Origin of the sequence: Kosakonia oryzendophytica (assembly GCF_027886705.1) — a bacterium.
Lineage (GTDB): Bacteria > Pseudomonadota > Gammaproteobacteria > Enterobacterales > Enterobacteriaceae > Kosakonia > Kosakonia oryzendophytica.
Genome location: NZ_CP115659.1, coordinates 2,234,753 through 3,157,498, shown reverse-complemented (window position 1 = coordinate 3,157,498; position 922,746 = coordinate 2,234,753). Strand labels below are relative to the sequence as shown.

Genomic DNA, 922,746 nt, shown 5'->3' with positions numbered 1-922,746 from the left:
AACCTGGAGCTATCAGCTACCTGCCAATGAATAAGATAACTGAGTATATCGACGCGCTGCCGCTTCCGGACGAGAAGAAGGCGGTGTTGCCGACAGACAGTATCCAGCGCGTGCACAGCGCGCTGGACGCGGAACATACGCAATGGGAACGTGAAGATGACACCCCGCTGGGCTCAGCCGCTGCACGTCTGGAAGGCAGTTGGCCAGACTCTTTGGCGCAAGGCCAGTTGATGAAAGATGATGAAGGGCGTGCGCAACTGCAGGCTATGCCGAAGGCAAAACGCTCCTCCATGTTTCCGGACCCCTGGCGTACAAACCCGATTGGCCGTTTTTGGGATCGTCTGCGTGGGCGCGAAGTCGCTCCGCGTTATCTCGCACGTCTGACCAAAGAAGAACAGGCCCACGAACAGAAATGGCGTACGGTAGGTTCTATCCGTCGCTATATTCTGCTGCTGCTGACGTTGTCGCAGACCGTGGTCGCAACCTGGTATATGAAAACGATCCTGCCCTATCAGGGGTGGGCGCTGATTACGCCAACCGATATGGCGGGCCAGGATCTGTGGGTTTCCTTTATGCAGTTACTACCCTATGTGCTGCAAACCGGCATCCTGATCCTGTTCGCGGTGCTGTTCTGCTGGGTTTCTGCGGGGTTCTGGACCGCGTTGATGGGCTTTCTGCAACTGTTGATAGGCCGGGATAAGTACAGCATTTCGGCATCGACCGTTGGCGATGAACCGCTGAATCCGGCGCATCGCACTGCGTTGATTATGCCGATCTGCAACGAGGACGTAGACCGCGTTTTCGCAGGTCTGCGCGCAACGTGGGAGTCGGTGAAAGCGACCGGGCAGCAACAGCACTTCGACGTTTATGTCCTCAGCGACAGCTATAATCCGGATATCTGCGTAGCGGAACAGAAAGCCTGGATGGAGTTGATTGCTGAAGTGCAGGGCGAAGGTCAGATTTTCTACCGTCGCCGTCGCCGTCGCGTGAAACGCAAGAGTGGTAACATTGACGACTTCTGCCGTCGCTGGGGCAGCCAGTATAGCTATATGGTGGTGCTGGATGCTGACTCAGTGATGACAGGCGAGTGTCTGACAGGGTTGGTGCGTCTGATGGAAGCGAACCCAAATGCCGGGATCATCCAGTCTTCGCCGAAAGCCTCCGGTATGGACACGCTCTACGCGCGTTGCCAGCAGTTCGCCACCCGCGTTTACGGGCCGTTGTTTACTGCGGGTTTGCACTTCTGGCAGTTGGGGGAATCGCACTACTGGGGCCATAACGCCATTATCCGTGTGAAACCCTTTATTGAGCACTGCGCGTTGGCGCCGCTGCCTGGTGAAGGTTCTTTTGCCGGTTCCATTCTGTCGCATGACTTTGTAGAAGCAGCGCTGATGCGCCGTGCAGGATGGGGCGTATGGATCGCCTATGATTTGCCGGGCTCGTATGAAGAGCTGCCGCCAAACCTGCTGGATGAGCTGAAACGCGATCGCCGCTGGTGCCACGGTAACCTGATGAACTTCCGCCTGTTCCTGGTAAAAGGGATGCACCCGGTGCACCGCGCTGTGTTCCTGACCGGCGTAATGTCTTATCTTTCTGCGCCGCTGTGGTTTATGTTCCTGGCGCTTTCCACGGCGCTGCAGGTGGTGCATGCCCTGACCGAACCACAGTACTTCCTGCAGCCACGCCAGCTTTTCCCGGTATGGCCGCAGTGGCGTCCGGAGCTGGCCATCGCGCTTTTCGCGTCGACCATGGTACTGCTGTTCCTGCCGAAGTTGCTGAGTATCATTCTGGTGTGGTGCAAAGGGCCAAAAGAGTTCGGCGGTTTCATTCGCGTTACGCTTTCATTGCTGCTTGAAGTGCTGTTCTCCGTGCTGCTGGCGCCAGTGCGCATGCTGTTTCACACCGTGTTTGTGGTTAGCGCGTTCCTGGGCTGGGAAGTGGTATGGAACTCACCACAGCGCGATGATGACTCTACCCCGTGGGGCGAAGCCTTTATGCGCCATGGTTCGCAGTTGCTGCTGGGGTTGGTATGGGCAGTGGGCATGGCCTGGCTGGATTTGCGCTTCCTGTTCTGGCTGGCGCCGATTGTCTTCTCGCTGATCCTGTCGCCGTTTGTATCGGTTATTTCCAGCCGCTCAACGATCGGTTTGCGCACCAAACGCTGGAAGCTGTTCCTGATCCCGGAAGAGTATTCACCGCCTAAAGTGCTGGTGGACACTGATGCATATCTGGAACTGAACCGTTTACGCTCGCTGGATGATGGGTTTATGCATGCGGTATTTAACCCGTCCTTCAATGCACTGGCAACAGCGATGGCGACAGCGCGTCACCGCGCAAGCCATGTGCTGGAAATCGCCCGCGATCGTCATGTTGAACAGGCGCTGAATGAAACGCCGGAGAAACTGAACCGCGATCGTCGTTTGGTGCTGCTGAGTGACCCGGTTACACTGTCGCGGATGCATTATCGCGTATGGTCAGCCCCGGAGAGATATTTATCCTGGGTTAACTATTACGAGACGCTGAAGCTTAATCCGCAGGCACTGAAGGCGAAGTAAGCCGACAACAATGAAAATACCGGCCTGAGTGCCGGTATTTTTTTATCCATACGATGATAGGGGGGACAGGTGAAAGTGATATTGGTCGTTGTGATGGCATGTTTGCTGAGCGGGTGCGGTAGTATCATCAGCCGGACGATCCCCGGGCAGGGCCATGGAAATCAATACTACCCGGGTGTGAAATGGGACGTCCGTGACTCCGCGTGGCGTTATATTACCGTGCTGGACTTACCCTTCTCGCTGGTATTCGATACCTTATTGCTACCTATAGACGCCCATCACGGTCCGTACGAGTAATCAGCGCTCGTCCCATTCATCGGCAGCGGTCTGTCCCTCCTCTGTATCGAGTGGGGGCTCAAGCTGAAACTCTCCTTCGTCCCATTCGTGCAGGGTATTCTCCTCCAGCCACTCCTGGCTTATTTCTATTTCATCATATTCGCCATCAAATACGCTTTGTGCTGCCTCGCCACTGAACATGGGCAAACATTCACCGGGTTCTTCTTCATCGGCAAAAAATTCAGCCTGCCATGCGATATCGCCGTCCTGCAGAATGTATTTCTGCACATTGAATTGCTGGACGTTCGCCTCTTCCTCATCCAGCTCCGGATTACTGGCGAGGAATTCTTCACGGGCAGCATCAATTGCTTCAGAGAGCGTCGAGTAAAAATTGAGGTTGGAATCGGCCATATCTAACTCCTTAGCGAGAGGAAAAAAGGTATGCAGAAACCTATAGACGCTGGTATTGAGAGCGTCAAATCGCGAGTTGAGTTATCCGTAACGAATGTAAGGTGTCAGGACAAAAAGAAATGTTACACCCTCCTGAAAAACAGTGCGTCTGATGGTCAGTGGGTGAATTTTCACGCCGGTGTTCTGCTGAATAATCGGGCCTTCAGCCACCTCACGTTTTCCTGAATATGCGTCATCCGCCTGATTCGATGCGCATTTTTTGTATGCTGCATCAGACAGCATTCAGACACATGTCCCTTGTGTCGCGCCAGGGCTTTAATCGTCAGTTGGCAGTGTTTGCTGCACTCGCGGGCGTTCACTCTCCACGGTTGTGGAACGGGGCGGGCGTTGCAAACTGAACCACGAATAGAGGGCATTAAACAGAACGACACCTGCCGTCACACAGAACACCGCGCGGAAGCTGAAACTGGCGGAAATGGCCGCACCTACCAGTGGGCCGGTGACATTACCGATATCACGAAATGACTGGTTATAACTAAAAATACGCCCGGCTATCTGATTGGTGGAGTTATACACCAGCAGAGTCTGCACGGCGGGTAACAGTGCGCCGTCCGCTGCACCGAGTAAAAAGCGCAACACACCCAGTTGCCACGGTGTTTGTACCAGCGACATGGGTAGTAGCAGCAGCACCGAAATCACCAGTGCAGCAACCAGGATCTTCTCCGGGCCAATCTTATCGCCCAGTTTCCCCAGGCGAGGTGCGCTGAGCAGGGCCGCAACACCGGGCACGGAGGCAATCATCCCACTGATAAACGCAATGTTGCTAACGTTGCCCGCCAGTTCACGCACATAAAGCGTCAGAATGGGTGCAATCGAGCCGGTGGCAACCTGGATAATCATGGTAGTGATAAACAGGCTTAACACCAGTTTCGGGTTTTTGAGCGAAGCAAAAACATCTCTGGCGTGCAGCATTTCGCGTTTTGCCACCGGGACGAAATTTTCGCGAATATAACAAAGCGTCAGTAGAAAACAGATAAACAGCACCGAGGCGGTGATAAAAAAGACCATTCGCAGGCCCCACGAATCCGCCAGCAGTCCGCCGGCAAGTGGCCCGAGCAGCGCGCCTGCCACACCACCGGTGGAAAGTGTACCGAGCGCCCAGCCACTTTTATTACGTGGAATTTGCGTTGCGATGAGCGCATTGGCATTAGGAATAAAGCCGCCCAGTAAACCGAGCATGGCGCGCAGGATGAGGAACTGCCAGACATTTTGCGCAAGCCCCATTAACGCCATGACGATTGCCATACCGAGCGCGGAACGCAGCAGCATAATTTTGCGACCCTTACGGTCGGCAAGCCCTCCCCAGAATGGAGAGGCAATAGCGGAAAACAGAAACGTGATGCTGAAAACCAACCCGGACCACATGTTCAGCGCACTGTGGCCCGTCACCCCCAACAGCTCGACATATAGCGGTAAGAATGGCATCACCAGGCTAAATGCAGCGCCGGTAAGGAAACACCCAAACCAGGCGACAGTCAGGTTACGTTTCCAGTTTATCGGGACATCAGAGGATGGCATAACGATCCGTAACGGCGTTGATTCAACGCACACAATAGGGTTTGAAATTGGTAAGCACGCTAATTATGCGCCTGCGGGATGGTCACTGCAATGTGCGGCAGGACTTATGTGTGACAAAAGAAAACAGCCCGCTTAGCGGGCTGTTTGCGATCAGTAGCGGGATGGAACGCCTTCCGGGCGGGTTTTAAAGCGGCGGTGCAGCCACATATATTGTTCGGGTGCCATCATAATGCAGCGCTCTACAACCTCATTCATCCATGCGGCGGTGGTTTGTGCATCGTCGAGAGGAGGGGAGCATTCCGGCTCCAGTATGATTAGCTCATAACCTTTGCCGTCCGGTTTACGACGCGGAACAAATGGCACGATACACGCTTGCGACATACGTGCCAGCATCCAGGTACCAGACGTCGAGGCTGCTTGTTCGACGGCGAAGAAAGGGGCAAATACGCTGGCGCGCGGGCCGTAGTCATGATCAGGCGCATACCAGACGACTTCCCCGGATTTTAGCGCGCGGATCATGCCCTTGAGATCCTTTCGGTCGAGCATGCTCTTGTTGGAACGCATGCGCCCCCGGGTTTGCAGCCAGTCGATAAGCGCGTTATCGTTCGGTCGGTAAACACCAATGCCGGGTTCATTCATACCGAACATGCGCGCGCCGATTTCCAGCGTTAAGAAATGGACACCGATCAGCAAAATGCCGCGCTCTTGCGCCTGCACGTTACGAATGTGTTCAAAGCCGGAGACATCCATCCAGCGTGCCATCCGATTGTCGGACCAGAACCAGGCAATACCGGTTTCCATCACTCCCATGCCGACGGAGAGGAAATTCTCGTCCACCAGTTTTGCGCGCTCTGCGTCACTCATATGCGGAAAACAGAGCTCAAGATTACGTTGTGCAATCAATACACGGCGCTTCATCGTGCGTTTTGCCAGGCGGCCGATACCGCAGCCAAGACGATAAATCACGGGATAAGGGAGCTGAACGACTAACCACAGTACTCCGATGCCCAGCCAGGTTAGCCAGTAGCGGGGATGCAGAAGCGCTGCTGAGAACTTGGGTAAATGCGTCATGTTTGTCCTTTTTTAAGCAACAATTCCCTGTATTGTCTCATTTTTTTAGAATTAGCCAAAATCAGAGCGCACATAACGCCTGTTTTTGGGGGTAACTGTTGAAATGTGGTAATGAGAATGAGGAAAATGTAGCGCAAAATGTAAGGATGTAAATTATCCGTATTTGCTTTATGATGCCGCCGTTTTTTCACTCTTGCAGGACACGTACACCATGCCAGTGTTACACAACCGCATCTCCAATGATGAATTAAAAGCCCGCATGCTTGCTGAAACCGAGCCGCGCGTCACCGTTTCGTTTTATAAGTATTTTTCTATCATCAACCCGCAGGCCACGCGCGATGCGTTATATCAGGCATTTACACGATTGAGCGTTTTCGGTCGTGTTTACCTGGCGCATGAAGGTATCAATGCGCAAATCAGTGTGCCACAAAGCCGTTTTGCCGCATTCCGCGACTTCCTCTATGCCTTTGATCCTGCGCTCGACGGGCTGCGGATGAACAAGGCAATTGATGATGACGGCAAATCTTTTTGGGTGCTGCGCATGAAAGTGCGTGACCGGATTGTCGCAGACGGTATTGATGATGACAGCTTCGATGCCAGTGATGTGGGTGATTATCTGAAAGCGGCGGAAGTGAACGCAATGCTGGACGATCCTGAGGCGATTTTTATCGATATGCGTAACCACTACGAATATGAAGTCGGGCATTTTGATGGTGCGCTTGAGATCCCTGCCGATACGTTCCGCGAGCAGTTGCCGAAAGCAGTAGAGATGATGCAGGAGCACAAAGATAAAAAAATTGTGATGTATTGCACCGGCGGCATCCGTTGTGAAAAAGCCAGCGCCTGGATGAAGCACAACGGATTCAACAAAGTGTGGCATATCGAAGGCGGTATTATCGAGTATGCGCGCCGGGCCCGTGAACAGGGGTTGCCGGTGCGTTTCATCGGTAAAAACTTCGTCTTTGACGAGCGCATGGGGGAGCGCATTTCGGAGGATGTGATTGCCCATTGCCACCAGTGCGGCGCACCCTGCGACTCTCATACCAATTGCCTGAACGACGGTTGTCACCTGCTGTTTATCCAGTGCCCGGCCTGTGCGGAAAAATTCGACGGGTGCTGCAGTGAATTGTGTAAGGAAGAGCGCAAACTGCCGGAAGAAGAGCAGCGTAAGCGCCGCGCGGGCCGTGAAAATGGTAATAAGATTTTCAACAAATCCCGTGGTCGTCTGAACACTAAACTGGGTATTCCGGATCCGGAATAAGCCTGATGCGGAGAGGGCGAGCCGCCCTCTCCGGGGTCATTACTTCTGACGAACGCCTTCAACAGAGATAATCAGCTCAACATCTTGCGATGCCGGGCCTAAGTCGGTGGTGATGTTAAAGTCTTTCAGCTTAATTTTCCCCGCTGCTTCAAAACCTGCTCGCACGCCGCCCCATGGATCGTTACCCTGACCCATCAGTTTTGCCTCCAGCGTGACGGGTTTTGTTACCCCGTTCAGGGTGAGATTACCGGTAATGTCGAGACCGTCGCCATCTTTCTTCACTTCTGTCGAAGTAAACGTCGCTTGCGGGAATTTAGCCACATTCAGAAATTCCGCACTACGCAGGTGCTTATCGCGTTCGGCGTGGTTAGTATCCACACTATTGGTATTGATGGTGACGTTAACTTTATCCGCTGAAGGATTTGCCTCATCAAAGCTAAAGGTGCCGTCGAAATCTTTGAATGTCCCGTATAACCAGCTATATCCCAAATGCTGAATACGGAAATTAACAAAGGCGTGTTGACCTTCTTTGTCAATTTTATAGTCTGCTGCCACCGCGGAACCGGTGACAAATAACAGCGAGGCGAGTGTAAGTCCCGGCAGGATTTTCTTCATATTATGCTCCAGAGTCAGATGACGATTTTCCCAGCATGCGCTTGAGAGTGGCGTCTTTATCGATGAAATGGTGTTTTAACGCAGCAAGTCCGTGTAAAACAGAGAACACGACAACGCTCCATGCCAGCCACAGGTGAACCGTACCAGCCAGGTCTGCTTGTACGCCTGCATCGGCCAGGGTTGCCGGAATCTCAAACAAGCCGAAGACGCTGATGGGTTTACCGTCAGCCGTTGAAATCAGGTAACCGCTCACAATGATGCCAAGCAGCAACAGGTAGAGCGCGATATGCGCGATTGCAGCGCTGATGCGTGTCAGAGGCGAATAGGTAGCAAGCGCAGGCGGGGGCGGCGAGATAAAACGCCAGACAATGCGCACCACTAATCCCAGCATCAGGAGCGCACCGATGCTTTTATGAAGCTCGGGTGCCTGATGATACCAGCCGTCGTAGTAGCTCAATGTGACCATCCATAAGCCCAGCGCAAACATGCCATAAACCACGACAGCGACCAACCAGTGCAGGGCAACGGAAATAACGCCATAGCGAGATGGGGTATTACGCAATTGCATAATTGTTAACCGAAGTTAATAGGGAGTTAATTTAAAATGGCGTGAGTTAAATAATATTGCAACTGAAAATCGATGAATTGAATTGCTATTTTTTCTATATCATTTTTTTTGAATAAGAACAGGTTGATATATTCAATCGGTTAGAGAAAAAATAACCATCCATTCTGATGGGTGCCAGATTTTTCTTATTTTTTTGTTATTGAAGCATGGGTGAGAGTGAATGCGGTTATGAGCTTTAATTAAATAAATGTAAGTTTTTGTCAGTTATTATTAATCCAGCCATACAATATAGATAATATCGATCGCAGTAACTAGTAACCACAGGACAATATAAATCATCAAATGCTCACGCACGTTATTAATTACGTAATGGAACACCTGCCGCATGATGGCCTCGTTATTAATAAGTTCAGCGACCTTAATTTCCGGTCGCTGAAGGATTATCACGCAAAGCGAGAAAGAGAAAACGGGGTTAAATCAAACGCTGTACTGTTACCTGCAGCAAACGCAGCGGCGATTTCGCCAAGTACGGGGGCGAATTTAAACCCATGTCCGCTCAGCCCTGTTATGATCAGTGTATCGGGGTGATCCGCCAGCGTATCGATAATAAAATCCTCATCCGGGGAGTTATCGTAGGTACAAGAGGCGCCGTATAAACAACCGCCGATGCCGGGCAGAAACTGGCGCAGGAAAGCGAAGCATTCCGAGCCATCGCCAGCTTCATCACCAAATGGCGTGCGCTGCTGCGGTTCAGTGATGTGTTGTCCGCCATTGTGGCGACCGATCTTCAGCGCGTTGTCATCCGCCGGAAACCCGTAATACTGATCACCATTAGGCATTTCGCCGGTAAATGCCGGGAAGCGATTTTTCGTGCTGTACCGTCCGTCAGCCTGGAACCAGGCGAAAACTTTTCGCACAGGCTGTATTGGCAGGGTGGGGATCAATCGTTGAACCCAGGTTCCTGCGCTGACCAACACTTTCTTGCCGTGGAATGTTCCTTCCGGCGTGTCAATTGCAACACCGTCGCTCGTATGATGCAGCGCCGTCACCGGGCAGTTGAATAATTGTGCGCAACCGGCTTTTCGGGCAAGGTCGATCCAGGTTTTCACCGCCAGTTCGCAGTGCAGTACTCCCGAGTCAGCTTCAAATAGCCCGATATAGTCGTCCGGCACGCGGATCTCCGGCCAGCGAGCCATCAAAGAAGGCGCGTCGAGCTTTTCCACCGCCAGGTTCCACTGTAAAGCGCTCTGCGCGACATTGGCGAGGAAGCTGGAGTCCGCCGGGCCAATATTGATCACGCCAGTACGTTCGAACACGGCTTCGCCGCTTTCTGCCGCCAGTTGATCCCAAAGCTGTTGGGCGCGCAAGACAAGCGGTACATATTTTTCCCCCTCACCGTAAGCATGGCGAATTAAGCGTGTATCACCGTGATGACTCCCTTCCTTGTGTGGCGGCAAATGTGCATCGATCATCAGCACATTAAGCCCTGCGCGGGTGGCGTAATAGCCAGCCGCAGCACCGACAGAGCCGCTGCCGATAATAATCAGATCGTATTTCATGATGTCCTCCAGGTGAATGCTTTTTCAGGAGGGTAAATAACATGGGGGCGTTATACAAGAACGGAAATAAATAAGGCACCCACCGGGTGCCTTTTGAGTGGCTGAGAGGCATTATGACTAATGTCTGCGGTACTCATTTTCCTGGTAATCGCCAGATTCAATCTTGGCAATGCCCGCTTCAAGGATCGAAATAAACTGGCGGGCGACATCCGTCGTTAGCCACAACGTCTGACCGACTTCGGTCTCTTCCTGTGCGGCTTGGTTTGGGGTCTGGTAGTGCAGCCGGAGCATCAGGGCATCATAGCTATCCACGGTGCTGATGTCCCATCCGACCAGCGGATGGGTCTGGATGACTTCATTATTCTTTACCATCATAACCCCCATTTTAGCGTGTTTAATTAGACGACGACTTTCGAGGTTCAATGCGTGTTTTTTTTGAAGCCTTTTTAGTATACCAACAACTGAGGGGATAGATCGAATGAATAAACACTCTGCAACATCTTTTTTACGCTGATTGCGTTTGTTCGAATAACAGAGCGGGATCTTAATCACTTATTTTATTACTTGCCGACAATGTCATTAACACGCTTAGCAAAGAAACAAAAAAGCCGGGGCGACCCGGCAATAAGAACAAACTTAAAGAGAAATTATTCGGTGATAAACCAATCGTCAGCGCTTTCCCAGGTTTCCTGTAAAATTTCACTTATGCGATCTTTATCTTCTTTTGCACCACCGAGCACGGACAAATTGTTCGCGGCGGCATAACGAACCGTGATTTTGTTTTCACGATCGGGGTAATAATTATTCAAACGACGGGATAATTCACCCGCCAGCGCATCAATGGCGCCAGGCGGTAAGGATGTGGTTTTGGCAATCGTCACTTCAATGCGCATAATAGCCCCCTGCGTTATTAACTGTATATTTATACAGTTAATTCATGCTTATTACAACAGGGGGGTGAAATTTTTAACGTTTAACGCGCCAGCGTACCGTTTCACCTGCAAGGAAGGGCACCAGTGAATCGTCCGATAGGGCAATCGTCTCTGGCACAACATGCTCCTCGCGCACCAATTCGATAAAGGTTTCGTTGACCGGCAGACCATAGAAACGCGGGCCATTCAGCGATGTAAACGCTTCAAGATGCGGCAATGCGTTCATCTCTTCAAATACTGTCGCATAGCTGCCCAACGCAGTCGGTGCATTGAAACAACCCGCGCAGCCACAGCTGGCCTCTTTACGATGACGGGCATGTGGCGCAGAGTCGGTGCCCAGAAACGCGCGTTCAAACCCACTGGCAACCAGCTCTCGCAAAGCCTGTTGGTGAACATTGCGTTTGAGGATAGGCAGACAATAGAGATGTGGGCGCACGCCACCAACTAACATGTGGTTACGGTTAAACATCAAATGCTGAGGGGTGATCGTCGCTGCCAGACGTTCGTTGCCTTCGCGGACATAATCAGCGGCGTCTTTAGTGGTGATGTGTTCGAACACCACTTTCAGGCCGGGCAGGCGTTTACGCAGCGGTTCCATCACGGTTTCAATAAACCGTGCTTCGCGATCGAAGATATCGATCTCTGCCTGTGTCACTTCGCCATGTACTAACAGTGGCATTCCCAGTTTTTCCATGCGTTCCAGTACCGGCATGATTGCATCAATACGGGTGACGCCATGGCTGGAGTTGGTGGTGGCGTTTGCCGGATAGAGTTTTGCCGCTGTGAAGACATTCTCGTTAAAACCGCGCTCGACTTCGTCGGCCTCCAGGCTATCGGTCAGATAGCAGGTCATCAACGGCGTGAAATTATGCCCCGCGGGGACGGCATCAAGAATACGCTGACGATAAGCACGGGCTGCGTCCACGGTGGTCACGGGGGGAACCAGATTGGGCATCACAATGGCGCGGGCGTAAGTTTCGCTGGTCCACGGCACGACGGTTTTCAGCATATCGCCATCACGTAAATGGACGTGCCAGTCGTCAGGACGGCGGATTTTCAAAACCTGGGGTTGTGTCATTGGAATGCTCCGGCTGGTGAGGATCAGTTGTTTTTGCCGGGCACTAAGGATATGCGGAAACGTTTTCGTTTGCATCTTTTTCCTGAAAAAAAGGACGCATTTGCGCCCCCAGTATTCAGTCAGTGAAGGGGATGATAATCTCGCCAGGTTTCACTTCGATGCCTTTGGCGAATTTCTTCGCCAACGCTTCGCCTTTGCTGTTGTCTTCTTTTAGCACATAGGCCGGGCGCTGATTAAAATAGCTGCGCAAAGACTGATTAAGATAAGGTAACAGCGTCTGCAGAACGGTTTGCATCTTCTCTGGCGTGACTGTCGCGTCGACCACTTCCATTTCCTGCAGGTAGATTGCGCCTTTCTCTTTATCAAAAACCGGCAGCGCTTTCATTTTCAACTTGATTACCGCTTTTTGGTTGCCAAAGAGGGAGGTCATGTCCAGATTCGCATCGCCGGTCAGCGTCACTTTATTCGGCTCTTCGCGACCAATTGCGCTGGTCAGGTTGTTCAGCACAATGTGTGCATCCGCGACACCAGGAACGCCGATATCTTTAGCGAAATTGTTGCGTTTTTGCAGCGCCTGATTGATCTCCTGTTCGCTGATGGAATATTGGGTCAGTTGGTTACAGCCCACCAGCACGCCGCTCAATATTAACACCGCGGCAAAAATGATTTTTCTCATGTGTTCCTCAACGTGGTCCGGATGCTTCAGTCCTGGACAGTAGCATGCGTGACACGCTGCGCAAAGACCAGCGGAAAAAGCTGAATGCACTGGCGGAAGCGGGGGCTTCCGCTGGCAGAATAATCAAGCACCCGGTTCCAGCATCCGTTGTTGCAGACGTTTAAGACCAAATTGCCACAGCAGTGCAAAGAAGGTGATAAGGCCTATCAACCCCAGCATCATCCAGGGGAGTTCCGGTTGATTAAAGGCTTTTCCGGCATCAAACAACCATCCGCCACCGGCGTAACCCAGCGCACCGCCAAACGCCAATCCTAAGCGACTGAACCCCATATAGCTTCCTCGCGCACGGGCATCCGCCAGTTGTGCACCCAGCGTTTCACGTGCAGGTTCGGCAATAATCGACCCGATATAGAACGTGCAAATCAGCGTGAACAATTGCTGTAATGAGCCCACCATACCTACCGGCAGCAGACTAAACGACATCACCAGCAACCCGAACATCAGGCGGTGTTCCAGACGAAAGCGTTTCTCGCTCCAGCGTGCAATCGGATAGAGCAGAGTCAACGACAGGCAGGCCTCAATGGCATACATCCATTTTACCGCTGCCGGCGAACCAGCAATGTCGTTAACCATAATTGGCAGCATTAACATTACCTGTACCGCGAGCATGTAATAGCCAGTCAACGTCAGAACATAGGTCACAAAGCGTTTATCATGCAGTACCCGGCCAAGCCCTTCGCGCACAGGGGCTTTCACAGTCGATAATTTCCACGCGGGCAGTAACCAGGCGTTAAACGCGGCGCAAAGAACAAACATTAACGCGCCCACGGCGCAGACGAGACGAAAATCGTATTGTAACAGCCAACTGCCTAGCAAAGCGCCGACAACCGCGCCGGCGCTATCCTGCATCATCAACAGAGAGAAAAAGCGACTACGCTGGTGTGGGCGCACCAGTTTGACCACCAGCGCTGACCGCGGTGGGTCGAACAGTGTGCCACCAAGCCCGGAGAGCAAGCAGGAGAGCCACAACACCCAGGGTTCATGCGCAACGCCCATGGCAATGAAGCCGCCCGCGCGCATCAGCATGCCGGTGACAATCAACGGTTTTGCCCCGAAACGGTCGGCAATGGCGCCACCGAAAATCCCCAGCCCTTGTTGAATAAACTGACGCAAACCGAGGGCAATACCGACCATGAGAGCAGCCCAGCCCAGTTGATCGACGAAGCGAATGGAAATCAGGGGAAAAACGACAAAAAAGCCAAGGACGACCAGCATATTATCGACAAGCAGGAAGTATTTACCCAGGCTCCTTGCCTGCGATATGCGCGCCATTTCCCCTCCGGGAAATCAGAAAGATAAGACAATCTTATTTTGCGGTTTCGCTACTGCTTTTCCCATATTGATGGTGACAATATTTTTTTATCAAAATCAGTCTTTGATTGAGAGTTTTCATCGAAAATGGCGCTTGACGCAGAAAATGCCATGTTGCTGTTTTCCCTGAGCAGCTATGCAAATGTATAGTAAAGGGAAGGGGTTAAAAAAGTCGTGAAACGGAAGGAGTGGTAATGCATGTTTGGCTATCGCAGTAACGTGCCGAAAGTACGCTTAGTAACGGACAGATTGGTGGTGCGCCTCGTCCACGACCGCGACGCCTGGCGCCTGGCGGATTATTACGCTGAAAATCGCCAATTTTTAAAACCCTGGGAGCCCGTGCGCGACGAAAGCCATTGTTACCCTTCCGGCTGGCAGGCACGTCTCGGCATGATCAATGAATTCCATAAACAGGGTACGGCGTTCTATTTCGCGTTGCTCGATCCGGAAGAGAAAGAAATCATTGGTGTGGCGAATTTTTCTAATGTGGTCCGCGGCTCATTCCATGCCTGCTATTTGGGTTACTCCATCGGCCAAAAGTGGCAAGGACAAGGGTTAATGTTTGAGGCTCTGACCACCGCGATCCGCTATATGCAACGTACGCAACATATGCACCGCATAATGGCAAACTATATGCCGCACAATAAACGCAGCGGTGATCTCCTGGCGAGACTCGGCTTTGAAAAAGAGGGGTACGCCAAATCGTATCTGTTAATCGACGGGCAATGGCGCGATCACGTATTAACAGCATTAACCACACAGGAATGGACCCCGGGTCGTTAAGGAGCAAAGATGAAGTATCAATTGAGCGCCGTGGAAGCGCGGGTCATTGGTTGCCTGCTGGAAAAACAGGTGACGACGCCAGAACAATATCCGCTTTCTATTAACGGGGTGGTCACGGCCTGTAATCAGAAAACCAACCGCGAACCGGTGATGAACCTCGGTGAACACGACGTTCAGGACATACTTGATGCGCTGGTAAAACGTCATTATCTGCGTACTGTCAGCGGTTTTGGCAATCGGGTGACCAAATATGAGCAACGCTTCTGCAACTCTGAATTTGGCGATCTGAAACTCACGTCCGCCGAAGTGGCGCTGATCACCACGCTGTTGCTGCGTGGGCCGCAAACTCCAGGCGAGTTACGTGGGCGTGCTGAACGTATGCATCAATTTACCGACATGGCGGAAGTGGAAAGTACCCTCGAGCATCTTGCGACGCGGGAAGATGGTCCGTTTGTTGTGCGCCTGCCCCGGGAGCCGGGTAAGCGTGAAAGTCGTTTTATGCATCTGTTCAGCGGCGATGTGCCGGTGCTGGCTGGCGTTGATGACGCAGAGGGCCCAGCCGCGGACTCACTGTTGGCGCGCGTTGAAGCGTTGGAAGACGAAGTGGCTGAGTTGAAACAGCGTCTGCATTCGCTTCTCGCACATTTGGGGGATTAACCGTGGCGACATTACGTATTGGTGTTGTAGGTTTGGGCGGTATCGCACAAAAAGCCTGGCTACCGGTATTGGGGGCTGCGACGGACTGGACGCTGGTGGCAGCCTGGTCACCTACCCGGGAGAAAGCCGAACGCATATGTGCAACTTGGCGTATTCCGTATGCGGATTCGCTCGCCAGCCTGGCGGCGCAGTGTGATGCCGTTTTTGTTCATACCGCCACCTCGTCGCATTATTCTGTGGTCAGCGAGTTGCTCAATCTTGGCGTACATGTCTGTGTGGATAAGCCGTTGGCGGAAAATTTACAGGATGCGGAACGGCTGGTTGAGCTGGCTGCCCGGAAGAAGCTGACACTGATGGTGGGTTTTAATCGTCGCTTTTCGCCGTTGTACCGGGAATTGAAGCAGCACATGCCGCAGGCTGCCTCGTTACGTATGGATAAACACCGTAGCGACAGCGTCGGGCCGCACGACTTACGTTTCACTTTACTTGATGATTATCTGCATGTGGTGGACACCGCACTGTGGCTGGCCGGGGGCGCAGCGCAATTGAAAAGCGGTACGCTGCTGACCAATGATGACGGTGCTATGGTCTACGCTGAACACCATTTCAGCGTTGAACATCTGCAAATCACCACCAGTATGCATCGCCGTGCGGGGAGCCAGCGCGAGTGGGTTCAGGCTGTTACCGATGGTGGGTTGTTTGATATTACGGATATGCGCGAGTGGCGTGAAGAGCGCGGGCAGGGTGTGATTGCCCGCCCGGTTCCTGGCTGGCAAAGTACTCTGGAGCAGCGCGGCTTTGCCGGATGCGCACGTCATTTTATTGAATGTGTGCAAAATCAGACAGTTCCCGAAACGGCCGGGGAGCAGGCGATTCTGGCGCAACGTATTGTCGAAAAGCTCTGGCGCGAGGCGATGAGCGAATAACCGTCTGTAACATCTGGCGATAGTAATTCGCCTTTTTCCCTGTAGACTAAGCGCTTCGCTGTACACCAACGCCTGCATTGCAGGCGTTGTGTCTTATGGAAACCAGAATGAATCTATTGAAATCGCTGGCGGCAGTCAGTTCCATGACCATGTTTTCCCGCGTGCTGGGTTTCGCGCGTGACGCCATAGTGGCGCGGGTTTTCGGCGCGGGCATGGCGACCGATGCTTTTTTTGTGGCATTCAAATTGCCTAATCTTTTACGCCGTATCTTTGCGGAAGGTGCATTTTCTCAGGCGTTTGTGCCCATCCTTGCGGAATACAAGAGCAAGCAAGGAGATGATGCAACGCGGGTTTTTGTGGCTTACGTGTCCGGTCTGTTGACGCTGGCGCTGGCCGTTGTCACCATCGCCGGGATGCTGGCAGCGCCGTGGGTGATCCTCGTGACCGCTCCCGGTTTTGCCGATACGGCGGATAAATTCGCTTTAACCTCGCAACTGCTGCGCATCACTTTTCCTTATATTCTGTTGATATCACTGGCATCGCTGGCCGGTGCGATCCTCAATACCTGGAACCGTTTTTCCGTTCCGGCGTTTGCACCGACATTTTTGAACATCAGCATGATCGGGTTTGCGCTGTTTGGTGCACCCTATTTCCACCCGCCGGTACTGGCGCTGGCATGGGCGGTAACCGCTGGCGGTGTTCTCCAACTGGTATATCAACTGCCGCATCTGAAAAAAATAGGTATGCTGGTACTGCCGCGTATCAGTTTCCATGATGCGGGGGCTATGCGGGTTATTAAGCAGATGGGGCCAGCCATTCTTGGGGTCTCCGTCAGCCAGATTTCGCTGATCATCAATACCATCTTCGCCTCTTTTCTGGTTTCCGGTTCTGTGTCGTGGATGTATTACGCTGACCGTTTAATGGAGTTTCCTTCCGGGGTGCTGGGTGTAGCGCTGGGGACAATTCTGCTTCCCTCACTCTCGAAAAGCTTTGCCAGCGGCAACCATGATGAGTATTGCCGGTTGATGGACTGGGGGTTACGGCTCTGCTTTCTGCTGGCACTGCCCAGTGCGGTGGCGTTAGGTATCCTGGCAAAGCCGCTGACGGTGTCGCTGTTCCAGTACGGCAAATTCACCGCCTTCGATGCGTCGATGACGCAACGGGCGTTAATCGCCTATTCCGTAGGGCTGATGGGGCTGATTGTGGTGAAGGTTCTGGCTCCGGGATTCTATTCGCGGCAGGATATTAAAACGCCGGTGAAAATCGCCATCGTCACGCTAATCATGACGCAGCTCATGAACCTGGCCTTTATCGGTCCGCTAAAACATGCCGGTCTCTCTTTGTCGATCGGTCTGGCGGCCTGTCTGAATGCCGTGCTGCTCTACTGGCAACTGCGCAAACAGAATATTTTTACGCCGCAACCGGGGTGGACGAGTTTCCTTGTCCGTCTGGTCATTGCGGTACTGGTAATGTCGGCGGCACTGGTGGGCATGCTGTACGTTATGCCGGAGTGGGCACAAGGCACCATGCCTTATCGTCTGCTGCGTCTGATGGCGGTTGTGCTGGTGGGGGTTATCGCTTACTTCGCCACGCTTGCGGTGTTGGGTTTTAAAGTCAAAGAATTTGCACGCCGGACGGCGTAAACAGAAAGGCAGCCAGGGGACGGATCCCCTGGCTAAAAATCAGAATATTAACTGCCTGAACAGATCTAAATAGAGATTTTCTTTCCGCCACGGTTGGCGGTAGAGGTATAACCATTCGCGCCGTAAAGCCCGGGTTCCTGATGCGGTTTCAGAACGTCCAGCGCTTGTTGATTGCGCGCGATTTGCCCTTCCAGCAACCATCCGTTGTGCTGGTTCAGGTCACGCAGATGCTGCGTCTTTTGAGTAATGGTTTGCCAGCGATCGGCGATATCGTCATTTGCGCTATGTTGCGTTTTCTGCGTCGCCCGGCGTTGTTGCTCAAGGTAGTCCAGAGTTGCGAGCAAGGAGCTTTTTTCTTCCGTAATACGCTGTAACGCGCTGCCATTAATGTGGCCCACGGAAAGCTGTTTTTGCTCAGCATCCATCACGTCTTTGAGAGCGCTCAGGATAACTGTCATTTGATCAAGGATGTCTGACAGTCGGTTCATACTGTTATTTACTCTGCAAGTAACTCTTCGCTTCGTCAATCAGGGCATCGGCGATTTTGCCAGTGTCCATCTTCAGTTCACCATTACGGATCGCGGTTTTCAGTTGCTCGACGCGTTCTGTATTGATGTCATTTGCCCCTGCCTGCATCAGCTTAGCCTGAGCGCCGCTGATGGTGACGTTGGTGCTGTTCGTCGTCGCGGATTTTTCCAGACGCGTTTTTTGCGTTTGGGCCTCGCTGGCTTCACGCTGTTGTACAGTGTTTACCGGCTTGAGGGGCGATGTCCGATCAATGCTCATAGTGTAGTCCTCACTGAGGTTCCCCGGCGTTTGGGGCCTGTATCTGTAGTCGTTGCTTATATATCGGCAGCCGACGCAAATTCTTTAAAAAGATTATAGGTTAATCAGAATATTCCCATCAGCGTTCACAATCCCGCTGACAATCTGGCCTGAAGACATGCGCACACGGGCGTTTTGCGCCACCGATGCGTTGTTCAGAGCAAGACCTTCGCCGTTCACACTAAAGCCATCGCCTGTCGCCACAACCTGCACACGCTGTCCCGCTTTTATACGCCATGTCTGGCGCAGCATTGACAGTTGTATCGGTTGGTCGGGTGCGAGATCGCGCAAACTTACCGCATCCTGCGCCTGGGTGATATCCAGCATCGTTCTCGGTGGTAACTGATCGAGACGGCCGCGCGCTAATTTCACGCTGCCCGGCTGTAACGTGCTGCCGCGCGCGACTGCTTGTGCGGCCACAACATAGTTACCCGTCGCCTGAACGTTCACTTGCAAATAGCGCTTTGCGCCGGCGCAATTCGCCTGAACACTCAGATTACCCCACAGTTTAGCATTTCCGATGACGCTCAGCTCGGGCTGATCGCAGGCGGGACGCTGATTTTCCGGGGTGCGTATATTTACCACTACCTCATCACTAAATCCAGCAAGACGTTGAGCAAAAAAAGCGGTGAGTTGCGCCTGTAAGTCGGCCGCCTGCGTTAGCGGGCTTAATAACAGTAAGGCCGCAGCCACACAGCCTTTCAGAGTGATCATCGCAGACTCCTGCCTGTTAATGGAATGAGGAGATTTTAACCGCATGGCAAATCTATCAACGCAATAAATAGCGACGCATTTTGCGCTTATTCCAACGATAAGGCTTGCGTAAGGAGATTTAAGCTGTTGGCTAAATAATTGTCATCAGTGGGGGAGCCATGCTCGATAAACTTGATGCCGCACTGCGTTTTCAGCAAGAAGCGCTGAACCTGAGCGCCCAGCGCCAGGAAATCCTGTCGGCAAACATTGCCAACGCCGATACCCCGGGGTACCAGGCGCGCGATATTGATTTCGCCAGTGAACTGAAAAAAGTCATGGAGCGCGGTCGTGCTGAAGAGAGTGGTGTTTCATTGGCGCTGACCTCTTCCCGTCATATTCCTGCGCAAGCAATGACCCCGCCGTCTGCCGATCTGCTGTATCGCATCCCGGATCAGCCCTCTCTGGATGGCAACACCGTGGATATGGATCGTGAGCGTACGCAGTTCGCGGACAACAGCGTGAAATACCAGACCGGTTTAACGGTACTGGGCGGGCAGATCAAAAGCATGATGAGTGTTCTGCAAGGGGGGAATTGATAGATGGCTTTACTGAATATTTTTGATGTCGCTGGCTCGGCGCTGGCGGCGCAGTCCAAACGTATGAACGTGGCGGCCAGTAACCTTGCCAACGCCGACAGCGTTACCGGGCCGGATGGTCAACCCTATCGCGCCAAACAGGTCGTTTTCCAGGTTGATGCCGCACCAGGTCAGGCGACCGGCGGTGTAAAAGTCGCGGATGTTATTGAAAGCCAGGCGCCGGACAAACTGGTTTACCAGCCGGGTAACCCGCTGGCGGACGCCAATGGTTACGTCAAAATGCCGAACGTTGATGTGGTCGGGGAAATGGTCAACACCATGTCCGCTTCACGCAGCTATCAGGCAAACGTTGAAGTACTGAATACGGTTAAGAGCATGATGCTCAAGACCCTGACCCTTGGCCAGTAAAGGAGACGCACAGCATGTCTATCGCTGTAAAAGTTAATGACCCGACCAACTCCGGCGCTGCAGCCAGTACGAAGGGTACAACTACCACCGGGACTAACAGCGCTTCCGACCTGCAGAGCAGCTTTCTGACATTGCTGGTCGCGCAGTTGAAAAACCAGGATCCGACCAACCCGCTGCAAAACAATGAACTGACCACGCAACTTGCGCAGATCAGTACCGTAAGCGGGATTGAAAAACTGAATACCACACTGGGCTCGATCTCCGGGCAGATTGATAACAGCCAGTCCATGCAGGCGACGACGCTGATTGGCCACGGTGTCATGATCCCAGGACAAACCATCCTTGTGGGCAAAGAGACCTCTACGCCATTTGGTGTTGAGCTGACTCAGGCTGCCGACAAAGTGACCGCGACGGTGACCAGTGCAGACGGCACAGTCGTGCGCACCATTGATATTGGCGCGCTGAAAGCGGGCGTCCATACCTTTAGCTGGGACGGCAAACTTTCTGATGGTACAGCAGCGCCAGATGGCTCTTATAAAGTCTCTATCGCTGCCAGCTCAGGCTCAACGCAGTTGGTTGCTCAACCTCTGCAGTTTGCGCTGGTGCAAGGTGTGACCCGCAATAGTAACGGGAGCACATTAGATTTGGGTACCTACGGTACTACCACCCTCGACGAAGTACGGCAGATTATTTAAAGCCTTAACACTTATCAGGAGTAAGTCATGGCCTTTTCACAAGCGGTCAGCGGCCTGAATGCTGCGGCCACCAACCTCGATGTCATTGGTAACAACATTGCCAACTCCGCCACTTATGGCTTTAAATCCGGATCTGCGTCCTTCGCTGATATGTTTGCCGGTTCTAAAGTGGGGCTCGGTGTTAAAGTGGCGGGCATTACCCAGGATTTTAGCGATGGTACCACCACCAACACCGGTCGTGGTCTTGACGTTGCATTGAGCGGAAACGGTTTCTTCCGTGTGGTCGACAGCAACGGTTCTGTGTATTACAGCCGTAACGGCCAGTTCAAACTGGACGAAAACCGCAACCTGGTGAACATGCAGGGTATGCAGATAACCGGCTACCCGGCTACCGGTACACCGCCGACAGTACAGACTGGTGCGAACCCGGCAGCTATCACCATTCCGAACACGCTGATGGCGGCGAAAACCACCACCACAGCATCGATGCAGATCAACCTGAACTCCACAGACACTACCCCGACGGTTACGCCGTTCGACCCCACTAACGCCAGTACCTATAACAAAAAAGGTTCCGTCACTGTCTACGACAGCCAGGGTAACGCCCATGACATGAACGTCTATTTTGTGAAGAGTGCCACAGCGAATACTTGGGATGTTTATACCCAGGATAGCAGTGTGAGCGGCAGTACGGCAACGCTTGCAACCACCATGACCTTCAATACTAACGGTGCGCTGACGGGCGGGACTTCTGCCTCCATCACTACGGGTACCATCAATGGTGCAACCCCGGCAACGTTCTCGCTGAGTTTCCTTAACTCCATGCAGCAGAACACCGGCTCTAACAACATTGTCGGCACCACGCAGAACGGTTACAAACCGGGCGACCTGGTGAGCTACCAGATTAACGAAGATGGCACCGTTGTGGGGAACTACTCCAACGAGCAGAAACAGGTGCTTGGGCAGATCGTTCTGGCGAACTTCGCTAACTCCGAAGGCTTGCAATCTGAAGGTAACAACGTTTGGTCCGCAACCTCGTCTTCCGGTGTTGCGCTGTTAGGGGCTGCAGGTACCGGTAACTTCGGTAAGTTGACCAACGGTGCGCTTGAAGCATCAAACGTGGATCTGAGTAAAGAACTGGTGAACATGATCGTCGCGCAGCGTAACTATCAGTCGAACGCGCAGACTATCAAAACCCAGGACCAGATCCTTAACACGCTGGTTAACCTGCGTTAATCATCTGACGGGATGGCTTAATGGATCACGCAATATACACCGCGATGGGCGCCGCCAGCCAAACGCTGAATCAGCAGGCTGTCACCGCCAGCAACCTTGCGAATGCTTCAACGCCGGGCTTCCGTGCGCAGCTTAATGCGCTGCGTGCAGTACCTGTTGAAGGGCTTTCGTTACCGACCCGTACTTTGGTGGTGGCGTCTACACCGGGTGCCGATATGACGCCCGGTCAGCTGGATTACACCTCTCGCCCACTTGATGTGGCGTTACAGCAGAACGGTTGGTTGGCCGTTCAGACCGCGGATGGTTCGGAAGGGTATACCCGCAACGGTAATATTCAGGTCGGTCCTACCGGTCAGTTGACCATTCAGGGCCACCCGGTGATTGGTGAGGCGGGTCCGATCTCTGTGCCGGAAGGCTCGCAGATCACGATTGCCGCTGACGGTACGATTTCTGCGCTTAATCCTGGCGATTCGGCGAATACCATTGCACCGGTAGGCAAGCTGAAGCTGGTTAAAGCGGAAGGTAAAGAAGTGGTGCGTGGCGATGATGGTCTGTTCCGTGTGAGCCAGGCCGCGCAAGCCACGCGTGGCACGACGTTGCAAGCCGATGCCTCTGTCCGTGTGATGTCGGGCGTGCTGGAAGGCAGCAACGTTAAACCCGTTGAAGCGATGACCGACATGATTGCCAGCGCACGTCGCTTCGAAATGCAGATGAAGGTGATCGGCAGCGTTGATGAAAACGCGCAACGCGCCAATCAGTTGCTGTCACTGGGCTAATAAACAGGATTACCTATGATCAGTTCATTATGGATCGCGAAAACCGGCCTCGACGCCCAGCAAACCAATATGGACGTTATCGCCAACAACCTGGCGAACGTCAGTACCAACGGTTTTAAGCGTCAGCGTGCGGTATTTGAAGATTTGTTGTACCAGACGATGCGTCAGCCTGGTGCTCAGTCTTCTGAACAAACGACATTGCCTTCTGGCTTGCAGATCGGTACCGGTGTTCGTCCCGTTGCGACCGAACGCCTGCACAGTCAGGGCGGCTTGTCACAAACTAACAACACCAAAGATGTTGCCATTAAAGGGCAGGGCTTCTTTGAAGTGCTGCTGCCGGATGGTACCTCAGCGTATACACGCGACGGCTCCTTCCAGGTGGATCAGAATGGTCTGTTAGTCACGGCGGGTGGTTTCCAGGTGCAGCCTGCGATCACTATCCCTGCTAACACCCTGAGCATCACCATTGGCCGCGACGGCGTGGTCAGCGTGACGCAGCAGGGGGCGACAGCGCCGGTGCAGGTTGGCCAGTTAAACCTCACCACCTTTATGAATGACACCGGTCTGGAAAGCATCGGTGAGAACCTGTACACCGAAACCCAGTCGTCCGGGGCGCCAAACTCCACGACACCGGGCCTCAACGGTGCAGGTTTGTTGTACCAGGGGTATGTGGAAACCTCAAACGTAAACGTTGCCGAAGAACTGGTGAATATGATCCAGGTTCAACGCGCTTACGAAATTAACAGTAAAGCAGTATCGACGACCGATCAGATGCTGCAAAAACTGACGCAACTCTAAGGCGTTATCCGGTGCGGTAGTTGCTGCCGTACCGGAACCCTGATTTCGAAGATGAATGCAATGCAAAAATACGCCGCGCGCCGCTACCCAATTATGGCTTTACTGGCCGTTACCCTGACCGGATGTGCCTGGGTTCCTTCAAAACCATTGGTAGAAGGAGCGACCTCCGCTCAACCGATCCCGGGTCCAGTGCCTTTAGTGAATGGCTCGATTTATCAGACCGCGCAGCCAATAAACTATGGCTATCAGCCACTGTTTGAAGACCGCCGTCCGCGTAACGTGGGCGATATGCTGACGATCACGTTGCAAGAAAACGTGAGCGCCAGTAAGAGTTCATCGGCCAATGCCAGCCGCGATGGCAAATCCAGTTTTGGTATCGATACGACGCCTCGTTACCTTGAAGGTCTTTTTGGCAACGCACGTGCCGATCTGAGTTCTTCCGGGAGTAACACCTTCGCCGGTAAAGGCGGCGCGAACGCCAGTAACACATTTAGCGGCACGTTGACTGTGACGGTCGACCAGGTGCTGATCAATGGCAATTTACATGTTGTGGGTGAAAAACAGATCGCTATTAACCAGGGCACTGAATTCATCCGCTTCTCAGGTGTTGTGAACCCACGCACCATCAGCGGCAGCAACACGGTTCAGTCTACTCAGGTGGCTGATGCGCGCATCGAATATGTCGGCAATGGCTACATTAACGAAGCGCAGACGATGGGCTGGCTGCAGCGTTTCTTCCTCAACTTATCGCCGATGTAACCGGGGTGAATTATGTTTAGATATCTGGCTGGAATCGCGTTGGTGCTGGTGGCGACTGTCGCCCAGGCCGACCGTATCCGGGATCTCACCAGCGTACAGGGCGTACGAGAAAACTCCTTAATTGGCTACGGCCTTGTTGTTGGGCTTGATGGCACGGGTGACCAGACCACCCAAACGCCGTTTACCACGCAAACATTAAATAACATGTTGTCGCAGATGGGGATCACCGTTCCTACTGGCACCAACATGCAATTAAAAAACGTGGCGGCGGTAATGGTGACCGCGCAATTCCCGGCCTTTGCCCGCCAGGGACAGACAATCGATGTGGTGGTCTCTTCCATGGGGAACGCAAAAAGCCTGCGCGGCGGCACGTTGCTGATGACCCCGCTGAAAGGGGTGGACAGCCAGGTGTATGCGCTGGCGCAGGGTAACATTCTTGTAGGTGGTGCAGGTGCATCTGCTGGCGGCAGCAGCGTACAGGTTAACCAGCTTAACGGCGGTCGCATCACCGGCGGAGCGGTTATTGAGCGTGAACTGCCGTCGCAATTTGGCGCGGGTAACTCCATAAACCTGCAACTGAATCAGGAAGATTTCACCATGGCGCAGCAGATTGCCGATACCATCAACCGCAGCCGTGGTTATGGTAGCGCGACTGCGCTGGATGCTCGTACCGTGCAGATCCGTACCTCCAGCGGCGGTACCTCACAGGTGCGTCTGTTGGCGGATATTCAGAATCTGGAAGTCGGTACAACGCAACAGGATGCGAAAGTGATCATTAACTCCCGTACCGGCTCTGTGGTGATGAACCGCGAAGTGGCGCTGGATAACTGCGCAGTCGCGCAGGGTAACCTCTCCGTGACGGTGAACCAGCAGGCTAACGTTAGCCAGCCGAATACGCCGTTTGGGGGTGGTCAAACCGTTGTCACGCCGCAAACGCAGATCGATTTGCGTCAGAGTGGTGGGTCGCTGCAAAGTGTTCGCTCCAGCGCCAATCTGAATAGCGTGGTACGTGCACTGAACGCACTGGGTGCGTCGCCAATGGAACTGATGTCGATTCTGCAGTCTATGCAAAGCGCAGGTTGCCTGCGTGCGAAACTGGAGATCATCTAATGTTGACTGACAGCCGGTTGTTGAGTAGCGCGGCCTGGGACGCGCAGTCGCTGAATGAACTGAAATCAAAGGCCGGACAGGATCCGAAAGCTAACCTGCGGCCGGTAGCGCGCCAGGTGGAAGGGATGTTTGTGCAAATGATGCTAAAAAGCATGCGCGACGCCCTGCCAAAAGACGGTATTTTCAGTAGCGATTCAACCCGGCTGTACACCAGCATGTATGACCAACAGATTGCCCAGCAGATGACCGCAGGCAAAGGTCTGGGGCTGGCGGATATGATGGTGAAACAGATGACCGGCGAACAGGCGCCGGTAGATCCCGCCGATCAAATGCAACAGGTGCCGATGAAGTTCCCTCTGGAAACGGTGACCAGTTATCAAAACCAGGCGCTGACGCAGTTAGTGCGTAAGGCTATGCCAAAAGCGCCTGACGACAGTGATGAACCGTTGACGGGTGACAGCAAAGACTTCCTTGCCCAGCTTTCGCTTCCGGCGCGACTGGCCAGCCAGCAGAGCGGTGTTCCGCATCACTTGATCCTCGCGCAGGCTGCTCTCGAATCCGGCTGGGGCCAACGGCAGATCCCGCGTGAGAACGGTGAGCCGAGCTTTAACATTTTCGGTGTGAAAGCGACACCGAACTGGAAAGGACCAACCACCGAGATCACCACCACGGAATATGAGAATGGCGAGGCGGTTAAAGTCAAAGCAAAATTCCGTGTGTACAGCTCGTATCTCGAAGCATTGTCTGATTATGTAGGCATGCTGACGCGCAATAAACGCTATGCGGCGGTCACGACGGCGGCAACGGCGGAACAGGGCGCACAAGCGTTGCAAAACGCCGGTTATGCGACCGATCCGAACTATGCCCGTAAGCTGACGAGTATGATCCAACAGCTTAAATCTATGGGTGAAAAAGTCAGCAAAGCCTATAACAGCGACATCGAAAATCTGTTCTGAAATATCTCAAGTTTCGCTCTGGGTTGCCGATAATCGTCAACAGGACTCATGTCTGAAAGTGTATAAGGAACCTCCATGTCCAGTTTGATTAATAGCGCCATGAGTGGGCTCGCTGCAGCCCAGGCAGCGCTTAATACCTCGAGTAACAACATTGCCAGCTATAACGTGGCTGGCTATACCCGTCAGACGACAGTATTGTCGTCGGCTAACAGTACGCTGGGGGCTGGCGGTTGGGTTGGTAATGGTGTCTATGTCTCGGGTGTTCAGCGTGAGTATGATGCTTTCATTACTAACCAGCTGCGCGCGGCGCAAAACCAGAGCAGCGGGCTGACTACGCGCTATGAGCAGATGTCAAAAATTGATGATGTGCTCTCTGGTACTACCAATACGCTTTCGACCAGCCTGCAGGGATTTTTCTCCAGTCTGCAAACGTTGGTGAGCAACGCCGAAGATCCGGCAGCACGTCAGGCTCTGTTAGGTAAAGGCAGTGCGCTGGTTAACCAGTTCAAGGTGGCCGATCAGTATCTGCGTGACCAGGATAAGCAGGTTAACCTGTCTATCAGCTCAAGTGTTGACCAAATCAACAACTACACCAAACAGATCGCCTCCCTTAATGATCAGATTTCCCGTCTGACCGGCGTTGGCGCGGGCGCATCTCCGAATGATTTGCTCGATCAGCGTGACCAGTTGGTCAGCGAGCTGAATAAGATCGTCGGGGTGGAAGTTAGCGTACAGGATGGTAAAACCTATAACCTGACGATGGCTAACGGTTACACCCTGGTGCAAGGCAGTACTTCTCGCCAACTGGCGGCAGTGGCTTCCAGCGCTGACGCATCTCGTACCACGGTTGCCTATGTCGACAACACTGCCGGCAATGTTGAGATCCCGGAGAGACTGATTACTACGGGGTCTCTGGGCGGTTTGCTTGCCTTCCGCTCACAGGATCTGGATCAGACGCGTAATACCCTGGGCCAACTGGCGTTGTCATTTGCTGATGCGTTCAACAAACAGCACACCCAGGGTTACGATTCAGCCGGTGTACAGGGTACAAACTTCTTTACCATCGGTGCGCCGTCTGCCTTAGGCAACGGCAAAAATACTGGCACCGCCGCATTATCACCCGCGGTCAGCGACAGTACGGCTGTTCAGGCGACTGACTACAAAGTGGCTTACGATGGCAGCAACTGGACCGTGACGCGTTTGTCCAACAATACGTCCTTCAACGTTACACCAGATTCCACCGATGGCTCGTTGAATTTTGACGGGCTGAAGGTCAGCGTCAGTGGTACGGCTGCCGCCAACGACAGTTTTACCGTCAAGCCGGTGAGCAACGCGATTGTGAATATGAGCGTGGCGATCACCGATGAGTCGAAAATTGCGATGGCGTCTGTTGCCGGCGACGGTGCGAGCGACAACCGCAACGGGCAGGCGCTGCTCAACCTGCAAAGTGCCAAGAAAGTCGGCGGTAACAAAACCTTTACCGATGCCTATGCCACGCTGGTGAGCGATGTGGGTAACAAAACGTCGACGCTGAAAACCAGCAGTACGACGCAGACTAACGTGGTAACGCAACTGAGCAACCAGCAGCAGTCGATCTCAGGGGTTAACCTCGATGAAGAGTACGGCAACCTGCAACGTTATCAGCAATATTATCTGGCCAACGCGCAGGTTCTTCAGACCGCAAGCACGCTCTTTAATGCGCTGCTGGAAATACGCTAAGTAAGGGGTGAGCAATGCGTATCAGTACTCAAATGATGTACGAACAAAATATGCGCGGTGTGACCAACGCGCAAAGTAAGTGGCTGGCGTATGGTGAGCAAATGTCCACCGGTCAGCGTGTGAACCGTCCGTCTGATGATCCGATTGCCGCCTCTCAGGCGGTGGTGATCTCTCAGGCGCAGGCGCAGAACTCGCAGTATGCCACTGCACGTACATTCGCTACGCAGAAAGTGTCGCTTGAAGAGAGCGTACTGCAACAGGTGACCACAGCAATTCAGGGCGCGCAAAGTACTATCGTGAAGGCGGGCAGCGGTTCGCTCAGTGACGATGACCGCGCTTCTCTGGCAACAGAATTGCAGGGTTATCGCGATCAATTGTTAAACCTTGCCAACAGCACTGATGGTAATGGTCGCTATATTTTTGCTGGCTACAAGACGGAGTCTGCTCCGTATGACTCAGCAACGGCGACCTACAGTGGGGGTTCGCAGGCAATCAGTCAGCAAGTGGATGCCTCGCGTACCATGGTCATTGCGCACACTGGCGATCAAGTCTTTAACCATATCAGCAGTAACGCTACGCCAGAGCCGATCGATCCGGCAACGGGTCTGCCGGGTACGTCCGAAACGAACCTGTTCAAAATGCTGGATACGGCCGTTGCAGCGCTGAAAACTCCCGTCGCAGGTAATGAAACGGCGAAAGCTGCTGCACAGGCCGTAGTGGATAAAACCAGCCGTGGCCTCGGCAACTCCCTGAACAACGTGTCTACTGTACGCGCTGAGCTGGGTACGCAGTTGAACGAACTGGAAAGTCTTGATTCGCTGGGCGATGACCGTGCGCTGGGTCTGAAGCAACAGTCGAGTGATTTGATCGATGTAGACTGGAACGAAGTGATTTCGTCTTACACCATGCAACAGGCTGCACTGCAGGCGTCTTACAAGGCGTTTAGTGATATGCAGGGGATGTCGCTGTTCCAGCTCAATAAGTAACGTTTTCATTTTGGACATGTCTGGAAACTGGGCATGTTCGCTATGCCCGCTCCATCACCCCGGAGCGGGCTTTTTTTTACGCTTTTTGTTCGGCTTGTTGCATCTGGCGGGCATCAATGAGGCGGATAGCCAGTGCGATGAGTGCGGACAGCGTTGCCAACACTACCACACCTTGCCATGAGGCAACCGAGTAGAGTTTACTGCCCAGTGCAGAACCTGCCGCCATACCAATAAACACGCCGGTAAACAGTAGTGCATTCAGCCGACCACGTGCTTGCGGCTCCAGGCCGTAAACCAGATTCTGGTGTGCAACCAGACTGGATTGCAGACCCAGGTCAAAACCGACGGCAGACAATGCAATCAGGATCAGTTGCCCGTGCGGGGGCAGAACGGGCAACAGGAACATCAGAGCAAAAGAAACCATCACCAGACCTGCGCCTAATTGTGTCACTTTCTCTGCGCCCATTTTATCTGCCAGCCCGCCAGCCAGCGGTGCGGCCAGTGCACCGGCCGCACCTGCGATGCCGAAAGTGCCGGCGACAGCGCTACCCAATTGATATTTTTCCAGCAGCATCATCGCCAGGGTTGACCAGAACGCGCTAAAAGCGACAGAAAGAAAACCTTGTGCCATTGCAGCGCGACGCAGTGATGGATAACGTTGCCACAGGTGCGCCATAGACTTCATCAGCGCCGGGTAGCTCAGCGTTGAGTGGGTGGCGAAACGCGGCAGTACCGACCACATCAGGATACCAATCAGCGCAATGCTAACGGCCGCCATCTGGTACATGACGCGCCAGCCAAATGCCGCGCCAACAAAGCCACTGACGGTCCTGGAGAGCAGGATCCCCAGCAGCAGCCCCGTCATTACCGTACCGACCATTTTCCCCTGTTTACCCGCCGGTGCGAGGATCGCGGCAGCAGGAACAATATCCTGCGCCATGGTGGCGGCCATGCCTAACAGCAGGCTGACAATTAGCAGAGAGGGAAGGTGACTGGTCAGACTGCATGCCAGCAGTAACAGCGCCAGTGCCGCGCTTTTGAACAGGATAAGACGCCGGCGATCATGGCGGTCGCCCAGCGGCAACAAAAACAGGATCCCCAGCGCATAGCCAGTCTGAGTCAGTGTGGGAACCAGCCCCATGCCGTTGATTGTAAGATGCAAGTCGTTGCCTATCAGCGGTAATAGCGGCTGCGAATAGTAAATTGCTGCAACGCTGAATCCTGCGCCGAGCGCGAGGGCAAAAATGACCCAGCCAACAGCATCTGTCGAAAGAGAATGACGGTTCATATGATGGTTCCCCAGAAACGGTGTGTTTTGATTTGTGCGTCGTAACGCTACGGTGTGGGCACATTTTTGCGTATGCCGGTATAGCGCGGTAGCCAGCGGAGTGGTAAAACGGTTATACGTATAACGTATAAATGTAATAATTATGAAGCGACAAGAGCGTATAGATAGAGTGGATCTGATGCGGACGTTTATCCGTATCGTCGAGGCGGGTTCGCTGTCGGCGGCGGCGCGTCAACTGGACACCACACAAGCGACGGTGAGCAGACGCTTGCAGTCGCTGGAAAGCCTGCTTGGCGTGAAACTTTTGTTGCGCACCACCCATGCGATGAAGCTCACGGATGATGGAGAACGGTGTTATCAGCATGCGAAACGTGTGGCGGATGCATGGGTTGCACTTGAGGATGAGCTGAGTCAGTCGGACGATGAACCGGTGGGAATGTTACGGGTACGAGCGCCGCATGCGTTTGGTCAGGAGCAATTGCTGGGGCCGTTAACGCAATTCCTGGAGCGTCATCCACAGCTATCGGTGGAGTGGATACTTAATGACAAAAAGGTGGATTTTCTTAGCGCGAATATCGATTGCGCCATTCGTGTGGGGGCGGAAGTCGATCCAGCGACCGTGTCAGTGCTGCTGGCGGAAGTGCCTCGCAGTCTGGTGGCGGCACCCGCAGTACTTGCGCGTTTTCCTGCAATAGAAACGCCACAACAGCTCTCCGCATTGCCATGGATAGCCCTGAATACGTTTTACCAACACGAAATTCATCTTACGCATCAGCACAGTGGTGAGACGGAGCAGGTGGTGATTTCGCCCAGGCTTTATACGGATAGTCTCTATGCAGTACGTAACACCGTCATTGCAGGGCTGGGTGTGGCGGTGATCTCCAGTTGGGCGGTAGAGGAAGAAATTCGTGCCGGTAAGCTGGTGGCGCTGTTGCCGGAGTGGCAGGCAGCACCGTTGCCAGTGCATCTGGTTTACCCGTGGGCACGTTACTATCCCGCGCGGTTACGTAAGTTTTTGCAACTGATGCGGGAAGTGATGCCCGGGCTGGGCGGTATGCGCCAGCCAGTGCATCGGGCATAAAAAAGCCGACCCGGAGGTCGGCTTTTACTGCCAGTCGGGTTAGTTGACTGACGGCGGTTTTGTTGCCGGCGCGGTAGCGGAGTGCGTGGCGCTGTGGCCGCCTGCCGCTCCTTTACCTGTGAATCCGAACTCCGGACGTACCCAATCGCTATGACGCGGTGCTTCCGGCACGTAGGCTGGCGCAGGCGCTTTAGTCATTGGCGCAGTGGCAATCTTACGTGCCGCCGGCGGCGCTGCTGCAGGGATGACCGGCACTTCGATAACCGGCGTCGCAGTTTCTTCCGTTACGTCTTCGGCCACGGCAGTTTCAGCCACCGGTTCTGCAACCACTGGGGGTTGTGCTGGCTGCACGTTTTCAACCACCGCTTCAGCGACGGTGCGATCTTCCTCAGCAATCAACTGCGGCTGATCCTCTACCGGGCTTTCAATGACTTCCGGATGCGTGGTTTCAACGACGACAGGTTCAGGTGCTTCAACAGGCGTTTGCGGTTCAGCAATCGCAGGTTCAGCGGTTGCAGTTTCGGCCGTTTCAACCGGAGCAGACGCTTCTGGCGCTTCAGCGGGCTGACTGGCGACCAGTTGCGCTTCGGCGATAGCGGGAGCGACATCCTGCTCAGTGGCGACATTCTGTTCCACTTCGCTGTCCTGAACCTGCTGCTCATCCTGAGGACGCGCAACCGGATAGCTGATCCATACCTTACCGGAGGCCATTTCCGGCGATGCGCAGGCAACGGTCAATGGCATTGCGGATTGCAACGGGTAGCGCTCATCGCGGTAGCGACGGCGACGCTGACCGCTGACGCGCAGGTGGCGCGGTGAACGGCGTGAGCGGCGCGGCATCGCGTTTTCACGCGTATCCCCGTTCTCATCCTGTTCCTGTGCGTTGGCACTGTCTGCAACGACAGGCAGCTCGACTTTCGCCAGTTCAGTGCGTGGAGCGGGTACGTCCTGGACAGCATCCTTTTCAACAACGGTTTCTGCATTCTGCTCGCCAACGCGGACTTTCTGGTTCAGCTGACGCTGCTTACGGCGCGGCATCGTCTGTACACGCTCTTCCTGTTCCGTTTCCGGCGCAGTTTGTTCATCGCGGCTCAGCTCTTTCACATCCTGCTGCGCCTGACGTTTTTCATCATTACGGCGGCGATTGCGTTCACGGCGCGGTTGCTGCTCGTCACGCGGCTTCGCCTTATCAGCCTCTTCTACGGCAACTGGCTGGCGAACATCGCGGGCCTCTGCATTCTGCTGTGATTTTTCACGGCGATTGCGGCGATTTTCTTCGCGGCCTTCGCGGTTGTCACGGCCTTCACGCGCTTCATTACCTTCACCGCGGGAATCTCGGCGCTCATTACGATCGCGACGGTTGCCCTGACGGGATTTACGACGATCCTGCTGGCGATCTTGTTTCTCGCCCGCATTTTTCTTCTCTTCTTCTTTCACTTCAACCGATGCAGGCGCAGCTTCGCTGGCGAACAGGCCTTTCAGTGCGGAGAAGAAACGGCCCAGCAGACCCGGCGAGGACTGGGCGACGACAGAGGCTGGCTGTGCAGTGACTGCAGGTGTAGGCGCAGGCGCTTGTGGTACTGGCGGAACATCTGGCATGACGAAAGTGGCCAGCGCTGGTTGTTCCGGACGTTTACGTTCCGGAACGTCTTCTTCAGACGGCAGCGCCATTGCTTCTTCATGCAGTTTTGGCAGCAGATAGCTCAGGGTCGGGGTCTCTTCACCTTTACGCACGCGCAGTACGGAGTAGTGCGGGGTTTCCATCTGATCGTTCGGAACGATCACGCAGCGTACGCCACCCTGACGGGCTTCGATAGCGCTGACGGCAGCACGTTTTTCGTTCAACAGGTAAGAAGCGACCTGCACCGGAACGATGGCATGCACCTCCTGCGTGTTTTCTTTCAGCGCTTCTTCTTCGATCAAGCGCAGAATAGACAGCGACAAGGATTCGTTGTCACGAATGGTGCCAGTGCCGCTACAGCGTGGGCAAACGTGATGGCTGGACTCGCCAAGCGACGGGCTCAGACGCTGGCGGGACATTTCCAGCAGACCGAAGCGGGAAATATGGCTGATTTGAATACGCGCACGGTCCTGACGCACCGCTTCACGCAGACGGTTTTCCACAGCACGCTGGTGACGTACTGGCGTCATGTCGATGAAGTCGATAACAATCAGGCCGCCAAGGTCGCGCAGGCGCAACTGACGGGCAATTTCGTCTGCCGCTTCCAGGTTAGTATTAAACGCCGTCTCTTCGATATCGCCGCCGCGGGTTGCGCGAGCGGAGTTGATGTCGATAGCGGTCAGTGCTTCGGTCGTATCAATAACGATAGAGCCGCCGGAAGGCAGGCGCACTTCACGCTGGAAGGCAGACTCAATCTGCGACTCAATCTGGTAGTGGCTGAACAGCGGGATTTCGCCGGTGTACAGTTTGATTTTGCTACTGAAATCCGGACGACCCAGCGCGGAGATATGCTGGCGGGCCAGCTCAAGCACTTTCGGGTTATCGATCAGGATTTCGCCGATGTCCTGGCGCAGGTAATCGCGGAAAGCGCGCACAATCACGTTGCTTTCCTGGTGGATCAGGAACGGCGCCGGGCGGCTTTCTGCGGCTTTCTGGATGGCTTCCCAATGTTTCAGACGGAAGCTCAGATCCCACTGCAGTGCTTCGGCAGATTTGCCCACGCCTGCTGTACGGACAATAAGACCCATGCCATCCGGCAGTTCCAGACTGGACAGCGCTTCTTTCAGTTCGGTGCGGTCGTCGCCTTCGATGCGACGGGAGATACCGCCCGCACGTGGGTTATTTGGCATCAATACCAGGTAGCTGCCAGCAAGGCTGATAAAGGTGGTAAGCGCCGCGCCTTTGTTGCCGCGCTCTTCTTTATCGATCTGAACAATGACTTCCTGACCTTCGCGCAGCACATCTTTGATGTTCGGACGCCCATGGGCGTTGTAGCTGGCAGGGAAGTATTCGCGGGCGATTTCTTTAAGAGGGAGAAAACCGTGGCGTTCAGCTCCGTAATCAACAAATGCAGCTTCGAGGCTCGGTTCAATGCGGGTGATTTTGCCTTTGTAGATGTTCGCTTTTTTCTGCTCGTGACCCGGGCTTTCGATATCCAGGTCGTACAGGCGCTGCCCATCAACAAGGGCGACACGCAACTCTTCCTGCTGAGTTGCGTTGATTAACATTCTTTTCATCGTAACTTACTCATTATTCTTACATTGACGACTAAGCTGCGGGCATGATGACGCCTTTCCGGGGGAGAACCGATGGCCTCGTGACTATTCACGTCGCCAACCTCACGGTTGTCGTTCGCTTAAGAGGCGCAGTGTGTCGGCTGCCTGTATTTCCTGTGGAAAACACAGCGCAATTATCAGGGGAACAGCCTGGGAAAAACTCTCCAGAGAAGATTCCATCTACCGGTAAGGACTGCAACCCGCAGCCCGCTAACTGCCTGAAAGTTCAATACGTCTTACGCCATTGCTGCGTGTATGATCGGACAGGCAAAACTGGTCATTCCGCTCATTTACTTGTTTTAGCAAAATTCAACACGGAAAACGGCAACATTATTCCTTGCGAACCCTGTTATAGCAAGCTGACTTTTACCATTTATCACCCGGTTACTCACAGTTTTTTCACCTTTGACCACGGATCGGTTTAATAACCGCCGAATCAACTGTGTAAAACGCAGCAAGCCAGGTTCAAAGGTAAATATAAGCATATAAAAATGAGTGGCGCTAATCATCCAGGCTATTTAGAATCGCCACCCATGAAAACTGAGACGCCATCCGTAAAATTTGTTGCCATTTCCGCTGACGAAGCGGGGCAACGCATCGATAATTTTTTGCGCACCCAACTAAAAGGTGTGCCCAAGAGCATGATCTACCGCATTTTGCGTAAAGGCGAAGTGCGGGTGAACAAAAAACGCATCAAACCGGAGTACAAGCTGGAAGCCGGTGATGAAGTGCGCATTCCACCAGTACGTGTGGCGGAGAGAGAAGAAGAAGCTGTTTCGCCGCATCTGCAAAAAGTCGCTCAGTTAAGCGATGTCATTCTCTACGAAGACGATCATATCCTGGTGCTGAATAAACCTTCCGGCACGGCAGTGCATGGCGGCAGTGGGTTGAGTTTTGGCGTGATCGAAGGGCTGCGGGTGTTACGTCCTGAGGCGCGGTTCCTTGAATTGGTGCACCGTCTTGATCGTGATACCTCCGGTGTCCTGCTGGTGGCGAAAAAGCGTTCAGCACTGCGTTCTCTGCATGAGCAGTTGCGCGGCAAGGATATGCAGAAAGATTACCTGGCGTTGGTACGTGGGCAATGGCAGTCCCATGTCAAAGTGGTGCAGGCGCCGTTGCTGAAAAATATCCTGCAAAGCGGTGAGCGTATTGTGCGTGTGAACAGTGAAGGCAAGCCCTCGGAAACCCGCTTTAAAGTGGAGGAGCGCTATGCGTTCGCCACGCTGATGCGTTGCAGTCCGGTGACGGGCAGGACGCACCAGATCCGTGTGCATACGCAACATGCCGGGCATCCCATTGCTTTTGACGATCGTTATGGCGACCGTGAATTTGACAAGCAACTGGCCTCAACCGGTTTGTCGCGCCTGTTTTTGCATGCAGCTGCGCTTAAGTTTACCCATCCGCACACTGGCGAAACGCTGCGTATTGAAGCACCGCTGGATGATGCGCTCAAACACTGCCTGCACGTCCTGCGTAATGCTAAATGATATTTCCCCTCTCGTCCGGAGAGGGGAAGAGTGCTTCGGCTAGGGTTTTAGCCATTTATCCAGCCACGGAAAAACCTCATCCTGCTGTTCCTGGTAGAAAACGTGCCCCAGTTCTGGCCAGGTTTTTGTGACCAGTTTGTCTTTGGCATTTTGTGATGACCAGATCTTCTCCACTTTTGTGAACGCCTCCTGCACAGCTTCCGCCGGGAACAGTTTGTCTTTGCCGCCGCTATAAATCAGCATGGGTTTCGGCGCTGCGATGCTGGCGATATCGGGAATGTCCATATGCGCAGGCATGCCGGGGTGCAACATATAAAAGGCGGATTGCCCACGCAGAACATTATTCCCCGGTTGCATCAGGCCATTGTAGGTACCAAACCATGAAATTACGGCCGTCGCTGCGACCTTATCGCTCAGCGCCGCCAGTTGCCATGCGCGGAAACCGCCCATCGAAAATCCCACCACGCCGATACGCTGTTTGTCCACCTGGGGATGAGAAGCGATAAAATCCACCGTGCGCATATCTTCATAGGCCACTTCTCCACCGAGTGAGCGACCAAGATTAAAGTAGTTACTTGCCAGCGCCTGCTGCTGCTCGTAAACCATTGGACCGCGATCGCTCCAGCCGCGGCTATCGATGGCAATGACCGCATAACCGCGCTTCGCCAGTTCATCGCCAATAAATTTACCGCTGAAGAATTTGTCGGCCCAGGCTTGCGCGCTGGCCAGTTTTTCTGCATCACCCCAGGGACGGATCACCTTCTCTTTGCCAATATCAAATTTTGAACCGTGATCGTGAAGTAATACGATGGCAGGGTGGGGGCCGGGCGTTTTGGGCATGAGTAGCAGTGCAGCGATGCGATTATCATCCGTGATTGTTATCGCCAGCTTTTCGGCGATATAGCTGCCGCGATCCTCGTTAGCAATAGCGTGTGGAGCAAAAGGTTGTGTTGCATTTGGGGTGAGCAGTGCGTTGCGAAATAACCGGCGGCTGTGGGTTTGCCATTGCGAGAAATGGCTATATTTCCCGGATAACCAAGAATCAGGGTAGTGCATCTGTGCTTTCAACGTCTGCCACCCAGCGGGCAGGTTACCTTCGACAATGCCCTGCGTTTGCCACTCTTCCTGTGCAGTGGCGTTAACGGACGCCAGCAGAGTTAGCGTCAGCGCCAGGCTGCGGAAAATATTCATCACCCCTCCTTTTAATTAAAACATTGTTTCAATATTGGTGATGAATGTAAGGGGTGATTAAAAAAGAATCTGTGATCGGTAAAGCATTAACTTAACAGCGGGTTACAGTGCTCACGTCGCAGCATCTGGCATAAGGCAATTAACGGCAGGCCCACCAGTGTATTCGGGTCGCGACCGTCGAGGCGTTCAAACAGCGCGATCCCCAGGCCTTCACTCTTAAAGCTGCCAGCACAATTCAGCGGGCGCTCTTTACGCACATAATCGTCGATCTCCTGCTCACTCAAGCGGCGAAAGTGGACATCGAAAGGTTCACATTCAGTCTGTATGTGGCCGGTTGCCGAATTATACAACGCAAGACCTGTATAAAAAGTGACGATATTTCCGCTGGCTTTCATTAATTGCTGGCGCGCATTTTCTTCCGTGTGAGGTTTACCGGTAATTTCACCGTCAAGCACACAGACCTGATCTGAACCAATAATCAGATGTTGGGGCCAGGCGTGTGCCAGTGATTGTGCTTTTTCTTGCGCCAGGCGCTGGACCAGATGGCGTGGAGACTCGCCAGGGCGCGGTGTTTCGTCGGTGTGCGGTGCAGCGCATTCAAAAGATAACCCCAGTTTTTCCAGCAGGGCGCGACGATACGGAGACGTTGAAGCAAGGATGAGAGCAGACATATTTTTTTCACCAAATATGGCTTAACAATGACAGGCATTTTAAACTGTAGGCCGCAATGTGTGCGAATTATTGGCAAAAGGCAACCTCAGGCTGCCTTTTTCTTTGACTCTATGACGTTACAAAGTTAATATGCGCGCCCTATGCAAAAGGTAAAATTACCCCTGACTCTTGATCCGGTTCGTACGGCTCAAAAACGCCTTGATTACGAGGGTATCTATACCCCCGAGCAAGTTGAGCGTGTTGCCGGGTCTGTAGTCAGCGTGGACAGTGATGTGGAGTGCTCCATGTCGTTCGCTATCGATAATCAGCGTCTTGCCGTGTTAACCGGAGAGGCGAAGGTAACGGTATCGCTCGAATGCCAGCGCTGCGGGAAGCCGTTCACCCATCATGTTCACACAACGTATTGTTTCAGTCCTGTGCGTTCAGATGAGCAGGCTGAAGCACTGCCGGAAGCGTATGAGCCGATTGAGGTTAACGAATTCGGTGAAATCGATCTGCTGGCCCTGGTTGAGGATGAAATCATTCTCTCCTTGCCAGTAGTTCCGGTGCATGATTCTGAACACTGTGAAGTGTCCGAGGCGGACATGGTCTTTGGTGAATTGCCTGATGAAGCGCAAAAACCAAATCCATTTGCCGTATTAGCCAGCTTAAAGCGTAAGTAATTAAGGAGTAAGGTCCATGGCCGTACAACAGAATAAACCAACCCGTTCCAAACGTGGCATGCGTCGTTCCCATGACGCGCTGACCGCAGTCACCAGCCTGTCTGTAGACAAAACTTCTGGTGAAACCCACCTGCGTCACCACGTTACCGCCGACGGTTTCTACCGCGGTCGCAAGGTTATCACTAAGTAATCACGCGCAAGCGTGATGAAGCTTAGTGAGGATTTCCCCGCGTAAGCGGGGATAAACCGAACCAGGCTGCGACGATACCTTGACACGTCTAACCCTGGCGTTAGATGTCATGGGAGGGGATTTTGGTCCTTCCGTGACAGTGCCTGCAGCTTTGCAGGCACTGAACTCTAATTCTCAACTCAATCTTCTTTTAGTCGGCGATCCCGACGCTATCACGCCATTACTTGCCAAAGCTGATTTCGAGCAGCGTTCGCGTTTGCTTATCGTTCCTGCACAGTCAGTTATTGCCAGTGATGCGCGTGCCGCGCAGGCTATTCGTAACAGTCGCGGTAGTTCAATGCGCATTGCGCTTGAACTGGTGAAAGCAGGGCGCGCCCAAGCCTGCGTGAGTGCAGGTAACACTGGCGCGTTGATGGGGCTGGCGAAAATGTTGCTCAAACCGATTGAAGGTATTGAGCGTCCGGCGTTGGTGACGGTGTTGCCTCATCAGCAAAAGGGCAAAACAGTAGTGCTGGATCTTGGCGCTAATGTGGATTGTGACAGTACAATGTTGTCGCAATTTGCGGTAATGGGCGCAGTCATGGCGGAAGAGATCCTTGGGATTACAAATCCGCGCGTTGCGTTACTGAATATTGGTGAAGAAGAAACCAAAGGCCATGACAGTATCCGCGATGCTGCTGCATTATTACGCTCGGTTCCAGCAATGAACTACATTGGCTATCTGGAAGCGAATGAATTGCTCACCGGCAAAACGGATGTATTGGTTTGTGACGGTTTCACAGGAAATGTCACATTAAAAACCATGGAGGGTGTTGTCAGAATGTTCCTTTCGTTGCTGAAATCTCAGGGCGAGGGGCAAAAAAGGTCGTGGTGGCTGATTTTATTAAAGCGTTGGTTACAAAAAAGCCTGACAAGGCGATTCAGTCACCTCAACCCCGACCAGTATAATGGCGCCTGTCTGTTAGGATTGCGCGGCACGGTGATTAAGAGTCATGGTGCAGCCAATCAGCGAGCCTTTACCGTCGCGATTGAACAGGCAGTGCAGGCGGTGCAGCGGCAGGTTCCACAACGGATTGCCGCTCGCCTGGAATCTGTGTACGCCCATCCTGCTTCGCCTGCATCAAGCGACGAAAATCAGAGTGTGTGTATATTACCCGAGAGTGACTGAGCGTACATGTATACGAAGATTATTGGTACCGGCAGCTTTCTGCCCGAGCAGGTTCGAACAAACGCCGATCTGGAAAAAATGGTCGAAACGTCTGATGAATGGATTGTCAGCCGTACAGGGATCCGTGAGCGCCGCATCGCCGCTGCAAACGAAACTGTTTCGACCATGGGCTTTGAGGCCGCTAAACGCGCGCTGGAAATGGCCGGCATCGATAAAGATCAGATTGGTTTGATCATTGTTGCGACGACATCCGCGACGCATGCATTCCCGAGCGCGGCTTGCCAGATTCAGAATATGCTGGGGATCAAAGGCTGTCCGGCGTTTGATGTTGCTGCAGCCTGCGCTGGTTTTACCTATGCGCTGAGCATCGCCGATCAATATGTTAAAACCGGCGCGGTGAAACATGCACTGGTGATTGGTTCTGATGTGTTGGCGCGGACGTTGGATCCGGAAGATCGCGGGACGATTATTCTGTTTGGCGACGGTGCTGGCGCTGTTGTACTTGGTGCATCTGAAGAGCCGGGTATCATCTCTACACATCTTCACGCGGATGGTAGCTATGGTGAACTGCTGACGTTACCGAATCTGGATCGCGTGACGCCGGAAAACTCCACTTACCTGACAATGGCCGGTAATGAAGTCTTTAAAGTGGCGGTCACTGAACTGGCGCGTATTGTTGATGAAACATTGGCGGCCAATAATCTGGAGCGCAGCGAGCTTGACTGGCTGGTGCCACATCAGGCTAACCTGCGAATTATCAGCGCGACAGCGAAAAAACTGGGTATGTCGATGGACAATGTTGTTGTGACGTTAGATCGTCACGGCAACACTTCTGCGGCTTCCGTTCCCAGCGCGCTTGATGAAGCGGTACGCGACGGGCGCATTAAACCGGGTCAGTTGATCCTGCTCGAAGCGTTCGGTGGTGGGTTTACCTGGGGCTCCGCGCTGGTTCGTTTCTGAGTATAAGGATAAAAACATGACGCAATTTGCATTTGTGTTCCCCGGGCAGGGTTCCCAAACGGTTGGTATGCTGGCTGATATGGCTGCAACTTACCCGGTGGTTGAACAGACGTTTGCTGAAGCTTCTGCGGTGCTGGGCTATGATCTCTGGGCGCTGGTACAACAAGGCCCAGCGGAAGAACTGAATAAAACCTGGCAGACGCAACCAGCGCTGTTGACGGCTTCCGTCGCGCTGTGGCGCGTATGGCAGCAGCAGGGCGGTAAAGCGCCTGCGTTGATGGCGGGGCACAGTCTCGGTGAATATTCTGCGCTGGTGTGCGCAGGCGTGCTGGCTTTCGCTGACGCGGTACGTCTGGTTGAGCTGCGTGGTAAATTTATGCAGGAAGCTGTCCCGGAAGGAACAGGCGCCATGTCGGCAATTATCGGTCTCGATGATGCGTCGATTGCCAAAGCCTGTGAAGAGTCTGCCGAAGGTCAGGTGGTGTCGCCGGTGAACTATAACTCACCGGGGCAGGTCGTCATTGCAGGGAATAAAGAAGCGGTTGAACGCGCTGGCGCAGCCTGTAAAGCCGCTGGCGCGAAACGTGCTCTGCCGTTACCGGTCAGCGTACCGTCTCACTGTGCGTTGATGAAACCTGCCGCAGAAAAACTGGCCGCTGAGCTGAACAGCATTACGTTTAATGCACCGCAGATCGCGGTTGTGAATAATGTGGATGTGAAGTGCGAAACAACGCCGGAAGCGATTCGTGACGCGCTGGTGCGTCAGCTTTATAGCCCAGTTCAGTGGACGAAGAGCGTTGAGTTTATGGCGGCGCAGGGCATTGAGCACCTGTATGAGGTTGGCCCGGGTAAAGTCCTCACTGGTCTGACAAAACGTATTGTTGACACCCTGACTGCATCGGCCCTCAATGAGCCGAACGCGATGTCTGAGGCACTTGCGCAATAAAAGAGGAAAACCATGAGTTTTGAAGGAAAAGTCGCGCTGGTTACCGGTGCAAGCCGCGGTATTGGCCGTGCAATTGCTGAGACGCTTGTTGCGCGTGGCGCAAAAGTTATCGGTACTGCGACCAGCGAAAATGGTGCTAAGGCGATCAGCGATTATTTAGGTGCGAACGGTAAAGGTCTGCTGTTGAATGTGACCGATGCAGCATCTATCGAATCCGTTCTGGAAAATATCCGCGCGGAGTTTGGCGAGGTTGATATTCTGGTTAATAATGCCGGTATCACCCGTGATAACCTGCTGATGCGCATGAAAGATGACGAGTGGAACGATATCCTCGATACCAATCTTTCATCTGTTTTCCGTCTGTCAAAAGCGGTAATGCGCGCTATGATGAAAAAGCGTCATGGGCGTATTATCACTATCGGTTCTGTGGTCGGTACCATGGGAAATGCTGGTCAGGCCAACTATGCTGCGGCTAAAGCGGGTCTTATCGGTTTCAGTAAATCGCTGGCGCGTGAAGTTGCGTCCCGCGGTATTACGGTGAACGTTGTTGCTCCGGGCTTTATTGAAACGGACATGACGCGTGCGCTGTCTGATGATCAGCGTGCGGGTATCCTGGCGCAGGTTCCTGCGGGCCGTCTTGGCGGCGCTCAGGAAATCGCCAGCGCGGTTGCATTTTTAGCCTCTGACGAGGCAGGTTACATCACTGGTGAAACCCTGCACGTCAACGGCGGAATGTATATGGTTTAACCACGATGAAATTTATTTGCGTTATTAGGGGGAAAAGCCTCAGAATAGCGTAAAATCGTGGTAAGAACTGCCGGGATTTAGTTGCAAATTTTTCAACATTTTATACACTACGAAAACCATCGCGAAAGCGAGTTTTGATAGGAAATTTAAGAGTATGAGCACTATCGAAGAACGCGTTAAGAAAATTATCGGCGAACAGCTGGGCGTTAAGCAGGAAGAAGTTACCAACAATGCTTCCTTCGTTGAAGACCTGGGCGCTGATTCTCTTGACACCGTTGAGCTGGTAATGGCTCTGGAAGAAGAGTTTGATACTGAGATTCCGGACGAAGAAGCTGAGAAAATCACCACCGTTCAGGCTGCCATTGATTACATCAACGGTCACCAGGCGTAAGTGAACATCTCCAGGCGGTCACTCGACCGCCTGAGTTTTATCTAATAATCCCACGAATCTCTTTATTTATCCCTCCCTGGAGGACAAACGTGTCTAAGCGTCGTGTAGTTGTGACCGGACTGGGCATGTTGTCTCCTGTCGGCAATACCGTAGAGTCTACATGGAAAGCTCTCCTTGCCGGTCAGAGTGGCATCAGCCTGATCGACCATTTCGATACTAGCGCCTATGCAACCAAATTTGCTGGCTTAGTAAAGGATTTTAACTGTGAAGACATCATCTCGCGCAAAGAACAGCGCAAGATGGATGATTTCATTCAATATGGAATTGTGGCTGGCGTACAGGCCATGCATGATTCTGGCCTTGAAGTCACCGAAGAGAACGCATCCCGTATTGGCGCAGCGATTGGCTCCGGCATTGGCGGTCTCGGCCTGATTGAAGAAAACCACAGCTCTCTAGTCAACGGTGGACCGCGTAAAATCAGCCCGTTCTTCGTTCCGTCGACGATTGTGAACATGGTGGCAGGCCATCTGACCATCATGTTCGGCCTGCGTGGTCCGAGCATTTCAATTGCAACGGCGTGTACATCCGGCGTGCATAACATCGGTCATGCGGCGCGTATCATTGCTTATGGCGATGCTGATGCGATGCTCGCTGGTGGTGCAGAGAAAGCCAGTACCCCGCTGGGCGTTGGCGGATTCGGCGCAGCGCGCGCACTCTCCAACCGTAATGACAACCCGCAGGCGGCAAGCCGTCCGTGGGACAAAGACCGTGATGGTTTTGTACTGGGCGATGGCGCCGGTATCATTATGCTTGAAGAGTACGAGCACGCGAAAAAACGCGGCGCGAAAATTTATGCAGAAATCATCGGGTTTGGCATGAGCAGTGATGCCTACCACATGACTTCTCCACCGGAAAACGGTGCGGGCGCGGCACTGGCGATGGTCAATGCATTGCGTGATGCTGGCATTGAGCCGGGGCAGATTGGCTATGTGAACGCACACGGTACCTCCACTCCGGCGGGTGATAAAGCTGAGGCGCAGGCGGTGAAATCGGTATTTGGCGACGCAGCAAAACGCGTGATGGTAAGCTCCACCAAATCCATGACCGGTCACCTGTTAGGTGCTGCAGGCGCTGTTGAGTCTATCTACTCAATTCTCGCGCTTCGCGATCAGGCCGTTCCGCCAACCATCAACCTGGATAACCCGGATGAAGGTTGCGATCTGGACTTCGTGCCACACGAAGCGCGTCAGGTCAGCGGCATGGAGTACACTCTGTGTAACTCCTTTGGCTTCGGCGGTACTAATGGTTCGCTGATCTTCAAAAAAGTCTGATTATCTGAGCCATATTAAGGCCCGCTTGTCGGGCCTTTTCTATTCGGTTTTCTCCGCTTGTTCTCTGCTTTTCATCCTGCCAAACTGTCCGGCCACGCATAAGGAGCCTCTATGTTCTTGATTAATGGCATTGAGCAGCAAACGCTTGCCGCCACTGACCGGGCAACACAATTTGGCGACGGTTGTTTTACCACTGCGCGCATTATTGACGGGCAGATCCAGTTTCTGGCTGCACATCTGCAACGCTTACGGCAAGCATGTGAGCGTTTATTTATTCCGTTCGCCGACTGGCCAGTGCTGGAGCGGGAGATGAGCACGCTGGCGAAGGAAAAAGTCGATGGTGTCGTAAAAGTCATCATCAGCCGCGGCGCAGGCGGTCGAGGTTATAGTACGGCAAACTGTATTACTCCTACGCGTATCCTTTCTGTTTCCGCTAACCCGGCGCATTACGAGCGCTGGCGGCAGGATGGCGTGACGCTGGTGCTCAGTCCGGTTCGTCTTGGGCGAAACCCTCTGCTGGCAGGCATTAAACATCTTAACAGGCTGGAGCAAGTACTGATCCGCGCTCACCTGGAACAGACTGAGGCTGATGAAGCGCTGGTACTGGACAGCGATGGCTGGCTCACTGAGTGTTGTGCGGCCAATCTTTGTTGGCGTCGGGGCAAGGATGTTTTTACTCCCCGCCTGGATCAGGCCGGCGTTGATGGCATTATGCGCCAATATTGTATGCGGCAACTGGCATCTTCAGGTTTTAACGTTGTCGAAGTGAATGCGCGGCAGGATGTGTTGCAGCAAGCAGATGAAGTGTTTATTTGCAACGCGCTGATGCCGGTAGTCCCGGTTCGGCAGTGGGGTGATCTCCACTGGACCGCGCGTGATTTGTATCACTTTTTATCCCCCCTGTGTGAGCAGATAAATCAGTCATGAAGAAAATGTTACGTTTTGTTCTTCTCCTGCTGGCGGCGATGGTTATCGCAGCGGGAGCAGGTGTGTGGAAGGTTCGCCAATTGGCTGACAGCACGATCCTGATCAAGGAAGAACACATTTTTTCCCTACCGGCCGGAACGGGGCGTCTTGCCTTGGGTGAACAGTTGTACAACGAGAAGGTGATCAACCGTCCGCGGGTATTCCAGTGGTTGCTTAAGCTGGAACCGGATCTCTCGCACTTTAAAGCCGGGACCTATCGTTTTACGCCAGGTATGACCGTTCGTGAAATGTTGCAGTTGCTGGCAAGCGGTAAAGAAGCGCAGTTCCCGCTGCGTCTGGTCGAAGGTATGCGGTTGAGTGACTATCTTAAGCAGTTGCGTGACGCACCGTGGATCAAACACACACTGAAAGATGATGATTACGCTACAGTAGCGCAGGCTCTGAAGTTGGAACATCCGGAGTGGGTGGAAGGCTGGTTCTGGCCTGATACGTGGATGTACACCGCCAACACCACCGACGTGGCATTACTAAAGCGCGCGCATCAAAAGATGGTGCGGGCTGTTGAGCAGATCTGGGAGGGGCGAATGGAAGGGCTGCCCTACAAAGACCAGAACCAGCTGGTTACCATGGCCTCAATTATTGAAAAAGAGACTGCTGTGGCCAGTGAGCGCGATCAGGTCGCATCGGTATTTATTAACCGGTTACGCGTTGGCATGAAGCTACAGACCGATCCGACGGTGATCTACGGGATGGGCGCGCGTTATAATGGTAAGCTGTCGCGCGCCGATTTGGATACACCGACGGAATATAATACCTATGTAATAAGCGGCATGCCGCCGGGGCCAATTGCCATTCCGGCAGAAGCGTCGTTGAAAGCGGCGGCGCATCCCGCGAAGACGCCGTATCTCTATTTTGTGGCCGACGGCAAAGGCGGGCACACGTTTAACACCAATCTCGCCAGCCATAACCGGTCAGTGCAGGAATACCTGAAAGTACTTAAGGAAAAAAATGGGCAGTAAATACATTGTCATTGAAGGGCTTGAAGGCGCCGGTAAAACCTCGGCACGTGATGTCATTGTGAGCACGCTTAAAGAATCTGGCGTGAATGAAATGGTATTCACGCGTGAGCCTGGTGGGACGCTGTTGGCGGAAAAACTGCGCAGCCTGGTGCTGGATATTCGCTCTGTAGGTGACGAGGTCATTTGCGACAAAGCTGAAGTGCTGATGTTTTATGCTGCCCGTGTACAGTTAGTTGAAACGGTGATCAAACCGGCACTGGCGCAAGGTCAGTGGGTTATTGGCGATCGTCACGACCTTTCCACCCAGGCTTATCAGGGCGGTGGTCGCGGCATTGATCAGGCGATGCTCGCCACCTTACGTGATGCGGTGCTGGGGGATTTCCGTCCGGACTTAACCCTCTATCTTGATGTGACGCCAGAAGTCGGACTAAAACGCGCGCGTGCGCGTGGCGAGCTGGATCGCATTGAACAGGAGTCGCTGGAGTTCTTTAACCGGACGCGAGCCCGTTACCTTGAACTGGCGGCGCAGGATGGCACCATTCGCACCATTGATGCGACCCAGCCGCTGGAGGATGTTATGCAAAATATTCGTCAGACCATTATGGCATGGGTCCAGGAGCAGGGCGCATGAGATGGTATCCGTGGCTGCGGCCGGACTTTGAACAACTGGTAGCCAGTTATCAGGCCGGACGTGGGCACCACGCATTACTGATCCATGCATTGCCTGGCATGGGGGAAGACGCCTTGATCTATGCGATCAGCCGTTTTTTGTTATGCCAGACGCCACAAGGGCACAAAAGTTGTGGTCATTGCCGGGGGTGTCAGCTTATGCAGGCAGGCACGCATCCGGACTATTACACGCTGACGCCGGAAAAAGGCAAAACTGCATTAGGGATTGATGCGGTACGCGAAGTTAGCGAAAAATTGTATGAACACGCGCGGCTGGGCGGCGCAAAAGTAGTATGGATTCACGATGCCGCTCTGCTGACGGATGCAGCCGCTAATGGGTTACTCAAAACCCTCGAAGAGCCGCCAGCGCAGACATGGTTTTTCCTTGCCTGCCGTGAACCCGCACGATTATTAGCGACTTTGCGCAGCCGCTGTCGTTTGCATCACCTTGCGCCTCCTGCAGAAAACTATGCCAGCGCATGGCTTGGCCGGGAAGTGACGGCATCGTCGGAGACGCTACTGACCGCGCTTCGCCTGAGTGCCGGGTCACCAGGCGCTGCGGAAGCATTATTGCAGGAAGAATGCTGGTCGCAACGGCTGACGCTGTGCCAGGCTGTCGATACAGCGCTGCAAAGTGGTGACTGGCTCGCTGTGTTACCGGCGTTGAACCATGAACGGGTTGCTGAGCGTCTGCAATGGATGTCATCGCTGTTTCTGGATGCGCTGAAAGTTCAGCAAGGCGCGACCCTGCTCAGTAATGTGGACGCCTCTGTGTTGGTGTACGCTCTTGCTCGCCAGATGCGCGGCGACACGTTGCACGCGCTCTTACATGCACTGTTTACCTGCCGGGAGCAATTGCTGAATGTGCCCGGTGTGAACCGCGAACTTTTGCTGACCGATCTGTTGTTAAATCTGGAACGCTACCTGCAACCAGGTGCGGTGCTTCCTGTATCCCATCTTTAAGAGAGACATTATGTTTTTAGTCGACTCGCACTGCCATCTTGATGGTCTTGATTATCACGCTTTGCACAAAGACGTGGATGACGTGCTGGCGAAAGCCGCCGCGCGTGATGTGAAATTTTGCCTTGCTGTTGCCACCACGCTGCCGGGATACCGCACGATGCGAGAATTGGTAGGGGAGCGTGACAACGTGGTGTTCTCCTGTGGCGTGCACCCGCTCAATCAGGACGAAAGTTATGAGGTCGAGACCTTACGCCAGCTGGCAGCCGAACCTGGTGTGGTAGCGATGGGGGAAACCGGCCTCGATTATTTCTATACGCCTGAAACCAAACCGCAACAGCAGATCTCTTTCCGTAACCATATCCGCATTGGCCGTGAGCTGAACAAACCGGTTATTGTGCACACCCGCGATGCCCGCGCCGATACGCTGGCTATTCTGCAGGAAGAGAAGGTGACTGAGTGTGGCGGCGTTCTGCACTGTTTTACGGAAGATCGCGACACGGCTGGCAAATTGTTGGATATGGGCTTTTATATCTCGTTCTCCGGTATTGTGACGTTCCGCAACGCTGAACAGCTTCGTGACGCTGCACGCTATGTTCCGTTGGATCGACTGCTGGTCGAGACGGACTCACCGTATCTCGCGCCAGTGCCCCACCGTGGTAAGGAAAACCAGCCAGCCATGACGCGAGATGTTGCTGAATATATGGCGGTATTGAAGGGCGTTTCCGTTGAGGAACTGGCCCGGCAAACCACGCAAAACTTTGCCAGTCTGTTCCATATCGATCCCTCCCGTCTGCAATCCGCCTGAAATTTCAGCTTATTTTAGGGCTCGTAATTAATAAACGATCAGAGTAAAGTTCACCGCCATAAAAAAGGCGGTGAGGGGCTATTTTCATTCGAAGGCATGCGGCTTTTGTAAATTAACGTGAGTTTTGCAGCGCGCGCTGGCTGAAACGTGATAGCCATCAAACAAAGCCAAATCGATTTATTTTACTCTGTGTAATAAATAAGGGGCGCTTAGATGCCCTTCCCACGGCGCGGCTCTCCCCCCGCGCCAATGCGCAAAAGCGTAAAAAAAGCACTAATACTCAGGAGCACTCTCAATTATGTTTAAGAATGCATTTGCTAACCTGCAGAAGGTCGGTAAATCGCTGATGCTGCCAGTATCCGTACTGCCTATCGCAGGTATCCTGCTGGGCGTCGGTTCTGCAAACTTCAGCTGGCTGCCAGCAGTGGTTTCCCATGTTATGGCCGAAGCGGGCGGTTCCGTTTTTGCCAACATGCCGCTGATCTTCGCTATCGGTGTTGCACTGGGCTTCACCAATAACGACGGTGTTTCAGCTCTGGCTTCGGTTGTTGCTTACGGCATCATGGTGAAGACCATGGCTGTTGTTGCGCCGCTGGTTCTGCATTTACCTGCTGAAGAAATCGCCGCAAAACACCTGGCTGATACCGGTGTTCTCGGAGGGATCATCTCCGGTGCGATCGCAGCGTACATGTTCAACCGTTTCTACCGTATCAAGCTGCCTGAGTACCTGGGCTTCTTCGCCGGTAAGCGTTTCGTGCCGATCATTTCTGGTCTGGCTGCGATTTTCACCGGTGTGATCCTGTCCTTTATTTGGCCGCCGATCGGTACCGCTATTCAGACGTTCTCTCAGTGGGCTGCTTACCAGAACCCGGTTGTTGCGTTCGGTATCTACGGCTTTATTGAACGTTGCCTGGTACCGTTCGGTCTGCACCATATCTGGAACGTACCTTTCCAGATGCAGATTGGCGAATTCACCAACGCAGCAGGTCAGGTTTTCCACGGCGATATCCCGCGTTACATGGCAGGCGACCCGACTGCAGGCAAACTGTCTGGCGGCTTCCTGTTCAAAATGTACGGTCTGCCGGCTGCCGCTATTGCTATCTGGCACTCTGCTAAACCGGAAAACCGCGCGAAAGTGGGCGGTATCATGATCTCCGCAGCGCTGACCTCGTTCCTGACCGGTATCACCGAGCCGATCGAGTTCTCCTTCATGTTCGTTGCGCCGATCCTGTACGTCATCCACGCGATTCTGGCTGGTCTGGCATTCCCGATCTGTATCCTGCTGGGTATGCGTGACGGTACATCGTTCTCTCACGGTCTGATTGACTTCATCGTACTGAGCGGCAACAGCAGCAAACTGTGGCTGTTCCCGGTCATCGGCGCGGGTTATGCGATTGTTTACTACACCCTGTTCCGTGTGCTGATTAAAGCGTTGGATCTGAAAACCCCGGGCCGTGAAGAAACCACTGAAGAGAGTAAAGCTGGTGCAACCAGCGAAATGGCTCCGGCTCTGGTTACGGCGTTTGGCGGTAAAGAAAACATCACCAACCTGGATGCGTGCATCACGCGTCTGCGTGTCAGCGTTGCTGACGTAGCGAAAGTGGATCAGGCTGGCCTGAAGAAACTGGGCGCTGCGGGTGTGGTTGTGGCGGGTTCCGGTGTGCAGGCTATTTTCGGTACGAAATCCGATAACCTGAAAACCGAGATGGATGAATACATCCGTAACAACTAAGCCATAGTCTGGGGAGACTGAGGGAGCCTGATGGCTCCCTTTTTTATGGGGTGTAATGATGCGAGAGTATAAAAAAGGGAGCCATCAGGCTCCCTTAGCCTTTAGCACGCTTATCAGAAACGGTAGTTGGCGCTGATAGAGAAGTTACGCGGCGCGCCATAAACCCCATAGGTGCCCAGATAATCGTAATACGCTTTATCGAACACATTGTTCAGGTTGGCCTGAATCGCGAAATTTTTAGTGGCCTGATAGCGGGTAAACAGGTCAACCACGGTGTAGCCGCTCTGGGTGATACGGGTATCGCCATTCGGGCCTTTAATATCCTGCCAGCTTTTGTTTTGCCAGCGGGCACCACCACCAAAAGCAAGTTCTGGCAACATCGGTAATTGGTAGCGGGTAAACAACTTCATCGTCGTACGCGCTTGTTCCGGGTTAACCGCAACACCGTCACCATCTTCCGCCATAAAGCGGCTGGCACCGAAAGTCAGTTGCAGGTTGTCGGTCAGTGCGCCATTCAGTTCAAATTCAACCCCTTTGCTGACGGTGCCGTTCACGGATTTATACGCCGTCTGGCCACCAGAGTTCGGGATGTACTCGCCCGTCGAAACAGCAACGTGATCCTGCTCGGTGCGGAATAGGGCAAACGTTGCCGTCAGGCGCGTGTTAAACCAGTCGCCTTTCACCCCGGCTTCGTAGCTTTTACCTGTCGTCGGGTCGAGGAACTCGCTGTTGATATCGCGCTGGCTTGAAGGCTCAAAGATAGAGGTATAACTGCCGTACACAGACCAGGTGTCATCGATGTCATAAACCAGCCCCGCATACGGCGTTACATCATCGGACTTGCTGTTGCGGATTTCATCCGGTTTACGTTCCAGGTTGTATTTTGCGCTCCACTCGGTGTAACGCGCACCCAGAATAAGGTGCAGGGGATCCGCCAGCGAAATACGGGTTGCTGCATAAACGGATTTCTGGCGGATCACATCCCGCTGATAGAGCGCCCAGTCTGACCAGGTGGGGTCAGCAAGCGTATTGCCGCTGTAACGATTGATACTGCCAACGTCCATCAGACCGGAATTATCATTCACCGGATAAGCGTTGTCATAGTTGTTACGCTGACGACTGTAGCTACCGCCAAACATCACTTCATGTTGACGACCGAGGAGATCGTAGCCGCCGCGCACGAATGCATCCACAGAGTCCTGTTTACGCTCACCACGGTTCCAGCCGCCCCAGGCACCTTGCCATTGTGAGGCATCGTAGAGACCGGTGTTTTTATCCGGATAGCCATCGATATACATCAATTTGCTGTCAAAATTGGTTTCCGCATGCATGGCGTTAACTTTCGCTTCCCAGCCGTTATCAAAACGCTGCGTCAGATTGGCGAAAATTTTTGTGGAGTCCATGTTGGAGTAAGCCCAGTCAGCCGCTGTGTTGAAGCCACGGCGAAAGTGCGTACGGCTACCATCGCTGTACATCGACGGGAAACCGCCCCAGGTCGGGCTGTCTTCCTGGCTTTCCTGATAGTCATACCCGACAGACAGAGTGGTGGAATCAGTGAGGTCTGCATCTACAACACCGGTGAGGAATTTTTTGCGGTAATGGTTACGCTCAATCCACGAATCTTTATCCTGGTAGCCGGTGATCATGCGGCCTCGCACATTACCGGACTCTGTTAATGGTGCCTGTAAGTCGAGGACGTAGCGTTGATTATCCCAGCTTCCGTACGTTGCAGTTGCGTCGCCTTTGAACTCTTTACTGTCCGCATGCTTACGCACCATATTGACGTAGGCTGACGGGTTACCCGTGCCACTCATCAGACCTGCGGCACCGCGTACCACTTCAATTTTGTCGTAAATGGCTGTATCGCCAGCGGTATCGCCAAAGTTCCAGCGGTTATCCAGGAAGGTCGGCATATCTTCATAAGCAAAGTTACTGATGAAAAAACCGCGTGCGAAGAAGTTTGTCCGGTGCGAGTCGATACGCGAGGCGTTTACGCCAATGGTATTGTCCAGAACCTGTTCAATCGTGTTCAGCTGCTGATCTTGCATGCGCTGCTGGCTAACCACGCTCACAGATTGCGGAATATCGCGTGGCACCAGCAACAGTTTGGTGCCGGTTGTTGTGGTTTTAACACTGTAGTCCTGATCCTGACTGTCGGAGGTGCTTAGCGCTGCGCTGTCTACAACCACGGTATCTTCAGATGTTTTATCAGTCGCAAGGGCAGCAGAAGGTGCCAACGCCAGCGCAATGTACGTGGCAAGCAGAGACGGTGTGGCGGCTAACGGATGCGCGGCTTTCCTGGCGTGATGAGTTAAAGACATGAATAAACCTTACTGGTGTGTTAGAGGGAGTGCCCGGCGGCGATACGTTGTCGCGGCAGGCGTACATTTTTAATTGGCCTGGCAGTAATTGCGCATGAAAATGCAAATGCGAAATATACGCATTCACTAAATGGATGTAAACAGATGTAAGATTTATTACTGAAATGCTGTTTCACCGTCGCGAGAGGGAAGGGTTGTCTATTCCTGCGCCAGCGGTGCCTGAAAGAGGAAAGAAAAACAGCGTTTTGGTTGAAACGACAAGAGAAACTCGATCATACTCTAGGGCAAGTAATTGACGACGGCTGCGGGCATCTCCCCGCGCTCAAAAAAGGAAAACGTCATGGCCGAAGAAACCATTTTCAGTAAAATTATCCGCCGCGAAATTCCGTCAGACATTGTGTATCAGGATGAGCTGGTCACCGCTTTTCGTGACATTTCCCCGCAAGCACCCACGCATGTGCTCATTGTGCCGAATATCCTCATCCCTACCGTTAACGACGTGACCGAAGCGCATGAACAGACGCTTGGGCGTATGCTGACGGTGGCGGCGAAAATCGCCCGTGATGAAGGTATTGACGAAGACGGTTATCGTTTGATCATGAATTGTAATCGTCATGGCGGGCAGGAGGTTTATCATATTCATATGCACCTGCTTGGCGGACGGGCGCTTGGGCCGATGCTGGCTCATAAAGGCCTGTAACATGACCACAGGGCGTGTTGCCTTATTACTGGCGGCGTTGACGCTGGCGGGGTGCAGTTCGCGCCCGGCGATCCCGGTTGCCAACAATCAAACGCTGGTGATGGAGTCCAGTATACTGGCGGCGGGCATTACCGCGCAGCCGCCAACGTTAAGTACTGAAGAACTCCAGCCCTCCGCGTCTTCACGGTTATTTAATGAGAGGCAACAACCCGTTACTGTGCATTATCGTTTTTACTGGTATGACGCCAGAGGTCTGGAAATGCATCCCCTGGAAGCCCCGCGTAGCGTGACCATTCCGGCGAATTCCGGTGTGACGCTCTACGGGAGCGCCAACTATTTGGGGGCGCGTAATGTCAGACTTTATCTCTACCTGTAAGGGGTGACTCTTGATTAAAACACTTGGACGCTACGCACTACTGACAACTTTCGCCATGTTGTTGTCGGGTTGTATCATTCGCGGTGAGCAACAACCCGCACCTGTCGATCAGGCCGGGGGAGGGGAGCAGCAACCCACGCAGCCGCAACCGCAACAACCGGTACCGACGGTGCCTTCTGTCCCGACACTGCCGCAGCAGCAGCCAGGCCCGATTGAGCATCAGGATCAGACTGCGCAGCCAACGCCGCGTGAACGTCACTATGACTGGAATGGCGCGGTGCAACCGATGGTGGGCAAAATGCTGCCTGCGAGCGGTGCAACAGCGGGAAGCGTGCTGCTCGTGGATAGCGTAAATAACCGCACTAATGGCGCCATCAATACTGGTGAAGCCACCGAGGCGGTGCGTAATGCGCTGGCTAATAACGGCAAATTTACATTGATTACCGCACAACAACTGGCAGTGGCGAAGCAACAACTGGGGCTTTCACCGCAGGACAGTCTGGGGACGCGCAGCAAAGCGATTGGCATTGCCCGCAATGTCGGCGCGCAATATGTGCTGTATTCCAACGCGACCGGAAATGCCAATGCACCGGGTCTGCAAATGCAATTGATGCTGGTGCAGACCGGCGAGATTATCTGGTCGGGTAAAGGTGCGGTTCAGCAACAATAAACCAACGCGTGACGACATCCTGTCACGCTATTTTCCGCAATATGCTCCCGTCGCCAGTCAGAATACCGGACTTAGCGGCGGGAGTTGTCTTATCAGCGATGGCCTGCACACGCGGGTGTTGCGCCAGCGTCATCAGAGCGCATCTTCACCTTTCCGGCGACAATACCGGGTGTTTAAACATTTACCGCCGACGATTGCGCCACGCGCCCATCTCTGCACTGGCGAGTGGATGGCGATTGATTATCTGCCCGGTGAAACAAAAACGGTGTTGCCCCCGAGCAACGAACTGGCGGCATTGCTCTATGATTTGCACCGTCAGGCCTGTTTTGGCTGGCGGATCACGCTGCTTCCGCTGCTCGAAGGATACTGGCAACGTTGCGCGCCAGACCGGCGAACCCCGTTTTGGCTGCGGCGATTAAAACGGCTCCGTCAACAAGGCGAACCGGTGCCGCTGCGGTTGGCACCGTTACATATGGATGTACACGTGGGCAATCTGGTGCATGGCCCGCATAGCGTAAGGCTGATCGACTGGGAGTATGCGGGAGACGGTGATATCGCTCTCGAACTGGCCGCCGTGTGGATGGACAACGACGCACAGCGGCGAGCGCTGGTGGAGGACTACGCACGGTGTTCGTCTATCGCACCGGCTCAGTTATGGCGACAGGTAAGACGCTGGCGACCCTGGGTTTTGATGCTGATGGCCGGCTGGTATGAGTGCCGTTGGCAGCAAACGGGTGAACAACAATTTATTACGCTGGCGAATGAAGTATGGCGTCAGCTACAGACTGAAGGATAAGAGAGGTGAGTGTGGGGCCGGTCATGTTGGATGTGGAAGGGTATGAACTGGATGCGGAAGAGCGCGAAATTCTGGCGCATCCGCTGGTAGGTGGCTTGATCCTCTTTACCCGCAATTATCACGATCCGGCGCAATTACGTGAATTGGTGCGCCAGATCCGTAGCGCGTCGCGCCATCGTCTTGTGGTGGCCGTCGACCAGGAAGGCGGTCGCGTACAGCGTTTCCGCGAAGGCTTTACCCGGCTGCCTGCCGCCCAGTCTTTTGCCGCAGTGCATGGGTTGGAAGAGGGCGGCCGTCTGGCGCAGGATGCGGGCTGGTTGATGGCCAGCGAAATGATTGCGATGGATATCGACATCAGTTTCGCCCCGGTGCTGGATGTTGGGCATATCAGTGCGGCAATTGGTGAGCGTTCTTACCACGACGATCCGGTAAAGGCGCTGGCGATGGCAACGCAGTTTATCGACGGTATGCACAGTGCAGGTATGAAAACTACCGGCAAACACTTCCCCGGGCATGGTGCCGTGACGGCAGATTCTCATAAAGAGACCCCGCGTGATCCGCGCCCGCAAGCGGAGATCCGCGCCAAAGATATGTCGGTATTCCGCCAGCTTATTGAGCAAAACAAACTTGATGCCATCATGCCTGCGCATGTGATTTATACGGATATCGATCCACGCCCGGCCAGCGGTTCGCCCTACTGGCTGAAAACCGTATTGCGTGCTGAATTGGGGTTTGACGGCGTGATTTTCTCTGACGATTTGTCGATGGAAGGCGCTGCGATTATGGGCAGTTATGCAGAGCGTGGGCAGGCGTCGCTGGACGCCGGTTGCGATATGATCCTGGTCTGCAATAATCGTAAAGGCGCAGTGAGTGTGTTAGATAACCTGTCGCCGATCAATGCAGAGCGTGTTACACAATTGTATCATAAAGGTTCATATTCTCGTCAGGAGTTGATGAGCACGGCGCGCTGGAAAGCTGTCAGTCAGGAGCTGGAGCGGTTACACGAGCGCTGGCAGGAGCAGAAAGCGGCTCATTAACACCTGCGGACGCGATGTCGAAGTGGTGAGGATACCATGATTATCTATTTACACGGTTTTGACTCAAACAGTCCCGGCAACCATGAAAAGGTGTTGCAGCTACAGTTTATCGATCCGGATGTGCGTCTGATTAGCTACAGCACGCGGCACCCGAAACACGATATGCAACACTTGTTGAAAGAAGTGGATAAGATGTTGCAGTTGAATGTCGATGAGCGTCCGCTGATTTGCGGCGTAGGGCTGGGTGGATACTGGGCGGAGCGCATTGGCTTTCTGTGTGATATTCGTCAGGTGATCCTCAACCCTAATCTGTTCCCCTATGAGAACATGGAGGGAAAAATCGATCGCCCGGAAGAGTATCGGGACATTGCCACGAAGTGTGTGTCTAATTTCCGTGAAAAAAATCGTGATCGCTGCCTGGTGATTTTGTCGCGTAACGATGAGGCGCTGGACAACCAGCGCACGTCGGATGAGCTGCACCACTACTACGAGATTGTCTGGGATGAAGAACAATCTCACAAATTCAAGAACATCTCTCCACACCTTCAGCGCATCAAAGCGTTTAAAACCCTCGGTTGATCTTCCACCGGCAGGTTATCGCCTGCCGGTATTATGCGCTTCTTCCCTTCCGCGTCCGGCAAACGATACCCGTATTCCTGGTAATGCAACTACACTTGTTCATCTTTTAGGCATCAAAACTTGATGCATATCAATTTTGGTATGACCATTGAACCTTACGTGGTATTCTCATCGTCAATGTTGAGTTGCAAGCGTGTAACCCTTTGTTAACTAAAAGCTATTTGTATAACTTTTAGTTAACAATTGGTTAATATTTTAGGGGGTCACTTTGACTACACCATTGAAAAAGATTGTAATTGTGGGTGGTGGTGCTGGCGGTCTGGAGCTGGCAACGCAGTTGGGGAAAAAACTCGGCCGCGGTAAAAAAGCCAAAATTACGCTGGTGGATCGTAACCACAGCCATTTATGGAAACCGTTGCTGCATGAAGTCGCAACAGGTTCACTCGATGAAGGCGTTGATGCGCTGAGCTATCTGGCGCACGCACGTAACCATCATTTCCAGTTCCAACTGGGTTCCGTGGTGGACATTAACCGTGAGAGTAAAACCCTGACGCTTGCTGAGCTGCGTGATGAAAAAGGCGAGTTGCTGGTGCCGGAGCGAAAACTGGCCTATGACACGCTGATCATGGCACTGGGCAGCACCTCCAATGATTTCAATACGCCGGGTGTAAAAGAACACTGCATTTTCCTTGATAACCCGCATCAGGCGCGTCGTTTCCACCAGGAGATGCTGAACCTGTTCCTGAAATACTCCGCTAACCTTGGCGCCAATGGCAAAGTGAATATTGCGATTGTTGGCGGCGGTGCGACAGGGGTTGAACTCTCTGCGGAACTGCATAACGCAGTAAAACAGCTGCACAGCTACGGTTACAAAGGTCTGTCCAATGAAGCGCTGAACGTGACGCTGGTTGAAGCGGGAGAGCGCATTTTGCCTGCGTTGCCGCCGCGTATTTCCGGGGCTGCACATAGCGAGCTGACCAAAATGGGCGTGCGTGTACTGACGCAGACCATGGTCACCAGCGCTGATGAAGGCGGTTTGCATACCAAAGATGGCGAATACATTAACGCCGATCTGATGGTGTGGGCGGCGGGCATCAAAGCGCCTGACTTTATGAAAGAGATTGGTGGTCTGGAGACCAACCGTATCAATCAATTAGTGGTTGAACCAACGCTGCAAACCACGCGTGATGCGGACATTTATGCCATCGGCGACTGCGCCTCCTGCGCCCGTCCTGAAGGTGGTTTTGTTCCGCCGCGCGCACAGGCGGCGCACCAGATGGCCAGCCTCGCCCTGCATAACATTCTGGCGCAGATCAAAGGCAAGCCGCTGAAATCTTATGTGTATAAGGATCACGGCTCACTGGTTTCGCTGTCGAACTTCTCGACCGTGGGTAGCCTGATGGGGAACCTGATGCGCGGTTCAATGATGATTGAAGGCCGTATTGCCCGCTTCGTATATATTTCCTTGTATCGTATGCACCAGATTGCACTGCACGGTTATTTCAAAACAGGCCTGATGATGTTGGTAGGCAGTATTAATCGGGTGATTCGCCCACGGTTGAAACTGCACTAATACACCTTCCTGCTCCCTGGCTACTCGCGCAGGGAGCAGTATTTCCGTCTGCCTGCGGCCGCTATAGCGTTCAGACAACTCTGAATATCCTGATTTCTCCCCTATATATCCCATTTTTTCCTCTCTTTCCGATTGGCTTAACGATTGCCGAAGTTGCAAAATTGTTGCTAATAGCAAACGAGGGAGATAATCCTGTGAATAAATCAATGTTAGCGGGTATCGGGATTGGCGTGGCCGCTGCACTGGGCGTTGCCGCGGTTGCCAGTCTGAATGTATTTGACCGTGGTCCCCAGTATGCGCAGGTGGTTTCCGCCACGCCAATCAAAGAGAGCATTAAAACGCCCCGTGAGGAGTGTCGCAACGTCACCATGACACACCGCCGGCCAGTACAGGATGAGAACCGCATTACCGGTTCTGTTCTGGGCGCAGTGGCTGGTGGGGTGTTGGGTCACCAGTTTGGCGGCGGCCGGGGCAGAGATGTTGCTACCGTCGTCGGCGCGCTGGGTGGCGGCTACGCCGGTAACCAAATCCAGGGCGGGATGCAGGAAAGGGACACCTACACCACGACCCAGCAACGCTGTAAAACCGTCTATGACAAATCCGAGAAAATGATCGGTTACGACGTGACGTACAAGATTGGCGACCAGCAAGGAAAAATTCGCATGGATAAAGATCCGGGAACGCAAATTCCGCTGGATAACAATGGTCAGCTTATTTTGAATAACAAAGCGTAAAACAGAAGTACTCTGCATGTTGGCTCCTCAATTGCTCAGGCTGAGGAGCCTTTTTTCATGTAAAAAGCCTTGCAGCGATGCAAGGCTTTTTAACCATCAAATAAAGTCGTGTTGGCGAATTACCAGCAGGCCGGTGATTAAAACAGAAATAAACGCAAACAGTACCGAACCACCACACACCACCCACAGACCACATAACAATGTTATTACTATTAACACTTTAATGAATGGTAATAGCAAAATCATGTTCATTTTCCTTATGCATGTGTTAAGTACAGTGAAATGCCCTATATCAACGGTATAATTCAGTACAACAGGTAGAGCGAGAGTAAGGGAAAGTCATAGCTTAGCGCGTCTTCATGACACTTATAATTTATACATCACTCGTACTAATCATTAGCACAGCAATAATCACAATTAATCTTAGCAAAGCGGGGAAAAACGCTGAAAGTTTCTACCTATTGTTAAGATAGGTATTAGCTATTGGTAGAGTCACCCGGCAAGCCACTCGCCGCCGGGTGTGAACAACTCAGGGTTTGATCAGATCGGGCCACAATCGCAGCGTAGTTTTGGTGATTTGCAGCAATTTCTCACAACTTGCACCTTCGCGCGCGCTAATTGACATGCCTTGCAATATACAACCGAGAAACTGCGCCAGCGCCTGCGGATCTGCGCCTGCGGGGATCTCTCCTCGCTGCTGGCGCTGTATCAGGAACTTGAGTAGCGTTTCTTCCTGCTGTGCGTGGCGCGACTTGATGGTCTTCGCAATTGCCTGTGAAGAGGCCGCTAACGTCGCGGAAGTATTGATCATAAAACAGCCGGCTGGCGTATCCGTACTGGTGAAACATTTCGCCACGGCGGTGAAATAGTCCAGTAGTGCCTGCTCAATAGGTTTTTCCTCGCAGTGCAACGATGCTTCGTGTTGCGTGGCGAAACGCGCGATATACCGATCCAGCACCGCGCGGAACAACCCTTCTTTATTGGTGAACTCGGCATAAAGCGTCGGTGCTTTCGCCCCGGTTGCTTCTACGAGGTCGGATAATGATGTGGCTTCGTAGCCATGCTGCCAGAACAGCGTCATGGCTTTGTCGAGCGCCGCTTCCCTGTCGAACACTTTCGGTCGGCCACGGCTTTTTTTGCTGCAACTGGTGATCTCAGTCGACATAGTGCCGCTTACCTGTGTTGGTTTGTTGAACAGACATTATAAAAACAATATGTCAGCCTGACCAGCAGCAAAACAGCACAAATTAATAAATACTATGCTTATGAATTTTAAGAAATTAATATTTTAACTAACGATCATTACAAAAATGTGTTGACGTGTGACATAGATCACAACTAACATTTACCTATCGATCGTTAACATATTCGTTGACGACATCTATCATCTGCATACAGGTAAACAATCATGACAAACGTAAAAGCGCTTTTTGCCGCCGCAGTACTCAGCTCACTCTCTTTTGCCAGCATGGCTGCGGTTGAAGTCCAATCCGCCCCTGCGGGTCAGCAGGAAGTTGCCACTGTTGGCGTCACTGCCAGCACAAACCTCTCTTCTGTTGAAGATAAACTGGCCCAGAAAGCAGAGCAGATGGGGGCGAAATCCTACCGCATCACCTCTGTGACCGGTTCCGATAAACTGCATGGTACTGCGGTTCTCTACAAATAAGGTCTTACCCTCACAGACCTTTGCCACTGCCAAAAAAAGGCCCTGCATAAGCAGGGCCTTTTCGCGTATCAGGGTAGGTTACAGCATTTGTACCGACGGGTCGGCATGGCGGCTAACATCAACAGGCATGCCAGAGCGAATTTCCATCGCGTGGATCATTACTTGCGCATCGCTGCGTGCGTCGTCCTGGAATGCCTGCATCGCCGCATTCAGTACAATCGGTAGCGTTTTCGGATCGTCATCGATGGATTTTGATAACGGTTGATGGACTTCCACCAGCCGTCTGCCGTCAGGCTCAACCGAGACTTTAATCGGGGTATTAATAATATTCACGGGTGTTCCCGGCGAGACTGCCGCGTAGAGGGCGGAGATGTCGCCATCGCGCAAGCGGATGCAACCGGAGCTGACCCGCATTCCGATGCCGAAATCGGCATTGGTGCCATGCAGCAGATAAACCCCGCCGAAGGCCGCCAGACGAATAGCGTGATGGCCCATCGGGTTATCCGGCCCGGCTGGAACAACGGCAGGAAGATCGATGCCTTGGGCTTTATAGCGTGCCCGAATATTGGCGGTTGGCGTCCAGGTGGGGTTAGCGCGTTTATCAGAGACGGTTGTGACCATGGTGGGGGTTAGCGTATCGCCGCCCAGTTGGCCAATACCGATCGGGTAGACAATGACTTCATTTTTACCGGCCGGATAGTAATACAGACGCAGTTCGGCCAGGTTAATCACAATGCCTTTACGTGGGGCGTCCGGCAGCAGGGTTTGCAACGGGATCGTCAGTACGCTGCCCGCGCGCGGTACATAGGGATCCACGCCAGGATTGGCCTGCAGCAGCGCCAGAAAACCGACATTGTACTGCTTAGCGATGGCTTCCAGCGAACCGCCATCGTTAAGCACCACGTGGAAACGGTTCTCGCCAACGACGCGACTTCCTGCGGGGGGCAACGGCCAGCTATTTGCCCGTGCGGGCAGAGAAAGGGCGACCGTCGCGGCAACAGCGAAGAGCGTTATCCAATGAGCAAAGCGCGAATTTTTGATCATGACCATAATCCATGTAAATCATAAGGTTATTTTTATGTGGCAAACTAATGGGATTATGGTGTGCCCGCATGTCGGGAAGTCCTGGCGCATTGCAAAAAATTTGTAAATGTTGCGCTTTAAACACAAACCGGGCCTGATGGCCCGGTTGCGTAATGTGAGTCAGGCAAGGGCGTTTTCCGCTAACTGCTGCATAAAGCTACGCACCCAGTCCATGCGGGTTTTGCGTTCGCCAAGATCCTGTATGAATTTCAGCCGTGTAGGGCCGTCGAGGCGGAAATGTTGCGGCTGCTTCTGCAACAAACCAATCAGCCACGCCGGGTTGACGTGATTTTTTTCATTAAACTCAATCACCCCACCTTTTTCGTTACCCTCCAGCTTACGGATGCCGAGCTTCTGCGCCTGCTGGCGCAGCAAAGCGATGTCCAGCAACGTGCGCGCGGCATCCGGCAACAGGCCAAAGCGGTCAATCAGCTCAACTTTGATCTCTTCCAGCGCATTCTCGTCTTTTGCACTGGCGATGCGTTTATAGAATGACAAACGTGTGTTCACGTCCGGAATAAAGTCATCCGGCAACAGCGAAGGCATGCGCAATTCCACCTCTGTTTGCTGGCTGGTGAGATCTTCCAGTGAGGGTTCGCGTCCCGCTTTTAACGCATCAACGGCGTTTTCCAGTAACTCCATATAGAGTGAGAAACCGATGGTTTCCATCTGACCGCTCTGATCTTCGCCCAGCAGTTCACCGGCGCCGCGGATCTCCAGATCGTGAGTCGCCAGCGCAAATCCGGCGCCCAAATCTTCCAGCGAAGCGATAGCTTCCAGGCGTTTCAGCGCATCAGGGGTCATCGCTTTCGGATGCGGTGTTAACAACCAGGCATAGGCCTGATGATGCGAACGCCCCACACGACCACGTAGCTGATGCAGCTGCGCCAGCCCGAAGTGGTCAGCCCGTTCAATAATGATGGTGTTGGCGGTCGGAATATCGATCCCGGTTTCAATAATGGTGGTGCACACCAGTACGTTGAAACGTTGATGGTGGAAATCATTCATCACCCGTTCCAGTTCGCGTTCACGCATCTGCCCGTGGCCGATTGCAATGCGCGCTTCTGGCACAAGTTGTGCCAGCCGGTCTGCGGCTTTCTGGATGTTTTCCACGTCGTTATAGAGGTAGTAAACCTGGCCACCACGCAGCACTTCGCGCAGGATCGCCTCACGCACCACCAGACTGTCATACTCGCGCACAAAGGTTTTAACCGCCAGTCGACGTGCCGGTGGGGTGGCGATGATCGACAGATCGCGCATCCCGCTCATTGCCATATTGAGCGTACGCGGAATAGGCGTTGCCGTCAGGGTCAGGATGTCGACGTCGGCGCGCATCGCTTTAATGCGCTCTTTATGACGCACGCCAAAGCGGTGCTCCTCATCCACGATCAACAAACCGAGATCTTTCAGTTTGACGTCGCTTTGCAGCAGTTTATGCGTGCCTATCAGGATATCTATTTTGCCTTCTGCGGCCTGTTCCAGAACCTGTGCCTGCTCTTTGGCACTGCGGAAACGGGAAAGCATCTCAATGCGCACTGGCCAGTTAGCGAAACGGTCGCGGAAATTATCAAAATGCTGCTGTGCAAGCAGGGTGGTTGGCACCAGCACGGCCACTTGCTTATTGTTTTCCACCGCCAGAAATGCTGCGCGCATTGCCACTTCGGTTTTACCGAAGCCCACATCGCCGCACACCAGACGATCCATCGCCAGCGGCTGACACATATCGCTGAGCACAGCGTTGATGGCTTGCGCCTGATCCGGTGTGGTTTCAAACGGGAAGCCATCGCAGAACAGCTGATACTGTTCGCGATCGTGCTTAAAGGCAAACCCCGCTTTAGCTGCGCGCTGGGCGTAGATATCCAGCAGCTCTGCGGCGACGTCCCGCACTTTTTCCGCCGCTTTTTGCCGTGCCCGCGTCCAGGCGTCGCTGCCCAGTTTATGCAGCGGCGCGTTCTCTTCGGCACCGCCGGCGTAACGGCTGATCAGATGCAGTGACGATACCGGAACATACAGTTTGGCGTCGTTGGCGTAGGTCAGCATCAGATACTCATTCTTGATGCCGCCCGTCTCCAGCGTGGTCATACCGGCATAACGCCCGACGCCATGCTCCAGATGCACCACTGGCTGGCCATCGTGTAGCTCGGCAAGGTTGCGGATCAGCGTGTCCGGATTAATGGTGCGGCGCGTGTCCTGACGGCGACGGGCAACGCGTTCGCCCAGCAGATCGCTTTCGCAAATCAGCGCCCGGTTGCGCAGCGTATCGATAAAGCCGTGTTCGGCCGCGCCAATCATCAGCCAGCAACCAGTGCTGGTTGCCTCGTCAAGGCGCAGGATCCGTTTAGGCGCAACCTTAATACGCGCCAGCAGCTCAATTAATGCTTCACGGCGGCCTTCACTTTCCACCGAGAACACCACCGGGCCACTAAAGGACTCAAGGAATTTGCGCAGGTTATCCAACGGCGATTTTTGCTGAGCCTGCACAGAGAGATCCGGCAACGTCTGGTAACCGAGGTTGACGTGCGCGGCTTTCTCCGCCAGTTTTTCGCTTTTGAGCTGGATACGTGGCCACTTATTCAGTTCGCTGAATAACGCATCGACGCGCAACCACAGGGCGTCCGGCGGCAGGAGCGGGCGCATCGGGTCGACACCGCGGCTCTCGAAGCGTGCTTGCGTCTCTTGCTGAAAACGCTCGGCGCTGGCTTCCAGCGAACCGGTGTTCACCAGCAGTGTGTTAGCCGGGAAGTAGCTGAACAGCGGTTGTAATGGCTCACTGAAAAACAAGGGCTGCCAGTATTCTATCCCTGCGGGCAGGGTGCCTTTACTGACCTGCTGATAGATGTGCTCAGCATCGCGTTTGACGTCAAACTTATCGCGCCACTGGCTGCGGAACAGCTCAATCGCGGTTTTGTCTGTCGGGAATTCATGCGCGGGCAGTAAGTTAATGGCTTCCACTTCTTCCAGCGTACGTTGTGTATCGGTGTCGAAAAGACGCAAGCTGTCGATTTCATCATCGAAAAAGTCGAGGCGGAACGGTTGCTCGCTGCCCATCGGGAAGAGATCCAACAAGGCGCCGCGGGTGGCATATTCACCGTGTTCCATTACCTGATCGACGTGGCGGTAACCCGCGCTTTCAAGCTGAGTGCGCAACTGGTCGCGCGACAAACGCTGGCCTTTTTGCATCATCAGCGCGTGGCCATGCAGGTAACTATGTGGGCAAACGCGCTGCATTAACGTATTGACCGGGACAATCAGCACGCCGCGCTGCATCGCGGGCAGTTGATACAGGGTCGACAGGCGCGAAGAGATAATCTCCTGGTGCGGTGAGAAACTGTCGTACGGCAGTGTTTCCCAGTCAGCGAGGTTCATCACCAGGTTGTCGGTAAATTGCCCAATTTCATCTTGCAAACGCAGCGCGTTTTGCATATCGGGTGCGATTAACACGACCGGACCCGCATGGCGTTCAATGATTTCCGCCACTTCAGTGGCGCAGGCTGCACCGGTGAGTTCGCCAAACTGGCGCTGATCGCCTGCTTTTGTCGGCAGAGAATAACGGTATTGTTCAGGCATAGACGGTGTCGGTGTTCCTTATGGATATACCCCCATGTGGGGGCATATCACTGATACGCAATCCCTTTATTATCTGCGATTGCATTGTTTTAGCCAAGGCGAACGCGTGGGTTTAGCGTGTGGCAATGGCCGGGCGAAGCTTCGCCGGTGGGGTGAAAAAAACATCAGCGAACAGTGCGGTGGAGATTTTCCGCACCAGCAGTCCAGCCAGCGTACAAATCACTAATGTGACGAAAGGGTAGACCAGAAATAGCGCCAGTTCCATTGTTGGCGGCCAGGCACCGGCATTCAACGGTTTGATTAATGCCAGGCTGAAACCTTCAATCAGAATGCGGTGGGTGGTGTAAATCGCAATGGTATTTGAGCCAACCACATTTAGCAGACTGTTTTCACTCGGCGGGAAACGCTGCTCCAGCTCCCGGAACAGGCGCATGATGCCGACAATCGACAGCAAACAGAGCGGCAACGGCATGTTAAACATCCACAATCCAAACGCCACCACCAACGCGACAGCGAACAACAGGGCGTAGCGACGTATCGCCACGGTTTTCATCCACTCCATGACAGCGTTGCCATACCATGCACCCAGGGTATAGAAGATCATATTGCGCACCACACTGTTCATTCCCCACCAAGGGAGCGGCAGATAATTAATGGCGAGGCTGGCGAGGATCATCAACGTGAGGACGGGGATTTTCCAATTGCTTAACAACTTACAGAGCGTGAAATAGACGATCAGCGCGTACAGATACCACAGACTGGTGCTGGCGGTCAGCATCCCTTGTAAGAACTCTCTCCAGTTGTCAGCGTACGCAGCATTCGACGCGTTACTGAGGTCGCGATCCGGTGCCAGCCAGTCATTAATATGACTAAGCCCGACCCATTGCAGCACGCCCCAGAGCGCCAGCACATACACAATGCTCCAGATCCGTTTGTCGATGGTCTCTTTCCATGGAACCTCATCGATGTAGCGGCGGATCAGGTAACCCGAGATAAAGAAGAACACCGGCATGCGAAACGGCGCAAGGTAGAGGTTGAAATAGATCCAACATTTCGCCAGCGTTTCGGACCAGGGGTGCTGAAAGAGGTCAAGGTGCGGGTAAAAAGTAATGACTGAGTGATATATTACCACCAGGCAAATACATAACCCTTTGATTTGATTAATCCATAATGTTTTCTGTTTCATTCGTTTTCTTGCCTGTTTTGCCTTAATTTCGGCTATTTATCCTGGGTAGTGGGAGAGGGGATGTAATGGGGAAGTGTCTGTATTTATTGATTTTCGGATTAAGGTGAAGGATTTTGGTCGTACACCGGGCAAACAATGGCTGTTTTGCAGAGATCCGCGAGCCATTAGTAATTTGATTTTCCGGCTTTTTTTCGAAACTTCGTGACGAAATCTTACGGTTTCACTCATTTACGCTCTGCGCTTTCGCTTATATACTTCTCAATCTGCTATCAGCAATCAGACGGATTTCATGTACCAGCCTGTCACACTTTTCATAGGCCTGCGCTATATGCGTGGCCGCGCAGCAGACCGTTTCGGTCGCTTTGTCTCCTGGCTGTCAACCATTGGCATCACCCTTGGCGTTATGGCGCTGGTGACGGTGTTATCGGTAATGAATGGCTTTGAACGTGAGCTGCAAAACAACATCCTGGGGCTGATGCCACAGGCTATTCTCTCTACGCAAAACGGCTCCCTCGATCCGCAGCAGCATCCAGCAAATCAGCTAACGCTACAGGGCGTCACCCGTATTGCACCGTTGACTACTGGCGATGTGGTGATCCAAAGCGCGCGCAGCGTGGCGGTCGGCGTGATGATGGGTATTGACCCGACACAAAACGATCCGCTGACCCCTTATCTGGTCAACGTGAAACAGAGCGACCTGCAGGCGGGCAAATACAACATCATTCTCGGTGAGCAACTGGCGGGCCAGTTAGGCGTTAACCGCGGCGATCAAATTCGTGTGATGGTGCCTTCCGCCAGCCAGTTCACGCCGATGGGGCGTCTGCCCAGTCAGCGTCTGTTCACGGTGGTCGGGACGTTCGCCGCAAACAGCGAAGTGGATGAGTACCAGATGCTGGTCAATATTGAGGATGCATCACGCCTGATGCGTTACCCGGCGGGTAACATTACCGGCTGGCGTTTGTGGCTTAACGAACCGCTGAAAGTGGATGTGCTGAGCCAGCAGCCACTACCAGAAGGAACGAAGTGGCAGGACTGGCGCGATCGCAAAGGCGAGCTGTTCCAGGCTGTGCGCATGGAGAAAAACATGATGGGTCTTCTGCTCAGCCTGATTGTTGCGGTCGCGGCGTTTAACATTATTACTTCTCTTGGCCTGATGGTGATGGAAAAACAGGGTGAGGTGGCGATTTTACAAACGCAGGGCCTGACGCCGCGCCAGATCATGGCGGTATTTATGGTGCAAGGGGCCAGCGCCGGCATCATCGGCGCGCTACTTGGCGCGGTGCTGGGCGCACTGCTGGCCAGCCAGTTGAATAATTTGATGCCGATTATCGGCGCACTGCTGGATGGCGCTGCACTGCCCGTAGCGATTGAGCCACTGCAGGTTGTTACGATTGCGCTGGTGGCTATGGCCATTGCGCTGCTCTCTACGCTTTATCCTTCCTGGCGCGCTGCCGCCACTCAACCCGCTGAGGCTTTACGTTATGAATAAGATCCTGTTGCAATGCGACAACCTGTGCAAACGCTATCAGGAAGGCAGTGTGCAAACCGACGTGCTGCACAATGTCAGTTTCAGCATGGCGGAAGGGGAACTGATGGCGATTGTCGGTAGTTCCGGTTCGGGTAAAAGTACGCTGCTGCACCTGCTCGGCGGGCTGGATACGCCGACCTCCGGCGATGTGATTTTCCGCGATCAGCCGATGAGCAAACTCTCTTCCACCGCCAAGGCGGATCTGCGTAACCGTGAACTGGGTTTTATCTACCAGTTCCACCATCTGCTGCCGGATTTTACCGCACTGGAAAACGTGGCGATGCCGCTGCTGATTGGTAAAAAGAAACCAGCTGAGATTGACAGCCGCGCGCGTGAAATGCTGCGCGCAGTGGGTCTGGAGCACCGCGCCACTCACCGTCCGTCGGAGCTTTCCGGCGGCGAACGCCAGCGCGTGGCGATTGCCCGTGCGCTGGTCAATAACCCGCGTCTGGTGCTGGCGGATGAACCGACCGGTAACCTGGATGCCCGCAACGCCGACAGTATTTTCCAGTTGCTTGGCGAGTTGAACCGTTCGCAGGGTACGGCGTTTCTGGTGGTGACGCATGATTTACAGCTGGCAAAACGTATGAACCGTCAACTGGAAATGCGTGATGGTCATCTGAGCACTGAAGTCTCCCTGATGGGGGCCGAGTAATGGCTTCGCCTCTGTCGTTATTGATTGCCTTGCGTTTCAGCCGCGGACGCCGTCGCGGTGGGATGGTTTCGTTGATTTCGGTGATCTCGACTATCGGCATCGCGCTGGGTGTAGCGGTGCTGATCGTCGGTCTGAGCGCGATGAACGGTTTTGAGCGCGAACTGAATAACCGCATTCTGGCGGTTGTGCCACATGGTGAAATCGAGCCGGTGAACCAGCCGTGGAATGACTGGAATGCCGCGCTGGAAAAAGTGAAGAAAGTGCCGGGCATTGCGGCGGCGGCACCCTATATCAACTTTACAGGGCTGGTGGAGAGCGGTGCTAACCTGCGCGCGATTCAGGTCAAAGGCGTTGATCCGCAGCAGGAAACTGACCTCAGCGCGTTACCGAAATATATCCAGGGCGACGCCTGGCGTAATTTTAAAGCCGGTGAGCAGCAAATCATTTTGGGGAAAGGCGTGGCCGATGCGCTGAAAGTGCAGCAGGGCGACTGGGTGTCCATCATGATCCCTAACTCTGACGACGCGCATAAACTGTTGCAGCCCAAACGCGTGCGGTTGCATGTCACGGGTATTCTGCAACTCAGTGGTCAGCTTGATCACGGTTTCGCGATGATCCCGATGGCGGATGCGCAGCAATATCTGGAGATGGGCGGCAGCGTTACCGGCATCGCCATTAAAGTCAACGATGTCTTTAACGCCAATAAGCTGGTGCGCGATGCGGGTGAAGTGACCAACAGCTATGTTTATATCAAAAGCTGGATCGGCAAATATGGCTATATGTATCGCGACATCCAGATGATCCGCGCCATTATGTATCTGGCGATGGTGCTGGTGATTGGCGTGGCCTGTTTTAATATTGTCTCCACGCTGGTGATGGCAGTAAAAGACAAGAGCGGCGATATTGCGGTATTGCGTACGCTCGGGGCGAAAGATGGTCTTATTCGCGCCGTTTTCGTCTGGTACGGTTTGCTGGCCGGGTTGCTGGGCAGCCTTTGCGGTGTGGTGATTGGCGTGGTGGTTTCGCTGCAATTAACGCCAATTATCAACGGTATAGAAAAAATTATCGGTCATCAGTTCTTGTCGGGCGATATCTACTTTATCGACTTCCTGCCGTCGGAACTTCATCCGCTGGATGTGGTGTACGTTCTGGCGACGGCGTTGGTATTAAGCCTGCTGGCGAGCTGGTATCCGGCGCGCCGGGCGAGCAATATTGATCCGGCGAGAGTACTGAGCGGGCAGTAATCCCGGCGTGAGCAGGGCCACAACGAAGGAGTGGCGATGAATTACGGATTTGATATTGGCGGCAGTAAAATCGCGTTAGGTGTCTTTGATGCCAATCGACGGTTACAGTGGGAAACACGTGTCGCCACGCCCCATGACAGTTATACATCCTTTTTGCGCGCCATTGCTGAGCTGGTCGCAGAGGCGGATGCACGTTTCGGCGTGAAAGGCACGGTCGGCATCGGCATCCCTGGCATGCCGGAAACCGCCGACGGTACGTTGTATGCCGCCAATCTGCCCGCCGCTAGCGGCCAGTCGCTGCGCACCGATCTTAGCGCGTTGCTGGAGCGTGACGTCCGGCTGGATAACGATGCCAACTGTTTCACCCTTTCTGAAGCCTGGGATGATGAATTCCGGCGCTATCCGCTGGTGATGGGGCTGATCCTTGGCACGGGTGTGGGCGGCGGACTGGTGGTGAATGGCAAGACTGTGACCGGGCAGCGTTTTATCACCGGCGAGTTTGGTCATATCCGTTTGCCCGTCGATGCGCTGGGGCTGATGGGGTTTGATTTTCCGCTCACACGCTGCGGCTGTGGCAAAATCGGCTGTATTGAGAACTATCTGTCCGGCCGTGGTTTTGCATGGCTGTACAAACACTTCTACCATCAGTCATTGTCCGCGCCGGAGATCATCACCCGCTGGCAGCAGGGCGAGGCGAAAGCACTGGCCCATGTCGAACGGTATGTCGACTTGCTGGCGGTGTGTCTGGGTAATATTCTGACCATTATCGACCCGGATCTGCTGGTGATTGGCGGTGGATTATCCAATTTCAGCGCGCTGACGCAATTGCTGCCGGAGCGTATCCGCCCGCATCTGCTGCCAGCGGGCGAGGTGCCGCGTATTGAATGCGCACGCTACGGTGACGCAGGCGGTATGCGCGGTGCGGCATTTCTTCATCTTACTGATCCGTCCTGAGAGGATGCCATGCAATCGCGACGTTCACATCGTCTCAGCCGTTTTCGCCATAACAAACGCCGCTTGCGTGAGCGGTTACGCCAGCGCATTTTTTTCCGTGACACAATGGTGCCTGAAGTGATGGAAAAACCGAGAGTTGTCGTACTGACCGGGGCGGGGATCTCCGCCGAGTCCGGGATCCGCACCTTCCGTGCGGCAGATGGGCTGTGGGAAGAACATCATGTCGAAGATGTGGCGACGCCGGAAGGCTTTGCCCGCAACCCACAACTGGTGCAAACCTTTTATAACGATCGCCGCCGCCAGCTCCAGCAGCCGGAAATTGTGCCCAACGCCGCGCATCTGGCGCTGGCCGAACTGGAGCAGGCATTGGGGGATCGCTTTTTACTGATCACGCAGAATATCGACAACCTGCATGAGCGTGCCGGAAATAAACACATCATCCATATGCACGGCGAGTTGTTGAAAGTGCGCTGTTCCCAGAGCGGGCAGGTGCTGAAGTGGACCGATGATGTCACCCGTGACGACAAATGCCACTGTTGCCAGTTTCCTGCGCCTCTGCGCCCGCACGTAGTGTGGTTTGGCGAGATGCCGCTGGGCATGGATGAAATTTACAGCGCACTGTCGATGGCGGATGTCTTTATTGCGATCGGCACGTCCGGCCACGTGTATCCTGCCGCCGGGTTTGTTCACGAAGCCAAACTGCATGGCGCGCACACCGTTGAGCTGAACCTCGAACCGAGCCAGGTAGGCAGCGAGTTCGAAGAGAAACATTACGGGCTGGCGAGCGTAGTGGTGCCAGAGTACGTCGAAAAACTGCTGAAAAAGCTGTAACGCGAAAACTACGCCTTATCCGGCCTCGATACCCGCAGGCCGGATAAGGGGCAGCGCTATCCAGTACGGACTCAACGTCCGGCTTTTAACTTCTGGTAGTACTCTTCGTAAAGGGCGCTGGCGCTGCCGACATCATTTTGCCACTCGCCCTTACTGAGGGTTTCTGCATCCGGGTAGAGGGACTTATCGTTCGCCACTTCCGGTTTCAGCAGCTTACGCGCGGCCAGGTTCGGCGTTGGGTAGCCGATGGTTTCCGCCACTTGTTTGGCAATCTCCGGGCGCAGCAGGAAGTTGATAAGCTTCAGCGCCCCGTCGACGTTTTTCGCATTCGCCGGGATCGCCAGGCTATCCATCCAGAAAATCCCCCCTTCCTGAGGCCAGACGACATCCAGTTGCGTCCCTGCCTGACGCGCCACATACGCCGAACCGTTCCACACCATTCCCAGATTCACTTCGCCTTCCATATAGGGGTTGGCGGGGTTGTCTGAGTTGAACGCCGCGACGTTTGGCATCAGTTTTTTCAGCTCGTTATAGGCCGCTTCAATCTCTTTGGGATCGGTGGTATTGCCGGAGTAACCCAGCTTGCGCAGCGCCATCTGGAACACTTCACGTGCATCATCCGTCAGCAGCAGACTGCCCTTGTATTCCGGTTTCCACAGATCGGCCCAGCGGGTCACGGTTTTCGGATCGATCGCGTCGCCATTGACGCCAATCGCGGTGGCCCCCCAGATATAAGGGATGGAGTAGTCGTTATTGGGGTCAAACGGTTTGTTGAGCATCTGCGGATCGAGGTTATTGAAGTGGGTCAGCTTCGTTTTGTCGATCTTCTGGATCATGCCCTCTTTGCGCATCTTATCCACGAAGTAGGTGGACGGCACGACCAGGTCGTATGCGCCTTCTTTATAGGTTTTGAGCTTGGCGTACATGGTTTCATTCGATTCATAGGTCGAATAGATAACCTTGATGCCGGTCTCTTTAGTGAACTGCTCCAGCAGGCCGGGCGGCACATACTCGGTCCAGTTGTAGAAATAGAGCGTTTTGTTGTCGTCCGCATGCGCGGCGCTCATGCCGATGGCGAGAGCTCCCGCTGCCAGCAGGTGGCGTGACCATTTTTTCATTATCTTACGTCCCCTGAGTTTTGGTTTTATCACGTGCAATCAGCTGGCTGGCAATCACCAGCACCAGCGACAGCACTAACAGAATGGTGGCCAGCGCGTTGACTTCCGGCGACACGCCCACCTTGACCATGGAATAGATTTTTAAGGGCAGAATTTCATAGCCCGGACCGGTAACGAAGGACGAAACCACCACGTCGTCCATCGACAGGGTGAAGCTCAGCAACCAACCGGCTGCAACAGCAGGCATCGCCAGCGGCAGGATGATTTTGCGCAGAATAGTCACTTCGCTGGCACCCAGATCTTTGGCGGCTTCCAGCATGCGCACATCAAAACCTTTCAGGCGCGAGAAGACGGTCACCACCACAAATGGCAGGCAGAAGGTGATATGCGAAAACAGCAATGACCAGAACCCGAGCTGAATGCCCAGCAGCATAAACAGCACCAGTAGCGAAATGGCCATGACGATATCCGGCGACATCATCACCACAAACAGCATACCGCTGACAAACGGTTTACCGCGAAAACGGTAGCGGTAGAGCGCAACGGCTGTCAGCGAGCCAATCAGGGTGGCAAAGGTGGCGGAGAGTACGGCCATCGTCAGCGAGTGTTGCGCGGCTTGCAGCAGACTGTCGTTGTTCATCAACAGGCGATACCACTCGGTGGAGAACCCCTGCCAGTTAATGCCAAAGCGCGACTGATTAAACGAGTTGACGATCAGAATGATGATCGGAATATACAGATACGCGTAAATAGCGGTCATAAAACCGCCGCGCAGCAGTCGACCAATCATGCGCATTCCACCTTTTTCTTAAGCCAATTGTTCGATTCTAGTGATTTGAAAATTATCACTTTTTGCCACCTCTAGCCTGGTTCACCAACACTGACTGGCCGTCGGCCGTCGTTTGAGGCCGCGCATTTTACAACACTTTGTTTTGCGATCGGGAAAAACTCCCACGTAAATGACGAACTTTACCTGTGTCGGACAACCCGCAACGTTATTGCGTTGCGGTGTTGAGGGCGTTTTATCTCCTGATGGCGATCATAAACACGGTTGTGAGTGGACCATGCGGTTTCCGCGTAAAATGAGATTACTCTCATTTGTTATCGCCTTGCATAATGTAGTATCCCGGCGGTTATGCCTATTATTTTTAAAGGAATTTTTATGGGATGGAATAGCGATGCCGCCGTTGATTACCTGGTGAAACACGCGGGTCCGAAGTCTACCGGGTATTGTGCAAAGTTCACTCGTCGGGCGATTGAAGCCGGGGGAATTAACCTTATCGAAACCAAATTTGCGAAGGATTATGGAAGCTCGCTGCTGAAAGCAGGATTTGTCGCGTTGCCGCAATCCGCTAAACCCGAAAAGGGGGACGTTGCCATTATTCAGCCCTATGTTGGCGGTAATGGAATAGGCCATATGACCATGTTTGATGGTAAAACATGGTATTCAGATTTCAAACAGCGGGATATGTACCCTGGCCCAGGTTATCGAAGGCTCCACCCATCTTATGTGATTTACAGGAAAAACTGATGCGATTGCTCATTTCATTGCTGTTGGCGGCTTATCTCCCTTTTGCCAGCGCCACAACAGAGACCGATATTCAGAAAAATGTCACGGCGTTCTACACATTTTATCTGCACGAAATTAATCACGATGTTTCGCCAGATAACATCATCAAAATGGAACAAATGAATAAATGGGTATCGGCGACGTTACTTAAGCGTATGGATGAAATTTATACGATGCCGGAGCAAGAATTACTGATGGCCGATTATTTTACCTACGCGCAGGATGCGTTCCCCGAGTGGGAGAAAACTATAAAAGTTTCTCCGGCGTCTTTGGATGGGCAAAGTATGAAACTGGATGTCTGGCTTGGGCAGCAGAATAGCGAACATGCGCATCTGCAGGTTTGGACCCGTAAGGAAAATGGAAACTGGAAGATTTGGCGGGTCGTTGATGCGGGTGACAATATTGAGCAAAAACTTTACTGACACCGCAGTTTAATGGCAACAAGACACGGATAGTGCCTTGCATGGCATGCCATTTACCGCGAAGTAAAGCGCATGCCAGCATCATGGTTCATCCAATGACAGTTAACGTTATTCGCCTAAATCCGTTGCTTTTTTGTTCAGCAATCGCGCTGCACGCCAGTATACCAGCAACATCAGCCCCATCACCACGGTCAGCGTGATGCTGGTGGCGGAGCCGAATGGCCAGTCACGAATATTGAGGAACTGGCTTTTAATCACGTTACCGACCAGCAAATTTTTCGCCCCGCCCATCAGATCCGCAACATAGAACAGCCCCATGGCCGGCAGCATCACCAGCAGGCAACCGGCAATGATCCCCGGCATCGTCAGCGGGATAATAATGCGAATGAAGGTTTGCAGTTTACCGGCCCCGAGATCTTTTGCCGCTTCCAGCAGCGGTTTGTCGAGCTTCTCGATGCTGGAGTAGAGCGGCATCACCATAAACGGCAGCAGAATGTAGACCAGACCGATAATCACCGCGACCGGGGTAAACATAATGCGCAGCGGCTCATCGATGACACCCAGCCACAGCAGGAAGGCGTTGAGATACCCTTTGGTGCTGAGGAAAATCTTCAACCCGTAGATGCGGATAAGTGAGTTGGTCCAGAAGGGAACAATCAGCAGAAACAGCAGCAGCGGGCGCACCTTCGCGGGCAGTTTCGCCAGGAACCAGGCAAAAGGGTAGCCCAATACCAGGCAGGACAGCGTGGCGATTGCCGCCATGTTCAGGGAGTGCAGCAGCACGTCGAAATAGAGCGGATCGAGCAGACGCGTATAGTTATCCAGCGTAAAAACCCATTGGACGAAATGGGCATCGTCGCGGGTCAGAAAGCTGGTGGCGATGATCATCACATTCGGCAGGAAAACAAACAGCACAAGCCAACCGACGATAGTGGCGATCACCCCATTCTGGAATTTACTGGTACTCTTCATCAGCCAGTACGACCTCCCAGCTTTCTACCCAATTTATGGCCATTTTCTGGTCCAGCGAGTGGTCAAAATCCGGATCGTCTTCATTAAAGAACTCACTGACCATCACCATTTTGCCGTTTTCCAGCTCAACCATGGATTCCAGTGTCATCCCTTTGTAGTTGCGCTCACGAACGTAGCCGATCAGACCTTCTGCGTCGCTCACGTCGTGGATCTCTTCGACACGCAAATCTTCCGGGCGCAGCAGTACGTTTAACGGCTGGCCTTGTTCCACCGGGAAGTTAACGTGAATATGGCATTCGCGGCCTTCGACGCTGGCGCGCACGCGGTGTGCATCGACACGCTCAATCACCGTGGCGCTGAAAATATTGATTTCGCCGATAAAGCTGGCGACAAACAGGTTCTTCGGCTCTTCATAGATTTCACGGGGCGTACCATCCTGCTCAATGCGGCCTTCGCGCATCACCACAATGCGGTCTGACATGGTCAGGGCTTCTTCCTGATCGTGGGTGACAAAAACAAAGGTAATACCCAGCTTACGTTGCAGCGCTTTCAGTTCGTTTTGCATCTGCTTACGCAGTTTGTAATCCAGCGCGGAGAGCGATTCATCTAACAACAGCAAACGCGGTTTATTAACCACCGCGCGGGCGATGGCGACACGCTGCTGTTGCCCACCGGAGAGTTGATGCGGTTTACGTTGGGCAAAGGAGTCCAGTTGCACCATCCGCAACGCATCCATCACGCGTGGGGTTATCTCCTGAGCCGGGGTTTTTTGCATCCGCAGACCAAAAGCTACGTTGTCGAACACCGTCATATGGGGGAAGAGCGCGTAGCTCTGAAAAACGGTATTGACGTGGCGGTGTTCCGCTGCAACGTGCGTGATATCTTCGGCATCGAGGTGGATATGGCCGACATCGACACTTTCCAGCCCGGCGATCAGGCGCAGAACTGTCGTTTTACCGCAGCCGGAAGGACCCAGCAGCGTCAGAAATTCGCCGTTATTGATGGTGAGGTTAAAATCGGAAATGACATTTTTGCCATCAAAGCTTTTGCGAATACCCGCAAGCTGCACAAGCGGTGAACGCGAACGCGGTTGTGTGTTCAATTTTTGACTCTGTCCCATGTCGACGCATCGAAAGGCTTATCGGATGCGGGGTTTGTGGTTAACCACCTTTGGGTTGTGCACGATTTAAGGGCTGGCATTCTACGGCAAAGCGGTGAAATCGCCAATCGTTGTCGTATTTTCGTCGAACGGAGGGGGAATTTCCGGGCTACGGTTAATTACGTGGGCCGTAATTTTGAAAATATTCTCGTTTACGGGGTAAAAGTGACCTGACGCAATATTTGTCTTTTCACGCTTATTGATAATGTTATGACATTTTGTGGGGGTGGCTTCATGGACAAATTATTAGAGCGTTTTTTGCAGTACGTTTCTCTGGATACTCAATCAAAGCCCGGCGTCCGGCAGGTGCCCAGCACTGACGGGCAGTGGAAACTCCTGCGTTTACTTCAGAACCAGCTGACGGAGATGGGGCTGGAAAATGTCACATTAAGCGATAAAGGCACGGTGATGGCGGTGTTGCCGTCAAATGTGCAAACGCCAGTACCTGCCATCGGTTTTATTTCCCATGTGGATACCTCGCCGGATTGCAGCGGCAAGAATGTGAATCCGCAAATCCTTGAAAACTATCGCGGTGGCGATATCGCGCTGGGCATTGGCGATGAGATCCTGTCGCCGGTGATGTTTCCGGTGCTGCACCAGTTGCTTGGGCAGACGCTGATCACCACGGATGGCAAAACATTGCTTGGCGCGGATGATAAAGCCGGGGTGGCGGAGATCATGACGGCGCTGGCGGTATTGAAGAAGAAAAACATTCCCCACGGCGATATTTGCGTGGCGTTTACCCCTGATGAGGAAGTGGGTAAGGGCGCGAAACATTTCGATGTGGAAGGCTTCGGCGCAAAATGGGCCTATACCGTCGATGGCGGCGGCGTTGGCGAGCTGGAGTTTGAAAACTTTAACGCCGCGTCGGTGAACATCAAAATTGTCGGTAATAATGTCCACCCCGGTACGGCGAAAGGGGTAATGGTTAACGCGCTGACGCTGGCCAGCCGTATTCATGCGCTGGTGCCGGAAGAGGAGAGCCCGGAAAACACCGAGGGCTATGAAGGCTTCTATCATCTCACCAGCATTAAAGGCACCGTTGAACGCGCCGACATGCACTACATCATCCGTGATTTTGACCGCAAGATGTTTGAAACACGTAAACGTAAGATGATGGAGATTGCCAAAAAAGTGGGCAAAGGGCTGCATCCGGATTGTTATATCGAACTGGTGATCGAAGACAGCTACTACAATATGCGTGAGAAAGTGGTAGAGCATCCGCATATTCTCGAAATCGCCCAGCAGGCTATGCGCGACTGCGATATTGAACCGGAGCTGAAACCGATTCGCGGTGGGACCGACGGCGCACAGCTCTCCTTTATGGGTTTACCCTGCCCGAACCTGTTTACCGGCGGTTATAACTACCACGGCAAGCACGAGTTTGTGACGCTGGAAGGCATGGAGAAAGCCGTGCAGGTGATTGTGCGAATTGCTGAGCTGACGGCGAAAGGGGAGTAGCCTGCGCTGCCGGATGGCGGAATACATGTCTTATCCGGCCTGCGTGAGAGATGTCGCAGGCCGGATAAGCAGGCGGTCAGGTATTAATCTTCGAAGAACCAGTAACCGCTGTTGACGAGTGCGGCGAGCATTGCGAGGAAAGAGGGATCATCCAGTGCATCGCCAAACATCTCACCCTGCAATACGATATGACTTGCCAGCGCTTCAAGCGCCGGGCGGTGTGGCGAGTTGATCCGCTCGCCGTTGGCGAACACGTCATCACCAATACGCAACACGCGTAAACCGCCAAGACGCACCAGCTTGTCACCCTGTTTCAGCGCATCGTAAATTTCATCCGGCTGATAGGGCGGCTCAGGGGGCGCGATATCCAGTTCGTGGCGTGACTGGGAAATAAATTCGCCCATCCACTCTTTAAACTGCTCCGGCTGATTGATCAGTCCCAGCATCATGTCGCGCAGCTTATCCAGCTCTTCCGGCAGAATATCCGCCGGGTGGGCGCGCTGTGGAACATCCGGATCGCTATAGCGTTGGCTGCCCAGTTCGCGTTGCAGAACGTAATCAGCAAACCCGCTGATCAATTCACGGCCGCTGGGGGCACGGAAACCCACAGAGTAGTTCAGTGAATTCTCCAACGAATAGCCTTCATGCGGGAATCCCGGCGGAATATACAGGATATCGCCTGGCTCCAGCTCTTCATCAATGAGCGCCTCAAACGGATCGACCTGCAGTAAGTCCGGGTGGGGGCAGTGCTGTTTCATCGGCGTTTTTTCGCCGACGCGCCAGCGACGGCGACCGGTACCCTGAATGATAAACACGTCGTACTGATCGAGATGCGGGCCCACGCCGCCGCCAGGCACCGAGAAGGAGATCATCAGATCATCGGTACGCCAGTCCGGGAGCACGCGGAACGGGCGCATCAGTGCGGCAGCAGGTTGATGCCAGTGGTTGACGGCCTGCACTAACAGCGACCAGTTGCTTTCGCCCAGGTGATCATAGCTTTCGAAAGGACCGTGGCCCACCTGCCATTTACCGTCAAGATGGCTGACCAGACGGCTGTCCACCTCATTTTCCATTGCCAGTCCTGCCAGTTCGTCCGGGCTGATGGGATCGATGAAATTTTTAATCCCACGTTTCAGCACTACCGGGCGTTTTTGCCAGTAGCGTTGAATAAAGTCTGGCCAGTCTATTTCTACGTGATAGTCCATATGCGTTTCCGGCAAATTATCAGTGGCTGAATAAAGGATTATAGTAATGCCGATAGCGTTCAGTCGCCAGCGATCGCCGCCTGTTGTCGGCCAAAGATCACTTCCATTTTGGCGCCGCCCAGTAAACTCTCTGCGGTGATGATCTGCCCTTCATACTGGTCGACAATTTCCCGTGCAACGGAAAGCCCGACGCCCTGTCCCGGGCGCAGCGTATCAGCGCGTTGCCCGCGATCAAAAACCACCTCGCGCTTGGCAGCGGGAATGCCCGGACCATCATCTTCGACGATAATATGCAGCGTGTCGTCTGTTTGCCGGGCCGAAATCTCGACAAATTCAAGACAGTATTTGCAGGCGTTATCCAGCAAATTGCCCATCACTTCCATAAAGTCATTTTTCTCACCGACAAAACTGATTTCCGGTGAGATATCGACGGTAATGTTGACGCCTTTGCGTTGGTAAACCTTGTTCAGCGCCGAGGTCAGGCTGTCGAGCAACGGCGCAACGGGATGCAGTTCCCGGCTGAGCAGGCCGCTACTGCCGCGCATCGTGGCGCGATGCAGGTAGTAACCAATCTGCTGCGAGATACGGCTGATCTGTTCCAGCATCACCGGTTCGGCATCGGAGACGCTCATCTTCTCGCTGCGTAGCGATCGCAACGTGCTTTGCAACACTGCCAGTGGCGTTTTCAGACTGTGAGTGAGATCAGTGAGTGTGGTGCGGTACTTGTCATACCGATCGCGCTCACTTTTCAGCAGGCGGTTAAGATTGCGAACCAGACTGGTCAGTTCGCGAGTGGTCTCCGGATTAAGCTGTTCGCGGTGATGCTCTTCCAGTTCGCGGACTTCACGGGCCAGCGCTTCAATGGGACGTAAACTCCACCACGCCGCCAGCCACAACAGCGGAACCACCAATAACAGGTTTGCGGCCAGCACATAGACAAACCAGCTCCACACCATATAAGAGCGTTTCAGCTCAATCGGAATGGTATCGATCACCACAATGGTTAATTGCGGCATACGGCTGGTGGCCGGGTAGATATTGACCGCGACAGAGTGTGTCATCTCAGAACTGCTGTCATCTTCGCGGATCTCTTTCAGCTCTTCAGCAACGGAGTGATCGTCATCAATCAGTGTTCTGCTGGCATCAATATCCGCTTCAATTTCATGAAAGCCATTTGTCCGCAGCCAGTCAGGGTCGATACTGTTTTCCAGCCAGGGAACATCCCGCTGGGACCAGATCAGTTTGCCGTTCTGGTCGTAGATCAGCGCCATGGTTGGGCTTTGCAGATTGAGGTTTTCCGGGAGATCAACGCTGAGCCGATTGTTTTCCCATTTTGCCAGCGTATAAAACAGGTTGCTCTCTCCCCGCAGCAGACGGAAGGTGGTCTTGTCGAAACTGACACTGTAACCCACCAGCGCCACCATGCCATAAGCGAGGGAAAGCACCATCACCACCGCTGCGGTGGCAAGTAAAAAACGGACCCGCAGGGAAAGCGGCAGGAGGTGTCGCAACACGCGTCTCATTTAGGTAATTCGAAGAGGTAGCCCTGACCGCGCACCGTGGTGATCACATCTTCCGGATACTGTGTCTGGATTTTTTTGCGCAAACGTCCCATCAGCACATCAATGGTATGGCTCTCACGTAACTCTGCATCAGGGTAGAGCTGAAGCATCAATGAATCTTTGCTCACCACTTTACCGCTATTGCGGATCAGCGTTTCCATAATGGTGTACTCGAATGCCGTGAGTTTTATCACATCGTCGTTAATCGACAACTCACGACGGGAGAGGTCCACCTGAAATGGCGGCATAGAGATCAACTGAGACGCGAGGCCGCTGTTGCGGCGCATCAGCGCCTGAATGCGGGCAACGACTTCTTCAATGTGGAACGGTTTGGTAACGTAGTCATCCGCGCCAGCACTCAATACTTCAACTTTATCCTGCCAGCCTTCACGAGCGGTCAGCACCAGAACAGGCAGGGTGACGTCATGGCTGCGCCAGCGACGGATCAACGACAACCCATCTTCGTCCGGTAAGCCGAGATCGACAATGGCGATATCAGGAATATGTTCATTAAGAAAATAATCGGCTTCCCTGGCATCTTCCGCCGCATCCACTTGATGCCCCAGCTCCTGTAGCTGCACTTTTAAATGGTGACGCAGCAGGGCATTGTCCTCCACAACCAGTATGCGCATCGTCAGAACTCTCCTTAAGTTTTTGATGAATTCAGTCTAACGCTGATTGTGGTGCAGGAGGGATAAACATTTATTAAACCGTAGAAGTAAGAAACCCTCTTTTCCGGGGAAAAGAGGGTGAGCGGCCCACAGTCGATTATTTGAGCTCGTCGACCATGGTGATGGCGCGACCAATATAGTTGGCCGGGGTCATCGCTTTCAGGCGGGTTTTTTCGTCTTCCGGCAGTGCAAGACCATCGATAAACTGCTTCATGCCTTCCGCGTCAACGCGTTTACCGCGGGTCAGCTCTTTGAGTTTTTCATAAGGCTTCTCAATGCCGTAGCGGCGCATCACGGTCTGGATCGGCTCCGCCAGAACTTCCCAGTTGTGATCCAGTTCGTCCAGCAGGCGATCGCGGTTCACTTCCAGTTTGCTCACGCCTTTCAGCGTTGACTGGTAGGCAATCAGCGCATAACCCACGCCCACGCCAAGATTACGCAGTACGGTGGAGTCGGTCAGATCGCGTTGCCAGCGGGAGACAGGCAGTTTGCTGGCCAGATGCTGCAATACTGCGTTAGAAAGGCCCAGGTTGCCTTCTGAGTTTTCAAAATCAATCGGATTGACTTTGTGCGGCATGGTAGAAGAGCCGATTTCACCAGCAATGGTTTTTTGCTTGAAGTGATTCAGTGCAATGTAACCCCAGATATCTCGGTCAAAATCGATCAGAATGGTGTTGAAACGCGCCATGCAGTCAAACAACTCTGCAATATAGTCGTGCGGCTCGATCTGCGTGGTATACGGGTTCCACTGGATCCCCAGTGAGGTGACAAACTCTTCGCTGAACTGATGCCAGTCCACTTCCGGGTAAGCCGCGATATGGGCGTTATAGTTGCCCACTGCGCCGTTGATTTTACCAAGGATTTCCACCTGGTTTAACTGACGGAACTGGCGTTCCATACGGTAAGCGACGTTCGCCATCTCTTTACCAATGGTCGACGGCGTGGCTGGCTGACCGTGGGTACGGGAGAGCAGCGGGATATCGCGATACTGCACCGCCAGCGCTTTTACCGCGTCGATAAGCTGGCGCCAGTACGGCAGGATCACCTCATCACGGGCGGTTTTCAGCATCAGGGCGTGAGAGAGGTTATTGATATCTTCTGAGGTGCAGGCGAAATGGATAAATTCGGAAACTGCATGCAGCTCAGGGAGCTCCGCGACTTTTTCTTTCAGAAAATATTCAACCGCTTTGACATCGTGGTTCGTGGTGCGCTCGATGGTTTTAATGCGAAGCGCATCTTCTTCACTGAAGCCGTCGACGATTTTATCGAGGAAACCGTTTGCGTGGTCAGTAAAAGCAGGAACTTCCTTGATCGCCGCATGAGTCGCCAGTTTTTGCAGCCAGCGCACTTCTACCTGGACACGAAATTTCAGCAAACCGTATTCGCTGAAGATCCCGCGCAGCGCGCTGACTTTATCGCCGTAGCGTCCATCGACAGGGGAAACGGCGGTCAGTGAGGATAATTCCATAAGTCACAACTCCGGGAGGTTAACAATGAGCAAGAATGTTTTTGGCCTGGGTCGACAGGCGATTTCGGGACAACATCAATTGCAGGCGACCGCCGCCGACCTGGTGCCAGAGCACCGCAGCGCGGATCCCGGCCAGCAGAGTGGCGCGGACTTTTGCCTGTACCTGCGGGCTTTGCAGCACCGCGGGTGAACCGGTGACCTGAATACGTGGTCCCAGTGGGCTGATGACATCAACATATATTGCCGCCATGGCGCTGAGCAGCGTGTCTGATTGCAGATCGAAGTGCTCAAGCTGGCGTTGCAAACTGGCGATGCGGTTACCGAGCGTATCCATTGCCTGTTTATTACCGGCAAGTTTACGCTCCAGCACCATCATACTTAAGGTATAGCGGGTCAGTTCGGCATTGAGACCCTGGCGACTGCTGGCATTCAGTACGCCAAGCAGCGTTTCCAGCCCGGTGCGCAGATTGGTTTCGCTGCCGCCAAAGACGCCAAGCGTGGAGTCCGGGTTCAGATCAATCACGCTGTTCAGCGAGACATGCAGCGCGTCGCTGTCACAATGCCCCTGGTGCGCCAGTTGTTGCACCAGACGTGCGGACTGGCAAATGCCTGCCAGCGCCAGGGTAATGTCGTAATAGTTCTTCGCCACACTCACTCCTTTTTTGACCCGCATTGCAACCATTGCGCGGGCTTTCGCCAGTCCGGTTTTATTGACTCTGTATTACAGGGGCAGCGGCAGACGCTGCTCGATAATACCGCCACCCAGGCACACTTCGCCGCTATAGAACACAGCGGACTGGCCTGGCGTGACGGCCGCAACCGGGTTGTCAAAACGCACGTCGATACGGTCGGCGTCCAGCACGGTTACGGTGCAGGGAATATCTTCCTGACGGTAACGGGTTTTCACCGTACAACGCAGCGTGCCCTGTAGCGGTTCGCGATCCACCCAGTGCAGTTGCTGTGCGATAAGCCCCACGGACATCAGGCGAGGATGCTCATGGCCTTGCGCGACAATCAGGATATTCTTTTCCACGTCTTTATCGACCACATACCACGGCTCTTCGCTGCCGTCTTTGGTCCCGCCGATACCCAGGCCTTTACGCTGACCAAGAGTATGGTACATCAGACCCTGGTGCTCGCCGATCTCTTCACCCTCGACGGTGAGGATTTTACCGGGCTGCGCCGGCAGGTAACGACCAAGGAATTCGCGGAATTTACGTTCGCCAATAAAGCAGATACCGGTAGAGTCTTTTTTCTTCGCGGTTGCCAGGCCCAGATCTTCGGCGATTTTACGCACTTGCGGTTTTTCCAGCTCACCGACCGGGAACAGGCTTTGCGCGATCTGCTCGTGACCTAAGGTATACAGGAAGTAGCTCTGATCCTTATTGCCATCAAGACCGCGCAGCAGGCGGCTTTTGCCGTCCACATCGGCGCGGCGCACGTAGTGACCGGTGGCAATATAGTCCGCGCCGAGATCTTCGGCGGCAAACTCAAGGAACGCTTTAAATTTGATCTCTTTGTTGCAGAGAATATCGGGGTTCGGCGTGCGCCCGGCTTTGTATTCAGCCAGGAAATGCTCGAAGACGTTGTCCCAGTATTCTGCGGCGAAATTGACGGTGTGCAGCTCGATGCCGAGTTTGTCACAAACGGCCTGCGCATCGGCCAAATCCGCTGCAGCGGTGCAGTATTCTTCGCCGTCATCCTCTTCCCAGTTCTTCATGAACAGGCCTTCCACGTTATAACCCTGTTGTTGCAACAGGTAAGCGGAAACAGAAGAGTCGACACCGCCGGACATACCGACGATCACTTTTTTTGGGCTATCAGACATAGAATACTCACGACGTAGAACTTCAGGGCGGCGTATTCTATCACGGGCTGGCGGCTCAGGCATCCCCTGTAAACGGCCAGTTAAATGCTGCGATAGTTTCCAGTGGCAAACGCGGGCAGTTCTGATAACACCGAATGCTTTCCGCAACCAGCGGTGAGCGCAGGTTTGTCGCAGAAAAGATCTCTTCGGCCGAGACCCAATGGCAGCGATCGATATCGCTATCGTGGGGTTCAGTGGCGCACATTTCGTTAAGCTCAATCGCAAACAAAAAGCGCAGAAACGGCGTGCGATCGCGCGCTATCCACTGATGCATTCTAAGAAAATGTTGTGGCTCAGCGCGAATGCCTGTCTCTTCCCACAGTTCGCGGGCGGCAGCCTGCGTCAGGGTTTCGTTGGCTTCCAGATGGCCTGCTGGCTGGTTCCACAGGGCTTTGCCGCGAATCGTCTCTTCAACCACTAAAAATTTTCCCTGCGCATGTACGACGCAGGCAACGGTTACGTGGGGTTTCAGCATCACTACTCCCTTATAAGATTAAGCATCTCGCCATTCACCGTTGGCGAGGTTATCCAGCGTGTAAGTCCCCATAGCGTAACGGATAAGCCGCAGAGTAGGGAACCCGACGTGCGCCGTCATTCTCCGCACCTGGCGATTACGCCCTTCATAGAGGGTAATTTTCAGCCAACTGGTGGGAATGGACTTCCGTTCACGGATTGGCGGGTTACGCGGCCACAACCACTCTGGTTCATCGACCCGTTCAACACCTGCGGGAAGCGTCGGACCATCGTTCAGGTCAACACCATTACGCAACGCATTAATGGCCTCTTCGGTTGGTTCACCTTCAACCTGCACATAATAGATCTTGCCGGTGCGTTTGCCAGGTTGCGTGAGGCGCGCCTGTAATGCGCCATCGTTGGTCAACACCAGTAATCCTTCACTGTCGCGGTCAAGCCGCCCGGCGGCATAAACGCCTTCTATGGGAATAAAATCTTTCAGCGTGCTGCGCCCGGCTTCGTCAGTGAATTGCGGCAAAACATCGTAGGGTTTATTGAATAAAATCACACGTTTTGGCTGGTTTTTCCGTTCGGGTCTGGTGGCTTGTCGCGAGCTGAATCGCTCAACCCGGTGATTTCTAAAAGAAGTTTTGTTCATGGTATTTTCAGTGATTATCAATTGCCGCATTATAGCTGAATCACGATTGCCTTTCATGGAACCCAACTATCGGTTAGTATTGATGGGCTCATTACAATTCATTAACAAAAAACGGTTTGCTCTGTGTGATTCACGTAACAGGTGAGCGGACGCAGTCTGAGCGCCCCGGCATGAAGTCAACGAGCAAAACAACCAGAAGCGCTCGAAGGAGAGGTGAATGGAAAGCAAAGTAGTTGTTCCGGCGGAAGGTAGCAAGATCACCCTGCAAAATGGCAAGCTCAACGTTCCGAATAACCCGATTATCCCGTTCATTGAAGGTGACGGTATCGGTGTTGACGTGACCCCGGCAATGCTGAAAGTGGTTGATGCCGCTGTGGAAAAAGCCTACAAGGGCGAGCGTAAAATTTCCTGGATGGAAATTTACACCGGTGAGAAATCTACCCATGTTTACGGCCAGGATGTCTGGCTGCCGCCTGAAACACTCGATCTGATTCGTGATTACCGTGTTGCCATCAAAGGCCCTCTGACGACGCCGGTTGGCGGCGGTATCCGTTCTCTGAACGTTGCACTGCGTCAGGAGCTGGATCTCTACATCTGCCTGCGTCCGGTACGTTACTACCAGGGCACCCCGAGCCCGGTTAAACACCCTGAACTGACCGATATGGTTATCTTCCGTGAAAACTCAGAAGACATTTACGCCGGTATTGAGTGGAAAGCGGACTCTGCCGATGCGGAAAAAGTGATCAAATTCTTGCGTGAAGAGATGGGCGTGAAGAAAATTCGCTTCCCGGAACATTGCGGTATTGGTATTAAACCGTGTTCCGAAGAAGGCACCAAACGCCTGGTGCGTGCGGCGATTGAGTACGCTATCACTAACGATCGCGACTCTGTGACGCTGGTGCACAAAGGCAACATCATGAAGTTCACCGAAGGTGCGTTTAAAGACTGGGGCTACCAGCTGGCGCGTGAAGAGTTTGGTGGTGAGCTGATCGACGGCGGTCCATGGCAGAAAATCAAAAATCCGAAAACCGGCAAAGAGATCATCATTAAAGATGTGATTGCCGATGCGTTCCTGCAACAGATCCTGCTGCGTCCGGCTGAATATGACGTTATCGCCTGTATGAACCTGAACGGTGACTACATTTCTGATGCCCTGGCGGCGCAGGTTGGTGGTATTGGTATCGCCCCGGGCGCGAACATTGGCGACGAGTGCGCTCTGTTCGAAGCGACCCACGGTACCGCGCCGAAATATGCAGGTCAGGACAAAGTGAACCCGGGTTCTGTGATCCTCTCCGCAGAAATGATGCTGCGCCACATGGGTTGGGTTGAAGCGGCTGACCTGATCGTTAAAGGCATGAGCGGCGCGATTAACGCCAAAACCGTGACCTACGATTTCGAACGTCTGATGGAAGGCGCTAAGCTGCTGAAATGTTCAGAGTTTGGCGACGCGATTATCGCGAACATGTAATCCGCCTCGCGGGTTAAACAAGAACGGGAGCCGCTTGGTTCCCGTTTTTTATTATTAACAACTGAACGGTTATCAAAAAATTATCAAAACAAGTTATCAAAAAAACATACTCAGACGGCTATCGTAGTCCAGTCTTTGCCCCTGTCATCATCATAACGTTCGGTCTGCCGGGCTGATTTATGACCAAGTAATTTTTGAGTATTTATTCCTTGTTCTTTATACAGCCGTTCGGATAATGACCTCTGTTCATGAAACGTTGCTGGTGTTCCATCTCCCCAGTTATTTTCGCCTTATCCCGCGCCTTACTAAAATTCATGGTCAATGTATTTGATTTAACTCGCGCCCACGTTCTGCCTGAGAAGTAGCTCTAAAAAAGTGAATTAAAGAGGGGCTGACTGCATAATCACGGCAACGTGTAATTGTAAGCATCCCCGTAACCCGGCCATTCTCTTCTAGAAATCTGCGGCTGTCTCATGCGACAGGCTCACATCTAAAAGAAAGCATTATGCGCATTACCGTGCTGGACGATGATCTGGGAGAGTGAATCATTTCCGGAAGATTGTCGGTATCAGATCCGGAATTATCAGCGACCAAATGGCCCTGAGAACACTACAGGAATACCTCAAAATCCAGTGTCTCAAGTGACTTAACGCGTTAAAATGCTCCCATAAGTCTTAGTGAGTGGGAATCAAGGATGTTGAGTTATTTTCGTACCTTAAAAGACGCCTTCGACTGGAAGCAAAACTTAGGACTAAAGCCGTTGGCGATGTTTGTCCTAAAGAGTGTTCTCGCTTACATATTCCTGGTCGGCTTGTATCTTGTTGGGTTCAGGGTCGTCATGTATACGCCTTTCATGGACTATATGACTGTGGACACTGTCTGTGAGATCACCGCTAACGTGCTCATTGCCTTGAGAATCATTTTGTCGATCCCAGTGATTCTGCATGTTATCAAAGCGACGGCCAGAGGCATCACTGATTGCCTGTGATAAAGATTGGAATAAATTGGGCAAGCGTCGGTTGTGTCTCAGCTCCACCTGAGGAAAGGCCGGGACGGCCAGCATCGGCACCAGTGGCATGGCGATGTAACCAGCCCCGACTTACTAATGCCGCTGAACGGGATTATTTCACCCTCAGAGAAGCGAATCGAAACAGTCACCAGCCAGTTAAATGGCCTGCAGGGGTATGTACGTGAACAGTGCTTAAATCGATAAGGCTCAATTCTTTCATTATTTCATCGGCTGACATTTCCTTAACGACCCCTGCAATGGAAGTAGCCATTTCTTCGAGAGTGCACGCTTTAAGTATAAAGTCAGATGATTGAGCCCAATAGAATCCATTATTGAACCACAGGCCTATATCAGCAGTACCTTGCATTCCTTCCTTGCGGAACTGAATAATAGCCATGAGTACCTCACAGTAAGATTAACTTAAGAAAGTTTGCGAGAATTATACGGCAGAACCGGACCAGGAGGATATCCAATCGGCTTACCGGGTCTTACGGATGTACGCCGATTCCGGCCAGTCTGACGCAACCGATAGTAGTGTGACCCTGACCCGAAATCCTGCACCATTCAGAAACAGAATGCCGCCATGATCTACACTCCCTGAACGGAGGTGGTGCCGATGAAAAAATCACGATTCACCGAAGAGCAGATTGTTTTTGCCCTGAAGCAGGCTGAACTGGGGACGTCCGTGCCGGAGGTCTGCCGTAAGCCAGGTATTTCCGATGCCACGTTCTGTATGTGGCGCAAGAAATACGGCGGGATTTCGCCCTCAGAACTGAAACACATGCGTCAGCTTAAAGAGGAAAACCTGCGGCTGAAGAAACTGGTGGCCGATCTGAGCCTCGACGAGGCGATGCGGCAGGACGTGCTGGCAAAAAAGACCTGACGCTGGCGCGGCTGCGTGAATGGTCGGGGAGCTGCAGGCGCGTTACGGGGCCAGCGAACGGTAGGTCTGTTTTGCGCTGCTGGTCAGCCGCTGTTCGTTCCGTTACCGCTCTGTGGCGGCCGATGACAGTGCGCTGCGCCTGCGTATCCGCGATATCACGGAAACCCGCGTACATTACGGTTACCGGCGGGTTCACATCCTGCTCATGCGGGAGGGCTGGCGGGATAACCATAAACGCATTTACCGTCTCTACAGCGAGCAGGGCCTGTCCCTGCATCTCAAACGCCCCCATCGCAATAAATCGGCACAGCGGTGACAGCCGCAGCCTCAGGGGCTGTATCCGGACCATGTCTGGGGCATGGACTTTGTCTCCGATACGCTGTTTGACGGAAGGCGGTTACGCCTGCTGACGATAATTGATTTGTTCACACGTGAATGTCTGGGGATCTGCGTGGGCCAGAATCTGCGCTCAACGGAAGTGGCGGAGATGCTGAACACCATTGCGCTCAGACGTCCCTTACCACTGACCTGCTCCCCGTTGATTCACACGGAATGCTGTTAGCAATGCCCGCTCTTCGCTCACAGCGGACATCATACTCCAGGGCTGTCCGCTCCGTGCCAGAAACGGACGTTGATAATGGTGTGTACTGGACGACAGTACGATGCATTATTCGTGCTGAAAGCAGAAAGCTGCCGGATTGCTGCTTTCATAAAGCTAGGGTATTCAAATGCAGCAAAGCTATAAACCAAGCTTAATTAAATAATGCCTTTGAGAGCCTACTTTAGGAAAGTCCGGCAGCGACATTTGAAGTATATAACCCTGTTTTTCATAAAAAGGGAGAGCCTGGAAGCTAAAGGTATCTACAAGTCCATGAACACACCCTTTTCGCAAACCTTCTTTTTCAGCCATATCCATAAGTTTGCTACCCAAACCCCTGCTCCTTGCAGATTCACTTACCCAAAGATAGTCGATGCAGAGCCAAGGGCCTTTTCTGTCAGCAATTAATCCGCCTACCATTTCACCGCTTTCATTTCTGCAGTAGACCCCAAGCTGTCCATTTTTACTAAAATCGACGAACTGAGCATTGTAGCTTCTTAATCCGGTTAATAGTTCTTCTTTATCATATTCAGTAATTTGATGTGTGATTTGAATGTCCATACATATCCAATTGAATACGTTTGCACCTAGAACTTAATGTTATAAATAAGTTAATTAAATGTTTCAATGGAAAGTTTGTATTTAATCCTGGGGGGAAGATCACGTCCGTTTTCGCTCACATCGGACCTTCAGCTCAGATAGCTTGTCCGCTACGTGCCAGAGGCGGAAGTTGCTTTCATTGCGATATGTTAATTTATTGAGCAGGTCAGCGGGATAACGCGGCTGATTTAAAAAAACTTGTAGGTTTAACATAACGCGTTGATGTGGGCTACGTAGTGCCAAAAACGGTTATCAAAACTTAAAAACAAGTTTTTATAATCATGAATTTAGAAATCAATGCAAAACAGCCATATCAGCCTCTAAAGATAAATATTAAATATATTTATCAATAAGTTATAAATAATCCTAATAACTACTGCTGCGCCACATGGGCTGGGTTGAAGCGGCTGACCTGATCGTCAAAGGCATGAGCGGCGCGATTAGCGCCAAAACTGTGACCTACGATTTCGATCGTCTGATGGGAGGCGCTAAAATGCTGAAATCTTGAGAGTTTGGCGACGCGATTATCGCGAACATGTAATCCGCCTCGCGGGTTAAACAAGAACGGGAGCCGGATGGTTCCCGTTTTTTTCGGCTATGAGAAATTCTTCCCCAAAATCCTTCCACAAAACTGAACGGAAATTAACCTGTTTTCGTACCAACAATTGTCCAGTCTTTACCGCGATCGTCACTATATTTGTCGGTCATTTTTCTTGATTTGTGCCCCAATAATTCCTGTGTATCCGGCCTTTGATCTCGATAAAGTCTTCCTGAAAGGGAGCGCTGCTCGTGAAACGTTGGGGCTGTACCTTTATACCCAGGCATATACCCCGTAGTGCTTTTTGCCGGTCGTCTAAACCGGGTGGCCTTTTCATTTCACCCTCTCTACTGACACTTTCCATAAGCTCAACCACGTGTTGGTTATGGCTAACGGGGGATCAAGTTGAACCGGGGGGACCTGACTCAAGGGCATGGGTGAGGTCACTGCCTGAAAGCGGCAAAAAAACCAGCGCGCCGGGCTTTTGGGTTTACGGCCCGGACGCGCATTTGGCATGAGCGGTCCCTTTATAAGGAGAGGGGGGAAAGGTTCGAATTCTTCATGATCCACCGCACTGGCCTGTGCTCAGAGGATATAACCGCTGATTTCTCCTCCAATTGTTTGCAGCCACACCAGTATTTACCCATGAATTCGTTTTTTATCAGTCTTTCCTGGGCGTATATTTGTTAAGTTTAGTCTTAAGAGGTTTAGATAAAGATGGACGTTCTGGTACGGGAAGTAAAAGAGGGTGATTATCACGACTGGCTGGAATTATGGGAGGCCTATAACGATTTTGGTGGAGGTACGGTAAGTCATGAAGTTACAACGTTCACCTGGCACCGGGCTAATGATCCGTGTTCATCCATATTTTGCCGGGTTGCTGAAGTAAATCAAAAAGTCGTGGGTTTTGCCTTATGTGTCTTGCATGAAGGCACCTATGTGGTTACGCCCGTTTGTTATCTTGAAGATTTTTTCGTATGCGAGTCCCTGCGAGGGGAAGGTATTGGACGAGCAATTTTGCAGCACCTACATGATGAAGCCACCACCAAAGGCTGGGCAAAAGTTTACTGGTTTACCCGAGCGCAAAATTCTGCCCGCAAACTTTACGATAAAGTGGCAGTGACAGATGACTTTGTTCGATACCGAATGGTTTTGTAGATTTATTTTTTATGCTTTATTTTCGTTGCGGGAGAGTCAGTGTCACTCAGACAGCCATCTGAAAAATTAATCACTCACCAGCCAGTCAGTGAAAGGGTTTCTGTGATTTAATCCTTAGTGGCGCTTTTAACTTTAATTTGAATGGATAAACGAATACGAATAACTGTCCGCTCCTCGCACAAAGCAGACCTGACTGCTCCCGGTCTGGTCGCTTATGCCAAAAGCGGACGTAAAATTATTGGCGAGAGTGGGTAACGGTGGGGCCGTCAGGCGAGTTTAAAAATCGCAGCCGAGCGGTTTAGCTGAGCAGCCTGATCTTCCAGCGACGCGGCCGCAGCGGCAGCTTGTTGAACCAGCGCGGCGTTTTGTTGGGTCACTTCATCCATCTGCGAGATAGCGATGCCGATATGCTCGATACCGTTAACCTGCTCGCCGGAGGCTGTGTAGATTTCTGACATAATTGCTGAGACGTTACTGATCGCCGTGACTATCCCGGTCATGGTTTTGCCTGCCTGAGCGACCAGGTCTGTGCCTTCCGATATACGGTGATTCGAGGCTTCAATCAGCGATTTTATCTCTTTTGCCGCTGTCGCGCTGCGCTGCGCGAGAGCACGCACTTCGCTTGCCACCACAGCGAAACCACGGCCCTGCTCGCCCGCGCGAGCGGCTTCTACTGCCGCGTTGAGCGCCAGTATATTGGTCTGAAAAGCAATGCTTTCAATTGTGCCGATAATTTCGACCACACTTTTCGAGCTGTCAAAAATAGCAGCCATGGTAGTAACGACTTTATCCACCACTACGCCTCCCTGCTGTGCGATTTCGGACGCGTCGGACGACATGCTGCTGGCATTTTGCGCGTTAGAAGCATTTTGCCTCACAGTCGCCGTCAGTTGTTCCATGCTGGCTGAGGTTTCTTCGAGAGACGCGGCCTGCTGCTCTGTTCGTGCAGCGAGATCAGTATTGCCCATCGCGACTTCTTTAGAGGCGCTGTCGATAGAAGACGCGGCGGCCTGAATATCAGAGACCACCTTTATAAGCTGTTCCTGCATGGCGGTAAGGGCGACGATCAGAATACCCGTTTCATCTTTTGAACGTGCTACCAGACGGGTGGAGAGATCGCCTGCAGCAATCGCCTGAGCCGCTTTTACCGCTTCCTCAAGCGGAAGGGTAACAGAACGGGCAAGGACGTAGCCTAAAGCAGAAGCGATAAATACGCCCAACAGCGCGCCGATAAACAAGGTAATCCGGGTGTTTGTTTGAACGGAATCGACGGAACCCTGCCGTTCGCTGAGCAGATTTGTCTCGGCATTGACGATTTCATCAATGGTTTTACGCATTTGATCCATCTGCGGCTTGCCAGTGTTGGCTTCGAAGGCCGCATTGAAATCCACCTGCGTCATTGCTCCCGTATTTAGTGCGCGACGGTGATCAAGCAACTCAGCGACGAATTTCTCCTGCCACTCTTGTTCCTGTTTAAGCAAACTATCCAGGCGCTTTTGTTGTGCAGGGTTATCCGCAGTCAATCCTTTAGTTTCCTGCAAAAATTTAGCAAAATCCTCTTTGCCTGAACTCCATGGAGCCAGCATTTCTTCTTTGCCATTAATCGCATAGCCGCGCAGACCGGTTTCCATATTCACCAGGCTTAAGGTCAATGCACGGCTTTTATCGATGACGCGCCAGCTATGAATATTCCATTCATTGGTATTAACGATGTTGGAAAAATTAGAATAAAAAGTTGCGCACAATGTCAGTAATAAAACTAAAACGGCGCCAAAGGCAAAAAAGAATTTTTTCTTGATAGGTAAATTCCTGAACATTTTAACCTCGTTCCACAAAGTTTGATTGAGTAGCCTGAAGAGCCGTAAAACATATAAGTTATCGGCATGTTTTTTTCTGGCTTTAACTAAAACTCAAGAAAACACCTGACGCGAAGAATATATTCATTTTTGCTTTTTTATGTGCATCTTTTCAATAAGATGGCTAACTGCATTGCAAACGAATATTGCTTGTGGTGTATCGTATTTCTTTCTAAGGAACTGGTCTGTAGCCATCAGGGAGCCTTAACAATGTATCAAGGTTCTGAGAAAATATAATATATCAAAAGGCATGCCAGGATATGCTGGTAGGTCGATAAGAAAATATCCTGTTAATAGAGTGATATAAGCGATATGATTTCATTGAAAATAATTTTTGTGGAGGCGAATAATGAGATCGGTAATTGCAGGAAGCACGATTGTTGGGGTCGCACTGATTCTGGCGTCATTGATTAATGCTGGGGTGTTTCGTTTCAAAAATGAACATATCATCCCTGTTGACGGTGGGGCTGTAAAGTTAGGTGAAGTCTATGACGAACATCAGATTGTTTCGTTAGTGCTGAATTTCAATGATAAGGCTGTTCCGGATGAAGAACTGCTACAACAGGCTAATGTCGGTAATTACAAAGATGCGCTGAAAAGTAAATTGGGTAAATTATCAGACCTTATTAATAGCGGAAATAAAGGACAGGATAAAGTTACAGCTGAAAATCTGAGCTTAAAAAACCCCGCCAAATTAGAAATAACAGTAGCAGTAAGGTATCGTAGTGAGTTCCAGCCTTCGTTTACATTAGTTATCAGTAAAAAAACAGTGGACATTCCTGCTAATACCCCAATTTACAAAACATCTGCAGATTCTCTTGATTCTTTCTTACAGGAAAAGAAACAAGAGATTGATTCATCGCTCTATCTCAAATAAACCGGGAGGTACCCGGCACCATTTGATGATTTCCATCAGTTTACCCAATTGTCAGCGTTGGTATTCCTTCTTTCCACTTTTTGATCTGAGAAGCGGAAGTAAACTGGGATCGGTATATGACCAACGGATTTGACTGGATCCAGTACCAGGGATTGGTGCAAATGGACCTGTTCACAAATGATGAAGTTGCAAACTTAGATACCGGCAAAAAATTAAGGGTATCTGGCTCTTAACTGGAAAGTTTTGAAGCCTGCTATGAAGAGAGTGTTAAGATCATCAACGGTCCTCTTGGTTCACCGTTATAAATTCTTCCTGAAAATTCCAGGCCCCGGCATTCTCCGGGGCTTTTTTACTCATCTCCTCTAAACCACTTTCTTGAGGGGGCTTTTATTACTCGTTTTCGTGTCCTGTGATCGTGAACGGATATGCAGTTGTTCACAGCTTCCTGGATAGGTTTAATCATCACATACAGCATTTTACGTTAACTGCTCCAGTATGTTTTTCGATATCAACAACGCACGGATTGTGAATGATGGGTAAATCGTTGAGAACTTCGTGGTTTTTGCTGTTTCTGTCATTTTGTGCAGTTGCTGGCTCTGTAGGATCTTCTCCAGCTTTGATACATGGGCACAGTAGTTACGTCCGGCATTCGCCAGGTGAGGGAGATATTGCCGAAAATCCTGATGAGCACGTCCGGGAATCAACTGAGCAATTCTTTCGCAGGATCCAAAGTTGAAATTTTAAATTTCATTAATGCTCGCTATTAACAACCTGCCCACGGGCAGGTTTTATTTTAGGTTCCGGAAAGGGATCAAGGCTGTTGAGTGATGAGAGGGCGTCATCAAGACTGAGAAAGGTGAGGGTGAGTTAGCGCAGCAAATCAATCTGCTTTGAATGGTATAAAGAGCTCTATGCAAGTGACGAATAACGGTTAAGATGCTGTCTTCCTGCGATAAAAAAGGAATAAAAACATGTTTAAGAAGGAAGGGATGGCTTTGCTGGTGTTTATGATTACAGGTTGCACGACTACACATAAGATATCTGTACCAAAAGGAATCGATGAGTATGCCGCCAGCGCAAAGTCCGCGGTTGAAAGCGCCTTTTCAGAGCCAGACAAATTTAAAGGCAAGACCTGTTCCCTCTATGTCCATCAGCCCTCAGGAGGAAAGGTAACAGGGGTAGAAGTCGAGAAAGGGGATGTTGCTTTGTGTAAAGCATCACTGGTTGCGATCAATACCGCCGTGAAATCCGGTCACTTCCCGGATAAACCTGAAAGCCTCCCGGAAAGGATTGTCTTCGATTTCAAACCATGACCATCGAAACAACGACTATGTTTTTGAGTAACTCTTGATCTGTCGCGCGTCTTTTACTGTCATACCAGCTTCTGGCGGCTGTAGTTGAATGCCTGAGACTTCAGGAATACGATCGACAATTGTCTGTTCTGAAGGATGTCGATCTCTGTGTCGGGCCTCCGTAACAGAGTGCTGATTTGTTCCTGATACAGACGATGCCATTGTATGGGTCCTCGCCAATATCAAGACAAAGCTTTAATGTTTAATACACCTTTATTCCGGGTATGTAGCGAAAAAAACACAACAAGAGAAATGTTTATCAGTCACTTCCTGACAATGAACACAGGTAATTACGCTTTATGAAAAAAGTGATTTTCGTACTTTTTTGCGGGATATTTACTGCCTTCTCCACATGGGCGAAGACTTGTACCCCGGCTGATGCTAAAGCCGCGGATATGGCCGTTGATTCGCTGGACACCTGGATGGCGGTCAACCAGAACCGTATAAATTATGGTCACTGTGACCAGGGAGATATCGCGGAGGGAAATTCGGAAGCCATCGTGCACTTACTGGTTGACCATTGGGATTCTTTGGCTGATTTAAAGGCGCTTTTACCTAAAAATCCTGCCCTTAAAGCCTACGTTTTTCGTCACATTGACTCAACACTCGATACAAAAGACCTCGATACCATTCAGTCTCAGGCAACACATTCTTGCCCCTCCGCATTGTCAGCATTGTGCGATGAGATAAGACGTGTCGCTCTCCGTGCGGCGAATGAATAGTAATGCCGGGCTTTATAAGACAGCAGCTGTTACAGAACAGTCAGAGCCCGTTCGGCCGCGGAACTTCAAAATAGTTGCCATCAATATCGCGCGCATAATAATGACCGTCACGCACGTAATAGCGTTTACCGTTAAAGTCCAGCACCTGTGCACTTGATGGGGAGGGCGCTGATGAGGGTTTTTCAACCACCACATACTGCGCACCCTGTCTTTGGTAGTAAATACCGTTCACCAGATAATAGGTTAATCCACCCAGCAAAACTGTAGTGGCAATGTCCGGAAGAAGGCGGAACCTGTCGCCTGGACGGGGGATATCATCTCGCCGTCCTCCATCAGGAAAACCATGCCCGCCATGCGGCTGAAAACCTGGCTCGGCAAGGGCTGTGGCTGAGCCGGCAGCAAACAATGTGATAGCCATCGCCAGTCTTTTCATCAGTCTCATCTTATATTCCTGCCCTCCAAAAGAGGCTAATTCCTTATCGGGTCTCTTATAGTGGTGTATAAATGTGCAGGAATTTTGAAATTAGCCTGAACGATTATATGACAATCTGTTTCCGGGGGCAGGCGGATAAGACCAGTATCGGACTATAAGGCCACCACCGCGGCTTTATTCGTTAGTACGGGGACGCGTTCAACCAGTCCGGAATCATTGTCGGGTGAAATGGCCTGGAAAAAAAGTACCCTTGTGCTTCATCGCAGCCAAAATCCTTTAATATTTCTGCGGTTTCTGCATCCTCTACGCCTTCGGCAAGCACGATATAATCCAGTTCTTTCAACATGCTGATAATATTTTTAGCGATGATCTGACTGCCTTTGTCATTGGCCACTCTGCTAATTAATGAGCGGTCAATTTTGATAATATCGACAGGGATTTTTCGCAAGTAGCTAATATTGCTATAACCCGCGCCGAAATCATCCAGCAGGATTTTAAACCCGCGGACTTTGAGCATATCCAGCTCATCAAGAGCGATCGGGCTTTCCAGCACTCTTTCGGTTTCCAGACATTCAACACGCAGGTCGTCAGCCTGGCCCTGATTATTTTCTCTTCCAGTGCATCCGCAAAGCCGGGTTTTGACAAATCACTGACGGAAACATTGATCGAGATGGGAATCCCGATGTTGTTTCGGCGCCATTCGACCAGCTGCTTAATGGCTCTGTCTGCCACCCACTGCGTCAGCCCTGCCATCAGGCTGGTGCGTTCGGCCAGGGCAATAAGCGTTGCGGGAGGAATATTCCCGAACACCGGATGCTCCCAGCGTAAAAGGGCTTCTGCGCCTACGGTGGTTCCGGTATGCAAACGTATGTCCATCACGGGTTTTTATTGGCGCGACGGCATAAAAAATGACCGTGCCATTTTGTACAATGGGATGTTCTGAAAAACGCGCATCCTGACGGGCATCCGGGCAAATAACCGGCTCATCCAGAGGCAGAGAATGGCGGCACATGGTTTCTTCAAGCGGCACACACCCGGCAAACAAGGGGACATTGTTCACGTATTTGATGTATTGAAATGCGTCATCAATAATCGTGACAAAACAACCGGAAACACCCATTAAATGGCGGGCGAATTCAGCAAGCTCGCCCAGCACGCTGTCGCGCTCTTTATCTTCGCGTTTGAGCAATTCCAGTGCGGCAAGCCGTTGAGCTTCGTTAGCGCTGAGTCCGCTGAACATGGCCTTCTCCCATCACGTGATGTTGGTGTTGCTGATTCTCTGCGTGCCGTTACCGCTTGAAACGCCACTCGTCTGCAATTTATATAATCTTCATGATAGTGTTAAAACCTGCGCCTGTTGTGCCTGCCGAACAGTGCTACTCCTGTACAAGCCACATGTCCGACTCGTCGAACATCTCTTCAAGCATCCGGTTCAGCTTTTCGCGATCGTTTTTGCTGGCATCGCTGTTCAGGCCATTTGCCTGCATTGGCTTAACGCGCACTTCAGCGTCGGGAAAGAGGCGCTGCACACGTTTAGTCAATTCGGCAAGGATAATGTCTTTTGCCCCTGGTAATCCTTCAACATTACGCTTGTCATAGATTAGCTCAACAAACATCGATGGTTCCTTTTCACTGGTTAATTAACCGCATATTTATACTGTATATATAATCAGTATTCAAGTGATGTGGTAACCGGACAGACATTAACCCGCTCATCCCCTGGCTTTGCACCGTGCTTTATGTTCACTGCCATATGGCGTATGTTAGCGCCGGTTATGCTGTTGTGTTTTTTCAGGAGGATGTGTGTTTGCCGAGTATGGAGTTATCAGTTACTGGTCCTATTTTATTGGCGCTATTTTTATCATCCTGGTGCCGGGGCCAAATACCTTCTTTGTATTGAAGAGCAGTATTGCAGGTGGGTTGAAAAACGGTTATGTCGCAGCGAGCGGCGTCTTTATTGGTGATGCGGTCTTGATGTTCCTCGCGTATGCGGGTGTCGCCACGCTTATCAAAACCACACCCGTACTGTTCAATATCATCCGTTATCTGGGGGCGTTTTATCTCCTCTATCTCGGTATCAAAATGCTGTACAGCACCTTTGTGCGCAAGGCGCGGGAAGAGGGGCAACACGACGTGCATAAAGGTGATATTTTCAGACGCGCGCTGGTGCTCAGTCTGACGAACCCGAAAGCCATTCTGTTTTACGTGTCGTTTTTTGTGCAATTTATCGACATTACTTATACCCGCCCCGGAACGGCTTTCTTCATTCTTGCCACTACGCTGGAAATCATCAGCGTCTGCTATTTCAGTTTCCTGATTATTTCCGGTTCCTATGTCACGCAATGGGTGAAGACACGACAAAAACTAACCCGCCTGGGTAATTCCCTGATCGGCCTGATTTTTGTGGGCTTCGCAGCGCGTCTGGCCACACTGCAATCCTGATTGCTGTGCATAAGAGGTTTCCGGCGTGGGTGGAAACCTCTTATGCTTTTATTTTGCTTTCAGGCTGCCGTGCTGTCGCAACACGCCTTTTTCATCAAACAAAAACCACGTCCGCAGACGTGGTTTTAGGGTTCTCTTATGCCGTCATCGTCGGCATTCGCGCCATGACAAACTCCAGCACTTTCTCGCCATCCATCGAGGCGAAAGGATAACTTTCGATCACCGCAATCGGTGCGGAATCATCAATCGCGTCTTTCAGCTCATCCAGCTTATATTGGATATGCGGCGCGACCAGATAGCAGTCAAACGCCGGTGCAACACTGGCAAAATTACTCACGCCAATGGCGCTTATCAACATCTGATGCCCCTGCGCATCGGCGGCCTTTTGCATCTTTCTGGCCAACGCATTGGCGGTATTGCCGAACAGACAACAGATCAGTAACTTTTTCATAGGAATATCCTCACGAGTACTGTGCCTATATTCTCTCCGCAAATGGCGGAAAAATGTGTGCTGTGTGCAGGTTTACATCGCTTTGGCTTCACTTAAATACGGAAATGGCTTCGGCCAGGCGAATGGCCTGCTGGTTAAGGCGACCGGATGCTTCCGCACTTTCCAGCACATGCTCTGCATTCTGATGCGTGATTTTATCGAGGTCTTCCACCGCCAGGCTCACTTCACTCAGCGCAGTGGCTTGTTCCGCTGTCGCGGCACTGATATGTGCAATCAGGGTCGTGACATTCTGTACCTGCTCCACGATCGCCTTCATGGTGTTTCCGGCATCATCCGCCAGCCCACTGCCTGAGCTAACATGGGTTACGCTATTTTCAATCAGCTCTTTAATTTCGCTGGCGGCGCGGGCGCTACGCTGCGCGAGGCTACGCACTTCACCTGCCACAACGGCAAACCCTTTACCTTGCTCACCGGCACGAGCGGCCTCCACGGCAGCGTTTAATGCCAGGATATTCGTCTGGAAGGCGATGCTGTCAATAATGCTGGTGATGCTGGCAATCTGGCTGGAGCTGTCTGCAATAGCAGCCATCATCTCAATCATATGGTTCATCACCTGCCCCCCCTGGCAGGCGGCATCGCGGGTGCTTTCTGACAGACGGGTGACTTCGGCGGCGGTTTCCCGGTTACTGCGCACCGTGGCGGTCATTTCATTCATGGTGGCTGCAGTTTGCTGTACGTTTGACGCGGCTTGTTCTGTCTGGCGGCTCAGGTCATCATTGCCTGCCCGCAGGGAATCAGAGGATTTGAGTACGTTTTGCGCCTGACCGCTGACGTCGTTAACCAGCCAGCGGAACATCAGCCCAAGCTGATTGATCGCACGGAGCGTGACGCCCACTTCATCCACACGGTTGAGCTGTTCAACCTGATGTGTTGCGCCACTTGCCACTTGCAACGCCTGCTGGCAAAGACGCTCGACCGGGCGGACAATTTGATACTCCAGCCAGAGATCGATCAACAGCAGCAGGGCAGTCATAAAACCGGTGAATATTCCCTGGTGACCCGCAGTTAATGCGCTGCTCCACACCGCAAGCAGGCTGAGCAAAAGCGTGACGATTAATGCCGAACGTAAACGCCAGCGCAGGGGCATGGTAACGAACAGGGAGCGCCAGCCCATCAGCCCTGTGTGGATAATCAGCCCTTTGTGAAAACGCTTGCCTTTTGCCCGTCCCTCCCGGAATTGACGATACACCTCCTCGGTCGCCGCCACTTCTTCCGGGGCTGGCCTGGTGCGAACAGACATATATCCCTTCACATTGCCAGCGCGTATCACCGGGATTGCATTTGCGCGAACCCAGTAGTGGTCGCCATTTTTACGGCGGTTTTTCACCAGCGCGGTCCACGGCTCGCCCTGCTTGAGCGTTGCCCACATATCGGCAAAGGCCTCTTTGGGCATATCCGGGTGACGCACCAGGTTATGCGGTTCTCCTTTGACCTCCTCCATAGAAAAACCGCTGACTTTTATAAACGCGTCATTGGCATAAGTGATATAGCTGGCGGGGTCGGTAGTAGACATCAGCGTTGCATTATTATCGAAAACGTACTCTTTTTGTGTGATGGGCTCATTGTTGCGCATAGTGAGTATTCTCGAGAGAGGTCCGGGGCTGCTGATATAGTGTAATTACCCTATTGGGTTACGATGCTATTTATTCAGTGCTTTATTTTTTTGGGATATATCCTTTTCCAATACAGACATAAAATAGAAAATCGTGTTTGCATAAAATTTAGCTTTAGTTTCGGGGTTATTTCTTGACATGGAAGAAATAAGCACCGGGGGTAACAAAAGTGTAAATGCAATTGCTCACTTTAACCCTATAAAATGTAGATGCTTTTATTATAGTATGCCCCTGAAAGATAATTTTTATTATGGAAGATTTTTGTCATTTGCCAGCCCAAAGCGCCCCTGCATGGCTTCCCCAGACCGATATTTGTGCTCCGGATCAAAAAGCTGTTGCATGAGCGTGTACAGCCTCACTAAAAAGGGCGGTGATCATTCCCGAAACGACGATATTCAGCTAATCTGAGATCCCTACCAGCGAAAGGATTTTTCTTATGAAAGGTACTGTCGTTCATCACGAACACCGCATTGGCTTCATTGTTATTCGCGACGAAAAGGGTGAGTTTACTATCGCTGAGCTGCTCGGAAAATACGATGTCGAAATGGGAGATGTCGTGTCCGGTAATCTGCATGCCAGCGGTGACGAGGCATTATTTAATCAAACGCAAGATGAAGCGATGGAAGTTTCCATTAAGGGGCACGGATTGTCTGAGCAAGATGCAATCAGCATGCTCTTGCGCACCCACTAACCCTCTGCCAATAAAGCGCTTCATCCAGGCGCTTTACCTCTTTTTTCGCTCGTCACGGGCGTGGCATTTTTTTTTGTAATCGCGATCGGATGGTAACATGCTGGCTGCCGTACTGCGTCAATCAGTACGCTGATCTTTCCGCTCATTATCCAGACAGGATCTATTTCTCTGTTGACGGTGCCTGAGTTATTTCCGTTAATAAATTCACAGGCTCGCTTTTTCTTTAAAAAAACGTTAGCGGGATCAAATACAGGTAAAATAGAAGTTACTACGCGGAAGAAAGTGAGCCGAAAAGGAAATAAAGGATGGCAGTTTCGACATCAAAACTGCCAGCGAAGAATGTTGAGGCTTGTTAAATCGTATATCCATCACATGCGTACTTTATAACCCGTGAGCAAAACGTAATCAAACGCAAATTTTTCTGCGGATAGATTGAGAAAATTGATGATCAGCGTATTAATTCATCGGGTCGCGATATTACCCCCGCTCCGGTAAAATACCCGAAGCGAGGATTAGTGCGCATTACAGCGGGTTATGCTGTGCTCGCAGTTTGAAGATTTGTACCATCTCAAGCAAATTCTCTGCTTGTTGTTGCATGGCGTGCGCGGCCGCGGATGATTGCTGCGATAGCGTGGCGTTTTGTTGGGTGGCGGCGTCCATATGGGTAATGGCGACATGCACCTGGTCGATACCGACGCTCTGCTCTTTGCTGGCCAGTGAAATGGTTTCCACTAGCTGGCTGACGCGCTCAACGCTTTGCACGATTTCCCCCATCGCGTTACCGGCATTTTTTACCAGAGCATGACCTTCATCAATACGGTGCACCGAACGCTGGATCAATGCGCCAATCTCTTTTGCGGCAGTGGCAGAGCGCTGCGCAAGTGCACGAACCTCTGAGGCGACAACGGCGAAACCGCGTCCTTCCGTACCGGCCCGAGCCGCTTCCACCGCAGCATTCAGCGCCAGAATGTTCGTTTGAAAAGCGATGCTGTCGATCACACCGATAATGCTGCTGATCTCAGTGGAGAGTTGGTTAATTTCGCCCATGGTGTTTACCACTTGCTCGACCACTTCTCCACCCTGATTAGCAACACGGAAGGCCTCGCGGGTGATATCGCTGGCGACACGCGAGTTTTCCGCATTGTTTTTCACAACCGACGTCAGCTCTTCCATCGATGCGGCTGTTTGTTCCAGTGCGCTGGCTTGCGCTTCATTACGAGAAGAGAGCTCACGGCTGCCAGTGGCGATTTCCTGGGAGGCGCCGGCAATGGTCTCTGTTCCGGAACGCACCCCGGCGACAATCCGCGTCAGGTTGCCGTTCATCTCTTGCAGAGCACGCATCAGCTCCGCAGTTTCATCCCGTCCACTGATGGTGAAAGTGGATTGCAGGTCGCCGGAAGCTACATTACGGGCGACCGAAACTGCCTGTGCGAGCGGTTGGGTAATGCTGCGCACCAGCCACCAGGTAATTAACAAACCGACCAGCAGTGTCAGCGCCATCACGATGATCAACATCAGCCGCGTTTGCTGGTAGTGATCAAGGTTACGTTCATCAGTTTGCTGGCGGATAACAGCTGCCTGTTTGAGCGTAGTAGCGACCATCTCATCGATCATCCGCGTCGGTTCACGATCGATACCGGTGACCAGGTGATCAACGCGCTGAGCGCTGGTGGCATCACCAATCGTGTACTGTTGCAATGCGGCGAGATAGTGCTGCTCCAGGCTGGCATGCAGCGTGATGGTTTTCAGTGCTTCGGTGTTGGCAAGGCCTATTTCCGGCAGCAGTTCACTCAGGGTTTTGAGTAATGCCTGCGTTTTTTGGCTCTGCTCGACAAAGGCATTTTTGTATTTATCAAACACTTCCTGACTTTGTGCACCGCGAAGCAAGGTATTTTTCCATTCTTGTACCTGAATTTTGAACTGGACCTGCGCGTTGCGGGCGGTATCAATGCTGTCCGCAACCACCTTCTCCGTGGCCATAATGTGCTGGTTTTGCACTAATCCGCTGGCATTGATGGACAAGCCACGTATGCCAATAAACAGCGTCGCCAGCAAAAGCAGAGTTGCCAGAAATCCGAGCCGTTGCCCGATAGTAAGGTGGTTGAGTTTCATAACGCATTACTTCCCATTGTCTGGTGAGGCGCAAAAACAGAGCGCACACCTGAACTATCGACAGGTTTTCAGTTTGGCTTTAATCCTGTTACACGGGGTAAAAAACGACGGCAGGGGTAACGCATTGAGATGAAATAGAATAAGGTCTTTATGACATTTTTGTGACACAGCCCGACTGTTGAGAAGGAGAACAGTCAGGCAACGTCAGCGCTCAGGAACCATATTGATGCTGTTCAGTGGCCATCTTTGCCAGCAGGCGAAACGGTTTACTGTCTTCCAGCCAGTCCGGGATTTCTTCCGGTGAGAGTGGGCGCGAGAAAAAGTAGCCCTGAGCCTCATCACAACCGTACTCACCCAGCATGCGTGCGGTTTCCAGATCTTCGATCCCTTCCGCCAGCACCACATATTGCAACTCTTTCAGCATCATAATGACGTTGCGGGCGATGATTCGGCTGCCGGGGTCGGTGGTGACCTGGCTGACCAGCGAACGGTCAAGTTTGATCACATCAATGGGGATCCGGCGCAGGTAGCTGATGTTGCTGTACCCGGCGCCAAAGTCATCCAGCAGGATGGTAAAGCCCAGCAACTTGAGTCTGTCCAGCTCTTCCAGCGCCGGGTCGCTCTCCAGCACTTTCTCTGTTTCCAGACACTCAATGCGTACGTCCGAGGAATAGAGCCCTGCGGAAACAACGTTGCGATGAAGCTCATCGGCAAAACCGGGGCGCGAAAAGTCACTGACCGTCACGTTAATCGAGACCGGCAACAGGATACCCTGTTGTCTCCAGACCTTAAGCTGAGCAATGACCCTTGTAATGACCCACTGGGTGAGATCCCTCATCAGCGTGGTCTTTTCCGCCAGCGCCACGATCACCGCCGGAGAGATATTCCCCAGTTGCGGATGCTTCCAGCGCAGCAACGCTTCCACACCTTCCGTTTTCCCGGTTTGTAACGAAATTTTGGGCTGATAAACGAGATAAAGCTGGTTCGGGGATTTAATGGCCTCGCTGAGATCATACAGAAGCTTGAAATCTTTATTACGCTTGTGATCGAGGATGGGGTTGAACTGCAACACCGGGATATCCTGGCGGATCGATTCATGCAGTGCGCTAATGCCCTGGCGCACAATTTCCTGCGCGTTATCTTCCTGCGGGGAAAACTTAACGTAACCGGCATGGATCTTCAGATTAATATCAATATCACCAGCAACTTTGGCCTGAATGCAAGGCAAACGCTTGGTCCGTTTCACCAGCTTCAGCGCGTGGTCAATATCCACCAGCACGGCGTAGCGCGCCGTCGTAAAGGCGTACAGCATAACGGACTCTTCCAGCTTCAGCCGTGAACGTAGCGAGGGGCCAAAGCTCTGTAGCAATTTTTCCAGCGCATCAAGCCCCAGATAGCGGGACAGCTCATAAGCACGCGCCATGTCAATGCAGTCAAAGATCACCAACCCATAGCTGCCGCTCACTTTCTCGTGTGTCAGCCGTTCCATCTCTTTCATCAAAAACTGCCGATTCGGCAGGCCGGTCACTGCATCTACCAGACCGGCAGCGTAACAGGATTCCAGAAAGACGGCGGCGAGAGAAGCAACGCGATGAAAGTTTGTTACCTGCCTGGAAGAGGGAACATAGGTCTCCGGGTGACTGACACACAATGTTCCGAGGACCACGCCGTCTTTATTGATCATTGGCGCGGAGGCGTAAAAAATAATATCGCCGCTTTTTACCAGCGGCTGGTAATTAAATCGATCATCAATCCGCGTATCGGAGCAAATAACCGTCTGGCACGCCCGCAGGGAATATTGGCACATCGTCTGTTCGATGCAAATTTGGACATGCTCGATGGGAATGTTTTTAACATATTTAATATATTGGTAATCGTCGTCGAATGTGCTAATAAAGCATCCATCGACCCCCATGACTTCACATGCCAGATTTGCAAACTCAGCAAGAGCAGCATCGCGGGGTTTATCTTGTTTACTCAATAGTTCCAGCGCTGCATGCCGTTTGCTTTCGCTTTTTTTCAGACCAGTGAACATAGCGAGCTCCTGCCCAAATAAATGAGACAACGGTGTTCTGCTCGGATGACGCCATCATATGCACGGGAAGTGAAGATGCAAAAAATTAACTGCTCAGTATTACCACCAGCCGAATTGCGTTCCGGCAACGGCGACGATCGCCACAATAAGCATAATGATAGTTGTCTTTCTCACGAAAACTCCTTCACTGGCGATAATCGCCAGAAATCAATTGTATAAGAAATAGAAGAAAATGAGATTTTTCTCAAGCCATTCACGCCCCAGGATCTGCTTAATCGAGGCGCTGAAAGGTTTTTTTTTCTTTGTTATTTTTTACCTGATACATCACTTCATCAGCCGCACGCAACGCACCATCTTCATCCGTAAGATTCGGGTTGATTTCAATCACGCCAATGCTGGCTCCTGGGTAGAAAATGTGAATTTTCCCCAGCACATATTGCCCGCTAATCGACTTATCCAGACTCTTTTTCAACGATGCGAGGTGAAGTTTTTGTGGCTCATCGAGTGGACCGCCAAGGCAGGCTATCAGGAACTCATCGCCGCCGAGTCGACCGGCAATAGCGTTGTTATCGCCTTCCTGCGCAATTCGCTGTCCCACTTCGATCAAGAACTGATCGCCTGCTTCGTGGCCGAGCTGATCGTTAATAACTTTAAAATTATCAAGATCGATAAACGCAATAATGATGTAGTGATTGCGGTTGCGGGCCTGTGAAAACAGTGCTGACAGGTTATCGAAAATGGCCCGTCGATTCGGTAAACCGGTCAATGCATCGGTATACGAGTGAGCAATTAACGCGGCATTGGCTTCACGCAGTTGATTGACCAGATGCTCTTTTTCAATGGTGCGCGCAATCAGACCGGCGAACAGATGCAACACTTGTTCACCACGCACGCTGAGCGACTTCTTTGCGTTACTGGCGGCGCACAATGTGCCATACAGCGAGCCGTCTGCCAGTTGCACCGGCGTACTTAAATAGGTGGTGATGCCAAGGGCTTTCGCCGCTTCGCAATCTCCCCACATCGTTGCCACATCATTGCTGAACGGGCAGCCGTCATCCAGTGCGCGCTTACATAAACTGTCACCCCACGGCAGGGAGAAGCCTTCCGGGATAGTGAGTTGTTTCGTATTACGTGAATAAACAATGTGTTGCAGGCGGGCGTCATTGTCAATTTTGGTCAGGTAAGTCGATTCCATCTCTGTCACCATTTCAAGCATTTCCAGCAACTGGTGAACCAGGCTTTCCAGCGATTGCGTTTTCGAAAGGGTCTCTGAAACGCGAGCAAGAATAAAATCTGACATGACGTTGGGCTCCTGTGTACAAACCCGCCGTACACATTGATACAGGATATTCCGAGTGCGCGGTATTAAACCATGAAGCGGGTTATTTTTGTATACATCAGGGTAGAGGATCATTCAAACCGGAAGAGAGCGAAAAAAAGCCCCGTTGATGAAGCGGGGCAAAAAACTCATTGATTACGGAATGATGTTCTCTGGTCATGGGTGAGAACAGGACCCACTATAGGGGGTAAAAGTGCAGTAACAATGGAGAAATCATGAAGATGCCGCATGCCATCTTTTTTTCTCAGTCGGTCTGTGGCGAGGTCATTTCAGGAAAAAACGGGGGTGGGCAGGGGGGGCGCAATGGGTTGCCATCCGGATCGTGACACTAACCGTCTTGCCAGGGTACACTTCAATTAAGAATTATCTTATTTTCCAGCGAATACGTGAGAGAAGTATGTTCCAGTTACGACCGGGCTGCCTGGCAATGGTGATCGGTGCCCAAACTGCCAACGGACGGGGCAATATCGGTAAATCAGTTGAATTGTTCGGATTGTGTCAGCCGGGTGAACGCATGTTGAACCCGGTCAATGGGGTGATGACCGAATTGCCGCGCAACGCCACCCGTGCGCTGTGGCTGGTGATCGGTAATGTGACCGCGTTTGATGGCCAGCACGGTTTTGCGTTTGTTCGCGCAGAACACCTGATGCCGCTCATGCCTGACAGTCAGCCGCAGGACGTGCTGGAGCGCGTTATCGACTAAACCAGCGAACGCAACCACGTTGCCAGAACTTCGGCGTGGTTTTGCTGCGTGTCCTTCGCCGCGTATAACAGCGTGACAGTGCTTTTTTTACCCCGCGCTGCCAGCTGTTTCCCTTCGTCCTGGTGCGCGGCCAGCTCCTGATGATAGCTTTCACTGAAGGCGGCAAAATCGATGGCTTCGCCGTGTAAAGCTTTGCGTAGCGCGGTCGATGGGGCCAGATCCTTATTCCACTCATCATAGGGCAGGTCTGTTTTTTTCACGCCTCGCGGCCACAGTCTGTCGACCAGTACCCGGTAACCATCACTGTCGGATGCGGCGTCATACACGCGTTTGCATTGGATCACTGACTTTTCTCCCTTTCGTTAACCCAGGCGACCAGCGCCGGTAATTGCTCTGCGGAAAAAACGCGAATGCCATGTTGCTCAAGTAACGCAGCAGCCACACCCATTCCGGGTTGCCGAGTGCCGCTGAAGGTGCCGTCATAAATGAACTGGCTGCCGCAGGTGGGACTGCCATCGGTCAGCAGCGCAGCGCTGCAGCGTGCATGTTGTGCGGCCTGTAGCGCCAGCCATGCCGCCAGTTGGTAATGTGCCGTCACATCGTGACCGCTATTTTCGAGGATCCGTGCGCTGCCGCGCATGACATCGGCACCGTTGCCGCTGACGATTTCCGCCGGTTGTCGCGGAACCGCCAGACCTGCGGCCAGCTCAGGGCAGTGGATGATCAGCCTGTTTTCTTGCTGCCAGTGCTGCAATGTCTCCTGTAATGCCGCTTTTTCACTGCCGTTGTAACGCACTTTAAAGCCCATCAGACAGGCACTGACGAGGATTTTAGTCTGCTGCACGGGTTCCGCCACTGTGATTAACTCCGGTAAATCCGATTTTTTATATCCGATGCGATAACAGGCCTGCCGATTTTAAGGTGTTGTGATGACATTAAAAGACGGCTAATGTGATATTCCTTATGTTACTCGTTATTGGCTCCGGCATAAGGACACTTTCATGCAGCATATCCCTCCGAAGAAAACACTCCGCATCGCGTTAATTGGCGACTATAACCATGACATTGTCGCGCACCAGGCCATCCCATTGGCAATTGACGATGCCGCCGCCGTGCTGGAGATCACCGCAGATTACGACTGGCTTCCGACCAGTGAAATTACCAGTTACGAAGATCTGGTAGGCTATGATGCCATCTGGGTTGTCCCTGGAAGTCCTTATAAAAATGCCCGTGGCGCGTTTCTTGCCATCCAGTTTGCGCGGGAAAATGCCATTCCGTTCCTCGCTACCTGCGGCGGTTTCCAGCATGCGGTGATTGAGTACGCCCGCAATGTATTGGGCTGGGGGGATGCGGCGCATGCAGAGACCGATCACGAAGGCCGGATGGTTATCTCCGCGCTCAGTTGCGCGCTGGTGGACCAGACTGGCACCATTGAACTGCGGCCCAATACGCTGATTGCCCGTGCTTATGGTCGCGAGATGATTGAAGAGGCCTACCGGTGCAATTTTGGTGTATCACCGGAATTTGCCCACGAACTGGAAAGCGGCAACCTGCGGGTGACCGGGTGGGATGAAGAGGGGGAAATCCGCGCGGTGGAACTGGTGACGCACCCGTTCTATGTCGCGACGCTGTTCCAGCATGAACGCGCTGCGCTTGCCGGGCGACCGGTACCGCTCGTACAGGCAATGCTACGCGCGGCGTGCGAATAAGAAGAACAGGCCTGCGGGCCTGTTTTTTTATGTGTGGCGTTACGGATTAACCCCTGCTTTATCACGACCGGCCAGCGCGCCGCACACTGCCATCACCACGGATAACAGTGCGCAGAGCAGCAGCGGAATATGCCAGTCGCCACTGGCATCATGGATTTTCCCCATTAATGGCGGCCCGCAGGCAGCCAGCAAATACCCGACTGATTGCGCCATCCCGGAAAGGGCGGCGGCCTGGTGCGCAGAGTGGGCGCGCAGGCCGATAAACGTCAGTCCCAGGATCATCGTGGCACCGGAACCAAAGCCAAACACCACTACCCACAGGGCCGCATGGTCGGGCAATAGCCACAATCCCAGTGAACCGGCGGCACACATCAACGCGACCAGTGCGGCAATCCCGCGTTGATCGTTCAGGCGAGGCAGGATCAACGGTACCAGCAAGCCGGGAGCGGCTGTGGCTAACTGCAAAATACCGTGTAGTGAACCCGCCTGCATCTCGCTGAAGCCCAGCGTGGCCAGGATCGACGGTAACCAGCCAATCACGATGTAATAAATTAACGAGTTGATCCCCAGAAACAGCGTAAGTTGCCACGCCAGCGCCGAACGCCAGATCCCACGGCTGTGCAATGCGCTGGAACGGCTCAAGTTGGCGGCAGCGCCATGGCGCAATCCGGGTAACCAGAGCACCATCGCCAGCAACGGAAATATCATCAGTGCCAGCAATGCGCCTTGCCAACCTGCGCCCTGTTCCGCCAGTGGCACGACGGCGGCGGAACCCAGTGCGGCGGCGCCGCCCATGGTCAGGGAATACGCGCCGGTGAGTTTTGCAACATGCCCGGCAAAATCACGCTTGATAATCCCCGGCAACAGCACGTTTCCCAACGCGATTCCGCAACCAATAATCGCGGTGCCAACAAACAACAGCGTGGCCGAGGGGAGCGAGCGAAGGACAATCCCGGCACTAATCAACACCAGCGCGGCAAACAGGCTGCGTTCCATACCAAAACGGCGGGCGACGCCGGCCGCCAGCGGCGATACCAGCGCAAAGGCCAACAGCGGTAGGGTGGTGAGCAGACCGGTCTGTGCCGTGGTGAGTCCATACTCTGCACGAATGACGTCCAGTAACGGGGCCGCGCCGGTAAAGGTGACGCGGAGTGTGGTCGCAATCATCAGGATCCCGGCAATCAGCAGGGTGCCTTGTTTGCCACGGGAAAGAAGAGAAGTGGTCATTGGGTTCTCAGAATGAAAAACAGAGGGTTACGATAACGATTTTTTCTCCTGTTTGAATCAAGCTAAAATGACAGTTTATCGCTAAATTCGGACAAATTGATGCACGGACTCGGCCTTGGTGGTTACGATCCTGATAGCCAGCAGGAGGCGGCGGTGGCATTCAGCATTACCGTCAATGAAGATGAGCAGCGGATCCCGGCGCACTGTCATCGCAAAGGGCAGTTGATTCTGGCGCTGAAAGGGGCGATCACCTGTGAAGTTGAGCATGCTCGCTGGATGGTGCCGCCGCACCATGCGATGTGGTTACCGGGCCTTGTTCCCCACAGCAATCACGCCACGCCGGGGGCGCAACTCTATTTTTTGTTTATCGAACCCTGGTCGGTGGTGATGCCGCAGCACTGCTGTACATTAAAAACGTCTTCGCTGGTGCGTGAGCTTATTGTCGCCCTGGCGTCACGTTCGCCTGCGCAGCGGCGGCAGCCTGCCACGCAACGGCTGGTGCAGGTGCTGTTTGATGAGTTGCCAGAACAACCGCAAATGCAACTACAGTTGCCGGTGTCGTCGCACCCGAAGATTTATCAGATGGTGGAGAGCATGGAAGCCGATCCAGCTGGCAGACAAACCCTGGCGCAGTGGGCTCAGACGTTTGCCATGAGTGAGCGTAATCTGGCGCGGTTGGTGGTGAAAGAGACAGGCTTAAGCTTTCGTCGCTGGCGGCATCAAATGCAGCTGATCCTTGCGCTGCGCTTGCTGATTGGCGGCCAGTCGGTACAGCAGATAGCCCACACGTTAGGGTATGACTCGACAACGGCATTTATCACCATGTTTAAAAAAGGGCTCGGACAGACGCCTGGCCGTTACCTGAGCGGCGTGGGTGGTGCGTAACATTTTCTGCTGCTTATTCCTTTATTTTTGTGTGGGTTAGACAGGTTTATGCTGGCAGGCGATAAAAGATAAGCTATTAGTATGGGCAAAATAGTTTTAATAACTTTTTCAGATAATCAATGCACTTTTTGATATTTGTCTGATGAAGGGGGTTATGTGAATTTAGCGCTGAAATCAACACGATAACAGGGCGAAAGGATCAGCATGGCAACCTCATTACACACAACAAAAATCGGTGCATTTAGCGCACTGGCGCTGCTTTCAGCACTCTCTTTTTCCGCGCATGCGGACAAACTGGCCGATATCAAAGCCGCAGGCGTGGTTAAAATCGCCACCTTCGATGCAAACCCGCCGTTTGGTGCTATCGACCCGAAAACTCACGATATTGTCGGTTATGATGTGGACTTCGCGAAAGCGCTGGCAAAAAGCCTCGGCGTAAAACTGCAACTGGTGGCGACCAATCCGGCGAACCGTATTCCGCTGTTGCAATCCGGCAAAGTGGATCTGATTGTTGCGGATATCACCATCACGCCTGAACGTGCGCAGGTAATCGACTTTTCAACGCCCTATTTTGTTACCGGGCAGCAGTTCCTGGTACCCGCTACAGCAGCAGACAAACTGGATGCGTACAGCAAAGCACGTATTGGCGCGGTGAAAGGCACGACTGGCGAGCAGGCGCTGCATCAGCGTTTCCCGCAATCCCGCGTGCTGGCGTATGACGATATTCCACTGGCTTTAACCGCACTGCGTAACGGCAACGTGCAGGCGATCACCCAGGACAGCACTATTCTTGCCGGTTTGCTGGCGGAAGCGCCGGACAAGGCCAAATTTAAAATCCTGCCGGATCTGCTGTCGAAAGAAGAGATTGGTGTGGGCGTCAGCAAAGGTGAACCCGCGTTGCTGAAAGCGGTGAACGATGAACTGGTTAACCTTGAGAAAACCGGTGAAGCCGCGAAAATCTACGATACCTGGTTTGGCCCGCAAACCAAAACCCCGGCTCCGCGCAGCTTTACGATAGAAGCGAAGTAATATGTTGGCAGGTCTGTTCTCCGCCTCTGTGGCTACGGCCACGGAGGTGTTGCCCGTGGAAAAAGGCACGGTTGCATTTCGCCGAGTGAGTAAACGCTATGGCGATAATACAGTATTAAATAATATTGATTTGCAGGTTGCCGCAGGCGAAGTGCTGGCGGTGTGCGGACCTTCCGGGTCAGGCAAGTCCACACTTATCCGGCTGATTAACCAACTGGAAACCCTCAGCGGCGGCGAGATCTACGTTGATGGGCAGCCGACCAGCCAGCTAACAGGGAAGGGGTTGCGCGAACTGCGTCGCCACGTTGGCTTCGTCTTCCAGCAATTCAATCTTTATGCACACCTTAACGCGCTGGACAATATCACCCTCGCGCTGCGGCGCATTCATGGCAAAACGGAAGCCCAGGCGCGGGATATCGCGATGGCATTGCTGGCGCGCGTCGGGCTAGAGGATAAAGCCCGCCACTATCCTGCGCAGTTGTCCGGCGGCCAGCAGCAGCGGGTAGCCATTGCCCGTACACTGGCGGCGGATCCGCATATCATTCTGTTTGACGAGCCTACCTCGGCGCTGGATCCGGAAATGATTGGCGAGGTGCTTCAGGTGATGAAATCGCTGGCGCACAGCGGCATAACCCTCATCGTGGTGACGCATGAAATGCAGTTTGCCCGTGAAATTGCCGACCGGGTGATCTTTATCGACGGTGGTGAAATCCTTGAGCAGGCGACCCCGGCGCAATTTTTCTCTGCGCCGCAGCATCCCCGTGCACAACGCTTTTTGCAGAAAGTACTCAATCCACTGCATGCCGATAGCAAGGAGTTGTGATGGGGTTGCACCTTGACTGGGCGGGTGTGCTGACCGGGCAACCCGCACAATGGATCACCTCCGGTTTTCTGACCACCGTCTGGGTGACCATCGCCGGTACGGCGCTGGCAACCCTGCTCACGGTACTGCTGCTGGCGCTGCGGCTGGCGGGGGGAACGGTGGGGCGTGGCGCGGTAGCGGTGTGGGTGTCGCTGTTTCGTAATACGCCGCTGCTGGTGCAACTGCTGTTCTGGTATTTCGCCGCATGGAACCTGTTGCCGCAGAGTTTTCGTCAGTATGTGAATGACGATCATGCATTCAGTATCCTGCCGGGTGATGTCTGGTGGTTGACGCCGGAGTTTCTTTCGTCGGCATGGGCGCTGGGTTTGTTTACCGCCGCGTTTCTGGTGGAGGAGATCCAGGCGGGGTTGCTGGCGGTGCCGCGTGGACAGGTTGAAGCCGCGCAATCACAGGGCTTCAGCAATCTGGCGCTGTTTCGCTGGGTGCTGCTGCCGCAGGGGTTGCACAACGCCTGGCAACCTGTAGTCGGACAGTATCTCAATCTGATGAAACTCTCGTCGCTGGCGACCGGGATTGGCTTTGCCGAGCTGACCTATCAGACCCGGCAAATTGAAAGCTACAACGCCCATGCGCTGGAGGCATTTGCCATTGGTAGCGTGCTCTATCTGGTGTTGGGCCTGGTCATGAGTTTACTGTTCAATGTGCCGCGAAGCTGGCGCATGCGGCAACGTACAGCGGAGGTGCGCCGTGATTGCTAACATGTCGGTGATTGCCGAAAACCTCGACTATTTACTGTGGGGGCGCGCGGCGCAAGGCGAGGTGGGCGGCGTATTGCTCTCGTTGCTGATGACCGCAGGCGCGGCGCTGCTGGCTTTCCCCGGTGGCATGTTGTTGGCGTGTTTCGCATGGCGTTTTCCCGGCTGGCCGCGCAAGATATTGTTCCTGTGGGCGGAGCTGATCCGCGGTATTCCGCTGATCTTTGTCATCTTCTGGCTGTGGTTCTTGTTACCGTGGTTGACCGGCGCTGATTTACCGGGGGCGGTGACCGTGACGCTGGCGCTGGCGTGGTTTACCTCCGCCTCGGTGATGTACTCCACGCTGGCGGCGTTGGGTGCGTTGCCGAAAGGGCAATATGAAGCGGCGCTCAGCAGCGGGTTTGGTAGTATCGCGATTTTGCGGTTGGTGTTGTTGCCGCAGGCGCTACGCAATGCACTGCCGTCTTACGTCGGGTTGCTGATAGCCCTGCTGAAAGACACCTCGCTGGCGTTTATAGTTAATGTACCGGAGTTGACCACCGTCGCAGGGCAGGTGAATAACCGGGTGCAGGTGTATCCGGCCGCGTTATTTATTTTTACCGGTCTGGTGTATTACCTGCTGTGTAGCGCGCTGGAGTGTGCCGTTAAACGCGGGCAACGGCGCGCATCACTGCCGGCCAATTAGCAACGACACCAGACCCGCTGCAATCAGTGGCCCGACCGGCCCCCCCCCGGAACAGGGCCACACCTAATACAGTCCCCACCAGTAATCCCGCCACCAGCGACGGCTGTGAACTCATCAGCGTGACGCCACGCCCGCCAAGCCAGGAAACAAACACGCCAACGGCAATCGCGATAAGCGATTTCCAGTTAACAAAGGAGTGCAGCAGCGTCGATGGCGGCAGCGTTCCGCTGGCTATCGGTGCCATCACGCCAATGGTCAGGATGATGATGCCGATCGTCAGTCCCTGTTTTTCAATCCACGGGAAAAAGGCGTTGAGTGGCGTGATGCGCACAATAATCAGCACGAGAATAGAAACGGCGACCGTGGTGTTATGACTGACAAAACCGAGCGCCGCGAGTGCGAGCAAAATAAACAGCGTGGTATCAAACATACAGAGGTTCCTTGCCAAAAATGAAACCTGTTTACTCTACGCGCAAATGCGTGATGAAACAGACAATTTTCTATCGGCAGATGAAATTCAGGCAGTTGCCAGAAACGGAACCTTACTGCTTAATTGCATGGATGAGGATGGTCGCCCTGCACGACGGGTGTCAGACGTGGCGAAAATCCACCAGTTCTGGCTGAGCAATACGCAGATAATCCTGGGTATTCAGAATGACGGATTTTTCCAGTAGTCCGGCGTTAAAGGCAATGTCGTCAAAACGCTGAAACAGGATCGGGTCTGCAACCAGTTGCAGTGCCGGATGAAAGCTGAAGGGGGGGATCGCGCCGAATACGCAGGCGGTTAATTCGTCCACTTCCGCCGGGCTTGCCAGGGAGGCTTTCAGTCCGCCAAAGTGCTGCGCCAGGCGGGAGAGATCGGCCTGAAGATCCGCGGCGAGTATCGCCAGAACATGTTTTTTGACGCCGTTTCCTTTGATTTTGCATACCAGCGCCTTAGCGCCCTGGCCCAGTGCTGTCCCGCGAATTTCACTGACTGCTTCGCATTTGCCGACAGCGTCGTGTTCCACTACATGAAAACGCGCGTTGTGTTGTTCAAGGAGGGTCAGCAAATGCTGGTGGACGTTACGGCTGGCAATCTCAGACATGAATGTCTCCCGACAGAGTTGAAGAACATCAAGGATAATCCACGCAACGGATGATGAGAATAAAAAAGCCGCCTGTTCAGGCGGCAAAAAATACAAGCACTACAAACAACGCTTTGTGTGTACTGTTTATTTTTTCTGCAAAAGGTAGCTGTTTTCAAAACCCGGAACGCTACCAATAACATCGAACCCGTTAAAGAAACCACCTGCACGCAGCAGATCAACCGCGGGGCCGACTTCCGGAGAGTATCTGTGGTCGCGATAGTCATCGAACACGATGAATCCGCCGCTGACGACAGTGGGGGAGTAGAGCAGAAAATCCACCAGCACATGCTGCTTGAGGTGACCACCATCAATATGCAGCAAAACGGTTTTTGGCGCGAATTCCAGTACGCGCTCAATGCTTCGCTCGGAGTAACCGCGGACTAAATTGACCTCCGGGAAGATATGTTTGTGATAGAAGCCCAGCTCCAGAGGCTGGTTGGTCAGTTCCATCGGGTCGATACTGATGATGCGACGTTGCCGGTTGCAGATCTCATTCATAAACGCGCTGGACTTGCCTTTCCAGACGCCGATTTCGATGATGTCGCCTTCCGCGCCGGAGTTAGTGATTAACCAGCACAGATAACCCAGCAGTTTCACATGGTCATGGAACGACAGTTCCCGACGGGGCATGGCCATTTCCGGCGGCAGAATCAACTGTGTCTGGGTGAATGTTTCACCGAGCGTGTCCCAGATGCTGTCAATGAAAAGTTTCATTTCTGCGTCTTGTATGAAGACCTTCAAGTCCTCCAGATCAAGCATTCTCTTTCACCCTGTCTCTGTTCAGTCATCGCTGCGCCAGTCTGCGCCACGATTTGCAATGATTAAAATGTGCCACATTAATTTTTGCGCAAGCCGGGAAATAGCTGCGATTTTGCACGGCAATTCATGCTTTAGACCCATAGAGCGGGGGCGTTGTGAGCCTGGTCACAAAACAGTGCGGATCGGGGGGAGGAGGAAAAGGGCCGGTTGTGCGGGATGCTTACACGACAACCAGACGACGGAGACAAGGTGCTGGTACTGTATGACGACCACAGTCAGTTTGCGAAATGGATAGGCCTTATTACCGATAACAGAGAGGCCTTAAGGGGAAAACGCTGAACAACGTATCGGTTTTCGGCGTGCTGACGTACACACTATTAACCGGGTAGAAAGGATAACTGGGTGGTTTAATTCGTCAGAGGTTTTACCTTCATTTAACCTTTCCAAAATCGCAGATAAAAAACAGTCTCAAGTTACTGGTTTTTCGGGATATTTTTGTCGGCACGAGAGGATTTGAACCTCCGACCTCTGACACCTCATGTCAGAGTCCCATATCTTAAAAGCCGCTTTGTGCCAGGAGCGGACATTGGACATGTCTGCTTCTATTAAAGTAATGGGTTGGTCATAACAAACTTAGCTTGAAAGGAGTGAACCCGCTTAGCGAACAGGGGCTCACTACCTGAACCGGGAGCATAACTGCGTGTCCGCTCTCCGTAGATAGATAAAGATAAGCGGCGTGTGGCTTAAGCATAGCGGCTTAAAAACGTCCTGACCGCTTCCTGTACCACCCGCTCGCGTTGAGTGATATTCGCTTCATCCTTAAGTCCTAACACACGAAACCACACCAGAGGCTCATTAATCATTCCTACGAACTGACGGGCTGCCAGATCCGTATCTTCCATTTTCAGATTACCGGCGGCGTTCTGCTGGGCAAGGTAACGAATGAGCGAACCCAGGGCGGGCACTTTACCTAACTCCAGATAGTTTTTGGCCAGAGAGGGAAAACGTTCGCTCTCGCGAACAATCATTCGGGCGAGTTTTATGGAGGTATCCGCTGCCCAGAAATCCGCGATGGCCAGGCCAATTTGCATCAATCCCGTTTGCGGATCGGCCAAGGCTTCCTGCGTAGTAGAGAGTTGTACAACGGGTAAACGCGACCAGAAATACTCAATAGCCTTTTCGAACAACACTTCCTTCGTTGAAAACTGATTGAACAAGGTGCGGCGGGATACCCCGGCGCTCGCAGCGATGTCATCCATGCTTGCCGCGTCGTAGCCCTGCGTCAGCAGGACATTCATGGCCGAATCCAGAATTTTTTCAGCAGACGGTGTTGCCATTGTGTTTTTTTTCACCATTGTCTTTGACTTTTTATGAAATGCACTGCACAGTGCAGTGCATTGGCGGTTGCACTGCGGAGTGCAACTATAGAACTAAACAGGGGATAATCCAATAGCGCCACCGCATTTCGTCTCCTGTTGGGGTGTTCTGGTTAGAAATGGAGAGCAGTAATGAAACAGCGCATCATCGATCTTTCCGTCAGTCTGCAAAACGGCATCCCCTCCGATCCGCCGCCGTTTTTACCTTCCATCGATTACCATAGCCATGCGGCAGGGGCGCTTCAGCTTGCCGCGATGTTTCCGGGGCTCAGTCCGGACGACTTGCCGGAAAAAGAGGGCTGGGCGGTGGAGTTCGTCAGCATGAGCACCCACGCCGGCACTCATATGGATGCGCCATGGCACTACCATTCTCACATGAAGGATGGCGGTCGATCTCTGACCATTGATGAAATCCCCCTGAGCTGGTGTATCGGTCCAGGGGTGAAGCTCGATTTTCGCCAGTACCCCGACGGCTATGTCATTGGTCCGGCGGATCTGGATAAAGAATTCGCCCGCATCGGCCATACCCTCTCTGCGGGAGACATCGTTTTGATCAACACGGCGGCTGGCGATCGCTACGGCCGTGAGGATTACCTTGAACGCGGCTGCGGCGTGGGGCGAAGCGGCACGCTTTATCTGACGCAAAAAGGCGTACGTCTGGTTGGCACCGACGCCTGGAGTTGGGATGCGCCGTTCGCTTATACCCGTGCGCGTTATCAGCAAACAGGCGATTCCTCCCTGATCTGGGAAGGACACTATGCCGGAAAAGAAACACCCTACTGCCAGATTGAAAAACTCTCCGCGCTGGATTCATTACCGGATGACGGATTTACGGTCATCAGCCTGCCGATAAAAGTCCATCGGGCCTCGGCTGGCTGGTCCAGAACCATCGCACTGGTCGATGAATAACCCTTCACTCTCTTCATCACGCTCAAGCCGACACTGGCGAGAGATCGCCATCATCGAAAACAGAGGTGTTCCATGCATACAGAAACCCGTTCACCCATCGTCACGACCCGGCAAGGCCGGATTCAGGGTCTGCGCGAAAACGCGCTGGATATTTTCCGCGGCATCCCTTACGCCCGACCCCCGGTCGGTTCACTACGGTTTCGCAACCCACAGCCCCTTTCTCCCTGGGAGGGGATCAGAAACGCAGTGGCTTCAGGACCGGCGTCCTTTCAGATGAACCTGAACAACACGCACGCCGTCATGGCGCAGGTTAAGCGCATCGACCCCGGCGTGCCGGGCGTTCCTGCCTGGCCCGCTTACGTGGGGAAAACCTACCATCACGAAAATATCAGCGAAGACTGTCTGTACCTTGATGTCTGGGTCCCGGAGAATGCAGGCGGGAAAAAATTACCGGTCTACGTGTATTATCACGGCGGCGCCAACGCGGTCAGTTCGGGATCGTTTCATCTGGAAGACGGCGCCAATCTTGCCCGGCAGGAAAATATCATTGTCGTCCGGCCCAATTACCGTTTGGGGGCGCTGGGCTGGGTGCATCTTGGTTTAATCAGCGATGCGTTTCCCGAAGCCATCAACCTGGGTTTGAAAGATCAACTCGCCGCCTTGCAATGGGTGCATGAGAATATCGCCGCGTTCGGAGGAGATCCAGATAATGTCACTATTGGCGGCGAATCCTGCGGCGCGACCGCCGTCTCGCATCTGCTGACTTATGCGCCAGCCCGGAAATTTTTCCGTCGGGCCATTATCCAGTCATTATCTCCTTTCAATGTCTGGTGTACCCAAAATCAGGCGCAGGCGGTCCGGGTGGCGGAGAAATATCTCTCCTTACTGGATATCTCGTCCCCTGAAGCGCTCGCCGACATCGATCCCGAACACTTTCTGGCGGTGCAGAATGTCTTAACGCGCTTTTTCCATCCGGACAAAAATATCGCCTGGCGCCCTCTGGGTGGCGTGGTTGACGGCGAATGGATCCCGCAACACCCTGCTGAATATCTCTCCAGCCACGCGGCTGCCGATACGGTCAACGAGCTGATGATTGGTTTCGCCAAAGATGAATGGCAGTTTTTCCGCGGTCATACCGAAACCCTACGTCATGGCGGTGTACAGGATGTTCTCGACGTCCTGACGCCGATTTATGGCAGTGACGGCGCTCAGCAACTGTACGAAGGGTATACAGAACTCTATCCGGAACATCGGGAGCCGGGACATATTCTCTCCAACATTATGTCTTTTGAGTTCTTTAAGTTTTCATCATTGAAAATAGCCAGACACTTTACCCGGTTAGGTGTGCCGACCTGGCTTTTCCAGTTCAGCTACGATCTCCCAGGGTGGGGTGGAGAGCTACGGGCGGTCCACACTGGCGATATGCCGTTTTTGTGGCGTAATTACGACCCGGAGCGGCTGTCGCAATGGCCTGCATTCGATGGGATCGATATCGATGAACTCAAACACAGTGCCGGGGCCATGGGGAACTACTACGCTGCCTTTATTCGGCATGGGGGCGAAGATCTCTGGCCGAAATTTGATGAGGAAAATCAGGCCATCCTTCGTTTCGGCAAAGAGGTGATCCCGCAGAAGCGACTGCTTGAGCAAGAGGAAAAGCTCTTTTCTGCTGTAGGCATCGATAGCGTACGCCAGCTTGAAGAAAGACTGAGTCAGCATCTGGAACAAGCGTTTAAAGAATAAAGGCCGAAAGACTGGCCATCGCCAGTCTTTCCCTCAAAAAGGGGCACAATCATGGCACGTATTATCCTACCCGAAGTCGATTCCCTCACGCCTGAACAACAGGTTCTCTATCAGCGTTTCCCTGCCAACCTCACTCGCGCCTTATTGCGCATCGGCGCGTGTACGGACGGCTATCTGACGCTAGGCGCCTCATTCCGACAGGGGCATCTTTGCGCCAAAGACAGAGAGTTGGTGATTTTACGGGTCGCCGCGCTCAGCCACAGCGCGTATGAGCGTATGCAGCACGTCGAAATAGCCAGGCAGAGCGGCTGGCGTGAAAGCGATATCGACGCCATTGAAGATGGCGATATTCAGAAACTGGATGGTAAAACACAGGCAGTGGTCCGTTTTACCGACGAATGTGTGAAGCATGTCAAAGTGACGGGCGTGGTATTTCATGCGCTCAGGCGTTATTGCAGCGAGGAGGAAATAGCCGAAATCACGCTGTTGATCGGGCATTACATGATGACGGCACGCTTCCTTGAAACGCTGGAAGTTGAACTGGATGAGAGACCGACGTCATGGGAAAAAATGTCCTGAGGCATTGAAAATAAAACCGGGCATAAAACAGGATCCCATAGGCTGTAGAGCCTGGCGGGCTTCTGGGCGGCGGATAACATCGTGAAATCTACTTTGGGCTGCTGAGGCCAGCACGATAAATATCCTGAGGAGCGGACAGCGAAGCATGTCCGCTCTTCGCGCATAGCGGACATTGCAGTGCCACATTTTAACTTAAAAACCATCGTAATATTCATCCAGAAGGAACTGCACGCCGTTGAATGGACGAGTGTGTTTTTTGAATTGGTATGATGAAAAGTGAAACTAACTTATTGCTTATGTGGGACAACGCGGCTGATTTAAAATCCCTTGTTTATATCGGAAAAGCATTCCCCAAAACCCGACATAAGCTTCTGATCTTATTTGAAATTTCTTCACGCTCAAAATGAAAAAATCAGCCAGAAAAAATAGCTTAACTGGCTGATTTCTATGGTTTAATTACCTGAGGTAGCGCTCTGTTTGTGGAACAGTTCGCGGAACACCGGATAAATATCTTCCTGGTCACGAATGTGCTGAATGGCGAAGTTATCGAACATCGTTTGCAGATGTTCGTACTCGCGCCATAGCGTCTGGTGCGCACGGCGAGTGATCTCGATATAGCTGTAGTAACGCACCACAGGCAGAATTTTCTTCGCCAGGATTTCGTGACACAGCGGCGAGTCATCCGCCCAGTTATCACCGTCAGACGCCTGCGCCGCATAGATATTCCACTGCGCCGGGTCGTAACGATCTTTGACCACTTCATCCATCAACTTCAGGGCGCTGGAGACAATCGTGCCGCCGGTTTCCTGTGAGTAGAAGAACTCGTGCTCATCCACTTCTTTCGCCTGCGTATGGTGGCGGATATAGACCACTTCAACGTTTTTATATGTCCGGCTCAGGAACAGATAGAGCAGAATATAAAACCGTTTGGCCATATCTTTCGTGGCCTGATCCATGGATCCGGACACGTCCATCAGGCAGAACATGACAGCCTGGCTGGAGGGCTCAGGGCGTTTTTCGTAATTTTTATAGCGTAAGTCAAAGGTGTCGATAAACGGCACACGCTCGATCTTCGCGCGCAGTTCCGCAATCTCTTTGCGTAATCGTTCCTCTTCAAGCAGTTGTGCCGGTTCGCTTTTGGCAACCGTATCCAGACTCTCTTCCAGTTCTCGCAGTTCGCGGCGTTTACCGGCCGTCATGGCCGTGCGGCGTGCGAGGGAGTTCTGTAGCGAACGCACCACGCTGATATTCGCCGGTACACCGTTAGCGGTATAGCCGGCACGGTGGGTTTTAAATTCATTAAGCTGCCGTTGCTGATTTTTTTTCAGGTTCGGCAGCGCCAGATCCTCAAACAGCAAATCGAGGTACTCATCTTTAGAGATCTGGAAAACAAATTCATCCTGTCCTTCACCATCCTGGCTGGCTTCACCCTGACCGCTGCCACCACCGCCACCGCCGCCCTGCGGGCGTTCGATACGGTCGTTTTGAACAAAATGATCGTTACCCGGATGTACACGATGGCGCAAACCACCGCGCCCCTGATGAAACATCGGTTCGCTGATATCCTCCGTCGGGATGGAGACGGATTCGCCATTCTCCACATCGGTCACCGAGCGCTTGTTGATCGCCTCGGAAATCGACTGTTTTATTTGCGCTTTATAACGGCGTAAAAATCGCTGGCGGTTAACCGTGCTTTTATTTTTGCCGTTCAGACGCCGGTCAATGAACCAGGTCATAGTTCCCTCCCGCTGCGTATGCCAACTTTGCTGCCAGGCCGCGCCCGTGACGCGGCCTGTGCGTTGTTATGATGATTTACGTACACGCAGATACCATTCGCACAGCAGGCGAACCTGCTTACGGGTGTAGCCTTTCTCCATCATACGATCGACAAAGTCGTCATGTTTTTTCTGCTCGTCGGTTGAGGTTTTGGCGTTGAACGAAATCACCGGCAACAACTCTTCGGTATTCGAGAACATTTTTTTCTCGATAACCGTGCGCAGTTTTTCGTAACTGGTCCAATTCGGGTTGCGGCCACTGTTGTTGGCGCGAGCGCGCAGCACGAAATTGACGATTTCATTACGGAAGTCTTTCGGGTTACTGATCCCGGCGGGCTTCTCGATTTTTTCCAGTTCCGCGTTCAGTGCTTCGCGGTCAAAGAGCTGACCGGTATCCGGATCGCGGTACTCCTGATCCTGGATCCAGAAGTCCGCATAGGTGACATAACGATCAAAGATGTTCTGCCCGTATTCGGAATAGGACTCCAGGTACGCAGTCTGGATCTCTTTGCCGATGAACTCGGCGTATTTCGGGATCAGATAGCCTTTCAGGAACTCCAGATAACGTTCCGCCAGCTCTTGTGGGAACTGTTCGCGCTCAATCTGCTGCTCCAGCACATAGAACAGGTGCACCGGGTTTGCCGCGACTTCGACATGGTCGAAGTTGAAAACGCGGGAGAGGATTTTAAAGGCGAAACGCGTCGACAGACCGTTCATCCCTTCATCCACACCGGCGTAGTCGCGGTATTCCTGGTAAGACTTCGCTTTCGGGTCGGTGTCTTTCAGGCTTTCACCGTCATAGACGCGCATTTTGGAGTAGACACTGGAGTTTTCCGGCTCTTTCAAACGCGACAGAATTGAGAAGCGCGCCAGTGTTTCCAGCGTGCCCGGTGCGCAGGGCGCATGAGACAACTCACTGTGATTGAGCAGTTTTTCGTAAATTTTGATCTCTTCCGAGATGCGCAGGCAATAAGGCACTTTGACGATATAAACACGGTCAAGGAAGGCCTCATTGTTTTTGTTATTACGGAACTGTACCCATTCTGATTCGTTCGAGTGGGCAAGAATGATGCCGTTAAAGGGCAGGGCGGAAATCCCTTCGGTCCCGTTATAGTTCCCCTCCTGCGTGGCGGTCAGCAGCGGGTGTAGCACCTTGATAGGCGCTTTAAACATTTCGACGAATTCCATGATCCCCTGGTTGGCGCGGCACAATGCGCCGGAGTAACCGTAGGCGTCAGGATCGTTTTGCGCGTGGTTTTCCAGTTTGCGGATATCCACTTTACCCACCAGCGCGGAAATGTCCTGGTTGTTTTCGTCACCGGGTTCCGTTTTCGCAATCGCTATCTGCTCCAGAACCGACGGCCACACTTTAACCACCCGGAATTTACTGATGTCACCACCAAAGTCATGCAGACGTTTTGCCGCCCACGGCGACATGATGGTACCGAGATAGCGCCGTGGAACGTTGTACTCTTTTTCCAGGATCTGCGCGTCTTCCTGGGGGTTAAACAGGCACAGAGGATGGTCGTTGACCGGGCTGCGCTCGCCATTTGCGCTCAGCACGTAAATAGGCACCCGTTGCATCAGCGATTTCAGGCGCTCAGCCAGTGACGATTTACCCCCACCCACCGGGCCAAGTAAATAAAGGATCTGTTTCTTCTCTTCCAGTCCCTGTGCAGCATGCTTGAGATAAGAAACGATTTGCTCAATGGCCTCTTCCATTCCATAGAACTCTTCAAACGCCGGGTAGCGTCCAATTACCCGGTTCGAAAAGAGACGGGAAAGCCGTGGCTCCTGGGCAGTGTCAACCATCACTGGCTCACCAATGGCCATCAATAGCCTCTCTGCCGCGTTAGCATAGGCACTGCGATCTTGCTTACATATTGCAAGAAACTCCTGCAGTGTGAACTCTTCGTCCTTGGCAGCTTCATAGCGCTGGCGATAGTGATCGAATATATTCATGGCATGCCGTCCTTTCGTTTTTTAGCACAGGTTAAGAGCCGTTCATATGAGTAGTAGAGGCTCCCGGAAGCGTTAACTGAACGACGCTGAATGTCATACAGCAACCCTTATGCCAGGTTGCCAGTCATTAACCAGGTGCGTGTCAGGAAAAACGTCTTCTTAAATTAAGCGTAGATGGCTTTGCAAAACTTGCATGCCGTCAAAAAACAATTTCAATGACATATCAATAACTCATCCAAAAAAAACTGCTTTTGAGATAAGCGTCAAGTGGCGGTGTCTTCTGCTGGTCATATAATTGCAAGCTGCCTGTCATTTAATGACCGCAGAGTAGTGAGTTTAGTTTTGTAATGTTTAGGTAAAAAAATTTGGGGTCGATGTGCAGCGCGGTTAAACTTCTCACGCAATTATTTGACGACAGGAAAGGAAGGACTGTGACCAAAATCAAACTCCTGGCATTGGGCGTGCTGACTGCAAGCGCCGCATTTGCCGCTAACGCAGAAAATACCTTTTCCCTTGGCGCAGGGGTTGGGGTGGTTGAATCCCCGTACAAACAGTACGACAGAGAGGTTCTCCCGGTCCCCGTTATCACCTATGAGAGTGATAATTTCTGGTTCCGCGGTTTGGGCGGCGGTTATTACCTGTGGAATGACGACGCCGACAAACTCTCGATCACCGCGTTTTACTCCCCGTGGCGCTTCAAGCCGAAAAACAGCGATAACAATCAATTGCGTCAACTGGACAGCCGTAAAGCCACGGTAATGGCGGGGCTCTCTTATATCCACAATACGCCGTATGGTTTCCTGCGCACGACGCTTGCCGGTGATACGCTGGATAACAGCAACGGTATTATTTGGGATGCGGCGTGGCTCTACCGTTACACCAATGGCGATCTGACGTTAACGCCGGGTATTGGTGTGGAATGGGCGAGTGACAAACAGAATGAATATTACTACGGTGTTTCCCGCGCCGAAGCGCGCCGTAGCGGTCTGAACAGCTACGATCCGGACAATGGCTGGAGCCCTTATCTGGAGCTGAGCGTGAGCTACCGGCTCTCTGATAGCTGGAGCGTGTACGGTACCGGGCGCTACACACATCTGTCTGATGAAATCAAAGACAGCCCGATGGTGGATAAGTCCTGGGCGGGGCTGTTATCCACAGGGGTGACCTACCGTTTCTGATTGTGCACCTTAACAGTGCAATCTGTGCATCAAAACAGGGCCTTCGGCCCTGTTTTGCTTTACGCTGGTGCGTTTATCGCAGGAGGATGGTATGGCAGAGAAAAACGTCACGTTTACAGGTCAGGTTACTCTCCCCGCCGTGGGCCAGGGAACCTGGTATATGGGCGAGAATGCGCGGCTGCGTAAGTCCGAGGTTGATGCACTGCGGGCGGGCGTCGAACGGGGACTGACGCTTATCGATACGGCGGAGATGTATGCCGACGGCGGTGCGGAAGAGGTGGTTGGCGACGCATTACAGGGCGGCCTGCGCGATAAGGTCTTTCTGGTTTCCAAAGTCTACCCGTGGAATGCCGGAGGCAAGAAAGCTATTGCTGCGTGCGAAGCCAGCTTGCGCCGTCTGAAGACTGATTATCTCGATCTCTATCTGCTGCACTGGCGCGGTAATTATTCACTGGCGGAAACCGTCGACGTGATGGAAACGCTGATGCAGCAGGGGAAAATTCGCCGCTGGGGCGTCTCCAATCTGGACTATGGCGATATGCAGGAGCTTTTCCGCGTGACCGGAGGGAACGCGTGTGCCACCGATCAGGTGCTATATCACCTGGGATCGCGTGGTATTGAATATGATCTGCTGCCGTGGTGCCAGCAACAAGGGATGCCGGTAATGGCATATTGCCCCCTGGCGCAGGCGGGACGTCTGCGGGACGGCCTGCTTGAAAACCACGTGGTGCAGGATATTGCCCATGTGCATGGCGCAAGCGCGGCACAAATTTTGCTGGCGTGGGTTGTCAGTCATCAGGGCGTGATCGCCATTCCGAAAGCGGCAAGCATTGCGCACGTGGAAGAAAATGCGGCGGCACTGGGCATTACGTTAAGTCCTGATGAGTTGTCCCGACTGGATAAAGCCTTCCCGGCGCCAAACCGTAAAACGCCGCTGGATGTGGTGTAATGCGTTTTTTACCCTCTCCACTGGGAGAGGGTAAGCACAGTGATTAACGTTTCACCACGCGGATAGTCTGCGCCAGGCGGGACGGTTTCTCTTCGGTGGTTTTCTGCGGTACGGTCGCATTGACCGATTCCACACAGACAAAGGTCTTGTAGCCGTCATCTGGCATGTCAGCCATGCTGGCGGACAGCGCCGGGCCAGGGTTCCATGCCACCACGTTGGCATTATGGCTGTGGATCACTTCAATCTTACGGTTCAGCGCATCGTCATGAATCACGCTGCAGGCTTCTGCGTTCAGATAGACGCGATCGGTACGGTCCGGGAACGTCTGTACACCGTCGGCCAGCACATCTTCTTTGGCGTCATTCACTTTATCAATCAAGCGATCGCCCAGCCCGCTGACTTTCACCGCTGCGATATCGCCAACGTTGAAATAGGTATGCAGGGCCGATGTGGTTTCAAATTCACCGTGGGCTTCCAGCTCCATTTCGCAGGTTGCGCCCAGCTTATAACGGGCATACAGCGTGAAGTCGTGCGGCCAGAATTTGCGAGAGGCATCGCTGCTTTGCAGTTCAAATGTCAGTACCACGCCCGCGGCGTCTTCGTTATGGGCCTTCAGCACCCATGGCAGATTACGCGCAAAACCGTGCGCAGGCAGCCCTTGCTGTTTGGCTGGGCCAAACCATGGCCAGCATACGGGTACGCCGCCACGCAGTGCGACGCCGTTTTTAAACGGGGTATTGCCGCTCAGCCACAACACTTCTTCTTCACCTTGTGGCTTCCAGGAGAGCAGATGCGCGCCCTGCAGGGCGAAGGAACCTTTTACCTGCGGATGGTCAACAACGATCACATCCAGGTCGTCCATTTTGCGACGGGAAAGAACAGGGGTAATTTGTTCGACTACCGGAAGTGCAAAAATTTTATTAATCATTAACGCAATCCTCTGTCTTCAAAACAAAAAAAGAGCGACCGAAGTCGCTCTTTCAGATCATGTTCTCATCTCAACTTATTTGGAGATGTGAGCGATCAGGTCCAGAACTTTGTTGGAGTAGCCAGTTTCGTTGTCGTACCAGGAAACCAGTTTCACGAAGTTGTCGTTCAGTGCGATACCCGCTTTAGCATCGAACACGGAAGTGCACACTTCGCCGTTGAAATCGGTAGAAACAACGTCGTCTTCGGTGTAACCCAGAACGCCTTTCATCGGGCCTTCAGACGCGGCTTTGATGGCTTTCTTGATTTCTTCGTAGGACGCTGCTTTTTCCAGACGAACGGTCAGGTCAACAACGGATACGTTCGGAGTCGGAACGCGGAACGCCATACCAGTCAGTTTGCCGTTCAGTTCCGGCAGTACTTTACCTACTGCTTTAGCAGCACCGGTAGAGGACGGGATGATGTTCTGTGCTGCGCCGCGGCCGCCGCGCCAGTCTTTGTGAGACGGGCCATCAACGGTTTTCTGGGTTGCAGTGGTCGCGTGAACAGTGGTCATCAGACCTTCGATGATACCGAAGTTGTCGTTGATAACTTTTGCCAGCGGAGCCAGGCAGTTGGTGGTGCAGGATGCGTTGGAAACGATGTCCTGGCCAGCGTAAGTTTCGAAGTTAGCACCGCGTACAAACATCGGGGTGTTGTCTTTGGACGGGCCAGTCAGAACAACTTTTTTCGCACCAGCGGTGATGTGTTTACGTGCAGTTTCGTCGGTCAGGAAGATACCGGTCGCTTCAGCAACAACGTCAACACCGATTTCGTTCCATTTCAGGTTAGCCGGGTCTTTCTCAGCAGTAACACGGATGGTTTTGCCGTTAACAACCAGGTGGCCGTCTTTCACTTCTACGGTACCGTTGAAACGGCCGTGAGTGGAGTCATATTTCAGCATGTACGCCATGTATTCAGCGTCCAACAGATCGTTGATACCAACGATTTCGATGTCAGAACGTTCCTGAGCAGCACGGAAAACAATGCGACCGATACGGCCAAAACCGTTGATACCTACTTTGATAGTCATATATTCCACCAGCTATTTGTTAGTGAATAAAAGGTTGGCTGTAAAATTACAAAAACCTTACGCAGCGTCAAGCGGAATCGTGTCAATCATTGCGACAAATCAATCCTCCGCATAACCTTTGTTCGACTGACTCGCCTCACTCTTCCTTTGAGCATGTCCACACATGGGGACGCCGCCCGGAATTTTAAAGGTCAGACAGGAGAAAAATGTGAAGCCACTCACAATTCCCCGGCTGCTTTAACGCAACTGCTAAGTTTAGAACAAAAGTTAACACCTGAGTGTTAATGTTTTGTTAGAATTGAGCTGAAAAGTTGTCGATTTTTTAGCGTGAGATGTGAGCAAATGGCGAATAATTCTTCTGAAAACGACCTGAAAAAAGATCTGACGGAAATGCAGTTTTACGTGACGCAAAACCACGGCACTGAACCGCCGTTTACCGGGCGTCTGCTGCATAACAAACGCGACGGCGTGTATCACTGTCTGGTGTGCGATGCCGCGCTGTTTCATTCTCAGACCAAATATGATTCCGGCTGCGGTTGGCCGAGCTTTTTCGAACCGGTGAGCGAAGAGGCTATCCGCTATCTCAACGATTATTCTCATGGTATGCAGCGCGTGGAAATTCGCTGCGGGAAATGTGACGCCCATCTCGGTCATGTGTTTCCGGACGGGCCACAACCTACCGGTGAGCGTTATTGCGTCAACTCCGCGTCGTTGAGCTTCACCGACGAGGAAAATGGTGACCAGACACGCGGTTGAAAAATCGATTCAGCGATTATTCCATTGGAGTTAAACAGGATGAGTGTTGATCAAATCGTTAACAGTATGACGCCGGAGATCTACCAGCGTCTGGTGACCGCCGTAGAGTTAGGCAAATGGCCGGATGGCGTCGCGCTGACGCCGGAGCAAAAAGAGAACAGCTTGCAACTGGTGATGTTGTGGCAGGCGCGAAATAACACCGATGCGCAACACATGACTATCGATACCAACGGGCAGATGGTGATGAAGAGCAAGCAGCAACTGAAAGAAGATTTTGGCATTGCGGTAAAACCGATAGCGACGTTCAAGTCATAATCGCACGGTGCCCCGCCAGGAAAAGTCAGGCAGAAGCGCACTTCCGCCTGACGCGTGTTCTGGCACAATCAGCGCTGCGTTTCCTGCCAGTCCGCCAGTGTATAGAGTGTGGCGCCGGCCGCGGCCATTGCCATAAATGCCTGCGGGCTATCCTGCGGATCCAGATTCACGCCACGGCAGCCATCCGTGATCACATTGACCTGGTAACCCAGTTGCAGGGCATCGAGTACGGTGAATTTGACGCAGTAATCGGTAGCTAATCCCAGCACTATCAGCTCGGTGATGCCATGCTGACGCAACCAGCCGTCCAGCGCGGTTTTCTGCCGGTGACCGTTATCGAAAAACGCGCTGTAACTGTCAATCAGCGGATTTTCACCTTTGTGAAACACTGCATCGATAGCCTGTTGCCTGAGCAACGGATGCAGTTCCGCGCCAGCGCTGTTCTGCACGCAGTGATCTGGCCAGAAGGTTTGCTCTAACCCATCCAGCTTGCCTTGGCTAAAGGGCGGAACGCTATGCTGACTGGCGAAGCTGCCGTGATCTGCCGGGTGCCAGTCGAGGCTGGCGACCACGGCGTCGCCACGCGCGCCACACCACGCCATCATGGCGTTGGCGACATCCACGGTGCTGTCGCCTTCAGCAACAGCCAGTGCGCCGCCCGCGCAGAAATCATTCTGAATATCCACCAACAGCAGTGCGCGTTGCGTCATCGCTCTCTCCTCACTCGTCCGGTGTCAGTTCACCACGCAGGTTTTGCGTCATCGCGGTACGGATCGCGTCGGCGTCCAAATCCTGGCTTAACAGATAGTGAAGTTTAGTCAGCGTGGCTTCCACCGTCATATCCGCACCGCCAATCACGCCCGCATGGGCGAGGGCGTTGCCGGTGGCGTAACCGCCCATATTCACCTTGCCGGACATACACTGCGTGAGGTTCACCACCACGATGCCGCGTTCGCTTGCTTCTTGCAGTTCGCGGAGGAATTCGCCATTTTGTGGCGCGTTACCCACGCCATAAGAGCGGAGGATTAGTGCTTTCACTGGCTGGCGCAGGAAGTTGCGCACCACATCGGCGGAAATCCCCGGGTAGATGGTCACCACGCCAATCGGCTGCGGCGTAATGGGATGCACCACCAGTTCACCAGAGGTGTGCGGGGCGGGTGGCGTACCGAGACGGCGAATATGGATACCGGCTTCAAGCAACGGAGCGAGGTTAGGCGAAGCAAACGCATCAAAACCGTCGGCATGGGCTTTGGTAGTGCGGTTACCCCGGAACAGACGATTATTGAAGAACAGTGAGACTTCGTTGATCGGAAAATTTGCTGCCACGTACAGCGCGTTGAGCAGATTGATTTGGCCGTCTGAGCGTAGCTCTGCCAGCGGTATTTGTGACCCTGTCACAATTACCGGTTTGCCGAGATTTTCCAGCATAAACGACAGTGCTGACGCGGTGTAGGCCATAGTGTCAGTGCCGTGCAGAATGACAAAACCATCGTACTCGTCGTAATGCGCTTTGATATCGTCAGCGATATGTTGCCAGTCTTCCGGCGTCATATCGGAGGAGTCCATCAGCGGATCATATTCGTGAATGGTAAAGTCGGGCATTTCCGGACGGTGGAATTCAGGCATCAGCGCCAGCTGGCGTTGCAGGTGGCCAGATACCGGCACATAGCCGTGTTCGGAGCGTTGCATACCAATGGTCCCGCCAGTGTAAGCAACGTAAATGGATTTTTTTGGCATAATTATCGGTTCTTGCGGCATCAAAAAAATCCCCTCCATAGGGAGGGGACGCGTAGGGATATGTTAACGGATATTGGCGCAGTTCAGACAGAGCGCATAACGATTTTGCGGATCGTTGAACACCGCCAGCTTATCGGTTTCATTTTTTACTTCCAGCGCGGCGCTGGCCAGCGGCGCAGGCAGATAAGCCTGTAATGCCTGCGGTAGCATGGCGCGAACGGAACCGGACATGCTGTCCATCACCCGGTCAAAGAAGCTCGGCTCTTCTTCGTAATAGTCCACATGCCACTGTTTGAGTTTTGCCAGTTCAGCGGCTTTTGCCAGCGCGTCATCGAAATCGCCCAGCCCGTCAACCAGACCGTTGGCTTTGGCGTCCTGGCCGGTCCAGACGTGACCCTGAGCAATCTTATCGATCTGTTCCGGCGTGCTGTTACGTGACTGGGCGACCAGCGTGATAAAACGTTTGTAGCCGTTTTCGATGCTGATCTGCATCATCTGTTGCACTTCCGTCGGCAACGCTTTGGTCATGCTGATATCTGCCAGCGGCGATGTCGCCACGCCATCGGTATGCACGCCAATGCTGTCGAGGCTGTTTTCCAGCGTATTGATCACGCCGAAGATACCAATTGAGCCGGTCAATGTACTCGGGTTTGCCAGAATGTAGCTCGCCGGCGTCGAAATCCAGTAGCCACCGGAGGCCGCCATCCCGCCCATCGACACCACCACCGGTTTGCTGGAGGCTTTTGCTGCCGCCAGTTCTGAACGGATAACTTCAGAGGCGCTGACGCTGCCGCCCGGACTGTTAACGCGCAGCACGATGGCTTTCACCTTCGGATCCAGACGCGCATCGCGGATTTGCGAAGCGGTAGTATCGCCGCCCACGTTCCCCGGTGTTTCTTCGCCATCCATGATGGCACCATTGGCAAAAATCACCGCCACGGTATCGCCCACATCGCTTGGGGTCTTCAGCGGGTAATCATAGAAGCTGACGGCACGGAAGTTCTTATCTTCACTGCTCCAGCCGAACTGTTTCACCAGCGCTTTTTCCGCATCGGCGGCGGAACCCAACTCGTCCACCAGCTTATTATCCAGCGCATATTTTGCGGTGTCGCCATCGACTTTACGCAGACCATCCAGCATCGCTTGCGCACCCGGGAACACCTGCTGTGCAGTGATCTGACGGTTAGCGGCTACGGTATTGAGATAGTTTTGCCACAGCTCGTTAATCCAGCGGCTATCTGCGTCACGCGCAGCTGGCGACATATCGTCACGAATAAACGGTTCAACGGCGGATTTATACGTGCCGACGCGGAACACATGGGTGGTGACTTTGAGCTTATCCAGCAGTGACTTGTAATACAGGCCGTTCGTGGCGAAACCGTGCAAATCGACCACGCCCTGCGGTGAGAGCCAGATTTTATTGGCAAAACTGGCAAGGTAATACTGACCCTGGCTGTAGTTATCCGCCACGGCATAGACCGGTTTACCGCTGTCGCGGAATGCACGCAGCGCTTTGCCGATATATTGCATGGATGGCTGGTCGGCCCCGGCAAAGTTCTTCAGGTCCATTACAATACCGGTGATATTGCGATCGGCCTGAGCCTGGCGAATGGTTTCGACGATATCGAACAAGGAGTTCTCTTGCAGGCGATCGGAGCTGGCGCCAAAGAACTGACGACCAAGCGCACCCAACCGGCTGCTGGTGCTGGGTTTATCGACGACCACGCCGGAAATGTCCAGCAGCAAGGCCCCACGGCTGCTGTGCTCGGCTTTGCCGGCGCTGAGTTGCATCCAGATGCCCACACCGACCAGCACCAACAGGATAAAGAACAGGTTCAGCACCAGATTGCGGATAAAGCTCAGCAATCGCCAGGCCCATTTAAAAAAACCGGCAATAAAACGCCAAAGGGTTCGCATGTATTCTCCCTGGTAGTTAACGCCCACCGCTGCCCTGAGCGGCAAAGTGTGGTTATCCTAATTACCCTGCTGCAACTTGTCAGCAGGAATCGCCTCCGGCGCTGTAACAAATTCTACGCGCGTGTTAATTTTATGAACAAATTTCAATACAGGAGTTTAACTAATGGATGCACTAGAACTTCTCGTCAACCGTCGCAGTGCTTCCCGGTTGGTGGAACCGGCCCCGGAGGGTGAACAACTGGATAACATTTTGCGCGCAGGTATGCGTGCGCCGGATCACGGCACGTTGCAACCGTGGCATTTCTTTGTCATTGAGGGCGAAGGGCGCGAGCGCTTCAGCCAGACGCTGGAGAAAGGGGCGATTGCAGCCGGTCAGGATGAAAAGGGCATTGAAAAAGCGCGCACCTCGCCGTTTCGCGCGCCGCTGATTATTGCCGTGGTGGCAAAATGCCAGGAACATCACAAAGTCCCGCAGTGGGAGCAACTGCTCTCGGCGGGTTGCGCTGTGATGGCGATGCAAATGGCTGCGCTGGCGCAGGGATTTAATGGGATCTGGCGTACCGGCCCGTTGACCGACAGCCTGGTGGTGCGCGAAGCGTTCGGCTGTCGCGAACAGGATAAAATTGTTGGTTTCCTTTATCTTGGCACCCCGCAGTTAAAAGCCTCAACCACGGTCAGCGTGCCGGATACCGCGCCATTTGTGACGCATTTCTGAACCAAAAACAGGGTTTGCTGGCCCGGTCAGCGTTACGCCGCCGGGCCATTCTGAAGGCTTATTTGCGTTGAGCGGCAAATTCGTCTTTCGCTTTCTGCAACTGCTGCTGGAAGGCCGGGTTGGTGTGCAGCGTCGCCACGACCGCTGAGCCAACGATACGCGCAGCATCCACATCACTCTGCCAGTGGTAGCCACAAATCACCCGACTTTGCCCGAGATCGTAACCACGTTTCAGGATTTGATCCTGCCTTTGCGGATTGATCTCGGCGAGCACCAGCGCGGTTGCCCAGCCGATCGACGTGTGACCGGAAGGATAGGAACCGTTTTTCGCCAGCGTATCCTGCTCTTTGGTGTTGCAGGTCGGTACGCCGTAGAAGGCAAACGGGCGAATGCGCATGTACTTCTGTTTGGCGCCGCGGGTGGCCAGATCGCCAGCATCTTCAATCATGTTGGTCAGCAGCTTATGCAACTGCGGTGCTTCTTTTTCGGTAATTGGCGAGCCAAACGCGGCAGAGAAGGCGTTCGCCACGCCGCCTGCGCTCAGGTTGGCGTCTTCGGCAGCCTGTTTACCTCGTTCGGTGTTACGTATCAAACGGCCCTGTTCATACATGGCCTGATCGTTCAGGAAAGCAATGCTGCCCACTTCCGGCGGCGGTGGCAGCAGGGCAAGGCTGTCGATAGCCTGGGCGTTTTTCAGGTAGTAAAGATCGGGTTTGGTGGTGGCGTCGTTGCCCGCAGGCACCAGCGCCAGTGCGCTGGTAGAAAGCAGGCTGGCAAGACAAAATGCGAGAATATTTTTTTTCATTCGCCATGGTTCCTTGGTGTTGGATAACGTCCGTCGCCCTTTCAGGCTCTGTCATCTTTCTGTCACAATTCGTAAAAAATAAACTTGGCGTCGCTCGCAAAATGGCCGATGAATTCACGCTGGCGGCAGACGCGACGGAAAAACAGATGTGACAAGGGTGGCTTTCGTTCGCTTAATGAGCAATAGCGCGCGAATTCAGATTGCCAGACTTATCAGCTTACCGTTTGGGCGCTACCATAGCGGGATTGCAATGACAGGAGATGTCCATGAGCGAGCAAGCAATTCGTTTAACGCAATACAGCCACGGAGCCGGTTGCGGTTGTAAAATTTCCCCCAAAGTGCTGGATACCATTCTGCACAGCGAACAGGCGAAGTTTCTCGACCCGAACCTGCTTGTCGGCAACGAAACACGCGATGATGCGGCGGTGTACGATCTGGGTAACGGCACCTGCATTATCAGCACCACCGATTTTTTCATGCCTATTGTCGATAACCCCTTCGATTTCGGTCGCATTGCAGCGACGAACGCCATCAGCGATATCTTCGCCATGGGCGGTAAACCGATCATGGCGATTGCGATTCTTGGCTGGCCAATCAGTAAACTGGCACCGGAGATCGCCCGTGAAGTGATCGACGGTGGGCGTTTTGCCTGCCAGCAGGCGGGGATTGCGCTGGCGGGCGGTCACTCCATTGATGCACCGGAACCGATTTTTGGCCTCGCGGTGACCGGCGTGGTGCCGACGGAGCGGGTGAAGAAAAACAGCACCGCGCAGGCAGGCTGCAAACTTTTCCTCACCAAACCGCTGGGTATTGGCGTGTTGACCACCGCCGAGAAAAAATCCCTGCTGAAAGAGGAACATAAAGGACTGGCGACAGAAGTAATGTGCCGGATGAACGTCGCCGGGGCGGCCTTTGCCGGTATTGAAGGGGTGAAAGCGATGACTGATGTCACCGGTTTTGGCCTGCTGGGTCACCTGAGCGAAATGTGCCAGGGCGCGGGCGTACAGGCGCAGGTCTGGTATCAGGACGTACCGAAATTGCCGGGCGTGGAAGCGTATATCGCACAAGGTGCGGTGCCAGGCGGCACCCAGCGTAACTTTGCCAGTTACGGGCACCTGATGGGGGAGATGTCTGCGGATGTGCGTGATTTGCTGTGCGATCCGCAAACCTCCGGCGGTTTGCTGCTCGCCGTGTTGCCGGATGCCGAAGCCGAGGTCAAAGCGACGGCGGCAGAATATGGTATTGAGCTGAGCGCCATTGGTGAGCTTGTCGGCGCGCGCGGTGGTCGTCCGATGATTGAGATCCGTTAATTCGATGCGGTTATTTATTGCCGAAAAGCCCAGTCTGGCCCGCGCCATCGCTGATGTGCTGCCAAAGCCGCATCGCAAAGGTGACGGCTATATTGAGTGCGGTAATGGACAGGTAGTGACCTGGTGTATTGGTCATCTGCTGGAACAGGCGCAGCCCGATGCCTACGACAGTCGCTATGCGCGCTGGAATCTGGCGGATTTACCGATCGTGCCGGAAAAGTGGCAGTTGCAGCCACGCCCGTCAGTGTTGAAACAAATCAACGTTATCAAACGGCTGCTGGCCGACGCGGAGCAGGTGGTGCACGCAGGTGACCCGGATCGTGAAGGGCAATTGCTGGTTGATGAAGTGATTGATTATCTGCAACTGGCCCCGGAAAAACGCCAGCAGGTGCAGCGTTGCCTGATTAACGATCTGAACCCACAGGCGGTGGAACGTGCGATCGAGCGTTTGCGGGCGAACAGCGAATTTATTCCGCTGTGCGTCTCGGCGCTTGCGCGTGCGCGTGCGGACTGGCTGTACGGCATTAATATGACCCGCGCTTATACCTTGCTCGGCCGTAATGCGGGGTATCAGGGCGTGCTGTCGGTGGGGCGCGTGCAGACGCCAGTGCTGGGGCTGGTGGTGCGTCGCGACGAAGAGATTGAAAACTTCGTGGCGAAAGATTTCTTCGAAGTCAAAGCGCATATCGTTACGCCCGCCGGAGAGCGTTTTACCGCGCTCTGGCAGCCGAGTGAGGCCTGCGAACCTTACCAGGATGAAGAGGGGCGCTTGTTGCATCGCCCGCTGGCGGAGCATGTGGTCAACCGCATCAACGGTCAGCCCGCCTTTGTTACAGCTTATAACGATAAACGGGAATCAGAACTGGCACCGTTGCCGTTCTCCCTTTCGGCACTGCAAATTGAAGCCGCAAAGCGTTACGGGCTCAGTGCGCAGACCGTGCTGGATATCTGCCAGAAGTTGTACGAAACCCATAAGCTTATTACCTATCCGCGTTCGGACTGCCGTTATCTGCCGGAAGAGCACTATGCCGGGCGGCATGCGGTGATGAACGCCATTGGCGCGCACGCGCCGGATCTACTGCCGCAACCGGTGGTGAACCCGGATACCCGCAACCGCTGCTGGGACGATAAAAAAGTCGATGCGCACCATGCCATTATTCCTACCGCGCGCGCCTCAAAGGTGAATCTCACCGACAACGAAGCCAATATCTACAATTTGGTGGCCCGCCAGTATCTGATGCAATTCTGCCCGGATGCGGTATTCCGCAAATGCCAGATCGATCTCGATATCGCCAACGGTAAGTTTATCGCCAAAGCGCGGTTCCTCGCGGAAGCGGGCTGGCGCACGTTGTTAGGCGCAAAAGAGCGTGATGAAGAGAACGACGGCACACCGCTGCCGGTGGTCGCAAAAGGCGATGAGCTGCTGTGTGAAAAGGGCGAAGTGGTGGAGCGCCAGACTCAGCCGCCGCGCCATTTTACCGATGCCACGCTGCTTTCCGCGATGACCGGTATCGCGCGTTTTGTGCAGGATAAGGACCTGAAAAAGATCCTGCGTGCTACCGATGGTTTGGGTACGGAAGCGACCCGCGCCGGGATCATTGAGCTGTTGTTTAAACGCGGGTTTCTGGTGAAGAAGGGGCGCTATATTCATTCGACCGATCCCGGTCGGGCGCTGATACACTCCTTGCCGGAAATGGCGGCGCGTCCGGACATGACCGCACACTGGGAGTCGGTGCTGACGCAAATCAGTGAAAAAGAGTGCCGCTATCAGGACTTTATGCAACCACTGGTCGGCACATTACATGAGTTGATTCACCAGGCGCGCAACACGCCAGTGCGTCAGTTTCGTGGGCTGGTAGCGCCAGGTGCAGAGAAGAAAAAGAAAACCTTTGCTAAAACCCGGGGGAAGAAACAGCTGCCTCCGGCAGACGCGGCGGTGTCATAACACCACAGACCGGATAAGGCATTGATGCCGCCATCCGGCCTGCGGTGGCGGGTTTAAATCACGCCCTGCGCCATCATCGCATCGGCGACTTTGACAAAGCCCGCAATGTTGGCGCCGCGCACATAGTGAGTCTGTTTACCCTCTCCGCCGTACTCCACGCAGGCCTGGTGAATATCAAGCATGATATGGTGCAAGCGGGCATCCACTTTTTCGGCCTTCCAGCCCTGACGGGCGGCATTTTGCGCCATTTCGAGACCTGAAGTGGCGACGCCCCCTGCATTGGCGGCTTTGCCCGGTGCAAACAGCGCGCCCGCATCCAGGAACAGCTCTGTGGCTTCGATGGTGGTTGGCATGTTTGCCCCTTCCGCGACTGCTTTTACACCGTTGGCGATAAGCATGCGCGCGGCATCGGTACCCAACTCATTTTGCGTTGCACACGGCAGGGCGATATCCACCGGCACGGACCAGGGTTGTTGGCCGGCCAGATAGGGCAGACCGAATTCACGGGCGTAATCCGCAATGCGTCCATCGCGACTGGCTTTGATTTCACACAGCCGTGCCAGTTTTTCCGCAGTAAAGCCCGCTTCATCCACCACCGTACCCGCAGAGTCGGAGGCAGTGATCACCCGTGCGCCAAACGCCATCGCTTTTTCAATGGCGTATTGCGCCACGTTACCGGAACCGGAGACGGCAACGCGCAGCCCTTCAAAACCCAGGCCGTGGCGCTTGAGCATGGCTTCGGTAAAGTACACCAGTCCATAACCCGTGGCTTCCGGACGGATCAGGCTACCGCCAAACGAGAGTCCTTTGCCGGTAAAAACGCAGGCGGTATTGTTGGCGAGTTTTTTCATCATCCCGGCCATAAAGCCGACTTCACGTGCGCCGACGCCGATATCCCCGGCGGGAACGTCGGTATCCGCGCCCAGATGGCGATAGAGTTCGCTGATCAGCGCCTGGCAGAAACGCATCACTTCACCCTCACTTTTGCCTTTAGGATCGAAATCGCTGCCACCTTTACCGCCGCCCATCGGCAGGGTGGTGAGGGCGTTTTTGAACGTTTGCTCAAAGCCGAGGAACTTGAGGATGGATAAGTTCACCGAAGGGTGAAAACGCATTCCGCCTTTGTACGGGCCGATAGCGGAGCTGAACTGTACCCGCCAGGCGCGGTTAACCTGCACCTGATTGCGGTCATCAACCCAGGCCACACGGAACTGAATAATTCGCTCCGGCTCCACCAGCCGTTCCAGCAGCGAAAACTGGCGGTAGCGAGGGTTTGCGTCAAGGAAGGGCCAGAGGGTTGTCATAACTTCACGAACGGCCTGGGAGAACTCGGGCTGGTGTGGATCGCGTTGTTGAACATAAGTGAGAAATGATTCAAGAGAGTGGGTCTGATCCATAGATATAAATTTCTCTTATCGTATAGGTGGGGATTTTGTGTTGTTGTGCGCAAAAAAGCGGCGCTTTTGGACTATAACATCCGCAATGCGGAGGGTCGCAAGGGAAAAATTCGCTCACCAGGCAAATTAATAACCGCCTTCATGTCATAACTAAAAGCGATGGCTGAGGAAATTAAAGTCCTGCGAAATAGATCCGTTATAGTAACTACGTGGAGTTAATCAGAAAGGACAGGTTATGACCCGTTTCAGGTGGATCGCTGCGGTGGTACTGGTTGCCGCATCCGGTAGTGTGCTGGCTGAGCGCTTACCGTCGCCCGGCGTTGAAGTGAATATCCCCCCGGAAGTATTCAGTTCCGGCGGGCAGACGCAAACAACGCAGCCTTGTCTTCAGTGTTGCGTGTATGGCAATCAAAACTATACGGAAGGGGCGGTGATCAAGACGGAAGGCGTGCTGCTGCAATGCCAGCGTGATGAGAAAGCCCTCTCCACTAATCCGCTGGTCTGGCGGCGCGTGAAGCCATAAAGGCGTCCAGTAAAGGGAGGTCCGCCGGAGCCAGTTCGTGTTGCAGGGCTTCGGCGGGCGTACACCATATCAACGCACGGTGGTAATGCCGCACAGGTTCACCGCTGAAAGTCACCACATGCCAGGCGTGCAGCGTGATAAGGCGTCCGGAGACTTCCCGCTGGTGGCTGGCGACATAGCTCGCCGGTTCTGCCTCAATACCCAGCTCTTCACGCAGTTCGCGCACAAGCGCCTGCGGCTGGCTTTCGCCGGGTTCCACTTTCCCACCGGCAAATTCCCATAACCCGGCCTGATCCGCATGCGCGGGGCGTTGTGCAAGCAAGATTTTGCCATCGCGCTCAATGATCGCCGCCACGACATCAAGCGCTTTTACTGTTGTCATTGCCAGATTATTCCCGGTAATACTGCTGACTCCACTCAAACCAACCACCGTCATACACGGCGATATCCTGCCACCCAAGTGACCATGCAACCAGAAACGCAAGCGAGGCGCGCCAGCCGGTGCCGCAATAAAACACCACGCTCTGTGCTGAGGAGATCGCCTCTTTTGCCCACAATGCGGCGATCTCCTGCGCTGAGCGCAGGGTGCCATCCGGGTTGTGATAGGCGCAGATATACTGGCTTGTACCTTCTGCATGTCCCCAGCGAGCGCCCGGAATATCACCCGCAGTGGCGATATAGTCATAGCCGCTTACCGCACCGCTGAACTCTGCCCAACTGCGCACGCTCACCAGCACGATCTCGCCATGTTGGCGCAACGCGAGGGTTTGCGCCAGATTACGCAGCAACTGTGGTTGCGCGGGAAGAGGCGCACCAAAATCCTGTGGCATCACCTTTGGAGATGGCCCCGCCATCTGCGCCAACCCGGCCTGTTGCCAGCATTGCCAGCCGCCATCCAGCAGGCGCACGTTTTGTACCCCGGCATACAATAAAATATGCGCCAGTCGCTCCGCCGCGTAATTCTGACGGCCATACAGAATCACCTGCGTATCAAAACGCAGTCCGTGTCGTGCTAACACCGCCCGCAAGGTAACTGGCGGCACCACGTTCCACAACGGCAGACTTTCCACTTCATGGGTGTCGATATAGCCTGCACCGGCAATATGCCCGGTGCGATATGCCGCTCCGTGGTCACAGCCCACTTCCAGCAACCGCCATTCTCCGACGAGGCTGGCGGGCGTCTGGCGCTGGCGGAGAACATCATCCAGCCACTGTGTCGTGACCCACAGGGAGAGTGGGCGCGGTGGTGACATTCGGATCAGACCTTAAATTTGGCCCACACCGGTGCATGGTCAGAGGGTTTTTCCATGCTGCGGATGTCGTAGTCGATTCCGGTTTCGATGCAACGTTCCGCCAGCGGCTGGCTTGCCAGCAGCAAATCGATGCGTAAGCCGCGGTTGTCATCAAAGCCTTTGGAGCGGTAATCAAACCACGAGAAGCGATCCTGCGTGTCCGGGTGAGCTTCACGGAAGGTGTCCACCAGTCCCCAGCCTTTCAGGCGATCCATCCATTCACGCTCTTCCGGCAGGAATGAGCATTTTCCGGTGCGCAGCCAGCGTTTACGGTTCTCTTCACCAATGCCAATGTCCAGATCTGTCGGACTGATGTTCATGTCGCCCATGATTAAAACCGGGTTCTCTTTTTTCAGCTCGGTTTCAAGGAACTGTTGCAGATCCTGGTAAAACTTCTCTTTTGCCGGAAATTTCAGTGGATGGTCGCGGCTTTCGCCCTGCGGGAAGTAGCCGTTGATCACGGTGATATTGCCGAGTGGCGAGGGTAGCTCCGCCATAATAATGCGACGTTGGGCTTCTTCACCGTCGTTCGGAAAACCACGACGTACAGAAACCGGGGTCTCCTTGGTCAGGAGTGCGACCCCATAGTGGCCTTTCTGCCCGTGGTAAAAAACGTTGTATCCAAGGCGCGCCACCTCTTCGAGAGGAAACATATCGTCGTGCACTTTTGTTTCCTGCAGTCCGATAACATCCGGTTGATGCTGTTCCACAAGCGCTTCAAGTTGGTGAGGTCGGGCGCGCAGGCCATTGATATTAAAAGAGACGAATTTCATAGTCGCAGCCACTTAGCAGAGTGAAAGATGCAAAGATGTTAGCAGAGTTTATGTTTCGCAACTGCCACTTATTGGCACACTCCCTGATTCATCCACGTCTTTGTACAAAAAACACGCCAGACGCCCTGTTTATGGGCAGGTTGCGCTAAAACAGGGCAGTCGATGAAAATTAATTTCGCTGATGATCACAGTTCCAGTATTAATTATTCTTATTGCATAAACTCTCGCCTTATCCCGCCTGCCATCACGACCTGCTGGCAATTTATTCACTTTTTATGCAAATAAAATGAATATCGACAGGCTGTAAGTCATTGAAATAGTGTCGTTGAACTCCGTTTATGCACTTTTAGAGCTAGCTGGCACGAACTGTGCAATCTACATTTACAGCGAAAGAGTTCATATTTATTAACATTTAATCAACTATTCATTTACCGGATGAGGTCGCTATGCCTATATCTATTACGCGTGAAAATTTTGATCAATGGATGTTGCCCGTCTACGCGCCAGCGCCTTTTATCCCGGTCCGTGGAGAAGGTTCACGCTTATGGGATCAGCAGGGGAAAGAGTATATCGACTTCGCTGGCGGCATTGCGGTCAATGCACTGGGCCATGCGCACCCGATGCTTTGCAAGGCGCTGAGCGAGCAAGCGGCGAAATTCTGGCATACGGGCAACGGCTACACCAATGAGCCGGTGCTGAAATTGGCGAAGCGGTTGCTCGATGCGACGTTTGCCGATCGTGCCTTCTTTTGTAACTCCGGCGCAGAAGCCAATGAAGCGGCGCTGAAGCTGGCACGAAAATATGCGCACGACACCGCAGGTCCTCAGAAGAGCGGTATTGTGGCCTTCAAAAACGCGTTCCATGGTCGCACGCTGTTTACCGTTAGTGCCGGGGGGCAGCCTGCCTATTCGCAGGATTTTGCGCCGCTGCCACCGGAGATCCGTCATGCGGTCTACAACGATTTAGCTTCCGCCCGCGAACTGATCAATGACGATACCTGCGCCGTGATTGTGGAGCCGATACAGGGCGAGGGCGGTGTCTTACCGGCCACGACGGCGTTTTTACAGGGGCTGCGTGAACTGTGTGACCGTCATCATGCCCTGTTGATCTTTGACGAAGTACAAACCGGCGTTGGCCGTACCGGCGAGCTGTACGCCTATATGCACTATGGCGTCACGCCGGATGTCCTCACCACGGCCAAGGCGCTGGGAGGCGGTTTCCCGATTGGCGCTATGCTCACCACGGAGACGTTTGGCCACGTGATGAATGTAGGCACGCATGGCACGACTTATGGGGGTAACCCCCTGGCAGGGGCTGTGGCGGGCGCGGTACTGGATATCGTCAATACCCGTGAAACCCTTGATGGGGTTAAGCAGCGCCATCAGTGGCTGACGGAACAACTGACCGCATTGAATAACCGCTATCACCTGTTTAGTGAGATCCGTGGGTTGGGATTGTTGATCGGCTGTCAGCTGGCTACAGAGCATACCGGTAGTGCGAAACAGATTGCGCAACTGGCAGCAACCGAAGGGGCAATGGTGCTGATTGCCGGGGCGAATGTGGTGCGTTTTGCGCCTGCGTTGAATATCAGCGAAGAAGAGATCCGCACCGGGCTTGCACGTTTTGCCCGCGCCTGCGAAAAATTCATTGCGGGGTCCTCATCATGATGGTGATCCGTCCTGTCGCCAGCGGCGATTTACCTGCGTTAATGTCCCTCGCCGGGAAAACCGGTGGCGGATTAACCTCATTACCGATGGATGAAGCCACCTTGTCCGCGCGCATTGAGCGCTCTCGTCAGACCTGGGCCGGCGAGTTGCCAAAAAGCGAGCAGGGTTATGTGTTTGTGCTGGAAGATACGCAAAGCGGAGACGTAGCGGGGATTTGCGCCATCGAAGTCGCCGTTGGCCTCAACGATCCCTGGTATAACTACCGGGTGGGTACGCAGGTACATGCGTCGAAAGAGCTGAACGTCTATAACGCGCTGCCTACGCTGTTTCTCAGTAATGACCACACCGGCAGCAGTGAACTCTGCACGCTATTTCTCGATCCCGCTTGGCGTAAAGAGGGGAATGGCTATTTGCTGTCGAAGTCCCGCTTTCTGTTTATGGCGGCGTTTCGCGACTGCTTTAATGAAAAAGTGGTGGCCGAAATGCGTGGGGTGATTGACGAACATGGCTACTCTCCGTTCTGGGAAAGCCTGGGCAAACGCTTTTTTTCAATGGCATTCAGTCGGGCGGATTATCTGTGCGGCACCGGGCAAAAGGCGTTTATCGCTGAGCTGATGCCCAAGCATCCCATCTATACCCATTTTCTCAGCGACGAAGCGCAGGCGGTGATTGGCGAGGTGCATCCGCAAACCGCGCCTGCCCGGGCCGTGTTGGAGAAAGAGGGTTTCCGCTACCGCAATTACGTCGACATTTTCGACGGTGGGCCTACGCTTGAGTGCGATATCGACCGCGTGCGGGCAATCCGCAAAAGCCGGCTGGTGGAAACCGGCGAGGGGCAACGGGCGCCAGGCGAATGGCCTGCCTGCATTGTTGCCAATGAGCAATACCAGCAATTCCGCGCCATGCTTATTAACGCTGACCCCGCCACAGAGCGGTTGTTGCTCACACCCGCAGAGCTGGACGCGTTGAAATGCCAGCCGGGTGATACCGTACGACTGGTCCGCCTTTGCGCCGAGGAGAAAACAAAATGAGTAACTGGATTAATGGCGACTGGGTAACCGGTCAAGGCGAGCGCCGCGTGAAGACCAATCCGGTGAGTCACGAAGCACTGTGGCACGGTTTTGATGCCGATGCCGCGCAGGTTGAACAAGCGTATCAGGCAGCGCGAGCGGCATTTCCACAGTGGGCACGGCAGCCCTTCAGCGCGCGGCAAGCGATAGTGGAAACATTTGCCTCGCTGTTGGAGACCAACAAACAGGCGCTGGCGGAGATCATCGCCCGTGAAACGGGGAAACCGCGCTGGGAAGCATTAACGGAAGTCACCGCGATGATCAATAAAGCCGCGATTTCGGTGAAGGCTTACCACACTCGCACCGGAGAACAGCATACAGAAATGGCCGATGGCGCGGCCACGCTTCGTCACCGCCCGCACGGCGTACTGGCGGTATTTGGCCCCTATAACTTTCCGGGGCATTTGCCGAATGGCCATATTATTCCGGCTTTGCTGGCGGGGAACACGCTGCTGTTTAAACCCAGTGAGCTGACGCCATGGAGCGGCGAGGCGGTGGTGAAATTATGGGAACAAGCGGGGTTACCCGCCGGGGTACTCAACCTGCTACAGGGGGGGCGTGAAACCGGACAAGCGCTGAGCGCCTTACCGGGGCTGGACGGTTTGCTGTTTACCGGCAGTGCGCATACCGGTTACCAGTTGCACCGCCAGCTTGCCGGGCAACCGGAGAAGATCCTCGCGCTGGAGATGGGCGGCAATAACCCGCTGATTGTGGAAGATCCCGACGATATCGATGCGGCCGTGCACCTGGCGATCCAGTCGGCCTTTATCACCGCCGGGCAGCGCTGTACCTGTGCCCGTCGGCTGTTGGTTAAGCGGTCGGCGGCGGGGGATGCTTTCCTTGAACGTCTGGTCGCAGTGAGTGCGCGCCTGATCCCGCAAGCCTGGAACGCGGAACCACAACCGTTTCTGGGTGGACTGATTTCGCAACAGGCGGCGCAGCATGTTTATCAGGCCTGGCAAGCGCATGAAGCACGCGGAGGGAAAACCTTACTTGCGCCGCGCATACTTGTTGAAGACACCTCTCTGCTGACGCCGGGGATTATTGATATGACCGGTGTGGAGCAGGTACCGGATGAGGAGGTCTTTGGTCCGTTGTTGTGTGTGTGGCGCTACGATGCCTATCCGGACGCGATTGCGCTGGCGAACGACACCCGCTATGGCCTGGCCTGTGGGTTGATCTCCCCCGACCGGGAAAAATTCGACCAGCTTTTGCTGGAAGCGCGCGCCGGGATCGTTAACTGGAATAAACCGCTGACGGGCGCAGCCAGTACCGCGCCATTTGGCGGCGTTGGCGCATCCGGTAATCACCGTGCCAGCGCCTGGTACGCCGCAGATTACTGCGCCTGGCCGATGGCAAGCCTTGAAACGGCGGATTTAACGCTGCCGCAGACGCTCAGTCCCGGTCTGGATTTTTCCCGCGAGGAGCAGCCATGAAAGCGCGTGAGGTGAATTTTGACGGTCTGGTCGGTTTAACGCACCACTATGCGGGGCTGTCGTTTGGCAACGAAGCCTCGACCAAACACCGTTTTCAGCAATCAAACCCGCGGCTGGCGGCAAAACAGGGGTTGTTGAAAATGAAAGCGCTGGCGGATGCGGGCTTTCAGCAGGGGGTGATCCCACCGCATGAGCGTCCTTGCCTGCCGGTGTTGCGCCAGTTGGGCTTTAGCGGCAGCGATGAGCAGGTGCTGGCGAAAGCGGCCCGGCAGGCGCCGCATCTGTTGTCCGCCGCCAGCTCCGCATCCGCGATGTGGGTGGCGAATGCGGCAACGATTTGCCCGTCCGCGGATTCTCTTGATGGGAAAGTGCATCTGACGGTCGCCAGTCTGAACAATAAATTCCACCGTTCCATCGAAGCGCCCACGACCGAAGCCTTGCTACGGGCAATCTTTCGTGATGATACGCATTTTGCTGTGCATCCGGCGTTGCCACAGGTGGCGATGTTCGGTGACGAAGGCGCGGCAAACCATAACCGTTTTGGTGGTGATTATGGCGAGCCGGGCGTGCAGCTCTTTGTCTATGGTCGGGAAGAGAGTGCGCACACGGCGCCTGCACGCTATCCGGCACGCCAGACACGGGAAGCCAGCCAGGCAATCGCACGTCTCAATCAGGTCAGGCCACAGCAGGTGCTGTTCGCCCGGCAAAACCCGGACGTCATCGATGAGGGGGTGTTTCATAACGATGTGATTGCGGTATCGAACCGACAGGTTCTGTTCTGCCACGAACACGCGTTTGTCGACCAGCCGCGTTTGCTGGCGGAATTGCAGGCGCGGGTGCCGGGATTCATGGCCATTCAGGTACCAGACAGCGAGGTGTCGGTGGCGGATGCGGTAGCAACGTATCTGTTTAACAGTCAGCTACTGAGTCGTGACGATGGTAGCATGATGCTGGTATTGCCACAGGAGTCGCAGACACACGCGGGCGTTTGGCGTTATCTGAATGCACTGCTGGCGCAGGATAACCCGGTGAGCGAGTTGCAGGTCTTCGATCTGCGGGAAAGTATGGCTAACGGTGGAGGGCCGGCGTGTTTACGCCTGCGCGTGGTGCTGACCGACGCTGAGCAGCGGGCGGTTAACCCGGCGGTAATGATGAATGACACGCTGTTTACTACTCTCAATAATTGGGTCGATCGCTATTATCGCGATCGTCTGACTCAGGCTGATTTAGCGGATCCGCAGCTATTGCGTGAAGGGCGCGAAGCGCTGGATCGGCTGACGCAGTTGTTGCATTTGGGGTCCGTTTATCCATTCCAGCGTTAACAGGAGGCCGTATGGATAACTTTCTTGCCGCAACCTTATCGGGCGACATCCCACGCAAAATGTCAGGGGAGTCAGGCGGTATTCACTGGCTGTGGCATGAGCAAGGGATCCTGGAACTGGTGCCACCGCAGCCTTGCGGGCGCTCGCTGGTGATCTCGTGCGCTATTCACGGCAATGAAACTGCGCCGGTGGAGATGCTGGATATTTTGCTAAAGAACCTGTTTGCCGGTACGCAGTCGCTGACCTGGCGGTTGCTGGTGGTGCTTGGTAATCCGCAGGCGCTGGCACAGGGTAAACGCTACCTGAAAAATGATCTTAACCGCCTGTTTGGCGGACGCTGGCAATCCATTCCTCCCAGTGATGAAACGATGCGCGCAGCGCAGCTTGAGCGGGCGCTGACGCACTTCTTCGCCGACGGCGACGGGGTGCGCTGGCATCTGGATTTACATACCGCCATTCGCGGTTCGCACCATATACGTTTTGGGGTGCTTCCGGTGAGAACGGAACCCTGGGATGAACTCTTTCTTGAGTGGCTCGGCGGCGCGGGCATGGAGGCGCTGGTGTTTCATCAGTCGCCTGGGGGGACCTTTACCCATTACAGTTGCGAGACATTTGACGCGCTGGCTTGCACGCTTGAGCTGGGTAAGGCGCTGCCGTTTGGGGAGAATGACTTAAGCCAGTTCCAACGAACAGCCTGGGCGCTGGCGGCCTTATTAGCCGGGGAGCCCGCGCCGGATACTGAAAGCCCACCGTTGCGCTACCGGGTGGTACAGCAACTGACCCGCCACAGTGAAGCATTCAAACTGTATATGTCGCCGGAAACGCTGAACTTTACCCCTTTTGAGGCCGGCACCTTGCTGGCGGAAGATCGCGGGGAACGTTATGTGGTGCAGCATCAACAGGAGTATGTCCTGTTTCCCAATCCGAATGTGGCTATTGGTTTACGGGCAGGATTAATGCTGGAAAAAATAGAGTAATTATTCAGCCCTGCCATTGCGGGGCTTATTTTTAACGCTATTATGAATGAATTACAGATTTATCCTGATTGACGACTTTATTTATAAGTGAGGCTGATTTATAATTTTCATAATTTCTTTTAAATCATCATGTTGAATATTTAATTATCAACTCTCCACGGTTTATCCTTATTTCCTCCTTATTTGACGTAAAAACGGTCTTTACACTTTCATTGTTTTACCGTCCCTCTGATTAATTGACGATAAACACGGTAAAGTGATTAGCGTCAACACGGCAACCGCCGTAAGTAAAACCGAAGTAAGGAATAAAATTATGCGTAAATTAACCGCCCTGTTTGTTGCCTCTACCCTGGCTTTCGGTGCCGCTAACCTGGCATACGCTGCTGACACCACGACAGCGCCTGCAGACGGCAGACCGATGATGCATCACAAGGGAATGAAGGGGCCGCACGAAATGATGTTCAGCGATCTGAATTTGACCGATGCACAGAAACAGCAGATCCGCGACATTATGAAAAGCCAGCGTGACGCAATGAAACGTCCGCCGGTGGAAGAGATGCGTGCAATGCATGAGATTATTGCCAGCGACAGCTTCGATAAAGCGAAAGCGGAAGCGCAAATCGCCAAAATGGAAGAACAGCATAAAGCACGTATGCTGGCGCATATGGAAACGCAGAACAAGATTTACAATATTCTGACCCCGGAGCAGAAAAAGCAGTTCAATGCGAATTTTGAGAAGCGTCTGACAGAACGCCCGGCACCGGAAGGTAAAATGCCTCCTGAATCCGCTGAATAATTCAGCCCCCTCTTAAGACCGCCGGTTTTGCCCATCCAACGTTTTGCGTGGTGGGCAGCGCCGGCGGTTTTTCTTACATTCCCTCTTGCCAGCCGCCACCGGCGCGGTATCCTCATCAGGCTCCCCTTCGTTGGCGGTGTCACTTATCTGGGATTTATACTTTTTTACATGTCTGGTTATCCAGTGGCCTAAGGCAAATCATTGAAACTGCCGATAACCCGGGCATGTCAATTTAAACGATAACAAGTATGCACGCTGCCCACAGAAGCAGCGGCACCGGCGAGATACTGCGCCATTCAGGAGGGATGATGGAATACTTTGATATCCGCAAAATGCCGGTAAACCTTTGGCGTAACGGTGCGGGCGAAACCCGTGAAATTTGTTGCTTTCCACCGGCAACGCGGGATTTTAGCTGGCGTGCAAGTATTGCATCGCTTGCCAGTAACGGCGAATTCTCGCAATTTCCCGGGGTTGATCGCGTGATCACGCTAATTGAAGGCGGGGAAGTCACCCTGGATGGCGGCAGTGCTTTTTGCCATACCCTCAAACGGCACCAGCCTTTTACGTTTGCCGGTGAGCAACCGGTAAAAGCGGAGCTGTCAGACGGCCAGATGTCGATGGATTTTAATATCCTCACCCGCCGCGATCGCTGTCGTGCGAAAGTGCGCATTGCCGATCGCACCTTTACGACCCTTGGCGAGCGTGGTGGCGTGGTTTTTGTCCTCAGTGGCGCATGGCAACTGGGCGATAAGCTACTGACGACCGATCAGGGAGCGTACTGGCAGGAAGGGCGGCATACTCTGCGTCTGCTCAAACCTGAAGGGCAGTTATTGTTCAGTGAGATCGCCTGGCTACCGGGTCATTAAGGCCAGTTCGGTTATCTCATACTCGCCACCCATCAGCGGCTTACAGAGAATTTTGTAGCCGTCATGATCGAATCCTGCCGGAGTACGCAACAGCGCCCCGGCATCGTTCAGGTTAGTGACCGACCCCAACCACAGCCAGTTATGGATGATGTGATATTGCGTCATCGCCTCACCTTGTTCTTTGAGTCCGACAGGGCCTTGCCACGGCCAGCACACCAGTTGCAAACGCGCCATTGCGGCAGTGAAACGCATCTGGTGCGCCTGGGGTGTCTCTCTGCCGCAGCAGGCACCTGCACAGCGGTGCAGCGCGGCGCGAAAACAGGGACGACCACGTGTCAGCGACTCCAATCCGAGCAGGCCATAACAGAGCTTCTCTTCGTCCGCGATCGACTGTAACGCCTGCAACGCCGCCCGGCGGTTAGCGAACAAGCCGTACAGGTCCGGGGAGGTCGAAAAATCCACTTCTTTTGCATACACCACCTGCGGCTTCTCGCCGCTCAACCGCAGCGAGCAGAGTTGGCGGTTGCGCCGCAGACGCTTATTGAATAGCGGCTGCTGCTCTTTAATCAGCCGGGCTTCCAGCAACAACGCGCCCATCTCTCCGGCAGTGCAAATCCAGGTAATACGTCGCGACTGGCGCAGCATGGCTGCTTCATCCGGGGTTCGCAAATGGGAAAGGACACGGCTGCGGATATTTACGCTTTTACCGATATAGAGCGGCATGGCGTCGCTTTCACCGTGGAAAATATAGACGCCGGGCAGCCTGGGCATAGCCTCAAGCGACGGGCGCAGATGTTCGGGATATTCATAGATTGCCGCAGCGTCGAACTCGGGACGCGGGCCGGAAAGACGCCTGACCACCACTGACTCCTGATACTGTTTACTTATCCAGTATAGCAGGCGCGGTCCGGTTAAAAAAGAGGCGGCCTGCGCCGCCCTGAAGAATTATTGTTTTTTCCAGAAGTCGTCGAATACCGTGATCGGCGGGCGACGCTTGTGCTCAGTTTTCAGATACCAGCCTTCGATAATATGCGCCGTGGCGGCATCCAACGTTTTCCCTTCCAGGTAGTCATCAATATTTTCGTAGGTCACCCCCAGTGCAGCTTCATCAGGCAGCGACGGACGATCGTCTTCCAGATCAGCCGTCGGGGCTTTTTTATACAGATGTTCCGGGCAGCCCAGCCAGGCGAGCAACTGTTTACCCTGGCGTTTGTTCAGCCGGAAAATCGGGTTGATATCGGTGCCGCCATCGCCGTATTTGGTGAAAAAGCCGGTGACCGCTTCCGCTGCGTGATCGGTGCCGACTACCACGCCTTTACTCATCCCGGCAATGCTGTACTGCGCTTTCATTCTTTCGCGCGCTTTTTCATTGCCGCGCACGAAATCGCTCAGCTCAATACCGGCATCGCGCAGCGCCTGTTCACTGGCCAGCACTGCGCTTTTAATGTTAACCGTCAGCACGCGATCCGGTTGGATGAACGCGATGGCGTCCTGGCAATCCTGTTCATCCGCCTGGGTGCCGTAGGGGAGACGGACAGCGATAAATTGATAGGTGGCATCGCCGGTTTCCTGACGCAACTCAGAAATCGCCATCTGGCACACTTTGCCTGTCAGGGTAGAATCCTGGCCGCCGCTGATGCCGAGCACCAGCGATTTCAAAAAGGGATAGGTCTTCAGATAGCTTTTCAGAAAGTCTACGCTGCGGCGAACTTCTTCTTCGGCATTGATGGCGGGTTTCACGCCTAACGCCTGAATAATCTCTTGTTGCAGAGTCATTTACCCCTCCGTTATGTAATCCTGCTTTGCAGGTTGCAAATAGATGATGGGCTCAAAGTAACCCTTTGCCGGTAAAACGACAAGGATCACAGATTTGAGTGTCGCAATTTAAGGCATTTTAGTTGCTTATTTCCGTTTTATTAGAACTTTCCGAAAGTTATGCCATCGCTGTCGTATAGTTGAAAAATGCAATTTTATATTCCAGGCTTAGATAACACGCTGATACACAAGCGGATAAACAAGAGGATGGAATATGAACAAGAACATCGCAGGAATTCTGGGTGCAGCGGCGGTACTGACGATGCTGGCAGGGTGTACGGCCTACGATCGCGCCAAAGATCAGGTGAGCCAGCCAGTGGTGAAAGATGTGAAAAAAGGCATGAGCCGCCAGCAGGTCATGCAGGTTGCTGGCCGTCCTTCATCTGAGGTGACCATGATCCATGCACGTGGCACGTGCCAGACTTATATTCTGGGCCAACGTGACGGTAAAACAGAAACCTACTTTGTTGCACTGGATGAGACCGGTCACGTCATGAACTCAGGTTATCAGACCTGCGCCGAGTACGACACCGATCCGCAAGCACCTAAGCAGTAACTTTTTTCTTTTCAGCCTGAGCAAGAAAAACCGGCCGCATGGCCGGTTTTTTTCGGCTACCGCATTACGCGGGAATGCTGTCGATTTTTTGCATCCGTGACCACACGCGGTGTGTGACCAGAAGGGTGAGAAAATCATCCATCAGCATGGCCGAGGCACTGTCTGCTTCCACGATCCCTTCTTCGCCTTGCGCATCCACACCCAGAAGGGGTTTAAACTGACGTGCATCGCCAAACAGGGCGATGGTTTTCAGGTGCTTATAGGCTTCAAGCAGGTAGTATTTGGCATCGCCATTTTGCAACAGCCCCTCCACATTACCACCGGGCACAATTACCCCATCGACCGTAAGAGACGGTGAACCCGCAAAGGTCGCGGCAACCGGCAGTTCGGATCCATCATCGGCGGTAACGCTCCCCATCCGTGAAAAGAGCAGTTTGCTATGAACACCCTGTGCGCTCAGTCCCTGTAATATGGTCAGTACATCCGCTGCACTGACATTTTCATGCAACAGCACGGCGACCACGCGGCCTTTTACCTTCCCGTCCGGGACGGCATACAGACTTAACGCCGGATCTTTTTTGATGCCGTTGACATCCGCTGGCGGCGCGATGTTGCGCTGTTCATCACTTAGCGTCAGACCGAGGTTTTCCGCCACCGCCTGTGCGAGCGTGACATCGACATGTGCCAGTTGATCAACCACCCGTTCGCGAATATAGCCGCGCGCCACTTTACTGAGCTCAAAGCTGAAAGCATCAACAATATGGCGTTGTTCAAACGGTGTCTGGCTCAGCCAGAACAGGCGCGGATGTGCGTAATACTCGCCAAAGGACGGGCTGCGTTCGCGGATCTTTTGACCTTCCACCCGGGTCTGGTAGGTTTCAAAGCCGCCGCGTTTCGGGCCGGGAGGCGTTTCACGCGGCCAATTGTCATTGATCGAGTTCGGCTCGTAGTTGGCCGGGTTGCTGTCGATCTCCATGCGATGCATGCCGTCGCGCTGAAAATTATGGTAAGGGCAGGTGGGGCGGTTAATCGGGATCTCGTGGAAGTTTGGCCCACCAAGGCGGCTGATTTGCGTGTCGGTATAGGAGAACAGACGCCCCTGCAATAGCGGATCGTTGGTGAAATCCAGACCCGGCACGATATGACCAGGGTGGAACGCTGCCTGTTCGTTCTCGGCGAAGAAGTTATCCGGATTACGGTTCAGCACCATTTTCCCGACACGTTGAACCGGTACCAGTTCCTCGGGGATCAGTTTGGTGGGATCTAACAGATCAAAATCAAACGTAAACTCATCTTCTTCGGGGATCAGCTGCAACCCGAGCTCATATTCCGGGTAATCCCCGGCTTCAATCGCTTCCCAGAGTTCCCGGCGATGAAAATCGGGATCGCGTCCGGTCAATTTTTGCGACTCATCCCAGACCAGCGAGGCTTTGCCTGCCAGCGGTTTCCAGTGAAAACGGACGAAAGTACCTTTACCTTCGGCATTCACCAGGCGGAAGGTGTGAATGCCAAATCCTTCCATGGTGCGGTAACTGCGTGGAATACCGCGATCGGACATTGCCCACATCACGTTATGCAGTGTTTCGGGCTGGAGCGAAACATAATCCCAAAAGGTGTCGTGCGCGCTTTGGCCCTGGGGGATAGCCCAGTGGGGTTCAGGTTTCACCGCATGCACAAAGTCGGGGAATTTATGCGCATCCTGAATAAAAAACACCGGCGTATTGTTACCGACCAGGTCGAAGATCCCCTCTTCGGTATAGAACTTGGTGGCGAAACCGCGAATATCCCGCACGGTATCCGCAGAGCCCGCACCGCCCTGCACCGTAGAGAAACGGACAAAGACCGGGGTGATTTTATCCGGGCTGGAGAGAAAATCCGCTTTTGTTATCTCACTCAGGCTGCGATAGGGCTGAAAATAGCCGTGCGCGGCGGAACCGCGGGCATGAACTATCCGTTCCGGAATGCGTTCGTGGTCGAAGTGGGTGATTTTCTCGCGCAGGATAAAATCTTCCAGCAGCGTAGGGCCGCGCGTACCGGCGCGCAGTGAATTTTGATCGTCGGCAATGCGTACGCCCTGATTGGTGGTCAGGGGAAAATTTTCACCGCCCTTACGAAACGGATCCAGCGCGTCGAGTTTCTCATTGACGGTATCCGGGGCTTTCAGACTACCTGGTGCGGTGGGCTGTTCGCCGGGGGCGCTGGGTTCAGGGGAAGGGCGGTGAGAATTGTCTTCGGGGGCAAGGGAATCCAGTCCAGGTTTCGATTCACGCGGATCGTGAACCGGGGACTGGCGAGGATGCTGGTCTTTCTCATTATGCGACATTGAACTCGTCTCCTGTTTTCATTGCTGAAAAATGGCCGTGGTTACGTCAAAACACCCCTAACTATAGATCACCCCCCTGGCAATGGCTGTACGAGGCGGCAGGTGGGAACCCTGCGAAAAATAAGAGAAAGTCACGCTAGGCGCGACGTACAGGGCGACAATCGGCTATCATAGGATTTTCCCGGTTGTGAAATTCGTATTTAGTGAACGCATCGCCTATGAAACCTTTTCGTCAACAAAACCGTCGAGTTATCAGCTACGTACCTCGCGTCGAGCCGGCGCCTCCCGAGCATGCCCTGAAAGTGGAGGGGTATCGTGATGTTTGGTTGTTACGTGGCAAATACGTGGCGTTTGTGTTGATGGGGGAGACGTTTCGTCGTTCGCCGGTATTCAACGTGCCAGAATCCGCTCAGCGCTGGGCAATGCAGATGCGCCAGGAAGGGGAAATCGACGACGAGTAACGGCGGAAAACGTGCGGAACCGCAGGAATAAAACAGGCTGTGAAGGTATAGATATGAGAGAGGCGGGGAGATTCCCCGCCTTTGTGTTATCCGGACTCAGCGATGCGCCAGTTCGGCGTCGTCTTCGCTGTCCAGTACGGCTTTGTCGGTCTGTTTTAACCACTGGCTGGTGAGCGTGCCTGCGGTCATTGCGCCGTTCACGTTGAGCGCGGTGCGTCCCATATCGATCAGCGGTTCTACCGAGATCAGCAGTGCAACCAGCGTGACCGGAAGACCCATTGCCGGCAGCACGATCAGCGCAGCAAATGTTGCACCGCCGCCAACCCCTGCCACACCGGCAGAGCTAACAGTCACAATCCCGACAAGCGTGGCAATCCATACCGGATCAAGCGGGTTAATGCCTACCGTCGGTGCAACCATGACGGCCAGCATTGCCGGGTAAAGGCCCGCACAACCGTTCTGGCCGATGGTGGCGCCAAAGGAAGCCGAGAAGCTGGCGATAGATTCCGGCACGCCCAGTCGACGGGTTTGCGCTTCGACATTCAGTGGAATAGACGCGGCGCTGGAGCGGCTGGTGAAGGCGAAGGTGAGCACCGGCCACACTTTGCGGAAGAATTTCAGCGGGCTGACGCCGTTGACACCGAGCAGTAAGCCGTGCACCACAAACATAATGCCAAGCCCCAGATAGGAAGCGATAACAAAACTGCCCAGTTTGATGATGTCCTGAATGTTAGAGCCTGCGACCACTTTGGTCATCAGCGCCAGCACACCGTACGGTGTCAGTTGCATGACCAGACGAACCAGTTTCATTACCCAGCTTTGCAGGGTGTCAATGGCGCTAAGAACTCGCTCGCCTTTCGGCGCATCGTCTTTCAGCAACTTAAGCGCGGCCACGCCGAGGAAGGCAGCAAAAATCACCACGCTGATGATCGACGTGGGGTTTGCGCCAGTCAGGTCGGCAAACGGGTTTTTCGGCACGAAAGAGAGCAGCAATTGTGGGACGGTCAGATCCGCCAGTTTGCCCACATAGTTGCTCTGAATGGCATTGAGGCGCGCAGTTTCCGCGGAGCCCTGTACCAGGCCTTCCGCCGTTAAACCAAACAGATTGGTCACCAGCACACCGACCAGCGCGGAAATCAGCGTGGTAAACAGCAGGGTGCCGATGGTCAGGAAGCTGATTTTGCCCAGTTGCGAGGCGTTATGCAGACGCGCGACGGCACTCAAAATGGAGGCGAAAACCAGCGGCATGACGATCATTTGCAGCAGTTGTACATAGCCGTTGCCAACAATATTGAACCACTGGATTGATGTCTTCAGTACCGGGTTATCGGATCCGTAAACAGCTTGCAGCGCCAGCCCAAAGACCACGCCGAGCGCTAAACCGATCAATACTTTTTTTGCCAGACTCCACTGTTTGTGACGAGTCTGCGCCAGCAAAAACAGCAGTGCCACGAACACCACGATGTTCGCGATTAATGGAAAGTTCATCCCCGTTCTCCTGATATCATTATTCGGATCACCCTGGCGGTTGATCCCGTGGCGCAAGGTTAGCAGAAGTGCCGGGGTGCTCTTATATCCAAATGGAATGGTATATGCCAAAAGCGGAATTACTGGCTGATTAATGGCCGGATTGCTGATGAATAAAGCGATTAAACTGGTTTTGCAGTGTATTAATCATCTGCGATGACCAACGCACTGCACCGTTTTCGGGCAGGGTCTGCGGCATCCACACGGCATAGGTAAACAGCGCCATACAGAGTACACGCTCAAGCTGGTTACCTTTTTGCGGGGCCAGTAATGGCAAACGAAAGCGCCAGCGGCAGGGCCACAGAAGGGGGACGCCGGCGGGGGTGATCATATCCGCCAGAATATGACTCAGATAGCCCACCACCATCCCCTGTAGCGCATCCGCAGGAACTATCCAGCTATCCGGTACCTTTAAGTAGAACAACGTCAGCGCGATAAACACAGCCAGCAGGCTATGGGTAAAGCCCCGGTGACCAAACATGCGCGCGACGGGTTTTGATATCCATTTCAGACGCTGGCCGAGAAAAGACTTAGGATGGTCAATGTCCGGCAGCAGGCAGGTCAGAATAGCGGAGGGTACGATGTGCCACCAGTCCCCTTGCGCGAGGACGGGCGTCAGTTCGGCGTTTTTGGCAAACACCGCGCAAGCAATGGAAAAAAGCAGGTGTCCTTCCGCCGTCATGATCAAACTCACTCAACTGTCGATGCATACAGTATAGGATGTTTGTACAGTGGGCGGAAGAGGTGACGGTGTAACCCTTTGTCACAATCCGTTCAAATTTAACGGGCCAGCCAGCCACCATCCACGGCAAGGGTGTAACCGTTGATGTATTCGGCAGCGCGGGAGGCGAGAAATACCGCGGCTCCTTGCAAATCGGCGGGCTCACCCCAGCGTCCGGCAGGGATGCGCTCAAGGATCTCCTGGTTGCGCTCTGCGTCTTCCCGCAGTTGCTGGGTGTTATTGGTCGCCATATAACCCGGAGCGATGGCGTTGACATTGATGTTGTGCGGCGCCCACTCGTTGGCCAGCAGGCGGGTTAAGCCCATCACGCCGCTTTTGGACGCGGTATAAGAGGGCACGCGTATCCCGCCCTGGAAAGAGAGCATCGAAGCGATATTTATGATTTTGCCGCCATTGCCTTGCGCGATAAATTGCCGTGCAACGGCCTGCGAGAGAAAGAACACCGTTTTCAGGTTCAGATCCATCACCTCATCCCAGTCTTTCTCGCTGAAGTCGAGGGCGTCGCAGCGGCGGATCGTCCCGGCATTATTGACCAGAATATCGACACGCCCCATTTTCGCGACCGTCTCGGTGACAATGTCCTCAAGGGCTTGCTGGTGGCGCAAGTCCGCCTGTATTGCCAGAAAGCGACGACCCAGCGCCTGCACCTGCTGCGCAGTGTCATGTGGGATTTTGCGGTTCACGCCGACGATGTCACATCCGGCTTCCGCCAGCCCTAATGTTATCCCCTGACCCAGACCGGTGTCGCACCCGGTCACAATGGCCACTTTACCCGCAAGTTTAAAGGCATCCAGTATCATGAGTTCTCCGGCGAAATTATGGTAGTGAGAGGGCACAGCGTCTGGAGATCAGAATAGAAGGGTGGTGAAGAAAACACAAACAAAATGAAATGATGTTTCAAAAATAATATCGGGACAGCAAAATTACTGCCCCGACGGCCTTAACCTACCAGATCAGCAAGCGTAAGTTGCGTGAGACTGCTGAGTTTGACATTCGCCAGCACATAGCGCGGATCGTCCCGATGTTCGGCGTCTGGCACGACAATTGAGCGCATACGCGCCGCTTTACTGGCGATCATTCCGTTGACAGAGTCTTCCAGTGCAACGCAGCAGAGCGGGTTGACGCCCAGTTTGGCGGCGCAATCCAGATAAACTTGTGGATGCGGCTTGCTATAGGGCAGCTTCTCTGCGGAGGCGAGTGCATCGAAATACTCCCGCAAGTCGAACAGGTCCAGGACTTTTTCGAGCATGTGCAATGGCGAGGCGGACGCCAGGCCCACCATCAGGCCGTTGGCTTTGCACAAGGCAACGGCGTCGCGCGCGCCGGCAAGCAGAGGCCGCTCTGCTTCCACCAAAGAGATTGCCCGTTGGATAATGCGATCGGTGACCTCCTGGCGATTCGGACCATTCCAGGGTTGCTGTGCATACCAGAGTTCGACGACCATATCGATGCGTAAACCCAGCGTGTCATGTAATTCGCTGCGCCGGGTGATATCGACCCCAAGGCTTGCTATGACATCCAGTTCAGCGCGATCCCAGAGTGGCTCTGAGTCGATAAGTAATCCATCCATATCAAAAATGGCAGCAAGAATTTGATGCGGGTCAGACATAACACCTCTCTTTTAGCGCGGTTTATCCGGGGAAAGTACGGATTATGTACAAAGAGGCATCATACCGCCTTTAAAGATCAGGCGAAAATGATTCTCAGCAGGTAGACTTAGGCGCAAACAGTGCGTCACTCACAAGGGGAATCCATGACGTATCAACAAGCTGGACGCATCGCCATACTGAAACGCGTTCTGGGTTGGGTGATTTTCATTCCAGCCGTCATTTCAACGATTATTTCCGTACTGAAATTTATGTACGACCACAGCGAAAAGCAGGCCGGTATCAACGCGGTGATGCTTGATTTCGCCCATGTAATGATTGAAATGATGCGTTTTAATACGCCGTTTCTTAACCTGTTTTGGTATAACTCGCCGACGCCGGACTTCCACCAAAGCCTCAATATCCTGTTCTGGATAATCTTTGTGTTGATCTTTGTGGGGCTGGCATTGCAAGCCTCGGGAGCGCGCATGAGTCGTCAGGTGCGTTTTCTGCGTGAAGGCTTAGAGGATCAGGCGATCCTTGAGAATGCCAAAGGTGAGGAAGGGTTGTCCCGTGCGCAGCTTGAAGCGCGCATTGTCGTACCGCATCACACCATTCTGCTCCAGATTTTTCCGCTGTATGTGCTGCCGGTGATTATCATTGTCGCGGGTTACTTCTTCTTTAAGCTGCTTGGTTTTTTGTGATGTGACGCGCCCGGCGCGCAACCGCGCTTACCGGGCCTGTGTATCGTTAATCTGCGTTATGCGGCTAATACGCGATCCAGCGCTTTTTGCGCATTCAGCAGATGCTCGCCCCCGAACAGAATCGCCCGGTTGAACAGAGTGTAGAGCTGGTAGATTGGCTGGCGGTCAAGAAAGTCATTCGGCAGGGGAGAAACCGACTGATAACCGTCGTAGATTTGCGGCGGCTGATCCGGATGCAGCGGCAGCATGGCCAGATCGCACTCCCTGTCGCCCCAGTAGCATGCCGGATCGTAGATATAGGGACCATCCGGGCCGAGTGCGCAATTCGCTGACCATAAATCGCCATGAAGCAGGGAAGGTTGCGGTTGATGTGACGATAAACGCTGCTGAACATGTTCAACAATGGCGTCAATATTGCCAAACTCGAGACCTTTTTCCGCTGCCAGCTCCAGTTGCCAGCCAATGCGTTGCTCGGCAAAAAAAGTTGACCAGCGACGTTGCCAGGCATTGGGTTGCGGAGTCGTGGAGAGATCGTTATCGAAGTCGAGGCCGAACTGCGGCTGGTCGCTCCATTGATGCAGACGCGCCAGTTGCTGGCCCAGCAGGAAAGCGTTGTGTGCATCCAGTGGGCGGGCAGGGAGATACTCCATTACCAGAAAGCTGTAGTCGCGATCGCTTCCCACCGCCAGCACATCCGGAACCCGCACCGTGTTGCTGCGAGCCAGCAACGCGAGCTGGTCCGCCTCGGCGGTAAAAATGGGTAACAGTTCACGTTCGTCGCACTTTACGAAGAGATCGCGCCCGGCATAACGCAGGTGCCACGCAGCATGGATCTCACCACCCGGCAGCTCGTCGCGCTGCTCAATCTCACTTTCGCCCAGTTGCTCGCTTAACAGACGACTTATCGCTTGCCACATGATGTTTCTCCCATGTAATCAGCCGGATCATAAGGTTAGCGCACTAAAGCTTAAAAAAGATACGATGTAACGCACACCTGAGCAACGAACGTAGCCGCCATGCGCTTATGGTTCGTCTTTTTGCCAGGTTTCCCAGGTATAAACGGTGATGTCGGCCTCGTTCCCCACTGCGCTTACCGCCAGTCCGTTTGCCAGCGCGTTAACCTCCTGCTCACTGAGTGCGCTGATAAGCCCGAAGGTGTTCGTACCGAGGTCGTGCACTTTTCCTTCTTCATCGGTCATGGTGAGGAGAAAACCCGCACGTGTAAAGTGGTTGTTGAGTTCGTTGATTTCCGTCAGGGTCTGTTCGTGAAATTTGACCGTTACGACGTAGCGGGTGATGCCATCACTGCTCATATTTCACCTCATTGTTATCCTGAAAGTTTTTTTAGCATAGTCGGCGAAGGCGATTTGTCGACTGCCGCTGTGCAGTTAGCAAGCCCTCTCCCATAAGGAAGAGGGCGCTTTGTCAGCGATTACACAGATAGTCGTAAATTTTTTGCGTATCGTGTAGCGCGCACAAACGCGTGCCCTGATTAATGGTGGCGGCGCTACCGGCGGCAACACCGAAGCGCACCATATCGTCGAGCGGAGCGTTTTGCGCCAGCTTTAAAGTCATAGCGCCGACCATGCTGTCACCAGCACCGACGGTGCTTTGGCTTTTCATCGGAGGCGGCACCACCTGCACGCATTGGTTGGCGTCGACGGCCAGCGCCCCTTGTGGCCCAAGCGACACCACAACACGTAGCGCTTTGCCGCTGTTCACAATCTCCTGAGCGGCAATACGTACGTCATCGGGTTGAGTGAGTTCCCGGCCGACCAACGCACTGAGCTCTTTCTGATTCGGTTTTACCAGTTCAATATGACCAATTGACAGGGCAGCGGCGAGCGCCTCTCCCGAACTATCAACAATGCAGCGGATACCTTGGTGTTGGGCCGCCTTGATCAACTGTGTGAGGTTCTCAACCTGGATCCCCGGTGGCAGACTGCCGCTGATCACCAGAATGGCGCCCGATTCGATGGTGAGCACTTTCTCTTCCAGTTGGCGAAATTCACTTTCACTCAAGGCAGCACCGGGCATCACGAAGCGATACTGCTCACCGCTGGACTCGACGTGAACGTGCAAATTTTGCCGCGTCCAGTCTTTCGCTTCTACGACAACAGTGGGCACGTTTTCATCGGCCAGCAGTGCGGTGAGGTGTTCGCCGGTTGCACCGCCTGCCGGGAACAGCGCGGTGGCACGGCCACCCAGATGTGCAATGGCGCGGGCAACATTAATGCCGCCGCCGCCGGGTTCAAAGACCGGGGCGCTGCAACGGAGCTTACCTTCAGGATAAATTTGTGGCGTGAGCGTTGCGCTATCCAGAGAGGGCGCTAACGTCAGCGTATATACCGGAACCATCATGACCTCCTTTTTATCTGGTTGTTTTAAGCCTGGCACCGATTGCGCAGAAGGGAAAGTAAATAACAGTATGATTTGCAGGCTGAAATTAAGTTTGGGAACGGTGAGGATTAATAACCAAATGCTCTTTTTTGAGATCTCTCTTATTCAAAAAATCAAATAAGATTTCATTGATATGTTTAACTGGCCTTTTTATAATTTGTTACCTTTCTTTGGACCGTTGGTCGTTGATCCTTATGAAAGATTCCGGGACCGTGTTGGTCTCTTTTTTTGCTGTACGGACTCTAAATAAATGAAGCTTTTGAAGACAGTACCCGCACTGTTTATGGCTGCGGGCGTGCTTGCGTCGATGAATGCTGTCGCCAGTGACACCGTTTTTACTGTCATGGATGACCCTGCAACTGCAAAAAAACCGTTCGAAGGTAGCGTGAACGGTGGCTATCTTGCTCAGTCCGGCAACACAAAGAGTTCTTCTTTGACTGCCGACTCCACCTTGACCTGGTACGGTAGCAGAACGGCCTGGTCTCTGTGGGGAAATGCCAGCAACACCTCGGCAAATGATGAACGTTCGTCTGAAAAATACGCTGTAGGTGGTCGTAGCCGTTATAACCTGACGGATTACGATTATCTGTTTGGCCAGGCGAGCTGGTTGACTGACCGCTACAATGGTTACCGCGATCGTGATGTGTTTACTGCCGGTTATGGTCGCCAGATCCTGAACGGCCCGGTACACAGCCTGCGCTTTGAATTTGGTCCGGGTGTGCGTTACGACAAGTACACCGATGGCGACACCAAAACCACAGCACTGGGTTATGCATCCGGTACCTATGCGTGGCAAATTAGCGACAACACGAAATTCACCCAAGGCGTTTCCGTATTTGGCGCGGACGATACCACGGTGAACTCCGAGACGGCGCTGAACGTGGCTATCAACGAGCATTTCGCGCTGAAAGTCGCTTATAACCTGACCTGGAACTCCCAGCCGCCGTCAACTGCGCCGGATCATACCGATCGCAGAACCACGGTAACGTTAGGCTATAAAATGTAATTGAGTGGGCCGGAAATACCGGCCCCTTGTTTTAATTTGTTCATTCGTGCTATTTTCCGCAGCGTTTATTGAATTTTATTTAAGTAAATATTCTCCCTCCTTAATTTCTTCATAATTAATTAAAATGAAACATATTCAGTTTATTTGACACGAATGGATAAATAAATTGACTGTGCAAAAGTGTGATCCAGATCTACACTGATTGCACGGGTAAAAAACACACCCAAACAGTCATGTGTTTATTCAAGAAAGAGAAATTCATCATGAAAAATATCAATACTGCTGCCGCGGCTGTCGTGCTGTCTGCACTCTCCTTTGGTGTCTTCGCCGCGGATTCTGTTACCACGACTGCGAGCCAGAACAACACGAACATCACCAACATTGAAGCGGGTTCCAACATGGTGCCTGTTGCGCAGACTGAACATAACACCAATGCCGCTGCATTCGACGCCCATACACTGGTTGCGGGTGAGTGGAATTAATTACATTCTGAGTTAATTCATTAGCTTTGAAAAACCGGATAATGCTGTACCGGTTTTTTTGTATTAATAATCGAACTGTAAAGCGTGTTAGATAAACCTGATAGGTTCTTGACGAAAACTGATGTGAATAATGAATGGTTGATTATTTAACATTTTTTATGAGTTAACTTCGCAGAAGCGAAAGGATATTTTCAATCGACTGGTTGGCCACTTTCAATACCGCATCCTGTCCTTGTTGCAATATTTGCGCTTTCACCAGCTTACTGGCTTCCATCGCGTAATCGGCATCTTCAATACGGCTTTTCGCTGCCTGTGTGGCAATACGTTGCTGCGCGAGTACGGATTTATTGGATTCGAAGCGGTTAATAAACGCACCATATTGCGCGCGGTAGCTGCTGACTTTATCCAGCGCTTTGTCGAGCGCCCCCATGGCGATACTGGCCGTTGCCGTTGAGCGCAACTCGGTGTTGGTGAGCCCCAGTGATTTCACGTCCGAAGGTGTGGTTGGCATGGTCGTAGCTTGTACTTCGTCGCCATAGCTGGCGCTGGTCACCACTTCCCAGGGCCGGCTTTGTTTCGGTGGTTCCGCTGGGGTGAGGGTGGGCTCTGGCAGATCGCCCCAGGTCAGGTTACTTGTGAATGAACCACTGCCTACCACCATCACTACCAGATCTTCCGTTACATTATCGATTTTCAGGCGTTCAAGCCTGTTCGAACCGTTGCTGCCATCGTTGAAAGCTTTACCCGGTTCATAACGGTCACCGTCGCCACTGTAGCTGATCGTCATGCCGTTATACGCGAGGGTTTCGCTGCCGTTGAGCGCCCATGACGCGCCGCCTTCGATCAGCATGGTGTCATCATAGGTTGCGCCATGCTGAAAACCATTCGCTTCCGTCAGTACCTTGCTGGTGGCTTTAGCTGAGCTGGTGATGCTACGACTTTTCCAGGTGTAGTCCGCAGTGGTGCCGTTGATTGGCGTTCCTGCCAGATGCTTGCCATCGCGGGTGAATAACTGAATGTCATCATCCAGCCCCAATGAATCAATAGTAATTGCGATGTTTTTCGAACCCGCCGGGATATAGGCCAGCGATACAATGCCGGAACTGAAAGTGTAATTGACGCCCTGAGCAGGGAATTTAACGCTTAACGGCGGGACGTTGCCAATCAACTCCGGCGGCAGTTCCGGAGTATCGGTTGCCAGCGGATAGCGACCGAAGATCTCCGTACCTTCAGAAATTGACTGGATGTTCTCCAGAATACTTTGATATTCGTTATGAATGCTCTGACGATCGCCCTCAGATAAGGTGCCGTTTCCGGCCTGGATGGCCAGACTTTTGGCACGGATCAATAACTCGCTAACCGTGCTAAGACTGCCATCGGCAGTTTGCGCCATACTGATGGCGTCATCCAGACCGCGGGAGACGACATGGTCGGCGTTAACGCTGGCGCGCATGCGGTTGCTAATAGCTTGCCCCGCCGCATCATCCCGGGCGCTATTGATCCGTGAGCCCGATGACAACCGCTCAATCGATTCCTGAAGCGTCGATGCTGTGGCGGATCTGATGGACAGATTCAGCCCCGTCATTTCGTTGTAGTTGATCGCTTGCATTACCGTGGTTGATTCATTCAGATCGCTAATGAATCATTAATCGGCAGGCTTGCTGATTACCTTTAACGCAAATTTTCAGGGGGATGTTAACGCTGAGCAAAAAAATGCCCTTCCGGCGTGAAATCCGCACGCAGCGGAAGGGAAAGAAGCGTGAAACGTTATACGTTACAAAGAACATCTCACACCCTATGCTAAATGCGGAGAAATGCTATACGTATTAGTTTCTTTATTAGATACACCTGCAAACGTAAATTGACTAATAAAAATGACGCTAAACGGAGGCGTAATGGGGAAGGCAAAAGACGACGTGTTATATGAGGAAATGTGCCGGGTGGTTGGCAAGGTGGTGCTGGAAATGCGTGACCTCGGGCAGGAGCCCAAACATATCGTGATTGCGGGCCTTGTCAGAACCATGCTGGCAAACCAAAAGATTAAACGTTCAGCGCTGACTCAGGAAGCGATGGAAGAGGTGATCCGCGCCTTAGGTTATCAGGCTTGAGTTGATCAGAAAAAGGCACGCTGAACACGTGCCTTTTTGAGTGAGTTTTGATTAATGGCGCTTTTTATGCCGGCCGGGAAGGTTCCTGGACGACTTCATGCTGTAGTGCTTATAAAACGAAAATATAATGATCGCGACCAGCGCGATAACAATAACCGGATATATTATTTCCATTCTTTATCAGTTAGTTAGGCGTTGATGATAGCCACCCATAGCTGACGCTTTAGCAGCCAGTTGGGATAGCGCCTTAAAATCAGATAAACCTCAGATTACATAAACGATTTTTAAAATTCCTTTTCATTCTGATTGCCAGAATTCACAGCAACACACTGCAATTTCACCTGGAATTGTCATTGTTGTAAATATGTAATCTTCTCTGTCGCGGATAACTTACAAATAAAGCCCGTCGAAAACGTCGGGTAACACTGCGTTAAGCAATGTCCCAAACACCAGGATTATGATTCTGTTCACGCTTTTATGTCACGCCGATGCCGTGTACTATTGGGTGGCGTTATCAACCCGTGAATGCGGGCGCCTGTCGGATTTTTGTACATCCAGAGGTGCACAATTTGCAGAGTGAAGCAAAGAACCACATTTAACGTGCTGATATAAATATATTATTTAATTTTGTATGTGCTCTTTCGTGTGGGGCACCACTGCAAATAAGGAAATGAAATGCCTGTAATTACGCTTCCTGATGGCAGCCAACGCCATTATGACCATGCTGTAAGCCCAATGGATGTCGCGCTGGATATCGGTCCGGGACTGGCGAAAGCCTGTATTGCTGGCCGTGTAAACGGTGAACTGGTCGATGCTTCTGATGTGATCGAGAGCGACGCAAACCTTGCCATCATCACCGCGAAAGATGAAGAAGGTCTGGAAATTATCCGTCACTCCTGCGCGCACCTGTTAGGTCATGCTATTAAACAGCTCTGGCCAACCACCAAAATGGCTATTGGTCCGGTTATCGACAATGGTTTTTACTATGACATTGACCTTGACCATACGTTGACCCAGGAAGATATCGACGCGCTCGAAAAACGTATGCACGAGCTCGCCGAGAGCAACTACGATGTCATCAAGACAAAAGTAAGCTGGCATGAAGCCCGCGAGACGTTTGTTAAACGCGGCGAAAGCTACAAAGTCTCCATCCTTGATGAGAATATCGCGCATGATGACAAGCCGGGCTTGTATCATCATCAGGAATACATCGACATGTGTCGCGGTCCGCATGTGCCGAATATGCGTTTTTGCCATCACTTTAAACTGATGAAAATTGCGGGCGCTTACTGGCGCGGTGACAGTAACAACAAAATGCTGCAGCGTATTTACGGTACCGCGTGGGCAGATAAAAAAGCACTGAATGCTTATCTGCAACGTCTGGAAGAGGCCGCCAAACGCGACCACCGTAAAATCGGTAAACAGCTCGACCTGTATCATATGCAGGAAGAAGCGCCGGGTATGGTCTTCTGGCATAACGATGGCTGGACTATCTTCCGTGAGCTGGAAACGTTTGTACGCTCCAAGCTGAAAGAGTATCAGTATCAGGAAGTGAAAGGCCCGTTCATGATGGACCGCGTGCTGTGGGAAAAAACCGGGCACTGGGACAACTATAAAGATGCAATGTTTACGACCTCTTCCGAGAACCGTGAGTACTGCATTAAGCCGATGAACTGCCCGGGACACGTGCAGATCTTTAATCAGGGTCTGAAATCCTACCGCGATCTGCCGCTGCGTATGGCGGAGTTCGGTAGCTGTCATCGTAACGAGCCATCAGGTGCGCTGCATGGGCTGATGCGTGTTCGCGGCTTTACGCAGGACGATGCGCATATCTTCTGTACGGAAGAGCAGGTTCGCGATGAAGTGAACGCGTGCATCCGTTTAGTCTATGATATGTACAGCACTTTTGGTTTCGAGAAAATCGTCGTCAAACTGTCAACGCGTCCTGACAAACGTATTGGTAGCGACGAAATGTGGGATCGTGCGGAAGCGGATCTGGCGGTTGCGCTGGAAGAAAACAACATCCCGTTTGAATTCCAACTGGGTGAAGGCGCTTTCTACGGCCCGAAAATTGAATTTACACTGTATGACTGCCTCGATCGTGCATGGCAGTGCGGAACAGTACAGCTCGACTTCTCTCTGCCGTCTCGTCTGAGCGCCTCATATGTTGGCGAAAACAACGAACGTCAGGTGCCGGTTATGATTCACCGTGCAATTCTTGGTTCACTGGAGCGCTTTATTGGCATCCTGACCGAGGAGTTTGCCGGTTTCTTCCCGACATGGCTTGCTCCAGTGCAAGTCGTCGTGATGAACATCACCGATTCTCAGGCTGAGTACGTTAACGAACTGACGCGTAAACTGCAAAATGCGGGCATTCGTGTAAAAGCAGACTTGAGAAACGAGAAGATTGGCTTTAAAATCCGCGAGCACACTTTACGTCGCGTCCCTTATATGCTGGTTTGTGGTGATAAAGAGGTTGAAGCCGGTAAAGTTGCCGTGCGTACCCGTCGTGGTAAAGACCTGGGTAGCCTTGACGTAAATGAAGTTATCGAGAAGCTGCAACAAGAGATTCGCAGCCGCAGTCTTCAACAACTGGAGGAATAAAGTATTAAAGGCGGAAAACGAGTTCAAACGGCGCGTCCCAATCGTATCAATGGCGAGATTCGTGCTCTGGAAGTTCGCTTAACAGGTCTGGAAGGCGAGCAGCTTGGTATTGTGAGTCTGAGAGAAGCTCTGGAAAAAGCTGAAGAAGCCGGGGTAGATTTAGTTGAAATCAGCCCTAACGCCGAGCCGCCAGTTTGCCGTATAATGGATTACGGCAAGTTCCTCTATGAAAAGAGCAAATCTTCAAAGGAACAGAAGAAGAAGCAAAAAGTTATTCAGGTTAAGGAAATTAAATTCCGACCTGGTACAGATGAAGGCGACTATCAGGTAAAACTCCGCAGCCTGATTCGCTTTCTCGAAGAGGGCGATAAGGCCAAGATTACGCTGCGTTTCCGCGGTCGTGAGATGGCCCACCAACAGATCGGTATGGAAGTGCTTAATCGCGTGAAAGACGATCTGAATGAACTGGCAGTGGTCGAATCCTTCCCTACGAAGATCGAAGGCCGCCAGATGATTATGGTGCTTGCTCCTAAGAAGAAACAGTAAGGCCATCAAGTAATTAAACCTGTGGGCCACAAGCCTGCGGGTTTAGTTCGCCTATGTTTCGTTTATTAACAATGCGAAGTGGAAGTTAAAAAATGCCAAAAATCAAAACCGTACGCGGTGCTGCGAAGCGTTTTAAAAAAACCGGTAAAGGTGGTTTTAAACACAAGCACGCTAACCTGCGTCATATTCTGACCAAAAAAGCTACCAAGCGTAAACGTCACCTGCGTCCGAAAGCCATGGTTTCCAAAGGCGATCTGGGCCTGGTAATCGCGTGCCTGCCGTACGCATAAGTCGTTAACCTTTAACTTTTTAATTAGAATATAGATACAGGAGAGAGCCATGGCTCGCGTAAAACGTGGTGTGATTGCACGTGCACGTCATAAGAAAATTTTGAAACAAGCTAAAGGTTACTACGGCGCGCGTTCTCGCGTTTACCGTGTTGCCTTCCAGGCTGTTATCAAAGCTGGTCAGTACGCTTATCGTGACCGTCGTCAGAAAAAGCGTCAGTTCCGTCAACTGTGGATTGCACGTATCAACGCAGCAGCACGTCAGAACGGTATTTCTTACAGCAAATTCATCAACGGCCTGAAAAAAGCCTCTGTTGAAATCGACCGTAAGATCCTGGCTGACATCGCCGTATTCGACAAAGTGGCATTCACTGCCCTGGTTGAAAAAGCGAAAGCAGCTCTGGCGTAAGCCAGTTTAAGAGAGGGAGCCTGGCTCCCTCTTTTGCTTTAACATTATCAATGCATTGACATTTCGCCGTGATACGCTTTCAATAAGTCATCACAGCTCACTTACCCGGTTAAGGTAACGCAAGCATGAATGCTGCTATTTTCCGCTTCTTTTTTTACTTTAGCACCTGACTCCAGGAGGCTAGCGCGTGAAAGAAGAAACGGAAAACAGCGCCAGAAAGCCTCCCTTGTGGAGGCTTTTTTTGTATCTGCCGCGTGTAAATATCGTCATATAACGAGGAAAACCATGTCACATCTCGCAGAGCTGGTTGCCGGTGCAAAGGCAGCCATTAACGATGCCCAGGATGTCGCCGCGCTGGACAACGTTCGCGTCGAATATCTGGGTAAGAAAGGGCACCTGACCCTTCAAATGACCACCCTGCGTGAGCTGCCGCCGGAAGAGCGCCCGGCTGCCGGGGCCGTGATCAATGAAGCGAAGGAGCAGGTTCAGCAGGCGCTGAATGCCCGTAAAACCGATCTTGAAAACGCAGCGCTGAACGCGCGTCTGGCGGCTGAAACCATCGATGTTTCTCTGCCAGGTCGCCGTATCGAAAATGGGGGGCTGCATCCGGTTACCCGTACTATTGACCGCATTGAAAGTTTCTTCGGTGAGCTCGGCTTTACCGTCGCGACAGGTCCGGAAATCGAAGACGATTACCACAACTTCGACGCCCTGAACATTCCGGGCCATCACCCGGCGCGTGCTGACCACGACACTTTCTGGTTCGATGCGACCCGCCTGCTGCGCACCCAGACTTCTGGCGTGCAGATCCGTACCATGGAAAACCAGCAGCCGCCGATCCGCATTATCGCGCCAGGCCGCGTCTATCGTAACGATTACGATCAGACGCATACGCCGATGTTCCATCAGATGGAAGGGCTGATTGTTGACAAAAACATCAGCTTCACCAACCTGAAAGGTACGTTGCACGACTTCCTGCGTAACTTCTTTGAGGAGGATCTGCAGATCCGTTTCCGTCCGTCTTATTTCCCGTTCACTGAACCTTCTGCGGAAGTGGATGTGATGGGTAAAAACGGCAAATGGCTGGAAGTTCTGGGCTGCGGTATGGTACACCCGAACGTGCTGCGCAATGTTGGCATTGACCCGGAAGTTTACTCCGGTTTTGCATTTGGTATGGGGATGGAGCGTCTTACCATGCTGCGCTATGGCGTGACAGATTTGCGCGCATTCTTCGAAAACGATTTGCGTTTCCTCAAACAGTTTAAATAAAGGCAGGCAAAACAATGAAATTCAGTGAACTGTGGTTACGCGAATGGGTCAATCCGTCCATTGATAGCGAAGCGTTGTCGGGCCAAATCACGATGGCAGGCCTCGAAGTGGACGGCGTTGAGCCGGTAGCCGGGGCGTTTCACGGCGTGGTCGTGGGCGAAGTGATGGCGTGCGCTCAGCATCCAAATGCTGACAAATTGCGCGTAACAAAAGTCAATGTTGGCGGCGATCGTCTGCTGGACATCGTCTGTGGCGCACCAAACTGCCGTCTGGGACTGAAAGTGGCCGTTGCAACCGTCGGCGCGGTGTTACCGGGTGATTTCAAAATCAAAGCGGCAAAACTGCGTGGCGAGCCGTCTGAAGGTATGCTGTGCTCCTTCTCTGAGCTGGGTATTTCTGACGATCACAGCGGCATTATCGAACTGCCGGCGGATGCGCCGATTGGCACCGATATTCGTGAGTACCTGAAACTTGATGATAACACCATCGAAATCAGCGTTACTCCGAACCGTGCTGACTGCCTCGGTATTATTGGTGTGGCACGCGATGTGGCGGTACTGAATAAGTCACCGCTGGTAGCACCAGAAATGACGCCGGTTGCTGCAACGATCAACGACACGTTGCCGATTACAGTAGAGGCCGTTGAAGCCTGTCCACGCTACCTTGGTCGTGTGGTGAAGGGCATTAACGTAAAAGCGCCAACGCCGCTGTGGATGAAAGAGAAACTGCGTCGCTGCGGTATTCGTTCTATCGATGCGGTGGTGGATGTCACCAACTACGTTCTGCTTGAGCTGGGTCAGCCGATGCACGCCTTTGACCGCGATCGTCTGGATGGCGGTATCGTCGTCCGTATGGCGAAAGAGGGTGAAACTCTCGTATTGCTCGATGGCAGTGAAGCGAAGCTGAACGCAGATACGCTGGTGATTGCAGATCATAACAAAGCGCTGGCGATGGGCGGTATTTTCGGCGGTGAACACTCCGGTGTGAACGCTGAAACGCAGAACGTGTTGCTGGAGTGCGCCTTCTTCAATCCGCTCTCTATTACCGGTCGCGCGCGTCGTCATGGTTTGCATACGGATGCGTCCCATCGCTATGAGCGTGGCGTTGACCCGCAACTGCAGTACAAAGCCATGGAACGGGCTACCCGCCTGTTGCTGGACATTTGTGGCGGTGAGGCAGGCCCGGTAATTGACGTGACAAACGAGGCGACGCTGCCGAAACGAGCGACTATCCGCTTGCGTCGCAGCAAACTGGATCGCCTGATTGGCCATCACATTGCCGATGAGCAAGTAAGCGACATTCTGAACCGCCTGGGCTGTGAAGTGACCGAAGGTCAGGATGAGTGGCTGGCCGTCGCGCCGAGCTGGCGTTTCGATATGGAAATCGAAGAAGATCTGGTGGAAGAAGTGGCGCGTGTATACGGCTACAACAATATTCCGGATGAGCCAGTGCAGGCTGGTCTGATCATGGGTTCGCACCGCGAAGCGAACCTGTCGCTTAAGCGCGTGAAAACGCTGCTGAACGATAAAGGCTACCAGGAAGTGATCACCTACAGTTTCGTCGATCCGAAACTGCAACAGTTGATCCACCCGGGGGAAGAAGCCCTGATCCTGCCAAGCCCGATCTCCAGTGAAATGTCGGCAATGCGCTTATCACTGTGGACCGGTCTGCTTGGCACCATTGTTTATAACCAGAACCGTCAGCAGAGCCGCGTTCGCATTTTCGAAACTGGTTTGCGTTTTGTTCCGGATACTCAGGCAAACCTGGGCATCCGCCAGGATGTGATGCTGGCGGGTGCAATTTGCGGTAACCGCTATGAAGAGCACTGGGATCTGGCGAAAGGCAGCGTCGATTTCTTCGATCTGAAAGGCGACCTGGAGTCGGTCCTGGAGTTGACGGGCAAATTATCGGCGATCGAGTTCCGCGCAGAGGCGAATCCGGCATTGCATCCGGGGCAGTCCGCCGCGATTTATCTGAAAGATAAACGTATAGGTTTCATTGGGGTAGTCCATCCGGAGCTGGAGCGTAAACTCGATCTCAATGGTCGTACGCTGGTGTTTGAACTGGAGTGGAATGCGCTTGCAGACCGCGTGGTTCCTCAGGCTCAGGAGATTTCTCGCTTCCCTGCAAACCGTCGTGATATCGCTGTTGTCGTCGCTGAAAATGTGGCTGCAGCAGATGTTTTGGGTGAATGTAAGAAAGTTGGCGTAAATCAGGTAGTTGGCGTAAACTTATTTGACGTGTACCGCGGTAAGGGTGTAGAGGAAGGGTATAAGAGCCTTGCCATTAGCCTGATCCTTCAGGATACCAGCCGTACACTCGAAGAAGAGGAGATTGCCGCTACCGTTGCCAGATGTGTAGAGGCATTAAAAGAGCGATTCCAGGCATCATTGAGGGATTGAACCTATGGCGCTTACAAAAGCTGAAATGTCAGAATATCTGTTTGATAAGCTAGGGCTTAGCAAGCGGGACGCAAAAGAGCTGGTAGAGCTGTTTTTCGAAGAGATCCGTCGTGCTCTGGAAAACGGTGAGCAGGTAAAACTCTCCGGCTTTGGCAACTTCGATTTGCGCGACAAAAATCAACGTCCGGGACGTAACCCGAAAACGGGCGAAGATATTCCCATTACAGCCCGGCGCGTGGTGACCTTCAGACCCGGTCAGAAGTTAAAAAGCCGTGTCGAAAACGCTTCGCCCAAAGCTGAGTGATATGAACTAACTAAAAAGGCCGCCATGCGGCCTTTTTTCTTTTCAGCGCGCCGCATCAACCTTAAAATCAGTCACCTGACTGACGGGCATCACGGAAAACATGCTGGCATACGCTCATCTCCAACAGCAACGCAATCGCCGCTGGCTATGCGGTTTATCGCTGCTTTTACTGTTCGCGCTCGTTTTCAGCCTGTGCGCGGGTGAACAATGGATTGCTCCCAATGCCTGGTTTACCCCCGGCGGGCAACTCTTCGTCTGGCAAATTCGTCTGCCGCGCACATTGGCGGTACTGTTGGTCGGCGCAGCGCTGGCGCTCTCCGGTGCCGTTATGCAGGCTTTATTTGAAAACCCGCTGGCTGAACCGGGTCTGCTGGGCGTCTCCAGTGGCGCCGGTGTTGGCCTGATTGCCGCTGTTCTGCTCGGTGGCGGCATGCTACCCACTTGGGCGCTAGGTGTCTGTGCTATCGCCGGTGCGCTTATCGTGACGCTGATTCTGCTGCGTTTTGCTCGCAGACATCTTTCTACCAGTCGGCTGTTACTGGCTGGTGTTGCGCTCGGCATTATTTGCACAGCATTAACCACCTGGGCGGTCTATTTTTCAACCTCGTTCGATTTACGCCAATTGATGTACTGGATGATGGGCGGTTTTGGTGGTGTTGACTGGCAACAGAGCTGGTTGATGCTTGCGCTGCTGCCCGTTATGGGGTGGATCTGTTTGCAGTCGGCACCACTTAATGTGCTGGCGCTGGGGGACGTGTCAGCGCGACAGCTGGGATTGCCATTATGGTTATGGCGTAATGTATTGGTGGTCGCTACGGGCTGGATGGTGGGTGTCAGCGTCGCGCTTGCCGGGGCAATAGGTTTTATCGGTCTGGTGATCCCGCATATCCTACGATTATGCGGTCTGACCGATCACCGGGTGCTATTGCCCGCCTGTGCGTTAACTGGCGCATCGGCGTTGCTCTTTGCCGATGTTGTCGCCCGTCTTGCATTAAGCGCCGCTGAGTTACCAATAGGTGTCGTAACCGCCACGCTGGGCGCACCGGTGTTTATCTGGCTATTATTAAAAGTTGGGCGCTAAGTCTGACAACCACAACATCAACAAAGGGGATGCTATGCAACAGGATATTCTGAAAACTGACGTCACGACCATTGAGGGTGAAAACACCACGCTCGAAAACTACCGCGGTAATGTGCTGCTGGTGGTTAACGTTGCCTCGAAATGTGGGCTGACGCCGCAGTATGAGCAACTGGAAAACCTCCAGAAGACGTTAGGCGACGAAGGGTTCAGCGTGCTCGGCTTCCCTTGTAACCAGTTCCTCGGCCAGGAGCCTGGCTCCGAAGAAGAGATCAAAACGTTTTGCAGCACCACGTATGGCGTGACCTTTCCGATGTTCAGCAAAATAGAGGTCAACGGAGAATCTCGTCATCCGCTCTATAAAAAATTGATTGCTGCAGCGCCCGTGGCTGTTGCGCCTGAAGGCAGTGGGTTCTATGAGCGTATGGAGAGTAAAGGGCGTGCGCCGAAGGAGCCGGGTGACATTTTGTGGAACTTCGAAAAATTCCTTATCGGTCGCGATGGTCATCTGATCCAACGTTTCTCGCCGGATATGACACCGGAAGATCCGCTCTTGCTGGCAGCCATTAAAGACGCACTGGCGAAATAATACCGATGCTGTTGCAATTGCTGGATGTGGGGGCTGCGGGTCGACTGGGTCCGATAACGTCAACCATTGGTCGTGGAGAGATCCTGCACATGGTGGGGCCTAACGGTGCGGGGAAAAGCACCTTATTGACCCGCCTTGCAGGATTGTCTGGCGGGCAGGGATGTGTGCTATTCGATGGACAGCCTCTGGAGCGCTGGCCTGCGACGCAACTGGCGCGCCATCGTGCTTACCTTGCCCAGCAACAAACGCCGCCTTTCGCCATGCCAGTCTGGCATTACCTGTCGTTGCATCAGCCCGATGGCGCGCAAAGCGCCTTATTGCTGGAGATCGCCGGGAAACTGGGGCTGAACGATAAACTGGATCGGGCAGTGAACCAGCTTTCCGGCGGGGAATGGCAGCGCGTGCGTCTTGCCGCGGTGATATTACAGATCCACCCGCGCGGTAATCCGTCCGGGCAGCTTCTGTTGCTGGATGAGCCAATGAATGGTCTCGACATTGCACAGCAAGCCGCGTTGGATAAGCTGCTCTGCGAACTGGTGGCGTCAGGCATTACGCTGGTGATGAGTAGCCATGACCTGAACCACACGTTACGGCATACCCATCAGGCATGGTTATTGAATGGTGGCAAGCTGATTGCCAATGGTGCAGGGCAGGACGTATTGGTGCCATCAATGCTTGAGGTGGCTTACGGCGTACCCTTCCGGCGGCTGGAAATCGAAGGCCATTCGATGCTGATCCCCGTGACGTGACAAAAACGTGACTTGCCACATATCGTACTCCCACGGTAGATTATTCCGAGAAAAGAAAGAACGAGGCTTGGTCCAGAATGCGTATCTGGTTTCTTGTGGCCGCAGCGCTATTCCTTGCAGGATGTAGTTCGCATCGCGCACCGCCACCTAACCCGAGATTGTCCGACTCGATTACCGTTATTGCTAATCTGAATGATCAGCTTAGTGAATGGAACGGTACGCCGTATCGCTACGGGGGAACCAGTCGTTCGGGCATTGATTGCTCTGGCTTCGTGATGATGACATTCCGCGATAAGTTTGCCCTCCAACTCCCGCGGGAAACGCGTCAGCAGGCGGAAATTGGCACAAGGATCGATAAAGACGATTTGCTGCCCGGTGATCTGGTGTTCTTTAAAACCGGCTCTGGCGAAAATGGGCTGCATGTTGGCATTTATGATACTGACCACGCGTTTATTCATGCATCGACCAGTCGTGGGGTGATGCGTTCCTCTCTTGATAACGTTTACTGGCGTAAGAATTTCTGGCAGGCACGGCGGATTTGAGTCATATCGTGCTCGTCGTGCGTCGGGGAAAGCGAGAGGAGGAGCGAGAGTAGTCGCTTCTCTTTTGTTTTGAGCATTCACGTTTATTAAACCAGGATGTTTCTGCTAATTAATATTTATAATATTAATTAATTTTATCGTACACTGGGCTCTGGAATCGTGGCTTATTAGTTTTCTAAGCTGCTAAAACTTAATAAGGATTAAGGAGAATCTGAATATTAAATGGAAAAAAATGAAGTTAATCTCATTAAAATCAACAAATTTGAATTATGTTTACCTGGGTTTAAGAATGCCGGACTTCACCCTTAATGCGGGACTGGCACAATGATTGTATCGCTGGATGACACATATCGCTCCGAGCTTTTATTACTGCCTGCGAAAAATGGTAACGGAATGCTTCAGGGGCTGGAGATTATTGTAAACTTTGTGGGTAGCGACAGTACTGTTCGTGCGCCCACAGAGCTGGTCTTGCCACGCCTGACGCCAGACGAGACGCTGGCGCTGTTTGCTGAGCAGCTTGCGTTGCTTGAAACCTGCCAACTCTTTTTTATACAACATCAGTTAATTGCCTGGATAAATATTTCCCCGCTTATTGTTGATGCTTTGTTATCGAATGAACAACTTGCTGCTCGCGTGGATAAATTCCCCTTCCTGGAATTTACCATCAATGAGAACTATCCCGGTCTGAATATGGGTAAAGAAAATCAGATATTGTCTCTATTGGCGAAACGATATCCGTTAGTGCTGGCAAATTTTGGTTCTGGTGCTGCGTCGACCAAAGCCATTTTCGATGGCCTGTTTAAAGGTGTGGCGTTAGATAAAAACTTCGTTCATCAACGATTATCTTCCCATTCATTTGAGCCATTTATGCGGGCGATCGTTTCGCAAATTGAACCATACTGTCGTTCGATCATGATTACCGGTATCGATAATGAGCTTGCGTTAAAAAAGGCCATTCCATTCCAGTTCAGCGCCATGCAAGGCGCACTGTGGCCAGCGGTGACTGTATCGATGATCACCTCGCTGATACATCCATAGCCCTGCTTTTCCCCCGTGTTTAATCGTCGCTGAAGGCACTACACTAAAAGCAGGAGGAACCATGACCCTGTCTTTTACTACCCACTGGCGCGACGAGTTGCCAGAATTTTATAGCGCGTTGTCACCGACACCGCTTGATAATGCGCGGCTGATCTGGCGTAACGCACCGCTGGCGCGTGAGCTGGGCGTACCGGATGCCCTTTTCCAACCCACTTCCGGGGCGGGCGTCTGGGGCGGCGAAACACTGCTTCCGGGCATGTCGCCAGTGGCACAAGTCTATAGTGGACATCAATTCGGCGTCTGGGCCGGTCAACTGGGCGACGGGCGCGGTATCCTGCTTGGAGAACAGCAATTGCAGGATGGCTCTACCCGAGACTGGCATCTGAAAGGGGCTGGGCTGACGCCTTATTCGCGCATGGGAGATGGCCGTGCGGTGCTGCGTTCGACAATTCGCGAGAGCCTGGCATCGGAAGCGATGCATTACCTCGGTATTCCCACTACGCGCGCGCTCAGTATCGTGACCAGTGAGACGCCGGTGATGCGTGAGCGACGGGAATCGGGCGCAATGCTGATGCGTATTGCCGAAAGTCACGTGCGTTTCGGGCATTTCGAGCACTTCTACTATCGCCGCGAGCCACAAAAAGTGCAGCAATTGGCAGATTTTGTGATCCGCCATCACTGGCCAGCGTTACACGATGAAGGCGATAAATATGTGGTCTGGTTCCGTGACGTCGTACGGCGCACAGCGGCACTGATCGCCCGCTGGCAGGCGGTGGGGTTTGCTCATGGCGTCATGAATACAGATAACATGTCGATCCTCGGACTGACAATTGACTATGGCCCGTTTGGTTTTCTGGATGATTATGAACCGGGTTTCATTTGCAATCATTCGGACTATCAGGGGCGTTACAGTTTCGATAACCAGCCCGCCGTTGCCTTGTGGAATCTTCAGCGTTTGGCGCAGTCGCTGTCGCCGTTTATCGCTGTCGAAGCGTTAAACGCAGCGCTGGATGAGTATCAGCATGTGCTGTTGACAGAGTATGGCGTGTTAATGCGCCGCAAGCTGGGGTTCGTGAGTCAGCAGCAAGGTGATAACCAGTTGCTGGATGGGTTGTTCTCATTAATGGCGCGGGAAGGAAGCGATTATACCCGTACTTTCCGCATGCTGAGTCTGACGGAACAGCACAGCGCCAGTTCACCGCTGCGTGATGAATTTATCGATCGCGCAGCGTTTGATCGCTGGTTCACGGATTACCGTGCGCGTCTCCAGGCGGAAAACATTGATGATGCACAGCGGCAACAACGGATGAAAAGCGCCAATCCGGCAATCGTTTTGCGAAACTGGCTGGCACAGCGTGCCATAGAAGCCGCGGAGCAGGGCAATAATGCAGAGCTGAAACAACTTCATGACGCGCTTCGTCAGCCCTTTATCGATCGCCATGATGACTATGTCCATCGTCCGCCGGACTGGGGTAAACGTCTTGAAGTGAGCTGTTCAAGCTAACGGGCTGTTATTTGGTGAGGATGAGCTTTCCTGCGTGGGTCTGGCGTAGCAGATAGTGCTGGCCTTTGTGCTCAATCACCACACGTCCTTCGTCGCCCAGCAGTATCTGACTGCTGATGCGGCGATCGGTGGGAATGATATGCGTGGCGTTTTCCTGGGATCTGACCGGGGGCATCGTCGTGCTATCCATATGCGACATCTCAGCTCAAAGCAAAATCTGTATTAACAATGAGAATCATTATCAATATTCTGGCGTGAGAGGCAAGGGGCACGTCGCTGTTTTGCGGCTGATCCCCCAGGAAGACGTAGGGAGAAAAGGGGATTCCCGCCGCGAACGGCGGGAGAGGATCAAAAGCGTGTTGCTACTGCGTCAGCTAATCTGACGAGCAGGTCTTCGCTGTCTTCCCAACTCAGGCAAGGATCGGTAATGGATTGCCCATACACCATCGGTTGACCACTCACGATTTTTTGCGTCCCTTCTTGCAGGAAACTTTCCACCATCACACCGGCAATCGCGGTTGAGCCGTTACGGATCTGCGTGCAAATATCATCGCAGACATCCAGTTGCAGACGGTGTTGTTTCTGGCAGTTGCCATGACTGAAGTCCACCACCAGATGTTCCGGCAGATCAAATTCACGCAATGTCGTGCAGGCATTCGCAATGTCTTCGGCATGGTAGTTGGGTTTTTTCCCCCCACGCATAATGATATGGCCGTACGGGTTACCACTGGTCTGGTAGATGGTCATCTGCCCGCTTTTATCGGGGGAGAGAAACATATGGCTGGCACGCGAGGCGCGAATGGCATCTACTGCGATACGGGTATTGCCGTCGGTGCCATTTTTGAAGCCTACCGGGCAAGAGAGCGCGGAGGCCATTTCCCGGTGGATCTGACTTTCCGTGGTCCGTGCGCCAATCGCTCCCCAACTGATTAAGTCGGCGATAAATTGACCTGTCACCATATCAAGGAACTCCGTCGCCGTGGGGACGCCAAGTTCGTTTACCTGCAACAGTAATTTACGTGCCAGTTCGATACCGTGGTTGACCCGGTAACTGCCGTTAAGGTCTGGATCGGAAATCAGCCCTTTCCAGCCCACAACGGTGCGGGGTTTTTCAAAATAGGTGCGCATCACGATTTCCAGATGCGCAGTGTGTTTTTCCCGTAATGTCTTAAGGCGGCGGGCATAATCCATTGCCGCATCAAGGTCGTGGATGGAGCAAGGGCCAATAATGACCAGCAGGCGACGATCTTCGCCATTGAGGATTTTTTCGATCCGGCGACGGGAATGCGTTACGTGCTCCGCGACTTCTGCGCTAACAGGGTGCAACTGCGCCAGTTCAGATGGCGTCACCAACCTGTCGATGCGCGCAGTGCGAAGTTCATCGGTTTTATTCATCAGAAATCTCAAAAAAGGTGTGCTTCATGGGCAGAAATGCCGGAAGTAATGCGCATCACCTTAAACCAATCCCGGCTTATTACAAGTCTGACTGTGACGCGCATCACATCATTGCCGCATATGATAGCGCACATTGAACTCTCGTACTAGTCTGTTAGTACATGCGGCGATTCAGCCCCATAATGTCGAGCATTTTTGTCGCGATCTCTTCCACCGAGTAATTGGTACTGTTGAGACAAGGAATATTGTTCTTGCGGTAAAGTGCTTCAACTTCCTGCACTTCCATCCGACACTGGCGTAACGACGCGTACCGACTGTTTTCCCTGCGTTCTTCGCGAATCGCGGCAAGACGCTCTGGATTAATGGTCAGACCAAATAATTTATGTTGCAATGGCTTCAGGGCTGCGGGAAGAATGAGGTTATCCATATCGTCGGCGATAAAAGGATAATTTGCTGCGCGAATACCAAATTGCATTGCCAGATAGAGACTGGTGGGTGTTTTACCGCAACGGGAAACACCCAGTAAAATCACCTGCGCCTGATCGAGATTACGCAGTGAAATACCATCATCGTGCGCGAGAGTGTAATCAATCGCTGCAATTCGGGCGTCATATTTGGTTAAATTACCTGGATTGAGCCCATGTGTACGATGCGCAATCGGTGTGGGATCGAGTTTTAATTCCTGCTGCAATGGGGCAACCAGCGCCTGCACGATGTCCTGACAAAATCCTTCGCTTTGCAAAATAATAGAGCGAATTTCCGGAAGGACGATGGAATAGAAAACCAGCGGCCGGTTGCCGGTCTGTTGATAGATAGCATCTATTTGTTCCTTGACGGCTCTGGCACGGCTTTCGTTTTCCACGAATGGAAGCGTTATACTACTTACAGTAACAGGGAACTGCGACATGACCGCGTGGCCTAATACTTCGGCGGTGATAGCGGTTCCATCAGAAATATAAAACACGTGGCGATCTACAGAACTCTCCATTTAATCCATCCTGAATATCATACGTAATTCTCTGAAAGCATAAATTAAAACACCGATATTGCGTATCTCCTTTTTCTCATTTTTAAAAATGAAATGGTGTTTTTGTTTTTAATGAAAAGCTGAGTTCAATTTTTTATTGTTGCATGAAAAATAAGGTTTTACTTAAGAATGACTATTACCGAGGACCGCAGATTGATGGGAATCTGTCCGAAAAACCAGAAATCGTAATTGCTTACACGATTCACCGTTTTTTCAACGGAATTAATTATGCCAGGATTAATGGGTAGTCTGGTGTTTTACCCATTCATATATCACAAAAGGATTGTTTCGATGTCCAACAATGACTCGTCTCCGCTGGTGCTTTGGTATGACCAACTCGGCATGAATGATGTAGACAGAGTTGGAGGCAAAAATGCCTCCCTTGGTGAGATGATTACTAATCTGTCCGGTGTCGGCGTATCCGTACCGAACGGTTTTGCAACCACCGCCTATGCGTTTAATCAGTTCCTTGAGCAAAGCGGGCTGAACCAACGTATTTATGAACTACTGGATAAAACGGACATCGATGATGTTTCCGAACTGGCAAAAGCCGGCACACAGATCCGCCAGTGGGTGGTCGAGACGCCGTTTACGCCAGCGCTGGAAAAGGCCGTTCATGATGCTTACGCAAAATTATCGGAAGATGATGCACAAGCGTCCTTCGCGGTCCGATCATCGGCCACCGCCGAAGATATGCCGGATGCCTCCTTCGCCGGGCAGCAGGAAACCTTCCTCAATGTGCAAGGTTATGATGCGGTGCTGGTGGCGATTAAGCATGTGTTCGCTTCCCTGTTTAATGACCGCGCCATCTCCTACCGTGTGCACCAGGGCTATGATCACCGTGGTGTGGCGCTGTCTGCTGGCGTCCAGCGGATGGTGCGTTCCGACATCGGCTCATCCGGTGTTATGTTCTCCATTGATACCGAGTCCGGCTTCGACCAGGTGGTGTTTATCACCTCCGCGTGGGGCTTGGGTGAGATGGTGGTGCAGGGTGCGGTTAACCCCGATGAATTCTACGTGCACAAACCGACGCTGGCTGCTAACCGTCCGGCGATTGTTCGCCGCACCATGGGTTCGAAAAAAATCCGCATGATCTATGCACCGACGCAAGAACATGGCAAGCAGGTGCAAATCGAAGATGTGCCGCAGGCGGATCGTGACCGTTTCTCATTGTCCGACGAGGAAGTGCAGGCGCTGGCGAAACAGGCGGTGCAAATCGAGAAACACTATGGCCGTCCAATGGATATTGAATGGGCAAAAGATGGTCATACCGGCAAACTGTTTATTGTCCAGGCGCGTCCTGAAACGGTGCGTTCACGTGGTCAGGTGATGGAACGATATACCCTTCATGCGCAGGGAAAAATCGTTTCTGAAGGCCGTGCTATCGGGCATCGCATTGGCGCGGGCACGGTGAAAGTGATCCAGGACATTAGCGAAATGAACCTGATCCAACCGGGCGACGTGCTGGTCACCGACATGACCGACCCGGATTGGGAACCGATCATGAAAAAAGCAGCAGCGATTGTCACTAACCGCGGCGGCCGTACTTGCCACGCTGCGATCATTGCCCGTGAGCTGGGGATCCCGGCGGTAGTGGGTTGCGGTGACGCAACGGAGCGCATCAAAACCGGTGAGAAAGTCACCGTCTCCTGCGCCGAAGGGGACACCGGTTACGTGTATGCCGATCTGCTGGATTTCAGCGTGAAAAGCTCCAGCGTAGACACCATGCCGGATCTGCCGCTGAAGATCATGATGAACGTTGGCAACCCGGATCGCGCCTTTGATTTTGCCTGCCTGCCAAACGAAGGCGTTGGCCTGGCGCGTCTGGAATTCATCATCAACCGTATGATTGGTGTGCACCCGCGTGCGCTGCTGGAGTTTGATGACCAGGAGCCGAAGCTGCAAAGCGAAATCCGCGAGATGATGAAAGGATTTGATTCGCCGGTCGAGTTCTACGTCGGTCGCCTGACGGAAGGCATTTCCACGCTCGGCGCGGCTTTCTGGCCAAAACGCGTGATTGTGCGTTTGTCCGATTTCAAATCGAACGAATATGCAAACCTTGTCGGCGGCGAACGCTACGAACCGGAAGAAGAGAACCCGATGCTTGGCTTCCGTGGGGCGGGCCGTTATGTTGCTGACAGCTTCCGCGACTGCTTCGCGCTGGAGTGTGAAGCGGTGAAACGCGTGCGTAACGATATGGGGCTGACCAACGTTGAAATTATGATCCCGTTCGTGCGCACCGTTGAACAAGCGAAAGCCGTCGTGGACGAGTTGGCGCGTCAGGGGCTGAAACGCGGCGAGAATGGACTCAAAATTATTATGATGTGTGAGATCCCCTCGAATGCGTTACTGGCGGAACAGTTCCTCGAATATTTCGATGGCTTCTCTATTGGTTCCAACGACATGACGCAACTGACCCTTGGTCTCGATCGTGATTCCGGTGTGGTATCTGAACTGTTTGACGAGCGTAATGATGCGGTGAAGGCGCTGCTTTCAATGGCTATTCGCGCGGCGAAGAAACAGGGCAAATATGTGGGCATCTGCGGGCAGGGGCCGTCCGACCATGAAGATTTTGCCGCATGGTTGATGGATGAAGGCATCGACAGCCTTTCCCTGAATCCGGATACCGTCGTTCAGACCTGGTTGAGCCTAGCTGAGCTGAAAAAATAACGGCTAAATGAAAATCCCCGGCATAACGTCGGGGTTTATTAGTTATTTATTAGATGGTTACGGCATCGTGGGGAGCTAATGGGGTGCCGGACTATGAATAAATGTGAATTAACAGTCTTAAATAATACGAAAAGCCGGGCTTAGCCCGGCTTTGTTACTAACTGTTCATCTGTCTAAAAAGCTCGGTTCCTGCCGCCCTTTGTTTCTCAATGTAATCGGCGAGATCCTGAATATGAATCATCCTGGGAGCCTTCTGGCTTTCTCCAGCCCGGAATGTTGGGATTGGCAATTGCCCCAGGGCAGCTTTTTTATCGGCGGTAGCCTGCTTCATGCCAAAGTATTTTTCGCATACATCGGCAAGAGGGATCGATGCTGTTTCATATTCAGCCATCAGTAAAAACATAGTATTCATATTCACCTCACACTAAAAACAGGCCACAGCGTTCTTCTGTGACTTCAGGGTTTGCCAATGAGCCATAGTCTTTGTATCTGATTTTCATACTTCCTCCCGATTTGTTTTCAAATCCCGGTTAATCAGAGAACGCAGGCGGCGTCTGCCGTTCAGCGCTGTCGCAACATAGCTGGATGGTCGATTTACCACCTCGACGGTCACCTTCACGCCCTCTACGAGAACTGTGTAAGTTGTCGTTTTATCGTGTCGGCCATACTCGCCAAATTTTTCAACGTGTGAAGCCAGTGCCGCGTCGCATGCCTGGCGGGCCAGCGGCGATGTCTTGCTGCTGCGGTTAATCAGTCTCATGCGCGCGCTCCGGGTCGAATTTGTCCCAGCAGTTAACTTCAATGTTTCGCTGCAAGCGGCGCGCGCTAACGTCTTCTATGCTGCGCCCGGTGAGTTCCGCAACCTTCCGGTTGTTGTGCTTCGCCAGATGCGCCAGCTCCGTGATACTCCAGTTATTTTCCTGATCCATAAATCCTCCTGGGCAGGAGGGGTTCCCCTCCCTGCGGTGGTTAGCCAACGTATTCTGGTTTCATATCGGTAAGGGTGACGCTGTATTTTTCGTACAGCTCGTCGCCAAGGTGGCGTTTTGCTGCGGCAAGCGTGCGTTCAGCGGCTTCAAACTGTTCTGCTGCGCCCGGCTCTCCTGCGTTGGGTAAGGAGTTGATCGCCGCTTCGACCTTGTTTTTGTTATTAACCAGGTGATAACGGCGGGTGGCTTTGTTTTTCAGTTCAGTGAACAGCGCCGTTCCCAGAGTCGCTTTCGCGTCGTTGATATCGTTACCTACTGCTGTTGCTGCCTCCAGAGTCTCCGCCGCATCAATACGTGCACGGAATCCGTCTGCTTTGGATTCCAGTCCACCACCGGTATCAATCACTGATCCAGGTTGCTGCTGTCCTTCGGTAATTTCCTGCACGCTGACCCGCTGCGTTGGTTCCGGGTTGATAACTCGCTCCTGTCGGTCTTCAAGCTCATCTGGCGTGTAAACACCCAGAATTACATCCGGGCAGAACAGTCGCGCCCAGCGCTTAACCGCGAGGTATGCGAGCTGCTGGCGAGGATCATCAGCCCACAGGGTGGAGTTACGAACCCGTGCCTGAGCCAGCAATAAATCAAGCTCGCGATATTGTTCCTCACCTTTAAGACGCGCACGGATGACAATACCGATCCCTTCTTCGTCCGCCATGCTCCAGCCAGGAACGCGGTATTCGCCTTTCTCACCCTTCTTGATGTTGAATTTGCCGATCACCTTTTCCCACGGGCCGTACCACTCATATTGAAAGCGGGAAGCCAGTACACCGCTGCGGGAGATCACCGCGTTAATGAGCTGGGCCTCGTAGCCCAGAACGCCATTAATCAGGTGTGTTTTCTGTGCAACGGCGAACGGATTCATTTGCCACTGAGCCGCCTGCATCGCCACAGCCATACAATCCGCCGCGTTGCCCTGAAGGTGTCGCGGCACGGTTGCTGCGCCCTGAGACATCATCTGCGCAAACGCACTAATGGCGTTCAGATACTGCGAGTCGAATAACGCGATATTTGAGTTAACAATCGCGCTCTGGTCTGCTACTGCAACGTTTGTGTTTTCCATGATCCCCCCCTTATGCATTTGCCAGTGCGCGCAGAACTTCGAGACGGCGCAGGTCATAGTCGGTAAGTTCATCTGCGTAATCGTCGGTGACCGGCGCTGGCCATTCACCAGAGTCGAAGGCATTGGCAATAGCGCGAATTGTGGTCTGGTACTCCAGTGCGCCCAGCTCGATTAAATCCGGACTGGCTTCAACGATGGCGATCCAGTGGTAGCCCTCATCCTTGTTGACGAAGATCCAGAAGAACTGGTCCAGAGCTGCTGTGTTCATGTACATCGCAGCACTGAGGTGGTAATCGCGGTCAATAATTTCCCGGTGCAGCCTTGCCCTGAGTGCGGACTGTTTGACGTTCCACATGCTGATAGTTTTCAGGTCAACGCCGATACGGATCCCACCCATATCGATTTCCAGATCCGGGCGAACGCGGATTTCAAGCCCGGTTTCATCGTCAAACCCGAAATAACTCACCTCTACGGCGCGGCTCGGATGAGTGAGGAATTTCCCGGCGGTCGGGTGTGCCAGCAGCGCAGACTGAATCGCCGTTGCTGTTGCCAATTGCTGGCGGGTGACCAGCACTTTGTTTTCCGGGTTTTCGCTCCATGCCGCCAGCAGCTCGTCGGCAAAAATGGCGTATGGATTAACCGTCTTAACCGACTGAATCAGATCCGATTTAGTACCGGATACTTTGAGCGCCACTGGTTTCTGCATTTCCTGAGCAACCAGGTCAGGATTGATAATCATCAGTTGCTCGAGCAGTGCGTCGCGGCTGCCACTGGTCTTAATCTGCGTGGGCAGGGTGGCGTTGTATTCTTTGATGCAGGCTTTCATCGCCGCGGCAGTCTGCTTTTGTCCTTCTTCAATGCGCTGATATTCCGCCGGCAAGTTCATGTAGCTTTGGCCGGTTTCGTCTGCTGATGCGCCAAGCGGCAGTTGCGCGGGCAGGGTGGCGTTGTGTGCTTCCAGCAGTGCTTTGATATCGTCGGCACTGAGCTGTGGTGGCAGCGCTGCGTTGTACTCGTCGATGAACGCGCGGATCGTTGCTGTTGTTGTAAAAGCACCTTCCGGGATCTCCGGTTCAATACTGAATTCCGCTAACAGGTTTTCAGGCTGGAGCGCCAGCGCATGTACCAGGTTACCCATATCCAGAACTTTGGATTGTTCCCGGGCAATAGTTTTGGCTACGTGGCGCGCGTTGAAGTACATCAGGCTTACCCGGGCGTCTTTCACCTGCGTGCTGCTGATGCCATTGGCAGCGTGGTAGACGGTGTTCGGTAAACCTTCGTAGCGACCCGGTTCGAAGAATGCCGGGTACTCGGGTATTTCGTCCTCTGTATCCTGCTGTGCGTCAGCCTGTACAGTGTCAGCACTTGCATGTTGAGCCATTGCCACCGCCATCACCGGGGCAGCGGATGCCATGATATCGTGAGTGGTCAGGGCAGTTGTCGGCGCACCAGTATCAACAGTGCTTTCGTTCGCTGACTGCGGATCAGTATTTTCGTCTTCGATCGTGACAATCTCTTCCATCTGCACATCGATGGTGTTCCCCGCTGTAATGACTTGATGTAATTTTTCTTCGGCAGCGCTCTGACGAGCCTGATCTACCAAAGAAAGGCCTGTTACTGACTGTTTACCCACCAGACCATCGATAGAGAATACGCCGTCACCCATATTGGCGATTTCAGGCTGTTCGGTAGCAGCGTTCTGTTTTGCTGCGAGCTGTTCGTTAATTTCGTTTTCCCAGCTCACATCTTGTGCGTGACCGGCGGCTGTCAGAGTTTTTTCTGTTGGCGCATCGTGATTGCTTTCCGTCAGATTGGCGTTGATATATGTCTGAAGGCTGACAGGGAAATGGTGCGCATTCTCTGTGGCACCGCGGATGAGAGCGAAGATAGCCGCGCGTGAATAATCGAGGATGCCGGCGGTTTTGCGCAGTGCCTCAGACCACTCTCTGAACGGGCTTTCTTTCTTGCTGACGATCTCTTTCGCGCGACGGAATACACTGCCAGGGATATCGTAGATGTTGAAATCCATTGGCAGGGTTGCCAGTGCAATTTCGATATCCAGCGTGTCAAGCGTGTGGGTCAGGTCCGGGTTGCGATCTGTCTTGTTGCCGCCGCCAGCATTTGTATTGGTGTCGGTGCGCTGGACTGACGCAATACGGTTTCCGCTCACCCACTCTTTGACCAGCAGGTCGCGATCTACGTAAGGCGTTTCGCGCCAGATTTTGATGAAGTGACAGAGGGTGCCAAGTTCTGGGGCTTTTACGTCTACTGGGAATACACGTTTTATGGCATCAGTCATTTTCCAGACGTCGTACTCTTTGACGTCTTTCAGTGATGGTTCGTTTTCTGCGGCAAGCAGCAGGTTCTGCACGTAGTTGTTATCCACATCCATTTCGAGCGTGAGGATAGTTTTCTTTTGTTCTGCATCGATGTGGTATGCATACTCTTTTTCGGTTATGAACTGCGCCAGGACACGTTGACGAAATGGCAGGGTGGCGACGGTGAGCAGCTCAGGCATATCCTGTTCACGGAATTTTTCAACAACAGCCGTTGCCGCGGCGATTTCTTCAGGTATCGCACCTGCAATTTCGCCAGCACCATCGTTTTCAGCATCTGATTTGCTGGTGCTTGTTACAACCGGCAGCCATGTACGGCCATCATCAGCAAGCGCATAGCGATCGCACCAGGTGAAATCGATAACTTCTTCTTGCGGGAGATCGTTAACGACAGGGAAGTCGGTCAGAACTGGCAACTGGTAATCGTGTCCGCGCCCGACTTCAATGCCGTTATCCTCCAGCACCACATGTGCCTGTAATTTGGCTCGGGCTTCGGTTTTGGCGGTAAACCAGAACACGCCATTCGGTTTACCGGACTTCTGACTGGCTTTGATCAAATGGAAGAATTCCATATCAGATCCTCTTTTTTGGGTGATAGAATCCCCGGCGCTGAATAAGCCGCCTGCGGTTTATTAGTGTTAAAAGTTCCGGTTTGCTTTGGTCGGTACACCGGAAGGGCTGGCCCACCTTGCGTGGGCTTTTGCTCAATGAACTTGACGCAAAACTACTTCGGTGAATTCATGCTTATAGTTGCGATAAGATCCGAACGTCGATTTGTCAGCATCTGAAATATTGACCGCCAGCAGGGAGATAGCTTTTACTGCACAATGGGCGCAGTCGAATTTACCCAGTACATAACCGCCATCGAGAATAATGGTCACCTCTTTTGAAGAGGGCGTGTGAATAATGCCGCTTACTTTATTTTCGCAATTGAAGACGGCAATGGCCGGATTGATTGCTTTCAGCTCCATTTCAACGGTAGTGACTTCCATAAATACTCCTTCGTTTTACGTTAGTTAATTAGCCTTCGTGCGCCCATTGGTCATGGGTTGCACACTGTTTAGAGCAGTATTCATTTTCTTTGCGGGCGAGCTGCGCGCCGTTCTGGAACAGAATTGTTTCTTTAACTGTGGTTTCAGCCGTGAGCGGCTTGCCGCAGTAAGCGCATTTCGCGCCGGTGGGTGTTTTTTCTTTGATCACTGGATCACCTTTCCCGTTTAACAGAACCTCTACTAGGCAGTCGCTGATGCGCGTTGCTTCACGCATGGTGCTCAGGTAGACGTGTTTGCCGCGAACGGCTGAGACATTCCAGGTGTGGCCCTTGTGCATGGCCAGCATGCCTGGTGTCACACACTGACGAATGATGTGCATCGTGCCGTAGTGTTGATTGATCATCTCATCCTCTGCCGTTGTCGCCCGGCTGGCGGAACGTTGAAAAACCTTATGCGCGTATTGCTGTGCGGTGAGTGGTCTTCGCTAGTGGCTCTGGTGCTGAACTTCTGGCTGTCCAGGAAGGCTGCAATTCACCACCGCGGAGATTACTCGTTTGGATGAATTTATAATAGCTATAGCGATTAACTTAATCAATCGCCTAAACGATATTTATTGTGATAAAGCGATTATTAACTGATTTATAAAGCGATTTATTTTTTTGAATAATGCATGGTATGCTTAAAAAAACATCAATTAGTGAGGGCTACAGCATGGCTTATGACGAGGAATCTGCACGACGTTACAGAGAAATGTGCAGGATTATCGGTGATGTAGTGATTGCTATGGTTGCTGAGGGACATGAAACAAGGAAGGATGCTATAGCTGACGTACTAAGAACGGAGATGACGAAGGGATCTAAAAAGTGGGATCCAGAACAGTTGCAGTTGATTGAGTTTGCGGTGGAGCTTCTGGAAGAGTAATGCAACAAAAAATTTGCGCGGATTTCAGGGAGATTTACAGAACGCGCGCAAATCTGAAAGTCTGTTTTGAGTGAAGAACGGACACGGTATTAATCCTATTCTTTCAATCAGGTTACGATAGCCTTACTCATGTTGACGCCCGTGACACCGAATCCACTGCTCTCGTAGATATGACGGGCTCGGACATTATCACCAGCGACACGTAGTCTGATTTCTTTAAAACCTTTCTCGCGTAGGTGTTCTTCAAAAGCACTAAGAGTTTGTTTACCAAGCCCCATACCCTGGCAGGAGTTGAAAATATGAAAATCATAGATAAAAACACTACCTGCCGTTGTATCTGGCTTATACCAGAGATAGCCGACATGCCTGTCAGTTTGATCTAATTTTTCAACAAGACACAATAATACTTGCCCATGAGTATTCACTCCCTCTGCCAGCATTTCCGATATTTCCTTAGTCGCTCTTGCAAGAGAATCAGCCGGAGAAATTCTATAGTTTGACTGTATCTCATCAGCATAATCAGAAATAAAATATTCAAGAAAAGCTGGATATTCCTTTTCAGACATCGAACGGAACAAGATCATTCCTTACTCCTTAGTGATCGTTCCCACAGCAAAATTGGATGATATTATTAGCGCTGACAACTCCTTAGCGTCAATATAATTCATTTTTGAGGTGCGCTTGCATTCCGTGATCGTACCTTGATGCCCGTTCTGTAATCTACCTGCCAGGTTAGGTTAACTCTGTGTATGACAATGCCAGATCAAGTCTGAACTAATTCATTTTATCCGTGCTTCCGATACGTTTGCGGCATGCTGCCAATCACCTTCCCGAAGATAAGAACACGGTTCATCTCGTCTTTTTCAATCGGGTCCCACGGCGAGTAAATCTTGTTGTCTGATATAACCAGCAACTTGTCTTTCATTTTCTGCAAGCGCTTTACATGCGCTGTATCGTCATACAGGAACGCATAGATGCCGTCGCCATCGAAGTTTTTGATACTGATATCGACGAACAGTAGATCACCTGGTTCTATCGTTCCGGACATGCTGTCACCGCGTACGTTGATGATGCGTATCTGTTCGGCCTTACGTCCATCAAACATTGTCCGCGCATCTTCAGGTGCGTATTCCATCGACCGCAGCACTTCAACAAACTCGCTGTTCACCACACCTGGTCCGGCGCTGACACTCAGATTCAGAACCTCCAAGCGATAAAGGCCATCACTGACTTTTGGTTGCGCAACTGGCTGCTGGCCATCGTTGCGCATAGGGCCGTTACCGGTAGAAAGCCATTCAGGGCGAACACCAAGTACAGATGCAATTTCGACAGTTTTTCTTGAACTTGAAGCGCCATTGAGCAGTTTATTAACACTTGATTGCGCCATCCCGACAGATTTAGCCAACTTCCCTTGCGTATAGCCAGCCTCTGTCATTGCACGGTCAAGGCGTTCAGAAAACCCCATAAAAACACTCCTTAATTAGTGTCCAGAAATTTTATCGCTGAAGCGATGAATAAGCAAAAATCGCCTATGCGATTGACATTCGTTAAAGCGATATTCATAATCTGCAAGAATTGATAGCCGAGGTGATTATGAAAAATTCTGCCGTAGAAAAAGCGATTGCTATCGCTGGCAGCCAGAAAGAGCTTGCCAAGCGCTGTGGTAAAGCCCAGTCAACGGTTTGTGACTGGCTGAATGGGAAAAAACAAATCTCTCCCGTCCATGTTATCGGGTTGGTTAGAGCTGTTGGCGGAGAGATTCAAGCGCATGAGTTTCGCCCCGATCTACCTGAACTGTTTCCACATCCAGACAGTGCCGCTTAATCGGCGGCCTAACACGCAACGGAGTTTCAATCATGCACAACGCAATAGCACGAAAGTTGGAACCACCAATTCTCAAGCCACTTGAAATAGAAACTATTTTGCTCAACCGGCTGGCGTCAGTGGGGCAGAAGAATTACGCCGAGCAAATCGGCATCAGCGAGTCGACGGTTAGCAAGCGCAAAGCCGACAGCCATTTCTCGGAGATGGCCAGGGAGTTATCAGCGCTCGGGCTGCAGGTGGTACCGCCAGAGGCAGTGGTGGTTTCTCGCGATTACCTGACGTCAGTAGAGACGCTGGCGGATATCGGCCTTCGCGCCGAACGCGCGCGGCCAGGTCCGCTGGGATGGGACTGATGGAGAGACTAAAAATGGTGAAGACCGGACTGCGCTAACAGTGCCGGTCTTCGGATGTAATCATGGAAGTAATTACGGGGTAAGTATGTCAAACACCGCTGAAGTTATCAAATTCCCTGCGCCTGAACGAGCGCAACAGGAGCGAAATATGGCTGATCTGGAAAATGGCTATTTACGCCTGGCCAATCAGATCCAGGATGCCCTATGTATCGTTGAGTTGTCCGGGCGTGAGTTCCGCGTCCTGAACGCCATTGTTCGTCTGACTTATGGCTGGTCAAAGAAGTCAGATCGGATTACCAATAGCCTCATTGCGGACAAGACGACGCTCAAAGCTAAGCACGTATCCGAAGCCGTCCTAAGTCTTGCCTATCGCAATATTATTAAGCTGCGTCGGATAGGGCAAACGAGATACATCGGGATTAACACAAGTCTGGATCAATGGGCTTACACAAAGCCCAATTGCTCAAAGTGTCCAGTTGATTTCCCTGCCGCGGAGATCGTTACTTGGGCTATCACCCTCCCTGAAACAGGGGAAAACCATCCCCGAAAACAGGGAGATGTATCCCCGAAAATGGGGATGGATATCCCTGAAAACGGGGATAGCGAAAATGAACCATCGACCATCCCTGAAAACGGGGAAAACTATCCCCGAAAACAGGGAGAGGTATCCCTGAAAACGGGGAACACCAAAGACATTATTCCAAAGACAAATATAAAACCTAATACCCCCTCTAATCCCCCAAAGGGGAAAGACAAATTTGATCCCCTCAGCATTCTCGTTCCTGAGTGGCTTGATCAAACCGCTTGGCTGGAGTGGGTTTCTTACCGTAAGCAGTCGGGCAAAGCCATTAAAACCGAGCTGACAGTCACGAAGGCATTCAAGCTACTGAAAGAGTGTCTGGACGAAGGCCATAACCCCGTTGACGTAATCAACGCGAGTATTGCCAACGGGTATCAGGGCTTATTCAAGCCGAAGTTTCCGGTAAAGCCCACCTCCCGCACCTCCAATGGGAACGGCCAGCCTATAGATTTCAACAACACCGATTGGATCAACGGGGTGCTCGATGAAAAATATCTCTGAACAGATTCACAACCTCGATCGGGAAAATTTCCGCCGTGTTGCTCACGGTCTGCCAGAAGTTCAGGACGACAACGTTCCTGTCAGACAACAGCAGGTGGCAGAAGTGTTCAACAGCCTGTTTTCTCAGTTGCGCGCAACGTTCCCGGCTGCGATCGCTAATTTCCGCACCCAGGATGAGTTCGATGAATTTCGCCGTCAGTGGCTGCTGGCGTTTAGCGAGAACGGGATAACAACTTTGGCACAAGTCGCCGCAGGTATGCGCGTTGCTCGCCAGCAGGAAAAACCGTTCCTGCCGTCGCCGGGCCAGTTCGTCGCCTGGTGCCGTGCGGAAGAGTGTGCGGCGGTAGGGCTGCCAGACCAGGGAGCGCTGATGGATCTTTTTTATCGCTATTGCCGCACGCGCGGGAGCTATCCGGATGCAGAGTCATTTCCGTGGCCCGGGAAAATCGATGGTAAGAACACCCGTCAATCATCCGCGAATTACTGGATCGTGACCACGCTGTACCAGCAGATGCGCGCCAGTGGTCTGAGTGACTCCGAGGTCCGCCGCAAAGCCGGGGAAGAGCTGGCAGAGATGGCACTGCGCATTCGTCGTGGCGAAGAAATTCCGGAGCCGAAAAAACAGCTACCGAAGCTGGGTGGCAAGCCGCTGACACAGGCGCAACAGCTCGCAAAAATCCGCGAAATTCAGGCTAAGCATGGTTTTAAGGGAAGGGCGTAACGATGGCGAATACCCTCAAGCCAAAGCAAAAAGCCATTGTGGAATTCATCGAGGCTAACGGCCTGGCGACGCCGCGCCAGATTCGAACGCTGCTGTCGTGTGACATCCGCGAAGCATACGACCGACTTAAACGCCTGCGTATGGCTGGCATCCTGAAAAACATCGGTAAGCCGCACCATCCAGAGTACCGCCTTGTGAAGAGCTGGCGGACAAAGGCTAAAACACCTGAACCTCGGGTGGAAGTGCGGTCAATAGCGGATGTCTGCCGGGATAACTGGCAGGGCTATCAGGTACACAAAATTTTCGGGAGTGCTCGAGTATAAACATTCAACAAATTATTGCTGCCTCAGGACATGTTAGTGTTTGCTTGTAAGCATAAGCACCATTTAACTTGACGCAATGTCTAAATGGTTTAACATTTTACTATTATATTATGTCAAATTTGCTTTTTTGTTTGACATGTGTTGTCTGAGGAATCGCATGAACGTTTTAGTAGAAGATATAGTTGCGCTTATCGAAGCATCTTTGGATGCAAACTATTCTGAAGTCCGGAGTGTTAGCAACCGCATAGCACGCGAAATCAGCATCGAGGATATGGATGCTGCGAAAAAAATTAAGTCCGTGCTAAGACGAAAAGGTGTCCCCTTACAAAGCTCTGGGTACACCGCTAGCTTACCTGTAGATCCAAAATCAAGGATGCCTTTGATTGAGGAACATCAATGGCCTGTAACCCCACTGTTTTTAGGTGAAAGTGAAAGGAACACATTTACTACATTCATCGAAAGTGTTAAATATCAAAATAAACTCATTGAAAATGGATTAACGGGAAAACTTGGATTACTGCTCTCTGGTCCTCCGGGTACAGGGAAGACACTTATAGCGGGGCACATTGCTTCTCAATTAAATAGACCCCTATATGTGGTTAGGCTTGACTCAGTGATATCTTCTTTGTTGGGCGATACAGCGAAGAACTTAAGGCAAATATTTGATTTTGTTCCTTCACGTAATGGCATACTGCTTCTTGATGAAGTAGATGCAGTTGCTAAAGTAAGGGATGATAGGCATGAGATAGGCGAGCTCAAACGCGTTGTTAACACCTTGATACAGGGTTTAGATTCGCTAGATGATAACTCTATCGTTATCGCAGCAACTAATCATGCAGAGTTACTTGATCCTGCAATATGGCGACGCTTTCCTTTTAAAATACGTCTTGATCTGCCATGTCAAGGCTTGAGGGAAGAATTGTGGAATCATTTTCTTTTCCAAGACAAAGGAAAGAGCTTAGACCTTAGAGCGTTAGGTGCATTATCAGCTGGTCTGAGTGGTGCTGATATTGAGACTATATCTATATCGGCAAGAAGACAATCTATATTGAAGGGGGCGGAATTAAATATGTCCTCGATCATTCTTTCTATAGTCGACAGTGATTTCAACAATTCAGTTATACCTGGGGCTAACGATCTCGAACCTATAAAAAAGAAAAAAATCATTAATCTATTAGCCGATACAAAATCCTTCACACAGTCAGAAATCGGAACTTTACTAGGTTTAAGTAGGCAGACAGTCTCAAGTCATTTAAAGGAGTAATCATATGGCAGATGGTAACAGAACACCTTTATTAAACCCTATCCTCTCTTTTTTAGAGAAACCCACTCCTAAAGCTGTTAACGGAGGAGGGAAAAGTGCGAAAGGGATTAACTGGACAAGATTAGATGCGCAAAAAAAATCACTGGCTGAAAATCTTACAGCTGTTAGCAAAAACGACAGGATTGTAACGCATTCTGGAAAAATCCATCTGCTTGTGAAAATGTTTGATGATTCATTGGCACCATCTTGGACGCCTAATGATCTTTTTGAAACCAACAGCATCACGCGTATAGTCTCCCCTGCTTATAACGGGTTTCTGGTTGAAACTTCGAAAGAAAAAATACCTGAATTAATAAAAAGGGTTAAATCTGCTAATACTGACAAAATCAAAGTTGATATTTCACGCCTTAAAACTATTAAAAGTTTTGATAAAAGTGAAGTGCTAAGAGGGAGAGATGAGTCAGCAGTTTATAAAGATGATGGAACTATTAAACAGTTCAATGTATGGATATTGCCATTTTATGATTCTAAGGCTCGAATATCTGTTTCCGACGAATTGAAACGATTAGAAAAAGATGGGGTTTTGAATTTTGGTGAAGCAATTTTCGATAATATATTTTCTGATGAAAAGGAAAGTAACATCACTAGCACTTTCTCTAAGAAAGTAAAACGTTACTTAACTGATGGTTACCTTTCCTTTACTACTATTATTAAAACAAAAAGTGATTTCAAAAAGTTAATTAGTTCAGGTGCAATTTATCGTATAGAGCCTGTCAAATCCATTGCTGGCAGATCACTCCCCCCTGGCAGTGGGAAAGAACCATCACCTAAAATGGTCGACAAAAATGGTGCTCCAACGGTTGTAATCGTTGACGGGGGATGTTCTGCTAAGTCGTATCTCCCATTAAATGTTCTTAGCATCAAACCTCTTGTTGATGAGCATTCTGCCGATATTACCCATGGTAATTATGTCACTTCATTAGTATGCCAAGGATCTGGATGGAATAATAATCTCTCGCTACCTCATCTTGAATGTAAGTTTATTAGTGTCCAAGCAATTAATAAGTCTGGAATTAAACTTCAACCAACTAGTGAGCAGTTTGTTAATTATTTGAGAGGAGTCGCTGAAAATACTAAAGGAGTTGCTTCGGTTTGGAATCTTTCATTTAATCAGATTCGTCCCGAAGATAACCCTGATGAAATAAGTTTCTTAGGGCACGAAATCAATGCTATAGCGCGCGAGTATTCAATACTCCCGGTAATATCAATCGGGAACGTCAGTGAAGAAAACCCTTTAAGACTATGTCCTCCTGCTGATTGTGAAGCTGCACTTACGATTTCAGGTAGGACCGCGAATTTAAAAGGCGGGGTGAGTTCTCCCTGTCCATTTAGTCTTCGCGGACCCGCTCCAGCCGGTATGAAAAAACCGGAATTGTCATGGTTCTCGAAACTCAGGATGTTAGGTGGTGATATAAAAACTGGAACTAGTTTTAGTGCACCTCTGGTATCTGCAATAGCAGCCCATACCTTTAAGAACATTAAAAATTCAACGCCAGATTTAGTGAAGGCTTTGCTCGTAAATAAAGCAGAACGAATTGATCATGATTCGCGATTAGGATGGGGATCTCCATGGCATGAAAATGATGTTATGCCATGGTTGTGTGAAGACGGCTCCGTTACATTAGCATGGAATTCAAAATTAAAAGCTGGAACTTCTTATTACTGGAACAATATTCCAATTCCACCTGAAATGTTTGTCGGAGGGATGTTGAAGGGGGATATTATTCTCACAGCAATACTTAAGCCGTTAGTGTCAGAATTAGGTGGGGATAATTATTTTGCTACCAGATTACAATGTGCTCTGCAACACGTGTCTGAAGAAGGCAAGACTAAAAGTCTGCTTGGAACGATGAAAGAATCCACGGAAAAGGAACTCGATTCGCGTATAGAATTGGCTAAGTGGAGCCCTATAAGGCACCACGGCAGAACTTTTAAAAATGTAACTTTAGATAATGATAAAGTTAGACTGTATGCAAGGATATTTACTCGGGATCTGTATCAATTTGGCTATTCAACTCATCATGAATTAGATGAACAAGATGTAGCATTTGTATTGACGTTCAAAAGTGATGATGGAAATCCGGCTATTTACAACTCTATGAAGCAACGGCTTGGAAATAAAGTTGATATTGCCACGATTTCTCAAGATATCAATCTTGATGATTTTATTTGATTTTTATATGTGGCTTCTATATTTTTCAGGTGCCAGATTAACCTTTGACACCTGAAATTTTATAACGTTGATATTAAGGCTAGATGAATTAGGCTTGCCCTGATGGTTTTTGTGAAGAAAGAGTTGAAAATATTTTAAATTTACGGGCTCTTCTGATGAGGCGCTGATGAGGACTAATTTTCCGGAAGTATGTTTAGCTTAGGTGATCTGCTCCCCGTTGATTAATACACCGCGATGTTAGTAATGTCTTCATAAGCCACATGAGGACATCCCCATGAAGAAGCGTTTTTCCGACGAACAGATCATCAGTATCCTCCGCGAGGCTGAAGCCGGGGTTTCTGCCCGTGAGCTCTGCCGTAAGCACGCCATTTCCGACGCCACCTTTTACACCTGGCGTAAGAAGTATGGCGGTATGGAGGTGCCCGAGGTTAAGCGCCTGAAGTCGCTTGAGGAAGAGAACGCCAGGCTCAAGAAGCTGCTTGCCGAAGCCATGCTGGATAAGGAGGCGCTTCAGGTGGCTCTGGGGCGAAAGTACTGACGACAGGCCAGAAGCGCGAAGCCGTGGTGTTGATGTGTGATGCGACCGGTCTGTCGCAACGTCGAGCCTGCAGGCTTACAGGTTTGTCCCTGTCGACCTGCCGTTATGATGCTCAGCGTCCGGCTGCTGATGCACATTTATCAGGGCGTATTACTGAGCTGGCGCTTGAACGCAGACGTTTTGGTTATCGGCGCATCTGGCAGTTGCTGCGTAGGGAGGGCCTTCACGTCAATCACAAGCGGGTATACCGTATTTACCACCTTAATGGACTGAGCGTAAAACGCAGACGACGCCGTAAAGGGCTGGCGACCGAACGGTTTCCGCTTCTGCGCCCGGATGCACCGAACCTTACATGGTCGATGGATTTCGTTATGGACGCACTGGCCAACGGTCGCAGAATCAAGTGCCTGACCTGTGTGGATGATTTCACGAAGGAGTGTCTGACGATCACCGCTGCTTTCGGTATTTCAGGCGTTCAGGTCACGCGTATTCTGGACAGCATCGCGTTGTTTCGGGGGTATCCGACGACAATAAGGACCGATCAGGGCCCGGAATTTACCTGCCGCGCGCTCGATCAATGGGCCTTTGAGCATAGTGTGGAACTACGGCTTATCCAGCCAGGTAAGCCAACGCAGAACGGATTTATTGAGAGTTTTAACGGACGCTTTCGCGATGAGTGTCTGAATGAACACTGGTTCAGCGATATTCTTCATGCCCGGAAAACGATTAATGACTGGCGGCAGGATTATAACGAGTGCCGTCCCCATTCATCGCTGGATTACCAGACACCAGCTGAATTCGCAACGGACTGGCGAAACAGGAAATATGAAGAAAAACCAACCGACATTACTAACTGAAGGTTGTATCTAATCCCGGGGGCAGATCATAGGAGGCTGCATAATACCTAACCCATTTGACGCCCTGATGTTCGTCCTGCTGGTCGTTGACGCGCTCAATGAGTCTGCATGGCTACCACAGTGAGCAAGCCTTTATAGTTAAAATAATATATAATCCTCTCGAATACGGAGGAGATATAGAGGATTTTTAATTGTTCAACGGAATAGCCAGCGATAATTGAGGAGAGAAAATTGCTCGCAAATATTTTGAGCTTCATCGGGGTGATTGTTTCTTTGGCGAGCTGTTACTATGCGTACAAAGCATTTTCATCCACCAAAGAGATCTCTTTTCCACCAGTTAATCCAAGAAACTCAGTTTGCCTTGTAAGACAACTTTCAAATGAAGCAAAAAAACTTGAAGAATTTATTAGTAAGCATAAGCACAAAAAAGTTTACCTGAACATAGATCTTGACGGTGATAATTTCGAGGCAAATAAAGAAAAAGATGGAAACGCTGTCTGGATTTCTGTTTGGACGGAAACATTTGATTCAATTAATGAAGGTGAGAAACCCAGCTCATTCAATAGTCATGGATTTCAACTGACTATAGTTTTCAATGATAGTGGGTATGGGGACTTTTCATGGTTCAAAGGCAACTATAGACTTTCAGGATATTTTTTCATTGATGATTACAGAGGGCCGTATCAAGGAATAATGTCCGCAGTGATCTCTACAGCAAAAACCATATGAAACTGCTTTGATTTTCCATAATCAGCCAGCCATAATATCAATGCCGTCGGATTGAACACCCGGCGATACCTTATGCGCCAGATGGGGACATTATGGCGCAGCAGTTACAGCTCGTTAAGCAGTCAAATGGAATCCTGATCCCGGCCACGCCGGAGAGCAGCGATTATGTGCAATCAAAAATTAAGCTCGGTGCCGTGTTGGTGGCTGAGTTTACGAAGGTCCGCAATCCGGCTTTTCACCGCAAATTCTTCGCACTTCTAAACCTCGGATTCGAATACTGGGAACCTACGGGCGGCGCTATCTCGTCGAACGAACGGCGACTGGTGAACGGTTATGCAAAATACCTCGCTTCCTATGGTGGCAACGAAGCTGCTCTGATGGATGCTGCCGAGCAGTATCTGGGGCAGGTTGCAAGCCGTCGTATTACCAACGGGATCAGCCTTTGTAAATCCTTCGACGCATATCGCGCATGGGTTACCGTGGAGGCGGGTCACTATGACGCGATCGAGCTGCCAGACGGCACACTCAGGAAGCATCCCCGCAGCATTGCCTTCGGCAACATGGACGAAACCGAATTCCAGCAGCTCTACAAAGCCGCGTTGGATGTTCTGTGGCGCTGGATTCTGTCGCGTGCATTTGCCACGCAGCAAGATGCGGAAAACGCAGCATCACAACTGATGAGCTTCGCGTGATGATGGCGACCAGAAAGAGCTGGTTCCAGCACACCGAATGCACGACCACAGAGGCCGACGAATTGATGGCACGATACCGGCGTCGTGGTGTTGAGGTCGAGCGTAGTCTGAATCCCGATTTTATCACCTGGACTGTCAGTGCCAGACTTCCCGAACAAAGAAACGGTAAGCGCGGACGCCCGTGGGGAGGTCGCCTTGGCTGATTTACGCAAAGAGGCTCGCAGCCGCGAGTGTCAGATTCGGATCCCCGGTATCTGCAATGGTAATCCCGAAACAAGCGTGCTAGCACATTACCGCCTGGCGGGAACCTGTGGCACAGGCATCAAACCGGATGATATGCAGGGTGCCATAGCCTGCAACTGCTGTCATGACGCTATCGATGGAAGGGTAAAAACAGAATACAGCCACGATGAGTTGCGCCTTATGCACGCTGAAGGCGTAATGCGCACGCTCGCCATCTGGAAAAAAGAAGGGCTGGTGAAATCATGACGCCAGCAGACATCTACCGATATCAGAAAGAATCCATCCTGCGCGCGCTTGCACCGGCGCGCCAGCACCATTCCCAAACACAGCAGAAAAAAGGAGCCGCCGCATGACTGCAAACCTCTCGTACATCCGACAGCAACTGATCGCCGCAACTGCTGATCTGAGTGGAGCAACAAAAGGCCAGTTATTGGCGTGGCTGGAAAACGCGCAGTTCGATACCAGTTCATTTCGCCGTAAGAAACCCAAAATCTACGACGATAAAACGGGTAAATGGATCACCCTTGATAATCCACCAATTCAGGGGCGGCAGTCACTGGCAAAGGGGACATCGATTGCACTGGTTCAACCCGTGGAATTTGCTACGGCGTCATGGCGCAGGGCACTGGCTGTATTAGATGATCACCAAATGGCCTGGTTATTTTGGAATTACAGCGAAAATATTCGTTTTGAGTATCAGGTAACGATCACCCGATGGGGATGGGGGGTGATGAAAGAAGAACTGGCGTCAAAACGGATTGCAGCCAAGACGAAAGCAAAACTGGAGAAACTCATCTGGCTGGCGGCGCAGGATGTGAAAGCTGAGCTCGCAGGACGCAATGTATATGAGCAGCAGGCGCTGGCGCAACTGGTGGATGTTAACCGAGATAACTGGTGCCATAACTACCGGGGCTACTGGCTGGCAATGCGTAATGTATTTTTACGTCTTGATACTGAGTCGCTTTTTGCAGTTAAAGCTGCACGTTCGAAACAAAAGGCTGCTTTTTCGGTGCGAAATGGTTGCAAAAGTCAATTGGATGGGGCATATTTGACCTCACTTTGATATGCTGCCAAAAGTTTTAGTGGCGGCAAAGACTGAACCTCGCGCATGCGGGGTTTTTTGTTTCTGTGTATTTAGTTCTTGCTGACCTGGGCAACCAGAGTTATCTGTGTGTCACACCAATTTAAAGGGTAAAAGACATGCAAAAACAGCAGGATATGACAGAAACAGCAAAAGCTGTATTAAACGCACTAAGCACTTCGCCTGCGACTGCAGGGGATGTCGCGGCGAAGGTACATATTTCACATGAACGCTGCCAGCTCATACTGACTCAGTTAGTTATGGCGGGGTTATCGCATTATCAATACGGATGTTATAAGCGCCTCCAGTAATGGGGGCTTCCTGCTGTGAAAATGGGCGGCTGGTGGGTGTTGTAGCACCCAACCAGCCATTCGCTCATGTCTGAGGTCACAAGCGAACCACGGCCCACTGCTTTAGCGCAAAAGCATAGTGAGCCTATCAGAGTCCCGCTTACTGATCTATGAAAAATACTGTAAAAATATCCAGTATTGAGTTAATCAACGCTGATTGCCTGGATTACATACAAACCCTCCCTGATAATTCTATTGACCTGATTGTTACCGATCCGCCTTACTTCAAGGTTAAGCCGAACTGCTGGGATAATCAGTGGAAAGGGGACGAGGATTACTTAAAGTGGCTGGACGGTTGCCTGGCACAATTCTGGCGAGTCCTAAAACCTTCGGGCAGTATCTATCTGTTTTGCGGGCATCGTCTCGCGTCAGACATAGAAATGATAATGCGCCACCGGTTCAATGTGCTGAATCACATCATCTGGGCAAAGCCATGGGGAAGGTGGAACGGCTGCAACAAAGAAAGCCTGCGGTCTTACTTCCCGGCGACCGAGCGCGTTCTCTTCGCAGAGCATTATCTGGGGCCGTACAGACCGAAAGACGATGGTTACGAGCGGAAAGGTACTGAGTTGAAGCAAAACATGATGGCTCCCCTGATCGGGTATTTTCAGAGTGCCCGCGCTTCGCTCGGCGTGACATCGAAAGAAATTGCAGCCGCCACGGGTAAGAAAAACATGGTCTCGCACTGGTTTGGAGCCAGTCAGTGGCAGTTACCCAGCGAGGCGGATTATCACAAGTTGCAGGAGCTGTTCAGACGAATAGCCGCTGACAAACATCAGCTTAATGAGCTGATACAGCCGCATCATCAACTGGCTGCTACGTACCATTCGCTTAACCGTAAATACTGCGAGCTGGTGGACGAATATAAATCGCTCCGGCGGCACTTTGCTGTCACCGCAGCGGTTCCTTATACGGATGTATGGACTTACAAGCCTGTGCAGTTCTACCCAGGTAAACACCCATGCGAAAAGCCTGCTGACATGTTGAGGGATATTATCAACGCCAGCAGTAAACCCGGTGATCTCATCGCTGATTTCTTCATGGGTTCAGGCTCCATGCTTAAAGAAGCGGTGAAACTTGGCCGTCGCGCGATCGGCGTTGAACTTGAAACAGACCGATTTAATCAGACTGTTACTGAGATTCGTGCACTTTTAAGAAATGATGCTGAAACTACAGAATGAGCAATACCTTCTTCAGTTACGGCCAACGCTGTTGGCCGTACATCTCTGCCTAATCGGGAAGGTTACACAACACTTTTTGTAAAAAGGAACGCCATGTTTCACCCCATGAATCTGGCATAAATTGTTTCTCTGCCAGTATGGTCATAGTGTTGATTAATTCTTCATCACTTTGTATGGCAAGTAGTTGAGAAAGTTGTTGTTTGAGATTGCGAATAGCAAATTCATTTTCCATCTCAACATAAGCCTCCATGACTTCATCGATATTTTCGCCAAATATTTGATAATCTGGGCCGAAAAAAATCACGATAAGCTTTCTGATTGTTTCGTAATTTTTGTCCATCATTTATCTCATTATCGGATACGCGGTTAAAACGTAATAAGGCTTGTTGTTGTACATTTTTTTAAGCAAAACAATTCGTACCAAATAGAGAGTTTCCTTGGCCTTGCTTCCCTGGCGGAAACCGTAACCAATTGCCGAGCCTGATTGATATGTAATTTCAAGAAAATTCTCGGCGCTTCGAGACAGGTTCGCCCAATAAAGAATTTTCAGCCGATTAGCTTTCAGCCCTTCACTGATAACCTTTTCTGCTTGTTCTAGCTTATAAAAAGATGAGGTGGACTGCATTTGAGGGCTTCTGGCAAGACGGGCTAATAACTCATCTTCTGGGATAGCGATATGTTTCAAAATGGTATGACCGCCGGCTTTGATACCTTTTACCGCTTCATGTTCAGCAAGTCTGAAATTGCCTGCACGAACATAGGCTACCCGACCAGCACCTAACGACAGGCCAAAGGCTACCGGAACAGCGATATCAACGGTCAGACCAATATTTAACGCTGTCTCCTCATCAGCCCCGAATTGCCGTGCTGTTTGTACAGCCAACTGATAAGCCGCTGTGCGGGTATCGCGTCCTGTGATGGTTTGATCAATCGCCGCTCTGAGACTATCCATGCTGTGAGCGCCCACAACAACACATGCTGCTTTGGTTAACATGGTCGGTTCAGGTGTCGCACAAAGAATGCCTGCACCAGCTAATTCAACTGTGCTCATTGCTACGCCGAGACCACCAATCAGCCGGTTTTGAATTGTTTCAGCTTCAGTTACGGTTTTATCTGACAGCACCGCGGCCAGTTGTACCGGGGACATAACAACCTGTAGTCCTTCACTCATCGTATTTCTCCATAATTACGTGAAATCTATAATAGAAAAAGTCGATACGCTTCGCAAAAAGTATCGCCCAAACAAAGGGTTTTACTTCTGTTTGGCTACAAACAATCTCGAATCCTCGCTTATGCGGGGATTTTTCATATTCAGGCTCCGGGCAACCTCCATCAAAAGGCTTCGTTGTTAAATGCATCCGAGAGCCTGACCCTTTCACGCACATAGCCTCCGCAAATGGCGAGGTGAGAGCATGTATCGAATGGACAAACTAACAACCGGTGTGAGCTACGGCTTTGCTGGAGCAAATGGGGGATTCTGGGTGCTCCAGTTACTCGATAAAGTATCGCCCTCACAATGGGCTGCTATAGGCGTTCTTGCGAGCATCCTCTTTGGTCTACTGACATATCTGACCAATCTGTATTTCAAAATCAAAGAGGATCGGCGTAAAGCCGCCAGGGGCCAGTGATGAGCAAAGTAAAAATTGCTGGTGGTGCTGTCTGCTCGGTGGCGGCAATCATCGCAATCATTCTGAGTAATGGGCAGGTGCGTACCAACGAGCGCGGACTGGAGTTAATCGGCAATGCCGAATCCTGCCGTCGTGATCCCTACGTATGTCCTGCTGGTGTTCTGACTGATGGTATTGGCAATACCCATGGTGTGAAAGCCGGTACGCGCAAAACTGATGTGCAGATTGCAGCCGACTGGGAGCGAAACATCCTTCAGGCTGAGAAGTGCGTTAACACCTACGCTGCTGGTGCTCGTCTCAGTGACAACACCTTTTCCGCTGTCACGTCGATCACGTTCAATGTTGGTTGTGGCGCCATGCAGAAATCGACGTTGTTCTGGATGCTCCGCAAGGGAGAAACCGCGCAGGCGTGCCAGCAGTTCACGCGCTGGGTTTACGCCGATGGCGTTCAGCTACCGGGACTCGTTACCCGCCGTAGTAAAGAAAAAGCGCTCTGCCTGGATGGTGTGTGATGAACCGTGTAGCCATCATTGCTGGTGGCGTGATTTTTCTGCTTATCGTTTCGCTGGCATCGGCAGTCAATCACTACCGCGAAAACGCCATTACATACAAAGGCCAGCGAGACAAAGCGACCAGTGCACTGACTCTGGCGAACGACACTATCGACGACATGAAGGTGCGCCAGCGTGACGTTGCGGCGCTCGACGTGAAATACACCGGAGAACTGGCAGATGCAAAAGCCGAACTGGAAACACTGCGTGGTGATGTTGCTGCTGGTCGTAAGCGGTTGCAAGTCTCCGCCACCTGTCCAAAGAGTAACGCCGCCAGCGCCCCCAGCCTGGATGATGGCAACACCGCCCGACTTACTGACGCCGCTGAACGGGATTATTTCACCCTCAGAGAGCGAATCGAAACCATCACCAAACAACTGACGGGTCTGCAAGCATATGTGCGTGAGCAGTGCCTGTGATAAAGCCATACGGTGTCAAATATGATACCAGTATCTGGTTAAAAAATGAGCTAACCATGATATGATAAGCCTCATTCATTGAAAGGTTAATCATCATGTCATTCTTCGATAACGCAATGAAGCGAGTTGGTCTCATAAGCAATATGACTGTTATCTGTCCGATATGTGGACATCAATCTACCCAATCGACTACGAAAGTACGCCAGCAATCACCACTGCTTTGTCCTAAATGTAAATCACTTTTTGTCATTCACAGGTAGTATTTCGTGGTTCGTGAATCTGCTGATTCGGGGCATTTTCATTGCCTTCACAATAGGTATTACAACAGGCATTCACTGAGTGCCTGTGGTAATGCCAGGAATAAGTCTGGCAAATGTCGGTTGCAGCTCAACGCAATCTGTGAACAGGACTGAGCGACCAGCGCTAGCTGAGCGGGCATTGCAACCAACTCCCGACTTATAGATGGCGTAGGTGATGATTCCTGAGCGCCTTCATGGAAGATAACCTATGATTTATAAAAGGCTGGGTATGAAAAAGGAGTACTTATATGAAACCTGAAGAACTGGAGCATAAAGCTGAGCAAGAAATATCTGCTCTTATTACTAAAAAAATCGCTGAGCTACGGAAAAAAACAGGCAAAGAAGTTTCTGAGATCGAGTTTATACCAAGTGAGACCATGTCTGGTCTTGAGGGGTATAAAGTAAAAATAAAACTTATGTAAAATAAATAGGTCGCTTAGGCGGCCTTTTTTATTGTGCTTCACATGCGCATATCAAACAGGATTAACCCATGGCAAAACCGGACTGGGGAGCGCTGCAAAACCAGTTCCTCGCCGACCATGCCAAAAACGGAATATCACCGAAAGAGTGGTGTGAAGCGCAGGGACTGAATTACGCATCAGCTCGTCGCTACATCAAAAAGCCCGCTGCGCAACGTGCGCAAAAAACTGCGCAGAAAAAATTGCGCACTGCGCATGCGCAAAGCGGTGCAAAAATTCCAGTTCCCCAAATTGAAAATCAAATTGATTCAAATTGCCCGCCGCCTGAAAACACCGCAGATGGATGGATTTTAAACCCTGATGAATACGGGCTCAACGACATGCAGGCCCGGTTCGTTAGCGAGTATCTCATCGATATGAACCGCGTGGCGGCTTATAAGCGTGCCGGTGGAAAAGGTGAGGGGAACACTGCATATGTCGCAGCTTCGCGAATGTACAGAAACGATAAGGTGAGCCGGGCGATTCGCGACGCCCTGGCAGCGAGAGAACGACGCACTCAAATCACGCAGGACGCCGTGCTGAAAATGTGGTGGGAACTTGCGACAGCAGATGCAACGCAAATCACCGAACATCGCCGTTTGTGCTGCCGCCATTGCTGGGGATTCGGCCACCAGTATCAGTGGCGCGATGCGGTTGAATTTGAGGAAGCCGCTGCAGAGGCAAAGGAAAAGAAAAAAGCCGCTCCGCGTGATGACGGAGGCTACGGGTTTGATGCCACCCTTGATCCGAATCCCGAATGCCCTCGCTGTAACGGGATGGGGGTAAGCAGGGCATTTTTTCACGATACCCGTGATTTGCACGGCGCAGCTCGTCGGTTGTTCGCCGGGGTAAAAGAAGGGCGATTCGGTCTGGAAGTGCAGATGCGTAATCAGGATGAAGCCCTGAAAATGGTGGCGCAGCATCTTGGTATGCTGAAAAACCGCACCGAACTGACTGGTGCTGACGGCGGCCCGATCAACCAGGTTAATTACACGCCAGAAGATTACGCGAAGGCGCAGGCGGCATTAGAAAAACAACTCCCCGATCTGGATTAAGCAGAAAAGAGAAAACAGGGTAAAAAGCGGGTTTCGCCTGTCATTTTAACCGGACCGTAATAATGGCGATTTGTTATCAAAATGTTATTGCTAAAAATGCCTGTTTATCACCGGGAAAACCTGTCCTTTTAACGCGTTCGTGGTGAATTTGCCATGAGTGCCAATCCCGCTATTCGGGTAACGTCCATTATGTTAAATAGCCCCCAAAAAGGGTAAAAATCGGGATCGAAAAATGTCGCAGCTACTCGAGTGGGAAGACCTCGATTTTCCTGATCGTGTCGCCATTAAGTCAAAAAGCGAAAAATCCTTCCTGAATTTCACCCGGCTCTGGTTTGAGTTGTTGCAGGGTGATCGCCTGCTGGTTAACTGGCATCACCGCATGATGGCCAGCAAAATTGATGATCTGGTATTCGGACGGTTACAGCCCCGAAACCTCATTATCAACGTGCCGCCGGGTGGGACAAAAACAGAGTTCGTTTCGATCCACGCAGCAGCATACATCAACATGCTGGTGCAAACGGGTAAGTTACGCCGGTTTCGTAATCTGAACGTTTCGTTTGCTGATTCGCTGGTCAAACGTAACAGTCGGCGCACCCGCGACATTATCGCCAGTGCTGAATATCAGTCGCTGTGGCCGTGCAAGTTTGGTGTTAACCAGGCTGAAGAGTGGGAGGTTGTTAACCCCCGGGGGCGAACCGTTGGACAGACGGTTTCCCGCTCCAGTGGCGGACAAATCACAGGTGGGCGCGCGGGATATCCCGGGCCTGATTTTTCCGGTTTTGTATGCTTGGATGATTACAACAAGCCAGAGGACATGTTCTCCGCGACGAAACGCGAGAACGCGAACCGCCTTCTGGTGAACACCATCCGTTCCCGCCGTGGCGATAAATCGAAAGACCATCCAACCCCGTTTGTTAGCATCCAGCAGCGCCTGCACACCGACGATGCCACCGGCTTCATGCTGGCGGGCGGAATGGGCGTGGATTTCCACCACGTCACAATCCCGGCGCTGGTCAGCGAAGAATATATCGATGCACTGCCGGAACCATGGCGCTCGCTGTGCTGGTTCTCTGTTAAAGACACGGAAAGCGTGTTTGTCGGTGGTGTTCGTTACTGGTCGTACTGGCCTGCTAACGAATACGTGGGTGATCTGCTGCGACTGTGGGAGCGTGACGAATACACGTTCCTGTCGCAGTACATGCAGCGTCCACGCGCTTTGACGGGTGGGTTGATCGATACCGACTGGTTTAAACGGTACACGCATCTGCCGCCGCTGACACACCGCGCAGTTTACGTGGACACCAACAGCGGCAAGGTCGAGGACTACAACGATTACACCGTTTTTACGCTGGCTGGTATGGGGACAGACAACAATCTGTACCTCATCGATAGCGTGCGCGGCAGGTGGGATCCGGAGGATTTGCTACGGCAGGCAACAACGCTGTGGGAAAAGTGGAAGCCATACAATCCGAAACGGCCGGCACCGCTTCGGCATATGGGCATTGAGGATAAACAGGCCGGGCAGGGACTGATTACCACGCTGAAAAAGCGTAAATCGATCCCCGTGCTGGAAATCCCCCGTGGCGCTGGGCAGAACAAGCTGGTTCGATGTTTGAATAGCGTCCCCCAGATCAAAACCGGCAAAGTATTCATTCCGGCACTGATGACCGACGACGGCCAACCAGTCAATCAGGTTTATTACTGGGATGGTACTCCAGCAGCACAAACCAGTTGGGTATTGCCTGCTCTGGCCGAATGCGCCGATTTCTCCGCTGATGACAGCCACAAAAATGACGACATCCTCGATACGTTCATGGATGCAATCGAGATCGAACTAATTTCCGGTGGCGGCACCGGGTGGGGATGGGTTTAAAGATGAGCAACAACCAGTACGGCGGAAAACCGCGTATTCGCGTGACCTCTGACGGGCTAATGAACGTCATGACAGGCATGGGTACAGATCGTGACCGCCGCATGTTTAATCGTTTCCAGTTCGGCATGATGCAGGATTTTGGCGAACTCGAAGCGGCGTATATCGAAAACTGGATCGCCCGCGACATCATTGATATTCCGGTTGACGATTCAACACGCGAGTGGCGGGAATTCGCAACTGACGATGCCACAGCTATTCGTGAGGCAGAAAAGGCATTTAATGTTCAGGGTGTAACGCAGGAGGCGTTCAAATGGGCTGGGGTATACGGTGGTGCAGGCATACTGATGATCACCGATCAATCGTTCGATGCCCCACTGGACGTGAAAAGAATCAAAAAGGGTTCATTGCGCCGTTTGCTGGTGCTTGACCGCATGTTTATCAACGGCCAGCAATTCAACGTCACGAATCCGCTGGAAGAAAATTACATGCTGCCGGACTACTACGTGGTTAACGGCGGTACTCAGCGCATTCATTACAGCCATTTTGTCAAAGCACCCGGTGCGCCGTTGCCTATGCGTTTGCGCATGATCAACGGTGGCTGGGACGACAGCCGTCTGCGGCGCTGCCTTGAGGATGTCAAAGATGCCGTCAGCGCAAAGGGCGGCATCGCGGCACTGATTCAGGAAGCGAACATTGATGTTATCAATCGTGAGAACCTCGCCTCCGATCTGTCCTCAGGTGATATGGATGAGTCGATAGCCCGCCGCTACAACATTTTTGGCATGATGAAATCCCTTTACCGGCTGGCGCTGCTGGACAGTAAAGAAGTTTTTGAACGCAAACAGATTTCGTTCGGCGGACTGGGTGAAATTCTTTCATCCCTTATGGAATGGACATCCGGTGCAGCGGGCATCCCGATGACACGATTATTTGGTGTTCAGTCCAAGGGGATTGGCGACTCCGGCCAGGGCGATATGAACAACTACTACAACACCATCCGGGGCGGACAGGAATCAAAGTACCGGCCATTTCTGAAACGCATTGATGAAGTCCTGATCCGCTCAACGCTGGGCACCATGCCGGACGGACTGGATTTTGAGTTTTCTCCGCTGGCGCAGCCGACCGACACCGAACTGTCAGCGCAGCGACTCGCTGACGCACAGGCGGATGATATTCGTCTGCAACAGGGGGTTGTGAAACGGTCTCAGGTAGCGCGAAAACTCATGGAGCAGGGGATCTATGGTATCGACGAATCTGATATTGCCGACATTGAGGCAGACGAAAAAGCCGAGCGAGCCGGCGATTATCAGTTCCGGCTCGGCAATGCTGGCGGAAATACTGAAGAAGACCCCACCACGCCGACGGGCACCGCTGAGACCGGCGAGGCAAACTGACGAAACTGAGCGTTACTACAACGGGCAGTTGCGCAATATTGTGCGGCAAATGGCGCAGGCGATTGATGAAGCGCTGATCCCGATACTGCGCCGTGAGTACACCGCCGACAGCCGTTTAACCGATATCATCATGACCTCAATCCGGCAGGCGGCAGACCGGTTCTTCTCTGTTGCGTTTGGTGCAGCAACAGAAAAACTGGCTCAGCGCGTCGTCAGCCGGGCTGACTCCGAAAGTTCAGCGGTGTTTGTTGAGCAGATTAACCGCGCGCTGGGCGTTGACATGACTGGCCTGGTGGTTAATGGCGGGCTGGTGGATTATTTCGACGCATCGGTCGAACAGAATGTCGCACTGATCAAATCGCTGTCATCGGACTATTTCGACGACATTCAGCGGCAGGTCATGGACGGTATTTTGCGGGGTGACTCGCTGACCACGATTACTCGCAATCTGCAAAACACCACCGGCGCGACATACAACCGGGCAAAACTCATCGCCCGTGACCAGACCGCAAAAATCCGTAGTGACATCACACGCCAGCGCCAGCAGCAGGCGGGCATTGACCGGTTTCGCTGGTCAACGTCGCAGGACGTGCGCGTCAGCGGCAACCCTGCAGGGCGATATCCGAAAGCAAAAATCAAATGCTTTCACATCGCCAGGCAGGATGTGGGCTACGGACCGGGCGTTTATCTCTGGTCCAAAGGTGCAAGCTTTAACGGCGAAACCGGCCTTTTCCCGGGGCGTGCGCATATTAATTGTCGTTGCACTCCCACCCCACTGATACAGGGTCTCGATTACTAATCATCTGGAGTAACACGCATGCGGATCACAGTCCGTGACCGCGTGGCCTTCCCCGTCACATCCCAGCGCGAAATCACACCTGAGGGCTATCTCAAAGTCCCCGGGCGCGTTGCCCGTTCCGGTATTCAGCAGTATCTGGCCGCCGAGCTGGGGTTAACGGACAGGCCACCCGGTCAGATCGTTAATGTTTATCGTCCGCCAGAAGAGGTTTTTAAACCTGATAGCCTGGCGAGCTACGACAACAAAGACGTCACCATTGATCACCCCGATGACCTCGTGGACTCCGGGACGTTTAAAGAGGTCACAGCCGGCCATGCGTTTTCGCCGGGCCGCCAGGATGGCGATTTCGTCGTTGTAGATCTGCTGATCAAAGACCAGGCCGCGATCGATGCCATCGACCGCGGTAAGGCGGAACTGTCAGCCGGTTATACCTCCGAGTATGACCATACCCCCGGCACGACGCCGGATGGCACCCCGTACGAGTTTATTCAACGGGACATCACTATCAACCACATCGCACTGTGTGACCAGGCCAGGGCCGGGCATCTGGCGCGATTGTTCGACCATAAACCAACGGGAGCAAAGCCCATGCCATTTAAAGTTGTTCTGGATTCAGGCGTACGGGTGGAAGTGGCTGATGAGGCAACTCAGCAGTTGATCCAGACCACCATCGACAACCTGAAAAAACGCGTGAAAGACGCGGAGGAAGAAAAAGAAAAGGCCGAAGCCGGGAAAGATTCGGCAGAGGAAGAGCTGGAAAAAGAGAAGGCCCAGTCTGACGCTAAAGACGAAGAGATCGAGGAACTGAAAGAGAAAACTTCCGAAGATGCGATTTCTAAACGCGTGGCGGATTTGCTGGCGGTGCGTGACTCAGCAGTGAAGGTAGCGGGTACCGGTTTTACCTGCGATGCAACGGATCCTCTGAAAATCAAACGTGCTGCGCTGGATGCCGCGGGTATCAAATGCCGCAAATACGAATCGTGGGACAAAGCACCTGATGCGTATGTCACGGCTTATTTCGATGCGGAAGAAGAGCGCAAAGAAAACGATGACGACGATGAAGAGGACGATCCGGACACCAAACAGCGCTCCGATGACGCGCTCTTTAATTTCAGCCGCGATATGCGTGGGGCGAAAACCACCGGGGCGCAGGCGACCCGTGACAGCGTCCGTCAGTCCTGGCTCGATAAACGCTACGGCAAACAGGAGGCCAAATAATGGCTATTGCTCAGAACAATTTCACGCTTTATCGCGGCAAGGCATACGAGGGGCAGATTTCAACAACTGAAGTGGTTGATGTGGTATCACGCGTTGTTGAATCCGCGCTGGTTCCGTTTGGCCGTGCGGTGATCCGCGGTACTGCTGCCCGCTCCTGCGCGCCGGTGACTGCCGCCACTAAGGCTGAGGACATTATCGGGTTTTCCGTTCGTTCACTGGCTGAATTCAGTAACAGCTCACCAACAAATCCGGATTCCTATGCAACGGGTTATCCGGTGAGCCATGTCGCTTCCATTTTGCATCGTGGTCCCATGTCCGCGCTGTGCGTGGATGGTGCTAACGCCGGTGATGCAGTGATCGTTATCACTGCGGCGGGTGACAACCTGGGGCGTTTATCAGCCGGGGCCGCTGCGGGTGTAACACTCAATTTTGTTCGCTGGGTTGATGATGTGGTTGCCGGTGAGATTGGTGAAATCCGCGTTGATGGTGTTCTTGCTGCTCCTTCCGCTGGCAATTAATAAAGAGGTTAATAATGAAGCGAAAATTTTCTGACGCCGCTGTTTTCGATGTGTCGCCGGTCGCGGCGCTGTCGTTCCTGATCCAGCAGGCTGCGTATGTCGAAGCGGAGATCTACCGGCTGGAGTATCCCCAGTTCAAATATGGCACATTGCTGCCGCTGGATAACAGCGCGCCGGACTGGGCAAAAATGGTTGTGTTCCGCGCGATTGATGCCCGCGGTGAATTGCAGGTGCTTGGTCCGAACAGCACCGATGTGCCGACCGTTGATATTGCGATGTCGCAGGGTTTTAAAGAAATCACGACCGCAGCACTCGGTTACACCTATTCTCTGGAAGAGATCGGCTTTGCCATGCTGAACAACGTTAACCTGGATGCCGAACGCGGGCAGGCAGTACGTGATGTCGTTGAGCAGGGGCTGAACAAAATCTATCTTCTGGGCGATAAGGGTGTGGGAGAGGGGCTTTATAAAAGTCCTAATGTCGGCGTGGAGTCGGCATCATCCACCCTGGCCGCCCTGGTTGCTGCAATCCCAACCTATGGCGCTCAGCCGATTATCGATTTCTTCGGTAATGCTTATAACCAGGTCTATCTGGAAAACACGCTGACCGTTCATCGACCAAACGGATTTGTGATCCCGTCTGAGCAGTTTCAGTTGCTCCAGCGAACCCTGCTTTCAACCGCAAACGCCAGCAACATTACTCTGCTCGAATTCCTGCGCCAGAATTTCCGCGATATGGCATTTGAAGACGACATTCTGCTGAAAGGCGCTGGCGCAGGTGGAACCGATCGCATGATGGTCTATAAGAAAGACCTCCGTGTGGTCAAAGGACACGATGTGATGCCTCTGCGTTTCCTGGCTCCGGCCACGGCGGATAACATCAACTTCAAGGTGCCGGCGCTACTGCGTACCGGCGGGACGGAATGGCGTATTCCGAAAGCGGCTCACTACGTGGATGGGGTGTAACGATGGCTGAACTGTTTAATCTTCATACTGCGCCGTTGACCGTCACTGACGGGGTGACTGGCAAGCGCATCACCATCCAGCGCGGCCATTCTGCTCTGGTGGCGGGTGATTTCCGCGATCACCTGTTCGTTAAAGCCAAATTGTTGCGTGCTGAGCATGACGAGAGCGACGAGGCGCTGGTGCAACAGAATACCGGTGAAACGGCAGTGGATATCGCCGCGTTGCGCACCCGGTACGAAGAGGTGCTGGGCAAAAAGGCGCCATCGGCGGCTAAAGCAGAGACACTGCAAAAGGCCATTGACGAGGCGCTGGCGCAACAGCCCGATCCCTCCGGCAGTACTTCTGAAACCGAATAAACCCCGTCCTTGTGACGGGGTTTTGCATTATGGGGGTAACGATGGAGATCACTGCGCAAACTGTGACTGATTTCCGGACGTATTACCCCGAATTCGGCGACGTGGCGTTGTGGTCGGATTCAGGGGTGATTACCGCACTGGCAGAAGGTGATGCAGAAACCGGCAAACGCTGGGGCATTTATCCGGACGGTCGGGTGGTCAGCATCAAAAAGCGCGGCATGTTCGCGTTTGCTGCCCACAGATTGGTGATGCGTAAACGTTCCGCCAGGGGGGATGTCGGGGCCGCTTATGCCATTTCTGGCAAGTCTGTAGGTGATGAATCCACGTCGTTCGCTGTGCCGTCAGTGACGATGGATGATTTGACCATCAACGGCGATTTGCCGCTGACAACGTACGGTGTGGAATTTATGCGCCTGCGCCGCCGTGCGGGCACCGGGGGATTGATGATATGAAAATCAATGCCGAAGTGCATGGCGGCAACAAAATCGCCCAAAAGCTGAAGCAGATTCAGGACAGACTGACGGCAAAACGCCGGGTGCTGGTGGGATTACCCGCTGGTTCCGGTAACTACGAAGATGGCGCGCCGTTGGTGGTCATTGGTGCGGTGCAGGAATTCGGCTCCGCAAATGGCCTCATCCCCGAACGTTCTTTCCTGCGCGTCCCTTTGCGCCAGAATCAGGACAACATCAAAAAGGGCTTCCGCGCCCTCTCAGGAAAGGTGGCCCGCGGAGAAATTACGGCATTCCAGATGCTCGACCAGATCGGTGCCCGGGCGGCGGGGTATTGCCAGGAAGCAATCAGTGCCGGCATTGAGCCGGCAAACGCGCCGTCAACGATCGCCCGCAAGGGATCTGCAACGCCACTCATTGACACAGGCTCATTGCGGCAGGCTATCACCCATGTAGTGGAGGATTAACGATGTTCGGAAATGGTCTGGATATGAACGGCCATATCGATTCGACATTCAATTCTCCCGTTCCCGGCGGCGTGCGAATAATCCGGGCTGGTGCAGGTGGTTACACCGGACCCGGCGGGCGATGGGCGGATTCGCCGGGTGAAATCGTCGAACTGACGCGCGTTAACATTCAGCCTGCGAAGTGGAAAGACATGCAGATGCTGATTGGCATGGGCGGCACGGCGAATCCACAGGATGCGCGGGTCATTCATATCAACGACGGCGTGAATTATCTCTGGCCGGACGACAATGGAAAATTTGCCGATTTGCTCGAGTTCAGTGACGGGCAGGTGATACGCCAGTGGCGGGTGATGTCCTGTGACAATCGCCCGTGGCGAAATTTCTGTCGCGCGGTGGTGGAACGATACCGGGGGATGGGCTGATGGAGCGCATCGACGAACTGTATACCGTGTTTCAGGAGCTGGTGGCGCTGGCGTCGGGTGTGGATACCGTCATTCTGGCTGATCAGGGCCGCGATGCGCCAGCCGGGCTTTATGTCACCTACAAACCCATCCCGATCCGTGCATACGGCTGGTCGCAGCGGCGACGAGATCTCATTTCGGCAACTGAGGAAGCCGATGCATCGTTGGGGCAGTGGCAGGATCTGCGCGAAACGATAGTCACTTCAATGGAATTTATGTTGTCGGTGAACATCCTCAATGAGGGCGCGGATACAGCCATTCTGCGATTGCATAACGCCAATTTTCGCCAGCCGGTGAGTGAATTTCTGTACCGCAATGATATTGCCTGGCGCTACGTCAGTGGGTGCAGGAATCTCACCGGGATATTACAGGCGGGGATCCAGCCGCGCTGGCAGGCAGATATCCATCTGTTTATCGAACACACCCTTTCTTACGAGCTACTGCGCGCAGCAGGGTTCAATATTCAATTTATCAATGAGGGGTAAACCTCCCTATGGCTTATTCAGTCGATAATATTATCCCCATCAACCTGCTGTTGAGTCCGGCTGGCCTGGGGTATGCGGATTTTTCGAGCGCACTCGTTTTTGCTGATGCAGCCGATCTGGTTCAGGGGGCAGCGTTTGCAGCTGATACTTTTCGCGATTACGGCTCTGTAACAGACGTGGCGGCGGATTTTAAAACCGACAGCGACATTTACCGCATTGTCACCCGCTATTTCGCCAATGTGCCTAAACCGCCGACCATTACGGTATGGATGAAAAACGAAACCGACACGCTGCTGGAAATCATCAACAGCGCGAATGATCGCATCTGGCGCTATCACTACTTTTTCAAAAACACAGACGTGACGGCAACCATGTTACCGGATTTGTCCGACTGGTCTGATGCCGCCAGCCATCCGTTATGGTTCACGTTCAGCGATGAAAAGATCATCGACCAGAACACCACGAATGATGTGATTTCCACCCTGAAAGCAAAAGGCAACCGTCATGTGTTCGCCGGGTACAAATCAGAATCCTCAGTAACCGTCGATGCCTCGCAGGCGTACGCGATGGTGCAACTGGCCGCGGCATTCCACAAATTCCGTCCGATTGGGCAGAATACGGCTATTACTGGTGAATATCAGGTATTGCCAGGTGTTAGCGGTGATGATCTCACTACCAGTGCCTACAACGCACTGAAAGCGAAAAATGCGGTGTTTTTTACACAGATCGAACTGGCGGGTGAAACCGACAACAGCCGTGTAATTAACAGCAAATCGATGTCGTCTTACGACGAGTTTATCGATGATGTGGTTAATCTGGATGTGTTGAAAAACCATATTCAGGTGGATGGCTATAACTACATAGCTAATGCTGGTTCAAAACGTGCGCTGACACCGCGTGACTATGCCGGATTGCTGTCTGCTATCACGGCCACCTGCAAACGTTTTTATGATAACGGTGTGCTGGGTACGGGGTCATACGTCGATCCAGACGATGGTCAGACAAAAACAGCGCAGTTTGGTTTTGTGCTGCGGTCCTCCCCTGAAGATGTCCTCAGCCTGACATCCAGCCTGCGCAAACAGCGCGTTTATCCGCCCACTTCCCTGATGGTCATTCTGTCGCGCGCCGGGCACGTGGCTGAAATCAATATCACCGTGGAGTAATACATTATGACAATGAAACGGTATGGCGCTGACGGAGCCAATTTAACCGTATTCGGTATTCCGATTGACGATTTCGGTGATACAGATCCACCGATCACGATTGAGGATCTGGAGCCACGTGCCACCCTGAAACGTGGTATCGGTAAAACGTCGGTACGTCTGGACAGCCAGACTCGCCCGAAACGCCTCACCATTAACCTGATACCAGGTTGTGATCAGGTGCGCCAGATTCTGGCAGTGGCAAAAACGGGCGTGGATGCCACCTTTTCGTTTTTTCAGACAGGCACGGCAGAAACCGTCATGGGGTTTGATGGCGTACTGGTGAACCGTGGCTCTATGGGGCGGGGTGGTAAAACCAGTGTCAGTGACGAGCAGTTTATTTTTGAATTTGCAGACAGTGAGGAAACCTGATGGGTCGCAGAATTGAAATTGAAATCGACGGCGTGACGTACAGTGGCGTGACCGCATCGGCAAAAGACCAGGTGGAAATGTTGCAGATTTCCGCGCAGGCTGGCCTGCTGCCTTTATTGGGGGAGGGAGTGACCCGGATGGGTTTTACCGTCGCCATGGCTTCGCTGGACGGTGTGAAAACCGCGCGGTTGAAAGAGCTGTGTATCGTGAAAGGAAAAATTGTTCGCGATTCTGATGGTGTGCCGGTGGCTGAAAACCTCTTTCAGGATGTCGCGCATAACTTCCTGCTGCTACTTGGCCGCGCGCTGAAGGAGAATGTCGGCCCTTTCTGGCAGCTCAGCGAACAGAGCGAAAACGGCGCAGGGGCAACGCCGACCATTCAGTAACTATCAAAAACTGGTTTCTGTGGCGTCCATGTGTGGGAGCGGGTGATGCCTGCCCGCCCCTGGCGAAATGGTCGGATATGCTCGACGGAACGTATGCGATAGACGATGTGCAGGCCATGCACGATGTGATTGATGATCTGATTGAGCAGTTTGAGAGAGCAAGAGAAAAATAAAATAAGCTGGTGATTCGCGCTGGCAAGGTAGTTCTGATAAACCCAAAGGCTCGCTCCGGCGGGTTTTTTTTATGCCCGGAGAAAAGTAAATGGCGGAAAGTTCAGAAACCATTGATTCCTTACTGGTGTCCCTTGGCCTTGAAACCGATGCAAAATCATTCGAGAAAGGCGCCACCGCTATAAAAAGCGTCACTGATGGAATGCTTCAGCTTGCCGCCATTGCTGGTGTAGGGATGGGTTTAAAATCCCTCACCAGTGGTGTTGCTACTTCAGCACTGGAAATGCAGCGCCTCAGCAATAATACCGGTTTTACGATCCGCCAGATTCAGGGGCTGGAGATGGCTATGCGACGGCTTAACCTTTCTCCTGATGCTGCGCACGATATCGCTAAAGCGATCCCCGATTTACAGCGCAAAGCCCGGTACGGGGAACTGAATGATAAGGCGTACTGGAACGGCGCGTTTAACCCTGGCGAATTCGCGAATATGGCTCCGGATCAGGGGTTACAGTATCTGTCAGATGCTTATCAGAAGATGAATCGCGATCAACGCGCATTCTTGCAAGAAGGTGTAGGGCTGGGGCGTGACTCACCGATTACGCGTCTGCTGGAAATGGGGCCGAAATTCCTCAGTGAGTCGCAAGCAAAATCAGATGCAAACCCGTATAAAATTGATGCTCAGTTATTAAAAAACTCTCAAATATTTAACGACGAAATGGCGGATTTAAGCCGCAATTTTGAGGTGCTCGCTTACTCAATGGGCAGTAAATTGTTGCCGATCGTTAATTCAGTTCTTGATGTCATCAATAGTTTTATTAAAGAAAACCCCGGTGTTTCACAGGCCCTTATTACTGCGGGTGGTGTTGCGGGTGCCGCTGGTGCTTTGAAAATCGGTGGCCGCCTGCTTGGTTTTGGTGGTGGCTCATCTTCCGGCTCAGGGGCCGGGTGGTTATCCAGATTTCTTCTCAATCCATTTACGGTTGGCGCTGCTGCTGCGCTCACCCCCGGAAACGCTTTTGTAGATGAGAAAGATGCCCGATCCATGAGTAACCCCGCACTTAATCGGGGACGTTCTGATGGAGGTGGTGTTACTCCTTATGAGGCATTTCTGAAACAAAAAAAAGGCGGTGATCTTCATGCCGCACTCGATAACCCAAACGCCCGTACCTATCTGGATGCCATTTCGTACGCTGAAGGCACCGCAGTTCTTCCCGGAGGCGGTTATAACACGATGTTTGGAGGTGAACAGTTCGGCGATCTGTCTGACCATCCCAGGGTATTGAAACCATTTCGGCAGACAGACGGAACAATGAATCAGACATCGGCTGCCGGGCGTTATCAGTTCACGCAAACATCATGGGATGAAGCTGCTCAGGCGCTTGGTCTTACCGACTTTTCACCACGTAGCCAGGATATGGCGGCTCTGTGGCTTATTCAGCGTGCGGGGCAACTGGATAATGTCCTCAGTGGTGATTTTATGACGGCAACAAACCATCTCGGTGGTGTCTGGGCGTCGCTGCCGTCATCGCCCTATGCACAGCCCAAACGCAGCCTCGAGGAAATGGAAAACTACTACATGCCGGATTATGTCCAGCGCCGCAGCCAGGCACCCTATAACCCGTCGGTCAGTCGTTCTGAGTCGTCACAGCCGACGCAGGTTACCCAGCGAAACGAGTTCAATATTTCCGGTCTTGGGCTGGATGAAAAACAGGTGAGACACGTAGCAGAAGAAGTGGTTGTTGAGGCTGCGAACACGCTGGAGCGTTCATTCAATAAAAACAGAGGGTGACCATGTCAATCGTCGGAGTGTTCACTAAGTCCCGCCCGGAAATAGGCGGGATTTTTTTTGACGCAATACTGGAGGAAGGCAGCGAATTGCGGACTGATGTTAGTGAGTATCCGCTGGAAAATGGCCAGACGGCAAATGACAACGCCGTAACGCGTCCGATGACAGTCACGATGACGGTAGCGATCTCCGACAACCCGATTAAGGCATTGATGGCACAGGCGGGTGATTTGTCCAGCCTTGCCGGAATTGGTACCGGTGTAGCTACTGGGGCCGTCGGCTCGCTACTCGGTAGCGGAGCAGCAGCAATAGCCGGCATCGCCGCCTCCGCAGGGCTGGCTTTTGCTGCTTCCGGACGCCAACGTTCAGAAGAGGCATTGGTTAATCTTCGACGCTTACAGCGTTACAACAGCATATTAACGATTGTCGGTGTCAGTTCATCCTACGATGACATGATCATCACCAACACCCGCGTGCAGAAAAGCAAGGAAAACGAGGGCGGGCAGGAAATCGTCGTCGAAATGCGCGCGCTGTTGATAAAAAACCGTAACGACAGCCCGGCGACGATAAACAGCAGGCTACCCGCAGGTGACACAGCGGCCACGCAAGGGCAGGCGAACGTGCATTTGGGCGAGGTGACACCGCAATGAAAACCATCCCCCTGACGGCGAGTCTGGCTGATTTTTCTTTTACCTCAACGCTCAACGATACGTTGCTTCAGTTCAATATCCGCTGGCTGACGCGGTACGGTTATTTCGTTGTGGATATCCGGAATGCCAACAATGAGCCGATCGCACTGGGGCGGGGTCTGCACGTCGGAGTGAACCTGCTGGCTGGACTGAACAGCAATATCGGCAAGATCGTACTGGAGGGCGAAACGCCAACGTTCGCCAATCTGGGCGTAACAAATAATCTGAACTGGTATCCCAATGACTAAATTATTCGGACGAACATTCCATCTGGAAATTACGTCAGCGGAAGGAAAGAAGTTGATTTGCGACCCGCCCACGCAGATCAGGTTTCTCATCACCAACATGCCACAGGATAGTGTGGCGACAGCCATGATTATGATTTATGGCGTCTCCAGCGAATACCGGCAGCTTATACAGCGCTGGGATAAAAAACGCCTCCGTTATGGAACTGTGCGCCTGTCTGCCGGGTACGATGAATCTTCAGGTGAAATTTATACCGGGCAAATAAACAGCGTCGAAGTAGGGCGGGACGGCGTCAGCGTTTATTTACGGCTCAACTGCTGGTCAGTGATGTGGACTGAAGCGTCCACAGGTAAAACCTGGGGGGAGAAAGCTCGCGCAATAGAGATCCTTCAGGATGTGGCGCGTTCATTCGGGAAGCCGGTGCAGACGATAGGTGATTTTTCCGATTTGCCGGTTTTCAACCACGGTTACACTATGGCCTACACCTCCAGCCGCGCGTTCCTCGACAGAATGAAATCGGCGTGGCGCTATGACTGGTTATTGTCTGAAAACCGGACGGTGATCATCCGCGATGGAGCAACGCGTCCGACGACGTATGAAATCAATGTTGATAACGGCATGGAGGGTGCGCCGCGCTGGTATCAAAAAGAACTGGAGGTGGATGTTCGGATGAATCACATCATCCAGCCCGGTGACCTGATCAAAATCCGTTCTGATTTCTGGACCATCAACTACAGCGGCATGTACAACACTGGTCTGAATGACATGGCGAATATTCAGCGCCGCACGGGATCGTTTCGCGTACTGTCCACCACGCATCAGGGGGCTCTCTTGGGTGATGACTGGCGAACGACATTACGATGCCTATGGAGCACCGCCCAGTGAAAAATACCAATCCATTATTCAGCGCTGTCCAGTCTGCCGGGATGAGTATTATCAGCGACCTTATGATCGGTATGCCCGGTCATGTCATTGCCTTTAATGCTGACACGCAACGTGCGCAGGTTGAGTGTGGCATTCAGCGTCAGATGCCCGATGGAACGCTCGAAACCCTGCCGCTGCTGGTTAACGTACCAGTCCGATTCTCAGGATCACCTGAGTGGGCTGTTTTCCATGAACTGCCCGCTGGCACAGAAGGATATATCCATTTCAGCCAGCGGTCGGTTGATGCGTGGCTGGATATGGGCGGACCTGTACAACCTGTCGGGCCGGAGATGTTCAGTGCCAGTGACGCGTTTTTCTCTCCTGGCTACCGCTCAGCAAAAACGGCCATTCCCGGATTGCCGTCCAGCGGGATAGGCATGAGCAATCGCGACGGTTCGGTGCGCTTCCATCTGACCGACGGCGGCATTGCGCTGACGTGCGCCGGGCAAACGCTGGAACTCACCGCGAGTGGGCTGACGCACAACGGTATCAACATCGGAAGCGACCACATTCATAGTGGTGTTGAGAAAGGCGGAAGTAACACCAATGGCCCACAGTGAACCCATCTCATTACAACTTCACGCCCTGGCATTTGCCGGGGTTTTTTTATGGAGTCTGATCCGTGATCCGAAATTTTGTGGATGGCGATATTGTCACACATGGCGACCATTTCGCGACCGGGAAAGAGTCAACGCGGCAGGGCATTATCCGGCGGCTGCGCCTGTTCCTCGGTGAGTATTTTCTTGATTCAACAGAGGGGACCCCGTGGTTTCAGAACATCCTCGGCAAAACCCAGGCAGATATCGCTGCCGCCAGTATCAAACAACGTATCCTGACCGCGCCAGGTGTCGTTGGTATCTCCAGGTTTGAATTCGATATCGATCAGAAGAGCAGAAAAATAACCGTTTTCGCATCACTGGTGGACGTCAATAACGAGCAATTCGAATTGTTCTTCAAAGAGGAGATCATCTGATGGCGGAGATCACCAAAGATGGCGCGGTGGGTCAGACGCTGAATGCGTATCTCACCGTAATGCGTCAGCGCTATCTGGATATTGATGATGGCTGGAATATTAACCCGGAATCACCTGACGGGCTGATTATTGCGGCATGGTGCGAAACACTGGCAAACCTTGATGAAGCTGTTATTAACGCTTATCACTCTGCGGACCCGAATTCAGCGGTTGGTCAGCAACTCGATCGCATTGCGGCATTCGCGGGTATTACGCGACAGGACGCCACGTTCTCCACGGCTACGGTGGTGTTCACTGGTACGCCGCTTGTGGAGATCCCTGCCAGCACGCTGGTACGTAACCGTATAACGGGGACGCTGTGGGCTACCGATACGACGGTCGTGACCAGTAACGCTGGCATTGCGACGGTAAGTGTGACGTGTACCACTGCCGGTGCGGAGGGGGCCAATAGCGACAATCTGTCGATCATTGCCACGCCGGTTGGCAGTATCACATCTGTCACCAATCCTGATTCCGCATCGCTGGGCGCAGACGAGGAAACGAATGACGCGTTTCGGATCCGGCGCAATGAGTCAGTGGCGCTACCCGGTAATAACCAGATTGACAACATTTACGCCGCGCTGGTCAATCTTGATGGCGTAAAAAAGGTGCGAATTTATGAAAACGTCGATGATGCACCGGATGAAAACGGCGTACTGGGCCATTCGATGGCGATTTTCATTGATGGTGGCGCCGTGGATGAGATTGTGTCCACGCTGGCGGTAAGGAAAAGCCCTGGTTGCGGGCTGAATCGTTATAACACGGGGATTCCGAATCAGATTAGCATCGATACAACAACGCCTGGCGGAAACCCCTTCAATGCGACGTTCTTCAGGCCGGAATATATATCCGCTCATATCCGTGTGGAAATCGTGTCTGATTCGTTGTCCGGTGCTAATGATGATGAAATCAAACAAGCGATCATCGATTACTCGCTGCAGGGCTTTCCTGAAACGAACGGATTCGCAAAACAGGGGTTTCGTATCGGCGAAACCATCGGTGCGGGCCGCCTGTACACGCCAGTAAATAAAATTGTTGGCAGTGATGATTACGTTGCAGCGATCACCGTCGGGAGCAGCGCTGGCGACGTAACTCACAGCATTATTCCGATCGCCTTTAACCAGTTAGCCGTGTTCTCGATGGACGCGATTGAGGTGTCTTATGCAACACCGTAATAAGGCGCTGACGCGGGCTTACTGGCAGTACAAAAACGCGCCGAAACTGATTGCGCTGCTGCTGGCGCTGCCGGATATCGCGCAGGCCAGTATTGAGGATCAACTGGCAAAAATACAGGTCATGCTGGATATCGACAGCGCTGAAGGTGAGCAACTCGATATTTGTGGCCGCATTGCGGGATATACCAAAAGGCCGGTCGGGACATTTTACCCGGTATGCGTACCTTCAGCGGTGAGTGATGACCTTTTCCGCCGGATGATCAAAGCAAAAATATTTAAAAACAACAGTATCGCGACGATTGATGACATCAAGCGCGCTTCTGATTACATCCTGAATACGGCGGCGCGAATACTGGACGGCCAGGACATGACCATGCGTCCGGTATTTTTCGAATATCTGGATGTCGGTTCTCAAAAACTCGTCGCCGATTACGATCTGATACCCCGCCCGCAGGGCGTCGGGATGAAACCGGCCCGTACCCTGACTTACAGGCCTTTCGGCTTCGGCCAGCACTACAACAATTTCCGCGCGCCGTTCTGGCATGGTGATGGCGTTAAATTTTATGCCAATCTGCAACTGGTGCTTACCTGGTCCGGCGATGTGGTATCCGGCACGCTGACGGCAAATCCGGGTGTCAGCGTTTCAGATATCGATGTGACGCTGATTTATACCGCATCCGGTGCCAGCACAAATCAGAGCGCGATCACTGATACAGAAGGGCGGTTTACCGTCACGCCGCCGGTCGCTGAACCGTTCAGTGTCATCGCCCGCGCCCAGGTCTGGACGCCACTCTGCGAATGGGAGGACGTTGAGAGTGCAGAGGTAACAACGAACATTTTTCACAATGGGTCCGTGACACATAACGGCCTGCACACTCACAGAGGTTAACATGCCGAATATCACCGAACTGAATGAATTCACCGCCGATATACCGCTGCTGGAGCTGGATACGCCCGCGCGCGGATACGATGGCGTGGATATCGGCCCGGACAACGAGCAGGCGCAACGGCTGGCGAACCGCACAAAGTGGCTGAAACAGCGCGTTGATAACCTGCTGACGGCGCAGGTGCGTTCCGTCAACGGTAAATCCGGTACCGTCACTCTGACCGTGACCGATGTCGGCGCGGACCCGGCGGGAACGGCGGACAGCCTGCTGACGGCACACGTTAACGATGCTGATCCGCACCTGCAGTATTTCAGTGAGGCGCGCGGTGATGTGCGCTATGTTCAGGTGTCGCTCGCGAACACCGGCAACGGCTGGCTGCAACTGGACGCATCCGGAAAAATCCCGGCCTCATTACTGTCCACCATCGCATCGCGTTATGTCGTTGTTGCTGACCAGGCCGCACGTATGGCGCTGGGGGCTTCGGCAAACCTCACTATCTGCGCACAGGCTGACATCGACACGTTGTTTTACCTCAATGGCGGTGCTGATCCGACGGTGGCGGCAAACTGGGTTAAGGGGCAGTCAGCAACGGTTTCCGGCGTGTCGTCTGTATTCGGGCGTACCGGGGCCGTGACGGCACTGGTGGGGGATTACAGCGCAGACCAGATTAACGAGACGGCCAACCGTAAATTTGTCACCCTGGCAGAGAAATCGACGTGGGGTGCAAAACAGGATGCTCTGGTGTCAGGGAACAACATCCGCTCGCTGTTTGGTCTGTCGCTGCTCGGCTCCGGTAATCTTACGCCGACCCCCGCGCAGATGGGGGCTGCCGCAACGCAGCACACGCACGTTGTCGACGACATTGCTGATTTTACGCCGCAGGTTCAGGCGCTTATCGTTAACTCACTGGAGGCCGGTCCCGGTGTCACGCTTGGACAAAATCCGGTCAGCGGGAAAATCATTGTCGGTGCCTCTGGTGGTGGTTCCGGAGGTGGAGGTAGCGGTTATATCGTTGTTGATCGCGCCGGCGCCACGGCAGGCCAGGTGCATTCCTTCAGCTTTGCCACGCAGTCCGGCTTTAATTTATGCGCGTATGCCCTCAGGTCTGAACAGGGTAAGCAAAATCAGGCTTACACTCAGGACGATTTCCCCGCGGGAGGGGAGACCAGTTTTAACACCACGGCGGATATCGTCTTTAACGCAAGAATGGGGCTGACCACACAGTTAAATTACGTCACTGCCAAGGATGGGGGGCTGTTCAGTGCGGAGGTGCTTAAAAAAGGAAAATCCTTCGTGTTGTCCACTAATGCGGACAACAGCATCGTTCCCAAAATGACAGCCAATAATGCACCCGCTGGATATGTTGCCAGTGCGAGCAGTGTATATAGTTCGGGATCTTTTGCTTATTCTGTGTTTGACGGCGTACCGTCCACCTCATGGGTCGCATTAACCGGACCGACACAATGGATCAGGATCCAGTTACCCGAAGCCAAAAAAGTAAATCGTTTCAGGATCACAAACCGGCCTGCTTCAGATACCTTTCAGAATAACCCCAGAACATTTGCTCTGTATGGAAGTAATGACGGCACAAACTTTACTTTACTGGCCAGTGGGACAAGTACCAGTAACGTTGGTGGTGCGCAGACGACAGTCAGCATTCCGACCCCTGCGGCCTGGCTTTACTACCAGTTAAATATTACGGCTGTATTTCAGGCGGGGGCTGTGACTCTGGGTGAATTCGAATTGCTGGGCGATCCCTCCACCCGGTTTCTGTTAAACAGCAGTGACGGAAAATATTACACCGTGGTCAGCGGTGTGTTGTCAGAGATTGCAGGTGCGATTGACAGCACGGTCATCACAAACCAGGGCGTGGCCAGCGCCACCCTGACGGAGGCTATGCAGGCACAACTGGGCGACGTCTGGAAACTGATTACCAGCGAAAGTGTGGAGATTAACGGGGTGTTAACCCCCGACGACCAGATTGCGTTGCCACTGGAACTGACGGGCGCGTCAGCATGGAGCATGATCAACAGCGCGAGCATTACAGCCAACCTGTCCGGCGCTGGCGCAGCAAGGGTGGCAGTGACCAGGGATTTAACCGACTACGTTGTTTTTGACGGAACGGCATGGATCAGCATCGGGGGATTGACTGCCGATACGGCGGGGGCCGAAAAATTAATCACTCAGGGAATGACAGTGGCTGCGGCTTCAGCCCTCAACGCCGCCCAGTGGAGCCTGCTCTGGCCTGCGGGTGTTCCTGATCGGCTGGCTTTCGCTTATGCGCTGCATATTGCTGACGTGGCAACCGATAAAGCGGAAATCACCGACAACGTGCTCAGCGTGAACGAAGTCTCCGCCTGGAAGTTACAGACGCCCGCGGAAGTGGAAATCCGCTGGTATGCGGACAGCGTCAGTTTCAAAACCCTCACTGCCGGTGATTACAAACTCGCGTATCAAATCCCGGGTTAAACCCCGAAAACAACCCTTCAAGACATCTTCAGGCTGCATATCGCGGCCTGATTTATTTTCTGGAGCACTCAATGGATCAGAAATTTTTCCGCGTGCCGTTCGCGTCGGGCGGTGACCGACAGACCATCCCGGATGTTGCGCCTGGTAGCGGTGCGGTAAGTTATCCCTCTGGCTGGGGGCCGGACTACGCAAAAGACCCGGGTGCGGATGCCAATGCAAAACCTGTCGAGCGCGAGGCCATGAATGCAGTGCTGAACGCTATTACAGGTGCGATTCGTCAGTACCAGACGAACGGCTATCCCGAGTGGATTACTGCCGCAAACAATAACGGGGTCGCTTTTGGTTACGATGCGGGCGTGGTGGTGGATTATAACAACAATCTGTATCTGTCGCTCGTCAGCAACAACACCGCAACGCCGGGAGCTGACCCGACGAAATGGCAACTGTACATTCAGCGAGAGGCAACAGAACAGGAAGCCCTGGCTGGTGACGGCAGTTCGCAGGTAATGACGCCGCGTCGGGTAAAACAACTGGCCGACTATCTGGATGACCAGTTGCATCAAACCATTACTACAGCAATGGCCCCATACATTCTGCCGGTCGGGGCGATTATCCTGTGGGGTGGTATAACGCCGCCCGATGGCTGGCTGGAGCTGAATGGCCAGACGTTCAACACCGGAGATAATCCGAAACTTTCTGCACTGTACCCATCCGGACGCTTACCAGACTGGCGCGGGCGATTTGTGCGTGCCTGGGCGAATGGTTCCTCTGTTGACCCCGACAGTGCTCGCGCCCTGGGAAGTATGCAGGACGATGCCCTTGTTGATCATGCGCATTACGCCGGTATAGAGAGTTACTACAGATATGACATTCCCTCGCAGCCAACACGAAACTCGCCTGGCGGAGAGTCTATCCGGCAATACAGTGCAAGGACGGGAGCAATTTCACCGGCCCCGGCGGTTAACGTGGCATCTGAAGTTCGCCCGAAAAACGTTGCTGCGATGTATATCATCAAGACGGATAAGGCCGAATCTGAAGCTGGTGCTGAAACACCGTCGGCTATTGTCATCAGTCCGGCTACAGTGACAATGAATTCGGGAACCACTCGGCAGTTTACCGGCACGGTTTTGCCATCGGTGCTGGCTGCGGATTATCCGGTGTCATGGTCCGTTTCCGATCCATCACTGGGCAGCATCAGCAGCAGCGGGCTTTACACCGCGACTGCGGGCAAATCTGGTATCCAGACCCTCATTGCCAGTATCTCCACCGGCCTGACGGCAACAGCCGCAGTCACACAACAGATTTACCTGATCTCGATCGACATCGGTGCAGTACCGACAGGCCTGTTGGCCGGTAACAGCTATACCTTGACCATCAACTACTCTCCGGCGAATTACACAGAGACGGTTAACTCCGCGTCCACGGATGCGTCTGTGGCGACATTATCCGCTGATGGTTCGCTGACGGTCAGCGGTGCAGGCACGGCCACACTGTCACTGACCGGGGCCAGTTCAGGTGTCACCGACTCGATCACGATCACAGCAACGGAAGAGGTTATCCAGGAAACCCGTCTGCTGATTGCCAACAACCTGTCCGAAATTGCGGCCAGCGGCGGGGAGGCGCAGGAGGATGCGCGCAAAAATCTGGGACTGGGGGCGCTGGCAACAAAAGATGCCCTGGCGGCGGCAGACACTGGTGCTGTTCCCCAGGACGCGCAGTCACTCGGCCCGGTGGATTTGAACACCGTGGTTTCTCCGGGGCGCAAGTTCCAGTCGCTGACAGGCAATGCCACTACGGTACGGCATTATCCAGTCCTGCTGGCTGGCATGCTGGACGTTATCCGCACCACAGAGACTGGTATCCGGCAGATTTACTACCCGTACAACACCGCGGATGTTTATCACCGTTACTGCGAGGATGTGATGGCGGCCACGCCGGTGTTTAGTGGCTGGTCATTAAATGGCTCGGGGGATTACCTTGAGGTGGGAAATAACCTCTCGGACGTGACCAGTGCAGCAACGGCACGGCAAAATATCGGGGTGAGTTACACCATATCGACCGATGCTGCACCCGCTGACGCGAGCGGATATGCCGCCGGCCATATCTGGTACCAGGTTGAGGTGAGCTGATTCATGCCTATTTCCCGCAAAACTGCAGGGGGGCATTTCGCCCCTGTTACCGACTTGAATATTAATGAGGGCGGCGAGTTTAAATCCGTGGTTGCAGCCTGGGTGAACGACGGGGGGATGTTTAAGAAAGTATTCCCTGATATCGCTTATGCGGATCCGACGGCTGATTATGACATCGCTGGTGCTACCATTCCGACGCTGACCCTTTCACGAACCTCAGAAAGCGCAGCGCAGAACGCCTGGAAAATAAACAGGCTGTTTATTCCCCTGAAAGAAAGCCTCACTTCCGATAATACGGATGTGAACTGGTCGAGTCTGGATATCGTCACCATCGATACGCAGGACGAATTGCCGTATAGCGTCTGGACTACGGGCAGTGCTGATGAGATGTGGACTAAGGCTGAGTTTAAAAATGGTGTTTTGACAAACACCCGCATGAATGGGGTGACCGCTGCGGTTAACCCGTTCAATCACTGCCCGCCGCCGCGCGACTGGATAAACCAGTTATCATCTGGTAGCGGCGGCACAGATATGTACATCAAATACGGGTGGTATGACTATTCAGCCTTTTACGGCAGGCAGATCGGCATCCGTTGGCGCTGGCACAGCAAGCAGAACGGCAAGTATTACGAATATATTTTCACGAACGCTAATATGGTCCTTAACGCACAGATCTAATTTTGGGGGGCCTGCATGGAGGTAGCCACTCTCCCAATAACAGTATATAGGAGTTAACGGGTGAGATTTTGGTTTGTAGTTTGTTCATGTCATGCACATTTTCACCAAATAGCATGCGATCGCGATTTTGAAAATCAGTTTTCTGCTAAAGCTCGTCGCTATTACCCTTAGATCGTAGAAAAGACTGTCTGTTGTTGCGGGAGCTCCTCACTATCATTTGCATTAGTTCAAGATTTGATCTGGCATTGTCATAGCTCAGAGCTAAACCTGATCTGAAATGTAGTTGAGTACCAAAGGGGGAAATTGCTTAACCATTTTAAAATTTATGATTCAAAACCGTCTGAAGGCGCAACTTCAGACGGTAATCTTTTATAAAATGGATAACGTAATCTCATGTGTGAGTAGTAATGTACCCATTCAGCACACCAGATTATTGTTTTACAATTGAAATGCACTAATTTCACTGGAAAGTTTACTGGCCTGCTGACTCAGTGAGTTTGCGGCTGCGGCCATTTCCTCTACCATGGCTGCGTTTTGCTGTAAATTTCCTTCCATCTGACTTACAGCAATATTGACCTGTTCAATCCCGTAACTCTGCTCAGTGGAGGAATGGTTCACCTGGTTAATCAGCTGTGTCGTGTTATCTACAATTCCCAGAGCTTCATTCATTTTGATTGTAACATTTCCTGCGTAATCAACGCCTTTACTCACATTTTTAATAGCTTCATCAATCAGATTCCTGATATCGCGTGCGGCCACAGACGAACGCTGAGACAGCGAGCGTACTTCCCCTGCAACAACAGCAAATCCTTTACCCTGCTCTCCGGCTCGAGCTGCTTCGACAGCAGCATTCAGGGCAAGGATATTTGTCTGAAACGCTATCCCGTCTATTATCGACGTAATTTCTGAAATTTTATTGGAAGACGCGGAAATATCATCAATTGAGGCTTTTAGTAAACTTAAATCGTTATTGCTTTCATTTACTATAGACTGTACGTGTTGAATATAATTGTTTGCTTCTTTTGCATTATCCATGTTGTGTTTAACCGTTACGGATAATTCATTCATACTTGCCGCAGTTTGTTCGAGCGATGAAGCCTGGGCTTCTGTTCGTGATGAAAGGTCATCATTACTGGTTGCGATCTCATTGGATGCTGAGTCAACTTCTTTCGTTGCTTCTTTTACACTGGTTAACACGGCATTAATTTTTGTAATAAGGCCGTTGAAACTTTTTGCCGTGGCACCCAGTTCGTCATTCTTTTCAAAGTTAACACGCAAAGTCAAATCCAGTGTTTCCCCAATATTCTTCATACTGTCCTGCAGTGTGTGCAGACCCTTCTTCAGATAATTGAGTACGGCATATGTAAAAAAACCAACGATAATTACTGCCACAGAGATAGTGATAATAAAGATCCACAATGTTTTAATGTATTGAGTATGACTTATCTGAGAATAATTATTTGCAATTTTATAATTATAATCTAGCATTTGTTTAATACATTCGCTTAACGTTACTGATGCCAGAGCAGTAGGGCCCTTATCTGAAACCATCTGCCTTGCTGCTTCAACCCCCTCGACCTGATATGCTTTAGCCAGGTCGTTAACTTTTAAGTGATAACTATCGAATGCTTGAAGCGTTTTCCTGATTAGATTAGCGTCATTTTCATCAGATATCATTGTATTTTCATAGGTAGTAAGAAGGTTATGCGCTTTTTCCAGTTCGCCCATTGCTACCTTCATGTGCATATCAAAAACATCCCGCTGGTTTACCAGCAAAGACATCAGTATTTGTCGTCTCGCTTCCTCACGGTGCTGAAGCACTTCGCTGAGTATGTTTATGCTCCCTAAACTGTTCGAAGTAACATACTCAAATCTGCTCTGCCCTTCCTTCAGTGCATACAGGCTTAACCCCCCAAGCATAATAATTACTGCTAGAGTGAAAATAAAAAGCAGTACAAGTTTTTTAAGGATTGTCATAGGTAAAAACCTCGTCAAAATACTTGAAATTTACTTGCAAGATCTATCGACAAGTTTATAGGAAACTTTATTGCAAATAATAAATATAAATAGGAGTTTGTGATCGGTGCTTGATTACAAGCGTCACCAAAACGATTTATTGCGATCAAAACAGAAAGTACTAAATATGATATATCATACAAAAATAGAAAAATCGTCACTCTTTATAATATTGTAACATGAGTGTGAAATAATATGGTGTATTATCATGAAGGGAGTTGGACGATTTTGCGTAATATATCTGAAAAAATTAACGCGATGGTTATTTAGTGAAATATTAAGGAAATACTCTGTTCGCAGATATTCAACTAGTTAATCCATCTTTTTCTGATTATGCAATGCATGGCAACCGAGATATTTTTGCAAGCTTTCTCTAAATATGAGGGTTTACGTTTAATTGCGATGCGTCGGCCCGGTGACCTAGCAGCTCAAAGCAGGCTCTCAGATTTGTTCGTGTTCTGTCGAGGTAAACTGTCAGCTCAAGTCTGAGCTAATACATATCATTTCATTACCTTCATCCCAGGCACCGAGGCGCTTCGTTGTTTCCTGCGTTAATTCACTGATGTTCAATATGGGTTTAATCCTGCGATTGCCTTTCTTTTTTCAGTTGCTCCAGTCTCACATGCAGCGATTTAGGGAATAGTTCGGTATAAACTTGCCAGAGGACATTCAGTGATTTGTGTCCGGTGACCTGAGCTACTTCTTCGATGGTAAAACCTGATTCGAATAGCCTGCTGGCACCCTCTCGGCGTAAATCGTGATAGCGTAAATCTTCTATGCCCAGATTATCTCGTACCTGGCGGTATGTTTGTGTAACACTTCTGCTGTTAAAGGGGAATACTCTCTCTGAGATTTTGGGTTGCCTCTGCAATATCTTCCAGGATTCTCCAAGTAATGGTACCAGCATATGGTTTCCGGCTTTCTTTCTCGGATCCTTTCTGTCTCTGACCAAAACAGCCTTTTGCTCCATATCGACATCTTCCCATTGAATTCTGCAAACCTCCCCAATACGCATGCAGGTGAGTATGGAAAATAAAAAAATGTCAGAGAAAGGGACTTTTTTATAGGAGGTCATTTCTCTGTTTCTTAAGCCAGCAATAATCTGTTCCGATTCCTCGCGCGTGGGGCGCCGGCTTCTCTTCTGTGTTGGCCCTATGACTTTCATTTGCGTAAGGTTTAACCGGGCCAGGCTATATGCCTGCAGGTCTGCATCAATATTAAAAATCGGTTTAGCCGCTTTAAGGACAGAACCAATATAAGCCAGATCCTGTGCTACCGTTGCAGCACCTGCACCACTGGCACGGCGCTGTTCGCAGTGCTCTATGAGGGCTGCTGGTGACAAATCAGAAACAGGCGTGCTCGCTATATGGGATCTGGATATCAGTTTTAGTACGTCCGCTTTTGAACGGCCGTACTTTATATTCGGGTGGCTTGTGTATTTTTGAATAAGCTCTCCCAGAGTTAACTCTGATGACCGGTCATCGGAAGGGAGCCCGTTGCTTTCAATATGCGTGACCCTACTCATTCCCCAGGCTTTTGCGAGAGACAATTTTCCAAATGTTCTGTTTTCACGATAAATATATTTCCCCGCTTTTTTCACCCCAACGGTGCACCGGTAGCGCAGGGTGCCGTCTGACTTGATTCTTTTCTCTACCGTGTAAAAAGCCATATGTCGTTCCTTACTGGTGTCCTGTGGGGTGCTGTGTGGGGGACTGGGACGCCAAAATTAGCCTGGTTTGAGAAAAAATGCACTAAAAAATACTGGTTAAATAATCAGTTAAATTTATAATTTGATGATTATTAACGGTTTTATTTCGTGTGTTGGTATGCGGATACCGACATAACGTCGGGGATTTTTTTATTTCAAACGCGAAGTCGTCTTCGATCACAATAACTAAAAATCGTAAAAAGCCTGGCAATTATTGCAATTGTGAGCCGGTTTTCTTCTTCCAATACTTTAGCCGGTAGTGAGCGGCGCGATGCGAATTTCGCGCCAGGTTGAAAAATTTTTAACCTCACAAGGCTGATAAAAATGACAATTCCCTCTGTCCTTCGTACTACAGACAAAATAGGTTACGGCCTGGGTGATATGGCAAGCGCCCTTGTCTGGCAAACCGCAACACTGTTTCTTGCGTATTTCTATACCGATGTCTTTGGTTTACCCGCCGCGATCATGGGCACCATGTTTTTGGTGGTGCGCGTGATCGATGCTTTTGTCGATCCCTGTATTGGCGCGCTGGTGGATCGCACGCAAACCCGGCATGGCCGCTTCCGTCCGTGGCTGCTGTGGTTCGCCATTCCGTTTGGTGTGAGCTGCCTCATTACTTTCTATGTACCGGACGTCGGCGCGACGGCAAAAATCATTTATGCCTGCGTCACCTATGCGATCCTGAGCTTTATCTACTCCGCGATTAATGTTCCGTACTGCGCAATGCCCGGCGCGCTGACAATGGATCCTCATGAACGTCATTCGTTGCAGTCCTGGCGATTTGGCCTGTCTTTTATTGGCGGGTTGGTTGTCACGGTGATTGCCTTACCGCTGGTGTCGCATCTTGGCGGTGGTAATGATCAAAAGGGCTATTTTTACGCCATGAGCATGATGGGCCTGCTCGGGATTGTGTTGTTCTTCGGCTGTTTTTTCATGACCCGCGAGCGGTTTACGCCGCGCAACGACACTAGCGGTTCGCTATTGAGTGATCTGAAACTGCTGGCGGCGAACAGTCAGTGGCGCATTGTGTTTCTGTTCAATATTTTATTGTTAACCGCCGTGGTGACGCGTGGTTCGGCCACCATGTATTACGTCAAGTATGTATTACAGCGACCGGAGATGGTCTTCACCTTTATTGTTTCCGGTATGCTTGCCGCTCTCGCCGGTGCACTGTTGTCTGCCCGTTTGCTGGGTAAATTCGACCGTGTCCGCGCCTATCAATGGACGATTATTACCTTCGTGGTTTTTGCCGCACTGATCTTTATTATCCCGCCTTCTCAGGTATGGCTGATCTTTGGCCTGAACATTGTGTTCAGTTTTATTCAAAACCTGACGACGCCACTGCAGTGGACCATGTTTTCCGATGTGGTGGATTATGAAGAGCATCGCAGCGGGCGACGTCTGGATGGGTTGGTGTTCTCTACTGCGTTGTTCGCGATCAAATTTGGCCTCGCTCTCGGTGGCGCGGTGGTGGGATGGGTACTGGGTGCCGTGGATTATGCGCCCAATCAGGCGCTGCAAAGCCCTACGGTGCTCACCACCATCAATGCGCTCTTCACCCTCATTCCTTGCCTGCTGTTTATTTGTATGGTGCTGCTGCTGACCCGTTACAAACTCAACAGCCAGCTTGCTGACACTATTGCTCAGCAATTGATGCGTAAACGCGATATCAGCAAAAGCGCGACGGAGCCGCAGGCCTCACCGGATTTCAGTAACACAGGAGTCAGCCGATGACCGCACTGTATAAAGATGCAAACCGACCTGTTTCAGAACGTGTGACAGATTTACTGGCGCGTATGACGCCAGAGGAAAAATTCGCACAAATGCACGCCTTATGGCTGGTGCTCGATGAACATGGTGAGCACCGTGAACGTACCGATCTCAGTGATGAGTTCGCAGGCGTAAGTGCTCAGGCGGCGCTGGCGCAGCGACTAAAGCTGGGGGTCGGGCAGATTACGCGCCCGCTGGGCACACACATTGTGGATGCAAAACGCGGCGTGCGTGCGGCCAACCGCCTGCAAAAAACGTTGGTGGAGGAGACGAGGCTGGGTATTCCCGCTCTGTTCCATGAAGAGTGTCTGGTGGGATTGTTATGCAAAGACGCTACGCTGTTCCCGTCGTCGCTGAATTACGGTTCGACCTGGGATCCCCAATTGATCAAACGCGCTGCCTGGCACATTGGGCAGGAGGCGCGCTCCACAGGCTGTAAACAGGGGTTGGCCCCGGTGCTGGATGTGTCCAGGGATGTGCGCTGGGGGCGCACCGAAGAGACATTCGGTGAGGATCCCTGGCTGGTTGGAGTAATGGCCTGCGCCTACGTTGAAGGGTTACAGGGTGAGAAGGGCGATATGCTGGCCACGCTTAAACACTATGTGGGCCACTCTTTCAGCGAAGGCGCGCGCAACCATGCGCCGGTGCATCTGGGCTTTTGCGAACTGAACGACACATTTCTGCTGCCTTTCGAGATGGCGGTAAAAATGGCGAAAGCCGGTTCGCTGATGCCTGCCTATCACGATATCGATAATCAGCCGGGTCACAGTGATCATTTCTTGCTGACCACATTGCTGCGGGAGCAGTGGGGATTTGACGGCATCATTGTCGCCGATTATGGCGGCGTCAGTCTGTTGCATCAGCATCATGGGATCTCTCACGATGCAGCCGAATCAGCGGCATTATCTTTCAATGCGGGTCTGGATGTGGAACTGCCGAAAGATGATTGCGCACGCCATCTGGCACAGGCGGTTGAACGTGGACTGATATCAATGGCGAAAGTGGATGAGATCGTCGCTCGTGTGTTGACAGTGAAGTTCCGCCTCGGTCTGTTTGAACATCCGTATACCGATGAACAAGGCATCCGCTTGCAATCCGATGATACACGTCAGGTGGCGCGGGATGTGGCGACACGCTCGCTCACGCTACTGGAAAACAATGGCATTCTACCGCTCAGCGGTACGCCACGCGTAGCGGTGGTTGGCCCCACGGCAGACGATCCGCTGGCGTTACTCAGCGGCTATAGCTTCCCGGTTCATTTGATCATCAGCGATATGCTGGAAGAGACCACGCAGGTGACAACGCCGCTGGCGGCACTGCGCAAGCAATTGGGAGAAGAGAACGTTCGCTATGCTAAAGGTTGCCACATTATCGAAAAACGCATGGCGGGTGCGCCGGTATTTCCGGGTGATGCCTCAGGTAAGCCGATGCAACAATCACCGGTGTCGATGGACCAAAGACTGATTCCGGAAGCGGTGCGCGTGGCGCAGGAGAGCGATGTGGTTATCGCCTGCGTGGGCGATCTGGCCGGGTTGTTCCAGAGCGGAACAGTGGGGGAAGGTTCCGACACTGACAGCCTGACGTTGCCTGGCGTACAGCAACAACTGCTGGAGGCGCTGGTGGCAACAGGTAAACCGGTGGTGGTCGTGATGACCGGCGGTCGTCCGTACAACCTGCAAGGGCTGGAGACGCGCGTAGCGGCATGGATGATGGCCTGGGCGCCGGGACAGGAAGGCGGCCACGCCATTGCTGATGTGCTGACCGGGCGTGCCGAGCCACAGGGGCGTCTGGTGGTGAGTGTGCCGAAAAGCGCAGGCGCAATGCCGTATTACTACAACCACAAGCTAAAAAGCGGGGGAACGCCCTATGCATTCCATTTTGGTTCCCGTTATCCGTTTGGGTATGGACAAAGCTGGACGCAGTTTGAATATGGTCAGCCTGTCTTACTCACCCCGGAAGTCCCGATTGAAGGCGATATCCGCTTGCAGGTGAGGGTGAAAAACGTGGGCGAGCGCAGCGGCAACGAGGTGGTTCAGATCTATGTGCGCGATAACGTCGCCTCGATGGTTCGGCCCGTGAAGGAGCTGAAAGCCTTTCAGCGGGTTGCGTTATCACCCGGAGAATCGGCGACGCTGACCTTTACTTTGCCGGTGGATATGCTGAATTTCACCCGTCGTGATGGGAAACGCATTGTAGAGGCGGGTGAGTTTGAACTGCAGGTTGGCGCATCTTCAGCAGACATTCGCGGTCGGGTAACCGTCAGCGTGACGGGGGAAACCCGGGTGTTGCCGCTACAGTGGAAAATGCTAAGTCACTGCGAAGTGAACGACAGCCAATAACCCGCGTGAATTGTTCGGGCTGTCACTGCACGGTGGCGGCCCGGCAAACTGAGGATAAAAAAAAGCCCATCGTGGGAGATGGGCAAAGACTACACACAGCAATTCGTTGTTTCACTCAGGGGATTTCCATGCTTATAAATCAAGATGTTGATCTATAACCTTGAGCCTAATAGTAGGCATGCGGGATTTTTGAGTCGATCAGATTCGTCTCATTAGTTAAACGTACGTAAAGAATATATGCGCAGAATGGCGCATTTTACGGGGTCTGAAGGGGTGTGCTCAGAAATAAGGCAGATAAATGATAAGTGCTGCTTAATAATCATTTAAGGCGGGCTTGCACCCGCCTTGTTTGCATTCAGGATTTGCTGTCTAAATTTTGTACATCATTCAGCGTGTTGTCCGTTGCCTCCGGCTGTGGAACCTCGTTAACCCAGGCAGAAAAGAGACGCCAGGAAACGGCCAATAAGACAGGACCAATGAACAAACCAATCATGCCAAACGCGACCAGGCCGCCAATCACCCCGGAGAGGATAAGGATCAGCGGCAGATCGGCGCCCATACGGATTAACACCGGACGGATAACGTTATCCAGCATTGCCACCACGCAGCTCCACACCAGCAGTACGGTGCCCCAGGTGGAATCACCGCTCCAGTAGAGCCAGATAATCGCCGGGATTAGCACCAGCAGCGGCCCAAGTTGCACCAGACAGGTCATCAACATCACCACGGTAAGCAGTGTGGCGTACGGCACGCCGGAGATGGCCAGGCCAATCCCGCCCAGCACGGCCTGCACCAGTGCGGTAACCACCACACCAAGCGCTACGGCGCGGATCGCTTGCCCGGCCAGCACTACTGCGGCATCGCCGCGTTTGGACGCCAGCCGCACGGCGAAGTGACGGATCCCCTGCGCCACCTGTTCGCCACGCCAGTAGAGCAGGGCGCTGAATAGCAGCATCAGCGCGCAGTGCAGCATAAAGCGACCAATATGCGCAGCCTGGCCGACAAACCATGTGGTTGTGGCGCCAACATAAGGGCGCAGTTTCGCCATAATGCCGCTGCCGCCCATATCCAGCAGGTTGTGCCAGCCGGCGTAAAGCTTGTCGCCAACGAGCGGAATGCTGTGCAGCCAGGCCAGTTCCGGCGGTGCCATCGCGCCGCTTGTCACCGCGTGGATCACCGGACCGCTGGAGTCAACCAGGCTGTTAACCAGCAGTGCTACAGGGATAATAAACAGCAGGATAAGCAGCAGCATCATCACCAGCACCGCCAACGAGCGGCGACCAAACAGCAGACGTTGCAGGCGCAACAGCAGCGGCCAGGTGGCAATCACTACCGTGCCCGCCCAGGCGAACCCAAGAATGAAGGGCTGTACGACCCACAGACAGGCGATAATCATGATGGCTAAAAACAGTACCGACAGCATGATTTGCGGTACATCCCTGGACTGACGTAAATCAACCATATGTATAACTCACCTTTATTGAATGGCCGAAAATTCGGTGTATCAGGAAATCAACAGAGATAATGATTAATGATTTCAGCGATTTTGGACAGTCTGATTCTGCCTGTAATTCTCATGGGCGCATAAGAAAAAAATGTGATACAACGATGAATGCTGAAAGCAAACGATTAACCTTTTACAACACTCACCGTCAGGCAGGGTCAAGCATAATGATCCCACAGATTTCCCAGGCACCCGGCGTCGTTCAGCTGGTGCTGAATTTTTTGCAGGCTTTGGAGCAACAAGGTTTTACCGGTGATACCGCCACAAGTTATGCCGACAGGCTGACCATGGCGACAGACAACAGTATTTACCAGCTATTACCGGATGCCGTTGTTTTCCCCCGTTCTACGTCAGACGTTGCGCTTATTACCCGCCTCGCATCCGAAGCGCGTTTCCAGTCGCTGGTGTTTACCCCGCGCGGCGGCGGTACCGGCACCAATGGTCAGGCGTTAAACCAGGGTATCATCGTCGATATGTCCCGCTATATGAACCGCATTATGGAGATCAACCCGGAAGAGGGGTGGGTGCGTGTCGAAGCGGGAGTGATCAAAGATCAACTCAATCAATACCTTAAACCTTACGGCTACTTTTTTGCGCCGGAACTGTCGACCAGTAATCGTGCGACGCTGGGAGGGATGATCAATACCGACGCCTCCGGCCAGGGGTCGTTGGTATACGGAAAAACCTCCGATCACGTTCTGGGGGTTCGCGCCGTGCTGCTGGGCGGGGATATTCTGGATACGCAAGCCATGCCTGTGGCGTTGGCTGAAACGCTGGGCGCGGCCAATACCGCCATTGGGCGTATCTATAAAACCGTACTGGAGCGTTGCCGTGATAACCGGCAATTAATTCTTGATAAATTCCCAAAACTGAACCGCTTCCTGACGGGGTACGATCTGCGCCACGTCTTTAACGATGAGATGACCGAGTTTGACCTCACGCGCATTCTTACCGGTTCAGAAGGGACGCTGGCGTTTATTACCGAAGCACGGCTCGACATCACCCCGCTGCCGAAAGTACGCCGCCTGGTTAACGTCAAGTACGACTCTTTTGATTCCGCGCTGCGTAATGCGCCGTTTATGGTGGAAGCCCGGGCGTTGTCGGTAGAAACCGTTGATTCCAAGGTCCTTAATCTGGCGCGAGAGGATATCGTCTGGCATTCAGTAAGCGAATTGATCACCGATGTGCCGGATAAGACCCTGCTTGGCCTGAATATTGTTGAATTTGCCGGTGATGATCAGGCGCTTATTGACAGCCAGGTGCAGTCCCTTTGCGAGCGCCTCGATGTGCTGATGGCAAATGGCGAGGGTGGGGTGATTGGCTGGCAGGTCTGCGACGATCTGGCGGGGATTGAACGCGTCTACGCGATGCGTAAAAAAGCCGTTGGTCTGTTAGGGAACGCGAAAGGAGCCGCTAAGCCAATTCCTTTTGCCGAAGATACCTGTGTGCCGCCGGAGCATCTGGCGGATTACATTGTGGAATTCAGAGCGCTGCTGGACAGCCATGGTCTGAGTTACGGTATGTTCGGCCATGTCGACGCCGGGGTGTTGCATGTTCGTCCGGCGCTGGATATGTGCGATCCGCAACAAGAAATATTAATGAAGACCCTTTCCGATGAAGTGGTTGCGCTAACGGCAAAATATGGTGGTCTGCTGTGGGGCGAACATGGGAAAGGTTTCCGCGCCGAATACAGCCCGGCGTTCTTCGGTGAACAACTTTACGGCGAACTGCGGAAAGTGAAAGCCGTATTTGACCCGCAGAACCGTTTGAATCCTGGTAAGATTTGCCCGCCGGAAGGCGTCGATGCGCCGATGAAGCAGGTGGATGATGTCAAACGCGGCACGCTCGATCGGCAGATCCCGATTGCTGTTCGCGCCTCCTGGCGCGGTGCAATGGAGTGTAACGGTAACGGCTTGTGTTTTAACTTCGATGTAAAAAGCCCGATGTGCCCGTCGATGAAAATTTCTGCCAACCGCATCCATTCGCCAAAAGGCCGGGCGACGCTGGTGCGCGAGTGGCTACGTTTGCTGGCGGATCGGGGTATCGATCCCGTTAAGCTGGAAAAAGAACTGCCCGAAAAACGCGCCAGCCTGCGCACGCTGATTGAGCGTACCCGTAATAGCTGGCATGCACGCCGCGGTGAGTATGATTTCTCCCACGAGGTGAAAGAGGCCATGTCGGGTTGTCTGGCCTGTAAAGCCTGTTCCACGCAGTGCCCGATTAAAATCGATGTGCCGGAGTTCCGCTCGCGCTTCTTGCAGATTTACCACAGCCGCTATCTGCGACCCGTGCGCGATCATCTGGTGGCGACCGTTGAAAGCTATGCGCCGCTGATGGCGCGCGCGCCTAAGACGTTTAACTTTTTTATGAGTCAGCCCTGGGTGCGCTCGCTGTCAGCAAAACATATTGGCATGGTGGATTTACCGTTATTGTCGGTGCCGTCGCTGCAACGGCAAATGGTTGGGCACCGTACGGCCAATATGACGCTGGAACAGCTTGAACAACTGGATGCGGCACAAAAAGCGAAAACCGTGCTGGTGGTGCAGGATCCGTTTACCAGCTATTACGATGCGCAAGTGGTGACTGATTTTGTTCGTCTGGTAGAGAAACTCGGTTTCCAGCCGGTGGTCTTACCCTTCTCGCCTAATGGTAAAGCGCAGCATATTAAAGGCTTCCTGAACCGCTTTGCGAAAACCGCGCAGAAGACGGCAGATTTCCTTAATCGCGTGGCGCAGCTGGAGATGCCAATGGTAGGCGTTGATCCGGCGTTGGTGCTCTGTTACCGCGATGAGTACAAACTGGCGCTGGGGGATAAACGCGGGGATTTCCATGTGCAACTGGTGCATGAATGGTTAGCGACGGTGCCTGACAGCGAAGATGCACCGGCTATCAGCGGCGAACCCTGGTATCTGTTCGGTCACTGCACCGAAGTCACGGCACTGCCCACCGCGCCGGGCCAGTGGGCGTCGATTTTTGCGCGTTTTGGCGCGAAGCTGGAAAATGTCAGCGTTGGTTGCTGCGGTATGGCCGGGACCTACGGCCATGAAGTGAAAAACCATGCAAATTCACTCGGTATTTACGAGCTCTCCTGGCACCAGGCGATGCAGCGTTTGCCGCGTAATCGCTGCCTGGCGACAGGGTACTCTTGCCGAAGCCAGGTGAAACGTGTTGAAGGGAATGGCGTGCGCCATCCGTTGCAGGCTTTATTGGAGATAGTGGGATGATCTGGAAACGCGCAGTAACGCTGGAAGCGCTGAATGCTATGGGCGATGGCAATATGGTCGGTTTACTGGATATCCGTTTTGAGCGCATCGGCGAGGATGCGCTTGAAGCCTCAATGCCGGTAGATAACCGAACTCATCAGCCATTTGGCTTGCTGCACGGTGGCGCATCGGTGGTGCTGGCGGAAACGTTAGGCTCCGTGGCGGGGTATTTATGCACGGAAGGTGAGCAGAACGTGGTTGGCGTGGAAGTCAACGCTAACCATCTGCGTTCAGTGCGAAGCGGGCGCGTGCGTGGGGTTTGCCGCGCGCTGCATACCGGCAAACGACACCAGGTCTGGCAGATCGATATCTTTGATGAGCAGTCGCGCTTATGCTGCTCATCACGTCTGACCACGGCGGTTGTTTAAGCATACCCTGAGGCAGTAATCCAGCGTAAAACTTCATATTTTATTCATTATTCTTTACATAGCTTTTTGACGCTTCGTGCTATATTGCGCACCACTGGATGTATCGCTTCGGCTGCGCCGTATGCGAAGAGCTGTAACGCGTAAAGACCTGATGAAGTGATTCATTGTCTCCTTAAGCGCTACTGAATTGGGCTTTTAGGTAACAATGATGACAACGTTTAAATTGACTTTTTTACACCCCCGAAACTGGGTGACATGGGCCGGACTGGGTTTTCTCTGGCTTCTTGTGCAGCTTCCTTATCCTGTTCTTGCCCGCCTTGGCGCGGGCCTTGGACGTTCCGCCCGACCTTTCCTGAAGCGCCGCGAGCGCATTGCACGCCGCAATCTCGAACTTTGTTTCCCGTTAATGGATGACGCACTGCGCGAAGTGCTCATTGAGAAGAATTTTAAATCGCTGGGTATGGGGTTGATCGAAACCGGTATGGCCTGGTTTTGGCCAGATAAGCGCGTACGCCGTTGGTTTGACGTAGAGGGTTACCAGCATTTACAGGCTGCTCAGGCCAGCCAGCGTGGGGTGATGGTGGTCGGCGTGCATTTTATGTCGCTGGAGTTAGGCGGTCGTGTGATGGGGCTCTGTCAGCCGATGATGGCCACCTACCGCCCCCATAATAATGCGCTGATGGAGTGGGTGCAGACGCGCGGGCGTATGCGTTCGAATAAATCCATGATTGATCGCCGTAACCTGAAAGGTCTGGTGAATGCCCTGAAACAGGGAGAAGCCGTGTGGTTTGCGCCTGATCAGGATTATGGTCGCAAGGGCAGTATTTTTGCACCGTTCTTTTCGGTACAAAATGCCGCGACCACTAATGGCACCTTTGTATTATCACGCCTTTCTGGCGCCAAAATGTTGACGGTAACCATGGTGCGTAAAGAGGACTGTTCAGGCTACTCTTTGCATATCGGCCAAGCGTTGAGCGATTATCCGGCGCAGGATGAGTTTGCCGCCGCCAGCTATATGAACAGAGTGATTGAACGCGAAATTTTACGGGCGCCGGAACAGTATTTATGGATCCACCGCCGCTTCAAAACCCGCCCCGTCGGTGAACCTTCGCTCTATAACTAGTGTGTATCGCAAACGCCCCGTTTACGGGGCGTTGTACTTTTCTTTTGCCAACGAAATTCATATGGGATGCTTATGGTCAGGTTTATTGTGGGCGGTTGTTTTGCCCTTTTTACCGTCTGTTCTTCGGCTGCGGGTATCAATTTGATCTGTGATGAATACGCTGCTGTTGTTGATACGTCCGGGTTAACGGTCAATGGTCGACACTACGGGAATCCGCAGGAAAAGCCTTATGAGATCTCTGATCAATACAGCGGGCATACCCTAACCTATACCGACAGTAATGATGCCAATAAAGAGACGAACTGGGTGGCGATTAATATCATCACGCAGATTGAAACAGGGAAAAAAGCGTTCTTCTACTCGGATAGCAACCATACCAATGAGAAGGCGATTATCTGTACGTTGAAAGAGGGGACGCTGGCACAGTAAGGTACAGACTACGCGTTAAATAACCCTACTAAAAAGCGAAATACTGACGGCCAAAACGGCCGTGATCGCCAATCGCGAGCACTATAGTGCGAATGTGCAAAAGTGGTTGAACCCGAAGGACCCACTGCTCAGCGTTAACCTGCTGCGTGTGTGACACACTGTCAGCCTGTTCACATTGAGCGGGCTGTTTCGTCCTGAACTGACTCAGAATCCCTCAAGTAACCGGATCTGGGTGAAGGTCAGGGGGCGGTGAAAGATATACCCGTGGATCCCGTCAGGACTGTAATGATTTAGCAACGACAGGTCCGATGATTTTTTTACACCTTCACAAATGAGGGTCACACCGGTTGACATTAACTGGCTGATAACGACCTGCAGTGTTGACAGTTTCTTTTCGCTTTCGGCGATACCTTCGATAATCGAACGATCGATTTTAATGGTATCGAAATTAAACAACGCCAGACTGTCGACTTGCAGATTTTCCGCACTGAAATCACCCAGCGAAATCATAAAGCCATATTCTTTGGCTTGTTTTAAAAAAGGTAAACTCTCAATAAACTGTGCTTGTGTCGTCTTTTGGCTTATTTCTATTTCAATGTTTTGCGGCAGGACACCCTTGTGAAGACACTGTTGGTAAAGCCAGGCAAGGTATTCTCTGTCATTGATCAAAAGATGTGAGAGGGTGAATGAGATAGTTAAGTCGCGCTTCAATTTTATTAAGTGACAGATGCTCTCGAATATAAAATTCGTTACCTCGCGAATAGCGCCAGATTGTTCTATTGCCGCAATGCTCTGCTGAGCGGGAATTAAAAAACCATCGGCATTGAAAAATCTGGCAATCGCTTCATATCGGAAGATTTTATTACCTGAGAGGCGAATGATGGGTTGAAACTCGACGGTCATTCGCAATTGCTTACCGCTAATGTCCAGATTTTTACTTTTCATTATTTCAGTAAGGCCCCCACTGAGAGAAACAGTGTTTCACAAGCATATAATTTTTTGATTCTACATGGCGATTCATCACAATTGAAAATTGTTTTGAATGATCGATAGTCTCCTTTTGATAGTTGTCATCTATCACTGTTAAAGAAATGATCGCTTAAATCTATAAATTATACTGGTGTTTTGTGTTTATTAGTTTTACTTTAGGGTAAGGATTTACTGATTCCTTGCAAAGTATTTAGTTTATCCTCTTGTTTTCTTGTATGAAAAAAAGAGGTCGATGAGTAAATAACTCCTTCTGCACAATGCAAGTTTTGGTTAAGAAAAGAAAGGTTTCACCGGAGTACAATACATAGCCTGCTTAGTCAGTCTGATTTTCAGGTTGCTTTAGGAGGGTGTTTTTTATTCTTTTTGGAAAAATCTTAAATTAATTAAGTGACATCTTAAAGGTGTATTCAGAATATTTCTATTCAGGCAATAATAAGAAAAAAACAGCAGCAGTGACGTCTTAGCTTTGGCGATGTAACTTCACATGAAAGGGATATAGCATGGCGGAACACTATTCTCTCCCCCCAGCAAATGTCATTCGTTCATTACTGCAGCATCCCTACATGCTGTCAGTTTATGCTAAAGATATGCCCTACGCATTAGAGGCTGACATTGCAGAACTGAACCACGAAACAAATCGCATCACACTCGACGTCGAATATGCGGGTACAGATATAAACGTGTATCTTGCGGACGGCGGCTTGAGTTTTGACCTGGAAGCGTTAAAAGGCGTGGACGTTATTGAGCGGGAAACATATAGCCTGAGTAATATCCCTGTCCAGGTGATGAAAAAAGACAACATGCATTATCGACTCGAATGCCAATTACCGGAATCTGTTTTTGTCACGGAAAATCGTGACGAGATACGTATCCCGTTTATTCTCGGCATGCAGGCGCACGCTGGAATTGAGGTTTATCCGCCTATGCTGACGATTCCCGGACGTTTACGCAATTTGTCCGTGGGTGGCTGCATGGTTGAAATCGATTTATTCGAAAGCATTGCGCTTAATGTTGGACAGGTTATTCCCGGTGTTACGTTGGCGTTTCCTGACGGGGAGCGTTTTTATGCCCAGGGGTGTGTCCGGCATATACGCCCCTTTGGTAACAATGGCTATGCAGCGGTTGGTATTCAGTTTATCAATCTGTCATCGTCTCAGTTGGAAGCGTTGTCCCGTTATGTGCATGAAGCGGAAAGAGAGGCGGCTTACCGTACCGGCATGCGCGGCACTATGATCTCCCAGTCCCCTTTATTTCTCTGTGGTCAACGAGAGCAGAAGAGCCGGCAACGAGAACAGCAAGAACGGGAGCCACGGGCGCGTCAATCACCGATGGAGCAGGGGGTTATGGCGGTGGCGCACCGCTTGCAGGTCGCGCTGATGTATATAAAGACGCACGATCTTCTGCCTATCCGGATTTTTTATGACTGTGTCGACACGTTGCTTTACCTGTTGAAACAGGATCGCAAAGCCCTGCTTTATGCGCTTAGCTATCTGCGCGATGAACCTGACTGGGTTCGTCATGCGGTGCAGGTAGCGGCAAAGCTGGCGGATATGTTGATCTTGCGAGACCCGCACGATCCGCATGTGCGTGAGGCAACGCTGGGTGCCATTATGCACACGCTGGGTAAACCGTTGCTGGTGAGTGCAGCGTTACCTTCGCTCAAAGCCTGTATGGATCCAGCGCAGAAAATGATACTGCGTACGCATGTCGGGGCACTGCTGAACCGGTTGCGCGAGCTGGGGTGGTCGCCTGGGCTGACATGCCGCGATGTGATTGAAAATGCGAATGAACGGCTGGATGGGATGGGGTATCCCGCAGGTAAACAGGGGAGTCAGCTCTCTTCGCTGGTGCGTCTGTTATCGGTGATTAAAGCGATTAATAAGCTCACCAATGCGCGCAACGGTGTGTCTCCCCTCACGCCATTGACTGCGTGCCGCTACATTTACCAGGCGGACAGTGCCTATGATCGGGCGATCATCGTCGAATATTTGCAAGTCTATGGGTTTTACCCGATTGGTAGCCTGGCGAAATACGCGGGCGGTTTTCTGGCCTGGATTATGGACGTCGATGGCAAAGGTAAACCGAGCGTAGTGCATGTCGTCAAAAATCTTCGCTGCCCTGAAAGCAATATCAGCAGCGTGATGTCGGGAAGTGACTTAGCGCAAATTGGTGCTCTGGAGGATGTTGTTGATCCGGCTGATTACGGCCTGAACGTGGTTAAACTCCAGGCCGTTATCCGCAGCGAACAGCCGTTTTTTACCCGTACTGCCTCAGAAAATCGACAATCAGTTGTGTCACCATCTCCGGGTTTTCCCGGTTACTGATATGCGCGGCATTGGGGATCAGGGTAAAGTCACAACCCAATTTTTCCGCCATCAGTCGCCCTTCGGTTGCCGGGCGAGGTAAATCGAGCGCCCCGGTGGCAACGTGCGTCGGGCAGGTGATGGTTTCCAGCAAAGCCAGGCGATTCGGACGACCAAAAATCAGTTCGCCCAATGGCACAATGCTGGTGCGTAATTGTTCGGGACTTAGCGCGGAGAGCGAGGTGGAGAGCTGCCGGATGTCTTCCGGATTGGCATATCGGGAATAGAATTGCGCAACCACATACTCGAGCATCGGCACAGGGATACTGCCCAGTGCTTTGATGGCATTGAGCATCATGAAATAACGATCCCTTGCCTCTTGCGTCTCATCCCCCACAAAGGTGTCAAACAGCATTAACGCCTTGACTCTTTCCGGGGCGGCGGCAGCCAGTTCAGCCCCCCACATTCCGCCAACGGATAAACCCACCACGGCAAATTCACGGATGTCCAGTGAGTCCATCAATGCTAAATGGTCGACGGCAATGTCTGCCATAGAGGATGTCGATGCAGGCAGGGCAGGCGACTGCCCATGGCCCCATAAATCCGTCGCAATAACGCGGAAATATTTTGCCAGGGTGTCAATTTGCGGTGACCACATGGATTTATCAAACAGGTAACTGTGACCTAATAAAACGGGAAACCCTGTACCTGTATCTGAATACGACATCATTGACTGCGTCATCACCCATACTCTCCGTGTTTGATGGCCCATAGCATTGGGCCTGGGTAAACAATAACGATTATGATAGTTGAGTTATTGACCCGTGGTGAAGACGATAAAATCTCATTCTGCTGTGTGATAGCAGGCAACAAGTGCGGCAGGGGGATACAACAGGACAATATGGGGCTTGTTGATGAACAGGGATTTTTGGAATAAAACGTGAAAATTCAACTGTGTCAGCGTACAGCGAGCCCATTCTATGGCTGCCCATCATTAACTGGCGGGGCGCTGTTATCCTGAGAAGTAAAACATTACACATCGCAACGACGTAACCGATATCAAAAATAGGTATTACCTATACATCTTTTCTTTTCCGCCTGCTTTCCTGCAACGGGTTGCCTAAAGCCGTTATTTATCAATTTATTAAACAATTTTTTACCTGGCTGTAAAGCCTTTCAGCAGAGTCTATGCTTATAGCAAGTGCCGAAAAAGGGGCTGCCAGGGAATAACCCTGCGGAAAACGGGTTGAAGTGATAATCATTATCACTAACATAGCATTATGCTCTTCAGATCGGGTGACGTGAGGTAAAGCGATGGAATCATTTAATCCGCAAGATTTTGCATGGCGTGGGCTGACCATGACACCGGCGGCCGCAGAACATATCCGTGCGCTGGCCAGTAAACAGGCGGGTGTACTTGGCGTAAGGCTTGGCATTAAACAGACCGGCTGTGCTGGTTTCGGTTACGTATTAGACACCGTAACGGAGCCCACAGATGACGATTTACTGTATGAATCTGATGGCGCACGTCTCTACGTCCCGTTGCAGGCGATGCCGTTCATCGACGGCACTGAAGTGGATTATGTGCGTGAAGGGTTAAATCAGATTTTCAAATTTCATAACCCCAAAGCCCAGCATGAATGTGGCTGCGGTGAAAGTTTTGGGGTATAGGCGGTACTATGTCTCGTAATACTGAAGCGACTGACGATGTCAAAATCTGGACCGGCGGCAACCTCAACTATAAAGAGGGCTTTTTTACCCGGTTGAGTACCGATGAGCTGGCAAAAGGCATCAATGAAGATGTGGTGCGGGCGATCTCGGCAAAACGCAACGAACCCGAGTGGATGCTGGAATTCCGCCTGAATGCTTATCATGCATGGCTGGAGATGGAAGAGCCGCACTGGTTGAAAGCGCACTACGATAAACTTGATTACCAGGATTACAGCTATTATTCCGCGCCGTCTTGCGGTAATTGCGACGACACCTGCGCGTCTCAACCGGGGGCTGTCCAGCAAACGGGCACCAATGCCTGGTTGACAGAAGAAGTGGAAGAGGCATTCAACCAGCTCGGCGTTCCGGTGCGTGAAGGCAAAGAAGTGGCGGTGGACGCTATTTTTGACTCGGTATCGGTAGCAACCACCTACCGGGAGAAATTGTCTGAACAGGGCATTATCTTCTGCTCCTTTGGCGAGGCGATCCACGATCATCCTGAACTGGTGAAAAAATACCTGGGTACTGTCGTTCCTTCCAACGATAACTTCTTTGCTGCGCTGAATGCCGCCGTCGCTTCTGACGGCACGTTTATCTACATTCCAAAAGGCGTGCGTTGCCCGATGGAACTGTCGACCTATTTCCGTATTAATGCCGAAAAAACCGGACAGTTCGAACGGACCATTCTGGTGGCGGATGAAGGCAGTTACGTCAGCTATATCGAAGGCTGCTCAGCACCGGTGCGCGACAGCTATCAGCTTCATGCCGCCGTGGTGGAAGTGATTATCCACAGAGACGCCGAAGTGAAATACTCAACGGTACAAAACTGGTTCCCGGGGGATAACAACACCGGTGGGATCCTCAACTTTGTCACCAAACGTGCTCTGTGCGAAGGCGACAACAGCAAAATGTCGTGGACCCAGTCCGAAACCGGATCGGCCATCACCTGGAAATACCCCAGTTGTATCCTGCGCGGCGACAACTCCATTGGTGAGTTCTTCTCGGTGGCGCTGACCAGCGGACATCAGCAGGCAGACACCGGCACCAAGATGATCCACATCGGTAAGAACACCAAATCGACGATTATTTCGAAAGGTATCTCCGCCGGGCATAGCCAGAACAGCTATCGCGGGCTGGTGAAGATCATGCCGACGGCGACCAATGCGCGTAACTTCACGCAGTGCGACTCAATGCTGATTGGACCGGACAGCGGCGCGCATACCTTCCCGTATGTGGAGTGTCGTAATAACAGCGCCCAGCTTGAGCATGAGGCCACCACATCACGTATTGGTGAAGATCAACTGTTTTACTGCCTGCAACGCGGTATCAGTGAGGATGACGCTATCTCGATGATCGTCAACGGCTTCTGTAAAGACGTGTTCTCCGAACTGCCGTTGGAATTTGCCGTTGAAGCGCAAAAACTGCTGGCCATTAGCCTTGAACACAGCGTCGGTTAAGGATTAAGGGATAATAAATGTTAAGTATTAAAGATTTGCAGGTTAGCGTAGACGATAAAGCCATCCTGCGTGGTCTGAGCCTGGAGGTTCGTCCCGGCGAAGTGCACGCGATCATGGGGCCGAACGGCTCCGGGAAAAGCACACTTTCTGCGACCCTGGCCGGACGTGAAGATTACGAAGTGGTTGGTGGCAGCGTCGAGTTTAAAGGTAAAGATTTACTGGAACTGTCGCCGGAAGATCGTGCGGGCGAAGGCGTGTTTATGGCTTTCCAGTACCCGGTGGAAATCCCTGGGGTTAGTAATCAGTTCTTTTTGCAAACCGCGCTGAATGCGGTGCGTGAGTACCGTGGCGAAGACGCGCTGGATCGTTTTGATTTCCAGGATCTCATGGAAGAAAAAATCAAGCTGCTGAAAATGCCGGAAGATTTACTGACCCGCTCGGTTAATGTGGGTTTCTCTGGCGGTGAGAAGAAGCGTAACGACATCCTGCAAATGGCGGTGCTGGAGCCAGATCTGTGCATCCTGGATGAAACGGACTCCGGTCTGGACATTGATGCGTTGAAAATCGTTGCCGATGGCGTTAATGCTCTGCGCGACGAAAAGCGCGCGTTTATCATCGTAACGCATTACCAGCGCATTCTGGATTACATCAAGCCCGATTTTGTGCATGTGTTATATCAGGGGCGCATCGTGAAATCCGGCGATTTCACGTTGGTTAAGCAACTGGAGGAGCAGGGCTATGGCTGGCTTACAGAACAGCAGTAACGCGCTGCAACAGTGGCATCACCTGTTTGAAAAGCAGGGGGGTGCGCGTTCTGACGCGGCGCAGCAGCACCTCCAACAGATGCTGCGTTTGGGGCTACCCACCCGCAAACAGGAAAACTGGAAATACACGCCGCTGGACGGCCTGCTGAGCAGCCAGTTTGTTGTTGCGGCGGGAACGGTCAGTGAGCAACAACGCGACGCGCTGGCGCTGCCGGTTGATGCGGTGCGCCTGGTATTTGTTAATGGCATTTTTAATGCGGCGCTGAGCGACGATACCGCAGGCTCCGGTTTTGATGTGACCTTTAACGATGCCCGCCAGCAATTGCCTGCACCGGTACAACCGGAAATCTTTTTGCATTTAACCGAAAGTCTGGCGCAGTCCGTGACCTGGATTCAGGTGGCGAAAGACCTGCGGCCTTCTAAGCCGTTGCTCTTAATGCATATCACTCAGGGAGTGGCGGGGGATGAGATGAACACGGCGCATTATCGCCATCATCTTTCGCTGGCGCAGGGGGCGGAAGCGACCATCTATGAGCACTATGTCAGCCTCAACGACAATCCGCATTTTACCGGCTCGCGGCTAACGATGAGCGTTGCAGCGAATGCCCGTCTGCATCATGTGAAGCTGGCGTTTGAAAACCCAGCGAGCTACCACTTTGCGCACAATGATATCTGGCTTGCGGACAACGGTTCGGCAAAGAGCCACAGTTTCTTGCTCGGTGGCGCAGTGCTGCGACATAACACCAGTACGCAACTGAATGGCGAGAACACGCAGCTCAATATCAACAGCCTGGCAATGCCGGTGAAGTCGGAAGTGTGCGATACGCGGACCTGGCTTGAGCATAATAAGGGTTACTGTCATAGCCGCCAGTTGCATAAAACCATCGTCAGCGACAAAGGCCGGGCAGTTTTTAACGGATTAATTAAGGTGGCACAACATTCCATCAAAACCGATGGACAGATGACCAACAACAATTTACTGCTCGGTCGTCTGGCGGAAGTGGATACCAAGCCACAACTGGAGATCTACGCCGACGATGTGAAATGCAGTCATGGTGCCACCATCGGGCGAATCGATGATGAGCAGATGTTCTATTTGCGCTCGCGCGGGATCAACCAGCAGGCGGCGCAAAAAATGATTATCCATGCCTTTGCCGCTGAACTGACGGAAGCGATCAACGACGAGGCGCTAAAACATCAGGTGTTGGCGCAAATCAGTCAGCGTCTGGCAGGGGGCGTAGCATGAGTTTTCCCGTCAACGCCGTACGTGCCGATTTCCCGGTACTGCTGCGTGAAGTGAACGGACTGCCGCTGGCATATCTCGACAGTGCCGCCAGCGCACAAAAACCGAATCAGGTTATTGATGCCGAAGCGGCGTTTTTCCGCCACGGCTATGCCGCGGTACATCGCGGCATTCATACGTTGAGCGCAGAAGCCACGCAACGTATGGAAAATGTGCGCGTGCAGGCTGCGGCGTTTCTTAACGCGCGGCTGCCGGAAGAACTGGTGTTTGTGCGCGGCACGACCGAGGGTATTAACCTCGTGGCAAACAGCTGGGGCAACAGCCAGGTGCACGCGGGTGACAATATAGTTATCAGCGCTATGGAGCATCACGCCAATATTGTGCCGTGGCAAATGCTCTGTGAACGCGTCGGTGCGCAACTACGTGTTATTCCGCTCAATCAGGATGGCACCTTGCAACTCGACGTGCTGCCCACATTGTTTGACGAGCGTACCCGCCTGCTGGCCATCACTCAGGTTTCGAATGTACTGGGCACCGAAAACCCGGTGGCGGAGATGATCACACTGGCGCATCAGCACGGAGCGAAAGTACTGGTGGATGGTGCCCAGGCCGTAATGCATCATTCAGTGGACGTGCAGGCGCTGGATTGTGATTTTTATGTCTTCTCCGGCCATAAGCTGTACGGACCGACAGGGATTGGTGTGCTGTACGTGAAAGAGGCGATCCTGCAGGATATGCCGCCGTGGGAAGGGGGCGGTTCGATGATCGCCACCGTCAGTCTGACGGAGGGCACCACCTATGCCAAAGCGCCCTGGCGTTTCGAAGCCGGCACACCCAATACCGGCGGCATTATCGGCCTTGGCGCAGCTATTGATTACGTCACCCGACTTGGGCTGGACGCCATTGGCGAATATGAGCAGACGCTGATGCGTTACGCGTTAACTGCACTGGCAGAGGTGCCGGATTTAACCCTGTATGGCCCGGCGCAGCGTCAGGGGGTGATTGCTTTTAATCTGGGGAAACACCACGCCTATGACGTAGGGAGTTTCCTCGATAATTACGGTATTGCGGTGCGTACCGGGCACCATTGTGCCATGCCATTGATGGCGTTTTATAAAGTGCCGGCCATGTGTCGCGCATCGCTGGTTATGTACAATACAGAAGAAGAGGTGGATCGTCTGGTAGCTGGCCTGAAACGTATTCATCAGTTGCTGGGCTAACGTAAGAGGCGAACATGGCTGCATTACCGGATAAAGAGAAGTTGTTGCGCAATTTTAATCGCTGCGCCAACTGGGAAGAGAAATATCTCTATATTATCGAACTGGGACAACGCCTGCCGGACCTGAGCGAGGAGGCCCATAACCCGGACAACATTATTCAGGGTTGCCAGAGTCAGGTGTGGATCGTCATGCAGCGCAACGACGCGGGTGTGATTGAACTGTCAGGCGACAGCGACGCCGCTATCGTTAAGGGGTTGATTGCCATTGTGTTTGTGCTTTATCAGCAAATGACAGCGCAGGATATTGTGGCCTTTGATGTGCGTCCGTGGTTCGAACAGTTGTCGTTAACCCAGCATCTTACTCCCTCCCGCTCGCAAGGGCTTGAAGCAATGATCCGCGCGATACGCAACAAAGCGGCAAACATTAGCTAAACTCAAAAGACAGCTTTCATCCTGTTACGCGAGGCGATCCCCGTCTCGCATGGATTTTCAGCTTTCCGGCAGCCTGCCGGTGAATACAGGAACGTCAGTATGAAACGCGCGTCTCTTCTTTCCTTATGTCTTTTCGGCGCTTTTAGCGCTATACAACTGGCCCATGCAGCGGAATACGTTCTGCCGCCGGATGGCAGCCGTCTCATTGGCGAAAATCAAACCTGGACCGTCAGAGCGGAGGATAAAAATCTGCAGGCCATTGCGCGGCATTTTGATACCGCAGCGATGCTGATCCTGGAGGCGAATGACACTATTGCGCCGGTTCCTCGTCCCGGTACGGTGGTGACCATTCCGTCGCAAATGCTGTTACCGGATACGCCCCGTGAGGGCATTGTGGTGAATCTGGCTGAGCTGCGGCTGTACTATTTCCCGCCGGGAAAAAACAGTGTGCAGGTCTACCCGATCGGTATCGGTCAACAAGGACTGGAAACGCCGGTTTCTGTGACCCGAGTCAGCCAGAAGATCCCTAACCCAACCTGGACGCCAACAGTTGGCATACGTGCGCGCTCACTGGCCAATGGCATTGAACTGCCACCCGTGGTGCCCGCCGGGCCACATAACCCGCTGGGGCGCTTTGCGCTGCGTTTGGGCATTGGTCATGGCGAATATCTCATTCATGGTACCAATGCGCCTGACAGCGTCGGGTTGCGGGTCAGTTCTGGCTGTATGCGTATGAGCGCGCCGGATATTCAGGCGTTGTTTGCTCAGGTCTCCGCCGGGACTCGGGTGACCATCATCAACGAGCCGGTGAAATACGCCGTGGAGCCCGATGGCAGGCACTATATTGAAGTTCATCGTCCGTTGTCGCAGACGGTGGAAGAAGATACTCAGCGGGTGCCCATCCAGCTTTCTCCTGCGCTGGCTACGTTTATTAACCAGTCCGGTGGTGACAAGAAGCTGATCGAGAAGGCGCTGAATCGTCGCGCAGGTTATCCGGTTGCTGTAGCGTCGGGGAAATCCGCAGCGGTGAATCCGGAAAGTGTGTTATCGGTGCAGAACAGCGCAGAAGCCGCGGCAATGAATACGGAAACGGGACAGAGGGCGATAACGCAGTAGATAAGGAAGGGGAATGGCAGGCAAAAAAAATGGCGCACTACGTGCGCCATTTCAACACAGGAACTCTTACTTACGGTAAGAGTGAGCCTGGTTGTCCAGACGCTGGTTAGCGCGAGCTGCGTCATCTTTAGCAGCCTGAACGTCGGAACGGATTGCGTTCACGTCGTTGCTCAGCTGGTCAACTTTAGCGTTCAGAGTCTGAACGTCAGAAGACAGCTGATCGATTTTAGCATTGCTGGAGCAACCAGCCAGCAGAGTAGAACCCAGGATTACCGCGCCCAGTACCAGTTTAGTACGATTCATTATTAATACCCTCTAGATTGAGTTAATCTCCATGTAGCGTTACAAGTATTACACAAACTTTTTTATGTTGAGAATATTTTTTTGATGGGAATGCCCTTAAATTTGATCGTTCGCTCAAAGAAGCACCGACTTTGAATAAAAGGTTAAAAAACGCGTGTTAAAACAGCAGGCTTCCATCGGATTCATCTTAGATAATGCCGGGCTTAAATAGTGAAATCCGATTTGATTTTTTATTTTGAGTGGTTACCGGAATATAAAAAAAGCGCCGCAAGGGCGCTTTTTTAATCAGTCTGTAATGTTTGACTATATTACAGAACGTGGACAGAGGCCGTGTTGGTCGTGCCGCTTGGAACCAGTGCACCAGAAACCATTACCACAACGTCGCCTTTGGCCGCCAGGCCGCTTTCCAGCGCCACTTCTTTACCCAGACGGTAGAAATCATCGGTAGAGGAGATCTCTTTCACCAGCTGCGCAACAACGCCTTTGCTCAGCACCAGCTGACGCGCGGTCACTTCGTTGGTGGTCAGCGCCAGAATAGTGGCATCCGGGAAATATTTGCGTACTGCGCGTGCGGATTTACCGCCCTGGGTTGCAACCACAATCAACGGGGCTTCCAGTTTTTCAGCCGTCTCAACCGCACCACGACATACGGCTTCGGTAATGCGCAGTTTGCGGCTGTCGTTGTTGAAGTCCAGGCGGCTGGTCATCACGCGGTCGGTACGTTCGCAGATGGTAGCCATAATGGTCACAGCTTCCAGCGGATATTTACCTTTTGCGGATTCGCCAGACAGCATAACTGCGTCGGTACCGTCGAGGATGGCGTTCGCCACGTCGCCAGCTTCAGCGCGGGTCGGTCGCGGGTTTTTGATCATAGAGTCCAGCATCTGGGTCGCAGTAATGACCACTTTGCGCGCGCGGATACATTTTTCGATCATCATCTTCTGCGCGAAGATCACTTCTTCAACCGGGATTTCAACGCCCAGGTCGCCACGCGCAACCATGATGCCGTCGGATGCTTCGAGGATTTCGTCGAAGTTATTCAGGCCTTCCTGGTTTTCGATTTTGGAGATGATCTGAATGTGTTCGCCACCGTGCGCTTTCAGATGCTCACGGATTTCAACCACGTCAGAACGTTTACGGATAAAGGATGCGGCAACAAAGTCAACGCCTTGTTCGCAACCAAAGATCAGGTCTTGCTTATCTTTTTCAGCCAGCGCCGGCAGGGCGATGGAAACGCCCGGCAGATTAACGCCTTTATTTTCGCCGAGGTCGCCGTTATTCAGTACCTTACAGATAACTTTGTTGCCTTCGATGGCAGTCACTTCCATGCCGATCAGACCATCGTCCACCAGCACCGTGTTGCCAACGTTCAGGTCAGTGGTGAAACCTTCGTAGGTCACCGCAACGGTATCAGCGTTACCCACAACGGATTTGTCGGTGGTGAAGGTGAAGGTCTGGCCCGCTTTCAGCGAAACATCGTTGCCGCCTTCCAGTTTGATGGTGCGGATTTCCGGACCTTTAGTGTCCAGCAGAATCGCCGCTTTTTTACCGGTTTTGCTCATCACGTTGCGCAGGTTTTTGATGCGCTGGCCGTGTTCCGCATAGTCGCCGTGAGAGAAGTTCAAACGCATGACGTTCATGCCCGCGTCCAGCATCTTCGCCAGCATCTCTTCGGATTCGGTTTTTGGACCGATGGTGCAAACAATTTTGGTCTTTTTCATGACAGTTCTGGTCTTTAAGTTTGAGTTGAGAAGGATATGGAAATCACGCTCCGGGTAGCGCACGGCTCCGGAGTCAAACCTGTGTTGCGAAAAGAGCGATGCCACAGCCTAAGGATAGGTGACATCAAAAAAGCGTGCAGAGTAATGTGTGCCTGAGATTCAGCCAGCTCGGGGAAAAATTGATGTGAGTTATTTGTTTTAAAGTTCAATCAGCTGAATCCATTCAAATTAGGATGGCGGCATTATAGCGTCCACCTTGACAGAAAGGAATTAAAAACGCTGTTTCAAAATTCGAATTTCTCGTCATCATCATTTTGTTGTGTAACCGTTATCACAAAATTGCGCAACCGTTGCATAAGCGAGGCGGTATGGGGCCTGGCCATAGTGTTGACATCAGTTTGACCCACTCGACGGCAACGTTATTTCTCTGCTGCATACAGATTGATTTATTCTCACCTTTTTGTTGCGTTAAAAATAATCAATCGGATTGTTCCGTTTATTATTTGACGTAAAAATACATAGGTGAGAATTAAATAAAAAAGAGTGCGCTGGCTCGCTTTTTAAATAACTAGCGAGGCGGATTGGTTTTACTCCATCTGTGATCTTAACGAGGTGGATATATTCTCGTAGAGGCTACCTGAAGAGGCGCGGATATATTTCATATTTTCAGTAGATATCACTTTTTTGCACTAAGTTTGCTTTAAGGATAATCCTAAAATATTTGCTCTTCCTGAGATTTAACTCGTTGTTTTTTCTATGTTAAGTGAAGGGTGCCTAAATACAATAAAAAAACTAAGTTATTGATATACAGAGATCTTAAATTTTAGAAAGAATTTGCAATAAGTCTCCTTATTACTACCATTAATCGACTCTTAATGAGACTCAATAAATTTATGAAGACATTCGCTCTGGATTATTGCATCCGGAGGTCGGCTGGTGCCTGATTATTATTTACTGCCAGCCTTATTTAATGCTTTTACTCATGATTAAGGTTGGGCGATGACGACTTCCGCAGTGGTTGGTCATGGATATGCTTTTATTTCACCGCCAGAATTCCCTACTCAGCAGGGGCCAATGGGTATCCTGTATGATTTTAATGACGGTGCCCGGTTACTGTTACCGCCCGGCAACTGGCGGGTAGAAATAAGCGATGAAGAAACGGGAAATATCCTCTTTTCCGACGATGTCGCACAGGGCTGGGTGATCAGCACAAAAAAGTATTATGTGCGGTTTCGTCTGCGAGTCTGGGACGGTGTTCAGTCGGAACCCGTGCTGGATCACGTTCTGGATATGCACGGCAAAAAGGTGCTGGTCTCATTTCCCTGCGGTACGCTGGGCGATCTCATTGGCTGGGTACCTTACGCCGAACGCTTTCGACAGACGTACCAGTGCAACGTTGATTGCACCATGGCACAGCCCATCGTCGATCTTTTTAAACCTGTCTATCCACAACTCAATTGTTTTACTCCTGAAGCCTGGCAGACCGGGCCGGGCGTGAGCGAGCCGCCCTATGCCAGTTGGCGCGTCGGGCTGTTTTTTCACGGCGATCTCAACAAGCAACCATTTGATTTTCGAGCCGTTGGTCTGCACCGCAGCGCCGGTCATATTCTCGGTGTCGACCCCACCGAAATCGTTCCGGATCTGCGCCAGCGTAGCTCACGTCGTATCGCCGAACCCTACGTCTGCATTGCGACTCAGTCCACCAGCCAAGCCAAATTCTGGAACAACGGCAGCGGCTGGCATGAAGTGATCGACTATCTCAAAGAGCAGGGCTACCGCGTGCTGTGTATCGACAAAGAGCGCGTGGTAGGGCGCGGTTACATTTGGAACAAAATCCCCCACGGCGCGGAAGATTTCACCGGCAATCTGCCCCTCGCAGACCGCGTGGCGCTGCTGGAGCACGCCGAATTCTTTATCGGCCTCGGCAGCGGTCTCTCCTGGCTTGCCTGGGGCTGCCGTATTCCGGTGGTGCTAATCAGTGGATTCAGCCTGCCTAACAGCGAATTTCATACCCCCTGGCGCGTCATCAACACGCATGTCTGCAACGGCTGCTGGGATGACGTGCGGTTTAATTTTGATCATCAGGACTATTTCTGGTGTCCGCGCCACAAAGGCACGGAACGCCAGTACGAATGCACACGTTTTATCACTGGCAAGCAGGTCATCGGCCATCTTCGTCGGCTGATTGCCCTGCAAAGCGATCCCTTTGGCATCAAAACAACAGCATTTGCAGACCCCGATCAACACGCCGCCTGACGGATGAGGGAAGGGTTTCGAGGACATTAAAATGAAGAAAAGTCTTAACTGCAGTTACCGGCTGGTGTGGAATGACATTCAGCGGGCGTTCGTGGTGGTTTCAGAACTGACCAGGGCGAAAGGCAAGCGTGCAAGTGGCGCGGTGTTGATCTCGGCGGCGGTGGGCGGCATGTTTGCAAGCTGCGGGGCGATGGCGTTCACCCCGGATGTCACTGGTTCGACGCGGGATGAGGTGGTACAGGAGGGGGTACAGAACGTGCGCACCGGTGGGTTAGCCACCAACCATACTATTGGCAACCGCGGTACCCAGATAGTGGCGGGCGGCCAGACCGTGGATACCCACGTTCAGAATGGCGGTTCGCAGATTGTGCGTCAGAACGGTCAGACGACCGGGACCGTTATCACTGACGGGGCACAAATTGTTGAAGTGGACGGGACGGCAACAGGTTCGCAACTTAACAGCGGTGGCAAGCAGGCGGTCGCCGGTAGGGCAAATGGCACCATTGTCGGTGCTGGCGGTGTGCAAACTGTGCTACAGAGTGGGGTGGCAAGCCAGACGATTATTAACAATGGCGGTGTACAAGCCGTTAACGGCAATTCTGCTCAGGGTGTCATTAACGCAGGCGGCATCCAGCTCATCAACAGCGGTGGTTTTTCTCAGGACGCGACGGTCAACAGCGGCGGCGTTCAGCACGTTAACGTCGGCGGTTCCGCTGCTGACACCGCCATTTTTGGCGGCGGCAAGCAAGTCGTGGCCGGCACGGTATCGGGTGCGCACCTCAATGACGGTGGCGCACAGCTGGTTCAGCAAACCGGCAAAGCCACCGGTACTATCATCAACAACCGCGGCACACAAACCGTAGACGGCACCGCGATCTCCGCAGTTGTCAACGACGGTGGTACCCAACTGGTGCATAGCGGCGCGCTGGCGGCGGGCACAGCCGTGAACAGCGGCGGGGTTCAGCATATCAATCAGGGCGGGGCAGCCTCCGACGGCGTAGTGTTTGGTGGCGGCACCCAGGTTGTTGCGGGAACCGCATCCGGCACCAGCGTCAACGATGGTGGTGCGCAGCTGGTGCAAAAAACCGGTAAATCTACCGGTACCATCATCAACAATCGTGGCACGCAGACTGTAGACGGTCAGGCCATCTCCTCTATCGTCAATGCTGGCGGTACGCAGCAGATTAATCGCGGCGGGCTGGCCACAGGCGGCGTAGTGAACACCGGTGGGCTGCAACATATCAGCGAAGGCGGTGCGGCATCCGATGCCATTTTGCTCGGCGGCACACAATTGGTAGAAGGCACCGCCTCTGGCACCGTCATCAATAACGGCGGGCTGCAACAGATTCACGCCAGTGGCATGAGCAGTGATGCGGTAGTTAACGCCAGCGGCGAACAGGATGTCGATGGTGTCTCGTTTTCAGCAGAAGTGAATGACGGTGGTCTGCAGAAAGTCCGCAGCGGCGGTGCTGCCTCCAGCGCAGTGATTAACAGTGGCGGTATTCAGAATGTGCTCTCAGGCGGGGCAACTGCTTTCACCACGCTGTTGGGCGGTATTCAGCAACTGGCGGGGGTGGCGGCAGACACCATTATCGGTGCAGGCGGCGTACAACACGTGCAGGTTGGCGGTAGCGCCACCGGATCGCTGATCAACGATGGCGGCCTACAGCGCGTGGATGGCACAGCCACCTCATCGGTTATTTATAACGGCGGCACCCAACTGGTGAACCGTGGCGGGCTGGCGGATAACGCTACCGTTAACAGCGGCGGCCTGCAACACATCAATGAAGGCGGCGCTGCGTCCGACACTACGGTGTTTGGCGGCGGTCGGCAAGTTGTTGCCGGCACGGCCTCCGGTACCAGCATCAACGACGGCGCTTACCAGCTTGTCCAGGCCACCGGTAAAGCCACCGACACCATCATCAACAGCGGTGGCACACAGGCGGTAGACGGCACGGCGATCTCCGCCGTGGTCAATGATAGCGGTGTTCAACTGATCCACTCCGGCGCGCTTGCCACGGGCTCGCTGGTTAATTCCGGTGGTCTGCAGCACATCAACGAAGGTGGCGCTGCTTCGGATGCGTTGCTGTTTGGCGGCACCCAGATTGTTGAAGGTACGGCATCCAACACTCGTGTGGACTCTGGTGGTGTGCAGCAGGTTCACGTTACCGGGAAAACGACTGACAGCAAAATCTATGACGGTGGTTTCCAGGATGTTGACGGTACGGCTAATGGCACGATCGTCTACACCGGCGGGAAACAGGTGATCCGCAGCGGCGGTCATGCGAACAACACTCGCGTCGATAAAGATGGCGTGCAGATTGTGCGTGCCAACGGTGCGGCCTCCAAAACGACACTGCTGGGCGGAACGCAGCAGGTAGCCGGGTTGGCGGATGACACGGTCATCGGCGATGGCGGCATCCAGCACGTCCAGGTGGGCGGTCTTGCTACTGGGTCCCTCATCAACAGCGGCGGTCTGCAGCGCGTTGATGGTTCAGCGACTTCTGCTGTCGTGAACAACGGCGGGGTGCAGTTGGTGAACAGGGGGGGGCTGGCTGCAGGTTCCATCATCAACAGTGGTGGTTTGCAGCACATCAACCTTGGTGGCGCGGCGTCTGATGGCACCATCTTCGGTGGCGGCAAACAACTGGTGGCAGGAACCGCGTCCGGAACCAGCATCAGCGATGGCGGTCTGCAGATTGTGCAAGCTACCGGCAAAACCACCAACACCATCATCAACAGCGGCGGTGTTCAGAGCGTGGACGGCGATTCCACCTCATCGGTGGTACGCAACGGCGGCACTCAACTGGTGAATAAGGGTGGCCTAGCGACAGACACCACGGTGAACAGCGGCGGCCTGCAGCATATCAATCTCGGCGGCTCGGCGGCTGGTGGCACCATCTTCGGCGGCGGAAAACAGGTGGTGGCGGGTACGGCGTCGGGTACCAGCCTGAATGATGGCGCCTATCAGATCGTCACCACCAGCGGGAAAGCGGTCGGCACCCTGATCAACAGCGGCGGTGTGCAGAGCGTCGATGGCAACGCGACGTCGGCGGTGGTGCGCAACGGTGGTACCCAACTGGTGAATAAAGGTGGCCTGGCGGCAGGCACCACGGTGAACAGCGGCGGTGTGCAGCACATCAGCCTCGGTGGGGCGGCGTCTGACGGCACGGTGTTCGGCGGTGGTACTCAACTGGTAGAAGGCTCTGCGTCTGGCACCAGCATCAGCGACGGCGGGGTACAACTGGTGACCAAGAGCGGTCAGGCCAGCGGCACACTGATTAACAGCGGCGGCGTACAGCGTGTCGACGGGCAATCGTTCGACGCGGTGATTAATAACGGTGGCCTGCAAATCGTTGACCCGTACGGCTGGTCACGCCAGAGCGTCATTAACGCTGGCGGAACGCAGATCCTCAGCAACGCCGCAGTGGCGATCTCCACCGTGTTGAACGGCGGTGAGCAGCACATCAATAACGGCGCAAAATCCTTTGCTGCGCGCCTGCTGGGCGGTACGCAGAATATCGGCAGCGGCGGGCAAGCCTTTGAAACACGCGTCGAGAAAGGGGGGGTACAGAACGTTAATTCGGGCGGTTACACCTACGGTGGGACCATCTCCACTGGCGGCAGACAAAACGTTGCCTCAGGCGGCGTTACTGATTTCACCTTTATTGATGGCGGTTTACAAGTGGTTGACGGAACCTCGATTGTCAGCATCGTGAAAAACGGCGGGCGTCAGGTGATTAACAAAAACGCCAATGCTGAAGTCTCTGTGGTAATTGATGGCGGCATTCAAGAGGTCTTCGGCACTACCACCGGGTCGGAAATCACCAATGCAGAGCAGCGCATCTATGACGGAGGTGCCGCGACCTCTACTGTGCTAAGCGACGGTGCAGTGCAGGGTATTTATGATGGCGCAGTGGTGACCGATACCCGTAACCGCAACAGCATCCAGAACCTCTACAGCGGTGGGCGCGCGGAAAACACCCTGATGGATAATTTTGCGGTGCAGAATATCGCTGCGGGTGCAACGGCGGTGAAAACCTCGATGATCAACTCCAGCCAGCAGAATGTGCGCGGCAGTGCGGTTGATACCGAACTTTCCGCGAACGGCGTGCAGAATATCTACCGGGGCGGGACCGCGACTCGCACGACGCTCTACGAGCGCGGCATCCAGAATATCTACAGCGGGGGTTCATCGGTACTTGCTGTCATCCAGGCCGGCGGGATCCAGAACGTGCTTAACGGAGGGACCTCCATTAGCACCACCATTAACGATGGCGGCACCCAGAACGTAAGCAGCGGCGGGACGGTCATCTCCACTATCATCCGTGAAGGCGGGATCCAGAACGTTAATGACGGCGCGATCGTTATCGACAATATGGTGGTGGGTGATCAGGTGGTCAATCAGGGCGGCACCGTCGCCTCGTCCACCGTCAGTGAAAATGGCACCCAAAGCGTCAGTTTCGGCGGCACGGCTATTGCTACTACTGTTAGCAAAGGCGGCGCCCAGTTCGTTCGCGCCGGGGGCGTGGCGGATCTGACAGCGATTGAGCGCGGCGGCATACTGGCGTTGGAAGATGGCGCAACGGTCACCAATATCAACCTCAATAGCGGCGCAGCGTTGATGGCAGGCACTGACACCTCGCTCACCGGCACCAACGCGCTTGGCAGTTTCTCCATTGCCAATAGTGTTGCGGAAAACGTACTGCTTGAAAATGGCGGCCTACTCTTGGTTGCTGCAGATGGCACTGCCAACAATACCGTAGTAAGCGAGAACGGTACGTTGAGCGTTGCCGAGGGCGGTATGCTGACTGGGGTAACCCAAGTCAACGACGGCGCTACGCTTGCCGGTAGCGTTAACAACAGCGGCGAACTGCATATCACCACTGATACCAGCAACAACACCATTAACGCGGCCATTTCCGGCAACGGTACGCTGTATAAAGAAGGTGATAACACGCTGACCCTGAGCGGTGTGCTTGATCAATCTGGGGGTACCTATCTGCAGAGCGGTACCCTGGTGTTCAGCGGGCTGGATGCCGTGACCGACATCATCGCCCAGCGTGGCACCTCACTACAGCTGACCAACGGCACCTCGCTGACCGGGATGATCGACCCGACAGATCTGACCATTGATGCCGGTTCAAATTGGCTGATGACTGCTAACTCCCTGCTCAATAACCTGACACTCGGCGGCTCGATAGATTTCCAGGCACCGACCGGGACCTTCGTTCCGAAAACCCTGACTGTCACCAATCTGGTAGGCAATGGTGGCACCATTACCCTGAACACCCTGTTTAACGGCAATACCGCAGTGAGTGACAGCCTGGTGCTGGACGGCGGTACAGCGACCGGTAATACACAGATCGCCATCCGCAGTCAGGGCGGTCTGGGTGCACGTACTACCGGCAACGGCATTCAGGTGGTGAATGCTATCAACGGTGCGACTACGACCGATGATGCCTTCAGTCTCAGCGGCAGCCTGCAGGCAGGTGCATATAACTACACCCTGCAACAGGGCAGCGCCGACCAAAGCTGGTATCTGACGACTGCTGATGCGGGTAGCAACGAGAACGGCCCGCAGAACTACCGTTCGGCAATGTATCTCTATAACTCCATCTATGCTCAGGCTATGGACTACGACAGTGCGCTGCTCGGCTCGCTGGATGCACGTCGCTATGCGGCGCGTACCGCAGCCGAAAGTGGTAGCAACATGTGGGCCCGTTTCCAGGCCGGCCAGATGAGCCACGATCACGGCAGCAATGATTTGCGTAGCGGCAACACGCCGGACAGTAAAGGCGGCTATACCTTCCTGCAGATCGGTAGCGATCTGTGGCAGGGATCGGCCTCCACCATGGAATGGACCGTTGGCGTGTACGGTGCGGCGGGACTTTCTGCCGTCGATGTGCAGCGCAACAACAAATCGAAAGCCGGTACGGTACGTGACGACGCTTACAGCGGCGGCCTCTACCTCAACGGTGTGCATGAGAGTGGCTGGTGGATGGATGTGGTAGCCCAGGGGACACGCCACAACTTCGATACCAACCCGCGCGACGGAGATGGCCTGAAAACCCACGGCTGGGGCTACCTTGGCTCCTTCGAAACCGGTTTGCCGTTTGAGATTGGCGGCGGCCTGGTGTTGGAACCGCAGGTCCAGTACCAGTATCGCGGAGTGAACCTTAAAGAGGGTAATGATGACGTTGCAAACGTGCAGTTCGGCGACGGTCACAGCCAGCAAGTACGTGCTGGTTTGCGTCTGGGCAATAACGCGACGCTGAAAGAGACAGGCAAACCCGTACCGGTAAGCTGGTGGGTGCGTCCATCCTTTATCCAGACCTTCGATTCGAAGGGCACGCTGAACGTCAACGCGCCAGGCGTAGCAGGCAGCGAGGTCGCATTTAATCCGGATCAGGACGGGACAGCGGCAGCACTGGATGTCGGTATCGATGGCCAGATCCGCGATAACGTTACCCTCGGTGTGCGGGCAGGCTATACCCGGAGCATCAACGACGCTGGCACCGGCGGTTACGGCGGTCAAATCACGCTGAAAGTCGGATTCTGATCGCCAGGCTGTAACGCGAAAAGCCGCGCCGAAAGGTGCGGCTTTTTTATGCCTGTTTTTTTCAACGCATACGGGAAAGTTGCATTATCACTGTCGCTAAGGCGCAATCGGCGTGGCGGTGATGTTTATGCTGAAATGAAAAAGCGGAAGAAAAACTGAGAGTTACTAAGAATGGTGCGTCCGAATGGACTCGAACCATCGACCCCCACCATGTCAAGGTGGTGCTCTAACCAACTGAGCTACGGACGCACTGAGAAGGAATGGTGCGTTCAATTGGACTCGAACCAACGACCCCCACCATGTCAAGGTGGTGCTCTAACCAACTGAGCTATGAACGCAGTGTTGTGGTTGACAACGGGGACGAATATTAGCGGCAGGTCGGAGAAGTGGCAAGCGGAAAATGGCAAATTTATTCCTGAATTCACGCGATTGCGGAACAACTGAACAAAACGCTGTGAAAGTAGCCGCCAGCTGGCGGCTACAGCCATTTTAACGTGCGGCTCGCTGCAAAATCGTTGCCGAAGGCAGGCGTTGCAGATAGCGCATTCGCAACATTATCAGGATTGCTGCAGACGTCAGGCCAATAATAAAGCCCATCCAGAAACCGGCCGGGCCCATTCTCTCGACCACGAGATCGGTCAGCGCCAGAATATAGCCAGACGGCAGCCCCAGCACCCAATAGGCGGTGAAGGTGATAAAAAAGATCGAACGCGTATCTTTATAGCCGCGCAGGATACCGCTGCCAATCACCTGAATGGAGTCGGAGATTTGGTAAATCGCCGCCAGCAACATCAGGTGCGAAGCGAGCGTCACCACTTCCGGGTTTTTGTTATAGAGCAGGGCGATTTGTTCGCGCATCAGCACGGTGAAAACCGCCGTCACCGCTGCCATACACACACCGACGATCAACCCGGTGTGCGCCGAGGTCTTGGCATCCAGCGTGGATCCCTGGCCCAAACGGAAGCCCACCCGGATGGTCACCGCTGCGGCCAGTGACATCGGCAGAACAAACATTAGCGAACTGAAGTTAAGCGCAATCTGGTGACCCGCCACATCGACAATGCCCAGCGGTGACACCAACAGGGCCACGACCGCAAACAACGTGACTTCAAAAAACAGGGCCAACGCAATGGGCAACCCCAGTTGCGCAAGGCGCTTTAGCACCTCGAAATCGGGTTTAGCGAAACGCTGGGCGTGCTGAATGTCGCGCATGACGCGGGCGCGTTTTACATACATCCGCATGCAGATGAACATCACCCAATAGACCGATGCGGTTGCTACGCCGCAGCCGACGCCGCCCAGTTCCGGCATACCGAAATGACCATAAATAAAGATATAGTTTACCGGGATATTTACCAGCAAGCCGACAAAGCCCATCACCATGCCAGGCTGAGTGCGGGCCAGACCTTCGCACTGGTTGCGCATCACCTGAAAAAAGAGATAGCCAGGCGCCCCCCACATCAACGCGCGTAAAAAACGCACGGCTTTTTCCGCCAGAATCGGGTCGATGTTATGCATCGCATGAATGATATGACCGGCATTCCACAGCACAATCATGATCAACACCGCCACAATGCCCGCCAGCCAGAAACCCTGACCCACCTGGTGAGCGATGCGATCGCGACGTCCGGAGCCGTTTAACTGGGCAATTACCGGCGTCATTGCCAGCAATAGACCGTGACCGAAGAGGATAGCGGGAAACCAGATAGAGGTACCAATAGCGACAGCGGCCATATCCGTGGCGCTATAGCCACCCGCCATGACTGTATCAACGAAGCCCATTGCAGTCTGGGCGACCTGCGCAACAATGACCGGCAAGGCGAGTGCCAGTAACTGACGCGCTTCTGTAACATACTTCTGCACGAGAACACCTTTATATTGTTTTGTAGTTATAAGAGAGAATGGAACAACCGTTCAGGAAGGAGTTTTTCCTTGTGCTAAAAACGATGCCGCACTGCGATAAATGCGGCATATGTTCAAATATTACCTGTTAAGCCCCGTTTTTGCCATGTTAACCCTGCATCAACACTCTCTTGCCGCACGCAGACCGTTGTTCATCTTATTGTTATCTGTCCGGGAAAACGCCCGGCGGTGGGATTGAGACTGGCAACGGCAATTTCCACCTGTTATTGTGCGTAAAGAAAACGGTAACGCCGTATGAATGGGAACAGGAGTGGTAGGTATGTTTACTGGTATTGTACAGGGCACGGCAAAACTGGTGTCTATTGATGATAAACCCAATTTCCGCACCCACGTCGTTGAACTTCCTGAGCATATGCTTGATGGCATCGAAACCGGTGCTTCCATCGCGAACAATGGCTGTTGTCTGACCGTAACGGCCATCGACGGCAGTCGTATTAGTTTCGATTTAATGAAAGAAACGTTGCGTATTACCAACCTGGGTGAGCTGGGCGTTGGTGATGAGGTAAACGTGGAGCGCGCGGCGAAATTCAGTGATGAAATTGGCGGACATCTGATGTCCGGCCATATTATGACCACTGCGGAAATCGTCAAAATCCTCACGTCGGAAAATAATCGCCAGATTTGGTTCAAGGTGTCGGATCCGACCTTGATGAAATACATACTCTATAAAGGCTTTATCGGTATTGATGGCATCAGCCTGACGGTGGGGGAAGTAACCAGCAGCCGTTTCTGTGTGCACCTGATCCCGGAGACGTTGCAACGCACCACGCTCGGAGCCAAAAAACTGGGGCATCGTGTCAATATTGAAATTGATCCGCAAACGCAGGCGGTTGTCGATACCGTTGAGCGCGTACTGGCTGCAAAAGAGGCTGCCGCTGTCGCTGCTATGATTAGCGAAGAGTAATGGCCTCCTGACGAGAAAAATAAAAAAGGCCGCACATTGATAATGCGGCCTTTTTACAAGGGGCTAAGGGATCAGCGCGCCACGCGCAATCCCCGTTCAATACCGCGACTAAATACTACCTGCCAGAGCTGGATATCCCGCGCGCGAAACGCGCCCGCGCAGGCGTTCAAATAGTAGCTGAACATCCGTTTAAACCGTTCGGAGTAGTTATCGGCAATCTCCGGCCATGCGTCAAGGAAACGGGCATACCACGCCATCAGCGTGCGGTCATAATCGGCGCCAAAGTTATGCCAGTCTTCCAGCACGAAATGCGCCTCGCTCGCGTCCGCGATCTGGCGTACGGAAGGCAGGCAACCGTTAGGGAAAATATAACGGTCAATCCATGGATCAACGTTGTGATCGGTACGTTTAGAGCCGATGGTATGCAGCAGGAAAATGCCATCGGGTTTGAGATTACGATCCACCACGCTGAAATAGGTCGCATAGTTTTTCGGCCCGACATGTTCAAACATACCGACAGACACAATGCGATCGAACTGGTCGTTCATGTCGCGGTAATCTTGCAGGCGGATCTCCACATCGAGGCCTTCACACCGCTGTTGCGCCAGTTTTTGTTGCTCGGCGGAAATGGTGACGCCCACCACGCTGACGCCGTAATTTTGCGCCATAAATTGCGCCAGCCCGCCCCATCCACAACCAATATCGAGCACGCGCATCCCGGGTCTTAACTGCAACTTTTCACAGCAAAGCCTCAGTTTAGCCAGTTGCGCGTCCTCAAGGGTGTCGGCCTCTTTCCAGTAGGCGCAAGAGTATTGCATCTGCGGATCCAGCATGCGGGTAAACAAGTCATTACCGAGATCGTAATGCTCTTTACCCACAATCCAGGCCCGTTTCTTACTCTGCAGATTAAATAATCTTGCTCCGGCAATGCGGAGAGTGTCTTTCAGGTGGTGCGGGAGTTGGTTTTCCAGGCCGGCGCGGAGAACTTTGGTGAAGAAGATGTCCAGCCGGTCGCAATCCCACCAGCCATCCATATAACTTTCGCCGAGTCCGAGCGAACCTTCCTGTAAAACGCGTTTGAAAAAATCAGGATTTTTCACCTGAATATCTGAAGCTGCGGGGCCATTAACCTGGATACCGGCGCGGCTCAGTAGCTCGTTTGCTATACGGAACCAATTATCATCCCGTACGCTGACTTCTTCTATACACGATGAACTCATAACTTCTCCATCACTAACCAGTGATCAGAACCTTCAAACAGCGTAGACGCTTTTTCGGGCTTGTGAGAAATCTCACGGTTTTCGCCGTGAGGCTGATATCCGACGTAGAACAGAGGAAGGGAGAACCCTTGCCGAAAGGCCATCCATGGTGAAACGGGCGTAATCCGACGCCCGTTACTACATAATATTTATCGTATTTATAAAACAGCGAAATTTAGTATAGGCTTCAAAATCAGGTGATTCAACAGAAAACTGTTAGCATGCTAATCAGTGACTTAGGGATAATCGCCGCAGCGACTATCCCCGTGAGGATGCTGTTGTGGTGGCCTCTTTCGCATACCTGCGATGCGGTTGCCTTTGCAGACGATATCCCAGCGTCGCCAGCAGTACCATCGACAGCATTACGCTGGTGGTGGTCAGTAGCGGCGTGGCGATAAGCCATGAGACCACCAGGCTTGCGAGGAAGCACAACCCAAGTTGCAGCGTATTTTGCAGCGCGGCGGCACGGCCGGTTGCCTGCGGAAAAGGGCGTAATGCCTGGGCAACCACGATGGGATAAATAGCGCCATTGGCCATTGCCATAACGCAGAACGGGATCAGCAGTGCGGTCAGCGACACGTTCGGCATAAAGCCGACCGCCCAGGTGGTCATCACGCTGAGGGCAAACGCACTTAGCAACCAGGGAAGCAGTTGTTCGCCTTGCCACTTCTGTAGCGCAGCGCGGCAACCATAACCCCCCACCAAAAATGCAATGGTCTGTGGTACATAGCTCAGGCCAATCGCAGAGGGGCCGTACCCCATCTCATGCAGGATAAACGGTGAGCCGGTCAGCCAGGCGAAGAAACTGGCGGAACAGGCAGCATAGATAATCACATTGCCACGATAGTCGCGGGCGCGCAGCAGATCCATAAATGTCAGCGACTGCTCATCCGGCGCCGTTGCCTCAGCCGACGATTTCAGGCGTAACGCCGGGATCATCAACACCAGCGTAATCACCAGCAGCGTGGCAAAGATTGCCTGCCAGCCGAGATGCGCAAGGATCCACGCGCCGAGCAGGGGGGCCAGCGCGGGTGTCAGCCCGACCAGCGGCATAATTGTGGCGAAAATACGGTTAACACGGTGTGACGGGTAATAATCCGTGACCAGCGCCTGCCAGCTTACTGTTGCGGCGCAAACCCCGACGGCCTGTACAAAACGCAGCACCAATAACAGCGTGGCGTCCCGCACCCATACTGTTCCCAGACAGCCCACAGCGAAAATCCCCAGGCCGGTTAACAGAATCGGTTTGCGCCCATAGCGATCCGATAACGGTCCCCACAGCAGTTGTGCAACGGCAAACCCGGCCAGAAACAGGCTCAATGTGGCGCTGACAACAGCGGAGGAGGTCTCTAAATCTTGCTGAATAGCGCTGAACGCGGGCAGGTACATATCGGTGGCTAAAAAGCCCAGCACGCTTAATCCCGCGAGCCAGACTAAAAATCCTTTGCCAGGTTGCATTGTGGTATCTCTTCTTTGTGCAGGTTATCAGGGTTGTCGAGTGTAAGGAGTGCATTCTCCCTTGTGAAACGCTAATATTTGCGCAATGGTTTCAAATTTTTTGCAGGCAGATTATGTGGTCAGAATATTCGCTGGAAGTGGTAGATGCTGTGGCGCGTAACGGCAGTTTTAGCGGCGCGGCTCAGGAGTTGCACCGCGTGCCTTCTGCTGTCAGCTACACCGTGAGGCAACTGGAGGAGTGGCTGGCGGTTCCACTGTTTGAACGGCGTCACCGCGATGTGGAGTTAACGCCCGCTGGCGTCTGGTTTTTGAAAGAAGGGCGTTCTGTTATCAAAAAAATGCAGGTCACCCGTCAACAGTGCCAGCAGATTGCGAATGGCTGGCGCGGGCAACTGGCGATTGCGGTGGACAACATTGTCAGACCCGAACGCACACGACAGCTGATCGTCGATTTTTATCGTCACTTTAGCGATGTGGAACTCCAGGTTTATCAGGAAGTGTTTAACGGCGTCTGGGATGCACTGGCCGACGGGCGTGTTGAACTGGCTATTGGTGCAACGCAGGCTATCCCGGTCGGTGGGCGCTATGCTTTTCGCGATATGGGAATGCTGAGCTGGAAGTGTGTGGTTTCCTGTCGGCATCCGCTGGCGGCGCTGCCGGGCCCATTAAGTGATGAGACGTTGCGTAACTGGCCCTCACTGATACAGGAAGATACATCACGCTCGTTACCAAAGCGCATTACCTGGCTGCTGGATAACCAGAAACGCGTGATAGTACCGGACTGGAAATCATCCGAAGCCTGTCTGTCTGCCGGGTTGTGCGTGGGAATGGTCCCGGCGCATTTTGCCAGGCCCTGGCTCGATCGCGGGGAGTGGGTGGCGCTGGAGCTGGAAAATCCCTTCCCAGATGCCGCTTGTTGCCTGACGTGGCAGCAGAACGAGGCATCACCTGCACTGAACTGGCTTCTTGAGTACCTGGGGGACAGTGAAACGCTGAATCGGGAATGGTTGCGGGAGCCGGAATAAGGGCTCCCGCAAAAGGGGATTAACGGCGGTAGTCGCGGAACGGACCATCGGCGACTGAGCGACGCTCGATCAGACGCGGATGCACTTCAATGGATTGCGACTCTTCGCGTTTATTCACAATACGGTCAAGCAGCATGGTAAACGCAGTTTCACCCAGCGAATCTTTCGGCTGGTGTATTGTGGTCAGTGACGGCGTGAAGAAGCGGGAGTTACGCACATTGTCATACCCGATCACCGAAATATCCTGTGGGACGCGTAATCCCATCTCGTCGGCCGCACACAGCGCACCCATGGCCATAATATCGCCGCCGCAGAAAACGGCTGTCGGGCGATGCGTCTGTGCAAGGATCTGCTGCATGGCGCGATAACCAGACTCAGGTTCAAAGTCGCCCTGGACAATCCAGCTTTCCGGTACGGAAATGGTGGCTTCTTCCATTGCTTTCATAAAGCCGGCGAGACGGCCCGCGCCGGTGTTGCGCTCAAGCGGACCCGGGATCACACCGATATCGCGGTGGCCGCGTTCGATCAGATAACGCCCGGCCATATAACCGCCTTCAAAGGCGTTATCGATCACCGTGTCAGTAAAGTCGGCTTTGGCTTCGCCCCAGTCCATAACGACCATCGGGATATGGCGATACTCTTCCAGCATGCTCAGTAGGGATTCCGGATACTCGGAACACATTACCAGCAGACCATCAACACGCTTTTGCGCCATCATCGACAAGTAAGCGCGCTGTTTTTCCAGGTTATTCCAGGCATTACCAAGAATCAGGGTGTAGCCTTTCTGGAAGCACTTCTTCTCAACAGCCTCAATGATTTCGGCAAAGTAGGCTGCTTCGCTGCTGGTGGCCAGCAGGCCGATCGATTTGGTGTGATTCACCTTCAGGCTGCGCGCCACGGCGCTCGGTGAATAATGCAGCTCTTTGATCGCCGCCCACACAGCATTGCGCGTCTCTTCGGCGACAAAACGTGTTTTGTTAATTACGTGTGATACGGTTGTGGTGGAAACGTTTGCTCGCTTCGCTACGTCTTTGATCGTTGCCATCAGATGTCACTCCAGACCATATCTCAAGCTCCTGATAATACATAAGGTAAACGTTTGCCTTCAATCACCCTGTACCCATGAATGGGGGTGCGGTACGCCGGGAAAAAGACACTGGACGTCAGGAGGGGAGTCAATGGCCGGTACGCTAATAAATTTAGCGTCGAATTTTGTCTGATCTTGAGCAAAAGGGGAAGTGATAAAACATCTGACACGCTAATTCCTGCAAGATTTTTACGTTTATTTGTGCAAAAATGCGCTATCTCACTTTTTGTGTGGAAATTAAAACGGAGAAAATTGATGAGCACCGACCTGAAGTATTCACTGTTCACTACCGTCATCGTGCTGGGTCTGATCGTTTTCGGCGCCCTGACTGCTGCACTGCATTGATTCTGCGCGAGGGGGAACCGGGTTCCCCCTCCGTTTTCATCCCCGCCATTGTTATCAATTTTGCAATACTCTTTTGTCATTCCGCTAACTGCTGTTTTTTGTGATTGATGTCATACTTTTGACTTCTGCGACAGTGTCCCGAATCGACACGGCTTTTCCGGAGTCAGTTTATGAAAATGAATTTCCCTTTGCTTGCCCTGGCGATTGGCGCCTTTGGCATCGGTACGACCGAGTTCTCCCCGATGGGATTACTGCCGGTGATTGCCCGCGGCGTTGACGTTTCTATCCCGGCGGCGGGGATGCTGATTAGCGCCTATGCTGTCGGCGTAATGGTCGGTGCGCCGTTAATGACCTTACTGCTTTCTCATCGCGGCAGACGCAACGCGCTGATTTTTTTGATGGCGATTTTTACGCTGGGTAATGTGTTGTCGGCGATTGCACCGAATTACGCCACCCTGATGCTGGCGCGTATCGTCACCAGTCTCAATCACGGGGCATTCTTTGGCCTGGGATCGGTGGTTGCTGCAAGCGTTGTTGCCAAAGAAAAACAAGCCAGCGCCGTCGCCACCATGTTTATGGGGCTAACCATCGCCAATATCGGTGGGGTGCCGGCTGCGACCTGGCTGGGTGAAACCATTGGCTGGCGCATGTCGTTTATGGCAACTGCGGCACTGGGCATTGTCGCCATGCTGAGTCTGTTCTTCTCACTGCCGAAAGGCGGCACCGGAGAACGCCCTGAGGTGCGTAAAGAGCTGGCGGTGCTGATGCGCCCGCAGGTCTTGTCTGCACTGCTGACCACAGTATTAGGGGCAGGGGCGATGTTCACGCTGTATACCTACATTTCACCGGTTCTGCGGACCATCACAGATGCGACGCCTGTCTTTATTACGGCAATGCTGGTGCTGATTGGCGTTGGGTTCTCCATCGGCAACTATCTTGGCGGTAAACTGGCGGACCGTTCTGTGACCGGAACACTTAAAGGCTTTTTGGTGCTGTTGATTGCCATCATGCTGGCTATCCCGTTTCTTGCACAAAGCGCGATCGGCGCGGCTATCAGTATGGTGGTCTGGGGCGCAGCGACTTTCGCCGTGGTGCCGCCGTTGCAGATGCGAGTCATGCGCGTGGCACATGAAGCACCGGGTCTGTCCTCTTCCGTGAACATTGGTGCATTTAACCTGGGGAACGCATTGGGTGCCGCAGCCGGTGGGGCAGTCATATCCGGTGGTCTGGGTTACAGCTTTGTGCCGGTGATGGGGGCGATTATCGCCGGTCTTGGCCTGTTGGTGGTGCTCTCTTCGGGCCGTACTCAGCCGGAACGTGCCTGCACAGCAGCAGAATAATAATCAGGAGGGGGTTCCCCCTCCTGGTGAGATTTACGCAGCGAGATTTTTCGCCACAAAGTCCCAGTTTACCAGCGCCCAGAAGTGCTCCAGATAGTTCGGACGGGCGTTACGGTAATCGATGTAATAGGCATGTTCCCAGACATCAACGGTCAGCAACGGCGTGGCATCCGTCGTTAGCGGTGTACCGGCGTTCGATGTTGACACAATCGCCAGTTCGCCATCAGCCTTCTTCACCAGCCATGTCCAGCCCGCACCAAAGTTTTTGACCGCCGCGTCGGTAAACTGCGCTTTGAATTCAGCGAAGCTACCGAATGACTTCGCAATAGCAGAAGCCAGCGCGCCTGTCGGTTCGCCACCCGCGTTCGGGGCGAGACAGTGCCAGTAGAAAGTGTGGTTCCAGACCTGCGCGGCATTGTTAAACACGCCGCCTTCGCTGCTCTTCACGATCGCTTCCAGGGATTTGCCTTCGAAGGCAGTGCCTTTGATCAGGTTATTAAGGTTGGTGACATAGGCCTGATGGTGCTTACCATAGTGGTAGTCCAGTGTTTCAGCCGAGATATGCGGCGCCAGGGCGTCTTTTGCATACGGTAATGCAGGTAATTCGAACGACATTGCTACTCTCCTTCATTATTTTAATACACCCAATAGCCCTACTGAGTGTATGGATAGAGTAGCAAATAGAAAGGGGTGGCAAAAGAGAGAGTTACCTGCCACAGAAGCGGCAGGTAACAGGATTAACGAATGGTTTTCGGTGTAACCACGCGGCGGGCACCGACGTAGTGACGCTGCCAGTAGTCTTCACTGAGCGAGGTAACCTGAATATCCTGGCCGCTGCGCGGTGACTGGATAAACTTGCCGTTACCTACGTAAACACCAACGTGGTCCGCTGTGCCGCGACCCTGGGTGCGGAAAAAGACCAAATCACCGCTTTCCAGTTCTGCGACATTCACCGGCGAGGCATCACGCAGGTGATACATCTCATTTGCCGTACGTGGAATGCGGAATTTCACCAAATCTTTATAGGCGTAATAGACCAGTCCACTGCAGTCGAAACCTGTATTGGGAGAGGTGCCGCCCCAGTGATATGGCTTGCCAATCTGATTCATCAGTTTGGACATGGCGGTTTTCTGCGCTTTTTGGATACGGACTTTGTGCACATCGGCAAGAGCAGCCGTCTTAGTGCTTTTGACTTTAACGCAGTGCGGTTTGTGGCCTTTACGCGGCGTACATTTTTCGGTCCAGGTTACAGCAGCGGTTTTGGTCTGGCTGGATTTATTACGACGCGTAGAGAGTTGGCTGGCTTTACTGCTGGTGGTGACTTTCTTCGTTGCCGGAGATTTTTTGGTCTCCGTCGTTTTTTTGTTCGTTATTTTGTTCGTTGTTTTGGTTTCTGCGTTGCGACTGTTTTTCTTTGATGTCTTTTGCGATGTGGTTTTTTTCTTACGTTCGGATGCTTTCGCCAGATGCGATTTTTGCACGGCCGACGCTCGCGCCTGTTCAGAGGCGTTAGCCAATGGCGTGAAAGAAAGCGTGGTGAACAACAAAGCACAGAGCGTGATCGAAGATTTTGGTATTCGCGCCACTGAGCAATCCCCTGTTAGAGCAGGCATTTAACAATGCGTGCGTATGATTTCAAAACCCGTCGATTCTAATCCATAAAAAGCACAAAAGTTAAGAGTGTTTTTGCATCTATAGCTGCGTTTCGTTAGCAAGCGCAAAAAAAAGCAGCAAAACGTTTCTATGGCGGTTAAGAGTTAAGCAACCGGCGGAATCTGAATTGTGTTAAGTCACATTTTGGAGGCAACTTTACAGGTATGGACGTAAAATCGTAACCAGTGAACAAAATGTTATTTTCGGTTGGCTCTCTGAACCGTTACACTATCCACCATCTGCCGTAGAAGTTGAAGGAAGCAAGACAATGAGCACTACACTTGAAAAAATCCAGCGCCAGATCGCTGAAAACCCGATTCTGCTGTACATGAAAGGCTCTCCGAAGCTGCCAAGCTGCGGCTTCTCCGCTCAGGCTGTACAGGCGCTGTCTGCCTGTGGTGAACGTTTCGCTTATGTGGATATTCTGCAGAACCCGGATATCCGCGCTGAACTGCCGAAGTATGCGAACTGGCCAACCTTCCCGCAACTGTGGGTGGAAGGTGAACTGGTTGGCGGCTGCGACATCCTGATTGAGATGTATCAACGTGGTGAGTTGCAGACGCTGATCAAAGAAGCGGCCGCTAAGCATAAGGGCGAGCAGGGCGCGGAGTAAGCCGCTCGCGGTTAACGTTGCTAAAAGGGTTCATGTTTCAACATGAACCCTTTTTACTGTCAAAAGGTGTATACCAGCCCTGCGGTCGTTAGCATATTATAACTTTCAATACCGCCACCATTTTTATAGTCTGCATTTATATTTTGACGATAGTTATTAACGTTAACGTCAGTCTTCTTATTTGTCACCCGATTCCAGGTTCCCTCAATATAGAGTTTCATATTCTCCGTGACGTAATAACCTACGCTTGCAGCAAGTGAAAAAAAGTTCTGTTCTCTTGCTTTATCAGTAAACGTCAGGTCTCTGAGATAATGCTCATCATTTCCTGTGGTTCGCGCCCAGGCGCTATATTTAAGTGTTCCGGAAAATTCAATATCGCTATAACGATAGCGTCCGGTCAGACCGACATAGGGGATCTGGTAGTGTTGCTTATAGCCGATATTGATTTCATTGGGATCAAAGGAACCGGTGTGGGCACCATTATTATAGCTGTAGCTTCCACCTCTACTGTGAAAGCTGATGCGGTTCTCCTGATACCCCACCATTACTCCCAGACGCCATCCGGGGGTGTTAAACATCCAGCCTTTCACATTCACATCAAATTGATTGGAAAAGTTAAGTCGCGTGTCAGGGTGCGAGCTGTGATCGGTCCACGAATCCTGCACAGCGTTTTGCCAGTCGTAATCATTCATGTGGCTGTTTCCACTGGAAAAGGTTGACCAGCCTGATGCGCCTAATGAGAACCACCGCATGGCGTCCCATTCCAGAGCCCCCTGAACGACAGCAGCATTGCGGTAACGCCAGTCGAGTTGGCTAAGTTTTCGCCCACCTTGATTGGGCGAGTAAACCCTTTCATGGGTCAGGCCGCTCAGGGTACCCACATTAATCCCGGCAGAAACCCGATCCCAGTTAAACACGCGATTTTGCATTTCGGCAGAAGCCGGAAAAGCCATAGGGATAAAAAACAGAGCAAGAATAATATTGAGCTTGTGCATTATTTCACCTTCATCAAAATATATTAAGCGGGTCTTTCTGTGCTCACCATGAAATAAATTACAAATAACCCATTATTACGCGTTGGGTTAATTCATTCATAATTAATATATGTGTTTTTTACAGCGTTCAGGTGCGCCAAAATATCATCGGCTGCCTTAATAATATTTTTATGCCGCTAAGTGAAATGAGATAATTAATCTGCCAAAGGTGAATGGCGAGTTTTTTCAGGATGTCGAGGGAGGGTTTTGTGGTGTTTTTATCTGTTAATAATGGATAAGTTGGTAGAAAAAGAATGTGAAGGGAGTGTTTAAGAAAACGATATACGTTTATCTAATTTCGATTGACCGCGTTAATAACCGGTCACTGAATGCAACCGGCATAGAATATTTCTGGTATTTATGGTTGAGGATCTTCAGCCAACGGTAATGGCCAACCGCCAAGACGTTTCCAGCGGTTGACTATTTCACAAAACAGGAGGGCGGTTTGGGCGGTGTCATACAGGGCGGAGTGCGCCTGTGTGGCGTCAAAGGCAATGCCCGCAGCGGCACAGGCTTTAGAGAGGACCGTCTGCCCCAGCGCCAGCCCACTCAGTGAAGCGGTATCAAAGGTGACAAACGGATGGAAGGGGTTGCGTTTCAGTGATGCCCGCTCGGCAGCGGCCATCATGAAGCTGTGATCAAAAGTGGCGTTATGGGCCACCATAATCGCACGGTTACATCCCTGGTCTTTAATGCCCTTACGCACCAATTTAAAAATCGCGTGCAGCGCATCGTGTTCACTCACCGCGCCGCGCAGCGGGTTAGTTGGATCGATACCGTTAAACGCCAGTGCTTCCGGTTGCAGGTTCGCCCCTTCAAATGGCTCAACATGGAAATGCAGCGTACTGTCAGGCATCAACCAGCCTTGTTCGTCCATTTTTAAGGTAATGGCGGCGACTTCCAGTAGCGCGTCGGTTTTGGCGTTAAACCCTGCGGTTTCAACATCGATGACAACAGGGTAAAAGCCGCGAAAACGGTCGCACAGACCAGTAAGTTGAGCGTTATCGGACATCAGGATCTCTTGAGACGGAAAAAGGGCAGCGCATTATGGCAAATTTTAGGAAGGGATGTAAAACAACGGGCGCAAAGCGCGCCCGGCAGTATTAATTGCCTAAACCGTGGCCGGCATCTTTCTCTTCGATCAGCTCGATCTTGTATCCATCCGGATCTTCAACAAAGGCGATAACCGTGGTGCCGCCTTTGACCGGACCTGCTTCACGTGTCACGTTGCCGCCGTTTTTGCGGATCGCTTCACAGGCTTCTGCGGCGTTTGGCACGCTCAGGGCAATGTGACCATAGGCTGTCCCCAGTTCATAGCTGTCCACACCCCAGTTATAGGTCAGCTCAATCACGGCTTCTTCAGTTTCCGGGCCGTAACCCACAAACGCCAGCGAATATTTGTATTCCGGGTTTTCACTGGTACGCAGTAACGTCATGCCCAGCACGTTGGTGTAGAAATCGATGGAGCGTTGCAGGTCGCCGACGCGCAGCATAGTGTGAAGTAAGCGCATAATGTCCTCTTTTTAAATGGTTTACCGTTCCGGTCAGAAACACTGTTTTAGTATAGCGGCGGAAAGCCGCCGCTATCAATGAACAATCAGAGGATCACAGCACGGGGTAATCGGTGTAGCCTTCAGCGCCGCCGCCATAGAAGGTTTCCGGGCGCTGTGGGTTCAGTTCGGCTTTCAGTTGCAGGCGTTTCACCAGATCAGGGTTGGCGATGTAGGCGCGACCAAAGGCGACTGCATCAATCAGACCTTTTCCGATCAGGTCTTCGGCTTTCTCTACGGTGTAAGCGCCAGCGCCGATGATTGGACCGTGGAAGCGTGCGCGCACTTTCTCACGGAATGCATCCGTATAAGGCTGACCGCCAGCCCAGTCTGGTTCGGACATATGCAGGTAGGCGATACCGCGTTTACCCAGTTCTTCAATGAGATACAGCGCATCGGCTTCTTCGTTCGGGCCATTGTCGGTATTCTGGAAAGAACCGATAGGCGAGACACGGATACCAATTCTGTCAGCGCTCCACTCTTTGCTCACGGCATCCACAACTTCCAACACCAGGCGGGCGCGATTTTCCACGCTGCCGCCGTACTGATCTGTACGGTGGTTTGCAGAAGGCGACAGGAACTGATGCAGTAAATAACCATGAGCAGAATGCAGTTCTACAAGGTCAAAACCGGCTTCACGGGCGTTGGCCACCGCCTGACGGAAGTCGTCAACGATCCCCGGGATTTCACTGGTTTCCAGTGCGCGCGGCATAGACGTATCTTCACGCGTTGCATTACCGTTAGCATCGCGCAGCGAAGTGCGAGTCCCGGCACTGATCGCCGATGGCGCAACCGGCGCTTGCCCGCCAGGCTGCAAACTGGTGTGAGAGATACGGCCGGTATGCCACAGTTGTACGGCGATACGACCGTTGTCTCCGTGCACGGCATCCGTGATTTTTTTCCACGCAGCGATTTGCTCCGCGCTATGCAGACCGGGTGCGCCGGCATAGCCTTTTGCCTGGGCTGATATTTGTGTTGCTTCGCTAATGATCAGCCCGGAACTGGCGCGCTGGCGATAATACTCCGCCATCAACGGCGTGGGGATATCGCCGGGTTCGATGCTGCGCAAGCGTGTCAGCGGCGCCATCAGAACACGGTTCGGTGCGGTAATTGCGCCCACTTTCAGCGGCGTGAATAACTTACTGGACATAACAACTCCTGAATAGACCGGTCGACTAGTAAAAGGTGAAATAAAAACGCCCGAGTAACTAAGGCGTCGCAATAATGGTTTTCGCGTGCGCCAGCGCGCTTTCCAGCGGCAGGGCGCTACGGGAAATCTTCGCCTGCAGGTTCGCACCCAGCCAGAGCGAGTACAAGACCTGCGCCTGTGTTAATGCCTCACCAGAAAAGGTCAGGCTTCGTTCGGCACGGCCTTTTTCCAGCGCATCGCTGAGCAGAACGATGATACGGCTTGCGCCTTTATCCATTGCTGTGCGCATATCCTCTGACAGATCACACACCTCCGCAGAAAGCTTCACCGTCAGGCAACCGCTAATAATGCCCTGCTGACAAAACTGGTTGAGCGTTTCCTGGTAATAGGCCAGCAGCCTGTCGCGATAGTTTCCAGCACCGCTGGCGAAATGGGTGATCAGCCGCTGGTGATAACCCGCATAATGACGCTCAAGCAATGCCACACCGAACGCCTCTTTGGAGCGAAAATAGTGATAGAAAGAGCCTTTCGGCACTTCCGCTGTTTTCAGTAATTCGCTCAGGCCCATGCCGGTAAACCCGCGATGCATACAGAGCCGCTCGCCGGTAGCCAGTAAATGTTCGCGTGTATCGTGTTCGGTATGTCTGTTCATGGCGATAATGTACTAGACCGATTGGTCTGTTGCAAGTAGCAAACAATGCGCTTTTCGGGTTGCGCGTTGCCGGTATGCAGTCTTCAATAGTAGAGATAACGCGTCTATCGCAGGAGAGGACAGTGCCAGAACAACTGGAGTTTTTCCCTATCCAGAGCCCGTGCCGTGGCATCTGCCAGTCGGATGAAAAAGGCTATTGCCGCGGCTGTATGCGCAGCCGTGATGAGCGTTTCCACTGGCAACGAATGACCGATACGCAAAAGCAGGAGGTCCTGCGCCTGTGCCATCAACGCTTTCAGCGCAAAATGCGTGCGAACAAATCCCTTCCGGCAGAAGAACCTCAGCAACCTTCACTGTTTTGACCGACTAAATGCGTATAATCAACGGAAATTACCTTCGAGGAAACCGTTATGGTTCAACGTATTGCCCTTGCGCCGCAAGGTCCGGAGTTCTCCCGTTTTGTCATGGGCTACTGGCGTTTAATGGAGTGGCAGTTCTCTCCCCAACAGCTGGCAAGCTTTATTGAATCCCACCTTGATTTAGGGGTAACCACTGTCGATCACGCTGATATCTATGGCGGCTATCAATGTGAAGCAACATTTGGCGAAGCATTGAAACTTGCGCCGCACTTACGCTCGCATATGGAGATTGTCAGCAAGTGTGGTATTGCCACCACCGCGAAACCGGAACATGTGATTGGTCATTACATTACCGATCGCGACCATATTATTCGTAGCGCCGAACAGTCGCTGATGAATCTCGCCACGGATTATCTCGACTTGCTACTGATACATCGCCCGGATCCGTTGATGGATGCCGATGAGGTTGCGGAGGCGTTTTTGACGCTGCATCAAAGCGGAAAAGTCCGCCATTTTGGTGTATCCAATTTTACCCCGGCGCAGTTTTCCCTGTTGCAATCACGCCTGCCGTTTACCCTGGCCACCAACCAGGTTGAAATCTCTCCGGTGCATCAGCCGTTGTTGCTGGACGGCACCCTTGATCAATTGCAACAACTGCGCATCCGCCCTATGGCCTGGTCCTGCCTGGGCGGCGGGCGCTTGTTCAACGATCCTGAATGCCAGACGTTACGGGATGTTCTGGCGACGGTGGCGCAGGAACTGAATGCCGAAACCATCGAGCAGGTGGTGTATGCCTGGGTGATGCGTCTGCCGTCACAACCGTTACCGATTATTGGCTCCGGTAAAATTGAGCGTGTACGCTCTGCGCTGGGGGCTGAGGCGCTGCAGATGACCCGCCAGCAGTGGTTCCGTATCCGCAAAGCTGCGCTGGGCTTTGATGTGCCGTGATGGCTGAAACGGCGACTTTCCGGTGAAATCTTTTACCCTGGTTTAGACTTACAGGGTAAAAGTGAATCAAAGGAGGTCATATGAAGCGTTTTAGTCTGGCCATGTTGGCATTGTTGGTCTGCGCAGGCGCGCAGGCCGCCAGTGAAGAAGTGGATATGCATCTCGTCACTGCTCAGGGCATCGGGCAGTCTATCGGTACGGTGAAGATCAGTGAAACGGACAAAGGTCTGGAATTCGCCCCGGATCTGAAAGCACTACCGCCCGGAGAGCATGGTTTTCATGTCCATGCCAAAGGGAGCTGTGAACCTGCGACAAAAGAGGGGAAACCTTCTGCAGCAGAAGCGGCAGGTGGTCACCTTGACCCTCACCATACCGGCAAGCATGAAGGGCCGGAAGGCGCAGGGCACTTAGGGGATCTCCCGGTGCTGGTGGTGAATAATGAGGGTAAAGCCACGCAGGCAGTGGTGGCTCCAAGGCTGAAAAAGCTGGCTGACGTGAAGGACAAAGCCCTGATGGTGCATGTTGGCGGCGATAATATGTCCGATCAACCGAAACCTTTGGGGGGCGGTGGCGCACGTTTTGCCTGCGGAGTGATTAAGTAAGCGTTCCGGGGGCTGGCGCCTGCTCCAGCTGCGACAATGCGCAATACAAGCGCCAGATAACGGAAGCCAGTTCTCGTGCTGCGGGCTGGTGGTGCGTACCAAGCGCAGCGCAAATCCGTTGCAGCTCTGCCAGCGTGGCGGACAGCGTTCGTTGCTGAACGCCACGCTCACTCATCACATCATTCAGTAAAGCAATGCAGCGATCCCGCACCCGGGTCAGCGGATCGGAACGGCTTTCCCAGTCGCGCAATTGCCATACCACATGCGAGCAGTTCAGTAACACCACACCCCAGCGTAATAACCAGCGACGCGCCAGCGCATCCTGACTATTGCTGAGCCGGCTGATATGGTGATAGACCACTGACTCGAATTCATGCTCGTCCAGATGCGGCCTGGCACTAAGCTGATCAACAAAGTTTCGCCGTAACGCGTGGATCTGGCGGCGGCTCTTGCGGGCATCTGAGCCGGGACGCAACACGGCAAATGCCAGCCACGCCAGCGCAACGCCGAGGATCTTCGCCAGGTTGTCATTTAAAAAATCAGCAAAGTCGTACACCGGTGGATTGGTGACGGCAATAAACGATCCCATAAATACGATCAACTGCCCCCACAATCCTGCCCGTTTAGGCATCTGTAATTTCAATAACTGCATTGTGGTAAGAAGAGGGAACAGAAACAGTAAAAAGGACCACAGCTCGCTGACTTGCACCATCAGGCCAAATTTCACGACGAAACTGAACAACGAGAGCAGCAATAAGGTGCGCAACAGTAGTGTCAGCGAGTTAAACGGTGCAGGTGAGACGGAGTAAAGCACACAACTAATAGCCGCCAGCGTCAACGCCGCAGAACCGTATTCCCACTGGGTGGTAATGCTCCACGCGCCAACCAGACCGAGGGCGAAAAACGTCCGGGCTCCGCTCAGCAGCGCCTCGACATTATCTGTGTAGCGCATCAGCCCCGGGCTGCGTGGCGGGGTATAAACGCTGATCGGTGATGCATTCTCCACACGGGCTAACCAGCGGCTACTGAGCAGGTATAGACGGCAAAAATAGCGTAACCGTAGCCAGAATGCCTGGTGGCGGTAATCTGCCGCATCGGTAGGGGCAAGAGGGGCAATAATGCGCGCCACGGTCAGAGCGTCGGTTTGCGGGTGGGACAGCGCAGCTAGCAGTTGCTCCATCACCGGGCGCAGGTGAGGCGGTGCATCGGGCCAGTTTAACAGCATCCTGCGCAGGCTGGAGATCACACTGGTCATGCGCAGCTGCTGGTGCAATAGCCAGGTCATCAATGTGTTTTGCCGACGAAAGCGGTAATGACTCCAGAACGCCTGAATACGTAGCAAGTTGGTCGTGAGGATCTGGCCTATCACGCTTTCATGGGCGCTACGAATCGCATCGGTGGTTTCCGGTTGCCAGAGCAGACTGGCATGTTCCAGCAGGCGGGCATGCATTTTTTTTAGCGCCGAGAGCAGCGCAGGCCCATCAGCGGTGCCGGGAAGGAGCATCATCATCATGCCGCCGCACAGGATCCCCAGTATCACTTCGCAAACACGCGCCTGCGCGATGTCCCACAGTTCGGTAATGTCGGTAATATTGACCATCGCGAACGCGATGATTGCCGCCGTATAACCCGCCAGTTGAAAAGCATAAGCGACATTATTGGCGAACTGTGCGCAGGCCCAGGTGCAAAGCGCAATCCAGCCGGACATGGTGAACAAAAACAACCATGGATCGTTCAGCGTCTGACCCGCAATCATCAGCGCTGCGCACGCACCGAGCAGGCTACCGGCAATGCGACCAAGACTTTTGCTGATCACACCACCGACGGTCGGAAAACTCACTACGGCGGCGGAGGTCATGGCCCAGTAGGGTTCATCAAGGTCAAGAAAGTAGGCCACCGTCAGCGCCAGACACATCGCGATACCGTTGCGTAGCGCGTAGCGCCACTGACCTGTCGTGGCTTTTACCCACGGCAGGTTGTGCCAGAGCGCGAAGGAGGATTTCATCAGGGGACGCCTATCGCCACGGTGCAGGTGGTACCGGAAACCAGCGTCAGGTCATCGGGCAGTGTATCGAAACGAATGCGTACAGGTACGCGTTGTGCCAGACGTACCCAGGGCACGTTGGGCTTAATATCCGGTACCAGCCCGCTGTCGGTTTCTATGCTCTGATCGTAAATGGCGCGGCCGATACTCTCGACGTGACCCTGTAACGTGGCATTGCCGCTGTAAAGCACGATTTTTGCCGGGGCACCGGTACGAATATGGCGTAGTTTGGTCTCTTCAAAATACCCCATCACATAAAACGAGTGGCTATCCACCAGCGCAAATACCGGTTGCCCGGCGGTAGCGTAGTTGCCGTTGCGCGTGGTCAGATTGGTGACCCAGCCATCGACCGGTGCTTTGACTGTGGTCTGCGCCAGCTGCCATTTTGCCTGCGCGAGTTGCGCGTCGGCAGCAGCAACGCTCGCTTGCGCCGCTTTTACACTAATATTGGCAGTATCGAGATCTTCAGCAGAGATGTAGTTTTGCGAAAGGTGGCGGCGGCGGTTGGCTTCGTTATTGGCTTTTGCCTGCTCCGTTTGCGCTTTTGCCAGTTGGGCTTCGGCATTCAGTACCGCAATGCGGTAGGGTGTTTCGTCGATGCGAAAGAGCGTATCGCCCGCTTTTACGGACTGATTATCGCGAACGTTGAGTTCCCTGATACTGCCGGAAACCTGGGGCGTGATGCTGACCTGTTCAGCGCGTACTTTGCCGTCACGGGTCCATGGCGACTGCATATACTCATTCCACATCCACCAGGCGGCGACAATCGCTACGGCCAGCACCGGTAAGGTAGAAAAGTATTTTAGCGATTTCAGACTCATAATTACCCCACAATCAACAGGCCAAGGGAGAGGCTAAGCGCTATAACAAACAGTGAAAGATCCATCAGGATGGGATGCCAGATATCGCCAGCGTAGATCCAGTCGCGCAACAGACGGTGGGCAACAAGCCAAAGCAGAAAGCCCAGCATGACTGCTTTACACAAAGGGGGAAAGTAAATCGATGCGCCAAAAATCAGGTCCTGCAGGGGTAATTCTGGGGTACTGGAAGTTAACTTCACGCGTTTATGTCCTGTGCGGTCGGGCGAATCGCCGGGCGGGCGGTAGGCGGTAAAAATGACGCCGTGCTAAAGCGGAGGATCCTTAGCGTAAGCCCTGACGAGTGCAGCAATACATTTGTTTTACCAATATAAATACTGCAAACTATTCTAAAATGAGTATAATAACTTAGCAAGCTAATTATAAGGAGATGAAATTGGAATCGCCATTAGGTTCTGATCTGGCACGCTTAGTGCGCGTGTGGCGCGCTTTGATTGACCATCGCCTGAAACCTCTGGAATTAACGCAGACTCACTGGGTAACGCTACATAATATTCATCAGTTGCCGCCCGAGCAGTCGCAAATTCAACTGGCTAAAGCGATTGGCATCGAGCAGCCCTCGCTGGTGCGTACGCTGGACCAACTGGAAGATAAGGGGCTTATTTCCCGCCAGACATGTGCCAACGACCGCCGTGCTAAGCGGATCAAATTGACTGAAAAAGCCGCGCCCATCATAGAAGAGATGGAAACGGTCATCCGGAAAACGCGGGGGGAAATTCTCCAGGGAATTTCGACCGAGGAACTGGATCAGTTAATAAAGATGATCGCCCGACTCGAACACAATATCAACGAACTCCAGTCGCGAGACTGACACTAAAAAGCCTTGCTTTCGCAAGGCTTTTTCATATTGACACGGTTAAACAAACTGCAATGGGTCACACTGCAACCTGACTTAGCGCGGGGAGACGGTTACCTGACGACCATTGCTTGCCAGCACAACGCGCTGACCTGCTGCGAAACGGGAGTTGCCCTGTTTCTGCACGACCATAATGGTGTTGCCGTCATCTTTACGGATTTCCAGTTCTACACCCTGGGTTTTATTCATCGCCCCCTGAACCGACTGGCCCGCTACGCCGCCGGCAACTGCACCTGCTGCTGTCGCCAGAGAACGTCCGGTACCGCCGCCAACGGTGTTTCCGAGGAAGCCGCCCAGCACTGCACCGCCAATTGCGCCGATGACATTGTTATCATCACCGCCCTGAATCTGTACCGGACGTACGTTCACAATGGTGCCGTAAGTGACATTTTGCACTTGTTTGGCTTCGGATGCAGAGTAGACATCACCAGAAAGCGAGTCGTTATTGACGCAGCCAGCCAGGGTAAGACCAATCAGCGAAACTGCCAGTGCACGTAACATCATTTATGAATCTCCTGTTCACCATGAAACGCTCTTATGAGCATCCATCACGGCTAAATTATATGGCATTTTACTCATGCCAGGTCATATCTTCTGCCAAATCCCGGCAAAAATCATAATCTCAGGGAGCTTAACCCGATCTAAACGAAGCGATTATAAGCGTTGGCGATGTTAATTTCACTTAACAGAAATAGACTCGATTGTTAAAAAGTGTTTGTACGCGATGGCTTTACCCCCGGCTTTATGGTGGAGTGTTACCCCTCTGTCATGCATTAAAGGAAGGCGTATGAAATCGGGTCGCTATATTGGAGTGATGTCGGGAACAAGTCTGGATGGTATTGACGTGGTGTTGGCTGCCATCGATGACACGATGGTCGCCCAGCAGGCAAGCCTGACGTTTCCCATTCCGCTGCCGCTGAAAGAGGCGATCCTCAATATCTGCCAGGGGCAGCAGCTTACGCTATCGCAGTTGGGAAGGCTGGACACGCAGTTGGGCACGTTGTTTGCGGATGCCGTGCTGGCGTTGATGGACAGAGAACAATTGCGCCCGGAAGATATCGTCGCCATTGGTTGCCACGGGCAGACCGTCTGGCATGAACCCACCGGCATTGCGCCGCATACGATTCAAATCGGCGATAACAATCAGATAGCTGCGCGGACCGGTGTGACCGTGGTGGGGGATTTCCGCCGTCGTGATATCGCGCTGGGTGGCCAGGGCGCGCCGCTGGTGCCCGCTTTTCACCATGCGCTGCTGGCGCACCCGGTTGAGCGCCGTATGGTGCTCAACATTGGCGGTATCGCAAATCTGTCGTTGCTTATCCCCGGGCAACCCGTGCGGGGGTATGACACCGGACCGGGCAATATGCTGATGGATGCCTGGATTTGGCGGCAGAAAGGCAAACCCTACGATAAAGATGCTCAGTGGGCGTGCGAAGGCAAAGTTATCCTGCCGCTGCTGCAAAACATGCTAAGCGACACGTACTTTGCCGCTCCCGCGCCCAAAAGCACCGGGCGCGAGTATTTCAATTATGGCTGGCTGGAGCGCCATCTGGCGCCTTTCCCGGTGCTCAACGGGAGTGATGTTCAAGCCACGCTGGCAGAGCTGACGGCGGTGACGATTTCTGAGCAAGTTTTACTGAGCGGTGGATGTGAACGGCTGCTTGTCTGCGGCGGTGGCAGCCGCAACCCGTTGGTCATGGCGCGTCTGGCGGGGTTGTTGCCAGGCATTGAAGTCGGTACGACTGATGAGGCCGGGATCAGCGGCGATGATATGGAAGCGCTGGCGTTTGCCTGGCTGGCCTGGCGTACACTGGCGGGGTTGCCCGGTAATTTGCCGTCGGTAACCGGAGCCTCAGCGCCCACGATTTTGGGGGCGATTTTCCCGGCCAACCCGCGCCAGAATCAGAGTTAGCTGAATTCCACATTGCAGGTGCACCGTTAGACTGACGGAGCGTAAGGAGGGTGTTTCGCCCTCCATGACCAGGACAGTCACGGGAACACCTCATGAAAAAATTGTTGATCGCCTGCCTGCCCGCGCTGCTTGCCGGGTGTAGTTATTACCACCAGTTCGTTGAACGCATGCAAACCGATACGCTGGAATACCAGTGTGATGAAAAGCCGCTTACCGTCAAACTTAATCACCCCCGCCAGCAAGTCAGCTTTGTCTGGGAGGATAAGGTTCTGACCCTACAACAAGGATTATCCGCCTCAGGTGCCCGCTATACCGATGGCGTTTACGTGTTCTGGTCGAAAGGGGATACCGCCACGGTCTATAAACGTGACCGTATTGTGCTGAATAACTGCCAGTTACAAAATCCGCGGCGTTGAGATTTTCACAGGGGGGCGCATAATAGCCCTACCTGATGATTACACTCGCTAACGCCATGTCTGATAACGATCAATTGCAGCAAATCGCGCATTTGCGCCGTGAATACACCAAAGGTGGCCTGCGCCGCGGCGACCTTCCCGCTGAACCGCTGAAACTCTTTGAACGCTGGCTGGGCCAGGCCTGCGAAGCACAGCTTGTCGATCCGACCGCGATGGTTGTCGCCACGGTGGATGAAAGCGGGCAACCTTACCAGCGTATTGTGTTGCTCAAGCATTATGATGAAAAAGGGCTGGTGTTCTACACCAACCTCGGTAGCCGTAAAGCGCACCATATCGAACAGAACCCGGCCGTCAGTCTGCTCTTTCCCTGGCACATGCTGGAACGCCAGGTCATGGTCACCGGGAAAGCGGAACGTTTGTCGACGCTGGAGGTGGTGAAATATTTTCACAGCCGCCCGCGCGACAGTCAGATCGGTGCCTGGGTCTCCAAACAGTCCAGTCGGATTTCAGCACGCGGTATCCTGGAAAGTAAGTTCCTTGAACTGAAGCAAAAATTCCAGCAGGGCGAGATCCCATTACCCAGTTTTTGGGGCGGGTATCGCGTGAGCATTGAACAAATGGAGTTCTGGCAGGGCGGTGCGAACCGTCTGCACGATCGTTTTTTGTACCAACGCGAAAATGACGCGTGGAAAATTGATCGTCTCGCTCCGTAATCCCTGAAAAATGTTGCGTTAAGCGCTGGCACTCCGTGTTCCGGCGCTTTATTCTATCTGCCCCCCATGAAGTATCCTTTCGCATCTGGCGAAAAGTCGTGTACCGGCAAAGGTGCAATCCGTTTTATACATGGAGAATTTGATGGCAAGCAGTAACTTGATTAAACAATTGCAAGAGCGGGGCCTTGTGGCTCAGGTGACGGACGAGGAAGCGTTAGCAGAGCGACTGGCGCAGGGCCCGATCGCGCTCTATTGCGGCTTCGATCCTACCGCTGACAGCTTGCATTTGGGGCATCTTGTTCCATTGTTATGCCTGAAACGCTTCCAGCAGGCTGGTCACAAACCGGTTGCACTGGTCGGCGGCGCCACCGGGTTGATTGGTGACCCGAGTTTTAAAGCTACCGAGCGTAAACTGAACACTGAAGACACCGTGCAAGAGTGGGTGGATAAGATCCGCAAACAGGTCGCGCCGTTCCTTGACTTCAATTGCGGTGACAACGCCGCTATCGCCGCGAACAACTATGACTGGTTCGGCAATATGAACGTGCTGACCTTCCTGCGTGACATCGGCAAACACTTCTCTGTTAACCAAATGATTAACAAAGAAGCCGTGAAGCAGCGTCTGAACCGCGATGATGTGGGCATTTCGTTTACCGAGTTTTCCTACAACCTGTTGCAGGGTTACGACTTTGCATGCCTGAACAAGCTGCACGGTGTGGTATTGCAGATTGGCGGTTCCGATCAGTGGGGTAACATCACCTCCGGTATCGATCTGACCCGCCGCCTGCATCAGAACCAGGTCTTTGGCTTGACGGTTCCGCTGATCACCAAAGCCGATGGCACCAAATTCGGTAAAACCGAAGGCGGCGCGGTATGGCTGGATCCGAAGAAAACCAGTCCGTACAAGTTCTACCAGTTCTGGATCAACACCGCCGATGCGGATGTCTACCGCTTCCTGAAGTTCTTCACCTTTATGGATATTGAAGAAATTAACGCGCTGGAAGAAGAAGATAAGAACAGCGGCAAAGCGCCGCGCGCGCAATACGTTCTGGCGGAGCAGGTAACCCGCCTGGTACACGGCGAAGAAGGGCTTATCGCTGCTAAACGTATCACGGAAAGTCTGTTTAACGGTACGTTGAGTGCGCTGAGTGAAGCGGATTTTGAGCAACTGGCGCAGGATGGCGTGCCAATGGTTGAGATGGAGAAAGGCGCGGATCTGATGCAAGCGCTGGTGGATTCCGAATTGCAACCGTCTCGTGGCCAGGCACGTAAAACCATCGCATCCAATGCCGTGACCATTAACGGTGAAAAACAGTCCGATCCGGAATATGTCTTCTCCGACAGCGATCGTCTGTTTGGTCGTTACACGCTGTTGCGTCGCGGTAAGAAGAATTACTGTCTGGTTTGCTGGAAGTAATTTACTACCCCTCTGAGGACGAAGGGAGTGAGAAATCACTCCCTTCTTTTATTGCTCATTCTTGCAAGGCAACAACCATGAAGAATATTCTCGCCATTCAATCGCATGTGGTCTTTGGTCATGCGGGGAACAGTGCTGCTGAATTTCCTATGCGCCGGTTAGGTGCGAATGTCTGGCCGCTGAATACGGTGCAGTTCTCTAACCATACGCAATACGGTAAATGGACCGGCAGTGTGATGCCGCCAGCGCACCTGACGGAGATAGTGCAGGGGATTGCCGCCATTGGCCAGCTACAGCGCTGTGACGCCGTACTGAGCGGTTATCTGGGTTCGGCCGAGCAGGGTGAACATATTCTGGGGATCGTCCGTCAGGTGAAAGCAGCAAATCCCCGGGCGAAATATTTTTGCGATCCGGTGATGGGCCACCCGGAAAAAGGATGTATCGTCGCCCCTGGCGTGGCGGAATTCCATGTGCGCCATGCGCTACCGGCCAGCGATATTATCGCGCCGAATCTGGTTGAGCTGGAGATCCTCTGCGAACACGCCGTCAATAACGTGGAAGAGGCGGTACGGGCTGCTCGTGAATTAATTGCTCAGGGGCCGCAGATTGTGCTGGTGAAACACCTGGCGCGCGCCGGGTTAAGCGCAGATCGTTTTGAAATGCTGCTGGTCACATCAGACGAAGCCTGGCACATCAGCCGACCGCTGGTGGATTTTGGCGCACGGCAGCCGGTGGGCGTTGGTGATGTTACCAGTGGGCTGATGCTGGTGAAATTGTTGCAGGGTGCGACGATTCGCGAGGCGCTGGAGCATGTAACGGCGGCAGTCTACGAAATTATGATCACCACCAAAGCGATGCAGGAGTACGAACTTCAGGTGGTGGCGGCTCAGGATCGGATTGCACACCCCGGGCATCTGTTCAGTGCCACACAGCTATAAAAAAGGCGGGAAACCCCGCCTTTATCTCCGGGTCTGATGACGCGTTCGCCATCAGACCATTGTTAAACCCTTACGCAATCCCTTCCGCCGCCATTGCGGCAGCCACTGCCGGGCGTGCGGCAACGCGCGCCATATAGGCGTCGATGTGCGTCAGTTCAGCCATATTCAGTTTCAGCGCGCGCGCCCAGCGCAACACCGTGAACAGATAAGCATCTGCAACGGTAAAGTGTGCCCCGCTGATCCATTCCTGCTGACTCAACGTGTCGTTAACATACTGCAGTTTTTTCTCCAGCAGTGCGCGGACGGTGGGTTTGTACTCTTCCGGTGTACCCGGACGGAAAAGCGGGGTGAAGCCTTTGTGCAGCTCCGTTGCGATAAAGTTGAGCCACTCCAGTGTTTTGTAACGCGGTAAGGTGCCCACGGGTGCCAGCAACTGGCTCTCTGGTGCGTTGTCTGCCACGTATTGCATGATCGCCACGCCTTCTGTGATCAGCGTGCTGTCGTCCAGCAGCAGCGCAGGGACCTGACCTTTCGGGTTGATAGCGAAAAAGTCATCGCCATTTTCAAGGCGTTTTTTCATCAAATCGACGCTGACCAGAGAGACCGCTTTCCCGGCTTCGCGCAGGGTGATGTGGGAGGCAAGGGAGCAGGCGCCTGGCTTGTAAAACAGTTTCATTATTGTTTCCTTATGGCTGATTCCGGTCATAGGTTATTACGCAGTGGAATAAAAAAAAAGCCGCTAACCTGCGTTAGCGGCTTTAAATTTCGTGTTCCCCGCGAATGTTAAGCGGTGGCGGTTTCAGTCGCTTTGCTGGCGCTGTCGTCGCTCAGAGTCATGCGGTTAAGCTTCGGCGCTGTCAGGATCATCAGCACGGCAATCACAGCAGTAACGATACCGATTTGCAGGAAGACGCTGCCGTAGATGTTCAGTGACATCAGCGGATCGGTAACATTTTCCGGGATGGCCATCTGATTCGCGACATAGCCGGCAATAATGTTTGCACCTGCGGTGGTCAGGAACCAGCTACCCATGATAAAGCCCATCAGACGCTGCGGCACCAGTTGTGCCACCATCGCCAGGCCGAGGCCGGAGATCATCAGCTCACCGATGCTCTGCAGGCCATAGCTTGCAATCAGCCAGCTTACAGACACGATACCCGCGTCGGAGGCGAATTTAGCGCCCAGCGGCAGGATCAGGAACGCGCCAGAGCACAGCACCATGCCGATAGCGAATTTGTACGGCATTGGCAGGGTGTCGCCCATTTTGTTATAGAGGGCGGCCAGGATCGGACTGCCAATAATGATCCAGAATGGGTTCAGCGCCTGGTACTGCTCCGGTTCAAACGCGATGCCGAACAGGGTGTGTTCCACGTTGCGAATAGCGAAGAAGTTCAGCGAGGTCGGCATCTGGCTGTAGAGAACGAAGAAAACAATCGCCTGCAGCATCAGAATAAAGGCAACAATCATTTTGCGACGTGCTGCGCCTTTAAGTACAAAAGTCTCTTTGGCAAAAATGCAGATGATGCCCAGTGCTACGACGCCCAGTACCATGCGTGCGATGCCTTGGTTGTGCAGCAACCAGGTTGCGATCGTCACCAGCACCACGATACCCACGATAGTTGCCAGCAGGTAGCCAACACGCAGCGGTTCGAAGTCCGGTTTAGAGCCGTAGTTTTTCACCCAACGTTTGCAGACGGAGAAGTTAACGATGGTGATCAGCAGGCCAACAACGCTCAGACCAAAGGCAGTGCTCCAGCCAAACTTCGCTGCCAGCCACGGTGTCGCCAGCATCGAGAAGAAGGAACCGACGTTGATGGACATGTAATACATGGTGAATGCACCGTCCAGACGTGGGTCATCTTTTGCATAGCAGGTTGAGAGCAGGGAAGAGGGGTTGGCTTTAAACAGGCCATTACCCACGGCGATAGCCGCCATACCCATGTAAACGATACCTGCATCGTGACCGGACCAGGCAACCAGCGCATAACCCACTGCCAGTACGATGGCGCCCAGCATAATTACGCGTTTGGTACCCAGTACTTTGTCGCCCAGCCAGCCGCCGATGGCGACGAGACCGTACACCAGCGCACTGAAAGAGGAGAACAGGGTGATAGAGTCCGCTTCTGACATACCCAGTTGTTTCACCAGGTAAACGGCCATGATCCCTTGCAGGCCGTAATAACCAAAACGTTCCCATAATTCGATGGAGAAGATGAGATAGAACGCCTTCGGTTGTTTAAAAGCGTTCAAACTGACGCTTTCGGTTGGTTTGTTTGCAGTCGACACATATACCTCTTTTTTTACATCCCATATTAACGGGGGTGTTCGGCGCGCAATGACCAGAGTTCATCACGCTTATAGTTATATTGGGAGGGGAAACGGCGGGTAATGTTCACTATCCTGCGCTTTCAGGCAAGTCCTTTGACATATTCTGTTACATAGATCCATATCGTTACATTGCTCGGCTATTTTAATTGTTATTCAGAGTTAAATTTCACCATCTCAGTAAACATGGTTTTTTCATCTGGATTCAAGCGTCGCTATCTGGGTTTAAGGTATATATTCTGCTGTTTTGCTCATAATGTAGTGTATTGGACTGCTTTATAAAAAGTATCTGGTTTTATCTATGGTGACTAGCTGTTTAAACTTTGTTCTGTGGTCGAAGTGTGTTGGCGAAGATACGCTTTTTTAACAAGGTATTAGCAATGTTACGATTATCACAGGGCGGTAGGATTTTTTTCATCTAAAAAAAGGATTGCCCTCATTAAATACGAATAAGGGGAGAATTATCTGCATTCGCGCGACGTGTTTCCGGATAATCCTCGACAAAAAAGAACTTTCAAAGATGTGAAAGTCGTCACGTCGATGATCGATGTAAAATCAGCACGTTCAGGCGCATTTTTGCCGGCAGGTGACCTGCAGCGAACCAAAATGTCGTACTTTTAATGATTATGCCGCGCTTTGTTCATGACAGCGTGCGGTTGCGCTGTCACACTTCTGTCTGGCCTTTTCTTCGGAGTTAAAAGATGAATTTTCACCCATGGCTCAATGCATTGCATATTATTGCGGCGATTGTCTGGATTGGCGGAATATTGGTGATGGCAGTGGTGGCAAGCTGGAGCGCCGCACAGAAGGATGTCACCACGGTTTCAGGCCTGCTCAGGGACGTGCGTAGCTGGAGTCGTCGCGTGACGACGCCCGCGATGTTGTTACTGTGGGTAGCCGGGATAGTAATGATTGTGGCACACGGTCAGTTGCCGCATATGTGGCTGGTATTAAAGCTGGTGCTGGTGGTTCTGCTTTCCGGCCTGCACGGTTTTCTCTCTGCCACGTTGCGCCGTATGGCGGCAGGCGAAGCAGTAAAGGGCACCGGGATGATAACAAAAGCCACCGCACTGACGATCAGTGCGGTGGCGTTGATTATTCTGCTGGCCGTGATGCGCCCGTTCTGAGAATGCTCAGTCCGTTTTGTCGCCGTATTCGCACAGATCTTCGATAATGCAGGAGCCGCAACGCGGTTTACGGGCGATGCAGGTGTATCGCCCGTGCAGGATTAGCCAGTGATGGCAATCGACCTTAAACTCTGCCGGTACGACCTTCAGCAGCTTCTCTTCTACCTGCTCCACATTTTTGCCAGGTGCAAACCCGGTGCGGTTGGCGACGCGAAAAATATGGGTATCTACGGCGATCGTCGGCCAGCCGAAGGCGGTATTCAGTACCACGTTTGCCGTTTTACGCCCGACGCCTGGTAATGCCTCCAGTGCTGCCCGATCTTCCGGAACTTCGCCACCGTGTTGTTCCAGCAAAATGCGGCAGGTCTTGATGACATTTTCTGCTTTGCTGTTAAACAGACCAATAGTCTTGATGTACTGCTTCACGCCTTCCACACCTAACTCCAGCATGGCTTTCGGGGTATTTGCAACCGGGTAGAGTAAGGCGGTGGCTTTATTCACGCTGACGTCGGTTGCCTGCGCGGAGAGCAGCACCGCGATCAGCAGTTCGAACGGAGAGTTAAAATGCAATTCCGTGGTGGGGTGCGGGTTGTTTTCCCGTAAACGGGAAAGTATTTCCAGCCGTTTTGCTTTGTTCATTATGCCTTCCCGGGCGACGCCTGCGGCTCTTTACTGGCGACGGCCATTGCCTCGCGCCGTTTTTTCATTTTTTGATCAATCAAATACTTCACTGCCAGCATCATACCCAGACCAATAAACGCGCCTGGGGGCAGCATCGCCAGTAAAAAGGGCGAATCGGTGTGGAACACTTCAATGCGCAGTACCTTTGCCCAACTGCCCAGCAACCCATCGGCACCGTCGAACAGCGTGCCGTTGCCAAGGATCTCACGCAGGGAGCCCAGCACAAACATGGCGCTGGTCGCGCCCATGCCAATAGAAAAACCGTCCAGTGCTGACAGCGCCGGGCCTTTTTTGGCAGCGAAAGCTTCCGCACGCCCAACAACAATACAGTTGGTGACAATCAGCGGAATAAAGATCCCCAGCGACTGATAGAGACCAAACGCATAGGCGTTGATCAGCATCTGCACCGCACTCACTACTGAGGCGATAATCATCACATAAATGGGAATACGGATCTCATCCGGCGTCCAGCGGCGCAGGGAAGAGATAAACAGGTTGGTGAGGGTCAGCACCAGCGTGGTTGCCAGTCCCAAACCAAGGGCGTTGGTTGCAGTAGAGGTGACCGCCAGCAGGGGGCACATCCCCAACAACTGAACCAGGGCGGAGTTGTTCTTCCACAATCCCTGGACGATAACGTCTTTGACTTCGCTCATGGTTTACTCTCCACAAACCGGCAAATGGGGTAGCTGCTCAGGGAGCGTCTTTGCGTACAGGCCGGTACGTTTTACCGCGTTAACAACCGCGCGCGGGGTGATGGTGGCACCGGTAAACTGGTCGAAATCACCACCGTCCTTTTTCACCGCAAAATGGCTGTCGGCAGCGCCGTCTATTGTCTTCCCGGAAAAGTGGGTGATCCAGTCGGAAATACGCCGTTCAATTTTATCGCCAAGTCCCGGTGTTTCGTGGTGCTCGGTGACGCGAACGCCCAGAATAGTGCCATTAAAATCCGCGCCAACCAGCAACTGAATAGCGCCGGAATAGCCGTCCGGCGCGGTGGCTTCAATAATCGCCCCTACCGGTTGTTCATCTTTTTTAGCGATCCAAAGATGATGCTGGCCTTTACCCAGCGCGGGGTCGCTCACCACATAACAGCTCTGTTGCAGCGCATTATTATAGCTATCGCCAGCGATAACCTGATCAAACAGCGCTTTCTGCTGTATCGCTGCCTGCCCGGCAATGGTGGTTTTGGTCATCTGATCGATGGCAGCCGTCAGCCCCGTAGAACCGGCGGCGAACAACGCCAACGTCAGGCCATGTTTGCGCATTGTTTTTAGCATACCGGCTCCTTAGCGATGCCCGTACACGCGTGGACGCGTGTAGTAGTCAATCAACGGCACGGTAATGTTGGCCAGCAACACCGCAAACGCCACACCGTCCGGATAGCCGCCAAAACTGCGAATCAACCATACCAGCAGACCAGCCAGTGCACCAAAAATCAGGCGGCCTTTGTTGGTGGTGGAGGCGGTCACCGGATCGGTAAGAATAAAGAACGCTCCCAGCATCGTTGCACCGGAGAGCAAATGAAGTTGTGGCGCGGCCAACGACGCAGGCGAAAAGATCCACCCCAGCGTGGCGCAGAGGGCCAGCGTGACGAGAAAACTGACCGGAATATGCCAGCGAATGGTTTTTTGCCACAGCAGGAACACGCCGCCTGCCAGATAACCGAGGTTCACCCACTGCCAGCCTGCGCCTGCAAGCACGCCGCTGTAAATCGGATATTGCAGGATCTGCTCAACGCTGTGACCGGCATGCAAAGACGTTTTGAAGGTATCAAGCGGTGTCGCCTGGCTTATGCCATCAATACCGATACGCAGGTTTTCCATGGTTGCACCCGTGGCGGTATGCCCGGTGAAAATCATCTGCATGGCATCGAAAAAACCGGGCGCGGTACGAGCGATGTCGTACGGCGGCAACCAACTGGTCATTTGCACCGGGAAAGAGATCAGCAGCACCACATAACCAATCATCGCCGGGTTAAACGGGTTATGTCCCAATCCACCATAGAGTTGCTTGGCGATGATCACCGCGAAAACGGTACCCAGCACCACCATCCACCAGGGGGCAAGAGACGGAATACTGATAGCAAGCAGAAGCCCGGTCAGCAGGGCGGAGTTGTCTGCCAGAATCTGACCGACGCGCTGTTTGCGTAACCGCAGTACCAGCGCTTCTGCCGCCAGCGCGCTGACGATGGCGAGGACGATTTGTACCCCTGTTCCCCAGCCGAAAAACCATAATTGCGCCGCAATGCCGGGCAGTGTCGCCAGCGTGACCAGCAGCATAATGCGTGAGGTCTGACGCTGGTTATGGGTATAGGGGGAACTTGCGATTCTGAAAACCATTTAATCCTCGTTGACAGCTTGTTGCGCACGCTTCTTCGCCTGAACCCGGGCAATGGCGGCGGCAACCGCGGCTTTGCGTGGGTCATCATTGGCTGCTTGCGGTACGGCGGCCTGCGACTGGGCTAATTTACGTGCTTTGGCACGAGCGATGGCTGCTTCCACAGCGGCTTTGCGTGGATCGACAGGTGCATCAGCCACCCCAGGTTCTTCTGCGATGGCCGGTTGTGGCTCATTAGTTCCACTTTGCGCCAGTTTGCGTGCTTTGGCACGAGCGATGGCAGCTTCCACTGCGGCTTTGCGCGGATCGACTGGCGCATCAGACACCAGGGGTTCTTCTGCGATGGCCGGTTGTGGCTCATTGGCTCCACTTTGCGCCAGTTTGCGTGCCTTGGCGCGGGCAATGGCTGCTTCCACTGCGGCTTTGCGCGGATCAACGGGGGCATCAGTCGCCGCAGGATGCTCCTGCTCTGTGCGCTGTGCTTTTTCAGCCTGGCGTGCACGTGCCTGCGCTTTTCGCGCTTCGCGGGCGGCGATCATTGCGCTGTTATCCGGCTGTTCGCCCGGCTGAATCACGACAGGTTTTGTGGCGGCAGCCTGTTTTTCACGGACGCGCGCCAGAGCAGCATCAATTGCCTGCTGATCTTTCGCACCCGGTTGCACGGCGGCTTGTTTGTGGCGTTCGAGGCGCGCGAGTTTGTCGCGCTCCAGCCGTGCCTGGCGGGCTTCAAAGCGTGCTTTGGCTTCAGCGTTGCGTCGTTCTTCCTCGGCGATGGCGGCGATCTCCGCCTTTTCCTGACGGAAATATTGCACCAGAGGGATATTACTCGGGCAGACCCAGGCGCACGCACCGCACTCAATACAGTCGGAAAGATGATGTGCGGTGGCTTTATCGTGCTGTTGACCTTTGCTGAACCAGTAGAGTTGCTGTGGCAGCAAATCCGCCGGGCAGGCATCAGCGCAGGCGCTGCAACGGATACACCCTTTCTCTTCTTGCGACTCACCCATTTCGCTTGCGGAGGGCGCCAGCAGGCAGTTTGTTATCTTAACGACCGGCACATCAAGCCACGGCAGGGTGAAGCCCATCAGCGGCCCGCCCATAATCACCAACTGCTCGGCAGAGGGGCAGAAACCCGCGACATCGAGCAGGTGGCGAACAGGTGTACCAAGGCGCGCCCAGACGTTACCCGGACGGGTGATCGCTTCGCCGGTTAAGGTCACTACGCGTTCGGTCAGCGGTTCGCCGTCGATGATAGCGCGTTTCACCGCATACGCTGTCCCGACGTTTTGCATCAGAATGCCAATATCGGAAGAGCGACCACCGTGCGGCACCTGCTTACCGGTAAGGATTTGCGTTAACTGTTTAGCACCGCCGGACGGGTATTTGGTAGGGATCACTTTCAGCTTGATATCGTGACTGCCCGCCAGTACCGCACGCATCATCGATATGGCCTGCGGCTTATTATCTTCGATGCCAATAAGAGTCTGACGCGGCTGAAGAATGTGCGCCAGGATACGCACGCCTTCCATAATTTGTGCTGCACAATCCTGCATCAGGCGATCGTCCGCTGTGATGTAAGGTTCGCACTCAGCAGCATTAATTATCAGCGTGTCAATGTTATCGCCTCCGCCCTGGAGCTTGGCACCGGTCGGGAAACCTGCACCACCCAGACCGGCGACACCGAACTGGTGAATACGCGTAATTAACGCGTCGCGGCTATGGGAACGGTAATCCTGCCAGCCATCGCGATCGATCCAGCGATCTTCACCATCGGCGTCAATGATCACGCTCATTTCCGGCAGTGCGGAAGGGTGCGCTGTCGAATGTGGCGCAATAGCGGTAATCACACCGGACGTCGGCGCGTGTACGGGCAGCATGCGCCCGCGACCACGGGTCAGCGGCTGACCGCGCAGAACAGTGTCGCCCACGTTTACGCATAGCTCGCCTTCAGCGCCGATATGCTGTTTCAAGGGGATGACAAAACGGTTCGCCAGTGGTATCTGGCGCAGCGGCGTTCCGTTTGATTGGGTTTTCATTTCAGGCGGATGAATACCGCCGTGAAAATCCCACAGTTTCTCTTTTCGGAAAGCGGAAAATAACTTAAGCATGTTGTTCCACGGCAATAGTGCGCACAGGAATGGTCTGCAAATCCCATTTCCAGTTACGGGTGGTCGCTTCCACCGGACGCAGTTCAATACACTGTGTCGGGCACGGATCCACACAAAGATTGCAACCGGTGCAAAGATCGCTCATCACCGTATGCATGGCGCGGGTTGCGCCAACGATGGCATCCACCGGGCAAGCCTGAATACATTTGGTGCAGCCGATGCAATTGTTTTCATCAATGATAGCCAGCATGCGCACGGGTTCCCTGGCCTCGGCATCGCCATCAATCGGTTGCGGATCGACATTCAACAGGGTGGCGATTTTGAGCATCACGGCCTCGCCGCCAGGGGCGCAGCGGTTAATTTTTTCGCCTTGTTTGCCAACGGCTTCAGCGTAAGGGCGACAGCCAGGATAGCCGCACTGCCCGCACTGGCTTTGCGGCAATAACTCATCAATTCTTTCAACGACCGGATCGTCTTCCACCGCAAATCGGCGGGAGGCGTAACCGAGAATAAGGCCGAATAACAACCCGAGCGCGCTCAGGGCTGCAACGGCTATCCAAATCGCACTCATTACAGTTTCACCAGACCACTAAAGCCCATAAAGGCCAGAGACATTAAGCCCGCAGTGATTAACGCAATCGCATTGCCGCGAAAAGGGGCGGGCACATCGGCAACGGCCAGGCGTTCGCGGATCGCCGCAAACAACACCATAACCAGAGAGAACCCTACCGCAGCAGCGAAACCATATAACGCCGATTGCATGAAATTGTGCCCAAGGTTGATATTGAGCAGGGCCACACCCAGCACCGCACAGTTGGTGGTGATCAGCGGCAGGAAGATACCCAGCAGGCGATAGAGCGCCGGGCTGGTTTTGCGCACCACCATTTCGGTGAACTGCACCACCACGGCGATAATCAGAATAAACGCCAGCGTGCGCAGATAGACTAAATCCAGCGGGATCAACACCCAGGTATCGATGAGCCAGGCGCAGACGGAGGCCAGCGTCATCACGAAAGTGGTCGCCAGTCCCATGCCCATCGCGCTTTCCAGTTTTTTGGATACGCCCATAAACGGACACAAGCCAAGAAACTTCACCAGTACGAAGTTATTGACCAGTACCGTTCCGATAAATAGCAGCAGATAGTCTGTCATGATGTGGCCTGAAATAAAAAAAGCCGCCTATTATCGGTCAAACAGCACCGGGCGACAACAGGATAACTGTAAGGTTATTACGGGTTAATAAAGGTCTTCTTAACGCGCGTGGAGCGCTTGAAATAGGGCACCATTAACGCGGCGGCAAGCAGCGGAAACAGCAACTGGCGTAAGGCCAGTTCGTCGGAAACCGGTGCAAAAGCAAAGGCTTTCACCGCCAGCAAGACGGAAATCAGCAACCAGACGATATAATGCTTCGGTACGCTACGGCGGCGTTTAAAAAAGGCAATCACCAGCCAGAAGGTGTAGTACCAGATACCCAGCGCGCAGGCGAACGACACAAACCACAGCAGTGTGTCGCGAAAGGGCATCGTACCGAGCATGGTGACGGTTTGCGGCGTCAATAATGCCGTTCCGTACATTAATAACGCCAGCGACGTGCTGAACAATACCACCAGCAACCAGGCCAGAGGGCCAAGCAACCAGCCGCCGATTCTTTCTGCGGAGAGTGTTGTCATATTGCATTCCTCGCTCAGGCATTATTGCGATAGGTTTATTGCGCCGGGCGAGGAGTATAAAGCATTACACGCTGATTGCCAGTGGCGTTATTGCACGTAATGCCATACGGATTTAGGAACGCATCCAATGTCAAACAGACGGCCACCGGAGACCAGCTCAGCGCGACGATGATCGGCTGCGCGGTACATATTGATGATCTCTTCGTTATCGCTCAAGGTGTAGTTAAGGTGATCAAACAATTTTTCCAGACTTTCAAGCGAACTGATTTTGCGAAATTTTAATAAATAGTCCTGGACGGTCATGTTGAGGGTTATCCATATAATCAAAGAGGCAGAAATACAGGTGTGTATAATTCGTTCGAATAATAAACATTATTAACAGGACGTAAATAGTCGCTGATTGTTCTGCCATTAAATTAAGAGTTTTCTTTCCGGATGAAACCGGGCGCCAGAACAGCGCCCGGTAGAAGAGTAACGATCTTCACCATGACTGGCAATAAACATCTGCTTGTTTATTTACTCGCCGTAAGGGATGCACTGCACGCTATTTTTTCTGTGCAACGATGCTTTGTTCCGGCGGCTGGTAATTATCAATATGGCTGGCGAAAACCAACAGTATGGTTGATACGCCGAGCACAACCCAGCCCATTAATTCAATGATCCGATTGAAGATTGCGGCCATACTTCTACTACTCCCTGATGTTAGCCCACGCATGTTACTGATACCGCCCGTTAGCGGCAAGGCGTTGATCGGGGATTTAAGCAGATTCCAGGCCAGGAAACCAGGGCTGAACGATGTTTATTTATACGATTTGCCCGGCAATAACTGAACAGGTTGTCGCAACGAGGCTGATAGTGTGAAATAGCTCATCCAACGAGGAGAGGCCGCAATATGAGTGATAATATCCGTGTCGGATTAATCGGTTATGGCTATGCCAGTAAAACCTTCCACGCGCCGCTGATTGCCGGAACAGCAGGGATGGAGCTGGCGGCCATTTCCAGCAGTGATGAAGCGAAAGTGAAAGCGGATTGGCCTGCGGTGCCGGTTGTTTCGGAACCTAAACACCTGTTTAACGATCCGCAAATCGATTTGATTGTTATCCCGACCCCCAACGATACACACTTCCCACTGGCGAAAGCGGCGCTGGAGGCTGGTAAACATGTTGTGGTGGACAAACCTTTCACTGTGACGTTGTCACAGGCACGTGAACTGGATGCGCTGGCGCGCAGTCTTGGTCGTGTGCTATCGGTGTTCCATAACCGTCGTTGGGACAGCGATTTCCTGACACTAAAAGCGCTGCTTGCTGACGGTACGCTTGGTGAAGTGGCTTATTTCGAATCCCATTTCGACCGCTACCGCCCGCAGGTGCGCAATCGCTGGCGCGAACAGGGCGGTCCGGGCAGCGGGATCTGGTACGACTTAGCACCGCACCTGCTCGATCAGGCGGTTAACTTGTTTGGTCTGCCGGTTTCCATGACGGTCGATTTGGCGCAGTTACGCCCCGGAGCCCAGTCAACCGACTATTTCCATGCGGTGCTCTCGTACCCGCAGCGTCGGGTAATACTGCACGGTACCCTTCTGGCGGCGGCTGAATCTGCCCGCTATATCGTGCACGGCAGCCGCGGCAGTTATGTGAAATACGGTCTCGACCCACAGGAGGAGTGCCTGAAAAGCGGTGCGCGCCTGCCGCAGGCGGACTGGGGCTATGACATGCGGGATGGGGTGCTGACTCGCGTGGAAGGCGAAGAGCGTCAGGAAGAGAACTGGCTCACGCTGCCGGGGAATTACCCTGCTTATTATGCTGCGATCCGCGATGCGCTGAACGGTGTCGGTGAAAACCCGGTTCCGGCCAGCCAGGCTATCCGGATCATGGAGCTGATCGAACTGGGTATTGAGTCGGCGAAACACCGCGCCACGCTGAGTCTCACCTGAGGATGAACCGCTCACGCAAGGACGTGAGCGGTTTTTTATTACGCAGTAGCGACTTTATCGCGAAGCGTCTGTTTCTCGCTGTCGCTGAGAAACGCCATCTCCAGCCCGTTGATTTGCGCCTGGCGGATCTGGTCGCGGCTCAGCCCTGCAGCCGGGGCGGCCACATTATATTCGTGACCAATTTCCACGCCCTGAACCGCAGGATCGTCAGTGTTGATGCTGGCCAGAATTCCGTGCTCAAGGAATGTCTTCAGCGGATGACGCGCCAGCGACGCGACGGTGCTGGTCTGAATATTCGACGTTAAGCAGGATTCGATGCCGATTCGCTGCTCCGCAAGGAAATCCATCAGCGCGGGATCTTCAATGGCTTTTACGCCATGCCCGATGCGTACCGCGCCCAGTTCACGGATCGCCTGCCAGATGCTCTCTGGACCCGCAGCTTCGCCTGCATGAACGGTAATACGCCAGCCCGCATCGCGCGCGCGGTTAAAGTGAGGTAGAAACAGGCTTCCCGGGAAGCCCAGTTCGTCGCCGGCCAGATCCAGTGCAGTGATGCTGTCCCGATGGGCCAGCAGCGCTTCCAGTTCCTGCAAACAGGCGGCTTCGCCAAAGGTGCGGCTCATAATACCAATTAAACGCGCCTCAACATTAAAGTCGCGACTGCCTTCGCGGATCCCGGCAATCACCGATTCCACTACGCCCGCCACTGGCAGGTTATGGGTCATGGCCATATAACCCGGCGAGAAGCGGAGTTCGACATAGTGCAGGCCGTTTTGCGCGGCATCCTGCATATTTTCATACGCAACGCGGCGGCAGGCATCCAGCGATGCCAGTACTTTTACACCCCAGTCGAGTTTGGCCAGAAAACTCACCAGATCCGGTTCATTCGAGGTGACCTGAACATGCGGGCGCAGGGTGTCGAGCGTCCCGGCGGGGAGCGTTAAATTGAACTGGCGGCCAAGATCCAGAATGGTTTGGGCACGGATGTTGCCGTCAAGGTGGCGATGAATATCGGTTAGTGGCAGGTTGGGATCTATCATGGTCGCACTCTTATTTTTGATAAAGTGCAGACCATTATAAGAAGAAAAGGCCGTGAAAAGCTATGTTGCGCAACCAGCAAAGCGCAATTGCGTCATTATTCTCTGGTCAGGTACAGCGTTCGCAGCAATGAATCCGGCCATGCAGCATATCTGTTTGGCCGTGAGCCCTGGCGTGAAAGCACAGCCTTATGGGATAAAAAAAGCCCCTCCGCAGAGGGGCTTTTCAGATTATTGCTGCGGAACCGCCGGTGTCAGCGGTGGGGTTTCATCAGGCTGTTCCTGCTGTTGCAGTGACGGCAAGCCGAACATACCGACAAACTGCTCAAGCGGCATTTTTTCTCCGTTCAGCGTGACCTGGCCATTGGCATATTGCAGGCTGGCAAGGATGGTGTTGTTCTCAAGCGTGGTGATGCGGAACATCTGCCCCATTGCGGCAAGGCCTTTCACCTGCTGGTTCGCCAGCTTCGCCGCATCTTCCTGCTGATAACCTTCCAGTTTCGCAACCTGCGTCATAAACTCGGTGGCCATATCCACCGGAATAGTCAGCTTGCTGTCGAGAGATTTCACATTCCGGTCGACTTCTTCCGCCAGCGTTTGCGGTGCTGCGGTCACGCTAGCAGGATCTTTCAGGAACAATGAAAGGTTAAACGTGGTTTCACCTTTGGCATTTTTCCAACTCAGCGGTGCGATGGTAATGACCGGTTCGCCTTTCAGCAGCAATGGTACGGCGCTCAGGAAGGCCTCAGTGGCTTTTTGCTGATACAGTTCCGGGTTCTGCATCACATCCGGTTGCGCCATCAGGGCGCGGGTTTGCGCATTATACTGCTGGCTAAACTGATGCCATGCCTGACCATCAATCTGGCCCACTTTCAATGTCAGGTTGCCGCTGCCCAGATCCTGCCCCTGAACTTTCAGGCTATTCAGCGTGTAGTCCAGCTGGCTGTTAATGGTTTTTTTGTCCGCCGCGACGTCAGATTTTGCGTTGATATTCATCCCGTCCAGCACCGCCATTTCTTTATTCTCAATGGCGATGGCGAGCTTATCGAGGCTCAGTTTCTGGCTTCCCACGCGCTCTTCGAAGCTGGCCAGTTCGCTGGAACCGTCGGTTTTAAGGTTGTTGAACGACAACTGTACCTTCTGACCGTATTCATTGACGGCATTCACCAGGCCGCTTTCAGCGGAGCCGCTCAACGAAATGGCATTGCCGTCTTTATCGGCGGTGAGGCGGAACTCGCCACCACTGAAGGCCACGGTCTCGCCGTCTTTTTCTGAGTTAAGCGGGCGCAGGCTGATATCGCTGCGGGTATCCCCGCTGTAACCAATTCGCGTATCGGCAGTAAAAGGCGATTCGCCCTTCGCAATCTCGAACAGCGCTTTGGTCACGTCATTATTAACAAGTTCGGTATGAACAGACGCCATTGATGGCATCAGATTGAATGACTTTAGCTGCGCCAGCGGCAGTGGACCGTGATCCACAACTTCATGCAGCACAACGCTTTGACCCGGTTTCAGCCACGGGTTTTCGCTGCCGTCTACCGGCTTGATTTGCAGATTGAACTGGCTGGAGAAGAGACCGCGGCGATAATCCTGCGCCAGCAATTCGACATTGGCTTCCGGTGCGTTGCGCTTAATTTGCGCATTTGCCTCACTGACCATATCGGCCAGACGGCCTTCAAGTTGTTTCCCTGTGTACCAGGCGCCTGCGGTCCAGACGACACCCAGTGCAACGATCACTCCTGCGGCAACCAGCGTTTTTTTCATAGTGTTTATCCATAAAAAATGAAACCAGGCGGTGTAAACCGCCTGGACTGTTGAGTTAGTTACCCCAAGCTTAGCAATCCTTGCTAAAAAATACAGTAACTTAGTTTTACTTATTAAACACGCGCGCCAGTCGGCCCGTACCGCTTGCTGCCACCGCTGTTTCGTCTGCAGCAATAAACGCGGATTCGCCCGGTTTCAACACCAGACGCTCTGCGCCCTTGCTCAGCACCGCTTCGCCTTCCACACAGAAAACAATCGCCGCGCTTTGTTGCGTCAGACTGGTTTCCGTAGGCGACAGATCGTGCAGAGAGAAAGCAAAGTCCTCTACCGGGATCGGGAAATCGAGTTCAGCGCCGTTGCGGGTGGGCTGGGTCAGTAATTCTCCCGCCGGTTTCGGCGTAAATTTAACGTTGGCCACCAGTTCCGGAATATCAATGTATTTCGGCGTTAGCCCCGCACGCAGGACGTTATCCGAGTTCGCCATCACTTCCAGCGCCACGCCTTTCAGGTAGGCATGTGGCGTTTCGGCAAACAGAAACATGGCTTCACCCGGATTGAGTTTTACCACGTTAAGTAGCAGCGGAGAGAAGAGGCCGCTGTCGTCAGGGTAGAACGCCGCAATGGCCTTGATGGTTTGCCACGGTTCACCCTGCTGATGTTCCAGTACGGATTTCAGTACCGCCAGCGCGCGGGATTTTTCCTCACCCTGCATATTCAGTAATGCGGCGAACAGTTCGCTCAGGCGTTCAGCCCCCGGCGCTTGCAGGAAGTGGGCGATCGCAGGATGCGCGCCGGCAACCGGCTGCAATAATGAAACGATGTCGGAAAACTCGCGAAACGCATTCATCGCCAGGAACGGCGTCAGGGCGAACACCAGCTCCGGTTTATGGTTCGGATCTTTATAATTACGCTCGGCCGCGCTCAGCGGGATGCCGGCGGCGTTCTCTTTGGCAAAGCCAGCTTCAGAGTTTTTCTTGTTCGGATGTACCTGAATGGAGAGTGGCTGATCGGCACAGAGCACTTTAAACAGAAACGGCAATTCACCAAAACGTTCGGCAACGGCAGTACCCAGCAGGCGACGTTTATCCTGGTCGATCACCTCGCGAAGCACTTGGGGTTGACCGCTGGCATCCAGTACTTTTGAGCTGCTCTTCGGGTGGGCGCCCATCCATAACTCCGCCATCGGCAGGTTGTCGGGATTCGCGATACCGTAGAGTTCCGTTAACGCAGTATGACTTCCCCAGGCATAGTTCTGCACTGAGTTAATGAGTTTTTGCATTATCAAGCCCTTTCAATTGAACACATTATTGCGTCATTAAAGCAATAAACCTTCGCGAAGTAACCTGCGGGGACAAAAAGTCGTACTAGTCTCAGTTTTTGTTAAAAAATTGTGTAGGATATGGCGACTCGCTATGCCAGAGGGCAGAGGGATATGCTGCCTGAACAATAACCAGATCGTGTCGTAAGTGAGAGAACAATGTCGAACAAACCCTTTTATTATCAGGAACCTTTCCCGCTCGGAAAGGATGACACCGAATACTATCTGCTCAGCCGCGACCATGTTTCCGTCGCCCACTTCGAAGGCCAGGAGATCCTTAAAGTCGATCCGCAGGCGCTGACGTTGCTGGCTCAGCATGCTTTCCACGATGCATCCTTCCTACTGCGCCCGGCGCACCAACAGCAGGTGGCGGATATTCTGGATGACCCGCAAGCCAGTGAGAACGACAAATATGTTGCGCTACAGTTTCTGCGTAACTCAGAGATCGCCGCGAAGGGGATTCTGCCTACCTGCCAGGATACCGGTACCGCCATCATTATGGGGAAAAAAGGGCAGCGCGTGTGGACGGGCGGCGGTGATGAAGCGGCGCTGGCACGCGGCGTCTACAACACCTATATCGAAGATAACCTGCGCTATTCGCAAAATGCCCCGCTCGATATGTATAAAGAAGTGAATACCGGCAGCAATCTGCCAGCGCAGATTGATCTCTACAGCGTGGATGGCGACGAGTACAAATTTCTCTGTATCGCCAAGGGTGGCGGTTCCGCCAATAAAACCTATCTGTATCAGGAAACCAAGGCGCTGATTACCCCGGCGAAACTTAAAAATTACCTGGTCGAGAAAATGCGCACCCTTGGTACTGCCGCCTGCCCGCCATACCACATCGCCTTTGTCATTGGCGGCACGTCGGCGGAAGCCACGCTTAAGACGGTAAAACTGGCCTCAACCAAATATTACGATGCGCTGCCGACAGAAGGTAACGAGCATGGTCAGGCATTCCGTGATGTGCAACTCGAACAGGAGCTGCTGCTGGAAGCGCAAAACCTTGGCCTCGGTGCACAGTTTGGCGGGAAATATTTTGCCCACGATATTCGCGTGATCCGTCTTCCGCGCCATGGCGCCTCCTGCCCGGTGGGGATGGGGGTTTCCTGCTCAGCGGATCGTAATATCAAAGGTAAAATCAACCGCGATGGCATCTGGCTGGAGAAACTGGAGCAGAATCCGGGTAAATATATCCCGCAGGCGCTGCGTCAGGCAGGTGAGGGGGAAGCAGTGAAGGTGGATCTCAATCGCCCGATGAAAGAGATCCTCGCGCAACTGACACAATACCCGGTCTCCACACGCCTGTCGCTGAGCGGCACCATCATGGTCGCGCGCGACATCGCGCATGCGAAGCTGAAAGAGCTGATGGATAACGGCCAACCGCTGCCGCAATATGTGAAAGATCACCCAATTTACTACGCTGGTCCGGCGAAAACGCCGGAAGGTTACGCGTCAGGTTCGTTGGGCCCGACTACCGCCGGGCGCATGGACTCCTACGTTGATCAGCTGCAGTCGCAAGGCGGTAGCATGATCATGCTGGCGAAAGGTAACCGCAGCCAACAGGTGACGGACGCCTGTGCAAAACATGGCGGTTTCTACCTGGGAAGCATTGGCGGCCCGGCGGCGATTCTGGCGCAGAACAGCATTAAAAGTCTGGAGTGCGTGGCGTACCCTGAGCTGGGTATGGAGGCCATCTGGAAAATCGATGTTGAAGACTTCCCGGCGTTTATCCTTGTGGATGACAAAGGCAACGACTTCTTCCAGCAGATCCAGTCCGGGCAGTGCGCGCGCTGCGTGAAGTAATATCACCGCCCTTCGGGGCGGTTTTTTAAGCACAAAGCATTAAACGACATAATAAAAAGCATCAATACTTTGACTTGTTTGCAGGTGAGCAATGTCGGCACTCAACACCACTTTGTATTCAAGGAGAAAGTAATGACAACGCATCGCAGTGAGAAAGATTCAATGGGCGCGATTGACGTCCCGGCCGATAAGCTGTGGGGAGCGCAGACCCAGCGATCGCTCGAGCATTTCCGTATATCGACGGAAAAAATGCCGGTCTCGCTGATCCACGCGCTGGCGCTGACCAAACGTGCGGCAGCGAAGGTTAACCAGGATCTGGGGTTGCTGCCTGCCGAAAAAGCCGGCGCCATTATCGCGGCGGCGGATGAGGTGCTGGAGGGGAAGCATCCCGATGAGTTTCCGCTGGCAATCTGGCAGACCGGCTCCGGCACGCAAAGCAATATGAACATGAATGAGGTGTTGGCAAATCGCGGTAGCGAGATCCTCGGTGGTGTTCGCGGCATGGCGCGTAAAATCCATCCCAATGATGACGTCAATAAAAGCCAGAGTTCGAATGACGTGTTTCCCACCGCGATGCATGTGGCGGCAGTGATTGCGGTCCGCGAACATTTACTGCCCCAGCTTCAGGTACTGAAGCAGACACTCAGCGAAAAATCTATCGCCTTTGCTGATATCGTCAAAATTGGCCGTACACATTTGCAGGATGCCACGCCGCTAACGCTCGGCCAGGAGATCTCCGGCTGGGTGGCGATGCTGGAGCACAATCTCAAACACATTGAACTGAACCTGCCGCACCTTGGTGAGCTGGCGCTGGGCGGTACTGCCGTTGGCACCGGGCTGAATACCCATCCGGAATATGCCAGGCGCGTGGCGGAAGAGCTGGCGAATATTACCCGGCAACCGTTTATCACCGCGCCGAATAAATTCGAAGCGCTGGCGACCTGCGATGCACTGGTGCAGATGCATGGCGCGTTGAAAGGGCTGGCGGCGTCGCTCATGAAGATTGCCAACGATGTCCGCTGGCTGGCTTCCGGTCCCCGTTGCGGTATCGGGGAAATCGCCATTCCGGAAAACGAACCTGGTAGCTCGATCATGCCGGGTAAAGTCAACCCCACCCAGTGCGAAGCCATGACGATGCTCTGCGCGCAGGTGTTGGGCAATGATGTGGCGGTAAACATTGGCGGCGCATCCGGCAACTTTGAACTCAACGTTTTTCGCCCGCTGGTGATCCACAATTTCCTGCAATCTGTGCGCTTACTGGCAGATGGAATGGAAAGCTTTAATGCGCACTGTGCGGTGGGCATTGAACCGAACCGTGAGCGAATTGATCAACTGCTTAATGAGTCACTGATGTTGGTGACGGCGCTCAATACCCATATCGGTTACGACAAAGCGGCGGAAATCGCCAAGAAAGCGCACAAGGAAGGACTTACGCTGAAAGCTTCGGCGCTGGCGCTCGGCTATCTGACAGAAGCCGAGTTTGACAGTTGGGTACGCCCGGAATCGATGGTTGGCAGCATGAAACCCGCCTAATCCGCAAGATAGAGGTGCAGTCGCGGGATCATCAGCGTTAGCGGCTGTGCCTCAGGTTTATACCGGTGCTGAACATTATCGGCGTGGTAATCCAGCAGTTCGCCGATGTCTGGCACCGTTCCGCCATTTTCCTCAGAAATAAAAGCAATCAGCGGGGTCGGGCAGGCGTATTGCACCTGTTTTTGCGACCCTGAATACCAGACCCGCGCAATCGGCTGCACTTTTACCGGCCGCTTGATCTTCAACCGCGCCTGTTTCGGCAGGGCAGCAATGTCGTTGTACTCCTGCTCGACCCGAACCAGCCACTGTTCCCGCGTCCAGGCGGCGACGGCGCGTGGGGATTTCATACTTTTTTCCAGTTGTGCCAGCACCTCATCACGGGTGAGGTTCTTAATAATGTGCTTATTGGCCCAGCCAAAGCGGATGGTGGCTGGCGCGTCAATGACGGTCAGTGTCCGGTAGGCATTCAGGGTGATCAAACCCGGCAGGTGACGGTGCACCCATTCAAAACGGGCTGCGGAGGCAAGGCCTGATTCCACGGTGACAATGCGCTCAAAGGTAAGTTTCAGTGCGTTAATGGTGCTGACGCGTTTTTCCAGCATGGCGCGCGTCACTGCATTCGTCTGGTAACAAAGCACCCCCGGCAGGCGCACTGCGGCTTTACTGCTGCGGTTTTCTGACTGCTGCTGGATAAACAGATGCGTGTAATGGCGTAGCGCAAGCTCTGCTGCAGATTGACCAATATGCTGCTGCACATGAATGCACGACAGCGGGTCGTGCTCAGCACCTTTCGGGATCGCCGGCAGCGTAAACACGCGCGCGGCCATTAAACGGCATGCATTCAATTCCGTTTTCAATGCAGCCAGCTCATGCTCAAGCTGGCGAAAGGTCGTATTAAGGCGATCGATAAGGTCTAATGCAGTCATTATCTGTCCTTATTAGTTACAACATACTTTTAAGTTATAACACAGGTGCAGGATTTCGGCCACTGCGCGGTTGCTGCTTATCAGGGCAGCACAATGTGATGGTAGATGGGCCAGTTGAAGGTAAATTGCGCGCCGCCCAGTTCGCTTTGCGAACACAGCACTTCGCCGCCAAATGCCTGGGCAATGGAGTGGACAATGGCCAGCCCAAGACCGCAGCCGCCTGTGGCGCGATCGCGGCTGGGATCAAGGCGGACAAAGGGCTCAAATACACGCTGACGTTCTTCCGGCGCGATGCCCGGGCCATCGTCTTCAACGATCAGACTGGCCTGTGAACCCTGGCGTTGCAACGTGACTTTGACCGTTTGCTGGCAATAGCGCAGCGCATTATTCACCAGATTATCCAGTACCCGCTCCATCAGACGCATATCCAGCGCGCCGTAATCATCGCCGGGTGTACAAGTCAGTAATAGTTGGTGCTGCGGATTCATCGTCCGGGCATCATCCATATAGCTGTTAAACCAGGCAGGGAGATCCGGGCTGGTCAGTTTCAGTTCGGTTTGTGGGCGGTCAAGACGGGCGTAGGTCAGCAGCTCTTCGATCAGCGCCTCCAGTTGCCCGATATCGCGGTTCAGCGCGGCATGTTCGGCCTCGCTAAGGTTATCGCTCATCTCCAGCCGGTAACGCAGCCGGACCAGCGGCGTTCGCAATTCATGCGCGATACCGTCAATGAGCTGCTTTTTACTGGCGATCAACGCATTAATGTTGTCCGCCATTTGGTTAAAGGCGATGCCTAACCGCTCAAAACTTGACGCGCTGTCAAAATGGATACGTTCCTCAAGATGGCCTTCGCCAAAGCGTTGCGCGGCGGATTCAAGCCGTAGCATCTCTTGCCAGTGTGGCCGCATCCAGATAAACACCGGAAAAGCGAGGGAGATAGCGATAAAGGCCATCAGCGCCATATCCAGCAGGCGCATTTCATGCAGGAAAAACAGATACGGCACCGGCCCTACGGCCAGTACATAGTGGCTACGCGGAATACGCTGAATGAAGGTGTATTCAGAATCCAGTGCCACAATGTCGCCTTCACGCAGACGTTGAGCATGCGGCGCATCGAGCGTGAATTTGTTCATAGGCTCGATACGCAGATTAAAGGAGAGATTCAGATCCAGCTCTTTCAGGGTATTAGCCCACTGATGCGGCGGAATTTCTCGCAGCTCGCTGCGCATCAAATAGAGTGAACTCTTCATCAGATCATCAAGGGTCTGGCGACCTGCACGCTCGGCCGTAAATTTATATACCAGGCCCACCAGCATCGTCATCACGATAAAGCACACGAACAGCAGAAGGTAAAACTGGACGAACAGCTTCTTCATAGTGACACCTGGTTAAATGCTTTTTTAGTTGTCCCACGCATGCGGGGCAAACAGATAGCCTTTATTGCGTACGGTTTTGATGCGGTAAGGCTCTGTGGCGCTGTCGAGCAGTTTTTTCCGCAGGCGAGAAATCGCCACATCCACGCTGCGATCAAGGCCGTCGTAAGTCACACCGCGCAAATTTTTCAACAGCGCATCGCGATCCATAATCTGCCCGGCGTGCGTGGCCAGCTCCCAGAGCAAATCGAAGTCCGCAGTAGAAAGGATCACCTCTTCGCCGCTCAGCAGCACCTGACGGTTTACCGGATCAATCGATAGCGTGCCAAAACGAATAATGTTGTGTTGCTTCAGGGGAGGCGCTGCTGGCTCTGCTGGCGTACTGGTACGTTGGCGTAAATGCAAACGCAACCGGGCCAGCAACACGGCGGGCGGTGTGGTTTTAAGAATATAATCATTGGCGCCCATTTCCAGCGAAAGGATATGGTTCATATCACTGTCGAGGGAGGTGAGCAGAACAATCGGGCCATTCCACTGCTGACGTAAATCGCGACACAACGTCATACCATCTTTACCGGGCAGCATAATATCCAGTAGCACCAGTTCAGGATTGACCCGTGCGATGACCTCTTCGGCGCGATCACCGCGAGGTTCTACAATGACATCCATATCGTGTTTGCCCAGATAAGCGGCGATCAACGCGCCCACTTCCGGGTCGTCTTCTACAAAAACGATCTTATTCATAAGCCATTGCGATTGACTAAAAACGTCAACATACACCGCCTTGCTGCAACCTGCCATTAATCTTTTCTAAACAAGACGTGTTCCGTTATGCTGTAGGTCTTTGTTGTTGAAGTAATAAAGGCCAAATTATGGGGTTGGTTATTAAAGCAGCGATCGGTGCGTTAGTGGTGTTGCTGATTGGGTTACTGGCAAAAACGAAGAATTACTACATTGCCGGGTTAATCCCGCTCTTTCCCACCTTCGCCTTGATTGCACATTATATTGTTGCAACGGAGCGCGGTATTGAGGCGCTACGTACCACTGTTATTTTTGGAATGTGGGCGATCATTCCCTATTTTATCTATCTGCTCTCGCTGTGGTATTTCACCGGCTTTATGCGGGTCTGGCCGGCGCTGGGCTGTGCGGTGCTCTGCTGGAGCCTCAGCGCCTGGCTGCTTATCTTTTGTTGGAGCCGCCTCCACTAAGTTATTTCACCAGCAGCCATGTTGCGGGAACCGCCGCGATCAGCAACAGACCAATCAGCGCTTTTTCCCGGCGCTTGAGCAACTCGGTCATTTCATGGGTGCGGCGGGCATACATAAAGACCAGTAAACCTGGCGCATACAGTACCACTGACAATAATAAGTGCATGGGCCCGGAGGCGTACAGCAGCCATAATCCATACAGACATGCACCGATTGCAACGGCCTGATGCAGCGGACGGCTGGCGATTTTCAGCAAATAGGCACCCACCAGGAAATAGGGCACGAGGATCATCTCAGACGCGATCGTCAGCAGCGTATTGTAATCAGACCCCGTCAGCCAGATCAGCACCAGTGAGACCTGTACGCTGATGTTGGTCAGCCACAGCGATGCGGCAGGGGCATTATTTTTATTTTGATGGGCGAAAATACGCGGGAACGCTTTATGTGTCGCTGCCAGCAACGGGACTTCCGCTGCCATAATTGTCCAGCTCAAGTAAGCGCCGCACACCGACACGATCAGCCCGGCGGCGATAATCACCTCACCCCAGCTACCGATCAGTCTGACCATCAATCCGGCCATTGACGGGTTACGAATTCCCGCCAGTTCGGCTCGCGGCACCACCCCGAGCGACAGCAGTGTCACCAGCAGGTAGACACCCAGCGCCGCCAGTACCGCCAGCAGCGTGGCGCGGCCGACATCCCGTTTGTTACGCGCGCGAGCAGAAACCACCACGGCACCTTCCACACCGATAAACACCCACAGGGTGATCAGCATGGTGTTTTTAACCTGTTCCCAGACCGGCACGCCGAGCGCAACGCCGCTAAAGTCAAATTTGAATGTGTCGACATTAAACGCCACTGCCGCCAGTACCACAAACAAGCCCAACGGGACTAACTTCGCCAGCGTTGCCACCAGGTTGATACTTGCCGCAGTCTGCACACCGCGTAGCACCAGAGCATGGACAATCCACAGCAGCGCCGATGCACCCACAATAGACTGCCAGGTATTGCCATCGCCAAACAGACGTAGTTGCGGTGTATCGGTAAAGAAACTGAGCGCAGAGAAAACGATCACCAGGTAGGAAACGTTGGCTATCACCGCGCACAGCCAGTACCCCCATGCGGAACAGAAGCCAACCAGCTCACCGAAGCCTGCACGAGCATAGGTAAAAATCCCACCGTCGAGGTCCGGTCGAATACGGGTCAGGATCAGCATGGCGAAAGCCAGAAGTAAAATCCCTGCGCCGGTAATGGCCCAGCCGATCAGTAAAGCCGCAGGACTGGCGACCTCCGCCATATTCTGTGGAAGGCTGAAGACGCCAGCGCCGAGCATTGAGCTTAAAACGAGAGCAGTCAAAGCGCTAAGGCCAAGTTTCTTTTCCATTGTTATCCTGTCAAAAAAGCCACTCATCCAGAATAATTATTTTGCCGGGGCGCATAAATATGGTGGATATCACTAAGGCGCGGGATTTTACGGAGAGTCGCAAAGGCATGCAATGAGGACGGCGACAATTTTGTGAAAAAGAGAGGAAAAAGATCAAAAAAAGGCGGCCGAAGCCGCCTGATTCATCAGTGCTGGTTATTTGTAGAGATCCGCACTGATGGTCATGTTGTTGCCACGCTCGGACCACTCACGGGTAATGTGATAGTACTTGGCACCTTTTTGTGCCGCACGTTTGGCGACCTGGTAAGAGACTTCCGACATATTGCCGTAGTTACCAGTGAACTTGATGCTATCAAATGGCACCATCTGTGCAGCGGTAATTTTATTCAGCTCTTCAATTTTTGTACCGTCAGGAAGCGTGACAGTGTAACGACCACCGGAAGTGGATTGCGTTTCGAAGAAACGGCCGACGCCCAAACCAGGCGTGGCATCGCTGGCAACACCCGGGATTTCCACTTTCTTCGCTTCTTCACCACCTTTTGCCAGCGCAGCGCGGCCCGCGTCGGAGTCACGTGGAATCGCATCAGCGCTTTGGATGACGCGTTTTTTCGCATCCGCTTTATAGATAAAAGCGGTGATCATCTGATTACCACCCTGGTTGGTGTCGACCTGGCGAACGATATAAAAAGAGGCGGCGCCTTTCTCTTTGGCGGCCTTCGTAATGGCATCATTCACTTCCGGCTGGGTACGGTAGAAGCCCTGTACGGTCACCGTATCGTATGGCTCAAGTTCTACGGCTTTGTCTTTCGGTAATTCCACTACGCCGTTAATCACGCGAAATGCAGGGTTTTCAGCTTTTGCTGCATCAGCTTTGTATAAATCGGCGGTAACGCGTTGGTTGCCACTGTTGCCGTAATCGGCAGAGTCAACAACATAGAAAGAGGCGGCACCATCTTTGTCCGCACGGTCGGAAACGGCTTTAACAACATCGCCGATAGAGTTAAAGCGGCCGATTATCACGACACGATCATAAGGTTTCACCGCCGCTGCTTGCTCCGGTGTTAACTCTGTCGCTGCGTTGGCTGACAAAGCAGTCGCAGAGAGGAGTGCTGACGCCAGGAGGGTGTACTTGAGCTTCATAAAAATAGTCCTTCGCCTTGCGCAAACCATAAACTGGTGTTGTTGTTGAGAAAACGTCGACGATTATTGCATTTAATCAGAGCCACTGTCTGCGTCATTTTTCACTGACTGTGCTATGGGGTGGGTTAATAACGATAACCTTAAGTGATATGTTGAAAAAACAGCCGCTTGACCAGCAAAACAGATAAAGATTATGACTTTTTTAAGTTAATGTATTGTTAAAAGACGATTCCGCACTGGAGATTAATCGTGTTTTGCCGCTTCGCTTGAGCGGAATATCGGCCTGTTATAACGAATTAAAGGCAAATAACCTTACCAGCCCCGGCTGATGGCTGGTTTTCACTGATAAAAGCACAAATTCTGTTTTCCGGCGGTGGATCACAAGCGTTATTTTCAGTAGGTTATAGAAAGTTTGTTACTGTTTTATTTTCCGGGACACACTCCGTAATGCTGTTCAACAGATGCCGGTTGTTCCGGTGACGACTGACAAACCATCATCTAAAACCGATGGAAGGGAAAACTATGCGTATTGGTGTACCTAAAGAACGGTTGGCCAATGAAACCCGCGTTGCCGCGACGCCGAAAACGGTCGAGCAATTGCTGAAATTGGGTTTCACTGTCGCGATTGAAAGCGGCGCTGGCAAACTGGCAAGTTTCGATGACGATGCGTTCACCCAGTCCGGGGCGACGATTGTCGATGGCAGCAATGTCTGGCATTCGGACGTTATCCTTAAAGTTAACGCGCCTGACGATGAAGAGATTGCACTGCTTAACCCCGGCACAACGCTGATAAGCTTTATCTGGCCTGCGCAGAATCCGGCGCTGATGGAGAAGCTGGCCGCGCGTAACGTGACCGTGATGGCAATGGACTCCGTACCGCGTATCTCCCGTGCGCAAGCGCTGGATGCGCTCAGTTCGATGGCCAACATTGCGGGTTACCGTGCCATCGTTGAAGCCGCGCATGAGTTCGGTCGTTTCTTCACCGGTCAAATTACCGCAGCTGGTAAAGTGCCGCCTGCAAAAGTGATGGTGATTGGCGCGGGCGTGGCAGGGCTTGCCGCGATTGGCGCAGCCAACAGCCTTGGCGCGATTGTGCGTGCTTTTGATACCCGCCCGGAAGTGAAAGAGCAGGTGCAGAGTATGGGCGCGGAATTCCTTGAGCTGGATTTTGAGGAAGAAGCGGGCAGCGGCGACGGCTATGCAAAAGTGATGTCCGAAGCCTTTATTAAAGCGGAAATGGAACTCTTCGCCGCACAGGCGAAAGATGTCGATATTATCGTCACGACTGCGCTGATCCCGGGAAAACCGGCACCGAAGCTGATCACCTGTGAGATGGTGGATTCCATGAAACCGGGCAGCGTGATTGTCGATCTGGCTGCGCAAAATGGCGGTAACTGCGAATACACTGTACCGAATGAAATCAGCACCACTGCGAATGGCGTTAAAATCATTGGTTATACCGATCTGCCGGGTCGCTTGCCGACGCAGTCTTCCCAACTTTATGGTACCAACCTCGTTAACCTGCTGAAACTGCTGTGTGCGGAAAAAGACGGCAATGTGGTTGTCGACTTTGACGATGTCGTGGTGCGCGGTGTGACCGTTGTGCGTGATGGCGAAGTGACCTGGCCGGCGCCGCCGATTCAGGTTTCTGCTCAACCGCAAGCTGCACCAAAAGCAGCAGCAGAGCCAAAAGAAGAGGTCAAACCCACCTCTCCGTGGCGCAAATATGCGCTGATGGCGCTGGCGATTGTTCTGTTTGGCTGGCTGGCGGACGTTGCGCCGAAAGAGTTCCTCGGTCATTTCACCGTCTTCGCGCTTTCCTGCGTCGTCGGTTATTACGTGGTCTGGAATGTCTCCCATGCATTGCATACGCCGCTGATGTCGGTCACGAATGCTATCTCCGGCATTATTGTGGTGGGCGCGTTGTTGCAGATTGGCCATGGCGGCTGGGTCAGCTTCTTAAGCTTTATTGCGGTACTGATCGCCAGCATTAATATTTTTGGTGGTTTCACCGTCACTCAGCGCATGCTGAAAATGTTCCGGAAGAACTAAGGGGTAACACATGTCTGGAGGATTAGTTACAGCTGCATACATTGTTGCCGCGATCCTGTTTATTTTCAGTCTGGCGGGGCTTTCCAAGCATGAAACCTCCCAGCAGGGTAATAACTTTGGCGTCGCCGGTATGGCGATTGCGCTGGTGGCCACTATTTTTGGCCCGGATACCGGCAATGTCGCCTGGATCCTGGTGGCGATGGTTATCGGCGGGGCGATCGGTATTCGTCTGGCGAAGAAAGTCGAAATGACTGAAATGCCGGAGCTGGTGGCTGTGTTGCACAGCTTCGTGGGTCTGGCTGCTGTGCTGGTGGGTTTCAACAGCTATCTCGATCATGAGCCGGGTCTGGCACCGGTCATGGTGAATATTCACCTGACGGAAGTGTTCCTCGGCATCTTTATTGGTGCGGTGACGTTCACCGGCTCCATCGTTGCGTTCGGTAAACTGCGTGGCAAGATTTCGTCCAAACCGTTAATGTTGCCGCACCGCCACAAACTGAACCTGGCGGCGCTGGTGGTCTCTTTTGTACTGTTGGTGGCTTTTGTCCGTACTGAAAGCGTTGGCGTACAGGTGTTGGCGCTGCTGCTGATGACCATTATTGCACTGGTGTTCGGCTGGCATCTGGTGGCATCTATTGGCGGTGCGGATATGCCGGTGGTTGTGTCGATGCTGAACTCCTACTCCGGTTGGGCAGCGGCGGCAGCGGGCTTTATGCTCAGCAACGACCTGTTGATCGTTACCGGTGCGCTGGTGGGTTCCTCAGGGGCGATCCTCTCCTACATTATGTGTAAGGCGATGAACCGCTCCTTTATCAGCGTGATTGCCGGTGGTTTCGGTACGGACGGTTCGTCTTCCGGCAGCGATGAGGAAGTCGGCGAGCACCGCGAAATCAGTGCGGAAGAAACGGCGGAAATGCTGAAAAACTCACACTCTGTGATAATCACCCCGGGCTATGGCATGGCAGTGGCGCAGGCGCAGTATCCGGTGGCGGAAATTACTGAAAAACTGCGTGCGCGCGGCGTGAAAGTGCGCTTCGGTATTCACCCGGTCGCCGGGCGTCTGCCGGGCCATATGAACGTACTGTTAGCGGAAGCGAAAGTGCCGTACGACATCGTACTGGAAATGGACGAGATCAACGATGACTTCGCAGAGACCGACACCGTTCTGGTGATTGGCGCGAACGATACGGTTAACCCGGCCGCACAGGACGATCCGAAAAGTCCAATCGCCGGAATGCCGGTTCTGGAAGTGTGGAAAGCGCAGAATGTCATCGTTTTCAAACGCTCAATGAACACCGGCTACGCGGGCGTGCAAAACCCGCTGTTCTTTAAAGAGAACACCCAGATGCTGTTTGGCGATGCCAAAGCCAGCGTTGATGCAATCCTTAAAGCGCTATAATTTCGCGTTGTGAAATGCGCAATACCGCTCTTCGGAGCGGTATTTTTTTGCCCGCTATCCGCTAAAAAGTAACGTCTATACTTTTATCTTTATGTTTTTTATGCGGAGGGAGAATGGCGTTTCTGTCACGCTTTGACTTTATATCGATGCTGATGCAGCCATCATTCTGGTTCGGTCTTGCCACGGTAGTTGTGGTGACCTGTCTCATTTACTGGTTGTTTAAACGCTTATTGGCTGTCTTACTTAAAGGTGCCCAAAACTGGGGGCAGAGGCAGAACGGTGTTGGAAAAATGCAGCATGTCCTGGTGGACATGATCGGCCGAACCAGCCGGTTCCTGCTTTTTATTGCGGCTCTGCTGTTCAGTTTACGTTTTGTCGAGCTTCCTGACCGCCTGTTCAGTACCCTCGGGCATGCCTGGTTCCTGGTACTGGCGATCCAGATGGCACTTTGGTTTGATCAAGGTGTTGTTTCATGGATGCGTCATCTGATGTACACCCCCGGTGCGAGCCGTAATCCAGTGACCATGGTAATTGCGGGCCTGCTGTTGCGCATGATGCTCTGGACGATCATGCTGCTGTCGATTCTGGCCAACGTCGGTGTCAATATTACCGCCCTGGTCGCCAGTCTGGGCGTGGGCGGTATCGCCATTGCGCTGGCGGTGCAAACCATCCTTAGCGATGTGTTCGCGTCACTCTCTATCGGTTTCGATAAGCCCTTCGAAATAGGCGATTTTGTGGTCTTCAATGATGTCGCCGGAACTATCGAACACATTGGGCTTAAAACCACGCGTATTCGCAGCCTGAGCGGCGAGCAGATTGTCTGTGGGAATGCCATCCTGTTGCAACAAACCTTGCATAACTACAAACGCATGCAAACGCGCCGTATCGTCTTTACATTTGGGCTGGCGTTAACGACGCCGCCAGATAAGCTGCGTAAGGTCGGAGAGTTGATCCGCACCATCATCACCGAGGTGGGGGAAACACGTTTTGACCGGGCGCATTTCCAGGGTTTCGGCTCCGACAGGCTCAACGTTGAAGTGGTGCATATTGTCAGTACCGCTGATTACAACAAATACATGGATATTCAGCAGGAGATCAATATACGCATTATGGAGAAGCTGGCGGAGCAGGGAATAGAGCTGGCGTTGCCGAATGTTCAGCTCAGGGGCGGGCTGGCCGTCGAAGGTGAATGGGCTCCGGCAAACACAAGGGCATAAAAAGAAACCCGCTTTCGCGGGTTTCTGGCTTCATGCGTTAGTCATCTTCATCGTCATCAAGTTCTACCGGCGATTGATATTCATCCGGCTTGATCACCAGTAAGTCGCAGCGCAGATGATCGATAACCTGCTCAGCGGTATTCCCCAGAAAAGCTGCAGAAATCCCGGTGCGCCCGACGGTACCGAGTACCACAATACCGGCTTGCAGGTGTTCGGCCAGGTCCGGGATCACCTCTTCCGGTAAGCCTTTCTCAACGTGTGTCAGTTTTTCATCGATGCCAAATTTCTGCCGCAACGCTTTCATCGCCAGCAGGTGTTGACCGCGGATCGCGTCGTTATAGACGCTGGGATCGAATTCCGGTAATTCGATAGCAATATTGATTGGCGTAACCGGATAGGCACCCACCAGATGCACCTCGGTATGGTTAACCTGTTCGGCCAGTTGCAGCGTCTCTTTAACCAGTTTTTCATTAAGTGAGTTGTGGTAAAGCTCTTCGCTGGCCAGATTGACGGCGACAACGGCTTTACCGCCTTCCGGCCATGGCTGATCTTTAACCATCCACACCGGGCAAGGGCATTTACGCAGCAGATGCCAGTCGGTCGGGGTGAAAATCACCGACTCCAGTTTGTCGTGCTGGTGGGTCATTTTCAGCAACAGATCGTGACCGCCTGCCAGCACTTCCTGAATGATGGCTTCGAAAGGACGGTTATGCCAGACCACTTTAATCTCAATCGGCACACCAGCATCAATGTAATATTTCGCCTGCTCGCGGATCCAGGCGGTACGCTGGCTGATCACGCCCTGGCGCATTGCTGTACGCTCATCAGGGGACAGAAGGGTGGTCATCTCGTAAGAGAAGTCATAGATGGGCAAAAATGCTTTGATTCTGCCACCAATCCGTTGATGCAAATACACAGCACGTCGTAATGCTGGCTGATCGTCCTGATTAGGATCGATGGCGACCAACATATTCTGATATTTAGCCATACAGGGTCTCCTTACATCTGTCACCACAGTCTGTAAATAAAAGATAACCCATTAGCGCTGAATGAAACAGGGAAAACCTTCAGCCAGATCAATAAATCAGAAAAATTTAATGCGCTGGCGAAGGTCTAAAAGAGAGGGGGTAAAACTCAGGCAACGTTACGGGAATGACCGGCCAGTTGAGCCAGTATATCGCTGTTTTCGATCGTAATATATTTGCCTTTTACCGCGAGCATGCCGCTCTTCTGGAAGCGGCCCAGCAGACGACTGATGGTCTCAACGGTCAGACCCAGATAGTTACCAATGTCACCGCGGGTCATGGTCAAACGGAACTCGCGCGGCGAGAAACCACGCTGAGCGAAACGGCGGGACAGGTTATAAATAAACGCTGCCAGACGCTCTTCCGCATTCTTTTTCGACAACAACAGGATCATATCCTGGTCGCCTTTGATTTCGCCGCTCATCAGACGCATCATCTGCTGACGCAGGTTGGGCATCTTGCCGGACAGATCGTCGAGCGTTTCAAAGGGGATTTCGCAAACCATGGATGTTTCCAGTGCTTGCGCGAAGCTGGGGTGATGGCCAGTGCCAATCGCATCAAAACCGACCAGATCGCCCGCCAGATGGAAACCGGTGATCTGTTCGTCACCCTGCTCGGTAATGGTATAGCTTTTAATCGTACCGGAGCGGATAGCGTACAGTGATTTCAGTTCATCCCCTGCTTTAAACAGCGTCTGACCTTTCTGGATGGGCTTCTTGCGCTCAATGATGTTATCGAGCTGATCCAGCTCGTGTTCATTGAGGGTAAACGGGATGCAAAGCTGGCTAATGCTGCAATCCTGACAATGTATTGCACATCCGCCAGACTGTATGCGTCGTATAATTCGCTTTTCCGGGATCATAGGTCTGCTCAACGCCGTAATTGATATTGGTCAATTTTAACATCTTTTTATTGAGCACGTAAGCCTGGCAAAACGTCAATTCACGATTATTGAAACGGGGGAGAGAAATGAGAAGAGATGACCGGATATCATCTCCTTGATATTTCATCACTTCGCCAAGGTTTTTACCACAACATTCGGGGAAAAGGGCACTAAATATGCGTCTTTTCTTACAATAGCAGATAGCCTTCATGCCGGAGCAACCACTCTTTGCGCTGCACACCGCCCGCATAACCGGTCAACGTGCCGTTCCGACCAATCACACGGTGGCAGGGTACTACGATGCTGACCGGGTTTGCGCCATTCGCCGCGCCTACCGCACGCGCCGCACCTGCGCGCCCCAGCGTTTCCGCCAGTTGGCCGTAATGTATCACCTGACCGCAGGGGATTGTACGCAGCGCCTGCCAGACGTCACGCTGAAAAGGCGTACCGGCCGTTGCGGTGGGGAGCGTGTCGATGATCGACAGATCGCCGTCGAAATAATCCTGCAGTTTCCGGCTTAACCCGCCCGGATTATTGGCTGCGATACGCTGATAGCCATCGCGTCGATAATGAATATTCAACAACTCCACCATGCGATCGCTGTGTTCTTCCCACTCGACAGCACGTAAATGAAAGGCTTCATCGCAGATTACCCACAGTGGGCCCAGCGGAGTGGCGATTTTATCTTCGAGTAGTGTGAGCATCAGGCATCCTTGAACTATGGCAAACGGGCGTCAATCTACCATGCCCGGCTCGGGCTAACCATACCCCGAAAGGGCGTCTATTTATAGATGGCTAATATTAAGCGTGGATAATAACAAATCGATTTGCATTGAATTATAGATGATATATTTTATTATTCCTGAAATAATAAAAAAAATAGAGCCTGCCGACATCCGTCAGGCTCTACAGTACACACAGCAGCGCTTCCTTTCGTTATTTTATGCAAGTTCATCCCTGCATCTTAAATATAGTTATAGCTGCCCTTCATTATCTTTCCACTATTAATTGGTGATTAATTTCACGTTAATTTAACTAAAATCGATATAACCCCAACACGCGATATAAGTTAAGGAACGCTAATAACATTACAGTTATTAATGTCTTTGGCGCTGCCGCAAACAGCGTCTATTTATAAGCACGGGCCCATGCGCCATAAATCCTCTCCGGGCATTGTGAGCGTACGCCACGCTCGTTATAGTACCTGTTCTGAAGCCATCGGAGGACCGCTCATGAACCCTGACGACAAATCGCTGTTTCTTGACGCCATGGAGGATGTCCAGCCCCTGAAGCGCTGCGCCGATATTCACTGGCAACCGAGCCGCAATGCACGTGCGCCGCAGCGTGTCGATACGCTGCAACTGGACAACTTTTTAACCACCGGGTTCCTCGACATCATTCCCCTGTCAGCGCCGCTGGAATTCAGGCGTGAAGGCCTGCAAACCGGCGTGGTGGATAAGCTGCGTTTGGGTAAATATAGTCAGCAGGCAAGCCTCAACCTGCTGCGGCAGCCCGTTGAGCAGTGCCGCCAGATGCTGTTTCGCTTTATGCATCAGGCGCGGCAAGATGGCTTGCGTAATGTGTTGATTATCCATGGGAAAGGTCGTGAAAATAATTCGCACCCGAATATTGTGCGCAGCTACGTTGCGCGCTGGCTGACGGAGTTTGACGACGTGCAGGCATTCTGTACGGCGTTGCCGCACCATGGCGGCAGTGGCGCGTGTTATGTGGCGTTACGTAAGTCTGAACAGGCAAAACGCGATACCTGGGAGCGTCACGCTAAACGGGGTCGTTGATGCCACAGCCAGACCGGGCCTTCAGCCGGTTGTGCCGGACGGGAGTGCAGGGAGCGCTTCATCGTCTGGCCTGGCGCTAACCGGCGTACGCGTTACGGTGTGGCTTTTCTTATCCAGCGTATTTTGCAGCGCATCAATGGCCTGATATTTTATGACAGAAAAGCTCGTAAAATAAATTAACTTGTGCTACTTCCCGCCTGAAAAATCCGCACACTGACTACAGATTTTTGATAATGCGGATCTTGCCTGAAGACAATATCCAGGCTACGCGCGGATGCCATAATAATATTTCTCATTTTCTTCGCAGGGTTGATACGACATATTCTGATGCTGTTACTGTAATAATATCCATGAGGTGAGCGTGGGCTGTTTTTAAATAAACGAGACTGTAGGATGACAATATTGGATCCTGTTATGCACTGCTTACGGCCTGCCCGATGATCCGCCTTCATCATCGTTTCTGCAGGAAGGCAAATGGCCTTATCCCGCCAGATATGGGCTGATAAGGTACAGGTGTCCGACTGCCGTTGGACATCACCTGCCTTCCCACGAAACAGGACACGTTAAATTCCTTGCGACTTCAGTCACTTCACGCTGCGCTGTTACATGTGACTTGACCCCGTCATTCCTTCCATAATACTGTATGTAAACACAGTATTATGAGGTGGGTAATCATGACCATCCTTTATGCCTATAAACAAGAAAAGCGTATTGACGTCCCTTTATTTTTAGAACGCGTTCCGTGCGGTTTCCCCAGCCCGGCGCAAGACTATGTTGAACAGAGCCTGGATCTGAACAAACTGGTCGTTAAACATCCCAGTGCTACTTACTTTGTTCGCGTCAGTGGTGATTCGATGATTGGTGCAGGGATCAGCGATGGTGATTTGTTGGTTGTCGATCGATCGTTGACTCCCGTGCATGGCGACATCGTTGTGGCAGCCGTCGCGGGTGAATTTACGGTAAAAGAGTTACGGACCCGGCCATCGCTCCAGCTCATGCCGCATAACGCCAATTATGCCCCTATCACTTTCCAGTCTGAGGAAGAGCTGCAACTCTTCGGCGTGGTCACCTTTACTTTAAAAGCAAACAGACCCGTTCGCGGTTGTTGATGCACGCCCGCTCCCGGCTGGCGATAACTCGCCCATAAATAGTCGCCGCCTGTGTTTTACTCAACGCGGCGTCCGGGCGCATTTTTGCTGCCCGCGCCGCGCCAGAAAAGATCATGGCGTATCCCCCTGGCGTGCGCCTGTTTTCCGTTCGGAAAAATAGTGCGCGGGCGTACTGCCCATCGTTTTCCTGAACATGGTAATGAACGCATTAACGGACTCATACCCCAGTTTAGCCGCCACGTTTTGTACCGTTACGCCGCTGGCTAACTCCTGAAGCGCAATGATCAAATGAAGTTGCTGGCGCCATCGTCCAAAGGTCAGCCCCGTCTCGCGCAGCATCAATCGCGCCAGAGAGCGTTCACTGAGCGCCAGCCGTTTCGCCCATTCTTTAAACGTACTGCGATCCGCCGGATGACCGACCAGTGCATCGGCCATGGTGCGTATTTTAGGATTCCCGGAGACAGGCAAACTCAATTTCTGCTGTGGCATCGTGGCCAATTCGTCGAGCGTCACCCGGGTGAGCCGTGCAGCATGGCTCTCTGGTGGGTAATCCACTCGCTCGTGAGTTAAACGGTCAACTAACGCGTTAATCAGCGGAGAAATGGCCAGTGTGCAACATTTTTCCGGGAGTGCTGCGGCGCCGGGTTCAATGAATAAATAATTGAGATGCGCGTTCCAGGTCGCCTTAGCGCTATGAGGGATGCCGCCGGGGATCCAAACGGCGCAGTGAGGTGGCACTATCCATATATCGTTTTCCGCGCGACAGATAACGGCACCATACAGCGCAATGATCAACTGCCCCTTGCGGTGGGTATGAACCGGCACTTCTGCTTCGTAATCAACGAAGTCAAGATGGCGCGCAACCGCCGGGCACGAGGTGGAGTCAGGATCAAACAACGTCGTCGCGAATGTGGATGTCATGTGATTGGCAACATTTAGGTATTTTTTGACAGAATAGAGTATTTAATGGCGGACGCAAGCCGGTAATAATCCCCGGCATGAACAAAATCAATGTTATTCACTCTCGTTCTTTGCGGGCTACCGGCGACGCGTTTCGTCGAGTGGGCCAGGCACTGACCTCATCCGTTCTGCTGAACGATGCAAATGCCTTGCTGTACTCCATCAAGAGCTTTGCCGCAGCGATGCTGGCCTATTACATCGCCTTATCGATAGGCCTTGAAAAGCCATCCTGGGCAATCATTACCGTCTATATCGTTTCGCAAACCTCGGTTGGCGCTTCACTGAGCAGAAGCCTTTATCGTCTGGCCGGAACGATAATCGGCGCCGGGGCCACCGTTTTACTGGTGCCCACTTTTGTGACGATGCCGATCTTTTGCAGTGTGATGCTGAGCGGCTGGATCACTTTCTGCCTTTACTTGTCGCTGCTGGAACGCACCCCCCGCGCTTATGCCTTTGTTTTAGCAGGTTACACCGCGAGTCTGATTGGTTTTCCTGCTGTCCTGGAGCCCGGCGCAATATTTGATACTGCCATCACCCGTGTGCAGGAGATCGTTATTGGTATCTTCTGTGCCGCGCTTATTCACCGGTATGTGTTACCAAAACGGCTGTCCGGGCTGTTCAACAGCACGTTATCGGAGACGCTTCGCTCAGCACGGCAGATACTTGCCGGCGCACTGGCCGGTCAATCCGATGAGAATGCAGGGAGCCTGCGCCTGGCACTGGCCTTGCAGTCCTTGCAAGGCATAAGCCACCACATTCCCTATGATTTTGCCCTCGCTGTTCCGGTCCGGCAGGCCAGAAAAGCCATTCATGACAGGTTAGCGCGGTTGTTAATTGTGAGTTGTGAATTACGCGATCGCTTACAGATGACAAAGGCGCTGCCCACCGACGTGCAGATCCTATTAAGCGATGTTCAACACTGGCTTCGCTGTGACGATGAGGGGGAGCGAAAAATCATGGCTGGCGAGCTAAAACAACGAAGTGAGCAGTTAGCCGAACGGCATGGGACCTGTGCCGTGACGCGAGAAGCGGTGTTGCAGGTGAGCGTTGTCCGTTATCTTACGGAAGCTGTGACTCTTCTGCAGCAATGTGATCGCCTTTCTGATGCCATCCATCATGCGAAACCCATGTCGGTGCAGACGGAAGGTAAAGGAGCAACAGGGTATGTTTTTCATCGTGATAGCTTTACTGCGGCACGCGCTGCGCTGGGCGCTTTTGCCATCATTCTGAGCGGTTGTCTGGTCTGGATTTACTCGGCCTGGCCTGACGGCGGCACAGCCGTTTCTATCCTTGGGGTCTGCTGCACACTGTTTGGCAGCTTCGACACGCCGGCCCCGCATATTGTGAAATACATTATAGGTTCCGTCTGGGGCGTGGCCATCAGCCTGCTCTACAGCTTTGTTTTTCTTCCACAAGTTAGCGATTTCCCTGTACTGGTTGCAGTACTGGCACCGGCATATTTGCTGGCCGGATCGCTCCAGGCGCGGCCACCCACCACCTTTATGGCCATGGGGATCACGCTGACCTTGCCTGTGCTGTGTGAGTTAGGTCCCCATTACAGCGGCGACTTCGCGGCGGCTGTCAATACCGCCATCGCGCTCTTTTCCGCAACCGGCTTTGCGGTGGTCAGTATGCGTTTACTGCAAACGGTGCAGGCAGACGCGGCCATCAATCGCCTGCTGGATATTTGTCGGCGCGATATCCGGCGCAGTGTGAAAGGCGTATTTACACCAGACGAAGCACACTGGACCAATTTGATGATAGACCGGACTGCGTTATTACTGCCACGTCTGTCACGCAGCCAGCAATCAGCAGAAGAGGTGCTTAATCACCTGTTGCACGCTCTGCGTATTGGCCTCTCTGTCATGCACTTACGCCGCTGCGCTCTACCGGCGGGGAGTGAAATGGCCAGGGAGATTAACGAGGTGCTTCATTTGCTTACCCGGACGACAGACTACTGCGCTTTGCGCCTGCGTATCGTTTCACTGATTGATACCTCTTTGTCTACACCCCATGAGCAATCGCGCCAGAGTGTTGACAGGCTGGTTGATCTGCATTGCGCATTGGGAGAGCAGGAGAGGGGGCAAGCCCATGATTAATGACATTAACATCGGGGGTGTCTACTTCCCGGGGCTGCTGGTCATCGCGCTTGTGACCCTGGTCTGCATCCTGTTATTCGTGCCTCTTTTCTCTTTCAGCCGGCTCTACCGCTGTTTACCTTGTCGCCCGCTGATGGGGCTATCTGTCTGTATCGTTACTTTTTTTCTGCTCTTGCAGGGCCTGAATGCGTTGGGGTTATTAGCATGAAATCTTTTCTATCTCTATTGAGCCGTTATGCGCTGACATTAAGTGCGGTCGTGGTGGCAACTCTTCTGGCTTTTATGCTGTGGAAACATTATGCGCAGACACCCTGGACCCGCGATGGCCGGGTTCGTGCTGATGTGGTGCAAATTGCGCCAGATGTTTCCGGGCCGGTCATCAATGTGGCAGTCAGCGATAACCAATGGGTTAACCGAGGCGATGTGCTCTATTCAATCGATCCACACTGGCTGAAGCTGGCGGTGGCGAGTGCACAGGCTGATGTTGATGCGAAACGTCATGAGATGGTCATGCGTCAGGATGCGGCAACAAGACGTACCCGGATCAAAGGGGTGATTTCCGGCGAGGATTTACAGCAAACAGACAGCGCCGCAAACATCGCAACGGCAAATTATCATGGTGCGCTGGCTGCGCTGGAGCTGGCGCAACTTAATTTATCCCATGCCATCGTGCGGGCGCCGGTAGCAGGTTATATCACCCATCTCAGACTCCGCCCGGGGGACTATGCCACCGCCGGGGTGACAAAAGTCGCCATCGTTGATGCCCACAGTTTCTGGGTGGTGGGGTATTTTGAAGAGACAAAACTGCGTCATATCCGTGTGGGAAATAGCGCCCACATTGCGCTGATGGGATTTGAGCCCGTACTGACGGGGCATGTTGAGAGTATCGGGCATGGGATCGGTGACAATAATGACGAGACGGGCGGGCTTGGTTTACCCGAGGTTGAACCGACATTTAATTGGGTGCGACTTGCGCAACGCATCCCGGTACGTATTCACATTGATACCTTACCTGCGGGGGTTGAGCTGGTAGCAGGATTATCGGCGACGGTGTCCGTCACGCCATAAGAGTAAATTCCACCCTTGCTGAAAATATATCGAAAGCGTGACCTGAATTAACGCTGATCACTCACGTACTCCTCAGCACGATATTGAGATTAACGCTATGAAAAACAAAAAAGAGTTTATAAATAGCTTGCTTATGTGGATAAATGATAATATTGAGTCACCCATGAAAATTGATACGGTTGCCATCAAGTCAGGGTATTCAAAATGGCACTTACAAAGACTATTTTTTGCCGAAACGGGCCAGAAACTGGGGCAGTACATCAGAGACCGGAAACTTCAATTGATTGCTGATGAACTTATCACATCCAATGAACCTTTAATAAATCTCGCGATGAAATTCGGTTTCGATTCCCAGCAATCACTGACCAGAGCTTTTCACAAAAAATATCAACTGCCCCCGCGAAAATACCGGAAGACGTTTTGCCCTCAGAACGCGCAGCAGACTTCAGGGGGCACACCATGACACTTCTCTCCTTTGTCCCGTGCATACTGGCACGCAGATACGCCTTCAGGTGTGTATTGTCATTCGGCTATTTGTTTATCAGCATATTATTACCACGATAAGCATTAATAAATATGCAGGCTTGCTCACGGCAGGAATGTAATTTTCACTATGCGATATATGAAATAATTGTGCAGATCGAATTTTTTCATATTTACATTAAGGAATGCCTGATGATTGACGATAAGTAATATGATAGCTGTCCCTATGTTGCCAAAAATAAAAGCAGGTATCTGTGGTTAGCTATGCATTGAAAATGAAACTGATTTTCGAAAATAAAGAAATGTTACTGAGGATACCTTTATGGCACAGCTTTTACCCTCTATTAAAAACCTACCTGTTGCTGCCAAGTTGTTTGGCGGGTTCGCAATATTAATTATTATCATCGTGTTATCTTCGCTTATCAGTATTCAACAGTCGGACACGATCCGCGATCATGCATTAAAGGGAAAATTAATCAGCGAAATCAGTGATGAGCTCAACACGGCACGACGTAATCGCCTGACATACCAAATAAACCACGATGAAAGCGCACTTCAGGCCAATAGAGTCGCCATTGAAAAAATGGATCAAAAAGCGGAGAGCGGCCAGACCTTTACCTGGGACAGTGATGCGCGGGTGTTGTTTGATGAGTTGCGCAGCGCTATTCCTGTTTATGCCAGCACGCGTGATGGTTTCATTAAACTCGAAAAAGTGACTGTTGAGAAATCCCTGGCGTTGACATCACCGGAGTTGAAAAACCTGCTTGATACATTCAGTTCCCGCTTTGTGCAGCAAGAGAGCATCTCAAAAGATGAATTCGCATTGCTCAATCGCCTTAATGCACTCTGGGTAGCGGTGTATGAAATCCAGTCGTCCGATGGCAAGCGAGGGTACGATGCCTTTGCGACCGTACTGGGTGATGCGCTTAAGTCGCTCCGTTCAGAAAAACTTAACCTGGCAGCCGAAGACAAAGCGATGGCGCAGTCATTTTTTGACAGAATGCAGGCGAACGTAGACGCCTATACGAATGCACAGAAAGCGTCACAGAAAGCCGCAACAGAACTGACTGGCGTGGCGGAAAGAATCAATACCGTTACGGCAAATCTGGTGACAGGCCAGACGCAAAAAAACATCGCTATTATTGAACGCGTCATGATGATCATGGGGCTGGTTGCTGTCTGCGCAGTGCTGACGGGATTACTGGTTGCCTGGCTGCTGACACGGCAGATGACCCGCCAGATAAAACATAATCTGACGCTGGCAGAACGTATTGCTGAAGGCGATCTGACCGCCGTTATTGAGCCTCAGTCAAAAGATGAACTGGGTCGCCTGACGGTCGCAATGGGTGTGATGAACGATAAACTTCGTGAAATGATTAGCCAGATCAAAGAGTCGGTCATCCATGTGGCAAATGCGTCATCGGACATTTCCGCTGGCAACACTGACCTGGCGTCCCGCACTGAAGAGCAGTCTGCTGCCGTTGTGGAAACCGCTGCCAGCATGGAACAGCTGACCTCAACCGTTAAACGTAATGCGGATAACGCGCGTGAAGCCAGCCAGCTCGCGGTAGTGGCTGCTGAGCATGCCCGTTCCGGTGGGAAAATTGTTTGGGATGTCGTCAGCACCATGGAGACCATTACCGAAAGCTCAAACAAAATTACCGAAATCATCAGCGTAATCAATGGCATCTCTTTCCAGACCAATATTCTGGCGCTTAACGCTGCGGTTGAGGCTGCGCGAGCGGGTGAACAGGGGCGGGGGTTTGCCGTAGTAGCCGGAGAAGTCAGAGGGCTGGCTCAACGCAGCGCAAATGCTGCCAAGGAGATTGAAGGACTGATAAAAGAATCGGTACAACGTGTGTTAACCGGTTCAGAAATGGCTAACAAGGCCGGTAGCACCATGGAACAGATTGTCAGCTCTGTCACGAATGTGAGCGGCATCATGAATGAAATATCTTCGGCGTCGGAAGAGCAGAGCAGGGGTATCGATCAGATAGGTAAAGCCGTCACCGAGCTGGATTCAACCACCCAGCAGAATGCGGCACTGGTTCAGGAGTCATCGGCAGCGGCATCATCTCTTGAACAACAGGCCGAGCAGCTTGCGCAGCTCGTTTCCGTATTCAGGCTCGGTTCAGAGAGCGACAAACAGAAACATCACTCAGCAGCGTATAAAAACAGAGGTCATCTGCGACCCGTCGCATCGACAGGCAATGGGGCTGACTGGGAATCGTTCTGACAATCATCTTGTCCTGAAAGTGCTCTCCTGTTGAGGGAGAGCACAGCTTCTGGCACAACGGAATACGGCTTCTCGCCGTTGCGTCACCCGTCATCAGAGCGCTGGTGTTTAAAGGGATAAGGCCATTTACCGCTGTCTGGAAACCCGAACCTGTTACAACGACGCGAAATATTTGCTGGCGCTATTTCTTCTTATTCAGCATCGATTTTAAATCGGCAAAGGGATTATAGGTCGCTGTCCCCACCTCTTTTTGCGCATCTTCCCCCGCCACAACGGTGGTACCGTACTGTTCGGCTTCAGTGTACTTCGCATGTTCGTGGTCATGGCAATACAGGCACAACAACTCCCAGTTACTGCCATCTTCCGGATTATTGGTATGGTCGTGATCGATATGGTGAACCGTTAATTCACGTAGATTTGAATAAACAAACTCCCGTGAGCAGCGCCCGCAGACCCATGGGTAGATTTTGAGTGCTTTTTCGCGGTAACCGCTTTCCAGCCGTGAATAGTTTTTGGGGATCAAAGCCATTGCTAATACCACCTGAGATAAAGAGTCATAGTGACAATATATCCCATCCAGGGGGCAGGGAGAGACAGTTTATCGTCGTACGCGTGATCCTGGCCCGAAATCCTGCTCCATTCAGTAACCGCATTCTGGTAGGCGAATATCTGTGTTGAGCATGAAGATATCGGGCAGATCTATACCGGTTAATGCACCGCCATTATTCTCTCTGATGCGTGTCACCACCGAAACAGCAAAGACTCGTCATAACTACAAACAATAAATGGACGTTAATCCACACGTTTTTCATCGCATCAGTGGGACATCGTTATCATTAGAATGAGGAAGCTTATTAACTGAAGGAGTAGAAAATGGCTATTCAAGGAATTGGAAGTACTGCCTCGCTATGGAACACCGTTAGCAGGAAAACGGAGCAGCAACAGGATTTCAAAAGTCTGATGACAAAAGCGACCGAAACCGTGAATGCTTCATCGGCAGACAAGGCGCAAGTGTCTATCAGCAGCAATGCCGCGACGCAATCGAGAACGGCAGTACAGGAAGATATTTTACGCTATGCACGGGCAGATGCTCAGGATGCGGAGAGACTTGCGCATGATATGGCGTATAGCCGCAGCGATATCTGCTATGACCTGAGTGAGTCGATCAAGACCAACAGGATGGAAGATATCAAACTCGCCTCAACGGGCGAAAAAGTGGGCGATGAGTACAAGCGTCAGTTTTACCAGAACGCTTTGCACATCGATGCACAGCGGATGCAGATCTACAATACTGAGAAGGCAAAAGGCACCGACCCGGTCATTATCCTGAGCAAAATGATTGATTTTACGAACTCGCAATCAAAGGACTACCTTGCCGCGACGGGATGGTTGGCATAATTTAAGACAGTGCCCCAAAGCCAGTCAGCGCGACTGGCTTTTTGTTATCACAGCCATTAATTAAATGCGTTAGCACCCGCGTCTGACTCTGGCCTCTCCAGGTGGCATTGCCGTTAAGCGATGTTGGCAGCCGCTAAATTTCCTCACATTTCAATATGATCGCTCCGCTATCTTTTGATGTGCTTGATTTGTTCATACCACAGGATAATACTGTTTATATATACAGTGTTATTGTGAGTTAAACAGAGATATGTTCGCGCTTGTTGATGTAAACAACTTCTATGCCTCCTGCGAAACGGTTTTTCGGCCCGATCTTCGGGGAAAGCCCGTTGTTGTTGTGTCAAACAATGATGGATGCATCATTTCGCGCTCGGTAGAGGCAAAGGCGCTGGGCATCAACATGACGGCACCTTACTTTAAAATTAAAGACGAATTACATCGCAACCAGGTGACTGTTTTTAGTTCGAATTACGCACTGTATGGTGACCTCAGCAACCGCGTGATGATGACATTAGAAGAAATGGTGCCCGCGGTTGAACTTTATTCCATTGATGAAGCGTTTGTTGATGTGTCCGGTATCGCGAACTGTATGCCGCTTGAGACGTTTGGCCGCCAAATCCGTGAACGGGTATTAAAAAATACAGGGCTGACGGTGGGTGTCGGTATTGCACCCACAAAAACGCTCGCCAAACTGGCCAACTTTGCGGCCAAAAATTGGCAACAGACAGGTGGTGTTGTCGATCTCTCATCCCGGAATCGGCAGCGTAAATTACTCGCGCTGGTGCCGGTGCATGAAGTCTGGGGAGTAGGGCGGCGTATCAGCAAAAAACTGGGATTGATGGGCATCGAAAATGCGCTGCAACTTGCCGACAGCTCGACATGGGTTATGCGTAAACACTTCAACGTGGTGCTGGAGCGCACCGTCCGTGAACTTCGTGGTGAATCCTGCCTGGCATTTGATGAATTCGCCCCCTCCAAACAGCAGATCATCTGTAGTCGTTCCTTTGGCCAGCGCATTACCGCGTACCGTGATATGCATCAGGCGGTGTGTGCTTATGCTGAACGCGCGGCCGAAAAGCTGAGAGCAGAAAGGCAGTTCTGCTGTGCAGTCAGTGTGTTTATGCGCACCAGTCCGCATGCTCAAAATGAAACGTTCTACGCCCCACAATCCAGCGGGCGGCTGACGGTTCCCTCTAACGATACCCGCGACATTGTTCGTGTTGCCACCCATGCGCTGCAGGCGATCTGGAAAGAGGGTTTTCGCTATATGAAAGCGGGAGTGATGTTGAGCGACTTTTTCAGTCAGGGCGTCGCGCAGCTCAATTTATTTGATGAATACCCACCCCGGCCCGATAGCCATGCGCTGATGCAGGTCATTGACCGTCTTAATCATTCTGGCCGGGGTACAGTATGGTTTGCCGGGCAGGGGATCCAGCAAAGCTGGGCGATGAAACGTGAAATGTTATCGCCCAGGTATACAACACACTATCCCGATTTACCGATCGTTCGGTAGGGCTGCCTGTATCGAACCGCAGAAAGGGGCAACTCTTTATTTCATTCGCGGGGAACACAGATTGAGAACACAATGCTGAATAATACGATCATTTCGGTACGTTGTACCCGGGCGAGTCTCCCTTCAGGGTCACCATAAAGGCAAAATAGGCATGAAGGGGATTGGAGAAAATCGGCAATTGGTCAGCACACAAAGAATGATGTTCTCTTCTCAGGATGAGTTCTTATAAAAATTTGAGTCTGTAATAAAAAAGCCTGCTGTTAGCAGGCAATAAAGGTTTTTTACGCATTTTTTTGTTTGTATCGGATGAATCAGGTAAGCAAGAGTGCGCAATGCAATGTGAGACAGAGAACTTAATGAAAGGCTATAAATATTTCCTGGCAGCATCAAGTATCTCCTGTGAAGTCAATTCCCTGTCAGAAGCCACGTAAACAACACTATGATCACCGGTCAATGAAGGAAAGCCTGCAGACATAATCCGAAGATGTGTTTCTTCACCGTTTGGGTATTCCTGCCTGATAGAGGATATACCTTCCAGAACGGTCACGACCTTACAGGGTTCGACATTAAAAAAAACAAGGACTCTTATCATATGCCACCATGATTCTGTTAGTCTTTCCCATAATGTCACCGCTTCGGTACAGGGAATAATTTTTTGCAGTAAATTTTACGGGACGATGTGACAGGTAAAAAAGTCTTGCAATTTCCCTTTTTTACATTTTTGTAATTTTAAGGAAATTAAAACAAGCACCACTTGATTAAAAGGTGTATGGTGACTGTCCATTAAATCAGGAAATGCCTATGTCCGGACGTAAAAACACACAAGCCCGTCGTAATCACTTAGTCAAATGCCCATGCCCAAACTGTGCAAAAGAGTCTGAACATAGTTTCAGTCGAGTCCTGAAAGGGTCCCAACTTGTCTGTCCCTACTGCAGTACACTGTTCAAATCGACGCAACGATAAAAGCGCTGCATTTTCCAGGTGACAGGGGTTATGCATGTCAAAACCCTGTTCACGTAGTGATGCAAACTGGGAAATGCCAGTAAAGTAAAATCAAGGACGTGATGCTTTCGGAGGCTGCCAGGCCTCTTACGCACTTTATTATTTAACAAGCAGTTAGCTTCTGCTTTTAGACTTTTCATGCAGCAGACCTGCACTTCATCACATCGGTCAGCACACTCATATATGCGCAAAAATACACTGACCTGATATTAAGAATAATCTCTATTTCGTTGCATTAATTTATGGATCTGTCTACTCAGGAATAATCCTTCATCGTTGTCGCAGATCCACAAAAATTTATTTATCGCAAAGTATTACATTTGCAGCTGCAGGGCCTTTATCACCACTGTGTACTGCGAATTCAACTTTCTGTCCTTCAAATAACGTCTTGAAGTTATCGCCGTTAAGTGCAGAAAAATGAACAAAGATATCTTTACTTCCATCGAGAGGAGAGATGAAGCCAAAACCTTTGTCTTCGTTAAACCACTTTACCAGGCCTTTAATTCTTGAGGACATACTGACTCCAGTTACCTATTAGTATTGATAGTAAACGTATAGTATTAAGCGTATGGACTCAAAAGAAGGGGATATCAGCGATAGCGCCTGGTAATGAGGACTGCACGGAAAATGTTTTACGTTCGTTTGTACATCGAACCGATGAGTTCATTAAGGCACGGGAAGTCATAATAAGCAAATTATATTTTAGCCATCCAGAGGTCCTGAAAAAAGTTAAAAGTGGCATTAAATTTATTTCAACGTATAGTGATTACGTGTTTTCAATAAAAGGAAATGACTTGTCCCGTAAAATGACAGGAATTGTCAAAAGTTTTGACAGTCTCAGTGGCAAAGGCCTCATCACCCCTTCAGATGGTCGAAAAGACGTTCTGCTTCATATTTCAGCCGTTAACGCCAGCGAATCAGAATTACTCATGCCAGGGGTCCGCATCGAATTTTGTCGGATCAACGGTCTCCGTGGTCCTGTGGCTGCGAACATCTATCTCTCCTGAAACGGTATCCTCTCTCCCTGTGGTATTTTTATAAAGAACGGGAGAATAAATTGAATGATTAAATTTCAATCAACCGTGTTACGGTGAAGCTCATTCATTGAAAGGTTAATCATCATGTCTCTCATCGATTACGCAATGAAATTCATTAGTGGTTCATCAAGATCCTCTATCATCTGTCCGGTTTGCGGCTTACGCTCATCTCAATCTCTCTCCAGAGTTCGCCGTAAACAGACAATGCTGTGTCCGGGGTGTAAGGCGCTGTTTGTCTCCCCCCTTATTTCTGAAACGGCTCAGCGACCATGAAACGGGTATCACGCAAAACGGCTACGAACTCAATGCCGCAAAAAAACGCGCATTATGCCCGCCGGAGAAGGGTGGCTGCTGGGATACTGCCACCCTGACTCGCTATTTCACTGCCTGTCAGGGAGTGTCTCCGCTGACAGAAGGTAAAGCCTGGGTCTTACGTGAGTCCGTGCCTTCACATGCGTTTTCTCCGGCGGTTTATGGCGGCAACGCCGCGCATGACCACCACATAAAATACCGGCACAAAGACAATCGCCAGCAGTGTGCCGCTGATCATCCCGCCAAAGACGCCGGTGCCAATTGCGTGCTGGGTCTGCGAGCTTGCTCCGGTGGCCAGCATCAGCGGCGCTACGCCAAGGGTAAACGCCAGCGATGTCATCACTATGGGGCGTAAACGTAAGCGCGCAGCCATAATGGTCGCTTGATGAATACCCATCCCGCTGGCGTGAAGTTGCCGGGCGAACTCAACAATCAGGATGGCATTTTTAGTGGAAAGGCCGATCAGGGTGATAAGTCCCACGCGGAAAAAGACATCATTGGGCATTCCGGCGATATAAACCGCCGTCACGGCCCCCGCCAGGCCCAGTGGCACCACCAGCATCACCGATAAAGGGATGGCCCAGCTTTCATACAGCGCGGCGAGCACCATAAACACGGTGAGCACGGACAGCGCCATCAGCGTCGGCATCTGTAAGGCGGAGGCGCGTTCCTGCAAGGAGGTGCCGGTCCATTCCATCATAAAGCCCGCAGGCAGCGTAGCCGCCAGTTTCTCCATCTCGGCCATCGCCGCGCCGCTGGAGTAACCTGCGGCTGCACTGCCGCTTATTCTGACCGCAGGATAACCCTGATAGCGGTTGAGCTGTTGCGGTGATAGACCCCAGTGGGCTTTCACAAACGACGCCAGCGGCGTCATCTCACCGCTCTTGTTGCGAACGTACAGTTTCATCAGGTCCTGTATCTGCATACGGTAGGGCGCATCGGCCTGAACGATCACCTGCTGAACGCGCCCGTTGTCCGTGTAGTCATTCACATAATTTGAACCGCTCGCCGAAGAGAGGGTTTGGTTTATCTCCTCAAAGGAAACGCCCATCGCCTCCGCTTTTTCGCGATCCACATCCAGTGTGGCGCTGATGCCTTCCGGCAATCCGTCCAGATACACATCTTCAACAACGTGGCTGTTGGCGGCACGGCTAAGCAACTGTTCGAGTGCGGCTTGCAGCGCCGGGTAGCCGTGCCCGGCACGATCCTCAAGGTAAAATGTGAAACCGGATGAGGTGCCCAGATCGGAAATCGCGGGCGGCATGATACTCATCACCGTGGCTGCCGGATCGGCACTCATTGCCGCTTGCACCGCGTTTGCCTCTCCCTGCGCCGTTGCGCCATGTCGATTATCCCACCCGTTGAGCATGGTAAACGCCAGTGCCGTGTTGGGCCCCGAACCGGAAAAACTGAAGCCGAATATGGACAGGTTGCTCTGAATACTTTCCCGTCCGGCGACAAGCGACTCATAACGACGCATGACCTCCTGTGTACGTGCCTGGGTCGCATCGGAAGGAAGCTGCACGGAGGTGATAAAATACCCCTGATCCTCATCGGGAATAAACGAGGAAGGCAGCTCACGCAGCGCCAGAAAAAGGACGCCGCACAATACCGCATACAACGCCATCACGCGCCCTGAACGCGTTATCGTGCGGTCGAGAGCGGACGCATAGCGAAGGGAGAGCCGGTTGAAGTGGCGGTTAAACCATCCGGTAAACCCTTTTTCCCGCTCGCTCTGATGACTGACCGGCTTAAGCAGCGACGCGCACAATGCTGGCGTCAGGGTCAGGGCAAGAAAGGCCGAAAGCAGAATAGACACCGCCATCGACAGGGTAAACTGGCGGTAGATAACCCCCACCGAGCCACTGGCAAAACCCATCGGGATAAACACAGCGGTGAGCACCAGTGTGATGCCAATAACGGCCGGGGTGATTTCACGCATCGCCTGCTGTGTCGCTTCCCGTGGCGCAAGCCCTTTTTCTGCCATCAGCCGCTCGACGTTTTCGACCACCACGATGGCATCATCCACAATAATGCCGATAGCCAGCACCATGCCGAACATAGTGAGAACGTTGATGGAGAAGCCGCTGAGCAGCATCACCGTAAACGTTCCCAGCAACGCAACCGGTGCCACAATGGCGGGAATAAAGGTATAGCGCAGATTTTGCAGAAACAGCAGCATCACCAGAAACACCAACACCATGGCCTCAAAAAAGGTATGAACCACTTTTTCAATCGACAGTTTTACAAAAGGCGCGGTGTCAAAAGGCACGGAGAACTGCATCCCTTCAGGGAGCACGGCAGATAAGGTTTCAAGACGATCCCGGATACCGGCCGCCGTGTTAACGGCATTGGCACCTGTCGCCAGTTGGATGGCGGCGGCCGTTGCCGGATGACCATTTTCCCGGATGGCGAAGGCATAGCTTTGTAAGCCGCGTTCAATACGCGCAACGTCGCCGAGTCGGACGCGTGACCCGTCGGTATTGGCCCGCAGCGTGATGTTCTGGAAAGCCTCAACGGAGGTGAGCTGACCGCGAACTCTCAATGGGTAAGTCACCTGCTGACCGGGCAGGGCGGGTTCGCTGCCCACGCTTCCTGGCGCTATCTGAACGTTTTGCTGATTTAACGCCAATGTGATGTCGTTGAAGGAGAGGCGATAATTGAAAAGTTTGACCGGATCGACCCAGATACGCATCGCCTTTTCAGCGCCGAAAAGTTGCACTTTTCCGACACCGGGAACCCGACGCAACTCCTCCAGTACGTTACGGGCGAAATAGTCACTGAGATCGGCCTCCTGATACGCCCCGGAAGGCGATTTCAGGCCCACCATCATCAGGAACCCCGGGTTAGCAGCCTCAGTGCTGATGCCATTTTGGCGCACGGCTTGCGGCAGACGTGGCTCAACGGCTTTTATCTGGTTCTGTACATCCATTTGCGCCAGTTTAATGTCAGTGCCGGGTTTAAACGTCACCGTGATGGATGCCATCCCGGACACATCGGTGGTTGACTCAAAATAGAGCAGATGATCCACCCCCGAAATTTCACGTTCGAGCAGGGATATCACCGAATCATTCATGGTTTGCGGCGTAGCACCCGGATAGCTGACAGAAATAATGATGCTGGGCGGGGCTACCGAGGGATATTGCGCCACGGGTAATTGAGGAATAGCCAGAATACCGCCGAGAGTAATGAAAAGCGCAATTACCCAGGCGAAAATCGGGCGTTTAATAAAGAAGTCAGACATTAATAGATATCCAATCCAACACGTAAATAACGTCTCATCATCCAGGTTGATTCAACACGCAGGTCAGCGTACATATAACCTGAAAACAAAATATAATGGCGTTACGCCTAAAAAAACGACGATAAAACATTCATAATAAAATATAAAATCGCAGGTCGTCGGGTATGAACATATCAGTATGTTGAAAAGAATAATCAGGTAAATAAAAAACAGACTTAATACCACTATAATGGTACATAACTCGCGAAAGATACCCTCTTTTCTTTGTAGCAAAATTAATGCGCAGGTCAGCAAAATGCCCACGTAGGCTAAAGGTGACGCCAGCATTGTCCATTTAACCCTCTCGCCAATGGAGTGCATCAAAATCAGCCAGCCATAAAGCATTGACCAGGTACCTGCCAGGAAAAAAAACAGCGACATGATCTTTTCAGAAAAAAGGAGTGATGCTGTTAAAATTTTCGCCACTGTCATTACATCCAAATAGCATTGCGATGAAAGCGTATTATCGTACGGCTGTATGTAACGATAATTGATTGAGTATGGAGGAAGTGTGGAGTGCCATTCTGAACCTGCATTTTTCTCAAAGAGAGCAAAAGCTGTTGTCTTTATGAACCGACAATGCTGAATCACCTGTTTGATGGTCAGTTCATTTTTTTTAGCATCGCGAAGAAACTTTTTAGTTAAAAAAAAGTCTCATGCAAATTATAACGATTTTAACCCGGTTAATCCTGTCAGATTACGTTCGAAAGTGAGTTGAAAATGAACAGCGATTTATCGATGCAGCGCTGGTGAAGATTATCTGCAATCACTACGTTTACGCATCTGAAACCCTTAAAAATGATGAGAAAAAAGAATTTTTATTTTTGGCGAACACACTTTAAAACCCATAACGCGGATTGGTACGAGACGGAGGTTATATGAACCATGAGAAAATTATTCTGGTCGCAGAAGATGATGATGAAATCGCTGATATTTTAGTGAGTTATATTCATCGGGCAGGGATGAAAACGGTTCGTGTCGCCGACGGGGAACAGGCGCTGGAACAGTTTCGATTACGCAAACCCGATCTGGTGTTGCTGGACATTCAACTCCCGCTGGTCGATGGCTGGCGTGTCCTGTCGACGTTACGCAGGGCAAGCAACATCCCGGTGATTATGGTCACCGCGCTCGATCAGGATGTGGATAAATTGATGGGGTTAAGGCTGGGAGCCGATGATTATGTGGTGAAACCATTTAATCCCTCTGAAGTGGTCGCCCGGATAGAAGCCGTGCTGCGGCGCGTCAACGTCAGCGCGGAGAACAGTTACCAAAAGCCGATCCGCACCCCTCACTTAACGATTTACCCGGAAGATTTTTATGTGGAAATTACCACCGAAGGGGGAGTGGTCACGCCGGATCTGACGACAACAGAATTCAAGCTACTGACCTGTATGGCCAGAAATCCGAGAAAAGTCTTCTCGCGTGACGAATTGTTAAGCTCCTGCCTGCCGGAAGGCGATGCGCTTGACCGTACCGTTGACAGCCACATCAGTAAGCTACGCAAAAAGCTGGAAAACTGCGGATTAAAAGGGACGCCAGAAAGCATCCGCGGTATCGGTTATCGACTGGGTGAAAACAAATGAATAAAGATCAGGCTCTCAGCCGACAGATCCTGCTGTTTATGATCTCCCTGACGCTTATCGTGATAACGATAACGATCATGGGATCCTATTTTTTCTACGCCTTTATTATTGATTATATTCCGGGAGGCACGCTCGTCGGAGATGAAGACAGCGTGACATACATTGACTGGATCTGGCTTTTCGTCGCGTCAGCCAGCAGTTTAATTGTCTCTTTTTTCTTCACCATCAGGCTATCAGCGAAAATACTCAATCCATTAAGTTCCGTTGCAACCAGCCTGCGGCGCATTGCTCAGGGCGATCTGGGGGCGAGGGCATTTTGCGCCTACTCACATTTGGGCGAGCTTAACAATTTAGTCAATGACTTCAATGAAATGGCGGAAAAGTTACAAGCGCTTGATAGCCAGCGAAAATCCTGGAATGCTGCAATTGCGCACGAGTTCCGTACTCCGGTCACCGTGTTAAGAGGACGGCTGCAAGGGCTGGTTGATGGCGTCTTTGAACCCAGTCCAACCTTATTCAATAACTTATTAAAACAAACGGAAGGGCTGACAAACCTGATCGACGATCTGCGGATTGTCGGTTCATCCGGCACCACCGATTTTTCGCTGAAATTAACCGATGTTGAACTGCAAGATACCATTCAGAATGCCATCGATGCGTTTTCGCTTGAGTTCACACGCAATGAATTTCAAATCATCACGCAACTTCAGACGCATCACGTCGTTTGCGACCCGTTACGCATCATTCAGTGTCTTACCGTGCTTTTCGATAACGCCATAAAATATGCCACCCCCAAAATCATCGTTATCAGAAATGGCGTTGCTGAAGGATCGTCTTATATTCAGATCGAAGATTATGGCCCGGGTATTCCTGAGGATTTCCATCGGTTTTTGTTTCAGCCTTTTCAGCGAGGCTCGCGCGCGCGAAATGTGAACCCAAAAGGGTGTGGGCTAGGGTTGTCGGTGGTAAAAGCCATCATGAATGCACATGGCGGCGATGTAAGCTATACCTTGCTCAATAACCATCACTCCGTGTTTACACTCTCGTGGCCAGCCAGCAAAACGGGTTAAGGACTCCACGCCAACAGGCTCATCAGAGCCTGTTGTCTGTTCCCGCTAATTGCCACATGTCACCCAGTTTTATATCCCACTCGGCAGGCGTGATTTGGAGTTTTCCCCGGCGTGGACTTAAGGTGATTTCGCTAAAAACGACAGCATCGGGTCGTAACATCAGATCCACGCGGCAATAATCAATGTCACGCGCTACATCCTGAGCCGCATCCAGCGCTTCGTAGAGTAATGGTGGCGTGGAAACCGCGTAAGGCGTGTTGGGATACTCCATCTGAAATGGCTGCAGTTGCCATGCCCGATCGTAAACGTTGATATATTCTTTTCCTGAACTGTCTGTTATATCGGCCTCAATGAGGCTGGCAATACCATGAAAGCAATGTATCCGTAACATTTCTGGCGTGGTGTCTTTTATGCGATCAGTAAAAAGATCAATATATGTTTCACATAATATTACCGGCGTGATGTTTTTATACTGCCATTCGCGTGTGCTGTAATACATATTTTTCTTCATGGCTAATTTCAGTTTGGTCAACGCACGAGGTTTATCAAACGTGGCTTTATTCGTGCATATCACCACGCTGCCACTGTCATGATTGCATTTCAGCACGAATTTCTCGGGTAACTGGCTAAAATCGATCTCCTCTACACGGGTATAAATACCCAGCAGCGGTGCGAGGGTTAATTTATCCGTCTTGTTTTGGATATACTCTCTGACGGCCAGTTTGTCCGCCAGTCGTGTATAAAGTGGATTGCGATCAAAAAGTAACCGATGACAAATTTTCTCACTTAACGCCCTCGGATGCATTAAGTCAGGCTTCCTGTTTATTACGCGTTGCAATCTGCTGATATGGAATGTTTCATCGTCCACAATCCACGCTCTCACTCTTTTTCCAAGGTACTCTGCATAGTTGCATACATATTTTAATCTGTTCATTGTTCCTCCTGAGAACGCTGAACAGTATGCAGAGGGTTTATTATCCTGTTTTGTAGGGAGTATGGAGCCAATATGTATTGGTTATCATGAAGCCATTTTTTGCGGGGAAAGTATGGCACCGCTTTCCCTGTGAATATACCACTCCACTTTTTTCGTTTATTTTTACCGAATGAGTGGCAGGGTGCGAACGATCCCCATCATTACCTGCATACAATCACGATGCGTAGATGACAGGGCGACGGCCGACCCGCACCTGTTGCGTCGGTGAAATACCGGTGTAGCGCTGGCGGTGATAAAAAAACCGACACTGGCAGGCTACGGCAATAACACAACGTAAAAATACCAGGCGCTCAGATAAGTCACCGCGCTTAATCCCCAGAGAATCCCTACCCACTGATAATCCTCTTTGTTCACGGACTGGTGCTCCTGTCAGAAGGTGTAAGTGAAGGCGGCGACAGTGGAACCTTCGTTGCGCCGCAGCACGATTGGGCTGTCTGCGGCTGCGCTATCCAGCCAGTGATACCCGGCACTGAACGTGGTGCCCCAATGCGCATCAAACTGGTGACTCCAGATAAGGCGAGTCTCAATGCCGTACATTCCGCCTTTCGCCGAATAACGGCTATACCCCGAAGCGAGGCTTTGCTGCCGGTTCACGCCATAAAATATGTTCATGTAGCGACTGTCGCCAAACAGCATGGCGGACTGAATAGCGACAGTATCGTAGGCGCTCTGCACAGGTAAAAGTGTTACCGAAGTCTGGTATTGCACACCCTGGCTGTCGGTCAGCGGCAATGTGGCTTTGCCTTCTACCGTCAGCCAGGGCGTTACCGACCAGCCAACAGCCAGCGCGGTATTGAGGACAGCGTCAATCGTACCCATCCCTTTTAAGTTATCTGCACCGTCCCGCCAGGCAGAGCGGCTGTCCGCCCGCCCGAGGTTGTAACCCAGCGTGTGTTCGAGATAGAGGCCATCTGCTGTTTGCAGGTCGTAGCCCACCCCTTTTTCCGTATCCAGAAAAAAGGCCCCCTTGCGCGCCTGGATCACGGGAACAATCTGCAATGCGTATTTGTCTGAACCGCTGTATTGTGGCGCATATTGCCCACCCAGTCCCAGCGTAAGCGTATCCTGTGGCACAGTGGCATCACTGGCGTATGCGCCCGACATAAAGGCGGGGAGGAGTGAGCCGATCATGTACAGCGCATTTTTTCTCATTATCATCATGGCATCCCGGTGGTGAGGAGATAATACGGCTGACCAAAGGTCACCGTAAGATGGTGCAGAAGTATGGTCGCGACGTATCAATGAACAGTCGGGAAATTGTTAAGAAACGGTCAAGGTGGGCAGATGTTATCCAGAAGAGTGCTTGTGATTGAAGACGATGCGGATGCCGCCAGCGTGCTGGAAGCTTATCTGCGTCGTGAAAACTACGAGGTGTCCATTGTGGGCGATGGCTTATCCGGGCTTGAGATGGCGCAGCGCTGGAAGCCGGATCTGATCCTGCTGGATGTGATGTTGCCTGGCCTGAATGGCACCGAAGTGCTGGCGGCGCTGCGGCGTAAAAGCGATGTGCCCGTCATTATGGTGACCGCCATGGGGGATACGCCGGATCGCATCGGTGCGCTGCGCTACGGCGCGGATGATTATGTTGTTAAACCTTACCACCCTGGCGAAGTGGTGGCGCGGGTACAGGCGGTGCTGCGCCGCAGTCGACAGGCGGAAACGCGGGACGACGTGCTGCGCTGGCATACCCTGGAAGTGGACAGGGTCGCCATTACCGCCACGGTGACGCAGGGGGATAACATTCGGGTACTGGATCTGACGCCGACCGAATTCTCCTTGTTGTCGACGCTGATGGGCAACCCGACCCGGCCGTTTTCCCGCCAACATTTACTGGAACACTGTCTGCCGGAGAGCGAAGCGCTGGAGAGGGTGGTGGATACGCACGTTTACAACCTGCGCAAAAAACTGGAGAACGCAGGCATTACCGGCGTGTTAGCCAACGTTCGCGGCATTGGTTACAGGTTTCGCCAGCTATGAATAATTCCACATATCAATCTCTCTGGCGCTGGATCTGCGGGCGCATTCTGGCGCTGGCGATTGGCACTGTGATCCTTATCGCCCTGTGTATGTGGTTACGCTTTGCCATTGGCAACTACTGGATCCTGCATAAGATGCCCGCGGCATTGCGCGAAGAATTCCTTGTACTGATGGAGGATCCGCAGATAAACCCGGCGCGTTTCCACGATATTGTGGACAGCTGGTGGGGACTCAGCTACTCCACACCGTCCATCGCTTCTGCCGACTGGTTGATGGTTGGGGTGCTGGTGTTGGTGATGATCCCCTTTATTGTCTTTATGGGGCTAAAATATGCCCGCCCATTGTCCATTCAGTTTAGCCGTCTGCGGGATGCCGCCGAAGAGGTGACGCAGGGGGAGTTTGGTCGCCAGGCCGAGCTGGTCAAGGATGCGCCTGCGGAAATGATCCGTTTTGCCAGCGATTTCAACGTGATGACACGGCAACTGGCGCGTTATGACCGGGAATTGCGCGCGTCGCACGTGGCGATGGCCCATGAAATTCGCTCGCCGTTGACCGCCGCCATCGGCCGCTTACAGGGGATGCTTGATGGTGTTTTTGAACCCACGCCCCAGCAACTGGGGATGGTGATGAAGCAACTGCAACATCTCAGTCGTCTGACTGACGAACTGCATTTACTGTCGCTGGCAGACGCGGGACAACTGACACTCAACCGACAGGTTTTCTCTCTGGATGAGCTGTTGCGTGAGCAGGCAGCCTGGTTGAAACCGCAGGCCGACGACGCCGGGATCGGCGTTTCCATTGAGGGCGCACAACCCTGTCCTTATTACGGTGATGCGTTTCGCCTGGGGCAGGTTTTTACCATCCTGATGGAAAATGCGCTGCGCTACGGGCAACGGGGTGGGCGTCTCTCCATTTACTTACACCGCCAGCAGCAGGATTACCGGATTGATTTTTGCGATAACGGACCCGGCGTGGAGGCCGATTTTCTACCGGTGATGTTTGATCGCTTTACGCGGGCGGAAACCTCCCGCGCACGGCATTCGGGCGGCAGCGGGCTGGGGTTATCCATTGCCCGTGCGATATGCCTGGCGCATGGCGGGAGCATCAGCGCATCGTTACCCGCATCTGGCGGGTTGCAAATCAGCGTCATCCTCCCGGCGGCGTCGGCGCAGGAAGGAAAATCGTCGTCTTGATAAACTCTTGACGAAACATGCAGTGAATCTCGATTTAACTGGCATGAAATGGTGCTCTTTATGTGCCGGAGCGCCATCATGCCAGAACAATTTACTGATTACTTTCGTCAGTGCCTGCACCACCTTTTCACTGCTGCACGCACCGTTTCACTCCTCTCCCTTCTTTCGCTCATTGCGTTGAGCATTGCTGTTCCGCTGCTGACAAGCTGTGGCGAAAAGTCAGCGGATAAACCCGCGCCGCCCCGGCCGGTGCGCTACGTGGTGGTTGCGCCGTCTGCGTTTGGACAAGCCGCCATACGCACCGGAGAGATCCGCGCACATGATGAAACCACACTGGCTTTTCGTCTGGATGGCCGCATGGTCAGCCGCCTTGTTGATATTGGCGATCGCGTGCGGGCAGGCCAGGTCCTTGCGCGACTGGAAAGCACAACCGGGCAAAATCAGCTAACCAGCGCGAAAGCCGACCTGGAGGCGGCGAAAGCCTCAGAGCAAGTGGCGGCCCTTAATCTGAGCCGGATGCAGAAGCTGATGCCCTCCGGCGCGATAGCGCGTACTCAGCTTGACAGTGCCCGCGCGGACTGGCTGACCGCCGCCTCGCGGCTGAAAAGTAGCCAGGCCGCCTTGCGGAACGCAGAGGACAACCTGGCATGGACGCAATTAACGTCGCCTGCTGACGGGGTGATCACCGGCGTCAGTGCAGCGGCAGGTCAGGTAGTCAGCGCAGGTCAGACGGTTTTCACGCTAGCGACCAGCGATCGGCGTGATGTGGTGATTGATATTACCGATCCACAACGCTTGTCAGCAGACACCGCGACGCATTTTCCGGTTGCACTGCTGGCCGATCCGGCGGTGCAGACTACGGGGATTGTCCGTGATATCAGCCCGCAGGCGGACCCGCAGACCCGGACATGGCGGGTCAGGTTAACGCTGCTAACCCCACCTGCAGCGATGGCGCTGGGTGCCAGCGTCACGGTAGCCATGCCCGCTGACCCCGGTTCCGATCATAACGGTGATACTTACGCTGTTCCGGCAACAGCGATCGCTCGTCTGGACAACCGTCCTGCCGTCTTTCTTATTGATAACCACCAGCAGGTGCAGTTGCGCCCGGTGACGCTGGCGGGCTATACCGCGTCGTTAGCCATTATCGCCTCCGGAGTGGCACCAGGGGATAAGGTCGTGACCGCGGGCGTCAGCAAACTGCGCACCGGCGAAAAAGTGATCCCCGGAGAGCAACTATGATGACGCTTCGTTCAAACAACGCCACGTTTAATCTCTCCGCGTGGGCGCTTGCGCACCAGCAGCTGGTGAGCTTTTTTATGCTGGTGATTGTTGCCGCCGGTATCCTCTGTTACGAAAACCTGCCGCGTAATGAAGATCCGGCATTTACCATCAAAACCGCCGTGGTGTCTGCGCAATGGCCTGGCGCGACCGTTGACGACACCACCCGGCTGGTGACAGACGTGCTGGAAAAAAAGCTGCAAGAGACGCCATGGCTCGACTATCTCGAAAGTGAAACTCGTGCCGGTAGTGCGGTTATCTATGTGAACCTGCGAGACGATACGCCACCGCAAAACGTCGCCGATATCTGGTATCAAGTCCGTAAAAAAATGCAGGATGTGGCCTCGTCACTGCCGCAGGGCGCACAGGGGCCAGCCGTTAACGATGAGTTTGATGACACATTCGGTACGCTGTATGGCTTTACCGCCGAAGGTTATACGCCCCGCGAGTTGCGCGATCGGCTGGAGGAGATCCGCCGCGATCTGATGTCGCTGAAAGATATCGGCAAGATCACGTTATTGGGTGAGCAGAATGAGCAGATTGTCATCGCCTTTTCGCCACGCCAACTGGCGGGTATGGGGCTGGACATCCAGCAGGTGAGCGATGCGTTAGCCGCGCAAAACGCCGTCGCACCTGCGGGAACAATACGCACCGAAAAGGATAATATGGCGTTGCGGGTTAGCGGGGCGTTGACATCGGAAGAGAGCCTGCGTGCCGTGACCCTGCACATTCATAACCGCTATATCCCCCTGACGGATATCGCCACCGTGAGCAGACAACGTGCGGAACCGCCAGCGCCGGTCTTTCGTGTTAATGGGCAACCGGCGATGGGGCTGGCGATTTCTATGGCATCGACCGGCAACATGCTTCGTTTCGGCCAGGCGCTGAATGCCAGAATGGCGCAACTGAAAGCACAGTTGCCGCACGGTATCGAGATCGTCAAGGTGGCAGACCAGTCGGCGGTGGTCAGCGAGGCCGTTAGCGGCTTTGTTCGGGTGCTGGTGGAAGCGGTGCTGATTGTGCTGGCGGTGTCGTTTGTCTCTCTGGGAACCCGCGCCGGGCTGGTGGTGGCCGCCGCCATTCCGCTGGTACTGGCGATGACGTTTGTCGGGATGATGCTGGCGGGCATTGGCTTACAGCGCATTTCGTTGGGGGCACTGATCATTGCCCTCGGTCTGCTGGTTGATGATGCGATGATCACGGTCGAGACGATGGTTGCCCGGCTGGAAGCGGGGGATACGCGTCAACAGGCGGCAACGCGAGCGTTCAACACAACCGCCTTTCCGATGTTGACGGGCACTTTGGTGATGATTGCCGGCTTTATTCCGGTCGGTTTTGCCGCATCGAGCGCCGGCGAGTACTGCTATTCCCTGTTTGCGGTGGTACTGATTGCGCTGCTTTGCTCATGGGTGGTCGCGGTGCTTTTTTCCCCCCTGACCGGTGCGTGGTTGCTGCCTGTTCGCTTACCGGCGCATAGTGGTGAGGCGGGAAAACTGGCCCGCCTGTACCGGCGGTTATTGCATCTGGCGCTGCGTCATCGGCTGGCGACAATCGGGGCGGCACTGCTGGCGCTGGCGCTGTCTGTGGTGGGTGTGACGCATATGCAGGGTGAGTTTTTCCCGGCTTCCGATCGTCCCGAGCTGCTGGTGAGCCTCTCTCTTCCCGCCAACGCATCACAGACAGAAACAGAAAAACAGGTCGAGCGCCTGGAAAAGTCTTTGATGGGCAATGACAACATCGATCACTTCAGTGCATACGTGGGCTCCGGCGCGGTACGTTTCTATCTCCCCATGGACGTGCTGCGGGAAAACGAAAACACTGCGCAACTGGTGGTGGTGGCCAAAGACCTGGCGGCGCGGGATCGCTTACGTGAACAACTGTCGACGCTGCTGGACAGGCACTTTAGTGATATCACCACGCGTGTGTCACCGTTAGAGCTCGGTCCGCCAGTGGGCTGGCCGGTAAAATACCGGGTAAGCGGGCCGGACTATGCGCAGGTGCAGCGCTATGCCCACCGTCTGGCAGCGGTGGTGGGTGAATCGCCGCTGGCGCGGGAGGTCAATCTCACGGCGGGCGAGCCAGAAAGGGTGATCACCGTGCAGGTGAATCAAACCGCGGCACGTGCAGCGGGCGTCTCATCCGAAAGCATTGCGCAGATGTTAAACACCGTCTGGTCCGGCTCGACCGTCACCACGGTACGGGATCAGGATCGCCTGGTGGATGTGGTGCTGCGCGGCAACGATCGTGAGCGGCTGGATATGGGCACATTATCGACGTTAATGCTGTCCGGGACGAATGGCGCCAAAATTCCCCTGAGCGAAGTGGCCACGCTGGTTTGGGGGGTGGAAGATCCGGTTATCTGGCGGCGACAGCGGTTACCGTTTATTACGGTGCAAACCGACCTCGCACCGGGAATGCGCGCCGATGCTGTGTCGGCAGGGCTGCGCCCGGCAGTGGATGCGCTGCGCGCGCAATTACCCGCCGGGTACACGATTGAAGAGGGGGGCGCGGTGGCGGAGTCGGATAAAGGCAACCGATCGGTCTATGCGGTACTGCCCGTGACACTTATCGTGATGTTGCTGCTGTTAATGATCCAGTTGCAGCGTTTTTCCCGCATGCTGCTGGCGTTGTTGATGGCCCCTTTTGGCCTGCCGGGCATTGTACTGGCGATGTTGCCAACGGGGACGCCAATGGGGTTTGTCGCCTTGTTGGGCGTGATTGCGCTGGCGGGCATGATCATCCGCAACGCAGTGATCCTGATAAGTGAAGTTGACAGCAATGTGCAGCAGGGCATGGCGAATGATGCGGCGATCATCGCGGCGGCGGAACACCGTGCGCGGCCGATTATGCTTACCGCTTGCGCAGCTATTCTGGGGATGATCCCCATTTCGCACCAGGTGTTCTGGGGGCCAATGGCCTTTGCCATTATCGGTGGGCTGATGGTGGCAACACTGGTGACGCTTACGGTGTTACCCGCGGCCTTCAGCTTACTGCTGACAGGTAAGCGGTGATAAAGGCCGAATCAGGATCGTCAGCCGATCCTGATTCGCCGCAAACATAACAGCAGCGCTATCAGGGCACGTAGATCACCTCAAACGTGGTTTGTTGGTCAGGGAGATCTTTCCTGCCGCCGCTAACGTAATAAATTTGCATATCGTAGTGATAAACCAGTTTGCTGGAGGGGTTGAGGATCTGTTCCAGCACCGACACCTTCACATCCACTTTCTGGCTGGTGTGATCTTTATCGAGTTCGATCGTTTGCCCGCCTACGCTTATCAGAATGCGGGAAATGGGTTTCGGACCGTAGGGATCAAAGGCATCTTTATCGCTTTTGAATTCCAACGTTTTGGTGATATCGACCGGTGCAGACTGCTTAATAAATGTCCGCGGGGTATTTTTGTATTTCGCGTCGAGCGCTAACTGCACCGGGATGTTTTCCGGGTCAAATCCCACCAGTTCCACCTTGAGGAAACCTTTAAGCAGCAGGCTTTGCTGTGCCGTGTCGAACAACGCATCCCAAATCTGTCCGAATTGTGATGACGGCAAGGTGAAAGCATCAACGATGCCGCTTTGCAGGTCGATCAGCGCGTTTTTCTCTTCTGTCATGCCTGCCGGCAACGAAAGCCGTAGGGTTAAGGCATGGGCGTTAGCCAGCGGAAACAGTTGTCCTTGTGGTTGTGCATAGTGATCGTGAAACACCGTTTGGGCGTTGGCAATGCGCGCCTGATTGACCTGCGGCAGGATAAAATAATCAAACGTCACGTTGATCTGATCCAGCGATGTCGCATGTTCCGGTGCGCTGAACGAGATGGATAACATTGGCTTATTATCGTTCTCAGCATCGGTTGCCAGCGCAAATCGGTCCGGAAGGTAAAAAAGATATTCCGGGTGGACATAGTCCTGGAAATAGTGATCGTTGTGCGTGTTGAACGGAATGTTCAGTAGCGTGAGTTGCCGCACGGGCGGCGGGGGTAAGAGACCCTGATAGATGTAGGGGTAGTAAGTCTGAGAGAAGTAAAACACCGTTGGTACGGTGACGGTGTTCAGGAGTCCCTCGTGGGTTTTAAGGGCCACCACCAACGTGGTTTGCGAATCATAACTGTCCAGCGCCCGCAGTAAGGCATCCCGCTCGCTCGGCAGCGACAGCAGCAGCCGCGCCTGATATCTATTGCCGCCGGAGGGCTTGGTTTCCACCTGTTGAAAGCGCATCTCGGTTTCATCACCGAATGTTGAGAAACTCAGTACCACATCAGGAAGGGTCGATACGGCCTGATTGAGATCGAAATCAAGGGTCATTATCCAGCCCGTCTCTTTTTTGGCGGTCGTGATTTGATAGCGAATTTCGCCCGATACAATTTCGGTGCTCACCGCCGCCGTCAGATCGGTGGGTAGCGCGCGCAGAGCGCGTAACTGCGGTTTCGCGACACCCGGAAACTGTTGCGCCGCATTCGCCAGGATAACCCTGTTGAGGGTGACCAGATCAGTGAGGAAGGTGTTCATAGGTATCCTTGATGGGGTGTGAAAGGGCTAATTGCCGGAAAGCATTCAGTTCGGTGGAGGTCCAGAGATACTGCCCGTCATGGCGGCGATACAGCGGTATTTCCGTCTGGCTGGCGGGAAGTCGCCATTTCTCTAACGCTGCAATAAACGGCGTCAGATGCGTAATGCCGCAACGTGCGGCGTAGTGCAACGTGGCCAGCCATTCGTTGGGATGCGCGTAATAAGGGATCAGTTGATTGATGCGATCGTACTGGTTTTCACTCCATGCCAGCGCGTTGTCGAACTGGGTGAGGATACGGGCGAACGCCGGGATCACGCGGTTCTGCGCTTTGCTCACACACGCGATTAAAATCAACGCATTGGTATTGACGCAGCAATCGACCTGCGCCAGCACAGGGGGCTCTTTCATCCAGGTATAAAAGGCAAGGCACTCCGCCCACTGACATTGCGGTTCTGCCTGACGACGATCCACCCGCTGGATCTGGTAGGCACTCAGCGTCGCCAGCGTATTCACGACCTCATCCAGTGAAATACGGCCAAACTTATACAGCAACTCGGTGATGATCGCCGTGTCGTCGACGTCGGGTGGCAGGGTATCGCCCCGCATCCAGACCGGGTGCGCATCCCCAGGCCAGAAGCGATAATGCGCAGGCTGGCATGCGCAGGCGGCGATAAAATCGAGCGCTTTTTCAATGTAGGGCGCGGTTTCAGCGGTATATTCCAGTGTGCGCAGCACCTGTGCAGTAACAAAGGCGTTTTCATCCCGATGCCAGCGGCCATCCGGCGTGCGCACATACGAAGGAAAAGCCCCGCTCGCGGTCTGCCGTTGCAATAAACAACCCAGTGGCGTGGAAGGCGGCGGCGAGGGGGCAACCTTTATCGCCACCTCGGTAAAGCGATCGTTCTGCGGACTGAATGTGCAACTGATGGCACAGCGGCCTTGCATATCGACGGAGAGACCGAGCACGTTGAACTGTAGCGGTATGCGCTTATCCAGCAACGATTGCAGCAACGGCATGGCACACGCCTGCTGTGCCAGCAGCTGGTTGAGTGCATCGGGAACACGCGCGTTACTGCCAAAAAAACGCGGCGCGATGGTGAAAACGGTGAAACTCTCCAACTGGTGTTGCTGGTAAACCACGCTGAAGCCGTAGGTGGTATACGGGAAATGCCCGTCACTTTGCGTTTGCGCCCGTGCTGCCTCCAGAAGCGGCATCAGCGCTGGCAGGGCGGTGTCACAGGCAAACAACGCGGCAACCGCAACCATATCGTCGTGGGTGATTTCCGCGCTGTGCCACTGGAAATAGAACTCAACCGGTGAGTCGGCCTGATCGGGATAGTGGCCGACCATCAGCAGTTGCAGACCTGCTTCCGCCAGTTGCGCGGTGCTGTAGGGCATGCCCTTGTGAGTCCACTGCGCCGGGCAGTCGCCGCCAGTGGGCACTTCGCTATAGATCTTGGTGCGCACGCCTTGCGGACTGTATTTGCGTCCTTGCCAGTGACCAAAGCGCAGACCGTCATCGCATGCGCAGTGGAACTGCGGCAATTGCGTATCAAATGTACCCGCCAGACCCTGAGGCCTGGCGGTTGAGGTGGTAAATTCAAGCGGGCAGCCGTTCCACGCCAGCAGGCTGGTATTAAACGCCGCAGAGAGATAGCCCGATGCCAGCCGGGGTGCCAGAAAACGGGCAACATCTGCCCGTAATGCGTCAGCGAGCCACGGGGCTTGCTGGCATAACCCCTCTACCAGCGCATCCAGCGCCGCAGGTCGTACGGAAGTGATGCCCGTCACCATCAGGCATTCTCCTCGTTAAACGGCGAGATAATAATGGCGGGTGGGTTCTCTTCGCCTTTGAACAGCCGCGTTTTACCGTTCAGCAGGTAGTAGGTAATGGTGTAATTTATCGTCCAGGGTTTTTCCGTCAGGCAGCGATATTTAAAGATCTGCATTTGTGGTTCATCTTCCGAAAAGGTGAACTTCTTCGACTTGATGGTTTGCTCATCATCCTGATAACGCAGTTCAACCACCACCTCGTTATAGTCATCCCACGGGAACTTTTTATCCGGTTTAATGCGGATTTGGTTAAAGGTCAGGACTTCGGTGGGATCGAGGTTCACCATGGTGGAGGCGCTGCGGGACGCCGGGTGGTAACTGGTACTGCCTTCCCAGCCGGATACCGCCGCTGATTTAAACGCAAACTCGCTGTCAATCTGAAACAGTTCCTGGGTATTTTTGCTGCGGGCGATCTCCTTTTCCCACTTCCCGTTATCTGACGTAAAAGCATCCGGTGTGTAGATATTATTGTTGTATTTCACCGCCACCGTGGCGGCTTTCAGCCCGTACTGGTTAAAACCGTCCGGCCCGAGCACCTCCAGCTTAATTTTCTGGAAGAAGGGATCGTTAACATTGACCTCTCTAAAATAAGGCTTTTCTTTCTTCACGCGCAGCAGCTTACTGCCGATAAAATTCTGCGGCACGGCGGACTGGGTGATGGCTTTGGAAGAGGTGTAGGTAAAGTTGAGCGTTTTGGTCTCTTCCCGGCGCACCAGCTTGATCTCCAGAGAGGCGCAGGGTAGCAGGCCACCTTTACCTTCTTTCCCGTCTTCGGACTTGCCACTGGCGAACAGTGCGTCCAGAATCGAGTCGCTGGCGGATTTGGCCTGCGTATTTTTATCCTCGTTGGGCTTCAGCGAGGCGGTGAAGAAACTTTTCAGGATTTCACCTTTCACAAATTCCAGCGCCCACTCTTTTTCTTTGGCCGCTTCTTCGCCCGGCATACTTTCAGTGACTTTGATAATTAACTTCTGCTCCTGCTGGAGCTTTTGCATTACGCTGTCGAAGCCAAGCCAGAAGCTGGCAGGCGTCTCTATTGGAATCGGAATGTTTGCGCCAAATTTGGTGTCGAATTCCTGGTAGATATTTTCAAATTTGCCCTCAACCTCCACTTTCAGCGCGGGCGTAATGCCGGTGTAGGTCAGGTTATACGCAACCGCCGCTGGTGCCTGCATTTCGCTGAATGCCGCTTCAAGGATCACCGCCTGTTCCGGCGTCAGTTTTGCGCTAAAAATGGCACTGTTTTTGGCGAAAAGGCTTGGGCTTTGCGCACTGACCAGCTTGCCATTGGCGTTTTGCGCATCCAGCACGAAAAAGTTTACCGTACCGTTGTCGTAAGGAACCTGTTGCAGGAGCGGGTTGGGCGGGGTCACTTTCAGCTTGCTTAAATAGGCTCTGAAGGCGCTTTTCAGGTCGCTTTCCGGGATGGAGGTATCCACCTCAAAGTTGATATAACCGCCTTGCTGATCGGCACCATCCCCGGTGTATTTGATCAAGGTAAAAATGGGATTCCCCTCGCGCTCAGCGAGGTGGATATCGCCGGGCATATACCAGAACTGGTTTTCATCAGAATCATCAGCAAAGAAGGTGATGTTGTCGATGGTCGCGGTTTTTGCTCTGAGTAGTAACATAGCGGTTCCTTAAATGAGTTTGGCAATATCGATAAAATCAGCATCCGTGGTGGTGTTGATGCGCGGATCGTTACCGTTGCTGTGATCCGGCTGAAACTCGACCAGGATTTCCAGGGCAATGGTGCGGCAGTCGGCGTTCAGTTGGTCGGCGGAGAATGACTGCGGGTTCTCGCCATCTTCAGTAAACATCTGCATCTGCTGGAGCACGGGACCATCAGGCCCGCTGTTGTAGCTGAGAAACACTGTGGCTTGTCTGACAACCTGCCAGTCAAACCCGGCGGCAACCTGTAATGTGCGTTGCGGGTAGAGTGCCGAAAAAATGAAAACATCCTGCCCGATAGCCTGACTCAGCGTGGCCGGGATATGCGGGGCGTTGGCGGCATTGCTGTACTGCTTGGTGACGTCAAACTGCCAGAGATCCGCATCCGGAAGCATCAGCGGGTAATTGACGTGCGTGGTGTGTTGATCGAGCAGAAAACTTTTCGCAATGCGATTGTTTTTCTGCCGCAAATGCTGGCAGATGACGGTGACCAACACCGAGTCATACCAGTCCCAGTTAAAGCGCGACTGCGTTTTGATCGTAAAGTCATAGCGCGCATATAACGATTCGACGTCGAGGAAGACATCCCCCAGCGAGGTGCTCATCGGCCCGGAACTCACGCTCGCCAGGCCGCCAATGGGCTGCTGGAAATAGACCGTAAACTGATAACTGACCGGCCAGATCATTTCGCCGGTGTTGGGATCGAGAAGGCTGGGGCGGGTAAAGGTTTGCGGCTGTGACGCAGCGGCGTTGAACTTGAGTGCCTGGTTCTGCTTGCCATAGGTCATGTTTGCCACCACCAGCAGAATATTATCGTCAAGCTCCGGGTTGAGCAGATGCACGTTGACCGTACGATGAGCAAAAAAATCATCTTTCAGATCAATGAGTTCAATCACGCGTTGTGGCTGATAATCGCTGTTTTCGACCAGCACACCCAATAGCGCCTGCGGGTAGAGGGAGCGCTTGACGGCGGTGGTTTCCGAAAGCTTCGCACTCAGGCGTCGATTATCCGTCTCCTTCAGCGAGACCTGCTGTAAATAAAAGCCAAAACGGGGTGGTGCCTCGGGCGCCTGATGGGCAAATGCCGGCGTGAAAAATTCACTGATTAAAATATCTGTCAACTCTTCACCGGCCTGAATAATATGACTGTCGGGATCGCTCTGGCGGGTCTTAATCTTGACAGTACGCTGGCTAATCAGCGTCGAGGAAATATCCTTAATATCAACCGATAAAATAAGGATGTTAAATCCCACGCTGGTTTGTAAATAGTCGTACACCTCCTGCCAGTTTGCTTCCAGCTCAAACGTTGAGGGCGGTAATTGTTGCAAATAATCCACTTTATAACTTACGGCAACAGGGGCGGACTGCGGAGATCGTAATAACGCCACCAGTACTTCAATATCCTCTTTTTTCGCTATTCTGCCGAATAGATAACAGACTTGCTCATTGCTCAGCGAGGCTCTGTTCGGTTGCTCAGGCAGTATGCCAGGAATATTTAAGGTTGCCGTACAGGCTATCGCCTGCAAGGGTTGCAGTACGGCATCCGGCGGGATCGCCGGACAGGATCTTGCCGCTGCCTGCGCCGCAGCCTGACTGCTGGCCAACTGCGTTTGCAGTGACAGCATGGCATAATACACATCGTCCGGGTCGCTGCTGTTGCGAAAGACCTGCAACTGCACGGCGGGCGTGTTGTCGGTATGAAGAATGCACGTCGGCGTGGCCGCAATATAATAAAATATCGGGCGCTCCACCGCGACAGGAATAAAAGCAATATTGTTCTGAATAATGATATTGGACATGGCAGTTGTCCATCTTAATAAAGAGAGACCGTCGCCAGGGAATGCATCAGCGCATTACCCTGGCGGGAAATATCGCTAGCACTTAACAAAAACAGTGGTGCCGGTGAATTTATCCTCAATCTCTTTTTCCGGTTTTTCGTTATAAACAATGGTTGCTTTATAACTGTATTCAGCATCGTTACCGGCCTCATCCGCCATGACTTGCACAGTGAGTGATTTGACGATGGTTTTTTTGTTCTCCGGGAACTCATCTACCGTCAGATTTTTGGTGATTTTAAAATGGTACCGCGGATAGTCGATATACAAGTCGAAGGAGATAAACGCCACGTTTTGTTCAGGGATCTGGAACACAATGTTAAAGTTCTGCTGCCGTGGCAGCGCGTTTTCGATCTGGATTTGATTGGCTTTGGTAGTGGCATAATCCGGCATCTGCGAACTGGAGTCTGAACCCGGCGGCACATAGGTCAGTTTACTGCCATCGACGGTGTGGTAGTCGGCGGTGAAGAAGATCGGTTCTTCCTGTTTGATCCCAATAGGATAAATATAGGGCTGTGGCGGGTTTTTCTCGGTAACGATTTGGTTTACCGGGTTCTCTTCAATGCCATGTTTGGGATCGGAATACTGCGTTTTAACCACCACCTGTTCGAAGATTTTCCAACCCGCCGGTGAGATCAGCGTGGCGATATCTGCATAGACGATACCGCACTGGGCGACGTTGATGGTTTCCACCAGGCTATCCACCACTTCGATCGGCCCGGAATGGTAGGGTTTGGCATGGACGCCGGAGAAGTTCACCACGTAGGAGTAGCTGTAGACGCGACCGAGTTTCTGGTCGACATACCAGTAATCCGTTTTTTTCGGCTTATCGTCATCTCTGTCGAAGGTCAACGTAGAGGCTTTATCGCCATATTTCACCGTGACGATAACGTTTTCAATGTTGTATTTCGCCAAGTCGCGGGTGACATAGAACTCCGGTTGCAGGTGACTGTAGAACGGGTCGTCCAGATCGTACTCTTTAAAGTAGTCCTCCAGTTTTTCACCTTTCTTCAGGAGCGAAAGAATCGAGGGGAGTTGCGTTTGCGGCGCGATGGTAAAGGAAACCACGGCGTTTTCTGAATAGACGCGGCTGAAACTTTGGGTATCTTTCAGGCTCTCTTTGAACTTATCGAAGCCGCCAGCATCGTTCAGCAGGTTCAGGCTCATATCCAGACCGGTCTGGCTACTGAGGATCTGCTCAACCTGTTTCTGCCCCCACAGGCGAAGCGACTCTTTCCAGGCGAGGTACTGCTCCTGGCTCATGCCCAGTTCCTCTGCCCCCAGGTCGATCTCCACTTTGGAGGTGATGGCCTGCGCGTCGAGGTATTTTTGCTCGATTTTCTTCTCATCAGCGGACCAGGTGTGGCGATCGATCTCTTGCGTCACCTCTTTGGTTTTTTCGCTGCTATAGCTGACGGTAACGCTTGCCGCCGGGAGTGAGGCATCCAGCGTGAAGTTAAAGCGGACGCCAACGCTGGCATTTTTTTCTGAGCCTTTCAGAACCTGTTCGAATAGCGTGGCGCCTTCACCGGTCAGCGACAGGCTAAATACGGTATCGTTGTCACCCAGGCCCGATGGGGTCAACACCGTGGGGATCTCCCGGTAAAACGCTTTGTTATTATCGAGGATCAAGGTGGCCTGCGCAGTGGTATAACGCGGCTGTTGCAGCTTTATCTTTTTCGCTTCATCGGGCATCAGACGGTTTAAGAATTGATCATCGCCTTTGCTGGGGTCGTACAACTCCTCATAGACACTGGCCTGCTCGGCGGTTAAACCGGTGTTTTTCAGCGCGGTATCGCGATCTTTTTCTTTTGTTTTGTTGGTCGGATCGTCTTTAAAGGCTTTATTGGCCTTCACATACTTCACAATCAGCGTCGATTTAGCGCTCAGCTGCCCTGAAATATTGTTATAGAGCAGGGCGCGGATCTTATCTTTCATCTCCTCCGTGGGCTGGGGCAGGTTAACGGTAAACTGCGCATAGCCGCCTTGCTGGTCGGTGCTGCGGTACTTGTAGAACATAAACTGTGGTCTGCCGTCCCGGGCGGAAAAGACGGGAATTTCGGGCACGACGTAAAAAACGTTCTTGTCATTACTGTCGGCATAGCAGGTATAGGCATATTCAGTGAGGCCTAAATAGCTGCTGACGGGAATTTTGACAGATTGCTGCAATGCGGTCGTTAACATGTGCGTTTCCTCTCAGTGATGTTACTTGATGTACTGCAACACGATGGGGCTGACGGTGGACTGCTGTAGACCTGATTCATATTTCTTCGACCAGTGAGACGCCGGTACGCCCTCCCAGCGATACTCAATGCGCCCGTTCAGGTTTTCGGCATGGGTATTCAACAACCAGGTGCTTTGCCACTGGTTGCCGGAGAACTGAAAACTGGTGGAGACTTTTTTCAGCGAAGAGGTGGCAGGGATCCAGGTGGCGCTGCCGTTGATGCTGGCAAACACGGTTGCCAGATGGCTGGCATCGAACACCACCGTATTCACGCCAATATCGGCTGGCCAGAGGGTAATGTCCTTCTGCCAGAACAATGACTTACTGAAGGTGGAGTAGTCAGCGAAGGTCACCGTCAACGTGATGTCGCCGGGGGAACCTTCGTTCTCCAGCGTGACCGGGGGAAATGAGGGCCACTGCATGGCCTGCGTTTGACTGCCCCAGCGTAATTCGATGGCGGTTATCTTGTACTCGCTGGCTTTAAAGCCCAGTTGTACAGTGCAGCGAGTGTGCTCAACGGGTTTATCGGGTCTTGAGGGTTCCGGCAGCGGTGTTGGGCTGTAGGAGACGATCGTGTCAAAAGGCAACTGACTGAGCAGCGGCGCAAGATCCTGGTCATACTCCAGCAAATAACGCTGCGGCACACTGTGGCTGTAGGTGATGTCGTAAGTGATCTGACGGGGTAACTGATCAATATTGTTTACGTTTTTTAAGGTGTTGCCAGTAAGCAATGCCGCGAGGTTCACCAGTTCGCTGCGTACCAGCGCCTGGGTTTCCGCAGAGGGTGAATTGTCATAGTGGTGAGTGAGCGTGATCGCGCCAGCGTCAATTTGCTGATTAATCAGCGCAATCAGTTCCGGCGTCTGGCGGATGCCCTGCGTGACCGCCAGACGTAAAAAAGCGAGCCAGTCTGCGGCAAGCGCGCCGTCCGCCTGACAAAGGACCAGAAACGTCGTGAGCGTGTTAAGAAACACCTGGTTCGCCGTTCCCTGAATCGCGCCCGCCAACTGGCTGCTTTCGGCATGGGTCAGCGCCAGTTTTGCGTCGCTGAATTCCAGCCGTCTGGAGGTACCGTCGGCGCTGTTAACAAAACGCAGACCAAGGGCGATTTGACTCTCGCACTGCATCAGTTGGACGTTCTGCAACCCTGGCGCAATATGCTGTTCGATCCACGCAACGATGGCCCCCCGGTCGACGGGAAGCTGAGGTGAAATAAACGTGGCGAGGCCGCCGCCGGGGCTGGTTATCAGGTGCAGGGCGCTCACCGGCGTATTCTGCATATCCAGTATCAAGTCTGGGGTGAAGCGGCCATAGGCGTACACCGTCGGTGGTTGGGTTTGATCGTGAAAAGCAAACGCACTCTCCAGCAGAAAAAAATCCTGCAATGTTTGCTCCGGGTTGAGGTATTCGGCTGTCATGGTTAGGCCTCTATATCGATCGTCTGATCGCCGCTTACGTAATCTGACCACTCGCCAGCAGGTCGCCTGTAACGAAAACCCGCGGCGAATATTGACGTCACGATCCAGCGATACTCAAAAGTGGGTTGTGAGTGGGTAAACGCATGTGCCTGATCATCGTCCCGTCCCTGCGCCTGAAACAGCAGCTCCACGTAAGGCATCGTTGACGGAAAGTGAACGGTAATCAGCGCACACTGTGCGCCAAATTGCGGGAAACACCAGGCGCCAATGGTGGTGCTTAACATCACGGGTGTCGGCAGCGGGACGATGCCCGGCCCGGATAGTTGCTCAGCGCTAAGCTGTGCGTGATCCGCCTTGTCGAGTAGCGGATAGCTGAACCACTGCGCTTTCTCCGTTAACAGCAAGGGGACTTCCTTATCCTGGCTGTGGAAGATGCCGCTTACCCGGCAGCTGGAGGCAAAGCCGGGATCAATATTGATGGTTAAAAACGGACAGGGTAGCGCGTTGTAGCCCAGTACCAGCGTGTTGCCACTAAAGGGAGTGCGCTCGCCGATCAGAAACTGACGACCGTGCTCCCCAGACCAGGTCATGCGCACCTGGTAGTGATAACTGCCCGTTTCGTCCGGGTTGTTGTTATAAAACTCACAGGTTAAATGGGTGGTCGTTGCCTGCAGTAACAGCGTTTTTGTCTGCTCAGTGGGGTACAACAGCCCGGCCGGGATCGTTATCTGCACATCGATATTGACACCATCGCTCAATCCCGGCGGCCAGGTATAGAACAGATTGAATGTCAGCTTGCCGTCTGGCATCGGCAGCGGCTCGGGATAATGGAGAATAGCGTTGATGTCGACTTTGGCGATCTGCTGCGCGGCGGCAAACGGATCAAGGGTAAAACAGAGCGGGCGGCGGGTGAGTTCCTCCCGGAACAGTTCAATAACATCGTGCCCGTCATTCGGCGTTTTCAGGCCAATCCACGGGGTATTGCTGTCAACAGGGCCAGACCACGGCTGACCGTAGCGATTGTACAACCGGTCAAGTAACGCCTGACTGAAGAGGCGTATCAGCTCCGGATCCGTTGACGTTAACACCGGCGTGATGTTAAGCGGAAGCCGGGTAAGATGTTCAGCAAGATACCCGGCCAGTTGCAGATAATTAAAAATCACCCGATTGTCCGCCAGCCGCTCACTGCCTGGTACATTGTCGGCCAGCACGCCAATCAACGTTTTAACGTTCGTGTCGACGGTATAGTCCAGACGCGGGGAGACGCCGATAACCCCGCCATCCATCCGTGCGCGAAAGCCGGTAATACCATCGCGTAGTACTTTTTCAATCAACGCCGCGCTATAGACATCCAGCAGCACAATAAACTGGATATCCTGCGCGGCATACCACGTCGGATCATAGGGTTTGTCGGTCAGCGTGGAGGCGTGGTCAGGTGGTGCACTGAAGCCAAGCTGGTCGGGCGACACCGGCAGCACGCGGATGCTGGAGTCCGGGTGCTGACGGCTGAAATTCACCAGCGTCGTTTTGTCGGCAAATTGCAACTGGCAGGTAAACGCCAGTTTGCCGTAGATCACTTGCAGGCTATAGCTGCGGATAATATCCAGCGCAAACGCCAGCGGTGGCGGTTCCGTGGCAAGAATGGCGCTACTCTGCGGGTAGAGATAGAACACGCCATCTTGCTGGTAATCCGCAACGAAAAGGTGATCGTCGCTGGTGATGATCTGTTGGAAATCCGGATAGCCTTTGTACATGGCGCTACTTCCTCATTACCGCACGGTAATTCTGGTAATCCTGATGCCATTCGTCGGGCAATTGAGCCAGCACATTCACCGGACGCTGGTTGTACTCTTCTTCGTACTGCCACTGCATCTGGCTGTCGCCCACCAGTACACCGTTGGCGTACAGTGTGCTGCGTCCTTCCAGCCCATCGGCAAGGGGATCGTCGGTCGACAGATGCAGGTTATAAACGTCCTGTTCATGGGTTGTTGTCTCAATGGCGTCAATGGTGAACTCACCTTCATGTGTTATCAGGCGGTGTTGCGGCGTCAGTTCCTTTGCCAGCACAACACCGAGGGTGGTGCAGATGGGGTGCCCGGCACTGGCGGTCAGGTTTTGTGCGCCATGTGGCGAGGTAAAATGAAGCACCCGACAATCGGATTCCTTACCGCGAATGACATCTTCCACGCGTAAATAACGCTGCTGCTGGGATAATACCCATTCGCCAGGCACAATCGTTTCGATACTCTTCTGACTGCCATCCCGCATAATGACTTGCGTCCCTTTGGCCAGACAGCCATAAACAATTTGCATGGGCTTTATGGTGAACGTATTAAGAAAACGCTGTTCGGGTAATACATTTTTGGGTGCGTTGGTAATAAAACTGGCTACGTTTTTCCCACCAACGGAAACGCCCATTTTGAAAATGTAATACACATTTTCACCCGATTGAAAATCAACCGTTTTAAACTTCAGCCAGTCCAGGTCCCAGGAAATACTATTGCCATTGATTTGCGTTTTCGGGCTGTTAAACACATTCACATCACTGAGCGGCGTAATAGGATCGCCACCAGCCCGCGTGCGAATAAGGTAAATGGCGTTCCAGGCATTTACCGGTTGCCCGCCATTCATGTCAATGTTATTTAAATAGGTGACCTGACCTTTAATGGGAACGCTGACCACGCCGTTATAATCATGCCAGTAATCGCAGTCGGCAGCCTCGCGGGTTAAACAAATTTTAATCTGGCTATTCTGTTTCAGATCGGTGGGTGAGGTATTAATGATTTCTTTGGGATAACTTTGCGAGGCAATCACTTCTGCGCCAAACACCGTTTGCTGATTAATGGTCTGTGCAAAGGTATAAATTACGGCAACGTTTTCTGTGTTTTCCTGCGGAGCGCGGGAATAAACACCGCTGGCCTGAATATGGCAATCCGCCGCGTTAATATAGGACTTGGTGTAATTTACCGCCCCCACGCTGTTGGCATCGCTGTCAAACAGCCCCAACGTTTGCGTGACATTGGTGGCCTGGGTGGGCAGCGATCCCAGCGCATCAGCGGTGTAATTGCGCCCATCAAGGGAGTTAATATCGACAATGCTATAAACCGGCACAGCCCCATTGACGCTGGCTTGATCACGTTTTCCAGGGCGGCTTTTCAACAACATGACGTCGTTCCACTGGCGGCTAAACGCCGGATAATTGTTCGGGGTGATACCCGCCAGTGCGAGTTGAATAGCATAAAAGCGCACCAGCAAAGGGTCATTGGCATCAATCGCGAATGTGCCTTTGTTGCCGTATTGTGCGATCACTTTTTTGACGATATCTCTGTCGTCATTGGAGTAGCTGAGTGTCGTCATACAATAATCCAGAAAACGAGGGAAAAGGTGCCCCATTCCCATACGGGAAGAGAGGATAATTATGTTTATAAATACCGATTTGTTGCTGTAATAAAAATGGTCAATAAGCTTTTGCATCAACGTATTATTGATGGCTAGTGTTCATTGTTAAATGACTATTGTGTTTTACACTATTTTGAATAGTGCATTAAGCATGGCTTAAATTGCGTGAGATAAAAACAGATGAAACCCGTTGATTCCCATTGCATTAAACCAGGGTTATTATTACTTTCCGTAATTGATTGCTGCCTGCAATAGCATATATTTTAACGAGCATGTGACTACCTCAGTAATGGTATTTAATCTGCTTCTTTTGCAAGACAGTTTTGAGGTAACTACGTCATTAACAATATGCAGCAATAACAAAAAAAACAACATCGAGGATCAAATAAAAATATTAACTATTTAAATCATGTGGTTAATGTGTTTTGATGGAATTGTTATTGTCGGTTGTCAAAATAGTTTAATGATTAAATAGCCTGCAAATAATGCTGTTGAAACATTGTTCCGGGAGAGGTGAGATATATATGATGTCTGATATAACATTCATTAATGTATACAATATAGGTCGGCGAATATGATAACGCGTAATTAGAGAATAGGCATCGTGAATCAGGTTTCGAGCAGATGAATCTGAAAGAAAACGGATTAACAGCACGTCACATCCATGGGGGGCTGACTGACGAGTGCTTATTTCTGGCAAAGGATAGACGTTTTACATCGTTTGCCGGCGGTTTTTTTCTTCCTAAGATGGTTTCGCGCCTTCACAAATCAAAAAGGAAGAACAAGAGATGAGAAAACGCGTCATTGCCGCAGGCCGTATCGTCAGTTTATCCCTGATTTCCGCCATCGTTCTGGCGGGTGTTGCCTTTCCGGGTTACGCCGAACCGCAGAAAGGCGGCGTGCTCCATGTAGCGCTGGGGAGCGATACGCCGATTATCGATCCGTCAATCACCGCCTATTCCGTCACCGCATTGGTGACACGCAACGTGGTAGATTCACTGGTGGGCCAGGCGGAAGATAACCGCTTTACACCGTGGCTTGCACAGCGCTGGGAAGTTAACGACAACAATACCGAATACACTTTTCATCTCCGCCAGGATGTCACCTTCAGTGATGGCACGAAATTGGATGCTGAAGCGGTAAAATACAACTTTGACCGAATTCTCGACCCGAAAACCACCTCCAGCTATTCCAAATCGTTGCTGGGCCCGGTGGCGTCGATTACCGCGCCGGATCCGTACACGGTAGTGATCCGTTATAAGTCTCCGTTTGCACCGTTGTTGCAGGGCTTAAGTTTGCCCTATTTAGGTATTCAGTCACCGACCTACCTGAAAAAGAGCGCTAACACCAGTAACACGGTGGTGGGGTCCGGGCCGTTTATTCTTGACTCCTTTGTGAAAGGCAGCGGCAGCCGTCTGAGCAAGCGCGCGGATTATCACTGGGGACCGGGCTACGCCAGTCATCAAGGACCCGCCTGGCTCGATGGTATTGAGTTCAAGTATCTGCCGGAATCTGCGGTACGCCTGGGGGCGCTGAATAGCGGTCAGGTGCAGGTGATCGACGCCATTCCACCGGTGAACTACGCGCAGGTGAAAAATAACCCGAAACTGGATGTCATTACCCGGGAAAACCCCGGTGTGCCGCGCGTCCTTTATCTGAATAGCGACACCGGCATCTTTAGCGATGTCAAGGTGCGCCAGGCGTTCCAGAGCGCTATCGATCGCACATCCGTGGTGAAGGCGGCCTTTTTCGGCATTCTGAAACCGGCGGACAATATCCTCGGGCCTGCGACGCTCGATTACGATCCGTCGATTGCCGGTAAGTGGGGGTTTGATCTGCAAAAAGCCAATCGCCTGCTGGATGAGGCAGGCTGGACGCAAAAAGATGGCGAAGGTTATCGGCTGAAAGAGGGTAAGCGTTTGTCGGTGCAGTTCAGCTACGCCTCCAGCGATGTGGAAGCGGCGGATGTGACGCTGTTTCAGGCGATTCAGTATCAGGTGAAGCAGGCCGGCTTTGAACTGAAACTCGATCCGCTGGATTCCGGCATCCTCAGCAGTCGCACGGCGGCGAATCACTATGACATTATCTCGAACTACTTTGTTCGCCCGGAGCCGGACATTCTGCGCACGGTGTTTCACTCCAACTACATTCCGCCAAAAGGGAACAACTTCAGCCGGGTAAAAGCGCTGGACAGTCAACTGGAGACCGCCGTTGGCGCCAGCGACGCGGAGCGTAAACGCCTCTATTACGCCATCCAGCAGCAGATCATTGATCAGGCGTGGGCGGTGCCGATTTATATTCCGGCGTATCAGTTGGGTAAATCGAAACAGGTGCAGGGTATTAGCTGGGCCACTAACGCGAAGCCGAACTTCTATGATGTCTGGATCCAACGTTAAGCTGCGGGCCGCAGGCAAACGGCTGCTGACCATTTTCGCCGTGCTGTGGGGCGCGGCGACGCTGACCTTTATTGCCGTGAAGTTGATCCCTGGCGATCCGGTGGCGATTCTGATGGGCAGCGCCAACAGCGTCGTGGATGACAGTTTCCGCGAAACGCTGACCCGCCAGTTTGGTCTGGATAAGCCCCTCTGGTTGCAGTACCTGCGCTATTGCGGCGAGGCGCTGACCGGCAACCTCGGGCAGAGTTATCAGTACCGGTTACCGGTGGCGCAGGTGATTGGCGGAGCACTGCAAGAGACCGTTCCGTTGGCCGTGAGCGCGTTAACGCTGGCGCTGCTGTTGGCGGTGAGTAATGCGCTGCTGACTGCCGGGCGCAACCCACGCCTGCGCAACCTGCTGGCCGGGCTGGAGCTGATGTTGCTCAGTACGCCGGTTTACTGGATCGGCATTGTGTTGTTAAGCCTCTTCAGCTTTAGCCTGCAGTGGTTTCCGGTGACCGGCAATGACGGCTGGATGTCGCTGGTGTTGCCGGTCGTAACGCTCAGTTTGCCGCTGGCGGCGATGCTCAGCCAGGTGCTGCGCGATGGGCTGGAAGAGGCGCTTTCCCAGCCGTTTGCTGTCACGGTGCGCACGCGTGGCGTCAGTGAAACGCGCCTGCGACTGCGTCATGCGCTGCGCCATGCGTCACTGGCGGTATCGACCCTGACCGGCACGCTGCTGGCCAGCGTGCTGGGCGGCTCGATCCTGACGGAAACGGTCTTTGGTCGCGCAGGGCTGGGCCAGGTCACCCTCAGTGCGATTGAGAACCGCGATATGCCGCTGGTGCTGGGCGTGGTGATGTTCTCTGCGCTGCTGTTTGTGGTGATCAACCTGCTTATCGATGCGCTCTATCTGCTGATCGATCCGCGTCTGCGAACAAGGAGCCACGCCGATGAGTGATTTTCTGCTGGCGGCTTCCCGCCGCGTACGTGCGCGTTACCGCAACCCGTGGCTGACGCCAGGCACCCTCATTCCCTTATTGCTGGTGCTGCTGCTGAGCGTGGCCGTGTGCTTTCCGTCGCTGTTTACCCCTTACCGGCCGGACGATATGGATCTGGGGGCGATTTTACAACCGCCGGGGCTGAAGCACTGGTTCGGTACCGATCAACTCGGGCGCGACGTCTTTGCTCGCGTGGTGTATGGCAGCGCGTTGTCGTTGGGTATTGGCGCGGGCGCAACGCTTATCGCCAGCACGGGTGGCATTCTTCTTGGCACTCTCGCCGGGTTGGCCCCTCGTGCGGTGCGCCAGACGCTGGTGCGGCTGCTGGATGTGCTGCTGGCATTCCCCGATCTGTTGCTGGCGCTGCTGGCGATCGCGGTGCTGGGACGCGGGCCGGAGAATACGTTACTGGCGGTCGGGCTGGCAGGCATTGCCGGTTATGCGCGGCTGGTGCGCGCGCAAGTGTTGCAGGTTAGGTTGTCCGGGTATGTGCAACATGCGGTTGCGCTGGGAGAGTCGCCGCCGACGATTATCCTGCGCCATATCGTTCCCAATACGCTGCGCCCGTTACTGGTGCTGGCAACGGTCGGAATGGGTTACGCGGTGCTGTCCGCGTCGGCGTTGAGTTTCCTTGGACTGGGCGTTACGCCGCCCACGGCGGAGTGGGGGGCGCTGCTTTCCGAAGGGCGTAATTTCCTCGATAGCGCGCCGTGGGTCAGTCTGCTGCCCGCCAGCGTTGTCGCGCTCTCCGTGATCGCCATTACGCTGCTGGGGCGGCGTTTGCAAACCATTATGGCCAAAGGCGGTATCGAATGAATACAGAGATCCTGCAACAACCGCTACTGCGCGTGGCGCAGCTGAGCGTCAGTTTTCCTTCGCCGCAGGGCGTGGTGGAGGCCGTAAAATCACTTTCATTCAGCGTCAATCCTGGCGAAGTCGTGGCGCTGGTAGGCGAGTCCGGTTCGGGGAAATCGGTCACTGCCCGCACGCTGGTAGGACTGGCAGGCGTTGGTGCGGTGATCCACGCCAGTGCCTTAACCCTGAAAGGACGCGATGGCCAGGCGCAAGATCTGCTGAAGTGCGATACCCGACGCTGGCGGCAACTGCGTGGGCGGGAAATCGGTTTTGTCTTACAGGATGCGCTGACATCGCTCGATCCGTTGCGTCGTATTGGCCAGGAAGTGGCGGAACCTCTGTTGACTCACGGGCTGGCGCGAAAAGCGGAGGTCAGTCAACAGGTGGCAGCGCTGTTGATTCAGGCGGGGATCCCCGATCCGCACAATCGCATGGCGCAGTACGCTCATGAGCTCTCCGGCGGCTTGCGGCAGCGTGCGTTAATTGCCTCTGCGCTGGCGGCCGGTCCGCGTTTGTTGATCGCCGATGAACCGACCACCGCGCTGGATGCCACCGTGCAAAAACAGGTGCTGAAAGTTTTCCGCGCGCTGGCGGATGCCGGGCATGGCGTGCTGTTGATCACCCACGACCTGTCGGTGGTTGCGGATATTGCCGATCGGGTGGTGGTGATGCAACAGGGAGAGGCGGTGGAAAGTGGCACGGTGCAGCAGGTGTTGCATGCGCCGCAACACCCCTATACCCAACGTTTGTTGGTGGCTATTCCGGGCGCGGGCACGCGTGGGCAGTGGTTGACCGGGAGCGATCCGTTGGCGCATACGCCGGTACGTGAGCATGTCGTGACCGGAAGTGCAACGCCCGTGCTGGCGGTGGATAACGTCTCACAGGCGTTTTCATTGCCGGATGGCGGCGTATTGCAGGCGGTGAATAACGTGTCATTGCAGGTGGCCTACGGCGAGACGTTGGGCATTGTTGGTGAATCCGGCTCCGGAAAAACCACGCTGGGTAAACTGATGCTGGCGCTGCAAACGCCACAGCAGGGCGAAATCCGTCTTGGCGGGCAGGCCTGGAGTACATTAACCGAACGTCAGCGGCGTCCGCTGCGTACACGCATTCAGACCATTGTGCAGGATCCGCTCGGCTCCTTTAATCCGCAATACACGGTGGCGCAGTTGCTGCAACAGCCGTTGCGGTTGCATACCACGCTTTCTGCTCCGGCGCGTCTTGCCCGCATCGAAACCTTGCTGACGCTGGTGGGGTTAAGCCGTGATCTGCTGAGCCGACGCCCGACAACATTATCCGGTGGCCAGCGGCAACGCATTTCCATTGCTCAGGCGCTGGCCTGCGAGCCGGACATCCTGATCTGCGATGAACCGGTCTCGGCACTGGATGTGACCACGCAAGCGCAGGTGTTGGATCTGCTGGTGGCGCTGCAAAATCGTCTGCACTTATCGATGGTGTTTATTTCACACGATTTGGGTGTCGTGCAGCATATGAGTCACCGTATTGCGGTGATGAAAGATGGCGAAGTCGTGGAGAGCGGCGGGGTGGAGCAGGTATTCAGCGCGCCGCGTCACCCCTGGACCCGGCAGTTGTTATCTGCCGTGGAGCCGCTGCCGTTACGTCATTATTCAGCCGCATAGGTATCTTCTTCTGGCTTCAATACATCCTGTGGTGGCAGACATTGTTTTTACATTCCGGGGTCAGGTCACTACACTTGGGGGCAGTGTAACCAATGGATGGCCCGAATGACGACGCTAAAAATAAACAACTTCTTCTTTATCATTTTGCTATTGCTGGTCAGTGTGGCGTTTTTTGCGCTTATCCAGCCGTACTATTCCGCGATTATTTGGGCGGTGATTCTGGCATTAATTTTTTATCCATTGCGCATGCGTTTGTCGGTTCTCCTGCACGGGCGTAACGGTATCGCCTCGCTGATTACCGTGTTGCTGATTTGTGTGATCGTGTTTATTCCGATGATGATCGTGCTGTCGTCACTGGCGGTCGAAATAAATAATCTGTATCAGCGCCTGCAAAATAACGCCACCGACCTACCGCAGTTATTAAGCAATGGTATTGCGCATCTGCCGGAATGGGCGAGAAATTATCTGCGGGAGAACGACTTTGATTCAGTGATGGCCATCCGTGAAAAACTTTCCGGCGTTGCGCTAAGCGTTGGGCGTTACCTGGCCGGGAGCGCAGTGATCATTGGCAAAGGTACGTTGGGGATCACCATCAATTTCTGCTTAATGGTCTATTTGCTGTTTTTTTTATTGAAAGATGGCGCGCATCTGGTGCGTAAAATCTATGAAGCGATGCCGCTGTCGGCAAAAATTAAACGCCGCTTGTTTCTGAAATTTGCGGGTGTGGCACGGGCTACCGTCAAAGGGACGCTGGTGGTGGCCATTGTCCAGGGGGCGCTGGGGGGAATGGGTTTCTGGTTCGCCGGTTTCAACGGCAGTCTGCTGTGGGCCGCGCTGATGGCGTTTTTGTCGTTGATTCCGGCGGTAGGAACCGCGATTGTCTGGATCCCGGCGGTGATTTTCCTCTATTCCACCGATGAACTTGCTACGGCAACAATGCTGACGCTCTATTTTGTGGTGGTGGTAGGGTTGGCCGATAATATTTTGCGTCCGCTGTTAGTGGGGAAAGATACCCGCATGCCGGATTATTTGATCCTGCTTACCACGCTGGGCGGGCTGCAATTCTTTGGCATTAATGGGTTTGTGCTGGGGCCAATGATTGCCGCATTATTTATCAGCTCGTGGAATTTATTGGCGGAAGCGCGGGCCAGCGCTGTAAAACAGCAAGAGTAGCAGAAAGCGCGCCGCTGTCTGTATCAAGCGGCGCGTTACTGTCGGCGTAAAGAAGTGCAAAGCTTTTGAGTAAATTCCTGGCCTGTGATAGAAATAAACCGTGTTTAACTACCGGGGACATATTATTCTGCGACGATGAGAAGCAATTTGCGGATAATTGTAATGATATGGATATTCCATTCAGCATTTTCACTTCTGTTTTTTCTCTTTCCAATACCTGCTGCCCGCTCTCGGGCGAACAATACTGGCGCTCGGCGCTCTAGTTTTCTCTCTGCCTGAACTGGCCGCTTACGCGCGGCGGATATTTCTGTTGATCCGGTTTGCCGAGGTTCGGTAAGCCGCAAAGGATTGTATTCTCAAGCAGGAGAACAAAATGATTTATTGGATCTTCTTAGCGCTGGCCATCGTTGCGGAAATTACCGGCACATTGTCGATGAAATGGGCAACGATGAGCGAGAACCACAGCGGTTTTATTGTAATGCTGGTAATGATTGCGCTGTCATATATTTTCTTGTCATTCGCGGTAAAAAAAATCGCCCTGGGCGTGGCGTATGCATTATGGGAAGGCATTGGCATAGTATTGATTACTGTGTTGAGCGTCCGTTTATTTGATGAACCGTTATCGACGCTAAAAGTGGCGGGGCTAACAACACTGGTGCTGGGCATTGTGTTGATTAAATCAGGGACGCGCAAAGCCGTGTTCCAGGAGCGTGAACATGTCGCAGTTTGAATGGATCCACGGCGCATGGCTGGCCATTGCCATCGTACTGGAGATCACGGCGAATATTTTTCTCAAATGGTCCGATGGTTTTCGTCGTAAAGCCTTTGGTTGCGGATCGCTGCTGGCGGTGTTGGCGGCGTTCAGCGCACTGTCGCAAGCGGTAAAAGGCATTGATCTTTCCGTGGCTTACGCTCTGTGGGGGGGCTTTGGTGTTATCGCTACGCTGGCGGCGGGCTGGATCCTCTTTGGGCAGCGTCTGAACGATAAAGGCTGGTTGGGGTTGATATTATTAATCGTCGGGATGACACTGATTAAACTTGCCTGATGTGATCGCTGCCCGTTATTGCGGGCAGCGAAATTCGTCGGCTGTATTACGCTTAGAATACCGTGACGCACTGCGGCTACTTTTTCGGGCCACCATTAAGAGGCGGCGAATGTTTAATCCGTTAAGCTGGCGAAATATCCCTACAGCCCGAACCCTGTTTATCATGATTTTTATGGCAGGGATTGGCCTGATTATTTCCGTTATCGCGTTACTCTATCTCTCGTTACACCTGATCAGCACCAAGACCAATGAAATTGATCAGCATCGCACGGCGCTCTCGGTGCAGGGGGCGATTCAGACCGCAATTAATCGTACCCGTTCGCTGGTGATTGATAACGCCGTTTGGGATGACGCGGTGCGTGAGACTTATCGCCCGCAGCTTGATCTTCAGTGGCTGTTCACGACCTGGGGCGCGGGTTTCAAAGTGGATAACCTCTATGATGGTACCTTCGTGCTGGACGAAAATTTCCGCGTGTTATGGGGCGCGTTTCGTGGAGAACCTTTCAGCGAAAGCAATCTCGCTTTTTTTGGCGACGGGTTGGTGGCGTTAATCCGTAACCATGCGCAGTCGTTACAGTCCGGGCAGGAGGTTTTTGCCGGTCTGACCCGAACCCGCGAAGGGGTAGCATTTGTCAGTATCGGGCTTATCCGCCCGATGGTGGGCCGCCTTGAGGTATATGACCAGACCCGCCGCTATCTGGTTATTACCCGACATCTTAACGCCCGCATCCTGAGCGATCTCGGCACGACCTTTCAAATTGAAAACCTGAGCTATTCTCCAGACGTAGTGACAACAACCAGTATTCCAGTTCGCGGATCCGCAGGTGAGTTGCTCGGCTATCTGAGCTGGAGGCCGGGTTTACCTGGCGTCCAGGCCGCTCGTGCAGCCGCCGGAGATATACGCCACATTGCGATGCTTGCCTCTGCGCTGATCCTTCTGTTTATTGCCCTGAGCAGCGCCGGGTTATATAAGCTGGCGAAAGAAGAGAAAATCGCGCGCAAAATTGCCCTGACGGACTGGTTGAGCCGCTTGCCAAACCGACGCGCACTGATCGAACACCTGGAGCAGTTGAGTGCGATGGGTGACAGTGAACTGATTAGCGTGGTGTTTATCGATCTCGATGGTTTTAAAGATATCAATGATATTTACGGGCATGATGTCGGCGACAGGTTGATTGCCACCCTTGCCCAGACGCTGCGCGAGAAGATCCCTACCGATGGTATGCTGGCGCGGATGGGGGGAGACGAATTCGCGATGACGCTCAGTGGGCCGTGGTCGATGGAGAAAGCGATCGAATTTGCCGAAAGCGTGTTGCAGTACCTTACGGCACCGGTCCGTATTGGTAAACGGACGATTCATATTGGTGCCAGTATTGGTATTGCCAGCGGGACGTTGGTGGAGTGCTCTAGTTCGGAACTGTTTCGCCGCGCCGATATTGCGATGTATCACTCTAAAATGACCGGCAAAGCCTGTATGACACTTTACAATGCCGAACTGAACAGCGCCCGCGAGCGGCAACTGTTGATCGAAAATGACATTCGTGAAGGGCTGGAGCGCGAGGAGTTTGATGTCTGGTATCAACCGATTGTTGATGCCCGTACGCAGGCGATGATTGGGGTGGAAGCTCTGGCGCGCTGGCCGCGTCGTCCGGGCGGTGAACTGAAGCCCGATGATTTTATTCCTGTGGCCGAAACCAGTGGCCTGATTTATGCGCTGGGCCAGTTTGTGCTGCGGCGTGCCTGCCAGCAATTAATGCCATTGAGTACGCTTAAGCTGTCGGTAAACATCTCGCCCGCGCAGTTTCGCGATCCGGAATTTGAAAACAAAGTGGCCAGCGTGCTGGGCACAACCCATTTTCCCGCGCGGCGGTTACAGCTTGAAGTGACGGAAACCTACGTACTGGAAAACCCGGAACGCGCGCGTGCGGCGATCGCCAATTTAAAAGCGCTGGGGACGGCGGTGGCGCTGGATGATTTTGGCACGGGGTATTCAAGCATCGGTTATTTACGGCGTTTTAATTTTGACACCATCAAAATTGATAAATCACTGGCCGGTCTGGTGGATGATGATGAACAGGCGTCGGTGCTGGTGAGTGGCACCATCCGTATCGCCAGTGCGCTCGGCATGCAGGTGGTGGCAGAAGGGGTGGAAACAGAGAAACAGATGAAACTGCTGCGGCTGGCCGGTTGCGACCAGCTACAGGGTTATTATTACAGTGCGCCAAAACCGTTGAACGAGATTTTGCAACTGCCATTACAGCAGCAAGGCTGAACTAGTCGTTCTCTTTCGCCAGTGCTTCCAGCTTATCGCGGAACCCGGTGACGGAAATGGCCCGGTTGTCGGCGCGCCAGCGATCTTTTGCCGCGGGCGCTGAGCTTTGCACGGCAATCAGTTGCCAGCCGTCATCGGTTTTCAGCATCAGCGGCGAACCGCTGTCGCCCGGCAACGTATCGCACTGGTGCGACAGTACCGTATTTTGCGCCCACCCCGTCACCACACAATCCTGATGGCTGTATAACGTATCGAGGTGATCTTCCGGATAGCCGGACTGCGTCACTTTACGATCGGTTGCTTTCAGCGCCGCAGTGAGCGCATCTTTATCACCGGCGAACAGCGGCAGTGGCGTAATGCCGGAAGGCGGGTTACGCAGCACCACCAGCCCAAAATCCCAGGACGCGGCAGAAGAGGGGACGATCCAGCCGTCGCCGTCTGCTTTCAGGCGGTGACCGAGCGAGGAATCGACCCGACCTTCAATATCGTGAATTTCATAGCGCCAGACGCCTTTTTGCGACACAAAACGCAGGGCGACGGCCTTATCCGCTTTACCGCGCGGCGGCGTTAACAGGCAATGCCCGGCGGTTAAGGCCAGGTGAGGAGAAATCAGCGTAGCGGTACATAAGTTGCCGCTGGCGGTTTCCAGTTGACCAATCGCATCCCATGGTGCTTTGGTCGGTGTGGTGACCCGGACACGATCATCATGTCCGAAAAACAGCGTCTTCACGTCGCTGGCGTTTATGGCGTTATCATCGCCTTCGTCAGCATGCCCAACAGCGGAAAACAAAAGCAGCGGTCCCAGCAACAGCACAACGGTTTTTCGCATATCACACTCGGGTGGGGGTAATTATGATTATTAAACGTAAGCCCAGGTTAATAAATATAGACGGGACGTGAAGAAAGTGGGAGTAAAATCAGCGCACTACATCAGTAAAGATAGAACTGGATGGCAATGATCGCGCAGATAATCAGCATCGCCAGGATCACTTCAAAACGATAACGTCGCAGCATATGCCCTCCAGAGAAAAGCGGCGCTTCGCCCGAAGGGTCAGCGCCGGTTAAACACGGCGCTCATACGTTGAGCGCCGGATTCAATCACGTTTACTTATGCAGCCGGTTGTGCAGCCGGTTTAGCAGTGTGTTTTACGTGTTTAGTATGTTTTACGTGTTTTTTAGCAGCCTGCGCCTTCTGTTCTACAGCTGGTTTGGCAGCTTTTTTGTGGTGTTTTTTAACTTTTGCAGCCTGAGCTTTCTGTTCTACAGCCGGTTTAGCGGCTTTTTTGTGGTGTTTCTTAACTTTTGCAGCCTGAGCTTTCTGCTCTACAGCCGGTTTAGCGGCTTTTTTATGATGTTTCTGTACTTTTTTCACTGGTGCGGCGGTAGTGGTGGTAGTCGCAGTCGTGGTTGCAGCCGGAGCCGGAGTTGTAGTCGCAGTGTCGGCAGCGAAAGCAGCAGAAGACAGACCCATTGCAGCGGCAACAACCAGAGCTAATACTTTTTTCATTCCGATATCCTCGAATTGGTTTCTTCATTCAACCCCACTGCGGGGCCGTTGAAAGAACTATATCCATAAAAATTCACCACTTCCGTGAGTGATTGGTATCGGCATGTAACGGAATGTACAGCGGGGATGTACAGCGAAAAATAGCGCGCCGGAATGCTGCTCCGGCGCGGGTTTACTACAGGTAGCGGCGGGTAAGATGCTCGCGGAAATAGCGCACGTTGAGCGCCTCGCCAGTGGCGTTTTCGATCAATTGTTCGGTGCTGAAGCGGCTGCCATGTTGCCAGATATTTTGCCGCAGCCAGTCAAACAGCGCGGTGAAATCGCCGGCGGCAATGGCCTCATCCAGCCCCGGTAGCGCGTTACGCGCGGCATGGAACAGTTGGGCTGCATACATGGCACCCAGCGTATAAGAGGGGAAATAACCAAAGCCGCCATCGGTCCAGTGAATGTCCTGCATACAACCGTTACGGTAATTGCCTTCGGTGGAGAGCCCCAGCCATGCCTGCATCTTTTCGTTCCACAGCGCCGGAATATCCTCGACCTCAATCTCGCCATCCATCAGCGCGCGTTCGATCTCATAACGCAGGATCACGTGCGCCGGATAGCTGACTTCGTCTGCATCGACGCGGATGTATCCCGGTTTTACGCGCTGATTCCAGGCAATAAAGTTGCGCTCTTCAAAAGCTGGCTGCATTCCGAAACGCTGCACGATGGCAGGTTGCAGGCGGCGTAAAAAAGCATCGCTGCGCCCGAGTTGCATTTCAAAAAAGAGGCTTTGTGATTCATGAATGGCGGTGGAACGCGCCAGCGCAATGGGCTGGCCTGGCCAGTGACGCGGCAGGTTTTGCTCGTAACGTGCATGCCCCGTTTCATGCACCACGCCAAACAACGCGCTCAGCAGCTCATTTTCATCGTAGCGGGTGGTAATGCGTACATCTTCCGGCACGCCGCCGCAGAAGGGATGCGCACTCACATCAAGACGCCCGCCATTGAAGTCAAAACCCAGTACCTGCATGGCCTGCAATCCCAGTTCACGCTGCCCGTCGATGGGGAACGGCCCCTGCGGCGCAAGCAGCGATTGCTGTTCCTGTTTTGCAACGGCTTTCTGCAACAGGTCTGGCAACCAGGTTTTCATATCGCCAAACAGTTCATCCAGGCGGGCGCTGGTCATATCCGGCTCAAATTTATCGAGCAGGGCGTCGTAAGGTGTGCAGCCTTTGGCGGCCGCGCGCAGTTGTGCCTCTTCACGGCTCAGCCTGACGACCTCTTTCAGGTTGGCGGAAAAACCGGCCCAGTCATTATTGGGGCGCTGCGTACGCCAGGCGTGCTCGCATTTGCTGCCCGCCAGCGACTGCGCTTCCACCAGCGCTTCCGGCAACAGGGCTGCTTCCTGGTAATGACGGGTCATTTCACGCAGGTTGGCTTGTTCAATATCGTCCAGATCTTCTTGTTGCGCGGCCTGTATCCACTGACCGGTTTTTTTGTCGGTCAGGATCTGATGGCGCAACACGCTGAGTTCTGCCAGCGCTTCTCCCCGCGCGGCGCTTCCGCCTGGCGGCATCATGGCGAACATGTCCCAACTGGCGATGGCGGCGAGATGCGAAAAGCGCGACAGGCGAAGAAACGTGCGGGTGAGCTGTTGATAGTTTTGCTTGTCCATAATGCCTCTGGTTGTGTTTTTTTCTGCAATAACCACCTAAAAGTAGTAGTTATGCTGCCGATAATGGGATTTGTACCATAATAGATAAATCTTATTTACATCACCAAATAACAACACAGCGCAGTAATAATCATGAATCCATTTGTATGGGTAATCTTTGCTCTGATGGCGCTTGATGCCGTGCGTGAGCTGATGGGCGCCTCGTCCGTATTGGGGTTGTTTTAACGGGCTAACAGCGCAAATAAAAAACCCCGCGCGAGGGCGGGGTCATGACGCTTTTCGCGGCATTATTGCAGGCGAGCGTGGAGTCTGCTGCCTACCAATACCGCGATAACCAGCATTGCTGCAATAAAACCGCCCACGCCATTCCAACCGTAACTGTGCCAGAACACCCCACCTAACGTGCCCGCCAGGCTGGATCCCAAGTAGTAGCTGAACAAATAGAGTGATGAGGCCTGGCCTTTGGCGCGTTTTGCACGCGGCCCAATCCAGCTACTGGCGACCGAGTGGGCGGCAAAGAAACCGGCGGTAAACAGCAGCATGCCGGCAAAGATCAGCCACAGCGACGAGAACAGCGTTAACAGCAAACCCATCAGCATTATGCTGGTGGCACCCATCATCACCGGGCCACGACCATATTTACTGGTCATTGCGCCCGCTTTCGGCGAACTCCAGGTCCCCGTTAAGTAGGCCACGGACAACAGCCCCACCACCGCCTGGCTCAGCGTCCACGGGGATTGCATCAGCCGGTAGCCAATGTAGTTAAACAGCGTGACGAACGAGCCCATCAACAGGAAGCCTTCCAGAAACAGCAGCGGCAGGCCTTTATCGCGCCAGTGCAGGCGGAAATTGATAAACAGCGTTTTCGGGCGCAGCGATGACGGGCGAAAATGGCGCGATTCCGGCAAAATTTTCCAGAACATCAGCGCCGAGGCCAGCGCAAAGCAACCAATGGCCGCCAGCGCGATACGCCAGTTAAAAAAGTCGGTAAATACCCCGCTGATCAGGCGTCCGCTCATCCCGCCGATGGAGTTGCCGCTGATATACAACCCCATGGAGAAGGCGACAAAACTGGGGTGGATCTCTTCACTTAAATAGGTCATGCCGACCGCCGCCACGCCGCTTAATGACAGACCCAGCAGCGCACGCATCACCAGAATGCCGTGCCAGCTGGTCATCATGGTCGACAGTAACGTACAGCAGGAGGCGAGTAACAGTGCGGTCACCATCACTTTTTTGCGACCAATCGCGTCCGACAGCGGGCCAGTAAACAGCAGGCCAATTGCCAGCATCGCGGTCGAGATAGAAAGGGAGATACTGCTGCTGGCGGGCGAGACGCCGAATTCATGGGAGAGCACCGGTAAAATCGGCTGTACGCAATAGAGCAGAGCAAATGTCGCTAACCCGGCGGAGAAGAGCGCCAGCGTCACGCGCATAAATTGGGGGGTACCACGTTTAATAAACTGTCCCGGCACAGAAACAGGTTTTTCGTTAACGACGCTTGCCGGCGCGGTGTCAACGGTAGTTGTACGACTCACTCGAGATCCTTAGCTTTTCATCCCGTGATTTTGGTGACGGGCTTACCACGTCATAAGGGTATGAAATGTGTAATATTCTGTCTAATATATTAATAATCTCAAATAAGACTTATTAAATATGAATATCGAGCTTCGCCATCTACGCTACTTTATTGCCGTTGCCGAAGAGTTGCATTTCGGTCATGCCGCCGCGCGGTTGAATATCTCGCAACCGCCGCTGAGCCAGCAGATCCAGATTCTGGAGCAGCAAATCGGCGCGCGTCTGCTGGCACGCACCAACCGCAGCGTATCGCTGACGCCTGCGGGCAAACAGTTTCTGGCCGATAGCCGGCAAATCTTAAGTCAGGTGGATGACGCCGCGGCTCGCGCGGCGCGTTTGCATCAAGGGGAAACCGGTGAGTTACGCATCGGTTTTACCTCATCGGCACCCTTTATCAAAGCTGTCTCCGACACGCTGTCATCGTTTCGTCAACGCTACCCGGATGTACATTTGCAAACGCGGGAAATAAACACCCGTGAACAGATAGCACCGTTAAACGAAGGGGGCCTGGATTTGGGGTTAATGCGTAATACGCAACTGCCGGAAACGCTGGCATGGCAGGTGATCTTGCGTGAACCGCTGCTGGCTATGATCCACCGCAACCACCCCTTAGCCGCGCGTGAGGCGGTATCGCTGGTGGAACTGGCGCAGGAACCGTTTGTCTTTTTCGATCCGCATGTGGGCACTGGCTTGTATGACGATATTCTTGGGCTGATGCGCCGTTACCACCTGACGCCGACGATTGCGCAGGAGGTCGGCGAAGCCATGACCATTATTGGTCTGGTGGCGGCCGGCATGGGGGTGTCGATTCTGCCTGCCTCTTTCCGGCGTGTAGAATTGCGTGAAATGCGTTGGGTACCGATTACCGAACCGGATGCGGTGTCGGAAATGTGGCTGGTATGGTCAAAACACCATGAACAGGGAACGGCGGCGGCGCGTTTTAAACAGCATCTGCTTGCCGCGGCGGGCGGATGATTTTTGCACATAAGTCCTTGCAAAATGTGCTGTAAATCACAAGCCGGGGTAAAAATTTGACGACGACCCGTGAAGTGCTTCACCATAGCTCAAAAGTTTATTTCGAAGCGCGAAAATAAGGGAGTCAGAGGTGGTTGCTGATAGTCAGCCTGGGCATATTGATCAAATTAAGCAGACCAATGCAGGGGCAGTGTATCGCCTGATTGATCAGCTTGGCCCGGTGTCGCGCATCGACCTTTCCCGACTGGCGCAACTTGCGCCCGCGAGTATCACCAAAATCGTCCGTGAAATGCTCGAAGCGCACCTGGTGCAGGAAACGGAAATTCAGGAACCCGGCAGCCGGGGGCGTCCGGCTGTGGGGCTGACGGTGGAAACCGAAGCCTGGCACTATCTTTCACTGCGCATCAGCCGGGGCGAAATCTTCCTCTCCTTGCGCGATCTCAGCAGCAAACTGGTCGTGGAAGATCGCCTCGAACTGCCGCTTGTTGATCCGTTACCGTTACTGGAACGCGTCACGTCGCATATTGATCGTTTCTTTACCCGCCATCAGAACAAGCTGGAGCGTTTGACTGCTATCGCCATTACGCTGCCGGGCATTATTGATACGGAAAATGGCATCGTTCACCGCATGCCGTTTTATGACGATGTCAAAGATATGCCGTTGGGCGAAGTGCTGGAGAATCACACTGGTGTGCCAGTGTATGTGCAGCATGACATCAGCGCGTGGACAATGGCGGAAGCGCTGTTTGGTGCATCGCGCGGCGCGCGGGATGTGATTCAGGTGGTGATCGATCATAACGTGGGCGCCGGGGTGATCACCGACGGGCGCTTACTGCATGCCGGGAGCAGCAGTCTGGTGGAAATCGGCCATACCCAGGTCGATCCCTACGGTAAACGCTGCTATTGCGGCAACCACGGTTGTCTCGAAACCATCGCCAGCGTAGAAAGCGTGCTGGAACTGGCGCAGCGGCGAATGAGCCAGTCAATGAGTTCGATGCTGCATCAAAAACCGCTAACGGTAGAGTGGCTGTGTCAGGCCGCACAGCAGGGGGATCTGCTGGCAAAAGACATTATCAACGGTGTTGGCGCCAATATTGGTCGTATCCTTGCCATCATGGTGAATTTGTTCAATCCGCAAAAAATATTGATTGGTTCGCCACTCAGCAAAGCCGCAGATATCCTCTTTCCCGCCATTACCGATTGCATTCGCCAACAGGCGCTGCCGGCTTACAGTAAACACATCAGCGTTGAGAGCACCCAGTTCACCAACCAGGGCACCATGGCCGGTGCGGCGCTGGTAAAAGACGCGATGTATAACGGATCGTTGCTGATTCGTCTGTTGCAGGGGTAACAATTTTGCACTGTTGCCCTAAAAATTGCGCTACCTCAAGCTGAGTCCTGTGCACTTAACTTAGACTTTCCCCACTGAATTATTTTCCTGGTTTATATTTTCGTTGAACAACGGTGGGGTTCGTCATGCTTAAGCGTTTCTTTGTAACGGGTACAGACACTTCTGTCGGCAAGACAGTGGCGTCCCGCGCGCTACTACAGGCGCTGGCTGCCAGTGGCAAAACAGTGGCAGGCTACAAACCTGTCGCTAAAGGAAGTAAAGAGACGCCGGAAGGGCTGCGCAATAAAGATGCGCTGGTGCTGCAAAGCGTTTCATCGCTGGAGTTACCTTACCAGGCGGTAAACCCTATCGCGTTAAGCGAAGAAGAGAGCAGCGTTGCACATAGCTGCCCAATCAATTACACCCTGTTATCCAACGGCCTGGCGAATTTGTGCGACCGGGTTGATCATGTGGTGGTTGAAGGCACCGGCGGCTGGCGCAGCCTGATGAATGACTTACGCCCGCTCTCTGAATGGGTGGTGCAGGAGCAAATGGCGGTGGTGATGGTGGTGGGGATCCAGGAGGGGTGCCTTAACCATGCACTTCTGACCGCACAGGCGATTGCCAGCGACGGTCTGCCGCTGATTGGCTGGGTCGCCAACCGTATCAATCCGGGTCTGGCACATTATGCAGAAATCATCAATGTACTGAGCAAAAAACTGCCTGCGCCGCTGGTCGGTGAACTGCCGTACTTGCCGCGCCCGGAACAACGTGATTTGGCGCAGTACATTAATCTGCAAATGGCAACCGGCATGCTGGTGGCCGACCGCGTTTTAGCCTGAAAAAACCCTCCGCATGGAGGGTTTTGCCTGACCGTCAGGCGTCGCTGTGAATATTGAGCACGCGGCGCGTTCTGCCGGAACTTAAATAATCCGCAATGTAGTCCTGAGATATTTCTCCGTTGTAACGCCCCTCTTCGTCGACGATGGGCATCCAGCTGGTATTGCTTTCATACAGTTTCGACAGCACCACGCGCAGGTTATCTTCCGCTTTGCCGGTGATGCGGAACGGATGCAGCAGATCTGCGCAGCGCCCGGCGGCGTTTCGCGCTTCGCGGCGTTTGACAAAACCCAACGGTTTACCCACGTTATCCACCACGGTAATCGCCCGGATATCGTGATCGTCCATTGTGGCGAACGCTTCCGCCGCAGAGGTGGATTCGCGCACGGTGAGAGTGGGTTGTTGATCCGTGACATCGCCTGCGGAGACCAGCAGCAACCGCTTGAGTGTTCTGTCCTGGCCCACAAAGCTTCCCACAAATTCATTGGCCGGTTTGGCTAACAGCTCATCCGGGCTGGCGCACTGCACAATGCGCCCCTGGCGGAACACCGCAATGCGATCGCCCAGTTTTAGCGCTTCATCAATGTCGTGACTGACCAGCATGACGGTTTTTTTCAGCGTGCGCTGCATGTCGAGAAACTGATTCTGGATCACTTCACGGTTAATCGGGTCGACGGCACCAAAGGGTTCATCCATCAGCAGCACCGGCGGATCGGCTGCCAGTGCGCGGATCACGCCGATACGCTGCTGCTGCCCACCGGACATCTCGCGCGGATAGCGGTGGAGGAATTTTTTGGCATCGAGCGCCACCATCTCCATCAGCTCTTCGGCACGGGTTTTACAGCGGGCTTTATCCCAGCCAAGCATGCGCGGCACCACCGTAATGTTCTCTTCAATGGTCATATTAGGAAACAGCCCAATTTGCTGAATAACATAGCCAATATTGCGCCGCAGACTGACGGTATCCATCGCGCTGGTGTCTTCACCGTTGATCAAAATCCTCCCACTGGAGGGGGCGATCAGGCGGTTGATCATTTTCAGTGTGGTGGTTTTACCACAGCCCGATGGGCCAAGCAGAACGCACATTTCACCTTCAGGCACTTCCAGGCTGACATTGTCGACGGCCTTGAAGGTCTGGCCGTTTTTTTGCGTAAATTGTTTGGTCAGATTGTCGAGTTTAATCATTAACGGATCCCCTTCGGCGTAAGCACAATTTGTAAGCGATGCAGTAACCAGTCGAGCACGATAGCGAGAAAACAGATCATCAGCGCCCCGGCAATCAACATACGGAGGTCGCTGCCGCCAATGCCGTTAAGCAACAGCAGACCCAGTCCGCCCGCGCCAATTACGGCGGCGATCGCCATCACGCCGATATTCATCACCACGGCGGTGCGAATACCGCCAAAAATGACCGGTAGCGCCATCGGGATCTCTACCCAGCGCAGACGTTGCCAGAACGTCATGCCGATACCACGACCCGCTTCACGCAGACCCGGTGGCAGGCTGTCGAGCGCGGTATGTGTGTTGCGTACAATCGGTAGCAGTGAATAGAGAAAGACGGCGGTAATGGCAGGCACGGCGCCAATACCCTGACCGATCAGCGAAAAGAGTGGGATCATCAAACCAAACAGCGCAATTGAGGGGATCGTCAGCACCAGCGTGGCGATGCCCAATACCGGGGTTGCCAGCCATTGATGGCGGACGATTAAAATACCCAGCGGTACGCCAATCACAATCGCCAGTCCCACCGCCAGCGCGACCAGCCACAGGTGCTGGAATGTCAACGCCGCCAGATAGCCCGCGTTTTCCATCATGTAATGAATCGTGTCCATAGGCGCTCCTTATAACACCCCTTTTTCGTGCAGAAAGTCGCTGGCGACCTGCTGCGGCGTCTGGTGATCAATATCGACTTTGGCGTTCAGGGTCATGATGACGTCATTATTGAGCAACCCTGAGAGGCTATTCAGTGCCTCTTCAAGCCCCGGATTGGCCGCCAGCGTGTCTTTGCGCACCACCGGCGTCACCGCGTAGCTGGGGAAGAAGCCTTTGTCGTCCTCCAGCACTTTCAGATCGAACCCTTTCACACGTCCATCGGTGGTGTAAACCAGCCCGGCATCGACAAAACCGTCGCGAATGGCGTTATAGACAAGGCCGGGATCCATCTGGCGGATTTGCGGGCGATCCAGTTCCATGGCATAGGCCTGTTGCAACGGTTTCATACCGTCGCTACGCCCGGAGAACTCCAGATCCAACCCGAGCAACCAGTTCTTTTTCGGGTCGGTTTTACGGATCTGCTCAATCTTCGCCACCATTTCTGACAGGGTGTTGATATGTTCGGCTTCCGCACGTTTGCGCTGCATGGCGAACGCATAGGTATTGTTCATATCTGCGGGCTTCAGCCAGACCAACCCGTGTTGGGCATCCAGGCGTTTCACCGTTTCATACGATTCCTGTGGTGACATCCGCTTGTTGATATGGTTGAAGATGATCAGCGAGGTGCCGGTGTACTCCCATGTCATATCAACCTGTTTATTAATCATGGCGTTACGGGAAATTACCGTGGCGATATTGGTTTGCGGCTGCACCTGAAAACCTCTTTTTTGCAGGTACAGCACGGTCAGGGCGGACAAAATATGCTGCTCGGTAAAACTTTTGGTGGCGAGGATTAACGGTGCGGCCTGGGCGCTGGCGCTAAACAACGCGATGGCGACCAGGGCTCCCAGCAATCGGCTCAGTCGTTTCATTGGCATTCCTTGTTATGTACTCAGGCTGTGTGCGGGCTCAGATAACGGCCCAGTGCTGCCAGCAGGGTATCGAGGATCAGGGCGAACAGTGCGGTTGCCGCCGCGCCTAAGATCAAGGTTGGAAAATCGTTCAGGTAGATACCGGGGAAAATCAGCTCGCCGTAACTGCTGGCACCAATCAAAAAAGCCAGCGGCGCAGTGCCGACGTTGATAGCGGTGGCAATGCGCACGCCGGAGAGTATCACGGGCAGGGCACAGGGCAGCTCCACCTGGCGCAACCGTTGCCATTTGGTCATACCGATCCCGTTCGCCGCCTCCAGTAATGAAGGGGGCACGGAACAGAGGCCGGCATAGGTGTTGCGTACTATCGGCAGCAACGAGGCCAGGAACAGTGCGATGATGGCCGGTGTATCGCCGATACCAATCACCACCATCGCCAGTGCCAGCACTGCCAGCGGCGGCAGGGTATTGCCAACATTAAAGAGTTGCATCACGTATTCCGCCACACCGCGTGCCGCGGGTCGGCTAAGGGCGATACCACTGGGAATCCCTACTAGCAGCGCAAAAAACATGGAACTGAACACCAGAATCACATGTTGTTGCCCGAGGTAGAGCAAATCAACCTGGCGGGCTTTAACGGTTTCCGGTCCGATTCCCCAGACCAGCAGAGCCAGAACAACGGCAATCCCGGCGAGAAAGAGCAGGGCGCGCGTAAGCGTGGAGGTGTGCATTGCAGTGTGTCTCCCTGTTTGCATGCGTTGTGGCAACAGACGTTGCATGTTGTTATGCCATGTTCGGCAGGGTGTGTTGAGCTATAGCAAGCACCTGGGAAGGATTCCAGTAAATGGCGTCGGTTTTGACACATCGTCAGGTGCCGCGTCACGGGCTCAAGCCGGATGGCGTAACGGCTGTATACAGTGCCTAAAGAATTGTCTTAAAAGCGAAGCATGTAAGTGACACTGTCACTAACGAGAGTGCGCAGAGATGTGTCCCGATCGCCTGATCGGGAGGGAAATTAACGAAAAAGGGGTTTTTGTGCGACCGGGATCAGCAAGCGGGATTGCCAGTCCGCCAGCGTAAGCTGCGCCAGTAACCCCAGTGCATGCCAGAAAGGATGCCTGGCCTCGTCGCTGAATACGGTGAGAAAACGCCCGGCCCACGGCAGCAGATGCCAGGCCAGCAGTTGATCGCAGGCAACACGGTTGCCTTGTTCTGCCAGCCACGCTGCCAGCAACAGCAATGCGCCGAAGTGATCTTCCGGCTCATTTTGCGTACTGTCGAAAACGACGCTGTTTTCGCGCATCCACTGGCGCAGCGCCAGTGTGGAGTCGCCAAACAGCACACTTTCTTTATCCAGCCACACCGAGCCCCAGGGCGGTGCGGGCAACGCGTGAGGACCAATCAGTAAACGCTGCCAGGCGTCCTGCAATGGCTCATCACTGGTTGTTGTAAAAGCCGCTACCAGCGGCTGAAGGACGGCTTGTGGCAGCGGCCACTGCTCAATCCAGTCATCCTGTTTAAACGCGGCAATCAGCGGTGCTGCGGGTTCGCTGTCCGGTGGATAATAAAAGAGTGCGCCCAGCACGCGGGCGGTAAAAATGAATGCTTCACGGGTATCGTCAGTCATGGTCTTCCTGATAATGTCGGTCAACGTCGTTTAGAGAGGCCGGACAGGGCGCAAACCGCTGTCCGGCACGTACGCGGTTAACCCGCAACGGCAACGCCGACGGTCATATGCAGCCCGTAAAACAGGCCGCGTCCCACGACTTCGCCCGCCACCACCAGCACGATCCCGGCCAGCAGACTGATCACCTGCGGTTGCTTACGCATCACCAGCGGGCAGATCCAGCACCCCAGCCCGAGCGCCACCAGCGCTAAACGCCATACCTGTAGCATGCCGTAATCTGGCACCAGCGCGATGGCCTGCTGTACCGAACTGTGGATTTCGCCTAACTGCATGCTTTGTAACATCACCACTGCACAGCTCGCCACCAGGGCGGCAACGCTCACCGCCGCAAAACGGGATGCGTTATAACGCATCTCCGCCAGCCTTAGCAGCAGCGCCCCCAGTAGCGGCCCGCCAATCAGCATCGTCAGGAAAAAGCTGGCGGTGGTGTAACCGTTGTGCCAGGTGGGAACGGTATCGATTTGGTAAACACGCGTCATCGCCCAGACAAACAGCACACCCAGCACCATGCTGACAACCAGCCATAAGCGCCCGAGCGCAGCCGGCATTTTGCCAAGCCATGTCAGTAGCCACCAGACACCGCCCACGGCGAAAAACAGCGACCCGGCGGCGATTTCATTACTCAACGCCGATGCGCCCACACGGTTCAGGGAGTTAAATGCCCGCAGCGGTGAGCCGAGGTGCATCATCGAGGCAATAAAGCCAATGCCCATCAAGATCCACAGCAAAAGCTGGCTGCGCACAATGCTTGCCTGTGTACGCTGATCCCCGGAGGTAGCCATCCAGCCAAGGCCGGTGACGATTAATCCACCTGCAACACACTGACCGATCACGGTAAACAGCACCAGCGGCCATTCATGCCATCCGCTTCCCATTTCACACCTCCTGCGGGTTTGCCAGATAGCCGGTGGTATCCCCTGTCGGGCGGCTATTGGCGTTGGGTTTGATGACAATATTCGGCCGGGTAAAGTGCGATGCCGGCAACGGCGCGATAGCGGCGAGCGAACCATGCTGTTTGCGCAATTCGTCGATGGGGCCAAAATCCAGCGCCCGTAACGGGCAGGACTCGACGCAGATCGGCTTTTTGCCCTGCGCGACACGGTCATAACACCCGTCGCACTTGGTCATATGCCCTTTCGCGGCATTGTATTGCGGCGCACCATACGGGCAGGCCATATGGCAGTAGCGACAGCCGATACACACATCTTCATCCACCACCACAAAGCCATCTTCGCGTTTATGCATAGCGCCGCTTGGGCAGACTTTGGTACAGGCCGGATCGTCACAGTGGTTACAGGAAAGAGAGAGGTAATAGGCAAAAACGTCCTGATGCCAGATACCCTGATCCTCCTGCCAGTTGCCACCGGCATATTCGTATACGCGGCGGAAACTGACATCCGGGGTTAAATCCTTGTAATCTTTACAGGCCAGCTCGCAGGTTTTACAACCGGTGCAGCGGGCGGAATCAATAAAAAAACCATACTGCGTAGTCATCCGCTACTCCTTAAACCTTTTGGATGTCGACCAGATTTGTGTGCTGCGGGTTGCCTTTCGCCAGCGGCGAGGGGCGGTGGGTGGTCAGGGTGTTGATACAGCCGCCATGATCGACACGATCGCCGTCCATATTGGCCTGATGCCATGCGCCCTGGCCCATTGCGCTGACCCCCGGCATAATGCGTGGCGTCACTTTTGCGGCAATCCGCACTTCGCCACGGTCGTTAAACACGCGCACCATATCGCCATTGGCGATGCCGCGTTGTTGCGCATCGATGGGGTTGATCCACACTTCCTGGCGGCAGGCTTCTTTCAGCACATCAATGTTGCCGTAGCTTGAGTGGGTACGCGCTTTATAGTGGAAGCCAAACAGTTGCAGCGGGTACTGACTGCGTGCCGGTGAGTCCCAACCTTCAAAGGTTGAGGCATACACTGGCAGCGGATTAATGACCTCATCTTTTTCCAGCTCCCAACTGCTGGCGATTTTCGCCAGTTGGCTGGAGTAGATTTCGATTTTGCCTGACGGGGTTTTCAGTGGGTTGGCTTGCGGATCGTCACGGAATTTTTTATAGGCGACAAAGTGACCATTCGGATCTTTGCGCTTGTAAATCCCCATCTCCTTGAGCGCGTCGTAGGTGGGCAACTGCGGATCTTTCGCCACCATTTTAGCGTACAGATACTTCAGCCACTCTTCCTGGGTGCGTCCTTCGGTGAAGCGCTGGTAAATATCTGGCCCCAGGCGGCGGGCGATTTCGCTGGTGATCCAGTAAATCGGTTTACGCTCAAACTTCGGTGTGGTCACCGGTTGGAGGAAGATCAGGTAACCCATGTTCCCGGCATAATCGTTGGGAATGATATCTTCCTGTTCCACGGTCATCAGATCCGGCAGCAGGATATCGGCGTACAAGGCTGATGAAGTCATGAAATTCTCAATCACCACGATCATTTCGCATTTGCTGTCATCCTGCAGCACATCGTGGGTGTGATTGATATCGCCATGCTGGTTTGTGAGGGTATTGCCCGCGTAGTTCCAGATGAACTTAATCGGCACATCCAGTTTGTCTTTTCCGCGCACACCGTCGCGGGTGGCAGTCATTTCCGGTCCATGGTCAATGGCATCGGTCCAGGTAAAACAGGAGATTGATGTTTTGACCGGGTTTTCCGGCATCGGCATCCGTTCGATGGTGATGGTGTAAGTGGATTCCCGCGCACCGCTGTTACCGCCATGAATGCCGACATTACCGGTGAGGATGGGCAGCATGGCGATTGCCCGCGAGGTCAGTTCACCGTTGGCCTGGCGTTGTGGTCCCCAGCCCTGGCAGATATACGCCGGTTTCGTTGTGCCGATTTCGCGGGCCAGTTTAATGATCTTATCGGCAGGAATACCGGTGATATGGGCAGCCCACTGCGGTGTTTTTGCCACGCCGTCATCGCCCTGTCCCAGAATGTAGGCTTTGTAGTGCCCGTTGGCGGGCGCGTCTGCTGGCAGCGTTTTCTCGTCGTAGCCCACGCAATAGGTATCCAGGAACGGTTGATCGACGAGGTTCTCGGTGATCAACACCCAGGCCATTCCTGCCACCAGCGCGGCATCGGTTCCCGGACGAATCGGGATCCACTCATCTTCGCGCCCGGCGGCGGTGTCGGTATAACGCGGGTCAATCACCACCATCCGTGCATTGGAACGCTCGCGCGCCTGCTCCAGATAATAGGTGATGCCGCCGCCGCTCATACGGGTCTCTGCGGGGTTGTTACCAAACATCACCACCAGTTTGCTGTTTTCGATGTCTGAGGTGCTGTTCCCATCATTGGAGCGGTGGGTGTAGGGCATGGCGCAGGAGATTTGCGCGGTGCTGTAGGTGCCGTACTGGTTAAGGAAACCGCCGTACATGGCCATCAGACGGGCAATAATGGAGGCTGAAGGGGAAGAGCGGGTAATGTTTCCACCGACGATACCGGAAGAGTAATTAATGTAGACTGCTTCGTTACCGTATTTCTGTACCACGCTTTTTAAACTGTTGGCGAGGGTATCCAGCGCCTCATCCCAGCTAATGCGTTCAAACTTACCCTCGCCGCGTTTGCCCACGCGCTTCATCGGGTAGTTCAGGCGATCCGGGTGGTTGATGCGCCGACGAATCGAACGCCCGCGTAAGCAAGCGCGGACCTGGTGGTTGCCATACTGATCATCGCCGGTATTATCTGTTTCAACCCAGTAAACTTCGTTATCCCTGACGTGTAAGCGCAATGCGCAGCGACTGCCGCAGTTTACGGAGCAGGCGCCCCATACCACTTTATCCGGAGCGGGTTGCATGGCTTGCTGCACTGCGGCCGCGGCGGAACGCATACCGAAAGGGAGATGAAAACTACCGGCAGCCAGCGCAAGCGACCCGAGCGCAGTGGATTTCACCAGCGTTCGTCGGCTTATGCCACCGCTGTGTTCGGTTTCAGACATAGCTCACTCCATTATTATTTATAATTAAAAGAAATTACCCGCCAAATTAATAAGCAGGCTAACAATAGAGTGATCGTACCCACCATGGGGTAGGGAAATATTAACCGTGAGCAAGTTGAGGATAATCCCCCAATATTCAGGGGGATTATATTTACTGCGCGTCGGTGCCCTGTTCGCCCTGCGGCGCGGCACCGCTATTGCGGATGTACAGAATTTTGTAGGTATCATTGGCACAATGCCCAACGACCTGGGCACCTGCCTGATCGGCCTGGTCATTGGGCACAATTTTCAGGCTAAAACCAGATTCCGGAACGCCATTATTCATAATGCGCTGCTGGATGTCTGTTTTGACGCGCTCGCAGGAATCCGGCGCGGCAAATGCCGGAACACATGCCCCCAGCAGTAGTGCACAAAGCCAACGTGAAGCGTGCATCCTCGTCTCCTTTTTATTTAACCCGTATTAAGCTTAGCACTTCCCGCGTAAGCGAAAGGTAAATATCTGAATAATCTGAATAAGCTAGATAGAAAAGCAGAGAAACCCCCAGGGGGCTGCCCTATATTGGATAGGATTTGCTAATATATGCGCAATACAGAAGAAAAATGTGGTGAACCCGTTGAAAAAACAGCTATTAGTCATCTCTCTCGCCGTGTTATTAGCCGGATGTGATGATGCGAAAGGACCGGTATCGTTTACGCCAGAGATGGCCAGTTTTTCAAATGAATTTGATTTTGATCCGCTGCGTGGCCCGGTAAAAGATTTCAGCCAGACGTTGCTCAACGATAAGGGTGAAGTGACCAAGCGCGTGACCGGCACGCTGTCGAAGGAGGGGTGTTTCGATACGCTGGAGCTTCACGACCTGGAAAACAATAGCGGCGTGTCGTTGGTATTGAATGCGAACTACTATGTTGATGCCGATTCTCAGGAGAAGCGCTTGCGCTTGCAGGGGAAATGCCAGCTGGCGGAGTTCCCTGCGGCGGGTGTGACCTGGGATACGGATGACAACGGTTTTGTTGTGCTTGCCCGCGGTAAAGATATGGAAGTGAAGTACCGCTACGATGAGGATGGATACCCGCTGGGTAAATCCACCACCTCGAAAGAGGAACATTTAACGGTGGCCTCCACGCCCTCCAAAGATAAGCGCAAGAAGCTCGATTACACAGCGGTCAGTACGTTGAATGATAAACCGCTGGGCAACGTGAAACAGAGCTGTGATTACGACAGCCACGACAACCCGATCAGTTGCAGCCTGGTGATGATCGATAACAGTGTAACGCCGTCGGTGGAACGCAAATTCAGCATCAAAAATACCATCGATTATTATTGATACCCGTGCCCGCCGCGCTTATTGCGCGGTGGGTTTCAGCAGCGTAGAGCCAGTTTTATGCGCGGCCAGATATTGCTGCTGAAAAATGCACATGCGGATGGTATTGCGGTATTCACCATTAATAAAAAATTCATGGATCAGTTCGCCTTCCACCATAAATCCCAGCTTGCGATAGATGTGAATGGCCTTTTCGTTTTCTTTATCAACGATGAGATAGAGCTTATAGAGGTTGAGTACGGTAAAACCGTAATCCATGGCCAGCCTGGCTGCCTTTGATGCCAGGCCTTTGCCCTGATGCTCCGGCGAAATAATGATCTGAAACTCCGCCCGGCGATGCACATGGTTAATTTCCACCAGTTCAACCAGCCCGGCTTTTTCGCCTTCGCACTCCACCACAAAACGGCGCTCGCTCTGATCGTGGATGTGCTTATCATACAAGTCAGACAGTTCAACGAAGGCTTCGTACGGCTCTTCAAACCAGTAGCGCATCACGCTGGCGTTATTATCAAGCTGGTGGACAAAGCGCAGATCTTCGCGCTCGAGCGGGCGCAAACGAACGCTGCTGGCGTCACTCATGAGACATCCTTTTGCAGTGAGAGAGGTGGGCGCTAAGCGCGCCCGAAAGCGATTACTGAATTTGGCGACCGGTGCGGCGATCCAGACAACGCAGGGTATTCGGTTCCCAGTAAGCGTTCACGTTAGTGCTTTTCTGGCAGTTATCCTGAGCATCAAAAGCCACGTCGGTTTTGTCCCACTCTTTCTCTACGCGTTTATTCACTTTATTGCGCAGGCTGCGCGTGTCATTCCATTGCTCTTTTTCCATCGAGGCCTGTTGACGGCTTTGGGCCGAGTCGCCGGATTCGATCACCAGTCGGTTGGTTTCAGCCAGAGCGGAAGTGGTGTACACGATGGCACCCAGCGTCAGCATAGCGGTGAGGCACAGGCGTTTGCTAAGTGTAGTTGTCATTGCGATTTCCTTATTTGTGAGAAACAAAAGGCGTACGTTTCTATTCTATGCGATCTCAGCCATCCGGGATACCGGGCGCTCTGACTGAGAGCATTATCGGGTATGATGGTTCAACCAATATTGAATAATAGTGCCAAAAATGTTCAAAACGACACTGCTTTTCTTTGCCACAGCATTGTGTGAAATCGTCGGCTGTTTTCTGCCCTGGCTGTGGCTGAAGCGTGGCGCAACGCCATTGTTACTGGTGCCAGCGGCGCTGGCGCTGGCCCTGTTTGTCTGGTTATTGACGTTGCATCCGGCGGCAAGTGGGCGGGTTTATGCCGCTTACGGCGGAGTGTATGTCTGTACCGCGCTGCTGTGGTTGCGCATGGTGGACGGAGTAAAACTCACTCTATATGACTGGCTGGGTGCCGCAGTGGCGATGTGTGGAATGTTGATCATTGTCGCCGGATGGGGGCGCGCATAAGCCTCCGTTTTTTGTGACCAAAAGCGTATTTTCTGATCAACCTACTTGTATGGTAGTAGTCCAATGGCATAGATTTCCTGCATTACGTTAAGACGATGCAAGGAATAACCGAATGAAGATCGTAGGGGCTGAAGTTTTTGTTACCTGTCCAGGGCGCAATTTTGTCACCTTAAAAATCACTACCGACGAGGGGATTGTCGGGCTGGGCGATGCCACCCTTAACGGGCGTGAACTCTCTGTCGCGTCCTACCTGAAAGATCATCTTTGCCCGCAGCTCATTGGCCGCGATGCCCATCGAATCGAAGATATCTGGCAATTTTTCTATAAAGGTGCCTACTGGCGTCGCGGTCCGGTGACCATGTCAGCGATTTCCGCGGTGGACATGGCGCTGTGGGACATCAAAGCCAAAGCCGCCAATATGCCGCTGTACCAACTGTTGGGCGGTGCGTCGCGCGAGGGGGTGATGGTTTATTGCCACACCACCGGCCATACCATTGAGGATGTGCTGGAAGATTATGCCCGGCATAAAGAGATGGGTTTTAAGGCCATTCGCGTTCAATGCGGTGTGCCGGGCATGAAAACCACTTATGGCATGGCAAAAGGCAAAGGCCTGGCCTACGAGCCGGCAACCAAAGGGCAGTGGCCGGAAGAGCAATTATGGTCGACGGAGAAATACCTCGATTTTACGCCGAAACTGTTCGACGCCGTGCGCAATAAGTTTGGTTTCCACGAGCATCTGCTGCACGACATGCACCATCGCCTGACGCCGATTGAAGCTGCGCGTTTTGGCAAGAGCATCGAACCGTATCGCATGTTCTGGATGGAAGATCCGACCCCGGCGGAAAATCAGGAATGCTTCCGGCTGATCCGCCAGCACACCGTCACCCCGATTGCCGTCGGCGAAGTGTTTAACAGCATCTGGGATTGCAAGCAGCTGATCGAAGAGCAGTTGATTGACTATATCCGTACCACTATTACTCACGCAGGCGGCATTACCGGTATGCGTCGCATTGCCGATTTTGCATCCCTTTATCAGGTTCGCACCGGCTCTCATGGCCCGTCTGATTTGTCACCGATTTGTCACGCCGCCGCACTGCATTTCGACCTGTGGGTACCGAACTTTGGCGTACAGGAATATATGGGTTACTCCGAACAGATGCTCGAGGTTTTCCCGCACAACTGGCGTTTTGAAGATGGGTATATGCATCCGGGCGATAAACCGGGGCTGGGTATCGAGTTTGATGAAAAACGGGCGGCAAAATATCCCTACGACCCGGCGTACTTACCGGTCGCCAGACTGGAAGACGGCACATTATGGAACTGGTAACGTTGAATTAAGGCATTCCCGCATGCCTCTACGCAGGCGGGGATAACGATAAAAAGTAACACCATAAATAAATGTGGGTTATATATGAAATTTATCAACGATAGCTTTATGATTAGCAATGCTCGCGGTGTGCAATTATATCAGGATATCGCAAAAGGATTACCAATCATTGATTACCATTGTCATCTCGACGCCAGGGAAATATACGAAAATAAGAACTACGATAACATCACTCAGTTATGGTTAGCAGGTGACCATTATAAATGGCGTGCAATGCGTGCCAATGGGATTGAAGAGAAATACATTACCGGGGATGCCAGCGCTGAAGAGAAATTTGCCGCATGGGCGCAAACAGTAGAAGCAAGTTTCGGTAACCCGCTTTACCACTGGACTCACCTTGAGTTGCATCATTATTTTCATTGTGACGAGTTGCTGGATAGCCATAACTGGAAAGAGATCATGGAGCATTGCAACGGTTTATTATCTGGGGCGGATTTTTCACCGCGACAGTTAATTACACGCGCCAATGTTGAAGTGATTTGCACGACCGATTCTCCGCTCGACTCTTTGTATTATCATCAACGACTAAGTGAAGAGTCTGACTTCCCAGTAAAAGTATTACCCACGTTCCGCCCTGATGAAGTTTTTGAAAATAACGCGAAAGCGTTCTCTCTATTTATTGATAAATTGTCTGATATGACAGCAATAAATATTGCTACTTTTGCTGATTTCTCCGCGGCTATTGGTGAACGCATCCGTTTCTTTCACCAAACGGGGTGTCGTGTCTCCGATCATGGGCCCGTTGAGATTCATTATAAATCCGCAAGTGAGACGACAGTTTCGTCACTCTTTTTGCGTAAAAGAGCAGGGCAGGCGTTAAGCAAGGACGAAAGTATTATTCTTAATAGCGCTATTTTTATCATGCTCGCACGGCATTATAAAAAACATAATTGGGCAATGCAGATCCATTTTGGTGCTATTCGCAATAACAATACCAAAATGCATCAACTTCTAGGCATTAATACAGGTTTTGATGCGTTAACAGATCAATATCAACTGGCAGAAAATCTGAATGGATTGTTAGATGCCATGGCGAAAGACAATGCCTTGCCGAAAACTATCCTGTACAACCTTAATGCCAGCTATAACGATCTTGTGGCTACGACTATCGCGAATTTCCAGTCTGCGGATTGCGGTGTTAAATCACCGATGCAATTGGGATCAGGCTGGTGGTTTAATGACACACGTCGGGGCATGGAGAACCAGCTTGCTTGCCTGGCCGATCAGGGCTTGTTGATGAACTTTGTTGGCATGCTTACGGATTCTCGTAGTCTTGTATCTTATACCCGACATGATTATTTCAGACGGATTTTATGCAACCTTATTGGCGGTTGGGTAGAAAGAAAAGAAGTACCCGATAATAACAAGATATTGTCTCGCATGATTCGGAATATATGCCACGACAACGCCAGGGATTATTTTAATTTCTAATTACCTTCTCTGAGGATAGAACATGTCTATTTCAAGTAAAAAAATCACCATACCGGTGAGTATCGGGTATGGCATGACGGATATAATGGGTGGGGGGGCATTTACCGTTATTGGTGCATGGTTACTCTTTTTTTATACGACTTTTGTTGGCTTGTCCCCGGTAGAAGCCGCTTCCATTGTCGCGATTGCTCGTATTGTGGATGCCATCGTAAGTTTATTTATGGGCAGCTTTACCGATCATTTTTACAAGAATTATTTCGGCAAAAAATTCGGTCGTCGCCGCTTCTTCTTGTTGCTTGGCGCGCCACTCATGCTGGTATATAGCTTGTTGTGGTTGAATGGAATGAGTTACGGATTTTATCTGTCTGTCTATCTCGCATTCGAAATCATTGCCGCAATGGTCTTGATCCCCTGGGAAACGCTGCCCTCGGAAATGACCAAGGATTTTAATGCGCGTACGAAGTTATCGACTTGTCGCATGTTTTTATCCGCATCCGGCACCTTTCTGGCAACGTTTATTCCGGGGCTTTTGATAGGCTATTTTGGTGAGCATAATGCGAACGCCTATTTGATTAACGGTGTGATTTTTGCGGTGTTATTTATGGTCTGTGTGTTTATTTCATGGAAAGTGACCTGGGAGCGTGAGTTGACCCCGGATATGCTCGCTCAACTGGAAACAAAAACACGCAATACGACTTTTTCGCAAAAAGTATGCGCATTTACACGCTTGTTCAAAGAGTATGGTTCAACGCTGAAAATCAGGGCGTTCAGAAAACACCTTGCCATTTATTTATTGTCATTCACGGGCAAAGATGTTTACAACACAGTGTTTGTCTTCTTTTGTGTGTATTGTCTGAATGTCTCATCTTCATTGGCTGGTAGCCTCCTTTCTATGAGCATCGTTGGCTTACCTGTAACGTTGATCGCCGGCATTGGCATTATTAAATTTGGTCCTTCGCGTCTTTATGTTTTTGCCTACTCATTGATGTTGCTGTGCCTTGGGGGGTTCTTCGCTGTATATCACATCCCGGCGTTGAACACGGTCGCCATACTGGTGATTCTGGCGGGGTTGTATCAGGTTGGTCGCTGTGTTCTGGAGTTCACTCCGTGGAACGTGTTCCCGTTTATTCCTGATATTGACGAAATGGTGAGTCGCCAGCGTCGTGAGGGCTTGTTTGCAGCAGTAATGACGTTTTCACGTAAAACGACGGTAGCCATTGCGACGTTTATTGTCGGCCTTTTATTGCAGAATGGCGGGTTTGTAAAAGGAAGTCAGGTTCAACCGCCAGAAGCAATTCACATGATTGCCATGTTGATGTTTATCGGCACGGCAGGGCTCCTGTTACTCGCACTTTGGCAGGCTGTCACGTTCAATCTCAATAAAAAGACGCATAAGATTTTTGTTGAAGAGGTGGATCGCCTGAAAGCGGGAGGGGCAAAAAATGCGGTAACCACGGATACCCGCCGCATTGTGGAAGATCTGACCGGTTACGATTACGACGCATTATGGGTAGAAAAAGGCACGGTAGAGCAAACAGGGACCTCGCGGGTGACTTCCGCCTGATCTTCTGGTTTACAACCTTGGTGTTAAACCACAATGCTGTCACATAACTTTGCTTTTGTATCACACCACTTAGGCAAAAGTTAACGTAAATCAATGTTCAGCCACCCACAATTGGTATCGTTAATGACAGATATTTTTTTACCTTATCTACCATTCTAGTTTATGTAGTCAGCAGGCGACCGGTCGCATCAAACAGTCCGGCCGCCATGCTGACGGGATTTCCGTTTCATCTATTAACGAGTCGCAACTATGGAAAACCGGTTACTCAACGCAAAAGCAACACTTCCCCACTATAACCGCGACGCACTGCAGGCGCGGATCGTGCATCTGGGTTTTGGTGCGTTTCACCGTGCTCACCAGTCGGTCTATGCGGATATCCTCGCCGCGGAACATGGCAGCGACTGGGGCTACTGCGAAGTCAACCTGATTGGCGGCGAGCAGCAGATTGCTGACCTGAAACAGCAGGATAATTTGTACACCGTGGCGGAAATGTCTGCGGATGCATGGACGGCGCGTGTGGTCGGTGTTGCGAAACGCGCGCTGCACGCGCAGGTGGACGGCCTGGAAACCGTACTGGCGGCAATGTGCGAACCGCAAGTAGCGATTGTGTCGCTGACCATCACCGAGAAAGGGTATTGCCATTCTCCGGCCACCGGCCAGTTGATGACCGACCATCCTTTAATCGTGGGGGATTTGCAAAACCCGCACCAGCCAAAATCCGCTGCCGGGGTGATTGTCGAAGCACTGGCGCGCCGCAAAGCCGCTGGGTTACCGCCTTTTACCGTGATGTCTTGCGATAATATGCCGGAAAACGGTCATGTTACGCGCAATGTCGTCTGTGCCTATGCCCGCGCTGTCAACGGAGAACTCGCTGACTGGATCGAGGCAAACGTCACGTTCCCGTCAACCATGGTGGATCGCATTGTTCCGGCAGTAACCGCTGACACGCTGGATAAAATCGAACAACTGACCGGTGTGCGCGACCCGGCGGGTGTGGCCTGTGAACCATTTCGTCAGTGGGTTATCGAAGATAACTTTGTTGCCGGACGCCCGGAATGGGAAAAAGCAGGCGCTGAACTGGTGGCGGATGTGATCCCGTTTGAGGAGATGAAACTGCGCATGCTCAACGGCAGCCACTCGTTCCTTGCTTATCTCGGTTACCTGGCGGGCTATCAGCACATTAATGAGTGCATGGAAGACGACAACTATCGCCGAGCCGCACACGCGCTCATGCTGAAAGAGCAAGCACCGACGCTGAAAGTGAAGGGCGTTGATCTGGCGCACTACGCTGATCTGTTGATTGCACGCTACAGCAACACCGCGCTGCGTCATCGCACCTGGCAAATCGCGATGGACGGTAGTCAGAAACTGCCACAACGTATGCTCGATTCTGTACGCTGGCACCGGGTTCATCAGCGCGATTTCTCTCTGCTGGCGTTAGGCATCGCGGGCTGGATGCGCTACGTGGGCGGTGTGGATGAAAAGGGGCAGGCCATTGAGGTGTGCGATCCGCTGCTGGCGGTGATCCAGAGCGCCGTGAACAACAGTGCGCAGGGTGAAGCGCGCGTGCGGGCATTACTGGGTATTGATGCGATTTTCGGCCGTGAGCTGCCGAAAGACACCACCTTTGTTGCGCAGGTGCAAAAAGCGTATCAGACACTGCTGGAGAAAGGAGCAAAAGCGACGGTTGCGCAGTACGCTGCGGCGTTGTAATTCTCTGTAGAATGCCGCCGCGGCGGCATTCTCACCACGTCGTGCTTAGTGCATGCCCAGACGAATCAGTTCAACCGGTTCGAATTTGCCTTCACAACCTTCCACTTCCACCGTTTTGCTGCGACGCAGCGCTGCCGCACTTAGCCCCTCAGCATGAATAGCGACAATTTTCCCGGTGCGCCCTGTGCCATTAATCATGACGCGGGTGCCGGTGGTGATGGGATTATGGTTACGATCATAAGTCATCATGGTGGTTTCTCCTTGTTGATATCCGCAAAATCATCTGGGGCAGAAGATGTCCCCGCGACGGACTCACTATCAATACGCCTCTCACGCGATGAGGTGTTGTTTTTGATCAAAGTCACACTTTTTAATGAGCAAAAAGCATGACGTGCTTGCCAGACAGGGCGGATAAGGAGGGGAAATTACTCTTCGCTGAACCAGTCGCGATTTTCCTGGCGAATGGTTTTTACCGACTCACTGATTTCCTGCAAATGCAGGGTCATGGCGCGATCGACGGCGTCGGCGTCGCGCTTTTCCAGTGCGGCAAAAATATCCAGATGTTGACGCAGCAGCATCTCCGGCGGTGAAACGTGATCGAGGCTCATATAACGCACGCGGTCGATGGTGGCTTTGATATTTTCGATGGTGTCCCAGGCAAGCTGGCAATCCGCAATCTGCGCCAGTTTCTGGTGGAAGCTGTCATCCAGCTCGAAAAAGTCATTCAACTGCTTGCGCTCAATGGCGACACGCTGCTGGTTCAGGTTCTGCTCCAGCAGATAAGCGGTGCTGTCATTGATCATCGCGGCGGCACGTCGTGCAACGGCGCACTCAATTGCCTGGCGGACGAAACAACCATTGCGAACCTGCGTCATGGAGATTTTATTGACATAGCTGCCGCGCTGCGGGCGGATCTGAATCAGGCCGTTTTCCGCCAGTTTGATAAATGCTTCACGCACCGGCTGACGCGACACATCAAAACGCACCGACACCTCTTTTTCTGACAGCGGCGTGCCTGGTGGGATAAGACAATGCACAATATCTCGCCGCAGGATGCGGTAAATTTGTTGATTGACGGGTTGGGTAGGATTGAGTTCCGTTTCGGCAGCCATGCGCTCTTACTTTTTAAAGGGTTAACCTGTCTACCATACCATTAATTTTACCCACATCCCATACCCGGCCCGCAGGCCGGGCGAGGGGATTAACCCTGGCGGTGAACGCTAAGCCCCGCGTATGTCTGGCTGACTGGCATCATTTCCAGCGTATTGATATTGACATGTTTCGGCAGCGTCGCTACCCACCATACCGCTTCGGTCACATCTTCCGGTGTCAAGGCAGTGGTATTTTCGTAGGTTTTGCCGGCTTTATCATCATCGCCCTTAAAGCGCACGTTCGAAAACTCCGTACCGCCAACCAGTCCCGGCTCAAGATTAGTAACGCGCACGGCTGTGCCGCTCAGATCGGTACGCAGGTTCAGACTGAACTGGCGAACAAAGGCTTTACTGGCGCCATAGACGTTGCCTCCCGCGTAAGGCCAGCTACCTGCGGTGGAGCCAATGTTGATCACATGGCCGCGATTGCGCTCCACCATGCCCGGCAGCACGGCGCGGGTCATATAGACCAGGCCTTTGTTATTGGTGTCGATCATCGTTTCCCAGTCATCGACACTGGCTTTATGCGCAGGCTCCAGACCCAGCGCCAGACCGGCGTTGTTGACCAGCACGTCAATCTCACGCCACGGTGCTGGCAACGCGGTAATAAACGCCTCGATAGCGGCGCGATTGCGCACATCCAATTGCGCCGTGTAGAGGTTATCGCCCAGTTCGTCTTTCAGCTCCTGCAAACGTTCCTGGCGGCGCCCTGTCGCAATCACTTTGTGGCCGTTTTGAATGAAACGGCGCGCAATAGCTTCGCCAAAACCTGCCGTTGCCCCGGTAACCAGAATAATCATCTCACTGTTCCTCAACGCTTTTTGTGGTGTTGTACCATAGCATGCGCCGCTGCTGAGCGGTAACGCAAGTTGTCCTACCCTACAGTGTGGCAAAAAACCGTTGCTTGTGTGCAAGGACGAGAAATGATTGCGATGCGCGCGAGCGATGCCTACTCTGAGGAGACTTACCGAATTCAGGAGCGAAATATGTCGGTTACTAATCCTTTCTTTGCCGCCAGTCCGTTGCCTTACCAGGCACCGCAGTTCGACATGATTCAGCAGGAACATTACCGTCCGGCCTTTGATCAAGGCCTGCAACAAAAGCGCAGCGAAATCGCCGCCATTGCGGGTAACCCGGCTGCGGCGGATTTTGATAATACCGTGCTGGCGCTGGAGCGCAGCGGGCAATTGTTAAATCAGGTAACCAGCGTCTTTTTCGCCATGACCTCTGCGCATACCAATGCGTTTTTGCAACAACTGGATGAGGCATTTTCTGCCGAACTGGCGGAGCTGGCGAACGATATCTATCTTGATGGCGCATTGTTTGCGCGGGTAGAAACCGTCTGGCAGCAGCGTGATGCCCTCGCGCTGGATGCGGAGTCATTGCGACTGGTTGAGACAACGTATCAACGCTTTGTGCTGGCAGGGGCGACCCTAAGTGCTGACGATAAAGCGACTCTCAAAGCGCTGAATACCGAAGCCGCCACGCTTACCAGTCAGTTTAATCAACGCTTGCTGGCCGCGGATAAAGCAGGCGGACTGGTGGTGGATGACGTGCGCCAGCTCGAAGGGCTGAGCGAAGAGGCGATTGCGGCGGCGGCTGAAGCTGCGTCGGCAAAAGGCCTTGAAAACCGTTGGTTGCTGGCGCTGCTGAACACCACACAACAACCCGCGCTGGCGGCGTTGCGCGACCGGCAAACCCGTGAAAATCTGTTTATGGCGGGTTGGCTACGGACAGAGCACGGTGATGCCAATGACACCCGGGCACTGGTGTTGCGGTTGGTGCAATTACGCGCGCAGCAGGCGGCATTGCTCGGTTTCGCTGACTTCGCCAGCTGGAAAATCGCTGATCAGATGGCGGGTACACCGCAGGCCGCACTGGCCTTTATGCGCAATATTGCCCCCGCCGCCCGGGCGCGTGCCGAACGCGAACTGGCGGATATTCAACAGGTGATTGATGCACAGCAAGGGGGATTTCGCGCACAAGCCTGGGACTGGGCGTTTTATGCTGAACAGGTACGGCTGGCGAAATACGATTTAGATGAGTCGCAAATCGCACCCTATTTTGCGCTCAATACCGTGCTCACCGAAGGTGTGTTTTGGGCCGCCAGTGAACTGTTTGGCATCCGTCTGGTTGAACGTTTTGATATTCCGGTTTACCACCCGGATGTGCGCGTATGGGAGATTTTCGACGCCGACGGGCAAGGGCTGGCGCTGTTCTACGGGGATTTCTTCGCACGCGATTCAAAAAGCGGTGGCGCATGGATGGGGAACTTCGTTGAACAGTCGACTCTGCTGGGCACGAAGCCGGTGATTTACAATGTTTGTAATTATCAAAAACCCGCCGCCGGGCAGACCGCGCTGCTCTCCTGGGATGATGTCATCACCCTGTTCCATGAATTTGGTCACACGCTGCACGGTCTGTTTGCCCGACAGCGCTACGCCAGCCTTTCCGGTACCAATACACCGCGTGATTTTGTTGAGTTCCCCTCACAGATTAATGAGCACTGGGCCAGCCAGCCTCAGGTGTTCAGTCGCTATGCGCGGCACTACAAGAGCGGAGATCCGATGCCGGACGCGCTGCGCGAGAAGATGCTGCGCGCTACACAGTTTAACAAAGGCTACGACATGACCGAACTTCTGAGCGCTGCACTGCTGGATATGAACTGGCACAGTCTGGCGAACGGTACGGCTGTGAATGACGTGGAGGGCTTCGAACAGCAGGCGCTTCAACGCGAGCAGCTTGATCTGGCGGCAGTGCCGCCGCGCTATCGCAGCAGCTATTTTGCCCATATTTTTGGTGGCGGTTATGCCGCGGGTTATTACGCCTACCTGTGGACGCAAATGCTGGCTGATGATGGGTATCAATGGTTCGTTGAGCAGGGGGGATTAACCCGTGAGAACGGGCAAAAATTCCGCGAAGCGATTTTATCGCGCGGGAATAGCACTGATTTAGCTGAACTTTATCGTAATTGGCGCGGCCATGATCCGCAAATTGAACCGATGCTTAAAAACCGTGGATTGAGTGAATAATGCCGAGGCCGGGCGTTGAGCCCGGCTTTTATTTGCGTGTGCCCCGGCCTCAGACGGCCAGCGCCATTTTTTTACCCCACGTCGCTTTATGGGCTTTCACTTCGGCCAGTAAATCCAGCGTTTTGCTCTCGTCCTGCGTAAAATCCACGAGAAAATAGCGGTTAACCCGTTTTAACCAGTTCGCCAAATCCGGGGCGTCCCACCAGGCGAGTTCCAGTAAGGATTCAATCACTTTGTCCGTAAAACGAAAACGCACCAGCCGTGCCGGGCTACCGACATAAATCCCATAGGGCTCTGATGTAAAATTCGGCGGGAGAAGGGAACGCGCGCCAATAATACAGCCATTCTCAATCGTGCCGCCGCCTAACATCATCACTTCGTCACCGATCCAGATATCATTCTTGATAACTGAATGTCCGTATTGCGGCAGCGTCGGGCTTTTCAGTTCAGGATGAATAAACGACAGGATCGACGTCGACATGGCGCGGGTTTCGTGTTGACCATTCAGGATGAATTTTAACCGTAAACCACCGGAAACAAAGCGGCCAACATGCAATGCTTGCGCATCACTGTCATATTTCACTAAGGAGTCAACGCCAAAACCGGAGCACTTACCGATATGCATCGTGCCAATTTGCGACGTATCACCCAGCCAGTTCTGGAAGAAATTTTTAGGCAATGTGCTGAAAAGTCCATCCCGATAAACCAAAACATCAAATTTATTCGCCAGAGGATGGTTAGGATCGAAGCCTAAACAATCGCTATCCGTATCAATATTCATGCGCAATCCGTTAACAATGTAATAAAAATTTGATTTTAAGAAAAAACTTAAGCGGGCGAATGGTCTTCCAAACAAGAATGAGAATCAAGGCAAAATCAGGTAGGTTTTCTGACCTTCCGTGCTGTGGCGTACAGTGAGTCAAATACCCTTCCTGTCACATATTGTGTGATGGACAGGCAGTATTCCGGTTGCAATACACTTTAAAAAGTTACATAACCCGCCCGGTCATTGACCTTACATACACAAGGGAAATACCGTTAGGCGTGGTGATGAATCCCCCTGCGCGGAGGGGCTACCAGTCGTACCTTTTTGGGATAAGGCGAGTTTGCGGACTGGAGCAGACTCACCGGGAGGCACCCGGCATCACCGTAATCTGTACAGCCAGAGATCTGTTTTGTCGTCGGGTCTCTGGCTGTCGCCGTAAAGCTTCCTAAGAAAATCCTTAAAGCCCTGAAATAATTTGTCGATACATAACCGGAACACCGGTTCATATCGGCAGGAAAGATTATAAAAATTCAGCGCAGGATTCGCTTATGGCCGTCATTAACACCAATACACTCTCACTGATTAACCAAAACAATCTCAGTAAATCGCAGACGGCGTTGGGGTCGTCGATTGAACGCTTATCTTCCGGGGTCCGCATCAACAGCGCGAAAGATGATGCTGCGGGTCAGGCTATTGCCAACCGTTTTACTTCTAATATCAACGGCATGGGTGTTGCTGCGCGTAATGCCAACGACGCCATTTCACTGGCGCAAACGGCGGAAGGCGCACTGAGTGAAATCAACAACAACCTGCAACGTATCCGGGATTTGACCGTCCAGGCGCAAAACAGCTCAAATTCCGCCTCGGATATCGACTCAATCCAGGCGGAAGTGAACGAACGCATGGAAGAGATTAACCGTGTGACCACGCAAACGGATTTCAACGGCATCAAAGTGCTGAACACCAGTTCCGGAACGTTCAGCTATGGCTTCCATGTGGGCACGGAGGACGGTGAGGAAATCGCCATCAGCATGAGCAGCAGCGACAGCTACAACCTCTACGCCAATTCAGGTGCGATTCGCGACGTGTCCGGGGATTTTATCAATGGCAGCGCGCGTAGCACGATGTCGCAAGGCTTTGATGTTCTTCACGGTCTTGTGACCTCCGGCGGCATGACGAGCGGCAGCCCGCTGGCGGCCATCGATGATGCGATTAAAGCGGTCGATACGCAGCGTAGCGCACTGGGTGCTTACCAGAACCGTTTTGAATCGGTGATCAGCAATTTAAGCAATGCCGCGAATAATCTCTCCTCGGCTCGCAGCCGGATCCTGGATTCGGACTATGGTACGGAGGTATCGAACATGTCGCGCGCGCAACTCCTCCAGCAGGCGGGAAGCTCGGTGCTGGCGCAGGCCAACCAGGTGCCACAAACCATGCTCTCCTTACTGCGTTAAGTGCTTTTGGCGGCACACTCAATTGTTAAAGTGTGTGCTGCCTCACATTTCGACCCGTGGCATTACCCGCCTCATTAAGTCAAATTAAAAGACCCGATTTTAGAGCTTAACATTCTGTGGCATCACGCAGGCATTACTGGAATGTCTGTGTTAATGTCGAATGCTATTTGAGCAACTGAGGTAACCGACATGACCAAAAATGTAGTGGTAATTCGCGCCGGTGGTAAGGTTGAAAACGTAACCGTGGAAGATAATGCAAAATCGGTTACGTTCAAAAATGAGCAGAGCTCGTTTCTCGAAATTCCCATTGAATCCTGGGATCTTGATGGCGAAACATTTCTTGTTGCCCGATTCTCTGACCTGGTCACTTCGCAGGAAACTGAACAGGCCATCCGTCAATTCTACTCATAACAACCGCCTGCGGGCGGTTTTCAATACCAGATGCGGAGATCAAAATGGAAAATCAACGTGAAGTGCCCGCGGCAATAACGCCCACGATCAGTACGCAGGACAGCGCCTTATCACACCTGGTATCCTGTGCGAATTTAGGTGCGGGAATGGTGGTCACGCTGGTTGTCGACGGTCAGGTTGTCGCCGGAGAACTGGTTTCCGGGCAGGAGTATGCCTTATTTACCGCCAAAGCGATCCGCTCTGTTCCCGGCGATGAATCGGTGACAAACTCTATCGCCCGGTTCTTTGACGATCTGGCTGAAGATTATCGCGTTGACGATGACCATGTTATTCCACTTAATTATTTGCATATTAAAGATCCGTCATGGATGACCGGAAATGCGGGGTGGACCAGCGTTAAAGGAACCATATTACGCGTGCATATTGCGAAGGTGAGCGGTTTTTCTTTAGGCAAAGCCAAAAACGCGTAACGGAATATGTCAATAAAAGGGCCTCAACAAGAGGCCCTTACTCTATTACCTGCTTCGGCCACCTTTTCCTTCGTAGCACGGGAATACAGGATTTTGCCGTCAGTCTCGTACCACAAACCGAGCAAATTGCACCATGAGGCTGATGCCGGCCCGGGCAGAAGGTCGTGAATAAAAATTTTTGACTGCTGCAAACCGGGCATTGAAATTTAATATTGGGGATAACCCCTCCGGCCTGTTGAATGGAAAGCTGAAGTTAACACAATAAGTTCATTCTGAAAGATATATCGTCAGTGATTTCAACAGTAAAACGTTTCGCTGACGGAAATATTCCGCCCACACCCCTCACGCAGTAAGCGCGATGTGGTTTTTTCCGTTTAGATACCGTTGAGGATGGCGATGTTAAATTATGTACGATCCGTTAACCAGATCGTTTGAGTTAGCGTATAAAGCAAAACATAAAACTATCCATGCAAGCATTGACCGCCGTTATCTGGCGGTTTTTTTTGTTCATCAGCCAGAAAAAGAAACGGCCCTTTACGTTTTTGCGTAAAGGGCCGTCGCGGTGGGGGATTATAGTCGTTCATCAGTCATCCCATTTATGGCTAAAATAAGCAGCCAGAAAACCAGAAAACAATACAATTCCCAGTACTGCGATAAATACGTGCATATTTCCCATCATGTTAAACCTCCATCTAATGTACGAACTGACCTCTCTTACCTTAATTTGCCGCGATGGAGATATATTAACCGGGTAAATCTAAATAAAAGCTGAATAGTGTGAATTATTTCGTGGGAAGCGTAAATTTCTTCCGATACATCGCCGGGGAAATACCGTGCTGTTGGTGAAAATGGTGACGTAATGATGCGGCATTGCCAAATCCACTATGCCCGGCGATAAGATCAATACTCATCCGCGACGTGACCAGCAACTCCTGTGCGCGCAGGAGCCGTTCCTGTAAAATCCAGCGCTGTGGCGTGGTTCCGGTAGACTCCTGAAAACGGCGTAAAAAGGTACGTGGGCTCATGCCTGTGCGCTGTGCCAGCGAGGTAACCGTATGTGGCTGTGCCAGCTGTTGGTGGAGAAAATCGAACAACTGCCCCAGTTGCTTACTCTCCCGGGTTCGGGCTACCGGGCGGGTGAGGTGCTGCGTTTGCGAACCATCGCGGTGCGGCTGTACCACAAGGCGCTGTGCGACAAGATTGGCTATTTCGATACCAAAGTCCTGTCGCACCACGTGCAGACACAGGTCGATACCTGCCGCGCTACCGGCAGACGTCATCACGTTTCCCTCATCGTAATAGAGCGCATCTTCCAGCACATCTATTGCCGGATAGTGCTCACGCAGCAGCGGCGTGTAGCGCCAGTGGGTGGTCGCTTTACGCCCGTTCAACAGGCCGGCAGCCGCCAGCACAAAGACACCGGAACAGATTGAGATGATGCGGCAACCCCGCAGGCTGGCTGCCCGCAAGGCAGCGCACAATGTCTCAGGAACCGGCATTTGCGCGCCGCGCCAGCCGGGAACCACAATCGTGTCAGCAGTGGCGAGCAGCGCCAGCCCCCCCTCCGTCAGGACGCGAATACCGCCCGTGGCGCGAAGCTCACCTTCTTCTATGGCCGCCACCGCAAAGCTGTACCAGCTATCGCCCATCTCCGGGCGTGGCAGACCAAAAATCTCCACGGCCACGCCAAACTCAAATGTGCACAGGCCATCGTAGGCGAGGGCAATAACGCGATGGCGCGATGCAGTACGTCGTAAAGTTGTCATTATCCTGGTGTTATCTGGCATAGAGAAGGGCAGTGAGATTGTATTGTTTTGGTTAGAGTAGTGTTAACACAAACACGGAGAAAGCACTATGAGCTATGTGACCGATATTCCCGCCGCTTCGCCGGAAGAAGCCGCCAGCCACTTTATGCACCGCCTGAGCGTAGAAACCGATTGTGCGGATGTGCACCATGCCATCAGCCAGCAGGATCAGGATTTTGTGTTGTTACACGTGGTGGGTAGCCCTGAAACGTTTGCCCGTCGCCATCTCCCCGGCGCGCTGCATTTACCGCACAGCCAGATGACTCCGGAGCGTATGGCACAGTGGCCAGCAGACACATTGTTTGTTGTCTATTGCGCCGGGCCGCACTGCAACGGTGCCGATCGCGCGGCGCTGAAACTGGCGCGGATGGGGCTGGCGGTGAAAATTATGCTCGGTGGGATTACCGGCTGGGAAGATGAAGGCTATACCTTTGCCCACGGGTAAGGCCCTGATGCGGGTTAAGCATGAGAGTTTCATCTTCGTTCACTCAAGTTGAAATTTATTCATGTCCCGTGAATTTTTCTCGTTTGCGGTCAGCGGCCCGGTGTGACATTTTATTTGGACATTTAGCCGTCCAGAAGGCTGAAAATTCAAATAATGAATTATCACGCCGGGTAACCATCTGCCCAGGCGCACGAGGAGAAGCAGTATGCAGCGACATCAGGCCCCATTCCGCGCTGACGTAGTCGGCAGTTTTTTACGTCCGGACGCCATCAAACAGGCGCGTCAGCAGTTTGCTCAGGGTGACATCACCGCACAGCAGTTGCGCAGCGTGGAAGATGAAGCCATTCGTCAGGTTGTTGAGCAACAGTGCGCCTGCGGCCTGCATGTGGTGACCGACGGTGAGTTTCGCCGTGCATGGTGGCATTTTGACTTCTTCGACGGTCTGGAAGGTGTGGAGCGCTATGACGCTGATAAAGGTATTCAATTTAATGGCGTGCAAACCAAAGCGCACGGCGTACGGGTGATCGACAAACTGCGTTTCGGCAATCACCCGATGCTGGCGGATTTTCGTTATCTGAAAAGCATCAGCGGCAATGCCCAGCCGAAGATGACCATTCCCAGCCCGAGCGTGCTGCACTTCCGCGGCGGACGTAAAGATATCGACGCGACAGTCTATCCGCATCTGGATGCCTATTTTGATGACCTGGCGACCACCTGGCGCGACGCGATCCACGCGTTTTACGCCGCAGGTTGCCGCTATTTGCAACTGGATGACACCGTCTGGGCCTATCTGTGTTCTGACGATCAGCGTCGACAAATCCGTGAGCGTGGCGACGATCCGGATGCGCTGGCACGCATTTACGCCCGGGTGATTAACCAGGCACTGGAAGGCAAGCCGGAGGATTTAACCGTCGGGCTGCATGTTTGTCGTGGTAACTTCCGCTCCACCTGGATTTCGGAAGGGGGCTATGAGCCGGTAGCGGAAGTGCTATTTGGCAGCGTCAATGTTGATGCCTTCTTTCTCGAATATGACAATGACCGCTCCGGCGATTTTGCACCGCTGCGTTTTGTCCGCCCCGGCAAACAGCAAGTGGTGCTGGGCCTGATCACCACCAAAAATGGCGAGCTGGAAAACCCGGAGGGTATCAAGGCGCGTATTCAGGAAGCAGCGAAATTTGTCGACATCAACCAGATTTGCCTCAGCCCGCAGTGCGGTTTTGCCTCAACGGAAGAGGGCAATACCCTGACGCCAGCACAACAGTGGGACAAGGTTCGGCTGGTGACGCAGATTGCCGAACAGGTGTGGTAAGCGTGGGACACCGGCGCGTAACGCGCCGGTTTTTTTATTGCGTCTGCACAACGCCCCACGGGCGGATTTGCATCCCCCGTATCATCATCAGCCAGGCCAGCACAATGGTGATTATTAAGATAATAAACAGTGACCAGGCGGGTAACGTGGTCAAAATAATGCCGGTGATTAAGGGATTCATTGCCGCACCGAGCCAGCCCAGCGCCTGAGCCGAGAAGTAGGTGGCTTTCATTCCCGCTGGCGCAATGTTGTCGATCAGCAGGTATTCGCCTGGCGCGTAGATCACCTCACCCAGCGTGAAAACGGCGGCGGAAAGCCCCCACAGCCACAGATTGTTGCCGGACAACATAAAGCCGAGCAGACCTATCATAAAACATACCGTACCAGTCGCCATCAGCGGGCGCAGGTTAGCGGCGTTGAGTTTTCGCCCTACGGCATATTGAAGCGTGACCACCACGGCGGCATTAACCGGCAGCACCACGGCGACCACACGCTCAGCGAAATCACTGCTTGCCACGGCCATAACATACTGGGAGAGGCAGGAAGCGAAAGAACCGGCAACAAACGAGGCGAGGAAGTTCGACAGCGTGAACCAGCCGAGCGCTTTGTCTTTCAGTAATACTGAGGGTTGCCAGACTGCCGGGCCGTCTGTGCCTGCGCCTTGGGCCACACGCCTGACATAGAACTGAATAAACACCAGCGGGAACGCGGCGCACACTGCCGCCAGCCAGAACGGCAGATTGATGCTCTGCATCACCAATAGGGTGCCGAGCGGGGGGCCGACGGTCCAGCCAATATTCAGCACGGTGTAGTTTAGCGAGAAGATCTTCGCCTTCGCTGTCGGGGTAAGCGTATCGGCAAAATAGGCTTTCAGTACGGTGGAAAACACCGAGTATGCGCAGTTAATCAGGGCAAAAAACAGCACCACCAGTCCTGCATGATCGACCAGCGGAATGGCGGCAAAACCGACGATAAACGCGGTAATCGCGAGTAACATATAGCGCTTTTTATCGAACTTATCCGCCAGCATGCCGAAACCGAGGCTAAAGACCACGCCAATGGTCAGCGCAAGCGTCATGGCGTAACCAACCTGATCGACCGCCATGCCATACTGGCGATTGAGGTAAATGGTCATAAAGGGCAGCGTCGCGCCGCGCCCGATGGTGAGTAACAGCGATGAGGCCAGCAAAGCGGCGGTTGAGCGTGTTTGCGTTGAGATCATTGGCTTATCCGACATGCGTGTTGTTATATTTTTTTGTGATGTATACAGCAATAACATGCATAAAGTGCGAAGTACACCCGCATGTTTGTCGCGAAATGCCTTAACTGACCTACCTGATTTAATGATCTGTCGCTGTACATTTTTTTGCGTTAACGTAAATTTTTTACAAAATTTTAAACTACACAGGGGCGAAGAATGGCGCGTAAAGATGTCCTGCTGGCGATGTTGGTAGTGGTGGCGTGGGGGCTTAACTTTGTGGTCATAAAAGTCGGTCTGCACGCTATGCCGCCATTAATGCTGGCAGGTTTGCGCTTTGTACTGGTGGCGTTTCCGGCGCTGTTGTTTGTGGCGCGTCCCAAAATCCCACTCTCTTTACTGTTGGGGTATGGACTGACCATCAGCTTTGGGCAATTTGCTTTTCTGTTTTGCGCCATCAAGTTTGGTATGCCCGCCGGTCTGGCTTCGCTGGTGCTACAGGCGCAGGCATTTTTTACCATCGTCCTTGGCGCGGGCGTGTTTGGCGAACGCTTACAGGCGAAACAGCTGGTCGGGATAACGCTGGCTATTCTCGGTGTGCTGGTGCTGATTGAGTCAAGCCTCACCGGGCAGCATGTGCCGATGGTCGGTTTCATCCTCACCCTGGCCGGGGCATTTAGCTGGGCCTGCGGCAATATCTTCAATAAAAAAATTATGCAGCACACATCCCGGCCCGCGGTGATGTCGCTGGTGGTGTGGAGTGCACTGATCCCGATTGTTCCGTTTATGCTGGCGTCGCTCGTCGTCGACGGTCCGGCTGCTATCCTGCAAAGCCTGGTGAGTATTGATGTGACAACGCTGTTGTCGCTGGTCTATCTGGCGTTTGTCGCCACCATTATCGGTTACGGTATTTGGGGATCCCTGTTGGGACGCTATGAAACCTGGCGTGTGGCGCCGCTGTCTTTGCTGGTGCCGGTGGTGGGGATGGCGAGCGCGGCGTTGCTGCTGGGCGAAACGTTGTCGGTATGGCAACTGCTCGGAGCATTATTGGTGATGGCAGGGCTCTATATCAATGTGTTTGGTTTTCGTTTACGTCGTGCGGTGCAGGCAGGATAAGCGAGAAAAAGCCCCGCAGTGTGCGGGGCAAAACGGTTAGCCGCGCTGATTGTAATACGGCACGCCTAATTCGTCGGATTTGTCGCTCCCCGCGCCCATATGGTTAAAATCATACGGCGATGTTTGTTGGGCAGCGGCGGGTAAAATCATCGTGTCGCGCGCGTTCTGCTGCGCGGGATGATTAAATTGCTCCGCATAACTCTGGCCGGAAACCAACACCAGCAGGGTGACGGCGGCACAGGCGATACGTTTCATACTTTCCTCGATACGTCTTTAAAACAGGCGATTAGCAACTACAGTGATTGAGTGGCAGGAGATACCGGGATTCTCCGGGCATATCCGTGACACGGAATTTATGCGGCGGCACGTCGAAATAGTTCTTAAACGTGCGGGTCAGGGTTTGTTGCGATTCAAACCCATAACGCTCTGCCAGATACAGGATCGGTTCGTTGCTCTCCTTGAGCTTTTGCGCAATTTCCGTCAGCTTGCGGCTGCGAATGTATTGGCCCAGCGAATGACCAGTCTCTTTTTTAAACATCCGTTGCAGGTGCCACTTGGAGTAACCGGAACGCTCTGACACTTTTTCCAGTGACAGCGGTGATTCCAGGTTATCCTCGATCCAGTCCAAAATGCTATGAATGGTAATAGCGTCAGTATTGCGTCTGGACATCGTCATACCTCTTTGTTTTACGGCAATATTTTCTTAAGCAAATGCTCAAGTGTTGCCACTTCTTCTGCCGTTAAGTTTTTTGTTAATTCCTGATGCAGGTTTTGCCCTACCAATTGATGACATTGCTCACATAATGCTGCGCCGTCGGCCGTTAACTGCACCAACACGCCGCGCTTGTCATGTGGATTCGGGTTACGTTCGATCCAGCCTTTACACACCAGTCTGTCCAGCATGCGAGTCAGGGCGCCGAGATCGACAGAAAGCACTTTTTTTAGTTCCACCGGGGTAATGCACACCTGGCAGCGGATAGAACAGAGCACCTTAAATTGGGTGGCTGTCACATCCAGCGGCGACAGATAGTCGTTCAGTAAACGATCTTTTTTTTGGTTAACCATGTGGATCAAACGGCCAAGAGGAATGATGTCGTTAAATAGATCATTCGTACTTTTCACAATGGTTGCCCCGGCAAGTAGATTAGTCACGGCAGATATTATTGCTCAGGCAAATATAAGTCAACCGAATGAGTTGACCGATGCCACTATTTGCTAAAACACGGGAGGATGTAAAAAAATTTCCAGCGTAAACAATCTAATAGCTTTATTTTTTCGTGCTGTGACCATCCGCAAACCCTGCTTTCGCCTTCGCGTTAAGGCTATACTGCGAACGTTTTGACCCCCTCAAGGAGTGATGCGCATTATGCTGGAATTAGTGAAAGTGATTGGCCTCGGGCTGGTGGTATTGTTGCCGCTGGCAAACCCGCTAACCACCGTCGCGCTGTTTTTAGGGCTGGCGGGGAATATGAACAGCGCTCAACGCAACCAGCAGGCGCTGATGGCATCGGTCTATGTGTTCATCATTATGATGGTGGCGTATTACGCCGGGCAGCTGGTGATGAGCACCTTCGGCATTTCGATCCCGGGATTACGCATCGCCGGTGGGTTGATTGTTGCCTTTATTGGTTTTCGCATGCTGTTTCCGCAGCAAAAGCCGCACGAGTCGCCGGAAGCCAAAACCAAATCTGAAGAGCTGCAAGATGAGCCTGGCGCCAATATCGCCTTTGTGCCGCTGGCGATGCCCAGTACCGCCGGGCCAGGCACCATTGCGATGATCATCAGCTCTGCGTCGACGATCCGCCACGGCACAGCGTTCCCTGCGTGGATTATCACCGTTGCGCCGCCGCTTGTTTTTGCCATTGTGGCCGTTATCCTGTGGGCAAGCCTGCGTAGCTCCGGCGCGATTATGCGGCTGGTGGGAAAGGGCGGCATTGAGGCTATCTCCCGGCTGATGGGTTTTTTGCTGGTCTGTATGGGTGTGCAATTTATCATTAACGGGGTGCTGGAAATTATCACCACCTTTCATGCAGGGGCATAATGGGAACGCGTATCGGGTTTGCCATGATTGCGCTCAGTCTGCTGCTGGTAGGCTGCCAACAGCGAGCGATCGTTGAGGCACCGCTCGGGCAAAAAAGCTTTACCAGCTATCAGCAGCAAACCCGTGCGTTTGTTGCCGCACACCGCGCTTTTCAGACGCTGGATAAAAATACCGAATTGCAGTTAAACACGCCGCAGGAGTGGCGCCCTGCGTCACCCGCGCGCAAGGGCATTTTGCTGATCCACGGACTGGGCGATGGCCCCGCCTCGTTTGTGGATATTGCACCGCAACTGGCGAAACAGGGTTTTCTGGTGCGCACGGTGTTGCTGCCAGGGCACGGTACGCGGCCTGCCGATCTGTTGAGTGTCAGCGCCGATCAGTGGCGCGAAGTGGTGCAAGAGCAGGCGGATATTCTCGCAAAAGAGGTGGATTCGCTGTGGGTCGGTGGGTTTTCAACCGGTGGTAATCTGGCACTGGATTATGCCATGACGCATCATGACAGCGTGCAGGGGCTACTCTTATTCTCTCCGGCCTTCAAGTCCAGTACTGGCTATGATTTCCTTGCGCCGACGGTCGCGCTGTTTCGCGACTGGCTACGCCCGCCAGGCACCCTTTTTCCCCAGCAGATCGCCACGCGCTATTTACGCGTTCCGACGAATGGCTTTGCGCAGTTCTGGTGGACAGCGGCCCGTGCGCAGGACTGGCTGGCGCAAAAGGCCTGGGACAAACCCGCGCTACTGGTGCTGGCTGAGCACGATTCGGTGCTGAATACCCGTTGGATCCTTGAGCATTTTGACCGCAGTTTTACCCACCCCGCGAGCCGGGTCATTTGGTGCGGTACACCGCCGGTAGGCGTGGTAAAAGCGCCGCGAATCCTGGTGAAAACCGATGTCTTGCCGCAAGATCGCATCAGCCAGTTTTCCCATATGTCGGTCCTCTTCTCACCGCAAAACCCGCTCTATGGGCGCAAAGGCAGCGTGGTATTGTGCGCGAACGGGCAGCCGGAAGCCGTAGCCAGACGTTGCCTGGCGGGAGAAGAAGTGTGGTATTCCGATTGGGGGTTGGTCGAGCCGGATAAAATTCATGCCCGGCTGACCTGGAATCCGTGGTTTGACTGGCAAACCACGGTGATGGATTCGGTCATTTCGCAGCAGATGTAATGACTTACGAGTGACTGGGGCTGGTCTGTTCTTCCAGTTTTACCGGCCAGCGGCGGAAAATCAATACGGACCACACCAGCGCGGCAACCGCCGGGATCGCCCCGGCATAGCCGATGGCGTCCATCGACCAGTGCAGGCTCATCTGATTCCCCACCAGCGCGCCGGCGCCGATGCCGATATTGAAAATGCCGGAAAAGAGCGACATCGCTACGTCAGTGGCATCCGGGGCCAGCGCCAGCACTTTGACCTGCATACCCAGCCCGATAACCATGATGGCGATACCCCAGAAAATGCTCAGTACCGCCAGATGTATTTCGCTACCGGATGCCGGTAACATCAGCACCAGTGAGGCAACCAGCATCGCAATAGCGCCACTGATCAGCCCGGATGCATGCTGATTGCCGAGTTTACCAAACAGTACGCTACCAATGATCCCCGCGCCGCCAAGCAGCAACAACAGCACCGTAGCGAAGTTGGCGCTAAAGCCCGCAACGTTCTGCACAAACGGCTCGATATAGCTGTACGCCGTATAATGGGCAGTGACCACGACCACGGTCAGCAGATAAATGCACATCAATGCCGGGCGACGGAACAGCAGCGGCAGGCTTTTCAGTGAGCCGGAATGTTCACTTGGCAGTTTTGGCAGCAGTTTGACCAGGCAGACCAGCGTAATTAATGCGCCCAGGCCGATGGCAAAAAAGGTGGTGCGCCAGCCGAAATATTGCCCGACCACGCGACCAATTGGCAGCCCCAGCACCATGGCCAGCGCGGTGCCGGTGGCGATCAGGCTTAACGCCTGCGCCCGTTTGCCCGCCGGGGCGAGGCGAATAGCCAGTGACGCAGTGATCGACCAGAAAATGGCATGTGCGAAGGCAATACCGATGCGGCTCAGTACCAGCGCCTCGAAATTCCATGCCAGGAAGGAGAGAACATGGCTGGCAATAAAAAGCACAAATAAGCCAATCAACAGCTTACGGCGTTCAATCTGGCTGGTCAGCAGCATAAATGGCAGCGACATCAACGCCACCACCCATGCGTAAATGGTCAACATGATCCCCACCTGCGCGGTCTCCATGTCGAAGCTTTGCGCAATGTCTGACAGCAGCCCAACGGGGACGAATTCGGTGGTGTTAAAAATAAAAGCGGCAACGGCAAGCGTTACCACCCGTAGCCACGCGACTTTTCGTGAAACCGTATTCGTTGTCATAAAAATGTTTAGCCAGGTGATGGAAAAGGGAGAGGGCGTGATCTTAAGGCTTTTGCTGGCGAAAATACAAACAATTTGTGATGCAGATCTCATTTTATGGCGAGATGGAAAATACCCATTGCATCGGGATCTAATAGCGTTCAAAAACAGAGAACAATAAAGAGGAACTGCTATGCAAACAATCGACTTCTATATGGTAGACGCTTTCAGCGATCGCACCTTTGGCGGTAATGCCGCCGCCGTTTGCCCACTGACCGAGTGGCTACCGGATGAGGTACTGCTGAAGATGGCGCAGCAGCATAATCAGTCTGAAACCGCGTTTTTTGTGCGTAACGACAGCGGCTTTGAGCTGCGCTGGTTTACCACGCAATCTGAAATTAACCTCTGCGGGCATGCCACGCTCGCTGCTGCACATGTGATTTTTGAATATCTCGATTACCCGGATACCGCGATCCGCTTCACCACCCGTTTCGTCGGGGAGCTGAAAGTGACGCGCAATGGCGACTGGTTAACGCTCGACTTCCCGGCATGGTCGACGGAAGCGGTGGCGAATCCGCCCGCGCTACTGTTGACCACGCTCGGTATCGCAGCGGCGAAAGAGGTGCGCGTTGGGCGTGACTATCTGGTGGTGTTGGAAAACCAGGCGCAAGTCGAAGCCCTGCAACCGGATATCGCCGGTATGGTCCCATTGGGGAAAATGGTCTGCGTGACCGCGCCGGGTGAGTCGGTGGATTTTGTCAGCCGCTTCTTCTGCCCTGGCGAATCCGTACCGGAAGACCCGGTCACCGGCTCGGCCCATAGCATGCTGATCCCGTACTGGGGTGAAAAACAGGGCAAACAGGTGATGCAGGCGCGGCAGGTTTCTGCCCGGGGCGGGGATCTGCGCTGCGAGTGGCGGGGCGATCGCGTGCTGATTGGCGGCCAGGCAACATTGTACCTGATGGGGAAAGTGTTTCTGCGTGATGTTACGGGGGGGTAATGCCGGGCATGTCGTTGGATGGTGATGACACCTTGCCGACAGCCATACCCGGTACATGCTCACTTCAACGATGCGCCACCGCAGATCACCAGTTCCTGGCCGGTGATGGCTGCGGCATCGGCTGACAACACAAACCCTACCAGCGCTGCCACTTCCTGCGGTGTGATCAGACGCCCAATGGGCGGCACGTTTGGCGGCGAGCTTTCCCGTCCTGGTGCGCTCAGCATCGGGGTTTGCGTTGCGCCGGGCGCGACCACATTGGCGGTAATGCCGCGCGGTGCCAGTTCTGCCGCCCAGCTTCGTACCATGCCCACCAGCGCTGCTTTGGTCGCCACATACTGTGAACGCCCGGCTGCGCCGCGTGATGTACGGCTGCCAATCACCACAATCCGCCCGCCTGCCTGCATCTGGGGAGCAAAATGGTTGGCCAGCGTTTCTGCGGCCTGCACATGCAGCCGCCATAAACGCTGGCTGGCAGCGGCATTCAGTTCGCCAAGCGGTGCGGCGGCCATCATGCCAGCGGCATGGATCACCGCCTGCGGCGTTTCAAGCCCGTTGAGCGCCTGGCGCAAAGCGGCGTCATCGCTTAAATCGACCTGCAAACTGCGAAAGGCCGTGGTATTCCGCTGAACCGGCGAACGCGAAAGCCCGACCACCTGCCAGCCGTGATCAAGCAGCCAGCTGACAATGGCTTCGCCAATACCGGAACTGGCGCCGGTGACGACAGCAATCGACATCTTATTCCTCCAGTAGTGTGCGCGGCACTTTGAACACCGCTTTGCGCACGGTCATCGGTTGGTCAACCGCGCACAATGCCTGATGCGGTTCGCCTGGCAGGAACACGGCGAAATCACCGGCGCGCAGCGTCACACGCACTGGTAATTGCGCTTGGGTGGCAATAAACAGATCCGGTTTCCGCTCTTCATCTGTGCTTTTCGCCGCATACTGCGTGCCTGCGTGAATGGTCTCTTCGCCTGACAGTACTACCTGAATGTCCGCCCACTGATGGTGGTATTCCGTGTGGCGCTCAGCCTGCGGTCGGGTATTCGCCGGGCCAATATTGCAATACCAGGCTGCGTGCTCCGGTTGCAGGCGCCCGTCATCGTGCGCCTGAAGTGCCGCCAGTGAGCACTGGGGTAAATCAAGGATTGCCCTAAGCCCGGCGGGAAGCCCGGCCAGCGGCAGGGCGTTAAGGTTTCCGAGGATCATGGCAACTCCTTCACCCACGTCGGGGAGACGCGCACATATTTAATCGCCTGGCGGAAGTAGGTATAGGCGATATGCAGATTGCCATCAGCACCTTGTTTAATGCTCGGGTAGGAGAACTCACGGTTGAGTTTTTCCTGTGAATTGTTGGTCATGCAGTAACCGTCGCCCTCGTCGAGATTACGCTGCCACGGCCAGCTTTTCCCGCCGTCGGGTGAAATCGCCACCGTCATCGGCGCGCGCGGCGCGCCCCAAAAGGCACTGCGTCCGCCGGTCACCGTGGGTTCTTTGCGTCCGTCACCATCATCAATCTCATCATACAGCGATGCGCGTCGTTCTGTTGCGCCCGCCGCACTCATCGCGTTAAACACCAGAGCCAGCATGCCATCGTCCAGCGTGGTGACCTGAATGGACGAGTTATTGTTCGGCAATACCGTAGGTTCCGGTACCGACCAGCTTTCACCGCCATCGGTAGACTGGCTGTAATAGATATTATCTGCCCAGCGGCTACGGAACAGCGCCACCAGTGTTCCACTTGCCAGGGCGGTGATGTTCATATGTACGCAGCCGAGGCTTTCCGGTACGACAACGTCACGCCAGCTTTTCCCCTGATCGGCGGAGATTTTGACGGTGCTGATGTCGTCGTTACCCACCCATTTTTCGCCCGGTTGCGTGCGGCAATAAAACACCGGCAGCAACCAGTTGCCGTTATCCAGCACGGTAATAGGCTGGCGGATAAAGGTGCCAGGTTGATCCAGCAGCGTACCGATCTCGCCCCAGCTGGTGCCAAAATCTACAGACTGGCGGTAGCGCACGATAGCCGTATCCTGGTTACCGGAAATTTGCGCCGTCCACAACAGCCACAGCACATTATCCGGGGCAAGGAATAAGACCGGGTTTTGTTCGGAGCGTGACGGATCGTCCGACAGTTTTACCGCATCGCTCCACTGCTGCGCGCCGGATGCCAGACGTGAACTCCATACGGAGATATCCGCAATCCCTTCCTGTGTGCCACCAAACCAGACGCACATTATGTCGCCATTGGGCAGCGGCAGAATGTTCGCCGCATGGTTTTGCGGGCAGGATGACGGCAGCATGGCCGTGGTGACGCGAGCGTCCTGCGGAAGTGGGCGTAACACCCCATCGCGTTTTACAGTCACAGACATATCAAACTCCATTGTTTCGAACAGGGGTATGCGCGTTGCTGACGGCTTTGGGAACCGCTTTGTTAGGGATCAGGCGGTCGAGCACCATGATCACCGCCGGAGTGATCAGCGCAACATACATATTGTTAATGCCAAACGGATCGCCCAGCAGATACCAGATCGAGGTCACCACACAGGCACCAATCAAACCGGCATTAGCACCACGGGTGCTCTTAAAGAACGGCGCATAGAAGGCAATCACCGCCACCACCGAAATCGAGAGGCGGATGGCGCGGGTAAAGAAGGAGAGTTTCAGGACTTCCGGAACAAACAGCACAAAAATCAGCGGCAGGAAGCCAATCAGCAGCGACAACCAGCGTGTGGCTTTAAATTCTTGCTCTTGCGTCGGTTTGCGATAAGGCACGTAGAAATCTTTTACTACCAGCGATGCAATTGCCAGCGCCACGGTACTGACGCTCACAAAAATAGAGGCGACAAGTGACGTTGTCACGAGTCCTGCCACCCACGGGTTCATATCCTGCAGGAAAATCGGCATGGCATACAGGCTGTTGATTTCCGGGTGCAGGTATTTTGCCGCGACGCCAATGACCGCAATCGCCAGTGCAATCGGCAGGCAGAAGAAGAAGGCGACCCAGGTGGAACGTTTGGCGCTCTGAACATCTTTGGTCGAGCAAATTGCCTGGATCACAAACTGGGTACAAAAGATGGAGCCAATGGTGCCAATCAACCAGGCAAAAATGGTGCTGGCCCCAAAATTACCGTCCCAGGTCCAGTAGTATTTCGGCATGTTTTCAATCATTGGCGTAAAACCGCCGGTCTTCGACAAGGCAAAACCCATGATCGCCAGAATACCGAAATATTTGAGCGCGCTGTGCAGCAATGTCACCCATGCCACGCCTTTCATACCGCCAAAGGCGAAGTAGAAGGTACTGACGATAGCGGTAATAAAGGCGGCGATCGGCAGATTCACTTTCAGTACGGTTGAGATCGCCGCCGCGCCGCTTACGTAGTTGCCGACGTTCACCAGCAGCAGGGCGTAAATCATGATAATCGAGATGATGTTTTTGGTGCTGTTGCCATATTTTTCGGCAATCGCCCCGGAGATAGTAATTTTGCCGGTGTTATAGATGCGTTTAACCAGCAGCAGACCAAACAGCGGGAAACCAATGGCTGCGCCAATCACCGACCAGGAAGCGGCAAAGCCGTCTTCGAACGCCGCTTGCGCGGTGCCGACGGTCGATTTCGCGCCAATATACTCAGACATCAGCAGAATGCCGACGATAAAGGCGGGCATCGCACGCGACCCCTCCATAAAATCGCCGCTGTTTTTACTGCGCAAGCGGAAGGTTAACCAGGTGGTGAACAGAATATAAGCCACCACAATGCCAACAATGATCAGGGTATCTTGAGATGTAAAGGTGTTCATCTTTGCCTCTCTTCAGGGCGTGTGAATCCGGGGCGCGGTATGCGCCCGGTTTTCTTATGACGAATGACACCGCCGTTAGTGAAGGTACTGCGTCACTATCTGGCGGATCTGTTGAAGTTGCTGTGGGTTAAACGTGACAGCGTAACGACTTTCACCAACGTCATAACCCATGATTTGCAATGCTTTTTTTACGGCGGCCGGCGAGAAGGCCACGTTATACAGATCGGTACGTAACCCGGTGACGCTCTCTTGCGCACTGCGTGAACCTGCAATGTCGCCCGCCTGGAAACGTGACCAGATGGTGTTAATGGCCTGCGGTGCAACGTTTGCCAGCCCGGAAATGCAGGCAGAGCAGCCGTCTACAAATCCCTGATGGATTAACGAGTCCGGGCCGTTCAGAACATCGAAACCTTCGATATCTTTCACTGCATTCAGGAAACCGCTGAGGCTTTCATAGCTTCCGGCGCTGTCCTTGATACCGATAATGTTCGGATGTTCCGCCAGCGCACGAACGGTCTGGGGTTCGAGTGTGTTGCCGGTACGTGCCGGAATGTTGTAGAGAAATACCGGCACGTTTAATGCGTCGGCGATGGCGGTGTAGTGGTTAATCAGCTCATCTTGTTTCAGTGGCACGAAATAGGGCGTGATGACCGATACCGCATCCACACCCAGTTTCTCGATTTGCCGCCCCAGACGAAGGGTTTCACGGGTGGAGATTTCGCCGATGTGCGCCACCACCGGCGAACGTCCGGCTACTTCATCAACGCAAGTGGCGGTAACCGCGACCTTTTCCTGCTCGTTCAGCACGAAAAATTCCCCGTTGGTGCCACCGCAAAAAATGCCATTACCGGCCTCAAGCTGGCGGTTGATTTGTTGTCTGAGCGCGTGCGGGTTAACGTCCCCGTTGGCGTCGAAAGGTGTGACAATGGCGGTCAACACGCCGCTAATGTGCTTGTTCATAACGTATCCCTGATTCGCTGTTTATTCCCGGTGGCGCAGCGCTTACCGGGCCGACAGACGGTTAAAAACAGTTAAAACAATGTCTGATAGATGGCCTGCACCTGTGCGTGATCCAGGGTGCAGGGGGCGTTGTTCATCAGACGCTTAACATTCAGCGCGGCGTCGCTCAGCACCGGGATATCTTCACGGGGGACACCGAGTGCTTCGAGGTTGTCCGGCAGATTCAAGCGCTTAACCAGCGCAGCGAACCACTCCACCAGCGCCAGCGATTTCTGTTCGTTGCTCAGCGTGGTGTCGGCGCCGGGAACCAGATCCCAGACCAGGGCAAATTTCTCTACCGCGTGTGGACGCACCACTTTCATGCACGGTGCCAGCAAAATAGCGTTCGCCACACCGTGCGGCAGATGGTATTTGCCGCCAAGCGGGTAAGAGAGTGCGTGTACCAGATGTGTACCGGCATGAGCGATGGCCGCGCCGCCGTAATATGAGGCCCACAGCATCTCCAGCCGGGCAATCAGATTGTGCGGTTCATTGACGGCGGTTTCGATATTGCGCAGCAGTTTGCGCAGGCCCATCAGCGCCACGTTATCGCTGACCGGGTTGGCAATGGTGGCGGTGAAGCACTCAATCAGATGGCACAGCGCATCGATGCCGGTCGACGAGGCGATATGCGCAGGCATGCTGGTGGTCAGTTCCGGCAGTAAGGCGACGTAATCCGGTAACATCACCGGGGAGATAATGCCGATTTTGATGTCCTGCTCCGGGATCGCCAGAATCGCGTTAGGCGTGGCTTCCGAGCCAGTACCGGCGGTGGCAGGGATCAACAGCGACGTCACGCGCGCCGTGGGTTTGTCGCCTTTCAGCAGCGCAGACAAGCCCGGGGAGGCGGGATGGCAGAGAACGGATAACAGCTTGGCGACATCCAGCACGCTGCCACCGCCAATACCGACCACCAGATCAAATGTGCTATCGCCCAGCCCTTGCAGGATGTTGGCAACGTCATGATGGCTCGGTTCGGGCGGCACATTATCAATCAGTTGCAGAGCTGCACCGTTGGCCGTCAGCAGGGCGCGGATCTGCTGTGTCGGCGTAAGCTTTATAATGTTGCCGTCGCTGACCAGTAAGATTTTCTCTTTACCTGCAAGTAACGGCGCTATCGCCGGGATCGCGCCTGCGCCACTTATCAGGGTGCTATTAATCGTTACCACAACCTTCTCCTGTCTCTGTTATGGTGATTGAGTTCAATCATTACTTGTCAATCACCGTCACTACATGGCCTAAATTTATAATTTATTCGCAAACTGAATAAGTTGATCTTGCTCACATATAATCAATCATGATTGAATATAATCATATCCAGTCCATAATGACCCGGAGAAGGGATGAACGATCCAACCTCGGATAAACAGATAGCCATCCTCGCTGATGACTTTACCGGCGCGAATGACGCGGGTGTCAGCCTGGCGCAGTGCGGAATGACGGTGGATGTGGCGTTAAGCGCGAACTACGTCAGCACAGCGCAGGCCCGCATTTATAACAGCGATAGCCGGGCGTTGACCGCCAGCGATGCCGCACAGCGGGTTACTGCGCTGACGCAAAAGATTGTCGCGCACGGCGCGCCGCAGTGGCTGGTTAAGAAGATCGACTCCACGCTACGCGGCAACGTGGGGGCGGAAGTCGCCGCCATGTTGCAGGTCTGCAAGGCTCCCGCAGCGATTATCGCGCCGGCTTTTCCGACCGCGGGGCGCATCACCCGCAACGGGCAGTGCTTTGTTCACGGGCAATTACTGACAGACACCGAGTTCGCCAGCGATCCAAAGACGCCAGTGACCAGCGCCGACATCGGTACCTTGCTGGCGGCGCACAGCCGCGCGGAAATCCGTTACCTGCATGCCGCTGATGTGGCAGCGGCGCTGGCGACCGCATCAGCGAGTGCGCCCCTGCTACTGGTGGTGGATGCACAAAGCGATGCCGAACTGGATGAGATTGTTGCCGGGGCTGAATCGGCGACGTCGCGCCCGCTGCTGGTGGGTTCCGCAGGGCTGTGCGATGCGCTGGCACGTCGGCTGAACCCGTGTGTTCCGCGCACGGTACTGGCGGTGGTGGGGTCGATGAGCGAAATCGCTCAACAGCAGCTGGCGTGGGCGGCAAAACATCCCCGCACCGAGCAGGTGTTTATTGATATCAACACCTTGTTCACCCCGGCTGCAGCAGAGTACCGACAACGTATTGTCCGCATCCTGGTCAGTGGCCGTCACTGTCTGGTGCACACCTGCCCGGATACGCAGGCGCGTCACCAAATTGCCGCACTGTGTGAACAGCAGGGCGTAAGCCGCAGTGAACTGGGTGAGCGTATTTGCGCGTTTTTAGGTGCGTTGACACGGGATGTGTTGCGCGAAGCGCAACCGGACGCGCTCTATCTTTCCGGTGGCGATGTGGCGGTTGCTGCGGCCCATGCGCTGGGGGCGAAAGGTTTTAGCATCCGCGGACGGGCGGCAGGCTGCGTACCGTGGGGATACTTTTCAGGTTGTCTGTGGCAACGACCGGTGATGACCAAAGCAGGTGGCTTTGGTGACGAAACTACCTTGCTTAAGGTTTTGCATTTTATCGAGGAGAAATCGAGTGACTAATATCATTGCTGTAACGATGGGCGACCCGGCGGGTATTGGCCCGGAGATCATTATCAAATCGCTGGTCGAAGGAGAGTTAACCGGTTCGCCGGTGGTGGTGGTCGGGTGCGCGCGCACGTTTCAGCGTATCCTCGGGTTGAATATCACCCCGCGCGCGGAACTGCGGATAATTGAACGCGTTGCTGATGCGCGTTTTGCGCCGGGCGTTATCAACGTGATTGATGAACCGCTGGCAGATGTCGAAGCCCTGCAACCCGGCGTGGTGCAGGCACAGGCCGGGGATCTGGCTTATCGCTGCATTAAACGCGCCACCGAACTGGCGATGAGCGGGGACGTGAAAGCCATTGCCACCGCGCCACTGAACAAAGAGGCCCTGTATCTGGCCGGGCATCACTATCCGGGTCACACCGAACTGCTGGCGCAACTGACTGGCAGCAAAGATTACGCGATGGTGCTCTACACCGATAAACTGAAAGTGATTCATATCACGACGCATATCGCCCTGCGTAAATTCCTCGACACCCTGAATCAGGATCGCGTGAAAACGGTGGTGCGTATTGCCGATACATTCCTGAAACGCGTCGGCTATGACAATCCGCGGATTGCGGTGGCGGGGGTCAACCCGCATGCGGGCGAAAACGGATTGTTTGGCGATGAAGAGATCACTATCGTTGGCCCGGCGGTTGAGGCGGTGAAAGCCGAAGGGGTAAATGTGACCGGGCCGTGCCCGCCTGATACGGTGTTTATGCAGTGTCACGAAGGGATGTATGACATGGTGGTGGCGATGTACCACGATCAGGGGCATATTCCATTAAAATTGCTGGGCTTTTACGATGGCGTTAATATCACCGCCGGGCTACCGTTTATCCGTACCTCGGCGGATCACGGCACCGCATTTGATATCGCCTGGCGTGGTATAGCCAAAGCCGAAAGCATGGCGGTATCCATCCAGTTAGCAATGCAAATTACACGGGAATAATATGAAGGGATATAACCGGTTAGAGCAGATTATGGATTACCTGAAAGGGCATAATCTGGTGACGGTGGATCAACTGGTCGCGGCGACGGATGCTTCACCTGCCACCATTCGCCGCGATCTGATCAAGCTTGATCAGGAAGGGGTGATCAGTCGCACCCACGGCGGCGTAACGTTGAACCGGTTTATCCCCTCGCAGCCGACGACCAGCGAAAAAATGCAGCGTAATCTGGCGGAAAAACACGCCATTGCCTGTGCTGCCGCCTCACTGGTGAAAGCCGGGGATGCGATTGTACTGGATGCGGGCACCACGATGATTGAGCTGGCTCGCCAGCTCACGCACCTGCCGCTGCGGGTGATCACCAGCGATTTGCACATTGCGCTGTTTCTGTCGGAATTTAAACAGATTGAAGTGACGATTATCGGCGGGCGTATTGATGATTCCAGCCAGTCCTGCATTGGCGAGCATGGGCGCAAGCTGCTGCAAAACATCTGGCCGGATCTGGCGTTTGTCAGCTGTAACGGTTGGGAACTGGAACGCGGGATCACTGCGCCAACGGAAGAGAAAGCCGCGCTTAAGCACGATCTGATCGCTAACGCCAAACGGCGGATCCTGCTGGCGGACAGCAGCAAATATGGCGCGTGGTCATTGTTTAACGTGGCGAACCTGGATTCGCTGACGGATATCATCACCGATGCGCAACTCAGTGCGGATATCCGCCAGCAGCTTGAGTCTCTGCCCGGGCGGTTAACCATTGCCGGTTAACCGCGCACGTCAGGGCAGACGGGCAATATTGGCCTGGATAACCCCGACGGAGTGGTTGAATTTCGCCACTTCGTCATCCCGCAGTTGTAACTCAATAATCTGCTGTACACCGTTTTGCGCCAGCACAGCAGGGACCCCGATCGCGACATTTTTCACGCCATACTCACCGTCGAGAATGCAAGAGATCGCCAGCGCGCGGTGGCTGCCGGTGAAAATATTACGGCAAATCTCGGCAATGGTGCCGGCAATACCATACTCGGTGCAGCCTTTACGGGCATAAATCTCAAAACCGTGGCGGCGAACTTTTTCCGCCAGTGCATCGACATCCAGCGTCTGGCCAGTTTTGCGCCGGTAGACCTCGGCAATGGGCGAACCGTAGACCGATGAATGCGACCACACCGGAAACTGGGTATCGCCGTGTTCACCGAGAATAAACGCATCGATATTCTGTGCGCCAATTTCCAGTGACTGCGCCAGCGCACGGCGCAGACGAGTCGTATCAAGCCAGACGCCAGTACCAATCACCTGGTTGCGCGGTAGGCCGGAGAGTTTCCACACCTGCCAGGTAATGATGTCGCAGGGATTGGTGGCAACAAGGAAAATGCCGTTGAAACCGTTTGCCATCATGGCCGGTACAATTTTTTGCACGATCCGCGCGGTGTTGGTCAGTTCGTCGAGTCGCGTCTGGCCAGGTTTTAACGGGCCGCCGGAGACGGTGATCACCGCAATATCGACATCCGCGCACGCTTCAACCGGGCGCGTCGAGATGGTCATCATGCCCGGCATATACGCAGCGGCATCCGACAGATCCTGAGCGTGGCCTTCCACGCGCTGTTGGTCCAAATCCACGAGGATCAACTCCTCGCAAATGGTCTGGTTCAGCAGGGCGTAGGCGGCGGACGCCCCCACATTGCCAGTACCAATAATCATCACCTTACGGGCTTTCGTATTCATTCTGGTTCCGTTATCAGGGTTAGTTCTGCGCGTAAGGTACCGTCTGTCATCCCGGCTGTGCAACGGCCTGTATCATCTATAGGTTAATCGTATGACGTGGGTGCGGGTCTGGCTGGCTAATTTAACAAGGGAGTAACAATAAGGCGTGCCTGATGTACAGTATTAACGATGCCACTGCCGCCCAGCCGGATGTGATTGCACTGATTGACGAACTGGATCGCTATCAGCGTGCGCTCTATCCGGCGGAGAGTAACCATCTGCTTGATTTGGCCGCTTTACCTGCGCAAAAGCTGATCCTGAGAAAAATCCGGCACACCGAGGGGGCGACCGTGGGGTGCGGCGCGGTGGTGCTGAACGGCGATGGCAGCGGCGAGATGAAACGGGTGTTTATCGCTCCCCGGCATCGCGGGCAACGACTGGGTGAAATACTGATTGCCGCGCTGGAGCAGGAGGCGGCTGCCCGTTTTTGCCATACGTTGCGTCTGGAGACCGGGATCAGGCAGCTGGCGGCGGTGAAGTTGTATGAGCGTTGCGGTTACCAGACCTGCCGCGCTTTTGCGCCCTATGTCGACGATCCCTTGAGTATTTTTATGGAAAAAACGCTTATCGCCGACCTGCGTTTTGCCATGCAATAAACCGACACCGGGCGTTAACGTTACTGCAACAGTTCAATAAATGCCTCCAGATGACGGGTTTTCGCACCACGCCGCCATACCAGCCAGGTGGTCAGCCAGCGCCAGTTTTCCGCCAGCGGCCAGGCTTCCACCTGGTGATGACCGGGCATACTTTCCAGCATACTGCGGGGGATCAGCGCCAGTCCGGCCCCGGCGATCACACAGGCCAGCATGCCGTGGTAGGACTCCATCTCGTGAATTTTTCCGGGCGTAGCGCGATCGGCGTTAAACCAGCTCTCAAAATGGCGGCGGTAGGAGCAGTTAGCGCGAAAGGCGTAGATGCTGGCGCCATTGACCTGCGACGCGCGCTCAATTCGCTCGTGACCGTGCGGCGCGACAATCATCATCTCTTCACGGTAAACCGGGATCCCTTCCAGGCCCGGGTGCATGATCGGGCCGTCGACGAAAGCAGCGCTCAGTTTTCCTTCCATCACGCCGTCAATCATGGTGCCGGAAGGCCCGGTGGACAGATCAAACTGGATACGCGGATAACGCTGGTTGTACTGCGCCAGCGTGGCGGGAATGCGCACCGCTGCGGTGCTTTCCAGCGCGCCCAACGAGAACAGCCCTTGCGGTTCGTCACCGGCAACCACCATGCGGGCTTCATCCACCAGCGCCAGGATCTGCTGGCTGTAACGCAAGAAACTGTGCCCTGCCGGGGAGAGACGCAGGCGCTGGTTTTCGCGGATAAACAGATCGACGCCGAGATCGGACTCCAGCTGGCGAATGCGGGTCGTGAGATTGGAGGGCACGCGATGCACCTTCTGCGCCGCCTGGGTAATACTGCCGGTCTGCGCCACGGCGTTAAACATCTCAAGCTGGGTTAAATCCATACCATTCTCTCTTTGTGAACAGTGTCGTTAATATTATTCAGTTTTCAGAAATAACAAATTCCGCCACTCTGGTGCAAGTCCTGACTACTTTTAAGGGAGGCCCGTATGTCTATCACCCCGACAACCCATGCTATTTCCATCAACCCGGCCACCGGGGAAACCTTGAGCGCCACACCGTGGGCCAGCCCCTCAGACGTGGACGCGGCCCTCGAACAGGCGGCTAACGGCTATCGCCAGTGGCGTGTGCTCAGCGTGGCGGAGCGTGCGCAAAAACTGCGCGATGTCGGCGCGGTGCTACGTGAACGTGGCGAAGAGATGGCGCAACGGATCAGCCAGGAGATGGGGAAACCGATCCTGCAGGCACGGGCCGAGGTGAACAAATCCGCCAGCCTGTGCGACTGGTATGCGGATAACGGTCCGGCAATGCTTGGCAGCGAGCCGACTCAGGTTGAGCATAACCGGGCCACCATTGAATACCGGCCGTTGGGGGCGATTCTGGCGGTGATGCCGTGGAATTTTCCGGTGTGGCAGGTGATGCGCGGCGCGGTGCCCATCCTGCTGGCAGGTAACAGTTATTTACTGAAACATGCGCCTAATGTGCTGGGATGCGCGGCGCTGTTGGGTGAGATTTTCACCCGCGCCGGGATCCCGCACGGAGTGTTTGGCTGGGTGAACGCCACCAACGATGGCGTCAGTCAGGCCATCAATGACCCGCGTATTGCCGCCGTTACGGTGACCGGCAGCGTACGCGCGGGCGCAGCCATTGGCGCACAGGCGGGGGCGGCGCTGAAAAAATGCGTACTGGAATTGGGCGGTTCTGATCCCTTTATTGTGCTGAACGACGCCGACGTTGATCTGGCAGTGAAAGCGGCTGTCGCCGGGCGTTATCAAAATACCGGACAGGTCTGCGCCGCTGCGAAACGTTTTATTGTTGAATCCGGCATTGCGCAGGCGTTTACCGACAAATTTGTTGCTGCCGCAGCCGCGCTAAAACAGGGGGCACCGGACAACGAAGAGCACTATCTGGGGCCGATGGCACGTTTTGATCTACGTGATGAGCTGCATGCGCAGGTGCAGGCCAGCATTCAGCAAGGGGCCACACTGCTGCTCGGTGGGGAAAAGATTCCGGGGGCGGGCAACTACTACCCGGCGACGGTACTGGCTGGCGTGACGCCGGAGATGACCGCATTCCGCCAGGAGCTGTTTGGCCCGGTTGCCGCTATCACCCTTGCTCGTGATGCTGAGCATGCGCTGGCGCTGGCTAATGACAGTGATTTCGGTCTGTCTGCCACTGTTTTTACCGCCGATGATGCGCAGGCTGAGTGGTTTGCCAAACACCTGGAGTGCGGCGGCGTGTTTATTAACGGCTACAGCGCCAGCGACGCCCGCGTGGCGTTTGGTGGTGTGAAGAAAAGCGGTTTTGGCCGTGAGCTGTCGCACTTTGGTTTGCATGAGTTTTGCAATATCCAGACCGTATGGAAAGATCGTTTGTAACCGTATGCGCGCCCCAGTGGGGCGCGCCACGCCTCGCTGTCATGGGGGTGTCATGATCCTTTTGTAGACTCACGGCAACGTTGTGGTTATAGAAGAATATCATGAACTTAATGCAAATTTTTCGCCGTATTGTTCGGCGTGTTACGCCTCAGCAGTTTGGTTTGTTAGCCGGTATTTTCTGCATCATTGGTCTGTTCTCCGCGCTGCAAATCGCCTCCTCATTTCTCCTTTCCGCGTCGTTACGCGAAGCACAGCACAATGAACAGTTAAACCAGCAGGCACACCTGCAACAGGTTCGCGTGGATGAAGCCCGCGTGGCGTTGCTGACGGCAAGCGATCTGCTTAATCGCGCGGGCGTCTGGTTTATGCAGGACAAAGAAACCGGCTCCGAAGGAAGCTGGCGCAGTCTGATGGATGAAACCCACAGCGCACTGGAGGCGTCGCAAAAGGCCTGGCAAGCCTGGCTGGCACTGGATCCGCCGAAAGACGACGGTTTACTCAACAGTTATCAGCTGTTTTACGGCGCGCTGAAAGAGCAGGCGGATGGGCTGGTGAAAACCCAATCGATCGATGCTTTCTTTGCGGTGCCAGCCCAGGCCTTCCAGGCAGACTTTAATGACAACTATGCCCGTTTCCAGCAGGCCAGCGAAAGCCGTGCGGAAACCGGTCGTCAGGCGTTACTGTCCAACCTTGGGCAGCTACAGCATGTCTTTGTGCTGGTGCCAGTACTGCTGCTGGTGATTGCGGTGTTGGTATGGTTTGCCATGTCGCGCTGGGTGATCACACCACTGCGTCGGCTGATTGCGCATATCAATATTCTGGCTGCGGGCGATCTGGGAACGGCGCTGCCGCCGGTGCCACGTTTTAACCGCGAGGTTGAGCAGCTTAGCCTGAGCATTCACAGCATGCAGCTTGGACTGCAACAACTGGTGATGCAGGTCAGTGACGCAACCGCTTCCATGGTGAACACCATCAGCCACCTCGCGGAAGGTAATCAGTCGCTTTATCAGCAGTCGACGAAACAAGCGCAGGAACTGACGGATGTGACCGAACATATCGCCACACTGGAGTCCCACGTTGAAGGCAGCACTGGCTTCGCCCAGCAGGCCCGTCAACAGGCGGATGAGGCGCAAAAAATCGCCGCAGGTGGCGATCGCATGATGGATACGGTTAACCAGTCGATGCGCGAGATCGTCGAACGATCGGCTGAGATGCGCAACATTGTCGATATGATTGATGGCGTCGCATTCCAGACCAATATTCTGGCGCTGAATGCGGCCATTGAAGCGGCTCATGCGGGGAATCACGGGCGCGGCTTTGCGGTAGTGGCGAAAGAAGTGGGGCTGCTGGCGCGGAAGAGTAGCCACTCAACGCAAACTATTCAGCAGTTGATTAATCACTCCCTGCAAGGGATCACTGACGGTACGCAGGCGGTGAGCCGCCTTGAAAGCAACCTGCAAAAAGTGACCGGGCTGGTGGGACACTTAAGCGGCGTACTCAATGAGATCTCCGCCGCGACACTGAGCCAGGGGGAGAGTATCCATCTGATGACCCGGCGTTTGCATGCCCTGAATACGGTCGCCCGGCGCACGGGGGAACTGGTATCGACGGCGACGCAAGCCTCTGAACAACTGCATCATGACTCTCATCAGTTACTGCAGGCAGTGGCGCGTTTTCGCCTGCCAGCCTGACGCGATTCATTCGTCTCTGTTATACTCGCAGGCCGTTTTTGGCCTGTGAGCAAGGGGTGAATGTGGCAACGGCAATGGATAATGGCGTACTGGATGCGGTGCTTGCGCAGGTACGTCCGCTGTTGGGTCAGGGCAAAGTGGCGGATTATATTCCCGCGCTGGCCTCGGTAAGCGGCAATAAGCTGGGCATTGCTATCAGTACGGTGCAGGGAGAACATTTCTACGCAGGCGACGCCCACGAACGTTTTTCTATCCAGTCTATTTCTAAGGTACTCAGTCTGGTGGTGGCCATGAACCACTACGCCGAAGAGGAGATTTGGCAGCGCGTGGGGAAAGATCCCTCCGGGCAGCCCTTTAACTCGCTGTTGCAACTGGAAATAGAGCAAGGCAAACCGCGCAACCCCTTTATTAACGCCGGGGCGCTGGTGGTGTGCGATATGCTGCAAAGCCGCCTCAGCGCGCCGCGCCAGCGTATGCTGGAAATCGTACGAAAACTCTCCGGCGTGCATGACATCGCCTACGACAGCGCCGTCGCCCGCTCTGAATTCGACCACTCCGCCCGTAATGCCGCCATCGCCTGGTTGATGAAGTCGTTTGGTAATTTCCGTAACGATGTCTCCACCGTGTTGCAAAACTATTTTCACTACTGTGCACTCAAAATGAGCTGTGTCGAACTGGCGCAGACGTTCCTCTTTCTGGCGCAGGGGGGGCACGCTGCGCACATTTCCTCACCCATCGTTACGCCGATGCAGGCGCGTCAGGTGAATGCGCTGATGGCCACCAGCGGCATGTACCAGAATGCCGGGGAGTTCGCCTGGCGGGTTGGCCTGCCGGCAAAATCCGGCGTCGGTGGCGGTATTGTGGCGATTGTGCCGCATGAAATGGCGATTGCGGTCTGGAGCCCGGAACTGGATGAGGCCGGGAACTCACTGGCAGGTGTCGCGGTGCTGGAGGCCTTAACGCAACAACTGGGGAGGTCGGTGTACTGATGGCCGATTTAACGCCGCTGTTCGCCCGCTTGTCACGCTCGGCGTTTCGTTCCCGCTTTCGCCTTGGCGTAAAAGAGCGGCAGTATTGTCTGGATAAAGGCGCTGAGGTGATTGCGTCACACGCGGCGGATTTTGTTGCCCGCCGTCTGGCGCCTGCGCAGCCGCAAAATGACGGTAAGCAGACGCCGATGCGAGGGCATCCGGTGTTTATCGCCCAGCATGCCACCGCGACCTGTTGCCGCGGGTGTCTGGAAAAATGGCACAACATTCCACATGGATATCCATTAACAGAAACGCAACAACAGTATATTGTGGATGTGATTTACCACTGGCTGGTCGTGCAGATGAATGCACCGCGCTGAACGGAAGCGCGCAAGGTAAGCATGCTAAGCTATAGGAATTTCCCCTGTGTATCGAACAGAGTGTTGTGCGCGTGATATGGATTAAGATGTGATGCGATCATTATTTTCAACCCCTTTTCGTCCATTCCAGGAAGAGAAACCGCTGAATAACGCCGCGGTGATTTTCCTACTGACAACGCTATTTTATTTTCTGGGCGCCATGATGCGTCTGGTGGAAGAGTTGTCGCTTTTCTGGCCGCTGAATGCGGTTATGGCGGGGGTTTTTGCGCGTTACGCCTTTCTGCATCGCTGGCAATATTATCTGATTAGCTACATCGCTATGCTGGCCTATGATGCGATTACCACCTCCTGGGGCACGGCATCGCTGATTATTAACTTCTCCAATATGGTGTTTATTATCACCATGGTTCATTTGATCACCCTGGAACGTAACCAGATGGTCAAAGCCCCGGAACCGGTGAATGCCCTACGGCTCTTTGGTTATTGCATGTTTGCCGCACTGCTGTGCGCGTTTTTTGGCGCAGTCGGCTCGGTCGGGATTAACGGGCAAGGCTTTTTGCAACTGCTGGCTGACTGGTTCAGTGAGCAATTTTCCACGGGTGTGTTGATTCTGCCGGGCATGCTGACGATGAGCTGGCTGCGTGAACCGTTGCAGTTCAAACCACAGCAATTGCTGCCTATAGGCGCGGTGATAGTGTCGGTGCTGGCGTCGGTGGTGATTGGCGGCGCAGGCAGTCTGGCATTCCCACTACCGGCGTTGATTTGGTGCGCGGTCGTGTATCCGCTGCCGTTAACCAGCCTGGTGACATTGCTGACCGGCGGGGCGGAAATCATGCTCGTCGCCAATGGCGCAATCAATATTTTCGTGGGATCGCCCATGGAAATGCCACACATGTTTTCCGCCCGTCTGGGCATCGCCACCCTGGCGATTTGCCCGGTGATTGTCTCCGTGAGCGTGGCGAAAATTAACCGCCTGATCCGCCAGGTCTCCCTGCGCGCTGATTTTGATTTCCTGACCCGCGTCTATTCCCGTTCAGGGTTGTACGAAGCGCTGAATAACGATGATAAGCGCTTTGCCGACAAGCATGTGACGGTGATGCTGATGGATATCGATTATTTCAAAAGCGTGAATGATAACTACGGTCACGAATGCGGCGATCGGGTGTTGGCCGCTTTTGCCCGGAAAGTGCAGGAAGCGCTGGGAGAGCGGGGCATTGTGGCGCGAATGGGTGGCGAAGAGTTTGTGGTCGTGGCGATCACCGCCGATCCGGATGATGGATTTACGCTGGCAGAAAAGGTGCGTCACTCCATCGAACATTACCCCTTCAAGTGGCGGCAACAAACGCTGCATTTGACCGTCAGCATTGGCTTGAGTAGCGGTCTGACGGAAGCCTGGGCGTTGACCGAAATGTTCAATGAACTGCTGGCGGAAGCGGATGAAAATCTCTACCGTTCGAAAAAACAGGGCCGCAATTGTACAACCTCCAGTAAAGATATTGTTTTTGCCGACGCGCCGTCGCAGGTTTCGTCGGGCCAATAGTTCCTGGCTTTATTTACTCCGCTGATGTTTGATGCAGTTAATATCGATAACTTATTAAATTGCTTGCTACTAATTTTTAACGTCAATACTATTATTGGCTATACGTAGCGGGAAAAAAGCGCGCCATGAACGGGTCTGATAATTTGAATAAAAACGAGCGGATCTCTGGCAGACGTTTTGTCAGGCGCATGTACCTGATGCGTATCCTCGGAACGTTGCTCTGTTTTTTCCCTATTCTTTCCGTGCTGCAGGAACTGCAGCGACCGTTATGGACGATCGTCCTGCTCTCTGCGAACGCTTTTCTTTGGCCGACCCTCGCATTTTTACGTGCCCGTCACGCCCGTTCGCCGCTGAACAGTGAACATCAAAACCTGGTTATAGATGCAGGTGCAGGGGGCTTTTGGATCGCGCTGATGGCGGTTAATCCGCTCCCTTCTGTGGTGATCGCCACGGTCCTGCTTACCGACCGTTTATCGGCGGGCGGTTTTATCCTGATGCGCAAAGCCGGTCTGACCATGGTAGGGATCTTTCTGCTGACATGGCTGGCGCAGGGGATGCCTGTTGAACAGGTGGTGACGCAGCGGACAATGTTCGCCACCTTGCCACTGATTGCTATCTATTTACTCGCCTTAAGTGTGCTGACCGATAGCATTGCCGTTAAACTGCGGATGAAAAGTCGCGAGCTTGAACGCATTGCCATGATGGATCCGCTGCTGGATATCGCCAACCGGCGGCTATTGGAAAAGCGCATTCAGTATGAGCTGGAGAAACTGCGTACGACGCCCGGACACTCCTCTTTGATGTTTATTGATATTGATAATTTTAAAGAGGTTAACGACCGTTTTGGTCATAAAGTCGGGGATGCGTTGCTGGTCACGGTGTCGAAAATTTTGCATGTTGCCTCCCGCAAAAACGACACGCCAGCCCGGCTTGGCGGCGATGAGTTTGTTGTTTTACTACCGGACACATCGCCTGATGAAGCACACGCGGTGGCGACGCAGATTATGAATGAGGCGTCGATCATGCCTATCGTGCAGGAATACGCGTTTACCTGTACGCTGAGTATAGGCATTGCCAGCGCTTTGCCGGGTATGCATACCGTTAGTGAATGGTTAAAAGCGGCGGATGATGCGTTGTATCAGGCTAAGCGTCTGGGGAAAAACCAAATTTACTCGCACTGACAATCGCTCGGTATAGACTAAACTTTATGCTGTATATCGTAGGTTGAACGATATATTTCTTCATATCATTGCGAAAAACAGCCTGAGAATGATGAGATAGGCACTCTATGAAAATACCTGCTATTCCCGCCAATGAGGAAAAACGTCTTGCCTCATTGCATGATTCGGGACTCCTGGAAAGTGGTGTTACCGACCGGTTAGATCGCTTAACCCGTCTGGCAAAACGTATGTTTAATGTTCCGGGGGCATTGATTACGTTGGTCGATGAAACCACGCTGCATTTCAAATCCACGGCGGGTTATCCGAAAGAATCCCTGCCACGCAACATCTCCTTCTGTGGTCATGCGATATTATGCGCCGACCCTTTGATTATCGAAGATGCGTCCCGCGATGAACGTTTTGCCGATAACCCGCTGGTAACGGGGGATGCGCACATCCGCTTCTACGCAGGCCATCCATTGCACTTGCCGGACGGGGCGGTTGTGGGATCGTTTTGTCTGATCGACAAGCAACCGCGCAGCTTCAGCGACACGGAGTTCGACAGCCTGAAAGATTTCGCCATGATTGTTGAAGATGAGTTCGCGGTAATGAGCGCGGCCACCACCGATGAACTGACAGGGCTGTTTAATCGTCGTGGGTTTGACAGCCTGGCTAAGTTCGCTATTTTTGGCGCACGCCGCCGTGCGGAGCCGTTAACGCTGGCGTGGATCGATCTCGATAACTTTAAAGCGATCAACGACACCTGGGGGCATGCGGAAGGGGATGAAGCGCTAAAATCAATGGCGTCGGTCATGGCGGCCAGCTTGCGAGAAGCCGATTTGCAAGTGCGCTACGGTGGTGATGAGTTTGCGATTATCTTTTCCGACACCGATGAGCAGGGGGCCTGGATCGCCATGCAGCATCTGGTTGAACAGGTTGAAGCCTGGAATCTCTCTTCTGGTAAACCCTGGAAGCTGGCGTTTTCCTGGGGGCTGAGCGAGTTCGATCATGACGGCAGCGGTGAGTTGCATCCGTGGATGAAGGATGCGGATAAAAAAATGTACGCGATGAAGCAACAGAATAGCCGTGCACGCTAAACCTTAAGTTAAACCTGTTGCGGCGACGCGTGTTAATTTCATGTAAATCAGATAGTGGTTGTTTTTATAAGGAAGAAAAATGACCGCTTATCCTCTTCACGCCCTCTCTGGCGGTGACCTTTCGCATCGGTGAGGTTTATACCCCCGCTCTTGCGGAAAAATCCTTCTGTTTCTGATCAGGCGTTGTGGTCAGCACCACGTGCGAGGAGCGCATTGCCTTTCTCTCTTGCAATGCAGTTGGCTGCGTGCCGGAGAGAGCCCGCGCTATGCACTGATGTCGCAGAGAAATGTGACAGCAACGACATTTTTTTACACGCTTTTATAATTGTCGCCACTAAGCAGTCCCATTTTGATCAAAACAGGGTTTCATGGTCTAAAAGTCTGGTAAGTTATTACACCAATCTCCCCAGGTTGTATGACTAATCAAAAAAGGAACCCACTGTGAACACATTAAACCGTCGCAACTTTCCCGGCGCTGAATACCCTGAGCGTATTATTCAGTTCGGCGAAGGGAATTTTTTGCGCGCTTTTGTCGACTGGCAAATCGATCTGCTGAACGAGCACACCGACCTCAACGCCGGTGTGGTGGTTGTTCGCCCGATCCAGAGTGATTTCCCGCCGTCCCTGAGTACTCAGGATGGCCTTTACACCACCATCATTCGTGGTCTGAACGAGCAGGGTGAAGCGGTGAGTGATGCCCGCGTGATCCGCTCCGTGAACCGCGAAATCAGCGTGTATGCGCAGTATGACGAGTTTCTGAAACTGGCGCACAACCCGGACATCCGCTTTGTATTCTCTAACACCACGGAAGCGGGCATCAGCTATCATGCCGGGGACAAATTCGACGATGCGCCTGCGGTGAGTTATCCGGCGAAACTGACCCGTCTGCTGTTCGAACGTTTCAGCCATTTTTCTGGCGCAGTCGACAAAGGCTGGGTGATCATTCCGTGTGAACTGATTGATTATAATGGCGACGCGTTACGCGAACTGGTACTGCGTTATGCGCAAGAGTGGGCGCTGGGTGCTGAATTTATTCAGTGGCTGGATAACGCGAACGCCTTCTGCTCCACGCTGGTGGACCGTATCGTAACCGGTTATCCGCGTGATGAAGTGGCGAAACTGGAAGCGGAACTGGGCTATCAGGATAGCTTCCTCGACACGGCGGAACACTTTTATCTGTTTGTGATCCAGGGGCCGAAAACGCTGGCGTCTGAACTGCGCCTCGACAAATTCCCACTGAACGTGCTGATTGTCGACGATATTAAACCGTACAAAGAGCGTAAAGTGGCGATCCTCAACGGTGCGCACACTGCGCTGGTGCCGGTGGCCTATCAGGCAGGGCTGGACACTGTTGGCGAGGCGATGAACGACACGGAAATTTGCGCGTTTGTAGAGAAAGCGATTTACCAGGAGATCATCCCGGTGCTGGATCTGCCGCGCGATGAGCTGGAATCGTTCGCCAGCGCGGTAACGGGGCGCTTCCGTAACCCGTACATCAAACACCAGTTGCTCTCCATTGCGCTCAACGGTATGACCAAGTTCCGTACCCGTATTCTGCCGCAACTGCTGGCAGGGCAGAAAGCCACCGGTAAACTGCCAGCACGCCTGACGTTTGCGCTGGCGGCGCTGATTGCTTTCTATCGTGGCGAGCGTAACGGACAGGCTTATCCGGTGCAGGATGATGCGCACTGGATTGCGCGTTATCAGCAACTGTGGAGCCAGCATGGCGATCGCCAGATCAGCACCAGCGAGCTGGTTAAAGCGGTTCTGTCGGTGAGCGACCATTGGGAACAGGATCTGACGAAAGTCGCCGGTCTGGTTGAGCAAGTGTCGCTGGATCTGGATGCCATACTGCTGCAAGGCATGCGTGAAGCCGTGAAGCCGCTGTGCTGATCCTGAACGCAGCATGCAGATAAACGCGAACCCGACTCCGGTCGGGTTTTTTATGCTTTCTGACCGGCTACGTTAGCGTCCCTGACGGGTTTTATTATCATTAGTTACAACATACTTTTGAATAGTTGTATAACAGGTTTCAGTAACTTCTGCGCCAGCCATCTTCGTCTGGCATGTCGCTTTGTCACAATTCATTAGCATCCTTGCAACCGTGATGGCGATCACGTTTAATAGTGCAGCTCTCTCTTTGCATACGACTCAACATGATTGTCCGACCTGAACAACACTGGCTTACGCGTCTTTTCGTCTGGCACGGTTCGGTGCTGCCGAAAATTACCTCCCGACTGGTGATGAACTTCCTGCTCTCTATCGCCGTGATCTGGATGCTCCCCTGGTATACCTCGCTGGGTATCAAACTGACTGTCGCGCCGTTCAGTATCCTTGGCGTGGCGATTGCCATCTTCCTTGGTTTTCGTAACAACGCCTGCTTTGCCCGCTATAGCGAAGCACGATTGTTATGGGGACAACTGATGATCGCCTCGCGTTCGTTGCTGCGAGAGGTGAAAACCACGCTGCCGGATGACGACGGCGTGGCGCATTTTATCCGCTTGCAAATTGCCTTTGCGCATTGTCTGCGTATGACATTGCGCCGTAAGCCCCAGGGTGAAGTGCTGGCAAACTATCTGAGTGGGCAGGAACTCCGGACGGTACTCAATGCCCATTCGCCGGCTAACCGCATTCTGTTATTAATGGCGGAGTGGTTGGGGGAGCGCCGGGCGAAGGGCACCTTGTCAGACATTCTGTTCCACAGCATCACGCAGCGTTTACATGACATGTCCGCAGTGCTTTCCGGGTGTGAACGCATTTTTACCACACCGCTGCCGTTTGCTTATTCACTAATTCTGCATCGTACGGTTTACCTGTTTTGCATCATGTTGCCGTTTGCGCTGGTGGTGGATTTGCACTTTATGACGCCGTTTGTCTCGGTGCTCATCTCCTACACCTTTATCTCGCTTGATACGCTGGCGGAGGAGTTGGAAGACCCGTTTGGTGAAGAGGATAACGATCTGCCGCTGGATGCCATCTGCAATGCCATTGAGATCGATTTGTTGCAAATGAACGATGCCGATGTGCTTCCGCACAAAATGACACCAGGCAAAAACTATCAACTAACCTAAACTTTTTCTGAGAGAGTAAGAAATCATTAAGATCTGCCCTGTTAAATGGCGATACCACCATACAGAGGGACATGCGATGGAAATGTCAGATAAAACGGTTTCGTTAGCGGTGACACTGGTTATCAGCTTATCTCTTCTGGCAACAGCGTGGGATCTCTCCCTCGTCAGTTGCCTTCCATGATCGTTATTCAACGCTGAGCAGCGCCCGCGTTTCCTGCGCCGGGCGCTGCAATAGCGCGATCGCTTCTTGCGCCGATCGCACATTGGTATAACCCATAATTAAACCGTAGCGCTTAGGGTTCTGGTTATACCACCGGGAGAGCGGGCTGACCTGCAACTGGTGTTGCTGCCAGATTTGCGCCAGTCGGACGTCCTGTGTGCTGGTGCGCAACAACGCAATGATGTGCATTCCGCCGTCGCTCACTTCAATGTTAAACATCCCTGGATAAACCTGCTCCAGCGCAGCCAGCATGGTTTTTCTGCGTTGCGAGTAGAGCGTGCGCATTTTTTTCAGGTGGCGGAAAAAGTGGCCTTCCCCCATAAATGCGGCGAGGATTTTTTGTGTCAGCACGGGCTGGCCGCTTTCCGTCAGTTCCCCGGTTTCGCGAAACTGCGCCACGCAAGCGCGCGGCATCACCAGATAACTGATGCGCAGTGCAGGCATCACCGTTTTACTGAATGTGCCCATATAAATCACCCGATCCTGCGTATCGAGGCTTTTTAAGGCAGGCAGGACCTTGCGGGTATAGTGAAATTCGCCGTCGTAATCATCTTCGATAATCCAGCTTTCATTCTGCTGCGCCCAGTCCAGTAATTGCTGTTTACGCGGCAGTGAAAGGGTGACGGCAAGTGGGCTTTGATGTGACGGTGTCACAAAAACAAAGCGCGCATCGCGGTGATACTGTTGTACGTAATCAACCTTCAGCCCGTGGTTATCCACTGGCGCAAAGTGCAGATTGCTGGCAATACGCTTAAGGGTTTGCTGACCGAAATAGTAGCCGGGATCTTCAAACAGCACTTTGTCGTCGGGTTTGCCCAGTGCGCTGAGAATCAATCGCAGGTTATGGTTATACCCGCTGGTGATAAATATCTGATCCGCTGAGCAGGAAAGCCCACGCGAAATATTGACGTAATGGGCAATCGCTTCACGCAACGGCGCATAGCCCATCAACGGCGGATTGGTCATTTCCACCGGCTGCATTGATCGCACCGCCTTGCCGCTCAGCAGCAGCCATTTCTTGTAGGGAAAGGCATCCAGCGATGGAATGCCAAGGCGCAAAAAGCCAGATTGATCGCGGAGCGTCTCCGCCATACTGAGGGGGAGATCACCGTTTTGCGCTGTCGGCAGGTTTTTTTTCTCACCGCCGAGTGACAAGTCCGGATTAACCCGTGTACCACGTGCGCCCTGGCTTACCAGATAACCTTCACCGACCAGTATTGCCCACGCCGTCTCCACTGTTTTACGCGCAACCCCTAATTCGCTTGCCAGCACGCGCACCGACGGCACTTTATCACCCGGTTTCAGCAATCCGCTGGTGATGCTGTGGCGATACTGCTCGTAAATGGTTTTGTAACCGGGTTTCATGTCCTACCTTGATTTCCACATTTTGCGTCTTTTTAGTATGCCATAAGTCGGTAGTATAGCGGCTGTTGAATCAATAAATGAGGTAAATGATTATGAGCACCCGCGTGAATCTCTTTCAGACCGCACCTTCGCTAATCAAAACTCTGGGTGATGCCAGCCAGGCATCGCACAACAGCAGCCTTGATACCGCCATTAAAGATCTTGTTGATGTTCGCGCATCGCAACTGAATGGCTGTACCTTCTGCCTCGATATGCATGTCAAACAGGCGAAAGTGCACGGCGAGCGTGAGTTGCGTCTTTACCATGTTGCGGTCTGGCGTGAGTCGCCGCTGTTTACCGCAAAAGAGCGGGCGGCGCTGGCATTAACCGAAGCGTTGACACGCCTCGGGGAGCAGGGCGTCAGTGATGAGCTGTACCGTGAAGTGCGTGAGCATTTCAGTGAGGTGGAAGTGGCTGAACTTGCATTCTCTATCGCTATCATTAATAGCTGGAATCGGTTAATGGTGCTGCAACAGACCTTACCCGGTGCGCTGGACAAAGCCTACGGCCTGGATCGCGCGCATCTCGAGTAATTAAACCGCTTCGCGGATAAAGGCGATAAACGCTTGCAGCCCCAGCGGGATATGGCGATGTCCCGGATAATACAGGCACAGCCCCTTAAAGGGCTGTGTCCACGCATCCAGCACGCTAACCAGCCGACCGCTACGCAGATCGTCTTCAATATAGAACCCTGGTAAGAAACCTACGCCCAGCCCGGCGCGCACCGCCGCGATCGAGGTAAACAGGTCGGTTGTCGCCAGCCGGGCGGGAACGGCAATCGCGTAATGCTGACCATGGCGCGATAGCTCCCAACGGTAAATCCCACCGTGCGACATGCGCATGCAAATCCCCTGATGCTGATACAAATCCTCCGGTGTTTGCGGTGTACCGTGCGCAGCAAACCATTCCGGCGTGGCCACAACCCGCATGTGAATATCCGGCGTCAGGGGGACGGCAATCATATCCTGCGGGATCGACTCGGCCAGTCGAATGCCTGCATCATACCCTTCGGCGACGATATCGATCATCCGGGCTTCGCTGGCGATTTCGAGGCGCATCAAGGGATAACGGGCAAGAAAACGCACCAACAGATCATCAAGAAAAAGCTGTCCTACCGCCTGAGGTACATTAATGCGCAACGTGCCGGACGGCTCGTCAGCGACGCTGTGGATCTCTTCCGTGGCATGACGAATCTCCTGCAAGGCCGGGCCTACTCGTGCCACAAAACGTTGCCCGGCCTCGGTCAGCGCGACGCTGCGGGTAGTACGGTGAAACAGCCGCACATCCAGACGGCTTTCCAGCCCGGCAATGGCATTACTGACGGCGGTCGCCGACATACCCAGTTCTCTGGCCGCGGCGCGGAAACTGCCCTGGCGCATAACCGCCATCACCACTTCCAGCTCAATCAACCCTGAACGATGCATAGATTATCCCGAAAATCGAAACAACCTTTGCAGCATAGCGTGGATTATCGGCGCGATAAAGCTATGACACACTGGACACACGTTACAGAAGGAGGTTTCCATGCAATCTGTTGAACATATTTCCATTAACGGCAAATGGGTGACGCCGCAAGGCACAGAACGTTTTGACCTGTTTAATCCGGCGACTGGCGACGTCACTGGTCAGGTGCGTCTGGCAAACGAAGCCGATGCGCTGAACGCCATTGCCGCAGCAAAAGCCGCGTTTCCAGCCTGGTCGCAGACCCGTGTCGGGGAGCGAGTCGAGGCGCTGACGCGCATGCGTGAGGCATTAGCGGCGTGTGAAGAGGAGTTGTTGCAGGCCATTGTGCAGGAGTATGGCGCGCCTGCCGCCCGCGCAGTCTGGATGGCACGCTACCCTGTGGCGGTTATCGATCAGGTGATAAGCGATCTGCAGCAGTTTGTGTTTACCTCACAGGTTGGCCACGCGCGTGTGGAGATGACACCGCTGGGTGTGGCCGGTCTTATCACTCCGTGGAACAGCAATGCGGGATTTATCTGCGGCAAGCTTGCCGCCGCGTTGGCGGCGGGGTGTACGGCGGTGATCAAACCCAGCGAGATGAGCGCATGGCAAACCCAGGTGGTGACTCGCGCATTGCATCAGGCGGAACTGCCGCCCGGCGTGTTTAATATTGTCACCGGGCGCGGCGAGGTGGTGGGCGAGGTGATGAGCCGTCACCCGGATATCGCAAAAATCTCGTTCACCGGCTCAACCATGACGGGCAAAGCGATCCTGCGTAATGCCGCTGACACCTTTAAACGGGTTACTTTGGAGCTGGGCGGTAAATCGCCCACCCTGATCCTGGATGATGCCGATCCCGCCACCGCCGTGCCTTTAGCGATACAGGCGGGGTTTATTAACAGCGGTCAGGCCTGTATTGCTGGCACGCGTATTCTGGTGCCGAATTCACGTAAGGCCGAGTATGAAGCGGCGTTGGCGCAGGCGGTTGCGTCGGTAAAATCAGGCGACCCGCATGATCCAGCTAACGATATCGGGCCGATGGTCAGTGAAAAACAGTGGCAGCGTGTGCAGTCGTACATTCGCCTTGGGCAGCAGGAAGGGGCGCGAGTACTGGCGGGCGGTGAAGGGCGGCCAGAAAATAGCGGGCAGGGGTGGTTTGTCCGCCCGACGTTGTTTACGGATGTGGAGAACACAATGCGCATTGCCCGTGAAGAAATTTTTGGCCCGGTGTTATCGGTGATCGGTTATCAGGATGATGCGCATGCGGTGGCGATCGCCAATGACACGGATTATGGATTAAGTGCGTTGGTACTGGGTCGCGATGTTGAACGTGCACAGCAGGTGGCGGCGCAAATTCACGCCGGGCGTGTGCAGGTGAACACGCTGGCGCATGAGGCCGGTGCGCCGTTCGGTGGTTTTAAACACTCAGGCATTGGGCGGGAAATGGGGCGCTGGGGATTAGCGGCGTTTATGGAGCCGAAAACCCTCGTCATGTAACGGAAGAACAGGCCCGATGGCATCCTGCATCATCGGGCCTGTGCGGCATTAACGCGCCAACTGGAAGAAGCGTACGGAATCGCGGAGGATTTCGCTTTGCTCGGTCATGGACTGGGCGGCGACAGCCGCTTGTTCCACCAGAGTGGCGTTCTGTTGGGTCACCTGGTCCATCTGTTCAATTGCCACGCTAATTTCCTTGATCCCCTGGTGCTGTTCCGTTGAGGCGGCAGAAATTTCCGCCACGATATCGGTCACCTTGTTTACCGACGTCACGATATCTTCCATCGCGCGGCTGGCTGTATCAGCAAAGCGTGAACCATCAGTGATCTTCTCCACCGTTCCTTCAATCAACTGCTTGATCTCTTTTGCCGCATCGGCGCTTTTCTGCGCCAGGTTGCGCACTTCGCCGGCGACCACCGCAAAGCCTTTACCCTGTTCGCCTGCGCGCGCAGCTTCAACCGCGGCGTTAAGCGCCAGGATATTGGTCTGGAAGGCAATCCCTTCAATCACCGAGATAATATCGACAATTTTCTGCGAGCTATCGGAGATTTCATGCATGCGTTTCAACATGTCATGCACCTCTTTGCCGCCTTTAACCGCCGTTTGTGATGTCTCACGTGCCAGATCGCTGGCTTTACGGGCGTTTTCGGCGTTGCTCTTCACGTTTTCCGTGATTTGCTGCATGTTCGACGATGTTTGCACCAGCGATGCGGCTTGTTCTTCGGTACGCTGCGACAGATCGTTGTTGCCTTCGGCAATTTCACTGGCGGCATGGGAGATAGATTCGCTGCCGTTAATAATGCCGTTAATGATCTCCGCCAGTTTGCTGTTCATAAACTTAATGGTCGCCAGCAAACTTTGGCTGTCGTTATCGCGTAGCGTGACATCCGCGCTCAGATTACCGGCGGCAATCGCTTTCATGATCGAAACCGCATAGGCCGGTTCGCCGCCCAACTGACGCGCCAGATTGCGAGAGATAAAGAGGGCGATCACACCTGTGGCAATCAGGGCCAGCAGCAGTAAACCACTCAGCAGGTATAAGGCCTGGTTATAACCTGCTTGCGAATCATCGCCCGCTTTATCGCCCAGCGCCAGTTCCATATCCACCAGCGTAGCCAGATCTTTCATTAACTGGGTACGGTATTTGGCGGAGACAGCGCCGCTGATTTTGGAGGCTTCATCCGCATTACCACTGCTTACTGCGTCGATCACTTTGGCGTTAACGTCGACAAAGTTTTTAAAGTTATCGACCACTGTCGCAAACAGGGCACGCATCTCTTGCGGCGCATCGGCGGAGGCTTTGGCGTACTGCTGCTCCGCATTCAGGAATATGGCCTGGTTTTGCAGTAATTCTCCCCGATGCTGCTCGCGAGATTCCGGCGTAGTAGAGGTGATGTACTGAATCTGTTGCAAGCGCATTTCGGATAATACGCCACGCATTTCAAGGGAATAGCGAACACCAGGCATGCGGTTTTCGCGGAATTTATCAATATGGTGATTACTGGTGTTGAGCTGATAAATAGACACAACGCCCAGCAGCAACATCATCACAATCAGGATGGAGAAGCCGATGAGCAGTTTGGTCAGAACAGTTGCCTGCGCTATTTTTTTCATAATCCTACGCTATATAAAGAAAGGAATTATTAATAACGGCAATATTTCTGAAAATATTGATCTTTTTATCTGATCTTAATCACATTACGCTATGATTTTTGTGCAACGGCACATGGCGGGAAATAAATTTTGATTAAGGGGAAGGAGGGGTGTTAAAAATGTGAAGCAGTTGTACAAAATGCAATTGAAATAATGTTTCAGTGTATTTCAATACTGAAGATGATTATTACGGAATTGCACGTAACAGGAATAAAAATTAACGCGATGTGCTAATCGGCAGTTCATCCGCCCATTTTGTCGCCTGGTTCATCAGCTCGCTGACCATGGCGTTCGACAAACCTAATTGCGCCGCCACCTCGTTGGCTTCTTTCCAGATCCGTTGTTCATAGAGACGCGCCAGACGCAGATAAAGGTACAATTCACCACTGTGGCTTTGCAGGGCTTTTGCCACCTCCGGAGAGACGGTGATTTGCTCAAGCAACTCGTCAAGCGGCAGTCCAAGGATCACATCAAGCAAGGAGAATAAACCGACCATAAATGCATCATTAATGGCATTATTGGCTGAGGTGCGCGCCGCCAGCAGTTCGCAGAATTTTGCGCGAATGAGGCTGAGATAATAGATCTCGGTGTTGCTCACCTCTTCAAACGAAGTCAGGCAAGCGACCAACACAAAACGGCGCATTTCGCTAATCCCAAGGTAAACCACCACGTCGCGTAATGATTGATTGCGAAAGCCGCTGATGCCGCGTGTGTTATAGAGAATATTCTGCGCATAGCGCATAATCTTGAAGGAAAGCGAGACGTCGCGTTTTAACAGATCTTCAATTTTATTTAAATTAGGTGATTCTACGTTCACTTCCTGCATCAATTTCAGTGCGAATGCCCGATTTTGCACCAATTTATTTCGCTTAGTGACAACCGGCTTGCTGAAAAAATACCCCTGAAACAAATTGAAGCCCATTTTTTTATAATTTTCGAATTCGTCATAGGTTTCCACTTTTTCCGCCAGCAAAACGGTATGGCGTAATGAATCACGGTTGGAACGAATAAACTGGCTTATTTCGTCGCGCGAACCACTCCTTATATCAAATTTAATAACGTTGACATACGGCATAAATGAATCCCATGCGTTACCGGGCACGAAATCATCCAGTGCGATGCGAAATCCGCTGTTATGTAAGCGTTTTACCGTTTCCAGTAGCTTGCCATCCGGCTTAGCATCTTCAAGTATTTCAATGACTACGCGATCTTTTGGCAACGTTTCCGCCAGGCCTTCCACCAGCAGTTGGTAGGGGAAATTAACATATACCGTGCTGTTGTCACTTTTGCGTCCGACCGGGGCGCTAAGAAATTGTTCTTCAATTAATTGCGTGGTGGCTTGTTCCGCAGAGATATCCGGGAAACGGTTATCCATACTGTCCCTGAAGAGAAGCTCGTAACCGACGGTGTTTAATTGTTTATCAAATATCGCCTGTCTGGCCACAAAAGAATACATTCGCTACCTCACACACCTGTTACTTTTGTATAAGTTTTCCAAATATATAGGCTACAGTAACACCCTGACTACTGGAACCGTGTGATTGCGGCAAAATATTTTACTTTTATTATTAAATAATAGGACAGTGGCGTGGGGATGCACAGATATTCAGACCCGATGAACCCAGAGGCACCGGGCCTGTTTACCTTAGGGCTTCAGGCAGGTTCAAAACAGTGCGCGCGTTCGCAGCAAGCATCGCAACTGGGGGAGCGGCAGACCAGTTCGCCGTCGCTTTGCAGACAGCGCTGGCGATAGAAGAATTTTTTCCAGCGCATATTCTGGGTATTCATCTCAACAAGGCGCGGAAAGCAGTCGCTCATCAACTCCCGCAACTCTTCGCGTGAGTGTAGCCCCAGATCCTGCCAGAGATGATTAAACGCCAGCGACACGCTGGCGATGATCAGATGCATCGGCGCCGCATCAGGCGTCATATAGCACGCCAGCCACTGCGCCAGTTGCTGCCGCTCCTCCGTTCGGGTGGCGTTTAGTTCGCTCATCACGGATTGTCGCAGCAGACAATCCGAAGGGATCTGCCCTGCTGGCGGCGAAAAATCAGCCTGCAGTGTTGCCCATTGCGCGGCATCAAGCCCCATCTTTAACGGATAACAGCCCTCGCCATGGGCATAAAGCCATAACAAACGCTGTAGCCAGTCGCGTGTCAACATCAGGCCACCCCCTGGTCAGGCTGTTTTGCCGCGCACTGCTGACGCCAGCGTTGCCACCAACGCAGTAGCGCAGTATTGATCGGTTGCCAGGCATCGTCGACACAGGGCTGAATGCCGCGCGCTTCCAGCTTTTGCCACGGCGCGTAACCGATGCGTGCGCAAAACACCGCTTTCACATCCGCTAGCAACGCAAAGAGCGCATCACCTTCCTGCGGATCACATTCATCGTGTCCGCTGCAATATTTCGGGGTAAATCGCTCATTGACCAGCACCGCGCCCGCTGCCGACAAACTGTAGATGCGAAAGCGATCCGCATGACCAAAATGCGCGTCGATTACCTCACCGTGGGTCGACGCCACGGCAACCAGGCAGGCATCTTTTTCGTCGGCATCGCCTTTGGTCAGAATGCTGGCATGCAATTGCGTGCGGCGATAGAGCGTAGGCAACCAGGGTTGAGGCGACGCCTCGACGGGGAGCAGGGCAAACTGCTGGCTACGATCTTCCCCCAGCATACCAATGGCATCGGCGCGGCACTGCTGGCAGTGGGTCATTTGCGGCATCACCTCGCCGCACGCTTCCCGGACGCGGGCTGTCATCGCGGCATCCGGCTCCGGCTGACCCTTCAGACCAAACACCGTGCCGTGTTCGGGGCGGGCAATCAACGGCATAATATTATGAATAAACGCACCGCTGGCACGCAGTTCACGGCTGACGTCCGCCAGTGCCTGGTCGTTAATGCCGGGGATCAATACCGAGTTGATTTTTACCAGCACCCCTTTTTCCGTCAGGCGACGTACCCCGGCAAGTTGTCGGGCGATCAGTATTTCACCGGCTTCGCGCCCGCTGTAACGCTCACCGTCCAGCCACAGCCACGCATAGATCTGCGCGGCAATCTCCGGGTCGAGAGTATTAATGGTCACCGTAACATGATCGACGCCCACATCCACCAGGCGATCCACCGCATCCGGAAGCATTAACCCATTGGTAGATAAACATAATTTCATATCTGGCAGGTGTTCCCGGATGAGCGCCAGGGTCGTAAAGGTACGGCTCATATTCGCCAGTGGATCGCCAGGACCGGCGATGCCCACTACCGATAACTGTGGAATAGCCGCTGCGACGTGGCGCACTTTGGCGACCGCCTGTTCCGGCGTCAGCAGCGAGGAAGAGACCCCCGGTCGGGACTCATTGCTGCAATCAAATTTACGGTTGCAGTAATGACATTGCAGATTACAGGCAGGGGCGACGGGCAGATGCATGCGTGCAAAATGGTGGTGACCGCTACGCGAATAGCAGGGATGCAACGCCACTTTGCCAGCCACAACATCAGATAACGGTTCAGGCTGAACGGCCCGGCAGCGTGAACTGCCAACGGTGGATGAGCAGGAAGTCATGGGGATACCTTCGTTTCGGAGTCATAACCCCCAGTTGCAAATCTTGTACCGTGTACCGACTTTTTAACTTATTGAAAAAAAGAGACTTAATTTCACTGCGCCCGCGTTGTGTTGTGAGTGTTGTGGCATTTGGCTGACATTGTGCCGAATGCCACAAATCCGGGCTCACATTCTTGGCAAGGTGATATCCATGGTTTGAATGCGGTACGCCACCTGGCGCGGGGTCATCCCCAGTAAACGCGCCGCTTTCGCCTGCACCCAGCCGGCTTTTTCCAGCGCGGCAATCAACCGCTGACGTTCATCCAGTGAGTGATCGAGCCAGCTATCCTCCCGCGATGTAGTGAGCGGGGGTTGCTTCGGCGTATTTTCCCGGTGATTAAACATGATCACGTCGCGATCGATCAGACCGCTTTCCGACATCACCGCCGAGCGTTCAATGCAGTTTTCCAGTTCACGCACGTTGCCGGGCCAGTTGTAGCTCATCAACAGGCGGATGGCTCCATCGCTGATGCGTAGCGTACGGCTCTGGTTTTGCGCGATTTTACGCACCAGAAAGTGTGCCAGATCAGCAATGTCTTCCTGTCGCTCGCGCAGCGGGGGCAGGGAGATAGGCATCACATTGAGACGGTAGTAGAGATCTTCCCGAAAATTCCCCAGCCGCACTTCCTCTTCCAGATTGCGATTGGTTGCCGCAATAATACGAACGTTCACCTGTAGCGTTTCGTCACCGCCGACGCGCTCCATTTCGCCTTCCTGCAAAATCCGCAGTAGCTTGGCCTGAAAAGAGGCGCTGCTTTCACCAATCTCATCAAGAAACAGTGTGCCGCCGTCCGCCAGTTCAAAGCGGCCTTTCCGCTGGCGCACCGCACCGGTGAATGCCCCTTTTTCATGACCGAACAGCTCACTTTCCAGCAGGGTATCGGGCAGGGCAGCGCAGTTAAATTTCACAAACGGCGCACCGGCGCGTGGCGAATTGTGGTGGATAGCATTGGCGATCAGCTCCTTGCCGGTACCGCTTTCTCCCCGCACCAGCACAGTGGTATCCCAGCGGGAAACCTGGCGGATAATTTCCATGGTCTGGCGCATCGCCGGGCTATTGCCGACCATATTTTCAAAACCAAACGAGCGTGCCGTCGCACAGCCGCGCGGACGTTCATTATTTATCACCGTTGCGCGTGGGGAGGTGGCGGCGGGGCGCATCATCAGCCGTACCGTTTGCGCCACCAGGTTGGCGACCGTTTCCAGAAAACGTGTGCAGGCGGGCAACCGCTCCTCGAAACGCGCCATCGGCTGCGCGGCCAGCACGCCCATCGGTTGTGATTGCAGCCCCATTAATGGCACGGCGATAAACGGCAGGTTGTAGTCATACAGTCCCAGACGATCGAGAAAACGCTGATCGTCAGCCACGCGCGGAAGCACCAACGATTGCCCCTGCGACAGTACCGTACCGACCAGCCCTTCTCCGGGCCGATAGCGGATCAGCGAACTGCCGGGAATCAACTCCTGATCGGCTTCCTGCAAGGCTTCAATACTGAGGATGGATTGTTGATTGTCGTACAGACAGATCATCCCGTGTTGCATAAACGCATCGTTGTGCAGCACGCACAGCACTTCCTGTAATGTCTGACCAATCTCTGTCGCCCGGCTTAAGACCACGCTGATGCGTTGCATCGCGGTAAACTGCTGGGACAGGTCGAAGCGCCAGACGGGATTACCCGACTCGGTTCGCTGGGTCATTGTGAGCCTCCGGTCAGTGAATGAAATAACGGGAAACGCAGGGTCAGGCAGGTGCCCCCTTCGGGGCGTGAGGTCAGTTCTATCGCACCGCGGTGGTGGGCCACCAGCGTCTGGATCAGGCGCAGCTCCATCCCTTTTCCCGGGGCATTTAATGCGTCGGGAGAGTGGGTGTAACGCACCTGGATCAGCGGCACATTGTCATTGATATAAAAGGAGAGCCAGCCATTTTCTTCACGGGCAAAAATTTGCGTTTGCGCGGTGAAATCACGCAGGCCGGCGGCAATATCCAGCGTTCTGTCGAGCCACAGGCTCAGGCAGGCAAGCAGTTGCGTGCGCTGACCAAAACCGACGAGTTGCGGTGAATCGAGCTCGATGTGCAGGTTTTTACCCTCATCAAAACGGGTGTGATAGAGGGCGCGCAGATCATCAAAAAAGGGCTGTAACGGCCAGACTACAGCGCTTTCCAGCTCCAGTGATGGGCGGCAACGTTGCAAACGCGCCATCGCTTCTTCGCCTTCACGCCAGGCTGCATCCAACGCCACATTATTGTGATCAGCGCCATTCAGACGCCGTGCGGCCGCCAGCATATTGATAGGGCAATTAAGCTGAATCAGCGCTGCATCCAGCGACTCGCGAATTGCCGCCAGCAGTTTGCCGGTGGTCATCTGTTGCTTGAGACGATCGAGACGCCCCTGTTCCCGTTGCTGCTGCTGTTGGGTATCGTCGGTGATCACCACCAGCGTGCGGGGTAACGCGCTATCAATAAAGTAACGTCCGGCTTCTTCGCTAACGCCGGGGAGTGCCCAGCAGGTGACCGACAACCAGCGCACCACGCCACGGATCACGACCGGCAATACCTGACTGGTAGCCAGCTCTGCTTTGCGGGCGGAGAAATTCAGTTCACTGAGTAACTCTTTACCGCCGCAGTCGGCGCAAAACGTTTTATAGACCAGGTTGTCCATCACGACACGGTCGTATTCATCGACCACTACGACTGCCGCCGGAATATTGTTCAGCACCGCTTCCGTGAGCGTCATATGGTTACGCAGCCGCTGCTCCAGCGCATAGCTGGCGCTGATATCCCGCTGCATCGCCAGATAGTGCTCCAGCACACCGAACTGATTGATAACCGGCGTAATGTCGATTTCCACCAGATAAAGGCTACCGTCCTGGCGGCGGTTAATCAGTTGTCCGCGCCAGGCCCGGCGTTGCAGTAGCGTCTGCCACATCTGCTGGTAAATTTCCCGCGGTGTTTGCTTACTCGACAACAGCCGTGGATTTTGCTGTAACAACTGTTCAAGGTCATAACCGGTCTGACGGCAAAACGCCGGGTTAGCGTAGACGATCCGTGCATGGGGATCGGTCAGTGAGATCGCCACAGGCGCTTGTTCGACCATGGTAAAAAACAGGCCGGGATGCCGTTGAGTCAGCGCGCCGGCAATCTCTTCCGGCGCGGTGGCATCCATCATCATATTCAGAGTCATCACGCACTCCTGGGGGGCAACGTGGGTTATGTCGCAGTTATGACAATTTGTGCCACCTGTCGACTTTCGCCCGCACGCGGTCGGGCGCACATTAACCATGCAAAGAGTGCACCTTCTGCGGCATTAACAGGCGTTAACATTGATCCAGATCGGTATTCGACGGCATTAATCGCGTTATTGCCCTGCGGGCGGGCGCTGAGGACGAAATGTGCTGGCGAAAAAAGCATCACGATGGTGCGTGCGCGCCCGGTTTGGTGCAGGTTTTGCTCATCCGTAAACCTGGCACAGCCTTCGCAATATCCTGTCTGATTCCGGCCTTTTCATGGCGGATTAACCCTTTTTCCTGACAGGAGCATGCAATGGCTACTATTGGTATTTTTTTCGGCACCGATACCGGCAAGACCCGCAAAATCGCCAAACTTATCCAACAAAAACTGGGGGAGGCGGCGGCTTCGCCGGTCAATATCAATCGCACCGATCTGGCGACCTTTCTCTCTTATCCGGTTCTGGTGCTCGGCACGCCGACGTTGGGCGACGGGCAACTGCCCGGGCTGGAAGCGGGGTGTGAAAGCGAATCCTGGGGCGAATTTATGGCGCAGCTTGCCGGAACCAGCCTGAGCGGTAAAACCGTGGCGTTATTCGGGCTGGGGGATCAGGTCGGCTATCCGGATAATTTTGTCAGTGGTATGCGCCCGCTGTATGACACGTTGAAAAATTGCGGGGCGCAGGTGGTTGGTCTGTGGCCGAAAGAAGGTTATACATTCAACGCCTCCCAGGCGCTGGAGGCGGATAAATTCGTGGGGCTGGTTATCGATCAGGACAATCAGTATGACCTCACCGACGAACGGATAGATGCCTGGCTGGAAAGCCTCAAACCGGCGATTCTGTAACCGCGCACTATCGGGTGTCAGGCCTGATGACCTAAAAACGCATCAGGCCGATGCATCGTTAAGTAATGTCGCCAGCCAGCGGCGTTGCCATTGTTGCTGCTGGAGGCTGTACAGGTGTTCCCGCGCTTTTGCCAGTGCCTCGTTTTTTGCCATCGGCGCGGGTTCCCGGATGTGCTCACACCATACTAAATGCCAGCCCAGCGCGGTTTCAATGGGGGCGCTAACGTCATTTTCTTTCAGCGCAAACAGCGCCTGTTCCAGCTCCGGGTAGAGTAATCCCCGGCTGATCCAGCCCAGCCGACCGCCCTCCAGCGCGCTGGGGCAGTGAGAATAGCGCTGCGCCAGCTGGCTGAAAGCCGTGCGGGTGCGAACGATTTCCTGATGAAAATGCGCTACCTGGCGTCGCACCGTTTCGCCATCGCTATCTACCGTTACCAGCAAGTGCGAGGTTAAACGTTGCTCCGGGCGCATAAACTGCGCCTGATGTTGCTGATACCAGGCCAGCACCTGGATGTCATCGGGCTGGGGCGCTGACGCGGCAACGCGGGTGAATTGCATCTCCATCAGCGCATGGTGGCGGATCACGGCCTGGCGATCCGCTGCGGAAAAGGGCGTCTCATCAAGCTGAGGCGCAAGGGAGGCGGCGACGGCGCTGAGCACCGCGTCCGGGATGTTTTCTCCGCCCGCGACCTCGACCACCGCCGTTTCCAGTCGTTTCTGGCGTACCCAGGCTGCCTCGAATGCCGCTTTCTGCGCGGCAGGAAGGGCGTCCGGCTCACAGCACCAGCGCGACAACGCCAGACGTCGCCTGGCAAAACGCGCCCAAGCTGGCTCTTTCATTACTCCTCCACCAATATCATGGCGCTGGCAGGCACCTGGAAACTACGCGTCGAAAAGGTGACAATGTAACTTTCACCATTGTCGCCCTGATCGGTTGCCGCAATTTGCCCCTGCGCACCAGCGGCAATCACCACCTCGCCGTTGATGGCTAACGCACAGCGGCACACGATATGGTCGCCATACTGAAACTGACCGGCGTGCCACGGTGCGCAGGCCGGGAGCAGCTCCTCTTCCCGACAGCCGACAATCAGGTCGCTGTCGAGAAAATGGATCTGGTAGATGATCTGGTCCATCAAAAATGTTCCCCATTCGCGCACAAAACCGGTAGTACCACGGCGCACCAGCAAGTCGCCGCGCCGGTAACCGAACAGGGTGCCGTCGTTGCGGATCGCGCGTGTTACGCGTACCTCTTCGCCAAAGGCATATTTTTGAGTCATTGCTTATGCTCCGCGGTACAGTGCTGATAACTCTCCGCCAGCAGACGCCGGGCGAGAAGCCAGGGGGCGCGCGGATCCTCTTCCAGTAAATTCCGCAGCGGCACGTGGTCGCGCAGGCGTTGGTGAAAATCACGCAGTACCCGCAGGCAACAACTGCGCAATGCCGGTGATGCGTAGGGTACGCAGAAAAATTCAAAAAAGGATTCGGCGCTGTCGAGTTCATCCACGCCCGGGATGCGATAAAACCACTCCATACTCAACTCCCTGCGGCCTGTTGCGCTGCGCTGCCGCACAGCTCATCGTAAATGGCGACCAGTTCATAATCTTTGGGCGTGCGTTTCCAGCTTTCGGCAAAGCGCCGGATTGCCGGGAGCAACAGCTCGATTTGCAGGGCGTCGAGCCGGTAGCCCATTCGGGCGAACACGCCGTCTACGGCCTTGCGTCCGGAGTGTTTGCCGAGTACCAGCCGGTATTCACGGCCCATCAGCGCCGGGTCAATCGCCTGATAACTGTCACGATCGCGCAGCAGCGCGGCGACATGCACGCCGGACTCGTGGGTAAACACCTGTGCGCCCACCAACGGTTGTTGGGCGTCTATCGGGCGCAGAGCGGCATCGGCGACTTGCTGGCACAGGGCGGGTAGGCGGGCGAAGTGCACCCCGCAGTCGATATCCAGGCAGCGGTGTAAGCCGAGGGCGACCGTCTCCAGCGCTGCATTACCTGCCCGTTCGCCCAGCCCCAGTACGGTGGTATTGACGCTGGTCGCCCCGGCGCGTACCGCCGCCAGGGTATTGGCGGTGGCCAGCCCCAGATCGTTGTGCGCGTGCATTTCAATCTCGCCTGCCCAGCGTTGCCGTAACGTACCGATCCGGGTGGCGGTGGTAAACGGGTCGAGTATGCCGAGGGTATCGGCAAAACGCAGCCGCTGCGCGCCAGCCTGCTGTGCGGTATCGGCAATGGTCAATAGGGTGAGATCGCTCGCGCGGGAGGCGTCTTCACAGCCGATGCAGACCTGCAAACCCAGCGTTTTTGCCTGCTCAATCAGCGTGGTCAGCCGTTCCAGCAGGCGTGGCAGCGGCTCACGCAGTTTGTACTGTCGCAGTTTGTCAGAGGCGGGCAGGGAGATATCCACCCAATCCATGCCCAGGTCGGCGCTTTGCTGAATTTCGTCGCGATTCATCCGGCACCAGGCCATCAGCGTGGCGGCGGGCAGGTGGCGGCGCACCAGTTGCATACGCGTGCGCTCCTCGTCGCCCATCGCGGGTGTGCCAACTTCCAGTGCGGTGATGCCGGTTTCATACAGCGCTTGCGCCAGCGCCACTTTCTCACTGGCGCGAAAGGCCACGCCCGGGCTCTGTTCACCGTCCCGCAGCGTCGTATCGTTTATCACTACGCTTGCCATGACGTCACCTTAACCGTAAACCGGTGTGAAAATGGCTTCAGCCGGACGTGGCTTGCCGTCCTGCCAGTAGGGAGAAAGCGCGCGCAGACGGGCGATGATAGGCGGCAACGCATCAATGACGTAGTCTATCTCTTTCTCACGGGTATAACGGGAGAGCGAAAAACGAATACTGCCATGCGCGGCCGTATAGGGAATCTGCATGGCGCGCATCACATGCGACGGTTCCAGTGAACCGGAGGTGCAGGCGCTGCCGCTGGAGGCCGCTATTCCGGCCTGGTTGAGCAGCAACAGAATCGCTTCGCCTTCGATAAACTCAAACGCCAGATTGACGGTGCCGGGAACGCGCGGGGCATTACCGCCCATCACCCTTACCGAAGGCACCTGGCTGACCAGTTCGCTTTCAAGACGATCGCGCAATGCGGCAATGCTGTTCATTCCAGGCAGGTGCACCTGCGCCAGTTCACATGCCGCGCCCATCCCCACAATGCCAGCGATATTTTCAGTGCCCGCCCGGCGGCCCCGCTCCTGATGCCCGCCACGCAGCAGTGGACGAAAACGCGAACCACGGCGTAAATAGAGACAACCGACGCCTTTCGGACCATGCAGTTTATGCGCTGAGCAGGAGAGCATATCAATGGCCGTCCGACCAATATCCAGCGGTATTTTTCCCACTACCTGTACCGCGTCGCAGTGAAACAATGCGCCGACGTCGTGCGCCATTGCTGCCATTTCCACAACCGGAAACAGGACACCGGTTTCATTATTGGCCCACATAACGCTGACCACCGCAACGCGCGGGCTTAGCGCCTGGCGATATTGCTGCATATTCAGTACGCCATCGGTATCCACCGCAATGCGGTGGATAAGGTAGCCCTGTCGCTCCAGGTGTTCGCACACCGCAAGGGTTGCCGGGTGCTCTACCGCGGTTGTGATGATTTCCCGTCGCTCCGGCAACAGTTCGACAGCGGCATGCAGTGCGGTAGAGGTCGCTTCGGTGGCGCAGGAGGTAAAAATAATCTCGCTGGCGTGTTCCGCACCGAGCAGGTCGGCCACCTGTTGGCGCGCCCGCTCAAGGGCGACGCGGGAGGGTGCGCCAAAATCGTGAATGGATGACGGGTTACCGTAATGTTCAGTCAGGAACGGCATCATCGCTTCCAGCACCATCGGATCGATTCGGGTGGTGGCATTATTATCCAGATAAACCTGTTTCATGGTGATTTCCCCTCTGTTGACCGGCGGTGCTTCAGGCCGCTACGACGTCCATATAACAACCGGTACGCTCCATCAATTTTTGTTGCAGCCATGCCAGCGTCATATCGGTCATCATGCAACCGCTGCAACTGCCGGAGAGGCTGACTGTCACGGTATGCGCTGCAACGTTCACCAGCGTCATATCGCCGCCATCGGCCTGAATATGTGGACGCAGTTCAGTGATGGCATCCACCACTTCCTGCCAGTGCGGATCTTTCTGTTCTGCGACGGGGGCGGCACTCTGCGGGTGCTGCGCCAGAATATCCGCCAGCGCCAGTTCGATTTTTTCATGGCACGCGGTACAGCCGCCGCCCGCTTTGGTGTAGTTGATCACCTCTTCAAGCGTGGTTAACCCGTTGCTTAACACCGCGCGGCGGATCTGGCCTTCGTCGACGCCAAAACATTTGCAGATTAACGCGCCTTCTTCATGGTCGTCTTCCAGGGTTTCGCCGCGATAGTGGGCAATCGCCGCACGCAGCGCCTCCTGACCCATCACGGAACAGTGCATTTTTTGCGGCGGCAGACCGTCGAGATAATCGGCGATCTGCTGGTTTGTCACCTGTTCAGCCTGCGCCAGCGTACGGCCGATGATCAGCTCAGTTAACGCCGACGAGGAGGCGATTGCGCTGCCACAACCAAAGGTCTGGAACCCGGCCTCAAGGATGGTTTCACTTTGCGGATCCACTCGTAACATCAGCCGCAACGCATCGCCGCAGCTTAACGATCCCACGTCGCCAACGGCGTTGGCGTTATCCACCACGCGGGCGTTACGGGGATTAAAAAAATGATCTTTCACTTTCTCGGAGTAATTCCACATGCTCTCAGCTCCCAGGATGTATGACGGAAAGCGCCGGGGCGCATTTCACCGCGTCAATCAACAGCGGGTCAGACGTACCAAGCAAAAGCAGTACCAGAAGGTAAAGTGACCTATTTTCAGAGGGTTAAGATTTTTCTCTGTCATAAAACTGCGAGCTGTGTCGCAGTTTTATGTTGGTTTTGTCACAGAGACGACACAGTTGGCGGTCAGCACTCCTCATCATCCTGCCAGTCGTGCTCCTGCAAGAGTTGTGCGAAGCGCTGCGGATTGCGGTTACGTGTATTTTTACGCTGCTCTTTGTCATACCAGTAGTGCTGAATTTCCTGCAACAGCCCCTCAATAGTGGTCTCTGCCGGGACGCGCACGGCACGCACACCGATTTGCAGCAACTGGCGGAAGACGCTTTCGCCAATCGCCACACAGTAGAGCGTGACGCAATCCTCCAGCGCTGCGATCCGGCTGGCGATCTTCTCTTGCTGATGCCCGGCAAGCACCGAAAAATCCACTACCCGCAACAGCGTCACGTCGTTCTCCTTCACACCGTAAATAACCAGCCTCGGCGTTGCGCCAAAGTGCTGATCCACATGGTGATAGTCGGAGCTGGCAAAGGCCACTTTCATTGACCAGACGCCGGAGCAAATGGTGCTGAACTGGCGGTTAACATAGTGCATAGTTGCCTCCGGAGATGGGCGGTTCGCTGACGTGCTGGCGCAACGGGGAGTGGTAAGTGGCCAGGTGAGAATGGCGCTCGCGCAGGGTGTTCGCCAGTTCGAACAAGGTATCGCGCATGCCCGCGTAACCCTGACGCACACGGCGAAATTCGCCGAGCCGGTCATAGAGGGGAAAACCTGCGCGCACCAGCGTGATAGCGAACTGCTCTGCCAGATCCGCCGCGTGGGAGTTGGCAACCAGTAGATCCGCCGGGGTTGCGCACAACAGATCCTGCAGGTCTTCCAGATCGCCAATGGTTACGCTATCGACAGGCAGATTTTGCAACCCCGGCTGACTCACTGGTGCGACAACCGGGCCGGGAACCATGCCCTGACTGCGGGCGAAATCACACCATGCCGCCAGCAGATCGCCTTCCGCCGCCAGCGCCATGCGGGCCCCCTGTAACCACATATGACAATCGATCATCGCATCCTGTAATTGCCCGCGCTGGCGTTCAATCCAGGCCGGAACGTCGCGCCCGGAAAGGCGTTGCAGATGGTGAATAAACTGATCGCAGTCGCCAAGCGTCATCAGATGCGGCAGGGCAATTACTTCGCCGCGACTGCGCTGCGCCAGCAGCGTGGCTGCACGGGAGAGGGAGACGCCGATGGCAAAGGTGCACAGGCTCTGCCCCATCTGCTCGATCATGCGCAGAGACGCACCGCCCTGGGTGACTGGCGAGAAGTCACCATTCGCCAGATGACCATCCAGTGACAGCGAGATATCCGGCACCATGATCGGCTGTAACCCGAACGCTTCCACATAGCTGCGCAGCAGTTCCACGTCTCCCGGAGTCAATAAATGGCTGAGCAGCAAGTTAACGCGGCGATTACGCAGACCTGGCAGGGGTTTTTCCGCCACCCACTGCTCAATCACGCTTTCCAGCACCGCGCTGTAGCCGTTCTCCAGCGTGCCGTAAAAATCCGGTGTATTGACGGTGAGGATCGCCACGCCTTTATGACGCGGGAACGCATCGCGGAACTGCCGGACCACGCGCGAAATGTCGCTGCCCTGGGCCTCCGAAAGTCCGGTGCTGAGCAGCACAATGGCTTTGGGGGTATTGCGCTGGCAGAGGAGGTTCAGCGCGGTCAAAATGTTTTCATCCGCGCCCATAATGGTGGAGGTGGGGTCCATCGCCGTTGATTGTAAGGGGATCGGATCGTGAAAATGCTGGATAAAAAAGACTTTTGCGAAAGCGCTGCACCCCTGAGCGCCGTGCACCAGTGGAATGGTCTGTTCAAACCCCATACTGGCAAGGATCGCCCCCAACGGCTGACCGCTTTTTATGGGGCTGACCGCCAGTGGTTTTTTATTACGCATGATTTCGGCCATTATCGACTCCTTATTGCCACGGCGCGCGAGCGTGGGTTTGCGGCCAGACCGGGCTTTCCAGGGTCTGACAGAGTTGTTCGGCCAGCGTGACGATGCCGCGATAGCCGGCGAAGGCATGCTCACGCTCCTGGTTAATATCCAGAAACGGCAACCGCGCTTTGTAGGCGGTGTACATATTGCGTCCACCGGCGATCATCATGTCCGCCTGGTAGCGGTACACCACATCCAGCAGCGTACGGGCGTTGCCCTCATCGAGCATGATGGCCTCGTCACCCATCAGTTCACGGATGCGTTGCCGATCCTCTTCGGTTGATTTGCGGGTGCCGGTGGCGACCACGGTCATCCCCAAATCCTGTAACGCGGAGACCACCGACCAGGACTTCACACCACCGGTGTACAGCAGTGCTTTGCGACCGCGTAACCGCTCGCGCAGCGGGGCCAGAGCCCGTTCGGCGTGCTGCTCTTCGCGGGAGATTAACGCTGCCGTTCGTGCGATCAGATCCTCATCACCGGTCAGGGCGGCTAACTGGCGTAAAGCATCAGAGGTGGCGCGCACGCCGTAGAAACTGCCCTCAAACCACGGTATGCCATAACGTTGTTCCAGCGCGCGGGCAACGTTAATCAGCGCTCGCGAGCAGACCAGCATATTGACCTGCGCCCGGTGCAGGGTCTGAATGTCGGTAAATCGTCCGTCGCCGGAAAGACTCCCCAGTACACGGATCCCCAGCTCATCAAGCAACGGCTGGATATGCCAGAACTCCCCGGCAATGTTGAACTCGCCAATCAGCCCGATATCGTGGCGGTGCGCCGGGGAAAAGGGGGTATCGTCCGGCCAGGGCGACGGCTCGCGACTGCCGATCACCTGCTTCACCATCACCTCACCGGCCAGGCGATTGCCGAGATTTTTACTGCCATAAAAACCCGCCGCATCCACGGCGATCACCGGCACGCCCGTGGCGGTTGCCGCCGCCTGGCAGACGGCATCAATATCGTCGCCCTCCATGGCCGGGACGCAGGTGTTGTAGACAAAGACTGCTGCCGGGTGGTAACGGTTGACGATATGGCGCACCGCATGAAACAGGCGGCGCTCACCGCGCCCCATGATCACATCCTGCTCGTTAAGGTCGGTGGTAAAGCCCAGTCGGTTGATAGCCGGACCGGAGCTCAGGCTGCCGCGATTGTCCCAAGAACTGCCGGTACAGCCGATCGGGCCGTGCACCAGATGTGCCACATCGGACAGCGGCAACAAGGTGATCTGCGCGCCATCAAAGGCACAGCCGCCAGCGGTGGCGCCGGGTTTGGGGGCGCTACAGCCGGTTTTTTGTTTATGGTTGTGTTCGCAGGCGGGCTCATCAAGCAGTGCGAGAATCTCATTCCCCTTCATAGTCACCTCATGTATGGATTGGGTTACCGGTGGTGTTGCAAATCGCAGGCCAGAAGCGAGTGATTGATTTGTAAGGGAAAATTTATGTTGGCTTTGCGACAAAACGAACAATTGACGTAATGCCTACGTCAAAAAAATCCCCCGCGAACGGGGGGATGAGAAGGCGTCAAAACACGCGCGCTTCCAGAGGGTTATCGCGCTCCAGTCGTTTAGCCAGCCAGGGGGGCAGCCGTCCGGCAAGCAGCGTTTTGAGCGCCTCGCACTGCGAGAGAAGGGTAAAACCCGGTGAGACTTTCATGGGGTGAATATTATGGCGGATCAGGCGCGCCGCAGCCGGGCCACCAATCGCTTCACAGAACAGCAGGTGGCAATCCTCCAGTAAGCGGGCGCGGCTCTCATTCGGCTCTTTATCTTCCTGACTGCCGGGGTAGCGACGTAAATCATGCAGCCAGTACCCCTGATCATCAAAAGCATAGATAAAGAACAGGCGGCCCTGACCAAAATGACCGTTGATCGTCAGGCCATCCTGCGAACAAAAAGCGGCAATTAACTGCGGACGCCGCGCGTCTGGCGCTTGCACAGTAAGATGCGCTGGTAATTCACCGCGCAGACAGGCTCTTACCCGGCTCCAGCGCCCTCTGGACATCAGTGCATGTGCATAGGGGAATCGCGCCTCCAGTTGCTGCGTGTTCAGCGACGCCAGATAATCCGTGGTTAATGTCTCGTCGCGCTCGTCGGTCAGCCAGGCGACAATCTGCGCAGGTTGTAACTCCGGCAAAGACTGAAACAGCGCCAGCATCCGCCAGAAAAGTCTGTCGTTGTCAAACATGGAACACCTCCTTACACCCGCGCATCGCGGGTGGCGCGCAAACTGATCGGAAACGCAGGGCGACCTGGCTGCTCATTCACGTAATAACGGCGTCCGCCCTCCAGAGAAAGCACGCCACCCCAGCGTTGGGTGGTGTCATGCTCAATGTGCAGAACCCGCGCTTCCAGATCCTGTTTGGCGATATAGCAGTAGAGATCGTTGCCACGCTGGCGAATGATAATGACTGGCATAGTGCCTCCCTGAGCCCCGTCAGTGACGGGGCTGTGATGGTTAACGGATAAGATCGAAGCTGTAGTCGGTTTTGCCAAGCTTGATGGTCTCTTTGTCCACTTTCTCCAGCACCGCGTTAACCAGCGTCGTCAGGATGCTCATCGCGCCTTCGTAGCCCCAGGTCGTCTGGCGGTGCAGATGATGGCGGTCAAACAACGGGAAGCCCAGGCGGATCAGCGGTACTTCAAACTGTTCGCCTTTAGCGAGGGTGTCGCGCTGAATGAACTTGCCATAGGAGTTGCCAATCATAAAATCCGGCTGGCGGGTGAACATCAGCGAACGGAAATGCCACAAATCGCAGTTGATAAAGACCTCGCTCTGTTGACCATACGGTGAGTCGTCGAGCATTTTCTTCATCGCTTTCTGCCAGCGTTTACTGCCGTTATGACAGAGGATCACCGTCGGTTCGCAACCCAGTTCCAGCAGGAAGCGGGTCAGCCCCATCACAAAATCCGGGTCGCCAAACAGACCGAATTTCTTGCCGTGCAGCCAGGTATGGGAGTCGAGCATCATATCCACCAGGCGGCCACGCTCCAGCGTCAGCGCATCGGCAATCGGCTTGCCGGTAAGCTGGCTGATGGTCATCAGCAGCGCATCGGTGCCCGCCAGGCCAATCGGTGTCGTGACCTCTGTCGCTGGCTGGTTCCACATCTCCTGCACCACTTTTTTGGTTTTCACCAGTTGCCAGGGTTGCAGCAGCAGTGTGTCGATAGCATCGGGTGCCTCGCGCATCTCCTGTTGCGTAGTACCGCCGGAATACATGTGGTAATGGCCATCCGCCGGGGTATCCAGCACCTCTGAAGGATCCGACAGCAGGCTACAGGGCACATCCATCTGTTCCATCATGCGTTTCAACACGCGAAAATTACCCAGATAGGTTTCAAAACCGGTCACCAGATTGAGGCGCGGCAGCTTACCTGGCTGCCCCTGATAATCGGCGGTGAAGGCGCGGGCAAAACCCTCGAACATATTGTCCCAGCCAGTAATATGGCTACCGATAAAGCTCGGTGTGTGGGCGTATGGCACCGGAATGGCGGCATCAAGAAAACCGTCTTTTTTGGCGTTGGCAATAAAGGCCTGTAAATCGTCGCCGATCACTTCCGCCATACAGGTAGTGGAGACGGCGATGATCTCCGGTTTGTACAGTGCACTGGCGTTTTGCAGGCCGGTATTGAGGTTATTATTACCGCCGAACACGGCGGCATCTTCGGTCATGGAGTCCGATACGCAGGCCACCGGCTCTTTAAAGTGACGGTTAAAATAGGTGCGGAAATAAGCTACGCACCCTTGGGAACCGTGCACATAGGGCAGGGTATTGGCGAAACCCAGCGAACAGAGTACTGCGCCTAGCGGCTGGCAGGCTTTGGCGGGATCGATGGTCAGCGCTTCGCGTTTAAAGTTCAGTGCTTCGTATTCCGGTGTGGTCGTCCACTGGAACACTTCCTGCACCCGCTCCGGCGAGTGCGCTTCTTCCATTCCCCGTTTACCGCTAAACAACGTTTGGTAGGCATCCTGTTCGAACAGCGGATGGCAGTTATGGATTTTCTCAACAGTTTGGCTCATGGTGTTCTCCTCCCGCGCCACAAATCGGTGAACAGACGGGATAGCAGGATAAAAGTCAGGCGGATTTCAGCCACGGCGCGGTCAACTGACCCCAGGCGGGATTGTTGAGCGTCATATCCATATCACTGGCAAAAATGGCGAAACCGTCATAGCCGTGGTACGGGCCGGAGTAATCCCAGGAGTGCATCTGGCGAAATGGCACGCCCATTTTCTGGAAGATGTACTTCTCTTTGATGCCGGAGCCGATCAGATCCGGCTTCAGGGCCTTAACGAACGCTTCCAGCTCATAACTGCTGGCGTCATCAAACAGCAGCGTGCCTTCTTTCAGCTCCGGCAGGGTGCGATCGTAATCGTCGTTATGAGCGAACTCGTAGCCTGCGGCGATGATCTCCATCCCCAGATCTTCATAAGCGCCTATCACATGACGCGGACGTAAACCGCCCATATAGAGCAGCACTTTGCGCCCCTCAAGACGCGGCCGGTATTTGGCGATGATGGCGTCATTTTGTGCCTGATAGCGGGCGATCACCGTTTCAGCATTGGCGCGAATGGTGTCATCAAACTGATCGGCGATTTTCCGCAGTGACTCGGCGATTTTGGTCGGGCCAAAAAAGTTGTACTCCATCCACGGAATACCGTGTTTTTCCTCCATATGACGAGAGATGTAGTTCATGGAGCGGTAGCAGTGCACGAGATTGAGCTTCACGAAGGGGGTATTTTCCATCTCCACCAGCGTGCCGTCGCCGGACCACTGCGCCACCACCCGTAATCCCATCTCTTCGAGCAGAATACGTGATGCCCAGGCATCGCCGCCGATGTTGTAATCACCGATGATTGCGACATCGTATGGGGTGGATTCGAACGGTTTACCCTCGCGGTTATCCAGAACCCAGTCGCGGATCACGTCATTGGCAATATGGTGCCCGAGAGACTGCGACACACCGCGAAACCCTTCGCAGCGCACCGGGATCACCGGTTTGTTCAGCACTTTACGGCTGGCGTTGGCAACGGCTTCAATATCGTCACCGATCAGGCCCACCGGGCATTCCGACTGGATCGAGATGCCTTTGGTCAGCGGGAACAGCATTTCCATCTCTTCAATCAGTTTGGTCAGCTTTTTGTCGCCGCCAAACACGATGTCGCGCTCCTGAAAATCAGAGGTAAAATTCAGCGTGCCGAAGCTGTCCACGCCGCTGACCCCGGTGTAGTAGTTACGCCGACCGGCGCGGGAGTACTGACCGCAGCCGATCGGGCCGTGTGAGATGTGGGCCATATCTTTGATCGGCCCAAACACCACCCCTTTAGAACCGGCGTAAGAACAGCCGCGCACGGTCATTACGCCGGGCTGTGACTTACGGTTAGAGATGATGCACTTACCGACGCTTTCCTGCTCCGGATCGGTGACCATCATGTGCTTTCTGCGTTCTTTGCGCGTCTTCTCCGGAAAAACCTCCAGCACCTCCTGGATGATGTCCAGATTACGTTCGCCTGTTGCATTGCTCATTGTGCTATTCCTTCGATCAGGAGGCCTCAGGCCGCGTTCTCTTCGGCGGCGGTTTTACCGATGATGCTGGTGTCTTCCACATCCATAATGCCGAACTCCATCAGCAGTGCTTCCAGCTCGTCCATGGTGCAGGGGGTCGGTACCACCATTTTGGTGTTGTTGACGATCTTGCTGGCCAGCGTGCGGTATTCATTCGCCTGTTTGCAGGTAGGGTCATACTCGATCACCGTCATACGACGGATTTCGGCGCGCTGCACGATGTTGTCGCGCGGCACGAAGTGGATCATTTGCGTGCCGAGTTTTTCCGCCAGTGCGATGATCAGCTCGTCTTCGCGGTCGGTCTGACGGGAGTTACAAATCAGCCCGCCGAGGCGCACCTTGCCGGATTTGGCATATTTAACAATGCCTTTGGAGATGTTATTGGCAGCGTACATCGCCATCATTTCGCCGGAGCAGACGATATAGATCTCCTGCGCTTTGTTTTCACGGATCGGCATGGCGAAACCACCGCACACCACGTCACCGAGCACGTCGTAAAACACAAAATCGAGGTCGGGAACATACGCGCCTTCTTCTTCAAGGAAGTTGATGGCGGTGATCACCCCGCGCCCCGCGCAGCCCACGCCTGGCTCCGGGCCGCCGGATTCCGCGCAGCGCACACCGCCGTAACCGATTTGCAGCACGTCTTCCAGCTCCAGGTCTTCCACGGAGCCGACTTCCGCCGCCATCTCCATAATGGTGTTTTGTGCTTTGGCGTGAAGGATCAAACGGGTGGAGTCGGCTTTCGGATCGCAGCCAACGATCATCACTTTTTTGCCCATCTCGGCGAGGGCAGCAACGAGGTTTTGTGTGGTGGTGGATTTACCAATACCGCCTTTACCGTAAATCGCACATTGACGCATGGTCATGGTGTTTCTCCTGTGGGTTGTGTGTTTGCCACATACCCTTGTGCAGGGAACATACCAGCCATGCCATATTTATTAATTAATTGATTATATTGATTTTTATATTTTGGCTGCCTGAGCGGGAAGGGCAAAGAGTAAACAATCACCAGACCATTTGTATGAAACCGGACAATCGTGTTTGTCGGCGGCGGCGTGTGCCCGGTGCCCGACACTTTGTCGGCTGTTCAACAGGATGTCGCTTTCCCTGTCTTATTCCATGCAATGGCGTTTGTGAGATGCTTGGTAATCGCTTGTATTTCCACGAATAAATGAGCTGGCACAGGCTGTGCAATAGCCCACGGACCAGACCTCTCACATTCGAGGAACGAGCAATGTCCGGAAAGATGAAAACAATGGATGGCAACGCGGCGGCGGCATGGATCGCCTATGCCTTTACTGATGTCGCGGCGATTTACCCCATCACCCCCTCCACGCCAATGGCGGAATACGTGGATGAGTGGGCCGCCGCCGGTAAGAAAAACCTGTTTGGTCAGCCGGTGCGGTTAATGGAGATGCAGTCCGAAGCCGGTGCTGCCGGGGCGGTGCACGGTGCGTTACAGGCCGGGGCGCTGACCAGCACCTATACCGCCTCGCAGGGGCTGCTGTTGATGATCCCCAATCTGTATAAAATCGCCGGAGAGCTGTTGCCGGGGGTGTTTCATGTGAGCGCCCGGGCATTGGCGGCCAATTCGCTGAACATTTTTGGTGACCACCAGGATGTGATGGCCGTTCGCCAGACGGGCTGCGCCATGCTGGTAGAAAGCAATGTGCAGCAGGTGATGGATCTTTCGGCGGTGGCCCATCTGGCGGCCATTAAAGGTCGTGTGCCGTTTATCAACTTCTTTGACGGTTTTCGCACCTCCCATGAGATCCAGAAAATTGACGTGCTGGAGTATGACGAGCTGGCCCCACTGCTGGATACCGACGCGCTGGACCGTTTTCGCCGCAACGCCCTTAACCCCGATCACCCGGTGATCCGCGGTACGGCACAGAACCCCGATATCTATTTTCAGGAGCGCGAAGCGGCCAACCGCTACTATGCTGCGTTGCCGGATATTGTTGAAGGTTATATGGCGGAGATCGCCGCTATCACCGGGCGCGAATATCACCTGTTTGATTATTACGGCGCGGAAGACGCGGAACAAATCATCATTGCTATGGGGTCGGTGTGTGACACCGTTTCCGAAGTGGTGGATGCGCTGATCGATAGCGGGGAGAAAGTCGGGCTGATGACGGTCCATCTGTTTCGCCCGTTTTCACTGGCGCACTTTTTTGCCAGTATCCCGCAGAGCGTGAAGCGTATTGCTGTGCTCGATCGCACAAAAGAGCCGGGTGCGCAGGCCGAACCCTTATGTCTGGATGTAAAAAACGCCTTTTACCACCACGACAACGCGCCGCTGATTGTAGGGGGGCGTTATGCGCTGGGGGGCAAAGATGTGTTGCCGGGACATATTGTGGCGGTATTTGAAAACCTGAAAAAACCGTTACCGAAGGATGGCTTTACGGTGGGGATTTTCGACGACGTCACTCACACCTCATTGCCGTTGCCCATGCAGGATGTACAGGTCTCCCGCGAAGGGATCACCGCCTGTAAATTCTGGGGACTGGGCTCAGACGGCACGGTCAGTGCCAACAAAAGCGCCATCAAAATTATTGGCGATAACACGCCGATGTATGCGCAGGCCTATTTTGCTTACGATTCGAAAAAATCCGGCGGCATTACCGTCTCCCATTTGCGCTTTGGCGAGCGTCCCATCACCTCGCCGTATCTGATCCACAAGGCTGATTTTATCGCCTGTTCACAGCAATCCTATGTCGATAAATATGATCTGCTGGAGGGGTTAAACCCCGGAGGAACCTTTCTGCTGAACTGCACCTGGTTCGGCGAGGATCTGGAGGCGAACCTGCCCAACAGCATGAAGCGTTATATTGCCCGCCAGGGCATCCGTTTTTACACCCTGAATGCGGTGGATATCGCGCGCAAACTGGGGCTGGGTGGGCGTTTCAATATGCTGATGCAGTCGGCATTTTTTAAGCTGGCGGGCATTATCGACCCGCAAACCGCCTCACAGTATTTAAAACAGGCGGTAGAAAAATCGTACGGGCGTAAAGGGCAAAAGATCGTTGAGATGAACAACGCCGCCATCGATCTGGGGATGGAAGCGATTCACGAAGTGATGGTGCCGGAACGTTGGGCAACGCTGGAGGAGGAACGGCCTGCGGATACCCGGCTGCTGCCGGATTTCATCCGCGACATCCTTGAGCCGATGAACCGGCAGAATGGCGACACACTGCCGGTCAGCGCGTTTATCGGCATGGAAGATGGCACCTTTCCAACCGGCACCGCCGCCTGGGAAAAACGCGGCATCGCCCTGCAAGTGCCGGTCTGGCAACCGGAGGGCTGTACGCAGTGTAATCAGTGCGCGTTTATCTGCCCGCATGCCGCCGTGCGCCCGGCCTTGCTCGATACGGACGAACGCGAATCCGCACCGACGGCGCTGCTGAGTAAGCCAGCGCAGGGGGCGAAAGGGTATGAATACCATCTGGCGATTTCACCGCTGGATTGCTCCGGCTGCGGCAACTGCGCGGATATCTGCCCGGCGAAGGGCAAAGCGCTGAGTATGCAGCCGCTGGAGAGCCAGCGGCATATGGCGGCTATCTGGGATCATGCGCTGGGACTGTCGCCAAAAGCCAATCCGTTTAACAAAACCACGGTTAAAGGCAGCCAATTTGAAACGCCGCTGCTGGAGTTCTCCGGCGCGTGCGCTGGTTGCGGCGAGACGCCGTATGCCCGGCTGATCACGCAGTTGTTTGGCGATCGGATGATGATTGCCAATGCCACCGGCTGTTCTTCCATCTGGGGAGCCAGTGCGCCATCGATCCCGTGGACCACCAACCACAAAGGTCAGGGGCCCGCCTGGGCTAACTCGTTGTTTGAAGATAATGCTGAATTTGGCTTAGGGATGATGCTCGGTGGGCGGGCAATACGTGAGCAAATCGCCAGCGACGTGACCGCAGCGCTGGTCGCGCCGGTCAGTTCCGCGTTGCAACAGGCGTTACGCGCGTGGCTGGAGCATAAAGAGAGTGCGGAGGGCAGTCGCGAGCGTAGCGAGCAACTGAGCGCGCTGCTGGCGCAGGAAAAAGGCGAGGATGTTTTGCTTAACCGTCTGTATCAAAACCGCGACTATTTTACCCGCCGTTCCCAGTGGATCCTCGGCGGTGATGGGTGGGCGTATGACATTGGGTTTGGTGGGCTGGATCATGTACTCGCGTCAGGCGAGGATGTGAATATTCTGGTGTTTGATACCGAGGTTTACTCCAATACCGGCGGTCAGTCCTCGAAGTCGACGCCGGTGGCGGCGATTGCCAAATTTGCTGCAGAAGGCAAACGCACACGTAAAAAGGATCTTGGCATGATGGCGGTGAGCTACGGCAATGTGTATGTCGCACAGATCGCGATGGGAGCGGATAAAGCGCAAACCTTACGGGCGCTTGCCGAAGCGGAAGCCTGGCCCGGGCCGTCGCTGGTGATCGCGTATGCCGCCTGCATTAATCATGGCCTGAAAGCCGGGATGGGGTGCAGCATGCGTGAAGCCAAACGGGCGGTGGAGTCCGGTTACTGGCACTTATGGCGTTACAATCCGCAACTGGCAGCAAAGGGCAAGAATCCGTTTATGCTCGACTCTGAAGAGCCGGAAGAGGATTTCCGTGAGTTCCTGATGGGCGAAGTACGCTATGCCGCGCTGGCGCGGACATCGCCTGAGCTTGCCGGGCAACTGTTTGAGCAAACCGAACAGGATGCGAAGCTGCGCTTTGCGCAGTACCAGCGACGGGCGGGGGAATAGACCGCTTGCCGGATGGCATTGCTGCCATCCGGCGACCAACCTCTACGATGCGATGCTGGCGGAGAACATTGACAGGCAGAATGGGGTGTTTCAATACTGAAGGGAACGCTTTTTTCAGGAATCCTCTATGAATGACAAAACGCTGCCACCCTTTGTTATCCGCAATTTCAACGAGATTGAGATGGAGACCTTTGTCCGCCCGCCGTTGTACGAGTCGCGCGGGGGATCGCTGACCAACGGCACCGCTGCCACTAAGCTTGGCGCATCAATAGATATTTTGCCGCCGGGTAAACGCGCCTGCCCGTTCCATTTACACCATGCGCAGGAGGAGATGTTTATCGTGCTCAACGGTAGCGGCACCTTGCGCATTGGCGATGAGTTACGCGCCATTAAAGAGGGCGACGTTATCTGCATTCCGCCGGGTAAAAACTGGCCGCATCAGATTATTAATACGTCCGATCAGCTTCTGCGTTACCTCTCTATCAGTACCCTGGAAAGCCCGGAAATCTGCGAGTACCCCGATGCGGATAAATTTCTCGCCCGCGCCCGGGTTGACGGGCGCGACACCTTCCGCCGGGTGGATTTTAACGGCGAAGGTGTGGATTACTGGGAGGGGGAAGACTAAAAATTGCTCGGAATTGATGACTGATACGGATAGCTGTATTGTGCGGATCAGTCATGTAAGCTGATGCATCTTCTGCGGAGTGATAAATAGCAGTTAAATAACCCGCTGCCCTGTCATGGTTTGTCACTCACGTCCGATACTATCAAAGCAGAGGCTGATTTAATGCTCTGACAACCTGTGGTGACAAATAAATAATAAGGGATCATTTTTCATGTCCATCAATATTCAAACACTAAGGACTTTGCGGGATGCTTTGCGGTCGACTCTCGAAATCTGCATTAAGCAAGGCGATGATAACGAAAATATCAATAAAATTATTGCTACATTGCGCCAGGTTGAACTGACGATCGTATTAAATAATGAGTCAATGTACGCAATAGCTGGCACTCAGGGTGCAGGGAAAACCACGCTGGCAAAAGAGACACTTGGCATAAGTGAGCGTTGGTTAAAACCGAATCCCGGTCGTGGTGAACAAATCCCCCTGTTTATTGAACAAAGCCGTGAGCTTAAATCGGGTGAGCAAGCTGCGTTTTATGTCTGTGTTAATTACAAAACGGGTGAAATTGATCGCAATGTTGCCTGCAAGGATGACGCAGAATTTGTGGCATTGCTTCAGGACTGGAATGGGCTGACCAGTAAAGAACCGCAGGAAGGGTGGCGTATTCTTTATCCAAAATTACGCATCAGCACGCAGGATTCCTTTATTGATGACGAATTAAGCTGGGTACTGTTACCGGGCTATGAAATTACCAACCAGCGCAACCACCGGTGGCAGAACATGATGCGCCATGTCCTGCTTAACGCGCGGGGTGTGATCGTGGTAACCGATCAGACAATTCTGGCGAATAGCAACCAGAATATGGTGCAAAAAGATTTGCAAGGCAACTTCGCTGGTCGTTCCCCGGTCGTAGCGATTTCCCGAACCGAAGCGCTTACCGAAGATCAGTGTGAAGAAGTTCGCGCTACGGCGGCGAAGTTGTTCAACCCGGAACGGGCTGATAGCAGCAATATCGTGACTATCGGCATAGGTAACCGCGAGAGATGGATTGACCCGCTGCGTGAGGCTATCAGAAACAACCTGTTGAATAGCGCCGCGTCTGAAGCGGCTGCGCTTGAACGCATTATGGATATTTTCCATAACGATGTGGGGGACATTATTGACCTCCTGAAAGTCTTGCACAGCAAAATGGATGATGGCGAACAGTCTGTCGAGGAGACCCTTGAGGCGTTTGACAACTGTGTCGATAAGTATGAGAAGACGCTGCGTCGTCACCTGGAAAAACAATTGTCGGCGCATAAAGAGGCCGTTTTTAGGTACTGTGAGCTTGACTATCAGCAGAAAGAAGAAGGGTTACGGAACAACCTTAAAACCCTTGGCCGGCGTTTTATGTTTGAAGGGATGCAAATAGAACGCGAACGAAAAGAGCGGGTGCTGGATGCCTGGAAGCGCAGTTACAATAATCTGAGCCTCAGCGATCGCAACTTTTTGGTGTTTGATACGGTTAACCGTGAAACGCTGGTAGCGCAGGGACTGTTGCCAGAGAATGATAATCACACCTCGCTGATGACGGCAACAAGCAGGATTGCTGACAAAATGGGCTATACCCACAGCGAACAATCAGTGATTGAAAAACATCCTGCCTCGTTGCGGACCAATGACGATCGACAGCAGGTTGAAGAGACGCTGAGAGCATTGTTATACAAACCTCAAAAGGGTGAAGAGGCAGGTACACCGCCTGCGCTTGGGCAGACGATGAAAGTGCTGCCTGCTCTGGTGATGGAGTTCGCCCGCGCGGGTTCAGCAATGGATATCTCAGTGCCAGGCCAGACTGCGCTGGCGGAAGAAGTGTTGCCAAAACAAATTTTCGATGCACTGTTTGTCAAGGGGGAAAATTATTACCCCATTCGTACCGCGTTGGGCGCGTTGATTGGCCTGGATGCGGCAGATGGCAGCCTTAATGGTGAATACAATCCGAACGCGCCGGGCGGGGCGGCGGCGATTGCTCTGTTAGGCAAAGCGGCGGTGGTGGCATCTGTTGCCTATGGTGCGTATCAGTTAACCGGTATCATTCGCGACAGCGACCGGGCGCAGATCTATTTTATTAAACGGATGTTGGATGAACTGGCATTTAGCCATATAGAGTCTGTTATCGGCCAGTATCGGGATATTATGGCCGGAATGCGCAATGTGATTGAGTTCAACCTCAACCGGCGCTTTGGCGCAGTCGACGTGTTAAGTCAAAAAAGCGAAATTATTCTCGCGATAAAAAAACTGTCCGCCGTGCAAAAAGATGCCAGACGTTATGAAGCCCATTTCCAACAAATTCTGGCATGATCTCAACGCGGAGCGTTATCACTGGGCAGAAAAGTGTTATGCCACTTTTCTGCGCCAGTGCGACGCCGATCGCCTTATTCAGACCCGCGGTGAAGTCGCCCGGCAGGTGTCGATCATTGTGTATGGGCCAACACAGGTAGGAAAAACTTCGCTCATTCTGACACTGTTAGGTGTTAAAGAGTCCTGTTTTGAGGAAGTTAGCCGAATTCTTCGTGGCGGGCAGACGTTGGGAAATAGCGCAACTGCCTGTACCTATCGCTATCGTATTGCTGAAGATGATAGCTGGTATTTTAGCCATCTTGCCCACGGACTGCAGCGTTACTCTGACGAACAAGCCACGGCTGTATTTAGCGAAATACGCCAGCAGATGGAGCATTCTCACGGCCATTTTTCCAGTATTGATATTTTTATTCCGGCCCGTTTTTTCCCAACGAATAACACGCAAGCAACGCAGTATATTATTCGCGACCTGCCAGGTATTCACGCTGCAAACGAGGTTGAGCGTGAATATGTTAGCGTATTAATGGGGCAGTATCTCAGTTCTGCTGATGTCATTTTGTTGGCCGGAACGGTGGATTCGCTGGGGTTTCTGAAACCCGAAGCCCAGGAGCACGATGTGGCGCGAGACTGGCTATGGCAACCTCATCGTTACAAAATTATGCTGACGCGCAGCTATTCCAATGCGTCAGTACACGCGTTGCTACAAAAGGGTGAATTGAAAACCCCGCTGGATATCCGCAATTACTTACTCCAGCAAATTAATACCCTCGATGTGATGCTTCCGGATGCATTTAAAACACAGCTATTCCCGGTGGAATGTGGTCACTCCTGGCTACATATTCAAAAAGGGGACGCGGGATACGCCCAATTGTGCAGGCAACTGCGCGACGATTTTTTAGCTGAATTACAGGCGCAACTGACGCAGGCGACAAACCCGCTTGCGCGTTTACGCTCTGGCTTTACGCTTCCTTATTTTCTTGGGAAGCAAATGGAGCACCTGCAAGGGATCTTTTATGCGGATAAATGTGCACTGGATGCCAGCCAGGAACGAAAACTAGGGCAGATAAAAGCTGCCAATGATCGCCTGACTAAGATCCAGGAAAGATTGCGATCTGGCCTGCAAACAGAAACCCTGTCCTCGCGTTTTACGGATTTCTCTTTTCCCACCATACCGATTATTCCCGATAAGTCGGATCAAACGGTGGATGTTTTAAAAACATGCCTTGAGCAGACCAGTGAGCATTTGCGCGATGCCTGGCGTAAGTGGGCAATAGATAATGCCCTGACAACGGATATTCAGCCGGGGTTATTTCGCACCGATAACATCGATCGTCTGCACAGTCAGCTAGCTGGCTATTATTTGAACAGATACTGGAGTAAGGAAAATTACGCTAAAGATAAAACCAGAGTGAGTGAGGCTATCAGGTCTGACATTGGCATTCTTATGACATCGGCGCAGAAACACATCATGGTCGCCACAGAGCATTATGAGCAGGGCATTTTGCGGCGAGTAAGACGTCTGCAACGTGCTGAGCACCGTCTTAACCGGATCATTGAATACTGGCGCAAAGAGGTTGAACGCCTGCAGTGCCAAATCGACACGCTTACGGATGAATACGCAGCACAGCACGCCTTGTGTGTAAGCCAGTTGACGTCGAGCAGGCGGTTTAAGGAAGTGATTGAAATGGCAAAAACAGAACGCGCGCAACAGCTTAAAGCGCAATTTACTCAGGCGCAGGCTTCGCGTGATGAACGGGTCGCTCTGATACTGGCTGCCAAAATGCTGGAAAAAGATTATCGCTACATCAAAATGTTAGGAGAGGGTGAATGAGTTCTCATGGCGGCGCGGTGAGGGAAGAAGAACTGCTTGTTGATGAACTGGTGCAGGATCTTTTTCTGCAAATGCTGACGCGGGAATTGACGGCGCATGCGGGTAAAATTACACAAGAGATCAACGATAATATCGGGTTCAATGCTGCTGAGTTGCTGAAAAAACTCAGCAAAAAGCATTCAGATCTGCAAAGGGAACAGGAAGAGAACAACGTACAGCGTCAGGACGACCTTCTTCAGGAAATCCAGGGCATTAAGCAAAACACCAACGCGCTACCTGACACTATGACGGGCAGGCTTGTTCCTCACGTTGACAGAATCAGTCAGGCTATAGCCAGGGGGCAACAGGCCAGCGCCAGCGAGGCTGCGCTATTGCTTGACGCGATTGAACAACTGAAACTTGCCGTTGTTCAGCAAGATGAGCAGCAACGAATGTCCACCGAGCAAACGGCGAAAACGTTAACCGACATCATCGCAACACTGGCTGAGAATGCTGCGCGTACCGACACCTTGCAACGTTCGGCGAAAAGAAACACAGGCTGGTTCTGCGTCAGTGCCGGGCTGAATCTTCTCTTGGCGGTTATGGTTTTTGCTCTGTTTCGCGGATGGCTGTAATAAACGCCTGCAACGTCGCGGGGATCTGGCGGTGGCTGGAGTAGTAAAGGCACAGCCCTTCAATGGGCGGGCACCAGGACTCCAGCACCAACACGGCGTCTCCCTGCGCAATGGCCTGGCGGGCGTAAGGCTCCGGTACAAACGCAATGCCGAGGCCTTTTACCGCCGCTTCAACCATCAGCGCACTGTTATCGAGACACAGATTTCCGGGCACATCCACTAACAGCGGTTTGTGATGGTCCATCAATTCCCAGCGGTAGCGCTTGCCGCCAGGAAGGCGCTGGCAAATGCAGCGGTGCTGATGCAGATCCTGCGGTGTTTGCGGCGTTCCGGCCTGGCTGAGATAGCCCGGCGAGGCAATAGCGATAAAACGGATCGGGCCACCAAACGGCACAGCAATCATATCCTGGGGCACAGATTCTGCCAGGCGCACCCCCGCATCGAACCCTTCTGCCACAATGTCCACCAACCGGCCTTCGGTGACCAGATCCAGCGTCACATGCGGATGCGTATGCAGAAATCCTTCCACGACATGCTGCAACAACCAGCGTGCGCCGCCTTCGTTGGCATTGATCCGCAACGTTCCGCTCAGCGTCTGCGCACCAAGACGCGTGGCATCGAGTACGTCGTCCAGTTCGTTCAACAGTGGTTGTAACCGTTGCAACAGCGCCGCGCCATGCTGTGTGAGCGAGACGCTGCGGGTGGTGCGGTGCAGTAGTCGGGCGTTTAGCTGGCTTTCCAGTGAACGCATCGCGTGACTGAGCGCGGAACGGGAAACTCCCAGTTCATTGGCGGCACGCTGAAAACTACGATGCCGGGCAACCAGCACAAAGGCGTTTAAATCACTCAGAGCGGGCGGTTTCATTGTTGAAAATGTCTCACCATATCATGCGCATTGTTGTGACTTATCATAGCACTGGCGACGACTTACGCTAACAGACGTTGAGTTGACGACGAGGTATGTGATGAAAAACTGGCTGATTACCGGAGCCTCCTCCGGTCTTGGAATGTTGATGACGCGTAAGCTGTTAGCGCGGGGTGATAAGGTCGTGGCGTGTGTTCGCCGCCCAGCGTCGCTGGACGAACTGTATGCACACTATGGGGAACGATTAATCGTATGCTGTTTTGATATGACGGACACCCCTGCGATGCGCGATGCACTGACGGCCGCCTTTACCGCCTGTGGCCGTATCGATTATGTGGTGAGCAACGCCGGTTATGGCCTGTTTGGCGCGGCGGAAGAGGTAAGTGATGCGCAAATCGAACGGCAGATTGCCACCAATCTGACCGGATCGATTCAACTGGTGCGCGCGGTGCTGCCGTGGTTGCGGGCGCAGAACGGTGGGCGGATTGTTCAGATCTCCTCGGAAGGCGGGCAGGTGGCCTACCCGAATTTCAGCCTTTATCACGCCAGCAAATGGGGTATTGAAGGGTTTATGGAGTCGGTTGCGCAGGAAGTGAAACCTTTTGGCATCGATATTGTGATTGCGGAACCCGGCCCGACGGCGACCGGGTTTGGTCAGGGGCTGGATCATGCAACCCCGCTGGCCGTCTACGATGAAACGCCTGCTGGTGAAGTGCGACGGGCGATTGCCAGCGGTGCGTTTGACATTAAAGGTGACGCTGAACGCACGGTTGATGCCTTGATCAAGGTGGTGGAAATGCCACAGCCACCGTTCAGGGTGCCGCTTGGCAGCATCGCTTACCACCACCTGACGTCGTCACTTTCCGCACGGCTACAGGAGATTGAACGCCAGCGTGAAGTTGCCTGTTCTGCCGATCGGGATTAGCGCATCTCCAGCAGCGGTTTGGCGGTTCTGCCTGGTGTCTGGTAGAACCGCACAGCCGCCTGCCACTGGTGCAGATCGAACCGTTCTGCATCACTGATGCGGCTGCGGCGCAGGTACGCCCAGAGCATGCGGAATGCCTCCTGCCACTTTGCGGCGGGCAGGGTCTTAAGATAATGACGAACATGAAACCAGTGCACCACAGGCAAATGCTGGCGAAGAGAGAATGGCTGTCCGGAGAGCAGGCCGTAGCTGATAAATTGCCCGCTATGCGGCATGGTGTCCAACAGGTGTTGTGCCAGGGCGCCGCCGGTGGCGTCATACACCCTTTCCGCATTACCGGCCGCCTGCGCAATGGCCGCGCTTTCGGTTTCCGACAGGGGGTTGATGCCGCTGGCCGCGAGTCTGTCGGCATGGATCGCCGAGCGATAAATACCGGTCACGCTCAGTGCGCCTTGCTGTAAGGCCCATTGCGCGAGAAAACCTGCGCAGTCCGATCCTGCTGCCGTGACGATGACATGCCTGCCGACGGGCGGGTAGTGTTGCAGCATCAGTAATGCCGCCAGCGGGTTGATATAGGCTCTGGCGGCAAGTGTATCGTCAATCTCCTCCGGCACGGGAATGGCGAAGGCTGCCGGGCAATCAACATAGTGCTGCCATGTTCCTTCGCCGCGTAATGGCAATACCCGTCTTCCCACCAGATGTGCAGCAGTGGCGGGCGCCTGAGTCACCACGCCCACGCCTTCATAGCCTGCGATCGCGGGCAGGGTGATGCGGTGGCGGTACGCGCCCGTCACCGGGATCAAATCCGAGGCATTCACCGGGGCAAACGTCATTTTGACACGCATATTCTCTGCCGCCAGTGGCCCCGTTTCGCGCTTTTCACTTTGTAAACGCACCAATGGGTCGCCAAAATTTCGGTACACTATTGCGGTGTTGTACATGCTTTGCACTCTGTTATGCCGGTCGCTAACGTTAAACACTGTAAAGGATTATACCTATGTTTTTCCCGAAGAAATCCCTCTGCTCTCTGCTGCTCTCCGGCGTCTGCGCCGCAAATGCCGCCACCATTGATAACGCGACGTTGACAGCGGTTGCCCGCTTGCAGGAAGCGCATTTAGGCGCGCGTATTGGTATTGCCGTGGTGGATATCGCCAGCGGAGAAACGGTGAGTTATCGCGGTAATGAACGCTTTCCGCTGAACAGCACCTATAAAGCGCTGCTGTGCGGAGCGTTGTTGAGTAAAGCCGACAAAGGTGAATTGTCGCTGAATGACACCACGCAGTTCAGCCAAAGCGAACTGGTGGAGTATTCGCCTGTCACCAGCAAATTCGTTGCGCCAGCGACCATGAGCTGGCAACAACTGTGCAGCGCGGCCGTCAGTGAAAGTGACAACACGGCGGCCAACCAGGTGACGAAAAAGCTCGGGGGGCCGGCGGCGATAACGCAGTTTATTGCCTCTTCGGGTGACAGTGTCACGCGACTGGATCGCTATGAACCTGAGCTGAATAGCGCCGTTCCGGGCGATTTACGCGATACCACCACGCCACTTGCTGTGAGCAAGACCCTGCAAAAATTGGCGCTGGGTGATGTGTTAACGCCGCGCTCCCGCGCGCAACTGGTGCAGTGGATGCGCGACGATAAAGTGGCTAATCCGCTGTTGCGTTCGGTGTTGCCAGCAGGCTGGGAGATTGGCGATAAAACCGGCGCCGGTGCCAATGGTTCGCGTTCCATTATCAGCATCGTCTGGCCGCAAAAAAATAAACCCCAGATCGTATCCATTTATATAACGGAAACCAACGCAACGATGGCGCAAAGTAATGACGCCATTGCCCGAATCGGCACGGCAATATTTACTGCAACGCGTTAATAAATCGGCAGAGGATAACCTCTGCCGCTACCTGACGTTAAATAATATTCTCCCCCGAATGACCCGCAAAAAATAACACGCCATGGATAATGGTTAAGCCGCATACATATCCTCACCCACGCGTTAACGTAAAAGAGGCGTGAAATAACAGGATTATTTTGGGCATGATTTCGCAACTGTGGGTGAAAACCTCAATCAACGGGATGATGGCAGGCAACGTCAGTCGCCGTTGGGCGAAGAAACACCGTCCCGCAGGTATCGTGAAGCGAAAACCATGGAAGAAAAACAGCAGCAGTAACGCACTTTCCGCCCGGTGTCGTCGGGTGGCTTGCCTCAGGCCTTGCAAATTATCGTCTATGATTGTTCTTCATGGCACGTGGAGAGGTAATTGCATGGCGTCGATAGCGTTTCGCAAAGGTTGGGGTGCAGAGTACGTTGCCGATGGTAGCGTGCATTTTCGCGTATGGGCAACCGGGCAGCAGCGCGTTGCCCTGCGGCTACCCACCGGCGATCGGGACATGCAGCGGCATGACGATGGCTGGTTTGATATCACTGTCGCTAATGTGCCGCCGGGTACGGCGTACCAGTTTGTGCTTGCTGATGGGATGGCGATCCCCGATCCCGCTTCCCGCGCGCAATCCTCCGGGGTTAACGGCCCCTCTGTCGTCATCGACCCCACTCGTTACCGCTGGCAACACCCACACTGGGCGGGCCGTCCGTGGGAAGAGACGGTAATTTACGAACTGCATATAGGGACGTTTACACCACAGGGAACATTTCGTGCAGCGATGGAAAAACTGCCGTACCTTGCACAGCTTGGCATCACCCTGATTGAAGTGATGCCGGTTGCCCAGTTTGGCGGTAACCGTGGTTGGGGGTATGACGGTGTGTTGCTGTATGCGCCGCATGCGGCCTACGGCACGCCGGATGATTTCAAAGCCTTTATCGATGCCGCTCACGGTTACGGTCTGTCGGTGGTACTGGATATTGTGCTCAATCATTTCGGACCCGAAGGGAATTATTTACCTCTGTTGTCGCCGGACTTTTTCCATCAGGCGCGCCACACCCCCTGGGGGGCGGGGATCGCCTATGACGTTGACGCAGTGCGGCGTTATATCGTTGATGTTCCCCTTTACTGGCTCAACGAGTTCCATCTCGACGGGTTGCGGTTTGATGCTATCGATCAGATTGAGGACAGTGCGCAACCGCCCGTGCTGGTGGAGATCGCCCGCCGCATTCGCGAGGAAATCACTGACCGTCCTGTCCACCTGACCACCGAAGATAGCCGCAATATCATCGCGCTGCACCCGCGCGCGCCAGACGGGGCGGTGCCACTGTTTACCGCCGAATGGAACGATGATGTGCACAATGCCGCCCACGTTCTTGCGACGGGCGAAACGCACGCCTATTACCAGGATTTTGCCGACAAACCGCAAAACTGGCTGGCGCGTGCGCTGAGCGAGGGGTTTGCCTTTCAGGGTGACATCGCGCCGTCGACGGGAAAACCGCGCGGTGTGGATAGCCGTGCCCAGCCGCCCGTGGCGTTTGTCGATTTTATGCAGAACCATGATCAGACGGGCAACCGCGCCCAGGGGGAAAGGCTGATTACCCTCGCGGGCGCGGCACGTGCGCGCGTCCTGCTCGCCGCACTGCTGTTTTCACCACACATCCCGCTATTGTTTATGGGCGAAGAGTATGGCGAGACGCATCCTTTTCTGTTTTTTACCGATTTTCAGGGCGATCTGGCGCGTGCTGTACGGGAAGGGCGAGCACAGGAATTTAAAGGCCATGCCGGGCACGATGGAGAAACGGTTCCCGACCCAAACGCCGTCGAGACGTTTACCCGCTCGCAGCTTGACTGGGGAGCATTAGAGCAGCAGGCCGCGCAGAGGTGGTTAACTCAAACCCGTGATTGGCTGGCGTTGCGGCAAAAACATGTGGTGCCGTTGCTGAGCCGTGCACAAGGCCACTGTGGCGAGGTGTTAGCGACCGCGCCGGGTTTTGTGGCCGTCTGTTGGCGTTTGCCCCAAGGCACATTATCGCTGGCGTTCAATGTGGGTGCGACACCGCAACCACTGCCGCATTTACCCGGTAACACGCTGGCCGCTTGGCCTGCTGAGCACGATGATCTGCCGCCGGATGCCTTCATTGTTCGTCTGGGTCAGGGAGACCACCTGTGAATATACCGACCGCGACTTACCGTTTGCAGTTTCGCAATGGCATGACGTTCGGGGGGGCAACCGCGTTGATTCCGTATCTGAAGCGGCTGGGCATCAGCCATCTCTACGCCTCTCCGGTATTTACCGCCACACCCGGTTCAACGCACGGTTATGATGTGACGGATGCAAATGAACTCGATCCGGCACTTGGCGGGCGTGAAGGGTTTGACCGCATGGTCAGCGCCTTAAAAGCCGCGGGAATGGGACTGATTCTGGATATTGTGCCCAACCATATGGCAGCCTCGCTGGACAATGCCTGGTGGCGCGACGTCATTGCCCGGGGCGAAAAGAGCGCGTATGCCCACCATTTCGATATCGACTGGTCGCAGCGGCTGACGCTGCCTTTTCTGGGCGATGATTTCGACACGGTACTGGAAAACGGTGAGTTGTCGGTGCAGGCCGATCCCGTAACCGGGCAGCCTGCGCTGGTTTACTACGACAATTTTTATCCGCTGGTGGCAGGAAGCTGGCAGGGCGAAGCGCACGCCATTCTGGGGCTGCGCGACAAGGCGCAGCTCGCCGCATTGCATGACCGCCAGCCCTGGCGTTTGATGAGCTGGCGAGATGCGCCCAATTCGCTCTCTTATCGCCGCTTTTTTGAAATCACCGGGCTGGTCGGCGTGCGCGTGGAAGATGAGACGGTGTTTGCCGATACCCATGTGCTGATCCTTGAACTGGTGCGTAGTGGCGCGGTGGACGGTTTACGCATCGACCACATTGACGGGCTGGCGGATCCGCAAGGTTATCTGACGCGGTTACGCCAGCATGTTGGCCCGGACTGTTATCTGACCGTGGAAAAAATCCTCGGCAAGGGTGAACAGCTCCCTGGCGACTGGCCGGTTTCCGGCACCACCGGCTATGAGTTTATTGCTGCGCTGTCGGATGTGTTGGTAGACGATGCGAATATTGATCGGTTACGCGATGCCTGGCATGCACAGCTCGGCCGAACAGTGGATATGCGGTCAGAACTGCGTGCGGCAAAGCTGCTGATGGTGGACCGCAATTTCAACGGAGAATTCACTGCGCTGCTGTCGCTTGCCCTGGCGATGGGACGTCGCGAAGCCCCGGCGCTGCCAGAGAGCGCGGTGCGCCAGGCGCTTCGCGAATTACTGATCGCATTTCCTGTTTATCGCACGTATGGCACGGCGCAAGGTCTGCCCGCAGCAGACGCGGCGCTGCTCCATAAGATGATGGACAACATTCAGCGCGGTCCGCATGCAGTGGATCCGCAGGCTCTCGACTTTCTCGCCGCTGTTTTAGCGGGCCGCGTGGCGGAAAGCGTGGCGAGTGAGGCGACGCGTTTTCGCACTCGTTTTCAACAACTGACCGGGCCGCTGATGGCCAAATCTGTCGAAGATACGCTGTTTTTTCGCCAGAACATGGATCTGGCGCTCAACGAGGTGGGGGCGGAGCCCTTGCCGCGCACTTTCTCACTGGCGCGTTTCCATGCGGAGATGAAGACCCGGCTCGCGCAGCAACCGGATGCGCTCTCTGCGACCTCGACGCACGACACAAAACGCGGGGAGGATGCCAGGGCGCGGCTCTATACGCTGACGGAAGCCCCCGAATACTGGGCTGAGTGTGTGGCGCGCTGGCGACAGATGAATCAGGCGAACGTGGTGCAACTTGACGATGGCCCCGCGCCGCGCCCGGCGGTGGCGTGGATGATTTATCAGGCGCTGGCGGGCGTCTGGCCGGTTGATCTGCAAGCCGATGACGCCGCAGGTTTACAGGCACTGGAAGAGCGGTTTGCGACATTTGTTGAGAAAGCGCTGCGTGAAGCGAAACAGCGTACCGACTGGATCGAGACAAACGATGCTTATGAGCAGGCGGTACTCGACTATGCACGCCACTTGTTGTCACCGGACAACCGTGTGTTTTTGCAGGACTTTGTCACCTCACTCCAGCCGTTTATTCGTGCCGGGCTGGTGAATAGCCTGACACAAACCGTGATTAAGTTAACCGCGCCCGGTGTGCCGGATATCTACCAGGGCAGTGAAGCGCTCAATTTCAGTCTGGTGGATCCGGATAACCGGCTGATGCCGGATTACGCAGAACTGGAACAGTTGTTGATGGCCGAAGAGCAGGCCGATCCTCATTCGCAGGAAAGCTGGTCGAGCGGCCAACTGAAGCAGTTTTTTATCTATCGGCTGCTGCATTTACGCCAGCAGATGCCACGGCTGTTCCGCCGTGGCGATTATCTGCCGCTCACCGTTTCAGGTGAGCAGTCCGACAATCTGATCGCGTTCGCCCGTGTTGAAAACCAGCAGGCGTTGATCGTCCTGGCGCCGCGTCTGCTTTTTGGCGCGCTGGACGGCAGCCTGGCGGGTGCCAGCATTGTGTTACCCCCACAACTGGCGAACCGGCAGTATCGGGACATTCTCAGCGGTGAAGCGATTTTTTTGACCAACAGCGTGACACTGCGATCGGTCGGCGGGTTTACGTTCGCCGTGCTGGTAAGTGCATAAAAGAAAAGAGTGCAAGTCGCACTCGTTATCTCAGGTGAGAGTTTACAGGCGATAAAGAGGAATCTATGTCTGATGGTAAACGCTTTTACATCACGGCAGGGCATGGCCAACAACTCGGTGCAAACTTCGACGGCGAGGGCGTCAATTTCGCCCTGTTTTCAGCGCATGCGCAACGTGTGGAACTCTGTTTGTATGATCCCAGCGGTAAGACTGAGATAGCCCGGCTGGATCTCCCGGAAAATACCCATGAGATCTGGCACGGCTATGTTCCTGGCTTGCAACCTGGCGCGCTTTACGGCTACCGGGTGCATGGTCCGTTCGACCCGGAAAATGGGCATCGCTTTAACCCGCACAAATTGTTGATTGACCCCTATGCCCGTGAGATTGTCGGCGACATTCAGTGGAATGCTGCACATTATGCCTACGAACTGGGGCATGAAGATAAAGACCTCACATTTGATACGCAGGACAGCGCGCCGTTTACGCCCCGCTGTCGGGTTATCGATCCCTTTGCTTTTGACTGGCAGGATCAGGCTCGACCCGCCATTGCCTGGCCGCAGACTGTGATATACGAGACCCATGTCAAAGGGTTTACACAGCTAAATCCCTTACTGCCAGCGGAGCTTCGCGGCACCTTCGAAGGGATGGGGCATCCGGCATCGGTGGATTACATCAAAAGCCTTGGCATTACCGCTGTCGAGTTGTTGCCGGTGCACTGGTTTCCGGATGATCAGCATTTACTGGACAAAGGTCTGCGCAACTTCTGGGGTTATAACACGCTCGGTTTCTTCGCCCCGGCGACGCGTTATTACGGACCGCGGGGTATTCAGGGGGTACGCGATATGGTGCGGGCATTTCATGACGCGGGTATCGAAGTGATCCTCGACGTGGTTTACAACCATACGGCAGAAGGTAATGAACTGGGGCCAACGCTCTCCTTTAAAGGCATCGACAACTTCTCCTATTACCGTACGCTGCCCGATCAACACCGTTATTACATTAATGACACCGGTACGGGTAACACGGTCAATACGTCTCACCCCAGAGTGTTGCAAATGGTCATGGATTCGCTGCGTTACTGGGCTGAATCAATGCATATCGACGGCTTTCGTTTTGATCTGGGCACGATCCTTGGGCGTGAGCCGGAAGGGTTTGATCAGCGCGGCGGCTTTTTTGATGCCATGACGCAGGATCCGCTGTTGTCGAAACTGAAGCTGATTGGTGAACCCTGGGATATTGGTCCGGGCGGTTACCAGGTGGGGGGCTTCCCGCCGGGCTGGGCGGAGTGGAATGACAAATACCGTGACACGTTGCGGGAATACTGGAAAGGCGACAATGTATCGACGGATTTCGCCGCTCGTTTGCTGGGCTCCGGTGATTTATATGATCAGCGCGGACGTCGCCCGTGGGCGAGTGTCAACTTCATTACTGCGCATGATGGTTTTACGTTAAACGACCTGGTGTCATACAACGAAAAACATAATGAGGCCAACGGTGAGGAGAATAAGGACGGGCACAATGACAACCGTTCGTACAACTACGGTGCAGAAGGGGTAACGGAGGATGACGGCATCAATGCTGTGCGTGAGCAGCAAAAACGCAACTTCCTGGCAACGTTGTTCTTTTCCCACGGGACACCGATGCTGCTGGCCGGGGATGAGTTTGGTCGCAGCCAGCAGGGGAACAATAACGGCTACTGTCAGGATAGCGAAATTTCCTGGATCCACTGGGATGCCCAGCAAGGGAACGGCGAGCTGCTGCTGGAATTTACCCGGCAGGTGATTGCGCTGCGCGCATCGCAACCGCTACTGCGCCGTGAAAACTGGCGCGATGGTATGGTTATACAGTGGTACAACGCAGGCGGCGGTGAACAGCTTCCCGAACAGTGGGATGAAGGCTCGACGCTGGGTGTCTATATCAGCCGCCCGGACCTGCAAACGACGCCGGGTATCTGGCACGATGTGCTGATGCTCTTTAATCCCTTTGAAGGGACGGTGCCGTTTTGCATTCCACAGATCGGTGAAGGGGGCTGGGTGCTGGAGTTATCCACGGCGGATACGGAAAAACACGGGTTCGTCATCACCGGCGAGCACGATTTTGAACTGGAAGGGCGCAGCCTTGCGCTGTTCCGGCGCCCTTAATAAACGCGCGCTGGGTGGAACAAGCCTGGCGCGCTCTTCTTATCCCCGAACCAGTAACTTTCCGCGAATCAGCAAAAGAAAGGTTTTCACCATCAATAACGCGATCACCAGGTTGGCGCCGATAAACAGTGGGAACGCCATCCAGTAAAGCGCACCGCCGGGTGCGGCATGACCAATCTTAATGGCGGTGGTGGCCAGCGACGCGACGCCGAACGAGAAGCTCCAGAATGACGGGTTAAATGTCTGGGCGCTGTACCAGGGAAGCAGGCGGATCATAAACAGCATTTGCAACAGGCCATAGCCGAACAACAGCTTGGCGAAGACATCCGTCTCGCCACCGTTGACGCTTAACCAGGCGCTACAGGCGACAAAGGCTGGAGCCATCTGAATACCCAGCGACGTACGGACAGCCGGGGGCATCTCATCCAGGTTGCGCATCCGGCTCAAAATAGCAGGTTCCAGGCTCAGCCAGGAAAACAACCCCGCGCCAAGAAACAGGATCCCAACATCGTTGAAGCCCAGCGCACCGCAAGCCATGGCGCTGATAAAATTATTGGCGACAGTGGGCAAATAGAGGCCCGGTGTGGTGGCTTCTTTCGGGTGTTTACCGCGCCACAACCCGGCAGTTTGCCAGGCGGAGTAGGCGAGCTGCACCGTCACGGCCACGATAAAAAGCGCGAAGGCGAGGGGATAATTCCACGGAACTATGCCGATGGCCACCAGCATAGACGTTGCCGGGGCCAGGCTCACAAAGCTGCTTTTCAGTGGATGGGTTATCTCTTCCAGCAGGGTGTGACGATGGCGCACTAACCGGACAAGAAAGGCCGTCATCAGTACCGCCCAGATCACGATGGCGAGGAGGATAAGCGTGGTGGCGGGGATGATACTGACAGGCCAGATTGTGGCGGCAAAGCGCCAGGAAAAACCCAGTCCGATAATACCCAGCACGATACCGAAATAACCGGCGGGCAGATTTAGGGGTGATTTTTTCATCACCTTACTCCTGAGGAAATGGAACCTGTATTGAAACCGCAGGCATTATAAATGATATTTTGTTTGCATGTTTGCTTTATCGCCTGGGATCGTCTCCTTAGCGCGTTTTTTCATCACGGTACAGGGTGTTTTATTATTCATTTTTATAAAACACACTCAATATTCCCCTGCATTAAAATTAATAAAATAAGTAATTATAAGAACGTTGTTATTTAATTTATTAAGTTACGCTTTTCATTATTTTTATCTTCCGGGCTAGCGGTGTTACCTATTATCAATTATCAGATGAAATATCTGATTTTGTCCGTTCGTTGGTATCAATTGTCACCCAGTTATTTATTCTTAAAACATTAGCGTGCTGTTTCAATTCAATAACAGGAGGCGTCGTGCCTGCATATGCCCGAGTCTCCCAATCAGTAACTGCTGAACATGTGTCTGATGCCGTCCGGGACATGGCATCGCCGCAGTGGCACCCGGAGGAGGATGATCTTCCTGCCACGCGCAGTGCCGGTAGCGCCTTTCGCGGAATGTTATGGCAGATGACGGCAAATATTGCCCGCAATACCTTCGATGAACTCCTCGACAGTTACGCCGGGGCCGCTGAAGCCTGGCAGGGCCTGGTACGTCTGGACACACAGAGTCTTGACTGGGAGGAACTGCTGCGTCAGGCCGCCGAGGCGATGCTGCAACATGAGGCATTGCTTCCCCCCGGCATTCGTGAGCAAGTACGTGAAAGCGCCCAATTTGTGCTGCGCTTCGTCGCGTTTTATCAGGAACAGAACGACGTGGCAGACAGGGGCGAACTCGCCACGCTCATGACGCGCTACAGCGATATTTTCCCGGAGGGTGGGGTTAAGGCGGTACAGGACTTGCTGTTTATTTTGCAACATGCCCGGCGTGTTTCTCAGGGAACACTGCCACAGAGGTTGCAGTCGGTGCATGACATGCTCGGCTCCGACTTACTGCATTCATTGCCCTTTGCAGCGCAACTGCGTGTGAATATTGCGGCAATTATCACCGCATCAGGTTACTGGCAGATGGCAGAAATGCTCTGGGAAGAGACACAGCAGATCAATGCCAGCGCGGGATCCGTAACAGAAAAAATGCAGCAGGTTGCTGCGCTGTTGCTGCGTCAACAACCCTACCTCCCCGTTGAATGGCAGGAGGCAGTGGGGGTTATCAGCGCTGTGCAACGGCAGGTGGCTGCACTGCTGGCACAGCCGGAAGGCAGTGAGAGTTCTATGCTGGAACGCACGCAGCGGGTGTTGCAGTCACTGAGTTCGCTGGTGAACTCGCCAGTGGTGGCAGCATGGTTGCCGGGTCTTATCCGTGAGCACCTGGACGCGTTGCTCAACCAGGGAAGGCTGATCGTGGGGGCGTTAAACAGCCTGCTCTCTGGCGGTCATTCCTTGTCGTTCGAGGATTATCTGGCGCAGGTGCTGGCGCTGGGTGATGCCATTGCGCCGGAACTCTTAACCCCATTGCGGACACTGGCGACACAAATCCGCCACATCGTTGCGCCGTGGCAGGATGCCACATTCCCGACGTGGCCAGAACCGGCGACGCCTGCGGCCATGCTGGGGTGGTTGCAGAGTGTGTTAATGCACCCGCTGTTTCGCGAAACCGTGCTACCCCGGTTGCCGGAGGAATACCGTCAGGCACTGACCAGCGCACTGCACTTGAGTCAGCAGGCGGGTACGTTTCCGGTGCAGGGCACAACCCATGAACAATTACAGTGGCTGCTTACACAGATCCATAATCCGGATTTGCGACAACTGATGGCACAGGCCGGACTGGAAACATATCTCACCACCCTGAGGGAGCAACTGAGTGGCGATGCGGCGTCAGAGTTGTTCAGTCTGTTTCTGCAACTAATTAACCCGAACCAGACCGTGGCCCAACGGCTGGGAAATCTTATCGCCGGTATTTTTCGCGGTAGCGTACTGACGGGGGCGGTGAGTGCGGGGTTACGCTGGATGCCCGGTGGCCAGGTGCTGGAGCCGCTGTTCCGGCTCGGTATGCACTGGTATCAGCGCACCCTTCTGGCGCCGACATGGGCCGCGACGCTCGGTAATTTTTTACGGGTTGTGCAGGAAGACCTCTCCGGCAACGTGCTGGTGATGGACCTGGTGGCCCGTCTGACCGGCGTCATGCCGCCGTCGGCGGCGGAGGCCATGCGCACACTGCAGACCATTCACGCGTTCCAGCTACAACGCGATCTCACCACGCCGGATGATACGCTGCGCTGGGTACTGGCTGGTGCGGTGCACTATCCCGAACTGAAACCCTGGTACCAGAACTACCTTAACCTGATGCTTGCCTGGTCGGTGAAAAAGATCCTCGAAAGCAGAGATGTGCGCACGCAACAACAAGAGGTGGCACATCTGCAGGCGCGGTTATCGGAGCCGGAATGGCAGCTCTGGCCTGGCGTGGCGCAGCTTTCCGCTTTGCTGCCGTTACTGCCACTGCTGCCGGCGATCCGCGAAGAGCTGGGTGAACGGACCCTGCCCACGGGGAATTCGTGGCTGGAATGGAGCGCCGCGGTTGCCGATATCCTTGCTGCCAGCGAGCACCCGGCGCTGCAGCAGGTACGCCGGCAACTGGAGCAGAACATTGAGGCATGGATAAGCGATACCCTGCTGCAGGGAATGACCGGCGACGCCAGGAGAAGGCTGCTCACCTCACGGCGGCTGCCGGAGCGCTGGAGCATGGCGGGTATCTCGTCTGAAGGCATGCGGGAAGAGGGGGATATCTGGCTCAGCGGCGGCGAGATGTTCATTCGCGAGCAGGGACGCATGTATCGCGTGGAGCCGGATGCGGAACACGGCGTGCTGCGACTGATAAAACCCGGAGAGACACACGCCAGTGGGGCATCGCCGCGCGTGCTGCGTGAAGACGGACGCTGGCGGCTTGACCTCCGTCCTGCCACAGGTCTGCCGGGTGGCAGCCCGGTAGCCGGTATGGACATGAGCGGAGGTATTATCCGCCTGGGCCAGGATGACATGGACTGGCTGGCTTCAGAAGAGACACAGCGGGTGGCAAAAGTCGCGACAGGCGTGGGGCTGGGGATCTGGTGGCTGGGCACATTGTATGCGTTCTGGCGCAGCTACCATCAGCCGGCACCAGCCTCTTACCGCGCAGCGCCACAGGAAGCTGCGCCAGCGCAACCTCCGTCGCATGAGGCCGCCGCACGTCTGCTGAACCCGCCGGTAACAGAGACCGTGGTGGAGATGGGCGAGCCCCAAAACACCGATACAACGCCGGGCCGCTGGCAGCGTGCCACCGCACTGGGAAGGCGCTATCGCGTACCGCTGGGTATGACCGCGCTGGGGGCCATCTCCAGTGCGGCGTATTTACAGTGGCTGTTGCGAAACCCGGAGCAGGACGTTCTGAGCGAAGAGGATTTGACAGCGTTGCAGGCCGTGCTGGCGCAGAGGGATTACCAGATAGTCATTGACCTTCCGCAGCCGGAAAGACATGACCGGGTCCGCCGGGCCGTGGGGCGAAGACTGTTGGCGGAAGAGAGTACGACACCCGCGCCGGAAGCGGAGGAAAAAATATGGCCGCCGTTACCACGTAGCACACGTGTTGATGCTGCGCTGGAAAAGGCCGTGCGTGAGGCATTTCCGCCAGCGGGTAAGTCCGACGGTACTGTCGCTGATTACAAAATGGATCTTCTGGACGAAACAATCTATACCCTGCGTGGACTGGACTTCCTGTTCGTTGCTGACAGCTACCGCTATATTGATATCTATTCGAATACTCCGGCGGGTATCACCGCGCGGGTTTATGCCAAACCGTCATTACTTGATACAGATAATGTTTCGCTGCCAGTTATTTATAAACATGACACCCATAAATGGTTTCTTGATTCCTCTCAGGAGGAATCACCGCAAGAGGGAGTAACAACGTTACCGCCTAAAGTGAAGAACAAAGCAGGACTAACGACAGCCTCTTCATCACTGATTCAGCTTGCCGGAAGTTGGGGCACGGGTAACACTTTTCAGTATATTGAAATGGCGACGGGTCAGGAGGGAGCAATTTATCAGGATGATAAATTTTATATCTGTCTGCAGGGGAAATACTGGCCGTTTATCTTTGTCAGCGATGAAGTGGGGGCGATTGTCACCGGCGCAGGCGCAAGTAAAGTCTATGTCGTGCGCAAAGAAAATACATGGGATACGGCGACCACGATCAGACCGATGGTTATGCCCGGCGTCTCTGTCATCTCGCTGGCGGTAGAAGAGCGGGTTGAAAAGGAGTTTGACCCGCGTAATGCCATGCAACCCTCTCCTGGCGATTTTAAGACGCAGAAGGAACATGGAATTTACGAAGCTGCATCTTGTGAAACCTTTATTTATGCCGCCACTAACTTTTGGCCAGTGACGCTCGCCAAAACGACGCCTTCATCAACGATGTACGATAGCGCAACGATTTATGAAAAGCCTGGTGACAGTACGGCTAAAACAATCCATGTCTATAAAGATCGGTTGAGTCAACTATGGGAAGATAGTGATCAAACGCCGACCACCGGAACCAGAAAAAGGCCTAAAAATACCACCGCGTCGGCGTGGTTAACAGAAGAGGCCAGGCTCTGGGATTATGATACCCGCACGGCGGGTTTTCCGGCCTCTTTGGAGGGCGATGGCGGAATTTACCGTCAACCTAATGGCGATCTCTATATTTTTCTGAATAAAGCCTGGTGGCCGTTTGTTTTCCTTGGCGGCAATGTGGGTGTTATTTCTGTTAAGAAAAAAGACGAAACGGTTAATGTGATTGTTCATAATTACAAAGGCATGTGGGAATACGCCGGGGAAACTGCAGTGGAAGCACCACAGGTTATTAGTGATGCGATTAGCAGTTTATTGATTAATACTGATCTTGCCAGAGAAATACGTCATGCTCTGTTTCATGCCTTATCAGGGCATGATTATGTTAGCTGGAATACACTTTTGCAATTACTGTTGCAGATTATTGACCAGGAGTTCTATCGTCTTTATACAGAACCAGATAATGAAAAACTGCGTAAGCTTTTAATATTGAAAAATAAACTGGTACGCAGGCAACAACAAATGCATTATACAGAACAGTTGCTTCCTGCTGCGAAAAAAAATGAATGGAATGAGCCGTTACTGAATACCTACTATCATGCTTTCTCGACCGGACTTGTCGATACGACAGAAATCTATGCTGCCTGGCATTCTCGCCTGGTCGTACAGGATATTAAAAAAAAGAAAAAATTGTTGGAGAGCTATAATGTTGATCTTAAGATTGCAGAGGTAAGCAGAAAAATAGCCGAAGCGGATAATCGAAGACAGATTCATATGCGCAACATTAAGGAACAGTTTAATGCACCGGACGGTAATAAGGAAATCACTCGCGCCAAGGAAGAACAAGAAAAAATAAAAATATTAGAATCTGAAAAAAAACAACTCCAAAAAATCGCTGATAACATTCGGGAGAAAACCACTCAATATGATAAGCAGATACAATTGCATAGTGAAAAATATTCGGGTTATGATCAGGGTGTTATCCTGGCAAAAAATACACTCGGTACCAATCTGAGACACACCACAGATCAAAACAGCACGTCGCTGGCTACAGAAGAAGCAATTATTACGCTTGCCCTCCAGGAAGTCAAAATGTTGGTAAAAGAGAGAGAAGCATACAGCGAGAAAGAACTTCATGAGTTGAAAACGATACGGATTGCCAGAGATTTAGTGATCAGAATGTCAGAACAACAAAGCATTTTCAATTCCCTGGTGAATCGCTTAACTGCCATTGGTATTGAAAAACATTCTCTGGCAAATGATTATACAGATATCGTTTGGGTCAATGAGCAAGCAGAAAAAATAAATAAAAATAACTTTCAGTTTAATGAAAATACAGAGGACTCCTTTTTTCTTGCGCCAATTCTTTATTGGCTCTTAAAAAATAACAAAAAAATCAGTAATCTACAAGGTCAGGATATTACCCAAATAGTCGATGATTACTATACTGATGTTTATCATCTTAATCCTTTAACCGAGATTACTAAAATACCGGAAGGTTATACTTCACTTTCAGGTGTACTCAGTAGTGAGTATTTTGAAAATCAATCAGATTATAATGAACAATTCAGGGTTTATAAAGAAAAATACAGCACTTACGATGCCAGTGAGCTGGCTAAAACTCTTTTGTTATTTTCTGGGGTATCGTTAGCCGATCTCCTCAAAAAAACCAAAAAAAGATTACGTTTTGAAGTGAAGGTTACCGATACAGATGCTAACCGCATGCCCGGTGAAATGCTTTTTATCCAATTGCATGACAATCGCTGGATCTTCTTTTCGCTATTTCCAGGTGCCATGTTTAGCCGGGTTTTTAGCGCTAATCAGATGAATGCTAATGTTTTTTTGAATGAAATAACAAAAATAAACCCTGACGCAAAATTTAGCTTTGATGAATATCTTGAGCTGTACTCTAATACTTTTCTTAAACAACATGGCGGAATGGGAATAGGTCTTTTCAGAGAGCGCTGGGAGATCATTAAGAAAAATTTGATAAAAGCGTTTCTGTACAATTCTGATAACGGCATAGAGTATCCTTCACCGTTTTCAGAAAATAGTGACTATGGCATTATTTATCATCGAAATATTAATGCCACACAGCCTGGTAATAATGTCATTTCTTTGCTAAATACCAGTATTCGTGCGGTGCTGAATAATTCTGCTGAGGTTAAAAGAAGAGAGCTATATACACCATCCATATTGCAAAAAATCGCTTTTGTTATGATTCCTTTTTATCGTGAGATTTACCACTACGCGACAAATGAAGAATACGAAGTTGATATGGAATCCGTACTGCTTGATACCATCGGTGTAGTATTTATTGCTGTCAGTGCAGGTGTACAGATAGCATCTGTCATTAGCCGGATGAAAGGGATTTCCACTTTTTTGCAGCAGGGATTAAAAAACGGTCTTGCTGGTAAATCACTGCAACTGTATGTCCTTAAGGAAATGGCGAAGGACGCTGCATTTAGTGCCTTAAAAATAACAAAAATTAGCATGATGGCATTGATTGATATGATTGATCCATTAGCAATTAAAGAGATCACCCGCTTCACCATCCATCGTATCAGTAAAACAAAAAATCTTCGTGTCCTGGTGCCCGAGGACGTTCCGATTGCCCAGACTCGTGGGATTAATAAAAAATACGCACGCACGGATGTGGATATATGGAAAATGTATAAAAGTAAAGTGAAAGATGCTGAGGTTTATGTTCCTTCCACTATCAATAATCAGAATAAAGAGTATTACATTAGTGTAGACGACAACACCTACCAGATACGCTGGGATGATGCATCCTATACATGGCGCACAGTCGACCCGAAAAATCCGGGGCGTTTCGCCTACGGTGAACCTATTGTTTTTGAAAATGGAAAATGGAAAATAAACATTGCGTACGGAGGCTTGCGTGGTGGAGGAAAACGAGCATCAAGCCGTGATGACGTGGTGATGGGAATCCAACAGATGCGCGAAGATTTAAAAAAAGAAAAGGTTCTGGAAAATTTGAATGGTGGGAATGAATTTGATGCACAAGAATATCTGACAAAAATGAGAGAGGTTGGTGAAATATCACAGTCGATCAATTACCCAAAAGAGAAATGTGAATATGTCTCTTCTTATGTCGCCGCTTATCTTGCCAGGAATGGTTTTGAAGAAATTCGTTACCGCGCCATGGCATTTTTCATTCATGGAACCGATAGAAAGCCGGTAAATCATTACGTTATTGTTGCGCGTAGAGGTGAAAAGGGCGGTGACTATGTTTTCGACCTTACTGCCGCTCAATTTGGTGGCATATATGCTGAATTAAATGGACCGATCATTTTACCAGAAGCATTATGGGCGCAAAAATATGCCAATCTCACCAGCCGGAGTTTGATTAAATACGGCGACTACCCGACCCGTGCGGCGGCAACTACCGATTTCGGGCCGTTCAGCAAGTATTTTTTCTATGGCCCGAATTCGCTTATTCCGAATGCCAAAGTACTGTTGCGGCCGAGCTGGTATTACCCTGCTACCCAGGTTGCCGACACAGTCGCGGGTACACAAAAAAAAATGCCGGTGATAGGGCTCGGTTTTTCCAATCCGGTACGAGAAGCCGCGAGGCGCAGCAGGCTGACAGACGTTGTCTCTGATGTTAGTTGGGACTATGCCGTTGATTTACTGGAAAATGCAGAACTTCTTAGTCGTGGGCCCGGGGATGCTTTACGTAAAGGGCTGAAACAGGCGACAGGTGAACCGGAGTTTGTGAATGTGAAATCACTGTTTGCGCGTACGCAGACTGTTGACAGTATGGAAAGCCTGTTGCGGGTACGGCAGGGTGATGTGCTGCTCTTTACGGCGACCGATCCTGCTTTATCGACTATGGAGGCCAGGCCAGTCCATATAATGGTCAGTCTGGGTAATGGCCGATTTGCCGGGGTGAAGAATAATGTGCTTGATCCTGCGTTAGGAGAGGGTAAGCAGATCATCACCGCCGAACAGTTGGGTGAATTTACTGGGACCACCTTTCGACGCCGGGGCGGTGACACTCGTGATATACACCTTATTGCGGCGGAACCGAAAGAGATTATTAGAGAAGAAAGCCTAACGCTGAAAACGCTGGCAGAGCAGGCAACAGAGACGGTTGCTGATGCCCAGGCGGTGCTCACCAAATCTACTGACCTTTTACGACAGTCAGGTGAACTGGCACCAGAGCAGGCGCTGGCGTTGCAAGCCATATTAACGCCTCTGTTTAAGTCCGGGACTCAGCAGGCGGGTACTGAGATCAACCGTTCGGTAAAACAATTTTTCGTTACGCCTCAAAAGGTGCCCAACAGTACGGCACTGGGGGCCCTGCCAAAAGGTAAGCTGGTGATATTCGGTGATTCTGGCGCTGACTCTTTCTCCGCACATCACCTGATGTACAGCCTGGGAGAGGGGGAGTTCATGATGGTGAATCCCGCCCGTTTGGATCCGCGGCTGACCAGTAACAATGCGGTGGTGAAAGCGAGTCAGTTTCCGGAAGAGCTTTTCAGCAAATATGGCGTGCAGGCAGGCGACATCTCATTAACTAACCTGCGCCTGACATCATTGCTGGGGCGGGATGCCCGCTTCTTTGCTGACGGTCCGATATTAACGGTGAGGCTTCATGGCGCAGCGTCTAACGTTAACTATATGGATGCGTACGAACTGTCGGAGGTGATCAAAGGATTGGCGCTGCGGGAAACCCCGCCGCTGAATCTGGGCAGCATACGAGAAATTAAGCTGGAATCCTGCTATGGCGCATTTGGTCTTGTCCCCACAGGCAAAGCACTGGCCTATTTGTTGGATAAAAAAGTGGTGGCATATCCGCTTCGTTTCAGTGCCAGAATACACAATAACCCGTCTGTTTTTAACCGCTTCAGAACATATGTTCCTGCCGATTTATCCCCTGCGGAACGGACCAAAATCATCAACCAGAGCAGTCGCAACCATGATTTCTGGAATCGATTATTGGGGCTGTACAAAAGTGTGAAAACGAAGAGAACCCGGCGCGAAGCCGATCTGTTTACGGATCTGATTAACAACGTCGCGGATTTCGTTAATGGCGTTTTTGATGAGCGGGTATTTCTGGATGAATATCCTGAGTATCAGAGCGGACTCTATGTCACCCTGGAACAGTTCAGAGCGTTATGTAGTGATGAGATCAACAGTGCGGAAGCGTTTGCCGAACGCTGCATGGATATCCTCACCCTGAGCGCTTTTTCCGCAGACCTGTTGGATAAATATTTGGGAGGGACGGGAAGCGTTTCATGAATGTTTTTTATTTTTTTCGGCAATATTTTCGTGGCTCATTCGTCTACTTCATCACAAGTCATTTTTCGCTACTGTTATGAGGTAAACACACAATGAGAGAGTTTGGTATGCATGGGCATCATTGCGGTCGCCGGTTTGGCGGTCACCGATTTGCGAAACCACTGGTGATTGGCGTCGTGTTGCTGGTCGTTCTCGGCCTGGTGGTGATGTCGCTCTGGAATGCCGTTCTTCCGGCGATTGTCGGCGTGAAAACGATAGGCTTCTGGCAGGCGCTCGGGTTACTGGTGCTGTGCCGCATTCTGTTTGGTGGTCTGGGTTTCCGTCCGGGAATGTTTGGCCGGCACCGTCGCATGCATGAACGCTGGATGCAAATGACGCCGGAACAACGTGAAGAATTTATTCGTGCCCGTCATGAAGGATTTGGCCGTCATGGTCATCGTGGTCACTGTGGCTGGCGCGGGCGTGAAGAGGAGGCTGAAAAACCCCAAACCGCCAATCCCAACACGCCGGATGCTGAGTGAACCTGATGAAAAGCGGCATAGCGAGGGAGTCGTTGCTGATGTCGGCGCTCAGTGCCTGCCGTGCGCGGCTGAGCGCGTTCATCCGCGGACGGACCTCCGGGCGTGATGATGCTGAAGATATTTTGCAGGAAATTACCCTGCAATTAATCAACGTTGAACAGCCGGTGGAGAACGTTGCCGCCTGGCTGTTCCGTGCAGCGCGCAACGAGATGACCGATCGCGCGCGGAAAAAACGTGAGCTTCCGTTATCCGGTTTTTTGAGTGACGACGAGGAGAACGATTTTCCGGAAGATGAAATTGCGGAAACCCTGTTTGGCGTGGCGCAAACGCCGGAAGAGGAGTACCTCAAAACCGTGTTATGGGCAGAGTTGAACACAGCGTTGGGAGAGTTAACACCGGAACAGCGGGATGTCTTTGAACAAACGGAATTGCAGGGCTACAGCTATAAAGCGCTGGCAGAAGAGACCGGTGTTAGCGTCCAGACACTGTTATCCCGCAAGCATAAAGCCGTGCTCTATTTGCGAACACGGCTACGTAATCTCTATGATGAACTGATGGAAAGCTAATCTAATTAACGCCTTAACCCCCCCAGCGGCTTTTGATGTAATTGACGGCTTGCTGGGTTTGCGGCTGATTAAGAAAATCTTCCCGGAACAGGATCGTGCCGTTAATTTGCGGCACGGTTTCGTTCAAATCGAGCTGTTTTTTCAGCTCCGGCACGCCACCTTGTACCGTCCAGTCAGGCTCTTTTGCCGATGGTTCGCCGACTTTATACAGCGCCACGCCGATATAAAGACGCGTGTTGGTCGGTTTCACCACCTCTGCCCACCATTTTGCCAGCACGTCATAACGGGCGGCATCACGCGAGAAAGGCCAGTACAACTGTGGAGCAATATAATCCAGCAGGCCCAGTTGCACCCAGCGGCGCGTATCGGCAAACGATTCGTCGTACGCGGCGGCGCCTCGTGTATCTGAACCGGCCGGGTCGAACGAGCGGTTGCGCCATACGCCAGCAGGACTCACACCAAATTCGACATTGGGGTTTAGTTGTTTGATGGTGCGCGAAACCTGCTCAATTAACTGCTGCGTATTGTTCCGTCGCCAGTCCGCTTTTGAGGCAAACCCCTGACCATATTTCCTGAAGGTGTCATTGTCATTCAGGGGAGATCCCGGGGTTTCTGTATAGAAATAGTCATCGAACTGCACACCGTCTACCGGATAATGCGACACCACTTCGGCCACGATACTGGTGATCCAATCTCGCGCCTCCGGTATGCCAGGATCGAGTACTAAGCGATCGCCCGCCGTGCGGATCCAGTCACGGTGCAAAACAAAAACGCTGGCGGGGTGCAGCGGCAATGTGCGGTTGAGTTCGGCGATGGTGCCTGGTTTGGTGTTCACCGACACACGATAAGGGTTAAACCACGCATGCACTTTCATGCCGCGTTTGTGGGCTTCGTCCAGCATGAATTGCAGTGGATCGTAACCGGGGTCTGCGCCAATACTGCCGGTCAGCATATCTGACCAGGGCAAGATTTTTGAGGGCCACAAGGCAGTACCATCCGGTTTGACCTGGAAGAACACCGTGTTGATGCCAAGCGCTTTCAGTTTGTCCAGCTTCTGTCGCAGGGCGTCCTGCTGCTGGCGGATGCGCACGGAAGCGCTGCTGCCATTAACCGAGGTTAATGGTGGCCAGTCGAGACGCGACACGGTCGTCAACCAGACGCCGCGTACCGTTTCGTGGCTTTTTTTCGTTTGGGTCGGTAGCGGTTGTTTTGCCACCGGAGGAAGCGGGGTAATGAGCGACTTGGGAGGACGGGAAGCGCAACTGGCCAGTAACAGCGCGGTGGCAATCAGTACGCCTGATTTTTGTAGCAACATCTGAGTATTAACTCTTCTTTATGCGACTGTTGGCCCACGGATTAAAGGTGGGCTCATCCGCTTTTTCAGGGACGATATCTTCCAGGGATTCAAGATACAGCGCTTCAACTTCGGCGCGTGCCCAGGGAGTCCGACGCAAAAACTTCAAACTGGATTTAACGCTGGGTTCGTTCTTAAAGCAATTGATATTGATCCGTTTACTCAAGGCGAGCCAGCCGAAACGGGCCACCAGCGCATTGACTTGCATTTCAAGCGTAACGCCATGCAAAGGATCTTTTGAAGCGTGAGCTGCCATGTGGAGTCCGGTCATGTCAGATTGTGATTATCGCCGGAAGGTTACAAGAAAGCAGAAGGCCCGGCAACGGGCGGTTAATCAACCCGCCCGTTGCCGTGGGGTGTTATTCAAACAGACTGCGGTGCAGCGTCTTTATCGCACTGTCTGCGGAGTCTGCCGGAAGCAGGAAACAGAGATTGTGGCTGGACGCGCCATGACAAATCATCCGCACCGGGTGGTTTTCCATGCCGGCGAAGACCTGCTGACAGATCCCTGCGGCGCGCGAGAGCGCGTTGCCAATCAGGGTGACTAATGCCAGGTCGGCTTCCACTTCGACGCGGCAATGGGATGACAGTTCAGTCAGCAACGAGGTGGTTAGCGTGTCTGCTTCGCCGGATGTGGCGCCGGTTGCGTTCAGGATCAGCGCGATACTCGTCTCGGACGTGGTCACTAAATCCATCGCCACATGATGGCGCGATAAAATCGCAAACATGTCGGCCAAAAAAGCGTGGGCAGGTTGTGCATTTACGCTGTGTAATTTCAACAGTGTCTGCTTGCGGCGAACGGCAAGGGCACGATAATGCGGCGGATTCTCAGCATTGCAGCAGACGCGGGTTCCTCCTGCGGATGGGTCTTTGCTGGAGCCGACAAACACCGGGATGTTTTTACGCATTGCCGGCAGTAAGGTTGCCGGGTGCAGAACTTTGGCGCCAAATGTCGCCATTTCGCTGGCTTCGGAAAATGAAATTTCATCGATACGCTGCGCCTGAGGAACAATCCTCGGGTCGGTGGTATAGATCCCAGCAACGTCGGTCCAAATATCCACACGGTTCGCCTGCAAGGCTTCACCAAGTAACGATGCGGTGTAATCGCTGCCGCCACGGCCCAGTGTCGTCGTGTGTCCTGCCGCATCACTGCCAATAAACCCTTGAGTGATGATTAATGCCTGTTCAAGGCGCGGGCGCAACTGCTTCTCTGCCAGTTCCGCAATAGCACTAATCACCGGTTCGGCGCAGCCGAAATGATCGTTGGTGCGGATGACTTTGCGTGCGTCGAACCACTCTGTTTCAACACCGCGTTCACGCAGGACCTCAACAAACAGCAGAGAAGACATCAGCTCCCCATGGCTCACCAGCGCATCACTGAGTGCAGCGGACGGCGCGCTCGCGGCCGTTTCCGCAAGGCGGCTAATGTTCTCAAGGAGGTGATCGATTTCCTGGCCGATAGCCTCAGGCTGTTTCAGGCGAGAAATAATGTTGTGCTGGATAGCGCGCAGGGTGTCAATTTTATCCTGGCGGTCGCGGCTTTCGAGGCCTGCGGCAAGCTCGACTAACAGGTTGGTCACACCTGCAGAAGCAGATAACACAACCAGACGGACATGGTGATCGGCAAGAATAATGGCGGCACTGCGGTTCATCGCGTCAAAGTCGGCTACGCTGGTGCCGCCAAATTTGGCAACGACGATGTGTGGATAAATGCGTGTCATAACAATCTCATATCAGGGCGCCATCAATTAATGGCATGAAAATTTTCATTTCGGCATAAGGGTAGTTGACTGTTTGGATGGGAAACCCCATTGATACAGCAACTTACGCCTTATGAAATGTCCGCCCGCGAACATTTCTGATTACAACCCAGGAGCCTGGCTCCTGTTGTCAATAACCTGTCTGGCCTGTGACAAGTTACCGGGATGATGCGTATGAGTGGCTTAACTTAAATTGTTTGTTTCCTTTTGTTTCACCGTGCGGAGAATTTACCGCGGGGCATAGTAAGTGATTTAACCCGCTGAATCGATATTTTCCTTACGATTTGCCTGTAACCAATGAAAAAAAATATTTCAGGTGATCGTTATTGTTGTTATTTGTTGATTTTAAACGCAAATTTTGTGAAGGATTTTATAAAAATAAAATATTGAGTCCGCTGCTAAAACAACATATATTAGCCGCGTTTTTTGTAGGCCCCCCTTAAACCTTTTATTCAACCCGGTGTTAAACATACTCCCGGTTGTAGGAGTGATATGATGACGGATAAAGTCCGTATTGATACTTTGAGTGCTAATTCATTACCGCAGAGCAATGAAACCTTTTTAGCAAGACAAGCTGAGTTTGAATCTAACGTCAGGAGCTATCCACGCAAGCTGCCGCTGGCTATAGCCAAAGCGCAGGGCGTCTGGATCACCGATGTTGAGAATAAGCAGTATCTTGACTGCCTGGCGGGCGCAGGGACTCTGGCGCTTGGTCATAATCATCCTGAGGTGCTTCAAAGCATTCAAAGTGTCATTACCAGTGGCTTACCGTTACATACGCTCGATCTGACTACCCCACTGAAAGATGAGTTCTCCTCTTATCTGCTGTCCTTGTTGCCGGGTCAGGGCAAAGAGTACTGCCTGCAGTTTACCGGTCCGTCCGGTGCGGACGCTGTTGAAGCAGCGCTGAAGCTGGCGAAGAAAGTGACAGGCCGTTCTGGCGTGATCAGCTTCTCTGGCGGCTATCACGGGATGACGCACGGCGCGCTTTCCGTTACCGGCAACCTGTCGCCGAAAGAAGCAGTAAACGGCATGATGCCGGAAGTGCAGTTTATGCCTTATCCGCATCAGTACCGTTGCCCGCTGGGCATTGGCGGCGAAGCTGGCGTTAAAGCATTAACTTACTACTTCGAAAACCTGATCAACGACGTTGAAAGCGGTGTACGCAAACCGGCGGCAGTGATCCTCGAAGCAGTGCAGGGCGAAGGCGGTGTGAACCCGGCACCGGCTGAGTGGCTGCAGCGTATCCGTAAGGTGACGCAAGAGCACGGCATTATGCTGATCCTCGACGAAGTGCAGGCTGGTTTCGCGCGTACCGGTAAACTGTTTGCCTTTGAGCACGCAGGCATTGAGCCGGACATCATCGTGATGTCCAAAGCCGTTGGTGGTGGTTTACCGCTGGCTGTCCTCGGTATCAAAAAACAGTTCGATGCCTGGGCCCCGGGTCACCACACCGGTACGTTCCGTGGCAACCAGCTGGCGATGGCTACCGGTCTGACCACGCTGAAAATCCTGAAAGAAGAGCGTATTGCCGATAAAGTCGCCATTCAGGGCGAGTGGCTGAAAGGCAAACTGGCGGAACTGCAAAAACGTTTCCCGGTGATTGGTCACGTGCGCGGTCTGGGTTTAATGATTGGTATTGAGATCGTTAAACCGAACGAAGCGAAGGATCACTTGGGTTGCTACCCGGCTGATGGCGAACTTTCTGCACTGTTGCAGAAAAAATGCTTCGAAGCGGGCCTGATTCTGGAACGCGGTGGCCGTAACGGTTGCGTACTGCGTCTGCTGCCATCCCTGCTGATCACCAATGCAGAGCTGGAAGTGTTCCTCGATAAATTTGAAAGCGCACTGCTGGGCGCTGGCGTTAAGCCTGTTTAATCGGAGAGTGCATGTCTGATTTAAATCCGATTCTGTCCGGTTCTGCGCAGAGTATTGCCGCCTATCAGGACGCCATTGAGCAAAGCACCAAAGCGGTGGTTCAGTGGTTGCAACAACCTGAGATGTATCAGGGCAAGAGCGTTGAACAACTGCGTGAGCGTATCAATTTAGCGTTTACCTCTGAGGGCCTGGGTAACCAGGCCGCCATTGAGCGCGCCGTTGAGTATTTCCTCAAAGACAGCCTGTCTGTTCACCATCCGCAATGCGTGGCGCACCTGCACTGTCCGAGCCTGGTGATCAGCCAGGCGGCGGAAGTGTTGATCAACGCCACCAACCAGAGCATGGATTCATGGGATCAAAGTCCTTCAGCTACGATCATTGAGATCAAACTGATTGAATGGCTGCGTGAGCAGGTCGGATATCAGGCGGGCGATGCCGGGGTCTTCACCAGCGGTGGTACGCAGAGCAACCTGATGGGGCTGATGCTGGCGCGCGATGCGTTCTTTGCACGCCAGGGGCACTCGGTTCAGCAGAACGGTCTGACCGGTAATCTCAGCAAAATCAAAGTACTCTGTTCTGAACATGCGCACTTCTCGGTGCAGAAGAACATGGCGCTGATGGGGCTGGGTTATCAGTCCGTTACGCTGGTGAAAACCGATGCATTCTCGCGCATGGATGTTAACGATCTGGCGGCGAAACTGGCGGAGGCGAAAGCCAACGGTGAGCAGGTGATGGCAATTGTTGCTACCGCCGGGACCACAGACGCAGGTGCGATCGACCCATTAGCGCAGATCGCTGCACTGGCGGCCGAACACCAGATCTGGATGCATGTTGATGCAGCATGGGGTGGGGCGTTACTGCTCTCTGAGAAGTATCGTCACTTCCTGAATGGTCTTGAGTTAGCGGATTCCGTCACCCTGGACTTCCACAAACAGTTCTTCCAGACCATCAGCTGTGGCGCTTTCTTGCTGAAAGATGCCCGTCATTACCAACTGATGCGCTACCAGGCCGCGTACCTGAACTCTGACTTTGACGAAGAGCACGGCGTACCGAACCTGGTGTCGAAGTCACTGCAAACAACGCGTCGTTTTGATGCCCTGAAATTGTGGATGGGTCTCGAAGCACTGGGTAAAAAGCAGTATGCCGAAATCATTGATAACGGTGTGACGCTGGCGCAGCAGGTTGCGCAGTTCGTGGCTGAACAGCCGCTGCTGGAACTGGTTATGCAGCCGCAACTGGCCAGTGTTCTGTTCCGTTTCCGCCCGGAAAACCTCGATATTTCTGCTGTTGCGTTACTGAATCAACGTATCGGTGATGCGCTGCTGGCGTCAGGCAGTGCAAACGTGGGTGTCACGGAAGCGGATGGCGTCACTTGCCTGAAACTGACCTTGCTGAACCCGACGGTATGCCTGGAAGACGTAAAAGTTCTGCTGGCAAGTGTGACCGCGTGCGGGATGCAATTGCACGCCTGATCGCTCCAGTAAATGATCAAAGCCGACAATAGCGATGTTGTCGGCTTTTTTTATGCCGTTTATTCCTGATATATTCTGTAGCAAGAATAATAATTCCATTATTTCCTATGCCCGTGGATTAATTGATCTTTACAAAAAAGATCAGCAATGAAATTGAGATTTTTAAGTTGGCAGTCTAATTTTTATCATGAGTGTTATACTCGACCTGCCAAAAGTCTTTATCCGTATCCTGTGTGTTAATTCAGGAGAATATTATTTTTCTGCAATTTTCCCAGGTCGTGACAGCAATTTTTACTTGAGAATTTCAGAAAGCAATCTGAAATAAATGACCTTTATTGAGAAATTAAAGGTCTCGTCGGTAATAGGTAAATAAGGAAAAGATAATGGGAAAGACAATATTTTTTATAGGCGATGATCATGATACCGATGGATGGATAACCACCGGCTGGGAATCGGTTTCGAAAAGCATAGGTAAAGCGCCATTTGTCCTGCTGCTGGAGGTGCCATTTGACGCTAAAAATGGGATAACTGCGGAGGATTTGGATACTATCCTCGAAGATAAACCCGACGGTAAAGATGCAACAACGCTCAATGCCGTATGGCATGACAGTTACAAGGCATACGGTTTTGATGCTGCGGGCGGGCCAACCTCGAAGAAAAGACAGGACGGGCAAGCAGAGAATATTAACTTCTTTGTGAATAGTTTTTCGGAGACGAAATCTCAAACATATTTCGTGGTCATCGTAGGAGACTATCATCTTCAGCCTGATGGTTGGACGCCACTTCAGCAGTATGATTATGGTCATGACGTGAAAACAGTATATGCACCAACACCATAGCCATTCTGGGGTTAAATAAATAAGCTCATGCACGATAAGTCATATTTTTAACCTCACCTTTCTGCGTTATTACTGCAGGTAAGGTGAGGTATTTGGTTAATTTGTATTGAATTAAATCCTTATTTGTCGCACGATAATTGATGACATTGATTATCCCTACATTTAAGGAGAATCTTTACCCGATGGCTATTACTATTTTAATACCCGATGACTATCAATTTGCAACCGCGCATCTCGATTTTTTACACCAGAATGCGCGGTTTCACTGCGTTGCGTTGGGTGACATGAGTAAAGATCCGCAAACGGAGAAGCAATTAGCGGATGCCGAAGCATTAATCCTGATCCGTGAAAGAACCGTGGTTGATGCGGCATTTCTGCGTCGTGCACCTAACCTCAAAGTGATCAGCCAGACTGGTAAGCTGGCGCGGAATGTTGATATTACCGCCTGCACACAAGCGGGGATTGCGATTGTTGAGGGCTCGGGGTCACCGATTGCACCGGCAGAATTGACCTGGTTGTTGATCATGGCATCGCGAAGAAAATTAATCCCATCCGTAAACGCCATGGCAGCCGGTCGCTGGCAAACAGATATTGGCAGTGCGGTGAATAACCAGACGCTGGGTATTCTGGGCTACGGAAAAATTGGCAAACGTGTTGCTACCTATGCAACGGCATTTGGTATGAACGTCCAGGTGTGGGGGAGCAAACGCGCGCAGGAAGAGGCCCGATCTGCCGGATTACACGTACCCGTTAGCCGGGAGCAATTTTTTGCTTCCTGCGATGTGCTAACTGTTCATCAGCGGTTGGTGGCGGAGACCGAGGGCAACATTACCCCGGCGGATTTGTCATTGATGAAAACTGATGCCTTATTTGTGAATACCAGCCGTGCTGAACTTGTCCGCGAAGGTGCGCTTTATGATGCGTTGATTCAAGGGCGACCCGGCTTCGCGGCCCTCGATGTCTATGAGCATGAACCCATTTACGATCCCAATAACCCTTTTTTAAAGCTGCCCAACGTGTTGTGCACACCGCATTTAGGCTATGTGGAAAAGGAGAGTTACGCACTCTATTTCAGGGCTGCGTTCGATAACGTAGTGCGCTTTTTTGACGGTGACACTACGCATGTCATAAATATTTAATGGATCCTTGGGATCCATAACAAGTGGTACCCTCCACATCGGTTCTGGATTTTATTCTGCCAGAGCAAAATCTCTTATCTTCATAAAATCTGTGAAGTTCCGGTCTTACATGCGGGGCAGGGGAGGCCTGTCTCGGTGTGGGTATACATTACCCATTAGCACAATTGATCGTAACGATCTGGAAATTAGTTTGTGTTGTATTCTAATGTGACTATTAATTTAAATTGACTGCAAAATAGCCGCTCGTATTTTATTTTTAACTTAGCAAAGATATATCCTTTTCATAATAAGGGGGTAAGCCTATGGAATAAAAAAAATAAAATATATTTTATATATAATATTCAAGATATTTGTAAATTACACTACCTAAGCAATAAGGAATTACATCATGAGTACTTTAATTAGATTTAATCTGACAAATCAGAGTAACACCCTGCTGGATTTTTTCTTTTTCCAGGAGCCCGCTGTATATATCGGCGGAAGTCATGTGTATTCAAATAGTATCCAGAATATTTCTCTGGCACCTTATTCTTCCAGCAGTAGTACTTATACTTTTCTGATTAATATGCAGTTTTATGCTGGCGCTCAGCAAAGTAATACCCCGCCGGTGGTAGGGCAACAATCTGGATTTTTATCTGCTATTCGTGCAGTCGATCTGACACCAGCGACAACCAGCAATGCGCAAAATAACTCAACAACGCTTTCGTTGAGCCCATTTGGACTCAGCGCTCCGGTGGCTGACACCACTGCGCAGGCAGGGTCATTCCGCATTGTTTCGCCGGTATTTAACCCGAATCTAACCAATATCAACGCGGGATCGGCGGTACAGCTGGCGGATGGTTCGGTGGTGTTATCTAACTTTACCACTGTGCTTCCCAACCAGAATCTGGACTGTCAGCCGATCCTTAAATATTACATTCAAACCGGGTCATATCAGGCCGGGACCGTGATGAATTTCACCAGTTCATCATTGACCGCGGCGTTATGTGATGCCACAGGGGGTGAAACCACCTTTGATGTCTCTTATAACATCGATGGAACATGGACTGTTAATCCGAGTTGTTAAATAGAGGCAGTATTTTTTATGCGTCTTGCTGTTAATCCATGTCCGAAAGGCAGAAGTGATAACAGTAATATTCTGTCTTCGGGCATCTTCATTTTTAAATCGTAAAGGTGAATTATGTGCAAACCCGATGAGGATATAAGCACTGCTGATTTTGCAAAGGCGGCAAAACAAAATGGCTGTGTTAAAGCGGATAACGATAAGGGGACTTTTATCGGAAATCCTCCTGATGCGACAAAATATCCCCATATTCATATATTTTCAAATGGGAAAACAAACCTGAGTGTTGGCCCTGGTGTTAATCAGACGATTGGAATTAATTGGGATATCAATATCAATCTCCTGAATGATGCTTATCAACGGTTTGATCAGGGGCAAATTACCGGGCCGCTTAAAGATACGATTGAATGGGTATTGCGTTCTGCATCCTAACGCGGGCATTGATATGTTGATTGCGATCCAGGCGGAAGGGACGCCGCCGGTCACAGTAAGACCAGAATCCATTGTGCATAGAGATTGCCATGCAGAACGTGTACCGAACATAGAAAGGCAAGAACGGCAGGAGAGGCAAACCCGATAACGGGCTGATTGAGGGAGAATCAATGCCTAATAACGGTGCCGTTCATTACTTCATGCTATTTAACATAATATACATTATGCGCACCAAGATAGAATCAGACAGAATCCGGAGTTTTATGGTCATCCTTGTTCTGGTCGCTGACAGCCTCTGAAAGCTCTTTTTCAAGCGCTGATACAGCTAAACTCGCCATCTGATACTGATGGCTGCCGCCACGATTCTTTTGCCAGGCATCACGCTCACGTCGCGCTCGTTCCAAATCATATTCAATCTTCTCTATCGGGCGTGCCATTTTCTCTTCCCTCATTTGTATTATGTTTTATAGCTGAGCCTGTTACCAGGCCACTATTGACGATGACGGGCTGAACTTAATCTCGCAGTGGCCTGGTCAACCCCGACAAGCGAAAATATCTCGCTTGCCGGCGTTTACTATAAATCCGTAAGCATGGAATTTTAGCGGCTAAAAACTTTACCACCACCATGCAAACGGCTTGTTACTGACAGGAAATGCTATACCGTCAGCATCACGGCCACGCAAGAACTGATTGAGAAGCCGCCTGACTTCACGGCGTTCTGGCCGGGTCATCATCAGGTTACGATACCAGGATGGCGATTTATCAAACCATCTGGCACAGCTGGCAAAATGTGAACCAACGCGGCGATAAGATTTAAGCCGCCCCCCCGGAAGCCGATCACGCGCCCTGCTCTTTACGGACATCATAAATCCTCTAAGTATTTGAATACCTAGAAAATGTCGTAAAGCTCATACCCGATAAAAGTTAACGCCATAAGGAAACCCAAAAAACATTGCATGCCAATGTCAGTTACTGTTCAACTGTTTCTGGTAATGTCTCAGTATCTCAGCCCGCCCTTCATCGTAAGTCATCTCACCAGAAAGAATACGCGCCTTAACCGACTCATAGAGAGGTGTGCCGGTCGGATCCAAACCCTCAAGTCTGAGGGAAGCCTCCGCCTTGCGAAAAGCATTCAGGCGCAGTTCTCGCATCCGATCATCAGTCATGGCTTTTCCTCTGAATATTTCATGAGAAAAATATAAGCATAAAGTCAGATAAGTTTACATGTCCTGCCACGATGTTACCTGCGCATTTCTGTGCAGAGACAAGATACCGGAGACGTGCTGTGAGTTCGAAGACCATCTTATCGCTGTGAAATAACAGGCGGGGCTTACGCACCCGCCTGCCATCTCACAGCTGACGGATGATATGCGCAGTCAGCAGAACGAACATCGTACGCTCATTACTGTTGTCAGATTTGCTGCGGAAAAGCCAGCCAATGACGGGAATATTCTCGAACCAGGGTACGGAACGGTTGATATCAACAGTACTGGAGTCAGTCAGGCCGCCAAGTAAAAGGGTCTGGCCATCCTTTATCTGAACGGTAGTTTGTATCTGACGCTGATTCGTGATGATGTCGCTGGCTGCGGTATCGTTGCTGAGCGAATCTGCCCTCGTATCAATGGTAAGTGCGAGCTGGCCATTGCCCATAACAACGGGCGTAACTTTAAGTGACACGCCGACATCGCGGCGTTCAATCGTCTGAAACGGATTATTCACGTTAGCGGCTTCGCCAGTAACTTTACCTGTCACAAACGGGACGTTCTGCCCGACAGAAATGAAACCAGTCTGCCCGGACTGAGTGAGAATGCGCGGCGTTGAAAGCACCCTGGAACTCGAATCGTTCTTCACGGCCTGAAGGGATAATGCCAGAATATTGCCGTTAAAGATGCCGAATGAGCCTCCGGCAGTCGATAATGCACTACGGAGTGAAGACGTATTAAAGCCCCCCGCCACCTTCCCGCCGGATGCAGAACCTGCAGCAAACGAAAGGTCAATGCCGTTAGTCAGCGTAGTTTCAAACATCAGTGACTGAATCAGAACCTGATCGCGTGCCACATCGATCGAGTGAACAAAGTCAGTCATCGCACCCATGATAGAGGCTGACGCAGAAACAACCAGGCTGTTATTACCGGAGTAATCAACCACATTACCTCCGCCGTTGGAGTCAATGAAAATCTTAACCAGCGGCATAACATCCGACGAACGGACGCGCGTAAGTTTGAAATTACGGACGGTCAAATCGACAGGAACAGCAGGAGTCTGTTCAGCCGTTGCGGGAGCAGAACTAACCGGATCATAAGCTGCCGGATCCTCGTAATCATCATTATTATCAATCTGCGACGGAAGTTTGTCGGAGTAGTGACAACTGCAGGATTGCCTGCTGACAGTACGAAGCCATTCGAGTTAAGCACCGACTTAAAGAAATCATCAATATTTGCCTGATTAACGTCAGCATTAAATACCGTAATATTGCCTTTAACATCAGGATTAACGACGACGGATTTATTGGCTTTCTGCGAATACCACTGAACAAATGCGCGTACAGGCGTGTTATTCAGGCTGACAGGCTCAGCAGATACGTTAAATGCAATAATTAAGAGCATAGCTAAGCACAACGAAATAAATAATTTAAAGTCGCGGATTTGATTATTCATTTTTCAGCCTTCGCAGTTTACGTTTTGAAAATAAGAATCTCTGGAAACAGATACATGACAGGCATCTTTCACATCTATCTTGTAGCCTGCGCTTATGAGGTCGTAAGAGGTATAAATTTTTGATTTGGCGTCCCTGAAACTGACTGTAACGTCATATCCGAGCTGGGAGAAAGAGTCTATAGAGAGCCGGGGAAGCGTATCGGCAATATCAGTCTTTTTACTTGCAGACTGTATCTTTAGCTGCTGTTCCGCTAATTCTTTTTCGTGGTCATATTGTCTGGCTTTATAAATCATTCCAATCCCTGCACCTAACACCAGAAATGAAATCATAAGCCAGATGCGGCTTGTCCTTTTAAAAAATATTCTCGTCATTCTCATATAGTAATTAAAATCCTGCGGTATTGAAAACTGACCGTGCGTTAAATACGGGGGAATTAAGCAGTATGCGGCATGTTCATAATTTGCAGTGAATATCTGCTTTGTGTCATAGGCTGCGTAAAGGTCTGTTCCGGTGTAAACCCATTTATCGACGGTTATCGACTGCGGATTATCGCCATACTTAACGATACCGAAATGGACCTTAGGAAGAGGAATACGCGAATTTGCAAGCAGTGACATCAGAGTGCCAAGAACAGGGATATTGAGCTTATCCATTCTTCTGCAGTAAACGACATGTTCAGCAAGTGCTTCCCTTGCCTGCTTATCCATGAGCGAAATGTCCTGAATAATAAAGATAATGTCCCAGCCGAGTTTACGTGCGTGAAGACACCAGTCGATAACCGGTTGTCTCGATTTATCAGCCCAGTTACGCGAGTTAAACCAGGTTCCGCATTCATCGAGCACAAGAAGCCCGTTATCAGCTTCGTTATAGGAAGTGGTTCCGCGGCCAATAGCATGAAAGTCTTCAAGCGTTGGCTTGTCCGGAATGCGGATAACATGTGTTTTACGGGCGAAACGTCCGACGCGGGGCATATGATGAAGCTTGAGGTTAAGGTTCGTCGCGACAAGACGGCCTCTCAAAAGGTAATCCTGAATGCGGCTGACGCTGACAAGCGTTTTACCTGAACCCAGTTTGCCGGTAACAACGTGAACGGCCATCAGATCACCTTATCCGACATGGAAATAAACCGGTCTTTAAGATCGAAGGTCAGGACGGCGATTTTCACGGACATAATTACGGTGATGCAGTGCGTCGTACCATCAGGCATAACAGAGGATAGAAAATGGCTGTAGTCAGTCGGAACATAAGAATACGCAACCTCTCCAAGCCACTGAACAACCATAGAAATGAACGTGATCAGCGCACCGATAAGTGTCACTGCAAGGAGACCGGTACGCGTTGCAAGGCGGGCAAGGAAGCTGGCAACGTAGCCAATGCAAAGCGGCACGAGGCCAATCAGAAAGCGAAGCAGCGCAGGAATACCGAGTAAAGCAGGCATTATTTATTCCCCCGTAAAAGCGTTGTGATCTCAGTGAAGGCGAACCAGAAAGTGAGGCAGTACATCGCCCAGGCAAGGACGGACTTGATATCGGTGAGCTTGTCGCAGTCAATCTGCATCTGGTAAACATTGCCGGGGAACATGACAAACGGTGAGCAGCCGTTGCCTGTAGGGAAAGGAGGACGTAACGCACCCTCGTTAAGGAAGCTCTCCCATGACGCGCCGTGACCGTCTTTTGAAATGCTGAGCTGACTGTCTGCAACAGCAGCTGCGTTATCCATTTCAGAGGCACCATTGCCGAAAGCCTTGCCGCCGCCGTCAGGATCGGCAAAGCGACCGGCACCACGGGCTGCGTTGTTAAGGTTGTCTTCAAGCCGGGAAATATTGGTTTGAGTCTTTGAGTCGGCATCTGACTTGTCATCTGCGGATGTGTCGTTTTCGGTCAGACTGTGCCTGACGGAATCAGCCACAACTGGAGCTGCTGAACGAACGCCGTCATTAACGGCTGAGGTCATGTCGGACTTAGAAATTACGGTGCCAGATCCGCCAGTAGAACCGCCGGAACCGGAGCCAGAACCGCCCTCGCCTGTATTGCCGGAGCCTGAGTCACTGCCGGACCCGGTGTCGCCTGAATGTTCCTGCGGAGTCGATTCGGTATCTGATTCATGAGCGACAGTACCTGTTGGCTTCCATGTTGCAGAGCAAACGGTTTTATCATTACGGCAGACAATGACGCCTGTCGCCTCATATTCGCAGCCCTGATAGTAGATAAACCCTTCAGACACGTTATTAAAGGTATTCTGAATGGACGGTTTAGCTTTGCAGATTTGCTCAGGAGTCTTTTCTTCAGACGAAGGATCTTTGGTGACAGCGCGATGCTCAATACTGAAAGAAACGGTACAGGTCGCGCTGTACATTTTGGCGGATTTACCGAGGTTGTCAGTAATAAGATCGCTGCCCTGCGTAATCTGCCATTCATCATCTGGATAAATAGGCTTAAAACTTGGAAGTACAGACTCATAAGTTTTTTTTCCAGATGCACGGGCTTCGAGACAGGCGTTCCTGAGCGCGGAATCAGACACCTGGTAATAAATAGTGTTCTTACCGTTAACAATTTCAGTTGCATAATTGGCGGTTGCTGAACCGGTGCCTGTTCCTGAATAGACAGAAACCCACTCAGCCGCATAAGCAGAGGGAACGGCAAGAAGCAAAGCAGCAACGGCAGGATAGAAATATTTCATTGTGCCCCGCAGGATCAAAAAAGGGCGCAAAAGTGCGCCCACAGAAGCAGAGAAGAAATTAAGAGATTTTGGATGCGAACTTTTTGAAAAGGCGCATTGCAATGCCCGCAACGACAATAGCTGTAATAATAGGCCATGCCTCAGCAACCATGTCAGATGCAGATGTTTTGAGGCTGTTCCATGCAGCAGATGTATAATCTGTAGTTGTGCCATCAGCGGCCATAGCACCGGCAGAGGTAGCCAGAAGAACGGCAGCAGTAGCAACTTTAGCTTTGAAAGAAGAGACTGAAAAACGCAGCATAATAAGTCCTTAAATAATTTTTGATGAGAAGTTTTTAAAATAGGCAATGCCCGAAAACAGGCAGTAGCCGAGCACATAAGCTCCGATGAAGTAAGAAACATAATCCATCAGCGGAACACTCCAGCAGTTATCGCGCCGAGGCCAAAGCAAATAACAAGGCCAAGGCCAATAACAACATGAATTAATTCAGAATCCATAGAAGGCCCTGAAACAGTTGTCTGATATAAAAAGAAAAAGCTATTTAACCTTTAATTTCAGTAATTCCGCTGTCTGAGGAAATGTTATAAGTTACACCTTCCCTGCCTTCCATTGACCAGACACGGACATATACGGGGATCTGAACCAACTTCCCGATGAGACTGTTTGCCTGATTCATTAAACCGGAATTCACAAGTGCTTGTGATACACGAATGATGATCTGGTCTTGCTTGGTGCCGCCAAATCCATCAGGGATTTCCAGTCCAATACCTATTTCATTATAGTATCCCTGTCCATTCAGCTTATTACGCTGGCGAGCACCAAGCATTTTACCTTTTACGAAAAGACCATAATTAGACATATCACTCCTCTTTATTGCCAGTTTGCGGCATGTGAAATACGGTTATAATCAAAAATCAAACCTTTCTCATAAACCCATGATGGGATATTTGCTGGTTTGGCCTCAAGGGTCCGTACCAACGGAACAATGTTATTAGAGTCCGGTGACTCGCAATAAAAGTTAATATCTATCCCGAAAGAGAGTAATTCTTTACGGTGTCTGTAGAATGTAGGTTTCGGTAACATCTCCTTCATGTTAGCGCCCTGCTTCCACAACAAATATGTAGACTGTATTTTTCTTGGGAGATTAATTATTTTTTCATCGGTTAATATAGTATTTTGATTCATTTCTATTCTCCCTACATAGTCAGAGAATAATTTATTGGGCGTCTCAATGTTCCAGTTATTGCCAAGCGTAAGATTCAAGTCAATTAATTCAGTTGTTCTTAATGTTAATTCAATGCGTAATTTATCTTTTGACCAGTCCAGTAAACCAGCTTTAACGAATTCGTCTGCCATCTGGTGCCCTTTTTTACCAGATGTGTGTTCATCATATTTTGAATAAAATTTCAAACTCCAACGACGGGAGTTTTTTCCTAAGTAAACAGTGCCACCTTTACCACAGGCGCGACCGTGGCGAGTTTTCGCTTTAAATTCTGCGGCATATAACCATGCGCGGACATTTTCTAATGTTGACAATGAATACATGTAGTTGATGTCGATACGCGAGATCTTAAATTGCCCTGCCATTACCTGCCGATAGGATGGAAGATCATGAGGAATATGCAGTAATGCAAGTATTCTGGCATAAGCAGTTAACACCAAGCCTTGCAAATCATCGGAACCGATAACAGAGTGACCTTGCAAAAACTTTGATGGATTGCCGTCAATATAGAGATGTGTTGCCCGGCCTTCGCCATCAGATCCAACAGATCTTACTTTCATTGTGGATTCATAAGAACCGCGAACGGTCAACCGTTTTACTGTTTCCCACTCCACTTCACCGTCAGCATCAACGCTGACGACACTACCAGCCGGTAATGGTCGGTGTGTGCAAGGTAGGATCCCGGTAAACCAGTCAATCATGTATCGCCTCAGAGAACAGTATTGTGACTAGAAGGTATGTCAAGAACTTATTAGTACCAACTCAGTCACACAAATGTACCACCCAAGATCTTACCTCTCAAGTGATTTTGTACTGGATAAGTGACATATTTGTTCTTTTGAAATGAGTACAAAAAGTAGGAGATAGAATGAGCAACAACCTCAATAGCAATGGCTACCCGGAAGAAATGGCAGAAGACATAGATTTACAGCGGGCCGAAAGGATAAAAAAAGCGATCTTGGGCAAGTTCACATACGAAAGGATGGAAGAACTGTCTGGCATCAACATTGGCACTCTGAAACGGATCGCAAACGCGCAGAGGGATGCGAAAATCAGTGAGCTGGAAAAAATTGCTGAAATCACTCAGACGGACATCTTTGAACTGATTTTTGGCTCCAGTAGCAGCGATATCTACGATTCCAGCAAACGCTTCTTTGAGACGAGAAGTAAAGATGCGGCTCAGGCGGCTCACTTCATCATCTACAACCTTCGCACCCTTGATGATGAGGACATCCTTTGCTTGGGGAGGGTTTCGAATGCCTTGCAAACAGCAACAACATCAAGAAAATGGGATGAGCTTTTCGGGAAGAAGAAAGACTGAGTCTCAGGAATGAGACAAACGTGCAGTATTACCAACACTGCACGTTTTAGATTGTGCAGATTTTGAACGAAAAGGATGGGTGAGCATGTCAGTTAAATTAAAATTAAAACCTAAAACCCCAAAGAAAATTAATTCCGCAGTTAAAAAACTAATAAATTCATTGGGGATTAATAACTCCCCTTTTTATTTACCACTTACCAAGGTCGATTATTCACGGGCGGGATATTGCTTCAATAACTGTGAACAGTATGCCAAAAATAATAAAGCATCTGTGGTTTACGGCTGGATGATATGGGAAGACAGGAAAAGTAGCTTCATCGAAGCAGAATTTCATGCAGTCATAAATGAAAATGGACAATATAAGGACATAAGCCCTAGAGTTAACAACGAAGATAAAATTTTGTTCGTTATTGACAATTCAAGAAATTCTGGAAGAAAAGAATCCGACTCTTGGTATTCATGGACTAATATAAAAATATTCGATGGTATCGTACAAGAAAACCCAAAACCAATAGAAATTAAAGAATTAGATGATGATTATTGCGAAATGATACATCTTTCATAAAATCAATGAGTTATGACCTTTAACAAGGAGTTGGTATGAGAAACAAATACTTAAAGATCTCAGAGCTTTTTGACATGATGCGAAACTTCTACATTAATAAATTCCCGCAAAAAATCTCAGATACATTGGATATGAAAGCCAATTATACGCGTATTATTATAGATAGGCTTAATAATGGGTTTATGGATGCAAAGATAGAGCTAAAGAATGGAAGATATGAAGTTACAGGGGATATTGTAGAGGCATATATAAAAAGTAACCCTCCAGAAGGTTCAATAGCCTATATCATAAAAGAGTTATCCGATGTTAATAAACTTAGCCAGTTTATTTCTGACGCTACAAAAGACTTAGAAGATTTTGATTCTTGGCTGAAAATAGAAGGATTCGTAAAAGAAGGTTTGGCATCTGAAAAGTTAATAAAGCAAAAAAATTGGTTCGCATAATAGCGTTATGCTAAAGAGGCCGCTGCGGGATTAGATTTTCGCAGCGGCCTTTTCAACATAACGACATATCACATTATGCGCACCAAGATAGAATCAGACAGAATCCGGAGTTTTATGGTCATCCTTGTTCTGGTCGCTGACAGCCTCTGAAAGCTCTTTTTCAAGCGCTGATACAGCTAAACTCGCCATCTGATACTGATGGCTGCCGCCACGATTCTTTTGCCAGGCATCACGCTCACGTCGCGCTCGTTCCAAATCATATTCAATCTTCTCTATCGGGCGTGCCATTTTCTCTTCCCTCATTTGTATTATGTTTTATAGCTGAGCCTGTTACCAGGCCACTATTGACGATGACGGGCTGAACTTAATCTCGCAGTGGCCTGGTCAACCCCGACAAGCGAAAATATCTCGCTTGCCGGCGTTTACTATAAATCCGTAAGCATGGAATTTTAGCGGCTAAAAAATTTACCACCACCATGCAAACGGCTTGTTACTGACAGGAAATGCTATACCGTCAGCATCACGGCCACGCAAGAACTGATTGAGAAGCCGCCTGACTTCACGGCGTTCTGGCCGGGTCATCATCAGGTTACGATACCAGGATGGCGATTTATCAAACCATCTGGCACAGCTGGCAAAATGTGAACCAACGCGGCGATAAGATTTAAGCCGCCCCCCCGGAAGCCGATCACGCGCCCTGCTCTTTACGGACATCATAAATCCTCTAAGTATTTGAATACCTAGAAAATGTCGTAAAGCTCATACCCGATAAAAGTTAACGCCATAAGGAAACCCAAAAAACATTGCATGCCAATGTCAGTTACTGTTCAACTGTTTCTGGTAATGTCTCAGTATCTCAGCCCGCCCTTCATCGTAAGTCATCTCACCAGAAAGAATACGCGCCTTAACCGACTCATAGAGAGGTGTGCCGGTCGGATCCAAACCCTCAAGTCTGAGGGAAGCCCCGCCTTGCGAAAAGCATTCAGGCGCAGTTCTCGCATCCGATCATCAGTCATGGCTTTTCCTCTGAATATTTCATGAGAAAAATATAAGCATAAAGTCAGATAAGTTTACATGTCCTGCCACGATGTTACCTGCGCATTTCTGTGCAGAGACAAGATACCGGAGACGTGCTGTGAGTTCGAAGACCATCTTATCGCTGTGAAATAACAGGCGGGGCTTACGCACCCGCCTGCCATCTCACAGCTGACGGATGATATGCGCAGTCAGCAGAACGAACATCGTACGCTCATTACTGTTGTCAGATTTGCTGCGGAAAAGCCAGCCAATGACGGGAATATTCTCGAACCAGGGTACGGAACGGTTGATATCAACAGTACTGGAGTCAGTCAGGCCGCCAAGTAAAAGGGTCTGGCCATCCTTTATCTGAACGGTAGTTTGTATCTGACGCTGATTCGTGATGATGTCGCTGGCTGCGGTATCGTTGCTGAGCGAATCTGCCCCGTATCAATGGTAAGTGCGAGCTGGCCATTGCCCATAACAACGGGCGTAACTTTAAGTGACACGCCGACATCGCGGCGTTCAATCGTCTGAAACGGATTATTCACGTTAGCGGCTTCGCCAGTAACTTTACCTGTCACAAACGGGACGTTCTGCCCGACAGAAATGAAACCAGTCTGCCCGGACTGAGTGAGAATGCGCGGCGTTGAAAGCACCCTGGAACTCGAATCGTTCTTCACGGCCTGAAGGGATAATGCCAGAATATTGCCGTTAAAGATGCCGAATGAGCCTCCGGCAGTCGATAATGCACTACGGAGTGAAGACGTATTAAAGCCCCCCGCCACCTTCCCGCCGGATGCAGAACCTGCAGCAAACGAAAGGTCAATGCCGTTAGTCAGCGTAGTTTCAAACATCAGTGACTGAATCAGAACCTGATCGCGTGCCACATCGATCGAGTGAACAAAGTCAGTCATCGCACCCATGATAGAGGCTGACGCAGAAACAACCAGGCTGTTATTACCGGAGTAATCAACCACATTACCTCCGCCGTTGGAGTCAATGAAAATCTTAACCAGCGGCATAACATCCGACGAACGGACGCGCGTAAGTTTGAAATTACGGACGGTCAAATCGACAGGAACAGCAGGAGTCTGTTCAGCCGTTGCGGGAGCAGAACTAACCGGATCATAAGCTGCCGGATCCTCGTAATCATCATTATTATCAATCTGCGACGGAAGTTTTGTCGGAGTAGTGACAACTGCAGGATTGCCTGCTGACAGTACGAAGCCATTCGAGTTAAGCACCGACTTAAAGAAATCATCAATATTTGCCTGATTAACGTCAGCATTAAATACCGTAATATTGCCTTTAACATCAGGATTAACGACGACGGATTTATTGGCTTTCTGCGAATACCACTGAACAAATGCGCGTACAGGCGTGTTATTCAGGCTGACAGGCTCAGCAGATACGTTAAATGCAATAATTAAGAGCATAGCTAAGCACAACGAAATAAATAATTTAAAGTCGCGGATTTGATTATTCATTTTTCAGCCTTCGCAGTTTACGTTTTGAAAATAAGAATCTCTGGAAACAGATACATGACAGGCATCTTTCACATCTATCTTGTAGCCTGCGCTTATGAGGTCGTAAGAGGTATAAATTTTTGATTTGGCGTCCCTGAAACTGACTGTAACGTCATATCCGAGCTGGGAGAAAGAGTCTATAGAGAGCCGGGGAAGCGTATCGGCAATATCAGTCTTTTTACTTGCAGACTGTATCTTTAGCTGCTGTTCCGCTAATTCTTTTTCGTGGTCATATTGTCTGGCTTTATAAATCATTCCAATCCCTGCACCTAACACCAGAAATGAAATCATAAGCCAGATGCGGCTTGTCCTTTTAAAAAATATTCTCGTCATTCTCATATAGTAATTAAAATCCTGCGGTATTGAAAACTGACCGTGCGTTAAATACGGGGGAATTAAGCAGTATGCGGCATGTTCATAATTTGCAGTGAATATCTGCTTTGTGTCATAGGCTGCGTAAAGGTCTGTTCCGGTGTAAACCCATTTATCGACGGTTATCGACTGCGGATTATCGCCATACTTAACGATACCGAAATGGACCTTAGGAAGAGGAATACGCGAATTTGCAAGCAGTGACATCAGAGTGCCAAGAACAGGGATATTGAGCTTATCCATTCTTCTGCAGTAAACGACATGTTCAGCAAGTGCTTCCCTTGCCTGCTTATCCATGAGCGAAATGTCCTGAATAATAAAGATAATGTCCCAGCCGAGTTTACGTGCGTGAAGACACCAGTCGATAACCGGTTGTCTCGATTTATCAGCCCAGTTACGCGAGTTAAACCAGGTTCCGCATTCATCGAGCACAAGAAGCCCGTTATCAGCTTCGTTATAGGAAGTGGTTCCGCGGCCAATAGCATGAAAGTCTTCAAGCGTTGGCTTGTCCGGAATGCGGATAACATGTGTTTTACGGGCGAAACGTCCGACGCGGGGCATATGATGAAGCTTGAGGTTAAGGTTCGTCGCGACAAGACGGCCTCTCAAAAGGTAATCCTGAATGCGGCTGACGCTGACAAGCGTTTTACCTGAACCCAGTTTGCCGGTAACAACGTGAACGGCCATCAGATCACCTTATCCGACATGGAAATAAACCGGTCTTTAAGATCGAAGGTCAGGACGGCGATTTTCACGGACATAATTACGGTGATGCAGTGCGTCGTACCATCAGGCATAACAGAGGATAGAAAATGGCTGTAGTCAGTCGGAACATAAGAATACGCAACCTCTCCAAGCCACTGAACAACCATAGAAATGAACGTGATCAGCGCACCGATAAGTGTCACTGCAAGGAGACCGGTACGCGTTGCAAGGCGGGCAAGGAAGCTGGCAACGTAGCCAATGCAAAGCGGCACGAGGCCAATCAGAAAGCGAAGCAGCGCAGGAATACCGAGTAAAGCAGGCATTATTTATTCCCCCGTAAAAGCGTTGTGATCTCAGTGAAGGCGAACCAGAAAGTGAGGCAGTACATCGCCCAGGCAAGGACGGACTTGATATCGGTGAGCTTGTCGCAGTCAATCTGCATCTGGTAAACATTGCCGGGGAACATGACAAACGGTGAGCAGCCGTTGCCTGTAGGGAAAGGAGGACGTAACGCACCCTCGTTAAGGAAGCTCTCCCATGACGCGCCGTGACCGTCTTTTGAAATGCTGAGCTGACTGTCTGCAACAGCAGCTGCGTTATCCATTTCAGAGGCACCATTGCCGAAAGCCTTGCCGCCGCCGTCAGGATCGGCAAAGCGACCGGCACCACGGGCTGCGTTGTTAAGGTTGTCTTCAAGCCGGGAAATATTGGTTTGAGTCTTTGAGTCGGCATCTGACTTGTCATCTGCGGATGTGTCGTTTTCGGTCAGACTGTGCCTGACGGAATCAGCCACAACTGGAGCTGCTGAACGAACGCCGTCATTAACGGCTGAGGTCATGTCGGACTTAGAAATTACGGTGCCAGATCCGCCAGTAGAACCGCCGGAACCGGAGCCAGAACCGCCCTCGCCTGTATTGCCGGAGCCTGAGTCACTGCCGGACCCGGTGTCGCCTGAATGTTCCTGCGGAGTCGATTCGGTATCTGATTCATGAGCGACAGTACCTGTTGGCTTCCATGTTGCAGAGCAAACGGTTTTATCATTACGGCAGACAATGACGCCTGTCGCCTCATATTCGCAGCCCTGATAGTAGATAAACCCTTCAGACACGTTATTAAAGGTATTCTGAATGGACGGTTTAGCTTTGCAGATTTGCTCAGGAGTCTTTTCTTCAGACGAAGGATCTTTGGTGACAGCGCGATGCTCAATACTGAAAGAAACGGTACAGGTCGCGCTGTACATTTTGGCGGATTTACCGAGGTTGTCAGTAATAAGATCGCTGCCCTGCGTAATCTGCCATTCATCATCTGGATAAATAGGCTTAAAACTTGGAAGTACAGACTCATAAGTTTTTTTTCCAGATGCACGGGCTTCGAGACAGGCGTTCCTGAGCGCGGAATCAGACACCTGGTAATAAATAGTGTTCTTACCGTTAACAATTTCAGTTGCATAATTGGCGGTTGCTGAACCGGTGCCTGTTCCTGAATAGACAGAAACCCACTCAGCCGCATAAGCAGAGGGAACGGCAAGAAGCAAAGCAGCAACGGCAGGATAGAAATATTTCATTGTGCCCCGCAGGATCAAAAAAGGGCGCAAAAGTGCGCCCACAGAAGCAGAGAAGAAATTAAGAGATTTTGGATGCGAACTTTTTGAAAAGGCGCATTGCAATGCCCGCAACGACAATAGCTGTAATAATAGGCCATGCCTCAGCAACCATGTCAGATGCAGATGTTTTGAGGCTGTTCCATGCAGCAGATGTATAATCTGTAGTTGTGCCATCAGCGGCCATAGCACCGGCAGAGGTAGCCAGAAGAACGGCAGCAGTAGCAACTTTAGCTTTGAAGAAGAGACTGAAAAACGCAGCATAATAAGTCCTTAAATAATTTTTGATGAGAAGTTTTTAAAATAGGCAATGCCCGAAAACAGGCAGTAGCCGAGCACATAAGCTCCGATGAAGTAAGAAACATAATCCATCAGCGGAACACTCCAGCAGTTATCGCGCCGAGGCCAAAGCAAATAACAAGGCCAAGGCCAATAACAACATGAATTAATTCAGAATCCATAGAAGGCCCTGAAACAGTTGTCTGATATAAAAAGAAAAAGCTATTTAACCTTTAATTTCAGTAATTCCGCTGTCTGAGGAAATGTTATAAGTTACACCTTCCCTGCCTTCCATTGACCAGACACGGACATATACGGGGATCTGAACCAACTTCCCGATGAGACTGTTTGCCTGATTCATTAAACCGGAATTCACAAGTGCTTGTGATACACGAATGATGATCTGGTCTTGCTTGGTGCCGCCAAATCCATCAGGGATTTCCAGTCCAATACCTATTTCATTATAGTATCCCTGTCCATTCAGCTTATTACGCTGGCGAGCACCAAGCATTTTACCTTTTACGAAAAGACCATAATTAGACATATCACTCCTCTTTATTGCCAGTTTGCGGCATGTGAAATACGGTTATAATCAAAAATCAAACCTTTCTCATAAACCCATGATGGGATATTTGCTGGTTTGGCCTCAAGGGTCCGTACCAACGGAACAATGTTATTAGAGTCCGGTGACTCGCAATAAAAGTTAATATCTATCCCGAAAGAGAGTAATTCTTTACGGTGTCTGTAGAATGTAGGTTTCGGTAACATCTCCTTCATGTTAGCGCCCTGCTTCCACAACAAATATGTAGACTGTATTTTTCTTGGGAGATTAATTATTTTTTCATCGGTTAATATAGTATTTTGATTCATTTCTATTCTCCCTACATAGTCAGAGAATAATTTATTGGGCGTCTCAATGTTCCAGTTATTGCCAAGCGTAAGATTCAAGTCAATTAATTCAGTTGTTCTTAATGTTAATTCAATGCGTAATTTATCTTTTGACCAGTCCAGTAAACCAGCTTTAACGAATTCGTCTGCCATCTGGTGCCCTTTTTTACCAGATGTGTGTTCATCATATTTTGAATAAAATTTCAAACTCCAACGACGGGAGTTTTTTCCTAAGTAAACAGTGCCACCTTTACCACAGGCGCGACCGTGGCGAGTTTTCGCTTTAAATTCTGCGGCATATAACCATGCGCGGACATTTTCTAATGTTGACAATGAATACATGTAGTTGATGTCGATACGCGAGATCTTAAATTGCCCTGCCATTACCTGCCGATAGGATGGAAGATCATGAGGAATATGCAGTAATGCAAGTATTCTGGCATAAGCAGTTAACACCAAGCCTTGCAAATCATCGGAACCGATAACAGAGTGACCTTGCAAAAACTTTGATGGATTGCCGTCAATATAGAGATGTGTTGCCCGGCCTTCGCCATCAGATCCAACAGATCTTACTTTCATTGTGGATTCATAAGAACCGCGAACGGTCAACCGTTTTACTGTTTCCCACTCCACTTCACCGTCAGCATCAACGCTGACGACACTACCAGCCGGTAATGGTCGGTGTGTGCAAGGTAGGATCCCGGTAAACCAGTCAATCATGTATCGCCTCAGAGAACAGTATTGTGACTAGAAGGTATGTCAAGAACTTATTAGTACCAACTCAGTCACACAAATGTACCACCCAAGATCTTACCTCTCAAGTGATTTTGTACTGGATAAGTGACATATTTGTTCTTTTGAAATGAGTACAAAAAGTAGGAGATAGAATGAGCAACAACCTCAATAGCAATGGCTACCCGGAAGAAATGGCAGAAGACATAGATTTACAGCGGGCCGAAAGGATAAAAAAAGCGATCTTGGGCAAGTTCACATACGAAAGGATGGAAGAACTGTCTGGCATCAACATTGGCACTCTGAAACGGATCGCAAACGCGCAGAGGGATGCGAAAATCAGTGAGCTGGAAAAAATTGCTGAAATCACTCAGACGGACATCTTTGAACTGATTTTTGGCTCCAGTAGCAGCGATATCTACGATTCCAGCAAACGCTTCTTTGAGACGAGAAGTAAAGATGCGGCTCAGGCGGCTCACTTCATCATCTACAACCTTCGCACCCTTGATGATGAGGACATCCTTTGCTTGGGGAGGGTTTCGAATGCCTTGCAAACAGCAACAACATCAAGAAAATGGGATGAGCTTTTCGGGAAGAAGAAAGACTGAGTCTCAGGAATGAGACAAACGTGCAGTATTACCAACACTGCACGTTTTAGATTGTGCAGATTTTGAACGAAAAGGATGGGTGAGCATGTCAGTTAAATTAAAATTAAAACCTAAAACCCCAAAGAAAATTAATTCCGCAGTTAAAAAACTAATAAATTCATTGGGGATTAATAACTCCCCTTTTTATTTACCACTTACCAAGGTCGATTATTCACGGGCGGGATATTGCTTCAATAACTGTGAACAGTATGCCAAAAATAATAAAGCATCTGTGGTTTACGGCTGGATGATATGGGAAGACAGGAAAAGTAGCTTCATCGAAGCAGAATTTCATGCAGTCATAAATGAAAATGGACAATATAAGGACATAAGCCCTAGAGTTAACAACGAAGATAAAATTTTGTTCGTTATTGACAATTCAAGAAATTCTGGAAGAAAAGAATCCGACTCTTGGTATTCATGGACTAATATAAAAATATTCGATGGTATCGTACAAGAAAACCCAAAACCAATAGAAATTAAAGAATTAGATGATGATTATTGCGAAATGATACATCTTTCATAAAATCAATGAGTTATGACCTTTAACAAGGAGTTGGTATGAGAAACAAATACTTAAAGATCTCAGAGCTTTTTGACATGATGCGAAACTTCTACATTAATAAATTCCCGCAAAAAATCTCAGATACATTGGATATGAAAGCCAATTATACGCGTATTATTATAGATAGGCTTAATAATGGGTTTATGGATGCAAAGATAGAGCTAAAGAATGGAAGATATGAAGTTACAGGGGATATTGTAGAGGCATATATAAAAAGTAACCCTCCAGAAGGTTCAATAGCCTATATCATAAAAGAGTTATCCGATGTTAATAAACTTAGCCAGTTTATTTCTGACGCTACAAAAGACTTAGAAGATTTTGATTCTTGGCTGAAAATAGAAGGATTCGTAAAAGAAGGTTTGGCATCTGAAAAGTTAATAAAGCAAAAAAATTGGTTCGCATAATAGCGTTATGCTAAAGAGGCCGCTGCGGGATTAGATTTTCGCAGCGGCCTTTTCAACATAACGACATATCACATTATGCGTACTCACATGCATTCAGATGGAATCCGGCTGTTTACGGTCATGATTGTGCTGGTCGTGATATTGCCTTAGAGCCAGGCCCGGTGTTTCTCTCAATGCCCAACCGTTGCAATAAGACCTGTCGGGCATGCGCAATACGCGGCTGACGCAATGCACCGGGCAACCATACCAGGTTGTAACGGATTTCGGTGTCGCCTGTTGGTGCGTTCAGTTTTACCATTTCTCCACTGGCAATCTGACTTGCGCACAGAAACGCTGGCATCACCGTCCAACCAAATCCCCGGCACAGCAAACTCCGCAACCCGCGTAAATCTTGCCCAACCAACGCAGGACGTAATCCATGACATTTCATTCCGTTTTTATCCAGCCAGTGATCGATAAGCGAAAGTTCAAGGTTATATGCCAACAGTGGTTCTTTAAGTAAATCGTGGGCAAAATCGCTGCTGTGTGCTAACCGGGCTCCCAGTGCTGCTGACGCAACGGCGATCACGCGATCGGTAAAAATGATCTCACCTTTCAGGCGCGGATCCGTCACCGGATGCGCCGTCAGCCCCAAATCGCAATGGCCTTCCGCCACCATTTGCGTCACTACCGGGCCATCGCCGGTGTGCATATGGACCCGAATGCCACTTTCAAGAAGCGGAAGCAATTCGCCGGCCAGTTTCTCAGCCATAAAATCTGCATGGCCAATCACCTGAAGCGTTCCTGACACATCCATTGAACGCGCCCTGGCCGATGCCAGTGCAGACTCTGCATCATCCAGCTTATTACCGATATCCGCTGCCAGATCATCTGCCGCTGCCGTCGGCTGAACGCCGTGCACCAGACGTTCAAAAAGAGACCGCCCAATGACAACTTCCAATCCGCTTATATGCTGAGAAACCGCAGGTTGAGTCAGATTTAGCGCCCTGGCTGCGCCGGAAATGGAACGCTGGCGATAAACTTCCATAAACGTGCGTAAACGAACCAGAGACATCGTGACCTCATAAATTAATTTATACCCCTGCTAAAATAACCTTGTTAGTCATGAATTTCTACACGGGTTACTCTGCAGAAAACGAAGCAATACTCTCGAAGTAAACGACACACTGACTAAGATGAAGGATTACTGATGAAAATTTTGATGGTACTGACATCGCATGATGAACTCGGTAACACCGGTAAAAAGACGGGTTTCTGGCTCGAGGAGTTTGCTGCACCCTACTACGTTTTTAAAGACGCTGGCGCCGATATTGTGGTGGCCTCTCCTGCTGGCGGCCAGCCTCCACTCGATCCTAAAAGCGATCTACCGGAATTCCAGACCGCGCTCACGACCCGTTTCAAAACCGATAACGCTGCGCAGCAGGTATTGGCATCTACCGTCAAACTGGAGACTGTTACCCATGACGATTTCGACGCCGTTTTCTATCCTGGCGGCCACGGTCCTTTATGGGATTTGGCTGAATCCAGAACGTCGATCCAGTTGATTGAATCGTTTAACCGGGCAGATAAACCGATCGCCTTTGTTTGCCACGCGCCAGGCGTGTTGCGCCACGTAAAAGCGGCAAACGGCGAGCTGTTAATCAAAGGGCGCACAGTGACGGGCTTTACAAATGGTGAAGAAGCAGCGGTCGAATTAACGGACGTCGTCCCATTCCTGGTTGAAGATGAATTTATTGCTTCGGGTGCGCATTATGTGAAAGGCGCGGACTGGATGCCGTTTGTTGTGGAAGATGGCAACCTGGTTACTGGTCAGAATCCGGCCAGTTCAGAAGAAGCAGCGTTACGGTTGTTGAAAAAACTGAACGCATAAACGCCCGCGAACACAGAAGCCAGGGATTAGCCTGGCTTCTGTTAATCTGTCAGATATCCAGCTCAACCCAAACAGCGGCATGATCGGAGCCGGCGTTGACCGGTTTTTTCAGTTCAGCATAGGTTTCCCACTTTGCTGGACGCACACCAGGCCACATTCCTTTGCGGTATACGCCGCCCTGTTTCACTTTTTCCCACAAGGCGGGCGACAACAAAATATAGTCGATCTTGTTGCTGGCGGTACAACTTCCCCAGGTGCCGGGGTAACCGCCATTATCAAATTTTTCATGGGTAAAGATGTCACGCAAATCCGTTTCTTTAAGCAACGGTGCCAGCGTCTGGCTGTCTGGCGTGTCGTTAAAATCCCCCATAATGGCGATAAACGTTTCACCTTCTTTTACCCGCTGCTGATAAATCGCCTTCACCCGTTCTGCCTGTGCTTTACGGCGGGCATCAGAACTCCCTTTACTGCCATAACCTTTACTTTTCAGATGATTAACTAATACAAGCAGCGTTTCGCCGTTGCTTAAGGGAATGGCAAATTCCGGACAGTCGCGGGAGAAAATGGGGGCGCCTGCGCGGTCTTTATCATCAACATGGCTGCGAATGGTATCGATCGGAAAGGCGTTGGCGGTCATCAAACCGACGTCAATGCCACGCTCATCGTTACCGTCGATAACCATCACATGTTCGAAAGGCGTGCCTTTGCGCGCTGGCAGAATTTCGCTGTTGAATGCCTGTAACGCGGGTCGGCTTTCTGCCTCCACAACGGCCAAAATATCGGCGCGCAGATCGATCATGACCTGCGCGGTAAGGAGCATGGCGGTTTCATCTACGGGGGCGGATCGCAGTTCCAGCGAACCAACCCAGTCTGCGCGGCCTTCAGCGGTAATGCTGATTTCACCGCCATCCTGGGGGCGGGTTAACAGTTTTCCACGGTTACGACGCAGAATAACGAACGGGCCGGTATCGGACTTCCTCAATCCCAGATCGTTCATCAAGACCACCATTTTTTTCTTTATTTCAGCGGTATACGTTAACTCTCCAAGCAGCGCATTTAACGCGGCAAACTTCTCCAGAATCGGTTTGCCCTCGGCCCAATCACTCTGATTCATGGCTTTCGCACGATCAAACAAGTTCTCAACGTTATAAGAAGCCAGCCGCATTATGCACCCTCCCCTTTATTGCATTAGTCGTCGCAGGATTTCACCGCCAGTTTGTTATCCTGCCAGCCGTAACAGGTTGCTTTCAGCACTGTCGGTTTCGCCTCATACACAACCAGTAATCGTTGCCCGGCTGTATTAACCTTCCAACTGATGCTGGCGGCGGTTTTTCCTGTCAGGCGCTGCGGGCGGTTATTTTCATTCAGCCCGTAAATATCGATTTGTTCAGCCGCAGCACCGAATTGCACCGTGACAGCAAGCAGCGGCTGATTGTGCCAGCGCCACTCCTGGAGCACTAACAGTGACGGAGCCCAGGCGTCCGGCCATGCCGTTGACCATACAGGCTGAATGTTGCCGTTATTCTGTTTTTCAAACAGCGCCAAATGTGAAGTGCGGGCATCCGGCGTGCCCTCTTCCCAGGCAACCCAACGCGCCGTGCCCTCTGCATCGTTGTCTGCCTGGCTGAGATTACGCACAGGTGACGCCATCAACTGATTTACCGCATCCGGGATGTTTTCCGCCGCCGGGCAAGAAAATATCACCAGGCTGGCCAGTGCGCCTGTAAGACGTAACATATTCTTTTTATTCATTTTGATACAGGTCCCAGTGCTGAATTTGGCGGCACAATAACAATCGATTGCAGGTTGATGATACCCGCTGTTTTATCCGTGATTGCGCTAAGCGGTATTCCGGTCAGACTGGCGTAGGCAGCGCGGCTCAGGTCGAGAACGCGCGCCATTGAGCCATCACCAGCGCCCCGATCGTTTACCTTGACGATAACGGAACGTCCTTGATACGTCAGCTTGAGTTTGGTCCCAAGCGGAACCTCACGCCACCTTTCACGCGGCAATAACGCAGCGGTAAAGCCTGCGTGTGTGTAAATATCTCCGCTCGCCGTCATTTTATTAATAAAGAAATCTGAATAGGTTGATGCCAGCCCGGATACGGGTAGTCCCATTTTTCACTCCATTTATTCTTGAAAAAAGTAACGAACACACTCATTTAGCCGTTGCGCTGATAATACGCGTATCTGTTAATTCAGTGATAAAAGTATCTGTTGGGGAAATATAAAAACAGGCTCTATTCAGATTATTCTTAACGTTGTTTCTGCTGCAATGAAGGCCACCGTTGTATTTCTCCGATCCCTAAAAACGGTGGGGAAGTTACTATTGAAAAGCGTAAAAAGCGTGTCCCGAACACGGTAAAATGGCGCAGGTTTATTTGCACTGATTTATTCACTATCACAGGACGTAACCCCTACCGCAATGATGAAACATATCAAAAGAAGCCTCGTGCTCAGCATGATAGTCGACAAGAAAAAGCAGGCTCACAATGAGGATAAACTCGATTCTTTGCGGGATCGTCTGCTGGACAGAGCCGGCGGGCCGGTAGGTTTGCAGACGATGGCGCTGCCACTGTCCGGCTGCACCCTCCTGACGCTGTTCAGTTATATGATGTGGCAGGTTCCGTTATGGATGGCGCTATTTCGCTGGTTTGGCTGGCCGGAATTTAAACTATTTGCCGGGATCTTGCCTGCGGCAATAGTATATATCCTGCTCCTCTATGCTGCGGCGCTGTTTACCGCCAAGGGTTATCTGCGCGCGTTTCGATTTTTTCTCATCTTTATTTCGCTGACCGCATTGGGCACGCTGATAAATTTCATCGCGGCCATTTTTCCCGGGCTGACAGGAATGGCGATCCATACCACCCATCTCGTTACCGCGGTGCTGGCAGTGATATTCAGTGGTTGCGCTTTTATATGCCTCAACAGCATGATGTTTTACCGCACTACGGCGTACTGCCTGCATAACCATTTATGGCGCGGGCAGCTCAAACGTGCGCAACTAAAAGAGCGGCAGAGCGTTACGCGAAAACAGGGATAACGCTTATTCCGGCATTAATCGCTGGCATACCTCGCGCACAAACTGGCGCAACCAGCGCTGCGCCGGATCCACTTCCGAACGCGGATGCCACAACTGTGATACCGTGATCCGGTGGGTTTTTACCGGCAGCTCGAACACATGAAAGATATCTTCTGTCGCCGGGCTAATCAGGAATGAAGCCGGGATCAACGCCACCAGATCGCTTGAGCGCGCGACGGCCAGCGCAGCAGGAAAGCCCGGTACGACGGCAGCAATGTTGCGCGTTAATCCGTGTTCTGCCAGTCCGTCATCCACCGGGCCGCTCAGCAAACCGCGCCGTGACGCGACAACATGACCCCAGTCCACATACGCTTGTGGGGTGACGGCCTTAAGCTGCGCCAGCGGGTGCGATTTACGCACAACCCCCACAAACCGATCCCGAAATAACGCCTGGACGCGGATTTCCGGCCCCATCTCTCCCAGTACGCCAATTTCCAGATCGACCAGCCCTTCGCGCAGCGGTCTGTCACTCTTTTCCGCTTTTGGCAGAAAGCGCAGTAGCACACCCGGTGCGATGGCGGCCGCTTCCGCAATCAGCGCCGGGCCGAAGGCTTCCACAAAGCCGTCGTTGGCGCGCAGCGTAAATATCTGTTCCAGATGCGCCACATTCATGCCGGGTAACGCCGGACGCAATACCGATCGCGCTTCAAACACCGCATTTTGTGTTCGCTCACGGATCCCTTCCGCGTAAGGCGTGAGCACCATGTTGCGCCCTGCCCGCACCAGTAACGGGTCGCCGGTCGTCTCACGCAAACGGCTTAAGGTACGGCTCATGGCCGAAGCGCTCAGCCCCAGGCGACGCGCGGCGGATGCAACGCTTCGCTCAGCGAGCAGAACATCCAGTGCAAACAGCAAATTGAGGTCGGGTTCGCTCATAACGGTTTGTTTCTCATGGGTCATTATCATATGTGGCGTTTGCTGCATGGTATTAATGCAACTGCTGCGTCTTCCGCCTTATCTTGCGCGCATTTAAGGTTATCGCAAGCACAAATTCAGAGAGGTCAAGATGGAGTTATTTACCGATAAACCTGGCGATGAAGGCTTACCGGGGCGTCAACGCGCGCTGGCGATGATCGCAGTGATGACGAGCACCACCATGGCGGTCTTTGATGGCGCGATGGTCAATATTGCCCTGCCACAGATAGCCCGGCTGCTTAATGTGACGGCGGGCAATGCGGTGTGGGTGGTTAACGCATATTTGCTCTCCACCGCCATGACGCTGGCAATCTTTGCGGCCCTGGCGGTGAGAACAGGCTTTCGCGCGCTGTTTGCCGCCGGTCTGGGGCTGTTTACGCTGGCTTCGCTGGGGTGTGCAATGTCCACATCGCTGGAGATGCTGGTGACTCTGCGCGTTTTGCAGGGGATGGGCGGTGCGGCGACACTGAGCATTGCCCCCGCAATCTTGCGTTCTGTCTTCCCCACCCGGCTGCTGGGGCGCATTCTCGGCATGAACGCATTGTTGATTGCCACAGCGACAGCGCTTTCGCCGGTGGCAGGTGGTGCGTTACTGGCGACGGTGGGCTGGCAATGGCTATTCGCGATAAATATCCCGCTGGGGTTCATCGCCATCATGTTGACGCTGCGTGTGCTCCCCGGTAAACCGCGCCTCACGGCTGGACCTTTTGATGTGGCGGGCGCGGTAATGTCCGCTGTCATGCTGGGGGCGGTGATCATGGCGGCAGACGCCTTTTCGCGGCCGGATGCGCTACACGATGCTGTGGCGTATGCCGCTATCGCCGTGTTTGCCGGGCTGGCGTTTATCCGCCGTCAACAGCGCGCGTCACACCCACTTCTGCCACTGACCTTGTTTGCTGCACCACGCTTTTCCCTGGCGGCGCTGACCTCCCTGGCATCGTTTATCAGCCAGGGGATCACCTTTGTCGCACTGCCTTTTTTGTTCCAGAACGTGTATGGCTACAGTGCGTTTACCGCCGCATTGCTGTTCACGACCTGGCCGCTCGGGATCATCCTCATTGCACCGCATGCCGGGCGGCTGGCAGATCATTATGTGCCAGCGGTCATCTCGACGGTGGGTTTATGCGTATTCGCCATCGGGCTGATGCTGCTGGCCCTGCTGCCCAATCAGGCGCAGATGTGGGATATCAGCTGGCGTGGGCTGGTCTGTGGTATCGGTTTTGGCTGTTTTCAAAGCCCAAATAACCGTGAAATCATGGCCAATGCTCCACGGGAACAGAGTGGTTACGCTTCCGGTATCCTGGCGATCATGCGCACCTTCGGCCAGTGTCTTGGCGCAGCCCTTGTCGGCGTGATTTTTGCCGTCTGCTCACGACCAGGCGCGCCAGTTCAGGATGCTTACGCCATTCGCTTGGGGCTATGGCTCGCCACCGCAGCGACGCTGCTCGCTCTCTTTTTCAGCCTGAGTCGCATTCGTTTTGTCCAGGTTAAATCCGGGTAACTTACTGATATTTTGAGGGATGATCAGTCAATCATCCCCTTGAGTTTAGCCAGCAGAAAAGCCGCTACTGATGTGGCATCGCTAATAAGGCCATCGCGGATCAGCGCTTCAAACTCACGGATGGGCATTTTGCGGGCGGTCAGCCCAACCTCTTCCGGATCCAGCGACGGCTGGTCATAGCGCAGATCGTCTGCGAGGAAAATATGGTAGCCCTGGCTTGAGTATCCCTGAGCCAGTTTCTGGTAACCAACCCGGCGCATTGTCCCGGCCACCAGCCCGGTTTCTTCCCGTAACTCCCCGGCGGCAACCTCGCCGGGATCGGCATCAGGATTGCACTCCCAGGCACCTTGCGGCAGTTCGATCGTCTGCCGCTTCAGCGGATAGCGGAACTGCTCCACAACATAAAGTGAGTCGCCCTCTCTGGCGATAATCACCACAAAATCGGCTTTCTCAACCACCGAGTAGATCCCTTCGTTGCCATCAGCCCGCAGGATCCGGTCTTCACGCAGACGCATCCATTTATTGCGGTAAATTTCCGTGGTAGTCAGCGTTTTGATTCCGGTCATCATTATTCTCCTGGCGTCGCCATTTTTTACCTTTCACCCTGCTATCCCTGTTTTATCATCAACCGTTCTGCTTCCAACCTGCAACTCTTCTGATTTTTTCCACTAAAAACGGTCAACCTTGTCGGCCAGAAAAGGGTTAGCAAAATAACAAATAAGAAATGATTAATTAAATTTCATGCAACATTCACCCTTTTAAGGTAAATTTCATTCGAAAGCCAGACGTGACTGGTGGGTCACTCCCGTCCGGTGCCCGGTGTACCTGAACTAAGGCAAAAAGCGCACGGCTATTGTGAGAAAAGGAAGATATTTCATCAGGTTAGTTTTTGTGTTAACAGTATCCCCTCATCCTGGACAGGGGGCTTTATTCGCATTCCAACCTATACAGAGGTCGATAATGGAATCTATCGTTTATGTTGTCGATGATGATCATGCTGTCAGGCAATCGCTTGTCCGGTTGCTGGCGTCGGAGGGTTACCCCGCTGTCGATTTTCCTTCCGCCGAGTCCTTTTTTGCCGATCCTCTGGTTTCCGACCCCTCTGTGCCTTCATGCCTGATCCTCGATTTGAATATGCCGGTTGTCGACGGTTTTGACGTGGCGGGCGTACTGAAAGATCGCGGGCGCGATCTGCCCATAATCTTTCTCACCGGGTATGGCACAATTCCGCTGACGGTACGGGCGATGAAAGCCGGCGCGCGGGAATTTTTGACCAAGCCGGTGGAGCCGGAACGGCTATTGTCTGCGGTAGCCGAGGCGCTGAACGTAGCGGAGAAAGAATTTGCACAACAACAGGAGCTCTTTGCTCTCCGGCAGCGCCACCTCTCGCTGACACCGCGTGAGCAGGAAGTGTTTGAGCTGGCCATTAGCGGCCTGCTGAATAAGCAGATCGCCGCTGAGCTTGGTGTGAGTGAAATCACCGTCAAAGTGCATCGCCGCCGGGTAATGGAGAAAATGCAGGCCCGCTCTCTCGCCGATTTGGTTCACGCTGCGGGCACATTGCAGATTGCCAAATCCCGTAGCCGCTAATCCCCCGCCACGGGCAATTCGAAGGTAAACAGGCTGCCGAAAGGTTGCCTTGCCTGAGCGTAAAGTTTGCCCTGATGACGTTCAATGATCGCATGGCTGATGGTTAACCCCATCCCCATTCCCTGCGGTTTGGTCGTATAGAACGATTCGAACAGCCGCGCCTGCACATCCGCATCCATTCCGCTCCCGGTGTCGGCAATCTGGCAACGGATGGTCCTCGGCTGTGGGTTTTGCGTATCCAGCGTCAAGATCCGGGGGCGTGAATCCACATCGCTCATCGCTTCAACAGCGTTCATCACCAGGTTCAGCAGCACCTGCTGGATCTGCACGCTGTCGCCATAAACGACGCTGCCACCCGCCTGTAGAATGTATTCAACGGTAATACGCCTGCGCTCCAGTTCGCTGCGCGACAGGGTCATAATATGGCGGATCAACACGTGTAAATCGACGCGTTCCAGGACAGGGGCCTGCCGCCGCGTCAGGGATTGCAGACTGCGGATCACCTCGCCTGCGCGTTGACCTTCACTGATGATCTCCGTCAGTCCGGCGCGCACATTCTCTACCGGAATCGGGTCGCGATTAAGCCAGCGCAGGCTGGCGCCCGCATTGGCGACAATTGACATCAGCGGCTGGTTGATTTCATGGGCAATGGAGGACGTCAGTTGCCCGACCGTGGTAGCGCGTGAAACCCGCGCCAGTTCCGCCTGTGCAACGCGCACGGCGTCCTCGTTTTGCCGCTGCGCGGTAATGTCGGTGATGGTGCCGAAATACTCATACACCGCGTCACCCGCACCCACCGGATCGCCGATACCCAGAATGTACCGACACTCACCGTCCGCGCGGATAATACGGAACTCCGCCTGCATCGTCAGGCCATCCGCCACACTGCGGGTGACCAGTTCGCTGATATGCGGATGATCGTCCGGGTGCACAAAAGTGAGAAACTCCGCCATCGAAATCAGTTTTTGTTTCTCCGGCAGACCGAGGATGCGAGCATACTCTTCAGACATATGCATCAGATCCTGTTCCAGCTCCCAGCGCCACGTCCCGGTATGACTGATTTGCTCGCCGAGCATCAGCGACGTCTGGCTGGCACGCAACTCTTTCTCTACCCGACGGCGCTGAACGTTCTCTTCCAGCAGTTCGGCATACAAACGCGCAGTTTCCAGCGAAACGGCGGCATGCGCGCCCAGCAGATTGACCACGCGGGAGTGTTCCGCGGTAAACACCTCCGGCATCAGGCGATTTTCCAGATATAACACCCCCACCAGCCGCGCCTGCTTGAACATCGGCACGCACATCACTGCCGCGCCGGAAGTCAGCAGATAAGGATCCTGACTGAACGGGCTGTACTCTTCCGGCCTGCCGGTACGGATCTCCTGCCCGGTGCGGATCACTGCGGCCAGCACCGACAACGGCATATCGGTCGCCATCGGCACCTCTTTCATCACCCGGACGCGCACGCCGTCGTTGCTGGTGTGTGCGCTGGCTTCGATTTCCGGGATATTGTCGTTGAGTACGCGGATCAGCAATCCCCGCTGCGCGCCCGCGCGTTCCAGCAGCATGGTCAGCAGAATGTGCATTAACCGCTCCAGGTTAATCTCTTCCGACAGCGCACGGGAGGCATTAATAATGCTTTGCAGATCGCGAATCTCTTCATTCTGCGCAAAGGCAATGGTGTCATAAGGCGTGCTTTCTGCTGGTGCCACCAGATGCGGATGTTCCTGCTCAAGCTGGCGGACTTTCGCCCGCGCCCCGACCCGGGCCCAGGCGGTTATCGCGCCACGGAAGTGCGCGTCTGCCGCGGTGTGGTAACCGCTGGCCAGCGCGAAACGCCCGGCCAGCTCATGAGCGAGCGCATTGCTGGGGTCAAACCCCGCTTCGCGCGAGAGCTTGATGGCTTTTTCGTACTGTGCCAGTGCGATGCTGTTCATGCCATCGAGACGCACAATCTCGGCATATAACAGCGCTTCTTTATCGCTGAACGTGCCGGGATTCACCCGTGCCCAGAGGGCTATTTTGTTGTAGTGCGTGTTCAGGCGCAGACGGTGTTCGGCTGAAAAGGTATCCGGCGTCAGTTGCATTGACAGCGACAATGCGCTGTACAGATGGAGATCCAGGAGATTTATATGCCCTGGTGCGGACCAGGCATGTTTCGCCGCTTCGAGCAGCGTCTGCTCGGCCTGGGCATACTCGCCGGCAGCGAAGTGTGCCATCCCGCGATAGAGCCAGAACCAGAACTGCATGGTTGCGGGCGGTGACGGCGGCAGTAACGAGGGGGGAAGCATCGCTTTACCGCTAAACACACCTTCTGGTTGTCGCATAAATTCAACGAAGTGACGTTGTAACTCAAGAACCGTATCCATATCCTGATAACGGGTTTCCCGCACGAACGACAGCCCGCGCTCAATGGTGCTCAAGACGCTGTCGAGGTGATCACCGCGACTCAGGCTATTGCTCACCTGGCGGAAGGTGGCAAAACAGGCAATGGTGAGATCGCCATTCGCCACGGCTGCGCGGAAACAGGCTTTTGCATACTCCACGCTGCGTGATAAGGGCTGTGTCCAGACGCTGATCCGACCCAGCGGCAGCAATGTTTTGGCGGCGTAGTCGTGTAAAGCGTGTCGCGTCACCAGATCGTGCGCCAGGGTGCCGTATTTCAGTCCCAGTGAATACTCACCATAACGCTCGCCAATCAGGACACCAAACCACGCCAGTGCGGAAGTGGAAGCCCCCGTCAGACCGCGCTCCAGCGTCAATTGCAGCATCTGGCAGAGCAGCAAAAAATGCAGTCGCGGGCAGATAAAACTGGCGTACAGGCTGGCACTCGCCAGCAGGTTCATTAACGCATCGGTTTCGCGGTGGTTCATGCGCGGCAACGCCATAAACAGACTGGCAGGCTGTTCCCCGACCCGCGCATGCATACTCTGCCAGGCATCGTCGCACTCTTCTGCATCAGGCCAGCGGTTCAGGTGAATACCGAATACCGACAGCCAGCACAGCGTGGTCTCCAGCGCCAGTGGATAACTGGACTGGCGGATATGCACTTCCGCCAGCAGATTTGCCGCCAGCGCTTTTTCCGCCAGTTCACCAGGCGCCGCCAGTAGCTTCTCACACAGACTGCGGGCGGTGGCGAGATGCCCCAGCAGAAACTCGCACTCCGCCTGTTGCAGATCGAGGGCAAACCGCGCCGTGCTGTCGGTGCTGAGAAGACGCGCGGTGTGTAAATACCCCAGTGCTGAGCTGTAATCGCCGGTGCGTTTTGCCCGGCGTGCGGCGAGTTCACTCAGCTCACTGAACATCCGCCGTTGCGGCGGTGGCTGAATACTGTCAATGGCCGCTGTTATATGGTGAATGGCGCGGAATAACACATCATTCCCGGACGCCAACAGTGATCTCTCTGCCAACAGTGTGGCAGCAGTCAGATGCAACTGACTGCGTGCTGTCGGATCCAGCAACGCGACGGCAGCCTCCTGAATGCGTTCATGGGGGAACGCATACTCTTCCGCGCCGAGGGTAATCAACTGAACCGACACGGCCGGGTGCAGTCGGTAGCGTACTTCGGTGGGTGAAATCCCGATGATCTGACCAATCAGCGATAATTCCCCGGTCGCGCCCAGACAGGCCATGCTGCCCAGCGACAGGCGGGTTTCTTCCGGTATATACGCCAGTTGTTGTAGCACCAGCCCTATCACGTTTTCACTGTAATGCCGGGCACGGATAGCCTCGAGATCGTACTGCCATTTCCCCTGATAAGGGCTATGGCTGACCAACCCGTCTTCGACAATGCGTTTAAAAAACTCATGGACAAACAGCGGATTACCCCCTGTTTTTTCGTGAATCAGTTTCGCAAGTTCCGTCGTGGCCGCCGGACGTGTCTGAAAGATGGTCGCCAGCCAGCGCGAGACCGCTTTGCCGGAGAGCGGCTGCGGCACGCTTTCCACCGTTTGTCGGGCGGCATGGCGCAGTCGGGTTAACGCAGACTCAAAACTTTTGTCCTGTAACGATGGCAAATCCCGGTGTGAGACCACCAGCAACAGCGGTAACCCGCTGCTGTTTTGCAACAGGTATTCCAGTAACTGCAAACTGGTCTCATCAAGCCAGTGCAGATTGTCGATCAGCAGCACCAGCGGACGGCCTGGCGTGGCAAACACATTCACCAGACTCAGTACCATATGGTTGAAACGTGCGCGGGAATCCAGTGAGAAGGTGTCCACATACGATCCCGGCGGGCTGCCTATCAGTAAACCGAGTTCCGGTGCCAGGCTGGCCGCGAGGGCTTCGTAACCGTGGAGCGCCCGGGAGAGCCGCGATCGCCATTGTGCCACCTCTTCCGCCGGTAACCCCAGCAAATGCAGCGCCAGCGAGCGAAACGCTGCTGTCAGTACGCCCAGCGGCACAACTTGTGATGACTGTTCAGCTTTACCGAGCGCAATCAACGTGGGACGACACTGAAATGCCTTTAGCGCCGACGCCATCAGTGAGGATTTTCCCATGCCCGATGGGCCGCTAATGATCGCCAGCATTTGTGCGCCGCGCTGATTCACCTCTTCCAGTGCGGCGACCAGCTCCCCCGCCTGCGGATGTTCACGGTACAGCGTGTCGGCGAAATGCAACGCCGGGGAGCGATCCTGTAAACCGGGCGTAAACAACGCGATGTCGTGATCAGCCGTGAGCGTTGCCTGGCAACGGCGCAGGTCGGCAATCAGCCCGTCGACACTTTGGTAGCGTTTTTCCGGCGATTTGGCGAGTAACTTCAATACAATCAGCGACAACATATCTGGAACGCCATCGCGTACGGTATGCGGCGGCGAGGGCTCAGACGCGATATGGTGCAATGTCCACTCCGCCTGCCCGCCTTCACTGAGATCAAAGGGCAGCGCGCCGGTTAGCAGCGCATAAAAGACAATGCCGAGACTGTAGAGATCGCTGCGGCTGTCCACCGCGCGGTGCGTGCGGGTGGTGTGCTCCGGCGACATATAAGCCAGCGTTCCGCCGGAAAGCGGCAACCAGCTCTGGGCCAGTTCACCCGCAGTACTCGTGGTCAGACCGAAGCCGCCTAACCGACAGCCGTCGTCGTCAAGAAAAAGATTACCGGGTTTAATATCACCGTGGATCAGGTGGCGTTGGTGCATCTGGCGCAGCGGTGCACAAAGCTGTACCGCCAGCGCCAGCCAGTCGGCAACAGAGGCTACTGGCTGGGTTGCCAGGCGACTTAACGGCTTAAACGGGAAAGCGGGATACACCAGTGCATAACGGCCATGGTATTGCGCACTGGCGATGGGTTTGACCGCCCAGCGGCTGTCGAGGTACGGGCGCAGGGCAAATTCATTTTTGAGTAGCTGGCTGGCGCGGGGTTCCGTCTCGTCGCTCACGGCAGTGGCAAGAATAAAGGTCTCATCTGCCCGGGGCTGGCGCACGTTCATCCAGACAATGCATCCCTCCTGCGCCAGCGGCGTGTAGATGGCGTCATCCTGAAGCGTAAACGGCTGACTCTCTTCTGATTCGTCCTCCGTGGGTTGCTGGTGCAGCCGATCATTCCCGCTCATGGTTTATCCTCGCCCGGCGTCAGCACGCGCTGAATATGTTCCAGCAGGATATCGATATCGATGGGTTTGCGCAAAAAAGCAACGGCACCCGCGCGTCCCGCATATCGCGGCCAGGTCTCATCATCATGACCGGAGATAAAAATCACCGGTGGCGGTGTCGGGCTTTGCTGCAATGCCTCGAACAGCGCCGCCCCGCTCATACCTTTGAGTTTTATGTCGACAATCACCAGCGCAGTGTCGTTGCGCGCCGGGATGTCGTTAAGAAATGCTTCGGCGGAAGCGAATGTCAGCGTGGCGTAGCCATCGGATTGCAGCAAATTGCTCAAACCGCTGCGCACGGAGGGTTCATCATCAACAATGGCAACACGCTGTGTAAGCGTCATTCGTTATCCTCGGGCATCGGGCATCGCTAATGCGGCGGCGAGTCTGAACGTTCAGGCTGCGGCGCGCCGCTGATTTTGGGCACGCACTCATGGCGAAACCACGCCAGGGTTAACGGTTCGCGGGCGATCAGCCTGCGAATGGCCGGAACCAGTTGTTCCCCCACCAGCATGCCAAACAAGCCGAACAGCGCGACCACCGGCGGTGCGGGCGAGTGAACCTTTAGTAAAGCATAAATCCCCCCTGCCAGAACACCGACAAGGAGTGAGACAATCCAGGATTTCATAGGCTTACCCTGCGCTTGAGTGTGTTATCAGGGTGGTCATCAGCTGTTCGCCCAGCAACATGCCAAGCAAACCGACCAGTGCAATGGCGGGCGGCGCGGGAGAGCGTACTTTCAGCAGTGCGTAGATCACGCCGATCAGCACGCCGGTGGCGAACGATATCAGGCCGATATTCATGGCTTTCTCCTGCCGGGAATAAATGAAGGAAGTGTGCTGACCGGTCGGTACCGGTCAGCGAGGCGCTTAACGCGCCGGAACCGGTGCCAGCGTGCGGTGACCGGCTTTGGCTCTGGATGGCGCTTTGTGCACCATGGTGTAGGCGTAATCAACGCCCATGCCATACGCGCCAGAGTGCTCTTTTACAATCGCCATGACCGCGTCGTAGGTTTCGCGGTGCGCCCAGTCGCGCTGCCACTCCAGCATCACCTGCTGCCAGGTCACCGGGATCACGCCCGCCTGAATCATGCGCTGCATGGCGTAGTCATGTGCCTCTTTTGAGGTGCCGCCAGAAGCGTCGGCCACCATATAGATTTCGTAGTCGCCTTCCAGCATGGCGCACAGCGAGAAGGTGTTGTTGCACACTTCTGTCCACAGACCGGAAACCACCACTTTGCGTTTGCCGTTAGCAGCAAGCGCATCGCGCACCTTCTGGTCGTCCCAGGAGTTCATTGAGGTGCGTTCCAGAATATCCTGCTCCGGGAACACATCCAGCAGTTCAGGATAGGTGTTGCCGGAGAAGCTTTCGGTTTCCACGGTGGTAATGATTGTCGGGATATTGAAGACCTTCGCGGCTTTCGCCAGCGCGACGGTATTGTTTTTCAGCACCTGGCGGTCAATGGACTGCACGCCGAACGCCATCTGCGGCTGGTGATCGATAAAGATTAACTGACAGTTAGCCGGGGTCAGGACTTCAAGCTTCGAGGTTGTCATATCAGTACCCATAGAGGTTAAAGTGAAGAACGCTATGTTCAGACAGCAAACGACGGGTCATCGCTATCGTTGGCTGCATGGTAGGTACCCCGCCCCGGCAAAACCATTATCTGATCGTATAACTATCCTTTGGTATACCTATACTTTGGTACAACTATCCTGCGCTTTATTCCCGTCGCCATAATCCCTCCCAATGCTTACCGGCCGCTATGCGCCGACTCAGACTGGAGGAATGATGGATTCGCTCACACACGCAGAACTGATATTGCTTAATGGCCAGTTTCACACGGTCGATCGCGAAAACCCGTTTGCCGACGCGGTTGCCATCCGTGACGGAAAGTTTGTCAACGTCGGCACTGCCGCAGAGGTGATGGCCTGGCAGGGCGAGCGCACCAAGGTTATCGATTTGCAGGGTCAGACCGCGATCCCGGGTCTTAATGACTCCCACCTGCACCTGATTCGCGGCGGGCTGAACTACAACCTGGAACTGCGCTGGGAAGGCGTTCCTTCACTGGCGGATGCGCTGCGTATGCTGAAAGAACAGGCGCTGCGTACCCCCTCGCCGCAGTGGGTGCGCGTGGTGGGCGGCTGGACAGAGTTTCAGTTTGCCGAGCGACGCATGCCGACGCTGGATGAAATCAACGAAGCTGCACCGGACACCCCGGTTTTTATCCTTCATCTCTACGATCGCGCCCTGCTTAACCGCGCCGCGCTAAAGGTGGTCGGTTACACACGCGATACCCCTAACCCACCCGGCGGCGAGATCCAGCGTGACCGTAACGGCAACCCTACCGGCATGTTGATCGCCCGCCCGAACGCGATGATCCTCTACGCTACGCTGGCGAAAGGCCCGAAATTGCCGCTGGAGCAGCAGGTCAATTCCACGCGCCAGTTTATGCGCGAACTGAACCGCCTCGGCCTGACCAGCGCTATCGACGCAGGCGGCGGTTTCCAGAACTACCCGGAAGATTATGAGGTGATTGCCGAACTGCACGCCAAAAAACAGATGACGGTGCGCATTGCCTATAACCTGTTTACCCAGCGTCCGGGGCATGAGCTGGAAGACTTTGAAAAATGGACCGACATGCTGACGCCCGGTCAGGGCAGCGATTTCTTCCGCCATAATGGCGCAGGTGAAATGCTGGTGTTCTCCGCAGCAGATTTTGAGGACTTCCTTGAACCGCGCCCGGATCTGGCAGCAGGTATGGAAGAGGAACTGGAGCGCGTGGTACGCCACCTGGTCGAACACCGTTGGCCGTTCCGCCTGCACGCCACCTATAACGAGTCCATCAGCCGCATGCTGGATGTGTTCGAAAAAGTGAATCGCGAGATCCCCTTTGATGGTCTGCACTGGTTCTTCGACCATGCGGAAACCATTACCGAAGCCAATATTGAGCGTGTCAAAGCGCTGGGCGGCGGCATTGCTGTACAGCACCGGATGGCGTTTCAGGGCGAGTATTTCGCCGAGCGCTACGGTCAGCAAGCCACGAAACATACGCCACCGGTAGCGCGCATGCTGGAAGCGGGGTTGCCGGTTGGTCTGGGAACCGATGCCACTCGTGTCGCCAGCTATAACCCGTGGACGGCACTCTACTGGCTGGTCTCCGGGCGTACCGTCGGCGGTATGCAGATGTACGAAAGCAGTGCGCGACTCGATCGTGATACCGCCCTGTTGCTGTGGACGCAAGGCAGTGCCTGGTTCTCCAGCGAACAGGGGAAAAAAGGTCAGATCAAAGCCGGTCAACTGGCAGACCTGGTGGTGCTGAGTAAAGACTATTTCCGCGTGCCGGAAGAAGAGATCAAAGGCATTGAGTCGGTACTGACGGTGGTGGGCGGTGAGATTGTGTATGCCGCAGGTCGTTTTGCACCGTTAGCACCACCGGCGATCCCGGTACTGCCGGAGTGGTCTCCTGTGGTGAACGTGCCCGGGCATTATCGCAGCGCACCGCCACAGACGGCGCGTGTGGGTCAGGCTGCGGGGATGCACCACTGTTCCGGGCCGTGTGGGGTTCACGTTCATCAGCATGATATCGCCCGCGGCTCCGCCGTGCCGGTAGCGGATGAGAACGCGTTCTGGGGTGCCCTTGGCTGTAGCTGCTTTGCGTTCTGACATCATGAAAACATCAACATTTCCGGTCTCTGCGCCCCGTATTGATATGGGGCTGTTATTCCTGCGCCTGACAGGCAGTCTGCTGCTGCTGTATGTACACGGTCTGCCGAAAATCGTCCATTTTAACGACGAACTGGCGCACATCGAGGATCCGTTCGGTTTCGGCCCGTGGATGAGCCTGTTACCGGCCATTTTTGCCGAGGTTGTCTGCCCGCTGTTTATCATCGCCGGTCTCTGGGCGCGTCTGGCATGTGTGCCGATCATCGTCGTTTTACTGGTGGCGATGCTGGTGGTGCATGCGGACTGGTCGCTGGCGGAGGGGCAATTCGGCTGGCTGTTGCTGATTATCTTTACCACCCTGTTGCTGACCGGGCCGGGTCGCTGGTGCGTCACCCTGCCTGCCAGAGGAGCCCTTGCATGACGCAACAAAACGAACTGCATGCAGCAGTGACAGTGTCACCACCTTCTGCGGGAGAACCCTCTGGATCGGCCTGGCAACCGCTGCGTCAGCGCGTGTTTCGCATGCTATGGATTGCGACGGTGGTGTCCAATATTGGCTCATGGATGAGCGATATTGGCGTGAACTGGACGATGCTCTCGTTGAGTGCGGATCCGCTGGCGGTGGCACTGGTACAGGCGGCCAGCAGTCTGCCGATGTTCCTGTTTGTCCTGCCTGCCGGGGTGCTCGCGGATATTGTCGAGCGTCGCAAAATCCTGCTTTTTTCGCAGGTGTGGACGTTCTGTGCCGCCGCAGGGCTGGCGCTGCTGTCATTTACCGGCAATGTCACACCGGAAGTGTTGCTGGCTGCCACGTTTTTGCTCAGCACCGGCGCGGCGCTCAGTTCCCCTGCTTTTCAGGCCATCGTGCCGGATCTGGTGGAAAAACAGGAGCTCAGCCCGGCGATTGCCCTCAACTCGTTGGGGATCAATATCAGTCGTGCCATCGGCCCCGCGTTAGGCGGTTTGATCCTCTCGTTTGCCGGGCCATGGATGGTATTTATGCTCAACGCCCTGTCCGTGCTGGGCGTCGGCTATGTGCTGCACCGCTGGAAACCACAAACGACACTGCAACGCCTGCCGCCTGAGCACTTCTTTACCGCTATCCGTGGCGGACTACGCTATGTGCATGCGGCGCCAGTGCTGCGCAACGTACTGGCGCGCACCGTGGCTTTTTTCCTCTTTGGTAGCGCCGGGTGGGCAATGCTGCCGCTGGTGGCACGCCGTGAACTGGGGCTCGGGCCAGGCGGTTACGGCATTATGCTCGCCTGCATTGGTCTGGGAGCGATTTGCGGTGCCGTGGTGCTGCCGACGCTGCGTAAGCGACTGAATGCCGATCAGATGATGGTATCGGCCAGTTTACTGTTTGCCCTGACCATGCTGGCGCTGGCGTTTGTCCGTCATTTCTGGCTGCTGAATCTGTTTGAGTTTTTCACCGGGTTTGCATGGATAGCTGTGCTGTCGACGCTTAACGTTGGCGCGCAGCGGAGCGCGGCGCGTTGGGTGAAAGCACGGGCGCTGGCGGTCTATCTGACGGTATTTTTCGGTTCGATGACGCTGGGCAGCGCCCTTTGGGGAAAACTGGCCTCGACGTATGGCATTTCATGGTCGCTGTGTGCGGCGACAGTGGGAATGTTGCTGGGGGCTGCTACAGTTTTACGCTGGCGGCTGGAAAAAGATGCCGCACTGAATCTCGATCTTATCGGGCCGCCGGACGGCTTAGTTGAGATGACCGTGGCTCATGAACGCGGGCCGGTGCTGGTGAGTTGTGAATACCAGATTGAACCGCAGGAAGCACAACCCTTTATGCTGGCCATCCAGGAGATGCGGCGTGTGCGGCGACGCACTGGCGCGATGGGGTGGGCAGTGTACGAGGATATCCGTCAGCCTGGGGTGTTCGTGGAAACCTGGTTGATGGGATCGTGGATTGAGCATTTGCGCCAGCATGAGCGTCATACGGTCAATGACCGTTTGATTCAGGAGCGCGTGCTGGCGTTCCACCGGGGCGGCGTCTCGCCGGTTATGCGGTATCTGATAGCGCCCGGTGAGCGGTAAGTTTATGGCAATCACCCACTACTTAACGATGAGGTAAGCAGATGAGCACATTTAAGACGCAGGATGGTACTCAGATTTATTACAAAGACTGGGGGACGGGTAAGCCGGTGCTGTTCAGCCATGGTTGGCCGCTGGATGGTGATATGTGGGACAGCCAGCTCAATTTCCTCGCCGAGCGTGGTTACCGTGTTATTGCGTTTGACCGCCGTGGTTTTGGGCGTTCCGATCAACCGTGGGACGGCTATAACTACGATACCTTCGCATCGGACATTAACGATCTGATCACGACGCTTGATCTCAATGAGGTAACCCTGGTGGGCTTCTCAATGGGCGGCGGCGATGTGACCCGTTATATCGGCCGTTACGGTAGCGCACGCGTTGCGGGCCTGGTGTTACTGGGTGCGGTGACGCCGATTTTCGGTAAAACTGCCGATCATCCGCAGGGTGTGGACAAAAGCGTATTTGACGGTATCCAGGCGGGTTTGCGTAAAGATCGCGCACAGTTTATCAGTGATTTTGCCACCCCGTTTTACGGTCTGAACGCCGGGCAGAAGGTTTCTGAGGGCGTGCTGACGCAAACGCTGAATATTGCCCTGCTGGCATCGCTAAAAGGCACGCTGGACTGCGTCACTGCCTTTTCTGAAACCGACTTCCGTCCGGATGTGGCGAAAGTGGATGTGCCCACTCTGGTGATTCATGGCAGCAATGACCAGATCGTGCCGTTTGAAGCAACGGGCAAACTGTCGGCTGAGTTGATCGCCGGGGCGGAGCTGAAAGTGTATGACAACGGTCCGCACGGTTTTGCGGTAACCCACCAGGACCAGTTAAACGATGATTTGCTGGCGTTTCTGAAGAAACTGTAAGCCTGTTGATGTATGTCGCCTGCCGAAGGCCCGATAGTCGTAGCGTTATCGGGCTTTTTTTTATTACGATGTCGGGACTTAACGTTTGAAAGGAAAATCGCATGGGTTTGATTGTGAAGCACGACATCACTGCGCAGGATCAGGAAGAACTGTTCACGGGGCTAAGACGTTACAATAAGCAGTTTATTGATGTCAGTTTGTGGGGGCATCTGGCGGTCTATTCACGTGATGAGCACGATGTGATGCAAGGTGGTGTAATTGCCCGACAGGAAGGCGAATGGCTGAATATTCACTATGTGTGGGTGCATGAAGATCGGCGTGGTTCCGGACTGGGACGTGAGCTGATGCAGCGTACGGCGAAAGAGGCGCTGGCGATGGGGTGCCGCCATGCGCTGGTGGATACGTTTAGTTTTCAGGCCTTGCCGTTTTATCAAAAATTAGGGTATGTACTGAAAATGACGCTGCCGGACTTCCCGCAACCGGGAATGCAGCGCCACTATCTGACCCGCGATCTGACGGTTTAGCTATCGCTGGTCGCCATCGCACGGTCACGCCCTTCTATCTTCGCCTGATAAAGTGCTTTATCTGCACCCTCCTTCAGGCGAATGGCGTCATCAAAATCAGCATCGGCAATCACGCTGTAACACCCTGCGCTAATGGTTACTACTGCGTGCTGCCCGCCTGCCTGTGAGTGCGGGATTTTCGCCCCTCTTACCATACTGACGGCGCGTCGTGCAACAAACAGCGCTGCTTCTGGCCCGGTATCCGGCAGGATGATGGCAAACTCTTCACCGCCATAACGGGCAATCAGGTCGTTCTTGTTCAGTTGCAGTTTTTGCAGAATATCGCCCACCAGCCGTAAACAGTTATCTCCGGCAACGTGGCCGTAAAAATCGTTATAGCGTTTGAAGTAGTCGATATCGATCATGATGAGTGACACCGGTTTTTGCGTTTGCGCTGAGTTTTTGAGGCTCTGCGACAAGAACAGATCGAACTGGCGGCGGTTGGCAAGCCCGGTCAGACCATCGGCCAGCGCCATCAGTTGCAGCGTGTGGTTAATGCTGGTCAGCTCATCCCGCAGCGTCGCCAGTTGCGTCTGATTTCGTACGTTAAGCCGGACCTGGCGGAAAATGATCGCGCCCATAAGCAGCGTGCCGAGCAGCAGCATGGCGTTTAAAACGATATCCGGCAGGCTGCCGCGTAACCAGCTATTCCACAAGGCGGATTTATCGTAACCTGCGGCAACCACCAGCGGGTAGCGCTCCGAGCGGGCAAAACCATAAATACGCTCTATGTTATCCAGCGTGGACACCCAGGTGCCGTGGCCGCGATCTTTTTGCGACAATTCGCGGGTGAACAAGGGGCTGGAGGAGAGGTTTTGGTTGATGGTCTCATCACCATACGGGCGCACATATAAGGTCGTGCCGTCAGTGGTTAATAACGCCAGCAGGTCGCGATCCTGAAGCTCGAAATAGCCATAGAAATGGCGGAAATACTCCACTTTTACCGTGGCCAGCAATACGCCCTCAAAACCGCCTGCCGCATCGTTGATACGTAACGATACCGGGATCACCATGTCCCCGGTGGAGCGGCTGCGGATCACATGTCCAATGTGCAGACTGCCGTGATTGTTGCGGCGATGATAAATAAAGTATTCACGATCGCTGTAGTTAGTCATCAGCGGGCGTTTGTCGAGCGATGTGGCCAGCATTATCCCCTGCGCGTCAAAAACCATCACGCCATGCAACTGCGGAACCCGATCTTTCAGTTCGGCCAGATAGGTGTTAAAGGGAGGAATGGTGATCGACGCCAGCCCTTCCTGCGGAATATTGCGGCGCACTTCACGCAGGACCAGCTCCGCCTGCAAAAAAGTGTCTTCTGCCTGGCGTGACTGCGAGACAGAGAGATTAATGGCGCTACGCTCCGCGTCCTGCACGGTCTTGTCCCACGATCGCGTCAGCGTCCAGACACAGGTGACAATGCCAGCTAACAGCAGCCCTGCCATAAAAAAAGTGATACTGCGGCCAAGAGATGAGTTGAGCGCGAGTGCACGCGCAACATTTTTCCTGAATTTCATTATCCCTCCAAAGCCACATCCACTGTTATTCTGTTAAGCATAGAAGCACGATGATTTATAAGCCAAATAAGCGCGTCATTCGCACCGAACAGGCGTTAAGCGGGAGTTGGCCCCTGCTTTTACACAGGGGAAGTCAGAGCGGGCAACACGGGCATATAACGTTGTTTAGCGTGAGATTCTGTGCGGCCAGTTAATGGGCGAGATACCATTGAGCACCGGGCGGGCGAACAGGAAGCCCTGGAAACGTTCAATGCCGACTGCCTCCAGCCAGCACCACTCTTCCACTTTTTCGACCCCTTCTGCTACCACCGTGATTTGCAGTTCTGCACAGCAATCAATGATGGCTTTGACAATCGCCTGTTTCGGGCCATGCAGATGGATATCGGTCACGATCGTGCGGTCGATTTTCAGTTTGTCCGGCTGGAACTTCGCCAGTAGCGATAGCCCGGCGAAACCGGAACCGAAGTCATCAATGGCGAGGCCAATACCGGCGGCGCGAAGCTGGCGAATAGCCCAGGTAAACTCTTCATACCCCGAGATCACTTCGTCTTCCGTTACTTCAACGATAATCTGCCCGGGATTGAGATTGTTACGCGTAATATGACTGAGCAAAATATCCACTGCACCGGGGATTTTGACCAGCGACATGGGCAACAGGTTTATCGCCACCTTATGATTGCCGATCCCCATACGGCTGGCCATCGCCAGCGCCCAAGCTTTGGACGCCAGATCGGCTTCATGCAGTTTGTCCGACGGGATGCTAGAGAAATACTCCAGCGGACTGCCGCCGTTTGGGCCGCGGATCAACGCTTCGATAGAGGAAATATTCCCGCGCAGTGGCTCGATGATGGGCTGAAAGGCAAACTGGCAGGGTTGTTCGGTGAAGACCGGCGCGTTGGTGTGCGTGAACGGCGGCGTCTTACAGACAAAGCACCAGTGCTCCGGCGACGTACTGCGTACCCGATCATTGTTATTCTGCGAAGCGATAAAATTACGGATAAATTTGTATACGCGGTCGATACTGGCCAACTGGTAGCGCAACGTGCCAAACCGCAGAATAGCGCGCAGTGCTGCTGCCGGCTTCATTACGCGTAAATCAAACAGCGTCATGCCGCGATCGACAAAGCGACGACGAGGTGCAAAATCGCGTAAGAGCTCCACCACATTACCGTGGCGATGATCCCGTTTGATTCGTTCAAAAACAGCGTTGACAGACGCCAGCGGTCCTTCAAGAACCTGCAAAAAATGATCGCCGTCGAACAGTAAGATGCCCGTTACCTGCAATTGTGAATTACGCAGGCTTGCTCGCTCGACAAGGTTAGTCAGTTGAGAGGGATCTAATGTTCGATTCAGTCGGCTACGGTAAATCAAAGTCGCTAACACGAAATGCTGCCCTCAAAATGCCCACACAAAATCTACATAGATGCTGCCATCACGCCAGTCTAGCAAGAATGTTAAAATCTCGTCGGCCAATTAAGGGCCATTCTTTTAGCGTTCTCGTTGGCTTAAAATAGTGAGCCGTGCGCGATAGCCATTGCGAATATGCTGACTGGCAGCATCCTGGGCCGCTGCGCGGTCGCGACGGATCAGCGCATCGACAATGGCCTGGTGTTCACGTTTGGCTTCAAGAGTACGCTCCGGCAATTCGTAGGTGGTGTTGCGCAACAGCGACAGGTGAATACGCAAGTTATCCAGCATTTCATTCAGATAGGGGTTGTGCGTTGCGCGATAAATCTGACGGTGGAACATACGGTTATGATCGTGCAGTGCTTTACTGTCGGTCAGTGTGGCTTCGATATCCACCATCTCCTGCAACAGTGCAATCTCTTCGCTGGAGGCGGCCGTGACCGCCAGATCCATCGCCAGACGCTCCAGACCTTCGCGAACGTCAAACAGCTGGCGCAGCCGCTCATAACCGATGTGGGCAATGATCAACCCACGCTGCGGGCCAGGCTCGGCAAGCCCGAGAGTCTCCAGCCGGTGAAGGGCTTCACGGATAGGTGTACGGCTAATACCAAACTGTTCTGCCAGTCGTGTTTCCTGCAAACGTTCCCCTGGTTGCAGATCCCCCGCTTCAATGGCGGAAAGCAAGATTTCAAAAGGCGTTAAGCCTGTGTCGCGACCCGTCGATTTCACGTTTAAGCTCCGTTTGTCTGTGTGATGACCCTGATAAAGGCTGGCACCCTGCCGTCGGACATCTTGCCACAGGATAGGTGACGTCTATGCTTTTTTTATTCTTTGCTTATCTAAAAAACATCTTTTGACGTTTACGGAATGGCTGCTATGTTTATTTTACATTCATTGTATACAAATGAATTCAAATAAACACAAAGAGAGTTTCTGCTTTTATATTTATAGGTCAACACCAGGGATCTTTGTTTCACGATGACTAAAAAAAGAGACGCTGCATTAACCCGTGGAGAACAGCTCAGCCAGTTTATTCACCAGGCTCATCAACTCACTATTCCCCCCGCCGTTCGACATGAAGCAAAACGCGCCCTGATTGATTATCTCGGCGTGGCGATTGGCGCGGTTAATGACGATGCCGTAACCGCGGTTCGCCAGGTGGCAAAAAACTGGAACGCCGTTGGTGATGCGCGCATGTTCCTTTCGGGAACGACAACTCCTGCTCTTGCCGCGCTGGTGAATGCCACCATGGCACATGCGGCGGATTACGACGATACACACCCTGCCGGTGCCGGACACCCGGGCGGACCGTGCTGGTCTACCGCCCTGGCGATGGCGCAGGCGTATCCGGTCGAAGAAGAGAGAGTGCTGCTCGCGTTTATTACCGGCTTTGAAGTGATGGCAAAACTGGGCGGCGGTTGGGTACCCGGCGTCGGACGCAATCTACAACGCCGGGGATTCCACCCCACGTCGGTAGTTGGACGCGCCGGTGCAGCGGCGGTTGCTGCCGCTATTTTACAACTTTCTGAAGAGCAGATTCGCAATGCGCTTGGGGCTGCGGCGACCATGATGGGGGGGCTGCAAAAATCCTCCGGGACGCACGGCAAGCCTTTCCATGCCGGTAAAGCAGCGATGGATGGCATTATGGCGGCGCAACTGGCGGCAGAAAACTTCGTTGGCGCGCACCATTTTTATGAAGCGGACGGTTGGGTCAAAATCTTTATTCAGGATGGCAGCGCGGAAATACCGCCGCTGGACTTTGGCGAGAGTTGGGAACTGCTGACCAACGGTTACAAGCTTTACGCCAGCTGCCGCGGCACACATGCGTCGATTGAAACTGCGCGAAAAATTTACCCGCAACTACAAGGGCGGAAAATTACCCGTATTAGCGCCAAAGTGCACCCAATGGGGATGGTCAATGCCGGGATTATGGAACCGCGTACTCCGCTGGAGAGCAAATTCAGTATCCCTCATTGTATTACCCTTGCTTTAAGTGGTTACAATTTGACGGACACCGATTTCACGCAGGCAACCGTGGACGATCCGCAACCGCGCGCCCTGCTGCCTTTGCTGCAGGTAGAAGCCGTTGACGGTCAGTCCGCCAGTTCGGCTTTTATCGATGTCTGGCTGGATGACGGCGAGGTGCTTCACGCCCATACTGATGTCTATCGCGGCCACGCGCAAAACCCACTGAGCGATGAGGAGTTACGCGCCAAGTTTGACGCCCTCACTATTCCGGTTCTCGGTGCGGTGCGTAGCGCAGATCTCTACGATGCGGCCTGCCATTTCGAGCGCCCAGGCTCACTGGCCCGCATGACGGAACTGCTTGCGGGCGATCGCTGATTCTTTTTTTGCACAGGAACTCTGTTAGATGACCATTGCCCGACAACTTGCCGGTAATTTACTGGCGTTCTCCCGGCAGGCGTTTCCGCAGGCTGCATACAGCAATGCGCGTACCGCCATTATTGATACTCTCGGCGTTACGCTGGCTGGCGGCGTACAGGATGGCGCCAGTAAACTGCGGTCCGTCATTGTGCCGTCTGCCGCAAGCGGCAACAGCCGCGTCTTCGGCACTGACCTGAAACTGAACGCGCTGGATGCCGCCCTGTTAAACGGCGTTTCCTCACACTTGCTTGATTTTGATGATTCCAACTCCTGGTTGCACGGGCATATTTCTGTGGCCGTACTGCCTGCGCTGCTGGCGCTGGCAGATGAACAGGGTCGCCATGGCGAAGCACTGTTGCGCGCGTATATCACGGGTTATGAAACTGCCGTGCGCATGGGAAAAGCGGTTAGCCCGTTCCAGTATCGTCACGGCTGGCACCCGACCACCACCGTGGGTGTTTTCGCGGGTGTCGCCGCTTGTGCAGTATTGCTGGATCTCAATCAACAACAAACGGCCACTGCGCTGGCGATGACGGCGTCGCTGGCATCGGGGATCAAGTCGAACTTCGGTAGCGAAACCAAAGCGTTAGCCGTGGGCCAGGCAGCACGCAGTGCCGTGATGGCGTGCAAACTGGCGAAAGAGGGATTCAGCGCTGGCGCGACGGCGTTTGAACATCATCAGGGGTATTTTCACGTTTATAACGGCGAGGCAAATGTCGATCCCCTGCCGCTAACGGAACGCTGGGAAGCCACCCCCTTTATTCTTGATACGGTGAAAAGCAACAACTACAAATACTTCCCCTGCTGCTATGCGATTTTGTCGCCGCTGGATGGCATCCTGGCGCTGCGCGAAGAGACCGGGCTTTCACCGGAGGCGATTGAACGCATTGATATCAAGGTTCACCCGATTCGTTTTCCGCACATCAATATTCCCCTGCCGGAAAACCCGCTCGCCGGGAAGTTCAGTCTGCATTATTGCGTGGCGCGCGCGTTTGTCACCGGCACGCTGACGCTGGATGATTTTATTGACGATACGCGCTTCTTCGACCCGACAACGCAAGCCCTGATGCACAAGGTCACGCTGGAGAAACACAGCGAAGAGATCACACATAGCGCGTTTGTGACACTGACCACCACCGATGGCCGACAATTCAGCCAGCGTGTGGCGGGAGCGCGGGGATCCAGCCCGGCAATTCCGTTGCCTGACAACCTGATTGAACAGAAATTCCTCGACTGCGCCAGTCGCGTATTGTCTGCGGAAGGTGCGCAGGCGCTGTATCAGCGCCTGTTGCAGGATGATTACCGCTAACCGGATGCCCGAATGACCATCACCTGGATCCCCCCTGAAATATCGCCCCTGTTTGCAGGCGTAATGGTGTTTTGCAGTTTTCTTACCTCGGCGCTGACGGCGGCAATGGGTCTCGGTGGTGGCACGGCCCTGCTGGCGGTCATGGGGCTGGGCATGCCGGTCAGCAGTCTGATGCCGGTTCACGGCATGGTGCAAATGGGCTCGAACCTGAGCCGTACGCTGATCCAGCGTATGCACGTAGTGTGGCCGCTGGTGTTGTGGTTTCTGCTCGGCAGCGCGGTAGGTATTGCCGTGGGCGCACCGGTGGCCGCAATCATTCCGGACAGTCTTGCCCGTATTGCGTTGGGGATGTTTATTCTCTGGTCGGTGCTGCGTAAACGCGGGGAGCAAAAGCCATTGAGTCGCCCGTTCTTTATCATCGGCGGCGGACTCAGCAGCCTTGGCACGATGATTGTGGGTGCCACTGGGCCAATGGTCGCCGGTCTTATCAGTTCGCAAGGACTGAAACGCCAGCCGCTGATCGCCACCCATGCCACCTGTATGGTGTTGCAGCACGGGTTGAAGATCCTGGCCTTTGGGTTGATGGGGTTTGCCTGGGCCAACTGGTTGCCGGTGCTGGCGGCGATGATTATCAGCGGCGCGCTCGGTACCTGGCTGGGGACTCGGGTGCTGGATAATTTGCCCGAAAAACTGTTCCGCGTGCTGTTTCGTGTGACGATGATCCTGCTTAGTGCGCAACTGCTGTGGCAGGGTATAGAAGGATGGGTGAAATAATTCCTTACTTCTTTGGCATATATGCTTTACTGAATTCGTTCTTTGCCAAATGCGTTATAGGTGAAGAACATAGGTATACAAACGGATGTGTTATTTAAAAATAAATAAATACAGTTAGTTAATCTGACAACAACCCTTTAAAAAGGAATAGCCATGCTGAAGAAAACCCACCTTGCGGCGTCGGTATTGTTGCTGACGCTGGGGAGTTTTATTTTCCCTGCGCAAGCAGAAAATGCGCCCGTCACAAATGGCGACACGCTGAAGAAAATTAAAGCGCGCGGCGAACTGGTGTGCGGCGTTCACCCTGCCCGCCACGGTTTTGCTTCGATTGACAGCAAAGGCCAATGGGAAGGTCTGGATGTGGACTTCTGCCGCGCACTGGCGGCGGCGGTATTTGGCGATGCATCCAAAGTGCGCTTCACCCCGCTCTCTACCGCCCAGCGTTTTGCGGCGATCCAGTCAGGCGAAGTCGATGTGTTATCACGTAATGTTACCGCTTCACTGACGCGCGATGTGTCGCTGGGGCTGAACTTCGCTCCGCCTAACTTCTACACCGGCACTGGTTTTATGGTGCGTGCCAACAGCGGCGTGAAAAAGGTAGAAGATCTTGACGGCGCAACGGTGTGCATCACGCCGGGCAGCAGCACCGAGCAGAATGTGGCGCAGATTTTCTCGTCGCGTAACCTGCACTACACGCCGGTGGTGATTGAGAATAATAAAGAGTATGTTGCGGCTTACCTTGCCGGGCGTTGCGATGTGATTGCCCGTGACAAAGTCGCGTTGCCGGGCATCAAAACTTTTGATGCGGAAAAACCGGACGACCATATCATCCTGCCGGGCATCTACTCGAAAGAGCCACTGGCCATGGCGGTGCGCAAAGGCGATGACCAGTGGTTTGACATTGTGAAATGGGTTGTTTACGCCACGTTTAACGCCGAAGAGATGAACGTCAACCAGAGCAACGTCGACGCTGAACTGAAATCCACCGACCCGGATGTACAGGGCCTGCTTGGCGTGACTGGCGGCTTTGGGCAGAAACTCGGTCTGGATGATAAATGGGTGTACAACATTGTCAAACAGGTGGGCAACTATGGCGACATTTACAACCGTCATTTCGGCCCGCAGAGCACTGAACCGCTGGATCGCGATTTAAACAATCTGTGGACCAAAGGTGGTTTGCTTTACGGTCTGCCGATCCGTTAATCGCCGGGTCACCCCAGACGGTGGGGTGACCTTTCTCCACTCCCGTAATAACCTTGATGTTTAATGATGAAACAGACTGACAACTCCGGTGCGCTTGCCCTTGCGTCTGACACGACCCGGCAGTCCACCGTGTTTCGCCTTTTCACCTTTTTTGGCAGCAAAACCGTGCGTAGCTGGTGCTACCAGTTTTTGCTGGCAGCGCTGCTTTTAGGGTTTAGCTACTGGCTTTACAGCAATGTGGTGGATAACCTGCGCGCGCAGCGTATTGCCACCGGCTTTGGCTTCCTGCATCAGCGTGCGCAATTTGCTATTGGCGAGAAACTTATCGACTACACGCCACGCGACAGCTACACCCGCGCGCTGGCCGTGGGGTTACTCAATACGCTGTACGTCACCGTGTGCGGCATTGTGCTTGCCACCGTGCTCGGTTTTATTGTTGGCATCGGGCGGGTGTCGAAAAACTGGTTGCTGATGAAAGTGTGTGTCGGCTACGTAGAGCTGTTGCGAAACGTACCGGTTATTTTGCAGGTGATCTTTTGGTCGGTGGTGATCCGTAACCTGCCCTCGCCGCGTGAGGCGATCATTCTGCCCGGCATGGGCTTTTTAACCAACCGTGGGTTGACCTTTGCCGTCCCGGCGGCACACAGCGGTTGGGGATGGGCCTTTATCGCGCTGCTGGCGGCCTGTGTCATGAGCGTGCTGCTTGCACGGGTCGCGCGTCGCTGGCGTGAGCACCACGGCAAAATGGTGCCGGTGGCTCGTCTGCGGGCTGCGCTGATTATCGGCCTGCCGTTGCTGGTGTGGGTGCTTGCTGGTGCGCCGCACGAACTGAATCGCCCGGAACTCCGCGGTTTCAACTTTAAAGGTGGTTTTACCATTAGCCCGGAATTCACTGCGCTGCTGTTGGGTATTGCCCTTTACTCGTCGGCGTTTATTGCCGAAATCGTTCGCGCGGGTATTCAATCGGTGCCCAAAGGGCAGCTTGAGGCGGCGCGGGCACTCTCCTTTTCCCCGTGGCATGTGATGCGCCATGTGATCCTTCCGCAGGCGATGCGGGTGATGGTGCCGCCGCTGGCCAGCCAGTATGTCAGCCTGGCGAAAAACAGCTCCATCGCCGTTGTGGTGGGATACCCTGAGCTGGCGAATATCAGTAATACGCTAATGAACCAGACCGGTCAGGCGCTGGAAGCGATCGCCATTATGATGGGGGTATATCTGATTATCAGCGGCGCGACGTCCCTGTTGATGAACCTGTTTAACCGTTACGTCGCCATTAAAGAGCGCTAAGGAACCGTGATGCAAAACCCTGTGCTTTTCTGGCTGCGACGTCATCTTTTCAGCAGCATTTTGCAAACGGTACTGACACTTCTGCTGCTGACAGTGATCCTGATGGTGGGAACATCATTGCTGCGCTGGGGCGTCATTAACGCTGTCGGGCTGAGCGGTAATGTGGAGCAATGTCGGGCGGCGACTGGCGCATGCTGGGCGGTGATTGGCGAGAAGTATCGCCCTATTCTGTTCGGCCTGTATCCCTATGATGAACAGTGGCGTGCGGCGCTGGCAATGCTGGTGTGGTTTATTACTGTGGGCGTGTCGCTTTCCCCCGCCTGCTGGCATTCGCGCCTGTTATGGCCGTTGTGGCTCATCGCGCTGGCGACAATGTCGGCACTGATGAGCGGTGGCGTATTCGGTCTGAAACCGGTGCCCTCTGCGGACTGGGGCGGCCTGCCGCTGACGCTGCTGCTTTTTTCCGGCACGGTGATTATTGGTATGCCCGTCTCTGTGATGCTGGCACTTGGGCGGCGCTCACCGTTGCCCTTCTTGCGCGGCTTGTCGGTGGTATTTATTGAAGGTCTGCGCGGCGTGCCGCTGATCACCATCCTGTTTGTGGCGGTGAATGTTTTTCCGCTGTTTTTACCGGCGGATATGGAAGTCAATAAACTGCTGCGCATTATCATTGGTATTGCGTTGTTCTTTGCCTGTTACCAGGCGGAAGTGATCCGCGGCGGTTTGCAATCGGTCCCTCGTGGTCAGTATGAAGCGGCGGCAGTGCTGAACCTCGGTTACTGGCACACCACCACCAAAATCATTCTGCCGCAGGCTTTGCGTATCTGCCTGCCCGCGGTGACCAACCATATTATCGCCGCGATGAAAAATACCTCGTTTGTGATCATTATTGGTCTGTTTGATGTGCTGACGGCCACCAGCGCGGTGATGCAGGATCCGCAGTGGCGTCGCTACTATATCGAGTCATATGTGTTTATTGCCTCGTTGTATTTATTATTCGGCTTTTTGCTTTCTCGCTATGCGGTGTGGGTGGAAGGACGTATTGATGCCCGCCGTAACCCTGAAGGAGTCTCCTGATGCAGGACATAACATCGCGCGATGCGATAATTGAGATGAAATCGGTCAGCAAATGGTACGGGAAATTCCAGGTGCTGGACGAGGTGTCGCTGAGCGTGAAAAAAGGCGAACGTGTGGTGATCTGCGGCCCGTCCGGTTCCGGTAAATCGACGCTTATCCGTTGTATTAACCGTCTTGAAGAGCATCAGAAGGGGCAGATTCTGGTGAACGGCATCGAAATGAATGACAACGTGCGCAACATCAGCCGGATCCGTTTGAGCATTGGCATGCTGTTCCAGCAGTTTAATCTGTTCCCGCATTTAAGCGTGCTGGATAACCTGATTATCGGGCCGACGCTGGTGCGCAAGATGACGCGAACGCAGGCGACAGAACTGGCGATGCACTATCTGGAAAAGGTGCACATAGCCAACCAGGCGCATAAGTTTCCACTGCAATTGTCTGGTGGGCAACAGCAGCGTGTGGCGATTGCCCGCGCCCTGTGTATGCAGCCGGAAATCATGCTGTTTGATGAGCCGACCTCGGCGCTCGATCCGGAAATGATCAAAGAGGTGCTGGATGTGATGCTTGATCTGGCGGAGAGCGGCATGACCATGATTGTGGTGACGCACGAGATGGGTTTTGCGCGTACCGTGGCGGACAATGTGATCCTGATGGCGGAGGGTCGCATTGTCGAGTCTGCTGCGCCAGAAACGTTCTTTACACAACCGGCGCATCCGCGTACCCGCCAGTTCCTCGATCAAATCCTCAGCCATTAATCTCCCGGCGGCGGATATTCCGCCGCCGGTGACCGCCGTAAAAATAAGCGATACCCTTCTTATTAACCCTGTAAATTATCATGTCTTTATCCGCTCTGTTGTCATACGATTTAAGTATTGCTGTATTACTGAGCAGCAAGTTGCACGGCACTGTGGGCTTTGAAATAGTGTTTTAATGTAAATACAGCTATTTTTCCTGTTAACATTTCTGTTTGTTCTGCGATTATTTTTCATGCTTTATCGGATGTCTGGCTGATAATTTAGCTTAAGGATTTACTTATCTCGCCGAAGATTTTAATCAGTCTTTTTTTTGTCGCAAAATCATAACAATATTTAAAAGTTAAGGCGTAAGCATGACTAAAAAAATATTTAATGTTGCTACTTTCCGTTGCCGATAAGTTCGTAGAAAATGCACAGGTAATAACGAACAACAGTCACTGGCCGGTAAATTAATCACACGTATTACCGCGTCAGCAAAACTCATTGATTGCGGTCCATCGTGGAGTTTTTTTCATGAAGCGTAACACTCACGTTACACAAAAAGAGTTTTTGCTTAACGACGGTACGACGTTGCTGTCGACAACCGATACGCACAGCCATATTACTTATGCCAATACGGCATTTATTGACGCCAGCGGATTTAATGAAGATCAATTAATGGGGGCGGCACATAATATTATTCGCCACCCGGATATGCCCCCTGCGGCATTTGGCGATATGTGGTTTACTATTCAACAGGGCGACAGCTGGACCGGGATGGTGAAGAACCGTCGCCAGAACGGCGATCACTACTGGGTTCGTGCCAACGTTACTCCTATTTATCAGCAGGGGCAGTTAACCGGTTATATCTCTGTGCGTAATATTCCTGAACGTGCAGAAGTGGATGCCAGTTCGGCACTCTATCAACAAGTTAATGAGAATAAACTTAAAGGGTATCGCTTCTATAAAGGGCTGGTGGTACGCCGTGGTTTATTTTCTTTTTTATCTCTTTTTCAGCGCATCAATGTTTCAAAACGTATCAATTTCGGTACCATAATTACGGCTGCTCTTCTGGTCGCATTACAATATACGGACTTGAATGCTGCGACCAAAGCGGGTGCATCAATTATTATCCTCGGACTGCTTTCCGTTTTTTTGCAGAGCCAAATATCTCGCCCGCTGAAAATAATTTTATCGCAAATGCAGAAAGTGGTTTCCGGGCGTAAAGCCGACTACCGGCATTTTAACCGCGTGGATGAAATTGGTTTGTTGATGCGACTGGTTAACCAATCCGGGTTAAATCTCAGCTCGCTGGTTGGCGATGTTTCCGCACAGATTAACGGTATTCGTACCATTAGCGGGCGCATTACCAGCGAAGGCGAGTCCCTGCAAAAACGCACAGAAGAAACCTCCGCTGACTTGCATCAAACTGCGGCGGCGGTGGAAGAGATCGCCAGCGCGGTGCGGCAAACGGCGGAAACGGCGTCCGATGCGATGGCCCGTGCCGATGAAACCAGCGCCAGTGCCATGAATAGCGGCGACGTGATGAAGAAAACCATCGCCATGATGCAGGCTGTCTCTGCGGACAACAATAAAATCGTCGACATCATTGGTGTGATTGACAGTATTGCCTTCCAGACCAATATCCTGGCACTGAACGCGGCAGTAGAAGCGGCGCGTGCGGGGGAATCCGGTCGCGGTTTTGCCGTCGTGGCCGCCGAAGTGCGCAATCTGGCGCAGCACTCCGCTTCCGCCGCGCGGGAAATTCAGTCGTTGATCGAGCATAACGTGGCGAATGTGAAAAGCGGCGTGGAAATGGTTGAGAAGACGGAAACGCACCTGACAGCCATGATTGACAGCGTGATTAATATGTCCACCATGATCAAAGAGATTGGCGTTGCTACGCATGAACAAACGCAGGCACTGGAGTTGATTAACCAGTCGGTTTCCCGCATCGGCACAATGACGCACAACAACACCGGGATGGTGGAACAGGTGACCAGCGCCGCTGAAGATCTCTCTGAACGCGCCGCCCGTCTGCATCGCGCGGTACATGTTTTTGGCGGTAACTGATCCCTGCTATAGTCACGGACTCCGTTGCGGAAAAGAGGCGCAGCATGGTTCCCTGCAAAGCAGTCCTGATGTTTCTTTTGTCGTTCGTCCTGTCGGTGGCGGCCCATGCTGCCGACAGTTTACACCCCCCTTCCGGTTTTATGCAGCCGCCCGCGCATCGGGTTGATGCAGCAAAAACGGTCAACTGCCCTGCCGTTCCCACGCCGTTTACCGGCACGCTCGATTTCCGCAGTAAATACGAAGGCTCCGACAGCGCCCGTGCCACGCTTAACCCGCAGGCTGAAGCTGCGTTTCGTGATCAAACCCAAAACATTACTGCCATGGAGAGTCTGGTCAGTAAGCAGGTGATCGCCTGGGCACGCAGCGGCGATCCGCGTTATGTCGCCTGTGTTGTTAACGCTCTTAGCGCGTGGGCTAACGCAGGTGCATTAACCGGTGCAGCGGCGAATCATACCGGCAAGTCTCTGCGCAAATGGGCACTGGCAAGTTTCTCCTCGGCGTGGTTACAACTGGTTTTCTCACCGGCGCACCCGCTTGCCGCTTATGCTGCGCAGCAGGAAACCGTCACGCGCTGGTTGAGCCAGTTGGCAACGTTAACTGCCAGTGAATGGCGCGATCTGCCGCTGGATAAAATCAATAACCACAGCTACTGGGCTGCCTGGGCACTGATGTCAACTGCGGTGGTCACCCAACGTCAGGATCTGTTTGACTCGTCACTGGCGATTTACCGCACCGCTATGCAGCAAGTGGATGCACAAGGATTTTTACCCAATGAATTACGCCGCCGACAGCGGGCCTTTTCCTATCATAATTACGCGATACAGCCGTTGGTGATGATCGCCCTGTTTGCGCGGGCGAACGGTGTGGATGTGACGGCAGAAAACAACCAGGCATTACAACGGCTGGGCGCGAAAATCATTGCTTCGCTGGATGACCCCGCCCCCTATGCACAGCAAACCGGGGTAACGCAGGATCGCGCTTTTTTACAGCACGCAACCAACCTGGCCTGGCTGGAGGCCTGGTGCCAGCTTCAGCGATGTGATACAGCGTTAAACCAGCGCATCACGGCGCTCAGACCGCTACAAAATACCCGAATGGGCGGCGATATGACGCATCTGTTCGCGGCGAAACACGACGGGCATGATTAACCGCGCACTGCCACACACAGGGTTCGTAAAAATGCATTTTGTTCATGGTGTTGCGGTAAGTATAATCCGCGCGAATAGTTCAAATTGGCTGAGTGAGCAGAATGCGGTATGACTGTTCGCCAGCTTTTTACCCCCTCCTCCGGTCGCTGATAACCGGACGGGGAGATGATGACATCGTAACAGGGCATAAATTTGCCAGGATATTAAGGGATTAAATGAAGAATAATATGAAGTCATGGCTGCTTGTACCGCTTTTTCTGTTGTCTGGCTATGGTTCGGCCAGCACAACCCAGGTTGAAATTCTGAGCGCCGTGGTCAAAGACGCGAAAATCCCCGATGCACAGCTTATGCTGCAACGAAACGGTGAAAGCGCGATCAAGGCGACGACGAACGCACAGGGACAGGCCGTACTGGAGAGCGCGTTGCCCGATACCAGCGACACGCTGTTGATTGTCAAAAAAAACGGTTATTCAAATCTGGTGGTGAAATGCCCCTGTAACGGCATGTCGTATGCGTTAAGCCCGGTACTGAGCGGGCTGGACAGTATGCGTGTGGTCTTAACCTGGGGAGCGCAGCCTGAGGATCTGGATTCGCACATCGTTTATCCGGGCAACCATATTTATTTCGACCATCAAGAGGGTGATAACGGCAATCTGGATGTTGACGATACAGACAGTTATGGTCCTGAAACCATCACCCTGACAGCACGGCAGAATGGTCAGTCCTATGTCTACGCTATCCATGACTTTACCGATCGCTTAAATCCGGGCACGACACGCTTGTCCGAAAGCCAGGCGAAAGTGTTTGTCTACGTCGGCGAATCGCTGGTGAGAACCTATTATGTTCCGCAGCATCAGACCGGGAATCTGTGGACGGTATTTAAAATCACCCCATCGGGCGACTTTGTCGATATCAACAAAATTGAAGGGGTGACGACCGACTCCGCGAACATCGGCACGCTCCTCTCGCCTGCGTTGGCAGACGCCTGGACCGCGTCGCACAATGCGGGTTGGTCACAACAGGATATGAGCGCGTCGCGTAATTTCAACCTGTTGGGAGAAGCGGCTTACCAGCAAAATGATTACGATCAGGCGATCGCGCAGTTCACGGCGGCCGTCAACGCGTGGGCGGATAACGGCAAGGCATACGGCAACCTGGGGCTGGTGTATCAGAAAGCCGGTCGCACGGCGGAAGCACTGTGGGCCAACCGTAAAGCGCTGGCATTAGCCAGCGGCGCAGGTGCGCCAACGGTTCGTGCCGGGGCAAATTATAACATCGGCAAAATTTACGAAACGGCGGGTGATTATCAGCAAGCGCTGAGATATTACCAGGCAGCCCGTAATGAAAAAGCCAATACGGTGTATGACAACGCCATTACCCGTGTTCAGGGGCTTATCCACTAATATCCGGTAAAAGCAGAAAACATGGACTGCCCTGTCAAACCGGGCAGTCACATTGAGCGGCGTTTATGGCCTGGGTACGTGATGTGAGCGGACTCAGGCCTTTTCATTTCAGGCGTAACCGCGTGGGTCTTGTGACGATCTGTTACCAGGAAACAGCGCAACTCCATTGCGCATTCCCCGCACTCTGACTGGTTGCGACTCGCAGGGATAGCGACGCCCCTTTCACATGGCTGACGCTGTATTCAAACACCACATCATCCAGGTTACTGGCAATCCGCTCGATGCGTAATAGCGGGCTGCCCACCGCCACGTTGAGCTGTTTAGCCAGCGCGTTGTCGCTCACCACCGGCATGTATTGTTCATGGGCGCGTGTCGGCGCATAGCCAAAGGTTTCGCGTAATTGCCCGTGCAGCGAACGCGCGCCATCAATATGGCTGATATCGGTATAAATCCTGCCGTTGAGCCAGCTGATTACATGCCCGACGACCTGCGTGTTTTGCATCATTACCCGTTCAAGTCGCACGACCTGATGGCCAAGGCTTAGCCCCATTTTCTCGGCTACCACGCTGTCTGCCATGGAAGGAAAGAGAGAAATAACCTCCAGATGCACGGGCTGCGGATCAACAAACGAGACCAGCGTATCCGGCAGGTCGGTGTAGTGTTTGAGCAGCGCATCACGGTTAATAAAGGTGCCTTTTCCCTGCTCGCGGTACACCATCCCGATGCTGACCAGCGCATCGATGGCCTGTTTGATCGTACCGCGTGCCACCTGAAACTCTTCCGCCAGCAGCAGTTCGCCGGGCAGTCTGTCATCATAGGTAAACGAGATAATCCGTTGCAGAATAATCTCTTTGATCTTCAGGTAAAGTGGGAGTCCGTCAGACTCAAACATACTTCAACTCCGCTTCAGAGGTAGTGTATCCGGCTCCTGTATTTTTCCAGTATATCCCGATTTATCTGTTGATTACCGTCTATGTTTGCACTGGCCAGTACTGGCGGCGTAAGGCCGATTTCCAGCATCCGTTCGCATAAGCGCAGCACCAGGCTGTTGGCAATGGTTGCCCCCATGATAGTGGACAACGGTGCGACACGCTGCGCCATTCCCGGTAGGGTGACAGCGGCATCGCCGTATTCGCAGAGATTATCAATGGTCACATCTGCCACCGTGGCCAGCAGTTTGCCGCTGGAGTGGCGTGAGGTCACTTTCGCAGCGGTATCCAGGCTGGTGATCGCCACTACATTCACCCCGCGCTCGCGGGCGCAAATCGCCACATCCAGAGTAATGGCGTTGCGCCCCGATACGGAGTGGATAAGCAGCGTATCGCCGGCCTGTAGCGGTGAGCTCTCCACCAGGACGCGCCCTAACCCTTCAACATTTTCCACGGCGCTGGTCAATGTTAATGGTCGTACGTTAAGCATCAGCGCCGGGTTAAAGAGCGGGTTAACGATCGCCAGCCCACCGGCACGGTAGCTCATCTCCTCCGCCAGGATCCCGGCATGGCTGGCGCCAAAGACAAACAGATTGCGCTGGTTGCACACGGTGTCGAACATCATCTCTGCCGCCCGGTCAATCACGTCGCGTTGCTGCTCCAGCTCCCGCAATTTCTGGTGGATTTGTGCATAGTAGTGGTTCAACGCGTCGCTCATCGCAGATCCTCAGAAGGTCAGCAAACGGGTTAACGCGCTGATCAGCGGTGCCAGCATAAACATGTCGCTATCACCCGCCCACAACGCGGTATCCGGAATGGTGTCGTTGATAAAGAAGCTGACGCAGAAGTATTGCCCCCACGCTACCACAGTCGAGGTGACAAACCCCGCCAGCAGCGCGCCTTTATAGCCGCCGGTGATATTGCCAAACACCCCCGCCGTGCCTGCATGGAAGAAAATAACAATCATGCTGGGAATAAACACATACCCCGTGGAGCGACCAATCACCGTTAGCCACAACAGTGAACCGATAAAGGCACCAACGAAGCCAAGCACCACCGCGTTGGGTGCAAAGTTGAATAAAATCGGGCAATCAAGCGCCGGTTTCGCGCCGGGCACCAGCCGTGAACCAATGCCGTTAAACGCTGGCACCATCTCGCCAATAAACATCCTCACCCCAAGTAAGACCACAGCAATGCCGCCGGTGAAGATCAGCGACTGTTTCAGGGCGTAGATATAAAAACTGAGCCCCCCCGACTGGGAGAGGATTTCAGCCGCTTTCGGCGTGGCTTTGATTTGCAGAATAAAGGTGCCCACAAAGAACAACAGCGTCATGGTTAACGCGGTGACCACGTTGGAGTCGCGCAGGAAACCGAGCTTTTTCGGTACCTGAATATCTTCAGCGTTAATTTTGTTGGCAGCGAAGAGCGTGCCGAACACCGCACCCAGCAGTGCGACGGAGGCCGATGTATGGCCGAGGGCGACATTGTCGTTGCCGGTGATTTTTCGCACCCACGGTTGCACCATCGCAGGTTGTAGCGTCCAGTACAGTCCCATGATCACCGACAGCATCAGCGTTAACTGCACCGCGGAGATGTTCGGGTTGGTGTTGACCATGATCCCGGCAAAGATCATCGTCGTCCAGAACATCATATGGCCGGTCAGGTAGATATATTTGAACGGGGTGAGCCGCGCCAGCAGCAGGTTAATGGCAAAACCCGCTGCAATCGCAATGGTTACGCTGCTGCCGTAGCGTTCGCTGAATTTCACCTGCCCCATAATGTCCGTCAGGTTCATTGAACTGAGACCGAACACTTCGGTCCAGATGGGCTGAAAAATCAGCAAGGCGGAGACAATAATGCCTGCGCCTGCGCCAATAATCAGAAAACCGAGAATGCCTTTCAGCGTGCCGGAGACGATATCCGCCAACGGTTTTTTCTGTAACACCAGCCCGAGAAGGACGATCAAACCAATAAGAATGGAGGCTTCGCCGAAAATATTGACGGTTATCCAGTGCAGCACATCGATAAATTCACTCATGATCAGGCACCCTCTTTCAGTACGCCCGCCTGTGCTAAGGCGCGGGTGATTTCCTGCGTATCAATGTAGTTATTCACCACCACCACCGGACAGGAAAGCTGGCGCAGGTTGTCCACCAGTTCACTATTGGTGATCACCAGGTCGGCCTGCGCCGAAGAGGCGGAAGAGACATCCATGTGCTCGACAGACGCCTGAATACCGTTTTTTTGTAATACCGTTTCGACGTTCATTTTTAAAATCAGGCTGGAGCCCATGCCTAAACCGCAAACCGTCAGAATTTTCATTATCAGCCCTCGAAGTGCGTGATTCCGTGATTAATTCTTGTGCGTAAAACAGGAGAAAATCGCTTCTGCGTCCGTGCTGTGCAGAAAAGTGTGGTACGTATGCTCGTTGCTGAGCAATGTCACCAGTTGCTGGATAAGTTGAATATGCTGATCCTGGCCAGTTGCGGATAACCCCAGCACCAGCGAGACGGGATCGTTATCACTGTGTCCAAACGCCACAGGCTGGCGCAGGCGGATAAAACTGATTTGCGGCGTCAGCGCGCCCTGTTCTGGCCGTGCATGGGGCATTGCCAGACCTGGCGCTATCACAAAATAGGGGCCGAATTGATGAAAATTGTCCACCATCGCCTGGACATAACGTTCAGTGCACGCATCGCTTGCCAGCAGCGCGTTGCCTGCTGCCAGAATCGCCTGCTCCGGCGTGTTTGCGGGATGGTCCAGTTGTATGGCCTGGCGTGCAATCATCGGGATACCTGCGCAAGATAGTGACGAAGAGAGTGGAGCGTGGTGTCCAGTGCCTGCTGGACAAGCGCTGCCCCTTTTTCTGCCGTGGCGCAACGCGGATCGCCCAGCACCGCATAGTCGGAAAACTCCGTCCAGTGCATCTGTTGCCAGGCGAAATTAGGGGGGAACTCAGGATAGTGCGCCCTTGCCTGCGCCATCTGCACCGCTTCCGGAGCCAGTTCCAGCATCAGGGAGGTTTCAATCTCATCAGCATGCATATATCCGGCTTTGGCCTCTTTCGATTCCCGTAGACGATGCACGCAATCATTCATACCCGCCCAGGTGTAGCTGAGTAGCGTAATGCCCTCTTTTTTCAATGCCCTGGCCGCGCTTTTTATGGCGTCAAAATTACCGTAATGCGCATTAATGACCGCCAGCGCCGGAATGCCATAGCCTGCCATATTGCGCGCCAGCGCCTGTAAAAGCTGACTCAGTAAATCGTTACCAATATCCACCGCACCAGCGTGACCCTGTAACGACCAGACCTGGCTAAACGGTAGCACTGGCAGCATTACGGATGCTTCGCCGAGGGCTGCATCGAGTCGTTCGCAAAAACGCTCTGCCAGCAGATTGTCCGTTGCCAACGGCAGATGATCGCCGTGCGGTTCTACCGCGCCCAATGGCAGTAAGGCTATCTGCGCCCGGCGCAGCGCCGCACAGGCCTGCGATTCGTTCAGCATTTGCAGCTTCATTGGCTGTCCTGGCTGAAGGTAAAATAACGGGCCGGATTAGCAATGAAAAAATCATGCAGCAGTGCCTCGCCGTCAAAACCGGCTTCATGCGCTTCTTCTATAAACCTTGGCCGCCAGTCCGCCAGGATAAACTTCAATCCCAGCCCCCCTTTTCCATAGTGGGCGCTCATGCTTTTACGGGCGAAATCGCCACCGATCAGGATCTGTTTTTGATATCCCCTTTTACACAGTTCGAGGATGGCCTGTGTACGAATATGTTCAGGGTGATATTTTATCCTGGTAATACCGTCAAAAGAGAGGTACGCCCCGGTGTTGGCGATTTGACGATGTAACCAGGGATCGGGGTTTCGGTCCATATGTGCAAAGCACAAACGGGACATATCAAGACCAAGCGTTTTAAACACCTGCGCCTGTTCCAGCGCCATGGTGCCCATTTCCGTATGGCTGTGCATCGGCGCGCCGGTAATTTGCTGCGCGCGAACGATCACTTCCAGCGTTTTGCGTTCAAGTGGCGAAATCATGTTATAGCCGGTGCCGCATTTCACCACGCCAGCCCGGTACTGGCTGCCATCGATGCCGTCCGTCACTTCGCGGACAACGTGCTCCACCAGTGCGTCCAATGGCGAGTGTTCAATCCACTGTGCAAACGTGTCGTTGTGACCAGGGCGTTTGCAGCTCCAGAGGAAGCCTTTGTTAAACCCGGCGGTAGCGATGATCTGTACGTGCTGACGCTGTGCGATTCTGGCAACAACCTCGACCTGTCTGCCATAATCCGGCGCGGTGGCGTCATAGAAAGAGTGCCCGCCAGCGGCGCGAAAATCCGCCAGCTCCCTTTCCGAGGCTTCCGCTGAATCCAGCAGCAGATCCTCATCGTTACGCTCTGCCCAATACGGCGGAATGCAGTAGATATGATCGTGACTGTAGGTCACACCCAGCTGGGCGGGGGCAATATCTCCATGCAACGTACGAATAAAACCCATCGGGCAACCCTCTGAAAGCAAATGGAAGATGCCCATCAAAAATAGGTTTGGTTCACTTGATCAGTCAAGTGATCAAGTTCGTTTATTGTTCAATTCTATGACCTGCGCCACGAATAATAAGAGACTGTTCTTAAAAGTCGTCAATCGCTTGCGCTTTGCGTCACGATGTCCGAGGATGACAGTCCGGTATGTTTTTTATACCGCGCAATGATGAGATTGTATTTCGCCCGGCGCAGTTTACCGGGCTTGTCCTTGAAACATTGAACTGGATTAAGGAGTAAGCATGAAATCGAACCGTCAGGCACGTCATATCATGGGACTGGATTACAAAGTGTCTAATACCCGCAAAGTGGTGACCAAAGACAACCACGAAGAAACGGTGGTGGTCCATCGTTCCGGGCGTCATCGCCGCGCTGGCTAATGTTTTCCACCCTCGCCACTCCATCCGGAGTGGCGTTTTGTTTTCTCTTCTGCTTGATAAAAATTCAATCAACGAATGCCGCGAATAGGAAGTATTTACCGTATTGATGCTTTATACTTGCGCCCGCCGCAGTACCCACCCGCTACGCTATGCCACGCGGAGTGATCGTTGATAAAGGAGCAGTAAGATGAATGCCAAACATAATAAAAATCGATCGTTGTATATCCCCTATGCCGGCCCCGTGTTGCTGGAGTTTCCCCTGCTGAACAAAGGCAGCGCCTTCAGCATGGAAGAGCGCAGCAGCTTCAACCTGCTGGGTCTGTTGCCCGAAGTGGTTGAAACGATTGAAGAACAGGCGGAACGTGCCTGGCTACAATATCAGGGTTTTAAAACCGATATTGATAAGCACATTTACCTGCGTAACATCCAGGACACGAACGAAACCCTTTTCTATCGCCTGGTGGATAACCATCTCGAAGAGATGATGCCGGTGATCTATACCCCAACGGTCGGTTGGGCTTGTGAACGTTTTTCGGACATTTACCGTCGCGCGCGCGGCGTGTTTATCTCCTGGCAGAATCGCGGCAACATGGACGACATTCTGCAAAACGTCCCCAACCACAATATCAAAGTGATTGTTGTCACCGACGGCGAGCGCATCCTTGGCCTGGGCGACCAGGGGATTGGCGGAATGGGCATTCCAATCGGTAAGCTCTCGCTTTATACCTCCTGCGGCGGGATCAGCCCGGCGTATACCCTGCCGGTGGTGCTGGACGTTGGTACCAACAACCAGCAACTGATTAACGATCCGCTGTATATGGGCTCGCGCCACCCACGTATTACGGGGGATGAGTACTACGCGTTTGTCGATGAATTTATCCAGGCGGTCAAACAACGCTGGCCGGATGTGCTGCTGCAATTTGAAGATTTTGCGCAGAAAAACGCCATGCCGCTGTTGAATCGCTACCGCAACGAAATCTGCTCGTTTAACGATGATATTCAGGGAACCGCAGCCGTGACTGTCGGGACACTGATTGCCGCCAGCCGCGCAGCGGGCAGCCAGTTGAGCCAGCAGAAAATCGTCTTCCTCGGCGCGGGTTCCGCTGGCTGCGGGATTGCCGAGCAGATTATTGCGCAGACCCAGCGCGAAGGTCTGAGCGAAGCGGATGCACGCCAGAAAGTCTATATGGTGGATCGCTTTGGTCTGCTGACCGACGAAATGCCAAACTTGCTGCCGTTCCAGAGCAAGCTGGTGCAGAAACGTGAAAATCTGCAAAACTGGGATCGCGAAACCCAGAGCGAAGCCATCTCCCTGCTGGATGTGGTGCGCAATGTGAAACCGGACATTTTGATTGGCGTTTCCGGTCAGACCGGGCTGTTCACGGAAGAGATCATCCGTGAAATGCACAAACACTGCCCGCGCCCGATTATTATGCCGCTCTCTAACCCGACCTCCCGTGTGGAAGCGACGCCGCAGGACATCATCAGTTGGACTGACGGTATGGCGTTGGTCGCAACCGGTAGCCCGTTTGCGCCGGTGCAGTGGAAAGAGAAAACCTACCCAATTGCACAGTGCAACAACGCCTATATCTTCCCTGGCATTGGTCTGGGGGTGATCTCCGCAGGGGCGTCACGCATTACCGATGAAATGCTGATGGCGGCAAGTGAAACGCTGGCAGAATACTCGCCGTTGCTGCTTAATGGCGAAGGGCTGGTGTTGCCGGAGCTGAAAGATATTCAGAAAGTGTCGCGCGCTATTGCGTTTGCCGTCGGCAAAATGGCACAGCAACAAGGCCTGGCGGTGAAAACCTCTGCCGAAGCGCTGGAACAAGCCATTAATGATAACTTCTGGGAGCCGAAGTACCGCAGCTATCGCCGTACCTCGATCTAACCGCCTGTTTTCCACCCGGAGTCGCTGTGCTCCGGGTGTGCCCGCGCTGATCACCTAATCCGTTGTTGTTTCTTCATTGGCATGGACAAGATCGTAGGCCGCCTGCGCTCGCTCCAGTGCCGGACCGTACTCCAGTGCCCAATCATTCAGTGCCATAAACGGTTGTTGTAGCGTCTGCGCCAGCGGTGTGATGCTGTACTCCACGCCCACCGGCGAAGTCGGCAGTACTTCACGGCGCACCAGTCCATTGCGCTCCAACCGTTTTAGCGCATCCGCCAGCGCTTTGTGGGTAATGCCATCCAGCCGACGGCGGATTTCATTAAAGCGGGCAGGTTCAGTGCAGAGTACCGTGAGGATCATAATCGACCATTTATTGGTGATGTGTTCCAGTACCCAGCGGGTTTTTCCCACATTGTTCAGGCTGTTACAGTCAATTTTCTCCATAGCGATATACTCCGCGATATCAGATATAAACAAAGTGCGTAATTGATATTAAGTATAAAATTTATATCATCTGTTTTCCACTCAAACCGGAGAGAACAGATGGGCAGATTAGACAATAAAGTGGCTGTGGTGCTTGGCGGTGCAAAAGGCATTGGCCTGGCAATCAGCCAGCGTTTCACCCGTGAAGGGGCAACAACCTGGTTTACTTCACGCCGTGATGAGGAGCTCCAGGCAGCCAGTCGCACCCTGTCAGGCGTTTCCATGCCGCTGCGCGCGGATGTGAGTCAACAAAGCGAACTGGCCCGCATTATGGCAACGGTTAAGGCGCAAGCGGGTCGCATTGATGTACTGGTGATTAATGCCGGAATGTCGGAATACGCCACCCTCGGGGAAATCAGCGAAGCGCATTTTGACCAGATATTTGGTCTGAATGTTCGTTCGCCTGTGTTTGCCTTGCAGGCCGCGCTGCCGCTGTTGCAGCCCGGTGCGAGCGTGGTGCTTATCGGTTCGATAGCCGATACGATCGGCACGGAGGGATACGGTGTTTACGGCGCCAGTAAAGCGGCGCTGCGTTCATTTGCCCGGACCTGGACACGTGAACTCTCCAGCCGCGGTATTCGCATTAACGTTGTTGCGCCGGGTCCAATTGACACCGAGATGATGGCGGCTGTCACTGATGAGGTTCGCGACGCGTTAACCCGTAATATCCCGCTACACAGAATGGGCAAACCCGATGAAGTGGCCAACGCAGCGCTCTTTCTGGCAAGCGATGAGAGCAGCTACATTGCAGGGGCAGAGATCTGTGTGGATGGCGGAATGACCCAGGTTTGACGGTGCGTTTAGCGCCAGTTGCCTCTTCACAGCCATCTGCGGATGGCTGTGATGGCGGCTTTTGCACGCGGTACGTACCGGCGACGCTGGCAAATCATTTATTTCCCCGCTACACTCCTTTCACCCATCAACTTACTGAATATAAAAGGAGGCTAATTATGCTGTATTGTGAACTGTTTTATGTTTCACATACTCTTGGTGATCGCACCTGCTCAAGCGTTATCGGTATCGTGCTGCGATAACTTCTGCTTGAGCGAAGACACAATCCCCTTCCCTTGGGCTTACCGGGTTATCGTCAGCGATGTTTGACGAGGCATACACATGCCTGTAACTCTTGAGTAAGCAATGAGCACTTTACTATCTGCACAATCAATCCGTGTTGAAACGGCTTTCGGTCCGTTATTCTCCGAACTCTCCTTTACCCTGAAAAAAGGCGATCGCCTTGGCCTTATTGGTGACAATGGCTGCGGTAAAAGCACGCTGTTGAAGGTACTGGACGGTTCGCTGTCCCCCCTTTCCGGTACTGTGACGGTGGCGCACCACTGTCTGTTAGCCCGCGTGGAACAACATCTCCCCGCTGAGTTACTGCCTGTCACGCTGTTGGAGGCGGTACTGGCGCAGATCCCTGAAACGGAACGGGAGAGCCAGCGCTGGCGAGGCGAAGCGTTACTGGCCAGTATGGGACTGAGCCCGCAGGAGATTGCCCTGACAGCGGCGACGCTGAGCGGTGGTCAGCATACCCGCTTGTTGTTGGCGCGGGCGTTAATCCGCGAACCGGATCTTCTCCTGCTGGACGAGCCCGGTAACCACCTTGATCTGCCTACGTTGCTATGGCTGGAGCAGTTTTTACAAAACTGGTCCGGCAGTTTTGTCATGGTCTCACACGATGCTTCTCTGCTGGATGCGGTGACTAACGGCACCTGGATCCTGCGTGACCATACGCTGCATTGCTTCGCATTACCCTGTAGTGCGGCGCGTCTTGCGCTGGAGGATCGGGATGAGAGTGACGCACTGCGGCATAAAGCGGAGCAAAAGGAGATCGATCGCGTTACCGCCAGCGCCAAACGGCTGGCGACATGGGGGCGGGTTTATGACAATGAAGACCTGTCGCGCAAAGCCAAACAGATGGAAAAACAGGTTGAGCGCCTGAAAGAGAGTCAGACGGAACTGACTGCAGGAAGCCGGTGGACGCTTGCGCTGCATGGTGAGGCGTTACCGGCGGATCGTCTACTGGAAATGGAACAGTTGCCGGTTGCGCCCGCGGTGGGTTTACCGGCGTTGTTTCACGTTCCCCTCGCCCGTCTGAAGAGCGGCGATCGGGTCGCCATTGTCGGGCGTAATGGCTGCGGGAAATCCTCGCTGCTGCGGTTAATCTGGCAGGCGTACCGCCAGCAAAATCCAGCGACGTTGCGCCTGCACCCACGTTTGCAGGCCGGTTACTACGATCAGACGCTGCACCAGTTGCCGGATGAGGCCACGCTGTTTGAGGCTTTGGAACCCTTCGCCCCTGCGCCGGAGGATCGCAAAATGGCGCTGATCAGCGCCGGTTTTGCATGGGCGCGTCATGGGCAGCGCGTTGCGACGCTGAGCGGCGGTGAGCGTTCGCGGTTGTTGTTTGTTGGCCTGTCGCTGGCACGGTTTAACCTGCTGTTGCTGGATGAACCCACCAACCATCTGGATATGGCCGGTAAAGAAGCGCTGGCGCACACGCTGCAACAGTTCAGCGGTGGTGTGCTGCTGGTGAGCCACGATCGTCAATTAATCAGCGCAAGCTGTAACCGTTTCTGGCTGGTGGAAAACGGTGAGTTGCAGGAGTGGCATGATGTGCAAGCCGTGTATGAGCGATTGCGGGAAAGCGCTGGCACCCTCAATGCAACTGCCCGGTCGCAACACACCGTGACGGAGGTCGCGGACGATCAGGATACCCTGCTGGCACGGCTTATTGAGCTGGAAACGCGCCTGGCAGAGGATCTGGCCCGCAAACCGAAACACCAGAAACCGCAACTACAGGCGCAATGGCGTGAGGAGATAACACGTATTAACAGGCAATTGACGTAATCTAAACCAGGCCGTACAACGTTGCACGGCCTGGTTTATTCTCCCCAGGCGTTTTTCTCATTAACACATCCGGGATGAGTATGTGGATACTACTTGCACTTGCTTTATTGACTCTGTCATTTAACAAAAAAATCGCCGTTGGGTTATTGCTTGCCGCCACCGTGTGGGCGGGCTGGCTTGGTGTTATCGAACTCTGGGCTGCCGGGATCATTATTCTGCTGGCGGCGATCAGCATGACGGGGTTCACTCTCCCGCAACGCCCTGCGATACAGCGGACTCTTGAGTGTTTGCTGGTGGTGCTGGCCGTTGCGCTTACGTTCCATCTTATGCCCGGTTTTCACAATCCAAAGGTACTGGATTTGGTTAAAGCGGGGCCGCAAAGCGCCCCCTTCACGCTCTATTTTAATGTTGATAAAGCGTTAACGCCGTTTGTTCTGCTGATCTGTACCAGAACGCTATTCGTCCGTGAAATCCCAACGCACCGCCCGCTATGGCAATGGCTGGTATTGCTTCTTTCCGTTCCGGCCTTGTTGTTGCTGGCTGTCCTGTTGGGCGGGTTAAAAATTGAACCTCACTGGCCCCAGTGGTTATTGCCATTCGCCCTGGCCAATCTGTTCTTTGTCTCTCTGGCGGAAGAAGCGCTGTTTCGCGGCTATTTGCAACAGCGGTTAGCAGGGCTTATGCACCCGGTTGTTGCGCTGGTGATACAGGCGCTTATCTTTGGTAGCGTACATGTCGCAGGCGGTATGTTGCTGGTGATTTTTGCCAGCCTGGCCGGGGTAATTTACGGTCTTGCCTGGATGTGGAGCGGGCGTCTCTGGGTGGCAGTACTGTTTCATTTCGCGCTGAATATCTGCCATTTATTGCTCTTCACCTACCCGATGTATGTACGCCAGTAAACTGGCGACAGGATGGCCCCGTGCGGGCCATCTCTGGGTCGTTTATTTTTGCGGGTTTTTTGCCTTCCAGGCATCCCATGCCCCTTTGATCTCCTGCTTTGCCGTGGCGGCATCGTTAAAGCCACTCAGCTCCACTTTTTTGCGACCGTCAGGCAACTGTTTATAGACGCGGAAGAAGGCTTCCAGTCGATCCTGCTCAATTTTGGGCAGGTCGGTAACGGTTTTAATATCGTCATAAGTCGGGTCGATTTTACTGGCCGGAACCGCCACGATTTTGTCGTCGGTCTCGCCGCCATCCACCATTTTCAGCACGCCGATGGGACGCAGTTTAATCAGCGTACCGGGGGCCAGTGGCGCACGGGTGTAAAAAATCACATCCAGCGGATCGCCATCACCTGCCAGCGACTGCGTGAGCGAACCGTAGTTCGCCGGGTAAGCCACCGGCATGGACTGAAAACGGTCAACGACGATAAAACCGGTTTTCGCGTCGGTTTCATATTTGATCATGCTGCCCGCCGGGATTTCGGTCACCGCGTAAAACTCGTCCGGGGTATTTTGCGGCTGCGGGAACGCAAGAATATTGTCAGCCTGCGCATACGCGGAGAGAAAAAGGCTGGCTGCGAGGACATTTTTCACCAGATGCATTGTTAATCACTCTTTTGTTGAGAGAAAGCAACAATTTGGCGACAAATGATGACAGCAGCATGACAGCGACGCGTTGATGATTCGCCCGAAAAACAGGCTGGAATGCACTCTTTTCAGACGCGACCGGGTGATTGCTTTACGCGATGAATTACCGGATATTGCATCCAGGAGTGGGGCCTGCGCCCCCTTTTTTACCCAATGGAGATGCTTTATGACAACGTCTATTCCCGGGCTTGACGTGCTGTTTATCGCCGGGTTCGGCCCCATCCCCCAACGCGTGAGCGACAGTCAGGACTTTTATCAGCAAACCCTTGGCTTGCCGCTGAAACCGATGGAAGGCAACAGCGACTACCTGGTCGCCGATCACGATGCGCTGACGGGGGCAAAGCACTTTGCTCTGTGGCCACTGGACCAGGCGGCAGCCTCCTGTTTCGGTACTTCGGTATGGCCGGATACACATCCGGTTCCGCAAGGCTGGATTGAGTTCGAAGTCGACGATCTGACTTCGGCTACCGATATACTGATGAAAAAAGGGTATCAGTTACTGGTGGCAAACCGCCTGGAGCCGTGGGGGCAAAGCGTGACGCGGTTGCTTGGCCCTGAAGGTCTGCTGGTCGGACTGACGGTCACGCCCTGGCTGCGTTGACGCGTTCTCAGGCCTGATATACAGGCCTGCCGCGCGTTTTGCTCTTTTCTGAAATGCTTATCTCAATTCCTTTGTTCCCTTGTTATCAGCCACACCGGAAGATGCTTTCGAGGCTAAGACAATAGATAACAAAGGAATTCACCATGCACATCGCTTTTCGTTTACCGCTGCTGACGGCGCTGATTACCGTCAGTTCGGTTCAGGCCTTTGCGGCGGAAACGCCGGTTAAAGGCGGTACCCTGATTTACCTTGAACAGCAAGCGCACACCAATTTGTATCCCCCGGCTGGCGGGTTTTACCCTAACGGCGGCATCCTCAACCAGATCACTGACAAGCTGACCTGGCAGAACCCGCAAACGTTGCAGGTGGAACCGTGGATTGCTGAAAGCTGGACCACCAACGCCGACAAAACGGAATACACCTTTAAAATTCGCCCTGGCGTCACCTTTTCAGATGGCACTCCGCTTGATGCGGCTGCTGTGGCGAAAAACTTCGACACTTACGGACTCGGCAACAAAGCGCAGCGCTTGCCGGTATCGGAAGTCATTAATAATTACGATCACAGTGAAGTGATTGATGCGCAGACGGTGAAATTCTACTTTAAAAAACCGTCGCCGGGGTTCCTGCAAGGCACTGCGACAATCGGGTCAGGGCTGGTTTCCCTCAGCACGTTGCAGCGCAACTTCGATGAGCTGGGTGATGCGCGGCATATTATCGGCTCCGGGCCGTTTGTGGTGACGGACGAGAAACTGGGGCGTGAAGTGACGCTACAGGCGCGTAAAGCGTATCAGTGGGGACCAAAAAATAGTGCCCAGCAAGGCCCGGCCAATCTGGATGGTATTAAATTCATCGTTACGCCGGAAGACAGCGTGCGCATTGGCGCGTTGCTGGCGGGACAGGCCGGTTTTATTCGTCAGGTACAGGCCTATGATGAAAAACAGGCCACGGAACAAGGCTTTGCCATCTATGCGCCGCCAACTCGTGGCGTCAACGACAGCATCAGTTTCCGCCCGGATAATCCGCTGGTTGCCGATCTACGCGTGCGCCAGGCCTTACTCCATGCGACAAATGCGAAACAGGTCGTCGACACCCTCTTCTCTGCCAATTACCCGCAAGCCACTTCGGTTATTGCCCACTCTGCTGCGGGTTACGTCAACCTTAGCGATGCACTGAAATTTGACCCGGTCAAAGCCCGGCAGTTACTTGATGACGCAGGCTGGAAAACCGCAGCGAACGGGATCCGCACCAAAGAGGGTCAATCGCTGGCGTTGACCATTTATGAGTCACTGCCGCAGCCACAAAACAAAGAGGTACTGCAACTGGTGGCGCAGCAATGGCGTCAGGTCGGCGTGGCGCTGACGGTCAAAGCCGGTGATGCAGGCAGCCGCACGCTCGATAACCTTGACCCGCTGAAAACGCCGCTTACCGTTTCGGAAGTCGGCCGTGCCGATCCGGATGTGGTGAAAAGTATGTTCTACCCCGCCAACCGCGACGCGCTGCTGCAACAGGGCGGATCCAGCGACAAGGTAAAAAGCTTTCGCGACGACAAACTCAACGCCTTGCTGGTGAATATTTCCGCCGAAGTTGACCCACAAAAACGTCTGCAACTGACCGGCGATGCGCAGCGCTATCTGCTGGAAAATGCCTATGTGATCCCTATTTTTGAAGAGCCGCAGGTCTTTGCTGGCGCGCCCTGGGTGAAAAACGTCAACTTTGAAGCCGTGGGGCGTCCATCGTTTTACGGCGCGTGGATTGCGAAACACTAAGGGGGCGATCGATGAGCCACTATCTGTTGCGTCGTGCAGGGCTTGGGCTACTGGTACTGTGGGCAGCTTTTACGCTCTCCTTCGTACTGCTTCAGGTGCTGCCGGGCGACGCGGTACTGATTAAATTTCAAAATCCGGATCTGGGGCTCAGCCCGGCGCAAATCGAGGAGATGCGCCTTGCCTATGGCGCGGATAGCCCGCTGTGGCAGCAATATGTGCACACACTGTTCGCGATGTTGCGCGGCGATTTTGGCTATTCGGTCCAGGCTGGCGTAGCAGTGAGCGAACTGATTCGCAGTAATCTGCCCGAAACACTGAGCCTCGCCCTTCCCGCATTTGCGCTTGCCGTGGTGCTGGCCTTTGCCCTGGCATTTGCCTCGCGACTGCCGTTCCTGCGTGGCATAAGCAACGGGATTCAGGCGTTGCCAGTACTGTTTATCTCGCTGCCAACCTTCTGGCTCGGTATCGCGCTGATTCAGGTGTTCTCCTTCCAGTTGCGGTGGGTTCCGGTTATCAACCCGTCGCCGCTGCAAGGGGTGATTCTGCCGATTATCACGGTCGCTATTCCGATCTCCGCACCGCTGGCGCAGATCCTGATGCGCAGCCTCGACCAGGTTGCCGCGCAGCCGTTTGTGGCAGTAGCGCGGGCGAAAGGTTTAAGCGAAACCGGCGTACTGTGGCGGCATGTGACTGGTAACGCGTTACTGCCGGTGCTGAACGTTGCCGGTTTACTGTTGGGTGAGTTAATTGCGGGCGCGTTGATCACCGAAACGGTATTTGGTCGCGGCGGGCTGGGGCAACTGACCCAGCAGGCGGTGAATAACCAGGATATCGCAGTTTTACAGGCCGTGGTGATGATCTCTGCGCTTGGGTTTGTGCTGATTAACCTGCTTGTTGATCTCCTTATGCCGTGGTTTGACCCACGGCTGAAAACGGTGACCGGAGGTGCCTTATGAGTCTGGTTGACTACGCAGCTGCCGCCCGTAAGCGGGCAGAGGTATTTCCTGTATTTCGCTGGCAGCCCGGCTTATGGCTGGCCTGGCTAATAATAGTGCTGGCGGTGACGGCGGCGTTTTTTCCGGGGCTGTTCACGCATTACAGTCCCGTTGAAGGGATTGCCGGTGCACAACGGCTGGCACCCCAGGCCAACCACTGGCTGGGCACCGATCAACTTGGGCGCGATCTCTATACCCGGATTATTTTTGGTGCGTCGCACTCCCTTTCTGCTGCGTTGGCCGCCGTGGCAATGGGATTGTTGGCCGGCACCTCGCTGGGCGTCATGGCGGGGGCTGTTGGTGGGCGCACCGAGTCGCTACTGATGCGCCTGGTGGATGTGCTGCTCTCTATTCCGTCGCTGTTGTTGTCACTTACGGTGATCATTCTCCTGGGGTTCGGCACGGTGAATGCTGCGATTGCGGTTGGGGTGGCGTCGGTTGCCAGTTTTGCCCGTCTGGCGCGTGGGGAAGTGGTGCGTATTCGCCATACCGATTACGTTGAAGCCGCCAGAGGCAGTGGCGGTACATTCCTGGCTGTGCTGTGGCGGCATATTTTACCGAACTCGCTGACCGCAGTACTGGCCTTTGCCACGCTGCAATTCGGCCAGGCGATCCTCGCCCTCTCCACCCTCAGTTTCCTCGGCTACGGCACGCCGCCGCCCACCCCGGAATGGGGATTGCTGATCGCCGAAGGGCGTAACTATTTATCCACAGCCTGGTGGCTGACCACGTTCCCCGGCGTCGTGGTTATTTTGGTGGTGCTGGCGGCGAACCGCATCAGCCGCCAGCTTAGCGGAGGTCGTCCATGACGGTGCTTACCGTAGAAGATTTGACGCTCAGTTACCGTACCGGGCGTGAATGGCGAGAGGTGGTTCATCACGTCAGTTTTACGCTCAAGCGCGGCGAAATGCTGGCGTTTGTCGGGGAATCCGGCTCAGGAAAAACCACTACCGCGCAGGCGATTATGGGGCTGCTGGCCGACAATGCCCGTCGCGACAGTGGAACGATCCTGCTTAATGGTGAGGCGATAAGCCAGTGGTCAGCCAGGCGACTGGATAGTCTGCGCGGTGCTCGCATCAGCCTTGTTCCGCAGGATCCGGGCAATTCGCTTAACCCGGTTAAAACCATCGGCGCACAGGTGGGAGAAATCCTCACGCTGCACAGCAAAATCAGCGCCCGTGAACGTGATGAACAGGTGCTGGCATTGCTCACTAAAGTGGGGTTGAGCCACCCGGAACAGCGGATGAAACAGTTTCCGCATCAACTCTCCGGCGGCATGAAACAACGGGTGTTAATTGCTATCGCGATTGCGCTGCAACCGGACTTGATCATTGCCGATGAACCCACCAGCGCGCTCGATGTTACGGTGCAAAAAAGGATCCTCGATCTGCTGGACAGGCTGCGGCGCGAGTCCGGTACGGCGGTGCTGTTTGTGACGCACGATTTGGCACTGGCGGCTGAGCGAGCCGACCGTTTACTGGTCTTCAGGCACGGAGAAATTCAGGAACAAGGCGCAACGGCGGATATTATTCGCGCGCCGCAACAGGCGTATACCCGCCAGTTACTGAGCGATCTTCAGGGCCATGCGCTGACAATTGCGCCAGTATCCGGTCAGCCACTGGCGTTGGCGGCTATTCGTGTGCGGGAGATCAGCAAGCAGTTTTCACTGGGCAAAGGCCACGCGTTGCAGGCGCTCGACTGCGTCAGTTTCGATGTCCGTCGCGGCAGTACGCATGCGCTGGTGGGTGAGTCTGGATCCGGCAAAACAACACTGGCGCGTATTCTGCTGGGATTTGAACAGGCCGACAGCGGTAGCGTGATGATTGATGGCATTGATGCCACGCACCTGAGCCAGGAGGCCCGCCGCCAGTTACGCCGCAAAATTCAGTTTGTTTATCAGAACCCGTTTGCGTCGCTGGATCCGCGCCAGACGCTGTTCGACATCATTGAAGAGCCGCTGAAGAATTTCGAGCCCGTCGATAAGGCTGAGCGTAAACGCCGGGTGGAAACCGTGGCCCGGCGCGTTGCGTTGTCGCCGGAACTGTTAAGTCGCTATGCTCATGAACTCTCAGGTGGACAGCGGCAACGCGTTGCGATTGCCCGCGCCCTCATCCTCGACCCAGGCATTCTGGTGCTGGATGAAGCCACCTCGGCGCTTGATGTGACCGTACAGGCACAGATCCTTGCCCTGCTCCAGCAATTACAGCAGCAACTCGGGCTGACCTATCTGTTTATTACACATGACCTGGCGACGGTTCGCCGCATTGGGCACAGCGTGACAGTGCTACGCAATGGCCGTGTTGTCGAACACGGAACGGTAGAAAGTCTCTTCGCCGCGCCTCAGGACAACTACACCCGGGAATTGATTAATGCCATTCCCCATTTTTCACCTGCCACGGAGGAGTTCGCATGACGCGAAAACGCCTGGGATTTTTTACCCGTTTACTGGATGATGCGCCGCCTAAGGAGCGCTACCGACTGGCGACAGAGCAGATCCGCCATGCTGAGCGCCAGGGGTTTGACAGTGCGTGGATTGCGCAGCACCACTTTCATGAGCATGAAGGCGGTTTGCCTTCACCGTTGGTATTTCTGGCGCATGTCGCTGCGCATACGCAGAGCATCCGTTTAGGTACGGCGATCATCACCCTGCCGCTGGAAAACCCGTTGCGCGTGGCGGAAGATGCGGCCGTACTGGATTTGCTGGCCGGCGGGCGACTGGAAGTCGGTTTTGGCTCCGGCGGTACGCCGACCTCGTTTCTGCCGTTTGGCCTGACGATTGACCAGCGAGCAAGCGTGTTTGCTGAATATCTGCATCTGATCCAGAGTGCCTGGCGCGGTGATTCACTGACCCATCCCGATAATCATCTTTACCCACCGGCACCGCAACTGGCGGAGCGTGTATGGATCGCCACATTTTCGGTTGAGGGGGCAATCCGCGCCGGACAGGCGGGGCACGGATTAATGCTCTCCCGCACGCAGCCGCGACCGGCAGACGCTCTTTCACTGACACTGGATGCGCTGCAAAACCCGATGGTTGATGCCTACCTTGACGCCCTTCCGGCAGGTGTTGCGCCGCGCATTCTCGCCTCGCGCACTGCATTTGTTGCCGACAGCACGGAATATGCGCTGCAGGTGGCAACACCGGGGTTAACCCGCCAGGCGCAGCAGCACCGCGCGGCGGGTCATGAGGTTATTGGTGACAGTGTCACGGATTATATTCGCCAGTTCGATGCGCATATCGGCGATCCGTCAACGGTGGTTGCCTCCCTGAAAAACGACAGCATTCTGGCGCGCGCAACCGATATCTCCTTCCAGGTTCACTCTGTGAAACCGTCGCATCAGGACACATTGCGCTCTATCGAACTGATTGCCGGGCATGTCGCCCCACATATTTTATAAGGAGTCACGATGGCTTTACGTCAGGATATTCTGGCTGAACTGGCGGAGATCGCCCCCGGTTCCACACTGGCCAGCGCCCGCGATACCCGTGATGCCGCGACGCTTCACGCACAGGGTAGCTACGATGCCCTGTTTGGTGCGGAAAACGCCGACTTCCCGGCCGATGAGCGCTTTATTGTGGCGGCGAAAGTGGCGAAATGGCACAACGCCAACGATCTGGCGGCGCATTACGCCAGTTTTGGTCTGGCCGACCCCACATCCGCCCGACTTTCCCCGGCGCTGGATTTTGCCCGCTTGCTCACCTTCTCTCCGGTAAAAGCCACACCGGATGCACTGAAATCGCTGGCGAGCGCTGGCTGGAATAAACAGAGCATCGTCACGCTGGCGCAACTGATCGCGTTTGTCAGTTTTCAGAGCCGGTTGTTGGTGGGGTTACGGTTGCTGAATGGAAAACCGGTTGCTGCCAGCGAGAGCACGGTAGCCGCAGGTGTATGGCATACCGCACCGCGTACCCAGAGTGGCAAAGTCGCACCGGTGGCTTTTACCCAGCAAGAGCTGGGCTGGGAGCCGTGGATTGCAGCGAAACCGCTGGCGGAATTTACGCCGGACGAACAGGCAATTCTGGCAAAGTTCGGTCATACCGATTCGGACTATTTTCGCTTGTTAGGGCGTAACTTACCGGTGCTGGAACAGCGCACGTTAACGGATAAAGGCATTTTTTACACCCCAGGTGGTCTGCCGCGTGCAGAGCGTGAACTGGCCGCGACGGTCGCCAGCAAGATTAACGGTTGTATCTATTGTGCTTCTGTCCATGCGCGTAAAACCAGCCAATTGTCGAAGGATGACAATGCCGTAGAAGCGTTGCTGGCCGTACCGCCGGGGAAAACGTTAAGCGAGGGGCAATCGGCGCGCTGGGGTGCTGAAATTGAGAGTGCTGCGGCGTTATCGGTGACACCGCCGGCGTTAACGGCGGCCCATCTGGCGACACTGGATGCGCAGGGGCTGGATACCTTGCAACAGCTGGATCTGATCCAGTCGGCGGCGTTTTTTGCCTGGGCTAACCGCCTGATGCTGACGCTCGGAGAACCCTATTTGCCATAATGGGGGTCAGGGAGACCCGGCCTGCAAGGGTTTTCATCACCCGCGTTGCAGGCCGGAGAAGACGCGGGTTTACTCTGCCACCGGTTCCAACTGGCGCGCGGCTTTACGACGCCCGTACATCATCAAGGCCGCCATTGCGGCCAGTGACAACAGCGCAGCAGGGAGTGTGAGGTAGCTGTAGGTAAAGCCAAACGCAATGATCAGCCCGCCGAACCAGGCGCCAAGGGCATTGCCGAGGTTGAACGCCATCTGCCCGCCTGCTGCGCCGAGCATTTCACCGCCCTTCGCATTTTGCAGCAGCATAATTTGCAGCGGCGCGGAAACGGCAAACAACCCGGCGCAGCATACAAACCCCATTGCCAGCGACGCCTGCTTATGTTCACCCAGCACAAACAGCGCCAGCATTGCCAGCACCACAATCAGTTCGGTCACAACCGCAATGCGCAGCGGGCTGAATCTTACCGATAGTCTGCCGCTGAACATATTGCCCAGCACCATACCCAGCCCCATCAGCATCATGATCAACGTCACTGCGGTGGGGGAAAAGCCAGCGATAGTCACCATAAACGGTTTGACGTAGCTGAACCAGGCAAACACCCCGGCATTACCCAGCATAGTGGCGGCAAAAATCAGCCACGGTTCCGGTTTTCGCAAAAAATGAAACTGCTCACGCAGGTGGGTTGGCGCAGTATCGTGCAGGTCCGGCACCCAGAAAATCACCGAAACAATCACTGCTGCATCGAATAACACAATCAGCATAAATGTGTAACGCCAGCTAAATTCATGCCCCAACCAGGTGCCCAGCGGGATCCCCACCAGGTTGGCGACGGTCATGCCCGCGATCATCCCCGCCACCGCCATGGTCACTTTGCCCGGCGGCGCAATTTTGGAGAGGATTATCGCGCCGACGCCAAAAATCGCACCGTGGGGAAACCCGGAGATTAACCGGCCAATCAGTAACATCGTGTAGGAATTGGAAAAGGTGAAAATAGCATTACCAAGGACGCACAACGCGACCAGAAACAGCATCACCTTTTTGAGCGAAAAGCGGCTGGAGAACAGCGCCATAATCGGCGCGCCAATGACCACGCCCACGGCGTAACCGGAGATTAAGTACCCGGCAGAAGGAATAGAGATACCGACATCCCTGGCAAGTTCGGTGAGGACGCCCATGATGCCGAACTCCGCCATGCCTAAACCAAAGGTCGCAAGTGCCAACGAAAAAACCGTTTTTTTCATACTACGGACCACTTGTTAAAAGATTGCGACTCGCATTATTGACCATCCGCTCCGGGCAGACCAGTTGAAATGTCCCGACTGGCACATTAATCCATGGATTCGGTCGCTTTTGATCTGTCGGATATCGAATGGCGTGCGAACTGCAATAAACGTAACGGCAGACTGCCGCGCCGGCATAAACCAGGCTATGCTCAAAGAGTTCCCTCTTCCTGGAGCAGGAAAGCCATGCATACGCTTCGCGTTGAACGACTGTCATCCATTACCGATACGCTGGCAACCGATTTAACCCGGCTGCTGGCAGAGCTTTCCCCCCACGCACCAACGCTAAGCGTGGAAGACTTTCAACGCGTGTTTGCGTCTGACTCGGTGCATCTGTTTGTGGCCTGGGATGATGGCGTTCCCGCCGGTATGTTGACCTTAGTCTGTGCGACACTGCTCTCTGGCAAGAAATGCATGATCGAAGATGTGATTGTCGGCAGCGAATTCCGACGCCGTGGCATCGCGACTGCATTGCTGCGCTCCGCTCTCTCCTTTGCCTGCATTTATGCTGCGCGCTATATCGAACTGACCTCTCGTTCTGAGCGTGAAGAGGCCCACGCGCTGTACCATAAATTTGGTTTTTTTGAGCGGCAAACGCATGTATATCGCTTAACGTTGCTTAATAAACCCCTTCTCTAAGCAGTCTGCGCCAGACGAAGTGCTGGCGCAGTTTTTCAGTTAGTTAATGCCTTCCGTGCTCTCTTTTTTGGCTTCCATTCGCTCGACCTCACGGTACCAGCGCGGATGATGTTTTTGCGCCCAACGGCGGCTGACCTTACCTTCCACCATGCCTTTAATGGAGCCTTTCACCCAGAACGCCATATACATATGGATCAGGATGGCATGGATTAAAATAATGGCCGAGGTGGCGTGCAGTAGCAGACTGTAGCGGATCACCTGAATGGGAAAATAGTGCGCAAAGTAAGGTCGCCAGATGATGACGCCCGTGACCAGCAGCACGGTCATCATGCTCATGATGGTCCAGAACATCATCTTCTGCCCGGCGTTGTATTTCCCGACTTTCGCCACTTTGTGCTCATTGCCTTTTAACACCTCGACGATGTTTTTCAGCCACGGCAGATCCTGCTTGTCCGGGATGTTGTGATGAACAAAACGCACAAACATACACATCAGCGCCATGAACACCACCACTCCAAAGAACGGGTGCAGAATACGTCCCATCTGCGGTGTACCGAACGTTTCTGTCAGCCATTGCAGCGTCGGGAAGAAGAACGAAATCCCGGACAAGGCGACAAGGAAAAAGCAGATAACCACCGTCCAGTGACAGGCGCGGTCAATAAACTTTGTGCGCACAATCATTTTCGACTTACTCATGGGGGGACTCCTCGTCGTCATCCACTTCTTTGTTCGGCCCGATGCCGACGTAGTGATAAATCAGCCCGGCGAAGGTGGCGATAAAGCCGGCGGCAGAGAGCGGTTTTAACACCCCTTTCCACAGCCCGACCGCCGTATCGATATGCGGATCTTTCGGCAGATTGTGATAAAGCTGAGGCTGATCGGCATGATGCAGCACATACATCACATGCGTGCCGCCGACCCCCTGCGGGTTATACAGCCCTGCGTTGTCGTAACCCCGCGCTTTCAGCTTCTCAACCCGCTGTTGCCCCAACTCCAGCATCTCCTCTTTGGTGCCAAAATGAATGGCACCTGTCGGGCAGGTTTTCACACAGGCTGGCTCCTGACCCACACTGACGCGATCGACGCACAGCGTGCATTTATAGACCCGGTTATCCTCTTTATTGAGGCGCGGGACATTAAACGGACAGCCAGCGATGCAATAACCGCAACCGATGCAGTTCTCCTGCTGGAAGTCGACAATGCCATTCGCGTACTGAATGATCGCCCCGGCGGACGGGCATGCCTTCAGGCAGCCGGGATCCGCACAGTGCATACAACCGTCTTTGCGGATTAACCACTCCAGCTTGCCATTCTGTTCGGTTTCGCTAAAACGCATCACCGTCCAGGATTTGGCGCTGAGATCGGCGGGGTTATCGTAAACCCCGACGCAGTGCCCCACCTCATCGCGGATATCGTTCCACTCCGAGCAGGCCACCTGGCAGGCTTTGCAGCCTACGCAGGTGGAGACGTCGATCAGCTTGGCGATTTCCGCTTTGTGATCGCGCGCCCGTGGGGGCGGCGTCACCGGGTTGGTTGCGGAGCGTTTGATAATGTCCTGAGTTTCCATTGTCATACTCGCCCCTTACGCCTTCTCGATATTCACTAAAAACGCCTTATATTCCGGTGTTTGCGAGTTCGCATCACCGACGTTTGGCGTCAGGGTGTTGGCGATATACCCCTTCTGCGCCACGCCTTCAAAGCCCCAGTGCAGCGGGATGCCGATAGTTTCCACAGGCTGACCGTGAACCTGCAACGTACGCAGACGCCGCGTGACGACTGCCACCGCGCGGATAAACCCACGCTGGCTGCTCACCGTTACCCGATCGCCATTAGCAATGCCTTTTGCCGCTGCCAACGTTTCGCTGATTTCAACGAACTGCTGCGGTTGGGCGATGGCGTTCAGACGCGCATGTTTGGTCCAGGTATGGAAGTGTTCGGTCAGGCGATAGGTGGTGCCGACATACGGGAAGCGATCTTTTTTCCCCATTCGTTTCGCATCTTCCGCGTACAACCGAACTACCGGGCTGGAGACCACGTTCGGGTGTAACGGGTTCGTGCCAATCGGGGTTTCGACCGGTTCGTAGTGTTCCGGGAAGGGCCCTTCCGCCAGCTTATCAAGCGCAAACAGGCGGCCCAACCCTTCCTGCTGCATGATAAACGGCCCGGTATTGCTGCCTGGCGGCGCGGTAGAAAAGTCCGGAATATCGTTACCGTGCCATTTCGTGCCGCTCCACTGGATCAACATCCGTTTCGCATCCCAGGGTTTCCCTTGCGGATCGGCGGAGGCGCGGTTGTACAGCACACGGCGGTTCATTGGCCATGCCCACGCCCAGCCCAGCGTATTGCCCAGCCCCGACGGATCGGCGTTATCGCGATTCGCCATCTGATTGCCCTGTTCAGTCCAGCTACCGCTGTAGATCCAGCAGGACGAAGACGTAGTGCCATCATCGCGCAGCAGTGCGAAACTGTTCAGCAGTTGCCCTTTTTTCGCCAGCAACTGACCGTTGGGATCGTACAGATCCGCCAGCGCATAGCCGTTGTTCTCTTTCGCCACCTCTTCCGAGTGTGGATTGTGGGGCTGGCTGTAGTTCCATGACATTTTCAGCAGCGGTTCCGCACCTTTTCCGCCTTCCATACGGTACATATCACGCAGGCGGTGGAAAATCCCGGCCAGAATTTCACCGTCATTCAATGCTTCTCCCGGCGCATCCTGACCTTTCCAGTGCCACTGCAACCAGCGTCCGGAGTTAGCAATAGAGCCATCCTCTTCGGCAAAACAGGTCGACGGCAAACGGAACACTTCCGTGGCAATCGTCGCCGGATCGACATCGTTCATCTCACCGTGGTTCTGCCAGAAGGTGGAGGTTTCCGTCACCAGCGGGTCGATCACCACCATATATTTGAGCTTGCTCAGGGTGCTGACGACGTTGTTTTTGTCCGGGAACGAGGCTACCGGGTTAAAGCCCTGGCAGATGTAGCCGGTGACTTCCCCCTTCGCCATCATGTGGAAATACTTGATGACGTCGTAAGACTGATCCCACTTCGGCAACCAGTCGAAGCCCCAGTTATTCTCTTTCTGCGCGGCATCGCCGTAGAACGACTTCATCAGACTGACAAAGAATTTCGGGTAGTTGCTCCAGTAGTTCACCTGATCCGGCAGCATCGCTTTCGGCGTATTCGCGCTCAGGTATTGCTGCAAATCCGTCTGTTTTTCCGACGGCAGCGTCAGGTAACCTGGCAGGCTGGTCGACAGCAGACCGAGGTCCGTTAACCCCTGAATATTGGAGTGCCCGCGCAATGCATTCACCCCGCCGCCAGCCATACCCATATTGCCCAGCAGTAACTGGATCATCGCCATGGTGCGGATGTTCTGCGCGCCAACGGTGTGTTGCGTCCAGCCTAAGGCATAGAGGAAGGTGGTGGTGCGATCGGCTGCGCTGGTTGAGGCCAGCACGTTACACACTTTCAGGAAGTCCGCTTGCGGCGTGCCGCAAATGTTCTCGACGGTTTCCGGGGTATAGCGTGAGACATGCTGTTTCAGCAGGTTCCACACACAGCGCGGGTGGCTGAGGGTGTCATCGCGTTTGGCGTAGCCGTTTTCATCAAACTGATAGTTCCATGATGACTTGTCATACTGGCGTTTCTGCGCGTCGTAACCGCTGAATAAACCCTCTTCAAAGGCAAAATCATCCCGCACCAGCAGGCTGGCGTTGGTGTAATGTTTGACGTATTCGGCGTTAATCTTGTTATGTTCGATCAGGTAGCGCAGTACACCGGAGAGGAAGGTGATATCCGTCCCGGAGCGGATTGGCGCGTAAATATCAGCCACCGATGCAGTACGCGTAAAGCGCGGATCGACCACAATCAGCGTGGCATCATTGTTATTTTTGGCTTCCATTGCCCAGCGGAAACCGACCGGGTGGGCTTCAGCGGCGTTACCGCCCATCACCATCACCACGTTGGCATTTTTGATATCAACCCAGTGGTTGGTCATCGCACCGCGACCAAATGTTGGAGCAAGACTTGCTACCGTTGGTCCGTGTCAGACACGCGCCTGGTTATCTACCGCCAGCATGCCGAGGGCGCGCACAAATTTTTGTGTCAGCATACCGGTTTCATTGCTTGCCGCTGATGCGCAAAGCATACCCGTAGAGAGCCAGCGATTGACTGTCACCCCTGTGGCGTTGGTTTCCATAAAATGCGCATCGCGGTCGTCTTTCATCAGACGGGCAATACGGCTGAAGGCGTCATCCCAGGAGATGCGCTGCCATTTATTCGAGCCGGGTGCGCGGTATTCCGGGTAACGCAGGCGGTTTTCGCTGTGTACGTAATCCAGCAAGCCAGCGCCTTTCGGGCACAATGCGCCCCGGCTGACCGGATGATCGGCATCCCCTTCAATGTGGTAAATGGTCTCTTTGGCGTTTTTTGCGCCATCTCCCAGGCTATACATGACGAGCCCACAACCCACGGAGCAGTATGTGCAGGAATTTCGGGTCTCTTTTGCGCGAAGCAATTTATAATTTCGCGTTTGAGCCAGCGCCATTTTCGGGGCAAACCCCAATGCGGCAACTGTGGTTCCTGCCATACCGCCCGCGCAGATGCGGAAAAATTGTCTGCGGCTGACGTCCATTGCTTTCCTCATTATTGGTTTTCGACTTCGGGCGGGAAACTAAACATTCCATACGGTGTGGTAATTGCGATAAATCAATAACCGCCGGGGGCTGATACCTAATAGTCGCCGCTGTGGGGTTTTTCTTATCCTTAAGGATTACGTCATTCGCCCGGCAACAAGTAACTGTGTTATAAGGTGAGGTTTTGTTACGGACAATATAAGTGCAGCGATGACGAAAAAACGCGCAACGCTAATTGGTTTACTGGCGGTATTATTATGGAGCACGATGGTCGGGTTTATTCGGGCAGTCAGCGAAGGACTCGGCCCGGTGGGCGGCGCGGCCATGATCTACAGCATCAGTGGCTTGTTGTTAATCTTTACGGTGGGTTTTCCCCGCCTGCGCGCAATTCCCCGCCATTATCTTATTGCCGGTAGCGTTCTATTTGTCAGCTATGAGTTGTGCCTGGCACTCTCGCTGGGGTATGCGAATACGCGCCAGCAGGCGATAGAAGTGGGGATGGTGAATTATTTATGGCCGAGCCTGACGATTCTCTGCGCGATATTATTTAACGGGCAAAAATCCACGCTGTGGGTTGTCCCCGGTTTATTACTGGCATTAGTGGGTGTGTGCTGGGTATTAGGCGGTAATAACGGTCTGAATATTGCCGATATCCAACGCAATATTATTTCCAACCCGCTCAGTTACGCGCTGGCTTTCGCCGGGGCATTTATTTGGGCAATTTACTGTACGGTAACCACCAAATACGCCAAAGGGGCGAATGGCATTACGCTGTTTGTTTTACTGACGGCGGCAACCCTGTGGGTAAAATTTGCCCTCACGCCGCAACCCACCATGCTCTTCACACTGCCGGTGGTGGTGAAATTAGTGATGACCGGTATCGCGCTCGGTTTTGGTTATGCGTCGTGGAATATTGGCATATTGCACGGCAACGTGACTGTACTGGCGGCGGCGTCGTATTTTACGCCAGTGTTCTCTTCGGCGCTGGCGGCGTTTGTTTTAAGCGCCCCGCTCTCCTTCTCATTCTGGCAAGGCGCGTTGATGGTGTGCGCCGGGTCGTTGCTCTGTTGGTGGTCGACCCGGCAGGTGGCTTAACCCGGCGTCTGCGGGCGCAGGTGAAGCCGTGCGTCCTTATCGTGACGGCTGTTCCGCTTTTGCCAGACTGAACCAGATCCCCACCGCCAGCACGATCAACAACACACCTGCTGTACTCAGCGCCACACTGTGAGAACTGATAAACGCCGTTTTTGCGGCAGCGATAATCTCCTGCGCCAGACCCGTATTGCTCTCCTGCGCCAGGCGGAACGCCTCACCAATCGAGGAGGACGCCTGTGCCACTTCGTGACTGCTCAACCCCGACGGCAACTGGATAGAATGGGCAAAGCTGCGGCTTAAAATCAGGCCAAACACCGCAATCCCGAGCCCGGCCCCCAGTTCGTAGGACATGGTTTCAATCGCGCCCGCCGCCGCCGCTTTCTCTTTTGGCGCTGCGGCCATGATAGCCGAGGTTGACGCCAGTAATGCGCTGGCGGCGCTGAATCCCAGCAACGCCATTAATATTCCGGCCTGCCATGGCTGCGTGGAGAAATGGGTGACCGACAAGCCAAGAAAACTGCATGCGCTTAACGCCATTCCACCCGTCGCGACCCGTCGTAAACCCAGGCTGGACACCAGAAAGCCTGCAATTGGCCCGCTAAACCCACTGGCCAGCATCACCGGCAGCATAAACACCCCGGCAGCAAACGGCGTAAAGCCGTGCACAAATTGCAGTTCCTGTGCCATCAACAGCTCAAAACCGACCAGTGTGATCATCGCCGTCATCGCCATCACAACGCCGCTTAAAATCACCGGGTGGGTAAACAGACGCATATCGATCATCGGTGTTTTTGCCGCTAACTGCAGACGGACAAACGTCGCCAGCAACAGGCCACCGACCAGCAACGTGCTGGCGATAATCCACAGCGGCAATGCCCCTTTCATGGCGCTTTTGGCGCTCCAGACCAGCAGCAGGATTGCCACAATCAGCCCCAGCGCCTGGTTCAGGTTTAACGGCTGTTCTTTACGCCCCTGCTGGCGTGGTACCAGGCGGGCAGTCAGCGCCATCACCATAAGCACGATCGGCACGTTAATCAGGAATACGGAACCCCAATAAAAATGCTCCAGCAGCATGCCCCCGACTAAAGGACCGAATGCGGCTCCGCCGGAACCTACCGCCGCCCACACACCCAGCGCAGTATTACGGTGACGCGCCTGCGAGAACGTCGTGCGGATACCGGCAAGCGTTGCCGGTACGATCATCGCCGCGCCTATTGCCAGCAGTGAGCGTGTGGCGATAAGCCAGCTGGCGCTGGTTGCGAAAGCCGCCAGCAACGAAGCCGTACCGAACAGGCCGCTACCCATCAGCAGCAGGCGTTTAAAACCGATTCTGTCACCCAGTGCGCCCATTGGCAGCACCATGCCCGCCATCACCAGCGAGTAAATATCAATTATCCATAACAGTTCATTACCGCTGGCGTTCAGTGCGCTGCTGAGCGTCGGCGCAGCGACGTGCAATACCGTCGCATCGATGGCGACCGGGATGTACACCAACACGATAATGACCAACGTTAACCACTGACGAAACATACAACACTCCACGTTTTATCAATCCTGGACAGGCGTCCAGAATGGCGATCCTACGTAAAGTTGAACGCATGTCCAGCTTTTTGTTACACTCGGTTTCGTCTCTGTTGAGGGGAGTTTTTATGCGTTACTTACACCGTGATGATCGCCGGGAGGTGATCTTACAGGCCGCCATGCGTGTGGCGCTGGCGGATGGGTTCGCCGCCATGACGGTACGGCGTATCGCCCAGGAAGCTGCTGTGGCGACGGGCCAGGTTCATCACCATTTCGCCTCGTCGAATGAACTTAAAGCGCAGGCGTTTATCCGGCTGATCGACGCATTGCTCAATGTGGAAGTGGTCCCTGCGACTGCACCGTGGCGCGATCAATTGCATTCCATGCTCGGCAGCGATGACGGTGGGCTGGAGCCTTACGTGCGACTGTGGCGTGAAGCGCTGGTGCTGGCCGGTAAAGAGCCGGAAATTAAAGGCGCATATCTGCTGACCATGGAAATGTGGTGTGACAAAGTCGTGGAACTGATCGACAAAGGCCGTGCCGCAGGCGAGTTTACCGGCGGCGATGCGGCGCACGATATCGCATGGCGGCTCATTGCCTTTGTCTGTGGGATGGATGGCATTTGTATGCTGGGGATGCCAGATGTCGATGAAGCAGCCTTCAATCGCCATCTGGCGGTTATGATCACAAAAGAACTGTGCTAAGCCTGTACACCGTGCAGTTCGAAACGCGACATCACCGTCTCCAGTTCTTGCAGACTAAAACCATGCTGCGCGTCATTCACTCCCAGACCAAAACGGGTTTGCAGGGTTTCATACAGTGCAGCCACGTCGGCCAGCACCTTTTCTTCCTGCACCTGCCCCTGCCGCCAGTGGGTAAAGTGGAAGTTGGTGAGCGTCAGTTTCTCCCCGTCCGGCAAATGGCGGCACATCAGCAGATGATGGCGAAAATGCGACGCCGGCCAGTGGGCGGAGTGAAAATTACCCATCACAAAATCCGCCTGATATTGCTGCCCCATTTCAAACTGATACATCGACTGCCAGCGTTGATGGTGACGGAACTGCAACACCCAGTCGTCTCCGGCGCGCTGTAAACGGTACACGCCATGCGGAGTGATCTGCTCAATATCAGCTTGCAGCCTGATCGGCGCGGTCAGAGTTTGACCGCCAAAGCCCACATCGGCGATCCACGGCTCTCCCGCAAGTTGAACCAACAAAATGCGGTGGGTGCGCGGCGGCATCTGCGACGGGTTGGCGATCACCACCCTCCCCAGCAAACTGCGCACCTCGAAGCCCACCTCGTTCAGCGCGCGTTCAAATAATCCATTTTGTTCAAAACAGTAGCCGCCACGGCGGGCCACCACCAGTTTTTGGAAGACAGCCTCATCGCTGAGTTCGATTTCACGCGGTAGGACCACATCAAGGTTTTCAAAGGGAATCGCGCTGTTGTGATGCAGATGCAGCGCCCGCAGTGTCTCCAGCGACACATCCAGAGAAGCGTTCCAGCCAATACGGGCCAGATAAGCGGTCAAAAAAGGGGTCATACAGGCTCCTTGCGAAAGATGTCCCTTTGTTATAACGCATTTTTTTCCCTGTACCGGCGATTTTGTGCCCTGCATTTATCGCTTTGTGCTGCGTTGCAACAGGCTCAGCGCCGTGAGCATTAACAGCAATCCGGCGATCAACGTCAGTGTCGCCATGGCCATCCCCTGACCCACCGATCCCTGCTCAAACTGCCGCCAGATAAACACGGCGACCGTTTGTGTTCCGGCGGGGGCCAGCAACAGTGAGGTGACCAGTTCGCGAGAGGCAATGGCGAACACCATTAACATGGCTGCCAGCATGGCCGGAAAGATCAATGGGAGCACAATCAGACGCAGTGCCTGAAAGGCGCTGGCACCGTGTACCCGCGCGGCGGGCTCAAGATTGCCGCCAAGTTGACGCATAGCGCTACTGATATAGCGCACCGGCCAGGGCAGCAGCAGGCAGCAATAGGAGAGCAGCAAAATCGCCCACGTGTTGTAAGGCGAAACCGGCCAGAATGCACGGTTCCACATCAGGATTAACCCCACCCCGACCACAACCCCTGGCAACGCCGCAGGCATCAGCGAAAGCGCATCGATGATGGCGCGCCCTTTTACCTTCTGTAATACCACCAGCCAGGCAATGCACAACCCCAGAAAACCGGTGAGCAGCGCCGCCGCCAGCGCCAGCGACAGACTGGTGCCAAGCGCCCAAAGTGCATCGCCCCGTTCAGCAAACAGCGCGGCAAAATGTTTCATCGTCAAATTAGCGAGCGACACGCCGCCCGAGAGTGTTGAACTGAATGCGGTAATGGCCATCGACAATCCAGGCAACACCACTGCAATAAAACCGACCAGCGCCATGAGAATGACAACCGGTATGCTTGCCAGACCGAGCCGTGCGCCCACGTTTTCAGTGGGTTTACCCGAGACGCTGGTAACGTCGCTGCTGCCGGTGAGTTTGCGTTGCAGCCACCATCCGCCCAGGGCAATGGCGATCAGTACAACGGAAAGCAGCGCGGCGCCTGGCATGTCGATGGGCCAGTCGGCCAGCTTCTCTTCAATTCCCACTGTCAGCATCACCACGCCGGCACGTGTCCCCAGCGCGGCGGGAACGCCGTACTCCTCTACTGCAAGGGTAAACGCCAGCAGCATCCCGGCAGCCAGTGCGGGAGACAAGAGTGGCAATGTGATATGGCAAAACGCCCGCCAGGACGTCGCACCGTGGACACGCGCCACTTGTGCCAGGCGTTGCCCGCTGGCGAGCAGGCTGCGTGATACAGCGAAATAGACCACCGGGAAAATATTCAGCGTCATTACCAGCACAATCCCGCTTTTGCTGAACAGCAGATTATTCAGGTCGAGACCGGTAAGCTGCATCAGATACCCCTGCGTTTGCAGGATCAGCATCCATGACAAGGCGGCAATATAGGGCGGCGTGAGGAACGGGATTAAAAACAGCAGATCCCATAATTTTGGCCACGGCACATCGAATAACCCCCGCACGATGCCGAGCGGCAGGCCAATCAACATGCTGAGTAGCGCAACACCGGTGGCAATACGCAGCGTACCGCTGAACATGGCGGGCAGTTGCGGTTCTGCCAGCAGCGCAGGCACCCCGGCGAACGCATCGTTGAATGTCCCGGCGCTGAAATGGGGGAAAACAGCCTGCAACACAATAAACAGTAACGGTAGCGCCACCAACAGCGCCAGCAGCGCTATCGTCACTCGCGCAATCATCTTCTGGTTCACAGCGGCAATCCTGAAAGCGGGGTTACCCCCGCTGAAATGAGAATGGCATTACTGCGCAAACAGCGTATTAAAGCGCTTCAGGACTTCACCGCGTTCGCTGGCGCCGCCACTTTGCGTCGGTAACACCTTCAGTTCGGTGAACAGCGGGCGTTTTGCTTCAACATCGGTACGGGCAGGCATTAGCCAGGCATCGGCAACCATTTTCTGTCCCTCCGGCGACAGCACATAGTCCACGAATGCTTTGGCGTCATCGGCATGCTGCGTGGTTTTGAGGATCATCATCGGGCGCGGTGCAATTACCGTGCCGCTGGCCGGGAAGATCACTTTCAGCGATTCACCCTGCGCAATATTGCCGTAGGTGACGTAATCTACTGCGCCAAACACTGCCGCTTTCGCGCCTTGCATCACGGGTGTGACGGCCTGGGCATTTGGGCCGCTTACCACCATGCCGTTTTGTTTCAGGGCATCGAACAACTGCCAGGCTTTCTCACCCATGCCGTTTTGCAGGCCAATCAGCAGATCCAGCGACGCGCCAGAGAGCGCTGGATCCGGCGTGGTGACTTTATCTTTAAAATCTGCGGTGGTCAGATCCTGCCACTCTTTCGGTTCCGGAGTGCCGCTTTTGCTGTTCCATACAATGCCCAGCGCGGAAACCCCTTGCGCAATGTAGTCCGTGCTTTTTAGCGTCTCCGGCACTTTCGCGGCGTTCGCACTGCTAAACGGCAGCAACCAGCCCCGGTTATGCAGATCTTCTGCAGTGTCCCAGGAGGCAGAGATCAAAATATCCGCCTGTGGATTGGCTTGTTCTGCTTCCAGTCTCGCCATGACTTTGCCGGTGGTGGCCTGGAAGATATCGACCTTCACGCCGGTCTTCTGCTCAAAACCGCTGGCAAGGCTTTTTGCCAGCGACCCAGGACCGGCGGTATAGACGGTCAGCGCATGCGCACTGGACATGATCATGGACGACAACACCATGGCTAAAGCGACTCCTTTTTTGACAGACAGTATGGTTTTCATGCCATTTCCCCTGAGGATGATGTAACGGTGCATTCAGATTCAACAGTGCCAGCGGCGAGATGCACAATGCGGTCGGCAAGCCCTTCCGCTTCCCGACGATCGTGGGTGACATAGACGGCAGTGGTGCCGATTTGACGCAGCAATTGCGCCATCTCATGGCATAAAGACTCGCGCAGTGCGCTGTCGAGATTGGAGAGCGGCTCATCAAACAGCAACACACGGGGTTCGGCGACAATGGCGCGCGCCAGTGCGACGCGCTGCTGTTGCCCACCGGACAACCCTGCGGGTTTACGTCCGGCGAATGCCGTCAACCCGACTCTTTCCAGTGCCTGCATGACGCGTTGCTCACGCTCGGCACGCGGAACATTGCGCATCTTCAACGGAAAGGCGACGTTTTGCGCTACGCTCATATGCGGCCACAGCGCGTAATCCTGAAAGACCATGCCAATGTCACGCGCTTCAGGCGGTAACGACCAGCCCGTTTTCGCCATCAGGCGATCGCCAAACCAGATCTCACCGAATGCGGGTTCAGCCAGCCCCGCCAGCAAACGCAGCAGCGTGCTTTTGCCGCAACCGGAAGGCCCTAGCAACGCAACGACGCTACCGGGTTGAATATGTAAGTCGATATGATGGAGAACGGTGTGTGTGCCAAAAGCGTAGGAGACACCTTTAAGGCGGATATCCGTGAATGCATCCATCAGCAGGCTCCCGCAGCAGGAAGCCGTGACTGACCCATGAACCGCAGCTCACAGGACGCATCCACCTGCGCACAAGTCAGGGGAGCAAACATACTGGTATCCTCTTTGGGATTTGATTCGGCTGACTATAGGCAGGGAATATGACGAATAAATGACGTGAATATTGCGCATTGATTTTTAACAGAATGGCTAAAATGATAGGCATACCTCTCTTTACCCTTTAAAAGGCAATATCGCGTGCGTATCGCAACGATCACTAATTTTGCTTATGTCGCCACGGTGGTCTTAACGCTGACATCCGGCGTGGCGTTATTTCTGGCGTCCAATGCGGAGCGCGCTGAGCGCGCCGCTGTGGCACAAAACCGTGTTTTCGACTCCCTCACCGATGATCTGGAAAAAGAAGCGTACGCCCTCACCGACCTGGCGCGTGAAGCGGTGATAAAAAAGCAACCTGAAGCGATACAGAGCTGGAAAACCCGCGAAGAGCAGGATGTGGCGCTGGAGAACCACCTGATCGCGCTTCACGATAACGGCGCATCTGATGCAGAGATCCTGATATTGCGAGATGGTATTGCGACGCTGGATCAGCTTGAAGATGAACAACGTATCGCCATTGCCAATATGGAGGCCGGTAAAGTCAGTGAGGCGATGGATTTGCTGTTCAGCGCGAACTATGAAGAGCGTCTTTCGGAAACGGAGTACCGTTTCGCCCATTTCCGCAGCCTCGCCGATCAACGCACCCAGACGGCCATTAACGAAGCCACTGAACGTTCGTTACGTTTGCGAACATTGTCGGAAATCATGGTTGGTCTGACGGCGGTGCTGTTTCTCTTTGTGCTCGGTTTTATTATCAAACATCGCATTCTGCGCCCGGTGGTCACCTTAAGCGATGTGGTTAACCGCCTGGCGACGCAGGATTACGCCGTGGAAGCGCCAGTCCTGGCGCAGGTGGATGAAATTGGCGATATGGCGCAGGCGATTCGCGTATTTCGTGAAAACGGTCTGGCCCGCCAGCGTCTGGAGCAGGAGCGCGATGCGGAATGGGGAACGCGGACGCTACTGGCGCGCATGACGCAGCGCTTGCAGGGCTGCGACTCCCACAGCGCGATCATCAAAGTCGTCAGCCGTTTCGCACCGCAAATCATTCCGGATATGGGCGGTCGTTTGTATCTACTCGATAAACGCACCGGGCGCATGAAATGTGCCGCGCGCTGGGGGCTGCCGCCGGGCGAGGATCCGGCATTTTCACCTGACAGTTGCTGGGCACTGAAACGCGGGCAATTGCACAGCCCCAGTAAAGACGCGGTGGATATGCCCTGCGAACATATTTCGCCGGAGATTGCACCACGAGCGATTTGTGTACCGCTGAATGCGCAGAATAAGAGCATTGGTCTACTGACTTTCGATAACTACACGCCGGATAAAGAGCCGCCGTATATCTATCTGGAATTGTTAGCGGAAACGCTGGCGCTGGCATTAGCCAACCAGATCCTGCGCGATACACTCACCGAAAAAGCGACTTTCGACTCGCTGACCGGGTTGCGGAACCGCCACAATCTGGATGAGACGCTACGCAGTATGATCGATCAGGCAATGGTTGAAGGCACAATGTTGAGTTGCCTGATGGTGGATGTTGATTACTTCAAGAGACTCAATGATCTGCACGGACATGAAGCGGGAGATAAGGTTTTGCGCGAACTCTCACGTTTGATTACCGATGTGCTGGATGATAAAGGGCTCGCCTTCCGTTACGGAGGTGAAGAGTTCCTGCTGATCCTGCCGGATACCAATGAGTCGCAGGCCATGAGCGTTGCACAAACGCTGCTCGATACGGTGTTGAATCACCTGATGCTGTACGAATCGCAGGATATTGGCCCGGTTTCGGTTTCCATTGGGTTGGCTACCTGGCCGCGTCATGCCAGGGCGGATAACCTGGTGCGGGCAGCGGATCTGGCGCTCTATCTCGCCAAAGAACAAGGGCGCGGGCAAATTGTTGTCGCCCGCAATGCTGATAACCACCGAACGGAGTAACCGAGATGAGTCATTTTCGCCCCGTGGCGCTGGAGCATGCCAGCCGTTTGCTTAACCACGGCCCGACCATTTTAATTACCAGTCGAGATGAGCAGATCGACCGCCGCAACGTGATGGCAGCGGCATGGTCAATGCCGGTAGAATTCTCGCCGCCGCGAATCGCCATTGTGGTAGACAAAAGCGCCTGGTCACGTGAGCTGATTGAACGTAGCGGCATGTTTGGCATTGTGGTGCCGGGTGTCGCGGCGACAAACTGGAGTTATGCCGTTGGCAGCGTGACCGGGCGTGACGAAGATAAATTTAACTGCTACGGCATCCCTGCGTTTGCCGGGCCGGTGCTCGGTCTGCCAGTGATTGAAGAAAAATGTCTGGCGTGGATGGAGTGCCGTTTGCTGCCGCCCACCGCCGCGCAGGAAAAATACGACACACTGTTTGGCGAAGTGGTCTCTGCGGCGGCGGATGATCGCGCCTTTGTTAACGGGCGCTGGCAGTTTGATGATGACAAGCTCAATACGATCCATCATCTTGGCGGCGGCACGTTCGTCACCAGCGGCAAGCGTATCACCGTGGGTGAATGATTTCCCTACTTCTCTGTTAGCGCAGCTATCCAGTTCATTGCCAGTTCCGGCCAGAGCGCGGCGGGCTGGTTCTTCACACCGCGAATGCCAAAACCGTGCTGACCGTGGCTGAACAGATGCAGCTCGGTCTGCACGTTGTGCGCATGCAGGGCGTTAAACATCACCAGCGAGTTCGCGACTGGCACGGAAGGATCGTCGACCGCATGCAGTAAAAAGGTCGGCGGCGTTTGCGCCGTAACATTCAGCTCCGGCGAGTAATGCTTAATCTGTTCGGCTGTCGGTGTATCGCCAATCAGTGCCTTACGCGATCCCGCATGGGCAATCGCTGCGTCCATGGAAATCACCGGATAGCCCAGCACGACAAAGTCCGGGCGTGCGCTTTGCCGATCAATGGCATCCACAGGCGGATAAACGGCTTCGTCGTAACGGGTTTCGAGGCTGGCGGCGACATGTCCACCGGCGGAAAAGCCCATTACGCCAATGTGCTGCGGGTTTATCTTCCATTCGCCCGCGCGCGCTCTCAGGGTTCGCAACGCTCTTTGCGCATCGGCCAGCGGTGCATTAGCCCCTTCCGCATGCCCGTCTTCCGGCATCCTGTATGTCATCACAAACAAGGTATAGCCCCGGTCGTTAAAGGGTTGGGCTAAGTCGCTGCCTTCTTTGTCCAGCACCACGCGTTTATACGATCCGCCGGGCGTTACCAGCAACGCAACGCCGTTGGGGTTTTTCGGCAGGTAAACGGTGACTTGTGGAGCGCGGATTCCGCTGACAGCGCGATCCGGCAACGCCGGATCTTTGCTGCGTTCGGTTAAGGTAAAGCTGACAGGGCTGTTTTTCGCGCCGGGCGCATCGCCGGATGGCCAGACAGGGAATGTGGTTTGCGCGGCGAGCGCCACCTGTGAGGTCAGCAGCAAGGTGATGGCAAGTAACTGAGGTTTATACGACATAGGCATCTCCATAGCGAAAATGCCTGTTTATCATTTACCCCGTGCGGGAAACCCGAACTACTGCACAAAACGGGGTTTCACTATTATTGAAACACCCAGCTTGTGCACCCATAGCGATGGCATCATTTTTCCAGTGGTTGGGCCGCGGCGGATTTACATATCGTAGCCGGGTTTTTTGATCAATTGCGCCATCTGCGGGGCGATATCCGTATCCCAGACCTGCGTTTTCCAGTCGTCCGGCGCGATCTGATTCAGGGCGACGCTGATGGAACTCTCTTTGCTGTTCAGATGGCGAATAATCACCCCGGCGATATCCTCCGCCAGCGCGGCTTTTTGCTCATCATTCAGTTCGCGGGGAAAACATTTGATATCAACATGCGGCATAGCAAACTCCTTATTTTTCGAGACCGTTACAGTAGCACAGCCGCCTGACGCGGATGATCAAATGATGTTGTTACTGCGCAACACCGTTTGCAGTTCCGGCAATGTATTTACCGCATCCGCAATCGCGCTGAGCTTCGGCGTATTCTCCTTAAACCACGAATGGCGCGGCCCCCAGGTTCGCATCACACACAGGTAAATATCCAGCAGTGTGAGCTGTTCGCCAAAGGCGTACGGCGTTGCCTTAAGTTGGCTCTCCAGCCAGAGATACAGCGACTTCCGGTAGCGTATGCAGCTTTCGCGCAGTTGCTCCGGTGCGTCTTGCGCCCAGCGTTCCGGGTAGTCAGCGTACGTAAAGGTCGGGTAAACATTGGCAACCAGCCACACCAGCAGTCGCCAGAATTGCTGGCGCTCAGGCGTACCGGCTGCGGGGGCTAAGTCGGGTCGCTTATCGAGGATCATCAACGCCACCGCAGCGGACTCCGTCATCACGCTGCCGTCGTCCAGTTGTAGGGTTGGCACCTGACATAGTGGATTCAGCGTCTGCAACGTCTGCCGCTGCGGACCAGGTTGATCAAAACCGTCAACATTTGTGAACTGATAGGGGATGTCAGCCAGCGTGAGCATGAGTTCGCTGATCGCCGATCCCCAACCGGGAACACCATACACTGTGATCATAAAGGCTCCTGCGCCTGAAAGGAGGAACCCTAAGCTTAGGACAGAGTGATGAGAAATTCGTCTGCCTGTTGTGACAAGGTGAGGCAAACCCGGAAAGATTCAACAGGCTGGCGATGCGACTCGTCAGCCTGGCGTTACCGCTGTTGCGGGTGCCCATTACATTGATTTTCTTACCGTTACGCGGAGTCGCGCTCAACAAAATGGAAACCGATGTCGACAATTTGCTCGTCAACTTCGCTGCCTTCAATACGGTCTGCCAGCATTGTCGCTGCGCGCTGGCCGATAATTTGCCGATCCACACTCACGGTGGTGATGGCGGGCTGATTCCCGGCGGCGAAATCCAGATCGCCGAAACCGATCACCGCCAGGTCCTGCGGTACCCGCATGCCACGGGATTGCGCTTCAATAATTGCTCCCTGCGCCAACGTATCCGAGCTACAGACAATCACATCACACTCGCCACGGGCCAGCAGTTGCGACAGCCCCTCGCGCCCGGAGGTAAAACGAGCAGGCAGTGCCACATCGACAGCAACAGGATCTGTAATACCATGACGCGCCAGCACGTCACACAGCCCACTTTTACGCTGGGCGGCACGTCTATCCACTGTCCACAACAGTCCCGGTCGGCGGTAACCCTTGCGCAGAAGATAGTCCGCCGTGGCCTGCCCCACTTTCTCATGGGAGAAACCGACCAACATATCCAGCGGCGTCGGGGTTAAATCCCAAATTTCCACCACCGGCACACTGGCATTGAGGATCACTTTTTTCAGTTCGGTAGCGTGGTGAATACCGGTCAGCACAATGCCATCCGGGCGACGGGACAACAGCGCCGCCACCAGTTCCGCTTCCGTCTGTTGCGTGTAACCCGCCACGCATAACAACATGTGATAACCACGTACCGCCAGTTCATCGCTAATGGCCTGGATGGTATCCACAAACATGTTGTTGTTGATTTGCGGTACCACCACCGCCACCAGTTTACTGCGCCGGGACGCCAACCCGCCCGCCAATGCGTTCGGGATATAGCCGGTGGCTTTGACGGCGGCGAGCACCTTTTCCACGGTTTTCGGTCGCACCAGTTGCGGCGTGTTAAGCGCCCTACTTACGGTCATTGAAGAGAGCCCCGCCGAACGGGCGACGTCTTCAAGCGTTGGTGCACGCGGCGGTACGGGACGGGATGTTTTCGACATGGTCACTCACAAAGAATTAAACGGCATTCGGCGTTATTCGCCTCTGTTTTTGTATTATACCGCGTTCTCCTTTCATTGCCGCTCTCCCCTCATAAATCAGTGCGTTATGCACTGTTTTATCCTTTGAATGTTATCGCTATCATTTTTGCCCTTGACCGTTGAATGCAAGATGATAAATGTGATCGCATTACCAATAATTGCCCTTCTCCCGCATCGATTTGTGATCTCTTGTACATAATCAGCGCGAAACTCTGGTCATTACATTTCGTCGGATTTAAAAATGTTAGCGCAAACATTTATACTGTCCTCAGGAGCTAATCATGACCGTAAGTGCGAATTCTGATGCCGTAACCTATGCCAAAGCCGCAGGGGTAAAAACCGCCGCCGAAACCGGCGACCGCATCGAATGGGTAAAACTCTCCCTCGCCTTCCTGCCGCTTGCCACCCCGGTGAGCGATGCAAAAGTGTTGACCGGCCGCCAGAAACCCCTTACCGAAGTGGCGATCATCATCGCGGAAATCCGTAGTCGCGATGGATTTGAAGGCGTCGGTTTCAGTTATTCCAAACGTGCGGGAGGCCAGGGCATTTATGCACATGCCAAAGAGATCGCCGACAATCTGCTGGGGGAAGATCCTAACGATATCGATAAGATTTATACCAAACTGCTGTGGGCTGGCGCGTCTGTTGGACGTAGCGGCATGGCGGTACAGGCTATCTCCCCTCTCGACATTGCGCTGTGGGATATGAAAGCCAAGCGCGCAGGCCTGCCGCTGGCGAAACTGCTGGGTGCGCATCGCGACTCGGTACAGTGCTACAACACCTCCGGCGGCTTCCTGCATACCCCACTAGATCAGGTACTGAAAAATGTCATCATCTCGCGGGAAAACGGCATTGGCGGGATCAAAATTAAGGTCGGCCAGCCGGATACCAAAGAAGATATCCGCCGTCTGACTGCCGTGCGCGAAGCGCTGGGGGATGACTTCCCGCTGATGGTAGACGCCAACCAGCAATGGGACCGCGAAACGGCTATCCGCATGGGCCGCCAGATGGAGAAATTCAACCTGATCTGGATTGAAGAGCCGCTGGATGCCTATGATGTCGAAGGACACGCGCAGCTTGCCGCTGCGCTCGATACGCCGATTGCTACCGGGGAAATGCTGACCAGTTTCCGCGAGCATGAACAGCTGATCCTCGGTAATGCCAGCGATTTTGTGCAGCCGGATGCGCCCCGCGTTGGCGGGATCTCGCCGTTCCTGAAAATCATGGATTTAGCCGCAAAACATGGCCGCAAACTGGCACCGCACTTTGCCATGGAAGTGCACCTGCATTTGTCAGCAGCTTACCCGCTGGAGCCATGGTTGGAGCATTTCGAATGGTTGAATCCCTTGTTCAACGAGCAACTCGAACTGCGCGATGGTCGCATGTACGTGTCCGATCGCCATGGTCTGGGCTTTACCCTCAGCGATCAGGCACGCGCCTGGACGCAACAAAGCTGTGAATTTGGCAAACGTCCCTAAGTATTCACCTCAGGCGGGATATCTCTCCCGTCTTTTTTGTTCCCTACACTAACATTCAACCCTGTTGCGAGGAGTTGTGATGAATACAATAATTAAACGCACTCATGTGCGTTACAGCATCCTTATTTTTTTATTTCTTGCTACCGTATTTAATTATGCCGACCGCGCCACCCTTTCAGTGGTTGCCCCTATCATGAGTAAAGAGTTAGGTTTTGATCCGGAAGCATTAGGACTCGCTTTTTCGGTTTTCGGGATTTCCTACGTGATTATGCAAATTCCCGGCGGCTGGCTGCTGGATAAATATGGATCCAGACTGGTTTATGGCTGCGCATTAATTGGCTGGTCGGTAGTCACGATGTTTCAGGGCACGATTTATCTTTATGCCAGCCCGCTTATCGTACTGGTGGTGCTGCGCCTGATGATGGGCGCTATTGAAGCTCCGGCCTTTCCGGCCAACAGTCGTCTTAGCGTGCAGTGGTTTCCGAACAAAGAGCGCGGTTTTGTAACGGCGGTCTACCAGGCGGCGCAATATATTTCACTGGGTATTATCACACCCTTAATGACACTTATTTTGCATAATCTGAGCTGGCATTATGTGTTCTATTATATTGGCGCTATTGGAGTGATTCTGGGTATATTCTGGCTGGTAAAAGTCCGCGACCCGCTATCCCATAAGGCGATCAACCAACAAGAAATTGATTATATTCGCGAAGGTGGCGGCGAACCAACATTAGGCAATAAAAAAGGGCCGGCTAAAATCAGCCTGGCGCAGATAAAAAGCGTCTGTATTAATCGCATGATGATCGGCGTTTATATTGGCCAGTTCTGTGTCACCTCCATCACCTGGTTTTTTCTGACCTGGTTTCCAACCTATTTATACCAGGCCAAAGGTATGTCGATTCTGAAAGTCGGTTTCGTTGCCAGTATCCCGGCGATCGCAGGCTTTGTTGGCGGGCTACTGGGCGGTGTGTTCTCCGACTGGCTGTTAACACGCGGCTACAGCCTGACGACCGCGCGCAAGTTCCCGGTGATTTGCGGCATGCTGCTCTCCTGCGTGATTGTGATGGCAAACTACACCAGCTCTGAAGTGGTGGTGATTGCCGCCATGAGTGTGGCGTTCTTCGCCAAAGGGTTCGGCAACCTCGGCTGGTGCGTACTGAGCGACACGTCGCCCAAAGAGGTATTGGGGATTGCCGGTGGTGTGTTCAACATGTGCGGTAACCTGGCGAGCATTATCACCCCGCTGGTGATTGGCGTGATCCTCGCCAACACCCACTCCTTTGATTACGCCATTCTCTATGTTGGCTCAATGGGATTGATTGGCCTGTTCTCTTACCTGTTTATTGTCGGCTCGCTGGCGCGTATCACCCTGACGCCTTCCGCAGCCTGAGTGTTATCCTGGCGTTCTCCTACGCCTCGCTGTTCCGCGCGTTGTACTCCCGGCGGAACAGCGTTTTTTATTCGTCGTAAGTGATCCCCGGCGGGTTAACCAGAGAACGTTCGACCCCTTCCCCCTGCTCCCCCCAGCGCGCCAGCACCTGTTGATATTCCCCCCGCGCAATAGCGCCATCCAGCGCGGCCTGCAAGGCGTAAACCAGCCCGTTGCCTTTTTTGGTGGTGGTGGCGACCCAGGCTTTTTTCGGCCCCAGACCAACCACTTTGGTGGTGCCGTTTAGCGCCGCTTTATACGCTGCCACGGACTGTGGACCAAACACCACATCCGCGCGCCCGGACTGAATATAGAGATTACCGGAGGCGTCATCTGTCAGGTAAATCGGCTGCGCCGGGGGCCGACCGGCAACGCGGTTCTCTTCATTCCAGCGCAGCAGAATGCGTTCCTGATTCGTTCCCGATCCCACAATCACCTTGCGTCCGGCGAGATCCTGCGCCGAACGAATGGCCGGGATAGCGCTGGAGGACTTTACCGAAAACGCCAGCGAATCAGCACGATAGGTGGCGAAGTCAAACTTCTGTTTGCGTGCTTCTGTGACCGCAATATTCACCAGCGCCACATCATAACGACCGGAGGTGATGCCTAACGGCCAGTCTTCCCAGGCGGTGGGCACCAGGTTGAGTTTTAAGCCGAGGCTTTGCGCCAGCAACCGAGCAATATCCGGATCGCTGCCGATACGCGTGCGGTTATCACTGGCGAGCAGCGCCAGCGGTGGTGAATTAAGCGCAGAGATCGCCACGGTTAATGTTCCGGGTTCGACAAACCTGTAACTGGCCGGGATTTTGGCGATGGCTGCCTCATCTCGCTGCACGCTTATTGGCTGTTCATTGGCCTGTAAATCAATCTGCCCGGCGGCGAAACTGCCTGTGGTGATCAACAGCAGTGCCAGTAATCCTTGTTTCATCGTTGCTCCTTACAAAACCCGGGATAAAAACTGCCGGGTACGCAGATGTTGTGGATGGTTCAGCACCTCGTCGCTGCTGCCCTGCTCGACAATTTTGCCATCGACCATAAACACCACCTGGTCGGCCACTTCGCGGGCAAAACCAATTTCATGCGTGACCACCACCAGGGTTGAACCGGCGCGCGCCAGCTTCTTGATCACATCCAGCACTTCGCCCACCAGTTCCGGATCCAGCGCTGATGTGGGTTCATCAAACAGCATTACGCGCGGGCGCAATGACAGCGCACGGGCAATGGCAATACGTTGCTGTTGTCCACCTGAAAGGTGGCGCGACCAGGCATCCGCTTTATGGCGTAACCCCACCACATCCAGCAGTTCGTAAGCCTGTTCAATGGCGGCTTTGCGGCTCAGCTTTTTATGGGCGATGGGGGCTTCAATCAGATTTTCCAGTACCGTTAAATGGGGAAATAAATTGAAGTTCTGGAATACATAGCCGACGTTGACGCGCTGGCGCAGGATCTCCTTCTCTTTCAGTTCATACAGTTTGTCCCCTTGCTGGCGGTAGCCAATGTAGTCGCCGTCGATCCGGATAAAGCCTTCGTCAACGCGCTCCAGGTGGTTAATGGCGCGCAATAAGGTGGACTTCCCCGACCCGGATGGCCCGAGGATCACTGTCACCGAACCTGGGGGGATCTCCAGTGAAACCTCATCCAGCGCTTTATGGCGACCGAAGTATTTGCTGACGCCGGTAATTGAAATATGGCCATTAAGAGAGGTTGGCATGCGCAGGCTCCTGTGGTTGCGGTATACGCGCAGTGGCGGCTGAATGAATACGAACGCGCGACGGGTTGATGGCCGAACGCCGTTCGCTGCGGGCCAGCCAGCGTTCTACCAGGTGCTGAATCGCGGACAAGACACTGGTGATCACCAGATACCAGACGGCGCCGACCATCAGCAGTGGGATCACGTCCTGGGTGCGGTTGTAGATCATCTGAATGGTGTAGAACAGTTCCGGCATCGCCAGCACGTACACCATCGCTGTGCCTTTGGCGAGACTGATGATTTCGTTAAAGCCGGAGGGCAAAATGGTGCGCAGCGCCTGCGGTAGAATGATGCGCAGTGTGCGCCGCCAGGCAGGGAGCCCCAGCGCAGCGGCGGCTTCATACTGCCCGTGGTCGACGCCGAGAAAACCGCCGCGAATAATTTCGGCGGTATACGCGCTCTGCACCAGCGTTAGCCCGATCACCGCCGTAGAAAATTGCCCCAGCACATTAATGGTGTCATAACGCGCCCACGTAATGCCGGTAAACGGGATGCCCAGCGACAGCGTGTCGTAGAGATAGGAAAAGTTATACAAAATGATCAACACCACGATCAGCGGCAGCGAGCGGAACAGCCAGATATAGCTCCACGCAAGGCTGCTTAACAGCCAGGATGCGGAGAGTCGGGCCAGTGCCAGCAGACCGCCGAACATCACGCTCAGCACGGCACCCAACAGGGTTAACAGCAGTGTTTGAGGATCACCGGGTCGAAAAACCAGCGGGCGAAGACCGCCCATTCCCAGCGCGGGTTAAAGGCCACCGACTGCACCAGGATGGCCAGCACGAACAGGGCGACAAACGCGCCGACGGTGCGGAGCGGATAGCGTGCCGGCACCACTTTCACGATTTCTGGACTTTTCATGGTCGCTCCTCAGGCGGTTTTACTCAATTTTTCTGCCAGCAGCGCTTTGGTAAAACGCAGCCGACCATCAAATGGCGGCTGACTGAACTCTTCCGGATCGCGGTTCAGGTCAAACTGTGCCTGATACCCCTGACTCAGGTAGAGACGTACCGCTTCCGGCTGGCGAAAGCCCGTGGTCAGGTAGATCTGGCGGTAGCCCGCACGTTGCGCCCGACGTTCGAGCTCCTGCACCACGCGTGCCGCCAGCCCCTGTTTACGCAGTGTGGGTTTGGTCCAGATACGTTTGATTTCTGCCGTCTGTGCATCAAACGGTTTATAAGCCCCGGTGGCGATGATTTCGCCGTTGCGCTCCAGCACAATAAACAGCCCCTTTGGCGCTAAATACCATTCGGTCCGTTCCACTTCTGCATCGCGGGAAAAGTAGTCACCGTAACGTGCGGCGTATTCGCCAAACAGCCCGGCTAAAATGGGTTGTAGCTCCTGCGCTTCTGGCGAAACGTCGCGGAATTGTTCGCGCATTGCCGTCTCCTTAATCGCCCAGTCCAGCCGGATTGATCTCCGACGCCGGAATACGCTCCACCCCTTCGCCCCAGCGATTGAGTACCTTGTCGTAGTCCCCGTTTTTGATAGCGCCATTGAGCGCGGTTTGCACGGGTTCAACCAGGCCACTGCCTTTACGCAGCGTCACCGCAATATGCGCTGCTTTCGGCCAGCCACCGTCCACGCTGCCAACCAGCCTGGTATTGCCGGTCAATGCCGCTTTCCAGGCACCGATCACGTTCGGTCCAAAGTACGCGTCGGCGCGACCGGATTGCAGCGCGAGGGTTTGGGCCGCATCATCTTTGGTGTACACCGGCGTAAACGGCTGCAACCCTTTTTTCAGGTTTTCGGCATTCCACGCCAGCAGGATCGCCTCCTGGTTGGTGCCGGAGCCCACAATAATGCGCAATCCAGCGATGTCTTCCGCGTGCTCAATGTGTTTGATCGCACTGGTGGATTTGACGTAGAAGCCAAGCGAATCTTTGCGGTAGGTGGCGAAATCGAACTTCGCTTTGCGCTCTTTGGTAACGGTAATATTGCTGATTGCCGCATCGTACTTGCCGGAGGTGACACCCAGCGGCCAGTCTTCCCACGAGGTCGGCACCACATTCAGCTCCAGTCCCAGGCTGTTCGCCACCAGGCGGGCGATGTCCACCTCGCTACCGAGCAGGGTTTTGTTGTCATCGGCAAACACGGTCAGCGGCGGAGAGTTCAGCGCCGCGACGGCAACGGTCAGTTTGCCCGGTGTGACAAAGTGGTAATCCTTGGGCAGTTGTGCGATGGCGTCTGCATTTTTTGCCGTCGTAATCGGCGTTTTATTGGCCTCCAGGCTGACGCCCGTGCCGTTGATAGTGACGTCCTTTGCCCAGGCCAGCGGCGTAAGCGCCAGCATCATGACCAGCAATAGCGATGTTTTCTGCATAGCGTTAACTCATCTTTTATTGTTGTGAGAAGGGATTCACCGGCAGCGGCAAGCCTAAACTTTCACGCAGTGTGGTGCCGGGGTATTGCGTGCGAAACAGACCGCGCGCCTGCAACAGGGGAACAACGTTGTCGACAAAACGCGGGAAAGTGTCTGGCGTCCCGCCCTGGATGATAAAACCGTCGGCGGCATAGTTTTCAAACCACTGCTGTAAGCCATCGGCGACCTGCTGTGGCGTACCGGAAAAGCGCGGGCGCGGCGATGCGCTTTCCAGCGCCACCTGGCGCAGCGTCAAATGGCGCTCGCGGGCGTTGCGTTTGATCTCGTCGGTGGTGCTGCGAAAACTGTTTTGCCCTAAATCGCCTATATCCGGGAAGGGCTCATCGAGCGAGTACTGGCTGAAGTCATGGTGCTCAAAATAACGCCCCAGATAGTTAAGCGCATCATCGATAGAGACCAACGCCGCCGTGGTTTGATACTGCTGCTCCGCATCCTCTTCACTGTCACCAACGATCACGCTGACGCCCTGGAAAATATGCAGCTCATCGTGGCGACGACCATACTGTTCCAGTTGCGTTTTCACATCTCGATAAAACGCTTTTGCCTCTTCCAGCGTTTCCTGATGGGTAAAAATGGCGTCGGCGTGATGCGCTGCGAGCTTTTTGCCATCGTCTGAGGCACCGGCCTGGAATATAATCGGTCGCCCTTGCGGCGTGCGGCCAATATTTAATGGCCCGGCCACCTGAAAGAAATCACCGTGATGGTTGAGCGTATGTAATTTAGCAGGATCAAAAAATTGCCCACTGGCTTTATCACGGATAAACGCGTCCTCTTCCCATGAATTCCATAACCCTTTCACCACCTCCAGATATTCATCGGCAATGCGATAGCGCAGGGCGTGATCGGGATGTTGTGCACGGGAAAAGTTCTTCGCGGACCCTTCCAGTGGTGAGGTCACCACATTCCAGCCCGCACGCCCCTTGCTGAGGTGATCGAGGCTGGCAAACTGCCGGGCAACGGTAAACGGTTCGCTGTATGACGTGGAGAGCGTACCCACGAGTCCAAGGTGATGAGTCACGCTGGCCAGTGCGGATAATACGGTGATAGGCTCAAAACGATTTAAAAAATGCGGGATCGATTTTTCATTAATATATAAGCCGTCGGCGACGAATAAAAAATCGAATTTACCCTGTTCAGCAATGCGCGCAGTTTCCAGCACAAAGTCAAAATTAATACTGGCGTCCGCGACTGCCGCCGGGTGACGCCATGCGGACATATTTCCTGATGCGCCCTGTAATATTGTGCCGAGCCGCAATTGTCGTTCTGTAGACATAATCCATCCTCCTTTTCAGGCAACAGGTGACCCGGGGCCGGAGCCCTGGATAAAGACATTCACATCAGTGTTGGAGTAAGGCTTTTTCCGCCAGCAGCGCGAAATAACGCGCAGCGCCTTCAATGAGCTGCTCATCGGGATTAAACGCCGGATGATGCAAGCCGTATTCGCTGTTGCTGCCGATGCTGACAAACGCGCCGGGAATATGGTGTAAGTAGACTGCAAAGTCTTCGCCGCCCATATGCAGGTCGGCCTCTTCGGTGCGATACCCGTGCCAGTCGGCAACATCGCGGGCAAAGGTGGCCCATCGATCATGGTTCACCAGCGCGGCGGGTCCCTCAAACCAACGGACCGCAATCTCCGCATCGAACGCTTGCGCCAGTCCGGCGGCAATGTCGTTAACGCGGCGTTTTACCTGGTCGCGTACGGTAATCTGGTGCGTCCTCAGCGTCCCTTCCAGCTCCACCGCTTCCGGCAACACGTTCCAGGTGTTACCGCCCTGAATGCGGGTGACGCTCAATACCACCGACTCCAGCGTGTTGATATTGCGGCTGGCGATACTTTGCAGCGCGACCACTAACTGACTGGCGAGCAGGATCGCATCGTTGCCCTCGTGTGGACGCGCGGCATGCGCACCTTTACCGGTGACCTTCAGCGAAAAGCGATCCACATTGGCATAAAAGGCCCCACTACGTGTGGCAAAGGTGCCCACCGGCAATCCTGGCTCATTGTGCATGCCGAAAATGGCGTTCACCTCATCCAGCGCACCAGCCTGGATCAACCGTTTCGCACCGCCGAAATTCTCTTCCGCCGGCTGAAACAGAATACGCACGCGACCTGCCAGTTGTGGCTCTTTCTCTTTCAGCAGCAGTGCTGCGCCGAGCATCACACTGGTGTGAACGTCATGTCCGCAGGCGTGCATCACGCCGGGGTTACGCGACGCAAAAGGCACATCGACGGCTTCGTCAATGGGCAAGGCGTCGATATCCGCCCGCAGCGCTACCACCTTTTCTCCGCTGCCCACTTCGGCCACCACGCCGGTCGGCAGCGTCAGTGGAAGCAGACGTAATCCGGCGCTCTCCAGCCAGTGGCGAATACGGCGGGTGGTTTCAAACTCCTGTAATGAGAGTTCTGGATGTTGGTGCAGCTCGCGCCGCCAGTTGATCAGTTGTCCGGCAAAACTCATCCTGCCACCTCCTGAGGGGTATGCGCTTCAGCGAACGCCTCCGCCAGCAACTGTAATGAACGGATTCGCGCCGTCCCTTCAGCGATGGGGGTGTCGATAATAAATTCATGGATGCCATAGTGCTGATGCAGCGTGTCCAGCCCGGCCAGCACCGTTTGCGGCGTTCCGGCAATCAGTGACGGTTCCCGGCGCGCAATACGTACTACCGGGCTGCCTGCCTGACGAGCGAAAGCATGCCCTTGCGCTTCACTGGCGACGCTAACCCGTTGACCATTGGCTAACTCCACACCCCAGACTTCCACTTGCTGCGCCAGTGCATCGGCCTGCGCTTGCGTCGCGGCGACAATCACCTGCACCGCAACGAAGGTATCGCGCTGGCTGTGTTGTTGCCATTGCGTGACAACGTCACGAAGAAGCGTTTTATCGCCATTCAAATGTGCTGCGAAAACAAAGTTCCAGTCCAGCCGGGCCGCCAGTTCGGCGCTTTCGAGGCTGGCACCGAGCAAGAAACCCGCAGCACGCTGCGCAGGCAATGGCGTGGCCAGTACCGTGTCTTCTCCACTTTCCTCTTTCGCCAGCGATAACCAGTTATCCAGTTGCGCCAGTTGATCGGCAAAACTGCCCTTCTCCTCGCTGTGCACACCCTGCTGCAATGCGCGGGTGGAGAGCGGTAATCCGCCCGGTGCTTTGCCGACGCCGAGATCGACCCGTCCTGGCGCAAGGGTTGCCAGCAGATTAAAGTTTTCCGCGACCTTGTACGGGCTGTAGTGTTGCAGCATCACGCCACCGGAGCCGACGCGAATACGTTGGGTCTGACCGAGGATCCAGGCGATAACCAGCTCAGGAGACGGGCTGGCCAGTTGCGCGGTGTTGTGATGTTCGGCTATCCAGAAACGGTGATAGCCCCATTTTTCCGCACGCTGAGCCAGTTGCAGCGTACGATTCAGGGCGTCCTGCGCGGTTTCATGTTCCGCAATGGGACTTTTATCCAGCAGACTCAGACGATAAGACATGCAGCGCACTCACGTTAGAAAAGAGGCTTTTATTATTAGGACGCGCTGAATTCGCTGTGAAACAATTAATTTACATTAAATAAGCAAAAAATTAGCAAAGTAAGGGCATGCAGGCGCTGTGGTGAGTGTTAAGGCTTAGGGTTAAAAGAAGACGATTGTTCTGATTTGTTAAAATCCGTTTGGCCGCTCACGGTTATTTCTGTTGCATTTTTCGCCATTATGAATCAGTTACACTACCTGATACCGGTGACCTCACAATTTCCACTAATACTCGCCGTCTTTCTGGTGTGTATGTTTTGCGTCAGTAATCGATTGCGGTTACGATGCTGCGCCATGTTTTGTCTTATCCATACGCAGAATGACTGGAAAGACAGGGCGTTTACCCGACGGGGCAATCGTTTGGTTAGCCATCCCGAGGGTTGAGGAACTCAGCAAGGTTCAGACAGGTGAACAGGTAAACAATGAAAAAAGATCACAACCACGCTGCCGATCATCACGCGGCAAAACGACGCTGGCTTAACTCTCACGAAGAGGGCTACAGCCGGGCTATGGGTAACCGTCAGGTACAGATGATCGCCATTGGCGGCGCAATCGGTACCGGTTTATTTCTGGGCGCAGGCGCCCGACTGCAAATGGCGGGGCCATCGCTGGCTATCGTCTATCTGGTTTGCGGTATCTTCTCTTTCTTTATTCTGCGTGCACTGGGCGAACTGGTGTTGCACCGTCCTTCCAGCGGCAGTTTTGTCTCGTATGCCCGCGAATTTCTGGGTGAAAAAGCCGCGTTTGTTGCCGGCTGGATGTACTTCGTGAACTGGGCGATGACCGGTATCGTGGATATCACCGCTGTGGCGCTGTATATGCACTACTGGGGCGCATTTGGTGATGTCCCGCAATGGGTATTTGCACTGGGCGCGCTGGCGATCGTCGGCACCATGAACATGATCGGCGTGAAATGGTTCGCCGAAATGGAGTTCTGGTTTGCGTTGATCAAAGTGCTGGCGATTGTGGTATTCCTCGTTGTCGGTACGATTTTCCTCGGCACCGGTAAACCGCTGGACGGCGGCACAACCGGCTTCCATTTGATTACCGACAATGGCGGTTTCTTCCCGCACGGACTGCTGCCTGCGCTGGTACTGGTTCAGGGCGTGGTCTTCGCCTTTGCCTCCATTGAACTGGTCGGTACCGCGGCGGGCGAATGTAAAGATCCGCAGACGATGGTGCCCAAAGCCATTAACAGCGTGATCTGGCGTATCGGTCTGTTCTACGTCGGTTCTGTGGTGCTGCTGGTACTGCTGCTGCCGTGGAATGCCTATCAGGCAGGTCAGAGTCCGTTTGTCACCTTCTTCTCCAAACTGGGTGTGCCGTACATCGGCGACATCATGAACATGGTGGTGCTGACCGCTGCGCTCTCCAGTCTGAACTCGGGTCTCTACTCTACTGGCCGTATCCTGCGCTCGATGTCGATGGGTGGCTCCGCACCAAAATTCATGGCGAAAATGAGCCGTCATCACGTGCCTTACGCCGGGATTCTGGTCACCATTGGTGTATACGTTGTTGGGGTGTTCCTGAACTATTTGGTGCCGTCGCAGGTCTTTGAAATCGTTCTGAACGTGGCATCGCTGGGCATTATCGCATCATGGGCGTTTATCGTGATTTGCCAGATGCGTCTGCGTAAAGCCATCAAAGAAGGTAAAGCGGCGGATGTAAGTTTCAAAATGCCGGGCGCGCCGTTCACGTCATGGCTGACCCTGCTGTTCCTGTTCAGCGTATTGGTGCTGATGGCGTTCGACTACCCGAATGGGACTTATACCATCGGCTCGATCCCGCTGATCGCCGTTCTGCTGGTTGCTGGCTGGTTTGGCGTACGTAAACGCGTGCAGGCTATCCACAGCACTGCGCCGGTTGCGCCGAATGAAGAAACAAAAGCGCCGCTGGTAGAAGAAGCGTCACGCTCGTAACCCCTCCCTATTGTGAACAAGCCTGCGCCCCGCGCAGGCTTTTTTTATGTCTGCGCGCTTTACTGTATGCACGTGCCGGTGTGTATCCAGCCCGTTATCCCGCTTAGCGCGCCCGGTGCCCAGGCGTACTGACCGGATAACAGAAACACCCCCTGCTTCCAGAGTGGCCATTGGGAAGGCAGTTGATAATCAAACCAGCGACTTCTCAGTAAGCCGTGCGTTGCGCCAGCAACCGGTTTGATGCAGCGCACAGTATTGGCCGGTAAGTCCGCCGCCCATACCGTGAGTGTTTCCTGTGGGTCAACATTCCTGTCGTCCTTGCCCATCAGGATCATCACCGGCGTGTGCATGCGGGCAATGGCACCCCTGGCATCAGCAAAGGCATTACGGCGCTCAAAATCATCCCGGTTACAGCTCGCCTGGCACGGGCGTAACGCCGCTTGCGGGGTAAACTGTGTCGCGAAATCAATGCTATCACGGGCCACGGCCTCACGGATGTTTTGTTCTGACATGCCTTCCCGGCTGAGTCGCTGGCGCAGATAATAGCTCCCCTGATCGCGCCAGTTGATCGCTGCGCCAACCAGTATGGCGAAATCCGCCTTCGCGAAGGCGCTGGCGTCGGGAACAACCCAACCCGCCTGGGAAAAGCCGAGGAAGCCAACGCGACTCACGGTCAGTTCCGGCATCTGTTTAAGCTGTTGCAGCATAAAGGCAGCTTCGTGCGCGCGATCATCCATGGTTTGCGCCAGCCAGTTTCCCTGACTTGCTCCCACGCCTGGCTTGTCCCAGGAAAACACCGCAATACCCTGAGAGACAAGATAGCGCACAAGCGGCAGATAGCCGCCGTCCGACCAGCGATCCTGTGCCCCATCGCCATGCACCAGCAATACCACTGGCGGTGAAACCACGCCGTGCGGAACAATTAACGTTCCTTCAAGCCGGCTCTGTTGATAATCCACCTGCAAGGTATGTTGCTGCGCATCCGTCGGCAGCGTGAAGTCCGTTAAGCGGTAAACACCCAACGCACCCAGCGTCAGTAGCAGGCCCATCACGATAACCAGGCAATTACGCATCGCTTTACTCTTCCGTCAGTCATAAAAAAGCTCCCCGTAGGGAGCTTAAGCGATGGCGAGATTACAGCGCAATGCGGATCACATCATCCGGCTCGGTGGCTTCTTTTTCACGGCTGGAGGCCTGTTTCACACTGACAAACAGCGTCTTGCCGTCTGCAGAGAGTGCCAGACTGTTGGGGTGAGTCGGTGTGTCGAAGGTTTTGACAACCTTGTAGGTTTTGCCGTCGATAACGCTGACTTTCCCGGCTTCGCGGTGGGTAACATAAGCTTCATTACGCGTCGGGTTAAACAGCACCGCCAGTGATTCTGGCACGGCGACTTTCTGTAACACGTTACCATTGCGGGTATCAACCACCAGAATTTCCGCCGCTTTGGAATCGGTCACAAAGGCACGGTGGCCCGCTGTGTCGAGGCTCAGGTTCAAATAGAAGTGTTCTTTACCGTCATCCTGAAGTTTTTTACGTGCGATGATGCTGTTTTTGCCGGTATCTACAGTGATCAGTTCACCGTCACCGTTGGTGGTATAGAGGCGTTTTGCTGCCGCGTCGATCGCCAGCCCGGTGCTGTAGGTGCCGGTCTGCGTAATGGTGGTTTTCAGTTTCAGCGTTTCGCCATCCACGACCCAGATTGCACTCTCTTTCCCGACCCCGGTGATATACACCGTGTTGGTGTTCTCATCGACCGCCAACTCGCGCGGCTGCAACGGACGCACGGTTTCAGAGCGTTTGCGTGCATCCAGCACCACACGTCCTTTTATGATGCCGCTTTTGGCATCGATCGCTGTGATCGTGCCATCGGTAGTATTGCCAAACCACAGGGTTTGCGTGCGGGTGTTGATCGCCGCGCCAAACGGTTTCAGGTCGCTGTGAATGGACTGTGTGATCGCCAGCGTTGCCGGATCGAGGCGGTACACCACCCCGCCTTTATCGGTTTTTCGGCTTTGTGCCGTTGCCAGCCAGAGCGCATTTTCCTGCTGGCTAAAGGCCATTTCATACGCCCCTTTGCCTACGGCTTTGCGCAGCATCTCTTCTGCTGCCTGTGTGGTGAATGATGCCGCCAGCAGTAGTGAGCCGAGGACCAGGGAATGCCGCAAACGCGGCGAGCATAAATGACGTAAAGACATGACGACTCCCTTTGATTAACACGATTGTTATTTTTCACACGCTTCCAGTGTGCGACGCCACAGCCTCGCTTATTGTTATAAGTGAGAATAGTAATCATTAATGACAGTAATGTGGAGTCATAATTTTTGAACAGGCGTTATCGCGGTTTACTAACTACGCTTATTATTAACGTAATGTGCGCTTAATGTTTTCAAATGATTAACATGCGATTTAACATATTGCCGTATTTTCCTATTAGTTCGCTTTATAACCCGGTTCCGCCATGACTATTTTTTCCATCACCAGGCTCACTTTGCCGGCCTTGCTGCTCCCGGCTCTGGTGCCCCCTTCGGCTTTTGCCGATGAACAAACCCTGATTGTCAGCGCCACACCCCACACCGTTTCTGAACTGGATACGCCTGCTGCTGTGAGCGTTGTTCAGGGCGATGATATTCGCCAGGCCACGCCACGGGTCAATTTGTCTGAGTCACTGGGCAGTGTCCCCGGTTTGCAGGTACAGAATCGCCAAAACTATGCACAGGACCTGCAATTGTCTATTCGCGGGTTTGGTTCCCGCTCAACCTATGGCGTGCGCGGTATCCGCATGTATGTTGACGGCATCCCCGCCACCATGCCGGATGGCCAGGGGCAGACATCGAATATTGACCTCAACAGCGTGGAAAGTATTGATGTATTGCGCGGCCCGTTCTCGGCGCTTTACGGTAACGCGTCTGGTGGTGTGGTGAATGTCACCACGCAAACCGGAAGGGAACCGGCGACGATTGAAGCCAGCAGTTATTACGGTAGCGACGCCAGTTGGCGCTATGGAGTGAAAGCCACCGGCGCGATGGGTGATGGCACCCATGCCGGGGATGTGGATTACACTGTCTCCAGTACCCGTTTTGTGACGCACGGTTATCGCGATCGCAGCGGTGCACGTAAAAATCTGGCGAATGCCAAACTGGGCGTACGCATTGATGATGCCAGCAAACTGAGCCTGATTTTTAACAGCGTGGATATCAACGCCAACGATGCGGGAGGCTTAACCCAATCCGAGTGGCGAAACAATCCGCGCCAGTCTCCACGCGCCGAACAGTACGACACACGCAAAACCATTAAACAAACCCAGGCGGGTTTACGCTATGAACGCCAGCTCAGTGCACACGATGACCTGAGCGTGATGATGTATGCCGGAGAGCGTGAAACCACGCAATATCAGTCCATTCCCCGGGCGCCACAACTGAATGCGCAGCATGCCGGGGGTGTGATCGACCTGGCGCGTCACTATCAGGGGATCGATACACGCTGGACGCATCGCGGTGAGCTGGGTGTCCCGGTGACGTTTACCGGTGGGCTGAATTACGAAACCATGACCGAACAGCGCAAAGGCTATGAAAACTTTGTGATGAGCGGCACGACGCCTCTTTACGGGCGTGAAGGCAATCTGCGCCGTGACGAGCGCAATCTGATGTGGAACGTTGACCCCTATCTGCAAACCGGCTGGCAGTTAACCGAAAAGCTGGCGTTAGAAGCTGGCGTTCGGTACAGCTCCGTGTGGTTTGACTCCAACGATCATTACATCACTGCGCGGAACGGCGATGACAGCGGCGAGGCGAATTACCATAAATGGCTCCCGGCGGGGTCGCTGAAATATGCCATCACCGATGCCTGGAATGTGTATGTCGCCGCCGGACGTGGATTTGAAACACCGACCATTAATGAACTCTCCTACCGTTCCGATGACCAGAGCGGACTCAACTTTGCGCTGAAGCCGTCGACTAACGATACGGTAGAAGTCGGCAGTAAAACCCGTATCGGTAATGGTTTACTGACGGCGGCGCTGTTCCGTACTGATACGGATAATGAAATCGTCACCGATACCAGCAGCGGAGGTCGCACGACCTATAAAAACGCCGGGAAAACCCGTCGCCAGGGTGCTGAGCTGTCTCTGGATCAGCAGTTTGCCGGAAACTGGCGGGCTAAAGTGGCATGGACCTATCTTGATGCCACCTATCGTAGCGAGGTGTGCAATGACGCCGACTGTAACGGTCACCGTATGCCGGGTATTGCCCGAAATATGGGCTTCGCTTCGCTGGGCTGGATCCCGGATCAAGGCTGGTACGCCGGTGCGGATGTACGGTATATGAGCGACTTGATGGCGGATGATGAAAACACCGCGAAAGCGCCGTCTTATACCGTGGCGGGCCTGAATACGGGCTACAAATTTCGCTATGGCAACTGGATGATGGATCTCTTCGGGCGTATCGATAATCTGTTTGACCGCGAATATGTGGGGTCGGTGATCGTTAACGAGTCGAATGGGCGTTATTACGAACCTGCGCCGGGGCGTAATTACGGTGTGGGCTTGTCGGTGGCTTATCAATTCGAATAACACGGAAATCGGGGTCACCCGCCGCCGGGCGGGTGACCTCTTAATGCTTACGCAGTTCTATCCAATACACTATTGCTATACATGCATCCTTCCCTGTTTTTGGGCGAGCCAGTCTTCGCCTGCGGATAAAAAAACATCTCTTGCTATCATTTATTGTGCCACTCCGGCATTCATTCTGGTCTGAGGATGACGTTTTCATCGCCTGATTCATGTCAGGGCGGCGTTCGTCGTCAACACACCTCTGCAGTCCCGTCATCGTTGCGCAGCAAAGCGTTACATCAGCAAGCCAACTGAGAAAAAGGGGTTGTTATGAAAGTATCAAAATGTCTCTGTGTTGCGTTGTTTTTTTATACAAGTACATCTCTGGCGTGGAATTATCAGGGACATCAAATTATTGGTGAAATCGCTGATACGTTAATTGCGGGTTCGAATGCTGAGCGGCACGTCCGCGAAATACTGGGCGAAGGTATGACGTTAAAAACCGTATCCGTGTGGGCTGATTGCGTGAAATCGGTGAAGCGCAACGACAACAACGGTCGCTTTTACTACCAGGAAGATGGCAAATATGCCGAGTGCGCTATTTTTAAAGATCGCACTCCACTGGTGGACTATGTGAAGCGCAATTGGGATCAATGTACCCCCGGGAAAACGGTTAAAAACTGCCATGGATATTACCATTTCACCGATGTTGCTATCCAACGGGACGCCTATCAGCAGGGAGAATATGGCACCTCAAATCATGATGTTGTGCAGGCTATCAACGCCGCAGTCCGCGTGTTACAAGGGGGCACAGCCCCTGCACCGTTTGACATTGCAGATAAAAAAGAGGCGCTGCAACTGCTGGTACATTTCGTAGGCGATGAAACACAGCCGCTCCACGTGGCGGCCATTTATCTTAATGATCAGGGACACCCCATAGACCCCGACCTGAGTGACTCTGCGCAAGGCACAGATACTCGCGGAGGCAACGATCTGATCGCTGGCAATACAACGCTTCACGCGCTGTGGGATATGCCGCCGAAACGCTACACGGAAAAAGAGGGATGGAAAGCGTTGCTGCCCGGCGCAACGGCTATTCCCGCGCCGACAGGCGATCTCTCCACCTGGCCGGCGCAATGGGCCAGCGATACGCTCGTTAATGGCCGTGCCGCTTTCCAGAATGTGGTGTTTGGTAAGAAAACGGGGGGGAACTGGTCGGTAGAGTATCAACCCGATTACACCGCGCAGCGGGAAGCTCTTCAGGCAACGCAGCTTGAGAAAGGCGGCGCCCATCTGGCCTGGCTTCTGAAAGCCCTTTGGCCAGATAACTGATGCGCGGTCATTTTGCCGGTAAGCAAAAATGAAAAGCCCGGTAGCATGGCGCATCCGGGCTTTTTGATTGGCTCACTGCGTGTTTAGAAGGTTGTCCAGCCCTCTTCGCTGACGGCCGTTTCACGGGGTTCCGCTTTTGCTTTCAGGTTCGGCTTGATCGTCGGTTTCCCTGCGGAAGCCGGTTTCGCGCCACCCTGTTCAAGACGAAACGTGGCGACCAGCTCTTCCAGCAGACGCGCCTGCTCTTCCAGCGAACCTGCCGCAGAGGAGGATTCGCTTACCAGTGACGCGTTCTGTTGTGTGGTGCTGTCCAGCTCGCCGACTGCGCGGGCAATCTGTTCGATACCCCGGCTTTGTTCTTCGGAGGCGGAAGAGATTTCCCCCATAATGTCATTCACCCGGGTGACGGACTGCACCACCTGATCCATGGTTTCCCCTGCTTTCGCCACCAGTTCGCTACCGATGTTAATACGGGAGACGGATTCACTAATCAGCTGTTCGATATCTTTCGCCGCCTGCGAACTGCGCTGAGAAAGGCTGCGAACTTCGCTGGCCACTACCGCAAATCCACGGCCCTGCTCACCTGCACGGGCGGCTTCCACGGCGGCGTTCAGTGCCAGGATGTTAGTCTGGAAAGCGATGCTGTTGATCACCGCAGTAATATCGGCAATTTTGTTCGAACTGCTGTGAATATCGCCCATGGTATCCACCACTTCGCGCATCACGCTACCACCTTCGCTGGCGGTTTTCGACGCCTGCGCCGCCAGACTGCGGGCATTGCGGGCGTTATCGGCGTTGTTTTTCACCGTGGCGGTCAACTGTTCCATACTGGCAGCGGTTTCCACCACGGCGGCGGCCTGCTGCTCAGTACGGGAAGAGAGATCGGTGTTGCCTTCGGCGATTTCCGTCGCCGCGCGTGATACCTGACTTACGCTGTTGCGTACTTCATGGATCATGTCGCGCAGGGTGTCGTTCATACGCCCCATGGCACCGGTCAATTGCCCCAGCTCATCTTTGCTCTGCGCCTGAATATTCGAACTGAGGTCGCCGCTGGCAATACGCTCCGCCAGCGCCAGGTTACGGTCAATCGGACGGGTGATTTGACGGATAACCCACCAGGAGACAATCACGCCAATCAGAATCGCAATCACACCGATGATTGCCGCAATAGAACTGGACGTGTACGCCAGCTCATCGTTATGGGCTTTGACCAGTGCAATGATCTGTTTGAGTGAGGCGCTGCTGTTGTCGCCGCCGACCTTAACTTTATCCTCCGCCGCTTTCAGTGCCTGCCAGGCGGTAAAGTAGTTCACGCTCAGATCGCGGTATTTCACCGTATCATCCCACAGGGATTGCAGCGGTGACTTCAGCTCCGCCGGCAATTGACTCGCCAGCGCCTGTACGCTTTTCTGCGTCTGGCTAAAACGTGTATCCAATGCGTCGCGGGACGCCTGGCTCGGGCTATAACGCACTACCAGCGCCGCATCACGCACGGCGCTGATGGCGAACAATTGTTCGTAAACCTGCGTCATCAGGTTGGCATCGGCGAGCGGTGTATGGATAAGCGCGGTGTATCGTGCGGAGAGATCGCTTGCGGCCAGTTTGTCCAGCGCATCGCGTATAGCGCGAATGTCACTGGTGGCTTTTTGCATCTCGCCGATGCTGCTCTGGAACGTATTAAGGTGGCCCGCCACATCGTTGATGATCTGCTTTTCAGACGCAGACCAGGAGAGTGCGTCCGCGCTGGCGGTTAACTCGGAAGCGTGACGTACATAGTTGGACATCACCTCTCCGGATTTATCATCACCATAAAAGTATTTCAGGCGGTTTATCTTCGCCTGAAATACTTCAATGTTGATGTTATACATCAGGTTTGTTTTTTCGTAGACGTCGCGTATTTCTTTAAAGCGCAACATACTGAGGATGGTGGCGATGGCAACCAGAAATAGCACCAGACCAAACCCCACTGACAGCTTTCTGCTGATTTTTATATTACTCAACCGCTGGCTAAATGACATTCAGGACTCCTTGCTAAACACCAAATGTTAGCGCCTAACTGCGCCAACATTTGTTATCGGCACACTGTGCAAGGATTTCAGCCTTAAGCGAGTCTTATCAGTGAAAAACGTGATACAGATGCTCCCCTTACGCAAATTTTAGCCGGGGAGCATGTATATTTGACTTTAAACCATAGGTTTTATCAATTATCACTCAGCGATGGAACTGCTTGTTGATAATGGTTGCGCCCTCATCAATGGCTCGCCATAGCGCTCTTTCACTGGCAAAACCATCCCCTTCTTCGAGTGCAGCGAGCAGGTCACTGTAATCATGCCCGCGTGATAACTCAGCCGAAGACGGATAAAGATAATTAAAACAGGGGCCGATACGGACCCATAATTGTTCGATAAGCGCAGTTAATGTTGGCATCCCCGCTTGTTGGTAAACGCTAAAGCGAAATGCGCGATTGGCCTGTAGCGTTTGTTCGGTGTTGCCACTTTTTAACGCTTCATGGAAGGAGCCCGCCAGCATCCGCAGTTCCCTGATTTTATCTTTGGTCATATTCTGGCTGGCGGAGCGCGCAGCCATACCTTCCAGGTTTTTTCGAATCAAATTGATTTCGTTATAACGTTCAAGGCTGACCTCCGGAACAAGAAACGCCTGGGCGGGAGTGGCATGCAATGCACCGGCGGAGACCAACCGCAACAGTGCTTCGCGCACCGGTGTAATACTGGTGCCAAGTTGATCTGCTATTTCTTTCGTAATGAGACGTGCGCCAGGTTTGAGGGCGCCAATAATAAGCGCACCTTTCAGACTGGCTTCAACTTGCATAGTGAGGCTGGTCCGCTGCGCTTTTTCCAAATCAAGCATGTTTGCATCCTGTTTAAATTCTTATCTATTATCAGCCTGGTAGCGTGTCCGTGATCTTTTTGCAAAGAATATATTATATAAACACATGCCTGGTATTGGATTGTCGCTTAAAAGTAGAACAAATGTTATTTATTATGCACAACCACCAGGAACTGCCTTCACAAGGTCATCAGTTCCTTATGCTTGTATAATTAAAGACGTTTTTTTAGATTTTGCACAATTTATGATGGCGGTTTTTTACCGCCATCGTTTGCTTAGCTTTCTGCGCCTATTTTGACTACCGCTTTGCCAAAGTTTTTTCCTTCGAGCAGGCCGAAAAAGGCGTCCGGCGCGTTCTCCAGCCCTTCTGTCACATGTTCGCGATAGTGGATTTTTCCTTCACTCACCCACTGCCCCATTTCTTGCTGAAATTCGTTTAGGCGGTGACCATAATCCTGGTTAATAATAAACCCTTGCAACCGGATTCTTTTTTTCAGCAGCGTGGCCATTAATAGCGGAATACGATCGGGTCCGGCGGGAAGCTCGGTTGCGTTATAACCACTCACCAGCCCACAAAGCGGAATTCTCGCCGCAGTATTTAATAACGGCAGTACGGCATCGAATACTTTTCCACCGACATTTTCAAAATAAATATCGATACCTTGTGGACAGGCCGTTTTCAGTTGTTGGGCAAAATCTGGCGCATGGTGATCGAGGCAGTGATCAAAACCCAATACATCCACAGCGTGGCGACATTTTTCACTGCCCCCGGCCACTCCCACTACATGGCAACCTTTCAGTTTGCCGATTTGCCCAACGGTCGAGCCGACCGGCCCGGTAGCGGCAGCAACGACCAGTGTTTCTCCGGCTTTCGGTTGACCAATATCCAGCAGTCCCATATAGGCGGTAAAACCCGGCATACCAAGCACACCCAATGCCCACGAAGGGTGCTGCGGGTTTGCGCCCAGATTCACCAGTCCTTCACCACCCGAAATGTCATAGTCCTGCCAGCCGCTGTAGCCTAATACCCAGTCCCCTTCAGCAAAGTCCGGGTGCAGCGACGACACCACCCGGCTAACCGTACCGCCGCACATCACTTCATTTATTTGTACCGGCGGCGTGTAGGAAGGCGCATCGCTCATACGCCCGCGCATATAAGGATCTAAGGACAAGTAAACCGTACGCAGCAACACCTGGCCTTCTCCAGGGGTGGCAATGCTGTCTTCTTCCAGACGGAAATTGTCCGCGTTCGGCGCGCCGTGCGGGCGTGAAGCCAGCACCCAACGGCGGTTACGGTGAGATTGTTGATTCATTCTGCACTCCTCTGCTTGTCAGACTAACTATTGATACTAGTCGCTGACTGCGCGGTGTGCGTTTCCATTACGAGCTGGAATGGTTAAGTCGCACAACCAGATAATGGCACGGCGCATCACTTTCGTTGATAAACCGGCAATCATTGGGGGGACCCAGTTCCAGACAATCCCCGGCTTTCATTTCGTGGCGCGTGTCCCCTTCCTGAAAAACCAGCTCGCCTTCCTGCAACCAGATTAACTGGCGCGCCAGCGCATACGAGGAGGCTGGCATCGGGATGTTGCTGCCCGCAGGCAGTTCAATGTGCACGAGATCGATAGGCAGATCGCTTCTGGGGGAGACGTGGCGTCGCAGATAGTGGCTTTGCGGATCGCGCCAGACCGGTTGATCGGCATAGCGCAGCAGTTTTCCTTCCTGCATTTCCGCACGTGCAATCAGCGTTGACATACTGATGCCAAACGCGCCGGAAAGCCGCGCCAGCAGTGCCGCGGTTGGGCTGCTTTCTGCACGTTCTATTTTGTGGATCATCGCCCGTGACACCCCGGCGCGCTCCGCCAGTTCACTGAGCGACCAGCCGCGGGATTCGCGTTCGACACGAATTCGTGCACTGATCCGTTGATTTATAGTGTCTGAGATAGTATTCATATCGTAATACTATAGTGTACAAAATAGAGGTTCAACCATGAGTATTCGTTATGCTGGCAGAGAGGACTGCGCGGCAATCGCCGCGATTTATAACCATGCTGTGGTGAACACGGCGGCGATCTGGAATGACCAAACCGTCGATGTGGAAAATCGTATCGCCTGGTTTGAAGCGCGTGCTCTGCTCGGCTACCCGGTGCTGGTCAGCGAAGAGAACGGTGTGATTACCGGTTATGCATCCTTTGGCGACTGGCGCGCTTTCGACGGGTTTCGCCACACCGTTGAACACTCGGTCTATGTTCATCCGGATCATCAGGGCAAAGGCCTGGGACTGGCATTAATGGAACGGTTAATCGAAGACGCCAAACGCTTGGGTAAACATGTGATGGTGGCGGGCATTGAGGCACAAAACCACGGTTCCATTCATCTGCACAGCAAACTGGGTTTTGTCACGACCGGGCAAATGCCACAGGTTGGCACCAAGTTTGGTCGCTGGCTGGATCTGACGTTTATGCAGTTACAACTGGATAACCGCACCGACCCGGACGCGCTCCCATGAATCAGTCGCTAACGCTCACCTTTCTGATTGCCGCCGGTATTGGCCTGGTGGTGCAAAATACCTTGATGGTGCGCATCACGCAGTCAGCATCGACGATCCTTATCGCGATGTTGCTGAACTCGCTGGTGGGCATTGTACTGTTTGTCAGTATCCTGCTGGTTAAATATGGCCTTTCTGGCTTTCAGGAACTCTATGCCAGCGTGAAATGGTGGACGTTAATTCCAGGTCTGCTGGGATCATTTTTTGTTTTCGCCAGCATCAGCGGCTATCAGTATGTCGGCGCGGCCACCACCATTGCGGTGTTAGTGGCAAGCCAGCTGATTGGCGGGTTGGTACTGGATGTTGTCAGAAGTCACGGGATCCCGATGCGGGCGCTTATCGGCCCGGTGTGCGGTGCCGTACTGCTGGTGATTGGCGCCTGGCTGGTGGCCAGACGCCAGTTCTGATCACAGGATCGAGCCACCTTTGGTCAGCTGTTCCCGTCGCGCATCCAAATCTTCTTTATGCTGGCGACCATGATGAGCAATGGCTTGTCGCAGGCGCTGTTGCTGAGCATAACGTTCTTCACGACTCAGCGCGGCGTCATCGCTCAATTCAATCAACAGTTCGTTCATGCCGGCAATAACACTCTGTTCAATGGCCGCATCGACGCGGGCAACAACTTCGTCCAGGTGTGACATACCCTCTCCTTTAATTCAGTTTTGCTTTCGAAAAATCACTGCCCATCAGGCTCACGCTGTAACCGGTCACGTTACTGCGAGTGGCATAGAACGTTTTACCATTCGCCAGCGCGATCCATGGCGCTTGCTGGTAGAAAATCTCCTGTGCCTGGCTGTACAGTTTGGCGCGCGACGCCGGATCGGCCACCACCTTCGCTTTCTGTACGAGATCATCATATCCTTTATCGCACCAGCGGGCGGCGTTGGAACCGGTTTTTATGCTGTTGCAACCAAGCAATACATCAGCAAAATTATCCGGATCGCCATTGTCCGACATCCAGCCAAACAGCGCCGTGTCGTGTTCGCCTTTACGCATCCCCGAAAGGTATTCGCCCCACTCGTAAGAGACAATTTTCGCTTTCACGCCCACTTTCGCCCAGTCCGCCTGAATCATCTCTGCAATACGGCGCGAGTTCGGGTTGTACGGGCGCTGCACCGGCATTGACCACAGCGTGGCCTCAAAGCCTTTATCCAGACCGGCCTGTTTGAGCAGCGCTTTGGCTTTTTCAGGATCGTAGGGGTAGTCCTTCAGGTCTTTATTAAAACCGAGCATATTGGGCGGCAAAGGCGATTTCGCCACGCTACCGGACCCCAGGAAGACGGCGTTAACAATCGCGTGTTTATCGGTCGCATAATTCAGCGCCTGGCGCACCAGCACATTATCGAACGGTTTTTTCTCCGTATTGAACGCCAGATACCCGACGTTCAGCGCATCGACCGTGTGCAGGGTCAGGTCTTTATTATTTTTGATTTGATCAAACTGCACCGGCGAAGGTGCGGGAATAATCTGGCACTCGTTGGTTTGCAGCTTCGCCAGTCGCGTCTGGACATCTGGTGTGATGGCAAAGATCAGGTGTTTTGTCGGTACCGGGCCATCCCAATAATTCGGGTTGGCAATATAACGAATCTGCGCGTCGGCTTTATATTGTTGCAGTGCATACGGGCCAGTGCCAATAGGCCAGGTGTCGACGTATTCCGGCGTGCCTTTTTTCAGCATCGCATCGGCGTACTCCGCAGAAAGAATGGAGGCAAAATCCATTCCCCAATCTGCCAGAAACGCGGCATTTGGCTCATTGAGCACAAACTGTACGTGGTAGTCGTCGATTTTTTTCACTTCTTTGATCAGCTTATCAAGGCCGACATCGGTGAAGTATTCGTAATTACCTTGCGAAACATTATGATAAGGATGTTGCGCATCTTTTTGACGCAGGACGGAGAAAATCACGTCATCGGCATTAAAATCACGCGTGGGTTTGAAGTATTTGTTGCTGTTGAATTTCACGCCCTGACGCAACGTAAACGTCCAGGTTTTGCCATCGTCGGAGACTTTCCACCCGGTAGCCAGCGACGGAATCGGCGTATTTTTTACCGGATCGAAGTTAACCAGACGGTTGTAAAGCACCTGCGAGCTGGCGACAAACGTCGGGCCGGAGCTGGCAATCTGCGGGTTAAAGGACTCTGGCGACGCTTCAGAGCAGTAGATGAGGGTATCATTTGCCGCTGCCCATGCAGCGCTTGCTGGTAACAGTGTGCTCAATGCGAGAGCGAGCAGCGTTTTCCCTGTGGACATATCAGGAACCTTCTTTTTTATATGGAGCCGTAATCACAGCATAGCTCCGGCAAACTGGCAAATAACGATTCACGCTCAGGTTATTCTAAAGCAGTTGATTTCGCTGAAATATCCACCATGATTAACATTAAAATTTATGTTAAGTGTTTTTCGTGCCGTCAAGTCGATTCGACGGTATCAATGCGTCGAGAATTCAATGGTTTTGAGCTTTCTTCTGCCGTTTACTTGCTATCGCATTGCGTAGAGTAGACGCGTGAAGAAGTCTATGGGATGAAAACGTGGCAAAAACTCTCTTGCGCAGCGGTGATCTGGATGATTTCCAGGCCGTTGGCGGCGGCGGTCAGGCCGTATTTGATTCGGCATTGCAAATTCGTGAAGCACTCCGTCTGCGTAAGCAGCAGGCGTTGGTAGACTGCCTGGCGATTCCCCAGGTCAATGATGAAGGCGATCGTGTTGACTGGTATTCGCCCGTTGAGGGGCGTTCGGTCTCGTGGAAGGCCGCCGATGAAGAGGCGCGTTTTAAGGCATTGCGCTACCTCGAAAGCACGCTGGATAGCGCCGCGGCATTGAGCCGCAAATGCATGCAATCGCCAAAAACGGCGCAGCAGTTATTTGGCTCCCTGCTGGAAAAGGCGTTGCAGTTTCCCGGCGAAAACCATGTTTTCCTGGTCGATGGTAAACCCGTCATCACCTTCTGGGGGTTCGTCAATCTGAACGAAAGCGCCCGTGAGGATGTCCTCGAATGTTTGCGCCAACAGGAAGAGGAAGAACCGGTCATTATTCTGCCACCGGAACCTGAAGAGGAAGAGCCTGCGGTTGCCGTAACATTCAGCCAGGCTGATGAACCGCTGTTGACGCCTGCGCCGGAAATCAAACCTCAGCCCGCACCCGTGCCGCCTGTGCAAAATGTTGCGCCGACTGTGGCCCCGGAGCCCGTTCCACCTCCCGCACCTGCTCCTGCGCCGACGCCGATGCCGGTGGCGAAGAAACGCCGTCGTTATGGTCTGTGGGCATTGCCGGTTGCGGCGGCCGTCGCCATTGCCGTGGCAGCACCGTTCGTCCTCAATCAACAAACGACGCAAACCCCTACACCCGCGCCCGCCATGCCGCAGCCAGCTCCGGTGGCGATTGCACCAAAACCGATACAGGCAGCACCGATGCTGGCAGCAAGTTTGCCGCTGCATCAGGCTGAAGTACGTGCTGAAGTGCGTGCAGAAGAGAAAGCGCCTGAGCCCCGTGAAGTGAAAGAGCCGGTGGTGATCAACGCCATTCCCAAAGATGCGCTGGTGATGGACGCCCTGCAGGTGAAAATTGGCTCTACGCGCTTCCTTAACGGCAACTGGCGCGTGGCGCTGGACGTTAAAGATCCGGAAACCGGCAAAGCCCCTGCTGTGCGCTTCCAGATCCAGAACAATAAAGGCACGGCACGCATTGTTCACGGTAAGAATATTACCTGCCGCGCGGATCTCTACTCCGGTCTGCATGGCACTGGTGAACTAATGATTAAGAGCCGTGGCAACGCACGTTGCAGTGACGGATCCCGCTACCCGATGCCGGAAATTTCCTGTAAAGCAAGCACCAATGACGTCGCGGAATGTAACGCGCGTTTTGACGCCAAAACCACCGTTCCGGTGACGTTCAGAAAAACAGGTGACTGAGTTTATGCTGGTTAATCTTTGCGACTACAAACAGAGCGTGACGCTGATTGCCAACAGCGGCGTGCAATTTCTTGATTTCGGCCTGACGCCGCAAGATCCGCCAAACAGCGGTCGGTTCGTCCGTAAAACCGCCAACGGCCCGCTGCTGCGTCTGGATTTCGACCTGCTGAACGGGCGCTTTACCCTGCCCGGTCGCGACGGCGGCCAACCAGAAGTGGTGAAACCGGAAAGCACCCACGCGTTACAGTATTCGCTGGCGCTGCTTGACGGCGTCTGGCTACCGATTCCCTTTTTACGCTTCAACCCGCCGCGTACCTTTGTTGAAGGGCCGGATAACTGGGCGCGCGTGCAGATCCGCAAACTGAGCGAGCCGGACAGCGCAGGTAATACGCACCGCGTGGCGCTGGCGCTCGACAGCCAGATTAACGATCTCTCGCCGGGCAGCCTTGCGCCGCTGGAGAACGATATCCTTAATGGCACCCGCTTCTCTCTGGCCTGGCGCGATGACGAAGTGGCGGATTTTCTCGATCAAACCTGGGTCGACGGCTGGTTGCGCGAAGCTTTTCAGCAGGCCACGCAAAACGAAAACCGTAGCGAGCGGGATATTAACCAGGCGCTGCGCAGTTTTGAGTACCAGGCGCACTGGTTGAACCTGATGACGCTGCTGGGTACGCAGTTGCAGGTGCCAGAAGTGAAGATCGTCACCCATACCCTGAGCACCCCGGCGATCCCGGTGGATTTGATTCTGGATGTCGGTAACACCCATACCTGCGGCGTGATTATTGAAGATCATGGTGATGCTAACGATGGTCTGCGTCAGACTGCCGAACTGCAGGTGCGTTCCCTGAGTGAACCGCAGTTCCTCAATGAGCCACTGTTTACCAGCCGTCTTGAGTTCTCAGAAGCCCGCTTCGGCAAGCAACATTTTTCCGTAGAGAGCGGGCGTGAAGATGCGTTTATCTGGCCCTCTATCGTGCGTGTCGGTGATGAAGCCCGCAAACTGGCGATGCAACGTCTGGGCACCGAAGGCAACAGCGGGATCTCCAGCCCTCGCCGCTATTTGTGGGACGAAACCCCGGTCTTGCAGGACTGGCGCTTTAGCCAGATGAACAGCAAAACCCAGCGTGAACCGTTGGCGACTGCATTCCCGCTGATGAACCTGATGAACGACGAAGGCCAGCCGCTGTACAGCCTGCCGCTGGATGAGCGTCTGCCGGTCTTTTCACCGCAGTACAGCCGCAGCACGCTGATGACCCATATGCTGTGCGAATTGCTGGCGCAAGCGCTCGGGCAGATCAACAGCGTTGCCACACGCTTGCGTCTTGGTTTCCCGGCCTCGCCGCGCCAGTTGCGCACCATCATTCTGACCCTGCCCTCCGCAATGCCAAAACAGGAGCGGGAAATTTTCCGCCGCCGTATGTTTGAAGCTATCGCGCTGGTATGGAAAGCCATGGGCTGGCATCCGCAGGATGAAGATTTCGCCAACCGTAAACAGCAGGAAAAAAGCGTTGTTCCGGTGCCGCATATTCAAATGGAGTGGGACGAAGCGAGCTGTGGGCAACTGGTGTGGTTGTATAACGAAGCCATTTCCCGTTTTGCCGGGCAAACCGAAACATTCTTCGCCGCGACCGCTCGCCCGGATCGCACCGACGCACCGGACGCTGCGCCGGGCCGTTCGCTGCGTGTTGCCTCCGTGGACATTGGTGGCGGCACCACGGATATGGCGATCACCCATTATCAGTTGGATGACGGAACCGGCAGCAATGTGAAAATTACACCGAAACTGTTGTTCCGCGAAGGTTTCAAAGTGGCCGGGGACGACATTCTGCTGGACGTTATTCAGCGCTGCGTTCTGCCTGCATTGCAAACCCACATGCAAAAAGCCGGGATCACCGATGCCGCTGCGATTATGGCGGCCCTGTTTGGCGATTCCGGCCGTATTGATACTCAGGCGGTATTGCGCCAGCAAACCACGCTGCAACTCTTTATGCCTATCGGCCATGCCATTCTTGCCGCCTGGGAAGAGAGCGACATCAACGATCCGCTGGCCGGGTTGCACGCCACGTTTGGCGAGTTGCTTACCCAACAGCCAACGCGCAATGTGATGAACTACCTGAAGCAGGCCATTGATCATGCGCTGCCTGCGGGTTCTGCTGAATTTGATGTACTGGATGTTCCGTTACAGGTGAATTTCCAGGAGTTACAAAACGCCATGCTGGCCGGGCAGTTCACCCTTACCGCCCCGCTCCACGCAGTGTGCGAAGCCATCAGCCATTATTGCTGCGACGTGCTGCTCATTACCGGCCGCCCTGGCTGTCTGCCTGGCGTACAAGCGCTGATCCGCCACTTACAACCAGTGCCGGTCAACCGAATGGTGTGGCTGGATAAATATCGCGTGCATGAGTGGTATCCCTTCAGCCAGCAAGGCAAAATTGGCAACCCGAAATCCACCGCGGCCGTCGGCGCGATGCTCTGTAGCCTGGCGCTGGATTTGCGTCTGCCGCGCTTTAACTTTAAAGCAGCGGACATTGGCGCCTACTCTACCGTGCGCTATCTCGGGGTGCTGGATAACGTGGTCAACACCCTGCGCGACGAGAATATCTGGTATCACGACATTGATTTAGATAAGGCGGGCGCGAAGCTGGACGCGCGTTTACACTTCCCGCTGCGCGGAAATGTAACGTTGGGGTTCCGCCAACTGGCAAATGCCCGCTGGCCAGCCACCCCGCTCTATACGTTGAGTATCAACTCTCAGGAACTGGCGAAAGCCATTGCCGGAGACGGTGTGCTGAACGTGCGTCTGAAATTCAGCGGTGGTAACAAACAACATGGGCCGGAATCTTTCGCCCTCAGCGAAGCCTGGTTACAGGATGGCACACCGGTCGCCCCTGATGCGTTAACGTTTAAACTGAATACGCTGGCCGATCGCCGCCATAGCGGAAGCCATTACTGGATCGACAGCGGGAGTGTGTACCTGAAATGAGTGCGAGCGCAAAGACTACCCAAGCGTTGACGGCATGGATCAACGAAAACCGCCTGCTATCGCCGTTGCTGGACGACGATGCCGATGCGCTGCTGGCGCGCCTGACTACCGCCGCTGCTGAAGAGTCTGCCTTAAAAGAGGCGGAGGATGCTCCCTGCACCATCGGGTTGTATGGTCATTCGCAAGCGGCGAAAGCCCATTTGCTCAATGCGCTGTGTGGCACTGGCAACGGGCGGCTGAATGTGCGCCCTGGCGACAAAACGCTGGACTACTTTACCCATATTAATCCGGGGCACGGGCTGACCAGCATGGCGTTGCGTTTTAGTCCGCGCACAAGCGGGATGGATGAGAGTTTTCCGCTGCGTCTGCGCATTCTCAGCGAAGCTGAACTGGTGCAGGTTTTTATCGCCCATGCACGCCAGCAACCGGAACTGCGCGCCGTGGACAAATCCGTTATTGAAGATCGGGTAGCAAAATGGCGCACCCTGCGTCAGCCCAATGCGGTTCCCGGTATTTCGGCGCTGGAAATTGGCGCCATTGCCCGCTTCTGGCGTTCGGTGGTGCCATCATCACTGCAACACATGGACGATGCGTTATGGCATCAGTTCGCTTCTCTTCTGCCGTCGCTGGATCTCACCGCGCGCGCCAGCGCCTGGTCGCTGCTATGGGGTGAACAGCAAGAGCTGACGCAACAGTGGTTGTCGCTGGCCCATACGCTGCATCAAACCGGCAACGCCAGCGAACTGGCAGCCCCGCTTAGCGTACTGGTGGATAATTTTGCCCTGCCGACGGACGGTTTTCTCACCCCGGCGGAACACCGTTCTGAAGAGATTCAGGACGACGTGGTGGTGCATCCCTGGTCTAATGACCAGTTGCAAAATGCGGTGAGCGTGCCGCTGGCGACCCTTGCCCTGATTACCCGTGAACTGGTGCTGCCGGTTGAAAACAGCGTGCTGCCCTCGGTGGATATTCTGGATATCCCGGCCCCGGGTCCTCAGGAGGGGCAACTGCTGTGGCGCAGTAAATGCCGCTGGCTGCTGGACAATTATCGCCAGCGTCTGCAACCGGATGTGCTGATGATCTGTAATGCCACCGCAGAACGCGCAGCGACAGGCGTCACAGCCCGTGCCCTGCTGAACTGGGTTAAAGAGACGCAATCCGGTCAGGAAACGGCCTTACCGGGTCTGGTCTGGGCCATTACGCCACAGGACGCGCGTTTTACCCAGGCGCAAAACCTCGACGAAGCCGTTCAGCAATTAATTGGCAAACCGGGCCAGCACTGGGGCACATTGCAGGCGTTGGATGCCAGCAGCCTGCAACGCCTGTTGGAATGGCTGGCGCAGGCCACCGCACCGGGTCTGCGCCAGAACCGTTTGAAAGCGCTGACCGAGCGTCATCAACAAACGCTGCGGGATCTGCTGCAAAGCTGGGCCGCTGCGCCGGTCAGAGAAGTTACGGTACAGCGTGCGCGTGCGGAATCGGTTGTCCGTGAACTGCAAGGCCAGGCGTCCCGCCACGGTGAGTTGCTGGAAGGCTTACTGCCGGATATGCAGCAGTTCGATACGCTGTGGAAAGTACAGCAGCCCCGTGAAGAGAAAGTCAGCGGCCTGTTTAATGAGTCTATCGATCTGTTTGCCGAGTCCGCTGAAAACGCGGAGCAGCAACCGATGGCGAAAGACATTGGGCAGCAGGCGCATGCGCTGTGGGTAAATCATGTTCGCCAGTGGAGCCGTAACGACGACAATGCAGCACGCCTTGGCATTTCTCCCGCTGCACTGCGCCATATGGCGGAGACGGTGATTATCAGTAGCTATCGCCTTAACCTGCCGGAGCAACTGCAAAAAGTGATGCAGCGCGATACTGCCTGCGCCGCGCAGTTGTACGCTGCGATAGGGAACTTTGTCGCCTGGCTGGGTTATGCCGATGTGCCGGAAGACAAGCGCCCGGCCAGCCGCGTACAAAAAGGCAGCACCATTTTTGCCAGCGCCTCGGTAAGCATGAATGATGCTCGCTTAACCAAACTCAGTGAGCAGCCGGTTCATGCGGCGACCCGCTACGTTTACGACTGGCTGGTTGCTCTCTACCATCGCGCGACAGAAAACATTGGCTACAGCCACCCGCTGGATGTTTCTGCCGCCGCGCGTAAGAAACTCAAAACCTTACTGCCTTAAAAAAACCCCGGCCACGCAGGTGTGCCGGGGGTTTTACTCATGTTCGGCAATAAAGGCGCTCAGCGCACGTGCCAGCGCAGCGGGCTGTTCCCATGACATGGAATGCCCCGCCTGCGGAATGATCCGCACCTCTATACCTTGATCCAACACCTGTTGAGCATCGTTATCCGGTAGCGATAACTCACCAAAAATCAGCGTCTTTGGCCGTGGAAAACGGCTAAACAACGCCATCCATGACGGGGCAATACCGTCAACCAGGCTTTTCGCGCCACGCCACATAGCCCAGGACGCGTTACTTTGCAGGCTGCCTGCCCACGGTGTTTTCTCCTGGCCTAATAACATGGCGTAACCGCAGGTGACAAATTCGGCTTCCTCTTCAGCGGCAATCACCCGGCTGAACACCCCGCCTCCGGCATGAAAATTGGGCTCGGAAACCGCCAGCGCGCGAATCCGTTGTGGGACCAGCGCAGCCACTTCAATTGCAATACTGCCACCCATGCTGTGGCCATACAGCCAGCAAGCGTCAAGTTGCAGATAGTCAAGGAGTTCAACGATGACCTTCGCCTGTTCACTGGTGCGGTAGGAAAAACTCGCCGGACGTTCGCTGTAACCGCTGCCGGGCAGATCGATAAGGATCGCGCGCCGGCCGCCGAAGGCTGGATCGGTTACCACGCGCGGGTATTCATACGATGATGCGCAGCCCAGTCCATGGATAAAAACCACCGGATCGCCGTGACCGGGCAGATCCTGCCAGCGAACCCACCCTTGTGCCTGCTGCGAATAAAAACTGTTCATGTGTCTCTCCTTTACCGTAATACTGTAATTATATACAGCAATCCAGTAAAGTGGCGAGAAACGTTAAAACAGAGAAAAAAGTAAGGCGACAGGAAAACTGATGGGCCAGGTTGCACCCACTAAAAAGGCACTGAGAATGCGAATTTTGCGGGTATCACTCGCAAGGAAATACGTTATTACACCGGACACGACCGCCATAACACCGTAAAAGATGAGTAGCTTTGTATATAATTCCAACGTCTGTCTCCTGTCCTTAGGTAAAACATCCGCGGCATATGTTGCACTTTTTTTAAGATTTTTGTGTTTTCAGCGTCACGCTTCACTCAGAAGAGGGAAAACAATAACGCCACCGGGAAACTCATCGGCCAGGTGGAACCCACCAAAAAAGCACTCAACAGACGAATGCGTTTCCGATCGTGGGAAAGAAACCAGGTAATAAATGCGCAAATCAGCGCCATAACACCGTAGAAAACCAACATTTTTTGATAGAGCGACATAGCAAACATTAACCAGGAAGTAACAAAACGTGCGCAATATGCTCTTTTTGTTGACATATATCAAGTTTAATTACTTATACCTGAAATTCATGGGCGCGTATTTTGATCTAACCCACTGATGGGCATAAAAAAGCCGGGTGTTCTGTTCACCCGGCTTGCCCGTAACGAACGGATCACCGCTGTCGTTCGCGCCACGTTTTAATCATCTCTTTCGTCACTTCGTCTGCATAGCAAATGGGTGAGTATCCCCCCGCTCTGCTCCATGCGCTGCGTTTACCGCAGGCGCTACCATTACGCGCCTGGTTATAAGGACACGCACAAGGGCCAGGGTAGTTGGCGATCGATTCGGCGATAATCTCTTTTTTAATCTGTGCGTCGGAAAGCGCCTGTGTTTTTGCCAGTCCTTCTGATGTCATCAGCATACTCACAGCCGCGATCACCCCGCACAACACTGCATTCCTGTTCATTATATGCATCCAGAGAAGGTATGAGTTTATACAGTAGTATTCACATAGTGAATAAGCATTGATTAAACGCAAATTATTCTGCGGGTTTTTACGGCGACGTAATCTATAAAAACAGAGAACATTGTCTGTGGAGGAAAATTTAATTTAAGGTAAAATTAAAATATAAACGATGCTGTTGAATAGCACCCTGAAGTTTGGCGACGATCGCGTAACTCTGTTATTGTCTGGCAGCAAGTCATACTTCAGGAGAAAAAGGTAAGGTTATGCAGAAATACGACGATCTGTGGCAAGCCATAGAAGTTCGGGTACGTGAAAACAATGACATAACGTACAACGATGTGACCACTGACAGTCCACGGGCGCATGCAGCCCGCCAGCGCACTGCGCAGATATTTATTCTTGAATCGCTACTCGCGCGCCATCGGGAAAAATATGCCAGCAGTTTCGTGCCGCTCTCCGGCGAAGAAGCATTGTATCATTTGATTCACAAACGCACCGGCTGGAAGCCCTTTGAAATAAAACAACTCTCGTTTCTCGACGTCATGTTTGTGCTAGCTGAACTCTTCCGCGATGAAAACTTACCTGCGGAAGTTCGCGCCGTGCTGCGTTCCCAGGGAATCAAAGACGAGCCGCTGCCCACCTACGACTTTTCGGAGAAAGACTGGGCCCCTCGCGAAAATGAAGTCTTTTTGAAAAGATAAGCATGCGAATTATTATAAAAAGAAGGGCTCATCAGAGCCCTTCTTTTTTTATTGTCACCCCTAAACCACCTCCTGGGGAGGTGGTGATTGATCCTGTAAGGCTATAGCCTGAAGAATGCCCATGCCGGAATATCTCTGCTTACTCACCACAAGTAAAAGGAGACAAACCGACATGGGGCTTTACAGGAGTTCATCACATGTATATTGGCGTTGTAAATACCACATAGTCTGGACGCCTAAGTACCGTTTCAGAATCCTGAAAGATAAGTTGGGCAAGGAACTTTACAGGACAATCTACATTCTCTGCGGAATAAAGGATTGTGAGGTTCTGGAGCTAAATGTTCAGCCAGATCATGTACATCTGGTCGTAATAGTCCCGCCGAAAATCTCGATATCAACTCTAATGGGGCATCTGAAAGGTCGCAGCGCAATCAGACTCTACAATCGTTTCCCACACATAAGAAAGAAGCTATGGGGCAACCACTTTTGGTCACGTGGCTACTTTGTAGATACTGTCGTTGTGAACGAGGAAATTATCAGACGATATGTGAGGCATCAGGAGAAAACGGAACAAATACATGAACAGCAAATGGAATTGCTAGAGTAGTAAGCGGAAAGTGACAATAGCCCCCCTTACAGGGGGCATTCTCAAAAGCCACCTTCTAAGAAGGTGGTCTTTTACTGAATTTTAATTGAGCGGCGATGACATCACTTCGCCATGCAACATATTCTCGATGCGTGCGAAATAAAACTCTTCGCCTTCGCAATAATAGGTTTCGATAGGCATGGCGCCGCGTGTTGCATCGCCATTGAGCCCTTCCAGTGCCCACGGAATTGAAGTTTCACCGTCTGCAACCGTCAGAAACTCAGACGTCCCGCCCGGACCGAGCACGACCACTGTTTTACTCATAGGTATATTTCCCCTGCCTGATTTTTTTTAAAAGCCAGACATTATCGAAGGCAGTAATGACTGCGATTTGTCGCGTTAATGACATTAATGTGACAGGGCAACGAAGATGTCTGAGTGCGGTATTATTTAAAAACTTATATTTTGCCATTCCGCTGGTGGCTGATGATGATTAAACCAGTTTCTTGCGCATAATAACAGCACGAAAACAGACTATGAGATATACCTCAAAAATATAAGGATTTGGCTGCCTTCCCTGGCAGCCGATAATTTTGTTAATGCTTGATCATAACGTGACGCACCACGGTGTAATCTTCCAGACCATACAGCGACATATCTTTGCCATAACCAGAGAGTTTTTGCCCACCGTGGGGCATTTCACTCACCAGCATAAAATGCGTATTGACCCAGGTGCAGCCATATTGCAGCCGCGCGCTGAGACGGTGCGCCCGCCCGACATCTTTCGTCCACACCGAAGACGCCAGGCCATACTGTGAGTCATTCGCCCAGCCCAGCACCTGCTCTTCGTTATCGAACTCAGTCATGCTGACCACAGGTCCAAACACTTCGCGCTGCACAATCGCATCTTCCTGCTTCGCCCCCGCCAGCAGCGTCGGTTGGTAATAGTAGCCCGCGCCCTCGCCTTTATTGCCGCCGGTAATGACGCGGATATGGCTCAGTGCACGAGCGTCATCCACGGCTTTGCTCACACGGGCAAGGTGTGCTGCGGAGCTAAGCGGCCCCAGCTCCGTTGAGGCATCCTCTGGCGCGCCCATTTTCAGACTGGCAACTGCAGCACCCAGCTTTTCCACCAGCGCGGCATAAATGCCTTTCTGCGCGTAGATACGGCACGCCGCAGTACAATCCTGCCCCGCATTGTAAAAACCGAATGTCCGTACGCCTTCTACCACCGCATCCAGATCGGCATCATCAAACACAATAACCGGCGCTTTGCCGCCCAGCTCCATGTGCGTGCGCTTAATGGATGACGCGGTGTGCCCGATAATGTGTTCACCGGTCGCGATAGATCCCGTCAGCGACACCATGCGCACTTTTTCGTGGCCGGTTAACGGATCGCCAACGGTTTTCCCCCGACCAAACAGGACGTTCAGTACCCCCGCCGGGAAGATATCTTTTGCCAGCTCTGCCAGTTTCAGTGCGGTTAACGGGGTAATTTCCGATGGCTTGATCACCACACAGTTACCGGCCGCCAGCGCCGGAGCCAGCTTCCACGCCGCCATCATCAACGGGTAGTTCCACGGTGCAATCGACGCGACAACGCCAATCGGATCGCGACGGATCATCGACGTGTGCCCTTCCAGATATTCCCCTGCGGCTAACCCGTTCAGGCAGCGTGCCGCGCCAGCAAAAAAGCGGAACACATCCACCACAGCGGGCAGTTCATCGTTCAGCACACAATGAAAGGGTTTACCGCAGTTGAGGGACTCGAGGCGGGCAAAGGTATCGGCATTCTCTTCAATGACCTGCGCCAGTTGCAGCAAGCACTCCGCCCGTGCTTTTGGCGTGGTTTGCCCCCAACTGGCAAAGGCGCGGTCTGCCGCCTGCACCGCCGCATCGACCTGGGCTGGTGAGGCTTCTGCGATCTCCAGCAACACCTCGCCGGTGGCCGGGTTGTAGACAGCCTGTTTCTCACCTTCGCCGTTAACCAGTTCGCCATTGATAAACAATTGATGTTGCATAGTTCTGTCCTTTCAGCGTTGTCAGTTATTTGCCGGTTTCCGCATCACGGGTTAGCCACCAGGCGCCGAGAATAGGCACGGTGGTGACTAGCATCACCAGCAGCGCAACCACATTCGTGACCGGCACATCACGCGGGCGGCCAAGCTGGTTAAGCAACCACAGTGGCAAGGTGCGCTCGTGGCCCGCGGTAAAGGTCGTGACGATGATTTCGTCAAACGACAACGCAAATGCCAGCATCCCCCCCGCCAGCAGCGCTGAACCGAGATTCGGCAGCACCACATAACGAAAGGTTTGCCAGGCATTTGCGCCTAAATCCATTGAGGCTTCCACCAGACTCCAGGAGGTGCGGCGGAAACGGGCGATGACGTTGTTAAATACCACCACCACGCAAAAGGTCGCATGCCCCACCACAATGGTAAAAAAGCCCGGCTCCAGATTGACCGTTTTAAAAGCGGTTAACAGCGCCAGCCCGGTAATGATGCCCGGCAGCGCAATGGGCAACAGCAGTAACAACGAGATGGCGCTCTTACCAAAAAAATCACTGCGCCATAAGGCCATTGCAGCAAGTGTGCCAAGAATCAATGCGATAACCGTCGCCAGGGCGGCAATTTGCAGTGACAGTGTGACTGCATCCAGGATGTCACCCCGCGCCGCCGCCACGCCGAACCAGCGCAGCGTAAAGCCCTGCGGCGGGAAACTGAATGCCGCATCCTCAGTATTGAAAGCATAGATGGCGATAATCAAAAGCGGGAAATGGAGAAAGATAACGCCACCCCAGGTGGCGACTTTGAGCAAAAACGGTGCGCGGTCAGAGTGCATCAAAAGCTCCCAGGCGTTTGACAAACGCCAGATAAATAGCAATGAGCACGATTGGAACCAGCGTAAAGGCGGCGGCCATCGGCATATTGCCTATCGCTCCCTGTTGGGAATAGACCATGTTGCCAATAAAGTAGCCCGGCGGTCCCACCAATTGCGGAACGATAAAATCCCCCAAGGTCAGCGAGAAGGTAAATATCGATCCCGCCGCCACACCAGGGATCGCCAGCGGCAACACCACATAACGAAAGGTCTGGCGCGGATGCGCGCCCAGGTCCGCCGACGCCTGCAACAGCGACGGCGGTAGCCGCTCCAGCGCGGCCTGAATCGGCAGGATCATAAACGGCAACCAGATATAGACGAACACCAAAAACCGCCCGAGGCCGGAGGTGGACAGCGTGTTGCCACCCACTGCAGGCAGCGCAAGAAGCGACGCCAGGACAGGCTCCAGCCCAAGGTGATTTAAAAACCACTGAGCAACGCCATCTTTCGCCAGCAATAGCGTCCAGGCGTAGGCTTTCACGATATAGCTCGCCCACATCGGCAACATCACCGCAATATAGAAAAAGGCTTTCCACTTTCCGCGACTGTAGCGCGCCATATACCACGCCATCGGGAAGGCGAGGATCGCGCTTGCCACAGTAACCGAAACCGCCATCACCAGTGTGCGTACAATGATGTCGTAATTGGCCGGATTAAACAGTGCCAACAGATTCGCCAGAGTCAGATCCGGCGTGACCGACATTGTAAAATCGTCGAAAGTGTAAAAACCTTGCCACAGCAGGGTCAGTAGCGACCCCAGGTAAACAATGCCAAACCACATCAGGGGGCCAAGGAGTAACAGCAACAACCCGAGTAGCGGTTTACGCCAGAATAGCCCGCTAAGGCTGGCGCGGCGCGATGACCTGCCGGTGATGCTCATCTCCATCTCACCCCGCTCCTTGGAGTAGCACCATCGCGTCCCGCGACCACGCGGCCCGCACTGCTTTCCCCGGTGCCAGCGTCTCTGGTAATAACGCATCGGAGAGATTGGCCTGGCTGACCAGCAGCCTGACGCCATCGGGCAGCGCCAGTTCAAAGCGGGTTGACGCCCCCTGGTATTGCACTGCCTGTACGATTGCGTCAACTTCGATATCACCCGGCGCGTTCAGACGAATATGCTCCGGGCGTAGCGAGTACATGCCCTGCATACCGCACAGTTTCCCCGCCAGTGCCGCATCAAACACATTCGAGGTGCCGACAAAGCTGGCGACAAACGCCGTACGCGGACGCAGATAGAGTTCGCGCGGCGTGTCGACCTGTTCAATTTTGCCATTATTGAACACCGCCACCCGGTCAGACATCGACAGCGCTTCTCCCTGATCATGGGTCACGAAAATAAAGGTGATGCCCAGATCCTGCTGGAGTTTTTTCAGCTCCAGTTGCATCTGTTCGCGCAACTTGAGATCCAGTGCGCCCAGCGGTTCATCCAGCAGTAAGACCCGGGGTTCATTCACCAGGGCGCGGGCAATAGCCACACGCTGGCGCTGCCCGCCGGAGAGTTGCGAAGGTTTGCGACCGTGCGCGAAGCCAAGCGCCACCTTCTCCAGCGCCTCACGGGCGCGGGCGTGACGCTGTTTTTTCTCCATCCCTTTGACCATTAATCCGTAGGCAACATTGTCGAGGATCGACATATGCGGAAACAGCGCGTAATCCTGGAAAACGGTGTTCACATCCCGCTCCCACGGCGGCAGTTCGCTGGCTTCACGCCCAAAAATACGGATCGCCCCGCCGCTCAGTTGTTCAAAACCGGCAATCAGTCGCAGACAGGTGGTTTTGCCGGAGCCGGATGGCCCCAGCATCGAGAAAAATTCCCCATCGCGGACGGCAATGCTCACGCCGTCCACCGCCCGAATGTCGCCATACAGGCGGGAGACATCCTGAAACTCTACTGCATCAGTCATGCGTCGCTCCCGGCAGATTAGCGGCCGCCCATAATGGCGATGTAATCCTGCGTCCAGCGGCTATAAGGCACATATTTACCGCCTTCAGCCACCGGTGTTTTCCAGAAAGCGATTTTGTCGAAGAAACTGTAGCCGTTTGTTTCACAGCCGTTTTCGCCCAGCAAGGCACTGGCTTTACACCCTTGTGGCACCACCGGCAATGAACCAAACCAGGCCGCCACATCCCCCTGGACTTTTGGCGTCAGCGACCAGTTCATCCATTTGTAGGCGCAGTTTGGGTGTTTCGCCTGTGCGTGCAGCATGGTGGTGTCGGCCCAGCCGGTTACCCCTTCTTTCGGGAACACGGTGGCGATGGGCTGATTCTCACCTTTCAGGGCATTGGCCTGATAAGGCCAGGCGCTGGAGGCCACAACGCCTTCATTTTTGAAGTCGCTCATTTGCACGGTGGTGTCATGCCAATAACGGTGGATCAGGAGATGCTGATCGCGCAGCACTTTCAACACCGCCTGGTATTGCGCTTCTGTAAGCTGGTAGGGATCGCTGATGCCGAGCTGCGGTTGTGTGGCTTTCAGGAACAGCGCCGCATCGGCAATGTAGATGGGGCCATCGTAAGCCTGTACGCGGCCTTTGTTGCTTTTACCGTCGGGGAGATTTTGCTGCACAAAAACCACAGACCAGCTATCTGGCGGTGTCGGGAAGGTTTTGGTGTTGTACATCAGCAGGTTCGGGCCCCACTGATAGGGCGTGCCGTAAACCTTACCGTCCACATTGAACCACTGACCTTTCACCAGCTTCGGATCGAGGGTATTCCAGTTCGGGATAAGCGCCGTGTTAATCGGCTGCACACGCTTACCCATGATCAATCGCAGCGAGGCATCGCCGGAGGCGGTGACCAGGTCATAACCGCCTTTCGCAATCAGGCTGACCATCTCATCGGAGGTGGCGGCGGTTTTCACGTTCACCGCGCAGCCTGTGTCGCTTTCAAACTGGCTGACCCAGTCATATTGCTTATCCGTCTGGCCGCGCTCGATATAACCCGGCCAGGCAATAATATCCAGCCGCCCTTCTCCGGGTCCCACTTCCGTTGGCACGGCTGCGTGTGCAGTCATCACAGTGATACCCAGCGCACACAGGCTGCTACGGGCAAATTTCTTGCTCATCGGTTTTACTCCTGTCGCAATGAAAAATGAGCGGCAGCCTTGCCGTAAATATATCTCCCTTACTAAAAATAGTCGGCGGCCTGACGGGCTGAATGTCGCCCATCAGAAATTTCGCCAGGATGTGACTGACTCCGCATTACGTTAATTATGAAAATAATAAGCCGCGGTCTTTTAGAGTATAGACAAGGGGTTAGCGATGGCACGTTAATCTGTGTTGCTATTCACATTTCCTATGAATACACACAACGAAAGCGCAGAAAATAATGACGACGTAACCTCTGTTTACGCCGTCGCTATTTTTAAAATGAGAATGGTGTCTTCAGAAAATAAGAACAACTTGCCGACGTTTATTTCAACATGTCGCGGATTAATTCCCCCAGGCGAACGACCGCGCGTTCTTCTTTATCGCCCCACGACCAGGCACAATTAAAGCGGAAAAACGATCGCCAGTTATCCGTGGTCGAAAACATTTTGCCCGGCGCAATACTGATATGGTGTGCCAGCGCTCGCTGGCTCAGAACGCCCGCATCCAGACCGGCGGGCAATTCGAGCCATAAAAAATAGCCGCTTTCGTTACGGTAAATTTTCACCTCTGGCGGTAAATGGCGCAGCAATGCCTGCCAGGCCAGATGTTTACGCTCCGCAAGTTGCCTGCGCAGGCGGCGCAGATGGGCGTCGTAATGGTGGGTAGAGAGATAGTCCACCAGTGCCAGTTGCAGCGGAGAACTGGTAGATAAGGTGCTCATCAGTTGCAGTTGCTGAATGCGCTTCGCATGGCGACCTGCCGCGACCCAGCCCACACGAAACCCCGCCACCAGGCATTTTGAAAACGAGGAGCAGTGCAGCGTTATCTCCTGTTTATCCCACGCTTTGGCAGGCAACGGCTGTTCACGGCCGTAATAGAGTTCGCTGTAAACATCATCTTCAATCAGCGTGACGTTATGCGCGGCCAGCAGCGCGACCAGTCGCGCTTTTTTTTCCGCGCTGAGGGTAAAACCCAACGGGTTCTGGCTGTTGGTCATCAGCCAGCATGCCTTGACCGGGTACTCTGTCAGCGCCTGCGCCAGCGCATCCAGATCAATGCCCTCTTTCACATCTGTTGGTACCGACAGCGCTTTCAGTTTCAGGCGTTCCAGCGCCTGTAATGCGCCATAAAAGCACGGGCTTTCAATAATCACCCAGTCGCCTGGCTCCGTGACGGCTTGTAAGCTGAGATTCAGCGCCTCCAGCGCCCCGGCGGTAATCACGATTTCATCTGGCGAGACATTCATACCCTGGCGGGCATAGCGCCGGGCGATGGCATGACGAAGCTGACTGTTGCCCGGTGGCAGGTTCTCTATCACGCTCATGGCGGCAGCACTTTTGCTTACTTTCGCCAGCGAGCGGTTAAGTTGCGGCATCGGGAACAGTTTGGGATCCGGGAAGGCGGAGCCGAACGGCAACACGGAAGCGTCACAGCTTGCCTGTAACACGTCAAAAATATAGGTGTTGATATCCACCGCTTCATCGCGGGTCACTTTCATCTCCGGCGCGCGAGGCGTGCCCGGCGCGGGCGCAACGAAATACCCGGATTGCGGGCGGGCAATCACCCGCCCCTGACTTTCCAGCAACTGGTACGCATGGCCGACGGTCATAAAACTCAGCCCGCTGCTGGTGACCTGCTCACGCAGCGACGGCAGTTTCTCTCCCGGCCGCCAGACGCCCAGTTCAATCTGTTCACTGATTTGCTGCGCCAGGCGCTGGTATTTTTTCATATAACGGGAGCGTTCCTTTTCATATCAGTTATGAATATTACGACAAAAAACAGCGCCTGTTATAATTATGTTGCAAATAATCCTCTACAGCGGCACGTTTGCGGTCGCTCTGGCAACCGGCGCGATTGACGTCGCAGGCGGTGCGACCACCAGGCTTTTGTAGTAATCCATCACCGCCGTATTGCGAATTAATGCCACGTAATAGGCTGAAGCCCAGTGCGGATAATCAGGTTCGTTAATGCGTTCAGCCATGCCCACTGCCACCAGAGCGCTATCGCGTTGTGCCCGGCAGTAGCCGTCCACATTGACCGGGTTATGGGTCTGATTGCCTTTCTCAATAAAATTTTTGAGGTTGTTATGCTCCTGCCAACAATATTCCCGGATACGCTCAGCAATACGTAAACTATCGATATGCAATTTAATGCGTCTGCGATTTTCCTCCGACGTGTCAGGAGGAACAGTGAATGTCGGGTCACCTATTACCGTGACCGTATCCGGCTCAATACGCCTTAATGAGAGTTGAATGACAAAGCGTGTCCCTTCAAGGAGAGCGGAATAAAAGGGATGAATAAAAAAGCATCGCCTTTCATCGTCTGAATAATAGCGTTTGCTTTTAATTCGCGCGCAATATATGCATTGCGGAACTAAGTTATCGGGATAAATGGAAAACTCAGGCCAGTCACTTTCAGGGATAAAATGATCCAGCGTGTTAGGTTTTTCCGGGTAGCCACAATAAGGGCATTCAGAAAGGTCATTATTATTACGACGGCGCGATAACTCAGCACCCAGGTTTGCAGGTGCAGAATTGTAAAAATGGTTTAATAACTCTTTTTCAGGCCCAAAATCATCGCCATTCTTGAAAATACTGTTCGCTGGCCTGACTGTGTACCTTTGAATAATACGATCATACTGAGGGTAGCGAACACGTAAACGTGCAGAAATAGCATGCAACTGTGGAACTTTATCTTTGTCAGAATCCAGCGCCAGCGCTAACCAACTGTCATCATTCGGGATCCGCATATGGCTCAGTGCTTTCATCCCTGTCCCCCAACGTATAATGTGAATTATCCAGCTTGCTGAAAAGATATTGTTGTCCGTCTGAACCCAATTTCGGGAACAATATTCTTATTGCTTCTTCAGCAGAGTCATATTTCCTGATTTGCGCATCGATCTCTTCTTCAAACGGCTTGCTGCTGAAGTAATCGTTAAATGCTTCGCCAATGATCTGCTCAATAGACGCGGCAAAGGTTTCGCTTTGCGGTTGCATCACGCGTGTCGAATGCTGTGACGCGTTTCCTTCCTGCAAAATGGTGACGCGGTTTTTATGTATTTCTCGTACCATCAGCGCTGAGTGGGTGGCAATCACTGCATAGGAACGCGTTTCACGCAGCAGGGTTTTTAGCATCTTGATCAGGCCAATTTCCAGTTCCGGGTGCAGGTAAAGCTCCGGCTCATCAATCAGCACCAGGCTCTCATCCTCAATGTGGGCGATAAGCGGCGGTATCATATAGGCGTACATTAGCTGGCCTGAGCTCATGGCTTTTTCGTCGCCATTGCGAATAAAAGACAAGCCTGCTTTTAGATTGATGGCATCAAAGTCGATATCGTCGTTCGGATCAACGATGATCTGAAACCCATTTTTGTCGGTTAAGGCAATATGATCAAAGGAGAGCGCCCGGCGAAGGGTCTGCGTCAGCAGTGTAAACCGGGAGGTCTCTTTGAGTTTTGCAGAGACTTTTTCATGCTCAAGTATTTTTTGCAGCGCAATCACCGACTGCGCTTTTGGCCACTCGGTATCAAATACCCGTTGCGGGTTGCGAAAACCGATATAGGTATACGCGTCGAGCATTTTTATACGCCGGGCTTCTTCTTCTGACGAGCGAATCTGGATGGGTTCTAATTTTTCAATCTCATCGAGAATTTCTTCACGATGAGGGAAATTTTCAAAGGGGCTGAAAGCGGCGACAATGAGTTTGAGGAATTTACCATTGTTGGTTTTGTCTAATGAGATCCCGGCGATGCTATTGATGATTTCTTTCAACACCAGGGTCTTACCAAGCCCGTTTTTACCGATAATAATATTAATGTTATCGGTCAGCTCGCCACTGCGTCGGCGGCTGAAAGAAAATTTAACCGGTTCGAATGTCTCAGGTAGATCCAATTCTTCTATTGTCAGGTCTTGATGGGCTAAGTCGATAGCGCCAGGCGCAGCGATACTCACCCCTTTTGTTAATAAAGTTTCCGCTGTCGTTTTATTGCGCAGAAAGGCATTTTTATAACCGTTCCATGTTTTGAACCCTGTTTCACTATGAAACAGAGCGTAATAGCTGGCGTCGCATAAATTATTCAATAGCACCAGCGGTTCAAGACGATACTCCATTCTCAAGTAATTCAGCATCTTGTAGTAATCAATCTCATTGCCTAGCGAGATGATGTTATCGATGCGCATAAACCTTGATATATCATACAACCCTGAACGCACAATCTCGCCGTGCTCAGTAAAATAACTCGCGGTATTCATCCGGCTGCGACATAAAAATCGCGCCATACCAATATATTCTGTCTCTTGGCGACGACTGTGATAATGAACTGCAAACATCATCTCAAAGCCGAAATCATTCCACTGTGCGCTGTGGTTAGTGACGATATTATCCGGTACCAAATACAAACCCTCTGGCCCGTCAATCGCGAGTGAATTGCAAAAATAAACCTTCAACGTCCATCTCCTTCCGGTGAGAAGTCAGGCTTAACGGTTATGATCCATTCATAACCTGGTAAAATCTTAGAAGAGAATAAATCTAACACAGAGACATTTTGGCTACCACGCCACACGCCCTACCCGTATTGGCACTGAAACAGCGTGTCTATATCAGATGCCACTAAATAGCATTATCAGAGCAACTGTTATGGAAAAATTTCCCTAATCTGTTTCTGCAAGTTCAGGCTCGCGCTCATTAACATAACCACCACAACGTTTGATTTGGGGTTGTGCATGTTTGGTTTAGATGCGTTTCACCTGGCGAGAATACAGTTCGCCTTCACGGTTTCTTTTCACATTATTTTCCCGGCGATCACCATCGGTCTCGCCAGCTTTCTGGCGGTGCTTGAAGGGCTGTGGCTGAAAACCCGCAACCCGGACTGGCGCACGCTCTATCACTTCTGGTCGAAAATCTTTGCCGTTAACTTCGGAATGGGCGTGGTTTCCGGGCTGGTGATGGCATACCAGTTTGGCACCAACTGGAGCGGTTTTTCCCAGTTTGCCGGCAGCATTACCGGACCACTGCTCACTTATGAGGTGCTGACGGCGTTTTTCCTTGAAGCGGGTTTTCTGGGCGTAATGCTGTTTGGTTGGAACAAAGTTGGACCGGGTCTTCACTACTTTGCCACCTGCATGGTGGCGCTTGGCACGCTGATGTCTACCTTCTGGATCCTGGCGTCCAACAGTTGGATGCATACACCGCAAGGGTTTGTGATTGAAAACGGCCAGGTTGTGCCGGTCGACTGGCTAAAGGTGATCTTTAACCCCTCGTTCCCGTATCGTCTGCTGCATATGACCATTGCGGCGTTTCTCAGTAGCGCCCTGTTTGTCGGCGCTTCCGCTGCCTGGCATTTACTGCGCGGTAACGACACCCCCGCCATGCGAAAAATGTTCTCCATGGCGATGTGGATGGCGCTGATCGTCGCCCCGATTCAGGCGATGGTTGGCGATATGCACGGACTCAACACGCTGGAATATCAACCGGCAAAAATCGCCGCCATCGAAGGCCACTGGGAAAACCCGCCCGGTGAAGCCACCCCGCTGCTGTTGTTTGGCTTGCCGGATATGGCGCAGGAACGCACACGTTACGCACTGGCGATCCCGGCGCTGGGCAGCGTGATCCTCACCCACAGCCTGGACAAGCAGGTTCCGGCGCTGAAAGAGTTTCCTGAAGAAGATCGCCCTTACGCGCCGCTGGTGTTCTGGTCATTCCGCGTGATGGTCGGACTGGGCGTATTGATGATTGCGCTGGGCGTTGGCGCGTTGTGGTTGCGCTACAAACAGCGTTTGTACCAGTCTCGCCCATTTTTGCATTTTGCCTTGTGGATGGGGCCCGCTGGCTTGATCGCCATTCTCGCCGGGTGGGTGACCACAGAGGTTGGCAGACAACCGTGGGTCGTGTCCGGTTTGTTGCGTACGGCAGATGCGGTTTCGGCACATGGCGACCTGCACATGAGCATCAGCCTGCTGGCGTTTTTTATTGTCTACTGTTCGGTTTTTGGCGTCGGCTACAGCTATATGGTGCGCCTGATCACCCACGGCCCGCAGGCGTGGCATAAGGAGAGTCACTAATGGGTATCGATCTGTCGTTAATCTGGTTCGTCATTATTGTCTTCGCCACCTTGATGTACATTGTGATGGACGGTTTTGATCTCGGTATTGGCATTCTCTTTCCGCTGACGCGTGATGCCGATGAGCGGGATGTGATGGTCAACAGCGTTGCACCGGTCTGGGATGGCAATGAGACCTGGCTGGTCCTGGGTGGCGCGGGATTGTTCGGCGCATTTCCGCTGGCTTATGCGGTGATTGTGGATGCGCTGACCATTCCGCTAACGCTGATGCTGCTGGGGCTGATTTTCCGCGGCGTGGCGTTTGAATTCCGCTTTAAAGCCACGCCTGCACATCGACCGTTCTGGGATAAAGCTTTTTTGTCGGGCTCACTGCTTGCTACGTTTGCCCAGGGCGTAGTGGTTGGAGCGGTCATTAATGGCTTTTCCGTCACCGGGCGCAGTTACAGCGGCGGTGCGCTGGACTGGTTAACACCTTTCACCCTGTTTTGCGGGGTGGGCCTGGTGATCGCCTATGCCTTGCTGGGGGCAAGCTGGCTGGTGATGAAAAGCAATGGCCCGTTACAGGAAAAAATGCGTCATGCATCGAAGCGTTTATTGCTGGCGCTGCTGGCGGTTATTGCTGTTATCAGCCTGTGGACGCCGTTGACACATGCGGCGATTGCCGATCGCTGGTTTAGTCTGCCAAACCTCTACTTCTTCTCACCGGTACCGCTGTTGGTGGTAGCGCTGAGTCTTTGGTTATGGCGTAGCCTCAACAATCCGGATTACCACACCTTGCCTTTTGTACAGACACTGGGGTTGATTTTCCTTGGTTTTAGCGGCCTTGGCATCAGTATCTGGCCACACATTATTCCGCCAGATATCACCCTATGGCAGGCGGCAGCACCCGCGCAGAGCCAGGGCTTTATGCTGGTCGGCGCGCTGCTGATCATTCCAATTATTCTGATTTACACCTTGTGGAGCTACTACGTGTTCCGCGGCAAAGTGCAGCCTGGCGAGGGGTATCACTGATGAAACAAACCTTCCTGAACCGCTTGATTTGGATGCTATTAATCTGGGGTGGCAGCGTTATGGCGCTGTTCGCGGTCAGTATGGTTTTCCGGCTCCTGATGTCGGCGGCGGGGTTTAAATCACACTGACAATTGCGAAGCAACGATGATCCCAGCTAGAAATAGCCAGGATCATTCACTACGCTTTTTTGTTATCTGATTTTGATTAGAGCCGCGCTTTTTCATGCAGTTAGGGAGAGATGATGATTAACCTTGTTCAGACGCCTTACGATCTCAACTCGGGCTATCCGATTGTTCGTCGCACGCTGGAAGACAAAAAGAAACTGGTCCGGCATGAGGGGTTTGGCCCGGAATCGTGCTGCGCGACCATTGAATACACGCTGCGCGGTAACGCCCGCTATGCGTTTGGTAATAGCCAGATGCAGGTCGAAATGCCACCGAATATCTACGCGCACAACTGGGTGAAACTGCACGGAGAAATGGCCGCGCTGATGGCGGCGATCCGGCGTATTGAACGCGCTGACAGCACCAACATCGTTCTGCCAATCACCAGTGCTTACATTGAACTGCGGCCTTGTGAAGCCAATTGTCTGCCAGCACTGCAAAACATCCTTCCCGACAACATCACCGTCTACTTCTCTTTTCTGCATCCCACACAAGTTGATCAATGGAAACAGAGCGCTCGCGCACTTTGTGCTGCTTGATCCCAGACAGAGACGCTAATGTTCGCGATTAGCGTCTCTGTAAACCTGCTGTTTTACCCGTGCATCACCACACTCTGTTCGACAGGAATACGCGGCATACGGACTTGCGCCGAAGGCGCGGTCGTATCGGCATAACCAAACGAGATGCCGAATAACAGGCGATAGTCGCTGGAAACACCCAATTCCTTTCTGATCATATCGGCGTGAAAGCCGAGCAGGGTTTGCGGGATCCCGGCAAAACCGCGCGCAGTGAGCGAAAGTAAAAAACTCTGCGCATACATACCGATGTCCGACGCCACACGGATGTTATCGCCAAACGATGGCATAAACAGAAACGCGGCGTGCGGCGCATTAAAAAACTGATAGTTACGTAAGTAAGCTTCTTTGCGGCGGATTTTATCGTCGCGGGCAATGCCGAGTGCCTCATAGTAAATGCGTGCCTGCTCATGGGCACGATCGAAATACTCCCCGTGAAAATCCTCATAGGAGAAGCTGAAATCCGGCGTCTGGACCCCCGCCAGATCGTTCGCGGTCATCAGTTTTCCCAGCCGCGTTTTCGTCTCTCCGGAAACCACATGCACGTGCCACGGCTGCGTGTTGCAGTTTGACGGTGAATATTGCGCATCCTGCAATACCGCGCGGATTTGCGCATCACTGAGCGGGGTGGGTAAAAACGCGCGGACGGAAGAACGCTGGCGAACGGTTTCATCAAATGCCAAAACTGTGTGATTCATCATACTCTCCGGTGCTTATCGTTCGCGTAGCTTAGCGATGAATTCTGTGCGTAAAAACACTACAATGCGCTATGGACCATTGCAGATTACGCAAAAATGAAATCACTCAGCCAGATTAGCGCCCGTTCGATGCACCTGTTTCTCGCCATTGTGCGTGAAGGGAATTTGTCGGAAGTGGCACGTAACGAAGGTCTTGCCGCGTCGTCGCTTTCACGTGTTGTTCAGCAACTGGAAGAGGCGCTGGAAACGCAATTGCTGTATCGCAACACACGCGCGGTCATTGCCACCGATGCGGGTCATATCTATGCCGATGCTTTTCGTACCATGCTTCAGCAACTTGCCGATGCGCAAATACAGGTTGGCGAAAGGCGCGACCAACCCGGCGGCCGCATTCGCATTAACGCGCCGATATCCTTTGGCTTGCGGCATGTTGGGCCGCGCATCAGTGAATTGAGCGAGCGTTACCCGGCACTGAACATTGAACTCAACCTGAATGATGACTACATCGACCCGTTTGCCGATGGGACGGATCTGCTGTTACGCATCGCCTCTTTGAAAGATTCAGAACTTCACGGCCGGCTGATCGCCAGCCAGCGTTGTCACCTGGTGGCCACACCCGCTTATCTTCGTCGTTTTGGACGACCAGAATCCCCGGAAGCGTTACAACAGCATCGGTTGCTGGCCTATCGTGGGAAAACGGGTCTCCAGCGCTGGCGTTTTCATACCGGTGAGCAGCACTATCAGTTTTCACCACAGGCAAAAATCGTCTCCGACAATGCCGAATTGTTACTCCAGGCAGCGAACAATGACGGCGGGATCCTGCTTTACCCGGACTGGCAGGTGGGTGAAATGCTGAATCGCGGTGAGTTGGTTGATCTGTTGCCGGAATTTTCACCGACCTACTCCGCGGCAGAACAATCGCTGTGGCTGCTTTATCCTGGCGGGAGATACCCGTCGCTCAATACCCGCACAGTGATTGATTTCTTACTGGCGAGTTTCGGTTCGCCACCCTACTGGCGCTATCAAACGCCCTCTGCCTGGCATACTCCCACAGGGGGTTAACTCCATCATTCCTTCACTTTTTTGGCGTCAAATTCACGGCGACGCAATACAGAGTGAGAAAGGAAGTCGTATGAAAAAGATTGCACGCGTGTCTGCCATCCTGGCGGTGAGCGTCTCTTCGATGGTGTTTGCCGCAGACCATGAACCATTGCCGCCGGAAAACGCCCCGGGCCAGCAACACCACAAAGCAGAGAAAAAACCGCTGCCGCCGAAACATAAACCGGCGAAGCCGCCAAAGCGTGACGAGAAGAAACCGCCAATGCCGGAAGATCCGCGTTAAGCAAAACGGGTGGCTAAGCCACCCGTTCTTTTAGCGGTTTTTCGGCAGTGTTTTCAGCAACTCATCAGGGCTTATCGACGCCACCACGCTGCCGGAGAGCGGCATTTTCAGAATGTGATTTTTAATCTTGCCCACCACGTGCATTTCGCACGGGCGGCAGTCAAATTTCAGCGTCAGCACTTCATCACCGTGGATCAACTGCATTGGCGTCGCGCGCCAGCTCTTGATGTTCCCTTTCGCCTGTTTCGGGCACAGGTTAAAGGCAAAACGCAGGCAATGCTTCGTGATCATCACCGGTACATCGCCCTTCTCTTCATGGGCTTCAAACGCAGCATCGATGAGCTGAACGCCGTAGCGATGATAAAACTCACGCGCCTTGTGGTTGTAAACGTTCGCCAGGAAAGAGAGGTGGGTTTCCGGGTAAACAGGCGCGGGTGTCGCCACGGGTTTACGGCTGCCGCGCTGGTAACTCGCCAGGCGCGCCTCTTCCAGCATCTCCACCGTTTCACGGCGCAGTTGATTGAGCAGACTGTTAGGCACAAATAACGCGCCTGGCAGGTTGACCGCTACCGTTTGTGCGTAATAGCGGGTTTGCCCCAGTTTACTCAGGCCCTCTTTCAGGTTTTCCCGCGCTTTTTCTGCATTATTGGCTTCGTCAAACTGCCCCTCCAGCGTATGCGTTACGCTTACGCCATCTTCGCTGGTCAGCGTCAGAATCAGTTGCTCCTGCCAGCCGCCCAGTTCAATATCCACACCAATACGCCGCTCGCTGGACGTTTTGAGTAGCGCCTGCTGCCAGTTATGATCGAGGTTACGGTTCAGCGGATGGTGCGGACGCAGGGTTTTCAGCAGTTCCGGCATTTCATTCGGGAAGACGCGATAGCGATTATCTCCCGTCTTTTCGGCTACATTGACGCGAAACCCGACCACTTCGCGTTTCACCAGCACGTTCAGGCCATCGCCATTCGCCAGCGGCTCGGTCACCGCCACATCGAGGTGATCTTTGCCCACTTTCAGCACTTCACCCACCGGCAGACCGATAAACTTCGGCGAATCAAATGCACCGATATCGCCTTTACGCGCATTAACGAAGTAGTCCGTACTACCGCGATGGAAGGTTTTGTCGGTCGACGGAACAAAGAAGTGCTCGGTACGCCCGGCGGATGCCCGCGCCAGGTCACCACGATCGGCAATGATCGCATCGAGCATCTGGCGATAATGCGCGGTGATGTTCTTCACGTAGCTCATATCTTTGTAGCGCCCTTCAATTTTGAAGGAGCGCACGCCCGCGTCGATAAGCGCTGCCAGGTTGGCGGTCTGGTCGTTATCTTTCATCGACAGCAGATGTTTTTCATACGCTACCACGCGCCCCTGATCATCTTTCAGGGTGTAGGGCAAACGGCACGCCTGTGAGCAATCGCCGCGGTTGGCGCTGCGTCCGGTTTGCGCATGAGAAATGTTGCACTGCCCGGAATAGGCCACGCATAACGCACCGTGAATAAAGAACTCAATGGTTGCATCCGTTGCGCTGTGAATGGCGCGGATTTGCTCGAGGTTGAGTTCGCGCGCCAGTACGATCTGGCTGAAGCCGACATCGGAAAGAAATTTGGCTTTCTCAACGCTGCGAATATCGCACTGGGTACTGGCATGCAGCTCAATGGGCGGAATATCCAGCTCCAGCACCCCCATGTCCTGCACGATCAACGCATCAACGCCTGCCTGATAAAGGTCACCAATCAATTTCTGCGCCGGTTCCAGCTCGTCATCATGAAGAATGGTATTCAGCGTAATAAAGACTTTTGCACCGTAGCGATGTGCAAACGGCACCAGATCGGCAATGTCACGCAGGCTGTTTCCGGCGTTATGGCGGGCGCCAAAACCGGGACCGCCAATATAGACAGCGTCCGCGCCGTGAAGGATTGCCTCACGGGCGATAGCGGCATCGCGGGCCGGGCTTAACAGTTCAAGGTGATGGGGGTGCAGGCGCATACAATCGTCGTTATCCATTATGTGCAAAATGGCGGCTATTGTAGTCACAAGCGGGCCGTTTCACCACCTGCGACCGGGGGAATTTGCGTACGCTGGCAATGCAATGTTGAAATTGCTATTTCCGCTGCGTTTTGCTGAACAGTAAAGTGGTGACTCGGACACGCCTTGTCACGTTGTGTACCCGTGATAGTTCAGGTTGCAGGTGCATTACTGGCTTCCTGTCCCCTGCGTTATTTTGGGTCGTCTGATTGTTAATCGTCGTCGTTATTTGCCGCAGGCTTGCTTGCGGCTTTTTCTTTTGGATAGTGGATCAGCGACTGGAAATGCACCGTCTGCAATGTGCTATTGCGATAAGTGTGCGCCTCATCACCGGCAAAACGTACCCCCCTGCCAGCGGTTAATGTCTTCCACTGCCCGCTAATACACATATCCAGCGCGCCGCTAAGAACAACCACATGCTCAATCACCCCTTTCTCGTGCGGAGTGGACTCGCTTAACGCACCCGGTGCCAGGGTAATCGAGAACATGTCGAAATGCAGTTGTTCATCCCACGGGAAAATGGGAGTGACCACCATCGCCTGGCTTTCGGGATCGTACGCCAGCGGCGTTTCCCCTTCCGGCGGGGCAATAAAGGTTGAGAATGGCACATTCAGGCCAGTGGCGATCTTCCATAAGGTCGACACCGTCGGGCTGGATTCGTTGCGCTCAATCTGCCCAAGCATCGCTTTTGAAACGCCTGTTTCTTCTGCTAAACGAGAAAGGCTCCAGCCGCGGTCCTGGCGTAAATTTTTTAGCGTTGCTGCCAGATAAAGCGTGAGATCCATGACTCCTCCTGATGACTTGTGCGCTATAACGCTCGATGATAAATTAGTCGGATGCTATAACGCACAAGGAAACCTTATGCGCCTCACCACTCTGCCCTTTAACACGTCCATCCCCTTTACCAGCGTGCTGGCAGGGTTCGTTGCCGTACTGGTGGGCTACGCCAGCTCTGCCGCCATTATCTGGCAGGCTGCTTCTGCCGCCGGTGCCACACCCGGGCAGATTGCCGGTTGGATGACCGCACTTGGCCTTGGCATGGGCGTCAGTACACTGGCATTAACACTGTGGTACCGCGTGCCGGTGCTGACCGCCTGGTCAACGCCCGGCGCGGCGCTTCTCGCCACCAGTTTGCAGGGTGTTTCCCTGAACGAGGCCGTTGGCGTATTTATCTTCGCCAATGGGCTAATTGTGGTGTGCGGTGTGACCGGGTTATTTGCCAGGTTGATGAAAGTCATTCCTCATACGCTGGCGGCAGCCATGCTGGCGGGGATTCTACTCCGTTTTGGCCTGCAGGCATTTAGCAATCTGGGGGGCCATTTTGCATTGTGCGGCAGTATGCTACTGGCCTGGCTTGTCTGTAAAGCCCTCGCGCCGCGCTATGCTATTGTTGCAACATTAATGATTGGCGCACTGGTAGCAATCGTTAGTGGTGACGTTGTCACGCAGAGTATTTCCCTTGCCATCGTCACGCCAACGTTTATCGCGCCTGCATTCAACGGGACCACGCTGCTGAGCATCGGCATTCCGTTTTTTCTCGCAACGATGGCATCGCAGAATGCCCCCGGCTTCGCCACCATGCAGGCCGCTGGTTACCGTGTTCCGGTGTCGCCCTTGATCATCTTTACCGGTGCGCTGGCGCTGCTGCTGTCCCCGTTCGGGGTCTATTCTATTTGCATTGCCGCCATTACCGCCGCCATTTGTCAAAGTCCGGATGCCCACCCGGATGCGGGTAAACGCTGGCTGGCCGCTGCTGCTGCTGGGGTTTTCTATGTACTGGCGGGTATGTTTGGCGGTGCGATTACCGCTGTTCTGGCCGCATTGCCGCTAAGCTGGATCCAGACGCTGGCCGGACTGGCGTTACTGGGGACCATTAGCGGTAGCCTGCAGCAGGCGCTGGCGAAAGAGAGCGATCGTGATGCTGCCATTGTCACCTTCCTGGTGACCGCCAGCGGCGTCACATTGTTAGGGATCGGTTCAGCATTCTGGGGATTAGCGATCGGAGGTGTGTGCTACGGCGTATTAACGCTGGCGCGCCGCACGTAATTGCGAAGGCGTGAACCCCGTCGCGGCTTTAAACCGGTTGCTAAAGTGACTGGCGGAGTTAAACCCACAGGCCAGCGCAATGGCGGTCAACGGCTGGTCACTACTGGTTAACAGCGTTTTGGCATGCATCATTCGGCGCTGCATGACGAACTGATGCGGCGCAACCCCCATCGACTGGCGGAACATGCGCGCAAAGTGATATTCGCTGAGAGCAGCCTGTGCCGCCAGATCCGACAACAGCAACGGTTCCGACAAGTGCGCATCGATATACTCCAGCACCGTGCGCAGCGCGACCGGCGCTAAGCCGCCCGTAACCGTCGGCAATTGCCACTGCACATTGCTGTAGTGCTGCACCAGGTGCGTCAGGAGCAGCGTTGAGGCGGTGCTCAGCGTTAGCTGGTTGGCGTTTTGTTGCCAGTCGCAGTCCAGCAGAAACTGGCGATAAAGCGTGGTGATACGTGGATCCTGGGCAAAGGTTTTTTCGTCCAGGGTGAAGGTGGCCGGGCTGCGATCCCACACCCGTTCACCGACCTCACGCAAATGTTCATCGGTGCAGTAGAGATGCACAAAGGAGAGGTCGTCGCGAATATCCCATACCGATTCGCTCTCTTTCGGCATCAGGCAAAACCGGTCCGGTCCCCCGCCATTTTTCCAGCCGTATGCGGTTTTGTGATAGCTCTCGTAGCCATCGGCGATATACAGGCTGAGGGTATGGTGATCGCAATATTGCGTGATGTTATCGCGTTTATTTGACCACGCCGCCAGCTGGATCCCAGAGTGAAGCGACACCGAGTTGTGCAGCACGGCGTTGTGTTTACGCAGGTTTTCAAAAGCGTCGTAATGGTCAGACATTCACAGAAATTATCTAATAGTAACCAGGTAGTCAGTCTATAAATAGCGGACAGCGGATACCAGCATTGTGCAAACAAAAGCGCAAGAATATGCAAGTCTGCGGCAAATCCGTGCAAGCCCGCGCCTCCCTTTCTTGCCACACTCAGCGTTCGTTTTATCGATAGGGAATCAACATGAACGCATTGCTTTATGGCCTGGTGGTGGTGATTTGGGGGACAACCTGGATTGCGATTTTTTTACAACAGGGGCCGGTGCCCGCGCCGGTGTCAATTTTCTGGCGCTTCGCGCTGGCCACCGCAGCCATGATGCTGATACTGGCCGTTCGCGGCAAGCTGCGCGCCCTGCCGCTCCGCGATCACCTGTTTTGCCTGCTGCAAGGTTGCTGCGTGTTTGGCTTTAACTTCTGGTGTTTTTATACTGCTGCTGCATGGATCAACACCGGGCTGGAGTCGGTGATCTTCTCCATGGCGGTACTGTTTAACGCGGTAAACAGCTTCCTGTTTTTTGGTCAGAAACCCCCGGCGCGCTTTTTTGTCGCCGCCCTGCTGGGGTTAACGGGTATCGTGACGCTATTCTGGCAGGATCTGGTTGCCAGCGGTTGGAACAGTACACTGTTGATGGGTATTGCCCTGTCGGCGCTGGGCACGCTGGGTTTTTCGTTTGGCAATATGATAAGCCTGCGCCATCAGCGCAAAGGGTTGCAGACCATGACCACCAATAGCTGGGCCATGCTGTACGGGACGCTGATCATGGGGATGATTGCCCTGTTGCGCGGCGATGATTTTTCCCCGCAGTGGACGGTCAGCTACCTGGGCGCACTGGTCTATCTGGCGTTGTTCGGTTCGGTTGTCGCCTTTGGTGCCTACTTTACGCTGGTCGGCAGAATCGGCCCCGGCAAAGCCGCCTACAGTACGCTGCTGTTTCCTCTGGTTGCGCTGACCATTTCGACTTTCTATGAAGGCTATGTCTGGCATATCAATGGCATTGCCGGGTTGCTGCTGATCCTGACCGGCAATCTGGTGATGTTTGCCCGCCCGGAAAGCTGGCTGAGCGGGCGTCTGCTGCGGCGAAAAGCTAACGTTTGCTGATATCAAACAGGGTGGCGTCGGTCGCCATACCATCAATGACCTGTTTCAGGGCATCGACAGTGACCGGCGCATTTTCATTACTGAGATCTTTCCCCTCGCCTTCACGCACCACTTTCAGCACCGGGGCGTTCGTTTGTGCGTCTATCAGTTCGCCTTCAAAATAGAGGTGTGTATTCATGGTGCGATGACCTGTCGCCATCTGCGTGCCCGCGACCACCATTGCCACCGGCACCACTTCATAGAACTGCAATCCCTGTTTGCTGGCGTCCACACCGGTTATTGCACCGCGGAAGATCAGGCTATGCTGGCCCGGCGAGGTCACCAACGGTTTTCGCGCCGCGGCTGCGGCTTTCAATTTCGTGTTGGTATAAGTGAGCACACCATCAAGCACCTGTTGAGTGATCTGTTTGGTCGGTTTTGCCACCGGGTAGTACGTCACCGGATGGTAAACAATTGAGTCATATTTCGCCGGATCAAAACCTGGCGCGACCCAGCGCAGCACGGGTTTTCCGGTCGCCGAGGTTGTTTCCTGTAACCCAGAGTAGTCTTTTAAAAAACCGGAGTACTTCTCCGGTTGTGTCACTTTTGACGCGCAGCCTGACAACACCAGCAGGCCAGTAATAGCGGCAACGCTAATTAACGCATGAGTACGCATAGGCATGTCCCTTGAGTGCAGAATTGCCATTAAGTTATAGCAAACGAAGGGGCACTACGCCGGAGGGAAAAGGCCGCCCGGGAAACCAGGCGGCGGCGGTTTATTTTTTCAGATCGACCGGCCAGAAAATATGTTTACCGAACGGATCGATTTCATACCCCTGCACCTCTTTACGTACCGGTTCAAAAATCGTCGAATGGGCAATCATTACCGCAGGCATCTGATCGTGCATCATCTGCTGCGCCTGTTTATACAGCGCGACGCGCTTATCATGATCGGTCGTGGCTTTAGCTTCTGCTATGATCTTGTCAAACGGCTGATAGCACCATTTTGCCGAGTTAGAGCCCCCGTTGGCGGAAGTGCAGGTAAATAACGGGCCGAAGAAGTTATCCGGGTCGCCGGTTGCGGTGGTCCAGCCCATTAAAGCCGCCTGATGCTCACCACTCTTCACACGTTTCAGGTATTCACCCCATTCGTAAGTGACGATTTTCGCCTGAATGCCCACTTTTGCCCAGTCCGCCTGGATCATCTCGGCCATGCGTTTGGCATTCGGGTTGTAGGGGCGCTGCACCGGCATTGCCCACAGGTCGATGGTGGTTCCAGGCGCGACGCCGGCCTCTTTCAGCAGCGCTTTGGCTTTCTCCGGATCGTAGTCGTAATCTTTTAACGTGCTGTCAGCGCTCCAGACGCCGGGCGGCAACAGGTTTTTCGCCGCAGTACCCGTACCCTGAAACACAGCCTGAATAATGGCCGGTTTGTTGATTGCCATGGCCAACGCCTGCCGCACTTTCACATTATCCAGCGGCGCTTTTTGCGTATTGAACGCGAGGAAGCCGGTATTCAGCCCGGCTTTGCTCATCAGCGTGATCGCGTTGTTCTCTTTCAGCCGTGGCAGATCTGCCGGGTTCGGGAAAGGCATCACCTGGCACTCATTCTTTTCCAGTTTTGCCACGCGTACGGAAGCATCCGGGGTGATACTAAAAACCAGTCGATCGATTTTCGCTTTACCCTGCCAGTAGTCATCAAACGCGGTGAACAAAATGCGCGAATCTTTCTGGTACTGCGCCAGGCGGAACGGCCCGGTGCCTATCGGATCACTATCCACCCGTTCCGGTGTGCCGGCTTTCAGCATCGCGTCGGCATACTCCGCCGACAGAATCGAGGCGAAATACCAGCCCAGGTCAGCAACAAACGGCGCTTCAGGGTGAGCGAGGGTAAAGCGTACCGTATTGTCGTCGACTTTATCGATGGCGGTGATCAGGCTGCCGAATTCCAGACTTTCAAAGTTTGAGTAGGTGCCGTTAGAGACATTGTGGTAGGGATTATGCGGATCTTTCTGGCGCATAAACGAAAAGATGACATCGTCCGCGTTAAAATCCCGCGTTGGCGTGAAATATTTATTGCTTTGAAACTTCACCCCTTTGCGCAAGTGAAAGGTATAGATTTTGCCATCTTCACTGACCTCCCAGCGTTCTGCCAGACTCGGTTGCAACTCGGTAGTGCCGACTTTAAAGTCCACCAGTCGGTTATAGACAGGCACGGCGCTGGCATCGACGCTGGTGCCGGAAGTATAGAGTTGCGGGTTGAAATTTTCCGGTGAACCTTCTGAACAATAGACCAGTGTTTTTGCCGCCACAGTAGAACTCACTGTCAGCGCGGCCAACACCAGAGCAAGTGTTGTCGGTTTGCTAATCATAGTTTTTCCTGTTGTTTTATTGTAAATACTTGTTGTTTGCCCTCTCATAAATAACATTAAAGCGAATGTGCAAACACCTGATATTACAAATAAAGAAGGAATCACTATGCCGTCGTCGCTTGCCAGTCAATTAACGCAACGCTTCTTTCGTTATCTCTCCATCACCAGCCAGAGCGATGCTGCCGCCACCACGTTACCGACGACCGTCGGGCAATTCGATATGGCGCGTGAACTGGCGAATGAGTTGACATCACTTGGGCTGGACGAGGTTGTCCTCGACGATCACGCCACCGTGACGGCGGTAAAAAAAGGCACGGTTCCCGGCGCGCCGCGCATTGGTTTTATCACCCACATTGACACCGTAGATGTCGGTTTGTCGCCGCATATTCATCCGCAAATTTTGCGTTTTGAGGGTGAAGATCTCTGTCTGAATCCGTCAAAAGATATCTGGCTACGGGTAAGCGAGCATCCGGAAATCCTCGCCTATCCTGGCGAAGACATTATTTTTAGTGACGGCACCAGCGTACTCGGCGCGGACAATAAATCCGCCGTAACGGTTGTGATGACGCTGCTGGAGAACCTCACCGCAGCGCATCTGCATGGCGATATCGTGGTGGCATTTGTGCCGGATGAAGAAGTGGGTTTACGGGGGGCAAAAGCGCTCGATTTAAAACGCTTTGATGTGGATTTTGCCTGGACTATCGACTGCTGCGAACGGGGTGAAATCGTCTATGAGAATTTTAACGCCGCCAGCGCGCAGATCCGTTTTACCGGCGTGACTGCACACCCAATGTCGGCAAAAGGCGTGCTGGTCAACCCGCTACTGATGGCCATGGACTACATCCGCCATTTTGATCGCCAGCAAACACCGGAACATACTGAAGGCCGCGAAGGGTATATCTGGTTTAACGCCCTTGATGCGGTACAAGGGCATGCCACGCTGAATGCCAATATTCGTGATTTCGATAGCGACAATTTTGCCCGCCGTAAACAGCAGATTGCCGATGTGGCCGCGATTATCGCCGCGCAATACCCGACGGCCAAAGTGGAGTACAGCATCAGCGACACCTACAGCAATATCAGCAATGCCATTGGCGAGGATCGCCGGGCGATTGATTTGCTGTTTCAGGCAATGGAATCGCTGGGTATTACACCTAAACCCACGCCGATGCGCGGCGGTACGGATGGCGCGGCACTGTCGGCAAAAGGTCTGCTAACGCCGAACTTTTTTACCGGCGCGCATAATTTCCATTCCCGTTTTGAGTTTTTACCCCTGAGCGCGTTTGAAGACGCGTACCGTGTGGCGCTGCAACTCTGCCTGCTGGCCGCGCGCTGATTTACACCTGCAGGATTGGCACCGTACAACTGATGGCAAAAGAGCGCGCTTGTACGGTGCTCCGCACAGTAGCAAAGTAAAAGGGAAAAACGAAATGGCCGATGCCGATAAAAAATGGATTATGCGGGCAGCGCGGCCCGCACGGGAGTCGCGTTACGCAGATTTGCGTGCCAGAATCGTGGCAAAGCGCAGTTTGATGCGGTTTCCGTTGGCGTCAGTGCGGTGAAGTTCACCGACGTCTTCATTGTATTTCAGCCGTTCCCAGCCTGCGTAATAATTGCTCAGCTCCCCCTCTTTAAAAGCAAACGGGAAGCCGACCGTGCAGGGAAAGTCCGCCGTATCCATCGCCGCAACAATCAGGTTGTAGCCACCCGGTTTGGTGCAGCGCTGCATATTGGCGATCAACCCCGGAATGGTCTTCGCTTCCAGGAACATCAGCACCACCGTTGAGAGAATAAAATCGTACTCGCCGTCAAAATGCAGGTTGTTCAGATCGGCCGCTGCCACTTGCAGATTGTCCAGCCCTTCCGCATCACGGATGCTTTGCAGATTACTCAGGCTGTTGGGATTTTTATCCCACGCGGTAACGTCGAAGCCTTTGTGCGCCAGATACAGACTGTTGCGGCCATTGCCGCAGCCGAGATCCAGCGCTTTACCCGGCGCAATGTAGTTCATGGCGTTTAGTACTTCAGAGTGCGTCGGGGTCATGTTGTATTTTTCAGTAAACCAGGTGTCGGTGCGTGTCGTCATTATGGTCCTCAAACTTTAACATGTATATTAAATGCATTTTATGGTTTTCGTCGCCGGATCGCCAGCGCCGTAAAATTTGCTACGGTTAATTCAGGCTGATGGGAGAACTGTAACATGAATAAGTATCGGCTCAGTGATGAGCAACGGGTGTTGAGTTACCTGATGGGCGGAGAGAAAAAAACGGTCGCGCTGCGCCAGCTTATTGCTATGCGCGATTTTAACGATGTCGCCGCAGGAACTGCCGGTGGCTGGGTCGATAGCGAAAATGTCCTCGATCAACAGGGAAACTGCTGGATTTACGACGAAAACAGCATGGTGTTTTATGGCAGTACCGTACGGGATAACGCACGCATTACCCAGCCGTGCGTTATCTGCCATGAGGTAAAAATCCGCGATAACGCCTGGGTTGATGGCAGTGAAATCAGCCACGGTGCCGAATTAAGTGACAACGTCACTGTACAATCCTCAACAGTGCGCGGCGTATGCCGTCTGCACGGCAATGCGCGTATTCTCAGCGGTTGCGCCATTATTGCTGCGCGTGGGCTCACTCCGGATAACGAGCAGCTATTACAAATCTACGATCGTGCAACGGTCAGCCACTCCCGCGTAGTACACCAGGCGCAAATCTACGGCGATGCCATCGTCAATTACGCGTTTATTGAACATCGGGCTGAAGTGTTCGATTTTGCCCTGCTTGACGGCAACGAACTGAATGATGTCTGGATTTGTGACTGTGCCAAAGTTTACGGGAATGCCCGCATTGTGGCCGGAACACAGGACGATGAGATCCCCACGTTGCGCTACAGCTCGCAAGTGGCTGAACACGCTGTCGTGGAAGGAAACTGCATCCTGAAACACCATGTGCTGGTCGGTGGTCACGCCTGGCTGCGCGGCGGGCCATTACAGCTGGACGAAAAAGTGGTGATTCAGGGAAATGCGCGCATCCAGGGAGATGTGCTGATCGAGCATCAGATTGAAATTACCGATAACGCCGTGGTGGACGCGCGGGACGGAGAACGTATTTTACTGCGCGGGCCGAAAGTAATTAATGACGGGCAAATGATCACCCGCACACCGCTTGTTGGTTCACTGTAACCCGTCGACAATACGCGCCCAGATATGTTGATCATCATAGTGACCATTCAGAAATTCCGCCTGCTTCAGGCAGCCTTCCAGCGTAAAACCATTGCGCCTGGCAACCTGGTTGCTGGCCGTGTTTGCCACACGACATTTGATGACAAAGCGGCGAACCGTGCCGCGACGGGCATAGAAGTCGATCATCGCTTGCATCGATTGCGACAACATACCCTGCCCGCAGGCATTTTCATCCATCCAGTAGCCGATGTAGGCCGTCTTATTTAACGGTTCAATGGCGTTAAACGCCAGCACCCCCACCAGTACCTCATCGCGAAGGATCATAAACGTCTTGGCGTAACCGCGCTGATGCAGGATCATGTTGCTTTGCACGGTTTTACGGGTGTCTTCCACGGAATGCACATGCTGCGGCCAGTCGAGGAACTGCTGAAGCCAGTCGCGGTTTTTCACCACCAGTTGGTAGAGATCGTGAACAAAACGGTCATTCACCGCATGCAGGGTGATGTGTTCGTTTACGGTAATCCGGGCATCTTCCATTTAGACCTCCCCAACGCATTCTCCCCCTTGCGGGGGAGAATTTAAGCTTAGCGCATCACTCTGTCGTCAACGTAATTACGTTTATCCGGTGCGGGCGGGAAATACTGATACAGCCAGGTTTCGCTGATGGCGTCGCCCTGGCAGCGCAGGAACAGACGCATCTCAACCGGGTCGGTGGAATCGTTGGTCGGATACCAGTCAAACAGAATGCGATAACCGTCGAACGGTTCAACATAGAGGATCTCTACCTGTTTCGCTTCACCGTTAGACAAGGTGATCACCGGTTCAATCCCTTTTGGCGCGGCGGCTTTCAGGTCTCCGCCCACGAAATCAATGGCGAAACGACGCGCCCATTTATCCGGGTAGTGTTCCCCCGGAGCCCAGCCTTCCGGGAAACCGCCCATGCCGGTGCGGGTGGCGTAAACGCGTGCCAGCGGTGAACGCACCGGCGGCATCGCACTCCAGTAAAGGCGATATTCAAAGGTGAATTCGTCCCCCGCTTTCACCGGTTTTTCCGGCTGCCAGAAGCAGACAATGTTATCCAGCGTTTCACCGGTGGTCGGGATCTCCATCAGGCAAACGGATCCTTTGCCCCACTTGTTACGCGGCTCAACCCACAGGCTTGGACGTTTGTTGTACCAACCCATCACATCCTGATAGTGGGAAAAATCCCTGTCGAGTTGCAGCAGGCCAAAGCCTTTCGGGTTGGTATCCTGAAACGCATTGAATTGCAGTTTTTGCGGGTTGTTCAGCGGGCGACAAATCCACTCGCCGTTACCTCGCCACATCGCCAGACGATCGGAGTCGTGGATCTGCGGATGAATGGTGTCGCACACGCGGCGCTCGTTATTGCCGCAGCTAAACATACTGGTCATTGGCGAAATGCCCAGCTGTTTGATCGCTTTACGGGCAAACAGGCGGTTTTCCACATCCATGATCACCTGGCTGGCTTCACAGTGGATGGTGAACTTAAACGCACCGGTAATGCTCGGGCTGTCGAGCAGCGCATAGACGGTGAATGAGGTATCCGCCGGTTTCGCGGTTTCAAACCAGAAGGCGGTAAAGTCCGGGAACTCTTCCGGCGTATCGGTAAAAGTGTCAACCGCCACGCCGCGCGCGGAAAGGCCGTACTGGTAAGTGCTGTCCACCGCGCGGAAATAACTGGCACCAAGGAAGGAGACAATATCGCGGCGCGCCAGTTCCGGCGCTTTAAATGCGCGGAAACCGGCGAAACCGAGATCGCTTTGCCCTTCCAGTTGTTTGGTGTCTACACCGGCATCGTGGTAGTTAAACAGCTCCGGACGGAAGTGGATTTCACGCGCCTGGTGGCTTTGTTGATCGAGCGAAAACATGCGTACACGGCGGCGGAACCCCATGCCGACATGGAAGAACTGCACATCAAGCTGGCGACCGTCGATGTTATTCCACAGCGAGTGTTTCGCATCGTACTGAATACTGTTGTAAGCCTGCGGCGTGAGCGTTGCCAGCGTATTCGGCAGCGCTTTCGGCGCGCCGCCCCACGGTTGTGCCGAGAGATCGTGCGCCATGGACTGCAACACGGAGAAATCAAAACGACGGCTTTGGCCATCGGCGATATCGGAGTCTGCCGCGAATGCCGCGCGGGAGAAAAGCGAAGCGACGCCGGTCGTACCGTACGTTGCTGCGAGCGCCATGGATGCCTGAATAAATCGTCTGCGGTTCATGCCTGGTAACACGTCCTTCTGGTCGTAAATGGACATTTCGCGGTGTTGCGAAACAGCGGCAAAAGCGATTGTTGATGAACGCACACTCTAGACAAAATTCATTGAGAATCCAATTGTTGGGCGCTGATTATCTGCGCAAACCGTGAAATATTTCCTGTCGATCGGATCAGCCCGAAAACAACGTAAAGATAAGGATAGCGGCGGGTAACTACAGCGGAATAAAAAAAGCCCCGGCCGGAGATCAAACGGCTGGGGCCAGAATAGTAAGGCGTTACTGTGCGTTGACGCTGACGTCAATACCCGGGAAGTATTTTGCCGCCAGCGTGTTGATGGTGCCATCAGCACGCACTTTATCAATCGCTGCGTCGAGTTGTTTTTTGGTGGCGTCATCCCCTTTGCGCAACCCAAAACCGATGCCGCTGCCGAGAATGGTATCGTCCGACACGGGTTTGCCAATAAAGCCAAACCCTTTGCCCTGTGGTTTGCTCAGGAAACCGGCCTGTCCTGCTGCGGACATCACCAGCGAGGCGTCAATGCGACCGTTCAGCAAATCGGCCCACGCCATATTCTGATCTTTGTAAGACACCACCGTGACACCCTGCTTTTCCCAATGCTCTTTGGCGTAGGTTTCCTGGATAGATCCTTGTAATACGCCAATGGTTTTGCCCTTCAGACCTTCCGCCGTCGCTTGCATGCCGTCACCGCTTTTTCCTACTAACTGTGAAGGGATACGGTAAATCGGCTGCGTGAAGTCAATACTCTTTTTGCGCTGTTCGGTGATGTTCATTGCTGAGTTGATAGCATCAAACTTCTTCGCCACCAGCCCCGGGATCAACGCGTCAAATGACGTTTCCACCCAGCTGCATTTCAACTGCGCGGCTTTACAAATCGCTTTCCCCAGTTCGATATCAAACCCTTCGAGTTCGCCAGAGGCATTGCGGCTTTCGAACGGCGGATATTCCGCTTCCACGCCATAACGCAGTTCCGTGGCGGCAAACGAAGAGAGTGAGCAGAGCAACCCCATGCCCAGACAGAGTGCTTTTAATTTCATTATTAACGCTCCTTTAGCGTGGTTTAACACGGCACAGGGCCTGCGCACCTGCCCTTAACGTCGCTTCATCTTTCGCAAAAGAGAGGCGAATCAATTTGTTATCAGTACCATCCGTGTAAAACGCCGACAACGGGATCGTGGCGACGCCGTAATCGGTAATCAGTCGTTTCACCATTTCGCTGTCGTTCTCCTCGCTGAAATGGCTGTAATCCGCCAGCATAAAAAACGAGCCTGCGCTGGGTAATAAACGGAATGGCGATTCAGCCAGAAGAGTGTGCAGCAGGTCGCGTTTGCGTTGGTAAAAAGCCGATAGCGACAGCCAGCTTTGTGGATCGCGCATATGATCGGCAAAGGCATATTGCATCGGCGTATCGGCAGAGAACATCAGAAACTGATGCACTTTGCAGATCTCCTCCATCAGTTCAGCAGGCGCAACGCAGTACCCTACGCGCCAGCCGGTCACATGGTAGGTTTTACCAAACGAGGAGATAATGACGCTACGCTCCGCCAGTTGCGGGTGCGTCGCCATGCCGTGATGCGGTTCACCGTCAAAGACCACGTGCTCATACACTTCGTCGGAGAGGATCACGATATCCGTATTGCGGGTGATCGCAGCCAGTTGCTCCAGGTCCGCGCGGGAGAACACCTGCCCGCTCGGATTGTGTGGCGTGTTGATGATGATCATCCGAGTACGTGGCGTGATGGCGGCGCGCACCTCATCCCAGTTGACGGCAAAATCCGGCACTGTCAGTTTAATCGCCACCGGCGTGGCGCCCTGCAAACGGACAATCGGCGCATAGCTATCAAACGAGGGCTCAAAATAGATAACTTCATCGCCAGGGTGCACCAGCCCGCTTATCGCAGAGTAGAGCCCTTCGCTGGCGCTGGCAGTGATCAAGATTTCGTTATCAACGTCATAGTCAGTGTGGTACAGGTCACTTATCTTCTGCACGATACGTTCTTTCAGCGCGTGCAAGCCGGTCATCGGCGCATACTGGTTATGGTTATCCTGCATCGCACGGGTAACACCGGCCACCAGTTGCGGATCGCACGGGAAGTTGGGCGCGCCCTGAGAAAGATTAATGGCGTTATGCTGCGCGGAAAGCTGGCCAATTACAGTAAAAATGGTGGTGCCAACATCGGGTAATTTGGAGCGAAATTTTACCGGGGTACGCAACGTCATGTTCAATCCTTTCTCATTAAAAGTGCATAACCATTCAAACCAAAACAGCATTGAGCCGACAAGCGAATTGTTGTCATAATAGCCATGAATAAATTGCATAGCTGGAGCCGCCATGTCGCACCGTACCCTGCCGCTCAACGCCATTGACGCGTTTCTGGTCACCGCGCGCCATCTGAATCTGACCCATGCCGCCAAAGAGCTCTGCCTGACGCAAGGGGCAGTAAGCCGCAAAATTGCCACGCTGGAAGCCTGGTTTGGCTTTCCACTGTTTGAGCGCCATGCCCGCGGGCTGCACCTGTCGCCACAGGGCAGCGCACTGTTACCGGAGTTGCGCAGCGCATTTGATCATCTGCTGAAGGTGGCAGATCAGGCACAGGCCCAGCAAACGGTGGTGCGGCTGAAATCCCCCACCTGTGCCATGCGCTGGCTGGTGCCGCGTCTGGTGCAGCTGGAACACCGTTATCCGGAATTGCAGATCGCGCTGACTACCACCACCGATCACACCATTAACTTCAAAACAGAACCTTATGACGCCGCTATCGTATTCGGGACACAATTAAGCGCGGGCGATCTGCTGTTTGAAGAGGCGTTAACCCCGGTCATGAGCGCGGACTATTCACATCACGATGCACTGGAAAAAGCGACGCTGCTGCACCCGACGCGGGATAAAACCGACTGGTCATTGTGGCTGGCGAAGCAACAGGTTTTTCAGCCCGCCATGAGAAAAAATCAACACTTCGACACGATGGATCTGGCGATCACTGCCGCCATTCAGGGGTTAGGACTGGCCATTGCCGACGAAACACTGGTCGAGGAAGATATTCGCGCCGGGCGGCTGGTGCGGCCGTTTTCCCGCAGTGTAAAAACCGGGGCCAGTTACCGACTGGTCCTGCGCGAATCACACAACAAAGCCGCCGGGCTGGCGGCTTTCCGGGAAGGATTGTTGGGGATTAATCCAGTTTAACGTGGTGGCGCATCACCCGGCGAAAGAAGCTCAAACGGGCACGCATAAAGCGATTAACCAGGCGAAATCCTGCATGTTTATTCAACCCGATACGTAACAGACGGTCGCGTCCACGCACGCAGGCCAGCCAGCGAACCGGCCCCTGTAATACCTCTGTCTTATGGCTGGCGACGTGCGCAAACTGCACCCAATAATCGGCGATGTGTGCGGCAAATGCATTGTCGCGATCGTTCACATAGGCGCACGCAGGTTCCGACAAGTGCAAGTTATCGAAGACATACGGCACTTCATTGCCATGCCACGCGCCATTGGCATAGGTATCGTGTGCGGCTTCAGCAACATAATCAAACCAGTAACGCCAGCAGGGCTGTCTGACCCGCTGCTGCGCTTGCATCACCACCAGGCCCAGCGTGGTAAAAGCCATATCGCGGCATACCTGCCGGCCGAGTTCAGCATCGCCCCTCACGCCCGGATAGAGTAAACGGATCAGCCCAAGGCCGAGCCGTTGTTCGCGACGCATCTTCTCGATTTGCCCGGCAAGATCAACGCCAAACTCTGCCATCACGCTGGCTTCGTCGCTGTTGGAACCGATAATCACCGGCAGTGGGTGCTGGCGACCAGCGAAGAAGACATCCAGGGTTGGGTCCGGTAAAACCGCATCCCCCACAATGGGCGCCGGGGCAATTTTCAGTGGCGCAACCAGCGGCCAGAACGCCTGCGCCGGGATTGCCCGCAACTGTTCCGCGCTGGCATTTTCCAGTCCGAAATGGGCGGCAATCGCCTCACCTTTTGCCAACGCGCTCGCCCGCGGCGTATCCGGGAGTGTATAGCTGCTCTGAATGATGGCTTTGTGAAACAACCCTTCCGCCAGCGGTGAGGCCATAAGTGCCATGACGCTGCGCGCCCCGGCGGATTCACCAAACAGCGTGACATTGCTGGCATCACCGCCAAAAGCCGTAATGTTCTCCTGGACCCATCGCAGCGCGGCAATTTGATCGAGCAGACCGAAGTTGCAGATACGTGCATCCGGCGCTTGCTCATGCTCCAGCGCCGGATGCGCGAAAAAGCCCAGATGCCCCAACCGGTAATTGAGGGTGACCAGCACCACACCACGCGCCGCCAGTTGCTGACCGTCGTAAGGCGGTAACCCACCGGAACCGATGGTAAAGCCGCCGCCATGCAGCCAGACCATGACCGGCAACCGTTTGTCACGGCGGGCAGGCGACCAGACATTCAGATAGAGGCAATCTTCAGAGAACTGCCCCGGATCGCCGCCACCAATCTGCTGACAGTCGTCACTGTTCTGCCAACAGGCGGGGGAAAAACGGTCTGCCAGGCGCACCCCCTGCCAGGGTTCAACGGGTTGCGGCGCACGCCAGCGCAAGGCATCGACAGGCGGTGCGGCAAAGGGAATACCGCGCCAGACATGACAGGCGTTTTCACTGCGCCCCATTACCAGGCCCTGACGGGTCTGCGCCAGTGGGGCTGAAGGATTTTCCATAACAACATCCAGAAGGAACTGATTTCTGGCAGAGTACCTGTTTTACAGAAGTCCGCAACGTCGTTTGCTCCGTTCGGAGGCCTCGCGGTAAAGCGTGAACTCATCAAGCACCGGGCACCCCAGGGCTTCCTCAAACTGTGCCTGGCTGGCGTTGCCGTGGTTGCGTGCCTGCGTTTCATTCCCGAGATTAGACTGGAAGATCCCGGCAGCACTCACCGGCAGAAAATCCTCATACGTGATGGGCTGAGCGACCACCCACCCGCGCTCAATCAGCGGCTGCGGATCATCGCCAGGGCGGATCGCCTTGCGATGGGCTTCACCAGTCGGCGTCAGGCGATAGCGAAACCATGCCAGTTCTTGTTTGCGCAGTAACATTTCGCTATCCGGAAACGCTTTAAATACCTCTTGCAAATGAAGCTGGTGCGTCAGGTTGTCTTTCCCTGTTCCGGCCTGCAGTAATAACTGGTCATACAGCGCCCGCCCCTTTTCCGTCAGCGCCACACCGCGCTGTTCGATTTCGCCAAAACGCGCGGTATGCGTTCCCTGATGCTCGCCGCTGAACAGCACCGGTTCATCCAGCGCTTTAAAACTGGTTTGGCGCAGCAGGATCGGCACATCCCGACGCGGTGGCCCTTCGATAAGGATTTTGGGTTCAATACCGTATTCCGGCATCAGCGCCTGCACCCGGTCGATATCCAGCGTACGCGGGGTTAAGTGGTTAATATGGCAACCGGGAAAGCAGACCACATCGGCGATCAACCGATGTTCGCGGTGCAACGCCAGGTAGGTTTGCTCATCCACGGTGGCGTGGCGATGCCAACGAAAAGTTTCCAGCGCTTCCTGCACAAATGCCTGTGCCTGTTGTGGGGTAAACCCACCATTCAGCTCATGCAATTCAATCAGTTGCCGACAGGCTGGGGTAAACATGTCGCGCTTTGCCAGAATCGTGGCGGCTCTGTTGCGCAACGCTGGGTCTTCAATCAGCTCCAGCCGCAGCAGCGAGGTAAAAATGCGAAACGGATTGCGCGCCAGCGCCGCGTCGTCAACCGGGCGAAACGCCGTGGAATGCACTGGCACACCCGCCTGCGAGAGATCGTAATAGCTGACCGGATACATGCCCATAATGGCGAACATCCGCCGCAGCATGGATAACTCCTGCGCTGTACCCACGCGGATCGCACCGTGACGCTCAACATTCAGTCGGGACAGCTCATCGGCATTGGCCAGTTGTTCGTGTAAACGGGGGTTGTGCTCCAGCACAGCCAGGTTCACATCAGCTACCAGCTCCAGCAAGGTGCCGTACTGTGGAACTTCCTGCTGATACATTGCCGACATGGCCTGTGAAAATTGTTCGCGAATATCATCAGCCGTGATGCTGTACGTCATATTACTCGTCCTCCAGAGGTCTCTCTCTGGAGTGTAGAAAGGCCTTTCGCCACCGTGTCGGGAAATTTACAAAGTGTGATCGTGGCTGAAAACGCGCACGGTTTGCGCAGCCACGAGCATAACCTCCGCTTATGAAAAACAATTCGGACAAAACCACACCAACCTGCTGGTTACGTCACATTGCAGAGAAAATCCGTTTGTAACTCAAAGAGATTAAATGTTAATAATAGTTTGCTATCAAGTTATCAAAATTAAACAAACTTACTTGTCACCGGCTCCGCTCAGTTTTTAACATCATCTTATGGAAAAAAACGGCCTGTTTTCACAGCGCATACGTCTGCGCCATTTACATACTTTCGTTGCCGTCGCTCAGCAGGGAACTCTGGGGCGCGCGGCTGAAACCCTTAACCTGAGCCAACCAGCACTGTCAAAGACCCTCAACGAACTGGAACAACTGACCGGTAAACGGTTATTTGAACGGGGGCGCATGGGGGCGCAACTGACGGTGGTGGGCGAGCAGTTTCTCACCCATGCAGTGCGCGTGCTGGACGCGGTGAATATCGCCGGGCAATCGCTGAACTACAAATATGAGCAAAAAACAGATGTGATCCGTATCGGTGCGCTACCCACCGCCGCGCTGGGTATTTTGCCCGGCGTGATTGGTCAACTACATAAGCAGCAACCGGATCTCACTATTCAGGTCGCCACCGCTAACAATCCAATGTTGCTGGCCGGGCTGAAGTCCGGCGAACTGGATCTCGGCATCGGACGCATGTCCGATCCGGAACTGATGACCGGGCTGAATTATGAGTTGTTGTTTCTGGAGTCGCTGAAACTGGTGGTGCGCCCTCGTCACCCATTGTTGCAAACCACGGTGACGCTAAGCCGCGTCCTTGAGTGGCCGGTCGTCGTCTTACCGGAAGGCACGGTACCACGGCAAAACGCGGAAGATCTGCTCAGTAGTCAAAACTGCCGGTTACCCTCTGGCTGTATTGAGACCCTTTCGGCGTCATTGTCGCGCCAGCTGACTGTCGATCATGACTATGTCTGGTTTGTGCCGTCCGGTGCAGTAAAAGACGATCTGCGTGTGGGTACGCTTGTGGAGTTGCCGATTGCCCCACCGGGTGTTGGCGATCCGATTGGCATTATCACCCGTGTCGATACGCCGCTTCCCCCGGCCGCGCATACGCTGATTAGCGCCATTCGGAAAATCATGCCGGGGTGATCCCTGGCATGGCGATCTGTGCGTCTCGTTGCGCAAAGAGTAAACATTGCGTTGCTTGTGTGATAAAAGGAGTTGTTAATTAAGGGTTGTTGTTACGGAAATTAGACTAACGCTGTAACAATCCGTCTCCGGAAGAACAGATGAAATTCAAAACGGCTATCAAACCTTACCACGCTGCTGCCGGTGGTCTGGGTTCGCTTGAAGCAACCACACGCTTCGTTATTGACAGCAAAAATGCCCTCAAGAATATGCGCAACCTGCTGCGCATGAATAAAGCCCGCGGCTTTGACTGTCCTGGCTGTGCCTGGGGCGACGACAATAAAAGCACCTTCAGTTTTTGTGAAAACGGCGCCAAGGCCGTGACATGGGAAGCCACCCGTCGGCAGATTGACGCCACCTTCTTTGCGCAACACAGCGTGAGCGCCCTCACCCGTCAAAGTGACTACTTCCTTGAGTACCAGGGGCGACTGACCGAACCGCTGCGTTACAACCCACAAACCGATCACTATGAGCCGGTGAGCTGGGACGATGCCCTGACGATGATTGCTGAGCATATTCGGGCGATGGATAACCCGGATCAGATGGAACTCTACACCTCCGGCCGCGCCAGTAACGAAGCATCTTATCTCTACCAGTTATTTGGCCGCATGGTCGGCACCAATAACTTCCCTGACTGTTCTAATATGTGCCACGAAGCAAGCGGTGCAGGGCTAAAACGCAGCATTGGCGTCGGTAAAGGTACGATTCATCTCGCCGACTTTGACAAAGCGGATGCCATTTTTGTGTTCGGGCAAAATCCCGGAACCAACCACCCGCGTATGCTGCACAGCCTGCGCCATGCCGCCGATCGCGGTGCACGGATCGTGACCTTTAATACCCTGCGTGAGCGGGGCCTCGAGCGTTTTGCCGACCCGCAAAAACCGCTGGAAGTAGTGACGCCGATGGCGGGCGTGATCAGTTCCTCTTATTACCAGCCGAATCTGGGCGGTGATATGGCTGCCGTACGCGGGATCGCCAAAGCGTTGCTGGAGACCCAGCGCCAGCGCCTTGCCGCCGGTGAAACAGGGATTTTCGACGACGCGTTTATTGCACAGCACACTCAGGGCATTGAGGCATGGTTTGCGCAAATCGACGCCACCGACTGGAGCACCATTGAACAACAATCCGGTTTACATCAACAGCAACTGCGTGATGCTGCTGCCGTCTGGCAGCAGGCAGAACGGGTGATCTGCACCTGGGCAATGGGCATTACCCAGCATAAACACTCGTTGGACACGGTGCGTGAAATCACCAACCTGCAACTGCTGGGCGGTCATCTTGGTAAACCTGGTGCGGGGCTCTGCCCGGTACGCGGCCACAGCAATGTGCAGGGTAACCGCACAATGGGCATTGATGAGAAGCCCCCGGCAGCGCTGCTGGACAGCCTCGCCCGCCATTTCAATTTTGAACCCCCGCGCGCACGCGGCCACCATACGGTGGATGCCATTCAGGCGATGCTGCGTGACGAGGTGAAAGTGCTGATCGCCTTAGGCGGTAACCTCGCCGCTGCCGCGCCGGACACACCACTTACCTGCGAAGCGCTGCGCCGCTGCGGGTTGACGGTCTATATCAGCACCAAACTGAACCGCAGCCACCTGATGCCAGGCAAACAGTCGCTGATCCTGCCAACGCTGGGGCGCACAGAAGAGGATGTGCAAGCAACCGGCCGCCAGTTTGTGACGGTGGAGGACTCCTTCAGCATGGTCCATGCCTCGGAAGGGATCGGTAAACCGCTGGCGGCAACGCAACGCTCTGAAACGGCCATTGTCGCCGGGATCGCGCATGCCACTCTCGGTACAGAAAAGCTGGACTGGCTGGCGCTGGCAGACGATTACAACCTGATCCGCGATCACATTGCCGCCACACTGCCCGGTTTTCAGAACTTCAACGCCCGCTGCGAAGCGCCAGGCGGGTTCTGGCTGGGGAACGCCGCAGCCGATCGGCGCTTTAACACGCCCTCCGGGAAAGCGGAATTCAGCGCAGCACCGCTGCCGCAATCGGTATGCCCGGAAACGGACGCGCCATTTGTTCTGCAAACCCTGCGCTCTCACGATCAGTACAACACCACCATTTATGGACTTGATGATCGATACCGTGGCGTTTACGGGCAGCGCGATGTGGTGTTTATGCACCCGGACGACATTCAGTCGCTGGGGTTAGCGGACGGCGATCGGATTAACATTGAGACCTGCTCCACCGATGGGATTGTGCGCCGGGTAGAAGATTTCCGTCTCGTTGCTTATAACATCCCGCGCGGGAATCTGGCAGCGTACTACCCGGAAACGAACCCACTGGTTCCCCTGACCCGTTTTGGCGAGGGGACCGGCACCCCGACATCCAAATCTATTCCGGTCGTTATCACCCCGTCCCGACCTCGCGACACCCTGCGAATTGCCTGAGGTTGACCCGGTACGTCGTCATGGATGTAAAAGGCCCGATTCGGGCCTTTTTTACGTCATCGCTGCAACCAATCTTAAACAAACATTTCACTCGCCAGACACGTATTCGTGGCACTGATAAACTCAATCATATCCATCATAGCGACCGGAAGGTTATTGCCATGCAATATGAAGAACAGCAGCTTATCAACGGCCTTTTTCAGCGTCTGAAACAGACTGAGCAGCAGAACAGCCAACGGGATGCTGACGCAGAGCGGCAAATTGCGGAGTTCGTTAAGCAGCAACCTGCTGCGCCCTACTATATGGCGCAATCCATTTTGATTCAGGAAGCCGCACTGAAACGTCTGCAAGCCAGAGTCCAGGAGCTGGAAAGCGAGCTGGCGGCACAAAAAAGCAAAGCGACATCAACAGGCGGCAGCTTCCTTGGCGGGTTGTTCGGTGGCGGTAAGAGCCAGAGCGCACAGCCGGAAAATAACTGGACCCCACCACCGCAACCCGCACCTGACTATGCGCGCCCGGCGGCGTCCACGCCTCGCGGCGGCGGTTTTATGGCTGGCGCATTGCAAACGGCTGCGGGCGTCGCGGGCGGCGTGGTGCTTGCCGAGATGCTGACCAGTATGTTCCATCAGTCCCGTCCGGAAGAGATCGTCAACATCATTGAAGAGCCCGCGACGACCACAGGTGGTACGGCGTTTGATGCAGGACAGAACGACCGTTTTAACGATGTTTCTGACTCGCATTTCCTCGACAGTAACGATCCGTACCAGACGGATAACGACAACTATCAGGATGATGATTTCGATGACAGCGACTATAGCAACGATGATGACAGCTTTATTTAATCATCCCTGGCGTTGAGGATAAAATAGCGATGCCACCTGGCAGTGATGCCCGGTGGCATTTCTCTTTCCGCCGCCGGAAACCCGTCAGTGGATTTGACAAATAGCCTCACGCTGCCCCGTTTCTGACGGTAGCACGGGCATACGGATCCCCCAGATTCAGGCCCCAAAAAAAAGAGGCCTTACGGCCTCTTTCGTATTTCGGGTCTGGCAATCAGAACGTTTCCCAGTTCTCACCGTTCACCAGCGCAGGACGCTGCGATTTAAGGGCTTTCGGCGTTGACGACGATGATGATGATGCACTACGCTGCGGCGCAGCACCACTCAGACGGAATGCCCCCACCGCTTCGGTCAGGCGCGCAGCCTGCTCTTCCAGCGATGCCGCAGCAGCAGAAGCTTCTTCCACCAGCGAGGCGTTCTGTTGCGTCACATTATCCATTTCCGTGATCGCCTGGCTGACCTGCGTAATACCTTTGCTCTGTTCGTCAGAGGCAGCGGCAATCTCCAGCATGATATCGGTCACGCGTTTGACGGCCGTCACGATCTCTTCCATGGTTTCACCTGCCGCAACCACCTCACCCGACCCTTGTTCAATCAGGCTGACGGAGTCGCTGATCAGCGCTTCGATCTCTTTCGCGGCCTGCGCACTGCGGCTGGCCAGCGTACGCACCTCACTCGCAACCACGGCGAAACCACGCCCCTGCTCACCCGCACGCGCGGCTTCAACGGCGGCGTTCAGCGCCAGGATATTGGTCTGGAAGGCAATACTGTTAATTACTGCGGTGATTTCAGAGATTTTGCGGGAGCTGGAGGTAATATTGCCCATCGTCTGCACAACGCCAGACACAATCTGCCCGCCTTTGGTGGCTTTGCCGGAAGCATCGCGTGCCAGGTTGCTGGCATGGTGGGCGTTGTCGGCGTTCTGTTTCACCGTTGCCGTCAGTTGCTCCATGCTGGCTGCCGTCTCTTCAATAGCCGCCGCCTGCTGCTCGGTACGGGAGGAAAGATCGGTATTACCGGCAGAGATTTCGCTGGTACCACGGTAGATCTCTTCTGCCCCCTGACGAACCGTAGAGACAGTCGTTACCAGTGAATGCTGCATTGCCTGCAAGTCACTGCTGAGACGACCAATTTCACTGCGACCTGCCGCTTCGTCCGCGACGGTCAAATCCCCGGAGGCAATGCGCGCAATGCGCTGTGCGGCACGTTGCAGCGGGTTAATGACCACGCGGCGCAGCACGGTGAAGGTGATCACAGTCAGCACCAGCGCAAAGGCAAACGCGGCCGCCATAAACATCAGACCAAGCTGTGTGCGGCTGTGCGCTTCTTCGGTCAAGTGCTGCGCACGTTCAGTACGAATTTGAATGGCTTTCAGCAACACCTCGTTATAGGTGTTGTCCAGCACGCGGGCTTGTTCACTTTCGTGGTTAATAATGGCTTCGAACATGCCGTTTTTGGCATATTTCAGCATCGGTTGCATGCCCGCGATGTAGGCATTAAACCGGGTAGTCAGATCATCATCCAGCGCCTGGTCCGCCGGGGTTTTTACCGAACGTTCCATATATTGTTTAAAGCTATCCGACGACTGCTGGATACGCTTTTCGGCGTCAGACACGTTTTTTTTCATATCATCCATTTCGGCGATGCGGCTGGCCGCACCTGCGTGGATCAGGTTGAGACGTGCGATGCGTAAGTTGTTAGAGCTGTTAGATAATCCCATGCGCACCTGAATTTCTTTCGTCACATCCTGCTGGTCGCGGTCTGCTTGCATCAGGAAGTAGCCTGCCAGGCCTGAACTTAATGCAAACAGCATCAGGATGCCGCCGAGAATAGCTGAAAACAGGGGAACCAGGCGAATATTGTGCATAAATCCAATGCCTTGTGTTTTTTGCATTGCTGCTTTGTTATCCATGGCTATCGACTCTCATATTGATCTGATACGTACATCAGGGATGATATATAGGCATCGGCAATAATTGGATTATTCTTATGGCGAAAAGCGATACAGCGGTCACAGATTTGGAGATTAATGACGCCAGCGGTTACACCGCTGGCGTGAGGCGGGATCAGTTCTCGCCGAAATGGATAACGGTGCGGATGGATTTCCCTTCGTGCATCAGATCAAACGCGTCGTTGATCTGCTCCAGTGGCATGCGGTGCGTGATAAACGGATCGAGGCGAATTTTGCCCGCCATCGCGTCTTCCACCATGCCCGGCAACTGGCTACGCCCTTTCACACCGCCGAAGGCGGAGCCACGCCATACACGGCCCGTCACTAACTGGAATGGACGGGTGCTGATCTCCTGACCGGCGCCCGCAACACCAATAATCACGCTTTCGCCCCAGCCTTTATGGCAGCACTCCAACGCCGAGCGCATTACGTTGACGTTACCAATACACTCAAAGCTAAAGTCCACGCCGCCGTCGGTCATTTCCACGATCACATCCTGAATCGGACGCGCGTGATCGTTGGGGTTGATAAAATCCGTCGCGCCCATCTCTTTTGCCAGCGGGAATTTATCCGGGTTGGTATCGATAGCGAGAATGCGCCCGGCTTTCGCCTGCACTGCGCCCTGGATCGCCGCCAGACCGATACCACCGAGGCCAAAAATCGCTACAGTGTCGCCCTCTTTCACTTTCGCCGTGTTGTGTACCGCGCCGATGCCAGTAGTCACACCGCACCCCAGCAGGCAGACTTTATCCAGCGGCGCGTGTTCGTTGACTTTCGCCAGCGAGATTTCCGCGCAAACGGTGTATTCGCTAAAGGTACTGGTGCCCATATAGTGGAAAATCGGTTCACCGTTATACGAGAAACGGGTCGTACCATCCGGCATCAGACCTTTCCCCTGAGTCGCACGGACGGCCTGACAAAGGTTCGTTTTGCCGGATTTACAGAACTTACACTCGCCGCATTCTGCCGTGTAGAGCGGAATAACATGATCGCCCGGTTTCAGACTGGTAACTCCTTCGCCAATTTCCACAACGATACCGCCACCTTCATGGCCGAGCACCGCCGGGAAAACACCTTCCGGATCGTCACCAGAGAGGGTAAATGCATCCGTGTGGCAGACGCCGGTATGGGTAATACGCACCAGCACTTCGCCTTTTTTTGGCGGTGCAACATCGATTTCAACGATTTTCAGCGGTTGACCCGGTCCGAACGCTACAGCTGCACGTGATTTCATAAGTCTGTTCCTTTTTTGTGAGTACCTTGATGCTTATTTTAGATAAGAGCGCAAAAGATGACCGACTTCCGCCATGCGCACCGCACGTTGATCGGCTGTGGTGTCGCCAGCGACCAGTTCATCTTTGAGGTGAATTTCAACCATTTCGCCCATCAGGCCGTTGGCTGCGCCGCGAATGGCGGCGATTTGTTGCAAAATCGCGATGCAAGGCTCACCGCTTTCCAGCGCACGCTCCAGTGCATCAACCTGCCCGCGGATACGACGCACACGCGTCAACGCCCGTTTTTTGTCTTCAGGTGAATGTGGCATAAAACCTCCTGCATACTATAGGGGGGTATACTACATGGGAGGTGGTTTTGCTGTAAACGTCAGGTTTTATGTGGGTATTGTGAATGTCACAAGGTCTTTATCGGTGACCTCCTAAGGCGTATATTTCAGTACCTTGCATTGCCACAGTCAGCAACGCCAGAGAAAGGTGATGTTGCGATTATTCAGCCTTACCAAGGCGGGAACGGAATCGGCCATATGACGATGTTTGAGGGTAAAACAGGGTATGCTGATTTCAAACAAAGGGATATGTACCCGGGACCTAAGTACCGGCAATTCCGCCCACCTTATGTTATTTACAGGAAAAAATGATGCGTTACCTGCTTACCTTGTTACTGGCTATTTATATTCCTTTTGCCAGCTCAAATACTGAGACGGATATTCAGAAAAGTATGACTGATTTTTATTCATTCTATTTACATGAATATGATAAGACACCATCAGGTGACATTATCAAAATGGATAAAATGCATCAGTGGGTGTCAAAAAAATTACTGGCACGTATGGCCGCTATTTATGAAATGCCTGAGCAGGAATTACTTGAGGCGGATTATTTTATTTATGCTCAGGATTATGATCCTGCATGGATACCACGTATGAAAGTATCCCCTGCTTATCGTGATGGTGACAGTATGAAGCTGGATGTCTGGTTGGGTATACAGGGCAATAAATTGAAGCATTTGCAGGTCTGGACCCATAAGGAAGATGGAGAATGGAAAATCTGGCGGGTGATTGATGCCGGGAACCATATCGAGCAGAAGCTCTATTGAGTTCATATATTATTCGGTTAATAAAGTCCGTGCCGGCACGGGCTTTATTACTGCTTATTTACCCACTGAACAGACAGATAGTTAGGGATAATCCGACATGAAATAGATCCTGACAGGATAAGAATGGCTTGGGGATTTCAGGCTATCCGGAAAGCTCCGCAGGACATATCTGCATTTTTGATGGAAAAGTTTAGGTCAGTGATTTTGTTCAACTCCATGGAATGTACCCAGGAATCGCATACAGAAGGCGTCATCCTTCCTTTAAAATCTACAGCTATGATTAATATGAAAGCCTTAAGCCTCGTTTTGCAATTATTGGGTTTCGTATACCGTCGGTGACGCCTGCTCCTTGCACATAGCAGCCATCTGTAATACACGACAGGCGGCTATGAGTCGTGGTTCTTAAGTTAATATTATGATCTACAAAGTGAATTTCCGCGTCGATTTTAACTCTTTCGCAGCGGAATGAGGCGCGCACAGACCATAAATGATCGAAGAGTAACTACGGAAGTTATCATCTATTATCTGACAACTGCACTGGAAAGGCTCCCCAGCGGTTGAGCATTCATGCAACTGGATATGCTCGGCATCAGCGTTAAAGTCGATCGTAATGTTAGCCTCTTTTACCCAGCGTTCAGGTACTTGCTGTTTAATCAGTAAGCTCTCGAGCATGTCTGCGTAGTGATGCGTAATAAAACTGAGCAGATCACAGACGGTACTGATCTTAAGAGTGCTAAGAGAAAAAGTTATTGATGTGAGGCCGTTATTGATGGCTAATGATTTTAACTGACCAAGAGACCAGTATCCTTTAAAGTCGTTATTTCGACTAACAAAGCTCCCTGTAAGAGCGTTAGCTATACCTTGAAGTTCACGTCGACGAGCCATTGACTATTCCCTGATTGGTTTCCATGTTCATCATGAGCAACGTTAGTGTCGATGACATCCTTGTGCCAGTTTAGGCTGCCATTTTCCTGTTCTGAACCGCTATTAGTCATTGCCATTCGGCGCAATTGGTTACATCCGCGCCTTGCACTCAGCAGCCTTCCCCACCTCACCGTTCCCGTCACTGTGTCTTTGGGTAATACACAACGTTAACCAGTGTAACCCAATTGATCTCTTCTTGAGGGCACTAATAATCTACTGATATTCGCCCCATTCTCCGAAAACGCACAGTTCTCCGTAATCTCAGCGGCGAGTTTTTTCGTTGAATCATACCACCAGTCGCTCACCGCTCTTTTCCGTCCAGAACGTAAAAATACCTTTTACGAGGATAACGCATAAATAGTGGCAAATATCGTCGACGAGATAGCGTAATCCTTTGCGAACTCCTCAAGGGCCTGGAGATTTTCCTTAAAGTGCGTGATCATCTTATCCGTCGCGACGGATTCATTTTCCGCCGTGGTGTCAAAAGGCAGTTTATAAAAACCGTCCGCTTTCAGTTTGCTTTTAATTTCAGGCGTCACGCTGTCCCTGGCGTAAACGTTAATCGCGATATCATTTGCATAAAAAACGTATTTATTCATTTTTGTCTCTTATTCCATCGTTATCATTGGGTGGTGCTGTCTGCGCCTTTCAGCAGGTCACCCATCCGTTGTATGTAGACTCGACACCCGGTTACGCCCGGCGGATTTGCTTTGATAAAGCGCCGTGTCGGCGTCGTGCAGCAATTGGGTCCAGCTACCGGCTTGTGTGGGGATAGTCCATGCAATACCAATGCTCAGAGTGACAAACGGGCCGATATCAGACGTGGCATGAGGCAGTTCCAGCGCTTTTAACGCCTCCAGTATGGCGTTTGCACAGAAGATTGCACCCTTTTCATCCGTGAACGGCAACAGGCAGGCAAACTCCTCGCCACCATAACGAAATGCCAGATCCGCCGGGCGATGAAGCGTGGCTTTCAGGGTGGACGCAATGGTTCGCAAGCAGTCATCCCCGGCCAGATGCCCGTAATGATCGTTATAGCGTTTGAAAAAATCGACATCCATCATCAGCAGCGCAATGGGGCGCTGTTCCCGACGGCAGAGCAGCCAGTTTTTAGTGAGTAACTCATCGAACCGGCGGCGATTGAGCAAGCCCGTCAGACCATCAAGCCAGGCAATATTACGCATATTGTCCATATACAGCTTGAGCGTCAGATGGGTAATGGCTCGGGCCCGAACCACCGCCGGGTTAATCGGTTTAGCGATAAAGTCCACTGCGCCAATTTCGAAGCCATAGGCTTCAACGTCCGCTTCGGTCTCTGCGGTCACAAAAATCACCGGGATAAACTCAGTCAGGGGATCGGCCTTCAGGCGTCGGCAAACCTCGTAACCGTCCATCTCCGGCATAATAATATCCAGTAGGATCAGATCGGGTTGCTGCTCTTTTGCCAGCGCCAGCGCCTTCTCACCGTTTGTCGCCATCAGCACATCAAACTGTTCGGTAAAGACGTCGTTTAACAGGCGAATGTTGATAGGCTGGTCATCAACGATCAGCACACGAGGCTTAATGCCTTGCTGGTTCAGCTCCTCAAGCATTTTTTTCCACATCCCGCACCTCCTTAATCTGCTCCAGCACCTGCTTCGCCCTGTTAAAGTCGAGATTTTCGGTCGCCTGAACAAGCGCCTCCGCGAATGACTGCCATGCCGGGTTCTGACTCAGTTGCCAGGCGAGTTGTTCTGCCTGATCGACGGCCTTCATATTGCTGCTGTTAAGACTCTGCGACAGGTCATCTATCAGCCTGTCCAACTCAACCTGAGCAGGTTCAGGTACATCCGGGGCGGGCATCATGCCTGCCACCCACTGGCTGATATTGCGGTGCTCTTCCTGTGCCAGGTCTTCAATCTGTGCAAGTATCTCATCCAGTTGTCGGGCTTTATCCTGCTCACGGGCAGTTTTTAATGCCGACTCGCTGTTAACAACATAGTGATAGAGATTATCCAGCCCGACGGAGCCAGTGGTTCCCTTCAGGGTATGCAGCGCCATCATCGCGGCTGGCCAGTCTTCATTGCGGCGCGCGTCTCGTAAAGCGGTCACCAGTTCGGAAAACGATGGCATAAATGCGCGCAGTAATTTTTGATAAATGATCAGGTTTCCGCCAAAACGCTGTAACAGTTGGTTCGAGGCCGGTTTTACATCAGCGGCAGCCTCGACGGCGTGGGTCTGCCGCCCGCTAATTTGCAGGATCACGGCAATCACATCCGTGAACACCAGCGGTTTACTGATATGCCCGTCCATACCGGCAGCAAGGCAATTCTGTTTATCTGATTCGCTTACGTTCGCCGTCATCGCCACAATCGGCAACGTTGCGAATGCCGGATTCGCGCGTATCCTTCGGGTGGCTTCAAAGCCATCGATGTCCGGCATTTGCAAATCCATCAGTACCATATCGAATCTCTGGCGCCCCTGAATCACCGTATTGACCCCCTCTTCTCCCCCGGAGGCAATAGTCACGAGCGCGCCTTCGCTCATCAGCAGCTCTCTGACTACGGTCTGGTTAAACGCATTATCCTCCACCACCAGTAAAGACAAACCGGCCAGCATATGACTCGCGGCCGGGTCAGGGCTGGTGTGAGATTTATCGCTGGCAGACGCTGTGCTTATGGCGTCCAGTAATTGCTGCGGGGTGATGGGTTTCGACAGGACTTTATCCAGCGGCGAGTGCGCACCGGTATCCGGCAGATCTTCATGGTGCGCTGCACTGAGTAAAATCAACGAGGGTATGCGCGGCAACTGCATGTCATGACGAATATGCTCTGCCAGAGCAATGCCGTCCATCTCCGGCATGATCCAGTCCAACAACACAGTATCGTAAGGCGTACTGGCATCGGAGGCGGCTTTCACTTTCCGGATAGCCTCGGCGGCGCTGGGCGTGCTGTCGGCCTGGACATGCATTGCGCGCAACATGTCCACGATCAGCGTTCGGGCAATCAGATTATCGTCCACCACCAGTACGCGCGGTGTGTCACCGCTAATGTGCAGAGGCTGCCAGGTGACGCGGGTATCGCGCGGGAAGTGCAGTTCAAAGGCGAAGGTACTGCCATGCCCAAGCTCACTGTCAACGGTGAGTATGCCGCCCATTTGCTCAACCAGACGACGGCTAATAACGAGCCCCAGTCCGGTTCCGCCATAGCGCCGTGAGGTCGAGGTTTCGGCTTGAGTAAACACATCAAATATCCGTTTCTGCTGCGCTTCGCTGATGCCAATGCCGGTATCAGACACGCTGATACGCACATCAACACTCTGCTCAGATAACGCCAGCAGTCGGGTTTGTACAATCACTTCCCCTTTCTCAGTGAATTTGATCGCATTGCTGACCAGGTTGATCAGGATTTGCTGCAATCGCTGTGCATCACCAATGATGTTCGGCGGCAGGGAATTATCGAGATCGAACAGCAGCTCCACGGATTTGTTACGCAAATTACCGGAAAGAATGATTGCCAGTTGCTGCATCAGACTGTGCAAATCGAGCGGATTCAGATCCAGTTCCAGTTTACCGGCATCAATTTTTGAGTAGTCCAGGACATCATTCAGCAAACTAAGGAGCGATGTTGCGGCGACATGTGCCTTGAAAGCGAAATCATGCTGTTTTTGCGTTAGCCCGGTTTTCAGCAGCAGTTGCAGCATACCCAACACAGCATTCATCGGCGTACGGATTTCATGACTCATATTGGCAAGGAACAGGGATTTCGCGGCGTTCGCCGCATCGGCCTGTTCTTTGGCTTCAATTAAATGCAATTTCAGTAAGCGATCTTCGGTAATGTCCTGATTTATTCCGGTCACGCGAACCGGCTGACCGTTGCTGTCGTATTCAATGTTGGCGGCAGCCTGAATAAAGTGCTGCGAGTTATCACTACGAAGAATGCGAAATGTCGGAAGATACTCATCGTGCGTGACAATGGCGCGGCGCAGATCATTGACCGCAATGTCGACATCTTCCGGATGGATACGCGAGGCCCAGCGCTGGAATGTTAACCCGTTTTCCGCAAGCGATGGCGGCAAATCATAAAGCTCATACATCTTGTCGTTCCACTCCAGCGCATCGGTGGCTATATTCCAGCTCCAGATCCCCAGCTCCGCCGTTTTCGAAGCAATCAGCAGGGTTTGTGTGGTCGACAATAACTGATCGCGGGTGGCCTCCAGCGCTTGCTGGGCCTGGCGCTGTTGCGTAATATCCGCCGCAATACCGAGATAACCAATGATCGCGCCGTTAGCATCGCGCATCGCCGTGACCACCAGATTGACGGGGAAACGCGTACCATCCTTGTGCTGATAGGTCCACTCAAAATGTTCCGGACGACCATTGCGCGTATGGTAAATTAAGACATCAAACCCTTGAATATCTTCATTATATTGTTCACTGAGTTGTTTACTCCGCGCGAGGATTTCTTCTGGCACATGCAGTATTTCCGGCGTCGCTTTCCCCACCATATCCGCCTCGCAGTAGCCCAGCATCCGCTCCGCGCCACGGTTAAACAGACGGATGGTGCCATCCAGATCGGTGGCAATGATCATAAATTCATACGTGGCGGATAACACCGTGCTGAGCATTGCGTTGACGGTGGCCAACTCTTCGGTACGCTGCCTGACCTGCTGCTCCAGATTGATATTAAGATCGCGGATGCGCTGCTCTGCTTCTTTCTGGAGTGAAATGTCCCGCACACTTTTCGATGCGCCAATGACCTTTCCGTCAGCGGAACAGATGGGGGCTATCGTTGTAGCGACAGTCAGCTCCGAGCCATCTTTGCGATGGCGCACCGTCTCCAGGCTTTCGATAGGCTGCCCGGACATCACCCGTTGCAGGATCTGGCTCTCTTCTTCTTTCAGCCGCGCGGGGATAATCAAGTCCACCATCTTCTGCCCGATAGCTTCCTGGCGGGTATAGCCAAACATGCGTTCGGCCCCCTTATTCCAGCTAATCACTGTTCCGGTGGTGTCCTTCCCGATAATTGCATCAACGGAGCTTTCCACAATCAGCGTGAGCTTATTTTGCTCAATGAGCAGCCGTTTACGATCGGCATTGCGAGAGACGGCAATATTGACCAGCATAACGAGGATCAGCGTCATCCCCCCGCCCAGCAGCGCGATCCACACTGGGGAAAGCAGATTCAGCCCGGCGACCCAGGCGGGTGTAACGGTCAATGTAAAACGCCAGATCCTGCCCAGAACCGGAATATCTTTGCTGTAGGGATAAAGCCCCTGTTCACTGCTGTTGCGGTAAAACTCCTCAACATCCTGTGGATTGGTTGCATCCTGCAGCGACAAAATGAGCTGGTCATTACGAATGCCGGACCCCGCGAGAATTTCATGCACATTTAATGGCGCAAAAGCCCAGCCAAAACCGCGCTGCATTCTTTCCATGGCGGTGGCGGGGGTTTTTGCGCCGTCATAGATGGGCAGCAGAATTAAAAATGCATCCAGCTGCTGGGGTGAAGAATATTTCAGGGTTAAGGGTGATGTGATAACGGCATCGCCGCTCAGCATGGCGTTATCCGCCGCCAGCTTGCGCATATATTCTGACGCAATATCCAGGCCTATGATATTCGCGTTACTGCTGACGGCAGCAGGCTCCATATATTCAATAATGTAATGTTCGTGCTGGTTCAGCCCGATGGAGTAGATTCGGAAATCGGGGCGACCTTCTTTGCGTTCTTCAGCCAGATAATCAGCAAGTTTCAGGTGCGGTACTCTGCGAATAAACCCAAAGCCTCTTGCCCCCGGGAAGTCTCTGCTCAAATCTAACGATTGGGCAAAACCGACAAAACCCTGGTCTGTCACCTCGCGGCCACCGCTACTGAGGACTGCCGTGCGGGCTTCGTACAGGCCATACCGATATCGGTTGACTCTTTCCATTAACTCGTTGAATTGTGGCTCTGCATTTTTAATGACCGATTGCCGGATATGCTGTTCATTCAGCCGGTGCACCACCAGAACGGCCACCAATGTAAGCAGCAACCCTGCCACCAGGGTGATTATCGTTACCAGTTGTGGGCGGCGCTTTTCTTGAATCTGATAGTTATTTCCCGATGGCTGCATACAGTGTCCCGGAATATATTCTCTGGTGGGTCTTCGCACACCAGAAATACCGATGGTAACGTTAACGCCCTTTACCATTACTTAAATCATTTATCGCCAGAACCGAACACCCATTTCGCCGCCACACCGCGACCATTTTCGCCATCACAGATTTTACATAAGCGCTATTTCAGGCTGAAGTTTTTGGTGTTTCAGCGCCTTGCATAAAAACTGACCGTGCATGGAACAGACTGTCGCACCAGCCTTTAGGGGTTTTGTGAGTGATACAGAATTAATAATAGCAACACTCTTTGGATTGCCAGTAATTTTTCAAACCTTAGCAGCCCCCTACCTCACCGCCACAGGGCACTCAAAATGGTGAGGCATTTTGCGGGTCAGGCTGGTGAGCATGAACCCGAGCAACCATATAAAAATTACTCAGTAAACTTTTGAAAATTTCTTTAGGTTTTACGCAGCGACATTAAATATTGTTATTAACCATAGGCGCAGACTTTCTTATTTGTTAGGATTTTTCTCACAGGGAATATGTTCAAAAGAAGGAGGCGTTATGCACTGGAATATTACGGATATGCTGGTATCCCCTGCCACCGGCACGGCTTTCGCCCTGGCGCGAAATACATCGGAACTGTCTGTTATCATATGGTATAAAGGCTCCTATTTTTTACGTCCAAACAACAAGTTAAAGACGGACGCTCAGGGCGTTATTGTTGATGGCAAATCACGAAACTTTAACATTGTCCATACGATGCCTTTTTTTCCTTCCGTCTGGCGAACGATAAAAAACAGTTGCAACTGCCCCGGCAATGATAATGTTTCTTTAAGAAATTGTGACCAGCAACAGGACTGCTTATTTGAACTTTGCCCTTACGGAATAAAAATGATTTCCTGAGTTAATATTGCGCGTATATTTATCAACTCCGTACTCATTAAATAACGCGATAAGATGGATATTTACGAACAGATATATCAGCGGCTGTACGCCAGCGGGGAGCCAGCCTGGACCGGCAGCGGTTACCCGCGCGCATGGCATAATTTGCATGAAAATCTGACAACGCTGAAAGACGCCGCATTGTTACCCGCACCGGGCAGCAGGATCCTTGAACTGGGTTGTGGTAACGGATCCATGGCGTCGTTGTGGTTTGCCAGAGAGGGCTATCAGGTAAGCGGCGTGGATATTTCCCCAACCGCAATCCGTTGGGCACAGGAGAATTTTTTCCGGCAAGGACTCTGCGGCGATTTTCAGACAGCCGATGTTTGCCATCTCAATCAGTTGCCTGAATACCCATTTGCGTTAATTTTTGACGGGAGCTGCATGCACTGCCTGACGGGAAAACAGCGCGAGCAGGCCTGGCATGAAATCAAGCGCCTGCTCGCGGTCGATGGCCACTTTGTGCTGAGTAGCATGTGCGGAGAGCCGCGAAAAGAAGAAGATCGCCGACACTACAACCCGGCGGAGTATGTCCTTTATCGGGATGGTCAACCCTGGCGCACATTATTGCCGCTGCCATTATTACGGCAAGAAATCCTCGAGCAAGGTTTTATTATTCAACACCAACAGGTGACGAATAATCCCTGGTGGGATCACGTCACACTGTGTGTTGTAGCCCGCTAATGCCCCGCCGTGCAGGCTTCAGCGTTATCGTTTAAGTGGCTTACCGGCGGTTTCACGCGCGCGCATGACCGTCAGGAAAGTGATCAGTGCCGCGCCCATCACATAGTAGGCGGGCGAGAATTTGTCGCCCGTGTTGGTGATCAGCCACACAGAGAACCACGGCGTGATGCCGCCAAAAAACGCCACTGCAAAGTTATAGGCAATCGACAGCCCGCCGTAACGAATACGGGTCGGGAACAGTTCAGCCATCGCCGCAGTGCAAGCCCCGTCAAACGCCGCAATGAAAGCCCCCAACATTACCATTGCCAGCACCGCCGAGAGCACATCGCCATTCGCCATCACCATCATCGCCGGATAACTTAGCAAAATAAACCCGGCACAGCCGGTCAGCATCAATGGCTTACGCCCGTATTTATCCGACAGATAACCCATAAAAGGCACCAGTACCGCAACGGAAAACAGCCCAATGGTGGTAATGGCATAGGCATTCAGCCTGGAAAAGTGCAGTTCGGTGGAAAGGTAACTCGGCATAAAGGTTTGTAGCGTCCAGTGCCCGACCGCCTTGATGACCACAAAACCAACGCAAAACAGCAATGCCGCCCATGCCGTGGTGACGGCTTTACGCAGCGGTGCGGTCTCTGTTTGCCCGTTTTTCATGGCATCAACAAATTCCGGCGAATCTTCGAGGTGTTTTCGTAAATAGAGCCCTACCCAGCCCAGCGGCCCGGCGATCAAAAAGGGAATGCGCCAGCCCCAGTCGTTCATGGTGCTTTCACCCAGCGTTGCGGTCAGCAGAAACACTAACCCTGAACCGGCGACAAAGGCCATAAAACCGAAGTTATCGATCCAACAGGTAAAATAGCCACGGCGCGCCATAGGCGCATATTCCGCCAGGTACGTTGTCGCCCCGGAACTTTCACCACCGGCAGCAAAGCCCTGAACCAGACGGGTGATCACCAGCAACACCGTCGCTGTAATGCCAATCTGATGATAGGTTGGCAATAACCCCATCACGAACGTGGCGCCGGAAGTAAGCAGAATCACAGTTGCCAGCACTTTTTGCCGCCCTTTGCGATCGCCCAGTGATCCGAAGAACAGCCCGCCCAGCGGGCGCATCACAAAACCGGCGCCAAATACGGCAAAGGAAGAGAGCAACGCCACACTGGGGTTACCCGCCTGAAAGAATTGCAGACCGATAATCGCGGCCAGTGTGCCGTACAAACCGAAGTCGAACCACTCAACAAAATGGCCAATACCGGTGGCCAGCAGCACTTTACGTAATTTACGGCTCCCGGAGGCCTCTTCCTGCGACGCCATCCGATCGAGAGACTCCTGTACTGGCTGTGTCATATCCCCCTCCACTCACGATAGTGTTTCTATAATAGATATACTATCTACACCGCTTGTACGAATTCAGCACAGCACAGATGGCGCAAAATGTGATTCCCCCCGGCTTTTCTGCCGTAAAAACCAGACAAGATCACATTTTAGCCGTCGGGAAAATAAAAAAGCCCCGCAGTATAACGAGGCTCAGAGATTGGGTTTTACGTGCCGCGAAGCGTTATGCCTGTTTTTTCGGCATCATTCGCAGCAACGTATTGTCTTTAAAAATGTAATGGTGCGCCAGCGCAGCCGCCGCGTGCAGGCCAATCACAAAATAGCCCAGATTCGCCAGCAGCTCATGGAGCTCTTTTAGCGTATCCACAAGATCGAAATTGGCTTCAGCCGCATACGGCATCGCTATGCCGAACGCCATCCACGGACCACCACGGTTGTACATCATCAGCAGGCCGATCGCCGGCAATGCGATAAACAGCAGATAAATCACCAGATGGCCAAGGTGCGCCAGCCCGGTCATCATCGCGGATGGTTTTGGCACAATCGGCGGTGTCGGGTTTTTCAGCCGCACCAGTAACCGCGCAACCATCAACACCAGAATAGAAATGCCACAGGAGACATGCACCATATTAAACGCCGGACGATAACTGCGCGGCGCAAAACCGCGAAACTCCATGGCGCAATAAGCGGCCACCACCAGCAGAAATACCAGCCAGTGAATAGCGATTTGTAAGCCGGAATAGTTGCTACGCATAACGACACCCCACAACAAACGGAGAACGGACCGGCGTTCAACATACCTGGCTTTTCTTAAAAATTCATTAACTTTACTGTATCAATTTTCAATCACTTATCGTTACATGAATGTGATTCAGTTGCCCAAACCTCCTCCCCAGGCTATCACTGGACGAGTGCAATGCTGTGATTCATTCAATCCTGAGGGAGAAAATCATGAGTAAAATTGGCATCAATGGGTTTGGCCGTATCGGTCGTCTGGTTCTACGTCGCCTGCTGGAAACCAACAGCAGCGCAGAAGTGGTCGCGATCAACGATCTGACCTCACCGAAAGTGCTCGCCTATCTCTTAAAGCATGACTCCAATTACGGCCCGTTTAACTGGAGTGTGGACTTCAGCGAAGACGCGCTGATCGTCAACGGTAAAACCATCACCGTTTACGCCGAGAAAGACGCTCAACATATTCCGTGGCGTAGCGCGGGTGCAGAGATCATTGTTGAATGTACCGGCTTCTATACCTCCGCAGAAAAATCACAAGCACATCTCGATGCTGGTGCCCAAAAAGTGCTGATCTCTGCCCCGGCAGGCGACATGAAAACCGTGGTTTATAACGTCAACGACGACACGCTCAACGCCCAGGACACCCTTATTTCCGTCGCGTCCTGCACCACAAACTGCCTGGCACCGATGGCAAAAGCCCTGCATGACAATTTCGGCATTAAAGCGGGCACCATGACCACTATCCACGCTTATACCGGTACACAAGCGCTGGTTGATGGGCCACGCGGTAAAGATTTGCGCGCATCGCGGGCAGCGGCGGAGAATATTATTCCGCACACCACCGGCGCGGCCAAAGCCATTGGCCTGGTGATCCCGGCGCTCAACGGCAAACTGAAAGGCCATGCCCAACGCGTACCGGTGAAAACTGGCTCAGTCACAGAACTGGTGTCGGTACTCGAGAAAAAAGTGACCGTGGATGAGATCCACGCCGCACTGAAAAAAGCCACCGCCAATAACGAATCCTTTGGCTACACCGACGAAGAGATCGTGTCGTCCGATGTGATTGGCAGTCATTTCGGTTCGGTATTTGATGCCACCCAGACGGAAATCACCGAAGTGGGCGATCTGCAACTGGTGAAAACCGTCTCCTGGTACGATAACGAATACGGCTTCGTTACCCAGCTTGTGCGCGTGCTGGAAAAATACCGTACGCTCTGATCCGCAATCCTGTCGGGTAGGTTCCCGCTACCCGGCATCTCTTTGATCTCGCTGTCCCCCAACCCGCTCACAATCCGCCTATGCTATACAGCAGATACGATGTAAAAGGAGTGCAGGTGTGAGAAATATGAGTCGGGAAGATCTGCTAACGCTGATGGATGTCGCCGTGCAGCATTCCACTACCTTCCCCGTCTGGCCGCAGGGAGAAGCCCCCGGCGCACAGGTAAGCCCGGTGCATTTCCAACTGGAAGAACGCCACACAGGGCCGTCCCGTTTTGATCGTTCAGTGACCGGTGTACGCGCCCCGGAGATCACCGTTTACGCCCCGCAAAACCCGAATGGCGTGGGCATTCTGGTGACGCCAGGCGGCTCCTACCGCCGCGTGGTACTGGATAAAGAAGGCAGCGCACTGGCATCCTGTTTTAACGCCAAAGGCTACACCCTGTTTGTGATGACCTATCGCCTGCCGGGAGACGGGCATGCGGAAGGCGCCGATGCGCCGTTGGCGGATGTTCAGCGAGCCATGCGTACGCTTCGCGCCAATGCCAGCACCTGGCATATTGATCCTGAGCGCATTGGTGTGATGGGGTTTTCTGCCGGGGGCCATGCCGCAGCAAGTCTGGGCACACGTTATAACGAATCTGTTTACGCACCGCTTGACGCCATCGATCAGCAAAGCGCCCGTCCGGCGTTTATGGCGCTGGTCTACCCGGTGATCACCATGCAAAAGGAGATTGATCACCCGCAGTCCCGCCAGCAACTCATTGGTGAGACGCCAACGGCAGATCAAATTCGTCGTTATTCCGCAGAACAAATGGCAGATGAACACACACCGCCGACGTTTTTACTGCATGCGGTTGACGATCCCGCAGTCAAAGTGGAAAACAGCGTGGTGATGTTTACCGCCCTGCGCCGCCTGGGTGTACCGGTGGAGATGCACCTGTTCGAACAGGGTGCGCACGGTTTCGGCATTCGCGATGCGCTGGGTTTGCCGGTCGCCATTTGGCCGGAGCTGATGATGGGGTGGATCGCCACCAAAGTGTGAAACGTGCCCCCACACGCGTCGGGGGCAGCGCTTATCAGGATTGCAGATAGACCATCTGGGTTTGCAGGTATTCGTTCAGGCCGTGGCGACCGTCCGCTCCGCCGATCCCGGATTTGCGCCAGCCTGCATGGAAGCCTTGCATCGCTTCGAAGTTTTCACGGTTGATATAGGTCTCCCCGAATTTCAGCCCGCGCACCGCTTTCATTGCCGTATTGAGATCCCGGGTATAGATCGATGATGTCAGACCATAATCACTGTCATTGGCCATCGCCAGCGCTTCATCCAACGTGTTAAACGCCACGACCGGCAGAACCGGGCCAAATGTCTCTTCGTGCATGATCGCCATCTCCTGGCGCACATCCAGCAGCAGCGTGGGCGGGTAGAAATAGCCTTTACCGATCACCGGTTTACCCCCGAGCGCAACCCGCGCGCCTTCGAACACCGCATGCGCGACTTTCTGCTCTACGCGTTCCAGCGCCGCTGCGTTGATAAGCGGCCCCATAGCAATGTCGTTGCGCTGAGAGGGATCGCCAAACTGCACAGCCTTCATGGCCTCGCCAAGGCGATTAACAAAGCGGTCATAAATACCGCGCTGGACATAAACACGCTCAGCACAGTTACACACTTGCCCGGTATTAATCACGCGGGAGTCGACAATGGCTTTGACCGCCAGCTCCAGGTCGGCATCGTCCATCACAATCGCCGGTGCTTTTCCGCCCAGTTCCAGGCACACTTTGGTGATGTTTTTCGCCGCTGCGGCCATGATCTTCTCACCCGCACCGACACTGCCAGTCATACTGACCATCGCCACTTTCGGGTTGCCTGCCAGCTCCTGTCCGACCGTTTCCCCACGGCCAAGCACCAGGTTAAAAACACCTTTCGGCAGCCCGACATCGTGAACGATTTTCGCGAAAGCGATGGCGTTATTCGGCGTAAATTCGCTGGGTTTAATCACAATGGTATTACCGGTGATCAGCGCAGGCGCCATTTTGCGAGCAATCAGAAAGAACGGGAAGTTCCACGGTAGAATGCCGGTGGTGACGCCCAGCGGGCGTTTGAATACAAAGATATTCTCGCCTGGACGATCGCTTTGCAGGATCTCACCTTCGTAGCGCCGCGCCCACTCGGCCATATAGTCGATGTAATCGGCGGTGAATGACACTTCCACCTCTGCCAGTTGCTGAATTTTTCCACCTTCTGCAACAATAAGCGCGCTGATTTCACTGACTTTTTCGCGAATACCTGCGGCAATCTTACGCAGCCAACCTGCACGTTCGATGGCGGGAAGGGCTTCCCAGGCGGGCTGGGCGCGTTCAGCCGCGTCTATCGCCCGGCGGGCGTCTTCCGCCCTGCCATCGGGAATGCGCGCCAGTATCTCTTCCGTTGCCGGGTTAACGACATCCAGCCATTTGTCGCCCTGCCAGCTTACAAATTGACCGTCGATAAACATTGGGTGTTGTACCGGTGCTGTCATGACTCGCTCCTGTAATAATATTGTTTTTAACAAGTGAACTTGCTGTTAAAAATCTATATCCGCACAGGGCATTTCCCAGACAGGAAGCGAACTTTTGTGAGAGAACTCATAAAAGCACAGCGAAAAAGAAACAAAAAAATTACATTATCGCGGACAGGAATGCCCGTTTGCGACAAGGGCTACGCAAACGGGCATCAGGCTTAGAGAGAACGGCTTGATAAGGCATCAGCCAGCGTGCGATCGGCCAGTAGAACCTGCCATGCATCTTCAATATGTTGAGGAAAATCAACATGCACCAAGAAATCACGCCCGCCAGGGCCATAACCATTGGCATCATCGCGTAGACGCGGAACTTCGCCGAGGATCAGGGAAAGATAACGCTCCACCGACCATAAGCCTCTCTGTCGCGGCTGGAAAGTTACACCCTTAGCCGTGTTGACCAGTCGCGGTGTAAAGCCGGGCCAGCTCAGCCAGTGTGGGGCGTTAGCGCACTGCTGGCTAACGCGGGCAAAGGTCGCCATGGTGCGACGCTGCATGGTCGGGTCTTGCACTACCATCGCCGTCTTTGGCGTCATCCCCCGGTTGACGAGCATATCGATGCTGAACCGTGCGTTTTCACCACAGTTAGCTGATTTTTCTTCTACCAGTATCTGTTTATCATCCAGTTTCCAAAACTGTCGGGCGATGTCTGCAAGGATCGCCGCCTCGCTGCGCCCGGTCGTACGCAGCACGTTATAGCGTGGGTGGCGGGCAATGGCGGAATAGAGAAAGGTCGTTGAGTGGCCAATGCCGCCGCTGATGAGCAGCGGTGTCCCCTGCGCCGCCGCCAGTGCACAGGCCGCATTGATGGTGGGTATCACGGCGTTGCCCGCAAGGATCACCACATCCGCCCGTACGGGCGTCGGTTTGCCGACAAAATCATTCTGCGCCAGCCACGCGCCTAACGCATTGGCGGCCGCCAGCGTCTGTTCAGGCAAAGCGGGAAACGTTGTCAACATGAGCTAAACCTCCTTCGTAAATCTTTTTACAGCCTAACGCGCTGGCGTGAGCTGAATAGCGGATCACTCCGAATCCTGTTCGTGGTCGTTCACGTAAGTTTCTGTAACAAAAATTGAAATAAGCAGAAACACCCCACTATAACGGGTTACAGCCAGGTCTGTCTGATTACACAAATATCCCTGTGTGATTTACTCGCGGTCTGCCTGGGCTGGCGATACCAGCGTTTTTTCAAAACAGACCGCTTCCGCATTACCGATATAACGCCCGTAATTTTCGCGAATGCGGTAACCATGCCGCAGGTAAAAGTCGAGCGCCCGTTGATTGATCCGGCGGGTTTCCAGCCACAGGCTGCGATATCCTTGCGTCAGCGCTTTGGCTTCCAACGCGTGTAGCAATTGCGCGCCAACCCCGCGCGTACCCGGTCGGGCATACATACGTTTTATTTCGCCAATCGAGTCGGCCAGGTAACGCACCGCCACGCAACCTACGGCATACTGGTTGTCGTCCTGCGCCAATAGAAAAAAATCGTTTTCCCCCCAGGCCTGGGTATCAAAAGATGCCCTGCCGCTACTCCCGGTTAACGCCTGAAGCGTGTGCGAAAGCGCATCCTGCAATTGCAGACATGCCGGATCAGAAGGTGTCGTTACAGTAATAGTGATACGGTTCATTGTGACACTGTCACCTTATGTGAGGTTATTTCTTATCACTTAAGCAGATTGATTACTGTGAGTAATCTATCATGTTCTTATGCACTTGCATTCTGTTTACCTGCGCACGTAGAATCATTAGCACCCTAACTATTTCCATTAACAACATCTTATTGCTATTGCGCAAGGTTGAGGAGACCTGATGCGTTTACCGAAACGCGATCCGTACGCACCGCGTGAATGGGCGCCCCATGAAAAACCGGTACTGCTGGGTTCGCCCTCCACGCCGTTTCACAGTACGCCACGGCGTATCGCCTACGGCATTGTTGGTCTTCTGGTCTGCATGACCGGGGCGCTGGGCAATGCTATGGTCACTGCGAACCTGCAAAATCTGCAAGGCACCTTTGCCGCCTGGTCTACCGAGATTGCATGGTTACCCGCGGTGTACGTGATGACCAACGTCTCCATTAACCTGCTGTTGGTCAAGTTTCGCCAGCAGTACGGTTTGCGCGCCTTTACCGAAGGGTTTCTGGTGCTGTACGTGCTGGTGACCTTTTTCCATCTGTTCGTTAACGATCTGAGTTCCGCGCTGATCGTCCGCGCCGCACATGGCATGGTAGCGGCAGCGCTCAGCTCATTAGGCATCTATTACCAGATCCAGGCCTGGCCTGCGAAACACCGCTTAAAAGCGCTGACCATCGGTATCACCGGTTCCACACTGGCGATCCCGGTCGCGCGTCTCTTCTCCACCGAACTGTTGCAACTCGATGAGTGGCGTGGCCTCTACTTTTTTGAGCTGGGTCTGGCGCTGATTTCGCTGGGCTGCGTGATTGCGTTGAAACTGCCGCCTGGCGATCGCAGAAAGGTGTTTGAAAAGAAGGACTTTATTACGTTTTTCCTGCTGGCACCGGGTATCGCACTCGTCTGTGCGGTGCTATCGCTGGGGCGTCTGGACTGGTGGTTTGAAGCGCCGTGGATTGGCTGGTCTCTCGCCGGGGCTGTGGTACTGATCGTCAGTGCCATGGTGTTCGAACATAACCGCAGCAACCCCTTGCTCAATACCCGCTGGCTTTCCAGCGGCAGTATTGTTCGCCTCGGGTTGATTATGCTGCTGATCCGTATTGTGCTGGCAGAACAGAATACCGGCGTGTTTGGTTGGCTGCAGTATGTCGGTTTGCAAAACGATCAAATGACTCACCTTGCCTGGTCGATTCTCGCCGGGATCATTTGCGGTATCGTGGCCAGTTGCCTGACTATCAAACCGCAGCGTCTGGCCTGGCCAATTATCACCTCTCTGGCGCTGATGATTATTGCTTCGCTGATGGACAGCCAGTCCACCAGTCTGACGCGCCCCGACCAGCTTTTGGTCAGCCAGTTTTTGCTCGGCTTCGCCAGTGCGTTTTTTATCGCCCCGGCTATGCTGGCAGGGATTGGCGGCGTTGTTGCAGAGCCGCGCAACCTGGTCAGCTTCTCGGTGCTGTTCGGTATGAGCCAGAATATTGGTGGTCTGCTTGGCTCGGCGATTTTAGGCACCTTTCAAACCTGGCGGGAAAAATACCATTCCAGTCTGCTGGCGGATCAGCTCACCACATTAAACCCGCTCGTCAATGAGCGACTGCAACTCTACAGCCAGCTTTACCAGAGCATGATCGGTGATAGCACACTGTTAAGTACGCAGGCCGTGACGCAGTTGCAAAACGTCTCAACGCTGGAAGCAAATATCCTCGCGTACAACGATACTTATCTGTTAACGGCTTCGGTGGCTACCGCCACGCTGATCTGGATTTTGTGGCGCTTGTTGCGCCTGCGTATAACTGCCCGTCTTGCACTGCGACGGGCAACAGGAACCAAATAATGTCGTTATTATTTCCGGAGTGTTTATGAGTCAGCAGGATGCCGCCAAAGCGCAGGCAAATACCCGTAGTAATTTGCGTGTGGTCTCCATTTTTGCCGCCGCCGCGATCGGTCTGGTCGGCGTACTGGTGATCCTTTACGCGTGGCATCTGCCCCCTTTTACCCGCCATTCACAGTTTACGGATAATGCCTATGTGCGTGGCCAGACGACCTTTATCAGTCCACAGGTGAACGGCTATATCACGGACGTCCCGGTACAGGATTTTGCTAACGTGAAAAAAGGCGATCTGATTATGCAGATCGATGACCGCATCTACCGCCAGCGCGTTCACCAGGCGCAGGCGACGCTGGCGATGAAAACCGCGGCGCTGGAAAACAATCTCCAGCAACGAAAAAGCGCCCAGGCGGTGATCGCACGCAATGAAGCGGCGTTAGCCAGCGCGAAAGCGCAGGATTTGAAATCGCAGGCAGATCTTAAACGCGTGAAAGAACTCACGGCAGACGGTTCGCTGTCGATTCGCGAACGCGATGCGGCGCTGGCGACCGCCGCGCAAAACACGGCCTCTATCGCTCAGGCGCAGGCCACGCTGGAGATGTCCCGTCAGGATTTGCAAACCACCATTATTAACCGTGCCTCGTTGCAGGCCGACGTCGAAAATGCCAAGGCGGCGCTGGAGTTGGCGCAAATAGATTTGCAAAACACGCGTATTGTCGCGCCGCGAGACGGGCAACTCGGGCAGATCAGCGTCCGTTTAGGCGCTTATGTCAGCGCGGGGACGCATTTGACGTCACTGGTTCCGGCGCAACGCTGGGTGATTGCCAATCTGAAAGAGACACAGTTGGCGAACGTGCAGGTCGGACAGCCCGTGCATTTCACCGTCGATGCGCTGGATGACGAAACGTATCAGGGGCGCGTGGAAAGTCTCTCTCCGGCAACCGGGGGCGAGTTCAGTGCAGTCAGCCCGGACAACGCCACCGGCAATTTCGTCAAGATCGCCCAGCGCATTCCGGTACGCATTGCCGTTGACGCAAAACCCGACATGCTGGCGCGTCTGCGCCCGGGAATGTCTGTACAGGTGCATATTGATACCCAGGAGAAGCAGAAATGAAGCTGCACAGCGCCCTTGTTGCGCTGACCGTCACGCTTACCGGGTGCCAGTCCGCGCAGATCGAACCGGCGCAGCCGACACTGCACATTCCTGCGGCCTGGCGCAGCGACGCAGGCCCGCTCAGTAAAGCAGACCGCGTCTGGTGGCGTCAGTTTCACGACAATCAGCTCAATCAGTTTGTCGATCAGGCATTGCGTTATAACAGTGATGTGCTGATTGCCCGCGAACGGGTTAACGAGTATCAGGCACGGGTTTATGCGGCCGACAGCGCGCTGTTTCCGGAGCTGGACGCAGGATTTTCCGCTACGCGCGCCCGATCGCAGTCGTCCGCCACGGGATTGCCTGTCCACAGTACGTTGTATAAAGGCAACCTGACCGCCAGTTATACGGTGGATCTGTGGGACGCGAATCGCAGCGCAGCACGCGCAGCGGATGCGTCGCTGGACGCGCAAAAAGCAGCGGCCGCGGCGGCGGATCTGACGGTTGCCACAAACGTGGCAACGGGTTACCTGACCTTACTGTCGCTGGACGAACAACTTCGCGTCACCCGCGCGACACTGAAAGCGCGGGAAGACGCCTTGCAGCTCGCCCGTCACCAGTATGAAACAGGCTATACTTCACGACTGGAGTTGATGCAATCCGATTCAGAACTGCGGGCAACACGGGGGCAGGTGCCGGTGTTAGCGCATCAAATCAATCAGCAGGAGAACGCGCTGAGCCTGTTGCTGGGCCGTAATCCAGGGGCTATTGCACGCAGCGCGTTTGCCGGACTCACGCCGCTCGCCGTGCCTTCGCAGTTACCATCAACCTTGCTAAACCGACGACCGGATATCGTGCAGGCTCAGCACCAGTTGGTTGCCGCCGATGCAACACTGGCATCATCACAGGCGAAGTTACTGCCCTCTATCAATCTGACCGCGTCCGGCAGTGTGCAGGATGATACGCTGCCCGGTCTGCTTGATAACCCACTGCGGTTATGGAGTCTGGGCGGCAGTATTCTGGCACCATTGCTTAACCGACAGGCATTAAATGCGCAGGTAGATGTGTCGATGTCCCAGCGGAATCAGGCGCTTTACACCTATGAAAAAACCGTGCGCAGCGCATTCAAAGAAGTGAACGACAGCCTGGATGCCATCACCCGTCTCGGCGAACAACTGCATGAGCTGACCGGGCAGGAGCAGGTAGCGCAGGAGACACTGCGGATTGCACAAAACCGTTATCGCAACGGCTATTCCTCTTATCTGGAGGTACTGGATGCTCAACGCACGCTGTTTTCCACCCAGCTTAACGCCGTGCAGGTGAAAAATAATCTGTTGCTGGCGCAGGTGGATCTCTACCGCGCACTGGGCGGAGGGTGGTCCGGGCTGAATTAAGTTATCAAACACCAGAGGTAATGCTATGCAGCAAAAGTGGTCCATGGTTGATGAATACTTAGAAAAACAGTTAATTGCAGAGGATGAGGTTCTGGCGCAGGTACTGGCGAACAACCGGCGCGCCGGTCTCCCTGGCATCGATGTTTCGCCGGTGCAGGGGCAGCTACTGGCACTGTTTGTACGTATGGTGCAGGCAAAACGCATACTGGAAATTGGCACACTGGGCGGTTACAGCACCGTGTGGATGGCGCGAGAGTTGCCCGTTGGCGGTGAATTGTTAACACTGGAAGCCGATCCGTTACATGCCGCCATCGCCAGGGAAAACCTGCATTTCGCCGGTGTGGCGGACCGGGTCACCGTCGCAGAAGGTCCGGCATTGCATACGCTGGAAAATCTCGGCGACCACCCACCGTTTGATCTGGTGTTTATCGATGCGGATAAACCCAATAACCCGAATTACCTCAAATGGGCACTGCACTATGCCCATCCGGGTACGCTGATTATTGGCGATAATGTGGTGCGCAACGGTGAAGTCACCAACCCGGTGACCACCGATGCCAGCGTACAGGGCGTACGAACCTTTATTGAGATGATGGGCGCAGAGCCACGGTTGACCGCCACCGCCATGCAAACGGTGGGCGTTAAAGGCTGGGATGGCTTTACTCTGGCATGGGTCAACGCCTGAAAAAATAACGCCGGATAGCGGCAGATACCGCATCCGGCCAGGGAAAACAGAGCGGCGCTATCCGCTGATTTGCTCCATCGCCTGCAAAATACGCTTATCGGAGATGGGATACGGCGTACCAAGTTGCTGCGCAAAATAGCTGACGCGCAACTCTTCGATCATCCAACGGATCGCTTTGACGTCTTCCTCTTCACGTCGTGCTGGTGGGAGCTTATTCAGCCACTGCTGCCATGCCTGCTGCGTCTGCTCGACTTTCAACATCTGCGCACGATCGCGGTGCGGATCAACCGCCAGTTTCTCCAGGCGTTTCTCAATAGCCTGCAAATAACGCAGCGTATCACCCAGGCGGCGGAAACCATTCCCGGTGACAAATCCGCGGTACACCAGCCCGCTCATCTGCGCTTTGATGTCAGACAGCCCCAGCGCCATCGTCATGTCCACGCGCCCTTTCAGCCGCTTATTGATGTTAAAAACCGTCGTCAGGATCTGCTCGACCTGTTTAGCGATCTCCACCACGGTGTCATTCAGCTCTGCGCGAACTTTCTCGTGCAGCGCTGCGAAGTTCTCCTCCGTCCACACCGGGCCGCCCGCATCATCAATCAACTTATCTACGCCGCAGGAAATACAGTCATCAATCAGATCCAGTACTTTGCCGTACGGGTTAAAGTAGAGCCCCAGTTTGGCTTTATTGGGCAGTTTTTCGTGCAGATACTTAATGGGTGAAGGAATGTTCAGCAGCAGCAAACGGCGGATACCGCGCCACATCGCCTGTTGCTGCTCCTGCGGGTTATCAAACAACTTGATGGCCACACTGTCGCGTTCATCCACCAGCGCGGGCCAGGCTTTGACCTTATAGTTGCCGCGCTTCTGCTCGTAGCTTTCCGCCAGCGTGCCAAAGCTCCAGATATGCAGCCCGCTCTGTTCGATACCGTCATCGGCAACGGCGGAGAGCGTCTCCTGCACTTTGCCTTTCAGGCTCTCTTTCAGTTCAGCCAGCGAACGCCCTTCAAGCAGCTTTTTGTTTTTGTCATCCACCACACGGAATGTGATTTTCAGGTGCTCAGGCACCTGATCCCAATGCCAGTCGTCGCGATCAACGGTAACGCCGGTCATGCGGCGTAGTTCACGTTCCAGGGCATCCAGCAACGGCAGTTCCAGCGGCGTAACCCGTCCGAGAAACGCCTCGGCGTAGTTGGGTGCCGGCACAAAATTTCGCCGCGTCGGCTTCGGTAATGATTTGATCAGCGCAATGACCAGTTCACGACGCAAGCCGGGGATCTGCCATTCAAACCCGCTCTCTTCCACCTGGTTAAGCAGCGGCAAGGGAATATGCACCGTCACGCCGTCGGCGTCCGCACCCGGTTCAAACTGGTAGCTGAGGCGCAGTTTCAGGTTACCCTGATGCCAGAAGTTGGGGTAATCCAGCTTGCTGACGCTCTCCGCGCCTTCTTTGATCAGCATGCTCTTCTCAAAGTTGAGCAGGTCCGGCGTCTCACGGCTGGCTTTTTTCCACCAACTGTCAAAATGACGGGCGGAAATCACCTCATGGCTGATGCGCTGATCGTAAAACTCAAACAGCGTTTCGTCGTCCACCAGAATGTCACGGCGGCGGGATTTGTGCTCCAGCTCCTCCACTTCCGCACGCAGTTTCAGATTGTCGCGGAAGAACGCATGGCGGGTTTGCCAGTCGCCTTCAACCAGCGCGTGGCGGATAAACAACTCGCGGCACAGCGCCGCATCGATCTGGCTGTAGTTGATCTTGCGCGCAGCAACAATGGGCAAACCGTAGACAGTCACTTTCTCCGTGGCCATCACGGCGCCCTGCGCCCGCTCCCAGTGCGGTTCACTGTAGGCACGCTTGATAAGATGCTGCGCCACCGGTTCAACCCACTCCGGATCGATACGCGCGGCAATGCGCCCCCACAGACGACTGGTTTCCACCAGCTCTGCGACCATCGTCCATTTTGGCGGCTTTTTGAATAATCCGGAGCCCGGGAAGATAGAAAAACGCGCGTTACGCGCACCGGTGAACTCCTGCTTGTCGGCATCTTTCATACCAATGTGCGACAACAAACCAGTCAACAAGGCGATATGGATTTCACGGTACTCCGCCGGTTCGCTGTTCACCGGTATTCCCAGCTCTTTCACCACCTGACGTAGTTGGGTGTAGATATCCTGCCATTCGCGCACGCGCAGGTAGTTAAGATAATCAACCCGGCACTGGCGGCGGAACTGATTCGAAGAGAGCGCTTTTTGCTGCTCGCCGAGGTAGTTCCACAAATTCACAAATGCGAGGAAATCGGACTCTTTATCGTGGAAGCGCTGGTGTTTCTCATCTGACGCCTGCTTTTTATCCAGCGGACGCTCTCGCGGATCCTGAATCGACAGCGCAGAGGTAATGATCATTGCTTCACGCACGCAACCGTGTTTTTGCGCCTCCAGCACCATACGCGCCAGACGCGGATCCACCGGCAACTGCGACAACTGGCGCCCCATCGGCGTCAGTTTATAGGCCAGCTGCTGCTCATCAGTGGTGATGGCACCCAGCTCTTCCAGCAGACGAACCCCATCCTGGATATTGCGTTTGTCCGGCGCTTCCACGAACGGGAAGGCGGCAATGTCGCCCAGCCCCAGCGCGGTCATCTGCAAAATGACCGAAGCAAGGTTAGTGCGCAAAATTTCCGGGTCGGTAAATGCCGGGCGCGACAGGAAATCATCTTCGGAATAGAGACGAATACAGATCCCTTCCGATACACGGCCGCAACGACCTTTACGCTGATTGGCAGAGGCCTGTGACACCGGCTCGATGGGCAGACGCTGCACTTTCGTTCGGTAGCTGTAACGACTGATACGCGCCGTTCCGGGATCGATCACATATTTAATGCCCGGTACGGTGAGCGATGTTTCCGCCACGTTGGTTGCCAGCACAATGCGTCGACCACTGTGCGGCTGGAATACCCGGTTCTGTTCGCTGTTGGACAACCGCGCATAGAGCGGCAGGATTTCCGTATGGCGCAAATCACGCTTACTGAGTGCATCGGCGGTATCGCGGATTTCACGCTCACCGCTCATGAAAATCAGAATGTCGCCCGCGCTTTCGCGCCCCAATTCATCTACAGCGTCGAAAATCGCCTGTAACTGATCGCGTTCCGTGTCGTCCGCGTCTTCGACAATCGGGCGGTAACGGACTTCGACCGGATAAGTGCGACCGGACACTTCAATGATGGGCGCATTATTGAAATGGCGTGAAAAGCGCTCCGGATCGATGGTCGCCGACGTGATGATCACTTTCAGGTCGGGACGGCGTGGCAACAGTTCACGCAGGTAACCCAGCAGGAAGTCGATATTCAGGCTGCGTTCGTGCGCTTCATCAATAATGATGGTGTCGTACTGCATCAGCAGGCGATCCTGCTGGATTTCTGCCAGCAAAATCCCGTCCGTCATCAGCTTGACCAGGGTGTTATCGCTGACGTGATCGCTAAAGCGCACTTTATAACCGATGCAACCGCCCGGCTCGGTTTTCAGCTCTTCGGCAATACGGTTTGCTACGGTGCGCGCCGCCAGACGGCGCGGCTGCGTATGGCCAATCAGCCCCTTAATTCCGCGCCCCAGCTCCATACAAATTTTCGGCAACTGCGTGGTCTTACCGGAACCGGTTTCCCCGGCGACAATCACCACCTGGTTGTCACGTACCGCTTCAAGGATGGTCTGCTTCTTCTGGCTGACCGGTAAATTGTCCGGATAATCAATGACCGGGCGCGCTGCTTCGCGCAGCAGGACTTTCCCTGCCGCCTCGGCCATCTCCCCGGCTATCTGGCGGAACAGCGCTTGCTGAGATTCAGGATTTTTAACTTTCTTACTGCCCTGGAGCCGACGGGCGAAGCGCTGCCTGTCACGCAGCATCAGCGTATCGAGTTGATGGTGGAGATCGGTAATCGTTACTTTATTTTGTTCTGTCATGGCGTTATTGGGCAGAGCACTGCCGGTAAACATCTTAAGATTTTAGTCGCGATAGAATACCACATCGCGGCATGCCTTTTCTTGTTCAAGAAATTTGAACATAGGAATCGATATATTGCGCTATTCACACGGGCGAATTGTGCATAGAGTGTCACGAAGAAACGGGGCAACCCACATCAATACAACAAAGGAAACACCCAATGAGCAAAGTATTAGTTCTGAAATCCAGTATTCTGGCAGGGTACTCACAGTCAGGTCAGTTGGCAGATTATTTCGTTGAACAGTGGCGCGAAAAACATGCTGCCGATCAGATTACCGTTCGCGACCTGGCCGCGAACCCAATCCCGGTGCTGGATGGCGAACTGGTTGGCGCGCTGCGCCCGAGCGATGCGCCGCTGACGCCGCGTCAGCAGGAAGCGCTGGCGCTGTCCGACGAGCTGATCGCCGAACTGCAAGCTCATGACGTGATCGTTATCAACGCGCCGATGTATAACTTCAACATCCCAACGCAGTTGAAAAACTATTTTGACCTGGTCGCCCGTGCTGGCGTGACGTTCCGCTACACCGAGCAGGGTCCGGAAGGTCTGGTGAAAGGCAAACGCGTGGTGGTAGTTTCCAGCCGCGGCGGTATCCACAAAGATACTCCGTCTGACCTCGTCGCACCGTACCTGAAACTGTTCCTCGGCTTTATCGGCATCACCGACGTGAACTTTGTGTTCGCCGAAGGTATTGCTTACGGTCCGGAAGTGGCGACCAAAGCGCAAAACGATGCGAAAGCAGCGATCGACAGCCTCGTCGCCGCCTGATATTTCTCCCTCTCACCCCCCGGTGGGAGGGATCTCCCCGACATTCCATCTCCCACGCCATCGACGCTTTCGCTACCGCGCGAATGCTTTCCAGTATGGCATCAAACTGCGGCGACTGCGCAAAGCGCACTGTTCCACGCCAGCGCAGGGTACACGTCAATAACGGTGCATTATAGGGTCGATACTTCTGGCTACTTCTTCAACCATTTACCGTTAATGCCCTGGACATAATCACCGGGTTTGGCACGCTCAACCAGTTTCTGCCCGGCCATTTTTGCCACATCATCGACCGGAATGTTGTTGCGATCCGCCAGTTGCTGGTAGCTTTCCGTTCGCGCTTTGTTGATCCGGTCAACCAGCGCCAGCGTCTCTTTATCTTTGCTGATGGCCGCCACATAGCCAGTAAGCGTTTCACCCACCCGCCCCTGTATGCGGGCTTCCTCAAGGGTCAGCGCCTGTGCGGTTGTACTGAGCAAGCTCATCGCCAGTAATGCCATTACGACTCTTTTTTTCATCATGGCCTCAGAACAGATCGCTGCGTGATTTCAGCAGGGTTTCAACGTCTTTATCCACTTTGATGTGGATTTCATGTTCGATCTTCACATTCATATTGATGGTGATTGGCTCTTTCGGTGCCGCGACTTCTATGCGCGGCGTACAGCCAGAAAGCAGCATCGCCAGCAGAACGCCCGGCACGGCTATCAGGGTTTTCATTTTCTTTCCTCACACACTTCGCCCTTCGCGCAACGGGCTTCAGGCAGCGCCGCATTTTGCTCAAGCCATGACTGCAAATTGTCGCCAAAACGTAAACTACGCCATAAGGTGAAGACGTTCTCTTCATGGGTATAGTTCAAATTTACCGTACTGCTCTTCCCTTCGACAAAACCGGTGCCACCAAGGGTGGCCTGCATGGTTAACACGCCCAGGTTGTCGAGGTTTATCCTGGTCCACGACCGGGAAATTTCCATATAACGCAGCCAGTTAATGGCCGCACCCGCCGCCATATTGTCATTGACCACCGCATCGGCCGTGTCTTTATCAATACGCAGCGTCATCGGACCGGGATTATGCAACCAGCCATCTTTGATAATCCACTGCGGATTATCAAGCCACAACGGCAGCGCGCCGTCGAACGGCCCGGAGAGAGCAAACTGTTTCGGATTCACTGCGCTTATCAGTTCACTGGAGGAGATATGGTTAAGGCGCAACAGCGCTGGATCATGCTGCGGCATCCGCAACTGCTGCATGGTGATTTTGCCACCGAGGGCATCGACACTGACATCACTTAAGATCAGCGGGTTTTCTTCGCTCCACGGCCAGGCGCCCTGCAAATCCGCAGTGAAATTTTTCGCTGTCACCTGGTTAACAATTTCGCCGATACGCAGCGACACCGGGCGGCGTGTGCCTAATTGCCAGGTCGCGTCGCGATAGCGAAACGGCAGCACGAAATCGACACCGCGTATCTCATTATCCGGCGTCCATACACTGCCGCTTTTCAGTACACCATGGCCGCCCGCAGCAAATCCCTGGCCAGCAGCGGCGGAGAACGCCACCTGCGCATTCAAAGCGCCATCAAGCAATTTCATTTTCCAGTCTGGGGGGATCAACGGTTGAAACACCGTCAATGACTGACGAGGCCACCACGCCTGCCCGCGCAGACGTTCGCCATCCCAGCGTCCATTAACCTGCACCGGACCGATGGTATCGGCGCGAAGATCACCTTTGAACTGGAACAGCGTCGGCTCGGTACCTTCAACGCGGAACTTCAACGTTGACGGCGGTAACACGCTACCGCCGCTAAAGGTGGTTTGCCCGGCATCCAGCGTCAGCGCGCCATCAAATTGTGGGTTTTCGGCATCACGGATCCAGCGAACAGGCGCATCCAGCACCAGTCTTGGCGTGGTCATGCGCATGCCCCCATATTGCAACTGGTCAAAACCGGTCGACAGAGCGGTCAGGGTAATGGCGTTATCCTTCCACTCGCCGTGCCCGGTGACATCCCAGCGTGCATTCATTGGCGTAAAATGCCCATCACCCCAGTAGCGCCAGCGCCAAAGACCGTCATCTGGTAAGAAATCCCTCGCCTGACCGTCCAGGTGCAGCCGGAAGTCGCCCATCGCATTTTCGTGGGCGCGTAAGATGGCCTGTAAACGCCCGTCAATACCCCGCTGTGTCAGCTTTACGCCCGCGAGCGGCCAGCGCACTTCATCAATATTCAGTGAGTCAATAACGCGCCCGCGCGAGCGCAGCAGTGCACCAGGGGTGAACGCCAGCTGTGGGTCATCAAGCGCACCGCTCAACCGGGCGGGCAGTACCGCATAAAACACCAGATCGCCCTGCTTTGCCTCCCCGGTTAATTGCAACGGCATCTCGCTGTTGTCCATGCTCAACCGGCCCGGCCCGATGGTCAGAACGGCATTGCCTTTGCCCGCATCGCCTTGCGTGAGTACGTTCAGCCTGCCGCTGAACAGGGCATTCTCCAGCCCCTGTTGCCAGTTTTCGATCTTCAAACCTACACGACCGCTGAGCGGAAACCCTTCATAGGGCCAGTTCCATCGCCCATCGCTAATGGTGAGTTGCTGGCGGGTCAATTGCCAGGGCAGATCCAGCAGCGGATCACCGCCGTCACGCGCCATCACCACCAGTTGCCCTTCATTATTTCGCCACTCCAGATCGGTATCCACCAGCCCTGGCTGCTGTGGCAGCGTTAACGTGCTCTGTATATGGCCATTGACCGGCACCCCCTGCGGGATCTCAGGCAGCGTAAACTCGCCGCCGAGCGTCAACGGGGGTTGATCGTCAAACAACCGCACGGCCAGCCGTTTCACCGTCAGTGCCTGGCCACGCAAGCGTGCGCTGACCTCCACACGATCCCCGGTGTAGTTCAGCGTCTGGAGTGCGGGCGTCAGAGCGAGTTGTAACTTACCTTGCCACGTCTGCCACGGGCTCAGCGTCACGCGATCAACAGTCAGCCAGGTATAAGGCAGCATCGATTGCCACTGCGCGAGGGTGCGGGGTGCGGAAGAGGATTCAGAGTCCGGCAGTGCGTTCAGACAGGCGCTGTCAATGTCCAGCGAAGCAATGTGGAGTTGCCAGCGACTGGGGTGCGTAAGCTCCGCATTTTTTATCTGTGCAAGCTGGCAGTCACCAACCAGATAGCGCAAATCAGGGATTTTCAGGGCATGGCGGGTCAGTCGCGGGCTGGTTTCCATCGCGATGCGCGTCCCTGAGGGTAGCCAGATACCGGCAAGTGTCGGCACCCAGTACGCAAGGGTCAGCAGCAGCGTTAACGGCAGCAGTATGAACAATAAAACCAGTGCGATGGCGGCTTTGTATTTACCCTTCATGGGCAGGGAATATCCTGATGTTGTCTATGATTAAGCCGATTCTGCCCGTTATTGTGGCACGTCTGGCCAGGCCTTTGAAGCAGCGGTCTGCTTTAATAATACGCTGACTGTTGCATTTTCAGTAGCGCAAGCAGATAGTGCCGACGTTTCATTTATTTATGGATATTGATTATGTTTACCAAAGCGTCACTGATTCGTGGTTGGTTTGCCGGAGCCACGGTTTTTACCTGTTTCAGTCTGGGCAGTTATGTCGGTGAACAGGACTTCCACGGTTCGAAAATCCCCTGGCTTATCAGCGTGTTTATTGCATTTTTCATCTGCTGGGGCGCGCGCAGTTCACTCAGACATCTCCGTTAAGGATGACCCCGGTTCAGCCGTTATACTGAATTCAGGCACATTAACCCTACCTGGCATTATCAATTAAATTTGAATGTTTACATAATAATTTTAAAACGTGATAATAAGGGTAGTAAACCATTGGAGAAAGTCTTATGAAACTCGCGGTATATAGCACAAAGCAATACGATAAAAAGTATTTGCAGCATGTTAACAAAGATTATGGCTACGAGCTTGAATTTTTCGACTTTCTGTTAACCGAGAGGACGGCGAAAACGGCCAACGGCAGCGATGGCGTCTGTATATTCGTTAACGATGACGGTAGCCGTCCGGTGTTAGAAGAGTTGAAGAAACACGGCGTGAAGTTTATCGCTCTGCGCTGCGCCGGTTTTAATAATGTCGATTTAGAGGCAGCCAAAGAACTGGGCCTCCGGGTAGTGCGTGTCCCCGCCTACTCGCCGGAAGCCGTTGCAGAACATGCCATTGGCATGATGATGGCGCTGAACCGCCGTATTCACCGTGCCTATCAGCGCACACGTGATGCTAACTTCTCTCTTGAAGGTCTGACCGGTTTTACCATGTACGGCAAAACCGCTGGCGTGATCGGCACGGGCAAGATCGGCGTTGCCGCATTACGCATTCTGAAAGGGTTTGGTATGCGGCTGCTGGCGTTTGATCCGTACCCGAGTGAAGCCGCGCTGGAGCTTGGCGTCGAGTATGTCGACCTGGAAACCCTGTTCTCCCAGGCGGACGTGATCTCCCTACACTGCCCGCTAACGCCGGAAAACTTCCATCTGCTTAACCGCGCCGCCTTTGCGCAGATGAAAGATGGCGTAATGATCATCAACACCAGCCGCGGCGGCTTGATTGACTCGCAGGCGGCGATTGATGCACTGAAAACGCAGAAAATCGGCGCGCTGGGAATGGACGTGTATGAAAACGAGCGCGATCTGTTCTTTGAAGATAAGTCTAATGATGTGATTCAGGACGACGTTTTCCGTCGTCTGTCGGCGTGCCATAACGTGCTGTTTACCGGCCATCAGGCATTCCTTACCGCCGAAGCGCTGATCAGCATTTCCGAAACGACGCTGGAAAACCTGCGCCAGTTACGTGACGGCGAAACCTGCCCGAACGCACTGGTCTGATTGCCGCGCCCCTCAGTACGGGGGCGGCTTTAAGAAAATCCCCGATGACACACCAACGCGGCCTGATACACTGCCGCGTTTTGATGGAAAAGCCCTTAGAGGACGAGATGAAAAAGATCATGACCTTAGTGGCACTGAGCGCGGTGCTTTCTGGCTGCGTCAGTTCACGCAGCGATACCCTGAAACCAGAGCAACTGGCGAACCAGCGATTTGTGCTGGAAACCGTTAACGGCCAACCGGTGCAGTTAACCGGGCAACTGCCGGAAATCAGTTTTGATAAGGACTTACGTGTTTCCGGCAAAATGTGCAACGGCTTTACCGGCCAGGGGAAACTCTCCGGCGGCGAACTGACCGTTAAGCATATGGGTATGACCATGATGTTGTGTGCAGAGCCGCAGCGCAACGAACTGGATCACACCATCAATGAGCTTCTCAGCAACGGTGTGCAGGTAGATCTCACCAACAATCAACTGACGCTGGCGACCGCCAATCAGTCTCTGGTCTACAAGCGCGCGAACAAAGCTTAGTAGCTGCCGCAGCTCCCGGTGGCAAGCGCCTGTTCGCTACAACGTTTGCCATTGGGTAATGCGCACATGCCAACCATCGTGCCGTCGAGCTGACGTGCTGCAGATAATGCACCGCCAACCATTGCGCAATTCGCCTGTCCACCGCTCGACATCGCAGCTTTAAGCCCCGGCGCAACATGCGCGGCAGTGGCTTGTTGAACAGGTTCATTACTACTGCACGCCGACAACAATAACGCGGCACATCCTACCCAAAACGCAGCACGCATTTCTCTTCCCCTTGCCCAAATGGAATTGGCTCTTATTAACGCGAAACCCATGCATGATAGGCAGCGCAGCGCAATACGTCGAGAGCTGAAATGCGTATTTATGCGACCTGAGTACATTTTTTGCGATTTATTGACACTGCAACGCCGGTAAATAGAACAATTCATTGATTAGCGTTATGTCTGAGGACACAAAAGCGAAAATTGCGCGGCAGGCGGTTTGCTAAAATAGAGGAATAATTACAGGACTCGTCGCTGTTATACGCGTCCCTTTTATTTTAGCAATGTAAGGATCGTCTATGATCACGATTGACGGTAATGGCGCGGTCGCCTCCGTTGCGTTTCGCACCAGTGAAGTTATCGCCATTTATCCCATTACCCCCAGCTCAACCATGGCTGAACAGGCGGATGCCTGGGCGGGTAACGGTCTGAAAAACGTCTGGGGGGACACGCCCCGGGTGGTGGAGATGCAGTCTGAGGCAGGTGCTATTGCCGCCGTGCACGGGGCATTGCAGACCGGCGCGCTCTCCACATCGTTTACGTCATCGCAGGGCTTACTGCTGATGATCCCCACATTGTATAAGCTGGCCGGGCAACTGACGCCGTTTGTGCTGCATGTCGCCGCGCGCACTGTTGCTACACATGCATTGTCTATTTTTGGCGATCATTCGGATGTCATGGCCGTCCGCCAGACCGGCTGCGCCATGCTGGCTGCCAGTAGCGTACAAGAAGCACAGGATTTCGCGCTGATATCGCACATGGCGACCCTCAAAAGTCGCGTCCCTTTTATTCATTTCTTTGATGGTTTCCGTACTTCACACGAAATCAATAAGATCATGCCGCTGTCGGATGACACGATCCGCAGTTTGCTGCCGCAGCAGGAAATCGATGCACACCGCGCACGTGCGCTGAATCCGGAACATCCGGTGATCCGCGGAACCTCGGCAAATCCGGACACGTACTTCCAGTCCAGAGAAGCCACCAACCCGTGGTACAACGCGGTTTATGCACATGTTGAACAGGCGATGAACGATTTCGCTGCTGCCACGGGCCGCCAGTATCAGCCGTTTGAATATTACGGACATCCACAGGCCGATCGCGTAATGGTACTGATGGGTTCCGCTATTGGCACCTGCGAAGAAGTGGTGGATGAACTGCTGACGCGCGGCGAAAAAGTCGGCGTACTGAAAGTGCGCCTTTATCGCCCGTTCAGCGCCGCGCATTTGCTCGCTGTCCTGCCGGAAAGCGTGCGAACCCTTGCCGTGCTCGATCGCACCAAAGAACCCGGTGCGCAGGCGGAGCCGTTGTACCTCGATGTGATGACCGCCCTGGCGGAAGCCTTTAATAATGGCGAGCGCGAAACGCTGCCGCGCGTGATTGGCGGTCGCTATGGTTTGTCGTCGAAAGAGTTTGGCCCGGAATGCGTACTGGCCGTGTTCAACGAACTGCGCGCCGCCAAACCCAAAGCCCGCTTCACTGTCGGTATTTATGATGATGTAACAAACCTGTCGCTGCCGCTGCCGGAGAACACCCTTCCCTCACGCGCCAAACTGGAAGCCCTGTTTTACGGGCTGGGCAGCGATGGCAGCGTCTCGGCCACCAAAAACAATATTAAGATTATTGGCAACGCCACGCCGTGGTATGCCCAGGGTTACTTTGTCTACGACTCGAAAAAGGCTGGCGGACTGACGGTCTCGCATTTGCGCGTCAGCGAGCAACCCATCAATTCCGCCTACCTTGTGTCACAGGCGGATTTTGTCGGTTGTCATCAGTTACAGTTTATTGATAAGTACCTGATGGCCGAACGCCTGAAACCAGGCGGCATCTTCCTGCTGAATACACCTTACAGTGCAGACGAAGTATGGGCGCGCCTGCCGCAGGAAGTCCAGGCGGTGCTGAATCAGAAAAATGCTCGCTTCTATGTCATTAATGCGGCAAAAATTGCCCGCGAGTGCGGTCTGGCGGCGCGTATCAACACCGTAATGCAAATGGCGTTCTTCCATCTGACCCATGTGTTGCCGGGTGATAGCGCGCTGGCGGAACTGCAAGGGGCCATTGCCAAAAGCTACAGCAGTAAAGGCCAGGAACTGGTGGAGCGTAACTGGCAGGCGTTAGCGCTGGCGCGCGAGTCGTTGTTCAACGTTCCGCTGCAAGCCGTCGACCCGACCAGCGCACATCGTCCACCGGTGGTTTCTGATGCTGCGCCAGACTTTGTGAAAACCGTGACCGCCGCCATGCTGGCCGGTCTTGGCGATGCGTTGCCGGTCTCCGCTCTGCCGCCGGACGGCACCTGGCCGGTGGGCACGACCCGCTGGGAAAAACGCAATATCGCCGAAGAGATCCCCATCTGGAAAGAGGATCTCTGCACCCAGTGCAACCACTGCGTCGCCGCCTGTCCGCACTCGGCCATTCGAGCCAAAGTGGTGTCACCGCAAGCAATGGAAAATGCACCCGATAGCCTGCATGCATTGGACGTGAAATCCCGCGATATGCGTGGGCAGAAATACGTCTTGCAGGTGGCGCCGGAAGATTGCACTGGCTGTAACCTGTGCGTTGAAGTGTGCCCGGCGAAAGATCGCCAGAACCCGGATATCAAGGCCATCAATATGATGTCGCGCCTTGAGCATGTTGAAGAAGAGAAAGTAAATTATGATTTCTTCCTCAACTTGCCGGAAATCGATCGCAACACACTGGAGCGCATCGATATCCGTACCTCGCAGCTGATTACGCCGCTGTTTGAATACTCCGGTGCCTGTTCTGGCTGCGGTGAAACACCGTATATCAAGCTGCTGACGCAGCTGTATGGCGACCGGATGATGATCGCCAATGCCACCGGCTGTTCGTCGATTTATGGCGGTAACCTGCCTTCCACGCCTTATACCACCGATGCCAATGGCCGCGGCCCGGCATGGGCTAACTCGCTGTTTGAAGACAATGCCGAGTTCGGATTGGGTTTCCGCCTTAGTGTCGATCAGCATCGCCAGCGTGTTATGCGACTGGTCGATCAGTTCGCTGATGCCCTTCCGGCGGAGCTGAATGAGGCGCTGCATGCGGATGCCACACCGGAGGTCAGACGCGAGCAAGTTGCGCAATTACGCACAATACTGGCGAATGTCGCTGGCGCAGAGCAATTGCTCAGGGATGCCGATGCGCTGGTTGAGAAATCGATTTGGCTTATCGGTGGCGATGGCTGGGCCTATGACATCGGTTTTGGCGGTCTGGATCATGTAATGAGCCTGACCGAAAACGTCAATATTCTGGTGCTGGATACCCAGTGTTACTCCAATACCGGCGGTCAGGCCTCCAAAGCCACGCCGCTGGGTGCGGTAACCAAGTTTGGCGAGCACGGGAAACGTAAAGCGCGGAAAGATCTTGGCGTCAGCATGATGATGTACGGCCATGTCTATGTCGCGCAGATTTCGCTCGGCGCACAGCTAAACCAGACGGTGAAAGCCATTCAGGAAGCAGAAGCGTACCCAGGCCCGTCGCTCATCATCGCGTACAGCCCTTGTGAAGAGCATGGATATGATTTGGCACTGAGCCATGATCAGATGCGCCAGCTTACTGCCACCGGCTTCTGGCCACTGTACCGCTACGATCCGCGCCGTGAAGAGGAAGGTAAAATTCCGCTGGCGTTAGATTCCCGCCCGCCATCTGACGCACTGGCGGAGACGCTGCTGAATGAACAGCGCTTCCGTCGCCTGAACGCACAACAGCCGGACGTGGCGGAGCAGTTGTGGAAAGATGCCGCGGTTGATCTGCAAAAACGCTATGACTTCCTGGCGCAACTGGCCGGAAAAGCGGAGAAAAATCAGGCGGAGTAACCGCCAGTGTGTAAAAAGCCACCGGTTAACGCCGGTGGCTTTTTTAACGCACGGATTTCACATGACAGCGGCATGAATGCTGACTAATAATCAGCATTCATGCCACCTGCAAGGAGCGACGTTTATGCATCATCATTCCGTTACATCGTCACGAATCGCTTCTGTAGGTTATGACAGCCTGAACCGCATCCTCGAAATTCGTTTTCATGACAACAGCATTTACCAGTATCGCGACGTACCGGAACGTATTTTCTCGGTGTTTTTAACGGTGGTGTCCAAAGGTCGCTTTTATGATGGCGTGGTTAAGGGCAAATTTCCGGAAAAGAAACTCGCCTGAAAAAGGAGCAGCCAGACTATCACGCGGGCTCCACCCCGCCTTCTTTCCCACAGTGTGATAAAAGTCTGCCTCCGGCGCAAATCATTGCTACAATCCTGCCCTAATAGCGTATGTCTGTCAGCGGTGCCGTACCGGCTGGCGCTAAAAACCGGAATTGAGCCTTTTTCATGTCGCAAAATCAAGAAATTAACAAAAAAGAACAATACAACCTGAATAAATTGCAGAAACGTCTGCGTCGTAACGTGGGCGAAGCCATTGCTGACTTCAATATGATTGAAGAAGGCGATCGCATCATGGTCTGTCTTTCCGGCGGTAAAGACAGCTACACCATGCTGGAAATCCTGCGCAATCTGCAACAGAGCGCGCCGGTCAACTTCTCGCTGGTGGCGGTGAACCTCGACCAGAAGCAACCTGGTTTTCCGGAACATATTCTGCCGCAATATCTGGACACGCTGGGTGTTGAGTACAAGATCGTCGAAGAAAACACCTATGGTATCGTTAAAGAGAAGATCCCCGAGGGGAAAACCACCTGCTCTCTCTGCTCCCGTTTGCGTCGGGGTATTCTGTATCGCACCGCGACGGAACTCGGCGCGACCAAAATCGCGCTGGGACATCACCGTGACGATATCCTGCAAACGCTGTTTTTGAATATGTTCTATGGCGGCAAAATGAAAGGCATGCCGCCTAAATTGATGAGTGATGACGGCAAACATATCGTGATCCGCCCGCTGGCTTACTGCCGCGAAAAAGACATTGAGCGTTTCTCGCAGGCCAAAGGGTTCCCGATCATTCCTTGTAACCTGTGCGGTTCGCAGCCGAACCTGCAGCGTCAGGTGATTGCCGATATGCTGCGCGACTGGGATAAACGCTACCCAGGCCGGATTGAAACCATGTTCAGCGCGATGCAGAACGTGGTGCCGTCGCACCTGAGCGACATTAATCTGTTCGACTTTAAAGGTATCAACCACGACTCTGAGGTGGTCAACGGCGGCGACCTGGCGTTCGATCGCGAAGAGATCCCGTTGCAGCCCGCAGGCTGGCAGCCGGAAGATGACGACGCGCAACTGGACGAGCTGCGACTTAACGTTATTGAGGTGAAGTGATCCTCTGGCCTCTCTGATGTGTGAGTCAGAGAGGCTTTCCGATTTACTTCAGTAACCGCACACGGCAGGCCTTGCCTTTGATTTTCCCGTTCTGCAACTGTTTCCATGCCTGGTGCGCCACGCTCTGGCGTACTGCGACGTAAACGTGAGCCGGATGGACGGTGATTTTACCGATATCCTCGCCGTTTAACCCCATATCTCCGGTCAGTGCACCGAGCACATCCCCCGGACGCATTTTGGCCTTTTTACCGCCGTCAATGCACAGCGTCGCCATTTCCGCTTCAAGCGGGGCGATCCTGACATTTGACGGAGCAGTAAGCCAGTTCAGCTTCAGTTGCAGCATTTCGCTGAGAATGTTCGCGCGCTGCGCCTCTTCCGGCGCGCACAAGCTGATGGCAAGACCGCTGTTTCCCGCACGCGCAGTACGACCAATGCGGTGAACGTGGACTTCCGGATCCCATGCCAGCTCATAGTTGACCACCAGCTCAAGCGATTTAATGTCCAGGCCCCGCGCCGCCACATCGGTGGCGACCAGCACGCGAGCGCTGCCATTGGCAAAACGCACCAGCGTCTGGTCGCGGTCGCGCTGTTCCAGATCGCCATGCAGAGCCAGCGCATCCTGCCCTGCGTCATTCAGCGCATCACACACCTCCTGGCAATCTTTCCGGGTGTTGCAGAACACCACACAGGATGCGGGCTGATGCTCGCTGAGCAGTTTTTGCAGCAGGCTAATTTTGCCGTGACGAGAGACCTCAAAGAATTGTTGTTCAACCGCAGGCAACGCATCGACAGTGTCGATTTCGATTGTCTCAGGATTGCGCTGTACCCGACCGCTGATTGCCGCTATCGCTTCTGGCCAGGTAGCGGAAAACAACAGGGTTTGACGTGTGACCGGCGCAAAGCGGATCACTTCATCAATGGCGTCGCTGAATCCCATATCCAGCATCCGATCAGCTTCATCCATCACCAGCGTTTGCAGGTTATCCAGCGACACGGTGTTTTTTTGCAGGTGATCCAGCAGACGACCGGGTGTGGCGACAATAATGTGCGGCGCATGCTGCAACGAATCACGCTGTGCGCCAAATGGCTGCCCGCCGCACAGTGTCAGCACTTTAATATTCGGCATGAATCGCGCCAGACGACGCAATTCGCTGGCAACCTGATCGGCCAGTTCGCGCGTCGGACAAAGGATCAGTGACTGCGTCTGAAAGCGGCTGGCGTCAATATGCTGCAACAGGCCCAGGCCGAACGCCGCTGTTTTACCGCTCCCGGTTTTTGCCTGCACGCGCACATCTTTTCCGGCGAGAATGGCTGGCAGCGCGGCGGCCTGTACCGGTGTCATGGTGAGATAGCCCAGTTCGTTAAGGTTAGCGATCTGGGCTGCGGGCAAGGTATTCAACGTTGAAAAAGCGGTCACAGTATATTCTCGTGGTAAAAGGCTTACGTTCAGCAGGCGCGTATCCTCTCAGATCTACCCGGTTAACGCGACAACTTAATCGGTTCTTCATCCGGCGGCGGGTCTGGCAACGGCTGCGGACGCGGGATCGGATCGGGAACCGGTACCGGGTCGACCGGGATCGGATCGGTGGGTAAAGAGTTCGCGGGATGCGTTAAGGTAAGATGCGACATATTGACCTCCATAAAGGACAGGTAACACCTTAAAGGTAGAAGCTCATGGCGCGGAGGCAAAAAAAAAGCCGACTCATTAAGTCGGCGTCGTACGAATCAATTGTGCTATGCAGTAATTCAAAAAAGGAAGTAAGACAATATGGAGCGCAACGCCCATCGCTTGACGTTGCATTCACCTGCGAGATAAATATTGCCTTGAACAGGTATGTCATATATTGACCTGGCGCAAGTTACATGGCGTTTTTATGTTCAATTTTTGTTAAAAACGTTAAATTTTACAGCCAGTTACTGCGCCGCAACCACCAGGTAACACCCCCGATCAACACGACCAACATCAGGCAGAATATGGAGAAGCCAAGGTGCCAGCCACCGCCGGGAATACCCCCCAGGTTTACGCCAAAAAGTCCGGTCAAAAACGTGCTGGGCAAAAAAACCATCGCCATTAACGACATGGTATAGGTTCTGCGCGCCAGCGACTCCTGCATCACCTGAGTGATCTCATCGGTCATGACTCCCGTACGCGCAATGCAGGCATCGATTTCATCCAGCCCACGGCCTAACCGGTCTGCAATATCCTTCATTCGTTGGCGCTGATCGTCGTTCATCCACGGCAAACGTTCACTGGCGAGACGGGCAAAAACATCACGTTGCGGCGCCATATAACGGCGCATCACAATCAACTGCTTGCGTAACAGTGCCAGAATACCGCGCGGCGGAATTTGCTGGTCGAGCAGGTTATCTTCAAGATCGATAATTCGGTCATGCAGCGCCTCGATAAACTCACTGGCGTGATCGGTCAGTGCATCGCAAACGTCAACCAGCCAGCCGCCGCAGTCAACAGGTCCGGTACCTTCCTCAAGTTCACTCACAACATCATCCAGCGCCAGGACTTTGCGTTGACGTGTCGAGACGATCATTCGCTCGTCCATATATAAACGTACGGCCACCAGCTGGTCTGGTCGCTCATCGGTGCTGCCATTGATGCAACGCAGCGTGATAAGCGTCCCCTCCCCCATGCGGCTCACTCTGGGCCGCATACTTTCGCCCGACAACGCATTGCGCACGCTGTTCGGCAGCACTGGCGTCGATGCCAGCCACTGGGCGCTCTCCGGATTCGTATAATTGAGATGCACCCAGCACGGCGTACGCTGAGTAATGACATCATCATCTTCCAGCGGTTTTACACCGCCTTTTCCGTCCAGTAGCCATGCAAAGACGGCGTCCGGCACTTTTACATCGGTTCCTGTTATGGCTTCCACAGCGCCTCCACAATCAACATGGTGTTGTTTGTCAGTCTAGCCGTATGGAAACGTTAAGCAATCATCACGCTGAATTTGTTAACAAATTTTTTCACAAAACAAAAAAGCCCGGTTACCCGGGCCTGTCTGACAGCACACCTCTTCTCAGAACGAGTGCCAGAAATGTTCCTGATTACCCACCGCAGGTACAGCTGCCGGTATCGGATCAAGCCGTTTCTCCACCGGAGGTGTCGCCACTGCGCGCCCTCCCGCCTCCAGGCGGAACTTGCCGGTACGGTGCTGTAACTCTTCAACCTGATGTTTCAGGACATCGGAAGAACCTGCCAGCTCATCAACCATGGTCACGTTGCTCTGCGTGACCTGTTCCAGTTCAGCCAGCGCCAGCGTAATTTGTGAAATACCTTTCTCTTGTTGCAGAGTGGTAACGGCTATCTCATCCATCAATTTGCTGACCACGCTGGCCCCGGAAACGATGTCATGCATATTCTTCTCTGCTTCGCCCACAACCGCAGCACCTTGCGTCACGTTGTTGGTCGTTACGGCGATCAGCGTCTTGATGTTTTTCGCGGCTTCAGCGCTGCGATGTGCCAGATTGCGTACTTCCTCCGCCACCACCGAGAAACCTTTGCCATGATCGCCAGCCCGTGCGGCCTCGACCGCTGCGTTCAACGCCAGGATATTGGTCTGGAATGCAATACCGTCAATCAGGGAGATGATTTCTGTCATCTGATCGGCGCAGTCGGTAATAGATTGCATATTCTGCGCCACCTGGCCCATTAACGTCCCCCCTTTAAGGGCACTTGCGCTCGCCTCTTTTGCCCGGCTACTGGCCAGGCGGGTATTGTCGGCGTTATTTTTGGTACTGGAAGCCATCTCCTCCATACTGGAAGCCGTTTGCACCAGAGACGCAGATTGTTGCTCGGTCTTCACGGAAAGCTCTTCGCTGCGGGTGGCCAACTGCGCCGACAGATCCAATGCAGCATCCGAAGAGGAACGAATTTCTTTGACCAGTGCTGCAATGCTGCGGGCAAGACTGTTGATGCCGGGAATCAATCGCCCGGCGCAATTATTACCGAATTCCGGAATAACAATAGAAAGATTTCCGGCGGTTACCGCTTCAATACTTTTTTTGACGGTATTAATTGGCGTGACCAGGTAATATGTCATATATAGCCACAATAACCCCAGGGATGTCAGTGAAACGACGCTGGTTGCAGCAAACAAAACACTATTTTTTGAGATAACGATCACTAACAATTCAATAATTATGAAAGTCGTCATCAGGAATAAAATAATAAATGTTCTTACACTAATATTCTTTAACATAATGACACCAACGAAAACACCAGGAGGGGTTATGATCCTTATAGCATCCGGATTCCACTTTGACACTGTGAAATTGACGTAGCAAAATGTTCACCTTTTAATTGTCATGATTTCGGCTAATCCAGCACAATAAACCTGAATCAGCGCCAGAAACCAGTAGTATGCATTGAATTGCGCTAAAAATTCCCGCCCTGCCTCTGAAATATATCATATAGAATTCGTCACCCTGGAGTTCATTTTTTCGGTTCAGCACGTTTAAATGCATTTAAATAATGCTTAAACGCTTCATTTTATTTAATGTTATTGCCCATCAGGTCGATTAATAAAGTAAGTTGCAAGGTGGGTTTAATTCGCACATGTAATAATAAAGCGAACGCGACCATTAATTTCATCAGGTTAGCTGCTAAAATTAGTGCCAGGATTAGCTAACAACTTTTGCCCGTGTGGATTGCATGATGCTCTATGTTTCGTGGGGTCCCATTCTGATCGGCATCTCTTTTTTAGTGGCATTCATTGCTTCTTTTGTTGCATTGGATAGCGCCGGGAAAGTCATGTCATCTGAGCCGTGGATAGCAATGTTCTGGCGTGTTGCTGGCGGTGCCACGCTGGGCATGGGCATCTGGTCAATGCATTTTGTCGGGATGCTGGCAATGAAAATCCCTATGATGATGCATTACGACCTGCCGTTAACCATTCTCTCTTTCCTGGTTGCTTTACTGGCGGCGACACTGACCATCAATATTGCCGTAAGTAACAATCCCCTGTCTAAAAAACGTCTGCTGCTCGCCACACTGCTTCTGAGCACAGGCGTTGTGGCAATGCACAACCTCGGTATGGCCGCCATGATGGGGTTTGTGACAATTTACTGGAATGTCGCTCGCATCGTGCTATCCATCGTTATCGCTTTTTTCAGTGCAGGCGCTGCATTGTGGCTGGCATTCAGCCTGCGGCAGAATACACACAGCGTCTTTATTAACCGTGTTTTCGCTGCGTTTGTTATGGGTGTGTCGATTTGCGTCGTGCATTACACTGGCATGAGCGCCGCGACATTCAGTAGCGATGGCTCCGGGATCATTGTGCGCAGTAATGCACTGCATCTGATGAGCGCGGGCGTAGGCGAACTGGGACTCTCGCTGTGGGTTGCCACCACGACGCTCGTGATCTTCGGCATTATGCTATTTATCTCGATGATTGACTCTCAGCTGCGCACATCCCGCCTGACCAACAGCTTGCGCCAGTTGAATCAACAGCTGGAAAAACAGGCGTATTACGACGCACTCACCGGGCTGGCGAACCGTATTCAGCTCGATCTCCTGCTGGAGAACTGCCTTAACCGCGCAAAAGACGAGCAGACCACCTTTGCCCTGATTTATATGGATCTGGATCGTTTTAAACTGGTAAATGATGCCTGGGGACACCATATCGGCGATCGGTTGTTGGTGGCCGTTGCCACACGGCTTTCCGCTTGCCTGAGTCAAAAAATGTCGCTGGCGCGTCTTGGCGGCGATGAATTCATGTTGCTGGTACCTGACACCAGCGAAGCAGAGATTGAGACGTTGATACGCCGTATGGTCACGACAATACAGCATCCTTTCTATGAACTGAGCCATGTTATTAATGTCTCGCTCAGCGCCGGCGTAAGCTACTTCCCCGAGCACGGTAAAACAGCGCACGAACTGAAATTAAAGGCCGACACCGCGATGTACAGCGTTAAGCAGGAAGGACGCAACGGGTGGGCGGTCTATCACACGGCTATGGCGCAAAAAACCGCAGAAGCCCCTCTCTTTTTACAGGATCTGTCGCAAGCGCTATCACGAAATCAGTTTGAGCTATGGTATCAACCGCAATACACCGCCCCGGGTCATACACTGTGCGGTTTCGAAGCGCTGTTGCGCTGGCGTCATCCGCAGCATGGGATTTTGCTGCCGGGCGTGTTTTTGCCGCTGCTGGAAAAAACCGGGTTAATTATTTCCGTTGGCCACTGGGTCATTGATGCTGCCTGTCGTCAGTTGCATCACTGGAACAATCAGGGGTTCACGCAGCTTAAGCTGGCAATCAACCTCTCACCCACGCAGTTTGAACAGCACGACATTTACGATCTGATTGCAGACTCGCTGGCGCGTTATCATATCGACCCGGCGCAGTTAACACTGGAAGTGACGGAAAACACGGCACTTAAAAATATCGATCGTAGCGTGCAGTTATTGAACCGTTTTTCGCAACTGGGGATCACCGTGGCTATTGATGATTTTGGCACCGGTTATTCCAATATGTTGATGCTGAAAAAACTCCCCGCGACAGAACTGAAAATCGATAAAAGTTTTGTGAAGGACATTCGTGATAATAGCCGTAATGTCAAAATCGTCTCGACCATTATCGATATTGCTCACTCCATGAATATGCATGTAGTGGCGGAAGGCATTGAAACACAGGAACAACATGCGCTACTGACTCACCTGGGATGTTCGTACATGCAGGGTTTTCTTTTTGCCCGTCCCTTACCTGTTGAAAAAATCTCAGCGCTGCTCCATCAAAAAACGTTTGCGTTATCACTGGAATGTTCAGAGTCGTCACAAAAAAAACCTGCATAACACCTTATTTTTCAGGTATGTTGCAATAAAGTAATTGCATTGCCGCGATGATATGTCTGTTGCAACCTGGCAACATGTGCGATACGGGGAGTAACGATGCTGAAACATCACCTGGAAGCCCTGGATATTCTTGATACCCCGGTGTGGGTGGTTATCCCTGACACAGAAACGTTGCTGTTTGCCAATAAAAAGGCGAAAAAGCTGTCGGCAGGCCGCACACTCAGTGAAATGCGTAATGGAACTTATTCGGCCTATGCACAACACAGCCTGTCAATGTATCTGCCCGGTTTGCAAAATCAGGATGAAGTGGTCGAAATCTGGAGCATCGGCCCTGTATCTGAAGAGACCAGCCTCAGTTGCCGGGCGTCGCTGCGTGAACTGGAGGATGTTGGCGACGTTCTGATCTTCGAAGGGATTTACGGACTGACGCCCACGATCCCTAAAACCAGTCGTGCGGCGGCTTATCAGTCGCGTAAACAAGGCTTTTACGCTCGTTTCTTTTATACGACTTCCGCCCCCATGCTGCTTATCGATACGGCCCGCGATGGCAGAATCGTTGATGCTAATCTCGCTGCACTCCATTTTTACGGCTACGATCGCGAAGAGATGTGCCAAAAACATACCTGGGAAATCAACACACTTGGGCGCAGCGTTTTGCCGATTATGTCGGAAATATCCCGGCTGCCGGGTGGACATAAGCCATTGAATTTCATCCACCAGCTTGCAGATGGTTCCACGCGGCACGTTCAGACCTACGCCGGGCCGATTGAGATTTACGGTGAGCGGCTGATGCTGTGCATCATTCACGATATTACTGAGCAAAAGCGCCTTGAACAGGAGCTGGAGTACGCCGCACACCGCGATGCGCTGACCGGTCTGCTCAATCGTCGACAGTTTTACCACTTCGCGGAACAAAACCAGACGGGTTCACCGGATTTCTCTTTACTGCTGGTGGATACCGATCACTTTAAACATATTAACGACCAGTTCGGGCATCAGCGCGGCGACGAGGTACTGATCGCCCTGGCGCGTACGCTTGAAGCGACCTGTCGTACCGATGATCATGTGTTTCGCTGGGGCGGTGAGGAGTTTCTGCTTTTACTGCCCAACACATCCCTTGATGTCGCATTAGCGGTGGCGGAAGCGGTGCGTCAGGCTGTGGCGAGTATCACCATGCCGGGTCTGCCGGGCCTCACTGTCAGCATTGGCGTTGCTCGTCATCTGCCAGATGAAAGCCTGGATGAACTGTTTAAACGGGTGGATGAAGCGCTGTACCGCGCAAAGAACAATGGCCGTAACCAGGTGCTTGCCGCCTGAGTGCAGGCAAAAAAAGCGCCCGTTCTGCGGGCGCATCTTTTTGCTGAATGACAGCTTTGCGTTAAATTAGTGGATACCCAGCCGCCAGGCAAAATCGATCTCTTCTTTGAGTTCCGTGTGCGACAGCGTAAGCAAATCTTCGAACTCCAGCCTGAGCTGTTTGAGTTTTTTTAAGTACTCAGCTGGGGTCAATGCGCTTTTGTCACGACGCAGATACTCAATAGCCAGTCGGGTCGGGTCTAATTCACTCTCCATAATGTCCTCGTAAGTGATGAAAACCTCACCACTATAGCACAAATGTATGCTTGTTTTTTGACCAAAATCGTAAAGACGGCGGCTTTACATCAGCAAAAAGGCGGCAAGAAGCAGCAAACGCATCACCCGCACGAAAAAAGGGTTGCAGCATCAAATGATAAAGATTATCTTTCTCAACAATCAATACCTGAGTGAATCAGTCAGGTATTGATTACGACATTGCTCACATTGCTTCCAGTATTTTTTGCCCGCTCAATGAAGCGGGCTTTTTTTACTGAAGGAACAAGCAGATCGCCGACGTTAACGCTATCGCCTCCTTATTTCCTCCATTGTGCCTTCACATTCCTTAAGTAAAATTAATGGACTCCTGCTTAGACAGGAACCATTCCGTAATCAATGAGTTTCCCCTTACTTCCCGTGATGTAAGGGGATTTTTTTGTCAGTGTTTCAGCAAATACATCGTGCGCGTATAGGCAACATCTTCCGGGTTATTAATCGGGTAACCCTTGAGCCACGGTTTGATCAAACGCCCGTTGCTGTACTGATAGATTGGCGCAATCGGCGCTTTCTCCGCAATGATATGCTCCGCCTCGTTATAATCCGCATTACGCGCTGTGGCGTTGGTCTCCTGCGACGCCTGGTTAAGCACTTTGTCGTAAACTGCATCGTTGAAACGCGCTATATTGCTGCTGCTGGTAGAGGTCAACACGGAGAGGAATGTTGACGGTTCATTGTAGTCTCCTACCCATGATGCGCGGATCACGTCAAAATTCCCGCTGTTGCGGCTATCAATGTAGGTTTTCCATTCCTGATTCTGCAATGTCACCTCTGCGCCAAGATTCTTTTTCCACATCGATGCCACCGCGATGGCGATTTTCTGGTGATTCTCGGAGGTGTTGTACAGCAGGGTAAGTTTCAACGGTCTCTGTGGCCCATATCCGGCTGCCTGTAGCAGCGTTTTTGCCTGTGCGTTGAGCTCTGCCTGGCTCATGTGTTCAATCTGCGACGGTTGCGGTTCAAACCCGGCGGTTACATCGGGTGTAAAACGCCAGGCTGGTTTTTCTCCAGTGCCAAGCACTTTTTCCGCCATGATCCGTCGATCGATGGTCATGCTCAGCGCCAGACGCACGCGGGCATCGGCGGTTGGCCCTTTCTGGGTGTTAAACGCGTAGTAATACGTCCCCAACTGCGGCGGCGTATAGACCTGCCCCGGAATGTCTTTCAGCAATTTTTGATAGAGGTTTTTCGGAAACGACTCGGTAATGTCGATATCGTTCGCCAGATAGCGTTTTGTGGCGGCAGACTCCTGGTTGATCGGCACAAAGGTCACCTTCTGGATCACCGTTTTGCCATTATCCCAGTACTGTTTATTGGGTTGGAGCACCAGTTTCTCATTGACCACACGATCGGCCAGCACATACGCCCCATTCCCCACCAGATTACCCGGACGCGTCCACTCTGCACCGCTTTCAACATTGGCCTTCTGAACCGGGTAGAACGCGAAACTGGCCGCTAGACTGGGGAACCATGGTAGCGGTTTATCCAGTTGCACTCGTAGGGTGTGCGCATCTACTGCACTGACACCAAGCTGGTCCGGCGTCATTTTACCGTCGGTCACGTTTTTAGCATTGGCAATCCCCGCCAGGGCGGCGAAACCGGCGAATGGCGAGGTGGTTTTTGGGTCGACAAGCCGCTGCCAACTGTAAACAAAGTCCTGCGCAGTGACCGGGGTGCCATCGGACCACTTCGCATTATCACGCAGCGTGAAGGTCCAGATACGGTTATCGCTGCTTTGCCATTTGGACGCCACGCCTGCAACAATTTCGCCCTTCTCATTCTGGTTAACCAGGCCTTCATACAGATCGCGGATCACCTGAATTTCCGGCAGGCCGACCGCTTTGGCTGGATCCAGCGTCGCCGGTTCATCTTTGATATGCCGAACCAGCTCTTGTTTTGCCGCCAGTTGTGTACCTGGCGGCACATCTGCGGCCAGTGAAACAGAAGAAAAACCGCACAGCCAGAGCGCGCAGCTCAACATAGAAAGTCGATGCGTCATAGGATCCCCTTGTGATGTGTCATTCCCGGCGAAAGATTAGGTAATTATTTGTTTTAAAACGAAGGAATGCAAACAGCGAGAGGAGAAACATTGATGATGGACAGCAATTTAACCGGCGTGGCATGATTTGCCTCGCCCCGCTTTATGTTTACACTTGCTCTAAGGCCACCACAGAAAAAGGATGCTTATGTCTGCCACACGACCACGTCCGCAGCGCGGCGCGTTTGCCCACCGTAGTGAAGAGTTTGGCCGCTCACAGCTGGGGGCACCGTTACTCTGGTTCCCTGCGCCGACGGCAACCCGCGAAAGCGGCCTGATCATTGCCGGGACGCATGGCGATGAAAACGCCTCTATCGTGACGCTCTCCTGCGCTTTACGCACGCTGGCCCCCGAGCTGCGCCACCATCATGTGGTGCTGGCGGTCAATCCAGACGGTTGCCAGCTTGGTTTGCGGGCCAACGCGAGGGGGGTCGATCTCAATCGCAACTTCCCAGCCGCGAACTGGAAAGCGGGCGAGACGGTTTACCGCTGGAACAGCGCAGCAGAAGACCGCGATGTGGTGTTGTTAACCGGCGATTCGCCCGGATCCGAGCCCGAAACCCAGGCGTTGTGCCGGTTGATTCATCGCATTCACCCCGCCTGGGTGGTCACTTTCCACGATCCGCTGGCCTGCGTGGAAGACCCACGAGAAAGCCCCCTTGGGCAGTGGTTATCTGCCCGTTTTTCTCTCCCGCTGGTGACCAGCGTCGGTTACGAAACACCGGGGTCATTTGGGAGCTGGTGCGCAGACATTGACCTGCACTGCATCACTGTTGAATTCCCACCGATCTCCGCCGATGACGCCAGCGAAAAATACCTCGCCGCGATGACAGCGTTACTGCACTGGGATCCTCAAAGGTGAAGCTCACCGGTGGTAAAGCGTAATGCCGGTTCGACATCCACCGCCAGCCAGGTGGGGCCATCGAGGTCGGCAAATCGCACCCGGTTTGCCAGCGGCAGCGCCGCGCTGATGGCGCGCGAGGTACAGATCATGCAACCCAGCATCAGCTGAAACCCTTGCTCAACTGCCGCATCGGCCAGCGCCAGCGCTTCGGTCAGCCCACCTGCTTTATCAAGCTTGATGTTCACCATCTCATAGCGCCCCTGTAACGCGGGCAGGCTTGCTCGCGTGTGGCAACTCTCATCCGCACAAATCGGCAGTGGATGAATAAAGTTGGCAAGCACATCATCTTTACCGGCGGGGAGCGGCTGTTCGAGCATCGCCACGCCGAGATCGGCAAGAAGCTGGCACCGTGCCGCCAGACCTTCGCTATGCCAGGACTCGTTTGCATCAACGATCAAGATGGCGTTGGGTGCCGCGGCACGGATCGCCACCAGTCGTTCACTGATCAAATGATCGTCGAGCTTCACTTTCAGTAATTGCGCTCCCTTTTCGCATAGCGCAGCTGCACTGGCAGCCATCTGCTCCGGCGTACCAATCACGACGGTTTGCGCCGTTACGAGGGTGTGCGGCAGGGTGACACCCATGTAATCCACCAGCGCCATCGTCGCTTTACGTGAAGCGAGATCCCACAGCGCGCAATCCACCGCGTTCCGCGCAGCACCTGCGGGCAGCAAGGTTTGCAGATCATCGCGGGTGAGACGATTTTCCAGTTGTGGCGCGATGGTCATGATTTGCGCCATCACCGAGGCCTCGCTCTCCCCATAGCGTGGATAGGGTGTACATTCCCCCACTGCTTTGATGCCATCTTCTTCCAGTTCCACCACCACCACGCGCGCTTCGTTACGGGAGCCACGCGCAATCACAAACGGTGTATGCAGCGGCCAGGTTTCCTCATACACTTTAACGGTTCGCATTCCTCACTCCTCTGCTGCACTGTAAACCAGTATAGATAAGAAAATTGGTTTGCCGTGTTCTCTGCGGATGACATACACTATCGATGACGTTAACTATTTGTAAACAGGAAGATATCTATGTCACAACTCGTTCATTTCCAGGGCAACCCGGTTCCCGTTGCCGGCGCGATTCCCCAGGTTGGTAGCAAAGCCAAAGCTTTCACTCTGGTGGCTAAAGATCTGTCCGACGTCACACTGGCGCAGTTCGCTGGCAAACGTAAAGTGCTGAACATTTTCCCGAGCATCGATACCGGCGTGTGCGCAGCTTCTGTCCGTAAATTCAACCAGTTAGCGACCGAAATGAACAACACGGTCGTACTGTGTATTTCTGCCGATCTGCCGTTTGCCCAGTCCCGTTTTTGCGGTGCTGAAGGCCTGAGCAATGTCATCACCCTTTCTACGCTGCGCAGCGAATCGTTCCTGGCGGACTATGGCGTGGGCATCTCCGACGGCGCCCTGAAAGGCCTGGCCGCTCGCGCAGTTGTCGTCATTGATGAAAACGACAACGTTGTGTTCAGCCAGTTGGTGAATGAAATCACCACCGAGCCAGATTACGCGTCCGCGCTGGATGTGCTGAAAGCCTGATCTGCTCCTGATGCATTAAAAAAAGCCTCCATTCGGAGGCTTTTTCATTCATCTTTCTGTTTTCTACTCGTCGCCTTTCTTCTGGCTTAAGCCGTATTCGCGCAGCTTATTAGCAATAGCGGTATGTGACACCCCCAGCCGTTTTGCCAGCTTACGCGTGCTGGGATAGTTACGATAAAGTTGAGTCAGCACCGAGCGTTCAAAACGGCTGGTGATATCGTCCAGCGATCCTTCCATGGCATCTTCCCCCACCGGCACCGTTGCAGCATCGTAATCCGGCAACAGGATATCCTGCGCACGCAACTCATAACCTTCCAGCTGTGTCAGTGCCCGATAAATGGCGTTTTTTAACTGGCGCACATTGCCAGGCCAGCCGTAGCGACTGAGCAACTGATTCAAATCCTGCGACAGTTTCGGACGCGGTACACCTTGTTCATCCGCAAAACGGGCAACGAAGAGTTCGGTCAGCGGCATGATATCCTGCGGACGATCGCGCAGCGGCGGCAGGTTCAGCGTCAGAACATTCAGCCGATAGTAGAGATCTTCCCGGAACAGACCTTTTTGTACCAGTTCCACCAGATTGCGCTGAGTGGCACAGATCACGCGGACATCAACATGTACTTCATGATCTTCGCCTACGCGACGGAAGGTGCCATCATTGAGAAAACGCAGCAGTTTGACCTGCATCCGCGGCGACATTTCGCCAATCTCATCCAGCAATACGGAACCACCGTTAGCCTGTTCGAAAAAGCCCTTTTTCCCTTCCGGCGCGTGACCAAACAGTTCGCTCTCCACAGACTCTTCAGGAATCGACGCGCAATTCAGCGCCAGGTAAGGTTTTCCGGCACGCGGGCTGGCAAGATGACAGGCATGCGCCAGCAGATCTTTGCCGGTGCCGGTATCGCCGGTGATTAACAGCGGTGCTGTCAGTGTCGCCAGTTTGCGGGCCTGTTCAATGAGATGACGCATTTTCGGGCTAACAGCAACAATCTGGCTAAATGCGCTGACATCCTGCTGGCTGAGGTTTTGCAACTGCCGCCCCATCCGGACGGTCGAACGCAGCATCACCACCGCGCCAGTCAGCATCGGTTCGCCGGTTTCCCCTTCCAGATGCACCGGCGTGATCTCCATCAGGAAATTTTGCCCGCCGATCACCACATGTTCGTTATGCGAGTTTTGCGGGTTACCGTCCAGCCACCGTTGAAAGTTAAATCCCGCGATGAGTTGTACCGCGTTGTGATTACGTAATTTATCAATGTCCTGTGCAAAAAGCTGACAACTGGCAGGGTTGGCCAGTTCGATCTTGCTTTTCATATCCAGCGAGAGAACGGGTTCCGGTAACGCTTCCAGCAATGCACTCAGCGCCCGATGTTCCCGCTCAGAAGGCATCCACAACACAGTGCGCACATCAGTCACCCCCGGAATACGGCGTATCTCCGCCATCAGGCTGCTGAATGCGTCAAATTGCAGCGCCGCAAAATTGAGGTAAATTCGCCCGATAGGGTCAATTTCAATCCCGCGTAAATCGATACTGCGCAACACCAGCAGATCCAGCAACTCGCGAGTCAGACCAAGGCGGTCTTCGCAAAAAACTTCCAGACGCATGGGAATAGTCACCCTTATTCATTCACGTAATGAAAGGATGATAAGCCACTTCCCGGCTGCCAGGAAGATGTCTGTCAACAAATATTGACAGCGTGACGGAAAAACCGCCACTGCGCTGTAAAGCTACGCGCGCAGTGCCGGTTTATTACTCTGTGGGGGACGACGATTTGCTCTTCTGCAGGCTCTCTTTTAGCTGACCAATAAGCTGGCGGCGAAAATCTCCCAGACGGGGTTTATCCTCTTCCAGCCAGGGTAACGGGCGGCACAATTCCATGGCTTTGATGCCCAGACGTGCCGTCAGCAACCCGGCACCAATGCCCTGCGCCGCGCGGGCGGAAAGGCGAGCGGCAAGATCCTGCGACATCCAGTCCATACCCACTTCACGTACCAGTTCACTCGCGCCGGCGAAAGCGATGTTCAGCAACACCAGGCGAAACAGTCGCAGGCGGCTGTAGTAGCCCAGCTCAATGCCATACAGCGTAGCAATGCGGTTAATCAAGCGGAGATTGCGCCAGGCGATAAAGGCCATATCCACCATCGCCAGCGGACTGACCGCGATCATCAACGCAGACTCCGCAGCCGAACGGCTGATCTCACGTCGAGCCTGAGCATCCAGTACCGGCTGTACCAGATGGGCATACAGCGTCACCACTTCGCGATCATTTTGCGTTTCATGGATAGCGGCATACCAGCGTTGTAATGCCGGGTGCGCCTGATCCATACCGGCCTGACGGGCAAGTTTTTCGCAAAACGCGCGGCCACGCCCTGCACCATGGCTGTGTAAGAGATCGCGGGCTTCGTCACGCTCCTGCGCCCGCTGCCGCAGACGCCACAAACGCCGCCATTCGCTGGCGACCGAACCGACGCCGGCCCCGATAATCAGCGCACCGGCGGCGCAACCACCTAATGCCACCCAATCCTGCGTCTGCCAGGCGTTCATCGTCCATTGCACACCCTGACCGATCACGCTGACACCAAACAGTGCCAACCCGGCGCTGACCATCTTGCGCCACAGACTGCGTTTCGGACGTAGCGCAGCCTCGACCACCGCTTCCGCCGCCCCCTCTTCTGCTAACGCTTCTACGGCAACTGGCGCGAATTTTTCTGCCTGCGCATCACTGAACGTGTGCGCCGTTTTGAAAGAGGGCGTGACCTCTGCCTCCAACGGCCCGGCGAAATCGATTCTTGGTTTGATCGGCTCGCTCATCGCAATTTATCTCCCATTAAAAATTCCAGCGCAGCGTCCAGGCGTATATGTGGCAACGGCTTGTCGACATCCATCACCTGCGGCCGGAAGGCCTCGAAATTAAAGCCCTGCTTATCCCAGAACGCCTGGCCCGGCAAGCGGGCTGGCACATCGCCCGGATAAACGGTCAGCGGCGTGCCATCACTCAATCGGTGACCGCGCAATGCCGGGATCTTTTCGCCATTGACCTCAATGAGCCCGCTTTGCGTCGCCTGAACCGAAGCCAGCCCAAGACAATCCATACTGATCCCTTCGAACGCGGCATTCTGCCACGCATCCTGAATAAGTTGTTGCAGCAGCGACACCATATTGGCGTGCTGATCAACCGTGATATGGTCAGCTTTTGTGGCGGCGAACAACAATTTGTCGATCACCGGAGAGAACAGGCGACGGAACAGCGTGCGCTGCCCGTAGTGAAAACTTTGCATCAACTGCGTCAGCGCCAGGCGCATATCATTAAAGGCCTGTGGCCCGTTGTTCAGCGGTTGCAGGCAATCCACCAGCACAATCTGGCGATCAAACTTCAAAAAGTGGTGTTTATAAAACCCTTTCACCACCTGTTCACAATAGTAGTTATACCGCTCACGCAGCATGCCTGCGTTGGTGTGTTTATCCGCCTGCGCCAGTTTGCTTTCGCCCACGTTGTCGACATCCGGCCACGGGAAGAATTGCAGCGCAGGCGCGCCCGCCATATCGCCAGGCAGCACAAAACGACCAGGCTGAATAAAATGCAGCCCTTCACGTTTACACTGATGCAGATACGCAGTCCAGGCGGCGGCGATATCCGCCAGCCGGTTTTCATCGGCGGGTGCCAGTGGATCAAGATCAGCGCAGCTTTCCCGCCATTTTGCCGCCCATTCCTGTCGCTGCCCTTGCAGCAGGCCCGTCATCTGCCGCGACCAGCTCAGGTAATCCTGCGCCAGCATAGGGAGATCCAGCAGCCACTCGCCAGGGTAGTCGACAATTTCCAGATAGAGCGTGGAGGTTTCTTTAAAATGGCGCAGCAGCGAATCATTTGAACGAAAACGCAGTGCCAGACGGATCTCACTGACACCGCGAGTGGGCGTCGGCCAGACGGGCGGTGTGCCATAAAGTTGAGCCAATCCTTCATCATACGTAAAACGCGGGATGCCAAAGTCACGTTGCGGCACGCGCTTTACCCCGAGAATCCGCTCTTCACGCACCGCACTCAGTAACGGCAAGCGCGCGCCTGCGTGAATAGAGAGAAGCTGGTTAACCAGTGCGGTGATAAACGCTGTTTTACCGCTACGGCTCAGGCCAGTCACCGCAAGGCGTAAATGCCTGTCCATACCACGGTTCACCAGCGCGTTCAGTTCATTCTTGAATCGATCCATCGCCATTGTGTGTCGCCCTGAAGTGAAAACAAGAGGTAGAGTGTATGAGATGTGGGCAGGTTACTGATTATCAACCAACCGAAAGAGCAAATGACCCCGCAGGATCATTTGTCGTTCATAAAGCGGCGGGAAAATTGACTGGCTGCACGTTTCAGTAACGGCTCCAGCGCAAAGGCCAGCAGCAGCTTCACTGGCCGCCGGGCAACGGATTTAACCGCCCAGCCAGCCACACCAGCCGGGCCATAACGCAGCGCCGTGAGCAACGCCAGTTTCCCGGCGACCTTCAGCGCTGGCGTCACTTTACGGCTTGTTTGTTGCCAACGATGATTCATGGTTACCTCTTTAAAGCTGGCGGAACCGGCTACGCAGGGAAAAGGTGTCGGAGGTGACGTAACGCTCCATCTGCCGCAAACGCGCCTCCCCCGCTGCCAGCTGCGCATCTACCGCATCAAGTAACTCACTGCTGCTGGGGACAGTCTCCCCTTCAGCATAATTGTCTGGTAGCGGATCAAGCACAAAAAACAGCACGATATAGGCGGCTACAACGATAAAAAACAGGCCGAAACACATCGCCAGAATGGTCAGAATACGTACGATTTTGACGCGGATATCCAGATACTGCGCGATCCCCGCGCACACGCCACCTACTTTGCCGCGTTGCGGAATGCGCCACAATTTTTTATTAAGGTCGAGGGTAGCCATCAGCGATCTCTCCAGTTCGGGTGTTCCGCATCAAGAATATCTTCCAGCGCCTGAATACGTTCACGCATCCGTGTGGCATCTTCCGATAACTGCATTAACCGCTGCTGTTCGCTCTGATTTAATTCGCCGCGCGAGGTGCGGTTGTTGTAATGCAGCCATAACCAGACAGGCAAAATAAACAGGATGAATAGCGTCAGGGGTATAGCCAGAAAAAGCGTGCTCATGTGTACTCCTTACAGGGATGACGCGCGGCATCTTCTGATGCCGCCGCTGTTTATTATTGATTATCCTGCTTCATTTTGGCTTTCAGTTGCGCCAGTTGTTCACTGATTTCGTCATCCGCGCGGAGTTCAGCAAACTCCTGGTCCAGCGATTTCTGTTTGCCAAAGCCGTGGCTCTCCGCTTCGGCTTCCATTTGGTCAATACGGCGCTCAAAGGATTCAAAACGTGCCATCGCTTCATCGAGTTTGCCGCTGTCGAGCTGGCGACGCACATCACGGGAGGAGCTGGCCGCCTGGTGACGCAATGCCAGTGCCTGTTGACGGGCGCGCGTTTCACTGAGTTTATTTTCCAGTTCGCCAATCTCTTTTTTCATGCGCGTCAGGCTTTCATCAACCAATGTGATTTCCTGCTCCAGCGTGTCGATAAGCGCGGTGACTTTCTGTTTCTCGATCAGCGCAGCGCGCGCCAGATCGTCTTTTTCTTTGCGCAACGCCAGTTCGGCTTTTTCTTGCCATTCGGCCTGTTGCGCCGTGGCCTGCTCAATCCGGCGTGTCAGCTGTTTTTTCTCTGCGAGTGCGCGGGCCGAGGTAGAGCGGACTTCCACCAGCGTGTCTTCCATCTCCTGAATCATCAGGCGCACCAGCTTTTGCGGATCTTCTGCTTTTTCCAGCAGCGAATTAATGTTGGCGTTCACGATGTCGGCAAAACGAGAAAAAATACCCATAGTCAGTTCCTCTTCATTTCTGTAATCGGGCTCAGCCCTGCTACGGGACTATTACAATCTTCGTGCCAATTTTTATCTTCTTGATTTTGAATAAGTTGAATAATTTTACCACGCTATTCTTTTCGTCTAGAGTGGTTAATAACACCAACAAGTGGCGAATTTCATCATGTCTGAACACAAGGATAACCTCCTCGGCGAAGCCAACAGCTTTATTGAAGTGCTGGAGCAGGTTTCACGTCTGGCGCCGATTGATAAACCCGTGCTGATCATCGGCGAGCGTGGTACCGGTAAAGAGTTGATTGCTAACCGTCTGCACTTTCTCTCCTCCCGCTGGCAGGGACCATTTATCTCTCTTAACTGCGCAGCATTAAATGAAAACCTGCTGGATTCGGAACTTTTCGGCCACGAAGCAGGCGCCTTTACCGGCGCACAAAAACGCCATCCGGGCCGTTTTGAACGCGCCGATGGCGGGACGTTATTTCTTGATGAGCTGGCCACCGCGCCCATGCTGGTACAGGAAAAGCTGCTACGGGTCATTGAATATGGCGAACTGGAACGCGTAGGCGGTAGCCAGCCGTTACAGGTTAATGTCCGGCTGGTCTGCGCCACGAATGCCGACTTGCCACAAATGGTGCGTGACGGGACCTTTAGGGCGGATCTTCTCGACCGGCTGGCATTCGACGTTGTGCTGTTGCCGCCGCTGCGCCGTCGCCAGAGCGATATCATGCTGATGGCGGATCACTTTGCGATCCAGATGTGCCGTGAGCTGTCGCTGCCGCTGTTTCCGGGGTTCACCGAACGTGCCCGCGACGTACTGCTTCATTATCCGTGGCCAGGCAATATCAGGGAACTGAAAAACGTGGTTGAACGGTCGGTCTACCGGCACGGCAGCAGTGAAACGCCGCTGGATACCATTATCATCGATCCCTTTAACCGCGATGCAACTGCCACGCCACAGGCAGAACAAGATACATCCGCCGCTCCCGTATTGCCGCTGGATTTGCGCAAATTTCAGCACGATCAGGAAAAACAGTTACTGGAAGCCAGTTTGCAGCAGGCAAAATTTAACCAAAAACGCGCCGCAGAATTATTAGGTTTGACCTATCACCAACTGAGAGCGCTACTGAAAAAGCATCAAATAAGCTGAAATCGCCGACAATAACAGCAGTCGTTAGCAGACATTTGTACGAAGCTATGGCAAGTGCGATACACTTTGCTCATGAATTTAAAATCGTTGAAGAAATCATGCGTCTGGTTTTCTCTTCCCTGTTATTGACGGCGAGCCTGGTGACAGGCATTACGCACGCTGCGGCACCACCCGCCCGTGACGCGGATATCCGTGATAGCGGCTTTGTCTACTGTGTTAATGGCCAGGTCAGCACCTTTAACCCGCAAAAGGCAAGCAGCGGTCTGATTGTTGATACGCTGGCAGCGCAGCTTTATGACCGACTGCTGGATGTGGATCCTTACACCTACCGTCTGGTGCCGGATCTGGCTGAGAGCTGGGAAGTGCTGGATAACGGCGCAACGTACCGTTTCCGCCTGCGCGACGGCGTGGCTTTCCAGACCACCGCCTGGTTCACTCCGCACCGCACGTTGAATGCGGACGACGTGGTGTTCACCTTCCAGCGCATTTTCGATCGCAATCATCCGTGGCATAACATTAACGGCGGCAGCTTTCCCTATTTTGACAGTCTGCAATTTGCTGACTCCATCGACAGCGTGCGCAAACTGGATAACCGTACCGTTGAGTTCCGGCTGAAAAAACCGGATGCCTCGTTTTTATGGCATCTGGCCACGCACTATGCTTCTGTGATGTCAGCCGAATACGCCGCGCAACTGGCGAAAGACGACCATCAGGAATTGATTGACCGGCAGCCAGTGGGCACAGGGCCTTATCAACTGGATGAATATCGCGCCGGGCAGTATATTCGGTTACAACGTCACGAAAAATTCTGGCGCGGCAAGCCATTGATGCCGCAGGTTGTTGTCGATCAGGGTTCCGGTGGCACCGGTCGCCTGTCCAAATTATTGACCGGTGAGTGTGATGTGCTGGCATGGCCCGCCGCCAGCCAGTTGACCATTCTGCGCGATGACCCGCGTCTGCGCCTGACGCTGCGCCCAGGCATGAACATCGCCTACCTTGCCTTTAATACCGATAAACCACCGCTAAATAACCCGGACGTGCGCCATGCATTGGCCTTATCCATTAATAACCAGCGGCTGATGCAATCGATCTATTACGGTACTGCCGAAACGGCAGCGTCGATCCTTCCACGTGCCTCATGGGCTTACGATAACGAAGCAAAGATTACTGAGTATGACCCGGAAAAAGCGCGTGAGCGCCTGAAAGCATTGGGGCTGGAACATATGACGTTGCAGCTGTGGGTCCCTACCACTTCGCAAGCCTGGAACCCCAGCCCACTGAAAACCGCCGAGCTTATTCAGGCGGATATGGCTCAGGTCGGTGTCAAAGTGGTGATCGTCCCGGTTGAAGGCCGTTTCCAGGAAGCGCGTTTGATGGACATGAACCATGACTTAACGCTGTCGGGTTGGGCGACGGACAGTAACGATCCGGACAGTTTTTTCCGCCCAATGCTCAGTTGTGCGGCCATCACCTCGCAAACGAACTTTGCCCACTGGTGTAACCGCGAATTTGACGACGTGCTGCAAAAAGCGCTGGTATCGCAGCAGTTGGCTGCGCGTATTGACGCGTATGACGAAGCGCAACAAATCCTCGCGCGCGAGTTGCCAGTGCTGCCGCTGGCGTCGTCCCTGCGCTTGCAGGCCTACCGTTATGATATTAAAGGGCTGGTGCTGAGTCCGTTTGGCAGCGCCTCGTTCGCCGGTGTCTCGCGGGAAAAACAAGAGGTCTCACCGCCATGATTATTTTTACCCTGCGCCGTTTGTTGCTGCTGCTGGTGACGTTATTTTTGCTGACCTTTGTCGGGTTCAGTCTCAGCTATTTCACGCCGCATGCGCCACTCCAGGGGGCGACATTATGGAACGCCTGGGTGTTCTGGTTTAACGGGCTCCTGCACTGGGATTTCGGTGTTTCCAGCATTGATGGTCAATTGATTGCCGGGCAGTTAAAAGAGGTGTTCCCGGCGACCATGGAACTGTGCATTCTCGCGTTTGGCTCTGCGCTGTTGGTGGGGATCCCGGTTGGTATGCTGGCGGGCGTGATGCGCAGCAAATGGCAGGACAGGCTCATCAGCGCCATCGCCCTGCTCGGTTTTTCGATTCCTGTCTTCTGGCTGGCGTTACTGTTGACGCTCTTTTTCTCGCTTAATCTCGGCTGGTTGCCGGTTTCCGGGCGTTTCGACCTGCTGTATGAAGTGAAAACCATTACAGGTTTCGCCATTATCGATGCCTGGCTGTCCGACTCACCGTGGCGCGAAGAGATGATCATCAGCGCCCTGCGTCATATGGTGTTGCCGGTGCTGACGCTGGCAGTCGCACCAACCACTGAAGTGATCCGCCTGATGCGAATCAGTACCATCGAGGTGTTTGACAAGAACTACATTAAAGCCGCGGCGACACGTGGGCAATCAATGTTAACGATCCTGCGCCGACACGTACTGCATAACGCCCTGCCGCCGGTGATCCCCAAACTGGGGTTGCAATTTTCCACCATGTTGACGCTGGCGATGATCACCGAAATGGTCTTTAGCTGGCCTGGCCTCGGTCGCTGGCTGATCAATGCCATTCGCCAGCAGGACTATGCGGCTATTTCCGCCGGTGTGATGGTGATTGGCTCACTGGTCATTATCGTTAACGTGATTTCCGATATTCTGGGCGCGCTGGCGAACCCGTTGAAACATAAGGAATGGTATGCCTTACGATAGCGTCTACAGCGAAAAGCGCCCACCTGGCGCGTTACGCACCGTGTGGCGTAAATTCTACAGCGACACGACGGCGATGATCGGTCTGTACGGTTGCGGCGCGCTGCTGGTGCTGTGCGTGTTCGGCAACTGGTTTGCACCCTATGGCCTTGACCAGCAATTCCTCGGCTATCAGTTACTACCGCCCTCCTGGTCGCGCTACGGTGACGTATCGTTCTTCCTCGGTACAGACGATCTCGGCCGCGATGTGTTAAGCCGTCTGCTGAGCGGCGCAGCGCCCACGGTGGGTGGCGCATTTCTGGTGACGCTGGCCGCCACGCTGTGTGGACTGGTGCTCGGTGTATTTGCCGGCGCGACACACGGTCTGCGCTCGGCGGTGTTGAACCATATTCTTGATACGCTGTTATCGCTGCCGACGCTGCTGCTGGCCATTATTGTGGTGGCCTTTTCCGGCCCGCACCTCTCCCACGCCATGTTCGCGGTCTGGCTGGCATTGCTGCCACGCATGGTGCGTTCGGTCTACAGTATGGTGCATGACGAGCTGGAGAAAGAGTATGTGGTGGCCGCGCGACTCGATGGCGCTTCGACGATGAATATTTTGTGGTTTGCGGTGTTGCCGAATATCACCTCCGGCATGATCACGGAAATCACCCGCGCCCTGTCAATGGCGATCCTCGATATCGCTGCCCTCGGTTTTCTCGATCTGGGCGCACAGCTCCCCTCCCCGGAATGGGGTGCAATGCTGGGTGATGCGCTTGAGCTGATTTATGTGGCTCCCTGGACAGTCATGCTGCCCGGTGCGGCAATTATGATCAGCGTATTGTTGGTGAATATTCTTGGCGACGGTATTCGCCGCGCGATTAATGCGGGGGTGGAATAATGCCGCTACTTGATATTCGCAATCTGACCATCGAAGTGAAGACCGGTGAAAACTGGGTTAAAGCGGTTGATCGCGTCAGCCTGACCCTCGCCGAAGGTGAAATTCGTGGGCTGGTGGGAGAGTCCGGGTCCGGAAAAAGCTTAATTGCTAAAGCAATTTGTGGTGTCACCAAAGAGAACTGGCGGGTCACCGCCGACCGCATGCGCTTTGATGATATCGACTTACTCCGCCTGTCTGCACGGGAGCGGCGTAAGCTGCTTGGTCATAACGTGTCGATGATTTTCCAGGAGCCGCAATCCTGTCTCGACCCGTCTGAACGTGTCGGCAAACAGTTGATGCAAAATATTCCGGGTTGGACGTGGAAAGGCAGCTTATTGCAACGGTTTGGCTGGCGTAAACGCCGCGCCATCGAGCTGCTGCACCGCGTCGGTATTAAAGATCATAAAGATGCGATGCGCAGTTTTCCTTATGAACTGACGGAAGGTGAATGCCAGAAAGTGATGATTGCCATTGCGCTGGCTAACCAACCGCGTTTGCTGATCGCCGATGAGCCGACCAATGCCATGGAGCCGACGACCCAGGCACAGATTTTCCGCCTGCTTACCCGTCTGAACCAGAATAACAACACCACGATTATGCTGATCAGCCATGATTTGCAGATGCTCAGCAAATGGGCGGATCGCATTAACGTGATGTATTGTGGGCAAACGGTGGAAACCGCCCCCAGCGAAGAGCTGATCGTGACACCGCATCATCCTTATACTCAGGCGCTCATTCGCGCTATCCCCGATTTTGGCAGCGCCATGCCACATAAAAGCCGGCTGAACACCATGCCTGGCGCAATTCCGTTACTCGAACAGTTACCGATTGGTTGTCGCCTCGGGCCGCGTTGCCCTTATGCCCAGCGTAAATGTATTGAGAAGCCCCGGCTTACGGGGGCAAGAAATCATCTTTATGCCTGCCATTTCCCGCTGAATATGGAGAGTGAGTGAGATGGTCGAAACCTTGCTTGAAGTCCGCAACCTGAGCAAAACGTTCCGTTATCGTACCGGCTGGTTCCGTCGCCAGACCGTAGAAGCCGTGAAACCGTTGAGTTTTACGCTGCGGGAACGGCAAACGCTGGCGATTATTGGCGAGAACGGTTCCGGAAAATCGACGTTGGCCAAAATGCTGGCGGGGATGGTAGAGCCCAGTTCCGGCGAACTGGTGATTGACGACAAACCGTTGCATTACGGGGATTATACGTTTCGTAGCCAGCATATTCGTATGATTTTTCAGGATCCGACAACGTCGCTAAATCCGCGTCAGCGTCTTTCGCAAATCCTGGATTTTCCGCTGCGTCTGAACACCGATCTCGACCCTGATGCGCGGCGCAAGCGCATTCTCGAAACGCTGCGCATGGTCGGACTGTTGCCGGATCATGTGAACTACTATCCGCATATGCTGGCACCGGGACAGAAGCAGCGTCTGGGGCTGGCGCGGGCGCTGATCCTGCGCCCCAAAGTCATTATTGCGGACGAAGCGCTGGCATCACTCGATATGTCGATGCGTTCGCAGTTAATCAATCTGATGCTGGAATTACAGGAAAAACAGGGTATCTCTTATATTTACGTCACCCAGCACATTGGCATGATGAAACATATCAGCGATCAGGTTCTTGTCATGCACCAGGGAGAAGTGGTTGAGCGCGGCAGTACTGCCGATGTGCTTGCATCTCCGTTGCATGATTTAACAAAACGCTTAATTGCCGGGCATTTTGGTGAGGCATTAACAGCCGATGCATGGCGAAAAGACCGTTGATTCAATAGTTTCAGTGGTCGGATTAACTCATCCGGCGACTCATGATAGAATCGCCGCGTTTTAACGACGATCGTCCGAACACGATGACGATCGCCACAACAATGAATATAAGGATTAGAGCTATGGGTTTTCTTTCCGGTAAGCGCATTCTGGTAACTGGCGTCGCCAGCAAACTGTCCATCGCATACGGCATCGCACAGGCTATGCACCGCGAAGGCGCTGAGCTGGCTTTCACCTACCAGAACGACAAGCTGAAAGGCCGTGTTGAAGAGTTTGCCGCCCAGCTGGGTTCCAGCATTGTGCTGGAGTGCGACGTTGCTAAAGACGAAAGCATCGATGCCCTGTTCACTGACCTGGCGAAAGTCTGGCCGAAGTTCGACGGTTTCGTCCACTCCATCGGTTTTGCGCCGGGCGATCAACTGGATGGCGACTATGTGAATGCTGTTACCCGTGAAGGTTTTAAAATTGCTCACGATATCAGCTCCTACAGCTTCGTTGCGATGGCAAAAGCGTGCCGCGAGATGCTGAATCCGGGTTCTGCACTGCTGACCCTCTCCTATCTGGGGGCTGAGCGCGCCATCCCGAACTACAACGTGATGGGTCTGGCGAAAGCGTCTCTGGAAGCCAACGTACGCTATATGGCGAATGCGATGGGTCCGGAAGGCGTGCGCGTTAACGGTATCTCCGCTGGCCCAATCCGTACGCTGGCTGCTTCCGGTATCAAAGATTTCCGTAAAATGCTGGCGCATTGCGAAGCCGTTACTCCGATTCGTCGCACCGTGACCATCGAAGATGTGGGCAACTCGGCTGCGTTCCTGTGTTCTGACCTCTCTGCCGGGATCTCCGGTGAAGTGGTTCACGTAGATGGCGGGTTCAACATTGCTGCCATGAACGAACTGGAAATCAAATAATGCTCCTCGCCCCTTCCTGCGAAGGGGCGTTTTCCCTCGATATGCCATTCTGATATTTATTATCACCTAACAATCTTTCATCCCTCTCTCCGCTTACGCCAGGATTAAGCAGCAAAAAAGATCCGGCGCAACAGACCTGCCGTCGTATCCGGATCGCCACTTTCAGACCAAGGAACGACCATGGAACAACGCCGGATTTCAGGCAAAAACCACTGGTATCATGAAACCCAGTCGACTGCCCGCCGGGCCCACGCGCTACCGTTGGTTCCCGAAGCAGCCACCGTAAACGACCCTTTCCTGCTCGATCTGACCCTGCCGGATGATCTGTTAACCGACATCGACAGTATCGTTATCCCCGCACGCAAACTCTATGCCTTGCTGTTTCCCCAGCGGGTGGCCGTTAATCGCTTGCGGACATTCAGCGCCTATGATCGTCTCAGCACCGCACTCACCGCAGCCCAGGTATTTGGCGTGCAGCGGTTATGCAATCACTACGCTGCGCGTCTTGCACCGTTACCCGGTCCGGACTCATCAAGGGAAAGTAACTACCGGCTGGCACAAATAACCCAGTACGCCCGCCAACTTGCAGCGTCGCCATCGGTGATTGACGCCCGCGCGCGCCAGCAGCTCGAAGAGGTAGGACTGTCGTTGTACGATTTGGTGATCATTAACCAGATTATTGGGTTTATTGCCTTCCAGGCCCGTATCGTGGCGATGCTACAGGCGCTCCTGGGTCATCCTGTGCGTTTTATTCCGGGAATGGATATGCAGCAGGAAGCCGATGCAGACCGTTTTTCCCGGGCAGAAACGATGTGGCAAGCCGGTATCGACGCGGTGGAATTACGTATTGCCAGTGCTCCGCAAATGGAATCCCTTGCCCGCTGGCAGCCCTTACCGGAACTGCGGTTACTGGCACCTGTATTGGCTCACGAACACCTGATCCTTAACGAGCTGGGCGCGATAGCAGACCAGGTGGCGCAGCAGAGACCCGACGTGCAACTCGCGGCACTGGCGGCGCTTTATACTGCCCGGATTAATGGCAGCGAGCACTGTTTTGCCGAGCAGCTACGTCGCAGGAAAGACGGAGCACAACGGGAATTAGTGCTGCGTGAAGGTGGACGAGAATTGCAGCGCGTATTCGCCAGCAATGCACAAGAAAGCGCGTTGATACAAGCCGTTCAGTTGCTGACCTGCGCGCCAGACAGGTTTAGTCCGTTATCATTTTCGTTGTTAACTGAGCAGGATCTTAGCCGCCGCGCGGTTGTCAGCTTGCTGGCGGAGTGCGCCCTCTGTGCCTGGTTAAATCGCCTGAAAATCGCGCTCGGTCAGACGGTGTAAAACGCGTGGCGCGTGCGGAGCAGTGGCGTAAGCTTGCCCTTATGCCCGCAGAGTTTTGCTGAAACAGCGCTTGCTGCGACAGGCAGAATCGCGTAAAACTGTCAGCCGCTCTTTTGGCCACGAAACTACATAACTATGCTCCAGGACAATCCGCTGCTTGCGCAGCTAAAACAGCAACTTCATTCACAGACACCGCGTGCGGAAGGCGTCGTCAAAGGCACAGAAAAAGGCTTTGGCTTTCTGGAAGTCGATGCGCAAAAAAGTTATTTCATTCCGCCGCCGCAAATGAAGAAAGTGATGCATGGCGATCGGATCATTGCCGTCATCCACAGTGAAAAAGAGCGCGAAAGTGCAGAGCCAGAAGAACTGGTTGAACCGTTCCTTACCCGTTTTGTCGGCAAAGTGCAGAAGAAAGACGACCGGCTTTCTATCGTGCCTGACCATCCGTTGCTGAAAGACGCGATTCCTTGCCGCGCGGCCCGTGGCGTTGAGCACGATTTTAAAGAAGGCGACTGGGCTGTCGCAGAGATGCGTCGCCATCCGTTGAAGGGCGATCGCGGTTTTTACGCTGAGCTGACGCAGTTTATTACCTTCGCAGAAGATCATTTTGTACCGTGGTGGGTGACACTCGCACGCCACAATCTGGAAAAAGAAGCGCCAAACGGCGTGGCTACCGAAATGCTGGATGACGGTCTGGAGCGCGTGGATCTTACCGCGCTGGATTTCGTCACTATCGACAGCGCCAGCACCGAAGATATGGATGATGCGCTGTACGTTGAAGAAACGCGCGACGGGAAACTGCAACTGACGGTTGCCATCGCCGACCCGACAGCCTGGATTGCTGAAGGCAGCAAACTGGATGATGCGGCTAAAATTCGTGCCTTCACCAACTACCTGCCGGGCTTTAATATCCCGATGCTGCCGCGCGAACTGTCCGACGATCTCTGCTCCCTGCGCGCGAATGAAGTTCGCCCGGCACTGGTGTGCCGTATGACACTGGATAGCGAAGGCGCCATCGACAGCAATATTGAGTTTTTTGCCGCAACCATCGAATCAAAGGCCAAACTGGCCTACGATGATGTCTCCGACTGGCTGGAAAACAGCGGAGAATGGCAGCCGCCAAGCGACGCCATTGCTGCGCAAATCCGCTTGTTGCACCGCGTAAGCCAGCTCCGAGCTGAGTGGCGCCATGCGCACGCGCTGGTGTTTAAAGATCGCCCGGATTACCGTTTTGTCCTTGGCGAAAAAGGCGAAGTGCTGGATATCGTGGCAGAACCGCGCCGCGTAGCTAACCGTATTGTTGAAGAGTCAATGATCGCCGCCAACATCTGTGCCGCACAGGTATTACGCGACAAGCTGGGCTTCGGTATTTACAACGTGCATATGGGCTTTGACCCGGCTAACAGTGAACAACTGGCCGCCATGCTGAAAACGCACGGCATGCACGTTGATGCGGAAGAGGTGCTGACGCTGGACGGCTTCTGTAAACTGCGTCGCGAACTGGATGCACAGCCGTCGGGCTTCCTTGATAGTCGTATTCGTCGCTTCCAGTCTTTTGCTGAGATCAGCATCGAACCAGGCCCGCACTTCGGTCTGGGACTGGAAGCCTACGCGACCTGGACCTCACCGATTCGTAAGTATGGCGACATGGTCAACCATCGTCTGCTGAAAGCCATTATTAAAGGTGAAACGCCAAAACGTCCGCAGGATGACACAACCGTGCAGATGGCTGAACGCCGCCGTCTTAACCGCATGGCGGAGCGTGATGTCGGTGACTGGCTGTATGCTCGCTTCCTGCAGGACAAAGCCGGTACTGATACCCGGTTCTCTGCGGAAATTATCGATGTCAGCCGCGGCGGCATGCGTGTTCGTCTGGTGGATAATGGCGCAGTCGCGTTTATTCCTGCACCGTTTATTCATGCCGTACGTGATGAACTGGTATGCAGTCAGGAAAGCGGCACCGTGCAAATTAAAGGCGAAACCGTATTCAAAGTGACCGATGTTATTGATGTCACCATTGCGGAAGTCCGGATGGAAACCCGCAGCGTGATCGCCCGCCCTGCCATGTAACAGCATCGTTATAGAGCGCCTTCCTGAGCCGGAAGGCGCTTTTTTGATTGCGATACGCCACGAATTTTTTTCTCCCCCCTCACACAAATCTGAAAAAAACGACCACAATAACAACACAGGCCACTGTGCGTTTACTGCGTAATTAAGCGATTAATGCTCCTCAGTCAGGTTGACTGACAGGCTCGTTTAGCGGTGCATCATAAAAAGAAACAACGCGTTCATGCCTGGTTATCCCCCTTCTTTAACAGGTGGTTCTCCATCGCTACATAAGTACCGGTTGCGCTTTCACGTGGATTGGGAGAGAGCATGAAAGACGAACAGGAAGAAAATTTGCTGTTTCGTTATCTGGGATCTAACAGCCCGTTCTGGCGATTGACTGCCGATAGCAATGCCCTGCACTTTTCTCCGGACGAAGGGTCCGATGCCAGCTTCGTGGTGACATTAAGTGACGCTCAGGCCGGGCAGATCCGCGAAATGACAGTGATCACATCCAGCCTGACCCTGAATATTGTCTTGTATGGCGAAGCCGTGTCGGTACATCTTGTTGGACGCAAAATTAGCCGTAAGGCGTGGGCAGGCAGTGCCTCCGCGTGGCATGACACCCAATCCGTCGCCCGTGACCTGGTACAGGGGCTCTCTTTTGCTGAGCAAGTGGTCTCTGAAGCCAATTCGGTGATTGTGATCCTTGACCGTCGCGGCAACATTCAGCGTTTTAATCGCCTCAGCGAAGAATACACCGGCATGAAAGAGCAAGAGGTGATTGGGCAAAACGTCTTTAAATTATTCATGAGTCGCAGTGAAGCGGCCGCCTCGAAACGTAATATTGCAGGTTTTTTTCATAATGGTGCCCCCTACGAAGTCGAGCGCTGGATCAAAACCCGCAAAGGTCAGCGCCTCTTCCTGTTCCGCAATAAATTCGTCCATAGCGGTAGCGGTAAGAACGAAATATTTCTTATCTGCTCCGGCACCGATATTACGGAAGAGCGCCACGCCCAGGAGCGCTTACGCCTCCTGGCCAATACTGATACCGTCACTGGTTTACCCAATCGCAACGCCATTCAAGAACGCATCAGCGATGCCATTGCCCATCGTGGCGATACGCAGATTGGCATCGTCTACCTGGATTTGGACAACTTTAAAAAAGTGAACGATGCCTATGGCCATATGTTCGGCGATCAGCTGTTGCAGGCCGTGGCGTTGGCAATTTTAAGCTGCCTTGATGAAGGGCAAGTGCTGGCACGGCTTGGCGGCGATGAATTTATCGTACTGGCGACCGACACCTCCCAGAGTGCTCTGGAAGCCATGGCTTCGCGGATCCTGACACGTCTACGCCAGCCCTTCCGCATTGGCTTAATTGAAATTTATAGCGGCTGTTCGCTGGGGATTTCACTTGCCCCGCAGCACGGTAACGATCGCGAAAGCGTGATTCGTAATGCCGACACGGCCATGTATACCGCCAAGGAGAACGGGCGCGGTAAATTCTGCGTCTTCTCGCCAGAAATGAACCAGCGTGTATTTGAATATCTCTGGCTCGATACCAATCTGCGCAAAGCACTCGAAAAAAATCAATTGGTTATACACTATCAGCCGAAAATAACCTGGCGCGGTGAAATACGCAGTCTGGAAGCACTGGTGCGTTGGCAATCTCCCGAACGCGGGCTGATCCCGCCGCTCGACTTTATCGCGTATGCCGAAGAGTCTGGTTTGATTGTGCCATTAGGACGCTGGGTGATGCTTGACGTTGTGCGTCAGGTGGCGGAATGGCGAGACAAAGGCATTCATTTGCGCGTGGCGGTGAATGTTTCCGCGCGCCAGTTGGCCGATCAGTCGATTTTTAGCGACCTTAAGCAGGCGCTGAAGGATGTTCACTTTGATTATTGCCCTATAGATGTAGAGCTGACGGAGAGCTGCCTGATTGAGAATGAGGAACTTGCTCTATCGGTAATTAACCAGTTCAGTGAACTGGGAGCGCAGATTCACCTCGACGATTTTGGTACAGGTTATTCGTCTCTGTCGCAACTGGCGCGTTTTCCGCTTGATGCCATCAAACTCGATCAATCGTTTGTGCGTGATATTCATAAACAGTCTGTATCCCAGTCGCTGGTGCGGGCGATTGTCGCTGTGGCGCAAGCACTTAATTTGCAGGTGATTGCTGAAGGTGTGGAGAGTGCAAAAGAAGACGCCTTTCTGACCAAGAACGGCGTCAACGAGCGGCAGGGGTTTTTATTTGCCAGGCCTATGCCCGCTGCCGCATTTGAGCGCTGGCTTAAGCGCTATCTGGCACGAAAAGCGCCCTAGCTGGCTTTACTGAAACTGGTTGAGACATGGCGGTTCTGCAACTGTACCAGTCGTTCCATATACGCAATGTCTTTAGGCTGTACGCAAAAAGCGGCATCCACCCAGTCTTCTGTGATGTCCATTAATTCACTGCGCGGCAGTTGCAAAACTCGCTGGCGGGCCCGGAGCATCGCCCGGACGCCATTAAGGCGCGGCAATAGTGTATCGATGAAAGTCCGCGTAGCGATAAAGCCCTGCCCGGCATCAAAGGCGAGATCCACCAGTCCCTGGGACGCATACCATTCAGCTGTATGCGACTCGCCTTTGTAGATCAGTTCCTCTGCCAGTTTCATTCCCGAACGCCGGGCCACCAACGAGTAACCGCCCATGCCCGGAAACAGGTTAAACGCGATTTCCGGAAAGCCAAGGCGTGCATCACGTTGTGCCAGAACAAAATGATGCGCTAACGCCGCTTCAAAACCGCCACCAAGGGCGCTGCCTTCTACCATGGCCAACGTCACAGCGCCGGTGTCAAAACCGCGTGACGCGGCGTGTACACAGTCTACGCAGGCCCGGGCATAGGCTCTTAGCGCTTCACGGCGACCGTTTTTGATGCACTCAATAAAGAATTGTAAATCGCCACCGGTATTGTACATACCGGGGACCAGCGAGCCGGTTACCCAAAAATCGACGCTGAACCCCGCCTGCCTGACCAGCCACGAGATATTCATGATCTCTTCAATTAAAGCGTGGTTAAAACAGGGTCGTGGTCGGGCGCGCAACATCATCCAGACTGTGCGGCGTTCCTCCTCGTAAAAGCCAGAAAGTTGCGTAAAGCGTTCATCATCGGTAAACAGTTTGCACGTAGCGTGGTTGATAATCGTCATTGCTTTACCCTCCGGTAGGAAAATAGCGCATTGCGCGCACAGCAAGCCTAATCCACCCCCGAAGGTGACTGCGTATCACATACTGAATATATAATGAGTGCTTATAAGTTTTTGAGATTTCGCTTTTTACCCTTCTCTTTTTACACTGTTTTCTGCATCATTGAATTTATTCATTTTTCGATTTTGAGGTGAAGGTATGGCAGACATCGATGTGAAGCAACTTGCCAGCCGGATCGATACCGTGCTGGATATTCTGGTTGCCGGGGATTATCAATCCGCCATTCGCAACCTGGAAATTCTGAAAGCGGAATTATTAGATCCCGACAACAATGACAAAACGTCTTCTTCCGGTGCACCTAAGACGCCCTGGGAAATTTGAATTTCTTCCTTTCGCCATCACGCGGTAGCCGGGAAGCGACACCCGTCATGGCGATTTCATCATCCCGACGAACAATCAGAAATTTGTGGCTATGAATTCCCGACAACAACTCATATTACAGACCGTCATCGATAAAGGCCGGATAAGCGTTGCGGATCTTGCGCGCATGACCGGTGTCTCTGAAGTCACTATTCGCCAGGATCTGAACACACTGGAAAAACAGAGCTATCTGCGCCGTATGCATGGTTTTGCTGTACCGCTCGACAGCGACGACGTTGAAACGCGCATGATGAATAATTACACCGTAAAACGCGATCTGGCGGACTTCGCTGCCTCACTGGTTAGTCCGGGCGAAACGGTGTTTATTGAGAATGGCAGCAGCAATGCCCTACTGGCGCGTAAACTTGGCGAGCAGCGAGATATCACGATTATCACGGTCAGCAGTTATATTGCGCATTTGCTGAAAGATTCACTTTCTGAGGTGATTCTGCTCGGTGGCATCTACCAGAAAAAAAGCGAAAGTATGGTGGGCCCGCTGACGCGTCAGTACATTCAACAAGTGCATTTCAGCAAGGCGTTTATCGGTATTGATGGCTGGCAACCGGAAACCGGGTTTACCGGGCGAGATATGATGCGTACTGATGTCGTTAACGCTGTGCTGGAAAAAGGCAGCGATGCTATTGTCCTCACCGACAGTTCGAAGTTCGGCGCAGTACACCCTTACACCCTCGGTCCGATTGCGCGCTTCCAGCGGGTGATCACCGACAGTAATCTGGCCTCAGAAACCCATCTCCAATTTCAGCAAGCGGGTCTGATTGTCGATATCGTCGGACCTGGCGCGAACCGCTAAGTTCCCCAGCCCGTGAAAGCGGGCTAACCCCCTCTTATCTGAGAGTATTCCGACCGGGTGATTAAGACTATTTACCTGTCCTGTAACGAGCCGCGGCGTAAAATTAATATTAGCGATATAACAGGAAGTGACTATCACTCACGTGATTGTATTACGCCTGCGCAGCAAGGTTTCACGGAATGGCTTTCAGGCGGCCCTCAATGGCTATACTAAAAGAGAACATCTTTCCGTGAATCGATTATTCAGGAGAAAGTATGATGATGTTAACAAGCAAAAAAATGGCCGCTGCAGTACTGGCAGTTACCCTGGCAATGTCCCTGAGCGCCTGTGGTCACTGGTCTAAACGCGATCGTAATACCGCCATCGGTGCGGGTGCGGGTGCGCTTGGCGGTGCGGTGCTGACTGATGGTAGTACGCTCGGTACGCTGGGCGGCGCGGCTGTCGGTGGGATCATCGGCCACCAGGTTGGTAAGTAATTGGTGAGCGAGACGGCGACTACAGCAAAATAACGATACTTTCTTTTCAGGTCTGAGTTTTACACAGTGTAAAACATAAAGCCGTGGTGTATTGCCACGGCTTTTCTGTTTTATCCACCAGCAAGTTTGACTTTCATTCCTTTGGCCTCCAGTAATGACTTCAGCAAATCGCGTTTGTCACCCTGGATCTCGATCACGCCATCTTTCACTGCCCCGCCACACCCGCATTTTTTCTTTAACTCTGCCGCCAATTTAACCAGCGATTCATCATCTTCATCAATGCCGGTAATCAGGCAGACACCTTTACCTTTGCGTCCGCTGGTTTGGCGTTGAATACGCACAATGCCATCCCCTTTTGGACGAGCAGGTTGCGTCTTAGGCTCATCAATACGCCCGGTTTCTGTCGAGTACACCAGACGGCTATTGTCATCGTGCATTATGCCCCCTTACCTAAAGCGATATTGATAGCTTTCAGCGTTTGCGCCGGATCGGTGGATTGTGTAACCGGGCGACCAATGACCATATAGTCTACACCTGCGGCCAACGCCTGTTCAGGCGTCATAATACGGCGCTGATCGCCAGCTTCGCTGCCCTGAGGACGAATTCCTGGCGTGACCAGTTTAAAATCATGGCCCAACACGCTCTTAAAGCGCACCGCTTCCTGCGCGGAACATACCACCCCATCCAGACCACATTGCTGGGTGAGTTTTGCCAGCCGTTCAGCATGTTCTGCTGGAGTCGCCTGAATGCCAAGATCCTGTAAGTCACTGGCTTCCATACTGGTTAATACCGTCACCGCAATCAGTAGCGGGGCCTCTTTGCCAAATGATAATAAGGCTTCTTTTGCTGCGGTCATCATGCGCGCGCCGCCAGACGCATGAACATTCACCATCCATACACCCAGATCGGCGGCCGCTTTCACTGCATGCGCTGTGGTGTTAGGAATATCGTGGAATTTCAGGTCGAGGAAGATATCGAAACCACGCTGCTGCAACTCGCGAACCAGTTGCGGCCCAAACAGCGTGAACATCTCTTTGCCTACTTTCAGTCGGCAGTCGCGAGGGTCGATACGGTCGACAAACGCCAGGGCTTTGTCACGGTTATCATAATCGAGAGCCACGACAACCGGCGAAGCGGTAACAGCACGGGAAGTCGGGAAAGCAGTAGACGTCATGATCAGACCTTCTCAAATGAGGGCACCCGCTCAGGCGCAAAATGAATAAACGGCGAGCATTCTACCTGTGCAGGGTGGCAAATAACAGCGGCCATTTTCGTCCTGACAGACAATGTAATGGCACTGCTGCTTCATTCTTAGAACCCAATAAACAAGTATGTTGTAACTAAAATCCAGGCTTTTAAAAAATTACTGCCCGTCAAGGCCACGAATCGGTTTCACCGTCGACCAGGCTCGGCAGGATGGACAATGCCAGTACATGGTAAAAGCGGTAAAACCGCATTTATGGCAACGATAACGCGGTTTACTGCGAATCTGCTCACCAACCATCTCACGCAGCACGGCCAGGCTCTCTTTCGCGCGCCCTTCTTCTGCCTCATTCAGGTGGTAATCCATTAGCTTATGGAAGACGCGCATCGTTGGATGACGCTGAAGCTGATGCGTGACATACAGCTGCGCCGCATCCGGACCTTCTCGTCGTTCCTTAATCTCTGCCAGCATCAGTTCGGCAGTTGCCCCGGAGTTCTCTTCCACACACCGCTGCAAAAACGCCGCCCACTCATCATTTTTACCCAACTGCTGGTAGCAGGTTTGCAACATGTCCAGCGTTTCACTGACCAGTTCTTTATCCTGATCAATGACGCGCAACAGGTTGTCGGCCGCTTTAGCGTAATCCCCGCTGGCCATAAATACCCGCCCCATCATGATGGAAACACGCGGGCTATCGCGATCGGCGGCGGCGCCTTTTTTCAGCAACGCCATTGCTCTGTCCATATCGTCATTGCCCATTTGCTGCAGCGCTAATTCGCAGTAAAAATGGGCAATTTCTGTGCGTTGTTTGTCTTTTCCCAGTTTTACCAGACGCTCAGCAACATCGATGGCCTTCTGCCATTCGCTGGTCGCCTGATAAATCTGCAATAGCTGCTGCAACGCGCTAATGCGAAAATCGGTTTCATCCACCAGTTGGTTAAACATATCTTCGGCACGATCGTACATCCCGGCCGCCATATAATCGCGTCCAAGCTGTTGCACCGCCAGCAAACGCTGGTCATAGGATAATGATGCGCTTTCCATCAGCGTCTGATGGATACGGATAGCGCGATCGACTTCGCCACGCGAACGGAATAAATTCCCCAGGGTGAGATGCGCTTCAACGGTACCGGTGTCCTCTTTCAGCATATCAAGGAACAGGTCGACCGCTTTATCCTGTTGGTTGCTCAGTAAAAGGTTAACCCCGGCGACGTATTCACGTGACAGCCGGTTCGCCTCATCCTGCTTTGTCTGTTGAGCATTTCTGCGCCCCATATACCAGCCATAGGCAGCGGCGACAGGTAACAGCAGAAACAACAACTCCAGCATAGAATATTATTCCTTCACTGCCGGTGCGCCGGTAGCAACCGGGACATCTGTCGCAGGGGTAAGCTGGTGCTCAAGACGTTTGATTTTACGCTCAGCGCGCGCCAGAGAAACGCGAACGCGCAACCAGAACAGGCCGCAAATCAGCCAGCCGATCGCGAACCCAGCCGCAAACAGTACAGCCAGCAGCGTAGAGATGCGGTATTCGCCCTGGGCGAGCAAATAGTTGAACGTCACTTGCTGATCGTTTTGCGCACCCAGCGTAATCGAGACGACAAAAATGGCTAACACCAGTAAGAAAATGAGTAAATATTTCACATTACATCCCGTTATGTGCTTCCGAGCGATGAATATATGGGCAACTGCGACTAACCAGCCCTATAAACTACCATTTTAGCGCCCGGCGCGAAATGGTAATGCATGACGTTAAATTCTGATTTGGGGGGTAACCTACGAAAATCAAGGTTCCTGGTCCCGCTCGACGATTTCCTGCACCTCATCAACCGGCGGTGTTAACGGCCCACAGAGGCGCTGCGCCAGCCAGGTTGCCACCGTCACCAGTAGCCAGGAGATCAGTGTCGCCACCACTAAATCACGCGGCCAGTGCATCCCCAGGAGTAAACGGCTCCCCATTACGCCTGTTGCCCACACCAGTAAAATCGCGATGGTCCAGGTGCGTCTGCGCGGCCATAACAGCCCAACACCCAACAAGGCCCAACTCGCCGCAAACATGGTATGCCCGGACGGAAAGGCAAAACCGGTCTCTTTTTGCCAATGTTTGCGTAAAAATGTCGGAATATCATGCTGGCTGGAGAGCTGGCTTTTCACCCAGTCACCTCTGGCCTTGCGCTTTAACGCATAGAACTCCTCCGCCTGAATATGATCTGTTTTTTCCAGCCACATGACAAAAGGCCGCGGTTCCTGGACACGCTCCTTGACGAAAGATTTCACTCCCTGCCCCAACAAGATTGCGCAGCCGAGAATGGCAAACAGCATTAACGCAGGCTTCAGGCGAAAACGAAGGCACCAGAGAAACCACGCGCAGAGCGCCGCATGAGTGATTATCCCCCAAGGCTGAGTGACCGTTTCAGTGAGCCAGAACAGAAAATGCAACCACACGGTTGATTGACCCGGTTCCCAGTTCCAGCCGGAGATCCACACTGCCAGCGGCATAATCAGTAACATCGCCGCCCCCGCCGTTGTTCGTTTTGCAATTGACAGCATGTCTTCTCCTTTCATGTAAGCGTCACAATCATAACTGAAAAATGGCATTCCCGCAGGAACCAACGTATTCGTGCGCTTAAGGCGCAATAAGTTGGTCACAAGTAGGCGATAATGCAGGCATTGTGGCAAAATACGTTTATACAGAAGGCCAACAGGCTACAGGTGCGCAGTGCGCCAATATAATCCGGAGATTCACATGCAGCTTAAACGAGTGGCAGAAGCCAAACTGCCTACCCCCTGGGGCGACTTCCTGATGGTGGGTTTTGAAGAACTGGCAACCGGGCAGGATCACGTTGCCCTTGTCTTTGGTGATATTTCAGGGCAGCTGCCCGTTCTCGCGCGTGTGCATTCGGAGTGTCTGACGGGAGACGCGCTTTTCAGTTTACGTTGCGATTGTGGTTTCCAGCTTGAAGCAGCATTGAACCATATTGCCGAAGAGGGCCGCGGCGTGTTGCTCTATCATCGTCAGGAGGGTCGAAACATTGGCCTGCTCAATAAAATCCGCGCCTATGCGTTACAGGATCAGGGCTACGATACCGTAGAAGCGAACCATCAGCTTGGTTTTGCTGCCGACGAGCGAGACTTCACCCTGTGTGCTGATATGTTCAAACTTTTGGGAGTTGATGAAGTGCGTTTGTTGACCAATAACCCGCGCAAAGTGGAAATCCTTACTGAAGCAGGAATCAATATTGTTGAGCGCGTGCCGTTGATCGTTGGACGTAACCCCAAAAACGCGCATTACCTCGACACCAAAGCCGAGAAAATGGGCCACCTGCTGAAGTAATCTGTAACAAACAGCGCAAAAAAAGGCCTGCAATTGCAGGCCTTTTTATTCAGTGCAACATGTTACGTATCACGTAATGCAGGATCCCATCGTTACGGTAGTACGTCAGTTCGGTTGACGTATCAATACGGCAACGGCACTGCAACACCTCTTGTGAGCCATCCGCCCGCGTCACTGTCACAGGTAAGGTACCGCCGGGCTGAATATCCGTCAGATCAACGATATCGAGTTTCTCCTCACCGGTTAACCCCAGCGTTTTACGGGTCACCCCCTGCGGAAACTCCAGGGGTAGGATCCCCATACCAATCAGGTTCGAACGGTGGATACGTTCGAACGATTCGGCGATCACTACCCGGACACCCAGCAGGCGCGGCCCTTTTGCCGCCCAGTCACGGCTGGAGCCCGAGCCATACTCTTTCCCGGCGATGACCGCCAGCGGTGTTCCCGCTTGCTGGTAGCGCATTGCGGCGTCATAAATCGACATAACCTCGCTCCCTGGCAGGTGACGTGTCATCCCTCCTTCCACACCCGGCACCATTTCATTACGAATACGAATATTCGCGAACGTACCGCGCATCATCACTTCATGATTGCCGCGCCGTGAGCCATAGGAGTTAAAGTCACGCCGCTCCACACCATGGCTTTGCAGGTAACGCCCCGCCGGGCTATCCGCTTTAATACTGCCTGCCGGCGAAATATGATCGGTGGTCACCGAATCGCCCAGCATGGCGAGGATCCGCGCGCCATGTATGTCTTTCACCGGTTCAGGTTGTGCCCCCATATCATCAAAAAAGGGCGAGAGACGAATATACGTCGAATCACTCTGCCAGCCATAGGTGTCCGAGCGTTCAACCTCAATCGCCTTCCACTCCGGCGTACCTTCAAAGACTTCCGCATACTCCTTGCGAAACATTTCTGTCGAAACCTGTTCAACCGCCCGTGCAATCTCCAGGCTGGATGGCCAGATATCTTTCAGATAGACCGGATCGCCTTTGCGGTCGTGCCCCAATGGATCGGTGGCCAGATTAATATTCATATTACCGGCCAGTGCATACGCCACCACTAATGGCGGCGATGCCAGCCAGTTGGTTTTGACCAGTGGATGAATGCGCCCTTCGAAATTACGGTTACCGGAAAGTACCGCACCTACCGTAAGATCTCCCTGACGTATAGCCTGTTCAATCGGCTCCGGCAGCGGACCGGAATTACCGATACAGGTGGTGCACCCGTAGCCAACAAGGTTAAAACCAAGTTCATCAAGATACGGTGTTAAACGCGCCTGCGCGAGATAGTCAGAGACGACTTTCGAGCCCGGTGCCAGCGATGCTTTTACCCACGGCTGACGTTTCAATCCGAGGGTTACCGCTTTTTTTGCCAGTAAACCGGCCGCCATCAGTACGCTGGGGTTTGAAGTGTTGGTGCACGAGGTTATGGCGGCAATGACGACCGCGCCATCTGGCAGCTGGTATTGATGCCCATTCAGGACATAATCAACCGGTTTACGATCTTTTTGCGCGGTGTTCAGTTCCAGTTCGGAGCTGGCAGCAAAGGCTTTAGGAACATCACTGAGTGCAACGCGATCCTGCGGGCGTTTGGGCCCGGCCAGGCTTGCCTCAACATCCTGCATATTCAGTTCTAGTGTGCTGGTGAAAACCGGCTCATCCCCTGGATTGCGCCACATCCCTTGCGCTTTTGCATAGGCCTCAACCAGCGCAACCTGCTCTTCGCTGCGCCCACTGAGTCGCATATATTCCAGCGTCACACCGTCGATGGGGAAAAAGCCGCAGGTTGCGCCATATTCCGGTGCCATATTGGCGATAGTTGCCCGATCCGCAAGCGGTAACGCGTCCAGACCATCACCATAAAATTCAACAAACTTACCGACGACGCCATGCTTACGCAGCATCTGTGTCACGGTAAGTACCAGGTCTGTTGCGGTAATACCTTCCCGTAATTTGCCGTTCAGCTTGAAGCCCACAACATCCGGAATCAGCATCGAAACAGGTTGACCAAGCATCGCCGCTTCCGCTTCAATGCCGCCCACGCCCCAGCCCAGCACACCGAGACCATTGATCATGGTGGTATGTGAATCGGTGCCAACCAGTGTATCCGGGTAAGCGACCCACTCTTTATCCTGTAATTCGCTCCACACGGCTTTGCCGAGATACTCGAGATTCACCTGGTGACAGATGCCAGTGCCGGGCGGCACCACACTGAAACGGCTGAATGCCTGCTGACCCCAGCGCAGAAAAACATAGCGTTCATGATTACGTTCCATTTCAAGACGCACGTTTTCTTCAAATGCTTCGTCGTCCCCGAAATGGTCAACAGTGACGGAATGGTCAATCACTAAATCGACGGGTGAAAGCGGGTTCACTTTCGCCGTATCGCCCCCCAGGCGTTTTACCGCTTCACGCATGGCTGCTAAATCCACAACGGCGGGCACACCGGTAAAATCCTGCATTAATACCCTTGCCGGCCGGTAGGCAATTTCACGGTCAGCATGGGCCGTTTTCAACCATCCAGCCAGCGCGCGAATATCTTCTTCCGTGACGGAATCATCATCCTGCCAGCGCAGGAGGTTCTCGAGTAACACTTTGAGTGACTTGGGTAATCGCGAGATATCCCCAAGTTCCTTTGCGGCCAGCGGCAGGCTGTAGTAACGCCAGGTTTTATTCTCTGCCTGCAATGTATCCTTACTGGCTTCGCGTAGGGTCGACGACATATGCTCCTCCTTAATCACAGGGATTGCGAAGCCCTGATAGTCTTCAGGGTCTGTAATTAAAGATAACACAAACTTATCGTAACGTTTTGATAACAACCCGAATTGCTACATACGGCAAAAGCGAACCGCGGGGGCAGAAATAAAAAAACCTCGCAGATGCGAGGTTTTTCAGGAGATTACTTCATTACTGGAGGAACATCCAAACGAGCTCCCCCCAGAAAAGGACAGAAACAAAAAATGCTCCCATCCACGACCAATATTTCATTCCGTAACCATTATGCATGAAGCTATTACCAGAAAATCTATTCATTAAAACTGAGTTGCTACTCAATTCATTTATGCTGTGTATTAATCAATGAGTACAAAAGATCATTCATAGAATAAAGAGATAATTCTCCCTGTTTATTCTGATGATATTTTTATTGTTTCCTGGTCGTATCTTCTGCAAAGGCATCTATAAAAGCTTGTTGCTGCGGCGACAGTTTCCATGAAGCAGGAATAGCGGTCACAGGTTTCTTTTTCGCTTTTGTAGGCGTGTCATGAAGTTGACATACATGTTTCACTGGTTCGAATCGGCCTGCTATTGCCATTTTAACCCCAGAATTTCCAGATCAATAACGCAACGACTGCCCAAAATGCGGCAGAGCCAAGAAATACCGCCAGCCAGGCTTTACGCTTCAGCTCAGGGTCCCTTTGCGGCTCTTCACTTCCTGATGGCATTGCTAACCTCGTACAATCGACATCACTTATCATTTTGAACACCAACAATCGGTAGAATTAATCATGGGTTGAGACAAATCCTAAAAGAACTTTAGCCGAAAATCCAGTGAATTTACTCACCATTTCCAAAGAAAGATTTAATCTTTTGACCCGAAATAAATAATTGAAGTGAGAAATTTGCAGACCTGCAATTTAGTTTCTATTTTTGTCACAAATTAGCGACAGTGCGGACTTAGCATTGTGAGCTCAATCACCCTCGCGGGTGATTGAGAAATTAGATGATGATAATTCTAATTTAACTTTGGGCAGAGTTAAGCATGTCTTTTGAATGCCGAAGATACCCTTCGTCATTATTTCTGTGGCAACTTAATATCTTTAAACATTGCTTCTATATCTTCGTTAGAACGCAATGCAACAGCAGTATCGACAACATCCCGCGTTAAATGTGGCGCAAAGCGTTGAATAAAATCATACATATAGCTGCGCAGGAACGTACTACGGCGGAAGCCAATTTTGGTCGTGCTATGACTGAAAATCTCGTGCGCATCCAGTTTCACGAGGTCAGGATCCGATACCGGATCGACGGCCATACTGGCAATCACACCCACGCCAAGCCCCAGCTTTACATAAGTTTTGATAACGTCTGCGTCGGTGGCGGTGAAAACAATACGCGGCGTTAAACCGGCGCGATTAAAGGCGGTATCCAGTTCAGAGCGACCAGTGAAACCAAAGGTATAGGTCACTAATGGATATTGCGCCAGTTCTTCAATGCTCACCGACTGCCTGGCCGCCAGCGGATGATCAGGGGTCACCACAATCGAGCGGTTCCAGTGATAGCAGGGCAACATCACGAGATCGTCATACAAATGCAGCGCTTCGGTGGCAATCGCAAAGTCCGCATTGCCTTTTGAAACGGCCTCGGCGATTTGCGTCGGCGACCCCTGGTGCATATGCAACGACACCCGCGGATAGCGCTCAATAAAACCTTTTATCACGCCAGGCAACGCATAACGCGCCTGCGTATGCGTGGTCGCAACATACAATGACCCTTTATCCGGCCACGTGTGTTCCCCTGCCACCGATTTGATCGCGTCGACTTTGGACAACACCTCACGCGCAATACGGATGATTTCCTGCCCTGCTGGGGTGACCTGAGTAAGATGCTTGCCGCTGCGGGCAAAAATTTGTATACCCAGTTCATCTTCCAGCATGCGGACTTGCTTACTGATACCCGGCTGAGAGGTATAAAGTCCTTCCGCCGTTGAAGAGACATTGAGATTGTGATTCACCACCTCAACGATATAACGAAGCTGTTGTAATTTCATAACAGACCATCCGGAGTGCGCAAACGGGTAATCGCTTAATACGATTTCATAATAAAAAAGAAGATAGCTATAACCACTATATCATTTATAGCATCTGTGTATAGCAGCGAACAAACAATAATAATAGAGGAATAAAAAAGGCCGGATAACCGGCCTTTTGAAGGGTATGTGACTGAAATTTATTATTTTTTAGCTTCAGTCCATTTATTGTCGATATAGAACGCAGACCACCCCGTCGCTTTGCCATCTTTTTCCGAGGCAACGTACTGCTGCTTCGTTTTCCGGCTAAAACGCACGATTGTCTTGTTGCCTTCAGGATCCTGCTGTGGCGCATCAGCCAGATAGCGCAGTTTCTCTGGCAGACGATCGCGGAAGCGGAACAGTTCTTCTACCAACGGCGCACGGGTTTCACGTGATTTCGGGAAGGTATTCGCAGCAAGGAACACCCCAGCCGCGCCATCGCGCAGCACGAAATACGCATCCGATTTTTCACACTCCAGCTCCGGCAGCGGCACCGGATCTTCCTTCGGCGGCGCAACTTCGCCATTACGCAGAATTTTGCGCGTGTTTTTACACTCATCATTGGTGCAAGCCATGTATTTACCGAAACGCCCCATTTTCAGGTGCATTTCAGAACCACATTTCTCACATTCAACAATCGGGCCGTCATACCCTTTAATGCGGAACTCGCCCTCTTCGATTTCGTAGCCATCGCAGGTCGGGTTGTTACCACAGACATGCAGTTTACGCTTCGGATCGATCAGGTAACTGTCCATTGCCGTGCCGCATTTCTGGCAGCGACGTTTGGCGCGTAAGGCGTTGGTTTCAGCGTCATCGCCCTCCAGCACGTTCAGCACTTCGTTTTCCGGCACCAGGTTAATGGTGGTTTTGCAGCGCTCTTTCGGCGGCAATGCATAGCCAGAACAACCAAGGAAGACACCCGTGCTGGCAGTACGGATACCCATTTTACGGCCACAGGTCGGACAGTCGATGCTGGTCAGCACCATCTGATTTGGACGCATACCACCGTTTTCCGGATCCTGCTCCGCCTGTTCAAGCTGACGGGAGAAGTCGCCAAAGAAGCTGTCCAGCACTTTGCGCCACTCGGCTTCATGATTGGCCACACGGTCCAGACTGTCTTCCATCTGAGCGGTAAAGTCGTAATTCATCAGTTCGCGGAAATTTTCTTCCAGGCGATCGGTGACGATTTCACCCATTTTCTCAGCATAAAAGCGACGGTTTTCGACACGCACATACCCGCGATCCTGGATCGTAGAAATGATCGACGCATAGGTGGACGGGCGACCAATACCGCGTTTCTCCAGCTCTTTTACCAGAGACGCTTCACTAAAACGTGCTGGCGGTTTGGTAAAGTGCTGTGCAGGTGTCAGTTCAACAAGCGACAATTCGTCGCCTTTATTCACTGCCGGCAACGTACGATCTTCATCGCCTTTACGCAGCGCAGGCATCACTTTCGTCCAGCCATCGAAGCGCAAAATACGGCCGCGTGCTTTCAAGCGGAAATCACCCGCCCCGACGGTCAGCGTGGTGGAATCATACTGCGCAGGCGTCATCTGACAGGCGACAAATTGTCGCCAGATCAGTTGATAAAGCTTCTGCGCATCGGTTTCCATATCTTTCAGGGATTCCGCCAGAACCGCGACGTCGGAAGGACGAATCGCTTCGTGTGCTTCCTGAGAGTTTTCTTTGCTAGCGTACTGATTGGCATGATCCGGCAGATATTTTTTACCGAAATTGTCCGTAATATAGCTGCGCACCATGCTCACCGCATCCTGACTCAGGTTGGTGGAGTCGGTACGCATATAGGTGATGTAGCCTGCTTCATACAGACGCTGCGCCATCATCATGGTTTTCTTCACGCCAAAACCAAGACGCGTGCTGGCCGCCTGTTGCAGTGTAGAGGTGATAAACGGCGCGCCAGGCTTACTGCTGGTCGGTTTATCTTCTCTTTCGAGTACGGTATAGCGCGCTTTTTCCAGCAGGCTTACGGCTGCCATGGTCTGTTCGCGATTTACCGGACGGAACGCTTTTTCACCTTCGTGCGTGACCTGCAACGGCAGTGAATCACCGCCCGGTGTCGCCGTTGTCGCATCAATTTCCCAGAACTCTTCCGGGACAAAGGCTTTGATCTCGCGCTCGCGATCAACCACCAGACGCACGGCAACAGATTGCACACGACCAGCCGACAGACCACGGGCAATTTTCTTCCACAGCAGCGGAGAAACCATATAGCCCACGACGCGGTCCATAAAACGGCGCGCCTGCTGCGCATTGACGCGATCAATGTTGAGTTCGCCTGGGGTTTCAAACGCCTGACGAATCGCATTTTTGGTAATTTCGTTAAATACAACGCGGCTGTAGCGTTTTTCATCACCCCCAATCACTTCCCGCAGGTGCCATGCAATGGCTTCCCCTTCGCGGTCAAGGTCGGTTGCGAGATAGATGTGGTCGGCTTTTTCTGCCAGGGATTTCAGTTCAGAAACGACCTTTTCTTTACCCGGAAGCACTTCGTACTGCGCTTCCCAGTTGTGCCATGGGTCGATCCCCATGCGATTGACAAGAGCGCCGCGTTCATCCTTTTTAGGCTTCTTAGCCGTTTTGGTGGAGGCTGAGTCTGCGCTCTTTTTAGGTGCTGAGCCACTGGTCGGCAAATCACGGATATGACCTACGCTGGACTTAACCACGTAATCATTACCCAGATATTTATTGATCGTTTTGGCTTTTGCCGGGGACTCAACGATAACGAGAGCTTTACCCATATTCACCTTTACCTAATTAAATTCTTCCAGCAATACATCGCATTTTGCTTCACACGGCCTGATGACGCGCCTCACAGATATAGCGGCGTCGTCGCAGGATATCAACCCCTACGCTTAGCCAGGCGCGTTAAACAAAGCGTTTATGTGACTGACCTGACAGGCCTTTTAACCTGAGGGCGAAGGTGCACGACGATGTTGCGGTCGAATGTCAAGCAAATCTGTTGCCAGATTGACGAAAGCGTCACACTGTACCTGATAAAATTTGTTACGCAACTTTATTAGCATGCAAAATCAAATCACGCCAGCACAACCGATGAGCAAACCCCTTGCAAAAACAGGGAAAATTTGCCCCTGAACGGTGACCGGCGTAGACTGACGGAATTTTTAAGGAGTAGAAAATGCAAGGTACATCTCAGCCTATTGACCGCCAGGCTCTACTTGAGCTGGCTAATCAACTGATCCGCGATCATGAAGACACCCTTGCCGGTATTGAGGCCACCCATGTTACCCAGCGTAACGGCGTACTGGTGTTCAGCGGTGAATACTATCTGGATGAACAGGGTTTGCCGACGGCGAAAAGCACGGCGGTATTCAATATGTTCAAATACTTAGCCCACGAACTCTCTGACAAATACCATCTGATTGATTAAACAAAAACGCGAGGTCAGAGCCTCGCGTTTTTGTTTACATAAGCGGTTTTTGCCCTCGCTGCCACCAGCGCATCAGCAGGTGGTCAATACTCTCTGTCGCGCTGCCGGTAAAGCGCTCCATCAGTTTCTTCCGCTGCTGGTAACGAATGCCTATAACCTCATGGTCTTCGAGCAGCCCGAGCAGCAATTCATCACTGGTGCCAATCGCGTCAATCAACCCGTTCTCCAGCGCTTGTGTTCCGTACCAATGTTCACCGGTCGCCACTTTTTCAATATCCAGACCGGGACGCATCTGACTGACGAAGCCTTTAAACAGATCGTGAGTTTCGTTCAGGCTTTCACGGAATTTTTGCCGCCCTTCTTCTGTGTTTTCACCTAACAGCGTCAGCGTGCGTTTAAACTGCCCGGCGGTATGCAGTTCAATATCGATCTCTTTCCCTTTCAGGAAGCGGTTAAAGTTTGGGATCTGCGCAACCACGCCAATCGAGCCGATGATGGCGAACGGCGCGGCAACAATTTTATCCGCCACGCAGGCCATCATATAGCCACCGCTGGCGGCCACTTTATCCACGGCGACAGTCAGCGGGATCTGCCTGTCACGCAGGCGTTGCAACTGAGAGGCAGCAAGACCATAACCATGTACCACACCACCGGGGCTTTCCAGGCGGACAATCACCTGATCCTGTGGCTTCGCAACCGTCAACACTGCCGTGATCTCTTCACGCAGGGCGTTAACCTCACCGGCATCCATACTGCCTTTAAAATCCAGAACGTAAACGCGGGATTTTCCTTTTTCATCCGCTTCCCCGGCTTTGGCTTTCGCTTTTGCGGCTTTCGCCTCCAGCTTCAGCTTTTTCTTGCGGGCTTTTTGCCACTGTTTCTGTTGATGGTCATCCAGCAATGCTGCGGACATCTCCTCCCGCATCTCTTTATATTGATCGCTCAGACGCGTGACCCGTAACTCTCCCCGTTGGCGCTTGCGCTGAGTCAGGTTAACAATAAGCACTGCGACCACCGCAATCGCCACAACTACGGTCGCGATCTTGGCCAAAAACAAACCATATTCAGACAGTAATTCCACGCGTACCACCTCGATTACACCACTCAACAATCGCTCCAGTGTACATGAGCCCTTTCGGCGCGTCTCGCGTAAGCGATTGACCTTTTGCGGCATGTGACTGAATTTTTTACGACTCTGCGGTGTAAACCTTGTCCAACTCTCCGCTTGACCGATTGAAATGCCCCTCTGTTTAGGGCATAAAGCCAACATATGATGTGAAATACAGGCCCGGGCCTGAGGAGACAGCGTGCACTATCAACCACAGCGCGATCTTTTAAACGACCGAATCATTCTTGTAACCGGTGCCAGCGATGGTATCGGTAAAGAAGCGGCCCTGACCTACGCCCGTTACGGTGCCAGCGTCATCTTACTGGGTCGTAATGAAGAAAAATTACGCCAGGTTGCACAGACTATCCGTGAACAAGAAGGCCAGCACGCGCAGTGGTTCACACTGGATATGGCGACCTGCACACCACACACATGCCAGCAGTTGGCCGAGGCCATTGCTGCTTATGCGCCGCGTCTCGACGGCGTACTGCATAATGCAGGTGTGCTGGGCGATGTTGTCCCCATGAGCGAGCAGGTGCCCGCTGTCTGGGATGAGGTCATGCAGGTGAACGTTAACGCCACATTTTATCTCACCCAGGCATTGCTTCCTTTATTACTGCGGTCAGAAAGTGGCTCGCTGGTGTTTACCTCTTCCAGCGTTGGTCGACAGGGGCGTGCTAACTGGGGAGCGTATGCCGTCTCGAAGTTCGCGACGGAGGGCATGATGCAGGTGCTGGCGGAGGAATACCAGAACCGATTACGGGTCAACTGCATTAATCCGGGCGGTACCCGCACCAGTATGCGCGCCAGCGCTTTCCCGACGGAAGATCCGCAAAAACTTAAAACACCTGCCGATATCATGCCGCTTTATCTGTGGCTGATGGGCGATGACAGCCGCCGCAAAACGGGCATGAGTTTTGATGCACAACCCGGGCGCAAACCAGGAATTTCACAATGAGTGATGAACGTTATCAACAGCGCCAGCAGCGGGTAAAAGAACGTGTTGATGCCCGTGTTGCCGCAGCACAGGATGAGCGCGGGATTATTATTGTTTTCACCGGCAACGGTAAGGGAAAAACCACCGCCGCATTCGGCACTGCAACCCGTGCGGTTGGGCATAACAAAAAAGTGGGCGTCATTCAGTTTATTAAGGGGACGTGGCCGAACGGCGAGCGTAACTTGCTGGAGCCGCTGGGTGTCGAGTTTCAGGTCATGGCGACCGGGTTTACCTGGGATACGCAAAACCGCGAAAGCGATACCGCAGCATGCCTCGCCGTATGGCAACATGCCGAACGTATGCTGGCTGACCCGCAGCTTGATCTGGTATTACTGGACGAACTGACTTATATGGTGGCCTACGATTACCTGCCGCTGGAGACCGTGTTGACGGCATTAACTCACCGACCGGCAACGCAAACAGTGATCATCACCGGCCGCGGTTGCCACCGGGATATCCTGGAAATCGCTGATACTGTCAGTGAATTACGCCCGGTAAAACATGCCTTCGAAGCGGGCGTAAAAGCGCAAATCGGCATCGATTATTAACCTCACCCCTGGTTCTCTCTGCCGTTTCCTGCAGTAAAAGACCACCTTCTTAGAAGGTGGCTTTTGAGAATGCCCCCTGTAAGGGGGGCTATTGTCACTTTCCGCTTACTACTCTAGCAATTCCATTTGCTGTTCATGTATTTGTTCCGTTTTCTCCTGATGCCTCACATATCGTCTGATAATTTCCTCGTTCACACCGACAGTATCTACAAAGTAGCCACGTGACCAAAAGTGGTTGCCCCATAGCTTCTTTCTTATGTGTGGGAAACGATTGTAGAGTCTGATTGCGCTGCGACCTTTCAGATGCCCCATTAGAGTTGATATCGAGATTTTCGGCGGGACTATTACGACCAGATGTACATGATCTGGCTGAACATTTAGCTCCAGAACCTCACAATCCTTTATTCCGCAGAGAATGTAGATTGTCCTGTAAAGTTCCTTGCCCAACTTATCTTTCAGGATTCTGAAACGGTACTTAGGCGTCCAGACTATGTGGTATTTACAACGCCAATATACATGTGATGAACTCCTGTAAATCCCCATGTTGGTTTGTCTCCTTTTACTTGTGGTGAGTAAGCAGAGATATTCCGGCATGGGCATTCTTCAGGCTATAGCCTTACAGGATCAATCACCACCTCCCCAGGAGGTGGTTTAGGGGTGACAATAAAAAAGGGGCTTTCGCCCCTTTTTTGTTTTAATCGTTCTTCGTGCGCCCACCCGCAGCACGGCGGTTACCGGCTGGCTGGTTGTGGCGTTTCACGGCACGGCGGATCTGATTGGCTTTCATGCGACGACGATCTTTTTCTACCGCCACCTTCGACTGCGTTTCCGCTTCCAGTCCAACCAGCTCGCGCAAGTAGTTCGTTTGTGCGAGATCCAACTCCGTCCAGCCGCCACGCGGCAACCCTTTCGGCAGAGGGATGTCGCCATAACGAACGCGGATAAGACGGCTCACCTGCACGCCCACCGCTTCCCACAAGCGGCGTACTTCGCGGTTACGGCCTTCGGTCAACGTCACGTTGTACCACTGGTTAATCCCTTCGCCACCGCTGAATTTAATGGTTTTGAAGGCTGCCGGACCGTCTTCCAGTTGCACGCCGCGCGCCAGTTCGCGCACTTTATTATCATCAACTTCGCCGAACACGCGCACAGCATATTCGCGTTCAACTTCACGGCTTGGGTGCATTAATCGGTTCGCCAGCTCACCGTCTGTGGTAAACAGCAGCAAACCGCAAGTATTGACGTCGAGACGACCCACCGCGATCCAGCGCGCACCGCGCAGTTTCGGCAGACGGTCAAACACCGTCGGGCGACCTTCCGGATCGTTGCGCGTGCAGAGTTCACCTTCCGGTTTGTAATAAGCCAGCACGCGGCAAATCTGCTCAACGGACTCTTTGACCGAAATAAGGTGACCATCAATACGGATTTTTAGCCCCGGCGTTACCTCCACACGGTCGCCCAGTGTCGCAATTTTGCCATCCACACTGACACGGCCGGCTTCAATAATAGATTCGATTTCACGGCGGGAACCGTGGCCAGCTCGCGCCAGCACTTTCTGTAGTTTCTCGCTCATAGAGCATCCTTCAGGTGTCGCCTTCACAGGCGTCGAATAGGGTCATCAGTACGGCAATGCCGCTGAAATGGCCGCGTAGTATAGCGACTTGCGCCGCTATAAGAAAGGCTTAACGTCGCCGACACCTTCACGGATCACCACCGGCGCATCATCCGTTAAGTCCACCACCGTTGTTGGCTGCTGGCCGAGATAGCCGCCATGGATAATTAAATCCACCTGCTTCTCCAGACGATCTTTGATTTCATCGGGATCCGACTCGGTAAAATCGCTACCCGGCAGCATCAGGGACGTGGAGAGCATCGGCTCATTGAGTGCTTCCAGTAGGGCCAGTGCAATCGGATTCGACGGCACACGCAAGCCAATGGTCTTGCGTTTTTCTTGCAATAAACGACGCGGCACGTCCTTCGTCCCCTTAAGGATAAAGGTGTAATTGCCTGGGGTGTTATTTTTGATCAGCCGAAAAGCGATATTGTCCACGAACGCATAAGTCGACAGTTCAGACAAATCGCGGCACATCAGCGTAAAGTTGTGACCATCCGGCAGATGACGAATACGACAAATTCTCTCCATCGCACTTTTATCTTCAATTTTGCACCCCAGTGCATACCCGGAGTCAGTGGGATAGACGATCACACCGCCCTTGCGCACAATGTCCACCGCCTGATTAATCAGGCGCGGTTGCGGGTTTTCCGGATGAATATAAAAAAACTGACTCATACTTCCCTCTCTGTCTTGTTCTGCGGCTGCTCCCAGCGTTGCCAGACGCCCTCAACCCCGGCAGGAAGCCAGAGTTTACGCCCCAGTTCGATCCACGGGCAGGGCTGGTGGAAATCCGAGCCTTGCGATGCCAGCAAACCAAACTGACGAGCATAAAGGGCGAGCTGTGCACGTTCATTGGGAGCCTGCTGGCATTGGGCAACTTCCATTGCCTCACCGCCGCTTTGAGCAAAATGCGCCAGCAGTCTTTTCAGCCATTTAGCGGACAGGTTATAACGCCCTGGATGGGCCAGCACTGCCGTTCCGCCAGAATGATGAATCACTTCAATAGCTTGTTCTATTGTACACCACTGCGGAGGAACATATCCGGTTTTCCCGCGAGCAAGGTACTTTTTAAAGACGTCAGCCATTGTATTTGCCTTACCCATTTCGACCAGGAAGCGGGCGAAATGACCGCGAGTCACCGAGGCCCCCTGCGCCAGCCGCTGTGCCCCTTCCCACGCGCCCGCAATGTGCGCCTTTTCCAGGCGTTCGGCGATAAGCTTCGCACGCTGCAACCGCCGTTCTGCTTGCGCCTGCAAAAAATCGCGCATTTGCGGATGGTCAATGTCGATATTCAAGCCAACAATGTGAATTTCGTGATTTTCCCAGACCGTGGAGATCTCCACGCCGGTAATCAGTCGCAGGTTCAACCCAGCGCGGGCAATTTCCGCCTGCGCTGCGGGAATGGCGTCGGTGCTGTCATGGTCGGTGATCGCCAGCGTTCCCACGCGCATATCGACAGCACGATGCACCAACTGTTCCGGGGAAAGCAGACCATCGGAAGCCGTCGTGTGGCTGTGAAGATCATAAATAATGGCGTAATTCGTGTCGCTCAAAGCGGCTCCGCTAATTCATCAGGATAACTGTTTGTCCCTTATCATAACGGTTTGCCATGTTTTTCTGAAAGCGAGGGTTGACATTCCCTCAACGAACCAGTTAACTAGTACGCAAGTTCACACGACAAGGTATCCTATAATGAATGCACATATCTCCGTTAATCGTTGGTGGCGCACTCCCTGACAGGGCTGTGAGATCACGTGCGCATTCAGCATACCGATACCCCGGCCCGCTCCTACAGCGGGCTTTTTTTTGAACAAATTAATGAGAGCGATTATGCAAACGCAAAAACCGGCACTCGAACTTCTGACCAGCAACGCCGCCTATCGGGGTAACCCAACGGCGCTGTTCCATCAACTCTGCGGCGCACGCCCGGCAACATTACTGCTGGAGTCTGCGGATATCGACAGCAAAAATGATTTAAAAAGCCTGCTGCTGGTCGATGCTGCGCTGCGCATTACTGCTTTAGGTGACACTGTCACCATCAAAGCCCTGACAGTGAACGGTGCCGCATTACTGCCCCTGCTGGATGCCGCGCTTCCGACAGGGGTTGAAAATACAGTCTCCGTGGATGGACGCGAGCTACGCTTCCCGCCTGTCAGCACGCTGCTTGATGAGGACGCCCGCCTCTGTTCACTCTCGGTTTTTGACGCATTACGCCTGCTGCAGGATCTGCTGGTGGTTCCGGCCAATGAACGCGAAGCCATGTTTTTTGGCGGGTTGTTCGCCTATGACCTGGTAGCAGGTTTCGAAGATTTACCGGCCCTTACCCACGACCGCCGCTGCCCGGATTACTGTTTTTATCTTGCAGAAACGTTACTGGTGATCGACCACCAAAAACAGCAAACCCGCATCCAGTGCAGTCTGTTCAGCAACGCCGATAGTGAGAAAACTCGCCTGACACAGCGCATTGACGCGCTGCGCCAGGAATTGGATCTCGATGCACCGTCACTGCCAGTGGTGACTGTTGAACATATGCGCTGCGATACCAACCAGAGCGATGAAGAGTACGGCGCTGTGGTACGTGAGATGCAAAAAGCGATTCGCGCAGGGGAAATTTTCCAGGTGGTGCCTTCGCGTCGTTTCACGTTGCCCTGCCCGTCGCCGCTGGCAGCCTATGAAGTGCTGAAAAAGAGCAATCCAAGCCCATACATGTTCTATATGCAGGACGATGATTTCACCCTGTTTGGCGCGTCACCGGAAAGTTCATTGAAGTACGATGCCAGCAATCGGCAGATTGAAATTTACCCGATAGCCGGTACGCGCCCCCGCGGACGTCGCCCGGACGGTTCCCTGGATCGCGATCTCGACAGCCGTATCGAACTCGATATGCGTACCGATCACAAGGAGCTGTCAGAGCACCTGATGTTGGTGGATTTAGCGCGTAATGACCTTGCGCGGATTTGTACCCCTGGCAGTCGCTATGTCGCCGATCTGACCAAAGTCGACCGTTATTCCTATGTTATGCATCTGGTTTCCCGCGTGGTGGGCGAATTGCGCGCGGATCTTGACGTGCTACATGCGTACCGCGCCTGTATGAACATGGGCACCCTGAGTGGTGCGCCGAAAGTCCGCGCGATGCAATTGATTGCTCAGGCGGAAGGCGCACGCCGTGGCAGTTACGGCGGTGCAGTGGGTTACTTCACCGCCCATGGCGATCTGGATACCTGCATCGTCATCCGCTCGGCATGGGTTGAAGATGGCATCGCCACGGTGCAAGCCGGCGCAGGCGTGGTGCTGGATTCAGTGCCGCAATCTGAAGCTGACGAAACCCGCAACAAAGCCCGCGCGGTTCTTCGCGCGATTGCCACCGCACATCATGCACAGGAGACGTTCTGATGGCTGACATTCTGCTGCTCGATAATATCGACTCTTTTACCTATAACCTGGCGGATCAGCTGCGTGCGAGTGGACATAATGTGGTGATTTACCGCAACCATGTGCCTGCGCAAACCTTAATTGACCGCCTGGCATCCATGCAAAATCCGGTGTTAATGCTCTCTCCGGGGCCTGGCGCGCCATCCGAAGCGGGTTGCATGCCGGAACTGCTGACCCGCATGCGCGGTAAGTTGCCAATTATCGGCATCTGCCTTGGGCACCAGGCGATTGTTGAAGCCTACGGTGGTTATGTTGGCCAGGCGGGTGAGATCCTGCACGGTAAAGCTTCCAGCATTGAACATGACGGTCAGGCGATGTTTGCAGGCCTGAGCAACCCACTGCCCGTAGCGCGTTATCATTCGCTGGTAGGTAGCAATATTCCGGCCGGTCTGACGATTAATGCGCACTTTAATGGCATGGTGATGGCAGTCCGTCACGACGCCGATCGCGTCTGCGGCTTTCAGTTTCACCCGGAATCCATTCTGACCACCCAGGGCGCGCGTCTGCTTGAACAAACACTGGCCTGGGCGCTACAGAAACTGGAGCAAACCAATACGCTGCAACCGATTCTGGAAAAATTGTACCAGGCGCAGACGCTAAGCCAGCAGGAGAGCCACCAGCTCTTTTCTGCGGTGGTGCGCGGCGAACTCAAACCGGAACAACTGGCCGCCGCGCTGGTCAGCATGAAGATCCGCGGCGAGCACCCGAATGAGATCGCTGGCGCAGCGACTGCCTTGCTGGAAAATGCAGCACCCTTCCCACGCCCGGACTATCCTTTTGCCGATATCGTGGGCACAGGCGGGGACGGCAGCAACAGCATCAATATATCCACCGCCAGCGCGTTTGTCGCCGCAGCCTGCGGGCTGAAAGTGGCCAAGCATGGTAATCGCAGCGTCTCCAGTCGCTCCGGCTCCTCGGATTTACTGGCTGCATTCGGTATCAATCTCGATATGAATGCAGACAAGTCACGCAATGCACTGGATGAGTTAGGTGTGTGCTTCCTGTTCGCGCCGAAGTATCACACCGGTTTCCGCCATGCGATGCCCGTCCGTCAGCAGTTGAAAACCCGCACCTTGTTCAACGTGCTGGGTCCATTGATCAACCCGGCGCATCCGCCGCTGGCGTTGATTGGCGTCTACAGCCCGGAACTGGTGCTGCCTATCGCCGAAACGCTGCGCGTACTCGGTTATCAGCGTGCTGCCGTGGTTCACAGCGGCGGTATGGATGAAGTCTCCCTGCACGCACCAACGCTGGTCGCGGAGTTACATGATGGCGAGATCAAAAGTTACCAGCTGACTGCCGCAGACTTCGGCCTGACACCTTATCATCAGGAGGCGCTGGCGGGTGGCACACCGGAAGAAAACCGTGACATTCTGACACGCTTATTACAAGGTAAAGGTGAAGTCGCCCATGAAGCCGCCGTGGCCGCCAACGTTGCGATGCTGATGCGTTTGCACGGCGAAGAGGATTTACGGGCCAACGCGCAAAAAGTACTGGATGTGCTGCACAGTGGAGCAGCGTACGACAAAGTCACCGCACTTGCGGCACGAGGATAAATAATGCAGACCGTTTTAGCGAAGATCGTCGCGGATAAAGCCATATGGATTGCAGCACGCAAGGAGCAGCAGCCGCTGGCCAGCTTCCAGAATGAGGTGGTACCGAGCACACGCCGTTTCTACGACGCCCTGCAGGGAACGCGCACGGCATTTATCCTGGAGTGCAAGAAAGCTTCGCCATCGAAAGGGGTGATCCGTAGCGATTTCGACCCCGCACGTATCGCCGGTATCTATAAACATCATGCGTCAGCCATTTCTGTGCTGACCGATGAGAAATATTTTCAAGGTAGCTTTGATTTTCTGCCGATTGTCAGCGGGATCGCCCCGCAGCCCATTCTCTGCAAAGACTTTATTATCGATGCCTACCAAATTTATCTGGCACGATATTACCAGGCCGATGCCTGCCTGCTGATGCTCTCCGTACTGGATGACACACAGTATCGTCAGTTGGCTGCGGTGGCCCATAGTCTGAATATGGGCGTGCTGACGGAAGTCAGCAACGAAGAGGAGCTACAGCGCGCGATTGCGCTGGAAGCGAAAGTTGTGGGCATTAACAACCGCGATCTGCGTGACCTCTCCATTGATCTGAATCGCACCCGTCAGCTTGCGCCACGCCTGGGCACCGGGGTTACCGTCATCAGCGAATCGGGCATTAATACCTATGCACAGGTACGGGAACTGAGCCATTTTGCTAACGGTTTCTTGATTGGTTCCGCCCTGATGGCGCACGACGATCTGGATGCGGCGGTTAAACGCGTGCTGCTGGGTGAGAATAAAGTCTGCGGTTTAACCCGCGCTGAAGACGCACATGCCGCCCACCAGGCTGGCGCTATTTACGGGGGTCTTATTTTTGTTGCCAGTTCACCGCGCGCCGTCGATGAAACGCAGGCACAGGCTGTTATGAAAGGTGCACCACTGCAATATGTTGGCGTTTTCCGCGATGCGCCGGTTGAGGATGTGGCGGCAAAAGCCGGCAAATTGGGCCTGTGCGCCGTACAGCTGCACGGCAGCGAAGATCAGCCTTATATCGATGCGTTGCGTGCTGCGCTGCCACCGCAGACGCAAATCTGGAAAGCACTCAGCGTGGGCGATAGCCTGCCGCCGCGGAATCTGCAGCGAGTAGATAAATACCTGTTCGACAATGGACAGGGTGGCAGCGGCAAACAGTTTGACTGGTCGCTCCTTGCGGGCGAACCGCTCGATAATGTCCTGCTGGCAGGCGGTCTGGGTGCGGACAATTGCGTACAAGCGGCCAAAACCGGTTGTGCCGGACTTGATTTTAATTCAGGCGTGGAATCGGAACCGGGTATTAAAGATGCCAGCAAACTGGCCTCGGTGTTCCGCACGCTTCGCGCTTATTAAGGAAAGAGAGAATGACGACACTACTGAACCCCTATTTTGGCGAGTTTGGCGGAATGTATGTTCCGCAAATCCTGATGCCAGCACTGCGTCAACTGGAGGAAGCATTTGTCAGCGCCCAAAGTGATGCCGAATTCCAGCAACAATTTACTGATCTGCTGAAAAACTATGCTGGCCGCCCGACTGCGCTGACCCGGTGTCAGAATATTACTGCCGGAACCCGCACCACCCTCTATCTGAAGCGTGAAGATCTGCTGCACGGCGGCGCGCATAAAACCAACCAGGTTCTGGGTCAGGCCCTGCTGGCAAAACGCATGGGCAAAACGGAAATCATCGCCGAAACCGGTGCCGGTCAACACGGCGTTGCATCAGCCCTCGCCAGCGCCCTGCTCGGTCTGAAGTGCCGCATTTATATGGGTGCAAAAGACGTTGAACGCCAGTCGCCGAACGTTTTTCGTATGCGTCTGATGGGCGCAGAAGTGATCCCGGTGCACAGCGGTTCCGCCACCCTGAAGGATGCCTGTAATGAAGCCCTGCGCGACTGGTCCGGCAGCTATGAGACAGCGCACTATATGCTGGGCACGGCGGCCGGTCCGCACCCCTTCCCGACCATCGTGCGTGAATTCCAGCGTATGATCGGTGAGGAAACCAAAGCGCAGATCCTCGAAAAAGAAGGTCGTCTGCCAGATGCCGTCATCGCTTGTGTTGGCGGCGGATCTAATGCCATTGGTATGTTTGCCGACTTTATCAATGACACGGCTGTCGGGTTAATTGGTGTTGAGCCCGCCGGTCATGGTATCGACACCGGCGAGCATGGTGCTCCGCTGAAACATGGCCGCGTCGGCATCTACTTCGGTATGAAGTCACCGATGATGCAAACCGACGAAGGTCAGATAGAAGAGTCTTACTCGATTTCCGCCGGGCTGGATTTCCCGTCAGTCGGGCCACAGCATGCGTATCTCAATAGTATCGGGCGCGCAGACTATGTCTCCATTACCGACGATGAAGCCCTGGACGCCTTCAAAACCCTGTGTCTCCATGAAGGCATTATTCCGGCACTGGAATCCTCCCATGCCCTTGCGCATGCGCTGAAAATGATGCGCGAAAACCCGGAAAAAGAGCAGTTGCTGGTGGTCAACCTCTCCGGACGCGGCGACAAAGACATCTTCACCGTACACGATATTCTGAAAGCGCGAGGGGAAATCTGATGGAACGTTATGACAACCTGTTTAAACAGTTGAACGCGCGCAAAGAAGGCGCTTTTGTCCCCTTCGTCACGCTTGGCGATCCGTCGCCGGAACACTCGCTGAAGATCATCGACACGCTGATTGAAGCCGGAGCAGACGCACTGGAACTGGGGATCCCCTTTTCCGACCCGCTGGCCGATGGCCCGACCATCCAGAATGCGACCCTGCGCGCATTCGCGTCCGGCGTCACCCCGAGCCAGTGTTTTGAAATGCTGGCGACCATTCGCCAGAAACATCCCTCCATTCCGATTGGTCTGCTGATGTATGCCAACCTGGTGTTTAACCGGGGTATTGATGAGTTTTACGCTCAGTGCGCAAAAGTGGGCGTCGATTCAGTACTGGTTGCAGATGTCCCTATCGAGGAATCCGCCCCCTTCCGCCAGGCGGCGATGCGCCATAACGTTGCGCCTATTTTTATCTGCCCGCCGAACGCCGATGACGATCTGCTGCGTCAGATTGCGTCCTACGGGCGCGGTTATACCTATTTGTTGTCCCGCGCTGGTGTGACCGGTGCGGAAAACCGTGCCGCGCTGCCACTGCATCATCTGGTGGAAAAGCTGGCCGAATACCATGCTGCGCCTGCGTTACAGGGATTTGGTATTTCGTCGCCGGATCAGGTGTCCTCTGCGATTAATGCGGGGGCCGCTGGGGCGATCTCCGGTTCCGCCACCGTGAAGATCATTGAAAACAACCTCAATAATCCTGCCGCCATGCTGGCAGAGTTGAAAACCTTTGTTCAGCAGATGAAAGCCGCAACGTTACTACGTTAACCCCTAATACCGCCCGATTCGTCGGGCGGTGATCTCCTCTCTTTGTGCTCCTGTTTTACATAACTCATTGTTAAAAAGTTCATATTTTCTGTGGAATAATAGCAACGACGGCTCCCCACAATAGATATGACTCTGATGCGTAAAACCGATTCCCCGATCTGGCACAACCAATGGATAGCGCTGTTGTTGACCGGCGTTCTTGCCGGTGTGGCAGGCATGTTGATAGCCCTTCTGCTACATGAAATCCAGCACCTTGCTTTTGGCTACAGCCAGCGGTCACTGATTGGCGGGCCACCTTTCCTGCAGGGGGTAAGCGATGCCAGCGCGCTGCGCCGTCTGGCAGTGCTCAGCGCAGCAGGGATTGTTGCGGGCTGCGGGTGGTGGCTACTGGCGCGTTATGCCAAAAAACGCGTCAGTGTTGGTACAGCAGTGAACGATGTCACGCAGCCAATGCCCACCGTCACCACGTTGTGCCATGCCTTTCTTCAGGTGATTACTGTCGCGATGGGTTCTCCATTAGGCAGAGAAAGTGCGCCCCGCGAAGTTGGCGCACTGTTTGGGGGCAGCATCGCCCGCCATTGTGGGTTGAGTGCACAGGAGACAAAACGGGTGATTGCCTGCGGCGCAGGAGCAGGGTTGGCGGCGGTTTATAATGTTCCACTTGCTGGCGCGATTTTCACGCTGGAAGTACTGCTGGTGACGATCAGTTGGGATGCGGTGATCGCTGCTGTCGTCACGTCAGCCGTTGCTGCATTCGTCGCTTCACTGGTGCTGGGGAATGAACGTCAGTACCTCTTCACTTCCCCGGAAGCCCCCTTTTCGCTTATCGTTTGGGCCCTGCTATCAGGCCCACTTTTCGGTTATGCGGCACACCTTTTCCGGCGCATGACGACAACCGCACGGAGACAGGTAAAAAGTAACTGGCAACTGCCCGTATTCTGTTTTATCGCTTTTGCCTGCCTTGGTCTGCTCTCAATCTGGTTTCCACAGTTACCGGGAAACGGACGCGGCCCGGTGCAGTTGAGCTTCGGCGGCGGCGTGACGTTGCCGTTGGCAGCGATCCTGATTGGCCTGAAAGTGTTGAGTATCTGGTTAGTGCTGCGCAGCGGTGCGGAAGGAGGCTTACTGACACCCGGTCTGGCGATTGGCGCGTTGCTTGGCGCGCTGATGTTCCTGATAGTTGGATCCTTTTTCCCCAACGCGGATATGGCGGAATTCGCGCTGACAGGGGGTGCGGCTTTTCTGGCGTCCTCAATGCAGATGCCGCTGACCGCCATCGTGCTGCTGATGGAGTTCACCGGAATGGACTTCAGCTTTTTTGTACCGCTGACGTTAGCTGTGGCTGGCGCCTATATGACCTGCCGTTATCGCAAAAACGCAGAGTAAAAAGGCTGGTCGTTCATTGACCAGCCTTGCGCATCCTGCTCAGAAACGGTAACCCGCGGAGAACATAAACACCCACGGATCCAGACGAGTGCTGACACTCTGCTGCTGACCGTTATGTTTAAAACGCACATCCGTATCAATATCCATGTACCACACCGACATGTTAATCAGCCAGTCACGGTTGATTAAGTAGTCCAGCCCCACCTGGCCGGCCGCACCCCAGGAGTCTTTCAGGCTCAGGTCGGAAAGCCCCGCCTCTTTACCGGTATCGTTAAATTTTTCGTTAAAGAAGGTAGTGTAGTTGATGCCTGCGCCAATATAAGGCCGCACTGCGCTTTTGGCATCGCCAAAATACCATTGCGCCATGAGTGTCGGCGGAAGATGACTGACGGTGGCGATATCGCCGGTGGGTTTCGTACCTACGTGATGGCGAAACGGCGTTGCCGCCAGCAGTTCAACACCGACATTATCGGTTGCCATCCATGTCATTGTGAGACCCAGTTGGGTATTGTTGCTGACATTAAAGCTGCCCAGGCTGCCCAACACATTATCAGAACCTGCTGTCGGACGGACGGTGGCGGAACCGGCACGAAGGAAAAATTCGCCTGCTTCGTGCGCGTACGCGCCCCCGGAAAGCGTGCCCAGAATCAATGCTGCCACGGCTAATCTTTTCATATCCACTCCATGATTAAGGTTTTTAACGCGCCGTGAATATACCTACAACTGGGTACAAAGTGATCTAACACAGATCACACTTAATGCTGTAATTTAACATTCATTGATCTGAGATAATTTTTACCGCCAGACACAATCATTAACTTTTGTATTCACATCAATTTTTGCCAAATAAACACGTTAAAAAATTCCCCGACGCCCATCTTGTGCACCTGTTTATGCGGCGCTAAGTTAGTGGCCTGACAATATGTGTTGATGCGTCGTTAAGTGCAGGTACGTTATGAGTTCACTCAATCCGTGCATGTCGTGCGGAGCTTGTTGTGCGTATTTTCGGGTCTCTTTCTATTGGGCTGAAGCAGATGATGCTGGCGGCCCTGTCCCGGCTCAACTCACTGAGCCGCTTACTCCTTTTTTGCGCTGTATGAGCGGAACCAACCAGAAACAGAGCCGCTGCGTGGCGCTGGAAGGGACGCCTGGCGAATCTGCACGCTGCAGCATTTACGAAGGACGTCCGTCACCCTGTCGTGAATTTGCCATGTCCGGCGAAGATGGCCAGGTGAATGAAGCCTGCGATCGCGCTCGTGCGCGATATGGATTAGCGCCTCTTTACAAAGATATGCTTTTCCATACAAGCAGTGATGCTGCCACTGAGGGTGTATTCAGGGTACAATTACCTGATATTTAACATCGCAATACTCAAGGAGAGTGCATGTCTATCACGGCGAAATCCGTTTACCGTGACACGGGGAATTTTTTTCGTAATCAGTTTGTTACCCTTTTACTGATTGCATTGTTATGCGCATTTATTACCGCAGTGCTGGGGCATGCTTTTTCGCCCAGTGAAGAGCAGCTCTCTATTTTAAGTGAAGGTGATAATCTGGCAGGCAGCGTGGGTTTGTTTGAGCTGGTGCAAAATATGACGCCGGAACAGCAAAGCGTACTGCTGCGTGCTTCAGCCGCGTCAACATTTTCTGGTCTGATCGGCAACGCGATTCTGGCAGGCGGCGTACTGCTGATGATTCAGATGATCTCCGCCGGTCATCGCGTCAGCGCGTTGCGCGCTATCGGTGCCAGCGCCCCGGTGTTACCAAAGCTGTTTCTGCTGATCCTGCTGACCACGTTTATGGTGCAGATTGGTATTATGTTTATCATTGTACCCGGTGTGATACTGGCCATTTTGCTGGCGTTTGCCCCTGTTATCCTTGTTCAGGATAAAATCGGCATCTTCGCGGCTATGCGCAGCAGTATGCGCCTGAGCTGGACCAACATGCGCCTGGTAGCGCCCGCGGTGCTGGGGTGGCTGCTGGCAAAAACACTGTTGCTGCTGTTTGCACATAATCTGGCGGTGTTTACCCCGGAAGTGGGTGCGGTGATCGCCAATACTCTCAGTAACCTGATCTCAGCCGCGTTGCTTATTTATCTGTTCCGCCTCTATATGCTGATGCGTGCGTGAATAGCCTGGCTGCCCGGTGGGCAGTCCTCTTGATGGAATCGTTGAATGAAGCAGTTTCTTGATTTTCTGCCCCTCGCGCTCTTTTTCGTGGTCTATAAAATGTACGACATTTTCGCCGCGACCAAAGTGCTGATTGTGGCCTCCGCTATCGTGTTGATTTACTGCTGGATCCGCTATCGTAAAGTGGAAAAAGTGGCGTTGATTACGTTCGTGCTGGTGGCCATCTTTGGTGGGTTGACCATCAAATTCCATGCGGTGGAGTTTATTAAATGGAAGGTCACGGTGATTTACGGTCTGTTTGCCTTCGCTTTACTGTTCAGCCAGTGGGTAATGAAAAAGACGCTGATCCAACGCATGCTGGGTAAAGAGTTAACCCTTCCCGACGCTGTGTGGTCAAAACTGAACATTGCCTGGGCGCTGTTCTTTATTGCTTGTGGCCTGGCCAATATCTATGTCGCGTTCTGGTTATCGTTTGACACCTGGGTGGATTTTAAAGTCTTTGGTCTGACCATTCTGACGCTGATTTTCACGGTGTTAAGCGGCGTCTATATCTACCGACATATGCCGCCGCAGGACGATAAATCCTGACCATTATACGCCAGGCCCAGCGCCTGGCTTTTTCTGTGTTCTCCGCCACAAATTCGTAGTAGCATCCCGCCATAAATCCCTCATTACAGAAGAGATAACAATGACAACCACTCAGGACGCTCCTCACGGCGAACTTGTCTTACGCACATTAGCAATGCCAGCAGACACCAATGCCAACGGCGACATTTTCGGCGGTTGGCTGATGTCACAAATGGATATCGGCGGTGCCATTCAGGCCAAAGAGATCGCCCATGGGCGCGTCGTGACGGTACGGGTAGATGGCATGACGTTTCATCGTCCGGTCGCCGTGGGCGACGTCGTCTGCTGCTACGCGCGCTGCGTGAAACGCGGTACGACGTCAATAACCATCAATATTGAAGTGTGGGTGAAAAAAGTGTCGTCTGACCCGATTGGTCAACGCTATAAAGCAACCGAAGCACTGTTTATTTACGTGGCCGTGGATAACGAAGGGAAACCCCGCCCACTCCCGGCTCAGGAATAAAAAACTGCACCTTAATCCGTCAGTAGCCTGACGTTTGGGGCGCAGTCGATGCTGCTGGCGGCGCTACTCCATGCTCGCGCCGCCATTCAGCCGGAAGACGACGTTCACGATCAGCCCTGAACCCGGTTTACCTGCCTCATAGCGCCATTTACGCATGGCGGCTTTCACTTCTCGTTCAAACATATTTGCAGGCTGCGCCGACAGAATTTCAACGTTCTCGACACGGCCATCGGCTGTTACGTCAAATTTGACCCGCACCCGGCCTTCGATACGCAGTGCCTGGGCACGTGCCGGATATTGCGGCTGATTTCGGCTCAACGCGCGCGGCCCAGCCGGTACAGACGGCGCCGGTTTACTGGTCGCCGCTGACGGCGTAGGGTTTGCCACCGGACGCGTAGGCGCATTACTCTCGAAGGGTGATACCGGTGCCGGCTCAGCCGGTTTTACATCGCGCTTCGGCTGTTCAACTTTTTTCTCGGGTTTCGGCTTCGGTTTCGGTTTCGGCTTAGGCTTCTCAATCACCACGGGCGCTTCTTTCGGCGGCTCAGGAATGGATTCCGGTTCAGGCTCGGGTGCCGCAACCGGTTCTGGTGGCTGTACAGCTTGAGGGGGTTCCAGATCGGCAGGTGTAACCATCGTCACCGAAATAGGCTGCGCAGGCGCGGGCAATTCAACAACCTGATGTACCGAGGTATAGAGCAGACCCGCCACCACGGCTCCGTGAATAGCAACGGACAACAGTGTTGGCCAGGGAAAGCGGCGAGGTAAATCAAGGGTCATTGAAGTCATAATCGTGTCAGTTAAAAAACCAGGTCTCGATTTTAAATGCAAATAGCAATCATATTCAACAAGCCGTCACCTCCCGCAGCAATTTTGTCTTCCTGATGCCTAAAAAAACCGCAAGATTAAAATGGGAATCCATCGAACGAATCTTTACATTGCAGTCATTCGGTCTTTCACATAACGTTATGGCTTTCCGATAGGTAAGGAGCTGTATCCGTGCTTTACGTCATTTTTGCTGAAGATATCGCTGATTCTCTTGAGAAACGCTTGTCCGTGCGCCCTGCTCACCTGGCGCGGCTGCAACTGCTGCATGATGAAGGGCGTCTGCTGACCGCCGGGCCAATGCCGGCTGTTGACAGTAACGATCCGGGGGCCGCGGGCTTTACCGGTTCAACAGTGATTGCTGAGTTTGAATCCCTGGAAGCCGCTCAGGCCTGGGCGCAGGACGATCCTTACGTGGCAGCAGGCGTCTACAAGAACGTGACCGTTAAACCGTTCAAAAAAGTATTTTGATCATCAACCGTTATGTCGTCCGACAAAGATTGAGAGATGGCACAGAAAAAGACCCGCACAAGCGGGTCTTTTTTATACCGATACGATTAAAAATCGGGTGGATTAAACGCTACTTCAAAGCAACGTCTTGCTGACTCCGTGCGAGCAAAACAATCCTTAAGTGCTCCGGCAATCTCATTTACTCATAACACCTTAATTTTTATAATAATCTATGAGTAAATGGCTATTTTCAGCACTTAGCTTAACTGCATCTCTTTTTCTTTCACTTGCAACAATAAGCGCTTCATTAATTCCAATGGTGGCAGTTAGTTTTTTAAAGATGAGGCAATAATGAAGAAGCACGCAATAACACCACCAGAAAGATCCCTTTTCCTGTAAGGTTAATGACCTATGCTTTTTGAAAAAAGATTGATGATGACAACACCGGCAATAATCAACCCCATCCCCAGCATCGCCGGAAGATCAAGTTTTTGCCCGTGCACAAACCACCCCACAATGCCAATTAATATAATACCGGCACCAGACCAAATTGCGTAAATCACACCTGTCGGAATACTACGCATCGGAATGGTCAGACACCAGAAGGCGATGCAATACCCGGCAATACTGATAACGCTGGGGATCAGGCGAGTAAAACTGTCGGAGGATTTCAGCGCGGTCGTCGCAATAACCTCAACGATAATGGCAATCCCAAGAAATATAATCGCTTCTTTATTCATCGAATTTAACATCCGCAGATTAACGTTTGCTTATCACCAGACGGGTGGCGGTAAACGTATGAACAATGAGGCTATGTAAATCAACATACAGCGCATACTCATGGTTGAGTCATCATGACCGTGCCGACATACACGTAACCATAAAATAACAATGGGCACCGCTAACGGTGCCCAACGTACTCAGATATCGTAAATAGCAAACAACAACACATTACGATGGCGGTTCATACCGCATTTTCTGATAGCGTGGATGCGCATGTTACGGCGCGACTGCGCTTCCAGCCAGCGTGCTTTCCGGCGGCCTACCTGCCGAAGCATACGCCAGCGCCCCACTTCCGGACGACTACGCTTCATTTTTACGACTCAGTGCTTAACGGAAACGCCATTATAGTCCCTCGCCTGCGGCAGACCAGTGCTTTTGGGCGTTTTTATTTGCCAGATGAAACCGGATGCGTAAACTCACTGAATGACGCTTTGAAAAGGATTTTTAGTTATGTCCACCTTTTACACCGTAATGAGCTGGCTGATCGTCTTAGGTTACTGGCTACTGATTGCTGGTGTGACCCTGCGTATTTTGATGAAGCGTCGGGCGGTCACCTCCGCCATGGCGTGGTTGTTAATTATCTACATCCTGCCGCTGGTAGGGATAATCGCCTATCTTTCGCTCGGCGAACTGCACCTCGGGAAACGTCGTGCTGAACGCGCCCGCGCAATGTGGCCTTCCACTGCCAAGTGGTTAAACGATCTGAAGCATTTCAAGCGTATTTTTGCCGAAGAGAACAGCAGCGTCGCCGCATCATTGTTTAAACTCTGTGAACGCCGCCAGGGCATTGCGGGCGTGAAAGGCAACCAGTTGCAGTTGCTTACCAGCTCCGACGATGTGATGCAGGCGTTGATCCGCGATATTCAACTCGCCCGGCACAACATAGAGATGGTTTTCTATATCTGGCAGCCCGGCGGGATGGCGGATCAGGTAGCCGAATCACTCATGGCGGCAGCGCGACGCGGCGTCCATTGCCGTTTGTTGCTCGACTCCGCAGGCAGCGTCGCGTTTTTCCGCAGCCCGTGGGTAGGGATGATGCGCAATGCCGGTATCGAGGTGGTAGAGGCGCTCAAAGTAAACCTGATGCGTGTGTTTCTCCGCCGCATGGATTTGCGCCAGCATCGCAAAATCGTGCTTATTGACAATTACATTGCCTACACCGGCAGCATGAACATGGTCGACCCTCGCTTCTTTAAACAAGATGCTGGCGTTGGTCAGTGGGTTGATTTGATGGCGCGAATGGAAGGTCCGGTCGCGACCGCGATGGGGATTATTTACTCCTGCGACTGGGAAATCGAAACCGGCAAGCGCATTCTCCCGCCGCCGCCAGATGCCAACATCATGCCGTTCGAGGAAGCCAGCGGACATACTATCCACACTATCGCATCCGGCCCCGGATTCCCGGAGGATTTGATTCATCAGGCGCTGCTCACGGCGGTTTACTCCTCGCGTGAGTACCTGATCATGACCACGCCCTATTTTGTGCCGAGCGATGATCTACTGCATGCGATTTGTACTGCCGCGCAACGTGGTGTGGACGTCAGTATTATTCTGCCGCGCAAAAACGATTCTGTTTTGGTAGGCTGGGCCAGCCGCGCATTCTTTACCGAATTGCTGGCAGCTGGGGTAAAAATTTATCAGTTTGAAGGCGGGCTGCTGCATACCAAGAGCGTACTGGTGGACGGCGAGTTAAGTCTGATCGGCACCGTCAATCTGGATATGCGCAGTTTATGGCTCAATTTCGAGATTACGCTGGTGATCGATGATGCCGGTTTCGGTGGCGATCTCGCGGCCGTGCAGGACGACTATATCTCCCGTTCGCGGCTTCTTGATGCGCGATTGTGGGTCAAACGTCCTTTCTGGCACCGAATTGCTGAACGACTGTTTTACTTCTTTAGCCCGTTGCTGTAAAACGTGCCCAACTGACGTGAAGAGGTAATCATGGAAATGGATCTGAACAACCGCCTGACCGAAGACGAAACGCTCGAACAGGCTTACGATATATTCCTCGAACTGGCGGCGGATAATCTCGACCCGGCGGACATCATTCTGTTCAATTTACAGTTTGAAGAGCGTGGGGGTGCGGAACTGTTCGATCCGAGCGAAGACTGGCAGGAACATGTGGATTATGACCTGAATCCGGACTTCTTCGCCGAGGTGGTCATTGGGCTGGCGGAAACGGACGGTGGCGAACTCAATGATGTTTTCGCGCGTGTTTTATTATGCCGTGAGAAAGACCATAAACTTTGCCATATTCTCTGGCGCGAGTAAGCGGCGGAAACAGAAAGGGCTGACAACTGTCAGCCCTTTTTTCATGCCGTCAGATTATAACGGGTCGACTTTCAGACAGGAAACGGCGTGGCGGAAACTCCCCTCCAGCACCGGCCGGGTTTGCGCACATTCTGGCCCGGCAATCGGGCAGCGGGTACGAAACACGCAACCGGACGGCGGGTTGATCGGCGAGGGCAAATCCCCTTCCAGTAACTGAATCGTCTTGTTCTTCTCCAGATCCGGATCGGGAACCGGCACCGCTGACATTAAAGCTTTGGTGTAGGGGTGCAGTGGATTCTGGTACACCTCATCGTACGTTCCCAGTTCCACCGCATGGCCAAGGTACATCACCAGTACGCGATCGGAGATATGTTTCACCACAGCCAGATCGTGGGCGATAAAAATCAGCGACAGCCCCATTTCTCGCTGCAATTTTTGCAGGAGGTTCACCACCTGAGCCTGAATCGATACATCGAGCGCCGACACAGGTTCGTCGCAGATGATCAGCTTCGGTTCAAGAATCAGCGCACGCGCGATACCGATACGCTGGCACTGACCACCGGAGAATTCATGCGGATAACGGTTGATGAGGTTTGGCAGCAAGCCTACCTTCATCATCATCGTTTTTACGCGATCCCGCACTTCCTGACGCGGCATTTTAGGGTGATACGTGCGCAGTGGCTCCGCAATGATCTCGCCGATGGTCATACGCGGGTTCAGCGAGGCCAACGGATCCTGGAAAATCATCTGAATGTCGCTGCGCACGTCGCGCCACTCATCGGGTTTCATCCCCAGCAGGTCTTTGCCCAGCCAGGCCACCTTGCCATCAGTGGCTTTCACCAGACCAATGATTGCACGGGCAAAGGTGGACTTACCACAACCTGATTCGCCCACCACACCCAGCGTTTCCCCTTCGTACAAACGCAGGGTCACGCCATCAACGGCCTTCAGCGTCTTCGCCGGTTGCCAGAACCACTGTTTGCCGTCTTTAATGTCGAAATGCACTTTCAGATCGGCGATTTCGAGCAGCACCTTTCTCTCTTCAGTCACGGCATTCATACCAGTTCCTCCACCGACTTATAGCAGGCGCGCAAGCGACCCGGGGCAAACTCCTCCAGTGGCGGAGCACTGTTACAGATTTCCATCGCATGCGGGCAACGCGGCTGGAAAGGACAACCTTTCGGCAGACGCAGCAGGTTCGGCGGGTTGCCCGGAATGGTCAACAACGACTCACCTTCCGCATCCAGACGCGGTACCGCATTCAACAGGCCAATAGAGTATGGGTGAGAGGGATGATAGAAGACATCCCGTGCCTGCCCGTATTCCATCGTACGCCCGGCATACATCACCAATACTTTGTCACAGATCCCGGCCACAACGCCGAGGTCGTGGGTAATCATAATGATGGCGGTGTTAAATTCGCGTTTCAGCTCGTTCAGCAGCGTCATGATCTGCGCCTGAACGGTAACGTCCAGCGCCGTCGTGGGTTCGTCTGCGATCAGCAATTTCGGCCGGCACAGCAACGCCATCGCAATCATTACACGTTGACGCATACCGCCGGAAAATTCGTGCGGGTACATGCGCATGCGCTTACGCGCTTCCGGCATTTTCACCGCGTCCAGCATTTTGACAGACTCTTCGAATGCTTCACCTTTGCTCATGCCCTTGTGCAGCATCAGCACTTCCATTAACTGCTCGCCGACGCGCATATACGGGTTCAGCGATGTCATCGGATCCTGGAAAATCATCGAAATCTGTTCGGCACGCAACTTGTTTAGCGCATGCTCTGGCAAGTTAAGGATCTCGTTACCATTAAACGTCGCCGAGCCGCCAATACGACCGTTGGCTGCCAGCAATCCCATCAGCGCAAACGCCGTCTGAGATTTACCAGAGCCGGACTCACCCACAATACCCAGCGTTTCACCCGCGCGCAGTGAGAAGTTCAGGTCGTTTACAGCCGTCACATCGCCATCGGGGGTCTGGAAGGTGACCCGTAAATCTTTGACATCCAGCAGAAGATCCGATTGCTGCCGCGTCGTCGACGCTAATGAGGTTTCAATAATGCTCATGACAGCGCTCCTTAACGATCTTTCGGGTCGAGGGCATCACGCAAACCATCGCCGATAAAGTTAAAACAAAACAGGGTGACGACCAGGAACGCCGCCGGGAATAACAGTAACCACGGAGAGACTTCCATCGAGTTAGCGCCATCGCTTAACAACGCCCCCCAACTGCTCAGCGGCTCCTGGGTCCCCAGACCGAGGAAGCTGAGGAAAGACTCAAAGAGGATCATGCTGGGAACCAGCAGCGATGCATAGACCACTACCACACCCAGCACGTTCGGCACGATATGCCGAATGACGATGTTCGCCGTTGAAACGCCACCCACCTGCGCCGCTTCAATAAACTCTTTACGCTTCAGGCTGAGCGTTTGCCCGCGCACAATACGCGCCATATCCAGCCAGGAAACCATACCGATGGCGACGAAAATGAGCAGAATATTTTGCCCAAAGAAGGTCACCAGCAGGATCACAAAGAACATAAAGGGGAAGGAGTTGAGGATTTCCAGCAGACGCATCATTACGGAGTCGGTTTTGCCGCCCAGATAACCTGACAGCGAGCCATACAGCGTCCCGACAATCACCGCGACCAAAGCTGCGGCGATCCCCACCATCAGCGAAATGCGCCCGCCAATGGCCACGCGCACCAGCAGGTCGCGACCGGATGAGTCCGTACCAAAATAGTGGCCTGACTCCATATCCGGCTTGCTGGACATCATGCCCCAGTCGGTATCAAAGTAGGTGAACTGCGATAGCATTGGTGCCAGCGTTACGAACAACGCTATCAGCAGCAGTACCCCCAGGCTGGCAACCGCGGCGCGGTTATGCATAAAACGACGGCGGGCATCCTGCCACAGGCTTCGACCTTCGACTTCCAGTTTTTCACTGAAGTTTTCCAGCGCCTCGCTGTTTTTCTTACTTAACATCATGGCGTACTCCAGTGTTAATAACGGATCTTCGGATCGATAACGGCATACAGCACGTCAACAATCGCGTTAAACATAATCGTCAGCGTACCTACCAGAATGGTCAGGCTCAGCACCAGAGAGTAGTCACGGTTCAACGCACCGTTAACAAACAACTGACCGATACCCGGCAAACCATAAATGGTTTCAATTACCATCGAACCGGTAATAATGCCGACAAACGCGGGTCCCATATAAGAAAGCACCGGTAACAGCGCAGGTTTGAGCGCATGGCGTAAAATAATCCGCCGCATCGGCAGACCTTTCGCGCGCGCAGTACGGATAAAGTTTGAGTGTAGTACCTCAATCATCGAACCACGCGTGATACGGGCAATACTGGCGATATAGGCCAGCGATAATGCCACCATTGGCAGGATCATAAATTTCAGCGCCCCACCGTTCCAGCCTCCCGCCGGCAGCCACTTCAGCATAATGGCGAAGATCATCACCAGTAACGGTGCCACCACGAAACTTGGGATCACCACGCCCGTCATCGCCAGGCCCATGACCGAATAGTCCCAACGGGTGTTCTGGTTGAGTGCGGCAACCACCCCCGCCGTCACGCCGAACACCACAGCCAACAAGAAGGCAGCCGCCCCCAGTTTTGCGGAAACCGGGAAACTTGCCGCGACCAGATCGTTGACCGTGTAATCTTTGTATTTAAAGGACGGTCCGAAATCGAAATGCGCGAGCTGCTTCAGGTAACTGAAATATTGCGTCAGAATCGGATCGTTTAAATGGTATTTCGCTTCGATATTCGCCATCACTTCTGGCGACAACGCACGTTCACCGGTAAAAGGACTCCCCGGCGCAAGGCGCATCATGAAAAACGAAATAGTGATAAGAATAAAGAGTGTTGGAATCGCTTCAAGACAGCGACGTAGGATAAATTTCAACATTGCCCGTACCTTCTGGCCTGTGCCTTTTACACATTCTCTTGCAGACGACCGTAAAGCCGCCCGGGAATGATGTGTATTCTGTTGCGATGAAAATAAGACACTGTGGGACAGGTTACCCTGCCCCACTCATTGCCATTAATGCTTGATAATATATAAGTTTTTAACGTAGATATTATCCATCGGGTCTTTACCGGTGTAACCACCAACCCACGGTTTCACCAGACGGGCGTTAACATAGTAGTAAACCGGAACAATCGCCGAGTCTTTGTCCAGTTGCTGTTCCGCTTTGGCGTAGAGATCTGCGCGCTGAGATTCTTCGGTCACTTTCAGCGTATCGCCAATCAGCTTATCGAACGCCGGGCTCTTATAGTGCGCGGTGTTGTTCGAGCTGTCAGACAGCATGGTGTTCAGGAAGGACGTCGGTTCGTTGTAGTCTGCACACCAGCCAGCACGCGCAACATCAAAGGTGCCCTGATGACGGGTGTCGAGGAAGGTTTTCCACTCCTGGTTTTCCAGCTTCACGTCTGCGCCAAGGTTTTTCTTCCAGATGGAGGCCACAGCAATGGCCAGTTTTTTATGCAGGTCAGAGGTGTTGTACAGCAGGCTGAAGGACAACGGTTTGTCCGCCGTGTAACCGGCTTCTGCCAGCAGTTTTTTCGCTTCGGCGTTACGTTGTTCCTGCGTCATTTTGAACCAGGCCGGTTCAGTCAGTTTTGCACCATCGGTGTACGGCGGAGTGTAGCTGTATGCCGGCAGGTCGCCCTAGTTCTTCACTTTATTGACGATGATGTCGCGATCCAGCGCCAGCTTAAGCGCGGTACGAACGCGTACGTCGGTGAACGGGGCTTTCTGGTTGTTGATTTCATAGTAATAAGTACACAGGTACGGATCGACGTGTACTTCTTTAGGAATCTCTTTTTTCAGCTTCTGGAACAGTTCAATCGGCATGTTGTTATAGGTCATGTCGATTTCGCCGCTGCGGTAGCGGTTCACGTCTGTCACTTCAGAAGAGATTGGCAGGTAAGTCACCTGATCGATAACGGTTTTTTTGTTATCCCAATAGTTGGTGTTGCGCTCAAGAACAATGCGCTCGTTGACCACCCAGTTTTTCAGTTTATACGCACCGTTGGTCACGATATTTTCTGGCTGGGTCCATTTTTCACCAAATTTTTCAATGGTGGCTTTAGGCACAGCAGACACAGACGGGTGAACCAGGAGTTTGTAGAAATACGGAACCGGTTCGCTGAGGGTTACTTCGAAAGTGTTGTCATCGATGGCTTTGACACCCAGATCGGTAACCGGTTTTTTACCGGCAATGATGTCATCGATATTCGCGATATGGCCGTATTGCAGGTAGCTTGCATACGGAGAGGCGGTTTTCGGATCCGCCAGACGCTGCCAGCTATAAACGAAGTCTTGCGCCGTCACCGGCGAACCATCGGACCATTTTGCGTCTTTACGCAGATGGAAGGTCCAGACTTTAAAATCTTTGTTATCCCACTTCTCCGCAACACCTGCGGTCGGGTGGCCTTCAACATCGGAAATCAGCAGACCTTCAAACAGATCGCGGTTGATGTTGGATTCCGGCACCCCTTCAATTTTATGCGGGTCCAGAGATTGCACTTCAGAGCCGTTGTTACGGACCAGCGTTTGCTTCTCCGCCAGCTGAACACCTGCCGGAACGTCAGCAGCCATTGCTGCGTTACCGGTAATTAGCGCAGTCAGAATTCCCGCTGCTACCAGACTTTTTTTTGTGATGATGGACATTGTGTTGATACTCCACTCATTATAATTACTGACATTAACGCCAGCCTGTTGTCCCCTGTTGGGGGCCTGATGAGCGCAGGAGCTTTTTGGCGCTATCAGACATCTGCTTTTTTTACTGCTGCTATCACCGACTTTTTTTATTACGGATTGCTCAAACGGCAACCTTACGTCGATTCTTTCACCCGCCTCCCCTGTCGAGGCGAGTCTTAATGCCGAAGAGAAACGTCATCCAGGACGACGGTTCTCATTTACTCTGTATATTCTGCGAATTATAAGGCTCATAAAGAGAATGGGCGGATAATATCAAATGCCTTTCGCTGCCGCCAATACAATTTGCAAATTTGTTAACCATTTCTCTTTTGCAGCAAAGCGTTAGCTGCGAAGACGTGCTCTAACAGTCTCCCTGAGAATTTTTTATCTATGATTATCAACCAGATAAATGCGCATTACAGCCATGTAACGCGTTTTGGCAGACGACGTGGTTTTTTGCACAAAAAATCAACAACTGACCACTTTTTAGCACATTCATCTGCGATAAGATTGAAAGTACTAATATCATTTCAATTATGTCACGGCAAGCCCAATAGTATTATGTGAAGAAAATAACAGATGCGTTTGCGCAGAATCTGCGCAAGGTGGATTCATAAAACTTATATTTCTTTGATAATCAATCATTTTTCTGATTAGCACAATTTATTATACTTATCGCCTTTTTGCGTATTCGTCATATCTTTTACTGATTTTGCGTTTTCCTTCACAGCCTGTTTAGCCCGACTTAATTACTGCGATGTATAAAATAATACATAACGATTGAATATCGAGTAAATAAAGGAGGTGAATCAGTTCAGCAGTCCCGGGAAAATGGATTTTATACCACCAACGATAAATTCAATTCCCAGCGCCATAAGCAGTAAACCCATAATACGGGTAATGACGTTAATGCCTGTCTGTCCCAGCAAACGCACCAACCACGGGGCAATGCGGAAAAGCCCCCATGAACACAAGGCAAATAATGCAATGGCGCCCGAGAAACCCAGCAGATATTCAATGCTGTGATAGCGCGTGCCCCATACAATCGTCGAACTGATGGCACCTGGCCCCGCCATCAGCGGCAGTGCTAACGGCACCACGCCGATGCTTTCGCGGATAGCTGTTTCTGATTGTTCCTGCTTGTTCTGTTTATCCTCCCCCAATTTCCCGCTGATCATCGACATCGCAATCGTCACGACCAGAATGCCCCCCGCGATACGGAACGAATCGATAGAGATACCGAAGATCTGCAGGATGGCGTCGCCGAGAAATAATGATGTCCACAGGATGATGGCAACTGACAGGTTGGCCGTGAGGTTGGTTTTATTTCGTGCCCCCGCCGTCTGATAACTGGTCATACTAATGAAGACAGGAATGATGCCCACCGGGTTAACCAGCGCAAACAGACCAATAAAAAACTTAAAACAGGTCGTAAAATCAAACAATGTATGAATCACTGTAGGCTCCGCAACGTCGCCAGTCTCGATGAGAGAAAGGTGTGACAAAATAATCCATGCCGAAGATACGCGTTTTCTTTATTACATTCATCAGGATTTCTGTCGAAATCAGCGGCAATACAACATGTTATTCAGTTGTGGGAATTGTGATAATCTTAGAGGACGCTCAGTCAGATGCCATTAACATTTGATACAAACGCCCAAAAATGACCTTGCTGAAAGGTGTCAGCGTCACCGAAATTTGACGTAGATCACGCTAATACTACCTAAAACCAGGTAGTCTGGTGTCACCTAAAGAAAGTAAAAAAAGCGCTGTCGCGTTGAGGCTCTTTCAGTAAATCAGTGGCATATGGTTTAGCGTTAAGTATTTGTTTTTCTGAAATTTACGCAACCTGCAGCCGGTCTGTCTATACTCTCGTACTGGACAGCTGGTTTACTAAAAGAGTTTAACATTATCAGGAGAGCATTATGGCTGTTACTAATGTCGCTGAACTTAACGCACTCGTTGAACGCGTGAAAAAAGCCCAGCGTGAATATGCCAACTTTACTCAAGAGCAAGTAGATAAAATCTTCCGTGCCGCCGCCCTGGCTGCTGCAGATGCTCGAATCCCCCTCGCTAAAATGGCCGTTGCTGAATCTGGTATGGGTATCGTCGAAGATAAAGTGATTAAAAACCACTTTGCTTCTGAGTATATCTACAACGCCTATAAAGACGAGAAAACCTGTGGCGTGCTGTCTGAAGATGACACTTTCGGCACCATTACCATTGCTGAACCTATCGGCATTATTTGCGGTATCGTCCCGACCACTAACCCAACTTCTACTGCTATCTTCAAATCGCTGATTAGCCTGAAGACTCGTAACGCCATCATCTTCTCCCCGCATCCGCGTGCAAAAGATGCGACCAACAAAGCGGCGGATATCGTCCTGCAGGCAGCTATCGCTGCTGGCGCGCCGAAAGATCTGATCGGTTGGATCGACCAGCCATCGGTAGAACTGTCTAACGCACTGATGCATCACCCTGATATCAACCTGATCCTGGCCACTGGCGGCCCGGGCATGGTGAAAGCAGCATATAGCTCCGGTAAACCAGCTATTGGTGTGGGCGCAGGCAACACGCCGGTTGTGATTGATGAAACGGCTGATATCAAACGTGCCGTTGCGTCTGTTCTGATGTCTAAAACCTTCGATAACGGTGTTATCTGTGCATCTGAACAGTCTGTCGTTGTTGTTGACTCCGTTTATGATGCTGTTCGCGAACGTTTCGCCAGCCACGGTGGCTACCTGTTGCAAGGTAAAGAACTGAAAGCGGTTCAGGACATCATTCTGAAGAATGGCGCCCTCAACGCGGCCATCGTCGGCCAGCCGGCTTATAAAATTGCTGAACTTGCCGGTTTCACCGTTCCGACCACTACCAAGATTCTGATTGGTGAAGTGAAGGTCGTTGACGAAAGCGAACCGTTCGCTCACGAAAAACTGTCACCGACGCTGGCGATGTATCGTGCGAAAGATTTCGAAGATGCTGTAGAGAAAGCGGAAAAACTGGTTGCAATGGGCGGTATCGGTCACACCTCGTGCCTGTACACCGACCAGGATAACCAACCGGATCGCGTTGCTCACTTCGGTCAGAAGATGAAAACAGCACGTATCCTGATCAACACCCCGGCATCTCAGGGTGGTATCGGTGACCTTTATAACTTCAAACTCGCGCCTTCCCTGACTCTGGGTTGTGGTTCCTGGGGTGGTAACTCCATCTCTGAAAACGTTGGTCCGAAACACTTGATCAACAAGAAAACCGTTGCTAAGCGAGCTGAAAACATGTTGTGGCACAAACTTCCGAAATCTATCTACTTCCGTCGTGGCTCACTGCCAATCGCACTGGATGAAGTGATTACTGATGGTCACAAACGCGCGCTGATCGTGACCGACCGTTTCCTGTTTAACAACGGTTATGCAGACCAGATTACCTCTGTTCTGAAAGCGGCTGGCGTGGAAACTGAAGTGTTCTTCGAAGTTGAAGCTGACCCGACGCTGACTATCGTACGCAAAGGCGCTGAACTGGCGAACTCCTTCAAACCGGACGTGATCATCGCGCTGGGTGGCGGTTCCCCGATGGACGCAGCCAAAATCATGTGGGTAATGTACGAACACCCGGAAACCCATTTCGAAGAGCTGGCGCTGCGCTTTATGGATATCCGTAAACGTATCTACAAGTTCCCGAAAATGGGCGTGAAAGCGAAAATGGTCGCTATCACCACCACGTCCGGTACCGGTTCTGAGGTTACGCCGTTTGCAGTAGTGACCGACGATGCAACCGGGCAGAAATATCCGCTGGCAGATTACGCGTTGACTCCGGATATGGCTATCGTTGATGCCAACCTGGTCATGGACATGCCGAAATCACTGTGTGCGTTCGGTGGTCTGGATGCGGTAACCCACGCCCTGGAAGCTTACGTATCCGTACTGGCCTCTGAGTTCTCTGACGGTCAGGCACTGCAAGCGCTGAAACTGTTGAAAGAAAACCTGCCGGCTTCTTACAACGAAGGGTCTAAAAACCCGGTTGCTCGTGAACGTGTTCATAGTGCTGCAACCATCGCGGGTATCGCGTTTGCTAACGCCTTCCTCGGGGTATGTCACTCTATGGCGCACAAACTGGGTTCTCAGTTCCACATCCCGCACGGCCTTGCGAACGCCCTGCTGATTTGTAACGTTATCCGTTATAACGCGAACGATAACCCGACCAAACAGACAGCATTCAGTCAGTACGACCGTCCGCAGGCTCGTCGTCGCTACGCAGAAATTGCTGACCATCTGGGTCTGACTTCTGCCGGTGACCGTACCGCTGCGAAAATCGAGAAACTGCTGGCATGGCTGGAAAGCATCAAAGCTGAACTGGGCATTCCGAAGTCCATCCGTGAAGCTGGCGTGCAGGAAGCAGACTTCCTGGCCAACGTGGACAAACTGTCTGAAGATGCGTTTGATGACCAGTGCACCGGCGCGAACCCGCGTTACCCGCTGATCTCCGAGCTGAAACAAATCCTGCTGGATACGTTCTACGGCCGTGAGTACCATGAAGGTGAAACTGCCGCAGCGAAAGCTGAAGCTCCGGCAAAAGCGGACAAGAAAGCCAAAAAAATGGCTTAATTGTTTAGTCTGATAAAAAACCCGCCTGATGGCGGGTTTTTTTATTGCTGTTTAACACCACCCGATGCTCATATCTGCAACAGATGTTGTTGCTGCCTTGCTATACAGAATGCCAAGCCATCTGAACATATAAAACCTTGCTGCAAAGATTTAAGTGCGACGGCCCGACACTTACATTATTCATGCCTCAAACACACGCAGCGGGGGCCTGGCGCGATATTGCACTACTTCCTTCCCCGCGCCTGGATCGCTGTCAGAGAGCCTTCTACCAGCGCTTCCTTATAGTGTTTACGGCACACAGAAACATAACGCTCATTACCGCCGATAACCACCTGCTCACCTTCATTATAGGGTCGTCCTGTTTGATCCAGGCGCAGCACCATACTGGCCTTACGTCCGCAGAAACAGATTGTTTTCAGTTCTACCAGCTTATCTGACCATGCGAGTAAATACTGGCTGCCAACAAACAACTCACCGCGAAAATCAGTGCGTAAACCATAACAGAGCACCGGGATATCGAGTTGATCGACCACTTCTGAAAGTGCATAGACCTGTTCCCGTGAAAGGAACTGACATTCATCAATCAGCACACAATGTACCGCTTCACGTTCGTGCTCGGCTTTAATTTCTTCAAACAACGATGATTGTGGATTAAACAAACGAGCAGGTGAGGATAATCCAATACGCGAACTCACCTTTCCCGAACCAAAACGATCGTCAATTTCTGCTGTGTAGACCACTGTACGCATACCTCTTTCCTGGTAATTGTAAGAGGACTGTAGTAAAGCCGTAGATTTCCCCGCATTCATTGCTGAATAGTAGAAATAAAGTTGTGCCATTGCGCGCAAAACCCCAATCAAAGTGTGATATTACTGTTGGCGATTATACCATATTTTATCTGGCAAACCGGGAGCCACTACGCGTCCACGGCAAGCCACTGCTTTTTTTCGCTTACAGATATAGCGATTGTTAATCAATACGATTGTTACTGCCAAAGAAACAGCCTCGGGAATTCATGATCTTATGAATGATTTAAATCCGATGTTGCCGACCTTATGATCCGGAAATTATTAATATTTTAAGCACGTGGGCACATGAGCTATACGGAATTAACGAGGTTGTTATTTATCCATTATGACTATAATCTCACTCAGATTAATCACAAAAACCCACCAGATGCGTAACGACCGCATCGATGTTTACAGATGGTATAAGTGTTTTTTTGTGCGTTTCTTCAAGTAAAATTTAAGTTAGCGATATTAAAAAAACGACAGAATAAGGAGCAATTTTTGAATTCCTTACATTCACAGCTATTGCACTGGTCAAATTAACGCTCTATTATTAGCCCAACAAACCACCCCAATATAAGTTTGAGATTACTACAATGAGCGAAGCACTTAAAATTCTGAACAACATCCGTACTCTTCGTGCGCAGGCAAGAGAATGCACGCTGGAAACGCTCGAAGAAATGCTGGAAAAATTAGAAGTTGTGGTAAATGAGCGCCGTGAGGAAGAAAGCGCTGCCGCAGCTGAAGTTGAAGAGCGCACCCGTAAATTGCAGCAATATCGCGATATGCTGATTGCTGATGGTATTGACCCGACCGAACTGCTGAACAGCATGGCTGCAGCTAAAACCGGGACAAAAGCAAAACGCGCTGCACGTCCGGCCAAATATGCCTACATTGATGAAAACGGCGAATCCAAAACCTGGACCGGCCAGGGCCGTACTCCGGCTGTTATCAAAAAGGCTATGGATGAACAAGGCAAGAAACTGGAAGATTTCCTGCTTGCTGAGTAATTCCAACCAGTATCAGAAAACCCGCCACAGGCGGGTTTTTTTTGACACCCGCCACATATCTCCACAATTTCTTCATAATAGAATGCTGCGCTTGATATCAATCAGCCGCCATCCGCTTATTGTTTGAACTCTGCACCTTTTTTTATTGTCTTGTGCTGTTTATTTCTCCGCAATGCAGCACTTTGCTTCGTTCCGAAACAGTCAGAAATAAAAAAGCCGGAGATAGTCAGCGCAGCACGCTATTCTCTCCGGCTTAATTCCGACGTGGGGAAGTGGATTATGCTTTCCCTGCGCCTACAGTATCTTCCAGCCAGGCTTTAAATTCTGCACCCAGCGTATTGTGACGAATACCATATTCTACAAATGCACACATGTAACCGAGTTTATTACCACAGTCATGACTTTTGCCTTTCATATGATAGGCTTCAACCGTTTCTTTTTCGATCAGCATATCGATAGCATCTGTCAGCTGAATTTCATCGCCTGCTCCCGGAGGCGTTTTCGCCAGCAGTGGCCAAATCTCCGCGCTCAGAACATAACGGCCAACCACAGCCAGATTAGACGGTGCAACGTTCGCTTTCGGCTTCTCTACGACGCCCACCATCGGCACACTGTCACCAGGATTCAGTGTCGCACCTTTGCAATCGACAACACCGTACGCCGTTACGTCATCTACAGGCTCAACCATGATCTGGCTTGCACCGGTCTCATCAAAACGTTTAATCATTTCTGCCAGATTATCCTGCGAAAGATCGGATTCGAACTCATCGAGAATAACGTCCGGCAGAATAACGGCGACAGGCTCATTACCGACGACAGGGTGCGCACACAGAACAGCGTGACCGAGACCTTTTGCCAGCCCCTGACGCACTTGCATAATAGTGACGTGCGGTGGGCAAATAGACTGCACCTCTTCCAGCAACTGACGTTTAACACGTTTTTCCAGCATCGCTTCAAGCTCGAAGCTGGTATCGAAATGGTTTTCGATAGAGTTTTTGGATGAATGGGTGACCAGAACGATTTCAGTAATACCCGCAGCAATACATTCATTAACCACGTACTGAATTAATGGCTTATCAACCAGCGGCAACATCTCTTTAGGAATTGCCTTGGTCGCTGGTAACATCCTGGTTCCCAATCCCGCTACCGGGATTACTGCTTTAGTCACTTTCGAATTTATTGCAGCCATTGAAAATCTCCTGGACTGTTCATGCTTTGAACATGTTCATGAATTAACTCGCGTCTGAGTATATCAGTACCCTCTCAACGACCAGGTCTGAAAAGGACGCAGTTGCAGCTAATTAGGATTAATACGCATAATCTGCGGCGATAGTACCACTCGTTTTAACCGACAGGTAAAGCTATCTGCAAAGTGTGATGCGATTGCTCATTCCGCGCTCAACATTAAGCGAAGACGCCCACCAGCGCCCCATACCTGGCACTGCCACGCGTCACAACGTTGGCTTAATTGATTAAGGTAAGCATTACCCAATGTCCCGAGTGGCACACCATTGCTGATTTGAATTTGATGCTCACTGGTATTTAACGTGGCGTTAAGACCGGCTGAAACTAATATTAAGTTTTTAAGCTCGCTATGGTAATAACCCACTAATAAGGGGAACTGACCGGGTAAGTTTGCCTGGTGCAGTAATTGGTTTACCTGTTTGAGTAACGCGCCCATTTCCGGGAGACGCTGACGCTGATGTGACAACTGTTCCTGAAGTAATCCGTTAAATAGGGCGCGAAGCAGTAAGGCAGCCAGCACGCCATTATTCCCTGCTCGTGTGACGTCAAGACAATAAAAGGCTAAGTCCTGACCAGAAATCGGGGCAATATCCAGCACCAATCCGGGGCGATCGGCCGAAACCAGCTGCCGATAATTTACCCGACACTGGGAAATGACTTGTTGGACCGGCGGTTGTAATTCCTGTAGCAATTTTGCCGCAGCCTGCGGATTCTCCACCAACGCATCCCAATCCTGGAACAGCCGCTCTTCTTCCTCAACTCGAGAGTTAAACATGTTGGGATAAATGCAGGCAAAGAGCGTTTCCTTCAGGCGATTAAGATCTTTTACTGGCTTAAGAACCACATCCTGCACGCCAAGCCGTAACGCTTTAGCGATATCAGCCATGTTCTCAGTGGCGGAGATCACCAGAATCGGCGTCTGATCACCATGGTTGCGTAAATGTTCAATCAACGCCAGGCCATTCATGCGTGGCATAGCAAGGTCGCAGATGATCAGGTCAGGTTTTGCCGTTGCCGTATGCTCCAGCGCGTCAACCCCATCTTCCGCCAGCAACGTATTGGCGCCGAGCGAACACAACCATGAGTCCAGCAGCGAGCGGAAAACGGGCTCGTCTTCAACTATCAGTATCTGTTTTCCGGCCAACGGCTGCGTCATTTCATCTCCCCTGCCTGACGATAGATCAATAGTGGCATGCTTCACCGATTATCGCCTGTCAGAATTTGCTGAAGTCTTTTAAAATTATGTTCACGCCACTGGCCGAACCAGCGGTAGTAACTCATCTATTTTCTTTTCGACCGCCATCTGTCCAGCGGCGATGGCCGCATCGGCACGATGAAAATCGAGAGTCGAGATTTGCGGACATAGAGGTTGCAGCAGGATATCAGGCGGATCGCCTGCCATACGGTTGCGTTTTAAGCGGTTTTCCAGCACCTGAATGGATGTACTCATGATCTCCATCGCTGTCGGTGCTACCGGACGTTTAGGGGTGATACGACTCAGTCGTTCGCGCAAACGCTGATGCCAACGAAGCACAGCGCCCCCCTCACTCTCGCTTTCACTCGTGGTCAGGTTGACTGACAGAAGATCTTGCTGCATCAGATGCGCATCATGTTGCAGATCCACCGCAATGACAATATCTGCACCTAAGGCTCGCGTGAGCGAGACAGGAACCGGATTGACAACGGCACCATCCACCAGCCAGTAACCGTTATGCGCAACCGGAGACATCAATCCGGGCATACTGCAAGACGCACGCACGGCGTGATGCAAATCGCCTTCGGTAAACCACAACTCGCGTCCGGTGCTCAGGTTGGTGGCCACAGCGCCGAATTTCATACGACAGTGTCCAAAATCTGCGAATGGCAGTAATGCGCGGTATTGGCTGAACACGCGTTCACCGCGCAGCAAACCACCACGTTGCCATGAAAGATCCATCAGTCGCAACACATCCCAATAGCTGAAGGAGCGCACCCATTTCTCAAGCGCCGGTAATCGACCGCACGCATACGCCGCTCCGACCAATGACCCTATGGAACACCCGGCGACAATGTCAATCTCAACACCCGCTCGCTGCAATGCGTTAATCACACCAATATGGGCCCAGCCTCTGGCGGCGCCAGATCCGAGCGCCAAACCAATTTTTACCCTTCTCATTACGCGTGTTTCACTTCCCCCGGCTTACTGTAGCCACAGCGCTACGGCTCAGTTAACATATCGCTACCCTGACGCAATCGCGCCATTATTTTTGTTCCAGGAATGCTATTTTGTCTCAATCTTGTCCTTGCGGTAGCGCTCTGGAGTATAGCCTATGTTGCCAGCCTTATCTGTCTGGTACACAGCTTGCTCCCACGCCTTCGCACCTGATGCGTTCGCGTTATACAGCTTTCGAGTTGCGCCAGGCTGAGTATCTGATTAAAACCTGGCATCCCTCCTGTGGAGCCGGGGCTTTTCGTCAACAAATCGAAGCCGGTTTTGCACACACCACCTGGCTGGGTTTAACCGTATTTGAACACGCTTGCGGCGAAAATGATAATGAAGGTTATGTCAGTTTTGTGGCGCGTTTTAGCGAGCAAGGCAAACCGGGTGCGATTATAGAACGTTCCCGGTTCTTAAAGGAGAACGGCCAGTGGTATTATATCGATGGCACGCGCCCTCAATTTGGTCGTAACGATCCCTGCCCTTGCGGGTCAGGCAAAAAATTCAAAAAGTGCTGTGGCCTATAAGGCGAGCAGCACCTCATAGCAAACATCATCAACAGGATTTACCCGGCAATGCACTCATTACAACGAAAAATTCTGCGTACTATTTGTCCTGACCAGAAAGGGCTTATCGCGCGCATCACCAACATCTGTTACAAGCACGAACTCAATATCGTGCAGAACAACGAATTCGTGGATCACCGTACCGGCCGTTTCTTTATGCGCACCGAACTGGAAGGCATTTTTAATGATGCCACGCTGCTGGCGGATCTTGATAGCGCACTCCCGGAAGGGTCCGTACGTGAACTGAATCCGGCGGGTCGCCGCCGGGTCGTGATTCTGGTGACGAAAGAGGCGCATTGTCTTGGCGATCTGTTGATGAAAGCCAATTACGGCGGACTGGATGTTGATATTGCTGCCGTGATTGGCAACCACGAGACATTGCGTTCACTGGTGGAGCGCTTTGATATTCCTTTCGAACTGGTGAGCCATGAAGGTTTGACGCGCGAAGCACATGACAACCTGATGGCGCAGGCGATTGAAGCGCATCAGCCGGATTATGTAGTGCTGGCGAAGTATATGCGCGTACTGACGCCTGAATTTGTCTCCCGTTTCCCGAATAAGATCATCAATATTCACCATTCATTCCTGCCGGCATTTATTGGTGCGCGACCTTATCATCAAGCCTATGAGCGCGGTGTGAAGATCATTGGTGCAACGGCTCACTATGTGAATGACAATCTGGATGAAGGTCCAATTATTATGCAGGACGTTATCCATGTGGATCACACTTATACCGCTGAAGATATGATGCGCGCAGGACGTGATGTTGAGAAAAACGTACTAAGTCGTGCGTTGTATCAGGTGCTGGCGCAACGGGTGTTCGTTTACGGCAATCGGACGATCATTCTGTAATCATTAACGGATTGAATTGTTTGCCTTTACACCATTACGTGCAAAAAGCAGACAACCAGTTTGTTTTTCGCGATTGAACGCTTTACAGCGGCGCGTCATTTGGTATGATGCGCCGCGCTTCCCGAGATGGAAGCAGGCCAGTAGTCATTAGCTTTACCCCGTGGTGGGGTTCCCGAGCGGCCAAAGGGAGCAGACTGTAAATCTGCCGTCATCGACTTCGAAGGTTCGAATCCTTCCCCCACCACCATCTTCTGTATCACACAATGTATTACCCCTGGTGGGGTTCCCGAGCGGCCAAAGGGAGCAGACTGTAAATCTGCCGTCATCGACTTCGAAGGTTCGAATCCTTCCCCCACCACCATCTTCTGTATGTCCCCGTTATTATATAATCCCGCTTTTCGCTTACATTCTGCCTCTCAGAGAGGGACGAGAACCTTCGATTAAGGTTCGACCCGAGCGATAGCGAGAGCGTGTTGCCGCAGGCAACGACCCGAAGGGCGAGGAACGCCGTGGCGAAGAATCCTTCACGCCAGCCACCAAACGGAAAGCGGAGTCGGGATCCTGGCCATCCGCATGGGAAACGAGTTACGCCTCCTTCCCCTCTACCACCCTCTGCAATGCTGCTTTCGCGCCTGCGATTGACTGCACACCACCGCGTAACCAGATGCCTTTCCCACAATGATGAAGACGCGCCGCATGATCAAACTGGTCATAATCAACCGGATAAACCAGCGACGGGATCTCACGTTGCAGGCAGTGCCAGAGGATACCGGCGCCGCCATGGTGAATAACAGCATCATAATGTGCAAGCCAGCAGTCATAATCGACCCATGGCAAGCGCACCACGTTTTTCTGCCCGGTCACGCTACCAGCCGCCATATCGCCATCGGTGAAGTGGAACATCCAGTCAGGCAGCGTCTGTGCCAGTTGATGCACGGCCTGCACGACAGCCTCTTTATGCCAGTCCAGATGGGTGCCTAATGTCACCAGCACATGGCGCTTACCGGCCACAAAGGGCGGTGCAGTGGTCGTTAACGGTGGCGTATAAAGTGCCGGGCCAATAAACCTGACCGCCACAGGCCAACTGCGCGGAAATTCAAACCACGCCTCCCCCAGAGCCAGAATGCAGTCCGGCGAATAGGCATTTTCACTGCCATCCTGGCGATAGAGTTCGTAAATTCCCGTCTGGCGGATAGTCTGGCGGAACAACCTGAACAGCAGCCGTTTAAACCCCCGCACTTTGTGACGGTGTAATGTCTGCGTAAAGCGCTGCAACGTATTTACCGGTGGCAGCAATCCACCACAATAAGCGGGTACACCATCGGGCGTATCTATCACACAGGGTGATGGCATGCTGGTCCACCAGGGTATAACCAGGCGACGGCAGACTTCGCCCACCACTGGCAGGGTGAAATCGGCAATCGCTAAATCCGGTTTTCCCTGTTGCAGCCAAACGCCCGCCAGTTCATCGGCAAAGTTTTTTAGCAAGCCCACCACCCGCTTAAACTGCCGGTACAGGCGCAACGGGTTAGACTTCACGGCATAACGCGGGTTCACCACAGCGGTTAAAGGCGAGTCATAATCGCCGGGAAGCAGCAGCGCCGTCAGCTCGGCTGCTTCAATGCGCGTTCTGGCCCCTTCGGTGCTAATAATACGCACCTGGTAATGTGTCGACAGCGCTCTGCCCATTGCCAGCACCGGATGCAAATGCCCGGCAAACGGCGGCGCCAACAGATCGATGCGCGTTACATCCGGCGGAATCAAAGCCAGCAAGCGTTCCATTTAGCTGCTCCCTCCGTGAATATCCGCCACAAAGGCACGGCATAACGCCGGTAATGCAGGCTGTGTCAGGTAATGCATATGGCCACTCTCAATCTGTTTGTCTGGCGAGGGAAACCAGCAGCGCGAAATATAATCCGTACGCCCCTGCACTAACACATGGCGGCACGTCGGGCGCTGCCGGGCGACCGGGCCATAAGCAAAAATCGCAATGTGCGGCATCACTTCAGCAGGTAACTGCAGATTATTAAACAGTTCCAGCCCGCAACTTCCCGCCAGCACTATCGTCTGGTCGGCTCCGGCCAGCATCTCCAGAGCCGTCTCACGGTAACAGCGGATAAAGCGTGCGTGCCGCGATGCCAGGTACTCCAACATATTACTGACGCTGGCGCGCACGATCCCCGTCTGGCGCCAGGCTTCAGGTTGTGGCAGCCAGGGAAAGTTATGCGCAACGCAATGCTGCCCCTCGTCACTAATGGCATGCATGAACGCCAGTTGCTGCGGACTCAGCGCCCAGTTACCCCAACAACTTCTGCCCGTAAGAAAAACATACTGTAGACGCGGTCTGTTCATAGTGAAGTGAAACGCTCATTGCTGTAGATCCTGTAGCGACGGGTGCGCCACGTAATCGTGCGATTGCACAACGCGTGCAACAGGTGAAGCGGCTGTAACAATTCAGAAAGTAATGACAGCAACGGATGCGGCGCGATCTCTGCATCAACCTGGTGTTGCACCTGGCGCAAAGCGAGGTGGCGTATCAGTAGCACAGCCGCCAGCACCAGCGCAGGTGTCAGGCCAGTCAGCGCCATTATCACCATCGCCGACATCAGTAAGGGATGCAGCCCCTGCAGCAGGAAAATCATCAGCCTGGTCGCCACGCTTTTCTCACGGAGTAACAGGGTGGCAAACAGAAACCAGCGGTGCATCTGCCGGTTGTAATGGCCCATATCGGTAATAGTGGTCTGCACCCGTACGGTCGCCGTAGACTGGATAATCTCTCCCCCTTGCCGGATAAGATGGGTCGCCAGCGCCAGATCATCCGTTAAATGCCGCAGGATGGGGGCAAAGCCACCGATCCGCTGCAACAGGGTCAGCGGCAGCATGTAGCACATACCATTAAGGGTGAGCGGTGCACAAAAAGGTACCAACGGCAAGTAAGTCAGTGGCGAATTGTCATTAACAAACTGCGCCAGCAGGCGTGAAGGCACGTTGCGCGCAGGCCGGTACCAGGGTAATGCCGTCACCAGGCTGTTATCACGCAGTTCGCTGATCATCCTGCTGGCTGATCGGGCGCTGAGCAGCGCATCATCATCCAGCACCAGAAAGATCTCCGTTTGCGCCACTGCGCGTGCACGCTCAAGCTTGAAAAGTTTTGGATTGACCCCTTGTGGCGGTGCGGCAGAAACAATAATACGCACGGCACACTGAGGATGACGTTGCACAATGCGTGCCGTAATGGCGGCAGCGTCGGCATCATCCTCGTCAATCAGCCAGATAAACTGTGCACCACTGAGTGCCGTTAACGCGGACTCGAGTACCGATTCCAGGGCCGGATCGCCGCTGAGGATAGGTTGCGCCACCGTCAGACGGTGCAGATCCCCCTGCGCGACGACGGCGTGCGTACGCACCACGCGAAGAGCAAAAACCAGTTTAAATAGCAGGATTGCCAGCCAGCTCAGCGCTATCAGCATCATTTTTGTTTCTCCTGTTGCTGCAGAAACGCTGACAGTGTCGCAGAAAACGTACGCCCGGGCGGACCAAAATCGGCCAGCATCCGTGTCACATCCAGCGTTGCGGAATAACCAAAAACACCCACACCAAAACGGGTTATGGGGGGTTCACCACGCAGCGGCAGCCAGCGCCACAGGCGCTCCATCGCCCCAGCAAAACGCAATGCCGTGGCAACATCCATCGTCCGCTGGGGTAACGGTAACGCCATCTGTGTTAATACCTCATCAAGCAGGGTTTCCACCACCACCGGGGCATCGGCAGAAAGGTTATAACAAGGTTGTAAAAGGGCATGGTTAGCGGCGCGCCACAGGTAATCGCATAACTCATCCACATGCAGCAAGTCCGTACGCGCCGGGGTATTTTCAGCGCGTAAACGTACCAATTGCCGCTTGCGTGCAGCCGCGATTAACGGCGGGAACAGTAACGAGTCCCCTGCACCGAAAATGCCGCAAGGCCGAAGTACCGTTTTTTCACCGGGATAATCGGCCAGCAACTGCTCGGCCAGGTATTTGCTACGTCCATACTCACTGGTGAACGGCGGACCAATGGCGGTATCTTCATGCAGCGCATACTGATGCGCAAAGCGATAATAAACAGCAGCGCTGGAGAGAAAAATCAGGCGCGGCAACCCATTACGGCGGCAAAAAGCGGTAACGTGACGGGTGGTTTCAACGTTGTCGCGGTAATAGGCCTGTGCCGTACCCCAGGGTGAAGCCCGCCCCGCAGCATGAATAACCACTTGAGGGCGAAAATCCAGTTCGTCCAGCCGCTCCAGTGCCAGCGCACGGTAGTAAGGGGAATGTGGCAGCGGTCGACGGCCTACCCCGCGCACCTCCACATGGGGTATACCCGCAAGGTAAACGAGTAACCGACCGCCGATAAAACCGGATGCACCCGTGATGAGGATCTTCATACACCATCCCACTGGCGTATAATGCGCCGCCGCTTATGGGTAAAGACGCAGTCAATCGGTGCAGCAGATAACGTCCAGCGTAATGTTTCTGTCGCGATGCCCTCGCCTGCCATCCAGTTGATGAGCGCATCCCGGCAGGTAACCAGCGCACCGGCATCACACGTTGCTGTCAGGTGGATCTGTGCCGCTGCGGTCTGTACAAGGCGATAATCCGCCTCCAGCGGTAATGCCTGCGCCAGAACACGACTACAGGCATCGGCAAAGACCGGCCGCCATTGCCCGCGATTATCGGGCAGCAGCAGTTGATCATCGTGCCGCCCTTCAATGTGCGCAATCGCTCGCGTGGCACTCCCGCAAGGACAAGGAGAGTCCTGAACAGTCAGGACATCATCCAGACGATAACGCACGATGGGCTGAGTACGCCTGGTGAAGTCGGTGATCACCGGCACAAAGCGACGGTCATCGATCCACTGCGGTTCAATGTGCACAAACTCCTCATTGAGATGCAGTGTGCCATGGGCACAGGTTGCAGCCAGGAAACCCTCCGTCGCCTGATAGATCTCCCCCACCTCGCCAAAAACGTCTCGCAACAACGTGCGATCCTGCGGTTCGAGAACCTCGGCAACAGAAATCACTTTCTTCACCTTCAGAGTCAGTTCGCCCGCTCTGACTGCCAGCGCGAGCGCACGCAACACCTGCGCCGGCGCCACGATCAGTGTCGGCGATTGCTGCTGCAGGCGGGTAATCTGTTGCGTGAAAGGCTGCAACAGATCGTAGAACTCCAGCGTCAGCCAGCGGCTATTCACGCTCTGGTAAAGCTGGTTATCAGCACGCAAAAAGAGCGCTACCCGCTCACTGGCGAATAACCCGTCCGGGAGGGCTTTTGCCAGTACCCCGGCAGCCCAGATCTGGCGCTCTTGCGGACTGACGACAAATAACCCACGCTGCCCCGACGTGCCTGACGATAACCCGACACTGAAACGGCCGATGGTCGGCGAAAAATCCCGACTGCGTTCGCTTTCCAGCGCACAAGCCAGCAGTGCTTCACGCCGCAAGCCCGCGGTATTCATCTCATCAAAGTGGGCCATCATCAGCGCTTTGTCCATCAACGGCCATTGGCTAAACGGCTTATCAAGCCAGGGTATAAACCAAGGGCTATTCACCAGAACACGACGACGAAAGGCCGCCATCTTTTTGGCCTGCCAGGCCTCCAGCCCGGCACGGGAGGTAAAACGGCGGCGACGAATCAGAAAATAGCGCGCTAACAAGCCAGCCAGATTCATATATCGCCCTCATGACACAACAGGATCTCCGCCTCACCCCGTTGCCAGAGCTGGTTAAGCTGTGCCAGCGTGCGGTAATACGCTTTCGTATCACTAAGCACCAGGTTTGCCAACCGCGAAGGCCCGCGCAGGGTCTGATAGCTGACGGGCGACCAGGCCGCATCCGCCGCCAGCAATGTCCAGCCCTTATCGGTTAACACGAACGCGCCGATATGCCCCGCAGCATGGCCCGGTAACGGCACAAGGATAATTTGCCCGTCACTACCCGGCAGTGCATATCCCTGCCCGAAAGGTGCCAGCGCAGCGGGCAGTGCCAGGATCGGGAAGCGTTCAATAAACTGTACCGTTGACTCAAATGCTTCCGGGATCAAGCCCGGAATAAAGGCCTGACGCAGCGCCGCAAAGCCGCGTAGTGTTCTCACCTGCTGCCAGCCTTCACCGGAACAGATGCTGGCCACCCCCGGAAAATCGCGCAACCCGGCGACATGGTCGGCATGAAAGTGCGACAAAATAATGCCGTCGATATCGCGTCCCACCAGCCCTTGCGCAAGCAGTTGCTGCGCCAACGACTGTTTTTCGTCGAAGTAAACCGGTGTCAATTGACGATAGAGATTAAAAACGCCCTCGCGGCTGTACTGTTCAAACCATGAGGCATACCCCGTGTCCCAAAGCCAGCACCGTTCGCCGACTTCCAGCAGCCAGGCGCGAGAGGGAAACTTGCAGACGCGAAAGCCCGCACCTTTCAGCGCCATGCAGCCCAAATGCGTGCAATAGCCCACTTCAAAGCCGGTGATTTTTGCCATTCGTCCTTATCCACTCTCCGGTCAGAGCAATCCCGTGTGCCAGCGAAAATTGCGGTTGATATCCAAGCACCTGCTCCGCTTTGGTGGCGCTCAGCGTCATATCAAAGCAAACCGTCCCCGCACTGTAGCGGGTGATCGGCGGCTCTTTGCCGCAACATGTCCCTACCAGTGACATGCCGCGAGCCACCAGAGATAACAGCGGCCAGGGCACCGATTTAATCCGATAATTGAGGCCAAGCTGCTGGCGAAACAGTGCATCAAGCATCGCCACCAGCCGCTGTGGTTGATGATTCGTAATATTAAAGGCATCCCCGGATTGTACCGCGCGGTTCTGCGTCGCCAGCGTCATCGCATGCACCACATTGTGCACAAAGGTTAAGTCCAGCAGCGCCTCACCCCCACGCGGCAGACGCAACAGACCGCCATCTCTCTGCAGTTGCTGCAACAGACGCGGGACAATCACCCGATCGTGCGGCCCAAACAAGCCTCGCGGGCGCAGCATCACAAACGTCGTATGCGGGTGGCTGGTAACCGCGGCCTGAATTGCCTGCTCCGCAGCATATTTGGAACGGGCGTAATGGCTGGCGAATCTGCGCGCCAGGTAGGTTTCCGGCACATCGTAATGATGGCGAAAATCAAAGTAGATAGCGGGTGTCGAGATATGCACAAAGCGCGGAACAGCAAGCTGCCCGGCAGCCTGCGCAAGCGTCTGCGTTGCCCGAACATTGGCCTGATAAAATGATGCACGATTGCCCCAGGGCGAGGATTTGGCGGCACAGTGCCATACTGCGTCGCAGTTATTCATCAATGACAGGCACTGCGCCACGCTGGCGGTAGCGAGATCCAGTGGGATAAACGACGCGCCCAGCGCGGTCAACGCCGCACCCGCCTCGCGATTCCGCCCGGTAGCTATCACCTGATGCCCCTGCTCCCGTAGCCACTGTGCCGCATTGCGGCCAAGCCCACTGGTTGCGCCCGTAACCAGCACTCTCATGGCAGCAACACCATGCCGGACAGGTTTAACCCTGCCGCTGTGCCGATCAACAACACCGGCTCTCCTGAATGCACTCTTCCACTGCTGATGGCATGATGCAGTGCGGTCGGGATCGACGCCGCGACCTGGTTGCCGTGATGGCGATAAATATCGATTAATATCCTGTCCGGCACCGCCAGGCGTTTACGCATATGTTCCAGCGACAGATGGCTGGCCTGATGCGGTACTACCGTGGCAATGTCAGCCAGCGTCAGTCCGCTTTTGTTCAGCAGACGGGTGAAGAAGCCTTCAATGCGCGCGGAGGCAAAGCGAAACAGCGGTTTCCCCTGCATATGAAACAGAAAATCGCTGTCATGCATGCCCGATCGAGGGTTACGCCGGGTCCCCCCGGCGCGGATCTCGCACAAGTCACTCCCTTCCGGATAGACTTCCGTCAGGCTGGCCAGCACACCGCGGTGTCCATCACCACGCTCAACGATGGCGCAGGCTGCGCCGTCGCCAAAGATTAACGAAGACTCCTCATGTTGCCAGTCGATACCCCTGGACGCCAAATCTGCCGCAACAATCGCAATACGTCGGTAACTGCCGGTCGCCAGCAACCCCGCCGCAACGTCCAACGCAGTAATAAAACTGACGCAACTGCTGTTGACATCAAATCCGGCGGTACCGGCAGGCATGGCTGCCGCTTTAAGAATGTGCGCCGCACTGCAGGGCAGCGCCTGAATACCAATGGCACTGGCGCAGATCAGCAAATCAATGGAGGATGGGGAAATAGACTGTGTCGCCAGCGCGTTATGCAGTGCCTGTGCGGCCAGTTCCGCCTGGCTTTCATCAGGCCGGGCATGAAAACGGTGCTCAATACCGGAGCGTTGACGAACATAGCCCGCCGGTTTACCCAGCCGACCGTCGAGATAATCCGAGGTGATACAGGTCGCAGGCAAAGCGCTGCCGGTGGCAATAATGTTGAGTGCCGCAACAGGTGCGCGCCCGGAAAGAGTCCCCATGAAACTGTTCCTTGTTGTTCTTCTTCGGGCGAACAGTTTACGGATAAAAAAAACCCGGGAATAGTCTGCTTTCCCGGGTTTTTATTCACGACACGCTTAGCGACGGGCGCGAACTATCTGGTACTTACGCGTTAAGTACTCGACCGGCGCGCTCCAGATATGCACCAGGCGCGAGAACGGGAACAACACAAACAGCGTCATCCCCAACACCAGATGCACACGATAAATAAATGCCACACCATCAAGATGCGCAGACGCGCCACCGTGGAATGTCACCACCGATTGCGCCCAGCCCACCAGTTTCATCATCTCGCTACCATCCATATGTTGGGCAGAGAATGGAATGGTCAACAGGCCCAATGCGCACTGCACCATCAGCAGCGTCATGATCAGGATATCTGCCGCCGTTGAGGTCGCACGAATACGCGGATTAAACAGACGGCGTTTCAGCAACAGTAGCCCCCCAACCAGACAGAGCACGCCACTTGCGCCACCGCCGAGCATGGCCATTTTCTGTTTCACTTCAATTGGCAGAAACGACTCGTACATCCAGTGCGGCGTCAACATGCCAAGGAAATGCCCGGCAAAAATCCCCAAAATGCCGATATGGAACAGGTTCGAGGCCAGGTTCATCCCTTTGCGATCCAGCATCTGACTGGAGCCCGCACGCCATGTGTACTGACCGTAGTCATAACGCAGCCAGCTCCCCACCAGAAATACCGCACCGGCTATGTAGGGATAAATGTCAAAGAAGAACATATTTAGGAAGTGCATTAGCGCTCTCCTCCTGTTGTGATATTCAGATATTGCGGTGCGACAGCCCCCGCAAAACGGCGCTGATGTGCAGTAATGTCGGCATCGCCACAGCCCTGCTCCGCGAAGAATTTCACCTGCTCTTCTTCCCATACGGCATCCAGCGCCTGCGGCGTATCATCCCGCGCTTCACCGGCAATTTTTTCAGCGACCTGCCCGTTATCCACTGCGGTTTTGCTCAACGTCAGCAAGGCGGTGAACAGCGTGGCATAAGCGCTTTCCCGCTGCTGCAAACGTGCCTGCAGCAGCGCAAGGATGGGGGCAATATCCTGCAAACCGCCAATCGCTTCGGTAAACGGCAGTTGCGCCAGGTACTCCAGATAGAGCGGTAGATGATCCGGCAATTCACGGCTGTCAAGTTGCAAACCATGGCGCTCATATTGCGCCAGCAGATCCACCATCGCCTGGCCACGATCGCGGGACTCGCCATGCACATGCTCAAAGAGCAGCAGCGATGTGGCGCGCCCACGATCAAATAGCTCGCTATAGCTGGCTTGCGCATCCAGTAAGGTTTGTGACGTTAACTCGCGAAAGAAACTCGCCACCTGCTGCGCGTCGTCTGACGCCAGATTTTCACCCGACGCCAGAGCCTCTAATACCTCCTGTTGATGCTGCCACAGGGCAGCATCCGGGTATTCCAGCAAACGGGAAATGACCACCAGTTCAATCATGGGTGCGGCTCCGTTTTAATCGTGACATCCACGGCGTCGATACGACGGCTGTTGAACAGGTTTGCTTTGCTGTCTGAACCGTGGCAACCGTCACCGAAGCTAAAGCCACAACCGTTTTTCTCCGGGAAAGCCTCACGCGCCAGTTCGCGATGACTGGATGGCACCACAAAGCGATCTTCGTAGTTGGCAATGGCGAGATAGCGGTACATCTCCTGCGCCTGCGCCTTCGTCAGCCCGACCTCTTCCAGAGCACGGGTATCTTCCACGCCGTCTACCGTTTCGGCGCGTTTGAAGTGACGCATCGCCAGCATCCGTTTCAGTGCCAGCAACACCGGTTCGGTATCACCCGCCGTCAACAAGTTGGCAAGGTACTGCACCGGAATGCGCAGACTTTCTACATCCGGCAGAATACCGTTGCTGCCCAGTTCACCGGCATCCGCAGCAGACTGGATCGGTGACAGAGGTGGCACATACCAGACCATCGGCAATGTGCGGTATTCCGGATGCAGCGGCAGCGCCAGCTTCCAGTCCATCGCCATTTTGTAGACCGGCGATTTCTGCGCCGCATCGATCACACTTTGCGGTACGCCATCCTTCAGCGCCTGCGCGATCACGTTCGGGTCGTTAGGATCGAGGAACACGTCAAGCTGACGCTGATACAGGTCTTTCTCGTTTTCCGTGCTGGCAGCGTTTTCAATCGCATCCGCGTCATACAGCAGTACGCCGAGGTAGCGAATACGCCCTACGCAGGTTTCTGAACAGACGGTTGGCATCCCGGATTCAATACGCGGGTAACAGAAAATGCACTTCTCGGATTTGCCGCTTTTCCAGTTGAAGTAGATTTTTTTGTACGGGCAGCCGGTAACACACATACGCCAGCCACGGCATTTATCCTGATCGATCAGCACAATGCCATCTTCTTCACGCTTGTAGATAGCACCACTTGGGCAGGTCGCCACACACGCCGGATTCAGGCAGTGCTCGCACAAACGCGGCAAATACATCATGAAGGTGTTTTCAAACTGGCCGTACATCGCCTTCTGCATGTTTTCGAAGTTCTGATCTTTGCTCAGTTTGTCGAATTCACCGCCTAAGTCATCTTCCCAGTTCGGACCTGCGGTGATTTTGTTCATCCGCTGACCGGTAATCAGTGAACGCGGCCGCGCGATCGGCTGATGTTTGCTTTCTGGTGCGTTATGCAGGTTCTGGTAATCAAAGTCGAACGGCTCGTAATAATCATCTATTTCCGGCATATGCGGGTTAGAGAAGATTTTACCGAGCAGCAGCGCACGGTTGCCCATGCGCGGTTGCAGTTTACCGTTGATTTTACGGATCCAGCCGCCTTTCCATTTTTCCTGGTCTTCCCAGTTGGCTGGAAAGCCGGTGCCCGGTTTGGTTTCTACGTTGTTAAACCATGTGTATTCCATCCCTTCACGGCTGGTCCAGACGTTTTTACAGGTTACAGAACAGGTATGACAGCCGATGCATTTATCAAGATTCAGCACCATGCCGACTTGTGAACGAATTTTCATTTTGCGCTCTCCTGTACCTGGTCATTGCCTTCGCCATCCAACCAGTTAATGTTCTTCATCTTACGCACCACCACGAACTCATCGCGGTTGGAACCGACGGTACCGTAATAGTTAAAGCCATAAGCCAGTTGGGCATAGCCGCCAATCATATGTGTCGGTTTCGGGGTAATACGGGTGACGGAGTTATGAATACCGCCGCGCTGCCCGGTAATTTCAGATCCCGGCAGGTTCACAATGCGTTCCTGCGCGTGGTACATCATCGTCATACCGGAAGGCACACGCTGGCTCACCACTGCACGTGCAGTTAGCGCACCGTTACTGTTGAAGACTTCGATCCAGTCGTTATCCGCAACACCCATCTCTTTGGCATCGGTTTCGCTTAACCAGACTACCGGCCCACCGCGGCCCAGCGTCAGCATCAGCAAGTTATCGCTGTACGTAGAGTGGATGCCCCATTTCTGGTGCGGTGTCAGGAAGTTAAGGGCTTTTTCCGGGTTACCGTTCGCTTTCACACCCAGCACCTCTTTCACGGAACGGGTATCAATGGGCGGGCGATAGACCAGCAGGCTCTCACCAAAGTCGCGCATCCACTGGTGGTCCTGATACAACTGCTGACGACCGGAGAGCGTACGCCATGGGATCAGTTCATGGACGTTGGTATACCCGGCGTTATAGGAGACGTGTTCATCTTCCAGACCTGACCAGGTCGGGCTGGAGATAATTTTACGCGGCTGCGCCTGAATATCGCGGAAGCGAATTTTCTCTTCCTGTTTATTCGTTGCCAGATGGGTGTGGTCGCGACCGGTAAATTCACTGAGGGCTGCCCAGGCTTTTACCGCTACATTACCGTTGGTTTCCGGTGCCAGCGTCAGGATCATTTCCGCCGCATCAATTGCGCTATTCAGCATCGGCTGGCCTTTCGCCGGGCCTTCTGCTTTGGTGTAGTTCAGCTTGCGCAGCAGATCCATTTCACTCTGGGTATTCCAGGCAATACCTTTACCGCCGTTGCCGATTTTCTCCATCAATGGGCCGATAGAGGTAAAACGTTCGTAGGTTGCCGGGTAGTCACGTTCCACCGGGATAATGTGCGGTGCCGTTTTACCGGGTATCAGGTCACATTCGCCTTTTTTCCAGTCTTTTACGCCCAGCGGTTGTGCCAGTTCGGCAGCCGAGTCGTGCTGAATAGGTAACGTGACCACATCGGTTTCTTTACCAAGGTGACCGACACAGAGTTCAGAGAAGGATTTTGCGATCCCTTTGTAAATTTCCCAGTCGCTTTTGGATTCCCATGCCGGGTCAACCGCAGCAGAGAGCGGATGAATAAACGGATGCATATCCGACGTATTCATGTCGTCTTTTTCATACCACGTTGCTGTCGGCAGCACGATATCTGAGTAGAGACAGGTACTCGAGAGACGGAAGTCCAGTGTCACCACCAGATCCAGCTTGCCATCGAGACCGTTGTCATGCCACTCCACTTCTTCCGGTTTCACACCCCCCTGTTTACCCAGGTCTTTGCCCTGAATACCGTGCTCCGTCCCCAACAGGTACTTGAGCATGTACTCATGGCCTTTACCGGAGGATCCCAGCAGGTTTGAACGCCAGATAAACAGATTGCGCGGATGGTTTTTGCCATTTTCCGGCTGTTCTGCTGCAAAACGCAAAGAGCCTTCTTTCAGCGATTTGACGGTGTAATCCACCGCGCTCATCCCGGCTTTTTCTGCTTCGGCAGCAATACGCAGCGGGTTAGTGCCTAACTGCGGCGCAGACGGCAACCAGCCCATACGTTCAGCGCGAACGTTAAAGTCGATCAGATGACCGGTATAGCGGGATTTATCCGCCATTGGCGACAGGAACTCCTGTGCCGTAACCGTCTCGTAACGCCACTGGCTGGAGTGGTTGTAGAAATAAGACGTACTGTTCATGTGGCGTGCCGGACGTTGCCAGTCGAGGGCAAACGCCAACGGCTGCCAGCCGGTCTGCGGACGCAGTTTTTCCTGACCGACGTAGTGCGCCCAGCCGCCGCCGCTTTGACCCACGCAGCCACAGAAGATCAGCATATTGATCAGACCACGATAGTTCATATCGAGGTGATACCAGTGGTTCATCCCGGCACCGACGATGATCATCGAGCGACCGTGCGTTTTGTCCGCGTTATCGGCAAACTCGCGCGCAATACGAATAATCTGCGACTGCGGAACACCGGTAATTTTTTCTGCCCAGGCAGGCGTATACGCCTTGATTTCGTCGTAGCGGGTCGCGCAGTTGTCGTCACCCAGTCCACGATCCAGACCGTAGTTGGCCATGGTCAGATCGTAAACGCTGGTGACCAGCGTCGTCGAACCATCCGCCAGTTGCAGACGTTTCACCGGCAGTTTGTGCATCAGCACATTTTCCAGCTTAACGCTGGCAAAGTGTGCGGTACTGTCTCCACCAAAATATGGGAAGCCAACCTCTGCCACTTCATCGTGTTTGCCGAGCAGGCTCAGGCTCAGCTCAACGTCAGCACCATTGCCGCCGTCGCGCTGTTCCAGGTTCCATTTACCCTTCTCGCCCCAGCGGAAACCGATAGAACCATTTGGTGCCACCACATTGCCCTGGCTATCCAGTGCCACGGTTTTCCATTCCGGGTTATTTTCCTGACCCAGCGCATCCACCAGATCCGCAGCACGCAGCATACGACCTGCAGCGTAATAACCTTCACGCTCTTCAAGCATCACCAGCATCGGCATATCGGTGTAGCGACGGACGTAATCAGTGAAGTACTGGCTCGGTTTATCCAGGTGGAATTCGCGCAGCATGACGTGGCCCATGGCCAGTGCCATCGCGGCATCGGTACCCTGCTTCGGTGCCAGCCATAAGTCGCACAGTTTGGCGATTTCGGCGTAATCCGGCGTAATGGCAACGGTTTTGGTACCTTTGTAACGCACTTCGGTAAAGAAATGCGCATCCGGTGTACGGGTCTGCGGAACGTTGGAACCCCATGCGAGAATATAACTGGAGTTGTACCAGTCAGCCGATTCCGGCACATCGGTCTGCTCGCCCCAGGTCTGCGGCGATGCAGGTGGCAGGTCACAGTACCAGTCATAAAAACTGAGGCAGGTACCACCGAGCAGCGACAGGTAACGCGCGCCGGAAGCATACGAAACCATCGACATCGCCGGGATTGGCGAGAAGCCCGCTACGCGGTCCGGACCGTAGGTTTTCACGGTATAAACGTTGGATGCCGCAATAAGTTCATTCACTTCCTGCCAGGAAGAGCGAACGAATCCGCCGCGGCCGCGCGCCTGTTTAAAGCTTTTTGCTTTATCGGCATCTTCGATAATTGAGGCCCAGGCATTAACCGGATCGCTGTGCTTCGCTTTTGCTTCACGCCACAATGCGATCAGGCGTTTACGCATCAGAGGGTATTTCAGGCGGTTAGCGCTATAGAGGTACCAGGAGTAGCTGGCGCCGCGAGGGCAGCCACGAGGCTCATGGTTTGGCATATCGGGGCGAGTGCGAGGGTAGTCAGTTTGCTGGGTTTCCCAGGTGACCAGACCGTTTTTGACGAAAATCTGCCAACTGCATGAACCGGTGCAGTTTACACCGTGGGTTGAGCGCACGACTTTATCATGCTGCCAGCGGCTTCGGTATCCATCCTCCCAGTCCCGGTTGGTGTTTAACAGCTGGCCGTGCCCGTCGGCAAAGGTTTCGCCCTTCTGTTTGAAGTAGCGAAACCGGTCCAGGAATTTACTCATCGGGTGTTCTCCTGTTGGAGCCTGTTCGGCTCTCTTGCTAAATCGACATTGCTGGATTTGTCGCGAAGGTAACCCCCACAAAGACAAAGAGAATTGATGGCGATCAAGCCGTCAGATCTTCATTTCTGCGCCAAAATAGCGGAGTACTCCCAAAGAGTTATCCTTTTCTATTTTTTATCTTTATGAAAAATAAAGGTTTTATTGATTACGTAGCGAAATTATACGTTGCTTTGTCATGCCCGAGGTATTAAGGGGTAGATACACTGCTTGACCGAATAATCCACGGGGTCATCCGCAGCCGGTGACATTGAAAATCTACAAGTATGTTGTAACTAATGAAGAGGTCAAAAAAAGCGCGGCTCGTCACCGCGCAAGGATAATCAACAGTTACTGCGTTTATTATTTTTTACGTCCGTATATCGCCCAGGTGATCACCACGCAGGCCACATAGAACACGAGGAACACTTTCATTGCGCCTGCCGGGGAACCGGTTAACGCCAGTGAAGTGCCAAATGCTTTAGGAATAAAGAACCCGCCAATCGCGCCAATTGCCGAGATAAAGCCCAGCGCTGCCGCGGTTTCCGTTGCGGCTTCGCGCATGGCTTCGCTCTCAGTGCCGCCGGCATTTTGTACACGTTCCATGGTCATTTTACGGAAGGTGACCGAAATCATCTGGAAGGTAGAACCGCTCCCCAGCCCCGCCGTCATGAACAGCACGAGGAAAACGCAGAAGAAGGCTGTGAAATTGCCTCCCGTACCACCCGAAGGTAATGTCAGGAACAGCAGTGCACTGAATATCGCCATCACCATGAAGTTCACCAGCGTGACGCGAGTCCCCCCCAGACGATCGGAAATTGCCCCGCCAGCAGAACGCGCCAGCGCACCCACTAACGGCCCAAAGAACGCGAAATGCAGGACCTGCACTTCCGGGAACTGGGTTTTCGATAACATGGCAAACCCGGCAGAAAAGCCGATAAACGAGCCGAACGTTGCCAGATACAAGAAGCTCATGATCCACAAATGTGAACGCTTCAACACCGGCAATTGCGCACGTAAAGAGGCTTTAGAGGTCGCCAGCTCGTTCATCCCAAACCAGGCTGCCAGCGTACAGACCACCAGCAGCGGAACCCATACCCAGGCCGCATTTTCCAGATACAGTACCGAGCCATCTGGCTGGGGTGTACCGGTTGCACCAAACGCCGCGAAAATGGAGAAAGAAACGGCCAGAGGTGCAATTAACTGCATCACACTGACGCCGAGGTTCCCCAAACCGCCATTGATGCCCAGGGCGCCACCCTGTTTCTGTTTCGGAAAGAAAAAGCTGATATTCGCCATACTGGAGGCAAAGTTCGCGCCAGCCAGACCGCAGAGCAGAGAAATAACGATGAAGGTGCTGTACGGTGTGGTGGGATCCTGTACCGCAATGCCAAGCCACACGCACGGGATAATCATGATGCCGGTGCTGAACGCCGTCCAGCGACGACCACCGAAGACAGGCACCATAAAAGAGTAAGGAACACGTAACAGCGCGCCGGATACCGATGGCAACGCAGTCAATAAAAATAACTGGTCGGTAGTAAACTGAAATCCTACTTTGGGGAGATTAACGGCCACTGCGCTAAAAAGCATCCAGACACAAAATGCCAGAAGCAGACAGGGAACGGAAATCCACAGGTTGCGGCTAGCAATACGCTGCCCTTGTTGCTGCCAGAATGCCGGTTCTTCAGGACGCCACTCAGTAATGACTCGTGTGGACGTACTCTTTTCCGGGATGGATGAGTGCTGCATAAACACCTCTATTGTTCGGTTTGATACCTGCAACATTAGTTTTTATAGCGTGGGTTAAGTTGATATAAATCAAAGGAAAAGCGGCCCTTTCTCCGGGCAAAAAAACAGCATGCTCATTTATGAGTAGCGGATAGAGATAAAAAAGATGTGGTTTTTCACGGTGCTGCCCTTCACTACTCTGTTCGTTCCATCCAATGCTACCCAGCCGGCAATAAAGAGGTAATACCTTGGGGGTATGGGTATACCCCAGACGATAGCTGACAATAGCGTTATCCGCACGGGTCGCGGCACAGGAGCCTTCATCGCTTATGCTAAAACGCCTTTTCTCACCGCTTACGCTGGTTAATCAACTGGCGCTGATCATGCTGTTGTCCACGGCCATCGGCGTGGCAGGCATGGCTATATCTGGCTGGTTAGTGCAAGGCGTTCAGGGAAGTGCGCATGCGATTAACAAAGCCGGCTCACTGCGTATGCAAAGCTACCGCCTGCTTTCCGCCATTCCCCTGCATGAAGATGAGCAATACCTGATTGACGAGATGGAGCAAACGGCATTTAGCCCGGAATTGGCTAAAGCTGCAGCACGTGACGGTCAACAACCGCAACTCGCAGAACTGCAACATTACTGGCACAGTGACGTGATCCCGGCGATTAAAGGCGCACAACAACCCAGTGAAGTCGCCAGTACGATCGCCATTTTTGTGGGTCGCATTGATCAGTTGGTCACCGCATTCGATCACAGCACCGAGCAGCGCATTGAACGGGTGGTGATCATGCACCGGCTGATGGCGTTGCTGATGGGATTATTACTGCTGTTCGCGGTGATGTGGTTGCGGGCTCGCCTACTCCGTCCGTGGCAGCAACTTTTGCAAATGGCACGCGCCGTGAGCCACCGCGACTTTACACAGCGTGCAAGCATCAGCGGGCGCAACGAGATGGCAACGCTCGGCGAAGCGCTGAATAACATGTCCGCCGAGCTGGCAGAAAGCTATGCCGTACTGGAGCAGCGCGTCCAGGAAAAAACAGCCGGTCTTGAGCAGAAAAACCAGATCCTCTCTTTTTTATGGCAAGCCAACCACAGACTGCATTCACGCATTCCGCTCTGTGAGCGTCTCTCCCCCGTCCTCAATGGCTTACAGAATTTAACACTGCTGCACGACCTTGAATTGCGCGTGTACGATATGGAAGACGAGGAAAATCACCAGGAGTTTACCTGCCAGTCAAATGCCAGTTGTGATGACAAAGGCTGCTATTTATGTCCGCGCGGCACGCTTCCGACGCTGTCCAGTGTCGGGACAACGCTGAAATGGCGGCTGGCGGACGCGCATATGCAGTACGGCTTGCTGTTGGCGACCCTGCCGCCGGGCCGCCATTTAAGCCACGATCAGCAGCAACTGGTGGATACACTGGTTGAACAACTGACTGCGACGCTGGCGCTGGACAGACACCAGGACCGCCAGCAGCAACTGATGGTGATGGAAGAGCGCGCGACTATTGCTCGCGAGCTGCATGACTCGATCGCCCAGTCGCTCTCCTGCATGAAGATGCAGGTCAGTTGCCTGCAAATGCAGGGAGAGGATTTGCCGGAGAACAGCCGGCATCTGTTAGGGCAAATCCGTAATGAACTCAATACGTCGTGGGCGCAACTACGTGAACTGCTGACCACCTTCCGTTTACAATTAACCGAGCCGGGGCTGCGCCCGGCGCTGGAGTCAAGCTGTCAGGAGTACAGTGAGCGGCTCGGTTTCCAGGTGCGGCTTGATTATCAGTTGCCGCCCAGACTGGTGCCGTCGCATCAGGCGATTCACCTGTTGCAGATCGCCCGCGAGGCGCTCAGCAACGCACTAAAACACTCTGGCGCGACGTCGGTCAGCGTTGCAGTGCAACAGCAGGAAAACCGGGTAATATTACGCATCAGCGACAACGGTTGCGGTATCCCGGTTAATGCTGAACGGACCAACCATTATGGATTGATCATTATGCGTGACCGCGCACAAAGTCTGCGCGGCGACTGCCAGGTACGTCCGGTCGCATCCGGCGGCACTGAGGTGGTCGTAACCTTTATTCCAGAGAAATTTCTCTCATCCATGCAAGGAGATAACCATGAGTAATCAGGAACCGGCCACCATCCTCCTGATCGACGATCATCCAATGCTGCGAACCGGTGTTAAACAGTTAATTAGCATGGCGCCGGATATCACCGTGGCTGGCGAGGCGAGCAACGGGGAGCAAGGCATTGAGCTGGCGGAATCACTGGATCCGGACCTGATTTTACTGGATCTCAATATGCCGGGCATGAACGGGCTGGAAACGCTGGATAAACTACGGGAAAAAACACTCTCCGGCCGCATCGTGGTGTTCAGCGTCTCCAACCATGAAGAAGATGTGGTCACCGCACTGAAACGCGGCGCTGATGGTTATTTACTGAAAGACATGGAACCGGAAGATCTGCTTAAAGCACTGCAGCAAGCTGCCGCCGGAGAGATGGTATTAAGTGAAGCTCTCACGCCTGTACTGGCCGCCAGCCTGCGCGCCAACCGGGCGACGACTGATCGCGATATAACCCAACTGACGCCGCGTGAACGCGATATCCTCAAACTGATTGCGCAAGGGCTGCCGAATAAGATGATCGCCCGCCGTCTGGATATCACCGAAAGTACCGTCAAAGTCCACGTCAAACATATGCTGAAGAAAATGAAACTGAAGTCCCGCGTGGAAGCTGCTGTGTGGGTTCACCAGGAACGTATTTTCTGATCATTGCGGGTCTGGTAGCGCCCAGCCCGCACTTTCCTCAGTCTGGGGTGCAATGATCGGTTCAGTCAGTTTCAGTTCGATGGTATTGGACATGACGCGCTGCCCTTTACCATCCTCAACAAGCGCTGAAAGCGTCCAGCGATTGGTTGCCCCTTCCGCACTGTCCCAACGCGGCATAATCAGTGTCCAGCCTTCTGCGCTGTGACCGTTAGCAGGCGGTGTCAGGCTCAAAACCTGCGTATCGCCCTGCCAGGTTATCGAACGGATGCCGTGCACGCTGTTAATCTGCAATTTCAGTTCTACGGTCTCACCAGGCTGTAAGTCCCAGGGTGGCGTGGCCAGAAACACCGACAATGTCTTCCGCTGGCGATACTCAAACACCGGAGCCATATTGCGCGTCGGACTGTCATAGCGGCTGCCGCGTAACGAGCGACTTTCTGCCACTTCACTGGCAGAGAGTTGCTTCCAGAGCGGGACACCAAAGCGATAATTGACTTTCAATCCGAGGTCATTCTGACTTGCACCACTCTCCCCTTGCTTGTGCTCAGCGGTCAGCGTCACCAGCGGCACCGGGGTATAATTCAGACCCAGTTTTACGGCCACAGGATTGTGATAACCGGTGCCGGTATCGAACAGATCGACGCTGTCGCCAAAATATTGCTCAAGACTAACGCTGGTATTCAGTTGCTGATAAAACGGCAGTCTCGCCTGCGCCGTTACGTCATAGCCGCGCGCCATGCGCTGTTGCAGCGTAGCGGTTTGGTCACTCCAGTTACTCAGTGGTTGATAGTAATTAGCAGAAAAACGCAGATACTCGCCCCAGGCTTCAGCACCCACTCCGGCACGGCCCTGGTTATCATCAAGAAGGGTATCGTAAAATGTGTTGTAGCCCAGCAACCAGTCTCCGGCTATCCAGCGTTGTCCGATCCCCGCATTGCCCACCAGTCCGGCATCCTGTTGCGTTAACCCCAGCATGCTCCAGGTGAGATAACGGTTATTATCCTGCACTGGCAGGAACCAGTCCCCGTGGCTACCGGTAAAATTGCCATCCTTATCCGCCCTCAGATCAACCGAGGTGCTCCCCCACGGTGATAACCAGGACTCCACTTTCTGGCTCACTTCATCGTTGACGACATCCTGTATCTGCCCAAACGCAAACTGTCGCGCCTGTTCGCCAGTGGTCAGGCCGTTATCGGTCATGCTGGCTTCGCCGAAGGCCTTTGCCATTTCAGCGAAATGTTTTTCCTGCGTGCTATTTTCGGGCGCCATCCCCAGGTCCGGCAAGCCATCGCCATTATTATCAAAGGGATTTTCCGCCTGCTGTACAAAACGATTTTGCTGGGCACTGGCAGAAACGCCTGCCAGCAACAATGCGAGGAGTAAAAAGAGTTGGGAATGTATGACGTTACGCATCACGACACTAATTATGATCCATCCCGTTGCAGGTTAAACACCTTTTAAGGTTAACGTTTTTGGCCCACCTTTGCAGCCATAGAGGGCATTCCAGGAAGATCCTTATCGTTGCCGTCCTGGTACACCGGCCATCTGCTCGCGAATACACACTCTTTTCCCCGACGCCCTTCCCCCTGTGACGGTGTCGCAGTAGCATAAACGTCTTCCGCGCAGCGTCGACGCTGCGCACTTTTATCGAGGGAGTGAAGATGCAAAAAATCGTCATTGTGGCTAACGGCGCCGCCTACGGTAGTGAATCACTGTTTAACAGTCTGCGTCTGGCCATTGCCCTGCGTGAACAGAGCGCGGAACTTGACCTGAAATTGTTCTTGATGTCCGATGCGGTCACCGCCGGGCTGCGCGGACAAAAACCGGCCGAAGGCTATAACATCCAGCAGATGCTGGAGATCTTAACAGCGCAGCAGGTGCCGGTGAAATTGTGTAAAACCTGTACCGACGGGCGTGGTATCACCACGCTGCCGCTGGTTGACGGTGTGGAGATAGGCACGCTGGTCGAACTGGCCCAATGGACGCTGGCAGCGGATAAAGTATTAACTTTCTAATATTGCGGCGAGTTTAATATTTTTTTCTTATGGATGACCTTACGTCATCAAGTTTACCTGCTGTATTGCCGATAGCCCCTAAAGACAACACAGCAGGTACTATAAAAATGTTTAGATCAATTAAAGCCCGTATTATTGCGGCGACAGCGGGTTGCCTCGTTATCGCTTTGCTTCTTAACACAATCATCAATTATCAGGTAACCAGCCAGCACAACCAGCAAACGCAGCAAAATATCCTCTCCAGCACCAGCGCCAGTCACAGCATTGCGATTGCCGACTGGATTGCCACCAAAACGAATATGATCGCCTCGCTGCAAAGTGTCGCCCTGTCCGACGATCCCGTGCCGGTATTCAAACAGATTGCACGCGCGGGAGGGTTCATTAACGTCTACGTTGGCTATGCCACGAAAACCGCGAAATTCTCCGATCCTGGCGGCGTTCCCCCTGATTACGATCCGACAATTCGTCCATGGTATCAGCAGGTCGTCAAAGCAGATGCCCCTGTTGTCACGGCTCCTTATGTGGATGCCAGCACCGGCGCACTGGTGGTCACTTTCGCCGTCCCGGTCAAAGAGAACGGCACACTCAAAGGCGTGGTGGCAGGCGACGTCTCGATGGACAGCGTCGTGGCCAACGTGAAAGGTATCAGCCCGACACCGAACAGTAGCGGTATGCTGCTTGCCAGCGACGGTACCATCATCGCCGCCGGAAACGACAAGCTGACGATGAAACCCTTCACCGATGCCATTAGCGGCGTCAGCTTCGCCGATTTGCGCAGTGGTAACCCCGTTTCCGGGGTCTATGCGGGTGAGTCGAAGGAACTGCTGGCAAGTAAGGTCAAAGGGACAGACTGGGTACTGGCTGTCGCACTGGATAGCGCTGATTCCACCGCCGGTTTACGCGCACAGCTAAAAGCCTCTGCAATGACGCTGATCGTGTTGCTGTTGATCACCGGCACGATTATGCACTGGATTGTCTCGACGTTGCTTAAACGCCTCCTGACCGTCCGTGATGCCATGAATGCTATCAGCAGCGGAACCAACGATCTCTCCCAGCGACTGCCGACGGATGGCAACGATGAAGTATCGCAAATCGCTCAGGCATTTAACGCTTTCAGCGACAAGCTTTCGGTGGTGATGGGTAAACTGCGCGACTCGAGCAACTCCGTGCAGCAGGCAGCGCAGGAGATTGCAGCCGGTAACGAGGATCTCTCCGGTCGTACGGAACAGGCAGCCTCCAGCCTGCGTGAAACCGCCAGCGCCGTGGAGCAGATCACCGCGTCCGTCGCGCAATCAACCGATGCGGCGTCTCAGGCGAATAACCAGGCTCATGCCGCATCCGAAGCAGCCTCCCGCGGGGGACAGGTGGTGAACCAGGCCATCAACACAATGCAATCCATTGAAGTGGCCTCCGCGAAAATTGGCGATATCACCAGCGTGATTGACGGCATTGCCTTCCAGACCAATATTCTGGCTCTGAACGCCTCTGTTGAAGCGGCGCGTGCGGGTGAGCAAGGACGCGGGTTCGCCGTGGTTGCAGGTGAAGTACGCAACCTGGCAAGTCGTAGCGCGCAGGCGGCGAAAGAGATCAAAACGCTGATTGATTCCACCACTGAAAGCGTGGCAACCGGTTCGCGCTTCGTGCGGCTCGCGGGTGAAAGTATGACCGACATTGTCGCCAGCATTGATAGCGTGTCGGTTATCATGCGGGAGATCACCGTGGCGACCAGCGAGCAAATGAAAGGTATTCAGGAGATAAATCATGCTGTTATCGATCTGGATCGCATGGTGCAGCAAAACGCCGAACTGGTGATCGAGTCTGCGGCCGCTGCTGGTGCACTGCGCTCGCAAGCGGGTGAGCTCGCTGAAACAGCGGGTCATTTCCGCATTTAATCTTTTGTCGGCGCGTTTTAACCACAATTTTTCGCGCCGACATCTTTCCCCACCGAACAATGTCATTTTTGTTTAATCGTTACGTCATTAGTTGATCGAAATCAGCATTTTGCCCCCTCCCGTTTGGTGTTATGCAATGAGTGAATTGTGAACAAAATCACGCACGGGATTTTTCCAGCAAGGAGTGCGTTGTTTAACAACTACGGGGTTGAAAATGGCGTTGGTAAAGGCAAGTTTGAAGTTATTTGGTGGAGATACGGTCGTTGTTCGTTGTTCTGAGAGTTGCCATATCCATCTGATGAGCGAGAAGACACAATCTTCTCACGCACAGACGGATATCTTAAGCGTACAGAACCGTGCAAGCGCCTATCTGGCGGTTCCTTACAGCGGCATCTGGAATGTGTTGATCGATAGCCACAGCCAGTCGCTTGAGCACTCAATCAGCTACGTTGCGGCGTAACCGCCGCAACCGTTAGCAGGCAAAACCAGGTTGCAGGTCCGGGCCTGGTTTTTCTTCTTCCAATAGTCCCCGCACTTTCCCTACCAGCTCATTCAGACAATCGTCATGCATGCCAAGCTTGATAAGTTCCTGCTCAAGTGAAAAGAGATATTGCGCATTGGTGCCCAGCGGCCCGCTGGCGGCGGCAATCAGCGGCGCGATGACCTGCGCGCGGGTATCAGATTCATACAGTGGATGGCGGGGATCCATGATAAACACCAGCGCATTAACATCACGGCCATCGTCAAGGGTGAGTTTGCACCAGCTCGGCATATAGCAGCCGGTGATCATCTCACGCTTCCACAGCAGGCTCAGTTCCTCTTCAACCGTCTGGGCAGGCAACCGATAAGCCACGCCGGTGGTGCGACCGCCCTCTTTCAGTGCAAGCATCCGCCCCGGTTGACAAGCCGTACCGCGTCCGGCGGTCAGGCGCAAACAGAACGCGCGATGCCAACCGATCAGCGTTCCGGTGCAGGATTCGTCAAACTCCAGCGCAGGGTTCCACATCAGCGAACCATAACCAAAAATCCACACCGGACCGTCATCCGGACGGCAGGCAAGCGTGGCAGCCAGGGATGCCGCCCGTTGTTCCGCCGACCATAACAGCGATGCGTCTATATCGCCAAACGCCGTTTTACAATCGGCCTTGAGCAAGAAATCACGCGTTAACATCTTTTACCTCCGCCACTGCATGCTTCCTTGCGACTGCTTTACGGCTGCCTTCCCGACATATGCTGCGTTTCAACGCAACTTACTACGACCTTATGCAATTCACAGGCCGCTTGCAATAGCGACAATCTATCGAATAACGCGCTAAAGACATTTATTTCTTTTTATGCCATTTGTCGTCATCACCCTTCTCATAATCATGTTTGACTGCAGCCCAGGCGACACGGTGCGCCGTCTCTTCGCGGCTCGCGTCATCGCGCCTGTCGTCTTTATCTTTGTATTGCTCCCAGGCGCTATTAAAGGCCTCTTTATAAATCTCTTGTGCATGGGCGGGTAACACATGCTGCACACTATCAGGCAGATCAGATTTCGATTTATACGGCATCTTCTGGCTCCTTCTGGGGGAAATCTTTAAGTCTGATCGACAACCTCCTTTTGCGCCAGCCGTAACGTGTTAGTGAAAAATAGACATAATCATCTCTCTGTAAAGTAAATACTATTTAAACAAAAGACGACTTTTTGCCGGATTCAAATAGAAAGAAACTGCTTCCCGTAAAATCAGGTAAATATCCCCAACATGGGGTCGCGCTTTGCTATGTTAAGGCGTTCAAATTTTTTAACTATAATTGTCAAATACCTGCATGCTGGATGGAGAATCACAATGACAACAACGCACGAGGCGGTAAAAACCCGCCACAAGGAGACCACGCTTATTTTCCCGGTGCTGGCGCTGGGAGTACTGCTGTTATGGGGAAGTACGCAGTCGCTGCCAGCGGTAATTGGCATTAATATTCTGGCGCTGGTCGGTATTTTATCCAGCGCCTTTAGCGTGGTGCGCCATGCAGATGTTCTCGCGCACCGTCTCGGTGAACCTTACGGCTCGCTGATTCTGAGCCTTTCGGTCGTTATTCTTGAAGTAAGTCTGATTTCTGCGCTGATGGCCACTGGCGATGCGGCTCCGACACTGATGCGCGATACGCTCTACTCCATCATTATGATCGTGACTGGCGGTCTGGTGGGGTTTTCATTGCTGCTCGGCGGGCGCAAATTCGCCACCCAGTATATGAATCTGTTTGGCATTAAACAGTACCTGATTGCCCTGTTTCCGCTGGCGATTATAGTGCTGGTGTTTCCGATGGCGCTGCCGTCTGCTAATTTCACTATCGGTCAGTCGTTACTGGTGGCGCTGATTTCGGCAGCCATGTATGGCGTCTTTCTGCTGATTCAAACAAAAACGCATCAAAGCCTGTTTGTCTATGAACATGAAGATGAGAGCGATGATGACGATCCGCACCATGGCAAACCTTCTGCACACGGTAATCTGTGGCATACGGCGTGGCTGATTATTCATCTGGTTGCCGTTATCGCTGTGACCAAGATGAACGCCAAACCGCTGGAGGCGTTGCTGAGCGAACTGAATGCGCCTGTTGCATTTACCGGTTTCCTGGTGGCGTTGCTGATCCTTTCACCAGAAGGTCTGGGAGCGCTGAAAGCCGTTCTGAATAACCAGGTTCAGCGCGCGATGAATCTCTTTTTCGGCTCAGTGTTGGCAACCATTTCGTTGACCGTGCCGGTTGTGACGCTGATTGCGTGGTTCACCGGCAATAATTTGATCTTTGCGCTGGGCGCGCCGGAGATGATTGTGATGGTCGCATCACTGGTGTTGTGCCATATTTCCTTCTCTACCGGGCGCACTAATGTGCTGAACGGCGCGGCGCATTTGGCGTTATTTGCAGCCTATCTGATGACGATTTTTGCCTGACGGCAGATTGTCTCCATAAAAAAAAACCCCGCGATGCGGGGTTTTTCGTTCTTACTGGGTATCGAGCTCGTCAAAGCTCTTCACCAGATCATCAATGGCTTTGATCTGCTTCAGGAACGGTTCCAGCTTCGCCAGCGGCAGTGCGGACGGACCATCGCATTTCGCATTATCCGGATCCGGATGCGCTTCAATAAACAAGCCTGCCAGGCCGGTTGCCATCCCCGCACGCGCCAGCTCAGCAACCTGCGCGCGACGACCGCCGGACGCAGCGCCAAACGGATCGCGGCACTGCAGCGCGTGGGTAACATCGAAAATCACCGGTGCGTTATTGGAGACTTTCTTCATCACGCTGAAGCCCAGCATGTCCACAACCAGATTGTCATAACCGAAGTTAGACCCACGATCGCAAAGAATAACTTTGTCGTTACCGCCTTCGTGGAATTTATCCACAATATTGCCCATCTGCCCCGGGCTGACGAACTGTGGTTTTTTGACGTTGATAACCGCACCGGTTTTCGCCATCGCTTCCACCAGGTCCGTCTGACGCGCCAGAAACGCCGGCAATTGGATGACATCAACGACATCGGCAACCGGCTGCGCTTGGGACGCTTCGTGCACGTCAGTGATCACTTTTACGCCAAACGTCTGTTTCAGCTCCTGAAAAATCTTCATCCCCTCTTCCAGACCCGGTCCACGGTAGGACTTGATAGAAGAGCGGTTGGCTTTATCAAAAGAGGCTTTGAACACGTACGGGATACCCAGTTTTTGGGTCACGGTAACGTAGTGTTCGCAAATGCGCATTGCCAAATCGCGGGACTCCAGCACGTTCATACCGCCAAACAGTACAAACGGCAGGTCGTTCGCGACCTTAATGTCGCCAATGCTAACCACTTTTTGTTTCATAGAATCGCCTTATCGAGTGTGAATCGGAACACATGCTTAATGCAAAGTAATCTGTTTATGTGAAATGGTGTTGATTTGCGCGCGGATCATCTCACTGATGGGATCCTCCGGACACTGCTCAACAAAATAACTTAAATCATGCAGCGCGACGTGGTCACAATCCAGTTGCGCATAAATCAGTCCACGGTCGCGGATCTCATAGGGATCTTCCGGATTGAACTGCAACAATGCTTCACTGGCGCGTAACGCCAGTTCCATCTGCTGCTCTTCCATCAACGCCGATTTCAGCGTATCCAGCAGCTTGCGGATCACTTCCGCGTTATCGGCTTCATCCAGATCTTCATTGAACAACTCGGCAACCGGGCTGATATTGCCTTTCAGCCACACTTCCAGCGTATGCTCATCCAGCGTGTCGCCATTAAATGGGTTAATCAGCCACATTTCGCCATCCAGCCATTCGGCGCGCAGGATCAGTTGCGTCGGGAAAATCACTGGCGTCAGCGGAATGTCCAGATGCCCGGCAACCCACAGTAAAATGGCGCCCAGCGATACGGCGCTACCCTGGCGGTTTTCCAGCACTTTATCCAGCCATAGCGCATCGGACAAACGGTAGACGCCGCGTGTATCTTTAAAGCCCCATTCGCCATAAAACAGTTCAATGAGTTTTTCCAGTTGCCAGTCCTGAGGCTTCGCCATGCTGATTTCTTCGCGTGCCAGACTGAGCAGCCGCTCCAGTTCGTCATGCACATATTGTGAAGGAAAATCATCACGAATCAGCTCTGAAACAAGGATCATCCCATCGCATAACGGTGCTTTATTAAATTCGAAATCGGCTAACGACCTCATGTCTTACCCCAGTATCGGTACTTTTGTGGCGGCGAGTTTGATGATGATGTACAGCACCACCAGCCCCAGCATAAAGGCGATAAACCCTGTCTGCTGGCTGCGCGGGCGATGTCGCCCAAGCGCAATAAAACCCAAAACGATATAGATGATAACGCCAAACAGCTTTTCAGTCAGCCACGCACCTTTAACAGTAAAAGGTAAATAGCCCGTCCCCCACATTAATCCCGCACCACTTAACAACAAGACGGTATCAATGGTATGCGGCAATACGCGCACCCAGCGCGACTGCGCGCGCGGATTTGCTGACCAGCGCCACCAGTAGCGTAAAACAAACAGGCTAATGGTCAATACCACCGACGTCAAATGTAGTGTAATCAGGACCTTAAAAGCACTCATTGCCTGTTCACTCCACTCAGGGCCACTGCCCGAGAGTCAGACGTTCGTTATCGCCATAATCGCGGCAGGTGGCAACCTGTCGCCAGCCATGCCGGGTAAACAGGTTACGCACTAACTCAGCCTGCTGCCAGCCATGCTCAAGCAGCAACCAGCCACCCGGTAGTAAATAGTCAGGCGCTTCCTTGATGATACTCTCTAAATCCGCCAGCCCGTGGTCAGCGGCGACCAGCGCACTTAACGGTTCAAAACGCACATCCCCCTGTGCCAAATGCGGATCCTGCTCATCGATATAAGGAGGATTACTGACAATCATCGAAAACGTCTGCCCGGCCAGGGCGCTAAACCAGTGGCTCTGGCGAATGTCGACATTACCAATGCCAAGGTGCTCTGCATTACGCTGCGCCAGCATTACGGCTTCTGCAACCACATCGACGGCCGTCACCTGGCAGTCAGGACGCTCGCTGGCCATCGCCAGTGCAATAGCACCGGTACCGGTGCCTAAATCCAGGATACGGCACGGCGTCTCAGGCAGGCGGTTTAGCGCCTGTTCAACGAGGCATTCGGTATCCGGACGAGGAATCAATGTGACAGGCGAGACAAACAGCGGCAACGACCAGAACTCACGGACGCCAACCAGATGTGCCACTGGCTCGCCGCGCACACGCCGCGCCAGCAGTGCGTCGAGCTGTTGTTGTTGCTCTGCGGTGAGCCAGGTTTCGCCAAAAGCCAGTATAAAGGTACGCGACTTCCCCGTCACAAAACCGAGCAGGATCTCCGCATCGCGCCGCGGGCTGTCACTCCCCTGTAATTGACGTATTGCCTCACGCAACCACTGTTGATAGTCCATTAGTCTTGCTCGGAGAGTGCCGCCAGCTGGTCAGCCTGGTACTCCTGCACAATCGGTTCGATCAGCATATCCAGCTTGCCTTCCATCACTTCATCCAGTCGGTAAAGCGTCACGTTAATGCGGTGATCGGTCACGCGCCCCTGCGGGAAATTATAGGTACGGTTACGGTCGCTGCGATCGCCACTGCCCAGTAAGTTGCGACGGGTTGAGGCTTCCGCCTGGTGACGTTTGGCCATTTCCGCTGCGTGGATACGCGCCCCCAGCACGGATAACGCCTTGGCCTTGTTTTTGTGCTGCGAACGCTCATCCTGACACTCCACCACAATGCCTGTCGGCAAGTGAGTAATACGAATTGCGGAGTCGGTGGTGTTAACGTGCTGCCCGCCCGCACCGGAAGAGCGGAAGGTGTCGATACGCAAATCAGCCGGGTTAATGTCCGGCAGTTCTGCTTCTGGCAGTTCCGGCATCACTGCCACGGTACAGGCAGAGGTATGGATACGGCCCTGTGATTCAGTGGCGGGAACGCGCTGTACACGATGACCACCGGATTCGAATTTGAGTCGGCCATAGACACCGTCACCGCTGATTTTGGCAATCACTTCTTTGTATCCACCGTGCTCGCCATCGTTGGCGCTCATGATCTCTACGCGCCAGCGACGGGCTTCCGCATAACGGCTGTACATACGGAACAGGTCGCCTGCGAACAGCGCCGCTTCGTCACCACCTGTCCCGGCACGCACTTCAACAAACGCATTACGTTCATCGTCCGGATCTTTTGGCAGCAGTAAAAGTTGCAACTGTTGTTCAAGCTGTTCACTTTTTTCTTTCGCGTCGCGTAACTCGTCCTGTGCCATGTCACGCATTTCCGGATCATCAAGCATCATTTGCGCCGTTTCGATATCTTCCTGAACCTGTTGCCAGTCGGTAAAACAGCGTGATACATCGCTTAACTGCGCGAATTCCCGCGACAGCGCGCGAAACTTGTCCTGGTCGGCGATGGTTTGCGCGTCACCGAGCAGCGCCTGAACTTCTTCATGGCGCTCATGCAGGGCTTCCAGTTTTGCAACGATAGAAGGCTTCATAGGCGTAAGTGCACCTTGTAATAAGAGATTGTTGTGCTAATCCAGCCCGAGGCTGTTGCGCAGAATATGCAGGCGTTCATCGTCCCCGTCACGGGCAGCCTGCTGAAGAGATTTGGTTGGTGCGTGGATCAGGCGGTTGGTCAGTTTCCACGCCAGATCCTGCATAATAGTCTGCGGATCGCCACCCTGCTCCAGCGCAGCGATCGCTTTTGCCGTCAGCTCATCACGAACAACTTCAGACTGGCTGCGGTATTCACGGATAGTCTCGCTGGCGCTTTGTGCACGCAGCCAGGCCATAAATTCACTGGTTTCCTGGGCGACAATTGTTTCTGCCTGCACCGCCGCGGCTTTACGCTGCGCCAGGTTGTGCTGAATGATGCTTTGCAGGTCGTCCACGCTGTAGAGATAGGCGTTAGCGACTTTACCGACTTCCGGTTCAACGTCGCGCGGAACGGCGATATCCACCAACAGCACAGGTTGATTACGCCGGGCCTTCATGGCGCGCTCCATCATCCCTTTGCCGATGATCGGCAACGGGCTGGCGGTAGAGCTGATCACGATGTCAGCGTCTTTCAGACGCTCATCAATATCGCTCAGCGAGATCACTTCCGCTCCCACCTCATCCGCCAGCGCCTGCGCGCGTTCACGGGTGCGGTTGGCAATGATCATTTTCTGCACTTTGTGTTCACGAAGATGCCGCGCTACAAGCTCGATGGTCTCTCCAGCGCCGACCAGCAGCACCGTCACCGACGCCAGTGATTCGAAAATTTGCCGCGCCAGCGTACAGGCAGCAAACGCAACGGACACGGCACTGGCACCGATATCGGTTTCGGTGCGCACTCGTTTCGCAACAGAGAAGGATTTCTGGAACATGCGCTCCAGATCGCTGGCGTTGTGATGCCCGCGCTGAGAATCGGCAAAGGCTTTTTTAACCTGACCGAGAATTTGTGGTTCGCCGAGAACCAACGAATCCAGACCGCTGGCCACACGCATTAAATGGCTGACCGCGTCGTTATCCTGGTGCCAGTACAAGCTCTGGCGGACTTCGTCTTCCCGCAAATGATGATAATCGCACAGCCAACGCACCAGCGCTTCATGCAGGTTATCCCGCTCTTCAACGCTCAAATAAAGTTCAGTGCGGTTACAGGTCGACAGCACCACTCCGCCTTGCACCATCGGCTGCGAGAGCAGGCTTTCCAGAGCCTGGTCAAGCGTTTCCGGCGAAAATGCAATGCGTTCTCGCAACGAAACGGGTGCCGTTTTGTGGTTGATGCCTAGTGCTAAAAGGGTCATGGGCGCGGGAATAGTACCAACGTTGATAAGGTTAGACTCTGCGCATCATACAGGATGCGCGTGGTCAATAAAAGAGAGACTACCCTTTCGGAGTAATTGGTAATTTAATGATTTAAGACAACTTGAACGTAGACGCTGTTTCATCACGACGCTAGCATTAGGGGTAATAACTGCAACGTATCTCAAGGATTTGTCATCATTATGACTTTGCCTGCTTCCCGCCTTATTCGCCTGCTGCCACTGGCCAGCCTCGTTCTCACCGCCTGTACGATCACTGCGCCAAAAGGCCCGGGCAAAAGTCCTGACGCGCCGCAGTGGCGTCAGCACCAGCAGCAAGTCCGCGCGTTAAGCCAGTATCAAACACGCGGTGCCTTTGCTTATCTTTCCGACCAACAAAAAGTCTACGCCCGTTTCTTCTGGCAGCAGACCGGGCAGGATCGCTACCGTCTTCTGCTTACGAATCCCCTCGGCAGCACCGAACTGGAGCTGAACGCGCAACCGGGCTCTGTTGAACTGGTGGATAACAAAGGCAAGCATTATACCGCTGACGATGCCGAAGAGATGATCGGCAAACTGACCGGTATGCCGATTCCGCTCAACAGCCTGCGTCAGTGGATCCTTGGCCTGCCGGGCGAAGCGACCGATTATACCCTTGACGATCAGTATCGCCTGAGTGAAGTCAATTACAGCCAGGGCGGCAAAACCTGGAAAGTGGTTTATGGCGGTTATGACAGCAAAACCCAGCCTTCTCTGCCTGCAAACATGGAGTTAAGTGACGGTAGCCAGCGCATCAAGCTAAAAATGGATAACTGGATCGTTAAATGATGACCACCTGGCCGGCTCCGGCGAAGCTCAATCTTTTTTTATACATTACCGGTCAACGACCTGACGGTTATCACACCTTACAGACGCTGTTCCAGTTTCTGGATTATGGCGACACCTTACACATTGAACCCCGCCATGATGGCGAGATTCGTTTGCTGACGCCGATTGATGGCGTGCCCGATGCGGACAATCTTATCGTTCGCGCCGCCCGTATGCTGATGAAACGCGCCGCAGAAACCGGGCGGTTAGCGGCGGGCAGCGGTGCGGATATTGCCATCGATAAACGCTTGCCAATGGGCGGCGGGCTGGGCGGCGGCTCCTCGGATGCTGCCACCGTACTGGTGGCATTAAACCACCTGTGGCGCTGTAATTTGCGCGTAGACGAACTGGCGGAACTGGGGCTGACGCTTGGCGCAGATGTGCCGGTATTTGTGCGTGGGCATGCCGCATTCGCGGAAGGTGTGGGTGAAGTGCTTACGCCCGTTAACCCACCGGAAAAATGGTATCTGGTGGCGCATCCCGGTGTAAGCATCCCTACGCCGGTCATCTTCAAGGATCCAGAGTTGCCGAGAAATACACCGAAAAGGTCCATTGAGACGTTACTAAAATGTGAATTCGGCAACGATTGCGAGGTTATCGCAAGAAAACGTTTTCGCGAGGTTGATGCGGCGCTTTCCTGGCTGTTAGAATACGCGCCGTCGCGCCTGACTGGCACAGGAGCCTGTGTCTTTTCCGAATTTGACACCGAATCCGCCGCTCGTCAGGTGCTTGAGCAAGCCCCGGAATGGCTAAACGGTTTTGTCGCGCGAGGCGTCAACCTCTCGCCGCTAGCGCAAGCCATCGCCGGGCAAGCTGAGCTCCGGTGACAACGTCACTCATGTTCCAGACGTTGCATCGCGCTCTTTAATACACCGCATGGATAGATTTCTGCCCTGACCGCACATTTTGGCCGACTCTATCCACCACTGGACGCATGCCTGAGGTTCTTCTCGTGCCTGATATGAAGCTTTTTGCTGGTAACGCAACCCCGGAACTAGCACAACGTATTGCCAACCGCCTGTACACTTCTCTCGGCGACGCCGCCGTAGGTCGCTTTAGCGATGGCGAAGTCAGCGTACAAATTAATGAAAATGTACGCGGTGGTGATATTTTCATCATCCAGTCCACTTGTGCCCCTACCAATGACAACCTGATGGAACTGGTTGTGATGGTCGATGCCCTGCGCCGTGCTTCCGCAGGCCGTATCACCGCGGTCATTCCTTACTTTGGCTATGCCCGTCAGGACCGCCGCGTGCGTTCTGCGCGTGTACCGATTACCGCAAAAGTTGTTGCCGATTTCCTCTCAAGCGTTGGCGTAGACCGCGTACTGACCGTTGACCTGCATGCTGAACAGATCCAGGGCTTCTTTGATGTACCGGTTGATAACGTGTTTGGTAGCCCCATCCTGCTCGAAGATATGCTGCAACTGAATCTGGACAACCCGATTGTGGTTTCTCCGGACATCGGCGGCGTCGTTCGTGCTCGTGCCATTGCCAAACTGCTGAACGACACCGACATGGCGATCATCGACAAACGCCGTCCGCGCGCTAACGTTTCCCAGGTGATGCACATCATCGGCGACGTGGCGGGTCGCGACTGCGTGCTGGTTGATGACATGATCGATACCGGCGGCACCCTGTGCAAAGCGGCAGAAGCGCTGAAAGAACGCGGAGCAAAACGTGTATTCGCTTACGCCACTCACCCGATTTTCTCCGGTAATGCGGTAAACAACCTGCGCAACTCTGTGATCGACGAAGTGGTCGTCTGTGACACCATTCCGCTGAGCGAAGAGATTAAAGCGCTGCCGAACGTACGTACGCTGACGCTGTCTGGCATGCTGGCTGAAGCTATCCGTCGTATCAGCAACGAAGAATCGATTTCTGCCATGTTCGAGCATTAATCGCTGCGTTAGAAAAAACCCGCTACGGCGGGTTTTTTTATCTCCGAACATGACTTGTATGATTTATTAACCCGTTACAGACGCATTCACGGATGACATCCCATTGTGAACAAGCTGCTCTCTCCTCATGTTATGCCTTTTCGCGCGCTGATTGACGCGTGCTGGAAAGAAAAATATACCGCCGCCCGCTTTACCCGGGATCTGATCGCCGGGATAACGGTCGGGATTATTGCGATTCCCCTTGCGATGGCGTTGGCAATCGGGAGCGGCGTCGCGCCACAATATGGACTCTATACGGCAGCCATTGCCGGTATCGTGATTGCGCTGAGCGGAGGTTCGCGCTACAGCGTTTCAGGCCCGACCGCCGCGTTCGTGGTGATCCTCTATCCCGTTTCGCAGCAGTTTGGCCTCGCGGGACTGTTGGTCGCGACGTTGATGTCCGGCGTGTTTCTGATCCTCTTCGGTCTGGCGCGCTTTGGCCGCCTGATCGAATACATTCCGCTTTCCGTCACGCTCGGCTTTACCTCCGGGATCGGCATCACGATTGCCACCATGCAGATCAAAGACTTTCTTGGCCTGCAACTGACGCACGTGCCGGAGCACTACCTGCAAAAAGTCGGCGCGCTGGTGATGGCGCTGCCCACCGTGAATGCTGGCGATGCCGCTATCGGCGTGGTCACGCTCGGAACACTGATCTTCTGGCCGCGCCTGCGATTGCGCCTGCCGGGCCATCTGCCTGCGTTGCTTGCAGGCTGCGCGGTCATGCTGGTTGTTAACCTGCTCGGCGGCCATGTCGCGACTATCGGCTCACAATTTCACTACGTGCTGGCCGATGGCAGCCAGGGCAACGGCATTCCCCAACTTCTACCGCAACTGGTGCTACCGTGGGATCTACCAGGTTCGACATTTACCCTGAGTTGGGATTCATTACGGGCGTTACTGCCAGCCGCGTTTTCGATGGCGATGCTGGGGGCCATTGAATCCTTGCTTTGCGCCGTGGTGCTGGATGGTATGACCGGCACCAAGCACAAAGCCAACAGCGAACTGGTCGGCCAGGGCCTGGGCAACATCATCGCACCGTTCTTTGGCGGCATTACCGCCACCGCAGCGATTGCCCGTTCTGCGGCGAACGTTCGCGCCGGGGCAACATCCCCCATTGCGGCGGTTATCCACGCACTGCTGGTGATCATGGCGTTGCTGGTGCTGGCTCCCCTGCTCTCATGGCTCCCCCTCTCGGCCATGGCGGCATTGTTGCTGATGGTGGCGTGGAACATGAGCGAGGCGCATAAGGTGATTGATCTGCTACGCCGCGCGCCGGCGGACGACATCATCGTGATGCTGCTCTGTATGTCACTGACGGTGCTGTTCGATATGGTTATTGCCATCAGCGTCGGCATCGTACTGGCATCATTATTGTTTATGCGCCGCATTGCGCGCATGACTCACCTGGCGGCTGTTAATGTCGAAGTACCAGAAGATGTGCTGGTGCTGCGCGTGATCGGTCCGCTGTTCTTCGCCGCCGCCGAAGGTGTGTTCAGCGATCTGGAAACGCGCATTGCCGGGAAACGCATCGTCGTACTCAAATGGGACGCCGTTCCGGTATTGGATGCTGGCGGACTGGATGCTTTCCGCCGCTTTGTGGCTCGTTTGCCGGAAGGCACGGAGCTTCGTGTCAGCAATCTGGAATTCCAGCCGCTGCGTACGCTGGCCCGCGCAGGTATTCAACCCATTCCTGGCCGGCTGGCTTTTTTCCCGAACCGCGACGCGGCGCTGGCCGATATCTGATTCAGGTGCGCAACACCGTTTTGCGCATCACCAAAAAAAACGGTTCCTGCGGGAACCGTTATCGACATGAACATCTGTTAGCTGTGATTTTGCCGATCGCGACGGCAGCGTTTGTCATAGTGACGTACCCACCAGTACTTATCGCACACCTGCTCATGACCGCTAACACGTGCCCCCGCAAGCCAAAGCACAGCCCCCAGGAAAATACTCAGTACCGCGCCGTGTGCGAAAAATTGTGGCAGGTTAAGTTGCGGAAGCTGGTTTAAAATGGAGTATCCCACTCCAACAACCATCACCACGAGCCCCAACCCCATAAGCACATTACCGAGTAACGAAGCGTTTTTGCGTTTCATATGTCACCTCCGGAACGATGGGTTGGACGGGTATCACCCCAATCCTTGTGGATAAAGTATAGACAGCGAGCTTTATAGCGGTTGCGGAGGCGATCACAATTACACATATCCGACTAACACAAATTTACAAATAAGCTACTGAACTCGTTGAAATTCGAATGGTTCATGAGAGCAATCATTAACATTATTCGCGTTTCGCTGTGAGAATTTTGTCATCGCGCGCTGCACAACGTACACTACGCGCCGAAGATTGATCTGGTCAGGAATAAAAAGTGACGATTAAACTGATTGTCGGGCTGGCAAACCCCGGTGCTGAATATGCCGCGACACGCCACAACGCGGGCGCCTGGTATGTGGATTTGCTGGCGGATCGCGCCCGCGCCCCACTGCGTGACGAGCCGAAATTTTTTGGTTACACCTCGCGCATCAATCTGGCTGGCGAAGATGTACGCCTGCTGGTTCCCACGACGTTTATGAACCTCAGCGGGAAAGCCGTCGCGGCGATGGCGACGTTTTATCGCATTAACCCGGACGAAATTCTGGTCGCGCACGATGAGCTTGATCTGCCGCCCGGTGTGGCAAAGTTTAAACTCGGCGGCGGGCATGGCGGTCATAACGGCCTGAAGGACATTATCAGCAAACTGGGGAATAACCCGAATTTTCACCGTTTGCGCGTGGGAATCGGTCATCCGGGCGATAAAAACAAAGTTGTTGGCTTTGTGCTGGGTAAGCCGCCGGTTTCTGAACAGAAGTTGATCGACGATGCCGTAGACGAAGCGGCGCGTTGTACCGAGATTTGGCTGAAAGATGGTTTAACCAAAGCCACTAACCGCCTGCACGCCTTTAAGGCGCAGTAAAACCGTGCGCTGCGGCTTTTTTGCCGCGCGTTACAGCGGTTACGTGTATAATAGGCGAAGTTATTCACTTTTCTGCAATCCGTTTTTTGTAACGGGTTGATTATCAAGAGATTAAGGTAATTACATCATGGGATTCAAATGCGGTATCGTTGGCCTGCCCAACGTAGGTAAATCCACCCTGTTCAATGCGCTCACCAAAGCCGGTATCGAAGCGGCTAACTTCCCGTTCTGTACCATTGAGCCGAACACCGGTGTCGTACCGATGCCCGATCCGCGTCTGGACAAGCTGGCGGAAATCGTCAAACCGCAGCGTATTCTGCCAACCACCATGGAGTTTGTGGACATCGCCGGTCTGGTAAAAGGCGCGTCCAAAGGCGAAGGCCTGGGCAACCAGTTCCTGACCAACATCCGTGAAACCGAAGCCATCGGTCACGTTGTACGTTGCTTTGAAAACGACAATATCATCCACGTGAACAACAAAGTGGATCCAGCGGAAGACATTGACGTTATCAATACCGAGTTGGCGCTGGCCGATCTGGACACCTGCGAACGCGCGATTCATCGTGTGCAGAAGAAAGCCAAAGGCGGCGATAAAGATGCAAAAGCCGAGCTGGCCGCGCTGGAAAAATGCCTGCCGCAGCTTGAAAATGCCGGCATGCTGCGTTCGCTGGATCTGACGGACGAAGATAAAGCAGCCATCCGCTACCTGAGCTTCCTGACGCTGAAACCGACCATGTACATTGCTAACGTCAATGAAGATGGTTTCGAGAACAACCCGTATCTGGATCAGGTGCGTGAAATCGCCGCCAAAGAAGGCTCTGTCGTGGTTGCCGTCTGTGCCGCAGTAGAGTCCGACATCGCCGAGCTGGACGATGCCGATCGTGAAGAGTTTATGGCAGAACTGGGGCTGGAAGAGCCGGGCCTGAACCGTGTGATCCGTGCCGGTTACGAATTGCTGAACCTGCAAACCTACTTCACCGCCGGTGTGAAAGAGGTCCGCGCGTGGACCATTCCGGTTGGCGCGACCGCGCCGCAAGCGGCAGGGAAAATCCACACCGATTTTGAAAAAGGTTTTATTCGCGCCCAGACTATTGCCTATGAAGACTTTATTACTTACAAAGGCGAGCAAGGCGCGAAAGAAGCCGGCAAAATGCGTTCAGAAGGTAAAGACTATATCGTCAAAGACGGCGACGTCATGAACTTCCTGTTTAACGTCTAATGAAATGTGTTGTCTCATGAGGTTTCGCTGAATCTCATAAACATCGCAAAAACCTATAAAATCCACGCAATTGCGTGGATTTTTCATTATTCTTAAAATCCTTCAGGAAACCGCTAAACGCGGTGCATCGACTGTTGCAGCTGAAGCCCGGCGAACAACTAGCTGAACTGCGCGGTGAACCATTCCGGCAACGCGCATGAACGCTCGTCGGGCACATGTTATTCCTCTTCCCTCTCATCGAAAGCGGCACTGGTTATCAATATTGTAATCATCATATTCATGAAAACCTGACGGCGGATAGCCCTCATCAAACGTCAGATTCTGCTGGGTGTACGGGTGCTTCAAGTTTGAATTGGCGTACCTGTGGCAGGGCAAGAATAAAAGCCGAAAACATCAAGCCCAATGTAGCGATAAATATCGCTTCGCGCGGTGAACGCGCTTGTGCTAAGTAACCACTGGCCAAAGCCCCTAAAGGAATGGTCATACAGAATAAAACTCGCAAAGAAGCGATAACTTTACCAAGCAGATGAGAGGGGATAACTATTTGATTAATAGAAACATTAATGACATTAAAAACAGTTTGCCCTAAGCCAAAGAAAAAAAACGCTATGCCTATCGCAAAGATAACCCATTCTACTGGCTGTAACAGACTCAAAATGAGGCCCCAAACACCGGTTATTGCTACCCCAAATAACAGTGAATTACCGTAGCCAAATTTTTTTATCATCACAGGTATTAGTGATGCCCCCACCAATACGCCAATGGCGCCAGGGATGAAAACCAGACTAAGCATAAAGGGTGATATTTTGAGTTGATTTACCGCGTAAAAGATAAATATCGTGTAGACCAGCGCGTAGCAGAAATTCCACACTGCGCCGCTGAAAGTAATAATTCTTAACAGGGGTGTTTTAAAAACAAATTGATAGCCTGTATAAACTGAACTTAATCTACTGTTCCTTTTTTCTTTCACTATCTCAATTTTTATCTTTTTCAATAACAATAAAAAAAGTGACGACAAAAGAAAGAAAATAACATTAAAAAAAAGAGCATCCGCAGCAGAGAATAACTTTATCATGCAACCCGCGATAACAGGCCCAAGTAATTCTGATAAAGAATTTGCACTTGCCAACTTAGCATTGCACTGAACAATTTCTGAAGGTTTAAATAATCCGGGGAGCAGTTTACGATATGAAACATCAAAAAATAGCTTTCCAGATCCAGATCCCAAGAGAAACACAGAAATAAACAAAGTAAAAAAACCTGCCTGTGAAAAACAAAACAAAACAAAGATACAAATTAATATCAGAGCACGAAAAACCTCACTAAATATCATGATCTTAAGCGGGTTGTGGCGATCGATAAAAATTCCTGAAAAAATACCCAATAGAATAGGTGCCATCTGTTCTGAAAAAACAAGGTATCCCATCTGAATGGGCGTTATATGCAATTGTGTGATGGCAAAAATTGGTAAAGCGAAGAGTGATATTTCAGTACCAATCTGGGTAAAAATTTGAGAGAACCATAATTTACTGAATATTCTATTTCTCCAAAGTGGTAAATTTTCTCTCATCGCCATCCCCGGTAACTATAGTTATAAACTCACGCTTTCATGGCCCATTCACTATCAAAAACCCGATAATGAAATTCATTACTTGTGCTTCCTTTGAAAAAATCCGCATCTTTTAATTCGTTGATTTTTTTTAGTTTCAATGATTCCACTAAACCAATTGAGGCCAGATTACGTGTGTCGATCAATGCATCAACATGGGATAACGTGTAATTGTTAAATAAAAAATCTATCAACATGCGTACGCACTGTTTTGCCACGCCTTTTTTTTGATATTTGCTAAACACATGGTAAGCAATATATGCCCATCCTTGATCAACCATAACGGTCGCCTGGACATACCCCATATAGTCGCCACTCTGACGATTAATAATAACCCAATTTAGCCATATTTCGCTCTGACCTGAAGAGTGACGCTGAGATATTCTCTCATATCGTGCCGCCAACTCTTCAACGCTTACTGGCGGGTTGGTGGGTATAAACCTATAATCAGAATCAACACATAACCCCTCATACATTTTTGGGGCGTGCGACTTATTCAACGGTTCCAGAAAATATAAATCCGACATCATAGTCTCAATTACTTTAGCATTCACCGTGCAAACTCCATTAGACCAAACATCAAGGCTGTGAACAGGGATTTCATAACAGCGCTATCTTTGCTCTCCAGTAAAGCGTAAGATAAATAGCCGTCATTTTTGTTAACGGCATCAAATATGGTCAGGTCCACGCTCACTGATAACCTGCCTTTGATGAAAAAAACATACCGCTTCCCCTTAGAAAATATAATATTAGTCAAGGTGCCATCACTTAACCGAAGTTTGTTCCCTTCCTGAAAACTCTGCAGCCAGCTGGTTTCGTTTCTGGATAGCAGATGCTCCCCCAAAAGTAAAAAATCAACATCTTCATTATGCCTGAAGAATGTTATCGCATCCTCAGCATTATCGATGATAGGCTCACCACCTCCATTAAGAGAAGTGTTGACTAATACAGGATACCCGGTTGCATCGTTAAAACTCGACATAATATCATAAAGCACAGGATCAGTGCTTCTTAACAATGTTTGCGCACGCGTAGAGCGATCGGGGTGAGCCAGCGCCTTTAGTGCAGGAACATGATCCTCCTTGATATAATGGACGTAGTTCATATACGGACTGACCGTCGGGCCATTGAAAAAATCATTGATTTTATCTTGCTGGATAATCGGAGCAACCGGTCGCCAATCTTGTCTGTTTTTAATTTTATTCAGTCTGATCTTAGACTCTTCCAACAGTGGAGAAGCAAGTAAACTACGACCGCCTAATGCTCTTGGCCCAAATTCAGCACGTCCTGCGCAGCGGGCTATTATTTTTCCATCTTGTAATAACCTGGCAATGTCCTCTGGCGTCTGCCTGCCGTTATCAGTTATGAACATGTCATGATGATCCAGTGCACGCATAATCTCAGGTTCGAGAATATCTGTGCCTAACCGGTCCGTATTGTATTTCTCTTGATATTCTAAATGCGGTGCTTCCCATATTCTTTGACCAAAAAAAGCACAACCTATAGAAATTCCTGCATCATGCGGAGAACCCGGGAAGTAACAGCTTTCAAATATACCACTATCAAAAATAGCAGAATTAGACAGTATGTTCAGAAACACTCCGCCAGCCGCACAGAACTTATTTGATTTACCGATTTTTTTGCTTCTTTCTGCATAAGAGAGTAGCGCACTTTGTAACGTGTTTTGCGTTAACTTAGCCAAAGGGATATTTCTGATTGGGTCACCGTTAATGGAAAATCGTTCCTGCCAGCCGTTGTGAAATGTTATATGACCATCAACATCCGTCATCAATTCATTGAATTGATTTGTTTCATTTTCCGTATGCGTATCCAATGAGGCTAATGCCATTAACTGACCATGCGCATTTTCGCTACCAAATATGCTCCTTGCGACATTATCATATAAACTTGCTGCATTCTGCACGAAAACATCCGGGGTCGGATGCGGAGTACAAAATTCTCGCTCAAGTAGTGAATAACCTTTTTCATCGAAAGAATATATTGACAGACATTCTGTCTGTAAGACCATACCCTCCCTGGCTTTATTTTCAGTTATATGATGGTAATAGTCAGAAAATGGCATCACAAAATCTTGCCCGGACTCCGTGGACGCCCCCGCTAAATCCACAACTAAAACGCTCGCGTCCGGGTAACCTGAACAACCAAATGCTGACATAGCATGCGCCAGGTGGTGAGAAATAACTTTATGCCGTTTATCCCACGGGTCAAACAAATTAAATCCCGGTTGTACAAGAGGATGTCTTAAACCTATTCCACCCGGCGCAACAGACTGTAGTGATGAGATGATATCTGTAACATCTTTCAACTCTACACCCGCGAGATTGAGACATTGATGAATCGGTAACTCATTATTAAAAAAAGGTCGACCATCATATTTTCTTCGAGTTACTCTTTCCTGTTGCATAGCCGCCACCAGTACCCCATCAATAACCACAGCACAGGAAGAATGATGACCCAGATGAATGCCTAATGTAACTTTTTTCATATAGTGATCTGCCATTTTTTATCGAGCATTATTAATAATCAAATACCTAATGGATGGAATCCAAATGTCAAAATTGAAACCTTTTCATTTTCTTTTATATGTTCTCGACCATGCGTGATGCTGCCAGCAAACATAATAACCAATTCCCCTGGCTTGAGATTAATCCGTTCAGGTTCAGAGTGAGAAGGAAAGACGACAAGACAGGAACCTGTTTCATCCGGGTTAGTATGTTCAAGCATCAATAAGACATTAAGTGAAAAAATATCCGTATCGATATGCGGATCAATTCCCTGGCCGGCTTTATCGTAGTAGATAAAGCTTGCTATTCCTGTTGGTAAAACCTCACCTGCATGCAAACGTACAAATTCTGTCAGTTCTGTTGATTTAGAAAACTCATCAGCGATAGGTGCGCCGCATCCCAGAAAATGGTCCTTATTATCCACCGCGTCTTTTCTTATGCTTCTGGCTTCATGCTGCAGAGACTGTAACAGTTCATCCGTCATGAACTCTGGACGCCCACGGTAAGCGATGCCATTAGGCGATATTCTGTTGCTGTAAGGCTGCAGTTTTGCCAGGCAGTCAGTGACTGTGTTAAACGCATCCGTTTCTTCCTTATCGATTGGAACATTAAAATCAGGTGATAACCCCCCCGCCGCCAATCCCAATAAGAGCTTATAGTTAGCCTGTTCAGCTTCTGATAAAGTGGAGTTAAAGGCCTTTAGTTTATCCACAATACTTTCAACATGTTCGCTCATATTTATTGCACCATTCTGTTTAAGTTATACGGGTTGAAATCCAAATGCGACAATTCTCACTTCTTCGTTTTCTTTCATACGTTCTCTTGAATGCAAAATACTATCAGCAAACAATATAATTAACTCTCCTGGTTTCAAATAAATACGAACGGGATCCTGATCGGTAGGATAAAGCACCAACGCAGAAGGGGAAGAATCAGACTGATGGTCCAGCATCATTATGACATTCATTGGGAATTCGGCATTATCTATATGCGGATCGATACCCATGCCTTCTTCATTATAATAAAGGTAATTTGTTTTTCCTGTTGGTATAACATTCCCCGCATATTTTTTTACCAGATCAATGAGCTGTTCAGAAAACGCTACCTGACGTGCAACCACACCGCCACTGGATACTAAATGGTCATCAAACCGCTGCGATAAAGGATAAACATCCCTGGATTCTTTATTCAGCGCAAGAAACAGTTCTTCCGATAAAAAATCCGGCCGACCTCTCCAGGCGATGCCATTTACAGTGACCCGATCATGATGTGGTTGTAATTCTGCTAACGACTGTAGCGTCGCCTTCAAAGCCAGGTTTTCAACACCTTGTTTATCGCTTTTACCTAATAACCCACCACAGGCAAGCGATAGGAGCAATTTATAATGTTCCCTTTCCTGCTCAGATAATGTATCTTTAAAAGCATTCAGGCTATTATTTATACCTGTTAGTTCAGATGTATTCATCATGTCAAAGCCTCAGAAAAATATATAGCGGAGTACCAAAGCAGCACCGCTATATATTTCATTATTTAAGGGCCATTTAATTAATGGACGTCAAGCTCATCGGACAGGGCGATAATATCCTCTCTCACCTTAACACTTGCAGCGGCTGAGATAGGCTTTATATAGCTAAACTTATCTTCTGATTGATTTGACTGTTGAAGTGATGAAAGGTGGGTTCCCGCTGACTTGATGATCTTTGAGAATACCTCGCCCTCTTCTTCTGAAAGCGTTTCTTTCAACATTTTCAGTTTATCTCTTAATGTTGAAAAAGAAGCTTCGAGTTCCTTGCTGGTAAGTTGAGATGTATAAATGTTGTTTGTTTCCACTAAATACCTCCAATTACTTTTTATCAAGGATGCGCATTTCTGCACGAGGATTAGATGTACACGGTACATGTCATCTAAACTTAACATTGAATTAAGGAGCAATAAAAAATGAATTAGTGGTGCTGAATATGCTTTAAAACTTAAAGTATAAATATGTTGCATCAATAGGTTAACGTTCTACATTCAACAGAATGTAATATTATTTATACATAATGATAACACTTAATTGAATGTATTTTAACACTTCAGAAATAGCAAATATTTATTTAATATATTTCCAATATATCTCGAATATATCGCAGGGGATGATACCATCCTACTGATTTAACGCATAATGACGATCTTAACGCGCATCTGAAAGCGTCATGCATAACAGCAAAGTTACCGTTGGCCATCAACACTACCTGTACTACCAAAGTCCTGCCGGGGACAACGTCAGTCCCGATGTCCACCTAAAATCCAGGCGGTTGCGTGTATTGTGGTTTTCATCAACATGCGGTGAATGGGTTAAAGCTCCGCAAGGATGGCATAATGCGTTCTCATGTAAGTGACATTAGAACATCTTATGCTCACTCCAGTGCTCACTGATAAAAGCCCCTGCGCCAGCCCGCCGTAATTGTGTTATTGGTAATAATACTGTACGGATAATATTAACTTTATTTATATTTAATATATTCTCCTCAAGGGATTCTGCTAAATTACTAGTGCCCGGCGCACTACGCTGAATCTATGTTTATTGATGTTAATCATCTTTGTACGAAGCAATTTCTATTTTTTAACTTTTATCGAGGTTATCTAATGATGTACGCTCGTGCTGATCGTCAATATGATCTCTCCAAACTTTAGGTAGTAAATGTTTTGCTCTGCGCATTATGTTAAGCAGGAGGTGCTTATGTTGCCTGGCGAACTGGTTATAAAATTAAATCAGCATATGAATATGGAATTTCGTGCTGCAAGCGTTTACATTGCAAAGAGTTCGTGGCTAATTGAAAATGAGCAGACAGAGATTGCACAACAGTTCAGATTGCTGGCTCAGACATCCATTACAGCAACATTGAAGTTTTATGAGTTTCTCACTCATAACCACAGCGCCCCTTTTCTGAGCACCGATATCCCCTCAATAAATGAAGCAGGCCACGAGTGGCAAACGGTCGCCAAAGCGCTATTTTTCGACTTTAACCAGCGAACAGACAGTCTCTCATTGCTGGAAAGACTTGCGGTGACCCATGCGAATTTACCCACGAGTGTTTTCCTTATACGCGTCCGAGAGGTTCATCAGGATGAGGCGCAATCACTGCGGGCCATACTGAAAGAGATCAATATGAATGATGCTGTTACACCAGATTATGCGGATTATGATCTTTTAAGGATTGATTAGCCGCAACGCCAGCGTTCCTGGACTGAACCTCCATAGCATTGCGGCAGAGTTGACGGCGCGCCCGGCAGACAAGACGCGCCAACCTTTGTCAGAACGTTTCCCAGTCGTTTTCACTGCCTTCTGCTTTTTGAACTGGAGTGCCGCCTTTACTAACGGGCGCAGAAGATGGCTGCTTCGTTGAGTATGACTTGCCGCCAAGATCAAAAACAGCGATGGTTTTGGCTAAATGCTGGGCTTCCATTTCCAGCGCTTCCGCACTGGTTGAGGCTTCCTGCACCAGAACAGCGTTCTGTTGCGTCACACCATCCATTTCGTTCATGGCTAACCCTATCTGGCTTATCCCCCGGCTCTGCTCATCAGAGGCAATGGATATTTCCCCCATCAGCGCGTTCACCTGTGTTACTGAATGGATGATGGTTTCCATTGCCTCACCGGCCGTCGTCACCAGTTCTGAACCGGCTTTAACACGGGAGACCGATTCACTGATCAGTGCTTCGATTTCTTTCGCCGCCTGCGCGCTCCGCTGCGCCAGAGAGCGAACCTCGCTGGCAACTACAGCAAAACCGCGCCCTTGTTCACCAGCCCGAGCGGCCTCCACTGCCGCGTTGAGCGCCAGGATGTTGGTCTGGAATGAGATGCTGTTAATTACCCCTGTAATATCAGATATTTTCCGCGAGCTCTCTGAAATACTCTCCATGGTGTCCACCACCTTGCCCGTCAGAGCGCCCCCCTCTTTGGCGATATTCTGTGTCTCTTCGGAGAGCTTTCTGGCCTGCTGAACGTTTTCAGCGTTATTTTTCACGGTGGAGGTCAACTCTTCCATACTGGCGGACGTCTGTTGTAATGCAGCGGCCTGCTGATCAGTTCGCGCCGACAATTGCTCATTCCCTTCACGGATACGACTGGTGCTGGCATACAAGCTGGAGGAAGTATCCTGAATCGCGGATACCGTTTCGCGCAGGCTATTCTGCATGCTACGGATATAGGGAATTAACTGACCGGCGCAGTTACGACCAAAATCGTTAATCTCCACATGCAGTTTGCCCGCTTTCAATACCTCAAGATGATTTTTGATGTAATTAAGCGGCGTCGTCAGGAACGTTACCAGGTAACGATCTGTCAGGAAAAGCGTAATAATCCCCGCCACCAGAGCACTGAGCAGTATGATTCGGTTTTGTGCAATGGATTCATTTGCCCGATCCAGCATGACGTTGGATTGAATCGCTTTTGTATATTTTTCCGCTGTTTCACCGAACTTAACGCTTAATGGCGGATACGTGCTGCGGAAAATCTGTCGGAACTGATCCTGCTGGTTGTTGCGGGCGGCATCAAGCATGGGTGTAATGGCGGAGAGCAATGCTTCCCAGTCGTTGATCATCGCCGCAGAGAGATCAGGACTGACATCAACATGCTGGGCATTGCGAAACTGAGTGAGCATCTCCTGGCTGATTTTTAACGCTTTCTCAGAAGAAGCAAACGTTTTCGCAGCATCGTCAACTTTACCGTCCTGCTGGAAATCCATCGCCCTCAGCATACGCGTTACCGAGCGGAAATATTGATCATTACCTTTGACCAGCAGAGCATACGTCGCTTTTTGCTGAGAGCTGTTTTCCAGCAGTGTCTGCGTATCTGAAAAACTTTTCAGTGTTAATCCCGTGGCTACCCCCCAAATCAAGGTAAAAATCGATAAAATAATCAATAACATCTTTCTTATGGTGATATCTTTAAGCAGTTTCATTCTTCACTCCAGGCTGCAGTATGATGGTCATATTCTTATTGTTAAACGCATAAAGCGGGTCTTATTGCTTGTGGGAACTGAAAAACACATTTATAAACAGAACAATATTTAACGTCGACGGCTCGCTACTGCTCTCTCCTTCAGGAAATGCCTAACCAACAATAAGTAAGGACATCTTCCGGAGAATGACCAAAGCAATGCCAGCCTGATATCGCAGTTATCGGCGAGAGTAAAAAGAGGATTAGCTGAAGCGAGAATAAATTTGATAGCGATCAAGCAAATAAATTACTTTTCTCTTCGATAACTATTTTTATCTTAATTAATGTGCAACCGATAATGCGCACTTTACGCCTCACCGCACTGCAATAGATAAATTTTATTAATGTAAATGATATGCCCCGCTAATATTTATTGCGGGGCAGCGGTGGAATTATTTAATCATTGCCAGGTCATTTGCGATATCACGACGGCGGCAGTTATCGGCAATATCGCGACCAGGGCGTGCGGGTGCCTGCAGCGCTTTTTGCAGATACATTTTCGCTTCGTCTGTTTTTTTCTCTTTTAGCAGAAAATCACCATAGAAATAATTGGGATCAATACCATCGGGGTTGATCGTAAGCGCTTTTTTTAGCATTTCGTCCGCTTTGTCTTTATCGCCAAAACCTACCGGCCAGCCGGGCACCTGGTAGTACAGCGCGCCCAGACTGGTCCAGGCCGATCCCTGAAGCGCGCCAGGGTCGATGGCGATCGCTTTTTCCAGACTGCCCTTAGCCTGTTTAACCAGGCTCAGAGCAGACAATCCCCCTTTCGCGCCAGCCCAACTGCTGTCGACGATCCCGGACCAGATAAGCAGCGTCGCATCCGCATCGTTCTTTGCCCGACTAGCCTCATGCGCTCGCTGGCTCAACGCGCTGAAACACCCCTCTTTTTTGGCTTCCAGCGTCTGATACTGGCAAACGGACCAGTCATGCTGTAAATCCATCAGAGTGCTCTCTGCCAGTGCGCACGCCGAAGCGGGCGTCAGTAGCGCAACCATAAAGGCATTCATGACTTTCATTCACTCTCTCCACCGTTTGTGCGACGGGCGAACGCCCGGATCACGGGTAATTTTTTACCTAATGCGCCGTCCACCACCGCCGGAAACCAGGCATTAAGTTTGACGAACAACCGTTCCATTGCACCAAAGCGATATCGCTTTTGCTCCGTTTCAAGCAGCCGGATAATCCGCGCAGCAACAAAGCCGGGGGAATCCATGCCATTCCCCAGCTTACGGTTCAATGCATAGACATCTTCATTGTTCAGCGACGTCTCCGTTGCGCGTGGGGCGGCATACAAAACGGAAATACCGCTACCCTGTAACTCCCGCCCCAGCGCTTCGGAGAAACGATGAATAGCGGCTTTCGTTGCGCTGTAAACACTCCAGGCAGGGTGCCCAATTTCGCCGAAGATCGAGCCAATGTTGAGGACGATACCGCCCGGGTTAATTTCCGACAGCAATGCGCGTGTCAGCAATGCCGGTATTTCAATGTTGGTGCGGATCTGCTCGCGGATATCCTCAAACGAGTGCTGCTCAAATAACGCGAAATGGCTGCATCCTGCATTGTTAATCAGGATGTCCAGCTTGCCATTCATATTGAATGACGAGGCTAACGCGCCAATTTCGTCATCAGAATAGGTCTGCATTACCGCGATAGCGTGGCGTTCCGGATGAGGCAGATGCTGCCGAAGGAGTTGCATTGCCTGCTCATTACGCCCGACAAGGCAGAGTTTCGCGCCTTTTTTTGCCAGCGCCAGCGCTAACGCCTGGCCGATTCCGCCACCTGCCCCGGTCAGCAGCACCGTTTTATTCGTCAGATCCACGTGTGTTACTCCCCAGTTGATTAAGCATCTGTCCATATAGCTGATACACACGACGCGCCGTATGGATAATCGCAGCCTGATCGCCCTCATCTGTCACTGTATCCATCAGCCTGGCAAAAAATTGCAGATGCCCTTGATCGAGCTCACCGTGCGAACGCAGATAGGTGGTAGCCGCTTTCGGCAGACCCAGCGTATGTTCAACCTGTGCGGCTATCGATGAAGCGATAGAGACACTGGTGCCCTCCAGAACCAGCACCATGCCAAAAAGGCTCATCGGATTGACCCATTCAATGCGGTAATAGAGAAAAGCCACCATCATCTCAATAGGCAGGCAAGGCGTGCCAGACCTGACTTTCTCCGCATCACCGCCGCAAGCGCGAATGTCATTCAGGATCCACTCCTGGTGACCGTATTCTTCTTCAATATATTCAGCAATTGCCCCACGAACCGACTCCTGCGAGGTTGGAAGGCGGCTACCTGCGCACATCAGCAGGGGTACGGTGTGACTAACGTGATGATAAGCCTGCGTCAGAAATTCAATGTACATCTCCTGCGATATATCACCGTCACGACAACGGGCGATAACCGGGGAGGCAAGCAAAGCCTGACGCTCCGCAGCGGTCTGGTGTTGTAATTGCTCATAAAAGCTCATGATTTTCCCCTTCACTACAGGTCAGGATCTGCTGATGCAGAGATTGCCAGATGGCATTACGACGCGGGCGGCCATTGGCTGTTAACATTCCGGGTAATGAAATCTCAGAGGTGAACAGCAACCGGTGCAGTTGTGCGTAATCCGGCAATCGGGCGGAAAGCGCGATCAGTTGCTCACGTGCCTCCTCATGCTGCCCGTCAAAGGCATCCACCAGCGCCACGTTACGCGTCAACCCGTCACCAAACACGACGATGCGGCGCACGGACGGGCAAGCCATCGCTTCCGCTTCCGGCCACTCAGGGGAGAAGTTGCGGCCAAACGCATTAATTTGTACGTTCTTAAGCCGACCATGAATATGGATGAACCCCTCCTCATCCACTGTGCCCAAATCCCCGGTGGCGACAGTTGCTGATGCGGCTTCTGCGCCCAGATATCCCAGCGCATTGGCAGGACTGGTGACGCACAATTGTTGGTGTTCATCAACCGATACGTCGATACCCGGTAACGGCCTGCCAACGCTCCCCTTCTTCGTGACGCCAGGCAGGTTAAGTGAAACAACGGAACCGCATTCTGATAACCCATACCCTTCAAAAACCGGCAGGCCGCTGATGGCCGCCAGCGCCATTAATTGCTCAGATATTTTTCCGCCACCGGCAGCGATAAAGCGTAGCGATTGCGTACACTCTGGCATCTGGTAACGCAGTGCGAACACCACCCGTAATAGCTCCGGCACCAGCACCAGGCTTTGCGGACGCCAGATCAGGAGCGCCTGTTGGAACTGAGCGGAATTAAAACGGCTGGAGCCGTCAAAACCGACCTGTGAAGGTGGCAGTACAATGGTGGGCACGCCGAGCACCAGTGGGATATAGATACCGCAGAGGTTTTCCAGAAGAATACTGAGCGGCAACGTAACCATATGTTTTTGAAGACTAAGTGGTGTCAATTCGGTCGCCAGCGTTTGCGCCGTCCACAGCAAACCGTGCTGGCTCAGGCAAACGCCCTTTGGCTCGCCTGTCGTCCCGGAGGTATAGGTCACCCTTGCCGTGCCAGGGGGTAATGGGTTGGGATCAACCACCACACGGGTTTGCAGTTTGCCAAACGGGAAGTCATGAACCTGCCATCCCTCCATCACCTCATCACTGAGCCGGGCATCAATAGAGGCGGATGACAGCACCCAAGCCTTTTGAGCAGCGGTAAAAAAGGACGGCACCGGAACCATCACGATCCCGGCCGCGTAGCAGGCAAGGTCGAAAATGGCCCATTCAGGACTGTTTTCTGACTCTAACGCCAGGCGTTTTACCCCCAGAGAGGTTAATTGCCGGGCAATCTCTTCAACCGCCTCATGGTATTGTCGCCAGTTCCATTCACGGGTTTCACCGTACAGGGCGATAGCGTCGGGTTGGCAGGCAGCCTGCTGCTTAAGCAAGTCCGGAAACATAGGATTCTCCTGTAGCGACGGTCCAGGGGGCATCAGGTAAATGGATAAACAGGTTCAACAGCAGACTGGTCTGGCTCAAGGCGATATGCCCCCCCGCCAGTTCACCGGCCATGATGTAAGGGTCATGCTGATAGTAGTCTCCCCACTCCAGCGCAGCGTCACCCAGCCGTTCGGGGTTAGCCGGGCTAAGCGGAATGGGTTGCAGGTTAAGTCGGTGAAAGGTATTGCGGATTTTCCGGGTACCGGTAAAAACAATCCACGTATAGTGGTAGCGATTCAAAAGCAGGCAAAGAGCAGCATACATCACGCGCGCAGACGCGCCATCGCACGCTGCAAAATTACCCACTTCGACGATTGTCCCGCGTTCCACAGGCATGGCAATCTGCGAGGACAACAGCGTTTCCACCGGTTCATCGAGATAGTGCTCCAGATAGAATGCCCCCTGCGGAGCGGTCTGGATGCCACAGGCTGCTTTTAACTCACCCGCTGAGTCATACAAACCAAGTAGCCAGGGCATACAAGCGGAAAGCGTGGCATGGTAAACCTGAGAATAGCTTTCACGAATCAACAGGGAAATATCATTGTGTTTGGAACCGCCAGGTAACCATTTTAGCGTGTAAGGCGACATTATTCTCATATAATAACCTCAGAGGGAACAATATCATCATCGCGCGCTATTATTAGGCCAACCTTAAGATAAATAACTTATTCAAGAACAGTTTTCTTAATATATCTTAATATTCAAATCCCATAGCCTGGTAATATTTCTCACCATGATAAAATGACAACGATTAATTTCCAGAATACCAAAGCTGTTCCTGTAACCTCTTATCTATCTCATTTTGCGAGGTTTATTGCATTGTAAAAGAGGCAAAGGGAACCAGCTTCTCATTTTTAATGGGTGCGCACATTCAGGACGGGCCATTGCGGCAGACAATGGCAAATATCGATTATTCAGATTATCCCGCGAGCATTGCAGGTTTTCCTTCGAACAGGCCCGACTTATTTTGAGTTCAGGGTATTGCTGTCTGAATTTATTCAGTCAACGCAGCAAATCAAAACCGCCGCTGAGATAAACCGTATCTGACACTGAATTGCGCAGGATAACACCGCCCCTCGAAACGGTGAAAATCATAGCCAGCGTTACCCGACAGTGTTTCAGGCAAGGCCTGGTTGTTAGGCTCTGAACCAGCTTGCAACCCGCCGCAAGCCGGTCAGATTGGCGCAACACGCTACAACCAGCGACCGGTTTTGTTGCTGTACGTTTCCCATTCCCGGCCAAACAGGCTGTGCATCGCCGCCTCCTCAATCTCAATATGCAACGCTGAAATCAGGGCAATCAGGACAGGGGTAGCAAGCACGCCTGCGGTGCTACCCAACAGTATCGCCGCGCTGAGATGAATACCCACAAACCCGAGGTAAACCGGGTTGCGCGAGAAGGCGTAGCACCCCATGGCAGAGCGACGTTCCCGGGGGTCACACCGACGCATCCAGCGAGGCTTTTAACCGTACAACCGCTTCTTTCAGGTTCGCTTCCGAGACACTCACGTAAGACATACGCAGCGTGGAATGATCGGGTTCCTTACAATAAAAGAACTCCCCGGGAACATAAACAACACCATTATTCAGCGTTTTTTGCAGCCATTGCGTGGTATTCAGTTCGTATTTAAATCTTGCCCATAAAAACATACCGCCCATCGGCTGATGAAACGTCAAATGGTCGCCCAGCTCCTTTTCAAGGTGCTGAGATAACGTCTGGCATTTCTGTTTATAAGCATCACGGATCAGCGCAATTTGCCCGCTCAACCGCCCTGTTTGCAAATAGTGCCAGGTTAAGGACTGCGATAAGGCGCTGGTATGCAAATCCGTCGCCTGCTTAAGATTTACCACCTGGCGTTTCAGCCACCCCGGTACCACCAGCCAACCAACACGGGTTCCCGGCGCAAGGATTTTTGAAAAAGTGGAGGTATAAATCACGTTGTCGCTGTTATCCATCGTCTCCGCCCAGGCTTTGAGCGGCGTAAAGGTTTTATCAGTGAAGTTAATTTCGCCGTACGGATCATCTTCGATAATAACGAAGCCGTAGCGCTTCGATAATTCCACCAGTTGCTTACGACGAGGCTCAGCCAGCGTCACGCCGCCGGGGTTGCCAAACGTCGGGACGATATACACCGCCTTCACCCGCGTAGTCTTCACCAACGCCTCCAGCTCGTCGATGATCATCCCGTCACCATCAGTGCCTACCGACATCAGATTGGCTTCCGCTAACTGAAAAATCTGCAACGCCGCGAGATAGGTCGGCCGCTCGACCACCACCACATCGCCGGGATCGATCAGCGCACGCGCCAGAATATCCAGTGATTGCTGAGAGCCAGACGTTACAACCACATCATCCACATGACAGTGTATTTGCCGTTTGCTCAGCAACGAGCAAATGGCCTCACGCAACGCCGGGCTCCCCTCGCTCAGGCCGTACTGAAACGCCTCTTTCCAGCCACTGGAAAGCACATTATCCATCGCGATTTGCAGCCCTTCGCGGTCAAACAGATCGGGATCAGGAATACCGCCGCCAAGCGAAATAACCCCGTCTATTTTGCTGTGTTTCAATAATTCCCGGATTGCCGATGACTGAAGATTTTGTACTTTTCTGGCAATGTTATTGTGCGACATCTTCCGCTACCCTTTACCCTTTTTTGTTGTCTCTCAGTGTTAGTATCACATGTCAGACTTTTTGATAATCATTTTCTGCACGGCAATAATAGCGTGTCGATCAGGGTGAATATGATGAATGATGACGCTAAAAATAAAGAATAATGGAGAGACCGGCCTGTTTGATTAATGTAAAGACGCTGCGTTTATTAACCAGATATGCGGCTCGTCAGAAAAACACCCTGACAAACGGGCAGGGACATAACAGCACGTTAATCAGTTTAACGAGTCGCTATGCAAACGACAGTGCAAAAGGTCACCCTTCATCAACGTTCTTTTGCAAATTATCACGGCCGATCCCGCCGATAAACGGCAGCCGTAAGCGTAGCGGGGTCAAATCCAGTCCCACATTCAGACCCAGCACGTTGAGTTCGAATCCCTCTTCAGCACCCAGCGTAACGCCTGCAACACCCAGTAGCGACAGCTGCACGCCGCCCCCCGATGGCGGTAAACCCACGGGGTCACGCAGTGAGCGGAAATCCTTGCCCACCGCATTCGCCGGCATATCCAGTTTCAGCGCCGGCACGTTGCGCCCGATATGAGCAATAAATGTATTGCTGTTCGGCCCCGGCCAGGCGTGATAGGTCTGCGGCCATGGATAAGTACGGATGGCCGCTTCAATCTGTGGAATCATCGCGGCAGCCTCAGCTCCCCGGTGTTCAACCAACAGGCGGGGTTGTGCACCATACCAGTAGCCATCAGCCAGGTTGCTATTGCGCCGCACTTTATCACCCGCCCCCCAACTAATAACTTCGTAACGGCTATATTCCCTTTCCCCCGCGCGCTTAAAGATGATCCATGGATGCACTGCGACAACACCTTTCCAGCCCCATGTTGGCGCGGCATAGACCTGAACTATCGCCAGTTGCGCATTTATCCGGGCATCGGGTGCCATACCCGCGGAGTCACGGCGAGCAGACCACCAGCCCTCCTGTGCCCGCGATTCACGATGATGCATGGCCTGGGCAAGGCTGGCGATAAGTGACAGCAGAACGAGGCAAAAAAAGCTAAGACAGAGCGCTTTTATCGGCATCATGGCAATCAACACTCAGAGGAAGAGACATACAGGCGCCTGGCTATTTTACGACCGTTTTGTTGGGCATCAATATGCGCGGTTCCGCAACTGTATTCCGCAAACATCGCGCTATTCTGTCCGGCAAGCAGAAATGGCGACAGTCTGCCCATCCCTTTTGGCTTACCCTTCGGCTGGAATAATCGAGATATGCCCGCTACGCTCCAGAATCGCATATTTTATTTTACCTAGCTCGGTGATCCCCTGACTCTGGCGCGCAGCAACCAAAATATCATCGCAGGAGACATCCACTTTTTGCAGTTTGTCCATCAATGGAATGCCGTTTTCCACCAGAATGACTGGCGTGCCGTCCATCACCGCTTCTGCGCCGGAAATATATTTTTTCATCAATCCAAACAGAATATCGGCCGTCACCAGCGTAATGATCGTCAGCATGGCGCCAGTCACCGAAAAGTCATTCCCCAGTAATGCCTGCTGCGTCGCCTCGCTGATGATCAATAATAATATCAAATCAAAACTGGTCATCTGTAACAGCGCACGACGACCCGCCACTTTAAAAACAAGCAGCAAAATAAGATAAATGGCCAGGGCCCTTAGTACCATCTCCATCGTCTTCTCCTAAGGAAAAATAAACTGCCAGAAACGGACTTCAGGCTCATCATTCACCTTTACCGTATTGACTGCTTTCCCTGCCGTAGAAGGGGTTGCGTACACCCGGACGCTGAAATCACGCTTGCCAGCGACATCGTTATAGACAAGATAAAGCGTCTGCCCCTGACTGAACATGCGATCCGGTTGCGGCCACACGCTACCCGGTTGAAAACGTTCATTGAATGCGCCACCGATGCTGAAGAGATAAGTATCGGCTATCAGCGATTGCGGGGAAATTTTCATTCTGAACTCATTTTGCAGGCGGCCAACGCGTTCATATTCCACTTTTAGCGAGTGCGTGCGGTTCATTTTCGTCGCCGAACTGATATAGCCGCCGGAGAAAAAACCCATCAATGCAGCACCAATAATGCTTAATAACAGAACAAACCCAATCCGCCGAAACGTCGATTCAAAATTAAGCGCGCGCACACTTTCTTTCACACCGGGCAGCCGCTCATTATTACATCCCATTTGTCACCTCGCCGTTTCGCTGATTACCTGTCTGGCGATGAGTTGCCGAAACAGGACATTCTCCTGCTTTACCAGATTAAAGAAATAGTAAGCCGCTTACGGTTGTCGCGTGACGCCAGATAACCCGCAAAAGAGAAATACTCTTTGGTGTTTTCTTATCCAACAACGGGTTACAATTTGCCGTTTCGTTGAAAATCAGGAACATTCTGAATGCATTGCCACCGATTATTAGCAGACTAACTAGCGTAACGAGTATGCATTTGCATGCCCTCAGGTGCAGACCGGATTTCCTGTTCCTGAGGGTTTTTCTTTGTCAGATTTATCTTAAACGCGTTAAAATAATTTATATTTTCTCCCGCAAACATTCATACACAGGGAAAAGACAGCCCATCACCGTTGCGTTTTGACAGACTTTCCGGACTGTTATCATCTTATTTTCCCCTGCAATGTCCATCAACGCATCATTCAACGCACTTATTTTAAAAGGTATATTTTCAGCGAGCCCCGACAAATTAAGTAACGCACCCACAAACGGGATATCACTATTTGATGCTCCTTACCATTCCGCGCTCCGCTTTGACATATTCCTCTCCCCGACTAGAGTTAGATACCGAGGGCGACGACATGGGTAGTTAAATATGTCGTTATTTAAACAACGAAACTGGAGAAATAACATGGCTGAACATCGTGGCGGTTCTGGTAATTTCGCAGAAGATCGTGAAAAAGCGTCTGAAGCAGGACGTAAAGGTGGTCAACATAGCGGCGGTAATTTTAAAAATGACCCTGAACGTGCTTCTGAAGCCGGTAAAAAAGGCGGTCAACAGAGCCATGGCGGCGGCCGCAAATCGGGTGAGTAGTTTCTAATTACCACGGCTTTAAACACTTGCAAAGTATTTGCAATGACGGCGAGCCGTTAAGCGGCTCGCTACTATTTCCTGTTCAATAAAAGGTGATAATTTATGCAGGTTAATTCTCTTACCGATCTATTCATTCATTCTTTGTCCGATATTTATAGTGCTGAAAAACAGCTTTCTCGCGCATTATTGAAATTATCGCGAGAGGCATCAAACAGCGAATTATCCAATGCATTTAAAAAGCATTATGAAGAAACTCAGGGGCAAATTGAACGCATCGATCAGCTTGTTGAAGCTGAGCCTGAAATGAAGATTAAACGCATGAAATGCCATGCAATGGAAGGGCTGATTGATGAAGCCAATGAAGTTATCGACGCCACGGAAAAAGGCAGTGTGCGTGACGCTGCATTGATTGCGGCGGCGCAGAAAGTGGAACATTATGAAATCGCCTCGTATGGCACATTGTGTACACTGGCCAGTCAGTTAGGGCTGAAGAATGCACAAAAATTACTCTCTGCAACGTTAGATGAAGAAAAAACCACGGACAGTCTGCTGACCCAGATCGCAACATCGACCATTAATCAAAAAGCTGAAGTTGAATAACCCCTGACTTTAATAGCTATGCGACGACATTAATCTTCTCTGCTAAGCACATTAATTACTGAGGAATGTATCATGACGCCACAAGAAAATTATCATGACTGGCTACGGGATGCGCACGCGATGGAAAAACAAGCAGAATCTATGCTTAATGCCATGAGTAGCCGTATCGATAATTACCCTGATTTGCGCGCGCGAATCGAGCAGCATCTGACTGAAACGCAGTCACAAATTAAATTGCTGGAAGAAGTCATTGATCGTAACGGTATCAGTCGCTCGTTATTAAAAGATGCCACCAGTAAAATGGCGGCAATGGGACAATCTATCGGCGGTATGTTTGCCTCCGACGAAATTGTCAAAGGTTCTATCAGTAGTTATGTATTCGAACAATTTGAAATTGCCTCTTATACCTCGTTAATTGCTGCTGCGCAAAAGGTCGGCGATACCGCCAGTGTAGAAATATTTGAGCAAATCCTTGCGCAAGAAGAAGCGATGGCAGATTGGGCACTGACACATTTGCCTGTTGTCACTGAACAATTTTTACTTCGTGATGCAGCAGACGGCGTCGAAGCGAAGAAATAACCACCACGCAACCGGAGGTTTTATGTTTCGACACGTGAAACAATTACAGTACACCGTCAGGGTCAGCGCACCTAATCCGGGGCTGGCGAACCTTTTGCTCGAACAATTCGGCGGCCCTCAAGGTGAACTAGCCGCCGCTTGCCGTTACTTTACCCAGGGATTGGGTGATGAAGATGTCGGGCGCAAGGAGATGCTCATGGACATTGCGACCGAAGAACTGAGCCATCTGGAAATTATTGGCTCGCTGGTCGGTATGCTCAATAAAGGGGCAAAAGGCCAGTTAGCGGAAGGCACGGAAAATGAAGCCGAGCTTTACCGTTCGTTAACGGAGAATGGTAACGACAGCCATATCACCTCGTTACTGTACGGCGGTGGCCCCGCACTGACCAATTCCGCGGGGGTGCCCTGGACGGCAGCCTATATTGATACCATTGGCGAAGTAACGGCGGATCTGCGCTCTAATATTGCCGCAGAGGCCCGGGCCAAAATCATCTATGAGCGCCTGATCAATGTCACCGATGATCCCGGCGTCAAAGACGCGTTGGGTTTCTTGATGACGCGCGAAGCAGCGCATCAACTGTCATTTGAGAAAGCGCTCTATTCCATTCGCAATAATTTCCCGCCGGGCAAATTGCCACCTGTTGAGCAGTACACCCACGTCTATTACAACATGTCGGAGGGGGACGATCCGCGCGGCAGTTGGAACAGCGATGAACACTTCGAGTACGTTGCTAATCCGCAACCTGCGGTTGACGGCGGTGATGGTCTGGCAACGGTGACGCTCAGTAAGGAGCAGGAAGCGCTGGTGAAAGCGATGGCTAAACGCACCCAATCCGATCCTGCCGTCGACCCACTAACCGGTGCAGAACTGGGTAGCGGCGAGCCCCGAGAGGAATAACCATCCGTATTGCTTACGCTACACACCCCTTAAACAAGGGGTGTTTTTTTAGAAGGTAACCCACATGTTTGCATGGGATGCGTTTCATCTGGCAAGACTACAGTTCGCCTTTACCGTCTCGTTTCATATCATTTTCCCGGCCATCACCATCGGTCTTGCCAGCTATCTTGTGGTGCTGGAGGGGCTCTGGTTAAAAACACGAAATAGCGACTGGCGTGCGCTCTACCATTTCTGGTTAAAAATATTTGCCGTTAATTTCGGCATGGGCGTGGTGTCAGGTCTGGTGATGGCCTACCAGTTCGGCACCAACTGGAGCGGTTTTTCACAGTTTGCCGGCAGTATTACCGGCCCGTTGTTGACCTACGAAGTGCTGACCGCCTTCTTCCTCGAAGCCGGTTTTCTCGGCGTGATGCTGTTCGGCTGGAATAAGGTAGGTCCAGGCTTGCATTTTTTCGCCACCTGCATGGTGGCCCTCGGCACGTTGATGTCCACCTTCTGGATCCTGGCATCCAACAGTTGGATGCACACACCGCAAGGCTTCTCCATTGAAAACGGTCAGGTCGTGCCGACTGACTGGCTGGCGGTCATTTTTAATCCCTCTTTTCCGTATCGCCTGCTGCATATGACCATTGCGGCGTTTCTCAGTAGCGCGCTGCTGGTCGGCGCTTCAGCAGCATGGCATCTGTTGCGCGGCAGAGACTCTTCCGCCATACGCAAAATGCTGTCAATGGCGATGTGGATGGTGCTGATTGTCGCGCCCTTGCAGGCCTTTGTTGGCGATATGCATGGTCTGAATACCCTTAAACATCAGCCCGCGAAAATCGCCGCCATTGAAGGACATTGGGAGAATCCGCCAGGTGAAGCCACACCGCTGATCCTCTTCGGCCTGCCTGATATGGAACAGGAGCGCACCCGCTATGCGGTGGAAATCCCGGCGCTCGGCAGCCTGATTCTCACCCACTCATTAAATGAGCAGGTTCCGGCACTGAAATCCTTTCCCAAAGCGGAACGGCCCAATTCCACCCTCGTTTTCTGGTCATTCAGGCTGATGGTGGGCATGGGCGTACTGATGATTGTTCTGGGTCTCGCGGCATTATGGTTGCGATACCGGCGTCGTTTATTCCACGCCCGGCCTTTTCTTCATTTTGCGCTGTGGATGGGGCCAGCCGGTCTGGTGGCAATCCTCGCCGGGTGGGTGACCACTGAAGTGGGGAGGCAACCCTGGGTAGTGTATGGGCTGCTGCGCACCGCAGACGCCGTGTCTGCGCACAGCACGCTGCAAATGAGCCTGAGTCTGCTGCTGTTTATTGTGGTCTACAGCTCGGTATTCGGCGTGGGTTACAGCTATATGCTGCGGCTGATCAAAAAAGGGCCGCATCCGATCGACGAGCCCCCGGAAGATGGCAGACCGGCGCGTCCGTTGTCTGCCACCGGGGAACGGTTACAGGGCGAGGAGGATCACTAATGGGTATCGACTTATCACTGATCTGGTTTGTCATTATCGTTTTCGCCACGCTGATGTACATCGTAATGGACGGTTTCGATCTGGGGATTGGCATTCTTTTCCCTGCGATTCAGGATCCGCTTGAACGCGACATTATGGTGAACAGCGTCGCTCCGGTATGGGATGGCAACGAAACCTGGCTGGTCCTGGGCGGCGCCGGACTCTTTGGCGCATTTCCCCTCGCCTATGCGGTGATTGCCGATGCCCTGGCGATTCCTCTCACGCTGATGTTGATCGGGCTGATTTTTCGCGGCGTTGCGTTTGAGTTCCGCTTTAAAGCAACGCCCGCTCACAAATCGTTTTGGGACAGGTCTTTCTTCGCGGGCTCCCTGCTCGCCACGTTTACACAAGGGATCGTTGTCGGCGCGGTGATCAACGGTTTCCCTGTCAGCGAGCGCACCTTCAGCGGCGGTGCTTTGGACTGGCTTACGCCGTTTAATCTGTTTTGCGGCATCGGGCTGGTTGTCGCCTACGCCATGCTCGGCTCCACCTGGCTGGTCATGAAGAGTGTGGGGAATTTGCAGTATACGATGCGCACAGCTGCCAGGACGCTGCTGCTCGCCTTATTGCTGGCCATCGCCGTTATCAGTATCTGGACTCCGTTGGCACACAGCGATATTGCCCTGCGCTGGTTCAGCCTGCCCAATCTGTGGTTTTTTGCCCCCGTTCCGTTACTGGTTGTGATACTGAGCCTCTGCCTCTGGCGAATGCTGCAACAGCCCCACTACCACATGTTGCCTTTTATCCTCACGCTTGGGCTCATCTTTCTCGGTTTCAGCGGCCTTGGCATCAGTATATGGCCGAATATTATTCCGCCGGATATTTCACTGTGGCAAGCCGCCGCTCCGGCGCAAAGTCAGGGATTTATGCTGGTAGGTGCACTGCTGATCATTCCCCTGATCCTGGTATATACCTCATGGAGTTATTACGTGTTTCGCGGGAAAATTCATCCCGGGGAGGGATATCACTGATGTTAAATAAACCTCAGGCCACCGCCAGAAAAGTGATGTGGTTTATTTTTTTATGGTTCAGTAGCGTGCTGGCACTCTTTATTGCCAGCACATTGATTAAACTTCTGATGTCATTCGCCGGTCTTCGTACTGGCTAAAAAAGGTTATTCCCTGGCCTCACCGAACCCGGCTAATAACATGATTAATGTTCCCATGGCATAACTTGTCGCTTGCTTAATAATCGCTTCACTGTCGCCGTCAAAATGCTTCACTTTCGTCGAAAGCGTATTGTCGGGAAGCTGCCATGCAAACCAGATGGTGCCCACTGGCGTGCCATCTTCTCCCCCCTCCGGCCCGGCATAACCACTTACCGCCAGGCTGACATGCGCCCCCGAACGTTGCTGTGCACCTGCGGCCATCTCTTTTACCGCCTGTTCGCTCACCGCCGTGTGCGTTGCTATCGTCCCGGCGCTGACCTCAAGCAATCGAATTTTCGCCTCGTCGGTATAGGTGATAAACCCGCAACCGTAGAACGCCGGAGTATTTTCTGCCGCGCACAACGCAGAGGCTATCAGTCCGCCGGTACACGACTCCGCAGTCGCCAGTTGCAACTTTTTTTCCTGTAACAATCGCCCCAGTTCATTGGCGATAGATAGAGACGGTGTCGTCATCACTTCCTCCCTCTGTGTAAATAGGGCGGTGCTCACTTCCACCGCCGTGAAACCAACTTACAGTGTCGCCTTTGCGGCGCTCATGCCTGGCACCAGGATCACCTTGCGGCACTCTTCCTGGCGTTTTTCGAAGATTTCATAACCACGCGCAGCCTCTTCCAGCGGCATATGGTGTGTGACGATCTCTTCCGGCGTCAGATGCCCTTGCTCAATGAGGTTAAGCAGATCCGGTAAGTAAGCGTGAACATGCGTCTGGCCCATTTTAAAGGTGAGGCCTTTATCAAAGGCGTCGCCGAACAGGAAACCATGAATAAACCCGGCATACACACCAGGCACGCTGACAATTCCACCGCGGCGCACAGCAGCAATACACTGTCTGAGCGCTTTCCCGCTGCTGCCTTCGATTTTCAAGGTGCTTAGCACCGTTTCGGTCAGGCTCCCTTTCGCTTCAAAGCCAACGGCATCAATCACCGCGTCCACGCCCCGATTGCCCGGCGTCTGCTCAATTATCCAGGCGGCAGGATCGTCGTTTTTATCAAAGTTAATGGGAATTGCGCCGTAGCGTTGCTGTGCGAACGCCAGCCGGTAATCATTATGATCAATGATAAAAATCTGTTCTGCGCCATTCAGTCGCGCGCATGCCGCCGTCAGCAGTCCCACCGGCCCTGCACCGTAAATCGCAACACTTGAGCCCTGTTTGACCTCAGCATTTTTAACTGCCTGCCAGGCCGTAGGGAGGATATCGGAGAGAAATAAGACTTTCTCATCCGGCAGGGTATCCGGCACTTTAAATGGCCCGGTATTGGCTTTTGGCACCCGCACATATTCGGCCTGACCGCCGGGTATCCCGCCATACATATCGCTGTAGCCAAAGAGGGCGGCAGGCGGCGTAATGGTTTTGCGGTTCAGCGTCGCGCCTTTGCCACTATTGGTCTTTTCGCACGCAGCATATTGTTGCAGACGACAGAAAAAGCAGTCTCCACAAGCGATAACAAATGGGATAACCACGCGATCGCCTTTGCTGACGGCTTTCACTTCGGGGCCTGCCTCAACGACCTCCCCCATAAATTCATGCCCGAAAATATCTCCATGATGCGTGCCGGGTATTTTGCCGCGATAAAGATGCAAATCGGAACCGCAGATCGCGGTTGCCGTCACGCGCAGGATGATATCGTCCGGCGCGGCTAAAGCCGGATCGGGCATGTTTTCAACTTTCACACGATGCGGACCATGCCAGGTAAGTGCTCTCATTGCGTGTTCTCCCGTAAATAACAAGCCAATACTGACTGACGAAGCCGTAATAAAAATGAGCGAGCATAAACACAAAAATAATCATTTATGCACTCACTACCTTTTACTGAATGATAAAAACATTGATGCCCTGACTATTTAAAAATCGCCATGCAAATCATCAACACCCTATAAAGAATAGAGCAAAAACAAGATAACAACAGAAACGAACATGCTTAGAACAATAATACAAAAACAACAAGCGCAACGGCGTAAAAAATAAATCATCACCTGATAAAAAAGAAAATTTTCGCTCGCTTTCTTTTTTTATTATCGGGAACATTCACGAAGGGTTATTAACGGACAGAACCAGCGGCGTTTCTTTTTTCCCGTCACTGTCGACTCACATTTATCAGTACGGTATTCACGTTATCTATGCTTAGAAAGTGAGCAAAACATTCACCACCGCAACAGCACTTTGATGAAGAGAGGGCCATTATCCTGGCGCAGGATGGCGCTGAAAAATATTTACGCCTTAAAATAACGACTTAATGAACTGACTAAAAAAGAAGTGAAAACTGGCAGGAAACCAACCGCTTCATAATTAAGGAATATATTCTTCCATATACAACCCATGGATTGAGAATGTTCTTATGAGCAAGATCACATTGTCGACAGCACAATTTCCGGCACCAAACAAATAATAATGATCCGACCAAGAGAGCAGCAGCATTTGTGAATAATCTATTAAAGTTTTGTAAGCGACAGGCGATAACATTGCAGAATGAATAATAAAAAATAGATCGCAGACTTACGATTAATACCATAAGCGCTATCGCAAGGATTAGCCGTTTAGCCCCATAAATTCACCAGGATGTCCGCCCTACAATTTGTTGATTAACCCAATAAAAACAAAGGTGAAATATGTCTGTACTCACGGCGATAAAAAAAATTCCTGGCGCCTCCCTGCTTCGCGGTCGTCACCATCCCGCCAATGGTACTTATGATTGTCAAGCTATGCCCGCAACATTGGCCGCTGCGGGGTTAAGTAATCGCGCAGCAGGCATTTTGATGACGTTTGTGCCGCCCAATGCCGATTATGCCCGTGTCAGTCAGGCCTGGCAGCGTTTCTCCTCTTCACATTTAACAGTTGTTACGCTCTCTTCCAGCGGCGCACTGAGTAGCAGTTGCCGGGAAACCACCTATTGCGATGGCGCCGGACAACAAGGCAGTTGGCTGTTGTTGCCGGACAATCTGATCGCTGAGCACGAAGTGCATATCGTTGATCTACATGTTAAAAACACCCATACCGCGACCGATCGCATTAAAGCCATTACGCAAGAGCTGGACAGGTTGCAGGTCAAAATGCCGCTCTCTTCAGACCGCACATTTGCCATGATCTATTGCGATGGCTTGTCCGCGTCCGAAGGGTTCCTGATGCAGGCCTGGTATAAGAGCGGCCGTTTTCCATGTCTGACCATTGGCGGCTCTGCGGGCGGTAAACTGGCGTTTGACGGTACGTGGATAAGCGTGGGCGGTAAGGTGTTGCAAGGCAAAGCGGTGATCATTTTTTGTAAAATGGCAGCCGGTAAATCCTTCGCCCCCTTTAAAAGCCAGAACTTTAAGCCACTCAAAAAAAGCTGGCTTATCGCGCAGGCCGATCCGGTCGCGCGCACGGTCACGTCAGTCTTTGATGAACAGGGAAAACAGCAATACTTCACGACCGCGCTGGCGGAACATTTGCATTGCGATGAGCAGCACCTGACAGAGGGGCTGAAGGGATTAACATTCGGCGTAAAAGTCGGTGATGAGTATTTTATCCGCTCGGTGGCCAAAATTGACGACGACGGCGTGCATTTTTTCTGCGACCTGGAGTTTGGTGACCGCCTGCATCTGCTGGAAGAGACCGATTTTAAACAAGCCACCCTGCACGACTGGAAGAACTTTATTACCCCGCTGGGCAAACCTGCGGCAATCCTGATGAACGACTGTGTCTTGCGCCGCCTCGGCAGCGAGTCACAGTTGCACAACGCCCATTTCTTTAAAGGCTTACCGGCGGCGGGTTTCTCCAGCTTCGGCGAAATTCTCGGCGTGCCGATTAACCAGACCTTATCGGCGCTGGTATTTTTTAACCATAACGTCAAAGCCATGACCCACTTCCCTGTGGAATATGCCAGCTATGCCGGGCATTACGCCCAACGTGCGCTGCGCCGCTGGGAGGCGCTCAATGATTTCCAGACCGGAGTGATTAACCGCGTGGTCGCCTATCAGCAAAAACTGGCGCCACTGATGGCAGCACTGCCCATGCTGGAAGCAGCAACACAAACCCAGAATGAAACACTGGGCATGGCCGAAAGCAGTATTCGCTCCATCAGTGATATCGCCATGCAGAGCCAGGAAGCACAGAACCGTTTAGTCGAGGGGCTGGACGATCTGGAAAAAATTTCTGCGGGTATAAATGACATTACCAGCGGTATCAGCAATATTGCCTTCCAGACCAACTTGCTGTCATTGAATGCCGCCGTAGAAGCGGCGCGTGCCGGTGAGGCCGGGCGGGGTTTTGCAGTGGTGGCAACCGAAGTCAGGCGACTCGCGCACTCCTCTAAAGAACAGGCGGATGCGACGGCAGAAAATATTAATCAGGCAGTAAGCACCATTTCGCGTATTCGCGCTGTCGCCAACAATACCGTTGAAACTGCCAGTAATATGGCACAGCACTCTATTACTGCCGCTGACACCATTGCCGCGATGAGTAATAAAACAACCCATGAGCGTGAGAATATAGCCAAACATCTGAGTAGCCTGCATGCATTAACCTCCGGAATGGATGCTATGCAGGAAGCCGTTGCACAGCTTACGGTATTACAAAAACTCTCGACGCGACATGAGCATCATTAATGTAATAACGCCAGTTATTTATTTGTTATCCCTTTGACGGGGCGCCGGCAAAGGGATATCGATAGAAATAAGCGCCATGATGGAGATAAAACGTAGCAGAGTAATTAATTTACCTTGTAGATTCAATATCTTAATATTTCTTAAGCTTCTTTTTTTGTGAGACCATCCACAATATTATTTAAAAAGAATCAGTAAATATAAGGTATATTCTCAAAACAGCCTCGTTGTGATGCCAGACAGATATGGCAATGTGTTGTGGAAGGACTCCCGCCTGACCTTTTTTCCATAAAAATTGAATGATAGCACTGACAATACCGGGAGTATTTATGAACATTACCAAGCGTTTATTACTGACCTTTTCGCTTTTAATTATCAGCCTAATTGTTACCAACGTCATCGCCATGATGTCATTGTCAAAAATCGGCAGTGAAACAGAATATTTCCAGGCCAATATACTACCCAGTCTGGATGCAATGAATAAAGAAATGTTTAAAGTCACCTCGGTACGTTCGCAGCTCTATTTGCATGGGCTGGCTGAAAGCGATACAGAGATGAATGCTATTAAACAAGAAGCGATAAAACTCTATGATGAACTTTCCGCTATGCATCAGCATTACATCAGTGACCTGGCTTCCGATCAGCATGACCGGGATTTATCGAACAAAACGCAGGCTGATTTAGAAAGTTTCCGTGGCGTGATGGATCAATATTTTAAAATTTCCGAATCAAACGATCGCAACGCCATTGCAGCCACTATGCGTTCCGGGGGGATGGTGGCCACTAAAATTAGCCAGCTGGCGAAAGATTTCACTGACCAGATTGCCTACAACGCCCAACTTGTTGAACAGTCAAACCAGGCTAACAAAGCATTAATTCAGCATTCGATGATCCTTTCTGCCGGGGCAACGCTGGTCGCCACGCTGGTGCTCGGTATCTTTGGTTTGCTGACCGTGCTTAATATCCGCAACCGTCTTAACGCGATGAAAGACGGCATGGTCAATATCAGCGAAAACCTGAACCTTGAGCAAAACCTCGACGCCGGTCGTCAGGATGAAATCGGCATGGCCATCTCCGCCTTCAACGCCCTGCTCAACCGCATGTCGGAAGCGCTGGTAATGGTACGTTCCGCGTCGCATTCGGTCAGTACAGCGGCAAACCAGATTGCCGTCGGTAACAATGAGTTAGCTGCCCGTACTGAACAGCAGTCCGCGGCCGTGGTGGAAACCGCCGCCAGTATGGAAGAGTTAAGCTCGACCGTAAAACAGAACGCGCAGAACGCCCAACAGGCAAGCCTGCTGGCAATAGCGGCATCCGACAGCGCCAGCACGGGTGGCAATGTGGTCAGTACGGCGGTGGCGCGGATGAAAGATATCAGCGACAGTTCACACCGTATTGCCGATATTACCTCAGTGATTAACGGTATCGCCTTCCAGACCAACATCCTGGCGCTTAACGCCGCCGTCGAAGCGGCCCGCGCCGGTGATCAGGGCCGTGGATTTGCGGTGGTAGCCGGTGAAGTCCGCTCTCTTGCCCAGCGTAGCGCCCAGGCGGCTAAAGAGATTGAAACCCTGATCCACGAATCCGTGGCGCAGGTAGCAGAAGGTACCCGCCAGGTGGATCTCGCCGGGGAAACCATGAACGGCATAGTCCACTCGGTAACCCAGGTGAAAGATCTGATGCAGGAAATTGCCGCCGCATCGGACGAACAAAACCGCGGCATTTCGCAGATTGCCCAGGCGATGAGCGAAATGGATACCACCACACAGCAGAACGCCGCACTGGTTCAGGAGTCCACAGCCGCCGCTGGCAGCCTGGAAGACCAGGCGACAAAACTGCAGGAAATGGTCAATGTCTTCCGCCTGCCCGGCGCACAACACAGCCCTGCGCCACGCAGCGCCGTTAGCCGGACATCACGGCTGACACCCGCGACCGCCACTTCGGGAGATACCGGATGGGAAACCTTCTGATAACGCCTATTGCTTCGCGCGCCGGCCTGCCGCTCCCACTCTCCCGGTAGGGTTGCAGGCTCCTTCACTGCCACTCATTTCACGTGGCAGTGCTTTTTGCGTTTTACGCCCTACCCTGCACGACTTTCCAGACGCTGGCGATGGCGCAAACCGGGGAACCACTTCATCCATAGCGCCACCACAATCAACGTACCCATGCCGCCAATCGCCACAGCCGGCACCGCGCCGAGCCAGGCTGCCAGCATCCCGGACTCAAATTCGCCAAGCTGGTTAGAGGTATTAATAAAGATGGAGTTCACCGCATTCACGCGCCCGCGCATATCATCAGGCGTATCCAGTTGCACCAGTGAACCACGGATCACCATGCTGACCATATCAAAGCCGCCCAGCGCAAACAGCGCCAGCAGGGAGAGCCACATCCAGCTTGAGAAGGCGAAGACCAGTGTGGCGACGCCGAAACCGGCAACGCTGAAAAACATGATCATCCCGACGCGGCGATTCAGCGCACGGTGGCTTAACCAGAAGCCCACCAGCAGAGCACCTACCGCGGGCGCACTGCGTAACAACCCTAAGCCAATCGGCCCGGTATGCAGCACATCGTGAGCAAAAATGGGAAGCAACGCCGTCGCGCCGCCGAGCAGTACCGCAAACAGATCGAGGGAGATAACCCCTAACACGTCCGGGCGGTTACGAATAAAGTGCACCCCCGCAAACAGTGATGAGAGCGTGGCCGGGGTGCGTTTCGGCTGCGCCTGTTCATAACGCAGGGTGATCACCAATAACAGCGACACCAGATACAGCCCGGCGGTGGTGAGGTAGACCACATCCGCACCTGCGGCATACAAAAACCCGCCGAGCGCCGGACCGACAATCTGCGCCGCCTGGCCAGACACCGCGTTTGCCGCCGTTGCGCGCGGTAAAATAGCCGTCGGCACCAGCGCAGGCAGCATAGAGACCATGGCCGGTGATTCGAGGGTTTTCGCGCACGAAATCACAAAAATCAGCAGCAAAATCACGCCGACGCTGGCATTGCCTTTCCACGTTAACCACGCCAGCAGCACAATCGCCACCCATTCACAGATCTGCCCGAGCAACACCACCCGCCGCCGGTCAAACTGATCGGCGATATGCCCGGCCGGCAACGCCAGCGTCACCGACGGAAAGAACTGCACCAGACCAATCATCCCCAGCCAGAACGCGCTGTGCGTCTGAGAGTAAATCTGCCAGCCGACAATGATTGATAACATCTGAAAACCAAAGCTGGAGCTGGTTCGCGCCAACCAGAACGCCACAAACGAACGGTGTTGCAATAAACGCCCATCACGGCCAGGTAACTCGGGTGCCATATCGTTTCTCATGTTGATAATTAATGCCCGGCCGACGGCGCGCCCGGCGCACCGGAACGCACAAACGGAGGACGTGCAAACCAAATCACGACCATCAATGCCATAAACCCCCAGCCTAACAGCCAGAAATAGTCGATGGTCGACATCATATACGCTTGCTGCTCAATGGTTTTATCCACCGCCGCCAGGTGCTGCTGCGTTGCGCCACCCATCTTATGCAGATAGTCCATAGCCGCAGGGTTGTAGACCGACACGCTCTCCGTGAGTGACGCGTGATGATAAACCTCGCGTCGCGACCAGATCCAGGTGGTCAGCGAAGACGCAAACGAACCGCCCAATACGCGGAAGAAAGTGGCCAGGCCAGACCCTTCCGCCACTTCCTGGCCGTGCAGGTTCGACAGCACAATAGTGGTGATCGGCATAAAGAAAAACGCCACGCCGATACCCATAAACATCTGCACTTCCGCCACAGTGCGGAAATCAACGCTGGTAGTAAACTGTGCGCGGATCAGGCAGGAAACGCCCATGGTCAGAAACGACAGCGTGGCGAGAATGCGCAAATCCACTTTGTTGGCATAGCGGCCAATAAACGGCGTCAGCAGTAGCGGCAAAAAACCCATCGGCGCAGCGGCAAGCCCCGCCCAGATGGCGGTATAGCCCATTTGCGTTTGCAGCCACTGCGGCAAAATAATGTTAATGGCGAAAAAGGCGGCATAGCCCAGCGTCAGCGTCAGCGTACCGATGGCAAAGTTACGATCCTTAAACAGCCGAAGATTAACAATCGGATGGCGTTCCCCCAGTTCCCAGATCACGAATGACACCAGTGCAATCGCCGACAGTACCGACATGACAATGATTTCCGGCGCGGCGAACCAGTCAAGATCGTTGCCCTTATCCAGCACCACCTGCAACAACCCAACACCCAGCACCAGCAGCACAATGCCGACATAATCGATAGGCGATGAAACGGTGGTCTCTTCGCGGGCACGCAGTTGCGTCCACACCACCACGGCGGCAAAAATGCCAATCGGCACGTTGATATAAAAAATCCACGGCCAGGAGTAGTTATCGGTGATCCAGCCACCGGTAATCGGTCCGACAATCGGCGCAACCACCGTCACCATCGACAGCAATGCCAGCGCCATACTGCGTTTACTGGTGGGGAAAATCACCAACAGCAGCGTCTGACACATCGGGAACATCGGTCCGGCAAAAAAGCCCTGTAACGCACGGAAAATGATCAGCTCGGTCATGCTGTGGGCGAAACCGCACAGAAACGAGGTCAGGGTAAACAGCGCCACCGATCCGACAAATAACCTGAGCTGGCCAAAGCGACGGGTAAACCACCCGGTCAGCGGTAGCGCAATCGCGTTGCACACCGCAAACGAGGTGATAACCCACGTGCCCTGATCGGAACTGACGCCAAGGTTACCGGCGATAGTCGGCAGCGCGACGTTGGCGATGGTGGTGTCCAGCACCTGCATAAAAGTCGCCAGCGACAACGCGATAGTCGCCAGCAGCAGGCTGGGTGGCGTAAACGCCGACTTATCTTGCATAACGTCTCTCTTAGCGGGCGTTGGACGCTATCGCCTGGTTGTTGTCATGAAGAATTTTCGCCACCAGTTGATCAGCCTGGTCCAGCGCGTTCTGGTAAACGTCAGTGGTAAAGCGCGGTGCAGCTACGGTCTGCTGTGGTAACAGATGACCGTCGGTATCGCGGATATCAACACGTACGGACATCGACAACCCGACGCGCAACGGATGCTTCTCCATATCGTGCGGATCAAGCGTGATGCGCACCGGTAAACGCTGGATGATTTTGATCCAGTTACCGCTGGCGTTCTGCGCAGGCAGCAATGAGAACGCGCTACCGGTGCCGATGCCCAGGCTTTCAATGGTGCCCTGGTACTCGACATCTTCGCCGTAGAGATCCGCCGTCAACGTCACTTTTTGCCCCAGACGCATGGTGTTCATCTGACTCTCTTTAAAGTTGGCATCAACCCAGACCTGATCCAGCGGGACAATCGACATCAGCGTCGTGCCGGAGTCAACTCGCATACCAAGCTGCACGGCGCGTTTGGCAACGAAGCCGCTGACGGGGGCGACAATGGTGCTACGCGCATTATCGAGAAAACGCTGACGCAGCGTAGCGACGGCACTTTTGATTTCCGGATGGCTGTCAACAACCGTGTCATCCACCATCGCCAGATTGGTGCTTAACGCCTGTTGCACGGCAGCAAGATCGCTTTTGGCACTGGTGACTGCGTCACGGTAATGCGCCAGATCTTCCGGGGCGATGGCACCGCTGGCGGCAATCTTCTGTCGCCGCGCATAGTCATTTTGCGCTGTTTGCAACGCCACCTTTTTCGCCTCGACCTGCGCACGGTAATTATCAACTGTGCTGTATAAACCACGCACCTGACGCACCGTGCTGGCCAGGTTGGCTTCTGCTTGTTGCAGTGCAATTTGCGTGTCGCTGGGATCCAACCGCACCAGCGGTTGGCCTTTTTGCACATAATCACCTTCGTCAACGGCAACCTGAGTGACCGTACCGGCGATTTGCGGCGTCAGCGTCACCAGGTTGGCGTTCACGTACGCATCATCAGTGGTTTCATAATAACGGGCATACAGGAAATACCAGGCGCAGCAACCTGCGGCGATCAGCAGTAGCACGATGAACAGAATGGCAAAGTTGCGTTTACGTTTACCCGGTGCACGTTCCGGTTGGGCAGTGGGAGTTTGCATCTTTATCGTAACCTTATTCAGGACAGCTTAGCGATGTGGGCGGGTGGCCTCATCCGGCAGCATTTTGATCAGCAACGCAACAAGCTGTTGCGCTTCGTCTGGTGTCAGGCGTTCCGTTAGCGTTCCGAGAATGGTGGCCAGCGCCTCATTCTGGAAACGGTCGCAAATCGCCCGCCCTTTGTCGGTCAATCCAAGAATGACCTGGCGCTTATCTTCCTGATTGGTGTTACGCACAATTAACTCACGTTTCACCATGCGCTCAAGCATGCGGCTCATGGCCCCTGCGTCCATCAGCAGATTTTTGCTGACTTCCACCGGGCTGTTGAACCCTTTGTAGATGCTGATCAGTACCTTGAACTGTGCCGCAGTGATGTCGGTCGCGGAGAAATAGTGGCTGATCAACTGATCTTTGAACTGGTTTGCAAGGTGGATCAGCAAACCAAGATGAAGCCGGGGGGTGGGAATATCAGTAGAATTTGTCATGATATTTGCCTGGTCAATAATTACAATTGAAATTACTGACCAGGCAGATAACTGTCAAGGGAGTGTCAAGAAGACCGCACGTTTTGTCAGTTTTGCCGTTCCGTCTGCCCACCATGCCAACGACGGTGGCCCCATTTCACGCGGCCATTTTCGAGGATTCTGCCACCCCCTGGCGGGTAGCCCGGTGGTTCAATGGTGACATTGCGCATCGCAGGATATATATCAAAACGCTGGAAGATATCCTGTAATGCCTGGTGGTGCGGGTTCAGGTCGGGTAGCGCATACCAGACCAGTTCACCCAGTGACTTTTCAATCCAGTTCTCGACCCGCTCTTCAGCGGTGACCGGGTTCATAAAGGTCGGGCTTTCCGCCATGGTCTGCAAACGGGCGTAATCCGCTACGCTCCAGCAGCAAAACTCCAGCGCCTGCCCGGCATAATAGAGATCATCTAAAAACGCTTTCTGCCCGTCGGTTAACATTGCTTCTTCCGCATCGCTCAACTGCGCATACAGAAAGCGGGTCACCAGCATTGGCAAATGGTGCACCACCAGCCCCGGATGCTCGCCGCTACCGCCGCCAAGCACTAAATTCTCCGGTGTAGCGCTAAAATCGTAGGCTCCCCATCCTTCTCCGTTGATCTTCTCCAGTGGATGGTAAATGGGTAAATACCCTAACTGACCAATCAGTTCATGATCGTAACCGTCGATATAACTCATACTTTATCGTCCTTGTCCGCCGCACGCAGCAGCGCCTGGTAGAGACTCTGTTTGCCGCCGTCGGCTTTGGCCGCCAGCTTCACGACCTTATCGCGTTTTCCCCACACCAGCGACAGAATATGTTCGGCGCGGTGAGACGGTAAACGTGTCAGCTGCGCCGCCAGCAGACGCAGGAGGGATTCATCATCCAGTTGCGACTGGAGTTTGATCTTCAGCGCATCGGTGGCGCGGCATAAACAACAGACCAGCACCGGCAGCGTCTGTTCATTTAAACTGTAATGCCCGATAAAGGCGTGAATAAAGGCATCCTGTACGGATTGGTGTTCATCATCCACCTGCGCCATGTAGTCGCAGAGCAGCGGGAAATAACGCTCACTGGTCAGAGCCAGCCCAAAGACAGCATAGCTACCGGGCATGCAATTTTTTTCCGCTTCCGCATCGGCATACCATTCATACTGATGGATAGCCACACGCGCGTACCGCTCCAGCACCCCATGCAGTTCAGGGTAGCGCAGCGCATTAGCAAAAAAACGGTGCGTATCAGAGCGCGCGAGGCCTTTAACTGGCAAAAAGGCTTTCACTGTCGACTTCAGTGTAATGTGGTAATGACGCGGGAACCCCTGCTCCAGTAGCCGCATAATAAAGTCGAGAGCCTGCTGATACGCCGCACTGGACTCCTCGCGAATATGTAGCGTAATGTGCGCCAGTACGTCATTGCCGCAGCCGTGCATTAGCGGACTCCGGTGTTCGCTGTTCGCCAGCGTCCCGCTGCCCTCCCGTAGATATCGCCCGGCTTTTTCACTGCCTAATTGCTGCGCCAGGGCCAGATACTGCAAGCCTGTCGGCTTACTGTAGCTGGGTTCAAAACGCAGGATCAGCACCGCCACATACAGCAGCAGATCAAGTGGTTGCGCGCCATCCTCGCTATCAACGAGTAAAGTCGCCTGTGGCTTGAGGTGATAATGACACTCGCCCCAGCCCGATTTTTCCACCGTAAAGTAGTGGGGTAAAAAGTGCTGTTCGACCCATTCGCTTAACTGGAAGACGATCCAGTGGCGATGTTCCGCCAGTGCGGGATGGCTGCGGTTTAACGCCTCAATGCGCGCACAACCGCGCAGCAACCCGGCAATATCTGGCTGCGGGTACAAATCCGCATTGAGCGCATTACTGCAATAAAACAGCGTTGAGTGAGTATCCGTTGGGGCATTGCCCTCTTCCAGCACCCGGCGTTGCCAGGTCTCCATTGCGCAGCGTAGCTGGGCGATTTTCGCTGTATTGACCACATCCAGTAAGGTGACAGCCAGCAGGCCATCGCAGGTGGCGAAACGCGCGTCAACGCGAAAGCGGTAGTAGTTAAACGCGGCGTGTAGCCGTTGTTCGATAAGCGAGGTGATGGCCGGTATCCAGACCCTGTTCACCTCTTCCGCTGTCAGACTACCCAGCCAGTCATCAGAATCCGCGTCGTTTTCCCGAAATCGTTCGGCATCACTCTCCAGCGTGATGCGCTGTGCATCACAATTAACGGTCAGCGCATACTCCGCCGCGCGCAAGGGGTTATCTTCAGTGGGAAAGGCAGCCTGAGAGGGCGCATGTCGGGCGGCGGTTTCATCAAACCAGCGGTTAACCACCGCCAGCGCACGTTCAACGGGAAACGGGGTAACGACAGCCATCACATCATCCTTTGTTGTGGTGAGTTGTTTTTATAACCCGATGATTTTGAAGACACAAGTGCGGAATATAGTGGGATGCGAAGCCGCGCCACTGCCATCTTGAGCGAGGTAAGCGAGGCCAGCCCTGACGCGTCAGCGCGTTGCCTCGCATGCCATCACGGAAAGGTGATCATGACGATATTATTAAACCCACCGCCACAGAAGGCCGGACTGTTTTTCAGTGTTTCGTAAAATACGGTTTCCCAGCTATTGGGATTGGATTTGTAATACGACCGATGTTGGCGCGCCAAATATCGCTCTACACCCACCGCTCCTTTTCTGCGGTATACCCTCTGCAATGCATCCTTGATGTCCGAAAATGCCTGCCCGGCATAGCTGGCATACAAATCGCCCAGCGCCAGTTCGTTGAAGTGATAGCGCATTCTGTCCCGCAACGCGTAGGTGTTGGGCACCTGGTCATTCACGTAATAGCGTAGCGCCGGAGAGGGCGTATCGCGGTATTCCGCAGAGAGCCATAGAATCCCTTTCAGTTTGTCAAAAAAGGGATGGTATGTTTGCTTCGCTTTGCGGGGGTTCACTTTGTCGGTTTTGGCTTTATTGCACTCGATGCAGGCCGGATACAGGTTCACGCGCAGCAACGTATATTGTGGGTAGTGGGCCTGAGGCAGATAGTGATCGAGCGTGCTGACTTTACGCAAACTGCACAGCGGGCAGGTACGATTAATCGCCGTCTCCATAATAGCATTGTAGATATCACGTCCGTCTTTACTGTCCACCAGCCGGTTTTTATAGAGACTTTTCATCTCCTCTTTGCTCATCTGGTGTAAAAAGGCTTTCTTCAGTACCGGCAACGTATTAAGCGACGCGGTTGCGCCTTTAATCCGATAAATTTCGTCAAAAAACCAAACGCTGTCTCTCACCTCCGGATTCGCCAGCAATATGTCGAATTTCGAACCGGGCACCAGGCAGGAAAAAATGTCAAAAGGGTATTCGGTCGGCAACGGTAGCTCGTACATCTTTACCTGTCCCCTTCATCGTCGCTTAATGCGCTGAGGATGGATAACGCTTCACTCCCCAATTCACCGCCGAACTGCCGGTAAATATCATCAAAATAGCGATAATCATGCACCATCTGCTGGATAAGGTTGACGTAACCGGTGCGGGATAACTCCAGGTTAAAGGCCGAACGGGTCAGCACGGAGACGTTTTCACCGAAGGTTTCGCGCTCAGGGCGTTCAGACGTTACAGTGTCACCGATACGATAGAGTACCGTCACGCAACGTTTTGGCGTTTCCTGCAAGACAACCGGCGAATGGGTGGCGATGATCGCCACGCCGTTGCACTCAGCAAGCAGCGTCGATAACAGACGAATGAACGCAGACAACAGCGGCGGGTGAAGATGTGTTTCGGGTTCATCGATCAGCAATAATGTTTTTTCTTCAATGACTTCGATAATTTTCGCCACACTGAGAATCACAATTTTATGCCCGGAACTCAGCCCATTAAAGGCGGCGTGCAGCCGTTGCCTGTCATCACACTGCTCCAGCAACTCCGGCAGCGCCAGGGCGGCTAAGATTGGGTCGTAACGGAAATGTTCAACAGAGTTGAGAAACAGTGTTTTTTTCGGTTCATAACGACAGGCTTGCAGACTCTGGTAAAACTCGTTGAAAAAATCATCCATGGTTTTGCCGATGGTCAACGTTTTGCCGTCGAGCGCCAGGGTTTTCTTCGAACCGATATAGGAGTAGGTCACCTGATTCTCGGTGCGTCTCTCAATGGATTGCGGGTTAAATTTCTCAAACGCGCCAAACGACATGGCAATCACGTTGGCAAAAAGGCTGCCATCGTTGATGTAAATATTGGCGTCACTGCGGGTTGCACGCCCAACAACAATATCGGCGATCTCCGTTAATATCGTCGACTTACCCACCCCGTTACTGCCAATCAGCACATGGATATTGGTTGGCGGCACGGATTCCGGATAAACATCAAAATCAATATGCAACGATTGATAGGGCTTTTGGTAAGTAAAGTGAAACTCGGTCAGCGCCGCGCGGCCCTGCAAGATATTGCGAAATTGCCCTTCAATGGTCGTTGTGGAGACATAACGCTGTAAGGAATCCCGCATCGCCTGCTCATCCTGATATTGCAGGTAGAGTTGCCGATCCCAGACCACGTCATTCAGTTTTGTCAGGATGTCTCGGGCGGTTTCCTGCCCCAGATCACGAACACGTTGATAATATTCCCCTGACTGCCCTAATGCGTAATAGCCCTGGGGCAGAGCAGCGAATTCCGTGTCTAATATGGGGCGGCGATCATCAAGTTGCTCCAGCGGACAACCAATTTTGATATATCCCAGATCGGTGCGGATACCGTGACGATTGTAGTGAATAACGTAATATTTATTGCGGAAAGTCCCCCAATCATCCCAACTATCAGGAAGCAAATAGAGGGTATTTGCGCTATCAGCGGGAATCTCTTTTATTCTGTTGACGATACGGATTGTGTGCAGCACGGTTCCTCCATGGGAAACCCAATAACCAGAGAAGTCACATCACTCTTATAAGTTTTTCTGAATTATATAAATATCGCCTGCCGGATGACCACTCTTCAAGCCCCCTCTTTCCAGGGGGAAACCGTCCCCTTCCCCTGAATGCCATTTACAGGCAATCACATTATCCATTTTTTGTGTACGCAGCCGCAAAACCAACTTTGCAGCGAAAAAAACCGCAACGGCAGTGACGGAATTGCTAATGTTTATGAATGGGTCGTTCATTTATCGCTTTTCTGTCGGTTTTTTGCGCTCCGATAGAAAGGTATTAACTATCAAATCCGTAGATTCATTCAAATACCTTTAACCGGAAGCAGTGTATATCGTAACGGCATGACATAAAGCAAATGGAGCCAGATATGAGCACGTCAGACGATCAATCCCACACCTCATCCGCCGGGCAATGCCCTTTTCATGAAAAAAAAACATCGCCGCAAGCGGCCCGCACGACCAGTAACAGTGACTGGTGGCCAAATCAGCTGCGCGTAGACCTGCTGAATCAGCATTCCAATCGTTCCAACCCCTTCGATGCCACATTTAATTACCGCGAAGAATTTAAAAAGCTGGATTATTCCGCACTGAAAGCCGATATCCGCGGCGTGCTGACCGATTCGCAGGAGTGGTGGCCAGCAGATTGGGGCAGTTATATCGGGCTGTTTATTCGTATGGCCTGGCACAGCGCAGGAACCTATCGCACCGTTGATGGTCGCGGTGGCTCCGGACGGGGTCAGCAACGTTTCGCACCGCTTAACTCCTGGCCGGACAACGTAAGCCTCGATAAAGCCCGCCGCCTGCTGTGGCCAGTGAAACAAAAATATGGTCAGAAAATTTCCTGGGGCGATCTCTTTATTCTCGCCGGTAACGTGGCGCTGGAAAATGCCGGTTTCCGCACGTTTGGTTTCGGTGCGGGTCGTGAAGACGTTTGGGAACCGGACCTCGACATCGATTGGGGTAATGAGAAAGAGTGGCTGGCGCACCGCCATCCGGAAAGCCTTGCACAAGCGGCCATTGGCGCGACGGAAATGGGGCTTATTTATGTTAACCCCGAAGGTCCGAACGCCAGCGGTGAACCCACATCCGCCGGTGCCGCCATCCGTGCCACGTTTGGCAATATGGGGATGGACGATGAAGAGATCGTGGCGCTGATTGCCGGCGGTCATACGCTGGGTAAAACCCACGGTGCGGCGCCTGCCAGTCATGTCGGCCCGGAACCGGAAGCCGCACCGATAGAAGCGCAAGGCCTTGGCTGGTCAAGCGACTACGGCAGCGGCGTGGGAGCAGACGCTATCACTTCCGGACTGGAAGTGGTCTGGACGCAAACGCCAACGCAATGGAGCCACTACTTCTTCGAAAACCTGTTCAAATACGAATGGGTGCAGACCCGCAGCCCGGCGGGCGCAATCCAGTTTGTTGCCGCAGATGCGCCAGAGATCATCCCTGACCCGTTCGACCCGGCCAAAAAACGCAAACCGACCATGCTGGTGACCGATCTGACGCTGCGTTTCGACCCGGATTTCGAGAAGATTTCCCGCCGTTTCCTCAACGATCCGCAAGCCTTTAATGAAGCCTTTGCCCGCGCCTGGTTCAAACTGACCCACCGCGATATGGGGCCGAAATCCCGTTATCTCGGCCCGGAAGTCCCGAAAGAAGATTTGATTTGGCAGGATCCGTTGCCAGCAGCGGTTCATCAGCCGAATGGCGCGGATATCGCTAACCTGAAAGCGGCTATCGCCGAGTCCGGTTTATCCGTCAGCGAGTTGGTCTCTGTGGCCTGGGCGTCGGCCTCCACGTTCCGTGGCGGCGATAAACGCGGCGGCGCTAACGGCGCACGTCTGGCGCTGGCACCGCAAAAAGAGTGGGAAGTGAATGCCATTGCGGCTAAAGCGCTGCCCGCATTGCAAAGCATCCAGAAAACCCTGGCTAACGCCTCTCTGGCGGATGTCATTGTGCTGGCAGGCGTGGTCGGCATCGAGAAAGCGGCAGCCGCAGCGGGTGTGCAAGTAACGGTGCCCTTTACACCAGGCCGCGTCGATGCGCGTCAGGATCAGACCGATATTGCCTCTTTTAATCTGATGGAGCCGCTGGCGGATGGCTTCCGCAATTATCGTCGCGTGTGGGACGGTATTACGACCGAAACACTGCTGATTGATAAGGCACAGCAACTCACCCTGACGGCACCGGAAATGACGGCGCTGATTGGTGGCCTGCGCGTGCTGGGTGCAAATTACGATGGCAGCCAACACGGTGTCTTTACCGATAAACCGGGTGTGCTGAGCACCGACTTCTTCGTCAACCTGCTGGATATGCGCACGGTATGGAAAGCCACCGACGAAAAAGCCGAGCTGTTTGAAGGCCGCGACCGTAAGAGCGGTGAAGTGAAATACACGGCAACACGTACCGATTTGGTGTTTGGTTCAAACTCCATCCTGCGCGCACTGGCTGAAGTGTACGCCAGCGACGATGGCAAACAGAAATTTGTTACCGATTTCGTTGCCGCGTGGACAAAAGTGATGAACCTGGATCGCTTCGACCTGCTGTAAGCCTCTCACTATGAAAGCCTGCGATACCTGAAAAGGTTCGCAGGCTTTTTTTATGATGGCATGCGGGCAATCACCTTGATTTCAAAATCAAACCCCGCAAGCCATGTCACGCCAACCGCCGTCCAGTTGGGATACGGTGGGTGTGGGAATATCGCCTGCTTCACTTGCATAATCGTCGCAAACTGATGTTCAGGATCGGTATGAAAAGTGGTGACATCGATAATATCGTCCAGCGTACACCCCGCGGCAGCCAGCGTCGCCTGTAGATTGTCAAATGCGAGTCGCACCTGCGCGGCAAAATCCGGTTCCGGACTACCGTCGCTACGGCTACCCACCTGTCCGGAGACAAACACTAAATCGCCGGAACGTATTGCGGCGGAATAGCCATGCTCCTCATACAGTGCATGGCGGTTAACGGGGAAAATGGGTTCACGCAATATCATAAGTCACCTTTCGCTGTTAGCCGGTTAAGGACGGATGCACGGCGAGCAACATTCATTTAATATACACACCGTATGTGAAATTAACCACACATACGCAGCGTATGTCAATTCACATACGATGCGTATTTGAATACAGGAGAGAGTATGGCCGTCAAACGTCGCGCTGAAACCATGGAAGAGAACCGCAGCAAACTGGTTGCTGCCGCACGCAAAGCATTTGCAGAGAAAGGGTTTGCCGCCGCCTCCATGGACGAATTAACCGCCAGCGTCGGCCTGACACGCGGCGCGCTGTATCATAATTTCGGTGATAAACAGGGATTGCTCGCCGCCGTTGTCGCCCAACTGGACGGCGAAATGGCGCAACGTGCCAGAGAGCGGGCGGCAGATATCCTCTCCCCCTGGGACAGGTTACTTGCGGAAGGCATCGCTTATATCGAAATGGCGCTGGATGCTGAAGTGCAGCGTATTGTGCTGCTGGATGGCCCTGCTTTTCTTGGCGATCCTTCGCGCTGGCCCAGCCAGAATGCCTGTTTACAGGCCACGCGGGAAGCGGTAAGCGAGATGGTGCGCAACGGTATAATGAACCCCGTCGATGTGGAGGCCGCTGCCCGTTTGCTGAATGGCGCGGCACTCAACGCCGCCTTGTGGGTGGCCGCCAGCGAAGATCCGCAGGCCACACTGCCCAAAGTCATCGATGCCTTCACGCAACTGGCCAGTGGTCTTCGTGCGCGTTGATCGATAAAAAAAACCCGGCACATGGCCGGGAACAATGACAGATAACGAGTTTGTGTACGCCCGCAAACCGGCTGGCGTAAAGAGAAGGTAACAACCAATGAAGCCATAAGCCGGATGAAGCAGAGGCAGTGTGGCCAGGCTCGCCGTTATTTAATGACATCAATGTAACGCACAGATGACAGCCATACAAATGGGATAAAAACAGTATTGGACGGCGATGCTCACACATTGCCACCCGAAGTACCGACAAGCGTCGTCACTCAATGGGAAGCAGAGGACGCTTCCGCTTCAAGCCGCAGCACAAAATGATTATCGTGACGGGTAATTTTCGCCCCGGTCATGCCGTAATTCGCCGATAACATAAAAAACGCATCGGCATCGACATCAAACGCCAGCTCGACTTCAGTGTGTTTTCCTGAGCTAATCATTTGATATGCCTGCTTTAAATTGTACGCTTTTGCTATAGCCATGAAACATCTCCGTGCAGGGTGACTGCCTGGTTAAGATTCTCGCCCTTATCTTATAGACCGATTTCTGGAAACTAACCCGAAATTTTCCCACTAAAAATGCGAAATGCCCAGGTGTTGTAAAGCAGCGTAATCGGCGTCAGGATGGCAAAAGCCAGTAGCAAAAAGCGCTGGGTCGACGCAGGTGCAGCAGCCTGGTGAAGCGTGAGCATCGGCGGAACGATCCACGGGAAAACGGCGATTATCAGGGTGATAAAAGCGCAACTGGCTATCACCAATAGACTCGCCAGTGGAACAAAAACCCAGCGTCGCAGCAGGCTGCATGTCAACATCGCCACCGCCAACAGTGCCACGATCGTCAACGGCAACCAGAGCCACGGGTGTCGCAAATGCTCGCCTCCCCCGATCGGCAACAGCGAGCACCATACCAGCAGTCCACCGAGCATTCCCCCCGCAAACCCGGCAAGCCAGGGGATCATGTGTCGTCCCCACGCTTCCAGTTCATTCGTGCAGCGCCAAATCAGCCAACCGGCCCCCATCACACAATACCCGGAAGCCAGCGTCATACCACAATAGAGTGGAAAAGGAAGCAACCACTCTATACCGTTCCCCGTATAGTGTTGCCCATCGGTTGGAATACCCTGAAACAGTGCGCCGAAGATAATCCCCTGTGTCAGTGCAGCGAGCAGTGAACCGACGACAAGCAACGTATCGAACAGACGCGGCGCATAATGGCGATACTCGATTGCCATTCCCCGCACGACCAGCGCCAACAGCATCATAAACACTGGCACATACAGCGCACTGAGCACGATGCCATACGCCAGTGGAAACAAACCGAGTAACGCGCCAACCGTCAGCACCAGCCAGGTTTCATTACCATCCCACACCGGCAACAGCGAAAGATTGATGATATGCCGCGCCTCCGGGCTGCGCTGAAAGGCGCAAAGCATACCGACGCCTAAATCGGTGCCATCAAGCAGGATATAGATCCATAAACTGATCGCCAGCGCCGCGGCGGAAAGTGTCTCAAGCCAGGGAAAGCCCCCTATTTCTTGCATGCTTAAGTCCTCCCCGTCCCGCTGCGAAGGGCAACATCCGGCATCACGCCCTCTTCATCCGGATGTGGCGGTTGCGACATCAGACGCAATAAAAACCACAGACCCAGCGCAAACAGCGTCAGATAGACCACAACGATCACCACCAGAGAGCCGAGAACCAGTGCAGGCGAAACAGGCGAAACGCTATCCGCCGTACGAAGCAAACCGTAAACAACCCACGGTTGGCGACCGGTTTCCGTTACCCCCCAGCCCGCCAGCATGGCGGTAAAACCAGCGGGTGCCATTAACACCATCGACCACTGAAACCACCTCGTCCGCCACAATCGACCACGCAGCCGTATCACCAGTCCGGCAATGCCCGCCACCAGCATCAGCAAACCCAGAGCGACCATGATGCGAAATGACCAGAACACCCCCGGAACCCAGGGGAGATCCTCTGGCGGATAGTGATTAAGGCTGTGGATCCGTCCGGTAAGATTGTGGCGTAAATAGAGCGAGCCAATATCCGGAATGGCCACTTCCCAGTGGTTACGGCGCTGCGCCATATCCGGTGCAGCAAACAGTCGCATCGGCTCGCCTGCGCCTGGCGGCGGCGGATCCCAGGCCCCCTCCATCGCCGCCAGTTTAATCGGTTGATGATCTCGGGTATTTTCGCCATGCAGATCCCCCAATACAATTTGTACCGGCGTCATCACCAGCAGCAACCAGAGGGACAACGAGAACATATGACGTGCCGCCGGATGCCGCTCATCACGCAGCAGATGCCATGCGCCGCAGGCGGCGACCAGGCAGGCCGTGCCAAGCATCGCAGCAACCACCATATGCGCCATGCGCCAGGGGAAAGAGGGATTAATGATCGCCGCCAGCCAGTCAACCGGAATAAAGCGCCCATCGGCAGACTGAACCACGCCATCCGGCGTTTGCATCCAGGAGTTAGCAGCCAGGATCCAAAATGCGCTAAACAGCGAGCCCAACGCGACAACGATCGTCGCCATAAAATGAACCCACGGGCGAACCTTCTCCATACCGAACAACAGCACGCCCATAAACCCGGCTTCGAGGAAAAAGGCCACCAGCACTTCCATATACATCATTGGCCCCAGCACGGCTCCCGCACGGCTGGCAAGTCCACTCCAGTTTGTGCCAAACGCAAACTCCATCACCACGCCGGTGACCACCCCCATCGCCACATTGAGCGCGAAAATCTTGCTCCAGTAACGCCACAACGCAAGCCAGACAGGCTGTTTGCGCCAGAGCCACATGGCTTCGAGAAACAGCAGCCACTGGGCAAGGCCAAGGGTAAATGCCGCCAACACAATGTGAAAACCGATGGTAAAGGCGAACTGGCTTCGCGCGAGAAGCAGGGTAGTTTCCGGACTCATCACGCGTCGCTGGGCTTGCCCGTATGGGCCGAAATCGGTTTATCCACCGGTTGCGCCATTCGCCGGGAAAAGGCACGCATCCCCCTGAACAGCGGTGTTAGCGCTTGCCAGAGCTCATCATCCTGCAACATCTTCCACACCCCCTGCACACCTGGTGCTTTCTCTTCGCTATCCGTATCCTGCTCGCTGAGCGCATCCGCCATATCGCGCAAACCAAACGCCAGTTTGTAGACTTTATCTGGCGGAAGGCTGGAGAGCGCCAGAAAGATCACGGCGATATTCTGCATGACATTCAACGAGCCTTCTCGCTGTAATCCCTGCACCAGTACCTTTGCCACGGCATTATTGGCGGCAACCAAATCGTTTGCCAGTCGCAGCACGCCATGCTGATGCAGCGTTTCCAGTAATCGCGCCAGCTCCTCATGGGCATCCGGGCCAATTTTTGCCGGTTCCGGCTGATAATCAATCGCTTTAGCCATTAACATTTCTCCGGGTGAGTGGCTTTTGCCGGGGGTTCAACATAATCACTGCGCCGCCATTTGTCCTCCACGGGTACCTTGTCGATGGGCGTGCGTTTGCCATGGCGAAAATTATGTTTTGGGAGCGGGTCCGGGAAAGGTGGGCGGTCGACAGGCTCCAGACGAACAGCCACTTCTTTATAGGCAGGTGTATTAACGGCGGGATCATGGTGCTCACCCGTCAGTGCATTGACCCCATCTTTGCCCTGATGAATGGAGATAAACAGCACGGTTCCTTGCACGCGATCGGTCACCACTACCGGGAGCTCCTGCGTGCCACGCCGCGAAATCAGCCGCACCCAGTCACCCTCGTTGAGGCTGCGCGCGGCCGCCAGTTCCGGGCTGACTTCCACATACCAGTGCGGTGAAAGCGCGGTGGTACGCCCTCCCTGCCCGCTCTGGTTGGTGGACTGGAAATGCTCCAGCATACGACCGTTATCGAGCGTCAAATCATACAACGCATCCGGCTCTTCCGCTGGCGGCTGCCAGCGTAAGGGAAAGAGCGTAGCGCGCCCATCTGCCGTATTAAAACGTTCAGTGTAGAGCAGCGGCGTACTGCTGCCATCCGCACTGACCGGCCAGATTTGGGATTTCCATCCCTCCAGCCGCGCGTAACTGACACCGGCGAAACTCTCCGCAATGGCGGCCGCCTCAGCCATGATTTCGCCTGGGTGACGATATCCCCAATCATGCCCCATACAGGCCGCCAGCTGGGTTAAAATTAACCAGTCGGGCCGACTCTCCCCTAACGGCGTCATCACCGCAGAGAAGTGCTGGATCCGCCGTTCGGTATTAACAAAAGTGCCCTCTTTTTCAACGCTCGGGCAGCCCGGTAACACTACGTCGGCATATTGCGCGGTGCGACTGAGAAACAGATCCTGAACCACCAGGAAATCAAGGTTGGTAAACCCCTGATGCACGTTTTCTGCGTCCGCATCTGAAAACGCCGTCTCTTCACCAATCACATACATGGCGCGGATCGTGTCGCTGCGCGCCATCTCCACCATCATAAAATTATCCTGCCCCACTTTTAGCGACAGGTGCTCAGCGGGGACGCCCCAGGCATTTGCCCATTTGTTTCGTACCTGCGGGTCGCTAACGGGTTCATAGCCAGGGTAGAAATTTTTCAGGCAACCAAAGTCGCTGACCCCTTGCACATTATTATGCCCGCGCATCGGATACCCTCCGGTACCTGGACGCCCGTAATTGCCTGTCACCAGCAGCAAATTAGACAAGGCGGTGCTGGCATCTGCGCCATGACTATGCTGGGTGATGCCCATTGCCCATATGATGCATACCCGCTCAGCGTGACCGATCATTTCGGCCGACTCGCACAGGGCATCTTCCTGTAAACCCGTCACTTGCGCGGCGTAGTCAAGGGTGAAGGGTGCCAGTGACTGGCGGTACTCTTCCACGTGATTCACCCGTGCCGCAAGAAAGGCGTCATCCGCATAACCATGGTCAAACATGTAGCGCGCCATCGCGGAGGCCCAGACCAGATCCGTACCCGGCCGAATGCGCAGATACGCATCAGCGCGTTCCGCCATTTCATGACGACGCGGATCCACCACCAGCCATTTCTGACCGTGATGTTTTTTGGCGGCTTTGAGTCTGGCGGCGATCACCGGGTGATTTTCCGCCGTATTGCTGCCGACGATTATCACCAGATCCGCCTGGACCAGATCGGCAAGCGTGCCCGCATCGCCGCCATAGCCCACGGTACGGAACAGCCCTTCTGTGGCCGGGTTCTGACAATAGCGAGAGGAGTTATCGACGCTGTTGGTACCAATAATCGCGCGGGCGATTTTCTGCGTCAGGTAGGCTTCTTCATTGCTGCCCTTGCTTGAACCGATAAAACCAATACTGTCCGGGCCGTACTGGTCGCGGGTCTCCAGTAATTTGCGGGCGACAAGCGCCAGCGCTTCATCCCAGCTTGCCGCGCGAAAATGATCGTTTTCGCGGATCAGCGGCGTGGTCAAACGTTGAGGGCTGTTAATAAAATCCCAGGCGAACTTCCCTTTTACACAGGTTGAGATGCCATTGACCGGGGCATCCATCACGGGTTGCACCTTCAGTAAATGCCGATCACGTGTCCACATTTCAAAACTGCACCCCACGCCACAATAGGTGTAAACCGTTTTTGTCCGTTTGATCTCCTGCTGCCGTAACGTTGTATCGATGACGGAAATCCCGGAAATGATCTCCGCACCGGTAGCATTTTCCAGCGTTTTGACAATATCGATTAACGGACGCTTTAGCGAAGCAGGCATGGAGGTGAAGGGACCCGCATCCGGCTGCATGCTTTTCTCCAGTAACGCGTTACAGGGGCATACCGTGACGCAATGACCACAACTCACGCAACTTGAACCCGCAATGCGATCGCCGCCATCCCAGAGTACCCGAGGATGATCCATGGTGAAGTCGATACTCAGCGTTTCGTTAACTTCGACGTTTTGGCAGGCATCTACGCAGCGACCGCAGAGGATGCACTGATCGGGATCGTAGGTATAAAACGGGTTGGAGTCGTCTTTAACATAGGGCTTACGCTGATATGCATAGCGTTGAATGGGAATATGCATATCCACCATGGTGTTATGCAACGTACAATCGCCGGTGTTGTGTTCGCAGACAGTGCAGTACAGTTCGTGCTTTGCCAGCAGGCGATCCATCCCCTCTTCGCGTGCCGCGCGGGCCTGTTCATCAACCGAGTTGAGAACCATCCCTTCCTGGCTACGCAGCGTACACCCACGCACCCGTTTCCCCTGCTGCTCCACCCAACAGACATCACAGGTCTGGAGCGGCGCCAGCGCCGGGTGGTAACAGACATGCGGCAATGTAATATTGCAGCTCTCCAGAAAGTCGATCAGCGGGATATCCGCCAGGCCAACCAACGCCTTACCGTCATAGATGACAGTACATTTTTGCAAGCTCATTTTGCTTCCTCACCAAACAGTCATGTACGTACACTCCCGCTCCGATGAGGTCATCCGTCTGCAGTATGCCTGCCGACGGCGCTGCGTCGGCCATTATGTGGGTGACGTATCCGTTATGAGATCTAACAGTAGTCGCCCTGCGCTTTTCGAGCCAAACGGCATGCCACGGCGCGGCAGGCTCTTTAAGAGTTGTCCTAAAAACATTAGAAAAAGTGATACTTCATCGCGCCAAATGTAAATTTATGTCAATAAAAAAGCGCAATAATCCATCCCGGCATACAAAAAAAACGAAACAATCACGCTCTTGATTACTGCGTTTCGATGGAATTTTCGCTAAGTGCTTTATTTTAAAGGTACAGATTAAATACAGCTTTGTTCAATTAACATTCAGGTACTCAGTAAGTATTAGAAAAATCTTTCCAGAATGCCTCGTTTGACTATTCAGGAAGTGTGACTAAATTTATTTCCGAACCACAACGGCATACCTCAAAACACCATGCTGTTTATTTCGTCAACAATGCAGGAGAAATATTATGGCTGAACATCGTGGCGGGTCAGGTAATTTCGCTGTAGATCGTAAAAGAGCAGCAGAAGCGGGCCGAAAAGGCGGCCAAAACAGTGGCGGGAATTTTAAACATGACCCGCAGCGTGCTTCGGAAGCAGGTAAAAAAGGCGGTCAGAATAGCCATGGCGGTGGTCGTAAAGCAGGCGAGTAGTTTTCGCTTGTTGTTATTTTTGCACAGGTATTAATAAGTCACCAGCGAGCCAGTTCTGGCTCGCTAATTGTGACACGAGCAGGGGATTATTGAGAAGGTCATTAAACGTACGGACAATTTTGTCATCCGTTTAAGAATGAACTCATCAATAATTAACCCGCACTGAAATAGACACTTACCGGCCATTCATTATTAAGCTGATAACCCTGTTTCCGACATGGCGTTTTTATATCCATCCGGCAAAATTATCCGGCGCAAAATGATTAGTAACACTGAACAGTTGTCTATACGTATTGTGGGCCATTGCCGGCGGCACGCTGTCTCAGAAACAACCCGGGGAAACAGACGAAGATGCCTGCGCCGGTGGAGGAAATCGCATGCAGAACAAACTTAAACGCGTCAGAAACGTCCTCGTTAACCAACGTGCCAGTGCGGAAGTCGGTTGGTTGATCCAGGACGAATTCGCACATGACCGCCTTTATAAACCCTTTGTCACCAGCGGTGAAGCAAGCAATAGCCCACAGCTTGATGAGGAGCATGTGGACTTACGCCTTGATCCCGTTCAGCAGTATTTGGTTACCACCATGGCGAATCGCAAACAACCCGGCGATGGCAACGAATAATTAACGGATGTGTCGTGCCTTGTTGTCCTTACCCGGAATGCCCATTCCGGGTGTTTTTTTCGCACACGGCCCTGGCCCATCACAATGTCGACGTCACGCCTGTTGACTTATAATGTTATTGGCGTACTTTTCAGGACATGAAAACATTCCTGATTATTGTCCCTGATGGCGGCATGCTATTCGAAGCCGCAGGTGTTGCCGATATTCTGATGCAAGCCAACCGACTGCATACGGACGGCACGTCTCAGCCACGCTATCAAATCACTCTCGCCACCACACAACCCCACCAGGTTATTCATGGTCAGTCCGGGTTAAATCTGCTGGCCGACTACCGACTTCCGCAACTTGATCCCCGCGAACCCCGGGATACCATCATGATCACCGGCCGCGGTGTGGATGAAGAAGAAGGCACTGCGGTAGTAGACTGGTTGCGGCTTGCCGCCCCTCATGCCCGGCGGGTAGTTTCCATCTGCGGCGGCGCCATGCTGTTGGCGCAAGCAGGGTTGCTCGACGGGCGTCGTGCCACCAGCCACTGGCGGCTGCTGGACACCCTGCAAGCACGCTTCCCCCACGTCCAGGTAGAACACGGCCCGCTCTATATTCAGGACGGCCCGGTATGGACGTCCGGCGGTGTCAGTTCCGGTTTTGATCTGACGCTGGCGCTGGTGGAGGACGACTATGGTTTTACGCTCGCCCGTGATGTGGCACAGGATCTGGTGATGTACCTGCATCGCCCCGGAGGGCAGTTGCAGTTCAGCCGTTTTCATCTGCAACCGGCCAACAGCAGCGGGCCTATCAGTGAGCTGCAAACCTGGATCCTCGCCAATCTGGCCGGGGATTTATCCGTGGAGAAACTGGCTGCACGCGTGGCAATGAGCCCGCGCAATTTCACCCGCGTTTTCACCCGTGAAACCGGCGCGCCGCCTGCGCGCTATGTTGCCGAAGCGCGCCTGGCCGAGGCACGCAACCGCCTGGAGCAGACCCGCGATACGCTGGAACGCGTGGCCGAAGCCAGCGGTTTTGGCAGCAGTATTAATCTGCGACGCATTTTTGAGCGCCAGCTTCACCTGACGCCCGGCGAATATCGCCAGCGCTTCCACAGCCGCAATCTGGCGTAAAGTGATCCTTTTTTGTCGTTTACGCCAAATCAACGCCGACCTACAGTAAACGCAGATACCGCATAAGAAGGAGTCAATCATGGTAAAGGTCGGCATTAATGGTTTTGGCAGGATCGGGCGTAATGTGTTGCGCGCAGCGCTGGGCAACGCAGAGGTGGATATTGTGGCCATCAACGATCTGACCGACAGTAAAACCCTGGCGCATTTACTGAAACACGATTCGCTGCTGGGTACCCTGCCCGTGCCGGTGGACGCTGGCGAGGGGCAATTATGGGTCGACGGAAAAGCAGTACGCGTCTTCAGCGAGCGCGATCCGGCAAATATTCCGTGGCGCGACGCAGGCGTGGATATTGTGATTGAAGCAACCGGCTTCTTTACCGACCGTGAAAAAGCGGCCGTCCACATCACGCACGGCGGCGCGAAACGCGTCATTATCTCCGCGCCGGGTAAAAACGATGATTTGACCATCGTGTTAGGTGTCAACGATGAGCAGTATGATCCGCAGCGCCATTTTGTGGTCAGTAATGGCAGCTGCACCACTAACGGCCTTGCTCCGGCGGCGCAGGTGCTGCACCAGACCTTCGGTATTGAGCACGGGTTAATGAATACCACCCATGCCTATACCAACAGCCAGGCGCTGCACGACCAGCCGGAAAAAGATCTGCGTGGCGCGCGGGCGGCCGCGTTGTCTATCGTGCCGTACTCCAGCGGCGCGGCGAAGGCGCTGGGTAAAGTGATCCCGGCACTGGAGGGGCGTCTGACCGGTTATTCATTGCGTGTTCCGGTACCCGTGGTCTCCATTGTTGACCTGACCGTGACCCTCAAACGCGACGTGACCGTCGATGAGGTGAATGCCGCTTTCCGCAACGCGGCAGAAGCCGGGCCGCTGAAAGGCATTCTGGGTTACAGCGACGAGCCGCTGGTCTCCAGCGATTACCAGGGCGACCCGCGCTCCTCCATCATTGATGGCTTATCGACACTGGTGATCGGCGGCAATCTGGTGAAAATCCTTGCCTGGTACGATAACGAGTGGGGCTTCTCCAACCGCCTGGTTGAACTGGCGCAGGTAATGGCAAAACGCGGTTTGTGATCGTCTCTGCTTACCCTGACTGAACGGAACGACGCCCAAGGGCGTCGTTTTTTATTGCTCGTCAGCCAGCGCTGCCATCAATTGGACACGACGACGCTCAAGCGCCGCGATTTGCGTTTCAATGGCCGCTAAGCGCTTGCGCTGTAGTGCACGGGTTTGCGGGCAGAACGCCGCCCCTTCAACGTTACGCATACAGGCCGGAAACGTCGCAATTTCAGCAAGGCTGAAGCCGGTGGCAATCAGTTGCTGGATCTGGCGCACCTGCTCCACCGCCTGAGGCGGAAAGTAGCGATAGCCATTACAGGCACGCGTGGAGCACAACAACCCGTGCCGATCATAATGACGGATGGAACGTACGCTGACGCCCGTTTGCCGGGCGACATCGCCAATGGATAGCATCTCACCTTCTCCTTCGTTACCGCTTGACTCTGACACCAGTGTCAGGGTTGAGGATAGCCGCGAACACCCACGAGGAGGAACAATTTATGCTGTTATCCGTTTACCGTTCTATGTGCACCGTACTGCTTTTCGTATCCGTTTCGCTGTTTGCCAGCGAAAAACAGTACACCGTCACCGCCCCGGATGGCGTCACACTGGCAGTGCAGGAAACCGGCAACCCGCAAGGGCAGCCGATCATTTTTATTCATGGCCTGCTGGGCAGTCATCTTAACTGGGAAAAACAGTGGCGGGATCCGCAGCTACAGCGCTTCCGCTTAATCAGTTTTGATTTACGCGGCCACGGGCTCTCGGCAAAACCCATGCAATCTACCGCTTACAGTGAAGGCCGACGTTGGGCAGATGATGTCGCCACGGTGATAGAGGGGAGCGCTGCGCAACGCCCGATGCTGGTCGGCTGGTCGCTCGGTGGTGCGGTTATCAGCCACTATCTGGCCACGTTTGGCGATAGCCACATTGGCGGAGCGCTGTACGTAGATGGCGTCGTGGAACTGGCACCGGAACAGATCCCACCACACCCGCAGGTGTATGCCGCGATGATCTCGCCTGATTTGCGTACCCACCTTGATGGCGAACGGGCATTTCTGCGACTCTGTTTCCACCAGCAGCCGGACGAGGTGACCTTTCAACGCTTGCTGGCAAACGCCGCACTGGCATCCTGGGAGATGCAGCGTGCCGTGCCTTCAATGCATGTCGATCTTGAGCGCGGGCTGGGAAAAGCCACCGTCCCGGTGCAGTTTATCTACGGTGCGAAAGATCGGCTGGTCAACCCGCAAACATCACTGGCGCGGGCGCGTAGCGTCAATCCAACGATCGCAGCGACACTGTATGCGGATTCCGGGCATGCCCCGTTTGTGGAGGAACCGCAGCGCTTTAACCGCCAGCTTGCGGCGTTTGCGGATGCGTTACGCTGAATGAAAAAAACGGGGCATTGTGCCCCGTTTTATCAGGCGGTTATTTCGACATATCGACAACAATACGCCCGGTGATTTTCCCGGCGCGCATACGTTCAAAAATGCTGTTGATGTTCTCCAGCGGCTCAACGGCAATTTCCGCATGCACTTTATTCCGCCCGGCGAAATCCAGCGCCTCTTGCAAATCTTTGCGCGTTCCGACAATCGAGCCGCGAACGGTAATGCCATCCAGCACCATATCAAAGATAGAGAGATCGAATTTGCCCGGTGGCAATCCGTTCAGCACCATTGTGCCGCCGCGACGCATCATGGTTGTCGCCTGTTCAAATGCCTTCGGCGAAACCGCGGTGACCAGCACACCATGCGCGCCGCCAAACTCGGTGTGGAAACGCGTGCCGGGATCTTCCTGCCGCGCATTGACCACCACCGATGCGCCCAGACGGCGGGCAAACGCCAGCTTATCGTCATCGATGTCCACTGCCGCGACGTTCATACCCATCGCCACCGCATACTGAATCGCCAGGTGACCCAGCCCGCCAATGCCCGAGACCACCACCCACTCACCCGCCCGGGCTTCGGTCATTTTCAAACCTTTGTAGACCGTCACGCCCGCACAGAGGATCGGCGCAATGCTGTGATACTCCACATTGTCCGGCAGGATGCCGACGTAGCTGGCATCCGCAAGGCAATATTCCGCAAAAGTACCGTTGACCGAGTAACCCGCGTTTTGCTGAGAATGGCAGAGGGTTTCCCACCCGCCCAGGCAGTGCTCACAATGACCGCAGGCGGAGTAGAGCCACGGCACCCCAACGCGATCGCCCTCTTTTACATGCTTCACCCCTGGCCCGACCGCCACAACACGGCCCACCCCTTCATGACCGGGAATAAACGGCGGGTTGGGTTTGATTGGCCAGTCACCGTCTGCGGCATGCAGATCCGTATGGCACACCCCCGTGGCTTCAATTTTCACGAGGATTTTGCCTGGCTCAACGCCAGGCACCATCACTTCTTCAATCACCAGCGGTTGACCAAACGCTTTGACCACCGCCGCTTTCATGGTTTTCAGTTGCATGTCATCACCTCATCCTGATGTGGTTTATCAATACAGTCCCAGCGGTGAACCGCTGTAGCTCACCAGCAGGTTTTTGATCTGCTGATAGTGGCTCAGCGCCAGCTTGTGCGTTTCGCGGCCGACCCCTGAGTTTTTATACCCCCCAAACGCGGCATGCGCCGGGTAGAGGTGGTAACAGTTGGTCCAGACACGTCCCGCTTTAATGCCGCGTCCCATACGCCAGGCGCGATTGATATCCAGTGTCCACACACCGGCCCCCAGACCGAATTCGGTATCGTTGGCAATACGCAACGCTTCGGCTTCATCTTTAAACGTGGTGATCCCGAGCACGGGGCCAAAAATCTCTTCCTGGAAGCAGCGCATGCCGTTATGGCCTTTGATCAACGTCGGTTGGATATAGAAACCGTTTTGCAACCCGCCGCCATGCTCCACATGCGCGCCACCGGTAATGATTTCGCCGCCTTCATCGCGGGCGATAGAGATATACGAGAGGATCTTGTCGTACTGCTCCTGCGAGGCCTGCGCGCCGATCATCGTGTCGGTGTCAAAGGGGTCGCCTTTGCGGATGTTGGCCATGCGGGCAATGACTTTTTCAACGAACTGCGGATAGATGGACTCCTGCACCAGCACACGCGATGGGCAGGTACAGACTTCGCCCTGGTTAAAGAAGCCCAGCACCACACCTTCCACGGCTTTATCGATAAAGCCTTCATCACCGTTCATGACATCTTCAAAGTAGATGTTTGGCGATTTGCCGCCGAGTTCGACGGTGCTGGGGATAATGTTTTCCGCTGCGCAGGAGAGAATATGCCGCCCGATAGGCGTGGAGCCAGTAAACGCGATTTTCTCAATACGTTTGCTGCGCGCCAGCGGTTCACCGGCTTCCGTACCAAAGCCGTGCACCACATTGAGTACGCCAGCAGGCAGGAGATCGCCAATCAACTCCATCAGTACGCAGATCCCCAGCGGCGTTTGTTCCGCCGGTTTTAACACCACGCAGTTCCCCGCCGCCAGCGCCGGAGCCAGTTTCCAGGCCGCCATCAGCAGCGGGAAGTTCCACGGAATAATCTGCCCCACGACACCCAGTGGCTCATAAATATGGTAAGCGACGGTATTACTGTCGATCTCCGCCGCTGTCCCCTCCTGTGCACGAATACAGCCCGCGAAATAGCGGAAGTGGTCAACCGCCAGTGGCAGATCCGCCCCGAGGGTTTCGCGGATCGGTTTACCGTTGTCCCAGGTTTCGGTTAAGGCCAACATTTCCAGATTGGCTTCAATGCGGTCGGCAATGGCCAGCAGCACATTGGCACGATCCTGCACGCTTGTTTTTCCCCAGGCGTCGGCGGCAGCATGCGCTGCGTCCAGAGCCTTTTCGATATCCGCTGCATCAGAACGTGGAAACTCAGCGATTACCTCTCCGGTCACTGGTGAGGTATTGGTGAACCAGCGCTCTTCCACCGGATCAACAAACTTACCGCCAATGTAGTTTCCATAACGTTGTTTAAAAGAGACTTTCGCGCCGGCGTGGCCAGGATGAGCGTATTTCATAAGATGTTCCTCTTTTATTATCGGTACAGGTGAGGCGTCTCGCTCACATGCGGACAGGGGAACATAAGCAGTTCTTATGCCAGTATCGTACCCATGGATTAAAAATCCGTTTTTTGCTTTCAAATCAATCTATTAGGAATGTCTGGGAAGTTCGCGCTGTATCATTTTGATACAGAGCCCCGGGATTCTCTCCAGGAAGTGTGTTGCACATCGCTACAAGCGCGACACCTTTGTGCTATATAAATGCAACACCCTAACCGCCGGAGAGTCACATGCCGCAACGCGCACGGTTTTTAGCCCCCGCTCAATCCCCTGTCGGGCTACCCTGTCAGCTTGAAGACTCCTGGCAACGCAGTCTCAGTTACGGACTGACCCGCGATGATGACGCCCAGCCGTGGGTCGCCAGTACCCAGTTAAAAGATGCGCGAGCGGAAAACAGTTGGGTAAAACATCTTGTTACGCCGATGCTGTCGCGTCTGGCGACGGAGCTTTCGAGTCATCCCTCGATAATGGTGATGTCCGATGCCACCGGCCTGGTGCTGGAAACCCACGGCAACAACGATTTTCTGCATAAAGCCCAACGCTACGCGCTTTCGCCGGGCAATCTGTGGGGAGAGCATGCACGCGGTACGAATGCGATAGGCACAGCGCTGGCGTTGCAGCAACACTGCGAAGTCTCCGGCGGCGAGCATTACCTTAACCGCAACGCCGGGTTGTTCTGCTCTGCTGCACCGGTTTTTCGCCCGGACGGGCACATTGCCGGTGTGCTGGATCTGTCGACCCCGGCGCTGGCCCCGCGGCGCGATGCGGCGGCGCTTATCCGTCGTGCAGTATGTGAGATAGAACATGCGTGGACCATGAGCGCGTTGGGTGCGAATCGCTGGCTGCTCAGTCTGCATCATGACCAGGCGGTGCTCGGTAGCGCCCGCGAACTGCTACTGATTTTTGAAGACACCACGCTGCTCGGCGCGAACAAACTGGCAATGGATGAGTTCTCCCTGACTTGTGGGCACTTTGGCGTGCTGAATATTGACACGTTGTTCCCCGGCATCGATGTGCGCGCGGGTGAGAGCATCCAGGATGCCAGTAATCACCGGCGCTATTACACCCGACAAACCTTGCCAGCCCGCCGTTACAGCGGGCGCGGTACGACGCAACCGCAGGATGGGCTGGCCGTCGAAAAAGAGAAAGCGCTGCGTATCGTCAACGCGGGTATCGCACTGTGTGTGACAGGCGAAACTGGTTGTGGCAAAGAGTATCTGGCGCGCGAGCTCTACACCCGTAGCCAGTGGCGTAACGGCAACTTTGTCGCCATTAACTGCGCTGCATTGCCGGAACACCTGATCGAATCCGAACTGTTTGGTTATGTCCCTGGCGCATTTACCGGTGCCAGTCCGAAAGGTTATATCGGTAAATGTCGTGAAGCCGATGGCGGCGTGCTGTTTCTTGATGAAATAGGCGATATGCCGCTGGCACTACAAACCCGGTTGTTACGGGTGTTGCAGGAGAAAAAAGTGACTCCGCTTGGCGCAAACAGTACCTGGAACGTGAATTTTGCCCTGATTTGCGCCACCCACCAGGATTTAACCACGCGGGTACAGGCAGGGCTGTTTCGCGAGGATTTGCTGTATCGCATTCAGGAATTTCATGTGCGCATTCCCCCGCTGCGCGAATGGCCACAGCTCGAGCGCTTTATCCACAAATTGTGGCATGAACTGGGCGCGCCTTGCCGCGACCTGACGCTGAGTGATGAGGTCGTCAGCGCCCTTGCCCGCCGCCCCTGGCCCGGCAATGTGCGCCAGCTACTCAGTCAGTTACGCGTGTTAATGGCACTGGCAGAAGATGGCGATCGCATCACGCTGGCCGATCTGCCGGGTGAAATGCCGCTTGCCCGGCCACCTGAGCCTGTTGTGGCGCAGGTGGATGAGCAGAGCGCGATTGCTGAAGCGCAAGGGAATATGAGTCTCGCCGCCAAAAAACTGGGCATTTCACGCAGCACACTTTACCGGCGGCTGGAAAAACGCCAGGCGGGCTGACACACTCATATCCATCAGAAAATGCGACCACGCGGGTCGCATTTTTCATTTATGGAAGAGAATAAACACCAGACCGCAATCCCCAGTGCGAAAGCGTTTTTTGTACGCCAGGAATAGAAACAATCTGCTGAAAAAGAGGACGGGCCAATCCCCCTGAAAAAATCCTTTCTCAAGTGCTTTTTTGTGATCAACTTCAAACTACATTTCGCATAACGTAAAGAAATGAAAAAAGAAATCGCTTTGTTATGCAAATGCACATTGCCCCGCTATGGCGTTAATCCTATCGTTTACCCACGTCATCATGAACTGGACAATCCATTCGATTTCACCGCCACATTAAATAAAAGCAGATCACGTTTCCGTGATGTTAATAATGTATTCACTTCAGTAACACCGAAATGAAATGAATCCATTATTGGCATTTTTGGATTTCATTTAAATTTAAGGTGGTTTCATATGAGTCAGGTTAATAATCTTGAGGGTGTTGCGCACGCCAAAAAAACGAATGTCCGGTGGCATATCGTTATTATTCTCTTCATTATTACCGCGGTAAGCGTGGGGGATCGTTCGACGCTGGCGATTGCTGGCAAAGATATGTCCGCCGCGTTAGGCATTAACCCCGGACAAATGGGCTGGGTCTTCTCCGCCTTCGCCTGGGCGTACTGCCTGGCGCAAATTCCTGGCGGCTGGCTGCTGGACCGTTTTGGGTCGAAAAAAGTCTACCTCTGTGGCTTGTGCATGTGGTCAGTCTTCACCCTGCTGCAAGGCTGCGTGGAGATCTTCCATGGCTTCGGCGCCATTATCTGCTTCACCATTCTGCTGTTCCTGGTTGGCCTGTTTGAAGCGCCGGTAATGCCGGGCAACAGCCGTTTTGTCGCCGCCTGGTTCCCGTCAAAAGAGCGCGCGACCGCCGCGGCCATTTTTAACTCTGCACAATATTTCGCCACCGCCATTTTTGCCCCCATCATGGGCTGGCTGACACTGAATTACGGCTGGCAATCAATCTTTATCTTTATGGGTACGTTGGGCATTGTGATCACCTTCGCGGCGGCCAAAGTGGTGCATAACCCGTTAAATCACCCTGCGGTAAACAGCGAAGAGCTCGACTATATCCGCCAGGGCGGCGCGCTGGTGGATATGGATCAGCGCAAAGTGAAGAGTGGCCCGGCAGTGGATTTTGGCGCGTTTAAGCAGCTGATCACCAACCGTATGCTGCTGGGTGTCTATCTCGGTCAGTACTGCATAAACGTGTTGACGTTTTTCTTTATCACCTGGTTCCCGCTCTATCTGGCGATGGAAAAAGGGCTCGATATCAAGACGGTGGGATTTATTGCCGCCATCCCGGCGATATGTGGCTTCCTTGGCGGGTTACTGGGCGGCGTCATTTCGGATCGCATTCTGCGTCTCACCCAGTCGCTGTCGATTGCCCGTAAAACCCCGATTGTCCTTGGCATGCTGCTGTCGATGGTCATGGTGTTTTGTAACTACGTGGACTCGATTTACCTGGTGGTGTTCTTTATGTCGCTGGCATTCCTTGGGAAAGGGATTGGCGCGCTGGGCTGGGCGGTTATGTCGGATACCGCGCCGAAAGAGATGGCGGGTGTGGCTGGCGGATTCTTTAACCTCTGCGGCAACTGCGCAGGGATCATTTCGCCAGTCGTGATTGGCTATATTGTCAAAGCGACCGGACATTTTGAGTGGGCGCTGGTGTTCGTGGCCGTCCATGCCCTGATTGCGATTTTCAGTTTTGTGGTGATTGTCGGCCCCATCAAACGTATTGAGCTGAAAAAAACCGGTGCGCAGCAGTAATTACCGGACATTTTCTGTCGGCCCCAAACGCGGGAAATAGCAACGCAAAAAAAAGCCTCTGCGAACAGAGGCTTTTTTCATTTACAGCGCCATATCGTGCTGTGGCGCGCTGGCAGGTTTCTGCTCTGCCGGAGCAGGCGCAGCACCCTGGGTATTCATCTGGATCACCGGCGGTTTGGCGAGCTGTAACGTCGCGGCGGTGTCATCCCAGACCTTCTGGGTCAGCGCCACATTACCGTTCATCTCCTGGCCATAGCTCGGTACGATTTCGTGGATTTTGCTTTGCCACTGCGGCGAGGCAAACTGCTCCGGGAACATTTTCTTGATCACATTCAGCGTGATCGGTGCGGCAGTGGATGCACCTGGCGACGCCCCCAGCAAGGCGGAAATGGTTTTTTGCTGATCGACCACCACTTCTGTGCCCAGTTTCAGCACCCCGCCTTTGTCTTCATCTTTCTTGATGATTTGTACACGCTGTCCCGCCTGGATCAATTTCCAGTCCTCTTTACGCGCATTCGGGTAGTACTCTTTCAGCGCCTCGAAACGGTCGTCATCACTCAGCATGACCTGGCTCACCAGGTATTTCACCAGATCAAAGTTATCCAGCCCCACATGGGTCATCGGCATAAAATTGCTGGTGGTGGTGGTGCTCAGCAGGTCGAAGAATGAGCCGTTTTTCAGGAACTTGGTCGAGAAGGTGGCGAACGGCCCAAACAACACGACACGTTTGCCATCAATAAAGCGGGCATCAATGTGCGGAACGGACATCGGCGGCGCACCCACGGAAGCCTGGCCATACACTTTCTGCTGATGCTGGCTGGTGATCGCCGGGTTTTCCGTCATCAGGAAGGAACCGCCAACCGGGAAGCCTGCATAGTTGTCAGCTTCCGGGATGCCGGTTTTTTGCAGCAGTTTCAACGCACCGCCGCCCGCGCCAATAAAGACATATTTCGCATCAATGGCGTGTTCGTTGCCGTTGTTAACATCTTTAATCGTCACATGCCAGGAGTTATCGGCATTGCGTTTAAAATCGGTCACTTCCGATGAGGTTTGCAGGGTGAAGTTGCTGCTCTTTTTCAGGCTACCCACTAACTGGCGGGTAATTTCACCGTAGTTGACGTCGGTACCGACGGGCGTCCAGGTCGCGGCAACTTTCTGCTGCGGGTCGCGCCCTTCCATTACCAGCGGTGCCCATTGTTTAATTTGCTGATGGTCGGTGGAGAATTTCATCCCCTGGAATAACGTGGTCTGCTGCAATGCGGCATAACGCTTTGCCAGATAATTCACATTATCGCCCCAGACAAAACTCATATGCGGGGTTGAATTAATAAACGAGTGCGGATTATTGAGAACGCCGCGCTTAACCTGCGCTGTCCAGAACTGGCGGGAGATCATAAACTGCTCGTTAATTTCGAGCGCTTTGCTGACATCAATAGAACCGTCGGGACGCTCCGGTGTGTAATTCAGTTCCATATTAGCAGAGTGACCGGTGCCGGCATTATTCCAGCCGTTGGAGGACTCCAGCGCCACCCCATCCAGTTTTTCCACCATCACCTGCTTCCAGTCTGGCTGCAGCGCCTGCAACCAGGTACCCAGTGAGGCGCTCATAATGCCGCCGCCAATCAGCAGAAAATCGGTTTTTTGTGTCTCTTCCGCGTACGCGTTAGTCATCGAAGCGACCAGCAACGCTACCGCGGTCAGCGAAATAGTTGTCTTCTTCATTGCAGGCATAATTATATCGTTACATAGCGAGTAAATTTCGTGTGGACATATATTAACGCACTTTTACGTTATTTTAAAATACCATTCACAATTGCGCTAAATGCTGCAATAAATAGCGGGTTACTTTTTTTAATTAAAAAAAGAGCATCTTCATTTTGTGTGGAATTAATTTCTTCGCATTGCATTAACTTAACGGAAATATTACGCGTCGGGCAGAAATAAATAAAACGGGAAGGCGTCGCGGCGGGTGGTATTATTCCGCCGGATAAGCACAAGGCTATCCGGCGGTGAGGCGTTATTCTGAATCAGCGTGTTGCAGCGTTGCCTCCTGCAGCGCAATACGCAACTGATCGTGATTTTCAGCCAGGATTGCCTGTGCCTGCCCGGCGGGAAGCCCGGTAAGCAACATTAAAATGGCAGTCCGACAGTGATGATGGCTTGCTTCCAGCGCACTTTTCGCCTGCTCGCGGGTGCACTCTGTTGCCGCCATAACAATCGCAATTTGCCGCTCAGCCCAGTGCACGTTACTGGCCTGTACATCCACGCGCAAATTGCTGTAAACCCGCCCGGTACGAATGGCAAGCCCGGTGGCGAGCATGTTAAGGATTTGCTGTTGCGCAAGGCGGGCTTTCGGTTCCGAGAACCCGCTCACCACTTCTGCGCCAATCTCCGGTGCCAGCACGATATCGGCAAGCTGTGCGGCTTCGCTATCATGCCCCCGGCATACCAGCGCCACACGTGCGCCCATTGACCAGGCGTAACGCAGTGCGCCCCACGTCCACGGCGTTTTACCACTCGCCGACAGCGCAATCAGCATGTCGTTGGCGGAGAAACGCAATTGCTGAAGATCGTGCGCGCCGCGTTCATAGTTGCTGGCTGCCACCTCCTGCGCCGCCACGGTAGCATTCGCGCCGCCGGCCATCATCCCTACCAGCGGGTGAGTGTTGTCCTGGGCAAAACCACTGGCAAACTGGACTGCCGCCAGCCCTGAAGCACCCGCACCGATGCAGATCACCCTACCGCCGCGATTGGCGACGGCACTGGCACTGTCCACCAGCCGGGCGATATCCGGTAAACAGGCCGTAATGGCATCGGCAACCTGCTTATCCTGTTGATTGATGAGCGCCAGCATGTCGTTGGTGGCGAGACGGTCAATATTCGTGCTGTCGGCGTGGCGGCGTTCCTTCATCGAACCGTTTGGCTTACTGCTCATAGACTGCTCCTTCTCAATGGTTCCACACTCACTATAAGGTTATTTATATGCCGGACCTGAGAATGGGGTCACGCTTCACACTACCTTTTGTAAGTTTTCATTTTTTTACATCGCTTTATGATTTGCCCCCCATCGGCGATAATAGATACCTTGTTGTTAATAATCGGATTTGTTATGAACGATGTGACGTCCACCGCAGTGAGACCCCGTAAACGGCCCATGAAGCTCAGCACCACGGTCACACTGATGGTGTGCAGTGTTATCGGCTCGGTATTGCTGCTGGCGTTTGCCCTGTGGTTCTGGCAAATCAGCAACGCGACGCGTGACGGCGTCAAAGAGACGGCGCTGGCGGTTGCCCGCACGCTCGCCGATGCGCCAGAGGTAAAACGCGGTCTGCGTTTGCCCCCTAATAGCAACGTGATCCAGCCGCTGGCACAGGCAATCACCACCCGCAACGATTTGCTGTTTGCGGTGGTGACCGATATGCAGGGTATCCGCTATTCACACCCGAATGCGGCGATCATTGGGCAGCATTTTATTGGCAATGATCTGGAACCCGCGCTCAATGGTAATGAAAATGTGGCGGTCAACCGGGGGGTGCTGGCCCCGGCATTGCGCGTGTTCACGCCGGTCTATGATGACAATCACCGGCAAATCGGCGTGGTGTCGATCGGGATTTCATTGAGTAAGGTTGATGAACAGGTCAGCCGTAGCCGCTGGGCGGTGATGTGGACACTGTTGTTCAGTGCGCTCATGGGCACACTCGGCACCTGGCAATTGGTGCGCGTGCTGAAGCGGATTTTGTTGGGACTGGAGCCGTACGAGATTTCGGCGCAGTTTAAACAACGCCAGGCGATGTTACAGTCGTTAAAAGAGGGAGTGATCGCCGTCGATGCAGATGGTCGTGTCACCCTGCTTAATCACGCTGCGCGGCAAATGCTGCTCACCAATAACCCCAGCGGGGAAACCAGCCACGGGCCGCTGATGGATGAGCTGCTAACGGTGTTAACAACCGGTAACGCGCTGCAAGACAGAGAGCTGGGGCATAATGGGCTGTTGCTGTTGTGCAATACTGTGCCGGTACGTAGCCAGGGCGCGGTAATTGGCGCTATCAGCACCTTCCGTGATAAGACAGAAGTGAGCCAGCTGATGCAGCGGCTGGATGGGATGGTCAACTACGTTGATGCGCTGCGCACCACATCCCACGAGTTTATGAATAAACTGCACGTGATCCTTGGCCTGCTGAATATGAAAAGCTATGACAAGCTTGAAGGTTACGTGCTGCAAACCGCGCAGAATTACCAAACAGATATCGGCGCTATCCAGCACCGGATCAAATCGCCGGTCGTCGCCGGTTTT

General features: G+C 53.2%; 860 protein-coding genes, 4 tRNA genes, 2 other RNA genes, 13 pseudogenes and 2 other annotated features (2 of these 881 only partly in view). Of the genes and pseudogenes, 432 read left to right on the top strand and 447 right to left on the bottom strand.

Going from position 1 to position 922,746, the window contains the following annotated elements; translation table 11 throughout:
• From mdoG to O9K67_RS15300, 3 genes are all read left to right on the top strand, one after another.
• On the top strand, positions 1-34 hold the end of the coding sequence (mdoG, locus tag O9K67_RS15310) for a glucans biosynthesis protein MdoG (protein ID WP_088236549.1). 1,502 nt of this gene lie to the left of the window's left edge; the window shows 34 of its 1,536 coding nt (coding positions 1,503-1,536); the start codon falls outside the window, past its left edge; it ends in the stop codon at positions 32-34.
• On the top strand, positions 27-2,555 hold the full coding sequence (gene mdoH, locus O9K67_RS15305; protein WP_061494823.1) for a glucans biosynthesis glucosyltransferase MdoH: 2,529 nt from the start codon (positions 27-29) through the stop codon (positions 2,553-2,555). The genes mdoG and mdoH overlap by 8 nt, the downstream gene beginning before the upstream one ends.
• Positions 2,556-2,648: 93 nt before the next feature.
• The gene (locus O9K67_RS15300; RefSeq protein ID WP_408612876.1) at positions 2,649-2,852 is read left to right on the top strand and encodes a YceK/YidQ family lipoprotein; all 204 of its coding nucleotides are present in this window, start codon (positions 2,649-2,651) and stop codon (positions 2,850-2,852) included.
• Here the strand turns inward: O9K67_RS15300 and O9K67_RS15295 are convergent, their stop codons facing one another.
• The 4 genes from O9K67_RS15295 to O9K67_RS15280 form a co-directional block, all read right to left on the bottom strand.
• Positions 2,853-3,242 carry a MysB family protein gene (locus O9K67_RS15295; protein ID WP_061494824.1) on the bottom strand — a complete coding sequence of 130 codons (390 nt, stop codon included), beginning with the start codon at positions 3,240-3,242 and terminating at the stop codon, positions 2,853-2,855.
• An 81-nt stretch (positions 3,243-3,323) separates the two neighbouring features.
• Complete coding sequence (locus O9K67_RS15290) at positions 3,324-3,524, bottom strand: hypothetical protein (RefSeq protein WP_061494825.1); 201 nt, start codon at positions 3,522-3,524, stop codon at positions 3,324-3,326.
• Between the two features lie 33 nt (positions 3,525-3,557).
• Positions 3,558-4,820, bottom strand: a complete 1,263-nt coding sequence (gene mdtG, locus O9K67_RS15285; protein WP_061494826.1) for a multidrug efflux MFS transporter MdtG — start codon at positions 4,818-4,820, stop codon at positions 3,558-3,560.
• A gap of 150 nt (positions 4,821-4,970) precedes the next feature.
• Positions 4,971-5,891, bottom strand: coding sequence for a Kdo(2)-lipid IV(A) acyltransferase (locus O9K67_RS15280; protein ID WP_061494827.1), 921 nt, complete (start codon positions 5,889-5,891; stop codon positions 4,971-4,973).
• Between the two features lie 211 nt (positions 5,892-6,102).
• Here O9K67_RS15280 and trhO point away from each other — a divergent pair, with 211 nt between their 5' ends.
• A complete protein-coding gene (gene trhO, locus O9K67_RS15275; RefSeq protein WP_061494828.1) occupies positions 6,103-7,152 on the top strand; it encodes an oxygen-dependent tRNA uridine(34) hydroxylase TrhO in 1,050 nt (349 codons plus the stop codon).
• A gap of 39 nt (positions 7,153-7,191) precedes the next feature.
• Here trhO and O9K67_RS15270 read toward each other — a convergent pair whose 3' ends face one another.
• From O9K67_RS15270 to mdtH, 9 genes are all read right to left on the bottom strand, one after another.
• Positions 7,192-7,767 carry a YceI family protein gene (locus O9K67_RS15270; protein WP_061494829.1) on the bottom strand — a complete coding sequence of 192 codons (576 nt, stop codon included), beginning with the start codon at positions 7,765-7,767 and terminating at the stop codon, positions 7,192-7,194.
• A gap of 1 nt (position 7,768) precedes the next feature.
• Positions 7,769-8,335, bottom strand: coding sequence for a cytochrome b (locus O9K67_RS15265; RefSeq protein WP_061494830.1), 567 nt, complete (start codon positions 8,333-8,335; stop codon positions 7,769-7,771).
• A gap of 270 nt (positions 8,336-8,605) precedes the next feature.
• Positions 8,606-8,674, bottom strand: coding sequence for a hypothetical protein (locus O9K67_RS24775; RefSeq protein WP_408612875.1), 69 nt, complete (start codon positions 8,672-8,674; stop codon positions 8,606-8,608).
• Positions 8,675-8,778: 104 nt separating this feature from the next.
• Positions 8,779-9,894 carry an N-methyl-L-tryptophan oxidase gene (solA, locus tag O9K67_RS15255; protein ID WP_061494831.1) on the bottom strand — a complete coding sequence of 372 codons (1,116 nt, stop codon included), beginning with the start codon at positions 9,892-9,894 and terminating at the stop codon, positions 8,779-8,781.
• 117 nt (positions 9,895-10,011) lie between these two features.
• Positions 10,012-10,266, bottom strand: coding sequence for a biofilm formation regulator BssS (gene bssS, locus O9K67_RS15250; protein WP_061494832.1), 255 nt, complete (start codon positions 10,264-10,266; stop codon positions 10,012-10,014).
• Between the two features lie 275 nt (positions 10,267-10,541).
• Positions 10,542-10,787 carry a DNA damage-inducible protein I gene (dinI, locus tag O9K67_RS15245; protein ID WP_061494833.1) on the bottom strand — a complete coding sequence of 82 codons (246 nt, stop codon included), beginning with the start codon at positions 10,785-10,787 and terminating at the stop codon, positions 10,542-10,544.
• A 73-nt stretch (positions 10,788-10,860) separates the two neighbouring features.
• On the bottom strand, positions 10,861-11,904 hold the full coding sequence (gene pyrC, locus O9K67_RS15240; RefSeq protein ID WP_061499966.1) for a dihydroorotase: 1,044 nt from the start codon (positions 11,902-11,904) through the stop codon (positions 10,861-10,863).
• A 115-nt stretch (positions 11,905-12,019) separates the two neighbouring features.
• Complete coding sequence (locus O9K67_RS15235; protein WP_061494834.1) at positions 12,020-12,580, bottom strand: lipoprotein; 561 nt, start codon at positions 12,578-12,580, stop codon at positions 12,020-12,022.
• Between the two features lie 123 nt (positions 12,581-12,703).
• The gene (gene mdtH / locus O9K67_RS15230) at positions 12,704-13,912 is read right to left on the bottom strand and encodes a multidrug efflux MFS transporter MdtH (RefSeq protein WP_061494835.1); all 1,209 of its coding nucleotides are present in this window, start codon (positions 13,910-13,912) and stop codon (positions 12,704-12,706) included.
• A 237-nt stretch (positions 13,913-14,149) separates the two neighbouring features.
• Here mdtH and rimJ point away from each other — a divergent pair, with 237 nt between their 5' ends.
• The 4 genes from rimJ (at position 14,150) to murJ (ending at position 17,960) form a co-directional block, all read left to right on the top strand.
• Complete coding sequence (gene rimJ / locus O9K67_RS15225; protein ID WP_061494836.1) at positions 14,150-14,734, top strand: ribosomal protein S5-alanine N-acetyltransferase; 585 nt, start codon at positions 14,150-14,152, stop codon at positions 14,732-14,734.
• A 9-nt stretch (positions 14,735-14,743) separates the two neighbouring features.
• Positions 14,744-15,391: a YceH family protein gene (locus O9K67_RS15220; protein ID WP_061494837.1), complete on the top strand. Its 648-nt coding sequence runs from the start codon at positions 14,744-14,746 to the stop codon at positions 15,389-15,391.
• 2 nt (positions 15,392-15,393) lie between these two features.
• A complete protein-coding gene (locus O9K67_RS15215; protein ID WP_061494838.1) occupies positions 15,394-16,317 on the top strand; it encodes a Gfo/Idh/MocA family protein in 924 nt (307 codons plus the stop codon).
• 107 nt (positions 16,318-16,424) lie between these two features.
• Positions 16,425-17,960: a murein biosynthesis integral membrane protein MurJ gene (murJ, locus tag O9K67_RS15210; protein ID WP_061494839.1), complete on the top strand. Its 1,536-nt coding sequence runs from the start codon at positions 16,425-16,427 to the stop codon at positions 17,958-17,960.
• A 65-nt stretch (positions 17,961-18,025) separates the two neighbouring features.
• On the opposite strand, the gene flgN is transcribed toward murJ, so the two are convergent.
• The 3 genes from flgN to flgA form a co-directional block, all read right to left on the bottom strand.
• Positions 18,026-18,448, bottom strand: a complete 423-nt coding sequence (gene flgN / locus O9K67_RS15205) for a flagella biosynthesis chaperone FlgN (RefSeq protein WP_061494840.1) — start codon at positions 18,446-18,448, stop codon at positions 18,026-18,028.
• Between the two features lie 4 nt (positions 18,449-18,452).
• The gene (gene flgM / locus O9K67_RS15200; RefSeq protein ID WP_061494841.1) at positions 18,453-18,746 is read right to left on the bottom strand and encodes a flagellar biosynthesis anti-sigma factor FlgM; all 294 of its coding nucleotides are present in this window, start codon (positions 18,744-18,746) and stop codon (positions 18,453-18,455) included.
• Between the two features lie 93 nt (positions 18,747-18,839).
• Positions 18,840-19,499, bottom strand: coding sequence for a flagellar basal body P-ring formation chaperone FlgA (gene flgA, locus O9K67_RS15195; RefSeq protein WP_061494842.1), 660 nt, complete (start codon positions 19,497-19,499; stop codon positions 18,840-18,842).
• Positions 19,500-19,657: 158 nt separating this feature from the next.
• Here flgA and flgB point away from each other — a divergent pair, with 158 nt between their 5' ends.
• The 11 genes from flgB (at position 19,658) to flgL (ending at position 29,517) form a co-directional block, all read left to right on the top strand.
• Positions 19,658-20,074: a flagellar basal body rod protein FlgB gene (flgB, locus tag O9K67_RS15190; protein ID WP_061494843.1), complete on the top strand. Its 417-nt coding sequence runs from the start codon at positions 19,658-19,660 to the stop codon at positions 20,072-20,074.
• Between the two features lie 3 nt (positions 20,075-20,077).
• The gene (gene flgC / locus O9K67_RS15185) at positions 20,078-20,482 is read left to right on the top strand and encodes a flagellar basal body rod protein FlgC (protein WP_061494844.1); all 405 of its coding nucleotides are present in this window, start codon (positions 20,078-20,080) and stop codon (positions 20,480-20,482) included.
• Positions 20,483-20,496: 14 nt separating this feature from the next.
• Positions 20,497-21,177 carry a flagellar hook assembly protein FlgD gene (flgD, locus tag O9K67_RS15180; RefSeq protein ID WP_061494845.1) on the top strand — a complete coding sequence of 227 codons (681 nt, stop codon included), beginning with the start codon at positions 20,497-20,499 and terminating at the stop codon, positions 21,175-21,177.
• Between the two features lie 27 nt (positions 21,178-21,204).
• Positions 21,205-22,413 carry a flagellar hook protein FlgE gene (gene flgE, locus O9K67_RS15175; RefSeq protein ID WP_061494846.1) on the top strand — a complete coding sequence of 403 codons (1,209 nt, stop codon included), beginning with the start codon at positions 21,205-21,207 and terminating at the stop codon, positions 22,411-22,413.
• 20 nt (positions 22,414-22,433) lie between these two features.
• Positions 22,434-23,189, top strand: coding sequence for a flagellar basal body rod protein FlgF (locus tag O9K67_RS15170; RefSeq protein ID WP_061494847.1), 756 nt, complete (start codon positions 22,434-22,436; stop codon positions 23,187-23,189).
• Between the two features lie 15 nt (positions 23,190-23,204).
• Complete coding sequence (flgG, locus tag O9K67_RS15165) at positions 23,205-23,987, top strand: flagellar basal-body rod protein FlgG (protein ID WP_061494848.1); 783 nt, start codon at positions 23,205-23,207, stop codon at positions 23,985-23,987.
• Positions 23,988-24,047: 60 nt separating this feature from the next.
• The gene (locus O9K67_RS15160; protein WP_061499968.1) at positions 24,048-24,746 is read left to right on the top strand and encodes a flagellar basal body L-ring protein FlgH; all 699 of its coding nucleotides are present in this window, start codon (positions 24,048-24,050) and stop codon (positions 24,744-24,746) included.
• A gap of 12 nt (positions 24,747-24,758) precedes the next feature.
• Positions 24,759-25,856, top strand: coding sequence for a flagellar basal body P-ring protein FlgI (locus O9K67_RS15155; protein ID WP_061494849.1), 1,098 nt, complete (start codon positions 24,759-24,761; stop codon positions 25,854-25,856).
• Positions 25,856-26,812, top strand: a complete 957-nt coding sequence (gene flgJ, locus O9K67_RS15150; RefSeq protein WP_061494850.1) for a flagellar assembly peptidoglycan hydrolase FlgJ — start codon at positions 25,856-25,858, stop codon at positions 26,810-26,812. Before O9K67_RS15155 ends, flgJ begins: the two co-directional genes overlap by 1 nt.
• A 75-nt stretch (positions 26,813-26,887) precedes the next feature.
• Positions 26,888-28,531 (top strand): flagellar hook-associated protein FlgK, encoded by a 1,644-nt coding sequence (gene flgK, locus O9K67_RS15145; protein ID WP_061494851.1) that lies wholly within the window; start codon positions 26,888-26,890, stop codon positions 28,529-28,531.
• Positions 28,532-28,545: 14 nt separating this feature from the next.
• On the top strand, positions 28,546-29,517 hold the full coding sequence (flgL, locus tag O9K67_RS15140; protein WP_061494852.1) for a flagellar hook-associated protein FlgL: 972 nt from the start codon (positions 28,546-28,548) through the stop codon (positions 29,515-29,517).
• 76 nt (positions 29,518-29,593) lie between these two features.
• On the opposite strand, the gene O9K67_RS15135 is transcribed toward flgL, so the two are convergent.
• Positions 29,594-30,805 (bottom strand): MFS transporter, encoded by a 1,212-nt coding sequence (locus tag O9K67_RS15135; RefSeq protein ID WP_061494853.1) that lies wholly within the window; start codon positions 30,803-30,805, stop codon positions 29,594-29,596.
• A gap of 142 nt (positions 30,806-30,947) precedes the next feature.
• On the opposite strand from O9K67_RS15135, the gene O9K67_RS15130 reads away from it, so the two are divergent.
• Entirely contained in the window at positions 30,948-31,886 is a 939-nt protein-coding gene (locus tag O9K67_RS15130) for a LysR family transcriptional regulator (protein WP_061494854.1), read from the top strand.
• A 39-nt stretch (positions 31,887-31,925) separates the two neighbouring features.
• Here the strand turns inward: O9K67_RS15130 and rne are convergent, their stop codons facing one another.
• Positions 31,926-35,084, bottom strand: coding sequence for a ribonuclease E (gene rne / locus O9K67_RS15125; RefSeq protein ID WP_061494855.1), 3,159 nt, complete (start codon positions 35,082-35,084; stop codon positions 31,926-31,928).
• 572 nt (positions 35,085-35,656) lie between these two features.
• On the opposite strand from rne, the gene rluC reads away from it, so the two are divergent.
• Positions 35,657-36,610 (top strand): 23S rRNA pseudouridine(955/2504/2580) synthase RluC, encoded by a 954-nt coding sequence (gene rluC, locus O9K67_RS15120; RefSeq protein ID WP_061494856.1) that lies wholly within the window; start codon positions 35,657-35,659, stop codon positions 36,608-36,610.
• A gap of 39 nt (positions 36,611-36,649) precedes the next feature.
• Here the strand turns inward: rluC and O9K67_RS15115 are convergent, their stop codons facing one another.
• Positions 36,650-37,801, bottom strand: a complete 1,152-nt coding sequence (locus O9K67_RS15115; RefSeq protein ID WP_061494857.1) for a dienelactone hydrolase family protein — start codon at positions 37,799-37,801, stop codon at positions 36,650-36,652.
• An 86-nt stretch (positions 37,802-37,887) separates the two neighbouring features.
• A complete protein-coding gene (locus O9K67_RS15110) occupies positions 37,888-38,472 on the bottom strand; it encodes a Maf family protein (RefSeq protein WP_061494858.1) in 585 nt (194 codons plus the stop codon).
• Positions 38,473-38,613: 141 nt separating this feature from the next.
• Here O9K67_RS15110 and yceD point away from each other — a divergent pair, with 141 nt between their 5' ends.
• From yceD to ptsG, 14 genes are all read left to right on the top strand, one after another.
• The gene (gene yceD / locus O9K67_RS15105) at positions 38,614-39,135 is read left to right on the top strand and encodes a 23S rRNA accumulation protein YceD (protein ID WP_061494859.1); all 522 of its coding nucleotides are present in this window, start codon (positions 38,614-38,616) and stop codon (positions 39,133-39,135) included.
• A gap of 16 nt (positions 39,136-39,151) precedes the next feature.
• Entirely contained in the window at positions 39,152-39,325 is a 174-nt protein-coding gene (gene rpmF, locus O9K67_RS15100; RefSeq protein WP_020457446.1) for a 50S ribosomal protein L32, read from the top strand.
• A 79-nt stretch (positions 39,326-39,404) separates the two neighbouring features.
• The gene (gene plsX, locus O9K67_RS15095; protein ID WP_082794156.1) at positions 39,405-40,493 is read left to right on the top strand and encodes a phosphate acyltransferase PlsX; all 1,089 of its coding nucleotides are present in this window, start codon (positions 39,405-39,407) and stop codon (positions 40,491-40,493) included.
• A gap of 6 nt (positions 40,494-40,499) precedes the next feature.
• A complete protein-coding gene (locus O9K67_RS15090) occupies positions 40,500-41,453 on the top strand; it encodes a beta-ketoacyl-ACP synthase III (protein WP_061494861.1) in 954 nt (317 codons plus the stop codon).
• Between the two features lie 16 nt (positions 41,454-41,469).
• The gene (gene fabD, locus O9K67_RS15085) at positions 41,470-42,399 is read left to right on the top strand and encodes an ACP S-malonyltransferase (protein ID WP_061494862.1); all 930 of its coding nucleotides are present in this window, start codon (positions 41,470-41,472) and stop codon (positions 42,397-42,399) included.
• 12 nt (positions 42,400-42,411) lie between these two features.
• Positions 42,412-43,146 (top strand): 3-oxoacyl-ACP reductase FabG, encoded by a 735-nt coding sequence (gene fabG, locus O9K67_RS15080; RefSeq protein WP_061494863.1) that lies wholly within the window; start codon positions 42,412-42,414, stop codon positions 43,144-43,146.
• A gap of 154 nt (positions 43,147-43,300) precedes the next feature.
• Positions 43,301-43,537 (top strand): acyl carrier protein, encoded by a 237-nt coding sequence (gene acpP / locus O9K67_RS15075; protein ID WP_000103754.1) that lies wholly within the window; start codon positions 43,301-43,303, stop codon positions 43,535-43,537.
• An 89-nt stretch (positions 43,538-43,626) separates the two neighbouring features.
• Positions 43,627-44,868, top strand: a complete 1,242-nt coding sequence (gene fabF / locus O9K67_RS15070) for a beta-ketoacyl-ACP synthase II (protein ID WP_061494864.1) — start codon at positions 43,627-43,629, stop codon at positions 44,866-44,868.
• Positions 44,869-44,979: 111 nt separating this feature from the next.
• Complete coding sequence (pabC, locus tag O9K67_RS15065; protein WP_061494865.1) at positions 44,980-45,795, top strand: aminodeoxychorismate lyase; 816 nt, start codon at positions 44,980-44,982, stop codon at positions 45,793-45,795.
• Positions 45,792-46,814 carry a cell division protein YceG gene (gene yceG / locus O9K67_RS15060; RefSeq protein WP_061494866.1) on the top strand — a complete coding sequence of 341 codons (1,023 nt, stop codon included), beginning with the start codon at positions 45,792-45,794 and terminating at the stop codon, positions 46,812-46,814. Before pabC ends, yceG begins: the two co-directional genes overlap by 4 nt.
• The gene (tmk, locus tag O9K67_RS15055) at positions 46,804-47,445 is read left to right on the top strand and encodes a dTMP kinase (protein ID WP_061494867.1); all 642 of its coding nucleotides are present in this window, start codon (positions 46,804-46,806) and stop codon (positions 47,443-47,445) included. Before yceG ends, tmk begins: the two co-directional genes overlap by 11 nt.
• Positions 47,442-48,446, top strand: a complete 1,005-nt coding sequence (gene holB, locus O9K67_RS15050) for a DNA polymerase III subunit delta' (protein WP_061494868.1) — start codon at positions 47,442-47,444, stop codon at positions 48,444-48,446. The genes tmk and holB overlap by 4 nt, the downstream gene beginning before the upstream one ends.
• 10 nt (positions 48,447-48,456) lie before the next feature.
• Positions 48,457-49,251, top strand: a complete 795-nt coding sequence (locus O9K67_RS15045; protein ID WP_061494869.1) for a metal-dependent hydrolase — start codon at positions 48,457-48,459, stop codon at positions 49,249-49,251.
• Between the two features lie 298 nt (positions 49,252-49,549).
• Positions 49,550-50,983, top strand: a complete 1,434-nt coding sequence (gene ptsG / locus O9K67_RS15040) for a PTS glucose transporter subunit IIBC (RefSeq protein WP_061494870.1) — start codon at positions 49,550-49,552, stop codon at positions 50,981-50,983.
• Positions 50,984-51,096: 113 nt separating this feature from the next.
• On the opposite strand, the gene fhuE is transcribed toward ptsG, so the two are convergent.
• Positions 51,097-53,304 (bottom strand): ferric-rhodotorulic acid/ferric-coprogen receptor FhuE, encoded by a 2,208-nt coding sequence (gene fhuE / locus O9K67_RS15035; RefSeq protein WP_061494871.1) that lies wholly within the window; start codon positions 53,302-53,304, stop codon positions 51,097-51,099.
• Between the two features lie 340 nt (positions 53,305-53,644).
• On the opposite strand from fhuE, the gene hinT reads away from it, so the two are divergent.
• The 8 genes from hinT (at position 53,645) to O9K67_RS14995 (ending at position 59,769) form a co-directional block, all read left to right on the top strand.
• Positions 53,645-54,004: a purine nucleoside phosphoramidase gene (hinT, locus tag O9K67_RS15030; protein WP_061494873.1), complete on the top strand. Its 360-nt coding sequence runs from the start codon at positions 53,645-53,647 to the stop codon at positions 54,002-54,004.
• 1 nt (position 54,005) lies between these two features.
• Positions 54,006-54,380, top strand: coding sequence for a YcfL family protein (locus O9K67_RS15025; protein ID WP_061494874.1), 375 nt, complete (start codon positions 54,006-54,008; stop codon positions 54,378-54,380).
• 10 nt (positions 54,381-54,390) lie between these two features.
• Positions 54,391-55,050, top strand: coding sequence for a penicillin-binding protein activator LpoB (gene lpoB / locus O9K67_RS15020; protein ID WP_061494876.1), 660 nt, complete (start codon positions 54,391-54,393; stop codon positions 55,048-55,050).
• The gene (gene thiK / locus O9K67_RS15015; protein WP_061494878.1) at positions 55,031-55,846 is read left to right on the top strand and encodes a thiamine kinase; all 816 of its coding nucleotides are present in this window, start codon (positions 55,031-55,033) and stop codon (positions 55,844-55,846) included. The genes lpoB and thiK overlap by 20 nt, the downstream gene beginning before the upstream one ends.
• An 11-nt stretch (positions 55,847-55,857) precedes the next feature.
• Positions 55,858-56,883 (top strand): beta-N-acetylhexosaminidase, encoded by a 1,026-nt coding sequence (nagZ, locus tag O9K67_RS15010; RefSeq protein ID WP_061499971.1) that lies wholly within the window; start codon positions 55,858-55,860, stop codon positions 56,881-56,883.
• A gap of 36 nt (positions 56,884-56,919) precedes the next feature.
• On the top strand, positions 56,920-57,462 hold the full coding sequence (ycfP, locus tag O9K67_RS15005) for an alpha/beta hydrolase YcfP (RefSeq protein ID WP_061494880.1): 543 nt from the start codon (positions 56,920-56,922) through the stop codon (positions 57,460-57,462).
• A gap of 268 nt (positions 57,463-57,730) precedes the next feature.
• A complete protein-coding gene (locus O9K67_RS15000; protein ID WP_061494882.1) occupies positions 57,731-59,035 on the top strand; it encodes an NAD(P)/FAD-dependent oxidoreductase in 1,305 nt (434 codons plus the stop codon).
• A 194-nt stretch (positions 59,036-59,229) separates the two neighbouring features.
• Positions 59,230-59,769 carry a glycine zipper 2TM domain-containing protein gene (locus O9K67_RS14995; protein WP_061494884.1) on the top strand — a complete coding sequence of 180 codons (540 nt, stop codon included), beginning with the start codon at positions 59,230-59,232 and terminating at the stop codon, positions 59,767-59,769.
• Positions 59,770-60,298: 529 nt separating this feature from the next.
• On the opposite strand, the gene O9K67_RS14990 is transcribed toward O9K67_RS14995, so the two are convergent.
• A complete protein-coding gene (locus tag O9K67_RS14990) occupies positions 60,299-60,934 on the bottom strand; it encodes a TetR/AcrR family transcriptional regulator (RefSeq protein ID WP_061494885.1) in 636 nt (211 codons plus the stop codon).
• A gap of 243 nt (positions 60,935-61,177) precedes the next feature.
• On the opposite strand from O9K67_RS14990, the gene bhsA reads away from it, so the two are divergent.
• Positions 61,178-61,435 (top strand): multiple stress resistance protein BhsA, encoded by a 258-nt coding sequence (bhsA, locus tag O9K67_RS14985; RefSeq protein WP_061494887.1) that lies wholly within the window; start codon positions 61,178-61,180, stop codon positions 61,433-61,435.
• A gap of 78 nt (positions 61,436-61,513) precedes the next feature.
• On the opposite strand, the gene ldtC is transcribed toward bhsA, so the two are convergent.
• The 3 genes from ldtC to O9K67_RS14970 all read right to left on the bottom strand — a co-directional run bounded on the left by ldtC (position 61,514) and on the right by O9K67_RS14970 (position 67,271).
• The gene (gene ldtC, locus O9K67_RS14980) at positions 61,514-62,479 is read right to left on the bottom strand and encodes a L,D-transpeptidase LdtC (protein WP_061494889.1); all 966 of its coding nucleotides are present in this window, start codon (positions 62,477-62,479) and stop codon (positions 61,514-61,516) included.
• Between the two features lie 159 nt (positions 62,480-62,638).
• Entirely contained in the window at positions 62,639-66,085 is a 3,447-nt protein-coding gene (gene mfd / locus O9K67_RS14975; protein ID WP_061494890.1) for a transcription-repair coupling factor, read from the bottom strand.
• A 112-nt stretch (positions 66,086-66,197) separates the two neighbouring features.
• Positions 66,198-67,271 carry an acyltransferase family protein gene (locus O9K67_RS14970; RefSeq protein WP_061494892.1) on the bottom strand — a complete coding sequence of 358 codons (1,074 nt, stop codon included), beginning with the start codon at positions 67,269-67,271 and terminating at the stop codon, positions 66,198-66,200.
• A 289-nt stretch (positions 67,272-67,560) separates the two neighbouring features.
• On the opposite strand from O9K67_RS14970, the gene lolC reads away from it, so the two are divergent.
• Genes lolC through cobB form a run of 5 tightly spaced genes read left to right on the top strand, consistent with a single transcriptional unit; the run spans position 67,561 to position 72,483 of the window.
• Positions 67,561-68,760: a lipoprotein-releasing ABC transporter permease subunit LolC gene (gene lolC, locus O9K67_RS14965; RefSeq protein ID WP_061494894.1), complete on the top strand. Its 1,200-nt coding sequence runs from the start codon at positions 67,561-67,563 to the stop codon at positions 68,758-68,760.
• The gene (gene lolD, locus O9K67_RS14960; RefSeq protein ID WP_061494896.1) at positions 68,753-69,454 is read left to right on the top strand and encodes a lipoprotein-releasing ABC transporter ATP-binding protein LolD; all 702 of its coding nucleotides are present in this window, start codon (positions 68,753-68,755) and stop codon (positions 69,452-69,454) included. The genes lolC and lolD overlap by 8 nt, the downstream gene beginning before the upstream one ends.
• Positions 69,454-70,698 carry a lipoprotein-releasing ABC transporter permease subunit LolE gene (gene lolE, locus O9K67_RS14955; RefSeq protein ID WP_061494898.1) on the top strand — a complete coding sequence of 415 codons (1,245 nt, stop codon included), beginning with the start codon at positions 69,454-69,456 and terminating at the stop codon, positions 70,696-70,698. The genes lolD and lolE overlap by 1 nt, the downstream gene beginning before the upstream one ends.
• A 36-nt stretch (positions 70,699-70,734) precedes the next feature.
• Positions 70,735-71,652, top strand: a complete 918-nt coding sequence (gene nagK / locus O9K67_RS14950; protein WP_061494900.1) for an N-acetylglucosamine kinase — start codon at positions 70,735-70,737, stop codon at positions 71,650-71,652.
• Positions 71,653-71,661: 9 nt separating this feature from the next.
• Positions 71,662-72,483: a Sir2 family NAD+-dependent deacetylase gene (cobB, locus tag O9K67_RS14945; RefSeq protein ID WP_061494903.1), complete on the top strand. Its 822-nt coding sequence runs from the start codon at positions 71,662-71,664 to the stop codon at positions 72,481-72,483.
• Positions 72,484-72,554: 71 nt separating this feature from the next.
• Here the strand turns inward: cobB and potD are convergent, their stop codons facing one another.
• Both potD and potC read right to left on the bottom strand, forming a co-directional pair.
• Entirely contained in the window at positions 72,555-73,601 is a 1,047-nt protein-coding gene (gene potD, locus O9K67_RS14940; protein WP_061494905.1) for a spermidine/putrescine ABC transporter substrate-binding protein PotD, read from the bottom strand.
• A gap of 4 nt (positions 73,602-73,605) precedes the next feature.
• Positions 73,606-74,391: a spermidine/putrescine ABC transporter permease PotC gene (gene potC, locus O9K67_RS14935; RefSeq protein ID WP_061494907.1), complete on the bottom strand. Its 786-nt coding sequence runs from the start codon at positions 74,389-74,391 to the stop codon at positions 73,606-73,608.
• A gap of 372 nt (positions 74,392-74,763) precedes the next feature.
• Between potC and O9K67_RS14930 the strand changes: the two genes are divergently transcribed.
• Positions 74,764-75,132, top strand: coding sequence for a hypothetical protein (locus tag O9K67_RS14930; RefSeq protein ID WP_061494908.1), 369 nt, complete (start codon positions 74,764-74,766; stop codon positions 75,130-75,132).
• Positions 75,132-75,593 carry a DUF3828 domain-containing protein gene (locus O9K67_RS14925; RefSeq protein ID WP_061494910.1) on the top strand — a complete coding sequence of 154 codons (462 nt, stop codon included), beginning with the start codon at positions 75,132-75,134 and terminating at the stop codon, positions 75,591-75,593. The genes O9K67_RS14930 and O9K67_RS14925 overlap by 1 nt, the downstream gene beginning before the upstream one ends.
• 108 nt (positions 75,594-75,701) lie before the next feature.
• Here O9K67_RS14925 and potB read toward each other — a convergent pair whose 3' ends face one another.
• Positions 75,702-76,565 carry a spermidine/putrescine ABC transporter permease PotB gene (gene potB / locus O9K67_RS14920; protein ID WP_061494912.1) on the bottom strand — a complete coding sequence of 288 codons (864 nt, stop codon included), beginning with the start codon at positions 76,563-76,565 and terminating at the stop codon, positions 75,702-75,704.
• On the bottom strand, positions 76,549-77,685 hold the full coding sequence (potA, locus tag O9K67_RS14915; RefSeq protein WP_061494914.1) for a spermidine/putrescine ABC transporter ATP-binding protein PotA: 1,137 nt from the start codon (positions 77,683-77,685) through the stop codon (positions 76,549-76,551). Before potA ends, potB begins: the two co-directional genes overlap by 17 nt.
• Before the next feature lie 273 nt (positions 77,686-77,958).
• On the opposite strand from potA, the gene pepT (O9K67_RS14910) reads away from it, so the two are divergent.
• A complete protein-coding gene (pepT, locus tag O9K67_RS14910; RefSeq protein WP_061494917.1) occupies positions 77,959-79,185 on the top strand; it encodes a peptidase T in 1,227 nt (408 codons plus the stop codon).
• A gap of 83 nt (positions 79,186-79,268) precedes the next feature.
• On the opposite strand, the gene O9K67_RS14905 is transcribed toward pepT (O9K67_RS14910), so the two are convergent.
• The 8 genes from O9K67_RS14905 to rluE all read right to left on the bottom strand — a co-directional run bounded on the left by O9K67_RS14905 (position 79,269) and on the right by rluE (position 87,099).
• Positions 79,269-80,390, bottom strand: a complete 1,122-nt coding sequence (locus O9K67_RS14905; RefSeq protein WP_061494919.1) for a ribosomal protein uL16 3-hydroxylase — start codon at positions 80,388-80,390, stop codon at positions 79,269-79,271.
• A 59-nt stretch (positions 80,391-80,449) separates the two neighbouring features.
• Positions 80,450-81,913 carry a two-component system sensor histidine kinase PhoQ gene (phoQ, locus tag O9K67_RS14900; RefSeq protein ID WP_061494921.1) on the bottom strand — a complete coding sequence of 488 codons (1,464 nt, stop codon included), beginning with the start codon at positions 81,911-81,913 and terminating at the stop codon, positions 80,450-80,452.
• On the bottom strand, positions 81,910-82,584 hold the full coding sequence (gene phoP / locus O9K67_RS14895; RefSeq protein WP_061494923.1) for a two-component system response regulator PhoP: 675 nt from the start codon (positions 82,582-82,584) through the stop codon (positions 81,910-81,912). The genes phoQ and phoP overlap by 4 nt, the downstream gene beginning before the upstream one ends.
• Before the next feature lie 136 nt (positions 82,585-82,720).
• Entirely contained in the window at positions 82,721-84,091 is a 1,371-nt protein-coding gene (gene purB / locus O9K67_RS14890; RefSeq protein WP_061494925.1) for an adenylosuccinate lyase, read from the bottom strand.
• Positions 84,092-84,110: 19 nt separating this feature from the next.
• Positions 84,111-84,740 carry a high frequency lysogenization protein HflD gene (hflD, locus tag O9K67_RS14885; RefSeq protein WP_061494927.1) on the bottom strand — a complete coding sequence of 210 codons (630 nt, stop codon included), beginning with the start codon at positions 84,738-84,740 and terminating at the stop codon, positions 84,111-84,113.
• 72 nt (positions 84,741-84,812) lie between these two features.
• Positions 84,813-85,919 carry a tRNA 2-thiouridine(34) synthase MnmA gene (gene mnmA, locus O9K67_RS14880; RefSeq protein ID WP_061494929.1) on the bottom strand — a complete coding sequence of 369 codons (1,107 nt, stop codon included), beginning with the start codon at positions 85,917-85,919 and terminating at the stop codon, positions 84,813-84,815.
• A 55-nt stretch (positions 85,920-85,974) separates the two neighbouring features.
• The gene (locus tag O9K67_RS14875; RefSeq protein ID WP_061494931.1) at positions 85,975-86,433 is read right to left on the bottom strand and encodes an NUDIX hydrolase; all 459 of its coding nucleotides are present in this window, start codon (positions 86,431-86,433) and stop codon (positions 85,975-85,977) included.
• 18 nt (positions 86,434-86,451) lie between these two features.
• A complete protein-coding gene (gene rluE / locus O9K67_RS14870) occupies positions 86,452-87,099 on the bottom strand; it encodes a 23S rRNA pseudouridine(2457) synthase RluE (RefSeq protein WP_071890692.1) in 648 nt (215 codons plus the stop codon).
• A 187-nt stretch (positions 87,100-87,286) separates the two neighbouring features.
• Between rluE and icd the strand changes: the two genes are divergently transcribed.
• Positions 87,287-88,537 carry an NADP-dependent isocitrate dehydrogenase gene (gene icd / locus O9K67_RS14865; protein WP_061494935.1) on the top strand — a complete coding sequence of 417 codons (1,251 nt, stop codon included), beginning with the start codon at positions 87,287-87,289 and terminating at the stop codon, positions 88,535-88,537.
• A 110-nt stretch (positions 88,538-88,647) separates the two neighbouring features.
• On the opposite strand, the pseudogene O9K67_RS14860 reads toward icd, so the two are convergent.
• Positions 88,648-88,957: pseudogene (locus tag O9K67_RS14860) on the bottom strand (tyrosine-type recombinase/integrase); the annotation flags it as partial.
• A gap of 132 nt (positions 88,958-89,089) precedes the next feature.
• Here O9K67_RS14860 and O9K67_RS14855 point away from each other — a divergent pair.
• Positions 89,090-89,182 (top strand): annotated as a pseudogene (locus tag O9K67_RS14855) (lysis protein); the annotation flags it as partial.
• Between the two features lie 447 nt (positions 89,183-89,629).
• A pseudogene (locus O9K67_RS14850) lies at positions 89,630-89,750 on the top strand (lysis system i-spanin subunit Rz); the annotation flags it as partial.
• Here the strand turns inward: O9K67_RS14850 and O9K67_RS14845 are convergent.
• On the bottom strand, positions 89,692-89,943 hold the full coding sequence (locus O9K67_RS14845; protein ID WP_061494938.1) for a hypothetical protein: 252 nt from the start codon (positions 89,941-89,943) through the stop codon (positions 89,692-89,694). The pseudogene O9K67_RS14850 and the gene O9K67_RS14845 overlap by 59 nt on opposite strands.
• A gap of 219 nt (positions 89,944-90,162) precedes the next feature.
• Here O9K67_RS14845 and O9K67_RS14840 point away from each other — a divergent pair.
• A pseudogene (locus O9K67_RS14840) lies at positions 90,163-90,952 on the top strand (transposase); the annotation flags it as partial.
• Positions 90,953-91,168: 216 nt separating this feature from the next.
• On the opposite strand, the gene O9K67_RS14835 reads toward O9K67_RS14840, so the two are convergent.
• Positions 91,169-91,588, bottom strand: coding sequence for a GNAT family N-acetyltransferase (locus O9K67_RS14835; RefSeq protein WP_061494943.1), 420 nt, complete (start codon positions 91,586-91,588; stop codon positions 91,169-91,171).
• 412 nt (positions 91,589-92,000) lie between these two features.
• On the opposite strand from O9K67_RS14835, the pseudogene O9K67_RS14830 reads away from it, so the two are divergent.
• Positions 92,001-92,135: pseudogene (locus O9K67_RS14830) on the top strand (NADP-dependent isocitrate dehydrogenase); the annotation flags it as partial.
• Between the two features lie 134 nt (positions 92,136-92,269).
• Here the strand turns inward: O9K67_RS14830 and O9K67_RS14825 are convergent.
• Positions 92,270-92,440 (bottom strand): annotated as a pseudogene (locus O9K67_RS14825) (integrase); the annotation flags it as partial.
• Positions 92,441-92,882: 442 nt separating this feature from the next.
• On the opposite strand from O9K67_RS14825, the gene O9K67_RS14820 reads away from it, so the two are divergent.
• Positions 92,883-93,323, top strand: a complete 441-nt coding sequence (locus O9K67_RS14820; RefSeq protein WP_061494947.1) for a GNAT family N-acetyltransferase — start codon at positions 92,883-92,885, stop codon at positions 93,321-93,323.
• 266 nt (positions 93,324-93,589) lie between these two features.
• Here the strand turns inward: O9K67_RS14820 and O9K67_RS14815 are convergent, their stop codons facing one another.
• Complete coding sequence (locus O9K67_RS14815; RefSeq protein WP_061494949.1) at positions 93,590-95,140, bottom strand: methyl-accepting chemotaxis protein; 1,551 nt, start codon at positions 95,138-95,140, stop codon at positions 93,590-93,592.
• A 388-nt stretch (positions 95,141-95,528) separates the two neighbouring features.
• On the opposite strand from O9K67_RS14815, the gene O9K67_RS14810 reads away from it, so the two are divergent.
• From O9K67_RS14810 to O9K67_RS14800, 3 genes are all read left to right on the top strand, one after another.
• Entirely contained in the window at positions 95,529-96,056 is a 528-nt protein-coding gene (locus O9K67_RS14810; RefSeq protein ID WP_061494951.1) for a hypothetical protein, read from the top strand.
• 971 nt (positions 96,057-97,027) lie between these two features.
• On the top strand, positions 97,028-97,369 hold the full coding sequence (locus O9K67_RS14805; protein WP_061494953.1) for a cell envelope integrity TolA C-terminal domain-containing protein: 342 nt from the start codon (positions 97,028-97,030) through the stop codon (positions 97,367-97,369).
• A gap of 338 nt (positions 97,370-97,707) precedes the next feature.
• Positions 97,708-98,130: a hypothetical protein gene (locus O9K67_RS14800; RefSeq protein ID WP_061494955.1), complete on the top strand. Its 423-nt coding sequence runs from the start codon at positions 97,708-97,710 to the stop codon at positions 98,128-98,130.
• Between the two features lie 40 nt (positions 98,131-98,170).
• Here the strand turns inward: O9K67_RS14800 and O9K67_RS14795 are convergent, their stop codons facing one another.
• From O9K67_RS14795 to O9K67_RS14785, 4 genes and pseudogenes are all read right to left on the bottom strand, one after another.
• On the bottom strand, positions 98,171-98,572 hold the full coding sequence (locus tag O9K67_RS14795; RefSeq protein ID WP_170933820.1) for a DUF6515 family protein: 402 nt from the start codon (positions 98,570-98,572) through the stop codon (positions 98,171-98,173).
• A gap of 172 nt (positions 98,573-98,744) precedes the next feature.
• Positions 98,745-99,433 (bottom strand): annotated as a pseudogene (locus O9K67_RS14790) (EAL domain-containing protein); the annotation flags it as partial.
• A gap of 49 nt (positions 99,434-99,482) precedes the next feature.
• Positions 99,483-99,683 (bottom strand): annotated as a pseudogene (locus tag O9K67_RS24770) (sensor domain-containing phosphodiesterase); the annotation flags it as partial.
• Positions 99,684-99,939: 256 nt separating this feature from the next.
• Positions 99,940-100,179 carry a DinI family protein gene (locus O9K67_RS14785; protein WP_061494961.1) on the bottom strand — a complete coding sequence of 80 codons (240 nt, stop codon included), beginning with the start codon at positions 100,177-100,179 and terminating at the stop codon, positions 99,940-99,942.
• A 187-nt stretch (positions 100,180-100,366) separates the two neighbouring features.
• Between O9K67_RS14785 and leuE the strand changes: the two genes are divergently transcribed.
• Positions 100,367-101,005 carry a leucine efflux protein LeuE gene (leuE, locus tag O9K67_RS14780; RefSeq protein ID WP_061494963.1) on the top strand — a complete coding sequence of 213 codons (639 nt, stop codon included), beginning with the start codon at positions 100,367-100,369 and terminating at the stop codon, positions 101,003-101,005.
• Between the two features lie 136 nt (positions 101,006-101,141).
• On the opposite strand, the gene O9K67_RS14775 is transcribed toward leuE, so the two are convergent.
• Together O9K67_RS14775 and O9K67_RS14770 are read right to left on the bottom strand one after the other, a co-directional pair.
• Positions 101,142-101,456, bottom strand: a complete 315-nt coding sequence (locus O9K67_RS14775) for a PTS sugar transporter subunit IIB (protein ID WP_061494965.1) — start codon at positions 101,454-101,456, stop codon at positions 101,142-101,144.
• A gap of 88 nt (positions 101,457-101,544) precedes the next feature.
• Complete coding sequence (locus O9K67_RS14770) at positions 101,545-103,089, bottom strand: methyl-accepting chemotaxis protein (RefSeq protein ID WP_061494967.1); 1,545 nt, start codon at positions 103,087-103,089, stop codon at positions 101,545-101,547.
• Between the two features lie 476 nt (positions 103,090-103,565).
• Between O9K67_RS14770 and O9K67_RS14765 the strand changes: the two genes are divergently transcribed.
• Complete coding sequence (locus O9K67_RS14765; protein WP_061494969.1) at positions 103,566-103,820, top strand: hypothetical protein; 255 nt, start codon at positions 103,566-103,568, stop codon at positions 103,818-103,820.
• A gap of 522 nt (positions 103,821-104,342) precedes the next feature.
• Here O9K67_RS14765 and O9K67_RS14760 read toward each other — a convergent pair.
• The 4 genes from O9K67_RS14760 to O9K67_RS14750 all read right to left on the bottom strand — a co-directional run bounded on the left by O9K67_RS14760 (position 104,343) and on the right by O9K67_RS14750 (position 109,267).
• Positions 104,343-105,932 (bottom strand): methyl-accepting chemotaxis protein, encoded by a 1,590-nt coding sequence (locus tag O9K67_RS14760; protein ID WP_061494971.1) that lies wholly within the window; start codon positions 105,930-105,932, stop codon positions 104,343-104,345.
• Positions 105,933-106,143: 211 nt separating this feature from the next.
• On the bottom strand, positions 106,144-107,967 hold the full coding sequence (locus O9K67_RS14755; RefSeq protein WP_061494973.1) for a sensor domain-containing diguanylate cyclase: 1,824 nt from the start codon (positions 107,965-107,967) through the stop codon (positions 106,144-106,146).
• A gap of 99 nt (positions 107,968-108,066) precedes the next feature.
• Positions 108,067-108,120 (bottom strand): hypothetical protein, encoded by a 54-nt coding sequence (locus tag O9K67_RS24765; RefSeq protein WP_071890698.1) that lies wholly within the window; start codon positions 108,118-108,120, stop codon positions 108,067-108,069.
• 118 nt (positions 108,121-108,238) lie between these two features.
• Complete coding sequence (locus tag O9K67_RS14750; protein WP_061494975.1) at positions 108,239-109,267, bottom strand: sensor domain-containing diguanylate cyclase; 1,029 nt, start codon at positions 109,265-109,267, stop codon at positions 108,239-108,241.
• Positions 109,268-109,703: 436 nt separating this feature from the next.
• On the opposite strand from O9K67_RS14750, the gene O9K67_RS14745 reads away from it, so the two are divergent.
• The gene (locus O9K67_RS14745; RefSeq protein ID WP_061494977.1) at positions 109,704-110,009 is read left to right on the top strand and encodes a hypothetical protein; all 306 of its coding nucleotides are present in this window, start codon (positions 109,704-109,706) and stop codon (positions 110,007-110,009) included.
• On the opposite strand, the gene O9K67_RS14740 is transcribed toward O9K67_RS14745, so the two are convergent.
• Positions 110,006-110,353 carry a DUF488 domain-containing protein gene (locus O9K67_RS14740; protein ID WP_061494979.1) on the bottom strand — a complete coding sequence of 116 codons (348 nt, stop codon included), beginning with the start codon at positions 110,351-110,353 and terminating at the stop codon, positions 110,006-110,008. The genes O9K67_RS14745 and O9K67_RS14740 overlap by 4 nt on opposite strands.
• Positions 110,350-110,817, bottom strand: coding sequence for a DUF523 domain-containing protein (locus O9K67_RS14735; RefSeq protein ID WP_061499978.1), 468 nt, complete (start codon positions 110,815-110,817; stop codon positions 110,350-110,352). The genes O9K67_RS14740 and O9K67_RS14735 overlap by 4 nt, the downstream gene beginning before the upstream one ends.
• A gap of 193 nt (positions 110,818-111,010) precedes the next feature.
• Here O9K67_RS14735 and O9K67_RS14730 point away from each other — a divergent pair, with 193 nt between their 5' ends.
• A complete protein-coding gene (locus O9K67_RS14730; protein WP_061494981.1) occupies positions 111,011-111,718 on the top strand; it encodes a CTP synthase C-terminal region-related (seleno)protein in 708 nt (235 codons plus the stop codon).
• Positions 111,719-111,757: 39 nt separating this feature from the next.
• On the opposite strand, the gene O9K67_RS14725 is transcribed toward O9K67_RS14730, so the two are convergent.
• The gene (locus O9K67_RS14725) at positions 111,758-112,945 is read right to left on the bottom strand and encodes a CynX/NimT family MFS transporter (RefSeq protein ID WP_061494983.1); all 1,188 of its coding nucleotides are present in this window, start codon (positions 112,943-112,945) and stop codon (positions 111,758-111,760) included.
• A 99-nt stretch (positions 112,946-113,044) separates the two neighbouring features.
• Between O9K67_RS14725 and O9K67_RS14720 the strand changes: the two genes are divergently transcribed.
• From O9K67_RS14720 to O9K67_RS14700, 5 genes are all read left to right on the top strand, one after another.
• Positions 113,045-113,830: an AraC family transcriptional regulator gene (locus tag O9K67_RS14720; protein WP_061494985.1), complete on the top strand. Its 786-nt coding sequence runs from the start codon at positions 113,045-113,047 to the stop codon at positions 113,828-113,830.
• 204 nt (positions 113,831-114,034) lie between these two features.
• Entirely contained in the window at positions 114,035-114,859 is an 825-nt protein-coding gene (locus O9K67_RS14715; RefSeq protein WP_061494987.1) for an ABC transporter substrate-binding protein, read from the top strand.
• A 1-nt stretch (position 114,860) separates the two neighbouring features.
• The gene (locus O9K67_RS14710; RefSeq protein WP_061494989.1) at positions 114,861-115,682 is read left to right on the top strand and encodes an amino acid ABC transporter ATP-binding protein; all 822 of its coding nucleotides are present in this window, start codon (positions 114,861-114,863) and stop codon (positions 115,680-115,682) included.
• A complete protein-coding gene (locus tag O9K67_RS14705) occupies positions 115,682-116,440 on the top strand; it encodes an amino acid ABC transporter permease (protein ID WP_061494991.1) in 759 nt (252 codons plus the stop codon). The genes O9K67_RS14710 and O9K67_RS14705 overlap by 1 nt, the downstream gene beginning before the upstream one ends.
• Entirely contained in the window at positions 116,430-117,122 is a 693-nt protein-coding gene (locus O9K67_RS14700) for an amino acid ABC transporter permease (protein WP_061494993.1), read from the top strand. Before O9K67_RS14705 ends, O9K67_RS14700 begins: the two co-directional genes overlap by 11 nt.
• On the opposite strand, the pseudogene O9K67_RS14695 reads toward O9K67_RS14700, so the two are convergent.
• From O9K67_RS14695 to O9K67_RS14680, 4 genes and pseudogenes are all read right to left on the bottom strand, one after another.
• A pseudogene (locus O9K67_RS14695) lies at positions 117,105-117,552 on the bottom strand (DUF441 domain-containing protein). The gene O9K67_RS14700 and the pseudogene O9K67_RS14695 sit on opposite strands and share 18 nt — an antisense overlap.
• A gap of 160 nt (positions 117,553-117,712) precedes the next feature.
• Positions 117,713-118,210: a YbaK/prolyl-tRNA synthetase associated domain-containing protein gene (locus O9K67_RS14690; protein ID WP_061494995.1), complete on the bottom strand. Its 498-nt coding sequence runs from the start codon at positions 118,208-118,210 to the stop codon at positions 117,713-117,715.
• Between the two features lie 126 nt (positions 118,211-118,336).
• Positions 118,337-118,966 (bottom strand): class I SAM-dependent methyltransferase, encoded by a 630-nt coding sequence (locus O9K67_RS14685; protein WP_245191444.1) that lies wholly within the window; start codon positions 118,964-118,966, stop codon positions 118,337-118,339.
• 788 nt (positions 118,967-119,754) lie between these two features.
• Positions 119,755-120,348, bottom strand: coding sequence for a TetR/AcrR family transcriptional regulator (locus O9K67_RS14680; RefSeq protein WP_271044602.1), 594 nt, complete (start codon positions 120,346-120,348; stop codon positions 119,755-119,757).
• Positions 120,349-120,519: 171 nt separating this feature from the next.
• On the opposite strand from O9K67_RS14680, the gene O9K67_RS14675 reads away from it, so the two are divergent.
• The 3 genes from O9K67_RS14675 to O9K67_RS14665 all read left to right on the top strand — a co-directional run bounded on the left by O9K67_RS14675 (position 120,520) and on the right by O9K67_RS14665 (position 123,618).
• Complete coding sequence (locus O9K67_RS14675) at positions 120,520-121,296, top strand: cyclase family protein (RefSeq protein ID WP_061495002.1); 777 nt, start codon at positions 120,520-120,522, stop codon at positions 121,294-121,296.
• Between the two features lie 72 nt (positions 121,297-121,368).
• Positions 121,369-123,039 (top strand): carboxylesterase/lipase family protein, encoded by a 1,671-nt coding sequence (locus O9K67_RS14670; RefSeq protein WP_061495004.1) that lies wholly within the window; start codon positions 121,369-121,371, stop codon positions 123,037-123,039.
• A 51-nt stretch (positions 123,040-123,090) separates the two neighbouring features.
• Complete coding sequence (locus O9K67_RS14665) at positions 123,091-123,618, top strand: carboxymuconolactone decarboxylase family protein (RefSeq protein ID WP_061495006.1); 528 nt, start codon at positions 123,091-123,093, stop codon at positions 123,616-123,618.
• A 452-nt stretch (positions 123,619-124,070) separates the two neighbouring features.
• On the opposite strand, the gene O9K67_RS14660 is transcribed toward O9K67_RS14665, so the two are convergent.
• Entirely contained in the window at positions 124,071-125,354 is a 1,284-nt protein-coding gene (locus tag O9K67_RS14660; RefSeq protein WP_061495008.1) for a YeaH/YhbH family protein, read from the bottom strand.
• 66 nt (positions 125,355-125,420) lie between these two features.
• Positions 125,421-127,355 (bottom strand): protein kinase YeaG, encoded by a 1,935-nt coding sequence (gene yeaG, locus O9K67_RS14655; RefSeq protein ID WP_061495010.1) that lies wholly within the window; start codon positions 127,353-127,355, stop codon positions 125,421-125,423.
• Positions 127,356-127,786: 431 nt separating this feature from the next.
• Between yeaG and O9K67_RS14650 the strand changes: the two genes are divergently transcribed.
• Together O9K67_RS14650 and O9K67_RS14645 are read left to right on the top strand one after the other, a co-directional pair.
• Complete coding sequence (locus tag O9K67_RS14650) at positions 127,787-128,533, top strand: MipA/OmpV family protein (RefSeq protein WP_061495011.1); 747 nt, start codon at positions 127,787-127,789, stop codon at positions 128,531-128,533.
• 91 nt (positions 128,534-128,624) lie between these two features.
• Positions 128,625-129,482, top strand: a complete 858-nt coding sequence (locus O9K67_RS14645; RefSeq protein WP_061495013.1) for an aldo/keto reductase — start codon at positions 128,625-128,627, stop codon at positions 129,480-129,482.
• A 43-nt stretch (positions 129,483-129,525) separates the two neighbouring features.
• On the opposite strand, the gene O9K67_RS14640 is transcribed toward O9K67_RS14645, so the two are convergent.
• Entirely contained in the window at positions 129,526-130,410 is an 885-nt protein-coding gene (locus tag O9K67_RS14640) for a D-hexose-6-phosphate mutarotase (RefSeq protein ID WP_061495015.1), read from the bottom strand.
• Positions 130,411-130,485: 75 nt separating this feature from the next.
• Positions 130,486-131,481 (bottom strand): glyceraldehyde-3-phosphate dehydrogenase, encoded by a 996-nt coding sequence (gene gapA / locus O9K67_RS14635; RefSeq protein ID WP_061495017.1) that lies wholly within the window; start codon positions 131,479-131,481, stop codon positions 130,486-130,488.
• Positions 131,482-131,823: 342 nt separating this feature from the next.
• Here gapA and msrB point away from each other — a divergent pair, with 342 nt between their 5' ends.
• Together msrB and O9K67_RS14625 are read left to right on the top strand one after the other, a co-directional pair.
• On the top strand, positions 131,824-132,237 hold the full coding sequence (gene msrB, locus O9K67_RS14630; protein WP_061495018.1) for a peptide-methionine (R)-S-oxide reductase MsrB: 414 nt from the start codon (positions 131,824-131,826) through the stop codon (positions 132,235-132,237).
• 39 nt (positions 132,238-132,276) lie between these two features.
• Positions 132,277-132,552 carry a YeaC family protein gene (locus O9K67_RS14625; protein ID WP_061495020.1) on the top strand — a complete coding sequence of 92 codons (276 nt, stop codon included), beginning with the start codon at positions 132,277-132,279 and terminating at the stop codon, positions 132,550-132,552.
• Between the two features lie 68 nt (positions 132,553-132,620).
• Here the strand turns inward: O9K67_RS14625 and pncA are convergent, their stop codons facing one another.
• The 3 genes from pncA to sppA all read right to left on the bottom strand — a co-directional run bounded on the left by pncA (position 132,621) and on the right by sppA (position 136,206).
• A complete protein-coding gene (pncA, locus tag O9K67_RS14620; RefSeq protein ID WP_061495022.1) occupies positions 132,621-133,262 on the bottom strand; it encodes a bifunctional nicotinamidase/pyrazinamidase in 642 nt (213 codons plus the stop codon).
• 10 nt (positions 133,263-133,272) lie between these two features.
• Positions 133,273-134,289: an asparaginase gene (gene ansA, locus O9K67_RS14615; protein WP_061499981.1), complete on the bottom strand. Its 1,017-nt coding sequence runs from the start codon at positions 134,287-134,289 to the stop codon at positions 133,273-133,275.
• A 63-nt stretch (positions 134,290-134,352) separates the two neighbouring features.
• Positions 134,353-136,206 carry a signal peptide peptidase SppA gene (sppA, locus tag O9K67_RS14610; protein WP_061495025.1) on the bottom strand — a complete coding sequence of 618 codons (1,854 nt, stop codon included), beginning with the start codon at positions 136,204-136,206 and terminating at the stop codon, positions 134,353-134,355.
• Positions 136,207-136,369: 163 nt separating this feature from the next.
• Between sppA and O9K67_RS14605 the strand changes: the two genes are divergently transcribed.
• Positions 136,370-136,921: an NAD(P)H nitroreductase gene (locus O9K67_RS14605; protein WP_061495027.1), complete on the top strand. Its 552-nt coding sequence runs from the start codon at positions 136,370-136,372 to the stop codon at positions 136,919-136,921.
• Between the two features lie 58 nt (positions 136,922-136,979).
• Here O9K67_RS14605 and phoC read toward each other — a convergent pair whose 3' ends face one another.
• Positions 136,980-137,726, bottom strand: coding sequence for an acid phosphatase PhoC (gene phoC, locus O9K67_RS14600; protein ID WP_061495029.1), 747 nt, complete (start codon positions 137,724-137,726; stop codon positions 136,980-136,982).
• 266 nt (positions 137,727-137,992) lie between these two features.
• On the opposite strand from phoC, the gene selD reads away from it, so the two are divergent.
• Complete coding sequence (gene selD, locus O9K67_RS14595; protein ID WP_061495032.1) at positions 137,993-139,036, top strand: selenide, water dikinase SelD; 1,044 nt, start codon at positions 137,993-137,995, stop codon at positions 139,034-139,036.
• Between the two features lie 4 nt (positions 139,037-139,040).
• Positions 139,041-140,981 carry a DNA topoisomerase III gene (locus O9K67_RS14590; RefSeq protein WP_061495034.1) on the top strand — a complete coding sequence of 647 codons (1,941 nt, stop codon included), beginning with the start codon at positions 139,041-139,043 and terminating at the stop codon, positions 140,979-140,981.
• A 53-nt stretch (positions 140,982-141,034) separates the two neighbouring features.
• Here the strand turns inward: O9K67_RS14590 and gdhA are convergent, their stop codons facing one another.
• Entirely contained in the window at positions 141,035-142,378 is a 1,344-nt protein-coding gene (gene gdhA, locus O9K67_RS14585; protein ID WP_061495036.1) for an NADP-specific glutamate dehydrogenase, read from the bottom strand.
• Between the two features lie 235 nt (positions 142,379-142,613).
• Here gdhA and O9K67_RS14580 point away from each other — a divergent pair, with 235 nt between their 5' ends.
• Entirely contained in the window at positions 142,614-142,901 is a 288-nt protein-coding gene (locus tag O9K67_RS14580; RefSeq protein ID WP_061495037.1) for a DUF1496 domain-containing protein, read from the top strand.
• Here O9K67_RS14580 and O9K67_RS14575 read toward each other — a convergent pair.
• Genes O9K67_RS14575 through xthA form a run of 3 tightly spaced genes read right to left on the bottom strand, consistent with a single transcriptional unit; the run spans position 142,867 to position 144,966 of the window.
• Entirely contained in the window at positions 142,867-143,283 is a 417-nt protein-coding gene (locus O9K67_RS14575; protein WP_061495038.1) for a pyrimidine (deoxy)nucleoside triphosphate diphosphatase, read from the bottom strand. The two genes, O9K67_RS14580 and O9K67_RS14575, sit on opposite strands and share 35 nt — an antisense overlap.
• 7 nt (positions 143,284-143,290) lie before the next feature.
• Complete coding sequence (locus tag O9K67_RS14570; protein ID WP_061495039.1) at positions 143,291-144,154, bottom strand: sulfurtransferase; 864 nt, start codon at positions 144,152-144,154, stop codon at positions 143,291-143,293.
• 5 nt (positions 144,155-144,159) lie between these two features.
• Positions 144,160-144,966 (bottom strand): exodeoxyribonuclease III, encoded by an 807-nt coding sequence (xthA, locus tag O9K67_RS14565; protein ID WP_061495040.1) that lies wholly within the window; start codon positions 144,964-144,966, stop codon positions 144,160-144,162.
• 446 nt (positions 144,967-145,412) lie between these two features.
• On the opposite strand from xthA, the gene astC reads away from it, so the two are divergent.
• The 7 genes from astC (at position 145,413) to ves (ending at position 153,100) form a co-directional block, all read left to right on the top strand.
• Positions 145,413-146,633, top strand: coding sequence for a succinylornithine/acetylornithine transaminase (gene astC, locus O9K67_RS14560; RefSeq protein WP_061495041.1), 1,221 nt, complete (start codon positions 145,413-145,415; stop codon positions 146,631-146,633).
• Complete coding sequence (astA, locus tag O9K67_RS14555) at positions 146,630-147,664, top strand: arginine N-succinyltransferase (RefSeq protein ID WP_061495042.1); 1,035 nt, start codon at positions 146,630-146,632, stop codon at positions 147,662-147,664. The genes astC and astA overlap by 4 nt, the downstream gene beginning before the upstream one ends.
• Positions 147,661-149,139 carry a succinylglutamate-semialdehyde dehydrogenase gene (gene astD, locus O9K67_RS14550; protein WP_061495043.1) on the top strand — a complete coding sequence of 493 codons (1,479 nt, stop codon included), beginning with the start codon at positions 147,661-147,663 and terminating at the stop codon, positions 149,137-149,139. The genes astA and astD overlap by 4 nt, the downstream gene beginning before the upstream one ends.
• Positions 149,136-150,461, top strand: coding sequence for an N-succinylarginine dihydrolase (astB, locus tag O9K67_RS14545; protein ID WP_061495045.1), 1,326 nt, complete (start codon positions 149,136-149,138; stop codon positions 150,459-150,461). Before astD ends, astB begins: the two co-directional genes overlap by 4 nt.
• Positions 150,462-150,472: 11 nt before the next feature.
• The gene (astE, locus tag O9K67_RS14540; protein WP_061495047.1) at positions 150,473-151,438 is read left to right on the top strand and encodes a succinylglutamate desuccinylase; all 966 of its coding nucleotides are present in this window, start codon (positions 150,473-150,475) and stop codon (positions 151,436-151,438) included.
• A 313-nt stretch (positions 151,439-151,751) separates the two neighbouring features.
• Positions 151,752-152,234: an ATP-independent periplasmic protein-refolding chaperone Spy gene (gene spy / locus O9K67_RS14535; RefSeq protein WP_061495049.1), complete on the top strand. Its 483-nt coding sequence runs from the start codon at positions 151,752-151,754 to the stop codon at positions 152,232-152,234.
• Positions 152,235-152,542: 308 nt separating this feature from the next.
• On the top strand, positions 152,543-153,100 hold the full coding sequence (gene ves, locus O9K67_RS14530; RefSeq protein WP_061495051.1) for an environmental stress-induced protein Ves: 558 nt from the start codon (positions 152,543-152,545) through the stop codon (positions 153,098-153,100).
• Here ves and cho read toward each other — a convergent pair.
• Positions 153,086-153,961, bottom strand: coding sequence for an excinuclease Cho (cho, locus tag O9K67_RS14525; protein WP_061495052.1), 876 nt, complete (start codon positions 153,959-153,961; stop codon positions 153,086-153,088). The genes ves and cho overlap by 15 nt on opposite strands.
• Positions 153,962-154,045: 84 nt before the next feature.
• The gene (gene nadE, locus O9K67_RS14520; protein WP_061495054.1) at positions 154,046-154,876 is read right to left on the bottom strand and encodes an ammonia-dependent NAD(+) synthetase; all 831 of its coding nucleotides are present in this window, start codon (positions 154,874-154,876) and stop codon (positions 154,046-154,048) included.
• Between the two features lie 253 nt (positions 154,877-155,129).
• Here nadE and osmE point away from each other — a divergent pair, with 253 nt between their 5' ends.
• Complete coding sequence (gene osmE, locus O9K67_RS14515; RefSeq protein WP_061495056.1) at positions 155,130-155,471, top strand: osmotically-inducible lipoprotein OsmE; 342 nt, start codon at positions 155,130-155,132, stop codon at positions 155,469-155,471.
• A 64-nt stretch (positions 155,472-155,535) separates the two neighbouring features.
• Here osmE and katE read toward each other — a convergent pair whose 3' ends face one another.
• Positions 155,536-157,794 carry a catalase HPII gene (gene katE / locus O9K67_RS14510; protein ID WP_061495058.1) on the bottom strand — a complete coding sequence of 753 codons (2,259 nt, stop codon included), beginning with the start codon at positions 157,792-157,794 and terminating at the stop codon, positions 155,536-155,538.
• A gap of 218 nt (positions 157,795-158,012) precedes the next feature.
• Between katE and cedA the strand changes: the two genes are divergently transcribed.
• Positions 158,013-158,255, top strand: a complete 243-nt coding sequence (cedA, locus tag O9K67_RS14505) for a cell division activator CedA (RefSeq protein ID WP_061495060.1) — start codon at positions 158,013-158,015, stop codon at positions 158,253-158,255.
• Between the two features lie 96 nt (positions 158,256-158,351).
• On the opposite strand, the gene O9K67_RS14500 is transcribed toward cedA, so the two are convergent.
• The 4 genes from O9K67_RS14500 to hxpB all read right to left on the bottom strand — a co-directional run bounded on the left by O9K67_RS14500 (position 158,352) and on the right by hxpB (position 162,133).
• A complete protein-coding gene (locus O9K67_RS14500; protein WP_061495062.1) occupies positions 158,352-159,743 on the bottom strand; it encodes an L-cystine transporter in 1,392 nt (463 codons plus the stop codon).
• Between the two features lie 130 nt (positions 159,744-159,873).
• Positions 159,874-160,464: a metal-dependent hydrolase gene (locus tag O9K67_RS14495; protein WP_061495064.1), complete on the bottom strand. Its 591-nt coding sequence runs from the start codon at positions 160,462-160,464 to the stop codon at positions 159,874-159,876.
• Positions 160,465-160,562: 98 nt separating this feature from the next.
• Entirely contained in the window at positions 160,563-161,324 is a 762-nt protein-coding gene (gene kduD, locus O9K67_RS14490) for a 2-dehydro-3-deoxy-D-gluconate 5-dehydrogenase KduD (protein ID WP_061495066.1), read from the bottom strand.
• A gap of 140 nt (positions 161,325-161,464) precedes the next feature.
• On the bottom strand, positions 161,465-162,133 hold the full coding sequence (gene hxpB, locus O9K67_RS14485; protein WP_061495067.1) for a hexitol phosphatase HxpB: 669 nt from the start codon (positions 162,131-162,133) through the stop codon (positions 161,465-161,467).
• A 144-nt stretch (positions 162,134-162,277) separates the two neighbouring features.
• Here hxpB and O9K67_RS14480 point away from each other — a divergent pair, with 144 nt between their 5' ends.
• The gene (locus O9K67_RS14480; RefSeq protein WP_061495070.1) at positions 162,278-162,814 is read left to right on the top strand and encodes a YniB family protein; all 537 of its coding nucleotides are present in this window, start codon (positions 162,278-162,280) and stop codon (positions 162,812-162,814) included.
• A 56-nt stretch (positions 162,815-162,870) separates the two neighbouring features.
• Here the strand turns inward: O9K67_RS14480 and O9K67_RS14475 are convergent, their stop codons facing one another.
• The 3 genes from O9K67_RS14475 to pfkB all read right to left on the bottom strand — a co-directional run bounded on the left by O9K67_RS14475 (position 162,871) and on the right by pfkB (position 165,172).
• Entirely contained in the window at positions 162,871-163,731 is an 861-nt protein-coding gene (locus tag O9K67_RS14475; RefSeq protein WP_061495072.1) for a fructosamine kinase family protein, read from the bottom strand.
• Between the two features lie 105 nt (positions 163,732-163,836).
• Positions 163,837-164,127, bottom strand: coding sequence for a type V toxin-antitoxin system endoribonuclease antitoxin GhoS (gene ghoS, locus O9K67_RS14470; protein WP_061495074.1), 291 nt, complete (start codon positions 164,125-164,127; stop codon positions 163,837-163,839).
• 112 nt (positions 164,128-164,239) lie between these two features.
• Positions 164,240-165,172 carry a 6-phosphofructokinase II gene (gene pfkB / locus O9K67_RS14465; protein ID WP_061495075.1) on the bottom strand — a complete coding sequence of 311 codons (933 nt, stop codon included), beginning with the start codon at positions 165,170-165,172 and terminating at the stop codon, positions 164,240-164,242.
• A gap of 292 nt (positions 165,173-165,464) precedes the next feature.
• On the opposite strand from pfkB, the gene O9K67_RS14460 reads away from it, so the two are divergent.
• Positions 165,465-166,220, top strand: coding sequence for a DUF481 domain-containing protein (locus O9K67_RS14460; protein WP_061495076.1), 756 nt, complete (start codon positions 165,465-165,467; stop codon positions 166,218-166,220).
• A 263-nt stretch (positions 166,221-166,483) separates the two neighbouring features.
• Positions 166,484-166,702 carry a hypothetical protein gene (locus O9K67_RS14455; RefSeq protein ID WP_061499985.1) on the top strand — a complete coding sequence of 73 codons (219 nt, stop codon included), beginning with the start codon at positions 166,484-166,486 and terminating at the stop codon, positions 166,700-166,702.
• 163 nt (positions 166,703-166,865) lie between these two features.
• Here O9K67_RS14455 and O9K67_RS14450 read toward each other — a convergent pair whose 3' ends face one another.
• Complete coding sequence (locus O9K67_RS14450; RefSeq protein WP_061495078.1) at positions 166,866-168,311, bottom strand: flagellin N-terminal helical domain-containing protein; 1,446 nt, start codon at positions 168,309-168,311, stop codon at positions 166,866-166,868.
• Between the two features lie 286 nt (positions 168,312-168,597).
• Here O9K67_RS14450 and fumD point away from each other — a divergent pair, with 286 nt between their 5' ends.
• The 15 genes from fumD (at position 168,598) to selO (ending at position 182,131) form a co-directional block, all read left to right on the top strand.
• Positions 168,598-168,810 (top strand): fumarate hydratase FumD, encoded by a 213-nt coding sequence (gene fumD / locus O9K67_RS14445; protein WP_061495080.1) that lies wholly within the window; start codon positions 168,598-168,600, stop codon positions 168,808-168,810.
• A 675-nt stretch (positions 168,811-169,485) separates the two neighbouring features.
• The gene (gene thrS / locus O9K67_RS14440; protein ID WP_061495082.1) at positions 169,486-171,414 is read left to right on the top strand and encodes a threonine--tRNA ligase; all 1,929 of its coding nucleotides are present in this window, start codon (positions 169,486-169,488) and stop codon (positions 171,412-171,414) included.
• Between the two features lie 3 nt (positions 171,415-171,417).
• On the top strand, positions 171,418-171,960 hold the full coding sequence (gene infC, locus O9K67_RS14435; protein ID WP_071532057.1) for a translation initiation factor IF-3: 543 nt from the start codon (positions 171,418-171,420) through the stop codon (positions 171,958-171,960).
• A gap of 92 nt (positions 171,961-172,052) precedes the next feature.
• On the top strand, positions 172,053-172,250 hold the full coding sequence (rpmI, locus tag O9K67_RS14430) for a 50S ribosomal protein L35 (protein WP_001124225.1): 198 nt from the start codon (positions 172,053-172,055) through the stop codon (positions 172,248-172,250).
• Between the two features lie 49 nt (positions 172,251-172,299).
• Positions 172,300-172,656 carry a 50S ribosomal protein L20 gene (gene rplT / locus O9K67_RS14425; protein ID WP_013366084.1) on the top strand — a complete coding sequence of 119 codons (357 nt, stop codon included), beginning with the start codon at positions 172,300-172,302 and terminating at the stop codon, positions 172,654-172,656.
• A gap of 120 nt (positions 172,657-172,776) precedes the next feature.
• Positions 172,777-172,901 (top strand) — a sequence feature (Phe leader region).
• Positions 172,782-172,826: a pheST operon leader peptide PheM gene (pheM, locus tag O9K67_RS14420; protein ID WP_001386830.1), complete on the top strand. Its 45-nt coding sequence runs from the start codon at positions 172,782-172,784 to the stop codon at positions 172,824-172,826. Its footprint overlaps the feature before it by 45 nt.
• Before the next feature lie 40 nt (positions 172,902-172,941).
• Positions 172,942-173,925: a phenylalanine--tRNA ligase subunit alpha gene (gene pheS, locus O9K67_RS14415; RefSeq protein WP_061495084.1), complete on the top strand. Its 984-nt coding sequence runs from the start codon at positions 172,942-172,944 to the stop codon at positions 173,923-173,925.
• Between the two features lie 14 nt (positions 173,926-173,939).
• Entirely contained in the window at positions 173,940-176,327 is a 2,388-nt protein-coding gene (pheT, locus tag O9K67_RS14410; RefSeq protein WP_061495086.1) for a phenylalanine--tRNA ligase subunit beta, read from the top strand.
• 4 nt (positions 176,328-176,331) lie between these two features.
• Positions 176,332-176,631 carry an integration host factor subunit alpha gene (gene ihfA / locus O9K67_RS14405; protein ID WP_006820203.1) on the top strand — a complete coding sequence of 100 codons (300 nt, stop codon included), beginning with the start codon at positions 176,332-176,334 and terminating at the stop codon, positions 176,629-176,631.
• 100 nt (positions 176,632-176,731) lie between these two features.
• Positions 176,732-177,712 (top strand): vitamin B12 ABC transporter permease BtuC, encoded by a 981-nt coding sequence (btuC, locus tag O9K67_RS14400; protein ID WP_061495088.1) that lies wholly within the window; start codon positions 176,732-176,734, stop codon positions 177,710-177,712.
• 34 nt (positions 177,713-177,746) lie between these two features.
• A complete protein-coding gene (locus O9K67_RS14395) occupies positions 177,747-178,298 on the top strand; it encodes a glutathione peroxidase (RefSeq protein WP_061495090.1) in 552 nt (183 codons plus the stop codon).
• Entirely contained in the window at positions 178,298-179,047 is a 750-nt protein-coding gene (gene btuD / locus O9K67_RS14390) for a vitamin B12 ABC transporter ATP-binding protein BtuD (protein ID WP_061495091.1), read from the top strand. The genes O9K67_RS14395 and btuD overlap by 1 nt, the downstream gene beginning before the upstream one ends.
• Before the next feature lie 77 nt (positions 179,048-179,124).
• Positions 179,125-179,589, top strand: a complete 465-nt coding sequence (locus O9K67_RS14385) for an NlpC/P60 family protein (protein ID WP_061495093.1) — start codon at positions 179,125-179,127, stop codon at positions 179,587-179,589.
• A gap of 324 nt (positions 179,590-179,913) precedes the next feature.
• Positions 179,914-180,627, top strand: a complete 714-nt coding sequence (locus O9K67_RS14380; RefSeq protein ID WP_061495095.1) for an EAL domain-containing protein — start codon at positions 179,914-179,916, stop codon at positions 180,625-180,627.
• 61 nt (positions 180,628-180,688) lie between these two features.
• Positions 180,689-182,131, top strand: coding sequence for a protein adenylyltransferase SelO (selO, locus tag O9K67_RS14375; protein WP_061495097.1), 1,443 nt, complete (start codon positions 180,689-180,691; stop codon positions 182,129-182,131).
• Positions 182,132-182,138: 7 nt separating this feature from the next.
• Here selO and hemP read toward each other — a convergent pair whose 3' ends face one another.
• From hemP to ppsR, 3 genes are all read right to left on the bottom strand, one after another.
• Positions 182,139-182,306 carry a hemin uptake protein HemP gene (gene hemP / locus O9K67_RS14370; protein WP_408612874.1) on the bottom strand — a complete coding sequence of 56 codons (168 nt, stop codon included), beginning with the start codon at positions 182,304-182,306 and terminating at the stop codon, positions 182,139-182,141.
• Positions 182,307-182,479: 173 nt separating this feature from the next.
• Complete coding sequence (gene aroH / locus O9K67_RS14365) at positions 182,480-183,526, bottom strand: 3-deoxy-7-phosphoheptulonate synthase AroH (RefSeq protein ID WP_061495101.1); 1,047 nt, start codon at positions 183,524-183,526, stop codon at positions 182,480-182,482.
• Positions 183,527-183,680: 154 nt separating this feature from the next.
• Complete coding sequence (gene ppsR / locus O9K67_RS14360; RefSeq protein WP_061495103.1) at positions 183,681-184,514, bottom strand: posphoenolpyruvate synthetase regulatory kinase/phosphorylase PpsR; 834 nt, start codon at positions 184,512-184,514, stop codon at positions 183,681-183,683.
• Positions 184,515-184,844: 330 nt separating this feature from the next.
• Here ppsR and ppsA point away from each other — a divergent pair, with 330 nt between their 5' ends.
• A complete protein-coding gene (gene ppsA / locus O9K67_RS14355; protein WP_061495105.1) occupies positions 184,845-187,223 on the top strand; it encodes a phosphoenolpyruvate synthase in 2,379 nt (792 codons plus the stop codon).
• 157 nt (positions 187,224-187,380) lie between these two features.
• Here the strand turns inward: ppsA and O9K67_RS14350 are convergent, their stop codons facing one another.
• The 7 genes from O9K67_RS14350 to O9K67_RS14320 form a co-directional block, all read right to left on the bottom strand.
• Positions 187,381-187,635: a pyocin activator PrtN family protein gene (locus O9K67_RS14350; protein ID WP_061495107.1), complete on the bottom strand. Its 255-nt coding sequence runs from the start codon at positions 187,633-187,635 to the stop codon at positions 187,381-187,383.
• Between the two features lie 84 nt (positions 187,636-187,719).
• Positions 187,720-187,983 (bottom strand): DUF4060 family protein, encoded by a 264-nt coding sequence (locus O9K67_RS14345; protein ID WP_061495109.1) that lies wholly within the window; start codon positions 187,981-187,983, stop codon positions 187,720-187,722.
• Positions 187,970-188,152 (bottom strand): hypothetical protein, encoded by a 183-nt coding sequence (locus O9K67_RS14340; protein WP_061495111.1) that lies wholly within the window; start codon positions 188,150-188,152, stop codon positions 187,970-187,972. The genes O9K67_RS14345 and O9K67_RS14340 overlap by 14 nt, the downstream gene beginning before the upstream one ends.
• Positions 188,153-188,192: 40 nt before the next feature.
• Positions 188,193-189,272 (bottom strand): RecT family recombinase, encoded by a 1,080-nt coding sequence (locus tag O9K67_RS14335; RefSeq protein WP_061495112.1) that lies wholly within the window; start codon positions 189,270-189,272, stop codon positions 188,193-188,195.
• A 10-nt stretch (positions 189,273-189,282) separates the two neighbouring features.
• Positions 189,283-192,180, bottom strand: a complete 2,898-nt coding sequence (locus tag O9K67_RS14330) for a RecE family exodeoxyribonuclease (RefSeq protein WP_061495114.1) — start codon at positions 192,178-192,180, stop codon at positions 189,283-189,285.
• A 132-nt stretch (positions 192,181-192,312) separates the two neighbouring features.
• Positions 192,313-192,600 (bottom strand): hypothetical protein, encoded by a 288-nt coding sequence (locus O9K67_RS14325; RefSeq protein ID WP_061495117.1) that lies wholly within the window; start codon positions 192,598-192,600, stop codon positions 192,313-192,315.
• A 28-nt stretch (positions 192,601-192,628) separates the two neighbouring features.
• Positions 192,629-192,805, bottom strand: a complete 177-nt coding sequence (locus tag O9K67_RS14320) for a YdaE family protein (protein WP_061499987.1) — start codon at positions 192,803-192,805, stop codon at positions 192,629-192,631.
• 506 nt (positions 192,806-193,311) lie between these two features.
• Between O9K67_RS14320 and O9K67_RS14310 the strand changes: the two genes are divergently transcribed.
• On the top strand, positions 193,312-193,521 hold the full coding sequence (locus O9K67_RS14310) for a DUF2767 family protein (RefSeq protein ID WP_061499990.1): 210 nt from the start codon (positions 193,312-193,314) through the stop codon (positions 193,519-193,521).
• A gap of 107 nt (positions 193,522-193,628) precedes the next feature.
• On the opposite strand, the gene O9K67_RS14305 is transcribed toward O9K67_RS14310, so the two are convergent.
• Positions 193,629-194,105, bottom strand: coding sequence for a GNAT family N-acetyltransferase (locus O9K67_RS14305; RefSeq protein WP_061495119.1), 477 nt, complete (start codon positions 194,103-194,105; stop codon positions 193,629-193,631).
• 200 nt (positions 194,106-194,305) lie between these two features.
• On the bottom strand, positions 194,306-194,986 hold the full coding sequence (locus tag O9K67_RS14300; RefSeq protein ID WP_061495121.1) for a LexA family transcriptional regulator: 681 nt from the start codon (positions 194,984-194,986) through the stop codon (positions 194,306-194,308).
• A 128-nt stretch (positions 194,987-195,114) separates the two neighbouring features.
• Between O9K67_RS14300 and O9K67_RS14295 the strand changes: the two genes are divergently transcribed.
• The 15 genes from O9K67_RS14295 (at position 195,115) to O9K67_RS14230 (ending at position 206,991) form a co-directional block, all read left to right on the top strand.
• Positions 195,115-195,345 (top strand): transcriptional regulator, encoded by a 231-nt coding sequence (locus tag O9K67_RS14295; RefSeq protein ID WP_061495124.1) that lies wholly within the window; start codon positions 195,115-195,117, stop codon positions 195,343-195,345.
• A 32-nt stretch (positions 195,346-195,377) separates the two neighbouring features.
• Complete coding sequence (locus O9K67_RS14290) at positions 195,378-195,698, top strand: CII family transcriptional regulator (RefSeq protein ID WP_061495126.1); 321 nt, start codon at positions 195,378-195,380, stop codon at positions 195,696-195,698.
• 85 nt (positions 195,699-195,783) lie between these two features.
• Positions 195,784-196,779, top strand: a complete 996-nt coding sequence (locus tag O9K67_RS14285) for a replication protein (RefSeq protein WP_061495128.1) — start codon at positions 195,784-195,786, stop codon at positions 196,777-196,779.
• Complete coding sequence (locus tag O9K67_RS14280; protein WP_061495130.1) at positions 196,763-197,500, top strand: replication protein P; 738 nt, start codon at positions 196,763-196,765, stop codon at positions 197,498-197,500. The genes O9K67_RS14285 and O9K67_RS14280 overlap by 17 nt, the downstream gene beginning before the upstream one ends.
• A gap of 2 nt (positions 197,501-197,502) precedes the next feature.
• Positions 197,503-197,823 carry a hypothetical protein gene (locus O9K67_RS14275; protein WP_061495132.1) on the top strand — a complete coding sequence of 107 codons (321 nt, stop codon included), beginning with the start codon at positions 197,503-197,505 and terminating at the stop codon, positions 197,821-197,823.
• A gap of 157 nt (positions 197,824-197,980) precedes the next feature.
• Positions 197,981-199,087: an AAA family ATPase gene (locus tag O9K67_RS14270; RefSeq protein WP_061495133.1), complete on the top strand. Its 1,107-nt coding sequence runs from the start codon at positions 197,981-197,983 to the stop codon at positions 199,085-199,087.
• Positions 199,088-199,091: 4 nt separating this feature from the next.
• Complete coding sequence (locus O9K67_RS14265; protein ID WP_061495136.1) at positions 199,092-201,320, top strand: S8 family serine peptidase; 2,229 nt, start codon at positions 199,092-199,094, stop codon at positions 201,318-201,320.
• A 274-nt stretch (positions 201,321-201,594) separates the two neighbouring features.
• Positions 201,595-202,715, top strand: a protein-coding gene (locus tag O9K67_RS14260; RefSeq protein WP_148654706.1) for an IS3 family transposase whose coding sequence is annotated in 2 segments (ribosomal slippage) — positions 201,595-201,853 and positions 201,853-202,715 — 1,122 coding nt in all. Because the reading frame shifts where the segments join, the coding sequence is not laid out codon by codon here.
• A gap of 231 nt (positions 202,716-202,946) precedes the next feature.
• On the top strand, positions 202,947-203,444 hold the full coding sequence (locus O9K67_RS14255) for a hypothetical protein (protein WP_061495139.1): 498 nt from the start codon (positions 202,947-202,949) through the stop codon (positions 203,442-203,444).
• Positions 203,445-203,536: 92 nt separating this feature from the next.
• Positions 203,537-204,136: a DUF1367 family protein gene (locus O9K67_RS14250; protein ID WP_061495141.1), complete on the top strand. Its 600-nt coding sequence runs from the start codon at positions 203,537-203,539 to the stop codon at positions 204,134-204,136.
• Between the two features lie 2 nt (positions 204,137-204,138).
• Positions 204,139-204,339 carry a hypothetical protein gene (locus O9K67_RS14245; RefSeq protein ID WP_071890701.1) on the top strand — a complete coding sequence of 67 codons (201 nt, stop codon included), beginning with the start codon at positions 204,139-204,141 and terminating at the stop codon, positions 204,337-204,339.
• Positions 204,332-204,625 carry a DUF1364 domain-containing protein gene (locus O9K67_RS14240; protein WP_061499996.1) on the top strand — a complete coding sequence of 98 codons (294 nt, stop codon included), beginning with the start codon at positions 204,332-204,334 and terminating at the stop codon, positions 204,623-204,625. The genes O9K67_RS14245 and O9K67_RS14240 overlap by 8 nt, the downstream gene beginning before the upstream one ends.
• 103 nt (positions 204,626-204,728) lie before the next feature.
• The gene (locus tag O9K67_RS14235; RefSeq protein WP_061495150.1) at positions 204,729-205,442 is read left to right on the top strand and encodes a bacteriophage antitermination protein Q; all 714 of its coding nucleotides are present in this window, start codon (positions 204,729-204,731) and stop codon (positions 205,440-205,442) included.
• 137 nt (positions 205,443-205,579) lie between these two features.
• Complete coding sequence (locus O9K67_RS24690) at positions 205,580-205,771, top strand: DprA-like winged helix domain-containing protein (protein ID WP_061495152.1); 192 nt, start codon at positions 205,580-205,582, stop codon at positions 205,769-205,771.
• Between the two features lie 149 nt (positions 205,772-205,920).
• Positions 205,921-206,991, top strand: a complete 1,071-nt coding sequence (locus O9K67_RS14230; RefSeq protein ID WP_061495154.1) for a DNA-methyltransferase — start codon at positions 205,921-205,923, stop codon at positions 206,989-206,991.
• A gap of 49 nt (positions 206,992-207,040) precedes the next feature.
• Here the strand turns inward: O9K67_RS14230 and O9K67_RS14225 are convergent, their stop codons facing one another.
• Positions 207,041-207,334, bottom strand: a complete 294-nt coding sequence (locus O9K67_RS14225) for a contact-dependent growth inhibition system immunity protein (RefSeq protein WP_061495157.1) — start codon at positions 207,332-207,334, stop codon at positions 207,041-207,043.
• Positions 207,335-208,162 carry an RNase A-like domain-containing protein gene (locus O9K67_RS14220; protein ID WP_061495159.1) on the bottom strand — a complete coding sequence of 276 codons (828 nt, stop codon included), beginning with the start codon at positions 208,160-208,162 and terminating at the stop codon, positions 207,335-207,337.
• Between the two features lie 241 nt (positions 208,163-208,403).
• Between O9K67_RS14220 and O9K67_RS14215 the strand changes: the two genes are divergently transcribed.
• From O9K67_RS14215 to O9K67_RS14065, 31 genes are all read left to right on the top strand, one after another.
• On the top strand, positions 208,404-208,619 hold the full coding sequence (locus O9K67_RS14215) for a class II holin family protein (protein ID WP_061495163.1): 216 nt from the start codon (positions 208,404-208,406) through the stop codon (positions 208,617-208,619).
• The gene (locus O9K67_RS14210; RefSeq protein WP_061495165.1) at positions 208,619-209,131 is read left to right on the top strand and encodes a lysozyme; all 513 of its coding nucleotides are present in this window, start codon (positions 208,619-208,621) and stop codon (positions 209,129-209,131) included. The genes O9K67_RS14215 and O9K67_RS14210 overlap by 1 nt, the downstream gene beginning before the upstream one ends.
• Positions 209,131-209,589 (top strand): lysis protein, encoded by a 459-nt coding sequence (locus tag O9K67_RS14205; RefSeq protein WP_061495168.1) that lies wholly within the window; start codon positions 209,131-209,133, stop codon positions 209,587-209,589. The genes O9K67_RS14210 and O9K67_RS14205 overlap by 1 nt, the downstream gene beginning before the upstream one ends.
• Before the next feature lie 95 nt (positions 209,590-209,684).
• Positions 209,685-209,849 (top strand): YnfU family zinc-binding protein, encoded by a 165-nt coding sequence (locus O9K67_RS14200; RefSeq protein ID WP_333780512.1) that lies wholly within the window; start codon positions 209,685-209,687, stop codon positions 209,847-209,849.
• 287 nt (positions 209,850-210,136) lie between these two features.
• The gene (locus O9K67_RS14195; protein WP_071890007.1) at positions 210,137-210,310 is read left to right on the top strand and encodes a GnsA/GnsB family addiction module toxin; all 174 of its coding nucleotides are present in this window, start codon (positions 210,137-210,139) and stop codon (positions 210,308-210,310) included.
• A 68-nt stretch (positions 210,311-210,378) separates the two neighbouring features.
• Positions 210,379-211,401, top strand: a complete 1,023-nt coding sequence (locus tag O9K67_RS14190) for a terminase small subunit (protein WP_061495169.1) — start codon at positions 210,379-210,381, stop codon at positions 211,399-211,401.
• A gap of 232 nt (positions 211,402-211,633) precedes the next feature.
• Entirely contained in the window at positions 211,634-213,274 is a 1,641-nt protein-coding gene (terL, locus tag O9K67_RS14185; protein WP_061495171.1) for a phage terminase large subunit, read from the top strand.
• Positions 213,275-213,276: 2 nt separating this feature from the next.
• Positions 213,277-214,668: a DUF1073 domain-containing protein gene (locus O9K67_RS14180; protein WP_061495174.1), complete on the top strand. Its 1,392-nt coding sequence runs from the start codon at positions 213,277-213,279 to the stop codon at positions 214,666-214,668.
• Entirely contained in the window at positions 214,598-215,467 is an 870-nt protein-coding gene (locus O9K67_RS14175) for a phage minor head protein (RefSeq protein WP_271044601.1), read from the top strand. The genes O9K67_RS14180 and O9K67_RS14175 overlap by 71 nt, the downstream gene beginning before the upstream one ends.
• A gap of 18 nt (positions 215,468-215,485) precedes the next feature.
• A complete protein-coding gene (locus tag O9K67_RS14170; RefSeq protein ID WP_061495177.1) occupies positions 215,486-216,685 on the top strand; it encodes a DUF2213 domain-containing protein in 1,200 nt (399 codons plus the stop codon).
• Positions 216,685-217,203, top strand: a complete 519-nt coding sequence (locus O9K67_RS14165) for a structural cement protein Gp24 (protein WP_061495180.1) — start codon at positions 216,685-216,687, stop codon at positions 217,201-217,203. The genes O9K67_RS14170 and O9K67_RS14165 overlap by 1 nt, the downstream gene beginning before the upstream one ends.
• Before the next feature lie 14 nt (positions 217,204-217,217).
• Complete coding sequence (locus tag O9K67_RS14160) at positions 217,218-218,168, top strand: DUF2184 domain-containing protein (protein WP_061495181.1); 951 nt, start codon at positions 217,218-217,220, stop codon at positions 218,166-218,168.
• Positions 218,169-218,170: 2 nt separating this feature from the next.
• Entirely contained in the window at positions 218,171-218,524 is a 354-nt protein-coding gene (locus O9K67_RS14155; protein ID WP_061495183.1) for a hypothetical protein, read from the top strand.
• 41 nt (positions 218,525-218,565) lie between these two features.
• Complete coding sequence (locus tag O9K67_RS14150; RefSeq protein WP_271044600.1) at positions 218,566-218,976, top strand: DUF4054 domain-containing protein; 411 nt, start codon at positions 218,566-218,568, stop codon at positions 218,974-218,976.
• Positions 218,973-219,440, top strand: coding sequence for a hypothetical protein (locus tag O9K67_RS14145; RefSeq protein ID WP_061495187.1), 468 nt, complete (start codon positions 218,973-218,975; stop codon positions 219,438-219,440). Before O9K67_RS14150 ends, O9K67_RS14145 begins: the two co-directional genes overlap by 4 nt.
• Positions 219,441-219,442: 2 nt before the next feature.
• Entirely contained in the window at positions 219,443-219,862 is a 420-nt protein-coding gene (locus O9K67_RS14140) for a hypothetical protein (protein WP_061495189.1), read from the top strand.
• On the top strand, positions 219,862-220,386 hold the full coding sequence (locus O9K67_RS14135; protein ID WP_061495191.1) for a phage neck terminator protein: 525 nt from the start codon (positions 219,862-219,864) through the stop codon (positions 220,384-220,386). Before O9K67_RS14140 ends, O9K67_RS14135 begins: the two co-directional genes overlap by 1 nt.
• 8 nt (positions 220,387-220,394) lie before the next feature.
• On the top strand, positions 220,395-221,549 hold the full coding sequence (locus tag O9K67_RS14130; RefSeq protein ID WP_061495192.1) for a DUF3383 family protein: 1,155 nt from the start codon (positions 220,395-220,397) through the stop codon (positions 221,547-221,549).
• 6 nt (positions 221,550-221,555) lie between these two features.
• On the top strand, positions 221,556-221,960 hold the full coding sequence (locus tag O9K67_RS14125) for a hypothetical protein (protein ID WP_061495194.1): 405 nt from the start codon (positions 221,556-221,558) through the stop codon (positions 221,958-221,960).
• Complete coding sequence (locus O9K67_RS14120) at positions 221,960-222,346, top strand: hypothetical protein (RefSeq protein WP_061495196.1); 387 nt, start codon at positions 221,960-221,962, stop codon at positions 222,344-222,346. Before O9K67_RS14125 ends, O9K67_RS14120 begins: the two co-directional genes overlap by 1 nt.
• Before the next feature lie 262 nt (positions 222,347-222,608).
• On the top strand, positions 222,609-224,306 hold the full coding sequence (locus O9K67_RS14115; RefSeq protein WP_061495198.1) for a glycoside hydrolase family 24 protein: 1,698 nt from the start codon (positions 222,609-222,611) through the stop codon (positions 224,304-224,306).
• A 2-nt stretch (positions 224,307-224,308) separates the two neighbouring features.
• Positions 224,309-224,953 carry a phage baseplate protein gene (locus tag O9K67_RS14110; protein WP_061495200.1) on the top strand — a complete coding sequence of 215 codons (645 nt, stop codon included), beginning with the start codon at positions 224,309-224,311 and terminating at the stop codon, positions 224,951-224,953.
• Positions 224,950-225,240, top strand: coding sequence for a phage baseplate plug family protein (locus O9K67_RS14105; RefSeq protein WP_061495202.1), 291 nt, complete (start codon positions 224,950-224,952; stop codon positions 225,238-225,240). Before O9K67_RS14110 ends, O9K67_RS14105 begins: the two co-directional genes overlap by 4 nt.
• Entirely contained in the window at positions 225,233-226,123 is an 891-nt protein-coding gene (locus tag O9K67_RS14100) for a phage protein (RefSeq protein WP_061495204.1), read from the top strand. Before O9K67_RS14105 ends, O9K67_RS14100 begins: the two co-directional genes overlap by 8 nt.
• Positions 226,120-226,722 carry a Gp138 family membrane-puncturing spike protein gene (locus tag O9K67_RS14095; protein WP_082794164.1) on the top strand — a complete coding sequence of 201 codons (603 nt, stop codon included), beginning with the start codon at positions 226,120-226,122 and terminating at the stop codon, positions 226,720-226,722. Before O9K67_RS14100 ends, O9K67_RS14095 begins: the two co-directional genes overlap by 4 nt.
• Before the next feature lie 62 nt (positions 226,723-226,784).
• Positions 226,785-227,135: a hypothetical protein gene (locus tag O9K67_RS14090; RefSeq protein WP_061495207.1), complete on the top strand. Its 351-nt coding sequence runs from the start codon at positions 226,785-226,787 to the stop codon at positions 227,133-227,135.
• The gene (locus tag O9K67_RS14085; protein ID WP_061495209.1) at positions 227,135-228,349 is read left to right on the top strand and encodes a baseplate J/gp47 family protein; all 1,215 of its coding nucleotides are present in this window, start codon (positions 227,135-227,137) and stop codon (positions 228,347-228,349) included. Before O9K67_RS14090 ends, O9K67_RS14085 begins: the two co-directional genes overlap by 1 nt.
• Positions 228,336-229,238 (top strand): DUF2612 domain-containing protein, encoded by a 903-nt coding sequence (locus tag O9K67_RS14080; RefSeq protein ID WP_061495211.1) that lies wholly within the window; start codon positions 228,336-228,338, stop codon positions 229,236-229,238. Before O9K67_RS14085 ends, O9K67_RS14080 begins: the two co-directional genes overlap by 14 nt.
• A 1-nt stretch (position 229,239) precedes the next feature.
• A complete protein-coding gene (locus O9K67_RS14075; protein WP_061495213.1) occupies positions 229,240-231,705 on the top strand; it encodes a discoidin domain-containing protein in 2,466 nt (821 codons plus the stop codon).
• 71 nt (positions 231,706-231,776) lie between these two features.
• Positions 231,777-233,834 carry a tail fiber protein gene (locus O9K67_RS14070; protein ID WP_061495215.1) on the top strand — a complete coding sequence of 686 codons (2,058 nt, stop codon included), beginning with the start codon at positions 231,777-231,779 and terminating at the stop codon, positions 233,832-233,834.
• 3 nt (positions 233,835-233,837) lie between these two features.
• Positions 233,838-234,512, top strand: coding sequence for a hypothetical protein (locus tag O9K67_RS14065; RefSeq protein WP_061495217.1), 675 nt, complete (start codon positions 233,838-233,840; stop codon positions 234,510-234,512).
• Between the two features lie 438 nt (positions 234,513-234,950).
• Here O9K67_RS14065 and O9K67_RS14060 read toward each other — a convergent pair whose 3' ends face one another.
• Together O9K67_RS14060 and O9K67_RS14055 are read right to left on the bottom strand one after the other, a co-directional pair.
• The gene (locus O9K67_RS14060) at positions 234,951-236,489 is read right to left on the bottom strand and encodes a methyl-accepting chemotaxis protein (protein ID WP_061495219.1); all 1,539 of its coding nucleotides are present in this window, start codon (positions 236,487-236,489) and stop codon (positions 234,951-234,953) included.
• 616 nt (positions 236,490-237,105) lie between these two features.
• Positions 237,106-238,197: a tyrosine-type recombinase/integrase gene (locus O9K67_RS14055; protein WP_061495222.1), complete on the bottom strand. Its 1,092-nt coding sequence runs from the start codon at positions 238,195-238,197 to the stop codon at positions 237,106-237,108.
• Between the two features lie 363 nt (positions 238,198-238,560).
• Here O9K67_RS14055 and O9K67_RS14050 point away from each other — a divergent pair, with 363 nt between their 5' ends.
• On the top strand, positions 238,561-239,970 hold the full coding sequence (locus tag O9K67_RS14050) for an MFS transporter (protein ID WP_061495223.1): 1,410 nt from the start codon (positions 238,561-238,563) through the stop codon (positions 239,968-239,970).
• Complete coding sequence (locus O9K67_RS14045; RefSeq protein WP_061495225.1) at positions 239,967-242,345, top strand: glycoside hydrolase family 3 N-terminal domain-containing protein; 2,379 nt, start codon at positions 239,967-239,969, stop codon at positions 242,343-242,345. The genes O9K67_RS14050 and O9K67_RS14045 overlap by 4 nt, the downstream gene beginning before the upstream one ends.
• 54 nt (positions 242,346-242,399) lie before the next feature.
• On the opposite strand, the gene rprA is transcribed toward O9K67_RS14045, so the two are convergent.
• Both rprA and ydiK read right to left on the bottom strand, forming a co-directional pair.
• Positions 242,400-242,507, bottom strand: an RNA gene (gene rprA, locus O9K67_RS14040) — antisense sRNA RprA.
• Between the two features lie 193 nt (positions 242,508-242,700).
• Positions 242,701-243,807, bottom strand: a complete 1,107-nt coding sequence (gene ydiK, locus O9K67_RS14035) for an AI-2E family transporter YdiK (RefSeq protein WP_061495228.1) — start codon at positions 243,805-243,807, stop codon at positions 242,701-242,703.
• Between the two features lie 209 nt (positions 243,808-244,016).
• On the opposite strand from ydiK, the gene ydiJ reads away from it, so the two are divergent.
• The 4 genes from ydiJ (at position 244,017) to O9K67_RS14015 (ending at position 249,032) form a co-directional block, all read left to right on the top strand.
• The gene (ydiJ, locus tag O9K67_RS14030; RefSeq protein WP_061495229.1) at positions 244,017-247,073 is read left to right on the top strand and encodes a D-2-hydroxyglutarate dehydrogenase YdiJ; all 3,057 of its coding nucleotides are present in this window, start codon (positions 244,017-244,019) and stop codon (positions 247,071-247,073) included.
• A complete protein-coding gene (menI, locus tag O9K67_RS14025; RefSeq protein WP_061495231.1) occupies positions 247,070-247,480 on the top strand; it encodes a 1,4-dihydroxy-2-naphthoyl-CoA hydrolase in 411 nt (136 codons plus the stop codon). Before ydiJ ends, menI begins: the two co-directional genes overlap by 4 nt.
• A gap of 205 nt (positions 247,481-247,685) precedes the next feature.
• Entirely contained in the window at positions 247,686-248,603 is a 918-nt protein-coding gene (gene lpxP / locus O9K67_RS14020) for a kdo(2)-lipid IV(A) palmitoleoyltransferase (RefSeq protein ID WP_061495233.1), read from the top strand.
• A 72-nt stretch (positions 248,604-248,675) separates the two neighbouring features.
• The gene (locus O9K67_RS14015; RefSeq protein WP_271044599.1) at positions 248,676-249,032 is read left to right on the top strand and encodes a hypothetical protein; all 357 of its coding nucleotides are present in this window, start codon (positions 248,676-248,678) and stop codon (positions 249,030-249,032) included.
• Positions 249,033-249,236: 204 nt separating this feature from the next.
• Here the strand turns inward: O9K67_RS14015 and O9K67_RS14010 are convergent, their stop codons facing one another.
• Entirely contained in the window at positions 249,237-249,977 is a 741-nt protein-coding gene (locus tag O9K67_RS14010; RefSeq protein WP_061495238.1) for an EAL domain-containing protein, read from the bottom strand.
• A 545-nt stretch (positions 249,978-250,522) separates the two neighbouring features.
• Between O9K67_RS14010 and O9K67_RS14005 the strand changes: the two genes are divergently transcribed.
• Positions 250,523-252,346, top strand: coding sequence for a PilZ domain-containing protein (locus O9K67_RS14005; RefSeq protein WP_071890009.1), 1,824 nt, complete (start codon positions 250,523-250,525; stop codon positions 252,344-252,346).
• Here O9K67_RS14005 and O9K67_RS14000 read toward each other — a convergent pair.
• Positions 252,279-253,052 carry an alpha/beta fold hydrolase gene (locus O9K67_RS14000; RefSeq protein WP_408612873.1) on the bottom strand — a complete coding sequence of 258 codons (774 nt, stop codon included), beginning with the start codon at positions 253,050-253,052 and terminating at the stop codon, positions 252,279-252,281. The two genes, O9K67_RS14005 and O9K67_RS14000, sit on opposite strands and share 68 nt — an antisense overlap.
• 587 nt (positions 253,053-253,639) lie before the next feature.
• Between O9K67_RS14000 and sufA the strand changes: the two genes are divergently transcribed.
• The 7 genes from sufA to ldtE all read left to right on the top strand — a co-directional run bounded on the left by sufA (position 253,640) and on the right by ldtE (position 260,266).
• Entirely contained in the window at positions 253,640-253,996 is a 357-nt protein-coding gene (gene sufA, locus O9K67_RS13995; protein ID WP_061495243.1) for a Fe-S cluster assembly scaffold SufA, read from the top strand.
• An 8-nt stretch (positions 253,997-254,004) separates the two neighbouring features.
• Positions 254,005-255,492: a Fe-S cluster assembly protein SufB gene (sufB, locus tag O9K67_RS13990; RefSeq protein WP_061495246.1), complete on the top strand. Its 1,488-nt coding sequence runs from the start codon at positions 254,005-254,007 to the stop codon at positions 255,490-255,492.
• A gap of 17 nt (positions 255,493-255,509) precedes the next feature.
• Positions 255,510-256,256 (top strand): Fe-S cluster assembly ATPase SufC, encoded by a 747-nt coding sequence (gene sufC / locus O9K67_RS13985; RefSeq protein WP_061495250.1) that lies wholly within the window; start codon positions 255,510-255,512, stop codon positions 256,254-256,256.
• Positions 256,231-257,502, top strand: a complete 1,272-nt coding sequence (sufD, locus tag O9K67_RS13980; protein WP_061495253.1) for a Fe-S cluster assembly protein SufD — start codon at positions 256,231-256,233, stop codon at positions 257,500-257,502. The genes sufC and sufD overlap by 26 nt, the downstream gene beginning before the upstream one ends.
• Positions 257,499-258,719, top strand: a complete 1,221-nt coding sequence (gene sufS, locus O9K67_RS13975) for a cysteine desulfurase SufS (protein WP_061495256.1) — start codon at positions 257,499-257,501, stop codon at positions 258,717-258,719. Before sufD ends, sufS begins: the two co-directional genes overlap by 4 nt.
• 14 nt (positions 258,720-258,733) lie before the next feature.
• Positions 258,734-259,150: a cysteine desulfuration protein SufE gene (sufE, locus tag O9K67_RS13970; RefSeq protein WP_061495260.1), complete on the top strand. Its 417-nt coding sequence runs from the start codon at positions 258,734-258,736 to the stop codon at positions 259,148-259,150.
• A gap of 99 nt (positions 259,151-259,249) precedes the next feature.
• The gene (gene ldtE, locus O9K67_RS13965) at positions 259,250-260,266 is read left to right on the top strand and encodes a L,D-transpeptidase LdtE (RefSeq protein ID WP_061495263.1); all 1,017 of its coding nucleotides are present in this window, start codon (positions 259,250-259,252) and stop codon (positions 260,264-260,266) included.
• 66 nt (positions 260,267-260,332) lie between these two features.
• On the opposite strand, the gene O9K67_RS13960 is transcribed toward ldtE, so the two are convergent.
• The 3 genes from O9K67_RS13960 to O9K67_RS24835 form a co-directional block, all read right to left on the bottom strand.
• Positions 260,333-260,569: a major outer membrane lipoprotein gene (locus O9K67_RS13960; protein WP_007374746.1), complete on the bottom strand. Its 237-nt coding sequence runs from the start codon at positions 260,567-260,569 to the stop codon at positions 260,333-260,335.
• Between the two features lie 308 nt (positions 260,570-260,877).
• Positions 260,878-262,290, bottom strand: a complete 1,413-nt coding sequence (gene pykF, locus O9K67_RS13955) for a pyruvate kinase PykF (protein WP_061495266.1) — start codon at positions 262,288-262,290, stop codon at positions 260,878-260,880.
• A gap of 14 nt (positions 262,291-262,304) precedes the next feature.
• A complete protein-coding gene (locus O9K67_RS24835; protein ID WP_420843405.1) occupies positions 262,305-262,415 on the bottom strand; it encodes a hypothetical protein in 111 nt (36 codons plus the stop codon).
• Between the two features lie 874 nt (positions 262,416-263,289).
• Here O9K67_RS24835 and O9K67_RS13950 point away from each other — a divergent pair.
• Together O9K67_RS13950 and O9K67_RS13945 are read left to right on the top strand one after the other, a co-directional pair.
• Positions 263,290-264,546, top strand: coding sequence for an autotransporter strand-loop-strand O-heptosyltransferase (locus O9K67_RS13950; RefSeq protein ID WP_061495269.1), 1,257 nt, complete (start codon positions 263,290-263,292; stop codon positions 264,544-264,546).
• Positions 264,547-264,577: 31 nt separating this feature from the next.
• Entirely contained in the window at positions 264,578-271,108 is a 6,531-nt protein-coding gene (locus O9K67_RS13945; protein ID WP_061495275.1) for an AIDA repeat-containing protein, read from the top strand.
• A gap of 172 nt (positions 271,109-271,280) precedes the next feature.
• Here the strand turns inward: O9K67_RS13945 and O9K67_RS13940 are convergent.
• From O9K67_RS13940 to mdtK, 3 genes are all read right to left on the bottom strand, one after another.
• Positions 271,281-271,357 (bottom strand) — tRNA-Val (locus tag O9K67_RS13940).
• Between the two features lie 12 nt (positions 271,358-271,369).
• Positions 271,370-271,446, bottom strand: a tRNA-Val gene (locus O9K67_RS13935).
• 151 nt (positions 271,447-271,597) lie between these two features.
• Positions 271,598-272,971, bottom strand: coding sequence for an MdtK family multidrug efflux MATE transporter (gene mdtK / locus O9K67_RS13930; protein WP_061495278.1), 1,374 nt, complete (start codon positions 272,969-272,971; stop codon positions 271,598-271,600).
• 319 nt (positions 272,972-273,290) lie between these two features.
• Here mdtK and O9K67_RS13925 point away from each other — a divergent pair, with 319 nt between their 5' ends.
• Positions 273,291-273,935: a riboflavin synthase gene (locus O9K67_RS13925; RefSeq protein ID WP_061495281.1), complete on the top strand. Its 645-nt coding sequence runs from the start codon at positions 273,291-273,293 to the stop codon at positions 273,933-273,935.
• Positions 273,936-274,006: 71 nt separating this feature from the next.
• Here O9K67_RS13925 and cfa read toward each other — a convergent pair whose 3' ends face one another.
• Together cfa and punC are read right to left on the bottom strand one after the other, a co-directional pair.
• On the bottom strand, positions 274,007-275,155 hold the full coding sequence (cfa, locus tag O9K67_RS13920) for a cyclopropane fatty acyl phospholipid synthase (protein WP_061495284.1): 1,149 nt from the start codon (positions 275,153-275,155) through the stop codon (positions 274,007-274,009).
• A 297-nt stretch (positions 275,156-275,452) separates the two neighbouring features.
• The gene (gene punC / locus O9K67_RS13915) at positions 275,453-276,652 is read right to left on the bottom strand and encodes a purine nucleoside transporter PunC (RefSeq protein ID WP_061495287.1); all 1,200 of its coding nucleotides are present in this window, start codon (positions 276,650-276,652) and stop codon (positions 275,453-275,455) included.
• Between the two features lie 113 nt (positions 276,653-276,765).
• Between punC and punR the strand changes: the two are divergent.
• Positions 276,766-277,700 (top strand): annotated as a pseudogene (gene punR, locus O9K67_RS13910) (DNA-binding transcriptional activator PunR).
• Here the strand turns inward: punR and purR are convergent.
• Positions 277,697-278,722 carry an HTH-type transcriptional repressor PurR gene (gene purR / locus O9K67_RS13905; protein WP_061495293.1) on the bottom strand — a complete coding sequence of 342 codons (1,026 nt, stop codon included), beginning with the start codon at positions 278,720-278,722 and terminating at the stop codon, positions 277,697-277,699. The pseudogene punR and the gene purR overlap by 4 nt on opposite strands.
• A gap of 297 nt (positions 278,723-279,019) precedes the next feature.
• Between purR and cydH the strand changes: the two genes are divergently transcribed.
• Both cydH and O9K67_RS13895 read left to right on the top strand, forming a co-directional pair.
• Positions 279,020-279,109 (top strand): cytochrome bd-I oxidase subunit CydH, encoded by a 90-nt coding sequence (cydH, locus tag O9K67_RS13900; protein ID WP_088236881.1) that lies wholly within the window; start codon positions 279,020-279,022, stop codon positions 279,107-279,109.
• A gap of 170 nt (positions 279,110-279,279) precedes the next feature.
• Positions 279,280-280,449 carry an MFS transporter gene (locus tag O9K67_RS13895; RefSeq protein WP_061495300.1) on the top strand — a complete coding sequence of 390 codons (1,170 nt, stop codon included), beginning with the start codon at positions 279,280-279,282 and terminating at the stop codon, positions 280,447-280,449.
• 33 nt (positions 280,450-280,482) lie between these two features.
• Here O9K67_RS13895 and sodB read toward each other — a convergent pair whose 3' ends face one another.
• Both sodB and O9K67_RS13885 read right to left on the bottom strand, forming a co-directional pair.
• Positions 280,483-281,064 (bottom strand): superoxide dismutase [Fe], encoded by a 582-nt coding sequence (gene sodB / locus O9K67_RS13890; protein ID WP_061495303.1) that lies wholly within the window; start codon positions 281,062-281,064, stop codon positions 280,483-280,485.
• Positions 281,065-281,186: 122 nt separating this feature from the next.
• Entirely contained in the window at positions 281,187-282,035 is an 849-nt protein-coding gene (locus O9K67_RS13885; RefSeq protein WP_061495306.1) for a C40 family peptidase, read from the bottom strand.
• Between the two features lie 335 nt (positions 282,036-282,370).
• On the opposite strand from O9K67_RS13885, the gene O9K67_RS13880 reads away from it, so the two are divergent.
• Complete coding sequence (locus O9K67_RS13880) at positions 282,371-282,715, top strand: Grx4 family monothiol glutaredoxin (protein ID WP_061495309.1); 345 nt, start codon at positions 282,371-282,373, stop codon at positions 282,713-282,715.
• 59 nt (positions 282,716-282,774) lie between these two features.
• On the opposite strand, the gene O9K67_RS13875 is transcribed toward O9K67_RS13880, so the two are convergent.
• The 5 genes from O9K67_RS13875 to O9K67_RS13855 all read right to left on the bottom strand — a co-directional run bounded on the left by O9K67_RS13875 (position 282,775) and on the right by O9K67_RS13855 (position 287,101).
• Positions 282,775-283,710 carry an omptin family outer membrane protease gene (locus O9K67_RS13875; protein ID WP_061495312.1) on the bottom strand — a complete coding sequence of 312 codons (936 nt, stop codon included), beginning with the start codon at positions 283,708-283,710 and terminating at the stop codon, positions 282,775-282,777.
• 397 nt (positions 283,711-284,107) lie between these two features.
• Positions 284,108-284,761 (bottom strand): ribonuclease T, encoded by a 654-nt coding sequence (gene rnt / locus O9K67_RS13870; protein ID WP_061495315.1) that lies wholly within the window; start codon positions 284,759-284,761, stop codon positions 284,108-284,110.
• A gap of 91 nt (positions 284,762-284,852) precedes the next feature.
• On the bottom strand, positions 284,853-285,260 hold the full coding sequence (gloA, locus tag O9K67_RS13865; protein WP_061495318.1) for a lactoylglutathione lyase: 408 nt from the start codon (positions 285,258-285,260) through the stop codon (positions 284,853-284,855).
• Between the two features lie 94 nt (positions 285,261-285,354).
• On the bottom strand, positions 285,355-286,449 hold the full coding sequence (gene nemA / locus O9K67_RS13860; RefSeq protein WP_061495321.1) for an alkene reductase: 1,095 nt from the start codon (positions 286,447-286,449) through the stop codon (positions 285,355-285,357).
• Positions 286,450-286,507: 58 nt separating this feature from the next.
• Positions 286,508-287,101 (bottom strand): TetR/AcrR family transcriptional regulator, encoded by a 594-nt coding sequence (locus O9K67_RS13855; RefSeq protein WP_061495324.1) that lies wholly within the window; start codon positions 287,099-287,101, stop codon positions 286,508-286,510.
• 122 nt (positions 287,102-287,223) lie between these two features.
• Between O9K67_RS13855 and O9K67_RS13850 the strand changes: the two genes are divergently transcribed.
• From O9K67_RS13850 to sodC, 3 genes are all read left to right on the top strand, one after another.
• Positions 287,224-287,463, top strand: a complete 240-nt coding sequence (locus tag O9K67_RS13850) for a DUF1289 domain-containing protein (protein WP_061495326.1) — start codon at positions 287,224-287,226, stop codon at positions 287,461-287,463.
• Positions 287,464-287,511: 48 nt separating this feature from the next.
• A complete protein-coding gene (locus tag O9K67_RS13845) occupies positions 287,512-288,408 on the top strand; it encodes an aldo/keto reductase (protein WP_061495329.1) in 897 nt (298 codons plus the stop codon).
• An 80-nt stretch (positions 288,409-288,488) separates the two neighbouring features.
• Positions 288,489-289,010, top strand: coding sequence for a superoxide dismutase [Cu-Zn] SodC (gene sodC / locus O9K67_RS13840; protein WP_061495332.1), 522 nt, complete (start codon positions 288,489-288,491; stop codon positions 289,008-289,010).
• Here sodC and O9K67_RS13835 read toward each other — a convergent pair.
• From O9K67_RS13835 to O9K67_RS13825, 3 genes are read right to left on the bottom strand one after another with little or no spacing between them, the layout of a single operon-like run.
• Positions 289,003-291,015: an FUSC family protein gene (locus O9K67_RS13835; protein WP_061495335.1), complete on the bottom strand. Its 2,013-nt coding sequence runs from the start codon at positions 291,013-291,015 to the stop codon at positions 289,003-289,005. The genes sodC and O9K67_RS13835 overlap by 8 nt on opposite strands.
• Positions 291,015-291,875, bottom strand: coding sequence for an efflux RND transporter periplasmic adaptor subunit (locus O9K67_RS13830; protein WP_061495338.1), 861 nt, complete (start codon positions 291,873-291,875; stop codon positions 291,015-291,017). The genes O9K67_RS13835 and O9K67_RS13830 overlap by 1 nt, the downstream gene beginning before the upstream one ends.
• Positions 291,876-291,877: 2 nt before the next feature.
• Positions 291,878-292,114 carry a DUF1656 domain-containing protein gene (locus O9K67_RS13825; RefSeq protein WP_061495341.1) on the bottom strand — a complete coding sequence of 79 codons (237 nt, stop codon included), beginning with the start codon at positions 292,112-292,114 and terminating at the stop codon, positions 291,878-291,880.
• A 188-nt stretch (positions 292,115-292,302) separates the two neighbouring features.
• Between O9K67_RS13825 and slyA the strand changes: the two genes are divergently transcribed.
• The gene (slyA, locus tag O9K67_RS13820; protein ID WP_061495344.1) at positions 292,303-292,743 is read left to right on the top strand and encodes a transcriptional regulator SlyA; all 441 of its coding nucleotides are present in this window, start codon (positions 292,303-292,305) and stop codon (positions 292,741-292,743) included.
• Positions 292,744-292,824: 81 nt separating this feature from the next.
• Here the strand turns inward: slyA and slyB are convergent, their stop codons facing one another.
• A complete protein-coding gene (slyB, locus tag O9K67_RS13815; RefSeq protein WP_061495347.1) occupies positions 292,825-293,292 on the bottom strand; it encodes an outer membrane lipoprotein SlyB in 468 nt (155 codons plus the stop codon).
• Between the two features lie 283 nt (positions 293,293-293,575).
• Between slyB and anmK the strand changes: the two genes are divergently transcribed.
• The 5 genes from anmK (at position 293,576) to pdxY (ending at position 298,184) form a co-directional block, all read left to right on the top strand.
• Positions 293,576-294,700: an anhydro-N-acetylmuramic acid kinase gene (gene anmK / locus O9K67_RS13810; RefSeq protein ID WP_061495350.1), complete on the top strand. Its 1,125-nt coding sequence runs from the start codon at positions 293,576-293,578 to the stop codon at positions 294,698-294,700.
• A 92-nt stretch (positions 294,701-294,792) separates the two neighbouring features.
• Positions 294,793-295,116 (top strand): C-type lysozyme inhibitor, encoded by a 324-nt coding sequence (gene mliC, locus O9K67_RS13805; RefSeq protein ID WP_061495353.1) that lies wholly within the window; start codon positions 294,793-294,795, stop codon positions 295,114-295,116.
• Positions 295,117-295,172: 56 nt separating this feature from the next.
• Positions 295,173-295,829, top strand: a complete 657-nt coding sequence (gene pdxH, locus O9K67_RS13800) for a pyridoxamine 5'-phosphate oxidase (protein WP_061499999.1) — start codon at positions 295,173-295,175, stop codon at positions 295,827-295,829.
• A 142-nt stretch (positions 295,830-295,971) separates the two neighbouring features.
• Positions 295,972-297,246, top strand: coding sequence for a tyrosine--tRNA ligase (tyrS, locus tag O9K67_RS13795; RefSeq protein ID WP_061495357.1), 1,275 nt, complete (start codon positions 295,972-295,974; stop codon positions 297,244-297,246).
• Positions 297,247-297,323: 77 nt separating this feature from the next.
• Complete coding sequence (pdxY, locus tag O9K67_RS13790; protein WP_061495360.1) at positions 297,324-298,184, top strand: pyridoxal kinase PdxY; 861 nt, start codon at positions 297,324-297,326, stop codon at positions 298,182-298,184.
• Between the two features lie 70 nt (positions 298,185-298,254).
• Here the strand turns inward: pdxY and gstA are convergent, their stop codons facing one another.
• Together gstA and dtpA are read right to left on the bottom strand one after the other, a co-directional pair.
• Complete coding sequence (gstA, locus tag O9K67_RS13785) at positions 298,255-298,860, bottom strand: glutathione transferase GstA (protein WP_061495362.1); 606 nt, start codon at positions 298,858-298,860, stop codon at positions 298,255-298,257.
• A gap of 107 nt (positions 298,861-298,967) precedes the next feature.
• Complete coding sequence (gene dtpA, locus O9K67_RS13780) at positions 298,968-300,470, bottom strand: dipeptide/tripeptide permease DtpA (protein WP_061495366.1); 1,503 nt, start codon at positions 300,468-300,470, stop codon at positions 298,968-298,970.
• A gap of 740 nt (positions 300,471-301,210) precedes the next feature.
• Here dtpA and O9K67_RS13775 point away from each other — a divergent pair.
• The gene (locus tag O9K67_RS13775; RefSeq protein WP_061495369.1) at positions 301,211-301,636 is read left to right on the top strand and encodes a CopD family protein; all 426 of its coding nucleotides are present in this window, start codon (positions 301,211-301,213) and stop codon (positions 301,634-301,636) included.
• Positions 301,637-301,642: 6 nt separating this feature from the next.
• Here O9K67_RS13775 and nth read toward each other — a convergent pair whose 3' ends face one another.
• From nth to blr, 10 genes are all read right to left on the bottom strand, one after another.
• Entirely contained in the window at positions 301,643-302,275 is a 633-nt protein-coding gene (gene nth / locus O9K67_RS13770; protein ID WP_061495372.1) for an endonuclease III, read from the bottom strand.
• Positions 302,275-302,970 carry an electron transport complex subunit E gene (locus O9K67_RS13765; RefSeq protein WP_061495375.1) on the bottom strand — a complete coding sequence of 232 codons (696 nt, stop codon included), beginning with the start codon at positions 302,968-302,970 and terminating at the stop codon, positions 302,275-302,277. The genes nth and O9K67_RS13765 overlap by 1 nt, the downstream gene beginning before the upstream one ends.
• Before the next feature lie 3 nt (positions 302,971-302,973).
• Positions 302,974-303,594 (bottom strand): electron transport complex subunit RsxG, encoded by a 621-nt coding sequence (gene rsxG / locus O9K67_RS13760; protein ID WP_061495379.1) that lies wholly within the window; start codon positions 303,592-303,594, stop codon positions 302,974-302,976.
• 9 nt (positions 303,595-303,603) lie between these two features.
• Positions 303,604-304,656: an electron transport complex subunit RsxD gene (rsxD, locus tag O9K67_RS13755; RefSeq protein ID WP_061495382.1), complete on the bottom strand. Its 1,053-nt coding sequence runs from the start codon at positions 304,654-304,656 to the stop codon at positions 303,604-303,606.
• On the bottom strand, positions 304,657-306,762 hold the full coding sequence (gene rsxC, locus O9K67_RS13750; RefSeq protein WP_061495385.1) for an electron transport complex subunit RsxC: 2,106 nt from the start codon (positions 306,760-306,762) through the stop codon (positions 304,657-304,659).
• The gene (gene rsxB, locus O9K67_RS13745) at positions 306,755-307,333 is read right to left on the bottom strand and encodes an electron transport complex subunit RsxB (protein ID WP_061495388.1); all 579 of its coding nucleotides are present in this window, start codon (positions 307,331-307,333) and stop codon (positions 306,755-306,757) included. Before rsxB ends, rsxC begins: the two co-directional genes overlap by 8 nt.
• Complete coding sequence (gene rsxA / locus O9K67_RS13740; RefSeq protein ID WP_061495391.1) at positions 307,333-307,914, bottom strand: electron transport complex subunit RsxA; 582 nt, start codon at positions 307,912-307,914, stop codon at positions 307,333-307,335. The genes rsxB and rsxA overlap by 1 nt, the downstream gene beginning before the upstream one ends.
• Before the next feature lie 77 nt (positions 307,915-307,991).
• Complete coding sequence (locus tag O9K67_RS13735) at positions 307,992-308,432, bottom strand: DUF2569 domain-containing protein (protein ID WP_061495394.1); 441 nt, start codon at positions 308,430-308,432, stop codon at positions 307,992-307,994.
• A gap of 87 nt (positions 308,433-308,519) precedes the next feature.
• Positions 308,520-308,735, bottom strand: a complete 216-nt coding sequence (ydgT, locus tag O9K67_RS13730) for a transcription modulator YdgT (RefSeq protein ID WP_061495398.1) — start codon at positions 308,733-308,735, stop codon at positions 308,520-308,522.
• Positions 308,736-308,976: 241 nt separating this feature from the next.
• Positions 308,977-309,114, bottom strand: a complete 138-nt coding sequence (gene blr, locus O9K67_RS13725; RefSeq protein ID WP_061495401.1) for a division septum protein Blr — start codon at positions 309,112-309,114, stop codon at positions 308,977-308,979.
• A 210-nt stretch (positions 309,115-309,324) separates the two neighbouring features.
• Here blr and O9K67_RS13720 point away from each other — a divergent pair, with 210 nt between their 5' ends.
• Entirely contained in the window at positions 309,325-310,365 is a 1,041-nt protein-coding gene (locus O9K67_RS13720) for an oxidoreductase (RefSeq protein WP_061495404.1), read from the top strand.
• A gap of 38 nt (positions 310,366-310,403) precedes the next feature.
• On the opposite strand, the gene add is transcribed toward O9K67_RS13720, so the two are convergent.
• From add to manA, 3 genes are all read right to left on the bottom strand, one after another.
• Entirely contained in the window at positions 310,404-311,405 is a 1,002-nt protein-coding gene (add, locus tag O9K67_RS13715; protein ID WP_061495407.1) for an adenosine deaminase, read from the bottom strand.
• Positions 311,406-311,633: 228 nt separating this feature from the next.
• A complete protein-coding gene (locus O9K67_RS13710) occupies positions 311,634-313,166 on the bottom strand; it encodes a YdgA family protein (protein ID WP_061495409.1) in 1,533 nt (510 codons plus the stop codon).
• A 106-nt stretch (positions 313,167-313,272) separates the two neighbouring features.
• Positions 313,273-314,445 carry a mannose-6-phosphate isomerase gene (manA, locus tag O9K67_RS13705; RefSeq protein ID WP_061495411.1) on the bottom strand — a complete coding sequence of 391 codons (1,173 nt, stop codon included), beginning with the start codon at positions 314,443-314,445 and terminating at the stop codon, positions 313,273-313,275.
• Positions 314,446-314,643: 198 nt separating this feature from the next.
• On the opposite strand from manA, the gene fumA reads away from it, so the two are divergent.
• Positions 314,644-316,290 (top strand): class I fumarate hydratase FumA, encoded by a 1,647-nt coding sequence (gene fumA / locus O9K67_RS13700; protein WP_061495413.1) that lies wholly within the window; start codon positions 314,644-314,646, stop codon positions 316,288-316,290.
• A gap of 132 nt (positions 316,291-316,422) precedes the next feature.
• Positions 316,423-317,823 (top strand): class II fumarate hydratase, encoded by a 1,401-nt coding sequence (fumC, locus tag O9K67_RS13695; protein WP_061495415.1) that lies wholly within the window; start codon positions 316,423-316,425, stop codon positions 317,821-317,823.
• Here the strand turns inward: fumC and tus are convergent.
• The 3 genes from tus to rstA form a co-directional block, all read right to left on the bottom strand.
• On the bottom strand, positions 317,820-318,749 hold the full coding sequence (tus, locus tag O9K67_RS13690) for a DNA replication terminus site-binding protein (protein WP_061495417.1): 930 nt from the start codon (positions 318,747-318,749) through the stop codon (positions 317,820-317,822). The two genes, fumC and tus, sit on opposite strands and share 4 nt — an antisense overlap.
• A gap of 80 nt (positions 318,750-318,829) precedes the next feature.
• Positions 318,830-320,122: a two-component system sensor histidine kinase RstB gene (gene rstB / locus O9K67_RS13685; protein ID WP_061495421.1), complete on the bottom strand. Its 1,293-nt coding sequence runs from the start codon at positions 320,120-320,122 to the stop codon at positions 318,830-318,832.
• 24 nt (positions 320,123-320,146) lie between these two features.
• Positions 320,147-320,863 (bottom strand): two-component system response regulator RstA, encoded by a 717-nt coding sequence (gene rstA, locus O9K67_RS13680; RefSeq protein ID WP_061500002.1) that lies wholly within the window; start codon positions 320,861-320,863, stop codon positions 320,147-320,149.
• A 128-nt stretch (positions 320,864-320,991) separates the two neighbouring features.
• On the opposite strand from rstA, the gene O9K67_RS13675 reads away from it, so the two are divergent.
• Positions 320,992-321,327 carry a GlpM family protein gene (locus O9K67_RS13675; protein ID WP_061495423.1) on the top strand — a complete coding sequence of 112 codons (336 nt, stop codon included), beginning with the start codon at positions 320,992-320,994 and terminating at the stop codon, positions 321,325-321,327.
• A gap of 1 nt (position 321,328) precedes the next feature.
• Here O9K67_RS13675 and O9K67_RS13670 read toward each other — a convergent pair whose 3' ends face one another.
• Positions 321,329-322,711 (bottom strand): amino acid permease, encoded by a 1,383-nt coding sequence (locus tag O9K67_RS13670; RefSeq protein WP_061495426.1) that lies wholly within the window; start codon positions 322,709-322,711, stop codon positions 321,329-321,331.
• 195 nt (positions 322,712-322,906) lie between these two features.
• Positions 322,907-323,851, bottom strand: coding sequence for a DUF1471 family protein YdgH (ydgH, locus tag O9K67_RS13665; RefSeq protein ID WP_061495429.1), 945 nt, complete (start codon positions 323,849-323,851; stop codon positions 322,907-322,909).
• 522 nt (positions 323,852-324,373) lie between these two features.
• On the opposite strand from ydgH, the gene pntA reads away from it, so the two are divergent.
• From pntA to O9K67_RS13650, 3 genes are all read left to right on the top strand, one after another.
• The gene (gene pntA, locus O9K67_RS13660) at positions 324,374-325,903 is read left to right on the top strand and encodes a Re/Si-specific NAD(P)(+) transhydrogenase subunit alpha (protein ID WP_061495432.1); all 1,530 of its coding nucleotides are present in this window, start codon (positions 324,374-324,376) and stop codon (positions 325,901-325,903) included.
• A 10-nt stretch (positions 325,904-325,913) separates the two neighbouring features.
• The gene (pntB, locus tag O9K67_RS13655; protein ID WP_061495435.1) at positions 325,914-327,302 is read left to right on the top strand and encodes a Re/Si-specific NAD(P)(+) transhydrogenase subunit beta; all 1,389 of its coding nucleotides are present in this window, start codon (positions 325,914-325,916) and stop codon (positions 327,300-327,302) included.
• 113 nt (positions 327,303-327,415) lie between these two features.
• Positions 327,416-328,519 (top strand): mechanosensitive ion channel family protein, encoded by a 1,104-nt coding sequence (locus O9K67_RS13650; protein WP_061495438.1) that lies wholly within the window; start codon positions 327,416-327,418, stop codon positions 328,517-328,519.
• Between the two features lie 37 nt (positions 328,520-328,556).
• Here O9K67_RS13650 and uspE read toward each other — a convergent pair whose 3' ends face one another.
• From uspE to ogt, 3 genes are all read right to left on the bottom strand, one after another.
• The gene (gene uspE, locus O9K67_RS13645; RefSeq protein WP_061495440.1) at positions 328,557-329,507 is read right to left on the bottom strand and encodes a universal stress protein UspE; all 951 of its coding nucleotides are present in this window, start codon (positions 329,505-329,507) and stop codon (positions 328,557-328,559) included.
• A 146-nt stretch (positions 329,508-329,653) separates the two neighbouring features.
• Positions 329,654-330,406: a fumarate/nitrate reduction transcriptional regulator Fnr gene (gene fnr / locus O9K67_RS13640; RefSeq protein WP_061495443.1), complete on the bottom strand. Its 753-nt coding sequence runs from the start codon at positions 330,404-330,406 to the stop codon at positions 329,654-329,656.
• Between the two features lie 209 nt (positions 330,407-330,615).
• Complete coding sequence (ogt, locus tag O9K67_RS13635) at positions 330,616-331,131, bottom strand: methylated-DNA--[protein]-cysteine S-methyltransferase (RefSeq protein ID WP_061495445.1); 516 nt, start codon at positions 331,129-331,131, stop codon at positions 330,616-330,618.
• A 528-nt stretch (positions 331,132-331,659) separates the two neighbouring features.
• Here ogt and smrA point away from each other — a divergent pair.
• Positions 331,660-332,223, top strand: a complete 564-nt coding sequence (gene smrA / locus O9K67_RS13630) for a DNA endonuclease SmrA (protein WP_061500005.1) — start codon at positions 331,660-331,662, stop codon at positions 332,221-332,223.
• Positions 332,224-332,897: 674 nt separating this feature from the next.
• Positions 332,898-333,332: a translesion error-prone DNA polymerase V autoproteolytic subunit gene (gene umuD / locus O9K67_RS13625; protein WP_061495448.1), complete on the top strand. Its 435-nt coding sequence runs from the start codon at positions 332,898-332,900 to the stop codon at positions 333,330-333,332.
• Between the two features lie 111 nt (positions 333,333-333,443).
• Here the strand turns inward: umuD and O9K67_RS13620 are convergent, their stop codons facing one another.
• Entirely contained in the window at positions 333,444-334,253 is an 810-nt protein-coding gene (locus O9K67_RS13620; RefSeq protein ID WP_061495451.1) for an AraC family transcriptional regulator, read from the bottom strand.
• 77 nt (positions 334,254-334,330) lie between these two features.
• On the opposite strand from O9K67_RS13620, the gene O9K67_RS13615 reads away from it, so the two are divergent.
• The 5 genes from O9K67_RS13615 (at position 334,331) to O9K67_RS13595 (ending at position 340,178) form a co-directional block, all read left to right on the top strand.
• Entirely contained in the window at positions 334,331-336,391 is a 2,061-nt protein-coding gene (locus O9K67_RS13615) for an FUSC family protein (RefSeq protein ID WP_061495453.1), read from the top strand.
• Entirely contained in the window at positions 336,384-336,599 is a 216-nt protein-coding gene (locus tag O9K67_RS13610; protein ID WP_061495457.1) for a DUF1656 domain-containing protein, read from the top strand. Before O9K67_RS13615 ends, O9K67_RS13610 begins: the two co-directional genes overlap by 8 nt.
• Positions 336,596-337,459, top strand: coding sequence for an efflux RND transporter periplasmic adaptor subunit (locus tag O9K67_RS13605; RefSeq protein ID WP_061495460.1), 864 nt, complete (start codon positions 336,596-336,598; stop codon positions 337,457-337,459). Before O9K67_RS13610 ends, O9K67_RS13605 begins: the two co-directional genes overlap by 4 nt.
• An 88-nt stretch (positions 337,460-337,547) precedes the next feature.
• The gene (locus tag O9K67_RS13600; protein WP_408612872.1) at positions 337,548-337,922 is read left to right on the top strand and encodes a helix-turn-helix domain-containing protein; all 375 of its coding nucleotides are present in this window, start codon (positions 337,548-337,550) and stop codon (positions 337,920-337,922) included.
• Positions 337,923-338,264: 342 nt separating this feature from the next.
• Entirely contained in the window at positions 338,265-340,178 is a 1,914-nt protein-coding gene (locus O9K67_RS13595; RefSeq protein ID WP_061495468.1) for a methyl-accepting chemotaxis protein, read from the top strand.
• 181 nt (positions 340,179-340,359) lie between these two features.
• Here O9K67_RS13595 and yajD read toward each other — a convergent pair whose 3' ends face one another.
• Complete coding sequence (yajD, locus tag O9K67_RS13590; protein WP_061495470.1) at positions 340,360-340,707, bottom strand: HNH nuclease YajD; 348 nt, start codon at positions 340,705-340,707, stop codon at positions 340,360-340,362.
• Between the two features lie 344 nt (positions 340,708-341,051).
• Between yajD and O9K67_RS13585 the strand changes: the two genes are divergently transcribed.
• Entirely contained in the window at positions 341,052-341,576 is a 525-nt protein-coding gene (locus O9K67_RS13585) for a hypothetical protein (RefSeq protein ID WP_061495473.1), read from the top strand.
• 250 nt (positions 341,577-341,826) lie between these two features.
• On the top strand, positions 341,827-343,089 hold the full coding sequence (umuC, locus tag O9K67_RS13580) for a translesion error-prone DNA polymerase V subunit UmuC (RefSeq protein WP_061495476.1): 1,263 nt from the start codon (positions 341,827-341,829) through the stop codon (positions 343,087-343,089).
• Between the two features lie 364 nt (positions 343,090-343,453).
• On the opposite strand, the gene O9K67_RS13575 is transcribed toward umuC, so the two are convergent.
• Positions 343,454-343,681 carry a hypothetical protein gene (locus O9K67_RS13575; RefSeq protein WP_071890010.1) on the bottom strand — a complete coding sequence of 76 codons (228 nt, stop codon included), beginning with the start codon at positions 343,679-343,681 and terminating at the stop codon, positions 343,454-343,456.
• Between the two features lie 203 nt (positions 343,682-343,884).
• On the opposite strand from O9K67_RS13575, the gene O9K67_RS13570 reads away from it, so the two are divergent.
• Entirely contained in the window at positions 343,885-344,052 is a 168-nt protein-coding gene (locus O9K67_RS13570; protein ID WP_333780511.1) for a YnfU family zinc-binding protein, read from the top strand.
• Positions 344,053-344,388: 336 nt separating this feature from the next.
• On the opposite strand, the gene O9K67_RS13565 is transcribed toward O9K67_RS13570, so the two are convergent.
• Positions 344,389-344,607, bottom strand: coding sequence for a cold shock domain-containing protein (locus O9K67_RS13565; RefSeq protein WP_061495478.1), 219 nt, complete (start codon positions 344,605-344,607; stop codon positions 344,389-344,391).
• Positions 344,608-344,885: 278 nt separating this feature from the next.
• Between O9K67_RS13565 and cspF the strand changes: the two genes are divergently transcribed.
• Together cspF and O9K67_RS13555 are read left to right on the top strand one after the other, a co-directional pair.
• Positions 344,886-345,098 (top strand): cold shock-like protein CspF, encoded by a 213-nt coding sequence (cspF, locus tag O9K67_RS13560; protein ID WP_071890012.1) that lies wholly within the window; start codon positions 344,886-344,888, stop codon positions 345,096-345,098.
• A 114-nt stretch (positions 345,099-345,212) separates the two neighbouring features.
• Entirely contained in the window at positions 345,213-345,401 is a 189-nt protein-coding gene (locus O9K67_RS13555) for a YnfU family zinc-binding protein (protein ID WP_071890014.1), read from the top strand.
• A 175-nt stretch (positions 345,402-345,576) separates the two neighbouring features.
• Here the strand turns inward: O9K67_RS13555 and O9K67_RS13550 are convergent, their stop codons facing one another.
• Positions 345,577-348,684, bottom strand: a complete 3,108-nt coding sequence (locus O9K67_RS13550; protein ID WP_061495481.1) for a multidrug efflux RND transporter permease subunit — start codon at positions 348,682-348,684, stop codon at positions 345,577-345,579.
• 917 nt (positions 348,685-349,601) lie between these two features.
• Between O9K67_RS13550 and O9K67_RS13545 the strand changes: the two genes are divergently transcribed.
• Positions 349,602-350,306: a response regulator gene (locus O9K67_RS13545; RefSeq protein ID WP_061495487.1), complete on the top strand. Its 705-nt coding sequence runs from the start codon at positions 349,602-349,604 to the stop codon at positions 350,304-350,306.
• Positions 350,303-351,376 (top strand): ATP-binding protein, encoded by a 1,074-nt coding sequence (locus O9K67_RS13540; protein WP_061495490.1) that lies wholly within the window; start codon positions 350,303-350,305, stop codon positions 351,374-351,376. Before O9K67_RS13545 ends, O9K67_RS13540 begins: the two co-directional genes overlap by 4 nt.
• Positions 351,377-351,398: 22 nt before the next feature.
• Here O9K67_RS13540 and O9K67_RS13535 read toward each other — a convergent pair whose 3' ends face one another.
• The 3 genes from O9K67_RS13535 to O9K67_RS13525 all read right to left on the bottom strand — a co-directional run bounded on the left by O9K67_RS13535 (position 351,399) and on the right by O9K67_RS13525 (position 353,528).
• The gene (locus tag O9K67_RS13535; protein ID WP_061495493.1) at positions 351,399-352,310 is read right to left on the bottom strand and encodes an ATP-grasp fold amidoligase family protein; all 912 of its coding nucleotides are present in this window, start codon (positions 352,308-352,310) and stop codon (positions 351,399-351,401) included.
• Between the two features lie 214 nt (positions 352,311-352,524).
• The gene (locus tag O9K67_RS13530; protein WP_148654707.1) at positions 352,525-352,704 is read right to left on the bottom strand and encodes a hypothetical protein; all 180 of its coding nucleotides are present in this window, start codon (positions 352,702-352,704) and stop codon (positions 352,525-352,527) included.
• Between the two features lie 35 nt (positions 352,705-352,739).
• A complete protein-coding gene (locus O9K67_RS13525) occupies positions 352,740-353,528 on the bottom strand; it encodes a MipA/OmpV family protein (protein ID WP_061495497.1) in 789 nt (262 codons plus the stop codon).
• Between the two features lie 126 nt (positions 353,529-353,654).
• Between O9K67_RS13525 and O9K67_RS13520 the strand changes: the two genes are divergently transcribed.
• The 4 genes from O9K67_RS13520 (at position 353,655) to O9K67_RS13505 (ending at position 359,829) form a co-directional block, all read left to right on the top strand.
• Positions 353,655-354,347: a response regulator gene (locus O9K67_RS13520; protein ID WP_061495500.1), complete on the top strand. Its 693-nt coding sequence runs from the start codon at positions 353,655-353,657 to the stop codon at positions 354,345-354,347.
• Entirely contained in the window at positions 354,344-355,540 is a 1,197-nt protein-coding gene (locus O9K67_RS13515; protein WP_061495503.1) for a sensor histidine kinase, read from the top strand. The genes O9K67_RS13520 and O9K67_RS13515 overlap by 4 nt, the downstream gene beginning before the upstream one ends.
• 78 nt (positions 355,541-355,618) lie before the next feature.
• On the top strand, positions 355,619-356,779 hold the full coding sequence (locus O9K67_RS13510; protein ID WP_061495507.1) for an efflux RND transporter periplasmic adaptor subunit: 1,161 nt from the start codon (positions 355,619-355,621) through the stop codon (positions 356,777-356,779).
• A complete protein-coding gene (locus O9K67_RS13505; protein ID WP_061500008.1) occupies positions 356,779-359,829 on the top strand; it encodes an efflux RND transporter permease subunit in 3,051 nt (1,016 codons plus the stop codon). The genes O9K67_RS13510 and O9K67_RS13505 overlap by 1 nt, the downstream gene beginning before the upstream one ends.
• A gap of 61 nt (positions 359,830-359,890) precedes the next feature.
• Here the strand turns inward: O9K67_RS13505 and O9K67_RS13500 are convergent, their stop codons facing one another.
• The 8 genes from O9K67_RS13500 to O9K67_RS13465 all read right to left on the bottom strand — a co-directional run bounded on the left by O9K67_RS13500 (position 359,891) and on the right by O9K67_RS13465 (position 373,657).
• Positions 359,891-361,318, bottom strand: a complete 1,428-nt coding sequence (locus tag O9K67_RS13500; RefSeq protein WP_061495510.1) for a hypothetical protein — start codon at positions 361,316-361,318, stop codon at positions 359,891-359,893.
• Complete coding sequence (locus tag O9K67_RS13495) at positions 361,299-363,113, bottom strand: hypothetical protein (protein ID WP_061495513.1); 1,815 nt, start codon at positions 363,111-363,113, stop codon at positions 361,299-361,301. Before O9K67_RS13495 ends, O9K67_RS13500 begins: the two co-directional genes overlap by 20 nt.
• A complete protein-coding gene (locus O9K67_RS13490) occupies positions 363,113-364,783 on the bottom strand; it encodes a hypothetical protein (RefSeq protein ID WP_061495516.1) in 1,671 nt (556 codons plus the stop codon). The genes O9K67_RS13495 and O9K67_RS13490 overlap by 1 nt, the downstream gene beginning before the upstream one ends.
• 9 nt (positions 364,784-364,792) lie before the next feature.
• Positions 364,793-366,622 (bottom strand): hypothetical protein, encoded by a 1,830-nt coding sequence (locus tag O9K67_RS13485; protein WP_061495518.1) that lies wholly within the window; start codon positions 366,620-366,622, stop codon positions 364,793-364,795.
• 75 nt (positions 366,623-366,697) lie between these two features.
• On the bottom strand, positions 366,698-368,842 hold the full coding sequence (locus O9K67_RS13480; protein ID WP_061495520.1) for a hypothetical protein: 2,145 nt from the start codon (positions 368,840-368,842) through the stop codon (positions 366,698-366,700).
• Positions 368,843-368,863: 21 nt separating this feature from the next.
• A complete protein-coding gene (locus O9K67_RS13475; RefSeq protein WP_061495523.1) occupies positions 368,864-370,300 on the bottom strand; it encodes a hypothetical protein in 1,437 nt (478 codons plus the stop codon).
• Between the two features lie 2 nt (positions 370,301-370,302).
• Positions 370,303-372,054, bottom strand: a complete 1,752-nt coding sequence (locus O9K67_RS13470; RefSeq protein ID WP_061495526.1) for a hypothetical protein — start codon at positions 372,052-372,054, stop codon at positions 370,303-370,305.
• 4 nt (positions 372,055-372,058) lie between these two features.
• Positions 372,059-373,657, bottom strand: a complete 1,599-nt coding sequence (locus tag O9K67_RS13465; protein ID WP_061495529.1) for a hypothetical protein — start codon at positions 373,655-373,657, stop codon at positions 372,059-372,061.
• A gap of 830 nt (positions 373,658-374,487) precedes the next feature.
• On the opposite strand from O9K67_RS13465, the gene O9K67_RS13460 reads away from it, so the two are divergent.
• From O9K67_RS13460 to O9K67_RS13425, 8 genes are all read left to right on the top strand, one after another.
• On the top strand, positions 374,488-376,095 hold the full coding sequence (locus O9K67_RS13460; RefSeq protein WP_061495531.1) for an ABC transporter substrate-binding protein: 1,608 nt from the start codon (positions 374,488-374,490) through the stop codon (positions 376,093-376,095).
• Positions 376,073-377,035 (top strand): ABC transporter permease, encoded by a 963-nt coding sequence (locus tag O9K67_RS13455; RefSeq protein WP_061495533.1) that lies wholly within the window; start codon positions 376,073-376,075, stop codon positions 377,033-377,035. The genes O9K67_RS13460 and O9K67_RS13455 overlap by 23 nt, the downstream gene beginning before the upstream one ends.
• Positions 377,028-377,891, top strand: a complete 864-nt coding sequence (locus O9K67_RS13450) for an ABC transporter permease (RefSeq protein WP_061495536.1) — start codon at positions 377,028-377,030, stop codon at positions 377,889-377,891. Before O9K67_RS13455 ends, O9K67_RS13450 begins: the two co-directional genes overlap by 8 nt.
• The gene (locus tag O9K67_RS13445) at positions 377,888-379,570 is read left to right on the top strand and encodes a dipeptide ABC transporter ATP-binding protein (RefSeq protein WP_061495539.1); all 1,683 of its coding nucleotides are present in this window, start codon (positions 377,888-377,890) and stop codon (positions 379,568-379,570) included. Before O9K67_RS13450 ends, O9K67_RS13445 begins: the two co-directional genes overlap by 4 nt.
• Positions 379,571-379,675: 105 nt before the next feature.
• Positions 379,676-380,743, top strand: a complete 1,068-nt coding sequence (locus O9K67_RS13440) for an AI-2E family transporter (RefSeq protein ID WP_061495542.1) — start codon at positions 379,676-379,678, stop codon at positions 380,741-380,743.
• Between the two features lie 373 nt (positions 380,744-381,116).
• Complete coding sequence (gene mdtJ, locus O9K67_RS13435) at positions 381,117-381,473, top strand: multidrug/spermidine efflux SMR transporter subunit MdtJ (protein WP_061495546.1); 357 nt, start codon at positions 381,117-381,119, stop codon at positions 381,471-381,473.
• Positions 381,460-381,789, top strand: a complete 330-nt coding sequence (gene mdtI / locus O9K67_RS13430; RefSeq protein ID WP_061495547.1) for a multidrug/spermidine efflux SMR transporter subunit MdtI — start codon at positions 381,460-381,462, stop codon at positions 381,787-381,789. The genes mdtJ and mdtI overlap by 14 nt, the downstream gene beginning before the upstream one ends.
• 109 nt (positions 381,790-381,898) lie before the next feature.
• Positions 381,899-384,061, top strand: coding sequence for a putative bifunctional diguanylate cyclase/phosphodiesterase (locus O9K67_RS13425; RefSeq protein ID WP_061495549.1), 2,163 nt, complete (start codon positions 381,899-381,901; stop codon positions 384,059-384,061).
• Position 384,062: 1 nt separating this feature from the next.
• Here O9K67_RS13425 and O9K67_RS13420 read toward each other — a convergent pair whose 3' ends face one another.
• From O9K67_RS13420 to O9K67_RS13410, 4 genes are all read right to left on the bottom strand, one after another.
• Positions 384,063-384,890 carry a trypsin-like serine peptidase gene (locus O9K67_RS13420; RefSeq protein WP_061495551.1) on the bottom strand — a complete coding sequence of 276 codons (828 nt, stop codon included), beginning with the start codon at positions 384,888-384,890 and terminating at the stop codon, positions 384,063-384,065.
• Positions 384,891-384,991: 101 nt separating this feature from the next.
• Positions 384,992-385,039 (bottom strand): hypothetical protein, encoded by a 48-nt coding sequence (locus O9K67_RS24830; protein WP_456298817.1) that lies wholly within the window; start codon positions 385,037-385,039, stop codon positions 384,992-384,994.
• A 130-nt stretch (positions 385,040-385,169) separates the two neighbouring features.
• Positions 385,170-385,568: an acid resistance repetitive basic protein Asr gene (gene asr / locus O9K67_RS13415; protein WP_061495553.1), complete on the bottom strand. Its 399-nt coding sequence runs from the start codon at positions 385,566-385,568 to the stop codon at positions 385,170-385,172.
• A gap of 175 nt (positions 385,569-385,743) precedes the next feature.
• Positions 385,744-387,228, bottom strand: coding sequence for a carboxypeptidase M32 (locus O9K67_RS13410; protein ID WP_061495556.1), 1,485 nt, complete (start codon positions 387,226-387,228; stop codon positions 385,744-385,746).
• Positions 387,229-387,360: 132 nt separating this feature from the next.
• Here O9K67_RS13410 and O9K67_RS13405 point away from each other — a divergent pair, with 132 nt between their 5' ends.
• Positions 387,361-387,453, top strand: a complete 93-nt coding sequence (locus O9K67_RS13405) for a KPN_01571 family protein (RefSeq protein WP_263096755.1) — start codon at positions 387,361-387,363, stop codon at positions 387,451-387,453.
• 62 nt (positions 387,454-387,515) lie between these two features.
• On the opposite strand, the gene O9K67_RS13400 is transcribed toward O9K67_RS13405, so the two are convergent.
• Positions 387,516-388,766 (bottom strand): MFS transporter, encoded by a 1,251-nt coding sequence (locus O9K67_RS13400; RefSeq protein WP_061495560.1) that lies wholly within the window; start codon positions 388,764-388,766, stop codon positions 387,516-387,518.
• A gap of 118 nt (positions 388,767-388,884) precedes the next feature.
• Between O9K67_RS13400 and O9K67_RS13395 the strand changes: the two genes are divergently transcribed.
• From O9K67_RS13395 to bioD, 3 genes are all read left to right on the top strand, one after another.
• Entirely contained in the window at positions 388,885-389,781 is an 897-nt protein-coding gene (locus tag O9K67_RS13395) for a LysR family transcriptional regulator (protein ID WP_061495563.1), read from the top strand.
• Positions 389,782-389,911: 130 nt separating this feature from the next.
• The gene (mlc, locus tag O9K67_RS13390; RefSeq protein ID WP_061495566.1) at positions 389,912-391,132 is read left to right on the top strand and encodes a sugar metabolism global transcriptional regulator Mlc; all 1,221 of its coding nucleotides are present in this window, start codon (positions 389,912-389,914) and stop codon (positions 391,130-391,132) included.
• A gap of 125 nt (positions 391,133-391,257) precedes the next feature.
• On the top strand, positions 391,258-391,953 hold the full coding sequence (bioD, locus tag O9K67_RS13385) for a dethiobiotin synthase (RefSeq protein WP_061495569.1): 696 nt from the start codon (positions 391,258-391,260) through the stop codon (positions 391,951-391,953).
• A 34-nt stretch (positions 391,954-391,987) separates the two neighbouring features.
• On the opposite strand, the gene osmV is transcribed toward bioD, so the two are convergent.
• The 9 genes from osmV to O9K67_RS13340 all read right to left on the bottom strand — a co-directional run bounded on the left by osmV (position 391,988) and on the right by O9K67_RS13340 (position 400,758).
• Positions 391,988-393,136, bottom strand: coding sequence for an osmoprotectant ABC transporter ATP-binding protein OsmV (gene osmV, locus O9K67_RS13380; protein ID WP_061495572.1), 1,149 nt, complete (start codon positions 393,134-393,136; stop codon positions 391,988-391,990).
• On the bottom strand, positions 393,136-393,783 hold the full coding sequence (gene osmW, locus O9K67_RS13375) for an osmoprotectant ABC transporter permease OsmW (protein ID WP_061495575.1): 648 nt from the start codon (positions 393,781-393,783) through the stop codon (positions 393,136-393,138). The genes osmV and osmW overlap by 1 nt, the downstream gene beginning before the upstream one ends.
• Before the next feature lie 9 nt (positions 393,784-393,792).
• On the bottom strand, positions 393,793-394,695 hold the full coding sequence (gene osmX, locus O9K67_RS13370) for an osmoprotectant ABC transporter substrate-binding protein OsmX (protein WP_061495577.1): 903 nt from the start codon (positions 394,693-394,695) through the stop codon (positions 393,793-393,795).
• A gap of 20 nt (positions 394,696-394,715) precedes the next feature.
• On the bottom strand, positions 394,716-395,426 hold the full coding sequence (gene osmY / locus O9K67_RS13365; protein WP_061495579.1) for an osmoprotectant ABC transporter permease OsmY: 711 nt from the start codon (positions 395,424-395,426) through the stop codon (positions 394,716-394,718).
• A gap of 284 nt (positions 395,427-395,710) precedes the next feature.
• Positions 395,711-396,322 carry a Tat proofreading chaperone DmsD gene (gene dmsD, locus O9K67_RS13360; RefSeq protein WP_061495581.1) on the bottom strand — a complete coding sequence of 204 codons (612 nt, stop codon included), beginning with the start codon at positions 396,320-396,322 and terminating at the stop codon, positions 395,711-395,713.
• Positions 396,323-396,399: 77 nt separating this feature from the next.
• Positions 396,400-397,257 (bottom strand): dimethyl sulfoxide reductase anchor subunit family protein, encoded by an 858-nt coding sequence (locus tag O9K67_RS13355; protein WP_061495583.1) that lies wholly within the window; start codon positions 397,255-397,257, stop codon positions 396,400-396,402.
• Between the two features lies 1 nt (position 397,258).
• Entirely contained in the window at positions 397,259-397,876 is a 618-nt protein-coding gene (locus O9K67_RS13350; protein WP_061495584.1) for a DMSO/selenate family reductase complex B subunit, read from the bottom strand.
• Between the two features lie 10 nt (positions 397,877-397,886).
• Positions 397,887-400,325 carry a selenate/tellurate reductase subunit YnfE gene (ynfE, locus tag O9K67_RS13345; protein WP_061495586.1) on the bottom strand — a complete coding sequence of 813 codons (2,439 nt, stop codon included), beginning with the start codon at positions 400,323-400,325 and terminating at the stop codon, positions 397,887-397,889.
• Positions 400,326-400,476: 151 nt separating this feature from the next.
• Positions 400,477-400,758, bottom strand: a complete 282-nt coding sequence (locus O9K67_RS13340) for a DUF1161 domain-containing protein (RefSeq protein WP_061495588.1) — start codon at positions 400,756-400,758, stop codon at positions 400,477-400,479.
• A 181-nt stretch (positions 400,759-400,939) separates the two neighbouring features.
• Here O9K67_RS13340 and O9K67_RS13335 point away from each other — a divergent pair, with 181 nt between their 5' ends.
• The gene (locus tag O9K67_RS13335; RefSeq protein WP_271044673.1) at positions 400,940-401,650 is read left to right on the top strand and encodes a YnfC family lipoprotein; all 711 of its coding nucleotides are present in this window, start codon (positions 400,940-400,942) and stop codon (positions 401,648-401,650) included.
• Between the two features lie 18 nt (positions 401,651-401,668).
• Here O9K67_RS13335 and speG read toward each other — a convergent pair whose 3' ends face one another.
• A complete protein-coding gene (gene speG, locus O9K67_RS13330; protein WP_061495590.1) occupies positions 401,669-402,226 on the bottom strand; it encodes a spermidine N1-acetyltransferase in 558 nt (185 codons plus the stop codon).
• 52 nt (positions 402,227-402,278) lie between these two features.
• Positions 402,279-402,617, bottom strand: coding sequence for a DUF1283 family protein (locus tag O9K67_RS13325; protein WP_061495592.1), 339 nt, complete (start codon positions 402,615-402,617; stop codon positions 402,279-402,281).
• 139 nt (positions 402,618-402,756) lie between these two features.
• Here O9K67_RS13325 and O9K67_RS13320 point away from each other — a divergent pair, with 139 nt between their 5' ends.
• The 5 genes from O9K67_RS13320 to O9K67_RS13300 all read left to right on the top strand — a co-directional run bounded on the left by O9K67_RS13320 (position 402,757) and on the right by O9K67_RS13300 (position 409,178).
• Positions 402,757-403,083, top strand: a complete 327-nt coding sequence (locus tag O9K67_RS13320) for a YnfA family protein (RefSeq protein WP_061495593.1) — start codon at positions 402,757-402,759, stop codon at positions 403,081-403,083.
• A gap of 112 nt (positions 403,084-403,195) precedes the next feature.
• Positions 403,196-404,410, top strand: coding sequence for a D-mannonate dehydratase ManD (gene manD / locus O9K67_RS13315; RefSeq protein ID WP_061495595.1), 1,215 nt, complete (start codon positions 403,196-403,198; stop codon positions 404,408-404,410).
• 84 nt (positions 404,411-404,494) lie between these two features.
• Positions 404,495-405,901 (top strand): glucuronate isomerase, encoded by a 1,407-nt coding sequence (uxaC, locus tag O9K67_RS13310; protein ID WP_061495597.1) that lies wholly within the window; start codon positions 404,495-404,497, stop codon positions 405,899-405,901.
• A 22-nt stretch (positions 405,902-405,923) separates the two neighbouring features.
• Positions 405,924-407,465, top strand: coding sequence for an MFS transporter (locus tag O9K67_RS13305; RefSeq protein ID WP_061495599.1), 1,542 nt, complete (start codon positions 405,924-405,926; stop codon positions 407,463-407,465).
• Positions 407,466-407,714: 249 nt separating this feature from the next.
• The gene (locus O9K67_RS13300; protein WP_061495601.1) at positions 407,715-409,178 is read left to right on the top strand and encodes a mannitol dehydrogenase family protein; all 1,464 of its coding nucleotides are present in this window, start codon (positions 407,715-407,717) and stop codon (positions 409,176-409,178) included.
• Between the two features lie 45 nt (positions 409,179-409,223).
• Here O9K67_RS13300 and ydfZ read toward each other — a convergent pair whose 3' ends face one another.
• The 3 genes from ydfZ to ydfG all read right to left on the bottom strand — a co-directional run bounded on the left by ydfZ (position 409,224) and on the right by ydfG (position 411,129).
• Positions 409,224-409,427, bottom strand: a complete 204-nt coding sequence (ydfZ, locus tag O9K67_RS13295) for a putative selenium delivery protein YdfZ (protein ID WP_061495603.1) — start codon at positions 409,425-409,427, stop codon at positions 409,224-409,226.
• Positions 409,428-409,603: 176 nt separating this feature from the next.
• Positions 409,604-410,290, bottom strand: coding sequence for a GntR family transcriptional regulator (locus tag O9K67_RS13290; RefSeq protein ID WP_061495605.1), 687 nt, complete (start codon positions 410,288-410,290; stop codon positions 409,604-409,606).
• Between the two features lie 89 nt (positions 410,291-410,379).
• Positions 410,380-411,129 carry a bifunctional NADP-dependent 3-hydroxy acid dehydrogenase/3-hydroxypropionate dehydrogenase YdfG gene (ydfG, locus tag O9K67_RS13285; RefSeq protein ID WP_061495607.1) on the bottom strand — a complete coding sequence of 250 codons (750 nt, stop codon included), beginning with the start codon at positions 411,127-411,129 and terminating at the stop codon, positions 410,380-410,382.
• Between the two features lie 186 nt (positions 411,130-411,315).
• On the opposite strand from ydfG, the gene dcp reads away from it, so the two are divergent.
• Positions 411,316-413,361, top strand: a complete 2,046-nt coding sequence (dcp, locus tag O9K67_RS13280) for a peptidyl-dipeptidase Dcp (RefSeq protein WP_061495609.1) — start codon at positions 411,316-411,318, stop codon at positions 413,359-413,361.
• 49 nt (positions 413,362-413,410) lie between these two features.
• Here dcp and O9K67_RS13275 read toward each other — a convergent pair whose 3' ends face one another.
• Positions 413,411-414,142 (bottom strand): LbetaH domain-containing protein, encoded by a 732-nt coding sequence (locus tag O9K67_RS13275; RefSeq protein ID WP_061495611.1) that lies wholly within the window; start codon positions 414,140-414,142, stop codon positions 413,411-413,413.
• Between the two features lie 533 nt (positions 414,143-414,675).
• On the opposite strand from O9K67_RS13275, the gene O9K67_RS13270 reads away from it, so the two are divergent.
• From O9K67_RS13270 to O9K67_RS13260, 3 genes are all read left to right on the top strand, one after another.
• Entirely contained in the window at positions 414,676-415,581 is a 906-nt protein-coding gene (locus O9K67_RS13270) for a flagellin N-terminal helical domain-containing protein (RefSeq protein ID WP_061495613.1), read from the top strand.
• Positions 415,582-415,770: 189 nt separating this feature from the next.
• Positions 415,771-415,992 carry a hypothetical protein gene (locus O9K67_RS13265; protein ID WP_061495616.1) on the top strand — a complete coding sequence of 74 codons (222 nt, stop codon included), beginning with the start codon at positions 415,771-415,773 and terminating at the stop codon, positions 415,990-415,992.
• 44 nt (positions 415,993-416,036) lie between these two features.
• Positions 416,037-416,462 (top strand): hypothetical protein, encoded by a 426-nt coding sequence (locus O9K67_RS13260; protein WP_061495618.1) that lies wholly within the window; start codon positions 416,037-416,039, stop codon positions 416,460-416,462.
• A gap of 583 nt (positions 416,463-417,045) precedes the next feature.
• Here the strand turns inward: O9K67_RS13260 and mgtS are convergent.
• Complete coding sequence (mgtS, locus tag O9K67_RS13255; protein ID WP_088237490.1) at positions 417,046-417,141, bottom strand: protein MgtS; 96 nt, start codon at positions 417,139-417,141, stop codon at positions 417,046-417,048.
• 103 nt (positions 417,142-417,244) lie between these two features.
• Positions 417,245-418,249 carry a transcriptional regulator FtrA gene (gene ftrA, locus O9K67_RS13250; protein ID WP_061495620.1) on the bottom strand — a complete coding sequence of 335 codons (1,005 nt, stop codon included), beginning with the start codon at positions 418,247-418,249 and terminating at the stop codon, positions 417,245-417,247.
• Positions 418,250-418,316: 67 nt separating this feature from the next.
• Here ftrA and O9K67_RS13245 point away from each other — a divergent pair, with 67 nt between their 5' ends.
• Both O9K67_RS13245 and O9K67_RS13240 read left to right on the top strand, forming a co-directional pair.
• On the top strand, positions 418,317-418,712 hold the full coding sequence (locus O9K67_RS13245; protein ID WP_061495622.1) for a rhodanese-like domain-containing protein: 396 nt from the start codon (positions 418,317-418,319) through the stop codon (positions 418,710-418,712).
• Positions 418,713-418,917: 205 nt separating this feature from the next.
• On the top strand, positions 418,918-420,021 hold the full coding sequence (locus tag O9K67_RS13240; RefSeq protein ID WP_061495625.1) for a cobalamin-independent methionine synthase II family protein: 1,104 nt from the start codon (positions 418,918-418,920) through the stop codon (positions 420,019-420,021).
• A gap of 34 nt (positions 420,022-420,055) precedes the next feature.
• On the opposite strand, the gene ydeE is transcribed toward O9K67_RS13240, so the two are convergent.
• Positions 420,056-421,243, bottom strand: a complete 1,188-nt coding sequence (gene ydeE, locus O9K67_RS13235; RefSeq protein ID WP_061495627.1) for an efflux MFS transporter YdeE — start codon at positions 421,241-421,243, stop codon at positions 420,056-420,058.
• Positions 421,244-421,438: 195 nt separating this feature from the next.
• Here ydeE and eamA point away from each other — a divergent pair, with 195 nt between their 5' ends.
• Positions 421,439-422,335 (top strand): O-acetylserine/cysteine exporter, encoded by an 897-nt coding sequence (gene eamA, locus O9K67_RS13230; RefSeq protein WP_061495629.1) that lies wholly within the window; start codon positions 421,439-421,441, stop codon positions 422,333-422,335.
• Positions 422,336-422,371: 36 nt separating this feature from the next.
• Here the strand turns inward: eamA and marB are convergent, their stop codons facing one another.
• Genes marB through marR form a run of 3 tightly spaced genes read right to left on the bottom strand, consistent with a single transcriptional unit; the run spans position 422,372 to position 423,457 of the window.
• Positions 422,372-422,590: a multiple antibiotic resistance protein MarB gene (marB, locus tag O9K67_RS13225; RefSeq protein WP_061495631.1), complete on the bottom strand. Its 219-nt coding sequence runs from the start codon at positions 422,588-422,590 to the stop codon at positions 422,372-422,374.
• Between the two features lie 31 nt (positions 422,591-422,621).
• Positions 422,622-423,005, bottom strand: a complete 384-nt coding sequence (gene marA / locus O9K67_RS13220; protein WP_139109669.1) for an MDR efflux pump AcrAB transcriptional activator MarA — start codon at positions 423,003-423,005, stop codon at positions 422,622-422,624.
• A 17-nt stretch (positions 423,006-423,022) separates the two neighbouring features.
• Positions 423,023-423,457, bottom strand: coding sequence for a multiple antibiotic resistance transcriptional regulator MarR (gene marR / locus O9K67_RS13215; RefSeq protein WP_061495634.1), 435 nt, complete (start codon positions 423,455-423,457; stop codon positions 423,023-423,025).
• 244 nt (positions 423,458-423,701) lie between these two features.
• On the opposite strand from marR, the gene O9K67_RS13210 reads away from it, so the two are divergent.
• Entirely contained in the window at positions 423,702-424,376 is a 675-nt protein-coding gene (locus tag O9K67_RS13210) for a MarC family NAAT transporter (RefSeq protein ID WP_061500014.1), read from the top strand.
• Positions 424,376-425,536, top strand: coding sequence for an alpha/beta hydrolase (locus O9K67_RS13205; protein WP_061495637.1), 1,161 nt, complete (start codon positions 424,376-424,378; stop codon positions 425,534-425,536). Before O9K67_RS13210 ends, O9K67_RS13205 begins: the two co-directional genes overlap by 1 nt.
• Positions 425,537-425,540: 4 nt before the next feature.
• Here O9K67_RS13205 and O9K67_RS13200 read toward each other — a convergent pair whose 3' ends face one another.
• The gene (locus O9K67_RS13200; protein WP_061495639.1) at positions 425,541-426,743 is read right to left on the bottom strand and encodes a sugar transporter; all 1,203 of its coding nucleotides are present in this window, start codon (positions 426,741-426,743) and stop codon (positions 425,541-425,543) included.
• A 172-nt stretch (positions 426,744-426,915) separates the two neighbouring features.
• Between O9K67_RS13200 and O9K67_RS13195 the strand changes: the two genes are divergently transcribed.
• On the top strand, positions 426,916-427,722 hold the full coding sequence (locus tag O9K67_RS13195) for a PhzF family phenazine biosynthesis protein (protein WP_061495641.1): 807 nt from the start codon (positions 426,916-426,918) through the stop codon (positions 427,720-427,722).
• A gap of 59 nt (positions 427,723-427,781) precedes the next feature.
• Here O9K67_RS13195 and O9K67_RS13190 read toward each other — a convergent pair whose 3' ends face one another.
• From O9K67_RS13190 to O9K67_RS13165, 6 genes are all read right to left on the bottom strand, one after another.
• On the bottom strand, positions 427,782-428,459 hold the full coding sequence (locus O9K67_RS13190; protein WP_061495643.1) for an SDR family NAD(P)-dependent oxidoreductase: 678 nt from the start codon (positions 428,457-428,459) through the stop codon (positions 427,782-427,784).
• Between the two features lies 1 nt (position 428,460).
• Complete coding sequence (locus tag O9K67_RS13185) at positions 428,461-428,931, bottom strand: YhcH/YjgK/YiaL family protein (protein ID WP_061495645.1); 471 nt, start codon at positions 428,929-428,931, stop codon at positions 428,461-428,463.
• Positions 428,928-430,094, bottom strand: coding sequence for a sialidase family protein (locus O9K67_RS13180; protein WP_061495647.1), 1,167 nt, complete (start codon positions 430,092-430,094; stop codon positions 428,928-428,930). Before O9K67_RS13180 ends, O9K67_RS13185 begins: the two co-directional genes overlap by 4 nt.
• 1 nt (position 430,095) lies before the next feature.
• Complete coding sequence (locus O9K67_RS13175) at positions 430,096-431,520, bottom strand: sodium:solute symporter family protein (RefSeq protein ID WP_061495649.1); 1,425 nt, start codon at positions 431,518-431,520, stop codon at positions 430,096-430,098.
• Positions 431,521-431,595: 75 nt separating this feature from the next.
• Positions 431,596-432,480 (bottom strand): dihydrodipicolinate synthase family protein, encoded by an 885-nt coding sequence (locus O9K67_RS13170; RefSeq protein ID WP_061495651.1) that lies wholly within the window; start codon positions 432,478-432,480, stop codon positions 431,596-431,598.
• A 71-nt stretch (positions 432,481-432,551) separates the two neighbouring features.
• On the bottom strand, positions 432,552-433,688 hold the full coding sequence (locus O9K67_RS13165) for an iron-containing alcohol dehydrogenase (protein WP_061495653.1): 1,137 nt from the start codon (positions 433,686-433,688) through the stop codon (positions 432,552-432,554).
• A gap of 174 nt (positions 433,689-433,862) precedes the next feature.
• On the opposite strand from O9K67_RS13165, the gene dtnK reads away from it, so the two are divergent.
• The 3 genes from dtnK to O9K67_RS13150 are packed head-to-tail and all read left to right on the top strand — an operon-like array spanning position 433,863 to position 436,852.
• Complete coding sequence (gene dtnK, locus O9K67_RS13160; RefSeq protein ID WP_061495655.1) at positions 433,863-435,110, top strand: D-threonate kinase; 1,248 nt, start codon at positions 433,863-433,865, stop codon at positions 435,108-435,110.
• Positions 435,103-436,089, top strand: a complete 987-nt coding sequence (locus O9K67_RS13155; RefSeq protein WP_061495658.1) for a D-threonate 4-phosphate dehydrogenase — start codon at positions 435,103-435,105, stop codon at positions 436,087-436,089. The genes dtnK and O9K67_RS13155 overlap by 8 nt, the downstream gene beginning before the upstream one ends.
• Before the next feature lies 1 nt (position 436,090).
• Entirely contained in the window at positions 436,091-436,852 is a 762-nt protein-coding gene (locus O9K67_RS13150; protein WP_061495660.1) for a DeoR/GlpR family DNA-binding transcription regulator, read from the top strand.
• 9 nt (positions 436,853-436,861) lie between these two features.
• Here the strand turns inward: O9K67_RS13150 and O9K67_RS13145 are convergent, their stop codons facing one another.
• On the bottom strand, positions 436,862-437,806 hold the full coding sequence (locus tag O9K67_RS13145) for an L-lactate dehydrogenase (protein ID WP_061495662.1): 945 nt from the start codon (positions 437,804-437,806) through the stop codon (positions 436,862-436,864).
• 152 nt (positions 437,807-437,958) lie between these two features.
• Here O9K67_RS13145 and O9K67_RS13140 point away from each other — a divergent pair, with 152 nt between their 5' ends.
• Positions 437,959-438,441: a GNAT family N-acetyltransferase gene (locus O9K67_RS13140; RefSeq protein ID WP_061495664.1), complete on the top strand. Its 483-nt coding sequence runs from the start codon at positions 437,959-437,961 to the stop codon at positions 438,439-438,441.
• Between the two features lie 20 nt (positions 438,442-438,461).
• Here O9K67_RS13140 and ptrR read toward each other — a convergent pair whose 3' ends face one another.
• Complete coding sequence (gene ptrR / locus O9K67_RS13135) at positions 438,462-439,313, bottom strand: putrescine utilization regulator PtrR (protein WP_061495665.1); 852 nt, start codon at positions 439,311-439,313, stop codon at positions 438,462-438,464.
• Positions 439,314-439,418: 105 nt separating this feature from the next.
• On the opposite strand from ptrR, the gene sad reads away from it, so the two are divergent.
• The 9 genes from sad to O9K67_RS13090 all read left to right on the top strand — a co-directional run bounded on the left by sad (position 439,419) and on the right by O9K67_RS13090 (position 450,717).
• Entirely contained in the window at positions 439,419-440,807 is a 1,389-nt protein-coding gene (gene sad / locus O9K67_RS13130) for a succinate-semialdehyde dehydrogenase (protein ID WP_061495667.1), read from the top strand.
• Between the two features lie 101 nt (positions 440,808-440,908).
• Positions 440,909-442,498 (top strand): methyl-accepting chemotaxis protein, encoded by a 1,590-nt coding sequence (locus tag O9K67_RS13125; protein ID WP_061495669.1) that lies wholly within the window; start codon positions 440,909-440,911, stop codon positions 442,496-442,498.
• A 62-nt stretch (positions 442,499-442,560) separates the two neighbouring features.
• A complete protein-coding gene (gene glsB, locus O9K67_RS13120; RefSeq protein ID WP_061495671.1) occupies positions 442,561-443,487 on the top strand; it encodes a glutaminase B in 927 nt (308 codons plus the stop codon).
• Positions 443,487-443,849, top strand: coding sequence for a DUF4186 domain-containing protein (locus O9K67_RS13115; RefSeq protein WP_061495672.1), 363 nt, complete (start codon positions 443,487-443,489; stop codon positions 443,847-443,849). The genes glsB and O9K67_RS13115 overlap by 1 nt, the downstream gene beginning before the upstream one ends.
• Positions 443,850-443,940: 91 nt before the next feature.
• The gene (locus tag O9K67_RS13110; protein WP_061495674.1) at positions 443,941-445,389 is read left to right on the top strand and encodes a GGDEF domain-containing protein; all 1,449 of its coding nucleotides are present in this window, start codon (positions 443,941-443,943) and stop codon (positions 445,387-445,389) included.
• 188 nt (positions 445,390-445,577) lie between these two features.
• Positions 445,578-446,570, top strand: coding sequence for a sensor domain-containing diguanylate cyclase (locus O9K67_RS13105; protein WP_061495676.1), 993 nt, complete (start codon positions 445,578-445,580; stop codon positions 446,568-446,570).
• A gap of 107 nt (positions 446,571-446,677) precedes the next feature.
• The gene (locus O9K67_RS13100) at positions 446,678-447,646 is read left to right on the top strand and encodes a sensor domain-containing diguanylate cyclase (RefSeq protein WP_061495678.1); all 969 of its coding nucleotides are present in this window, start codon (positions 446,678-446,680) and stop codon (positions 447,644-447,646) included.
• A gap of 441 nt (positions 447,647-448,087) precedes the next feature.
• Positions 448,088-449,539 carry a tagaturonate reductase gene (locus O9K67_RS13095; RefSeq protein ID WP_061495680.1) on the top strand — a complete coding sequence of 484 codons (1,452 nt, stop codon included), beginning with the start codon at positions 448,088-448,090 and terminating at the stop codon, positions 449,537-449,539.
• A gap of 263 nt (positions 449,540-449,802) precedes the next feature.
• Entirely contained in the window at positions 449,803-450,717 is a 915-nt protein-coding gene (locus tag O9K67_RS13090; RefSeq protein ID WP_061495682.1) for a bestrophin family protein, read from the top strand.
• A 184-nt stretch (positions 450,718-450,901) separates the two neighbouring features.
• Here the strand turns inward: O9K67_RS13090 and pdxR are convergent, their stop codons facing one another.
• Entirely contained in the window at positions 450,902-452,302 is a 1,401-nt protein-coding gene (pdxR, locus tag O9K67_RS13085) for a MocR-like pyridoxine biosynthesis transcription factor PdxR (RefSeq protein ID WP_061495684.1), read from the bottom strand.
• 92 nt (positions 452,303-452,394) lie between these two features.
• Between pdxR and O9K67_RS13080 the strand changes: the two genes are divergently transcribed.
• Positions 452,395-452,874: a carboxymuconolactone decarboxylase family protein gene (locus O9K67_RS13080; RefSeq protein WP_061500017.1), complete on the top strand. Its 480-nt coding sequence runs from the start codon at positions 452,395-452,397 to the stop codon at positions 452,872-452,874.
• On the opposite strand, the gene O9K67_RS13075 is transcribed toward O9K67_RS13080, so the two are convergent.
• Entirely contained in the window at positions 452,875-453,765 is an 891-nt protein-coding gene (locus O9K67_RS13075; protein ID WP_061495686.1) for a LysR family transcriptional regulator, read from the bottom strand.
• Positions 453,766-453,865: 100 nt separating this feature from the next.
• On the opposite strand from O9K67_RS13075, the gene O9K67_RS13070 reads away from it, so the two are divergent.
• On the top strand, positions 453,866-455,281 hold the full coding sequence (locus tag O9K67_RS13070) for an aldehyde dehydrogenase family protein (protein WP_061495689.1): 1,416 nt from the start codon (positions 453,866-453,868) through the stop codon (positions 455,279-455,281).
• A 48-nt stretch (positions 455,282-455,329) separates the two neighbouring features.
• Here the strand turns inward: O9K67_RS13070 and O9K67_RS13065 are convergent, their stop codons facing one another.
• The 6 genes from O9K67_RS13065 to nifL all read right to left on the bottom strand — a co-directional run bounded on the left by O9K67_RS13065 (position 455,330) and on the right by nifL (position 463,712).
• The gene (locus tag O9K67_RS13065) at positions 455,330-456,895 is read right to left on the bottom strand and encodes a methyl-accepting chemotaxis protein (RefSeq protein ID WP_061495691.1); all 1,566 of its coding nucleotides are present in this window, start codon (positions 456,893-456,895) and stop codon (positions 455,330-455,332) included.
• A gap of 256 nt (positions 456,896-457,151) precedes the next feature.
• Entirely contained in the window at positions 457,152-458,390 is a 1,239-nt protein-coding gene (locus O9K67_RS13060) for an EAL and HDOD domain-containing protein (protein WP_061495693.1), read from the bottom strand.
• A gap of 197 nt (positions 458,391-458,587) precedes the next feature.
• Entirely contained in the window at positions 458,588-459,097 is a 510-nt protein-coding gene (locus tag O9K67_RS13055) for a nitrogen fixation protein NifQ (RefSeq protein ID WP_061495695.1), read from the bottom strand.
• Positions 459,097-460,491: a nitrogenase cofactor biosynthesis protein NifB gene (gene nifB / locus O9K67_RS13050; protein ID WP_061495697.1), complete on the bottom strand. Its 1,395-nt coding sequence runs from the start codon at positions 460,489-460,491 to the stop codon at positions 459,097-459,099. The genes O9K67_RS13055 and nifB overlap by 1 nt, the downstream gene beginning before the upstream one ends.
• Before the next feature lie 165 nt (positions 460,492-460,656).
• Entirely contained in the window at positions 460,657-462,228 is a 1,572-nt protein-coding gene (gene nifA, locus O9K67_RS13045; protein ID WP_061495699.1) for a nif-specific transcriptional activator NifA, read from the bottom strand.
• Positions 462,225-463,712: a nitrogen fixation negative regulator NifL gene (nifL, locus tag O9K67_RS13040; RefSeq protein WP_061495701.1), complete on the bottom strand. Its 1,488-nt coding sequence runs from the start codon at positions 463,710-463,712 to the stop codon at positions 462,225-462,227. Before nifL ends, nifA begins: the two co-directional genes overlap by 4 nt.
• Positions 463,713-464,071: 359 nt before the next feature.
• Here nifL and O9K67_RS13035 point away from each other — a divergent pair, with 359 nt between their 5' ends.
• Positions 464,072-464,602, top strand: a complete 531-nt coding sequence (locus O9K67_RS13035; protein ID WP_061495703.1) for a flavodoxin — start codon at positions 464,072-464,074, stop codon at positions 464,600-464,602.
• A 42-nt stretch (positions 464,603-464,644) separates the two neighbouring features.
• On the opposite strand, the gene nifM is transcribed toward O9K67_RS13035, so the two are convergent.
• The 14 genes from nifM to nifH form a co-directional block, all read right to left on the bottom strand.
• Complete coding sequence (gene nifM, locus O9K67_RS13030) at positions 464,645-465,442, bottom strand: nitrogen fixation protein NifM (RefSeq protein ID WP_061495705.1); 798 nt, start codon at positions 465,440-465,442, stop codon at positions 464,645-464,647.
• Positions 465,442-465,879 (bottom strand): nitrogen fixation protein NifZ, encoded by a 438-nt coding sequence (locus O9K67_RS13025; protein WP_061495707.1) that lies wholly within the window; start codon positions 465,877-465,879, stop codon positions 465,442-465,444. The genes nifM and O9K67_RS13025 overlap by 1 nt, the downstream gene beginning before the upstream one ends.
• Positions 465,876-466,133 carry a nitrogenase-stabilizing/protective protein NifW gene (locus tag O9K67_RS13020; RefSeq protein WP_061495709.1) on the bottom strand — a complete coding sequence of 86 codons (258 nt, stop codon included), beginning with the start codon at positions 466,131-466,133 and terminating at the stop codon, positions 465,876-465,878. Before O9K67_RS13020 ends, O9K67_RS13025 begins: the two co-directional genes overlap by 4 nt.
• A gap of 2 nt (positions 466,134-466,135) precedes the next feature.
• Complete coding sequence (gene nifV / locus O9K67_RS13015) at positions 466,136-467,281, bottom strand: homocitrate synthase (RefSeq protein WP_061495711.1); 1,146 nt, start codon at positions 467,279-467,281, stop codon at positions 466,136-466,138.
• 9 nt (positions 467,282-467,290) lie between these two features.
• The gene (nifS, locus tag O9K67_RS13010; protein WP_061495713.1) at positions 467,291-468,493 is read right to left on the bottom strand and encodes a cysteine desulfurase NifS; all 1,203 of its coding nucleotides are present in this window, start codon (positions 468,491-468,493) and stop codon (positions 467,291-467,293) included.
• A gap of 31 nt (positions 468,494-468,524) precedes the next feature.
• Positions 468,525-469,349, bottom strand: coding sequence for a Fe-S cluster assembly protein NifU (gene nifU / locus O9K67_RS13005; protein ID WP_061495715.1), 825 nt, complete (start codon positions 469,347-469,349; stop codon positions 468,525-468,527).
• A 206-nt stretch (positions 469,350-469,555) separates the two neighbouring features.
• Positions 469,556-470,020, bottom strand: a complete 465-nt coding sequence (locus O9K67_RS13000) for a NifB/NifX family molybdenum-iron cluster-binding protein (RefSeq protein WP_061495717.1) — start codon at positions 470,018-470,020, stop codon at positions 469,556-469,558.
• A complete protein-coding gene (gene nifN / locus O9K67_RS12995) occupies positions 470,007-471,392 on the bottom strand; it encodes a nitrogenase iron-molybdenum cofactor biosynthesis protein NifN (protein ID WP_061495719.1) in 1,386 nt (461 codons plus the stop codon). The genes O9K67_RS13000 and nifN overlap by 14 nt, the downstream gene beginning before the upstream one ends.
• A 10-nt stretch (positions 471,393-471,402) precedes the next feature.
• A complete protein-coding gene (gene nifE, locus O9K67_RS12990; protein WP_061495721.1) occupies positions 471,403-472,776 on the bottom strand; it encodes a nitrogenase iron-molybdenum cofactor biosynthesis protein NifE in 1,374 nt (457 codons plus the stop codon).
• Between the two features lie 166 nt (positions 472,777-472,942).
• Entirely contained in the window at positions 472,943-473,605 is a 663-nt protein-coding gene (locus tag O9K67_RS12985; protein ID WP_061495723.1) for a NifB/NifX family molybdenum-iron cluster-binding protein, read from the bottom strand.
• A gap of 11 nt (positions 473,606-473,616) precedes the next feature.
• Positions 473,617-473,835, bottom strand: a complete 219-nt coding sequence (nifT, locus tag O9K67_RS12980) for a putative nitrogen fixation protein NifT (protein ID WP_061495725.1) — start codon at positions 473,833-473,835, stop codon at positions 473,617-473,619.
• Positions 473,836-473,875: 40 nt separating this feature from the next.
• Complete coding sequence (gene nifK / locus O9K67_RS12975; protein WP_061495727.1) at positions 473,876-475,438, bottom strand: nitrogenase molybdenum-iron protein subunit beta; 1,563 nt, start codon at positions 475,436-475,438, stop codon at positions 473,876-473,878.
• A 55-nt stretch (positions 475,439-475,493) separates the two neighbouring features.
• On the bottom strand, positions 475,494-476,942 hold the full coding sequence (nifD, locus tag O9K67_RS12970; protein WP_061495729.1) for a nitrogenase molybdenum-iron protein alpha chain: 1,449 nt from the start codon (positions 476,940-476,942) through the stop codon (positions 475,494-475,496).
• 26 nt (positions 476,943-476,968) lie between these two features.
• A complete protein-coding gene (nifH, locus tag O9K67_RS12965; RefSeq protein WP_061495732.1) occupies positions 476,969-477,850 on the bottom strand; it encodes a nitrogenase iron protein in 882 nt (293 codons plus the stop codon).
• 368 nt (positions 477,851-478,218) lie between these two features.
• Here nifH and nifJ (O9K67_RS12960) point away from each other — a divergent pair, with 368 nt between their 5' ends.
• The 5 genes from nifJ (O9K67_RS12960) (at position 478,219) to O9K67_RS12940 (ending at position 487,136) form a co-directional block, all read left to right on the top strand.
• The gene (nifJ, locus tag O9K67_RS12960; RefSeq protein WP_061495734.1) at positions 478,219-481,731 is read left to right on the top strand and encodes a pyruvate:ferredoxin (flavodoxin) oxidoreductase; all 3,513 of its coding nucleotides are present in this window, start codon (positions 478,219-478,221) and stop codon (positions 481,729-481,731) included.
• A 127-nt stretch (positions 481,732-481,858) separates the two neighbouring features.
• The gene (locus O9K67_RS12955) at positions 481,859-482,356 is read left to right on the top strand and encodes a cupin domain-containing protein (RefSeq protein ID WP_061495736.1); all 498 of its coding nucleotides are present in this window, start codon (positions 481,859-481,861) and stop codon (positions 482,354-482,356) included.
• Between the two features lie 211 nt (positions 482,357-482,567).
• On the top strand, positions 482,568-484,691 hold the full coding sequence (locus tag O9K67_RS12950; protein WP_061495738.1) for a hypothetical protein: 2,124 nt from the start codon (positions 482,568-482,570) through the stop codon (positions 484,689-484,691).
• Complete coding sequence (locus tag O9K67_RS12945; RefSeq protein ID WP_061495740.1) at positions 484,660-486,522, top strand: hypothetical protein; 1,863 nt, start codon at positions 484,660-484,662, stop codon at positions 486,520-486,522. Before O9K67_RS12950 ends, O9K67_RS12945 begins: the two co-directional genes overlap by 32 nt.
• Entirely contained in the window at positions 486,519-487,136 is a 618-nt protein-coding gene (locus tag O9K67_RS12940; protein WP_061495742.1) for a hypothetical protein, read from the top strand. Before O9K67_RS12945 ends, O9K67_RS12940 begins: the two co-directional genes overlap by 4 nt.
• On the opposite strand, the gene O9K67_RS12935 is transcribed toward O9K67_RS12940, so the two are convergent.
• Positions 487,102-488,001 carry a LysR family transcriptional regulator gene (locus O9K67_RS12935; protein WP_061495744.1) on the bottom strand — a complete coding sequence of 300 codons (900 nt, stop codon included), beginning with the start codon at positions 487,999-488,001 and terminating at the stop codon, positions 487,102-487,104. The genes O9K67_RS12940 and O9K67_RS12935 overlap by 35 nt on opposite strands.
• A gap of 100 nt (positions 488,002-488,101) precedes the next feature.
• Here O9K67_RS12935 and O9K67_RS12930 point away from each other — a divergent pair, with 100 nt between their 5' ends.
• Positions 488,102-488,926 (top strand): SDR family oxidoreductase, encoded by an 825-nt coding sequence (locus O9K67_RS12930; RefSeq protein WP_271044598.1) that lies wholly within the window; start codon positions 488,102-488,104, stop codon positions 488,924-488,926.
• Here O9K67_RS12930 and O9K67_RS12925 read toward each other — a convergent pair.
• Positions 488,923-489,867, bottom strand: coding sequence for a zinc-dependent alcohol dehydrogenase family protein (locus O9K67_RS12925; protein ID WP_061495748.1), 945 nt, complete (start codon positions 489,865-489,867; stop codon positions 488,923-488,925). The genes O9K67_RS12930 and O9K67_RS12925 overlap by 4 nt on opposite strands.
• A 56-nt stretch (positions 489,868-489,923) precedes the next feature.
• Here O9K67_RS12925 and bla point away from each other — a divergent pair, with 56 nt between their 5' ends.
• The 4 genes from bla (at position 489,924) to glgX (ending at position 497,621) form a co-directional block, all read left to right on the top strand.
• Positions 489,924-490,793 carry a class A beta-lactamase gene (gene bla, locus O9K67_RS12920; protein ID WP_061495750.1) on the top strand — a complete coding sequence of 290 codons (870 nt, stop codon included), beginning with the start codon at positions 489,924-489,926 and terminating at the stop codon, positions 490,791-490,793.
• A 392-nt stretch (positions 490,794-491,185) separates the two neighbouring features.
• Positions 491,186-492,973, top strand: coding sequence for a malto-oligosyltrehalose trehalohydrolase (gene treZ / locus O9K67_RS12915; RefSeq protein ID WP_061495752.1), 1,788 nt, complete (start codon positions 491,186-491,188; stop codon positions 492,971-492,973).
• Between the two features lie 41 nt (positions 492,974-493,014).
• Positions 493,015-495,480, top strand: coding sequence for a malto-oligosyltrehalose synthase (treY, locus tag O9K67_RS12910; RefSeq protein ID WP_271044672.1), 2,466 nt, complete (start codon positions 493,015-493,017; stop codon positions 495,478-495,480).
• Between the two features lie 65 nt (positions 495,481-495,545).
• Positions 495,546-497,621 carry a glycogen debranching protein GlgX gene (gene glgX / locus O9K67_RS12905; RefSeq protein WP_061495756.1) on the top strand — a complete coding sequence of 692 codons (2,076 nt, stop codon included), beginning with the start codon at positions 495,546-495,548 and terminating at the stop codon, positions 497,619-497,621.
• A 39-nt stretch (positions 497,622-497,660) separates the two neighbouring features.
• Here the strand turns inward: glgX and tehA are convergent, their stop codons facing one another.
• Positions 497,661-498,614, bottom strand: coding sequence for a dicarboxylate transporter/tellurite-resistance protein TehA (gene tehA / locus O9K67_RS12900; RefSeq protein ID WP_061495758.1), 954 nt, complete (start codon positions 498,612-498,614; stop codon positions 497,661-497,663).
• A gap of 386 nt (positions 498,615-499,000) precedes the next feature.
• Between tehA and O9K67_RS12895 the strand changes: the two genes are divergently transcribed.
• The 3 genes from O9K67_RS12895 (at position 499,001) to O9K67_RS12885 (ending at position 509,519) form a co-directional block, all read left to right on the top strand.
• The gene (locus tag O9K67_RS12895; protein ID WP_148654709.1) at positions 499,001-508,432 is read left to right on the top strand and encodes a hypothetical protein; all 9,432 of its coding nucleotides are present in this window, start codon (positions 499,001-499,003) and stop codon (positions 508,430-508,432) included.
• Between the two features lie 92 nt (positions 508,433-508,524).
• Complete coding sequence (locus tag O9K67_RS12890; RefSeq protein ID WP_061495762.1) at positions 508,525-508,953, top strand: hypothetical protein; 429 nt, start codon at positions 508,525-508,527, stop codon at positions 508,951-508,953.
• 5 nt (positions 508,954-508,958) lie between these two features.
• Positions 508,959-509,519 carry an RNA polymerase sigma factor gene (locus O9K67_RS12885; protein ID WP_061500019.1) on the top strand — a complete coding sequence of 187 codons (561 nt, stop codon included), beginning with the start codon at positions 508,959-508,961 and terminating at the stop codon, positions 509,517-509,519.
• Between the two features lie 13 nt (positions 509,520-509,532).
• Here the strand turns inward: O9K67_RS12885 and O9K67_RS12880 are convergent, their stop codons facing one another.
• From O9K67_RS12880 to lysC, 3 genes are all read right to left on the bottom strand, one after another.
• On the bottom strand, positions 509,533-510,834 hold the full coding sequence (locus tag O9K67_RS12880) for a glycoside hydrolase family 10 protein (RefSeq protein WP_061495764.1): 1,302 nt from the start codon (positions 510,832-510,834) through the stop codon (positions 509,533-509,535).
• A gap of 7 nt (positions 510,835-510,841) precedes the next feature.
• A complete protein-coding gene (locus O9K67_RS12875) occupies positions 510,842-511,129 on the bottom strand; it encodes a VF530 family protein (protein WP_061495766.1) in 288 nt (95 codons plus the stop codon).
• A gap of 103 nt (positions 511,130-511,232) precedes the next feature.
• Entirely contained in the window at positions 511,233-512,594 is a 1,362-nt protein-coding gene (lysC, locus tag O9K67_RS12870) for a lysine-sensitive aspartokinase 3 (protein ID WP_061495768.1), read from the bottom strand.
• Positions 512,595-513,125: 531 nt separating this feature from the next.
• On the opposite strand from lysC, the gene O9K67_RS12865 reads away from it, so the two are divergent.
• From O9K67_RS12865 to O9K67_RS12840, 6 genes are all read left to right on the top strand, one after another.
• Complete coding sequence (locus O9K67_RS12865; protein WP_061495770.1) at positions 513,126-514,511, top strand: diaminobutyrate--2-oxoglutarate transaminase; 1,386 nt, start codon at positions 513,126-513,128, stop codon at positions 514,509-514,511.
• Positions 514,512-514,522: 11 nt separating this feature from the next.
• Positions 514,523-515,983 carry a pyridoxal phosphate-dependent decarboxylase family protein gene (locus tag O9K67_RS12860; RefSeq protein ID WP_061495772.1) on the top strand — a complete coding sequence of 487 codons (1,461 nt, stop codon included), beginning with the start codon at positions 514,523-514,525 and terminating at the stop codon, positions 515,981-515,983.
• A gap of 383 nt (positions 515,984-516,366) precedes the next feature.
• Positions 516,367-516,822 carry a hypothetical protein gene (locus tag O9K67_RS12855; protein WP_061495774.1) on the top strand — a complete coding sequence of 152 codons (456 nt, stop codon included), beginning with the start codon at positions 516,367-516,369 and terminating at the stop codon, positions 516,820-516,822.
• A gap of 182 nt (positions 516,823-517,004) precedes the next feature.
• Positions 517,005-517,961 (top strand): D-2-hydroxyacid dehydrogenase family protein, encoded by a 957-nt coding sequence (locus O9K67_RS12850; protein WP_061495776.1) that lies wholly within the window; start codon positions 517,005-517,007, stop codon positions 517,959-517,961.
• Between the two features lie 388 nt (positions 517,962-518,349).
• The gene (locus tag O9K67_RS12845; protein ID WP_061495778.1) at positions 518,350-519,027 is read left to right on the top strand and encodes a hypothetical protein; all 678 of its coding nucleotides are present in this window, start codon (positions 518,350-518,352) and stop codon (positions 519,025-519,027) included.
• A gap of 114 nt (positions 519,028-519,141) precedes the next feature.
• Entirely contained in the window at positions 519,142-519,456 is a 315-nt protein-coding gene (locus tag O9K67_RS12840; RefSeq protein ID WP_061495779.1) for a hypothetical protein, read from the top strand.
• 242 nt (positions 519,457-519,698) lie between these two features.
• On the opposite strand, the gene O9K67_RS12835 is transcribed toward O9K67_RS12840, so the two are convergent.
• From O9K67_RS12835 to O9K67_RS12785, 11 genes are all read right to left on the bottom strand, one after another.
• Entirely contained in the window at positions 519,699-519,893 is a 195-nt protein-coding gene (locus tag O9K67_RS12835; RefSeq protein WP_061495781.1) for a hypothetical protein, read from the bottom strand.
• A gap of 177 nt (positions 519,894-520,070) precedes the next feature.
• On the bottom strand, positions 520,071-520,319 hold the full coding sequence (locus O9K67_RS12830; protein ID WP_071890016.1) for a hypothetical protein: 249 nt from the start codon (positions 520,317-520,319) through the stop codon (positions 520,071-520,073).
• 102 nt (positions 520,320-520,421) lie between these two features.
• On the bottom strand, positions 520,422-520,622 hold the full coding sequence (locus O9K67_RS12825; RefSeq protein WP_061495784.1) for an antitoxin VbhA family protein: 201 nt from the start codon (positions 520,620-520,622) through the stop codon (positions 520,422-520,424).
• A 184-nt stretch (positions 520,623-520,806) separates the two neighbouring features.
• Positions 520,807-521,649, bottom strand: coding sequence for a hypothetical protein (locus O9K67_RS12820; protein WP_271044597.1), 843 nt, complete (start codon positions 521,647-521,649; stop codon positions 520,807-520,809).
• A gap of 44 nt (positions 521,650-521,693) precedes the next feature.
• Positions 521,694-522,113 (bottom strand): hypothetical protein, encoded by a 420-nt coding sequence (locus tag O9K67_RS12815; protein ID WP_271044596.1) that lies wholly within the window; start codon positions 522,111-522,113, stop codon positions 521,694-521,696.
• 3 nt (positions 522,114-522,116) lie between these two features.
• Positions 522,117-523,211 (bottom strand): zonular occludens toxin domain-containing protein, encoded by a 1,095-nt coding sequence (locus O9K67_RS12810; RefSeq protein WP_061495788.1) that lies wholly within the window; start codon positions 523,209-523,211, stop codon positions 522,117-522,119.
• Positions 523,211-523,552 (bottom strand): DUF5455 family protein, encoded by a 342-nt coding sequence (locus O9K67_RS12805; RefSeq protein ID WP_061495789.1) that lies wholly within the window; start codon positions 523,550-523,552, stop codon positions 523,211-523,213. The genes O9K67_RS12810 and O9K67_RS12805 overlap by 1 nt, the downstream gene beginning before the upstream one ends.
• A complete protein-coding gene (locus O9K67_RS12800) occupies positions 523,552-525,195 on the bottom strand; it encodes an attachment protein (protein WP_456298809.1) in 1,644 nt (547 codons plus the stop codon). Before O9K67_RS12800 ends, O9K67_RS12805 begins: the two co-directional genes overlap by 1 nt.
• A gap of 6 nt (positions 525,196-525,201) precedes the next feature.
• Positions 525,202-525,291: a tail virion protein G7P-2 gene (locus tag O9K67_RS24760; protein ID WP_148654710.1), complete on the bottom strand. Its 90-nt coding sequence runs from the start codon at positions 525,289-525,291 to the stop codon at positions 525,202-525,204.
• 44 nt (positions 525,292-525,335) lie between these two features.
• Entirely contained in the window at positions 525,336-525,653 is a 318-nt protein-coding gene (locus tag O9K67_RS12790) for a DNA-binding protein (protein ID WP_061495796.1), read from the bottom strand.
• A gap of 11 nt (positions 525,654-525,664) precedes the next feature.
• Complete coding sequence (locus O9K67_RS12785) at positions 525,665-526,717, bottom strand: phage/plasmid replication protein, II/X family (RefSeq protein WP_061495798.1); 1,053 nt, start codon at positions 526,715-526,717, stop codon at positions 525,665-525,667.
• Between the two features lie 167 nt (positions 526,718-526,884).
• On the opposite strand from O9K67_RS12785, the gene O9K67_RS12780 reads away from it, so the two are divergent.
• The 3 genes from O9K67_RS12780 to O9K67_RS12770 all read left to right on the top strand — a co-directional run bounded on the left by O9K67_RS12780 (position 526,885) and on the right by O9K67_RS12770 (position 528,345).
• Positions 526,885-527,337, top strand: coding sequence for a hypothetical protein (locus tag O9K67_RS12780; RefSeq protein WP_061495800.1), 453 nt, complete (start codon positions 526,885-526,887; stop codon positions 527,335-527,337).
• Between the two features lie 85 nt (positions 527,338-527,422).
• A complete protein-coding gene (locus tag O9K67_RS12775; RefSeq protein WP_061495802.1) occupies positions 527,423-527,902 on the top strand; it encodes a hypothetical protein in 480 nt (159 codons plus the stop codon).
• A 35-nt stretch (positions 527,903-527,937) separates the two neighbouring features.
• Complete coding sequence (locus O9K67_RS12770) at positions 527,938-528,345, top strand: hypothetical protein (protein WP_061495806.1); 408 nt, start codon at positions 527,938-527,940, stop codon at positions 528,343-528,345.
• A 93-nt stretch (positions 528,346-528,438) separates the two neighbouring features.
• Here the strand turns inward: O9K67_RS12770 and O9K67_RS12765 are convergent, their stop codons facing one another.
• The 11 genes from O9K67_RS12765 to O9K67_RS12720 all read right to left on the bottom strand — a co-directional run bounded on the left by O9K67_RS12765 (position 528,439) and on the right by O9K67_RS12720 (position 535,455).
• Positions 528,439-528,633: a hypothetical protein gene (locus O9K67_RS12765; protein ID WP_061495781.1), complete on the bottom strand. Its 195-nt coding sequence runs from the start codon at positions 528,631-528,633 to the stop codon at positions 528,439-528,441.
• A gap of 177 nt (positions 528,634-528,810) precedes the next feature.
• Complete coding sequence (locus tag O9K67_RS12760) at positions 528,811-529,059, bottom strand: hypothetical protein (RefSeq protein ID WP_071890016.1); 249 nt, start codon at positions 529,057-529,059, stop codon at positions 528,811-528,813.
• Between the two features lie 486 nt (positions 529,060-529,545).
• A complete protein-coding gene (locus tag O9K67_RS12755; protein ID WP_271044671.1) occupies positions 529,546-529,731 on the bottom strand; it encodes a hypothetical protein in 186 nt (61 codons plus the stop codon).
• Positions 529,728-530,852 carry a secretin N-terminal domain-containing protein gene (locus O9K67_RS12750; protein ID WP_271044595.1) on the bottom strand — a complete coding sequence of 375 codons (1,125 nt, stop codon included), beginning with the start codon at positions 530,850-530,852 and terminating at the stop codon, positions 529,728-529,730. Before O9K67_RS12750 ends, O9K67_RS12755 begins: the two co-directional genes overlap by 4 nt.
• 3 nt (positions 530,853-530,855) lie before the next feature.
• Positions 530,856-531,950 (bottom strand): zonular occludens toxin domain-containing protein, encoded by a 1,095-nt coding sequence (locus tag O9K67_RS12745; RefSeq protein ID WP_061495788.1) that lies wholly within the window; start codon positions 531,948-531,950, stop codon positions 530,856-530,858.
• Entirely contained in the window at positions 531,950-532,291 is a 342-nt protein-coding gene (locus O9K67_RS12740) for a DUF5455 family protein (RefSeq protein ID WP_061495789.1), read from the bottom strand. Before O9K67_RS12740 ends, O9K67_RS12745 begins: the two co-directional genes overlap by 1 nt.
• On the bottom strand, positions 532,291-533,532 hold the full coding sequence (locus O9K67_RS12735) for a hypothetical protein (protein WP_061495791.1): 1,242 nt from the start codon (positions 533,530-533,532) through the stop codon (positions 532,291-532,293). The genes O9K67_RS12740 and O9K67_RS12735 overlap by 1 nt, the downstream gene beginning before the upstream one ends.
• Positions 533,533-533,590: 58 nt before the next feature.
• Positions 533,591-533,755, bottom strand: a complete 165-nt coding sequence (locus O9K67_RS12730; protein WP_271044594.1) for a major coat protein — start codon at positions 533,753-533,755, stop codon at positions 533,591-533,593.
• A 184-nt stretch (positions 533,756-533,939) separates the two neighbouring features.
• Positions 533,940-534,029: a tail virion protein G7P-2 gene (locus tag O9K67_RS24755; protein ID WP_148654710.1), complete on the bottom strand. Its 90-nt coding sequence runs from the start codon at positions 534,027-534,029 to the stop codon at positions 533,940-533,942.
• A 44-nt stretch (positions 534,030-534,073) separates the two neighbouring features.
• Positions 534,074-534,391: a DNA-binding protein gene (locus O9K67_RS12725; protein ID WP_061495796.1), complete on the bottom strand. Its 318-nt coding sequence runs from the start codon at positions 534,389-534,391 to the stop codon at positions 534,074-534,076.
• Positions 534,392-534,402: 11 nt separating this feature from the next.
• Entirely contained in the window at positions 534,403-535,455 is a 1,053-nt protein-coding gene (locus O9K67_RS12720) for a phage/plasmid replication protein, II/X family (protein WP_061495798.1), read from the bottom strand.
• Positions 535,456-535,622: 167 nt separating this feature from the next.
• Here O9K67_RS12720 and O9K67_RS12715 point away from each other — a divergent pair, with 167 nt between their 5' ends.
• From O9K67_RS12715 to O9K67_RS12705, 3 genes are all read left to right on the top strand, one after another.
• Entirely contained in the window at positions 535,623-536,075 is a 453-nt protein-coding gene (locus O9K67_RS12715; protein WP_061495800.1) for a hypothetical protein, read from the top strand.
• Positions 536,076-536,160: 85 nt separating this feature from the next.
• Positions 536,161-536,640, top strand: a complete 480-nt coding sequence (locus O9K67_RS12710) for a hypothetical protein (protein WP_061495802.1) — start codon at positions 536,161-536,163, stop codon at positions 536,638-536,640.
• Between the two features lie 35 nt (positions 536,641-536,675).
• On the top strand, positions 536,676-537,083 hold the full coding sequence (locus tag O9K67_RS12705; RefSeq protein ID WP_061495806.1) for a hypothetical protein: 408 nt from the start codon (positions 536,676-536,678) through the stop codon (positions 537,081-537,083).
• A 118-nt stretch (positions 537,084-537,201) separates the two neighbouring features.
• Here O9K67_RS12705 and O9K67_RS12700 read toward each other — a convergent pair whose 3' ends face one another.
• Positions 537,202-538,137: a LysR family transcriptional regulator gene (locus O9K67_RS12700; RefSeq protein WP_061495808.1), complete on the bottom strand. Its 936-nt coding sequence runs from the start codon at positions 538,135-538,137 to the stop codon at positions 537,202-537,204.
• A gap of 135 nt (positions 538,138-538,272) precedes the next feature.
• On the opposite strand from O9K67_RS12700, the gene O9K67_RS12695 reads away from it, so the two are divergent.
• Positions 538,273-538,953, top strand: a complete 681-nt coding sequence (locus O9K67_RS12695; RefSeq protein ID WP_061495810.1) for a type 1 glutamine amidotransferase domain-containing protein — start codon at positions 538,273-538,275, stop codon at positions 538,951-538,953.
• 49 nt (positions 538,954-539,002) lie between these two features.
• Here the strand turns inward: O9K67_RS12695 and O9K67_RS12690 are convergent, their stop codons facing one another.
• From O9K67_RS12690 to O9K67_RS12680, 3 genes are read right to left on the bottom strand one after another with little or no spacing between them, the layout of a single operon-like run.
• On the bottom strand, positions 539,003-540,118 hold the full coding sequence (locus O9K67_RS12690; RefSeq protein WP_061495812.1) for an endonuclease/exonuclease/phosphatase family protein: 1,116 nt from the start codon (positions 540,116-540,118) through the stop codon (positions 539,003-539,005).
• Between the two features lie 23 nt (positions 540,119-540,141).
• Positions 540,142-540,690 (bottom strand): hypothetical protein, encoded by a 549-nt coding sequence (locus O9K67_RS12685; protein WP_134318192.1) that lies wholly within the window; start codon positions 540,688-540,690, stop codon positions 540,142-540,144.
• An 11-nt stretch (positions 540,691-540,701) separates the two neighbouring features.
• Entirely contained in the window at positions 540,702-541,073 is a 372-nt protein-coding gene (locus tag O9K67_RS12680) for a septal ring lytic transglycosylase RlpA family protein (protein WP_061495816.1), read from the bottom strand.
• 334 nt (positions 541,074-541,407) lie between these two features.
• On the opposite strand from O9K67_RS12680, the gene O9K67_RS12675 reads away from it, so the two are divergent.
• Positions 541,408-541,998: a hypothetical protein gene (locus O9K67_RS12675; protein ID WP_148654711.1), complete on the top strand. Its 591-nt coding sequence runs from the start codon at positions 541,408-541,410 to the stop codon at positions 541,996-541,998.
• Between the two features lie 3 nt (positions 541,999-542,001).
• Here the strand turns inward: O9K67_RS12675 and O9K67_RS12670 are convergent, their stop codons facing one another.
• A complete protein-coding gene (locus O9K67_RS12670) occupies positions 542,002-542,913 on the bottom strand; it encodes a LysR family transcriptional regulator (protein WP_061500022.1) in 912 nt (303 codons plus the stop codon).
• Positions 542,914-543,043: 130 nt separating this feature from the next.
• Here O9K67_RS12670 and O9K67_RS12665 point away from each other — a divergent pair, with 130 nt between their 5' ends.
• Positions 543,044-544,453 (top strand): MFS transporter, encoded by a 1,410-nt coding sequence (locus O9K67_RS12665; protein ID WP_061495820.1) that lies wholly within the window; start codon positions 543,044-543,046, stop codon positions 544,451-544,453.
• Positions 544,454-544,476: 23 nt separating this feature from the next.
• Here O9K67_RS12665 and O9K67_RS12660 read toward each other — a convergent pair whose 3' ends face one another.
• Entirely contained in the window at positions 544,477-545,019 is a 543-nt protein-coding gene (locus tag O9K67_RS12660) for an NUDIX domain-containing protein (RefSeq protein WP_170933839.1), read from the bottom strand.
• A gap of 394 nt (positions 545,020-545,413) precedes the next feature.
• Between O9K67_RS12660 and O9K67_RS12655 the strand changes: the two genes are divergently transcribed.
• Positions 545,414-546,043 carry a response regulator transcription factor gene (locus tag O9K67_RS12655; protein ID WP_061495824.1) on the top strand — a complete coding sequence of 210 codons (630 nt, stop codon included), beginning with the start codon at positions 545,414-545,416 and terminating at the stop codon, positions 546,041-546,043.
• Here O9K67_RS12655 and O9K67_RS12650 read toward each other — a convergent pair.
• From O9K67_RS12650 to O9K67_RS12630, 5 genes are all read right to left on the bottom strand, one after another.
• Positions 546,040-551,592, bottom strand: coding sequence for a trifunctional serine/threonine-protein kinase/ATP-binding protein/sensor histidine kinase (locus O9K67_RS12650; RefSeq protein ID WP_061495826.1), 5,553 nt, complete (start codon positions 551,590-551,592; stop codon positions 546,040-546,042). The genes O9K67_RS12655 and O9K67_RS12650 overlap by 4 nt on opposite strands.
• Complete coding sequence (locus O9K67_RS12645; RefSeq protein ID WP_061495828.1) at positions 551,589-551,975, bottom strand: response regulator transcription factor; 387 nt, start codon at positions 551,973-551,975, stop codon at positions 551,589-551,591. Before O9K67_RS12645 ends, O9K67_RS12650 begins: the two co-directional genes overlap by 4 nt.
• A 26-nt stretch (positions 551,976-552,001) precedes the next feature.
• Positions 552,002-552,259: a DUF1427 family protein gene (locus O9K67_RS12640; RefSeq protein ID WP_061495830.1), complete on the bottom strand. Its 258-nt coding sequence runs from the start codon at positions 552,257-552,259 to the stop codon at positions 552,002-552,004.
• Between the two features lie 4 nt (positions 552,260-552,263).
• Positions 552,264-552,434 (bottom strand): DUF1427 family protein, encoded by a 171-nt coding sequence (locus tag O9K67_RS12635; protein ID WP_071890019.1) that lies wholly within the window; start codon positions 552,432-552,434, stop codon positions 552,264-552,266.
• 66 nt (positions 552,435-552,500) lie between these two features.
• Positions 552,501-553,187 (bottom strand): hydrolase, encoded by a 687-nt coding sequence (locus tag O9K67_RS12630; RefSeq protein WP_061495832.1) that lies wholly within the window; start codon positions 553,185-553,187, stop codon positions 552,501-552,503.
• A gap of 235 nt (positions 553,188-553,422) precedes the next feature.
• Between O9K67_RS12630 and O9K67_RS12625 the strand changes: the two genes are divergently transcribed.
• The 5 genes from O9K67_RS12625 (at position 553,423) to O9K67_RS12605 (ending at position 558,736) form a co-directional block, all read left to right on the top strand.
• Positions 553,423-555,297, top strand: a complete 1,875-nt coding sequence (locus O9K67_RS12625; protein ID WP_061495834.1) for an amidohydrolase — start codon at positions 553,423-553,425, stop codon at positions 555,295-555,297.
• A gap of 4 nt (positions 555,298-555,301) precedes the next feature.
• Entirely contained in the window at positions 555,302-555,718 is a 417-nt protein-coding gene (locus tag O9K67_RS12620) for a DoxX family protein (protein ID WP_061500026.1), read from the top strand.
• Positions 555,715-557,349 (top strand): MFS transporter, encoded by a 1,635-nt coding sequence (locus O9K67_RS12615; RefSeq protein WP_061495837.1) that lies wholly within the window; start codon positions 555,715-555,717, stop codon positions 557,347-557,349. Before O9K67_RS12620 ends, O9K67_RS12615 begins: the two co-directional genes overlap by 4 nt.
• A 41-nt stretch (positions 557,350-557,390) precedes the next feature.
• A complete protein-coding gene (locus O9K67_RS12610; RefSeq protein WP_061495838.1) occupies positions 557,391-558,212 on the top strand; it encodes an alpha/beta fold hydrolase in 822 nt (273 codons plus the stop codon).
• A 101-nt stretch (positions 558,213-558,313) separates the two neighbouring features.
• A complete protein-coding gene (locus tag O9K67_RS12605; RefSeq protein ID WP_061495840.1) occupies positions 558,314-558,736 on the top strand; it encodes a GNAT family N-acetyltransferase in 423 nt (140 codons plus the stop codon).
• Here O9K67_RS12605 and O9K67_RS12600 read toward each other — a convergent pair.
• From O9K67_RS12600 to O9K67_RS12590, 3 genes are all read right to left on the bottom strand, one after another.
• Positions 558,733-560,289: a GGDEF domain-containing protein gene (locus O9K67_RS12600; RefSeq protein ID WP_061495842.1), complete on the bottom strand. Its 1,557-nt coding sequence runs from the start codon at positions 560,287-560,289 to the stop codon at positions 558,733-558,735. The genes O9K67_RS12605 and O9K67_RS12600 overlap by 4 nt on opposite strands.
• A gap of 165 nt (positions 560,290-560,454) precedes the next feature.
• Positions 560,455-561,672, bottom strand: coding sequence for a diguanylate phosphodiesterase (locus tag O9K67_RS12595; protein WP_061495844.1), 1,218 nt, complete (start codon positions 561,670-561,672; stop codon positions 560,455-560,457).
• Positions 561,673-561,777: 105 nt separating this feature from the next.
• A complete protein-coding gene (locus tag O9K67_RS12590) occupies positions 561,778-562,425 on the bottom strand; it encodes a GntR family transcriptional regulator (RefSeq protein WP_061495846.1) in 648 nt (215 codons plus the stop codon).
• Positions 562,426-562,674: 249 nt separating this feature from the next.
• Here O9K67_RS12590 and O9K67_RS12585 point away from each other — a divergent pair, with 249 nt between their 5' ends.
• The 10 genes from O9K67_RS12585 (at position 562,675) to O9K67_RS12540 (ending at position 575,089) form a co-directional block, all read left to right on the top strand.
• Complete coding sequence (locus O9K67_RS12585; protein WP_061495847.1) at positions 562,675-564,039, top strand: MmgE/PrpD family protein; 1,365 nt, start codon at positions 562,675-562,677, stop codon at positions 564,037-564,039.
• A 28-nt stretch (positions 564,040-564,067) separates the two neighbouring features.
• Positions 564,068-565,390, top strand: coding sequence for an MmgE/PrpD family protein (locus O9K67_RS12580; protein WP_061495849.1), 1,323 nt, complete (start codon positions 564,068-564,070; stop codon positions 565,388-565,390).
• Between the two features lie 12 nt (positions 565,391-565,402).
• Positions 565,403-566,164, top strand: coding sequence for a sulfite exporter TauE/SafE family protein (locus O9K67_RS12575; protein WP_061495851.1), 762 nt, complete (start codon positions 565,403-565,405; stop codon positions 566,162-566,164).
• 153 nt (positions 566,165-566,317) lie between these two features.
• Complete coding sequence (locus O9K67_RS12570; RefSeq protein ID WP_061495853.1) at positions 566,318-567,367, top strand: amino acid ABC transporter substrate-binding protein; 1,050 nt, start codon at positions 566,318-566,320, stop codon at positions 567,365-567,367.
• 63 nt (positions 567,368-567,430) lie between these two features.
• The gene (locus O9K67_RS12565; RefSeq protein ID WP_061495854.1) at positions 567,431-568,654 is read left to right on the top strand and encodes an amino acid ABC transporter permease; all 1,224 of its coding nucleotides are present in this window, start codon (positions 567,431-567,433) and stop codon (positions 568,652-568,654) included.
• A 9-nt stretch (positions 568,655-568,663) separates the two neighbouring features.
• Complete coding sequence (locus tag O9K67_RS12560; RefSeq protein WP_061495857.1) at positions 568,664-569,731, top strand: amino acid ABC transporter permease; 1,068 nt, start codon at positions 568,664-568,666, stop codon at positions 569,729-569,731.
• Complete coding sequence (locus O9K67_RS12555; RefSeq protein ID WP_061495858.1) at positions 569,731-570,486, top strand: amino acid ABC transporter ATP-binding protein; 756 nt, start codon at positions 569,731-569,733, stop codon at positions 570,484-570,486. Before O9K67_RS12560 ends, O9K67_RS12555 begins: the two co-directional genes overlap by 1 nt.
• 513 nt (positions 570,487-570,999) lie before the next feature.
• Entirely contained in the window at positions 571,000-572,538 is a 1,539-nt protein-coding gene (locus tag O9K67_RS12550) for a methyl-accepting chemotaxis protein (RefSeq protein ID WP_061495860.1), read from the top strand.
• 68 nt (positions 572,539-572,606) lie between these two features.
• On the top strand, positions 572,607-573,686 hold the full coding sequence (locus O9K67_RS12545; protein ID WP_271044593.1) for a mannuronate-specific alginate lyase: 1,080 nt from the start codon (positions 572,607-572,609) through the stop codon (positions 573,684-573,686).
• 227 nt (positions 573,687-573,913) lie between these two features.
• On the top strand, positions 573,914-575,089 hold the full coding sequence (locus O9K67_RS12540) for a tetratricopeptide repeat protein (RefSeq protein ID WP_061500029.1): 1,176 nt from the start codon (positions 573,914-573,916) through the stop codon (positions 575,087-575,089).
• A 142-nt stretch (positions 575,090-575,231) separates the two neighbouring features.
• On the opposite strand, the gene O9K67_RS12535 is transcribed toward O9K67_RS12540, so the two are convergent.
• Genes O9K67_RS12535 through O9K67_RS12505 form a run of 7 tightly spaced genes read right to left on the bottom strand, consistent with a single transcriptional unit; the run spans position 575,232 to position 580,516 of the window.
• A complete protein-coding gene (locus tag O9K67_RS12535; protein WP_061495864.1) occupies positions 575,232-575,981 on the bottom strand; it encodes a GntR family transcriptional regulator in 750 nt (249 codons plus the stop codon).
• Positions 575,982-575,995: 14 nt separating this feature from the next.
• Positions 575,996-576,736: a sugar isomerase domain-containing protein gene (locus O9K67_RS12530; protein WP_061495866.1), complete on the bottom strand. Its 741-nt coding sequence runs from the start codon at positions 576,734-576,736 to the stop codon at positions 575,996-575,998.
• 9 nt (positions 576,737-576,745) lie between these two features.
• Entirely contained in the window at positions 576,746-578,056 is a 1,311-nt protein-coding gene (locus tag O9K67_RS12525) for a PTS ascorbate transporter subunit IIC (RefSeq protein ID WP_082794165.1), read from the bottom strand.
• A gap of 2 nt (positions 578,057-578,058) precedes the next feature.
• A complete protein-coding gene (locus O9K67_RS12520) occupies positions 578,059-578,340 on the bottom strand; it encodes a PTS sugar transporter subunit IIB (protein WP_061495867.1) in 282 nt (93 codons plus the stop codon).
• A gap of 30 nt (positions 578,341-578,370) precedes the next feature.
• The gene (locus O9K67_RS12515; protein ID WP_061495869.1) at positions 578,371-578,805 is read right to left on the bottom strand and encodes a PTS sugar transporter subunit IIA; all 435 of its coding nucleotides are present in this window, start codon (positions 578,803-578,805) and stop codon (positions 578,371-578,373) included.
• Positions 578,802-579,536 (bottom strand): creatininase family protein, encoded by a 735-nt coding sequence (locus O9K67_RS12510; RefSeq protein WP_061495871.1) that lies wholly within the window; start codon positions 579,534-579,536, stop codon positions 578,802-578,804. Before O9K67_RS12510 ends, O9K67_RS12515 begins: the two co-directional genes overlap by 4 nt.
• Positions 579,533-580,516, bottom strand: coding sequence for a phosphotriesterase family protein (locus O9K67_RS12505; RefSeq protein ID WP_061495873.1), 984 nt, complete (start codon positions 580,514-580,516; stop codon positions 579,533-579,535). Before O9K67_RS12505 ends, O9K67_RS12510 begins: the two co-directional genes overlap by 4 nt.
• A 283-nt stretch (positions 580,517-580,799) precedes the next feature.
• Here O9K67_RS12505 and sra point away from each other — a divergent pair, with 283 nt between their 5' ends.
• Together sra and O9K67_RS12495 are read left to right on the top strand one after the other, a co-directional pair.
• Positions 580,800-580,937, top strand: a complete 138-nt coding sequence (sra, locus tag O9K67_RS12500; protein WP_061495875.1) for a stationary-phase-induced ribosome-associated protein — start codon at positions 580,800-580,802, stop codon at positions 580,935-580,937.
• A gap of 187 nt (positions 580,938-581,124) precedes the next feature.
• Positions 581,125-582,828 (top strand): NAD-dependent malic enzyme, encoded by a 1,704-nt coding sequence (locus tag O9K67_RS12495; protein WP_061495876.1) that lies wholly within the window; start codon positions 581,125-581,127, stop codon positions 582,826-582,828.
• Between the two features lie 54 nt (positions 582,829-582,882).
• Here the strand turns inward: O9K67_RS12495 and O9K67_RS12490 are convergent, their stop codons facing one another.
• Positions 582,883-583,272: a winged helix-turn-helix transcriptional regulator gene (locus tag O9K67_RS12490; RefSeq protein ID WP_061495878.1), complete on the bottom strand. Its 390-nt coding sequence runs from the start codon at positions 583,270-583,272 to the stop codon at positions 582,883-582,885.
• A 99-nt stretch (positions 583,273-583,371) separates the two neighbouring features.
• Here O9K67_RS12490 and O9K67_RS12485 point away from each other — a divergent pair, with 99 nt between their 5' ends.
• The 3 genes from O9K67_RS12485 (at position 583,372) to O9K67_RS12475 (ending at position 587,060) form a co-directional block, all read left to right on the top strand.
• Positions 583,372-584,103, top strand: a complete 732-nt coding sequence (locus tag O9K67_RS12485) for an SDR family NAD(P)-dependent oxidoreductase (RefSeq protein WP_061495880.1) — start codon at positions 583,372-583,374, stop codon at positions 584,101-584,103.
• A 345-nt stretch (positions 584,104-584,448) separates the two neighbouring features.
• The gene (locus tag O9K67_RS12480) at positions 584,449-586,161 is read left to right on the top strand and encodes an ABC-F family ATP-binding cassette domain-containing protein (RefSeq protein WP_061495882.1); all 1,713 of its coding nucleotides are present in this window, start codon (positions 584,449-584,451) and stop codon (positions 586,159-586,161) included.
• Between the two features lie 80 nt (positions 586,162-586,241).
• Positions 586,242-587,060: a CPBP family intramembrane glutamic endopeptidase gene (locus tag O9K67_RS12475; protein ID WP_061495884.1), complete on the top strand. Its 819-nt coding sequence runs from the start codon at positions 586,242-586,244 to the stop codon at positions 587,058-587,060.
• Positions 587,061-587,102: 42 nt separating this feature from the next.
• Here the strand turns inward: O9K67_RS12475 and O9K67_RS12470 are convergent, their stop codons facing one another.
• Positions 587,103-587,705, bottom strand: coding sequence for an inorganic diphosphatase (locus O9K67_RS12470; RefSeq protein ID WP_061495886.1), 603 nt, complete (start codon positions 587,703-587,705; stop codon positions 587,103-587,105).
• 211 nt (positions 587,706-587,916) lie between these two features.
• Between O9K67_RS12470 and O9K67_RS12465 the strand changes: the two genes are divergently transcribed.
• The 7 genes from O9K67_RS12465 (at position 587,917) to O9K67_RS12435 (ending at position 595,612) form a co-directional block, all read left to right on the top strand.
• On the top strand, positions 587,917-588,351 hold the full coding sequence (locus O9K67_RS12465) for a VOC family protein (protein ID WP_061495888.1): 435 nt from the start codon (positions 587,917-587,919) through the stop codon (positions 588,349-588,351).
• A gap of 143 nt (positions 588,352-588,494) precedes the next feature.
• Entirely contained in the window at positions 588,495-590,117 is a 1,623-nt protein-coding gene (locus O9K67_RS12460) for a TIGR04028 family ABC transporter substrate-binding protein (RefSeq protein ID WP_061495891.1), read from the top strand.
• Between the two features lie 11 nt (positions 590,118-590,128).
• A complete protein-coding gene (locus tag O9K67_RS12455) occupies positions 590,129-591,073 on the top strand; it encodes an ABC transporter permease (protein ID WP_061495892.1) in 945 nt (314 codons plus the stop codon).
• Positions 591,070-591,921, top strand: coding sequence for an ABC transporter permease (locus O9K67_RS12450; RefSeq protein WP_061495894.1), 852 nt, complete (start codon positions 591,070-591,072; stop codon positions 591,919-591,921). Before O9K67_RS12455 ends, O9K67_RS12450 begins: the two co-directional genes overlap by 4 nt.
• Positions 591,918-593,525 carry a dipeptide ABC transporter ATP-binding protein gene (locus O9K67_RS12445; RefSeq protein ID WP_061495896.1) on the top strand — a complete coding sequence of 536 codons (1,608 nt, stop codon included), beginning with the start codon at positions 591,918-591,920 and terminating at the stop codon, positions 593,523-593,525. The genes O9K67_RS12450 and O9K67_RS12445 overlap by 4 nt, the downstream gene beginning before the upstream one ends.
• Positions 593,522-594,511, top strand: a complete 990-nt coding sequence (locus O9K67_RS12440) for a putative FMN-dependent luciferase-like monooxygenase (RefSeq protein WP_061495898.1) — start codon at positions 593,522-593,524, stop codon at positions 594,509-594,511. The genes O9K67_RS12445 and O9K67_RS12440 overlap by 4 nt, the downstream gene beginning before the upstream one ends.
• 9 nt (positions 594,512-594,520) lie before the next feature.
• A complete protein-coding gene (locus tag O9K67_RS12435) occupies positions 594,521-595,612 on the top strand; it encodes an alkylhydroperoxidase domain protein (RefSeq protein ID WP_061495900.1) in 1,092 nt (363 codons plus the stop codon).
• A gap of 69 nt (positions 595,613-595,681) precedes the next feature.
• On the opposite strand, the gene araJ is transcribed toward O9K67_RS12435, so the two are convergent.
• Positions 595,682-596,851 (bottom strand): MFS transporter AraJ, encoded by a 1,170-nt coding sequence (araJ, locus tag O9K67_RS12430; protein ID WP_061495902.1) that lies wholly within the window; start codon positions 596,849-596,851, stop codon positions 595,682-595,684.
• A 225-nt stretch (positions 596,852-597,076) separates the two neighbouring features.
• Here araJ and O9K67_RS12425 point away from each other — a divergent pair, with 225 nt between their 5' ends.
• On the top strand, positions 597,077-597,529 hold the full coding sequence (locus O9K67_RS12425) for a GNAT family N-acetyltransferase (RefSeq protein ID WP_061495904.1): 453 nt from the start codon (positions 597,077-597,079) through the stop codon (positions 597,527-597,529).
• A 39-nt stretch (positions 597,530-597,568) separates the two neighbouring features.
• Here the strand turns inward: O9K67_RS12425 and fdnI are convergent, their stop codons facing one another.
• Genes fdnI through fdnG form a run of 3 tightly spaced genes read right to left on the bottom strand, consistent with a single transcriptional unit; the run spans position 597,569 to position 602,159 of the window.
• Positions 597,569-598,225, bottom strand: a complete 657-nt coding sequence (fdnI, locus tag O9K67_RS12420; protein ID WP_061495905.1) for a formate dehydrogenase-N subunit gamma — start codon at positions 598,223-598,225, stop codon at positions 597,569-597,571.
• Positions 598,218-599,102 (bottom strand): formate dehydrogenase subunit beta, encoded by an 885-nt coding sequence (gene fdxH / locus O9K67_RS12415; RefSeq protein ID WP_061495907.1) that lies wholly within the window; start codon positions 599,100-599,102, stop codon positions 598,218-598,220. Before fdxH ends, fdnI begins: the two co-directional genes overlap by 8 nt.
• 9 nt (positions 599,103-599,111) lie before the next feature.
• Entirely contained in the window at positions 599,112-602,159 is a 3,048-nt protein-coding gene (fdnG, locus tag O9K67_RS12410; protein ID WP_148654713.1) for a formate dehydrogenase-N subunit alpha, read from the bottom strand.
• A 211-nt stretch (positions 602,160-602,370) separates the two neighbouring features.
• On the opposite strand from fdnG, the gene yddG reads away from it, so the two are divergent.
• The gene (gene yddG, locus O9K67_RS12405; RefSeq protein ID WP_061495913.1) at positions 602,371-603,255 is read left to right on the top strand and encodes an aromatic amino acid DMT transporter YddG; all 885 of its coding nucleotides are present in this window, start codon (positions 602,371-602,373) and stop codon (positions 603,253-603,255) included.
• Positions 603,256-603,291: 36 nt separating this feature from the next.
• On the opposite strand, the gene O9K67_RS12400 is transcribed toward yddG, so the two are convergent.
• Complete coding sequence (locus tag O9K67_RS12400) at positions 603,292-604,785, bottom strand: MFS transporter (protein ID WP_061495915.1); 1,494 nt, start codon at positions 604,783-604,785, stop codon at positions 603,292-603,294.
• A 119-nt stretch (positions 604,786-604,904) separates the two neighbouring features.
• Here O9K67_RS12400 and O9K67_RS12395 point away from each other — a divergent pair, with 119 nt between their 5' ends.
• Entirely contained in the window at positions 604,905-605,480 is a 576-nt protein-coding gene (locus O9K67_RS12395; RefSeq protein ID WP_061495917.1) for a TetR family transcriptional regulator, read from the top strand.
• Here O9K67_RS12395 and nhoA read toward each other — a convergent pair.
• From nhoA to O9K67_RS12375, 4 genes are all read right to left on the bottom strand, one after another.
• Positions 605,477-606,319: an N-hydroxyarylamine O-acetyltransferase gene (gene nhoA, locus O9K67_RS12390; RefSeq protein WP_061495919.1), complete on the bottom strand. Its 843-nt coding sequence runs from the start codon at positions 606,317-606,319 to the stop codon at positions 605,477-605,479. The genes O9K67_RS12395 and nhoA overlap by 4 nt on opposite strands.
• A gap of 75 nt (positions 606,320-606,394) precedes the next feature.
• On the bottom strand, positions 606,395-608,038 hold the full coding sequence (locus tag O9K67_RS12385) for an ABC transporter permease (protein ID WP_408612871.1): 1,644 nt from the start codon (positions 608,036-608,038) through the stop codon (positions 606,395-606,397).
• Between the two features lie 60 nt (positions 608,039-608,098).
• Entirely contained in the window at positions 608,099-609,067 is a 969-nt protein-coding gene (locus tag O9K67_RS12380) for an ABC transporter substrate-binding protein (RefSeq protein ID WP_061495924.1), read from the bottom strand.
• On the bottom strand, positions 609,064-609,765 hold the full coding sequence (locus tag O9K67_RS12375; RefSeq protein ID WP_061495927.1) for an ABC transporter ATP-binding protein: 702 nt from the start codon (positions 609,763-609,765) through the stop codon (positions 609,064-609,066). The genes O9K67_RS12380 and O9K67_RS12375 overlap by 4 nt, the downstream gene beginning before the upstream one ends.
• Positions 609,766-610,002: 237 nt before the next feature.
• On the opposite strand from O9K67_RS12375, the gene O9K67_RS12370 reads away from it, so the two are divergent.
• On the top strand, positions 610,003-611,796 hold the full coding sequence (locus O9K67_RS12370) for a diguanylate cyclase (RefSeq protein ID WP_061495929.1): 1,794 nt from the start codon (positions 610,003-610,005) through the stop codon (positions 611,794-611,796).
• Positions 611,797-611,801: 5 nt separating this feature from the next.
• On the top strand, positions 611,802-612,374 hold the full coding sequence (locus tag O9K67_RS12365; protein WP_061495931.1) for a flavin reductase family protein: 573 nt from the start codon (positions 611,802-611,804) through the stop codon (positions 612,372-612,374).
• 5 nt (positions 612,375-612,379) lie between these two features.
• On the opposite strand, the gene O9K67_RS12360 is transcribed toward O9K67_RS12365, so the two are convergent.
• The 4 genes from O9K67_RS12360 to O9K67_RS12345 form a co-directional block, all read right to left on the bottom strand.
• The gene (locus O9K67_RS12360; RefSeq protein WP_061495933.1) at positions 612,380-613,321 is read right to left on the bottom strand and encodes an alpha/beta hydrolase; all 942 of its coding nucleotides are present in this window, start codon (positions 613,319-613,321) and stop codon (positions 612,380-612,382) included.
• A 153-nt stretch (positions 613,322-613,474) separates the two neighbouring features.
• Positions 613,475-613,705: a tautomerase PptA gene (gene pptA, locus O9K67_RS12355; RefSeq protein WP_061495935.1), complete on the bottom strand. Its 231-nt coding sequence runs from the start codon at positions 613,703-613,705 to the stop codon at positions 613,475-613,477.
• 57 nt (positions 613,706-613,762) lie between these two features.
• Positions 613,763-614,380: a glutathione S-transferase family protein gene (locus tag O9K67_RS12350; protein ID WP_061495937.1), complete on the bottom strand. Its 618-nt coding sequence runs from the start codon at positions 614,378-614,380 to the stop codon at positions 613,763-613,765.
• Positions 614,381-614,556: 176 nt separating this feature from the next.
• Positions 614,557-615,570: a LacI family DNA-binding transcriptional regulator gene (locus tag O9K67_RS12345; protein ID WP_061500036.1), complete on the bottom strand. Its 1,014-nt coding sequence runs from the start codon at positions 615,568-615,570 to the stop codon at positions 614,557-614,559.
• A 320-nt stretch (positions 615,571-615,890) separates the two neighbouring features.
• On the opposite strand from O9K67_RS12345, the gene O9K67_RS12340 reads away from it, so the two are divergent.
• A complete protein-coding gene (locus tag O9K67_RS12340; RefSeq protein WP_061495939.1) occupies positions 615,891-617,087 on the top strand; it encodes an L-talarate/galactarate dehydratase in 1,197 nt (398 codons plus the stop codon).
• A 79-nt stretch (positions 617,088-617,166) separates the two neighbouring features.
• Positions 617,167-618,477: an MFS transporter gene (locus O9K67_RS12335; protein ID WP_061495941.1), complete on the top strand. Its 1,311-nt coding sequence runs from the start codon at positions 617,167-617,169 to the stop codon at positions 618,475-618,477.
• A 67-nt stretch (positions 618,478-618,544) separates the two neighbouring features.
• On the opposite strand, the gene O9K67_RS12330 is transcribed toward O9K67_RS12335, so the two are convergent.
• The 7 genes and pseudogenes from O9K67_RS12330 to O9K67_RS12300 all read right to left on the bottom strand — a co-directional run bounded on the left by O9K67_RS12330 (position 618,545) and on the right by O9K67_RS12300 (position 626,121).
• The gene (locus tag O9K67_RS12330; RefSeq protein ID WP_061495943.1) at positions 618,545-619,444 is read right to left on the bottom strand and encodes a transporter substrate-binding domain-containing protein; all 900 of its coding nucleotides are present in this window, start codon (positions 619,442-619,444) and stop codon (positions 618,545-618,547) included.
• 9 nt (positions 619,445-619,453) lie between these two features.
• Positions 619,454-620,227 (bottom strand): amino acid ABC transporter ATP-binding protein, encoded by a 774-nt coding sequence (locus O9K67_RS12325; protein WP_061495945.1) that lies wholly within the window; start codon positions 620,225-620,227, stop codon positions 619,454-619,456.
• A pseudogene (locus tag O9K67_RS12320) lies at positions 620,211-621,127 on the bottom strand (amino acid ABC transporter permease). Before O9K67_RS12320 ends, O9K67_RS12325 begins: the two are co-directional and overlap by 17 nt.
• A 9-nt stretch (positions 621,128-621,136) precedes the next feature.
• Entirely contained in the window at positions 621,137-621,646 is a 510-nt protein-coding gene (locus O9K67_RS12315) for a GNAT family N-acetyltransferase (RefSeq protein WP_061495947.1), read from the bottom strand.
• Between the two features lie 10 nt (positions 621,647-621,656).
• A pseudogene (locus tag O9K67_RS12310) lies at positions 621,657-623,922 on the bottom strand (NtaA/DmoA family FMN-dependent monooxygenase).
• 64 nt (positions 623,923-623,986) lie between these two features.
• Entirely contained in the window at positions 623,987-625,108 is a 1,122-nt protein-coding gene (locus O9K67_RS12305; RefSeq protein WP_061495954.1) for an amidohydrolase, read from the bottom strand.
• Positions 625,105-626,121: an MsnO8 family LLM class oxidoreductase gene (locus tag O9K67_RS12300; RefSeq protein ID WP_061495956.1), complete on the bottom strand. Its 1,017-nt coding sequence runs from the start codon at positions 626,119-626,121 to the stop codon at positions 625,105-625,107. Before O9K67_RS12300 ends, O9K67_RS12305 begins: the two co-directional genes overlap by 4 nt.
• Before the next feature lie 461 nt (positions 626,122-626,582).
• On the opposite strand from O9K67_RS12300, the gene ansP reads away from it, so the two are divergent.
• Positions 626,583-628,079 (top strand): L-asparagine permease, encoded by a 1,497-nt coding sequence (gene ansP, locus O9K67_RS12295; protein ID WP_061495958.1) that lies wholly within the window; start codon positions 626,583-626,585, stop codon positions 628,077-628,079.
• Between the two features lie 59 nt (positions 628,080-628,138).
• Here ansP and O9K67_RS12290 read toward each other — a convergent pair whose 3' ends face one another.
• Both O9K67_RS12290 and yncE read right to left on the bottom strand, forming a co-directional pair.
• Positions 628,139-629,152: an alpha/beta hydrolase family protein gene (locus tag O9K67_RS12290; protein WP_061495960.1), complete on the bottom strand. Its 1,014-nt coding sequence runs from the start codon at positions 629,150-629,152 to the stop codon at positions 628,139-628,141.
• A gap of 61 nt (positions 629,153-629,213) precedes the next feature.
• Positions 629,214-630,275 carry a 7-bladed beta-propeller protein YncE gene (yncE, locus tag O9K67_RS12285; RefSeq protein WP_061495961.1) on the bottom strand — a complete coding sequence of 354 codons (1,062 nt, stop codon included), beginning with the start codon at positions 630,273-630,275 and terminating at the stop codon, positions 629,214-629,216.
• 263 nt (positions 630,276-630,538) lie between these two features.
• Between yncE and pqqU the strand changes: the two genes are divergently transcribed.
• Entirely contained in the window at positions 630,539-632,647 is a 2,109-nt protein-coding gene (gene pqqU, locus O9K67_RS12280; protein ID WP_061495963.1) for a TonB-dependent receptor PqqU, read from the top strand.
• A 309-nt stretch (positions 632,648-632,956) separates the two neighbouring features.
• A complete protein-coding gene (locus tag O9K67_RS12275) occupies positions 632,957-633,958 on the top strand; it encodes a S1/P1 nuclease (protein ID WP_061495965.1) in 1,002 nt (333 codons plus the stop codon).
• Positions 633,959-634,041: 83 nt separating this feature from the next.
• Here O9K67_RS12275 and O9K67_RS12270 read toward each other — a convergent pair whose 3' ends face one another.
• The 4 genes from O9K67_RS12270 to O9K67_RS12255 all read right to left on the bottom strand — a co-directional run bounded on the left by O9K67_RS12270 (position 634,042) and on the right by O9K67_RS12255 (position 638,761).
• On the bottom strand, positions 634,042-635,976 hold the full coding sequence (locus O9K67_RS12270) for a methyl-accepting chemotaxis protein (protein ID WP_061495967.1): 1,935 nt from the start codon (positions 635,974-635,976) through the stop codon (positions 634,042-634,044).
• A 193-nt stretch (positions 635,977-636,169) separates the two neighbouring features.
• Positions 636,170-636,826 carry a GntR family transcriptional regulator gene (locus O9K67_RS12265; RefSeq protein WP_061495969.1) on the bottom strand — a complete coding sequence of 219 codons (657 nt, stop codon included), beginning with the start codon at positions 636,824-636,826 and terminating at the stop codon, positions 636,170-636,172.
• A gap of 254 nt (positions 636,827-637,080) precedes the next feature.
• Positions 637,081-638,118, bottom strand: a complete 1,038-nt coding sequence (locus tag O9K67_RS12260; protein ID WP_061495971.1) for an NADP-dependent oxidoreductase — start codon at positions 638,116-638,118, stop codon at positions 637,081-637,083.
• 67 nt (positions 638,119-638,185) lie between these two features.
• Positions 638,186-638,761, bottom strand: coding sequence for a helix-turn-helix domain-containing protein (locus tag O9K67_RS12255; RefSeq protein ID WP_061495973.1), 576 nt, complete (start codon positions 638,759-638,761; stop codon positions 638,186-638,188).
• A 37-nt stretch (positions 638,762-638,798) separates the two neighbouring features.
• On the opposite strand from O9K67_RS12255, the gene O9K67_RS12250 reads away from it, so the two are divergent.
• Together O9K67_RS12250 and O9K67_RS12245 are read left to right on the top strand one after the other, a co-directional pair.
• Entirely contained in the window at positions 638,799-639,317 is a 519-nt protein-coding gene (locus O9K67_RS12250) for a GNAT family N-acetyltransferase (RefSeq protein ID WP_061495975.1), read from the top strand.
• The gene (locus O9K67_RS12245) at positions 639,314-639,763 is read left to right on the top strand and encodes a DMT family transporter (protein ID WP_061495977.1); all 450 of its coding nucleotides are present in this window, start codon (positions 639,314-639,316) and stop codon (positions 639,761-639,763) included. Before O9K67_RS12250 ends, O9K67_RS12245 begins: the two co-directional genes overlap by 4 nt.
• On the opposite strand, the gene O9K67_RS12240 is transcribed toward O9K67_RS12245, so the two are convergent.
• Together O9K67_RS12240 and O9K67_RS12235 are read right to left on the bottom strand one after the other, a co-directional pair.
• Entirely contained in the window at positions 639,764-639,997 is a 234-nt protein-coding gene (locus tag O9K67_RS12240) for a YdcY family protein (protein ID WP_061495979.1), read from the bottom strand.
• 10 nt (positions 639,998-640,007) lie between these two features.
• Complete coding sequence (locus tag O9K67_RS12235) at positions 640,008-641,606, bottom strand: ABC transporter substrate-binding protein (RefSeq protein WP_061495981.1); 1,599 nt, start codon at positions 641,604-641,606, stop codon at positions 640,008-640,010.
• A 278-nt stretch (positions 641,607-641,884) separates the two neighbouring features.
• Between O9K67_RS12235 and O9K67_RS12230 the strand changes: the two genes are divergently transcribed.
• Genes O9K67_RS12230 through O9K67_RS12220 form a run of 3 tightly spaced genes read left to right on the top strand, consistent with a single transcriptional unit; the run spans position 641,885 to position 648,418 of the window.
• The gene (locus O9K67_RS12230; protein WP_061495983.1) at positions 641,885-643,264 is read left to right on the top strand and encodes an SrfA family protein; all 1,380 of its coding nucleotides are present in this window, start codon (positions 641,885-641,887) and stop codon (positions 643,262-643,264) included.
• A 4-nt stretch (positions 643,265-643,268) separates the two neighbouring features.
• On the top strand, positions 643,269-646,247 hold the full coding sequence (locus O9K67_RS12225) for a virulence factor SrfB (protein WP_061495985.1): 2,979 nt from the start codon (positions 643,269-643,271) through the stop codon (positions 646,245-646,247).
• Positions 646,244-648,418 carry a virulence factor SrfC family protein gene (locus O9K67_RS12220; protein ID WP_061495987.1) on the top strand — a complete coding sequence of 725 codons (2,175 nt, stop codon included), beginning with the start codon at positions 646,244-646,246 and terminating at the stop codon, positions 648,416-648,418. The genes O9K67_RS12225 and O9K67_RS12220 overlap by 4 nt, the downstream gene beginning before the upstream one ends.
• Before the next feature lie 33 nt (positions 648,419-648,451).
• Here the strand turns inward: O9K67_RS12220 and O9K67_RS12215 are convergent, their stop codons facing one another.
• The 4 genes from O9K67_RS12215 to O9K67_RS12200 form a co-directional block, all read right to left on the bottom strand.
• The gene (locus tag O9K67_RS12215; RefSeq protein ID WP_061495989.1) at positions 648,452-649,213 is read right to left on the bottom strand and encodes an alpha/beta fold hydrolase; all 762 of its coding nucleotides are present in this window, start codon (positions 649,211-649,213) and stop codon (positions 648,452-648,454) included.
• A 63-nt stretch (positions 649,214-649,276) separates the two neighbouring features.
• Positions 649,277-649,450 carry a GhoT/OrtT family toxin gene (locus O9K67_RS12210; protein ID WP_071890021.1) on the bottom strand — a complete coding sequence of 58 codons (174 nt, stop codon included), beginning with the start codon at positions 649,448-649,450 and terminating at the stop codon, positions 649,277-649,279.
• An 86-nt stretch (positions 649,451-649,536) separates the two neighbouring features.
• Positions 649,537-649,710 carry a GhoT/OrtT family toxin gene (locus O9K67_RS12205; protein WP_071890708.1) on the bottom strand — a complete coding sequence of 58 codons (174 nt, stop codon included), beginning with the start codon at positions 649,708-649,710 and terminating at the stop codon, positions 649,537-649,539.
• 173 nt (positions 649,711-649,883) lie between these two features.
• Positions 649,884-650,177 (bottom strand): hypothetical protein, encoded by a 294-nt coding sequence (locus O9K67_RS12200; protein ID WP_061495993.1) that lies wholly within the window; start codon positions 650,175-650,177, stop codon positions 649,884-649,886.
• Positions 650,178-650,440: 263 nt separating this feature from the next.
• Between O9K67_RS12200 and O9K67_RS12195 the strand changes: the two genes are divergently transcribed.
• Together O9K67_RS12195 and tnpA (O9K67_RS12190) are read left to right on the top strand one after the other, a co-directional pair.
• Positions 650,441-650,878, top strand: a complete 438-nt coding sequence (locus O9K67_RS12195; RefSeq protein ID WP_061495995.1) for an ECs1072 family phage-associated protein — start codon at positions 650,441-650,443, stop codon at positions 650,876-650,878.
• Between the two features lie 172 nt (positions 650,879-651,050).
• Entirely contained in the window at positions 651,051-651,485 is a 435-nt protein-coding gene (gene tnpA, locus O9K67_RS12190; protein WP_061493626.1) for an IS200/IS605 family transposase, read from the top strand.
• Between the two features lie 81 nt (positions 651,486-651,566).
• Here the strand turns inward: tnpA (O9K67_RS12190) and O9K67_RS12185 are convergent, their stop codons facing one another.
• The 9 genes from O9K67_RS12185 to O9K67_RS12145 form a co-directional block, all read right to left on the bottom strand.
• The gene (locus tag O9K67_RS12185) at positions 651,567-651,788 is read right to left on the bottom strand and encodes a hypothetical protein (protein WP_061495997.1); all 222 of its coding nucleotides are present in this window, start codon (positions 651,786-651,788) and stop codon (positions 651,567-651,569) included.
• Positions 651,789-652,060: 272 nt separating this feature from the next.
• On the bottom strand, positions 652,061-653,485 hold the full coding sequence (gene patD, locus O9K67_RS12180; protein ID WP_061495998.1) for an aminobutyraldehyde dehydrogenase: 1,425 nt from the start codon (positions 653,483-653,485) through the stop codon (positions 652,061-652,063).
• Between the two features lie 25 nt (positions 653,486-653,510).
• Positions 653,511-654,305 carry an ABC transporter permease gene (locus tag O9K67_RS12175; RefSeq protein ID WP_061495999.1) on the bottom strand — a complete coding sequence of 265 codons (795 nt, stop codon included), beginning with the start codon at positions 654,303-654,305 and terminating at the stop codon, positions 653,511-653,513.
• The gene (locus tag O9K67_RS12170) at positions 654,295-655,230 is read right to left on the bottom strand and encodes an ABC transporter permease (protein WP_061496000.1); all 936 of its coding nucleotides are present in this window, start codon (positions 655,228-655,230) and stop codon (positions 654,295-654,297) included. The genes O9K67_RS12175 and O9K67_RS12170 overlap by 11 nt, the downstream gene beginning before the upstream one ends.
• A gap of 1 nt (position 655,231) precedes the next feature.
• A complete protein-coding gene (locus O9K67_RS12165) occupies positions 655,232-656,245 on the bottom strand; it encodes an ABC transporter ATP-binding protein (protein WP_061496002.1) in 1,014 nt (337 codons plus the stop codon).
• A gap of 17 nt (positions 656,246-656,262) precedes the next feature.
• On the bottom strand, positions 656,263-657,405 hold the full coding sequence (gene ydcS, locus O9K67_RS12160) for a putative ABC transporter substrate-binding protein YdcS (protein WP_061496003.1): 1,143 nt from the start codon (positions 657,403-657,405) through the stop codon (positions 656,263-656,265).
• A 347-nt stretch (positions 657,406-657,752) separates the two neighbouring features.
• Positions 657,753-659,159, bottom strand: coding sequence for an aminotransferase-like domain-containing protein (locus tag O9K67_RS12155; protein WP_061496005.1), 1,407 nt, complete (start codon positions 659,157-659,159; stop codon positions 657,753-657,755).
• An 84-nt stretch (positions 659,160-659,243) separates the two neighbouring features.
• Positions 659,244-660,197, bottom strand: coding sequence for an HNH endonuclease (locus tag O9K67_RS12150; RefSeq protein ID WP_061496007.1), 954 nt, complete (start codon positions 660,195-660,197; stop codon positions 659,244-659,246).
• On the bottom strand, positions 660,163-661,875 hold the full coding sequence (locus tag O9K67_RS12145) for an AAA family ATPase (protein ID WP_061496009.1): 1,713 nt from the start codon (positions 661,873-661,875) through the stop codon (positions 660,163-660,165). Before O9K67_RS12145 ends, O9K67_RS12150 begins: the two co-directional genes overlap by 35 nt.
• 276 nt (positions 661,876-662,151) lie before the next feature.
• On the opposite strand from O9K67_RS12145, the gene O9K67_RS12140 reads away from it, so the two are divergent.
• The 4 genes from O9K67_RS12140 to O9K67_RS12125 all read left to right on the top strand — a co-directional run bounded on the left by O9K67_RS12140 (position 662,152) and on the right by O9K67_RS12125 (position 665,202).
• On the top strand, positions 662,152-663,489 hold the full coding sequence (locus O9K67_RS12140; RefSeq protein ID WP_061496010.1) for a cytochrome ubiquinol oxidase subunit I: 1,338 nt from the start codon (positions 662,152-662,154) through the stop codon (positions 663,487-663,489).
• Positions 663,489-664,499, top strand: a complete 1,011-nt coding sequence (gene cydB / locus O9K67_RS12135; RefSeq protein WP_061496013.1) for a cytochrome d ubiquinol oxidase subunit II — start codon at positions 663,489-663,491, stop codon at positions 664,497-664,499. Before O9K67_RS12140 ends, cydB (O9K67_RS12135) begins: the two co-directional genes overlap by 1 nt.
• On the top strand, positions 664,499-664,627 hold the full coding sequence (locus O9K67_RS12130; RefSeq protein ID WP_071890023.1) for a DUF2474 domain-containing protein: 129 nt from the start codon (positions 664,499-664,501) through the stop codon (positions 664,625-664,627). Before cydB (O9K67_RS12135) ends, O9K67_RS12130 begins: the two co-directional genes overlap by 1 nt.
• 110 nt (positions 664,628-664,737) lie before the next feature.
• Complete coding sequence (locus O9K67_RS12125) at positions 664,738-665,202, top strand: hypothetical protein (protein ID WP_245191418.1); 465 nt, start codon at positions 664,738-664,740, stop codon at positions 665,200-665,202.
• Positions 665,203-665,255: 53 nt separating this feature from the next.
• Here O9K67_RS12125 and O9K67_RS12120 read toward each other — a convergent pair whose 3' ends face one another.
• Complete coding sequence (locus tag O9K67_RS12120) at positions 665,256-665,936, bottom strand: nitroreductase (RefSeq protein ID WP_061496017.1); 681 nt, start codon at positions 665,934-665,936, stop codon at positions 665,256-665,258.
• A gap of 96 nt (positions 665,937-666,032) precedes the next feature.
• On the opposite strand from O9K67_RS12120, the gene O9K67_RS12115 reads away from it, so the two are divergent.
• Complete coding sequence (locus tag O9K67_RS12115) at positions 666,033-666,998, top strand: LysR family transcriptional regulator (RefSeq protein WP_061496019.1); 966 nt, start codon at positions 666,033-666,035, stop codon at positions 666,996-666,998.
• A 70-nt stretch (positions 666,999-667,068) separates the two neighbouring features.
• The gene (locus O9K67_RS12110; protein ID WP_061496020.1) at positions 667,069-667,278 is read left to right on the top strand and encodes a hypothetical protein; all 210 of its coding nucleotides are present in this window, start codon (positions 667,069-667,071) and stop codon (positions 667,276-667,278) included.
• Between the two features lie 30 nt (positions 667,279-667,308).
• Here O9K67_RS12110 and O9K67_RS12105 read toward each other — a convergent pair whose 3' ends face one another.
• Both O9K67_RS12105 and O9K67_RS12100 read right to left on the bottom strand, forming a co-directional pair.
• Positions 667,309-669,267, bottom strand: coding sequence for a peptidase U32 family protein (locus O9K67_RS12105; RefSeq protein ID WP_061496023.1), 1,959 nt, complete (start codon positions 669,265-669,267; stop codon positions 667,309-667,311).
• A 251-nt stretch (positions 669,268-669,518) separates the two neighbouring features.
• The gene (locus tag O9K67_RS12100; protein ID WP_061496026.1) at positions 669,519-670,091 is read right to left on the bottom strand and encodes a helix-turn-helix domain-containing protein; all 573 of its coding nucleotides are present in this window, start codon (positions 670,089-670,091) and stop codon (positions 669,519-669,521) included.
• A gap of 76 nt (positions 670,092-670,167) precedes the next feature.
• Between O9K67_RS12100 and O9K67_RS12095 the strand changes: the two genes are divergently transcribed.
• Positions 670,168-671,352, top strand: coding sequence for a benzoate/H(+) symporter BenE family transporter (locus tag O9K67_RS12095; RefSeq protein ID WP_061496028.1), 1,185 nt, complete (start codon positions 670,168-670,170; stop codon positions 671,350-671,352).
• Here the strand turns inward: O9K67_RS12095 and O9K67_RS12090 are convergent.
• Positions 671,329-672,204: a helix-turn-helix domain-containing protein gene (locus O9K67_RS12090; RefSeq protein WP_061496030.1), complete on the bottom strand. Its 876-nt coding sequence runs from the start codon at positions 672,202-672,204 to the stop codon at positions 671,329-671,331. The genes O9K67_RS12095 and O9K67_RS12090 overlap by 24 nt on opposite strands.
• Positions 672,205-672,377: 173 nt before the next feature.
• On the opposite strand from O9K67_RS12090, the gene O9K67_RS12085 reads away from it, so the two are divergent.
• Positions 672,378-673,292, top strand: a complete 915-nt coding sequence (locus O9K67_RS12085) for a DMT family transporter (protein ID WP_061496032.1) — start codon at positions 672,378-672,380, stop codon at positions 673,290-673,292.
• On the opposite strand, the gene O9K67_RS12080 is transcribed toward O9K67_RS12085, so the two are convergent.
• Together O9K67_RS12080 and O9K67_RS12075 are read right to left on the bottom strand one after the other, a co-directional pair.
• Positions 673,279-673,947, bottom strand: a complete 669-nt coding sequence (locus O9K67_RS12080) for a DUF3313 domain-containing protein (RefSeq protein WP_061496034.1) — start codon at positions 673,945-673,947, stop codon at positions 673,279-673,281. The genes O9K67_RS12085 and O9K67_RS12080 overlap by 14 nt on opposite strands.
• A 100-nt stretch (positions 673,948-674,047) precedes the next feature.
• Positions 674,048-675,643: an ABC transporter substrate-binding protein gene (locus O9K67_RS12075; protein ID WP_061496036.1), complete on the bottom strand. Its 1,596-nt coding sequence runs from the start codon at positions 675,641-675,643 to the stop codon at positions 674,048-674,050.
• 106 nt (positions 675,644-675,749) lie between these two features.
• On the opposite strand from O9K67_RS12075, the gene pepT (O9K67_RS12070) reads away from it, so the two are divergent.
• Positions 675,750-676,979: a peptidase T gene (gene pepT, locus O9K67_RS12070; protein WP_061496038.1), complete on the top strand. Its 1,230-nt coding sequence runs from the start codon at positions 675,750-675,752 to the stop codon at positions 676,977-676,979.
• 153 nt (positions 676,980-677,132) lie between these two features.
• Here pepT (O9K67_RS12070) and tehB read toward each other — a convergent pair whose 3' ends face one another.
• Complete coding sequence (gene tehB, locus O9K67_RS12065; protein WP_061496040.1) at positions 677,133-677,729, bottom strand: tellurite resistance methyltransferase TehB; 597 nt, start codon at positions 677,727-677,729, stop codon at positions 677,133-677,135.
• 114 nt (positions 677,730-677,843) lie between these two features.
• On the opposite strand from tehB, the gene ydcK reads away from it, so the two are divergent.
• Positions 677,844-678,824: a YdcK family protein gene (gene ydcK / locus O9K67_RS12060; RefSeq protein WP_061496042.1), complete on the top strand. Its 981-nt coding sequence runs from the start codon at positions 677,844-677,846 to the stop codon at positions 678,822-678,824.
• On the opposite strand, the gene rimL is transcribed toward ydcK, so the two are convergent.
• The 4 genes from rimL to O9K67_RS12040 all read right to left on the bottom strand — a co-directional run bounded on the left by rimL (position 678,816) and on the right by O9K67_RS12040 (position 683,298).
• Positions 678,816-679,361 carry a 50S ribosomal protein L7/L12-serine acetyltransferase gene (gene rimL, locus O9K67_RS12055; protein ID WP_061496044.1) on the bottom strand — a complete coding sequence of 182 codons (546 nt, stop codon included), beginning with the start codon at positions 679,359-679,361 and terminating at the stop codon, positions 678,816-678,818. The genes ydcK and rimL overlap by 9 nt on opposite strands.
• 47 nt (positions 679,362-679,408) lie before the next feature.
• Complete coding sequence (locus tag O9K67_RS12050) at positions 679,409-681,064, bottom strand: glucan biosynthesis protein D (protein ID WP_061496046.1); 1,656 nt, start codon at positions 681,062-681,064, stop codon at positions 679,409-679,411.
• 271 nt (positions 681,065-681,335) lie between these two features.
• The gene (locus O9K67_RS12045; protein ID WP_061496048.1) at positions 681,336-682,115 is read right to left on the bottom strand and encodes an ABC transporter substrate-binding protein; all 780 of its coding nucleotides are present in this window, start codon (positions 682,113-682,115) and stop codon (positions 681,336-681,338) included.
• 13 nt (positions 682,116-682,128) lie between these two features.
• Positions 682,129-683,298, bottom strand: coding sequence for a pyridoxal phosphate-dependent aminotransferase (locus O9K67_RS12040; RefSeq protein WP_061500041.1), 1,170 nt, complete (start codon positions 683,296-683,298; stop codon positions 682,129-682,131).
• A 112-nt stretch (positions 683,299-683,410) separates the two neighbouring features.
• On the opposite strand from O9K67_RS12040, the gene O9K67_RS12035 reads away from it, so the two are divergent.
• Positions 683,411-684,262: a LysR substrate-binding domain-containing protein gene (locus O9K67_RS12035; RefSeq protein WP_061496050.1), complete on the top strand. Its 852-nt coding sequence runs from the start codon at positions 683,411-683,413 to the stop codon at positions 684,260-684,262.
• Here the strand turns inward: O9K67_RS12035 and O9K67_RS12030 are convergent.
• The gene (locus O9K67_RS12030; protein ID WP_061496052.1) at positions 684,249-685,763 is read right to left on the bottom strand and encodes a carboxylesterase/lipase family protein; all 1,515 of its coding nucleotides are present in this window, start codon (positions 685,761-685,763) and stop codon (positions 684,249-684,251) included. The two genes, O9K67_RS12035 and O9K67_RS12030, sit on opposite strands and share 14 nt — an antisense overlap.
• 42 nt (positions 685,764-685,805) lie before the next feature.
• The gene (gene hglS, locus O9K67_RS12025) at positions 685,806-687,149 is read right to left on the bottom strand and encodes a 2-oxoadipate dioxygenase/decarboxylase HglS (protein ID WP_061496054.1); all 1,344 of its coding nucleotides are present in this window, start codon (positions 687,147-687,149) and stop codon (positions 685,806-685,808) included.
• A gap of 301 nt (positions 687,150-687,450) precedes the next feature.
• Between hglS and O9K67_RS12020 the strand changes: the two genes are divergently transcribed.
• The 3 genes from O9K67_RS12020 (at position 687,451) to O9K67_RS12010 (ending at position 691,654) form a co-directional block, all read left to right on the top strand.
• Positions 687,451-688,374 (top strand): LysR substrate-binding domain-containing protein, encoded by a 924-nt coding sequence (locus O9K67_RS12020; RefSeq protein ID WP_061496056.1) that lies wholly within the window; start codon positions 687,451-687,453, stop codon positions 688,372-688,374.
• A gap of 140 nt (positions 688,375-688,514) precedes the next feature.
• Positions 688,515-690,812, top strand: a complete 2,298-nt coding sequence (locus tag O9K67_RS12015; protein WP_061496058.1) for an FdhF/YdeP family oxidoreductase — start codon at positions 688,515-688,517, stop codon at positions 690,810-690,812.
• A 161-nt stretch (positions 690,813-690,973) separates the two neighbouring features.
• Positions 690,974-691,654: a DUF2076 domain-containing protein gene (locus O9K67_RS12010; RefSeq protein WP_061500044.1), complete on the top strand. Its 681-nt coding sequence runs from the start codon at positions 690,974-690,976 to the stop codon at positions 691,652-691,654.
• A 211-nt stretch (positions 691,655-691,865) separates the two neighbouring features.
• Here O9K67_RS12010 and O9K67_RS12005 read toward each other — a convergent pair whose 3' ends face one another.
• The 3 genes from O9K67_RS12005 to O9K67_RS11995 all read right to left on the bottom strand — a co-directional run bounded on the left by O9K67_RS12005 (position 691,866) and on the right by O9K67_RS11995 (position 695,145).
• Positions 691,866-693,563 (bottom strand): methyl-accepting chemotaxis protein, encoded by a 1,698-nt coding sequence (locus O9K67_RS12005; protein WP_061496060.1) that lies wholly within the window; start codon positions 693,561-693,563, stop codon positions 691,866-691,868.
• 154 nt (positions 693,564-693,717) lie between these two features.
• Positions 693,718-694,836 (bottom strand): S-(hydroxymethyl)glutathione dehydrogenase/class III alcohol dehydrogenase, encoded by a 1,119-nt coding sequence (locus O9K67_RS12000; RefSeq protein ID WP_061496062.1) that lies wholly within the window; start codon positions 694,834-694,836, stop codon positions 693,718-693,720.
• A 33-nt stretch (positions 694,837-694,869) separates the two neighbouring features.
• Positions 694,870-695,145 carry a metal/formaldehyde-sensitive transcriptional repressor gene (locus O9K67_RS11995; protein WP_061496064.1) on the bottom strand — a complete coding sequence of 92 codons (276 nt, stop codon included), beginning with the start codon at positions 695,143-695,145 and terminating at the stop codon, positions 694,870-694,872.
• A gap of 326 nt (positions 695,146-695,471) precedes the next feature.
• Here O9K67_RS11995 and O9K67_RS11985 point away from each other — a divergent pair, with 326 nt between their 5' ends.
• Positions 695,472-695,933 carry a DUF3828 domain-containing protein gene (locus O9K67_RS11985; RefSeq protein WP_271044657.1) on the top strand — a complete coding sequence of 154 codons (462 nt, stop codon included), beginning with the start codon at positions 695,472-695,474 and terminating at the stop codon, positions 695,931-695,933.
• A gap of 420 nt (positions 695,934-696,353) precedes the next feature.
• On the opposite strand, the gene O9K67_RS11980 is transcribed toward O9K67_RS11985, so the two are convergent.
• From O9K67_RS11980 to O9K67_RS11965, 4 genes are all read right to left on the bottom strand, one after another.
• Positions 696,354-696,818 carry a hypothetical protein gene (locus O9K67_RS11980; RefSeq protein WP_061496069.1) on the bottom strand — a complete coding sequence of 155 codons (465 nt, stop codon included), beginning with the start codon at positions 696,816-696,818 and terminating at the stop codon, positions 696,354-696,356.
• Positions 696,819-697,195: 377 nt separating this feature from the next.
• Entirely contained in the window at positions 697,196-697,456 is a 261-nt protein-coding gene (locus tag O9K67_RS11975; protein ID WP_061496071.1) for a hypothetical protein, read from the bottom strand.
• A gap of 57 nt (positions 697,457-697,513) precedes the next feature.
• Positions 697,514-698,461 (bottom strand): diguanylate cyclase domain-containing protein, encoded by a 948-nt coding sequence (locus O9K67_RS11970; RefSeq protein ID WP_061496073.1) that lies wholly within the window; start codon positions 698,459-698,461, stop codon positions 697,514-697,516.
• Positions 698,442-702,947 (bottom strand): hybrid sensor histidine kinase/response regulator, encoded by a 4,506-nt coding sequence (locus tag O9K67_RS11965; RefSeq protein ID WP_061496075.1) that lies wholly within the window; start codon positions 702,945-702,947, stop codon positions 698,442-698,444. Before O9K67_RS11965 ends, O9K67_RS11970 begins: the two co-directional genes overlap by 20 nt.
• Positions 702,948-703,494: 547 nt before the next feature.
• Between O9K67_RS11965 and O9K67_RS11960 the strand changes: the two genes are divergently transcribed.
• Both O9K67_RS11960 and O9K67_RS11955 read left to right on the top strand, forming a co-directional pair.
• Positions 703,495-703,836 carry a hypothetical protein gene (locus O9K67_RS11960; protein ID WP_061496077.1) on the top strand — a complete coding sequence of 114 codons (342 nt, stop codon included), beginning with the start codon at positions 703,495-703,497 and terminating at the stop codon, positions 703,834-703,836.
• A 54-nt stretch (positions 703,837-703,890) separates the two neighbouring features.
• The gene (locus tag O9K67_RS11955; RefSeq protein ID WP_061496079.1) at positions 703,891-704,559 is read left to right on the top strand and encodes a class I SAM-dependent methyltransferase; all 669 of its coding nucleotides are present in this window, start codon (positions 703,891-703,893) and stop codon (positions 704,557-704,559) included.
• Between the two features lie 24 nt (positions 704,560-704,583).
• On the opposite strand, the gene O9K67_RS11950 is transcribed toward O9K67_RS11955, so the two are convergent.
• Both O9K67_RS11950 and cybB read right to left on the bottom strand, forming a co-directional pair.
• Complete coding sequence (locus O9K67_RS11950) at positions 704,584-705,909, bottom strand: MFS transporter (protein ID WP_408612863.1); 1,326 nt, start codon at positions 705,907-705,909, stop codon at positions 704,584-704,586.
• A 211-nt stretch (positions 705,910-706,120) separates the two neighbouring features.
• Positions 706,121-706,651: a cytochrome b561 gene (cybB, locus tag O9K67_RS11945; RefSeq protein WP_061496083.1), complete on the bottom strand. Its 531-nt coding sequence runs from the start codon at positions 706,649-706,651 to the stop codon at positions 706,121-706,123.
• Positions 706,652-706,848: 197 nt separating this feature from the next.
• Here cybB and gap (O9K67_RS11940) point away from each other — a divergent pair, with 197 nt between their 5' ends.
• Both gap (O9K67_RS11940) and O9K67_RS11935 read left to right on the top strand, forming a co-directional pair.
• On the top strand, positions 706,849-707,850 hold the full coding sequence (gap, locus tag O9K67_RS11940) for a type I glyceraldehyde-3-phosphate dehydrogenase (RefSeq protein ID WP_061496085.1): 1,002 nt from the start codon (positions 706,849-706,851) through the stop codon (positions 707,848-707,850).
• A gap of 118 nt (positions 707,851-707,968) precedes the next feature.
• Complete coding sequence (locus O9K67_RS11935) at positions 707,969-708,895, top strand: alpha/beta hydrolase (RefSeq protein ID WP_082794168.1); 927 nt, start codon at positions 707,969-707,971, stop codon at positions 708,893-708,895.
• Between the two features lie 34 nt (positions 708,896-708,929).
• On the opposite strand, the gene aldA is transcribed toward O9K67_RS11935, so the two are convergent.
• The 3 genes from aldA to O9K67_RS11920 all read right to left on the bottom strand — a co-directional run bounded on the left by aldA (position 708,930) and on the right by O9K67_RS11920 (position 712,036).
• Entirely contained in the window at positions 708,930-710,369 is a 1,440-nt protein-coding gene (gene aldA, locus O9K67_RS11930; protein ID WP_061496089.1) for an aldehyde dehydrogenase, read from the bottom strand.
• 200 nt (positions 710,370-710,569) lie between these two features.
• Complete coding sequence (locus O9K67_RS11925) at positions 710,570-711,367, bottom strand: YdcF family protein (protein ID WP_061496090.1); 798 nt, start codon at positions 711,365-711,367, stop codon at positions 710,570-710,572.
• 189 nt (positions 711,368-711,556) lie between these two features.
• On the bottom strand, positions 711,557-712,036 hold the full coding sequence (locus tag O9K67_RS11920) for a GNAT family N-acetyltransferase (RefSeq protein ID WP_061496092.1): 480 nt from the start codon (positions 712,034-712,036) through the stop codon (positions 711,557-711,559).
• A 181-nt stretch (positions 712,037-712,217) separates the two neighbouring features.
• On the opposite strand from O9K67_RS11920, the gene O9K67_RS11915 reads away from it, so the two are divergent.
• From O9K67_RS11915 to O9K67_RS11900, 4 genes are read left to right on the top strand one after another with little or no spacing between them, the layout of a single operon-like run.
• Complete coding sequence (locus tag O9K67_RS11915; RefSeq protein ID WP_061496094.1) at positions 712,218-713,870, top strand: MFS transporter; 1,653 nt, start codon at positions 712,218-712,220, stop codon at positions 713,868-713,870.
• A 25-nt stretch (positions 713,871-713,895) separates the two neighbouring features.
• A complete protein-coding gene (locus O9K67_RS11910) occupies positions 713,896-714,978 on the top strand; it encodes an HlyD family secretion protein (RefSeq protein WP_061496095.1) in 1,083 nt (360 codons plus the stop codon).
• Positions 714,975-716,351, top strand: a complete 1,377-nt coding sequence (locus O9K67_RS11905) for an efflux transporter outer membrane subunit (RefSeq protein WP_061496097.1) — start codon at positions 714,975-714,977, stop codon at positions 716,349-716,351. The genes O9K67_RS11910 and O9K67_RS11905 overlap by 4 nt, the downstream gene beginning before the upstream one ends.
• 25 nt (positions 716,352-716,376) lie before the next feature.
• Entirely contained in the window at positions 716,377-717,036 is a 660-nt protein-coding gene (locus O9K67_RS11900) for an O-methyltransferase (RefSeq protein WP_061496099.1), read from the top strand.
• A 57-nt stretch (positions 717,037-717,093) separates the two neighbouring features.
• Here the strand turns inward: O9K67_RS11900 and hrpA are convergent, their stop codons facing one another.
• Positions 717,094-720,996, bottom strand: coding sequence for an ATP-dependent RNA helicase HrpA (gene hrpA, locus O9K67_RS11895; RefSeq protein WP_061500047.1), 3,903 nt, complete (start codon positions 720,994-720,996; stop codon positions 717,094-717,096).
• Positions 720,997-721,196: 200 nt separating this feature from the next.
• On the opposite strand from hrpA, the gene azoR reads away from it, so the two are divergent.
• Positions 721,197-721,802 carry an FMN-dependent NADH-azoreductase gene (azoR, locus tag O9K67_RS11890; RefSeq protein WP_061496101.1) on the top strand — a complete coding sequence of 202 codons (606 nt, stop codon included), beginning with the start codon at positions 721,197-721,199 and terminating at the stop codon, positions 721,800-721,802.
• A gap of 191 nt (positions 721,803-721,993) precedes the next feature.
• Here azoR and O9K67_RS11885 read toward each other — a convergent pair whose 3' ends face one another.
• The 3 genes from O9K67_RS11885 to O9K67_RS11875 are packed head-to-tail and all read right to left on the bottom strand — an operon-like array spanning position 721,994 to position 725,149.
• Positions 721,994-722,317, bottom strand: coding sequence for a YdbL family protein (locus tag O9K67_RS11885; RefSeq protein WP_061496103.1), 324 nt, complete (start codon positions 722,315-722,317; stop codon positions 721,994-721,996).
• Between the two features lie 7 nt (positions 722,318-722,324).
• Positions 722,325-722,516 (bottom strand): YnbE family lipoprotein, encoded by a 192-nt coding sequence (locus O9K67_RS11880; protein ID WP_061496112.1) that lies wholly within the window; start codon positions 722,514-722,516, stop codon positions 722,325-722,327.
• Positions 722,513-725,149, bottom strand: a complete 2,637-nt coding sequence (locus tag O9K67_RS11875) for a YdbH family protein (protein WP_061496114.1) — start codon at positions 725,147-725,149, stop codon at positions 722,513-722,515. The genes O9K67_RS11880 and O9K67_RS11875 overlap by 4 nt, the downstream gene beginning before the upstream one ends.
• A 171-nt stretch (positions 725,150-725,320) precedes the next feature.
• Between O9K67_RS11875 and O9K67_RS11870 the strand changes: the two genes are divergently transcribed.
• From O9K67_RS11870 to hslJ, 3 genes are all read left to right on the top strand, one after another.
• Positions 725,321-725,506: a hypothetical protein gene (locus O9K67_RS11870; protein WP_061496116.1), complete on the top strand. Its 186-nt coding sequence runs from the start codon at positions 725,321-725,323 to the stop codon at positions 725,504-725,506.
• A gap of 134 nt (positions 725,507-725,640) precedes the next feature.
• Positions 725,641-726,630 carry a 2-hydroxyacid dehydrogenase gene (locus O9K67_RS11865; RefSeq protein WP_061496118.1) on the top strand — a complete coding sequence of 330 codons (990 nt, stop codon included), beginning with the start codon at positions 725,641-725,643 and terminating at the stop codon, positions 726,628-726,630.
• 107 nt (positions 726,631-726,737) lie between these two features.
• Positions 726,738-727,157 (top strand): heat shock protein HslJ, encoded by a 420-nt coding sequence (gene hslJ / locus O9K67_RS11860; RefSeq protein WP_061500051.1) that lies wholly within the window; start codon positions 726,738-726,740, stop codon positions 727,155-727,157.
• Here the strand turns inward: hslJ and O9K67_RS11855 are convergent.
• Positions 727,154-727,423 carry a putative hemolysin gene (locus tag O9K67_RS11855; RefSeq protein WP_061496120.1) on the bottom strand — a complete coding sequence of 90 codons (270 nt, stop codon included), beginning with the start codon at positions 727,421-727,423 and terminating at the stop codon, positions 727,154-727,156. The genes hslJ and O9K67_RS11855 overlap by 4 nt on opposite strands.
• 296 nt (positions 727,424-727,719) lie before the next feature.
• On the opposite strand from O9K67_RS11855, the gene nifJ (O9K67_RS11850) reads away from it, so the two are divergent.
• From nifJ (O9K67_RS11850) to ttcA, 3 genes are all read left to right on the top strand, one after another.
• On the top strand, positions 727,720-731,244 hold the full coding sequence (nifJ, locus tag O9K67_RS11850) for a pyruvate:ferredoxin (flavodoxin) oxidoreductase (RefSeq protein ID WP_061496122.1): 3,525 nt from the start codon (positions 727,720-727,722) through the stop codon (positions 731,242-731,244).
• A 124-nt stretch (positions 731,245-731,368) separates the two neighbouring features.
• Positions 731,369-731,581, top strand: a complete 213-nt coding sequence (locus O9K67_RS11845) for a KTSC domain-containing protein (protein ID WP_061496124.1) — start codon at positions 731,369-731,371, stop codon at positions 731,579-731,581.
• A gap of 167 nt (positions 731,582-731,748) precedes the next feature.
• On the top strand, positions 731,749-732,684 hold the full coding sequence (gene ttcA, locus O9K67_RS11840) for a tRNA 2-thiocytidine(32) synthetase TtcA (protein ID WP_061496126.1): 936 nt from the start codon (positions 731,749-731,751) through the stop codon (positions 732,682-732,684).
• Positions 732,685-732,727: 43 nt separating this feature from the next.
• Here the strand turns inward: ttcA and dbpA are convergent, their stop codons facing one another.
• From dbpA to O9K67_RS11820, 4 genes are all read right to left on the bottom strand, one after another.
• A complete protein-coding gene (gene dbpA, locus O9K67_RS11835; protein WP_061496128.1) occupies positions 732,728-734,101 on the bottom strand; it encodes an ATP-dependent RNA helicase DbpA in 1,374 nt (457 codons plus the stop codon).
• 62 nt (positions 734,102-734,163) lie between these two features.
• Positions 734,164-734,313: a proline-rich small protein YnaL gene (ynaL, locus tag O9K67_RS11830; RefSeq protein WP_167352643.1), complete on the bottom strand. Its 150-nt coding sequence runs from the start codon at positions 734,311-734,313 to the stop codon at positions 734,164-734,166.
• 275 nt (positions 734,314-734,588) lie between these two features.
• On the bottom strand, positions 734,589-735,572 hold the full coding sequence (gene zntB, locus O9K67_RS11825) for a zinc transporter ZntB (RefSeq protein WP_061496130.1): 984 nt from the start codon (positions 735,570-735,572) through the stop codon (positions 734,589-734,591).
• A gap of 144 nt (positions 735,573-735,716) precedes the next feature.
• Positions 735,717-736,898 (bottom strand): methyl-accepting chemotaxis protein, encoded by a 1,182-nt coding sequence (locus O9K67_RS11820; RefSeq protein WP_061496132.1) that lies wholly within the window; start codon positions 736,896-736,898, stop codon positions 735,717-735,719.
• 455 nt (positions 736,899-737,353) lie between these two features.
• Between O9K67_RS11820 and O9K67_RS11815 the strand changes: the two genes are divergently transcribed.
• Positions 737,354-739,489, top strand: a complete 2,136-nt coding sequence (locus tag O9K67_RS11815) for a putative bifunctional diguanylate cyclase/phosphodiesterase (protein ID WP_271044669.1) — start codon at positions 737,354-737,356, stop codon at positions 739,487-739,489.
• A 96-nt stretch (positions 739,490-739,585) separates the two neighbouring features.
• Positions 739,586-740,806 (top strand): GGDEF domain-containing protein, encoded by a 1,221-nt coding sequence (locus O9K67_RS11810; protein WP_061496136.1) that lies wholly within the window; start codon positions 739,586-739,588, stop codon positions 740,804-740,806.
• Positions 740,807-740,872: 66 nt separating this feature from the next.
• Here O9K67_RS11810 and O9K67_RS11805 read toward each other — a convergent pair whose 3' ends face one another.
• Both O9K67_RS11805 and O9K67_RS11800 read right to left on the bottom strand, forming a co-directional pair.
• Complete coding sequence (locus tag O9K67_RS11805; protein ID WP_061496138.1) at positions 740,873-741,061, bottom strand: YdiH family protein; 189 nt, start codon at positions 741,059-741,061, stop codon at positions 740,873-740,875.
• Positions 741,062-741,500: 439 nt separating this feature from the next.
• A complete protein-coding gene (locus O9K67_RS11800) occupies positions 741,501-743,117 on the bottom strand; it encodes a peptide ABC transporter substrate-binding protein (RefSeq protein WP_061496140.1) in 1,617 nt (538 codons plus the stop codon).
• 187 nt (positions 743,118-743,304) lie between these two features.
• Here O9K67_RS11800 and mpaA point away from each other — a divergent pair, with 187 nt between their 5' ends.
• Positions 743,305-744,018: a murein tripeptide amidase MpaA gene (mpaA, locus tag O9K67_RS11795; RefSeq protein ID WP_061496142.1), complete on the top strand. Its 714-nt coding sequence runs from the start codon at positions 743,305-743,307 to the stop codon at positions 744,016-744,018.
• Here mpaA and ycjG read toward each other — a convergent pair.
• Positions 744,009-744,974, bottom strand: coding sequence for an L-Ala-D/L-Glu epimerase (gene ycjG, locus O9K67_RS11790; protein ID WP_061496144.1), 966 nt, complete (start codon positions 744,972-744,974; stop codon positions 744,009-744,011). The genes mpaA and ycjG overlap by 10 nt on opposite strands.
• 117 nt (positions 744,975-745,091) lie before the next feature.
• On the opposite strand from ycjG, the gene tpx reads away from it, so the two are divergent.
• Positions 745,092-745,598, top strand: coding sequence for a thiol peroxidase (tpx, locus tag O9K67_RS11785; RefSeq protein ID WP_061496146.1), 507 nt, complete (start codon positions 745,092-745,094; stop codon positions 745,596-745,598).
• A gap of 63 nt (positions 745,599-745,661) precedes the next feature.
• Here the strand turns inward: tpx and tyrR are convergent, their stop codons facing one another.
• The 7 genes from tyrR to pspA form a co-directional block, all read right to left on the bottom strand.
• On the bottom strand, positions 745,662-747,203 hold the full coding sequence (gene tyrR / locus O9K67_RS11780) for a transcriptional regulator TyrR (protein ID WP_061496148.1): 1,542 nt from the start codon (positions 747,201-747,203) through the stop codon (positions 745,662-745,664).
• 145 nt (positions 747,204-747,348) lie between these two features.
• The gene (locus O9K67_RS11775; RefSeq protein WP_061496150.1) at positions 747,349-748,410 is read right to left on the bottom strand and encodes a TIGR01620 family protein; all 1,062 of its coding nucleotides are present in this window, start codon (positions 748,408-748,410) and stop codon (positions 747,349-747,351) included.
• Positions 748,407-749,804, bottom strand: coding sequence for a YcjX family GTP-binding protein (locus tag O9K67_RS11770; RefSeq protein WP_061500054.1), 1,398 nt, complete (start codon positions 749,802-749,804; stop codon positions 748,407-748,409). The genes O9K67_RS11775 and O9K67_RS11770 overlap by 4 nt, the downstream gene beginning before the upstream one ends.
• A 104-nt stretch (positions 749,805-749,908) precedes the next feature.
• Positions 749,909-750,136, bottom strand: coding sequence for a phage shock protein PspD (gene pspD, locus O9K67_RS11765; RefSeq protein ID WP_061496153.1), 228 nt, complete (start codon positions 750,134-750,136; stop codon positions 749,909-749,911).
• A gap of 10 nt (positions 750,137-750,146) precedes the next feature.
• A complete protein-coding gene (pspC, locus tag O9K67_RS11760) occupies positions 750,147-750,506 on the bottom strand; it encodes an envelope stress response membrane protein PspC (RefSeq protein ID WP_061496155.1) in 360 nt (119 codons plus the stop codon).
• Positions 750,506-750,730, bottom strand: a complete 225-nt coding sequence (gene pspB / locus O9K67_RS11755) for an envelope stress response membrane protein PspB (RefSeq protein WP_061496157.1) — start codon at positions 750,728-750,730, stop codon at positions 750,506-750,508. Before pspB ends, pspC begins: the two co-directional genes overlap by 1 nt.
• 53 nt (positions 750,731-750,783) lie before the next feature.
• A complete protein-coding gene (gene pspA / locus O9K67_RS11750; protein ID WP_061496159.1) occupies positions 750,784-751,452 on the bottom strand; it encodes a phage shock protein PspA in 669 nt (222 codons plus the stop codon).
• Between the two features lie 166 nt (positions 751,453-751,618).
• Between pspA and pspF the strand changes: the two genes are divergently transcribed.
• From pspF to pdeR, 10 genes are all read left to right on the top strand, one after another.
• Positions 751,619-752,599 (top strand): phage shock protein operon transcriptional activator, encoded by a 981-nt coding sequence (pspF, locus tag O9K67_RS11745; protein ID WP_061496161.1) that lies wholly within the window; start codon positions 751,619-751,621, stop codon positions 752,597-752,599.
• A gap of 98 nt (positions 752,600-752,697) precedes the next feature.
• On the top strand, positions 752,698-754,338 hold the full coding sequence (gene sapA / locus O9K67_RS11740) for an ABC transporter substrate-binding protein SapA (RefSeq protein ID WP_061500057.1): 1,641 nt from the start codon (positions 752,698-752,700) through the stop codon (positions 754,336-754,338).
• Positions 754,335-755,300, top strand: a complete 966-nt coding sequence (sapB, locus tag O9K67_RS11735) for a putrescine export ABC transporter permease SapB (protein WP_061496163.1) — start codon at positions 754,335-754,337, stop codon at positions 755,298-755,300. Before sapA ends, sapB begins: the two co-directional genes overlap by 4 nt.
• Positions 755,287-756,177 (top strand): putrescine export ABC transporter permease SapC, encoded by an 891-nt coding sequence (sapC, locus tag O9K67_RS11730; protein ID WP_061496164.1) that lies wholly within the window; start codon positions 755,287-755,289, stop codon positions 756,175-756,177. Before sapB ends, sapC begins: the two co-directional genes overlap by 14 nt.
• Positions 756,177-757,169, top strand: coding sequence for a putrescine export ABC transporter ATP-binding protein SapD (gene sapD / locus O9K67_RS11725; RefSeq protein WP_061496166.1), 993 nt, complete (start codon positions 756,177-756,179; stop codon positions 757,167-757,169). Before sapC ends, sapD begins: the two co-directional genes overlap by 1 nt.
• 1 nt (position 757,170) lies before the next feature.
• Positions 757,171-757,977, top strand: coding sequence for a putrescine export ABC transporter ATP-binding protein SapF (sapF, locus tag O9K67_RS11720; RefSeq protein WP_061496168.1), 807 nt, complete (start codon positions 757,171-757,173; stop codon positions 757,975-757,977).
• Positions 757,978-758,099: 122 nt separating this feature from the next.
• Complete coding sequence (gene fabI, locus O9K67_RS11715) at positions 758,100-758,888, top strand: enoyl-ACP reductase FabI (protein ID WP_061496169.1); 789 nt, start codon at positions 758,100-758,102, stop codon at positions 758,886-758,888.
• A 180-nt stretch (positions 758,889-759,068) separates the two neighbouring features.
• Positions 759,069-760,226: a CMD domain-containing protein gene (locus tag O9K67_RS11710; protein WP_061496171.1), complete on the top strand. Its 1,158-nt coding sequence runs from the start codon at positions 759,069-759,071 to the stop codon at positions 760,224-760,226.
• A gap of 135 nt (positions 760,227-760,361) precedes the next feature.
• A complete protein-coding gene (locus O9K67_RS11705; protein WP_061496173.1) occupies positions 760,362-762,296 on the top strand; it encodes an exoribonuclease II in 1,935 nt (644 codons plus the stop codon).
• Between the two features lie 306 nt (positions 762,297-762,602).
• Positions 762,603-764,594: a cyclic di-GMP phosphodiesterase gene (pdeR, locus tag O9K67_RS11700; protein ID WP_061496176.1), complete on the top strand. Its 1,992-nt coding sequence runs from the start codon at positions 762,603-762,605 to the stop codon at positions 764,592-764,594.
• On the opposite strand, the gene O9K67_RS11695 is transcribed toward pdeR, so the two are convergent.
• Positions 764,591-765,460, bottom strand: a complete 870-nt coding sequence (locus O9K67_RS11695; RefSeq protein ID WP_061496178.1) for a crotonase/enoyl-CoA hydratase family protein — start codon at positions 765,458-765,460, stop codon at positions 764,591-764,593. The two genes, pdeR and O9K67_RS11695, sit on opposite strands and share 4 nt — an antisense overlap.
• A 196-nt stretch (positions 765,461-765,656) precedes the next feature.
• Between O9K67_RS11695 and yciZ the strand changes: the two genes are divergently transcribed.
• The 3 genes from yciZ (at position 765,657) to osmB (ending at position 767,165) form a co-directional block, all read left to right on the top strand.
• Complete coding sequence (gene yciZ / locus O9K67_RS11690; protein WP_061496180.1) at positions 765,657-765,839, top strand: protein YciZ/DeoL; 183 nt, start codon at positions 765,657-765,659, stop codon at positions 765,837-765,839.
• 91 nt (positions 765,840-765,930) lie between these two features.
• Complete coding sequence (gene yciT / locus O9K67_RS11685; protein ID WP_061496182.1) at positions 765,931-766,689, top strand: DNA-binding transcriptional regulator YciT; 759 nt, start codon at positions 765,931-765,933, stop codon at positions 766,687-766,689.
• 257 nt (positions 766,690-766,946) lie between these two features.
• Entirely contained in the window at positions 766,947-767,165 is a 219-nt protein-coding gene (gene osmB, locus O9K67_RS11680; RefSeq protein ID WP_025263597.1) for an osmotically-inducible lipoprotein OsmB, read from the top strand.
• A 110-nt stretch (positions 767,166-767,275) separates the two neighbouring features.
• Here osmB and yciH read toward each other — a convergent pair whose 3' ends face one another.
• The 5 genes from yciH to pgpB all read right to left on the bottom strand — a co-directional run bounded on the left by yciH (position 767,276) and on the right by pgpB (position 770,919).
• Positions 767,276-767,602 (bottom strand): stress response translation initiation inhibitor YciH, encoded by a 327-nt coding sequence (yciH, locus tag O9K67_RS11675; RefSeq protein ID WP_061496184.1) that lies wholly within the window; start codon positions 767,600-767,602, stop codon positions 767,276-767,278.
• Positions 767,602-768,339 carry an orotidine-5'-phosphate decarboxylase gene (pyrF, locus tag O9K67_RS11670; RefSeq protein ID WP_061496186.1) on the bottom strand — a complete coding sequence of 246 codons (738 nt, stop codon included), beginning with the start codon at positions 768,337-768,339 and terminating at the stop codon, positions 767,602-767,604. Before pyrF ends, yciH begins: the two co-directional genes overlap by 1 nt.
• Positions 768,340-768,528: 189 nt before the next feature.
• Positions 768,529-769,698, bottom strand: a complete 1,170-nt coding sequence (gene lapB, locus O9K67_RS11665; RefSeq protein WP_061496188.1) for a lipopolysaccharide assembly protein LapB — start codon at positions 769,696-769,698, stop codon at positions 768,529-768,531.
• A 6-nt stretch (positions 769,699-769,704) separates the two neighbouring features.
• Positions 769,705-770,013, bottom strand: a complete 309-nt coding sequence (locus tag O9K67_RS11660; RefSeq protein ID WP_061496190.1) for a LapA family protein — start codon at positions 770,011-770,013, stop codon at positions 769,705-769,707.
• A gap of 141 nt (positions 770,014-770,154) precedes the next feature.
• On the bottom strand, positions 770,155-770,919 hold the full coding sequence (gene pgpB / locus O9K67_RS11655) for a phosphatidylglycerophosphatase B (RefSeq protein ID WP_061496192.1): 765 nt from the start codon (positions 770,917-770,919) through the stop codon (positions 770,155-770,157).
• A 196-nt stretch (positions 770,920-771,115) separates the two neighbouring features.
• On the opposite strand from pgpB, the gene ribA reads away from it, so the two are divergent.
• Positions 771,116-771,703 carry a GTP cyclohydrolase II gene (ribA, locus tag O9K67_RS11650; protein ID WP_061496194.1) on the top strand — a complete coding sequence of 196 codons (588 nt, stop codon included), beginning with the start codon at positions 771,116-771,118 and terminating at the stop codon, positions 771,701-771,703.
• A 49-nt stretch (positions 771,704-771,752) separates the two neighbouring features.
• Here ribA and acnA read toward each other — a convergent pair whose 3' ends face one another.
• The 6 genes from acnA to topA all read right to left on the bottom strand — a co-directional run bounded on the left by acnA (position 771,753) and on the right by topA (position 779,253).
• On the bottom strand, positions 771,753-774,428 hold the full coding sequence (acnA, locus tag O9K67_RS11645; RefSeq protein WP_061496196.1) for an aconitate hydratase AcnA: 2,676 nt from the start codon (positions 774,426-774,428) through the stop codon (positions 771,753-771,755).
• 184 nt (positions 774,429-774,612) lie between these two features.
• Positions 774,613-774,711: a small membrane protein YmiC gene (ymiC, locus tag O9K67_RS24750; protein ID WP_369407360.1), complete on the bottom strand. Its 99-nt coding sequence runs from the start codon at positions 774,709-774,711 to the stop codon at positions 774,613-774,615.
• 136 nt (positions 774,712-774,847) lie between these two features.
• Positions 774,848-775,018, bottom strand: a complete 171-nt coding sequence (locus O9K67_RS11640) for a hypothetical protein (protein WP_088237631.1) — start codon at positions 775,016-775,018, stop codon at positions 774,848-774,850.
• 1 nt (position 775,019) lies between these two features.
• Entirely contained in the window at positions 775,020-775,181 is a 162-nt protein-coding gene (locus tag O9K67_RS11635; protein ID WP_082794169.1) for a YmiA family putative membrane protein, read from the bottom strand.
• A gap of 317 nt (positions 775,182-775,498) precedes the next feature.
• Entirely contained in the window at positions 775,499-776,473 is a 975-nt protein-coding gene (gene cysB / locus O9K67_RS11630) for an HTH-type transcriptional regulator CysB (RefSeq protein ID WP_061496198.1), read from the bottom strand.
• A 182-nt stretch (positions 776,474-776,655) separates the two neighbouring features.
• Positions 776,656-779,253 carry a type I DNA topoisomerase gene (gene topA, locus O9K67_RS11625; RefSeq protein ID WP_061496199.1) on the bottom strand — a complete coding sequence of 866 codons (2,598 nt, stop codon included), beginning with the start codon at positions 779,251-779,253 and terminating at the stop codon, positions 776,656-776,658.
• Between the two features lie 398 nt (positions 779,254-779,651).
• Here topA and O9K67_RS11620 point away from each other — a divergent pair, with 398 nt between their 5' ends.
• On the top strand, positions 779,652-779,903 hold the full coding sequence (locus O9K67_RS11620; protein WP_061496201.1) for a YciN family protein: 252 nt from the start codon (positions 779,652-779,654) through the stop codon (positions 779,901-779,903).
• A gap of 34 nt (positions 779,904-779,937) precedes the next feature.
• On the opposite strand, the gene sohB is transcribed toward O9K67_RS11620, so the two are convergent.
• Positions 779,938-780,984, bottom strand: a complete 1,047-nt coding sequence (sohB, locus tag O9K67_RS11615) for a protease SohB (protein WP_061500060.1) — start codon at positions 780,982-780,984, stop codon at positions 779,938-779,940.
• Positions 780,985-781,210: 226 nt separating this feature from the next.
• On the opposite strand from sohB, the gene O9K67_RS11610 reads away from it, so the two are divergent.
• Together O9K67_RS11610 and cobO are read left to right on the top strand one after the other, a co-directional pair.
• Positions 781,211-781,969, top strand: a complete 759-nt coding sequence (locus O9K67_RS11610) for a YciK family oxidoreductase (RefSeq protein WP_061496203.1) — start codon at positions 781,211-781,213, stop codon at positions 781,967-781,969.
• A complete protein-coding gene (cobO, locus tag O9K67_RS11605; protein WP_061496204.1) occupies positions 781,966-782,556 on the top strand; it encodes a cob(I)yrinic acid a,c-diamide adenosyltransferase in 591 nt (196 codons plus the stop codon). The genes O9K67_RS11610 and cobO overlap by 4 nt, the downstream gene beginning before the upstream one ends.
• Positions 782,557-782,664: 108 nt before the next feature.
• Here the strand turns inward: cobO and tnpA (O9K67_RS11600) are convergent, their stop codons facing one another.
• From tnpA (O9K67_RS11600) to rnm, 4 genes are all read right to left on the bottom strand, one after another.
• Positions 782,665-783,099, bottom strand: coding sequence for an IS200/IS605 family transposase (tnpA, locus tag O9K67_RS11600; protein WP_061496206.1), 435 nt, complete (start codon positions 783,097-783,099; stop codon positions 782,665-782,667).
• Positions 783,100-783,250: 151 nt separating this feature from the next.
• Entirely contained in the window at positions 783,251-784,129 is an 879-nt protein-coding gene (gene rluB, locus O9K67_RS11595) for a 23S rRNA pseudouridine(2605) synthase RluB (protein ID WP_061496208.1), read from the bottom strand.
• Positions 784,130-784,225: 96 nt separating this feature from the next.
• The gene (locus tag O9K67_RS11590; protein ID WP_061496210.1) at positions 784,226-784,846 is read right to left on the bottom strand and encodes an L-threonylcarbamoyladenylate synthase; all 621 of its coding nucleotides are present in this window, start codon (positions 784,844-784,846) and stop codon (positions 784,226-784,228) included.
• Complete coding sequence (gene rnm / locus O9K67_RS11585; RefSeq protein WP_170933840.1) at positions 784,843-785,739, bottom strand: RNase RNM; 897 nt, start codon at positions 785,737-785,739, stop codon at positions 784,843-784,845. The genes O9K67_RS11590 and rnm overlap by 4 nt, the downstream gene beginning before the upstream one ends.
• A 145-nt stretch (positions 785,740-785,884) precedes the next feature.
• Positions 785,885-785,979 (top strand) — a sequence feature (Trp leader region).
• Between the two features lie 22 nt (positions 785,980-786,001).
• Between rnm and O9K67_RS11580 the strand changes: the two genes are divergently transcribed.
• The 6 genes from O9K67_RS11580 (at position 786,002) to O9K67_RS11555 (ending at position 793,921) form a co-directional block, all read left to right on the top strand.
• Positions 786,002-787,564, top strand: a complete 1,563-nt coding sequence (locus O9K67_RS11580) for an anthranilate synthase component 1 (protein WP_061496214.1) — start codon at positions 786,002-786,004, stop codon at positions 787,562-787,564.
• On the top strand, positions 787,564-789,159 hold the full coding sequence (gene trpD / locus O9K67_RS11575; RefSeq protein WP_061496216.1) for a bifunctional anthranilate synthase glutamate amidotransferase component TrpG/anthranilate phosphoribosyltransferase TrpD: 1,596 nt from the start codon (positions 787,564-787,566) through the stop codon (positions 789,157-789,159). Before O9K67_RS11580 ends, trpD begins: the two co-directional genes overlap by 1 nt.
• 3 nt (positions 789,160-789,162) lie before the next feature.
• On the top strand, positions 789,163-790,521 hold the full coding sequence (gene trpCF / locus O9K67_RS11570) for a bifunctional indole-3-glycerol-phosphate synthase TrpC/phosphoribosylanthranilate isomerase TrpF (RefSeq protein ID WP_061496218.1): 1,359 nt from the start codon (positions 789,163-789,165) through the stop codon (positions 790,519-790,521).
• Between the two features lie 11 nt (positions 790,522-790,532).
• Positions 790,533-791,726, top strand: coding sequence for a tryptophan synthase subunit beta (trpB, locus tag O9K67_RS11565; RefSeq protein ID WP_061496220.1), 1,194 nt, complete (start codon positions 790,533-790,535; stop codon positions 791,724-791,726).
• Complete coding sequence (gene trpA, locus O9K67_RS11560; protein WP_061496222.1) at positions 791,726-792,535, top strand: tryptophan synthase subunit alpha; 810 nt, start codon at positions 791,726-791,728, stop codon at positions 792,533-792,535. The genes trpB and trpA overlap by 1 nt, the downstream gene beginning before the upstream one ends.
• Before the next feature lie 135 nt (positions 792,536-792,670).
• Entirely contained in the window at positions 792,671-793,921 is a 1,251-nt protein-coding gene (locus tag O9K67_RS11555; protein ID WP_271044656.1) for a chloride channel protein, read from the top strand.
• A 39-nt stretch (positions 793,922-793,960) separates the two neighbouring features.
• On the opposite strand, the gene ompW is transcribed toward O9K67_RS11555, so the two are convergent.
• Positions 793,961-794,596: an outer membrane protein OmpW gene (gene ompW, locus O9K67_RS11550; RefSeq protein WP_061496226.1), complete on the bottom strand. Its 636-nt coding sequence runs from the start codon at positions 794,594-794,596 to the stop codon at positions 793,961-793,963.
• Between the two features lie 280 nt (positions 794,597-794,876).
• On the opposite strand from ompW, the gene O9K67_RS11545 reads away from it, so the two are divergent.
• The 4 genes from O9K67_RS11545 to yciA all read left to right on the top strand — a co-directional run bounded on the left by O9K67_RS11545 (position 794,877) and on the right by yciA (position 797,139).
• Positions 794,877-795,281: a YkgJ family cysteine cluster protein gene (locus O9K67_RS11545; protein WP_061496228.1), complete on the top strand. Its 405-nt coding sequence runs from the start codon at positions 794,877-794,879 to the stop codon at positions 795,279-795,281.
• Positions 795,282-795,305: 24 nt separating this feature from the next.
• A complete protein-coding gene (locus tag O9K67_RS11540) occupies positions 795,306-796,049 on the top strand; it encodes a YciC family protein (RefSeq protein WP_061496229.1) in 744 nt (247 codons plus the stop codon).
• A gap of 45 nt (positions 796,050-796,094) precedes the next feature.
• The gene (locus tag O9K67_RS11535) at positions 796,095-796,637 is read left to right on the top strand and encodes a septation protein A (RefSeq protein WP_061496231.1); all 543 of its coding nucleotides are present in this window, start codon (positions 796,095-796,097) and stop codon (positions 796,635-796,637) included.
• A gap of 100 nt (positions 796,638-796,737) precedes the next feature.
• Positions 796,738-797,139: an acyl-CoA thioester hydrolase YciA gene (yciA, locus tag O9K67_RS11530; RefSeq protein WP_061496233.1), complete on the top strand. Its 402-nt coding sequence runs from the start codon at positions 796,738-796,740 to the stop codon at positions 797,137-797,139.
• A gap of 63 nt (positions 797,140-797,202) precedes the next feature.
• On the opposite strand, the gene tonB is transcribed toward yciA, so the two are convergent.
• Positions 797,203-797,919, bottom strand: a complete 717-nt coding sequence (gene tonB, locus O9K67_RS11525; protein WP_061496236.1) for a TonB system transport protein TonB — start codon at positions 797,917-797,919, stop codon at positions 797,203-797,205.
• 219 nt (positions 797,920-798,138) lie between these two features.
• Here tonB and O9K67_RS11520 point away from each other — a divergent pair, with 219 nt between their 5' ends.
• Complete coding sequence (locus O9K67_RS11520; protein WP_061496238.1) at positions 798,139-798,435, top strand: YciI family protein; 297 nt, start codon at positions 798,139-798,141, stop codon at positions 798,433-798,435.
• Positions 798,436-798,815: 380 nt separating this feature from the next.
• Here O9K67_RS11520 and O9K67_RS11515 read toward each other — a convergent pair whose 3' ends face one another.
• Together O9K67_RS11515 and O9K67_RS11510 are read right to left on the bottom strand one after the other, a co-directional pair.
• Positions 798,816-799,154: an SMR family transporter gene (locus tag O9K67_RS11515; protein ID WP_061496240.1), complete on the bottom strand. Its 339-nt coding sequence runs from the start codon at positions 799,152-799,154 to the stop codon at positions 798,816-798,818.
• A 180-nt stretch (positions 799,155-799,334) separates the two neighbouring features.
• Positions 799,335-799,508, bottom strand: coding sequence for a YciY family protein (locus tag O9K67_RS11510; RefSeq protein WP_088237638.1), 174 nt, complete (start codon positions 799,506-799,508; stop codon positions 799,335-799,337).
• Positions 799,509-799,647: 139 nt separating this feature from the next.
• Here O9K67_RS11510 and cls point away from each other — a divergent pair, with 139 nt between their 5' ends.
• Entirely contained in the window at positions 799,648-801,108 is a 1,461-nt protein-coding gene (cls, locus tag O9K67_RS11505; RefSeq protein ID WP_061496242.1) for a cardiolipin synthase, read from the top strand.
• A gap of 30 nt (positions 801,109-801,138) precedes the next feature.
• Positions 801,139-801,468 carry an HI1450 family dsDNA-mimic protein gene (locus tag O9K67_RS11500; protein ID WP_061496244.1) on the top strand — a complete coding sequence of 110 codons (330 nt, stop codon included), beginning with the start codon at positions 801,139-801,141 and terminating at the stop codon, positions 801,466-801,468.
• Positions 801,469-801,522: 54 nt separating this feature from the next.
• Here the strand turns inward: O9K67_RS11500 and oppF are convergent, their stop codons facing one another.
• The 6 genes and pseudogenes from oppF to O9K67_RS11470 form a co-directional block, all read right to left on the bottom strand.
• A complete protein-coding gene (gene oppF / locus O9K67_RS11495; RefSeq protein ID WP_061496246.1) occupies positions 801,523-802,527 on the bottom strand; it encodes a murein tripeptide/oligopeptide ABC transporter ATP-binding protein OppF in 1,005 nt (334 codons plus the stop codon).
• Positions 802,524-803,537, bottom strand: coding sequence for an ABC transporter ATP-binding protein (oppD, locus tag O9K67_RS11490; RefSeq protein ID WP_061496248.1), 1,014 nt, complete (start codon positions 803,535-803,537; stop codon positions 802,524-802,526). Before oppD ends, oppF begins: the two co-directional genes overlap by 4 nt.
• A gap of 11 nt (positions 803,538-803,548) precedes the next feature.
• A complete protein-coding gene (gene oppC / locus O9K67_RS11485) occupies positions 803,549-804,457 on the bottom strand; it encodes an oligopeptide ABC transporter permease OppC (RefSeq protein WP_061496250.1) in 909 nt (302 codons plus the stop codon).
• Between the two features lie 14 nt (positions 804,458-804,471).
• The gene (gene oppB, locus O9K67_RS11480; RefSeq protein ID WP_061496252.1) at positions 804,472-805,392 is read right to left on the bottom strand and encodes an oligopeptide ABC transporter permease OppB; all 921 of its coding nucleotides are present in this window, start codon (positions 805,390-805,392) and stop codon (positions 804,472-804,474) included.
• Between the two features lie 135 nt (positions 805,393-805,527).
• Positions 805,528-807,159: pseudogene (gene oppA / locus O9K67_RS11475) on the bottom strand (oligopeptide ABC transporter substrate-binding protein OppA).
• 839 nt (positions 807,160-807,998) lie between these two features.
• The gene (locus O9K67_RS11470; RefSeq protein WP_061496255.1) at positions 807,999-808,646 is read right to left on the bottom strand and encodes a YchE family NAAT transporter; all 648 of its coding nucleotides are present in this window, start codon (positions 808,644-808,646) and stop codon (positions 807,999-808,001) included.
• 468 nt (positions 808,647-809,114) lie between these two features.
• Between O9K67_RS11470 and adhE the strand changes: the two genes are divergently transcribed.
• On the top strand, positions 809,115-811,790 hold the full coding sequence (gene adhE, locus O9K67_RS11465) for a bifunctional acetaldehyde-CoA/alcohol dehydrogenase (RefSeq protein WP_061496257.1): 2,676 nt from the start codon (positions 809,115-809,117) through the stop codon (positions 811,788-811,790).
• Positions 811,791-812,014: 224 nt separating this feature from the next.
• Here adhE and tdk read toward each other — a convergent pair whose 3' ends face one another.
• Positions 812,015-812,629, bottom strand: coding sequence for a thymidine kinase (gene tdk, locus O9K67_RS11460; RefSeq protein WP_061496259.1), 615 nt, complete (start codon positions 812,627-812,629; stop codon positions 812,015-812,017).
• A gap of 545 nt (positions 812,630-813,174) precedes the next feature.
• Between tdk and hns the strand changes: the two genes are divergently transcribed.
• Positions 813,175-813,588 (top strand): histone-like nucleoid-structuring protein H-NS, encoded by a 414-nt coding sequence (hns, locus tag O9K67_RS11455; protein WP_061496261.1) that lies wholly within the window; start codon positions 813,175-813,177, stop codon positions 813,586-813,588.
• 277 nt (positions 813,589-813,865) lie between these two features.
• On the opposite strand, the gene galU is transcribed toward hns, so the two are convergent.
• From galU to rssA, 3 genes are all read right to left on the bottom strand, one after another.
• Positions 813,866-814,777 (bottom strand): UTP--glucose-1-phosphate uridylyltransferase GalU, encoded by a 912-nt coding sequence (gene galU, locus O9K67_RS11450; RefSeq protein WP_061496262.1) that lies wholly within the window; start codon positions 814,775-814,777, stop codon positions 813,866-813,868.
• A gap of 198 nt (positions 814,778-814,975) precedes the next feature.
• Positions 814,976-815,989 carry a two-component system response regulator RssB gene (rssB, locus tag O9K67_RS11445; protein WP_061496264.1) on the bottom strand — a complete coding sequence of 338 codons (1,014 nt, stop codon included), beginning with the start codon at positions 815,987-815,989 and terminating at the stop codon, positions 814,976-814,978.
• A gap of 90 nt (positions 815,990-816,079) precedes the next feature.
• Positions 816,080-816,988: a patatin-like phospholipase RssA gene (gene rssA / locus O9K67_RS11440; protein ID WP_061496266.1), complete on the bottom strand. Its 909-nt coding sequence runs from the start codon at positions 816,986-816,988 to the stop codon at positions 816,080-816,082.
• A gap of 110 nt (positions 816,989-817,098) precedes the next feature.
• Here rssA and O9K67_RS11435 point away from each other — a divergent pair, with 110 nt between their 5' ends.
• From O9K67_RS11435 to O9K67_RS11415, 5 genes are all read left to right on the top strand, one after another.
• Positions 817,099-817,557 carry a YchJ family protein gene (locus O9K67_RS11435; RefSeq protein ID WP_071890029.1) on the top strand — a complete coding sequence of 153 codons (459 nt, stop codon included), beginning with the start codon at positions 817,099-817,101 and terminating at the stop codon, positions 817,555-817,557.
• A gap of 48 nt (positions 817,558-817,605) precedes the next feature.
• Complete coding sequence (gene purU, locus O9K67_RS11430) at positions 817,606-818,448, top strand: formyltetrahydrofolate deformylase (protein WP_061496269.1); 843 nt, start codon at positions 817,606-817,608, stop codon at positions 818,446-818,448.
• A 162-nt stretch (positions 818,449-818,610) separates the two neighbouring features.
• Positions 818,611-818,695 (top strand) — tRNA-Tyr (locus O9K67_RS11425).
• Between the two features lie 29 nt (positions 818,696-818,724).
• A tRNA-Tyr gene (locus O9K67_RS11420) sits at positions 818,725-818,809 on the top strand.
• Positions 818,810-818,853: 44 nt separating this feature from the next.
• Positions 818,854-818,987: non-coding RNA, RtT sRNA (locus O9K67_RS11415), on the top strand.
• A gap of 46 nt (positions 818,988-819,033) precedes the next feature.
• On the opposite strand, the gene O9K67_RS11410 is transcribed toward O9K67_RS11415, so the two are convergent.
• From O9K67_RS11410 to O9K67_RS11350, 13 genes are all read right to left on the bottom strand, one after another.
• Entirely contained in the window at positions 819,034-820,230 is a 1,197-nt protein-coding gene (locus tag O9K67_RS11410) for a nucleotide disphospho-sugar-binding domain-containing protein (protein WP_061496271.1), read from the bottom strand.
• Positions 820,231-820,800, bottom strand: a complete 570-nt coding sequence (locus O9K67_RS11405) for a hypothetical protein (protein WP_061496273.1) — start codon at positions 820,798-820,800, stop codon at positions 820,231-820,233.
• The gene (locus O9K67_RS11400; protein WP_061496275.1) at positions 820,797-821,921 is read right to left on the bottom strand and encodes a glycosyltransferase; all 1,125 of its coding nucleotides are present in this window, start codon (positions 821,919-821,921) and stop codon (positions 820,797-820,799) included. Before O9K67_RS11400 ends, O9K67_RS11405 begins: the two co-directional genes overlap by 4 nt.
• A complete protein-coding gene (locus O9K67_RS11395) occupies positions 821,918-822,871 on the bottom strand; it encodes an NAD-dependent epimerase/dehydratase family protein (RefSeq protein WP_061496278.1) in 954 nt (317 codons plus the stop codon). The genes O9K67_RS11400 and O9K67_RS11395 overlap by 4 nt, the downstream gene beginning before the upstream one ends.
• A complete protein-coding gene (locus O9K67_RS11390; RefSeq protein WP_061496280.1) occupies positions 822,868-824,154 on the bottom strand; it encodes a F390 synthetase-related protein in 1,287 nt (428 codons plus the stop codon). The genes O9K67_RS11395 and O9K67_RS11390 overlap by 4 nt, the downstream gene beginning before the upstream one ends.
• A complete protein-coding gene (locus tag O9K67_RS11385) occupies positions 824,151-824,957 on the bottom strand; it encodes an MBL fold metallo-hydrolase (RefSeq protein ID WP_061496282.1) in 807 nt (268 codons plus the stop codon). The genes O9K67_RS11390 and O9K67_RS11385 overlap by 4 nt, the downstream gene beginning before the upstream one ends.
• On the bottom strand, positions 824,935-825,951 hold the full coding sequence (locus O9K67_RS11380) for an NAD-dependent epimerase/dehydratase family protein (protein ID WP_061496284.1): 1,017 nt from the start codon (positions 825,949-825,951) through the stop codon (positions 824,935-824,937). The genes O9K67_RS11385 and O9K67_RS11380 overlap by 23 nt, the downstream gene beginning before the upstream one ends.
• Entirely contained in the window at positions 825,948-826,955 is a 1,008-nt protein-coding gene (locus O9K67_RS11375; protein ID WP_061496286.1) for a 3-oxoacyl-[acyl-carrier-protein] synthase III C-terminal domain-containing protein, read from the bottom strand. The genes O9K67_RS11380 and O9K67_RS11375 overlap by 4 nt, the downstream gene beginning before the upstream one ends.
• 96 nt (positions 826,956-827,051) lie before the next feature.
• Positions 827,052-827,729, bottom strand: coding sequence for a respiratory nitrate reductase subunit gamma (narI, locus tag O9K67_RS11370; RefSeq protein ID WP_061496288.1), 678 nt, complete (start codon positions 827,727-827,729; stop codon positions 827,052-827,054).
• On the bottom strand, positions 827,729-828,439 hold the full coding sequence (gene narJ, locus O9K67_RS11365; protein ID WP_061496290.1) for a nitrate reductase molybdenum cofactor assembly chaperone: 711 nt from the start codon (positions 828,437-828,439) through the stop codon (positions 827,729-827,731). The genes narI and narJ overlap by 1 nt, the downstream gene beginning before the upstream one ends.
• Positions 828,436-829,971: a nitrate reductase subunit beta gene (gene narH, locus O9K67_RS11360; RefSeq protein ID WP_061496292.1), complete on the bottom strand. Its 1,536-nt coding sequence runs from the start codon at positions 829,969-829,971 to the stop codon at positions 828,436-828,438. Before narH ends, narJ begins: the two co-directional genes overlap by 4 nt.
• Positions 829,968-833,711, bottom strand: a complete 3,744-nt coding sequence (locus O9K67_RS11355; RefSeq protein WP_061496295.1) for a nitrate reductase subunit alpha — start codon at positions 833,709-833,711, stop codon at positions 829,968-829,970. Before O9K67_RS11355 ends, narH begins: the two co-directional genes overlap by 4 nt.
• Before the next feature lie 399 nt (positions 833,712-834,110).
• Entirely contained in the window at positions 834,111-835,499 is a 1,389-nt protein-coding gene (locus O9K67_RS11350; RefSeq protein ID WP_061496297.1) for a NarK family nitrate/nitrite MFS transporter, read from the bottom strand.
• A 308-nt stretch (positions 835,500-835,807) separates the two neighbouring features.
• Here O9K67_RS11350 and narX point away from each other — a divergent pair, with 308 nt between their 5' ends.
• Together narX and narL are read left to right on the top strand one after the other, a co-directional pair.
• Positions 835,808-837,607, top strand: a complete 1,800-nt coding sequence (narX, locus tag O9K67_RS11345) for a nitrate/nitrite two-component system sensor histidine kinase NarX (RefSeq protein WP_061496299.1) — start codon at positions 835,808-835,810, stop codon at positions 837,605-837,607.
• Positions 837,600-838,250: a two-component system response regulator NarL gene (narL, locus tag O9K67_RS11340; RefSeq protein ID WP_061496301.1), complete on the top strand. Its 651-nt coding sequence runs from the start codon at positions 837,600-837,602 to the stop codon at positions 838,248-838,250. The genes narX and narL overlap by 8 nt, the downstream gene beginning before the upstream one ends.
• On the opposite strand, the gene O9K67_RS11335 is transcribed toward narL, so the two are convergent.
• Entirely contained in the window at positions 838,251-839,663 is a 1,413-nt protein-coding gene (locus O9K67_RS11335; protein WP_061496303.1) for a YchO/YchP family invasin, read from the bottom strand. It abuts the gene before it with no gap.
• A gap of 248 nt (positions 839,664-839,911) precedes the next feature.
• Between O9K67_RS11335 and O9K67_RS11330 the strand changes: the two genes are divergently transcribed.
• From O9K67_RS11330 to O9K67_RS11320, 3 genes are all read left to right on the top strand, one after another.
• The gene (locus tag O9K67_RS11330) at positions 839,912-840,265 is read left to right on the top strand and encodes a DsrE/DsrF/TusD sulfur relay family protein (protein ID WP_061496305.1); all 354 of its coding nucleotides are present in this window, start codon (positions 839,912-839,914) and stop codon (positions 840,263-840,265) included.
• A gap of 107 nt (positions 840,266-840,372) precedes the next feature.
• Positions 840,373-842,157 (top strand): methyl-accepting chemotaxis protein, encoded by a 1,785-nt coding sequence (locus O9K67_RS11325; RefSeq protein WP_061496307.1) that lies wholly within the window; start codon positions 840,373-840,375, stop codon positions 842,155-842,157.
• A 214-nt stretch (positions 842,158-842,371) separates the two neighbouring features.
• The gene (locus O9K67_RS11320) at positions 842,372-842,617 is read left to right on the top strand and encodes a DUF1883 domain-containing protein (RefSeq protein WP_061496309.1); all 246 of its coding nucleotides are present in this window, start codon (positions 842,372-842,374) and stop codon (positions 842,615-842,617) included.
• Positions 842,618-842,629: 12 nt separating this feature from the next.
• On the opposite strand, the gene O9K67_RS11315 is transcribed toward O9K67_RS11320, so the two are convergent.
• Together O9K67_RS11315 and chaB are read right to left on the bottom strand one after the other, a co-directional pair.
• The gene (locus O9K67_RS11315; RefSeq protein WP_061496311.1) at positions 842,630-843,328 is read right to left on the bottom strand and encodes a gamma-glutamylcyclotransferase; all 699 of its coding nucleotides are present in this window, start codon (positions 843,326-843,328) and stop codon (positions 842,630-842,632) included.
• A gap of 151 nt (positions 843,329-843,479) precedes the next feature.
• The gene (gene chaB / locus O9K67_RS11310; protein WP_061496313.1) at positions 843,480-843,710 is read right to left on the bottom strand and encodes a putative cation transport regulator ChaB; all 231 of its coding nucleotides are present in this window, start codon (positions 843,708-843,710) and stop codon (positions 843,480-843,482) included.
• Between the two features lie 276 nt (positions 843,711-843,986).
• On the opposite strand from chaB, the gene chaA reads away from it, so the two are divergent.
• On the top strand, positions 843,987-845,087 hold the full coding sequence (gene chaA / locus O9K67_RS11305) for a sodium-potassium/proton antiporter ChaA (protein WP_061496315.1): 1,101 nt from the start codon (positions 843,987-843,989) through the stop codon (positions 845,085-845,087).
• A 51-nt stretch (positions 845,088-845,138) separates the two neighbouring features.
• On the opposite strand, the gene kdsA is transcribed toward chaA, so the two are convergent.
• The 6 genes from kdsA to hemA are packed head-to-tail and all read right to left on the bottom strand — an operon-like array spanning position 845,139 to position 850,454.
• Positions 845,139-845,990, bottom strand: coding sequence for a 3-deoxy-8-phosphooctulonate synthase (gene kdsA, locus O9K67_RS11300; protein ID WP_061496317.1), 852 nt, complete (start codon positions 845,988-845,990; stop codon positions 845,139-845,141).
• Between the two features lie 36 nt (positions 845,991-846,026).
• Positions 846,027-846,836, bottom strand: a complete 810-nt coding sequence (gene sirB1, locus O9K67_RS11295) for an invasion regulator SirB1 (protein ID WP_061496318.1) — start codon at positions 846,834-846,836, stop codon at positions 846,027-846,029.
• 3 nt (positions 846,837-846,839) lie between these two features.
• Positions 846,840-847,232: an invasion regulator SirB2 gene (gene sirB2, locus O9K67_RS11290; RefSeq protein ID WP_061496321.1), complete on the bottom strand. Its 393-nt coding sequence runs from the start codon at positions 847,230-847,232 to the stop codon at positions 846,840-846,842.
• A gap of 16 nt (positions 847,233-847,248) precedes the next feature.
• The gene (prmC, locus tag O9K67_RS11285) at positions 847,249-848,079 is read right to left on the bottom strand and encodes a peptide chain release factor N(5)-glutamine methyltransferase (protein WP_061496322.1); all 831 of its coding nucleotides are present in this window, start codon (positions 848,077-848,079) and stop codon (positions 847,249-847,251) included.
• Complete coding sequence (gene prfA, locus O9K67_RS11280; protein ID WP_061496324.1) at positions 848,079-849,161, bottom strand: peptide chain release factor 1; 1,083 nt, start codon at positions 849,159-849,161, stop codon at positions 848,079-848,081. Before prfA ends, prmC begins: the two co-directional genes overlap by 1 nt.
• Before the next feature lie 36 nt (positions 849,162-849,197).
• Entirely contained in the window at positions 849,198-850,454 is a 1,257-nt protein-coding gene (gene hemA, locus O9K67_RS11275; RefSeq protein WP_061496327.1) for a glutamyl-tRNA reductase, read from the bottom strand.
• Positions 850,455-850,655: 201 nt separating this feature from the next.
• Here hemA and lolB point away from each other — a divergent pair, with 201 nt between their 5' ends.
• From lolB to dauA, 4 genes are all read left to right on the top strand, one after another.
• Positions 850,656-851,279, top strand: coding sequence for a lipoprotein insertase outer membrane protein LolB (gene lolB / locus O9K67_RS11270; protein ID WP_061496328.1), 624 nt, complete (start codon positions 850,656-850,658; stop codon positions 851,277-851,279).
• Positions 851,276-852,145 carry a 4-(cytidine 5'-diphospho)-2-C-methyl-D-erythritol kinase gene (gene ispE, locus O9K67_RS11265; RefSeq protein ID WP_088237657.1) on the top strand — a complete coding sequence of 290 codons (870 nt, stop codon included), beginning with the start codon at positions 851,276-851,278 and terminating at the stop codon, positions 852,143-852,145. The genes lolB and ispE overlap by 4 nt, the downstream gene beginning before the upstream one ends.
• A 125-nt stretch (positions 852,146-852,270) precedes the next feature.
• Positions 852,271-853,218 (top strand): ribose-phosphate diphosphokinase, encoded by a 948-nt coding sequence (prs, locus tag O9K67_RS11260; protein WP_012017724.1) that lies wholly within the window; start codon positions 852,271-852,273, stop codon positions 853,216-853,218.
• A gap of 105 nt (positions 853,219-853,323) precedes the next feature.
• Entirely contained in the window at positions 853,324-855,003 is a 1,680-nt protein-coding gene (dauA, locus tag O9K67_RS11255; protein WP_061496332.1) for a C4-dicarboxylic acid transporter DauA, read from the top strand.
• Positions 855,004-855,080: 77 nt separating this feature from the next.
• Here dauA and ychH read toward each other — a convergent pair whose 3' ends face one another.
• The gene (ychH, locus tag O9K67_RS11250; RefSeq protein ID WP_061496334.1) at positions 855,081-855,356 is read right to left on the bottom strand and encodes a stress-induced protein YchH; all 276 of its coding nucleotides are present in this window, start codon (positions 855,354-855,356) and stop codon (positions 855,081-855,083) included.
• A 272-nt stretch (positions 855,357-855,628) separates the two neighbouring features.
• Here ychH and pth point away from each other — a divergent pair, with 272 nt between their 5' ends.
• Both pth and ychF read left to right on the top strand, forming a co-directional pair.
• Positions 855,629-856,213, top strand: coding sequence for an aminoacyl-tRNA hydrolase (pth, locus tag O9K67_RS11245; RefSeq protein WP_061496335.1), 585 nt, complete (start codon positions 855,629-855,631; stop codon positions 856,211-856,213).
• Positions 856,214-856,340: 127 nt separating this feature from the next.
• Complete coding sequence (gene ychF, locus O9K67_RS11240; protein ID WP_061496337.1) at positions 856,341-857,432, top strand: redox-regulated ATPase YchF; 1,092 nt, start codon at positions 856,341-856,343, stop codon at positions 857,430-857,432.
• 307 nt (positions 857,433-857,739) lie between these two features.
• Here ychF and O9K67_RS11235 read toward each other — a convergent pair whose 3' ends face one another.
• The 6 genes from O9K67_RS11235 to O9K67_RS11210 all read right to left on the bottom strand — a co-directional run bounded on the left by O9K67_RS11235 (position 857,740) and on the right by O9K67_RS11210 (position 863,396).
• The gene (locus tag O9K67_RS11235; RefSeq protein ID WP_061496339.1) at positions 857,740-859,002 is read right to left on the bottom strand and encodes an MFS transporter; all 1,263 of its coding nucleotides are present in this window, start codon (positions 859,000-859,002) and stop codon (positions 857,740-857,742) included.
• Positions 859,003-859,031: 29 nt separating this feature from the next.
• Positions 859,032-859,595, bottom strand: a complete 564-nt coding sequence (locus O9K67_RS11230; RefSeq protein ID WP_071890031.1) for a GNAT family N-acetyltransferase — start codon at positions 859,593-859,595, stop codon at positions 859,032-859,034.
• Positions 859,592-861,562 carry a carbamoyltransferase C-terminal domain-containing protein gene (locus O9K67_RS11225; RefSeq protein WP_082794171.1) on the bottom strand — a complete coding sequence of 657 codons (1,971 nt, stop codon included), beginning with the start codon at positions 861,560-861,562 and terminating at the stop codon, positions 859,592-859,594. The genes O9K67_RS11230 and O9K67_RS11225 overlap by 4 nt, the downstream gene beginning before the upstream one ends.
• A 23-nt stretch (positions 861,563-861,585) precedes the next feature.
• The gene (locus O9K67_RS11220; RefSeq protein WP_061496342.1) at positions 861,586-862,302 is read right to left on the bottom strand and encodes a 2OG-Fe(II) oxygenase; all 717 of its coding nucleotides are present in this window, start codon (positions 862,300-862,302) and stop codon (positions 861,586-861,588) included.
• 24 nt (positions 862,303-862,326) lie between these two features.
• Positions 862,327-863,034: a 2OG-Fe(II) oxygenase gene (locus O9K67_RS11215; protein ID WP_061496344.1), complete on the bottom strand. Its 708-nt coding sequence runs from the start codon at positions 863,032-863,034 to the stop codon at positions 862,327-862,329.
• Between the two features lie 77 nt (positions 863,035-863,111).
• Entirely contained in the window at positions 863,112-863,396 is a 285-nt protein-coding gene (locus O9K67_RS11210; protein ID WP_134318094.1) for a hypothetical protein, read from the bottom strand.
• An 892-nt stretch (positions 863,397-864,288) separates the two neighbouring features.
• Here O9K67_RS11210 and O9K67_RS11205 point away from each other — a divergent pair.
• Positions 864,289-864,774, top strand: coding sequence for a ferritin-like domain-containing protein (locus O9K67_RS11205; RefSeq protein ID WP_061496348.1), 486 nt, complete (start codon positions 864,289-864,291; stop codon positions 864,772-864,774).
• An 88-nt stretch (positions 864,775-864,862) separates the two neighbouring features.
• On the opposite strand, the gene O9K67_RS11200 is transcribed toward O9K67_RS11205, so the two are convergent.
• From O9K67_RS11200 to O9K67_RS11145, 11 genes are all read right to left on the bottom strand, one after another.
• Positions 864,863-866,512 (bottom strand): methyl-accepting chemotaxis protein, encoded by a 1,650-nt coding sequence (locus O9K67_RS11200; RefSeq protein ID WP_061496350.1) that lies wholly within the window; start codon positions 866,510-866,512, stop codon positions 864,863-864,865.
• A gap of 430 nt (positions 866,513-866,942) precedes the next feature.
• Complete coding sequence (locus O9K67_RS11195) at positions 866,943-867,569, bottom strand: tetratricopeptide repeat protein (protein ID WP_061496352.1); 627 nt, start codon at positions 867,567-867,569, stop codon at positions 866,943-866,945.
• On the bottom strand, positions 867,566-868,372 hold the full coding sequence (locus O9K67_RS11190) for an SDR family oxidoreductase (RefSeq protein ID WP_061496354.1): 807 nt from the start codon (positions 868,370-868,372) through the stop codon (positions 867,566-867,568). Before O9K67_RS11190 ends, O9K67_RS11195 begins: the two co-directional genes overlap by 4 nt.
• Positions 868,356-869,024: a TenA family transcriptional regulator gene (locus O9K67_RS11185; protein WP_061496356.1), complete on the bottom strand. Its 669-nt coding sequence runs from the start codon at positions 869,022-869,024 to the stop codon at positions 868,356-868,358. The genes O9K67_RS11190 and O9K67_RS11185 overlap by 17 nt, the downstream gene beginning before the upstream one ends.
• Entirely contained in the window at positions 869,011-870,462 is a 1,452-nt protein-coding gene (locus O9K67_RS11180) for an AMP-dependent synthetase/ligase (RefSeq protein ID WP_061496358.1), read from the bottom strand. Before O9K67_RS11180 ends, O9K67_RS11185 begins: the two co-directional genes overlap by 14 nt.
• Positions 870,443-871,099, bottom strand: coding sequence for a thermostable hemolysin (locus O9K67_RS11175; protein ID WP_061496360.1), 657 nt, complete (start codon positions 871,097-871,099; stop codon positions 870,443-870,445). The genes O9K67_RS11180 and O9K67_RS11175 overlap by 20 nt, the downstream gene beginning before the upstream one ends.
• A 595-nt stretch (positions 871,100-871,694) precedes the next feature.
• A complete protein-coding gene (locus O9K67_RS11165; protein WP_061496363.1) occupies positions 871,695-871,916 on the bottom strand; it encodes a methyltransferase family protein in 222 nt (73 codons plus the stop codon).
• A 22-nt stretch (positions 871,917-871,938) separates the two neighbouring features.
• Positions 871,939-873,132 carry an aminotransferase-like domain-containing protein gene (locus O9K67_RS11160; RefSeq protein ID WP_061496365.1) on the bottom strand — a complete coding sequence of 398 codons (1,194 nt, stop codon included), beginning with the start codon at positions 873,130-873,132 and terminating at the stop codon, positions 871,939-871,941.
• 295 nt (positions 873,133-873,427) lie between these two features.
• The gene (locus tag O9K67_RS11155) at positions 873,428-874,207 is read right to left on the bottom strand and encodes a DUF3750 domain-containing protein (protein ID WP_061496366.1); all 780 of its coding nucleotides are present in this window, start codon (positions 874,205-874,207) and stop codon (positions 873,428-873,430) included.
• Positions 874,208-874,366: 159 nt separating this feature from the next.
• Positions 874,367-874,813 (bottom strand): DUF421 domain-containing protein, encoded by a 447-nt coding sequence (locus O9K67_RS11150; RefSeq protein ID WP_061496368.1) that lies wholly within the window; start codon positions 874,811-874,813, stop codon positions 874,367-874,369.
• Between the two features lie 9 nt (positions 874,814-874,822).
• Positions 874,823-875,326: a hypothetical protein gene (locus tag O9K67_RS11145; protein ID WP_061496374.1), complete on the bottom strand. Its 504-nt coding sequence runs from the start codon at positions 875,324-875,326 to the stop codon at positions 874,823-874,825.
• A gap of 674 nt (positions 875,327-876,000) precedes the next feature.
• On the opposite strand from O9K67_RS11145, the gene O9K67_RS11140 reads away from it, so the two are divergent.
• From O9K67_RS11140 to O9K67_RS11110, 7 genes are all read left to right on the top strand, one after another.
• Positions 876,001-876,183, top strand: coding sequence for a con-10 family general stress protein (locus O9K67_RS11140; protein WP_061496377.1), 183 nt, complete (start codon positions 876,001-876,003; stop codon positions 876,181-876,183).
• 102 nt (positions 876,184-876,285) lie between these two features.
• Complete coding sequence (locus tag O9K67_RS11135; RefSeq protein WP_061496380.1) at positions 876,286-876,783, top strand: YciE/YciF ferroxidase family protein; 498 nt, start codon at positions 876,286-876,288, stop codon at positions 876,781-876,783.
• Positions 876,784-876,855: 72 nt separating this feature from the next.
• Entirely contained in the window at positions 876,856-877,362 is a 507-nt protein-coding gene (locus O9K67_RS11130) for a ferritin-like domain-containing protein (protein ID WP_061496381.1), read from the top strand.
• A gap of 22 nt (positions 877,363-877,384) precedes the next feature.
• Entirely contained in the window at positions 877,385-878,260 is an 876-nt protein-coding gene (locus tag O9K67_RS11125; protein WP_061496383.1) for a manganese catalase family protein, read from the top strand.
• A 64-nt stretch (positions 878,261-878,324) separates the two neighbouring features.
• Entirely contained in the window at positions 878,325-879,725 is a 1,401-nt protein-coding gene (locus O9K67_RS11120) for a cytochrome ubiquinol oxidase subunit I (RefSeq protein ID WP_061496386.1), read from the top strand.
• Positions 879,725-880,735 (top strand): cytochrome d ubiquinol oxidase subunit II, encoded by a 1,011-nt coding sequence (gene cydB, locus O9K67_RS11115; protein WP_061496388.1) that lies wholly within the window; start codon positions 879,725-879,727, stop codon positions 880,733-880,735. Before O9K67_RS11120 ends, cydB (O9K67_RS11115) begins: the two co-directional genes overlap by 1 nt.
• A complete protein-coding gene (locus O9K67_RS11110) occupies positions 880,735-880,872 on the top strand; it encodes a DUF2474 family protein (RefSeq protein ID WP_134318085.1) in 138 nt (45 codons plus the stop codon). The genes cydB (O9K67_RS11115) and O9K67_RS11110 overlap by 1 nt, the downstream gene beginning before the upstream one ends.
• A 6-nt stretch (positions 880,873-880,878) precedes the next feature.
• Here the strand turns inward: O9K67_RS11110 and O9K67_RS11105 are convergent, their stop codons facing one another.
• The gene (locus O9K67_RS11105) at positions 880,879-881,385 is read right to left on the bottom strand and encodes a 2-oxo-tetronate isomerase (RefSeq protein WP_061496390.1); all 507 of its coding nucleotides are present in this window, start codon (positions 881,383-881,385) and stop codon (positions 880,879-880,881) included.
• 57 nt (positions 881,386-881,442) lie between these two features.
• Entirely contained in the window at positions 881,443-882,636 is a 1,194-nt protein-coding gene (locus O9K67_RS11100; RefSeq protein ID WP_061496392.1) for a zinc-dependent alcohol dehydrogenase, read from the bottom strand.
• A gap of 903 nt (positions 882,637-883,539) precedes the next feature.
• On the opposite strand from O9K67_RS11100, the gene O9K67_RS11095 reads away from it, so the two are divergent.
• A complete protein-coding gene (locus tag O9K67_RS11095; protein WP_061496394.1) occupies positions 883,540-885,513 on the top strand; it encodes a methyl-accepting chemotaxis protein in 1,974 nt (657 codons plus the stop codon).
• 326 nt (positions 885,514-885,839) lie between these two features.
• Complete coding sequence (locus tag O9K67_RS11090) at positions 885,840-887,480, top strand: methyl-accepting chemotaxis protein (RefSeq protein ID WP_061496397.1); 1,641 nt, start codon at positions 885,840-885,842, stop codon at positions 887,478-887,480.
• A 110-nt stretch (positions 887,481-887,590) separates the two neighbouring features.
• Here O9K67_RS11090 and O9K67_RS11085 read toward each other — a convergent pair whose 3' ends face one another.
• The 9 genes from O9K67_RS11085 to O9K67_RS11045 form a co-directional block, all read right to left on the bottom strand.
• The gene (locus O9K67_RS11085) at positions 887,591-888,826 is read right to left on the bottom strand and encodes an MFS transporter (RefSeq protein ID WP_061496399.1); all 1,236 of its coding nucleotides are present in this window, start codon (positions 888,824-888,826) and stop codon (positions 887,591-887,593) included.
• A 20-nt stretch (positions 888,827-888,846) separates the two neighbouring features.
• On the bottom strand, positions 888,847-890,382 hold the full coding sequence (locus tag O9K67_RS11080) for a DHA2 family efflux MFS transporter permease subunit (protein ID WP_061496402.1): 1,536 nt from the start codon (positions 890,380-890,382) through the stop codon (positions 888,847-888,849).
• Positions 890,383-890,392: 10 nt separating this feature from the next.
• On the bottom strand, positions 890,393-891,571 hold the full coding sequence (locus O9K67_RS11075; protein WP_061496405.1) for an efflux RND transporter periplasmic adaptor subunit: 1,179 nt from the start codon (positions 891,569-891,571) through the stop codon (positions 890,393-890,395).
• Positions 891,572-891,598: 27 nt separating this feature from the next.
• Positions 891,599-892,054 carry a MarR family transcriptional regulator gene (locus tag O9K67_RS11070; RefSeq protein WP_061496406.1) on the bottom strand — a complete coding sequence of 152 codons (456 nt, stop codon included), beginning with the start codon at positions 892,052-892,054 and terminating at the stop codon, positions 891,599-891,601.
• 86 nt (positions 892,055-892,140) lie between these two features.
• Positions 892,141-892,770 (bottom strand): hypothetical protein, encoded by a 630-nt coding sequence (locus O9K67_RS11065; protein ID WP_061496409.1) that lies wholly within the window; start codon positions 892,768-892,770, stop codon positions 892,141-892,143.
• Positions 892,767-894,440: a DUF6138 family protein gene (locus tag O9K67_RS11060; protein ID WP_061496411.1), complete on the bottom strand. Its 1,674-nt coding sequence runs from the start codon at positions 894,438-894,440 to the stop codon at positions 892,767-892,769. The genes O9K67_RS11065 and O9K67_RS11060 overlap by 4 nt, the downstream gene beginning before the upstream one ends.
• Before the next feature lie 155 nt (positions 894,441-894,595).
• Positions 894,596-895,456, bottom strand: a complete 861-nt coding sequence (locus O9K67_RS11055) for an HNH endonuclease (RefSeq protein WP_061496413.1) — start codon at positions 895,454-895,456, stop codon at positions 894,596-894,598.
• Between the two features lie 2 nt (positions 895,457-895,458).
• Entirely contained in the window at positions 895,459-896,955 is a 1,497-nt protein-coding gene (locus tag O9K67_RS11050; RefSeq protein WP_061496415.1) for an AAA family ATPase, read from the bottom strand.
• 45 nt (positions 896,956-897,000) lie between these two features.
• On the bottom strand, positions 897,001-897,216 hold the full coding sequence (locus O9K67_RS11045) for a hypothetical protein (protein ID WP_061496417.1): 216 nt from the start codon (positions 897,214-897,216) through the stop codon (positions 897,001-897,003).
• Positions 897,217-897,350: 134 nt separating this feature from the next.
• Between O9K67_RS11045 and katG the strand changes: the two genes are divergently transcribed.
• Complete coding sequence (katG, locus tag O9K67_RS11040; protein WP_061496418.1) at positions 897,351-899,531, top strand: catalase/peroxidase HPI; 2,181 nt, start codon at positions 897,351-897,353, stop codon at positions 899,529-899,531.
• Between the two features lie 50 nt (positions 899,532-899,581).
• On the opposite strand, the gene O9K67_RS11035 is transcribed toward katG, so the two are convergent.
• The gene (locus tag O9K67_RS11035; RefSeq protein WP_061496419.1) at positions 899,582-899,974 is read right to left on the bottom strand and encodes a RidA family protein; all 393 of its coding nucleotides are present in this window, start codon (positions 899,972-899,974) and stop codon (positions 899,582-899,584) included.
• 144 nt (positions 899,975-900,118) lie between these two features.
• On the opposite strand from O9K67_RS11035, the gene O9K67_RS11030 reads away from it, so the two are divergent.
• Positions 900,119-900,709, top strand: coding sequence for a TetR/AcrR family transcriptional regulator (locus O9K67_RS11030; RefSeq protein WP_061496420.1), 591 nt, complete (start codon positions 900,119-900,121; stop codon positions 900,707-900,709).
• 260 nt (positions 900,710-900,969) lie between these two features.
• On the opposite strand, the gene O9K67_RS11025 is transcribed toward O9K67_RS11030, so the two are convergent.
• The 5 genes from O9K67_RS11025 to fdhF form a co-directional block, all read right to left on the bottom strand.
• Complete coding sequence (locus O9K67_RS11025; protein ID WP_167352650.1) at positions 900,970-901,137, bottom strand: hypothetical protein; 168 nt, start codon at positions 901,135-901,137, stop codon at positions 900,970-900,972.
• A 113-nt stretch (positions 901,138-901,250) separates the two neighbouring features.
• Positions 901,251-902,237 (bottom strand): cytochrome d ubiquinol oxidase subunit II, encoded by a 987-nt coding sequence (locus tag O9K67_RS11020; RefSeq protein WP_061496423.1) that lies wholly within the window; start codon positions 902,235-902,237, stop codon positions 901,251-901,253.
• Between the two features lie 2 nt (positions 902,238-902,239).
• Positions 902,240-903,622 carry a cytochrome ubiquinol oxidase subunit I gene (locus O9K67_RS11015; RefSeq protein WP_061496425.1) on the bottom strand — a complete coding sequence of 461 codons (1,383 nt, stop codon included), beginning with the start codon at positions 903,620-903,622 and terminating at the stop codon, positions 902,240-902,242.
• The gene (locus O9K67_RS11010; RefSeq protein WP_061496427.1) at positions 903,619-904,098 is read right to left on the bottom strand and encodes a DUF1641 domain-containing protein; all 480 of its coding nucleotides are present in this window, start codon (positions 904,096-904,098) and stop codon (positions 903,619-903,621) included. The genes O9K67_RS11015 and O9K67_RS11010 overlap by 4 nt, the downstream gene beginning before the upstream one ends.
• Positions 904,098-907,070, bottom strand: a complete 2,973-nt coding sequence (fdhF, locus tag O9K67_RS11005; RefSeq protein WP_061496429.1) for a formate dehydrogenase subunit alpha — start codon at positions 907,068-907,070, stop codon at positions 904,098-904,100. The genes O9K67_RS11010 and fdhF overlap by 1 nt, the downstream gene beginning before the upstream one ends.
• Before the next feature lie 533 nt (positions 907,071-907,603).
• On the opposite strand from fdhF, the gene O9K67_RS11000 reads away from it, so the two are divergent.
• From O9K67_RS11000 to gap (O9K67_RS10985), 4 genes are all read left to right on the top strand, one after another.
• Positions 907,604-907,786: a con-10 family general stress protein gene (locus tag O9K67_RS11000; RefSeq protein ID WP_061496430.1), complete on the top strand. Its 183-nt coding sequence runs from the start codon at positions 907,604-907,606 to the stop codon at positions 907,784-907,786.
• A 377-nt stretch (positions 907,787-908,163) separates the two neighbouring features.
• Positions 908,164-908,409 (top strand): hypothetical protein, encoded by a 246-nt coding sequence (locus O9K67_RS10995; RefSeq protein ID WP_061496432.1) that lies wholly within the window; start codon positions 908,164-908,166, stop codon positions 908,407-908,409.
• Positions 908,410-908,546: 137 nt separating this feature from the next.
• Entirely contained in the window at positions 908,547-909,527 is a 981-nt protein-coding gene (locus O9K67_RS10990) for a GlxA family transcriptional regulator (protein ID WP_061496434.1), read from the top strand.
• A gap of 79 nt (positions 909,528-909,606) precedes the next feature.
• Positions 909,607-910,617, top strand: coding sequence for a type I glyceraldehyde-3-phosphate dehydrogenase (gene gap, locus O9K67_RS10985; RefSeq protein ID WP_061496436.1), 1,011 nt, complete (start codon positions 909,607-909,609; stop codon positions 910,615-910,617).
• A gap of 51 nt (positions 910,618-910,668) precedes the next feature.
• Here the strand turns inward: gap (O9K67_RS10985) and O9K67_RS10980 are convergent, their stop codons facing one another.
• Positions 910,669-911,016: a MerR family transcriptional regulator gene (locus tag O9K67_RS10980; RefSeq protein ID WP_061496438.1), complete on the bottom strand. Its 348-nt coding sequence runs from the start codon at positions 911,014-911,016 to the stop codon at positions 910,669-910,671.
• Between the two features lie 86 nt (positions 911,017-911,102).
• Between O9K67_RS10980 and O9K67_RS10975 the strand changes: the two genes are divergently transcribed.
• Positions 911,103-911,987, top strand: a complete 885-nt coding sequence (locus O9K67_RS10975) for an alpha/beta fold hydrolase (protein ID WP_061496439.1) — start codon at positions 911,103-911,105, stop codon at positions 911,985-911,987.
• 40 nt (positions 911,988-912,027) lie between these two features.
• Here O9K67_RS10975 and adhP read toward each other — a convergent pair whose 3' ends face one another.
• On the bottom strand, positions 912,028-913,059 hold the full coding sequence (gene adhP / locus O9K67_RS10970) for an alcohol dehydrogenase AdhP (protein WP_061496441.1): 1,032 nt from the start codon (positions 913,057-913,059) through the stop codon (positions 912,028-912,030).
• Positions 913,060-913,086: 27 nt separating this feature from the next.
• Complete coding sequence (gene exaC / locus O9K67_RS10965; RefSeq protein ID WP_061496443.1) at positions 913,087-914,607, bottom strand: acetaldehyde dehydrogenase ExaC; 1,521 nt, start codon at positions 914,605-914,607, stop codon at positions 913,087-913,089.
• Positions 914,608-914,879: 272 nt separating this feature from the next.
• Here exaC and O9K67_RS10960 point away from each other — a divergent pair, with 272 nt between their 5' ends.
• Entirely contained in the window at positions 914,880-916,643 is a 1,764-nt protein-coding gene (locus O9K67_RS10960) for a sigma-54-dependent Fis family transcriptional regulator (protein WP_061496445.1), read from the top strand.
• A gap of 456 nt (positions 916,644-917,099) precedes the next feature.
• On the top strand, positions 917,100-918,452 hold the full coding sequence (locus O9K67_RS10955) for an MFS transporter (protein ID WP_061496447.1): 1,353 nt from the start codon (positions 917,100-917,102) through the stop codon (positions 918,450-918,452).
• Positions 918,453-918,533: 81 nt separating this feature from the next.
• On the opposite strand, the gene mqo is transcribed toward O9K67_RS10955, so the two are convergent.
• Positions 918,534-920,183: a malate dehydrogenase (quinone) gene (mqo, locus tag O9K67_RS10950; protein ID WP_061496448.1), complete on the bottom strand. Its 1,650-nt coding sequence runs from the start codon at positions 920,181-920,183 to the stop codon at positions 918,534-918,536.
• 286 nt (positions 920,184-920,469) lie between these two features.
• The gene (locus O9K67_RS10945; RefSeq protein ID WP_061496450.1) at positions 920,470-921,387 is read right to left on the bottom strand and encodes an N-acetylmuramic acid 6-phosphate etherase; all 918 of its coding nucleotides are present in this window, start codon (positions 921,385-921,387) and stop codon (positions 920,470-920,472) included.
• Between the two features lie 174 nt (positions 921,388-921,561).
• Between O9K67_RS10945 and O9K67_RS10940 the strand changes: the two genes are divergently transcribed.
• Positions 921,562-922,746: the 5' portion of a sensor histidine kinase gene (locus O9K67_RS10940; protein ID WP_061496452.1), read on the top strand. The gene runs 432 nt beyond the window's last position; only the first 1,185 of its 1,617 coding nucleotides appear in the window; its start codon is at positions 921,562-921,564; its stop codon lies off the right edge, out of view.

Coding starts and splice junctions, on each gene's coding strand:
- gap (WP_061496436.1), top strand. CDS start 909,607: ATGGTAAAGGTCGGCATTAATGGTTTTGGCAGGATCGGGCGTAATGTG.
- O9K67_RS14765 (WP_061494969.1), top strand. CDS start 103,566: ATGAAAGGTACTGTCGTTCATCACGAACACCGCATTGGCTTCATTGTT.
- pykF (WP_061495266.1), bottom strand. CDS start 262,290: ATGAAAAAGACCAAAATTGTTTGCACCATCGGTCCAAAAACCGAATCC.
- pptA (WP_061495935.1), bottom strand. CDS start 613,705: ATGCCGCATGTTGATATCAAATGTTTTCCCCGCGAACTGAATGATGAG.
- fabD (WP_061494862.1), top strand. CDS start 41,470: ATGACGCAATTTGCATTTGTGTTCCCCGGGCAGGGTTCCCAAACGGTT.
- spy (WP_061495049.1), top strand. CDS start 151,752: ATGCGTAAATTAACCGCCCTGTTTGTTGCCTCTACCCTGGCTTTCGGT.
- O9K67_RS11235 (WP_061496339.1), bottom strand. CDS start 859,002: ATGAGAGAAAATTTACCACTTTGGAGAAATAGAATATTCAGTAAATTA.
- punC (WP_061495287.1), bottom strand. CDS start 276,652: ATGCAACCTGGCAAAGGATTTTTAGTCTGGCTCGCGGGATTAAGCGTG.
- ansP (WP_061495958.1), top strand. CDS start 626,583: ATGAAAAAAGATCACAACCACGCTGCCGATCATCACGCGGCAAAACGA.
- O9K67_RS13265 (WP_061495616.1), top strand. CDS start 415,771: ATGACCAAAAATGTAGTGGTAATTCGCGCCGGTGGTAAGGTTGAAAAC.
- O9K67_RS12110 (WP_061496020.1), top strand. CDS start 667,069: ATGAAAAAGATTGCACGCGTGTCTGCCATCCTGGCGGTGAGCGTCTCT.
- O9K67_RS12780 (WP_061495800.1), top strand. CDS start 526,885: ATGAGCAACAACCTCAATAGCAATGGCTACCCGGAAGAAATGGCAGAA.
- O9K67_RS12450 (WP_061495894.1), top strand. CDS start 591,070: ATGAGTCTGGTTGACTACGCAGCTGCCGCCCGTAAGCGGGCAGAGGTA.
- ynaL (WP_167352643.1), bottom strand. CDS start 734,313: ATGTCGCATCTTACCTTAACGCATCCCGCGAACTCTTTACCCACCGAT.
- O9K67_RS12875 (WP_061495766.1), bottom strand. CDS start 511,129: ATGGCAGCTCACGCTTCAAAAGATCCTTTGCATGGCGTTACGCTTGAA.
- O9K67_RS11880 (WP_061496112.1), bottom strand. CDS start 722,516: ATGAAAACCCTGATAGCCGTGCCGGGCGTTCTGCTGGCGATGCTGCTT.
- O9K67_RS14290 (WP_061495126.1), top strand. CDS start 195,378: ATGCACAACGCAATAGCACGAAAGTTGGAACCACCAATTCTCAAGCCA.
- slyA (WP_061495344.1), top strand. CDS start 292,303: ATGAAATTGGAATCGCCATTAGGTTCTGATCTGGCACGCTTAGTGCGC.
- O9K67_RS14725 (WP_061494983.1), bottom strand. CDS start 112,945: ATGACCACTTCTCTTCTTTCCCGTGGCAAACAAGGCACCCTGCTGATT.
- O9K67_RS13325 (WP_061495592.1), bottom strand. CDS start 402,617: ATGACAACTACACTTAGCAAACGCCTGTGCCTCACCGCTATGCTGACG.
- O9K67_RS11095 (WP_061496394.1), top strand. CDS start 883,540: ATGTCTGTACTCACGGCGATAAAAAAAATTCCTGGCGCCTCCCTGCTT.
- O9K67_RS13540 (WP_061495490.1), top strand. CDS start 350,303: ATGAATAAAGATCAGGCTCTCAGCCGACAGATCCTGCTGTTTATGATC.
- O9K67_RS14085 (WP_061495209.1), top strand. CDS start 227,135: ATGGCGGAGATCACCAAAGATGGCGCGGTGGGTCAGACGCTGAATGCG.
- O9K67_RS14385 (WP_061495093.1), top strand. CDS start 179,125: ATGCGTATCTGGTTTCTTGTGGCCGCAGCGCTATTCCTTGCAGGATGT.
- pntB (WP_061495435.1), top strand. CDS start 325,914: ATGTCTGGAGGATTAGTTACAGCTGCATACATTGTTGCCGCGATCCTG.
- O9K67_RS13605 (WP_061495460.1), top strand. CDS start 336,596: ATGAAATCTTTTCTATCTCTATTGAGCCGTTATGCGCTGACATTAAGT.
- O9K67_RS12665 (WP_061495820.1), top strand. CDS start 543,044: ATGGAGTTATTTACCGATAAACCTGGCGATGAAGGCTTACCGGGGCGT.
- ihfA (WP_006820203.1), top strand. CDS start 176,332: ATGGCGCTTACAAAAGCTGAAATGTCAGAATATCTGTTTGATAAGCTA.
- O9K67_RS14145 (WP_061495187.1), top strand. CDS start 218,973: ATGAAAATCAATGCCGAAGTGCATGGCGGCAACAAAATCGCCCAAAAG.
- O9K67_RS12740 (WP_061495789.1), bottom strand. CDS start 532,291: ATGCCTGCTTTACTCGGTATTCCTGCGCTGCTTCGCTTTCTGATTGGC.
- O9K67_RS12790 (WP_061495796.1), bottom strand. CDS start 525,653: ATGTCTAATTATGGTCTTTTCGTAAAAGGTAAAATGCTTGGTGCTCGC.
- O9K67_RS13420 (WP_061495551.1), bottom strand. CDS start 384,890: ATGCGAAAAACCGTTGTGCTGTTGCTGGGACCGCTGCTTTTGTTTTCC.
- cobO (WP_061496204.1), top strand. CDS start 781,966: ATGAGTGATGAACGTTATCAACAGCGCCAGCAGCGGGTAAAAGAACGT.
- O9K67_RS12505 (WP_061495873.1), bottom strand. CDS start 580,516: ATGGGTTTTATTCGTACGTTGCATGGAGATATTGCCCCCGCCCAGCTG.
- O9K67_RS13410 (WP_061495556.1), bottom strand. CDS start 387,228: ATGGACAAGCAAAACTATCAACAGCTCACCCGCACGTTTCTTCGCCTG.
- cfa (WP_061495284.1), bottom strand. CDS start 275,155: ATGAGTTCATCGTGTATAGAAGAAGTCAGCGTACGGGATGATAATTGG.
- O9K67_RS13175 (WP_061495649.1), bottom strand. CDS start 431,520: ATGAACACCTTTACATCTCAAGATACCCTGATCATTGTTGGCATTGTG.
- lolB (WP_061496328.1), top strand. CDS start 850,656: ATGACTTTGCCTGCTTCCCGCCTTATTCGCCTGCTGCCACTGGCCAGC.
- O9K67_RS12865 (WP_061495770.1), top strand. CDS start 513,126: ATGATGACGGATAAAGTCCGTATTGATACTTTGAGTGCTAATTCATTA.
- O9K67_RS11950 (WP_408612863.1), bottom strand. CDS start 705,909: ATGACACAGCCAGTACAGGAGTCTCTCGATCGGATGGCGTCGCAGGAA.
- fdxH (WP_061495907.1), bottom strand. CDS start 599,102: ATGACAATGGAAACTCAGGACATTATCAAACGCTCCGCAACCAACCCG.
- rluE (WP_071890692.1), bottom strand. CDS start 87,099: ATGCGGCAATTGATAATCACTGAAAATACCATGAACAAAACTTCTTTT.
- O9K67_RS12215 (WP_061495989.1), bottom strand. CDS start 649,213: ATGAACAGTTTTTATTCGCAGCAGGCACAAGGGTGGGTTCGCTGGCAG.
- acnA (WP_061496196.1), bottom strand. CDS start 774,428: ATGTCGTCGACCCTACGCGAAGCCAGTAAGGATACATTGCAGGCAGAG.
- flgJ (WP_061494850.1), top strand. CDS start 25,856: ATGTTGACTGACAGCCGGTTGTTGAGTAGCGCGGCCTGGGACGCGCAG.
- O9K67_RS12670 (WP_061500022.1), bottom strand. CDS start 542,913: ATGAGCGAACCCGACCTCAATTTGCTGTTTGCACTGGATGTTCTGCTC.
- O9K67_RS11800 (WP_061496140.1), bottom strand. CDS start 743,117: ATGACGCATCGACTTTCTATGTTGAGCTGCGCGCTCTGGCTGTGCGGT.
- O9K67_RS11060 (WP_061496411.1), bottom strand. CDS start 894,440: ATGGCTGTCGTTACCCCGTTTCCCGTTGAACGTGCGCTGGCGGTGGTT.
- O9K67_RS12840 (WP_061495779.1), top strand. CDS start 519,142: ATGTGCAAACCCGATGAGGATATAAGCACTGCTGATTTTGCAAAGGCG.
- O9K67_RS15290 (WP_061494825.1), bottom strand. CDS start 3,524: ATGCTGTCTGATGCAGCATACAAAAAATGCGCATCGAATCAGGCGGAT.
- O9K67_RS12270 (WP_061495967.1), bottom strand. CDS start 635,976: ATGTCATTTAGCCAGCGGTTGAGTAATATAAAAATCAGCAGAAAGCTG.
- O9K67_RS11175 (WP_061496360.1), bottom strand. CDS start 871,099: ATGAGAATAATGTCGCCTTACACGCTAAAATGGTTACCTGGCGGTTCC.
- O9K67_RS12580 (WP_061495849.1), top strand. CDS start 564,068: ATGACCATTGCCCGACAACTTGCCGGTAATTTACTGGCGTTCTCCCGG.
- O9K67_RS14075 (WP_061495213.1), top strand. CDS start 229,240: ATGCCGAATATCACCGAACTGAATGAATTCACCGCCGATATACCGCTG.
- O9K67_RS12810 (WP_061495788.1), bottom strand. CDS start 523,211: ATGGCCGTTCACGTTGTTACCGGCAAACTGGGTTCAGGTAAAACGCTT.
- O9K67_RS12105 (WP_061496023.1), bottom strand. CDS start 669,267: ATGCGCCTGCACCCCCATCACCTTGAACTGTTAAGCCCGGCCCGCGAT.
- uspE (WP_061495440.1), bottom strand. CDS start 329,507: ATGGCTAAATATCAGAATATGTTGGTCGCCATCGATCCTAATCAGGAC.
- O9K67_RS14325 (WP_061495117.1), bottom strand. CDS start 192,600: ATGGAAGTCACTACCGTTGAAATGGAGCTGAAAGCAATCAATCCGGCC.
- O9K67_RS12890 (WP_061495762.1), top strand. CDS start 508,525: ATGAGAGAGTTTGGTATGCATGGGCATCATTGCGGTCGCCGGTTTGGC.
- O9K67_RS11770 (WP_061500054.1), bottom strand. CDS start 749,804: ATGGATCGATTCAAGAATGAACTGAACGCGCTGGTGAACCGTGGTATG.
- ppsR (WP_061495103.1), bottom strand. CDS start 184,514: ATGGAGAGTTCTGTAGATCGCCACGTGTTTTATATTTCTGATGGAACC.
- pepT (WP_061494917.1), top strand. CDS start 77,959: ATGGACAAATTATTAGAGCGTTTTTTGCAGTACGTTTCTCTGGATACT.
- O9K67_RS12275 (WP_061495965.1), top strand. CDS start 632,957: ATGAAAGTATCAAAATGTCTCTGTGTTGCGTTGTTTTTTTATACAAGT.
- O9K67_RS15170 (WP_061494847.1), top strand. CDS start 22,434: ATGGATCACGCAATATACACCGCGATGGGCGCCGCCAGCCAAACGCTG.
- O9K67_RS12375 (WP_061495927.1), bottom strand. CDS start 609,765: ATGGATGCATTCACGGATATCCGCCTTAAAGGTGTCTCCTACGCTTTT.
- pdxY (WP_061495360.1), top strand. CDS start 297,324: ATGAAGAATATTCTCGCCATTCAATCGCATGTGGTCTTTGGTCATGCG.
- O9K67_RS14135 (WP_061495191.1), top strand. CDS start 219,862: ATGGAGCGCATCGACGAACTGTATACCGTGTTTCAGGAGCTGGTGGCG.
- O9K67_RS14460 (WP_061495076.1), top strand. CDS start 165,465: ATGAAGCTTTTGAAGACAGTACCCGCACTGTTTATGGCTGCGGGCGTG.
- O9K67_RS12465 (WP_061495888.1), top strand. CDS start 587,917: ATGACAACGTCTATTCCCGGGCTTGACGTGCTGTTTATCGCCGGGTTC.
- O9K67_RS12510 (WP_061495871.1), bottom strand. CDS start 579,536: ATGAAGCTGCAAATGCTGAACGAATCGCAGGCCTGTGCGGCGCTGCGC.
- asr (WP_061495553.1), bottom strand. CDS start 385,568: ATGAAAAAAGTATTAGCTCTGGTTGTTGCCGCTGCAATGGGTCTGTCT.
- O9K67_RS11510 (WP_088237638.1), bottom strand. CDS start 799,508: ATGAAGCGTAGTCGTCCGGAAGTGGGGCGCTGGCGTATGCTTCGGCAG.
- O9K67_RS13620 (WP_061495451.1), bottom strand. CDS start 334,253: ATGACATCCACATTCGCGACGACGTTGTTTGATCCTGACTCCACCTCG.
- osmW (WP_061495575.1), bottom strand. CDS start 393,783: ATGGACACGATTCATTACATGATGGAAAACGCGGGCTATCTGGCGGCG.
- O9K67_RS13720 (WP_061495404.1), top strand. CDS start 309,325: ATGAGTGATAATATCCGTGTCGGATTAATCGGTTATGGCTATGCCAGT.
- O9K67_RS12050 (WP_061496046.1), bottom strand. CDS start 681,064: ATGAACCGCAGACGATTTATTCAGGCATCCATGGCGCTCGCAGCAACG.
- O9K67_RS11970 (WP_061496073.1), bottom strand. CDS start 698,461: ATGTGGAAAAAAATGCTTGAGGAGCTGAACCAGCAAGGCATTAAGCCT.
- O9K67_RS12820 (WP_271044597.1), bottom strand. CDS start 521,649: ATGCCGCTGGTTAAGATTTTCATTGACTCCAACGGCGGAGGTAATGTG.
- O9K67_RS13200 (WP_061495639.1), bottom strand. CDS start 426,743: ATGACAACGAATACGGTTTCACGAAAAGTCGCGTGGCTACGGGTGGTA.
- O9K67_RS12985 (WP_061495723.1), bottom strand. CDS start 473,605: ATGTTTGACAACGACAGACTTTTCTGGCGGATGCTGGCGCTGTTTCAG.
- rsxC (WP_061495385.1), bottom strand. CDS start 306,762: ATGCTTAAGTTATTTTCCGCTTTCCGAAAAGAGAAACTGTGGGATTTT.
- O9K67_RS13240 (WP_061495625.1), top strand. CDS start 418,918: ATGCAGCGACATCAGGCCCCATTCCGCGCTGACGTAGTCGGCAGTTTT.
- flgA (WP_061494842.1), bottom strand. CDS start 19,499: ATGATCACTCTGAAAGGCTGTGTGGCTGCGGCCTTACTGTTATTAAGC.
- tonB (WP_061496236.1), bottom strand. CDS start 797,919: ATGACCCTTGATTTACCTCGCCGCTTTCCCTGGCCAACACTGTTGTCC.
- O9K67_RS11150 (WP_061496368.1), bottom strand. CDS start 874,813: ATGGAGATGGTACTAAGGGCCCTGGCCATTTATCTTATTTTGCTGCTT.
- O9K67_RS13520 (WP_061495500.1), top strand. CDS start 353,655: ATGTTATCCAGAAGAGTGCTTGTGATTGAAGACGATGCGGATGCCGCC.
- dtnK (WP_061495655.1), top strand. CDS start 433,863: ATGAACGATCCAACCTCGGATAAACAGATAGCCATCCTCGCTGATGAC.
- narH (WP_061496292.1), bottom strand. CDS start 829,971: ATGAAAATTCGTTCACAAGTCGGCATGGTGCTGAATCTTGATAAATGC.
- osmX (WP_061495577.1), bottom strand. CDS start 394,695: ATGAAACGACTGAGCCGATTGCTGGGAGCCCTGGTCGCCATCGCGTTG.
- ansA (WP_061499981.1), bottom strand. CDS start 134,289: ATGCCAAAAAAATCCATTTACGTTGCTTACACTGGCGGGACCATTGGT.
- slyB (WP_061495347.1), bottom strand. CDS start 293,292: ATGATGTTACGTGCACTGGCAGTTTCGCTGATTGGTCTTACCCTGGCT.
- tpx (WP_061496146.1), top strand. CDS start 745,092: ATGTCACAACTCGTTCATTTCCAGGGCAACCCGGTTCCCGTTGCCGGC.
- ydgT (WP_061495398.1), bottom strand. CDS start 308,735: ATGACCGTCCAGGACTATTTATTAAAATTTCGCAAAATCAGTTCGCTT.
- O9K67_RS12010 (WP_061500044.1), top strand. CDS start 690,974: ATGCAATATGAAGAACAGCAGCTTATCAACGGCCTTTTTCAGCGTCTG.
- O9K67_RS11315 (WP_061496311.1), bottom strand. CDS start 843,328: ATGTTAACGCGTGATTTCTTGCTCAAGGCCGATTGTAAAACGGCGTTT.
- rsxG (WP_061495379.1), bottom strand. CDS start 303,594: ATGCTAAAAACAATGCGCAAACATGGCCTGACGTTGGCGTTGTTCGCC.
- O9K67_RS14195 (WP_071890007.1), top strand. CDS start 210,137: ATGAAACCTGAAGAACTGGAGCATAAAGCTGAGCAAGAAATATCTGCT.
- O9K67_RS11130 (WP_061496381.1), top strand. CDS start 876,856: ATGACGCCACAAGAAAATTATCATGACTGGCTACGGGATGCGCACGCG.
- O9K67_RS11140 (WP_061496377.1), top strand. CDS start 876,001: ATGGCTGAACATCGTGGCGGTTCTGGTAATTTCGCAGAAGATCGTGAA.
- O9K67_RS13210 (WP_061500014.1), top strand. CDS start 423,702: ATGCTGGAATTAGTGAAAGTGATTGGCCTCGGGCTGGTGGTATTGTTG.
- O9K67_RS11225 (WP_082794171.1), bottom strand. CDS start 861,562: ATGGCAGATCACTATATGAAAAAAGTTACATTAGGCATTCATCTGGGT.
- chaB (WP_061496313.1), bottom strand. CDS start 843,710: ATGCCGTATAAATCGAAATCTGATCTGCCTGATAGTGTGCAGCATGTG.
- O9K67_RS12015 (WP_061496058.1), top strand. CDS start 688,515: ATGAAATTCAAAACGGCTATCAAACCTTACCACGCTGCTGCCGGTGGT.
- ppsA (WP_061495105.1), top strand. CDS start 184,845: ATGTCCAACAATGACTCGTCTCCGCTGGTGCTTTGGTATGACCAACTC.
- O9K67_RS14220 (WP_061495159.1), bottom strand. CDS start 208,162: ATGAGTGAAGGACTACAGGTTGTTATGTCCCCGGTACAACTGGCCGCG.
- sppA (WP_061495025.1), bottom strand. CDS start 136,206: ATGCGAACCCTTTGGCGTTTTATTGCCGGTTTTTTTAAATGGGCCTGG.
- yciT (WP_061496182.1), top strand. CDS start 765,931: ATGAATTCCCGACAACAACTCATATTACAGACCGTCATCGATAAAGGC.
- O9K67_RS12725 (WP_061495796.1), bottom strand. CDS start 534,391: ATGTCTAATTATGGTCTTTTCGTAAAAGGTAAAATGCTTGGTGCTCGC.
- O9K67_RS14680 (WP_271044602.1), bottom strand. CDS start 120,348: ATGGCAACACCGTCTGCTGAAAAAATTCTGGATTCGGCCATGAATGTC.
- nifL (WP_061495701.1), bottom strand. CDS start 463,712: ATGACTCTGAATATGATGATGGATGCCACCGCGCCGGAAGAGATTGCC.
- astE (WP_061495047.1), top strand. CDS start 150,473: ATGGATAACTTTCTTGCCGCAACCTTATCGGGCGACATCCCACGCAAA.
- O9K67_RS12695 (WP_061495810.1), top strand. CDS start 538,273: ATGAAAATTTTGATGGTACTGACATCGCATGATGAACTCGGTAACACC.
- umuD (WP_061495448.1), top strand. CDS start 332,898: ATGACCATCCTTTATGCCTATAAACAAGAAAAGCGTATTGACGTCCCT.
- O9K67_RS13505 (WP_061500008.1), top strand. CDS start 356,779: ATGACGCTTCGTTCAAACAACGCCACGTTTAATCTCTCCGCGTGGGCG.
- ptrR (WP_061495665.1), bottom strand. CDS start 439,313: ATGGATTTAACCCAGCTTGAGATGTTTAACGCCGTGGCGCAGACCGGC.
- O9K67_RS11555 (WP_271044656.1), top strand. CDS start 792,671: ATGCGTAAAACCGATTCCCCGATCTGGCACAACCAATGGATAGCGCTG.
- O9K67_RS12650 (WP_061495826.1), bottom strand. CDS start 551,592: ATGAGCGGGAATGATCGGCTGCACCAGCAACCCACGGAGGACGAATCA.
- cysB (WP_061496198.1), bottom strand. CDS start 776,473: ATGAAATTACAACAGCTTCGTTATATCGTTGAGGTGGTGAATCACAAT.
- O9K67_RS11035 (WP_061496419.1), bottom strand. CDS start 899,974: ATGATATTGCGTGAACCCATTTTCCCCGTTAACCGCCATGCACTGTAT.
- trhO (WP_061494828.1), top strand. CDS start 6,103: ATGCCAGTGTTACACAACCGCATCTCCAATGATGAATTAAAAGCCCGC.
- O9K67_RS14200 (WP_333780512.1), top strand. CDS start 209,685: ATGTCATTCTTCGATAACGCAATGAAGCGAGTTGGTCTCATAAGCAAT.
- O9K67_RS14735 (WP_061499978.1), bottom strand. CDS start 110,817: ATGGGCTTTAAAGTGCGTTACAACGGCAGTGAAAAAGCGGCATTACAG.
- potD (WP_061494905.1), bottom strand. CDS start 73,601: ATGAAAAAATGGTCACGCCACCTGCTGGCAGCGGGAGCTCTCGCCATC.
- O9K67_RS14665 (WP_061495006.1), top strand. CDS start 123,091: ATGGCACGTATTATCCTACCCGAAGTCGATTCCCTCACGCCTGAACAA.
- O9K67_RS13350 (WP_061495584.1), bottom strand. CDS start 397,876: ATGACTACGCAGTATGGTTTTTTTATTGATTCCGCCCGCTGCACCGGT.
- O9K67_RS15110 (WP_061494858.1), bottom strand. CDS start 38,472: ATGTCTGCTCTCATCCTTGCTTCAACGTCTCCGTATCGTCGCGCCCTG.
- sufC (WP_061495250.1), top strand. CDS start 255,510: ATGTTAAGTATTAAAGATTTGCAGGTTAGCGTAGACGATAAAGCCATC.
- O9K67_RS14750 (WP_061494975.1), bottom strand. CDS start 109,267: ATGTCAGATTTTATTCTTGCTCGCGTTTCAGAGACCCTTTCGAAAACG.
- pntA (WP_061495432.1), top strand. CDS start 324,374: ATGCGTATTGGTGTACCTAAAGAACGGTTGGCCAATGAAACCCGCGTT.
- O9K67_RS14295 (WP_061495124.1), top strand. CDS start 195,115: ATGAAAAATTCTGCCGTAGAAAAAGCGATTGCTATCGCTGGCAGCCAG.
- O9K67_RS12550 (WP_061495860.1), top strand. CDS start 571,000: ATGAAGCGTAACACTCACGTTACACAAAAAGAGTTTTTGCTTAACGAC.
- murJ (WP_061494839.1), top strand. CDS start 16,425: ATGAATCTATTGAAATCGCTGGCGGCAGTCAGTTCCATGACCATGTTT.
- O9K67_RS13470 (WP_061495526.1), bottom strand. CDS start 372,054: ATGTACAAAGGCTATCCGGATTTCCAACAGATCATCACCAGCGACGAT.
- O9K67_RS11030 (WP_061496420.1), top strand. CDS start 900,119: ATGGCCGTCAAACGTCGCGCTGAAACCATGGAAGAGAACCGCAGCAAA.
- treY (WP_271044672.1), top strand. CDS start 493,015: ATGACGTTCGGGGGGGCAACCGCGTTGATTCCGTATCTGAAGCGGCTG.
- O9K67_RS12575 (WP_061495851.1), top strand. CDS start 565,403: ATGACCATCACCTGGATCCCCCCTGAAATATCGCCCCTGTTTGCAGGC.
- O9K67_RS11810 (WP_061496136.1), top strand. CDS start 739,586: ATGCTGAAACATCACCTGGAAGCCCTGGATATTCTTGATACCCCGGTG.
- bla (WP_061495750.1), top strand. CDS start 489,924: ATGTTTTTCCCGAAGAAATCCCTCTGCTCTCTGCTGCTCTCCGGCGTC.
- O9K67_RS12120 (WP_061496017.1), bottom strand. CDS start 665,936: ATGAATCACACAGTTTTGGCATTTGATGAAACCGTTCGCCAGCGTTCT.
- mpaA (WP_061496142.1), top strand. CDS start 743,305: ATGTCTGCCACACGACCACGTCCGCAGCGCGGCGCGTTTGCCCACCGT.
- O9K67_RS12935 (WP_061495744.1), bottom strand. CDS start 488,001: ATGAAACCGCCCGCTCTGAGTGATTTAAACGCCTTTGTGCTGGTTGCC.
- O9K67_RS12475 (WP_061495884.1), top strand. CDS start 586,242: ATGTGGATACTACTTGCACTTGCTTTATTGACTCTGTCATTTAACAAA.
- rimJ (WP_061494836.1), top strand. CDS start 14,150: ATGTTTGGCTATCGCAGTAACGTGCCGAAAGTACGCTTAGTAACGGAC.
- sad (WP_061495667.1), top strand. CDS start 439,419: ATGTCTATCACCCCGACAACCCATGCTATTTCCATCAACCCGGCCACC.
- yciH (WP_061496184.1), bottom strand. CDS start 767,602: ATGCACGATGACAATAGCCGTCTGGTGTACTCGACAGAAACCGGGCGT.
- ymiC (WP_369407360.1), bottom strand. CDS start 774,711: ATGCATAATGGTTACGGAATGAAATATTGGTCGTGGATGGGAGCATTT.
- O9K67_RS12220 (WP_061495987.1), top strand. CDS start 646,244: ATGAGTGCGAGCGCAAAGACTACCCAAGCGTTGACGGCATGGATCAAC.
- O9K67_RS12185 (WP_061495997.1), bottom strand. CDS start 651,788: ATGAGTAAAACAGTGGTCGTGCTCGGTCCGGGCGGGACGTCTGAGTTT.
- O9K67_RS14235 (WP_061495150.1), top strand. CDS start 204,729: ATGACTGCAAACCTCTCGTACATCCGACAGCAACTGATCGCCGCAACT.
- O9K67_RS11010 (WP_061496427.1), bottom strand. CDS start 904,098: ATGGCTAAAGCGATTGATTATCAGCCGGAACCGGCAAAAATTGGCCCG.
- O9K67_RS14715 (WP_061494987.1), top strand. CDS start 114,035: ATGGCAACCTCATTACACACAACAAAAATCGGTGCATTTAGCGCACTG.
- pepT (WP_061496038.1), top strand. CDS start 675,750: ATGCCGTCGTCGCTTGCCAGTCAATTAACGCAACGCTTCTTTCGTTAT.
- hns (WP_061496261.1), top strand. CDS start 813,175: ATGAGCGAAGCACTTAAAATTCTGAACAACATCCGTACTCTTCGTGCG.
- O9K67_RS11020 (WP_061496423.1), bottom strand. CDS start 902,237: ATGCAAGAAATAGGGGGCTTTCCCTGGCTTGAGACACTTTCCGCCGCG.
- O9K67_RS12815 (WP_271044596.1), bottom strand. CDS start 522,113: ATGAATAATCAAATCCGCGACTTTAAATTATTTATTTCGTTGTGCTTA.
- O9K67_RS15025 (WP_061494874.1), top strand. CDS start 54,006: ATGACCACAGGGCGTGTTGCCTTATTACTGGCGGCGTTGACGCTGGCG.
- O9K67_RS12115 (WP_061496019.1), top strand. CDS start 666,033: ATGAAATCACTCAGCCAGATTAGCGCCCGTTCGATGCACCTGTTTCTC.
- oppD (WP_061496248.1), bottom strand. CDS start 803,537: ATGAGCATTATTGAAACCTCATTAGCGTCGACGACGCGGCAGCAATCG.
- pdxR (WP_061495684.1), bottom strand. CDS start 452,302: ATGAAACCCGGTTACAAAACCATTTACGAGCAGTATCGCCACAGCATC.
- O9K67_RS11540 (WP_061496229.1), top strand. CDS start 795,306: ATGTCTATCACGGCGAAATCCGTTTACCGTGACACGGGGAATTTTTTT.
- O9K67_RS13855 (WP_061495324.1), bottom strand. CDS start 287,101: ATGAACAGACATACCGAACACGATACACGCGAACATTTACTGGCTACC.
- O9K67_RS12805 (WP_061495789.1), bottom strand. CDS start 523,552: ATGCCTGCTTTACTCGGTATTCCTGCGCTGCTTCGCTTTCTGATTGGC.
- potC (WP_061494907.1), bottom strand. CDS start 74,391: ATGATTGGTCGACTGCTGCGCGGCGGTTTTATGACCGCTATTTACGCG.
- O9K67_RS14875 (WP_061494931.1), bottom strand. CDS start 86,433: ATGCTGAAACCCCACGTAACCGTTGCCTGCGTCGTACATGCGCAGGGA.
- O9K67_RS14810 (WP_061494951.1), top strand. CDS start 95,529: ATGAGATCGGTAATTGCAGGAAGCACGATTGTTGGGGTCGCACTGATT.
- O9K67_RS14155 (WP_061495183.1), top strand. CDS start 218,171: ATGGCTGAACTGTTTAATCTTCATACTGCGCCGTTGACCGTCACTGAC.
- msrB (WP_061495018.1), top strand. CDS start 131,824: ATGGCGAATAATTCTTCTGAAAACGACCTGAAAAAAGATCTGACGGAA.
- gap (WP_061496085.1), top strand. CDS start 706,849: ATGAGTAAAATTGGCATCAATGGGTTTGGCCGTATCGGTCGTCTGGTT.
- O9K67_RS13180 (WP_061495647.1), bottom strand. CDS start 430,094: ATGTCTGTGACTGTAAAACGCGATGGGGTGTTACGCCCACTTCCGCAG.
- pheS (WP_061495084.1), top strand. CDS start 172,942: ATGTCACATCTCGCAGAGCTGGTTGCCGGTGCAAAGGCAGCCATTAAC.
- ompW (WP_061496226.1), bottom strand. CDS start 794,596: ATGAAAAGATTAGCCGTGGCAGCATTGATTCTGGGCACGCTTTCCGGG.
- adhE (WP_061496257.1), top strand. CDS start 809,115: ATGGCTGTTACTAATGTCGCTGAACTTAACGCACTCGTTGAACGCGTG.
- O9K67_RS12195 (WP_061495995.1), top strand. CDS start 650,441: ATGCAGAAATACGACGATCTGTGGCAAGCCATAGAAGTTCGGGTACGT.
- O9K67_RS11985 (WP_271044657.1), top strand. CDS start 695,472: ATGATGCGTTACCTGCTTACCTTGTTACTGGCTATTTATATTCCTTTT.
- pspA (WP_061496159.1), bottom strand. CDS start 751,452: ATGGGTATTTTTTCTCGTTTTGCCGACATCGTGAACGCCAACATTAAT.
- O9K67_RS14100 (WP_061495204.1), top strand. CDS start 225,233: ATGACTAAATTATTCGGACGAACATTCCATCTGGAAATTACGTCAGCG.
- O9K67_RS14270 (WP_061495133.1), top strand. CDS start 197,981: ATGAACGTTTTAGTAGAAGATATAGTTGCGCTTATCGAAGCATCTTTG.
- O9K67_RS13105 (WP_061495676.1), top strand. CDS start 445,578: ATGTACCTGATGCGTATCCTCGGAACGTTGCTCTGTTTTTTCCCTATT.
- O9K67_RS13555 (WP_071890014.1), top strand. CDS start 345,213: ATGTCTCTCATCGATTACGCAATGAAATTCATTAGTGGTTCATCAAGA.
- O9K67_RS13460 (WP_061495531.1), top strand. CDS start 374,488: ATGAGAAAACGCGTCATTGCCGCAGGCCGTATCGTCAGTTTATCCCTG.
- O9K67_RS14500 (WP_061495062.1), bottom strand. CDS start 159,743: ATGAACTTTCCATTAATCGCGAACATCGTGGTGTTCGTGGCACTGCTG.
- O9K67_RS11805 (WP_061496138.1), bottom strand. CDS start 741,061: ATGGAGAGTGAATTAGACCCGACCCGACTGGCTATTGAGTATCTGCGT.
- O9K67_RS13570 (WP_333780511.1), top strand. CDS start 343,885: ATGCCTATGTCCGGACGTAAAAACACACAAGCCCGTCGTAATCACTTA.
- O9K67_RS14225 (WP_061495157.1), bottom strand. CDS start 207,334: ATGATGGACAAAAATTACGAAACAATCAGAAAGCTTATCGTGATTTTT.
- O9K67_RS11215 (WP_061496344.1), bottom strand. CDS start 863,034: ATGATGAATACATCTGAACTAACAGGTATAAATAATAGCCTGAATGCT.
- O9K67_RS12150 (WP_061496007.1), bottom strand. CDS start 660,197: ATGAAAGCACTGAGCCATATGCGGATCCCGAATGATGACAGTTGGTTA.
- O9K67_RS14120 (WP_061495196.1), top strand. CDS start 221,960: ATGGGTCGCAGAATTGAAATTGAAATCGACGGCGTGACGTACAGTGGC.
- O9K67_RS12715 (WP_061495800.1), top strand. CDS start 535,623: ATGAGCAACAACCTCAATAGCAATGGCTACCCGGAAGAAATGGCAGAA.
- O9K67_RS14925 (WP_061494910.1), top strand. CDS start 75,132: ATGCGATTGCTCATTTCATTGCTGTTGGCGGCTTATCTCCCTTTTGCC.
- O9K67_RS14835 (WP_061494943.1), bottom strand. CDS start 91,588: ATGGACATTCAAATCACACATCAAATTACTGAATATGATAAAGAAGAA.
- tehB (WP_061496040.1), bottom strand. CDS start 677,729: ATGACGACACGCACCGACACCTGGTTTACTGAAAAATACAACATGACC.
- O9K67_RS15160 (WP_061499968.1), top strand. CDS start 24,048: ATGCAAAAATACGCCGCGCGCCGCTACCCAATTATGGCTTTACTGGCC.
- O9K67_RS12850 (WP_061495776.1), top strand. CDS start 517,005: ATGGCTATTACTATTTTAATACCCGATGACTATCAATTTGCAACCGCG.
- lysC (WP_061495768.1), bottom strand. CDS start 512,594: ATGACACGCATTTATCCACACATCGTCGTTGCCAAATTTGGCGGCACC.
- O9K67_RS12525 (WP_082794165.1), bottom strand. CDS start 578,056: ATGAGTGAATTTATCGATGTGCTGCACTGGATAACCGTCAATATTTTC.
- O9K67_RS15115 (WP_061494857.1), bottom strand. CDS start 37,801: ATGAATATTTTCCGCAGCCTGGCGCTGACGCTAACTCTGCTGGCGTCC.
- nadE (WP_061495054.1), bottom strand. CDS start 154,876: ATGACTCTGCAACAAGAGATTATTCAGGCGTTAGGCGTGAAACCCGCC.
- pyrF (WP_061496186.1), bottom strand. CDS start 768,339: ATGACGTCTACTGCTTTCCCGACTTCCCGTGCTGTTACCGCTTCGCCG.
- O9K67_RS15300 (WP_408612876.1), top strand. CDS start 2,649: ATGGCATGTTTGCTGAGCGGGTGCGGTAGTATCATCAGCCGGACGATC.
- O9K67_RS12645 (WP_061495828.1), bottom strand. CDS start 551,975: ATGACGCTTACACAGCGTGTTGCCATTGTTGATGATGAACCCTCCGTG.
- O9K67_RS14710 (WP_061494989.1), top strand. CDS start 114,861: ATGTTGGCAGGTCTGTTCTCCGCCTCTGTGGCTACGGCCACGGAGGTG.
- ldtC (WP_061494889.1), bottom strand. CDS start 62,479: ATGATCAAAAATTCGCGCTTTGCTCATTGGATAACGCTCTTCGCTGTT.
- O9K67_RS11965 (WP_061496075.1), bottom strand. CDS start 702,947: ATGCAGCCATCGGGAAATAACTATCAGATTCAAGAAAAGCGCCGCCCA.
- mnmA (WP_061494929.1), bottom strand. CDS start 85,919: ATGTCTGATAGCCCAAAAAAAGTGATCGTCGGTATGTCCGGCGGTGTC.
- O9K67_RS11865 (WP_061496118.1), top strand. CDS start 725,641: ATGAAACTCGCGGTATATAGCACAAAGCAATACGATAAAAAGTATTTG.
- O9K67_RS12770 (WP_061495806.1), top strand. CDS start 527,938: ATGAGAAACAAATACTTAAAGATCTCAGAGCTTTTTGACATGATGCGA.
- O9K67_RS14775 (WP_061494965.1), bottom strand. CDS start 101,456: ATGAAAAAGTTACTGATCTGTTGTCTGTTCGGCAATACCGCCAATGCG.
- ydeE (WP_061495627.1), bottom strand. CDS start 421,243: ATGATCTCAACGCAAACACGCTCAACCGCCGCTTTGCTGGCCTCATCG.
- mdoH (WP_061494823.1), top strand. CDS start 27: ATGAATAAGATAACTGAGTATATCGACGCGCTGCCGCTTCCGGACGAG.
- pspB (WP_061496157.1), bottom strand. CDS start 750,730: ATGAGCACGCTTTTTCTGGCTATACCCCTGACGCTATTCATCCTGTTT.
- flgE (WP_061494846.1), top strand. CDS start 21,205: ATGGCCTTTTCACAAGCGGTCAGCGGCCTGAATGCTGCGGCCACCAAC.
- potA (WP_061494914.1), bottom strand. CDS start 77,685: ATGGGACAGAGTCAAAAATTGAACACACAACCGCGTTCGCGTTCACCG.
- glgX (WP_061495756.1), top strand. CDS start 495,546: ATGTCTGATGGTAAACGCTTTTACATCACGGCAGGGCATGGCCAACAA.
- O9K67_RS12705 (WP_061495806.1), top strand. CDS start 536,676: ATGAGAAACAAATACTTAAAGATCTCAGAGCTTTTTGACATGATGCGA.
- O9K67_RS14705 (WP_061494991.1), top strand. CDS start 115,682: ATGGGGTTGCACCTTGACTGGGCGGGTGTGCTGACCGGGCAACCCGCA.
- tus (WP_061495417.1), bottom strand. CDS start 318,749: ATGACTGCATTAGACCTTATCGATCGCCTTAATACGACCTTTCGCCAG.
- O9K67_RS11380 (WP_061496284.1), bottom strand. CDS start 825,951: ATGAGAGTGCTGGTTACGGGCGCAACCAGTGGGCTTGGCCGCAATGCG.
- nifM (WP_061495705.1), bottom strand. CDS start 465,442: ATGAAAGAGCCAGCTTGGGCGCGTTTTGCCAGGCGACGTCTGGCGTTG.
- ribA (WP_061496194.1), top strand. CDS start 771,116: ATGCAGCTTAAACGAGTGGCAGAAGCCAAACTGCCTACCCCCTGGGGC.
- O9K67_RS10995 (WP_061496432.1), top strand. CDS start 908,164: ATGCAGAACAAACTTAAACGCGTCAGAAACGTCCTCGTTAACCAACGT.
- sufD (WP_061495253.1), top strand. CDS start 256,231: ATGGCTGGCTTACAGAACAGCAGTAACGCGCTGCAACAGTGGCATCAC.
- sufA (WP_061495243.1), top strand. CDS start 253,640: ATGGAATCATTTAATCCGCAAGATTTTGCATGGCGTGGGCTGACCATG.
- flgG (WP_061494848.1), top strand. CDS start 23,205: ATGATCAGTTCATTATGGATCGCGAAAACCGGCCTCGACGCCCAGCAA.
- topA (WP_061496199.1), bottom strand. CDS start 779,253: ATGGGTAAAGCTCTCGTTATCGTTGAGTCCCCGGCAAAAGCCAAAACG.
- O9K67_RS12745 (WP_061495788.1), bottom strand. CDS start 531,950: ATGGCCGTTCACGTTGTTACCGGCAAACTGGGTTCAGGTAAAACGCTT.
- O9K67_RS13065 (WP_061495691.1), bottom strand. CDS start 456,895: ATGAAAAAAATAGCGCAGGCAACTGTTCTGACCAAACTGCTCATCGGC.
- O9K67_RS12365 (WP_061495931.1), top strand. CDS start 611,802: ATGAGTCATTTTCGCCCCGTGGCGCTGGAGCATGCCAGCCGTTTGCTT.
- O9K67_RS13055 (WP_061495695.1), bottom strand. CDS start 459,097: ATGTTGACACGCGACTGGCTACAGCGTTTGTTATGGCTTTATGCCCAT.
- O9K67_RS12255 (WP_061495973.1), bottom strand. CDS start 638,761: ATGAATACTATCTCAGACACTATAAATCAACGGATCAGTGCACGAATT.
- O9K67_RS15130 (WP_061494854.1), top strand. CDS start 30,948: ATGAAGCGACAAGAGCGTATAGATAGAGTGGATCTGATGCGGACGTTT.
- ydiK (WP_061495228.1), bottom strand. CDS start 243,807: ATGGTTGATTTACGTCAGTCCAGGGATGTACCGCAAATCATGCTGTCG.
- O9K67_RS13650 (WP_061495438.1), top strand. CDS start 327,416: ATGGCGTTTCTGTCACGCTTTGACTTTATATCGATGCTGATGCAGCCA.
- O9K67_RS12495 (WP_061495876.1), top strand. CDS start 581,125: ATGAATGCCAAACATAATAAAAATCGATCGTTGTATATCCCCTATGCC.
- O9K67_RS14770 (WP_061494967.1), bottom strand. CDS start 103,089: ATGCGCAACAATGAGCCCATCACACAAAAAGAGTACGTTTTCGATAAT.
- icd (WP_061494935.1), top strand. CDS start 87,287: ATGGAAAGCAAAGTAGTTGTTCCGGCGGAAGGTAGCAAGATCACCCTG.
- O9K67_RS14125 (WP_061495194.1), top strand. CDS start 221,556: ATGACAATGAAACGGTATGGCGCTGACGGAGCCAATTTAACCGTATTC.
- O9K67_RS10980 (WP_061496438.1), bottom strand. CDS start 911,016: ATGCTATCCATTGGCGATGTCGCCCGGCAAACGGGCGTCAGCGTACGT.
- mqo (WP_061496448.1), bottom strand. CDS start 920,183: ATGCCTGCAATGAAGAAGACAACTATTTCGCTGACCGCGGTAGCGTTG.
- ydiJ (WP_061495229.1), top strand. CDS start 244,017: ATGATCCCACAGATTTCCCAGGCACCCGGCGTCGTTCAGCTGGTGCTG.
- rpmF (WP_020457446.1), top strand. CDS start 39,152: ATGGCCGTACAACAGAATAAACCAACCCGTTCCAAACGTGGCATGCGT.
- O9K67_RS14280 (WP_061495130.1), top strand. CDS start 196,763: ATGAAAAATATCTCTGAACAGATTCACAACCTCGATCGGGAAAATTTC.
- mdtJ (WP_061495546.1), top strand. CDS start 381,117: ATGATTTATTGGATCTTCTTAGCGCTGGCCATCGTTGCGGAAATTACC.
- O9K67_RS14080 (WP_061495211.1), top strand. CDS start 228,336: ATGCAACACCGTAATAAGGCGCTGACGCGGGCTTACTGGCAGTACAAA.
- ispE (WP_088237657.1), top strand. CDS start 851,276: ATGATGACCACCTGGCCGGCTCCGGCGAAGCTCAATCTTTTTTTATAC.
- O9K67_RS13595 (WP_061495468.1), top strand. CDS start 338,265: ATGGCACAGCTTTTACCCTCTATTAAAAACCTACCTGTTGCTGCCAAG.
- ycfP (WP_061494880.1), top strand. CDS start 56,920: ATGATTATCTATTTACACGGTTTTGACTCAAACAGTCCCGGCAACCAT.
- O9K67_RS13945 (WP_061495275.1), top strand. CDS start 264,578: ATGAAGAAAAGTCTTAACTGCAGTTACCGGCTGGTGTGGAATGACATT.
- O9K67_RS12625 (WP_061495834.1), top strand. CDS start 553,423: ATGGATTCGCTCACACACGCAGAACTGATATTGCTTAATGGCCAGTTT.
- nifD (WP_061495729.1), bottom strand. CDS start 476,942: ATGAGCAATGCAACAGGCGAACGTAATCTGGACATCATCCAGGAGGTG.
- nth (WP_061495372.1), bottom strand. CDS start 302,275: ATGAACAAAGCAAAACGGCTGGAAATACTTTCCCGTTTACGGGAAAAC.
- O9K67_RS14305 (WP_061495119.1), bottom strand. CDS start 194,105: ATGATCTTGTTCCGTTCGATGTCTGAAAAGGAATATCCAGCTTTTCTT.
- sirB1 (WP_061496318.1), bottom strand. CDS start 846,836: ATGAGGTCGTTAGCCGATTTCGAATTTAATAAAGCACCGTTATGCGAT.
- O9K67_RS12730 (WP_271044594.1), bottom strand. CDS start 533,755: ATGGCCGCTGATGGCACAACTACAGATTATACATCTGCTGCATGGAAC.
- flgM (WP_061494841.1), bottom strand. CDS start 18,746: ATGAGCATTGATCGGACATCGCCCCTCAAGCCGGTAAACACTGTACAA.
- O9K67_RS10960 (WP_061496445.1), top strand. CDS start 914,880: ATGCCGCAACGCGCACGGTTTTTAGCCCCCGCTCAATCCCCTGTCGGG.
- O9K67_RS12880 (WP_061495764.1), bottom strand. CDS start 510,834: ATGTTGCTACAAAAATCAGGCGTACTGATTGCCACCGCGCTGTTACTG.
- flgC (WP_061494844.1), top strand. CDS start 20,078: ATGGCTTTACTGAATATTTTTGATGTCGCTGGCTCGGCGCTGGCGGCG.
- O9K67_RS14670 (WP_061495004.1), top strand. CDS start 121,369: ATGCATACAGAAACCCGTTCACCCATCGTCACGACCCGGCAAGGCCGG.
- mgtS (WP_088237490.1), bottom strand. CDS start 417,141: ATGATGGGAAATATGCACGTATTTATCGCAGTACTGGGAATTGTATTG.
- O9K67_RS14300 (WP_061495121.1), bottom strand. CDS start 194,986: ATGGGGTTTTCTGAACGCCTTGACCGTGCAATGACAGAGGCTGGCTAT.
- O9K67_RS11065 (WP_061496409.1), bottom strand. CDS start 892,770: ATGAGTTATATCGACGGTTACGATCATGAACTGATTGGTCAGTTAGGG.
- O9K67_RS12380 (WP_061495924.1), bottom strand. CDS start 609,067: ATGAAAACCATACTGTCTGTCAAAAAAGGAGTCGCTTTAGCCATGGTG.
- O9K67_RS12155 (WP_061496005.1), bottom strand. CDS start 659,159: ATGAAAAAATACCAGCGCCTGGCGCAGCAAATCAGTGAACAGATTGAA.
- O9K67_RS12655 (WP_061495824.1), top strand. CDS start 545,414: ATGGAATCTATCGTTTATGTTGTCGATGATGATCATGCTGTCAGGCAA.
- O9K67_RS14285 (WP_061495128.1), top strand. CDS start 195,784: ATGTCAAACACCGCTGAAGTTATCAAATTCCCTGCGCCTGAACGAGCG.
- hrpA (WP_061500047.1), bottom strand. CDS start 720,996: ATGACAGAACAAAATAAAGTAACGATTACCGATCTCCACCATCAACTC.
- O9K67_RS12785 (WP_061495798.1), bottom strand. CDS start 526,717: ATGATTGACTGGTTTACCGGGATCCTACCTTGCACACACCGACCATTA.
- solA (WP_061494831.1), bottom strand. CDS start 9,894: ATGAAATACGATCTGATTATTATCGGCAGCGGCTCTGTCGGTGCTGCG.
- O9K67_RS13490 (WP_061495516.1), bottom strand. CDS start 364,783: ATGTTACTACTCAGAGCAAAAACCGCGACCATCGACAACATCACCTTC.
- mdtH (WP_061494835.1), bottom strand. CDS start 13,912: ATGGCGCGCATATCGCAGGCAAGGAGCCTGGGTAAATACTTCCTGCTT.
- O9K67_RS13000 (WP_061495717.1), bottom strand. CDS start 470,020: ATGCACTATGTTAACCGCCAGTTCAGCACCATTTGCTCCGGCGTCTGG.
- fdnI (WP_061495905.1), bottom strand. CDS start 598,225: ATGAGTAAGTCGAAAATGATTGTGCGCACAAAGTTTATTGACCGCGCC.
- tyrR (WP_061496148.1), bottom strand. CDS start 747,203: ATGCGTCTGGAAGTTTTTTGCGAAGACCGCCTTGGTCTGACTCGCGAG.
- O9K67_RS14005 (WP_071890009.1), top strand. CDS start 250,523: ATGGCGGAACACTATTCTCTCCCCCCAGCAAATGTCATTCGTTCATTA.
- nagK (WP_061494900.1), top strand. CDS start 70,735: ATGAATTACGGATTTGATATTGGCGGCAGTAAAATCGCGTTAGGTGTC.
- O9K67_RS12125 (WP_245191418.1), top strand. CDS start 664,738: ATGATGATTAACCTTGTTCAGACGCCTTACGATCTCAACTCGGGCTAT.
- O9K67_RS13300 (WP_061495601.1), top strand. CDS start 407,715: ATGGAAAACCGGTTACTCAACGCAAAAGCAACACTTCCCCACTATAAC.
- O9K67_RS11845 (WP_061496124.1), top strand. CDS start 731,369: ATGCATCATCATTCCGTTACATCGTCACGAATCGCTTCTGTAGGTTAT.
- O9K67_RS14000 (WP_408612873.1), bottom strand. CDS start 253,052: ATGTCGTATTCAGATACAGGTACAGGGTTTCCCGTTTTATTAGGTCAC.
- O9K67_RS14685 (WP_245191444.1), bottom strand. CDS start 118,966: ATGAAACTTTTCATTGACAGCATCTGGGACACGCTCGGTGAAACATTC.
- O9K67_RS14675 (WP_061495002.1), top strand. CDS start 120,520: ATGAAACAGCGCATCATCGATCTTTCCGTCAGTCTGCAAAACGGCATC.
- O9K67_RS12685 (WP_134318192.1), bottom strand. CDS start 540,690: ATGTTACGTCTTACAGGCGCACTGGCCAGCCTGGTGATATTTTCTTGC.
- sapD (WP_061496166.1), top strand. CDS start 756,177: ATGCCGCTACTTGATATTCGCAATCTGACCATCGAAGTGAAGACCGGT.
- oppF (WP_061496246.1), bottom strand. CDS start 802,527: ATGAATGCCGTGACTGAAGAGAGAAAGGTGCTGCTCGAAATCGCCGAT.
- O9K67_RS12615 (WP_061495837.1), top strand. CDS start 555,715: ATGACGCAACAAAACGAACTGCATGCAGCAGTGACAGTGTCACCACCT.
- nifK (WP_061495727.1), bottom strand. CDS start 475,438: ATGAGCCAAACTGTTGAGAAAATCCATAACTGCCATCCGCTGTTCGAA.
- rssA (WP_061496266.1), bottom strand. CDS start 816,988: ATGAGAAGGGTAAAAATTGGTTTGGCGCTCGGATCTGGCGCCGCCAGA.
- O9K67_RS12760 (WP_071890016.1), bottom strand. CDS start 529,059: ATGTCCGTAAAGAGCAGGGCGCGTGATCGGCTTCCGGGGGGGCGGCTT.
- O9K67_RS13480 (WP_061495520.1), bottom strand. CDS start 368,842: ATGTTAACGACCGCATTGCAGCAATCTGTCAAAATTCCCGTCAGCAGC.
- O9K67_RS13575 (WP_071890010.1), bottom strand. CDS start 343,681: ATGATAAGAGTCCTTGTTTTTTTTAATGTCGAACCCTGTAAGGTCGTG.
- O9K67_RS13610 (WP_061495457.1), top strand. CDS start 336,384: ATGATTAATGACATTAACATCGGGGGTGTCTACTTCCCGGGGCTGCTG.
- O9K67_RS14575 (WP_061495038.1), bottom strand. CDS start 143,283: ATGACAACAGTAAAAGCGCTTGATGTCGTGGCGGCGATCATTGAGCGC.
- lolE (WP_061494898.1), top strand. CDS start 69,454: ATGGCTTCGCCTCTGTCGTTATTGATTGCCTTGCGTTTCAGCCGCGGA.
- hslJ (WP_061500051.1), top strand. CDS start 726,738: ATGAAAAAGATCATGACCTTAGTGGCACTGAGCGCGGTGCTTTCTGGC.
- aroH (WP_061495101.1), bottom strand. CDS start 183,526: ATGAATAAAACCGATGAACTTCGCACTGCGCGCATCGACAGGTTGGTG.
- O9K67_RS14345 (WP_061495109.1), bottom strand. CDS start 187,983: ATGAGACTGATTAACCGCAGCAGCAAGACATCGCCGCTGGCCCGCCAG.
- trpCF (WP_061496218.1), top strand. CDS start 789,163: ATGCAGACCGTTTTAGCGAAGATCGTCGCGGATAAAGCCATATGGATT.
- terL (WP_061495171.1), top strand. CDS start 211,634: ATGTCGCAGCTACTCGAGTGGGAAGACCTCGATTTTCCTGATCGTGTC.
- rimL (WP_061496044.1), bottom strand. CDS start 679,361: ATGGAAGATGCCCGGATTACCGTAAACGAACACATCACCCTGCATGCG.
- O9K67_RS14330 (WP_061495114.1), bottom strand. CDS start 192,180: ATGGAATTCTTCCATTTGATCAAAGCCAGTCAGAAGTCCGGTAAACCG.
- O9K67_RS15045 (WP_061494869.1), top strand. CDS start 48,457: ATGTTTTTAGTCGACTCGCACTGCCATCTTGATGGTCTTGATTATCAC.
- O9K67_RS14140 (WP_061495189.1), top strand. CDS start 219,443: ATGTTCGGAAATGGTCTGGATATGAACGGCCATATCGATTCGACATTC.
- O9K67_RS12260 (WP_061495971.1), bottom strand. CDS start 638,118: ATGAATCAACAATCTCACCGTAACCGCCGTTGGGTGCTGGCTTCACGC.
- fhuE (WP_061494871.1), bottom strand. CDS start 53,304: ATGTCTTTAACTCATCACGCCAGGAAAGCCGCGCATCCGTTAGCCGCC.
- O9K67_RS11960 (WP_061496077.1), top strand. CDS start 703,495: ATGCACTGGAATATTACGGATATGCTGGTATCCCCTGCCACCGGCACG.
- O9K67_RS11375 (WP_061496286.1), bottom strand. CDS start 826,955: ATGGGGACTCTTTCCGGGCGCGCACCTGTTGCGGCACTCAACATTATT.
- O9K67_RS14455 (WP_061499985.1), top strand. CDS start 166,484: ATGAAAAATATCAATACTGCTGCCGCGGCTGTCGTGCTGTCTGCACTC.
- astA (WP_061495042.1), top strand. CDS start 146,630: ATGATGGTGATCCGTCCTGTCGCCAGCGGCGATTTACCTGCGTTAATG.
- O9K67_RS13115 (WP_061495672.1), top strand. CDS start 443,487: ATGGCCGATTTAACGCCGCTGTTCGCCCGCTTGTCACGCTCGGCGTTT.
- sodC (WP_061495332.1), top strand. CDS start 288,489: ATGAAGCGTTTTAGTCTGGCCATGTTGGCATTGTTGGTCTGCGCAGGC.
- O9K67_RS12490 (WP_061495878.1), bottom strand. CDS start 583,272: ATGGAGAAAATTGACTGTAACAGCCTGAACAATGTGGGAAAAACCCGC.
- O9K67_RS11535 (WP_061496231.1), top strand. CDS start 796,095: ATGAAGCAGTTTCTTGATTTTCTGCCCCTCGCGCTCTTTTTCGTGGTC.
- O9K67_RS13585 (WP_061495473.1), top strand. CDS start 341,052: ATGGCTATTCAAGGAATTGGAAGTACTGCCTCGCTATGGAACACCGTT.
- fabG (WP_061494863.1), top strand. CDS start 42,412: ATGAGTTTTGAAGGAAAAGTCGCGCTGGTTACCGGTGCAAGCCGCGGT.
- aldA (WP_061496089.1), bottom strand. CDS start 710,369: ATGACAGCACCGGTACAACACCCAATGTTTATCGACGGTCAATTTGTA.
- yajD (WP_061495470.1), bottom strand. CDS start 340,707: ATGGCTTTGATCCCCAAAAACTATTCACGGCTGGAAAGCGGTTACCGC.
- O9K67_RS11955 (WP_061496079.1), top strand. CDS start 703,891: ATGGATATTTACGAACAGATATATCAGCGGCTGTACGCCAGCGGGGAG.
- pdeR (WP_061496176.1), top strand. CDS start 762,603: ATGAAAGACGAACAGGAAGAAAATTTGCTGTTTCGTTATCTGGGATCT.
- O9K67_RS11100 (WP_061496392.1), bottom strand. CDS start 882,636: ATGAGAGCACTTACCTGGCATGGTCCGCATCGTGTGAAAGTTGAAAAC.
- O9K67_RS13735 (WP_061495394.1), bottom strand. CDS start 308,432: ATGACAACACTCTCCGCAGAAAGAATCGGCGGCTGGTTGCTTGGCCCT.
- O9K67_RS14115 (WP_061495198.1), top strand. CDS start 222,609: ATGGCGGAAAGTTCAGAAACCATTGATTCCTTACTGGTGTCCCTTGGC.
- O9K67_RS11110 (WP_134318085.1), top strand. CDS start 880,735: ATGTTAAATAAACCTCAGGCCACCGCCAGAAAAGTGATGTGGTTTATT.
- ynfE (WP_061495586.1), bottom strand. CDS start 400,325: ATGTCTGAAACCGAACACAGCGGTGGCATAAGCCGACGAACGCTGGTG.
- fumD (WP_061495080.1), top strand. CDS start 168,598: ATGGGGAAGGCAAAAGACGACGTGTTATATGAGGAAATGTGCCGGGTG.
- O9K67_RS13880 (WP_061495309.1), top strand. CDS start 282,371: ATGAGCACTACACTTGAAAAAATCCAGCGCCAGATCGCTGAAAACCCG.
- mfd (WP_061494890.1), bottom strand. CDS start 66,085: ATGCCTGAACAATACCGTTATTCTCTGCCGACAAAAGCAGGCGATCAG.
- O9K67_RS12435 (WP_061495900.1), top strand. CDS start 594,521: ATGGCTTTACGTCAGGATATTCTGGCTGAACTGGCGGAGATCGCCCCC.
- O9K67_RS12710 (WP_061495802.1), top strand. CDS start 536,161: ATGTCAGTTAAATTAAAATTAAAACCTAAAACCCCAAAGAAAATTAAT.
- add (WP_061495407.1), bottom strand. CDS start 311,405: ATGATAGATCCCAACCTGCCACTAACCGATATTCATCGCCACCTTGAC.
- O9K67_RS12585 (WP_061495847.1), top strand. CDS start 562,675: ATGACTAAAAAAAGAGACGCTGCATTAACCCGTGGAGAACAGCTCAGC.
- O9K67_RS12535 (WP_061495864.1), bottom strand. CDS start 575,981: ATGTTTGAGTCTGACGGACTCCCACTTTACCTGAAGATCAAAGAGATT.
- ves (WP_061495051.1), top strand. CDS start 152,543: ATGGAATACTTTGATATCCGCAAAATGCCGGTAAACCTTTGGCGTAAC.
- tyrS (WP_061495357.1), top strand. CDS start 295,972: ATGGCAAGCAGTAACTTGATTAAACAATTGCAAGAGCGGGGCCTTGTG.
- purR (WP_061495293.1), bottom strand. CDS start 278,722: ATGGCAACGATCAAAGACGTAGCGAAGCGAGCAAACGTTTCCACCACA.
- O9K67_RS11710 (WP_061496171.1), top strand. CDS start 759,069: ATGGAACAACGCCGGATTTCAGGCAAAAACCACTGGTATCATGAAACC.
- O9K67_RS11355 (WP_061496295.1), bottom strand. CDS start 833,711: ATGAGTAAATTCCTGGACCGGTTTCGCTACTTCAAACAGAAGGGCGAA.
- O9K67_RS13565 (WP_061495478.1), bottom strand. CDS start 344,607: ATGTCCTCAAGAATTAAAGGCCTGGTAAAGTGGTTTAACGAAGACAAA.
- O9K67_RS24835 (WP_420843405.1), bottom strand. CDS start 262,415: ATGTCACCTATCCTTAGGCTGTGGCATCGCTCTTTTCGCAACACAGGT.
- kdsA (WP_061496317.1), bottom strand. CDS start 845,990: ATGAAACAAAAAGTGGTTAGCATTGGCGACATTAAGGTCGCGAACGAC.
- O9K67_RS14450 (WP_061495078.1), bottom strand. CDS start 168,311: ATGCAAGCGATCAACTACAACGAAATGACGGGGCTGAATCTGTCCATC.
- O9K67_RS12165 (WP_061496002.1), bottom strand. CDS start 656,245: ATGACTGATGCAGTAGAGTTTCAGGATGTCTCCCGCCTGTATGGCGAC.
- nifU (WP_061495715.1), bottom strand. CDS start 469,349: ATGTGGAATTACTCCGAGAAAGTGAAAGATCATTTTTTTAATCCCCGT.
- fumC (WP_061495415.1), top strand. CDS start 316,423: ATGACAACGCATCGCAGTGAGAAAGATTCAATGGGCGCGATTGACGTC.
- O9K67_RS11885 (WP_061496103.1), bottom strand. CDS start 722,317: ATGAAAAAAAGAGTCGTAATGGCATTACTGGCGATGAGCTTGCTCAGT.
- trpD (WP_061496216.1), top strand. CDS start 787,564: ATGGCTGACATTCTGCTGCTCGATAATATCGACTCTTTTACCTATAAC.
- chaA (WP_061496315.1), top strand. CDS start 843,987: ATGACAACAACGCACGAGGCGGTAAAAACCCGCCACAAGGAGACCACG.
- O9K67_RS12400 (WP_061495915.1), bottom strand. CDS start 604,785: ATGTTTCGTCAGTGGTTAACGTTGGTCATTATCGTGTTGGTGTACATC.
- O9K67_RS13075 (WP_061495686.1), bottom strand. CDS start 453,765: ATGCATCGTTCAGGGTTGATTGAGCTGGAAGTGGTGATGGCGGTTATG.
- xthA (WP_061495040.1), bottom strand. CDS start 144,966: ATGAAATTCGTCTCTTTTAATATCAATGGCCTGCGCGCCCGACCTCAC.
- O9K67_RS12835 (WP_061495781.1), bottom strand. CDS start 519,893: ATGGCACGCCCGATAGAGAAGATTGAATATGATTTGGAACGAGCGCGA.
- pabC (WP_061494865.1), top strand. CDS start 44,980: ATGTTCTTGATTAATGGCATTGAGCAGCAAACGCTTGCCGCCACTGAC.
- O9K67_RS12570 (WP_061495853.1), top strand. CDS start 566,318: ATGCTGAAGAAAACCCACCTTGCGGCGTCGGTATTGTTGCTGACGCTG.
- O9K67_RS14110 (WP_061495200.1), top strand. CDS start 224,309: ATGTCAATCGTCGGAGTGTTCACTAAGTCCCGCCCGGAAATAGGCGGG.
- fabI (WP_061496169.1), top strand. CDS start 758,100: ATGGGTTTTCTTTCCGGTAAGCGCATTCTGGTAACTGGCGTCGCCAGC.
- O9K67_RS14970 (WP_061494892.1), bottom strand. CDS start 67,271: ATGAAACAGAAAACATTATGGATTAATCAAATCAAAGGGTTATGTATT.
- dinI (WP_061494833.1), bottom strand. CDS start 10,787: ATGCGCATTGAAGTGACGATTGCCAAAACCACATCCTTACCGCCTGGC.
- O9K67_RS14690 (WP_061494995.1), bottom strand. CDS start 118,210: ATGTCTGAGATTGCCAGCCGTAACGTCCACCAGCATTTGCTGACCCTC.
- trpA (WP_061496222.1), top strand. CDS start 791,726: ATGGAACGTTATGACAACCTGTTTAAACAGTTGAACGCGCGCAAAGAA.
- O9K67_RS14070 (WP_061495215.1), top strand. CDS start 231,777: ATGGATCAGAAATTTTTCCGCGTGCCGTTCGCGTCGGGCGGTGACCGA.
- O9K67_RS11125 (WP_061496383.1), top strand. CDS start 877,385: ATGTTTCGACACGTGAAACAATTACAGTACACCGTCAGGGTCAGCGCA.
- O9K67_RS14905 (WP_061494919.1), bottom strand. CDS start 80,390: ATGGACTATCACGTAGAAATAGACTGGCCAGACTTTATTCAACGCTAC.
- sufS (WP_061495256.1), top strand. CDS start 257,499: ATGAGTTTTCCCGTCAACGCCGTACGTGCCGATTTCCCGGTACTGCTG.
- sapB (WP_061496163.1), top strand. CDS start 754,335: ATGATTATTTTTACCCTGCGCCGTTTGTTGCTGCTGCTGGTGACGTTA.
- O9K67_RS11910 (WP_061496095.1), top strand. CDS start 713,896: ATGAGTCAGCAGGATGCCGCCAAAGCGCAGGCAAATACCCGTAGTAAT.
- O9K67_RS12235 (WP_061495981.1), bottom strand. CDS start 641,606: ATGTCCACAGGGAAAACGCTGCTCGCTCTCGCATTGAGCACACTGTTA.
- O9K67_RS11975 (WP_061496071.1), bottom strand. CDS start 697,456: ATGAATAAATACGTTTTTTATGCAAATGATATCGCGATTAACGTTTAC.
- flgB (WP_061494843.1), top strand. CDS start 19,658: ATGCTCGATAAACTTGATGCCGCACTGCGTTTTCAGCAAGAAGCGCTG.
- O9K67_RS11325 (WP_061496307.1), top strand. CDS start 840,373: ATGTTTAGATCAATTAAAGCCCGTATTATTGCGGCGACAGCGGGTTGC.
- yceG (WP_061494866.1), top strand. CDS start 45,792: ATGAAGAAAATGTTACGTTTTGTTCTTCTCCTGCTGGCGGCGATGGTT.
- O9K67_RS11220 (WP_061496342.1), bottom strand. CDS start 862,302: ATGAGCGAACATGTTGAAAGTATTGTGGATAAACTAAAGGCCTTTAAC.
- O9K67_RS12130 (WP_071890023.1), top strand. CDS start 664,499: ATGAAACAAACCTTCCTGAACCGCTTGATTTGGATGCTATTAATCTGG.
- btuC (WP_061495088.1), top strand. CDS start 176,732: ATGCTGGCATACGCTCATCTCCAACAGCAACGCAATCGCCGCTGGCTA.
- O9K67_RS13185 (WP_061495645.1), bottom strand. CDS start 428,931: ATGATCCTCGGAAACCTTAACGCCCTGCCGCTGGCCGGGCTTCCCGCC.
- O9K67_RS13355 (WP_061495583.1), bottom strand. CDS start 397,257: ATGGGAAGCGGATGGCATGAATGGCCGCTGGTGCTGTTTACCGTGATC.
- O9K67_RS13070 (WP_061495689.1), top strand. CDS start 453,866: ATGCAATCTGTTGAACATATTTCCATTAACGGCAAATGGGTGACGCCG.
- O9K67_RS12205 (WP_071890708.1), bottom strand. CDS start 649,710: ATGTCGCTCTATCAAAAAATGTTGGTTTTCTACGGTGTTATGGCGCTG.
- O9K67_RS12225 (WP_061495985.1), top strand. CDS start 643,269: ATGCTGGTTAATCTTTGCGACTACAAACAGAGCGTGACGCTGATTGCC.
- O9K67_RS14010 (WP_061495238.1), bottom strand. CDS start 249,977: ATGAAAAGTAAAAATCTGGACATTAGCGGTAAGCAATTGCGAATGACC.
- O9K67_RS14245 (WP_071890701.1), top strand. CDS start 204,139: ATGGCGACCAGAAAGAGCTGGTTCCAGCACACCGAATGCACGACCACA.
- mdtG (WP_061494826.1), bottom strand. CDS start 4,820: ATGCCATCCTCTGATGTCCCGATAAACTGGAAACGTAACCTGACTGTC.
- O9K67_RS14805 (WP_061494953.1), top strand. CDS start 97,028: ATGTTTAAGAAGGAAGGGATGGCTTTGCTGGTGTTTATGATTACAGGT.
- O9K67_RS12825 (WP_061495784.1), bottom strand. CDS start 520,622: ATGACTGATGATCGGATGCGAGAACTGCGCCTGAATGCTTTTCGCAAG.
- treZ (WP_061495752.1), top strand. CDS start 491,186: ATGGCGTCGATAGCGTTTCGCAAAGGTTGGGGTGCAGAGTACGTTGCC.
- phoQ (WP_061494921.1), bottom strand. CDS start 81,913: ATGAGACGCGTGTTGCGACACCTCCTGCCGCTTTCCCTGCGGGTCCGT.
- pgpB (WP_061496192.1), bottom strand. CDS start 770,919: ATGCTGTCAATTGCAAAACGAACAACGGCGGGGGCGGCGATGTTACTG.
- nifA (WP_061495699.1), bottom strand. CDS start 462,228: ATGACCCAGCGAACCGAGTCGGGTAATCCCGTCTGGCGCTTCGACCTG.
- O9K67_RS11055 (WP_061496413.1), bottom strand. CDS start 895,456: ATGTACGAGCTACCGTTGCCGACCGAATACCCTTTTGACATTTTTTCC.
- O9K67_RS14930 (WP_061494908.1), top strand. CDS start 74,764: ATGGGATGGAATAGCGATGCCGCCGTTGATTACCTGGTGAAACACGCG.
- narX (WP_061496299.1), top strand. CDS start 835,808: ATGCTAAAACGCCTTTTCTCACCGCTTACGCTGGTTAATCAACTGGCG.
- ychH (WP_061496334.1), bottom strand. CDS start 855,356: ATGAAACGCAAAAACGCTTCGTTACTCGGTAATGTGCTTATGGGGTTG.
- ydcK (WP_061496042.1), top strand. CDS start 677,844: ATGAATAAGTATCGGCTCAGTGATGAGCAACGGGTGTTGAGTTACCTG.
- O9K67_RS12830 (WP_071890016.1), bottom strand. CDS start 520,319: ATGTCCGTAAAGAGCAGGGCGCGTGATCGGCTTCCGGGGGGGCGGCTT.
- O9K67_RS12020 (WP_061496056.1), top strand. CDS start 687,451: ATGGAAAAAAACGGCCTGTTTTCACAGCGCATACGTCTGCGCCATTTA.
- O9K67_RS14590 (WP_061495034.1), top strand. CDS start 139,041: ATGCGGTTATTTATTGCCGAAAAGCCCAGTCTGGCCCGCGCCATCGCT.
- O9K67_RS11105 (WP_061496390.1), bottom strand. CDS start 881,385: ATGACGACACCGTCTCTATCTATCGCCAATGAACTGGGGCGATTGTTA.
- manA (WP_061495411.1), bottom strand. CDS start 314,445: ATGCAAAAACTCATTAACTCAGTGCAGAACTATGCCTGGGGAAGTCAT.
- O9K67_RS13080 (WP_061500017.1), top strand. CDS start 452,395: ATGAGCACCCGCGTGAATCTCTTTCAGACCGCACCTTCGCTAATCAAA.
- sapF (WP_061496168.1), top strand. CDS start 757,171: ATGGTCGAAACCTTGCTTGAAGTCCGCAACCTGAGCAAAACGTTCCGT.
- O9K67_RS14210 (WP_061495165.1), top strand. CDS start 208,619: ATGAGCAAAGTAAAAATTGCTGGTGGTGCTGTCTGCTCGGTGGCGGCA.
- O9K67_RS13525 (WP_061495497.1), bottom strand. CDS start 353,528: ATGATAATGAGAAAAAATGCGCTGTACATGATCGGCTCACTCCTCCCC.
- selO (WP_061495097.1), top strand. CDS start 180,689: ATGACCCTGTCTTTTACTACCCACTGGCGCGACGAGTTGCCAGAATTT.
- O9K67_RS15235 (WP_061494834.1), bottom strand. CDS start 12,580: ATGAGAAAAATCATTTTTGCCGCGGTGTTAATATTGAGCGGCGTGCTG.
- menI (WP_061495231.1), top strand. CDS start 247,070: ATGATCTGGAAACGCGCAGTAACGCTGGAAGCGCTGAATGCTATGGGC.
- O9K67_RS13515 (WP_061495503.1), top strand. CDS start 354,344: ATGAATAATTCCACATATCAATCTCTCTGGCGCTGGATCTGCGGGCGC.
- O9K67_RS11180 (WP_061496358.1), bottom strand. CDS start 870,462: ATGTTTCCGGACTTGCTTAAGCAGCAGGCTGCCTGCCAACCCGACGCT.
- O9K67_RS11350 (WP_061496297.1), bottom strand. CDS start 835,499: ATGCAGCACTCATCCATCCCGGAAAAGAGTACGTCCACACGAGTCATT.
- O9K67_RS12700 (WP_061495808.1), bottom strand. CDS start 538,137: ATGTCTCTGGTTCGTTTACGCACGTTTATGGAAGTTTATCGCCAGCGT.
- O9K67_RS14170 (WP_061495177.1), top strand. CDS start 215,486: ATGCGGATCACAGTCCGTGACCGCGTGGCCTTCCCCGTCACATCCCAG.
- astB (WP_061495045.1), top strand. CDS start 149,136: ATGAAAGCGCGTGAGGTGAATTTTGACGGTCTGGTCGGTTTAACGCAC.
- O9K67_RS14820 (WP_061494947.1), top strand. CDS start 92,883: ATGGACGTTCTGGTACGGGAAGTAAAAGAGGGTGATTATCACGACTGG.
- O9K67_RS14015 (WP_271044599.1), top strand. CDS start 248,676: ATGGTCAGGTTTATTGTGGGCGGTTGTTTTGCCCTTTTTACCGTCTGT.
- O9K67_RS12930 (WP_271044598.1), top strand. CDS start 488,102: ATGAAAAACTGGCTGATTACCGGAGCCTCCTCCGGTCTTGGAATGTTG.
- oppC (WP_061496250.1), bottom strand. CDS start 804,457: ATGATGTTAAGTAAGAAAAACAGCGAGGCGCTGGAAAACTTCAGTGAA.
- O9K67_RS13875 (WP_061495312.1), bottom strand. CDS start 283,710: ATGCACAAGCTCAATATTATTCTTGCTCTGTTTTTTATCCCTATGGCT.
- O9K67_RS14175 (WP_271044601.1), top strand. CDS start 214,598: ATGCTGGCGGAAATACTGAAGAAGACCCCACCACGCCGACGGGCACCG.
- pdxH (WP_061499999.1), top strand. CDS start 295,173: ATGTCTGATAACGATCAATTGCAGCAAATCGCGCATTTGCGCCGTGAA.
- nemA (WP_061495321.1), bottom strand. CDS start 286,449: ATGTCCAGTAAGTTATTCACGCCGCTGAAAGTGGGCGCAATTACCGCA.
- astC (WP_061495041.1), top strand. CDS start 145,413: ATGCCTATATCTATTACGCGTGAAAATTTTGATCAATGGATGTTGCCC.
- acpP (WP_000103754.1), top strand. CDS start 43,301: ATGAGCACTATCGAAGAACGCGTTAAGAAAATTATCGGCGAACAGCTG.
- O9K67_RS14745 (WP_061494977.1), top strand. CDS start 109,704: ATGTTCCAGTTACGACCGGGCTGCCTGGCAATGGTGATCGGTGCCCAA.
- O9K67_RS11185 (WP_061496356.1), bottom strand. CDS start 869,024: ATGAGCTTTTATGAGCAATTACAACACCAGACCGCTGCGGAGCGTCAG.
- gapA (WP_061495017.1), bottom strand. CDS start 131,481: ATGACTATCAAAGTAGGTATCAACGGTTTTGGCCGTATCGGTCGCATT.
- O9K67_RS12345 (WP_061500036.1), bottom strand. CDS start 615,570: ATGTCGAAAACATCCCGTCCCGTACCGCCGCGTGCACCAACGCTTGAA.
- O9K67_RS14785 (WP_061494961.1), bottom strand. CDS start 100,179: ATGTTTGTTGAGCTAATCTATGACAAGCGTAATGTTGAAGGATTACCA.
- O9K67_RS12555 (WP_061495858.1), top strand. CDS start 569,731: ATGCAGGACATAACATCGCGCGATGCGATAATTGAGATGAAATCGGTC.
- O9K67_RS12360 (WP_061495933.1), bottom strand. CDS start 613,321: ATGTCGTATAAACCTCAGTTACTTGCCATCACCTTGCTGCTGACCTCA.
- O9K67_RS11920 (WP_061496092.1), bottom strand. CDS start 712,036: ATGAACCGTATCACTATTACTGTAACGACACCTTCTGATCCGGCATGT.
- O9K67_RS15090 (WP_061494861.1), top strand. CDS start 40,500: ATGTATACGAAGATTATTGGTACCGGCAGCTTTCTGCCCGAGCAGGTT.
- O9K67_RS11995 (WP_061496064.1), bottom strand. CDS start 695,145: ATGCCACATTCACCTGAAGACAAAAAACGGGCGTTGACGCGTGTGCGT.
- O9K67_RS13060 (WP_061495693.1), bottom strand. CDS start 458,390: ATGTATTCTTTTGTGGCCAGACAGGCGATATTTGATAAACAATTAAAC.
- O9K67_RS11820 (WP_061496132.1), bottom strand. CDS start 736,898: ATGTTAAAGAATATTAGTGTAAGAACATTTATTATTTTATTCCTGATG.
- O9K67_RS13440 (WP_061495542.1), top strand. CDS start 379,676: ATGACGACGCTAAAAATAAACAACTTCTTCTTTATCATTTTGCTATTG.
- O9K67_RS11000 (WP_061496430.1), top strand. CDS start 907,604: ATGGCTGAACATCGTGGCGGGTCAGGTAATTTCGCTGTAGATCGTAAA.
- O9K67_RS13670 (WP_061495426.1), bottom strand. CDS start 322,711: ATGGAAAAGAAACTTGGCCTTAGCGCTTTGACTGCTCTCGTTTTAAGC.
- O9K67_RS15270 (WP_061494829.1), bottom strand. CDS start 7,767: ATGAAGAAAATCCTGCCGGGACTTACACTCGCCTCGCTGTTATTTGTC.
- O9K67_RS14060 (WP_061495219.1), bottom strand. CDS start 236,489: ATGACAATCCTTAAAAAACTTGTACTGCTTTTTATTTTCACTCTAGCA.
- sapC (WP_061496164.1), top strand. CDS start 755,287: ATGCCTTACGATAGCGTCTACAGCGAAAAGCGCCCACCTGGCGCGTTA.
- O9K67_RS14250 (WP_061495141.1), top strand. CDS start 203,537: ATGGCGCAGCAGTTACAGCTCGTTAAGCAGTCAAATGGAATCCTGATC.
- O9K67_RS12170 (WP_061496000.1), bottom strand. CDS start 655,230: ATGGAGATGAGCATCACCGGCAGGTCATCGCGCCGCGCCAGCCTTAGC.
- O9K67_RS15295 (WP_061494824.1), bottom strand. CDS start 3,242: ATGGCCGATTCCAACCTCAATTTTTACTCGACGCTCTCTGAAGCAATT.
- yddG (WP_061495913.1), top strand. CDS start 602,371: ATGACGAAAAAACGCGCAACGCTAATTGGTTTACTGGCGGTATTATTA.
- hinT (WP_061494873.1), top strand. CDS start 53,645: ATGGCCGAAGAAACCATTTTCAGTAAAATTATCCGCCGCGAAATTCCG.
- narJ (WP_061496290.1), bottom strand. CDS start 828,439: ATGATTGAACTGGTGGTCATTTCCCGTTTGCTGGAATACCCGGATGCT.
- ghoS (WP_061495074.1), bottom strand. CDS start 164,127: ATGAGCAGTGATGGCATCACCCGCTACGTCGTAACGGTCAAATTTCAC.
- pspD (WP_061496153.1), bottom strand. CDS start 750,136: ATGAATCATCGTTGGCAACAAACAAGCCGTAAAGTGACGCCAGCGCTG.
- O9K67_RS12765 (WP_061495781.1), bottom strand. CDS start 528,633: ATGGCACGCCCGATAGAGAAGATTGAATATGATTTGGAACGAGCGCGA.
- O9K67_RS11330 (WP_061496305.1), top strand. CDS start 839,912: ATGCAAAAAATCGTCATTGTGGCTAACGGCGCCGCCTACGGTAGTGAA.
- O9K67_RS11120 (WP_061496386.1), top strand. CDS start 878,325: ATGTTTGCATGGGATGCGTTTCATCTGGCAAGACTACAGTTCGCCTTT.
- speG (WP_061495590.1), bottom strand. CDS start 402,226: ATGAGTGACGCCAGCAGCGTTCGTTTGCGCCCGCTCGAGCGCGAAGAT.
- O9K67_RS14755 (WP_061494973.1), bottom strand. CDS start 107,967: ATGTTCACTGGTCTGAAAAAAAGCGAAAGCAAACGGCATGCAGCGCTG.
- pspC (WP_061496155.1), bottom strand. CDS start 750,506: ATGGCTACCCTCGACCTTAATAAAAAATTGTGGCGCATTCCGCAACGC.
- O9K67_RS14580 (WP_061495037.1), top strand. CDS start 142,614: ATGACCCGTTTCAGGTGGATCGCTGCGGTGGTACTGGTTGCCGCATCC.
- O9K67_RS11070 (WP_061496406.1), bottom strand. CDS start 892,054: ATGACAAATTCTACTGATATTCCCACCCCCCGGCTTCATCTTGGTTTG.
- selD (WP_061495032.1), top strand. CDS start 137,993: ATGAGCGAGCAAGCAATTCGTTTAACGCAATACAGCCACGGAGCCGGT.
- O9K67_RS14350 (WP_061495107.1), bottom strand. CDS start 187,635: ATGAATACTATGTTTTTACTGATGGCTGAATATGAAACAGCATCGATC.
- O9K67_RS13950 (WP_061495269.1), top strand. CDS start 263,290: ATGACGACTTCCGCAGTGGTTGGTCATGGATATGCTTTTATTTCACCG.
- pqqU (WP_061495963.1), top strand. CDS start 630,539: ATGACTATTTTTTCCATCACCAGGCTCACTTTGCCGGCCTTGCTGCTC.
- O9K67_RS11815 (WP_271044669.1), top strand. CDS start 737,354: ATGCTCTATGTTTCGTGGGGTCCCATTCTGATCGGCATCTCTTTTTTA.
- cedA (WP_061495060.1), top strand. CDS start 158,013: ATGAAACCTTTTCGTCAACAAAACCGTCGAGTTATCAGCTACGTACCT.
- O9K67_RS12680 (WP_061495816.1), bottom strand. CDS start 541,073: ATGGGACTACCCGTATCCGGGCTGGCATCAACCTATTCAGATTTCTTT.
- O9K67_RS11195 (WP_061496352.1), bottom strand. CDS start 867,569: ATGAAAGTCATGAATGCCTTTATGGTTGCGCTACTGACGCCCGCTTCG.
- nifB (WP_061495697.1), bottom strand. CDS start 460,491: ATGACTTCCTGCTCATCCACCGTTGGCAGTTCACGCTGCCGGGCCGTT.
- O9K67_RS12460 (WP_061495891.1), top strand. CDS start 588,495: ATGCACATCGCTTTTCGTTTACCGCTGCTGACGGCGCTGATTACCGTC.
- yciZ (WP_061496180.1), top strand. CDS start 765,657: ATGGCAGACATCGATGTGAAGCAACTTGCCAGCCGGATCGATACCGTG.
- O9K67_RS12540 (WP_061500029.1), top strand. CDS start 573,914: ATGAAGTCATGGCTGCTTGTACCGCTTTTTCTGTTGTCTGGCTATGGT.
- nhoA (WP_061495919.1), bottom strand. CDS start 606,319: ATGACCCCTTTTTTGACCGCTTATCTGGCCCGTATTGGCTGGAACGCT.
- O9K67_RS14730 (WP_061494981.1), top strand. CDS start 111,011: ATGCAGCATATCCCTCCGAAGAAAACACTCCGCATCGCGTTAATTGGC.
- O9K67_RS12470 (WP_061495886.1), bottom strand. CDS start 587,705: ATGCATCTGGTGAAAAATGTCCTCGCAGCCAGCCTTTTTCTCTCCGCG.
- O9K67_RS12315 (WP_061495947.1), bottom strand. CDS start 621,646: ATGCGCGAACAATTCCGCGACGTTTCGCCAGAAGCGCAGGAGCTACAA.
- hxpB (WP_061495067.1), bottom strand. CDS start 162,133: ATGTCTGACCCGCATCAAATTCTTGCTGCCATTTTTGATATGGATGGA.
- flgD (WP_061494845.1), top strand. CDS start 20,497: ATGTCTATCGCTGTAAAAGTTAATGACCCGACCAACTCCGGCGCTGCA.
- O9K67_RS12560 (WP_061495857.1), top strand. CDS start 568,664: ATGCAAAACCCTGTGCTTTTCTGGCTGCGACGTCATCTTTTCAGCAGC.
- O9K67_RS12000 (WP_061496062.1), bottom strand. CDS start 694,836: ATGAAATCACGTGCAGCTGTAGCGTTCGGACCGGGTCAACCGCTGAAA.
- dmsD (WP_061495581.1), bottom strand. CDS start 396,322: ATGACTGACGATACCCGTGAAGCATTCATTTTTACCGCCCGCGTGCTG.
- O9K67_RS12440 (WP_061495898.1), top strand. CDS start 593,522: ATGACGCGAAAACGCCTGGGATTTTTTACCCGTTTACTGGATGATGCG.
- fdhF (WP_061496429.1), bottom strand. CDS start 907,070: ATGAGCTTGCAAAAATGTACTGTCATCTATGACGGTAAGGCGTTGGTT.
- O9K67_RS12775 (WP_061495802.1), top strand. CDS start 527,423: ATGTCAGTTAAATTAAAATTAAAACCTAAAACCCCAAAGAAAATTAAT.
- O9K67_RS12350 (WP_061495937.1), bottom strand. CDS start 614,380: ATGATCACAGTGTATGGTGTTCCCGGTTGGGGATCGGCGATCAGCGAA.
- astD (WP_061495043.1), top strand. CDS start 147,661: ATGAGTAACTGGATTAATGGCGACTGGGTAACCGGTCAAGGCGAGCGC.
- O9K67_RS24760 (WP_148654710.1), bottom strand. CDS start 525,291: ATGGATTCTGAATTAATTCATGTTGTTATTGGCCTTGGCCTTGTTATT.
- O9K67_RS14150 (WP_271044600.1), top strand. CDS start 218,566: ATGGAGATCACTGCGCAAACTGTGACTGATTTCCGGACGTATTACCCC.
- O9K67_RS13775 (WP_061495369.1), top strand. CDS start 301,211: ATGAATTTTCACCCATGGCTCAATGCATTGCATATTATTGCGGCGATT.
- O9K67_RS13830 (WP_061495338.1), bottom strand. CDS start 291,875: ATGAGTCTGAAATCGCTAAAATACTTTTCTACCTTACCGGTGCTGGCC.
- O9K67_RS12845 (WP_061495778.1), top strand. CDS start 518,350: ATGAGTACTTTAATTAGATTTAATCTGACAAATCAGAGTAACACCCTG.
- nifH (WP_061495732.1), bottom strand. CDS start 477,850: ATGACCATGCGTCAATGTGCGATTTACGGTAAAGGCGGTATTGGTAAA.
- uxaC (WP_061495597.1), top strand. CDS start 404,495: ATGAAATTTATCAACGATAGCTTTATGATTAGCAATGCTCGCGGTGTG.
- rsxB (WP_061495388.1), bottom strand. CDS start 307,333: ATGAGTGCGATTTGGATAGCCGTTGCAGCCCTGAGCGCGCTCGGGTTG.
- O9K67_RS12530 (WP_061495866.1), bottom strand. CDS start 576,736: ATGAGCGACGCGTTGAACCACTACTATGCACAAATCCACCAGAAATTG.
- O9K67_RS12630 (WP_061495832.1), bottom strand. CDS start 553,187: ATGACAACCTCGAAGCTTGAAGTCCTGACCCCGGCTAACTGTCAGTTA.
- O9K67_RS14815 (WP_061494949.1), bottom strand. CDS start 95,140: ATGTTCAGGAATTTACCTATCAAGAAAAAATTCTTTTTTGCCTTTGGC.
- O9K67_RS13925 (WP_061495281.1), top strand. CDS start 273,291: ATGTTTACTGGTATTGTACAGGGCACGGCAAAACTGGTGTCTATTGAT.
- O9K67_RS12950 (WP_061495738.1), top strand. CDS start 482,568: ATGTCCATCAATATTCAAACACTAAGGACTTTGCGGGATGCTTTGCGG.
- sra (WP_061495875.1), top strand. CDS start 580,800: ATGAAATCGAACCGTCAGGCACGTCATATCATGGGACTGGATTACAAA.
- O9K67_RS12605 (WP_061495840.1), top strand. CDS start 558,314: ATGGGTTTGATTGTGAAGCACGACATCACTGCGCAGGATCAGGAAGAA.
- O9K67_RS12640 (WP_061495830.1), bottom strand. CDS start 552,259: ATGAAATCCTGGATTGTCTCACTCCTTGTCGGTGTTCTGGCAGGGGGG.
- O9K67_RS12035 (WP_061496050.1), top strand. CDS start 683,411: ATGTCGCACCGTACCCTGCCGCTCAACGCCATTGACGCGTTTCTGGTC.
- sufE (WP_061495260.1), top strand. CDS start 258,734: ATGGCTGCATTACCGGATAAAGAGAAGTTGTTGCGCAATTTTAATCGC.
- O9K67_RS11135 (WP_061496380.1), top strand. CDS start 876,286: ATGCAGGTTAATTCTCTTACCGATCTATTCATTCATTCTTTGTCCGAT.
- osmE (WP_061495056.1), top strand. CDS start 155,130: ATGAACAAGAACATCGCAGGAATTCTGGGTGCAGCGGCGGTACTGACG.
- bioD (WP_061495569.1), top strand. CDS start 391,258: ATGCTTAAGCGTTTCTTTGTAACGGGTACAGACACTTCTGTCGGCAAG.
- O9K67_RS14380 (WP_061495095.1), top strand. CDS start 179,914: ATGATTGTATCGCTGGATGACACATATCGCTCCGAGCTTTTATTACTG.
- bhsA (WP_061494887.1), top strand. CDS start 61,178: ATGACAAACGTAAAAGCGCTTTTTGCCGCCGCAGTACTCAGCTCACTC.
- araJ (WP_061495902.1), bottom strand. CDS start 596,851: ATGAAAAAAACGGTTTTTTCGTTGGCACTTGCGACCTTTGGTTTAGGC.
- O9K67_RS13845 (WP_061495329.1), top strand. CDS start 287,512: ATGGTTCAACGTATTGCCCTTGCGCCGCAAGGTCCGGAGTTCTCCCGT.
- O9K67_RS12085 (WP_061496032.1), top strand. CDS start 672,378: ATGAACGCATTGCTTTATGGCCTGGTGGTGGTGATTTGGGGGACAACC.
- O9K67_RS12635 (WP_071890019.1), bottom strand. CDS start 552,434: ATGAATATCGGCCTGATATCGTTCGCCACCGGCGTGCTGATCGGCGTG.
- O9K67_RS11405 (WP_061496273.1), bottom strand. CDS start 820,800: ATGAACAGACCGCGTCTACAGTATGTTTTTCTTACGGGCAGAAGTTGT.
- O9K67_RS11205 (WP_061496348.1), top strand. CDS start 864,289: ATGTTGCCTGGCGAACTGGTTATAAAATTAAATCAGCATATGAATATG.
- sirB2 (WP_061496321.1), bottom strand. CDS start 847,232: ATGAGTGCTTTTAAGGTCCTGATTACACTACATTTGACGTCGGTGGTA.
- O9K67_RS13545 (WP_061495487.1), top strand. CDS start 349,602: ATGAACCATGAGAAAATTATTCTGGTCGCAGAAGATGATGATGAAATC.
- smrA (WP_061500005.1), top strand. CDS start 331,660: ATGAACCCTGACGACAAATCGCTGTTTCTTGACGCCATGGAGGATGTC.
- rstB (WP_061495421.1), bottom strand. CDS start 320,122: ATGAAGAAGCTGTTCGTCCAGTTTTACCTTCTGCTGTTCGTGTGCTTT.
- O9K67_RS12045 (WP_061496048.1), bottom strand. CDS start 682,115: ATGAAATTAAAAGCACTCTGTCTGGGCATGGGGTTGCTCTGCTCACTC.
- anmK (WP_061495350.1), top strand. CDS start 293,576: ATGAAATCGGGTCGCTATATTGGAGTGATGTCGGGAACAAGTCTGGAT.
- O9K67_RS12610 (WP_061495838.1), top strand. CDS start 557,391: ATGAGCACATTTAAGACGCAGGATGGTACTCAGATTTATTACAAAGAC.
- gstA (WP_061495362.1), bottom strand. CDS start 298,860: ATGAAACTGTTTTACAAGCCAGGCGCCTGCTCCCTTGCCTCCCACATC.
- O9K67_RS13465 (WP_061495529.1), bottom strand. CDS start 373,657: ATGACGACACTCAGCTACTCCAATGACGACAGAGATATCGTCAAAAAA.
- O9K67_RS13710 (WP_061495409.1), bottom strand. CDS start 313,166: ATGAAAAAAACGCTGGTTGCCGCAGGAGTGATCGTTGCACTGGGTGTC.
- rstA (WP_061500002.1), bottom strand. CDS start 320,863: ATGAATAAGATCGTTTTTGTAGAAGACGACCCGGAAGTGGGCGCGTTG.
- O9K67_RS13675 (WP_061495423.1), top strand. CDS start 320,992: ATGGGGTTGGTTATTAAAGCAGCGATCGGTGCGTTAGTGGTGTTGCTG.
- O9K67_RS13765 (WP_061495375.1), bottom strand. CDS start 302,970: ATGAGCGAAGTCAAAGACGTTATCGTCCAGGGATTGTGGAAGAACAAC.
- O9K67_RS12005 (WP_061496060.1), bottom strand. CDS start 693,563: ATGGATAACAAAGCAGCAATGCAAAAAACACAAGGCATTGGATTTATG.
- O9K67_RS11635 (WP_082794169.1), bottom strand. CDS start 775,181: ATGATAAGTGATGTCGATTGTACGAGGTTAGCAATGCCATCAGGAAGT.
- O9K67_RS14160 (WP_061495181.1), top strand. CDS start 217,218: ATGAAGCGAAAATTTTCTGACGCCGCTGTTTTCGATGTGTCGCCGGTC.
- O9K67_RS13455 (WP_061495533.1), top strand. CDS start 376,073: ATGATGTCTGGATCCAACGTTAAGCTGCGGGCCGCAGGCAAACGGCTG.
- pfkB (WP_061495075.1), bottom strand. CDS start 165,172: ATGGTTCCGGTATATACGCTGACGTTAGCGCCCTCTCTGGATAGCGCA.
- O9K67_RS13500 (WP_061495510.1), bottom strand. CDS start 361,318: ATGAACACCTTCCTCACTGATCTGGTCACCCTCAACAGGGTTATCCTG.
- O9K67_RS11200 (WP_061496350.1), bottom strand. CDS start 866,512: ATGAAACTGCTTAAAGATATCACCATAAGAAAGATGTTATTGATTATT.
- O9K67_RS14800 (WP_061494955.1), top strand. CDS start 97,708: ATGAAAAAAGTGATTTTCGTACTTTTTTGCGGGATATTTACTGCCTTC.
- O9K67_RS13395 (WP_061495563.1), top strand. CDS start 388,885: ATGAATATCGAGCTTCGCCATCTACGCTACTTTATTGCCGTTGCCGAA.
- lpxP (WP_061495233.1), top strand. CDS start 247,686: ATGATGACAACGTTTAAATTGACTTTTTTACACCCCCGAAACTGGGTG.
- O9K67_RS11160 (WP_061496365.1), bottom strand. CDS start 873,132: ATGTCGCACAATAACATTGCCAGAAAAGTACAAAATCTTCAGTCATCG.
- O9K67_RS11900 (WP_061496099.1), top strand. CDS start 716,377: ATGCAGCAAAAGTGGTCCATGGTTGATGAATACTTAGAAAAACAGTTA.
- O9K67_RS12140 (WP_061496010.1), top strand. CDS start 662,152: ATGTTTGGTTTAGATGCGTTTCACCTGGCGAGAATACAGTTCGCCTTC.
- O9K67_RS11075 (WP_061496405.1), bottom strand. CDS start 891,571: ATGCAAACTCCCACTGCCCAACCGGAACGTGCACCGGGTAAACGTAAA.
- mdtI (WP_061495547.1), top strand. CDS start 381,460: ATGTCGCAGTTTGAATGGATCCACGGCGCATGGCTGGCCATTGCCATC.
- nifN (WP_061495719.1), bottom strand. CDS start 471,392: ATGGCCGAAATCATGCGTAATAAAAAACCACTGGCGGTCAGCCCCATA.
- O9K67_RS11705 (WP_061496173.1), top strand. CDS start 760,362: ATGCTCCAGGACAATCCGCTGCTTGCGCAGCTAAAACAGCAACTTCAT.
- O9K67_RS11545 (WP_061496228.1), top strand. CDS start 794,877: ATGAGTTCACTCAATCCGTGCATGTCGTGCGGAGCTTGTTGTGCGTAT.
- O9K67_RS12515 (WP_061495869.1), bottom strand. CDS start 578,805: ATGATTGCACGCCAGGCCATACAACTGGACCATCCCGCAAACACGCCG.
- O9K67_RS15220 (WP_061494837.1), top strand. CDS start 14,744: ATGAAGTATCAATTGAGCGCCGTGGAAGCGCGGGTCATTGGTTGCCTG.
- fumA (WP_061495413.1), top strand. CDS start 314,644: ATGTCGAACAAACCCTTTTATTATCAGGAACCTTTCCCGCTCGGAAAG.
- O9K67_RS12860 (WP_061495772.1), top strand. CDS start 514,523: ATGTCTGATTTAAATCCGATTCTGTCCGGTTCTGCGCAGAGTATTGCC.
- O9K67_RS12455 (WP_061495892.1), top strand. CDS start 590,129: ATGAGCCACTATCTGTTGCGTCGTGCAGGGCTTGGGCTACTGGTACTG.
- O9K67_RS11620 (WP_061496201.1), top strand. CDS start 779,652: ATGCAAGGTACATCTCAGCCTATTGACCGCCAGGCTCTACTTGAGCTG.
- O9K67_RS14480 (WP_061495070.1), top strand. CDS start 162,278: ATGACGTATCAACAAGCTGGACGCATCGCCATACTGAAACGCGTTCTG.
- umuC (WP_061495476.1), top strand. CDS start 341,827: ATGTTCGCGCTTGTTGATGTAAACAACTTCTATGCCTCCTGCGAAACG.
- O9K67_RS10955 (WP_061496447.1), top strand. CDS start 917,100: ATGAGTCAGGTTAATAATCTTGAGGGTGTTGCGCACGCCAAAAAAACG.
- yciA (WP_061496233.1), top strand. CDS start 796,738: ATGACAACCACTCAGGACGCTCCTCACGGCGAACTTGTCTTACGCACA.
- O9K67_RS14055 (WP_061495222.1), bottom strand. CDS start 238,197: ATGGCTTTTTACACGGTAGAGAAAAGAATCAAGTCAGACGGCACCCTG.
- O9K67_RS11515 (WP_061496240.1), bottom strand. CDS start 799,154: ATGAATAAAGAAGCGATTATATTTCTTGGGATTGCCATTATCGTTGAG.
- rnt (WP_061495315.1), bottom strand. CDS start 284,761: ATGTCCGATAACGCTCAACTTACTGGTCTGTGCGACCGTTTTCGCGGC.
- O9K67_RS13025 (WP_061495707.1), bottom strand. CDS start 465,879: ATGACTCAAAAATATGCCTTTGGCGAAGAGGTACGCGTAACACGCGCG.
- O9K67_RS14495 (WP_061495064.1), bottom strand. CDS start 160,464: ATGACGGCGGAAGGACACCTGCTTTTTTCCATTGCTTGCGCGGTGTTT.
- O9K67_RS12955 (WP_061495736.1), top strand. CDS start 481,859: ATGAATGACAAAACGCTGCCACCCTTTGTTATCCGCAATTTCAACGAG.
- nifJ (WP_061495734.1), top strand. CDS start 478,219: ATGTCCGGAAAGATGAAAACAATGGATGGCAACGCGGCGGCGGCATGG.
- O9K67_RS14340 (WP_061495111.1), bottom strand. CDS start 188,152: ATGGATCAGGAAAATAACTGGAGTATCACGGAGCTGGCGCATCTGGCG.
- O9K67_RS14395 (WP_061495090.1), top strand. CDS start 177,747: ATGCAACAGGATATTCTGAAAACTGACGTCACGACCATTGAGGGTGAA.
- O9K67_RS14645 (WP_061495013.1), top strand. CDS start 128,625: ATGGCAGAGAAAAACGTCACGTTTACAGGTCAGGTTACTCTCCCCGCC.
- O9K67_RS12325 (WP_061495945.1), bottom strand. CDS start 620,227: ATGCCAACCTCTCTTAATGGCCATATTTCAATTACCGGCGTCAGCAAA.
- O9K67_RS11590 (WP_061496210.1), bottom strand. CDS start 784,846: ATGAGTCAGTTTTTTTATATTCATCCGGAAAACCCGCAACCGCGCCTG.
- pncA (WP_061495022.1), bottom strand. CDS start 133,262: ATGACGCAACGCGCACTGCTGTTGGTGGATATTCAGAATGATTTCTGC.
- O9K67_RS12290 (WP_061495960.1), bottom strand. CDS start 629,152: ATGCGTAATTGCCTGGTTATCGTGATGGGCCTGCTACTGACGCTGGGT.
- purU (WP_061496269.1), top strand. CDS start 817,606: ATGCACTCATTACAACGAAAAATTCTGCGTACTATTTGTCCTGACCAG.
- O9K67_RS13425 (WP_061495549.1), top strand. CDS start 381,899: ATGTTTAATCCGTTAAGCTGGCGAAATATCCCTACAGCCCGAACCCTG.
- cydB (WP_061496388.1), top strand. CDS start 879,725: ATGGGTATCGACTTATCACTGATCTGGTTTGTCATTATCGTTTTCGCC.
- O9K67_RS11775 (WP_061496150.1), bottom strand. CDS start 748,410: ATGAGCGAGCCGATCAAACCAAGAATCGATTTCGCCGGGCCGTTGGAG.
- ycjG (WP_061496144.1), bottom strand. CDS start 744,974: ATGCGAACCGTTAAAGTGTATGAGGAAACCTGGCCGCTGCATACACCG.
- O9K67_RS14180 (WP_061495174.1), top strand. CDS start 213,277: ATGAGCAACAACCAGTACGGCGGAAAACCGCGTATTCGCGTGACCTCT.
- cydB (WP_061496013.1), top strand. CDS start 663,489: ATGGGTATCGATCTGTCGTTAATCTGGTTCGTCATTATTGTCTTCGCC.
- blr (WP_061495401.1), bottom strand. CDS start 309,114: ATGGCCGCAATCTTCAATCGGATCATTGAATTAATGGGCTGGGTTGTG.
- nifE (WP_061495721.1), bottom strand. CDS start 472,776: ATGAAGGGGAATGAGATTCTCGCACTGCTTGATGAGCCCGCCTGCGAA.
- O9K67_RS12885 (WP_061500019.1), top strand. CDS start 508,959: ATGAAAAGCGGCATAGCGAGGGAGTCGTTGCTGATGTCGGCGCTCAGT.
- O9K67_RS12305 (WP_061495954.1), bottom strand. CDS start 625,108: ATGAGTTTTGCCGGACAACTGATCAACTGGCGGCGCGAGCTGCACCAA.
- O9K67_RS11875 (WP_061496114.1), bottom strand. CDS start 725,149: ATGAAGGGTAAATACAAAGCCGCCATCGCACTGGTTTTATTGTTCATA.
- O9K67_RS13035 (WP_061495703.1), top strand. CDS start 464,072: ATGGCTACTATTGGTATTTTTTTCGGCACCGATACCGGCAAGACCCGC.
- mliC (WP_061495353.1), top strand. CDS start 294,793: ATGAAAAAATTGTTGATCGCCTGCCTGCCCGCGCTGCTTGCCGGGTGT.
- O9K67_RS11085 (WP_061496399.1), bottom strand. CDS start 888,826: ATGGCACCCGAGTTACCTGGCCGTGATGGGCGTTTATTGCAACACCGT.
- O9K67_RS13150 (WP_061495660.1), top strand. CDS start 436,091: ATGAAGGGATATAACCGGTTAGAGCAGATTATGGATTACCTGAAAGGG.
- O9K67_RS14760 (WP_061494971.1), bottom strand. CDS start 105,932: ATGAAACTCAACCACCTTACTATCGGGCAACGGCTCGGATTTCTGGCA.
- O9K67_RS12090 (WP_061496030.1), bottom strand. CDS start 672,204: ATGTCTGACCATTACGACGCTTTTGAAAACCTGCGTAAACACAACGCC.
- O9K67_RS12735 (WP_061495791.1), bottom strand. CDS start 533,532: ATGAAATATTTCTATCCTGCCGTTGCTGCTTTGCTTCTTGCCGTTCCC.
- O9K67_RS14640 (WP_061495015.1), bottom strand. CDS start 130,410: ATGATTAATAAAATTTTTGCACTTCCGGTAGTCGAACAAATTACCCCT.
- O9K67_RS11905 (WP_061496097.1), top strand. CDS start 714,975: ATGAAGCTGCACAGCGCCCTTGTTGCGCTGACCGTCACGCTTACCGGG.
- O9K67_RS11410 (WP_061496271.1), bottom strand. CDS start 820,230: ATGGAACGCTTGCTGGCTTTGATTCCGCCGGATGTAACGCGCATCGAT.
- O9K67_RS12720 (WP_061495798.1), bottom strand. CDS start 535,455: ATGATTGACTGGTTTACCGGGATCCTACCTTGCACACACCGACCATTA.
- O9K67_RS11335 (WP_061496303.1), bottom strand. CDS start 839,663: ATGCGTAACGTCATACATTCCCAACTCTTTTTACTCCTCGCATTGTTG.
- O9K67_RS13445 (WP_061495539.1), top strand. CDS start 377,888: ATGAATACAGAGATCCTGCAACAACCGCTACTGCGCGTGGCGCAGCTG.
- hemP (WP_408612874.1), bottom strand. CDS start 182,306: ATGCCCCCGGTCAGATCCCAGGAAAACGCCACGCATATCATTCCCACC.
- O9K67_RS14065 (WP_061495217.1), top strand. CDS start 233,838: ATGCCTATTTCCCGCAAAACTGCAGGGGGGCATTTCGCCCCTGTTACC.
- manD (WP_061495595.1), top strand. CDS start 403,196: ATGAAGATCGTAGGGGCTGAAGTTTTTGTTACCTGTCCAGGGCGCAAT.
- O9K67_RS14660 (WP_061495008.1), bottom strand. CDS start 125,354: ATGACCTGGTTCATTGACCGGCGTCTGAACGGCAAAAATAAAAGCACG.
- rplT (WP_013366084.1), top strand. CDS start 172,300: ATGGCTCGCGTAAAACGTGGTGTGATTGCACGTGCACGTCATAAGAAA.
- O9K67_RS13140 (WP_061495664.1), top strand. CDS start 437,959: ATGTACAGTATTAACGATGCCACTGCCGCCCAGCCGGATGTGATTGCA.
- pspF (WP_061496161.1), top strand. CDS start 751,619: ATGTCTGAACACAAGGATAACCTCCTCGGCGAAGCCAACAGCTTTATT.
- lapB (WP_061496188.1), bottom strand. CDS start 769,698: ATGCTGGAGTTGTTGTTTCTGCTGTTACCTGTCGCCGCTGCCTATGGC.
- O9K67_RS14310 (WP_061499990.1), top strand. CDS start 193,312: ATGGCTTATGACGAGGAATCTGCACGACGTTACAGAGAAATGTGCAGG.
- O9K67_RS13090 (WP_061495682.1), top strand. CDS start 449,803: ATGATTGTCCGACCTGAACAACACTGGCTTACGCGTCTTTTCGTCTGG.
- osmV (WP_061495572.1), bottom strand. CDS start 393,136: ATGATTAAACTCGACAATCTGACCAAACAATTTACGCAAAAAAACGGC.
- O9K67_RS13340 (WP_061495588.1), bottom strand. CDS start 400,758: ATGCACGCTTCACGTTGGCTTTGTGCACTACTGCTGGGGGCATGTGTT.
- kduD (WP_061495066.1), bottom strand. CDS start 161,324: ATGATACTGGATGCCTTTAAACTTGCGGGTAAAGTGGCCATTGTGACC.
- O9K67_RS11980 (WP_061496069.1), bottom strand. CDS start 696,818: ATGGCTCGTCGACGTGAACTTCAAGGTATAGCTAACGCTCTTACAGGG.
- prfA (WP_061496324.1), bottom strand. CDS start 849,161: ATGAAGCCTTCTATCGTTGCAAAACTGGAAGCCCTGCATGAGCGCCAT.
- O9K67_RS13290 (WP_061495605.1), bottom strand. CDS start 410,290: ATGGCTGCCGAAACGGAACTCAATCCTACCCAACCCGTCAATCAACAA.
- rluC (WP_061494856.1), top strand. CDS start 35,657: ATGAAAACTGAGACGCCATCCGTAAAATTTGTTGCCATTTCCGCTGAC.
- O9K67_RS15135 (WP_061494853.1), bottom strand. CDS start 30,805: ATGAACCGTCATTCTCTTTCGACAGATGCTGTTGGCTGGGTCATTTTT.
- O9K67_RS12330 (WP_061495943.1), bottom strand. CDS start 619,444: ATGAAACAAGGATTACTGGCACTGCTGTTGATCACCACAGGCAGTTTC.
- O9K67_RS11855 (WP_061496120.1), bottom strand. CDS start 727,423: ATGCGTGCTGCGTTTTGGGTAGGATGTGCCGCGTTATTGTTGTCGGCG.
- O9K67_RS12075 (WP_061496036.1), bottom strand. CDS start 675,643: ATGATTAGCAAACCGACAACACTTGCTCTGGTGTTGGCCGCGCTGACA.
- O9K67_RS12480 (WP_061495882.1), top strand. CDS start 584,449: ATGAGCACTTTACTATCTGCACAATCAATCCGTGTTGAAACGGCTTTC.
- O9K67_RS12100 (WP_061496026.1), bottom strand. CDS start 670,091: ATGGATCTCACGCTTTATCTGGCAGCAACGCTAAAAAATTTACGCCAG.
- tdk (WP_061496259.1), bottom strand. CDS start 812,629: ATGGCACAACTTTATTTCTACTATTCAGCAATGAATGCGGGGAAATCT.
- nifJ (WP_061496122.1), top strand. CDS start 727,720: ATGATCACGATTGACGGTAATGGCGCGGTCGCCTCCGTTGCGTTTCGC.
- O9K67_RS11025 (WP_167352650.1), bottom strand. CDS start 901,137: ATGATTAGCTCAGGAAAACACACTGAAGTCGAGCTGGCGTTTGATGTC.
- O9K67_RS13205 (WP_061495637.1), top strand. CDS start 424,376: ATGGGAACGCGTATCGGGTTTGCCATGATTGCGCTCAGTCTGCTGCTG.
- O9K67_RS13495 (WP_061495513.1), bottom strand. CDS start 363,113: ATGGTGACGGGCATCACTTCCGTACGACCTGCGGCGCTGGATGCGCTG.
- patD (WP_061495998.1), bottom strand. CDS start 653,485: ATGCAACATCAATTGTTTATCAATGGCGAACTGGTTAACGGCGAAGGT.
- O9K67_RS13320 (WP_061495593.1), top strand. CDS start 402,757: ATGTTCAAAACGACACTGCTTTTCTTTGCCACAGCATTGTGTGAAATC.
- katG (WP_061496418.1), top strand. CDS start 897,351: ATGAGCACGTCAGACGATCAATCCCACACCTCATCCGCCGGGCAATGC.
- marB (WP_061495631.1), bottom strand. CDS start 422,590: ATGAAACGTATCGCCTGTGCCGCCGTCACCCTGCTGGTGTTGGTTTCC.
- tnpA (WP_061493626.1), top strand. CDS start 651,051: ATGGGGCTTTACAGGAGTTCATCACATGTATATTGGCGTTGTAAATAC.
- rsxD (WP_061495382.1), bottom strand. CDS start 304,656: ATGGTTTTCAGAATCGCAAGTTCCCCCTATACCCATAACCAGCGTCAG.
- O9K67_RS11580 (WP_061496214.1), top strand. CDS start 786,002: ATGCAAACGCAAAAACCGGCACTCGAACTTCTGACCAGCAACGCCGCC.
- O9K67_RS12200 (WP_061495993.1), bottom strand. CDS start 650,177: ATGAACAGGAATGCAGTGTTGTGCGGGGTGATCGCGGCTGTGAGTATG.
- O9K67_RS13195 (WP_061495641.1), top strand. CDS start 426,916: ATGCAAACAATCGACTTCTATATGGTAGACGCTTTCAGCGATCGCACC.
- O9K67_RS14105 (WP_061495202.1), top strand. CDS start 224,950: ATGAAAACCATCCCCCTGACGGCGAGTCTGGCTGATTTTTCTTTTACC.
- O9K67_RS13170 (WP_061495651.1), bottom strand. CDS start 432,480: ATGAACAAGCACATTAGCGGCGTGTTGACCGCCATTGTCACACCTTTC.
- ydcS (WP_061496003.1), bottom strand. CDS start 657,405: ATGAGCAAGAAATTTGCCCGTAGCAGCCTGTGTGCGCTGGGTATCACT.
- cydH (WP_088236881.1), top strand. CDS start 279,020: ATGAGCACCGACCTGAAGTATTCACTGTTCACTACCGTCATCGTGCTG.
- O9K67_RS12265 (WP_061495969.1), bottom strand. CDS start 636,826: ATGCTTGATTTGGAAAAAGCGCAGCGGACCAGCCTCACTATGCAAGTT.
- gdhA (WP_061495036.1), bottom strand. CDS start 142,378: ATGGATCAGACCCACTCTCTTGAATCATTTCTCACTTATGTTCAACAA.
- O9K67_RS13145 (WP_061495662.1), bottom strand. CDS start 437,806: ATGAATACGAAAGCCCGTAAGGTGATGATTATTGGTACTGGCAATGTG.
- trpB (WP_061496220.1), top strand. CDS start 790,533: ATGACGACACTACTGAACCCCTATTTTGGCGAGTTTGGCGGAATGTAT.
- O9K67_RS12175 (WP_061495999.1), bottom strand. CDS start 654,305: ATGCACTCTGACCGCGCACCGTTTTTGCTCAAAGTCGCCACCTGGGGT.
- ptsG (WP_061494870.1), top strand. CDS start 49,550: ATGTTTAAGAATGCATTTGCTAACCTGCAGAAGGTCGGTAAATCGCTG.
- O9K67_RS11385 (WP_061496282.1), bottom strand. CDS start 824,957: ATGGCAAAAATCACCGGCTTTGAAGTGGGCTATTGCACGCATTTGGGC.
- O9K67_RS12690 (WP_061495812.1), bottom strand. CDS start 540,118: ATGCGGCTGGCTTCTTATAACGTTGAGAACTTGTTTGATCGTGCGAAA.
- O9K67_RS14215 (WP_061495163.1), top strand. CDS start 208,404: ATGTATCGAATGGACAAACTAACAACCGGTGTGAGCTACGGCTTTGCT.
- phoP (WP_061494923.1), bottom strand. CDS start 82,584: ATGCGCATACTGGTTGTGGAGGACAATGCCCTGCTGCGTCACCATTTA.
- O9K67_RS14720 (WP_061494985.1), top strand. CDS start 113,045: ATGCACGGACTCGGCCTTGGTGGTTACGATCCTGATAGCCAGCAGGAG.
- adhP (WP_061496441.1), bottom strand. CDS start 913,059: ATGCAACTGAAAACCATGAAAGCGGCGGTGGTCAAAGCGTTTGGTCAA.
- O9K67_RS11320 (WP_061496309.1), top strand. CDS start 842,372: ATGGCGTTGGTAAAGGCAAGTTTGAAGTTATTTGGTGGAGATACGGTC.
- O9K67_RS14275 (WP_061495132.1), top strand. CDS start 197,503: ATGGCGAATACCCTCAAGCCAAAGCAAAAAGCCATTGTGGAATTCATC.
- O9K67_RS13835 (WP_061495335.1), bottom strand. CDS start 291,015: ATGAAATCCTCCTTCGCGCTCTGGCACAACCTGCCGTGGGTAAAAGCC.
- gloA (WP_061495318.1), bottom strand. CDS start 285,260: ATGCGCTTACTTCACACTATGCTGCGCGTCGGCGACCTGCAACGCTCC.
- O9K67_RS13245 (WP_061495622.1), top strand. CDS start 418,317: ATGAGCTATGTGACCGATATTCCCGCCGCTTCGCCGGAAGAAGCCGCC.
- O9K67_RS12750 (WP_271044595.1), bottom strand. CDS start 530,852: ATGAATAATCAAATCCGCGACTTTAAATTATTTATTTCGTTGTGCTTA.
- cls (WP_061496242.1), top strand. CDS start 799,648: ATGTCCACCTTTTACACCGTAATGAGCTGGCTGATCGTCTTAGGTTAC.
- O9K67_RS11045 (WP_061496417.1), bottom strand. CDS start 897,216: ATGAACGACCCATTCATAAACATTAGCAATTCCGTCACTGCCGTTGCG.
- O9K67_RS13550 (WP_061495481.1), bottom strand. CDS start 348,684: ATGTCTGACTTCTTTATTAAACGCCCGATTTTCGCCTGGGTAATTGCG.
- ydfG (WP_061495607.1), bottom strand. CDS start 411,129: ATGATTATTCTGGTTACCGGGGCAACGGCAGGTTTTGGCGAAGCTATT.
- yeaG (WP_061495010.1), bottom strand. CDS start 127,355: ATGAATATATTCGATCACTATCGCCAGCGCTATGAAGCTGCCAAGGAC.
- ydfZ (WP_061495603.1), bottom strand. CDS start 409,427: ATGATGACTTATGATCGTAACCATAATCCCATCACCACCGGCACCCGC.
- O9K67_RS12520 (WP_061495867.1), bottom strand. CDS start 578,340: ATGAAAATTCTGACGGTTTGCGGTTTAGGCATGGGCTCCAGCCTGATT.
- O9K67_RS14335 (WP_061495112.1), bottom strand. CDS start 189,272: ATGGAAAACACAAACGTTGCAGTAGCAGACCAGAGCGCGATTGTTAAC.
- O9K67_RS12660 (WP_170933839.1), bottom strand. CDS start 545,019: ATGACCGGAATCAAAACGCTGACTACCACGGAAATTTACCGCAATAAA.
- O9K67_RS11500 (WP_061496244.1), top strand. CDS start 801,139: ATGGAAATGGATCTGAACAACCGCCTGACCGAAGACGAAACGCTCGAA.
- O9K67_RS12445 (WP_061495896.1), top strand. CDS start 591,918: ATGACGGTGCTTACCGTAGAAGATTTGACGCTCAGTTACCGTACCGGG.
- holB (WP_061494868.1), top strand. CDS start 47,442: ATGAGATGGTATCCGTGGCTGCGGCCGGACTTTGAACAACTGGTAGCC.
- O9K67_RS14230 (WP_061495154.1), top strand. CDS start 205,921: ATGAAAAATACTGTAAAAATATCCAGTATTGAGTTAATCAACGCTGAT.
- narL (WP_061496301.1), top strand. CDS start 837,600: ATGAGTAATCAGGAACCGGCCACCATCCTCCTGATCGACGATCATCCA.
- ldtE (WP_061495263.1), top strand. CDS start 259,250: ATGAAACGCGCGTCTCTTCTTTCCTTATGTCTTTTCGGCGCTTTTAGC.
- O9K67_RS12855 (WP_061495774.1), top strand. CDS start 516,367: ATGGGAAAGACAATATTTTTTATAGGCGATGATCATGATACCGATGGA.
- O9K67_RS10945 (WP_061496450.1), bottom strand. CDS start 921,387: ATGAGCAGTAAGCCAAACGGTTCGATGAAGGAACGCCGCCACGCCGAC.
- O9K67_RS15265 (WP_061494830.1), bottom strand. CDS start 8,335: ATGCAATTGCGTAATACCCCATCTCGCTATGGCGTTATTTCCGTTGCC.
- lolD (WP_061494896.1), top strand. CDS start 68,753: ATGAATAAGATCCTGTTGCAATGCGACAACCTGTGCAAACGCTATCAG.
- O9K67_RS12925 (WP_061495748.1), bottom strand. CDS start 489,867: ATGTACAACACCGCAATAGTGTACCGAAATTTTGGCGACCCATTGGTG.
- O9K67_RS13100 (WP_061495678.1), top strand. CDS start 446,678: ATGAAAATACCTGCTATTCCCGCCAATGAGGAAAAACGTCTTGCCTCA.
- O9K67_RS11915 (WP_061496094.1), top strand. CDS start 712,218: ATGCGTTTACCGAAACGCGATCCGTACGCACCGCGTGAATGGGCGCCC.
- marA (WP_139109669.1), bottom strand. CDS start 423,005: ATGTCCAGACGCAATACTGACGCTATTACCATTCATAGCATTTTGGAC.
- O9K67_RS12030 (WP_061496052.1), bottom strand. CDS start 685,763: ATGGAAAATCCTTCAGCCCCACTGGCGCAGACCCGTCAGGGCCTGGTA.
- potB (WP_061494912.1), bottom strand. CDS start 76,565: ATGAAGAGTACCAGTAAATTCCAGAATGGGGTGATCGCCACTATCGTC.
- rpmI (WP_001124225.1), top strand. CDS start 172,053: ATGCCAAAAATCAAAACCGTACGCGGTGCTGCGAAGCGTTTTAAAAAA.
- O9K67_RS11870 (WP_061496116.1), top strand. CDS start 725,321: ATGTTTACCAAAGCGTCACTGATTCGTGGTTGGTTTGCCGGAGCCACG.
- O9K67_RS24755 (WP_148654710.1), bottom strand. CDS start 534,029: ATGGATTCTGAATTAATTCATGTTGTTATTGGCCTTGGCCTTGTTATT.
- O9K67_RS12940 (WP_061495742.1), top strand. CDS start 486,519: ATGAGTTCTCATGGCGGCGCGGTGAGGGAAGAAGAACTGCTTGTTGAT.
- ttcA (WP_061496126.1), top strand. CDS start 731,749: ATGTCGCAAAATCAAGAAATTAACAAAAAAGAACAATACAACCTGAAT.
- osmB (WP_025263597.1), top strand. CDS start 766,947: ATGATGTTAACAAGCAAAAAAATGGCCGCTGCAGTACTGGCAGTTACC.
- sufB (WP_061495246.1), top strand. CDS start 254,005: ATGTCTCGTAATACTGAAGCGACTGACGATGTCAAAATCTGGACCGGC.
- O9K67_RS11640 (WP_088237631.1), bottom strand. CDS start 775,018: ATGGCAATAGCAGGCCGATTCGAACCAGTGAAACATGTATGTCAACTT.
- O9K67_RS13305 (WP_061495599.1), top strand. CDS start 405,924: ATGTCTATTTCAAGTAAAAAAATCACCATACCGGTGAGTATCGGGTAT.
- O9K67_RS15155 (WP_061494849.1), top strand. CDS start 24,759: ATGTTTAGATATCTGGCTGGAATCGCGTTGGTGCTGGTGGCGACTGTC.
- hemA (WP_061496327.1), bottom strand. CDS start 850,454: ATGACCCTTTTAGCACTAGGCATCAACCACAAAACGGCACCCGTTTCG.
- tnpA (WP_061496206.1), bottom strand. CDS start 783,099: ATGGGGATTTACAGGAGTTCATCACATGTATATTGGCGTTGTAAATAC.
- O9K67_RS14165 (WP_061495180.1), top strand. CDS start 216,685: ATGGCTATTGCTCAGAACAATTTCACGCTTTATCGCGGCAAGGCATAC.
- pheT (WP_061495086.1), top strand. CDS start 173,940: ATGAAATTCAGTGAACTGTGGTTACGCGAATGGGTCAATCCGTCCATT.
- O9K67_RS11695 (WP_061496178.1), bottom strand. CDS start 765,460: ATGACGATTATCAACCACGCTACGTGCAAACTGTTTACCGATGATGAA.
- O9K67_RS10990 (WP_061496434.1), top strand. CDS start 908,547: ATGAAAACATTCCTGATTATTGTCCCTGATGGCGGCATGCTATTCGAA.
- sodB (WP_061495303.1), bottom strand. CDS start 281,064: ATGTCGTTCGAATTACCTGCATTACCGTATGCAAAAGACGCCCTGGCG.
- cybB (WP_061496083.1), bottom strand. CDS start 706,651: ATGCGTAGCAACTATTCCGGCTTACAAATCGCTATTCACTGGCTGGTA.
- rsxA (WP_061495391.1), bottom strand. CDS start 307,914: ATGACAGACTATCTGCTGCTATTTATCGGAACGGTACTGGTCAATAAC.
- dcp (WP_061495609.1), top strand. CDS start 411,316: ATGTCGGTTACTAATCCTTTCTTTGCCGCCAGTCCGTTGCCTTACCAG.
- O9K67_RS14795 (WP_170933820.1), bottom strand. CDS start 98,572: ATGAGACTGATGAAAAGACTGGCGATGGCTATCACATTGTTTGCTGCC.
- ychF (WP_061496337.1), top strand. CDS start 856,341: ATGGGATTCAAATGCGGTATCGTTGGCCTGCCCAACGTAGGTAAATCC.
- O9K67_RS12545 (WP_271044593.1), top strand. CDS start 572,607: ATGTTTCTTTTGTCGTTCGTCCTGTCGGTGGCGGCCCATGCTGCCGAC.
- exaC (WP_061496443.1), bottom strand. CDS start 914,607: ATGAAATACGCTCATCCTGGCCACGCCGGCGCGAAAGTCTCTTTTAAA.
- O9K67_RS13110 (WP_061495674.1), top strand. CDS start 443,941: ATGCGATCATTATTTTCAACCCCTTTTCGTCCATTCCAGGAAGAGAAA.
- O9K67_RS14475 (WP_061495072.1), bottom strand. CDS start 163,731: ATGTGGCAAGCGATAAGTCGTCTGTTAAGCGAGCAACTGGGCGAAAGT.
- phoC (WP_061495029.1), bottom strand. CDS start 137,726: ATGAAAAAAAATATTCTCGCATTTTGTCTTGCCAGCCTGCTTTCTACC.
- katE (WP_061495058.1), bottom strand. CDS start 157,794: ATGTCGCATAATGAGAAAGACCAGCATCCTCGCCAGTCCCCGGTTCAC.
- rluB (WP_061496208.1), bottom strand. CDS start 784,129: ATGAGCGAGAAACTACAGAAAGTGCTGGCGCGAGCTGGCCACGGTTCC.
- O9K67_RS10975 (WP_061496439.1), top strand. CDS start 911,103: ATGCTGTTATCCGTTTACCGTTCTATGTGCACCGTACTGCTTTTCGTA.
- O9K67_RS12335 (WP_061495941.1), top strand. CDS start 617,167: ATGAATACAATAATTAAACGCACTCATGTGCGTTACAGCATCCTTATT.
- O9K67_RS11165 (WP_061496363.1), bottom strand. CDS start 871,916: ATGGGGTGCTACGCCTTCTCGCGCAACCCGGTTTACCTCGGGTTTGTG.
- O9K67_RS13510 (WP_061495507.1), top strand. CDS start 355,619: ATGCCAGAACAATTTACTGATTACTTTCGTCAGTGCCTGCACCACCTT.
- O9K67_RS13125 (WP_061495669.1), top strand. CDS start 440,909: ATGAACTTAATGCAAATTTTTCGCCGTATTGTTCGGCGTGTTACGCCT.
- oppB (WP_061496252.1), bottom strand. CDS start 805,392: ATGTTGAAATTTATCCTACGTCGCTGTCTTGAAGCGATTCCAACACTC.
- O9K67_RS14570 (WP_061495039.1), bottom strand. CDS start 144,154: ATGTCACCACCGCGCCCACTCTCCCTGTGGGTCACGACACAGTGGCTG.
- O9K67_RS12945 (WP_061495740.1), top strand. CDS start 484,660: ATGAAGCCCATTTCCAACAAATTCTGGCATGATCTCAACGCGGAGCGT.
- O9K67_RS12040 (WP_061500041.1), bottom strand. CDS start 683,298: ATGACGTTGCGTACCCCGGTAAAATTTCGCTCCAAATTACCCGATGTT.
- O9K67_RS12095 (WP_061496028.1), top strand. CDS start 670,168: ATGCGCCTCACCACTCTGCCCTTTAACACGTCCATCCCCTTTACCAGC.
- O9K67_RS15280 (WP_061494827.1), bottom strand. CDS start 5,891: ATGACGCATTTACCCAAGTTCTCAGCAGCGCTTCTGCATCCCCGCTAC.
- O9K67_RS12240 (WP_061495979.1), bottom strand. CDS start 639,997: ATGTCACACCTGGACGAAGTTGTTGCCCGCGTCGATGCGGCCATTGAA.
- fnr (WP_061495443.1), bottom strand. CDS start 330,406: ATGATCCCGGAAAAGCGAATTATACGACGCATACAGTCTGGCGGATGT.
- sapA (WP_061500057.1), top strand. CDS start 752,698: ATGCGTCTGGTTTTCTCTTCCCTGTTATTGACGGCGAGCCTGGTGACA.
- O9K67_RS13535 (WP_061495493.1), bottom strand. CDS start 352,310: ATGAACAGATTAAAATATGTATGCAACTATGCAGAGTACCTTGGAAAA.
- nifS (WP_061495713.1), bottom strand. CDS start 468,493: ATGAAACAGGTTTATCTGGATAATAATGCCACCACCCGAATCGATCCG.
- O9K67_RS12300 (WP_061495956.1), bottom strand. CDS start 626,121: ATGTCTTATCGTCTGAGTCTGCTGGATAAAAGTCCCATTGCGGAACAT.
- O9K67_RS14625 (WP_061495020.1), top strand. CDS start 132,277: ATGAGTGTTGATCAAATCGTTAACAGTATGACGCCGGAGATCTACCAG.
- narI (WP_061496288.1), bottom strand. CDS start 827,729: ATGCACTTCCTAAATATGTTCTTCTTTGACATTTATCCCTACATAGCC.
- ydgH (WP_061495429.1), bottom strand. CDS start 323,851: ATGAAGCTCAAGTACACCCTCCTGGCGTCAGCACTCCTCTCTGCGACT.
- O9K67_RS13190 (WP_061495643.1), bottom strand. CDS start 428,459: ATGTCGATTGCTGTCGTCACCGGCGCCAGTTCCGGTATTGGCGAAGCC.
- rssB (WP_061496264.1), bottom strand. CDS start 815,989: ATGACGCAGCCGTTGGCCGGAAAACAGATACTGATAGTTGAAGACGAG.
- pyrC (WP_061499966.1), bottom strand. CDS start 11,904: ATGACACAACCCCAGGTTTTGAAAATCCGCCGTCCTGACGACTGGCAC.
- O9K67_RS12340 (WP_061495939.1), top strand. CDS start 615,891: ATGACCGTAAGTGCGAATTCTGATGCCGTAACCTATGCCAAAGCCGCA.
- O9K67_RS12395 (WP_061495917.1), top strand. CDS start 604,905: ATGCGTTACTTACACCGTGATGATCGCCGGGAGGTGATCTTACAGGCC.
- O9K67_RS13270 (WP_061495613.1), top strand. CDS start 414,676: ATGGCCGTCATTAACACCAATACACTCTCACTGATTAACCAAAACAAT.
- O9K67_RS12080 (WP_061496034.1), bottom strand. CDS start 673,947: ATGCGTACTCATGCGTTAATTAGCGTTGCCGCTATTACTGGCCTGCTG.
- O9K67_RS13020 (WP_061495709.1), bottom strand. CDS start 466,133: ATGGAGTGGTTTTATCGCATCCCGGGCGTGGATGAACTCGACAGCGCC.
- prmC (WP_061496322.1), bottom strand. CDS start 848,079: ATGGACTATCAACAGTGGTTGCGTGAGGCAATACGTCAATTACAGGGG.
- ogt (WP_061495445.1), bottom strand. CDS start 331,131: ATGCTCACACTACTCGAAGATAAAATCGCCACTCCGCTGGGCCCACTG.
- O9K67_RS13895 (WP_061495300.1), top strand. CDS start 279,280: ATGAAAATGAATTTCCCTTTGCTTGCCCTGGCGATTGGCGCCTTTGGC.
- O9K67_RS13405 (WP_263096755.1), top strand. CDS start 387,361: ATGAATCCATTTGTATGGGTAATCTTTGCTCTGATGGCGCTTGATGCC.
- O9K67_RS12600 (WP_061495842.1), bottom strand. CDS start 560,289: ATGAAATTCAGGAAAAATGTTGCGCGTGCACTCGCGCTCAACTCATCT.
- flgN (WP_061494840.1), bottom strand. CDS start 18,448: ATGAACCGACTGTCAGACATCCTTGATCAAATGACAGTTATCCTGAGC.
- yceD (WP_061494859.1), top strand. CDS start 38,614: ATGCAAAAGGTAAAATTACCCCTGACTCTTGATCCGGTTCGTACGGCT.
- O9K67_RS14190 (WP_061495169.1), top strand. CDS start 210,379: ATGGCAAAACCGGACTGGGGAGCGCTGCAAAACCAGTTCCTCGCCGAC.
- O9K67_RS13485 (WP_061495518.1), bottom strand. CDS start 366,622: ATGTCCAATATCATTATTCAGAACAATATTGCTTTTATTCCTGTCGCG.
- O9K67_RS12485 (WP_061495880.1), top strand. CDS start 583,372: ATGGGCAGATTAGACAATAAAGTGGCTGTGGTGCTTGGCGGTGCAAAA.
- thrS (WP_061495082.1), top strand. CDS start 169,486: ATGCCTGTAATTACGCTTCCTGATGGCAGCCAACGCCATTATGACCAT.
- O9K67_RS11145 (WP_061496374.1), bottom strand. CDS start 875,326: ATGGGATGTAATAATGAGCGGCTGCCCGGTGTGAAAGAAAGTGTGCGC.
- O9K67_RS11390 (WP_061496280.1), bottom strand. CDS start 824,154: ATGAATCTGGCTGGCTTGTTAGCGCGCTATTTTCTGATTCGTCGCCGC.
- yncE (WP_061495961.1), bottom strand. CDS start 630,275: ATGTCTTTACGTCATTTATGCTCGCCGCGTTTGCGGCATTCCCTGGTC.
- O9K67_RS12620 (WP_061500026.1), top strand. CDS start 555,302: ATGAAAACATCAACATTTCCGGTCTCTGCGCCCCGTATTGATATGGGG.
- hglS (WP_061496054.1), bottom strand. CDS start 687,149: ATGACGTACAGCATCACGGCTGATGATATTCGCGAACAATTTTCACAG.
- azoR (WP_061496101.1), top strand. CDS start 721,197: ATGAGCAAAGTATTAGTTCTGAAATCCAGTATTCTGGCAGGGTACTCA.
- osmY (WP_061495579.1), bottom strand. CDS start 395,426: ATGCACACCTCCACGCTTACGCGCGCCCTGCTCTTTCTCGCCGGGATT.
- tmk (WP_061494867.1), top strand. CDS start 46,804: ATGGGCAGTAAATACATTGTCATTGAAGGGCTTGAAGGCGCCGGTAAA.
- O9K67_RS13450 (WP_061495536.1), top strand. CDS start 377,028: ATGAGTGATTTTCTGCTGGCGGCTTCCCGCCGCGTACGTGCGCGTTAC.
- O9K67_RS11155 (WP_061496366.1), bottom strand. CDS start 874,207: ATGATGCCGATAAAAGCGCTCTGTCTTAGCTTTTTTTGCCTCGTTCTG.
- O9K67_RS11090 (WP_061496397.1), top strand. CDS start 885,840: ATGAACATTACCAAGCGTTTATTACTGACCTTTTCGCTTTTAATTATC.
- O9K67_RS11080 (WP_061496402.1), bottom strand. CDS start 890,382: ATGCAAGATAAGTCGGCGTTTACGCCACCCAGCCTGCTGCTGGCGACT.
- O9K67_RS13275 (WP_061495611.1), bottom strand. CDS start 414,142: ATGAATATTGATACGGATAGCGATTGTTTAGGCTTCGATCCTAACCAT.
- eamA (WP_061495629.1), top strand. CDS start 421,439: ATGGCGCGTAAAGATGTCCTGCTGGCGATGTTGGTAGTGGTGGCGTGG.
- lolC (WP_061494894.1), top strand. CDS start 67,561: ATGTACCAGCCTGTCACACTTTTCATAGGCCTGCGCTATATGCGTGGC.
- flgK (WP_061494851.1), top strand. CDS start 26,888: ATGTCCAGTTTGATTAATAGCGCCATGAGTGGGCTCGCTGCAGCCCAG.
- ftrA (WP_061495620.1), bottom strand. CDS start 418,249: ATGCCAGATAACACCAGGATAATGACAACTTTACGACGTACTGCATCG.
- O9K67_RS14845 (WP_061494938.1), bottom strand. CDS start 89,943: ATGGCTATTATTCAGTTCCGCAAGGAAGGAATGCAAGGTACTGCTGAT.
- O9K67_RS14050 (WP_061495223.1), top strand. CDS start 238,561: ATGACAATTCCCTCTGTCCTTCGTACTACAGACAAAATAGGTTACGGC.
- O9K67_RS14045 (WP_061495225.1), top strand. CDS start 239,967: ATGACCGCACTGTATAAAGATGCAAACCGACCTGTTTCAGAACGTGTG.
- O9K67_RS11395 (WP_061496278.1), bottom strand. CDS start 822,871: ATGAAGATCCTCATCACGGGTGCATCCGGTTTTATCGGCGGTCGGTTA.
- O9K67_RS11925 (WP_061496090.1), bottom strand. CDS start 711,367: ATGTTGACAACGTTTCCCGCTTTGCCTGAACAGACGCTGGCGGCCGCC.
- O9K67_RS14130 (WP_061495192.1), top strand. CDS start 220,395: ATGGCTTATTCAGTCGATAATATTATCCCCATCAACCTGCTGTTGAGT.
- O9K67_RS14605 (WP_061495027.1), top strand. CDS start 136,370: ATGGATGCACTAGAACTTCTCGTCAACCGTCGCAGTGCTTCCCGGTTG.
- rne (WP_061494855.1), bottom strand. CDS start 35,084: ATGAAAAGAATGTTAATCAACGCAACTCAGCAGGAAGAGTTGCGTGTC.
- O9K67_RS12250 (WP_061495975.1), top strand. CDS start 638,799: ATGAGTATTCGTTATGCTGGCAGAGAGGACTGCGCGGCAATCGCCGCG.
- cobB (WP_061494903.1), top strand. CDS start 71,662: ATGCAATCGCGACGTTCACATCGTCTCAGCCGTTTTCGCCATAACAAA.
- O9K67_RS24690 (WP_061495152.1), top strand. CDS start 205,580: ATGCAAAAACAGCAGGATATGACAGAAACAGCAAAAGCTGTATTAAAC.
- O9K67_RS12385 (WP_408612871.1), bottom strand. CDS start 608,038: ATGATTGCGCGAGTGACGATAGCGCTGCTGGCGCTGTTGGTGGCGCTA.
- tehA (WP_061495758.1), bottom strand. CDS start 498,614: ATGAAAAAATCACCCCTAAATCTGCCCGCCGGTTATTTCGGTATCGTG.
- O9K67_RS13960 (WP_007374746.1), bottom strand. CDS start 260,569: ATGAATCGTACTAAACTGGTACTGGGCGCGGTAATCCTGGGTTCTACT.
- O9K67_RS12565 (WP_061495854.1), top strand. CDS start 567,431: ATGATGAAACAGACTGACAACTCCGGTGCGCTTGCCCTTGCGTCTGAC.
- O9K67_RS14265 (WP_061495136.1), top strand. CDS start 199,092: ATGGCAGATGGTAACAGAACACCTTTATTAAACCCTATCCTCTCTTTT.
- O9K67_RS14990 (WP_061494885.1), bottom strand. CDS start 60,934: ATGTCGACTGAGATCACCAGTTGCAGCAAAAAAAGCCGTGGCCGACCG.
- O9K67_RS13475 (WP_061495523.1), bottom strand. CDS start 370,300: ATGACAGCCGAATACCTCAACCCGGAGCAAACATTGCAGGATTTTTTT.
- bssS (WP_061494832.1), bottom strand. CDS start 10,266: ATGGTAAAGAATAATGAAGTCATCCAGACCCATCCGCTGGTCGGATGG.
- O9K67_RS13260 (WP_061495618.1), top strand. CDS start 416,037: ATGGAAAATCAACGTGAAGTGCCCGCGGCAATAACGCCCACGATCAGT.
- O9K67_RS12800 (WP_456298809.1), bottom strand. CDS start 525,195: ATGTTTCTTACTTCATCGGAGCTTATGTGCTCGGCTACTGCCTGTTTT.
- O9K67_RS11400 (WP_061496275.1), bottom strand. CDS start 821,921: ATGATGCTGATAGCGCTGAGCTGGCTGGCAATCCTGCTATTTAAACTG.
- galU (WP_061496262.1), bottom strand. CDS start 814,777: ATGGCTGCAATAAATTCGAAAGTGACTAAAGCAGTAATCCCGGTAGCG.
- O9K67_RS12425 (WP_061495904.1), top strand. CDS start 597,077: ATGCATACGCTTCGCGTTGAACGACTGTCATCCATTACCGATACGCTG.
- flgL (WP_061494852.1), top strand. CDS start 28,546: ATGCGTATCAGTACTCAAATGATGTACGAACAAAATATGCGCGGTGTG.
- O9K67_RS14205 (WP_061495168.1), top strand. CDS start 209,131: ATGAACCGTGTAGCCATCATTGCTGGTGGCGTGATTTTTCTGCTTATC.
- nifV (WP_061495711.1), bottom strand. CDS start 467,281: ATGGCAAGCGTAGTGATAAACGATACGACGCTGCGGGACGGTGAACAG.
- purB (WP_061494925.1), bottom strand. CDS start 84,091: ATGGAATTATCCTCACTGACCGCCGTTTCCCCTGTCGATGGACGCTAC.
- O9K67_RS13615 (WP_061495453.1), top strand. CDS start 334,331: ATGAACAAAATCAATGTTATTCACTCTCGTTCTTTGCGGGCTACCGGC.
- nifT (WP_061495725.1), bottom strand. CDS start 473,835: ATGCCAGTCATTATCATTCGCCAGCGTGGCAACGATCTCTACTGCTAT.
- O9K67_RS12245 (WP_061495977.1), top strand. CDS start 639,314: ATGAATCAGTCGCTAACGCTCACCTTTCTGATTGCCGCCGGTATTGGC.